The following is a 922,746-nucleotide window of genomic DNA, read 5'->3' as shown; positions in this document are numbered from 1 at the left end:
GTCGCGGACATCTTCGACGGCCTGGGCGAGCTCACCCCGCTCGCCGCGCTCACCCGGCACGACGAGCAGCACGGGACCGATCTCGTGGCCACGGCCCGCGCCTTCCTTACCCACGGCGGCGACGTCGCCGATGCGGCGGCCGCGCTGCACGTGCACCCCAACACCCTGAGGAACCGGCTGCGACGCTGCGTCGATTCGTGCGACGTGGACCTCTACGACGCGGACACCCGGCTCATCGTGATGTTGCATCTGAAGCTGACGGGACTGCGGGACATGTGACCCCTGGCCGATTGCACAGGGGGCACTGTCGGGGACTGGCCGAACGGCTACTCCCCCGGCGCCGTCGCCGACCCATGATGGAGTCATGAGCACAGTGCAGCGCCCTGACCACGTCGCGATCGTCGGAGCAGGCGTCGTCGGATTGTCCACGGCGTGGTTCCTCCAGGAGCGCGGCGTGCGCGTCACGGTCGTCGACCGTGAGAGTGTCGCGTCGGACGCGTCCTGGGGCAACGCGGGTTGGCTCGCACCGGCATTGACGCTGCCGCTGCCCGAGCCCGCCGTGTTGAAGTACGGGCTGCGCGCAATGCTGAATCCGTCGTCGCCGGTCTACGTTCCCTTCACGACCGATCTGCGCCTGGTGCGTTTCCTCGTCGGCTTCGCCCGGCACTGCACGCCCTCCCGGTGGGAGGACGCGATGAAGGTGTACGCCGAGGTCAACCGAATCTCCCTGGGCGCCTACGACGAACTCGCGGACGGCGGCGTGCGGGAGCACACGCATCTCGCCGACCCGTTCCTCACCGCGTTCAAGTCGGACGAGGACCGCGAAGCGCTCGTCGACGAGTTCCGTCACGTCGAGGCCGCAGGCGGCGAGGTCGAGTACGACCGCGTCGACAGGGACGAGATCCACTCTCTCGAGCCGAGTCTCGGCGACGGCGTGCACTCCGGTCTGAGGCTGCGCAACCAGCGCTTCATCGACCCGCCGCGCTTCGTGCACTCACTCGCCGACGCCCTCCGGGCCCGGGGCGGCGACATCAGGTCCGGTTTCGACGTGGCCGCTGTGCAGGATCGGGGACAGTCGGGGGTCAGCCTGGTCTCGGCCACCGGCGACGCGGTCGCCGCCGATGCCGTAGTCATCGCCAGCGGCGCACGCCTCAATGCTCTCGCCCGCCCGTTCGGTGTCCGCGCCCTGGTGCAGGCCGGCCGCGGCTACAGCTTCAGCGTCCAGCCCGAGCAGATGCCGAAGAACCCGATCTACTTCCCCACCCAGCGAGTGGCGTGCACGCCGCTGCACGACCGTTTCCGTGTCGCCGGAATGATGGAATTCCGCAGTCCCGACGCACCTCTCGACCCGCGTCGGGTCCGGGCGATCATCGAGGCCGCGACGCCCATGTTCACCGGCATCAACTGGGAGTCGCGTCAGGAGGAGTGGGTCGGATCCCGGCCCTGCACCACCGACGGACTTCCGCTCGTCGGCGCCACCCGCTCCCCCCACGTGCACGTGGCGGGCGGTCACGGAATGTGGGGCATCGCCCTGGGCCCGCTCACCGGGCGCATGATGGCCGACTCCATGACCGGCGGCGAGGTTCCCGGCGTCATGCGGCATTTCGACCCGCTGCGCTGAGCGCGGCTCAGGAACGAGCTGCCCAGAATCTGCGCAACTCGACGACCAGTTCGCGCGAACGTTCGTCGGGGAAGAACAACTTGCCACCCCGGATCTCCACGACTTCCCGTGCTCCCGGGATGAGGTCGCGCAGCCAGTAGGCCCACTTCGTCCGGAAGAACCTGTCTCCGGTGCCCCACACGACGAGTGTGGGGACCTCGAGTGCCGCGAGGTCCGGCTCGACCGCGAGTAGGTCGCGTGGATGGAGGGACGCGATCCAGCGCTGGAAGAGCAACGCTCGGCCCTGGGTGCCGAGCAGCGGCTCGACGTACGAGGCCACGACTTCCTCCGGCAGTGATCGCACGTTCTGATACCCACTGCCGTACAACAGTTTACGAGCCCTCGACACGTTCCTCGCCAGTGGTGGCGCAATCCGGGCGAGCAGTCCCGCCCGCGCGAGCAGCACGGCGGGAAGGAACGCCTTCGGCGGCACGTTGTCATGGGTTTCGCAGTTCGTCAACGTCAGCGACGACAACCTGTCGGGGTGCCGGGCCGCGAAGATCTGCGCGACCGCTCCGCCGGTATCGTTGGCAACCACGTCGACCTCGAGCAGCCCCAGGGCGTCGCACGTGGCCGCGACGACGTCGGCGAGTGCGCCCAGCGTGAAGTCCTGATCGGGCGCGGCGGGGGTGTGACCGTGCAGCGGAAGGTCGAGGGCGACGCACCGTCTTTCTCCCTCGAGCTGACTGATCACGTTGCGCCAGAGGTAGCCGGAGGTCCCGACGCCGTGGATGAAGAACGCCACACGGCCGGTGCCGGAATCGAAGTAGCTGACCGGACCACGGTCCGTGCCGACGGTCTTCCTGCGTGTGTCGAACTCCGCGAGAGTCATGAGGACCATCTCCTGCATTCCACGGTAGTTCGCAAGACTCGCGACATCAACGGAGCCGTCGAGCGCCCCGGTCAGTCCAGCTTTCCCACCACCGACTCCGCGCTCGCGACCAGCGCGCCGGACGAGGCGAGGGTGACTGCGGCCTCGATCTCCGGCGCGAGGTGACGGTCGGTCCCCGGTCCGGCGACGTGCTCACGGATCGTGTCCCGCACCGCACCCGTCGCCGGTGACGGTGCGAGCGGGGCACGCAGATCCAGCGCGCGAGCCGCTGTCAACGCCTCGATGGCGAGCACCCGGGTCAGTCCGTCGATGGCCCGGCGCAGCTTCCGGGCCGCCGACCACCCCATCGACACGTGGTCCTCCTGCATCGCCGACGACGGAATCGAGTCCACACTCGCCGGCGCCGCCAGCCGCTTCAGCTCCGAGACGACCGCCGCCTGGGTGTACTGCGCGATCATGTGGCCGCTGTCCACCCCGGGGTCGTCGGCCAGGAACGGGGGCAGCCCGTGATTGCGGGCCACGTCGAGGAAGCGGTCGGTGCGGCGCTCGCTCATGCTCGCCACATCCGCGACGACGATCGCCAGGAAGTCCAGCACGTACCCGACCGGCGCCCCGTGGAAATTGCCGTTCGACTCCACCCGCCCGTCCAGCGTCACCACCGGGTTGTCGATCGCGCTCGCCAGTTCCCACGACGCCACCCGCTCGGCGTGCGCGAGCGTGTCCCGCGCCGCCCCGGCGACCTGCGGGGCGCACCGCAACGAGTAGGCGTCCTGCACCACGGTGCAGGACGGATTGGCGTGACTCTCGACGATCTCCGAGCCGGCGAGCAACCGGACCATGTTCGCGGCGGCGTGGGCCTGTCCGGGGTGCGGCCGGAGCGCCTGCAGGTCCGGGGCGAACACCCGGTCGGTGCCCAGCAGCGCCTCCACGCTCATCGCCGCCGTGACGTCGGCCAGTCGGAGGAGCCCGTGCAGGTCCTCGCACGCCAGCAGCAGCATGCCGAGCATGCCGTCGGTGCCGTTGATAAGGGCGAGACCCTCCTTCTCCTCGAGCACGACGGGTTCGATGCCGGCAGCGGACAGTGCCGTCGCCGCGGGCACGAGTGCTCCGTCCGCATCCCGCACCGTGCCCTCACCGATCACCGCGAGCGCGACATGGGCCAGCGGCGCCAGATCGCCCGAGCATCCGAGGCTCCCGTATTCGTGGACCACGGGTGTGATGCCGGCCGACAGGAGCGACGCGTACACCTGCGCGACTTCCGGCCGCGCGCCGGTCCTGCCGGTGGCCAGGGTCGACAGCCGCAGCAGCATCAGCGCCCGCACCACCTCGCGTTCCACCTCGGGGCCGTTTCCGGCGGCATGCGAGCGGACCAGGCTGCGCTGCAGCTGCGTCCGGAGCGCAAAAGGTATGTGCCGGGTGGCGAGGGCCCCGAAACCCGTCGAGATCCCGTACACGGGCTTCGGGTCCTCGGCCTGCGCCTCGATGCGCTTCCGGGTTTCCGCCATGGCCGACATCGCGTCCCGTGAGATCCGCACCGGGGCGCCTCGACGCGCCACTCGGATCACTTCTTCGGCGGAGACCGCTCCGGTCCCGACCACGACAGACTCTTCGGCTCCCACAACCCCAGTCTCCCCCGGGGCCGGAAGGAGCGTGACGAGATTGCGGGAGCGACGACGGCGTCTACAACCGGCCGCGGAGAGCTTCCTCGATTTCGCGTGGCGTCATCAGACGTTCGAGTTTTTCACTCGGCCACGAGGACGGACGTCCTTGCAATCGGGCTGATTCGAGTAGAGGGAGAGGGCTGCGGTCCCACCGCAGGATCGAATGAACATTCACTACCGATCACTTCCGAACACCGACTCGACAACTTTCCATTTGCGCCATTGCACCGGCGACATTTCGTCGCGCTCTTGACTCATCGCCCATCGTGCCCCTTTGGTTACACGGTTTCGATGAGGCGCGCGGAAGTGCTGGAAAAACTGCGGTCGGAGGAGAATTCAGTGACCTACCGCACACGGCCCGGGCCCGAGCGCCTAGTATGGCGCCAAAGTAATTGTTACCTCACGTACCACCTTCCCTGACTGGAGACAGCCGATGGCAAACACCCTCGAAGCAAGCATCGACATCGACGCGACCCCGCAAGACGTGTGGGCCGTCGTGTCGGATCTGAAGCGGATGGGCGAATGGAGCCCCCAGTGCCGCACGATGCGCGTCCTCGGTGGCGTCGTCGAAGAGGGCACCAAAACCGTCAACATCAACCGCAAAGGCTTCCTCGTGTGGCCGACCACGTCGAAGGTCGTGAAGTTCCAGCCGAACAAGGCCATCGCGTTCCGGATCCTCGAGAACCGCACCATCTGGTCGTACGAACTCGAGCCGACAGCGGGCGGAACCAAGGTCACCGAGCGCCGCGAAGCCCCGACCGGGACGTCGAAGGTGTCGCAGTTCCTGGTCAAGACCGTCCTCGGCGGCAACGAGGACTTCGAGGTCGACCTCGTGAACGGCATGAACACCACCCTCGCCCGCATCAAGTCGGCAGCCGAGCGCACGTAGTCCGGTTGACTCTCGACCTGGTCGAGGCCCCAGCGTGGTCCGCATGGACACACCGGACGCCGTCATGGCGAGGATCGCACAGGGGCAGGAACTGGCAGTAGCGGGTGACCGGGAGGGCGCCCGGCGCATCTTCGAGGAGGTGTGGGACGTCCTCGCCGGTCCCGGCGCCGACACACCGGACCCGTTGCACGTCGTCACGCTGGCCCACTACATGGCGGACGTCCAGACCGACCCCGTCGAGGAGCTGCGCTGGGATCTGCGAGCCCTCCACGCCGCCGACTCGCTGACCGACGACCGAGCTCGGCAGCACCACTCCTCGCTGCGGGTCGCGGGGTTCTACCCGTCGCTGCACCTCAACGTCGCGGCCGCTCATCACGCGCTCGGCCAGACGTCCGAGGCACGCCAGCATCTCGATCGGGCCACACAGAGCTGCGAACACCTCACCGACAACGGATACGGCCGGATGATCCGCGGGGCCGTCGAGCGACTCCGCGCAGAACTCGACGCGGAGGCTGTCGGACCGCAGGGGCAGAGTGAGCACCGTGCTCAGCATCGGTGAACTCGCCCGGGCGTCCGGTCTGTCGGTCAGCGCGCTGCGGTTCTACGACAAGGCGGGCGTGCTCACCCCGCACGCGGTCGACCCGCGGACGGGCTACCGCTGGTACGCCGACCGGCACGTGGACGCCGCGGTCCTCGTCGCCGCCATGCGCCGGGTGGGTGTGCCGGTGAAGGACATGGCGGCCGTGCTGAGCGGGACGGACGCCCACGGACTCCTCGACCGGCATCTCGGCCGGCTCGAGAAGGGGCTCGACGACGCCCGGCGCGAACTGACGAAAATTCACCGCCTGCTCGAGGTGCGAGCGACCCGGGAGTGCACGGTCGTCCTCCGCACCACCGACCTCCTCACCGCGTTCGGCTCGGTGCGGTTCGCCGCCGACCCGGACTCGGCGTTCCCTGTGTTGCGCGGCTGCCTCCTCGAAACGGACCACGACGTGCTGCGGCTCGTCACCACCGACCGCTACCGGCTGGCGGAGGGAACGGCGACCCTCCTCGAACCGCTGGACGAACCGATCTCCGCCGTCGTCCCGTGCACGTTCCTGGACGACGCGGCCGGGCTGCTGCGTCGCCACGACACGGCGACCGTCGTCGTCGGCGCCGACAGCATCACCCTCCGCTGCGGCGCCGAACAGCTCGGCACCCGTCTCGTCGACGGTGCGTTTCCCGACCATCGCAGTCTGTCGCCCCTCGGCCGCGGAATCGAGTACACCTTCTCCTCGGCGGACCTGCGCGCACTCCTCGCCGACGCCGGCCACCGGGTGGATCTCGGCGTTCTCGAGTCGGGCGAGATCGTCGTCGGCAGGCAGGGAACGGAGCAGCCCGTACTCTTCCAGGTGCAGGTGAATGCCGGTTTTCTCCTCGAAGCCGTCGACGCGCTGCCGGGTGAGCAGTTGACGTTCCAGGTGGGTGGACCCATCACGCCCCTCGCCATCCGGCCACGATCGATTCACACATCGGACCGCGCGAGTGCGTACTCTCTCCTGATGCCGTTGCAGCCGGTAGCGCTCACGTAATCTGTGGGTGCGGCGCGATGGCGCGCAGGCAGCACGTCCGTCCGACACAGTTAGAGGAGCCCGTGGCACGCAAGCCCACACCCCCCGGAACCCAGCAACCCACGAGCGTCGGGCACATCGTCGACCTCGTCCGCGGAGCAGTTCCGCCCCTGCATCCGGCCGGGCTGCCCTTCGTCCTCGCACCCCTCGGTGTGGCCGTCCTCGGCCGCAAGCGCAAGTGGGTCCGGCGCGGAGCGCTGACCTCCGCCGCAGCGTGCGCCGCGTTCTTCCGGCATCCGCACCGCGTTCCGCCGAACCGCGTCGGCGTCGTAGTCGCACCCGCCGACGGCGAGGTCGCGCTCGTCGACTCCGCGGTCCCGCCGTCCGAACTCGACATGGGCACCGAGCCGCTCCCCCGGGTCAGCATCTTCCTGTCCGTGCTCGACGTGCACGTCCAGCGCAGTCCTGTCGGCGGTGAGGTCACGAAGGTCGTCCACCGGCCGGGCCAGTTCCTCTCCGCCGATCTCGCCGACGCCAGCGAGGTCAACGAACGCAACAGCATGCTGCTGCACACCCCGGAGGGCCACGACGTCGCCGTCGTGCAGATCGCCGGTCTGCTCGCCCGCCGGATCGTCTGCGACGCCAAGGTCGGCGACACCCTCCCGATCGGTGACACATACGGCCTGATCCGGTTCGGTTCCCGCGTCGACACGTACTTCCCGGCGGGCACCACGTTGCTCGCCGAGCGAGGGCAACGGACGATCGGTGCCGAGACCGTCATCGCTCAACTGCCGTGATCGCCAACGCGAAGCAACAGCGGAGAGGTCGACCCCAGCAGGCGGTCCGGCTCCTGCCGAGCGTGGTCACGATCCTCGCACTGTGCGCGGGGCTGTCCGCCGTCAAGTTCGCGCTCGACGGCGACCTGGGAACAGCGTTGGCCATGATCGGTGCGGCCGCGGTCCTCGACTCGCTCGACGGCCGGATCGCGCGCATGCTCGACGCCACCAGCAAGATGGGTGCCGAACTGGATTCGCTCGCCGATTCCATCTCGTTCGGCGTCGCCCCGGCCCTGGTCCTCTACGTCACGCTGCTGGACGGCCAGAGTTTCGGCTGGATCATCGCCCTGATCTACGCGGTGAGCATCGTGCTGCGGCTGGCCCGGTTCAACACGCTCCTCGACGAGGACGACATGCCCGGCTACGCCAACGAGTACTTCACGGGTGTCCCGGCGCCCGCGGGTGCGCTGGTCGCGCTGACCCCGCTGGCTGCCGCGGCGCAGTGGGGTGACGGCTGGTGGTCGTCGTATCCCGTCGTCGTGGCGTGGACCGTGATCTCCGCGGCGCTGATCGTCAGCCGGATCCCCACGCTCGCGCTGAAGACGGTGTCGGTGCCCCCGCACATGGCGGCCGGTCTGCTCGTCCTCGTGGCGCTCGCGGCGGCGGCTCTGGTCACCTACCCGTACATCCTGCTGATCGCGCTCGTCGCGGTGTACCTCGGGCACATTCCGTTCGCGGTCCACTCCAAGCGGTGGGTGGCCGCGCGACCCGAGACGTGGGACATCAAGCCGTCAGAGCGGCGGGCCATCCGGCGTCAGCCCGACGCCCGCGGCAGGCGATCCGCCGCACGGCTCGGACTGCGCCGTCCCCGGGCCCGATAGTTCGCTCCCGCACGTAGGCTCGACGGCGTGACCTCACCGGAACTCGCGCTCACAGTCCGACTGAACACCTCGGCCGCCGACACCCGGCGCGGCGTGGTCCGGCTGCATCCGGAAGCCCTGGCCGCGCTCGGCCTCCGCGAGTGGGACGCGATCGCCCTCGTCGGCGCGCGCCGCACCGCCGCGGTGGCGGGTCGCGCGCCCGCCGGAACCCCCACCGGGACTGCACTCCTCGACGACGTGACGCTGTCCAACGCTGGGCTGACGGAGAACAGCACGGTCGTCGTGACACCGGTGACGGTGTACGGCGGGAAGACGGTGACGGTCAGCGGGTCGAATCTGGCCGTCAACTCCGTCTCCGACGTCACCCTGCGTCACGCCCTGCTCGGCAAGGTCCTCACGGTCGGCGACACGGTGTCGCTGCTCCCCCGCGATCTGGGCCCCGGCACCAGCACCGCCCCCGCGACGCAGGCACTGTCCCGGACGTTCGGTGTCGCGTGGACATCGGAGTTGCTCACCGTCACCGGGGTCGACCCGGCCGGCGGTCCGGTGAGCGTGCAGCCCAACACCGCGGTCGGGTGGGGCGAGGGTGTGCGCGCAACGGTGTCCGCGGCCCCGACCCGGTTGCCCGCGCCGCCCGTCCGGCCCGCCGAGGAGGTGCCCCCGGTTCCGGTCGAGGACCTGGTGGGTGCCCACACGCAGGCAGCCAAACTCACCGAGTGGCTCGGACTGGCACTCGACGAACCCGAACTGCTCCGCAAGCTCGGGGCCTCACCCCATCTGGGTGTCCTGGTGACCGGGCCCGCCGGTGTCGGGAAGGCGACGCTCGCCCGAGCGGTACTCGCATCCCGGCGACTGGTCGAACTCGACGGGCCCAGTGCCGGCGCGTTGGAAGCCGACTCACGGTTGCAGCGGGTCACCGCGGCGGTCGACGCGATCCGCAGCGGCGGCGTCCTGCTGATCACCGACATCGATGCCCTGCTGCCTGCCACCCCGGAGCCGGTGTCCGCGCTGATCGTCGAACAACTCCGCCGCGCAGTCGACACCGTCGGGGTCGCGTTCGTGGCGACGTCGGCGCACCCGGAGTCGGTCGACGCCAGGTTGCGCGGGCAGGACCTGTGCGACCGTGAACTCACCCTGACCCTGCCCGACGGCTCCACCCGCCGGGCGCTGCTGGAACTGCTTCTGCGGAAGGTCCCCACCGACGGCATCGCCCTCGAGGCGATCGCGGCCCGCACACCGGGATTCGTCGTCGCTGACCTCGCCGCGCTGTGCCGGGAAGCGGCCCTGCGCGCCGCTTCACGCGCGGCCAGGAAACCCGTCGACCCGGCACTCACACAGGACGACCTGCTCGGCGCACTCGACGTCATCCGCCCGCTGTCGCGGTCGGGCAGCGAGGAACTCGCGATCGGCACCCTCACCCTCGACGACGTCGGGGACATGGTGGAGACCAAGCAGGCGCTGACCGAGGCGGTCCTGTGGCCGTTGCAGCATCCGGATTCGTTCGCCCGCCTCGGCGTCGATCCCCCGCGCGGAGTGCTGCTGTACGGTCCGCCCGGTTGCGGCAAGACCTATCTCGTTCGGGCGCTGGCAAGTTCGGGACATCTGAGTGTGCACGCCGTCAAGGGCGCCGAGCTGATGGACAAGTGGGTGGGCGCGTCCGAGAAGGCGGTCCGCGAACTGTTCCAGCGGGCACGGGATTCGGCCCCGTCGCTGATCTTCCTCGACGAGGTGGACGCCCTCGCGCCGCGGCGCGGCCAGAGCTCCGACTCCGGGGTGTCCGACCGGGTGGTGGCCGCCCTGCTCACCGAACTCGACGGCGTCGAACCGCTGCGCGACGTGGTGGTCGTCGGTGCCACCAACCGTCCCGACCTCATCGATCCCGCGTTGCTGCGCCCCGGCCGCCTGGAGCGGCTGGTGTTCGTGCCGCCGCCGGACGGCGAGGCCCGCCGCGCGATCCTGCGCACATCCGGGAAGTCGGTGCCCCTCGCCGACGACGTCGACCTCGACGCCCTCGCCGACGACCTCGACGGCTACTCGGCCGCCGACTGCTCGGCGCTGCTGCGGGAAGCCGCGCTGGCCGCCATGCGCCGGAACATCGACGCGGCCGACGTCACCGCGGCCGACGTGGCCGAGGCACGCGAAAAGGTGCGCCCCTCACTCGATCCCGAGCAAGTGGCGCACCTCGAGTCCTATGCGCTGTCGCGCCCGTGAGTACTTGTTAACCGCGGGCGGTTAATAAGTACTCACGGGTCAGGACCAGCGGCCGAGCAGCGTGGCCGCGTGTGCGGCGAGGGCGGCCTGGAAGAACGGCCCGAAGCTCACCCGCGCGACGCCGAGCGGCCCGAAGCTCGCCGGATCGTCCTGATCGGGCAGACCGATGGCATTGACGGGCAGCGGCAGCTCCGACGTGAGCCGCTTCTGGGTGGCGTCGTCGTGACGGCCCACGGGGTACAGCACGTCGGCCCCGGCCTCGGCGGCGAGCTTCAGCCGAGCGATCGCGCGGTCGACACGGTCGGACTCGTCGCCCACCTGCTTCACGAACAGGTCGGTGCGCGCATTCACGACCACGTGGACCCCGGCGGCGTCGGCCGCCTGCCGCAGCCCTCCGACGAAGTCGGCGTGCTCCTGCGGTTCGCGGAGACGCCCGCCCTCGCTGTGGACCGTGTCCTCGATGTTCAGGCCCACGGCTCCCGCGCCGATCAGACCTTCGATCAGCCGGGCGGGCTCGAGCCCGTATCCCGATTCGATGTCGACCGACAGCGGCAACTCCACCGCTGCGGTGATCTGCGAGATGCGGTGCAGCAGCTCGTCGAACGTGATCCCCTCGTTGTCGGGCTTGCCGATCGAGTCGGATACCGGGTGGCTTCCGACTGTCAGCGCCTGAAACCCAGCGGACACAGCCAGATTCGCGGACCAGGCATCCCACACGGTGGGCAGGATGACGGGGTTGCCGGGCTGGTGCAGCCCCAGCAGGGTGGTGGCCTTCTCGTTGATCGACGTCATAGGTGGGCTCCTCGCCTCGGTTGTATTCGATCGGAGTCGTTCTCGGGCACGCCTTCGGTGCCAACGCCGGGTTCGCCATTTCCATTCCTACCCGCTCGAGTACCGTGAGCGAATGGACTTCCGGGAACCTCTGTCGGCCGCAGCTGCTCTCGCGTCCGGTGCACTGGCCGGTTTCGTCCTCACCAATCCCCGCAACCGGGCCTGGACGATCAACGCGTCCGACCGGGAGATCGAGCGGTGGCTCAGCAGCCAGCCGACGGGTGTGGTGGTGGCTCTCGTTCTCGCCGTCGTCGCGGTGGCCGGTCTGCAACGGTCCGGCTCCCGGCGGGTGTCGTGGATCCTGGCGGCGGCGTGCGCGCTCGCCCTGATCGGCGCGCGCTGGGCGGTGCCGAATGCCGGCGGGGTCGACACGCTGATCGCCCTGCACTTCGCGAAGACCGCGACCGCCGGGTTCCTGCTCGGCGCGGCGGTCGCCGCGGTGTGGGGTCGCTGGGTGTCGCAGCTGGCGCTGACTCTCGGTGTCACGAGCGCGTTCCTTCTCGCGAGTGTGCAGCGACTGCCGCGCAGTGACACCGCGTATGTCGAGCCCGCGAGTATGAGCACCTCCGCGATCGGCGAACCCCCGCAGTGGCTGCTGCTCGGAGTTCTCGTGCTCGCGCTCGCATCGGCCGTGGTGGCGCGGTCGCAGTTCCGGGTGCAGCGTCCGGACCGGAAGACTCTGCTGACCGCGTTGGTCGGGGCCCTGGCTCTCGCCCTGCTCAACCGGTTGTTCGGGGCGTGGATCGACGATCAGGAATTCGGCGAACCCCTGACGGTCTGGCTGATCGTCGCGTTCTCGCTCGCCGTGATTCTGACGGCCACGGTGCTGATCGCACGCCGGTTCCCGGGGATCGACGGACGCTTCCTTCTCGCCGCGACCGGTGTCACCGCCGCGGCCGTGCTCGTCCTCGACGACCTGCGGACTCCGCGGGTGACGACGCCCGCGCCGGCGTTGCTGGCGGTCGGCGTCGTCGCTCTCGCCGCGGGTATCGCGGTGGCGGTCCGGGTCCCGCCGAAGTGGCGGCGCCCGCAGTGGGGACTCTGCCTTGCCGCCGTCGTTCCGCTGCTCGCCGCCGTGTGGCCCGACTTCGGCGACGACGGAGTCGCTCTGCTGATCCGGCTGGCCGTGCTGGGTTGCGGTGCGGGTTTCGCGCTCGCCGCCGCGCTGCCGGGGTCGGCACCGGTCGCGGTACTCGGTTTCGCGTTGCCGTTCGCGTCGCTGGTGTTCGTGGCGGCGACCACTGTTCCCCGCAGCCGGGTGGTTTACTCGGGTGCGAGCAGCGAACACCGTCTGCCATCGTCGCCTGCCTCGACCGCCGCGTCCGACCATCTCGTCGGCTTCGTGATGCTGCTCGTCGTCGCGTTCTGCGTCTACTCGGTGCACGAGCGGCGCAGTACGCCGGACGGCAGCTAGTCGAGGAGGCCGAGCGCCTGCAGCCGACGGAACACGAGCATCGAGCCGGGCGCGACGTCGGGCATGGCCGCGTATTCGTCGACGGTGAAGTACCGGAGTTCGGCGATCTCGCTCGTCGGCCGCGGCTCGGCGCTCAGTTCGGCGAGGAAGCAGGTCATGTGCAGGTCGGTGCCCTCGGGATGTCCGTACGCGGGCGCCTCGAAGACCCCCAGATGTTCGAGCGTCCCGTCGACGATTCCGGCGTCGAGTTCCTCCCGGATCTCGCGGTGCAGAGCCTGTTCGGCATTCTCGCCCGGATCGATCTTTCCGCCTGCCATGTAGAACGCGGTCTTCCCCACCGATCGGGTCTGGAGGAGTTTCCGGTCGCGGATGTGGGCGAGCGCGGCGGTTCGGATCTCGGCAGGCACCGTCACAAGATAGAACAATCCGGCAGGCCGCCCATAACACAATGCGCCCCATTAGTCCGATTTGCCGCGATTGTGAGTCCGAATAATCGACCCAGTAGGATGTACCCCGTAGCCCAATTCGCTAGCTAAGCGAACGGTCTACACGACTCGGTTCGTTTCGTTCCGACACCCCGCCGCCCGCTGACCCCCGACGGAGTGCCTTTTGCTTGCTGTTCTGCTCGCCCATGCCGTTGCCGCCGTTCTGGCTCCGCTTGTGGTGCGCAAGTTCGGCCGCAACGGTTTCTACCCTCTCTCCCTCGTCCCGCTGGCGTCACTCGGATGGGTGATCGCGAACTGGGGCACGGAGCAGACCGTGTCCATCGTGTGGGCTCCGGGCCTGTCGATGGACCTCGACTTCTGGTTCGATCCGCTGGCCGCGATCATGTCGGTGCTGGTGCTGGGCATCGGCACGCTGATCCTGGTCTACTGCGCGCGCTACTTCACCGACGACGAACCCCGGCTCGGCATCTTCGCCGCCGAGATGGTGGCCTTCGCCGGCGCCATGTTCGGCCTAGTCGCAAGCGACAACATGTTGCTGCTGTACACGTTCTGGGAACTGACGACGGTCCTGTCGTTCCTGCTGGTCGGGCATTACGCCGAACGCGCGTCGAGTCGCCGGGCGGCGACGCAGGCGCTGCTCGTCACCACCGCGGGTGGTCTGGCCATGCTGGTCGGCATCATCATCCTCGGCCAGGTGAGTGGCACGTACAACCTGTCCGAACTGATCGAGGTCGCACCTCGCGGCTGGCTCGCCGGTGTCGGCGTCGTGCTGGTCCTCATCGGCGCCCTGTCGAAGTCCGCGATCGTGCCGCTGCACTTCTGGCTGCCCGGAGCGATGGCCGCCCCCACCCCGGTCAGCGGCTACCTGCACGCCGCGGCCATGGTGAAGGCCGGCATCTATCTGGTGGCCAGACTGTCGCCCGGTTTCGCCGACTCGGCGCCCTGGCGATTCACGATCATCACGCTCGGCCTGCTGACGATGGTCCTCGCCGGGTGGCGGGCGATGCGCGCCTTCGACCTCAAACTGGTGCTCGCGTTCGGCACCGTCAGCCAGCTCGGTTTCATGATGGTGCTCGTCGGCCTCGGCACCCGCGACGCCGCGCTCGCCGGCATGACGATGGTGGTCGCCCACGCGATGTTCAAGGCCGCGTTGTTCATGGTGGTCGGCATCATCGACCACACGACAGGCACCCGCGACCTCCGCAAACTCGCGCACCTCGGTGACCGTGCGCCCGCGCTCGCGGTCGTCGCCGCACTGGCCGCGGCGAGCATGGCCGGGCTTCCCCCGTTCCTCGGGTTCGTCGGCAAGGAAGCCGCATTCGACTCCCTGCTGAGCACGACCGTCCTCGCCGACCCGGCGCGGATCGTCACCGTCGGCGTCGTGGTGTTCGGTTCGATCCTGACGCTCGCCTACAGCGTGCGGTTCATGTGGGGCGCCTTCGGTCGCAAGCGGCTCGCGCGGCCGAGCCCGGCCGTGCTGGGCATGCACGCACCCGGACCGTTGTTCCTCGCAGCGCCCGCCGTTCTCTCGGTGCTGAGCCTGGCGGCGGGACTCGCGGCGCCGCAGCTCGAGAAGCTGCTGACGCCGTACTCGCAGACCCTGCCCGCCGAGGGCGTCTCCGACTACCACCTCGCCCTGTGGCACGGCATGAACACCGCGCTGGCGCTCACCCTGCTGGTGTTCGCCGTCGGCACCGCGCTCTTCGTGGCGCAGCGCTGGGTCAACCGGTTGCGGTTCGAGCATCCGCCGCTCGGCAACGCCGACCGCATCTACGACGCGACGCTACGCGGGATGGACGCGCTGTCGATGCGGCTGACCGGCGCCACCCAGCGCGGTTCGCTGCCGCTGACCCAGGCGACCATCCTCGGCACCCTCGTGGTGGTGCCGCTGGTACTGCTCGTCGTCGGCACGAATACCGGCGCCGACGTCCGGTTGTGGGATTCGCCGGTGCAGTTCGTGATCGGGCTGATGATGGTCGCGGCCGCGCTCGCCGCCACGGTGATGCGCAACCGTCTGGCCAGCGTGATCCTCGTCGGTCTCAGCGGCTACGGCTGCGGTGTGCTGTTCGCCCTCCACGGCGCCCCCGACCTCGCACTCACCCAGTTCCTGGTGGAGACGCTGACCCTCGTCATCTTCGTGCTCGTGTTCCGGAAACTGCCCGCCGAGGTCGACGAGCGACGGGCCATCGGATTCAAGATTCCGCGGGCGCTGCTCGCGGTCGCGGTCGGTGCCACCATCACCACGATCGGCGCGTACGCCATCAACGCGCGGAACTCGGTGCCGATCTACGAGCGACTCCCCGACGCCGCGTACTACCTCGGCAACGGCAAGAACGTCGTCAACGTCCTGCTCGTCGACATCCGTGCCTGGGACACGCTCGGCGAGATCTCGGTGCTGCTGGTGGCGGCCACGGGTGTCGCGAGCCTGGTGTTCCGCAACCGCCGCTTCGGCAGCGCCCCCCGAGTGTCCGACGCCCCCGCGGTCACCGCCGATTCGTCGGCGTCGCATTCCGAAACCACGTGGCTGCTCGGCGGCGATCTCATCGATCCGAAACACCGGTCGCTGGTCCTCGAGGTGACGACCCGGCTGATCTTCCCGACCATCATGGTGTTGTCGGTCTACTTCTTCTTCGCCGGCCACAACGCACCCGGCGGCGGGTTCGCCGGCGGCCTCACGGCCGGTCTCGCGCTGGTCCTGCGATACCTCGCGGGCGGACGGTACGAACTCGGCGAAACCGTCCCGATCGACGCGGGCAAGATCCTGGGCCTCGGGCTCACCCTTGCCGCGGGCACCGCGCTGGCGTCGCTGTTCCTCGGCGCCCCGGCACTCTCCTCCGCGGTGTTCGAGGTGACGCTGCCACTGGTCGGCCACGTCAAGATGGTCACCGCCCTGTTCTTCGACCTGGGTGTGTATCTCATCGTGGTCGGGCTCGTACTCGACGTGCTCCGCAGTCTCGGCGCACGTCTCGACGCACAGATCGAGGTGAACCAGCGATGAGCGCGAACATCGGATTTCTCGTCATCATCGGCGTCCTGGTGTCGGCCGGCGTCTACCTGCTCATCGAACGCAGCATCACCCGCATGCTGCTGGGACTGCTGCTGTTCGGCAACGGCATCAATCTCCTGATCCTCACGTCCGGGGGTACGGACGGCAATCCGCCCATCGTCGGCCGCGAGTCCATTCACGAGTCGATGGCCGACCCGCTGGCTCAGGCGATGATCCTGACGGCGATCGTCATCACGATGGGCATCGCCGGCTTCGTGCTCGCGCTCGCGTACCGGTCGTTCAAGATCACCACGCAGGACGCCGTCGAGAACGACCCCGAGGACACCAAGGTCCTGCGGCGCCGGTCGCCCGCCGAGGCTCCCGACCGCGACCGCTCCGACGACCCGGTCACCGGCGAGCCGAGTTTCAGCGGCGACGCGTTCGACAAGGACGGAAACCCCATTCCCCTGGAAGAGCTGAAGAACCTCGAAGACCTCGAATGCTACGAAGACCTGCACGAGGGTGACTTCGACGACGAAGAGGACTCCGACAAGGCCGGGATCGGGGAGAAGTCGTGACTATTTCCCCGCACATCATCACGGCCCTCGCGCCGCTGCCCGTTCTCGTCCCGATGCTCGCCGCGGCGGCCACGCTGGTGCTCGGCCGGCGTCCGCGGGCCCAGCGGATCATCACGCTCGTCGCGTTGATCGGTGTCCTCGTCGTGTCCGGACTGCTGCTGTTCCTCGCCGACCGCGACGGGACGACGGCAATCCAGGTGGGTGGCTGGGATTCGCCGATCGGCATCACGCTGGTGGTCGACCGGCTGTCCGCGATGATGCTGGTGGTCTCGTCGATCGTGCTGCTCGCCGTCATGGCGTACGCCGTGGGTCAGGGCATCCGCGACGGCGGTGAGGACCAGCCCGTCTCGATCTTCCTGCCGACGTATCTGGCGCTGACGGCGGGCATCTCCAACGCGTTCCTGGCGGGCGACCTGTTCAATCTGTACGTCGGCTTCGAGGTGCTCCTCGCCGCCAGCTTCGTGCTGCTGACGCTCGGTGCGAGCGCCGACCGCGTCCGTGCGGGTGTGTCGTACGTGATGGTGTCGATGGTGTCGTCGCTGATCTTCCTGGCTGGTATCGCGTTCGCCTACGCGGCCACCGGAACCCTCAACCTCGCCGACATGGCCACCCGCCTCGACGGCATCCCGTCCGGCACGCGCACCGCCATCTTCGGTGTGCTGCTCGTGGCATTCGGCATCAAGGCGGCGGTGTTCCCGCTGTCGACATGGCTGCCCGACTCCTACCCCACCGCGCCCGCCCCCGTCACCGCCGTGTTCGCCGGCCTGCTCACCAAGGTGGGTGTGTACGCGATCATCCGCGCGCACACGCTGCTCTTCCCGGAGGGCGAACTCGACAACGTGCTGATGGTGTGCGGCCTCCTGACGATGCTCGTCGGCATCCTCGGTGCGATCGCGCAGAGCGACATCAAACGACTACTGTCCTTCACCCTGGTCAGCCACATCGGGTACATGGTGTTCGGTATCGCGCTGTCCACCCAGTCGGGGCTGTCGGGGGCCATCTACTACGTGGCACACCACATTCTGGTGCAGACCACACTGTTCCTGGTGGTCGGTCTGATCGAACGCCAGGCCGGGTCGTCGTCGTTGCGACGTCTCGGCGGGCTCGCCGCGGCGAGCCCCGTCCTGGCCATCGTGTTCCTGGTTCCGGCCCTCAACCTCGGTGGCATTCCCCCGTTCTCCGGGTTCATCGGCAAGGTCGCGCTGCTGCAGGCCGGCTCGGCGGATGCGAGCGTGCTGGCGTGGATCCTCGTCGGGGGCGGCACCCTCACCAGCCTTCTCACGCTGTACGTCGTCGCCCGTGTGTGGACCAAGGCGTTCTGGCGGGCCCGCGCCGACGCCCCCGAGGGTGACCTCGCGGACGTCAGCCCGTCGGCGCTGCTCGACGAGTCCGAGGCCGACATCTCGTTCGACGACCGCGCCGACGTGGGCCGTATCCCCGCGATGATGCTCATCCCCACCGTCGCCCTCGTCGCCGTAGGGCTGGCGATGACGGTGTTCGCCGGCCAGATCATCCAGATCAGTGATCGCGCGGCGAGCGATCTGCAGAACCGGTCCATCTACATCGACGCCGTCCTCGGCGGGCACCCCGGCGGCGAAGCGCAGGAGGCACCGCGATGAAACGCGAGAGACTTCTCCAGTTCGGCGCGCTGCTGTGGCTGATGGCAGTGTGGATCCTGTTGTGGGGCAACGTCAGCTGGGGCAATATCCTCGGCGGGCTCGCCGTCGGCGCGCTCATCATGGTGCTCATGCCGCTGCCGCGGGTGCCCGTGGAAGGCCGGGTGCACGTCCTGCCGCTGCTCCGGCTGGCGGTGATATTCGTGTACTACTCGCTCCAGTCGAGCCTCCAGATCGCGTGGCTCGCACTCCGGCCCGGGCCGCCGCCCGTCACCGGGGTCCTGCGCTACCAGCTGGGAATCAAGTCGGACCTCGTCCTGACGCTGTGCATCGACGTACTGAACCTGATTCCGGGCACCATGGTCCTCGAGATCGACCAGGTGCGGCGGATCGTCTACGTGCACGTCCTGGACATGGGATCGCAGAAGGCGGTCAGCCAGTTCTACCGCACGGTCGCGCAATTGGAGCGGTTGTTCATCGAGGCGTTCGAACGCGACTCCGACTGGAAACCGAGCCCCTGGCACAACCGCGACTTGCAATACGACGACCCCACTCAGGAGGGCAGCTCATGACAGTCGTCTCGGTCATATCCGGAATCGTCCTGGTCGTCGCCGGGGTCCTGACGACATTCCGGCTGCTCGACGGGCCCAACTCACTGGACCGCCTCGTCGCCCTCGACACCCTGATCGCGCTCGCCATGTGCGGGCTCGCCGTGTGGGCCGCGTACACCGGAGACACGACGATCGTGCCCGCCATCGTCGCGTTGTCGTTGGTGGGGTTCATCGGTTCGGTGTCGGTGGCCCGGTTCCGGGTGAGTGACAAGTCGTGACCACCGTGCTGAACGTCATCGGGGCCACGCTCATGCTGTGCGGCTCCCTGCTCGCACTGACGGCCGCCATCGCCATCGTCCGATTCCCGGACACTCTGCGCCGCATGCACGCCGCCACCAAACCGCAGGTGGTCGGTCTCATCATGGTTCTCGCGGGCGCCGTCCTCGAACTGCGTGGCAACGTCGACATCTGGATGCTGATCCTCGTCGGCATCTTCACCCTCTTCACCGCGCCGGTCATCGCGCACAGCGTCGGCCGGGTCGCGTACCGGGAGCAGCGAGATCAGGACGGGCTGTTGATGATCAACGAGTTGGAGCCGCCAGAACATCAGTGACCGCTGCCTTCGCGCCGCTGCCCCACCGCGCGAGTGCGGTGTCGGGCCGGGCGAAGAACGTCGCGTAGAACCCGAGGCTCATTGCGGCGAGGGCACCGAGGACGAGCGGTCCGGACACCTCGGGGAATCGGCCCATCGGCACCGCGAGGTAGCGGTAGCTGAGGAGCAGTCCGGCCAGCACCAGCGCGCCGCCCCCGACGAGACGGACCCGGAACCAGCCCCACCCCCGTTCGGGGTCGCGCAACGCGGATTCGATGGTCAGGCACAGGACGGCGCCGGCGACCAGGTCGACGCCGTAGTGGTAGCCGAAGCCGAGGGTCGCCGTCAGCGTGCACACCAGCCAGAACGTGCCGCCGAGGCGCAGCCACCAGGCGCCCTGCCGGGAGTGGATGAACAGGGCGAGGGCCCACGCCGTGTGCAGGCTCGGCATGCAGTTGCGGGGGGTCACCGAATCGAACGACATCGGTTCGGGCGCGAAGTCGGGTGTCGGGACGATGTTGGGCCAGTAGTCGCTGACCTGGAACCCCTGACCTTCGGTGCCGAACGCGAAGATCGGTCCGACCACCGGGAACAACACGTAGAACACGGGCCCGATGAGACCGATCAGCAGGAACGTGCGCACCAGGTAGTGCGACGGCCAGCCGTTCCGCAGTTGGTAGACGGCCACCGCGATGGCCGCGACCGGCAGTTCGATGTAGACCCAGTGGAGGATGCCGTAGCCGACGGGTCCGAGGGCGTCGACGAACTGCCCCAGGTGCCACGACGGGCTGCCCAGCGCGTGATCGGCCAGCTGGGCGTATTCGTCCAGGACCATCGGCCCGGCCATGATCGTGACCTGTAGCCAGGCGTCGCCGAATTTGGTCGCGAGAATCAGCAGCGCACCGAGGCCGACACCCTTGAGGGCGCTGCGCCGGTGGTCGCCGGTCCAGCGGACTGCCGCGTACACGCCCACCGCGGTGAGTACCCAGGTCGCGCCGTTTCCGACGGTCAGCGGTCCACCGGACAGGTAGCGCACCGCGGCGACCACGACGTCGATGCCGGCTGCGGCGGAGAGTGTGACGACGCGCTGGCGATTGGTGAGCCCGACCATCGCGAGCGCGAGGCCGGCCCACGGGACCGACGCCGACTTGGGGGTCAGGACGTAGTCGTGGAACAGGCTTTCGAGGGGACCCTGGAAACCCTGTATGGACGCCAGCGATTGGACCACCACCAGCAGGATCGCCACACCGAGCGCCCCGCCCGCCACGAACATGCGGGAACGATCGACGGGCCCACCCGGCCGTACAACGGCAACATCGTCGATCGACACCCGCCAAGTGTAAACAACACGTGAACGGGAAGTGGACGAGTGTCCTGCCCGAGACCGTCTTTCAGGTCCCGAGTTCCTTCACCAACGCATCGACCACGGCCACCAGGTCACCGCCGGTCGCCTCCGCGACCTGACGTTGCCGCTGGTAGGACGCTCCGCGACGGGGAATCTCGGCGACGGCGGCCAATTCGTCCGCGCAGCCGAGACGCACGGCGGTCGGGGCCAGCTTCTCGAGCAGGTCGTTCAGGTCGTCGGTGACGAGCCGCTCGTTGCTGTCCTCGTCGAGAATGATCTCGGCGTCGAGCCCGTACCGCGCGGCCCGCCACTTGTTCTCCTTCACGTGCCACGGCTGCAGGTTGGGCAGGTTCTCACCCGCCTCGAAACGCCGGTCCAGGTCGACGATCAGGCAGTGCACGAGCGCGACGAGGGAACTGAGTTCGGCGCGGGTGGAGATGCCGTCGAAGACGCGGACCTCGATGGTGCCCCACCGCGGCGCCGGCCGGATGTCCCAGTGCATCCCGCCGATCTTGGTGATCACCCCGGTCTTCATCTGGTCGCTGATGAAATCCTCGTACTGCCCCCAGTTCGCGAACTGGTACGGCAGTCCCGCGGTGGGGAGTTGCTGGAACATCAGCGCACGGTTACTCGCGTACCCCGTGTTGACGCCGGCCCACATCGGTGAGGACGCCGACAGCGCGAGCAGATGCGGGTACCGCTGCAGCAGCGCGTTGAGGATCGGGAACACCTTCTGCGGCGAGGACACACCGACGTGGACGTGCACACCCCAGATGAGCATCTGACGGCCCCACCACTGGGTACGTTCGATCAGCTCGTCGTAATCTGGTGTGCGCGTGACCAATTGGGTCGACCACTGAGCAAACGGGTGCGTTCCCGCGCAGATCAGATCCACGCCGAGCGGGTTCGCCGCCCGCCGCAACAGGTCGAGCGACTCGTCGAGGTCATCCATCGCCTCACCGACGGTGGAGTGGATACCGGTGACGAGTTCGACGGTGTTGCGCAGCAACTCCTTGGTGATCCGCGGATCCTCGGGACCGGCGAGATTCGCCACCGCGTCGAATACCTCCGCGGCCGTGTTGGAGAGATCCCGCGTGACCCTGTCGACCAGCGCGATCTCCCACTCGACGCCCAGTGTCGGCCGCGGCGAACCGGGAAAAGGAACTACCACGGTTTCGATCCAACCACAGGCCGCAGTGCGCGGCAGCGCACCGACATCCCGGCCGAAGCCGGGATGTCACGCGACTCAGCTGGCGCCGATGACACCGCAGGCCACCCGGGAGCCTGCGTCCCCGGTGTTCAGGGTTTCCTGATCGGGGGCGGGTGCGTAACGGGTGGGTATGTTGGCGAAATTGTCGGGACCAGAGTGGATCATGACCGCGGTGCCGCTGTCGCCGTTCTTCAGGTCCTCGACCGTGAAGGCGTCAGTGGTGGTGACCAATTCGGCCGTGCCGTCGGCCAGCACCTGCAGAGACGTGAGGTCGCCGCTCGCGGGGTGCCCCGAGTGGCCCTCGGCCTGGAAGTGCCCGCCAGCCGACAGGAAGTTTCCGGGCGCACCCCCGGTCGGTGCCACCGAGTTCGTCTCACACTTGCCGACGGAGTGCACGTGGAAACCGTGGAATCCGGGCGTCTGATCCTTGACGGAAACGGTGACCTCGACGTGGCTACCTGCCTGCTTGAACGTGGCGGTGCCGACGTCTTCACCCTCGGCGTTCTTCAGCGTCGCGCTGACCGCGCCGCTCTCCGCGGATTCACCGGAACCGCTCTCGGCGTCGCCGGGAACGCCTGCGGCGCTGGGATCGGCGGCGCCGGTCCAGACGGGAGGAGTGGTTCCGGGAACGTCGGTCGGCTCCTCGTTGTTACTGCAGGCGGTCAGTCCGAGTGCCGCAATGGCCACCACCGGGGTGACAATGCGCCAGGACATCCGACGGGTAGAACTCGAGGCCATCAAACCGCTCCTTTGAGGTGGCGAAGAAGTGCATCTGATCATAACCGCGGCGACGGTGCACCGACCGTCCGGTCTACTGCGCGGAGGTGACGATGACGATCACACCGGCAGACGAATTCGCGATACCCGGGAACCGCGGCTGGGCCGACACCCCGAGCTGCGCGGCGATCTCCGTGGCCGCTTCCTTCTCGGCGGCGGAAGTCCCGTAGTACACCGTGGTTTCGGAGATGGTGCCGTCGCTGTAGTTGCCGGTTTCCGACACCGTCCACCCCGAGGACATCAGTTCGGTGGCCGTCTGGCTTGCGAGACCGGTGACATTGCTGTTGTTGAGCACCCGTACCGGGACCGACGCCGCGTCGGCGGACTTCGAGGTGCTCGAGGCGCCGGACGTGGTGCTCGCCGCGGACGCCGAGGTGGCACCCGCCGCTCCGGCGGCCGTCGTCGAGCGCACGGCGGGAGTGGTCGTGGCGGCCGCCGTGGTCGTGACGGTGGCGGCGGTCTCCTCCGAGTCCGAGCCTCCGAGGGAGGCGAACCCGAGACCCGCGAACAGAATCGCGAGGGCGATCAGCACCATCGCGAGGGCGCGTAACGGCGGGCCGGACGATTCGGGTTTCGGAGTACTCACGATGTCGACCTTAGCGACCGGGTGCTACGTGACGTCGAACCCGAGGCGACGGGCGGCGCGGGCCCTCTGCCTGCTCGCGCGCAGCCGTCGCAGCCGCTTCACGAGCATCGGGTCGGCTGCGAGTGCCTCCGGCCGGTCCACCAGCGCGTTGAGAACCTGGTAGTACCGGGTGGCGGACATGTCGAACAGCTCTTTGATCGCTTCTTCCTTCGCACCGGCGTACTTCCACCATTGGCGCTCGAAGGACAGGATGTCGTGCTCGCGACGCGAGAGGCCGTCGTCGCCGACGTCCTTGACCCCCGCCGAGTTGTCGCCGTCGATGCGCTCGGACTGGTTCCGACTACGCGCTGTTGCGCCGTCCATCTCACTCCTCGACTACTAGCTCTCGCTCGACCTCAGCGAAACCACGTTCCCCCGGCTCCTCGATCGCGTGGCCGACCGAGCAACGAATTACACCGCTGTTCTTCAGCGACTATTCAACCATGACGAACGCCGCGGGCAGTGCGAACGGCTCGGGCGCGCCGCACTATCCTTGACGACCATGGCCATCCTCCCCATCCGGATCGTGGGCGACCCGGTACTGCACGAACCGACCGAGGCAGTGTCCCAGTCACCTGCGGAACTCGCTGAGATCATCGCCGACATGTACGACACGATGGACGCCGCCAACGGCGTCGGGCTCGCCGCCAACCAGGTCGGCCTGCCGCTGCGTTTGTTCGTCTACGACTGCCCGGACGTCGACGGAGACGGCAAGGCGCTGCGCCGCCGCGGTTGCGTCGTCAACCCGGTCCTCGAAACGTCGGAACGACCCGAGACCATGCCGGATCCGGACGACGACGTCGAGGGCTGCCTGTCGGTGCCGGGCGAGCAGTTCCCCACCGGGCGGGCCGAGTGGGCGAAGGTCACCGGCACCGACGCCGACGGCAACGCCGTCGAGATCGAGGGCCACGGCTTCTTCGCACGCATGCTGCAGCACGAGGTCGGTCACCTCGACGGCTTCCTCTACGTCGACATGCTGGTCGGCCGCAACGCGCGCGCCGCCAAGAAAACCATCAAGCGCGCCGGCTGGGGCGTTCCCGGTCTCAGCTGGGTGCCGGGAACGGTCGAAGACCCGTTCGGGCATGACGACTGACATTCCGCTCGGAAGCCGGGTGGTGCTGCGATATCAGCTGCCACCCGGCCACAGCCATCCGATGACCGACGTCATCGGGGTCCTGGAGAGCGTCGAACCGGTGGTGGTCGTCCGCGCCGCGGACGGCTCGGTCGTCGAGGTGGATCCGGAGCGGGTGGTCGCGCTGAAGGCCGTCCCCGCACGACCGGTGCGCGCGAGCGAGATCCGGTCCCTCGAACTGGCCTCCGCCGACGGCTGGCCGGGTGTCGAGCACGCGTGGATCGACGGGTGGCTCGCCCGCTACGGTCACGGCTTCACCGGACGCGCCAACTCGGCGGCCCCGCTCGGCGACCGCGGGTCGGTCGGCAGCCTGGACGACGACTCCCCCGGTGGCACGCTCGACCGTCTCCGCGATTGGTACGCCGAGCGCGACCGCCCGCTGCGGTTGCTGATCCCCGACCGTCTGGGCGAGGTACCGCTCGGCTGGAACGTCAGCGACGAAGTGGTCGTGATGGCGGCCGACATCGACAACCTGGCACTGCCCGAGGGCCCCCGAACCACCACCGTCACCGATCACCCCGATCCGGACTGGCTCGCCCTCTATCGCTACCGCGGGTCCGCGCTCCCCGACTTCGCGGTCGACGTGCTGGATTCGGTCCGCGGCGGCACCCTCGGGTTCGGCCGGATCGGCGCCGCCGACTCGACGCTCCTCGCCGTCGCCCGCGGATCCGTCACGTCCGCGCCCGACGACCGCCGGTGGGTCGGGCTCACCGCGGTCGAGGTCGCGGAGGCTCACCGCCGCCACGGAATCGGCAGCCTCATCTGCGGCGACATGGTCAACTGGGGACGCGAACACGGCGCGACCCACGCGTGTCTGCAGGTCGCCGTCGAGAACGAGGGCGCGCAGGCGATGTACCGCAACCTCGGCTTCGTGGCGCACCACCGGTACCGCTACGCCACCGAACCTGTCGGCTGACGACCTGTCGGAGAGTGCCGCTAGGGTGGCTGCCGTGCGCATCGCAACCTGGAACGTGAACTCTGTTCGTGCCCGTACCGACCGGATCCTGGACTGGCTCCAGCGGTCCGACGTCGACGTGCTCGCGATGCAGGAAACCAAGTGCAAGGACGAGCAGTTCCCGTACGAGCGTTTCCGCGAACTGGGCTACGAGGTCGCACACGTGGGCCTCAGCCAGTGGAACGGCGTCGCGATCGCGTCCCGCGTCGGTCTCGAGGACGTGCAGATCGGGTTCGAGGATCAGCCCGGTTTCCACAAGGACCCGGAGGTCGCGCCCGCACAGGAAGCCCGCGCCATCGGCGCCACGTGCAACGGCGTCCGCATCTGGAGCCTGTACGTCCCCAACGGCCGTGAGCTGGCCGATCCGCACTACACGTACAAGCTCGACTGGCTGGCGAAGTTGCACACCGACGCGGTCGGGTGGCTGGGGCAGAACCCGGACGCGCAGATCGCGCTGGTCGGCGACTGGAACGTGGCCCCCACCGACGAGGACGTCTGGGATCCGGCGCTGTTCGAGGGCAAGACGCACACGTCCGCCCCCGAGCGTGAGGCGTTCCAGGCGTTCGTCGAATCCGGATTCGCCGACGTCGTCCGGCCGCACACCCCGGGTCCCGGTGTCTACACCTACTGGGATTACACCCAGTTGCGGTTCCCGAAGAAGCAGGGAATGCGCATCGACTTCGTGCTGGGATCGCCTGCCCTCGCCGGCCGCGTCGACAAGGCCGAGATCGACCGCAACGAACGCAAGGGCAAGGGCGCCAGCGATCATGCGCCGGTCATCGTCGACCTCGGCGACTGAGAACGCAGCACACCGAGCGCTACGACCGCGCACCCGAACCCGATCAGCACTCCGTGCCCGATGCGCAGTGGGGCGTCGACGTAGAACTGCGGGATGAACAGAGCGAATCCCACTGCCATCGGGATCCCCGCCCAGCCGGCGATCAGCCGGGATCGGGCGATCGCGACGGCGGCCGCGGCTGCGCCGACTGCGATGAGTAGCAGTCCTGCGGCGAACAGCGTCGCCTGCGCCGCGCCCATCCGCACGCTCTCGGCGAGGGTCGTGACGGTCCCCTCGTCCAGGCCGCTGCCGCCCAGGGCGTGCAGCGCGAATGTTTCGGCCCCGTAGTACGGCAGCGTCAGCCCTGTCCCGATCCACGACGCCGCCACTGCGACCACCGCCGCCCGTTCGCCACCCGTCCGTTTCAGCACGCCGCTGAGCGCGACGAGCGCAAGCCCGAACGCGATGAACCCGCCGACGGCGGCGAGGTGTGCGACGAGCCACCACGCTGAGGCGAACTCGGCCCGTCCGTCCGGCGACCCGCCCGCCGCGTAGGGACGCACCACGGGGTAGACGACGAACAGGCCACCGGCGAGGGTGAACAGCGCCGCGGCGCAGATCCGTGCGATCCCGGTACGACTCTCGATCCGATCCGACACGGTCATGACGACTCCTTCACTGTGAGCACCGCTCTCTATACAGAGCAGTATTCACAGCGGAGTCGCAGATGGCAAGAGCAGTGCTCTCGCAAGTAGGGCTACTCGGCCACCAGAACGTCGAGATGCTCTGGATTCAGCGCCAGGTAGCGCTGGACATACGTGCAGATGGGACGCACTTTCCAGCCACGCCGACGCGCCGAGCCGAGCGCCTCGCCCACGAGGACCGCAGCCAGCCCGCGTCCACCGAACTCTTCCTTGACGACCGTGTGCATGAACGCGACCACCTCGCCCGGCTTCGCGGTGAATCCGGGAATGTCGTCCTCGTCCCGGTAGCCGAGGATGCCGATCAACTCGTCCCCCAGCCACAGATCGAATCGTTCATGGGCAGGGTTGTCGAGCACGCGAGCATCAGCGGCCGTGATGTTCCCCGACGACTCGGAACTGTTCGAAATGTGATCCATGCCACTCATCGAATCAGTAAGGCGGCATCCTCGCGAGCGGAATCGCCGCTCCCGGAACCGTTTCGTTGCCGACGGGTGCTCGATTCGTGCCCCGACCGTCGTCAGCCCTCCACCGGGACGACGAGGTCGCGGTACTCGGGGTGCGCCGAAACGAAGCGCTGCACGTACGTGCACACGGGCCGGACCTTCCAGCCGTACCCGCGGGCGAGGTCGAGGGAGCGACCCACCATGAGGGCGGCGAGTCCGCGGTGGCCGAAGTCCTCCACGATCACGGTGTGCATGAACGAGACCACCGGCGCCTGCCGCCCCCGACTCTTCGGGCCCGGCGGTCGGGCCGCCACCACGCCCACGCCGGCACCGGCGCCGGGCGGGGCGTCCGCGAGGTCGAAATACCCGAGGATGCCAACCAGGTCACCACTCAGGCGTAGCTCGAATCGGTTCTGATCGGCGTTGTCGATCACGTCCACAACCTGCGCGTCCGTCAGCATGGCTATCTCCTGGGGGTGTGTCGTAATCGAAATGTGATGTTCATCACCCTTTATACCGATGCCGGGAACCGCTGTCCAAGTTTCACCCGAATGATTGCTCACAGAGATCTCGGTTACAGTTTGTGTGACAACTACACATCCACGGGGGCTCGCACCAGCGGGCTGAGAGGACGGCTAGGGCCGTCGACCGTCGAACCTGTCCGGGTAATGCCGGCGTAGGGAGCATCATCGATGAGCACAAACGTATCTACAGCCACGTCCGTCACCACGGGACCGATCGAGGGCAGCACCAAGCAGTACCTGCTGTCGGCCGACGACGTCCGGGTGCCGGTCCGGCGCGTCCACCTCACCAACGGTGAGCACCTCGACGTGTACGACACGTCGGGTCCGTACACCGACGCGGACGCCACGATCGACCTGGAAGCGGGACTGCCGCATCTGCGCGCACCGTGGATCGCCGACCGGGAGGGCACCCAGCTCGACGCCGCCCGCGCCGGCGTCGTCACCCCCGAGATGCAGTATTGCGCTGCACGCGAGGGTGTTTCACCCGAGACGGTGCGCACCGAGGTCGCGGCGGGGCGCGCCGTGATCCCGGCCAACCGCTGCCATCCCGAACTCGAGCCGATGATCATCGGCAAGGCGTTCGCGGTGAAGATCAACGCGAACATCGGCAACAGCGCGGTCACGTCGTCGATCGCGGAAGAGGTCGAGAAGATGGTGTGGGCGACGCGGTGGGGCGCAGACACCATCATGGACCTGTCCACCGGAAAGAACATCCACGAGACCCGGGAATGGATCCTGCGCAATTCGCCCGTGCCCGTGGGAACCGTGCCGATCTACCAGGCGCTCGAGAAGGTCGGCGGCGACCCGACCGCGCTCACCTGGGAGATCTACCGCGACACCGTGATCGAACAGTGCGAGCAGGGCGTCGACTACATGACGGTCCACGCCGGTGTACTGCTTCGTTACATCCCGCTGACCGCACGCCGGGTCACCGGCATCGTCTCCCGCGGTGGGTCGATCATGGCCGCCTGGTGTCTGGCCCATCACCGGGAATCGTTCCTGTACAACCACTTCGACGAACTGTGTGAGATCCTCCACCGCTACGACGTCACGTTCTCGCTCGGTGACGGCCTGCGCCCCGGCTCCATCGCGGACGCCAACGACGAAGCCCAGTTCGCGGAACTGCGCACCCTCGGCGAGCTCACGCGGATCGCGAAATCCCATGGGGTGCAGGTGATGATCGAAGGTCCCGGGCACGTCCCGATGCACAAGATCGTGGAGAACGTGCGCCTCGAGGAGGAGTTGTGCGAGGAGGCGCCGTTTTACACGCTCGGGCCGCTCGCCACCGACATCGCGCCGGCGTACGACCACATCACGTCCGCGATCGGCGCGGCGATGATCGCGCAGGCCGGCACCGCGATGCTCTGCTACGTGACCCCCAAGGAACACCTGGGACTGCCGAATCGGGACGACGTCAAGACCGGGGTCATCACGTACAAGATCGCGGCGCACGCCGCGGACCTCGCGAAGCAGCATCCGCGGGCGCAGGAGCGGGACGACGCGCTGTCGAAGGCGCGGTTCGAATTCCGCTGGCACGACCAGTTCGCGCTGTCCCTCGACCCGGATACCGCGCGGGAGTTCCACGACGAGACGCTGCCCGCCGAGCCGGCGAAGACGGCCCACTTCTGCTCGATGTGCGGCCCGAAGTTCTGTTCGATGCGGATCTCCGCCGACGTGCGCGAGTACGCACAACAACATGGACTCGATTCGGTAGAAGCCATCGAGGCGGGCATGGCCGAGAAGTCGAGCGAGTTCGTCGACGCAGGTGGTCGCGTGTATCTGCCCGTCGAATCCGTCACCTCAGAGAATCGGTAAGGTCCCCTTCGTGAAGCTGCTGCCCCTGACCCCCGACGGCCAGACCCCCGTCCGAGTCCTCACCATCGCCGGCACCGATTCCGGCGGTGGCGCCGGGATCCAGGCCGACTCGCGGACGATGGCGCTGTGCGGCGTCCACGCATGTGTCGCGGTCGCCGCGGTGACGGTGCAGAACTCGGTGGGCGTCAGTGGTTTCCACGAGATTCCGCCGGAGACGGTGGCCGCGCAGGTGCGGTGCGTCGTCGACGACATCGGGGTCGGGGCAGCGAAGACGGGCATGCTGGCGTCGACGGCCATCATCGAGGCCGTCGCCGCCGTGTGCACGGAGGTCGGGATCGGCCGCGACCAACCGGTCCCGCTGGTCGTGGACCCGGTGTGCGCGTCGATGCACGGAGATCCACTCCTGCATGCCGAGGCACTGGACGCCGTGCGGAACACGCTGATCCCGATCGCCACAGTGGTCACCCCGAACCTCGACGAGATCCGGTTGATCACCGGCATCGAGGTGGTGGACGACGTGACCGCGCGCCGGGCAGCCGAAGCGCTGCACGCGCTCGGAGCGCAGTGGTCGATTGTGAAGGGCGGGCATCTCCGGACGTCGGCGTCGAGCACCGATCTGCTGTTCGACGGTGACAGGTTCCTCGAGTTCAGCAGTCCCCGCATCGACACCGGCAACGACCACGGCGGCGGCGACACCCTCGCTGCCGCCATCGCGAGCGCTCTCGCCCACGGGTGGTCCGTGCCCGACGCGGTGGCGTTCGGCAAGGAATGGGTCACCAAGTGCCTGGAGGCGTCGTACGACCTGGGCGCCGGTCACGGCCCCGTCTCTCCCCTGTGGCGACTTCGTCACTCGTGAGTACTTCTTGACGTCCGGCGGTTGAGAAGTACTCACGGGCGGCGGAGCCGCAACCGCCAGATACCGAGGTCGGAGGGCACCCCGCTGGGCGCGGGGGCGAAGAAGGCGCGTCGCCACGGCTTGACGCCGACACCCAGTTCGTCGAGGGTGCCCGGCTGCAGACTCGACAGCGTGGCTGACGACGCCATCACGTTGCCGTCGCCGCCCAGTCCCATCATGCGTGCCGCGATCGTCACGTCCACGCCGAGCCAGTCGCTGCCGATCTGCCGAGGCACACCGGTGTGGATGCCGACGCGCATGCGGGGGCGGTAGCCGTCCACCTCCACCTCCGCGAGCGCTTCCTGTGCGGCGAAGACGGCGTCGATCGCGCGGTCCGGGCTGGGGAAGACGGCCATCACGCCGTCCCCCAGGCGTTTCACCACGTGTCCTCCGCGGTCGACGATGGGGATCTCGACGGCTCGGGCGACGTCGCGCAGCAAGGCGAGGGTGGCGCTGTCACCGGCGGGCAGCGACCAACTGGAGAAGCCGACCAGGTCGGTGAACACGATGGTCACTTCCTGCGTTCCCCGACCGCGTCCGGTGCGCTCGAGCAGCGCTTGCCACACTTGCAGCGCGCCGAGGCTCATCTCGCGGGACGCGCCGGGCTGGTGGTCGAGGAAGCGATCCGCCACGCGGGCGATGGCCCGTGCGCTCCCGGGTCCCGCCGTGGACAGCGGGTCGCCGAACGCGGGATCACCGGGCAGCGCGCGACGAAACCTGCGCAGCCCCTCGATCAGCTGCGGCTGCCGGTTGATCGATCCCACCCAGCCCAGAACCTTGTCGCCTCGTTTCGGTGTCTGCGCAGCGTCGAGTTCGGCACTGTTCTCTTCGGCCGGGTCGTCGCTCACGGGAGTAAGGGTAACCCAGCGTCACATGCACAAACTCGTGACGAATCGGACATCACTCCGCGGCCCGCGCCTTCTCCCGGTCCGCGCCGATGGGGACACCGTTCGGTCCGGCGAGGGACTCCGCGTACACCCCGACGGCATACGCGACCGCGGCGGCATTCTTGGCGAGCGCGGCCCGGTTCACGTTCTCGAGGGTGTCGGTCGCGCTGTGGTAGTTCTCGTCGTACACCACATCCGGGGTGCCGCCCCACTTCTGTGCCTGCTCGGGGGTCTTCGTCTCGTCGGCGCCGCTGAACACGCCGCCCGAGGGGATGCCGTGCTCGATGAACGGACCGTAGTCGGATCGGCCGTCGAAGTCCGTGCCGTCCGCGGCGACCCCGTTACCCTGAAGGAATTCGGTGAACGTGCGCTCGATGCCCGCGGAACCCTCCGGTCCGGGCCCCTCACCGACGTTGTCGGAGTTGTCGCCGTCGTACGCCAGATAGCCGGCGTTCTCGGAACCGAGCATGTCGAAGTTCAGGTACAGCGCGATGTCGTTCCGCTGGTCCTCGCTGAGGCTGTTCACGTAGGCCTCCGAACCGAGCAGACCCAATTCCTCGGCCCCCCAGAACGCGAAGCGCACCGCGTTGTCGACGTCGGGCGAACCGCCGAGCTGCACCGCCGTTTCGAGGGTCGCGGCGACGCCGGTGCCGTTGTCGTTGATGCCGGGACCGTCCGGGACGCTGTCCAGGTGGGCGCCGACCATCACGACGTTCTCCACCGAGCCGGTCTTCGTCTGGGCGATGACGTTGCGAGCGGTACTCGACTCGGTGGTGGTGTCGAGGGTGAGGGTGACGTCACCCCCGGCCTGCTCGAGTGCCGCGCCGTCCGCCTTGCTCACTCCGCCGGTGGGCACCTTGCCCATATCCGGGTCGCCGAGGGTTCCGCCGCTCATCGGTCCGTCCTCGTTGTTGACGACGATCACGCCCGCGGCGCCGCGCTCGGACGCGAACTGCTGCTTGGCCGCGAACGGGCACACCCCTCGGTTGACGAGGACGATCGCCCCGGTCACGTCGAGGCCGTCGTAATCGGTGACCTCGCATCCCGGACTCTCGTCCTTGGGGGCGGGTACCAGGCGGGCGGTGATCCCCTCCGGACCGGTGGACGGCGAATACGCCAGCGCACGCACCTCGACGTCGCGGTCGCCGGACCTGAGCGCCTCCGTCCGGACGTCGAAGTTGTGGAACTCGAATTCGGGGGTCTCGACGTCGAAGCCCTTGTCTTCCAGCACCTGTGCGACGTAATCGACGCTGGCGGCGTAGCCGGAGGTTCCGGCCGCGCGGTTGCCGTTGTTGTTCTCGGCGATCGTCTGCAGTTGCTCCAGGTGCGCCACCACACCGCCCTCGGTGACCGAGGCCGCGAGAGCGCTCGCGTCGACCGGCGGCGAATCGGGTTCGCTCGTCGACGAGCATCCGGCCACGATCATCGCACCGGCCACTCCGACTGTGAAGGCTCCCCGTAGTCGCATGTCGGGAGCCTAACGCAGAAGCACCGGTGGGCCGGCGCGAATGGATTTCGCACCGGCCCACAGGCTCCCGCCCCACCGTCACCCTCAGCCAGGTCTCCCGACGATCACCTGGCGGAGGAGCGGGGCGAAAGTACTGTATCGGGTGTCAGGCGTCGCGCTTGTTGACGACCACCAGGCCGGCCCCGAAGATCACGAAGACGAACACCGCGAAGTACACCAGGCTGCCCCACGGGCCCCAGTGGAATTCGACCCCCTGCGGCGCCCCCAGGAAGTTGTTGGCGTTGAGGAACGGCAGGAAGGGCATGATCTTCTCGCCGAACGAGCCGAACAGGTTGAACAGGCTCTCGATCAGCAGCGGCCACAGCAGGAGCAGGGCGATCGCACCGGCCGACTGACGCAGCAGCGTGCCGACACCGACGGCGAGAACCACACACAGGAACGCGTAGATCGGGACGCCGTAGATCGACCGCCACGCGTCGTCACCCGACAAGGTGAGCGCCGCTCCGGCCTCGTCACCCGCGGTCGCCTTCGCGATGGCATACGCGCCGAACGTGAGCACGAACGTCAGCACGGCGCCGAACGCGCCGATCAGACCTGCCTTCGCAATGAGGACGGACGCCCGGTTCGGGATGGCCTGGAACGTGGTGCGGATGACGCCGAACCGGTATTCGCTGGTCACGGCGAGCGCCGCGAGGATCATCAGAACCAGCACGCCGAATCCGGAGACCCCGCCGACCGCGTCCGACATCTGCGGCAGGAACGGATCGAAATCCGGTTGCTTACCGTCGGCGATCTGGTTGTTGAAGGAGTTGATGCTCGCCTTCGCGCTCAGCCCGATGACCGCGGCGAGGCCGAGGCCCAGCACGATGATGACGACCGTGCACCACCACGGCGACCTCGTCGACGTGATCTTGATCCGTTCGGCATTGAGAACAGCCATTACAGTGCACCCCTCATCACATCTTCGACGCCCTCTGCGTGGTACTGCACGTCGTCTCCGGTCAACTTCATGAAGGCGTCCTCCAGCGATCCGCGCTGAGATGCCAACTCGTGCAGGACGATGCCCTGCGAACCGGCGATCCCGCCGACGACGTCCGTCGACGAATCCACCACGACGAGCGCCTGCTGCCCGTCGGATCCGTCCTCACGCACGGTGAGCCCGTTGGACGTGAGCGCGCTACGCAGCGCGTCCAGCTGTGGGCTCCGCACGCGCACCGTCGATTCCGACGACTTGCTGACGAACTCGGACACCGTGGTGTCGGCAATCAGCCGCCCCCGGCCGATGACCACCAGATGTTCGGCGGTGAGCGCCATCTCGGACAGCAGGTGACTCGACACCAGCACGGTGCGTCCCTCCGCCGCGAGGCGCTGCATGAACTTCCGGATCCAGACGATGCCCTCCGGGTCGAGCCCGTTCACCGGCTCGTCGAACAGCAGCACCTTCGGGTCGCCGAGGAGCGTGGCGGCCAGGCCCAGTCGCTGGGACATGCCCAGCGAGAACCCGCCAGCCTTCTTCCCGGCCACCTCGGTGAGCCCGACGAGGTGCAGCACCTCGTCGACCCGGCTCTTCGGCAACGAGTTGGACGCCGCCATCCACTGCAGGTGGGCGCGGGCCGAGCGGTTGGGGTGCACCCATTTCGCGTCGAGCAGCGCCCCCACCGTCCGCAGCGGCTGCACCAGGTCGCTGTACGGTTTGCCGTCGATCAACGCGCTGCCCGCCGTGGGGCGGTCCAGCCCGAGGATCATGCGCATGGTCGTCGATTTGCCTGCACCGTTCGGGCCGAGGAAGCCGGTGACCATACCCGGCTTCACGTTGAACGTCAGGTTGTCCACCGCCTTCGTCGCACCGAAGGTCTTCGAAAGTCCCCTCACTTCAATCATGGTGAGAAGGATGCCCGAACCTGCGGCCGTCGCGCATCGGCCGCAGGTCTACACCCGACTCGTCCCCTGGTACCGGTCGGACCCTGAGCGAGACCCCGACGCGACCCCGAGAACTACGACGACGCCTGAGCCCAGAACCGCTTGGGAATGCGGCCTGCGTGACGTGCCTCGTAGCCCGCCACCACGGCCCCGCGCATCGCCGACGCCATGAGTGCCGGGTCCTTCGCCCTGGTCACAGCAGTGGCCAGCAGTACGGCGTCGCAGCCGAGTTCCATCGCGAGGGTCGCGTCGCTGGCGGTCCCGATGCCGGCGTCGAGGATGACGGGGACCCCTGCACCGTCCACGATCATCTCGATGTTGTGCGGGTTCGCGATACCGAGCCCGGTGCCGATCGGCGAACCCAGCGGCATCACGGCCACGCAGCCGACGTCCTCGAGCCTGCGGGCCAGCACCGGGTCGTCGGTGGTGTACGGCAGGACGACGAAACCGTCGTCGACCAGTTGCTCTGCAGCGCTGACCAACTCGATGGCGTCGGGCATCAGGGTGCGTTCGTCGGCGATGACTTCGAGCTTCACCCAGTCGGTCTCGAGCGCCTCACGGGCGAGTTGCGCCGTCAGCACCGCCTCGGCCGCACCGCGACACCCGGCGGTGTTGGGCAGCGGCGCGATGTCGAGCCGGCGCAGCAGGTCCAGCACACCGGTGCCGCCTGCGGCGTCGACGCGGCGCATCGCGACCGTGGTCAGCTCGGTGCCGGACGCGACGAGCGCCTCTTCGAGCACCGTGAGGTTGGCTGCGCCGCCGGTGCCCATGATCAACCGTGAACCGAACGTGCGGCCCGCGATCATGAGGCCCTTCTGCACGCCGGGCGTCGCGTCAGCCACCCTGCACCGCCGTGAGGATCTCGATCTCCCAGCCCCGGACCACGAGCTCGTCCCACCGGGCGCGCGGGAACACGGCGCCGTTGACTGCCACCGCGATGCCCTTGGTGGGCAGGTTCAGCACCTCCAGCAGCCCGGTGACGGTCAACGGTTCCGTGAACTCGTGGTCCTCGCCGTTGACGCTGATGCCGATCGGCACCACTACTTGCTGCTCACTCATCTCTACCTCGCTACTTTCTCGAAACGTTCGGGGTCGGCGGCTTTCGCCTCGACCAGTGCCGAGCCCTCCAACAATGCCACCGTCGCGTCGGCGGTCACCGGGGTGAGCAGGATGCCGTTACGGCCGTGTCCCGTCGCCACCACGACCCGATCGGACACCCGGCCGATCAGCGGCAGGTTGTCCGGAGTCATCGGACGCAGACCCGCCGAGGTCTCGCGCAGTTCGTACTCGCCGATGGCGGGCATCAGCGCTTCGGCATCGGCGATCAGGTCTCGCACGCCGGCCACCGTGACCTGCGTGTCGTTGCCCGACTCGTACTGGGTGGCACCGACGACGATGCCGTCGGCCCGCGGCACCAGGTAGGCGGGCCTGCCGTGCACACTGCCGCGGATGGTGCGGCCCGGCGCGGGGGTCACCCCGGGACGCGAGCGCAACCGCAGGATCTCGCCCTTCACCGGGCGAACCGGAAGCCCGGGCCACAGGGCCGGCGACGCGATGCCCGCGGTGACGACGATCTGGTCGGTGCCCAGCCGGTCGAGGCTGTGCACGGCCTCCCCGATCAGCTCCACTCCGGCGTCGACCGCGCACCGTTGCAACGCCTGCAACAACAGCCTGTTGTCCACGGCCAGTTCGTCGACGGCCAAGAGTCCCAACCTGACTCCGCGCCCCAGCATCGGCTCGAGCGCGCGGACTTCCGCACGGCTCAGGATCTGCAGTTCCCGCCCCTGGGCACCCACCCATTCGGCGATGGTCCGCAGGTCCTCCGCGTCGGCGCCGTCCAGCGCGACGGTGAGCGAACTCTGCGACGTGAACAGCTCGACGCCGGCCCCGGCCTCGAGTTCCTTCCCGAATTCGGGCCACCGGTCGAGCGACGCGCTTCCCAGTTCGAGGACGCTCTCCTCGCCGGGCCAGCCCTCGGACAACGGGGCGAGCATGCCGCCCGCCACCCAGGACGCTCCCGAACCGATCGACGGGTCGTACAGCCGTACCGACCAGCCGTTGCGGGCTGCTCGCCACGCAATGGACAGGCCGATCACTCCGCCTCCGACGACGGATACCGATCTCGCCATTGAACTCCACCTCACTTCCTGCGCCGGCATGATCCGGGTCAGGTATGACGGTCGGGCTCGGCGTGAGCCCCTCTCAGCCCCACGTTCCCCGGGACTCCCGTGTTGCACTTTCACCGTAGAGGCTACCGTCATGCCGTGACCACCTCGCATCACAGCAACCTCACGGACCGTCGGCGCCGCCTCGGAACAGCACGTTTGTACCTGTGCACCGATGCTCGGCGCGAGAAGGGCGACCTGGCGCAGTTCGCCGAGGCCGCGCTGTCCGGCGGCGTCGACATCATCCAGCTCCGCGACAAGGGCTCGGCCGGAGAGAAGAAGTTCGGCACGATGGACGCCCGGGACGAACTGGCGGCATTGTCGGTGCTCGCGGCCGCGGCCAGGCGGCACGGAGCGCTGCTCGCGGTCAACGACCGCGCCGACATGGCGCTGGCGGCCGGGGCCGACGTGCTGCACCTCGGCCAGGGCGACCTGCCCGTCCCGTACGCACGGACCGTGGTGGGTTCCGACGTCCTGATCGGCCGCTCCACCCACAGTCGCGCGCAGGCCAGTCTCGCGGCGATCGAGGACGGCGTCGACTACTTCTGCACCGGACCGGTGTGGGCCACCCCCACCAAGCCGGGGCGGACCGCGTCGGGCATCGATCTGGTGCGATCGACCGCCGACTCGGAGCCGAACCGCCCGTGGTTCGCGATCGGCGGCATCGACGAGTCCCGCGTTCCGGAGATCCTCGCCGCGGGGGCCTCCCGCATCGTCGTCGTGCGGGCCATCACCGAGGCCCGCGACCCGCAGGCCGCCGCGCGCTCGCTGTCCGCCCTGTTGCAGCAGAACGCGTAGTTACGGCTGGTCCAGCCAGTCCAGCACCGTGGCGGGCGGCAGGACGACGACGGTGGCCGGCAACTGTTCGATCAGGTCGGGGTCGGTGGTGACGACGGCCGTCACCGTTCCCAGGGTGGTGCCGTGGCCGGCCGGTTCGGCGCTGCGGCCGACCGCGTCCAGGGCTTCGAGCACCTCGACGCGCGGCAACCACCCGTAGGTGCCGTCGGGCAGGTGCACCGTGCGGGGCAGGGCCTTCGACAACTGCGCCAGCGCGCCGCGTTCGCCCAGTACGTCGTGCCGGTCGAGCAGCAAACGCACCTCCGTGGTGCGCAGCTGCGGCCACCCCGCTTCGAATCCCGGGTGCAGCGGCAGCCCGTCCACGTCGGTTTCCCGCACCCAGCGCAGTTCGGTGCTCTCGCCGTTCGCGACGGTGGGCAGCGGGCGCTCGGCGTCGGCGATCACCGTGGTGTAACTCCAGCCGCTCGCGGCCTTCATCGTGACGACCTCGGTGCGGACGCGGATGGCCGCGCTCTCGATGCCGGCTTCCTCGTGCGCTTCGCGTACCGCGGCGTGGGTGGTGGTCTCGTGGCTGTCCCGGGCACCGCCGGGCAACGCCCACGTGCCGCCCTGGTGACTCCAGGCCGCACGGTGCTGTAGCAGCACGGCCGGCGTCTCGTCCGGGAGCGGCGCACGCAGCAACAACCCGGCCGCACCGTGCTTGCCCCAATGACGACTGCCGTCCGGCCCGGTTGTCCAGCCGTCACCGTCACCACGCATCGACTACCCCTGTCCGACCTGATGGGTCTCCCTGCAGTTCCCTCACACTAACGGTTTCTTCCGGAACTGCCCGTCGGCAGTCGTGAACCGACCGCTGCTTATATGCTCCCCACAAGGTGCGGCCATGACACGGGAGGGGTGCGAGGTGGTTCTGCGTGAGGCACCGTCGATCGAACCCCACGGCAGCCGCGCATTGTCTGCCGCCGCGGACGACGACGTCGACCCCGCGGTGGCGCGCCGCAAGGAACTGCGCGCGTTCCTGGCATCGACTCCCGCCAAGCTCACCGCCCTCGGCGCCCTCCTGATTCTGCTCACACTCACGGCCGGGTTGGTGGCCGCCTCGACGGCGAACAGCAGGGAAGCCACCCTCGACAGTGTCCTCGCGGAGACCGAACCGCTGTCGTTCTCGGCGCAGAACCTCTACAGCGCCCTGTCCGTGGCGGACGCCGCGGCCACGACGGCGTTCATCTCCGGCGGTCTCGAACCTCCCGAACTCCGCGACACCTACGCGCAGGCGATCGGCACCGCCTCCGCCGACCTCGTGTACGCGTCGGGCGGTCTCGCGGCGAGCGACGTGGACAGCCGCCGACTGCTCGCCTCCATCTCCAGCGACCTCAGCGTCTACGCCGGTCTCGTCGAGACCGCACGGGCCAACAATCGCACCGGCCATCCCGTCGGCGCGGCCTACCTCAGCGAGGCGTCCACGCTGATGCAGACGAGCATGCTGCCGATGGCGCAGCAGTTGCACGCCCAGCAGGAAGCCGCCGTCGCGGACACGCAACGGGACTACTCTCGCCCACCCTGGCTGGCGCTGATCCTGATCCTCGTCGCACTCGTCGCGCTGCTCGTCGCCCAGATAGTCATCGCGAGACTCAGTCGGCGCACGTTCAATCTCGGGCTGATCGTGGCGTCGTCGTGCACGGCGATCCTCCTGGTGTGGATGCTGGTCGCCGGTCTGGTCTCCTCCGTCGACACCAAGCGGGCACTGACCGAGGGCGCCCGCCCGATGCACGAGTTGACCGCCGCCCGCATCCTCGCCCAGCAGGCCCGCACCGAGGAGACCCTCAAACTGGTCCGCCGCGACTCGAACGGCGACTACGACGCCGTCTTCGAGGACAAGTCCGGTCAGCTCGACACCCTGCTGTCGAGCTACCCCCACGACGGCGACCGCGCGGTCGGCCACGACGAGGTGGCGCGGGCGCAGGAGGCGTGGACGCTCTGGTCCTCGGCGCACGACCGCATGAACGAAATCCTCGCCGAGGGCGACTTCGCCTCGGCGGCAACGGTCGCCATCGGACCGGGACCGTCGGATTCCGCGGCGCAGTTCACCGCCGTCGACGACGCGCTCACCGACGGAATCGGCACCGCCCGCGACCGTCTGCGGTCGCATGTCGAATCCGCGGCCCGCGTGCTGACCGCGCTCGGTTCCGGTGCCCTCGTCCTGACGCTCATCGCGTTCGGCGGAATTATCATCGGGTTGTGGCCTCGGTTGCGGGAATACCAGTGAGGGGGCGCCGGATCGCGCTGGTGCTGGTGGCGGCCACGTTGCTGATCGGCGGGTGCGCCGAGTCGAGTCCGGCGCACGTCGGATCGCCGAGCGTGTCGTACACCGAGCCCCCGCTACCCGCGGCCGCGACGCCGGCGCCCGAGACGAGCACTGCGCCGCCGACCCCGGAGAAGGACTGCGGCGATCCCACCGCGAGCCTGCGCCCGTTCCCCGACACCGACGCCGCACCGCCGATGCCGACGGTCGACGCCATCCGCGCGCGTGGGCGTCTGGTCGTCGGCCTCGACACGGGCAGCAATCTGATGAGTTTCCGCGATCCGGCGACCGGGGCCGTCCAGGGCTTCGACGTCGACATCGCCCGGGAGATCGCACGGGACCTGTTCGGCGATCCCGACCGGCTGGAGTACCGCATCCTCACGTCGGCGAATCGCGAGAAGGCACTTCAGGAGTCGATGGTCGACATCGTGGCCAAGACGATGACCATCACCTGCGACCGGAAGGAACGGGTGGCGTTCTCCTCCGAGTACTTCGAGGCACAGCAGCGGGTTCTCGTCGTGAAGGGCTCCCCGATCCGCAGCGCCGCCGACCTGGACGGGAAGCGGGTCTGCGTCGTCCGCGGCACGACGTCGCTGACACGGCTGCAGCAGGTGGCGCCCACCGCGGACATCCTGACGGTCCCCATGTGGTCGGATTGCCTGGTGGTCCTGCAACAACGGCAGGTCGATGCGGTGAGCACCGACGACACCATCCTCGCCGGCCTGGCATCCCAGGACCCGTATCTCGAGATCGTCGGAGACAGCATGGGCGCCGAGCCGTACGGCGTCGGCATCACCAAGGCGAACGAGGACCTGGTGCGGTTCGTCAACGGCACGCTCGAACGGATCCGCCGCGACGGTACCTGGACCAGGATGTACGACCACTGGCTGTCGATGCTGGGGCCGTCCCCCGCCCCGCCGTCCGCCGTGTACCAGGACTGAGGGGACGCATGCCGCAACATTCGAAGAACCCGGAGTCCACCGACCCGGACATCGCCACCCAGGCCGCCGTCCGGGAGCCGGAGGAGGAGGCCACGCAGGCCGCGGTCCGGGAAGAACGGGACGAGGGTCCGGCCACCCAGGCGACGCCGACGTCCCGGCCGTCCGGCGCGTCCGGCACCGGCCGCTCGACGCGCTCACCGCGCACCCGGTCCGGGCAGCGCCTGCGTCTCGGCGGCGGTCTCGTCGAGGTTCCCGTCGTGAAGACGCTCGACCCGGCGTCCGCCGTGATGACCGACCCGAAAGTCCCCGAGAGCAAGCGCTTCTGCTGGAAATGCAACAAACCGGTCGGCCGCACCAGTGCCACGTCCGAGGGCTCCGAGTTCGGTCTGTGCCCCTCGTGCGGAGCCACGTACGACTTCCGGCCGCTTCTCGGCCCGAACGAGTTGATCGGCGGCCAGTACGAGGTGCAGGGCTGCATCGCGCACGGCGGCCTCGGCTGGATCTACCTGGCCATCGATCGCAACGTCAGCGACCGGTGGGTGGTTCTCAAGGGCCTGTTGCACTTCGGCGACGCCGAGGCTCAGGCCGTGGCGGTCGCCGAACGCCAGTTCCTCGCCGAGGTGGCTCACCCGAGCATCGTGAAGATCTTCAACTTCGTGGAGCATCCCCGATCGGACGGGACCCCGATGGGGTACATCGTCATGGAGTACGTGGGCGGTCACTCGCTGCGGGACGTGCTGTCGACGCACGAGAAGCCCGAGCGCATGCCGGTCGAGCAGGCCATCGCCTACGTGCTCGAAATCCTTCCCGCACTGGCGTATCTGCACTCCACCGGCCTGGTGTACAACGACCTCAAACCGGACAACGTGATGGTCACTGAGGACGCCCTCAAATTGATCGACCTCGGGGCCGTCGCGGGCATCGAGGACTACGGCTACCTGTACGGCACGCCCGGGTTTCAGGCGCCGGAGATCGTCAAGACGGGCCCGACCGTGGCGTCCGACATCTATACGGTGGGGCGCACACTCGCCGTCCTGACGCTCGACATGCCGTCCGACAAGGGCCGGTACCTCGACGGGATCCCGTCCCCCGAGCAGGCGCCGCTCCTCGCGGAATACGAGTTCTTCCACCGACTCCTGTTGCGCGCAACCGACCCCGATCCGAGCCGGCGTTTCGCGTCCGCCGAGGAGATGGCGGGTCAGCTCACGGCGGTACTGCGGGAAGTGCTCGCGCAGCAGACCGGTGAGGAGCATCCCGGACTGTCGACCGTGTTCAGCAAGCAGAGAACGACGTTCGGCACGAACGAGGCCGTCGAGCAGACCGACGTGTACGTCGACGGCGTCGAACGGGACGAGAATCTCGATCCGCACTCCGTGGCGCAGGCGTTGGCGGTGCCCCTGATCGACCCGACCGATCCCAACGCCCCACTCCTGGCCGCCGCGGTGCACAGCGAACCGCAGCAGACACTGGAGTCCATTCGGCACGCGCGCGAGAACGGTATCGAACGAGTTGTCGGCGACCTGGACGTGTCGTTCTCCCGGGAACTCACACTCGCCGAGATCAAGGCGCACCTCGATCTCGGTGATGCCGCCACCGCCACCGAACTCCTCCGCGCCGTGGAGGGCGATATGGGCGGGAACTGGCGCGTCGACTGGTACGCCGGACTCGCGACGCTCATCGACGGCGAATACGAGACGGCGTTCTCCCGCTTCGAATCCGTGCTGAAGGCGATGCCCGGGGAGACGGCTCCCAAGCTTGCTCTGGCCGCCACCGCCGAACTGATTCTGCAGCACTGGGAGAGTTCCGATCCCCATCAGTGGCGGACGTTCGCCGAGAAATACTACCGGACGGTGTGGCGGACCGACCACAGCATGGTGAGTGCGGCATTCGGGCTGGCGCGGCAACTCACCCAACGCGGCGACCTACCCGGCGCCATCGCCGCCCTCGATCAGGTTCCCGCGACCTCCCGGCACTTCACCATGGCCCGGATGACGAGTGTGCTGATGCTGTTGTCCGGCAAGCCGATCGAGGAGATCGACGAAGCGGCCCTCCGGGAGGCCGCACTCCGTGTCGCCGCGCTCGCACCCGAGGAGAGCCGGGCACTGCAGATGCGCACGCTCGTCTTGGGCACCGCACTGGACTGGATGCTTGCCGGTCACACGTCGGCGACGGAACGCGAACAGATCCTCGGTGTGCCGTTCACCGAACGGGGCCTCCGCAAGGGCGCCGAGGCAGGCCTGCGGGCGCTGGCCCGCAACGCCCCCGAGCGCACTCACCGGTACACGCTGGTGGATCTCGCCAACGCCATCCGGCCCAAGAGCCTGCTGTAACGCTCAGGCCCCGATCAGGTCCGCCGCAGCACGGGCGATCGCGAACTCCTCGTTGGTGGGCACGACCAGCACCTCCACGTCGGACTCGTCCGCCGAGATACGTCGTGCGTCCCGGGAATCCGCGCGGTTGCGGTCGTCGTCGACGACGATGCCGAGGCGCCCCAGCCCGGCCAGGCTGTCGCGGCGGACGTCGACATTGTTCTCGCCGACTCCCCCGGTGAACGTGATGACGTCGACGCCGCCCAGTTCCACCAGGTAGGCGCCGATGTACTTGCGAAGTCGGTGCACGTACACGTCGTACGCCAACGCCGCGGCCTCGTCGCCCTCGCCGACGAGCGTCAGGAGCGCCCGGAAGTCGTTGACCCCCGACAGGCCTTTGAGTCCGGAGTGCCGGTTCAGGAGGTCGTCGATCTGATCGACACCCATCCCGCTGCGGTGCAGGTGCAGGATGACACCGGGATCGACGTCCCCGGACCGCGTGCCCATGACGAGCCCCTCGAGCGGGGTCAGGCCCATGCTCGTGTCGACGGCTCGTCCCCCGCGGATCGCGGACGCCGAGGCACCGTTCCCCAGGTGCAACACGATCTGGTTCAGCTCGGACAGGTCCCTGTCGAGGAACTCGGCCGCCCGCCCCGACACGTACTGGTGCGACGTGCCGTGGAAGCCGTACCGCCGGATGGAGTGCTCCTTCGCGACCTGCCGGTCGATCGCATACGTCGACGCCTCCGCGGGCAGGGTGTGGAAGAACGCGGTGTCGAACACCGCGACGTGCGGGATGTCCGGCAGCTCCTCCCGCGCCACCTCGATCCCGATCACATTCGCCGGATTGTGCAGTGGGGCAAGGTTCGAGAGTTCCGAAATGGACTGCACCACCGCGTCGTCGATGATCGTGGGTTCGAAGAACACGTCGCCGCCGTGGACGATGCGATGACCGACCGCGACGATCCCCGCCTCCCTCAGCGGTCGGCCCACCTCGGCGACGATGTCCGACACCATCTTCAGCCCGGCCCGGTGGTCGGCGATGTGAACGTGACGCTCCGCCAATCCGGTGCGGTGGTGATAGACGATGCGCCCCTCGGGCTCCCCGATCCTCTCGACGAGACCGGACGCCGAGGCCTTACCGGTGTCCGGGTGGATCAGCTGGAACTTGATCGACGACGAACCGGAATTGACTACCAGTACGGACCCCTCGGTCACTGCTCTGCTCCCTGCGCCTGGATCGCGGTGATGGCCACGGTGTTCACGATGTCCTCGACCAGCGCCCCTCGCGACAGGTCGTTGACGGGCTTGTTGAGGCCCTGCAACACCGGACCGACGGCGATGGCGCCGGCACTGCGCTGCACGGCCTTGTACGTGTTGTTCCCGGTGTTGAGGTCGGGAAAAATGAAGACCGTCGCCTTCCCGGCCACCGCCGAATCGGGCATCTTCTTGTCGGCCACACTCTGCTCGATGGCGGCGTCGTACTGGATGGGGCCCTCCACCAACAGGTCCGGGCGACGCTCGCGGACGAGTTTCGTCGCGGAGCGCACCTTGTCGACGTCCGCGCCGCTCCCGGAGTCGCCGGTCGAGTACGACAGCATCGCGATCCGCGGATCGATGCCGAACTGAGCCGCCGTCTGCGCCGACGAGATCGCGATGTCGGCCAACTGTTCGGCGGTGGGGTCGGGCACCACCGCGCAGTCCCCGTACGCGAGTACCCGATCGGACAGGCACATCAGGAACACGCTCGACACCGTGGACACCCCCGGTTGCGTCTTGATGATCTCGAACGACGGCCGGATGGTGTGCGCCGTGGTGTGCGCGGCACCGGAGACCATGCCGTCCGCGATTCCCAAGTGCACCATCATGGTTCCGAAGTACGAGATGTCGGCCATCACCTCGCGGGCCCGCTCCACGGTCATGCCCTTGTGGGCGCGGAGCCGTGCGTACTCCTCGGCGAACGGCCCGGCGTGGTCGGACGTCCGGGGGTCGAGAACCTGTGCGTCACCGAGGTCGACGCCGAGTTCCGCCGCGCGGCGCCGCACCTGCACCTCGTCGCCGAGAATGGTCAGCGCCGCCACCTGCCGCTGCAACAGTCTCCCCGCCGCGCGGAGGATGCGGTCGTCGTCGCCTTCCGGCAGCACGATGTGCTTGCGGTCGCGGCGGGCACGGTCGATCAGCTGGTATTCGAACATCTGCGGAGTCACCACCGAGGGGATCGGCAACTTCAAGCGCTCCAGCAGTGTGGGTGCGTCCACCCGCAGTTCCATGACGCTCAGGGCGGTGTCGATCTTGCGCTGCGAACCGACTGCCACCCGGCCACGGGTCTGCGCGGCCGCACTGGCCGTGTCGAACGTGCCCAGTCCGGTGGTGAGGATCGGCAACCGCGGCTTCAGGCCGGCCATCAGCTTCGCGATCGCCGGGTGCGGCATCAGGCCGCCGTTCATGATGATGCCCGCCAGCGACGGGAAACCTTCGGCTTCATGCGCATTCACCATCGCCAGCAGCACGTCGGAACGGTCGGCAGGGGCGATCACCACCGTGCCCTCGGTCAACCGTTCGAGAATGTGCTCCGCCGTCATTCCGCCCACCATCACCCGCAGCGCCTCGCGGTGGAGAAGCTCGGGGTCGCCGCTGAACAGGCTGCCGTCGATCGCCTCGAGGAGTTCGGCCATGGTCGGCGCGACCAGCAGCGGGATCTCGGGCAGGCTCCACGCGGGCACACCGGTGGACGCCAACGCGGCGGTGACCGCATCGAGCTCATCCGGGTCGCAGCGGTTCGCGACCACAGCGAGCGGATGGGCGTGGTGAGAAGTCAGTTCACCGATCGCGAGCTGGGCGAGTTGCGCGACCTCCTCGGGGGTGCGCCGCGCTCCCTTCACTGCGAGCAGCACCGGTGCGCCCAGGTTGGCGGCGATCCTCGCGTTGTAACCGAGTTCGCTCGGGCTCGCCACGTCGGTGTAATCGCTGCCGATCACCACGACGGCGTCGCACTGCGCCGCCACCTGGTGATACCGGGCGACGATCTCGCTGAGCGCCCCGTCGGGATCGGCGTGGACATGCTCGTACGTGACCCCGAGGGCCTCCTCGTAGCCGACGTCGGCCGTCGTGTGTTCGAGGAGCAACTCGAGGATGTAGTCGGTTTCCTGCGTCGATCGGGCGATGGGACGGAAGACGCCCACCCTCGCCGCCGACGCACAGAGCATCTGCAGGACACCCAGCGCGATGGTGGACTTGCCGGTGTCCCCCTCCGGTGAGGCGATGTAGACGCTCGACGGCTGGGAACGGGCGGGCGGATTCACGGGTGAGGGTGTCGCTGGCGCAGCCATGGCCATAGCGTATCCGGCCACCGCCGCCCGTCGATTGACACCGCACCCGCCGGGCGGTCAGATGACCTATGGCCGAATCACACTTCCCGACGTCCGGTGGGGCAGCGCGAACAGCGTCCTCCGCGAGCGGGGTTGTGTACGGGGCGGGCGGACCATCCGTCGCCTTCCTTCGCATAGTTGCAGGCCTCGCAGAGCCCGGACCCGTTGTCCGCCGTCGTGGCACCGGATTCTCGGTGTGAGCGGATGTGGTCGTGATGCCGGATCGGCGCATCAGCTGTCGCAGGCTCTTCGGGAACGTGCGGGATTGTGATTCCGTCGCCGTCAACGCCCCCGACTGAGGGCACGCGTACACCCGCCGCAATGCTGTCTCGGTGTCACTGTCGACGGCGTCGGCCACCAGCTGCCGCGCGATCCCGGCCGGCACCGGCCCGAACCCCTGCAACTGCGCGGCCTCGTGCCCGCCCGCCAGCAGAGTCTCGTCCGAGAGCACCAGATTCACCGCCACCGGAACCCCCGACGCCACCGCCCGCCCGGTGCCGCAGTCGAACAACAAGTCCACCATCAGCTGATTGCGGGTACGGCCACCGCTGTTCCCGGTCGCAATGAGACTGTCTGCATCCCGACCCAGCGTGGCCTGCAAACACACCGCCTGCTCCACCGGCATCAGCACGCTCAGGTAGGCCATCGAGTCCGGCGCCGGCCCTGTCGTCACCCGACGCTCCGACACCGTCGAGAGTGGCCGGGTCCGAGCACAACCGGCGGTCCACGATCGCCCGATCCGTCGCCGACCGACATGCAGCCTCCCGCACCAGCAGGGTGGCTCGCCATTCGTTCAACCGGCCCGACCGCAACATCGCCAGGGTGTGCGGCATCTCGTGCACCAGCGCCTACGCGAACCCCACATGCCGGCCCCCGCGGTACGGGGATTCTCTGCGCGCCAACGCAATCTGCGAGGCGATGCCGCGGTCCCACTCCACCCGTGGCACCCCAGCAGCCCTGCGATCTGCACGGATAGACGTGACGACGCCGTCGGTGATCACCGCCTGCGCCGCGCACCCGACCGATTTCAACGCCTCGATCGCGTCGAGCCACTCGATCCCCAACCCCGCGTCACCGTCGACGGAAACCCTCCGCAGCCGCGCCGTGAATACACGCAACTCCTCCAGATCCGGCGCCACCAACCTCCCCCAAGGCCATTCGAAACTTTGTTCGACTCTAGCAACAGCTCGTGAACAATGGAGGTAGCCGCACGCCGCAAAAGTGCGTGCAGCCCAGCGCCGTACGGCGCTATACAAGAGATCGCGCGCCCCGCGCTGAGGAATGGAGAAGTAGTTGCCCACGAATGCCGCACCGGATCCGATGACCCTGCACCCAGTTTCGGGTCAGCCTCGGGTGGTCCTGCTCAAACCGCTGATCGAGAACCCGCTGATCGAGGTCGGGAAGTACAGCTACTACGACGACCCCGAGTTCGCGGAGGAGTTCGAAACACGCAATGTCCTGCACCATTACGGGCCGGAGCGGCTGATCATCGGCAAGTTCTGCGCATTCGCGACCGGGACGACGTTCATCATGAACGGCGCGAATCATCGCATGAGCGTGGTCTCGACCTTCCCGTTTCCGATCATGGGAGGGTCGTGGGCCCAGCATTCCGATCTGCTCGCCGATCTACCGTCGCGCGGCGACACCGTCGTCGGTAGCGACGTGTGGATCGGAGGCAATGCGACGATCATGCCCGGGGTGCGTATCGGGCACGGCGCGATTGTGTCGACCGGTTCGGTGGTGACGCGGGACGTGCCGGACTATGCGGTCGTGGGCGGGAATCCGGCCGTCCACATCAAAGACCGCTACTCGGAATCCGAGATCGCCGCGCTGGTCCGGATCGCGTGGTGGGACTGGCCGATTTCCGTCGTCACCGATCATGTGCGAACCATCGCCGCAGGCACCGTCGAGCAACTTCAGGATGTCAGCGACGGACTCGGCTGAATCAGCCGCGCGCCGCCTGCGGTGCGTCGGCGTCGGGGTCGAGTTCGCCGTCGTCGGCGAACACGAGGCGTCCGTCGTCGAGAGCGACGGCCCAGCGGTGCACGGGCGCCCAATCACGTCCGAGGAGTCCCTCCGACTGGGACAGGTCCGCGAAATCTTCGATCACGACACCGGGCGAGGGAGCGTCGGAGTCGCGGCGGACCCAAACGCGAGCGCCGACGACGACGTCGGGGCTGTAGGGCTGGGCGGCACTCTTCTGATCAGACATGGGTTCATTCCGCTTTCTGCAGGGTGATGCCAGGGCAAGGGATCATCCGGGCCCGCTGCCGAGAACTCACTACAGACGATCGGCAAATTTTGAGCAAGCCTTGTGTCGGAGTTGTGGGGATCATCACCGAGATCTTGACGTCCGAAGAACTACCGTGATTTGTCTACCCTTTGTACACCAGAGGCATTGACGTAAAGAACTTTCTTCGACATGATTAGGTGTAACTGCTAGACACACTGACATGGAGGATTTCATGGCACGCTCGACGCTCGCTATCCGCAATCCGAAGATCACGGATCGCCAGGACACCGGCGACCGGCTCCTCCAGTCCTCCGCCCGCAGGTCGTACGACCCGACGGTCGAGGTCGACTGGGACGCGCCCGTCCCCGACGACCTGTACGGCCTCACGCCCGAGTGGTCCTCGCTGTACGGCACGCCGATGTGGGACGAGATGACGTTCGAGCAGCAGATCACGCTGACGAAGCACGAGGTGTCCTCGATCATGGGCACCGGAATCTGGTTCGAGATGATCCTCCAGCAGATGGTCATCCGGGACATGTACGCCAAGGACGCGTCGCAGGCCCATTTCCAGTTCGCACTGACCGAGGTAGCCGACGAGTGCAGGCACTCGGTGATGTTCGCTCGCACCGCCGAGAAGTTCGGTTGCCCCTCCTACGTTCCCCGCAAGTCGGTAGTGACGCTGGGTCGCGGGTTCAAGGCGCTCGCCTCGGGGGAGGTCGCATACGCCGGCATTCTCGTCGCCGAGGAGATCCTCGACGTCATGCAGCGCGACTGGATGAAGGACACACGCGTCCAGCCGATCGTCCGCGTCACCAGCAAGATTCACGTGGTCGAAGAAGCCCGGCACATGCGCTTCGCCCGGGAGGAGACACTGCGACGAGCCCAGGGTATGAGCAAGGCGCACCGTGCGGCGAGTCGCGCCTGCATCGCGATCGCGTCGAATCTGATCGTCTCCAGCATGATCAATCCCGCCGTCTACGCGGCGGCCGGACTGGACACCGAACGCGCGCTGCGTGAGGCGAAGAACAACCGGTTCCGGGCGGACAAGATCCGTGAGAGTTCGCAGCCGCTCATGCGGTTCCTGGACGACGCTGATCTGCTGGGCGGTCCTTCCCGGCACCTCTACAAGCGCGTGAACATGCTCTGAGGCCCTTCGGGCCCGTGCGTGGTTGAAGAGTCCCTGCACTCGTCAACCACGCACGGGCGGCGAAGCCGCCTACCCCCGCAGCCGCGGCGCGAGGTCCCGCTCGAAGAGTTCCAGGAACCGCTTCTGATCGTGGCCGGGAGCATGGAACACGAGGTGGTTCAACCCGGCATCGAGATACGGGCGGATCTGCGCCACCGCCTCATCCGGATCCGACGCCACGATCCACCGCTTCGCCACCTGCTCGATCGGCAACGCATCCGCCGCCCTCTCCATCTCGATCGGATCGTCGATCGAGTGCTTCTGCTCCGGCGTCAACGACAACGGCGCCCAGAACCGCGTGTTCTCCAGCGCCAACTCCGGATCCGTGTCGTACGAAATCTTGATCTCGATCATCTTGTCGATCTCCGCCACATCACGGCCGGCCTTCGCCGCCCCCTCCGCGACCGCAGGCACCAACTTCTCCGTGTACAACTCCATGCCCTTACCGGACGTGCAGATGAACCCGTCACCGCTCCGACCGGCGTACCGGGCCACCACCGGACCACCGGCCGCGATGTACACCGGAATCCCACCGTCGGGCACATCGTAGATCGACGCCCCCCTCGTGGTGAAGTACTCACCCTCGAAATCGACCCGATCACCGAGCCACAGCTCACGCATCAACCGGACCGCCTCCCGCAGCCGCGCGAACCGCTCCTTGAACTCCGGCCACTCCCCCGCAAAACCCGTCGCGATCTCGTTGAGCGCCTCACCGGTACCCACCCCGAGCATGATCCGCCCCGGATACAGACACCCCATCGTCGCGAACGCCTGCGCCACCACCGCCGGGTTGTACCGGAACGTCGGCGTCATCACCGACGTCCCCAGCTGAAGCCGCTCCGTGCGCTCCCCGACCGCCGTCATCCACGCCAACGAGAACGGCGCATGACCGCCCTCGTGCCGCCACGGCTGGAAATGATCCGACACCGTCGCCGAATCCATACCGTGCGCCTCCGCCAGAACACCCAGCTCCACCAACTCCCGCGGACCGAACTGCTCCGCGGACGCCTTGTAACCGAGCTTGAGTTCGTGGGCCACCGTGTACTCCTTCGTCTTCACGTCCGGTTCGCGAGATGCAAACCTCTTCTGCAGGTTAGAGCGCGGCCACCAGGCTGGCGAGCGCCGCTCCCAGTGCCACCACCGTCAGTGTCACCGCGAACAGCCACAACTCGTGGGGCGGCGGCATCGGTGCGCCGTCACGCAGGGCCTTCTCGACCTGCGACCACCGCCGCATGCCGACGAGGGCGGCTGCCGCGGCGAGACCGATCAGGATCAGGCCGAGGGTCGTCCGCACCCACCCGGTGCTGAATTCGGGGACCAGGTGGATCATCGCGATGCCACCGGCCAGGAGCGCGAGCGAACTCCGCATCCAGGCGAGGAACGTCCGCTCGCTTGCGAGGGTGAAACGCTCGTCGGGCCGGTCGTTGTCGGTCACCGAATCATCTTTACACCGGTTCACGGGAACCGCACCAAGCAGGTGCCCCGCAGTCCTAGATTGGAAGGGCAGGCCACAGCCAGGGGGCGTCCATGCGACCGTTCGAAGCTCTGCGATCCGCGTTCTCTCTGCGTGTACTGGCGGTGATGCTGCTGGTCGTTTCCGGGTGGGCGGCGCTCGGCCCGCCGTCGGTTTCGGCGGAGCCCCGCATCACCAGGGTGGACGTGTATTCGGAGTCGATGGGCCGGTGGGTGGCCAACGACGTCATCTCTCCCGCATCTGACGGTCCGGCGCCGACCTTCTACCTACTCACCGGCATCGGCGGCGGGTCGGACGGGATCTCCTGGTTCAACAACACCGGTGTGCGGGACTTCTTCGCCGACAAGCATGTCACCGTGGTAATGCCGATCGGCGGCCAGTACAGCATGTACACCGATTGGGATGCCGACGATCCGGTCCTCGGCCGGAACAAGTGGCAGACGTACCTGACGAGCGAACTCCCCGCGGCCGTCGACAGCCGGTTCGCGACCACCGGGTCGAACGCCATCGGCGGGGTGTCGATGGCGGGCGGCGCGGTACTCGACCTCGCCGTCCAGGTTCCGGGGTTCTACCGGGCCGTCGGCTCGTACAGCGGGTGTGCCGCGACGAGCGGACTGCTGGGCCAGGCGATGGTGCGGTCGATGGTGGAATTGCGGGGCGGCGGCAATGCGGCCAACATGTGGGGCTCCGTCGTGGACCCGCGGTGGCGGGTGCACGACCCGATGCTGAACGCCGAACGTCTGCGGGGCACAGAGTTGTTCGTCTCGAGCGGCAACGGACTTCCCGGCAGCATCGACAACCACGACCCGGTGCTGGTGGTGCCTCAGACGATCGGCGGCAGCGTCGTCGAGATGGTGACCAACGTGTGTGCGGCCGCGTTCCAGTCGCGGCTGAATTCGCTGGGGATTCCCGCCACGTTCGCCTACGTCTCGCAGGGCACGCATTCGTGGGGGCTGTTCGAGACCGAGTTACGGGAGTCCTGGCCCGTCATCGGCGGTGCGATCGGGGCGTGACACCAGGGAGCGCTCCAGGATCGGCCCGATGACCGCGAGCGCTTCCGGCGTGGTCATCCGCAGGTGGTCGCATTCCACCTTGTGCTCGACGATCACGCCGGTGATCGCGGGCTGCCACACGCTCGGCGACGGCCGTTCGCCTTCTTCCCCGTCGGCGGAATGCGCGGCGCTGAAGAACACCAGGTCGCCGTCGAACACCCGCGGCCGGTATCCGGTGGAGATCTCCTTCGAATTCTCCAGGCCGGTGCTGATGCGACCGAGGAGGGTCGACGCGAACGCGGGGTCGCGGCCGAAGGATCGTCCGAGCATCTCGACCAACTGCTCGCGGTACGACGTGCCGGTGTCGCCGCCCTCGCCCTCGAACTCGACACCCAGCCCGTGCAGCCACTCCTCGGCGTTCACCTCGAGGTCACCGAAGTTGTCGCCCTCCGCGACGTAGCTGTCCATCATCGCGAGTGTGCCGACCTCGGCGCCGGACTCACGGAGTTCGACGGCGACGGCCTGGGCGATGACGCCGCCGAGGGACCAGCCCAGTAGGTGGTAGGGGCCGTGGGGCTGCACCGCGCGCATCTCGACAACGTACCGGTGGGCGAGCTGCGCCATCGACTCGAACGTCGTTCCGCCGCTGAGGATCGGCAACTGCAGCCCGTACACCGGACGGTCGGGCGAGACGTACTTCATCAGTCCGGCGTATCCCAGCGCAAGCCCGCCTGCCGGGTGCACGCAGAACAGCGCGGGTTGCGCACCGGACGCCCGGAACGGAACGACGACGTTCAGCACGTCGTCCGCGGGCACGCTTCCCAGGGCTGACGGGTCGACGATGCGGCGAGCCAGGCCCTCCGGGGTGGGGTTGCGGAAGATCCACTGCAGGACGACGTCGGTGCCGAGCCGGTCGCGGAGCGCGGACGCCACCCGGGTCGCGACGAGCGAGTTCCCGCCCAATTCGAAGAAGTCGTCGTCGGCCCCGACGCGGTCGATGCCGAGGACGTCGGCGAAGACCTCCGCCACCGCCTCCTCGACCGGGGTGGCGGGTGCCCGGAACTCTCGGGGCGCGAGCACCGGTGCGGGTAGCGCTCGCCGGTCGAGCTTGCCGGTGCGGCCGACGGGCAGCCGGTCGAGCACCACCAGCTGGGCCGGCACCATGTACGGCGCGAGGTGGGATCCGGCGTACCGGAGTACCTCGGCGGTGTCGATACTTGCACCGGCTTCGGCCGTCACGTATCCCACCAGCCGGTCGCCGGTGCCGCTGTGCACGGTGACCGCCGCGCGGCCGACACCGTCGCAGCGGGCCAGCACCGATTCGATCTCGCCGAGTTCCACCCGCTGGCCACGGATCTTCACCTGGAAGTCGTTGCGTCCCACATACTCCAGCCTACCGATCTCGCACCACCGCACGAGGTCGCCGGTCCGGTACATGCGGGAGCCGGGTTCGCCGAACGGGTTCGCCACGAAGGATCCGGCCGTCAGCGCCGACCGCCGGTGGTAGCCGCGCGCGAGCCCCGGCCCCGCGACGTACAGTTCCCCGATCACGCCCACCGGAACGGGCTGCAACCAGGTGTTCACCACGATCACGTCGACGCCCCGCCCGGGACCTCCGACGTTCACCGGTTCGTCGGGGGACAGCACCTCGCTGACCGTGGTCTGCACCGTCGCCTCGGTGGGTCCGTATCCGTTGAAGACGAATCGTCCCTGGGTCCAGCGGTCGGCCAGTTCGGGTGGGAACCGCTCGCCCGCGACGGCGAGAATCCGCAGGGACGGGAGGTCCTCCGGACGGAGGGTGTCCAGGATCGTGGGGGTGAAGAATGCGTGCGAGACGTGTTCGCTCGCGAGGAGTTCGGCCAGTTCCCGTCCCCCGAGGACGGTCGGTGGCACGACGACCAGTGTCGCGCCGACGGCGAACGCCATCAGCAGTTCGAACAATGACGCGTCGAAGCTCGGCGACGCGAGATGCGACACCCGCGCACCGTGCATGGACGCGAACCGTTCCCGTTCCTCGACTGCGAGATTCGCGAGTCCGCCGTGCGTGAGCACGACCCCCTTCGGTGTTCCCGTCGACCCCGACGTGTAGAGCAGGAAAGCCGCGTGTTCGACCCTCAGCGGGCGGAGACGATCGGCGTCGATCACCGGGTCGCCGGAGTATCCGTTCGCCACCTCGGGATCGTCGAGCAGCAGCCACGGCACCACCCCGGGCAACCGGTCATGGTACGCCGTCACCGTCAGCCCGAGCACCGCACCCGAATCCTCGAGCATGCCGCCGGTGCGCGCGGGCGGCAGGGTGGGATCGACCGGCACGTACGCCGCCCCCGATTTCGCGACCGCCCACACCGACAGCACCCATTCGATCGATCGCGGCACGCCGATCGCGACGAACGCGTCCGGACCGGCACCTCGGCGGATCAGGGCCCTGGCCAGCCGGTTCGACCGCTCGTCGAGTTCCCGGTACGTCACGATGACGCCGTCGCACGACACTGCGGTGGCCCCCGGGGCGGGCGCGGCGCCGGCGGTGAGGACGTCCGGGAGGGTGCGTTCCGCGACCGCGGGGAAGCCGCGCACGGGCACGAGTTCGTCCCGTTCGAGGGCATCGAGGATCTCGAGGTCGCCGACCCGGATCGACGGGTCGGTGACGGCCGCATCGAGCATCCGGACGAACCGGTCGGCCAGGCCGGCGACGGTTTCGGCGTCGAAAAGGTCGGTGGCGTAGGTGAAACCGGCGGTGATGCCTGCCGGAGTTCCGTCGTCCGTGTACTCCTCGGACAACGTCAGTTGCAGGTCGAACCTGGCGATCGTGGCACCGAGGTCGATGCCCTCGACCTCGACGCCGGGCAGCGAAAGGTCGGGGCGTTCGACGTTCTGGAACTCGAGCAGCACCTGGAACAGCGGTGAATGTGCCGTCGAGCGGGGCGGATCGAGCGCTTCGACGACCTTCTCGAACGGCACCTCGGCGTGGGCGTACGCACCGAGATCGACGTCACGCACCTGCTCGAGCAGTTCGGAGAACCGGCTCGCGTCGGAGACAAGGGTCCGCAGCACCACGGTGTTGACGAACATTCCAACGACGTCGTCGAGTGCGGCCTCGCCGCGCCCGGCCACCGGGGTGCCGACGGCGATGTCCTCGGTGCCGGACATCCTCGCGAGGAAGGTGGCCAGCGCGGCGTGCGCGACCATGAACACGGTCGACTGGTGCGTGGACGCCGTCGCCAGCAGCCGGCGGTGCAGACCGGCGTCGATCTCGAATCCGACCCTGCTCCCGTCGGGCGTGCGTTGCATCGACCGCGGGCGGTCGGAGGGCAGGTCCAGGGCGGCGGGGAGACCGGCCAGCGTGGTGCGCCAGTAGTCCAGTTGCTGCGACACCACCGACTGCGGATCGTCTTCCGCCCCGAGGAGTTGGCGCTGCCAGAGCGTGAAGTCGGCGTACTGGACCGTCGGCGGATGCCACTCCGGGGCGTGCCCGGCCGCCCGCGCGGTGTACGCCACCATCATGTCGCGTGCGAGCGGGACCATCGACACGCCGTCCGCGACGATGTGGTGGACCACGACCAGCAGCACCCTGTCGGTGTCGGAGGTCTCGAACACGGCTGCCCGCAAGGGGATCTGCCCGGTGACGTCGAACCCTTCCGAGACGGCCGCCGACAGCCGTTCCTGCAACTCCGCGTCGCTCGACACGGTCGCGACGGGCAGGTCCGGCACCGAATCCGCAGCCGCGAGGATCACCTGCACCGGTTCGTCGCCGGCCATCGGAAACCGGGTGCGGAGCGATTCGTGACGCTCCACCACATCGGTCATCGCGGACCGCAGTGCGTCGAGGTCGAGTGCGCCGGTGAGCCGGAACGCCATGGCGATGTTGTAGGCGGGCGAAGAGGTGTCGAACTGGTTGAGGAACCACATGCGGGTCTGGGCCAGGGACAGGGGAATACGCTCGGGGCGCGGCGCCGCCCGCAACTCCGGCCGGTGCGTCAGCACTCCTGCTTTCGCCGCGCGCTCCGCGAACCCTGTCACGGTGGGCGCCTCGAACAGAGCGTGCACGCCGACGTCGACGCCGAGAGCGGCATCGACCCGTGCAACGACCCGGGTGGCCGACAGCGAATCTCCGCCCAACCGGAAGAAGTTGTCGTCGGCACCGACGCGGTCGACACCGAGGACGTCGCCGTACACCTCGGCGACGACGGCCTCGAACGGGGTTGCCGGAGCCCGGAATCCCCGCACCGGAGCGTCCGGTGCGGGGAGTGCGGCACGATCCAACTTCCCACTCGCCGTCACCGGCAACTCCCCCAACACCACCACCACCGACGGCACCACACCCCCCGGCAACACCGACCCCGCAAACTCCACCACCACACCCGGATCCACCCGCACCCCCACCTCCGGCACCACATACCCCACCAACCGACCACCCTCACCCACCACCACCACCGCAGCCGCCACCCCCGGACACCGCCCCAACACCGACTCCACCTCCCCCAACTCCACCCGCTGCCCCCGCACCTTCACCTGAAAATCAGCCCGCCCCACAAACACCAACGACCCCAACCCATCCCACCGCACCAAATCCCCCGTCCGATACAACCGCGAACCCACACCCCCGAACGGATCCGCCACAAACGACGCCGCCGTCAACCCCGCCCGCCCCAAATACCCCCGCGCCAACCCCACACCCCCCACATACAACTCCCCCACCACACCCACCGGCACCGGCCGCAACCACCCATCCAGCACCACCACCTCCACCCCCACCGCCGGACCACCCACCGTCACCACACCCCCCGCCACCAACGCATCACTCACCGTCGCCTGCACCGTCACCTCAGTCGGCCCATACGCATCGAACAACTCCCGCCCCGGCGCCCACCGCGCCACCAACTCCGACCCCAACACCTCCCCCGCCACCACCAACACCCGCACCGACCCCAACGCCCCCTCCTCCACCGTCGCCAACACCGACGGCGTCACAAAACAATGCGTCACCCCATTGACCCCCAACCACTCCCCCAACGCCGCACCACCGAACACCCCCGGCGGCGCCACCACCAACCGCGCCCCCACCGAAAACGCCATCAACCACTCGTACACCGACGCATCAAAACTCGGCGACGCCACATGCGACACCCGACACCCCGACCACAAACCAAACCGAACCCGCACCTCCTCAACCAAATTCGCCAACCCCCCATGCGTCACCACCACCCCCTTCGGACGCCCCGTCGACCCCGACGTATACATCACATACGCCGCACACCCACCCACCAACCGCCTCGTCCGCTCCCCATCCGACACCACACCCCCCGACACCCCCTCCACCACCGACACATCATCAACCCGCAACCACTCCACCACTGACGGCAACACCACCCCCGACACCGACAACCCCACCACCGCACCCGAATCCACCAACAACTCCCGCACCCGCACCTCCGGCAACACCGGATCCACCGGCACGAACGCCGCCCCCGACTTCACCACCGCCCACACCGCCACCACCAACTCCACCGACCGCGGCACCGCCACCCCCACCACCAACTCCGGACCCACACCCCGCCCGATCAACACCCGCGCCCACCGATTCGACCACTCATCCAACTCCCCATACGACAACTCCACACCCCCACACGACACCGCCACCCCACCCCCACCCAACCCCACACCCCCCGCCAAAATCTCCGGCAACAACCGCACCCCCACACCCACCCCACCCCGCACCGGCACCAACACCCCCCGCTCACCCGAACCCAACACATCCACACGAGCCACCGTGACATCCGGATCGGAGGCCATCGCCTCGAGCACCCGGGTGACCCGGCCTGCCATCGCGTCGACGGTGGCCCTGTCGACCAGGTCGGGTCGGTAGTGAAACGTCATGCGCAGCTGCGTGTCCACCGAGAAGGCGACGCTCAGCGGATAATGTGTGGCGTCGACGCCGCGCACGTCGACCACCCGGATGCCGGCGAGGTCGGTGTTCTCGGTCAGGCCTCCCCGGTCGATCGGGTACGACTCGAAGACGGTTGCCGTGTCGAACCCGATGTCGGGGCCGGCTGCTCGCTGGATGTCGGCGAGACCGAGGTGGTGGTGGTCGAGGAGGGTCGCCTGTTCCGCTTGTGTCCGGTCGAGCAGTCGGCCCAGCGTTTCCCGGGGGTTCAGCGTGATGCGTGTGGGCACGGTGTTGACGAACAATCCGATCATCGATTCGACGCCGGTCAGGTGCGGCGACCGCCCGGACACGGTGCTTCCGAACGTCACGTCGTGGCGGGACGTCGCAGCGCCGAGCACGATGCCCCACGCCACCTGTGTCACCGTGTTCAGTGTCGTGTTGCGGGTACGCGCCAGGGTGGTGAGGTCGGCGGTCAGATCCTCGGGCAGGGTGAACAGGGCGCTCTCGGGAGGGGCCGACAGCGGCCGTCCCCGTGCGTCCGCCAGCAGCAGTGTCGGACCGTCGACGCCGGCGAGGGCGGTCGCCCACGCCGCTCGTGCTTCCGCGGGGTCCCGGCGATGCAGCCACGACAGGAAGTCTCGGTAGGGCCGGGGTCGCGGCAACGCCGACCCATCGTCTCCGGCCACGTAGAGCGCGAGCAGTTCGCGGATCGCCAACGGCATCGACCATCCGTCGAGGAGGGTGTGGTGATTGGTCCACACGAGCCGCGATTCGTGGCTGCCGGTCGTCACGAGCAGGAACCGCACCAGTGGGGCCCGGGTGGTGTCGAACGGCGCGGCCCGGTCGGCGGTGAGGACCCGGTCCAGTTCGGCGGTGCGCGCGGCCTCGGGCAGGTCCGTGAGGTCGATCTCGCGGAACGGCAGGTCGACGGCCGCGGGAACCACCTGGACGAAGGTTCCGTCTCGGGCGGGGACGAACGCCACCCGCAGATTCGCGTGCCGATCCAGCAATGCCTGTGCGGCGCGGCGCATCCGGTCCGGGTCGACGTCCCCCTTCAGGTGCAGTTCCACCTGCACCGTGTACGCGTCGATCGACGGTTTCGCGAGCAGGGCGTGGAACAGCAACCCGGCCTGCAGGGGTGCGGGCGGCCACACATCGGTGAGCGCGCCGAAGCGCTCCTCCCAGGTGTCGAGGTCGCTCTGGGTCACGTCGACGAGGGGAACGTCCGACGGTGTGAGTCCGCCTGCGTCCCCGCCGCGAGCGTGGGACACCAATGCGGACAACGCTTCCCGCCACCGTTCTGCCAGCCTGTCCACCTCGGCATGTGCGAGCAGGGTGTCCGGGAAACCGAACCCGACCCGGAGTCGTCCGCCGATCACGATCGCGTTGACCTCGATGGCGGCAGACGCCGGCATGTCGGGGTCCGGGACGTACCGCAGGTCGCCGAACCCGTCGGCGGGGCTCCAGCCGACCGCGGTGTCGTGATCCGCCGAATCCGGAACCTGTCCGAGGTAGTTGAAGCTGATCTGCCCGGGTTCGGTTCTCGGCAGGCTGCCGGCCGTGTCCGGATTCAGGTAGCGGAGCAGTCCGTAGCCGATCCCCATGTCGGGCACTGCCCGGAGGTGTTCCTTCACGCGTTTCACGGCGCTGCCCATGTCGTGGCCGCCGGTCAGCGCGTCGTCGAGGTCGATACCCTGGAGATCGACGCGGACCGGAAAGACCGTGGTGAACCAGCCGACGGTGCGGGACAGGTCGGCGCCCGGCACCACCTGCTGCTCCCGGCCGTGCCCTTCCAGCCGGATCAGCATCGACGTTCCCGGGATCCCCCGCTCGGCTCGCCACCTCGACGACGCCACCACCAGCGCCGTCAGCAGGACGTCGAGGACACCCCCGTGATACAGCCCCGGCAGGCGTGTGAGCAGAACAGACGTATCGTCGGGGGCGGTCTCGACACTCACGTCCCGCACCGCAGTCGCGAGGTCCCGGCCCGGGTCGAGGGGGCGTTCGGTGATCGGCGGGTCGGGTCCGTCGACGACGTTCTGCCACCACACCAGTTCGGCGGCTCTCTCGCTTCGGACAGCTTCGTCGGCCAGCGCGTGCGCCCATCGGCGCATCGACGTCGCCGGTTCCGGGAGGGACGGCACGCTCCCTGTGCTGACCTGGTACCAGGCGGCGGCGAAGTCGGGCAGCAGAATCCGCCACGACACCCCGTCGACCGCGAGGTGGTGCGCGACCACGATCACTCGTCCCGTCCGGGCCGGGGGCGCGGCGGCGGGCTCCGGGTCGAGCCACACGAACTGGACGACCACCCCGTCGGACGGGCGCAATCTCTCCACGGCCGCCTGGTGTTCGGTCGCGACCAGGTCTGCCAGCGTGCCGGGATCGGTCGCCGGGTCGAAGGCGATGCGTCGGACCAGTGTGTCGGCGTCGATCTCGGTTGCGGCACGAGTCTCCATCTGCCACTGCCCGTTCGCGTCCTGGTAGAGCCGCGACCGCAGCATGTCGTGTCGTGCGAGCACCGCCGTGATCGTCGCGAGGAGCCGGTCGGGGTCGATGCCGTCCGGGAGGTCGAGCAGCACGCTCTGGCTGAACCGCTCGAAGTGCCCGCCGCGCTCGATCAGGTACCGGACCACCGGCGTCGGCGGGAACGTGCCGATTCCGCCGCCCGCAAGTTCGGCGAGGGCGATTGTGGTCTCACCGTCCTCGATCTCCGATTCCGCCGCGAGCGCGGCCACGGTCCGGTGCTCGAACACCTTCTGCGGCGTGAACACCAATCCTCGTGCCTTGGCTCGGGATACGAGCCGGATCGACAGGATGCTGTCGCCGCCCAGCGCGAAGAACGACTCGTCCAACCCGACCTGGTCGAGCCCGAGTACCTCGGCGAACACCGACGCCAGCGTGTGCTCCGCCGCTGTCTGTGGCGCGCGGTGTGGTCCGCGGGCAACGACGGGTGCGGGGAGTGCGGCACGATCCAACTTCCCACTCGCCGTCACCGGCAACTCCCCCAACACCACCACCACCGACGGCACCACACCCCCCGGCAACACCGACCCCGCAAACTCCACCACCACACCCGGATCCACCCGCACCCCCACCTCCGGCACCACATACCCCACCAACCGACCACCCTCACCCACCACCACCACCGCAGCCGCCACCCCCGGACACCGCCCCAACACCGACTCCACCTCCCCCAACTCCACCCGCTGCCCCCGCACCTTCACCTGAAAATCAGCCCGCCCCACAAACACCAACGACCCCAACCCATCCCACCGCACCAAATCCCCCGTCCGATACAACCGCGAACCCACACCCCCGAACGGATCCGCCACAAACGACGCCGCCGTCAACCCCGCCCGCCCCAAATACCCCCGCGCCAACCCCACACCCCCCACATACAACTCCCCCACCACACCCACCGGCACCGGCCGCAACCACCCATCCAGCACCACCACCTCCACCCCCACCGCCGGACCACCCACCGTCACCACACCCCCCGCCACCAACGCATCACTCACCGTCGCCTGCACCGTCACCTCAGTCGGCCCATACGCATCGAACAACTCCCGCCCCGGCGCCCACCGCGCCACCAACTCCGACCCCAACACCTCCCCCGCCACCACCAACACCCGCACCGACCCCAACGCCCCCTCCTCCACCGTCGCCAACACCGACGGCGTCACAAAACAATGCGTCACCCCATTGACCCCCAACCACTCCCCCAACGCCGCACCACCGAACACCCCCGGCGGCGCCACCACCAACCGCGCCCCCACCGAAAACGCCATCAACCACTCGTACACCGACGCATCAAAACTCGGCGACGCCACATGCGACACCCGACACCCCGACCACAAACCAAACCGAACCCGCACCTCCTCAACCAAATTCGCCAACCCCCCATGCGTCACCACCACCCCCTTCGGACGCCCCGTCGACCCCGACGTATACATCACATACGCCGCACACCCACCCACCAACCGCCTCGTCCGCTCCCCATCCGACACCACACCCCCCGACACCCCCTCCACCACCGACACATCATCAACCCGCAACCACTCCACCACTGACGGCAACACCACCCCCGACACCGACAACCCCACCACCGCACCCGAATCCACCAACAACTCCCGCACCCGCACCTCCGGCAACACCGGATCCACCGGCACGAACGCCGCCCCCGACTTCACCACCGCCCACACCGCCACCACCAACTCCACCGACCGCGGCACCGCCACCCCCACCACCAACTCCGGACCCACACCCCGCCCGATCAACACCCGCGCCCACCGATTCGACCACTCATCCAACTCCCCATACGACAACTCCACACCCCCACACGACACCGCCACCCCACCCCCACCCAACCCCACACCCCCCGCCAAAATCTCCGGCAACAACCGCACCCCCACACCCACCCCACCCCGCACCGGCACCAACACCCCCCGCTCACCCGAACCCAACACATCCAGCCCGGCGAGCGGTGTATCCGGTGCCCCGACCGCGGCGGCGAGGATGTGGGAGAGGCGCTGCGCGTCGCCGGGTCCGTGCACGTCGACGGTCCAGGACCCGTCGCGGTCGTCGACGTCCACGACCATCCCGTCGCCGCCGGAGTCCCACCGCTTCACGACGGCGACGGCACCCGCACCGATGCGCTCGACGCCGAGCGATTCGCGCATGCCGCCCGCCACCGGCCAGGAGTCCGCCGCGCCATCTTCGGAAGCGAGGTACCGGTGTCGTCGGGATCGCCGGAGTTGCAGACCCACGTGCCGTGTCAGCGTGTCGAATGTGAGTTGCGGTGCGAGGGAAAGTCTCACGGGTGTGGTGGACCCGTGCGATCGGTGCCCGACCAGCACGTCGTCGACGGCGGTGCGGCTGTGCAAGTACACGGCCAGCGCGGCGAGCAGGACAGCGTCGGGACCACCGCCGCTGCGGCGTGCGAGCCGCACGAGCGCGCCGTCGGCGGGAACGGTGAACGGGCCGAGGTTCTCCCCTCCGGCGATCGGTTCGGGCGGGGTCTCGTGTCGCGACGCTCCGGCGAGCAGGTGCTCCCAGTAGCGGCGGTCGTCCGCCCACGCGGCGCTCTCGCGGTATCGCGCATCGGCGGTCAGCGGAACGGAGGGCGACACGAACGGCCGGGACTCGGGCGGCGAGGTGGGAGCGGCGGCCCCCGTCTCGTAGGCCTCGGCGGTGCGGCGGACGATCACCGTCATGCCCGATTCGTCGTTCACCAGCCGGTGGTAACGCTGGAACCACCCGTATCTGCCGTGGGGCAGCCGGAACAGGACGTGCACGTACAGCGGTCCGGTGCCGGGTTCCATGGGGCGGTTCAGCTCGTGGTCGATCCACGTCGTCACGAGTCGGCCGGGATCGTCGGACGCGGCGGCGTCGAGGACGTCCGCGCCGGTCACCGCGGCGCCGGTGACCTGGCCGGGTTCCGGGCCGTCGAGCACGAAAGTACTGTGCAGGCCGGTGCATTCGGCCAACGTCTTCTGCAGTGCCCGGCAGAATCGGTCTTCGTCGAGCGGCCCGTCGAGTTCGAGATACTGACCGAAGGAGGCGTCGCGCGCCCCGGCACGGAGCACCGCGAGCTGGTCGTAGGTGAGGGGCAGCACCTCACCGGTACTCATGGAATCCTCGCCCGGTCTTACGCCCGAGATGACCGGCCTCGACCAGGGCGACGAGCGACTCGGGCGGGCGGTAGTGGTCGTCACCGGTCAATTCGCGCAGCGCGCTCATCGTATCGTGGACGTTGTCCAGGCCGATCAGGTCCGCGGTCCGCAGTGGTCCCATCGGGTGGCCGAGGCAGCCTTCGAACAACGCATCGGTGGTCTCCGCATCGGCGATTCCGTCGCCGAGCGCGGCTGCCGCCTCGGCGATGCACAGCATGAGGACACGGTTGAGCAGGAATCCGGGTCCGTCGCCGACGACGATGCCGGTCTTGTTCAAGGAGGCGAGGAGCGCCAGCGCACGGTCCAGCGACTGCGGCGACGTCCGCGGCCCCCGCACCACCTCGACGGTGTCCTTGAGCGGGGCGGGGTTCATGAAGTGCAGTCCGACAACCCGTTCCGGCCTCGTGGTGTTGTCCGCGAGACGGTCGACGGGGATGCCGGAGGTGCACGACGCGAGTAGCGCGTCGGGTGCGCACACACGGTCCAGTCCGGCGAAGACCTTCTCCTTGAGGTCGATTCGCTCGGGGACGCATTCGATGACGACGGCGGCGTCCCGCAGATCGGTCATTTCCCCGGTCCAGTGCACCCGCGCGGTGACCTCGGCGGGTTTCGGGCCACCGGCCCTGCCGAGCAGTATCGCCAGCCGCAGCGAGTCGCGCATCCGCGACCGGGCCTGGTCGACAGCCTGCGGGTCGGGGTCGACGACGATCACGTCGTGGCCGGCCCGCGCGAGACATTCGGCCACCCCGGCGCCCATGGTTCCCGCCCCGACCACACCGACGCTCATCACGCTGCCACTCGTCATCGCACTGCCTCCGTGGTGAAGCCGGTGTCGTCCTGGTGCACGTACTCCATTGCCACCTCCTGGGTGGGCAGGTCGGGGTGAGCCTCGAGTCCGGGCAGCAGCCGCCGGAGGTCGGTGAGCATCGCGGTGGCCGTGCTCCGGTCGAAGAGGTCGGTGGCGTAGTCGAGTTCGAGGGTGAATGCCGTGGTGCCGCGGGTCCACGACAGCCCGAGTTCGACGGGTGACAGGTCGGCCGGCTCGGCATTGTCGTCGCGCTCTCCGTCGTAGCGCACCGGGAAGTGCTGCGTCGCCGTGCCGGCCGCGCGATTGTCCGAGGACAGCTCCCGGCGTACGGTCTCCACCAGTTCCGGGTAGGTGGGGTCGCCGGACAGGTCCACGGCCACGAGCCGCGGCGAGGCTTCCGGCCCTGTGGCCGTGCCCACCGCCACCTCGTCCTGCGCCGTGTACCAGGCGAGGAGGGTGAGCCAGGCGGCGAGCAGTTCCGGATGCCCCGGCTCTCCGTCGAGCGCCGCAGTCACCCGTGCGGTCGAATAGCGCGGCGGTTCCGCACCGGTCGAGGGCTGCCGCGGCCGATCCGCCGGGACCAGGGGCGGCGACACCAGTCGCGACGCCGGCGCCGGAGCCGCGTCGGTCAGGAACACGGAAATGGGGTGTGTACGCGGAGAATCCGCGACACCGTCGAGGATGCGAACGTACTCGGCGCACAACGCGGCGGCAGTTTGCTCGGTGAACAGTTCCGTGCTGAACTCGAGCCCGGCCGCCATGCCGTCCTCGCCGGCCCGCTCCGTGGTGACGAGGGTGAGATCGAACTTGGCCGTGCCGGATGGCACCCCGCCGAACGCGATGGCCGCGGGATCCTCCTGGTCGAACAGCGTCTCGGTGAGTCCTTGCTGCGACTGCAGCGCCGGCAGTTCCTGGTGGACGTGGCAGACGTCGAACAGGGGTGTCCGGCTCAGGTCCCGGTCGCCGGTGAGTGCGGTGACGACGCGGTCGAACGGGATCTCCTGGTGTTCGAGGGCGCCGAGCACCACATCACGCACGCGTGCGCACAATTCCGCGACGGTCGGGTCCCCGGACAGGTCGGCGCGCAGCGCCACCGTGCTGTTGAAGTACCCGATCATGCCGGACAGTTCCGGTCGGTTACGTCCGGTCGTCGGTGTGCCGACCACGAGGTCGCGCTGGCGGCTGCGGCTCGCCATGAGGAGGTAGAACGCGGAGAGCAGCACCACGAACAGCGAGACGGACTCCCTGCGTGCCACGGCCCGCAGGCTCCGTGTCAGGTCCTCGGAGACGGTGAACGTGTGGAACGCGCCGGTGAAGTTCTTTCGCTCCGGGCGTGGGAAGTCGGTGGGCAGCCGGAGCAGCGGAACGTCCCCCAGGACGGTTCTCCAGTATTCGAGTTCCGGGTCGAGCGCGGCGCTCGCGATCAGTTCCCGCTGCCACAGGGCGTAGTCCCAGTACTCGATGGGGAGCGGGGCGAGGTCGGCGCGGCGACCGGCTCGGCGTGCCGCGTACAGGGCGGGCAGTTCCTGCTCGAAGATCCTCGGCGAACCCCCGTCGTTGACGGAATGGTGGGTGGTGACCTGCAGGACGTGCTCGTCGGGGCCGATCCTGATGAGCAGTGCCCGCACGAGCGGGTCGGTGGCGAGGTCGAACGGTGCCACCGCGGCCTCGTGTACGAGTGCCCGGGCCGCGGCCACCGGATCCGGTTCGCCCGACACGTCGGCGGTGCGGAAGAAGTCGCCGAGGGATTCGCGGATCCGCAGTTCCGGCTCCCCGTCCACCTCGACGTAGTTGGACAACAGCACCCGATGCCGTGCGGCGAGATCGTCCCACATACCCCGGACGGCGCATTCATCGATCGGCCCGTGCAATTCGCTGACCATCGGCAGGTTGTAGATGGTCGTGGCGGCGTCGAGTTGGTGATGGAACCACATGCGTACCTGACCGAACGACATCACGTGCCGCCCCCGCGGCATGATCGGGGGCAGCCCACCGGACGCGGACGTGCCGTCCGCGAGGAGTGCGGCGAAGTCTGCGACCTTCGGCCGCTCGTACAGGTCGATGAGTTTGGGCCGGACCCCGTATCGGTCCGACACCCGGTCGACGAGTTGCATGCCGATGAGCGAGTTTCCACCGAGGTCGAAATAGTCGTCGTCGGCGCCGACGTCCCTTTCGCTGTGAAGCAGCTCGCGCAGTGTCGTCTGCAACCAGTCGAGGCTGTCTTCCGGCGCGGCCGTCGCCGATTGCGGGCTCGGTTCCGCCGGCGGATTGCCCGGGGCGTCGGCCCAGTCGGGTTGGCCCGGGAGGTCGAACCAGCACCGCGAACCGCGCAATGGGTGTCCGGGTAGGCGCACTCGCCAGGCAGAGTCGTCACCGCGGTCGACGGCTGCCCAGTCGAGGTCGATTCCGCGCTCGTACAGCCCGGCGAGGAGGTGTGTGACCGCGTCGGACGTGTCCGTCGCGCGGAGTATTTCGGCGTCCGGCGTGTCGCGGAGGGCGTCGGCGAGCAGTGCCCCGAGGCGTCCCTCCGGGCTCGGCTCCACGAAGACGACGGGTCCGTCCGCGAGCATGCCCTTCGCGACGGCGACGAGCCGGTCCGTGTCGATCGAGGGATGCGCGGCCGCGGCGGCGATGTCGGCGGCCTCCACCGCCGACAGCGCGTCCCGCACATACCGGGCCGCGTACCGGGACACGCCACCGCTGAGGACGGCGTCGACGGTGACGCCGGCGGCGCGGAGGTCCCGGTGGACGGCGATCTGGCCTGCGAGGAGGTCCGCCTCGTCGCCGGTGGCGGGAAGCTCCGACGGCAGGCTGCGGCCACGCAATGCGGGCGGCATCCGGTCGGGTGACAGCAGCAACGCCACGGCGGGGCGTTGCCGGGTGGGCGGTGCGGAGTCCTCGCCGCGGGCGACGAGTTCGGCGGCGCGCGCAGCGAGCGACTGCGAGAGTTCGGCAATGCTGCGTGCGTGCACCGCCACCCGGTGGTCGTGGTGCGGGCGGCCGCGGTTGAGGGTGAACGCCACATCGTCGAGGTCCTGCCCGCGCACGGCCGTCGCCAGTTCGGCACACAGTGCGGCCAGGGCGCCCACGCTCTTCGCCGACACCCCGACCAGCCGAGTCGTCGTGCCGGCGCGGGATCCGGCGGCACGCTCCGGCGGCTGTTCCACCACGCAGTGTGCGTTGATGCCGCCGAGGCTGAACGAACTCACCCCGGCCCGCCGGGGTCCGGTCTCGTCGCTCCACATCCGGGCCTCGGCGACCACCTCGATTCCGTTGCCCGCGAGGTCGACTCCGCCGGTGGGTCGTTCGAAGTGCAGCGACGGGTACAACTCGCCGTGCTCGACACTCAGGATCGCCTTCACGAGACCGGACACCCCGGCGGCGTGGTCGAGGTGACCGATGTTGGTCTTCACCGAACCGATCGGCAGGACGCCGGGACGGTCCCGGAACGCGGACGTGATCCCTTCGAGTTCGACCGCGTCGCCCAGTGGAGTTCCCGATCCGTGGGCCTCGAGGTACCCGGCATCGTCCGGGGTGAGACCCGCCTTCTGCCAGGCCCGGGAGATGACGGCCACCTGCGCCCGCGCGCTCGGGGAGCTGATGGTTGCGGACGAATGTCCGCTGGATATCGTTGCGGTGCCGCGGATCACGGCGTGGATCGGGACGCGATCCGCGCGGGCGCGGGCCATGGTGGTGAGGAGAAGAGCCGCCCCACCCTCCCCGACCGCGGTGCCGTCCGCGTTCGCGTCGAACGCGCGGCAGCGCCCGCCGGGAGACATCAGTTCCGCGGATCCCTCCGCCATGTCCGCGCGGAGGCCGTTCACCCGAAGACTGACTCCGCCCGCGAGGGCGAAATCGGCGTCACCCGAACGCAGCTCCCGGCAGGCGTGCTGTACCGCGATGAGCGACCCGTTGCACCCCGAATCAACGGCGTAGCACGGTCCGGTGAGGCCGAGCTGGTACGCGATCCGGGCCGGCACCGCGAACGGAACGTTGCCCAGGGTGCTCAGCACACCCGGTTCCGCCCACATCGCCGGATACGTCGAGGTGGCGGCGCTGAACACCACCGCCGTCGCGCTGTCGCGGAACTCGGCCACCGAATAACCGGCGTCCTCGACCGCCTGATACGCGAGGACCAGTGCGAGACGCTGCTGCGGGTCGATCAGCGACGCTTCCCGTTTCGACAGGGTGAAGAACGCGTAGTCGAACGTGGAGATGTCCTCGACGAAACCCATCGCGTGGTAGTGGGAGGGAGGCCCCAGCCCGGTCGCCTTCGCCCGTGACCGGGACAGCGGACGCACCGAGTCCCGGCCCGCCGCGAGATTGGCGCGGAACTCCGCCAGGTTCGCTGCCTCGGGGTAGCGCGCGGCGATGCCGACCACGGCGATGTCGTCGTCACTTGGTGTGGGATGTCGCACGCTCACGGTTGTCTCCTCCCGGCTCGTCAGAACTCGTAGGTGGCGGGCGCGGGCGCCTCGCTCGTGTCGGTGGACTGCGCAATCGCTTCGGCCTGCGCCGCCACGGTGACGAGGTCGAACAGCTGGCCCACGCGCAGAGCCCCGGGCCACTGTTCGTCGAGACGACGCTGCAGTTCCACGACGCGATGCGAGTTGCCGCCGACGTCGAAGAACCCGTCTTCGGAACCGAAGTCGTCGTGCCCCAGCACCGCCGCCCAGTGCTCGGCGACCGACCGTTGCAGCGCGCTCCAGCGTTGCCGCGACTCGCCGCGCGCAGGCTCCGTGTCGGAGACGAGTGCGCGCAGCGCGTTCTCGTCCACCTCGCCGTCCGGCGTTCGCGGGACCGCGCCGAGTGCGACGAACCGCGTGGGGACCGATCGGGCGTCGAGCCGTCCGGCGCTGAACTCCCGCAGGTCTTCTGCCATCGGGAGCACGGCCGCCGCGGCCGCCGGGACCCAGAAGGCGGTGACACCGGTGGCGGTTCTGAGGACCACCGCTTCGCGGACCGCCGGGTGACTCTCCACGACGTCGGTAACCGACCGTGCCGGGGATCCGGTGGCGCCGACGCTCAGCAGTCGTCCGGACCGATGCCATCGCGCGAGTGCGCCCGTCCGGACCATCCGCGTGCCCGGGGCGCCGAACGGATTTGCCACGAACGTCGTGGCCGCCGCCCGCGCCGAGGTGTGGTGCTCCCGCGTGTCGGCCAGGTACACCGCACCGGTCACGCCTTCGGGGGTGAGCTGCAATCGGGGATCGAGCACCACGGTCTCGGCCGCCGCACTCCATTCGCGAATCCGGGTGAGCTCGTCCGGGGCCAGCACGTCGACGTCTCCGACGGCGACACTCGGATCTGCAACGACTGCGGCGAGAATCCTGGTGAACCGGTCGGCCACGGCCTGCACGGTCGCCGCATCGAAGAGGTCTGTGGCGTAGGTGAATCCCGCGGTCATCCCTTCCGGTGTTCCGCACTCGTCGTACTTCTCCCGCACCGTCAGTTGCAGGTCGAACAGCGACACCTCGACGTCGGGTTCGAGGACTTCGGCCTCCAGGTGCGGGAGGGCGAGATCGGGGTGTTCGGTGTTCCGGAACTCGAGCAACACCTGGAACAGGGGTGAATGCGACTGGGACCGAGGCGGGTTCAGCGCTTCCACCACCCTCTCGAACGGCACGTCCGCGTGGGCGTAGGCCGCGAGGTCGGTCTCACGGACCCGGGTGAGCAGTTCGTCGAAGGTCCCCGACACGTCGGTCCGCAGCACGAGGGTGTTGACGAACATTCCCACCACGTCGTCGAGGACGGCCTCGCCGCGGCCGGCGACCGGCGACCCGATCACCACGTCGCCGGTACCGCCCGAGCGGGCCAGCAACACGGCGAGCGCCGCGTGCACGACCATGAACACGGTGCACCGCCGGGTCCGCGCCAACGCCACCGTGTCCCGGTGCAGGTCGGCGCCGATCCCGAACGTCACCCGGTCGCCGGAGGCAGAGCGCCGCGGCGGGCGGTCACGGTCCGTGGGCAGATCGGTGACGGCCGGCGCGTCGGCGAGGTCGGATCGCCAGTAGTCCAGTTGCCGCGAAAGCAGGGAGTCCGCGTCGTCCTCCGAGCCGAGGAGTTCCCGCTGCCACACGGCGTAGTCGGGGTACTGCACCGGCAGCGGCTCCCATCCCGGCGTGCAGCCCTCGGACCGTGCGGTGTAGGCCGTCATCACGTCGCGGGCGAGCGGAACCATCGAGAACCCGTCGGCCGCGATGTGATGCACCACGACGACGAGAACGTGCTCGCGGTCGCCGAGTTCGAACAGCCTGGCCCGCATCGGGACTTCGGTGGCGACGTCGAAACCCGCGGACACGAGTTCCGAGATCTGTTCGCGTACCGGATCGTCGGACGCCGACAAGGTGAGTTGCGCGACGTGGCCCGCACCGACGATCACCTGGGTGGGTCCCGAATCGGCGTACGGGTACCGGGTGCGCAAAGATTCGTGCCTGTCCACCACGTCGGCGAGGGCGGCGGTCAGTGCGTCGACGTCGAGGTCACCCGACAGCCGGACGATCATTGCGACGTTGTACGCGGGTGAGGACGGGTCGAACTGATTGAGGAGCCACATCCGGTGCTGCGCCCACGAGAGCGGCACCGGGTCGGGGCGCCGGGGCACCGTCACCGCGGGCCGGGCTTCGCCGCCCGCGCTCTCGCGCGCGATCCGTGCCGCGAGCGCCCGCACGGTCGGGGTCTCGAACACGTCCCGCACACCGACGTCGGTGCCGAGCGCGGAGTTGATCCGCGCGACCACCTGCGTCGCGGTCAGGGAGTTGCCACCGGACGCGAAGAAGTCGTCGTCTGCTCCGACGACGCCGGTCCCGAGAACCTCGGCGAACACGTCGGCCACCGCGGACTCGAACGGTGTGCCGGGTGCGCGGAATATGCGGGGCGCGAATTCGGGGTCCGGCAGCGCGTGCCGGTCGACCTTGCCGTTGGCCCCGAGCGGCAGCCGGTCGAGGACCGTCACCGAGGCCGGCACCATGAAGGGTGCGAGCACGGATCCGGCGAACTGCAGCACCTCGGTCGTGTCGAGGTCCGCGCCGTCCTCGGCCGTGACGTATCCGGCGAGGACCGCCTCGGCCGCGGGCGTGCGGCGCACCACGACCACCGCCTGCGCGACACCGGGGCAGCGGGTGAGCGCCGCCTCCACCTCCCCCGGTTCGACCCGCTGGCCGCGCAACTTGACCTGAAAATCGTTGCGGCCCAGATATTCCAGCCTGCCTTCCTTCGTCCACCGCATCAGATCGCCGGTGCGATACATGCGTGAGCCCGGGCGGTCGAACGGGTTCGCCACGAACGAGGCCGCGGTGGTTCCTGCCCGCCGGTGGTAGCCGCGCGCCAGACCCTCCCCCAGCACGTACAGCTCACCCACCACACCGACCGGCACCGGACGCAGCCACTCGTCGAGGACGAGTTCGCGGACACCGCGCATCGGGTGACCGATCCGCACGGGGTCGCCGGGTGTCATCGGGTCGCCGATGTTCGACATCACCGTCGTCTCGGTGGGGCCGTAGCCGACGAGCAGGGTGCGCCCGGACGCCCAGCGGGCCAGCAACTCCGGCGGGCAACGTTCGCCGCCGACGACGAGCGCGCGAAGCAGGCGCAGACCCCGCGGGTCGATGGTGGCCAGGACCGCGGGGGTGGCGAACGCGTGCGTGATCCGCTCGGCCGCGAGCAGTTCCGTCAGTGCGGCGCCGCCGTACACGTGGGGGGCCGCGATCACCAGTCGCGCACCGGCACCGAACGCCATGAGGTATTCGAGCATCGTTGCGTCGAATCCGGGTGACGCGAGATTCAGGACGCGCGAGGCATTCGTCGTCGCGTACCGGGCGCGCTGATCGATCGTGAAGTTCTGCAGCCCCGCATGGGGAATGACGACGCCCTTAGGTGCCCCCGTCGACCCGGACGTGTACATCAGATACGCCGGATGGCCCGGTCGCAGCGGCACGACCCGGTCGTCGTCGGTGATCGGACGGGACTCCCATCGCCGCGTCGGACCCGGATAGTCGAGGAGCAGCCACTCCACGCCGTCGGGCATCCGGTCGCGCTGTTCGGCGACCGTGAGTCCCGCCACCGCCCCGCAGTCGGCGAGGATGTCGGCGATTCTCCCCGGCGGCAGATTGGGATCCACCGGGACGAACGACGCACCCGATTTCGCCACCGCCCACACCGACACCACCAGTTCCACCGACCGGACGAGCCCGATCGTCACGTGGTCCTCCGGTCCGATTCCGCGGCGGATCAACACCCAGGCCAGCCGGTTCGACCAGTCGTCGAGTTCGCGATACGACATCACCGCGTTGCCGTAGGACAGCGCGACGGCGTGTGGGTCCCGGGCGGCCGCGGCGGAGAGGATCTCCGGCAGCAGCCGGGTCGTGCCGGTGGGCCGCCCGCGCACCGGGACGAGGGCCTCGCGTTCGCCGGGAGACAGCAGATCGAAGCGGGCCAGTGGAACGTCGGGGTCGGCGACCACCGCGTCGAGGAGCCGCACGTATCGTTCGGCGAATTTGCGGACGGTCGCGGTGTCGAAGATGTCGGTGGCATAGGTGAATCCGGCTCTGATCCCGGCGGGTTCCCCGTCCTCTCCGAATCGTTCGGCCAGGGTCAGCTGCAGGTCGAACGTGGAGACGGAGACACCGAGGTCGATCTCCTCCACGTCCAGTTCCGGCAGGCTCGGAGTGGGCCGCACGACGTCCTGGAATTCGAACAGCACCTGGAACAACGGCGCGTGGGCCGTGGTGCGCGGCAGAGCGAGCGCCTCGACCACCCGCTCGAACGGCACCTCCGCGTGCGCGAACGCCTCCAGATCGCAGTCCCGCACAGCGGCGAGCAGCGCGGTGAACGAGTCGGCGCCGTGCACGGGGGTGCGCAGCGCCAGGGTGTTGACGAACATCCCCACCACGTCGTCGAGGACGGCCTCGCCGCGGCCCGCCACCGCGGATCCGATCACCACGTCGGTGGTGCTTCCCAAGCGGGACACCAGGACCGCGAACGCTGCGTGCGCCACCATGAACACGGTCGCATCGTGTTCGCGGGCAAGGGCAACCACCTTCCGGTGCAGGCGGTCCCCGATCTCGAACGACTCCCGCGCGCCGGCGAGCGACCGGTGTTCGGGACGTGCGCGATCCATCGGCAGGTCCGTCACCACCGGCGCGTCGGCGAGCGCGGAACGCCAGTACCCGAGCTGGCGGGACATCAGGGAGCCGGGATCGTCCTCCGATCCGAGCAGCGCCCGCTGCCAGATGCTGTAGTCGGCGTACTGCACCGGAAGCGGCACCCAGTCCGGCGCGTCTCCCCGAGCCCGGGCCGTGTACGCGGAGGTGATGTCGCGGGCCAGCGGGCCCAGCGACAGCGCGTCCGCAGCGATGTGATGCACCACCAGGGCCAGGGCGTGATCACGCGACCCGACCTCGAACAGGTGCGCCCGCAACGGAACCTGCGCGGTCACCTCGAAGCCCGCGGACAGCGCCGCCGCGAGCCGGTCCCGCAGGTCGCTCTCCCCCGACACCGTGACAGCGCGGAGCGCGGGCACCGCGGCCGACGCCGGGATCACCGACTGCACCGGCGTGTCGCCCCGCATCGGGAAGACCGTTCGCAACGCCTCGTGCCGATCCACGACGTCCGTCAGCGCCGCGTGCAGCGCCGCGACGTCGAGAGGGCCGCGCAACCGGAAGGCCGCCGCGATGTTGTAGGCGGGCGACATCGTGTCGAACTGGTCGAGGAACCACATCCGCGTCTGCGCGAGCGACACCGGCGCCGCCGCGGACCGGTCCGTCGCCACCAGCGGCGGCCGGTCCGCCGAGGCCGCCCGGCTCACCCGAGCCGACAGCGACCGCACCGTCCGCGCCTCGAAGACGTCGCGCACTCCCACACCCGCACCGAGCACACCCTGAATCCGCGCCACGACCTTCGCCGCGATCAGCGAGTTCCCGCCGAGCGCGAAGAAGTCGTCGTCGATCCCGACCGCGGGCACGCCGAGCAGCGCGGCGAAGATGACCGCGAGCGACTCCTCGACGGGAGTGCCCGGTGCCACGAATTCGGCGCGGGAAGCCGTGACGGGCGCCGGAAGCGCCGCCCGATCCAATTTCCCGTTGCCGGTGAGCGGCAGCCGCTCGAGGATCGTCACCGAGGCCGGGACCATGTACGACGGCAACGCGCCTCCGGCGAATTCCAGCACGGCCTCCGAGTCGACGATGGCCCCCGCCTCGGGCACCACGTACGCCGCCGGGGCCGGGCCGGTCACCGCATCCTCGTGCAGGGTCACCACCGCCTGCGCGACCCCGTCGCACCGGCCCAGCACCCATTCCACTTCGCCGAGTTCCACCCGGAATCCGCGGATCTCGACCTGCAGGTCGTCCCGTCCGAGGTAGTCGAGACTCCCGTCGCGTCGCCACCGCACGACGTCCCCGGTCCGGTACATCCGGGCGCCCGACCCATCCGCGACGAAGCGGGACGCCGTGAGCCCGGCGCGGCCCAGGTAGCCGCGAGCGACCTGCGGTCCCGCCACATACAGTTCGCCGGCCACACCGATCGGCACCGGACGCAACCGCGCGTCCAGCACCGACACTCGGAATCCGGGAATCGGCCGCCCGACCTTGCTCGTCCACGCGGCGGCGGCGAGCCCGCGACCGAGCGGGAGGTGCGTGACGTGCACCGTCGTCTCGGTGATGCCGTACATGTTCACCAGCACGGGTGCGTCCTCGCCGTGGCGGGAGTACCAGCGTTCGAGTTGCCCGAAGTCGAGCGCCTCGCCGCCGAGCACGACGTAGCGCAGCGGCGGTGGGCCCGCGCTGTCCTCCGCATCGGTGGCCTCGATCAGCTGCGAGAACGCCGTCGGGGTCTGGCTCACCACCGTCACCCGCTCGCGGCGCAGCAGCGCGAGGAACGCGGCGGGCGAACGGGTGGTGTCGAAGTCGACGACGACGAGCGTCCCGCCGTGCAGCAGCGCGCCCCACACCTCCCAGACCGAGAAGTCGAATGCCGGGGAATGGAACATCGTCCACACGTCGGTGTCCCCGAACCGGAACAGGTCCCGGGTGCTCGTGAAGAGCGAGACCACGTTGCGGTGCGACACCGCGACGCCCTTCGGTCGTCCCGTCGATCCCGACGTGTAGACGACGTAGGCCAACGAGTTCGGATCGACCGGTGGCCGTTCCGCGTCGGTCAGCGGGTCCGCGGAGATGCCGCCGAGATCCGTGTCCGTCGAATCGAGGAGCAGGACGGGGACGTCCGACGCCGGCAGCGCGTGTGCGGTGTCGCGGGTGGCCAGAATGCACACCGGGTGGGCGCCGTCGAGGACGAGCGCCGAGCGCTCACCGGGATGGTCCGCATCGATCGGGACGTAGGCGGCCCCGGCCTTGACGACCGCCACGAGCGCGACGACGAGCGCCGCCGAGCGCGGCATCGCGACCGCGACCGAAAACTCCGGACCCACACCCCGCGAGAGCAGGTTCCGTGCAAGCCGGTTCGACCGGGCGTCGAGGTCGCCGTAACTCAGGCGCTCGCCACCCGACACGACGGCGGTGGCATCGGGGGTCAGCGCTGCCCGGGCGGCGAACAGCTCACCGAGTGTCGTCTGGTCGGCGACATCGGCCGGACGGGCCGACCAGTCCGCCAGCACAGCGCGTTCGGCCGGTTCGACCAGGTCGATGTCGCCGATCACGACGGACGGATCCGCGGCGGCGGCCTCGGCGGTCCGCACGAACCGCCGAGCGAGACCCTCCACGGTGACGGCGTCGAACAGGTCTGTCGCGTAGGTGAATCGGGCCGTCGTGTCCGACACCGTCACCCGCAGATCGAGGTCGCCGAGTTCCCCTCCGGGATCCGAGAATTCGAGCAGCACCTGGAAGAGCGGTGCGTGCGCCCCGGACCGCAGCGGGTCGAGCGCGTCCACGATTCGCCGGACGGGCACTCCGCGGTGGGCGAACGCCTCCGCGTCGGCGTCCCGGACGGTGCCGACGTACTGGTCGACGCGATCCGAGCCGCGCACGTGGGTCCGCAGCACCACCGGGTCGGTGTCCGTCCGCCTGCCGATGACGACGTCGTCGGTACGGGCCGACCGTGCCAGCACCAGCGCCAGCACCGCATGGGTCACGGTGGCGGCGTCCGTGCGGTGTGCGGCGGCCAACGCGTCCAGCCCGCGCCGCAGATCCGGGTCGAGTGCGACGTCGACGGCGGCGCTGCGGTGGGACGGTCGTGCGGGCCGCGGACGGTCGGTGGGCAGGTCCAGCACCGGGGGCGCGTCCGCCAGTGTGCGCGTCCAGAAATCGAGCCGGGCCGTCTCCTCGTGGACGGTGGTGAGCGCGGCGTCCGCGTCGGCCGTGACGAAGTCGTCGAGCAGTTCCAGGAATTGCCGGTGATGCGCGCCGACCTCGTCGGCGTCGTACCGGTTGGGGTTGGCCAGGAAGTGGACGAAGGTCCGGACCGGTGTGCCGCTCCGGTACACGTTGACGAGCAGGTCTTCGACCGGCCCGGACGTGACGATGTGGTATTCGCCGACGAGCGGCCCCAGAACCAGTTCCTGGTGGAAGAGCATGACGTTGACCATCGGACCCGACAGCGACTGCGCCGCAGCGGCGCCCGCGTCGCGCCGGATGTCGCCGAGCCCGAAACGCTGGTGTCGCAGCACGCCCATCAGGTCGAGTTGCACCCGTTCCACCAACTGCCCCACCGTGTCCCCGGGGCGGATCTGCACGGGAAGCGGCACGACGCCCGCCACCATTCCGCCGGACCGTCGCAGGGTCGCGGTGGTGCGCGCCGACACCGGGATCTTCACGAGCACGTCCCGGTGTCCGGTCGTTCTCGACAGGTAGCAGGCGAATGCGGCGACGATCTTCGCGGTCCCGTGGGCGCCGGCGTCGCCGAGCGCCCGCTCCGCCGCGTCCGGCAGGGGCGCGGTGACGTCGGTGCTCGTGGCGACCGCGGGCCCGGTCCGTCGGGCCAGGCTCGATCCGGGTCCGAGGCCGCCGACCCGTTCGGCCCAGAACTGCCGGTCCGCGGCGAAGCGGGACGACGACCGGTACTGCTGATCGGCGTCGTACAGATGCCGGGGGTCCACGGCCTCGTTGGGCGGCAATTCCCGGTCGAGCACCTCCGCGGTGTACCGGGCCGCGATGCGGTTGAGCATCGTCATCGCACCGTAGCCGTCCAGAGCGACGTGGTGAATCTTGCTGTACCACAGGTAATGCGCGTCGCCCACGCGAAGAATCGACGATTCGACGAGGCGATCGCGCGTCGGATCCAGTGGGGTCTCGCAGTCGGCGCGCATCCATCGGCGGGCGGCCTCCACCGGTTCGGCGTCCCCGCGGAAGTCCCTCAGGCCGATCGACCGGTCCGCCGACGGATCGACCAACTGGAACGGCTGACCGTCCCTGTCGATCAACCGGAGAAACGGCGACCCGAATTCGTCGGCGGTCGCGACGGTGGCCACGCGCAGGAGGTCGACGTCCAGGTCGCCGTGCACCTCGACGTACTGGGCGATGCACAGCGGCACGCCGGGGGCCAGTTGCTGGGCCAGCCACGCCTCGTATTGGGCCGACGACAGCGGGAACGGTACTTCGGCGCTGCCGGCGGCCTCGGTATGGTGCTCACGCAACGCCACCACCTCCGCTGGGCAGCAACCGGCGTAACGCCGCCTCGTCCACCTTGCTGCTCGGTGCGAGCGGAAGGGCACCGAGCGCGAGGAACCGGTCGGGCACCGCCTGCGCGACGAGTCGCTCGGCGCAGTGCGCGATCAGGTCGCGTGGTGTAGGCAGTACGGTGGCCGCGGGCGCGGGCACCCAGAACGCGGTCAACACTGTCTCCCCGTGTTCGTCGGCGGTCGCGAGAACCACCGCCTGGTGGATCGCGGGGTGACTCTCCAGCACGGCCTCCACCGCGTGTCTCTCGACCCGGGCGCCGCGCACTTTCACCTGTCCGTCGAACCGGCCGCAGAATTCGATGTCGCCGTGCGGATCGACCCGTGCGAGGTCGCCTGTGTGATACATACGCGCACCGGGCCGCGCCGCGAAGGGGTCGGCGACGAAGCGGGCCGCGGTGGCGGCCGGGCGGGACGCGTAGCCCTCGGAGATCTGCGGACCGCCGACGTACAGGTCCCCGACCGCTCCGTCCGGCACCTCGACCAGTTTCGCGTCGAGGACGTAGGCGGTGCTCGCGCCCAGTGGTCTGCCGATCGGCGCGATCGAGGCGGGCACGTCGCGCACCGGATGAGCCAGGCAGCTGACGGTCGTCTCGGTCGGACCGTACTCGTTGCTCAGTGGGACCCCGGGCAGCACCGCACGATGTTGTTCGACGAGCGTGCCCGGAAGGGCCTCTCCCGCAAGCGTCACCAACCGCAGACGGTCGCGCAGCGGGGTGAGATGCGGCAGCAGCAGCCGGTAGAACGAGGGGGTCGCGACCAGGTGGGTGGTCTGCCATGTCCGGGCGAGCGCGGCGACGGCCTCGGCGTCCATCAATTCGCGAGAGTCCGGGAGCACGCTGGTGCCGCCGGTGCACAACGCCCACAGGGTCTTCAGCAGGGAACCGTCCCACGTGAGGCGGAACGCGGAGAACGTGACGAGATCGCCGTCGTCGAAGTCGTAGTTGCGACCGTCGACCATGCTCGCGAGGTTGGCGCGGCTCGCGACGACGGCCTTGGGGATGCCGGTCGACCCGGACGTGGTGATCACGTAGGCGGCGGTGCCCGCAGGCACGTCCTCGGGTAGATCGGCGAGTTCGGCGACGGGCCGGTGCTCGGCGTCCCGGTCGTGCAGTGCGGGAACACGTCCGACCGCGCTGCGGGCCAGGTCGTGGATCCACGCCGGCGACGTCTTCGGATCCGCGGACCCGAAGACGATGGCACCGCAGTCGACGTCACCGAGGAGTGCGCGGAGCTGACCCACCGGATGTCCCGGCTCGATCACGCACCACGCCGCGCCCAGTCGCAGCGCGGCGATCATCCCCACCACCGTCTCGACGCTCTGCCGCTGGTGGATCAGCACCACCTGCCCCGGCCGCACGCCCACGGCGCCGAGTTGCCGCGCCAGTGCCTCGCTCGCCGAATCGAGTTCGCGATACGTCAGCGCCCGGTCGCCCACCACGATCGCGATCCGGCCGGGAACCCGCGCGCACTGGCGGAGGATTCCGGTCATCACCCCACCGTTCGCGACCACGTCCGTCATGGCGCCACGTCTTCCGAGAGGACCGCGACGTGATCGGCGTTCGGTGCCGCAGCACTGCGAACGTCATTGCACAGCAGCAGCATCCGATCGGGGTTCGGGTCGACGACGTCGAAGCCCGCGAATCGCAGGGTCACCAGCATCACCCGGTTGACGTCCGTCGGCACGAACTCGGCGAGCGCCCGCCTGCCGTGGGCGCGTGCCCGCTCGACGACGTGCCGGATCAGCGCCGTCCCGACCCCACGGGACATCACCCGGCACGACATCAGCAGCAGTTGCAGGACGGAATCGTCGCCGCGGATCTCCGAGACCGCGAGACCGATCGTGCCGTACCCGCCGAATCGGTCGCCGAGCGACGCGACGAGCACCTCGTGGTCGTCCGAGGCGCACAGCCGGCGCAGTTCGTCGATGCCGAAAGTTCTTCCCGTCGTGTTGAGTTGATGAGACCGGACCGTCAGTTCGTGGGCGCGTTCGAGGTCGTCCTCGGCCGCCCGGCGGACCGTCATGACCAGTTCGAGCGAGGCCAGGAACTCGGAGTTGGACCCGTGGAACTCCTGTTCGCTCACCTGACGGATCCGTTCGGCGCGATACAGCGACCTCCGCTGCCTCGCCTCCTCGGTGACGGCGGGCGGCGTCAACTCGGGAAGGTCGGGGAACGACGCGATCTGCTCGGCGCGATAGCAGCGCACCGGCGGAAGCGCCTCGGACACCTCGGCCCGCTCGACGGGATCGTTGTCGACGAACGCGATGGTGTCGAGACCCAGATTCAGTGTCTCCGCGATGCGGCGCACTGCCTCCGACTTCGGGCCCCAGCCGACGTCGACGGCGCAGAACAGTTCCTCGATGCCGTGCATGCGCAGGTGCGCGGCGGCGGGTTCGTATTCGCCGCGGCTCGCCACGGCGTGCAGGATGCCGCGACGGTCGAGCACATCCAGGGCGCGGAGGGCGTCCGCTTTCGGCACCGGGGCGTCCTGTTCGAGGACGACGCCGTCCCAGATGGTGTCGTCGAGATCCCAGACCACGCACTTGACCGTCTGCTCCATCGTGATCACTTCCCGTGCCCGGGTCGATCGGGCAGGCGTCGGAGCAGTGCGCTGCTCCAGGCCGCGACCGGGCTGCTGTTCATGATCACGCAGTAGTCGCCGGGCGCCTGTGCGGACGCCGCGCGCTCGAGGTTCGCCGCGACGTCGACGGATCCGAGGTGGCCGAAGCGGGCCAGGTTGTCGCGGCAGACGGGATCGATGGTGACGTCGAGTGCCTCCTGCCAGAACGTGAACGCGCCCAGCGACAGGTTCTGCATGAGGAACACGCCGATCGCGTCCTGCTGCAGCCCGTTCCGGGCCAGCAGGTCCGCGTTGATCTCCGTGAACCGCTTCCGGCTCTCGACCGCGAGGCGGAACGAGTACGTGGGTTCGTCGGCGCATTCCTCGACCCAGTCGGCTTCGCGCACGTCGCGGTAGTCGATGTGGAACAGGTCGGCGTATTTTCCGTCGCTGCGGATCATCTGGTCGACGAGTTCGTACCGCCCGGTCCCCGACGTCGTCAGCAGGACCGCGGCGGCGCCGTCGCCCAGGAGCGTCATCGGCGACCGGTACCGCGACCGGGTCGGGGTCTTCGCCGCTGCGACGACGAGGACGTTCTGGCACCGGGGGTCGCCGCAGAGCAACGCCGACGCGAGCGCGAACGCCGCCGAGACGGACACGCACCCAAGGTCACCCACACCGGTGGTGAACGCCTGGGTCGCGCCGAGCCGGTGCTGCAGGCGCGTGGCCTCGGACGCGAGCAGATACTGGGGAACCCGGCCCTGAACGAGCAGCAGCGCATCGAGCTGGGTGGCGTCGAGGCCCGCCTTCCGGAGTACCTCGTCCGCCGCGGCGTGCGCCAGATCCACCTCGGAGAGCCCGATTCCGATCCGCACCGTGTCGATGCCCAGTGCCAATGCGTGCTCGCGCTGCGCGATCGGCAGTTCGTCGAGCTCGGGCAGTCCCGCTACGGTGACCTCATCGTCCGGGAACCAGAGCGCGACCGAGTCGATCGTGACCGGTCGGTCGGCCGTCATGGCGCACCTCCCCCGAGCACGTAGTCACCGATCTGGAGTTCGGCGACCTCCGTCGCGCCCTCGATGATCTGCATGACCTTGGCGTCGCGGAAGAAGCGCCCCACCCTGCTGCCGGGGGCGCATCCCACGGCCCCGAGTACCTGGACCGCCTGCTGGCTCACCGACGCGGCGACGCGGGCCGCGGCGTACTTCGCGGCGATCGTCGTGAACAGCGCGCTCGGCTCGTGGGCGTCGCGTTGTTCGGCGGCCCGTTCGCACAGTGCGCGAGCGCCGGCGGCATCGACCCAGCTGCGACCGAGGATCGCGCGGACCGAGTCGTGCTCGGACAGCACGGCGCTGCCCTGCACCCGGGTGGACGCGTGCGCGACGGCGTCGGCGAGGCACCCGCGTGACATTCCGGCGCACCCCCAGGCGATGGTGTACCGGCCGTGGTCCAGGGCGGTGCCGACGACGTGGGACAGTCCGAATCCCGGCGGTGCGATCAGGTGGTCGGCGGGGACGACGACGCCGTCCAGCGCGATGTGTGCGATCCGGGCGCCGCGCATGCCCAGCTGCCCGTGGATCGGTTCGACGGTCACTCCGGGTGCGTCCGTTTCGACCAGCGCGGTCGTCAGCCCGGCCTGCGACCGGCCGAGGACGAGCAGTACGTCCGCGACCTCGCCGAACGTGACCCACAGTTTCCGTCCGGAGATCCGGTGATCCGAGCCGTGCGCTTCGAAACGGGTAGTCACAGAGGAGAGGTCGCTGCCGGCTCCGGATTCGGTGGCCGCGAATCCGGCGAGGAGTTCGCCGGTCGCCAGGGCCGGCACCCACTGTGCCCGCTGTTCGGCGGTGCCCCACCGGTCGAGGGCGGCGTTCACCATCCCCTGCACGGTCAGCAGCGAACGCAACGACGTGCAGACCGCCCCGAGTCTTTCTGCGACCGAGCCGAGTTCGGCCGCGTTCAGGCCGAGTCCCCGGCAGTCCGTCGTCCGGTCCAGCCCGAGGACCCCCGCCCGCGCGGCGGCCTCGATGACGTCGACCGGCAGCCCGGTCTCGTCCCAGGTGCCGGCGTCGGTCTCGGCGGAGGCGACCAGTGTGTCGATACCGATCACGGCGACGCCCCGTCCGTCGCACGAAGCTGCTCGCCCCGCTTTCTCCGAATGAAGCCCGCTACCCGCGCTGCGGTACGGAAGTTGTCGAGATCGAGATCCTCCACCTCGACCACGACGTCGTGGGAGCCCTCGATGTACGTGACGATCTCCAGGGCCCGCAACGAACTCACCAATCCCAGGGTGAAGTAGTCGTCGTCGGGACCGAGTTCCGTCGACGTGATCGAGCTCAGGTACTGCCGTAGCTGCTCGACCAGCTCGTCACGGGACTCGGGCACAGGGGCATTTGCTGTGTCCATGGGCGTGGGATTCCCATTTGGACCAGCGTTCAATCATCGTGCCCTCAGGCGGCCAGCAGGCCCGGCAGTCCCCACTCCGCTGCGAGCAGCTCGTAGGAGCGCAACCGGTCGCCGTGATCGTGGGTGACGCTGGTGATCACCAGTTCGTCGGCGTCGGTGAGCCTTCGCAGACTGTCGAGTCGGTCCGCGACGGTGGCCGGCGCCCCCACGAACTGGGTGATCAGCCGGTCCTCGACCGCCGCGCGTTCCGCCTCGCCGAGCGGTGCCGTGTGCGCCGGGTCCGGATACGGGATTGCTCCGTGGCCGCTGCGGATGCTGTGCGTCCAGTGCGCGAACGTCGACGCCAGTTCCTTCGCCGTCGCGTCGTCCTCCGCCACGACCGCGTCGGCGGAGACGACGACGTACGGCTTCTGCAGGTTCGGCGACGGGCGGAACGCGGCGCGGTACGCCTCGACCGCCTCGATGGTCGTCGACGGGCTCACGTGGTAGTTCGCCCCGAAAGGCAGCCCCAGCCGCCCGGCCAGTTCGGCGCTGGGCCCTGCGCTGCTGCCGAACACCCATACCTCGACGTCGGCGCCCTCGCCCGGGCTGGCGTGAAGTTCGATCCCGTCCGGGGTGCTGTACGTGCCGCCGAGCAGTGCCAGGATGTCGTCGACCTGCTGGTCGAACGCCGGCGACAGCGCGCCCGGCTGCTGCAGTACCGACTGCGCCGCCGTGAGCCGCGGAGACAGCAGGAGCCCGGACGGATCGAACGGTGCCGGGATCACGACGCCGTCGCGGATCTCCGTTTCCCGGCGGGGCGGGGCCGGCAGGTTGTTGCGTTCCGCAACCGCTTTCAACGCCTCGGCCCGGCGCTGACCCGACCGTCCGAGCCCGAGGTCCAGACGACCCGGGTACAGCGCGTCGACGGTGCCGAACGCCTCGACCACGGCCGCTGCGGTGGTGTGGCCCAACTGCACCGCGGCGGCGCCGACCCGGAGGGTGCTGGTCGCCGCGGCCAGGATCCCGACGAGCACGGCCGGCGAGGAACTGGCGACGCCCACGAAGTGGTGTTCGGCAACCCAGTACCGCTTGTATCCCCACGCTTCGGCGTGCCGGGCGAGGTCGACGGTGTTCCGCAGCGCGGTGCGGGCGGTGGTGCCCTCGCTGACGGGCGACAGGTCGAGGACGGACAACGGAGTGGTCATGAGGGCACCTTCTGGAGAGAGCGGGGATTGACAGCGCGATGGCTGCGCGGGGCACCGAGTCCGAGGTGCTGCCGCAGCGTGGCGGTGGTGTATTCGATGCGCAGGACGCCGCGGTCCTGCAGCAACGACACGACCGTGTCGACGAACAGGGCGAGTTCGTCCGGGGTGAGAGAGGAGGGCAGGACGAACCCGTCCGCTGCGTCCTCGCGGACCCACCGGACGATCCGGTCCGCGACGGACGTGGCGGTACCCGCGAACGGCGTGGCGGACAGAACCTTCACCGCACCGGCGGGCCTGCCTGCCTCGACCGTGCGGCGTGCGAGGTCGTCGTAGAACTCGCGACCGGCCTCGAACGTGCCGAGCGGCGCGATGATCACGTCACCGTGCCGGGCGGCGAGATCCCGGGCCTGCGGGCCGTCACCCGACACGATCACCACCGGTTGCGCTTGCGGGCTCCGGGGGACGGTGAAGCGTCCACCGATGTCGAAGTGCCTGCCCCGGTGGTAGAACGCGCCTGCGGTGGGATCCGAGACGAATCGCCCCGCGCCGCGGTCGATGGTCACGACCCCCTCGGCCCAGGAATCCCACAGCGTGCGTGCGGTGTCGACGAACTCCGCGGCCCGCTCGTCGCCGAAGGCCCCGGTGTTCCACGCCGCCCGCCCGCCGGACAGGTGATCGAGTGAGGCCAGCCGGCGGGCGACGTCGTACGGTTCGGCAGAGGTCGTGTCCAGCGTCGCCGCGAGCCCCACCGTGTCGGTGAACCCGGCCAGCGCGTTCGCCGCGGTGACGCCGTCGGCGAGGAAGAAGTCGAATCTCCCCCGCTCCGCGGTGCGGGCGGCATCCGCGAGGACGGCGAAGTCCGTCCGGCCGGCGGGTGCCGCCGCCCCGAGCACGACCTGCTTCTCGGCCATGCCTACCGCGGGTTCTTCTCGCCGGCCTCGACCGCGAGCGTCAGCCGGTTCTCGGCGGGCGCGACCGGGCAGGTGGCGTAGTCGGTGAACGCGCACGGCAGGTTTGCCGCCCGGTTGAAATCGAGAATCACCCGGCCGTCGGAGGCGGGAGCGTCCACGGCCAGTGACCGCGCCGCAGGGTACGTGCTGACCCCGCTGGTCGCGTCGGTGAACAGAACGTGCAGCCCACCGTTCTTGCCTGCGAACGCGACGAGTTCGTGTGCGGCGCCGTCGTACTCGAATTCCAGCGTCCCCAGCGCCGTGTGGTGGTGCTCGAGCCCCTCGACGACCGCACCCGTCGTGACGACGCGCGATTGCGGGAACGGGCTGAACGTCGCCGGCACGGCCCACTGCCGCGCGGGCAGGAACGTCGGGATGCCGGTGAACGCGGCGAGGGTGCCTGCCTCGGGGTCGTGGATCCGGAGGGCGACGTCACCGGTTCTCCGGATCACCTCGATGTTGCGGCTCCCGTGCCGCACGAGCAGACCGGGTGCACCCTCCAGGGGTGCGAGGGTCGCCGTGCCGTCGACGGGTTCGCCGTCGACCTCGAGCCCGGCGTCGGCGGTCGCCGTGATCACCACACCGTCCGCGTCGGCCCGCCACTTCCCGGGCAGGTCGGGGAACGTGGTGTCGGTCTCGACGAGCCAGTGCAGGGCGGTGAGACTCAGCCATCCCAGCGGATCGCGGAAAGACTCCTCCCGCCCCGAATGCCAGTCCTGCCAGTCCTGCTCGAATGTCGCGCCTGCCGTGACTGCGGTCATGATGCCCGAACTCCTTCTGTCTGGTGATGCGGATGGCGCAGTCCGAGATGACTGCGCAGGGTCGTCCCCGAGTACTCGGAGCGGAAACTGCCGCGGTTCTGCAACTCCGGGACCACCTTCTCGACGAACTCGTCGAGCCCGGCCGGAGTGAGGTGCGGTACCAGGATGAAGCCGTCGCACGCGTCCGCCTGCACGTAGCGGTCGATCTCCTCGGCCACCTGGGCGGCGGTGCCGACGAACTGCTGGCGGGTGGTGACCGCGATGATCAGTTCCCGGATGCTGAGCTTCTCGGCTTCCGCTTTCGCCCGCCACGCGGCAGCGATCTCGCGTGGGTCCTTCGCGTGCCGCACCCGGCCGCGGGTGATGTTCGTGTCGTCGGCCGGTTCGACGTCCGGCAGCGGACCGTCCGGGTCGTACGCGGAAAGGTCTCGGCCCCAGACCTGTTCGAGAAACGCGATCGCCGTCTGTGGGCCCACCTGCTGGTGCCGGATGTGAACGGCGCGCTCGGCCGCGTCCGCCGCGGAGTCGCCCAGCACGAACGTCGCCGCCGGCAGCACCTTGAGATCGCCGTGGCTGCGCCCGTACTTCGCCAGCCTGCTCTTGACGTCCGTGTAGAACTTCTGGCCGTCCTCGAGCGACCCGTGGATCGTGAAGATCGCGTCCGCCTGCGCGGCGCCGAATTCGCGGCCCTGATCGGAGTCGCCCGCCTGCAGCAGCACCGGGTGCCCCTGCGGGCTCCGGGGAATCGTGAACCGTCCCCGGATGTCGAACTGGGAGCCGGAGTGCGTGACGTCGCGGATCGAGTTGTCCGCGGCGAACACTCCCCGGGCGCGGTCGATCTGCAGCGCATCCTGATCCCAGCTGTCCCAGAACTTGCGGGCGCCCTCGATCAGTTCGCCTGCGCGGACGTACCGGTCGGCCTTGTCGAGGTATCCCCCGCGCCGGAAGTTCTCCCCCGTGAACGCGTCCGAGGACGTCACCATGTTCCACGCGGCCCGGCCGTCGGACAGATGGTCGAGCGAGGCGAATTGCCGTGCCAGCTCGTACGGTTCGTTGAATGTGGTGTTGATCGTCCCCGCCAGGCCCAGATGCGTGGTGACTCCGGCGAGTGCGCCGAGCACCGTCAACGTGTCGGGGCGGCCCACCACGTCGAGGTCGTGGATCTGTCCTCGGTGCTCACGCAGGCGCAGGCCCTCGGCAAGGAAGAAGAAGTCGAACAATCCGCGTTCGGCGGTCTCCGCGAGGTGCACGAACGAGTCGAAGTCGATCTGGCTCTTCGATTCGGGGTCGCTCCACACGGTGGTGTTGTTGACGCCGGGAAAGTGCGCGGCGAGATGAATCTGCTTGCGCTGGTTGCTCATGATGTCAGTCCTGTCCGGCGAAGTGATTGACGGGACGGGCGAAGCCGAGCCGCTCCCGGAGCACTCCGCTGTCGGGCGCTCGGTCGCCCGGCCGCAGCAGCGGCAGGACGCGCTCGGTGATCTCGTTCAGGCCGGACGCCAGCGCCAGCGGCCGGAGGGTCACGCCGTCGACGCCCCCGGCGCCCACCACGTCGGTGATCAGGCGGGAGAGGCCCGGCGCGTCGCCGCGGTGGAGAATCGACGCCGGCTCGTACCGGCTGCCGGACCAGTTCTCGAGCTGGGCGAGGTCGCGTTCCGCGGCGTCGGCGGTGTCGGCGATCACCACCTCGACGTCGAGCAGGATCCGCAGCGAGGCGGGGTCCCGGCCGGCCTCGGCGGCGGCACGTCGCACGCGGTCCGCGACGTCACGGGCTGCGTCCACGGTGGGTGCGCCGATGCGGATCACGTCGGCACGCGCCGCGGCGACCCGGGTGGAGTGCTCGTCCCGCGCGCCGATCACGATCAGCGACTGCCCCTGCGGCGACCGCGGCGTGATCGAGGGACCCTTCACGGAGAAGTGCGTGCCCTCGAAGTCGATGTAGTGCAGCTTGTCCCGGTCGATGAAGCGGCCGGTGGCGACGTCGCGGATCTCGGCGTCGTCCTCCCAGCTGTCCCACAGCAGGCTCACGACCTCGATCGCGTCGGCCGCCTCCGCCCACAGACTCTCGGCATCCTGTGCCTCCTTGCGTCCGAACAGATTCGCCTGCGCCTGACCGGCCGACACGTCCACCTGCCATCCGGCGCGGCCGAGCGACGCGTGGTCGAGGCTCGCGATGGCCTTGGACACGTGGAACGGTTCGGTGTGGGTGACGGTCACCGTGGGAACCAGCCCGATCCGCTCGGTGGACGCGACGGCCCGTGCCGCGATCGCCACGGCGTCCAGTTGCCCACGCTGCTCGGCATGTCCCGTCGTGGCGATCGCGAAGGTATCGCCGACGAACGCGAGGTCCACTCCGGCCGAGTCGGCCAGCCCGAGCAGGCCGGTCCAGTAGCCGGCGGTGAAGAGGTCCTCGGCGCGCGAGTCCGGACGACGCCAGGACTGTGGGTGAATCCCCGTGCCGTACAGATCGACGGCGACGAGCGGGTCGTGTGGCTCAGGCATGAATCGATTCCTCCAGCTGTGCGGAACGTGGACGCACGACGGATCGTCCCGGGATGGCGTCGAGCAACTGCCGGGTGTAGTCGTGGCGAGGATTGTCAAATATTTCTGCCGCGGTGCCCGATTCGACGATGCGACCGGACCGCATCACCGCAACCGTGTCGCTGATCTGCCGGACCACGGCGAGGTCGTGCGAGATGAAAAGGTAGCTGAGCCCGAGTTCCCGCTGCAGGCCCTCGAGCAGCCCGAGGATCTGCGACTGCACCGAGACATCCAGTGCGGACACCGGTTCGTCGAGCACGACGAGTTCCGGGTGCAGCGCGAGCGCGCGGGCGATGGCGACCCGCTGCCGTTGCCCACCGGACAGCTCCGCCGGTCTGCGTTCGAGGTAGATCCGCGGCAACGCGACCTGTTCGAGCAGTTCTGCGACTCGTGCCGCCCGTTCCGCCCGGGTGCCGACACCGAACGCGCCGAGCGGTTCCGCCACGATGTCCGCGATCGCCAGTTTCGGATCGAGGGACGCGTAGGGGTTCTGGTACACGATCTGCACTCGGCGGCGCAGGGCTCGCAGCGCGCCGCCGCGCAGGGTGGTGATGTCCCGGCCGTCGAACTCGACGCGGCCTGCGGTGGGAGATTCCAACCGGATCGCGATCCGCGCCACCGTGGACTTGCCGGACCCGGACTCCCCCACCAGCGACAGCGTGCGCCCGCGGGGAACCTCGAACGACACGTCCTGGACGGCGTCGATGGCAGTGCGCCGGTCGATCCGGAACGTCTTGGACACCCCGGACACCCGCAGCAGGACAGCAGGGTCGGCTCCCGTCTCCGCGGCGCGGCTGGGCCCCCGTCCCACCGCGAGACTCGGCGCCGCGGCCAGCAGGGTGCGGGTGTACTCGTGCCGGGGGTTCTCGAGGACCTCGCGGGTGGGGCCCGCTTCCACCACCTCGCCCTCGCTCATCACCACGATCCGGTCGGCACGGTCGGCGGCGACACCCAGATCGTGCGTGATCAGCAGGACCGCGGTGCCGGCCTCGGCGATCCGCGCGTCGAGGTGATCGAGAATCCGGCGCTGCACGGTGACATCGAGTGCGCTGGTCGGCTCGTCCGCGATCACGAGTTCGGGGCTGCACGCCAGCGCGATCCCGATCAGTACGCGCTGCCGTTGCCCGCCCGACAGGTCCTGCGGGTACTGCCTCGCCCGCACCTCGGGCTTGTCGATCCCGGCCTCGGCGAGAATGCGCACCGCCTCGATGCCTGCCGTCCGGCGGTCGGCGAGACCGTGGATCCGGAGCACCTCCGCCACCTGGGTGCCGACCCGCAGGACGGGGTTGAGCGACGTCGTCGGGTCCTGGGGAACCAGGCCGATCCGGGCGCCGCGGACCCGCTCGAGTGCGCGCTCCGACTTGGTGTCGAGACGCTCACCGTCGAACGTCACGGTGCCGGCCACGGCCCGCCCGGATCCGCTGAGTAGTCCGAGGATCGCGTGCGCCGTGGTGGACTTTCCGGAGCCGGACTCGCCGACCACGGCCACCACTTCTCCGCGCGAGACCGTGAGGTCGACGCCCTTCACGGCCACGACGGGATCGCTCACGCTCCCGTACGCCACCCGCAGTCCGGAGACCTGGAGGAGCGGCGCCGTGGCGCCTGCCTCAGCACTAGTAGTCGAACTCATCGCACTTCCCTCTGTTCGAGTGCATGTCCGAGTCGGTGCGCCGACAGCACGACGGCCACGATCACTAGTCCGGGCAGGGTGGTCATCCACCACGCGGTGGCGAGGTAGTTCCGGCCCTCGGAGATCAGCGAGCCCCATTCCGGGGTGGGCGGCACCGCGCCGAACCCGAGGAAGCTCAGCGACGACACCGCGAGGACCGCCATCCCGAACTCGACGGCGGCGAGTGCCACGACGGGCGCGTACGAGTTCCGCAGAACGTGGCGGCGCAGCACCGTGTGCCAGCGGACACCCGACGCGAACGCCGCCTCGACGTACAGCGACCGGCGCACTCGCAGCACCTCCGAACGCATCACGCGGGCGAAGTTCGCGATCAGCGACACGCCCACCGCGATGGCCACGTTGACCGTGCCGAACCCCAGCGCGGTCACCGAGCGAGCGAGAGCAGCAGGGCGGGGATCGACAGGAGGACGTCGACGACGCGCATCAGGGCGGCGTCCAGCGCACCGCCGACGGCACCGGACAGCAGGCCGATCAGCGAACCGACGACCAGTGCAATGCCCACGGCCAACAGCGTTGCGGTCAGCGACAATCCGGCGCCGTGGACCACGCGGGTATACACGTCACGGCCGATGTTGTCGGTGCCGAACCAGTGCGCGGCACTCGGCGCCTGCAGTTTCTGGGCGGGCACCCCGACCAGCGGGTCGCCGCTCGCGAACACCGACGGCGCCACCGCGAATCCGACCGCGACGAGGAGCACGGCGGCCGAGGCCACCAGCACGAGATTGCGACGCAACCACGTCACCACGCGGCGTCCGCGACTGTCCGACTCGGACGCGATCACGGGAGGCGGTTCGACCGGCGGAGTGCCGAACCCCTCGGCCTCGTCGATCAGTTCCCTGGTGAGGATGTCAGACATGAACCTTCTCCTCCACATCCGCGGAGTCTGTGCTCCAGCCGGAACTGCGTCTGCCCTCGACGATCCTGGGATCGATCAGCGGATAGAGCAGATCGACGGCGAGATTGACGAGTACGTAGACGACCGAGCTCAGCACCACGATTCCCTGGACCACCGGAATGTCCTGCGCCATCACGGACGTCTGGGTGAGCCGCCCCACGCCGGCGCGCGAGAACACCGTCTCGACGACGACCGATCCGGCCAGCAGATTCCCCACGAGCACACCGGCGATGGTGAACGCCGGAATGCTCGACAGGCGCAGCGCGTGCCGGGTCTGAATCTGCCAGCGGGACGCACCCTTCGCCCGCGCGGCTTCGATGAACGGCTGCCGCCACGTGGTCTGCAGACTCGCCGCGAGCACCTGCGCGATCACGGCGCCGGTCGGCAGCGCGAGCGTCACCGCGGGGAGCACCAGCGTCGCGACCCCCTGGTCACCGAACGCCGGGAACGCCTTCAGCCGGAACGAGAACAGCTGCAGCAGAATCAGTCCCACCCAGAACGTCGGCACCGCGACACCGAGCGGAGGCAATGAGAACAGCAGATTCCGCACCCAGTGGACCCTGGTGTAGGTGGCGAGGAACGCGACCGCTGCCCCGAACACGACCGCGAGAACCAGCGCCGCCGACGCCAGCGCGAGCGTGCTGGGGACCGCGTTCCCGATCGCCTCGGTCACCGATTGCCCGGTGGCGATCGAGTACCCGAAGTCACCGCGGACGGCGTGGCTCAGCGAGTTCCAGTACTGCACCCACACGGGCTGGTCGAGTCCGTACCGCGCCTGCAGCTCCGCGACAGCGGCCGCGTCGACCGTCGTTCCGGTGGACGCCGAGTCGACGGCGATACTCACCGGGTCGGACGGCAGCAGGAACAGCACGGCGAACGACACGGTGAACGTCGCCCACAGGACGGCGATCGCCTGCAGCACGCGGAGTCCGAGGTAGCGAATCATGGCTCAGCGTCCGCTGATCCAGGTGTCGAAGAACTGGAGCCGGGCCGAGGCCTCGAACTTCAGGTCCTGCACGTTGGGGCCGGCACCGATCGCCTGCGACAACTCCACCGTGGGGATCCACAGGCCGTTGTCGAGCACCTGCTGCTGGGCGTCGGCGACGAGCGCGCTCCGCTCGGTGGTGTCGGTGGCGGCGAGTTGCTTCGCGAGCACGTCGTCGAGCGCGGGAATGGGTCCGCGGTTGTTCAGGTTGCGGCCGTCGAGGCCGAACTGGGTGCGGAGGATGTCACCGTCGGCGCGGGTGCTGTTGTAGTAGGTGGCGTCGAAGTCCTTGGAATTCTGGCGGGCGGTGGCCTCCGGAGTGGACACGAGATTCAGCTGCAGATCCACTCCCACCTCTTTGAGCTGCTGCTGCACCAGTTCGAGGATGGCCTGGTTGCCGGCGAACACGGAGCTGAACAGAACGGGGAAGCTCAGCTTCTGACCGCCCTTCTCGCGGATGCCGTCGGCACCGGGAACCCAGCCCGCCTGATCCAGGATCGACTTCGCCTTCTCCGGGTCGTACGTCACGTCCGGCAGCGCCACGTAGCCCGGGGTGCGGCTGGCCAGCGTGCTGGTGGCGGGTGTGAAGTTGGGCCCGAGTACGGTGTCGACCAGTTCCTGCCGGTTGATCGCCGGGACCAGCGCGCTGCGCACGACAGGGTCGACGAGCGGTCCGCGAGTCACGTTGGGCTGGAAGCCGAACGGGGTCCCGGGGTTCGACGTGGTGAGCACCTGCCCGCCCGCGCCTTCGATCTGCGGGGCGTCCTGCGGCAACGCGTCACTGATCGCGTCCAGCTGTCCCGAGGACAGGCTGCCCGTGCGGACACCGGATTCGGGCACGACACTGAACTCGATGGTGTCGAGGTACGCCTCGCCGTCGTGGCCGAACACGTCCGAACCCCAGTTGTATCCGGCGCGCTTGGCGAGGGTCACCGACTTGTCCTGCTGGTAGTCGGCGTACGTGAACGGCCCGGTGCCCGAGATGTTGCCGGTGCACCGCTCTTCGGCGGACTTCGCGACGGACGCATCGGACAGGATGCCCAGCTGCGGGGTGGACGACGCCTGCAGGAACTGCGCGTTGGGTGCGGCGAAGTCGACCCGCGCGGTCAACGGGTCGATCACGGTGGTACCGGTGTAACCGGCGAGGTAGCTAACACCGAGCGGGGCCTTGGCGCCGGAGAGGGTCTTCACGATGGCGTCGAGATTCTTCTTCACCGACTCCGCGGTGAAAGGTGTTCCGTCACTGAACGTGACCCCCTCCTTCAGGTGGAATGTGAAGGAGGACGCGTCGGCGTCGGTTTCCCAGCTCTCGGCGAGCCACGGTTTCAGTTCGCCCGTCTCCGGGTCCTGGTCGGTGAGCGAGTCCACCACCTGACGAGCCACGTAGATCGTCTGATTCGTGCCCGACTGCGCGGGGTCGGCGCACGTCGGTGCCTGGGAGAGTCCGTAGCGGAGTGTTCCGCCCGGCTGTGCGGGGCCCGCATCCGCGGAGGAACTGCTGGAACCGCCACCGCAGGCGGTGAGCGCCGTGGCCAGCACGGCGGCGGCGCCGATACCTGCTGCGATGCGGGCACCGCGGTGGGGCGAGGACAAAAGCACTGATGGCACCGAGAACTCCGTGATCTCGAAGAAGTGCCGTGCGCGCTGCCCGTCGTATCGGCAGCGCTCACGCGCACAGGAAGGTGAAGGACACCGGATCCGACGCGGATGCGGTGTGAAGAGCCGGAACCCCGAGGGATCGGGGTGTCAGGTCAGCTGTGACAGATCGAGGTGGACAGCCGGCAGAGATCGACGTGCAGGCGCCCCCAGGCGCTCACGAAACCTTCGGTCAACATCGTTCCTCCATCGATCCCGGCGGTAGCACCCGCACCCGCAGGGCGGGGGGTTGCTGCGACGTCAACGAGCCAGGTCTCTCGGTCGCTCTGGATGGTCGTTACCGAGTGTAAGAGATCGCCGGTCGTGGCGCCACACGGACCCCCGCTACCCGACCGCCTGCCGGGACTCGACCTCCCGCCGCGACAGGGCGGGCCGGAGCCCGAGGTGCTCACGCAGGGTGGAGCCTTCGTATTCCGTTCGGTACGAACCTCGCTCCTGCAATTCGGGCACCAGCAGGTCGACGATCTCGTCGAGTCCGGTGGGCACCAGATACGGCGAAATGTTGAACCCGTCCGTGGCGCCACTGCGAACCCACCGGGTGAGTTCGTCGGCGACCTGCCCGGGAGTACCGGCGAAACCGGAGCGCTGGGTGGTCGCGATCGCAACCTGACGCAGCGACAGGTTCTGCGCCTCTGCCAGGGCCCGCCATTCCCGGGCGATGGCGAGCGGATCCTTTCCGTCACGCGCCGCCCCACGGGTGACGGAGATCGGCGCGGGCACCGGATCGAATTCGGGCAGTGGGCCGTCCGGGTCGCGATCGGACAGATCGCGGCCCCACACCTGACCCACCAGCGACAACGCCGTCTGCCCGGTGTACTGGCCCTCGAGAACCCAGCGCACCTTCTCCTCCACCTCGGACGCGTTCTCCGCGAGCACGATCTGCGTGCCCGGCAGAATCTTGACGTCGTCCTCGGGACGCCCGGCACGACGCAATCTCGCCCTGATGTCCTCGGCGAAAGCGAGCGCCTCGTCGAAATGCGTTCCGTGCCGGGAGAAGATCACGTCGGTGTGCGCGGCCGCGAAGTCCCGGCCCGCCGGTGAGTCGCCGGCCTGGAAGATGACGGGATGCCCCTGGGCGCTGCGCGGCAGCGTCGGAGTGATCGTGACGTCGAACTGCGACGTGCGCCGGGACACCTCCCGCACCCCGTCCGGGGTCGACCACGACGGTGCGTCGGTGCTCGTCGCGACCGCGCCGTCGGCCCACGCATCCCAGATCGCCCGGGCGGTGTCGAGGAACTGCCCGGCCCGCTCGTACCTGTCCGCGTGATCGAGGAAGCCGCCGCGCCGGAAGTTCTCACCGGTCCACGCGTTGTCCGTGGTGACGGCGTTCCAGCCGGCACGGCCACCGGACAGCAGGTCCAGCCCGGACAGCCGCCGGGCGAGGTCGGCCGGCTCGTTGTAGGTGGTGTTCTGGGTCGCCACCAACCCGATGTGCCGGGTGATGCCGGCCAGCGCCGAGAGCTGGGTGATCGCGTCGGGCCTGCCCACGATGTCGAGATCGAGAATCTTCCCTTCCTGTTCCCGCAGGCGCAGGCCCTCACCGAGGAAGAAGGCGTCGAACAGGCCACGCTCGGCGGTCAGTGCCACCCGCCGGAACGTTTCGAAGTCGATCTGCGATCCGCTCGACGGATCGGACCAGATCGTCGTGTGGTTGACGCCCTGGAAGAAGACACCGAAGTGCACCTGGGCGCCGGGTCTGGCGTACGAGTTGTCGGTCATGTTCTCCACAACCTTTCAGCGAGAGGAGTCTTCGAGGCGCTCGGCCTGGAATCGGGTGACGGGACGATCGAGGCCCAGCGTGCTGCGCAGGGTCGAACCGGGGACGGGACGGTGGGCGATGCCGGCACGGCGAAGTGCCGGGACCACGTACCGCGCGAGCACCGGAAGATCCTCGTCCACGACGGCGGGATGCAGGCGCACACCGTCGACGTGCGCATCCAGGGCGCGGAGCAGTTCCACCAGCCCGCTGGCATCGCCGGCGAACGACAACCGTCCGCTCGGAAGGGCAGGCGTCGACGAGCCGAGCGCGACATCCAGTTCGGCGACCACCAGCGCCGCGCCGCCGGCCTTCGCGCGCCCGGCGGCCTCGACGGTGTCCTCGAGTGTCGGTCCGGACAGCAGCACCACGTCGACCAGCGACGGATCGGTGTCCCCCTCGACGCCGAACACCACCAGTTGCCCCTGCGGTGGCCGGGGCACGATGGCCGGACCCTTCACCGAGTAGGTCTCGCCCCGGAAGTCGATGTAGTGCAGTCGGTCGCGGTCGACGAAACGTCCGGTGGCGTAGTCGCGGATCACCGCGTCGTCCTCCCACGAATCCCACAGGTCCCGGACCACGGTGATCGCGTCCCGTTCCTCCCGCGCGAGGTCGGCGGGTGTGGTGACCTCGGCCCGGCCCAGTGCGCTCGCGACCCGCGGGTCGGTGTCGCGTGCCGGGATCCAGCCGCCGCGACCACGCGACGCGTAGTCGAGCGTCGCGAGTTGGGAGGACGTGTGGAACGGCTCGGCGTACGTCGTGCCGACGACCGGTACGAGTCCGATCGTGCTGGTGGTCGCGGCAACGAACGCCGCGCGGTTCACCGCGTCGATCCGGCCGACGGGTCCCCCGTGGGCGCCGGGCGGCAGCAGGGAATCGTCGAAGGAGGCGAACGTGAAGCCGGCGTTCTCGGCTGCCGCGACGCGGTCCGCCACCGTTCGCCCGGTCAGCAACCGGTCGGGTGTGTGCGCGGCGCGCCGCCAGGCTTCGGGATGCGCACCCTCGCCATCGAGTTCGATGCCCAGAAACAGGCTCATGCGTCTTCCTCCTCGGTGCCGGCCGCGAGGGGGCGGCTCGGAATGGTCTCGCGCAGCGTGGGTGCCACCTCGGCCTGGAACAGCTCCAGGCTTTCGCGGTGCTGCTTGTCGCTGCCGACGCGGTCGGCGCTCAGGTGGATCACCTCGTGGCCGAACTGCTCGTGGTAACGCTGCACCTTGTCGATCACCTGCTGCGGGCTGCCGATCAGTGCGGAGCTGCGTTCGACGAAGTCCTCCACGGTCTCGAACACCACCGGAAGTCCTGCCCTGCGGGCGAAGTCGAGGCGAGCCGCGTGAATCGGCCGCCACACGTCCAGCGCATCCTGCGAGTTCGCCGTCACGTAGAACCCGGCCGTTCCGGCGCCGACGAGGGCGTCGGCGGGATCGTGACCGTAGTGCGCCCACCGTTCGCGGTAGTGCCGGACGAGTTCGGCGTACGAGTCGATGGGATACGTGACGTTCGCCGAGAAGATCGGATCACCGTAGCGGGCGGCGAGATCCACCGACTCCTTGCTCGTCGCGCTGCCGTGCCAGATCCGGATCCGCCGCTGCAGCGGGCGCGGAAGGGCGACAGCGTGCTCGAGAGACGGCCGGAACGTGCCTTCCCACGTGACGTCCTCGCTCTCCCACAACTGCCGGAACAGTTCGTAGCCCTCGCGGTTGCGGTCCCACTGGTCGTCCGGGGTGACGTGGAACAGCTCCGCCTGCGCGGTGCCGTTGCCCTTGCCGATGATGAGCTGCAACCGGCCGCCCGACAGGTTGTCCAGGGTCGAGTAGTCCTCGAACGCGCGGACCGGGTCGAGCAGGCTCAGCGTGGTCACCGCCGTCCACAACTGCAGCGTGCTGGTGCGCGCCGCGATGGCGCTGAGCACCACGGGCGGGGACGACGACAGGAAAGGATGCTCGTGGCGCTCGCCCACCGCGAACCCGTCGTACCCCAGTTGCTCGGCGAGGACGGCGGAGTCCACAACCTCCTGCAGCCTGGCCGCGGTGCCGATCTTCTCCCCGGTCACCGGGTCCGGGTGGTGGGTGATCAGGCTCATCAGCAGAAACTTCATACAGACTCGTACTCCTTTGCGGCCCAGGCGGAAGGCAGAGCGGTAGGGGTGTGCAGGATCTTCTCGAATCCGTGGATTCCGACGTCCTGCGGTGGGAGGGAGCGGTCGAACAGCGCCGTGTACCCCGCGGCCAGGTACAGGGCCACCGCCTCGGGCTGCCGCGGCCCCGTGGTGAGGAAGATGCGGGAATACCCTGCTCGGGTGATCGCGGCCTCGAGCTCCCGCAGCACGATTCGTCCGAGGCCGCGACGGCGGTGCGCCGACGAGGTCCAGATCCGTTTGAGTTCGGCCGTCGTGTCGTCGTAGCGGCGGAACGCCCCGCCCGCCACGGATGTCCCGTCCTCGACCAGAACGAGCAACGCGCCACCCGGTGCGGCGAACTCCTCCGCCGGATACGTGCTGAGATCGTCGTAGATCTCGTCGCGGGTGCGCCCGTACCGGGTGCTGTACTCGATCGCCAGTTCTTCGAGCAGCGGCGCGGCCAGCGGATCGGCCTGATCGACGAACACGGTCTGCACGGATTCGGTCCTCTCGGTCACCAGTCCTCCTGTCAGCTGGTCTTCGGGAGTCCGGGCGGGTTGACGACCGACGTGTCGACGGCCTCGCTCGCGATGTTCCAACGGTCGAGAACCTGTGCGTACGTACCGTTCTCGATGATGTGGTTGATGGCCTCGTTGACGGCGGTCACCAGTCCGTTGTCCTTCTTGGTGAGCACGGCGATCTCACCCTGGAGGGCGTCGCCCGCCCCCGAGAACGTTCCGGCGATCTCGCTCTCCCCGGCCTGCGCCACGTGGAACGACGAGGACGGGTTGGGCCCGAAGTAGGCGTCGATCCGGCCCGACGCGAGGGGCAGGTAGTAGTCGGTGACGTTCTGGTAGTACGTGATGTCGGTCGGTTCGAGCCCCGCCGCGACGTTCTGCTCACTCCACTTCACCAGCAGCGCTTCCTGATTGGTTCCGGAGGAGACCGCGATCTTCAGACCCGCGACGTCCTTGGGCTCCTTGATCTGGATGCCGCTGCCCTTCTTCGTCTCGAACGCGACCGTGTCGAGGCGGTACGTCGAGAAGTCGTACTTCTCCTTCCGCTCCTCGGTGACGGTGACGTTGGAGATGAACGCGTCGGCCTCCCCCGAATCGATGCGAACGAAGTTCTGCGCCCAGTCCGCGGCCTGGAGATCGACCTTCAACCCGAGAACGTCGCCGATCAGGTACGCGAAGTCGGTCTCCGAGCCGATGAGCGTCTTGTCGTCGTCGGCGTAGAAACGCAGGGGCGGGGCGGAACCGGCGCTGCCCGTCACGATGAGGGTGCCGCGGTCGCGGATCTGCTGGGGGACCTTCGCGGCGATCGACTCGACCTCGTCGGTGGTGATGCGATTCTGGTCGGCGGTGAGGTTGTATCCGGCAGCCGAGGTCGGCCCCGATCCCTCGTCCTCGACGTCGCCGCCCCCGCACGCGGCGGCGAGCAGCGCGACGGTGGTGAGGGCCGAGGCCAGAATTTTCGTACGGAACCGTGCGGTGGACATGTGTGCCTTTCGGGGATCCACACCGAGGTGTGGAGAATCAGAGAACTCGGGAGAGGAATGCTGTGGTGCGGTCGTGCTGCGGGTTGTCGATGATCTGCGAGGGCGGGCCCTGTTCCACCACGACGCCGGCATCCATGAAGACCGCCGTGTCGGCGACCTCCCGCGCGAAGCCCACCTCGTGGGTGACGATCACGAGGGTCGCGCCGTCCCGTGCCAATTGCTTGATCACGGCGAGGACCTCGCCCACCAGTTCGGGGTCGAGGGCCGACGTGGGCTCGTCGAACAGGATCACCGCCGGGCGCAGTGCGAGGGCCCTGGCGATCGCGACCCGCTGTTGCTGGCCGCCGGACAGTTGTCGCGGGTACTCGTGAGCCTTGTCACCCACGCCCACCCGTTCGAGCAGCGCAATCGCCTCGGCCTCGACCTCGGCCCGGTCGCGGCCCTGCGCCGACACCGGCGCCTCGATCACGTTCTCCAGCACCGTGAGGTGGGGGAACAGATTGAAGTTCTGGAAGACGAATCCGATCCGGGAACGCTGCTTCAGGATGTCCCGTTCACGCAGTTCGTGCAGTTTGCTGCCCTTGCGCCGGTAACCGATGAGGTCGCCGTCGATGCGAATGGTGCCGCGGTCGACCTTCTCCAGGTGGTTGAGCGTGCGCAGCAGCGTGGACTTGCCGGAACCCGACGGCCCCAGGATCACCGTCACCTCGCCCTTGCGGACCAGCAGGTCCACACCCCGCAGGACTTCGAGTGCGCCGAAGGACTTGTGGACTCCGCGAACTTCCACCGCGTACTCCGCCGGATGGGCTTCGGTTGTCATTTCGTGGCACCTCTCGGTACGGAGACGCCGGCGTCACGGATCTCGGCAAACTTTCGGGTGAGCTTCTGCCACGGAGTCGGCGGCAGCGCCCGTGCCGATCCACGTGCGTAGTGCCGCTCGACGTAGTACTGGCCGATCGACAACAGCGTGGTCAGGATGATGTACCAGATCGTCGCGACCATCAGCAGTGGCACGACGCGGCCGTTGCGGCCGAAGATCACCTGAACCTGGTAGAACAATTCGGCAATTGCCATCGTCGACACGATCGAGGTGCCCTTGAACAGGCTGATCACCTCGTTCGCGGCGTTCGGCAGGATGCCGCGCATCGCCTGGGGCAGAACGATCTTGAAGAACTGACGTCGGCGCGGGATGCCCAGCGACTGCGCCGCTTCGATCTGCCCGTGGTCCACCGAGATGATGCCGGAGCGGATGATCTCGGCGGAGTACGCGGCCTGGTGCAGGGCCAGACCGATGACGGCGGCGGTGAAGCCGCTGATGACACCGTTGACCTCGAACGTGAAGAAGCCCGGACCGAACGGAATGCCCAGCGACAGAGTCTGATACAGGTACGTGATGTTGAACCAGAACAGAAGCTGCACGATCAGCGGAATCGACCGGAACGCCCAGATGTACACCCAGGCGATCACCTGCAGCACCGGGTTGTGCGACAAGCGGCTGACCGCCAGCACCACACCGAGTGCGAATCCGAGGATCGTCCCCCACAGTGTCAGCTTCACCGTCATCCACAGGGCCTGCAGCACGGAGCCGGCGGTGAAGTACTTGGCGAACGTCGCCCAGTCCCATCCCGGGTTGGTCGCGAGGCCGTGGACGAACTGGGCGAGCAGTACCAGCACGGCTGCGCTGACGACCCACCGCCACGGATGCCACCTCCGCGCCACTTCCAGCGCGGCGTCCCCGTCGCCGGAGGGCACTGAATCGAGGGGCGCGGCCGAACGCGCCCGGACGGGGGCGCTCACGCTCCCTCACCACTTACGACAGACATCACTGAGGCGGCCTTTCACCTGGAAACGGGACTGCAGGAGGGCGCGTCTTCCGCGGGATGCGGGCGCGCGTCAGGCACTCACCGGGCGAAATGCCCGGTGAGCGTGCTGTGAGACCTCGTCAACAGTGGCAGGAGGTGGTCCGGCACAGGTCGATGTGCCGTCTGCGCCACGCAGGGCGCGCGAGGTAGTTCATGTGCTGCCTTCCATCGATCCCGGCGGTAGCACCCGCACCCGAAAAATTCGGAAGGGTTGCTGCGACGTCAACGAGCCAGGTCTCTCGGTCGCTCTGGATGGTTGAAGCGAACACTAGCCGCATTCCCGAACCCCGTCAACACGGGGTATTTCCCTGCAACACAGGGGAAATGGTGCCGATCGCCCGCAAGAATCACCGTGCGCAGAAGTACTGACAGACGGAGATCCATGCGGTTGGATGATGCGTGCAGCCCTGTATCTCCGTGGTCGTGCGACCCGGCTGCCGGGCCTTCCGAGGCCCTTGTAACGTCGCCTCGGTGACACCACTCGAAGTCATCGCGATCCTGGTAGCCGGTGTAGGCGCGGGCGCGATCAACGCCATCGTCGGCAGCGGCACGCTCATCACCTTCCCCACCCTGGTGGCGTTCGGGTTCCCTCCGGTGACCGCCACGATGTCGAACGCGATCGGCCTGGTCGCCGGTGGCGTGTCCGGCACGTGGGGGTACCGGCGGGAACTGGCCGGGCAGGGGCCGCGGCTGCGGTGGCAGATCCCGGCGTCACTGTGCGGTGCGGTTCTCGGCTCGTGGCTACTGCTCCACCTACCCGAAACTGTGTTCGAACTCGTCGTCCCGGTGCTGCTGATCCTCGCCCTGATCCTGGTGGTGTTGCAGCCGAAGATTCAGGCCTGGGCGAAGCAGCGCGGCAGCCACGAGGCGGGGCTGAGCCCGGCGCGCCTCACCCTGCTGACCGTCGGGACGTTCGCCGTGGGAGTGTACGGCGGATACTTCACCGCCGCGCAGGGCATCCTGCTGATGGGTGTGATGGGCGCGATCCTGCCGGAGAGCCTGCAACGGATGAACGGCGCGAAGAACCTGCTCTCGCTCATCGTCAACGTCGTCGCCGCGACCGCGTACACGCTCGTGGCCTTCGACCGGATCAGCTGGGCGGCCGCCGGCCTGATCGCGGTGGGCTCGCTGCTCGGAGGCGTCCTCGGCGCCCGTTACGGCCGCAGGCTGTCGCCGACCGCATTGCGGGGAACCATCGTCGTCGTCGGCCTCATCGGTCTGTTCCGGCTGCTCGCATAGTCGCGCATGCACCCTCCCGCTCCCTCATACTGAGTCGGTGAGCAAAGACGTAGAGCACCCGGGCTGGACCTATCTGATGGACATGGACGGCGTTCTCGTCCACGAAGAGCACCTGGTCCCCGGGGCAGACCTGTTCCTGGCCGAACTCCGGGAGTCGGGTACCCCGTTCATCGTCCTCACCAACAATTCGATCAGGACTCCGCGCGATCTCCGCGCCCGTCTGCTCCGCACCGGCCTGGACATTCCCGAGGAATCGATCTGGACGTCCGCCCTGGCCACCGCGACGTTCCTGGCGAGCCAGCGACCCGGCGGCAGCGCCTACGTCGTCGGCGAATCCGGGCTCACCACCGCACTGCACGACATCGGGTACGTCCTCACCGACAACGATCCCGACTACGTGGTCCTCGGCGAGACCCGCACCTACTCCTTCGAGGCGATCACCACCGCAATTCGGTTGGTGGAGAGGGGCGCTCGCTTCATCGCCACCAACCCCGACCCCACCGGCCCGTCCCGGGAGGGTTCCCTTCCGGCCACCGGATCCGTTGCCGCACTGATCAGCAGGGCCACCGGTCGCGACCCGTACTACGTGGGCAAGCCGAACGCTCTGATGATGCGCTCGGCGCTGCGGGCCATCGGCGCGCACTCCGCGAACACGCTGATGATCGGCGACCGCATGGACACCGACATCGTCTGCGGGCTCGAGGCCGGGCTGCAGACCATCCTCGTCCTCACCGGAATTTCGACGCGGGATTCGGTGGAACTGTTCCCCTACCGTCCCACCGCGGTGCTCAAATCGGTCGGCGATCTGGTCGGCCGCACGTCGGATCCGTTCGGCGATGCGGCTCCGCCGCCCGTGAGTACTTCTTAACCGCGGGACGTTAACAAGTACTCACGGGTGGCGGCAGCCGGTGATGCCCCTGATCGTCGCTGCCCTGTACGTCCCGAACGTGATCCGGTTCCCGTCCCCACCGGCGAACGTCACGTCGTGATGTCCGGGTCGGTCGGCCTGCACGTCGAGCCGGTCCATTCCGGCGTCGGCGGTGATCGCACGGGCCGCGGCCAGCACGGCGGGCCAGTCGGCGTCGCGGATCGGGGTGTCGGACAGCAATACCGGCGTGGTGACGGATTGCCCCTCCGTGTACGCATACGGTCCCGGGCATCCGCCGCCCTGGCTGCGTTCGCGATGCCACTGCCACCGGACATCCGGTGCAATCGCCGCGACGACCTCGCTGATCCGCGCCAGCGCATCGGTGACCTGCCGCTCGGTGACCGCGAGTGTCGGCTGGTCGCTCAGGCTCGCTGCCGCCGCCGCAACCTCCTCGTCGCTGAAGTTGTACGGGTTGTCCGTCACGCCATCACATCCGCTCGTCAGGATCGCCGCGCCGATCACGGCGACCGCCTTCCTTGCCCATTCGCCGCGGGCCGTCACCGGACAGCCAGTTCCGGCATGCCGGCGACGATCACCGCCATGTTGTAGCCGGACGTCCGTAGCTCCCCATTGCCACTCGGCCGCGGATACTCGCTGTGCCCGCTGGCATCCTCCCGCCGCACGCCGTCCGGGGTCGCCGCCTCGCGCACCGACAGTTGCTCGAGGTCCGTCTGCACCGGATCGGGGCCGAGCCTGCCGAACCCGTCTGCCACGGTGATGGGGTCGTCGTGCGCGCGCATCACGAACCCGTGCCGGGGCGCCAACCCGAGATCCGATTCGTCGTTCGCGTCGAACCCGGGCGAACCGTAGAACACGGCGTCGTCGACCGGTTGTCGCGGTCCCGCATCCTGCAGGGCCAGGCCCTGGGTGTACGAACCGTACGAATGGCCGAGCGCGGTGATGTGCGGATCGGGCGTCTGCGAGGCGACGTCGAGACCCTCGTAGAACGAGGCGAGCTTCGGGGCACCGGCGGTCGCGCGGTCGGACTGCCAGGAATCGAGGAGCCACCCGCGCCCGAGATTCTGGTCGATGAACGGCACGTCGTAATTGCCCGGACCGGTGGTTGTCGGCGGCTGATACCCCAGCCACGCAATTGTCGACACCGTGTCGCTCGTGCGGCCTGCCAGGTCCAATTGCCGTTCGGTCTCGGCCCTCAGCGCCGCCGCCTCCTCGGTCATCCCGCGCAGCGAGGCAACGGTCGTGTCGATGCCCGGCGTGGTGACGGCGATGTGGTCGGCGGTGTCCGGGTCGCCGAGCGCGAACGCGGCCATCGTCCGGTCACCCGACTGCAGGTCCAGCAGCATCAGCCTGCCGTCAGGGTGATCGCGCACGAGTTTCTCGAGGTCGTCGAGGTCCCGCAACTTCTGCTCGGCGTACCACAACTCGGCGTCGTCGTCGGTGAACGCTCCACCGAACATGCTGCGGTCCAGCCTTTCCCGGAGCCGGTCCCGTTCCCTCTCCCACCGCGACCGCTCGTCGTCGAACCGGCTCACGTTCGCCTCGTGCCGCACCGCGGACGGGATGCCGTCGCGATCACCCACCCATTCGGGATGCTGCTCGATCACCTTGCGGCGCTGGGCTGCCGGCAGGGCGTCCCAGTACTCGCGGTTGTCCAGAGGTGAGCCGTCCCGCGGGGGCGCCGGGGCGGACAGTCCGGTGCCCGGGCGATCCGCCTCACCGGGTTCTGCCACGCCGTCCGCGGCCCGCGTCAGGACCGCGGCCGCGTCGGCGACGAGGTCTTCCGCCCGCAGAATCAGCGCCCGGGCCGCGGCCCGGAGTTCGTCGCGCCGCGCTGTCCCCGAGGTGTCGCCGGGCGGTCCCGGCGTCTCGGCGATGTCCCCGCTGTCCGGCAGAGCCATACCGTGGGCGGCGGCCGCTTCGCGGAGGCCGTCGAGTTCGGATTTCAGGTGCGTGACCGCGTCGACCAGGTCGCCGGCCAGCTTCTCGACGACGGCGATCGCCGCAGCCTCACCGCTCAGATCCTCCGCGACGATCCGGAACCGCCGACGTGCGGCGTTCGCGGCGTCGTCGTGCCACGCCGGCAACCGGCCGATGTCGGCGAGACCGTCCTGCACGAAACGGATCGTCGCCGCCCGCACCGACAGCGACCGTTGCAAGGCTTGCAGCGCGCGGGTGTCCCACTGGGCAATGTCCCTCAGATTCACGATCCCCCCCAGGATGCATAATGCCCGTACCCTAACGGATCGATCGCGTCCGCGGGAGTCCGATCTCGTCTCGACCGACACGAAGGATCGAAAATGAGCGGTTCCATCCACGTCGACTCGGCGGCCCTACGAGCGGCGGCCGGTCAGCTCGACGTCCTGTTCGACGATGCGTCCTCACAGCTGAACACCACCGACGCGGCCCTCGCCGACTCGGATGCCGCGTGGCCGGGGGCGGCCGGCGCCGCGTTCGGCCGGTTCACGTCCTACCTGGACGATCGGCTGGAGTTGTTGCAGCGGACTGTGGCCGAGATGTCGACGAACCTCGCCGAGTGCGCACGCCGGTACGACACCCAGGACGGAGCCACCGCCGAACGCCTCGACGCGGTCGCGCCGGCGACGAGCCTAGACCTGTAGGGCCCTATCCCAGCGCTTGCTCCAGATCCGTCAGCAGGTCGGCGGTGTCTTCGAGTCCCACGGACAGCCGGACGACGCCGTCGGTGATGCCCACGGCTGCACGACCTTCCGGGCCCATCGCCCGGTGGGTGGTGGTGGCCGGGTGGGTGATGAGCGACTTGGAGTCGCCGAGGTTGTTGGAGATGTTGACCAGCCGCAGGGCGTCGAGGAGTTCGAATGCCCGCTTCTTCGCTTCGCTCTCGGATGCGTTCAGCGCGAAGGTGACGACGGTGCCGCCGCCGCTCATCTGCCGCTTGGCGAGTTCGTGCTGGGGGTGTGATTCGAGGTACGGGTACTTGACCCAGTCGACCGCGGAGTGGCCCTCGAGGAACTGGGCGATCTCCAGTGCGGAGCCGACGGAGTGCCGCACCCGGATCGGCATCGTCTCGAGTCCCTTGAGGAGCGTCCACGCGTTGAAGGGGCTGAGCGCCGGCCCGGTGTGGCGCATGAGGTTCTGGACGGGACCTTCGATGTAGTCCTGCGGTCCGAGGATCGCCCCGCCGAGCACACGGCCCTGGCCGTCGATGTGCTTGGTGCCGGAGTAGACGACGATGTCGGCACCGAGTTCCAGGCTGTGCTGCAGCAGAGGCGTCGCGAACACGTTGTCCAGCACGACCTTTGCGCCGGCGGCGTGCGCGAGCTCCGCCACCCGGGGCACGTCGACGAGCGTCTGCATCGGGTTCGACGGCGTCTCGAAGAACACCGCGGTGGTCGGCTCGGACAGAGCCTTCTCCCACTGGTCGAGGTCTTCACCGTCGACGAACACTGTCTCCACGCCCCAGCGGGGCAGGATCTCGTTGCACACCACGAAGCAGGAGCCGAACAGGCTGCGCGCCGCGACCAGCCGGTCGCCGGCCTTCAGGAGCGCGCCCAGTGCGGTGAACACCGCGGACATGCCGCTGGCGGTGCCGAAACACGCTTCTGCGCCCTCGATGAGGCGTAGCCGCTCCTCGAACATCTTCACGGTCGGGTTGCCGTACCGGGAGTAGACGAAGTGGTCGATCTCGCCGGTGAACGACGCCTCGGCCGCTCCCGCGCTCTCGAACACGAAGCCGGAGTTCAGGAAGATCGCTTCGGACGTCTCTTCGAAACCGGAACGGAGGGTTCCTCCGCGCACGCTGATCGTGCCCTGGCCGATGTCGTCCGGCAGCGCCTTGTCGAACGCACCGCCTCGGGGAATTGCACTCACCACTGCCTCCACGGCAGGCCCAGCGCCCGCCAGCCGACCGCCCCACGATGACCTTCGGCGTCCAGGCCGCCTTCGAAACCGTCGAGCACGTTGTACGACGGGCCGATGCCCGCCGCTGTCGCGGCTTCCGCCGCACCGATGGACCGCTGGCCGGAGCGACACAGGAAGATCACCGGGGCGTTCTCGCCGCCCGCGATCCCGGCCTCCTTCAGCTGGTCCACGAAGTTGTCGTTACGAGTGCCCGTCGGGTAGCTGACCCATTCGATCAGCACGGTCTTCCGCCCGAGCGAGGTGGTGTCGGGGACTCCGACGTACTTCCACTCGGCGTCCGTCCGCACATCCACGAGCACAGCGTCGGGATTCTCGCGGAGCAGCTCCCAGGCATGCTCCGGCGTTATGTCGCCTGCGTAACTCACCATGTCAGCTTTTCACAACCCTGTTCGGTATGCCCTTCCGGGCAACGGTCAGTTGCAGACGACCCATGTCTCGCCGTCCCGTGTCAATTGCCAGGTATCCGTCGTCTCGCCCTTGCCGTCGTCGGCGCTGACCCGGACCTCCGCCCGGGCACGATCCCCGTTGACCTCGGACGATTCGACGCCCTTCAGTGTGATCTCGCCTTCCCGGTCGCGGAGCACCGACCGGTCGTCGGACCACGACGAGCAGACCAGCGTCTTCTGCAGATCGGCGTCGTCGTGGTTGTGGGCCTGGATGAAGTCGGCGACCGAGCGGTTGATGCGGTCCGCTTCCGTGACGTTCTCGTCGGCGGGCGAGAGCCTGCTGGACACGACGATGGCAACCAGGATGACGACGATGACGGTGACGGCGGCGATGAACGGCACCGCCGTGGTGCGGCGGGGATCCACCGGATCTTCGGTGCCTCCCGCGTCGCGCTGGGGCGATTCGCTCGAACCGGACATGACTTCCCTTCGATCTCGGCGTGGCCACGAGTGTATAGAGCAGCCCCTACAAATCGTGTTTGTGACCCCCCAACGCGAAGACGACTACCCTCTACAGGGGTGCGTCCCGAGAATGGGCTCTGCCCTGTCTGCCGCACCTCGGCCACCCGATTAGGCTGGGCTTAATTTAAGCTGAGGTTTCGTTGTCCGCCCATCAGAAGGTAGTTCCCTCCAGATGACTGATCAGACACGTCCGTTGCGCGTTGCGATCGTGGGTGCCGGCCCCGCCGGTATCTACGCAGCCGACGCTCTCATGAAATCCGATGCCGCGTCTGACGGCGGGATCAGCATCGACCTCTTCGAGCGGATGCCTGCCCCCTTCGGTCTGATCCGGTACGGCGTCGCCCCCGACCACCCGCGCATCAAGGGCATCATCACCGCCCTGCACAAGGTGCTCGACAAGCCGTCGGTGCGCCTGCTGGGCAACATCGACTACGGCAGCGACATCACCCTCGAAGACCTGCACAATTTCTACGACGCGGTGATCTTCTCCACCGGCGCCAACGCGGACCGTGCCCTGAACATCCCGGGCATCGAACTCGACGGCAGCTACGGCGCCGCCGACTTCGTCTCCTGGTACGACGGCCACCCCGACGTCCCGCGCACCTGGCCCCTCGAGGCCGAGAAGGTCGCCGTCCTCGGTGTCGGCAACGTCGCCCTCGACATCGCCCGCGTCCTCGCCAAGACCGGCGACGAACTGCTGCCCACGGAGATCCCCGCCAACGTCTACGAGGGACTCAAGGCCAACAAGGCCGTCGAGGTCCACGTGTTCGGCCGCCGCGGACCGGCGCAGGCCAAGTTCACCCCCCTCGAGCTGCGTGAACTCGACCACTCCCCGACGATCGAGGTCATCGTCGATCCCGAGGACATCGACTACGACGAGGGCTCCGAGCAGGCGCGCCGCAACTCCAAGCAGGTCGACATGGTCGCCAACACCCTGCAGGACTGGGCCATCCGCGACGTGGGCAACCGTCCGCACAAGCTGTTCCTGCACTTCTTCGAATCGCCCACCGAGGTGCTCGGCGAAGACGGCAAGGTCGTCGGCCTGCGCACCGAGCGCACCCAGCTCGACGGCACCGGCAACGTCAAGGGCACCGGCAAGTTCAACGACTGGGACGTGCAGGCCGTGTACCGCGCGGTGGGCTACCTGTCGCAGAACATCGCCAAGCTCCCGTTCGACGAGCAGGCAGGCACCGTCCCGAACGAGGCCGGACGCGTCATCGCCGACGACACCGCCGAGGGCAACGACCGGTTCATGCCCGCCACCTACGTCACCGGCTGGATCAAGCGCGGCCCGGTCGGCCTGATCGGCCACACCAAGGGCGACGCGAACGAGACCGTCGCGAACCTGCTCGAGGACCGGTCCGGCTTCGCCGAGCCCGCCAACCCGTCCGAGGACGCGATCATCGAGTTCCTCGAGGGCAAGCAGGTCCCGTACACCACGTGGCAGGGCTGGTACCGCCTCGATGCGCACGAGCGCAGCCTCGGCGAGCCCGAGGGCCGTGAGCGGATCAAGGTCGTCGAGCGCGAGGACATGCTCAAGGCCAGCGAGCCCGACAAGGCCTGATCTTCCGAATCGGTGTGAAGGGAACCTCCTGCGGGGGTTCCCTTCCGTCGTCTCAGGCCAGGTGTGACGACAGCGCCCGCAACGCCGTGAGCAGTTCCCCGGCGGACATCGCGTGGTCGGGGTCGACCAGCCACTGCTCCGCAACGCCGAGCAGCAGCGCCTGGTAGAGAGCGCCCAGTGTGTGTGCCCGGCCGGGCTCGATGCCCGCGTCACCGAAGAGTTCGACCAGCCCTTCGCGGGCGTCGGCGGTCGACGCCACCAGGTTCTTTCTCAATTCCGGCAGGGAGTCCAGGTGCCCGAGCAGTTCGAACTGCAGCATCCACAACCGACGATGGGCGGTGAACGACTCGATGACACCGGTCCAGATGGCTTCGAATCGTTCGGTCGGACTCATGCCGGGTTCGACCTTCTTCGCGGCGGCCGTCGCGAGGTCGTCACCCCAGCGCTCCATCTCCCGGTACAGGGCGGCGTGGAGCAGCGCCTCCTTGGTGCCGAAGTGATAGCCGATCGCCGCGAGGCTCACCCCGGAGGCCGACGCGATGTCCCGGGCAGTCGTCCGCGAGTAGCCCTTGTCGTACAGGCTGCGCGCGGCACCGTCGATCAGGTCTTCGCGATTTCCCATGACCTCACCCTAAAGAGTCTGAGACGTATGTGTAGGACGCTTGTACCAGCACTCGCGCACCGCTCCGCCACGCAGCGTGTCCCCCGCACAAGGCAGGATATAAGTCGTGTTTGACGCCCATGTTCACATCATCGACCCCCGGTTCCCGGTGGTCGAGAACCACGGCTACTTGCCGGAGCCGTTCACCATCGCCGACTACCGGGCGCGCACGGAAGGCTTCGGTGTGGACGGCGGCGCCGTCGTCACGGCCTCGTATCAGGGCACCGATCAGAACTATCTGAAGGCGGCGCTCGAGGAACTCGGCCCCAGCTGGGTGGGCGTCACCCAGATGGAGCCCGACGCCACCGACGAGAGCATCCTCGAACTCGACAGCGCCGGGGTGCGGGCCCTCCGATTCAACCTCCGGCGCAGCGCGACCGACGTGAAGCTCCTCACCAAACAGGCCCTGCGCGCATACGAGCTGGCCGGCTGGCACGCTGAGTTCTACGTGGACGCCACGCTGCTGCTGTCGCTCGAGCCGGTGTTCGCGAAGCTCCCCGCCGTGTGCATCGACCACCTGGGGATGTCGACACGGGGTCTGCCGTACCTGCTCGACCTGGTCGACCGCGGAGTTCGGGTGAAGGCCACCGGGTTCGGGCGGACCACCATCGAGAACGTCGGCGACGTGCTGCGCAAGATCCATGCCGTCAACCCCGAGGCGCTGATGTTCGGCACCGACCTTCCGGGTAGTCGTTCCCGAAGAGTGTTCCAGGACAGCGACATCGACATCGTCGCGGATGCGGTGGGCGACGACTTCGACGCCGTCATGGGCGGCAACGCACGCGCCTGGTACCGCTGCGACGCTCCCGGAGGAACCTGCTAGCACGCAGGACCCGCGTCAACAGCCTTCCATCTGCACGCCGTTCATCGACACCATGTCGGCCACCGGCGGCGTCTGTGGCTGCGCCACCAGCCACGTGTTGTAGTTCTGCATCTCGTCGCAGTCCAGCTGTTCGCGGCGTTCCTGCCGCCGCTCACGCTGCCGATCGTCCATCTGGTCGTCGTTCCGGTCGACCGCGATGGCACCGGTGCTCGATCCGTTGGCCTGCCGTTCGAGCCCCCGGACGCCGTCGGCGGTCATGATCCAGCCGAGGGTGTAATCGGCGCCGTCGTGATTGGTGGTTGCGCGGAACATGCCTTCCTCCGCAGCGGCCGGGTGGGCCACGAACGCCTTGTCGGGCATGCCCGGCGCGCTGACCTGCCCCGTCACGGTGCCGTCACTCATCGACGCGGTGAGTGTGGCTCCGTCCGGCGAAGACAACGTCGCCTTGTCGCCGTCCATGGTGCCGGTCATCCACCTCCACATCTGATCACCGTCGCACACGAAGGCGATCATGTCGTCCCCGGACCGGGCCAGCGCGACGTACGCGTCGGATCCGTCGACCGCACCGACGTAGGTCGGCTCCATCTGCGGGGTCATCACGAAAGGTGACGGAACCTTCTCCATCATGTTCGACGCGGGCGCCGCTTCGCCGCTGCTCGTTGCGGCCGCGCTGGTCGTGCTCGGCGCCGCCGAGTCGGACGAGTCGTCGCCGCAGCCGCTCAGGGAGAGGGCCACGGCAGCGAGGGGCACCAGGATCCAGGTCGTCTTCTTGTTCACGGCGTATTCCTCCGCTGGCCGGGAAGATCAACATCCGCATTTCATCATCGCAGGTGGAGGGCGCTTCTGGATACCCCTCCGCGACGATTTCGAACGACCTACGTCGCGACCACCGCTGCCAGCCACACACCCGAGGCGATCAGGGCGCCGAGCAGTTCGATCAGCATCGACAGTCCGACGGCCTTGCAGGCGTGCCACGTCGACGCCCACGCCCGGTTGTGCGCACGCAACCGGTAGAGCTCGGCCACATACGTTCCCGCGATGAAACCGAGGAACAACCCCACCAAGGGAACGACGAAGAACCCCACGATCCCGGCCAGTCCGCCGACGATCAACGACCTGCCGGTAACCCCGGCGGTGCGCATCCGTTTACCGGGCCAGGTGTATTTGACGACGCCGCTGATCACGAGGAACACCGTTGCGACCGCGAACACCGTCCACGCCGTCGCACCACCGGTCATGATGGCCCACACCAGGATTGCCGCGAAGATGAGGATCGTGCCGGGCAGGATCGGGATGACGATTCCGACGAGCCCGATGACGACGGCCAGGCCGACGAGGAGTTCGGCGCCCGGACTCACGCGACGGGCTCGACGCGGGACGCCGCCTCCCGCGCACGGCTGCGCGCGGTCTCGACGTCCGGTCCCGTGGACACGGCGACACCCATCCGCCTGCGCACGAAGCTCTCGGGCTTGCCGAACAGGCGGAGGTCCGTCTCGGGGACCGCCATCGCGTCGGCGACGCCGTCGAAGCCGATACCGGTGGCGTCGACGCCGCCGTAGATCACCGCGGACGCACCGGGTGTCGTGAGGGTGGTGTCGACGGGCAGGCCGAGAATGGCGCGGGCATGCAGTTCGAATTCCGAGAGTCGTTGTGTCCGAAGGGTGACCAACCCAGTGTCGTGCGGTCGCGGACTGACCTCCGAGAAGTAGACGTCGTCGCCCTTCACGAACAGTTCCACACCGAAGATCCCGCGCCCACCCAGCGCTGCGGTCACCTTCTCGGCCACCTCCCGCGACCGGGCGAGTGCCGCGTCGCTCATCGGTTGCGGCTGCCACGACTCCACGTAATCGCCCGAGTCCTGCAGATGCCCGATGGGCTCACAGAAGAAGGTGCCCACCTCGCCGTCGGCGCCGATTGCCCGGACGGTGAGCTGGGTGATCTCGTAGTCGAAGTCGACGAACCCCTCCACGATGACGCGGCCGTAATTGATTCGGCCGCCCGCGAGCGCGTACTCCCAGGCCGTCTCGACGCCGCCGGTGTCGCGCACCGTGGACTGCCCCTTTCCGGACGACGACATCACCGGCTTGATCACGCAGGGAAAGCCGATCCGCTCGGTGGCCGCCCGGACCTCCTCGAGCGATTCGGCGAACTCGTAGGGCGACGTCGGCAGCCCCAACTCCTCCGCCGCGAGGCGCCGGATCCCCTCACGGTTCATGGTCAGCTGCGTCGCCCGTGCGGTGGGGATGACCACCGCGGTGCCGCGCTCCTCGACCGTGGCCAGCGCATCGGTGGCGATCGCCTCGATCTCGGGGACCACGAAGTGGGGTCGCTCCTCCTCGACGAGACGCAACAGCGCCTCCGGGTCGCTCATGTCGATCGTGTGCGCGCGGTGCGCCACCTGGTGGCCCGGCGCGTTGTCGTAGCGGTCGACGGCGATCACCTCGACCCCCAGCCGTTGGAGGGCGATGATCACTTCCTTGCCCAGCTCACCCGACCCGAGCAGCATCACGCGCGTCGCGCCTGCCGTCAGAGGTGTACCGAACCGTACGGGTGCCTGTTCACGCATGGTCACAACTATATGCGGGCACCGTTTCGCACCGACGCCTACTTCAGCAGTCGCGACATCCGGCGGTCGGCGAGCACCTTGCCTCCGGTCTGACACGTCGCGCAGTACTGAAAAGACTTCTCCGCGAACGACACTTCCCGGATGGTGTCGCCGCAGACGGGACAGGGGAGGCCGGTCCGGGCGTGCACCCGCATCCCGGATCGCTTCTCCCCCTTCAGCCGCGCCGCGTCCTGGCCGAGCGACCTCTGGACGGCGTCGCTCAACACGGACCGCATCGCGTCGTACAGCACGTGCACCTGGTCTTCCGGCAGGGTGCGCGACGTGGCGAACGGGGAAATCTTTGCGGTGTGCAGGATTTCATCGGAGTACGCGTTACCGACGCCGGCGAGCAGCGACTGGTCGACGAGCGCATTCTTGATACGCGCCGACGTGGTGGACAGCAGTGCGGCGAACTCGGGTTCGGTGACGGCGAGGGCGTCGGGTCCGAGCCGGGCAATCCCCTCCACCTCCTGCGGGTCGTGCACCACCCACACCGCGAGCCGTTTCTTGGTGCCCGCCTCGGTGAGGTCGAACGCCGGCGTCGCGCCCTCCGGGGTGAAGAAGTGCACGCGCAGCGCCAGCGGACCCTTCCCCGGTTTCGGCGGCGCCGCCGACGGGTTGTCGGTCCAGCGCAACCAGCCCCCACGCGAGAGGTGGGTGACGAGCCACAACCCGGAACAGTCGAGCGCGAGGTGCTTGCCGAACCGGGCCGCACCCGTCACGTCGCGGCCCTGCAGGCCGGTGATCGGGGGGTCGAACGTCTTGAGCACGCTCAGGGCCGCCACGTCCACTCGGCCGACGACCGCTCCCACGGCATGTTCACGCAGGAACTCGGCTAACGCCTCCACCTCGGGCAGCTCGGGCATGGTCCCAGGCTAACGGTAGCGGAGCGCCGAAGTGTGGTCCTCCACGCTTTCTCACTCACCTGCGGAGGAGATAGGTGTCCATGATCCAGCCCTTGCGTTCGCGCAATTCGGCGCGAACCCGCTGGATCTCGTCCTCGACGTCGCGCAGTCGACCGGAGATCAGCACCTCGTCGGGTGTGCCGAGGTAGGCGCCCCACCAGATCAGGACGTCGTCGCCGGCGACCTGGGTGAACGTGCAATGGGCGTCGAGCATGACCACCGCGTTGTCGACGCCGTCGGGCAGACCCTCGGCCAGTCGCCTGCCGGTCGTGATGTGCACCGGTTCGCCGATCCGGTTGAGCACGATGCGGTGCTGCGCGGCCAGCGACTGCACGCTGGTGACGCCCGGAATCACCGAGTAGTCGAACGACACGTTGCCCCGGGCGAGCACCCGCTCGACGATCCGGAGCGTGCTGTCGTAGAGAGAGGGATCACCCCACACCAGGATCGCCCCGACCCCCGGCTCGGACGCGAACTCCGCCTCGAACAGCGCCGCCCGGCGCTCGTGCCAGTCGTCCACCACGCCCTCGTAGTCGGACGGCGTGCGGTCGCGGGGCGGATCGACGACGTCCACGACGCGGTACGGGCCGGCGACGTGCTCCTCGAGGATCGTGGTGCGGAGATCGACGAGGTCCTGCTTCTCGTCGCCCTTGCCGATGACGAAGAACACATCGGCCTTGTTCATCGCCTTGATCGCCTGGACCGTCACGTGGTCGGGGTCGCCGGCGCCGATGCCGATCACGAAGAGTTCACGCATGGGCGAAGGCTAGCGCTCGTGAGTGCGCAAGGAGTCCAGGGACCCGCAAACCACTCACGGGCGGCGGAGCCGCCTAAACTGGACGCCGTGACTGTGCCGACCCCGTACGAAGACCTGCTCCGACTCGTCATGGACACGGGTACCCCGAAGGCAGACCGCACCGGGACCGGCACGAAGAGCGTCTTCGGTCATCAGATGCGCTGGAACCTCGCGGACGGGTTTCCGCTGATCACCACGAAGAAGGTGCACCTCAAGTCGATCGTCTACGAACTGTTGTGGTTCCTGCGCGGCGATTCCAACGTGAAGTGGCTCCAGGACAACGGTGTCACGATCTGGGACGAGTGGGCGGACGCGGACGGCGAACTGGGCCCGGTGTACGGCGTGCAGTGGCGCAGCTGGCCGACCCCGTCGGGCGAGCACATCGATCAGATCACCCAGACCATCGAGACGCTGAAGTCGAACCCGGACTCGCGTCGCATCATCGTGTCGGCGTGGAACGTCGGCGACATCCCGCAGATGGCGCTGGCGCCGTGCCATGCGTTCTTCCAGTTCTACGTCGCGGACGGCAAGCTGTCGTGCCAGCTGTACCAGCGCAGCGCCGACCTGTTCCTGGGTGTGCCGTTCAACATCGCGAGCTACGCGCTCCTCACCCACATGGTGGCGCAGCAGGCCGGGCTCGAACCGGGCGACTTCATCTGGACGGGCGGCGACTGCCACATCTACGACAATCACGTCGACCAGGTCACCGAGCAGTTGAGCCGGGAGCCGTTGCCGTACCCCACGCTGAAGTTGAACAAGCGGGAGTCGATCTTCGACTACACCTTCGAGGACGTGGAGATCGTCGACTACCGGCACCACCCCGCCATCAAGGCGCCGGTGGCCGTCTAGTGGCGGCGCGGCAGGTCAAGCTGGTCTGGGCCCAGGGCGTCGGCGGCGTCATCGGCCTCGACAACACGATCCCGTGGCACGTCCCCGAGGACATGGCGTATTTCAAGCAGGTGACGCAGGGTCACCCGGTGATCATGGGCCGCAGGACGTGGGACTCGCTGCCGCCGAGGTTCCGGCCCCTGCCCGGGCGGCGCAACATCGTGATCAGCCGTCAGCCCGACTGGACTGCGGAGGGCGCCGAGTCCGCCGACGGGCTCGGCTCCGCGCTCGCGCTCACCGACGAGGACGTCTGCGTCATCGGCGGCGCCCAGATCTACACGGCGGCAATGCCGTTCGCCACCCAACTGCTGGTCTCCGAGATCGACGTCACGATCGACGGCGACGCCTGGGCACCCCCGATCGACGACTCCTGGCACGCGCAGGACACCGGTGAGTGGCTCACGTCGGCGAAGAACGGCACCCGGTACCGGTGGATCACCTACACGCGAGCATTACCTGCGAGGTAATTGAGAGCATTCGGCTTCGGCGCGAGTCTGAGTGACGTACCCGTTCACTCGTCTCACGTGAGGACCGCCGACATGATCGCCGCACTCGAAACCCGCACCGCTCTCTCCCCACTGCGCCTCGCCCTCCGCGTCGACGCCGTCGTGACCGGCGCCAACGGCGTCGCCTACCTCGCCGCCGCCACCGTGCTCGACGACGTCCTCGGCCCGACCGCCGGCTTCCTGCGTGCCATCGGCGTCTTCCTGCTCGTCTTCACCGCCGGGGTGTGGGCGGTGAGCGTGCCGGACCGTCCCTCGCCGGCCGCGGTGGAGGCGTCGTCCTCGCGAACGTCGTCTGGGTGGGCGCGAGCGTGGCCCTGGTCCTCACGGAGTGGCAGCACCTCACCACCGTCGGCGTCGTCTGGGTGCTGCTGCAGGCCGTGGTGGTCGGCGCGTTCGCGGCAGCCCAGGGCTGGGCCCTCACCCGGCGCTGACCGGCCCCCTTTGCCGCCGCACCGTTACCCCATTCGACGGGTGACGGTGCGCGCAGTGGTTCATACTCACCTCATGGACAAGAAGTCACTGACCGCCCTTGCCCGTCAGCAACTGAAGTTGGCAGGCGGGACGTCCAGCGGCCGTAGTTCGCAGACCGTGTACGGCGGGCATCGCCGCAGCCTCCGACAGACCGTCATCGCCTTGGCCGCGGGTCAGAAGATGGCCGAACACGAGAGCCCGGGCGAGGCCACGCTGTTCATTCTCAGCGGCAAACTGAACCTCGTGTCCGGCGAGGACTCGTGGAAGGGTTCCACCGGCGACCTGCTGGTCCTTCCGACCGATCGGCACAGCGTCGAGGCGATCGAGGACGTCGCGTTCCTGCTCACCGTCGCCATGTGACGGTCGTGCTCGATCGTGTCGAGGAGTCCGTTCGAAGCCTGAACCCGGGTTACTTCGCGATCGTGATGGCCAGCGGCATCATCTCGGTGGGCATGAAGCTGGGCGGGTTCGACCTGATATCTGGGTGATCGGGCGTCACGTCGCGAACAAGGTTCCGGTGCGCTACGACGCCACCGTGTGGAGCATCGTCTTCCCACTCGGCATGTACGCGGTCGCGGGCATCTATCTGGGGCGTGCGGACCATCTTCCACTCGTCGGTATCGTCGGTAGTGCCGAACTGTGGTGTGCATTCACCGTGTGGTGCGTGGCGTTCGTCGTCATGGTGGTGCATCTCCGGCGGTCGGTGGTGCATGTCGGACCGGCAACAGCGAAGACGCAGGAGAACGCGTGACCGAATCCCAGCCCGTGATCGAGGTGTCCGTCGCTGCGGCGCCGTCGGTGGTGTGGCCTGCCCTGCGCGACCCGGAGTTGATCCGGCGCTGGCACGGCTGGGACTACGCCGGCCTGGCCGACGAGATCAGGGAAATTTACTTCGACGACGTGAAAGAGGACGCCGCCGCCTTCACTCTGGCCCTCAACGGCGCCGACAGGTTCAGCCTCCACGAGCACGAGGGCACCACGCTGGTGCGGATCACACGCCCGCCCCGAAGCGGCGACCCCGCCGCCGACGACTGGTACGACGACGTCACCGAGGGCTGGACCACGTTCCTGCAGTTCCTCAAGTTCGGCATCGAGCGGCACGGACTCGCCGAGCGTCGCACGCTGTTCCTCGAAGGCCCGGTCGCGGAGGGTGATTCGGCGCGGCACCTGCTCGGCCTCGACAAACTCGAGGGCATGGCGGTCGGCGATCATTTCACCGTGGTCGCCGAGACGGGCGATCTGCTGCACGGGGTCGTGTGTTTCGTGGGCGAACACCAGACAGCGGTGAGTGTCGACGACCTCGGCCCGGGACTGTTGCAGTTCGGCGAGCAGCCCGTCAACGCGGCACGCCCCAACGGCGGTGCGCAGATCCTGCTGGCGGCCTACGACCTGGACGACGTGGAGTGGGCAGAACTCGAAGAGCGCTGGAGAGAGTGGTGGCAGGCCCGGCCGGGAGCCGGACCTGCCACCTGAGTTCTCGAAACGGTCAGGCGAGCACGGTGCCCAGGGTGGGCCACCAGATCGTGCTCTTGACGACGTTCGGTCCCACCTGATGGTTCAGCGAGCCGTACACCGCCGCCACGACCAGACCGCTGCCGAGCCCGGCGACCGGCGGCGAGGAGACGACCGTGGGAACCGCGACGTTGTTCTGGTCCAGCTTCACGATGCCGCTGGCACCGGTGGCGAAGCTGTAGTAGACGACGTCGAGTTCGGCGCCGGTCTGGTCGTTCGCGATGACGCCCGGTCCGCCGAAGAATCCGAAGCGGAACTGGTTGCTCATGTTGGTCGCCACGCCCGCGCCGTACAGCTGTCCGAGGACCGGACCGCCCTGCCCGGTGTCGGAGTACGCGGGGATCTGGAAGATCTGGCCCGGGAGGGCGATGTTCGTTGCCGCGGTGTCGGTCGGCGACGCGGCGAGTCGCTCGAGGGCGGCTTCGGCCTCGGGGTTACCGGCGGCGACGGTGCGCAGCTTCGCGATCGCGGTGGCCGGATCGACGACGGGGGCGGAATCTGCGGGCTGCGCCGACACGACACCGGTGAACATCATCGTCGCTGCCACTGCAGCGGTCAGACCTGCCGCGACCCGTCGTCCGAAGTGCCGTCGATTCATTCTTCTTCTCCCTCGTCACGTCAATGGGTAAGCATTAGTTCGAATGAGTAAACACTCGAGCCCTTATCGACGCCGCGGTTCGCGGCGTTACGCCGTCCCCCGACCTATGCTGCAGACATGGGATCGGACGGTGGGCACCAGGCGAGGATCAGTGAGTTTCGGGAGGGGCTCGCCGACGTGATCCCCACCCGCCGAAGTCTGCAGCGACTGTTCGAGGCGGTCCTCGTGGTCGGGTCGGGACTCGAACTGGATTCCACCCTTCAACGCATCGTCACTTCCGCCACGTCCCTCCTCGACGCCCGGTACGGCGCGCTCGGCGTCCACGCCCCCGACGGGGGGCTTTCGGAGTTCGTCTACGAGGGCATCACGCCGGAAGAGCGCGCGCACATGGGCCATCTGCCCGAAGGCCTCGGTCTGCTGGGACTGCTGATCCACGACCCCCGCCCGGTGCGCCTGGCCAACCTGGCCGATCACCCGGGGTCGATCGGCTTCCCGCCCGATCATCCACCGATGAAGAGCTTTCTGGGCATGCCGATCATGATGCGGGGCAAGGTTTTCGGAAGTATCTATCTCACCGAGAAACTCAGCGGACCCGAGTTCACCGACGAGGACGAGGTGATCCTTCGTGCGCTCGCGACCTCGGCAGGCGTGGCGGTGGAGAATTCGCGGCTGTTCGAGGAATCGCGGACGCGGGAGCGGTGGTTGACGGCCGTCGCGGCGATCACGTCCCGGCTGATGGTCGGCGGATCACTCGACGAAACACTCCACACACTCGCCGCCGAGGTACGCGAACTGTCCAGCGGCGACGAGGTCTTCATCGTCGTCACGCTCGGCGAGGGCGCGGTGGTCGGCGCGGACAGCACGGTGCGGCCGCTTCGCAACAGCTTCCGAATCGCCACCCAGGCCGAGCCGTTCGCCGAGGTGCTGCGCTCCCGCACTCCCGCACTGCTGACGGGTCTCGACGGTCTCGAGCCGTTCTCCGCCGAGGCGGGCCGGGCCGCGGTGCTGCCGTTGTCGACGGCGTCGGGGGTCGGCGGGGTCCTGGTGGTCACGGCGCGCGGCAACACCGCGTGGGATCCGGACGAGGTCGCCCGACTCGAATCGGTGGCCGACCTGGCTGCTGTCGCGGTGGAATTCTCTGATCAGCAGAGCAAGCAACGCCTGCTGTCGGTGCTCGCCGATCGCGACCGTATCGCGCGCGACTTGCACGACAACGTCATTCAGCGATTGTTCGCCACCGGCATGAGCCTGCAGAGCACGCACGCGGTCGGGGGCGTTCCGGACGGCGTGCGCTCCATCGTGGCCACCGCGGTCGAGCAACTCGATCGGACGGTGCGCGAGATCCGCACCACCATCTTCGATCTGCAGGCCACCGGCATCGCGTCCGCCACCAGTCTGCGCCGTCGCCTCCTCGACGTGGTCGGCGACCTCACCTCCCAGTCACCGATCGCGCCGAACGTCCAGTTCTCCGGCGCCATCGACACTCTCGTGCCCAGCCGCATTCACCAGCACGCGGAGGCGGTGCTGCGGGAAGCCCTGAGCAATGCGCTGCGGCACGCGCGGGCCACCACCATCGACATCTCGGTGGTCGCTGGGGACGACCTCACCGTCACGGTCGCGGACGACGGCATCGGGATCGCCGACGGCGCCCGGCGCAGCGGACTGGACAACCTCGATCGGCGCGCCGAGCACTGCGGCGGCGTCTGCACCGTCGACGCCGAGGGTGGCGGAACCGTCGTCACCTGGCGGGTTCCGTTGACGTGAGAAAGAATTCAGCGCTGGTTGCGTAATTCGGTGGCCAGCACGGCGGCCTGCGTGCGTCGTTGCATCCCGAGTTTGGACAACAGCCGCGACACATAGTTCTTGATCGTCTTCTCGGCGAGGAAGAGCCGCTCGGCGATCTCCCGGTTGGTGAGCCCCTCGCCGATCAACTCGAACACGGCGCGTTCCTGCTCGGACAGTTCCGCCAGGGGGTCTTCCCGGCGCGCGGACCTGATCCGGTTCATCAGCGCCGACGTCGCCCTGCTGTCGAGCAGCGAACCGCCCTCCCCCACCGTCCGCACGGCGGCAACCAGGTCGGTGCCGAGGATCTGTTTGAGGACGAATCCGGACGCGCCTGCCATGATGGCGTCGAACAGCGCCTCGTCGTCGGAGTACGACGTGAGCATCAGGCACCGCAGTTCGGGCAGGGCCGTGCGGAGGTCCCGGCACAGTTCGACGCCGTTTCCGTCGGGCAACCGGACGTCGAGCACGGCGACGTCGGCGCCGCTGCCCGGGATCCGTGCCATCGCCTCGCCGACCGACGCAGCCTCGCCGACCACCTCGAGGTCGGGCACGCTGCCGAGTAGATCGACCAGGCCTCGTCGCACGATCTCGTGGTCGTCGACCAGGAACACCCGCGTGGTCATATTTGCACCTCCACCGTCTTCTCCTCGAACCGTACCGCGCCGGCGACCGGTGCCCACCCCTCCGGGACCTCTCCCTCACGCATTCGGGACCTTCGACCCAAGCGCAGGCGCCGCGGCGCGCGGAAGGCTGAGGTTGCGGGGGAACACCCGGACACCACAAGTGGAGGTCGCGATGAACAGCTGGTCGCTCAGTGACATCGAGGTGGTCTCCCGCGCCATCGTCTCGGCCCCGTCGGTCCACGACACGCAGCCATGGGATCTGCGGCTCGACGGCAGGTGCGCGGAGGTCACGGAGCGTCGTGGATTCACGGACACACCACGCGCCGACCGCCTGATCTCGTGCGGTGCGGGTGTCGCGAACGTGGAACTCGCGTTGCGGGCGCTCGGCAAGAAAATCGAGACCGACCTGCTGCCCGATCCACACAGGCCCGACCTCGTTGCGTCCGTTCGGGCCGTGGGCACAGCTTCCCCGTCGAGCACCGATCTGAGGCTGTTCTCCGCGATGGCCCGCCGCCGGAGTCATCGAGAAGCGTTCGCCGACATACCGGTTCCCGCGGCAACCATCGCCGACATCGTCGCCGCGGCGGAGACGGAGGGCGTCCGCGCTCGGCTACTCGCCGCGGACGAGGCGCCCGCGCTCGCCGACGTCCTTCTCTATTCCGCCGACCGGGTTCGGCAGGATCCCTGCCACCAGCGCGACCTCTTTCCGTGGACGTCGCACTGGCTGCCGCAGGGCGGTCACGAGTCGGTCGACGCGATCCACACCGTCGTCACCCGCGGCGTCCCCGACTCCGCACGGCTCGCCGCAGCCATCGAGAGCGAGACCGTCCTCGTGTTCGTATCGGACACACAGGAGTCTATCGACCTGGTCCGCACCGGCATCGCGGTCGAACGGGCGTGGCTGACCGCCGTCGACGCCCGGCTGGGCGCCTCCATTCTCTCCCACCCGCTTCGCGTCGACGATTCGGCGCGCCGGCTGGCACGTCGACTCGACGTGCCTGGCCATCCACAACTGATCTTGCGAATCGGATACTGACAGAACAGAAACGGAGTGCCCTGGTGAGCCGCGTACTCACGGACCGCGAACTGCTGCACGAACTCGAGGACGTCGCCGAAGACAACGTCAACCGGCACCTCGTCATGGCCAAGGACTGGCATCCCCACGACTACGTCCCGTGGGACGACGGCCGCAACTTCGCGGCGCTGGGCGGCGACGACTGGGATCCGGAGCAGTCCCAGCTCAGCGACACCGCGCGGGCGGCGATGATCACCAATCTGCTGACCGAGGACAATCTGCCGTCCTACCACCGCGAGATCGCCCAGCACTTCTCACTCGACGGCGCCTGGGGCACGTGGGTGGGCAGGTGGACCGCCGAGGAGAACAAGCATTCGATCGTGATGCGGGACTATCTGGTCGTGACGCGAGGGGTCGACCCGGTAGCGCTCGAGCAGGCCCGAATGGACCACATGACCCAGGGCTTCGATCCCGGCGGCGGGTCCATGCTGGATTCGGTGTCGTACGTGACGTTCCAGGAATTGGCCACCCGGGTGTCGCACCGGAACACGGGTAAGGCGTGCGGTGATCCGATCGCGGACCGGATGCTCGCCCGGGTGGCGGCCGACGAGAACCTGCACATGATGTTCTACCGCAACATCGTCGGTGCCGCCCTGGACGTCGCACCCGATCAGGCGATTGCCGCGATCCACAAGGTGGTGACCAACTTCCAGATGCCCGGCGCGGGCATGCACAACTTCCGCCGCAACGCGGTCCTGATCGCGAAGGGCGGCATCTACGACCTCCGCCAGCACCTCGACGACGTCGTCCTGCCCGTGCTCCGCAAGTGGAACATGTTCGAGCGTAACGATTTCGGACCGGACGGTGAACGCTGCCGCGAGGAACTCGCGGCGTTCCTGCAGAACCTGGAAGGCAAGGCCGCCCGGTTCGAGGAGTCCCGGGATCGCGTGGTCGCCCGCGAGGCACGCCGCGGCGAACGCGTCGCGGCTCGTTAACGCACCTCGAAGACCAGCGGGTACCGCGACGCGGCGTCGTCGAGTTCGGGCGCCGGAGCCCCCTTCAAGAAGCGGTCGAACATCCCTGCCACGAGGTCGTCGGTCGTGTCGACCACCTCCTGGCGGGGAGGCGTGCCGAGGCTGAAGCCGGCGGGCACGTCCATTCCGGGGGGATCGGGGATCGCCTGCGGGGCGTAGTGCTCTGCCCCCAGAACCTGTCACGGCCTTCGGGGCTCTCGGCGTGACGCGAATTGAGCACGCTGAGCAGTGGGGTGCCGGGATCCTGGGAGACGATCGGGCTCGCCGTGTTCGCGTACAGGAGCGCTCCGTCGACGTTGGCGACGGGAAGGGAGCGGGTTCGCCCGCGGCGAATCCGGCAGGATAGGTGACCGTCACCCGGATGGATCGCGCACGGCCGGGCGTTCATGGATGGTCGCGATCGCGATCCACCAGTTCGAGTGTGCTGACACCGACGTTCGAATCGCGCGCAGGCAGGCGCAGAAAAGTTCCCGTGTCGGCACTCGAACCTCCTCTGCGAAGTCGCGCGAAGGCTACCGCACAGTCGTCGTGATCGGGGGCGCTAGCTTTCCGGCCGGACGATCATCACCGGGCAATCCGCGGTGTGGAGCAACGCATTGCTGGTGGAGCCCAGCAGCATTCCCTTGAATCCACCCCGGCCGCGGCTGCCCACGACGATCAGCTGCGCCTTCTCGGCGAACTCGCTGAGCACCCGCACCGGACGATCCCGCGCCACGACGCGTTCGACCGTCACGTCGGGATACCGCTCCTGGTATCCGGCGAGACGCTCCGACAGCACCACCTCTTCACCCGTTTGGATGCTGCTCCACAGCGGGTCCTCCGGGCTGGCGCCGAGCGACGGCTGCACACTGACATCGCTCCACACATTGACCGCGACCAGGCTCGCACCGCGGGCGGCGGCCTGCTCGAACGCCACTTCCACCGCCGCCTTGCTGCTTTCCGAGCCGTCGACGCCGACCACGATCGGCCCCTCCGTGGGCGGCTGCCCGTCCATGGTCCGCCCCCGCACGACCACCAGCGGGCAATGGCCGTGCGCGGCGACCGCGGAGGTGGTGGATCCGACCAGCAGACCGGTGAACTCACCGTGCCCGCGCGAACCGAGCACCACCATGTGCGCGTGCGCGGAGAGCTCGATGAGTGTCTGACTCACCTTGCCCTCGTGCTGTTCGGTGGTGATGTCGAGCGGCTCGTCCACCGTCTGCTTGGCGTGCACCCGCGCACTGCCCAACCGGGCCTTCGCCGTGTCCTCGAGTTCTTCCTTGAAACTCTCGGCCAGGTACGGCTCGGTGTAATAGAAGGCAGGAATGTGCACCACTGTCACGATGTGCAGCGGGAGCGACAGGGCGGCGGCGGCGCGCGCGGCCCACGCCACTGCGGCCGAGGCCGCCTCGGATCCGTCCACACCCACGACGATCGGCTTGATTCCGGTCATGGTCACCTTTCCTGATTCTTCCGGCTGGGCACTGCTGGGTTTAGGGGGCTACCCGCAGATCTTGCGGAGCTTCTCGACCAACGCGACGCGTCCCGCACGATCCGCGGCGAGCGGGGTGACGGTGAGCGTGGTGACCCCGGACTCGGCGAAGGCGGCCACCCGCTCCGCGACGTAGCTCTCCGGACCGATCAGCGACACGGCCCGCACCAGATCGTCCGGCACCGCGGCGGCGGCCTCGTCCTTCTTGCCCGACAGGTAGAGGTCCTGGATGGTCTCGGCTTCCTTCTCGTAGCCGTACCGGACCGCGAGGTCGTTGTAGAAATTCTTGCCCTTCGCGCCCATGCCGCCGATGTACAGCGCCAGGCCCGGGCGGACCCAGTCGAGCATGTGCTCGACGTCGTCGCCGATGGCGAGGGCGGGCGACGCGAAGACCTGCAGCTCACCGAGGCTCGGGTCGCGCTTCGCCTTGCCCTTGGCCAGGGGCTCGCCCCACACGCTCGCCGCCTTCTCCGGGTGGTAGAAGATGGGTTCCCAGCCCTCGGCGATCTCGGCGGTGAGCTCCACGTTCTTCGGTCCGAGCGAGGCGATGACGATCGGGATGCGATCACGCACAGGGTGGTTGATGATCTTCAGCGGCTTGCCCAGCCCGGTGCCCTTCTCCGCGGGCAGCGGAATCTGGTAGTACTTGCCCTGGAACTCGACCTTCTCGCGGCGCCACACCTTGCGGCAGATCTCGACGACCTCGCGGGTGCGCCCGAGCGGGGCGTCGTACTTGACCCCGTGAAAGCCCTCGATCACCTGCGGGCCGGAAGCGCCGAGGCCCATCACGAAGCGTCCGTCCGACACGAAGTCGAGGCCGGCGGCCGTCATGGCGGTCAGGCTGGGTGTACGGGTGTAGATCTGGAAGATGCCCGACGCGAGTTCGAGTGTCGTGGTCTTGGCGGCGAGGTAGCCGATCTGGCTCACCGCGTCGAACGAGTAGGCCTCGGGCACGAACGCGATGTCGAGCCCGGCTTTCTCCAGGTCGGCGACCTCGTCGACCGTCTCGGCGAAACCGCCGCTGTAATTCAAGCCCATACCAATGCGCACGTCGTTCCCCAATCCTGGCGTTATCTGCAACCTGTTCCTGCTTCAACCCAGACACTACTGCGAACAACCGCATCAGGGACGTGCAGGCCTCACGACGACTACCGGGCAATGCGCACCACCGACCAGGCTGTTACTGGTCGATCCGAGCAGCATCCCCTTGAATCCTCCGCGCCCCCGGCTGCCGACCACCAGCAGTTGCGCCTTCTTCGACCACTCGAGCAATCGCGCCCGCGGATTGTCGATGTACACCTCCCGGGTGACCTGCACGTCGGGGTACTTCTCCTGCCAGCCGGCAAGGCTCTCGGCGAGAACGGCATGTTCGTCCTCCTCGAGTCCCTCCGGCACGAGCGCCGCGGCCCGCGGGTCCTCGAACGCTTTCGGTCCGAGATCGCTCCAGACGTGGACCGCCACCAACGGCGCATTCCGCAGCGACGCCTCCTGGAAGGCCACCGAGATCGCCCGCTCACTGGTGGGGCTGCCGTCGACGCCGACCACGACGGGCCCGCCGGCGTGGGCGTCGCCGCGGACCACGACGACCGGGCAGTGCGCGTGGCTGGTGACGTTGATCGCCGTGTTCCCGAGCAGTGCGGTGGCGGCCGCTCCGGACCCGGACGCGCCGACCACCACGATCCGGGCGTTCTCGGACAGGTCGACGAGCCACTGGGCGCTGCTGCCGATCGACAGTTCGGTGTGGACGTCGATGATGGGATTGACCGCGAACGCCTGCTCCTGCGCTTCGGCGAGAACCGCCTTGCCGCTCGCTTCCACCCACTCGTACACGCCGCCCGAATCCATGTAGGGACCGCCGAACCCGTACGGAGCGAAATCGAGTGCGTGGATGATCTTCAGGTTCAGTCCACGTTCGGTGGCCAGTTCGGCGGCCACCCGAACAGCGGACTTCGAGGTGTCCGATCCGTCGACACCGACGACGACGCTGTTGCGGTCCCGTGTGCTCATGACTTCACACTATCCCCGGCTTCCGCTTCGCGTCTGCCGCCCTTCGCCTTTCGACGAGGGACTTAAGTCCCTACCATCTCGGGCTCTCCGCCCGTAGCCGCGGCGCCCGACTTCGGCGATGATGAGAAGGTGGGGTCGTATGCCCAACACGAATAATACTGGGCCGCTGCATTTTTCGATCAAGTTCCATCGGAGCGACGTCGGTCACAAATGTGGTATCCAGGATGAGAATTAAACTACGTTCGGGTCATGCAACTCACACAGTTCACCGACCTCGGACTGCGGGTCGTCATGCGACTGGCCGTCGCCGGGGACGGCGAACGACCGGGGAGCCGGGCGATCGCCGAGGAACTGTCGGTGTCGTACGCCCACGCCGCCAAGGTCATTACCCGGCTGAGTGAACTCGGCATCGTCGACGCACGCCGGGGACGCGCGGGCGGCCTGGCCATCACCGAACTCGGGCGCACCGCGTCCGTCGGCTGGCTCGCCCGCCGACTCGAAGGCGATGCGGAGGTCGTCGACTGCGACGGCGCCCAACCGTGCCCGCTGCGATCGGGGTGTCTGCTGCGGTCGGCGCTGCGACGCGCGCAGAACGCGTTCTTCGAGTCGCTGGACACGCTCACCATCGAAGACCTCACCCGGTCCCCCACCGGAACCGTGCTGCTCGCCCTCCCGCGCGTAACCGCCGCCACAACTTCCCAGATTTCCCGAACGATCGGAGAATGACATGCTCTCGCCCACCTCGACGGACGTCATCCGCGCCACCCTGCCCGTGGTCGGCGCCGCGATCTCGGACATCACGACGCTGTTCTACCGCAAGATGTTCGACGCGCACCCCGAACTCGAACGTGACCTGTTCAACCGCGGAAATCAGAAACAGGGCGAGCAGCAGAAAGCGCTGGCCGGAGCGATCGCCGCGTTCGCGGCACTCCAACTCGAGCCCGATCAGGCGCGCGTCGACCTCATCCTGTCGAGAATCGCGAACAAGCACGCCTCACTGGGGATCGAGCCCTCGCAGTACGCGATCGTGCACACGCACCTGTTCGCGGCCATCGTCGAGGTCCTCGGGGACGCCGTCACTCCCGAGGTCGCTGCGGCCTGGGACGAGGTGTACTGGCTGATGGCGGAGACCCTGATCGCGATGGAGGCCGGCCTCTACGCCTCGGCGGGAGTGGCGGTCGGTGACGTGTGGCGGGACGTGCGGGTCCGCGAGCGCCGCCACGAGTCCGCCGACACGGTGTCGTTCGTGCTCACGTCCCTCGACGGCTCGCCGCTCCCGTCGTTCGCTCCGGGGCAGTACCTGTCCGTGGCGGTGCACCTGCCGGACGGCGCGCGTCAGATCCGCCAGTACAGCCTGTCGTCGGCCCCGTCACGCGGCGACTGGAGGATCTCGGTGAAACGAGCGGGCGAAGTGTCGAACTTCTTGTACCAGAACGTCTTCGAAGACGACATCGTGACGGTGTCGACGCCGTTCGGCGATCTCGTCCTGCAGGACGACGACGCGCCGCTGCTGCTCGTGTCCGCGGGAATCGGGTGCACGCCGATGATCGGAATGCTCAGCCACCTCGCCGACACCGAGGACAGCCGACCGATCTCGGTGCTCCACGCCGACCGGTCCGCGAGCAGTCACGCGCACCGCGCGGAGCTGACCGAACTGGTGGAACGTCTGCCGTTCGCGGTGATGCACCGCTGGTACGAAGACCTGGGCGCCCGGCGTCCCGAGGGCAGCCTGCGGGAGGGACGCGCGGACCTCGGCGAGGTCGCGATCGCGCCCGGCACGCGTGCCTACCTGTGCGGTCCGTTGCCGTTCATGCTCGGAATGCGGGAGGAGCTCCTCGCGAAGGACGTGCCCGCCGAGAACATCCACTACGAGGTGTTCGGCCCCGACAGCTGGTCGGCCACCGTGTGAGAGCCACGGCGGCGCCCTTCACACCGGCCAGGTGTGGACGGGGCTGCCCTCACGCATGTTCTCCACGTACTGACGCAACATGGCGGCCAGGGCTTCCGGGCGGCTCAGACCGGCGTTCTCGTGCCGGACCACCTGCGCACGCTGCCATGACGCCCCCGTCTGCCGAGTGACGCACCGGCCCTCGATGACGCTGAGGTAGCGGTCGCGGGCCTTCGCGGACAGCCCGAACGCGGCGAGCCCCTCGTCGGCGATCGGCAGCAGCCGCCGCAGGACGAGCTCGTCGGCGCCCGCGAAGCCGACACCGGGCCAGTACAACTCGGCGTCCATGCCGTACTTCGCGCCCGCGTGCAGGTTCTCCTCGGCCGCATTGAACGACATCTGCGACCAGACGGGCCGATCCGATTCGACGAGTCCGCGCAGCGCGCCGTAGTAGAACGCGGCGTTCGCCATCGTGTCGAGCACGGTCGGGCCCGCGGGCAGCACCCGGTTCTCGATCCGCAGGTGCGGCTTGCCGTCGTCGCTGTCGTACACCGGGCGGTTCCACCGGTAGATGGTGCCGTTGTGCATCTGCAGTTCGCTGAGGTCCGGCACCCGGCCCGCGTCGAGCTCGGCCGCCGGGTCGACGTCGGAGACCTCCGGCAACAGCGCCGGGAAGTATCGGGAGTTCTCCTCGAACAGGTCGAAGACCGACGTGATCCATCGCTCCCCGAACCACACGCGGGGCCGCACACCCTGGTTCTTCAGCTCCAGCGGACGGGTGTCGGTGGCCTGCTCGAAGATCGGGATTCGGGATTCGTGCCACAACGCCTTGCCGGCCATGAACGGCGCATTCGCGGCGAGGGCCACCTGGGCACCGGCCAGGCACTGCGCGGCGTTCCAGTGTGCGGCGAATTCGTCGGGCGCGACGCGCAGGTGCAGCTGCAGCGACGTGCACGCGGCTTCCGGGAGCACCGAATTGGCGTCCACCTTCAGCTGTTCGGCGAGCCGGCCCTCGAGCGGCACACCCTCGAGGTCGAGTTCGATGTCCTCCCCGCGCGCGGCGAAGATCTGATCGTTGAGCTGCTCGTAGCGGGGATTCGCGGTGATCCACTCCCGGCCGAGGTGCTCGAGTTGCAGCGTCGGCAGCATGCCCACCATCACCAGCTGGGCGTCGTGCCCGTGGATCCGCGCGTCGGCGACGTGCAGCGACGCCCGCAGGGTGCGTTCGAGTTCGAACGTCCCCTCACCGATCAGAGGACCCGGCCGAACGTTCATCTCGACGTTGAACTGACCGAGTTCGGTCTGGAACACGGCGTCGTCGTCGATCGACTCGAGGACCGCGAGATTGGACATCGCGGGTGTCATGTCGGCGTGAACGAGATTGAACTCGATCTCCATGCCCAGCATGGGTCGCGGCGGGTCGACGCCGTCGGCGAACGCTCCCTCCCGCAGCATCCTCTCGAGCGCGTCGACGCACATGAGCACCTTCTGCCGGAACAGGCGCCGGTCTGCTCGGGTGAATGTCCGAGACGTCACTTCGCGACCCATACCACTCCCCAACTGCGCGTCGAACTGCGCTCACGGGGGAGCATATCCGTTCATCCCGCGCGAATGCGGGATGGCGGGCTAACCTCGAACCAGACGCTGGTGAGCGGAAGGACTTGAGATGACGCCTGACACCGACTCCAAGAAGAAGCCGGAGTTCTCCGTGGGCACCCGCGTGAAAACGCGGCATTCGGCCGATCACGAACTGGCCGAGAAGAAGTGGCCCCTGGAGGCCGGCGTCATCGTCGACGACTTCGCCGGCGTCCAGGACATCAGCAACGATTCGTACGGCCGGGACTGGGCCGTCTCACGACGCTGGGCGATCGCCCTCGACAGCGGACCACTCGTGTTCCGCAACGACGACGACCTCGAGCCGGAATAGGCCCTTACGCGTTGGCGCCTGCGTCGCCCCAGGTGACGGCCACGCCGCGGTCCTGCAGCCAGCGCCCCGGATCGACCTTGTTTCCGTTCGCGTCGTGTACCTCGAAGTGCAGGTGCGGTCCGGTGGACTGGCCGCGGTTGCCGACGTGGGCGATTTCCTGCCCGGCGGTGACGCGCTGCCCCACACTCACGGTGTAGTCGTTGACGTGTCCGTAGACGGTGACGGTGCCGTCGTCGTGCAGCAGACGCACCCACAGTCCGAAACCGGATGCCGCGCCGGCGTCGATGACCTGACCGTCGGCCGCCGCGAGCACCGAGGTGCCGATGGGCGCCGCGATGTCGATGCCGCCGTGGTGCGCTCCCCAGCGGGAACCGAAGTTGGAGGTCAGCTTGCCCGACACCGGCTGAACCGCGTGCGGCTTGACCGGGTTGACGTTGGACAGCCACTGCTGCGCCTGAGCGCCGAGGTCCGGGCCGCCGAGGTTCTGGGCGGCAGCACCGAGGTCGGCGGGCAGTTCGAAGCCGGCGGGAAGGACACCGGCCGGGATCTCGAACGGCAGACCCGGCAGGGTCTGCGCGCCGCTCGTCTCGTGGGAGTCGACGGGGGCGGCAGCAGCGTTCCCGGCGCCCAGCTGGGCTGCGCCGACCACGATGGCTCCGGTGGCGGCCGCAACAGTCGCGGCCTTGATGCCCACACCCGCTCCGGTCGGCTGGTTGCGATGGCGTCCGCGCGCCGCGTCCGGATCGATCTCGAAGCGAATGGAAGACCCGTTCGCCCGGTGGTGGGAACCCACAGTAAATACCTCGTCAGTCGTCGGATTGCAGCTCTCCCCGTCCGGGGTTGGCTCCTCTGTCTGGCGACGAATGTAACAAAACGATATAGGTCCGCGCCACCGTTACCGAACGTTTATGTTCGGCGGTCCTCGAGTTCGGCCTTGAATGCGGCGTAGCGGGCGCGGTGCGGGGCGCGCCTGCGGATCACCGCCCACGCGATCCCGAGCACGACGAACCATACCGGGGTGACGAGGAGAGCCTCGAGAGTGTCGGCCTCCTGGGTCAGCGCCCAGATGAGGAACACGAAGAACGCCAGGACAACCCAGCACATCACCACACCGCCGGGCATCTTGAACTTCGACGCCTCGTGCAGTTCGGGCCGCCGCTTCCGGTACACGATGTAGCTGGCCAGGATCATCGTCCACACGAACATGAACAGCACCGATGAGATCGTCGTCACAGTCGTGAACGCCTCGATGACCGAGTCGCCGGAGAACAGCAGCGCGATCGCCGACAGCAGGAAGGCGCACGAAAACATCAGCGCATTGGCCGGGACCTTGCGGGAGGAGAGCCTGCCGAGCCGGCCCGGCGCGTCACCCTCCTGTGCGAGGCCGTAGACCATCCGGGACGTCGAATAGATTCCCGAGTTCGCCGAGGACGCCGCGGACGTCAGCACCACGAACTGGATGACTCCGGCTGCGATCCCCAGACCGGCGAGAGTGAACATCGCGGTGAACGGGCTCTCGCCGGGCACGACCTCACGCCACGGCGTGACCGAGATGATCACGATCAGCGAGACCACATAGAACAGCAGGATGCGGATCGGGATGGAGTTGATGGCCTTCGGCAGGTTCTTCTCCGGGTCCTTCGCCTCGGCCGCGGTGGTGCCGACGAGCTCGATACCGACGAACGCGAAGACCGCGATCTGGAATCCAGCCACGAAGCCCATCGCCCCGGTCGGGAACATGCCGCCGTCGTTCCACAGGTTGGCGAAGCCGGCCTCGGACCCGTTGGGCGACGTGAAGTGCGTGAACACCATCACGAGTCCGACGACGATGAGGCTGACGATGGCGATGATCTTGATCAGCGCGAACCAGAACTCGGTCTCACCGAACGCCCGCACGGTCGGCAGGTTCAGCAGCAGCAGCGCCGCGATGGCGACCAGCGCCGGGATCCACAGCTGGAGGTCGGGCCACCAGTACTGCACGTAACCGGAGATCGCGATGATGTCGGCGATGCCGGTGACGATCCAGCAGAACCAGTACGTCCACCCGGTGAAGAACCCGGCCCAGGGGCCGAGCAGGTCGGCGGTGAAGTCGGAGAACGACTTGTAATGCAGGTTGGAGAGCAGGAGCTCACCCATCGCCCGCATCACGAAGAACAGCATGAAGCCGATGATCATGTAGACGAAGATCACCGACGGTCCGGCCAGCGAGATCGTCTTCCCGGATCCCATGAAGAGACCCGTGCCGATTGCTCCGCCGATCGCGATCAGCTGGATGTGCCGGTTGGCGAGCTGCCTGGAGAGATGCGGCTCACCGGCCGGTCCCGTCCCTGAGCCATCACCCGGTTCCGATCCGATCGAGCCCGTCGAGGAAGTGCGGTCAGCCATGGAACACCTGCAACCCTTCTCAGTCCTTGCTGTCACCGTCCGAAAGCGTGGGTCACGTTACGCCGGGACCGCTCGCGAACCACGATCGAGGACGGCATTCCGCATCGAGGGACTTGACAGAAGTCGAGTAGCCAAGGCTAACCTCAGTTCGTTACTTCGAGGCGAGGAGCCTGCACATGATCGAGGACCTGATCGAGATCGCGTACGCCCAGGGCGCAGTCACCTGCGTGGCTCAGGCCGCCGACGGCGTCGACGAGTACGAACTCGCCCGGGTCGATTCGGTCGCGTCCAGCGTCACGGTCGCGGTGCGGGCCGACGGCAAATTCGCGAAGGCCACGAGCGTCGAGGGCTACCTCAGTCTCGGGCAGGTCGTCCGGGCATGCGGACTCGACTACCGGCACGCCTCGTCGAGCGCCCGCCAGTACATCCACTGATCAACCCAGGTGCTCCCCGAAGAAGCCGTCGATCCTCTTCCACGCGTCGGCGGCGGCTTCCGGGTCGGGCACCATCCCCGCGACCTTCACCAGGGGGCGCAGCACCTTCGGTCCGGCCACCTCGTCGTTCAAGAACGCGTGGCCGGCAGTGGGGTACTCCTTCACATCGTGAGCCACGCCGGCCTTCGTCAGCGCCGACTCCAACTTGGCCGCCGCATTCCGCAGAGCGAAGTCCTTGCCGCCGTAACTGGCGACCACCGGGCACGCACCCGCCACGGCCGCGAAGAGGTCGCGCGGCAGGACCCCGTAGTTCGGTGCCGCCGCATCGAACCCCGTGCGCAGGGTCATCAGGGCGAACCCGCCGCCCATGCAGAATCCGATGACACCGATCTTCCCCGTGCAGTCCGACGAGCCGGACAACCACTGACGGGCAGCCTCGATGTCGCCATACGCCCGGCCCTTCCCCGAGAGCATCGCCCGCATCGTCGACACCAGACAGCGTCGCGCACCGCCCGCACTGAACAGATCCGGTGCCAAAGTCAGAAACCCCGCAGCCGCCAGCCTGTCCGCCTGCCGGCGCATCACCTCGTCCAAGCCGAACGCCTCGTGCACCATCACCACCCCCGGCCACGGACCCTCACCGGACGGCCTCGCCAGATAACCGTGCAAGTTCAGCGAACCGTCGTGCCGCGCAGCGAGGTCGGTCAAGTCGATCTCGGACATGTGCGTCTCCCGTTCCGTCGTCACTTCCAGAACATCTGCGACAACCATGCCCTCCCCATCGCGAGCGCACCACCATTCCCGCTACACTCACCTCGGTGTGCGCCCCGCGCGTGCACCGCGCCTTCGTAGCTCAGGGGATAGAGCAACCCTCTCCTAAAGGGTAGGTCGCAGGTTCGAATCCTGCCGAGGGCACTCTCCTGCCTGCGGCAGTCCGCACTGCACACTGTTGTCGCGCCGCCGCTGCGGTAACGCAGATCACGCCGCGGCCGATACGCCGGGTAGGTCGGGACGACCCGAGGAGAGTCCCATGAACTGGGTGGACATCGACATTTTCCCACCGCCGATCGCCAACCTGCTGCACCCGTTGGCCGCGCTGACGAACAACGGGACGGGATCATGATCGGCATGCTGCCTGACCTGCCGTACATGGGATTGGATTGGGAGTTCTTCTTCCCGACCAATCTGTACATCGCCTTCATAAATTGGTGGAATCCTTTCTAGCGCACGGTAGCTCGGTCAGCGGGATCCGCGCCGACCGACATTCCGGGAAGCCGGTTATTGCGGACCGTGGCTGACCGCGATAGTTCGTATCGTCGCCGCATGACCACGACAGAGAACCGCCCGGCCGCCCTGCACTCCTATTTCGCCTACCGTGACGCCCCGGCCGCTCTGCGCTGGCTCGAGCGCGCGTTCGGTTTCGAGACCACCCTCGAATTCCCGGACGACAACGGCTGGATCATGCATTCCGAATTGCGACGAGGCGACGCGGCCATCATGGTCTTCAGCGACGACGGCGATTACGACCGGCCGGCGCTCCCGGCGAGACCGTCGGGCACGGTACGTATCTCAGCGTCGGCAGCGACAGCGAAGTCGACGAGGTCTATGCCACTGCGATCGAGGCCGCGCCACCTCGGTAATGACGGTGACACGGAAACGGATCGACGCGGCACTCCCGGTCGTCAGTCGATCGCGAAGAGCCGCGCCGCGTTGTCGTGGCACACCGCTCGCAGCCACGGCTCGCCGAGGTCGAATCGGGTGAGCCCCTCGAGTGCGTCGAGGTAGGGATACGGGATGTTGGGGAAGTCGCTGCCGAACACGATGCGTTCCTGCAGATCCGCCAACCGGTACACCTGGTCGCGCGGAAACGGTGTGGCCGCTTCGGTGTAGTCCGTGAACGTCATCGTCGTGTCGAGATACACGTTGCCGTACCGGTCGGCCAAGTCCAGGAATTCCCGGTACTCCGGCAGACCCATGTGGGCGATGATCAGGTGCAGCCTCGGGTACCGCGACAGCAACTCGGCGATCGGGCCGGGGCCCGTGTAGGTGCCGGGCGCCGGCCCCGACCCGCAATGAATGACCACCGGGACACCCGACTCCTGCAGTACACCCCACACGGGGTCGAGGAGCGGATCGTTCGGCGAGTAGTCGCCCACCTGGATGTGTGACTTGAAGACGCGCGTCCCCGACTCGACCGCCTCGGCGACATACGTGGCCGCGGACTCCTCCGGGTAGAACGTCGACGTCCGCAGACAGTCGGGGGTCTGTTCGGCGAACTCGACCGACCACTGGTTCAGCCACGCGGCCATCTCCGGCTTGTGCGGGTAGATCATCGACGTGAACCGCCTGACCCCGAACCCACGGAGGTGTTCGACGCGGACATCCTCTTCGTGCCGGTAGTGGATGGGCCACTCACGTCCGGTGAGGGGACCGACTGCGTCGAAGTAGCTCCACACCTTCTCCATCACGTTCGCGGGCATGAAGTGGGTGTGGACGTCGATGATGCCGGGCAGCCCCAGCGCACGCCAGAACTCCTGCACCCGCAGATCCTCGGACAACAGTCTTCTCCTCGACACGGTGCCGGACGCAGAACCCCGGCAGATCAGAACAGGGGCCGCCTCAGAACAGCGTGAACGCGTCCTCGGCTTCGGGGGTGGACGGCGCGACGGCTGCCGGTGCAGGCGCGGGGACAGGGACAGAGACCGGCGCCGGCGCCGGCGCGAGCGCACCGGAGGCGACGGCGCGGGCCGCCTCGCCGGCGAGGACGTCGGCCATCTCGTTGTAGTGGTTGCCGACGTGCCCGCGAACCCAGCGGAAACGCACGGGCCCGGGCCGTTCGCTGATGGCCCGGTCGATGGACTGCACCAGTGTGAGGTTCTTGACGGGAGCACCACCCGCCGTCTTCCAGCCTTTGCGCTTCCAACCGGGCAGCCACTCCGACGCGCACTTGATGGCGTACTGGGAATCGGACTCGATCAGCAACGGATCTTCCCCGGGATGCGCGGTGATCGCTTCGAGCAAGGCCCGCAGCTCGGCGATCTGATTGGTCCCGGAGGGTTCGCCACCCGATTGGCTGGGACCCTCGTGATTGACCCATGCCCAGCCGATCGCCCCACCGGGGTTGCGGAGACAGGATCCGTCGGTACTCACGATGATCATGGCTGGGACTTTACGTGCGCGCTCCGACATCCGCCGGTAGCGGTCGCCTTCGGAGTGGATACGCTGCATTCGATGACGGTTTCGCTGGAGGTGGTCGAGACCACCGTGACCGCGCGACGTCCCCTGGACGTCGCCATGTCGTTGCAGCCACTGCAACGCGGCAAGGGCGACCCCTGCCACCGCCGGACGGCCGACGGCTCGATCTGGCGGACGTCGGTGCAGAAGTCGGGCCCGGTCACGTATCGCCTCACCCAGGTCGACCGCCACTCGGTGCGCTGTCAGGCGTGGGGTGCGGGCGCCCACGAGTTGTCCGCCGGACTGGGCCGCCTCGTCGGCGATCACGACGACTGCGCGGACTTCGCCCCCGACCATCCGATCCTCGCCGAGGCCCACCGCCGATTCCCGCACCTGCGCCTCGGCCGCACCGACCGGGTGATGGAGGCCCTCGTTCCCGCGATCCTCGAGCAGCGTGTGCACGGCCTGGCCGCGTTCGCGTCGTGGCGGCGGCTCGTGTGGAAGTTCGGCGAACCCGCGCCCGGTCCCGCCCCGGACGGGATGCGACTGCCCCCGACCGCGGATGTGTGGCGGCGGGTTCCGTCGTGGGAGTTCCACCGGGCCAACGTCGACCCCAACCGGTCCCGGACGATCGTCCGCTGCGCGCAGGTCGCCGACCGGCTCGAGAAAATCGTCGACCTCCCCCGCGAGGAAGCGAATCGCCGGCTGATGTCCGTCCCCGGCGTCGGGATCTGGACGGCCGCCGAGGTGTCGCAGCGTGCGCTCGGCGACCCCGACGCCCTGTCGGTCGGCGACTATCACCTCGCCGCGATGGTGGGGTGGTCGCTGCTCGGCAAGCCCCTCGACGACGCCGAGATGGTGGAGTACCTGGCTCCGCTGCAGCCGCACCGCCATCGCGCGGTACGCCTGCTGGTGGTGAGCGGACAGGCCGTCAAACCCAAGTTCGGGCCCCGCACGGCACTCGTCGACCACACCTGGCACTGACCCGGGATCCGCGGAGACCCCCGAGCGCGTCTACCGGTACCCATGAACACCTGTTCAAGTGTTCATACGAGAAACTAGACTTCGAAGGATCAGCTGCCAGCCGGAGGAGACGCCGTGGAACCCGTGGCAATGCACATGAGCGACGGCCTGATCAATGCGCCGACCTCCCTGCTGTTCGTCGTGGTGGCGGTGGCGGGACTGTCGATCGCCGCGTGGCGTGCGCGCTCGGAACTCGACGAACGCACCGCCCCGATGGCCGGTCTCGTGGCGGCCTTCATCTTCGCGGTCCAGATGGTCAACTTCCCGATCCTTCCCGGTGTGAGCGGGCACCTCCTCGGCGGCGCGCTCGCCGCCATCCTCGTCGGCCCCTACACCGGCATGCTCTGCGTCTCGATCGTGCTGATCGTGCAGGCCCTGCTGTTCGCCGACGGTGGGCTGACGGCGCTCGGAGCGAACATCACCAACATGGCGATCATCGGGGTGGTCGTCGGCTACGGCGTCGCGGTCGCCCTGCGCCCGCTCGTGATGCGACAGCAGCGACTGCACTTCCGGATCCTCGGTGGGCTCGCGTTCGCCGCGGCACTGTGCGGAACGGTGGCGGCGTCGATGGGCTTCGTCCTCGAATACGCGATCGGCGGTCATGCGACGTCCGGAGATTCGACGTCGCTGGGCGCGGTGGCGGCCTACATCCTCGGGGCGCACGTGCTGATCGGCATCGGCGAAGGCCTCATCACCGCCGTCACGGTGACGGCGGTCGCGAAGGCGCGCCCCGACCTCGTGTACCTGCTGCGGACGGCGCCCCGCCGAGTCGAGGTGCGGGCATGAGCACGTCGTCGCCGGTCTCGCTGCGCCGATTCCTCCTCGGGTTCGCGCTGGTGGCGTTGCTCGTCGCCGGCGCGGTCTCGTACCTCGCCAGCTCGAGTCCGGACGGTCTGGATGCCGCGACCACGCGCGGGTGCGAGACCGTGGAAACCGATACCGGGGAGACACTCGTGGGTGACTGCATCGCCCAGAACGCATCCGCCCATCCGTTGTCGGACTCGCCGCTCGCCGACTACACGGTGGGCGGCCGGTCGCATCTCACCGGGGTCGCGGGCGTGATCGGCGCGACCGCCACGTTCGTCGTCGCGGGTGGCCTGTTCTGGCTGCTCGCCCGCGTGCGCCGGAACCGAACGAGCCCCTGACCGTGGGAGCCGGCCACGCCCATCCGCTCTACCTCGACGGCACGTCCCCCGTGCACCGGCTGCCGGCCGAGGTCGGGATCGTCTGCGCCGTCGTCTTCGTCTTCGCGGTGGTCGCGACACCTCGCGAGGCGTTCTGGGCGTTCGCCGGGTATCTCGCGGTCCTGATCGTGATCTGGCGGATCGCCGGCATTGCGCTCACGTGGATCGGGCCGCGGATGCTGATCGAGTTGCCGTTCGTGACGCTCGCGCTGCTCCTGCCGTTCGCCGAGGGCGGTGGGCGCGTCACCGTCCTCGGACTGTCGCTGTCGGTCGCGGGCCTCTACGCCGCCTGGGGCATTCTCGCGAAGGGCACGCTCGGCGTCCTGATCTCCCTGACACTCGCCGCGACGACGCCGGCCCGGGACCTGCCGTTGGGTCTGGCGCGGCTGCGCGTGCCCGCGATGCTCACCACGATCCTGGTGCTGATGCTGCGCTACCTCGACCTACTGACCGCCGAGGCCGAGCGGATGCGCACCGCCCGGCTCGCCCGCGGCGACGACCCCCGGACGTTCCGGCAGATCGGTGCCACCGCCCGGGGCGTCGGGGGCTTGTTCGTGCGGTCCTACGAGCGCGGCGAGCGCGTCCACCTGGCCATGCTGTCGCGGGGATTCACGGGTTCCGTTCCCACGATCGGCGCGCCCCCGGCGACCGCTGCGATGTGGCGGGCGGGGCTGGTGCCCGCCGTGTGCGCGGTGGGGATCTGTGTCACGGCGTGGGTGCTCCGATGACCGCGGCCGTGCATCTCGAGGGCGTCTCGTTCGCGTACCCGGACGGCAGGGCCGCGCTGCACCGGATCGACCTCACGGTGGAGGCCGGCGAGCGGGTGGCCGTCCTCGGTCCGAACGGGGCGGGGAAGACCACACTGATGTTGCACCTCAACGGCATTCTGACGGCCACCGAGGGCAGTGTCACCGTGGGCGGGCTGGAGCTGTCGCGGGGGGCGTCCCGGGACACGGTGCGGGAGGTCCGGCGCCGCGTCGGCATCGTCTTCCAGGACCCCGACGACCAGTTGTTCATGCCGACCGTCGCGCAGGACGTCGCGTTCGGTCCGGTCAATTTCGGGGTCACCGGGACCGCGCTCGACGAGCGGGTGCACGACGCGCTGGCGGCCGTGGACATGACGGCACATTCGGATCGCAATCCCGCGCACCTGTCGGTGGGTCAGCGTCGCCGCGTCGCGCTGGCGACGGTCCTCGCGTGCGCCCCGGACGTCCTCGTACTGGACGAGCCGTCGAGCAATCTCGACCCCGTCGCCCGACGCGAACTTGCCGACGTCCTCCTGGGTATCGACACCACGCACCTGCTCGTCACGCACGACCTGCCGTATGCCGCCCAGTTGTGCACGCGCGCGGTGATCCTCGACGAGGGACACCTGGTGGCGGACGGTCCGGTCCTGCAACTGCTGGGCGACCCCGCGCTGCTCGCCGAGCATCGTCTCGAGTTGCCCTGGGGTTTCCGGCTTCCCGCGACCGACCCTCATTCGCCCGGCGAACGATCCGTGACACCGCCGATCGGGTAGCCCACGATGGGGAGACGAAGCTTCGCCCGCACTCCCCACCGGAGGTCAGCGATGTCCATACCCGAAGCCGACGCCGGGGCCGTGTCCCAGCGCATTTTCGACGCATCGCTCGGGGCGATCGACCTCCTCGCCGTCCATCTGGGCGACCGTCTCGGCTGGTACCGCAGTCTCGCGTCGGACGGTCCGGCGACCGCGGACCAACTGGCGGAACGCACCTCCACCCATCCGCGGTACGCGCGGGAATGGCTCGAACAGCAGGCCGTGTCGGGACTTCTCACCCTCGACGATTCGGAGCCACCGACGTTCACGCTTCCGGCCGGCGCCGCCGAAGTGCTCACCGACGAGCAGAGTCTCAACTATCTTGCACCGCTGGCGCGGATCTTCGTCGCCGCGACCACGCAGATGCCCGCGTTGCTGGAGGCGTACCGCACGGGCGGCGGTGTGGGTTGGGCACAGTACGGCGCGGATGCCCGTGAGTCGCAGGCCGACATGAATCGGCCGTGGTACGAGCAGGTTCTTCCCGGTGCGCTGGCATCGGTTCCCGAGGTGGACGCACTGCTCCGGACGCCCGGTGCCACCATCGCCGACGTCGGATGCGGCGGCGCCTGGTCCACGATCGCACTCGCGCGTGCCTACCCGGACGCCCGGCTCCACGGCTACGACATCGACACCGCGACCGTCGAACTCGCGAGGTCCAATGTGCGCGAGCGGCCGGATGTCGCCGATCGGATCACGATCACCGAATCGGATGCGGCCGGGATCCCCGAGAGCAGCTACACCGCGGCGTTCGCGTTCGAGTGCATCCACGACATGCCCGCGCCCGTCGACGTGCTGTCCGCGGTCCGCAAGGCACTGGTTCCCGGCGGCGCGATGATCGTGATGGACGAGGCGGTGGACGACGAGTTCTCCGCGCCGGGCAGCGACGTCGAGCGGCTGATGTACGGATTCAGCCTCACCGTGTGCCTTCCGGACGGCATGAACCACACACCCAGCGCGGGCACCGGAACGGTCATGCGCCCGAGCACATTGCGCGGCTACGCCGAGGCGGCCGGTTTCGGCACCATGGACGTCCTCCCGATCGAGGATTTCGCGTTCTTCCGGTTCTACCGGCTCACGGTGTAACCCCTGCACCGGCACCCCGGTACGCACGTATTTTGCGGAAAGGCCGAAAACTGGGGCATCCGAAGGGGGAAGATGTCTGCAGTAGGCAGGTTACGGACGCTTTCGCCGGTCGGGGCAACTGTGAAGCGCCAGGTCGAACCAGATTTGTCGTTTGTCATCCGCTACTACGCATGGGAAACACCATGAAACTGCATAGAGTGACAGCACCGGCAGCGCTGCTGATCGCCACCCTGTGTGTCGGAATGGGTACCGCGTATGCCGCCCCCACTCCCGCCGACCAGGCCGTCATCTCGCACACCAGCCTGAGCGCCGACGGCCGATCGGTCGGCACGGCACTCGACGCCGGGCACTTCACCCTGTCGCGGACGGCCGCCGCCGTCGACATCGTCAACGATTCGGGCACCCCGGTGGGCACGATCCCCCTGCGCTATTCGATCGCCGGTGTGCAGTTCGCGATCGATCCGCTCATCACCGACGCCGGCCGGTTCCTGAACCTGACACCCACGACGACCCCTGTCGCGGGAACACTGGCCCTCACCCCGGTCGACAAGGATTCGGCGTACAACAACATGGTCGAGCAGCTGCAGATCGGCTGGGACAACGGCGGCGGGACCGCGACCGCGATCGGCGCAGGTATCGGATTCGTCGTCGGGTGCATCTTCCTCATCCTCGGCGGGTGCCTCCCCGGTGCCGCGGTGGGCGCAGCGATCGGCGCCGTCACGGGTATCAGCAACGCGAACCCCGCTGCGCCACCAGCGGTTTACGAATTCCTCGGAACCCCGTAGCGGGGCTTTCCGTCCGACTCCGAAGACGATTTCGGGAGGGCTATGGGTTAGTTCGCACACGGGGAGCATCACCGCGCACCCACATATGCATGTAGCCGTTCCGGTTTTCCAGCGAATATGGTCCACGCACAACGATGTTCGGTGCACTCAGGTGGGGGCCGTGTTCGTCCTACGACATGGTGGGAATTTCCATGAAACTCTTGAAAACTCTGGCATTGTCCATATTCGTCGTCTCCGCGATGGCCGTCGGGGCGGGCACTGCGTATGCCGATCCCGCACCTCAGGGAATCGACTGGTCGCAGCCGTTGATGACCCCGGCAGCCGACGGCGGCAGCAGCCAGGTGGCCGAACAGTTCTTCCCGGAGAACGAAGTGAAGCAGGACGCCTTCGACAAGATGACCAACGAGATCAATACCGGCTGGAACAACGCGGGCCTGCAGGGCATGGCGATCGGTTCCAACGTGGGCATGGCCATCGGGTGCGTGTCGATCTTCCCGAACTTCATTGCCGGCTGCATCGTCGGCGCAGTGGTCGGCACCATCGCCGGCGCCGTCATCGGCATCGGTGTGGGTAATCCCAACGCACAGCCGGCCGTAGAGCAGTTCTTCGCCACACCCTGAGCGAAGAGCGAGCTGCAGCCCCGGCCTCACTCGGGCCGGGGCTGCGGCGCGTCGTCAGCCGACGACGCCCTGGTCGCGCATCGTCGCGATATCGTCGGCCGACCAGCCCAGTTCACCGAGGATCCGATCGGTGTGCGCGCCGAGCGCGGGCACGTCGCCCATCCGCATCTCCACGTCGGAGAACGTCATCGGGGGCAGCATCGCCCTGATCGGTCCGCCCTCGGTGCCGATGTCACGCCAGCGGTCGCGCTGATCCAGCTGCGGATGCTCGATCAGCCCGCCCATGTCGTTGAGCTCCGCCGCCGGGATCCCGGAATCCGCGAGCGCCTGGTCGAGAGCCGCGCTCGTGAAGCGTTGAGTCTCCTCGGCGACGAGGGCGTCCACCTCGGCGCGGTGCTGCACGCGCAGCATGTTGGTCGCGAACCGGGGATGGTCGGCGAGTTCGGGGCGTTTGAACACGTCGGTCACCAGTTGCCGCCACCCGCGGTCGTTCTGGACACCGATGAGGATCTGCCCGTCGAGGGTGGGGTACGAGTCGTACGGGACGATCGCCGCATGACCGAGCCCGACGCGCGGGATCTGCTTGTCGCCGTACATCTTCATGTACATCGGGTGGCCCAGCCACTCGGCGGTCGCATCGAACATCGACACGTCGATCCGCGCCCCCACCCCGGTTCGTGACCGTCGGAACAGGGCTCCGAGGACTGACGTCATCGCGTACATTCCCGCCGCGATGTCGGAGACCGGAACACCCGTCTTGGTTGCGGTGTCGGGGGTGCCGGTCACCGAGATCATCCCCGTTTCGGCCTGGACCAGCATGTCGTACGCCTTGCGTTCGCGCCGCGGCCCCGCCGATCCGTAGCCCGACATGTTCACGACGATCAGTTCTTCGTGGTCGGCGCGCAACTCGTCGGCGCCGAACCCCAGACGGTCGGCGGCGTCGGGGGCGAGATTCTGGATGAAGACGTCGGCCTTCGCGATCAGCTTCGCGACGGTGTCCCGACCCACCTCGGACTTCAGGTCGACGCCGAGCGACTCCTTCGACCGATTCAGCCACACGAAATGCGAGGCCTGCCCGAACACCGCGTCGTCGTAGTTGCGGGCGAAGTCTCCCTCACCGACGCGCTCGATCTTGATGACCCGCGCACCCATGTCCGCGAGATGGCGGGTGGCGAGCGGAGCGGCCACGGCCTGCTCGAGTGCCACGACGGTGATGCCGTCGAGCGGCAGCAGTCCGGGGTCGTTCTCCATGTCGGGATTCACCTTTCCTCTTCGGCACCCGTGTGATTGTGATAGTGCGTGGCCCCGATCGTGTGCAGCAGTTCGTGCACGGTGTCGTCGGTGAGCCGGTACCGCATCGAGCGACCGTCCCGCGTCGCCGACACCCACCCCTGGTTGCGGAGCAGTCGAAGCGCGTGCGAGACGGCGGTGCCGGTCATGTCGAGTGCTGCCGCCAGGTCGCCGACGCAGATGTCGGGGGCGTGGTGCAGGCACAGCAGCAGTCGGAGGCGGTTGCCGTCGGACAGCAGTTCGAACCGATTGGCCCACCCGTCGATGTCGGGAGTGTGCAGTGCCGCCGCAGCACGCTGAACGTCCTCGGGGTTCAGGGCGGGGGTGGCGGCCATCACGCCAGTCTACAAACGCCGAGAGGCCGCTCAGCCCGGCATCCATAGGCGATTCCTCACTGTCCGTTCGGCTCTGTGACTTTGTTTCCGGCCTCACACGGGTGGTCGACTGGCAGCACGCGTCACCCGGTTCCCGGCGGCGTCGACGAGTCATCGAGGAGCGTGATGTGAGCGGTCTGCATCTTCCCCAGCGCGTGCGGCACCATGCCGCAGAACGGCCCGGAGCACCGGCGGTGACGTGTGGTGACACCACGCTGACGTACGCGGAGCTCGACTGGCGGACCAATCGGATCGCAACCGCGCTGTCGGCGTTGACATCCGGCGGCGGCCGGGTCGGGGCACTGCTGCGGATGCGCACCGAGGGGGTCGAGACGTTCGTGGCCGCCGCCAAGTCGGGGCTGGTGTTCGTCCCGCTCAACTGGCGACTCCCGGCCGCCGAGGCCGCCGCGATCGCGGTCGATGCCCAGCTCCAGGTGCTCATCGTCGAATCCGAATTCGCTGCCGCCGCGGACGCCGTTCGCGACGCGCTCCCGAGTGTGGTCGTGGTGATCGTCGACGCCGCCGACAGCGACGTTCTTCGGCCCGGCACCTGGACGTGGGACCGGCTGGTCATGTCGGGCACCGCCACCGATCCGGGTCTCGGGGACGACCCCGACGCCGAGGTGCTGCAGCTCTACACATCGGGCACGACGGGCTTCCCGAAGGGCGTGGTCGCGACGCATCGCAACCTGCACAACGAGCCGGAGGGCCTGCTGATCTATCGCTGGAAGCCCGGCTCGGTGGCACTCGACGCCATGCCTCTGCTCCACATCGCGGGTGCCGGCTGGTTGAGCACATGTCTGTCGGCCGGCGTCCACGTGGTGATGCTCGGCGCGTTCGACGCCCGGCAGGTCGCCGAACTCGTCGAACGGCACCGGATCACCCACGCCTTCCTGGTTCCGTCGACCATTCAGATGCTCCTCGACGTGCCCGACCTCGACCGCTTCGACGTGTCGAGCCTCGAACTGGTGGCCTACGGGTCGGCGCCGATCACCACCACTCTGCTCCGGCGAGCGATCGATCGCCTCGGCTGTGGATTCGTGCAGCGCTACGGAATGACGGAGACGACGGGCTCGGTCACCGCCCTCGCCGTCGAGGACCACGACCCGTCCGGGCAACGCGCGCACCTGCTGCGCTCCGCCGGCAAACCCATGCCCGGTGTCGAGATCGAGATCCGGGACGTGGTCACCGGCGCCCGGCTCCCGGTGGGCGAATCCGGGGAGATCGTGTGCCGCTCACGCAACAACGTCGCGGGCTACTGGCGGCGGCCCGACGAGACCGCGCAACTGCTCACCCACGACGGTTTCCTGCGCACCGGCGACGCCGGGCACATCGACGAGGAGGGCTACCTGTTCGTCACCGACCGGGTGAAGGACATGATCATCACGGGAGGCGAGAACGTGTACCCCATCGAGGTCGAATCGGTGCTCGCCGAGCATCCGGCGGTCGCCGAGGTGGCAGTGGTCGGCGAGCCGCCCCGGACGTGGGGTGAGTCCGTGACGGCGGTCGTCCGGCTCGTCGATCCGGCGGACCAACCGGACGAGCAGGACCTGATCGCGTTCACCGCCGCCCGGCTCGCGTCGTACAAGAAGCCGCGGGAGATCGTCTACGTCGCCGAACTTCCGCGCGGAGCGAGCGGCAAGATCCTCAAACGCACCCTGCGCGAAGGACTCCGCGCCACGGAGGTGCCGTCGTGATCGTCACCGAAGACGTCGGTACCGTCCAGCGCGAGGCCTGGGCCCGCGGCGTCCTGCCACCGGTCGAACAGGTACGACCGGGATTGTGGTCGATCCCGGTTCCGATGCCGCGAAACCCGTTGCGCTACGTCCTGATCTACGCGCTCGCGCTGCCCGACGGTCTCGCCCTGATCGACGTCGGCTGGGATTCCGAGGAATCCTGGCGGGCCCTCGTCGACGGTATCGCCGAGACCGGGCACCACGTGACCGACGTCCGGTACGCCGCCGTCACCCATCTCCATCCCGACCACTTCGGTCTCGCGCCGCGGCTGCGGGAGGTCAGCGGGGCCGCGCTCGCGATGCACGGCGCGGATGCCGCACTGCTCGGCCACCATTCGCCGGAGGACGCCGCCTGCGACGAACAACTGTGGAACACCCAGCTCGCCCAACTCGGGGCCCCCACCGACATCCTCGCGGCCGCCCGCGTCGACCTCGTTCGCCTGGGAGCGGGCGAGTCCATGGACGTCGTGCTCGGTGACGGCACTCCGCTCGACCTGCCGGGCTGGGATCTGCGGGCGGTCTGGACCCCGGGGCACACTCCCGGTCACCTGACCTTCGTCGACGACACCCACGGGCTGATGTTCAGCGGCGACCACATGCTGCCCCGCATCAGTCCCAACATCTCCACGGTCCCCGGCGAACTGGAGAACCCGCTGCACCGCTACCTGCTGTCGCTGCACGCCACCACCGCCATGCCCGACGGCGAGGTGCTGCCGGCCCACGAGTACCGCTTCCGGGGCATCGCCGACCGCGCCCGGCAACTGATGGGTCATCACGAGGAACGCTTCGCCGAAATCGTCGACGCCCTGGGCGTGCACCCCGAATCGACGGCGTGGGAGATCTCGCAACACATCTCGTGGTCGCGGCCGTTCGAATCCATGTCCGACCGCCTGCTCCGCCTCGCGGTCCGCGAAACCCATGCCCACCTGCTCGTTCTGGCCGACCGCGGGAGCATCCGCTCACTCGGCGGGCACCCCGAACGCTGGACCCCGACACCGTAAGGAAGACACCCCATGAGCGTGGTTCTCACCGAATTCTCCGACGGCGTCGCCGTCATCACCCTGAACCGGCCGGAGGCGAAGAACGCCGTCGACCTCGAGGTCGCCAAGGCACTCGCCGCCGCGATCGACGAGTTCGAGGCGCGGCCCGACCTGACGATCGCGATCCTCACCGGCGCCGGGGGAACGTTCTGTGCGGGGATGGATCTGAAGGCGTTCACCCGCGGGGAGCGGCCGTCGCTGCCCGGCCGCGGCTTCGGCGGGATCACGGAGGCCCCGCCGACGAAGCCGCTCATCGCCGCGGTGGAGGGCTGGGCCCTGGCCGGCGGCTGCGAATTGGCGCTGTCGGCCGATCTGATCGTCGCCGCCCGCGACGCCAAGTTCGGCATCCCCGAGGTCAAGCGGGGGCTCGCCGCCGCCGCAGGTGGCCTGCTGCGACTGCCGAAGGTGCTGCCGTACCCGATCGCGATGGAGATGGCGATCACCGGCGACCCCCTCACCGCCGAGGTGGCGCACGCGCACGGACTCGTCAACCGGCTCACCGAACCCGGGCAGGCCCTCGACACCGCCCGTGCACTGGCGGCACGGGTCGCCGCCAACGGTCCCCTCGCGGTGCGCGCCACCAAGCAGGTCGTCGCGATGTCCGCCAACTACACCGACCCCGACGCGTTCACCGGGCAACGCCGCTTCCTCGATCCGGTGTTCGCTTCGGAGGACGCCCAGGAGGGTGCGCGCGCCTTCGCGGAGAAGCGCCCGCCGGTATGGCGTGGCCGCTAGTCGCATGATCGGCACAGCCCGCATCACGGCTTCCGTACGATGACCGCGTGGACCTGCATCTCGTCACCTACTTCGTCGCGGTAGTCGATCACGGCGGGATCACCAGGGCCGCGCAGTCCCTCTACATCTCGCAACCGTCGCTTTCGCAGGCGATCCGCACACTCGAACGCCGCCTCGGTGTCACCCTGTTCGACCGCACCGGGCGGCGTCTCGAGCTGACCGAGGACGGCCGCACCCTCGACGTCGCCGCCCGCCGAATCCTCGCCGACGTCGAGCGGGCCAAGGCCAAGGTCGCCGCCGTGCGCGAACTCGTGTCCGGCCGTGTCGACGTCGTCACGTACGCGGCGTTCTCGATCGATCCGATCGTCGACCTGGTGCGCCGGTTCCGGGAGCAGTACCCCCGCGTGACGGTCCGCATCATCGACGCCGACGGCCCCACCGGCGTCCTCGGCGCCCTGCGCCGCGGCGAGGCCGAACTCGGGGTGATCGACCTGTCCGTCGACCACAGCGCGCTGCGCTCGGTCCCCATCGGCGACCAGGAGCTGGTACTCGCCCTGCCCGATGCACTCGCCGAGACCCTCCCCGATCCGGTGCCCCGCTCGGCCGTCCGCGACATTCCGCTCGTTCAGGATCTCGGGGACAAGAGCGACGCGGCGCTGATCACCGACCTCGTCGGCGAGCCCGCGAACGTCGTCATCGACTGCACGCACCCGGGCGCCACGTGGGAGCTGGTGATGCGCGGCGCGGGGGCCACCGTCCTCCCCCGCCTCGTCGCCGAGGAACAGTTGCGCGGGGTCTCGATCCGGTCGATGACGCCGAAGCTGACCCGCCCCGTCGGTCTCGTCCAGCGGTCCGGGCCGGGATCACCGGCGGCCTCGGCGTTCGTCGCGATCGCACAGGCCACCCGAACACCGGCACCCGAGTGAGGAACTGAGCACATGGAGTTGCGTCAGGTCGAGTACTTTCTCGCCGTCGTGGAACACGAAGGCATCAACGGGGCCGCCGCGTCGCTCGGCGTCGCACAGCCCACCATCTCGCAGGCGTTGCGCGGGCTCGAGCGGGAACTGGGTGTGCAGCTGTTCCACCGCATCGGCCGGGGCATGGTGCTCAGCGCCGCAGGGCGCAGCATGGTCGGGCCGAGCAGGCAGATCCTGCGCGACGTCACCGCCGTCGAGGACCTCCTCGCGACCTCCGACGGGGCACTCGCCGGCCGACTGGACATCATGGCGTTTCCGGCGTTGGCGATCGGGCCCCTCGTCGGCCTGGTCACCGAATTCCGGCGGACCCACCCGAATGTGATGGTCCGGTTGGGTGAATTGAAAGACGAGGCGCAGGCCGGATCGCTGATAGAGGACGGCCACTGCGAATTCGTGGTGGCGCACCTGCCGCTCGACGACGCCCGCCTGGACGTCGTCGAACTCGGCGAACAGGAGTACTGGCTCGTGTACCCCCCGGGCACCGACCTGCCGGAAGGTCCCGTTCCGCTCGCCGCGCTCCCCGACATCCCGATGGTCTTCGTCCCCCGCGGCCACTCCGTCGCCAACGAGATCGAGGAATCGATCCGTCACGCCGGGGCACGCCCCACTCTCGCGGCGCTGTCCGATCACCGCGAGGCGCGACTTCCCCTGGTACTCGCGGGAATAGGCGGAACCCTGCTGGAACGGTCGATCGCGGAGGCGGCCCAGGACCGTGCGGTGGTCCGCCGCGCGGAGCCGACGATTGCCCGCACCTTCGGGATCGCATTCGATCCGGACATGCTCTCCCCCGTCGGGCACGCGTTCGTCGAACTCGTGCAGGCGCACACCTCGCAGACCTGAACACAGCTCATAGGTTTCGCCTCATCCTGCGTGTCCCAGAACGACTTTGTGGCGGGACGTCTCCGGTGATCGACTGGCGGAGCGGCACGGCGCCGGCCACCCGGGCGCCGCCGAGAGCCGCGCCGACATCGGGAGCCGCGTATGAGCATCGAGACCGTCAACTCGACCACAGACACCGAATCCGCTGAACACGACGTTCTGATCAGCCGGGACGGCGCGGTCGCGACGATCACCCTGAACCGGCCCACGCGACGCAATGCCATGACCCTCGACTCGTGGATCGCCTTGCGCGAGGCGCTCGGCGAACTCGCCCTCGACGACGCCACCCGGGTCGTGGTTCTCACCGGAGCGGGCGACGACTTCTGTACCGGCGCTGATCTCGACAAGCGCACACCCATGCACCCGCTGAACCGCATGCGCCAGATCAACGCGACGGCGCTGGCAGTCGACGAGTTCCCCAAGCCGCTGATCGCGAAGGTTCGCGGCTACGCCGTGGGAGCCGGCTGGAACCTGGCGTTGCTGTGCGACCTGCTCATCGCCTCGCGCAACGCGCAGTTCAGTCAGATCTTCGCCAAGCGTGGCCTGTCGGTGGATTTCGGCGGCTCGTGGCTCCTGCCGCGCATGGTGGGACTGCACCGCGCGAAACGTCTGGTCATGCTCGCCGAGATGATCGACGCCGAGCAGGCGGATGTGCTGGGACTGGTCAGCGAGCTCGTCGAGCCGGACGAATTGGACGCCACGGTCGCCCGGTTCGCCACCCGTCTCGCGGCCGCGCCGAGGGTGGCCGTCATGCAGTCGACGCGACTGATCGAGGACAGCACGACGTCGTCGTTGCGGGAGGCACTCGAGAACGAGGCGCGTTCGCAAGCGGTCAACTTTGCCACCGACGCTCCGGCCGCGCTCCGCGCATTCATCGAGAAGCGTCCCCCTGCGTTCAGCGGGGAGTGGCAGGTGCCGCAACCGCGATAATCGCGCCGTCGGTCGCACAGAAGCTGTGGCACAGCCGAGTGACGATCCGCGGCCCGCGTTCGGGATCGAACCACCGATCTATGTGCGCCCAGTGATACGGGTGTGTCATATACGGCCCGAGCAGCCCGTCCAGGTTCGCGTACTCCTGCTCCCACACGTGGGTCCACCGCGCGGAACCGGACGATTCGCGCACCCGGCTCAGCTGTGAGGTCCCGATCGTGCGGATATGGTTCGGCATCGCCCGCGTCTCGGATTCGAAGCGCTCCACCACCGCCGGGTCGACCGAATCGTCCACGGCGACAAACAGCGTCCGGTAGACGGTCGGTTCGAAATGCCTTGGGCCGGGAGTGGGCACGCCCGCGTAGCCGACGCTGTCGATGTGCCTGATCTCGGGGATGCGCAGCTGTGCGGTGATACCTGGTTCGACAGCGCGCCAGTGGGATTCGTCGTCGAAGTGGAGGTGCACGATCACGTCGCCCCCGTCGATTCCGCCGGGCAGGGTCGGTGTCACGAGAACGCGCCGGGCCGTGGGCGCAGCGACCTCGCGCAGCCTGCCGGCCAACGCCGTACCGGTGGAGGCATCCGCGTCGGGGACGAGGTGAACGAGCGTGGTCACCTTAAACATCGGTCATCGCCTCCACGTCCGCGGGCGAGCAGGAGACGGTGCGTCGCCGGGTGGTGAGAAACTCGTCGGCGTCGGCCCACCAGCGAAGCACCTCCGCATCGTGGCGTGCGAGGAGGCTTTGCTGCCACCATGCGCGAGCGCCCCGCAGAGTCCAGCTGACGGTCAGGGTGTTCGACTGGTCCTCCAGCCACACCGGCGGCGAGACGAGCACGCGATCGAGCGTCAGGCCACGCGCAATCGCGCCGGGCACGTAGCGCTCCAGGTAGTCGGCGAGAAACGCGCGAGCCCGCCCGGGCTCGACCACCATCTCGTCGACGATGTACACGATCGACTCGGCCGATACCATCTGCGCTCCCTTCTTCCCCCCACCAGGACGGTAGGGGGAAGAAGGGAGCGCCTCACAGAGTTGCTTCCACCCAGCGGGAGGACGATGTCAGGTCGTCGCGGCGGCGAGTTGCTCGCGCAGCTTCGTCTTGAGGATCTTCCCGGCCGCCGACGTCGGCAGCTGCTCGACCACCACGACGTCGCGTACCTTCTTGTACGGCAGCACCCGCTCGGCGACGAACGCGGACACCGCATCCGGATCGATCGTCACGTCCGGCATCGGCACCACGAACGCCACCGGTTCCTGACCGACGCTGCCGGCCTCCCTGCCGACGACGGCAGCCGAGGACACGTCCGGATGCGAGACCAGAATCTCCTCGAGCTCACGCGGATACACGTTGTAGCCCTTGTAGATCAGCATGTCCTTGGTGCGGTCGCAGATGAACAGGTACCCGTCCTCGTCCAGGTAGGCGATGTCGCCGGTGTCGAGCCAGCCGTCGACGTACTGCTGCGCCGTGATCTCCGGATGGTTCAGGTAGCCGTCCGTGACCTGCGGGCCGCGGACCCACAACTTGCCGCGGGTGCCGGCCTCCAGCACGGCGCCGGAGTCGTCCTGGGCACGAATCTGCACCTCGGTGTCGAACACCGGCAACCCCACGCTGCCGAGCTTGTACGCGACGGAGCCGGTCAACGGCGCGGAGGCGACGAGGCAGGTGCCCTCGGTCAGCCCGTACCCCTCGACCACGCTCGCCGACGGGAACGCCCGGCCCAGCGCCTCGAGCGTCACGTGATCGATCGGCGCCGCACCCGACGACACGACCCGCACCGAGTCGGTGTCTCGAACGACGGCGTCGGGGTGGGTGGCGACGGCATGCCACATCGCCGGACTGCCGGTGATGTACGTGGCGCGGTGCGTCTCGATCAACTCCAGCATGCGGCCCGGCTCGAATCGTCCGGCGAACACCTGCGTCGCCCCGGACAGAAGGAGGAACGACATGTTGATCAGCGCGTGGGCGTGGAACAGCGGCGACACGACGACGGTTGCGCCTGCGCCGGGCACCACACCGCGGTCCCCGAGACTTTCGACGGGTCGCAGTTCGATTCCGCCGTCGGCGGTGGCGCGCACCTCGTGACCCGCACGCCAGGCGATCATCTGGGTCACGTTGGCGAGGACGTTGCGGTGCAGCACCCGTACACCTTTGGACAATCCGGTGGTGCCGCCCGTGTAGGCGAGGTGGGCGACGTCGTCCCCGGACACCCTCGGGGTGAACGGTGCGGTGGCGTACCCGCGGACGAACTCCTCGAACCCGAATTGACCGCGACCTACGCCCGCGGGGAGGCCTGCCACCACGATGGTGCGTACGGTGGTGCCGCTCGCCGCCTCGGTGAGGGTGTCCAGTTGCGCGGGCGGGGTGACGGCGGCGACCGCCGCCGTGTCGACGATCTGCGAGCGCAGGCCGGGGCCGGGTTGCAGCGGATTGACCAGGGTGACGGTCGCGCCGGCCCGCAGTGCGCCGTAGTAGGCCACGACGAATTCGATGCAGTTGCCGAGGTGCAGGAGCACCACGTCGCGTTCGGTCACCCCCGAGTCCCGCAGGGCGGCGGCGAACGCGCCCGACCGCTGGTCGAGCTCGCGGTAGGTGCACACCGTGTCGCCGTCGACCACTGCGGCCTTGTCTCCGTACAGGTCCGCCATGGCGGACGGAAACGCCGCCAACGTCAGGTCGGGGTAATGCAGTACCGGTGCAGCAGAATTCACGTTCGGTCCCTTACTCGTCAGCGAGGTGCCATGCGGATGGCACCGTCCAGGCGGATGGTCTCACCGTTGAGGTAGCCGTTCTCCAGGATCTGGCAGGCGAGCTGCCCGAACTCGCTGGGCTTGCCCAGACGCGACGGGCCCGGCACGGACTTCTCCAGCGACGCACGCACGTCGTCGCGCAGCCGGGCGAGGAGCGGGGTGTCCATGATTCCCGGGGCGATGGTGCACACCCGGATGTTGCGGCTGGCGAGGTCACGGGCCGCGGTGACCGTCATGCCCACGATGCCGGCCTTCGATGCGGTGTAGTTGATCTGCCCGATCTGGCCTTCGAAGGCGGCGACGGACGCCGTCAGCACGACCGCGCCGCGCTCGCCGTCGATCTCCTCCTGTCGCGCGATCCGTTCCGCCCCGAGGCGCAGGGCGTTGAACGAGCCGACGAGGTTGAGCCGGATCACGAACTCGAAGTCCTCGACGGAGCCTGCCTTGCCGTCGGAGTCGAGGATGCGCATCCGCCGGCCGGCCCCGGCGCAGTGCACGATGCCGCGCAGGCCACCGCGGTCGTCGGCGACGTCGAGTGCGGCCGCGAACTGCTCGGAATCGGTGACGTCGGCGGGGGCGAACTGCGCTGCGCTGCCCAATTCCTTCGCTGCCGCCTCACCGTTGGAGTTCGGGAGGTCGATGAGCGTGACCTGAGCGCCTGCGTCGACGAGGCGGCGTGCCGTCGCGAGTCCGAGACCGGACGCACCGCCGGTGACCGCGGTCGAGATTCCCTCGAGTTCCATCGTGCGGGTGTTCCCTTCGAAAAGTGTTGTCGGATCAGAGAAGTTCGAGAATGGTGGCGTTGGCGAGGCCGCCCGCCTCACACATGGTCTGCAGTCCGTACCGGATGCCGTTGTCCCGCATGTGGTGGACGAGTCGGGTCATGAGGATCGCGCCGGAACCGCCGAGCGGGTGACCGACGGCGATGGCGCCGCCGAGCGGGTTCAGCCGGTCCGTTGCGGCGCCGGTCTCCGCCTGCCACGCCAGCGGGACGGGGGCGAAGGCCTCGTTCACCTCGAATGCGCCGATGTCGTCGATCTTCAGTCCGGACCGGGTCAGTGCCTTCTCCGTCGCGGCGATGGGTCCGGTCAGCATGATCACCGGGTCGTCGCCGGCGACGGCGCAGGTGTGGATGCGGGCCATCGGGGTCAGACCGAGTTGCGCGGCCTTCTCGCTCGTCGTGACGAGCAGTGCGCCGGCGCCGTCGGAGATCTGCGAGGAGTTGCCCGCGTGGATCACGCCGTCCTCCTTGAACACGGTCTTCAGCCTGCCGAGAGAGTCGAGTGTGCCGCCGCGGCGGATCCCCTCGTCCCCGGCGAGGACGTCGGAGAGCGGTGCGAGTTGCCCATCGAATGCTCCCCGGTCCGCGGCGTGCGCCGCGAGTTCGTGGGATCGCAGCGCGTACTCGTCGAGCACCTGACGGGAGAGCCCCCACTTCGCGGCCATCATCTCGGCGCCGGTGCCCTGGCTGAACCCGTCGACGCCGTACCGGTCGAGGACGGCCGCCGGGAAGTGCTCGCCATTCTTGCTGGCGCTGCCCATGGGAACCCGGCTCATGGACTCCACACCACCGGCGACGACGACGTCCTCGTGGCCGGCGATCACGGCGGCGGCGGCGAAGCTCACGGCCTGCTGGCTCGATCCGCACGCCCGGGTGAGTGTGGTGCCAGGAACCGTCTCCGGCCAGCCGGCGGCGAGGACGGCGGTGCGGGCGACGTTGCCTGCCTGCTCCCCCACCTGGCTGACGCAGCCCCACACGACGTCGCCGATCTCCTCCGGGGAGAGACTGGTACGCGCCGCGAGGGCCTCGAGGACGTGCGCCGACAGATTGGCGGGGTGGATTCCGGACAGGGAACCGCCACGCCGCCCGATGGGCGTGCGGACGGCGTCGACGATCACTGCATCGCGCATGGTGTGTTCCTTCGATCTGAGGGGGTCACTCGAATCAATCACGGGCGATGTCGTCGGCACAACGACTTTCGGCCGAACGCAGGGTTAGTTCGTGCCTATGTCCGCAGCGTCGCCCCGGACCAGCTTCTTGTCGCGCTCGGGGTTCGCGAAGACCAGCGCGCCGACGGCGCACACGGCGGCGACGAGTCCGAGCGCCTGGAACGCGGTGGCATAGCCCGCGGCGGGCGAGGCCGCCGCGTCGACGATCAGACCTGTCGCGTAGGGGGCGACGAGGCCACCGATCGCCATGACGGCGAGAAAGACGCCCAGGGTGCCCGCGGTCTGACGGGGCGGGCAGATCTCCGAGATCGCCGCGTTGAGCAGCGGGAACACCGATGCGGCGAAGCCGTAGCCGACGGAGACGACGAGGACGGCGACGGCGGGTGCGGTGATGGACGGCAGCGCCAGCAGAATCGCGCCGCAGATCAGCACCCCGACGGCGGGGACGATGACGCGGACGACGCGGGACGTCGAGCCACGTGCGAGCAGACGGTCGCCGATCACGGACGAGAGCAGCATCAGGATCAGCCCGGCGATGCTCGGGAACGCGAACATGGAGCCGGCCTGGAGGCGGCTGTATCCGAGGCCCACCTCGAAGTACGAGGGCAGCCATGTCAGAACCACGGCAACCAGTGCATACACGCTCATGACGAGAAACGCGCCGCTGATGAACGTCCGGGTCCGGAAGATGCGACCCCACGGCACCGCCGGTTCGCCCGCGTCACCGGGGGCCGCGGAATCGGCGCCCTTGCCGCTGCGAATGTACGGGCCCTCGCTCCAGACGGTCAGCCACACGACGCACCACAGGACGCCGATGACCGCCAGCGCGACCAGCGCGTAGCGCCATCCGAACGTGACGGTCACGAATGCGAGAGCAGGCGCGACGGCGATCTTGGCGATGGACGCGGCACCGGCGAGCAGAGCGCTCGGCAGTCCGCGCTTGGCGGGTGCGTGCCACGAGTACGCCGCCGTGTGGAGCAGCGCGGAACTCGGCCCCTCGGCGAGCCCGAGCAGCAGGCGGCTGACCAGCAACACCGCGAAAGACGCGACGACCACGAGCGGGAGTATCGCGACGGACCAGGCGATCGCGAGCAGCAGCAGCGCCCACCGCAGCGACATCCAGCGGTTCAGCGCGCCGGCGAAGAACCCGCCGACTGTGAAGGTCAGGAAGAAGAGGCTTCCCACCAGCCCGATTTGCGAGGCGCTCAGTCCCAGCTCGTGGGCGAGGGGTTGGGCGATGATGCCGAGGACGGCCTTGTCTGCGTAGTTGACGACGTAGAGCAGCACGAGGAGCCCGGTCAGGCCCCAAGCGCGGCTGCGGGACTCGGAACCGATGGCGACGGTCCGGTCGAGGATGGCAGTGGAGCGGGTCACGTGGTGATCCCTTCGGGGGCGTGGTGGCGTGGGTCACAGTGTCACGGTTCATTCAACGTACCGGGGTGCCCGCGATCAATACGCACTCGGCGAAGGCACCGGCTACGTCTGCCTATGGGTCGGCAGATTCGAGGAGCCTCCGTGCATTGGACTGCGCTATCCGACCGATAGCCGAACGGCCCTAGCCGTGCCCCCGCGGATCGGGCATTCTCATCCCATGAGCCGCCTCGCCCGGACTCTCGATCCGACGAACACTCCGAGGTTCGGAAGATAATCATCGGCAAGGTCGTACTACGCAGTTACGCACTGCAATTCGAAGGAGAAAGCCCGTGCAGCGTACGGTGTTCAACGAAGATCACGACGCGTTCCGGAAGACGATCCGCGACTTCATCGCCAAGGAAGTCGCCCCCGTCCACCACGAGTGGGAGGGGGAAGGGCATCCCCCGCGCGACTTCTACCGTCGTCTCGGGGAGCTCGGCGTACTCGGGATCCAGGTGCCGGAGGAGTTCGGCGGCGGCGGTGAGAAGAGTTTCAAGTTCGCGGCGGTGGTCGGCGAGGAGACGGCGGCCGCCGGAGTCACGTTCGGCAGCTACTCCGTGCACACCAACCTGATCCTGCCGTACTTGCTCGCATACGCGAACGACGAGCAGAAGCAGCGGTGGCTCCCCGGATTCGCGTCGGGTGACATCATGTTCGCCATCGCGATGACCGAGCCGGGCACCGGTTCGGACCTCGCCAACATCGCGACGTCGGCCAGGCTGTCCGACGACGGGTCGCACTACGTCCTGAACGGCGCGAAGACGTTCATCACCGGTGGCGCGCTCGCCGACCGGATCCTCGTGGTGTGCCGCACCGCGCCCAGCACCCCCGAGGACCGCCGGGCCGGTCTGACCATCCTGGTCGTCGACACCACGTCCGAGGGTTTCGCGGTGGGTCGCAAGATCGAGAAGATCGGCCTGAAGGCCTCGGACACCGCCGAACTGTCCTTCACCGACGTCAAGGTGCCCGTGGCGGACCGCCTCGGCGACGAGGGTGCCGGTTTCAGCTACCTCACCCACAACCTCGCCCAGGAACGCCTCTCCATCGCGCTCGGCGGGTCGGCGACCGCGGCCGCGGCGCTGCAGCACGCGATCGCGTACGTGAAGGAGCGCAAGGTGTTCGGCAAGCCCGTCGCGGCATTCCAGAACACCAAGTTCGTGCTCGCCGAGTGCGCCACCGAGGTCGAGGCGATCCAGCTGATGGCCGACCGCGCCCTCGAACTGCACGACGCCGGCGAACTCACGGTCCCGGATGCCGCGAAGGCGAAGCTGTTCTGCACCGAGGCCGCGGGCCGGGTCATCGACAAGTGCCTGCAATTGCACGGCGGATACGGCTACATCCTCGAGTACCCCATCGCGCGGCTGTACGCGGACACCCGTGTCTCCCGCATCTACGGCGGCACGAGCGAGGTCATGAAGACGATCATCGCGAAGGATCTCGGCCTCTGACCCCGCACGCCAACAGTATGGGCGTACTGTTTCAGGCGAGGAGGACTACATGTGGGATCCGAACAAGTACCTCGCCTTCGCGGACCATCGCGGGCGCCCGTTCTACGAGTTGCTGTCGCGAGTCGACGCGCGGTCACCGCGCCGCGTCGTCGACCTCGGTTGCGGCCCGGGAAACCTGACCGTCAGCCTGGCCGAACGATGGCCGGACGCCGTCCTCGAGGCCTCCGACAGCTCACCCGAGATGGTCGAGGCCGCGCGTGAACGCGGCCTCGACGCCGGCAGGCAGGACGTGCGCGACTGGACGCCGAAGCCCGACACGGACGTCGTCGTCTCCAACGCCGCTCTGCAGTGGGTGCCTGAGCACCGGGAGTTGTTGCGTCGCTGGCCGACCCAACTGCCGGCGGGGGCGTGGATCGCGGTGCAGGTTCCCGGCAACTTCGACGCGCCGTCGCACACGATCGTCCGTGAGCTCGCCTCGAGCGAACGGTGGTCGCGATCGCTGCCGGACGTGCCGTTCCGCGCGAGCACGGTCGTCGACGATCCCGCCGACTACGCCGGGCTCCTCGCCGACGCCGGATGCGCCGTCGATGCCTGGGAGACCACGTACGTGCAGCGGCTGACCGGGGAGAACCCGGTTCTGGAGTGGATCACCGGCACCGCGCTCCGCCCGGTCAAGGACGCCCTCTCGGCGCCGGAGTGGGACCTGTTCCGCGAAGAACTCGTCCCGCTCCTCGACGAGGCGTACCCCCGGCGACCGGACGGCAGCACGTTCTTCCCGTTCCGGCGCATCTTCGTCGTCGCCCAGGTGCAGTGATCGACCGGCTGGAGTGATCGACCGGCTGGAGTGATCGACCGGCTCAGCCGTGGTGTCTCCGGTACGCCGCGGCCGCGCCGGGGTGCAGCGGCACCCCTGCGGTGACGATCAGCGACTGCCGGTCCAGGAACTGGCTGCCGGTCGCCTGATCCGGCACCAGTTCCGCCGCGTGGTCGATGAGCACCTCGACGAGGGCGCCGGCGGCGCTGTCCGAGACGGCGGGGTCGGCGAGCAGCAGGTTCGCGAGACCGATCGTCGCGACCGACGTCTGCTGTCCGTACGTGCCGGGCGGAATCAGCACCGGCTCGTAGCGGGGGCCGAACCGCTCCCGCAGCAATTCCAGTTCGGCGGACAGGTCGAGTAGACGCAGCGGGATCCCGAGATCCGCGAACGACGGGGTGGGCACTCCGCCTGCCCACAGAACCGCGTCGACGGTGCCGTCACGCAGCGCCTGCCCCGCATCGGTCATCGACAGGTGCAGACGCGTCACGGCTCCCGGACCCGCCAGACCGAGCACCTCGAGGATCCGTTCGCCCGTCAGTTCCGCACCGGAGCCTGTGGCACCCAGGCTGATTCGGGTGCCTCTCAGTTGCGAGGTGTCCGCGATCGCGGAATCGGCGCGCACCGCGAGTTGCATGTAGTTCTCGTACACCTTGCCGATGGCGGTGAACCCGGCGCCGGCCCCCAGAGCCGATACGGCGGCGTCGGCGAGACTCAGTGCCAGTTCCGCGTCTCCGGACGCCAGCGCCGCCAGATTGTCCATCGACCCCGCGGTGCGGACCGGGACGATGCTCACCGGCAGTGCGGCACGCTCCGCCGCCTGGGCCGTCAATTGGGCGAACTCCCAGAAGAATCCGCCCTCCTCACCGGCCGCGAGCCGCAGCGGATCGCGGCCGCTGTCCGAGCACGCGGCGAGCACCGAACCCGTGGCCGCGGTCGCCCCGGCGGCGACGACGCCGCGCAGAAGTGCACGTCGGGTGATCACGGCGCCACCGCCGGAAGTGTCAGCGTCACCCGCAGCCCGTGTGGCTGCTCCGCAGCGATCGTCAGCGCCCCACCGCCGCCCTCGACGAGCGCGGTCGCGATGGACAACCCGAGCCCGGTGCCCTGCTGCGCCGCCCCGGACCCGCGGAAGAAACGCGACGACAGTTTGCCGATCTCGTCCTCACCCGCCCCGGCCCCGTCGTCGCTCACCCGGATCTCGATTCCCGCGGCCGACCGTCCCGAGTCGATCCGGACCGTCGAACCTCGACCGGCGTACGCGTGCGCGTTGCTGAGCAGGACGTCCAGGACCTGCGCCAGGTGACTGGACCGGAAGTCGGCGACCAGCGGTTCGGCCGGTTCCCGGAGCACGAGGTCCATCCCCGATTCCGCGAGAGCCTCCGTCCAGGCGTCGGCACGGTCCGCGAGGACGGCACCGACGTCGCATCCGCCGTGCGCGGTCTCGTCGTCGGCGGAGTCCGCGGGCGATTCGGCGACGGCCAGCGCCAGCAGTCCGTCGAGGATCCCGCCGAGCCGATCGACCTCCATCCCCGTGCGGCGGTAGGTTTCGGCCCCGGTTTCGGAGACGTGTGGGCCGAGGGAGTCCAACCGGATGTGCAGGGCCGCGAGAGGGTTTCGGAGCTGATGGGCAGTGTCGGCGATCAGCTGCCGCTGCGCCTGACCGGACGCCTGGACTGCGCCCGACATGGTGTCGAACGCTTTCGCGAGTTCCTGGACCTCGGGTGGCCCGCTGTAGCTGCCGGACGGCCGACCGGTGCTGCGACGCACCCGCGGACGCGGCGACGGGACGGCGTCGGTGAGTGCGCCGACCCTGGCGGTGAGCGCCCCGAGCGGACGAACGGTCCACCGGGACAGCGCGATCGCGACCGCAGTGACCGCTGCCAGCGCAACGAGCGCCCCCGCGACGATCACCAGCCACGACGTCCGGATGGATTCCCGTGCGGCGCGGGTGGACACGTCCAGGACCACGGCACCGTCCACCTGCGCTCCGGTGCCGACGGGTACGGCCGACAGGACACGGTCCGCCGACCACGGTGTCAGCGAACCGCTGATCCCCTGCTTCTGGTTGCGCAGTCCCGCCGTGATCGCCGCGGCCACGTCGGCGTCGTCCGGCGACAGACCGGCGCCCGCGCGGAGGTTGCCTCGCGCGTCGACGATGAGGACGCCCTCGCCGTACAACTCGTGGTAGCGGGCCACCTCCTCGCGCAGCAGCGTGGTACTTCCCGGGGCCTGGGTCTGTCCGGCGAGGCTGGCGAAATGCGTCGCATCCGCCTCCCGGCTCAGCCGCAGAGCCTGTGTTCTCCCGGCGCTGGTGGCCAGCGCCAGCGGGACGGCGAAGGCCACCACCGCGACGGCCGCGAACACCAGCAGAACGGCGAGCACACGGCGGCGCACGTCAAGTGCCCCAGCGGTAGCCGTACCCGCGGATGGTCGAGATGAGCCCCGGCCGGCCCAGTTTCGCGCGCAACCCGGTCATGTGCACGTCGAGGGTGCGTGAGATCGCCACGTACGCGTCGCCCCACACCGCATCCATCAGTTGCTGGCGACTCACGGCGGCGCCGGGACGGGTGACGAGCACCTCGAGAAGCTCGAACTCCTTGGCTGTCAACGCCACCGGAGCTCCGCCGACCTCCACTTCGCGTGCCGCCAGATCGACCACCACATCACCTTCGGTGACCGTCTGCGCGGCCGAGGCCGCGGTCGCGCGGCGACGCTGGGTCACGACGTCGAGCCGCGCCAGCAATTCCGCGAGCCGCGCCGGCTTGACGAGGTAGTCGTCCGCCCCGCCCCGCAGTCCCCGCACCACCGACCGTTCGTCGTCGCGGGCGGTGAGGATCACCACCGGAACGTCGCTGACGGCCCGCAGCTGCCGGAGCACCTGCAGTCCGTCCGCGTCGGGGAGACCGAGGTCGAGGATCACCGCGTCCATACCGCGATGGCCGAGAAGGAGATCGGAACCGCGCCGCATGCGCACCGCCTCGTGGCCGTGGGTGGCCAGTGCTTCCACGAGTGCGTCGCCGACTCCGTCGTCGTCCTCGACCACCGCGATCTGCACTTCTCTTCCCTTCGATCAGCTCCGTGAGTCGACCAGTTCGACGTCGTCGTCCGGGGTGTCCTCCCGGCTGGTCGTCCGGTCGAGCGGCGAACCGTCCGACGTCTCACGCATGAAGAAGTAGACGACGAGCGAGATGGCGATACACCCGGTCACGTAGTAGAAGAATAGCGATTCGTGGCCGGCCCGCTTCAGGGCGAGGGCGACGGTCTCGACCGTTCCGCCGAAGATCGCCAGCGTGAGGGCGTACGGCAGCCCGACGCCGAGTGCGCGAACCTTCGTCGGGAACAGCTCGGTCTTCACGATCGCGTTCACCGACGTGTACCCGGTGACGACGATCAGTCCCAGCATCATCAGCGCGAAGGCCACCAGGGGGTTCGTCGTGGTCCCGAGCACCGTCATCAGGGGCACGGTGAGGACGGTTCCGCCGATCCCGAAGAAGATGAGCAGCTTCCGGCGACCGATGCGGTCGGACAGTGCGCCGCCGATCGGCTGCAACACGATGAACACCAGCAGGGCCGCGAAGTTGATCCACGCCACCGTGTCCTTGGAGATGCCGGACGTATTGATCATGTACTTCTGCATGTACGTGGTGTACGTGTAGAACGCCACGCAACCACCGAGCGTCAGGGCGCACACCAGCAGGCACTCGCGGGGGTACTGCAGCAGCATCCGGAGCGAACCTTCCTTCGGCCCACCGTCCGAAGTGTCTGCGTCACGCTTCGCCTCCACCTCGTCGGTGAACGCCTCAGACTCGTCCATCGTGCGACGGAGCCACATCACCGCGACGGCACCGGCCGCGCCGATCAGGAACGGAATCCGCCAGCCCCACGACTGCATGGCCTCCGCAGGCAGCGTCAGCTGCAGGATGATCTGCACACCCAGTGCAATCAGCTGTCCGGCGACGAGCGTGACGTACTGGAAGCTCGAGTAGAACCCGCGCCTGCCCGGCGACGCGACCTCGGCCAGGTACGTGGCGCTGGTGGCGTACTCGCCGCCGACCGACAGTCCCTGCAGCATCCGGGCGATCACCAGCAGGACCGGTGCCACGAGCCCGATGCTCGCGTAGGACGGCGTGACCGCGATGACGAGCGAACCCGCCGCCATCACGGTCACCGACAGGGTGAGCGCCGATCGGCGACCGCGGCGGTCGGCGTACCGTCCCATGATCCAGCCGCCGATCGGCCGCATGAGGAATCCGACCGCGAAAACGGCTGCCGTGGAAAGCAGCTGGGCGGTGGTGTCGCCTTCCGGGAAGAACTCCTTCGCGAAGTACACACTGAACGCCGCGTAGACGTACCAGTCGTACCATTCGATCAGGTTGCCGACCGAACCTTTCAAAACATTGCCGATGACTCGGCGCTCACCCGTCGATGTCGTGCTCACGCGGGACTCCTCTCGATGCCCTGGATCTCTGCGTTCACACCACAGTGGGTCACGTCACATCGATACGGAAGGGCCGCGGAGCCTTCCTAACACTCCCTTAGGGAAGAGCCCCGTGAGTACTTGTCAACCGCGGGCGGTTAACAAGTACTCACGGCTGGGGTGTCCTCGCCGAGCCGCGGCGGCGCGCTGCGGTAGCTCGCCGGGGTGGCGCTGAGCCGGATCGGATTCGCCACCTGACGCACGGGCCGGTCCCTGCGGGGATCGTCGATCTCGACCACCGGATTCAGCCCGAGGCGCTCGGCGAGCGCCACCGCGTCGGCGATGTCGTTGAGCGGACCGCACGGGACACCCTGTGCGGTCAGCTTCTCGAACCACTCGTCCGCCGAGCCCGCGGACAGCGCCGCGGTGATGTCCCGGACCAGTTGCTCGCGGTGCGCCACCCGTTGCGTGTTGGTCGCGTACCGCTCGTCGTCGGCGAGTTCGGGCACACCGAGAACCTCGACGAGAGAGGCGAACTGACGGTTGTTGCCCACCGCCAGCACCAGCGGCCGGTCGCCGGTCCGGAAGACCTCGTACGGCGCGATGCTGGGGTGCCGGTTGCCCATCGCCTGCGGGACGACACCGGCGCCCACGTACCCCGACGTCTGGTTCGCGAGGGCGGACAGCAGCGACGACAGCAGGTTCACCTCGACCCGCTGCCCCTCCCCGGTGCGATCGCGGTGGCGCAGCGCCGCCAGGATCCCGACCGCGGCGTGCAGTCCGGTGATGATGTCGACGACGGCCACCCCGACCTTCGTCGGAACGCCGGGTTCGGGACCGGTGATGCTCATCAACCCGCCGACGGCCTGGATGAGCAGGTCGTACCCGGGCAGGTTGTTCTCGCCGCCGAACCCGGTCACGGAGCAGTAGACGACGTCGGGATTGATCTCCCGCACGGCGTCGTAGCCGAGCCCGAGCCGGTCCATCGTGCCGGGAAGGAAGTTCTCCACCACCACGTCCGCCCGGGCGGCCAGTTCCCGCGCCTGCTGCAGGTCGGCGGGGTCGCGCAGATCCCAGGCGAAGGACCGCTTGTTGCGGTTGACGGACTGGAAGTAGGTGGATTCGTCGCCCACCCACGGCGGCCCCCACTGCCGGGTGTCGTCGCCGACGCCGGCGCGCTCGATCTTGACGACGTCGGCACCGAGGTCGGCGAGCAGCATCGTGGCGTACGGCCCGGCGAGCACCCGTCCGAAGTCGGCGATCAGCAGGCCGTCCAGGGATGCACTCCCGGCCGACTCGAGTGACCTGCTCACCGGAACGCTGCCTCGCCCGTCAGCGCCTTGCCGATCACGAGCTGGTGGACCTCGGACGTTCCCTCGTAGGTGAGCACGGACTCGAGGTTGTTGGCGTGACGGATCACGGGGTATTCCAGCGTGATTCCGTTGGCACCGAGGATGGTGCGGCACTCGCGGGCGATGGCGATGGCCTCGCGGACGTTGTTCAGCTTGCCCGTGCTGACCTGCTCGGGACGTGCCACGCCGCGATCCTTGAGACGTCCGAGGTGGTACGCCAGCAGGTGGCCCTTGCCGACCTCGAGGGCCATGTCGGCGATCTTGACCTGCGTGATCTGGTAGGCGGCGAGCGACTTGTCGAAGACCTGACGGTCCTGCGCGTAGGAGATGGCGGATTCCAAGCAGTCGCGGGCGGCGCCCATCGCACCGAAGATGATGCCGAACCGGGCCTCGTTGAGGCAGCCGAGCGGACCGGACAGTCCCTTGGCCTCCGGCAGCATCGCGGATTCGGGCAGCCTCACGTCCTCGAGCACGAGCTCCGAGGTGACGGACGCCCGCAGCGACATCTTGTGCTTGATCTCGGGCGCCGAGAAGCCGGGGGTGTCGGTGGGCACGACGAATCCGCGGATGCCGTCATCGGTGCGGGCCCACACGACCGCGACGTCGGCGACGGATCCGTTGGTGATCCACATCTTGGTGCCGTTGAGGATCCAGTCGTCACCGTCCCGCTTGGCGCCCGTGCGCATGCCTGCGGGGTTGGAGCCGAAGTCGGGCTCCGTCAGTCCGAAGCAGCCGATCGCCTTGCCGGCGGCCATGCGGGGCAGCCATTCCTGCTTCTGGTCTTCGCTGCCGTAGTGGTGGATCGCGTACATGGCCAGCGAACCCTGGACGGACACGAGGCTGCGGATTCCGGAGTCGACGGCCTCGAGTTCGAGGCAGGCCAGGCCGTAGGCGGTGGCGCTCGTGCCGGCACAGCCGTATCCCTCGAGGTGCATGCCGAGCACGCCGAGTTCGCCCAGTCCTTCCGCCAGCTCACGCACCGGCAGTGCCGCTGCTTCGAACCATTCGCCGATGTGGGGACGAATCTTCTCGTCCGAGAATCGGCGCACGGTGTCGCGGATCGCGATCTCCTCGGTGTCGAGCAGCGAGTCGAGGGCGAACAGCTGAGTCAGGGACTGCGGGTCGGACATTGTTCCTCCACGAGGCCGGTGGGGCTGGTGTGCAAACGTTCGCGAGAACGATTGCACGAACGATTTCGTCACGTAGACTAGGGCGCATTCCGGCGGCCGTCAACCACGACACCACCGGCCCCCGTCCCCGAGCGCGAGGATTGCCCGTGAACCAGCCGGACCGCCCGACACGCACCTCCGGGCGTCCGCCTACCCTCCGCGAGATCGCCGAACGCGCCGGCGTCCACGTGTCGACGGCATCCCGGGTGCTCCGCCAGCCCGAACCCGCCGACGGCTGGTCCGAGGCCGCGCTGCGAGTGCGCGAGGTGGCGGTGGAACTCGGCTACCAGCCCAACCTGTGGGCCGCGAGCCTGCGGACACGCAAGACCACCACCCTCGGCGTCGTCATGCCGCGACTCACCGACGGCGTGGTCGCCACGATGTTCCAGGGCATCGAGGAGACGGCCACGCAGGCCGGCTACTCGGTGCTGCTGTCGAGCCCACCCGACGACCTCGACGCCCAGCGCCGCGCCATCGAGTTCCTCGTCAGCAGGCAGGTGGACGGCCTGCTGCTCAGCAGCCTGCACAGTCCCGGCCGCGAATTCGTCGACTCACTGTCGGTGGGGGCTTTGCCGATGCTGCAGCTCAACCGGCACGCCGACGTCGGTCTGCCGTTCGTGTCGGGCGACGACCACCGGGGCGGCTACCTCGCCGGACGCCATCTCCTCGACCGCGGGTTCACCGAGCTCGCCGTCATCACAGGGCCCGACCATGCGAGCACCTCCCGCGACCGCCTCGCCGGATTCCGCGCCGCACTGGCCGAGAACGGCATCGAACTCCGCCCGGATCGCGTCGTCCGCTCCGACTTCGACGTGTCCGGCGGTGTCGCCGCGGCGACCGTTCTCCTCGAGTCGGATTCGCCTCCCGAGGCGATCTTCACCGTCAGCGACACCATCGCGATCGGCGTCCTCGGCGTCGCCCGGGACCTCGGACTGCGGATCCCCGACGACCTCGCACTCGTCGGGTACAACGACATTCCGGTGGTCGCCCAGCTTCCCGTGCCGCTGACGACCGTCCGGTCACCCGCGCGCCTGATCGGCGCGACGGGTGTGCGTCATCTCCTGTCGATCATCGCGGGCAACGACGTGGAATCGGTGAAGCTCCCGGTCGAGCTGATCGAGCGGGCGTCGACCGGAAAGTAGTCAGAGCGTCGCCCGCAGTTCCCGTTTGAGCAGTTTCCCGCTCTGGTTGCGGGGCAGTTCGTCCACGAACACCACCTGCTTGGGCACCTTGAACGGCGCGATGCGCTCCTTGACGTGGGCGATCAACCCGTCCGGTGTCACGCCGGCCGCGTCCTCCCGCAGCACCACCACGGCGGTGATCGCCTCGATCCACTTGTCGTCCGGCGTCCCGATGACCGCGACCTCGGCCACGTCCGGATGCGTGTAGACCGCGTCCTCGACCTCCCGCGACGCCACCAGGATGCCGCCGGTGTTGATGACGTCCTTGATGCGGTCGACGACGGTGATGTACCCCTCCGGGTCCCGCGTCACCAGATCACCCGAGTGGAACCACCCGTCGCGGAACGCCTCCGCGGTGGCGTCGGGATTGTCCCAGTACCCCAGGCACAGCTGGGGTGAGCGGTAGAGCACCTCACCGGGCGTGCCGTCCGGAACGTCGTTGCCGTCCGGGTCCACCACCCGCGTCTCGACGAAGAACACGGCCTTGCCACACGACGACGGCCGGTCCTCGTGTTCCTCCGGCTGCAGCACCGTGGCGAGCGGACCGATCTCGGACTGTCCGAAGCAGTTGTAGAAGCCGAGGTCGGGGTAGCGTTCGCGCAGCCTGTTCAGCACCGTCACGGGCATGATCGACGCGCCGTACTGCGCCTTCTTCAGCGACGACAGGTCGCGGGTCTCGAGATCCGGATGTCCGGCGAGCGGCACCCACACCGTCGGCGCCAGGAACAGCGAGCCGATGCGATCCGCCTCGATGCGCCGCAGGATCTCCGGGATGTCCGGGGTCTGCATCAGATTCACCGAGGCGCCCACCGACAGGTACGGCATCATGAAGACGTGCATGCCCGCTGAGTGGTACAGGGGCATGCAGATCAGCGGATTGTCGCCGTCGCTCAGTGCGAGGGCGATCACGGAAGACACGTACTCGTGCACGAGCCCGCCGTGAGTCATCATGGCGCCCTTCGGCTTCGACGTCGTCCCGGACGTGTACAGCAACTGTGCCAGGCCGGTGGCCGCGACCGGCTCCGCGAGCACGGGGACGTCGCCGGAGCCGCTGTGGGCGAGCAGCGAATCCTCGGCGTCGCGAAGGGGAACCACGTGGCGCAGATCGAGGGCGCCGCGGACCGAGTCGAGCGTGCCCGTCAGCGCCGGATCGACCAGCACGGCGGCGCTCCCGGACTGCGACACCAGATAGGTCAGCTCGTCGCCCTCGAGCGCATAGTTGACGGGCACGTGCACGAGACCCGCACGCGCGCAGGCCAGGAACCCGATCGTGTACGCGTCCGAGTTGGTGCCGTACGCGGCGACGCGCTCACCGGCCGACAGTCCGAGCGACCGCAGATAGGCGGCCGCCCGGCTCACCGCGTCGTCGAGTTCACGGTACGTCCACGCGCGGTCCTCGAAGGTCAGCGCCCTGCGGTCGGGGAACTTGGCGGCCGAGCGCCGCAGCACTCCGTCGACGGTGTCGGTACGCGCATCCAGACTCATGCAGGAAGGTTATAGGACGTCCAAGTACCTTGCCAGAGGTTTCGTGCTACCGCCCTGCAGGCACCAGCATCGGCGAATGCAAGTCGTAGTACGCCACGTCCCCCATCAACCGCCCCTCTTCCTCGAACAACGACCTCAGGTCGTCCGGGATCTCGACCTTCTCGTGCTCGCGGGCCTCCGATTCCGAGGTGAAGTACACCGCCTCGACATACCCGCCGTCGCCGTACGTGCACAACGTTCCACCGAGGATCTCCGGGCGCAGCTGATGAACCTGGGGTTCGGCCTGTTCCAGCAGCTCCCGCATCCGACTCGCGTCGGCGGTGTGCCCCTCCATGACCTGAACGAATGTCGCGTCGTCCGAGCCGCCACCCATCCACTCCATCACGTCCGGGCAGTCCATGAACGACACGGCTCCCTCGAAGCACCTCTCGGTTTCCGCCCACCACGCGCCCTGCTCCGGACGCTCGCTGTTACGCCGGGCGGCTTCGGCCGATTCGAACCGCGCGAGTGCGATGAACGTTCCGTCGTCGCACAATCCCTGGGTGCAGCCCAGGAAGCCGGTCGCTCCCGGGCGCACGTCCTCCGTCCAGCGGTCCATGCACCGGCGTAGGCCGGCCTCGTCGGACACCTTTCCTTGAATAACCTGGATGAACATCGATAGTCACCTCCCGCGGGACGGTCGCCCCGCAGTGAGAACGATCTCGGTGACCGACCCGTCGCGGTCCACCGTCAGCGGGCACCGACGGCCCGCGGCCGCAGCCACTGCACACTTGATCCTTCGCCGGTTCGCTGGACCGCGCAATGCAGACAGCGTGCGCTATTTTCCCTGCCATTGCGGAGTGCGCTTCTCGACGAACGCCTGCATGCCCTCCTGGGCGTCGCACGTGATCGCGTTGGTGGCCATCGTCTCCGCCATCGCCGCGTAGGCCTCGTCCTGAGGGAGCTCGATCTGCCGGTAGAACGCCTGCTTGCCGATCTTCACCGTGAGCGGGCTGGCCTTCGTGATCTTCGCGGCGAGAGCCCGGGTCTGCGCATCGAGCTCCTCGGGTGCGACGACCAGGTTCACCAGCCCCCAGTCCGCGGCCGTCTCCGCCCCGATCGTCTCCCCGGTGAGCAGCATCTGCAGGGCGCGCTTACGCCCGATCGCGCGGCTGAGGGCCACCATCGGGGTGGAGCAGAACAGTCCGATCTTCACCCCCGGCGTCCCGAACACGGCGTTCGACGACGCGACGACGAGGTCGCAGGACGCCGCGAGCTGACAGCCCGCCGCGACGGCCGCACCCTGGACGGACGCGATGACCGGTTGGGGAATGTCCTGCACGGTCTGCATCATCTCCACACAGGTGTCGAAGATGGCCTGCTCGTCCTCGAGTGTGCGGCCGATCATCTCCTTCAGGTCGTGGCCCGCGGAGAACACCGGTCCTGCAGCCCTGATGACGACGACGCGGGTGGTGTCGTCGTCGCCCAGCTTCCGCAGCGCCGCGGTGACGTCCCGCATGGCCTCGGACGACAGCGGATTGCGATGCTCGGGGCGGTTCAGGGTGAGGAACGCGACGCCGGTGTCCGGCTCGGCAGTGGTCTCGACGAAGTTCTCAGTCATGACTATTGCCTACCACCCGGGCCCGCACCTCACCGAAGCCGATGCGGGTGCCGTTCGGGCCCGGTGCGGTGGCGGAGATGGCGATCTCGTCGCCGTCCTCGAGGAACGTGCGCTTCTCGTCCCCCACGACAACGGGTTCCTGTCCACCCCAGGTCAACTCGATGAACGCACCGCGCTGATCCTTCTCCGGTCCGGAAATGGTGCCCGACGCGAACAGGTCGCCCGTGCTGGCGGCGGCGCCGTTGACCGTGGTGTGCGCGAGCATCTGCGCCGGCGACCAGTACATCTGCGCGTACGGCGGACGCGACACGACGTGTCCGTTCCACTCGACGGCCAGGTCGATGTCGAGGCCCCACTTCTCCTCGCCGCGCAGGTACGGCAACGGCTGCGGATCCTGCGCCGGGGTGTCGATGCGGGCCGCCTCGAGCGCGTCGAGGGGAACCACCCACGGCGAGATGGACGTCGCGAAGCTCTTCCCGAGGAACGGACCGAGCGGCACGTACTCCCAGGCCTGGATGTCGCGGGCGGACCAGTCGTTCACGACGACCGCACCGAACACGTGCTCCGCGAACTGATCCGGGGTGATGGTCTCCCCCAGCTTCGTCGGGACGCCGACGAGGAAGCCCATCTCGGCCTCGATGTCGAGGCGGCGGGACGGCCCGAAGTCGGGGGCGTCCTGGTCCGGGGTCTTGCGCTGCCCGCAGGGCCGGATCACGTCGGTGCCCGACACGATGACGGTGCTCGACCGACCGTGGTATCCGACCGGCAGGTGCTTCCAGTTGGGCATCAGCGGCTCGGAGTCGGGGCGGAACAGTCGTCCGAGGTTGGTGGCGTGATTCTCGGAGGCGTAGAAGTCGACGTAGTCGGCGACGGCCACCGGCAAATGCATCGTGACGTCGTCGACCGCGAACACCGCGGTGTCGGCGACATCGCCCTGCACGAGTTCGGTGATCTGCCTGCGGACCTCGGTCCAGCGGGCCCGGCCCTGCGCCATGAAGGCGTTGAGGGTGGGCTGCGCGAAAACGTCGTCACCCAGTGCGGCGGCGAGATCCACGACGGAATCTCCCACCCGCACTCCGACCCGTGGGGCCGAGTCGGCCGTCGAGAACACGCCGTACGGCAGGTTCTCGATTCCGAAGAGGGAATCTGCGGGGATGTCGAGGACGGTCATGTGTGGGCTCCTTGATCTGCGGAGGCGAGGGCGGAAGACGGCACGAGGTGCAGTGCGACGAGATCTTCCAGGGGTTCGAGGATGCTGCACGTGCCGAAGGATCGGAAGGCGGTGCGAGCGCCGTCGACGACGTCGACCGGGAGGTCGCGCAGTTCGCCGGCGAGCAGTGCGCCGTCACGTTCGGCGAGGGTAGCGGCGACCTGGTCGACGTCGGCGCCGCCGAGTGCGTGACGGGTAGCGAGCAGCACGTTGAGGAATCCGTGCTGTTCGAATCCCGTGTGCGGATCGGTGTTGCGGACGGCGTGGTGCAGCCCGGCCGTGGCCTTGAACGGGACTCCCGACGCGATGACGGCGTGCAGCGCAGCGGCGAGTTCGTCCTCGTCCGGGTAGGCCTCGGCGACAACGCCACCCGTGCGGAACTTCGCCGCGAACGGGCCACCGGTCAGTGCGGCGAGGAAGTCGGGTCGGCGCTCGCCGCGCGGAATCTCCACGAACACGTCCAGGCCGGCGGTCAGCGCCTCGACGGCGTCCATCGCGGCGAAGAACTCCGCGGCCGTCTGGTCTGCGGGCACCGCGATCTCGAGTGCCACCGCGGTGGCACCGTCGATCTGCGCGAGGCGGTCGAGTGCGGGTTCGAGCGTGGCCGGGCCGCCGGGCAGCGTCAGGCTCAGTTCGAGCGCACCGGGAGTCAATTCGCCCAGTCGGGCGACCGGAAAGACGAAGGGACCGACCAGATCCGCGTACGGCGCCGACCGGTGTCTGGCGTGCGCGGGCAGGGCGTCGGGCAGGGGCGCGTTTCCGGGTGGGAAGAGGGCGGCGTCGTCGCAGAGGCCGGCGAAGAGGGCGGAGATCACTGCGTCGGCCCCCGCCCTGCCCACGTCCACGCGTAGCCCGAGTCCTCGCACGCCACGGCGCCCTCGCCGAGTTCGAGCGGGCGGAACGTGTCGACCATGACGGCGAGCTCGTCGAAGAACTCCGCCCCGATGCTGCGTTCGTACGCACCCGGCTGCGGACCGTGCGCATGGCCGCCGGGGTGAATCGAGATCGAACCCTGGCCGATGCCGGACCCCTTGCGCGCCTCGTAGTCTCCGCCGACGTAGAACATGATCTCGTCGGAGTCGACGTTCGAGTGGTAGTACGGCACCGGAATCGACAGCGGGTGGTAGTCGACCTTGCGGGGCACGAAGTTGCAGATGACGAAGTTGTTGCCCTCGAACGCTTGATGGGCCGGCGGCGGCTGGTGCACTCGCCCGGTGATGGGTTCGTAGTCGGAGATGTTGAACGTGTAGGGGTAGAGGCACCCGTCCCAGCCCACGACGTCGAAGGGGTGGTGCGGGTACACCATTCGCGTGCCGACGATTCCGTGCGACGTCCGGTGCTTGACGAGCACCTCCACGTCGGTGCCCTCGACCTGCAGCGTGTCGGACGGCCCGTGCAGGTCGCGCTCGCAGTAGGGTGCGTTCTCGAGCAGCTGACCGAACCGGGACAGGTAGCGCTTCGGCGGGACGATGTGACTGTTGGCCTCCATCGCATAGGCGCGCAACGGTTCCGGTCCCTGCGGGATCCAACGGTGGGTGGTCGACATCGGAATGAGGACGTAGTCGCCCTGTTTCGCCTCGAGCGCGCCGAACACGGTTTCGACGGTGGCGGCACCGGATTCGACGTAGACCATCTCGTCGCCGATCGCGTTGCGGTACAGCGGCGACTCCTTGGCGGCGACCACGTAGGAGATGCGGACGTCCGCGTTGCCGAGAATCAGCCGGCGTCCGGTGACCACGTCGGTGTCGGCCCAGACCGTGTCCGGGAACAGGTCGTGCAACTTCAGGTGGCGCGGCTTGAGCGGATGATTGGGAGTCGTGCTCTGGTCGGGCAGCTCCCACACGGTGGCATCGACGATCGCCGACGGGATGTGGCGGTGGTAGAGCAGTGAGGAGTCGGAGGAGAAGCCCTCTTCTCCCATCAATTCCTCGAAGTAGAGCTGACCGTTGTCGTCACGGTGCTGGGTGTGCCGCTTGGGCGGGATGTTGCCCACGTGCCGATAGAACGCCATGACCGGCCTCCCTAGAAGTGCGTGTCCTTAGTAGTAAACACATTAACTAAATTACGGGCGTGATGGCAAGCACAGATTTCGAGGGAGGCACAGCAGGGTCAGTTACGCCCGCGGACGTCGAACTGGCTGCGGTTGGTGATCAGCTTGTCCAGCAGCATGACGAGAATGCGCTGCTCCGGCTCGGTGAGAACACTCGCCCAGGCATGTTCCCGCTCGTTCTGCTCACGGTAGATCTCACCGATCTCGCTCCGGCCCTTCTCGGTGAGCGACAACTGGACGGACCGGCCGTCCCGCTCGTCCGGGGTCCGCTCCATCAGACCACTACCGACCAGCGTCTTCGTCAGATTCGAGACGGCCGCCCTGCTCATGCCGGTGAGCTTGGCCGCCGTCTTCGACTCGACGGGTCCGGCCAGCCACGTCACGAACATCAGCCGGAACGCCGACCACGACAGGCCGCGCGGGCGGTGGATCGACGACTCCAGGTCGTACGTCACCACGTTCGACGCGCGGTTCAACGTCAGGAGGACTTGGGTGGCGAGTTCGTGCGTCGAGCCGTATTCCGTGCTCAGGCGCCGGTTCGCCAGTTCGATGAACGACCAGAAGTCGAGGCTGTCCGGTACCTCGACGGGCACCGGCGCTGCGTCATCGGTCATGGGGGAACCCTATCGCGAGCCGGTGGCGGGCCCAGCGCCCACCACTTCCGCTTTTAGTATATCTGTGAACTATATGCCTTCGGCCCGTGAGTACTTGTTAACGCCCGGCGGTTAATAAGTACTCACGGGCGCGTCAGCGCTCGTAGCCCTTCCGCATGTCGTCGACGATACGCGGGCGGTCGAGGGTGGAGGGCTCGAGTTCGCGGCGGGGACGGTCGCGCGAGAAGATCGCGGACGCGGCGAGGGTCGGCTCGTCGAGGAAGCGCAATTCGGGGACGTCGCGGGGCAGGCGCAGGGCCGGCGGTTCGGGTCCGCGCCGGGCGAGGACGTATCCCCAGTCCCCGAAGCTCGGCACCAGCACGTGGTACGGCGTGACGGCCAGACCCGCGGACGCGACCGTCGACGTGGTGCGCCAGTACGCGTCCGGCGTCGAATAGGGGCTTCCCGACTGCACCACCATCAGTCCGCCGGGGTTCAGGGCGGCGGCAGCGAGACCGTAGAACTCGGTGGAGTAGAGGCGCCCGAGCGCCGGGGTGTCGGGGTCGGGGAGGTCCACGATGACGGCGTCGAAACCCGAATCAGGTGCATCGCGTAGCCACCGGAATGCGTCGTCGAGAACGACGTGCACGCGCGGGTCCTGCAACGCCCCCTGATTCAGCCCGGACAGCCGGGTGTTCGCGAGTTCGATGACCGCCGGATCGAGTTCCACCTGCACGATCTCCTCGACCCCCGGCAGTCGCAGGACCTCTCGGGCGGCGAGGCCGTCGCCCCCGCCGAGGATCAGCACCCGTTTCGGGTCGTCCGCCATCGCGGGGTACACCAGCGATTCGGTGTACCGATGTTCGTCGATGCTGGAGAACTGGAGGTCGCCGTCGAGGAAGAGCCGCACGTCTCCCCCGCGCTCGGTGACGACGATCTCCTGGTATTGCGACCTTTCCGCGGCGACCACCGGATCGGTGTAGAGACGTTGCCGCGACGTGGTCTCGATGCCGTCGGCGCGCACCAGCAGAACCGCGATGCACGCGGCGGCGACCAGCAGCGCCACGACGGCGAACAGGCGGGTGCGCAGACTCAGCTGCCACCGCAGCAGGATCAGCGCCACCACCGCGGCGGCAACGAGATTGATGATGCCGGTGATGGCGGCGCCGCGGATCATTCCGGCGATCGGCAACAGGACGAACGGCCAGAGCAGGCCACCGACCAGGGCGCCTGCGTAGTCGGCGGCGTTGAGGTTTGCCAGCACCTTTCCGGTGCTCTCGGCGTCGGTGTCGTTGCGGCCCGACTGCAGCAGCGTCATCAGCAGGGGCACCTCGGCGCCCACCAGCACACCGATCAGTGCGGTGGCGAGCACCAGAACGATTGCGCTGGAACCGAAGAACGTGAACGTCACGTACAGCGTCACCGCGCTGAACCCGCCGACGAGTCCGAGGACGATCTCGACGACCACGAACGACGCGGCCGCGGTGGAGAGCAGCGGCTTGGCGGCGAGGGCACCCACTCCGAGTGCGGCCACGAAACCCGCGACGATCAGCGACGTCTGGGTGATCCCGCCGCCGGTCAGACTGACCGACAGTGTCAGCAGGGCCAGTTCGTAGATCAGCCCGCACGCCGCACAGGCGGCCACCGCGGCGAGCAGGAACGCCCTGGCCCGCCCGCCGAGCGCGCGGGTGGTGGAGGTATTCGGCTCTGCCGCGGTGGTCGTCATGGGATCAGGTGAGTGCGGCGGCGTTCACGAGGCCGATGGCGAAGAGGCTCGCACCGACCGCCCATGCGGCACCGCACATCTTCGGGTTCCCGACCAGGCCGACGAGTTGCCCCGGCAGCAGCAGGTTCATCAGGCGCAGCGCGATGACCTGCAGCAGCACACCGAAGAGGCCGTAGACTGCGGAGTCGGCGAGTCCCTGCGCGAATCCGTCGGAGCTGGTGAGGATCGCTGTGACCACGACGACGGCGAGGGCGAGATGGTTCGACGCCAGCAGGATTGCCGCGTTGGGGTTCTTGTCGATGTACACCTGGTGCCGGAGATTGCCGGGGGTGGCGAGGTCGAGTACCGCGAAGCCGACTCCGAGGACGGCGATGCCGATGACGAAGTACGCCAGGGTGCCGAGCATGCCGACGGCGAGCAGTCCGACGTCGACGCTGCCGATTTCCGTTGCTGCCGCCGTGTAGGTGGTATTCACGCGCTTCTCCCCAGTCGAGTGTTCTCTGTCATTTCGCGCTCCCGGATCCGCCGCTGCCGCTGGCGCCGCCTGCCGGCGAGCCGGGGTTGAAACCGGGCCCCAGATAGGCGAATCCACCGCTTCGGTAGCGTCCGTCGATGTCTTCGACGCGGACGAGGCTGCCGCCCCCCGGCCCGGCGCTGACCGTCACGATGTCGTCGTCGTAGCGCAGGTATTCGCTGCCGCCGTCGGCCTTCCGCGCCGCCGGTTCTTCTTCGGCGACGATGTTCGAGACGGTCGTCCCCACGGGGTCGTTCGACGTGTACGTCTTCGCGTCGCCTGCGGTGTTCTGCAGGGCGTAGGTGTCGGCGATGTAGTCGCGGACGCCGCCGCACGCGGTCGCGGCCAACACCAGGAGCAGTATCGGGGCGAGCCGCACGCGCGCACTGAACCGGCTCACGGCTGCCACCTGCTTCGAGTCTTCACGATCACCCCGCCCTTGTCTCCTGGGTACAGATGCCAGGTCTGCCAGACCCATCCGCCCGAATCTTTCGCCGCCGTGAGCGCGGTCAGCGCGGTGTGGTCGCCGGGGAACGCCCCGCAGATCCACCCGTCCACCTCGGTGGCCTGGCGCCGCAGCCAGTCCGCGGTCTGCTCGAGGTGGGTGCGGTCGACGGTGTCGGTGGTCGAGTGGAACCGGTACCCGCTGGCGCTGTCGGACACCGGCAGCGGCCTGCCGCCTGCCAGGACCGCGTCGCACGACACCTGTTCGGTGATCCGGCTGCCCGCCGCGGACGCCGTCACCGCGTGCGACGCCCCGAGAACCGCGAGTGTCACTCGGTCGTCACCGTGCGTGATGGTGAGTTCGGCGAGCGGGCACGGTGTTTCGGCGTTGACGACGAGACCGAGCGCCTCGGCCGTCACATCGCGCGACTCGATGTCGAGGACGTGCAGTGTCACTGCGGCGGACCGGAATGGATCACGGTGAGTTCACCGCGCGTGACGGCGCGGCCCGTGGAAACCTCCCACGACTGCGTCCGCGCCCAGCGCTCGAACGACAGCAGGCCGGTCTTGTCTGCCGTCGCATAGTCGGCGTAGTCGACGATGCCCTGGGGCGCCGTCCCGGTGGTGCCTTCCGCGGTGAACGACGCGGTGCCGCGCTCGATCTGCCGGTGCACCCTGTCGTCGAGGATCACGTCACCACCCGGTTCGAGGCCCGTGCCCTCGCGGCGCATCCACAGCGTCATGTCGAGGTTTCCCTCGTCGTTCTCGACGGTCAGCCATCGCTGACCGGTAGACCCGTCGAGGAGGTGTTCGTGCCAGATGTATCCCTCTTCGTCGAGGGTGATGGTGCCGCGCACGACGTGATCGATTCCGGCGTACGTGATGATGTCGCCGACTCCGATCTTGTACGGGTCGTAGACCTCCGGGTAGTCGGCGAGTGGATCGACCCGGGCAGCAGGAGTGAACTTCTTCCCGGCCCGATTCCGCAGGATCAGCACGATGCCCACGATCACGACGACGATCAGCAGCAGTAACAGCAGCGTGGTCAACAGTCTCTCCTGGTCAGCGGCTCCGGCACGGGAGACCGGCGCCCGGCCCCCACCGCTCAGTCACCTTACTGTGCGCCGCGCACCCACACACCTAGCGATTGCAGAGCCTGGTAGCAAAGGCTAGCCTAACCGAACGCGCGAGCGGTGGAGCGGAGCGCTGTCGTTCACCGAGATTCGCGCGGCATTCGCCCAGACGTCGACAAGACCGACAGTGAGGAACCATATGGCCATCCCGCCCATTTCGACCTACACGATCCCGGAGATCCACGAGGTCCCCGAATCGAAGGTGTCCTGGCGCCTCGACCCCCGGCGTTCCGCACTGCTGGTCCACGACATGCAGAACTACTTCATCGACGCGTACGACGTGCGTGCGGAGCCGATGTCGACTGCGATGGCGAACATGGTCCGGATCCGCGAACTGTGCTCGGAAGCAGGAATTCCCGTGATCTACACGATGCAGCCGGGCGACCAGCACCCGTCGCGTCGCGGCATCCTCGCCGACTTCTGGGGCCCTGGACTGACGTCGGGTCGCGACACCGAGGTGGTCGAGCCGCTCGCTCCCCGCGAGGGCGACATCCAGGTGACCAAATGGCGGTATTCGGCGTTCCAGCGCACCGACCTCCGGCAGTTGCTCGGCCACCACGGCCGCGACCAGCTGATCGTCACGGGCGTCTACGCGCACATGGGCTGCATGCTGAGTGCCGCCGAGGCGTTCATGTCGGATGTGCAGCCGTTCCTGGTCTCCGACGCGACTGCGGATTTCAGCCGTGACGAACACCTCATGGCCCTCACCTACGCGGCGAAGCGCTGCGGTTCGGTGACCACCACGGACGCGCTGGTCTCGGCGCTGTCTCCACTCGAAGTCGGTTGAATCGACCCGAAGACCCCACTCCGGCGCAGCGCTTCGTCCCGAGGCGTGCGTCGGTGTGCGTCGGCAGTCGGATCCCCACAGCTCATGTGGTTAGGCTAACCTGACACGCTGAGTAGCTGAAAGCCCGAAAGCCCGAGCCCGAAAGCCGAAAGCATCAGGAGTGCCTGTTAGATGTCCCTTTCGATTTCGTCGCCGTCCACCCTGCAGACCGGGGAGGACACGGCCGATGCCTGTTTGACCGCCGCCCAGCGCGAGCTGTGGGCCGGGCACCAGCTCGACCCGACCCGGTCGGCCTTCACCACGGCCGAATACGTGGAGGTCGCCGCCCCCGTCGACATCGACGCTCTCGCGGCGGCGGCACGCACGGTGATCGAGGAGGCCGAGATTCTCTCGGTCCGCTTCGAGGCCGAACCCGGCGCCGATTCGGCCGACGTCGTCCAGGTGCACGATCGTCGCCACGCCCCCGAACTCGAACGTCTCCAACTCGACCGGGCCGCCGCCCTGGAGTGGATGCGTGAGGACGTGCGCCGACCGCTCGACTTCGACTCCGCTCCCCTCGTCCGCACGGCACTGATCACGACCGAATCCGGTGTGCTCTGGTACCTCCGCGCCCCGCACGCGTTGCTCGACGCCTACGGGTATTCGCTGCTCACCCGCCGCGTCGCGGCGCTGTATGCGGCCCGGCGCGCGGGCACCGAACCCCGGCCGGCCAAGTTCCCGCCGTTGCGGACGCACGTCCAGGCCGCACGGGAATTCGATGCCGCGGCCCCGGACAGCGCGCCGCAGTCGGCTTCGCATCCGGTCGGATTCAGCGACACGGTGCGCCGGCCCGTCCCCGACCCCCGTCGGTACACGATCCCGATCGACCCCGACGTCGCGAGGAGCCTGCGCGAGGCGGCCACCGCGCAGGCGACCACGTGGGCGGAAGCGGTGTACGCGGCCGCTGCCACATACCTGGGCGCCCACACGGGAGCCGAGGAGGTGACGCTCCGGGTTCCGGTGCTCGCCCGCAACGGGATCGAGCTGGCGTCGCCCGTGACGGCCACGAACATTGTGCCGCTCCGCATTCCGCTCGACGCACGGTCGACGTTCGCCGACGTGATCGGCAGGGTGGCCGCCGCATTGTCCGAGACGCGTCCGTTCCAGCGCGTCCGGGAGGCAGGCAGACGCGCCACCGGCGGAGCGGTGGTGAACGTCAAACCGTTCGCCGCCAGAATCGCTTTCGGTCCCACCTTCGGCGCGGTGCATCAGCTCGCGACCGGTCCGGTGGAGGACGTGGTCATCTCCGTCTCGGGCGCCGGCGACGAGCTCACGCTCGAATGGGCCGGAAATCCCGACGTCTACACGGACGACGAGATCCGGCACCACGCACACCGATTCGCGCACTACCTCCGAACCATCTCCGTGGCAGCAGAACCCGTCTCCGTGGTCGACGTCTGCGCTCCGGACGAACTGCACCTGTGGCGGTCCGCGGCCGGCCTCGACCGGACCACCGGCACGGCAGCGACCCTTCCGGACAACATCGTCTCCGCCTTCCTCGCCCAGGCGCGCACCCACCCGGACCGCGTCGCCGTGAACGATCTGTCCTACCGTGAACTCTCGACTCGCAGCGCCGCCCTGGCCCGGCAGCTGAGGTCGGCCGGCGCCGGCCGCGGCACGGTCGTGGCCGTCAGCCTCCCCCGCGGCACCGACCTGATCGTCGCCGTCCTCGCGATTCTCCGCAGCGGCGCCACGTACCTGCCGATCGATCCGTCGTCCCCGGCCGAACGCGCGCGGTTCATCCTGCGGGATGCGCAGCCGTCGCTGGGAATCGGATCCGCCGACCTGCTCGGCGACCTCCCGCGAGTCGAGGAGGACTCGGCACAGTCCGCGTCCGGCGAACTCGACAACGCCGTGCAGGCGGACGACATCGCGTACGTCATCTACACGTCCGGATCCACCGGTGTCCCCAAGGGCGTTCCGATTCCGCACCGTAACGTGATGCGGTTGTTCGACGTGTCCCGCGAATGGTTCACGTTCACCGAGGACGACTGCTGGCCCCTGCTGCACTCGTACGCGTTCGACTTCTCCGTCTGGGAGATCTGGGGTGCGCTGCTGCACGGCGGCCGCCTCGTCACGGTCGACGAGGCCACCCTGACGTCACCGGCCGACCTCGCCGCGCTCCTCGTCGACGAGGGTGTCACGGTGCTGAACCAGACGCCTTCCGCGTTCGGGCATCTCGTCGACGCTCTCGTCCGCGCGGACTCGTTCGACCGGCTGCGACTGCGGTACGTCGTGTTCGGCGGTGAGGCTCTCGATCCCGCCGTCCTGCGCGCCTGGTTCGCCGCGACCGGTCCGGATGAGGGAACCGAACTGGTCAACATGTACGGGATCACCGAGACCACCGTGCACACCACCGCCACGAAAGTCACCGCAGCCGACGTGGTGGACATCGGGGTTCCGCTCGGCGACCTCCGCACGTACGTCCTCGGGCCGGGGCTGCGTCCGGTGCCGCCCGGCGTGACCGGCGAGATCTACGTGTCCGGCCCCGGACTGTCCCCGGGCTACCTCGGGCGTCCCGACCTGACGTCGGGACGGTTCGTCGCCGACCCGTTCGCCCCCGGCGGCACGCGGATGTACCGCACCGGCGACCTCGCACGGTACGACGCGACCGGCACGCTCCACTACCACGGCCGGATCGACGACCAGATCCAATTGCGCGGTTACCGTGTCGAACTCGGCGAGATCGGTGCCGCGATGACCGCGGTGCCCGACGTGCAGGCGGCGGTGGCCACGGCGCACGAGCAGGCCGGCGGCGACCAGCGGATCGTCGGATACGTCGTTCCCCGTCCGGGCGGCGAGCACAACGCCGTCGAGGAGCAGGTGCGGGCGCACCTGGTCCGCTCCCTTCCCGGGTACATGACGCCGTCCGCACTGGTGATGCTCGACCGATTGCCGTTGACCCACAACGGCAAGGTCGACAAGGACGCGCTGCCCGCCCCCCGTTGGCTCGGACAGGCCGGCGACACACCGCGGACCGACACCGAAGCCCGGATCCTCCCGCTGTTCACCTCGGTGCTCGGCGCCGAGCAGGTCGGTGTCCACGACGACTTCTTCGCACTCGGCGGGAACTCCCTCCTCGCCGCCGCTCTCGTGTCCGCGATCACCGCGGAACTGGCCGTGCCACTGCGGGTTGCCACGGTCTTCGAGAATCCCACCGTGGCCGCCGTGGCCGCGCAACTGGAGGACGCCGGCGAGCGGGTAGCGGCGAGCAGGCCGTCCCCGCGGGACCTCCCCGAGGGCACGCCGGTGCCGCTGTCACCCGCGCAGGAACGCCTGTGGTTCCTCGACAGCGCCGCCGGCGGCGGAACGTACCTGCTGGCACTGGCCGTCGACTTCGGGGAAGGCCTCGAACCCGACGTCCTGTCCGCGGCGCTCGGGGACGTCGTGACCCGGCATCAGTCGTTGCGGACGGTGTTCCCCCTCGTCGACTCGGTACCCCACCAGGTCGTGCTTCCCGCGGCAAACGCGAAGGTCCGGCTCGAACGTGTCGACAACGTCGGCAACATCGAGGGGCACATCGCGGCGATGACGACGGTGGGGCTCGGGCTCACCGACCAGCCGCCGCTGCGCGCGGTGCTGTACGAACCGCAGCACACGCTGGTCCTGTTGCTGCACCACATCATCGGCGACGAGTGGTCGCAGTCGAAACTGCTGGACGATCTCGCCTTCGCGTACAACGCCCGCCGCGCCGGACGGGCACCGGAGTTCACGCCGCTGCCGTTGCAGTACCCGGACGTCGCCGTGTGGCAACGCGAACGCATCGGCGCCGGCGACGACGACGACGCGACCCCGTTGCTGACCGGCCAACTCGACTACTGGCGTGAGCAACTCGCCGGTCTGCCGCTCGAACTGGGCTGGCGCACCGACCGACCCCGACCGGCCCTGCCCACCAACCGTGGCGCAAGCGTTCACCGCACGCTGTCGCCGTCCTTGCACGCGGCCGTCGAATCGCTCGCCGCCGAGCGGCGTGCGAGCTTCTTCATGATCGTGCACGCCGCCGTGGCCGTGCTGCTCGAAAGGCTGGGCGCCGGCGAGGACATCGCCCTCGGCGTGCCCGTCGCCGGTCGCAGTCACCCCGACCTCGACGCCATGGTGGGCTGCTTCATCAACACGGTGGTCCTGCGGACCGACGTCTCGGGTGACCCGACGTTCGACGACCTGCTGGATCGGGTCAGGGCCGTCGACCTCGACGCCGTCGACCACGCCGACGTGCCGTTCAACCGTATCGTCGAACTCGTCAATCCCCCACGGTCGTCGGCCCGCCACCCGCTGTTCCAGGTGATGTTGTCGCACTGGAAGCAGGACGGTGCGGCGGCGCGATTCGACGGGACGACCGCCGCGGTGCGGATGCTCGACGCGACGTCCGCGAAATTCGATCTGGCGCTGCGCTTCCAGGAACGCCCGGACAGCGGCGGGGTCGACGTGACGTTCGAATACTCCACCGAACTCTTCGATGCCGCGACCGTCGAATCCTTCGCGGACCGCCTCGCCGTGGTGATCGAGCGGCTCGTCGCGAACCACGAGCAGCGGATCGCCCGGCTCGACATCCTGACCCTGCAGGAGCGGGGCCGAGTGCTCGGCGAATGGTCCCATGCGGAGCACTCCGTTCCGGCCCGCACCTTCGACGAGTACTTCTCGGCGCAGGTGGCGGAGACACCCGGCGCCGAGGCTCTCGCCGTCGGCGCGAGCGTGCGGCCCGCGGTCTCCCTCACGTACCGGCAGCTCGACGAGCGGGCGAACCGGATTGCCCACCTACTGATCTCGCGTGGCGCGGGTCCCGGTGACGTGGTCGCGGTCGCACTCGACCGGTCCGCCGAGCTGATCATCAGCGTTCTCGCCGTGTTGAAGAGCGGTGCCGCGTACCTTCCCGTCGATCCCACGTACCCGGCCGACCGGATCGCGCACATGCTCGCCGACGGCGCACCGGTCGCGATCCTCACGTCTTCCGTCGGTGTGCCCGACCGCACCCCGCTGGGCACCGACGTGCCCATTCTCGACCTGGACGATCCGGGCCTGCAGGCCCTGCTCGACACCCAGCCGGTCACGGCCCCCACCGACGCGGACCGGAGCAGGCCGCTGAAACTCGACGACGCCGCGTATCTCATCTACACGTCCGGATCGACGGGGGTGCCGAAGGGCGTCGTCGTCCCCCACCGGGGCATCGCGGACCTGCTGTCGCTGCAGTCGGACGTGATCGGCATGGACCACACCACTCGGGCGCTCCACTTCTCGTCCATCAGCTTCGACCTCGCGTTCTGGCAGATCATGTGGGGTGTGCTCTCGGGCGGAACACTGGTGGTCGCGACGGACGCCGACCGCATCCCGGGTGAGCCGCTCGCCCGGGTCATCAACGAACACGACGTGAACTTCGTCGGCGTGCCACCGTCTTTCGCCGCCGCGTTCCCGCCGGAGCATCCCATTCCGGACGGCGTCGACCTGATGCTCGGCGCCGAGAAGCTCACACCCCAGCTGATCGAGCGGTACGCCCCCGGCCGCCGGCTGTTCAACGCGTACGGTCCCACCGAGTGCACGGTCAACGCCACGCTTGCCCTCGTGGAACCGGGGCACGAAGGTCCGGTCCCCATCGGCGTCGTCGATCCGGGCAAGCATGCCTACGTCCTGGACCACGCGCTGCGGCCGGTGCCTCCGGGTGTGTCCGGCGAGCTGTATCTCGCGGGCGACAGCGTCACCCGGGGATACCGCAACCAGAGTCCCAAGACGGCGGAACGTTTCATCGCCGACCCGTTCGCGGTGCCGGGCAGTCGCATGTACCGGACGTCGGATGTGGTGTGGTGGGGCCGGGACGGTCAGATCTATTTCACCGGCCGCGCCGACTCGCAGGTCAAGCTGCGCGGATTCCGCATCGAACTCAACGAGATCGAGGCGGTGCTGTCCGGTGACCCGGACGTCGAGCACATCGTCGTCGTGGTCCGCGAGGACCGCCCGGGCGATCAGCGACTGGTCGCGTACGCGACGTCGGTGCCGGGCGGCCGGATCGACCCCGACCAGTTGCACCGTCGTGCCGCCAGCAGGCTGCCGGACTACATGATTCCGGCCGCGTTCATCGCCGTCGACGAGTTCCCCACCCTCCCCAACGGCAAGCTCGACCAGTCGTCGCTTCCCGTTCCGCACCTGTCACTGCAGGTGTCCGAGCGGGGGCCGCGCACCGCGCGCGAAGAGGTGCTGTGCCAGTTGTTCGCCGAGGCTCTCGGTATCGAGCGGGTCGGCATCGACGACAGCTTCTTCGACCTCGGTGGCCACTCGCTGATGGCCGCCGGATTGATGAGCGCGATCTCGAAGCGGCTGTCCGTGACCGCGACCGTGGCCTCGCTCTTCGCGGCGCCGACCGTGGCCCAGCTGGCAGGCCGTCTCGACGACGATCACGATGCCGACGCGCTGGCCGTCCTGCTGCCGTTCCGCACCGAGGGGTCCAAACCACCGGTGTTCTGCTTCCACCCCGCAGGCGGAATCAGCTGGGGTTACTCGGGGCTGCTGCGGCACATCGACGACGACTACCCGCTGTACGGCGTGCAGGCCTCCAACCTGTCGACGTCCGAGCGGCCGCCGGAAACGCTCGAGGACATGGCGGCCGAGTACATCGAGCACATGCGGACCGTGCAGCCCGAGGGCCCCTACCACCTCCTCGGATGGTCGCTGGGCGGCGTCGTCGCGCACGCCATCGCCGGTGCGCTGCAGAACCAGGGTGAGGAACTCGGCATGCTCGTCATGCTCGACTCCTTCCCGTCGGACGCGTGGGCCTCGATGCCGACGGAACAGGACGCGCTCGCCGCGCTGCTCTACATGGTCGGTTACGACCCCGAGCCGCTGCTCGCCTCCGACACCGAGCCGCACCGCGGCGGCGGCCTGGACCGGCAGCAGGTGATCGACATCCTGCGCGGCGAAGGCAGTGCGCTCGCCGGGATCAACGAGCACACCCCGGCCGCGATGATCGACAACTTCGCGAATGCAGTGCGCCTCGAATCCGAACCCTCACAGATCGTCGTGGACTCCGACATGCTCTTCTTCACTGCGGCCAGGAATCCCGCGACCGCGGCGACGTACGACCTGTGGCGGCCCTACCTGACCGGCACCATCGTCAACCACGACCTCGACTGCGAGCACAAGGACATGACCCAGCCCCGTTGGATCGGCGAAGTCGGCTCCGTCGTGAACGAGGCCCTCGCCTCGTTCGGCTCGCGCATGAACCCCATCAACACAGAACAGGGAGATCGATGAAAACGTCCGGAAGATACTGGCGTAGAGCCGGAATCGTGATGATGGCGGCAACCGCGCTGTTCGCGGGTGCCTGCAGCGAGTCGAATTCCGACTCGACCGACGCGGCGGGATCCGCCACCGGACAGGCCGACGCGTCGGCCTTCCCCGTGTCGATTCCGTCGGCGCTCGGTACCGCCGAGATCACGGAGGCACCGGAACGCGTCGTCACGATCGGCTGGGGCAGCGAGGACGCGGCACTGTCGCTCGGCGTCGTGCCCGTCGCCGTGCAGAACATGAAGTCGGACACGGGAACCGACGACGGCCTGCTGCCGTGGTCGCGGGCGAAGCTCGAAGAGCTCGACCCGAACGCGGAACCCACGTTGCTGACGGCGTCGAGCAAGGAGATGCCGTACGAGCAGATCGCGGCACTCGACCCCGACGTCATCCTGGCTGTCCACTCGGGCGTGAACCAGGAGCAGTACGACAAGCTCTCGGCCATCGCCCCCACCGTGGCGTACCCGGAGCGTCGCTGGGCCACCAGCTGGGAAGACCAGATCACCACCGTCGGCAAGGCCCTCGGCCGGTCCGCACAGGCCGAGACACTGGTGACCCAGACGCAGGACACCCTCGCGCAGGCGAAGTCGCAGCACCCCGAGTTCGCCGGGAAGACGGTGGCATTCGGTAGCGGCACCGAGCCGGGATCGTACAACTTCTACTTCGACACCGATCCTCGCCTGAAGATGCTGGCCAGCCTCGGTTTCACGGTCGACCCGCTCGCCCAGCAGTTGCGCGAGAGCAGTGACCAGACCAAGTTCGCGGCTCCCGTCAGCCTGGAACTGCTGCCGACGTACAACCCGGACGTGCTGCTCGCGTGGTACCTGTCGCCCGAGCTGCGGAACGAGGTCCAGTCGAACCCGCTGTTCGCCGGGATGAAGGCCGTGCGCGACAACGCCTACGTGGGTCTGACCGATCCGCCGCTGGTGTTCGCGTCGAGCTCGCCGAACGTGCTCAGCGTGCCGTGGCTGCTGGACAAGCTGCTCCCGCAGCTGTCGCAGGCCGCGAACAACGCTCAGGCCAGCTAGTTCCCACCTGGGCGCGTCACTGTGCCGCTGCCGAGAGGTCGTCCTCCTCGGCAGCGGCACTGCTGTAGGTGCGCAACCCCTTCAAGGTCAGCGCGAGAACCGCAAGCACCACGATGCCCCCCGCCCCGTAGAGGAGGAACGCCTCACGCGGACCCACCGCGGCTCCGACGGCGCCGGCGACGAGCGCTCCGGCAGCCGAGCCCGTGGAGATCTGGGCGCCCCACACACCGGCGACGCGTCCGCGGTATTCCTCGGGCGTCTCGGTCTGGATGACGGCGTACCGGAGGATGTCACCGAGGACGCGGCCGAATCCGTGTGCGGCGAGCCCGAGGAACGTGACCGCGATCATCGGGACGGCGCCGACGCCGATCAGCCCGGCCGACGCGATCATGGCCGCGAGGAACACGATCAGGCCACCGCGACGAGCAGTTCCCGTCCAGCCGCTCGTGAGTGATCCGGTGAGGGCGCCGACGGCGGGGGCGCTGTAGAGCAGTCCGGTCGCCGCCGGTCCGGCATGGAGGACCTGGCTCGCGTAGGCGGGCAGCAGCACGTTCCAGCCGGTCAGCATCATGGCGCAGAACCCGACCAGCAGCGTCCCGCCGACGACGGAGTCCTTGGCGGCATAGGTGAAGCCGCTGGCGATCGACCGCAACGGACTCTCGGTGTTCTTGACCGGCGGCGGCAGCGAGGGCAGCCGGGCGATGCAGTACGCGGTGATTCCCGAGGACACCGCGGCCAGAACGTAGTTGGTGCCCACGGATGTCGCCGCGATGATCACACCGCCGATGGCAGGCGACGCGACCGTGCCGAGGTCGGCCATCACGGTCATCAGGGCACCGGCGGCGGCCATCTTGTCCTTGGGGAGCAGCGACGGGATCACCGCCATCAGCGCGGTCGCGGAGATGCCGCCGGCGAGGCCCTCGATCACGCCGCAGAGGTAGATGATCCACAACTGGGGTGTGGGCAGGAACGCGTTGACCGCGAGGATCGCAAACGCCAGACCCGCTGCGGCACGGGCGAGGGAGATGACCGGCCTGCGGTCGTACCGGTCGGCGATCACGCCGCCGAACAGGGTGCCGATGAACACCGAGGAGCCCACGACGATGCTCGCCGCGCCCACTGCCAGTGTGGAATTCGTCATGTCGTACACCTGCAGCGGCACTGCCACCAGCAGCAGACCCAGACCGAAGATGGAGATCGTGCGGGCAATGAAGATGTATCGGAACTCGCGACTCGTCCGTAGAGGCGTCAAGTCGATTGCGTATCGCGATAATCCGGCCATTGTCATCCATTCACATTCGGTTGCAACAGCTCTCCGTTTCGCCGTTCGCGTGGAGAGCAACTATGCTTAGGCTTCACTAACCCAGCAACCTACCCCATGTCGTCGAATCGGCTCAACGGGCCGTGGTTCGACCGCCGCACCGGAGGATGACAGTGAGTTCCGCTTCCAGCACCGTTCCGACCCGCGACCGAATCCGCGCCGACGTAGCCGACGTGCTCGACGTCCCGGTCGCCGAGATCGACGATTCCGCGAACCTGCTCGACGAGGGAATGGACTCCGTGCGCGTAATGGCGCTGGTCGAACGATGGCGGGCGGACGGTGTGCAGGTGGATCTCGTGGACCTCGTCGGCGAGCCGACACTCGACGCCTGGTTCGAGGTGACGGCAGCACGCTGAGCGGTCCCACCGCCTACTCTTGATCCCGCTGGTCGATCCCAGGGTCGGCCCGGACACGGGAGGATGCGAGGGGACATGGCTGACGAAACCAGCGGTACAGGCAGGATGAGCGTGCTCCGGACACCACGGTTCTGGATCGCTCCCCTGCTCCTCGTCTCCGTCGTCATGTCCCTGCTGGCCGCGCTGTACATGGGTGGAATGCTCAACCCCACCAAGCACCTCAACCACTTCCCCATCGCGCTCGTCAATCAGGACGAGGGCAACACCACACCCAATTCCAACCCGCCTCAGCAGCAGAATTTCGGCGACCAGATCGCCGCCGGGCTCGTCGAGGGTGTCGATCCGGACAAGATCGAACTTCGGCAGATCGGGATCGCGCAGGCTCAGTCCGCGCTGGACAACGGGGAAATCTACGGCGCGATCGTCATACCGAGCGACTTCACGAAGCGCACGTTCATCCTCGCCCAGGCCGGCGTGATTCCCGGCGACGTCGAGCGTCCGGTGATCACGATCTACACGAACCCCCGCGCAGGCACGATCAGTGCGAACCTCGTCCAGAACATCGGTGAGATGGCGTTGGACAAGGCCAATCAGACGATGGGCCAGCAGCTCACCACCCAGGTGACGCAGCAACTCCAGGCGACAGCCCCCGACCTCCAGCTGTCGGGGGCCAGCCGGCTCGTGCTCGACGACCCCATCGACGTGCGGGTCGTGGCCCACAACCCGCTGCCCGACGGCACCGGTTTCGGCTTGGCGGCGTTCTACTACGCGCTCCTGATCGTCCTGGCCGGTTTCACCGGTGCGACCATCGCGAGCACCCTCATCGACGGCATGCTCGGATTCACTCCGACCGAGGTCGGGCCGCTGTACCTCCACAACGAGGCGGTCCCGATCTCACGGTTCAACACCCTGTTGATCAAATGGGCGGTGATGGTTGTGCTGGCGATGATCGTGTCAGGTCTGTACCTCTGGATCAGCTCCGCCCTCGGCCTGCCGATCACCGACCCGCTCGCCCTGTGGGAGTACGGCGCCTTCGCGATCGCCGCGGTCGGGATCACGGCGATGTCCGTGATGGCCGCGTTCGGCAACCTGGGCCTGCTCATCAACCTGCTGGTGTTCGTCGTCCTGGCGCTGCCCTCGTCGGGCGGCACGATCCCGCTCGAGGCGGCGCCGCGCCTATACACCTGGCTCGGTGAGTTCGAACCGATGCACCAGATCTACATCGGGGTGCGCGCGATCATGTTCTTCGGCGCAGCGGGCGACGCAGGGCTCATCCACGCGGTGTGGATGACCCTCGCCGGCCTTCTCATCGGCCTCGTCTTCGGCGCCGTCATCACCCGGTTCTACGACCGCAAGGGTTTGCATCGCCGCCACAAGGCGCAGACCGAACCCGAACCGGTGGACGCGGCCGGGGCGTGAGTCACGCGGGCGTCGACGACCAGGCCGTGCCGAACTGTTCGTACCAGGGATGCGGGGCGGGCACCGCCGCCAGGATCCGTTCGACGAACCGATCGGGGTCGCCGAGTTCCGCGAGTCCGACTCCGCGGCGCTCGTAGTCGGCGAACCTGTCGTGCAGTCCGGCGATCACCTTGTCGGTCACCGTCTGCTCGAACTCTTCGATGGTTGCCATCGGATGCCCCTCCTTCCGGCGAGAAGCGTCTGCGTTCAGTGTAGTGCCGACCTGCGGGTTCACCCCCGCCCGACGGCGGATTAACAGCTGTCGGTGACGCGGAGCAGACTGGGCCCGTGAGAATGGTCCTGGTTCCCGACGCCGACGGTGGCGCGACGACCGTTCGCACCGATCCCGCGGGCGTTCCGGTCGAGTCGCCACGCCGTCACTCCGACGTCGTGGCCGCGGTCCGCGACATCGAGGCCACCGAGCACCCCCGCTGGGTCTGGACGAGTACCGCGGCCGTCTATCCGGCGCTGCTGCGAACCGGGGTGCGCGTGCGGCGCTGCCAGGACCTCGCGCTCACCCACGCCATCCTCAGCATGCGCGACGGTGTTCCCGCGCCGCCCCCAGGCGAACCCGTCGACGAACGCCCCGGACTGTTCGAGACCGCACCCACCACGGATCCGGCGCAGGTGGTGGCGGACTTCGCGGAACAGCGGAAGACGATCGGTGACGATGCACGGCTCGACCTGCTGGTGGCAGCCGAGTCCGCGGGTGCGCTGGCCGCGGCGGAGATGAGCGTCGACGGCCTGCCGTTCTCCACCCGCACCCATCGCGCCTTCCTCGAGGCGGCGCTCGGGCCGCGGCCGGCCGGGTACGACCTGCCGCAGCGCATCCAGGACGTGACCGTGGAGATCGGGTCGGCGTTCGGCCGTCGCATCAACCCGGCGTCCCACGTCGAGGTCGTCGACGCGTTTCGCCGTGAGGGCATCGAACTCGCGTCGACCCGCAAACACCTGCTGCGCGAGGTCGATCATCCCGCCGTGCCGCTGCTGCTGCGCCACCGCGATCTGTCCAAGCTGTTCAGCACGAACGGCTGGCAGTGGCTGGACAGTTGGGTCCGCGACGACCGGTTCCGGCCCGTCTACGTCCCCGGCGGCGTGGTGTCCGGCCGCTGGGCGAGCCGCGGCGGCGGCGCACTGCAGATTCCGAAACCGCTGCGGTCGAGCGTGATCGCCGACCCGGGTCACACGTTCGTCATCGCCGACGCCGGCCAACTCGAACCCCGCATCCTGGCCGCCATGTCGGGTGACGCCCGCATGGTCGCCGCGGCGGGCGCCGACGACCTGTATGCACCGGTGGCGGCGGAGACGTTCGACGGCGATCGTGGCAAGGCCAAGGTCGCGATCCTCGGTGTTCTGTACGGCGCCACCGCGGGCGAGGCCCGTTCGCTGCTCACCCTGCTGCGCACCCGCTTTCCTGTCGCCGTCGAATATGTGGAAAGGGCGGCCCGTGCCGGTGAACGTGGCGAGGTCGTGCACTCGTGGCTCGGCCGGGCGTGCCCACCGCCGTCACCCGATTTCTGGTCGCACGGCGACGCCCGGACGCGCGGCCGGTTCACCCGAAACTTCGTGGTACAGGCCACGGCAGCCGAGTGGGCACTGTGCGTGCTCGCGGACCTGCGGCGCCGGCTGGCCGACGACCCGGACAGTGAACTCGTCTTCTTCCAGCACGACGAGGTGATGGTGCATACCCGGGACCCCGACTCGGCGACGCGGCACGTTCTGGGCGCGGTCGAGGTAGCCACCCGGTTGCTGTTCGGCGAGACGCGGGTGCGGTTCCCGATGGATGTGGCGGTGCGGGACTGCTACGCCGAAACCTCCGACGAGGCCTGACGCGCGCGGATTTCCGGTGTCGCGGGTGCGCTCGACATGGTGTACTGGGACGCACTGCTGGCGGGGGCGGCGAAGGAGAACCCATGACGAAGTTGGATTCGACGGACTCGAGCACCAGCGGCGAGACGCCGCGCAGATTCCGCTGGCCTGCGTTCACCATCGTGGCCATCGCGATCATCGCGTTCTTCGCGGGCGGATTCGGGGGGTCCTTCCAGGGAAAGCTCACCGAGGTCCAGAAGAACGACAACGCCGCCTACCTGTCGAGTTCCGCCGAATCGACGATCGTCACCAACGAATCGTCCAAGTTCCTCACCGTCGAAACCATCCCCGGTTTCGTGCTGTTCCACAGCGACTCCCCGCTCACCGAGCAGGACAAGGCCGCCATCGCCCAGGCACGTGACGCCATCGCGGCAGTCGACGGGGTCGACGCCGAAGGCATGGCCCAGACACAGTTCTCCCAGGACGGCACCACGGCATCGATCTTCGTTCCCCTCGTCGCGAAGGAGGACGGCACGGCGGTCGCCGGCGATGTGCTCGCCGCCACCGAGGAGAACGTCCTCACCGCCGCGAAGAACGCGGCCGCCGGGCTCGAGGTGCTTCCTGCCGGTCCCGGTGGCCTCCTGGTGGCGTTCATCGACGCGTTCGCCGGGCTCGACGGCGCACTGCTGGGCGCCGCGCTGCTCGTGGTCGTCCTGATCCTGCTGGTGGTCTACCGCTCCCCGGTGCTGTGGTTCTTCCCGCTCTTCTCGGCGCTACTCGCGCTCGGCCTGGCGTCGATGGTCATCTACTTCCTCGCCAAGGCGGAGGTGCTCACACTCACCGGACAGAGCCAGGGCATCCTGTTCGTCCTCGTGATCGGTGCGGGCACCGACTATGCGCTCCTCCTGATCTCCCGATATCGGGAAGAACTGCACTTCTATCCCAGCCGGTTCGACGCCATGATCAAGGCGTGGAAGGAATCCGCCCCCGCCATCACGGCGTCGGCGGTCACCGTCATCCTCGGTCTGCTGTGCCTGACGTTCTCCGAACTGAACTCCAACAAGAGTCTCGGGCCGGTCGCCGCGATCGGCATCGCGTGCACGTACCTCGTGATGATGACGTTCCTGCCCGTGGCGCTGTCCGCGGCGGGGCGGTGGGTGTTCTGGCCGCGGAAACCGAAGGTGGACGAGGCCGCAGACCTCACCACGCACGGTCTGTGGGGCAGGATCGCCGCCCAGGTCGGGAGCAAGGACCGCCCCCTCTGGATCGGTACGACGGTGCTGCTGGCCGTGCTGTTCCTGGTCGGCATCGGCAGTCTGAAGACGGACGGGTTGTCGTCGTCGGAGAACTTCACCAACCGGCCCGACGCCGTCGTCGGTCAGGAGTTGTACGACTCCAAGTTCGATCCTGGTGCCGGCGCGCCTGCCGTCATCGTCACCAATGCCGATCAGACGGACGCGGTCATCGCGGCCGTGAGCGGTGTGGACGGGGTGTCGACGGATCCCGGCGCGGTGTGCCCGCAGGTCGATGTCGAGAAGCTGTCTGCACTCGTCAAGTCCAATCCGGCCGCGGTGGCGTCGGCGGCGGGGCAGGGGTGCGCACCCGACTTCCTCACGGCCGCACCGATCGACGGCCGCATGGTCGTCAACGTGACGCTCGCGGACTCGTACGATTCCCCGGAAGCCCTCGAGACGGTGAAGCGACTGCGCGACGCAGCGCACGCCGTGCCCGGTGCCGATGCGCTCGTCGGTGGCAGCACGGCAACCACTCTCGACGTGCAGACGGCGTCGGTGCACGACCGGAACCTGATCATCCCGATCGTTCTCGTCGTCATCTTCGTCGTGCTGGCCCTCCTGCTCCGGGCCCTGCTCACGCCCATCATCCTCATCGCCACCGTGGTCCTGTCGTTCGCAGCCACCCTCGGGGTGTGCGGACTCTTCTTCACCCACGTCTTCCATTTCGCGAATGCAGATCCGGCGTTCCCCCTGTTCGCGTTCGTGTTCCTCGTGGCGCTCGGCATCGACTACAACATCTTCCTGATGACCCGGGTCCGCGAGGAAACCGAGGAACACGGCACCAAATCCGGTGTGCTGCGTGGGCTGGCAGTGACCGGTGGCGTCATCACGTCGGCCGGTGTCGTGCTCGCCGCGACGTTCGCGGTGCTGGGTGTGCTGCCCCTGGTGTTCCTCGCCGAGGTCGGTTTCGCGGTCGCGTTCGGTGTGCTGCTCGACACGATCATCGTGCGCAGCATCCTCGTCCCGGCGCTCTCCCACGACATCGGCAAGAAGATCTGGTGGCCGTCGGCGCTGGCGAAAGCAAAGGATTAATACGCTTCGTCCGTCCACAGGTGGAACAGCGCGTAGGCCCGCCACGGCCGCCACGGCTCGGCCAGTTCCGCTGCCTGCCTGCCGGTCCTGACCCCCAGCGCGCGCTTGAGGACGAGGTCGTCGGGTGTGAACGCATCCGGGTCGGCCAGCACCCGCACCGTCAGATAGTCCGCCGTCCACGGACCGATGCCGGGCAGTGCGAGCAGACCGGCCCGGAATTCGGCCGGGTCGGTGTCCGCGCCGAGACTCAGACCGTCGGACGCCGCCTCGGCCAGCGCGAGCACCGTCCTGGCCCGGGCGCCGGTGAGGCCGAGAGTAGAGCGCAACTGTTCGGGTGAGAGCGCTGCCAGCGTCTCCGGTTCGGGGAACGCGAAGAATCCGTCGTGGACCGGCCGGCCGTATGCGTGCACGAGCCGGCTGCCGAACGTCCGGGCTGTTGCCAGCGAAACCTGTTGTCCGAGAACAGTCAGAACCGCCGTCTCGAATCCGTCCACGCTCCCCAGGCGCCGCAGACCCGGACGCAGCGCCACCAGCGGAGCCAGTTGCGGATGATGGCTCAACGCGGCGTCGATCGGCAGCGGATCCGCGTCGAGGTCGAGCCAGCGCCGGACCGCGGCTGTCACAGCCTCGACGTCTCCGGGATCCGCCGGTGTCAGGTGCGCCTCGACGTACCCGTCGGCGGGACGGACGACGACGGACACCAGAGCGGGCCCGTGCGGACCGTTCACCACCCGGGTGTGTGTTCCGTCGGGGTCGTGTCGCTCGAGTCCGGACACGGTGTGGGCGCGGAGCGCGCCCCACAGCGGCGCATGGGTGAACGGACCCCGGTAGGGCAGTTGCACTCTCATGCGTCCTCGAGTCCCGTCACCCGCAGTGTGATGTTCAGTCGGCCCGTTGTCAGCCCACAGGCCGGATCACTCGTGCCTGGAAACACTTTCGGCACTCCGTGATACGCGAACCGGGACTCGCCACCGAACACGAAGAGGTCGCCCGACAGCAACTCGACGTCGGTGTACGGCTTGGTGCGGGTGGTGGTGTTGCCGAAGCGGAATGTGCACGTGTCGCCGATGCTCAACGACACGACGGCCGCATCGGACCGCTCCTCCTTGTCCTGGTGCATGCCCATCTTCGCGGTGTCGTCGTAGAAGTTGATCAGCGCGGCGTCGGGTGTGTACCCGTCGGCTGGCTGCCCGTAGGCCTCGCTCACCGCCCGCCGGCCGAGTTCGACCAGCCAGCCGGGCACCGGCGCGACGCGGCCACCGCCCGCGTCCTCGGCGGTGCGCGAGTAGGAATACGGTTTCCAGTGCCAGCCTAGGCACACGGTCTGCACCGACATGCGATGCCCCGTCGGCAGTTGCGCGGCCCGCATCGGGACCGGTGCGGTGGCCCAGCGCCGGCATTCGGCCACCAGGTGGCGTTGCGCGGCCGGCGTGAGCCAGTCGGGTACGTGGACGGCGCCGGGCGCCACCTCGGTTCGGGGGCGGGGTATCAAGGCGGACATCACGGTCACTCGGCGTCGTGCAGGACCAGGCCGAGGGTTCGGCGGGTGCCGCGCCGAACGGTGCTGACACCGTGCCGTACCGGTCCCGTCGACCAACCGCGGGTCGAGCGCACGGGTCTGTCCCTGGTGGTGAAGATCAGCGCGTGCCCCTGCTGCAGCGTCGTCACCGTGCCCCGGGACTGGGCGCGGGGCCGCTGCTCGACGAGCATGAACTCGCCGCCCTCGTGGTCCACTCCCGGACGGTCGAGGCCGATCACCACCTGCAACGGGAACACGAGGTCACCGTAGAGGTCGCGGTGCAGCGCGTTCCAGTCGTTCGCGCGGTAGCTGAGCAGGATGGGTGTCGCTCGTTTCTGGCCGGCGTCGTGGCACATGTCCAGCCATTCGCCGAGGGTGTCCGGCCACGGCGAGGGATGCCTCAGCTTGGCGGCCCAGTCCCGTGCCACGGGAAGCAGTTTCGGGTAGAAGGCGGCGCGGAGTTCGGCCACGACCTCCGGTAGCGGGTAGTCGAAGTACCGGTACTGTCCCGAGCCGAAACGGTGCCGGGCCATGTCGACGGTGGACCGGAAACGCTCGACCTCCTCGTACATGTCCGCGATCTGCCCGCATTCCGCGGCGGTCAGGATCTGCTCCGATTGCGCGCATCCGGCGGCATCGGTCTCGGCGTGGAGACCCTGCCAATCCAGGTCGTTCACGCGTTGCGTCAAAATGGTCATGCCGCTGCCTCCAATGTCAGCAGGATCGACTTGGCCTCCGGCCCACCCGCGTACTGCCCCATACTGCCGTCACTGCGGACCACCCGGTGGCAGGGAACCACGACGGGGAGCGGGTTGAGCGCGCAGGCGGTTCCGACCGCGCGCACAGCTTTCGGACTGCCTGCGGCCGCCGCGACCGCGGCGTAACTCGCGGTGTGGCCGTAGTCGATCTCGGGAAGATGGTGGAGAACCTCGAGCCGAAATCCCTTGGACAGCCTGAAGTCCAGCGGGATGTCGAAACTCGTGCGCTCGCCGAGGAAGTATTCGTCGATCTCGTGGGCCACCCTGTCGAGTCGGGCGGGTGCGCGCAGGATCCGGGGGCTGATCTGCTCGGCGAGGGTCTGCAGTACGGCGTCGTGATCCTGGCTGGGGAAGGCGACCCGCACCAGCCCGCGATCGGTGGCGGCGAGCAGGAGCGAACCGACGGGGGTGTCGAGTGTCCGGTACGCGACGTCGAGGAGACCTGCCTCGGCGGCGAGGGCGGCGAGCCGCTCACGCAGTTTCTGCTCGACCGCGGAGTCCGACGTGGACAGGGCGTAGACGATGTCGGGGATGTTCATGTGATGTCTCCACTCACAGAGATCGAGAGGGTCTTGCGTAGCGCCGCAATGCCGTCGGCGGCCGCCCGCCGCGACGCGTCCGGGGAGTTGCCGAGGATCACCGCGATCTCGGTGTACGGCAGCCCGGCCAGGTAGTGATACGCCACCGCAGCCCGCTGCTTCATCGGCAGGGCGCCGACCGAGTTCCACAACTCGGCGTCGTGACCGCCGGGAAGTCCGCGGTCGGTGGTCTGCTCGGGAAGCTCGTCGGTGGGGACGGGCCGCCGGTCACGCGCACGTATGTGGTCGAGCGCTTTCCGGTGCGCGATCGTCACCAGCCATGCTTCGACGTTGCTCCCGGGACGCAGGTCGGGGTACGCCCGCATCGCGGCGATGAACGTCTCCGACCAGGCGTCCTCGGCGTCCACCGGACCGACCACGGCCCGGCAGACCCGCAGCACCGTCGGGCCGTGCTCGGCCACGACGTCTTCGAACGGTTTCAGGGTCATCGGCTCAGCCGGAGTCCCGCCCGTTCCGCTTCGCGTTCGAGCAGGAACCGTTTGCGGTCGAGCCCGCCCGCGTACCCCGTCAGGCTGCCGTTGCTCCCGATGACGCGGTGGCACGGAACGATGATGCTGATCGGATTTCTGCCGTTCGCCGCCGCCACCGCACGAACCGCGGTCGGGGTGCCGAGGGAGTCGGCCAGCTGACCGTACGTCCACGTTTCGCCGTACGGGATGGTGCGCAGGGCGTCCCACACTCGTTGCTGGAACAGGGTGCCACGCGCGGCGAGCGGGACGGTGAACTCGGTTCGCCTGCCGTCGAAGTATTCGGTGAGCTGGGTGATGGCCTCGTCGAAACCTGCGGTGTCGCGTTCCCCGAACGTAGCGGGATTGGGCTGATGCCGGTGTTCGACCATGTAGATGCCGCTCAGCACCCCGTCGACGCTCACCAGCGTCAGGGGGCCGATCGGTGAATCGATGACTGTGTGTGTTGCTCGGTCGGCATTCACGGTGCCAATCCTTCCAGGTGTACGGGCCTCTGAAAGGTAGACGTCTGCCACGACCGAAACGTGAGGTGCGAAAAGCATCAGGCAGGATGGGCCGATGGCTCTCGTACAACTCGGCACCCGCGACCTGGTGCGTACCGTCACCGGGATCGTCCGGTGGTCGGCGGACACCGCTGAACTCGTCGTCTCCCTTCCCGGCCGGATCGGCACCCTTCTGGACCAGGTCGAAGTGCTGATTGCCCGCATCGAGGCGATCAGCGACGGCGCCGAGATCGCCGTGTCGAGGGCGAACGCGGTGGCGGAATCGGCGGCGACCGTCGTCTCCACCGCCGACCACGCGTCCGCGTCGGCGCAGACCCTCATCGGCCTGTACGAGCCGCTGGCGACGAAGGCCGCCCCACTGGCACAGCGGTTCGTCGACGACCTCACCGAGGAGGAGATTCACGCCGCGATCGGGTTGGTGAACCACCTGCCCGAGCTGACCCTCCGCATGGAGGGGCTGCTGCCGATCCTGGCCACCCTCGACACCGTGTCGCCGGAGATCCACCAACTCCTCGAGGAGGTCCAGGGCGTGCGCCAGGCGATCCAGGGCGTCCCCGGGTTCAAGTTCTTCCGCAAGCGCGGCGAGGCCCAGGAGGACGAGGACTACGCGCGGTAGCCGTCCGTTCCGGCGCGTCCGACGACGATCTTCGGGACCACCGCGCGCGACGACAGCCGCAGCAGGGCGTCGACGAGTTCGACGATGTCGTCGACCTCGATCATCGCCTCGGGCGGGATCGTGTCGTGGATCCACGCGGACATGTCGGTGTCGACGTACGCCGGGGCGAGCGCGGTCGCGGAGACGCCGTTGCCCGACTCCTCCACGTTCAGCGTCTCGGTGAGGGAGATCAGCGCGGCCTTGGTCGCCCCGTAGACGGCGAGCCCCGCCTCGGCGTACACGCCGGTGATCGATGCCAGGGCCACGACCTTGGACCCGCGCCCCGGGTTCTCCGCCGCACCGGTCCGGAGCAGCGGCAGCGACTGCTGCAGCAGGCTGAACGGCGCCCGCAGGTTGACTCCGAGGCTCTTGTCGAATCGGCTCAGTGGGAACTCGCCGATGGGGCCCGCGGTTCCGACCCCGGCATTGAGTACCAGCGCGTTCAGCGAACCGTAGGCGTTGGCGTGCGCCTCGACGACGCGTCCCGCGGATTCCTCGTCAGCGAGGTCACCGGCGACCACGACGACGTCCTTCGCGCCTGCGGTCCGCAGGTCGGCGGCCACGGACTCGAGCCGATCACGATCGCGGGCGGTGATCGTCAGCCCGTACCCCTGTTCGGCGAGACGGGTGGCGATGCCGAGTCCGATACCACGTGAGGCACCGGTGATCAGTGCGGTGCGACTCATACGGTCTGTCCTTTCAGGGCGCGCAGGCCGGCCGCGATGAATTCGGGCACCGCGTCGCCCGCCTTGTCGAACCCCTCACCGACGGTGGCGCCGACACGGTAGCGGTGGTTGATGCCCTCGGCGATGACGGCGAGTTTGAAGTTCGCGAGCGCCAGGTAGAAGTTCCAGTGGACCAGTTCGCGCCCCGACGCCACGGTGTAACGCTGCGCGAGGTCGTCGGCCGACGGCAGTCGCGGGCTCGTCCAGGCCGCCGGTTCGCCGAGCACCAGGTCGAGAGCCGGATGCCGGTAGACGCACATCAGGGCGACGTCGGTGAGGGGGTCGCCGAGGGTCGACAGTTCCCAGTCCACGACCGCCGCGACGGTGCTCACGTCGCCGGACGCGAGGATGGTGTTGTCGATGCGGTAGTCGCCGTGCACGATCGACGACTCCGACTGCTGCGGAATCGATTCGACCAGCGCGGCATGCAGGCGGTCGACGTCCGCGGAGTCCGTCGTCTTCACCCGCCCCCACTGACTCGCCCACAATTTGACCTGCCGGGCCACGTACCCGTCCGGGCGGCCGAGCTCGCCCAGGCCGACGGCGTCGTAGTCGACGTTGTGCAACGCACCGAGCACACGGACCAGTTCGTCGGTGCACGAGTCGATGTCGTCGCCGGACAGCGCCTCGAGATCCGACTTGGTCCGGATCACCTGACCCGTCACATGTTCCACCACCGTGAACGGCGCGCCCATCACACTGTCGTCCTCGCACAGTGCGACGGTGGCGGCCACCGGGACGTCGGTGCCCTGCAGCGCCGACGTGATGCGGAACTCGCGGGCAACGTCGTGCGCCGACGGTGTGAGCCCCGCGGTGGGCGGCCTTCGCAGCACCCACCGCGAGGAGTCGTCGAAGATGGCGTACGTGAGGTTGGACTTGCCGCCGGCGATCAGGTCGGCCCGCAAGTCACCGTCGAGAGGAACGCCCGACTCGGACAGGAACTTGTGCAGCGCAACGAGATCGAGCCCCCGATGTTCGCTCATGCGCCCGCCTCCCGCGCGGCCTTCTTCGCGGCACCCACGACACGCTTGGCGATGGCCCAGCGGTGCACCTCGGACGGTCCGTCGTAGACGCGGAACGGTCGCACCTCGCGGGACAGCCGGGCGAGGGGCAGGTCGCCGGACACGCCGAGACCGCCGCACATCTGGATGGAGCGGTCGACGATCCGGAAGATGGCCTCCGAGGCGTAGGTCTTGGCGATGGACGTGGAGTTGCTCGCGTGGCCGCCCTGATCGAGTTCCCAGCATGCCCGCGTCAACAGCGCCCGGCTGGCGGCGATGTCGATCTCGTTGTCCGCGACCATCTTCTGGACCATGCCCAGATCGCCCAGCTTGCCGCCGAAACCGTCACGTTGCGCGACGTGTGCCACGGCGACGTCGTGGCCGCGGCGCGCCGCACCGAGCCAGCGCATGACGTGTGTCATCCGGGCGGGCCCGAGCCGGACCTGGGCGTAGGCGAATCCCTGGTCCACCTCGCCGAGAACCCCGCTGTCGGGGACGAACAGATCCTCGAAGAACACCTCGCAGTGCCCACCGATCATCGCCCGGTCGAGGGTGTCGATGTGGCGTCCCACCCTCAGCCCCTCGGCCTCGGCCGGTGTGAGGAACATCGTGGCGCCGCCGCGGTCGCCGGGCACGCCGGAGGTGCGGGCGAAGATGATGAAGAATCCCGCGCCATCGGCGCCGGTGATGAAGTACTTGTGGCCGTTGATCTTCCACCCGCCCGGCACCTTCTCGGCGCGCGTGGTCAGCGCCGAGGGGTCGGAGCCGGCTCCGGGCGACGGCTCGGTCATGGCGAACGCCGACCGCATGTCGCCGTGCGCCAACGGGGCGAGGAACCGCTCCTTCTGCTCCGGGCTGGCGATGTGCGCGAGCATGTGGACGTTGCCTTCGTCAGGTGCCCCGATGTTCAGGGCCGTCGGACCGAACAGCGAATAGCCCGCAGCCTCGAAGACGGGCGCGCGATCGGTCATGTTCAGGCCGTGCCCGCCGTACTCGACGGGTGCGTGCGGGGCGAAGACTCCGGCGTCCTTGGCTGCCTTCTGCAGCTCCACGCGCAGGGTGTCGCCACCGGCAGCTGTGATGTCGCCGCCGTGCTCGTCCTCGATGGGCAGCACGACTTCGCGGATGAACGCCTCGGTCTTCTCGACGAGCGCGGTCACCTCGGGTGCGTAGGACAGATCGATCGCCACAACTACCTCCAGTCAGTACGGCGACTCCGGTACCGACCGATCACTCGCTCGGTCGAAGTCGTCCCCGACAATTCCACACCTTCGAAGGCCGGTCAAGACTCAGCCGGACGCGCCGACCGTGCTCCTCGCGATCGCCAGGTACCGCTCGACCAGTTCGTCGGGCGACAGCGGCCCGTCCTCCCGGTACCAGGTGGACACCGCGACACACATCGTGACGACGGCGCGGCTCGCGTCCTCCGGGAACGGCGTCCGGAACAGCCCGGCCGCCACCCCCTCGCGGACGATGTCGTCCAGCATCTCCTGCTGCTCGTCGCGCAGCGCGATGTACGCCTTCCGGCTCTCCGGTTCCATGCTCCGCGTCTCCCGGGACGCGACGAACGCCTGCTCGCGCCGGTACATGTGGAACCGCAGCAACGACTCGACGACCGCGTCGAACCGCTCGCCCGGTGTCGGGCCCGCCTCGGCCACCGCCGCGTGGCTGCGATCGAGGAGTTCGCGCATCACCGCGTTCGTCAACCCCACCAGCAGCGCCTGCTTGGAGGGGTAGTGATGATAGAGACCGGGGACCGACAGACCGGCGCGGGACGCGATCTCACGGATCGACGCGCCGTCGTACCCCTTCTCGACGAACGCCGCCAGCGCCGCGGCCAGAACCTTGGACAAGCCCTGGTCGGTGTACTCACGCCAGGAACTGCCGCGCTGGGTGCCCTCTACCGTCATGGGTCCTACGGTAGAACAGGCACCCGCCGCTCCCCTGCTGCGGTCGCGGGAGTTGACTAGAGTCGAACGAGGTCGCCCAGATCGACAGCCTTCTCCGACAGAGAGCCAGGGACCACCTGATGATCCACGTCCGCCACTCCGCGATCGCAGCCGTGCCCATCCATGTGGCGTTCGCGTACATCGACGATTACCGGACGGTCCCCGACTGGATGTTCGGAGTCTCGGAGTTCCGTCCGATCGGGGAATTCGACCAGGGGATGGAGTCGACATTCGACGCCGCGATCCACATCGGCCCCAGCACGCTGCGGTCCCGGTTAGAGGTCACCGAGTGGGAACAGGACCGGGTCATCACCCTGGCGTCGCTCGACGGCGCCGCCAACTCCTCTACCTGGGAGTTCACCGCTCACGGTGAGGACAAGACCGAGATCAGCGTGGACTTCGCGTACAAACTCCCCGGCGGTCTCGCCGGCAAGGCCCTCGGCCTCATCGTCGAACCGTTCGTCGAAACGGCCGTGAAGAACACCGAGGCGACCTTGCGGCACAACCTCGAGGAGCTGTACGCGAAGCGCAACCGCTAGCGTCCGGGCAGGAAAGCCAGCCGTCCGACCGTTGTCCCCTCGCCGAGTCTCGCGATGCCGTCCGCGACGTCGGTGAGTCCGAGCCGCTCGCTGATCATCGGCTTGATCTCGCCTGCCGCGGCCATCCTCGTCAGCTCGTCGTGGCACTCCCGGATCGCAGCGGGGTTGTAGGCGTTGTACAGCCCCCAGTGCAGCCCGATGATCGAGTAGTTCTTGATCAGTGCATGGTTCAGCCCGGGCGACGGGATGGTGCCACTCGCGAACCCGATCACAATGATGCGACCCTCGAACGCGATGCACTTGGTCGACTTCGTGTAGGAGTCGCCGCCCACCGGATCGAACACGACGTCGGCACCGCGGCCGTCCGTGAAGTCCTTCACGGCCTGGACGAAGTCCTCGCTGTGCCGGTCGATCACGAGGTCGGCTCCGAGTTCCCGCGTATACGCCGCCTTCTCGGACCCGCCGACGACGCCGATCACCTTGGCGCCTGCCGCCTTACCCAGCTGCACGGCCGCGCTGCCCACACCACCTGCCGCAGCATGCACGAGCAGCGTTTCGCCGGGCTGGATCTGCGTCCTGCGGTGCAGCGCAAACCATCCCGTCTGGTAGCCGATCGACAGCGCCGACGCCTCGGCGTCGTCGAGGGCCTCCGGAGCGGGGAACGCGGTGGCCGAGGACATGACGGCCAGCTCGGCGAACCCGCCGTTCGGCAGGCTCGGCATGCCGATCACCCGGTCGCCGACGGCGAACTCGGTGACACCCTCACCCAGGCCCACCACCTCGCCGCACAGCTCCACACCGGGAGTGAACGGAAGCGGCGGCTTAATCTGGTACTCACCGCGGCACAACAGCACATCCGGGAAGTTGGCGGTCGCCGAGAGCACCTTGACCAGCAACTCGCCGGGCTTCGGTTCGAGGTCGGGGACGTCCTCGAACGTCAGAACGTCCCGCGGCTGGCCCAATTCGTGTACACGCCAAGCCTTCATCGATCAGTCCTTCGGTCCACCGGCGACGTAGACGACCTGACCCGACACGAATCCGGCGCCCTCGCTCACGAAGAACGATGCGGTGTGCGCGATGTCCTCGGGCTGCCCGACGCGGTTCACGGGGATCTGCGACGCCGCGGCCTTCTTGAAGTCCTCGAATCCGACACCCACCCGCTCGGCGGTCGCGGCGGTCATCTCGGTCTCGATGAAGCCGGGCGCGATCGCGTTCGCGGTGACACCGAACTTGCCGAGCTCGAATGCCAGCGTCTTGGTGAAGCCCTGCATGCCCGCCTTGGCGGCGGAGTAGTTGACCTGCCCGCGGTTGCCGAGCGCCGAGGTGCTCGAAAGGTTCACGATGCGCCCGAACTTGGCGTCCACCATGTACTTCTGCACGGCCCGCGACATCAGGAACGCACCACGCAGGTGCACGTTCATCACGGCGTCCCAGTCGTCGACGGTCATCTTGAACAGCAGGTTGTCGCGGGTGATCCCGGCGTTGTTGATCAGGATCGTCGGGGCGCCCAGTTCGGTCGCCACCCGCTCGACTGCCGCAGCGACCGACTCCTCGTCGGCGACATTCGCGCCCACGGCCAGCGCTTTTCCGCCGGCGGACGTGATCGCGTCGACGGTGCCGGCACATGCGGACTCGTCGAGGTCGAGGACGGCGACCGCGTAGCCGTCCTCGGCCAGCCGCTTCGCGACGGCGGCGCCGATTCCCCGGGCCGATCCGGTGACGATGGCAGTTCTACGTTCCTGGCTCACTTGTTTCCTCCATGCTGGTTGTTCTCGGTCTTCGTGCGGTATTTACGCAGTTCTCTTCTCGCGATGGACATCTTGTGGACCTCGTCCGGTCCGTCCGCGAGACGCAATGCCCTCAGATGGGCGTACATCATGGCGAGGGGGAAGTCGTCGGTCACGCCGGCCCCACCGTGCACCTGAATCGCCCGATCCACAATCTTGAGCGCAATATTCGGAGCCGCCACCTTGATCGCCGCGATCTCCGTCCGCGCCTCCTTGTTCCCCACCGTATCCATCAGATACGCCGCCTTCAGCGTCAACAACCGAATCATCTCGATCTCGATCCGCGCCTCCGCAATCCAATCCTGAACATTCGCATTCTCACTGACCGGCTTACCGAACGTCACCCGCGACGACGCCCGACGACACATCAACTCCAACGCCCGCTCCGCCATCCCGATCGCCCGCATGCAATGGTGAATCCGACCCGGACCCAGGCGCGCCTGCGAAATCGCGAAACCCTCCCCCTCCCCCTTCAACACATCCTCGACCGGAACCCGCACATCCGCGAAATCGATCTCCGCATGCCCCTCACGATCCTGATACCCGAAGACCGGCAACCCCCGCATCACCGTCACCCCCGGCGCATCGATCGGCACCACCATCATCGACTGCTGCCGATGCGCCGCCGCCGACGGATCCGTCTTCCCCATCACGATCAACACCCGGCAATTACGATGCAACGCATTCGACGCAAACCACTTCCGCCCGTTCAGCACATACTCGTCACCGTCCCGGACCATCGACAACTCCACATTCGTCGCATCCGAACTCGCCACCGCCGGCTCCGTCATCGCGAACGCCGACGCCATCGTCCCCTCCAGCAACGGCGTCAGATACTTCTCCTTGTGCTCGGCCGTACCGAACAACTCCAGCACCTCCATATTGCCCGTATCCGGCGCATTACAATTGCACGCCTCCGACGCAATATGACTGCGCCCCATGATCTCCGCCAACGGCGCATACTCGAGATTCGTCAACCCCGCACCCGTCCCCGGATGCGGATGAAACAGATTCCACAACCCCCGCCGCCGCGCCTCCGCCTTCAACTCCTCCAACACCGGCGGCTGGAAATGCGGATCCCCCGACTCCCGCATCTGCTCCTCGTACACCGCCTCCGCCGGATACACATGCGAATCCATGAACTCCAGCAGATCGGTCTGGTATTGCCGGGCGCGATCGGATAGGTCGAACAGCGACATGCGGGCTCCTCGTGCGGTCGGGTCAGGACGGCTGGGCGAGGAGCGAGGCCTGGTAGCGGCGCATTCCCCGGATCCATCGGTCGTAGTCGGCGCCCTTGTGCCGGTACATCTCCAGCACTTCGGGGTGCGGAAGGATCAGGAACTGTTCGGCTTCCATTGCGGCGAGCACACATTCGGCCACCTCGGACGCTTCGAGAACCGTACCCGCGGTGGTGACGGCGCGTGCGGCAGTGGCCGACAGGGCGGCGTCGTCGGTGAGCAGCTTGGTGTTGACGCCCATCGGGCACAGGCAGCTGACACGGACGCCCTTGTCGCCGTACGTGACGGACAGCCATTCGGCGAATCCGACGGCCGCATGTTTGGTCACCGAGTAGGGGGCGGAACCGATCTGGGTGAGTAGCCCGGCGGCCGAGGCCGTGCTGACGAAGTACCCCTCGCCGCGCTCGATCCAGCCGGGGACCAGCCGGCGTGCCGCCCGGATGTGCGCTCGGACGTTCACGTCGAGGGCGAGGTCCCACACCGCGTCGTCGGGTTCGAGATCCTCCCCCGCCGCGACGCCCGCATTGGCGAAGTAGAGGTCGACGGCGCCGAAAGCCTTCTCCGCAGCGTCGATGACCGAGCCGATCTGTGCGTCGTCGGACGCGTCGGCACCGCGGGCGATCGAGGCCCCTGGACGCGTCGCGTTGATCCGGTCCGACACTGCCTGGGCCGATGCGGCATCGAGATCGGTGACGACGACCCTGGCCCCCTCGGCGGCGAGCCGCTCCGCGAGTGCGCCGCCGATTCCACCTCCGCCACCGGTGACGATGGCGACCTTCTGCGCAACCTGCACGAGATTCCTCCTCGAGGGGACACGGACGTGATCCCAGTCTTCCACAGAAATCACCTGAATCCGGTGTCGGATTCAGTTTCGTTGACCTGGGTGCCCCACGCCCTCACGCCGTCGGGTGGCGCTCAGCTCCGCTCGGGGAACCTCAGCCCGTTTGCCCAGATGCGCGTCGTGGTGAACACGACGTCGTCGAAGTCGACGGGAGTGCCGTCGGTCCCGTTCACGCTGGCCACGAACACGTTGTAGGCCAACCGGCTGACCATCCCCGACAACGCACGCGACGCCAGCATCGGGTCGAGTTCCTTGTCGGCGATGCCCCGCGCCTGCAGTTCCGCGATGCCCCGCGCGTTCCGCGCGATGAACGCGTCGGCCCGCTGACGCCGCAGGTCCGCGAACGCCGGGTCGATGTGCGCGACCTGCTCGAGCAGCCCCATCAGCTTGGCGTTACGCCGGTAGGCCTCCAGGTAGGCGCGGTTACTCGCCTCCAGGACGGCGTACGGGTCGTCGGTGTCCTGCACCCGCTTCATGCCCGGGTGCATCATGTCTTCCTGCGCCACCTCGAGCACAGCGGCGAACACCTGCTCCTTATTGTCGAAGTAGGTGTAGAACGACCCCGTCGAGCAGTTGGCTTCCTTCGTGATGTCGGTGAGCCGGGCATCGAGGTACCCGGACCGCTCGAACACCGTCCGCGCGGCCGCCACCAACGCCGCGCGCGTGCGTGCACCACGCGGTGTCGCCGGAGGCTCCCGCAACAGATCGGTGGCCGCCATCGACGGGGCGGGCTGGTCGTCCCACTCTTCATGGACGGTGCGCGTGGTCATTTCCTACTTATACGCCAGCACCGCAGCCCCGCCCAACCCGACGCTCAGGTGATGGTGATGCCGCCGTCCACCGCGATCGTCTGACCGGTGACGTACGCGGCAGCGTCCGAAGCGAGCCAGACGACGGTCGCGGCGAGCTCCTCCGGGTCACCGAGGCGACCGAGAACGAGCCGCGATTTCATCGATTCGAGGTACCCGTCCTGGTACTGGTCCGTCATCTCCGTCTCGAAGAATCCGGGAGCGATCGCATTCACCCGGATGCCCTTGCGGGCACCCCACTGCTGCGCCAGGTCGCGGGTGAGACCGATGACCCCGGCCTTGCTCGCGGCGTACGCGGCCTGCGGAAGTCCCGCGGTGGTGAGACCGAGCACGCTCGCGATGTTCACGATCGCGCTGCCCGGCTTCATGACCTTCCCCGCCGCCTGCGCGGCCCAGTAGGAACCGTTCAGGTTGATGTCGACGACCTGCCGGAACTGCTCCGGCGTCTCCCGCGTCGCGGGGACTGCCGTACCGACGCCGGCATTGTTGACGAGCACGTCCACCCGGCCGAACTTCTCCATGGCCGCGTCGATCATGTTCTGCGCCTGAGCCGGGTCTGCGATATCCGTCGCAACGCACAGCGCCTGACGTCCGGCGGCCCGCACCAGTTCGGCGGTCTTCTCGAGACGGTCGGTGCGGCGCGCCGCCAGCACCACATCGGCGCCGGCCTCCGCCGCGGCCTGCGCGAACGCCACCCCGAGACCCGACGACGCACCGGTCACGACGACCACCCGATCGGTCAAGCTGAACTTGTCGAGAACGGACATACGAAGCGACTCCTTTGTCGTCGGGCTACGGGGTACGGGTTCAGAGGCCGAGGTCGCGACCGATCAGTTCCTTCATGATCTCGTTGGAACCGGCCCAGATCTTGGTGACACGGGCGTCCATCCATGCACGGGCGGCACGGTACTCGGTCATGAATCCGTAGCCACCGTGCAGCTGCACGCAGTGGTCGAGGACCTCGTTCTGCACCTGAGCAGTCCACCACTTCGCCTTGGCGGCGTCCACTGCGGTGAGCTCACCGTCGGCGTGTGCGGCGACGCAGTTGTCGACGTAGGCCTGGGTGACCTCGACACGGGTGACGAGGTCCGCGAGGAGGAACTTGTTCCACTGGAGCGAGCCGATGGGCTGGCCGAATGCCTTGCGGTCCTTGGCGTACTGGATCGTCTCCTCGAGGATCGGCGCGGCGTGCGCGATGTTCGAGACGGCGGCGCCGACACGCTCCTGCGGCAGCATCTCCATCATGTGGATGAATCCGCGGTCGATCTCACCGATGATGTTCGTCGACGGCACACGCACGTTCTCGAAGAACAGCTCGGCGGTGTCCGACTCGTGCTGGCCGACCTTGTCGAGCTTGCGGCCGCGCTCGAAGCCCTCCATGCCCGTCTCGACGGCGAACAGGGTGATGCCCTTGGACTTCTTCTCGGGACTGGTGCGCGCCGCGACGATCACCAGGTCGGCGTTGTAGCCGTTGGTGATGAACGTCTTGGAACCGTTGATGATCCAGTCGTCGCCGTCCTTGACCGCAGTGGTCTTGAGCGAGGCGAGGTCGGAACCACCGGAAGGCTCGGTCATGCCGATCGCGGTGAGCAGTTCACCGGTGCAGAACTTGGGTAGCCAACGCTGCTTCTGCTCCTCGGTCGTGAGCTGCACGAGGTACGGCGCAACGACGTCGGCGTGAATGCCGAAGCTCGACGACACGGCGGCACTTGCCCGCGAAAGCTCCTCGGCGAGAACCGCATTGAACCGGTAGTCGCCGGCCTCGCTTCCGCCGTATGCCTCGGGGACCTCGAGGCCGAGGAATCCGTTGCGGCCCGCTTCGAGCCAGATCTCGCGGTCGATGAAGCGTTGCTCGATGAGCTTGTCGGCCACCGGCAGGAGGTTGCGGTTCACGAACTCCCGGGCCGATTCGCGGAATGCCTCGTGATCGGGGCCGTACAGGGTGCGTCGCATCACCGCTCCTTTGTCGAAATCCAGCTGACTGTGTCCACGCTTTCCAGCATGTAAGCGTGTGCTTATTTTCTAAGCGCTTGCTTATACTGAGGGTGCGGCGCGGTATTGTCAACAGCCGCGCAGCCGAGGATGGAGAAAGACATGAGCGAATCACCGAACCAGGTGATCAGCCCTTCCAAGGCTGCCGCCCGCATCCGCGCCGCAGCCGTCGACGCGTTCGCGACCAGCGGTTACGGGGGCACCACCACCCGCGAGATCGCCGCCCGCCTCGAGATGAGCCCCGCCGCGATGTACCCGCACTACCGATCCAAGGAAGAGCTGCTCTTCGCGATCAGTTACGAAGGCCACACCGCAGCGCTCGACGTTGTCGTGAGTGCAGACCTCCCCGACGAGGCGCCCTCCATCAGGCTGCAGGCGCTGATCGGCGCATTCGCGAGCTGGCAGGCCACGCACCACGCACAGGCTCGCGTCGTGCAGTACGAACTCAACGCCCTCACGCCCGAGCACTACCGCGACGTGGTCAAACTGCGCCGCGACATCACCCACATCGTCCGCGCCGTCGTCGACGCAGGGGCCGCATCCGGCGAATTCACGGTCCCCGACGGCGAAGGCGTCACCCTCGCCCTCATGTCTCTGTGCGTCGACATCTGCCGCTGGTTCCCGGCCGGCGCCTACACCGAGCCCGAGGCCGTCGCAGACCTCTACGCCGACCTCGCCATGCGCATGGTGGGTGCCGGCTAGGTATTGCCAAGGTCCCGTGGGGTCGGCTAGACTAGAACATATGTTCGATTCGGGGGAATCGACGGCAACCGGGGGGCGGGGTGGATGCAGCAGCGGTAACCGCATTTCTGGCCGAGTTACCGAAACTCGACCGGGATATCGACGATGCGACGCGCATCGACGTACTTCGCACACTCGAAGAGGTGAAAGCCGCCTGTGCGGGCGTGCAAGCCCGGGTGACCGCAGACCTCGACGCCTCCATCCGCACCGCACGAGCAGACCGCCAAGTGCCGGTCGCACATCGAGGGCGCGGTATCGCCAACCAGGTGGCGTTGGCGCGACGGGACTCACCGTTTCGAGGTGGCCGTCATCTCGGCATGGCCACCGCTCTTGTCCACGAGATGCCCCGCACCTTGGCACTGCTCGAACGAGGGGTGCTCAGCGAGTGGCGGGCAACGATCCTCGTCCGGGAAACCGCGTGCCTCACCCGCGAAGACCGCACCGCACTCGATTACCTGCTGTGCGCCGACCCGGCGACATTGGACGGGCTCAGCGACCAGGCGGTGTGCGCGAAAGTTCGCGCGGCCGCCGCCGAAGTCGACGCCGAGGCCATGGTGCGACGGGCCCGCAAGGCGGTATCGGACAGGAGGGTCACCTCCCGTCCCGCACCGGACACCATGGCGTACGTCAGCGCCCTACTGCCGGTGGCACAAGGGGTCGCGGTGCACGCGACTCTCGCCCGTGACGCCGATTCCATCCTCGCCGCCGGTGACGAGCGCACGCGGTCGCAGATCATGGCCGACCTCCTCGTCTCCCGAGTGACCGGCGCGCCCCACACCGCGACGGCACCTCCGATCACCGTCAACCTCGTGATCTCCGACCGCGCGCTCCTCGACCGAGGGTCCGAACCCGCCTACGTGCAGGGGTACGGTCCCGTCCCCGCGGCACTGGCAGGGCACTGGATACATGAGGCAGTCCAGGCCACGATCGATCCGGAAACCGGGAACGAGGCACGGGTGACTCTGCGCCGCCTGTACGCGAACCCGCACTCCGGAGCCCTGACCGCAACCGAGTCCCAGGCCCGCCGCTTCCCCGCCGGGTTGGCGAGGATGATCGATCTGCGCGATCGAACGTGCCGGACACCATGGTGCGATGCGCCGATCCGGCATCACGACCACATCCAACCCCGCGAATACGAGGGCCCGACCACCGCACACAACGGCGCCGGCCTGTGCGCGGCCTGCAACTACGCCAAACAAGGCGCAGGATGGAACGCCAAGCCCCACCAACTGCCCGGCGGACTGCACAAAATCGAGATCTGCACCCCCACCGGACATCGGTACCGATCAACCGAACCACCACTACCGAAACCGTTGCCGCTCCGTGAGGTTCAGATCAGCTCACCAGTGGAACGCATCCTCATCGAATACCTCCACGCGGCCTGAACATCGGGGCGCTGCGCACTAGTGTCTTGAGTCATAAATAAGCGATCGGTTGTTAAGATTGGTCATGGCAACTCGTGGTCCGCGACCGACGGAGATTGTGCTGACCGAGGCCGAACGCGTAGAACTCGAGGGGTGGTCGCGGCGACGCAAGACCGCTGCAGGTTTGGCAGTAAGGTCGCGAATCATTCTCGCTGCCGCCGATGGTGGATCGAATACCGAAGTGGCGCAGAGGTTGGGGTTGAACCGAGGCACGGTGCGGCGGTGGCGCGACAGGTTCGTCGAGGACCGATGCGACGGGTTGCTCGACGAACCACGCCCGGGCCGTCCGCGGACGATCGACGACGACAAGATCAAGGATCTGATTACCTCGACCCTCGAAACGACACCGAAGAATGCCACACACTGGTCCACACGATCAATGGCAGAGCATCTCGATATTTCGCAATCGACGGTCTCGAGAGTGTGGCGCGCGTTCGGTTTGGCCCCGCACAAACAAGACTCGTGGAAACTGTCGAAGGATCCACTGTTCACCGAGAAGGTCCGTGACGTCGTCGGCCTGTACATGAACCCGCCCGAGCGGGCTCTGGTGCTCTGCGTCGACGAAAAAACTCAGATCCAAGCACTGGACCGGACCCAACCGATATTCCCGATGCTTCCCACCACCCCGCAACGCGCCAGTCACGACTACGTCCGCAATGGCACCTCGAGCCTGTACGCCGCTCTAGACATCGCCTCAGGGAAGGTGATCGGATCACTCCATTCACGCCACCGCGCACAAGAATTCATCGCATTTCTTCGCAAGATCGACGCTCAGGTGCCCGACGATCTCGATGTCCACCTCGTGATGGACAATGCATCGACCCACAAGACTCCCGCGGTCAAACGATGGCTCCTCGCGCACCCGCGCTTCGTCATCCACTTCACACCGACCAGCTCATCGTGGATGAACCTCGTCGAACGCTGGTTCGCCGAACTGACCACCAAGAAGCTCCAACGCTCCACCCATACCTCGGTCCAACAGCTCAACAAAGACATCCGAGCATGGATCGAGACCTGGAACGACAACCCCAGACCTTACGTCTGGGTCAAGACCGCCGACCAGATCCTCGACTCCATCGCACACTACTGCGCCAGAATTAAAGACTCAGGACACTAGACCGAGTGACACACCTGTGCGGTAGCATCTCCGCACGCGGCCGTGGGGGTCCTGTCGAGTACTGGGGGGATGGGGATGAGCAAAACACTGCGTCTGGAAGATGACGCCATCGAGAAATGCGTCGGCGTGTGCGACGCGATGCTCGAGCAGCTTGACGATGCCATCAAAAAGGCAAGGGCCTTGAAGAATGTCTCAGGTTTCGGTGGCTTCGGCTCCGCACAAGAATTGCAAACCGGGTATGAAGCAAAGTTCAATGGCGGCGGAGGATCGGGTTCTATGATCGAGCGCCTTAACCAGTTTCGGTACGCAATCGAAGCGATGCGGGAGACGTTCGCAGCTGGTGGAGAAGCCTTCGCGGAAACTGATAGTGCAGTCGGACAGGCTCTGGCCACCGTTCAGGCGGGGATCGACAAATGAACTTGAAAGTGGCGCACGTCGGCTTTGTCGCGATAGCTCTGCTCATCGCAGGCTGCAGCACTCAATCGATGAGTGAGCCAGAACCTGGCACATCTGCGGCCGAGGTGCCACCGGCGCGCGCCCCCAGACATGTCGACAAGTCCGACCGACCGCACGTTACGTTCGACCCGTGTCTAGATCTTCCCGATGCAACGCTGATTGAAGCTGGATACGATCCAGGAAGCGAAGAGAATACAGACTTCACACCTGACGAATACACGTTCCTCGGATGCAGCTATGACACTCCCCGTCGTCTATATGGATTGAATATTCTCTCAGGCAACATCAGCTTCGCTGAAGAACAAGAGAAGACCAAGGCGTATGCCAAGCAGATCGATGTCAACGGTCGGCGGGCGCTGCTAAAGCTCGAAACTGACCAACCCGATGCGTGTGCTATCTCGATCGAGACGACCTACGGGGTGCTCATCGTCGATCGCAGCGTGTTCAAAGGTACCGGAGCACCCGCTCCCGAATCTGAATGGTGCGCTGGCCTCGAAGACACCGCTCGCATCTTCGAGCGCTACATTCCGAAGGAGGGCTGAGCCATGCCGCCCAACGATCCCGTGTCCGCGATCCTCAGCGCACTGAGTCCGAATGGCGCAGGCGAGCAACGACGCACAGGCCTCCAGAGCTCGGCGGACAGGCTCGCTGCGGGCGCAGGAACAGATGACCCGTACATCCGCACCATGGAGAGTTTCCACGGTATGGGGCACGAAGAAATGTACGCAAAAGTTCAGACCATGGTTCCCGACGCCATCGGTCAACTCGCCCAGGCCTGCCACAGCATCTCGAACTCGCTCCCACTCGCCTTCGGATTCGCGATCCTCCGCAATACGATTTCTGAACGTTGGGAGGGTGCCGCGGCGGATGCCGCGGCACAAGCGACCGAGAAACTCGCTGCAACCAGCGGTCAGCTGACATCGAGTATCGCGGCAATCGCGGTGAAGCTCGATATCCTGAGCAGCGCGGCTGCGGACGTGAAAGCGTCTGTGCCTCAGCCAGCTAGTTCCGAAGGCGTCCTGTCCCAACTCCCGCTGAGTCCGCTTGCGGCGGAAACGTCCGAGACTTCGAGGGAAGCCGCACGCCTCGAGGCGGTTCGGAGGTTGGAAGCGATCTACGTGCCGAACTACCGCGATGTCGGCACGAACGTTCCGCAACTCCCGGAGCCTTACGCCCCTTCTGGAGACGGTGCCGGGCCCGACGGTGTCCTGAATGCTCATGGAACGTTACCTCCCGGTTCGAACCACTGGGGCACAGCCGACAGCAATACTTCTTCCGCGTCGGGCGAGGGCGATTCGTCGGTGGACGGGGCGAACCCCGCGGACGGGGATTCCGCAGTGGATGATGCCGCGGCCACGTCGGCGGCGAATGCCGAAGCCGCCGCCAATCAGGGCGCCGGGGCTGGATCCGTCTCGGCCGCACAGACTGCGGCCGCGAATGCGCAGAATGCGGCCGGCGCGGGTTCGCAGTCGGGTACGGGCGCGGGCGCCGCGGGTTATGGCGGCGGACTCGTCGGAGGTTCACGGTCCGGTGCCGGCGGATCGGGTGTCGGGGGTTCGGCGTCGAGCGCGCGCCGGAAGAATGACAAGCGCGATTTCGAGTCCACCTCGAGCGGTGTGGTTCCGGGTGGCCCGATCCTGTCCGGTGGTGCCGCGACCGGCGCAGGTGCGGCTGCCGCTGCTGCCGCGGCGACTCCGGTGAAACCGAGCATGAGTCGACCCGGAATGGGTATGGCACCCGGGATGATGGGTGCACCCGGCCGAGCAGGCGGCAACGGCGATGGTGACACGGAGCATCAGACGCCGAGCTACCTGATCACCGTCGACAACGGCAACGAACTGATCGGCACACTCGACCCCGTCGCGCCCCCGGTGATCGGCGCATGAACTGGCGGCTGACGTCAGCCCAATTCATGTGTCTTTGGGAGGCAACCGATCTCGACCGGATGCCGTACCCGCTGCAGTACCGGTCCGCGGCCACGACGGAAGACCAGTATGCCGTCCAGCAACGCGAGCTGGAGCAGTGGCGGACTGCGCTCGACGAACCGAAAATGATTGCCGCGATCCAGGCGCTCCGGGACCCGCACCTGTCCGTCACGGTGTTCGCCCCCTCCCCCGAACTCGACTCGGGGCTTCGCCGGAGGGGCAGCATCCGTGGCCGGGTCGCCGTCGTCGCCGAACAGTTGCGCGGGGCACCGGGACGCGGCGACATCCGGATCGACGCCGGTACCGAGGGCGTCGACTGGCTGACCGCCCAACTCCTGAAAGACCTGCCCGGCTGCGCGCCCGGACGGACCCCGTCCCTGACCGCGCACCCCGACGACCTCGAGAACCGAAGCAGCGGTACTTCCGTCCTGCAGAACGCCCGAGCCTCCGACGGCACTCTCCTGCGAAGGATCGTGGGCCGACCGCGGACCGGAATCGGATACATCTGCATCCGGGGTGCTCGCAGCGGGCTCGACGAGCCCGTTCTGGGTGAACTGACGTGGATCGACGTCGAAGCGGACGGCCGGTACCTCTATCACCAGGACGACCGTGTTCACCTGCGGTCCGCGACAGTCCGGTTGGTTCGCGACGAGCTGTCGAAACGCGTGTCGGCGGCCCTCACCAACCCTTCGCCGACCCGCGACTGAGCGTTACCCTTGTCCCATGACCGATCGGGACAGGGACGGGACGGGGAAACCCCTCAACGCACGCCCCCGCGATGAACTCGGCCGACCCCTGCCGCACGACGCCGAGGGTGTACCGCGTATCCCCGACGACCTGCGGTTACCGCCCGACGAGGCGATCACCGAGGCTCAGCGGCTCCTCGACCACGGCATGCCGTTCCATGCACACGAGATCCTCGAGGGTACGTGGAAGATCGCCCCCGAGGACGAGCGGGAACTGTGGCAGGGGCTCGCCCAGCTCGCGGTGGGTCTCACCCATCTGATGCGGGGCAACAAGACGGGCGCGCGGTCACTGCTGCGCCAAGGCCACGACCGGATCCGGCATTACGAGGTGGAGGCGCCGCACGGCCTCGACATCGCCGGCCTCCTGACGTGGTCGGAACACCTCACGGACGAGATCGATCGCGTCGACCCGCTGCCGGCGACGCCCGTACCCCGATTGAGAATCCCCTGATGACTCTGCTTCCCATGTTCCCGCTGGGCTCGACGATGCTGCCCGGTCAGCAGCTCCCCCTCCACGTCTTCGAACCCCGCTACCAGGAGCTGGTCCGCGACTGCCTGGACGCACCGGACGGTCCCCGCTTCGGTGTCGTTCTCATTGCCCGCGGCAACGAGGTGGGCGGCGGCGACATCCGCCACGATGTCGGCACTATCGCGCGGATCGAGTCGCACGCGTCGATCGGCGAGGGGCGGTACGAGCTGTTCTGCCGCACGGAGGAACGGATCAAGGTGTCGAAGTGGTTGCCCGACAACCCGTATCCGATCGCCGAGGTCGATGTGTGGCCGGACGAGAACACCGGCACCCAGACAGCGGACTACGAATTCCCCTCCCTCATCGAGAGACTCGAATTCCTGTACGGCCTCCTCCGCCGTCTCGCGACGGAAACCGGCAACGTTCCGCCCGACGTTCCCGTCATCGGCGGTTTCCGCGGGTCGCTCGGCACGAGGCTCTACGAGATCGCCACCTACATTCCGATGGGGGACGCCGACCGCCTGCAGATCCTCGCGGCTGCGGGCGCGGACGAACGCCTGCGGGAGGTGTCCGAGGCGATCGAGAACGCCATCGAAATGGTCCAGTTCCGGCTGATGTGACCTAGCCCTCCCCGGGGTTGGTCAAGAGCACTCCGGGAAGGGTGTAGTGTTGTCAATGCAACGCGGGGTGGAGCAGCTCGGTAGCTCGCTGGGCTCATAACCCAGAGGTCGCAGGTTCAAATCCTGTCCCCGCTACCAGTGGAAACGGCTCCGGAGATTCAATTCTCCGGAGCCGTTTTTCGTTGTTCCACATCCTCCAGGACTAGAACGTATTCTCGTACGTGAGGCCTCAGGAGGGACAGTGCAGCTCGCCGACGTCGATCTCTACAACCCGGACACCTTCGCGAAGAGCGTGCCCCACGAGATGTTCGCGGTGTTGCGGCGGGAGGCCCCGGTCTACCGGCACCTCGACGAGCGCGGCGACCCGTTCTGGTGCGTTACCCGGCACGCCGACATCGTGACGGTGAACCGGGACGCCGAGACGTATTCGTCGTGGCGGGGCGCCACCTACATCGACGACCTGAGCCCGGACGACCTGGCGGGCCAGCAGTTGATGATGCTGAACATGGACCCACCGGACCACACGGCGCTGCGGAAGATCGTGAGCAAAGGTTTCACGCCCCGCCGCATCGGCCAACTGCACGAGATTCTCGCGCGGCGGGCCACGACCATCGTCGACGCGGTGATCGAGCGCGGCGAGTGCGACTTCGTCGTCGATGTCGCGTCCGAACTCCCGCTTCAGGCGATCGCCGATTTCCTGGGCGTGCCTCAGGAGGATCGCAAGCTGATCTTCGACCTGACGAATCAGATGATCGGCTCGTCCGATCCGGAATTCCATCTCGAGGACGGTCAGGAACGCGCGGCGGCGGCCCAGATGTTCGCGTACAGCCTGGAGATGTTCGAGGACCGCAAGAAGCACCCCCGCGACGACATCGCGACAGCTCTCATCCAGGCCGATGTGCACGGCGAGAAGCTGGGCGAACTGGATTTCAACATGTTCTTCATGCTCCTCGCGGTCGCGGGTAACGAGACTACCCGCAACGCCATCTCACACACCCAGTTGGCGCTGATGGAGCATCCCGAGGAGCGCAGGAAGGTGCTCGAAGATCCGTCCAAGCTCGACGCTCTGATCGAGGAGGGGTTGCGCTGGGCCACACCGGTCATGCAGTTCCGCCGGACAGCAACCACGGACACCGTGCTGCACGACGTCGAGATCTCCGAGGGCGACCGGGTGGTCATCTGGCACATGTCGGGGAACCGCGACGAGGCGGTGTTCGACGACCCCTACACGTTCGACATCGACCGGCCCACCGGCCACTACTCCCAGCACATTGCGTTCGGCGGCGGCGGTCACCATTTCTGCCTCGGCGCCAACCTTGCTCGCGCGGAGATGAAGGTGATGCTGAGCGAGATTCTGCGTCGCATGCCCGATATGGAACAGACCGCACCGGCGCAGCGCCTGCGCTCCAACTTCATCAACGGGCTCAAGCACATGCCGGTGACGTTCACGCCCTCGTCCCTCTGAGCGGAGCGCCGCCTTTCCTGACAGCCTGGTCGGGTGAACAACGTCGACGCAGTGGTCATCGGATCCGGTCCCAACGGACTCGTCGCGGCCGCGACCCTGGCAGATGCGGGCTGGGATGTGGCGGTCAGTGGAGGCGCAGCCGACGCCCGGCGGTGCGGTGAGGTCGGCGGAACTCGTCCCCGGATTCACGTCGGACCTGTTCAGCGTGTTCCATCCCCTGTCCACCGTGTCGCCGGCGCTCCGCGGTCTCGATCTCGAGTCGCACGGACTGCGCTGGAGTCACGCGCCCCGCGCGCTCGGGCAAGCCCGCTCGGCCGCCGGCGAGGACGCGCCGGTGATCCATCCCGACCCCGCGGACACGGCCGCCGACCTCGAACGCCGTCAACCTGGTGACGGTGCCGCGTGGTCGGCGCGCCGAGGACGCGGGCGCGCACTTCCACTCGGCGACGCCGTGACCGGGATCGACGTTCGATCGGGTCGCGCCGTGGGGGTGCGGACGGCGTCGGGTGTCCGCTACACGGCACGTCGGGCGGTGATCGCCGACGTCTCTGCGCCCGCACTGTACGGGTCGCTGCTTCCGGACCACGCCGTCCCCGCCTGCGTGCGGGCCGACCTCGAGCACTTCGAGTGGGACACGCCCGTCCTGAAGGTCAATTACGCCTTGTCGCAGAAGATTCCGTGGCGTTCGCCCAGCCTGAGCGGTGCGGGCACCGTCTACCTGGGTGCCGACGACAACGGACTCGTCCGCTGGATGGCCGACCTGACCACCGGCACCGTCCAGGCCAGCCCGTTCCTGCTGTTCGGACAGATGACGACCGCGGATCCCCCAGGTCGGCGGAGGGCACCGAAAGCGCCTGGGCGTATACGCATCTACCGCGCGACATCACCGACGACGCGTCCGCCGACCTGCTGGCCGCACGAGTCGACGAGGTCCTCGAGGCGCATGCACCGGGTTTCTCGGAGCGGGTCGTCGGACGGGTCGTCCAGCGCCCGTCGGATCTCGAGGCGGCCGACGCGAATCTCGTGGGTGGCGCCGTCAACGGCGGGACGGCGCAACTCCATCAGCAGCTGGTCTTCCGCCCGGGGCCGGGCACGTCCCGTTCGGAGACCGCGCCGCGCTCGGCGAGGACGGACCGCGCGGGTGGCTGCGGTGGCGCACGTCGCGCGCCGTGATCGACCTGTTGTCGACGGGACCGATACCCTAATTTGTCGCGTGTCGGGGTACCTCACCGTGCAATGATCTGAGTCGTCGAATTCGGACCACGAAGGGGCATCATGCAGCATCGAGAATCATCCTTCGCCGGCGTCGGCGGAATTCCCATCGTCTACGACGTGTGGCTCCCCGAGCGGCGCCCGCGCGGCGTGCTGGTTCTGTGCCACGGCTTCGGCGAGCATGCCCGGCGGTACGACCATGTGATCGAACGGCTCGGGGAACTCGACCTTGCGATCTACGCGCCCGACCACCGTGGGCACGGGCGGTCGGGCGGCAAACGGGTCCATCTGAAGGACTGGACCGAGTTCACCGACGACCTGCACCAGTTGTTCGGCATCGCGTCGACGGACTGGCCCGGCACCGACCGGTTTCTCCTCGGGCACAGCATGGGCGGTTCCATCGCGCTGACCTACGCACTCGACCACCAGCAGGACTTGAAGGCACTCATGCTGTCCGGGCCTGCGGTCGACGTGACGAGCGGCACGCCGCGCATCGTGGTGGAGATCGGCAAGCTGGTGGGTCGCTTCCTTCCCGGAGTGCCCGTCGAGTCGCTCGACGCGAAGTTGGTCTCCCGCGATCCTGCGGTCGTGTCGGCCTACGAGGAGGATCCCCTCGTCCACCACGGGAAGGTGCCTGCCGGGATTGCGCGCGGGATGATCCTCGCCGCCGAACGGTTGCCGGAACGTCTGCCGTCGCTGACGATTCCCCTGCTTCTCCAGCACGGCCAGGACGACGGACTCGCGAGTGTGCACGGCACGGAACTGATCGCGGAGTACGTCGGTTCGGAGGATCTCACGGTGGAGATCTACGAAAACCTGTTCCACGAGGTGTTCAACGAACCGGAGAACGAGGAGGTACTCGACGACCTCGTCGAGTGGTTGCGGCCGCGCGTGCAGGCCTGACTTCGTCGGGGGTGTTCTGCACCCGTGGACGATGGATGCCAGGATGGGCTGATGAAACGTCACGTCAGCGCCACTCTCGATATCGAGGTCACCGACGCCACCAGTCTCGAATTCAAGATCGCGGTGGCTCGGACCCCCGGTTCGGAGTTGTCGGAATCGTTGACGTTCACCCTCGACGGTAGCCGTGTCGAGGCACGAGAGATGGTGGCGGAGCACGGCACTCGTGTCCACCTCCTGGACAGTGCTCCCGGCTCGCTGCGCGTCGAGTACTCGGCTTCGGTTGTGGGTAAGGCCGATTCGCCTCCGGTCACCGACTACGACCTGTCGAAGTATCTGCGCCCGAGCCGATATGCGGAGGCGGACAAGTTCTTCGGTTTCACCGGCGGCGAATTCAATCTGTCCAAGCCGCAGCCGGAACTACTGCAGGACATCACCTCGTGGGTGGGATCGCGACTGCTGTACCAGGCGGGTTCGAGCAGATCCACCGACAGCGCCGTCGACACGATGCTGTCCGGGGCGGGCGTGTGCCGTGACTTCGCCCACCTCACGGTGGCGCTTCTGCGGGCCGTCACCATTCCGGCGAGGCTGGTGGCCGTGTATGCGCCGGGGTGCGATCCGATGGACTTCCATGCTGTCGTCGAGGCGTTCGTCGATGACGAATGGCGTGTGGTCGACGCGACCCGATTGGCTCCGCGTTCGGCACTCCTGCGGATCGCGACAGGTCGCGACGCCGCGGACACCGCGTTCCTGGACAATCACGGAGGGGCGATCACGCTCGAGAACACCGTGGTGACCGCTGTCGTCGACGGCGAATTCCCGTATGACGACTATGCGACACCCACCTCGCTGACCTGACGGGTCAGGTTGCGTCCGAAAGCCTTTCGGTGAGCACGCCCACCTGAATCTTCTTGGCGTCGGCGTGCACCTCACGGCCGGCGTCGGTGACGTCGACGAACACGCCTCGCCGGTCCGCCTCGCACAGCGCCCTCGCGACCAGGCCCGCCTTTTCCAGCCGGGCCACGCTCCGGGACAGGGCGCTGGGGCTGAGGTACATCTCGGCCGCGAGATCCTGCATCCTGGGTCGCTCGCAGGTGGCGTCCATGAGTCGATCGAGCGTCTCGAAATCGCTCATGCTCAGGCCGTGGGCGTGTTGCATCTCACGATCCAACTCGCAGGCGATGGAGTTGTATCTGCTCGCGAGCAGCCGCCACGTGCCGCGCAGGTCTGCTTCAGAGCTCATGTCCCGCACCCTAGCGCGCGTACGCAAAAGGTGCAAGCGAATTAAATGCAAACGAAATTAGTGCTTGCGCATTGATTGCACGTGCATCTATATTCTCCCTGTGACTATCAGCGACGCCACCCCGGACCTCGCCATCTCGTCGGGCGCCACCGCGACCCCGTCGACCGACCAGGCCTGGACACCCCGACTCTGGGGCGTCCTGGCCGTGCTGTGCCTCGTCATGTTCCTCGACGGTCTCGACGTCTCGATGGTGGGTGTTGCGTTGCCCTCCATCGGAACCGAGCTGGGGCTGTCCACCACCTCGCTCCAATGGATCATCAACGGATACGTACTCGGATTCGGTGGTCTGCTGCTGCTGGGCGGACGCACTGCCGACCTCCTCGGCCGCCGCCGGGTCTTCCTCATCGCACTCACCGTGTTCGCGATCGCGTCCCTGGTCGGCGGACTCGTCGACAACGGCACGCTGCTGATCGCGAGCCGCTTCGTGAAGGGACTCGCCGCGGCGTTCACCGCACCGACCGCGATGTCCATCCTCACCACCACCTTCAAGGAGGGGCCCGCCCGCAACCGGGCGCTGTCGATCTTCTCCGTCTTCGGAGCCAGCGGCTACTCGTCCGGCCTGATCCTGGGCGGACTGCTGACCAGCGCCGGGTGGCGCTGGACCTTCCTGATGCCGGTGCCTTTCGCGGTCCTCGCCCTGGTCGCGGGCGCCGTCCTGATCCCCCGCGACCGCGCCGCCGACAACGGCGGACACGACATCGTGGGCGCCGCCACGCTGGTGTCGGGAATGCTGCTCGCCGTCTACACCGTGGTGTCGGCACCGGCCCGCGGCTGGGCCGATCCGCTCACGCTGGGCTCGTTCGCACTGGCCGCGGCCCTGCTGGCGTCGTTCTTCGTCGTGGAGAACCGGGTGGCGCACCCGTTGGTGCGTCTGAGCATCCTCCGGGTCGGCTCGATCGTGCGGGCGAACCTCAGCATCGTCGCACTGTTCGGCTCCTACCTGAGCTTCCAGTTCATGATGACCATCTTCCTGCAGTCGGTGCTCGGATGGTCGCCACTGGAGATGGCGCTGGGCCTCCTGCCCGCCGGCATCATCGTGGCCTTCGGATCGCCGTTCGTCGGGCGCCTGATCGACGCGTTCGGCACGGCACGCATGATCATCGCGGCACTGACCTCGTTGAGCCTGGGCTACCTGTGGTTCCTCTTCGCAGGGAGCGACCAGCCCCACTACGCGGTCGCGATCCTGCCGAGCGTGCTGCTGCTGGGCGTCGGTTTCGCACTGGGCTTCACGTCGATCATGGCCCAGGCCACGTCGGGCGTCGACGACTCCGAGCAGGGGTTGGCGTCGGGCCTCGTGCAGACGTCCGCGCAGGTCGGTGCCGCACTCGTGCTGGCACTCACCACCGCACTCGTCACCGCCGGCTCGCACTCGGCCACGGGTATCAGTGGCACCGGGTTCCACCAGTTCCACTCCGGCCTCGTACTCGTCACGGGAGTCGCGTTGCTGGGACTGCTGATCACACTGTCACCGCTGCTGCGCAGGGTGCTCAACCCCGCGTGAGGCCCGAACGGCAGAACGGGTGGGCACAGGCCCACCCGTTCTGCCGTTCACGTCGTTCAGGCCGAGTGCCGCTTCGAGTCCGTGAGCGCGCGGGACGCGAAGTCGACGGTGAGTCCGATAATCGTGCGACTCTCCCGCAGCACCTTGCCGATCACCGGGAACGCGTGGATCTGCCCACTCCAGATGTGGGTCTCGATCTGCCGCCCCTCCCGATCGAACCTGTCCGTGATGATCTCGACGTCGGGCCGCATGATCTCGTATTCGGCGGCGGTGAGGAAGACCGGCGGGAACAGCGCCGGATCCGCGTTCACCGGAGACTGGGCGCCCGGAATCTGATCGGGCCCGGCCAGCCAGCGATCCTTCAGCTTGGCCACCTGCGACATCGGCAGGTACGCGTCGCGTTTCATGAAATCGGGGTCGTGATCCTCGAGGTCGAGGTTGAGCAGCGGGGAGTACCCGATGACGGCCGCCGGGCGGGTGAGGCCCCGCAACGCTGCAACTTCCGCGACCTTCATCGCGAGATATCCGCCCGCCGAGTCCCCCGCGACGATCACCCTGCTGGGGTCGTCGCAGACCTTCAGCACCTCGGTGTACGCGGTCATGGCGTCCACCAGCGACGCACCGATCGCACCCTTGGGAAGTTGCCGGTACTCGACCGAGACGACGGGCGCACCCGAACGTGCGGCGAGCAGTCCGCATAGTGCCCGGTGGGTGGCGAGCCCGCAGAACACGAATCCGCCGCCGTGGAAGTAGAGGATGGTGGCGCCGTCCATCGACATGATCGTGGGGCGCGGATGGGTGATCTTCTCGCACGGCACCCCGCCGAGCGAGATCGCCTCGATGTCGAGGCCCTTCGGCTTGGGAAGCCGGTCGATGAGTTCGTCGAGGGTCGCCAGCAGTTCGATGCCGCGGTCCGTAGTCGGCCATATCGTGAACAGCGGTTTGACGAAAGCCCTGGCAAACCAGAACGTCATGCGCGCCCGGCGACTGACATCCCAGTGCCACACGATCGATTCACGCGTTCGCATACTGCCCTCCGTTGTATCGGACGCTTGTCCAGCCAAGTGGACACCCTAGGGCGATCCGGAGAGAAACGCACCCGAAACTCCTCACGTCCGCTCCCCGAGACCCCCGCCACGGTAAGTCGAAGTCGCCCGTTGCCGAGCGACTTCGACCGATTTCGTCCGATTGCCCGAGGTTCACCGACCCAGTCGCTGCTCCAGCCGAGCGATGATCTCGGTCGCCACCTGGGTGGGCGATCCGCCCACGTCCACCACGATCGCATCCTCGTCCGGTTCGATCGGTTCGAGCGTCGAGATCTGTGTGTCCAGCAACGACGGGGGCATGAAGTGGTCGAGCCGGGCGGTCAGCCGTTCCCCGATCTGCGCCCGCGACCCGGCGAGATGCACGAAGACGACGTTGTCGCCCCGCAACACGTCGCGGTAGCTGCGCTTCAGCGCCGAGCAGGTGATGACCCCGGGAAGACCGTTCTCGGTGTGTTCCCGAATCCACCCCGCGACGACATCGAGCCACGGCCAGCGGTCCTCGTCGGTCAACGGCTGCCCCGACGCCATCTTCGCGACATTCGCGGGTGGGTGCAGGGCGTCTCCCTCCTGCAGGTCCCAGCCCATGGCGCCGGCGATGATTCCCGCGACCGTCGACTTCCCGGACCCCGACACCCCCATGAGCACCAGGACCGGGTCTACGGTCTGCGGCGTGCGTCCTGCAGGTTCGCGCGTACTCACGTGCATCTCACCAACCTCACTCGACATTTCTCAGCCCCCTTTAGATGAATACGCTCAGTGCGAGGACCCCGGCGAGACCGGTGACGGAGATGATGCATTCCATCACCGTCCACGTCTTCAGGTTCTGTACCACCGTGACGCCGAGGTATTCCTTCACCAGCCAGAATCCCGCGTCGTTGACGTGCGACAGGAACAGCGAGCCGGAGCCTATCGCCAGCACCATCAGCGACACGTGCGTCGAGGTCAGTTCGGCGGCGACGGGCGCGAGGATGCCGGACGCGGTGACCGTCGCGACGGTGGCCGATCCGGTGGCGACGCGGATGAGCACGGCCACGAGCCAGGCGAGGAACAGAACGGGCAGGGCGCTGTCCTTGATCGCGTCGGCGATCACATCGGCGATGCCGGTGTCGATCAGGACCTGCTTGAATCCGCCGCCGGCGCCGACGATGAGGAGGATTCCGGCGATCGGGGGCAGCGAACTCTCCAGCGAGACGGCGATGGCCTTGCGGTCCATGCCGCCACCGCGGCCGAGAAGCGCCATCCCGGCGAGCACCGCGAGCCCGAGGGCCACGACCGGTGTACCGAGGAAGTCGAGCAGCGCCTTCGCGGGCGACTCCGAGTCGGCGGCGATGACGTCGGCGATCGCCTTGCCCAGCATCAGGACGACAGGCAGCAGGATCGCGGACAGGGTGGCCGCGAAGCTGGGCCGGCGACGCTCGGCGGCAGCCTCGGCGCCTTCCCGGTCTTCGACGGTCACGTAGAGCTCGGGGACGGGGACGTCCACCCAGCGTGCCGCCAGCTTGCTGAACAGCGGCCCGGCGATGACGACGGTGGGGATCGCGACGAGGACGCCGAGCGCGAGGGTGAGTCCGAGGTTGGCGTTCAGGGCCGCCACCGCGACGAGGGGCCCGGGGTGCGGCGGAACGAGACCGTGCATGGCCGACAGACCTGCCAGCGTGGGAATCGCGATCCGCATCAGCGACAGTCCCGAACGCCGCGCGACCAGGATGATGACGGGCATCAGCAGCACGAGGCCGATCTCGAAGAACATCGGCAGGCCGATCACTGCGCCGACCAGCGCCATCATCCACGGCAGCGTCCGCGGACCTGCCCGTCCGACGAGGGTGTCGACGACGCGGTCGGCGCCACCGGAATCGGCGAGCAGCTTGCCGAACATGGCACCGAATCCGATGAGGATTCCGACGCTGCCCATCGTGGCCCCGAAGCCCTCGACGAACGACTTCACCGAGTCTTGCCCGCCCAGACCTGCGGCGATACCGACGCCGACGGCGCCGATCGACAGCGCGAGGAACGGGTGGAGTTTGAGCCAGGTGATCAGCGCGATGATGACGGCGACGCCGACGACGGCAGCCGTGATCAGCCGCGCGTCGTGGCCGGCACTGTCGGCCGCTGCGAGTAGTGACGCGGTACTCATTCTGTTGCTCCAGGGAGATCGGTGATGGAATGACCCTTGTTCGTGACTCAAATCACTCTGCCTCATAAACCATATGATTTCAAGGCTGTACTCGATTAAGTACTACTTAGAGTCAGTATCGCGCGCCAACGTGTGTTCAATGGGGGCAACCGTGGGAACATCGGCGGATGACCAACGCAGACGGCGGCGAGTACCGGCAATTGCACGAAACGGTGCTCGATCGGCTGGGGAGCGACATCGTGGCCGGTGTCGTCGCACCCGGCACCCGGATCTCCGCCGACGACGTGGTCACCCAGTACTCCGTCTCCCGCACCGTCGTCCGCGAAGTGGTCCGCGTCCTCGAATCCCTCGGACTGCTGGCCGTCCGACGGCGCGTCGGGATCACCGTCCTGGGCGAGGAGCACTGGAATTCACTGGATCCGAGCGTGATTCGGTGGAAACTGGCCGGCCCGCAGCGGTTCGAACAGCTGTCGAGCCTGAGCGAGCTGCGATCGGGTATCGAACCGCTCGCCGCGCGTCTCGCGGCGACACGGGCGACGCCGGAACAGTGCGGGGCGCTGACGGCCGCCGTCATCGGAATGTCGTCGACGTCCCGCGCCGCGGACACGGACGCCTACCTGGCCCACGACTCCGACTTTCACCGCACACTGCTGACTGCGTCGGGGAATCCGCTGTTGCGTGCGATGTCGCAGATCGTCGTGGAAGTGCTCGAGGGCCGCACCCGGCACTCACTGATGCCGCACGTCGCCGAGACGGAAGCAATCCGCCTGCACGGCGTCGTGGCGTCGTCCATTCAGATGGGCGACGCCGACGCGGCGGAGACGGCCATGCGCGCCATCGTCAGCGAATCCGCGACGGCGGTCGAGCAGATGAAGGACGAAGAAGACACCCGCGAGTGAGGTACTCGCGGGTGTCTCCTGCGCTGCGCGGTAGGTCTTACGCGACCGAATCCGAATGCATGGCTTCGAGTTCCACGCCCTTCGTCTCCTTGACCCAGCGCAACACGAAGACGAGGGACAGCACCGCGCACACCGCGTAGAAGCCGTACGAAATTCCCAGCGAGAAGTCCTTCATGGACGGGAACGTCACGGTGATCAGCCAGTTCGCTGCCCACTGGGCGCCCGCGGCGAGCGACAGGGCGGCGGCCCGGATGCGGTTGGGGAACGCCTCGCCGAGCAGGACCCACACCACGGGGCCCCACGACATTCCGAAGGCCACCACGAAGAGGTTGGCGGCGACGAGGGCGATCGGACCCTGCAGTCCGGTCAGCTGCGGCGTCGTGACGCCGTCCACCACGGTGGTGGACGCGGTGCCGAAGATGAACGCCATGGTCGCGAGTGTCACAGCCATACCGGCGGAGCCGATGATCAGCAGCGGTCTCCGGCCCACCCGGTCGATGTAGGCGATGGCGATGAGGGTGGTGGCGATGTTGACCACCGACGTGATGACCGTGATCTGCAGTGAGCTGCCCTCGTCGAAGCCGACGGCCTGCCACAGGACGCTGGAGTAGTAGAAGATCACGTTGATACCGACGAACTGCTGAAAGACGGAGAGTCCGATACCGATCCACACGATCGGCATAAGGCCGAACGCGGAGCCCTTCAGATCACGGATCGACGGTTGCGTCTCCCGGGCCAGCGTCGAGCGAATGCTCTCGATCTTGAGGTCCAGACCCTTCTCGCCGAGCAGGACCGCGAGGATGCCGCGGGCCTCACCGAGGCGGCCCTGGGCGATCAGGTAGCGGGGAGATTCGGGAATCGTCAGCGACAGCAGTCCGTAGGCCAGTGCGGGTACGCACATCGCGAGGAACATCCAGCGCCAGGCCTCGAGCCCGAACCAGAGTTCTTCCTGCGACCCGCCGGCGATGGCCGCGAGAGCGTAGTCGACCAGGAGCGAGACGAAGATGCCCGTGACGATCGCGAGTTGCTGCAGCGACCCGAGACGTCCACGCACCCGGGCGGGCGAGATCTCGGCGATGTAGGCGGGTGCGATGACCGAGGCCAGACCCACACCGATGCCGCCGACGATTCGGAACGTCACCAGCATCTCGACGTTGGCCGCGAATCCGGTGCCGATGGCGCTCAGCAGGAACATCACCGCAGCGGCCCGCATGGTGACGAGGCGTCCGTACCGGTCGGCGATCCGCCCGGCCAGCATCGCTCCCGCCGCGGCGCCCAGCAGTGCCGAGGCGATCGCGAATCCGAGGAGAGCGGAATCGACCTGGAACTTGCCCTCGATCGCCGACACCGCGCCGTTGATGACTGCGCTGTCGTAGCCGAACAGCAACCCGCCGAGTGCGGCGACCACCGCGATACGGACGGGAACCGAAGTGCCCTCTGCTGTGTCGCCGGGCGATTCCGCGCCGGGCAACAGGACGTTTTCAGTCATGGGACTCCTCGTGAGCAAGGGGGTGATCGGGTCTCGGATCGAGCCGAGGCCTGCGTGAGAGCGCATTCGTTGTGGTGCGGAACACAGTAGGCAACGAAACGGGGAACCGTCAAGATGTGAACACAAACAGACGAATGTCACGGCATAAATGTTCACGAATGAACTCGCTTGCCGTGACGAGCGCAGAGTTCACCCCACAAACTGGTGGGAGACTTCAGCGGCGAACGGTCAGGCCGGAAGCGCGGATCGCAGACCCAGCGCGACGGCGCCGAGCACCTGCGCCCGGGGGCCGAGTTCGGCGACGCGGATGTCCAGGGAGCGAACTGCGCTGGGCACCGCGTAGCGGCCGACGACCTCGCGCATCGGCCCGAGCAGCAGTTCACCGGCCAGCGCGAGTTCGCCGCCGATGACGAGCCGTTCGGGATTGACGAGGTTGCACAGACTCGCCGCCGCGACCCCGACGTGCCGCCCCGTGTCGGCGAGCACCCGGATGCAGGCGGCGTCTCCGCCCTCGGCCATCGCGACGATGTCGGCGATGGTGAGATCGGGGCCGCGACTCGGTGCGAGCAGCCCGATCACGACGTGCGAGGCGACGAGGGTCTCGAGGCAGCCGCGGTTGCCGCAGCGGCAGACCTGACCGAACTCGTCGAGTGTCAGGTGGCCGATTTCGCCTGCGGTGCCGCCTCTTCCGCGGTACAGCCGGCCGTCGAGGACGAGCCCGGCTCCCACACCGTCGGACAGTTTGATGTAGGCGAGATCGGTTGTCCCCCGGCCCGCTCCCCACATGTGTTCGGCGAGCACGCCGAGGTTCGCGTCGTTGTCGACGTGCACCGCGGTGCCGAGATACTCCGACGCGATGGCCGCCGCGTCGACACCGACCCACCCCGGGAGGATCGACGGGCCGCCGACCTCGCCGGTGTCGGTCTCGAGCGGCGCGGGCAGACCCATGCCGACCGCGAGGACGGACGAACGGTCGCAGCCGAGTCGATCGAGGGCCGCGTCGAGAAGAGCGCCCGCCAGCACCACGCCGTCCTCGGCGCGGTGCCCCGCACCGAGTTCGACGCGCTCCTCGGCGAGCACCTGGTGTGCCATGTCGGCGACGGCCACGGTGAGGTGCCGGTGCCCGAAGTCGATCCCGACCGCGAGCCCCATCTTGCGGGTCAGTCTCACCGCGCGGCCCCGCTGGCCGGGGTGGTCGCCGCCCGGCACGGCAACCATCCCGGCCGCGGTCAATTCCTTGACCATGTTGGACACGGTGGCGGGAGCCAACCCGGTGCGACGCGCGATCTCCGCCTGGGTGAGCTCACCCGACGTCTGGAGTGCGCGGACCACTCGGTGCTGGTTGGCGGACTTCAGCGAGGACTGAGAACCCGGCCTCTGAGAGTCACCGTTGTCACTGTCGCGCACGAATTCACCGTACCGCGCCGCTTCTCCTGCTATCGGGCGAGTGCCGCCGCCTCACGCGCGAGGCCGCTGATCCGGTCCCAGTCCTTCTGCTTCACGGCATCGGCGGGCGTGAGCCAGGATCCGCCGACGCAACCGACGTTGGGCAGCGACAGGTAGTCGCCGACGTTCGACGTCGAGATGCCGCCGGTGGGGCAGAATCGTGCCGCCGGAACGGGTGAGTGGATCGAGCCGAGGAACTTCGCGCCACCCGACGCCTCGGCGGGGAAGAACTTGAGTTCGCGGTAGCCGTGCTCGAGCAGGAAGAGGACCTCGGAGACGGTGGCCGCGCCCGGGAGGTGCGGCAGTCCGGTGTCCGTCATGGCCTTCAGCAGAGTTTCGGTGCTACCCGGCGAGACCAGGAACTGTGCTCCCGCGTCGGAGGCCTGCGCAGCCTGCACCGGTTCCACGATGGTGCCCGCGCCGACGCAGATCTCCGGCACCTCGCTCGCGATCGCCTTGATGGCGTCGAGGGCACACGGCGTGCGCAGGGTCAGTTCGATCATCGGGATGCCGCCGGCCACCAGCGCGCGAGCCACCGGCACCGCGTCGCCGAGGTCGTCCACGACGACGACGGGGATGACCGGGACGCGGTCGAGGAGGGAGGGGCTGTTCGTCACTGAAATTTCTCCTTAGACGGGTTGGGGGTGGAAAACGCTGGCGCCCTGGGTCGCCGGTCCGACAGCGGCGCGCAGACCCGCGAAGAGTTCGCGCCCCGTGCCGACCCATTCGTCGGCACCCAGTGCACGACCGGTCGCCGGGCGGGCGGCCAGTTCCTCGTCGTCGAGGTGCACGTTCACGGATCCGGTGACGGCGTCGACGGTGAGGACGTCGCCGTCCCGCACACGCGCGAGCAGTCCGTCGGCGGCCGCCTCGGGGGTGAGGTGGATGGCCGCGGGGACCTTTCCGGAGGCGCCGGACATCCGGCCGTCGGTGACCAGCGCGACCTTCCGGCCCTGGTCCTGCAGAACGCCGAGCACCGGAGTGAGCTTGTGCAATTCGGGCATGCCGTTGGCGCGTGGGCCCTGGTACCGGAGTACGGCCACGAAATCGCCGGTCAACGTGCCCGCCTCGAACGCGGCGAGGAAGTCGAGCTGATCGTCGAAGACCTTGGCCGGAGCGGTCACCACGCGGTGATCCGGGTGGACGGCGGACGTCTTCATCACGCACGAACCCAGGTTTCCGGTGAGCATCTTGAGCCCGCCGTTGACGTCGAACGGATCTTCCGGTCCGCGCAACACGTTGGTGTCGAGGCTGATTCGTGTGCCCGGCTGCCATTCGACGCCTTCGCCCGACAGCTTCGGTTCCTCGGTGTAGCGGCGGAGCCCGGGGCCGACGACGGTCTTCACGTCCTCGTGCAGCAGTCCCGCGTCCAGCATCGAGGACACGACGTAGCCGAGTCCGCCGGCCGCGTGGAAGTGGTTCACGTCGGCCGAGCCGTTGGGGTAGATCCGGGCGAGCAGCGGCACCACCGCGGACAACTCGGACAGGTCGTCCCACGTGAGCGTGATTCCTGCGGCGCGGGCGATCGCCACGAGGTGCATCGTGTGGTTGGTCGAACCGCCGGTGGCGAGCAGCGCCACGCAACCGTTGACCACGGCCTTCTCGTCGACGACCTCGCCGACCGGCGTGTATTCCTCGCCGAGTGCGGTGAGACCGGTGACGCGCCTTCCTGCCTCCGACGTCAGTGCGTCACGCAGCGGGGTGCCGGGGTTCACGAAGCTCGATCCGGGCAGGTGCAGGCCCATGACCTCCATGAGGAGCTGATTGGAGTTGGCCGTGCCGAAGAACGTGCACGTGCCTGCGCCGTGGTAACTCGCCGCCTCCGCGTCGAGCAGCTCCTCGCGTTCGGCCTTGCCCTCCGCGTACAACTGCCGCACACGCGACTTCTCGTTGTTGGGCAGACCGGACGTCATCGGCCCGGCCGGGACGAAGATCGTCGGTAGGTGACCGAAACCCAGTGCGCCGATGAGCATCCCCGGCACGATCTTGTCGCACACACCGAGCATGAGGGCGCCGTCGAACATGTCGTGGGACAGTCCGATCGCCGTCGCCATCGCGATGACGTCGCGGCTGAACAGCGACAGCTGCATGCCGTCGCGGCCCTGGGTGATGCCGTCGCACATCGCGGGGACACCGCCGGCGAACTGGGCGATGCCACCGGCCTCCATGACCGCGGCCTTCAGCTGCCGCGGGAAGTGTTCGAACGGCTGGTGCGCCGACAGCATGTCGTTGTACGACGAGACGATCGCGATGTTGGGCTTGACGAAGCTGCGCAGCGCCTTCTTGTCGGCCGGGCCGGATGCGGCGAAGCCGTGCGCGAGGTTTGCGCAGGCCAGCTTGCCGCGCGCCGGGCCGCGGTCGCCCGCCGCCCGGATGCGGTTCAGGTAGACCGTGCGCTCGGGTTTGCTGCGTTCGATGATGCGTTCGGTGACGGCGGCGAGGACGGGGTGCACGTCGGCCGTCGGTGTGGGTGCGTCGGTCATGCGGTGACTCCTTCGTGCCAGGCGCGGCCGTCGCGCTCGATCAGGGTGGTCGCGTCGGTGGGTCCGTTGGTGCCGGCCGGGTAGCGGCGCGGGGCGCGCTCGGACTTCTCCCAGCCGACGAGGATCTGCTCGACCCACTCCCAGGCGGCCTCGACCTCGTCGCGGCGCATGAACAGGGTCGGGTTACCCCGGACCACGTCCATCAGCAGCCGCTCGTAGGCGTCGGGCGACGGACGCTTGAACGTTTCGATGTAGTTGAGGTCCAACGACACGGGCTTGAGCCGGATACCGCCGGGGCCGGGTTCCTTCGCCGTCATGTGCAACCGCATGCCCTCGTGAGGCTGCAACTGGATCACCAGGCGGTTGGGTTCGCTGTGGCCCTCGCTGCCGGGGAACATGGGGTGCGGAACGGGCTTGAACTGCACCACGATCTCCGAGCAGCGCCGGTCCATGCGCTTGCCGGTGCGCAGGTAGAACGGCACGCCGGCCCAACGCCAGTTCTGGATCTCGGCCTTGACGGCGATGAACGTCTCGGTGGTGCTCTCCGGGTTCTCGACGTCCTCCTGGTATCCGGGGACGGCGATCCCGTCGGCCAGGCCGGGGCCGTACTGGCCTGCGACGGTGCAGCGTTCGACGTCCTGCGGGCTCATCGACTTGAGGGCCTGGAGGACCTTGAGCTTCTCGTCTCGCACGGTCTCGCGGTCGACGTAGGTGGGGGGTTCCATCGCGACGAGGCAGAGCATCTGCAGGAGGTGGTTCTGCAGCATGTCGCGCAGGGCACCCGCCGACTCGTAGTAGCCGCCGCGACTGCCGACTCCGAGCGACTCGGCGACGTTGATCTGCACGTGGTCGATCGACGAGGAGTTCCACAGCGGTTCGAGGAACGTGTTGGCGAATCGCGTGACCAGAAGGTTCTGGACGCTCTCCTTGCCGAGGTAGTGGTCGATGCGGAAGATCTGCGATTCCTCGAACACGGCGCCGACTGCGTCGTTGACGGCGCGGGCCGAGGCGAGGTCGTGTCCGATCGGCTTCTCCAGCACGACGCGGGACTGTGCGTCGGCGAGACCGTTCAGGGCGAGGTTGTCACAGATCGGTCCGAACAGTCCGGGAGCGCAGGCCAGATAGAAGACCCGGATCGCCCCTTCCCGCGCGGCGAGGCACTCGCTGAGGCCCGCCCAGTTCTCGGGGTCCCCGGCGTCGACGGAGACGTATTCGAGGCGATTGAGAAATCGCTCACAGGTGTCCGAATCCAGCTGATCGCCGGAGACGAACCGCGCGAGTTCTCCTCGCACCTTGTCGCGGTAGCCGTCGGTGTCGAGACCGGCCCGCGAGGCACCGATCACGCGGGTTTCTGCGGGCAGCTGGCCGTCCCTGTCGCGCAGGTAGAGCGCAGGAAGCAGCTTACGAACCGCCAGGTCGCCGGTCCCGCCGAACACGACGAAATCGCACGGTTCCACGGTTGTCGCTGGTGACATGTCATCTCCCTCTGAAAGCCGGATGTGTGGGCCGTCACAGACGACAGTAGGCGACCTTTGGCTTTCGATCAATACAGACTTACGTATTTCTGCGAACAAAGATCACGGCCTTACGTTGTCAGACGCGTGTCCGGTTGGTTGAATGGCCTGCATGCGGACGCCTCGCTCGACGACCTCCCCGGCGACGGGTGGCGACGTCTTCGCCCTCATTCGCGCAGGGCAAGCAACGACGCGCACCGAGATCGGCACCCTCACCGGCCTCTCCCGCACCGCGGTCGCGGCGCGGGTTTCCTCGCTGCAGGCGTCGGGGCTCGTCGTCGAACGCGAGGAGGGCGTCTCGACCGGGGGTCGCCCGCCGGTGAAGCTCTCGTTTCACGTTCAGGCCGGTGTCGTACTGTCGGCGGCCATCGGCCGGAGCCGCACCCAGCTGGCCATCTGCGACCTCGCGGGCGACGTCATCGTCGCCGAGGACGTGGAGCAGGAGATCGGCACCAGCCCGGCCGAGCTGATGCCCGTCATCGCGCAACGCCTCATCGCGCTGCGCGAGAGTCTGGGCGAAACCGCGGGACGGACGGTCGGGATCGGGATCAGCCTCCCCGGCACCGTCGACACCGAACGCGGGTGCAGCCTGAACTCCCCCATGATGTCGGGCTGGGACGGCGTCCCCCTCCAGCCGTTCCTCGCCGACGTCACCGACGCACCCGTCTTCGTCGACAACGACGCCAACGTCATGGTCCTGGCGGAACGGCGCGGAGAACGCCGCGACTTCGCCGACATGCTGCTCATCAAGGCGTCGACCGGCCTGGGCGCGGGACTCGTGTCCGGCGGCGTTCTCCAGCGGGGCGCCCTCGGCGCGGCGGGCGAGATCGGGCACACGAAAACCGCAGCGGCACAAGGAGTGGTGTGCCGCTGCGGTGATGTGGGGTGTATCGAGGCCGTGGCCGGCGGGTGGGCGCTGGTCCGCAATCTGCAGGAGCAGGGACGCGAAGTCACCCACATCCGCGACGTCATCACCCTCGCCCTGGCCGGGGACGCCGAGGCCCGGCGGATGATCCGTGAGAGCGGACGGCAGATCGGCGAAGTGCTGTCGGGCGCGATCAACCTCCTCAACCCGGAGGTCGTGATCGTCGGCGGCGACATGGCGCAGGCCTACGACACGTTCGTCGCGGGGCTACGCGAAACCCTCTACGGCAACGCGATCGCCGTTGCCACCCAACAGCTTCAGATCCTCCCCTGGACGCACGGGGAACTGTCGGGAGTGGTCGGAAGCGCAACCATGGCGCTCGACCACGTCCTCAGCGTGCGCGCCGTCGACCGGCTACTCGCAGGCGCTCCGCGCCCGTGAGCGGTTGACGAGTCCAGAGACTCGCTGACCACGCACGGGCCCGGAGGGCCTACTTGACGTCGGAACCGTGCCGGGTGAGCGGCATGATCTCGATCGTCATGTACGGGAACAGTGGAAGGTTCCACAGGATCTCGTGCAGTTCGTCGGCCGACTCGACGTCGAAGATGCTGATGTTGCTGTACTGGCCGACGATCCGCCAGATCTCGGGCCACTTGCCGGAGCGTTGGAGCTCCTGCGAGTACGCCTTCTCCTTGGCGATGGTCTCGTCCCGGACCTTCGGGTCGAGGTCACGGGGAATGGCGACGTCCATGCGGACGTGAAAGAGTGCCATCGGGTGGTGTGCTCCTTAGTTCCTGGTCCAGGTCTTGACTGCGTCCATGTTCAGCTCGATTCCGAGGCCGGGTCCTTCGGGCAGGAACACCTGGCCTTCGGCGTAGCGGATCGGTTCCTGCAGCAACTCCTCGCTGAACAGCAGCGGTCCGAACAGTTCGGTGCCGAAGTCGATGCCGGGTTCCGCGCACGCGAAGTGGATGGACGCCGCGGTTCCGATCGGGCCTTCGATGGACGTGGCTCCGTGGCAGGCGATTCCCGCTGCCTTGGCGATCGCGACCACCTCGCGGCTCTTCTTCAGTCCGCCGCATTTGGTGGTCTTGAGGGCGATGACGTCCGCGGCGCCGCGGCGTGCGACCTCGAGGGCGTCGTGCGGAGTCTGCACGCTCTCGTCCGCCATCACCGGGACGGGGACGAGGCGGTTGAGCTCGGCGAGGACCTCGAGCTGCTCACCTGGCGTGGGCTGCTCGATCAGTTCGACGCCGCCTTCGACGAGGCGGGGCACGTACTTCAGCGCGGTGAGCCTGTCCCAGCGGGCGTTGACGTCGATGCGGACGCCGGCCTTGCCCTGCAGAGCCTGCGCGATCTGGACCACCCGCGCAGTGTCGACGGCGGGATCGAGCGCACCCATCTTCAGCTTGAAACTGAAGTGCCGCTTCGACTCGACGAGACCGAGGGCCTCCTCGATGATCTCCTCGGCGGGTGCGGCGCCGAGGGCCCATGTGACGTCGACGCCCTTGCGGAAGGCGCCGCCGAGCAGCGTGTGCACGGGCACACCCAGGCTGCGGGCCCAGGCGTCGTGCAACGCGACGTCGACGGCGGCCTTCGCGAAACGTGCATTGGCGACGACTCGTTCGATGTCCGACATGATGCCGGTGATCTCGTCGACGCCCCGCCCCAGCAGCACCGGGACGATGTACTTCTCGACGATCGCCTGCATCGTCTCCACCGATTCGCCGCCCCACCACGGGCCGCCGGGGACGACGCCCTCGCCGTAGCCGGTCACGCCGCCCGCGGTCGTGACGGCGACGAGCAACAGCGGCTGCGCCGTCATCGACGTGGTGGCGAACTTGTGGGGACGCACCAACGGCACATCGAGGATCGTCGTTTCGATGGAAACGATCGACAGGTCGGTCATCGGATCACTTTCTCTACGGGTGGAACGGGTCACGCGGGGTCGAGCACGAAGTTGTAGGTGACGTGGTTCTTGCCGTCGTCACCGGTCTTCGGGTCGAGGATCAGTTCCGGCTTGGTCGCCGACGCGACGTCGCTGTCGATCCACTCGCCGCCCTTGAAGTACAGCTGCGTGGTCACCGATTCCTTGCCCGGTGCCGACACGATGAGGTGCAGGTGCGCGGGACGCCACGGGTGACCGTTCTGCGCCTCGATGAACTGACCGGTCGGGCCGTCGGTCGGGATCTGGTAAGGCGCCGGCTGGATCGTGGTGATCTCGTAGCGGCCCTCTTCGTCGGCGATGATGGTGCCGCGCAGGTTCCATTCGGGCAGGTGCGGGGCGAACTGCGAGTAGTAGCCGTCGTTGTCGGCGTGCCACAGTTCGACCTTGGCGCCCGCGAGGCCGTTGCCGTCCAGATCGGTGACCTGGCCGGAGAAGACGAGCGGGGTGATCTTCTCGTCCTCGGGACGCATGGGCAGGGTGCACTTCGACGGCAGTTCGGGGGAGTTCTCGATGTAGTACGGGCCCTCGATGCTGCCCTTGGTGCCCTTGCGGCTGCGGGCGAGAACCTCTTCGACGGAGTGCTCGATGAACACGTCGAGGAACAGCGGCCACTCGCCACCCTCGCCGACGTCGATCAGCCACTGCTTGAACACGCGGTACTCGGGGTAGGTGACGCCGTGCTTCAGGATCACGTCGTTGAGTGCGCCGAGCGCATCCTTGGCGATGGCCGCGAGCCGCTCCGGCGAGGTGTCGGCGGTGACGCGCTCGGCCTTGAACTTGTCGGTGGCGGCGGAGCCGGATCCGGCGGCGGTGGGGCTCTCGGTGGTGGTCATTTGTTTCTCCTTGGGCTGGGAGGGGATCGGATTGGGCTGATATCGAGTTTTGGGCGACGCGGTGGGTGTTCACGCGCCGGAGGCCTTGCATGTGTACGCTATGCGTACTAACATCACGCTGTGCGTACACCACTACTGTGCGCGCAGTCACATTGAAATGTCAACCCCGAGTCCGAATTTGCACACGAAGCGCTGGTGGAGGCCGCAATGACCGAGAGCGATCGCGATTACATCCAGAGCATCGAGCGCGGCTTCGCAGTGCTTCTCGCGTTCGACGCGCAGCGTCCGAACCCGACGCTCGCCGAACTCGCCACCGAAGCGGGACTGTCGCGCCCCGCGGTTCGCCGGATCCTGCTCACCCTGCAGAAGCTGGGGTACGTCGCCGGCTCGGGAGGCCGGTGGTCGCTCACTCCTCGCGTGCTCAGCATCGGACAGCACTACTCGGAGTCGCACGCACTGATCGAGGCCGCGATGCCCCGCCTGCTCGAGGTGGCCGAGAAGACCCAGGAGTCCGCGTCGCTCGGCGTGCTCGACGGCGCCGACGTGGTCTACGCGGCGCGCGTTCCCGTCCGCCGGATCATGAGCATCAACGTCTCCGTCGGCACCCGCGTCCCCGCCTACGCCACGTCCATGGGCCGTGCGCTCCTGGCCTGGGCCCCCGCGGATGTCGTCGAGCGGGTGGTCGCCGAGTCCACGTTCCAGAAACTCGGACCCGAGACCATCGGCACGGCAGCCGAACTCGAGCGGGAACTCGCCAAGGTCCGCGAGCAGGGGTTCGCCCTGACGTCCGAGGAGTTGGAGAAGGGTTTGATTTCGCTGGCCGCCCCCGTCCACGACGCGGGCGGCACAGTGGTCGGCGTGGTCGCGTGCTCCACGTCGTCCGCGCGGAACACTCCGGCGCAGTTCCGGGAACAGGCCGTTCCCTGCGTCCTCGCCGCCGCGGCCGCCCTGAGCGCGGACATGGGTTTCGCCGGCTGACGGCGTCACGTCGGTCAGATCGGGTCGAGCACGAAGTCGCAGGAGACCTGTCCGCCGGCACCGAGGTCGACGGGCGACTCGACGGCGGACGCGACCACTTCTCGCGACGCGCCCGGGGTCGGCACCAGGCGTGTCTCGAGCGGCCGGAAGCCGCGCGCGTGCACGACGACGTTGACGTGTCCGATATCGGCTTCGCCTCGGGCGCTGGAGAATTCACATGGCGCGGGCTGCACGGTCGAGATGTCGAAGCGGCCCCCGGCGCACGTGACGACGATGCCGCGCAGGTTGTTGCGCAGAATTTCGACGGAGTACCCGGAGTAGCAGCCGTCGGCGTCCGCGTGCCAGATCTCGAGCTCCGCCCCCGACAGCGGTTCGCCGTCGCGTGAGCGCACGATTCCCGCGATGCGGAGCGGAGTTCCCGGTTCGCCGGGAAGTGCCGCGAGGTTCGCCTTCCACGGCAGCACTCGCTGCGCGGGGAGGTAGAACTCCCGGTCGACGTGGTCGAGGCCTGCCTGGTCCACGTGAGGTGCGGTCGTCGTCGATGTCGAGGTCATCACCTGATCCGATCCTCTCGTACGCTGTGCGTACATTTAGAACGCTGTGCGGTCGATGTCGAGTGTGCGCGTGGTCACACGCATTCGTCAACCTCGGTCCGTTCACATCGCGGACGGGTCGCCCCGGTGCATCTGTGGGATAATTTCCCCGCCACCGGCGGACAACGACGTTTCGCCGTCCCCGGTTCGCGCCCTCGTGCCGGCCACGTCGAATTCCCGAGGATCACATCGATGACCACGCCTCCCCGCAGCATCACCCTCCGCTTCCTGGCCGCACCCACCGAGGTGGCGACGCTCGGAGGGGCCGTCCAAGGGGGCCGGATCCTCGAATGGATCGACAAGGCCGCCTACGCCTGCGCGGTCGGTTGGAGCGGGAGCTATTGCGTCACCGCCTACGTGGGAAACATCAAGTTCACCCGGTCCATCGAGTCGGGACACCTCGTCGAGGTCGAAGCCCGGCTCGTCCACACCGGGCGCTCCAGCATGCACATCCAGTGCACCGTGTCGTCGGCCGACCCGCGCACCGGACAGTTCACCGAGGCCAGCAACTGCCTGATCATCTTCGTCGCCGTCGACGATTCCGGTAAGCCGACGAGTGTGCCGCCGTGGCAGCCCGTCACCGCCACCGACCGCGCCGAGTCCGAGGAGGCGGTCATGCGAATCGGCCTGCGGGCCGACATCGAAGAGGCGATGAGCAAGCAGAACTACACCGACGCGGGCACCGCACCGGAATCGCTCACCCGTTTCCTCGCCGCGCCCACCGACGTCAACTGGGGCGGCAAGACGCACGGTGGAACCGTGATGCGCTGGATCGACGAGGCCGCCTACCTGTGCGGCACGTCGTGGAACGGCACGCCGTGCGTGTCCGTCTACGCCGGCGGGGTGCGCTTCTACCGCCCGATCCAGATCGGTCACGTCGTCGAGGTCGACGCCCGCCTGCTGCACACCGGTGCGCAGACCATGCACATCTCGGTGCACGTGCGGTCCGGCGACCCGCGCACCCGCGAAATGAACCTCACCACGCATTGCCTCACCGTCGTCGCCGCCGTCGACGAGGACGGCGCCGCGACGGCAGTGCAGCAGTGGGTGCCCCAGTCCGACGAGGACCGCAAGCTGGAGGCGCACGCCCGCGAACTCATCGCCCTCCGCGACCGGGCGCGAATCGGCGCCCTGGCGTAATCCGCCCGAGTAGCGTCACGGGAAACGGTCTACCCGCGGAAGGAGCGGGGGATGCCCGGGAACCGTCCACTCGACCCGCAGTTGTCCCGGCGGCGTGTGCTGCAGTGGGGAGCGGGAGCCGCACTCCTCGGGCTCACCGGGGCCTGCGCCCGCAGCGACGACACCGAGGCTGCGATCGGACCCGACTCCCCGGAGGTGCGCGCGTACGCCGAGTCCGAGGAACGCCGGTTTCCCGGCGGCAGACCGATCGCCTATGAACTCTCCGCGACGCAGTCCGACGTCGACATCGCAGGTACCCGCACCGCCGCATGGTTATACAACACGCAACTGCCGGGCCCGATCCTGCGGGCCGACGTCGGGGACAGGGTCCAGGTGCGGTTTCGCAATCAGCTCCCGGATCCCACCACCGTGCACTGGCACGGGCTGGCCATCCGCAACGACATGGACGGGGTCCCGGACGTTACCCAGGCTCCGATACCGGCGGGCACAGAGTTCGTGTACGACTTCATCCCGCCCGACTCGGGCACGTACTGGTACCACACGCACGGCGACCTCCAGCGCGGCCGGGGGCTGTACGGGGCCCTGATCGTCGACGATCCCGCGGCACCCGCGAACTACGACGCCGAATTCGTGGTCGTGCTCTCCGACTGGTTGACCGACCGCACGCCGTCGCAGGTCTTCGACGAACTCCGCGGCGGGCGGATGACGTCCATGGCCGAGATGACGTCGCCCGTGCTCAGCGGCGACTCCGGCGACGTCCGGTACCCGGTGTACCTCCTGAACGGGAAACCACCCGGCGATCCGGCCGTCTTCACGGCACGGCCGGGGCAACGCGCCCGTATCCGGCTGATCAACGCGGGTGACGACACCGCGTTCCGGGTCGCGCTGGGTGGCCACCGGTTGACCGTCACGGATACGGACGGTTTCCCCGTCGAACCGGTCGACACCGACTCGGTGCTGATCGGCATGGGCGAGCGGTACGACGCCGTCGTCACCCTGCAGGACGGGGCGTTCCCGCTGGTTGCGGTCGCCGAGGGGAAGGGCGCGCAGGGATTCGCGGTGGTGCGCACCGGCGGTGGCGCGGCCCCCGACCCTGCCGTGGTGCCCCGCGAACTGGGCCCTCCCCCGCTCACCGTGGCCGACCTGCGGGCCACCGACGCCGTCCGGCTCCCCGTCGTCGACCCGGGTGTCACCCTGGAGGCGTCGCTCGGCGGCGACATGAAGCAGTACGTGTGGACGGTGAACGGCCGGGCTTATCCCGACCACACGCCGCTGACCGTCCACCGGGACCAGCGAGTGCGGCTGGTCTACACGAACCCCACGATGATGTTCCACCCCATGCATCTGCACGGGCACACGTTCGCCGTGGCCCGGCCGGACAGCTCCGGACCGCGGAAGGACACCGTGATCGTGCTTCCCGGGCAGACCGTCGCCGCCGACATCGACACGACCAACCCTGGTCAGTGGATCACGCACTGCCACAACGACTATCACCTTGCCGCCGGGATGGCGACGATCTTCTCCTACGTGAGCTGACGCCGCACCGTCAGCCCCGGAGCGCTTCCGAGGGCGCCACGCCGTACTTCCGGCGGTACGCCGCCGCGAACCGGCCCGTGTGGGTGAAACCCCAGCGCATCGCGACCTCGGCCACCGTCGACGAACCGTCCGCGCGCAGCAGGTCGTCGTGGACGCGTTCGAGCCGCACGTTCAGCAGGTAGTCGCGGGGGCTCACCCCGACGTACTCCTGGAATCCCTCCTGCAGGCGGCGGACCCCGACACCCGCGATCCCGGCCATCTCGGCCGCCGTCCACGCCCGCGCGGGGTCGGCGTGGATCTCGTCGATGACGCGCTTGACGATGCGCGGCCGGGTACCGGCACCGGCCGTCTCGTCGTCCGGGATCGCCGCCAGGACCAGTGCCGTGGTGACCGCCCCTGACAGTTGCTCGGCGACGAGCGGGTTCGTGTAGATGCCGCCCGACCGCAGCATCTGGTCGAGCAGTGACCGCACCAGGGCCAGCCAGCTGGCACCGTTCTCGCTGGTCAGGTCCAGCTGCGGGGGAAGTCGCAGCCCTGGCCGCGCCAGGATCCGCGCCATCTCGCGGTGCAGGTAGTCGCGGTCGACGCGCACGCCGATGATCGAGCAGTCCTTGCTCCAGTCGGTGATGAGCGTCGTCGTGTCGGGTGGGCATATCGTTCCCTCCCCGGGCACGGACGACACCTCGTGCTTGCCGGTCACCGATTCCAGATGTCCCGACAGCGGCACGTTGATCGCATACGCGCCAGGGTGGTCGGTTTGGATCGACACGTCGGCGCCCCAACCGATATGGGTGATCTTCACGGGCCCGAGTTCCACCGCCTCCGCGACGGTGTTGCCCGCGTTCGACCTGTTCAGCGGGGTCAGCCGGTGCGGGAAGTACACGTCCGACACCACGTGCGACGCTTCGTCCCAATCTTCGGGGCGAATCAGCTTGGACGCGGGCAGCATGGCACCAGTGTGACTACGGACACCTTCGATTGCAATTTTCGGCGTGATCCAAGTCACCGCGCAAAGCGGATCACCTCCGCGCTCAGCGGATCGACGCACCGTTCCCACGGTCGTACTTTCGTCCGTATCTCATCAGCGCCCCGGACAGGAAGGGAGGCTCCGACCATGGAGCAACGCGAACTCCGGAACATTTTCGGGCAGTTTGCCAGCGGAGTCACGGTCATCACGTGCGCCAACTCCGAGGGCCTGCCGCACGGAGCGACGGTCACCGCCTTCACCGCCGTCTCGATCGAGCCGAGACTGTGCCAGATCACCCTGACCCGAAAGTCCAAGGCCTGCAACTACTTGAGCAAGGCGCCGTTCGCTGTCAACATTCTCGCCGCCGACCAGGTGGACACCGCGATGCATTTCGCCGGGCGACCGCAGAACCCCGAACCCGTGTGGGCCGACGGACCGACCGCCCCCATCATCTGCGGTGCCGCCGCCACGTTGTCGTGCCGGCCGTGGGCCGAGTACGACGGCGGCGACCACATCATCTTCATCGGTGAGATCGTCGCGGCCGAATCCAGCGGCAAGGACCCGCTGCTTTTCTACCGGAGCACCTTCCACGACCTCGGCTCACCGTCCGCGTCGGCCGCGTGGAACGGATCGATGGACGATCCGAACAACGGCTGGTTCGACTCCACCACCTCCTTCACCCCATTCCATCTTCAGCCCGCCAACTGACCGCCCGATCCGAAAGGACATTCCATGACCACCACCGAAAATGCTCCCGAGACCGCGCTCGACCCGACGAAGGTCAACCCGGCCGCAGACTGCGAAGCCAACCGCACCGCCAACTTCGCGTCGCGCCCGATGACCGGCGACGAGTACATCGAGTCGTTGCGCGACGACCGCGAAATCTGGTTGCACGGCGAGCGTGTCGAGGACGTCACCACGCATCCGGCGTTCCGCAACCCCATCCGGATGACCGCACGCCTCTACGACTCGATGCACACCGGCGAACACGTCGACAAGGTCACCACCCCCACCGACACCGGCAACGGCGGCGTCACGATGCCGTTCTTCAAGGCACCGAAGTCCTCGGACGACCTGCTGAAGGAACGCGACGCCATCGCCACCTGGGCGCGCATGACGTACGGCTGGATGGGCCGGTCCCCCGATTACAAGGCCTCCTTCCTCGGCACCCTGCATGCCAACAAGGAGCTGTACTCCCCGTTCCAGGACAACGCAGAACGCTGGTACAAGGAATCGCAGGAAAAGGTTCTCTACTGGAACCACGCGATCATCAACCCGCCCGTCGACCGCCAGCTCCCGCCCGACGAGGTCGGCGACGTGTTCATGAAGGTGGAGAAGGAGACCGATGCCGGCCTCATCGTCAGTGGCGCCAAGGTCGTGGCCACCGGCTCGGCCATCACCAACTACAACTTCATCGCCCACTACGGCCTGCCGATCAAGAAGAAGGAATTCGCCCTCATCTGCACCGTCCCGATGGACGCACCGGGCGTGAAGCTGATCTGCCGGTCCTCGTTCACCCAGAACGCGGCCGTGATGGGCACCCCGTTCGACTACCCGCTGTCGAGCCGCATGGACGAGAACGACACCATCTTCATCTTCGACAAGGTGCTCGTACCGTGGGAGAACGTCTTCATGTACGGCGACGTCGACAAGATCAACGGCTTCTTCCCGCAGTCCGGATTCCTGCCCCGCTTCACGTTCCAGGGCTGCACCCGTCTCGCCGTGAAGCTCGACTTCATCGCCGGCATGCTGATGAAGGCCCTCGACGCCACCGGCGCGGGCGGTTTCCGCGGCGTGCAGACCCGCGTCGGCGAGGTCATCGGCTGGCGAAACCTGTTCTGGTCACTCACCGAATCGATGGCACGCAACCCCGAGCCGTGGATCGGCGACACCGTCATCCCCAAGCTCGAATACGGCCTCACGTACCGCATGTTCATGATTCAGGGCTACCCGCGGATCAAGGAGATCATCGAACAGGACGTCGCGTCCGGTCTGATCTACCTGCCCTCGAGCGCCCGCGACTTCAAGAGCCCCGACGTCCGCCCGTACCTCGACAAGTACGTCCGCGGCTCCGACGGCATGACCGCCGTCGAACGTGTCAAGATCATGAAGGCACTGTGGGATTCGATCGGCAGTGAGTTCGGCGGCCGGCACGAACTCTACGAGCGCAACTACTCCGGCAACCACGAAAACGTCAAGGCGGAACTGCTGTTCGCCGCCGAGAACCGTGGCGACGTCGCCTCCATGAAGGGCTTCGCCGAGCAGTGCTTGTCCGAATACGACCTCGACGGCTGGACGGTCCCCGACCTCATCGGCAACGACGACGTCTCGTACTTCGGCAACAAGTAACCGCACAGCCGCGCAATCCCCGTCAGAAGCGAATCAGCTCTGACGGGGATTTGCCGTATCGCCGGCGGTACGCGGCAGAGAACCGGCCCGCATGGGTGAACCCCCACCGGGCAGCGACTTCGGAGACCGTGACACCGGGTTCCAGTGCCCTCAGGTCGGCGTCGGCGCGACTCAGGCGGATGTCGAGGAGGCATTCCGACGGACTGCGCCCGACGTACTCGCGAAACCCTTCCTGCAACCGGCGGACGCTTGTACCCGCCAGCTCGGCCATGTCGGCTGCCGTCCAGGCGCGGGCCGGGTCGTCGTTGAGTCCGTCGAGCACTCGTTTGACGATTCGCGGACGGGGTGCGCCCCCGCGCACCTCCTCGTCGGGCGTGACGGCAAGGACGAACGCCGAGGTGATCGCGCCGGCGAGCTGTGGGCCGACCACCGGGTTGGCCAGGAGGTCGGCCGGCTCCCGCAGTTGCGCGGTCAATGAGCGCACCAGACGAAACCAGCTGTGCCCCGGGGCCTCGGTGAGATCGATCTGCGACGGTAGGTGCAGCCCGGGCCGCAGGTCGGAGCCGAGGATCCGGTCAGCCTCCTGCTCGAGGTAGGCGCTGTCGAATTTGACGCCGAGCACCGAGCAGTCGCCGCTCCACCGGGTGATCAGGGTCGGCTCGTCCGCCCGGAAGACCGTGGCCTGACCGGGCCGAGACAGCACCGTGTCGCCCTGCGAACAGGACTCCAGCGAACCGGACAGCGGAATGTTGATCTCGTACGCATCCGGATAGTCGCACTCGATCGACACGTCGGCACCCCAGCCCAGCCTCCCGAGAGTGACGGGGCCGAGGTCAACGGTCCGCATCGACAGCTTCATCGCTCCGTTCGGCGACAAGTCGGTCAACGTGTGGGGAAAGTACGCACCGGCCACCGCCCTCGACGCCGCATCCCAGTCCTGGGTTTCGGTGATCGTCGATGCCATCGTCATGCACCTGCCTCACTGAAGAATCGTTCCGACCTCATTGAAACCGTGTCGTCACGCCTAGTCGAGGATAACTGAGACCGCAATCACAAGTAGTCGCGCAGATGGTCCAGAGACCGCGCAGAGTGGCTAGACCACCCTCCTGCGACGGCCTACCTTCTTCCTCACCCCGCTCACACAACGAAAGTTGTTTCCGAGCAGTTGCTTTGAATGAGGAGATTCAGATGACCGCCACCCTGTCTTGGATCGACGAGATCACGATGACGGAACTCGAGCGCAACCCGTACCCCGTCTACGAGCGGCTGCGCGCCGAGGCGCCGCTGGCCTACGTGCCGGTCCTCGGCTCGTTCGTCGCGACCACCGCCGACCTGTGCCGCACCATCGCCAACAGCCCCGACTTCGAGGGGATCATCACCAAGGCCGGCGGCCGCACGTTCGGTCACCCTGCGGTGATCGGCGTCAACGGCGAGATCCACCGCGATCTCCGCTCGATGGTCGACCCCGCACTGCAACCGTCGGAGGTGGACCGCTGGGTCGACGGACTCGTCCGCCCCATCGCGCGGCGCTACGTGGAGCAGTTCGAGAACGACGGCAAGGCCGATCTGGTCTCGCAGTACTGCGAACCCGTCAGCGTGCGCGCGCTCGGTGACCTCCTGGGGCTGAACGAGGTCAGCTCGGACACGTTGCGCGACTGGTTCCACCGGCTGTCGAACTCCTTCACCAATGCCGGAGTGGACGCGGACGGCGAGTTCACGAACCCGGAGGGATTCGTGCAGGGCGACGAGGCCAAGGCAGAGATCCGGGCCGTCGTCGATCCGCTCATCGACAAGTGGACCGTCGACCCCGACGACAGCGCCATCTCGCACTGGCTGCACGACGGCATGCCCGAAGGACAGGTCCGCGACCGCGAGTACATCTACCCCACGCTCTTCGTCTACCTGCTGGGCGCGATGCAGGAACCCGGGCACGGAATGGCATCGACACTCGTGGGCCTGTTTACCCGCCCCGAGCAGCTCGAGGCCGTCATCGACGAGCCTGCCCTGATTCCGCGGGCGATATCCGAGGGAATGCGCTGGACCTCCCCGATCTGGTCGGCCACGGCCCGCATCAGCACCAAGGACGTCACGCTCGGGGACGTGTTCCTTCCCGAAGGATCCGTGGTCCTGTTGTCCTACGGTTCGGCCAACCACGACACCGCCGTCTACGACGCCCCCTCCGACTACGACATGACGCGCCCCCCGCTCCCCCACCTGGCGTTCGGTTCCGGCAACCACGCGTGCGCGGGTATCTACTTCGCGAACCACGTCTGCCGCATCGGCCTGGAGGAGTTGTTCGAGGCGATCCCGAACCTCGAACGTGACTCCGGCGCGGACGTGGAGTTCTGGGGCTGGGGTTTCCGTGGCCCGACCGCCCTCCGGGCCACGTGGGAGGTGTAGCCGTGACCTTCACCGTTTCGGTCGCCGCGGACAGGGTGGAATGCCGCCCCGACCAGCCGATACTCGACGCTTTCCTCCGGGGCAGCGTGTGGATGCCGAACTCGTGCAACCAGGGCACGTGCGGAACGTGCAAGCTGCGGGTCGTGTCGGGATCGGTCGATCACGGGCGTTCGCCCGAGGACACGCTCACCCAGGCCGACCGCGAGCAGGGTTTCGCCCTGGCCTGCCAGGCCACACCGTGCAGTGACACCGTGGTGGAACGCCTGGACACGGCGCCGGCGGGCACCGTCCACGCCCTGCGGGACCTCATCGGCACCGTGAGTGCGATCGAGGACGTCGCCCGTGACACGCGGCGGGTTCTCGTCACGCTCGACAGCCCGCTCGAATTCTCCGCGGGGCAGTACGTCGAACTGCGAGTACCCGGCACCGACCACGGCCGCCAGTACTCGATGGCGAACACGCCGGGCGAGTCGAAACAGCTCGAGTTCCACATCCGCAGGCAACCGGGTGGAGTCGCGACGGACGGTTGGGTCTTCGGCACGCTGTCCGTCGGCGAGCGAGTCGAGATGACGGGGCCGCTCGGCGACTTCCGTCTCGATCCGGAGGACGAGGGTCCGATGATCCTGCTCGGCGGCGGAACCGGGCTCGCCCCGCTGAAATCGATGGTCCGCCAGGCACTCACGGTCACACCGGAACGCGCGATCCACCTCTATCACGGCGTGCGGGAAGCAGCCGACCTGTACGACGTCGACCTGTTTCGGGAGTGGGAACGCGCGCACCCGGGGTTCCGATACGTTCCGTGTCTGAGCGATTCGACGTGGTCCGGCCGGACGGGCTTCGTCACCGACGCGTTCGTGGAGGACTTCGACACCTGTCGCGGCTACGCCGGGTACCTGTGCGGGCCGCCGGCGATGGTCGACGCCGGAGTCAAGGCGTTCAAGCGCCGGCGCATGGCTCCTCGACGCATCTTCCGGGAGAAGTTCACGCCCGCCGCGTGACGACCGCACCCCGATGCGTACGCCGAGGCCCTCCGAGCCTCGGCGTACGCATGCCGGACACGTCCTAGTCAGTACTCGGTAAATGCCTAGTGTGATGCAGCGCACAGGCTGCAAGAGTGGAATTCATTGCCGGACCCGGGCGCCCTCGCAGGGCGCAAGCCCCCGGAGATCTTGGAGGATCCCATGACTGACACCCTGTACACAGCGCCGTCCGACGACGTGCGCGCCAAGCTGGCCGACGCGCTCATCGAGGACGCGGAAACCGGCCGCTACCAGGTGCGACGCAGCGTATTCACGGACGAGGACCTGTTCGAACTCGAGATGAAGCACATCTTCGAGGGCAACTGGATCTACCTGGCCCACGAAAGCCAGATCCCGAATGTCGGCGACTACTTCACCACGTACATGGGCCGCCAGCCGATCGTGATCTCCCGCAACAAGGAGGGCGAACTCAACGCCCTGGTGAACGCGTGCAGCCACCGCGGCGCCATGCTCTGCAGGCGCAAGACGGACAACCGGACCACGTTCACCTGCCCGTTCCACGGCTGGACGTTCAACAACTCCGGCAAGCTCCTCAAGGTCAAGGACCCGCGTGAGGCCGGCTACCCGGAACAGTTCAACAAGGACGGCTCCCACGACCTCACCAAGGTCGCGCGGTTCGAGAACTACCGCGGTTTCCTGTTCGGCAGCCTCAATGCCGACGTCCCGCCGCTCGAGGAGCACCTCGGTGACACCACGAAGATCATCGACATGATCGTCGACCAGTCGCCCGACGGCCTCGAGGTCCTGCGCGGTGCGTCCACCTACACCTACGACGGCAACTGGAAGCTGCAGACCGAGAACGGTGCCGACGGCTACCACGTGTCCGCCACCCACTGGAACTACGCCGCGACCACGTCGCGCCGGGAGTCGGGCGAGTCCACCAACGCCACGAAGGCGATGGACGCCGGCAAGTGGTCGAAGCAGCAGGGCGGATACTACTCGTTCGACAACGGTCACCTGCTGCTGTGGACCAAGTGGGCCGACCCCGCCAACCGTCCCCTCAACGAGCGTCGCGACGAACTCGTCGCCGAGTACGGCGAGGACCGCGCCGACTGGATGATCGGTGTGTCGCGCAACCTGTGCCTGTACCCGAACGTGTACCTGATGGACCAGTTCGGTTCGCAGATCCGGCATTTCCGTCCGATCTCCGTCGACAAGACCGAGGTCACCATCTACTGCATCGCCCCCAAGGGTGAGAGCCGCACGGCACGCGCCGCCCGCATCCGCCAGTACGAGGACTTCTTCAACGCCACCGGCATGGCCACCCCGGACGATCTCGAGGAGTTCCGCTCCTGCCAGAAGACGTACCAGGCCGGCGCCGCCCCGTTCAACGACCTGAGCCGCGGTGTCACCCACCAACTCCAGGGCCCCGACGAGGACGCGAAGAAGATCGGCATCAACCCCATCTCCAGCGGTGTGAAGACCGAGGACGAGGGCCTGTACCCGATCCAGCACGGCTACTGGGTGCAAGCGCTCACCAAGGCGCTCGACGCCGACGTTGCCGCGAACAACCGCTGAGGGAGACGAGAACCATGACCGCAGTAGCCGAAAGCACTGTCACCCAGCACGACATCGAACAGTTCCTCTACCGTGAGGCCCGCTACCTCGACGACCGCGAGTTCGAGAAGTGGATCGAGTGCTACCACCCCGCCTCCGAGTTCTGGATGCCGGCGTGGGCCGACGACGGTGAACTGACCACCGACCCGATGACCGAGATCTCCCTGATCTACTACGCCAACCGTGGTGGCATCGAGGACCGGGTGTTCCGCATCAAGACCGACCGGTCGAGCGCGACGAGCCTGCCGGAACCCCGCACCGGTCACAACATCTCGAACGTCGAGGTCATCGAGCGTCGCGGCGACGTCGTGGACGTCCGGTTCAACTGGTTCACGCTCTACTTCCGGTACAACACGGTCGACACGTACTTCGGGAATTCGTTCTACACCATCGATTTCTCCGGTGAGCAGCCTCTGATCCTGAAGAAGAAGGTCGTGCTCAAGAACGACTACATCCACCACGTGGTGGACATCTACCACATCTGATTTCTTCCCCATTCTTCGCGAATCGAGCTGTTTTCCATGACTTTCCAAGTTGCACTGAGTTTCGAGGACGGGATCACCCGCTTCATCAAGTGTGACGGCGACGAGACGGTCGCCGACGCGTCCTACCGCGCGCGCATCAACATTCCCCTCGACTGCCGAGACGGGGCGTGCGGCACCTGCAAGTCGCTCTGCGAATCCGGCACGTACGACGGCGGCGACTACATCGAGGAAGCGCTCACCGACGAAGAGGCGGAGCACGGTTACTGCCTTCCGTGCCAGATGATGCCGGAAAGCGATCTGGTACTGCAGATCCCGACCACGTCCGACGTCGCCAAGACCGCCGCGGGCACGTTCACGTCGACGGTAACGGAGATCCGCAAGTTCTCCGACACCACCATCGGGTTCACGATCGAGATCGCGAACCGGGACGACCTCGTCTTCCTCCCCGGCCAGTACGTGAACATCACCGTTCCCGGAACCGAAGCGACGCGCTCGTACTCGTTCAGCACCGGACCCACGTCGAAGGAACTGTCGTTCCTGGTCAAGATAACCGACGGCGGCCTGATGTCGGAGTACCTGCGCAGCCGCGCACAGGTCGGCGACACCCTCGAGTTCACCGGCCCGATGGGAAGCTTCTTCCTCCGCGAGCAGAAGCGTCGCGCCCTGCTGCTGGCCGGCGGCACCGGGCTGGCCCCGCTGCTGTCGATCCTCGACAAGATGCGCACCGACGCCGCCGACCACCCCGTGCACCTGGTCTACGGTGTCTCGTCCGACGCGGACCTGGTGGAACTGGACAAGCTCGAGGAATACACGAAGTCCCTGCCCCAGTTCACGTTCGACTACTGTGTGTCCGACCCGGCGAGCAGTGCGCCGAACAAGGGTTACGTCACCGGACTGTTCGAGCCCGCACACCTGAACGACGGCGATGTGGACGTGTACCTGTGCGGTCCGCCTCCCATGGTCGAGGCGGTGCGCGACCACCTGAAGTCGGAGGGCGTCACGCCGGCGAACTTCTACTTCGAGAAGTTCAACAACGCGGCGACGCCCAGTGGGTCCGAGGCGTCCGCACCGCCGGCGGCCGAGACGGTCGAGGCCGCCCCCGAGTACGAGATCGGCGAGGAACACCAGCCCCTGTCCGAGTCGGACGCACAGTTCGACGCCCGCATGGCGCTCGAACTCGGTGCGATGGAACTGACCATCGGCCGGATGACGCAGGAACAGCTGTCCGAGTACCGGATCCTCGCCGAGACCTCGTGCGAATCGATCGAGAACGACCACTTCACGGACGCCGGCGCGTTCACCGACACCAACGCCGCCTTCCACGAATTCCTGTTCCGGTGCACCGCCAACGACGTGCTCCTCGAGGCGTACAACCGCCTGGAGGTCACGCAGCTCATGACGAAGGTGCTCCGCACCGCGGACTGGGTGGACGAGCATATCCAGCACGACCACCTCGACATCGTCGCCGCCTTCGAGAAGGGTGACCGGGCCGCCGCCCACGACCTGATCGTCAGCCACAGCGCGCACGCGAAGGCCACCATGTGCCGCGCCATCGAAAGGAGTGCCGTCGCATGAGCGGACTCGTCACTCCGCACCGCTTCGACGGCAAGGTCGTCGCGGTCACCGGCGCAGCGCAGGGCATCGGCCTGACGGTCGCGACCCGACTCGCGGCCGAGGGTGCGTCGCTGATCCTGATCGACCGGGCCGAAATCGTCCACGAGGTCGCGAAGGGGTTGCGCGAGAACGGCACCGACGCGCACAGCATCACCGCCGACCTGGAACAGTTCGCCGACGCCGAGGCGGCGATCGACGAGGCGCGGCAGCAGCACGGCCGGCTGGACGTACTGATCAACAACGTCGGCGGCACCATCTGGGCCAAGCCGTACGAGCACTACACGGCGGAGCAGATCCAGGCGGAGGTGCAGCGGTCGCTGTTCCCGACCCTGTGGACGTGCCGCGCCGTCCTCCCCCACCTGATCGCGCAGCAGTCGGGCACCATCGTCAACGTGTCCTCGGTGGCCACGCGGGGCGTCAACCGCGTGCCCTACGCGGCGTCGAAGGGCGGGGTCAACGCCCTCACCGCCTCCCTGGCTCTCGAAGCCGCGCAGTACGGAATCCGTGTGGTCGCCACCGCTCCCGGCGGCACCGAGGCGCCCGCTCGCCGTGTTCCCCGCGGTCCCGGCGCTGAGACCGACCAGGAAAAGGCCTGGTACCAGCAGATCGTCGACCAGACCGTCGACTCGTCCCTGCTGAAGCGGTACGGAACGCTGGACGAGCAGGCCGCGGCCATCGTCTTCCTGGCCTCCGACGAGGCCACCTATATCACCGGGACGGTGCTGCCCGTCGCCGGTGGCGACCTCGGCTAGCAGCCCACAGATCTCGACCGCCTCATCGGCGGGGCGCATTGCATCGTCTCGCCGTTGGGGCATTTCTTTAGCCGAATTCGATTGTGACACAGCGCACTTACGAGTACTACCCGGTTCCCCGTCACACCCACCGAGCGGAGATTACCATGAACCCATCCACCACCCCCGAAACCTGGGCAAGTCCGAGACACCGTAGTGCCGTCACGTGGGTCGTCGCGATCGCCACGATCGCGATCATCTTCGACGGCTACGACCTGGTCGTGTACGGCACCATCCTCCCGACGTTGATGAACGATCCCGGCGAACTCGGGGAGATCTCCGCGCAGCAGGCCGGGGCGCTGGGCTCGTACGCGCTGATCGGGGTCATGGTGGGCGCACTGACCGCCGGCGCCGTCGGCGACTACCTCGGCCGGCGGCGCATGATGCTCGTCAACATCGTCTGGTTCTCCATCGGAATGGGACTCGCCGCGCTGGCCACCAATGTGACCATGTTCGGCCTGCTGCGATTCTTCACCGGCATCGGAGTCGGTGGCCTCGTCGCCACTGCCGGGGCGATGGTGGCGGAGTTCGCACCGCCCGGGAAGCGAAACCTGTACAACGCCATCGTCTACAGCGGCGTCCCCGCCGGCGGGGTGCTCGCCTCCCTCCTCGCGATCGTCCTGCGCGACACGATCGGCTGGCGCGGCCTCTTCTGGATCGGCGCACTGCCCATCGTGATCCTGCTTCCGCTGGCTCTCGTGAAGCTGCCCGAGTCGCCGAAGTGGCTCGTCGCCCGCGGCCACGAGGACAAGGCACGCCGCATCTCCGAACGCACCGGCATCCCGATGCCCGACGCCGACGAGATCGCCGCGGAACGGGCGTCGGTCGAGAAGGTCGGCTTCGCCGCACTCGCGACGCGCCGTTACGCCTGGGGCACTGCTCTTCTCGGAATGATGAGCTTCTCCGGTCTGCTGCTCACGTACGGACTCAACACGTGGCTTCCGAAGATCATGGAAGACGCCGGTTTCAACGCGAAGGGTTCGCTGTCGTTCCTGCTCGTCCTCAACGGCGGCGCGATCCTCGGCGGCCTGATTGCCTCCAAGGTCGCCGACGGCATCGGACCGCAACGCGTCGTCGCCACGACGTTCGGTCTCGCCGCGCTGGCCCTGATCCTGCTGACGCTCGGATTCCCGCTCCCGGTGCTCCTCGCGTCCGTCGCCGTCGCCGGAGTCGGCACCATCGGCACCCAGGTCCTGATCTACGGCTTCGTCTCCAACTATTACTCGACGTCCGCGCGCGGCGCCGGGGTGGCCTGGTGCGCCGGATTCGGCCGGCTGGGCGGCATCTTCGGCCCCCTGATCGGCGGAGCACTGATCAGCGCCGGAATCAGCAGCCAGGTGGCGTTCTACGTCTTCGCGGGCATCGCCGTCCTGGGCGGGATCGTGACATTCTTCGTTCCGCGCGCACGGGTCACCCGCGCTGCGCCGGCAGCCGCCTACTCCACCGTCCAGGTGTCGTGACCGGTCAGCAGTCGCTGCAGCGAGCCGTCGTCGACGGGGTCCTTCTCCTGCGCGATCTCGTTCTGCAGGCGCACCATGTCGTCGTACGTGTCCCGCGTGACGCTGCGGAACACACCGGTCACGGTGTGGGTGAGGTCCTGGTCGGAGAGCCTCGACAGTGCGTACGCGTAGTCGGGGTCGTCGGTGTGGGCGTCGTGCACGACGATGTCGTCCCGGTCGACGTCGGCGGTCGCAACCACCTTCAGACCGAAACCCGATCGGACGACGCAGTATTCGCCTGCTCCGCCGAAGACGATCGGCTCGCCGTGGGTCAGCGGGATGAGGCGCTGCTCGGAACCGTCCTTGCGTAGGACGTCGAACGAGCCGTCGTTGAAGATCGGGCAGTCCTGGTAGATCTCCACGAACGACGTGCCGCGGTGGGCCGCAGCCTGCCGCAGCACCTCCGTCAGCCCCTTGCGGTCCGAGTCCATGGCGCGGGCCGCGAAGGTGGCCTCGGCTCCCAGCGCGAGGGACAGTGTGTTGAACGGGTGGTCCACCGACCCCAGCGGAGTCGACTTGGTGACCTTGCCGACCTCCGACGTCGGCGAGTACTGCCCCTTGGTCAGCCCGTAGATCCTGTTGTTGAACAACAGGATCGTCATGTTGACGTTCCTCCGCAGGGCGTGGATGAGATGGTTGCCCCCGATCGACAGTGCGTCGCCGTCGCCGGTCACCACCCACACCGACAGGTCGGGGCGCGTCACCGCGAGACCCGTCGCGATGGCGGGCGCACGACCGTGGATCGAGTGCAGGCCGTACGTGTCCAGGTAGTACGGGAACCGGCTCGAGCATCCGATGCCGGAGACGAACATCAGATTCTCGCGTCGGAGTCCCAACTCCGGCAGGAAACTTCGGATCGTGGCGAGGATGACGTAATCGCCGCACCCCGGACACCAACGGACCTCCTGGTCCGTCGTGAAGTCCTTGGCCTTCTGCGGTTCGTCAGTCCTGGGCACGTGCGCGGTGGCGCTCAGGCCCAGATCCGCACCGACACGACTGATCATCCGTGTCACACCGATTCCTCCTGCCGGGGTCCGGTCGATCGGTAGGTAGCCGACGCGAGCGCGTCGGCGGTCTTCGCGAGCTCGTGCTCACGCAACGTTCCGGCCAGCGCGGAATCGATCACCTCGTGCAGTTCATCGCCGAGGAAGGCGAGCCCCTGCACCTTGGTCACCGAGTGCACGTCGACGAGGAACCTCGAGCGGAGAATCATCGCGAGCTGGCCCAGATTCATCTCCGGTGCGACGACGGTCCCGTAGCTGCGCAGCACCGCACCGAGATTGGCGGGCAGCGGGTTGATGTTGCGCACGTGCACGTGGGCCACCTTCTTGCTCTCACGGCGAGCACGCCGGCAGGCCTCGCCGATGGGTCCGTACGAGCTGCCCCACCCGACGAGCAGCAGGTCGGCCTCACCCGACGGGTCGTCGACGACCGCGTCGGGAACGTCGATTCCGTCGATCTTGGCCTGGCGCAACCGCACCATGAGGTCGTGGTTGGCGGGATCGTAGGAGATGTCGCCGCTGCCGTCGGCCTTCTCGAGTCCGCCGATGCGGTGTTCGAGCCCGGGCGTTCCCGGTATCGCCATGGCACGGGCGAGCGTCTCCCGATCGCGTGCGTACGGTGCGAACTCGCCGTCCACCGGTGGTGCCGTGTCGCAGCCGGGGTCGATCCGGTCCAGTTCGGACACGTCCGGGATGGCCCACGGTTCGCTGCCGTTGGCGATGGCGCCGTCCGACAGCAGTAGCACCGGTGTGCGGTACGTGAACGCGATCCGGGCGGCCTCGACCGCGGCATCGAAACAGTCCGCGGGTGAGCGCGGCGCGATCACGGCGACCGGAGACTCGCCGTTGCGCCCGTACATCGCCTGCAACAGGTCCGACTGTTCGGTCTTCGTCGGGAGCCCAGTGGACGGGCCACCGCGCTGGACATCGATGACGAGCAGCGGGACCTCCGTCATCACCGCCAGCCCGATGGCTTCGCTCTTCAACGCCAGTCCGGGTCCGGACGTGCTCGTCACGCCGAGCGCACCCCCGATCGACGCGCCCAGCGCCGCGCCGATTCCGGCGATCTCGTCCTCCGCCTGGAACGTGGTGACGCCGAGATTCCGGTGCTTGCTCAGCTCGTGCAAGATGTCCGATGCCGGGGTGATCGGATAGGTGCCGAGGAAGACGTCCCGCGACGCCAGCCGTCCCGCGGTCACCACCCCGTAGGCCAGGGCCGTGTTCCCGGTGACCTGGCGGTACGTGGCCGGTGGGAGCGTCGCCGCGGACACCTCGTAGGTGGTCGCGAAACTCTCCGTCGTCTCCCCGTAGTTCCACCCGGCCTTGAACGCGAGCAGGTTGCCCTCCGCGATCTGCCGCTTCGCTGCGAACTTGGTCTGCAGGAACCGCTCGATGCTGTGGGTGGGACGGTTGTACATCCACGACAGCAGTCCGAGCGCGAACATGTTCTTCGCCCGCTCGCCGTCCTTCCGGCTCAATCCGGCGGGTTCCACCGCGCCGACCGTCAACGTCGACATCGCTACCGGATGCACCACGTAGTCCTCGAGGGAGTCGTCGTCGAGGGGGCTCGTGGCGTATCCGACCTTCGCGAGATTCCGTTTGGTGAACTCGTCCGTGTTCACGATGATCATGCCGCCCCGCGGCAGATCGTCCAGGTTCGCCTTCAACGCCGCCGGATTCATGGCGACCAGGACGTCCGGTCGGTCGCCGGCGGTGAGGATGTCGTAGTCCGCGATCTGGATCTGGAACGACGACACCCCGGGGAGGGTGCCCTGAGGCGCCCGGATCTCGGCGGGGAAGTTGGGCTGGGTGGCGAGGTCGTTGCCGAACGCCGCCGCCTCAGACGTGAACCGGTCGCCGGTCAACTGCATGCCGTCGCCGGAGTCTCCGGCAAAGCGGATCGCCACCCGTTCCAGCTTCGTGGAGTTAACCTCCGTCGTCATGAATGCACCGAATCCTTCGACTCGTAGTCGTTCTGACCAGCAGCTTCTAACCTCACGGTACAAGCGTTCCCAGTTTTCGCCAGGAACACGCCGAAATCAGGCGTCGCGATACGGTGAGTGGTGTGAGTGACCCGGGGAACATCGAGCTCGTCGGGCGTTCCCGCGAACTCGCCGAACTAGAGTCGATCCTGCGTGAGGCGGGCGAGAACGCGCCCGTCGTCGTGGTCGTCGAAGGCGTGCCGGGCATCGGCAAGACCACTCTGGTGGAGCACTTCCTCGCGGCGCATCCCGACCTGCCGGCGTTCTCCGCGGTCTGCGCCCCGTGGGCGTCGGGCCATCCCTTCGGCGTCGCCGAACAGCTCCTCGGTGCGGCAGTCACGTCGAAGGACCCCCTGGACGTCGCCCGCGAACTCGTCGCGGCGGTGGATCCGCCTGCTGGTGACGCGCCGTTCGTCTTCGTGCTCGACGATGCGCACTGGGCAGACCTCGCCTCACTGCAGGCGCTGACCTCCGCCGTGCACCTGCTCGACCGACCGGCGATGATCGTCCTCGTCACGAATTCGGAACCTCCCGACGGTGTTCCTGCGGACGTCCTCGACCTCCTCGACCGGCATCGCAGGCATCGGCTCCACGTCCGTCCGCTCGACGCGTCCGACACCCGCAGACTTGCGAATACCCTTGCGCATATCGACCTTCCGGCCCCGGTGGCGCACCAGCTCGTTCAGCACACGGGCGGGAATCCGCGGCACCTCACGCAACTTCTGCAGGAAGTCGATCCCAGCGCGTGGAGCCAGTGGCAGCCGGTGCTCCCCGTACCCCGCACGTTCGCCGCGAAAGTGCAGTCACAACTGTCCGCGTGCTCGGCGCCTGCCCGGGCCCTCGTCGAATCGGCGGCGGTACTCGCCGGGGATCCCCGATTCGCCGACGCTGCCGCGCTCGCCGCCATCGAGAACCCGGTGGAAGCGCTCGACGAAATCCATCGGATCGGCCTCCTCACCGTCGGCGAGCATCGCGGCGTGACCGTGCTGACCTTCCCGTCGCCGCTGACCCGGGCCGCCGTCTACCGCAGCCTCGGGCCCATCCGGCTGCGTGACCTGCACGATCATGCCGCACGGATCGTCGAGGACGAGGGCAGGCGACTGGACCATCGCGCCGCAGCCGCCCCGTTCGCCGATCCGGCGCTCGCGGACGAACTGGACACCTACTCTGCGCAGAGGGCGACCGTCGGGGCGTGGTCGACCGTCGCGGACGCATTGATCAAGTCGAGCCGCCTCACCGCGGACCGCGGCGAACGCGAACAACGCCTCATCCGGGCCGTCGACGCTCTCGTCGGCGCCAGCAACCTTCCCCAGGCACTGGCCTTCGCGCCGGAGATCGAGAGCTTCCCCGAAAGTCCGTTACGCGACGCCGTACTCGGCTACCTCGCCATCCTCCGAGGACGACCCGCGGAAGCCGATCTGCTGCTCACCCAGTCGTGGACCGCATGCGACCCCGATACCGATCCGGCCACCGCCGCGCTGATCTGCCAGCGCCGCGTCCTGGACTCCCTCGTCCGCTGGCACGGACCGGACCTCGTCGAATGGGCCAGCCGGGCCGTAGCTCTCGTCGATCCGGGCGATCCGTCGGCCGTCGAATCCGCGGCGATCATGGGACTCGGACTCGCCGCCACGGGTCGGATCGTGGAGGCACGGGCCGCCTACGACACGCTGTCCACGAAGATCGCCCTCGGTGCCCAATCCCAGCGCTTCGACATGGCCAGGGGCTGGCTCGACCTGGCGCTGGACGATCCCGAATCGGCGCGTCAGGAACTCGAGAGCGCCGTCCCCACGGCCTTCCGGATGGGCTCGACCCGCATCTCGTTGTGGGCGCAGGCCTGGCTGGCGCGAACGCAATTCGCCCTCGGTGACTGGAGCGGCGCGATCGCCACGGTCGACCGTGCGGCACACCAGCTCGAGGACGCCGCGCTCGACCTCGTCCGGCCCCTCGTGCACTGGACCGGCGCACAGACACACGCGCTGCGCGGAAACTGGCCCGCCGCGCAGGAGCACCTCCGCCTCGCGGCGGCGAGTTCGCACGACTACCCGATGATGTTCATACCGTCCTCCCTGGCCCGCGCCCAGTGCGCCGAAGTGCAGGCCGACTACGCCGCCGTGATCAGGGCGCTCGAGCCTCTCACCCGCCTGCACCCGCGGGAGGGCATCGACGAGCCCGGCTTCTGGCAGTGGCCCGACGTCTACGCGAACGCGCTCGTGATGGCCGGTCGCGTCGACGACGCAGATGCCTTCCTCACCCCGCACGAGGAACGCGCCGCGGAGCGCGGGCACCGGTCGGCGATGGCTCGTCTCGGTTATGCCCGCGGTCGCGTCGCCGGTGCGCGTGGCGACATCGATGCCGCCCGGGACGTGTTCGAGACGGCGTTGACGCACCTCGACACCCTTCCCCTCCCCTACGATCGGGCACGCGTGAACTTCGCGTACGGCCAGACTTTGCGCCGGGCAGGCAAGCGGCGTGAAGCGGACGCCGTCATGCAGGCTGCCCGGGAGGGATATTTCGCGCTCGGAGCCACGTCCTACGTGCAGCGGTGCGACCGCGAACTCAAGGCGGGCGGCCTCAACCTCAAACGCAGCCGGTTCACACTCGAGGAACTGACTCCGCAGGAACGGGCCGTGACCGAACTCGTCGCCGGCGGAGCCAGCAACAAGGAGGCGGCGGGCGAACTGTTCCTGTCCGTCAAGACCGTGCAGTACCACCTCACCCGGGTCTACGCGAAGCTCGGCATCCGCTCGCGCAGCGAACTCGCGGCGCAGTTCCGCGAGCAGGACTGACAGCCGAGGTGACGGGAACCTAACCCGAGGGTGCCTGTTCCGGGCACCGCCGTCCGGCCAGGCTGGATCTCGACCGATGCAGCCGACCCGCCGGAGTACCGAAATGGATGACACGATCGACGCAGTCCAAGCCGACCGCGACCTGAAGAACAAACACCGCGCCATGTGGGCTCTCGGCGACTACCCCGCCCTGGCCACCGAGATCATCGCCGGCCTCGGGCCCGCCCTGGTCCGCGCAAGCCGGGTCAGGCCCGGTGACCGTGTTCTCGACGTCGCGGCAGGCTCAGGCAACGCCGCCATCCCCGCGGCGCTGTCCGGCGCGAGCGTCGTGGCCAGTGACCTCACCCCCGAACTGTTCGACGCCGGACGCCGCCGGGCCGCCGAACTCGGAGCCGGGGTGGAGTGGCGCGAGGCCGACGCCGAGGCCATGCCGTTCGCCGACAACGAGTTCGACACCGTGCTGTCGTGCGTCGGCGTCATGTTCGCCCCGCACCATCAGGCGAGCGCCGACGAACTCGTCCGCGTCTGCCGGCCGGGAGGAACGATCGGTCTACTCAGCTGGACACCCGAAGGCTTCATCGGCCAGATGTTCGCAACGATGAAACCGTATGCACCCCCGCCCCCTCCGGGCGCGCAGCCCCCGCCACTGTGGGGTCGCGAGGAACACGTCCGGGCATTGTTCGGCCATCGCGTCACCGACGTCGTGGCAACCCGGCACACCGTGCGCATCGATCAATTCCGGTCGCCGGAGGACTTCCGTGACTACTTCAAATCCCACTACGGTCCGACCATCGCCGTGTACCGGAACATCGCCGACGACCCCGCCCGGGTCGCCGCGCTGGATCACGAACTCGCCGACCTCGCACGCCGTTTCGACCACGGCACCGGCGGCACCGTGATGAACTGGGAGTACCTCCTCCTCACCGCGCGGAAGTGGTAGCGAGGTCGACCACGATCGTGCTCTCGTTGCCCGGGTCGGCAGCGTCGTACCAGATCGTCGTCGTCTGACCGTCGACGACCGGTGCGTCGCTGCTGATCAGCATTTGCCGCCGGACCCAGCGCTGCACATTGTTCGCGTCGACGAACGTGAACGTCACGACTGTCAGGATCGTGCTCGGACCGAACGGGCGCGGCGTGAAGTCGCGATACCCCTTGCCCGTCACGGTCCCCACCGTCGGCGTTCCCGATCGCACCGTGCGTGCCGCTTCCCGTCGGCGTCGCCCGCGGCGGACGGAGGTCGCGGCAGCCAACGCCGTCAACACCGCACCGAACCCGAGAACAGCGGTCGTCGGACCGTACAGCAGACCTCCGCGACCGTACTTGACGCACATGCTGATCCAGCTGATCAGCCCGAGCAAGGTGAGCGGACAACCGACGAGGAACGCCCCCAACCTCTGCCAATGCAACCCGCCTGCAGCAAGAAAGGACAGTGCGTAACCGATCGCCGCGCCGGCGACGAACAACATCACCAGCACGGCCGCCGCCTTCTTCGCGGACGGACGCCGGCCGAGCTTGGTGGCACCCCGTCGGTCGGCCGGGTCGATGATGCTCACGGCTCGACGCCAGGTGTGGTGGCGATGAACTCGAGTGATGGCGCACCGGGCGGCCGCGTGACCGTCACGTCCATCCAGATGCTCTTGCGCCACTTCGACTCGACCCGCTGGGTCATCGCCCTCCCCCTCCACCCCGACCACGCACACGTTACCCAGTCGGCAACTTGGGTATTGCCCGGTCCGGACCGGGTTGCTAGAGTCGAACATGCATTCGAACGACCTTGGGGGAGGTTGGTTGTGGGGGCATTACTTCTCGAGGAATTGCGCGCATTCACGGCGCGGTTGCAATGTGCCGAGGCGGCAAGTGGCGACTCGGGATTGGGCATCGATCTGCTCGACGCGATCGAGACGTTGAAATCGGTCGGGTGCGCGGCGCAGGCGGTGATCACCGACGACGTCGCCACGAGTATCCGCGCGGACCGCAAGGCTGCCGGGTTGCCGCGGGCGGAGTGGGACCGCGGCATCGCCTCGCAGATTGCGTTGGCGCGCAGGGAATCCCCGAACCGCGGCGGCCGGCATCTGGGTTTTGCGCAGGCTCTGGTGCACGAGATGCCGCACACCCTGGCGATGTTGCAGACCGGCCGGCTGAACGAATGGCGAGCCACCCTGCTAGTGCGCGAAACAGCCTGCCTGTCCGCGGCCGATCGGGCGATCGTGGACCGCCGGTTGTGCTCGGACCCGGCCACACTCGACGGCGCCGGCGACCGCGGTCTGATCGCACGGGCGAAAGCATTGGCGGTGGAACTCGATGCCGCGGCGGTCGTGGCCCGGCATCGCAAAGCGGTGTCGGAGCGTCGGGTCACGACACGGCCGGCGCCGGACTCGATGGCCTACCTGAGCGTGCTGATGCCGGTCGAACAGGCGATCTGCCTGCAGGCCACGCTGGGACGGGACGCGGACAGTCTCATCGCGACCGGGAACAGCCGTGGCCGCACCCGCAATCAGCTGATGGTGGATCTGTTGTTCGACCGCGGCACCGGCCGGGCCGCTGCTAGTGGTGTTCCAGTGGCGGTGAATCTGGTGCTCTCGGACGAGACCCTGCTGGCGGGCGGGCACGAGGCGGCGCAGTTGCAGGGGTTCGGGCCGGTGCCGGCGGCAATCGCGCGGCAGTTGGTGGCCGATTCTGTCGATGCCGACGCGGAGACGTCGTTGCGGCGGGTGTATTCGTGCCCGCAGTCAGGTGCGTTGACGGCGATGGAGTCGCAGTCGCGCACGTTCCCGAAGGGCCTGCGAAAGCTGATCGACCTGAGGGATCGGACGTGCCGCACCCCTTGGTGTGACGCGCCGATCCGGCACCACGACCACATCCGGTCACGCCGAAAGCACGGGGCGACCAGCGTGCACAACGGGTCCGGGCTGTGTGAGGCGTGCAATTATGCGAAGGAGGCACCGGGGTGGACGGCCCGCCCGATACACCGCCCTGGCCGCACCCATCTCCTCGACCTGGGCACCCCGACCGGGCACCACTACCGGTCGGCGGCCCCGCCGCTCCCGGCCGCAGCGCGGCAGTCGGAGGTCGAGGCGATGCTCATCGCACACGTGCGTGCGTCGTGACAGCGCGATCATGCCTGGACGACGCCGACCACCGGGGCGTAATCACATGGCGGCAATGCCCGGCTGGTGTTGTCGAGGATGCTCCCGAAGACGACGAACACGATTGTGCCCCTGCCTGTCTCGAGGGTATTGGACAGCGTGACGATGTAATCGGCCGGCCGCTCCTGATACAGCGGCGCTCGCCCCGACTGCATGGTGGTGAGGTTCAGCCAGGCGACCTCGACGAGGTCGCCCTGCAGTGGCGACGACATTGCCGTGTTCAACCCGCTGAAGAAGACATTGACCTTCCCCGGCGGAATGACTGGGACAGGAAGGTTCTCGTCGACGGCGGGGCCTGCTATCGCGCGAGCGATACCGACCGAATCGTTCTGCTCACCGAAGCCTGCAGGGAGGCAGTCGGCAGCGGTGGTGTCGTACAGGAACGGTTGGGCTGCGCCCTCGACGAGATGAACCGATCGGGGGAAGTAGTTGTAGCGCGGTGTACCGGCGGCGACGCGCTCAATGGTGGTCGTGATCGACTGCGCGGTGCGAGTGCTGGTCGGCATGGCGGCCGACTGGAGGGCGGCTCGCACTGCCGCCACGTCGCCGAGCGGCGGGGGCGCGGCGTGCGCTTCACCTGCTGCCATGGAGACGAGCACACCGACACACGCCGCAAGTCCTGCAATTCGTCCACGCATGAATGGATGCTAGCGGCCACCGGGACTTGCCGAATCAGCTTCGTGAACGCCCGGCAAGTGCCAGGCTTGAGGTCATGGACAGCATCAACTCGATGGGTGACCGGTAATGGCCCGCCCGGTACGCGTCGTCGTGCTCGGCGCCGGCTCGTGGGGGACAACGGTGGCAGGTCTCGCCGCCCACAACACACCGACCCTGCTGTGGGCGCGGAACTCGGATACGGCCGACGAGATCAACAACGAGCACCGCAACTCCCGCTACCTCGGCGACCGCCCGCTCCCCGACTCCATGCGCTCCACAGCCGACCTGGTCGAAGCGGCCCACGAAGCCGACGTTCTCGTGGTCGGGGTGCCGTCGCACGCGGTCCGCAGCACCCTCGCCCAGATCGCCAACGAGGTGCGGGCGTGGGTGCCGGTGCTGTCTCTGGCGAAGGGGCTGGAGCCGGGAACGCGGCTGCGACCCACCGAGGTGATCGCCGAGTGCCTGCCCGGGCATCCGGTCGGGCTTCTCGCGGGCCCGAATATTGCGCGGGAGATCGTGGACGGACTGGCGGCCGCGTCGGTCGTTGCCACCCAGGACGTCCGGGTGGCCACCGCCTTGCAGCCGTTGTTCGCGTCCGCCGTGTTCCGGGTGTACCGGAACACCGATGTGCTGGGCTGCGAACTCGGCGGCGTGCTGAAGAACATCGTGGCCATCGCCTCGGGGATGGCCGACGGACTGGACGTCGGCGACAACACGCGCGCGATGGTCCTGGCGCGAGGGTTGGCCGAGATGACCCGGCTGGGTGAGGCGATGGGCGCGAACCCGCGGACGTTCGCGGGACTCACCGGGGTCGGAGACCTGATCGCCACCTGTATGAGCCCGAGTTCGCGTAACCGGCGGGTGGGCGAGTACATCGCCCGCGGCATGACGGTCGACGAGGCGGTCGCCAAGTTGGGGCAGGTGGCCGAGGGCGTGAAGACGGCCCCCACCGTGATGGAACTGGCCCGCGACTACAACGTGGAGATGCCCATTGCCGCCGAGGTCGAGGCGGTGGTCGCGGGTCGGCAGACGCCGGAAGGCGCCTATCGTGGCCTGCGGAAAGTCGCTGCCGGCGGAGAGCACGAGGTGGCGTGACCGCACAACTGCAACCGGAAGTAGCACTATCTAGACGTTTCTAAGCAATCTCCTAGAAAACTGGGGCAGACTCCTGAATGGAGGCACCCCAGCAAGCAGCGTCGTGCGGGGACGTATGCGTGAGAGAAGTCAGCGATGAGTTCACCGACCTCGGTTGGTCCCGGAGACTCGTCGGCGCGCGCGTTCCCCCTGTCACCCGCGCAAACGGGGATGTGGCTCGCACAGCACGTCGACCCCACGGTTCCGGTGTCGGTCGCACAGTACGTCGACATCCACGGCGACCTGGACCGGGGCGTCCTGACAGACGCGTGTGTCCGAGCGGCCGCCGAGTTCGAGTCGTTTTTCCTGAAGGTCTCCGACATCGACGGGCAACCGCTGCAATGGGTGGACCCGAGCCTGGACGCCTCCGTCGGCTACCTCGACTTCCGGGACAAACCGGACCCGGAGGCGTCGGCGCACGCGTGGATGCGCACCGAGACCGCCGATCCGATCGACATCCAGCGTGATCGTCTGACCGTCTCGTTCCTTCTCCACGTCGGACACGACCATTACTTCTGGTATTCGCGCGCCCATCACATCGCGATGGACGGTTTCGGTTCCGTCACGATGCTCTATCGGATCGCCGCGCTCTACACCGCCGCGGTGCACGGACTGCCACCACCCGCGAGCAGTCCGGTCGGTCTGCGGCGCATCCACGAACTCGAGACCGACTACCGCACCTCCGCCCGCCGGGAATCCGACAGGGACTACTGGACCGAGACGATGCGTGGTGTCACCCACGCGAGCACCCTCGCGCGCGGCTCCGCGCCGGCGACCGCCGGTTCCCGGAACGTCGGCGGAACGTTGACCACCGAGGCCGTCGATCAACTCGAGAAGTGCGCGGCAGCGCACGGGGTCAACCCTGCGACGCTCACCGTCTGCGCGGTCGCGGGCTATCTGGCGCGAATGACCGGCGCCGACGACATCACGCTCAGCCTGCCGGTGTCGGCCCGCACGACCGCGGCGCTGCGCCGGTCCGGTGGCATGGTGTCCAACGTGGTGCCGCTGCGCATCACGTCCGCGGGAACGGGGACTGTCGGCGATCTGGTGTCCCGCACGCGCCTCGTGATGTCGGGTGCCCTACGACATCAGCGGTACCGGCACGAGGACATTCGCGCAGACCTGGGAAGCGCGGTGTCCGGTTCGCGACTGTTCGGCCCCGCCGTCAATATCATGCTGTTCCCCGAGGAGTTGGATCTCGGTTCGCTGCGCAGCCAATTGCATGTGCTGTCTTCGGGTCCGATCGAAGACCTCCTGGTGAATCTGTACCGGTACGGTCCCCGCGGACGTGTGCACCTCGATTTCAAGGCGAACCCGCGACTATATTCGCAGGACGAGCTCGAGGGGCATCACACGAGATTCCTGCGGTACTTCCGGCACTTCCTCGACGCCGATGCCGCCCATCCGATCGGTGAACTCCCGGTCCTCACGGAGAACGAAACCGCGGCACTGGTCCCCTTCCCTGGGCCGCCCGACAATGTGCCCGTCACGCTCGCCGACGTGTTCCGCGCCGCCGCCACACAGCATCCGGACGCGACCGCCGTCGTCACCGCCGGCAGCGAGATCACCTACCGCGAACTCGACGGACGATCGGATCGGATCGCTGCGACGCTGGCACGGCTGGGCGTCGGGTCCGGCGACGTCGTCGCGGTGGCTTTACCTCGGTCCTCCGGTCACGTCTGCGCGGTCTGGGCCGTCGCGAAGACGGGGGCGGCATTCCTTCCGGTGGATCCGACCTACCCGGTTTCCCGTGTTCGGCACATGCTCGACGACTCCCACGCGGCAGTCGGGTTGACGTCCGCCGAATACACGAACACGCTGCCGGACAGCACCGAGTGGTTACTGCTCGACGAGTCGGGCGGCTCGAACGTCCACGATTTTCCCACGCCGACAATACGACTCGACGACGCCGCCTACCTCGTCTACACGTCCGGATCCACCGGAGTTCCCAAGGGAGTCGTGATCACCCACCGCGGGATCGCCAATCTGGTCTCCGCGCAGCGCACCCGACTCGACCTCGACAGTGCGGCGAGAGTCCTGCATGTCGCATCGCCGAGCTTCGACGCCTCCGTCTTCGAGATGCTGATGGCCTTCGGCTCCGGCGCTGCGCTCGTCATCGCCCCACCCGCAGTGTTCGGTGGATCTCCTCTGGCGCGGCTGATGACCACCGAACGCGTCACACACGCGGTGATCACCCCGTCGGTCCTGGCGTCGATGGACCCCGGGGAGGTCGGAGGCCTGCGCACACTCGTAGTCGCCGGTGAGAAGTGTCCACCGGAACTGGTGTCTCGGTGGGCATCCCGATGCCGGATGATCGACGCGTACGGTCCGGCGGAGACCACCGTCATGGCGACCGTCAGCGAGCCCCTCGCCGAGCCGGGACCCGTCACCGTCGGCCGGCCGATCCGAGGAGCGAGGGCGGTGGTCCTCGACCACCGGCTCCGTCCGGTCCCCGTCGGAGTGGTCGGCGAGCTGTACGTCGCGGGGACCGCCCTGGCCCGCGGGTACCACCGCAACGCCCGGCAGACGTCGGAACGGTTCGTCGCCGACCCGTACGGACCACCGGGCACCCGCATGTACCGCACCGGCGACACGGTCCGCTGGACCTACGACCACGAACTCGAGTACCTCGGACGCAGCGACGAACAGGTGAACCTGCGGGGTCTGCGCGTCGAGCCCGGCGAGATCGACGTGACACTCCTCCGGTATCCGGCGGTTCGGTTCGCTGTCACCGTAATTCGCTCGCGGGGGGCCGGCGATCAACTCGTGTCGTACGTGGTGGGCGCCGACACCGTGACCGAGCAGGACTTGCTGTCGTTCCTCAGCACCGAGCTGCCACCGCATCTGGTGCCGGCCGCCGTCGTCGTGCTCCCCGACATTCCGTTGACCCCGTCGGGCAAATTGGACCGCACTGCCCTCCCCGAGCACAGCCGCCGGTCACGCTCCCGGACCGCCCCCAGAAATGAGCGCGAACGTACACTCCACGCCCTGTACGCCGACATTCTCGGGACGTCCGCTTTCGGTGTGGACGAGTCGTTCTTCGCGCTCGGCGGCGACAGCATCATGGCCATCCAATTGGCTTCTCGCGCACGAAGTGCGGGAATCTCGTTCACTCCGCGCGACGTATTCGAGAATCGCACGATCTCCCGTCTCGGCCAAGTCGCGGGGAGCGCCTGCGACAGACCGGTCCTCGCGGAACTGCCCGGCGGCGGGGTCGGCGACCTGCCGCTCACCCCGGCGGCCCGATTCCTCCTCGACCGGGCGGGCGTCATCGACCGGTACGCACAGGCGGTGGTGGTGGAACTGCCACGCGCTATAGATCCCGACACGCTGGACAGTGTGATCGGCGCCGTCGTCGAACGGCACGACGCACTGCGCGCGCGCCTCGTGTGCGGCGCGGACGGCACGGCGTTCCTCACTGTGCGTCCGGCAGGCGCACCGCTGCCGGTGGGCACGATCCTGCGGGTCCCGCTGCCCGCCCATGCCGACCCGGCGCAGCGTACGCGGGACGAACACGAGGCCGCAGTCTGCCGGTTGAATCCTGCTGCGGGCGTAATGGTGCAGTGCGTCTGGCTCGATCCCGGGCCGGATGACACCACCCGCCGCGGGCGCCTCCTCCTCGTCGCCCATCACCTGGTGATCGACGGGGTCTCGTGGCGAATCCTGATCGGCGATCTCGCCGCAGCGTGGACGCAGGTGAAGGCGGGGGTACCGCCTACTCTGGCATCGATCGGCACATCCCTGCGCCGGTGGTCGCACGGCCTGGTCGAGGAGGCGCAGCGGCCGGGCCGCAGGTCCGAGCTGTCGTTCTGGCGTGAGATGACCGCGTACGAGGATTCGCCTCTCGGCTCCCGCCCACTCGACGCGGGGCGTGACGTGAATTCCACCGTGGATCGGGTCCACACGGAAGTCTCTGCGGACGTCACACACTCGTTGCTCACCGATCTCCCGGCCGCCTTCCGCTGTGAGGTCAACGACGCACTGCTCACCGCGCTCACCCTCGCCCTCGCGCAATGGCAGCGCCGCCGGGGACGACCGGCCACCGCGCCGGTGATCCGGCTCGAAGGGCACGGCCGCGAGGAAGCGGTGCTCCCCGGCGCCGACCTTTCCCGCACCCTCGGGTGGTTCACCAGTATCTTCCCGATCCGCCTCGACCTCGGGGACGTCGACCTGGACGACGCGTTCGCGGGCGGCCATGCCGCGAGCACCGCGATCAAGTTGGTCAAAGAACAGTTGCGTGCGGTGCCCGACAAGGGCATCGGCTACGGGCTGTTGCGGTATCCGGGGGACGACCCCGGCCAGGTCGCCTTCAACTACCTCGGCCGGCTCGATACCGCGGAGACCGAACACGATTGGCGCCCCGTACGGGACGACGCCGCCGTGTTTTCGTCGGCGGAGCCGTCGATGCCGGTCACCGCGCTGATCGATATCACCGCGTTCACCGCCCGCGGCGTCCTCGACACCACCTTCGCATACCCGACGGGTGCGATCGCGTCCGAGGACGTGCGGGCCCTGACCGATCTCTGGGAGCAGGCGCTGACAGCGCTCGCCGCGGTGCCGCGGTCTCCGCACGCCGGTGGGCTCACCCCGTCCGATCTGCCGCTCGTCGCCGTGGACCGCAACGACATCGACGAGTGGGAGCGTGACCGTCCGGGTCTGCTCGACGTGTGGCCGCTGACGCCGTTGCAGTCGGGCCTGCTGTTCCACGCGGCGCTCACGGGCACGGATGCCGATCCGTATGCGATGCAGGTGATCCTGAGCCTGTCCGGACACCTCGATCAGGATCGACTCCGGCGCGCATGCAGCGCCGTGCTCGCGGGGCACGCGAACCTGCGCACCGCGTTCGTGCGCGACAGTCGCGGCGTCCCGGTGCAACTCGTGCTCGACGACGTGCCGCTGCGGTGGCGGCAGATCGACCTCACGGACGTCACGGAGGATCCCGAGGACATCCTGCGCAACGACCGCACCACCCGATTCGACATGTCTGCCCCACCGCTGATTCGGTTCACCCTGCTGTCGCGGGGGCCGACCCGTGCCGACCTGGCGATCACCGCCCACCACATCGTGCTGGACGGCTGGTCCATGCCGTTGCTGGTGCGCGAACTCTTCACCGCCTACCCACGCGACGACGTCCGCACCGAGTCACCGGATTCGAGCCCGTACCGCGACTACCTGGAATGGCTGACGGCGAAGGACACCGAGGCCTCGGCGCGGGCGTGGGTTGCGGCTCTCGACGGCATCACCGAGCCCGCCGTCGCGGCAGAGCCGACCCCCACCACGTCCGAGGCGGTGCTGGAGCTGAGCGAGGAGGGCACACGGAAGCTGACCGCGCGAGCGACCGAGGTGGGAGTCACGCTGAGCACGATCGTGCAGGCAGCCTGGGGAATCGTTCTCGGGCAGGCGACCGCCCGGGACGACGTCGTGATCGGCGCGACCGTCTCCGGCAGGCCCGCGGACATCGCCGGGGTGGAGAGTGCGGTGGGATTGTTCGTCAACACCGTGCCCGTGCGGATCCCGCTGGACCCCGATATCGACACTGCCACGCTGGTCACCCGCCTGCAGGCCGACCACGTGCGCCTCCTGGAACATCACCATCTGGGCCTGGCGGATATCCAGCAGGCAGTCGGCGTGGCGCCGCTGTTCGACACGCTGGTCGCGTTCGAGTCGTACCCCGTGGACCGCACCGCGCTGCCGGAACCCGTCGACGGACTCACACTGGACGGGGTCCGCGCACACGATGCGTCGCACTACGCCGTGACGCTGGCGGTGACGGTGTCCCGGACCGTCCGGCTGACGGCGAAGTGCCGGTCACACCGGTACGACGAGAAAGCCCTGCTCGCCCGGGTCGGCCGCGTCCTCGAGTGCATCGGCAGGGATCCGCACGTCGTCCTCGGCGGGCTCGATCTCCTCGGCGATCAGGAGCGCGAGCGGGTGCTGCGCACCTGGAACGCGACGGACGCACCGGTACCCTCGCAGACCCTGGTGGACCTGTTCGACGCGCAGGTCGAGCGTTCTCCGGAGGCCGTTGCGGTGATCTTCGGCCCGGATCGACTGACGTACGCGGAGTTCGACGCACGGGTGAATCGGCTCGCCCGGTATCTCGTCGCGAAGGGAATCGCACCGGAAACCGTCGTCGGTGTCGCGGTTTCCCGCTCGATTCAGCTTCTCGTCGCGCTGCACGCGGTACTGAAGGCCGGCGGCGCCTACCTGCCGATGGACCCCGAGCACCCACTCGGACGAACGGCGCTCGTCATCGACTCGGCCGCACCCGCGCTGGTCCTCACATCCGGTTCCCACAATCGCGCGGTCCCACACGGAGTCGCCGTCGTGGATCTCGATCTGCTCGACCTCACCGGGTACGACGCCCGATCTATCACGGATTCCGAGAGACGCGCACCGCTGCATCCGGCGAACGCCGCGTACGTCATCTACACGTCCGGTTCCACGGGCCGGCCCAAGGGCGTGACGGTGACGCACGAGATGATGGTGAACCAGTTCCGCTGGGCGCAGACGCTCACGCCGCTCGACGGTTCCGATGCGGTACTCCACAAGACGCCTCTCACGTTCGACATTTCCGCGTGGGAACTTCTGTGGCCCTTGCACACCGGTGCGCGGGTGGTGATCGCCGCACCCGACGGCCACCGCGATCCCCGCTACCTCGCGCGGATCGTCGCGCAGGAGTCGATCACGACCCTCCATGTCGTGCCGTCGATGCTCGACGCCTTTCTGGAGCAGTGCGGGCCGCGGGAGCTCGCCCCGCTGCGCCGCGTGTACTCGGCGGGCGAGCCCCTGTCCGCGGCGACGGCATCGCGATTCGAGGAGCGCAGTGCCGCCGCGCTGTACAACTGGTACGGCCCGTGCGAGGCGGCGGCGGCGACCTCGGAGTCGTTGGACGGCAACGAGTTCGGCACCTCGGTCGCCATCGGCCGCCCCATTCACAACATACGTACGTATGTACTCGACAGCCGGCTCCGACCGGTGCCGGTCGGAACGAGGGGCGAGTTGTACCTCGCCGGTGCATACTTGGCGCGCGGGTATGCCGGACGTCCCGACCTGACCGCCGAACGCTTCGTCGCCGATCCCTTCGGCGAAACCGGTGGACGGATGTACCGCACCGGCGACGTGGTGCGGTGGAACGAGTCGGGCCGGCTCGAGTATCTCGGGCGCACCGACTTCCAGATCAAACTCCGCGGCCAACGCGTCGAACCCGGCGAGATCGAGTCCGCGCTCACGTCCGACCCGGCGGTGACCCACGCGGCGGTCACGGTGCACCGTGACGCGGAAGCGGGAGATCGGCTGATCGCCTATGTCGTGGCCGCGGACGGTGTGCCGCCGGACGAGCGCCGGATCGTCGACCGTCTCGCCGGTCTGCTCCCCGCCTACATGATTCCCTCCGCCGTCGTCCCGCTCCCGGCACTGCCACTCACCACCAGTGGAAAGCTGGATCGCGCCGCTCTACCGGAACCGGCGCCCGTCGCGTCCGCTTTCGACCCGCCCGCCACCCCCACCGAGGACGTGGTCGCGTTCGTGTTCGCGGAGGTCACCGGCACCGGCCGGGTGAGCAGGCACGACAACTTCTTTGCGGCGGGCGGAAACTCGCTGACCGCGGCGCAGGCCGTCGCCCGCGTCGGAGCGGCGCTGGGAACCTCCGTCGACATCCGCGCACTGTTCGACCACCCGACGGTCGCGGAACTGTCGGAGTATCTCGCGAACGGATCGCACCGGACCGGGCGGGCGCCCCTGGTCCCCCGCGCCCCGACCGCCCACGTGCCGCTGTCCCTGGCACAGCAGCGACTGTGGTTCCTGAACCGGCTCGACGGGCGCTCGGCCACCGACAGCATTCCCGTCGCGCTCCGCCTCACCGGCACGCTCGACGAATCGGCACTGTGCGCGGCGGTGGGTGACGTGATCGAACGGCACGAACCCCTCCGCACCGTCTATCCCGAGCACGACGGGATCCCCTGCCAGCAGGTTCTTCCCGCCTCCGCAGTGCCGCCGTGCACGGTGCGGACGACGACGGACCCGGTCGGCCGGGTCCGCGACCTGCTGTCGACCGGATTCGACCTCGCCACCGAACCCCCGTTTCGCACCGAACTTCTCGCGGTGAGCGCCGACGAGTGGGTGCTGGCCCTCGTCGTCCACCACATCAGTGCGGACGGGTTCTCGCTGGGACCGCTCGCCCGGGATGTGATGGCCGCATATCGCGCGCGGGCGCAGGGCAACGCGCCTGTCTGGACGCCCCTCCCCGTCCGCTACGCCGACTACGCCCTCTGGCAGCGTGAACTGCAGGACGGGCAACGCGGACTGGCGTATTGGACGCAGACCCTGTCCGGGCTGCCCGAGCTGCTCCCCCTGCCGTTCGTCCGTGCGCGCCCGTCCGTCGCGACGCACCGCGGCGCGAACGTGGAGTTCATTCTCGACGCCGAGATTCATCGGCGGATTCGTGCTCTCGCGCGTGCACACGACGCCACTCCGTTCATGGTGGTGCACACGGCGCTGGCCGTCCTCGCAGCCAGACTCGGCGACACGTCGGACATCGTCGTCGGCACGCCGATCGCGGGACGCGGGCCCCGCGCACTCGACGATCTCGTCGGGATGTTCGTCAACACACTGGTGCTACGGACAGACGTCCCGCTGCACACCACGTTCGCCGACACGCTCGGCCGCGTGCGGGACGTCGATCTGGCCGCGTACGCCCATGCGGACGTCTCGTTCGAGGAGGTTGTGGAGGCGGTCGCACCCGCTCGGTCCCGCGGTCGTAATCCGCTGTTCCAGCTGGCGCTCGCCTATCACAACACGGCGCCGGTCGTGATCGACCTGCCGGAGGTCTCCGCCACAATCGTCGAGATCGAGACGCACACCGCGAAATTCGACCTCCAGCTCACGGCCACCGAATCAGTGGACGACGCAGACGCCCCGGCACCACTGTCGTGTGTCTTCACCTACGCCACCGACTTGTTCGACGACGCCACGGTCTCGGGATTCGCGGACCGGTTCCAGCGGATTCTGCGGGCCGCGCTCGCACAGCCGTCCGTCGTGATCGGCGACATCGACGTGCGGGACCTCGCGGAGCAGCAGGCGCGGCATCACGGACCGCCCTCGGTGCCGCAGTGCACCCTGCCCGACCTGATGTCCGCCGCCGCCCGGCTAAATCCGGGGGGACCGGCGCTGACGGCGGACGGCTGGTCGATGACGTATCGCGAACTCGACGCCGAATCGAATCGGCTCGCCCGCGCCCTGATGCGGCGCGGGGTGGGACCCGAGGCGCTCGTGGCCCTCGGGGTGCCGCGCTCGGTCCTGTCCGTCGTCTCCGTGTGGGCGGTCGCGAAGACGGGTGCCGCGTTCGTGCCCGTCGACCCGCACTACCCCGCCGTGCGTGTTCGGTATCTGATGGACGACTCCGGCGCCGTCCTCGGGTTGACCACCGCCGCGGACCGCGAGGCCCTGCCCGACGGTACCGACTGGCTGTTGCTCGACGACCCGGACTTCCGAACCGAATGTCGCGGTTACTCGTCGGCCCCGGTCACCGATGCCGACCGTGTGCGGCCGCTGGATGCGCGCCACCCCGCGTACGTGATCTACACGTCCGGTTCGACGGGAAACCCCAAGGGAGTGGTGGTGACCCACACCGGTCTCGCCGACTTCACAGCGGAACAGCGGGAGCGGTATTCGGTGACGGCGTCGTCGCGCACGCTGCACGCTTCGTCTCCCAGCTTCGACGGCTCGGTGCTGGAGATACTGCTCGCGCTCGGTGCGGGCGCCTGCATGGTGCTCGCACCACCGACAGTCCAGACCGACGACCAACTCACGGACCTGCTGGCCCGCGAGCGGGTCAGCCACGTGTTCACCACGCCGACGGTTCTGGCGACGGTCGACCCGCGCGGCCTGCACGACCTCCGGGTCGTCGTGGTCGGCGGCGAACCCTGCCCACCAGAACTCGTCGCGGTGTGGGCGGCGCAGGAGCAGATGTACAACGGATACGGTCCGACCGAGACGACGGTCATGACGAGTATCAGTGATCCCATGGCGGCCGGCGGTCCGGTCACCATCGGCCGTCCGATCCACGGCGCCGCCGTACTCCTGCTGGATTCGCGTCTGCACCCGGTTCCGACGAGAGTCGCCGGCGAACTCTACATCAGTGGTCCGGGCGTCGCCCGCGGCTACCATCGCAGGCCCGCGCTGACCGCCGCACGCTTCGTCGCCTCCCCGTTCGGCGCCTCCGGGGAGCGGATGTATCGGACGGGCGACGTGGGTCGATGGCGTCGCGACGGGTCGATCGAGTATCTGCACCGCAACGACTCGCAGATCGAACTGCGCGGCGTCCGAATCGAACTCGGCGAGATCGACGCCACCCTCCTCGCCCATCCGACCGTGCGATTCGCGGCGACGGATGTGCGTGAGCTGCGGGACGGCGTCGACGCACTCGTGTCGTACGTGGTCCCGGCACGGAACGAGACGGTCGATCCGGATCAGCTGATCCGCTTCGCGGCGACGCGTCTGCCGATGCCGCTGGTGCCCGCGATCGTGGTCGTGGTGGACGCCGTCCCGCTCACCGTGAACGGGAAACTGGACCGCTCGGCGCTGCCCGACCCCGTTCCCGCGGCGACCGAATTCGAGGCCCCGCACACGCCCGCCGAACGGGTGGTGGCCACAGTGTTCGCCGAGGTGCTCGGGCTCGATCTCGTGGGTCGTGAGGCCAACTTCTTCGCGTTGGGCGGCAGTTCCCTGTCCGCCACGCGCGCCGCGTCCCGGATCGGTGCCGCACTGGAGACGACGGTGCCGGTGCGCGCGGTTTTCGACACGCCGACCGTCTCGGCGCTCGCGGCGTTTGTCACCGAGCAGACCGACGGCGCGACGCACGTCGCACTCACCGTGCGTCCGCGCCCGGCCCGTGTGCCGCTGTCGCCTGCGCAGCAACGACTGTGGTTCCTCGCCCGCCTCGCACCCGGCTCCCCCGAATACAACATCCCTATGGCGTTGCGGCTGACCGGGGCACTCGACGTCGCCGCGCTCACCGCGGCCGTCGCGGACGTGATCAGCCGTCACGAACCGCTGCGCACCGTGTATCCCGACAGTGACGGCGTGGCGTACCAGCAGTTGATCCCGGTGTCGCGGGCCGCTCCCATACTCCGACCGATACCCGTGTCCCGCGGCGACGTCGCCGCGCGGGTTGCGACGTTCGCATCGAAGGGTTTCGCCCTGGGCGCCGAACCGCCGTTCCGTGCCCGGCTGTTCGCCCCGGCCCCCGACGAATGGGTGCTCGCCGTCATGGTCCATCACATCAGCACGGACGGATTCTCGGTGCCGGTGCTCGTCCGCGACGTGATGACCGCCTACGAGGCGCTGGTCTCGGGAGAGGCACCGCGGTGGGCCGACTTACCGGTCCAGTACACGGATTACACCCTGTGGCAGCACGAGCTGCTGGGCGACCGCGACGACCCGCAGTCCGTTGCCGCGCAGCAACTGTCGTACTGGAAGGACGCGTTGTCGGGTGCGCCGGAACAGCTGTCCCTCCCTGCAGACCGACCGCATCCCGCCATTGCGTCGCACCGTGGCGGCACAGTCGAATTCGCGATTGACGACGCTCTCTATCGCGCGGTCGAGCACACCGCTACAGCCCTTGCCGTCACCCCGTTCATGATCGTGCACGCGGCATTCGCGGTGCTGCTCGCGAGACTCAGCGGATCCACCGACATCGTGATCGGCACTCCCGTCGCGGGACGCGGGGATCAGGCCCTCGACGACCTGGTGGGGATGTTCGTCAACAACCTGGTTCTGCGCACCGAGGTGATTCCCGCGGAAAGCTTCGCGGAACTGCTCGGCCGGGTGCGAGAGGTCGACCTGGACGCGTTCGCGCACTCCACCGTTCCGTTCGAAACCGTGGTCGAGGTGCTCGATCCCGCCCGGTCACGTGCACGCAATCCACTGTTCCAGGTGGCCCTGGCGTTCCAGAATCTCGACCACACCCCGCTCACCCTGCCCGGACTGCGGGTGTCGGCGATGACGCCCCCTACCCGGTCGGCCCGATTCGACCTGCAACTCACCGTGACCGCCGATCCGGACCCGTCGACGGAACGTACCCGGCATGCGGCGGTGTTCACGTACGCCACCGATCTATTCGACCACCACACCGTCGCGGACATCGGTGAACGGTTCATCCGGATGTTGAGCGAGGCCGTCGCACAACCGGATACGGCCGTCGGCGACCTCGCCCTCCTCGATCCGGACCCGGATGTCCCCACCGCGACGCCGTCCTCCGGCGAGACCCTCGTCGATCTGTTCGAGCGGCAGGTCGCCGCCGCACCCGACGCGATCGCCGTCGTCTCCGGAGACCGAACACTCACCTACCGTGAACTCGACGAGCAGGTCAATCGCCTGGCCCGGCACCTGATCGGCGCCGGCGTCGGCCCGGAGTCCATGGTGGGACTGGCGATTCGCCGCTCCGTCGACCTCCTCGTCGGAATGTATGCCGTCGCGAAGGCGGGTGGGGCGTACGTGCCGATCGACCCCGATCAGCCCGGGCAGCGCAATGCCCAGGTCATCCGGTCGTCCGCCACGCGTGTCGTCCTCACCACCGAGCGCGATCGGTTCGACCTCTCCGACGTCCTGCCCGCCGAGACACGGCTCGTCGTCATCGACCGGGTGGACCTGTCCGGCGTCGATCCGTCGCCGATCTCCGACCTCGACCGGATCGCTCCCCTACTCGCTCAACACCCCGCGTACGTGATCCACACGTCGGGATCGACGGGCACCCCCAAGGGGGTCGTCGTGACCCATGCTGCCGTCGTGAGCTTCCTCAGCTGGCGCCAGGACACCGACCCGCTCGGCGCGGACGACACGGTGATGCTCAAGTTGCAGTACACGTTCGACGCCTCGGTCCGCGAGTTCTGGTGGCCGCTGATCGCCGGTGCGCGGCTGGTGATCGCTCGACCGGACGGCCACCGCGACCCGCGGCATCTCGCCGAGCTGATCGGACGGCACCGGGTGACCGCGGGATACTTCCTACCCCTGATGCTGGCCGAGATCCTCGCGATCCCCGACGCGGACCTCACGTCTCTGCGGCAGGTGTCCTGCGGCGGGGAGGTCCTGCCGCCCGGCACGGCACACAGTGTCCACGCGCGGTGCCCGGATGCCGTGCTGTACAACGAGTACGGCCCGACCGAGACGGCGGTCGCCGTGACCCGCACGGTCGTCGGCACGGAGGCCGCGACCGTCCCGATCGGTGTGCCGCAGAACGGCGTCGGCGTGCTCGTGCTGGATTCGCGACTGCATCCGGTGCCCATCGGCGTTCCGGGTGAGCTCTACCTGGCCGGTGCCCAGTTGGCGCGCGGCTATCTCGGGCAGCCGGGGGTGACAGCCGCCCGATTCCCCGCGAATCCGTGGGGACCGCCCGGTCAGCGGATGTACCGGACCGGCGACGTGGTGAGTCGCCGCAGAGACGGGGCGATCGACTATCTCGGCCGGCGCGATCTCCAGGTGAAGATCCGCGGTCAGCGCGTCGAACTGGAGGAGATCGAGACGGCGCTGCGACGCCATGCCGCCGTCGCGCAGTCCGCGGCGGCCGTGTACGAATCAGCCGGCACGGGGGCCCGGCTGGTCGGCTACGTGGTGCCGCATCCGGACATGGTGGTGGACACCCGTGCCGTGTCGGCGGAGCTGGCCCAGCGGCTGCCCCGGTACATGGTGCCCAACCAGATCGTGGTGCTGGGGGCGCTACCGTCCACACCCCACGGCAAGCTGGATCGGCGAGCACTTCCCGACCCGGGGGTGCCACGGGCGCAGCGGTTCCGTCCCCCGACGACCCGCACCGAGAAACTGGTCACCGCGGTATTCGCGGACGTTCTCGGTACGGGTCTGGTGGGACTGGACGACAATTTCTTCGAACTGGGCGGCAACTCCCTGTCCGCGACCAGGGCGGCGTCGCGGCTGCACACATCGACTCGGGTCGAGGTCCGGCTCGAATGGTTCTTCGCCGACGCGACCGCGGAGAGCATCGCCGCGCGAATCTCGTCGAGTTTCGCGGCGGCCTCCGCCGCCTCCGCCGGGCTCGGGGTGCTGCTGCCGCTGCATCCGGACGGCGGACGGGAGCCGCTGTTCTGCATCCATCCGGCCATCGGGTTGGCCTGGTGCTATGCGGGATTGGGTGCGCATCTCGGCCCGGACCGCCCGGTCTGGGGTGTGCAGTCGCCCGCCGTGACCGTGCCCGGCGAACGGTTCGCGTCGATCACGCAGCGGGCCCATCGATACGTGGAGGAGATTCGCCGTGTGCAGCCGAGGGGGCCGTATCACCTGCTCGGGTACTCGGTGGGCGGCGTGATCGCGCACGCGATGGCCGTCGAGTTGTGCTCGCGCGGCGAGGAGGTCGGCGTGCTCGCGATGATCGACAGCTACGCGGCGGCGGAGCGGGACACCCCGGCACCGACACTGCCGGAACTGCTCACGGAATTCGGCGGCGGAGCGTCGGAGCACCTCGGGCCGGAGCAGCTGACCCGGTTGTACGAGGACTACGTCGACGTCGTCGACGCGGCCGCCGACTTCGTACCGGGACACTTCGACGGCGACCTGGTGTTCTTCGGCGCTGCCGGGAACGGATCCCAGCCCGCTCCGGCGAGCGAGACGTGGCGGCCGTGGATCGATGGGGGCGTCATCGCGCACACCGTCGACCGCCCACACACGCGGATGACCGACCCGGGGGCACTGGCCGTCATCGGACCGATCCTCGCCGAATACCTCGCGGGCGCCTCAGCCACCGACGGGACGGAGAATCCACCACCCACCCAGCGCGAGACAGCTCAGCGTCACGAGTAGGGACAGACCCACCCAGACGATGCCGGGAACGCGGGTGAGTCGCGCCAGTTGATCCGCATCCGACTCCGGTGCTGCGCCGCGGGCGCGTTGCCGCTGCAGTTCGAGGACCGGGCGCGGCGCGGCGACGAGCATGAACAGGGTGATCAGATACGCCGCGGCCACCTGCTGGTCCTGCGTCCCGAACCACACGAGTCCGAACAGCAGCGCCCCGACCACGGTGAGGGAGAACAACCCGTACAGGTTCCGGACGAGGATCAGCATCGCGGCGAGAGCCACGACACCGATCCACAGCACCGCAACCGCGTGCTGGGTGCCCAGCACCCAGGCCGCGCCGAGCCCCAGAACGGCGGGGCCCACGTAGCCCGCGAATGTCATGAGGACCACACCGAGCCCGGTCGGTTTGCCGGACGAGATGGCCACACCCGACGTGTCCGAGTGCAGCCGCACCCCCTTCAGGGTTCGGCCGAACAGCAGGGCGACCACCAGATGCGCGCCCTCGTGCACGATGGTGACCACGTTGCGGGTGAGTCGCCAGGCGTGCGGTTCGAGGACGAGTATCACCGCCACCACCGCCGTGACCTGAACGATCCAGGGAGCCGGCGCAGGGCTGACGGCGCTCATGCGCTCCCACAACGAGTGAATTCCATTCATCGGCGCCGAGTGTACGGCGACCGGCTGATCACTCCCTGCGTGCCAGCTGTGGAATCAATCCGCCCGCGAGCACGTCGTCGACCTGACGTGGGGACAGCCGATGACGCACCGGGATCTCCACGTCACGGGTCGAGTCGAACAGGGTCAGACGGGGGCCGGAACGAATGGCCTCCCGAACTCCGTCGAGGATCAGCACGTCGTCCTGCCGGATCGTGTCGTAGTCGTCCGGGTTCTCGAATTCGAGCGCGAGCACACCGAAGTTGGCGAGGTTCTGCCAGTGGATACGGGCGAACGAGGTGGCGATCACCGCGTGCAACCCGAGGTACCGAGGGGTGATCGCGGCATGCTCACGTGAGGACCCCTGCCCGTAGTTGTCGCCGCCGACGATGAAATGCCCGGTGGTCTTCGCCGTCTCCTCCGCGCGCGCCGGATAGGTCTCGTCGACCTGGGTGAACGTGAACCGGGCCAGCTTGGGAATGTTGGAGCGGAACGGCAGGGCCCGCGCCCCGGCCGGAGAGATCTCGTCGGTGGAGATGTTGTCACCGACCTTCAGAAGGACCGGTGCCTCGATGCGGTCGGGCAGGGGCGGAAACTCGGGCAGGGACGAGATGTTGGGTCCCTTCACGACTTCGACGTGCCGAGCCTCCTCTTCCGGCAGCGGAGCCACCAGCATGGCCGTGTTGACGGTGGCCTCGTCCGGAAGCGTGAGTTCCGGGTACGGCATCCCCACTTTCTCCGCCCAGTCCCGCGGGTCGGTGATCACCCCGGTGAGAGCCGACGCGGCCGCCGTCTCGGGTGAACACAGCCACACGGAGTCCTCGCGGGTGCCCGAACGCCCCGGGAAATTGCGGGGCATCGTCCGGAGTGAATTCCGGCCGGTCGCCGGCGCCTGGCCCATGCCGATACAGCCCATACACCCGGATTGATGAATTCGCGCGCCCGCCACGACGAGTTCGAGCGTGGCGCCCATCTTGGTCAGGTCGGAGAGGATCTCCCGCGAACTCGGATTGACGTCGAAGCTCACACTCGGGTCGGTCTGCCTCCCCGACACCATGGCCGCAGCGATCGCGAAGTCGCGCAGTCCGGGATTGGCGGACGACCCGATCACCACCTGGCTGACGTCCTCACCGGCAACCTCCCGGACGGGCACCACGTTTCCCGGCGACGACGGCTTCGCGATCAGCGGCTCGATCGTCGACAGGTCGAGGTGTTCGTGCACGTCGTACGCCGCGCCTGCGTCGGCGAGCAGTTCCACGAAGTCGTCTTCCCGGCCCTCGGCGCGCAGGAAATCACGGACGGCGGCGTCTGCGGGAAAGATGGATGTCGTGGCGCCCAGTTCGGCTCCCATGTTCGCGATGACGTGGCGATCCATCGCCGTCAACGTCGCGAGCCCCTCACCGTGGTATTCGATGATTCTGTTGAGCCCGCCCTTGACCCCGTGGCGGCGGAGCATCTCGAGGATGACGTCCTTCGCCGAACTCCAGTCGGGGAGCCTGCCGGTCAACTCCACACCCCAGATCTGCGGCATCCGCAGATGCAGGGGCTGACCCGCGATCGCCATGGCGACCTCGAGCCCCCCGACGCCGATCGCGAGCATGCCCAGCGATCCCGCCGCTGGTGTGTGCGAGTCGGACCCGACCATGGTCTTGCCGGGAACACCGAAGCGCTGCATGTGGGTGGGATGAGAGACCCCGTTGCCCGGCTTCGAGAACCACAGCCCGTACCGCAGGGCAGCCGTCCGGAGGAACTCGTGGTCCTCAGCGTTCTTCTCGTCGGCCTGCAGCAGATTGTGGTCGACGTACTGCGCGCTCAACTCGGTTTTGATGCGATCGAGGTGGAGCGCCTCGAGTTCCTGCATCACCAGGGTTCCGGTGGCGTCCTGGGTGAGGGTCTGGTCTATCCGGATCGAGATCTCCTCCCCCGGTTCCATCCGGCCGTCGAGGAGGTGCGCACCGATGACCTTGCGGGCGACAGTGTCCGACATTGCTGATCCCTTCGTCGTACCTCCAGGATGCGCCGGAGCCACGGCAACGGCCAGCGCCCGGAACACGTCCGGCACTCGACAGGACAATCTTTGGCTATCTAGGCAAATTCGTAGAGAAAGCTAGATTCCGCTAGTCGTTCTGCGCGCGCAGATACTTGCCGAAGTGCGGCACGGTGAATCCGATCGACCCGCGCTCGGCCGAATAGATCAGGCCCTTCTTGATCAGCCCGTCCCGCGCCGGTGACAGCGACGCGGGCTTGCGGCCGAGCTCGGACGCGATCGCCGACGTGGCGACCGGTCCGTCGTCCCCGGACAGGTCGGCCATCGCCCGCATGTACTCCCGCTCGGCAGGCGTCGCGCGCTCGTATCGCGATCCGAAGAACCCGACCGCGAGTTCCTCCTCCGCGGTCGGCGCGGCGACCCGCACGTCCTCCTCGGTGATCGGGCTGGCCGCGGCCACGTCCCACGTCGCCTTGCCGTAGGCCTGGACGAAATAGGGGTAGCCGTCCGCGGCGGCATACAACGCGTCGAGCGCCTCGTCCGTGAACTTCACGTCCTCCCGCTCGGCGGGCGCGATCAATGCCCGGTCCGCCGACACCCGGTCCAGCCGGTCGATGCGGTGGTAGCTGAACAGCCGCTCCGAGTAACTCTTGGACGCCGACAACACGGCGGGCAAGTGCGGCAGTCCGGCCCCGACCACGATCAGCGGCGCCGCGTCCTGGCTGAGTTCGTGGCACGCCCCGCACACCGCCGAGACGTCCGCGGCGCCGAGGTCCTGCATCTCGTCGATGAACAGTGCGATCCCGACCCCGACGTCGCGGGCCAGGGACGACGCGTCGAGCAGCAGTTCCACCAGGTCGATCTCGATGTCCCCGGAATCGGCGCGCCCCTTCACCGCGGGGGCGTCGATGCCCGGCTGCCACCGCTCCCGCATGCCCTTGTCGGCCGTCGCGCGCAGGGCGAACGACTTCAGGACGCCGAGGAACTCCTCCACCCGGTCGGGGTCGCGATGCGAACCCGCGATCTCCCGCACCGCCATGTGCAACGCCGACGACAGCGGCCTCCGCAGATCCTGATCCGGTCGGGCCTCGATCTTCCCCGTGCCCCACCGCCGCGAGATGGCGGCCGACCGCAGGTGGTTCAGCAGGACCGTCTTCCCGACGCCGCGCAGACCCGTCAGCATCACACTGCGTTCCGGGCGACCGCGCGCGATCCGTTCGAGCACCACGTCGAACGCGTCGAGCTGCCTGGTTCGGCCCGCGAGCTCCGGCGGGCGTTGCCCCGCGCCGGGCGCATAGGGGTTACGGACAGGGTCCATGGCCACGAAGGTAACAACCTCTGTTGGCGAATCTGCGCTCATCTAGCGCGTGTCCTAGATCCCGCTATGAAGTCGTAGCGGGGGTGGCGACTTCCGCACCCTTCGGTGCCTATCGACGATCGCGTGTTCCCCCGAGGCTGGATGCAGCCGCAGGAACAGGGAGAACACCATGATCGAATTGGACGCCAGAGCCGAGTTGGAACGACTCGCGCCGTACGCCGCGACGGGCGACGAAGACGCCGTCGAAGAGGTTCTCCGCATCGCGCACCCCCTCGTGCACCGCTACTGCACGAGCAGGCTCGAGTCGGTGGATCACCCGCACGCCACCGCCGACGACGTCACCCAGGATGTGTGCCTCGCGTTGATGAGCTCCCTACGGACATACGAGAACCAGGGGAAGTCGTTGCTGTCGTTCATCTTCGGCATCGCCGCGCACAAGGTGTCCGACGCGCGGCGCCGCGCCACCCGGTTGTCCGCACCGACCACCGCACGCGGCGCTGCCGCACATCACGTGGTGGACGTCGAGGACGGCCCCGAGCATCACGTCCTGCGCCGCGAACTGCGCGGCGAGATGGGCCAGCTCGTCGAGACCCTTCCGGTCCGGCACCAGCAGATCCTGTTCATGCGCGTCATCGTGGGAATGTCGGCCGAGCAGACCGCACGGGTCCTGGACACCACGCCGGGCGCCGTCCGCGTCGCCCAGCACCGGGCGCTGAGCCACCTGCGGGCGAGGATCGGGCACGGGCCTGCCCGCTGAGAGTTCCCGCCCCGTCGTTGCCAACTGCGAGGGCCGAGTGGTCCGATGGATTCATGAGCGCACCCGACACGGTCCTGGTCGCGATCGGAACGAAGAAGGGCCTGTGGCTGGCCACCAGCCGCGACCGCACCACCTGGGCGTTGTCGGGCCCGCACTTTTTGATGAACGAGATTCCGAGTATCGGGATCGACACGCGGGCCGGCCGCACCCGCATTCTGGTCGGGGTCCGGTCCGAGCACTGGGGTCCCACCGTCGCGCACTCCGACGACCTGGGTGCCACCTGGACCGAACCGGACCACGGGGCCATCCGCTTCGGCGACGGTGACGGCGCCGCGCTCGAGCGGGTGTGGCAGCTCCGGCCCGACACGGACGACCGTCCGGGCGTCGTGTGGGCGGGATGCGAACCCATCTCGGTGTGGCGGTCGGTCGACGGCGGCGAGCATTTCGAGCTCGAACGCGGGCTGTGGGACCATCCGCACCGGCCGGAGTGGGGAGCCGGATACGGCGGCGCCGCAGCGCATTCCGTCGTCCCTCATCCGCAGGACGAGAACACGGTGCATGTCGCGATGAGCACCGGAGGTGTCTACCGCACCACGGACGGGGGCGCGTCCTGGGAGCCGCGCAACACCGGGATCACGGCCTACTTCCTGCCGGACCCGAACCCGGAGTTCGGCCAGTGCGTCCACAAGATCGCCCGCGACGCCTACGTTCCCGACCGGCTGTACGCCCAGAACCATCACGGCGTCTACCGTTCCGACGACAGCGGCGACACGTGGAAATCGATCGCGGACGGACTGCCGACGGACTTCGGCTTCGTGATGCTCACCCATCCCCGCCGCGAGGGAACCATCTGGGTCGTTCCGATCGAGGCGGACGGCAAACGGATCCCACCCGACGGCCGGCTGGCCGTATACCGGAGCGAGGACGCCGGGAACAGCTGGACCCGCCTCGACAGCGGGCTGCCGGAACGCGACTACAACGTGGTGCTCCGCGACGCCGCCGCAGTGGACACCGCCGACCCGGTCGGCGTGTATTTCGGCACGCGCGGCGGCGAGGTCTACGGGAGCGCCGACGAGGGTGCCTCGTTCGGCACGGTCGCGGCGCATCTGCCCGACGTCCTGTGCGTGCGGGCCGCGGTGGTCGCATCATGAGCGAGGGAGTCACCGTGCGGGTTCCGCGGGCGCTGGCGTCGATCGTCGGCGGTGAACGCTCCGTGCACGTTCCCCTCGACGCCGCCTCGACGGTGTCCCACGTGCTCGACGTCCTCGCGGGCGAGTTCCCGATTCTCGGCCGCCGGATTCGCGACGAGACCGGTGCCCTGCGGCGGTACGTCAACGTCTACGTGGACGGCGAGGACGTCCGGCTCCTCGGCGGTGTCGGCACCGAGGTGACGCCCGGGCAGGAACTGCAGATTCTGCAGTCCGTGGCCGGCGGCTGAGCGCGACTACTCCGCCAGCTCCATCGCCACTGCCCGAGTGGGTGCTCCGTCGCCGGCCGCCAGGGCGATCGGCAGGAGGCTGAGGAGCGGGTCGGGGAAGTCGATCCGGTCGAGCCGGCACAAATTCTCGCCGATCACTCCGCCGGCGTCGGCGATCAGATGGTGAACCGGGTATCCGGCGTCGGCGTGGTCCTCGTCCGGCGTCTCGTCGATGCTCGGGGCGTCCAGGCAGAACGTCCGCACTCCCCGGTCGAGCAGCAGTGTGCACGCCTCGGGGTCGAGGAACGGATGCGTGTAGTAGGCATCCGTTCCGTAGTGGCGAGACCACCCGGTATGGAACACGGCGATGTCGCCCGTCCCGACGTCGTCCGCCCGGGGCATGATCAGTTCGCGGGTAATCCGCTGCCGCGCAACGAGCTCGCGCAGGTCGAACACGACGCCGCGGCCGACGAACAGGTCCGGTGCCAGCCGTTCGACGGTCGCGGCCCCCGCCTTCAGATGCGCCGGTGCGTCGACATGAGTCCCGGACTGCGAACCGATCCTGACGTCCAGCACGTTGTAGCCGTCGCGCTCGAGGGTGCAGTGCCGGATCAGCGTCGGCACCGGGTCGCCGGGATACACCTGCATGCCCGGCCCGATGGTGTGTGACAGATCCACGATTTTCCGCACGTGTGGCATCGCTCGATTGTCCGGCCTCGGGGTCACGCGTACCGCGATATGCTCGATGACGAGCGAAGAGGTGGTGGAATGACCGATTTTGACCCGCTCGCCACCCAGCGTGAGTCTGTGTCGAAAACCCTCATATCCGAGCTGTCCGCAGTCGGTCTCGAGGACGCCAGGGAGATCGGGCACGGTGGGTTCGGGGTGGTCTATCGGTGTGCGCAACCGGAACTCGATCGAACCGTGGCGGTCAAGGTCCTCACCGCGGCGCTCGACGCCGAGAACCTCGAGCGGTTCCTGCGGGAGCAGCGCGCCATGGGCCGGCTGAGCGGCCACCCGCACATCGTCAACATCATGCAGGTCGGGACGACCGACACCGGCCGTCCGTACATCGTGATGCAGTACCATCCCCACGATTCGCTGGACGCGCAGATCCGCAGGCGCGGGCCCATCCCCTGGAGCGACGCCCTGCGTGTCGGGGTGAAACTTGCCGGTGCGCTCGAAACCGCGCACCGGGTGGGCATCCTCCACCGGGACGTCAAACCTGGAAACATCCTCCTGACGGAGTACGGCGAACCGCAGCTCACCGATTTCGGGATCGCGCGGATGTCGGGGGCGTTCGAGACGACGGCGGGCACGGTCACCGGCTCCCCCGCGTTCACCGCTCCCGAGGTGCTGTCCGGGCGGACCCCGACCGCCGCCTCCGACGTGTACAGCCTCGGTGCGACCCTGTTCAGCGCGATCACCGGGCACGCCGCCTTCGAACGGCACAACGGCGAGGAGGTGATCGCGCAGTTCCTGCGCATCACCACCCAACCCGTCCCGGACCTGCGGACCGAGGGTTTCCCCGAGGACCTCAGCGCCGTGATCCAGCGGGCGATGTCCGGTAAACCGGAGGATCGTCCCGCGTCCGCCGCCGCGTTCGGGGACGAACTGCGGGAGGTCGAACGCCACCACGGATTGGCCGTGGACGAGATGGCGATGCCCGTCGACGCCGGGGTCCACCACGTCGAGGATTCCGCACACGGGGCCGTCTCGACCATCTCCGGTCCGTTCCGCACGTCCACGACGGGACGGGCGCGATACCCGTCGACGCCGCCGCCCGCGCCGGCCACCCGGTTCCGGCCGCCGGCCGCGACCCGTCAGCTCGTCGACCGGAACCGGCTGATCGATTTGCTGCGGGCCGGACGCCGGCGCCTGCTGACCGTGATCCACGGCCCCACCGGATTCGGCAAGAGCACCCTGGCCGCCCAGTGGCGGAACGTCCTCGCCGACGAGGGAGTGGCCGTCGCGTGGCTCACCGTCGACAACGACGACGACAACGTGGTCTGGTTCGTCGCGCACCTCATCGAGGCGATCCGCCGCGTGCGTCCCAACCTGGCCGAGGAACTCGGCCAGGTCCTCGAGGAGCACGACGACGAGGCCGAACGCTACGTGCTCACCTCACTGGTCAACCAGATCCACGAGAGCGGCGAACGGATCGCCCTGATCATCGACGACTGGCAGCGCGTGTCCGAACCCGCGACGATCGCCGCCCTGGAGTTCCTCCTCGACAACGGGTGCCACCACCTGCAGGTCGTGGTGACGAGCCGAACCAGGGCCGGGTTGCCGATGAGCCGCATGCGCGTCAAGGACGAACTCGTCGAAATCGACTACTCGGAACTGCGTTTCGACGATTCCGAAGCCCGCTCGTTCCTCGTCGACCTCGGTGGCCTGCCCCTCGACAGCGAGGACGTCACCGAGCTCCGCGACTCCACCGACGGGTGGGTCGCGGCTCTCCAACTGGCGTCACTGTCGCTGCGCGGGCGAGCGGATCCCTCCGAGCTGATCGCCGGACTGTCCGGCCGTCACCACGCGATCGGCGAATTTCTCGCCGAGAACGTCCTCGACACCCTCGAACCCGAGATGCTCGACTTCCTGCTGGCCACCTCGATCACCGAGCGCACGTGCGGCAGCCTCGCCGGCGCCCTCGCGCACACCGCGCGTGGGCAGGCGATGCTCGAGGCCGCCGAGGACCGGGACCTGTTCCTGCGCCACATCGACGACGAGCGGACGTGGTTCCGCTACCACACCCTGTTCGCGGAGTTCCTGCGCCGCCGGCTCGAACGCGACCAACCCGACCGCGTCCGGGAACTGCACCGCATCGCGTCCCGCTGGTTCTGCGACCACAGCCTGCTCCGCGAGGCCGTCGACCACGCCATCGCCGGCGGCGAAGAGCAACGCGCCGTGGAACTCGTCGAGGCCGACGGACTGATACTGCTCGAGCAGTCCCAGGCGGCGACGTTGTCGGCGGTGGTCGACAAGCTGCCACCGGCTCTCGTCGCCGCGAGTGCCCGGCTGCAGGTCACGACGGCGTGGGCGCATGCGATGGCGAACCGGACCATGGCCGCCGAACGCGCGCTCGAGCGAGCCGAATGGGCACTCGAACACAGCGGCGCGAGCGCGAGCGACACGGCGGATCTGCGGGCGGAGGCGGGCGTCGTCCGTGCGGTCGCCGAACTGCGCAACGACCGCAGCGACCGGATCGACGCACTCGCCGCCGACTGCCTGGCGCGGCCGGAGGCCATGACCCCGTGGGTGGTGTGCGCCGCTTTCAACGTCACGACGTTCGCCGCCGTGTACCGGTTCGACTTCGCGGAGGTGCGCAGGATCCAGGAGGTGGCCCGGCCCTATTACGAGCGGAACACGGGACCGCACAACGTCGTTCACGGTCAGAGCTATCTGGGTGTCGCATCCTACGAGCAGCTCGACATCGACGACGCCGTCGACCGTTTCCGGCGGGCCCGCCGAGCCGGGCGGAAACTGGGCGGGCCGCGAGCGCCGTCCGCCCGGCTCGCGGGGTCGCTGCTCGGTGAGGTGCTCTACGAACGCGGGGACGTCGAAGAAGCCGAACGTCTCCTCGACGACGGTTACACGCTCCCCGTCGAGACCGGTGGGGTGGACTTCAAGGTCGCCCGCTTCGTCACCGGCGCTCACGTCAAGGCGCTGCGGGGTGACCGTGAGGAGGCGACGACACGCCTGCACGCCGGACTCGAGGTAGCCGAGACCTACTCCCTCGCCCGCCTGCGGGCCCGCATCGAGAACGAACGCCGGCGGCTCGGCATCACCCCGCATCCCTCGCTGGGGGCTCCGGACCCGATCCGGCACGAAGACCGGCGGCGCCCGGTGTCGGGCATCGACGAGATCGTCGCGCAGGTCGAGGAGACCACCGCGATTCGGATGCTGCTCGCCACCGGGGCGCGCGAAAACATCGAGCTGGCGTGCACCTGGGCGCAGGAGTGGACCGATCGGCTCGCCGGCACCGGCCGCAACCGCGCCCACCTGCTGGCCGAACGCCTCCGGGTGGCGTGCCTCGCCGCCGCGGGCCGCGACGACGAGGCGAAGCAGGCCCTCGCCTCCATCGCCTCCATCTGCGCGGCACGTGGACTCCACCGCGTGCTTCCCGACGGTGGACCCTTCGTCGTCGCGCTGGTCGCGGATCTGCGGGCCGATCAGCTGGCCGGAGAGTGGCGGCCGGACTGGGCGACGGTGCCCTCCGACTTTCTCGAGGAGCTACAGAACGCGACGGCTCCGTACACGATGTGACCCGCGGTCAGGACGGCGTGGGCGCCCCCTCCAGGATCAGTCCCGCGGTGCGCAGGTCATCCCAGAATTCGGCCGGGATCGGGTGTTCGAGCCAGGCCGCGTTCTGCCGCAGCTGCTCGCAGTTCCGTGCGCCCAGCAAAAGTTCCCGCACCGCGGGATGCGCGGCCGCGAACTGAATCGAAGCGGCCGCCAGCGGAACCCGATGACGCTCGCAGAACGTCTCGATGTCGCGCACCCGGCTCAGCACCTCTTCGGGTGCGGGCTGGTAGTTGAACTTGGCGCCGGGCACCGCACCGGTGGCGAGGATGCCCGAATTGAACACACCGCCGAGGACGATAGCGACGTCGCGCTCCACCGCGAGCGGCAGCAGGTCCTTCACCGGATCCTGCTCGAGTAGTGTGTATCTCCCCGCGAGGAGGATGCAGTCGAGATCGACGCGTTCGAGGGTGTCGACGCAGACGTCGGCCTCGTTGACCCCGACACCGATCGCCCGGACCACGCCCTCCTCCCGCAACCGGATCAGCGCGGGGAACGCACCCTCGAGCGCTTCCGCGAACCGCGCGGGCTGGGCGTCGCCGTGCGTGTACCTGTCGACGTCGTGCACGTAGAGGATGTCGAATCTGTCCTGGCACATGCGCTGCAGGCTGTCCTCCACCTGCCGCAGGACCGCGTCGTACGAGTAGTCGAAGTCGGCCCGGAACGGCGGGGTGTCGACCCAGATTCCGGTGTCGAACGACCCACGGCGCGCGGGCGTCAGCGTGCGCCCCACCTTCGTGGACAGCACGTAGTCGTCGCGGTCCCTCGTCAGCAGTGCATGGCCCACCCGGTGCTCGGACAGCCCGTGCCCGTACATGGGCGCGGTGTCGAACGAACGCACGCCCATGTCCCAGGCCTCGGCGATCTGCCCCTGGGCCTCCTCCTCGGGGATCGGCCGGAAGATGTTGCCGATGGGCGCACCGCCGTAGCCGAGCAGGGTCACGTCGAAGCCGGCGCGCCCGAACGTCCGAGTGTCGTTCACCTTCACGAGTTCTCACCTCCGGTGCCGAGGAACAGGGTGCTCGGGTCGCGCATCACGGCGTCCATCTCGCGGTGGCACACGACCGTGATCGCCGCGACGACGAGCTCCGAATAGAACTGGTCGTGGAACCACTTGTCGCCGCTGTACGCCACGACCAGCCCGCCCTCGCCCACCGCGCTACCACCCCACTTGGTCCAACCCTGCTGGTAGAGGTAGGGATGCAGCTGCTGAACGGCATGCGCCGGCAGACCGGTGGTCCAGCTGATCCGCGCTTTCGACTCGGCAATCGCGTCGTACGGCCCGGCCCAGTCCTTCTTCTCACCCCAGCTGCAGCGGAAGACGACGGGCAACTCCGCGTCGGGAGACGGGGCGATGCCTGGCCGGAGCACGACGAGATGCCCCGGAGATCCGTGGGAGAGGTTCTCGATCGACGGCCGAGCCAGCTCGACAGCCTCCCGAGCCACGTCCTCGGTCAGTCCGGAAAAATTGGTCATCCGGTCATCCTTCCCCACGGATCAGATCGATCGCCTTCTCGGCGATCATCACCGTGGGTGCCTGGGTGTTGGAACTGACGATGCGCGGCATGACGGACGAGTCGACCACCCGCAGACCCTCGATGCCCATCACCTTCAGTTCCGGTGAGACCACGGCGTCGTCGCCGACACCCATCGCGCACGTGCCGACCGGGTGGTACGAGGTACGGCCGTACGCGCGAACGAACTTCACGTAGTCGTCCTTCGTGTTCACCGACAGACCACCGGCCAGATGTTCCGCCTTGATGTGCCGGGCCATCGACGACTGCGCCATGATCTCGCGGCTCTGCCGAAGCCCCTCGATGCTCGACTCCAGGTCGAAGTCGGTGGCGAGGAAGTTCGGGTCGATCAGCGGCGGGGCGGTGGGGTCGTTCGACCTGATCTTCACCGAGCCCCGGCTCTCGGGCCGCAGCGAGTACGAGTTCAGGGTGCAGCCGTAGCCCGGGCGGACCGCGGCGACACCGGCCTCGACGCCCGCTGCGGGCAGGAAGTGGAATTGCAGATCCGGGATCGACTCCCCCGCGTGCCCGAAACTGAACCCACCGGCCTCGACGACCGTCGACGCCAACGGGCCCCGCCGGAAGGCCGCGTACTCGAGTCCGGCCTTGGCCGTGGCCGGACGCACGAGGTTCAGGCGGTCGAGGCTCTGGTACTCGCGGAGTTCGTAGATGACGTCGAGGTCGCAGTGATCGTGCAGGTTCCGGCCTACACCGGGAAGGGCATGGGCCACCTCGACGTTCGCGTCGCGAAGGTCGTCGGGATGCCCGATCCCCGACAGCTGGAGGATCTTGGGCGATCCGAACGCACCCGCCGCGACCAGCACCTCGCGGGACGCGCGGAACGTCTCCACACCGTGCGGGGTGAGCACCTCGATCCCGGTGGCGCGTCCGCCGTCGAGCAGAACCCGCGACACGGCGACGTTCTCCCGCACCGTCAGGTTGGGTCGCTTCCTGGCGGGTGCGAGGTACGCGACGGCGGCGCTGCACCGGCGGGCGTTCTTGGTGGTCGTCTGATAGAGGCCGACACCGTACTGGTGCTCGCCGTTGAAGTCGCCGTTGAACGGCAGCCCGAATTCCTGACCCGCCTGGACGAACGACTTCGACAGCGGATGAGGATTGATGGGATCGGAGACGCCGAGCGGCCCGTCGGTGCCGTGGTACGGCGCCGACAGCCGTTCGTTGTCCTCGGACCGGAGGAAGTACTTCTGGATCTCCTCGAACGACCATCCCGCGCAGCCGTATTTCAGTGCCCACTCGTCGTAGTCCTCGTGCGCGCCGCGGGTGAACACCTGGGCGTTGATCGAACCGCCACCGCCGATGACCTTGCCCTGGGCGAGGGGAATGACCCGGTCGTTGCAGTGTTTCTGGGGGACGCTCGAGAAGCCCCAGTCGTACTTGCTCGCAGTGAGTTTCGCGAACCCTGCGGGCACGTGGATGAACGGATGCCGGTCGTTGCCGCCGGCCTCGAGCAGGAGAACCCGGACCGTCGGATCCTCGGTCAGCCGTCCGGCCAGCACGCAGCCCGCGGTGCCGCCGCCCGCGATGACGTAATCGTAGGTGGCACTCATCGGTTGCCTCCGGTCCAGTTCGGGAACACGCGCTTGCGCGGTCCGGTGCGGATCTGAATGGTCTTGACGTCGGTGAATTCGTCGAAGCCGGCCTGCCCCATCTCGCGGCCGAACCCGCTCTGCTTCATGCCGCCTGCGGGCAGCTGCGGTGCGCCGTCGATGGTGGTGTTCACCCACACGCGGCCGCTGCGCATCTCCTTCGCCACCCGCAGTGCCTTGTCGATGTTCTTGGTCCAGATCGACCCGGCGAGTCCGTATTCGGTGGCGTTGGCGAGCCGGATGGCGTGGTCGACGTCGCTGAACCGGGTGACCGTGAGCACGGGACCGAAGATCTCCTCCTGGAAGGCGGCGGACTCCTCGGCCACGCCGTCGAGGATCGTGGGAGCGACGAAATGCCCGCTCCCCCAGCTCTCTCCGCCCAGCCGATCACCGCCGGTCAGGACGGTCGCGCCGTCCCGCCGCGCCGCGTCGATGTGCCCGAGCACCTTCTCCAGGTGGCCGGCGTCGATCATCGGTCCCAGTTCGCTCGCGTCGTCGAGCGGTCCGCCCACCGTGATGCGGCCGGCGGCCTCGACGAGGCGGGCGAGGAAGGCGTCCGCGATCGAGTCCTGGACCAGGAGCCGGGCACCCGACACGCAGCACTCACCCTGATTGAAGAACACACCGAACAGGACGCCGTCGAGTGCGTCGTCGAGGTCGGCGTCGTCGAACACGACGCTGGCGGCCTTGCCACCCAGTTCCATCGACAGTCGCTTGACGCTGCCCGCCGAGGCCTCGACGATGCGCTTGCCGGTGGCGGTGCTCCCGGTGAACGACAGGATGTCGACCAGGCTGCTCTCCGCGAGCGGAGCCCCGACCTCGGCACCCGCGCCCGTCACCACGTTCACCACGCCGTCGGGAACCCCGGACTCGCTGAGCAACCGGGCCAGCTCGACGGCGGTGCCGGACGTGAACTCGGACGGCTTCACCACGGCCGTGCAGCCCGCGCCGAGCGCGAACGGCAACTTCTGCGCGAGCAGGAGCAGTGGGAAGTTCCACGGGATGATCATGCCGACCACGCCGGCGGGCTCCCGGACCACCAGGGCGGTGCAGTCGTCGCCGAGCGCCGTGTGCGCCTCACCGTGCATCGTCATGGCCAGCGCCGCCGCGTATACGAACAACTCGATGCTCGCCCCGACGTCGCCGCGGGCCAGGGTGATCGGTTTGCCCGACTCCTCGGCGTCGATCCGGGCGAGTCGCTCCTCGTGTTCGCGCATCAGCCCCGCGCAGCGCAGCAGCGCCCGGCCGCGTTCCATCGCGGTCCAGTGCGGCCACTCGCCGTCGTCGAAGGCCTCCCGCGCGACCGCAACGGCCAGGGCCGCGTCGGCGCGGGTGCCCGCGGTGAACGTGGCGACGACGCGGCCGTCGGCCGGGCTGACCCGTTCGATGATGTTCTCCGACGGGGGCACGCTGCGCCCGCCGATGAAGTGTCCGTAGCTACGGATCTGTGTTGCTTCGACTGTCGACATCTTTGGCAGTTCCTCGTCAGTGTTCGTGGATCAGGACACCACGCAGGTTGAGCCCCGCGTGCATGTCCACGTATGCGTCGTTCACCTGGTCCAGGCTGTAGCGCCGGGTGATCAGTTCGTCCAGCTTCAGTCGTCCCGACTTGTAGTAGTCCAGCAGGGCCGGGATGTCCCGGGTGGGGTTGCAGTTGCCGAACAGGACCCCGCGCAGATGCTTGGCGTAGACCACCAGTTCGAGCGGGCTGATCGGGATCCCGGGTTCGTTCTGGCCGATCGACACGACGGCGACGGTTCCCTCCTTGCGGACGGCGCCGAACGCGTCGGCGATCAGCTGTCCGTCCACCACACCGACGGTGACGACAGCGCTGTCGGCTCCCTGCCCGTTGGTGACCGAGCGGACGAACGGCATGGCCTCGTCGATCGACGCGTACGCGTGGGTGGCACCGAGTTCGAGTGCCCGGTCGCGTTTGAACGCGACCGGATCGACCGCGACCACGTGCGCGGCACCGGCGTGGTGGGCACCCTGCACCGTGTTGATCCCCACACCGCCGACCCCGACGACCAGCGTCGTGTCCCGGGGGCGGACACCTGCACCGTTCACGGCGGAGCCCCACCCGGTGGCGACCCCGCACGAGACGAGGCAGGCCACGTCGAACGGGACGTCGTCGTCGATCTTGACGGCCTGGGCCTGCGAGGTGACGAGGTAGTTCGCGAACGTGCCGAGGCGCTGCATGGCGCCGATCGGCCGCCCGGACTGCGTGGCGAACCGCGCCGTTCCGTCGAGCATGAAACCAGCCTCCATACCGGCCCCCGTGTCGCAGATATATTGCATCCCCTGCGCGCACCAGGCGCAAGTTCCGCAGGCCGGGAGGTAGGCGGTGGCGACGTGATCGCCGACGGCGAGCCGGGTGACACCGGGCCCGACCGCGTCGATCACACCGGCACCCTCGTGTCCGCCGACCAGCGGCAGCGTATTGGGGATGTCACCGGTGACGAGGTGATCGTCGGAGTGACACAGTCCGGACGCCATCACCTTGATCCGCACCTCGCCGGGACCGGGCTCCGCGAGGACGAGATCGTCGACCTCCCACTTGCCGCCCACTTCGGAAATCACCGCACCGCGTGCCGTCGTACTCATCGTTCTCCTTCGAATCTCACACTGACACAGAGTCTTACTTGATGATCGAGAGCCGGCTGCGGTCGAGGGTCACGGCGACCGCGACGATGACGACCGCGCCGTACACGATCTGCTGGAAACTGGGGTCGATGCCGGCCACCGATCCGCCGACCCGGAGAACGGTGACCACCAGGGCGCCGACGAGCACCCGCCACGCTCCGCCGATTCCTCCGGTGATGGCGCAGCCGCCGACCAGCACGGCCGCGATGGCAGGCAGGAGCAGCGAATCCGCGAGTTGCGGTGCGGCGCTCTGCTGCTGGGCCGACAGTACGATACCCGCTGCGCCCGCGAAGAATCCGGACAGGGCGAATGCTCCGATCCGGACGATCCGGGTTCGGACGCCGCTCATCATTGCGGCCTTCTCACCCAGTCCGACGAGGTGAAAGACGTTGCCCCGCGGCGAGAACCGCATCGCGCAGAATACGGCGGCCACCGCCGCCACACCTGCCCACACCGCCATGGGGAGACCGAGCACCGTCCACGAACTGAGCCAGAAGATCGCGTCGTAGCCTTCGCTGATGTAGATGGTGGTCGACCCGGACGCCACGAGCGCGACCGCACCCCAGAACCCCAGCGCCCCGAGCGAGACGACGAACGACGGGACCTGCCCGAACACGATCAGCAGACCGGTCAGCGCACCGATCAGAGTGAGCGCCACGAGGGTGACGACGACGGCGAGCGGACCGAGGGAGCCGATCGCCGTTGCCAGGATCACCGTGGCGAGCGACGCGAGCGCCGCCACCGACAGGTCGATGCCGCCGGTGAGGATGACGAACATCTGGCCCAGCCCGAGCAGCAGAATCGGGACCGCCTGCGCCGAGACCACCGCGAGGGCGTTCATCGACAGGAAGTTCGGTTCGGCGAGAGCGACGAGCAGGACGAGCGCGACCAGCACGACCGACGGGCCGGCCAGCCGCAGCCGGTCCCGCGTCGTCCGGGACACCGCCGGCGCCGCACCCTCGGGTGCGCGCATCTCGGTGGACGTCCTCTCGGTGGAAGTTCTTGTTGCCACGGCGATCACATCATCTTCTCGAGGAGTTGGAGTTTGCTGGGCGGGTTTCCGGGGAGCGAGTCGAACGCGCCGGTGATCTCGCCGTCCCGCATCACGATCACGCGATGGCCGAGGCCGATCGCCTCGTCCAGGGTGTCGGCGAGCACCAGAATCGCCACCCCCCTGTCGGAGAGGTCGCGGAACAGGGCGTAGAGGTCTTCCTTCGCACCGATGTCGAGGCCGCGGGTGGGGTGGTCGAGGACCAGTACCTTCAGGCCGTCGCCCAGGATCCACTTGGCCACCACGGCCTTCTGCTGGTTGCCGCCCGACAGTCGCGCGATGTCGGCGTCGGGGTCGGCGGGCCGGATGCCGAGTTTCTCGATCCAGCCGCGCGCGGTCTCCTCCACCCGGGCGCCCGAGGAGATCCGGCCACCGCCTGCCTTCACCGGATGCACCGTCGCGATGTTCTGCGCGACGGTCGCTCCCGCGATCATGCCTTCGACGCGACGCTCGGCGGGAACGTAGGCGACACCGGACCGCACGGCGTCCGCCGGTGATCCGGGGGCCGACCGCTGTCCGTCGATCTCGACGGTTCCGGAGTCGACGGGGACGGCGCCGAAGACGGCGCGGGCCACCTCCTCGCGCCCGGAGTCGACCACGCCGACCACCGAGACGATCTCGCCGGCGTGGACGTCCAGCGACACGTCCTTCGCCTTGCCGCCGCAGGTGAGGTTGCGGACCGACAGAGTCGGCGTGCCCGTCCGGGAGACGGCCTGCTTGCGCTCCGACGAGTAGATCTCCTCGGCCGCACCCTTGCCGATCATCAGCTGATACAACTCGGATTCTGTTGCCGCCGAGGCGATCCGCTCACCGACCACCTTGCCGTCGCGCAGCACGTACACGCGATCGGAGAAGCGGAGAACCTCGTCGAGACGGTGGGAGACGAAGATGACGGAACCGCGTTCCTTGAGGGCGGTGACCCGGCGATGGAGCACCTCGACGTCCTCGGGTTCGAGCACCGACGTCGGTTCGTCGAGGATGAGCAACGGCGGGTGTTCCACCTGCCTGCCGCCGACGGCGCGCGCCACCTCCACCATCTGGCGCTGGGCGAAGCCGAGCGTCTCGGTGAGCGCGCCCGGATCGACCGTCGACTCCACCACCGACAACATCTCCTGGGCGCGGGCCCTGATCCTGCGTCGGCGGAGGAACCCGGCTCGGGCGGTGTCGCCCTCGTGTCCGAGGATCAGGTTCTGACCGACGGTGAGGTTCGGAAGCAGCGACTGCTCCTGGTGCACCACCCCGATCCCGTGGTCGGCGGCGTCGGCCGGGCTTCCGAAGCTCACGTCGCGCCCGCCGAGCACCATCCGGCCGCCGTCCTGGCGGTGGACTCCCGCGAGGATCTTGAGCAGCGTCGACTTGCCGGCGCCGTTCTCGCCGATCAGCCCCACGACCTCGTTCGGTGCGATGGACAGGCTCACGTCGTCGAGGACGGTGTTGGGTCCGAATTTCTTCGTGACATTGCGGAGTTCCAGGAGAGATGTCATTTCACGACCCTCAATCGACTGCGGGCGGGCCACCCGGTGGCGATCACCGCGACCACGATGATGAGACCCTGCGCGCCCTGCTGGATGTACGGGCTGGCGCCCGACAGGAGAAGTCCGTTGCCGAGGACCACGAGGAGCAGCACACCCACGAGGGAATGCAGGGGTCCGCCGCGACCGCCGCTCAGCAGGGTGCCTCCGACGACCACCGCGGACAGGGTGAGGAAGAGGCTTCCCGATCCGACGCTCACGTCGCCGACGCCGAGCCGGATGGTGGCCAGCACTCCGCCGAGCCCGGACAGCAGTCCGGCCACGGCGAACAGGATGATCTTGGTGCGCCCGACCGGGACGCCCGCCAGGCGGCTGGTCGCCTCGTCGCCGCCGATCGCGTAGGTGTGCATGCCGAGCCGGGTTCCCTTGCACAGCAGCACTGTCATCGCCACGGCGGCGAGCGCGAACACCACGACGACGGGAAGCCCCAACCAGTGGCCGCCGGCCCAGGCCGCGAGCGACGGGTCGGCGAGCTGAGGGGTGGCGGTGCCGAAGAGCACGGTGGCGACACCGAGACCGACGAACCACGTACCCAGTGTGACGAGGAAGGACGGCACCCGGACGAGGACGTGCAGCACGCCGTTGACCACTCCGAAGAGCAGACCGACCCCCAGCGCCAGCAGGACCGCGAGGAGTCCCAGGTCGTTGCCGTTGACGCTGTTCGCCGCGAGCAGGACGAACGTCAGCCCGCTGGCCGCCATCACGCCCTCGATCGACAGGTCCACGCCGCCCACCAGGACCACCAGCGTGGCTCCCATCGCGAGGACCACGGGAATCGCGGCCTGCTCCACGATCGCCATCGCGTTGCTCGCCGTCGCGAAGCCGGGAGCCAGCGCGGCGAAGACGACGCACAGTCCCAGCAGGGCGGCGAACGGGCCGGCGGTCGAGAGCAGCCGGCGAACGCGTGGTCGTGTGCTGCGCACGGGCGCAACAGGTTCTGCGGGGGTCGTCACCTCCCCGGTCACTTCAGTCGTCGACATCGTCACTCCTTCGGAAGATTGTGTGGTTCGTGAATCGAGGGCAGGGGCTACCGGGCTACCGGGCCGGTGATGCGGGAGAACGGATCCTGCACGGACCGCACGATCTCCTCGTCACTCGGCACGGCGAGGAACTGGTCGACGTTGGCCGCGGTGATCAGCGACTGGTCGACGAAGAACTCGCGGTTTTCCCGGGGCAGCGACTCGACGTCGAGTGCGCCGGTCATGGCCTGGTAGCAGATGGCGAGTCCCATCGCGCCGTTGAAGTAGGGGTCGGTCGTGTAGGTGGAGAGCAATTCCCCGTTCACGATGGCGCCCAGGCCTTCCGGGGTGGCATCCGCGGCGCTGGCGATCTTGATCTCCCCCGCGCGGCCCGCCTCACGCACCGCCTGCAGAGCGCCCAGTGCCATGGAATCCGTTGCGGCCCAGATACCGTTCACCTGGTCGCCGTACTTGTTGAGCAGGGTCTGTGTGGTGGTGTAGGCCTTGTTGCGGTCGAAGTCGGCGGGCTGGTCGTCGAGCAGGGTGACGCCGGACTGTCCGTCCATCGCCTGCTGGAAGCCCTGGAACCGGGTCTGGCTGATCTCGTTGGCGAGCAAACCCTGCAGCGCGATCACGCCGCCAGTGCCGCCGAGCGAATCGACGAGGGCCTTGCCCGTGTCGGCTCCCTGCTGGACGCCGTCGTAGGCGACGTAGGACGCCCATCCGCTACCGATGTCCCAGGGGTGGAGGTCGGCCGGCTTGCTCCACTGGGTGACCGCGCACCCGCCGCTGTTCTGCACGGCGCGCACGATCGCGGGGGTGTCGGCGCTCGTGTTCGGGTTGATGTTGAGCAGCACGGTCTTGCCTGCGGCGAGCACCGACTGCAACTGCGACAGCGCGTTCTGCGAGTCGCCGCCGTAGACGATCACCTTCAATTCGATCCCCAGCGATTCGGCGTACGCACGGCTGCCCTGCACCCACGCGGCCTCGTACGGGTTGGTCAGCGACCGGACCTCGGAGACCATCACCATGTCGCCCCGGTCGACGGCTGCCCCGTCCCGCTCGATCTGTTCCGATCCCGTCGAGCAGGCGATGGCGGAGCTCGCCATGACGGAGACTGCCGCGGCAACGCCGACGGCCCGGGCTGCCGCCCTGATTGATCGTTGCGTCCGTGTCATCGTTCGTCCACTTTCTGAGAAAGAATGTAAACGCTTTCTTACCGTGATCGGAGTCACAAGTCAAGCGCTGCATGGTGTGGTCAATAGTCATCCGGATCGACCGGACGGGTGAGAAATCGGTTACAAACTGCTGGTGATCCGGGCGGCGGCGGCCGCGCCTGCCACGCGGCACCACATCGTCGGTGCGGCGAGTGCCGCTTCGGAGCTCCCCGCCAGGTCGGACAGTGAGATCACGATGCCGGGTGGCGACGCCGCGAGGCGGCCCGCAACGACCACCGATCGGGTCGCGGTGTCCGCGCACCGCTCCAGCACCGAACCGACGAGCTTGCCGGACAGCGACGTCGCGTCGAATTGGCCTTCACCGGTGACCACGACGTCGGCGCGATCGAACTCGGCGCTCAGCCCGGTGAGTTCCGCGATGCGGGCGGCCCCCGGCACCAGCCGGCCACCCCAGGCCGACAGTCCGAAACCCGTACCTCCCGCCGCTCCCGCGCCGGGTTCGTCGGGACTGCACGGCAGTCGGTTGCCGAGGCAGGCGGCGAACGTCGCGAGCGCGCGATCCAGGCGGCCGCGCTCCGCGGGGTCGGCGCCCTTCTGCGGCCCGAAGACGTGCGCCGCCCCCTGTGGGCCGCACAGGACGGCCGTCGTGTCGGTCAGCAGTTCGACGCCACCGGGTGGAGGCTCGATCAGCGAGCCCACGTCGATCGAGGCGAGAGCGGCCAGGCCGGCGCCCCCGTCTGGGATCTCCCGGCCGTCGCGGTCCAGGAGCTTCGCGCCGAGCGCCCGCAAGGCGCCCGCACCGCCGTCGGTGGACGCCGAACCGCCGAGCCCGATCAGCAGTGCCTTCGCACCGTCCGCGAGCGCTGCGGCGATCACCTGTCCCAAACCGGTCGTCGACGCTCCCCCCGGATCCGGCGAATCCATCAGGGGCAGCCCACTCATCTGGGCGAGCTCGATCACCGCCGTGCCGTCCCGAAGCAGCAGCCAGCGTCCCGTCGTCGGACGTCCGTCGGGGCCTCGAACCCCCTGCAGCTCACGCCACACGCCGCTGTCGTGGCAGGACGCGACCGCGTCCACCGTGCCTTCGCCGCCGTCCGCCTGCGGGAGCAGGACCAGCTCGTCGGCCGGTCGGACCGTTGACCAGCCGGCCGCCAGGGCGACCGCCACCTCCGTAGCGGTCAGTGAGCCCTTGAACGAATCCGGGGCGACCGCCACCCGCATCGGGCCGGCGTCAGGCGACGTCATCGGGGTGGGGTCCCGTGCGCTGATCCCTATTCAGAGCCGAGATCGCGTCCATCTCCGCGGCGGACAGCCGGAAGCCGAACACGTTCGCGTTCTGCCGCATCCTGTGAGCCGCAGAAGACTTGGGCAGTGGAATCGTCCCGATCTGCAAATGCCAGCGGAGCACGATCTGCGCGACCGACACACGGTGCCGGGCGGCGAGCGCGGCCAGGAGTGGGTGGTCGTTCAGGTGCCCTCTCGCCAGCGGCGCCCACGCCTGGGTGCGGATGCTCATCGACCGGTGCAGATCCGTCAGTGCGGACTGTGTCAGCAGCGGGTGCAGTTCGATCTGATTGACCGCCGGGGTGATCGTCGCGATCTCGACGAGCCGCTCGAGCTGTTCGGGCTGGAAGTTCGACACGCCGATCGCCCGCACCCGTCCGTCGTAGTACAGCTTTTCGAGTGCGCGCCACGTCTCCAGGTACTGTCCGCGACTCGGTGCCGGCCAGTGGATGAGGCACAGGTCGATGCGGCCGAGTTTCGCCGCACTCGCCTCGAAGGCGTCCAGTGTCTGCTGGTAGCCCTGGTCCTCGTTGGAGATCTTGGTAGTCACGAAGATCTCGTCCCGATCGACGTCCGCCCGGGCCAGCGCCGCACCGAGAGACGCCTCGTTGCCATACATCGGGGCCGTGTCGAACGCGCGATAGCCCGCGGACAGCGCGTGGGACACCGTGGAACCCATGTCCTCGTCGGGGATCGTGAACAGGCCGAATCCGAGCGCGGGCATCGTGACGTCGTTGTTCAACGTGACCGAGGGAACGGTCGCCAGGCTCGTCATGTGATCGAGTACCCGCCGTCGACGGGCAGGACCACCCCGGTGACGTACCGCGCGGCATCGGAGACCAGGAACAGCACGACGTCGGCGACGTCGTCGCCGTCGGCGAACCGTTGCAACGGGATCCGGCTCAGCTTCTGGGCGCGGAAGTCTTCCTGTCCCAGCACGTCCGCTGTCATCGGGGTTTCGATGTAGCCCGGCGAGACGGTGTTGACGCGCACGCCGTGGGGGCCGAGTTCCACGGCCAGACCCTTGCCGAGCTGAGTCAGTGCGGCCTTCGTCGCACCGTAGGGAACGATGCCGGGGACAGCGCGATCCGCGGACAGCGACGCAATGTTCACGATGCTGCCGCGGGCGTCGACGAGCGACTTGGCCGCCTGCCGCGTCAGCCGGTAGGCCGCCGACAGGTTGACGTCGAGGAGGCGTTCCCACCCGTCCTCGTCCACGTCGATCGCCGTGGTCCGCAACTGGATCCCGGCCGCGTTGATCAGGATGTCGAGGCGACCGGACAGTTGCTGGGCGAGGTCGACGGCGCGTGCGCCGAACTCGGGGTCGGTGAGGTCGCCGCAGAGGCCGTGTCCGCCGAACTCCGCCGCGACGTCGGTGACCTTCGGGTCGGCGTCCGCCGCGACGACCAGCGCTCCGCTACGGGCGAGGGCGCGGGCGATCGCCGAACCGATCCCGCCGGCGGCACCGGTCACGATGGCGGTCTTCCCGGACAGATCGACCGAGTTGGTGGGGTGTGCAACGCCGCTCATGCTGCGGCTCCCTTCAGTACTGCCCGGCTGATGATGAGCCGCTGCATTTCGCTGGTGCCTTCGTAGATCTTCGTGATGCGGGCGTCGCGGTAGAGGCGCTCGACCTCGTATCCGCGGATGAAGCCGTTGCCGCCGAACACCTGCACTGCGGCGTCGGCGTGGCGCACGCATCCCTCGGACGCGTAGAGCTTCGCCATCGAGCACAGCGTCTCGGCGTCCGCCGCGCCCGTGTCGAGCGCCCGTGCCGCCTCGACCGACAGCGCTGTGCCTGCCCGCAGTTCGGTGGCGACGGTGGCGAGGGAGAAGGAGATGCCCTGGTTGGCGGAGATCGGCTTGCCGAACTGGCTGCGGTCGAGGGATTGCCGGGTGGCGGCGTCCAGGGCGGCGCGGCTGATGCCGAGGCTCAGGCCCGAGATGCCGAGACGGCCCTTGGCCAGCACCTTCATCATGTACCCGAACGCCTTGCCTTCCTCGCCGAGGAGGGCGTCGGCGGACAGCTGGACGGAGTCGAACACCAGCCCGCCGACCTGCGAGGCCCGCTGACCCATCTTGTGTTCGTGGTAGGCCCGGCTGACGCCGGGCTGGTCGACGTCCACCAGGAAGACGGAGATGCCGCCGCGCTTCCCCAGTTCGGGGTCGGTGACGGCGAGGACGACCGCGAAGTCCGCGACGGGGGCGTTGTGGATGTAGATCTTCTCGCCGGTGAGCACCCAGCCGTCACCGTTCCGCACCGCCCGTGTGGTGATCGACCCGAGGTCGGAGCCGGATCCCGGCTCGGTGAGCGCGTAGGCGCAGCGCTTCTCGGCGGAGAGCATCGGGCGCAGGTACTGCTCCTGCTGCTCGGGTGTGCCGTAGTTGCCGAGCAGGCTGCCGAGGATCTCGACGAGGCCGCACTGGTCGGCCACCGACGCGTACCCGTAGGACAGCGACTCCATGACGAACAGGTAGTCGAGGGCGGTGCCGCCGAATCCACCGAACTTCTCGGGCACGGTGATGCCGAAGAGCCCGATCTTGCCCATCTCCCGGTAGATCTCTTCGGGGAATCGTTCGGTCTCATCCAGTTCGGTGGCGACGGGACGGATCCGTTCGTCGACGAATTCGGCGACGAGCGTGCGTTCGTCGGCGCCGAGCACCGACGAGGGAATGACGCTGTGAGCGGTGGACATGTGGTTCTCCTCAGATGTGTACGGCGATGGGGGCGAACAACCCCGCGTCCATCAGGCGTGGGTTCTTGATGATCGGACGGAATCCCATGTGCGGCAGAATGTCCCGGTCGATGTCGATGCCGGGTGCGATCTCGGCGAGTTCGAGGCCGTCCCGGGTGAGGACGAAGACGGCACGTTCGGTGACGTACACGGCCTCGCGTCCCTCACGGACGGCGAGAGCGCCGGAGTAGGTGACCTGATCGACGCGGTCGACGAACTTCGGCACCGAACCTTCGCGCCGGATCACCAGTTCTCCCCCGACGATCTCGACGTCCAGGCCGCGGGCGGTGAACGTTCCGCAGAACACGGCGCGCGGCGAGTTCTGGGAAATGTCGATGAACCCGCCCGGTCCGACGATTCCGCCGCCGATCTTGCTGACGTTGACGGCGCCGGTGGAGTCGACCTCGGCCATGCCGAGGCAGCTGACGTCGAGCATTCCGCCCGAGAACAGGTCGAACTGGGTGGTCGACGAGTGCACGACCTTCGGTCCTCGCGCGGCCCCGAACAGATCGCCGGAGACGGGGATGCCGTCGATCAGCCCCTGCTCGATGGCCAGGGTGATGTCGTCCAGCCGATCCTGTTCGGCGAGCGCGTCCACGACCAGCGCGGACACCCCGAAACCGACGTTCAGGACGTCACCGTCCCGGACCTCGGCGGCGGCCCGCCTGGCGATCAGCATGCGGATCGGGTCGTGGTTCGTGGCACCGAAACCGGAGTTCGCCGCGTCGCCGGAGAGTTCCGGGTCGAATTCGCCCGCGTACGTCTGCCATTGGGCGGGCGCGTGGACGACGTCGTCCACCAGGACCGCCGGGATGTGCACGAGCCGCGGATCGATCGGCCGGTCCAGCAGGTTCTTCACCTGCACGATGACTCGGCCGCCGCTCGCCTTCGCCGCCTGGGCGACGGCCAGCGCGTCGAGCTGGGCCGCCTCGCCCGAGCACGTGACGTTCCCGGACGGGTCGATGGAATCGCCGCGGACGATGGCCACGTCGACGGGAAACGGCTTGTAGCGCAGGTACTCGCGGCCGTCGAGTGTCAGGAGTTCGACGAGGTCCTCGGTGGCGGACGCCGTGAACTTGCCCCCGCCGTGCCGCGGATCGACGAACGTGTCGAGACCGGTCGCGGTGATGAGGCCCGGCCGGCGCGCGCCGATCTCCCGCAGCAGCTGACTGATCGCGCCGCCGGGCCACGCGTACGCCTCGATCTCGTCGTTGCGGACGAGGTCGATCATCGTCGGCGACCACGTCCAGTGTCCGCCGATGACCCGTGTGACCATGCCCTTGTGCGCGAGGTGATTGGTTCCGCGGCTCACCCGGTCGCCGATGCCGAGGGCGTGCACGATCGTGAGTTCCCTCGGCGATCCGGTCGCGAGGAAGCACTCCTCCAGCGCCTTCAGGACGGTGTCCGGCTCGAGGATCCCGCCGCCCGAACCGGTGAGGGCGATCGTCGATCCTGGCGCGATGTCGCTCACGGCTCGGGTCGCGGTGGTCAGTGTCCAGCGCCTCGAGGCGGCACCCGTTCCGGGCTGTGTCATATCCGCTCCTGTAAATGCTTACATTCTGCCAATCGGCCCATGAACGCTATGGACCTCGATGATTGACACTGTATATTGTGAGCTGCACAACATCAAGAAAACGATTACAGGAGATTTCATGGTCTCGATCCTGCTGCCCGATCGCCACGGTGCGCCCACGACTCTCGCGTTGAACGCACCGGCACGGCTCGGCACCCGGTCCACCCCGCCGACCAGCAGGGCGGTGTACGCGGCGTCGCATGTGGTCGCCGATCCGCTGCGGGCGTCCGCGGAGAATGCCGCGGATCAGATCGACTGGGACGCCACCCTGCAACTGCGCCGCGACCTGTGGTCGCTGGGACTCGGGGTGGCCGAGTCGATGGACACCGCCCAGCGCGGCATGGGACTGGACTGGGCCGCGGCGAAGGAACTCGCCGTCCGCACCCTCACCGACGCGAAGGCGGTCGGCGGGAAGGTGGTCGTGGGGGTGGCCACCGACCAACTGAAGACCGACACCCCCTCGCTCGACGAGATCCGCGACGCCTACCTCGAGCAGGTCGAGGCGATCGAATCCGCGGGCGGTGAGGTGGTGCTGATGGCGAGTCGGCACCTCGCCCGCGCCGCCACCGGCCCCGACGACTACCTCGCCGTGTACGACGAGGTGCTGTCGGCGGCCACCCGCCCGGTGGTCCTGCACTGGCTCGGTTCGGTGTTCGATCCCGCCCTCGACGGCTACTGGGGATTCCCGGATCCGGGCGCGGCCATGGACACCGTCCTGCAGATCATCACCACGCACCACGAGCGTGTGCGCGGCATCAAGGTCTCCCTGCTCGACCCCGCCCGCGAGATCGCCCTGCGCAACCGGATGCCCGCCGGGGTGCGGGTGTTCACCGGCGACGACTACAACTACGTCGATCTGATCGCCGGCGACGGCACCCACACCAGCGACGCCCTCCTCGGTGCATTCGCCGCGCTCGGCCCGTTCGCCTCCGCCGCGTTCGCGCGGTTGGACGACGGCGACGAGCAGGGCTTCCGGAACATCCTGGGCCCCACCGAAACCCTGAGCCGGCTCCTGTTCGCCGCCCCGACGCAGTACTACAAGGTCGGTGTCGCCTGGTTGGCGTACCTGAACGGCAAGCAGCAGCACTTCCGGATGATCGGCGGCTTCGAGACCGGCCGCAGCCTCACCCACCTGGCCGACCTGGTCCGCGCCGCCGACGCGATCGGCCTGTTCACCGATCCCGATTTCACCGCCGCACGGGCGTCGGCGTACTTCGCCGTGCACGGAATCCGCTGACATGGACCTCGCGCACTGCAGTCTCAACTCCGTCACCGTCAAGGGTGCCGGCCTCACCGAGGTCGCCGACCTCGCCGAACAGTGGGGATTCGGCGGCGTCGGCCTGTGGCGGGACGTCCTCGACGGCGTGGACCTGACCGGCGCGTCGCCCCGGCTCCGGCGGTCGGGTCTGCGCGTCACCAGCGTCTGCCGGGGCGGGATGTTCCCGCAACCGACCGCCCGGCTGCGGCGAGAAGCCTTGGACGACAATAGAGTGGCGGTCGATCAGGCCCACGCCCTCGGCGCCGACTGCCTCGTGCTGGTCTGCGGCGCCGCCCACGGCGACCTCGCCGGCGCGCGGCGGCAGGTCCACGACGGCATCGCCGAACTCGAGCCGCACGCCCGGGCGGCGGGGGTGCGGCTCGCGGTCGAGCCGATGCACCCGATGATGGCGTCCAGCCGGTCGGTGATCACCTCACTGAGCGAGGCCAACGACCTGGTCGAGGCGATCGGATCCGACCTCGTCGGGATCGCGCTCGACTCGTATCACGTGTGGTGGGATGCGGCACTGCCGCAGCAGATCGCCCGGGCAGGCGAACGCCTGTTCTCGGTGCAACTCGCCGACTGGGTCACCCCGATCCACGGCGAACTCAGCAGCCGCGGCATGCCCGGCGAAGGGTGCATCGACATGACCGGATTCGTCGCCGACTGCAGGAACGCCGGCGGCTACTCGGGGCTCGTGGAGGTCGAGATCCTCAGCGACCGCTGGTGGGCCGCAGACCCGAAGGAGGCGATCCACGCCGCGGCGAACGGCCTCGCCGCCGTCTGAAACCCGGCTCAGCTCGAGGCGGGCCCCGTCGACTCGCGAATGACGACGTCGGCGGGGATCAGCGGCGGAGACGTGGTGGTCTCGTTGTTCAGGGCCGCGCGCATCAGCGACCACGCCTGGTCGCCCAGGTCGATCTTCGGGCTCACCACCGTGGTCAGGCGCGGCGCCAGGTGACGCGCCATGTCGATGTCGTCGAAGCCGGTGACCGAAATGTCCTCGGGGACGCGGAGTCCGCGCTCACGCAGTTTCGAGATGACGCCCAGCGCGGTCAGGTCGTTGAAGCAGACGAGGGCGGTCGGCTCGTGCGTGAGCGCTTCTTCCACCACGTCGTAGCCACCCTCGATGGTGCCGTCCGACGGCACCGCCGTCGCCTCGATCCCGAGCACCTTCGCCATCTCGATGGCCCGCCACCGTTCCCGGTTCTGCCAGGCCAGATCCGAGCCCTTCACGTAGACGATCCGGCGATGGCCGAGCTTCGCGAGGTGCCCGCACAGCTGCATCATGGGGGTGAAGTTGTCGACGGCGACCATGGGGAGATCGACTTCCAGCTCCACCCGGTTGACGAGCAGGACGGGAGTCGACTGCTTGGCGAGTTCCTTCAGGCCGCTCGTCGGAATCCTCGACGAGAGCAGCACGAGGCCGTCGACCTGCCCGAGCAGGTCGAGTGCGGTGGCGAGTTCGTCGGCCGCGTCACCGGAGTAGTCGGCGACGAGCATGCGGTATCCGTCGGCGGTGGCGCCGTGGTGCATCTGCTTGACGACGTCGAAGAAGTACGCGTTGGCCAGGTCGGGCAGGATCACGCCCATGTTCCGCAGCGACCCGAGGACGAGTCCGCGGGCGGCGGTGCTGGGCCGGTAGGACAGCTCGTCGGCGACCTTGTGGACCCGGGCCGCGAGATCCGGGGTCACCGACGAGCTGCCGCTCATGACACGGGAGACGGTGGCGATCGAGACCCCGGCCGCCTTCGCTACGGTATTGATCGTGACGCGACGGCTCGCGGGCACTCGGGTCTGATCAGCCATAGCTGCCTCTACATCTCTCGTCACCATTGCTACCGTCGACCACCTCGGTGGGTGGAAACGCTTACAGCGTATCGCGAAGACGGCCCCGAATCACGCGGACGCTCACTCCTTGCGCAACAACGCGCGTGTCCCGAGCAGTTTCCGCGACGTCAGCAGCACCTTGACGTGCTTGCTGCCGTTCGATTCGAGTTCCTCGACCGCGCGACCGAACTCGTCCAGGGGGAACGTCGCGGTGTGCAGCGGTGACGCGTCCACCATCCCCGATTCGAGTAGTTCGGCCGCCTCGACGAAGTCCTGCCGGACGTAGTTCCGGCACGCCACGACAGACAGTTCGCGGGCGTAGAGCGCGCTGTAGTCGAGAGTCAGTTCGTGCTCCGGTTTCGCGGACGCGATCGCGACGTACCGGCCACCCGGAGCGAGGACCCGCAGCGCCAGCCGGGACGAGTCCTCGGTGCACACCGTGTCGTAGACGAGGTCGACCGACTCCGTCCGGTCCCGGAGCCAGCCCTCGAGGGCGTCCCCCGAGTCGGTCGTGAAGTCGCTCATCCCGCACGCCAGGGCAGGCTGCTCCCGTTCGGTGTAGCGATCGACACCGAACACCCGAACGCCTCGACTTCGGGCCACCAGCGTGGTCGCGAGACCGATCGCACCGGTCCCGATGACCAGCGCGGTGTCCCCCTCCGACGCGCCGCCGCGCCGGACCACATGAACTCCGACGGCGAGCGGTTCGACGAGCGCCCCGAAACGGTCCAGCACCGAGTCGCTTACGGGCACGCACTGCGTCTCGGGAACGACGAACTCCTCACTGAAACATCCGCGCGGGTCGGACAGGCCGAACACGCGGATGCTCGGGCAGTTGTTGATCCTGCCGTCGCGGCAGGCGCGGCATCGGCCGCAGCCCGTGGTCGGGTAGACCATCACCGGCTGCCCGACCGTGAGACTCGTGCCCGGACCCACCCGCGACACACGTCCCGCGCACTCGTGGCCCAGCACCGTCGGATATGCGGCGACGGCGTTCCGGCCACGCAGATGCGACAGGTCGCCGCCGCAGATCCCGGCCGAGTCGAGAGCGACGAGCACCTCCCCCTCGCCGGGCGCCGCGACGTCACCGTGATCGAGGCGATAGTCGTTCGGGCCGTCGACCCGAATACTCAAGACTGACATGCGCTTTCCCTTTCGTCTGAGACAGTGTCATGCGTCTCCTCGGAGACGGTGACCGGCGTTGCGCCGGCTGCGGCGGACCGGTAGGCGGCGTCGATCACCGCGTGCACGGGCAGCCCGGACCGGGCCTCGGACAGCGGCGCCGCGCCGGACGCCCAACTGGTGAAGACGTCCTCGTACAGCGACCGGAACCACGCCGTCATGGACAGCGGGTCCGGGCCGGACGCGTCGACGGACCCGTCGACGACCGGACGGACGCTGTCGCCGATCTGGACGAGCGAATCCCCCACCAGCCGTAGCTGTCCTGCGTCGCCGTAGAGGTGGATCGTCTCGGCTCCGCCCGGCCACGCGGCCGTGCTCGCCGTCACCGACGCCGCGTGCGTGCCGTGATCGATCAGGAGGTGAATCGTGTCCTCGGCCTCGAGCCGGCCTCGGCTGGTGGATGCCCTGGCCACGACACTGCGCGCGGGGCCGGCCAGCGACAGGTAGAGGTCGAGGGTGTGGATGGCCTGGGTGATCAGCACGCCGCCGCCGTCGCGGTCCCAGGTGCCCCGCCCGGCCTCGGCGTAGTAGGAGTCGGGGCGCCACAGCGGGACGGTGACGATGGCCGAGCGGAGGGTGCCGATCGCGCCGGCCGACAGCAGTTGCCGGGCCCGACGTGCCGCCTCCTTGTAGCGGTGTTGCAGCGTGACCGCCGCCCGCACCCCGGACCGCTCGGCGACGTCGACGATCGCCTGCGCTTCGTGCACCGAGGCCGCCAGCGGTTTGTCGATCACCAGGTCCAGGCCGCGCTCGGCCAGTGCCGACGCGACGGCCAGGTGACTCGACGGCGGCGTGACCACCACCGCCGTGTCGGCGTCCAGGGCTGCTGCCGCGTCGAGGCTCGGGAATATCCGTGCCTGCGGTGCCAGCCGGCGTGCCGCCGCCGCCCTCGTCTCGTCGCGCGTCACCACACCGACCACGTCGGCGTCGACAGCCCGGAGGGCCGTGAGATGCGCGGCGCTCGCGAGTCCGGCGCCGATCACCACGACGCGACGGGTCACGATGCGGACTCGACGGACGTGCGCGACCCCACGCTCCGGCCGAGGGTCTCGGGAAGCAGGGCGATGCCGATAAGCCCGACCACGCTCAAGCCCATGAGGTAGCTCGCGACGAGCCAGGGCGTCCCGCCGGCGACGGCGACGAGGGCGGTGGCGACCAGCGGGATCGTGCCGCCGACCACGGCGGCCGGGATCTCCCGGGAGATCGCGATGCCGCTCCACCGGATCTTGGTGGGGAACAATTCGGAGAGCAGCGCACCGCCCGGACCGGACGTCGTGCCCTGGACGAGGCAGATGCCGAGGATCAGCGCCAGTCCGACCATCCACGGCGACCGCGTGTCGAGCATCATGAACATCGGGAACGGGAAGACGATGCCGAAGATGGCGCCGGACAACAGGACCGGCTTGCGGCCGATCTTGTCGGCCAGGCGGCCGAACCCGATGATGACGGGGATGGCGCAGAACTCGGCGACAATCAATCCGATCAGGGCCTGAGTGGAATCGACGCCGAGGGTCTTGGTCACGAACGAGAGCGCGAAGACCTGCATGACGTAGGCCCACGGAATCACGAAGCTGAACAGGGCGAGTCCGCACAGGATCTGCCGCCAGTGGTTGCGGACCGCGTCGACCAGCGGCGCGCGGTCAACCTCACCGTGCCGTGCGGCCTCCTTGAACACCGCCGTCTCGTTCACCTTCAGCCGCAGATAGCCGGCCACGAGAACGATGACGGCGCTGGCCAGGAACGGAATTCGCCAGCCCCAGGACAGGAAGAGGTCGTCGGGCATCAGCGTGAGCAACGCGAAGATCATGGTGGCGCCGCCGGTTCCGACGTAGATCGCGGCCCCCGGATATGCACTGGAGAGAGCGCGGCGGGAACTGTCCGTGGATTCGGTGACCATCGTGATCGCCCCGGCGAACTCGGCGCCCGCGCCCGCACCCTGGAACAGGCGAAGCACGATGAGGAGGATCGGCGCCCAGATGCCGATCGCGTCCGCGGTGGGCAGCGCCCCGATCAGCGTCGTCGAGGCGCCCATCACGAGCAGGGTCATGAGGAGCATCGGCTTGCGGCCCAGCCGGTCACCGAAGTGCGCGAAGACCAGTCCACCGATCGGGCGGGCGCCGAGCCCGACGGCGAACGTCCCGAACGCGGCCATCGTGCCGGCGAGGGATCCCGCCCCGGGGAAGTAGAGCGGCCCGAAGACAAGGGCGGCCGCGAGACCGTAGAGCGTGAAGTCGTACCACTCGATCACGGTTCCCGCCGCGCTCGCCTTGATCACCCGGCGGCGCTGCTGCCCTGCCGACCCGTGCGGCACCGCGGTCGACCGCTCGGTGCCGAGTTCGGTCATGCCCATCGAGAACTCCTGACTGTGAAGGGAAACTGCCGGAACCCGACTACTATGACCCACGTCACCGAATTTGTAAACGCTTTCTCGACTGGAGGCAAGTATTCCTGTTTCCGCAGTTCACAGCAATATACTCGACGAAATCGGCTCGATCCGGTCAGATACCGCTTTCATCATTCGAAGCGGACGCGACCGGCCCCGCGGTCAGGCGGCGCCCATGTCTGCCGATCGCCAGTGCTCGGGGCGGAGGTAGATCGCGACCTGTTCGCCGAGTTCGGCCCGGGCGAAGCCGAGGTAGGCGTCGACCTTCTCCGGCGCGAGGTAGCGCTCGGTGATCTCCCGCAACTGGGCGTCGGTTCCCGGGACAGTGCGCGCCACGGCGCCCTCGACGGAGACGTACCGGACGGTGGGGTCGACTCGCTCGACCATCATGGTGAATCGCCCGGCCGCCTCGATGAGGCGCGCCTTCTCCGAACCGGCGCCGGTCAGTACCCACAGATCACCGCCCGCGGCGTACTGATACCAGATCGGGACCGTCAGAGGTCCGCGGCTCTCACCGGCGGAAACCGACAGCGCCGCGATGTGCGGCTCGGAAAGGAACTGTTCGCGCTCGGACACAGACAATGGCATGACCTCGACGATAGGAGCCACCACCGACAGATTCCGGGGCCCCGCACCGGCGCGGCGAACCGATTGAATGGAACCTGGCGGTTCGAAACGGTTAGATGGGACGTGAGGTTCCGGACAGTGCAGCGTCGTACGTCGAGGTGAACGGAGACACAGATGCCAGGCCCAGTCGCGAGATTGGCACCACAAGCAGTCCTCACTCCGCCCAGCGCCGCCTCCCTGTTCCTGGTGCTCGTCGCCGGGGACTCCGACGACGACCGCGCGACGGTGTGCGACGTGATCTCCGGGATCGACGGACCGCTCAAGGCGGTGGGATTCCGCGAACTCGCCGGTTCCCTGTCCTGCGTGGTCGGTGTCGGTGCGCAGTTCTGGGACCGCGTGAGCGCGTCGTCGAAGCCGGCGCACCTGCATCCGTTCGTCCCGCTGTCCGGGCCGGTCCACAGCGCGCCCTCCACGCCGGGTGACCTGCTGTTCCACATCAAGGCCGCCCGCAAGGACCTGTGCTTCGAACTGGGCCGCCAGATCGTCGTCGCGCTGGGCTCCGCCGCCACCGTGGTCGACGAGGTGCACGGCTTCCGCTATTTCGACTCCCGCGACCTCCTCGGATTCGTCGACGGCACCGAGAATCCCACCGACGACGACGCCGCGGACTCCGCCCTGATCGGCGACGAGGACCCCGACTTCCGGGGCGGCAGTTACGTGATCGTGCAGAAGTACCTGCACGACATGAGCGAGTGGAACACGCTGAGCACCGAGGAACAGGAACGGGTCATCGGGCGCACCAAGCTCGAGAACGTCGAACTCGACGACGACGCCCAGCCCAGCAATTCGCACGTCACCCTCAACACCATCGTCGACGACGACGGCGTCGAACACGACATCCTCCGCGACAACATGGCATTCGGCAGCCTCGGCGAGGCGGAATACGGCACCTACTTCATCGGGTACGCCAAGGACCCCGCCGTCACCGAGCTGATGTTGCGACGCATGTTTCTCGGCGAGCCGCCCGGCAACTACGACCGCGTCCTCGACTTCTCCACGGCGGCCACCGGCACGTTGTTCTTCGTGCCGAGCCGGGACGTGCTCGAATCGCTCGGCGACGAGCCGGCCGACGCGGAGTCGGCACCCGAAGACCCGGTCGAGCCCGCCGCGGCCGGCCCGTACGACCTGTCCCTGAAAATCGGTGGTCTCAAAGGAGTATCGCAATGAGTGATTCGAGCAATCTGCACCGCAACCTGGCACCCGTCACCGAGGTTGCCTGGCAGCAGATCGGCGAAGAGGCCGCCCGCACGTTCAAGCGCCACGTCGCCGGTCGACGCGTCGTCGACGTCGCGGGACCGTTCGGATACTCCTACTCGGCCCACAACCTCGGCCGGGTCACCCCGATCAAGACGTCGGACAGCAGGATCCGGGCGCAGCAGCGGCAGGTGAACCCGCTCGTCGAACTCCGATTCCCGTTCACCCTCAGCCGGGCCGAGGTCGACGACGTCGCCCGAGGTTCCCTCGACTCCGACTGGCAACCCGTCAAGGACGCCGCGAAGGCCGTCGCGTTCGCGGAAGACCAGTCGATCTTCCAGGGATTCGACGAGGCGGGCATCCGCGGTCTCGGGCCGTCCAGCGACAACCCGGTTCTCAGTCTGCCGGAGGATCCGCTGCTCATCCCCGACGCCGTCGCGTTCGCGTTGTCGGCGCTGCGACTCGCCGGTGTCGAGGGACCGTATTCGGTGGTACTCGACGCCGACGCGTACACCGCGGTCAGCGAGACCCGCGACGAGGGACATCCCGTGTTCCACCACCTGCGCGACCTGGTCACCGGCGACATCATCTGGGCGCCCGCCATCAGCGGCGGGTACGTGCTGTCCACTCGCGGCGGCGACAACCAGCTGACCCTCGGCACGGACCTGTCGATCGGCTACGACAGCCACACCGCCACCGACGTCACGCTCTACCTCGAAGAGACGTTCACGTTCGCCTCGCTCACCGCGGAGGCGGCGGTCGTCCTCGCACGCTGACGCACGCCGGGGTCGTCAGCCGCCGAACAGCAGGTACAGCCCACCGAAGGTGTACGTCACCATCGTGAACAGCAGTGCCAGCTGCCCGGTCAGCTGATGACCCCGGGGCAGGACCCGTACGGATTTGTCGTGTGCCGCAATCACTCCGAGGACGTGACCGGCAAGGACGCACAGCACCTTGATCGACGCCGTCGCGGCCGGATGCTCGGACAGCACGTACCAGACCTCCGCGTCGCCGAGTCCCAGGGGGTTCCATCCCCGACCCATCGGATCGGCCAGCAGGATCACCGTCGCCTGCCCCTTCTCCACCAGATACGTCAGGTAGTGGGCGAAGACGTAGCCGATGATGATCGGGATCAGCGAATGCGACAGCAGCCCCGGGAGGGCGGCGCGCTGCTCCGGCCGTAATCCGCCCGCGGCCCGCGAAGCCACCCAGAACGACACCCCGACGAAGCCGACGAACACCAGCAGCCCGGCCGTGCGCGCGAGAGTCGCGCCGATCGGGGAACCGATTCCGTCCACCAGCCGCGCCCACCACGGGAACGCCGAGAAACTGTCGAAGGCCGTGGATCCCAGCAGCGTTGCCATCAGCGCGACGGAGCCGGCACGAACGGGCATCGATCCCAGGTGGTCCAGCGGATTGCGCAGCACGATCCGGCCGTCGTGTCGATCCCGGCTCAGTGGAGACAACCGCGACGCCAGCGTGCTGTACACCTCGAACGGATCGCCCCGCTCACACCAGCGCTCACCGCAGGTGAAGGCCCCGGCCGTTGTGACCACGACGTACACCAGCAGCCAGGTACGCACGGCGGCAACGGAACCCGGGTCGCCGGAGGCGAGCTCGAGCCAGACGAAGGCGAACAGTCCCGCGACCGCGGGCCAGTACCCCCACGAGTTGCGGTACCGCGCAGTGCCTTCGGCCGGGGAGCGCCCGATCACCGCGCACACCGATCGGTGAAGCGTGCGGACCGGGGAGAACACTCGCCACACCGGTCCGAACGCCAGCGACACCGCAACCAGCCCCACCCAGAGCAGCACGTAGAACACGCCCGGCAGGGCATTCGCCGAGGACTCCGAGGGTCCGAAGAACGCCGCGAGCGCCATCCACACCGCGAACACCACACCGAACGCCGCCAGCACGTTCCGCGTGATCGGCGCGTCGACGAACCGCGTCACCCAGCCGGGCAATCGGCGCCCGGGACTGTCCGGGTCCAGTTTCGGTGTGCGCCAGGCGAACGCCAGGACCACGAAGGACACGGTGAGCGCCCAGCTCGCCCCGATCAGCGCATACGTGAACGGGATCGGAAGGTCGGTGGATCCGCCGAGGCCGTGCGCGAGAACAACGGTCATGGACGCACGAGCAGGGTGGCCACCGTCTTACCCGTGTCGTGCAGTTCCACCGCCACCTGGCCCGGAACGTCCACGGAGAACTGGGTTTCCTGGGTTCCGGGGTGAATCTCGAACGAATGATCCGGCACGGCGTGCACGTGCAGTTCGTCGTCGGCGTCGCTCTCGATCCGCACGGTGACGGTCTCCCCCACCGCGGCCTCGATGCGCTCGTTGCTCGGTGTGACCGAGCCTGCGTCGATCACGACGTCGATCACGACACCGTCGTCCGTTGCCGGCGTGTCGTTGTCGCCTCCACAGCCCGCCACCAGGGCGACGACGACAGCAGGTACCACGACAACTCCGGCCAACCGCCTGATCACCTAATTCTCCTCGTCTTTCTCACTCGGGCCGTGTTTCGCGCTCTCGGCATTCTCGGCCGCTTCCGCCTTGCGGTCCCGGACCGCCAGGTAGATGACCAGGCCTGCCACCAGGAACGCAGGGACGAACGCGGGAATCGCCAGCAGCACCGAGTGATCGGCGAGGTAGACGACGTCCGGGTCGGTCACCGGATTCATGTCACCGTCACGTCCTCGCGGGTGCCGGTGGCCGCCTGCCCCTGCGTGTACTTGCTGATCCGGCCCGCTCCCCAGGCCAGCGCGGTGATCAGCGCAAGAGTGCACAGGAGTACGACCAGCGACGCGGCACCGAACAGCCAGGACGGGTGATCGAAGTTCCGTTCCCGCTGCAGGATGGTGATCTCCGGGACGAAGTCGCGGGTCGAGGATGCGACGGCGGGGAGTTCCTCGGCGCCGATGCCCGGATCGCTGGGCAGGTAGATCGGGACGGCCGTCATCGTGCGCCCGTCCTGCACGCGCAGCAACGTCTTCCACGTTCCGTGGACCGGCACCGGTTCGTGTGTCCGGTAGGTGCCGGGCCCGATGCGTTCGAGTCGGTCGACCGTGAATCCGTTGCCCAGTCCGGTGCCGCCCTGCCAGGACAGAATGGACACCCAGGCGGGATTGTCACTGGCGAGATCGGGTGGGTCGATGCGCACCTCCGCGTCGACCATCCGGCCGCCGTCCGGCGCGGCCTCCGTGAGAGCGATTGTCGCCGTGGCGTTCTCCGGGACGGTCGCGACGAGCCCGTTGGCCGTGGCACCGGCGATCACCACGACCGTGGCGACGACGATGGTGCGGCTGATCGCGGGACGCGGAAGTCCCTCGGATCGGAGCACCCGCCCGAGCAGGGCGCCGCAGGCCCCGGTCGCGATGCCCACGGGCACGGCCATGGCCAGCGCCTCCGGCCACATGCTGGTGGGCCAGGGGTAGATGTACACGGCGTCGATCCACAGCGACTCGAGCCACAGCCCGACCGTTGCGACGAGGAGTCCGCCGACGGCACCGAAGGCCACCCGATTCTTGATCAGCGGTGTCAGGGCGAGGAGTTCGATCAGCACCGCGGCGCCGAGGCACAGTTCGAACACGTTCGTGGGGGCGCCGAGAACCGGCCCCACCATCAGTGCCGTGATCGCACGCACGACGCCGGCCACCGCCACGGCCACGATCGCCGCGAAGGGTCCGAGAACGATGCGCGCCGCCACCAGGGTGAACGCGGCGGCGCCGGCGATCATCATCGGCTGCAGGACGAGGCGGAATTGTTCGACGCCGAAGTCGTATTCGATCTGGAAGACGGACAGGCCGATGAGCAGGCCACCGAATGTGCCGCACCGCAGGAACCAGATCAGCCTGCTGTCCTGCTTCGTGTCACCGGGGGTCGCCATCCGGCCCTCGTAGTCCAGGAGCAGGACGCCGATCAGCGACAGTCCCGCACCGCCGATCAGCATCAGGTGCGTCGGCCCCCACAGCGTGACGTCCTGACCGAAGATGCGGTGCCAGACGTCGTCGAGGGGGAACCCGATGAGGGCGTACAGCCCCGCCCCGGCCACCAGGACGCCGCCGACCGGGACGTACCAGGTGCGCGTGATCTTGATCGCCGCCGGACCGGGTTTCTCGTCGCGCGGCAGGATCATCGCCAGCATTCCGGTGATGAACAGCAGGAAGAGTCCGACGAGGATGAAGTAGTGCGCGGGGTTCGCGAGCGGCCCGTCGTCGCGGCCTCGCCCGATGTGCAGGCTGACGTCCCAGATGAAACCGAAGAACGCCGTCAGGATGGTCCCGACGAACGTCACCAGGGGCAGGGCCACCCACGGGGGCCGGTCGAGCGCGCGTGCCGCCGTGTCGGCGGCCGTCTGCAGCCACGTGATCTTGCGTGTGCGGTGCAGGTACGCGATCCACAGCAGACCCACGGTGATGATCGCTGTCGCCACCGAGATTCCGATGATCTGATCGAACGCCGCACCGCCACCCTCTCCGCCCGTTTGAGCAAGAATGGGTGAACTCGGAGTAACAGTTACTTGGCTCACGTGGTGATTATGTGCGCCTCGCGCCGAAAACGCCAGACCCTCGACCCGGCACACGGCGGTTCGTAGGCAAATCTATTCAGATCTGCGATCAGACGTAGATATGGCTAGATTCCCCTATCGATGCCTCGAGCAGCGATAACTGCCACCGCCCGCACGAGCAACCGAGGTACGTGACAACTCCTGTGCTCGTCCGATGTCGAGATAATTCCTGCCAGTCGTGTTCGTGATGTTCGCTCATGCACCCAGCGTGATGTAATGGCATTGTGCATCTCAACCCTTACGGAGAGTACGCGGTCACACTCGCCGCCGACCTCACGAATCACCCGCCCGGCTCGACCGGCGAACTCGTGGACCGATGCGTCGACGCCGGCATCGTCGTCGACTTCCCCGTCACCGACGACGACCTCGCCGACGTGCTCGCGATGCTCCACCGGTGGGCGTCGATCGCGGACACCACCAGCGACGAAGCCCGCGCCGAACAGGTCAACCTCATGCTCACGAAGGCATCCGCCTACCCGCGACTGACCAACCACGCCGGCGACGGCTGGCACCTCCACTATCGCGACGACCAGCAGTCGCTGGCAGGCGTGCTCGAGGCGCTCTTCTCCGTCGGCACCGCATTGCACCTCGTGGGCCGCGGCATGCACCGGCTAGGCCGCTGCGCACTCGAGGAGTGCACCGCCATCTACGCCGACACATCCCGCAACGGCCGTCAGCGGTACTGCTCACCGAAGTGCGCGAACCGTGACGCCGTTCGACGCCACCGGGCGCGCTGACCCGTATCGCTCAGTGCGGGAAGTCCTCTCCGGTGAACTCCCGCTTCTCCACGAGCACCAGCCAGTTGCCGGAGTTGTCCCGCATCACCGCCTCTACGCCGTAGGGGCGTTCGGCAGGCGGCTGGGTGAACTCGACGCCCTTGGCCACCAGATCCTTGTACGTCTCGTGACAGTCCGTGGTGGTCAGCCCGAATCCGCTCATCGTCCCCGCGGCCAGCGACCGACGGATCGCCTCGGCCATGTCGGCGTCGAGCGGCGGCCCGGGCTTCATGAGCGTGACCTCGAGTTCCGGGTGATCGGGGTGCAGGATCGTCACCCACCGGAACCCGTCACCCATCGTGACGTCGGTGCCCTCGGCGAAACCGAGCGTGTCGATGTAGAACTTCTTGGCATCGTCCTGGTCGGTGACCCACAGGGTGACGAGAGAAACGTTGGTGATCATGCGACCAACCTATGTCCGGCGCGACCGACCGCGCTTCTCGGAAATTGCGGCATTTCGATCGCTCAGCCCGTGCATGAACACATAGCAGCCGGGAATGCGCGGCGCCCGTGCTCGGCGAACTTCGCCTGGTACACCGACGGTGACGTGCCGACCAGCTGACGGAACTTGGCGCTGAACGACCCGACGCTGGTGTACCCGACCAGGTGGCAGATCTCGGTGACCGTCAGGTTCGTCGCCCGCAGCAGGTCCTGGGCGCGCTCGACGCGGCGCTCCGCGAGATAGACACCCGGCGTCCTGCCGTAGACCGCCGCGAAGCACCGGAGGAAGTGGTATTTCGACACCCCTGCCGTCGCCGCGAGTTCTCCGAGGTCGAGCGTTCGGGCGTAGTCACGGTCGGCGAGGTCGCGGGCACGGCGCAGGTGCGGGAGCAGTTCCCCCGGCACTCGCGCAGTCTCTGCCATGCCCCCAGTCTGGCAGTGGCTACCGACTCGAAGACAGGAACGCCGTCGACCCGAACAGGTCGCCAGGACGGTGACTGCGCGACTGCACCAGCCCCCGGCGTTCGAGGATCGGCCGGACCCCTTCGCCGAAGTTGAAGGCCTCTTCGAGGTGCGGGTAGCCGGAGAGGACGAAGTGGTCGAGTCCGAGCGCCGCGTATTCGGCGATGCGGTCGGCGACCTCCTCGTGGGAGCCGACCAGCGCGGTGCCGGCGCCGCCGCGGACCAGCCCCACACCGGACCACAGGTTGGGGGCCACCTCGAGCGCGCGCGCTCCGGCGTCCTTCGAGTAGGCGCTTCCCCCGCCGTGCAGTTCGCGCATGCGGCGCTGACCTTCGGAACCCGACCGGGCGAGGCTCTGCTGCGCCTGCTCGACAGTCGCCGGGTCGAGGGCGGAGAGCAGGCGATCGGCCTCGGCCCACGCCTCCTCGGACGTGTCACGGCTGATCACGTGCAGCCGGATGCCGTAATCGAGCGTGCGGCCCTGAACGTCTGCGAGGTCGCGAATCCAGGCGATCTTCCCGGCGACGGCGCTCGGCGGCTCACCCCAGGTCAGGTAAGTGTCGGCGAACTGGGACGCGACGGTGCCCGCGGCCGGCGACGACCCGCCGAAGAAGATCGGCGGCACCGGGTCGGGGATGCGCTGCAACTGGGCGTTCTCCACCCGGATGTAGTCGCCCGCGTAGTCGACCGGTCCGGTTCCCGCCCACAGCTGACGGATGACGTCGAGGAACTCGCCGCAGCGGGCGTAACGCTGGCTCTTGTCGAGGTAGTCGCCGTACGTGCGCTGCTCGTGGTCCTCACCGCCGGTGACGACGTTGAGCAACAGCCGCCCCTGCGACTGCCACTGGAACGTGGCCGCCATCTGTGCGGCCAGCGTGGGGCTGAGCAGGCCCGGCCGCAGCGCGACCAGGAACTTCAACGTCTCGGTGGTCTCCAGCATCATGGCCGTGGTGAGCCAGGCGTCCTCGCACCACGCACCGGTGGGCGTCAGCACCGATTCGAAGCCGTTCGACTCCGCCGCCGCACCGATCTGATTGAGGTACCGCAGCGTGGCGGGACGGTCTCCTGCCATGGAACTCCCGTGACCACCCGCCATCAGGTTGCGGGAATCACCGTAGGTGGGAAGGAACCAGTGGAAATGCAGAGACACGCGCGATCCTCTTGTCGACGACAGATGGGCACCACAGGACAGTTCATCAACGACGAACCCGGGGCGCGAGGGTTTCGATCACCATGATTCGGAATCGTGCCCGACCGCAGCGGGCAGGGTTACGGTCGCCGCGCTATGACTACGCTGTCCGACGCCCCGTACACACCTTCGACCGAATCAGACCTCGAGCGGCGCAAGCGACTCCGCACCGTCGTCGCCGCCAGCCTCCTGGGGACGACAGTCGAGTGGTACGACTTCTTCCTCTACGCGACGGCCGCCAGCCTGGTGTTCAACCAGCTGTTCTTCCCCGATCAGAGTTCGTTCGTCGGCACCATGCTTGCCTTCGCCACGTTCGCGGTCGGTTTCGTGGTCCGGCCGATCGGCGGAGTCGTCTTCGGCCACATCGGCGACCGCATCGGACGCAAGAAGACACTCGCGCTCACCATGTTCATCATGGGCACCGCCACCGCCCTGATGGGTGTGCTGCCCACGGCCGCGCAGGTCGGGGTGATCGCGCCGATCCTTCTGCTCCTGCTGCGCATCCTGCAGGGGTTCGCACTGGGCGGTGAATGGGCGGGCGCAGTGCTCCTCGCCGTCGAACACAGTCCCGCGAAGAAGCGCGGCATCTTCGGCAGCATCCCCCAGATCGGCCTGGCACTGGGCCTGGCCCTGGGCACCGGCGTCTTCGCCGCGTTGCAGGTGATCTTCGACGACGCCCAGTTCCTCTCCTACGGGTGGCGGATCGCCTTCCTGCTGAGCCTGATTCTCGTATTCGTCGGATTCGTGGTCCGGCTGAAGGTCGAGGAGACCCCGGCGTTCCAGGAAGTGCACGACCTCGCGAAACGCTCCTCCGCTCCGCTGAAGGACGTGTTCCGCGGCCGGGTCCGCCGCGGCACCCTCCTCGGCCTGCTCTCGCGCTGGGGTGAGGGTGCCGCGTTCAACACCTGGGGCGTCTTCGCGATCACGTACGCCACCAAGAATCTGGAGTTCGCGAAGATCCCCGTCCTCCTGGTCGTCACCGTCGCCGCAACGGTCATGGCCGTGCTCCTGCCGTTCTCCGGCCTGCTGGTCGACCGCTACGGCGCCAAGAGGATCTACCTCGTCGGGATCGGGGCCTACGGGCTCGCGGTCTTCCCGGCGTTCGCCTTGTTCGGCACGGAGAATCTCATCCTGTTCGGTGTCGCGATGGTGCTCGTGTTCGGCGTCGTCCATGCCCTCTTCTACGGAGCGCAGGGCACGCTGTACGCGAGCCTGTACCCAACCGAGATCCGCTACACCGGCCTGTCCGTCGTGTACCAGTTCTCCGGAATCTACGCGTCGGGCATCACGCCGATGATCCTCACCGCCCTGATCGCCGTCGCCGGCGGAACTCCCTGGCTGGCCTGCGGATACCTCGTCGCCACCTCGGCCATCAGCGTCGTGGCCACAGCTCTGATCCGAAAGCAGGACCTCTACCTCTGAGGGCGCCGAACTCTCCGAACGGGCTCTGACAGCCGAGATCGATACACTGGTGTATCCGATACGCTAGTGTATCGACGGCTGCTTTCGACCCGATCGGAGGAGTGCCCATGTCGACGTCGCCGGCGCGCTCCCCCGAGCCTGCCACCGACACACCCCGCCGGGTGACGAAACGGCGCGGCCAGACACGCAGGCGTCTGCTCGACGCCGCGGTCGAGGTGTTCGCCGAAAACGGCTTCGGACGGTCGACGGTCGAGCAGATCTGCGAACGCGGTGGTTACACCCGCGGCGCCTTCTACTCCAACTTCGCATCGCTGGACGAGATGTTCTTCGCCATGTGGGAACAGCGCTCCAGCGCGATGCTCGCACAGATCCGGCTCGCCGCCGACTCGTCCAGCATCGACCTCTCGGGGCTCACGCCTGCCGAAAAACTACGCGCCGGCACCGAACTGGTGCTCGGAGTCGTCCCCGTCGACGACCAGTGGTACCGGATCAACGCGGAATTCACCGCCCACGCCCTGCGTAACCAGGCGCTGAAGAAGGCCCTCGCAGCACGTGAGGACACGATTCTGGCGACCATCGTGCCGATCCTCGAGAAGGCGCTGCACCGGCTCGGGCGGCGCGTAGTCGGCGATCCGCGGGTGCTCGGCCGCGCGCTCGTGGCCCTGCACGACGGCACGAGCGTCCAGTGCCTCATCGAGGACGACGACGCGTCCGCCCGGGAACTACGTCTCGAATTGTTCACCCACGTCGTGGCCGCGTACACCGAACCCGAGACCACCCATACCCACACACACCGGAAAGAGGGGTCCTCGTGACCGAACAGGCAGATGTGATCGTCGTCGGCGCCGGACTGGCCGGACTCGTCGCCACCTACGAGATGGTCAAGGCGGGCCGGAAGGTCCTCGTCGTCGACCAGGAGAGTTCCGCGAATCTCGGCGGGCAGGCCTTCTGGTCGCTCGGCGGCCTGTTCCTCGTCGACAGCCCCGAACAGCGGCGCCTCGGCATCAAGGACTCGTACGAACTGGCGATCCAGGACTGGATGGGCACCGCGGCCTTCGATCGAGCCCGCGAAGACCAGTGGCCGCGGCTGTGGGCCCAGGCGTACGTCGAGTTCGCGGCAGGCGAGAAGCGGCAATACCTGCACGACCTCGGGCTGCGGTTGATGCCGAACGTCGGGTGGGCCGAACGCGGACGCGGATCCGCTCTCGGACAGGGCAATTCCGTTCCGCGCTTCCACATCACCTGGGGCACCGGACCGGGGGTCGTCGAAGTCTTCCTCACCCGCGTGATGGCCGCGTCGAAGCGGGGCCTCGTCACGTTCAAGCATCGTCACCAGGTCGACGAGATCGTCGTCACCGACGGCGCCGCCACCGGCGTGCGCGGCACCGTCCTCGAACCGTCCACCGAAGCACGCGGTGTGAAGAGTTCGCGGACCCCGGTCGGAGAATTCGAATTCGCCGCGCAGGCCGTGGTCGTCACGTCCGGCGGCATCGGCGGCAATCCCGAACTGGTCAAGAAGAATTGGCCCGCGCGCCTCGGCAAGGCTCCCGAGAACATGCTCGCCGGCGTCCCCGCGCACGTCGACGGCCGCATGCTCGAGATCACCGAGAACGCCGGCGGCAACATCGTGAACCGCGACCGGATGTGGCACTACACCGAGGGGATCCAGAACTGGGACCCGATCTGGCCGAACCACGGCATCCGCATCATCCCCGGACCGTCGTCGATGTGGTTCGACGGCAACGGCAAACGCCTGCCCAGCCCCAACTTCCCCGGTTTCGACACCATGGGAACCCTCGACCACATCATGAACAGCGGCCACCACCACACGTGGTTCGTCCTCGACCAGAAGATCATCGAGAAGGAGTTCGCGCTGTCGGGCTCCGAGCAGAACCCCGACATCACCGGGCGCGATTTCAAACTGCTCGCCGAACGCCTGAAGAAGGGCGCGCCCGGTCCCGTCGAGGCGTTCAAACAGCACGGTGCGGACTTCGTCGTCCGCGACAATCTCCGTGACCTCGTCGACGGCATGAATGCCCTCACCCCCGAGGCACCGCTGAAGTACGAGGACCTCGAACGTGAAATCGTGGCCCGCGACCGGGAGGTGAAGAACAACTACACCAAGGATTTCCAGATCATGGCGATCCGCAATGCACGGAACCTGCTGGCCGACAAGATCACCCGCGTCGTGAGCCCCCACGAACTGCTCGACCCCAAGAACGGCCCCCTCATCGCGGTCCGGCTGCACCTGCTGACCCGCAAGACCCTCGGCGGCCTCGAAACCAACCTGGACTCGCAGGTGATCAGGCCCGACGGCACACCGTTCGAGGGTCTCTACGCCGCCGGCGAGGTCGCCGGATTCGGCGGCGGCGGCGTCCACGGTTACAGCGCACTCGAGGGCACCTTCCTCGGCGGCTGCATCTTCTCGGGCCGGGCCGCGGGTCGCGCGCTGGCCCGGCACCTGTAGGCGGCTCCGCCGCCCGTGCGCGGTTAACGAGTCCCTGGGCTCGTTAACCACTCACGGGCGCGAGCCTCTCGGAAGCCTCGAGTTCACGGACCAGCGGCAGGACGTTGGCGCCGAAGTATTCGATCTCCTCCTGGAAGTGCAGGAATCCGCCCAGGATGAGGTCGACTCCGCGGCGGCGGTATTCGACGATGCGCTCGGCGATCTGCTCCGGCGTCCCGATCAGCTGGGAGCGGAATCCGTCGTTGTACTGGACGAGATCCTCGAACGTGGAATCGGCCCACATTCCCGACTTGTCGGCGGTGGACGCGCCGGCCTGCTGAACGGCGGACCTGAATCCCTCGACCGCGGGTTTGTTCGCCTTCTCGATGATTTCGCGGAGGGTGTCGCGCGCTTCCTTTTCGGTGTCGCGGGCGATGATGAATCCGTTGAGCCCGAACTTCACTTCCCGGTTGTGCTCGCGCGCCACCTTCCGCACGTCGACGAGCTGTTCGGTGACGCCGTCGTAGTCCTTGCCGTTGCTGAAGTACCAGTCGGAGTACCGGCCCGCGTTCCGCCGTGCGGCGGCCGAGTTGCCGCCCTGGAACAGTTCGGGGTTCGGACGGTCGGGCGTGTTCAGCGGCTTCGGCTTGAGGGTGAAGTCGTGGATGCGGTAGAAGTCGCCGCGGAAGTCGACGTCGTCCTCGGTCCAGATCTTTCGGAGCACCTGCAGGAACTCGGCGCTGCGCCGGTACCGCTCGTCGTGCTCGAGCCACGGCTCCCCGAGGTGGGTGAATTCGTCCTTGAACCAGCCGCTCACGACGTTGACGGCGAACCGGCCGTTCGACAGATGGTCGGCCGTGGCACCCAGCTTCGCCAGCACCGCGGGCTGCCACAGACCCGGGTGGACGGCAGCGATCACCTTCAACCGTTCGGTGGCCAGCAGCAGTGCGAGGCTGAAGCTGGTCGACTCGTGCTGGTACTCGGCCCCGTAGCTGGCCTCGTACCGGACCTGGCTGAGCGCGTACTCGAAACCGTTGTTCTCGGCGGTCTGGGCGAGCTTCTTGTTGTACTCGTAATCCCAGCTGGTCCGCTGTTCGATGTCGGACGTGACGAGCCCGCCACTGACGTTGGGCACCCAGTAGGCGAACTTGATCTGCTCAGCGATGTGTTCGGTTGACATACCCAGCATGCAACCCGCCCATACAGCGCACGCCCACCCTTCCAATCAGTGCGCGTACAACCCTTCACCCGGCTCGCGGGTCCGTGTGAGGTTCGACGGCATGACAGCAGTACAGGGAGGTCAGGCATGACCGCCGTCCAGAGCGCCCACCGCATCAGTGACGAGGCCGAAGCGCTCGCCGTTGCTGCCGATCTCGCCGCACAGTTCGCCGAGGAGGCGGCAGGCCGCGATGCCGGCCGGCAACTCCCCTACGAACAGGTAGGCGCTCTCGCCGCGTCCGGACTGCTCGCGCTCGGCGTTCCCCGCGAGCACGGTGGCATCGACGCGCGGACCGAAACCCTCGCCGAAGTCTTCCGCATTCTCGCCGAGGGCGATCCGAGCATCGCGCAGATCCCGCACAGCCACTACACGTTCCTCGAGGTGCTGCGTCACCAGGGCACGCCCGCGCAGCAGGAATTCTTCTACTCCGAGGTGCTCGCGGGGCGCCGGTTCGCCAACGCCCAGAGCGAGCGCGGAACCAAGACGATCGATATCGACGCCACGACGCTCACCGAGCAGGGCGGCGACTTCGTCGTCGACGGTCGCAAGTTCTACAGCACGGGCGCACTGTTCGCCGACTGGATCGCGGTACGGGCCACCCTTCCGGGGACGACGACGCCGACCGGGAAACCCGCCAAGGCCGTCGCCTACCTGCCGAGCACCGCCGCCGGGCTGTCGATCGTCGACGACTGGGACGGCATGGGGCAGAAGACCACGGCGAGCGGAACCGTCACTCTGGACGCCGTCCGGGTGCCCGCATTCCACGTCGTGCCGTTCTCCCCCATCTTCGACGCACCCACCACGTACGGGTCGCAGGCCCAGATCCTGCACGCCGCCATCGACGCCGGGATCGCCGCAGCGGCCCTGAACGAGGGCGTGCGCTCCGCGCGTCAGGCACGGCCCTATTTCGAGGCGGGCGTCACCGACGCCGTCGACGATCCCCTGCTGATCCAGTTGGCCGGTGAGGCGGCGGTCACCGTCCGGTCCGCGACGGCACTCCTCCGGGAGGGTGCGCGCAGCATCGACGCAGCGCGGCGCGACCTCACCGAGCAGAGTGCCGCGGTCGCCTCGATCGACGCCGCCGCAGCCAAGGTCGCTGCCGCCCGCGCGTCACTCGAGGCGTCGACCGTGCTGTTCGAACTGGGCGGCACCCGCAGTGCGTCGGAAACGTCCAACCTGTCGCGGTACTGGCGCGACGCCCGCACCCACACCCTGCACGACCCCACGCGGTGGAAGATCCAGCACATCGGCCGGTGGACACTGTCGGGCACCGTCCCACCCCGTCACGGCCTGCTGTAGGCGGCTCCGCCGCCCGTGAGCGGTTAGCGAGTCCCTGGACTCGTCAACCGCGCACGGGTGTTACGCGCCTATGTCCGCCTTCATGAGGAAGACGTTGTAGTCGGACCACGTCGACATGGTGAAGTACAGATCGTCGCCGCTCGACCACGGGTGGATGAACCCGCCGTACAGTTCCGGGTACTCGACGGCGCTGACCATCGGTGCCCCGTCGGACCAGGCTCCCTGCGGCGAGTCGGACTCACGGAGAACGATGGCCGCCTTGGACGTGTCGAGGTACGCCATCTGCCATTTGCCGGTGGCCTCCTCGTAGCGCACGGACAATTCGGCGGCGGGGGCGTCCACGATCGGCGTCGCCTCCGTGTAACCACCGACGGGCGTCCAGTTGCCGTTCTGCCAGTACTGGTACGCGGACGTGTTCAGCACATCGGCGGCCGGGACGCGGGCCAGACCGATGGCGCCGAGCCTCGTGTTGGGGGTGCCGAACATGTACACGAAGTCGCCGGCCGGGACCATCGACGCGACCTGGAACTTGGTGACCCCGAAGATGTTGTCCCACTTCGCGTATGGGTCCTTGGTCCACGTCGAGCCGCCGTCGTCCGAGTAGGCGATGCCGCCGTAGTTCGTCCACCACGTGGCGGGGATGCTGTTCCAGGTGCGGATCGACATGTAGCTCATGTACTGCCGGCTCCCGACGGCGAAACCCGAGGTCGGGATCGTGGTGATCTCGATGTTGTCGAGCTTGCGGCTGTCGAGCAGTTCCGCCGCGTGGCACCGGCTGTCCTGGACCATGCTGTCGAGGCTCATGCCGTCGGACAGGTTGCGGTCGGAGCTGAAACCGAGGACGTTGCTGCGCCAGTCGTCGCCCTGACCACCGGGTGGCTGGAATCCCTTGCCGACCGTGTCGCCGAACGCGACAGCGATCTGGTCGGGGGCGCTCTCCCACATGATGCCGAGGTCGGTGCCGTTGACCTGGTAACGCTTGTCGGTGCGGCTGACGGAGCCGGATCCGGTCACCTTGGCCACGCGGGTCACGTCGCCGATCTTCGGGGTGGCCGGGGCCGCGCTGCGCGGCGCCTCCTCGGTCGCGGGGTGCACGAGGGGCGGCGGCGGAGGCAACTGGATGTCGGCGCCCGGGACGGGAATACCGAAGTGGAAGGGTGTGAACTTGACGCTGACGTCCGGGATGTTCAGCACGCTCGACAGGTTTCCCGGGGCCTGGTCGGTCTCGTCGGTGAGGTCGGGGCACGGATCGGTGCACGTGTCGGCGGGCAACGCCTGCGACACGCGGACGGGCTCGGTGACGGGCGCGGGGTACGGCACCGTCGTGATTTTCGGGTACGGGATCGGAATCTCGAGCTTTTCCGGTATCAGCGAATGGGTTTCGTTCGACACTTCGCTCGCGCAGGGACCGCTGCCGGGTAGGCCGTTGGACACCGGCTCTGGTTCCGCGACAGCAGCGTTCTGGTTCGAGTAGGCGATCATGCCCGAGCCGATCGCCACTGCCGCGACCGACGCGACCCACCTCTTCGACATCCCCGACCCCTCCGTCAACTCCGGCCACTCCCGGCGAGGGGAACATAGCATCGCCCTCTTACGCTCGCCGGTTACCACACGCCATACCTGGCGGTAACATTTCCGACTCGATCCGGAACCGGGGCTGTGACTCCTGCCCGCGACAGTGGAAGTTACTCGTACGCAGAGTCACCGATACCGCAGGTCAACGACTTTCGACCGGTGTGTTCGCGTACCGAACACCGTCAAGGGATCGGTGAACACCCGATTGCATCTGTTGACGCTCCGGGATCGCCCGGTATTCACTGATCGTGCGCATCCACCGGATTCCCGGCCCGCGACGAGACCCCGAGCTCCTCGCCCTCTGCGCTGCGGGCCCGCCCGCGTTCTTCCGCTCCAGCGCGAACCACCGTTCTGCACGGGTCCCGCATTCCACCGATCACCGCCGTCGTCGCTCGGCGGCATCGACCCGTGCGAATTCCGCTGTCAACGAAAGGAATCGACATGACCGCCGTCCTGGAACCGACCCTGTCCTATTCGTCGTCCATCCCCCGCGCGCACGTGCACCGCGCGGCGATCTGCGAGGTCTTCCTCACCGACATCATCTGCGAGAGCTACCCACAGTTTCGTCTCGGTGTGCAGCTCCCCAGAGTCCACAGCTACTACAGCGATCACAATATCGTTGTACGACAGTATGATCCGCTGCTGCTGCTCGAAACGTTCCGGCAGGCGTCCATCCTCATCTCGCATCGGCACGTCGACGCTCCGCTCGACGCCAAGTTCGTGTTCAACGCCGGAGCGCTCGAGGTCGTCGACCTCGACTCCGTGAGAGTGGGCCCCGCACCCGCCGCGGGGGTTTTGGACGCCACGATCACCGCGGAGAAGCGGCGGGGCGCCGACATCGTCGGAATCACGCTCGCAATGACACTGGCGCTGGACGGATCTGCCGCGGCCACCATGAGCATGACCATCCAGTGGATGCCCGGCGACGCGTGGGACCGCCTCCGGCAGAAGGGTCGGGCACCGCTGCAACTCGATCCGGCCCGTCCGCATCCGTTGCACGAGCGGGTCGAGCCTCGGGAGGTGGCTCGACATTCGTTCGACAACGTGGTGCTCAGCCGGATCGGTGTCGCCGGCGACACCGTGCGCAGCCAGGTCCTGGTCGATCAGGCCCACCCGGGCCTGTTCGATCACCCGCTCGACCACGTGCCGGGCGCACTGATCTTCGAGGCCATGCGCCAGACCGCCCTTGTTGCCGCGCACGAATTGTTCGGCCTGTCCCCGCGAATGCTCGTGCTCGTGGGGTGCGACGCCGTCTTCGAGAGCTTCGGTGAGCTGGAGTTGCCGACCGATTGCGCAGCCGTCGCCGAGGCGGAAATCTGCTCCCGCCAGGTCGTCCTGTCCGTCACTCTGGCGCAGGAGGGCCGGCAGATCGCCCACGGCCGGGTCACCCTGCAACGAGTGAGCGTCTCGACTGCCGCTCTCGATCGGATCGTCCGATGACGACACGGGACGACACCATGGTCTGGTTCGACTTCGGTGGTGTGCTCTCACCCCCGCTCGCCGAACTCTTTCGCGGCGTACGAGACGAAGACGGGCATCGCACCCGCAGCCCTGCAGGCGGCGATGAGCGCCGTCGGCGACGACCTCGGGACACATCCTCTGGCCCCGATCGAATTGGCCCAGATCACCGAGCGCGAGTGGGGTGCGAGGCTGAGGGAGCACCTCGCCGCCGCCGACCCCGGCCTGGACCTCACCCGGGCGCGGCTGGAGACGTTCGGCGAGCAGTGGTTCGACGGGATCACCGTCAACACGGCGATGGCCGCGGCGCTGCGCGGCCTGAAGGCTCACGGCCTGCGCGTCGGCGTCCTGTCGAACAATGTGGTCGAGTGGGAGCGATTCTGGAGACCGATCATCGAACCCGCCGGCCCGCTCGATGCTCTCGTCGACTCGTGCCTGGTCGGCGCGCGCAAGCCGGACCCCCAGATCTTCGCGATCGCGGAGAAGACGGCCGGCGTCGACGCCGATCAGTGCATCCTGATCGACGACCTGGAGCAGAACGTGCTGGCGGCACGCGAGAGCGGTTGGCGTGCCGTCCATTTCCGAACCAACGCCCAGGCATCGAGTGAACTGTCCCGGCTGACCGGCGTCGCCGCCGTCTTGTGAATCCCACCAACAGAAGGAGTACGACGTGACGACCCAGATTTCGACACTCACTCCACCCCGCCGCGGACACGATGTCGCGGTGTCCATCGACGACATTCCCCACCTCGACCCACCGGTCGCGTACACCGCGGTGACCGCGGAGGGGCCCACCGGACTGCCGGAGATCACCCTGCCGAGCGGTCACACCGCCCTGCACGTCACACGGTACGACGACGTCCTGAAGGTACTCACGGATCCGTCCTTCGGCCGGAAGGAGACCAACGTCGAAGGCGGGCCGAGTTTTCAGCCCACGACGATGCCCCCGGACCTTCTGCTGAATCTGGACACCCCGGATCACGCACGGATGAAAAGTTTCGTCAACGCCGACTACAGCCCCGCCGGCGTCGAGAAGCTGAAGGGGTCGGTCCGCCGCATCCTCGACCGACGGATCGCGTTGCTGCGCAACGAGGAGAACCCAGACCTGTTCGCGACGGTGCTCGACCGCCTGCCCGTCGAGGTGAATGCGGGATTCCTCGGGATCCCGGAGTCGGACATCGATTACTTCCGCCCGTCGTCACGGGTGGTGCAGTTGTCGCACGACACCGACATTCCCGGCCTGCTGGAGAACTTCTGGCTCGTCTACCACTACGTGACCGATCTCGTGCAGGGGACGCGGCCCGTCGAACCGGGCGGATTGATCGACCGCTTCCTCGCGGCGCGGGACGAGACGGAACCGCCGCTGACCGACGACGAACTCGTCGCGATCCTGCTCGGCTCCGTCCTCGGAGCCGACCAGAACGTGCTGTCCGTGCTTGCGAAGGCCGTGTACGTGCTGTTGCAGGCACCGTCGCTGTGGACGCTGCTGGTGGAGGAACCGGCCGCTGCGCCGCAGTTGGTCGAGGAACTGTTGCGGGTGCTTCCGCTGGGAAACATTTCGACGTTTCCCCGGATCGCCACACGTGAAGTTCGGCTGAAGGACTCCGTGATCCCCGTGGGCGCCCTCGTCTACGCCGACGCGTTCGCCGCGAACCGGGACCCCGACACGTTCCCGCACCCGGAACTCATCGACCCGTTCCGGGACGGGAAACGCCATCTGCAGTTCGGGTACGGCATGCATCACTGCATGGGCGCGTCGCTGGCCCGGATGGAGATCACCACGACACTGGTCCGGCTGGCGGAAGAGCTCCCGACTCTCGGTCTCGCCACCGAACCGACTGCGGTGCCGTGGGATTCGGGAGTGCTCCTCCGGCGTCCGACGTCGCTTCCCGTCCGCTGGTAGGCGCTTCGCGCCCGTGCGCGGTTAACGAGTCCCTGCACTCGTCAACCGCGCACGGGCGGCGGAGCCGCCGAACGTCTCCGCGAGCCGGGCGACGAGTTCGCTGCCGTCTCCCAACTCCCCCGACCAGGCCACTTCGCCGTCCGGTCGCACGAGCACCGTGGTGGGCCCGAGGTTCCGCGCCTGAATCAGCCGCACCCGTTCACCCCACGGGGGTTCGACGACTGCGCGGACGGATTCGGATGCGTCCCCGCACAGCAGGAGCCCCCGGTCCCCCGCCGCGACGTGCAACCGGATCAGGTCGGTGATCCCAGTGTCCGTCTCGATCACGGTGTTCGCTGCGAAGTCGCCGCGCGCCGCGTCCTGGAGAGCGCTGGGCGCCGGCTGACTCTGCGCACTGATCGCGGAACCCAGCGCCCGATTGCGGTCGCGGTCCTCCAGCAGGACGCCGAGTTCGTGTCGCAGGCGGTCACCGTCCACTCCGACTCGCATACGCTCACGCTGATCCGCGACGTTTGCGATCACCCCGGCCGCGCACGCGTGCCGTTCCCGCGAGTACACGTCCAGCACCGTCGGGTCGGCCTGTCCCCGCGCGACGAGGGCGAGGCGCCAGCCGAGGCCGATCGCGTCGCCGATACCGAGGTTCAGGCCCTGCCCGCCGAGCGGAAAGTGCACGTGCGCCGCGTCGCCGACGAGGAGGACCCGGCCGAGCCGGTAGTCGTCGACCAGCCGCGAATAGTCGCTGAACCGGGACAGCGACCGCGCGTCGCGGAACGGAACGGGACGGCCCGCGAATCTGTCGACCGTCTCCTGCAATTCCTCCGCGGTGAGCGGCCGGCGATGATCCTCGTGCGGACCACCGAGGTTGAACGTGATGATGCGACTGAAGCCGGCGTGATTGACGTTGAGGACGGTCCAGCCCCGTTCGGTGCGCACCCACCCCTTGGGGGCGTTCGCGGGGTCGTCGAGGACGGCGAGACCCAGGAGCGCGGCGGCGGTCGGCGCCGTTTCGGTCGCCGTGAAGCCCGCGCTTCGCCGCACGATGCTGCGGGCGCCGTCCGCGCCGACCACCCAGTCGGCCGTGACCACCCGGGTGCGTCCTTCATGGGTGAAGGTCACCGTCGCCCCGCCGTCGACCTGGTCGACGTCCGTGACCACCGCCGCCTTCACCACCGGGGTGCCGAGACCGATCAGCCGTGCGGTGAAGAGTCTTTCGAGATCGCTCTGCCCGATACCGGCGATGGCCGGTCCCTCGCCGGGCGGGACCGTGATCTCCAGACCCCAGACCCCGGCGTAGTGAAAAGTGGTCGACACGGCTCCTGCGTCCACGTCCGGCGCCGCGAAATGCCCTCGACGAGTGAGCAGCTGAATACTCCGCGCGTGAATCGTCCCCGCCTTCGGAACGTCCGTGGTGTGCGGGGCCGCCTCGAGGACGAGGACGTCGATTCCGCTGCGCGCCAGCTCGAGTGCCGTCAGCGATCCCACCGGGCCGCCGCCGACCACCACGACCTGATAGTGCTGTCGCAGGTCGTCCGCCTCCGTCACCGCGCGCCCGCCCCGCGTCGGAGCAGCACCGCGATGACACCCGACAATCCGGCGACGACGACCGCCAGAACGACCAGCGTCGTGTGGAACGCGCTGTTGTAGGCGTCGATCACGAGCGGCGCCACCTGTTCCCGGACGTCCGGTCCGGCCGCCGCCAGGGCCTGCTCGAGATCGCCGCTGGCGGCCTTGCCGACGACGTCCGCTGTATTGCCCACGCCGTCGACGCCGGCCAGCGCTTCCTCGCCCCTGCGGGTGACGAGACCGGTGAGCAGCGCCGCGTACACCGCGACCGCGATGGCCTCGCTGCCCAGTCGCATCGTATTCACCACTCCCGCAGCCATACCCGCCTTCTCCTCGGGGACGAGGGCGAGCGCCTGACCGTCGACGAGACCGGCGGACAGTCCCATTCCGCAGCCCGCGAGGAGCAGCGGCACCGCGATGACCGCGACCACCGTGTCGGGTCCCGCCAACAGAAGTCCCAGGTCACCGGCGATCAAGGCTCCCAGGCTGATCCAGATCACCACGAGCGGGTTCACCCCGGCGCCCACTGCACGGCCTGCGGCGAGCGGTCCCACCACGACCGGAATGGTGAGGAGCACGATCACCAGACCCGCCTTCGCCGAAGACTGACCGGCCACGAATTGGAGGAAGGTCGGGAAGTAGGTGAGCAACGTGACGAAGCCGAACGAGGCCGCCACCGGGACCAGGCACAGGGCCATGAACCGGGCGTGGGTGAGCAGTTCGAGGTCCAGCAGCGGGGCCGGACGTCGCGATTCGACGCGGGCGAACGCGACCAGCAGCGCGACCGCGAGGACGAACGACGCCACGACCGCCGGGCTGCCCCAGCCCCATGGTTCGCCCTGGACGATGCCGACCATCGCGGCGAGCAGACCCAGCACCAGGAGGACGGTGCCGAGGAGGTCGAACTTCGCGGCCACCTCGCCGGCCGGTCGTGCCAGTCCGATCACCGGGGTCGCCGCCGGCACCACGAGCAGCACCGCGGCCTGGACCGCGAAGATGGGCCGCCAGCCTGCCGTGTCGACGAGAAGCCCGGACAGCGTCGGTCCGAGCGCCACACCGATGCCCGCGGTCGTCCCGAACAGGGCGAACGCACGCAAACGGGCGGGCCCGTCGAAGGCGGAGGACAGGATGGCCGCGCCGCACGAGAAGATGGCGGCGCCACCGAGACCGGCGACGCCGCGGGCGACGTCGAGGACCACGATGTTCGGGGCCAGCGCGCTGGCGACGCTCCCGACCGCGAACGTGGCGGCACCGGCGGCGAACAGGCGGCCGCGGCCGAAACGGTCCGACAGCGACCCCCAGACCAGGGTGAAGCACGCAAACGACAGGTTGAACGCGTTCACCACCCACTGCTGGCCCGATGCGCCGCCACCGATGTCGGAGGAGATGGCGGGCAGCGCCACCGCGGTTCCGGAGATCGACATCGGGACGACGAGAACGGCCAGCAGTACGGCGGCGAGGGTGAGGTTCCCGCGTCGCGGGTCGGACGGTGGTGTTTCGGGTGGTGACGTCGGTGTCGTGGCATCCGACGTGGTCAGCTCCGAGGTCATGTCGATCCTTCCTGAAGTGTGCGGCCCCCGTGCACCAGAGGTTCGATACAATACGAACCATGCACCAGAGTTAGGTTCGATGCAAGACGAACCTACACTCTGGTGGTCGACAACCCGAACCTGGAGGTGCGCCGTGCCCGACGCCGAGGGACATCCCGCGCGCGACGAGATCCAATTGGTCTCCGTCCTGGCCGCTCTCGCCGACCCCCTGCGACTGGAGGTCGTGCAGAAGCTCATGGTGGAGGCGGACGGGGCGGAACGTCACTGCACGTCGTTCGGGCTGCCGGTGTCCAAATCGACCCGCAGCCACCACTTCAAGGTTCTGCGTGAAGCCGGGCTGATCAAGCAGGTCGACCGCGGCAATTCGCGGATGGCTCAGCTGCGCAGATCCGACATCGAATCCCGCTTCCCCGGGCTCCTGGACGCCGTCGCGACCACACCGGACTGAACGCCGTCGCAGCGACCGTCTCGCCGAGCATCCGGATCGCCGCCGTGCGATGATCGTGCGCCATGAGGGGGGCGGTACGAGTGGAACAACGGGGAAGCGGAGACGGCTGGATACTGGTCGAAATCCTGGGAGACGCACCGACGGTGATCGCTGAGGGCATCAAACAGCGGCAGTGCCGGCCGCTCGGCAACGTCTACCGCGGCAGGATGCTGACGCTGGTGACGGGAGCCATCGACACGGTCAGGTCGTCGGGACAGCCGGTGCAGGTGACCCTCGGTGAGACGGTGGGCGACATCGATCTCGTCGTGGGGAAACCGGTACTCGGTCCGGGCGGAGACGTCCTCGCGGTGCAGATCTTCACCGGTCGTGCGGACAGTCCGGTGCCCCAACCGCACCGGGCGGCAGGGTGGGAATGGAACCTGTCCGTGTCGGCGGGTCCGCGACGCACTCGATGGACGCGTGAGTTCCGGAATCTGTACGGAGTCGCGGACACCCGGCCGGAGCACCACTACTTCGGTCTCGCCGACCTGTACCGGAGGGTGCCGCGGCTCTCCGACATCGCGGTGCTGATGGAACGCGTCGACAACGCGCGGGACGGCGAGTTCCTGTCCGGCGAACTCATCGCCCGCCACGACGACGGAACGCTGCGCCTCGTCCGGTTCGTGCGCCGAGCCGTCGCGACACCCGAGGGAGTGGTGCTGCGGGGCGTCGATCACGACGTCACGCACAAGACCGACGTCGGCGAACTGGCGATCCGGGTGATGGACTCCGATATCGCGTCGACCGTCCACGCGGTCGCGGGGGTTCATGCGGCACTGGTCGATTCACAGCACGGGTACGCCATCAAATGGATCACCGCACCGCTGGCGGGTTTGTCTGCCGCGGCGGAGGGCGGGCAGATCGGACTGCTGCACGGCGAAGACCTCGCGGCGGTGCGGCAACGGATCACGGCCCGTGTTCCCGGAGTCGCCCGCGTCGCCCTGTCCGACGGGTCCTGGTCCCGGCACACGGTGCGCACATTTCCCGTCCCCGGCTACGGTTCCACACCCGTGGTGATGATGACGTTCTCAGGCGCCTGTCCCGAACAGCATGCCCAGCAGGTAAGTGGCGGCGGCTGCGCCGTACCCGATTGCCAGCTGGCGTAACGCGCGCTTGACCGGGGGTCCACCCGACAGCAACCCCACAACCAGACCGGTCCCGAGCAACGCGACGCCGACCAGCGCAGCAGCGACCACGAGCGCGGCGGTGCCTTCCATGCCGAAGAGGTACGGCAACACGGGGATCACCGCACCGGACGCGAAGAAGCAGAAACTCGCGGCAGCCGCACCGAGCCCGGTGCCGATGGCCTCGTGCTCGTCGGTGGTTTCCGTACCCGAAACGGGCTCGGGCTGAACGGCTCTCCGCAGCACGTCGGCCGCGCGTTTCTCGGCGTCCTGCGCGGGCATGCCCCGCGCGCGGTACACGAGTGCAAGTTCGTTCGCGTCGACGTCGAGGAGCGGCACTGCCTCACGGGCGCCCTGCCCCGGCGCCGACGCCTCGAGCAGTTCACGCTGCGACCGCACGGAGACATACTCGCCCGCACCCATCGACAACGCGCCCGCGAGCAGACCGGCGAGGCCGGTCAGCAAAACGATGTGATTGTCGACGCCGCTACCACTGATGCCGAGCACGAGGGCGAGGTTGCTGACCAGGCCGTCGTTGGCACCGAACACGGCGGCACGAAACGTGCCGGACAGCCGATTTCGCCCGCGCGCCGCCAGCGCCCGCACCACCTCTTCGTGGATCCGCTCGTCCGCGCCCATGGCGTCGGTGGCGTCGACGTCGGTCGGGTACGGCGACCGGGTCTCCGCGCGCTGCGCGAGGGCGAGCACGAACACCGATCCGAACCGCCGGGCCAGCACACCGAGGATGCGAGTGCGGAGATCACCGCGCACGGGCTTGCCGACGTGTTCGCCGAGCAGCCCGCGCCAGTGCGCCTCGTGCCGTCCCTCGGCGTCGGCGAGCGCCAGCAGAATCTCGCGTTCCTCACCGCTCCGGCGTTTCGCGAGGTCGCGGTAGACGGCCGCCTCGGCGCGTTCGTCGGCGAGGTAGCGACGCCATTTCCGGATTTCACGCGGACCGGGATCCGGTCGTGCACCAACCATCGTCCGCCTCCCGATCGTCGACGGGAGAAGCCTACCGACGCGCCCTCCCCACCGCGGCGCTTCGAGGTCAGTCCTCGGCGGCGAGCGCCTTCCCGAGTGAGTCCTCCGGTTCGGAGACCACCACAGGATCGCGCCCGGACAGCAGGTCGAGGACGGCCTTCGGCCGGGCCAGCGATTCGCGCACGGTGTTCCTGGCCATCGTGATCGGGCGGCATTCGCATCCGGCGTTGACACCGGCGACGTCGATCCCGGCACCGCGGCACAGCGCGACCGCCCGGGGAACGTGGAAACCCTGCGTGACGATCAGCGCCTTGGTCACACCGTACGTCTGGACGGCGCGAGCGCACGTGTCGTAGGTGTCGAGCCCGTATCGATCGCCGACGATCTTGCTGGGGTCGATGCCCTTCTCGACCAGGTAGTCCGTCATCGCCGCGATCTCGTCGCCGGATCTGCCTGCTCCGTCGCCCGAGACGAGGACCGCCCGCGCGCGGCCGTCCTGCACGAGACGGACGGCGACGTCGAGGCGTCCGGCCAGATACTCGCGGGGTTTGCCGTCGCGCACCTGCGCGCCGAGGACGATGACCACCGGTGCCTCGGGTGCGTCGTCGACGTCGTAGACATGGCCGGAGGCCTCCCGCGATATCCACACCGTCGAGGCCGCGACGACGAGGACGGCGAGCGCGCCGAGGCCCGCTCCGATGCCGACCAGTCGGCGGACGATCCGTCGTTCCCCCATGCCGCCATCAAACCACAGCGTCAGGCGACGGCCGGTTCTTCCCCGGCGCGCCGCTCACGCAGTCCGGATGCCAGGCACAGGCCGAGCCCGAACAGAACCCAGCAGGTCAGCACGAGTACCGCCGCACCGGCTCCGTGTCCGTCGAAGAACGCCGTCGATCGCACCACGGTTCCCGCCGCTCCCGGTGGCAGCAGCTGACCGAGTGCGCCCCACCCCGACGGCAGCCACGCCGCGGAGGTCGCCAGTCCGGACAGCGGGTTGGCGAGGAAGATCATCGTCACCGCTCCGAGCGCGAACCCCGCTGTGCCCAGCACCGATTCGAGCCCGAGAACGGTCAGCGAGATGGCGGCGATGCCGAGCACGACGGCACCGGTGGTCGTCCAGTAGTTGCCGTCGACGCTTCCGAGGCCGAACTGCAGAATTGCCGTCAGCACCGCCCCGGCGCTCACCGCGAACAGCACCGCCCCGGCCACTCGTCGACCGACACTGCGCGGAAACAGCCGCACTAGCGCGAGCGCGGGGATCATGCCGCCGAAGACCAGGGGAAGCGCCAAGGCGCCGAGACCGACGCCGGCGGGGTCGTCGACCGTCAGCGGAACGACGTCCTCGACCGGAACGGGTTGTCCCGCAGTCTTGCTCATTCCCGCCGCGAGGCCGTTCATCGTCTGCGCGACGGGCGCCCCGCCTGCGCCGGCGGACAGGACCGCCATGCCGTCCGGTGTCGCGACGATTCCGCCGACCACCTCCCGGTGTTCGATCGCCGTCCGGACCGCATCGGCGTCGGGGAAGCGCTCGGTGACGAACGCGCCCGGGTGTCCCGCGGCGAGCGCGGTGTCGATCCGGGTGACGGCCGCGTCGGGTCCGGCGATGCCCAGCCGGAGGTCGTGCGGGCCGCTGTTGACGGCCGGCAACGTGAACGCCAGCAGCATGAGCGCGATCACCGCGGTGAGTCCCAGCACGACAGCGGTCAGTTTTACGGGATCGGACAGGCCGTGCGCCGACCGCCCGGTGGGCGCCGTGCGCGGCGCGACTGTCCCGGTATCCGAGGTGGTCATCGGACTCCCCTTCACTAAGTGGAGGAAATCCCTCCGTTCCTTGTGGAGAATATTCCTCCGGTTATGCTGGGTTGTCAACGGAAGAGGTGGAATCGTGCGGGCAGACGCGCTGGAACGACGCAACACCCTGATCAAGGCCGCCCGCGTGGTGTTCGCCGACCGCGGGCACGACGCGCCCCTCGACGCCATCGCCGCGCGAGCCGGCGTCGGGATCGCCACCCTCTACCGGAACTTTCCGAGCCGGGACGAGCTCGCCCACGCCGTGGCCCGGACGACGCTCGCCGAAGTCCGGGAACTCGCCGTCCGGGGACTGGACGACTGCGGCGACGACCCCGAGGGAGCGTGGCGGCGGTTCGTCGACGCAGTGGTCGAACTGCGGATGGGAGCGTTGGTTCCCGCGCTGGTCAACAGTCTCGACGAGCTACCACCCGACGTCCGCGAGTCGAGGGAGCTCACGAAGGCGACGGTCACCGACTTCATTCACCGGCTCCAGGACGTCGGGCTGGTCCGCGAGGACGTCGTGCCGCTCGAGATCATCATGGGGATCGCCATGCTCACCCGGCCCCACGTGCTGATGTTCGAGGACGCGACGGCCAATCTCGTTCCGCGGCTGATCACGGTGTTCCTCGCCGGGTTGCGCCCCGACGGGGCTGCGCTGCCGCCGCCGATCCTCCCGGAGTCCGATGTACTGTGACGGGAATGCAGCCTGGGGGGCCTCTGCCACAGCCATGGAATCACCCGTATACGGGTGACGATCAGCCGCGGCTGAACGGCTGGGACGTGGCGGTGTCGGCGGCCGCACTCGTCGTCGCGGTCGCCGTCGCCAGCATCTCCGCAGTCGCGGGGCTGTTCTGGCTGCTGTTCCTGGACTACTGCCCGCCCGACACGTGCAGCGCCGAGAACGCGTGGATCGCGGTGTGCGTGGCGCTCGCGGTCGCCGCACTCGTGACCGTGATCGGCGGAATGGTCACGATCGCGCGCATCGCGCGGCGCACGATCGCGTGGCCGGTGGCATGCGGAACCCTGATCCTCTGCGCAGGCGCGTGCGCGATCGGATTCGCCGGTTACGTCTCCGCGACGGGGATCTGAGCGGCCTCAGCCCACGTGATGGTGGTCGGTCCGGCTGATCGCGACAGCGGAGACGATCACCCCGACCACCACACCGACGAGCGTGTCGACGATGCGGCTCACCGCGATGTCCGGTGCGACCGCCGACCCGAGACCGGTGAGCAGCAGAGCCATGGGTGTGATGGCGACGGACGCGAACGCGTAGTTCTTGATGACCACCAGTTCGGTCACGGTTTGCAGCACCACGATGACCACGACGGTCTGCCAGTACCCCATCGCGGCGGCGATCAGCCCGGCGGCGAGGACGGCGCCCGCCACGTTACCGACGAGGCGTTGAATTCCCCGCTGCACGGTCTGGCTGAAGTTGAAACCCTGCATCGCGGCCATCGCGCCCATCGACGCCCACAGCGGATGCTCCAATCCCATTGCCACACAGATCCATCCGGCCAGCGCGGCGGCAGCGGCGATACGGGCCGCGTTGACGATCCCCTCTCGCGACCGCAGCGCACGGAGGCCGTCTGCGAAGAAGCCACCCGGCTGCGGCAGCACCGGGGTCTCCGCACCGAAGGCCGAAAGATCACTGCGTCGCTTCACCTTACGCAGTTCGGACTCGTGATCGACGAGCGCACGCAGAGTGTCGTGGTCACGCTCGTGCGCCCACCGATCGACGACCGTGTCCGCTTCGGCGAGAAGCGCGAACAATTGGTGGGAGTGCCCGTCCCGGCCCCGCCCGCTGTGGGCGATCACGTCACGCGCGTTGTCGATGGCCTTGCGTGCGGACGCGATCGCGGAGGCGTCGTGTGTATGCTGCAGTTCCGCGGCCGCGGCGAGTGCCCGCGCCACCGCCAGCCGGGCGGGACCGAGGGGAACGAACAGGCAGGGCGTCATGGCGGCCAGCCAGCCCACGACGACACCGATCGCCACGGCCACGACGGCCGGTCCGAGATCGGACAGATGGGTCGCGTGCCCGACCGCCGCGGTGGCCGCGAAGACCAGGATGACCGGCCCGGGACCGGCGATGCGGAACGCCGCCAGCAGGCACGCGGCGACGCCCGACGCGACGGACATGACCGCTATCTGCAGCCAGAGTGACAGTCCCGCCGCACCGAGGAGCACTCCCCCGGCGACGAAGGCGATGAGCGCGACACCGACGAGTCCCGCCTTGCGGGCGAGCCGCGGGTACGGCTCGTATCGACCGAACGCGGCGGTCAGCGCACCGAGTGCCGCGAAGCCCGCGAGGTTGCCGTGCCCGAGAAGACCACCGATGACCAGCACCAGAGCCGTCGCCGCACCCACCCGCAGCGCGGGAGCGATGGTGGCATCGGCGTTCCGGACCTCGAACGCACGGCGCCACGTCGACGGCGCCATCGAATAGGCCAAAGCCCCACGGGAGTGATGGAGCCGGCTGAGGTCGGGTGCGTATCGAGGGGAAGCCTGCATGGCCTCAGCGTACCGTATACTTCACTAGTAAAATAGTTCTGAATTAGTGTGAAGTTGGTCGCTACGATGGTTTTCATGAGCACTGCCCCACGTCCGGATGAGGACTTCACCGATCGCGTTCGACGCGAATGGGCCGAGACCCATCCCAAAGTGGACACGTCACCGATCGAAGTGATGGGCCGCATCACCCGGATCGGATCCCAGGCCCTGCAGCAACTCGACCGTGCCCTGGACGCGAGCGGGGTCTCGCGCGCCGAGTTCGACGTCCTGTGTGTACTCGCCCGCAGCGATCGACCACTGCGGGCCAGCGAGGTCACCGCCGTGACGATGCTCAGCGGCGCATCCACCACCAAACACGTCGACCGCCTCGCCCGGCTGGGACTCGTGGAACGGCTACCCTTCGAACGCGACGGGCGCGTCGTGTTGCTCCACCTGACCGAGTCCGGGCGGCAACTCGTCGACACCGAGTTCCCGCAGCGCGTCGAACGCGATCGGCAATTTCTCGCCGGGCTCGACGAGGACGAATGCGCCGTCCTGGCCGGGCTGCTCCGGCGGATCGCCGCCAACGTCGAATCCGGGCTTCGCCGGTAGTCCCTTGTCTTTCAGGGAATGACCTTCCGGGCCCGAAGGTCGCGGAAGATGTCGAGGAACATCTGCTCGGTCTCGACGTGACGGTGGAAACCCAGCCGGCGCGCCTTGGAACCGTCGGCGATGACGTCGTAGTCCCAGCCGAAGACGAAGTCGCCGAACGCCCACGACGAGACGTCCGAGTACGGCGTCGGCGCCAGCCCGTGCTTCGCGACGAGGTCGTTCCACACCGGCTCCTTGTCGGCCATGACGACGTCCATCGACATCGGCAGCGGCGGTGCGACGTCCAGGTCGAAGAAATCCGCGATCTTCGGCAGCATCTCGTCCCAGCGGAACAGATCGCCGTTGTTGATGTTGAACGCCTGATTCGCGCACTCGGGGGTGGTCGCGGCCCAGACGGTCGCCTCCGCCAGCAGTCCGGCGTCGGTCATCTCGATCAGACTCGTGTACGCGCCGGGCTTACCCGGAAACCGCAGTGGCACGCCGAGTTCCTTCGACATCGTGGCGTAGACGGCAATCACCAGCGCGAGATTCATCGGATTGCCGAGAGCGAATCCGCACACCACCGAGGGGCGGATCGCGGACCACGTCCACCTCTTGCCGCGCTGACGGCCTTCGAGGAACTGCTGCTGATCCACGTTGAACTCGGGCGGCATGTGCGGCGGGTCGCTCTCGCGCGCCGGCGTCTTGAACGGTCCGAGGTGGGCGCCGTAGACCTTGTACCCCTGCATCAGGCTGATGTGCTCGAGCCCGGCAGCCACGGGTTCGAGCGCGTTCACCGTGTTGACCAGCATCGCGACGTTGGGCGCGACGAGCTCAGCCCACGACGGGCGGTCCTGGTAGGCGGCGTAGAAGATGTGGGTCACGTCGCGCAGTTCACCCAGCCTCTCGGCGGCGTCGCGCTGGTCGAGCAGATCGACCGCGATGTGCCGCACCCGGTCGGTGTCGGATCCGCCGCGTCGCGACAGTCCGATGATCTCCCACTCCCCGGTTGCCTCGAGGTGGTCGATCAGATTTCCGCCGATCACCCCGCGCGCACCGACGACCACTGCCACTCTGCGCTTCGCCATCATTCGACTCCTATCGGTATATCGCGAATTTGCGATATACCGAGTGAAGCACACATATCGGAAAATCGCGATATGGCGGTACGATGGGTCTGTGAGTGAACTTCCGGACGCGACCGACCTGGCCCTCGCCTTCAAGGCGCTGTCGAACCCGACCCGCGTACGCATCCTGCAGTGGCTGAAGGACCCCGACAGCTTTCCCCCGCAACTCGAACCCACGGAAGAGGTGGGCGTGTGCCTGAAGCACATTCAGGCGAGGGCCGAGGTCTCCCAATCGACGGCCTCGCAGTACATGGCCGCCCTACAGAGCGCCGGACTGGTCACCAGCCATCGGATCGGCCAGTGGACCCACTACCGCCGCAACGAGGACCGGATCGCCCGGCTGGCCGATCACATCCGCACCGAACTCTGAACGAATCAGGGCATCTCGACGGTTTCGGCGCGCGCGATCTCGTCGAGCGCCCGACGGACGTAACCGTCGGCGGGAACCTCCGCCGCACTCAGCAGATCGGCGATCACCAGGATCGCGGCCTCCACCGCACGCTCCGGTCTGCGCGGGTTCTCCTCGACATCGGCCACGCCGAGGCCACCGGTCAGCACCGTGACCAGCGAGTCGACGTCGACGGCCGGAAACCAGAGTGCCGCCGCTCGCGCGCAGCGGGTCAGGACGTCCTGCACGTCCTCCCCCGTCAGACCGTCCGGGTGCAACGTCTCGAGCAGTTCCCGGACCACCCCCGCCAGCACCGCACCGACCTGCTCCGCAGGCAGGGCCGCCAGTTCCTCCGTCGCCTCGGTCAGCGCCGCCGCGTCCGACGCACGCGCTGCGACGATGGCGGCGTCCAATGCTTCGGCGATGTCACGCGCGACAGCAGGCCAATGAGTGGGCCACATCCGGTAGATCCTCTTCTCGTCTTCGTCGAACCGAAGCTCACTGTGCCACGAGGCTCCGACACTCAGCGCAGCCGCTCGATCAACCGCAGCGCGTCGAACGGCGCGTACCCCTTCATGTCGTTGTCGAAGTACGCGAAACAGTCGAGGCCCTGCCCGAGCCATCGCTCGAACTTGCGGGCCCACTCGTCCAGCGCCTCGTCCGTGTAGCCGCTGGCATACAACTCCTTGTCCCCGTGCAACCGGGCGTAGACGAAATCGCTCGTCGCCGCCTCCACGTACGGGAACCGGCCTGCCGTGTCCGCGACGACGAACGCGACGTCGTGCGCGCGGAGCAACTCCCTCGCCTCCTCCGTGTCGAAACTGGGGTGCCGGACCTCGAGGGCGTGGCGGACGGGGCGATCGGCGTCCGTCTCCGTCCATGCCCTGTCGTCGGTGAGCTTGTCGTCGTGTCGAGACGCGAGCGTCGCGGCATCGGTGGTCGTCCGCGGCAGCTGGTCGAAGAACGCTGCGAGACTCGTCGAATCGAACGCGAGCGTCGGGGGCAGTTGCCACAGCAGCGGTCCGAGCTTGGGGCCCAACGCGAGCACCCCGGATGCGAAGAAGTTCGCCAGCGCCGTCTCGGCGCCGACCAGCCTCTTCATGTGCGTGATGTAGCGACCGCCCTTGACGGCGAAGACGAAATCCTCCGGTGTCTCGTCACGCCACTTCGCGTAACTCGTCGGTCGCTGCAACGAATAGAAGGACCCGTTGATCTCGATGGATGTCAATCGCCCCGCGGCGTAGGCCAACTCCTTGCGATGGGCCAGACCGTCCGGGTAGAAGTCACCGCGCCAACCGGGATACGTCCAGCCGGAGATACCTACGCGGGCCTCAGCCATCTCACGACCCTAGCGCCGGAACCTATTGCATGTGGCCCGTCCCGGGAGAACCATGAGAGGACCCCACAATCGAGGAGGCACTGATGCCGAGATATCTCTGGCAGGTCACGTACTCACCCGAAGGCGCGAAGGGTTTACTCGCCGAAGGCGGCACCGCACGACGCGAGGCGATCACGCAGATGGTCGAAAGCGTCGGGGGCACAGTCGAATCCTGTTACTTCGCACTGGGTGGCCGGGATCTGTTCGTCATCGGTGACGTGCCGGACGACGTCGCGGCCGCCGCGCTCGGGATCCGCACCACCGCTTCCGGTGCGGCGAGATCCGAATCGGTGGTGCTGCTGACGCCGGAGCAGGTGGACGACGCGGTGCGCCGGGACGCCGAGTACCGGGCGCCCGGCAGCTGATCGACCACCCTGCGGTAGCGAATATCGTTCTGCAGGATGATGTGCGGCGGCGGAGTCGGTCGATAGCGTCGAGCCATGTCAACTGACCAGGCCGACTCGACGTCGGTGAACCCGTTCACCACCGAGTTATGGTGGCCTGGTTTTTCGCGATTCTCGGGCTGATCGCCGCGCTCCTGTTCCGCTCCTGGCCGCATCAGGCCTGAGAGCCTCAATCCGAAACACCGGAATGAATGTCCACGAGGGAAGGTTGCACGTCACATGACGGAGACCACAGCAGAAACCCCGCAGCTCGGACAGTTCGGCGTCTGGCGTCACGCCGGCGGACTGGCCCCTGAGGTGGGTGCGGCGATCGAATCGGCAGGCTACGGCGCGATCTGGATCGGCGGCTCCCCGCCTGCCGACCTCGACATCGCCGAGCGCCTGCTCGACGCGACATCCACCATCACGGTCGCGACCGGAATCGTGAACATCTGGACCGCCCCCGCCGACGAGGTCGCGACCTCGTTTCACCGGCTCGAAGCGCGTCATCCAGGGCGCTTCCTCCTCGGCATCGGCGTCGGCCATCCCGAACAGCCCGGCCTGAACTACAGCAAGCCGTACGCCGCGCTCGTGGAGTATCTCGACGCCCTCGATGGTGCCGGCGTCCCGGCGGGACGACGCGTCCTGGCCGCGCTCGGTCCGAAGGTTCTCGAACTGTCCGCCGCCCGCGCCGCCGGTGCCCATCCGTACCTGACCACGCCGCAGCACACCCGTGAAGCGAGGGAGCTGCTGGGCCCGGGCCCGGTGATCGCGCCGGAGCAGAAGGTCGTGCTGGACACCGATCCGGAACGCGCTCGCCCCATCGGACGTTCGGCCGTCGAGGATCCGTACCTGCACCTGCGCAACTACGTCAACAATCTGAAACGGCTCGGGTACACCGACGAGCAGATCGAGAACGGCGGCAGCGACGACCTCATCGACGCGCTCGTCGCCCACGGCGACACGCAGTACGTCGCCGGTCGCCTCCGGGAACACCTCGACGCGGGCGCCGATCACGTGGCCATCCAGGTACTCCCCGCAGGTGACGATCCGGTGCCTGCCCTGCGGGAACTCGCAGGCGCGCTGGGACTCTGAGTTCTGCTAACGAAATGATGTGATGGCGGGTACCGCATACCGAAAGGGGTTCGCCGAAACGGTCGGGGTATGGTCCCCTTCCGAACGGCAGGCGGGACTGAACGCAAGGTAGGAACTGTGCAAGAGCCAACGGCACGTCCGGTCGGCCCGTACGCTTCGGGGCCGCCACCTGCAGCCCTGACCGTGCACTCCGCGAGCCTCGACCATTTCCGTGCCGCGGAGTTGTGGCGGGCGCTCGTCATCGGCGTGGTCGTCGTCGCCTACACCCTGTTCGCGCTGGTCACCTGGCCTGTCCGACGTCGCGGCCGCACCCTTGCGGACGCGGCGTCGGAGGGCCTGGTCAACGGTTTCGAGGTGCTGGGGCCGACATTCGTCAAGGTCGGTCAGCTGATGGCGTCGTCCTCCGGGGTATTCCCCGCCCCGCTGGCCAACGCGTGTCTGCGATGTCTCGACGACGTGCCGCCGGTGCCCGCCGAGGAGGCCCGCCGGGTCATCGAAGCCGACCTGGGGCATCCCGTCGACGCGCTGTTCGCGTCGTTCGGCGACGTCCCCCTCGCCGCCGCCTCCGTCGCGCAGGTCCACGGCTGTGTACTCCCCGACGGCAGGGAAGCCGTCATCAAGGTGCAACGCCCCGACATCTTCCGGCGCATGGTGGTGGACCTGCGCACCGCGTACTGGGGTGCGCGGATCCTCGAGAAGCTGTTCGAGTTCTTCCGCATCGCCAACGCCACCGCCATCATCCGCGACCTCCACGCGGCCACGATGACCGAACTCAACAGTGCGGTCGAGGCCGACCGGCAGGCCCGGTTCCGGACCAACATCGGGGCGTTCGGCGACAACAAGGGCGTCACCACCCCCGAGGTGTACTGGGACTACTGCGGCCCGCACGTCATCTGCATGGAACGCATGTACGGCCTGCCGCTCGACCGGTTCCCCGACCTCGTCCACATGGACACCCGCATGCTGATCCGCCGCGGCGTCAAGGTGTGGATCGAGTCCGTCATCCTCCACGGCCCGTTCCACGGCGACGTGCACGCGGGGAACCTGTGGGTCCTCGACGACGGACGCATCGCGATGCTCGACTTCGGCATCGTCGGTGAGCTCCCCGATTCGTGGCGGCAGATCCTGCGCGACATGTTCTACGCGACTCTGATCGACGGCGACTTCTCCCGGATGGCACGCGGAATCCGGAGCCTCGGCTACGCGACGGACAACGACGCCACCGACGACGAGATCGGACTCCAGGTGGCCGCCGCCCTCGCACCGCTACTGGGCCGGGACCTCGGTGAGCTGCGGCTCAGCGAACTCATCATGGCGCTGATCGGCATCGGCAAGAAATGGGGCGTCGCCAGCCCCGAGGAACTCGTCCTGTTCGGGAAGCAACTCGGCTACTTCGAGCGCTACGCCACCGAACTCGCCCCCGGCTGGGTGATCGGGCAGGACCTGTTCCTGTTCCGCAACGTCTTCCCGGACGCCGTCGCCGCGAAGGCCCTCGAACTCGGGGTCGAACTGCCCGACGAGTGACGCGAGTTCGCGGCGAGGGATCTACTGCCCGGTCAGTGAATCCAGCACCGAGGCTCGGTGGAGGGGGTGGTCCGGGAGCCGGTCGGGTGTCAGGATCCAGTCGTTGCCGGTCCACGGGTCGGAGACGGTGAGGACCCCCGACGTCGGAACCTGCTGCGCGATGCGTTCGAGTACCGCGACACCCGGATCCGAATCCGCGGAGGCACTGTCGCCGACGATGATCAGCGACGTCCCGACCGCGGGACCGTGATCGGCGAGGTGCACGATGCGGGCGGCGTCCTCGGCGCCGTACCCGTGCGGGAAGTCGCCCAGGATCACCAGCCGCGGCTCCGGCAGGGTGTCGCGGATTCCGCTGCGGGCCGCCATTTCTGCGAGGTCGACGCTCTCGGACAGCGCGGTGAGGCGGGCGGTGATGTCGGACGCCGAGGACACGACGGGCGAAGCCAGAAGTGCGCCGAGGGGTTCGGTGAACGTGCGCAGCGAGCCGCTGAGGTCGACCACCTCCAACCGCTGTGCCGCAGGTGACGCGACCAGCATGCGCGCCGCCAGCGCCGCGACCACCGGTGCGGCCTCGGCCGGATCGCCGACGATCCAGAGCGGACGCCCCAACGGGTAATGGACGCAGAACGGCACCCGCAGCTCACCGAGATCGGGTGCGGACAGCTCGCCGAGCCTCAGCCCGTCCGTTACCGCGCTGCCGGTGACGGGGCTCGTCCAGGCGGCGGATTCGAAGGTGGCCAGTGACCGCGGCAGCAGCGGGTCGACGGCGCGGAGTTCGTCGGCCAGTTGCGAAGTCTCGCCGTCGAATTTGCGCTGCGCCTCGGCGACGAGGGCATCGCACCGCTCCTGCGCCCTGGCCTGCGATTGCACGACCGCGGGACTGTTGCGTGTGGACGGGTCGGCCACCGACTCGGAGAGTTCGTCGTCCAGCCGCGCCTGCGCGTAGTCGCGGGAGGATCGGAAGGAGGCCGCGGACCGGGCGGCGTCCTCGAAGATCATCCACGCTCTCTCGAACGAGTGGGCCGGGTCGAGCGGTATGCCCGCAGGACCGGGTGTCGCCGGAACCTCCTCGGCGACAGGGTGTGCGGGTTCGTCCACCTCGACGCCGTGCCGGGTGACGAGTTCAGCGAGGCCGCCGTCGTATCCCTGCCCGACGGCCCGCACCTTCCATTCGGTGCCGCGCCGGTAGATCTCGAGGCAGATCGCGGCCGCCTCGGAACCGACCAGCGGAACGTCGAAAACGACCAGCGGAGGGCCATTTTCGTCGGTGAGCGTGGCCGACAGCCCCTCCCGGGGCAGCGTCGACGGACCGTTCGGGGACGCCGGATCGACACTGACCACGCAGAGCACACCGGCCGCAGCGGTGTCCACCTCGTCCAGCTGCAGCCGGACCGTTCCGTCCGCCTCGAGTTCCACCCCGGCGGCGCGCCGCTGGTTGTAGAACACGAAGTGGTCCGAGGACAGCGTGCGGAGATCGCCGTCCACGATCAGCGCGGAAACGTCGATCGGCGTCGCATCGACCGCGCGGAAACGCAGGACGCGCGACGGCAGCGGGGCGTTCTGCCCCGGAACGAGGTGGACCGTCACCGCCGCCCCTACACTCCGAGGAAGCGGCCGAGTTGAGGCGCAGCCTCACCGGCGTGCTTGGCCTGAATACCCTCACCGATGGCCTGCAGCTTCCACTCGCCGCCCACCCGGTACACCTTGGCCATCACCATTCCGGTGAACGGCATCCCGCCCTGCAGCGTGAACCGGGCGAGTTCGGCCGACGACGTGGTGTCCACGAGGCGGCAGAAGGCGTTCTTCACCTGCTCGAACGTGTGCCCGCGGTACGACGTCACGATGAACACGATGGTCGAGATGTGCGGCGGAATGCGGGTGAGATCCACGAGGATCACCTCGTCGTCGCCGGCGCCCTCACCGGTGAGGTTGTCGCCCTGATGCCGGATCGATCCGTCCTTCGACGCCAGCTGGCCGTAGTAGGCGACGTCGACCATGTTGTTGTCCGCGAACAGGACCGCCGACGCGTCGAGGTCGACGTTGGCGGAACGGTTCCCGAACATGCCGCGCTTCTCGATCGGATCCCAGCCGAGTCCCATCTGGATGTACGTCAGTGCGACGCCACCGTCCTTGCGGAGCGTGACCTTCTGCCCCTTGGAGAGGCTGACCGGTCGCGCCTTGGTGAGACTGACCTCGGCCGGAGCAGACGGAGCGGCTGGCGCGGGGGGTGCAGCGGGAGCCGGGGGCGCGACCGGTGCGGCCGGCGGCGGGTAGGCGGCCTGCGGTGCCGGTGCGGGAGCCGGCGGCTGCTGGACGGGAGCGGCGGCGGGTGCGGGAGCGTCGTCGACGGACACGCCGTGATCGGTGACGAGTGCGGCGAACCCGCCGGCGTAGCCCTGCCCTACGGCCCGCACCTTCCAGGCGCCCTGGCGTCGGTACAGCTCGAGCGCGATGACGATCGACTCGGAGTTCAGCCCCTCGATCTTGTACTCGTACAGCGAGTTTCCGGCGCCGTCGGCGACCCGGGCGGTCGGCGGAGCGGAGCGGCCGAAGCTACTGGTGGCGTCGTCGAGGGTGATGACCGCGCGCACCTGCGCGATGTCGGCAGGCACCGCGCCGAGCGACACCTTCAGCGAGGCCGCCTGTCCGGTGGCTCCGGGGACGAGTTGCACCCCGGGACCGGTCGGCTGGTTGAAGAAAACGAAGTCGGCGTCCGAGCGGACCTTCCCCGAGTCCGTGACGAGCAGCGCGGACAGGTCGGCGGCGGCCGTCAGTTCGAGGGAGACGATGACGTCGTCGACGCTCAGCGGGCCGTTCTGACCCTTAGCTAGCGGAGTGGACACTGCGTGGTTCCTTCACTGTGGGAGCGTCGGGTTTGTCCCGTTTGGTCTGTTTGCCTACAACCTACAAAAGAGAGCCGACGGCCGTCGTCCCCGCACCCCGCCCGACCCGATCCGCGAACCAGCGCAGGATCTCCTCACCAGCGGCGATACCGCTGCTGCCGGTGACCGACAGGGTCGGGTGCTGCCAGTCGAGGGTTTCGAGTTCGCCGTGCCGGGGGCGGATGGCGGCGTCGGCGGCACTGAGCATGTTGGCGTCGAGGGCCCCGTCCCCGGCCGCCAGCAGGGGCGCTTCCGGCTCGAGCACTCCGTCGTCGACGAGCCTCGTACGGACCTCCGCGACCGCGCGGCTCTTGCACACCGCGTCGGGCATCGTGTAAATCTTGCGACCCTGCCGGGACGCTCCCCATCCCCGGTCGACGCACCAGTCGTTCCACTCCTCGACGAAGCCGGACGGCATCGCGTCGAGGTCCACGACCAGGTAGGAGAACAACTCGTCCGCCACCCGGGACGAACGCACCCAGCTGTCGTCGATGCGGCGGCTCAGCTCGGCGCCGACCTCCACCAGCGAGGCTCCACCTTCGGCCATCGCGATGTCGACACCCGACCGCCAACCCGCATCGGGCACCCCGTCGACGAGGATGTTGCCGCCGTTGGTCGTGATCGCGTACCGCCACGGCGCCCCCGGCAGGTCGATGCGCTGGAACTGGGCAACGGTGCGCGTCGTGGTGGGCACGACCACGGCGGACGCGGTGAGCCGGCGCAGCATGGCCTCGGCGGCCGACGTGACGTAGGACAGCGGCTTGCCGTCGTACACCTCGACGCAGAGGAGGTCCTCGTCGCCGGGCCGCTCGGCCACGTCGCTCTCGGTGACGGCGAGTTCCATGGCCCCGCGCGAGTAGATCATGGTGCGGTCGAGGTCGGTCGCGATCAGCGCGGTCATGTCACATCCTTGATCAGGCCCATACACGAATATGCCAGGCCGGGAACCTCTTCGACGGGGACCGCACGCGCGGCGGCGAGTAGCCGGATGTGTGCGTGCTCCGGGGCGTCGAGGTCGCGGACGAGCACCCGCCACGGCACCCGGCGCAGCAGCACCCGGGTGGTCTCGCCGACGCCCGGCTTCACGAAGTTCACACTCGAGATTCCGTACTGCTCCCGGACCGCCTCGACGGACTTCCAACCGTCCCAGGTGGGGGTGCGGTCCGACCGCAGCAGGTCCTCGACGTCGCCGGGAACGTGCTCGCGCACGTCCCCGAAAGACGCGCTGACGGAATCGAGGAGGTGGTTGGACACGTCCTCGCCCGCGAGGTGCGCGTAGAACTTGGCGCCGTGGAAGTCGCCGGGTCCGATCAGCATGTCGTTGAGGACGGTCCGCGACACCAGGCCCGACACGGTGGAGTTCAGGCACGCGGAGGCGATCAGGAAGTCGTCGCGGGTGCCGAACGTGCGGGCGCAGTGCCCGGGATCGGCGAGGACGGCGAGGTCGTCGTCGAAGTCGGCGCCACCGGCTTCGCGGTACTCGGCGAGTGCCTGCGACAGCTCGCGGGCGATGGCGCCCTTGCCCGTCCAGCCGTCGACGAACACCACGTTCACCGGGTCGTGATGACGCGCAAGGTAGTCGAGCGCGACGGCGTCGATCCCCCGGTCGCGGACGATGGAGACGGCGTAGTGCGGCAGCGTCAACCCGTGGACGTCCCGCGCCCAGCGGCGCATGAGCACCCCCACCGGGGTTCCCGCACGCGCCAGTGACACGAGGGTGACGTCGCGGCCCCGCTCGGCCAGCACGAGGTCGGTGACCGTCCCTACGGCGCGCGCCAGCCGGATGGAGCTGTCCTGCAGCACCTTCTCGAACAGCTCGCGGTACTCCGCGTCGGGCTGGTACTCGATGGGCAGCGTCTCCGCGTAGTGGGACTCACCCGACTGGATGCGGCGCTCCCGCTCGGCGACATCGGCTTCGAGGTCGACGTGCGACAGATCCTTGAGCAGCCAGCCCACCTCGTCGGTGGAGTACGAACCGAACGCCGGGCCGGTCAGCGGCGCCGTCACGTCGACGCTCCCGCACGTGCGGCGCGCAGCGACCGCGGGTCGGCGCCGGACACGACGGCCAGGAGCACATCCGTTCCCGACGCGGTGAGCACGTCGAGGAGTCCGCCGGCCGCAGTGAGCCGGTCGGTGTCGGCCGCGGTGTCGATCACCGCGACCACGACGGCGTCCTCGCCCGGCCACTGGGCGTTGTAGACGAAACGCGGCTGCTCTTCACCGTTCTCGGGCGCCGTGAAGCGGAATCCTCGGCGCAGCGGGTAGCCCGGCTGGTCGAGCACGTAGGCGGGTGACCGCGTCGTCGTCTGGAATCGAGCCCGGAAACCGGACGTGGCGAGCGCGTCCGCGATTCGCAGGGGCAGGTACATCAGCTCTTCGTGTCCGACGACGATCACCGGCCGCTGCGGGTCGAGCCGGTCCCGGAGCACCGCGGCCGCCGACGCGACGGCCGCATCGAACTCCTCGGTGTCTTCCCGCAGGAATCCGTGCCGGCCACCTTCCGGAACCGCTGCGGGCCACGGTATGTCGGCACGATCGACGGTCCCGGTCCGCTCACCGATGGGGTTGAGCACCGGTTCCGGAAGGGCACCGACCGAGTCGATCAGGCCGTCGGGAAGCTCGGTGCGCCCCACCGCCAGACTCACGCTGTCGATCTGCACTCCCAATTCGGCGGCTGCGGCGTCGACGGCGTCCCGGTGGCCCTGCTCGCGCATGTCGACGAGCGACGCCACGACGTAACGGCTACGGGGATTCTGCCGGTGCAGCGCGCGGATCGCGTCCACAGCGGTGGCGCCGGTGGAGATCTCGTCGTCCACGAGGACGAGAGGGCGATCGCCCGTGAACAACTCGACGGACGTCGGCTGCAACTGGTGGCTGGTTGCATGCGAGTGCCCCTCCTCGAACCCGGCGGACGTCCCGATCTCGGGTACGTCCCGGCGCGTGGAGTGCAGGTAGCACCGGGCGCGCAGCCGGGCCGCGACACAATGCCCGAGACCTGTTGCGGTTTCGGCGAATCCGAGCACCACGGGATCTGCATCCGGTCCGAGAACCTCGGCGACCAGATCGCCGAGGCGGTCGCCTGCGCCGATCACGGCACCCGGGTCGGTGGGCACGTGCTTGCCGAGGACCGTCGAGACGAGCAGGTGGGCACGTCGCGGGTTGCGCCGCAGGCCGGGCTCGACGAGTTCGGGGATGGTCAGCCCCGTGCCCGAACCCACGTGGGCGAGCGTCAACCCCAGGTGTTCCGTGGCCCAGGGCACTGCGCGCACGGCAGTGGGTGAGCTCATCGGACGGCCAGTGCGGTCAGTAGATCCACGAACGTGATTCCCTCGTTTGTCACGCCGAACACCTTCGCCCGGACGAGTGTCTTCTCGGCCCAGCTGCGGTGCGGGCGCATTTCGTTCATCTTGTTGCGATACCCCGACGCCTGGACGCCGCCGACGCTCTCGGCGCCGAGAATGTCGAGCGCATCGTGGTACTCCTCGTGTGTCACCGCGGACAGGGCGTGCACGGCCGCGACGTGCGTGGGGTGGATGACCGTCTTGCCCTGGATGCCGTTGGCGCGGTCGAGGGCGATCTCCCGCAGCAGACCGTCCAGATCCCGGCTGACCAGCTGCTGACGGAACCGCACCTCGTTGTGCTCCTCGAACGGCGTGGCGCGCAGGGTCGGCCGGAACATCCGCTCGTGGTCGGCGAAGTACTCCCACACAGGACCGGTGATGACGTGTCCCGTGTCGTCGGCGCGGCCCAGGAAGTTGACGATGCCGGCAATCGCGTCCGCGACCACTCGCACGTCGTAGATCGTCAGGTCGCGGTCGCGGCGGATGCCGAACGTGGCACACATGTCGGTGGCGCCGATGCGCACGGCGAGGATCCGCTCGCGGTGTTCGACGAGCAGTTCGCCGATCTTCGCGAGTTCGTCGTCGCGGGTCTCCCGGTGCACCAGTGCCGGCGATTCGAGCACCGGCATCGCGTACAGGTGCTTGCCGAGCCGCTCCGACGCCGCGGCCAGCTCGTCGAGGAACGCAGGTCCCGTCGCACCACCGAACTTGGGGATCACGAATCCGGACAACACCTCGACGCCGGTGGTCAGCAGGTCGGCGATCCGCCGAAGGTCCTCGGCGGCCCGCACCCGGACGAACAACTGCATCCGCGCACCACCATGGGTCGCGAGCCGATCGAGCGCGTCGACGGCGTTGAGCAGCGCCGCTTCCACCTGGTCGTCGGCCACCGCGTCCTCGAGGTCCAGGACCATCGAGCAGACACCGTCACCGGACCGGCGAAGGATCGTGTCCGCGAGGTCGGACCTCGTCGCAGGCACGTACAGCGTCGCGCCCAGCGCGACGGCCAGCACCGTCCGATCCTCGTCCGGCCCGAGCGCCTGCGGAGCGTGCAGGAACAGCCGGCCGTGCGTCTCGGGATCGAGGTGGTGGAAGTGCCGAACATGCTGCACCGCCGCCGTCGTGACCTCTTCGCTAATGCTCATCGTCCCCCCGTGTCATCGCTGTCCTGTGTGTCCTCTCATCTTCTGAACCACCTCGGCGATGAACGCCGACACGGCATCGAGCTGGGCGACGTACGCCCAGTAGTCGGGATGCCTCCCGGTCAGTGTCCCTGCAATTCGGTCTATCCGCTCGAGCTGAGCGTCGAGGACCGACCCCCATTCCCGCACGAGACCACGATTGACAGCCAGCATCTGGGCGTCGCGGAGGCGAAATCTGATCTCGTTCTCCTTGGCCCGCGGGTTCTCGCGGACCTCCCGCAGCAACAGCAGGCGATCGGTGACGCCGTCGACGTTCGCCTCGGCGTCGACCAGATGGGTCCGCGCGGCGGCGGTCAGATCGAGCGCCCCCTCCGGATTCCCGGCGGTCAGAGCCCTCTGCGCCTGCTGCAGATCGGTTTGCGCCTGCTCGATGTGCCTGCGGCTCTCGCGGTCGTTGTGGACGAGATCCGCCGAACTGGCCGCGTTGAACTCGCGCAGCAGGGCGGAGTAGGCGGGCGCGAGCCGTTCCGCCCGCGTCTGCACCGCGGCGATCCTCGTCGTCACCGACGACACGGCGTGAGCGGCGTCCAGTTCCTTGGACGGAGCCGCGGCCAGTGCCTTCTCGAGCGCCGCCGACTCTTCCCGCACACGCGCTGCCGCTTCGCGGACCGGGTTGGCTCCACGGGCACCCTGCAGCGCCACGACTGCGGCGTCGAGTGCCGCACCGCGATCGCGCACCGACGGGTAGCCGGCGTACGCGCCGCCCTCGGTCTGCACCCGCTGCTGCGCCGCGGAGGCGACCTGAAACGCCTGCTGGGCGAGTTGGGGTACGGCCGCCAGCATCGCGGTCGACTCCTCGAGATGGCCCCGATGTGTGCGATAGAACTCGTCGAGAGACTGCGTCGCCGCCACCAACTGCCGCGTCACCTGCTCGTACGCGGCGGCCGCAGCGGGTGTCTGCACGTTCTCGAATTGGTCTTCCGCCGCCAGATACGCCGTCGCGGCCTGGTAGCACCCGTCGCGAACCGGTTCCCAGGCTCGCCGGATTCCGCGTTCCGGAGTCAGCTGGTCCGAGGCGTCCACGGCCGCGGCGGCGATGCTCTGCCGGTTGTCCATATCGAGAAACGCTGCGACCATCGTGTCGTGGGCGCGACGAGCCGAGTCGTCGCCCCGGGCTCTTCCTCGGAAGCGCCCCGCCCATCCGCTCGTCACGTCCTGAATCGTACTGGTCGGGCCGACAACACCGAGTGGTCCGGAATTGCCTGTGCACAAACCTGTGGACAGTTCGCGGGATGGGACAAGTCGGACAAATTCATTATCGTGGTGTTGCACGACGAACCCGGAACTTCGACAGTTGTCGAGGGTCCACCCACCTCCTCTCGAAAGGACCCCTGAATGGGCGTCAGCTTGACCAAGGGCGGCAATGTTTCTCTCACGAAGGAGGCGCCGAACCTGACCGCGGTGGCTGTCGGACTCGGATGGGATGCCCGCTCGACCACCGGCACCGACTTCGACCTCGACGCCAGCGCCATCGGTGCGGGTGCCGACAAGAAGGTCGTGTCGGACCAGCACTTCGTGTTCTTCAACAACCTGCGTTCCCCCGACGGCTCGATCGAGCACATCGGTGACAACACCACCGGTGCGGGCGAGGGTGACGACGAGGTGATCAACGTCAACCTGGCGGCGGTCCCCGCGAACATCGAGAGCATCCTGTTCCCCGTCTCGATCTACGATGCGGAGACCCGTTCGCAGTCGTTCGGTCAGGTCCGCAACGCCTACATTCGCGTCGTCGACCAGGCCAACGGCAACGAGCTCGCCCGCTACGACCTGTCCGAGGACGCGTCGACCGAGACCGCTATGGTTTTCGGCGAGCTGTACCGCAACGGCGCGGAGTGGAAGTTCCGTGCCATCGGCCAGGGCTACGCGTCCGGGCTGGCCGGTATCGCGCGCGACTACGGCGTCAACGTCTGACAGTCGTTTCGTTCTCCAGCCGGGGGAGGGTTTCACGGCCCTGCCGTGAAACCCTCCCCCGGTGTTCGTCCTCCTGCAGTAGCCACCCTGCATGCCCACTAGAGAAAGGCCACGCTTCGTGGTTCTGCGAATATTCGGTCTCTCCTTCGCCGTGACGGTGATCTCCCTGATCATCGCGGCGATCTACGGAGGCCCCCAGGCCGTCCTCCTCGTGGTGATCCTGTCGATCCTCGAGATCTCGCTGTCCTTCGACAACGCCGTCATCAACGCCACCGTGCTGCGCCGGATGAGCGAGTTCTGGCAGAAGATCTTCCTCACCGTCGGCATCGTCATCGCGGTGTTCGGCATGCGCCTGGTCTTCCCCCTCGTCATCGTGTGGCTCGCGTCCGGCCTCGGCCCCGTCGCCGCCCTCGACCTGGCACTCAACCCGCCCGCCGACGGTGCCGCGTACTTCCCCGACGGCAGCGCCAGCTACGAAACCCTGCTCACCGACGCCCACCCGCAGATCGCGGCGTTCGGCGGCATGTTCCTGCTGATGCTGTTCCTCGGTTTCATCCTGGAAGAGCGGGAGATCACCTGGCTGTCCTGGCTGGAGAAGCCCCTCGCCCGCGCGGGCAAGCTCGACCAGCTCGCCGTCATCATCGCCGGCGCCCTGCTGCTGATCACCGCCGCGTACATCGCCCCCGAGGACACCGTCTCCACGGTGATGATCGCCGGCGTCCTCGGCATGGTCACCTACATCGCCGTCAACGGTCTCGGTGAGCTGTTCAACACTCCCGAGGGAGACGAAGACGGCGAACTGGTCGAAGGGTCCAAGGGCGGACCGACCGAGCTGGCCAAGGCCACCGGTAAAGCCGGGTTCTTCCTGTTCCTCTACCTCGAGGTCCTCGACGCGTCGTTCTCCTTCGACGGTGTGATCGGCGCGTTCGCGATCACGTCCGACCCGATCATCATCGCCCTCGGCCTCGGCTTCGTCGGCGCGATGTTCGTCCGTTCCATCACGGTGTTCCTGGTCCGCAAGGGAACCCTGTCGGACTACGTGTACCTCGAGCACGGCGCCCACTGGGCCATCGGCGCACTGGCCGTGATCCTGCTGGTGTCCATCGGCTACCACGTCAACGAGAACGTCACCGGACTCGTCGGTGTCGCCCTCATCGGTGCCGCCTTCATCTCCAGCATCGTCCGCAACCGCAAGGCCGTCGCGACGGCGGGTCGAGCGGAAGACGACGTGGACGAGCAGGACCCGGTGTCCGTCGGCTAGGTTCTGCCTGTACTCACATCCAGCGGCAGTGCTCGTGACTCGGTCACGGGCACTGCCGCTCGACACTGGAAAGGGCACCCATGGGGCGGCTGCTCGACAAGTCGAAGAAGGTGGTGGAGGCGCAGCTCGCCGGAACCACCATCCGGGCGATACAGGGTTCGATGATCGCCTACGAGGGCAATGTCAGTTTCAAGTCGGCAGGTTTCGGTGGCGGTGACGGTGTGCTCGCCGGAATGAAGAGGCGCGCCACGGGCGAGGCGCTGTCGCTGATGGAATGCTCCGGCCACGGTGTCGTGTACCTCGCGGTGGGCGGTCAGTACGTTTCCGTCGTCGACCTGGCGAACGAGACCCTGCAGGTGGAATCACAGCAGCTGCTCGCCTTGAGCGGCAACCTGAACACCAACGTCACGTTCACCGGACTGCGGGGCGGGGTCGGCGGTCAGGGCCTGTTCACCACGACGGTCTCCGGCCAGGGCCAGGTGGCACTGCTGTCGGCGGGCGGGCCACTCATCCACCTCGAGGTGTCGCCGCAGTACCCGCTGGTGGTCGATCCCGACGCGTTCGTCTCGGCGCGCGGGCAGGTGACGCAGTCGTTCGTGACCGACGTGTCGTGGCGTAACGCCGTCGGCCAGGGCAACGGTGAGGCCTTCTCCCTCAAGTGGGACGGTCACGGCGTCGTCTCCATTCAACCGGCAGAGCGGTGAGCCCCATGGTCTTCTCGAAAGTGAACTCGAAGGTCGTCAAGGTCGACGTCGCCGCCGCCGGCGGTGTGGTGGCGCGCACGGGTGCGATGCTCTTCTACACGGGTCGGGTGCAGTTCTCGCCGCATCAGGTGCCGGGTTCCCAGTCGATGGCGGGCATGGGTGGATTCACCCGGATGGCCGGACGCATGATGCAGGGTGAGCACGAACGCACGATGCTCGCGCAGGGGCAGGGCGAGGTGCACTACGGTCACGCCGGGCTCGAGGTGCACGTCGTCGACATGTCGCAGGGCGGCGCGCTGTGCGTCGAGGCCTCCCGGCTGCTCGCTCACAATGCGGGACTGCAGAGTTCGGTGATCTCCGTGACGAGTCAGGGCGGTGGTGGCGGCGGACGCGGCATGCTCGGCGCCCTGCGCGGCGCGGCGGCAGGCGCCCTCTCCGGTACCGGAATGTTCACCACGCAGTTGTCCGGATACGGGTCGGCGGTCCTCCTCGCACACGGCGGCTTCATCGAACTCCCTGTCGGCGGCCCGAATCCGGTGTTCGTCGACCCCGACGCCTTCGTCGGCACGTACGGGAGCGTCCAGGTGGAACTGAAATCCGCCGTCGGCTGGCGTGAGGCCATGGGCCGCGGGGTCGGGGAAGCAATGCAATTGCAGTGCACGGGTCAGGGCATCGTCTACGTTCAGGCTTCGGAGGAGAAACTGTGACCGCCATCCACAATCCGTCGACTCTCGGCGCCAGCGACAACATTCCCGACAACATCTACGCATTCTGCATCGACCTCACCGCGCCCTGGTTCATCCGCAAGGGTGCGATGATCGCCTACTACGGGCAGATGCAGTTCCAGGCACTGACCCACGGATTGCACGGCGCCGCACTGCACATGGTCGCCAACCAGTTCTCCGCGCCGCTGTACATGGGCGATTACGCGGTGGCCGAAGGATTCGGGAAGTTGATCATCGGCGACCGCGGTTACGACATCAACTCGTACGACCTCGACGACGGCAACCTCACCATCCGGGCGTCGAATCTCCTTGCGTTCGAACCGGGTCTGGCCCTGAACCAGTCCATCGTGCCGGGGTTCCTGACGCTCATCGGGACCGGCAAGTTCCTGGCGTCGTCCAACGGCCCGGTGATGTTCGCCGAGCCGCCGCTGCGGATCGACCCCGAGGCGCTCGTCGGGTGGGCCGACTGCCCTTCCCCGAGCCACCATTACGACCAGGGGTGGATCAGCAACTTCCTCGCGGCGGGCGCCCATATGATGGGAATCAACTCCGGGGAGGAACGGCAGTTCGACTTCACCGGCGCCGGAACGGTTCTGATCCAGTCGAGCGAGAAGGTCCTCAGCGACACGCATGTCGTGCGCAGCATCGAGGGTCAGATCCACGGCATCACCCCGAGTGGTCTGCAACGGCTCAACGGCGTGATCGCCGCCAAACTTGCGGAGCAGCCTCGCTGACACCCAGAAGATTGACAGGCTGAGCGAAGAGTTGTGGCAGGGACGGGGAGCAATCTGATCTGTGTCAGGAAGTTCTGACACCGCATCCGATACGTTCCAGGAGGAACCGCATGAAGTCCGTCGTTACCAAGGCCGTCGCAACCGGTGGTATCGCCCTCGCAGCCCTCGGCATCGGAGCCGGCGTTGCCAGCGCCGACCCGGTGGGCCACAACCCCGCCCCCGCCCAGCAGCAGCAGGCACCGCAGCCTCAGGCGCAGCAGCAGCAGCAGCACGCTCCGCAGCAGCAGGCCCCCGCGCCGAGCCCGCACGGATTCTGGTTCTTCGGCACCTGGGTTCCCCTGCCCTGATCTGCGTTCCCCTCGCAGAGCGAAGGTGCCCTTCGACGCTCCCACGGCGCCGAAGGGCACCTTCGTATGTCTACCCGCGACGACTAGCGGGCGGGTCGCATACTCGGATTCGGGCCGAGCGTGATCGTCCGGGTTCTCGGCAGAAGTCCTATTTCCTTCCACCCCGCGGTCAGCGTGATCGTCCCCGACTCCGGGTAGTCGCTGATCCAGTAGTGCGGCGCGGAGTGATATTCGGACGCGTCCGCGGCGTCGGACTTCGACGTCGAATGCGGGTGGCGTGGATCGGCGACACCCTCCATGTCGTCGACCTGCACGTTCACCGCGAGATACGACCACCGTGCCGAGGGGTCGTCGGGATCGTCCAGCGGACGCGTCTCGTGCCGCGCGAGATCAGCGGATCTGCCTCTCGCCGTCAGCTCGACGCGCAGCAGCATGCCCGTCGGGTGCGCGACGACCTCCGCCAGTCGCAGGCTCAAGTCGCGGCTCGTCACGAGCTCCACCGGCCCGTGCACCACGATTCCCTCCGTGGCAGGCGGCGGTGCCGCCGGCCACCGTCTCCTGCGCATGACTCAATCGTCCCACCGGCTCCGACCGGCTGCCACAGCTACGTTTCGCACACTCAGGGCAACTGGGCCATGCCGTACACCTTCGACGCGCGGACCCGGAGTACCTGCCGGTGCTCGGAGACCATCGCACGGCGGAACTCTTCCCAGTCGTCGTGCTCTTTTCCGGACGCGAGCCGGAACACGTCGACGAGCTCGTCCGCCGCCGGATCGTGCGGATCGGCCGCGACCGCGCTCAGTTCCGCGTCTCCCTCCACGACCGCGTAGCTCCAGAAGTCGGTCGCGCTGACGTGCAGCGAGACCCGCGGGTCGCGGGCGGCGTTCCGGGTCTTGGCCCGATCCGCCGTCACCGACACCCTCGCGGTCTGCGTTGCGGGGTCCCAGGCATAGATCACGTTGGACAATTGCGGACGCCCGTCGCGTTTGATCGTCGCGAGGACCGCACGGTTGTGTGCGGCAACGAGGTCGAGAAGTGGGCGCCGGTCGTCATTCGCATCGAGGGTCATATCTCACCCAACCACGGTCACCGAGGCGGTGTTCCCGGCGACCCTCGGCGGACTCGTCCTGGCGATACAGGGCGCTCCTACCGACGAGTAGAGCGGACATGTCGCAAAATCATTGGCCGATAACGTGTTCCGGCTACTCACCGGTAGACGTTCTCGTGTGGGATCTGCGGTTCTTCTCGGGTACGCTCTCGTGATCCCGAGCCGGAAGGACCACACGTGAACGACTCATATCTCGTCATCGGCGAAACCACCGTGGCCCGACGGGTCTGTGCATCCCTCCGCGAAAGGGACTTCGACGTACGCCATCTCGTCGCCCCCGACGACGACGAACTCCGCCTGGCGATGGCGGACGAACCCTGCGGTATGGCCGTACTGGTGCGCGACGACGTCGTCGCGCTGCGCTACGCGCTGGCGGCCGCGCACATCTCGGCGTCGATCCCGTTGGTGGTGACGATCTTCGACCGCACGGTCGCGGACCAGCTGTCCCAGCTGCTTCCGCAGTGCGAGGTGACGTCACCCGCAGATCTCGCCGCACCGACGCTCGCCGGTCCGTGCCTGGAACCCGAACTCGTCGCGGCCAGGCACGCGGGCGAGCACATGCTGACGGTCCGCATGATCGACGGCCACCCCGAGGGCGCGCACGTCGACCTGCCCCGGCGGAACTGGTGGCGCACCGCGGCGACCGGCGCGACCGGACTGTTGCGGTCGCACGACATCGGCACGCGCATCCTGCTCGGTGGGCTCGCGGGACTCCTCGCGGTCCTGTTCGCCGACTGGCTGTGGCTGATGCTCGGCCAGCACGTGGCACCGCTCGACGCGTTCAACGAGGCGGTGCGAGTGGTGACCACCGTGGGACCGGGAACCGACACCCACGGCAGCCCCGCCTACGCGGTGTTCGCCTCGGTGGCGATGCTGTTCACCGTCGTCTTCACGGCCATGTTCACCGCCGGAATCATCGAGCGCCTGCTCGGCCCCCGCCTGGTCGGCCTGGTGGGCAGCCGCGTCCTGCCCCGCTCCGGCCACGTCATCGTGGTGGGCCTCGGCCAGGTCGGGCTCCGGCTGTGCCGGGAGCTACAGGCTCTCGGTGTCGCGGTGGTGGGCGTCGAACGCGACCCCCAGGCGAAGAACCTGCGGCTCGTGCGGTCGATGAACATCCCGACCGTCGTGGGGCACGGCGGCGACCGTGAACTCCTCGAGCGACTGGGCGTGGGCCGCGCCCTGGCGTTGGCAGCCGTCGGCTCCGACGACCTGGACAACATTGCGGTGTCCGTGGCCGCGCAGGCCTTGTCGCCCGGGCTGCGGCTGGTCCTGCGGGCCGGGGAGCAGGAGGCGATCGCCGAGACGCGGTCGTTGCTGCGGCTCGGCATCATCCGCGACGTCACCAGCCTGAGCGCCACGTACGTGGTGGCCAAGCTGATCGGCCTGCAACCGCAGGGGGTCGTGGCGGACGGCAGCCACCTCTACCTGGAGGTGCCGACGACGGAATCGTCCGAGCCCGTGTTCACCGAGCTGCCCGTGTCGCCGCGGATGAGCTGCCGGCACCTCGTCACCGCCTGACGACTAGCCGGTCACTGCCAGCGCGTCGATCTCGACGAGCATGACCTCGTGCGGGAGGTCGACGAACACCGTGGTTCGGCACGGCAGCTGTCCGCTCGGCACGTTCGCCGCGATGAACTCTCCGTACACGTCGTTCATCGCGGCGAAGTCGTCCCGGGTGGTGAGGTAGACGCGGAACATCAGCACGTCTTCCACGCTCGCGCCGCCGGCTTCGAGGATCGCCTTGACGTTCTCGAGGGTGCGACGGGTCTGCTCGCGCACGTCGCCCTCCGCGATGTACTTGTTGGTGACGGGGTCCATCGGACCCTGCCCCGACACCTGGAGCATGTTGCCCTTCTTGATGCCCTGGCTGAACGTGTGCGCGGGGGCGGGGGCGCCTTCGGTGCGGATGACGGTGGTGTCGGACATATCGATTCTCCTGTGTGTCGTTATTTTCCGGGTGGACGGGGGACGGTCAGGGCTGGGCGCGGTATCCGCAGTCGCGGGAGATCCGCGCCCCCACGGCCTGAAGGGGTTCGAGCAGGTCGAGGACGCGTTCGTAACTGAGCACGACGTCGGGCACCGAGACGGAGACGGCGGCGACGACGCGGCCGGACGCGCCACGGATGGGCACCCCGATGCAGTTGACGGACGGCTCGTTCTCCTCCTGATCGTGCGCCCAGCCCTGCTCCCGGACCGTGCGGATCTCGTCGAGGTAGCGTTCGGGCGTCGTGATCGTGTTGGCGGTGCGGGCGGAGAAGTCCATCGAGTCGACGATGGGCCGCAGTTCCGAGTCCGGCAGATCGGCGAGGATCACCTTCGCGACCGCGGTGGAATTGAGGTTGGCGCGCAGTCCGATTCGCGAGTACATCCTGATCTGGTCGTGCGATTCGAGTTTGTCGATGTACACCACGTCACCGCCCTCCATCGCCGCGAGGTGCGTGGTGCGCCCGTATTCGCGGTTGAACGCGACGAGGTGCGGCGACGCGATGCGCCGGACTTCCCGCTGATCGGTGGCCTGCGCGGCGAGTTCGAAGATGCGGGAACCGAGGTGGTACTGGTTGCTGTTGTCGCGGAACGTGAACCGCTCGTCGGACAGCGTTCGCAGCAGCCGGAGCACGGTGGTCTTGTGGACCCCGGTGGATTCGGCCAGCTGGTCGAGGTTGGCGGGACCGTTGCCGAGTTGCACCAGCAGGTGCAGGGCGCGGGAGACACTCTGACTCATCCGTTCACTCCATTTTCTCGGGGGAGAAACCGTCGGCGGTGACGCTCGTTGCCGCCCAGTCCGATTCGGAGCACTCGAGCAGCTCGTCCAGCAGTTCGGCGGGCGGCGGGGGCGCCGAGTCCGCTGCCACCGTCAGGGTGGCGGCGGCACCGATGTGCCCGCGTCGCAGGCACCGCGCCTGATCCTCGCCGCGCACCACCCCGCTGAGATATCCGGCGGCGAAGGCATCGCCCGCGCCGACGGGTTCGACGACGTCGACGCGGAGCGCGGGAACAGCCACACTGCGGCCGCTCCTGTCGACGGCCAGCGCCCGGTGCGCTCCGTCCTTGACGACGACCGTGGCCGGGGCGGGCAGGATGAGCCGCAACTCGTGCGGATCCGCGGTGCCGAGAACGCGCAGGGCCTCGTCGGCGCCGACGAGAACCAGATCGGCGAGATTCGCCAGTTCCACGACCATCCGCGGGTCGCCGTCCGGCCACAGTTGCTCACGCCAGTTGACGTCGAAGCTGACCACACCGGAGATTCCCGGCCGGTCGCGGAGCAGTCGCCGCATCAGCGCGAGGCACGAATCGGACAGGGCCGGTGTGATTCCGCTGCAGTGGACCACGGCGGCGCGGCCGAACAGGTCCGCAACCGCCGACGTGTCGAGGAATCCGGGATCCATGGCAGACGCCGCCGAACCCGCCCGGGAATACAGGCTGTCGGTTCGCGGCTCGCCATGCTCGTCGAGGGCGGTGGATTTCGAGTAGTGCCCGGTGGGCCTGGCGGGATCGACCTCGATCGCGCGGACGTCGACACCCCGCGCCTGCAGTTCGGTGCGGATGAGGGTGCCGAACTCGTCGTCGCCGAGCCGTCCGACCCAGGCGGCGGGAACGCCCAGCGCGGCGAGTCCGGCGGCGACGTTCGCCTCGGCGCCGGCCAGGTGGAGTGTCGAGTCCGGGGCCACCAGGACCATCGCCTCACCGAGGCACGCGACACCGGACTCGGGGGTGGGGATCGATTCCTGCACTTGTTACCTCTACGACTGCTCGGACCGGCACTGGAGTTGCGTTTCGAGAGCCCTCGCCCCGGCGATGCATGCCACACCGGACCGTTGACGATGACCCAGGCCAATGCTAGACATAGGAGACTCAAAAACGCAATCAACGTTGCATATAGCGCAACGTAGCACTTCACGGCCCTTCCCCCGATGAAGGCCTGCCCCACAGAACCCGAACGACAGGATCGACGATGACGATCAGCGGACCGGACACACTCGATGCCGGCGCCTTGGCGGAGCTCGACGCGCTGCGCTTGTCCGACGTGGACAAAGCCCTCCCCTCCACGGCGAACGGCCTCACCAAGACCGAGTTCCTCGGAACGCAGCCGAGGCTGTCCGCCTTCAGCACGCCCGTCATGGTCCTCGACGAGACGGCCATCGCCGGCAATCTCGACACGATGGCGGCCTGGTGCGAGGCGCACGGGGTCGACCTCGCTCCGCACGGGAAGACGACGATGTCTCCGGTGCTGTGGGACCGGCAGATCCGCAGCGGCGCGTGGGGCATCACGCTGGCGAACTTCGGTCAGCTCCGGGTGGCGGTGCGATTCGGCGCGCGCCGGGTGCAGATCGCGAACTCGCTCGTCGACCCGACCGCGCTGCGGTGGCTGGCCGAGCAGATGGACGCGAATCCGGAACTCGAAGTATTGATGTGGGCCGACTCCCCGCAGACGGTCGATGCGATGACCGCGGCGCTCGCGGACGTCACGGTGGTCCGTCCGCTGCCCGTGCTCGTCGAACTCGGCGGGGAGGGAGGACGCACCGGCGCACGCTCCGTGGCCGAGGCCGTGAAGGTGGCCGAACGTATCGGGGAGAGCCCCGCACTCCGGTTGGCCGGCGTCTCCGGTTACGAGGGAGCCCTCGCACACGATGCCTCCGAGGAGTCCCTCGCCCGGGTCCGCACATACCTCCGGTCGATGGCCGAACTGCATCGCCGGCTCGAGGTCGAGGGCCGCTATCCCGAGGGTCGCGACGTGTACGTGACCGCGGGCGGCAGCGCCTACTTCGACGTGGTCGCCGAGGTGCTCGCCGAACTTGCCGGTGGCAGAACCAAAGTGGTGGTCCGCGCCGGCGCATACATCATCCACGACGACGGCTTCTACACCGGGATCTCACCGTTCGGCCGCGGCGAAGACAGGAAGGCGCGTCGGCTCACGTCGGCGATGCACACGTGGGCCCGGGTGGTGTCCCGCCCCGAGCCGGGCCTCGCCCTGCTCGACGCCGGCAAGCGCGACGTCCCGTTCGACGAAGGACTCCCTACCGCGCAGGCCGTCGCCGGCCAACTCGGGGCGACGCCACGGCCCCTCGACGGCGCCGAAGTGACCGCCGTCAACGACCAGCACGCGTTCCTGCGGCTCGATCCCGCACGACCCGAACACGATCTGCGTGTCGGGGACGTCGTCCGGCTCGGTCTCTCCCACCCGTGCACCGCGTTCGACAAGTGGCGCTGGATTCCCGTCGTCGGTGACGACTCCGACGATCCCGTCGTCGTCGACCTGATCCGCACGTTCTTCTGATCCCCGGCCGAGGACTCACACCATGACCACTCTGATCCGTTCCGCCGCCGTCGTCGACGGTTCGGAGGCGCCGCGGTACCGCGCTGACGTGCTCGTCGACGGTGACCGGATCGCCGAGATCCGGCCCGAGGCAGATCACTCCGAGACCGGACACCCCCGCGCGGATCGTGTGATCGACGCCGACGGCCTGGTGCTCGCGCCCGGTTTCATCGACATGCACGCCCACTCGGATCTGCAGATCCTGCTGAACCCCGAGCACCCGTCGCGGATCACCCAGGGCGTCACCACCGAGGTGCTCGGGCAGGACGGGCTGTCCTACGCACCCGTCACCGACGACGTGCTCGCGGTGGTCCGGCGCAAGATCGCGGGGTGGAACACCGATCCCGAGGATTTCGACTTCTCCTGGCGGAGTGTGGGCGAATACCTCGACCGACTCGATCGCGGTATCGCCACCAACGTCGCGTATCTCGTCCCGCACGGGGTCGTGCGGGCGCTGGTGGTCGGCTGGGACGACCAGCCGGCGACACCGTCGGAGATCGAGGAAATGCAGCGGATCGTGGCGCAGTCCATGGCGGAGGGTGCCGTCGGGTTGTCCGCGGGGCTGACCTACACGCCGGGGATGTACGCGGACAACGAGGAGTTGCTGGCACTGTGCCGGACCGTCGCCGAGTACGGCGGCTACTTCTCCCCGCACCACCGGTCCTACGGCGCCGGCGCCATGGAGGCCTACGCCGAGATGGTCGACCTGACGTCGCGGGCCGGGTGCGCTCTGCATCTCGCCCACGCCACGCTGAACTTCGGACCCAACAAGGGCCGCGCCCCGGAACTGCTCGCCCTGCTCGACACGGCCGAATCCGCAGGCGCGGACATCAGCCTCGACACCTACCCCTACCTTCCCGGCGCCACCACGCTGTCGGCGATCCTGCCCAGCTGGGCGTCGGCGGGCAGCATGGAACAGACGCTCGATCGACTCCGGGATCCGGTTGCGCTCGAACGCATCCGGGAGCATCTCGAGGTCACCGGCTCCGACGGCTGCCACGGGGTGATCGCCGAGTGGCACACGCTCGAGATCAGCGGCGTGCAGAACACGGAACTCGACGACTACGTCGGGAAGACCGTCGCGGACATCGCCGCCGCCGAGAACCGCGACCCCTTCGACGTCTGCATCGACATCCTGATCCGCGACCAGCTCGGCAGCGGCATCCTGCAACACGTCGGCCACGAGGAGAACGTGCGCGCAATCATGCAGCACCCCCGGCACACCGGCGGCAGCGACGGACTGCTGGTCGGCGCGAAACCGCACCCGCGCGGGTGGGGAACGTTCGCACGCTACCTCGGGCACTACAGCCGCGACCTCGGCCTGATGTCCCTCGAGGAGTGCGTCGGTCACCTCAGCGGCCGAGCCGCGACCCGGTTGCGGCTCGTCGACCGCGGCTTCGTCCGCCGCGGCTACGCCGCCGACCTCGTGCTCTTCGATCCGGACACGGTCAGCGACACCGCGACCTACGCGCAGCCGCGCCAGGCGGCAGCCGGTATTTCCCACGTATTCGTCCGCGGCCGCCTCGCCCTCGAGGACGGCCGCCTCACCGGCGCGACCGCCGGAAGATCGTTGCGCCGCGAAGAAGGAGGAGCAGTTCGATGACCGAGATCGACATTCTGCGTGCCGACCGGGTACTGACGGTGGTGCGAGCGGAGACCATCCCCGACGCCGCGGACCTGTGCCACGCACTCGCCGAGGGTGGAATCCGGACGGTCGAGCTGACGTTCACCACGCCCGATGTGCTCCATCATCTCGGCCGCGCCGCCGACGCCGCAGCCGCGGCAGGCAGCATCCTCGGCGTCGGAACCGTGATGACCGGCGATCAGGCCGCCGCCGCGATCGACGCCGGCGCCCGGTTCCTCGTCACCCCCGGCATCCGTCCGGACGTCGCGAAAGTCGCGACGGGACGGTCGGTTCCCGTCTTCCTCGGCGCGTTCACCCCCACCGAGGTGGCCATGGCCGTCGACCTCGGCTCGGCCGCGGTCAAGATCTTCCCCGCCAAGCGGCTCGGCCCCGACTACCTGTCGGACCTGCACGGCCCGTATCCCGGCGTGGAACTCCTGCCGTCGGGTGGGATCAACGATTCCAACGCCCGCCAGTTCCTCGACGCCGGCGCGCTGGCCGTGTGCGCGGGCACCAGCGTCGTCCCACCGTCCAGCGTCGCGGCAGGCAACTGGACCGACATCACCGACCGCGCACGATCGTTCGTCGCCGCGCTCTCGAACTAGACCCACTCTCGCCCGACCCCACCCACCTCCCCTGGAGACGCAATGACGTCGTTCGTCGACTGGCTGCAGCACGACACAGCCGGACTACTCACTCTCGCAGCGGTATCCATCGCCGTGCTGTTGATCCTCATCATCAAGCTGAAGCTCGAACCGTTCATCGCGCTGATCGTCGTCGGTGTCGGCGTCGCGCTCATCGCGGGAGTGTCGGTGGTAGAACTGGTCGGCACACCGACGTCGGCGGCCGACTCGATCCTGGAGAAGGGGTTCGGCGGCATCCTGGGGCATATCACCCCGATCATCGGCCTGGGCACCGTCCTCGGCGCGATGATGGAACGCTCCGGGGGCGCCGACGTCCTGACCGAACGACTACTGAAGTTGTTCGGGCCCAAGGGCGCTCCGCTCGCGATGGGTGTCACCGGCCTCGTCCTCGGCATCCCGGTGTTCTTCGACATCGGTATCTTCATCCTCGCCCCGCTCGTGTACGTGGCGGCGAAGCGCGGCGGCAAGTCGCTGGTGATGTACGCGATGCCGATGCTCGCCGGTCTGTCCATGACGCACGCGTTCCTGCCGCCGCACCCGGGCCCCGTCGCCGCGGCCGGGCTGCTGCACGTCGACATGGGCTGGATCATCATCATGGGCCTCGCCTGCGGTATCCCCGCCTGGTTCGTCAGTGGCGTCGTCTGGGGTAGCTGGATCGGCAAGCGGGTGATCATCGAGGTCCCCGACGAATTCATCCCGGAGGAGAAGGAAGCCGACAAGAACCCGCCGCCGCTCTGGCTGATCTCGTTCATCATCCTCGTGCCGATGGTGCTGATCCTCGGTGCGACGGTCGGCAACGTGGTCCTCGAAGAGGGCTCGACGCTGCTGTCGGTCCTCATCTTCCTCGGCACGCCCACGATCGCGCTGACCATCGCCGTCCTGCTGGCGCTGTACCTGCTGGGGACCCGGCGCGGAATCACGGCGCAGGAGATCGGTGCGATGTCCGCGGCGGCGTTGAAGCCCGTCGGCATGATCCTGCTGGTCGTCGGTGCCGGTGCGTTCTTCGGCGCGGTGCTGCGGGCCACCGGAGTCGGGCAGGCCCTGGCAGACTCGATGGACGCACTCGGTCTCCCGGTCATCCTGTCCGCGTACCTGATCAGCTGCGCACTCCGCATCGCCCAGGGTTCGGCGACCGTCGCCATCGTCACCACCGCAGGCGTCATCGAGCCGTCGATCGCAGCCGGAAACTATTCGTCCCCGCAGATCGCCCTGATCGTGATCGCCGTGTCGGCCGGATCCATCATCGCCAGCCACGTCAACGACGGTGGATTCTGGATCGTGTCACGGTATTTCAACATGTCGGTGAAAGACACCCTGAAGACGTGGACGGTACTCGAAACCATCCTGTCGGTGGTGGGCTTCGCGATGGCCTCGCTGATCTGGGTGCTCGTCTAGCTCCCGGAGTCCGCATCGCGCAGCACCCGCGCCGCACCGGCGAACGTCCGCACCTGCCGGTCGTCCCAGACATGGGCAGGCACACCACCGCCCAGCAGCGTGCGGACGAGTGCGGGGTCGTCGCCGATCGGCACGTCGCTGCCCGCGATCACGATGTTGCCGTAGCGGCGGCCCTTGAGCATGGCGGGATCGGCGATGATCGTGGTGTGCGGGAACACGCTGCCGATGGTCGCCGCCTCCCGGCGCGCCAGGACGAGGTCGCGGGTGTCGCCGCAATTGACCGCATAGATCCCGCCGGGCGCCAGCACCCGTCGCACATGTCCGGTGAACTCCGTCGTCGTCAGCGGCGCCGGAGTCGTGTTCCCGGCGAACACGTCGCGCACGATCAGGTCGCGGCTGGACTCCGTCAGCGTCTCCGTGACCGCCCGCGCCTCACCCACCCGCAGTCGCAGCAACGGTGCCCGCGGGAGGTCGAACCATTCGCGGACCAACTCGGCGAGCTTGCCGTCGAGTTCGACCACCACCTGCCGGGCGTCCGGATACCGGGCGGCGAGATGCCGGGCAAGGGAGCAGGCGCCGCCACCGAGGTGCAGGGCCCGCACGCGCTGATCCGTCCCCCAGTGCGAAGCGACCAGTTCGGCGATCCACCGCATGTACTCGAAATCGAGGTGCGTCGGGTCCGACAGGTCGATGTGGGAACTCTCGACCCCGTTCACCTTCAGCACCCAGCCGTGCGGATTGAGGTGGTCTTCGGTGAGCTCGCACGTGCCCGTGTCGATCGGGTACACGCCGGCGACGGGACCCCCGTCGGTTGTCCGGGCAGCCTGACCGCCGCGCTGCCTGCCCATCGTCCGTCTTCCCTACTGCTCGCGCCGTCCGCTCGCGTCTGCTGCGAGAATCGTCATCCCACGATACCGGGACGAGACACGGGTGACCTACCGTGGTGACGCGCACGAGAAGGGAAGACGATGGAACCTCAGGAAGTCGACTTCGCGCACACCGAAGGCGCTGCGAAGCGACGTCGCGAGAAGGCGATGGGACTCGCGCGGTACGTGTGGGATCGCGGAATCAGCGGTCAGGAGCTCCTCGACCTCACCGACGGCACGCTGCGGAAACTCGCCCGCGCGGCCGGGTCGAACCCGCCGAGCACCATGGAGACGTGGCTGACCGTGGTCGAGTTGCTCGACCAGAAGTCGGCGTGGGCGGAGCGCCACCCCGACCATCCCGCCGCCACCCCGGCGCACCGCGACGAGAAGATCATGTGGGTGAAGCCGCCGATCGTCCCCTGGACCGACTGACCTGTGAGTACTTGTTAACCACGGGCGGTTAACAAGTACTCACGGGCGGAGCATGAGGATGCGGTCGTCGCCCTCCCCCGGATCGCCGCGCCCGTCACGGTTGCTGGTGCTGAACCACACGGCACCGTCCGGTGTCGCGACGACGGTGCGCAGTCGCCCGTACTCGCCTTCGAGCAGCGACTGCGGTTCGCCGAGCGAGCCGTCACCGGCCACGGGGATCCGCCACAGGCGTTCGCCGCGCAGCGCCGCGACCCACAGCGCGCCGTCCTGGAACGCGAGCCCGGACGGGGACGCCTCGCCGGTGGACCATTGGACCACCGGATCGACGAAGCCCGCGTCGCCCGACCGCCCCTCGACCTCCGGCCATCCGTAGTTGCCGCCGGGTTCGATGAGGTTCACCTCGTCCCAGGTGTTCGCCCCGAATTCGGTGGCCCACAGCCGGCCGGCGTCGTCCCACGCGAGGCCCTGCACGTTGCGGTGCCCGAGCGACCACACGGGTGATCCGGGGGTGGGGTTGTCGGGGGGGATCGACCCGTCGGGGTTGATCCGCAGGATCTTGCCGCCGAGTGAGGACGGGTCCTGGGCGCGTGGCCGGTCGCCGGCTTCACCGGTGGCGACGTACAGCTTGCCGTCCGGACCGAACGCGATCCGCCCGCCGTCGTGGATGGATCCGGCGGGGATGCCCGTCAGGATCGGGGCCGGCTCGCCGAGGCTGCGACCGTCGAAGCGCAGGGCGACCACCCGGTTGTCGTCGCCGGTGGTCAGGTACGCGTAGATCGTCTGGTCCGTTGCGTAGGCCGGTGAGACGGCCAGGCCCAGCAGTCCCGATTCGCCCCGCGCCGCCACACCGGGCACCTCGCCGATCACGGTCGTGTCGCCGTTCGCCTGCAGGTGCCGGATCGCGCCGCTGTCCCGTTCCGCGATCAGCGCCGTCCCGTCCGGCAGGAGCGCGATCCCCCACGGCACGTCGAGGTCGGCGGCGATCACCGTGGGCTCGGTGCCTGCCGGCACGGCGACGGAGGTGGTCGTCGACGGCTGCGCGGAACTCCCCTCGGACTGGCAAGCCGCACACGTGACGACCACCAGCAACGCCGTAGCCGAGAAAAGTCGCCGCCCCATGGGTGTCCTCCCGTCACGTGACCGCACCCTGTCCATCCTCCCCCAGGCGAGTGGCAAAGTATCCTCGACCACGCATCGCCACTCACGTGAGGAGGTGACGGCGGGTGATCCTTCCGCAGAAGATCGCGCAGGGGGTCCGGGGCCGCCTCCGTCGCCGACAACCCCGGCCGCCGCGCACCCGATCTCGCCGCAAGCCTCGGCCGCGAGACGGAGCCGTTCAAGCGGGACGTCCGGAAGCTGAAGAACCTGGGGCTGACGCACAGCCTCGACGTCGGGTACCGGATCTCGCCGCGCGGCGCCGCCTACCTCGCGGCAACACCCGACGGCCCCTGATCGGTCATTCGCCGCACTTACACTGTGCTCCATGGCCACTGCGGGCGATCTGAATCTGGAGCGGTACTTCGACCGGATCGGGTACGACGGCGACCGATCCGCGTCGACGGCGACGCTGAACGAGCTTGCCGCACATCACGCCCGCTCGATCCCGTTCGAGAACCTCGACCCGTTCCTCGGCACACCGAACCGGCTCGATCTACCGTCACTGCAACAGAAATTGGTCGAATCACGAAGAGGCGGTTACTGCTTCGAGCAGAATCTCCTGCTGCGGGTTGTCCTGCTCGAACTCGGATTCGACGTCACGCCGCTCGCCGCGCGGGTTCTGTGGGGATCTCCGATCGATGCGATCACTCCGCGCTCGCACATGCTGTTGCTCGTCGACGTCGCCGGCGAGCGGCGGCTCATCGACGTCGGGTTCGGCGGCATGACCCTCAACACCACGCTGCGCCTCGAACTGGACACCGTGCAGGACACTCCGCTGGAACCGTTCCGCCTGGTTGACATCGATGGCGACTACGCGATGCAGGCACTCGTCGGTGACGAGTGGCGGACCATCTACCGGTTCGACCTCACCAGGCAGTTCCCCGTCGACTACGAGGCCCCCAACTGGTACCTGTCGACCTGGCCCGGATCGCATTTCGTGACCGGACTGATGGCGGCGCGAGTCACGGAAGACCGCCGCTACGCCCTGGCCGGTACGCGCCTGACGGTGCACCACCTCGGCGGGACGTCCGAGCGGCGCGAACTGGCGACCGTCGACGAACTGCGAGGCAGTCTCGAAACGGATTTTCTCATCGACACGAGCGGACTACCCTCACTGGACGCGGCGTTCAGCCGACTCCGGCACGCCTAGCCGCCCGGTAACATGACGGCGTGTGCGAAACAGGTGGCTGCTGAGGTGGCCGAGCAGCCGGCGTCGGGGGAACGGTATTTCCTCGAGTCCCTGGACCGTGGCCTGAGCGTTCTCGAATGCTTCGACGAGCAGCACCGGGAACGCACGCTGAGTGAGGTGGCGCAGGCTGTCGGGATCACCCGGTCCACGGCGCGCCGTATTCTGCTCACCCTGGTGGACAAGGGTTTCCTGCGTCTCGACGGACGCAGCTTCTCGCTCACACCGCGGGTGCTGCGGTTCGGCTTCTCGTACCTCGCCGCGCTGCGACTGCCGCAGGTCGCCGAACCGCACATCGAGGCTCTCGCGAAGGAACTGGGCGAGACCATCTCCGTCACCATCCTCGACGGTCCCGACGTGGTGTACGTGGCACGGGTCCGCTCGCCGAGGATCATTCGTATTTCGATCACGGTGGGCATGCGGTTCCCCGCGTATGCGACGTCGACGGGGCGGGTTCTGCTGGCGGGACTTTCGGCCGACGCGCTCGACGACTACCTGAAGACCACCGAATTCCAGGCCTTCACACCGCACACGATCTCCGACGTCGACCAATTGCATGCCGAGGTCCGGAAGGTCGCCGAGGACGGCTGGTCGATGTCGGAGAACGAGCTCGAGATCGGCATTCGCGGCGCGGCCGTTCCCATCCGGGATCGGACGGGCGCCGTGGTCGCCGCCCTCAACTCCTCGCTGCAGGGCACCCAGTACACGCGGGACGACGTCGCGGTGTCGGTGGTGCCGAAACTCGTCGCGACCGCGGAGCGGATCGGTTCCGACCTGTCCCTCGGCTGATCGCTTACGCGGCGCGCCTGCTCTGCCGTTCGACGAGTTCCAGCACGTGCGCGTACATGCGCTCGAAATCCGGTGCGACACCGGTGAACAGCTGGAACGAGTCGGCCGCCTGGAAGACGTTCATGCCGGCTCCGCCGAGGGTGGGGGCACGCCGCCATGTTCAGTGCGCGTTCTCGAGCTTCGCGGGTGTGGCGGCGTCCGTCGTGTCGGCACTGGCATCGGGCTGCAGTCGCCACGCGATCAGGGCGCTGACGATGCAGCCGCCGGCGAGGTACACGGCCACGAGGTGCCAGGACCCGCCGCTGGCGGTGACGAGGGCGGCCGCGATGAACGGGGTGAAGCCGCCGCCGATCGCGCTGGCCACCTGGTACCCGACGCCCGCGCCGCTGTAGCGGTATTCGGCCCCGAACATTTCGGTGAACAGCGGCTGCTGCACGCTGACGACCATGTCGTGCGAGATGTTGACGAGGAGCACGGCGAGGATGACGGTGCCGATCATCGACCCGTTCTCGAGGAAGATGAAGAACGGGAACGCGCACACCGCGCCGATCAGGGCGCCGAGGATGTAGACCCGCCGCCGGCCGTGCCTGTCGGACAGCCACGCGAACAGCGGGATGGTGCCGATACCCACCGCACCGACGAGCAGGCCGACGTTGAGCATGAAGTTGCGTTCCATCCCCAGTTCGTGGGTGGAGTAGCTCAACGCGAACGTGGTCACGATGTACATGGAGAACAGTTCGGCGAAACGCAGACCGATGATCTGGAGGAATGCCTTCGGGTGGTTGCGCAGTGCCTCGACGAGCGGAATCCGCTTCTTGTCCTGCGCGGTCTGCTCCTCCTCGACCTTCTCGACCTTTCCGACGAACTCGGGGCTCTCCTGCACGCCGGCGCGGATCCACAGACCGATACCGACCAGGACGACGCTGGCGACGAACGGAACCCGCCACCCCCACTGGCTGAACGCGTCCTCGGTGGTCAGGTTGCTCATGAGCATGACGAATCCGGTGGCGAGGATGAGCCCCACCGAGTAACCGACCTGCACTCCGCTGCTGTAGAACGCCTTCTTCTTCGGCGGCGCGCTCTCGACGGCCATCAGCGCGGCTCCACCCCACTCGCCGCCGACGGCGAAGCCCTGGACGGCGCGGAGGGTGACGAGCAGGACCGGTGCCCACCAGCCGATCGACCCGAACGACGGCAGCAGCCCGATCAGGGCGGTGCTCGTGCCCATGATCAGCACGGTCAGGATCAGCATCCGCTTGCGTCCGATGCGGTCGCCGTAGTGGCCGAACACGACGCCGCCGAGCGGCCGGAACAGGAACCCGACGCCGAACGTCGCGAACGCGGCGAGCGTGCCGATCGCCGGGCTGACGTTCGGGAAGAACTCCGAGTTGAAGACCAGTGCCGCGACCAGCCCGTAGAGCAGGAAGTCGTACCAGTCGATGACCGCGCCGACGAAACTGCTCAGCGCTGCTCTTCGCGCCTGCTTCTCGGCTGCCGGGGTGAAGGCGTGATCGCTCATTCCGTTGTCCCGTCTACGTTGGTGCCAGACAACTCCGTTCGCATACCGAACGCATGTCCGCTGGCTGAATAATGTGACGGTAGCCATAGCGTTTCCGCGTTGTCAAGAAGACTCAGGTGCGTGGTACTGCCGTTTCGTCTATCTCGCCGGCCCGAAATTCACCGAATCGGCGGTTCCGGAGCCCCCGCCACTCGTACACACTTTTCCGAATCAGCGACGCACATCACACCCGGAGTAGCGCCGAAGGGATTTCTCCATGTCAGGAACCACCGATCCGCAGCTTCAGCACACGCTGAAGAAGCGGCACCTCTCGATGATCGCTATCGCGGGGGTGATCGGCGCAGGCCTCTTCGTGGGCTCCGGGGTCGCGATCCGCGAGACGGGCCCCGGCGTACTCGTGGCCTACGCGCTCGCAGGCATCGTCGTCATCCTCGTGATGCGCATGCTCGGCGAGATGTCGACCGCCAACCCCGAGACGGGATCGTTCTCGGCGTACGCCGACCGCGCGATCGGCCGCTGGGCCGGCTTCAGCATCGGCTGGCTCTACGCCTGGTTCTGGATCATCGTCCTCGGCATCGAGGCGACGGCCGGTGCCGTCATCATGAACCGCTGGATCCCCGACGTCCCGCAGTGGAGTTGGGCACTGATTCTGATGGTGTTGCTGACGCTGACGAACATCGCGTCCGTGAAGTCGTTCGGCGAGTTCGAGTTCTGGTTCGCGTCGATCAAGGTCGCGGCCATCGTCATCTTCCTGGTGCTCGGCGTCCTCGCGATCTGCGGAGCCCTGCCGGGAGTCGAAGCGCCCGGGCTCACCAACCTCACCGGCCACGGCGGGTTCTTCCCCAACGGGGCGGGTGCCGTGTTCGCGGCGGTCCTCGTGGTCGTGTTCTCGTTCTTCGGCGCCGAGATCGCCACCATCGCCGCCGGTGAATCCGCCAACCCCGTGGCGGCAGTGCGCAACGCCGTGCGTTCCGTCGTGTGGCGCATCCTCATCTTCTACATCGGCTCCATCGCCGTCGTCGTGACGCTGCTCCCCTGGGACGACGCCTCCGTCGCGCTGAGCCCGTACGTCGCCGTGATGGACTCGTTCGGCATCCCGGCGGCGGGCAACATCATGGACGTCGTCGTGCTCACGTCCGTGCTGTCCTGCCTGAACTCCGGCCTGTACACGGCGAGCCGCATGATCTTCTCGCTCTCCCGCCGCGGCGACGCCCCGGCCTCGTTGTCGAAGATCGGATCGTCGGGTGTTCCTCGCCAGGCCGTCCTCGTCTCGACGGTCGTGGGGTTCCTGACCGTGGGTCTGAACTACCTGTACCCGGACACCGTGTTCCTGTTCCTCGTCAACTCCTCGGGTGCGATTGCCCTGTTCGTGTGGCTGGCGATCTCGGTGTCGCAGCTGCGCATGCGGCGCAGCCTCGAGGCGGAGGGCAAGGATCTGTCGCTGAAGATGTGGCTGTTCCCGTACCTGACGTGGTGCACCATCGCCGCCATCATCGCGCTCTGCGTCGGCATGCTGGTGCTGCCGGAGACCAGGAGCCAGATGTACGTCTCGATGGGACTCGCCGTGGTCGTGGTCGGAATCGGGATCTACCGTCAGCACACTCGCGGGACCATCGACGAGACCCCGGATCCCTCGCCGTCCGGCGAAGAGGTCGACGCCCTCCGCCCCTGAGCTCGGATCCGCCGAACTGTTCGCATATCGAACAGTAGTGCGCTCTCGGAACTCGGCGTACAGTCCCGCCGAGGAACGGCCGGACCCACCGGCCCGAGAAAGGACCGAAGCTCATGAGGTGGGCGATTCTCGGCGCGAGCAACATCGCTGCCACCCGCGTGCTCCCCGCGTTGCGGGAGTGCGGGCAGAGCGCGGCCGTCGTGCTCAGCGGCGACGCGGCGCGCGCCGAGGACTACCGGCGTACCCACGACATCGAGTCCGCCACCGGTGACCTGCGCGACGCGGTGGGCGGGGACGTCCAGGCGGCCTACATCTCCTCGACCAACGACAAGCACTTCGACCACGCCATGGCCGCGATCGACGCGGGTCTGCACGTGCTGTGCGAGAAGCCGCTCTCCTTCGACGTCACTCAGGCGCAGAAGATGGTCGACGCGGCCGCGGCAGCGGGGGTGGTCTTCGCGACGAACCATCATCTCCGCACCCATCCCGTTCATCGTGCGGCGCGAAAGTTGCTGGCGGAGGGTGCGATCGGCGACCTCCTGTCGGTGCGCGTCAGCAACGCCATTCTGCTGCGCCAGGCCCTGCGTGGGTGGCGTCTCGACGGCGTCGGCGGCGGGGTCGTCCTCGACCTCGCGGTGCACGACATCGACACGCTCCGCTTCGTCACCGGGATGGAACCGACCACGGTGACGGCGGTGGGCGTGTGCCAGGGACTCAGCGAGGGTCCGGCGGACGCCGTGATGACCAGCGGCGTCCTCGGCACGTCCACCCTGTTCTCGCTCCACGACGCGTACACGGTCCCGGGCGCCGTGACCGGATTCGAAATCCACGGAACATCGGGAACTCTCGTCGCCACCGACTGCATGCGCCCCGATCCCACCGGAACGCTGCGGGTCGTCGCGGACGGTCAGGACACGACCGTCCCGCTCGAGATCGTCGACAACCTGTACGCACCGGGGATCCGGGCGTTCGTCGACGCTGTCCGCGGGGACGGTACGCCCGTGGCGACCGGACACGACGGACTGCGCTCGGTGACCGCGGCACTGGCCGTCCTGCAGTCGATCGACGAGGGCCGGGCGGTGCGCCTCTGAGGAGAGGCCGCTACATGATCAGCCCGCTGGGGCGACGCCGCAGCGGCGACTGTTCCTGCACGGGCATCGAATTCGGCGGGACGGGGTAGGGCGCACCGGCGTTGAGCGTCCCCGCGGCCACGTTCGGCCCGCACTGCGCGATCGCCGCCTGCAGGCGTGGCCCGGGGTCCGTCATCGCGGGAACGCCGGCGTTCGGTGCCGACGAGAAGTCGAACGCCGACGTCATGTCGCCGACGGCGCCGCGGCGCCACTCGGTGAGATTGGGGACGGGCACGCCGAACCGCTTCTCCAGCAACCGGAGCTGCGACGTGTGGTCGAACGTGTCGGACGCGACGAGGCCGCCGCGACTGTACGGCGAGATGATCAGCGACGGCACCCGGAATCCGAGGCCGATCGGTCCCGGATTGTTCTCGCTCTCCGACACGGTGTTCAACGGAACCGTCAGATATTCACCCGGGGTGCCCGGCGGCGGCGTGGGTGGAGTGACGTGGTCGAAGAAGCCGCCGTTCTCGTCGTAACTGATGATCAGCGCCGTCTTCTCCCAGATCGCCGGGTTCGACGTGAGGATGTCGAGCACCTCGACGATCCCGACCGCGCCCGCGGCCGGGGGCAGCGCCGGATGCTCGCACGTGAAGATGTTGGGCACGATCCAGGACACCGCGGGCAGGGTGCCGTTCGCGACGTCGGCCCGGAAGTCGTTCGGGTACGTCGGATCGAGACCGCGGCGAGCGAGTTCCGAATTCGGGTCGCTGTACTGCGTGAAGCAGCCGAGCATCCCGTCGAGCGCGACACTCGACACGGGGCCGAGGTCCTTGTTGGCGTACACCTTCCAGCTGACGCCCGCCTCCTGCAGGTTCTCCGGATAGGTGCGCCAGGAGTAGACGAACTTGGGGATCACCGTCGGCGTCTCGACCAGCGGCCCGCCGGCCAGCCCGTCCGGGTCGATCGTGCCCGTCATCCAGTACAGCCGGTTCGGGTCCGTCGGCCCGAGCACCGAGCAGAAGTAGTGGTCGCAGATCGTGAAGGCGTCGGCGAGGTCGTAGTGCACCGGGATGTCGGCGCGCGTGTAGTAGCCCATCGTCGCGGGACCGTTCAGCGGCCCCTCGTGCGCGATGTGCACCGGCATCCACCGGTCCATCGCGCCGCCGTTCCACGCGTCGTGCTGCGGACCCCACGAATGGGTGGGGTCGTTGATGCACTCGCCGTCGAGGTGCGTGCCCTGCGTGGTGTCGAGCCGGAACGGGTTGAGAAACCCGGTCGGGGTGGGCCCGGCACCCGGCGTCCAGCCGTACTGCTGCCACGCCGGTGACGGGTCGTCGAAGCCGCGCACCCCCGACAGCGTGCCGTAGTAGTGGTCGAACGAGCGGTTCTCCTGCATGAGGTAGACGAAGTGCTCGATGTCGTTCAGCGACCCGCTACCGCCCGGGTCCTGCGCGTAGGCGCGGTCGATCACCGGGCCCGCCCACGAGCTGAGGAAGGCGGCGCCACCGGCCGCCGCGGCGGAGGCGAGGAACTTGCGTCGTGAGATGTCCGATGCCGGGGTCACGGATCGTGACGGTAGTCGCTGCGGACGCCGCCCGCCCGGCGAATGCGCAGGTTGCTCTACTGCGGGCCGACGGGCACGTCACCTTCCAGCGTGATGCGGTGCATGACGCGGTGCTGGGTTCCGTAGTCGCGGTTGGCGTAGTGCGCGGTGCTGCGGTTGTCCCACAACACGAGGTCGCCGAGGCGCCAGCGGTGCCGCACGATGTGCTCGGGTTTGGTCAGGTGCGCGTAGAGGAAGTCGAGGATTCCCCGGCTCTCCGCCTCGGACACTCCGGCGATGTGGGAAGTGAAGCCCGGGTTCACGAAGATTCCCTTGCGTCCCGTCTCCGGGTGAACCCGCACGACGGGATGCTCGACGGGCACGAGCGCGGTGACTTCCTCACCGTCCCAGACGTTTCCCTTGCCGCCACGCTTCTGCGCGAGGTAGTACCCGAACTCGCGGTTGCCGTCGTGCACCGCGGTCAGCTGATCGATCATCTGCCGGACCGGCAGCGACAGCGACTCGTACGCGAGTTGGCTGTCGGCCCAGTTGGTGTCGCCGCCGTGCGGCGGGAGGACGACGGGACGGAGGATCGACCCCAGCGGCGGCCGCTTCATGAACGTCACGTCCGTGTGCCACACGTCGGCGAAACCGTTGTCCTGGCTGTCGAGCGCGTACACCTCCTGCGCGACGTCGCCGCTGTCGTGGACGGGATGCCCCGCGGTCAGCCGGCCGAGACGGCGACCGAACTCGATGTGGCTCGCGTCGCCCAGTGACTGACCGCGCAGAACCAGCACCTTGTGTTCGGTCAACGCCGAACGGATCGCGGCCACCTCGTCGTCGGTGGCGGACGCGACGTCCAGGCCGATGATCTCGGCGCCGAAGTGGGGGCCGAACTTGTCGAGGGTCAGCGACGGTGTTCTGGTTTCGAATGCAGTGCTCATGATGTCTTTCCGCGAAGGTGATGGTGCCTGGAGACGGGCGTACCGGCCCGGACCTGCGAACGCGGAGAATGCGTGAGGAATGACCGGATGCCGGAGGCTACCGAGGAGTGGACAGCACGCGGTACGCGCGCCGGACCATCAGCAACAACAGATGTTGGCGCACGTACGGCACAGGTCGACGGTGAGGCGTCGCACCAGGTGAGTCGTATGCACGAAGCAATTCCTACCGGATGGGAGGGAAATGAGCAAGCTCGGGGCAATCGGCGGCGATCAGCTCCAGCGCGCCTGGCCGCCGTCGAGCGGGATGGTGGCACCGGACAGGTACCCGGCGTCGGGGCCCACGAGGAAGACGACGGCACGTCCGATGTCCTGCTCGCAATCACCGATCCGGCCGAGTGGGATCGACTTCACGAACTCGGCGGCCTCCTCGGGATTGTTTTCGGTCCACCATTTCAGGCCCGGGGACAGTGCGTGCGGTGCAATCGCGTTGACGCGGATTCCGTCGGGTCCCCATTCGCTGGCCGCGGTCCGGGTGAGCGAGCGCATCGCCTCCTTGGTGGCCGCGTAGAGCCCGTAGCCGCTGGTGTCCCACCGCACGGCCGAGGAGCTGACGAGGTTGATGATCGAACCGCCGCCACGCGCTTTGAGGTGCGGGTAGCACAGCTGCATGAGGAACAGGGTGGCTACCGGGCCGACGGCCATGGCGCGGTCGAGAAGTTTCGGAGTGATGTCGAGGAGCGGTCCGAGTGCGCTCGCGTTGGCGTTGTTGACGAGGATGTCGATGCCACCGAATTCATCGACGACGCGGTCGACCATCGGGCCCAGCTGATCGCGTTTGCTGACGTCGCAGACGATCGGCTCGGCGACGCCGCCGAAGTCGGCGATGCCAGCGCATGTGTCGACGAGTTTCGCCTCCGTTCGCCCGACCACCGCGATCCGGACGCCCTCCTTGGCCAGTGCGAACGCCATCCCGGCGCCGACGCCCTGACCGGCGCCGGTGATCAGTGCGACCTTGCCGTCCAGTGTCCCCATCACGAGTCTCCTTTGCCGGTTTCCGTATCGGCTGCCCACCGGTTGGACGTCAGCCGGAAGCTGGGAATGTCGGACAGCGACATCACCGCCTCGTAGGTGCGCTCGTATCCGGTGTGGGCGATCCGCCATCGGCCGTCCGGTCCGCGGACGTAGCGGTCGGAGTAGAACGCCGCCCCGCGCAGCACCATGTCGTGTTCCGGGATGAGCACGGTGTCGGAGAGGTACCAGCGTCCGGTCGCCGTGTCGCCGTCGACGTCGATCTCCGGGTGACCGCAGTGGTGTTCGGTGATGGTCTGCGGCCCCAGATTCGACTTCATGAATTCGACCAGCGCGTCCCGCGACTCGAACGCGAGATGCTCACCGTAGTTCGCCGTTGCGTCGGGAAGGAGCGTGTCGGCGAACTCGTCCCAGCGTTTCGTGTCCAGGGCCCGCAGATACGCGTACTTGAGCCTGCTGATCGCGGCGACGGCCTCGAGATCCACGGAATTCACCCTTCGTCCGCCCCAAAACTGACACCTGTTCTACCACGGATCGCCAGGTGTGGGGGCGGACTCGGGGATTACCGGCCGACGCTGCCCGAGGCGGTCATCGGCTGACGCTGCCGGCGTCGACCGGCAGGGCGACGGAAGTGATGTATCGCGCCTCGTCCGAGGCCAGGAACAGCGCGGCGTTGGCCACGTCGACCGGCTCGATCCACGGAATCGGCAGCATGTTCATCGTCACGGCGGCCGCCGCGAACTCTTCACGGGTGGGGTGCTCGAGGTCGGGCCGGAACGCCCTCCGCACCATGTCGTTCTGGATCATGTCCGTGTCCACGTTCGTGGGATGCACACTGTTGACCCGCACCCGGTGCGGCGCGAGCTCCTTGGCCAGCGACCGCATCAGCCCCACCACCCCGTGCTTGGCCGCGGTGTAGTGGGCGACGCCGACGAGCCCGCGCAGACCCGCGATGGAACTCGTGAGGATCATCGCCCCGCCGCCCCGCTCGATCAGGTGTGGAGCCGCCGCCGTGCACGTGCGCCACACCCCCGTCAGATTGACGTCGAGCATCGTCTGCCACGTCTCGGAGTCGAGCTCCAGCGCGGCACCCGAGGACGTGATGCCCGCCGTGGCGCACACGAAGTCCAGCCCGCCCAGCTCGCCGGCTGCCGCGGTGACCGCCTCGGCGAGCGCCGTTCCGTCGCGCACGTCCACCTGCGCGGTCACGATCCGGCGACCGGTGTCCCGGACCAGTTTCGCGGTCTCCTCGAGATCCTCCGGACTCGCCGGTGGCGTCACCACCGTGCCGACCGGGCCGCACAGGTCGACGGCGACGACGTCCGCGCCCTCCTGTGCGAACCGCAACGCCTGCGCCCGGCCGATCCCGCGTGCGGCACCGGTGACCAGGACGACTCTTCCGTTCACTCGACCTGTCATCTCTACACCTTCTGGGTCAGTCCGGCGTCGACCACGAGTTGTGTGCCGGTGATGTATCGCGATTCGTCCGAGGCCAGGAACAGCAGCGCATTGCTGACGTCCCGCGAGTCCAGCCACGGAACGGGCAGCATGTGGTTCGCCGCGAGGACGGTGACGACGTCGTCCCGGGTCGGATTCGCGAGGTCCGGCCGCAGCCGTGCCATCGTCTCCGGGTTCAAGGTCATGCGGGTGCCGACGGCGCCGGGGTGCAGCACGTTGACCCGGATGAACTGCGGGCCGAGTTCGTTGGCGAGGGTCCGGGCCAACCCGACCACCGCGGTCTTGGACGCCGAATAGTGGGCGGCCCCGGCCACCGCCTTGATTCCGGCGGTCGAACTGACGATCACGACGGAACCGCCGCCGTCCCGCATCGCCGGGACCGCGGCCTTCGCCGTGTTCCACACACCGGTGAGGTTGACGTCGAGCGATCGGTGCCACACCGCGTCGTCGATCGTCCACGCCGGGCCGGGGTTGTCGCAGACACCCGCGTTCGCGACGACGACGTCGAGAGGGCCCAGTTCCGCGACTCCGGCGTCGACGGCCGCGCACAACGCCGCCGGGTCACGCACATCGGCGTGCGCGAGCACCGCCCGCCGGCCGAGTTCGCCGACCAGCCTTCCGGTTTCGGCGAGATCCGCCTCGGCCGACGGCAGATCGACGACGACGACGTCGGCGCCCTCCTCCGCGAGCCGGACCGCGTGACTGCGTCCCATGCCGTTCCCGGCACCGGTGATGAAGGCGACCTTGCCTGCCATCCGTGACATCGGTTTGTCCCTTCTAGTCCAGGCGGCCGGGAGTCGGGTAGCTGCGCAGGGAGAGCCCCACCCGCCCGTCCTCCACCGCGTCGTCGATCGAGCCGCGCAGCGCGCCGCAGGTGGGGACGAACATCGAGTGCTCCCCCTCCTGCGCACGCCGGGCGAACTCCGGGCAGGTCTGCTCGGCGTCGTCCAGCCACTGCACGCTCGTGTGCGCCTCGCTGTATTTCTCCACGAGCACCGTGTTACCGCAGCGCCGGCATTCGACCGGAAGCACTCAACTCACCGCCCCGGCTGCATGCCGAGCGCCGACCCAGCCGAACACCATCGCGGGACCGATCGTCGCGCCCGCCCCGGCGTAGTCGTTGCCCATCACGGACGCCGACGTGTTGCCGGTGGCGTAGAGGCCGGGGATCGGTTCGCCGCTGCTGCGGCACACCTGGCTGTGCTCGTTGCAGACGAGCCCGCCCTTGGTGCCGAGGTCGCCGGCTTCCATCCGCACCGCGTAGTACGGGGCCTTCTCCACCTCGTCCAGGGTCGGGTTGGGCAGTCGCGGGTCGCCGTAGTACCGGTCGTAGGCACTGTCGCCGCGGCCGAAGTCGGCGTCGACCCCCGCCCGCGCGAATCCGTTGAACCGGGCGATCTCCGCGGTCAGCGACTCCGCGGGAACGCCCATCTTCTGCGCGAGTTCGCCAAGGGTTGCGGCGCGCTGCATCAGCCCCGTCTCGAACCATTCCGCGGGGAACTTCTGCCCGGGCATCACACCACCGAACTGGTAGCGGCTCTTGGCCTTCGAGTCGAACACGAACCACACCGGGTCGTGGCCCCCGGCGATCTGGTCGTGAACGAACGACACGTACGGGGACGCCTCGTTGGTGAACCTCTTGCCGTTCTGGTCGACGATCAGCGACGGCGGAATCGACCGCTCCGATACCAGGACGTGCATGATGCCGTCCGGCCGCCGGAACGACGGCATCCACCAGGCGTCGTCCATCAGATCGACGGCCGCGCCGACCTGCTCGCCGGCGACGATTCCGTCTCCGGTGTTGTCGGGTGAGCCGGCGCTGTAGTTGTCCTTGCCGCCTTCCCGGAGGTACCGCTTGCGCATCTCCTCGCTCTGCTCGAATCCGCCGGTGGCCACCATGACGCCGCGGCGGGCACGGATGCGTAGTTCCCGTCCCCCGGACTCGACGACCGCGCCCGTGACAGCTCCGGATTCGTCCGTGACCAGACCCTTCAGCGGGGAGTTCAGCCACAGCGGAACCCCGGCCTCCTGGAGCGTGAGCCGCAGCCGGCCGACGAGGGCCTGCCCCAGAGTCTCCATCCGCCTGCGCCGCAGCATCGCGACGACCGAACGCCAGCCGACACCCAGCGCGGTCCTGCGTCCGGCCCAGGTGCGGAAGAACATGTTGAGGTGGCGGAATTCGGTGGACGTCATGTACAGCCCACCCGGCATCGCGAGGGAGTTCGGCCGCTGCAGGTCGCCGTCGGCGCCGAGCTGGTTCATGTCGAACGGCAACGGTTCGACCGTCCGCCCCTTCGGCCGTCCGCCCACGTTCTCGGGGTGGTAGTCGGAATAGTCCTCGCACCAGGAGAACCGGAGATGCGGGCAGTTCTGTTCGAAGAACCTCATCATGGCCGGGCCCTGCTCGATGTACGCGTCGAGGCGTTCGGCCGGCACGCTGTCGCCGATGATCGACTCCAGGTACTTCCGGACGTCGCCGGGGTCGTCGGCGCGGCCTTCACGGACGAGGATCGGCGAGTTGGGAATCCACAGGGCGCCACCCGACAGTGCCGTCGAACCGCCGTACACCCCTGACTTTTCGACGACGAGGGTGTCGAGCCCCCGCTCGGCCCCGGCGAGGGCGGCGGTCATTCCACCGGCACCGCTGCCGATCACCAGGAGATCTACCTCCCGGTCCCAGTTCTGCTCGTCTACGCTCATCGTGCACACCTTCCGAAGTGGTCTCGATCACACCCTGCCGGTGTCAATTGCTTTTTCCCACAGCCCTTCCCGCGGAGCGGGAGAAAGCGGCGCCGCCGCCGGGCGGGAGAAAGCGGCACCGCCGCCGGGCGGGAGAAAGAGCGGCTACGTGGCCGCGGTGAAGATGCCGAGTCCGCCGCGGTACACCAGGAGCGGCGGCGCATCCCTGAGCACGTCCAGGCCGGTGACGCGCGCGACGACGATGGTGTGGTCACCGGCGTCGTGCTCGAATTCGACGGTGGCCTGCACCCGGGCCAGCACGCCGTCGAGCGCCGGGGCACCGTTGCGGGCGTGCGACCACCCGACGTCGGCGAACTTGTCGGCACCGCTGGTCGCGAACGTCCCGCACACGTCGCGCTGGTCGTGGGCGAGGACGTTGACGCAGATGTGTTCGCTCGCGCGCAGTCGCGGCCAGCTGGTCGACGTCCGTGCGGGGCTGAACGACACGTACGGCGGGTCCAGCGACAGCGACACGAAGGACTGGCAGGTGAAGCCGTGGGGGCTCTCGCCGTCGTGCGCGGTGATCACCGTGACGCCGGTGCAGAAGTGCCCGAGCACGGACCTGAGCTCGGCGGGGTCGATGCGTCGTGCCGTCGGCGGCACGGGTTCTTCGGTTCGGGTCATCGTGTCTCCTCGGATCGACGGGTTGCGTTCAGCCTGGCCGCGGCGCCTGCCGGCGGGGAATGCCCCGTCCCGCCCAGCGGCAGGGTTTCGCGTGTCCGGCGGTCGGCGCACGGTTGATAGGCTCGGGAAATGCCATCGTCCGACCCCACACAGAGCTCCGGGTTCGCCGGCCTCCGATCGACGAGCTGGCCGGTACTCGGCATCCTGTCGTTCGGCGAGGAACTGTCCGGTTACGACCTGAAGAAGTGGGCGTCGTACAGTGTGCGTTTCTTCTACTGGAGCCCGTCCTTCAGCCAGGTGTATTCGGAGCTGAAGAAGCTGGAAGACCTGGGATACGTGACGTCCCGGACCGTCGTGGACGACGAGGCACGGGTGAAACCCAAGCGCCTGTACAAGATCACGGACGCGGGCATGGCCGTCATGCGCAGCTGGGCGCGGGAGGCGCCGATCGATCCGCCCGTCCTCAAGCACGGCGTGATGCTGCGCATGTGGCTCGGGCACCTCACCGAGCCGGAGCAGCTCAAAGATGCCCTGAAGGAGCACATCTCGTACGTGGAGGGGATGAGCAGGCAGGCCGCGCTCGACGCCCGCGATTCCGACGTCGAACCCACGTGGGCGTTCGCGCACATGGTCAACAAGTGGTCCGAGCGGTACTACGCCGCCGAGAGCGAGCTCGCGAGGCAGATGCTCGCCGACATCGACGAGGCAGTCGAGCGGATGCACGGTGAAGGGACGCCGGAACATCCCGGTGTGCCGAAACCGACCGCATCACCTTCGATCCGGCGCTCCCGCGAGGCGCAGAAGGAGTACCAGGCCGCGATGAAGGCGGCTCAGGACGCGGACGACGAGGCCGAGCGCGAAGACTAGTCGACCGGAGTCGACGCCGGTTCGGCCACCAGAGTCCGGAGCCGAGGCCACAGCTCCCGCCGCGCGGTCTGCGCCGCGGCCATCGCGTCGATCGTCAAGAATCCGTGGAACATTCCCTCGACCCGCCGGCACTGCACGGGAACACCGGCGTCGGCGAGCGCCCCGGCGTACTTCTCCCCCTCGTACCGGAGGGGATCGCGTTCGGCGGTGATCACGATCGCGGGTGGGAGCCCGCCGAGGTCCTCGGCCCGGACCGGGGCGGCATAGGCGGGTACGGTTTCGCGGTGGGTGGGCAGATACTGATCCCAATACCATTGCATCGCAGAGCGGGTGAGGAAATGATCCTCCGCGAACAGCTCGTAGGACTCGGTGTCGAAGACCGGTTCGATGACGGGGTAGATCAGTAGCTGTCCGGCGACGGCGGGGGCCTCCCGGTCCCGGGCCATCAGCGCCGCGACCGCCGCGAGGTTGCCCCCACTGCTGTCGCCGGCGACGAGAAGACGGTCCGGATCGCCGCCGAACTCACGGGCGTGCTGCGCGACCCAGCACGTCGCGGTGTAGGCGTCGTCCGCTGCGGCGGGCCACTGCGATTCCGGGGCGAGTCGATAGTCGACGGAGACGACGACGGCGCCGATCCCGTTGCACATCGCGCGGCAGAAGCCGTCGTGGCTGTCGAGGTCGCAGATCACGAACCCGCCGCCGTGAAAGAAGACGACGACGGGCAGGGATTCCGCGGGATGCCCTGCCGGCAAATAGATCCGCACGGCAATCGGTCCGGCGTCGCCGCGGATCTCCCGGTCGCACACACTACCGACCGGCTCGGGGTCGGCGACGGCCTTGCGTCCCGCCCTCGTCGCCGCCCGCGCCTGCGCGCCCGTCATGGTCTCCACCCGGGGGAAGTTCTCGTTCAGTCCCCGGAGGATGGTTTCGGCCTGCTCGTCGAGCGGCATTCGTGCTCCTTCGTCCCGCCTCAGGCGGAGTATCGGTCGGCCCGTCCGGCGGCCGGCGTCGCGGTCGACATGTAGTTGCGCCAGGTGCCCTTGGCGGACATGCGGATCGGCGCGGTCAGGCGGTGATCGAGCTTGATCTGGCTGCTCGGACCGCACACGGAGATGGCCGCGACCACGTTGTCCTCGGTGCCCACCGGCACGGCGACGCAGCTGACGCCCACGAGATCCTCTTCCCGGTCGTACGCCGCTCCGCGTTCCCGGGTCTTCTGCAACTCGGCACGGAATGCCGCGGGCGAGTCGATGCTGAATCGTGTGCTGCGGGGCAGACCCGCTTCGACGACGCGGTCGACCACGGACTCGGGCGAGTGGGCCAGCAGCACCTTGCCGACGCTCGTACAGTGCGCGGGTTGGCGGCCGCCGACGCGGGACGGCAACCCGACCCCGAACCGTCCGGCGATCTTCTCCAGGTACACGACATCGATCCCCTCGAGCACCGCGAGGTGCACGGCGTGCCCGGTGAGCCGGTGGAGTTCGTGCAGGAACGGCAGGGCGGCCCGGTGAAGACGGTCCTGGTGCACGGCCAGCGACCCGAGTTCGAACAGCCGCATGCCGAGTTCGTAGTCCCGGCCTTCCCGGCGGAGCCACCGCAGCTGGACGAGACGTTCGAGCATCCGGTGCGCGGAGGAGCGCGGAAGCCCCGTGCGGCGCACGATCTGCGCGAGCGTGAGCCTGCCCGGGCCGTCGAAGGCGTCGAGGAGAAGGGCGGCGCGATCGAGGCCGGCGGTGGGGGTGGGGCTGAGTGTCGTCGTCATGGGGACCTCCGTAGCGGCGCTGCTCGGTGCGGCGACGCGGTGTGTGACTGGCGACACTTACTATAAATAGGCATATGCCTATTTGCAATAGTGGTGCCTGAACGACCCCGAACAGCCCAAAGGCCCGGTACACGCATCGAGTGGATACGCACACCGGGCCCGGACACCCCTTACATGGCCGCCAGCGGCTCGCTTCCGGACCAGTCGTGGCCCCAGTAGCTGTCGGCGGTGATCTCCTCCGCGGAGTAGTACTTCTCGTCCACCTTCATGCCCTCGGTGCCGAACTCGATGTCCCATCCGCCGGGGGCACGCACGTAGAACGACACCATCTTGTCGTTCGTGTGGCGGCCGAGGGTCGAGGAGACGGAGAACCCGTCCTTGACGACGCGGTCGAGCGCCTGCCCGACGGCGTCGAGCGTGTCGACCTCCACCATGATGTGCACCAGACCCGGCGCCCCGCCGTGCGGTGCGGGGCACAGGGCCAGGCTGTGGTGCCGCTCGTTGACACCCAGGAAGCGCACCCGCATCGGACCGAACTCCGGCGGTGCCGGGATGCGGAAGGCGCCGCGGGGCAGGAGGCCGAGCACCTCGGTGTAGAAGTCGAACGCCCCGCTGAAATCCATCACCGGCAGCACCACGTGGCCGAGACCCTGCGCCCCCGTCACGAACTTCGCGCCGAACGGGGTCACCACCGGGCTGTGGTCGAGGACGGCGCCGTGGAAGATCTCGATCGTCGCACCGGTCGGATCCTGGAACGTGACGACCTCTTCGACGCGGCGGGCGTCGGCCTCTTCCACCGACAACGGTTTGACGGCGATTCCGGCACCCTCGACCGCCTCCTGGACGCGGACCAGGCCCGCATGATCGCGGACCTCCCACCCGATGGTGACGACCTCGTCCGTCTCGCCCGGCACGATCACGATGCGGGCCGCGCGCTCGTCCATGCGGAGGTACAGGGCGTCCTCGTCCGGGCCCGAACCCTCGGCGAATCCGAGCACGTCGAACGCGAACGTGCGCCACCGCTCCAGGTCGTTGGTCTGGATCTTGACGTAGCCAAGCCCCTTGATGTCTGTCATGTGTTGTCCTTCTGCTGTTTTCGAGGTCCGACGGCGGTCAGATCATCGACTTGAGGTTGTCGGCCGGGTCGAGGCCGAGGGAGCTGAGCGCCGAGGCGTGGTAGACGGTGCTCGGCACGTGGATGGCGTGCGCCAGGCCGGCGTGCGCGTCCCGCCAGTACCGCTGCAGCGGCTTGTCCATGCGCAGCGCGTTGCCGCCGGAGCGGGCGAAGATCTGGTCGACGGCGGTGACCGCACGCCACGCGGCACGCACCTGCGTCCGGCGCCCGGCCGCACGGTCCTCGAACGTGACTTCTCTGCCCGATTCGACGAGGTCCCAGATCCTGTCGACGTTGGCGAGCAGTTCCTGGCGTGCGGCGTTGATGTCGGCGGCGGCCTCGCCCACGGCGAACAGGACGTAGGGGTCGTCCTTGATCGCGGTACCCTGCGCGCCGACGCGGTCGCGCTGGTAGTCGAGGTGAGCGGCCAAGGCGCCCTCGGCGATTCCCACCACGGCGGAGGAGATCCCGAGCGGGAACATCGTCGACCACGGCATGTTGTACAGCGTCTCGGTGCGCCCGAACTTCTGCACCGCGGTGCCGTTCATGACCTCGTCGGCGTCCATCACCCGGTAGTCGGGGACGAACGCGTTCCGGACGATGATGTCCTTGGAACCGGTGCCCTTGAGCCCGACGACGTTCCACGAGTCCTCGACGATCTCGTAGTCGCTGCGCGGCAGGATCATGTGCAGCATCTTCGGCGGCAGGGCCATGGCGCCGTCCTTGTCGCCGAGCATCGCGCCGAGGAAGATCCAGTCGCAGTGATCGGTTCCCGACGAGAACTGCCAGCGTCCAGTGAAGAGGTAGCCGCCGTCGACCGGGGTCGCGATCCCGGTCGGCGCGTACGGCGAAGCCATCCAGGTGTCGTTGTCGGCCGCCCACACCTCGTCCTGCACCTTCGGGTCGGCGAACGCCAGCTGCCAGGGGTGCACGCCGACGATGCCGCACACCCAACCGGTCGCCGGGTCGAGGGACGCCGCGGCCATCACCGTCTCCGCGAACTCGCGCGGATGAGCCTCGTAGCCGCCGAACTTGCCGGGCTGGAGGAGCTTGATCGGCCCGGCCTCGCGGAGCTTCTTCGCCGTGTCGTCGGGCAGCCGGCCGATCCGCTCGGCCTCGGGCGCCTGATCGCGGAGCTGATCCGCGATCGCCATGATGTTGTCGAGAACCTCGTGGGTCATCTGTCGTGTCCTTCTTCTCGGAGCCGGCTCAGGCGTTGGTGTCGAGCGGCACGACGCCGTTGGCGAGGTTGTCGGCAACCTCCGCCTCCCAGCTCTGCACCGCCCTGGTGGTGTCGATCTCGAATTCGAAGCGCTTGGTCATGTCGTCGGTGATGTCCTCGACGTCCACGTAGAACTGCTGGTACCAGCGACGCAGCTGGTACACCGGCCCGTCCTCCTCCGACAGCAGCGGGTTGTCGATGCGCGACTTGTTGAGCCAGATGTCGACGTCCTGCTTGAATCCGAGTTCCACGCCCTCGGCGAACTGCGCCGCCATGCCGTTCGCCACCTCGTCGGACAGCCCCTCGGGCTTCTTCACCATGGCGCCCCACTGCAGGACGAACGAATTCGCGGTGACCGGGTAGTGGCAGTTGATCAGCACCGTCTCGATCATCATGCCGTTCGCTTCGCTCCACAGCTTGTCGATCATGTAGGACGGGCCGAAGTACGACGCGTCCGAGCGCAGCGTCGAATTGGGGTCGTCGTAACTGGTGCCCACCGAGATGTCGTGGCGGGGCGTCGACTGCATGTACTGGGTGGCCACGTGCCCTTCGAAGACGTTCTTGAAGTAGCGCGGGAACGAGAAGTGGACGTAGTAGAAGTGCGCCATGTCGACCACGTTGTCGACGATCTCGCGGCAGTGCGAGCCCTCGACGAGCAGCGAATTCCAGGTCCAGTCGGTCCATTCCGGGGAGCCGAATCCCTCGATCTCGGGGATCGTCACGTCGGCGGGCGGCGGGTTGCCCTGCGGGTCGTTCCAGACGTAGAGCTGCCCGTTGCGCTCGATGGTCGTCCAGGCCCGGGTCCGCGCCAGCGGCGGGACGCGTCGCGCATACGGGATTCCCGTGCACTTGCCGTTGCCGCCCCAGCGCCAGTCGTGGAACGGGCAGGCGATGGAGTCGCCCTTCACGGTGCCGTGCGCCAGGTTGCCACCCATGTGGCGGCAGTAGGCGTCGAGCACACTGAGGGTCCCGTCGGACGTCTCGAACACCACCAGCGACGTCCCGAACGCATCGATCTGATGCGGGGTGCCGTCCCTGAAGGTCTTCGCCAGACCCAGGCAATGCCACCCCCGCGCGAAACGCGTTGGTGCCGATCCCACTTCGATCATCCGGACTTCGTCGCCGTCAACGGCACTGTTGCGCGCCATGTCTACCTCCGCCTCGCTGTACGTCAAGAACACCCTCGGGGTGTGGTGTAGCTCATAGTCGGCGTACGCGGTCGGCTGCGGTACCCGGCTCTCCCACTCAGCGAGAGGCTTTCGTATCCACGCCTCGGAGCGGAAGTTCGGCGTCCCGATCACAGGGACCACACCCCCCGTTTACGGGCCGCGGCGACTACCGTCCGGATCACATACCCGGAAATTGGGAGGAACGATGGCCGCACTCATCTCTTCGCAGCCGTACACAGCGGAGGTTCGCCGGCTCTGCGCCGACGCCGTTCCGAGCGAGGTGGTCGTCGCACCCGAACCGGGGGCGGCCGTCGAGCACGACTTCCTCCTGCTGCGACCGCACCGGACCTCACACGACGCCCTGTCCCCGCAGGTCCGGAGGGTGGGCGACCACGACCTGCTCGTCCGCTTCCGCAACCGCGACGAGCAGCTGGTCTTCGAGTTCTGGACGAACAGCTTCACCGGAACTCCGACGTCCGACGACCAGTCGGTGGACCTGCTGGAGCGCTACTGCGCCGAGCAGTTCCCCGGGACTCTCCGCAGGTTCCGCACCCGCATCCGGCAGGCCGTGCCGTCCGGGGCGGACTTCTCCGCGTCGCTGCGGCAGACGTACGTCCAGGACGGCACACGCATGGCGGACGTCACCGTCACGTGCACACGGGGCGATGCCGTGCTCGCTCAGGCGTGGGCCACGTACGCGCTGCCCGACTGAGCTCGACCTCGTTCTCCCACGAATTGGTCAGCCGCGCAGGCAATTGCCTGCGCGGCTGACCATCGTCTGTGAAACTATCCCACCGGGTCGGCCAGCCTCGTCCGGGACCGGCTGAACTCGAAACCGCGGAACCCCTCCTCGGCGACGTCCGCGCAGATCCGCCCGTACGCGCCGAAGCCCCCGAGGTACGGCATGAACACGCGGGGCTTGCCCGGGATGTTCGCGCCCATGTACCAGGAGTTCGCCAACGGGAACAGGGTCTGCGCGGCAAGGTCGCGGCAGTGCTCCACCCACTGCTCGGTGGCGGGGACGGACGCCTCGATCGCGTCGTAGTCCTTCTCCCACAGGTGCCCGATGCAGTCCGCGATCCAGTCGACGTGCTGTTCGGCGCCGAGCACCATGTTCGCCAGCACCGACGGGCTTCCCGGCCCCGTCACGACGAACAGGTTCGGGAACCCCGGAACACCCAGACCGAGATAGGTTTTCGGCCCCTCACTCCAGTACTCGGAAAGCGGCACACCGCCGCGTCCGACGATCCGCATGCGGTCGAGGGCGCCGGTCATGGCATCGAATCCGGTGGCGAACACCAGCGTGTCGAGGGCGTAGTCGGCGTCGGCGGTGGTGATCCCCGACGGGGTGATCGATTCGATCGGCGCCGCCTTCAGATCCACCAGGGTGACGTTCGGCCGGTTGTACGTTTCGAAATAGTGGGTGTCGGTGACGATCCGCTTGGTCCCGATGGGGTGATCGTTCGGGATCAGCTTGTCCGCGACGGCGGGGTCGTCGACGAGCAGGCGAATCTTCTCCTCGGCGAACTCGCGTGCCGTCGCGTTCGCGGCCTCGGTCTTCGTCTGGTCCGGAAAGGTTTTCGCGAACAGCACCCCGCCGAGCTTCCACCGCGTTTCGTAGGCCTCGCGACGTTCCTCGTCGGAGACGTCCAGCGCCGACTTCGGGTGGGCGTTGTACGGCGAGCCGCCACCGCTTTCCCTGGACAGCCTCCGGCGCTCCTCGTAACCCGCCTTGATCGCGCGCCGCATCTCGTCGTCCCACGCCTGGTTGCCCGCCGGGACGCTGTAGTTGGCGCTGCGCTGGAACACGTACAGGTGTTCGGCCTGCTCGGCGATGAGGGGAATCGACTGAATTCCCGAGGAACCGGTGCCGATGATCCCGACCCGCCTGCCGGTGAAGTCGACACCCTCGTGCGGCCACTGACCGGTGTGATGGGTGTCCCCGGTGAACGATTCACGGCCGGCGATGTTCGGCATGTTCGCGGTGGACAGCGCACCGGTCGCGAAGATGCAGTACCGGGCGGACAGGACGTCGCCGCGGTCGGTGCGTACCTCCCACCGGAGCGACTCCTCGTCCAGTTCCGCGAAGGTCACCCGGGTGCCGAACAGGAAACGGTCGCGCAGGTCGAACCGGTCCGCGACATGATTGATGTACGCCAGGATCTCGGGCTGGGTGGCGTACTTCTCGCTCCAGTCCCACTCCTGCTCGAGCTCCCGCGAGAACGAGTACGAATAGTCGACGCTTTCCACGTCGCACCGGGCGCCGGGATAGCGGTTCCAGTACCACGTTCCGCCGACGCCTCCCGCCGCCTCCACACCCTGGACGGTCAGACCCAGGCTCCGCAACTTGTGGACGGCGTACAGTCCCGCGAATCCCGCGCCGACGACAACCGCGTCCACGTCGCCGATCCGATTCGCACGAGCATCAACTTCGGTGCGTGCACTCACGGGCGCGCTCCTCTCCCATTCGACAGACACATTCGGCAGCAAAGGCCTGTCTGGGACGGTAGGTCGCGGCACCGGGGCAGCCACAGGTTCGTTCCCGGTGAGCGGTCGGGCAGCGCCTAGCTCGACACGACGGGAGCGAGAGCGGGGTCGATCACGTCGGCCAGTGCGTCCCACGGCACGGTGACGGTGACGAGTCCGATCGCGTGCGGTCCCACCTGGTAGTCGTTGAAATGAATCTCCATGCCTGCCGGGGTGGCAAGCCAGTTCGCGAAGTTCGCCTCGGTCGGCTCGATGCCGCTGCGCTCGAAGTCCGCTCCGGCGACCGTCGTGGGGAGCAGGCGCGCGGATTCGTCCGACAGCGTCTGCAGTCCCGCCGGCAGGTCGGGGAAGAGATCGCCGAGCGTGATCGGCGCGGCAGTATCGGCATTCACCACCACCGTCGCGACGATCGGTGTCGGATGCGCACCGGGTGGGTCCGCGTTCCACGACGTCACCAGCAGCCCACTGATCACGTGCTCGCCGATGTGCGCGACGCTGTGCTCCTGGCTGCTCAGCGTGAAGGCGTCGGTGCCCCAGCCGTCGATCTGGTCCTGGAGTGCGGCGCGCATCGATTCGTTGAACTCGGCGGTGACGGCCGGATTTCCACCCTCGATCTGTGGGATGAGCACGTCGTAGCCGACGCGGCCGGTGGAACCCGTGACCTGCAACTCGGTCTCCGTGTAGGGCAGGCCCGCGGACGTGGTCGCCTCGGTGCCGGGCGTGTCCGCGGCGGTGACGGTCGTCGTTGTCGACGGCTCGCTCACCGCGGTGCCCGTCTGGTCGGAGCAGGCGGCCAAGGCGAGGACGACCGCAACGAGCGCCGCTGCCCGACTACATCTCCGGATGCCGCTCATGAGCTATCTCTACCACGTCGATTCCCCGGGGTCACCTACCGATCGGGTCGACGATGGTGTGCAGCGTGTCGACGAAACCCTGTGCGGTGGACGCGTCGTAGAGGTCGGCGGAATACACCAGTTCGGCATCGATTCCGGCGGGCCTCCCGTCGACGTCGTGACGTTCGGTGAAGTGGAAGTGCAGATCGCACTTGGCGATGTCGAGTGGACGGGGTGTGACCTCGAAGTCGAGCCCGGACACGTTCAGGGCCGCGGGAGCGAAGTTGTTCAGCGACAACGCAACCTGGAACAGCGGGTGCAGGGACGGCGACCTCGGCGGGTCGAGTACCTGGACGAGTCGCTCGAATTGCACGTCGGCATTCGCCAGAGCCCGAAGCTCCACGCCGCGTGATCGATCGACGATGTCGCACAGCGTCATCGTCGGGTCCACCCGGGTTCGCAGAACCAGCGTGTTGACGAACATTCCCACCACGTCGTCGAGCGCCGGGTCTCCCCGGCCGGCGATCGGAGTTCCGATCGCGATGTCGGGGTCGCCGCTGACACGGGCGAGCAGTACCGCCACTGCCGACCTGAGCGCCGTGAACAGGCTGGCGTGGTGCTCGTGCGCGGTGGCGAGCAGGCCTCGGTGCGCATGCTCGTCGAGGGAGAACGGAAGTCGTCCCGCTCGGTAGGTCCACCGGTGCGGCCTGGGGCGATCGGTGGGCAGCGCGAGCTCCCCCCGAAGTCCCGACAGCTCCTTCGTCCAGTGGGCGATCTGCCGGGACGCGACACTGCCCGGGTCGGCCTCGTCACCGAGCAATGCCCGGCGCCACACGGTGTAGTCGGCGTAGTGCACGATCGGCGGCTCCCACACGGGCTCACTGCCGTTCGCCCGGGCACGGTAGGAGTCGGCGAGATCTCGTGCCAATGGTGCAAGCGACCAGCCGTCGACGGCGATGTGGTGGATGACGCAGGCCAGAAGGTGGTCGCCGTCGCCGAGCCGGAACAGCCGGGCGCGCAGCGGAGGCTCGCGCCGCACGTCGAATCCTGCGGACAGCAGTTCCGACGTCTGCGCCGCCACGTCCGCGCCGCCGGACTCCACCGGAGTCAGGTCGGGCAACACATCGGCCACGTCGAGCACACGCTGGTACGGCCCCGACGGCGAGTCGGGAAACACCGTTCGCAACGAGCGGTGCCGGTGCAGGACGTCCGCCATCGCCGAGCGCAGGGCGTCGACGTCGAATGCGCCGCGTACTCGTACCGTGAACGGGATGTTGTGGAGAGCGCGTTCCCCTCTGGCGCGGTCGATGAAGTACTGCGACGGGGACAGCGGCACCCGGTCCGGCAGTGGTGCGGCGCCCAACTTCGGTCCGCCGGACCGCCCCGCGCTCTGCGGGCGTGCCCCGGCGTCCGCGATCGTCCGCGCGAGCGCCGCGACCGTCGGTGCATCGAAGAGTTCGCGCACGCCCAGCGTGGTTCCCAGCTCGGCGTTGATCGTCGCGACCACCCGGATGGCCGACAGCGAATCGCCGCTGAGATCGAAGAAGGAATCGTCGGCGCCGACCGTATCCACGCCGAGTACCGCGGCGAACACCCGCGCGACGCGGCGCTCGGCCGGGGTCTCGGGGTCACGATGAGGCACCGAAACCGAGCCGAACTCCGGCAGCGGGAGCGCCGCCCGGTCGAGCTTCCCCGTCGGTGTCAACGGGATCGAGTTCACGAGCATGATCGATTTCGGAACCATATAGTCCGGCAGCAATCGTGCTAGGTGCGCCTTCAACGTTTCGCGATCGATCGACGCGTCCCCCTCGGCCATGATGTAGGACACCAAGGTCGGATCTCCGGCCGAATTCCGTTGCACCACCGTCGCGGCGAAGGCGACGCCGGGATGCGTGTTCAGCGTGGCGTTGATCTCGCCCAGCTCGACACGGAAACCTCGGATCTTGATCTGGTCGTCCGCCCTGTCCAGAAACTCGAGCGTTCCTGCCGCCGTCCACCGCACCACGTCCCCGGTGCGGAACATCCGGGAGCCGCTGCGGCCGAACGGGTCGGCGACGAACCGGGACGCGGTCATCCCGGGGCGCCGATGGTAGCCCCGGGCGAGTGCCGGGGTGGCGAGGTAGAGCTCACCGACAGCGCCCGGCGGAAGCGGGCGTAGACGGTGATCCAGAACCACCGCGTCCACGCCGCGCATGAGCGAGCCGATCGTCATCCGCTCGTCCGGTGACAGCGGATCCGTGAGAGTGACACTGCACGTCGTCTCCGTCGGACCGTACGCGTTCCGCATGGTCCGGCCACCGGCCCACCGCCGCGCCAGCTCCTGCGGACACGCCTCCCCTCCGACCAGCACCAACTCCAATTCGTCCAGGACGCAGGCGTCGACGGCGGCCAGGGCGGACGGCGTCATCAGGAGGTGGGTGACGTGTTCGTCACGCAACAGCCGTGACAGTTCCTCGCCGCCGAACACCCCGGGTGGGGTCACGACGAGCGTCGCGCCGCCGACACAGGCCGCGAGCACTTCGACGAGCGCGGTGTCGAAGCTCGGCGAGGCGAAATGCAGGACACGCGAACGCGCGGACACCGCGTACTTGTCCCGAATCTCCTGGGCGAGGTTGGCAAGGCCGCGATGGGTGACGACGACGCCCTTCGGCGCCCCCGTCGACCCGGACGTGTAGATCAGATACGCGGGATGGTCCACGAGCAGCGGACGGGTCCGTTCCGCATCCGGGAGGGCTTCTTCACAGAGGTTTTCGAGGTCGTCGATATCCGTGGTCAACCATGCGACGGTGCCGGGCAGTCGGACGCGCTCTGTGCGGACGGTCAGCCCGACTGTCGCACCACAATCGTCCAGGGCGTACGCGATGCGAGCGCTCGGGTGCGCGGGATCGATCGGAACGTAGGCCGCGCCTGCCTTCGCGACGGCCCACAACGCCAGCACCGACTCGAGCGACCGCGGGATGGAGACCGCGACGATGCTCTCGGGTCCGATGCCCCGGCCGGTCAGGAGCCGGGCGAGCCGGCCGGCGAGCCGGTCCAGGTCACCGTAGGACAGTTCGCGGCCGCGGTCGCGGATCGCGATCGCCTCCGGATGGTCGGCGACGGTCCCCGCGAGGAGACGGTCGAGTGTGATCGGGTCGGCATCCGGAAGTCCCTGCGCGGGAGCGAATTCTCCGCGCTCGCCGGCGAGGAAGACGTCGAGGTCGGCGACCGGGCGTTCCGACTCGACCGATGCGGTGAACCTGTCGAGGTAGGCGAGGAAACGCACATGATGTCCGGTCAGTTCGGCGTGGTCGTACAGTGCCGGATTTCCCTCGAAGTCGATGCGGGCGGCACTGCCCTCGGCCCCGGGATAGATGTTGACGGCGAGGTCCGCGACGGGACCGGTGGTGAGTACCCGAACCGTCCCGTTCACGGAGCCGAGCGTGATCTCCTTCGTGAACACCATGACGTTGACCACCGGACCGAAATGCAGGAGTTCGACACCGCCCGTAGCGAGGTCCCGGCCGATGTCCTCGCGGCGGTAGCGTTGATGCCGCAGTGCCGCTGTCAACGCCGTCTCGGCGGTTCCGACCGCCTGACGGACGGTGGCAGAGCCGATTCCCTTCAGCCGCAACGGAATCACATTGGAGACCGAACCGCCCGAATACCTGAGGCGGGCCGTCGTTCTCGCCGACACCGGAAGCGACAGGACCACGTCGTCGACGCCGGTCATCCTGGCGAGGTACGAGGCGAAGGCGGCGACCGTCACCGCCGTCGAATTCCGTGAGCTCCCGCTCGGGCTCGTGTGCCCGGTCGCCGTCCGGGCGTCGATGTCCGGTCGCGCCGTGCGACCGCTGAGACTGAGGACCGACGCCAGGTCGCCGCCGGAGTCGCGCCAGTAGTCGCGGTCCCGGGCGAACCGGGTCGAGGCACGGTAGGTCGCGTCCTCCCGCACGAGACGTTCCGGCCCCACGATCCGGCTGTCCGGCGGCTCCCTGCCCTCGGTGGCGGCGACATACAGTTCGGCCGTGCGGCTCATCAGCATCATCGCGGCGTACCCGTCCGACACGATGTGGTGAGCGCGGGAGTACCAGTAGTAGTGATCGTCGCCCAGCTGCAGAATGCGCGAGACGAGGAGCGGTCCGTCGTACATGTCGGTGCGAGCGCTCCGGTCGTTCCGCATCCAGCGGTGAGCAGCGTCCACGGGATCGTCCTCGCCGCGAAGGTCCGTGGTGGGCACCCGGTCGTCGACGGTCGGGTCCACGACCTGATGCGGCTGCCCGTCGATGTCCACCAGGCGCACCGCTCCCCAGCCGAATTCGCGATTCGCGCGACGGGTGGCTTCAGACAGAACGGCAAGGTCGACCGGACCGCGCAGATCGACGTAGTGGGCGATGACGTACGGAATCTCCGGCGTGAGCTGTTGCGCGAACCAGATGGATCTCTGCGCCGCGGTCAGCGGGAAGGCGCCCACGGCCGCTCGCGCCGGGCGCCCGAGTGGGCGTTCCACGATGGCGACGGCGGGCCGGACAGGTGCGGGCCTTTCCGGGCAGGCGCACGCCGTGCCGCCGGATTGCTGCTGCGAATCGAAATCGAAATTCATCTTTCCCCCTCAGGCTGCGCTCTGCACTCCTTCACCCCACTGCGCAGAGTCGTCGCGGATGTCGGATCGGCGACTGCTATGGCACCAACCATCAGCCTCCTCGCCCCCCACCGCCTTCACCAGGCACCCCAGGGTGCGCACCCGCCTACCCTCGAATTTGGGGAGGTGCCCGCGCCGCCATCCGAGTAGCGTCGAACGGGTGACCATTCGACTCGGCTATCAGATGCCCAACTTCAGTTATTCGACGCCCGTCACAGAACTCTTCCCGACAGTCATCGCGCAGGCCCGTGAGGCCGAATCCGCGGGCTTCGACACCGCGTTCGTGATGGACCACTTCTATCAACTGCCGGGCATCGGTGCGCCCGACGAACCGATGCTCGAGGCGTATACCACCCTCGGCGCCCTCGCCACGGCCACCGACAACATCCAGCTGTCCGCACTGGTCACCGGCAACACCTACCGCAACCCGCCCATGCTCGCCAAGGCGGTGACCACCCTGGACGTCGCCAGCGGCGGGCGGGCCGTCCTCGGAATCGGCGCCGGCTGGTTCGAACTCGAGCACACGCAGTACGGATACGAGTTCGGCACGTTCACCGACCGATTCGAACGGCTCGACGAGGCACTGCAGATCATTGCGCCGATGCTGCACGGCGAACGTCCGACGTTCGACGGCAAGTGGTATCACGTCGAGAACGCGATCAACGAGCCGCGGATCCGCGACGACCTGCCGATCATGCTGGGAGGTGGCGGTGAGAAGAAGACGTTCGGGCTCGCCGCCCGGTTCGCGGACCATCTGAACATCATCTGCAACGCCCGCGAACTGCCGCGCAAGCTCGAGGCTCTCGATACCCGGTGCTCGGAGATCGGTCGCGACCGGTCCACGCTGGAGACCAGCTACCTGGCCTTCGTCATCATCGACGAGGACGGCGACCGCGCGCGGCAGCTCCAGCACGAGTTCCTGCTCACGCAGGGCGTCGACCTGTCGACGGCGTCGGACGAGGAACGCGCCGCCGCCACCGACCGGCAGTTCTGCGGTGCCCCCGACGAGGTGGCCGAACAGCTGAAGACCCGTGTCCTCGACGCGGGAATCGACGGCATCGTCCTCAACCTCGTCGCCAACGGGCACGAACCCGGCATCGTCGAACTCACCGGGCGCACGTTGCGTCCCCTGGTCGACGCCTGACCGTTCCGGCCGCCCGGAATACGCGCACTACCTCTGCGGTTACACCCAGAGGTAGTGCGTGAGGCTGACCTCTCGCGCCTGTTCTTGGTGACGAAAGGTAACGAATCTCGTGAGCGCTGTTCTGTCGATTCTCGATCTGGCCTACATCCGCGAGGGCGACACGGCGCGGGACAGTTTCGATGCGAGCGTGAAGCTCGCGCAACTCGCGGAGACCCGCGGGTACCGCCGCATCTGGTACGCGGAGCACCACAACATGCCGTCGATCGGCTCGTCCGCGACGAGCGTCCTCATCGCGCACGTCGCCGCGCACACCGAGAGCATCCGGCTCGGCGCAGGCGGCATCATGCTGCCGAACCACGCGCCGCTGACGATTGCGGAGCAGTTCGGCACCCTCGAGACACTGCACCCCGGTCGCATCGACCTCGGACTCGGACGCGCCCCGGGCAGTGATCAGAAGACGATGTATGCGCTGCGCCGCGACCCGGCGTCCGCGGACCGCTTCCCGCAGGACGTGCTGGAACTCCAGGCATACCTCCGCGGTGTGTCACGGGTTCCCGGCGTCGACGCGATCCCCGGCAAGGGTACGAACGTTCCCCTCTACATCCTCGGGTCCTCGACGTTCGGCGCACAGCTCGCCGCGAAGCTCGGACTCCCCTACGCCAACGCGTCCCACTTCTCCCCCGACTCGCTCGTCGACGCCGTCACGCTGTACCGGGAGAGATTCGAGCCCTCCGAGGATCTGTCCGAGCCGTACGTCATCGCCGGCGTCAACGCCATCGCCGCGGACACCACCGAGGACGCGCACCGGCAGTTCGAGGCGTCCCTGCGGCGGCGGGTGGTGCAGATGGTCGGTCGCGGGCAGAAATTCACCCCCGAGGAGGTCGACCTCATCATGACGTCCCCGGCAGGTCAGCAGGTCGCGCAGATGGTGCGCTACTCCGCCGTCGGAACGCCGACCGAGGTCAAGACGTACCTCGACGAGTTCGCCGAGCACGCGCAGGCCGACGAGCTGATCGTCGCCTCCCATGCCGAGAACACCGAGTCCTGGCTGAAGACGTACGACCTGCTCGCCGACGTGTGGCGCGGAGCTCCCGTGCGCCCTTCTGGTAGCTAGCACAACCAGAAAGGCGCACGGGCGGCGAAGCCGCCTACTGCTGGTGGACGATCACGCCACGCAGGTTCTTTCCGTCCCGCAGATCCTGGTAACCCTCGTTCACCTGCTCGAGCGTGTACTTGGTGGTGATCAGCTCGTCGAGCTTGAGCTGACCCGCGTCGTACAGGCGCAGCAGGCGGACGATGTCGTACTGCGGGTTGGCCGAACCGAACAGTGAACCCTTGATCGTCTTCTGGTTCAGGGTCAGGTCGGTTCCCGAGATGTGCACGGTGAGCTTGGCGGGGTCGGCGAGGCCGGTGATGACGACGGTGCCGCCCTTGCCGATGACGGCGGTCGCGTTCTGCACCACCTCTTCGTCGACGGTGCCCACCAGGATGAGGGCCTGATCGGCGCCCTGACCCCAGGTCAGTTCGTTGACCTTCTCCGCCGCGGTCGCGGCGTCCGCGAACGCGTGGGTGGCGCCGAACTTCAGCGCGGCCTCCCGCTTCATCGCCACCGGATCCACCACCACGACGTACTTGGCGCCGGAGCTGACCGCGCCCTGCACGGCGTTGATGCCGAGACCGCCGATGCCGTAGATGACGACCGTGTCACCGGCGCGAACTCCGCCGGCGTACACCGCGGTGCCCCAACCGGACGGCACACCGCAGCCGACGAGGACGGCGGTCTCCAGCGGGAGCCAGTCGTCCACCTTCACCACCGAGTGCTGCGAGATGGTGGCGCGCTCGGCGAACGTACCGAGCATGCACATGGCACCGAAATCCTGCTTGCCCGAGTGGAACCGGAACGAGCCGTCGGGCATCGACCCCTCGAGGATGGTGGCGCCCATGTCACACAGGTTCTGGCGGCCGGTGGCACAGTACCGACACGTGCCGCAGTTCGGGATGAAGCTGCAGACCACGTGGTCGCCGGGCTTCACCTTGGTGACACCGGGGCCGACTTCCTCGATGATGCCGGAACCCTCGTGCCCGCCGACGATCGGGAAACGCGGCGGCAGATCGCCGTCGGTGAGGTGCAGGTCCGAGTGGCACAGGCCTGCCGCGACATACTTGATGAGCACTTCGCCGGGGCCCGGACCGTCGAGCTCGAGTTCCACGATTTCGAACGGCTTGTGCGTTTCGAACAGAACCGCTGCTTTGGTCTTCATGTCTTCTCCTCGTTGAGTGACGGTCAGAGTGCGATGTTGACGGCTTTGGTCTGGGTGTAGAGATCGATGGCGGTCGCCCCGAGCTCACGTCCCCAACCGGACTGCTTGTATCCGCCGAACGGCATGGCGGTGTCGAACCCGTTGTACTGATTGATCCACACCGAACCGGCCTTGAGCTGACGGGCCGTGAGGTGCGCCTTGGACAGATCCTTGGTCCAGATTCCGGCGGCGAGGCCGTAGATGCTGCTGTTCGCCGCCTTCGCGACTCCCTCCTCTGCGTTGAACGGGAGCGCTGCGACGACGGGGCCGAAGATCTCCTCCTCCACGATGCTGAACTCGGGTTTCACGTCCACGAACACCGTCGGCTCGACATAGAAGCCGGTGTCGCCCCAGCGCTTTCCGCCGGTGAGGGCGCGGGCGCCGTCGGCGAGTCCGGCGGCCAGGTAGCCGGTGACCTTGTCGAACTGCTCCTGCGACACCAGCGGTCCGAGCTGGGTGGTGGGGTCGAGTCCGGGGCCGATCTTGACCTGGCTGGCGGCCTCGGCGACCGCTGCGGTGAAGTCGTCGAAGATGCTGTCCTCGACGAACATCCGGGTGCCTGCGACGCAGCACTGGCCGTGGTTGAACAGCCAGGCGTTGAGCGATCCGGTGACGGCGGCGTCGAAGTCGGCGTCCGCGAACACGACGTTGGCGCTCTTGCCGCCGAGTTCGAGCGACACCTTCTTGAGGTTGCCCCGGGCGGCGTCGACGATCTTCTTCCCGACCTCGGTGGAGCCGGTGAACGCAATCTTGTCGACGTCGTCGTGGGCGGACAATGCCGCGCCGGCGTCGCCGTAGCCGGTGACGATGTTGACGACGCCGGGCGGGAAGCCGGCCTCCTCGAACACCTCGCCGAGCAGGATCGCGGTGAGCGGGGTCTGCTCCGCGGGCTTGAGAATCACCGTGTTGCCTGCGGCGAGCGCGGGCGCCAGCTTGAATGCGGCCATGAGCAGCGGGAAGTTCCAGGGAACGATCAGACCGCAGACGCCGACGGGTTCGCGCAGCGTGTACGCATGGAACTGGCCGCCGGGGACGAACGGCATGCTCACGTTGACCGTGCTGCCCTCGATCTTGGTGGCCCAGCCCGCGAAGTAGCGGAAGATGTCGGCCGACCAGGCGACGTCGACAGCCGCGGCGATGCCCGCCGACTTGCCGTTGTCCAGCGCCTCGAGCTGACCGAATTCCTCGGCGCGCTCGGAGAGGATGTCGCCGACCCGCCAGATCAGCCGTTCCCGCTCGTTGGGCTTCATGGTGGCCCACGGGCCCTCGTCGAATGCCGCACGAGCGGCCCGGACCGCGCGGTCTACGTCTTCGGCGCCGCCGCGCGCGACGGTGGTCAGCACCTGCCCGGTGGCCGGGTCGATCGTCTCGAACGTCTCGCCGCTCGCCGATTCCACCCACTGCCCTCCGACGAGGAATCGCTTGGTGCCGGACAGAAAGTTCCGTACCGACGGCAAGAGTTCCGCTTGGCTGGGTTCGATCGTCGCTGTCATCAAAACCTCCGAAGTTGTGAATGTGACGTGGCTCATAGTGCACTGGTTGCCATATCACTAACTGTCCTGACTTCGGACACCTCCGGACGGTCGCGGATCGGTGGATGAAACTGCAGCTAGACGGTGATATCGAGGGCTCGGATCCGGACGTAGAGCGTGCTGCGGCTGATGCCCAGCGCGGCCGCGGCATGCACCTTGTTGCCGCCGCACTCCTGCAGTGCGTCGACGATGGCCTGGCGTTCGGCGCGCTCGCGGCCGGCCAGCCGGGACACCCGGGTCGGCGTCCGATACTGGTCGGGTAGATCCGCGACAGCGATGTTCGCGCTGCTGCGTCTGCCCGCGGCGGCCTGCAGCACGACGAACAGTTCGGCGATATTGCCCGGCCAGTCGCGGGCGATCAGAGCGTCGAGCGCGCTCGCGGTGAGCCGGAGACCGGGATCGACGGAATCGAGGATTCCCTGCGCGATGTCCGCGAATTCGCGGGTGCGTTGACGCAGCGGCGGGAGCACCACCTGTCCGGGGCAGCGGCCGACGAGACCCGCAACGCCCGGTGGCAGGTCGCCGAGGGGAGAACTCGTCATCACGATTCGTGGACCCGCGTCGGCGGCCAGCATCTTCACGACCAGCGGCAGCATCGACTCGGGTAGCAGTTGCACTTCCTCGATCGCCAGGACCGCGGCGGGTCCGGCCGCCAGCGTGAGAAGTCGGTCGATCCAGGCGTCGGCGCCGTCGAGGGCGATGGCGGCCGCGTCCATACATACGAGCGACTTGTCGCCGGCCAGATCGCGAACCGCCGTCGTCCTGCCGATGCCCGGTTCGCCGCTGATCACCACCGGATCCCGGGTCTCGCGCAGCCGCGACAACTCCGACCTGCTGCGTTCGACGACGGAACTCGACGGGGACTTGCCGCGCCGGATGGGGGTGCTGGTCCGGCGGTCCGGCCGGACGACGAACACGGCCCCGCCGTCCGTGCCTGCCACGTGGTCGGCCCGGACCAACGCCGGTTCGCCCGAGGACAGTTGGATCCGCACCGTCTTCGACTGATCCGGACGCAGGTCCGCGGCAAGCCCCCGCAGCGTCGCGTGATCGGACACCTGGAGCAGGTCGAGCGCCACCCGGTTGCTGAGCAGAATGTCCTCGCCGATCGCGGTGACCGCCATCAGATTCTGCGGCGACACCCGCTGAAACGCGTCCACGAGCCGCTGCTGCGACACCCGGGCCCCCTCGAGCAAACGTCGTTCGATGTCCGCGGCCGCTCGGGCCAGGAACGGGGCGAACAGCGGGTTGGCGCGCGACGCGACACCCGTCATGTCGAGGATGCCCTCGACGCGGCGCGTCACCGGATGGACGATCGGGTGTCCGTAACAGCTGAGTTCCTTGAACCGCTCGAGGTAGTGCTCCTCGCCGTGTATGACGACGCCACGCCGGACCTCCATCGGCGTCCCCAGCGCCGTGGTCCCCACGCAGTCCTCGTCGAACCGCGACCCCAGCACCGCCCCGGCGCCGTCGATCAGGCGCTCGAGTCGGGGGCCGTCGAAGAGCCGGGCGACGATGCGGCAGTCACGGTCGGCGAGCAGGACACAGAAGCCGGTGCCCTGGATCTGCTGTTCCATCTCATCGAGCACGGGACGGGCCGCCTGCAGCAGGCGACTGGACTTGTCCAGGTCGGAGCAGGGATCATCGGTCGGCGTCGAACTCGGTTCCAGACCGCTGAGCGCCGAACGCTTCCAGGACAACGCGATCTCCGGCCGCATCGCCGCGTGCCCGGTCATGCCGCCAAACTCCAACCTCGACTCCTTGCTGCGCGCGGGTCCGGTCGTGCACCGGTACACGACTCACACCCGAACGTACCCACACAGTGTGACCCACGCCATAGTGCCTGTGGGCGCGGCGAGCAACTGTCCGGATTCTGGACAGTGCCGCGTTCACTCAGTCGAACAGCCCACGCACGAACGGGATAGTGTCCGCCTGGGAATCGACGAGCGTGCCGCTGTGGTCGGTGGGATACGTCTTGAACGTGACCGGCTCACCGTTGGCGGTCAGTGCCGCGACCAGCGAGAACGCCGACGGTGCGGGCACGTCGATGTCGGTGAGCCCCTGCCCGATGAACAGGGGACGGTCGTACCCACTCGTCGGGAGACCCATGTAGTCCACGAGCAGCCCGTGAAAGTTCGGGATCTGGTTCAGCGGCTTGCTGAACAGGTCGCCGACCACCGCGCCTTCCGCGGCGTCGTGAAGGTCGTTGACGCACAGCTGCTCGGCGGCGTTCACGTACCGGGTGCCGAGCGGAGTGAGGTAGGAGTCGAGGTCGATCTCGGGATGCGCCGACCGCAGTCCAGCGAGGATGTAGAACAGGTACGACGTGAGGCCGGCGGGGATCGCCGTGGGCGGCACCCCCGGCCCCAGCGGCAGCAGTGTCAGCTCGATGTTCGCCGGCACACCCGTTCCCACGGCCCCGCGGTAGTCCAGCGTCTCGCCGCCGTACTCGGTGGCGTAGCGGGCGGTGGTGATCGCGGCGCCGCCGCCCTGCGACTGGCCGACCACCACCCACTTGTTCGACAGGGACTCGTCGACGGCGCGGGCGGCCTTCACCGAGTCGACGACGCTGTGCGCCTCGACCTTTCCGTCGAGGTACGGCATCACACCGGGCGTGCCGAGGCCGACGTAGTCGGTGGAGACGACGGCATATCCCTGTTCGAGCCAGTGTCCGAGGTACGGGTAGTCACGCTCGGGGAGCGCGGGCCCGACGAGCGAGGGAGCACAGTCGTCCGCGAGCCCGGACGTGCCGTGCGCCCACGCGATCACCGGCCATCCCCGGACGGGCGCGTCCCGGTGGCACGTACACGGCGCCGCTGCTGAGTGCGGGACTCCCGTCGGACCCGATCGACCAGTAGGTGATTCGCTGCGCATCGGAAGCGCCGGGGAGCCAGAGGTCGGCCGGTAGCGGCTCGACCTCCACGACGCTCCCCGGCGCGCGTTCGGCCTCGTCGGCGAACGCGGCCGGGGAGGCGAGGCAGGTGCCGCCCACCGTCAGGGATGCAATCGCGACACTTGCCGCGGCTCGCGCCATACGTACCGAGTGTGTCTTCACCGCTTCAAGATAGAGCCTCCCCGCACGTGAGTGGCAAAGCGTGCGGGAGCACACTTTGCCACTCACGTGCGCTACGTCTGGGACGCGAGATCCCGTCCCCGGGTCTCCGGGATCGTGAACAGTGCGGCGATCGAGACCGCAACCAGGGCGAGCGCGTACCACTCGAACAGGTCCGGCGTACCGCGGTCGGCGAAGAACGTCTGGACGCACGCGGCCGTCCCACCGAACGCGGCCACACCGACCGAGTACGGCACTCCGACACCGGCAGCACGTAATCCGGTCGGGAAAAGTTCGGCCATCATCGCGGGCATCACCGACAGGATCGCGCCCATCACGAACAGGGCGATCGCCATCGCGAAGAACAGCGTGACCGCACTGTGCCCGATTATGGCGTTGAGCGGGAACAGCAGGGCAGCGATACCGACGTTGCCGATGTACAGCACCGGTTTGCGACCGATCCGATCCGACAACGCACCCCAGAACGGCAGCGACGCAATCAGTACGAGGTTCGCGCCGACCCCCGCCCACAAAGCGCCGGACGGATCGATGCCCCGGACGGCGATCGCGTACGCCGGCGCCGACACGGCCCACACGTAGTAGACGACGGTGCCGCCGACCGTGAAGAACAGGATCTGGAACACCTGCCGCCGGTGCGCCACGAACAGCTGCCACATCGACTGCTTTGCGGTCTCGTCATCCGACTCCTCGTAGACTTCGGTCTCCTTCATCCGCGACCGCATCCACAGCACGAACAGTCCGAGCACGCCGCCCAGCAGGAACGGCACCCGCCAGCCCCAGTCGGCCATCTGCTCCGAACTCAGCGTCGTCGTGAGCAGTGCGCCGAGAAGCGTGCCGACGACGACTCCGGTGGTGTTGGAAATGTAGATGAGACTGGACCAGAGTCCACGCCGGGCCGTCGGCGCGAATTCGACGATATAGGTCTGCGCGGACGGCAATTCACCGCCGTGCGCGACACCCTGCGCGAGGCGCGCCACGACGAGGACCACCGCCGCCGCGACACCGATCGTCTGATGGGTCGGGGTCAGGCCGATGATCAGGCTGCCGACCGCGGCCAGTCCGACGGCGAGCGTCATCGACAGCTTGCGTCCCCGCCGATCCGACAGCCAGCCGAACAGCAGACCGCCGAACGGCCTGGCAACGAATCCGACAGCGAAGACGCCGAACGACGCGAGCAGGTCGGAGACCGCTGAGCCGGTGTGGAAGAACTGCGGGGCGAAGAACGCGGCGAACGTCGCGTAGACGGTCCAGTCGAAGTACTCGATCCCGTTTCCCGTGCCCACACCGACGATCGCGCGGGCCTTCTCCCAGCGCTCGGACCTCTGCTGGACGGTGTTCACGGTCCCACTCTCGGTGGCGATCTCGTTCATCGGGCGTCACTCCCCGCCGCCACAGCAGCATTGTCGGACCGGGCTTTGTCCAGCCGTCGAACGGCCAGTCCGGCGTAGATGGTGGCGGCATCGGCGAGTACCGCGTCGTCGAATTGCGCTCGGGGCGAATGGTTCATGGGAGCGGCAGCGGGATCCGCGCCGGGCATGCACGCGCCCAGTCCGATGAACGCGCCGGGCACTTCCTGCAGGACGTAGGAGAAGTCCTCGGACCCGGCCATCGGATGCTTGACCGTCTCGTACCGGTCCTCGCCCATGAGGTCGCTGACCACTTCGGCGCCGAACGCGACCTCGTCGACGTCGTTGATCGTCATCGGGAACTCCGGGGCCACGGTGACGTCGACCTCGACCCGCTGTGCGGACGCCACCCCCTCGAGCACTCGGCGCAGCGCCGCCGGCACCTTCTCGTACGTGGCGGGCGAATAGCACCGGACCGTCGCCTCGAACCGCGCATCGTCGGGAATGATGTTGTGCCGCGACCCGGCCTGCACGTTCGCGACCGTCACGACGACGGGATCGAAGACGTCGAACGTCCGGGTGATCATGGTCTGCAGCGACGTGATCATCTCGGCCATCGCGGTGATCGGATCCCGGGCGGTCGACGGGGACGACCCGTGTCCACCCGCCCCGCGCACCGTGACCGTCAGCTTGTACGACGCCGCGAGCAGCGTCCCCGCCTTGGAGAAGAACCGCCCCTGCGGCTTCTGGCAGGAGAAGACGTGCATGCCGTAGGCGGTATCGGCGCGGCGGCCGGCGGCGTCGAGGACGCCCTCGTCCACCATCACCTTCGCGCCGTCCCACCCCTCCTCACCGGGCTGGAACATCAGGACGACGTCGCCCGCCAAGTGGTCGCGATGACGGCTGAGCAGTTGGGCGGCGCCGACCAGCGCAGCGGTGTGCAGGTCGTGTCCGCACCCGTGCATGGCGCCGTTCTGCGCCGCGAAGTCGAGTCCGGTCTGTTCGGTGACCGGGAGTCCGTCCATGTCGGCGCGCAGCAGCACCGTCTGCGCGGCGTCGACCGAACGCCTGCCGCCGCGGAGCACCGCGGTCACCGACGTCGTGTTTGTTCCCGTCGAGATCTCGAGCGGCAGGCCGGCCAACGCATCGAGGACACGTTCCTGCGTGCGCGGCAGGCTCAGTCCGACCTCCGGTTCGCGGTGCAGCACGCGACGCAACTGCACGAGGTCGCCCTGGAGGGCGCGGGCGTCGTCCACGAGATTCATTGCTCTCCCTTATGTCGGTGGTCACTTTCTCGACCGAATGCGTCGGTGGTCATATGCTGTGATCCGCGAAACGACGGACCACCGAGAACGTCGAAAACGATCACCTGTGCCGACCCAGAAAGTGTTCTATGCGCGAAATGCTGACCGAATCCGAGCTTTCGCTCATTCACGCGTTGCAGATCCGTCCGCGGGCGACGTGGTCCGAGCTCGCCCCGATCCTGCGGACGACATCCGCGACGCTGGCGAGGCGGTGGGAGTCGATCACCGAACGCGGACTGGCCTGGATCACCGCGTACCCCGCGCCGATGACGGGCGCCGGTGCGTTCACCGCCATGATCGAGGTGACGTGCGATCTCAGCGGCACGAAGAAACTGGTCGAGGCGCTCACCCGCGACCCGCGGGTGGCGTCGATCGAACATGCGGCGCGCGGGCGGGACCTCATCCTGACGGTGCAGACGGGATCCCTGCACGAGTTGTCGGACCTGGTGCTCGAGGAATTGCCCGGCCACCCGAGCGTCAATTCGACCCGGACCCACACGTGCACCGCACTCCACGCGGAGGGCAGCCGCTGGCGCCTCGATTCCCTCGACACGGCACAGTCCGCCGCGATCGCCGCACTGGAGAACACTCCGCCGCAGTCCGGATCGGCCCGGCCGGAAAGCCTGACGGACGAGGTCGCTCGCGCGCTCGTCCGCGAGCTCACCCGGAACGGAAGGGCGTCCGCGCGCGAGATCGCCTCGGTCATCGACCGGCCCGCGTCGTCGGTTCGCAGGCAGCTCGCGGGGTTGCTGCGCTCCCGGGCCGTGGTGCTGCGCTGCGACGTGGCCCAGGATGCGACGCGGTGGCCCATCACCGTCACGTGGTGGTGCCGTCTGCCCGTGCGTGCACACCGGGAAGTCGTGGAGATCGTCAATACCCGGCCCGAACTGAGATTGTGCATGTCTCTCACCGGCCCCGCGAACTTCCTCGTCAGCATGTGGGTGTCTTCGCTGCCCGACCTGTTGCGGGTGCAGGAGTGGCTGGAGAGCCGGGCCCCCAGCCTCGAGATCATCGACTCGTCGGTGACGCTCCGGTCCCGGAAGCGGATGGGGTGGGAACTCGACACCCACGGCCGCGCGACCGGTTATGTCACCGCGCACGGCGGCTGACCGCTACCGTCGAATGCGCATCATCGGACCGGCTGGAGCAGGTGATCACCGTGACCTCTACCGCGAGAACGTCGACTACCGGCGAGCGTGCCGACTTGTTGGAGTCGCTGGCGAAACACCGCTACTTCCTCCGCTACACCGTCCGGGACCTCACCGACGAACAGGCGACCCAGCGCACGACGGCGAGCGAACTGTGCCTGGGCGGACTCCTCAAACACGTGTCGGACGTCGAACGGGTGTGGGCCGACTTCATCGTGCGCGGTACCGACGCCGTGCGTGGCGGTCCCGCGGACGGCACCGGCACCGGCACCGACAATCGCCAGAAGGAGTTCACCCTCCGCGACGACGAGACGCTGGCCGACGTCCTCGACCGCTACGCGAGGGTGGCACACCGGACCGACGAGATCGTGGCCTCGCTGCCCGACCTCGACATCTCGCATCCGCTGCCGAAGGCGCCGTGGTTCGAACCGGGATCACGCTGGTCCGCGCGCCGGGTCCTGCTCCACATCATCGGGGAGACCGCCCAGCACGCCGGGCACGCCGACATCATCAGGGAGGCCCTCGACGGGTCGAAGTCGATGGGCTGAGTCAGCCGCGTTTGCGGGCCTCGATGAGGAAGCGGGTCGAGTGGGTTGCGGCCCCAGGAAGTACTCGACGAGTTCGAAGACACTCGCATGCCCGACGTGCTGCGAGAAGTACGTGCCTCCGGGTCGCAGGACGCGGGCGATTTCGTCCCACCACACCGTGGCGGGGTGCCTGCTCGTCACCAGGTCGAAGGCGCCGTCGGCGAACGGCAGCGGCGATTCGTCCGCGTCGGCCACCACGACCGCACCGAGCGGATGCAGCAGCGCCGTCGCCTTCGCGACGTTCGGGGGCCACGATTCCGTCGCCACCATCACGGGAGGCATCGTCACGGGAGGCATCGTCATTGCACCGGCGAGGACCTCCCCTCCCCCGGTCTGGATGTCCAGAGCGGCGTTCGCGCGCGAGACGTTCACCCATCAGGCGCTGATACCCCCACGACGGCCGCTGTTCGGTGGCCCGGCCGTCCAGCCAGGAGAAATCCCAGCCGTCCACCGATACGGATTCCGCCTCGGCCACCAACTCCTCGAATGTGCGTGCCATGCCGGGAAGCCTGACAGAAAGTCCCGGATCGATCGAGCGGATTACCGGGGAAGCACCGGGCCCTCGTCGATGTTGATCCAGGCATGAACTTGCCGGAACACCGCACCCGAATCGCCGAGGAACGCGCCGACGCAGAACGCCGCATCGCCTCGCTGACCGGCCGTTTCACTGCAATTGTGGAGGGGTCGGAATTCACCACGGACGACGACGAACACGACCCCGAGGGCTCGACCATCGCCTTCGAACGGGCCCAGGTGTCGGCGCTGCTGGCCGACGCGAAGCGCGAGGTCGAGGACCTGACGGCGGCGCAGCAGCGACTCGACACTGGGACGTACGGCCTCTGCATTCGGTGCGGTCTGCCGATCGCCGATGTGCGACTCGACGCGCTACCTGCCGCGCAGACCTGTATCGACTGCGCCGGTTAGCCGGTGTCACCGGGCAGGAGGGCTCCCCATTCCCGGGTGGCCACGTCCCGTGCCCGTCGATGGTCGTCGGCGTCGGGGTGCATTCCGTCGGCGAGATCGGCGAGGGCTTCCGCGAGATCCCCGACATCGACCTGATGCCGCATAGAGGAATCGAGCAGTTCGTCGAAGGCCTGGTCCGCGCTGTACGAGCTTCCGCGCGCGGTAATCAGGATCTGGATGGCAGCGTCCAAAGCGGACAGGTGCCGTGTCGCGCGGGTGTAGCGGTGAGCTTCGATCGTCAATATTCCGCCTCTGAGGTGTCGCCACTGGGCGTTGCCGGTCTCTTGTCACCACATCACATCACGATCCGGACGTCCGTGTTGCCGAATCGAGACCGTGTCCGAAAGTTGTTTCTCGACAGCAGGATACGAATTCCGGCAAGATACTTGTAACTCTCGTTACTACTCCGGGGTTCTACCCGTCGGTAGGAGCTGGCGACGCCACATTTCTGAATGGCTCCAGAACAGCGGATCGAAACCGAACCGTCCGTCCATTCCGCAATACTGGTTTCCGGGTGGAGGTCTCCGCCCGACGCGATCGGACGGCCGTGCGCCGCGCAGTCCCTGTGGACCCGTGTGACCAGAACTGTTCAGAATCGGGATGATTGACGTGAAACTCGTCGTCGACCTCAATCGGTGCCAGGGTTACGCGCAATGCGTGTTCCTCGCACCCGACGTCTTCACCCTGCACGGAGAAGAGGCTCTTCTCTACGACGCGGGCCCCACCGACGACGAACGCGACCACGTGGCGCAAGCCGCCGCCGCCTGCCCGGTGCATGCCATCACCACCGACATCCCCGACCGCCACAATGGGCAGTGACGTGCGGATCGTCATCGTCGGTGCGTCGCTCGCGGGCCTGCGCGCCGCGGAGGCACTGCGGGGGCAAGGCTTCGACGGTTCCCTCACCCTGATCGGCGACGAACCCTACGAGCCGTACGACAGGCCCCCGCTGTCGAAGGCCGTGCTCCTCGGAATCATGCCGCCCGACCACGCGGCGCTGCCCTTCCGCCCGGACCTCGACGCGCAGTGGCGGCTCGGTGTGCGGGCCACCAGTCTCGATCTGGAGAACAACCGGGTGGTTCTCAGCGACGGCGACACCGTCGAGTTCGACAAGGTGCTGATCGCGACCGGCGTCCGCGCCAGGCCGTGGTCGAATTCGTCCGAGGCCGCACTCGACGGCGTCTTCACCATCCGAACCTGCGACGACTCCCGCCGGCTGAACGAGCGACTGTCTACCGGACCGAGTCATGTCCTGGTGATCGGGGCAGGGTTCACCGGCTCGGAGATCGCGTCGGTGTGCCGGGAGCGCGGGCTGTCCGTCACTGTCACCGAGCGCGGGCCGGCACCGCTGGTCGGTGCGCTCGGTGGAGTGGTGGCAGCGGTCGCGGCCGACATGCAACGCGAGCACGGCGTCGACCTGCGCACCGGGGTCACAGTGACCGGGCTCGACGGGGACGGCGACGGGCAACTGTGCCGTGCGCATCTGTCGGACGGGACCACACTCGACGTCGACGTGGCGATCGTCGCGCAGGGCAGTATCCGCAACACCGACTGGCTGTTCGGCTCCGGTCTCGCCGCCGGGCCCCGCGGAGTCACGTGCGACGCAGGTTGCCGGGCGTTCGACATCAACGGCATCGTCACCGACAACGTGTTCGTCGCCGGTGACGTTGCGCGGCAACCACATCCGCTCTACGACTACCAGCTGCTGGCATTGGAGCACTGGGGAAACGCGATCGGCCAGGCCGAGGTGGCGGCGCACAACATGATCCACGACGGTCTCCGCCGGCGGCCGCACCTCGAGATTCCGGCGTTCTGGTCCAGCCAGTTCGGCGTCAACATCAAATCCGTGGGCATCCCCACCTACTCCGATCAGGTGGTGATCACGCAGGGGTCCGTCGCCGACCGGCGTTTCGTGGCGGCATACGGCTTCCGCGGACGCGTCACGGCCGCTGTGGCGTTCAATCAGGGTAAGTGGCTCGACTTCTACCGGGGACTGATCGAGTCTGCCGCGGCGTTTCCCCCCGACTTCGACGTCATGGACCGGGCGGAACCGTTCGAGGTGCGTGCGTCGGAGTTGCCGGACCCGGCCGTTCTCAGCCACGGACCCACCGTCGCGGTGACCGGCCATCTACCCACCGAACGTCGCGTCGAGTTCGTCTCGCTACCGAAGTAACAGGGAGTGTCCATGTCGCGTGCGCAGCTGTTCCAGCGGATCACCGACCAGGCGAGCCGGCCGAATCCGTATCCTCTGTACGAGGAACTTCGTGAGACTCGGGTGGCGCCGCAGGACAACGGTTCTTTCCTCGTCGGACGGTACTACGACGTGAAGGCGCTCCTGCACGACCCGAGGATCAGCTCCGACCTGCACAACCGTGGGCCCGGCCTCCCCGGAGCGGATCGTGCCGGCGACGGGCCGGAGTCCTTCCTCAAACTCGATCCGCCCGAGCACGATCGACTGCGCAGACTGACGACGCGACAGTTCGGTCCGCCGCACAGCCCCGACCGAATCGACTCCATGCGTGGCGAACTCGCCGCACTCGTCACGAAGCTGGTCGACGGGCTGGACGGTAAGGAGCGCATCGACATCGTCGACGACTTCGCGTACCCCTTCCCCGTCACCGTGATCTGCCGACTGCTCGGGGTGCCCCATGAGGAGGAACCCCGGTTCCACGCCTGGGCCGATGCGTTGGTGGCAGCCATCGACCCTCGGCGTGCCGGCGCCGACAACGAGCAGGTGAAGGTGGCGCAGAAGGCGCAGATGGAGATGGCCATGTTCATGGCCGGTCTCATCGAGGACCGTCGCCGCGATCCCGGTGACGACATGTTGTCGGGGCTTGCCAACGATTCGGGGCCGGACGGTCAGTTGAACACCGTCGAGTTGGTCACCAACTCCATCCTGCTGTTCATCGCCGGGCACGAGACCACCGTCAACCTCATCACCAACGGCATGCTGACGCTGTTGCGTAATCCCGACGTTCTCGAACGTCTTCGCGCCGAACCGAAGTTGATGCCGCAGGCTGTGGAGGAATTGCTCCGCTTCGAACCGCCCGTGCATCTCCTGGGCCAGCGAACGCCGATCGTGGACATCGAAATCGGCGGTGTCACCGTCCCGAAGGGTTCACCCCTCGTCCTCGCGTTGGCGTCGGCGAATCGCGACCCCGAACGCTTCGTCGACGCCGACAAGTTCGTCCCCGACCGCGCGGACAACCAGCACGTGGGTCTGGGCAGCGGCATCCACAGTTGCTTCGGCGCACCCCTCGCCCGCCTCGAGGGGCAGATGGCGCTCGCCGAACTCATCCGCCGCCTCCCCAATCCGCGCCTCGTCGAGGACCCGCCGCCCTACCGGCCCAACCCGGTGCTGCGAGGCCCCCGGCACCTGCTGGTGGACTGTGGGTGAGCTGCCGCCGCGCATGCTCGATCAACTCACCGGGGTGGTGTCGGTGGTTGATGCGCGGTCTTCGGGTGGGGTCGATGTGTGGTGGCGGGATCCATTCGGTCCGGCCCGCGTATGCGGAATGGTGGGGCGCGGACCTCGTCGCCCACCCTGCCGGACCGTCGCTGACCTGAGCGTGGCAGGCGTCGCAGACCAGTGCCGAACCCTCGATGTCGGTGTGCCCACCCTTGCGCCAATCCGTGACATGGTGCACCGCACACAGACTCGCCGGCGCCGAACACCCCGGCCGGGTGCAACCCCCGTCCGAGGCGATCAGAGCGAGCCGCTGATCGGCGCTGGCCAGACGGCGCCGCCGCCCCAGGTGCAGTGGACGACCTGCATGGTCGAACAGTGCGAGCACCGGATGTGCGTCCTCGGCCAGTGCTAATGCGTCCTCGATCGGGAGCAGCCCACCGGTGGCCGTCGTGGCCAGACCACCGACAGCTTGCTCCAACTGCTCGAGAGTCATCGTCACGATCACTGTGGCCGGTAGACCCCGGTGCCGCCCGAGCACCCCCGACTCGAGCAGCGCCCGGAATACCGCGCTGAACGCGTCGTGATTGCGCTGCGCTGCGGTGCGGGTATCGCGTGCGGCCGCGGCCGCCAGCACGTCACGATCGATCGCCGGGTTCTCGCCGTCGCCTGCCGGTGAGTCGGGATCGTCCGGGTTGTTCATTCCGGGCCGCGCCCATTTTGCGAGGATCGGATCGAGCATCGCCCGCGCGACAGGGTCGAGTTCACCGGAGATTCTCGACATCAGTTCAGTGTCCTGACGGCCGATCGAAATGCCCCGCCGGCGTTTCCGGTCGCGGTCGTCGCCGAGGTTCCCGTCCGGATTGAGATATGCCAGCAGCCGATGCCCCGCCTGCTCCACATCCTCCGGGGTACCGCTTCGCGCCAACGTGGCCAGTACGGCCTCGGCGTCGGCCACCGCGTCGTTGTCGACGGCGTGGGGAATTTTGCGCATCACCTTCGCGATCGCCCGCACATGATCCGCGCCGATGTCGCCGTCGGCCTGTGCCGCAGCGGTTTCCGGCAAGACGGGTGGCATCGGTTCGCCGGCCAGGGTGTGCCACACCCCGAGCTCACGGGCTGCGGTGACCCGAGCGGACGCGTCCGCGCCCGAGATCCGCAGCACGTCGATCAGGAGTTTCTTCGGCGAGGTATACCCCAGACTCGCCGGGACCGAGCGTTCGACGCCTTCCACGACCAATCGGTGTGAGATCACCTCCGCACGACGAAGGGACTGTTCCATTCCGCGCATCACCTCGACGAGCTCAGTGTCCGACAACTCGGCCAGCCCGGAATCGAGCAGCCCGTCGACCGCGGCAGCGAACATCGACAGATGCTCCGCCACCCGGCTACCCACCGACCCCCCAGTCGAACTCATGTGCGAATACTATCGCGGGGGTCCGACAAGTTTCGGACGCGAACTCCGACCTCTCACCGAACCGATCAGAGCCCGCGATCGCGGAGTGACTCGGACGGCGTCACGCCGTACTTGCGGCGGTAGGCGGCGGCGAACCTGCCGGTGTGCATGATGCCCCAGCGTGTCGCGACTTCGGAAACAGTTGCGCAGGAACCGCTTCCGGTGAGTTCTGCGTGGACACGCTCGAGGCGCACGTCGACGAGGTATTCCATCGGCGTCATACCCACGTATTCACGGAACCCCTGCTGCATGCGCCGGACACTCACGCCGACGAGTTCGGCCATCTCCCCCGCACTCCACGGGCGGGCCGGGTCCTGCTGGATCGCGTCGATGACCCGCTTGACGATGCGCGGCCGGATTCCCGCGGCACCCGGGTCGTCGTCCGGCATCGCGGTGAGCACGAGCGCGGTGGTCAACGCTCCACACAGTTGTTGCGACACCTGATCGCTGTGCAGGAGAACGCTGTCGCGCAACGCCTGGTCTGCGACGGAGCGGACGAACCTCAGCCAGTCGGCGCCGGCGCCGGTGCGTAGGTCGAGTTGCCGCGGCAACTCCTGCCCGGGCCGTGCGAGCACGCGGTCCATTTCGCGCTGCAGGTAGTCCCGGTCCACCTTGAAACCGATGATCTCGCAGGAACTGCTCCAGTTGGTGATGACGGTCCGGGTGTCGGGCGGGCAGATGGTGGCCAGCCCCGGCGTCGAGGTCACTTCCGTCCCGCCGGTGACGGAGACGATGCGGCCGGCCAGGGGGATGTTGATGCCGTATGCACCGGGATGGTCGGACTCGATCGACACGGGCGCCCCGAAACCGATCCGGGCGAGCCTGGACGCCCCCATCTGGGAGGACTCCAGCGAAGACCGCGCCGCGGTGTCCCGCGACAGCGGACGCAGTTCGTGAGGGAAGTACGCGTCCGCGACCACCTCGTGAACCTCGTCCCAGTCGGTGAAACCGGGACCTTCCAGCTGTCCTCGCATGCGTACGTCCAGACCTCTCACCTCGCCCCACGACCGCGCATGGGCAACTCCCGACCCTAGCATCGCCTGTGACTCACGTCACTGCAACGGCGTCCGGCCCCTGTCCGGCAAACCCGTTTCGCGTTCCGGATGCCGCCTTCGCAATGCGGATCGACGGACTGTGACGGCCGTCATACGTTGTGCAGGTCCCCAATCGCAGGGGTTATCGCACGAATCGTGCAGAAAGGCGGTCAGGAGAAATGGACCAGCGCACTCTGCGTAACATTTTCGGCCAGTTCGCCAGTGGCGTCACCGTGATCACGTGCGCCAATGCCGCCGGCGAGCCGCACGGCGCGACCGTCACCGCCTTCACCGCCGTCTCGATCGAGCCGCGGCTGTGCCAGGTGACGTTGACCCGGAAGTCGAAGGCATGCAGCTACCTCGGTGATGCACCGTTCGCGGTGAACATTCTGGCCGCCGATCAGCTCGACACGGCCATGCATTTCGCCGGCAAACCGCAACGGACGGAACCGGTGTGGGACTCCTCAGGCATCGCTCCCGCACTGTCCGGCAACGCGGCGACGCTCAGGTGCTCGCCCTGGGCTTCCTACGACGGCGGTGACCACATCATCTTCATCGGCGAGATCGTCGATGCGTCCGTCGACGCAAGCAGGGACCCACTGTTGTTCTACCGCAGCACCTTCCACGATCTCGGTGCCACGTCGGGCACCACGGCGTGGAACGGCTGCCTCGACGACCCCCACAGCGGATGGTTCGACGCCGCCGCGTCGTTCACACCGCTCCACCTGCAGCTCGCCCAGGCTGCCTCGTAATCCTGACCGAAAGGGAACACCATGACCACCACCGAAGCTGCCCCCGATACCGACGTCGACCGCACCAAGGTCAATGTCGCCGCGGACTGTGAGGCGAACCGGACCGCGAACTTCGCCACCCGTCCGATGACCGGTGACGAATACATAGAGTCGCTGCGCGACGATCGCGAGATCTACCTGCACGGCGAGCGTGTCGAGGACGTCACGACGCATCCGGCGTTCCGTAACCCGATCCGGATGACCGCCCGCCTCTACGACGCGATGCACACCGGCGAGCACGTCGACACCCTCACCACCCCCACGGACACCGGCAGCGGGGGTGTGACGATGCCGTTCTTCCGGGCGCCGAAGAACACCGACGATCTGCTGAAGGATCGTGACGCGATCGCCACCTGGGCGCGGATGACGTACGGCTGGATGGGCCGGTCCCCCGATTACAAGGCCTCCTTCCTCGGCACCCTGCACGCGAACAAGGAACTGTATTCGCCCTTCCAGGACAACGCCGAACGCTGGTACAAGGAATCGCAGGAGAAGGTTCTGTACTGGAACCACGCGATCATCAACCCACCCGTCGACCGGCAGCTCCCGCCGGACGAGGTGGGGGACGTGTTCATGAAGGTGGAGAAGGAAACCGACGCCGGCCTGATCGTCTCCGGTGCGAAGGTCGTGGCCACCGGCTCGGCCATCACCAACTACAACTTCATCGCCCACTACGGGCTGCCGATCAAGAAGAAGCAATTCGCACTGATCTGCACCGTCCCGATGGACGCACCGGGCGTGAAGCTGATCTGCCGCACCTCCTACACCCAGCAGGCCGCAGTGATGGGCTCCCCGTTCGACTACCCGCTGTCCTCGCGGATGGACGAGAACGACACCATCTTCGTCTTCGAGAAGGTGCTGGTGCCGTGGGAGAACGTGTTCATGTACGGCGACGTGGACAAGATCAACGCATTCTTCCCCCAGTCCGGGTTCCTGCCCCGCTTCACCCTGCAAGGGTGCACCCGCCTGGCGGTGAAACTGGACTTCATCGCCGGGCTGCTGATGAAGGCCCTCGACGCCACCGGGGCGGGTGGGTTCCGCGGCGTGCAGACCCGCGTCGGTGAGGTCATCGGCTGGCGGAACCTGTTCTGGTCGTTGACCGAATCGATGGTCCGCGACCCGGAACCGTGGGTGGGTGACACCGTCGTCCCGAAGCTCGAATACGGGCTGACGTACCGGATGTTCATGCAGCAGGGCTACCCGCGGATCAAGGAGATCATCGAACAGGACGTCGCGTCCGGGCTGATCTACCTGCCGTCCTCGTCCGCCGACTTCAAGAGCCCCGACGTCCGCCCGTACCTGGACAAGTACGTCCGCGGCTCCGAGGGCATGACGGCAGTCGAGCGGGTGAAGATCATGAAGGCGCTGTGGGATTCGATCGGCAGCGAGTTCGGTGGCCGCCACGAACTGTACGAACGCAACTACGCCGGCAACCACGAGGGCGTGAAGGCGGAACTGCTGATGTTCGCCGAGAACCGGGGCACGGTCAGCTCGATGAAGGGCCTGGCCGAGCAGTGCCTGGCCGAGTACGACCTGGACGGGTGGACGGTGCCGGACCTGATCGGCAACGACGACGTGTCCTACTTCGGCCGCAGCTAACCCCCAGCATCAGGAGAACGTCATGACCACCATCGACAGTCCCACCGCGGTCGGCTCCGGCAACGCCGCCACCGACAAGTTCAAGGGTGCCCGATTCACCGCCGACACCTCCCCGGAACGGCTGTCGGCGATCGCCACCGAAGTGCTCGCCGGGCTCAGCGCCCTGATCCACAAGCACGCCGTCACCTACCCCGAGTACCGGGTCCTCAAGCAGTGGCTGATCGAGGTCGGGGAGGGCGGCGAGTGGCCGCTGCTGCTCGACGTGTTCGTCGAACACGACATCGAGGAGGTCAACTCCACCAGGTTCCGGGGCACCAAGGGCAGCATCGAGGGACCGTACTACGTGCCCGGCGCACCGGAACTCCCGGCACGGTGCACCCTGCCGATGCGCGAGGAGGACCGGGCGCACCCCGCGCTCGTCCTCCGGGGCGAAGTCACCGACCTCGACGGGTCCGGCCTCGGCGGGGCGATCATCGAGTTGTGGCACGCCGACGACGAGGGCTACTACTCGCAGTTCGCCCCGCACCTGCCGGAATGGAACCTGCGCGGGACCATCGTCACCGACCCCGAGGGCCGGTACGAGATCACCACCATCGAGCCTGCCCCGTACCAGATCCCGACCGACGGCCCTACCGGTCAGTTCATCAATGGCGCCGGCTGGCACCCGTGGCGGCCGGCGCACCTGCACCTGCGGGTGACGTTCCCGGGCAAGCAGCCGATCATCACCCAACTGTACTTCGCCGGCGGCGACTGGATCGACGACGACGTCGCCACCGCAACCAAACCCGAACTCCTTCTCGATCCGCAGCTCGACGACGCCGGGCGTAAGGTTGTCAGCTACGACTTCGCGCTCGATCCCGCCGCGGACTGAGACACCCACCCTCCCCCGGGCGACGCGAAAGTTCGTGTCGCCCGGGGGATCGACGTTTGTGGAGGAAACATCATGCCGAGCACATCACCGGCGCGGACGACGGAGTTCGTGCACACCGCGACGGCCGTGATCGAGGTGGTCGTCGAGGGCAGCGGTCCGTCGGTGATCCTGCTGCCTTCCCTCGGCCGCGAGTCGTACGACTACGACGACGTCGCGACGGGACTCGCGCAGAACGGTTTCCGGGTGTCCCGCCCCCAGCCGCGTGGCATCGGCCGGAGCACGGGACCGCTGGAGGACATCACGTTGCACGACCTGGCCGCCGACGTCGGAGCGGTGATCGAGGAACAGGACAACGGTGCGGCCGTCGTTCTCGGTCATGCCTTCGGGCACTACGTCGCCCGGATGCTCGCCGCCGACAGGCCCGACTTGGTGCGCGGCGTCGTCGTGGCTGCGGCGGGTGCCCGCAACTACCCGGCCGCGCTGACGGCGCTGGCGGTGAAATGCTCCGATTCCTCACTGCCCGAGGCGGAGCGGATCGGCTACCTGCAGACCGGATTCTTCGCCCCCGGCAACGATCCAGCCGAGTGGCTGACCGGCTGGTATCCGGAGGTGTCGAAGCGGCAGCTCGCCGCCTCGGTCGCCACACCCAAGGACGAGTGGTGGGAGGTCGCGCACCAGCCGATCCTGGACCTGCAGTCCGCTCTCGATCCGTTCCGTCCGCGTGAGACGGCGAACGAGTTGCGGGATCGGTTCGGGGAGTTGGTCACCGTGACCGTCATCCCGAACGCGAGCCATGCGCTCATGCCGGAAGCGCCCGCACAGGTTGTGCGGGCGCTCACCGACTGGATTCGGGCTCTCGACAGCTGAGTGGTCAGACCCTTTCGAAGATCGCGGTCAGTCCCTGGCCACCGCCGATGCACATCGTCTCGAGGCCGTAACGGGCTCCGCGACGGTCCATCTCGCGCAGCAGTGTGGTGAGGATCCGCACTCCCGTCGCGCCGACGGGGTGCCCGAGCGAGATTCCCGAGCCGTTGACATTGGTGCGGTCGAAATCCTGTGCACCGAAATTCCATTCGCGCGTGACTGCCAGCGCCTGCGCCGCAAAGGCCTCGTTCAGTTCGATGAGGTCGATGTCGGCGAGGGTCAGCCCGGCGCGTTTCAGGGCCCGTTCGGTGGACGGCACCGGTCCGATACCCATCTCGGACGGCTCCACCCCCGCGACCGCCCAGGTGACCAGGCGCGCGAGAGGCCGGAGCCCCAGACGCTCAGCCTGCGCCCGGGTGGTGACGAGGCATGCTGCCGCACCGTCGTTCTGTCCGCTGGCGTTGCCGGCGGTGACGGTCGCGTCGGGGTCGGTGCCGCGCATGACGGGTCGCAACCGAGCGAGCGACTCGATTGTCGTGCCGGCTCGGGGGTGCTCGTCCCGGTCGACGACCTGCGGATCGCCCTTGCGGACGGGAACTTCCACCGGAACGATCTCCTCGGCGAACTTTCCCGAGTCGATCGCGGCAACCGCCCGCTGGTGGGAACTCACCGCGAGCTCGTCCTGTTCCAGGCGGCTGATGTCGTACTTGCGGCGCAGGTTCTCCGCCGTCTCGAGCATGCCGCCCGGCACCGGATAATTGCGTCCGCCTGCGGTGACGCGGCCGCGGGCGAGCCGGTCGTGTAGCGCTGCCGGCGCACCTTTGGCTCCCCAGCGCATCGACTCGGTGTAATACTCGGCGCGGCTCATCGATTCCACGCCGCCGGCGATCACCAGTTCGGCGATCCCCGTCTGCACCCGCATCGCCGCGTCGAGCACCGCCTGCAGACCGGATCCGCAACGACGGTCGAGTTGCTGACCGGGAACCGTCACCGGCATTCCCGCGTCCAGGGCCACGACGCGGCCGATGGCAGGCGCCTCACCGTTCGGGTAGCACTGACCGAAGATCACGTCGTCGACGCGGCCCGGATCGACCTTCGTCCGTGCGAGCAGTTCGGACACCACCCGAGCGCCGAGGTCGGCGGCGGGCACGTCCTTGAACTGTCCGCCGTATCGGCCGACGGGGGTGCGCAGGGGCTCGCAGACGACGACATCGTCCGCCTGGGCATTCGTATTTTCAGGCACTGCGGAAATCCCTTTCGTGATCGGTCCAGCGCTGCGCCCATTCACGCAGTTCGACCGCTCGGATCTTGGCTCCGTTGCCGCCCACGGTGGTCGGCATTTCCTCGATCACGTGCACCGCTGCGGGAACCTTGAACGCCGCCAGCGACTCTGCGCACCAGGCCTTGAGCTCGGCTGCGGCTGCCGACGCACCGTCGGTGGGGACGACGAACGCCACCGCCTCTGTGTATCCGCCGGAGCCGGTGATGCCCACGACCTTCGTCAGGTGGACGGCATCGTGTTCGGCCAGCCGGTGCTCGATCTCGGCGGGGTCCACCAGGAATCCGCGTAACCGGAGCACGTCCCCCATCCGGCACACGTACGTATAGCCGCCGTCGCCGGTCGCGACGGCCAGGTCGCCGCTGCGGAACCACCCGTCCCTCGTGAACGCCCGACCCGCCGCATCCGGATTGCCGAGGTAGGCGTCGACGACGTTCGGTCCCCGCACCTGGAGCTCACCCTGCTCACCGTCCGGAAGGAGGGAGTCGTCGAGCGGGTCGACGATGCGAACCTCGATACCGGCTTCGACCGGACGCCCACCGCCGTTCCAGCGCAGGGATTCCGGGTCCGCGGCATCCCACAGCAGCATCAGGGCGAACACCTCGGACGACCCGAAGACGCCCGTGGTGACGGCGTCGAATTCGTCGCGCACCCACGCGGCCACCTCGTGCGACCGGCCGAGGAAGTCGGCGATCCCGAGGCGCTTCAACGACGACAGGTCGGCGCGGTTACCCGCGTGCCACGTGTCGTGGAGCCGGGTGAAGAGATCGTCACCGCCGACGACGTGGGTCACCTTCGCCGATTCCATGCGGGCCAGCGTGGCCGCGGCGTCGAAGACGGGTTCCATCAGCAACGTTCCGCCGCCCGCGAGAGTGGCCAGAGCAGTGGAGTATCCGAATACCCCGGACACCGGCAGGACGCACAGGGTGACGTCGCCCGGTTCGACGGCGAGGACGACGGCGTCGGCTCGCGCGTGCCGGACCACCGCCGATTCGCGATGGGCCGCGAGTTTGGGAACACCGGTGGATCCGGACGTCGTGAACGCGACTGCGAGCACGTCGTCCGGGTCGGCCCGCTCGCCGCTTGCCGTGACGGTTGCCATGTCGGGTGTCTCCGGCACCTGGACCGTTCCGATCTCCGCGCTGCCCGCTGCCCAGGCACCGCCGCCGAGGTCGAATCGCGCCGGGTCGGGAGCGGCACTCGCCGTTCGAGGTCCGCACACGACGGCGACTGCCGGTGCCGGGAGGTCGAGAGAGTGCTGTGCCTCTTCGAGTCGGCCGAACAGGTCGAGACCGTGGAAGTGGCCGGCCACGGCCACCACCGCCGGACGCGCCGAGGTGAGGATGTGTGCGATCTCGTGCGTGTTGTAGCGGGTGTTGACGCCGATGACGTGTGCACCCACAGCGGACGCGGCAAGTTGCCAGACGATCGCGTCCGACCAGTTCGGCAGCAGGACGGCCACACACTGCCCGCGCCGGACGCCTACCCGCAGAAGTTCCGACTTCAGCGCGTCGACGCGGGCACGAAGTTCGGCGCGGCTGGTGACGACCGGCTCGCCCTCGACGACGTCGAGGGTGGCGGCGGCACCCGGGTCGGCGGTCACGAGTTCGTCGAGCAGCGAGGCGAGTGTGTCACGACGCGTCGCCGTATCGTGCGCCGTCACGAGAGCACCACCGCCGCACGCAGTTCGGTCAACCACTCGTCCGCCACCGAGGCGAAGTCGTCGATCTCCTCCATGGGGTAGTGGCCGATGCCCTCGAGCAGGGTGAACGACGCAAGTCCGGGACGGGCGGCTTCGAGCGCCGACACGGACTGCTCGACGCGTCCGGCGTCGATCCACGGGTCCTGCGCTCCGGCGACGAGCCTGAGAGGACAGGTGATCTCGGCGATCCGGTCGCGCACGTCGTGCGTGCCCCAGCCGATCAGGTCGGACGACGAGATCTCCGGGTCCTCACGCTTGTGCATCGTGGCGATCAGGTGCGCTTTCGCCTCGGGCACGGCATGTCCGACGGAGGCGAGCGTGCCCAGGTAGGTGCGGTCGGCACGGCTCGGCCCGGCGACATCCTCGAGTTCGCGGCGCAACCCTCCTACGTTGACGCGACCGGGACCGGCCTCCGCTGCCATCGCAATCGCTCCGGCCAGCGGCCTCGACGACCGCGTGGCGAGCTCGAGTGTCAGTTTGCCACCGATGGAACACCCGACGACGAAGGGTCTTTCGACGGCGAGCGCATCGAGGACCTTCCCGAGCCAGTCTCCGAAGGCGACAATGCTGGTGACGGGACCGTCGACCGCGGGCTCGGAGCGTCCGTGCCCCGGAAGGTCGGGGACGATCACCCGGTAGCCCCGGTCTGCCAGTTCGGACGCGACGTGCCGCCACTGGACTCCGCTCTGGCCTGCGGTGTGCAGGCACAGAACGGTGGGCGCCTCGGTGGCCGGCTGATTGTCGGGGGTGATGATCTCGACGAAGCCGAGCGCTCCGTCGATCTCCAGGTATCGGGCCTCGATCATGGCCGGGCCTCCCTTCCGCGGGCATGGGCGATGATGATGTCGAGTGGTTTGGTGAGGCGTAGGTACTCGTACCCGTCACCGCTGGAGGAGAATTCACCACTGATGGCGCGGCGCATGAATTCGTTCCGTTCGGCGAACACGAGGTCGACCCAGGTGACGGCCGGGGCGATGAGCGTGAACGTTGCCCCACCCGGGACGCGGCGGGCGACGTCGATGATGCGTCCGCGGTAGATCCGCAGCTGCAGTTCGCGGGCCCGGCCCGAGGAGTCGGTGCAACGCAGACCCACGGTGCCGTCCCAAGTCGACAACGAGGACGCGAAGGCCGTATCGGTGGAGAGTGAGTCGCGGAGACGCTCTCCCCAGGCGGGCGTGCAGAAATCGACAGCGGGATCGAATCGAACGGCGGACGGTTCGGGCGAACGCCACGTCTCGATTCCCTCCTCGCGAATCGACCCGGCCTCGTCGACGAGCCGCACGTGACGATCGAACACGGCTCCGGTCTCGGACTGTTCGACGCGCGTCACGACGGACTCGACGTGGACGACGTCGGCACCCGTCACCGCGAACTGCGAATTCCATTGCAGCCCGGTGCGTGTGGCACCGGACGTCGTCGCCGGAGCAAGTACTCCCGCTACGACGATTCCCGTCAGCGACGCCTCCGGCAGCGACAGTCCGAGTTCGGAGACGCGCCGGGCGTCGCTCACAGTGCGATCGCCGACGGCGATACTTGTGGTGAGTGTGCTCATTCGCCCGCCCTCCCCAGCAGTTCGTCGGAGATGATCCGCATCTGGATCTCGCTGGTGCCCTCGAAGATCTTCGTCAGCCGCGCATCGCGCCAGTGCCGCTCGACCTGGAAGTCGGTGGTGTACCCGGCGCCGCCGTGAATCTGCACCGCCTCACTGGTCACCCGTTCGGCCATCTCCGTCGCCACCAGCTTGCACATCGACGCCTCCAGCGAACAGCGCCGGCCGGTGTCGATATCGGTGGCCACCGAATACATCAATTGCCGGGCGGCCTCGATGTCGGCGGCCATCTTCGCGATCTTGAACCGCAGATGCTGGAAATCGGCCAACTCGTGGCCGAACTGCCGGCGGGTGTGCAGGTACGCGATCGAATCCTCCAAGGCGCCCCGCGCCAGACCGATCGCCCGGGCCGCGGTATGCGCCCGCCCCACCTCGAGACCGGACACCGCCAGGTAGAAGCCCTTGCCCTCCTCACCGAGCATGGCCGTCGCGGGCACCCGGAAATTGTCGAACGAGAGCTCCCACGTACTCCACCCGAAATACCCGATCTTGCGGATCTTCGTCCCACTGATCCCCACCGGGAACCCGCCGCGCTGCTTCTCGATCAGGAACGCGCTGATCCCCCGGTGCGGTTTCGCCGGATCCTTCTTCGGGTCGGTCCGCGCGAACAGCACCAGGTAGTCGGCCTCGTCGGCGTACGTGCACCACATCTTGGTGCCGCTGATCACCCAGTCGTCGCCGTCGCGGGTGGCGCGGCAGGAAATGTTCGCCACATCGGATCCGGCCTCGGCCTCCGACAGGGCGTACGCACCCAGGTACTCACCGCGGGCGACCTTCGGCAGCAACGCCGCCTCCTGCTCCGGGGTGAACCCGCCGCCCATCCCGTTGCCGCGGGCCAGCAGCCCCGACACGCTCATCCACGCCCGGGACAACTCCTCGGCGACCAGGCAGTACTCGAACACTCCGAGACCGAGACCGCCGTGCTCCTCGGGGATCATGATCCCGAAGAACCCGACCTCGGCCATCGCCTTCTTCAACGTGTCAGGGATGGTGCCCTGCACCGGGTCGAGTTCGTTGGCGATCGGGAGCACCTGCTTCATCGCGAAATCGCGTGCCAGGTCGCGGATCGCCACCCGGTCCTCGGTCAGATACCGCGGCGAGTCGGTACGCGGCTGTGACGGCCGGTGAGTCATGGACACTCCTCATCCACTCGAACTACGGGGCGCGTGACTCGGGGGAACTCGCGGTTCCACACCCGGGATCACATTAACGCTTGTTCACCCAGTAGAGCACGGACGGGAACGCACCGTCAATGCCGAATCTCCCCGAGTCAGGCGGGACGGTATCCGACCAGGTTGAGCGCATAAACGCCATATGAGTCCGCGACCGCCTGCGCGGACAACGGTCCGTCCGGGCGGTACCAGAGCGCGATTCCCGCGCACATGGTGAGCACCGCGGTCACCGCCTGGTGAACATGGGGGACGTAGAAGTCACCGCCGGCCACACCCGCCTCCGCGATGGTGACGAACAGGTGCTCCTGCGCGTCGCGCGAGCCCACGACCCGTTTACGGTCCACCTCGTCGAGGTACCGCAGCTCGGTATTCGCCACCAGGCAGGCTTGCTGGTTACGGGCGGTGTACAGCGAATGCGCGACCACCGCGGCCGTCCACTGCTCCGCCGGCGCGGACCCCGCCTTCCGCAGAGCGGTCCGGGTGGCGGTGAACTGCTCGTCACTGGCGGACCGCAGAATCTCGACCAGGAGCTCGTCCTTGTTCTCGAAGTGGTTGTACACGTTGGCGGCACTGCAGCCCGCGCGTTTGGCGATGGTGCGCATGGTCGCCGCATGAAAGCCGGCGGTATAGAACTCCTCCAGCGCCGCGTCCAGGATCCGCTGCCGGACGGAGGGAATCACCGCACCGCTTGACCGAGTGTTCATCCCTCGGAGGGTAGGGGCCGCGCACAGCGCGGGCAATACACCCGGCAGAAAATGCAGCTCACCATGCTTCACGCACGTCGAACGGGGCGAACGGCGCACGGTGTTGACCGACGGTAGCGCGTCGGTTATGGTCCAGATCACGTGAACGGTTGTTAATTGCCGGTTCGCGCATTCCGCTCCTCACACCGTGGAGGTATGCCACCTTGAGCACCCTCGAAGAACGAATCCGCCGCCTCGAAGACCTGGAGGCCATCCGGTACCTCGACGCGCAGTACTGCCGCCATCTCGACGACGGCAACTGGGACGCCCTGATGGATCTGTTCACCGACGACGGCGAATTCGACGGGCTGTCCAACCCGAAGGGCAAGAGCGAGATGCGGGCGTTCTTCGCCGGCCTCGCCCCCGGCGGGCTCACCGCGTTCTGGCACTTCATCACCAACCTGGAAATCGACCTCGACGGCGATCGCGCCACCGTCCGCTCGTTCCTGTGGCAGCCCTGCGTGTCCGACGGCAACGCCTCCATCGCCGCCGGCCGCTACACGGACGAGGCCGTCAAAGTCGACGGCCGCTGGTTGTACCGCGTCAAGCAGGTGCGCTTCCACTACTTCGGTCCGCTCGCGGAGGGCTGGGACGAGAACCAGTTCGCGCTCGACTCGGCGCGACGTGCGGCGGTGAACGCGTGACCACCGAGTCCCCCGCCACCGCGGCGAGCGCAGCAGTCTGGTCACCGATTCTCGTGTTGCCGGAGTTCGTCGAACTGCGGCGTCGACGCCGGGCGGTCACTGCCGGACTCGGCCTGATCGCGATCGCACTGTTCTCAGGCTTTCTCGTCGGATTCGCGTTCTTCCCCGAATTCCTCGGCGACAACTCGGCGTTCGGCATTCCGCTGTCGCTGTGGGTGGTCTTCTCCCAGTTCGCCGGCACCTGGGTGCTCGTGTACGCGTACTTCCGGCTTTCCCGAACCTATATCCAACCCGCAGCCGATGCCGCAGTCCGGGCCATCGCGCAACGTGATCAGGAGGTTGCCTCATGACCGGCGACGCCGATTTCCTCGCCATCGGCATCTGCGCTGCCGTCATCTCACTCACGCTGTGGGTGACCTTCGCCGCATCGCGCCGAAGCCGGAGCGCCACCGGGTTCTTCGCTGCGGGACGCTCGATCACCGGCTGGCAGAACGGTTTCGCGATCGCCGGCGAATTCATTTCCGCCGGTAGCTTCCTGGGCACCACCGGCTTGATCTTCTACAAGGGCGTCGACGGCGCCGTCATTCTGTGCACGTCCGTGGTCTCCTTCCTCCCCGTCCTCTTCCTCCTCGCCGAGAAGATGCGGAACGTCGGAAAGTTCACGCTCGCGGATGTTCTGGTGTTCCGGACCGGCGCACGACGCGTCCGGGTGGTGGTTGCGCTCAGCACCATCGTCACCGGCACGTTCGTGCTGCTCGCCCAGCTCGTGGCGGCGGGTGTCCTGCTCGAGTCCGTCTCGGGGATCCCGTTCGGGCTCTCCGTCGTGGTGGCCGGATCACTCATGGGCATCTACGTCTTCGTCGGCGGAATGCTGGCGACCACGTGGGTTCAGGTGATCAAGTCGTCCATCCTGTCGATCCTGGCGATCGTGGTGTGCCTCGGGATCCTCGCGAAGTTCGGCTTCAGCGTGCCCGGCATGCTCGGGGCGGCAACCTCGAACGCGGCAGCCGGAGACGCGATCCTCTCGCCGGGTCTGATCTTCGGGCAGACCGGTGCGATCAACCTGATCTCGTACTCCCTGGCGTTCGCGCTCGGCACGGCCGGTATGGCACACATCCTGATTCGCTTCTTCACCGTCCCCGAGGCCGCGACGGCCCGGAAGTCGCTGGGCTGGACCGTCGCACTGTGCAGCATCTTCTATCTGATCGTCATCGTCATGGGCTTCGGCACCGCCGCGCTTCTCGGTCCCGACGGGGCGGATCGTGTCGGCGCCGGCGGCAATCTCGCGGCACCCACGCTGGTCACGGAACTGGGCGGAGGCGTCGGCACCATCGGTGGTTCGATAGCGCTGGCCATGGTGGCTGCCGTCGCGTTCGCGAGCATCGTCGCCGTCGTCGCGGGCGTCGTGATCTCGGCTGCGGGAACGTTCGCCCACGACGTGTGGCCCACCCTCACCCGCCGGAAGTCGGCCGACGCCGGCACGGAGACTGCGGATGCCCGCGAGGCGAAGATCGCCCGGTATGCGGCGGTCGCGTTCAGCGTCGTCGCGATCGGACTGACGATGGCGATCGGCGACACTACAAATATCACCTACTTCATGGGTATGGCCTTCATGGTCGCCGGCAGTGCGCACCTGCCCAGCCTGCTGCTCAGCCTCAACTGGCGGCGGTTCAACAGCACAGGCGCCGTGTGGGGCATCTCGGTCGGATTGGCATCCACCGTGGTCAGCCTGATGTTCACGGAGGCGCTCTGGCTCGGTAGTGGTCCGGCGCCGCTGACCATTCAGTTGCCGGTGATCATCACGATGCCGCTCGGGTTGGCCGCCGCTGTGATCGGCTCACTCGCCGGCGAACGCTTTCACGGACGTTCGGCGGATCGAGACGAGAAGTTCGCCGAGATGCTGGTTCGAGCCGAGACCGGTATCGGCGCGGAACTCGCCGAGACGCACTAGGTTTCACGCTCGGCCGCTGCCCTCGCCATCGCGGCGGGGGCAGCGGCCGTGACGTGGTTCCGGCGCGACCCTGGACAGCTCCTGTACCTATCGGTACAGTCTGTACTGAAAGGTACAAGACCTCCCGAAGGAGCGCTCACCATGTCCGTTCGACCACCCGTCCCACCGTTCACGCGCGACACCGCGATCGCGAAGGTTCGCGCCGCCGAGGACGGCTGGAATTCTCGTGATCCCGAGAAGGTCGCGCAGGCTTACACCGAGGACAGTTGGTGGCGCAATCGGTCCACCTTTCTGCAAGGGCGCCGCGAGATCGTAAACTTCCTCGCCGGGAAGTGGGACCGCGAACTGGAATACCGTCTGATCAAGGAACTGTGGGCGCACGACGGGAATCGGATCGCGGTCCGGTTCGCGTACGAGTTCCACAACACCGACGGGCAGTGGTTCCGCGCGTACGGCAACGAGAACTGGCAGTTCGACGACAACGGTCTGATGCGGTGGCGTCACGCCAGCATCAACGACGTGCCGATCGACGAATCCGACCGCAAGTTCTTCTGGGACATGTCCGGCGTGCGACCGTCGGATCATCCCGGGCTGAGCGATCTCGGCCTCTGACCGGCACACGTGGAGTAGTCATGCCCCGAGCAGTAGCCGAGCGCGGCGACGTCGTCCCCGTGCTGGCGGAGGTGTTCCGATCCCACGGGTTCGACGGCGCGAGCCTGGCCGTCATCACCGAGCACACCGGACTCGGCAAAGGCAGCCTGTACAACTTCTTCCCCCGCGGCAAGGACGAGATGGCCGAGGCCGTCCTCGACGAGGTCGACGCCTGGTTCCAGACCGCCGTATACCTGCCGCTGCGCGGGTCCGAGCCCGCCGCCGCCCGTCTGGAGCGGATGTTCGACGAGGTCGAGACGTACTTCCGGTCGGGTCGCCGAATCTGCCTGTTCGGCGCGTTCGCGCTCGGCCTCGAACGCGACCGCTTCGCCGACCGGGTCCGCGCCTACTTCACCGATTGGGTCGATTCGCTCGCCGGCGCCCTCGCCGACGCCGGCCACGGCAGGCCGTCGCGGCCGCTCGCCGAGGAGGTCGTCGCGGGAATCCAGGGCGCGCTCGTCCTGGCGCGTGCCCTGGACGACCCCGACAGCTTCACGCGCATCCTCACCCGGCTACGCCGCTCGGTCGGGGATCCGACGACATCGCGCGCGTAGGATTCGAATGCGTCAACTCGAGAAGTGAGGCAGCCGTGATCTTCATCGTCGTCAACTTCACCGTGAAACCGGACCACGCGGACGGCTGGCTCGACCTGGTGCAGCCGTTCACCGACGCGACCCGAAACGAACCGGGCAACCTGTGGTTCTACTGGTCGCGGGCGGTGGAGGATCCGAATCTGTACGTCCTCGTCGAAGCATTCCGTGACGACGACGCCGCCGTCGCCCACGTGCAGAGCGAGCATTTCCGGAACGCCATGCGCGAGTTGAAACCCGCCCTCGCGCAGACGCCGCGGATCATCAACACCACGATCGACGGCACCGAGGTGTCGCTGATGGGTGAACTCGAAGTCGACTGACCCCGCCCGGCTTCACCCTGAAGTCGCATGCACAGCGCGTTAGCCTGGACACGTGGCTTCCGATCTCACCGAATTCGACGCAGTGATCTTCGACTTCTCCGGCACACTGTTCCGGCTGGAGGAGGACGACAGTTGGATGGCCGATCTCACCGACCACGACGGTGAACCGTTCGACCTCCACCAGCAGGCCGAGTTGATGCGGCGCATGACGGCGCCCGTCGGTCAGACCGTCGAGATGGATGCCGCCGAGCACCACGCGTGGACCAACCGCGACCTCGACCCTCGGTTCCACCGGCAGGCGTACCTCGACGTCCTGCGCAAGTCCGGGGTCGCGCACGAGGACCAGGCGGTCGGGCTGTACGAGCGGGTCATCGACCCGGGATGCTGGAGCGCATACCCCGATACCGCAGAAGTGCTTGCGTCACTGAAGGACCGGGGAATCAAGGTCGCGGTGCTGAGCAACATCGCGTTCGACATCCGGCCCGCGTTCGCGGACCTGGGAGTCGAGCATCTCGTCGACGCGTTCGTGCTGTCGTTCGAGGTGGGCGCGATCAAACCGGACCCGAAGATCTTCGAGCACGCCCTCGCCGCACTCGGTTCCGAGCCCGAACGAACTCTCATGATCGGCGACAGCGAGGAAGCCGACGGCGCGGCCCGAAACGTGGGCTGCGCGTTCGCACTCGTCGAACCCCGTCCCCTCGCGGAGCGCCCGGACGGCCTCCGAACAGCCCTCGGTGCCTTCGGCCTGTGAGTACTTATTAACCACGGGCGGTTAATAAGTACTCACGGGCGCGAAGCGCGACCGGTGATGAGAGGAAGATCGCGTGCGGTCACCAGCCCGGGCTTCGCCTCGACCACGGCGTGCACCGAATTCACCAGCCGCATCGCGGTGACGATCATCCCCGACACGTTGTGGTCACCGTGCTCGCCGTGGTGAGTGAACTCGACGGTCATCACGGGCTCGCCCGTGATGTCGATGCGGTAGCACCCGTCGCCGCGGGTGGGTTTCGGCCAGTCCGGTTTCTGTTCGGGGTGGGTGCGGGTGACGTGCTCGAGGACCACGCGGGGCACCCCGTCGACCGTGCCGACGACTTCGAACCGCACCGCCGCCGCCGTTCCCTTCGCGATGTGGCACGAGAGAATGTCCAGGTCCTGCTCGGCGGGGATGCGTTCGAACTTCTCCACCAGCGGTTCGTCGAGCGTGAGGTCCAGTCCCGCAGCGATCTGGCGGACGACGCTCCCCCACGCCAGCGACAGCACGCCCGGCTGGAACAGCATCGGCGTCTCCTCGACGGGTTTACCGAAACCGAAGATCTCGGTCATCACCACCGGCTGGTAGTAGGTGGAGTAGTCGGCGATCTCGGAGCATCGCACCTCGTCGATCCGCTGCGACAGGCTCGTCATGGCCAGCGGCAGAACGTCGTTCGCGAATCCGGGGTCGATACCGTTCACGTGGAGGCTCGCGTCTCCCTGCTCGCCGGCGTCGTGGATGCGGTCGACGAGTTCGTCCGGGACCACACCGATCGGGTACTGCAACAGAACAGGTCCCGAGGACACGACGTTGATGCCCGCCTCGAGGAAGGAGATCAGGTCCTCGATGGCGTCGAAGATGCGGTCGTCCGTCATCGCGGTGTGCACGATGCAGTCCGGCTTCAGGGCGAGAAGTGCCGCCTTGTCGCCGGTCGCCTTCACCCCGAGTTCTCTTCCGAGACCGGCCAGCTCCCCGGCGTCCTTCCCGACCTTCTCCGGATTGGACACCCACACGCCGACCAGTTCGAGGTCGTCGCGGGCGTCGATCCCTGCGATGGCGTGACGCCCGACCGTACCGGTGGACCATTCGACGACGCGGTATCTCATGAGTTCTCTCCGAGTTCCAGAAGTAGCACCCCTCCCGCGAATGTAACAGGTTCTAGTTTACCCGGGTGGACGATTGCCGAAGAGCGCCGTCGCGGTTCGGCGTCAGGGAGAATCCATACGTATGACACCCACCGACGTCTACCGCGCACCGATGCGTTCCCGTCGCGACGACGTGGACCCAGAGCTCGCGGTGCAGCGCGCGCTCGCGATGGACGTGTGTGGAATCGGCGGGTTGCTGGCCCCACCTCCTGTCGATCTGAGCGAGGCGCTCGATGCGACCGAGCGCACCTACGGCGATCCGGCCGCACGCCGGCTCGAACGCTTCACGCAGGTGCTGGACGGATCGTTCGTCTGGTCGCGTGACGCCGACGGGCTCTACCTCCTCGGCCGGATCGACGGTCCGTGGCGCTACGACTCGAGTCCGGAGGCCGCGGCTGTGGATCTGGTGCACCTCCGAGACTGCGAGTGGCTCGACGCACCCGTCGCCGAGCTCGACGTACCGCCCGCGACCGTGCACACCTTCGCCCGCGGTGGACGCAACTTCCAGCAGACCCACCACCCTGACATCGCCGAGCAGACGCAGCGCGTGTGGGACCGCGGAAGGCGGTGACCCGACGATCCGCGAGGCACAATGCGGGTGTGCCGGATCTTGAACTGCCGACGAACCTCGTGCGAGAGATGGCCGAGTACGACGCACCCGACGCGCCGCGCCGAACGTGGCTGGTGATCGATCCCAAACCGTATGTCGGCGATCCGACGTACGACGTGCTGCAGCACATGCTCGACCATGTCGACCGCCTCGCCGCCGACCCCGTCGGATTCGCGAGCCGGATGGCGGGCCTGCTCGGCCTCGACCGCGAGCGGTTGCGCCTGTGGCTGTTCGCGCGCTGCGTGGAGGGGTCGATCGACCAGCCCCGGCTCTGGCACATTGCCGCGATGCTTCACCTGTGAGTACTTATTAACCGCCCGTGGTTAATAAGTACTCACAGGTGAAGCTACCAGCGGTACCCGAGCAGGCCGAGGACGAATTCGAGCCAGTCGGGAAGTCCGGGGTCGCGGAACATCGAGGGCCTCCTCAGCACGGTGCAACGGTGTCGATCTCTCTATCGGCAGCGAAGACCCCGGCGTTAGAGCACTGCACCACGCGGGATTTACAAATCTTCATATTTGTCTAGACCCTGGATCAAAGTCCGTGTACTGTCCAACTGAGAGTGAGCTGGTTCATACCGGTACGGCCACTGGACGAGGAGGTTCGGATCGTGACGACGTCGAATATCAGCAGGATGGCAGGAGAGGCACCACCGGAAGCGTGGCGTGACCGCAAGCGCTACCTGTGGTTGATGGGATTGATTCCCCCGACCTCACTGTTCCTCGCTGCGGGGCTCGTGTGGGCTTTCAACCAATTGGGATGGTCGGCGGCGGCTCCGGTGTGGTGGTGGATCGGCGCCCTGCTGCTGTTCGGACTGCTTCCACTCCTCGACAGGTTCTTCGGGCCCGACGGCCAGAACCCTCCCGAGGAAGTGATGGAACAGCTCGAGAACGACAGGTACTACCGGTACTGCACCTACGTGTTCATCCCGTTCCAGATGGCGAGCCTGGTGTTCGCGTGCTACCTCTGGTCGGCGGACAACCTCTCCTGGCTCGGCATCGACGGCGGCCTCGGGCTGGTGTCGAAGGTCGGCGTCGCGTTCACCGTCGCCGTCATGGGCGGCATCGGCATCAACACCGCACACGAGATGGGCCACAAGAAGACCGAGCTCGAACGGTGGCTGGCCAAGATCACTCTCGCGCAGACCTTCTACGGTCACTTCTACATCGAGCACAACCGTGGCCACCACGTTCGGGTTGCCACGCCGGAGGATCCGGCGAGTTCACGCTTCGGTGAGAGCTTCTGGACGTTCCTGCCCCGCAGCGTCTGGGGAAGCCTGAAGTCGTCCTGGGAGCTCGAGAAGACGCGGATGCAGCGACTCGGCAAGAGCACGTGGAGCATTCACAACGATGTGCTCAATGCCTGGCTCATGTCGGTCGCGCTGTTCGGTGTGCTCATCGCCATCTTCGGTCCGGTCGTCATCCCGTTCCTGATCATTCAGGCGGTCTACGGTTTCTCTCTCCTCGAGACGGTCAACTACCTCGAGCACTACGGCTTGATGCGTCAGAAGACCGCCAGCGGCCGCTACGAGCGCTGCGCTCCCTCACACAGCTGGAACTCCGACCACATCGTGACCAATATCTTCTTGTACCACTTGCAGCGTCACAGCGACCATCACGCGAACCCGACCAGGCGGTACCAGACGCTCCGGAGCATGGACGGCGCCCCCAACCTGCCCAGCGGCTACGCCAGCATGATCACGCTCGCGTACTTCCCGCCGCTCTGGCGCAAGGTGATGGATCACCGCGTGCTCGACCACTACGACGGCGACATCACGCGCGTGAACATCCAACCCGGCAAGCGCGAGAAGGTGCTGGCCAAGTACAGCGGCGGAGTTCGGTGATGGCCGCCTACCAGTGCCCGGTCTGCGACTACGTCTACGACGAGGCGTCCGGCGCACCGCGTGAGGGATTCCCCGCCGGCACCGCGTGGGCCGATGTGCCCGACGACTGGTGCTGCCCCGACTGCGGGGTCCGCGAAAAGATCGATTTCGACCCGAAGGTGGCGTGACATGAGTACCGATTTCAAGCTTTACCGCTGCGCCCAATGCGGATTCGAATACGACGAGGCCGAGGGATGGCCGGAGGACGGCATCGAGCCCGGCACCAGGTGGGACGATATTCCCGAGGACTGGTCGTGCCCCGACTGCGGGGCCGCCAAGGCGGACTTCGACATGGTCGAGGTCAGCCGGGCGTGAGCGCACTGTCGAACCTTGCCACGGAACTGTCGACGGTGGTCATCGTGGGGTCCGGTATCGCAGGGGCGAGCGCCGCGCAGACGCTCCGGTCGGAAGGCTTCAGCGGGCGCGTCGTCCTGATCGGAGACGAACCCGCACCGCCGTATCGGCGGCCGACGGTGTCGAAGGACTTCCTGTCGGGTGCCACGGCCGCGGAGAAGACCGCGCTGAAACCGGACTCTTTCTGGAAGGAAAGAGATATCGAATTGATCACCGGTGCAACGGCAGTCGAACTCGACACCCGGCGGAAGTTGCTGACGCTCTCGTCCGGAGTAACACTGTCGTACAGTGCCCTGCTGCTCGCGACCGGTGGCCGGGCCCGGAAACTCGAGGGTGTCTCCGGTGCGCACGTGTTCACTCTGCGGTCGATGGCCGATGCCGATTCCCTTCGCGAGTCGATTCGGCGCACCGGTTCCCTGCTCGTGATCGGCGGAGGTCTCATCGGATGTGAGGTCGCGGCCACGGCGCGGTCGCTCGGCGCGGAGGTCACCGTCCTCGAACGGGACCCGTCGCTCCTCAGTCGAATTGTGCCCCCGGAAATCTCGACGATGATCGCGTCGCTGCACTCCGAGAACGGCGTCGACGTCCGCACGGATGTCGCCCTGTCCTCGCTCGACGTGAGCGACGACGGCTCCGCCCGCGCCACCGCGGACGACGGTCGCAGCTGGACTGCAGGCACCGTCCTCGTGTCGGTCGGCACGGTCCCCGAGGTCACGCTCGCGGTCGCGGCGGGACTGCGCGTCCACAACGGCATCACCGTCGACGGGCAGTTTCGCACCTCGGCCGACGGCGTCTACGCGGCCGGAGACGCGGCCAACATCCCCGGTGCGCGTGACTCCGAGCGATACCGTTCCGAACATTGGAACGGCGCTCAGGCGCAGGGGATTGCCGCCGCGCACTCCATCCTCGGAAAGCCCATGCCGTTCACCGACGTTCCGTGGGGGTGGTCCACGCAGTACGGCCACAACGTGCAGTTCGCCGGCGCGACCCGTTTCGACGACGACTACGTGGTCCGCGGTTCGATCGACGATCGCGATTTCACAGCGGTCGCGGTCCGTGGGAGCACGCCGGTCGGGGTCATCGCCGTGGGCCGCCCGAAAGACCTCCGCACCGTGCGCACGATGATCGCCCGGGGCGGCACAGTCGACCGCGCCGCGCTGGCGGAGGAGTCGGTTGCTCTGACCGACGTGCTCGCCGGCGAGCGGGAAGGTCGGGTCGCGGCCGCCCGCTAGCATCGAGGTCATGTCCGCAGACGACCGCACCGAGCGACAGAGTCGATACCGGCTGGCCGCGACGTCGCTGATGCGGGAGACAACCCTCGATGCGCTTCGGGAACTGCTGCTCGAACGTCCGTGGCCGACAATCACCATGACCGACGTCGCGGTTGCCGCGGGGCTGAGCAGGCAGACGATCTACAAAGAGTTCCGATCGCGGCGCGGGTTGGCGGAGGGGTACGCACTTCGGCTGACCGACAGCCTCGTCACCGTCATCGAATCCGCTCTGTACGAGAACCCCGGCGACGCGACAACTGCTCTGCGGGAAGGGTATGCGACGTTCTTCGAACTCAGCGGAGCCGATCCCCTGGTGATGTCGCTGCACCAGGGGAAGGCACCCGAGGATCTGTTGCGCCTGATCACGACGGACAGCAACATCATCATCCGCCCCGCGGCCGAACGGCTGGCACAGACGTTGCAACGGTCGTGGGTGAACTCGTCCCCGGACGACGCGGACATCATCGCGCACGCCATCGTCCGGCTCGCCTTGAGTTTCATCGCCAACCCACCCGAGGACACCGCGGCGGCGTCGGCGAACACCGCCCGGCTGTTCGCCCCGTTCGTTGCGGCTCCGCCACCCGTGAGTACTTATTAACCGCCCGACGTTAATAAGTACTCACGGGGGCGTCAGCCCAAAGGCGTGCCGACGTAGTTCTCGGCGATGAGGGTGCGGCCGGCCACGGAGCGGGTGACCATGTCCAGTTCGGCGACCTGCCGCTTGTGGCCGAATCCGGTGTCGTCGGGGAGTCGGTGCAGCATCGAGGACATCCACCAGGAGAAGTGCTGGGTCCGCCACACGCGCGGGAGGACGCTGTCGGTGTAACCCTCGAGCCCGGCCCGGCTGCGGGTGGCGAAGTATTCGGCCATCGCCTTGGACAGGAAGTACACATCGGCGATCGCCAGGTTCATGCCCTTGGCGCCGGTGGGGGGCACGGTGTGGGCGGCGTCGCCGGCGAGGAAGAGGTTGCCGTGCTGCATGGGTTCGCACACGAAGCTGCGGAACTGCAGGATCGACTTCTGGAAGATCTTGCCGTCCTTAATCTCCGCGCCTTCGCCGTCGACGCGGGCGTGCAGTTCCGACCAGATGCGGTCGTCGGACCAATTGTCGACGGAGTCGTCCGGGTCGACCTGCAGGTAGTGCCGCTGGACCTCCGGGGTGCGGGTGCTGATGAGCGCGAAGCCGCGGGGGTGGTTGGCGTAGATCAGTTCCTCGGACGACGGCGGGGCCTCGGCGAGGATGCCGAACCAGGCGAACGGGTACTGGCGGAAGTGGTCGGTGCGCACGGTGGTCTCGGGGATGAGACCGCGGGTGGTGGTCCGCGAGCCGTCGCAGCCGGCGACGAGTGCGCAGGTGAGTGTCTGCTCGTTGCCGTCGGCGTCGAGGTAGGTGATCTTCGGGTTGTCGGACGTGTGGTCCAGAACCTGCACGTCGGAGACGCCGAAGCGGATGTCGCCGTCGTCGTCGAGACGCCGGGCGATGAGATCCTTGAGGACCTCGTGCTGCGGGTAGACGGTGACGGCGCGGCCACCGGTCAGTTCGTCGAAGTCGATGCGGTGGCCGCGACCGCCGAACCGCAGTTCGATGCCGTGGTGGGTGAGTCCTTCACGCTTGACGCGGTCGCCGAGTCCGGTGTCGACCATCAGGTCGACGGTGTTCTGTTCGAGCACACCGGCCCGGATCGTGCCCTCCACCTCCTCGCGGGTGCGGATTTCGAGCACGACGGAATCGATGCCCTTCAGGTGCAGGAGATGGGACAGCATCAGTCCTGCGGGACCCCCGCCGACGATCCCGACCTGTGTGTTCATGAGCAGACTCCTCGCGTAGTTCGTGACACCAGTCACTGTGCTGCCCGCCGTGTGATCGCAACACCCCCTCTTTCACTGAGTGAAAGACGAGCTACGCGACGCCGCGGGAAATGCCGCGCGCGGCCGCCCGCACCGCCGGGATCAGGGGCGCGGGATCCTTCTCCGCCGGAACCACGACGGACACCGCGGCCACCACCTCACCCGTCGACCGCGACACCGGCGCGGCCACGGCCAGCGTTCCGACGTTGAGGTGTTCGCGGCACGTGACCCACCCGGTCCGGCGAATGTCGTCGAGGGTGCTGCGCAGCCGATGTTCGGTGGTGATGGTCGACGGGGTGAAGCGTTCGAGGCCCGCCGCGAGAACCTCGTCGAGCAGGTCTTTGCCGCCGAACGCCAACAGCACCAGGCCGCCGCTCGACGCGTGCAGCGGCAACCGGCCACCGGCCCTCCCGACGACGGTCACGGCACCCCGCGCCGACAGCCGTTCGATGTAGAGCGCCTCGAGATCTTCCCGGACCACGAGCTGGACGTTCTCGCGCGTCGCCTCGTACAGGTCCTCGAGGTACGGCAACGCCACCTGCCGCAATCCGTGGGCGCGGGGCGCGAGCGCACCCAACTCCCACAGCCGCACCCCGATCTCGTAGTGCCCGTCGTCGACGCGTTCGAGGGCGCCGTTGTCGACCAGTTGACGGCACAGCCGGTGCACCGTCGGCAGCGGCAGTCCGGTGCGCCGGCTCAGCTCCGACTGCGACAGCCGAGGACGCTCCGAGGTGAACGAACCCAGCACCAGGAAGGCACGTCCCAGCATGCTGCGGTCGTCTTCGGCCATGCCGCCAGTATCCCGGTCACCACCAGCGGGTGGCGATGCCGATCTGCCGGTCGAGTTCGGGGACCAGGCTCCGGACGTACGTCGCCGAGAGGTGATGCGAATCGTGGTACACGAGAATGTTTCCCTGCACGACGCGGCAGATCGCCACGTCACACACGGCGTCCGTGAGGTCGAGCGGATACACCGACGGCAGGTCGCGGGCCGCCTCGAGTGTGGGGTTGTCCGGGGCCAGCACGTCGTCGCGGGGCATTCCGCAGCTGTCGGCGTCGCCGCCGTCGGCCAGGCAGTCGACGGCCGAGTACGGGACGCCGTCGTCGTGCAGCCACGGAGTGTCGCGGATGCCGAGGAACGGGAGCCGGAAATCCGCGAGCCGCGCCCACAGGCCCACGTAGTCGTCGGGGGTGACGTCGCCGGCGCCCTCCTCGTTGGGGCGCGAGGACGTCGAGAACACCCAGTCCGGCCGGTGGTCACGAAGACGGTCGAGGACGTCGCGGGACCAGTCGCCGCAGTCGGGATACGGCTCGCCGGCGAGCAGCGGGACGTCCGCGACCGTCAGCGGGCACCCCATCTTGAGGTACGTCTCGACCCGGATGCCGCGCTGCTGCCCGATCCGATCGAGCGCGGGCACCCAGTGCTCGGCGTGGGAACTGCCCACCACGGCGATCGCCCGGTCGGCGGTGAGATCGCCGTACACGCAAGTGACGACGTCGCGTGTGCTCAGATCGGAGATGCAGCCGTCGAGGGTCGGCTGCGGAAGATCTCCCGACGCCTCGAGCAGGGTGGGTCGCATGTTCGTGCGCGGCGCGAACGCGCCGTCGGTCAACGACGCCGCACCCGGGTACAGCCACGGGTCCAGCTCACCGACCCGGGCGGTCGTCTCGGGGTTGCGCACCAGATACACGTGCCAGCCGGATGCGGTCCCGACCACGGCGACGCCGAGGATCGCGACCAGCGCGGTCATCACCCGCCTCGGACGGGCGAACCCGGTCTGGAACCGCGCTTCGATCAGCCGCTGGGTGAGCCAGGCCAGCACCATCGACACGAGGATCACCGCGAGTCCGCCGAGCGCTCCGACCGCGGGCCGCTCCCGCCACGTGAGGTAGAAAATGAGGATCGGCCAGTGCCACAGGTACAGCGAGTACGCCAGGCCACCGAGTTCGACGAACGGCCGCGACGCCATCATCGTCACGACCCCCGGCTGCTCGGACCGGCCGGCGCCCGCGAGGATCAGCGCCACCGCCGCACCGACCGGGATCAGGGCCGCCGGTCCGGGGAACAGGGCGGCGCCGTCGACGAGGAACCCGCACCCGAGGACAACGGCGAACCCCGACACCGCGAGGACGGTCCGCCACCGCCGGGGCAGCGCGACGCGGTGCACGACGAGCGCGAGCAGTGCGCCCGCGAGCAGCTCCCACAGTCGCGCGAACGTGTCGAAGTACGCCCACGACTGCCGGTCCTGCGACAGCACGGCCGCGTAGGTGAAGGACGCCACGAACCCCGCACCGAGCACACCGCCGAGGATGGGACGCACGAGACCGATCCGGCGGCGGCAGATACAGGCCACACCTGCCACCACCGCGAGGGCGAGCACGTAGAACTGCCCCTGAACGGACATCGACCACAGGTGCTGCAGCGGACTGACCGACGCGTCGGCGGCGGCGTAGTCGGACGCCGTCCGGGCCAGCTGCCAGTTCTGCACGTACAGCAGTGACGCGAGGAGTTGATCCGCGATCCCCGACCACTGCGTGAACGGCCGCTGGATCACGGTCACGACCGCGGTAGCGGCCGACACCACCACGCGTGCGGGCAGCAGCCGGCGGGCGGTGCGCCGCAGGACGGCGGGAATCGACGGACCCGAATCCGCCCCGGCACGTCGCACGAGCATGCCGGTGAAGAAGAACCCGGAGAGGACCAGGAAGATGTCGACGCCGCCGGACACCCGCCCGAACCACACGTGATAGACCACGACCAGCGCGATCGCGATTCCGCGCAGACCGTCGAGGTCGTACCGGTAACCGCTTGCGGCCGACGGTGGTGCCGCGGCGTGGCTCGGACGGCTCGCCGCCACCTGGGGGTTGGGTCTCACAATCCGTCCTGGCTCATCGACTCGGTACCCGATCGATTATCCACACGGGGTTTACCAGTTCTTGACCAACCGGGGTGTGGAGTAGCCGATGTTTGACAGGCAACTATGGCGCGCCACACAATAAGTCCGCCTATAGAACTAGGGTTCGCATCGCGAACGACCCGCGCACATCACCGCCGAACGTCGAGGACACCATGACCACTTCCCAACGAAGCGCCGCCCGCGCCTCCACCGCCCTCTGGGTCGCGCCCCTCTGCTGGGTAGCCGTGCTGCTCGACGGCTTCGACCTGGTGGTCCTCGGCGCCGTCATCCCTTCCCTCCTCGACTACGAGGACTGGGGTCTGACCATGGGAACGATCACGTTCATCTCGACTTTCGGCCTGGTCGGCATGACCATCGGCGCGCTGGTCATCGGGACGCTCACCGACGTCATCGGACGCCGGCGGGCCCTCCTGTATGCCGTTGCGGCGTTCTCCGTTCTCACGCTCCTCTGCGCGGTGGCACCCAATCCGTTCTTCTTCGGACTGTTCCGTTTCCTCGCGGGAGTCGGACTCGGCGGCGCACTGCCGACGGCGCTGGCCCTGGTCAACGAGTTCTCGAAGAGGCAGGGTGGCGGCTCCGCGTCGACGCTGCTGATGACCGGATATCACGTGGGCGCCGTCGCGACCGCTGCGCTGGCGATCGTGCTGATCGAACCGTTCGGCTGGCGTTCGATGTTCGTCGTCGGCGCACTGCCCGCCGTGGTCCTGATTCCGCTGATGCTGCGGTACCTCCCCGAGTCCCCGGCGTACCTGCTGGCGCACGGCAAGCGCGCCGAGGCCGAGGCCGTCGCGAAGCAGTACGGCCTGGAACTGGAAGCGGCACCCGCCGCCGACGCTCCCGTCGCGGCCTCGGCGAACCCGGTGCGCGCCCTGTTCTCGCGTCCGTTCCTGCGCAACAGCATCGCCATCTGGGTCACGTCGTTCATGGGACTGCTGCTCGTCTACGGCCTCAACACGTGGCTGCCGACGATCATGCGCGAGGCGGGCTACAACCTCGGCGCGTCGCTGACGTTCCTGCTGATCCTCAACGCGGGCGCGGTGGTCGGACTGCTGATCGCGGGCGGCGTCGCCAACAAGATCGGCCCGCGCACCGCAGCCATCATCTGGTTCGCGGGCGCCGCGATGTTCCTCGCCCTGCTCAGCGTCAAGGTGTCGTTCGGCATCTACGCCCTGGTGTTCCTCGCCGGTTGCTTCGTGTTCAGCGCCCAGGTTCTCGTGTACGCGTTCACGAGCGCCAACCACCCGCCGCAGATCCGCGCCACCGCCCTCGGCTGGTCGGCCGGTGTGGGCCGGGTGGGCGCGATCTGCGGTCCGATCCTCGGCGGCGTCCTGCTGGGCGCCGGCTACGCGGTTCCGTGGGGCTTCTACGCATTCGCCCTGGTAGGACTGTTCGGAGCGATCGCCATCTCGTCGACGCGGACGGTGCGCTGAACTCCTGACAGCCGTCCGATGAGTTTCGGGGGTGGGCGCGGTCTATATCGGCGAGGATGAATCGACGAGGACCTGCGAGAGGAACTGCGCCATGAAACCCATCACCCCCTGCCTCTGGTTCGACACCGAAGGCGAAGAGGCCGCGAAGTTCTACACGTCCCTGTTTCCGAATTCGCGGATCACGGAGGTCACCCACTACGGTCCGAACACTCCCGGTCCGGAGGGGGCGGTGTTGACGGTGTCCTTCGAGATCAACGGGCAGCCGTTCATCGCGCTCAACGGGGGCCCGCAGTTCACGTTCGACGAGGCCATCTCCTTCGAGATCCTGTGTGCCGACCAGGAAGAAGTGGACCGGTACTGGGACGCCTTCACCGACGGCGGCGAGGAAAGCCAATGCGGTTGGGTCAAGGACCGTTTCGGGGTGTCCTGGCAGGTGGTCCCGGAGCGGCTGTACGAACTCATGCGCGACCCGGACGACGCGAAGGCGCAGCGCGCCATGCAGGCGATGCTGAAGATGCGCAAACTCGACGTCGCCGAACTCGAGAAGGCGGCCGAGCAGGCGTGACGCCTGCCTACGGGAGGTGGACGGCATGACCGAAGAGCGCAGGACCCACATCAACGGGGTACACACGGTCGCGGTTCCCGTGACCGATCAGGATCGGTCGCTCGAATTCTATGTGGGCGCACTCGGTTTCGAACGCCGTACGGATGCGGAGTTCAGCCCCGGACAGCGGTGGGTGGAGGTGGCGCCACCGGGATCGGCGACGTCGATCGCGCTCGTCCCGACCCGTGACGGCGTCCCGGTGGGCGTCGAGACGGGCATCCGCCTGACCACCTCGGACGCCGACGCCGACCATGCGACCCTGTCGGCGAACGGCGTCGACGTGGACGCGGAGGTGCTGCGGATGGGCGACTACGTGCCGCCCATGTTCTACTTCCGCGACCCGGACGGCAACAAACTGGTCATCGTCGAAGTGGGGTGAGTTGCACCCCCGACGACAGGGTCAGCACCTGGTCGGCGCGTTCCGCGTCGTGGGATTCGTGTGTGGCCACGACGACGGTCGCACCGCGCGCGGCCTCTTCGCCGACGATGTCGCCGATCACCGCGCGGGCTTCCGCGTCGAGACCGGTGGTCGGCTCGTCGAGGAGTAACAGGTCGCCGCGTTGCACGAGCGCCTGCGCGAGCAGGGCACGTTGACGCTGGCCGCCCGACAGTGTGCCGATCCGCCGCCGGCCGAGGTCTGCGAGACCGAGCCTGTTCAGCGCCTCGTCGACGGCCTCCCGGTCGCCGGGAGTGAGCCGTCGCCACAAGCCACGCCGGTGCCAGGCTCCCATGGCCGCCACCTCGCGCACGGTCAGCGGTAGCTGATCGCTCACCGCATTGCGTTGCGGCACATATGCCGTGCCCAACCCCTTCGTGCCGTCGATCCGTCCCGCCGTCGGTCGCGCGATGCCGGCCAGGCACTGCAGGAGCGTCGATTTTCCCGAGCCGTTGTGCCCCACGACGGCCGTGACGGTGCCCGGCGTGAGCCGCACGCTCACACCGTTCAACGCCGGGGTCGGGCCGTACCGAACCGCGATTTCGCTTACGACAATCATTATCGTTAGATTAGCAGAGTGCAGTGGCTACTCGACCCCCTGATGGTGTCCTTCGTCCGGCGTGCGCTCTTCGCGGGAATGCTGGTGTCCGTCCTCTGCGGGCTTGTGGGCACGTGGGTCGTGTTGCGCGGCATGGCGTTCATGAGCGAGGCCATCTCACACGGCATGCTGCCCGGAGTGGCCGTCGCCTATCTTGCCGGCGCGAATCTCCTCGTCGGCGCGGCCGTGAGTGCGGTCGTCATGATCCTCGGCGTCGCCTGGGTCTCGAAGAACTCGCGACTGTCCGAGGACACCGGGATCGGCCTGCTGTTCGTCGGCATGCTCGCGCTGGGGGTCGTGATCGTCTCGCGCGCACGGTCGTTCGCGGTCGATCTCACAGCCTTCCTGTTCGGCGATGTCCTGTCGGCGACACGAGGAGATCTGCTCTGGCTCGCGGCGGCGGCCGCGGTCGCCGGGATCGTCTCGGTGATCGCGTACCGCCCGTTCGTCGCCCTCGTCTTCGATGAACGCAAGGCCCACACCCTGGGCCTGCAGCCGCGATGGGCGCACCTCGCACTGCTCGCACTGGTGGTCCTCGCGGTGGTCGCCTCGTTCCGCATCGTCGGCACCCTGCTCGTGTTCGGCCTCCTCGTCGCCCCGTCCGCCACCGCAGCACTGTTCGGCAGGTCGATCGGCGCGACGATGGCAATTGCCGTGCTCCTCGGCTGGTCCGCCACGTTCGCCGGGCTGATCGTGTCGTGGAATGCCGACACCGCTGCGGGCGCGACGATCGCCGGAATCGCCGTGCTCCAGTTCTTCGTCGCGGCCCTCGCCAGGTCGGCGGCGCGACGACTTCGGCCTGCCCTTTTGCCGACCCCGATACCGTTCGATAGATGGAGACCCTGAATGCCGAACACGACCCTCGCCCACGCAGCAATCGCCGCGGTCGCCGCGCTGGCCCTCGGCGGCTGCGCATCTCCCCAGGAGGAGTCCGCGTCCCCCGACGGCCGGAGCCAACCGGGTAGCGACCTTGTCGCCGAGGCCGGATCCACCGAGGTCGAGGGGCCCGAACCCCGGCTCGTCGTGTCGGACGCCGATTCCGGCCGCGTGGACGTGCTCGACCTCGCGACGGCAGAGACTCTCCAGTCGTTCGAGTTCGACAACCCGACGCGGGTGACGACGGTGAAGGACCGCTACGCGTTCGCCGTGGACGGCGCGGGCGGCGCGGTGCATGTCGTGGACGCCGGTTCCTGGACCATCGACCACGGTGATCACACTCACTCGTACACCAAGCCACCGGTCGAACTCGGCGCCCTCGAGGGCGGCAAGCCGGCGCACGTGATCGCAGGCGACGACAAGGTGGCGACGTTCTTCGACGGCGACGGACTCGCCCGCGTGATCGAGTTCGCCGCCCTCCGCAAGGACAGCATCGACGTCGGGGCCGTCGTGGACGCCGACGCACCGCACCACGGCGTCGCCCTGCCGATCGCCGACCGATTCGTGGTGTCGCACTCGGCCGCGGACGGAACCGATTCCCGCCCCGGCACGTTCGAGGTCCACACCGCGGACGGGGAGGTCGAGCAGAGCTTCGACACCGCCTGCCCGAACATGCACGGCACGGCGGTGTCCGACACGAACGTACTCGCCGCGTGCGGCGACGGACTGTTCCTCGCGACCACCGCCGCCGGGGCGTGGACGTCGGAGAAGGTTCCCTACCCGGCAGGCATCGGCGCCGCCACCCGGCCCACGTCGATCCACGGACACGACGGCCTGCCGATCCACGTCGCCGCCGCCGGACCCGCCGCCACCAACGACGGGGTGCTGGTCTTCGATGCCCGCACCCGCGGGTGGACGCACGTCCGGACGCCGGATCGCGCGCTGAGCGTCGCACTGGCGGGCGACGGTCGCTCCGTGTTCGCGGTCCTCGCGGACGGCACCTTCCGCGTGTACGACACGACGACCGGCGCGGAGACCGCGTCCTCGCACGTCCTGGCCGCCCCCTACGACGGGAGCGACGAGTCCGCAACCCTGCCTGCCGTCGTCGTCGGCGGCAATCGCGCGTACGTCTCGGATCCCGCGTCGAAGACGGTGACCGAGATCGACTTCCGCGACGACGCGCGGGTGGCGCGAACTCTCGACGTCGGAGTCGCCGCGTCCACCCTCGGCGTGGTCGGGCTGTGAGCGCGATGCAGCGCCCGCTGCCGCTGACCCTGCTGGCCGCAGTCGTGACGCTGTTCGTGACGGCGTGTTCCCCGGGCGCCTCCGACGGACCGATCGTGGTCGTGACCACGAACATTCTGGGTGATGTGGTGAAGAACGTCGTCGGCGACCAGGCCGACGTGATGGTGCTGATGCCGAGAGGTGCCGATCCCCATTCGTTCGAGATCTCCGCCTCGGACGCCGCGCGGGTGGAGCGCGCCGACCTCCTCGTGTCGAACGGTCTCGGACTCGAGGAGGGAATCGGCAAGACCGTCGACACCGCACACTCCGAGGGAGTTCCGATTCTGCAGGTCGGTGAGGCCGTGCGGCCGATCGAGCACCGTTCCGGAAAGTCCACGGGCACCCTGGATCCGCACATCTGGACCGATCCGGACCGTATGCGAGAGGCCGTCGCACTGATCCGCGACGCGGTGATCGACCACGTGCCGGAGATCGACGCAGGGGCCGTCCGCACGAACTCGGACAGCTATGCTCGGCAGCTCGAGGAACTCACAGCCCGGATGTCGGACAGGTTCGCGACGGTCCCCGCAGACCGGCGAAAGCTCGTGACCAATCATCACGTCTTCGGTTATCTGGCCGAACGTTTCGGCTTCGACACCGTGGGGGCGGTGATTCCCAGCGGGACCACCCTGGCGTCGCCCAGCGCGTCCGACCTCTCGGACCTCGCCGCGACGATCACCGCGACGCGGGTTCCCGCGATCTTCGTCGACTCCTCCCAGCCCGATCGGCTCGCGCAAGTCTTGGCCTCGGAGGCCGGTGTTCCCGTCGACGTCGTCTCGCTGTTCACGGAATCACTGGGCGAAAACGGCTCGGGCGCGGGCACGTACATCGAGATGATGGATTCGAACTCCCTGGCGATCGCGGAGGGGTTGAAATAGCGATGCATTCACACATGCACACTTCCGACTTTGACAACCGTTTGCAATAAGAGTTAATTCTCCGGGGTGACCCTTATGCGTAGTCCTCTCCCCACCGCCGTTGCCGCCGTGGCACTCTCGGCGACACTGCTCACGTCCTGCTCCACCGACTCCGGCACGGCCGAAGCGACCACCACCGACTCGGCCACACCGCGGCTGGCACTGAGCTACGACGGCGGCGTGCTGGTTCTCGACGCGCAAAGCCTCGACGTGGTCGGTTCGGCCGAGGTGGACGGATTCACCCGGCTCAACCCCGCAGGCGACGACCGGCACGTGCTGGTCAGCACCGGAAACAGTTTCACCGCCCTCGACACCGCCGAACCCGCCCTCACCGACGTCGCGTTCGAGGCGAAGACGCCCGGACACGTGGTCCGGCACGACGGCAAGACCGTGTTGTTCGACGACGGCACCGGACTGGTGCGCGTGTTCGATCCGGCCGGACTCTCCGAAGGCACACCCGACACCACCGAGTTCACGACGCCGGAGGCGCATCACGGAGTGGCCGTGGAACTCTCCGACGGCAGCCTGCTCACCACCGTCGGCAACGAGGACGAGCGCACCGGCATCGTCGTACTCGACCGCGACCGCAAGGAGATCGCGCGCAACGAGGACTGCCCCGGTGTGCACGGTGAGGCCGTCGCCGCCGGCGAGACGGTGGTCGTGGGATGCCAGAACGGCCTGCTGATCTACCGGGGCGGCGTCATCACCAAGGTCACCAGCCCGGACCCCTACGGGCGCATCGGAAACCAGGCCGGCGACGAGAATTCACCGATGATCCTGGGCGACTACAAGACCGATCCCGACGCCGAACTCGAACGCCCCGAACGGGTCTCGCTCACCGACACCGCCACCGGACAACTCTCCCTCGTCGACCTGGGCACCAGCTACACGTTCCGCTCGCTCGGTCGAGCCCCGCACGGTGAGGCCCTCGTCCTCGGCACCGACGGCGCAGTGCACGTGATCGACCCGAACACCAAGGCGGTGAGCCGCACCGTCGACGTCCTCGATCCGTGGACCGAGCCGGACAAGTGGCAGTCGCCGCGGCCCGCGCTGTACGTGCAGGACCACACCGCCTACGTGACCGACCCCGCGAACAAGAAGATCCACGCGATCGACCTCGACACCTGGACCGTATCCGGGCAGGCCGACCTGCCGGAGACCCCGAACGAGATCACCGGCGTCACGGGCTGATTCGCGTAGCCCGGCGTCAGCCTTCGGCTTCCAGCGGTCCCAGTTCCGCGTCGAGCGCCTCCTGCACCACCGCCATCGCCGACAACCCGGCGGGGGCGCCGCAGTAGGCGCTCGCGTGGATCACCGCCTCGACGATCTCGGTGCGGGTCAGACCGTTTCGCAGTGCACCCCGCACGTGGCCCTTCAGTTCACCGTGCGCACGCAGCGCGATGAGCATGCCGAGGTTGAGGAGGCTGCGGCTGCGCCGGTCCAGCCCCGGCCGGTTCCACACGGCGTCCCAGACGTGCTCGGTGACGAACTCCTGGAGCTGCTCGCTGTCGGTCCCCGCCGTGCGAGTGAGTGCCCGCTCGACGAAGTCGGGGCCCATCACCTCACGCCGCACCGTCAGCCCCGCCTCGACGGCCGGACTCCGCTTCCCGGGTTCTTCACTGGTCATGGGTTCACTCCTCTTCACAGCGCCTACGTGTTCGGGAGTCACTCTACGATTCGACGACGGAGCGCCCGCCTGCCTCGGACCATCGCGTCTCCGCGCCCACCACGGTCCGGGCTGTCGGTGATCCGGGATATAAAGGTCCCGGACCACCGACCCGCTGCCCAGGAGCTGTGATGCCCACCGAACACGACGTGCGCGCGATGATGCTGGCGTTGCCGGAGGCGCACGAGGTGGTGATCGCCAACTGGGGCGACCAGCCGACGTTCCGCGTCCGCAAGAAGATGTTCGGTCTCGTCGGTTACGGCGCCCCCACCGTCTGCCTCAAAGCGACGAAGGAAATGCAGGCGGCTCTGCTGCAGGAGGATCCCGACGTCTTCCTGGTCGCACCGTTCTTCGGGCGGTGGGGCTGGATCGACGTCGTCCTCGACCGCGTCGACGCCGAAGAACTGGCCGAACTCGTCGAGGAGGCGTGGCGTCTCACCGCCCCGAAGCGGGTCGTGGCGGCGTACGACGCCGCGGCGGGCCTGCATTTCAGGACATGATGGCTGTCGTCACGTCGCCGACCACCGCCCTCGTGTGCCGCTGACACACCAGCCACGTCGTCATTGCCAGCGGCAGCTCGGTCAGCGGGTGCCAGGGCCACCCCGGCATCTGTTTCTCCGCCGTGTACCGGCTCACCAGCACAGCGTCCGCCTTCGCGGCAGCCGCACCGGCGAGCGCGTGCTCGACGAACTGCGCGAACTGCCAGTACGGCCGGATACCGGCCTCCACCGCCGCGCCGATCAACCCGTCCTGCTGCGTGGGGACCTGGTCGCGGGAATGGACGAGCACCCGGAGCCCATCGAGATCCCGCAGCGAGCAGGATTCTGCAGACGCCAGGGTGTGGCCGGGGCGAACGGCGAGCCCGAACGGCTCTTCGCGGAGTTTCCACGACGAGCAATCACTGGGCGGTGATTGGTGCACCATGCACAGGTCGAGTCGCCCTTCCCGGAGCATCCGCAGTTGGTTCGTGCTGTTCGCCTCGACGAGTTGTAGCGCGCATCCGGGCACCTCGTCGTCGAGGCGGCCGACCATGCTCACGAGCCATTCGCTGGACGTACCCGGTGGGACGCCGATCGTGACGACTTCCCGGATCTCGGTCGCGCCGGACACCACTTCCTGGGTTGCAGCCTCGAGCGCCAGCAGTTGTCGTGCGTGCTGGAGGAGTGCCTCGCCCGCGACGGTCGGAGTGGCGCCACGTGCCGTTCTGTCGAACAACGCCTGGCCGAGTTCCCTCTCCAGCGCCTGCACCTGCCGGCTGAGGGACGGTTGAGAAATCCGCAACCGCTCCGCAGCGCGGTTGAACGATCCTTCTTCGGCTATAGCCAAGAAGTAATGAAGATGGCGAAACTCCACGGTCGGTTTCCTCCACTGCAGGCGTTCGACCAGGATACGACACCGGCTATGCCTACTGCGTATAGCTGGTGTGCTCAACAGGGCTTGGACAATCCCTGTGAGGGCGGTCTCTAATGGAACGAAGTCGAGGGCGAGTCACCCTCAGATGCCGCTCACACTCAAGGAGACCGATGAAGCTCGGGGTCTACTCAGCTTGCCTACCTTCCCTGGTTCCGTCCGAAGCGATCGATGCGGCGGCAGCGGCGGGCTACGCAGGCATCGAATGGCGCGTCGCGAGTGACATCGGTTCCTCCGGCCACCCGCATTTCCTCACCAATAATCGCTGTACCGTCGCTCCCGACAGCCGGTCCGTCGCGGACATCTGCACGCGGACACGTGCTGCGGACTTGGAGGTCGCCGCGCTCAGCCCGTACATCGACTCCGGCGACGTGGCGGGGGTCGAGGAGATGATGCGGTTCGCGCGAGCGAATTCGGTGCCGAGCATCCGGTTGCGCGCCCCGTGGATGGATGACCGCGGGTTTCACCGACTGTTCGCGGAAGCGCGGGAGTTCTTCGACCACGTGTCTACCCTGGCCGGGCACTACGGGGTCCGGGCGCTCCTCGAGATCCACCAACGCTCGATCTGCCCCAGTGTCTCGCTCGCGCATCAACTCGTCGGCCACTTGCCGCCCGATCGAGTAGGAGTGATCTACGACGTCGGAAATCTCGTGGTGGAAGGGTACGAAGACCATCGCATGGCCCTGCAGATTCTCGGCGACCACCTCTCCCACGTCCACGTCAAGAACGCTCACTACGTCAGGCCGGCAGGCGGCGGGGTATGGACCCACCGGTGGTCGCCGATGGACGACGGCGTCGCCGACATCCCCCGGGTTCTCCGCCTCCTCACCGAAGCCGGCTACCGCGGGTGGGTGTCCGTCGAAGACTTCAGCGATTCCCGGCCCGTCCACGAACGACTGCGCTTCGACGCGCAGTTCCTGCGGCAACATGCCGACTTCGAAACTCCAGTCCCCCAGCCACTCTGATCCACACATCACATCTCGACAGGACGATCATGAACGAATACCACAACACCCCGGTTTCAGTTGTGACCGGAGGCGCAGGGGCCCTCGGCTCGGCGATCAGCCGCCGATTCGCGCAGGGCGGTGACACCGTGATCCTCCTCGACAACAACGCGGATGCCGTGCGGACCGTTGCCCGGACGCTGTCGGACGAGACCGGTGCACAGGTTCTCGGATGGGTCGTAGACATCGCCGACGAGGAATCGATCCGCCTCGCCGTCAAGCGAATCGACGAAGAGTTCGGGCGCTTGGACCGCCTCGTGAACAACGCGGCGATCAACCCGCGCGCACGGCTCGCGAACGTCGACGACGCCGAATGGGACACGGCGATGGCAGTGAACCTTCGCGGTCCGATGTCGCTGTGCCGGAGTGCCGTTCCGATCTGGTCTCGCACCGGGTCGGGACGGGTCGTCAACATCACCTCACGAACCTGGCTGAGCGGCGGACCCACCGCCTATGTCACCTCCAAGGCCGGAGTCGTCGGCCTCACCCGCTCCCTGGCGGTCGAGCTCGGTCCCCTCGGTGTCACCACCAACGCCGTCGCGCCCAGCATGGTTGTCACGCCCTTCACCCAGGGTGGGCGCACAGACGACGAATTCGCGCTGTTCGTCGACAGACACACCAGGATGTCGCCTCTCGGCCGTCTCGCGACGGCCGACGACATCGTCGACGCCGTCGAGTTCCTCACGTCCGACAGGGCCACGTTCATCACCGGCGAAGTGCTGCACGTGTGCGGCGGCGCCCAACTCGCGGCGGCGCCGTGACGGGCTCGCCTCAGTACCCACACCACCCCTGCCTCGCCTTCACCGGGTAACAAGCCAAAGGAACACACTCCACATGCCCTCACCCGAACGCCCCCACCCCGACGATTCGACTCCTCAGCCCAGCAAGAAGATGGCCCGCAGGGCAGCACTCGGAAGTTTCCTCGGCAGCGTCGTCGAGTACTACGACTTCTTCGTCTACGGCACGGCCGCGGCCCTGGTCTTCGGCAAGATCTTCTTTCCCAACAGTGATTCCGCTGCCGGCACACTGGCATCGCTCGCCACATTCGGGGCCGCCTACATCGCGCGACCGCTCGGGGCCCTGCTCTTCGGGCACGCCGGCGATCGGATCGGCCGCAAGAACGTCCTCCTCTTCACGTTGCTCCTCATGGGCGCGTCGACCTTCGCCATCGGGCTGCTGCCCACCCATGCGACCATCGGCGCCGCAGCGCCCGCCCTCCTCGTCGTATGCAGGCTCTTGCAGGGAATTTCTGCCGGCGGCGAGCAGGTCGGGGCCAGCCTGCTCACCATGGAGCACTCCCCCGAGAAGAGTCGCGGCTTCTACACGAGCTGGCTCCTCAACGGCGCCGCCACCGGTTCGATCCTGGCGACCTTGATCTTCATCCCCGTGGGAGCGTTGCCCGAGGAGCAGCTTCTCACCTGGGGATGGCGTGTCCCGTTCCTCCTCAGCTTCGTCATGGTGTTCATCACCCTCCTGGTGCGGCGCGGGGTGGACGAGTCCCCCGAGTTCGTCGAAGCCGAAAAGGAGGATGCTGTATCGGAATTCCCCGTGACCACCCTCCTCCGCACTCAGCTGCGCGCGACCGTGATCGTCTTCGTCGCGGCCTTCAATACGGTCATCTCGACGATCGTGATCGTCTTCGGCCTGTCGTACGCGACACAGGAACACGGTGTCGATCGGTCCACGATGCTCGCGGCGATCGCCGCCAGCCAAGTGGTCGCGCTGTTCTTCCATCCGCTGTTCGGATTCATCGCGGACCGGATCGGCCGGAAAGTGGTGTACGTCAGCGGCTGTCTGCTGTGTGCCGTGGGGGTCTTCGCGTTCCTCGGCGCGATCTCCACCGGCAGTACGGTACTCATCGTCATCGCGACGGTGGGACTCAAGGGCGTCGTGTACTCGGCTCCCAATGCCCTGTGGCCGTCGTTCTTCGCCGAGATGTTCACGCCGAACGTCCGTTACACCGGTGTCGCTGTGTCAACCCAGTTGAGCTTCCTGCTCACCGGCTTCGCTCCCACGATCTGCTACGCCCTGATCGGCGGCGACGACAACTGGGTCCTTGCCGCCTCGGCAGTTGCGGGTATCTGCGTTCTCGCCGCGGCGGCGGCCCGGATCTCCACCAAGGCCCGAGTGGAGAGCCGGCAGGTACTGGCGCACACCTGATCCACGCGCGGTTGCGCTGCGTCACCCCTCGTCGGTCTTGAACCGCCCGAGCTGGTGGCGCAGCGCCGTGTCGAGGTCGGGGCGCCGGAACCGGTGACCGCGGTCGAGGAGCTTGCCCGGGGTGACGCGCTGATCGGCGAGGGCGAGTTCGCGCGCACCCTGCTCCCCGAGCAGGAGCTTCGGCCCGAAATCGGGGACCGGGAGGAAGGCCGGACGGTGCAGTACCGACGCCAGGACTGCGGTGTACTCCTCGTTGCGAACCGGATTGGGCGCCACCGCGTTGACCGGACCGCTCAATCCCGAATCGACGACGGCGCGGTGGTAGACGTCGATCAGATCGTCGATGTCGATCCACGACAGCCACTGCGTTCCGGCACCGAGACGACCTCCGAGCCCGACCTCGAACAGCGGCCGCTGCAGTCGCAGCACGCCGCCGCTCGGCGATTGGACGATCCCGGTGCGGACGTGGACCACCCGAAGTCCGGCATCGGCGGCCGGCGTCGCCGCGTCCTCCCAGTCCGCCACGACGTCGGCGAGGAAGCCGTCGCCCCGCGGGTCCTGCTCGTGCAGCACCTCGTCGCCCCGGTCGGGGCCGTAGTACCCGATCGCGGACGCACTGACGAAAATCTTCGGCCCCTGCCCGGACGTGGCCGCCACTTCCGCCAGCCGACGGGTGGGCTCGATGCGACTGTCCCTGATCGCCCGGCGGTGACCGTCGGTGAACCGTCCCGCGATGGACGCGCCGGCGAGGTGGATCACGGCGTCGACTCCGTCGAGCAGATCCGCGGCAGGAGCGTCCGGGTTCCAGCGCCGCTCGTCGGGTGTGCCGGGCGCGCGGCGCACGAGCCGGATCACTCGGTGCCCGCCGGTGCTGAGGAACGCGGTGAGGGCGGAGCCGACCAGACCGGAGCTACCCGTCACGGCGATGGTGAGGGGGCCGGGCAGGAGTGTGGACGCCCAGTGGTGCCGGCCGATGTCGTCGGCGAGCTGGCGGTGCCGGTAGACGAACGTCGAACGGAGGAAGTGGCCGGGCACGATGGTGTCGACCCGGTCGGTGACCCGGGTCCGGCCCTCGGACACGACGTCGAACGTGTGCGTGTGCCGCCACGGCACCAGCAGGCGCAGCGGCAGCGCGGCCGAATAGTCGACGAACCGGTGCGGGGGGTCGTACTCCTTGGCGACGTGCTGCGCGATCCACGTCAGTCCGCCGGGTAGGCGCAATTCTGCACGACCCGATTTCAGAGACTCGGATTCCTTCGCGAGGCTGAGCGGCTGCCACGGCGGGGAGAGTCGGGTGAACGCCCCGGCCCTCGTGTGCCAGGCGAACAACTCGTCCCGCGAGGCCTCGACCACACTCGAATGCACGATGCCCATGACCCGACCTTAGCCGCGATGGCGGGCGAGGCGGTGACAACGACGAGTAGCGTGTGGGAATGGCGCAGTTACGTGTACTGGTCACCGGTGCCACCGGATACATCGGCGGACGCCTCGCTCCCCGGCTCTCGCAAGCCGGCTATCGGGTGCGGGTGCTGGTGCGTTCACCCGAGAAGCTGACCGACGTCCCGTGGGCGTCCGACGTCGAGATCGCCCGCGGCGACCTGAGCGATCCCGAATCCCTTTCTGCCGCTTTCACGGACGTGGACGTCGTCTACTACCTCGTGCATTCGATGGGTGGTGCGGACGAGTTCGAGGAGGCCGAACGCGTCAGCGCGGAGAACGTGGCCGAGGCGGCCCGCACGTCGGGTGTCGGCCGGATCGTCTACCTCGGCGGACTGCATCCCGACTCGGTGGACCTCTCTCCGCACCTACGCTCCCGCACACAGGTGGGGCAGATTCTCGTCGACTCCGGTGTTCCCACAATGGTTCTGCAGGCCGGGGTGGTCATCGGCTCCGGTTCGGCGTCGTTCGAGATGATCCGTCATCTCACCAACCGGCTCCCCGTGATGACCACCCCGCGGTGGGTGAACAACAAGATCCAGCCGATCGCGGTCCGCGACGTGCTGCACTACCTCGTTGCCGCGGCCGAGGCACCGTTGCCGCGCAGTCGCACGTTCGACATCGGCGGCCCCGACGTCATCCGCTACGGCGAGATGATGCAGACGTACGCCGAGGTCGCCGGTCTGCGTCAGCGTCGCATCCTCGTCCTTCCCGTGCTGACCCCGAAGCTCGCCGGTCTGTGGATCGGTCTGGTCACCCCTATCCCCCGCTCGCTCGGCCGGGCGCTGATCGAATCGCTGCAGAACGACGCCGTCGCCTCCGAGCACGACATCGACGACATCATTCCACCGCCGAAGGCCGGCCTGACGACATACCGGGACGCCGTGCGACTGGCGTTGCGGCGCATCGACAACGGTGAGGTGGAGACGACGTGGGCGAGTGCGTCCCCGGTCGGCGCCCCGTCCGATCCGTTGCCATCCGACCCCGATTGGGCCGGTGAGGTCGTCTACACCGACGAACGCACCAAGGACTGCGAAGCGGACGCCGGAACGCTGTGGAGCGTCGTGGAGAGCATCGGCGGTGAGAACGGCTGGTACTCTTTCCCCCTCGCGTGGTCGGTGCGCGGCTGGCTCGACCGCGTGGTCGGCGGTGTCGGTCTCACCCGCGGACGCCGGAACCCGAAGCAGCTCAACACCGGCGACCCCCTGGACTTCTGGCGGGTCGAACGCATCGACCGGGGAACCCTGCTACGACTGCGCGCCGAGATGCGGGCACCGGGCGGAGCGTGGCTCGAATGGCGCGTCCACAGTGTGGATTCCGACCGGTCCCGACTCGATCAGCGGGCCATCTTCTTCCCGAAAGGCCTCGCCGGACGGCTGTACTGGTACTCCATCATGCCGTTCCACGGAATCATCTTCAAAGGCATGATGGAGAACATCACCGGCTCCGCTGCCCGTCAGACCGTGCAGAGCGGCTGAATAGCCTCTCGGCCACCGGTGGTCGGGGACGTCAGCAGCAGGCACGAGTTGTAGCCACGCGATTCCACCACCTGCCGGATCTGCTTCCATCCCACGTCGTCGACCGCCGGGTTGCGGGAGAGGACGAAACTCGAAGCCCGTGCCGGGTCACCGACGAGCGCCCACGAGTAGTCGTCGGCGATGTAGGTGACCACATAGTTGGTGGGACCGTCCGGTGAACTCTGGAACGGCACGTCCGGGAAACTCACGTGGAGTTGCGCATTGGTGACCGGGTCGTTGACACGCGCATTGCCGTTGATTCCGTTCGTCCCTCCCGCCCAGGTGGTGCACGAGTTGGCGACGCTGACGTTCGACGAGTCCACGAGCCCGTACGTCGCCCTGGTGTCCCGCGCGCAGTCCAGGTTGAAGGGCTGTGGCACAGCGGCCAACTGATACCACGTGCCGAGGTACCGCGGCACGTCGAGGGACGGGACGGGTGCGAGCGCACCGGGCTGAGCCTGTGCCGGGCTCGCCGCCAGCACCACGGCCGCAGCGGCGGTCAGCAGTCCTGCGGCGAATCCACGTGCCTTCGAGAGTCTCATCTCGGGTCCTTTCACGATCATGCGTCGACGAAACGGGCAGCCTGAACAGAGGGCCTGTGCAGCACCCTCTCTCGGGGCATTCGACGCCACTTCCGGATCGGATGGGCCGATCCGGGAAAACGTTCCACCCATCCGTTCCGGAGACCGCTCCGAATGCCTGTCGATGGTGCTCATCCGCACCCTCACCGGAGAGAGGCAATAACCCATGAACATCACCACACGAGTTCTGGCAGTCGCAGCGAGCACGTCCCTCGTCCTGCTGGGCGCAGCTTGTTCGTCGGACGACAGCGACTCGTCGAGCAGCGGCTCCGCCTCGGAGGCGATGACGTCCGAGTCGATGTCGTCCGGTTCGACGACCTCGTCCGCGATGGCCGATCCCGCCGCCAACCTGGTCGGTCCGGGCTGCGCCGAGTACGCGAAGACGGTGCCCGACGGCGCCGGTTCGGTCAGCGGCATGGCGCAGGATCCGGTCGCGACCGCCGCGTCCAACAACCCGCTGCTCACCACCCTCACCGCCGCCGTATCCGGTCAGCTCAACCCGCAGGTCAACCTGGTGGACACGCTGAACAGCGGACAGTTCACGGTGTTCGCGCCGGTGGATGCCGCGTTCGCGAAGGTCGACCCGGCCACGATCGAAACTCTCAAAACCGACCCGGCGCTGCTCACCAAGGTCCTCACCTACCACGTGGTCCCCGGCCAGATCGCGCCGAGTGACATCGACGGCCAGCACACGACCGTCGAGGGTGGCACGGTCACCGTCACCGGTTCGGGCGACGACCTGAAGGTCAACGACGCCGGCGTCATCTGCGGTGGCGTCCAGACCGCCAACGCCACCGTGTACCTGGTCGACACCGTCCTGATGCCCCAGTAGGCACGCTCGTCTCACAGATCTCCGTGCCCGGCGGCATCGGTCCCACACCGATGCCGCCGGGTTCTTGCGTGCTCCCACGTGAGTGCCACGGTGTGCTCGGGCACGCTTCGCCACTCACGTGAGCGGGTGGGGGTGCGCCCATCCGACACAAACTCAGCTCCGAATAACGGTTATGGAGAAAGGCTCACCCACCGCCCCGGCGTACGTACTGGTACTGCCCGGCGGCAAACCACGCAGTCAGGCACCCTCGCGGTGCTGGCACCTGTCGAATCTGCGCATGACCTGGATGGCCTGGTCTCTGAGGGCGAGGCTCGGGCGGCACGGAATCGTCGTGGAGCGGTTGCAGTACCGGGTCCGTGGATGGAACGCCCCCGAGGCCAGTCCGGTGCACGACGCCCGGGTGGTCGTCGAACGGGCCCGGCTGCGGTTCGGGAACGTCCCCGTCGCCGTCGTCGGGCATTCGATGGGCGGCCGCGTCGCCGCCCACCTCGCCGCCCTCGACAACGTCCGGGCGATCGCCGCGCTCGCACCCTGGTGGCCCGCGTCCGACGGCGAACTGGTGCCCGCCGACCGCAGCCTGATGGTCGCGCACGGAACCGCCGACCGCTGGACGGATCCCACCTCGTCCCGGGTGCAGACCGAGCAGGCGCTGGCTCGCGGGGTGAACGCCTCGTGGACTCCCCTGACGGGAGCCGGACATTTCATGCTCACCCGGCCGCGCTGGTGGCATCGCATCACCGCCGATTTCCTTCTCGACGCCTTCGCCGCGGAAGGTGTCGTCGCCGCACCGACTGACCGGAAAGCAGGTCGCCATGCATGATTCGGAGAAGCTCGAACGCAGGAACGTCGCGGTGATCGGCAGCGGCGTCGCAGGGTTGACCGCCGCCTACGTTCTGTCCCGCCACGACCGCGTCACCCTCTACGAGGCGGACGCCCGTCTCGGCGGCCACGCCCACACCCACCATCTGACGCTCGACTCGGGCGCAGAAGTGGACGTCGACACGGGCTTCATCGTGCACAACGACCGCACCTACCCCACGCTGCTGCGCCTGTTCGCCGAACTCGACGTGGCCACCCAGGATTCGGACATGTCGATGTCGATCCGATCCGATGCGAGCGGGCTCGAATACGCTGGCGCGAAGGGGATCCGCGGGCTGTTCCCCACTGCCCGCACCCTGGCCAGGCCGCGGTATTGGCGGATGCTCGGCGAGGTCCTCCGGTTCCACCGCCGCGCCCGTGCCGTGCTCGACACCCCGGCCGACGAGGCGGGCGCGCAGGAACCGCTGGGCGAGTTCCTGCGCCGCAACGGTTTCAGCCGGTATTTCGTCGAGAATTTCATGACTCCGCTCGTCGCGGCGGTGTGGTCGTGCGATCCCACGACGGCCGCGCACTACCCGGCCCGCTACCTGTTCACGTTCCTCGAGCACCACGGAATGCTCACCGTCTTCGGATCGCCCACGTGGCGGACCGTGACGGGCGGCTCCGCCCGCTACGTCGAGAAGGTGGCGGCACACCTCGACGAGATACTTCTCGACGCCCCCGTGCAGCAGGTGGAACGCACTCCGGACGGCGGCGCGTGCGTCGTCGACGGCAGCGGCGACGTCCGGTACTTCGACGCCATGGTGGTGGCCGTTCACCCCTGTCAGGCGCTCGCCCTGCTCGGCGACGCCTCGGACCTCGAGACCGAGATCCTCGGCGACATGCCGTACTCGGTGAATCACGCTCAGCTGCACACCGACGAGTCGCTGCTCCCCCGCGCGGAAAACGCCCGGGCCTCGTGGAACTACCTGACTCCCGCCGACAGCACGGACGCGACGGGCGTCATCGTCACCTATGACATGACCCGGCTGATGCGCCTGGACACCGTGCACGACCGGCGGTTCCTCGTCACGCTCGGCGGCAAGCACCTCGTCGACCCGACGACGGTCGTCGCCGAGATGACGTACGAGCACCCCGTCTACACCCCCGAATCCGTGGCGGCGCAGTCGCGGCTGAGCGAACTCGGCTCCGGCACGTTCGCTTTCGCCGGCGCCTACCACGGCTGGGGGTTCCACGAGGACGGGGCGCTCTCGGGCCTGCGCGCCGCCGAACGGATCGGTGGATCGTGGGATACGCAGGCCGGACGACACCGCGAACGGGAGACGGTGTCGTGACCGCGCCTGCGATCTACTCGACGACGATCCGGCACGCTCGCACCGAACCCGTCCGCAACAGTTTCGAGTATTCGAGCTACTGCTGGTACGTCGACGTCGACGACCTTCCGCACCTGCCCGGGTGGCTCGGCCCGTTCGCCCGCTTCCGCGCCGAGGATCACTTCGAGCCGGTCCCCGGTGCCGGCGCGGACACGCTGCGCGCCAGGGTGGATGCGTTCCTCGCCACCCACGGAGTCGACCTCCGCGGCGGGACGGTGACGGCGCTCCTCAACGCGCGGGTGCTCGGATACGTGTTCAACCCGCTCAGCGTGTACTGGTGCCACGACGTCGACGGCACCCTCCGCTGTGTGATCGCCGAGGTACACAACACCTATGGTCAACGGCACAGCTACCTGATCCGGCCCGACAGCCGCGACCGCGCCGAGGTGGACAAGCAGTTCTACGTCTCCCCGTTCAACGACGTGAGCGGCCGCTACGAGATGCGGTTCCCCGAGCCCGGCGACACGCTCTCGCTGAACGTGGTACTCCACCGGGACGGACACGCCCCGTTCACCGCGACGGTGCGGGGAACGCGGCAGCCCGCCACCCACCGCACGGTCCTGAAGACCCAACTACGCACTCCCCTGGCACCTCTCGTGGTGTCGGCTCGCATTCGCATCCAGGGAATCACTCTGTGGGCCCGTGGACTCCCCGTCACGGCTCGGCCCGACGGCCGGCAGAAGGAGACAGTTCAGTGAGAAGGAACAAGGACACCGACATGGACGCATCGCCTGCCGTCAGTACCGCCGACCTCGCGTTCACCGTCGAGGATCCGCGGATCGACAACCGGATCTGGCCCGGGCTGGCCGACGTGCCGACCGGTCTGCGTGCCTCGGTGTCGGCGAAGGTCGCCGACCGCCTGTTCCGCCGCGCGGCCGCCGACCTCGACGTCCGCATCGAGTACCCCGACGGCACCCTGGTGGGGGCGCGCCGGGAACCGGAGATCCTGCCGCGCATGATCATCCGCAACCCGGACGCGTTCGCCCGGCGCGTCGGGACGAGCGGCCTCATCGGTTTCGGCGAGTCGTACATGGCCGGCGACTGGACGTCGCCGGATCTCGCCGCGGTGCTGAGCGTGTTCGCCTCCAGGATGGCCACCCTCGTTCCCCGGCCGCTGCAACGGTTGCGCGCACTCTATGTCGCCAAACACCCCGCCCAGGAACGCAACACCGAGCAGAACACCCGCTCCAACATCTCCCGGCACTACGACCTGTCCAACGAGATGTTCGAGACGTTCCTCGACGAGACCCTGACGTACTCGAGCGCACTGTTCGCGTCGACGCCGACCCGGGTGGGTCAGGTACGGGACGTGACGGTCCTGCGGGCACCCGTCCCACAGGTCACCCCGAAGTGGGGGGATTTCGCGGACGCGCAGCGCCGCAAGATCGATCGGCTGCTCGACGAGGCCGGCGTCGGTGCGGGCACCAGGCTGCTCGAGGTCGGGACAGGCTGGGGAGAACTGTGCATCCGGGCGGCGGAACGCGGCGCCGTGGTCCGCTCGGTGACATTGTCCAGCGAACAGCAGAGCCTGGCCCGCCTGCGGGTGGCCGAGGCCGGCCACTCGGACACCGTGCAGATCGACCTGCTCGACTACCGCAACGTCGACGGCGAGTACGACGCCATCGTGTCGGTGGAGATGATCGAGGCCGTCGGACATCAGTACTGGGCCACCTACTTCCGGGTGCTCGACAAGCTCCTCGCCCCGGGCGGAAGGGTGGCGCTGCAGGCGATCACCATGCCGCACGATCGGATGCTGCAGACCCGCAACACCTACACCTGGGTGCACAAGTACATCTTCCCGGGCGGTTTCCTCCCGTCGACCGAGGCGATCGAATCCGTCACCGCCGAACACACCGCGCTGCGGGTACGGGAACGCTTGAGCATGGGACAGCACTACGCGGAGACGCTGCGGCTGTGGAAGGAGCGGTTCGCCGCGCACAGCGCGCAGGCGGAAGAACTCGGATTCGACGAGACGTTCCGCCGCATGTGGCATTTCTACCTCTGCTACTCGGAGGCCGGGTTCCGCTCCGGCTACATCGACGTCCAGCAGCTCGTCCTCGACAAGACGGGAGCACGACCGTGACCGTTGCCGCCGAACTCGACAAGGCGTTGCGCCCGCTCGTCCGCGGTGAACTGCCCGTGCATCTGACCGCATGGGACGGCAGCACCGCCGGGCCGGCGACGGCACCGAGGGTGGTGCTGCGCAGCCCGGACGCCGTGCGCCGATTGCTGTGGAGCCCCGGGGAACTCGGGGCCGCACAGGCCTACGTGACCGGTGAGATCGACGTCGAGGGCGACCTGGGCGAGGCCCTGGCACACGTGTGGGCGGTGGCGCGCGAGCGAGGACTCAGCGGAGTCCGGCCGAGCCCGTGGACGGTCGCGAAGGTGCTGCGCGTCGCCGCGAAGCTGGGTGTCACGGGCGGGCCGCTTCCCACACCCGCCACACAGGCGAACATCCGCGGCCCGCTGCACAGCCTGATGCGCGACCGTGCCGCGATCAGTCACCACTACGATCTCTCCAACGACTTCTACGCGCTGATCCTGGACCCGCAGATGGCCTACTCGTGCGCCTATTTCACCCGGAATGCGCCGGGAACGCCGCAGGATTCGGACTACGGACTCGAGGATGCCCAGCGGGACAAGCTCGACCTGGTGTGCCGCAAGATCGGACTCGAACCCGACATGCGGCTGCTCGACGTCGGATGCGGCTGGGGATCGCTGAGCCTCCACGCCGCGGCCGAATACGGTGCACAGGTCGTCGGTGTCACCATCTCCCGTGAGCAGAAGGCATTCATCGACAAGCGGATCGCCGAGCGTGGGCTGCAGGACCGCGTCGAGATCCGTCTGCAGGATTACCGCGAGGTCCCCGACGGTCCGTTCGACGCCGTCGCGTCCCTCGAAATGGGTGAGCACGTAGGCGAGAAGAACTACGCCCGGTATGCGCAGGCCCTCTACGACAACGCGAAACCCGGTGCGCGGGTGCTGATCCAGCAGATGTCGCGCACCGGACGCCATCCCGGCGGCGGCCCGTTCATCGAGTCGTTCATCGCTCCCGACATGACCATGCGTCCCGTCGGTGAGAGCGTCGCGTACCTCGAACGAGCCGGGCTCGAGGTGCGCGACGTGCATGGTCTCCGTGAGCATTACGTCTGGACCGTCGATGCCTGGCTGGAGAAGTTCGAGTCCCGCTGGGACGACGTCGTCGAGATGGTCGGGCTCGAGATGGCCCGGGTGTGGCGGCTGTACCTCGTCGGCGGCGGGATGAGCTTCGAGCAGGGCCGCATGGGTGTCGATCAGATCCTGGCCGTGAAGCCGACCGCGGCGGGTCAGTCGATGATGCCTGCTGTGCGGGTCGACTCCGCGGGATCCGGCGTGCTCCGATGAACGGATTCGGCTGGTCGAACTTCGGCGCCGTCACCGCGGCGAGCCTTCTCGTGCTCGCCGTCCTCCAGGCCGCGACGTTCCTCGTCGGCCGGCGGATCGGACGCTACAACGTCGTCGATGTGTCCTGGGGCCTCGGTTTCGTCCTGGTAGCGCTCGTGGCCGCCGTCATCGGCGACGGCGACGCACTGCGCCGCTGGCTGGTGGTGGTGCTCGTCGCGGTGTGGGGTCTGCGACTGACCTGGCACATGTACGCCAAGTCGGCGGGCAAGGGCGAGGACCCCCGCTACGTGGAGATGCTCGACCGGGCGGGCGGCAACTCGCCCTGGGTCGTCGTCAGGAAGATCTTTCTCACCCAGGGACTCGCGCAGTGGTTCGTCTCGCTGCCGCTGCAGGTGTCGGCAGTACTCGGTCCGACATCCGGCCTCGGCGCGGTCGTCGGGGTGCTCGGAGTCCTCCTGTGGGTGGTCGGTGTCGTGTTCGAAGCGGTCGGCGACCACCAGTTGACGGCGTTCAAGGCGGACCCGTCCAACAAGGGCGTGATCATGGACGTCGGCCTGTGGGCATGGACGCGGCACCCGAACTACTTCGGCGACTCCTGCGTGTGGTGGGGACTGTGGCTCCTCGCGGCGAGCGTGTGGCCCGGCGCCGTCACCGTGCTGTCGCCCGTGGTCATGACGTACTTCCTGGTGTTCGCGACCGGCGCGCGACTGCTCGAGAAGTCGATGGCGCAGCGTCCCGGCTACCCCGAATACCAGCAGCGCACCAGCTATTTCCTTCCCTTGCCGCCGAAGCGGTGAGTGCTTTGCCGGCATCGCTCGCATCCCCTCGGATCCCATCGTGGTCACACCGGCCGCAACCTGCTATTAGGCTGTGGATCGATGAACGGAATGGGCCGATGACCGGTGTCGACAGGGACACGGAGAACGTGACGCTGACGGCGTTGCTGGCGCGTATCGCGCAGGGTGAGCGGGATGCCTTCAGCGACTTCTACGAACGCACCAGCGCGCGGGTGTACGGCATGGTGCTGCGGGTACTGCGCGATCCCGGATACAGCGAGGAAACCACCCAAGAGGTGTACCTGCAGGTCTGGAACAACGCGGAGAAATTCGATCCGAAGCAGGGGTCGCCGCTGTCGTGGCTGATCACCCTCGCACATCGCCGTGCCGTCGACCGGGTCCGGTCCGAGCAGTCCGGCACCGAACGGGAAGCCGCCTACGGCGCCTCGAGTTGGTACGGGCCGTTCGACGCGGTGTCGGAGGAAGTCACCCGACGCGGCGACACCAGCGACGTCGTCGACTGCCTCGGCACGCTCACCGAAGTCCAGCAGAGAACCGTGGTCCTCGCCTATTACGGAGGCCTGACGTACCGAGAGGTGTCGGAACGGCTGTCCGTGGCGCTTCCCACGGTGAAATCACGAATTCGAGACGGATTGATCAGGCTCAAGCAATGTCTGGGGGTGCAGTTCGATGGATGAGTCCCAGCACGAAATCCTCGACCTCGCCCAGGTGTACGCCCTCGACGCCGTCGACGATCAGCAGCGCCGCGAGATCGACACCGCGGTGCAGAGCGCACCGCCCGACGTTCGCCTCGAATTCGACACCGCCGTGCGCGATGTGCACGAGACGATGGCCGCCCAGTCCGCGTCCACCGCGGTCGAGCCGCCCGTTCACCTGCTCGGGCGCATCCTCGATGCATTGCCCGGCAGCGCCGCTGCACCCGCACCGATAGCACTGGACGAGGTTCGTGCGCGCAAGCGCAGGCGTCTCGTGGCGGCACTCAGTGCGGCGGCCGCGGTGATCGTCCTCGCCGTGGGTGGCATCACCGTCGCCCAGCAGTTGCAGAGCGAGGACGGCCAACCCGTGCCCGCGCAGATCCTCGCGGCCGACGACGTCCGCACGGCGGTGGCACCGATCGCCGGTGGCGGTTCGGCCACAGTCGTGTACTCCAAGGACGTCGACGCCGGAGTGCTGGTGATGAACGACGTCCCGCCGCCCGCACCGGGTTCGGTGTATCAGATGTGGCTGCTCGGACCGTCACACGAGCCGGTGTCCGCCGGAATCATGGAAGCCGATGACGTGTCACCGTCGACCACCGCGGTCGTGAACGACATCGACCAGTCCACGGAACTCGGATTCAGTGTGGAACCGCCCGGCGGTTCCACCCAGCCGACCGGCGACATCTTCGCGACGGTGAACCTCACCTGACACGTGAGTGGCGAAGCGTCCCGCGGGACGCTTCGCCACTCACGTGGGGAAACTACCGGTCAGGCGTTGGCTGCTTTGTATTCGCGGCGGCGGCGGTGCAGGATCGGTTCGGTGTAGCCGGAGGGTTGGGTGGTGCCGTCGAGGATGAGTTCCTTCGCGGCCTGGAAGGCGATGTTGGTGTCGAAGTCCGGGGCCAGGGGCCGGTAGGTGGGGTCGTTCTGGTTCTGCCGGTCCACGATCGGGGCCATCCGTTGCAGTGACTGCACGACCTGGTCGGCGGTGACCACGCCGTGCCGGATCCAGTTCGCCAGCAGCTGGGAGGAGATGCGGAGGGTGGCGCGGTCTTCCATCAGGGCGACGTCGTGGATGTCGGGGACCTTGGAGCAGCCGACGCCGGCGTCGATCCAGCGGACCACGTAGCCGAGGATGGACTGGCAGTTGTTGTCGAGTTCTTCCTGCTTCTCGGCGTCGGACCAGTCGGTGCTGGGGGCGAGGGGGATGGTGAGGATCTCGTCGAGGGTGGCCCGCCGGGTGCCCTTCAGCTGGTTTTGGACGGCGACGACGTCGACCTGGTGGTAGTGGGTGGCGTGCAGGGTGGCCCCGGTCGGGGACGGCACCCATGCGGTGTTCGCGCCGGCCTTGGGGTGGCCGATCTTCTGGTCGAGCATCTCGGCCATCAGCTCGGTCATCGCCCACATGCCCTTGCCGATCTGCGCCCGCCCCTGCAGCCCGCAGGCGAGTCCGGTGTCGACGTTCCAGTCCTCGTAGGCGGTGATCCAGGTCTGCTTCTTCATCTCGGCCTTGCGGATCATCGGCCCGGCCTCCATCGAGGTGTGGATCTCGTCGCCGGTGCGGTCGAGGAACCCGGTGTTGATGAACACCACCCGCTCCCGGGCTTCGTTGATGCAGGCGGCGAGGTTGACGGTGGTGCGGCGTTCCTCGTCCATGATGCCGACCTTGAGGGTGTTGGCGGGCAGCCCGAGGACCTGCTCGACGCGGCCGAACAGTTCGGTGGTGAACGCGACCTCGTCGGGGCCGTGCTGCTTGGGTTTGACGATGTAGATCGACCCGGTGCGGGAGTTGACCAACGGCCCCGTCGCCTCGGACGTGCTGAGTCCGTGGACGGCGCACAGGGAGGTGATCAGGGCGTCGAGGATGCCCTCGGGGATTTCGGTGCCGTCGCCGTGCAGGATCGCCGGGGTGGTCATCAGGTGCCCGACGTTGCGGACGAACAGCAGCGACCGCCCGTGCAGGGTGAGCTCGGACCCGTCCGGGGCGGTGTAGGTGCGGTCCGGGTCGAGGCGGCGGGTGAACGCGGTGCCGCCCTTGGTCATCTCCTCGGTCAGGTCGCCGCGGTTGAGGCCCAGCCAGTTGCGGTAGCCGATCACCTTGTCGTCGGCGTCGACGGCGGCGACGGAGTCCTCGAAGTCCATGATGGTGGTGACCGCGGACTCGAGCACCACGTCCTTGACCCCGGCCGCGTCGGTGGACCCGATCGGGGAGGTGGGGTCGATCTGGATTTCCGCGTGCAACCCGTGATTGCGCAGCAGCACACTGGTCGGGGCGGCCGGGTCGCCGAGGTAGCCGACGAACTTACCCGGCTCCGCCAGCCCGGTGACGGTGCCGTCGGCGAGCTGCACGGTCAGCGCGGTGCCGTCGACGGTGTAGCGGGCGGCGTCGGCATGCGACCCCTGCGCGAGGGGGGCGGCGGTGTCGAGGAAGGTGCGGGCCCAGGCGATGACCCGGTCGCCGCGGACCTTGTTGTAGGTGGCGCCCGCCTCCGCGCCGCCGTCGTCGGGGATGGCGTTGGTGCCGTACAGGGCGTCGTACAGCGACCCCCACCGGGCGTTGGAGGCGTTCAGCGCGAAGCGGGCGTTGAGGACCGGGACCACCAGCTGCGGGCCGGCGGTGGCGGCGATCTCGGTGTCCACGTTCGCCGTGGACACCTCGAAGGGGGCCGGTTCGGGCACCAGGTACCCGATCTCGGTCAGGAACGCCTTGTACTCGGCCGCGTCGATCGCCGTCCCGGTCCGGTCGCGGTGCCAGCCGTCGATCCGGGCCTGCAGGTCGTCGCGGGTGGACAGCAGGGCCTTGTTCTTCGGCGCCAGCTCGTCGATCACCGTGGCCGCACCCGACCAGAACCCGTCGGCGTCCACCCCGGTCCCGGGCAGCGCCTCCTCGTTCACGAAGTCGTAGAGCACCTTCGCGACCTGCAGACCGCCGACCTCAACACGCTCAGTCATGAAATGACTCACCTTCCGCACTTGGCAACTTCCACGATGCGAAAACACAGTTTCGTATCTTGACATCAAGAAAACCGTGTCCATCGAGTTCTGTCAATAGCGGACGGGCGTACGGTTACAGCGTCACATCCGATCAGTGGTCTTCCTCGCCGATCCTGTGAACGTGGATCAGGTTCGTCGAGCCGACGGTGCCCGGAGGCGATCCCGCGACGATGACGACGAGGTCACCCCGCTGGTACCGTCCCAGGCCGAGGAGCGCGTGGTCGACCTGATGGATCATCTGGTCGGTCGATTCGACGGGGTCGACGAGGAACGTCTCGGTCCCCCACGTCAGCGCGAGCTGAGCGCGCACCGCCGGGAGCGGGGTGAACGCCAGCAACGGCAGCGGAGTGTGCAGTCGCGCCAGCCGCCGCACCGTGTCCCCGGATTGGGTGAACGCGACGAGCGCCGCCGCGCCCAATCGTTCCCCGATGTCGCGCGCCGCGTAGGACAGCACTCCGCCCTTCGTGCGGGGTACGTGCGCCAGCGGCGGAACGTGCGTGGACTTCTCCTCGACTGCGCTGATGATGCGGCCCATGGTGCGGACCGTTTCCATCACGTGCTTCCCGACGGACGTTTCGCCCGACAGCATGACGGCGTCGGCGCCGTCGAGGACGGCGTTGGCCACGTCGGACGCCTCGGCGCGGGTGGGCCGCGAGTTCTCGATCATCGACTCGAGCATCTGCGTCGCGACGATGACCGGCTTCGCATTCTCGCGGGCTATTTGGATGGCCCGTTTCTGCGCGAGCGGCACCTGTTCGAGGGGTAGTTCGACACCCAGATCGCCGCGGGCGACCATCACGGCGTCGAACGCCAGCACGATGGCCTCGAGGTTGTCGATCGCCTCCGGTTTCTCGAGCTTCGCGATCACCGGGACCCTGCGGCCGACCCGGTCCATCACGGCATGGACGAGTTCGATGTCTGCGGCCGATCGCACGAACGACAGGGCGATGAGGTCGACGCCGAGACGCAGTGCGAACTCGAGGTCGGCGATGTCCTTGTCCGACAGGGCCGGGACCGACACGTTCATCCCCGGCAGGGACACACCCTTGTTGTTGCTGACCGGTCCGCCCTCGGTGACCCGGCACACCACGTCGTTGCCGTCGACGCCGGTGACGACCAATCCGATCTTGCCGTCGTCGACGAGCAACCGGTCACCGGGCTCGGCGTCCTCGGCCAGCTGCTTGTAGGTGGTGGAGACCCGGTCGTGGGTGCCCTCGCACTCGTCGACGGTGATTCGCACGAGGTCGCCGTCCGACCAGACTGTGCTGCCTTCGGCGAAACGCCCCAACCTGATCTTCGGGCCCTGAAGATCGGCGAGAATACCTACTGCCCGGCCGGCGAGTTCGGACGCGTCCCGCACCCGGAGGTAGTTCTCCTCGTGATCGGAATGTTCGCCGTGGCTGAAGTTGAGCCGTGCGATGTCCATTCCGCAGTCGACGAGTTCGCGTATGCGGTCGCCGGTTGCCGTTGCGGGCCCGAGGGTGCACACGATCTTCGCGCGCCTCGCCGACGCGGGCGCCTCCCGGCCGGGTGTGCCGAGGTATTCGGAAACTGTTGCTGTCATCGGATTTTCGATTCCGTTCTATGCACTGCCGGTGTCGGCGTAGGAGACGGCGGCGGCGCGGACGTCGTCGATGCGGTACCGGTTGGCGGCTTCGACGGCCTTGGAGCGGTCGAGGGTGCCTTCGCCGGCGAGGGCGGACAGGACGGCGACGACGATGGATTCGGCGTCGACGTTGAAGTACCGGCGGGCGGCGGGGCGGGTGTCGGAGAAGCCGAACCCGTCGGTGCCGAGGGTGGTGTACGAGCCGGGCACCCACTGACGGATCTGGTCGGCGACGGCGCGCATCCAGTCCGAGGCCGCCACGAACGGGCCGGCGGCGTCGGACAACGCCTGCGTGACGTAGGGCAGCGGGGCGTCGGTGCCGGGGTCGCGCAGCGCCTGGCGCTCCGATTCGATGCCGTCGCGGCGCAGCTCACCCCAGGAGGTGACCGACCACACGTCGGCGGCCACACCCCACTCGTCGGCGAGCAGTTCCTGCGCCCGCAGCCCCTCGGGCATGGTGACACCGGAGACCAGGATCTGCGCCCTGGGCGCGGAGCCTGCGGAGTGCCCGTGTTGAGGCGCGGAGCCTGCGGAGTGCCCGTGTTGAGGCGCGGAGCCTGCGGAGTGCCCGTGTTGAGGCGCGGAGCCTGCGGAGTGCCCGTGTTGAGGCGCGGAGCCTGCGGAGTGCCCATTATTAGACGCGGAATCGCCCGAAGCCTGCGACTTCTTGAACAGGTACATGCCCTTGAGCAGGCCCTCGACGTTGAGGTCGGCGGGCTCGGCGGGCTGGGAGTAGGGCTCGTTGTAGAGGGTGATGTAGTAGAAGATGTCCTCCCCACCGAACCCGTCCACGCCGTCGGTGCCGCCGTACATCCGGCGCAGCCCGTCCTTGACGATGTGCGCGATCTCGTAGGAGAACGCCGGGTCGTAGGCGACGGCGGCCGGGTTGGTCGAGGCCAGCAGCAGCGAGTGCCCGTCGGCGTGCTGCAGTCCTTCGCCGGTGAGGGTGGTGCGGCCGGCGGTGGCGCCGAGGACGAATCCGCGGGCCATCTGATCCGCCGCCGCCCACAGGCCGTCGCCGGTGCGTTGGAACCCGAACATCGAGTAGAAGATGTACAGCGGGATCATCGGCTCACCGTGGGTGGCATAGGAGGTGCCGACCGCGGTGAACGAGGCGGTCGAGCCGGCCTCGTTGATGCCCTCGTGCAGGATCTGCCCGATCTCCGATTCCTTGTAGGCGAGCATCAGGTCCGCATCCACCGCCGTGTACAGCTGGCCGTTGCGGTTGTAGATCTTCAAGGAGGGGAACCAGGAGTCCATCCCGAAGGTGCGGGCCTCGTCCGGGATGATCGGGACGATCCGCTTGCCGATCTCCTTGTCCCGCAACAGCTCCTTCATGATCCGCACCAACGCCATGGTGGTCGCGACCTGCTGCTTGCCGGAGCCCTTGCGGACCACGTCGTAGGTCGAGTCCGCCGGCTGCGGCAACGGTGCCGGGCTGGTGCGCCGCTGCGGCAGGAACCCACCGAGCGCGCGGCGGCGGTCGAGCATGTACTGGATCTCCGGGGCATCGGGGCCGGGGTGGTAGTACGGGGGCATCTTCGGGTCCTTCTCCAACTCGGCGTCGGAGATCGGGATGCGCTGCAGGTCCCGGAAATTCTTCAGATCGTCGAGGGTCAGCTTCTTCATCTGGTGGGTGGCGTTGCGGCCCTCGAAGTGCTTGCCCAGGGTGTAGCCCTTGATGGTGTGCGCCAGGATCACCGTCGGCTGCCCCTTGTGCGCCATCGCCGCCGCGTACGCGGCGTAGATCTTGCGGTAATCGTGCCCGCCGCGCTTGAGGTTCCAGATGTCCTGATCCGAGAGGTTCGCGACCAGTTCCTTCGTCCGCGGATCCCGGCCGAAGAAGTGCTCGCGCACGTACCCGCCGTCGTTGGCCTTGTACGTTTGGTAGTCACCGTCCGGGGTGACGTTCATCAGGTTGACCAGGGCGCCGTCCCGGTCCGCGTGCAGCAGCGCGTCCCACTCGCGGCCCCAGACCACCTTGATCACGTTCCAGCCGGCGCCGCGGAAGAACGACTCCAACTCCTGGATGATCTTGCCGTTGCCGCGGACCGGGCCGTCGAGGCGCTGCAGGTTGCAGTTCACCACGAACGTCAGGTTGTCGAGGCCCTCGGTGGCCGCCACGTGCGCCAGGCCGCGGGATTCGGGTTCGTCCATCTCCCCGTCACCCAGAAACGCCCACACGTGCTGATCGGCGGTGTCCTTGATGCCGCGGTCGTGCAGGTAGTGGTTGAACCTCGCCTGGTAGATCGCGTTCATCGGGCCCAACCCCATCGACACGGTCGGGAACTCCCAGAAATCCGGCAGCAGCCGCGGGTGCGGGTACGACGGCAACCCGCCGCCCTGATCGGCGTGCGAGTGTTCCTGCCGGAACCCGTCCATCCGCTCCGCCGGGATCCGCCCCTCCAAAAAGGCGCGGGCGTAGATGCCCGGCGAGGCGTGGCCCTGGATGAAGATCTGATCCCCACCCCCGGGATGGTCCTTGCCGCGGAAGAAGTGGTTGAACCCCACCTCGTACAGGGCCGCCGACGACGCATACGTCGAAATGTGGCCGCCGACCCCGACCCCGGGGCGCTGCGCGCGGGTCACCATCACCGCCGCGTTCCACCGGATGAACGCCCGATACCGGCGCTCGGTCTCCTCGTCCCCGGGGAACCACGGCTCGTTCTCCGTCGGGATGGTGTTCACATAATCGGTCGACGTCAACGCCGGCAACGCGACGTGCTTCTCCCCGGCCCGCTCGAGCATCCGCAACATCAGATACCGGGCACGAGTCGGTCCGGACCGGTCCAACAGTCCGTCGAACGATTCCAACCACTCCGTGGTCTCGTCCGGGTCGATATCCGGCAGATAAGACGCAACACCCTCACGGATGACGCGAACCGAACCGGCGCGGCCAGGGTCTACGGAGGTCGTGGTCTGTTCGAGCAAAGGGATACTCCATCGTTGCGGGCGCGGGATAGGCGCCGTGTCGGCCGTCCGGGGTGAGGACGAAGCTGTACAACTCACTGCATCAGGTGACTACTGCGGTTTCGCGAGCGGCCATCCCGTGATCTGCTTGGGACGCGGGGGCGCGTAGGTGCGCACCTTCGAGGTCGAGAGACCCAACCCTACAAGAGATTCCGCCAATTTCACAGCCGCACTGACTCCGTCGACCACCGGAACGCCGGTGCGCTCCCTGATTCGGTCGTCGAGGCCGGCCATTCCACCGCAGCCGAGGCAGATCACCTCGGCCTTGTCTTCGCGCACAGCAGCTTCGGCCTCGTCGACGATCGCCTCGATCGTACGCTCGGGGTCGGTTTCCAGGGCGAGGACGGGCAGACCGCTCGCACGTACACTCGCGCACTTGGTGTCGAGGCCCGCGAGCCGGAGCCGATCTTCGATGAGCGGGACGGTGCGGTCGAGGGTGGTGACGACGGAGTACTTGTGTCCCAGCATCATTGCGATACTTGCGGACGCCTCGGTGATGTCGACGACGGGGACGTCGAGCAGTTCCTGCAGGCCCTCCCGGCCGTGTTCGCCGTACCCGGCCTGGATCACCGCGTCGTACGGTTCCGGGTACGACCGCACCCGGTCCATCACCGCGATCGCGGCGAGGTAGCTCTCGAAGTTTCCTTCGACGGATTCCGCACCGATCTCCGGTGTGAGCCCGACGATCTCGGTGCCGGGTGCCGCGACGGCCTCGGCCTGTTTGGCGATGGCGTCCGTGATGGACGTGGTGGTGTTGACGTTGACGACGAGAATACGCATCGAAAGCTCCTGTCAGTGGTCGCCGTGGCCGCTGTCCACGGCGATGGACTCGCCGGACACGTCCACGTACCGCCGGGTGCGGTCGCCGACGACCGCGTAGATGGCCGCCGCCAGGCCGGCGCCGATGAACCACGAGAACGGGGCGACGAGATGGAAGGCGGGGACGATCGCGAACAGGGTGCTGACGAGCGCGGCGGGAACGAGGGCATAGATCGCCCGAAGGTTGAATCCCTTGCGGTAGTAGTAAGTTCCGGTCGGACTGTCCGAGTAGAGGGCGGGTACGTCGACCTTCGTGCGGCGGATGAACCAGTAGTCGACGAAGATGATGCCGAACAGCGGGCCGAGGACGGCACCGAGGCCACCGAGGAAGTAGTTGATCACCACCGGGCTGTCGTAGAGATTCCAGGGCAGCAGGACCACGCCGATGCAGGCGCTGATGATGCCGGCCTTGCGGAAGCTGATCTTCTCGGGGGCGAGGTTCGACAGCACGTACGACGGTGCCACGAAGTTCGCCATGACGTTGACGGCCATCGTCACGATCACGAGGGCGAGGCAGGCCAGCGACAGGAACAGGGTGTTCGGGATCGCCGCGACGATGTCGGTGGGGCTGTCGATGATGGTTCCATCGATCTGGAACTGGGCGCCGCACAGGATGAACGCGATGACGGCGAACGCGAGGACGTTGACGAACAGGCCCCAGAAGTTGCCGCGCACGACGGCGGTCTTCGACGGGGAGCGCCGCGAGAAGTCGCAGAAGTTGAGGATCAGGGTGCCGTAGATCGACATCCAGAGGGCCGCGCCTGCGAAGACCTGCCGCCACATCTCCCCACCCGAGGCGGGCTGATCGGACGTCCACGCGATGGAGAAGTCGGTGCGGAACAGCATCCACAGGGCGAGCGAGCCGACCGTGACCAGGATCAGCGGGCCGGCCAGGCTTTCGAATCGGCGCACGGCCTCCATCCCGTAGACGAGGACGACGATCTGGATCGCCCAGATCCCGATGAAGCAGATCCATCCGAGGCTGGAGAGTCCGAGGATCGAGTTCTGGTCGAAGCGGTCGAGCGACGGCGCCACGGCGACGAGGAAGATCCGGAAGACGATCGACGCGAGGTAGGTCTGGATTCCGAACCAGACGATCGCGATGACCGCGCGGACGATGGCGGGAATCTGGGCGCCGCGAATTCCGAAACTGATCCGGCTCATCACGGGGAAGGGCACACCCGTCTTCTGGCCCATGAACCCGGCGTAGGTCATCGCGACGCAGACGATGACCGCGCCGATCATGAGCGACAGGATCATGTGGCCGCCACCAAGCCCGAGCGCGAACAGGCCGATGGCGAACGAGTAGTTGGCGATGTTGTGGACGTCGTTGGTCCACAGCGTGAAGATGCTGTAGCTACCCCAGCGGCGACCCGAGGCCTTCGTGGGCGCCAGGTCCAGGTTGTAGAGTGTGGCACTCGTCGGGGTCGCTGGCGGCGCCGGCGTCGCGACGGTGGTGGTGGTGTGCCGCGAGACTGTGTCGTCTATGAGCATGTGCCTGTCCTTGCGTGGCGGCGAACGAACTTCCGTATCACGGAAAGCTTGTTCCATTGGTCCCTCCAAGTGTGAGCCAGGCAACAGTGGGCGGTCAATGATTTCGGCAGGATATATCTTGGTGCCGTACCGCCTGGAACACGACAAACCCGCTGTAGCACTAGATCTTTCGGACCCATCGCCATGCAAGGGTGCGGCGGCGTCAGGCCAGTCCGCGGCTGAGCAGTCGGCCCCGGGGCGCCTCGTCGAGGTCGATCCGCTTGCCGGCCAGCCAGGTACTGCGCACGACGCCGGCGAGGGCTGCGTGCACGATTACGCCGCGCCGAACCCGGCGATCTCTTTCAGCGCCAGTTCGCGCGTCGACGTCGGATTCCTGGCCGCGCCGTACCCCCAACGTCCCGGACTTTACGGGCCCTGCACGACGCGGGCGTGTTCGAGTCCAAATGAGCTATCAGCGGAATACCGCCCGTCCAAGCCCGTGAAGAAGCTGATCTGTGGTGCGGGGCCGCTTCGGGAGGGAGGTGGGTGTGGTTGGCGAGTCGAGTCGTTTCTGATGGTAAGGCTTGCGGCAATGATCGACAGCGCGCTCCACTCGCAGCGCGACGAAGTATGCGACGACCAGAAGTGGTTGCCCCACAATTATTTGCGTATGGGAACTCCCATCGCAGTGCACGTGACGGTGTCGCCGTCGAATTCGGTGAGGGTACCCCGGACTTGTCGGACCCCTCTGTCATTATCTGGTGACACCGCGTCGGCATCGGAGCGGTGAAGGCTCCTAGGCCATCAAAGGTGTTGAGTGCGAAGTGAAACGGATTGTCGTGGTCAAGCTCGTCCCCAGTCCTGATCAGTCTGCGGCGCTGGAATCGACGTTGGTGTTGTGCAATGAGGTTGCCAATGAGGTTGCCGGGTGGGCTCACTCGAGGGGATTGCGGTCGCGGCGGGCGTTGCAGGTCGCGCTGTATCCGATGGTGAAGACCCGGGGCCTCTCCGCGCAGCCGGCGTTGCATGTTCTGCGGAAAGTTGCCGACGCGTACACCACCCGGCAGGCGAACCTGAGCAACGGAAACTACGGTCGACCGGGGTCGACTCGGTATACGGCGGTGGCCGGTACCGCGGTCGAGTTCCGGCCGCATGCTGCGCAACCGTTCGACGACAGGTGCCTGTCGTGGCAAGTGGATTCCTCGACTGTGTCGATCTGGACCACGGCGGGCCGGATGCGGGGTGTGCGGTTCGTGTGCGCGCCGTGGCAACGCACACTCCTGGCCGCCCGTAAGGGGGAAACGGACCTCGTCTACCGCGACGGCCTGTTCTACCTGTATGCCACTGTCGACGAACCCGCACCGGAACCGGTCGAGCCGCCGGACACCGCCGCTGGCTGGTTGGGTGTGGATCTGGGGATCGTGAACCTCGCTGTCACCACTGACGACGATCCGACCGCCCTCGACGTGCGGTGGTCCGCCGGGGCAGTGACGGCGCGCCGAAAGAAGAACGCCGCGATGCGCGCAAGTTTGCAGCGAGTCGGCACGAAATCAGCGAAACGGAAATTGAAGACACGGCGACGAAAGGAACAGCGGTTCGCCACCGACATCAACCATCAACTGTCGAAAACTATTGTTGCCCGAGCACAACGCACCGGTCGTGGGATCGCGATAGAAGACCTGTCAGGTATCCGCGACCGGGTACGGCTAGCCCGACGGCAACGGACCCAACTCCACTCGTGGGGATACGCCCAGCTACGGGCACAGATCACCTACAAAGCCGAGAGGGCTGGGGTGCCCGTCGCTGTCGTCGACCCCCGGAACACATCGCGGACCTGCTCACAATGCGGGTACTGCGACAAAGCGAACCGGGTCTCGCAAGCAACATTCCGATGCCGATACTGCCAGTGGACCGGTCACGCCGACCACAATGCGGCCCGCAACATCGCCGCACTCGGACATTGCACCTACAGGGCCGCCCAATCAACCGCGCCCATAGCAGCCACCCCTCCCACAGCCAGTGGGAACGTGAGCAGCAAACCCGGCCCCTCACGGCCGAGTAGTTGATATGCTTCCTGTTGCACTCGACGAGTTGCCACCGTTAACCGACGTACGCCTGATCGGCGGCGACCCGGCGTTTGACGTCCAGTGCCGCGACGTCGACGGTCGGCGGGATGCTGTTGAGCGGCATGTCGACGATCGTGGTCACCCCGCCTGCGGCCGCGGCCCGGGTCGCGCTCGCGAACCCCTCCCACTCGGTGCGGCCCGGTTCGTTGACGTGCACGTGCGTGTCGACGAGACCGGGGATCAGCACCTCGTCGTCGCCCAGTTCGACCACGACCTCGGCGTCGAGTTGGGCGCCGAACGGTTCGATGACGACGATCCGGCCGTCCCGCACACCCACGCAGCGGGCGACCGCCGCGGTGATCACCCGCGGGGCGCGGAACAGCAGGTCGAGCCGGTCAGACATCGTGTTCACCACCTGCGTCGGCAACGCTGCGCACCGCCGCCGCCACGGCCGGGGCGACTGCGGCATCGAACACACTCGGCACGATGTACGTGGGGTTGAGTTCCGACGGAGACACCGAATCGGAGATCGCGCGGGCGGCCGCGATGAGCATGTCGTCGGTGATCTCGACGGCGTGCGCGTCGAGCAGGCCCCGGAACACGCCCGGGAACGCGAGCACGTTGTTGATCTGATTCGGGAAGTCCGACCGTCCGGTCGCGACGACGGCCGCGTGCCTGCCGGCGGCGACGGGATCGACCTCGGGCACCGGATTCGCGAGGGCGAACACGATCGAGTCGGGACCCATCGTCTCGATATCGTCGCCGGTCAGGATGTCCGGCGCCGAGACACCGATGAACACGTCCGCGCCGACCACTGCGTCCTGCAGCGATCCGGACCGCGCTTCCGGGTTGGTGTTGTTCGCGATCCAGGACCGGAAGGAGTCGGACGTGTCGTCGGGCGAGAGGATTCCGTTCCGCCCGCACGCCACGATGTTCGTCGCCCCCTGCGCGACCAGCAGGCGGATGATCGCATGTCCGGCGGCGCCGACACCCGACACCACGATCTTCACCGTGTCGAGGCTCTTCTCGACCACCCGCAGGGCGTTGGTCAGGGCGGCGAGAACCACGATTGCGGTGCCGTGCTGGTCGTCGTGGAAGACCGGGATGTCCAGCATGTCGCGGAGCCGTGCCTCGATCTCGAAGCAGCGTGGGGCGGAGATGTCCTCGAGGTTGATTCCGCCGTACACCGGTGCGAGGGCCCGGACGATCTCGACGATCGCGTCCGTGTCCTGGGTGTCCAGGCAGACCGGCCACGCGTCCACGTCCGCGAACTGCTTGAACAGGGCCGCCTTGCCCTCCATCACGGGAATCGACGCGGCGGCGCCGATGTTGCCCAGCCCCAGCACGGCCGAGCCGTCGGTGACGACCGCGACGGTGTTGCGCTTGATCGTCAGCCGCCGCACGTCCTCGGGGTTCTCCGCGATCGCGGTGCAGACCCGGGCGACGCCGGGGGTGTACGCGCGGGACAGGTCGTCGCGGTGCTTGAGCGGAACCTTCGGCACCACTTCGAGTTTCCCGCCGAGATGGAGCAGGAACGTGCGGTCACTGACCTTGCCGACCACGACGCCGGGCACGTCGGCGATCGCGGACGCGATCTGCTCGGCGTGCTCGACGTCGGAGGCGTCGCACGTCACGTCGATGACCATGTGGTCGGGGTGGCTCTCCACCACGTCCAACGCGGTCATGGCGCCCTTCACGGAGGCCACCGCCCCCGCGAGAGTCGAGGTGGTACCTGCGCCGACCGGGGCCGTGACGCGAACGGTGATGGAGTAACCGGGACTGGGATTGGGCATGCGTGTTTCCTCGGGTTCGTCAGGTAGGGGTGGAGAGCGCGCCGGTGCTCGGACTAGCGCGGTGCCTGGTCGGCGACGAGCGCTTGATGGCTCTGGGGAAGGGCTTCCCACCAGGTGCGTCGGGTCTCCGACAGCGCTGTCGCGTCGAGGTCGCCGAACAGCCGCAGCCGGGACAGGCCACCGTCGGGGTAGACGTCGAGTCGCAGGTGCGTGGCCGCGTCGGTGGCGTCCAGAACGAAGCGGTGCCTCGTGTCGGGCTGCACGGCTGTGCGGGACAGCAGTTCGGTCCACGCGCTCTCGTCGGCGATGTCGGCGGTCCGCGCGTCGGCGGTGCTCAGCCGCACCCAGCCGGGCGCGTTCCCCACGTAGTAGCTGGTGTCGATCTCGACGTGCCGGGGATTGCCTGCCGCGGCCAGCGAGAACACAGCGAAGTCGTTGCCGCCGCCACGACGCCGGGAGTTCTCCCAGCCCTCCCCCATGTTCCGGGCCCGGCCGGGAAGGATGATGTTCGCGGGCGACGCGTAGAACGCGTCGGAGCAGCCGACGAGGCGTCCGCCGTTCTCCGCGGCCAGCAGGTCCACCGTCCCGTCGAGGAACCGGGGGTCGGGCACGACCTCACCGTGTACCCGCAACCGTGCGACGCCGCCGTCGGGGTAGATGGACAGCCGCACGTGTGTCCACCGGTGCCGGTCGGCGACGGCGTAGGCGTTCGCGGCGTGCCCCTCGGCCGGGGACTTCTCGACGATGGTCTGCCAGTCCGCCTTCATGACCTCCTCGATGGACGGGTAGCCCTCGATCGACGCCGCCTCGATGGAGATGAAGGGCGGGTAGTTTCCCTTGAAGTGCGCGGTGTCCACGATGATTCCGTGGATGATGCCCGCGGCCCCGAGGCGGACGATCGCGTAGTCGTGGCCGTCGTCGCGGCGGCGGCGGGTCTCCCACCCGTCGTACACCTTGCCCTTGTGCCCGAAATCGGACGGGTCGAAGAACGGGGCCTCCGCCTTGATGAGGTTCTCCCGCTGGGCGAACAGTTCGTCGTTGGCCGCGGAGACGCTTCCGCCGAGGGCGCGTGAGGCGAGGTCGGGTAGTGCGGTGAAGTCGGTTGACGTCATGATTCTCCTCGTGTGCTGAGTGGTGCGAGTTCGGCAGTCGATGCCGCGATCGTGCAGCCGATCCGGCGCAGTAGTTCCGCCGCATCTCTGATCGATCGATGAAGGTCCGGTTCGAGGTCCGCGAGCGCGTACGCCGCGGAGATGCCGGCGCTGTGCAATTGGATGTCGCTGAGCAGGTTTCGGCCGCAGACGGCCAGGACGGGGATTCCGGCCCTGCGTGTTTCGGTGGCGACGCCGATCGGTGCCTTGCCGTGGAGACTCTGCTCGTCGAGCGACCCCTCACCGGTGATGACGAGGTCTGCCCCGGCGAGCCTCCCGGGAAAGTCGACGAGCCCGAGGACCGTGTCGATGCCGGGCCGGGTGTCCGCCCCCAGCACCGAGATCGCGCCGAACGCCGCGCCTCCCGCGGCGCCCGCTCCCGCGATCCGGCTGTCGTCGCGGCCGGTCGCGGCGCGCACGACCTGCGCCCACCGGGTCATGGCGTCCTCGAGCACGACCAGTTCTCCTGCGGCGGCGCCCTTCTGGCTTGCGTACACGGCGGTGGCGCCGGTCGGGCCGAGGAGCGGATTGTCGACGTCGCAGGCGAGCCGGAAGTGCGCCGCACGCGCCGCCGGGTGGAGACCGGTCAGGTCGACCCGGGCGGCCCGGAGCAGCGCCGCTCCCCCCTGCGCGACCTCGTTGCCGCCGGCGTCGAGGACATGCACGCCGAGGGCCTGTAACAAGCCGGCACCGCCGTCGGTTGACGCGCTGCCCCCGAGACCGACGATGATCTCGCGGGCTCCCCCCTCCAGCGCGTGCCTGACGACGGTGCCGAGTCCGAATGTACTGGCACCCAAGGGATCCGCCACACCGTTCGGGAGCAGTACCAAGCCCACGGCCGATGCCAGTTCGACCACCGCGGTCGAGCCGCGCACCGCGTAGGACGAGGTGACGGGTAGACCCGTCGGCCCCGTGGTGGCGACCGCGACCGGAGACCACCCTGCCGCGACGGCCGCCGCAACGGTACCGTCGCCGCCGTCCGCGACCGGGACACGATCGATCACCCAGGAGGGATCACCGGCGACGAGTCCGGCGGCGAGGGCGTCCGCCACTTCCGCGGCGGTGAGGGATCCCTTGAACTTGTCGGGTGCGACCAGTACACGTGTCACGGTGCCCCCTAGTCCAGCAGCATGAGGGCTGTGGGAGCGTGCTCCCAGCTCTCCGCCAGGTCCTCGAACTCGGCGACGTTGTCGAGCTCGGTTCCCATCGCGATGTTGGTGACCCGCTCGAGGAAGACCTCGACCACCACCGGCACCTTGTGCTCACCGGCGAGTTCACGCGCCTTCTCGAGTGCGCCTGCGATCTCGCCGGGCTCGGTGACCCGCAGCGCCTTGCAACCCAGACCCTCGGCGACCTTGACGTGATCGACGCCGTAGCCCTTCGGGACCGCGGGCAGCACATCGTGTTCGGTGGTTTCCTGGGTGTTGATGTTGTCGAAGCCCAGCTGCACGCAGAAGTCCATGTCGAATGCGCGCTGCGCCTGCCGGATCAGTCCCAGGTAGGAGTTGTTCACCACGACGTGGATGTACGGCAGGTTGAACTGGGCGCCCACCGCCAGTTCCTCGATCATGAACTGGAAGTCGTAGTCACCGGACAGCGCCACGACGGGGGTCTCCGGCTCCGCGGCAACCACTCCGAGAGCGGCGGGGATGGTCCAGCCCAGCGGCCCGGCCTGCCCGCAGTTGATCCAGTTGCGGGCCTTGTAGACGTGCAGGAACTGGCCGCCGGCGATCTGCGAGAGCCCGATCGTGCTGACATACCGGGTGTTGCGCCCGAAGACGCGGTTCATCTCCTCGTACACCCGCTGCGGCTTGACCGGGACGTCGTCGAAGTGGGTCTTGCGCTGCATGGTCCGCTTCCGGGTGGCACAGTCCTCGACCCAGGTGCTGCGGTCCGCCAGGGTTCCGGCGGCCTTGCGCTCCTTCGCAACGGCGACGAACAGTTCGAGCGCCGCCTTGGCGTCGGAGACGATCCCGTAGTCCGGTGCGAACACGCGGCCGATCTGGGTGGGTTCGATGTCGACGTGAACGAACTTGCGCCCCTTGCGGTAGGTGTCGAGACCGCCCGTGTGCCGGTTGGCCCAGCGGTTGCCGATGCCCAGGACGAAGTCCGAGGCCAGCATGGTCGCGTTGCCGTACCGGTGGGCGGTCTGCAGACCGGCCATGCCCGCGGCGAGGCGGTGGTCGTCCGGGATGGTGCCCCAGCCCATCAGCGTCGGCACCACCGGAACGTCCAGCAGTTCCGCCAGTTCCACGAGCAGATCCGCGGCGTCGGCGTTGATGATGCCGCCGCCGGCGACGATCAGCGGGCGGTCGGCGGCCCCCAGCATGTCGAGGGCCTTCTCCGCCTGCGCCCGGGTCGCCGCCGGCTTGTACACGGGCAGCGGCTGGTAGGTGTCCGGGTCGAACTCGATCTCCGCCAGTTGCACGTCGATCGGCAGGTCGATGAGAACCGGTCCGGGCCTGCCGGACCGCATCAGGTGAAATGCCTGCGCGAACGCACCCGGAACCTGGGCGGGCTCGAGCACCGTCATCGCCATCTTCGTGACCGGACCCGCGATCGAGGCGATGTCGACGGCCTGGAAGTCTTCCTTGTGCAGGCGCGCGACCGGGGCCTGCCCGGTGATCGCGAGGATCGGGATCGAGTCCGCCATCGCCGAGTACAGGCCGGTGATCATGTCGGTCCCGGCCGGCCCGGACGTCCCGATGCAGACACCGATGTTCCCGGCCTTGGCGCGGGTGAATCCCTCGGCCATGTGGGATGCGCCCTCGACGTGGCGGGCGAGGACGTGCTTGATCCCACCGTGGTCACGCATTGCTGCGTAGAACGGGTTGATCGCCGCACCGGGGAGGCCGAAGGCCTGGGTGGCACCTTCGAGTTCCAGAATCTTGACCGCTGCATCAGCGGCGCGCATACGAGGCATATCAGTTCTCCATCGAGGATTACGAGTTGAAGCGGGTCACTGGGAGGGGCGGCCGGACAGCCGCTCCACTCCGCGCAGCAGGCCCGAATGATCCAGGCCACCATCACCGTTCGCACGGGCCGAAGCCATCAGCTGGGCGACGACGGCGCCGAGGGGTGTCACGACGCCTGCCTCACGGGCAGCGCTGGTCACGATGCCGAGGTCCTTGTGGTGCAGGTCGATACGGAATCCGGGTTCGAACGACCGGTCCAGCATCTTCTGCGCCTTCTGGTTCAGGACGGCCGATCCGGCAAGCCCGCCGCCGAGTACCTCCACGGCGGCCGCGGTGTCGACACCGTAGGCCTCGAGGAAGATGATCGCCTCCGCGAGGAGCTGGATGTTGCCGGCGACGATCAGCTGGTTCGCTGCCTTCACCGTCTGTCCGGAGCCGTTCGGGCCCACGTGGACCACGGTCTTCCCGACGACGTCGAGGATCGGCCTGGCCGACTCGAAGTCTTCCGGGGCGCCGCCGACCATGATCGACAGTGCGGCGTTGACCGCCCCGGCCTCGCCACCCGACACCGGGGCGTCGATCAGCCGGAATCCACGCTCGGCCGCCTGCGCGGCGAGTGCGGTGGTGACGTCGGGCCGGATGCTGGAGAAGTCGATGATCAGCGCGCCTGCCGGGGCGTGCTCGAAGACTCCGCCCTCACCGGCGAGTACCGCCTGTACGTCGGGCGAGTCGGGGACCATCACGGCCACGACGTCGGCGCCGGCAACGGCCTTGGCGATGGAGTCCGCTGCGGTGCCGCCGGCCTCGACGAGTGCCGCGGTGCGCTCGGGCGAGCGGTTGTATCCGACCACCTGATAGCCGGCGTTGGCGAGATGAACGGCCATGGGGCTGCCCATGATTCCGAGTCCGATGAATGCGATAGTGCTCACGAGTGTCCTCGATTCCGTCGAAAGTGGTGGTGTGTCAGTGGCCGGCGCGGGACGCGCGCTGTTCGCGGGGCAACCAGTCGAAGGTGTCCGGTCGGGTGGACTTGTACTCGAGCCCCACATATCCGCGGTAGCCGTGTCCGGCGAGCCTCTTCAGGTAGCCGTCGATGTCGAGTGTTCCGGTGCCGGGTTCTCCGCGACCGGGAGCATCCGCGATCTGCACGTGCCCGATGCGGTCCGCGTACGTGTCGATCGCGGCGCCGACGTCGTCGCCGTTGACCTCGAGGTGGTAGAGGTCCGCGAGGAGCCGGAGCGAATCGACACCGTGTTCCGCCTTCACCCGGTCGATCACGGCGATCGCGTCGGCCGCGCTCTTCAGCGGGTACGCCGGCGTGCCGCTGACCGGTTCGACGAGTACGACGGCACCGATGCGATCTGCCGCCTTGCCGGCCTGGGCGAGGTTCTCGGTGGCCGTGCCGTCTTGAATCTTCGGATCCGTCCCGTCGATACGATTACCATACAGGGCGTTGAAAGCTTTGGTGCCCAGCCGTTCTCCGATTCCGACGGTGATGTCGATGTTGTCGCGGAACGCCGAGACCTGCGCCGGGTCGGACAGCAGTCCGCGGTCCCCCGCCGGCATGTTGCCCGCCGCGAAGTTCAACCCGGTGAGCTGCACTCCGGCGTTCTCGATCGCGGCCACGAACGCGTCGACGTCGCTGTCCCGCGGCACGGCGGTGTCGAAGGGCCACCAGAATTCGACGGCGTCGAATCCGGCATCCCGGGCAGCCTGTGGGCGCTGCAGGAGTGGGACGTCGGTGAGCAGGATCGAGCAGTTCAGGGTGTAGGCCAAGGTATCCATCGGTTGTTCTTTCGCTCTCGGGGTGTTCAGGAGACTGTGGTGTTGTCGGGCTCGGGCAGGCCTCGGTAGCGTCGCCAGCCGCCGTGATCGGTGATCTCGGTGAGCTCGCCGGCCCGGCTCTCGAGGAGGCCCGGTCGCAGGCCTACCGCCAGAACCGAACGGCCGTCGGACAGTTCGATCACGGTGAGCTCGAGTTCCTCGGGCTCCTCGGGGAGGAAGTCGGTGCGAATGTCGCCGATCGGCACGTCGTAGAGTTCGCCCTCGATCGAGGCTCCCCCGGTCTCCGCCAGCAGCAGTGCGGGGAATTCGTCACGTACGGAGAAGAATCGGTACTTCGGTGCGGTCCGGACCGTGCCGAGGAACGTGTGTGCAGACACGTTGTGATGCAGGTTTCCGCCACGCATCGCTCCACCGTTGCAGAACAATTCGGCCATCTTGTCAGCTCCTTCTTCCGTAAGCAGGTGTCGCCGCTTCGGGCTTGCCTGCGAGTTCGATCGCTACCTGAAGCAGGGCTTCGCGTAGTCGTTTGGTGTTGGCGTCGAGCCCCTCGCGCACCAGGTCCTGGGTGACCGGCCACGGGGTGTCGCTGATGACGTCATGATCGGTGACCAGGGCGATGCAGGTGTAGGACATGCCCAGTTCGCGGGCCAGCGCCGCCTCGGGATACGGGGTCATGCTGATCAGGTCCCATCCCTGGGCCGCGTACCAACGTGATTCGGCGCGGGTAGAGAAGCGCGGGCCGCGGATCGCCACCATCACACCGCCGTCGTTGACCACCCAGCCGTTCCTGCGGAGCGTCGACACCACCGCTCGGCGCCCGTGGGCGCAGAACGGGTCCGCGAAGGAGATGTGGACGTCGTCGTCGTGGAAGGTGTCGTCGGTGCGGCCCGTGCGGTCGACCAGCTGGTCGGGCACGACAACCGAGCCGACGCCGATCGCCGGGCGCAGCGAGCCGGACGGGGTGGGCGCGAGGATCGTGCGCACGCCGAGGCTGTGCAGGGCCCAGATGTTGGCGCGGGCATTGATGCGGTGGGGCGGGATGTTGCGGTGTCGCCCGGTGCGGGTCAGGTACGCGAGCCGGCGGCCCCCTGACGACCCGAGGACGATGCTGTCCGACGTCGGCCCGTACGGGGTGTCGATGTCGACCTGTTCGGCGTCGTCGAGGAGTCCGTGGTATCCCCAGGTGCCGAGCACTCCGACGGTGGGCTGGGTGTCAGGCATGGTGGTTCACCGTTCCTTCCGAGGCCCCGTTCGCGGTCAGCGCTTCGGGCCTCTCGATCGCCGGCCGTGCCGAGGCGTCCTGGAGGTGTTCGTGCCCGGGGTGCGGGTGGACGGTGACGTCGTCCGGGTCGTCGGGCGTGACCTTCCCGTCGAGAACCGCTCGCATCTTGTCCTTGTCGAGCATGCCCTCCCAGTTCGCGACCACGAACGTCGCGAGGCAGTTACCGAGCAGGTTCGTGAATACGCGCATGGAGTCCATGAGCCGGTCGGCGCCGAGCAGCAACGCGACGGCGGCCACGGGGAACGCGCCGATCGCGGCAGCGGTCGCGGACAGGGCGACGAAGGCCGACCCCGGCACACCCGCCATTCCCTTGGAGCTGAGAATGAGGATGCCCATGATCGCGAGCTGCTCGCCGAAGCCGAGGTCCACCCCGACCGCCTGCGCCAGGAACATCATCGCCAGCGACAGGTAGATCGCGGCGCCGTCGAGGTTGAACGAGTAGCCGGTAGGGATCACCAGACCGACGACCGCGCGGTCGCATCCCGCGTTGTCCAACTTCTTGATGATGCGGGGCATGACCGCCTCGGACGATCCGGTGCCCAGGGCGAGCATGAATTCTTCGCGGCAGTACTTGATGAACTTCCACGCGTTCACTCCGGTGATCAGCTTGACCACGATCGACAGCACGACGATGAAGACCAGTGCCGCTCCGTAGCACGCGAGGATGAGCATTCCGAAGGATTTGAGGGAGCCGGCTCCGTAGTTGCCGACGGTGAATGCCATCGCACCGAACGCACCGAGAGGTGCCAGGTACATGATGTAGCCGACGATGCGGAAGATGACGTGCAGCGTCTGGTCGATCACATCCATCAGGATCGGCGGAGCCGATTCACTGAAGGACGCCAGCGCGACACCGAACAGGATCGCGAACAGCAGCACCTGCAGCAGGTTGTTCTGCGCGAACGCATCGAACACGCTGGTCGGGATGATGTGCATGACGAACTCGACGCCACCCGGCAGGTGGCCGCCCTGCGTCTTCTCGTCCAGGGCGCTGGTGTCCAGCGTGGCTGGGTCGATGTTGAGCCCGCTACCCGGCTTGACGAGGTTTCCGACGAGCAGGCCGAGCCCGAGCGCGAAGGTCGTCGCGGCCGTGAACCAGAGCAGCGCCTTGCCGCCGATCTTGCCGAGCGCCTTCATGCTGCCGACCTTGGCGATGCCGGTGACGATCACCAGGAAGATCAGCGGGGACACGACCATCTTGATCAGCTTGATGAAGCCCTCACCCAGTGGCGCCAGGTGATGGGAAAACTCCGGAAACAGGATTCCGGTGGCGATGCCCAGGGCGATTCCGATCAGGACCTGGACGAAAAGTGATCTGTACCAACGCTGCTTTGTGGGTTTCGCAGCGATTTCGACGTCAGACACGGGGCCCTCCCTCGGGGCTTGGCGTTTCCATAATATGGAAGTTGTATTTCGTATCTCGATATAGTGAACGCCGTCACACCGCGTTTTGTCAACCGATGTAGCGAAGGAATCGTCGCGATCCGCCACTCCCGCGCTATCGTCATACGGAGCGCCCTTTCCGCCTGACGGAAAGAATGTGGGGGCTTTCGGGCAGTCAGAGGATGGAGACAGACATGACGAACGGTCAGAGTCCGGCCGGCGGAGTGCAGTCGGTCGAGCGCGCATTCGACATACTCGAGATCATGGCGAGCGCCGGCGGGTCCATCGGGGTCAGCGAACTCGCCGACCTGGCCGGACTCCCCCTCCCGACCATCCACCGGCTCATCCGCACCCTGATGAACCGCGGATACGTGCGGCAGCTACCCACCCGGCGGTACGCGCTCGGGCCCAAGCTCATCCGCCTCGGCGAGAGCGCCACCCAGCTGATCGGCGCCTGGTCGCGACCGCACCTGTCCGAACTGGTGCGAGGCACCGGCGAGACCGCGAACATGGCCGTCCTCGACGGCACCATGGCCGTCTACGTCGCGCAGGTGCCGTCCGAGCACGCGATGCGCATGTTCACCGAGGTCGGCCGACGCGTCTACCCGCACTGCACCGGCGTCGGCAAGGCCATCCTCATGCAACTCTCGAATGACGCCGTGCGCTCACTGGTCCGCCGGACCGGAATGACGACGTACACCGAGAACTCCCTGACCGACCCCGACATGTTGATCGCCGATCTCGAATTGAGCAGAAATCGCGGGTTCGCGATCGACGAGGGCGAGCAGGAGATCGGCGTCCGGTGCTTCTCGGTGCCGGTGCCGAACGCTCCGACCCCCACCGCCATTTCCGTCTCGGGGCCTGCGGCCCGCGTCACCCTCGAGTCGGCGGACCACATCGTGCCGCTGCTCAAGCGCGTGGCGAAGGAACTCGGCACCGAGTTCGACAAGAACGCCGCGCTCTGATCGGAACCCCACCTCAGCGGTACGCGGATTCGACCATCGGTTCGGTCGCGATGACCTGCCCGTCGCCACCGACGATGGTCAGCGCCGTCGGCGTCACACGATATTGGGTGCCGTTGCCCGCGTTGGTGGCGACGAACCCGGACCCGTTCGGAACGGGGTCGTCGACGGAAATGGCGGCACCGTCGCTGATGCGTACGCCCTGGTAGTAGTACCGTCCGACCCCCGTCTGGCAGACGACGACGAGTGATTTCGTGGTGCGCCCGATGAACGCCGCCGGGTTGGTGTGGTTGCAGCGCGCGTCCGCGGGCGACATGAAGCCCTGCCCGTCCGCGCCGGACACCTCCCCGACCAGCGGCGGCGCCGCCACCGTCGTTCGCGTGGTCGTCGTCCTCGTGGTCGCGGACGGAATTGTCGGAGGCGGAGCGGGTGCCGCGGACTCGGTCGACGTCCGCACGACGGGTGGTTGCGCAATGGTGGTGACCGCGGCTGTCGACGGGTCGTCCGATCGGTTTCGGTCCAGGACCAGCCAGCCGACCACCCCTCCCAGCGCAAGGACCGCCACCACCAGCAGCGTCACCATCACGGGCACGGCGGTGGATCGCCTCTTCTGCGGAGGCGGACCAGCCGCGTAGCTCGAACGCGGCGGCGGGCGGTGCGGGGGCGGAGCGAGCGGGCCTTGCGGAACGCTGGTCGACGGGTACTCCGGTGGCCGTCCGACACTGTCGATCCGGGTCGGTGCATGCAGGCCCGCGACCTCGGTCCGGGCAGGCGGCCGCCCCGACAGCGCGGCGCGCGCGGCGGCGGCCAGTGCGCCCGCGGTGCGATAGCGCGCATCGCGACTCTTGGCGAGACCCGTCGCGACGACGCCGTCGAACGCGGCAGGGATGTCGGGCCGGACGGCGCTCGGTCGCGGGGCGGGAGCCGCCAGGTGCGCCCGGATCGCGCTGCTGATGCTGTTCGACGGGAACGGGATCGCCCCGGTCAGGCACTCGTGCAGCACACACGCCAGCGAGTAGACATCGGCCCGACCGTCCACCGGGGCGTTGTCGAATCGCTCCGGCGCCATGTACGCGTAGGAGCCGACAGCGCTGCCGAGCGTGGTGAGCCGGAGGTCCGAACTCGAGTGGGCGATTCCGAAGTCCACGAGGTAGGCGAAATCGTTGGCAGTGACCAGGATGTTCTCGGGCTTCACGTCCCGGTGGACCAAGCCGTCCGCGTGTGCAGCGTCGAGGGCGGACGCGATTTGCTCCACGATGACGACTGCTCGCGACGCGTCCATCGGGCCCTGCGAACGCAGCAACGACCGCAGATCCTGGCCCGGAACGAGGCGCATGTCGATGTAGAGGACGCCGTCGATCTCGCCCCAGTCGTGGATTGGGATTACGTGCGGCTCCTGCAACCTCGCCGCGACGTGTGATTCGCGGCGGAAACGCTGCTGAAAGGTCGCGTCGTTCGCCAGTTCCAGGTCGAGGAGTTTCACGGCCACGGTGCGCCCCTTGACCGTGTCGAACGCTTCGTAGACCTCGCCCATCCCGCCGCGTCCCAGCAGCGCGCGCAGTTGGTACTGCCCGAACTGCGTGCCGACCCGCGACCCTGCCGCCATTCTTCCGTTCCCCTCGACGACCGCGTGTGCGGCACGGACCTCCCGACCGGAGCTGATTCTTCCCCATCGCGGCGGGATGCGACACCGTCGGCGGGGCGGCGGGCGCCAGGGCCGGTATCAACAAAGGTTGACGGATTCGCGTCATCAACTTAAGTTGATACCGTGAGTGACGATCCGAACCCGGCAACCGCTTTCGCTGCCGTCGTCGCGCTGCGGCGTCAGGCCGATCAGCTCGAGCGTGACGCCGTCGCACACGCACTGTCCGCCGGCTGGACCTGGGCGGACATCGGCCACGCTCTCGGCGTCTCGGGTCAGGCGGCGCACAAACGCCTCGGTCCCGGACGATCCTCCGACAAGAAGACGAGGGGCACACGATGAAATTCACCCGGGCATGGCGCGACATGCGGACGATGAAGACGCTGTTCTCCGAAACGGAAGCAGAGGCCGACCGGCTGGGCGACCGGGAACCGGGTCTCGAGCACCTGCTGCTCGCATCGTTCGCGCTGCAGGACGGTACGGCAACCCGAGTATTCGAGCGTCTCGGATCGAACCGGGACGCACTGCGCGAGGCGGTCATTCGCGTGCACGGGGAAGCCCTCGCGGCGGCAGGCATGACGGACGCGGGCGTCGCCACCAGCGCACTGAGCCGCCCCCGCACCGGACCGCTGCGGCTGACCGAACCGGCCCAGGCCGCGTTCCGCAATGCGGTGGCTCTCGCGAAGTCGGAACGGAGACCGATCGTCGGAGCCGACCTCGTCGCAGCCGTCGCCACCATCACGCACGGCACCACGGCGCGGGCACTGGAATTGCTGGAACTCGTCCGGTCCGACGTCGTCGACGCCGCCCGCGCCGAGCCGGCACCGTGAGCGGACGGCCCAGGCCCGGCAGTCGCCGCCTGCGCGGATAGGCTCGACACGTGGTTCTTCCCAGCTCGACTTCTGTGTCCCCTGCAGATGTTCTCGGTTCCATGCGGGACGTCATCGACGGTCCGCTGCCCGACATCGCCGTCCGCTTCTCCAAGTTCCTCGCCGACATCTGGCCGCACACCGCGCTCGTGATCTTCACCCGGGAATGCACGGGACGTCCCCGCAAGGTCAGCGGAGATCCGTCGGTGGTCGAGCGCGTCACCATCGCCGAACTGGACGCGTTGCGCACCCGCATGACGGAAGGCACTCCTTTCGACGACCAGACCGTGATTGCCGGCGCGAAGCGGAAGGTGTGGGCGCTGCTGGACGCGACGGGGACCCTCCTCCTCGTTCTCCCGAAGCCGCGGCAGCGCATTCGTGAGGTCCCGCTGGTAGCCGGCGCGTTCGGCGTCGTCGCCGTGTCGATCCGGCACCAGGTGGCGCAGGCGAGCCCGGCGTACCTGGCGGAGTCGCGGGCGGCGTCGAGCGAACGGGCCAGGACCATCGTGGAGCTGACGGACCTGCACGCGGCGACGCTCGAATCGATCCTGTCGACTCTCCGGTCCAAGGACCTCGACGACCGTCGGTCGCGGATCACGGCGAGCGAGACGGCGTCCTCGGCGCTGGTGACCCTGCGCTCCGCGGGCGAATCCGACCGCAACCTCGCGGAGGAAGCGGTCACCACCGCGTTCGCCCGGCTGCAGGGCGAATTGCGGCCGCTGCTCCAGCACCGTCCCGTGCGCGTCGACTACGTCGATCCGCCGGTGGACGGCCGGGCGTTGCCCGGCGAAGTGGCCAGTGCGGCGCGGGCCGTCGTCCGGAGCGCCGTCCTGGCATTCGCGGCGCAGGCCGCCCTCGAGCGAATCCGCATCGCCTGGGACTGTGACGGCGCGAACCTCCTGGTCGAGGTCCGCGACGACGGCGACGGCGGTCTCGACACCGACGCGCTGGTGCGGCAATTGTCCGGCCGGGTGCACACGCTCGGTGGCCGGATCGACGTCGAGTCGGTCGACGGGTGGGGGTCCCGGGTGGCCGTCGCGATCCCCCTCGACGTACCGGTGGCGCGACCGGACGAACAGCAACTCGGCGACCTCAACCCCCGCGAACTCGAGGTCCTGGGTCACCTCGCGACCGGCAAGCGGAACAAGGCGATCGCCGACAGCCTCGGCATCAGCGAGAGCACGGTCAAATTCCATGTCGCGGGTGTGCTGAAGAAGCTCGGGGTGGCGTCCCGAGGTGAGGCGGGCGCGATCGCCCTCGAGGCGGGCATCCGCGCCGACACCACCGGCAGGCACGCATGAGCGTCGCGACGCCGCCGATCGGGCGCTGACCCCCGCACGTGAGTGGCAAAGTATGCGGGCGCACGCTTTGCCACTCACGTCAGGTGATGCGGTCCGGGTGGGTGTAGATGTTCATGGTGGTGCCGCGGAGGAACCCGATGAGGGTGAGCCCGGTGTCGTGGGCGAGGTCGATCGCCAGCGACGAGGGTGCGGACACGGCGGCGAGGATCGGGATGCCGGCCATCACCGCTTTCTGCGCCAGTTCGAACGACGCCCGGCCGGACACGAGCAGGATGCTCCCCCGCAGCGGAACCCGGTTCTGTTCGGTGGCCCAGCCGATCAGCTTGTCGACGGCATTGTGCCGTCCCACGTCCTCCTTGATCGCGAGCAGTTCCCCGGTGCGGGTGAACAATCCGGCCGCGTGCAGGCCTCCGGTGGTCTCGAACACCCGCTGCGCGGCCCGCAGCCGGTCGGGCAACTCCGCGATCGTCGCGGCCGGCACCCGCACCGTGTCGGTGGCCGGTGAGTGCTTCGTCCGCTGCCGGATCGCGTCCAGCGACGCCTTCCCGCACACCCCGCACGACGAGGTGGTGTAGAAGTTGCGTTCGATACCGGTGTCGGGCAGGAACACCCCGGCCGCGAGGTCCACGTCGAGGACGTTGTAGGTGTTGACACCGTTGTCGTCGACGCTGTTGCAGTAGCGGATCGACGCGATGTCCGCGCGGTCGGCGATGATGCCCTCGGTCAGCAGAAACCCCTGCGCCAGTTCGACATCGGAACCGGGGGTGCGCATGGTGACCGCCAGCGGTGTCCCGTTCACCCGGATCTCGAGCGGCTCCTCCACCACCACGGTGTCCGGTCGGGTGGACTGCCGGGTGTCGGTGATCCGGGTGACCGGGGTCCGGGTGGTCACACGCCCCATCAGAGACGCCGTTCGAGACGGATCGTGATCGCCTTCGACACCGGGGTGTTCGACGTGCGGGCCACGTGATCGAGCGGGATCAGCGCATTCGTCTCCGGGTAGTAGGCGGCGACATTACCCCGCGGCGTCGGGTACTGCACCAGCCGGAAGTCGTCGGCGCGGCGCTCCTGCACCGTCCCGTCGGGGGTGGTCCATTCGGAGACCAGGTCCACCCGGTCCCCGTCCGCGTACCCGAACGCGGCGATGTCCTCGGGCGCGATGAACAGCACCCGCCGACCGCCCTTCACGCCGCGGTAGCGGTCGTCGAGACCGTAGATGGTGGTGTTGTACTGATCATGCGACCGCATCGTCTGCAGGATGAGCTTCCCCTGCGGGACCGGCAGCCAGCACAGCTCGTTGACCGTGAAATTGGCCTTCCCCGTGTCCGTCACGAACCGGCGCTCGTCGCGGGGTGGATGCGGCAACCCGAACCCATCCGGTTGACGGACCTTGCGGTTGAAGTCCTCGAACCCGGGAACGACCCGGGCGATGGAATCCCGGATGCGGTCGTAGTCGGCGGTGAATTCCGACCACGGCACCGAATGGTCGGGACCGAACAGGGCCTGCGCGATCCCACACACGATGGCGACCTCACTGCGCAACTGGTCACTCGCGGGTGTGAGGCTGCCGCGGGACAGGTGCACCATCGACATCGAATCCTCCACCGTGACCTGCTGTTTCTTACCGGACCGCACGTCCTTGTCGGTGCGGCCCAGCGAGGGCAGGATCAGCGCGGTCCGCCCCGTCACCAGGTGCGAGCGGTTCAGTTTCGTCGACACCTGCACGGTCAGCGCGCACCCCCGCAACGCGGCCTCGGTGGTCTCGGTGTCCGGGGTGGCGGAGACGAAGTTGCCGCCCATCCCGAGGAACACCGACGCCTTCCCGTCCCGCATCGCCCGGATCGAGTCGACCGCGTCCAGACCGTGCTCGCGCGGCGAGCGGATGCCGAATTCGGCGTCGAGGGCGGCCAGGAACGACTCGGGCATCTTCTCCCAGATCCCCATCGTCCGGTCGCCCTGGACGTTGGAGTGGCCGCGCACCGGGCACACCCCGGCCCCGGGCTTGCCGATCATCCCCTGCAACAGCAGCAGGTTCACCGCGTCCTGGATGGTCGCGACCCCGTGCGTCTGCTGCGTCAACCCCATCGCCCAGCAGATGATGGTCTTCTTCGAGGAAATCAGCGCGTCCGCCGTCTGCTGGATCTGCGCGAGCGTCAGCCCGGTCGCCGCCGCCACCGTGCCCAGATCGACCTTCCGCAGATGCGCCGCACACTCCTCGAACCCGGCAGTGTGCCGGTCGATGAACTCCCGGTCCAGCACCGTCCCGGGATTGCGGTCCTCCGCCTCGAGCAGCAAACGGCCCAAACCCTGAAACAGGGCCTGGTCGCCGCCGATCCGGATCTGCAGGAACTCGTCTGCGATCTGCACACCGTCACCGACGACCCCGTGCACCTTCTGCGGGTCCTTGAACCGCATCAACCCCGCCTCCGGCAACGGGTTGATCGCGATCACCTTCGCCCCGTTGGCTTTCGCCTTCTCCAGGGTCGAGAGCATCCGCGGGTGATTGGTGCCCGGGTTCTGCCCGGCGATCAGGATCAGGTCCGCGTTCTCGAGGTCGGGAACCGACACCGACCCCTTCCCGATCCCGATCGTCTCCACCAGCGCACTGCCCGACGACTCGTGGCACATGTTCGAGCAGTCCGGCAGGTTGTTGGTTCCGAACGCCCGGATCATCAACTGGTACACGAACGCCGCCTCATTGCTGGTGCGCCCGGACGTGTAGAACACCGCCTCGTGCGGCGACGCCAACGCCCGCAACTCCCCGGCGATCATCGCGAACGCCGCGTCCCAGCCGATCGGCTCGTAGTGCGACGACCCCGGCAGCAGCACCATCGGATGCGTCAACCGGCCCTGCTGCCCCAACCAGAACTCGGTCCGACCCAGCAGATCCGACACCGCATGCGCCGCGAAGAACTCCGGGCCGACCTTGCGGGTGGTCGCCTCCTCCGCGACCGCCTTCGCACCGTTCTCACAGAACTCCGCATGCTTGCGGTGCCCCGGAGTCTCCGGCCACGCACACCCCGGACAGTCGAACCCGTCCCGCTGATTCAACTTCATCAACGTCCGGGCCGTGCGCACCGGTCCCATCTGCTCGAGCCCACGACGCAACGACACCAACACCGCAGGAACACCTGCCGCATAGGATTTCTCGTGCGTGACGACGACATCGTCCTCGTCGAAGGTGTACCTGTCGGTGGTGTCGGTCATGGAGTCAATTTCCTCGTGCAATCCATTCGGCGAGGTGTGGGGCCTCGGTGCCGATCGTGGTTCCGTCACCGTGTCCGGTGTGGACGAGCGTTTCTTCGGGAAGAGCGAACAGCCGGTCGCGGATCGACCCGATGATGGTCGGGAAATCCGAGTACGACCGGCCCGTGGCGCCGGGACCGCCCGAGAACAGGGTGTCGCCGGAGAACAGTGCCCCGGCCTCGGGCAGGTACAGGCACACCGACCCCGGTGAGTGACCGGGCGAGTGGATCACCTGGATCTCGGTGCCCGCGATGGCGATCCGCTGTTCGTCCTCGAGATGCCAGTACTTGGCGTCGGGGTGGCTCATCTTCCACAGCACGTCGTCGCCGGGGTGCAGCAGCACAGGGGCGTGCAGACGCTCGGCCAGTTCGGGGGCGACGGTGACGTGGTCGTTGTGACCGTGCGTGCAGATCACGGCATTCACGTGCCTGCCTCCGACCGCGTCGATGATCGGCTGCGCGGTGTGGGCGGCGTCGACGATCACGACGTCGGTGTCGTCACCGATCAGCCAGATGTTGTTGTCGACGTTCCACTCTCCGCCGTCGAGGGCGAACGTTCCCTCGGTGACGACCCGCTCGATCCGCAATTGCCCGCTCACAGAACGACCACCGAACGCAGCACCTCACCGGCGTGCATGCTGTGGAACGCCGCTTCCACCTCGTCGATCTTGATGCGCTCGGTGACGAACTTGTCCAGCGGCAGCCGGCCCTGCTGGTACAGGTCGACGAGCACCGGGAAGTCGCGCTCGGGCAGGCAGTCGCCGTACCACGAGGACTTCAGGGATCCGCCGCGGGAGAAGAAGTCGATCAGCGGCATCTCGAGGGTCATGTCGGGGGTCGGGACACCGACCAGCACGACGGTGCCGGCGAGGTCGCGGGCATAGAACGCCTGCTTCCACGTCTCCGGGCGGCCGACCGCATCGATCACGACGTCGGCGCCGAAACCGCCGGTGAGTTCCTGCACGGCCGAGACGGCGTCCACCTGGCCGCCGTTGATCGTGTGCGTCGCGCCCAGGTCCTTCGCCCATTCGAGCTTCTTGTCGTCCCGGTCGATCGCGATGATCTTCACGGCGCCTGCCAGGCGGGCGCCCATGATCGCGGCGTCGCCGACACCACCGCAGCCGATGACGGCGACGGTGTCACCGCGGGAGACGTTGCCGGTGTTCACGGCGGCACCGAGGCCGGCCATTACGCCGCAGCCGAGCAGTCCGACGACTGCTGGGTCGGCGGACGGATCCACCTTGGTGCACTGTCCGGCGTGGACGAGCGTCTTGTCGGCGAACGCGCCGATCCCCAGGGCGGGAGTCAGTTCGGTGCCGTCCTCGAGCGTCATCTTCTGCGCGGCGTTGTGCGTGTCGAAGCAGTACTGCGGGCGGCCGCGCTTACAGGCGCGGCACTGACCGCAGACGGCGCGCCAGTTCAGGACGACGAAGTCGCCGACCGCCACGGACGTGACGCCTTCGCCGACACTCTCGACGATGCCGGAAGCCTCGTGGCCCAGCAGGAATGGGAACTCGTCGTTGATCCCGCCGTCGCGGTAGGTGAGGTCCGTGTGGCACACACCGCATGCCGCGATGTCGACTACCACCTCTCCGGGACCGGGGTCCGGAATGTTGACGGTCGCGATCTCGACGGGGGCACCCTTGGAGCGGGCGATGACGCCTCGTACCTGCTGCGGCATTGGACTCATTCCTTCGGTCGATCAGTCATAGCGGGATCGATGCATGGCCATAAATGCACCTCTCCCGAGACCTTACGTCCCGGAAGTTCACGGAGGGACTGATCGAAGTGAGAGGTTGACCTAGCCGGAATGCCAGCCGCTCACTGAGGTCTTGCGGCAGAGGTCATGGCAGGAAACTGACGGTTGACACGCCGCGGTATATACAGGACTATACATCTCGAAGAGTGAGGCACACCACATCGATCACGGAGTTCTGATGACCCGGAGAGATTCCAGCTCGACCGAGGAACCGCCCCCGCCCCATCCGGTGGTGCTCGACGGCGCCCAGCTCACCGTCGACCAGCTCACGGCGCTCGCCCGGGAACCCGTCGTGATCGAGCCCGACCCCGCAGCGCTCGACCACGCACGCCGTTCGTGGGAGACAGCCGTGCGCATCGCCGAACGGCAGCCCATCTACGGACGCACCACGGGTGTCGGGGGCAACCGGGACACCTCCGTCTCCGACGGCGTCGACCAGGACCTTCGACTTCTCCGCAGCCACGCCACGGGTTCGGGCCCCGCGCTGCCGGATCACGTCGTCCGCGCCGCCATGATCATTCGCGTCAACCAGATCCTCAACGGCGGATCCGGTCTGCACCCCGACATCGTCACCGCGCTGATCGATGCCGTCGCGGCGGACGAACAGCCCACCGTGCACGCTCGCGGGGCGATAGGCACCGGCGACCTCAGCGCGTTCTCCGAGATCGCGCTCGGGTTGATGGGCGAGGCACCGCTGCGGGACGGTCGACTCGTCACCCGGTGGACCGCACACCAGGGTGACGCACTCCCACTGATCTCGACCAACGCGATGACGGTCGCGCTCGCGGCGTCGGCCACCGACAGCGTGGCGAACTGGCTGGAGCACTCGCTGATCGTCGGTGTGCTGTCGCTACTGGCGACGCGCAGTTCCGTCGAACCGTTCGCGGCACGGGTGCAGGCTGCCCGCAGGCACCTCGGCCAGGAGGAGGTGGCCGGCCGGGTCCGGGAACTCCTCGCGGGCCACCGCGTACAGGCCGCCCGCGTGCAGGATTCCTACGGGTTCCGCGCCCTGCCGCAGATCCTCGGGGCGACCTGGCAGGCGCTGCAGCGGTTGCGGGGCACGCTCGCGATCGAGATGAACTCGTCCTCCGAGAACCCTCTCATCTCCGTCGAGGACGACGCCGTGTTCCACAACGGGAACTTCCACGGAATGCCGATCGCCCTCGCCGTGGACGAGGCGAAACTCGCGCTGTCGAGCGCGGCGCTGTTGTCGCAGTGCAGACTTGCCAATCTCTCCGATCCGGTGGTCACCGGTCTCCGGCCGTTCCTGGCCGACGGTCCGGCGGGCAGCAGCGGCACCATGCTGCTGGAGTACACGACGTCCGCGGCCATCGCCGAGATCCGGATGGCCGCGGCGCCGGGCTCTCTCGGACACACCGTGATCTCCCGCGGAACCGAGGACCACGCGAGCTTCGCGTCGCAGGCCGCCACCCAGCTCACCGACATCCTCGCCCAGTCTCGCATCGTGCTCGCGTGCGAACTGATCTCGGCGGTGCGCGCCCTCGGCCAGCAGGACCACGACCTCGACACGACCACCGAACTCGGCGCGTACCTGGACCGGGCACGCGCGTGCCTGGACCCGCGGACGACCGACCGTCCTCTGAGCGACGACCTGAAAGCAGCGGTGAAGTTTCTGGAACAGATGCCCAATCCGGAGAAAGACACAACTCGGTAAAGCAGTCCCACGACACCGAACTTCCGAGTGTGTCTCCACTCGGATTACACGAAAGTAGCACGCGGATGATCACATTCGACAAAGTCACCAAGGCATATCCGGACGGCACGACAGCGGTGAACGAACTGGACCTCGAGTGCCCGAGCGGGAAGATCACAGCACTCGTCGGGCCGTCGGGATGCGGCAAGACGACGTCGCTTCGCATGATCAACAGATTGATCGAACCGACGTCCGGAACCATCTCCCTCGACGGCGAATCCACGGCGGACATGGATCCCGCGCTGTTGCGCAGGCGGATCGGGTACGTCATCCAGCACGCCGGACTGTTCCCGCACCGCACCATCGTGGACAACGTCGCGACCATGCCCAGATTGCTGGGAAAGACGAAGAAGGAGGCCCGAACCCGGGCGATGGAGCTGCTCGAGACGGTCGGTCTCGCGGCGAACTTCGCGGATCGGTATCCGTGGCAGCTCTCGGGTGGCCAGCAGCAGCGAGTGGGGGTCGCGCGCGCCCTCGCCGCGGACCCGGCCTTCATGCTGATGGACGAACCGTTCAGCGCTGTCGACCCGGTGGTCCGGAGCCAGCTCCAGGACGAATTCCTGAGACTGCAGAAGGACATCGGCAAGACGATCATCATCGTCACGCACGACATCGACGAGGCACTCCAGCTCGGCGACCAGGTGGTCGTGTTGCGGACCGGCGGGATCCTGGCGCAGGCGGCGACGCCGCTGGAGTTGCTGACCGAACCCGCCGACGAGTTCGTCGCCGACTTCGTCGGACGCGACCGCGGCTACCGTTCGCTGGGTTTCTCGAACCTCGGCGGCCGCGTGGAGACGATTGCCGAACCCGTTGCCCGTCTCGGTGATTCGGCATCCGACGCCCTCACCCGGACCACGGACGACTGGCTGCTCGTCGTCGACCCGGCGAACAAGCCGATCGGCTGGGTGCAACCGGCGAAGGTCGTCGACCGCATTCGCCCGGACGACGTGAATCTCAGCGGGACGGTCGCCGATGCGCACGGAACGATGCGGGCCCTACTCGACGCCGCCCTGTCCGCACCCAGCAAACGCGGTGTCGTCGTCGACGGCGACGGTGTGCTCGTGGGAACCGTGACGGCACACGCGGCGGTCGCGGCGATCGAGTCGGCGGATCTCGTGGCCACGGAGGCGATGGCCCGATGAACATCGAATGGCTCGGCCGCCAGTCCGATCGCATCGCCGAACTGGTCGGCTGGCACATCCTTCTCTCGCTCGTGCCGCTCGTCATCGGTGTGATCGTCGCGTTGCCGATCGGCTGGCTGGCGCATCGCAGTCGCCGGATCAACCCCTATGTGGTGGGGACGGCCGGCCTGCTCTACACGATCCCGTCGCTGGCGCTGTTCGTCCTGCTCCCGCCGATCCTCGGAACGAAGATCCTCGATCCGATGAACATCGTCGTCGCACTGACGATCTACACCGTCGCCCTCCTCGTGCGCGTCATCGCCGACGCCCTGGATTCGGTGCCGCAGGAGACGGTGCTCGCCGCCACCGCGATGGGCTACCGGCCGTACCAGACTTTGCTGAAAGTCCAGCTGCCGGTGGGTGTTCCCGTCATCTGCGCCGGACTGCGCGTCGCGGTCGTGTCGAATGTCAGCCTGGTCTCACTCGCCGCGCTGCTCGGAATCCCGCAGATCGGTTCACTGTTCACCCAGGGCTTCCAGCTGCGTTTCTACACTCCGATCATCACCGGTATCGCGCTGTGCCTGCTGCTGGCGCTGGTTCTCGATCTACTCATCGTGCTCGCCAATCGGTTACTCACACCGTGGACCCCGAAGGTGGTCTCATCATGATCGACTTTCTGCTCGACGGTGCTCATTGGACCGGACCCGAAGGCATTCCCGCTCTCCTCCTCCAGCACCTGATGTACACGTTCCTCGCCCTGTTCGCGGCGGCACTGATCGCGGTTCCGCTCGGACTGTACATCGGGCACACCGGTCGCGGAGCGGTCGTCGTCGCGGGCTTGGCCAACTCGCTGCGCGCCCTTCCCACCATCGGTTTGCTGATCCTGCTGGTGCTCGTCATCGCACCGTCGTTCTCGACCAAGCTGGCCTATCTGATTCCGAGCCTGATCGTGCTGGTGCTGCTGGCCATCCCCCCGATTCTCACCAACACCTACGCGGGCATCCGCTCGGTCGACCCGGCCGCCGTGGACGCTGCGCGGGGCATGGGGTTCCGGTCGATGCGCATCCTCACCGAGGTGGAGATGCCCTGCGCGCTGCCGCTGATGCTGTCGGGTGTGCGCAGCGCCGTGCTGCAGATCGTCTCGACCGCGACCGTCGCCGCCTACATCTCGCTGGGCGGACTGGGACGTCTCCTCATCGACGGCAAAGCGCAGAGCGACTACGCCCAGATGGCCGCCGGAGCGGTCCTCGTGTCCCTCCTCGCGCTTGCATTCGACCTGGCGATCGGATTCCTCACGGTTCGGGTCGTCTCACCCGGTCTGACGCGACGCGAGCGGAGCGGCGCGAACAAGCGATCCGATTCCGAAGACGCCGCCGTCGCAGCCCGACCCGCGTCCGCTCCCGAGCCCTCGCTGATCTGAAGGACATCATCATGAAGAAGGCATTGATCGTCGCGCTGACCGGCGCCACCCTGATGTCGTTGACGGCATGCGGGATCGGCAAGGACCCGTTGGCATCCGACGACGGCGGAAGCAGCGACGGTGCCATCGTCGTCGGCTCCGCGGACTTCCCCGAAAGCCAGCTGATCGCGACCATCTACGCGGAGGCGCTGCGCGCGAACGGCATCGACGTCACAGAGAAGCTGAACATCGGAAGCCGGGAGGTGTACGTCCCGGCCATCCGGGACGGCTCCATCGACCTGCTGCCCGAGTACTCGGGTGCGTTGCTCCAATACCTCGACAGCGCCACCACCGCGACCGCGTCGGACGAGGTGAGCGAGGAGATCAAGGCCAAGCTGCCCGCCGGGCTCATCGCACTGGAACCGTCCCCCGCCGAGGACAAGGACGTGCTCGCGGTGCGACCGGAAACCGCGGACGAGTACTCGCTCGAGACGATCGAGGACCTCGTGCCCCACGCCGACGAGCTGACCCTCGGCGGCCCGCCCGAATGGAAGACCCGGGAGAACGGCGTCGCCGGCCTGCGGGACAAATACGGCCTGACGTTCAAGGAGTTCCTGGCACTCGACGCCGGCGGTCCCCTGACGCTCAACGCCTTGCTGAGCGGTCAGATCGAAGTGGCGGACGTGTTCAGCACCGACCCGGCGATGCGTTCGGAGAACCTCGTGGCACTCGAGGACACCAAACACCTGTTCCTGGCGGAGAACATCACACCGATCATCAACGAGAACAAGGCAGGCGACGATGTCCGCGGCGTCCTGGCCGACGTGTCGGCGGCACTGACGACCGAGGATCTCATCGAGATGAACCAGCGGGTGGCCGACCTCGAGGACATGGGCGACATCGCCTGGGAATGGCTGCAGGACAAGGGGCTGGCGTCCTGATCATGCCCCGGGCGGGCGCGTCAGCTCAGCGCATCGAACGTCGCCGTCGCATATTGGGCGGTCCGGTCGGAGCCGAGAAGTCCCGGCCCCATCTTGTTCATCACGTACGTCATGGTCATCCGGCGCTCGGTGTCGACGACGACCTGCGAGCCGCCCCAGCCACCCCAGAAGCAGATGCGTCCTTCGGGGACGAACGGCACGGACGCGGGCGTCGGCAGACCGTACCCGATGCCGAATCGAATCGGTTGCCCCAGAGCCAGATCCACGCCGTTCGACTGCTCCTCGAAGATCAGGGAGATGGTGTCCGGCGACAGCAGGCGGACGCCCTCGAGTTCTCCCCCGCAGGCCACGACGGACTGTATCCGGGCGAGCGACCGGGCGTTGCCCTGGCCACCGGCCGCGCCGTTCTCCGCCTTGCGCCATTCGTCGGACCAGGACGCGGACGCGTCCGGTCCGGGGCCGGTGAACGTCCTGACGATGACACTGGCGGGGTCGAGGGAGGCCAGATCGATCGGCAACGGCGGCGGCGGGACCACGTTCGACACCCGGCCGAACTCCGACGGGTCCAATCCGATGTGGAAGTCGGCCCCCAGTGGCCCGGCGATCTCCTCCGCGACGAAACGGCCGAGCGTGCGCCCGTCGATTCGGCGGACGACCTCACCGATCAGATGGCCGTAGTTCAGCGCGTGATATCCGGACGCCGTGCCCGGCTCCCACCACGGCGCCTGGGCGGCGAGCCGTTTCGTCGACTCGGCGAGGTCGAACGTGTCCTCGACCGTGATCGGCTGATCCCACCCCGACACACCCGACGTGTGCGAGAGGAGATGGCGAACCTCGACGCGGTCCTTGCCTGCCGCGGCGAATTCCGGCCAGTACTTCGCGACGGGCGCGTAGACGTCCAGCAGTCCGCGGTCCACGAGCATCAGTGCGGCGAGCGCGGTGACCGTCTTGGTGCACGACCACACGTTGGTGATGGTGTCGCGCTCCCATTCGGTGGTGTGATCGGTGTCGGACCATCCGCCCCACATGTCGACCACCGGCTCTCCGTCGAGGGTCACGACGATCGACGCGCCGAGTTCCTCACCGGAGTCGAGATTGTCCTTCAGTGCCTCCTGCAACGCCGTGAAGCGCTTGTCGCACACTCCTCCGAGCTTGGTCACCTGTGGTTCCTCTCCACCAGCCGACGCAATTGATCTTGACATCGGATTCAATTTGAGGGTTCCAGTGTGATCCCGACCCTCATGTGATGTCAATCACTCGTTTCGTGGCGACTCATCCGGACGAGCCCCGACCTCAGCCGGTCACGGGCAGCACCAGCGCCTGCCCCGGGTCACCGGACGCGATGGTGACCTGGTGCGGCACCAGGCTTCCGCGGAAGCTCGGATCTCCCCCGGACACCACGAGGCGAACGCGGTGCCCCTCGTCGAAGCGGTGGACGATGGCCGGCATCGTGACCTCGAGGGGCTCACCGGGTGCCACGATGCGCACCGGAGCGACCTGTCCGTTGATCAGCGTTTCGGTGCCGTCGGGAGCCACGTCGTACAGCTTCGCGAAGACCACGACCGAGTCCTCGACCCCGGTGACCGCGGGTGCAGCGGTGACACGGACGTCGAGCGTTGGGGCGCCCACCACGTCCAGCGGGGCGTCGAGGATGCCGGACGACCATTCGGCCTGGGTGCCGGGGATCATGCCCTGCGGGACCTGGTTCCCCGGCCGGGTGTCCGGTGCCTCCCGGTCGGTGGGGAGGCCGCCGGGCAGCGTGTTCAGCGTCTGCGCGCCGGGAACGATGCCGTCGAATCGGTCGGTCAGTGCGCCGTCGCCGGAGAGGGAGAGCGAATAGTCCTGGCCTACCTCAATATCCGAGGATTCGGCGTACGCGGGTGCGGCGTTGCCGGTGTAGTCGACCCAGTTGCGGAAGTAGCTGAATACCGGCCCGGTGTCGACCGCGCTGTCCTTCAGATAGTGGTCGAACCAGTCGACCATCCGGCCCGTCTCGTACTGGGTGTCGGGGTTCGGATCCTTCATGCTGATCTCGCCCTCGGCGGGAGTGAGATCGGAATGCCCCCAGCTGTGCCAGATCATCTTCACGTCGTTGCCCTGCGCCTGCAGGGACTCGAACGTGGCCGTCGCTTCGTTGAGGTCGAACAGGGTGTCCTTCTGGCCCTGCATGATCAACGCCGGAATCTTCACCCGGTCCGCGTACGACACCACGGACGACCGGCGCAAGAAGTCGACGGACCCCGGGTCCGGAAAGCCCTGCACCGCGGCCTGCGTCAGCGCGGGGCACGCGGGGTCGGCGAAATTGGGGCAACCCAACGCCCGCACAGGGTCCTGCGCGTAGCCCTCGGCCCGGGGGTTGGTCACGCCGATGGCCCCGAACATGAGCGACCACACCACCTTCGACGCACCGGGAACCGACGTGCTGACCCCGGTGATCTGGTCGGTGCCGTTGGGCGCGAGCGAGTAACTGAGGTCGTTCCACGTGATCATCGGGATGATCGTGTCGATCCGGGGATCCACCGAGGCCGCGGCGAACTGCACGGCCCCGCCGTAGGAACCGCCGACCATGCCGACCCGCGGATCGTGCGCCTCGGCGACGCCGTGGTGAGCGGTCGGGTCTTGCACCACGTAGTCGAGACCGGGGACGGGGACGGTGTGCGCGGGATCGACGAACGCCATGCCGTCGCGTCCACCGAGGAAGCTCACCAGTTCACTCGCCGCGCGCCCGTCGTAGTCGGGGTTGTCCATGTGAATCTTGCAGCCGGAACCGCCGAAGCCCAGCCCGGAGTACGCGAGCACCGCGTAACCGCGGGACGCGAGGAACGAGGCGATGCCGGCCTGATCGTTCTTGGAACCGCCGAAGCCGTTGGTGGTGAGGACGGCGGGCACCCGATACGACGCCGACGCCGAGTCGGGTTTGTACACGTCGCCGATCACGTCGCACGGCTCGTCCCGGTTCGGTCCGACGAGAACCTGGAAATGGAGCGTGGTCTTCGTGAACCCGACCGGATCCGCTGCCACCGGGGCCGACGCCGCGATCGGTGTCAGTACCGCGGCCGCTGCCGTCACCACCGCCAGAGTTGATCTACGCGCCCTGTGTTTCACAGCCCACCCGCCGTCCGTCACTCCGCCCCGAGCACCTCCGACGAGCGTAAACGCTCTGGACGCACGACCAACTCAGGCTGCCGGTGTGTCGCGGCACCGGTGTGCGGCGCGGCTCGCGGACTCGCTCAGGTCGTCTGCCGCACGGTTGCGCCCCTCGTGCGGTCTATATTTGAACCCCGTGCTGGTCGATTCCATCCGTACCCTGTGGCAGCACTGCCGTGCCTACAAGATCGTCGGCGCGCAGGGCACCCTCGACACGCCGGGAGACGACTCGTTGTGGAGGTACCAGGAACGTCTCGTCGAGGCCGCCCGCAAGGGCGACGCCGACGCTGCGGCCGCCGTCAACAATGAGTCGTTGATCAACGCGACGTCGCGGATCAGGGTGCAACTCGCCGCCCAAGAGGATGCTGGCTAGCCCGTAGCGGCAACGGTTTTCGCGGACCCGCCGGGTTCCTCCCGTCGACCTGCGCGGTGAGCGTCAGGGCACCTTCGGCGGGTTGTCGGGGAAGAGGAGGGCACCGATCTCCTTGCCGATCGGCACAGTGTTATTGGCGTTGGCATTGGCCGTCGGTCCGAGCGTGGCGTAGACGACGATCGTGGTCTTCGACTCCGTTTCGTAGAGGGCGATGCCGTTGTAACCCCCGAATGCCGGGTTCATGAGCAGCCAACTGCCCAGGTGAACGGTTCCGAATGCGAAGTACTTGTCCGCAGTCAGCGGGCCCAGCCCGGCGGTCTTGTCCGCCATCATCTCCGTGAACGCCGTGTCGGACAGGAGTTCGCCGGTGCCGAGCGCCCGAACCCACCGCGCGACTTCGGCCACCGTCGAGTTCATGTTGCCGCTGTTGAGGAACGCCGTGGGATTCCAGAACGTGGAGTCCTCGAAGACGCCACGTTCGTTGGTATAGCCGTGCAGGATCGGTTCACTGATCTGGGGTGTCAGCACCACGCTGCTCGCGTCCATCCCCAGCGGCGTGAAGATCCGCTCCTTCAGGAGGTCGCCCAACGGCTTTCCCGCCGCCTTCTCGAGTACCACACCGAGTAGGCACAGGTCGCTGTGCGCGTAGGCAAAGCTGGTCCCCGGTTCGAACAGCGGCGGGCGGGCGTTCGCCAGGTCGAAGATCTCCTGAGACGTAAAGCCTTTGATCGGATTTGCGTAGAAGATCTTCAGGAAATCGGGGTTGGTCACGTAGTCCGAAATGCCGGTGGTGCTGTTGGCGAGCATCCGCGGGGTGATCTTGTCGGCCCGCGGAAAGTCGGGCACCCACTTGGCGATCGGCTCGTCCAGGCTCAGCGTTCCGGCCTCGCCCAGCTGCAGCAGAACGGTCGACAGCATCGGTTCCATCGGCTGGCCGACTCGCAATTGCATGTCACGCGTCGCGGGAACGCCGAGCGGAGACTCCCCCACCGCCCCGGCGACGATCTCCTCGTCGCCGCGCCACACACCGAACACGGCGCCGCTGAGATCGAGCTCCGTCAGCTTGTCGCGAACGATATCGACGATCTTGTCGGCGTCGGGATCATCGGTGTGCGCGACGTCGGGACCGTGCTCCGCTGCTTGCTGTTCGCCGCTGCGATCGTCCGATCCGCAAGAAACTGTGGCGAGGACCAGAACGATGCTGAGCGCGGTGGCCGTTCGACGCAGCCGGCTACAAGTCGACAAGCTCATGGGGTCGATCCCTTCGTACGCAGAGGTCGAGTGGGAGTCGCTGCTCACTGGGATTCTAGGCGCAGACTGTCGTTGCCCAGGGAGGTTCCGCCCGTTATCCGATCGGCTGGTCGAGCGGCAACAACCAGCAATTTTCATCCGAGAGGAGCCCGGTGGTGCCATGTGGCACCACCATTGAGCCATTAAACCCTTGCGATGGTGCCATCGCTGTGCCACGATGGCACCATGGATTTGACACCGTATGTGAGCAACCTCGGACGTGAATTCGCCACCCTCGCCGAAGCCGGCGGTGACGAATCCCGTGCGTTGGTCGAGCGCCTGACCGGGTCGCTCGAATCGGCGATCCGGATGACGCTGCTGGACGCACTGTCCGCCGCCGCCGACGAGATCACCCAGGATCTGGCCCCGGGATCGGTGGAGTTGCGCCTGCGCGGACGCGACCCGAACTTCGTCGTGACCGCGCGGCCCGCCGAGCCGATCGAGGAACCGGTCGAGGACGATGCGGCACCGGCGGACGGTGGCACCCCGATCGCCGAGGACGGCCCGACCGCGCGGATCAACGTGCGCCTACCCGAACAGCTCAAGGCCGCGGTCGAGGAGGCCGCAGCCAAGGAGGGGCGCTCGGTCAACGCCTGGCTGGTCCGCGCGGCCTCGTCCGCGCTGCAGCAACCGGACCGCGTCCAGCACGCCCAGCAGCGCGGCAAACCGACCAAGCAGAGCCTCACCGGCTGGGTGCGCTAGCCGCACCGCCTTACCCACACCACGTCCCCGACCTGCGGGGATGTTTCACCAACTCATCCTGAGGGGACAGCTATGCCCAATTTCGATACACCCGAACCGATTTCCGTCACGATCGAGCTCGGCGTCGGCAATGTGCGGATCACCGCGAGCGACCGCACCGACACCACCGTCGACGTGCGCCCGAGCGACGCATCCGATGAGTCCGACGTGCAGGCCGCCCAGCGGGTCCGCGTCGACTACGCGAACGGCGTGCTCCAGGTCATGGGGCCGAAAGCGCGCGTTCTCGACTTCTCCCGCAAGTCCAGGTCGGTGGAGGTGTCCATCGACCTGCCCAGCGGTTCGCAGGTTTCCGGCGAGGTGCAGGTGGGAGACCTCAGCGGCACGGGCCGGCTCGGGCAGTGCCGGTTCAAGACCTCCACCGGGAACGTCCGGCTCGAGCAGACCGGTCCGTTGCGTGTGGACACCGCGGCCGGTCACGTCACCGCGGACGGTGTCGCGGGCAACGCCGAGATCCGCACCGGCTCCGGGAAGGTCCGCATCGGCGAGATCGAGGGCTCCGCAATCGTCAAGAACTCCAACGGTGACACCGCGATCGCCGCGGTCACCGGCGACGTCCACGTGCGCTCGGCGAACGGCGACATCTCCGTCGACCGGGCCGGCGCGAGTGTCGAGTCGAAGACGTCCAACGGCAGCATTCGCCTCGGCGAGGTGGCCCGCGGTTCGGTCGAGCTCGGGACCGCGATGGGCGACCTGGAGATCGGCATCGCCGAGGGCACCGCCGCCTGGCTCGAGGTGAACACCAAGTTCGGGCAGGTACGCAACCTGCTGGACAACACCGCCCGGCCCGAGGCGTCCGACGAGACCGTCGAGGTCCGCGCGCACACCTCGTTCGGCGGCATCACGATCCGCCGTTCCTGATCCACTTCTGGACCTCGAGAAAGGGAAACCATGACCACCAGGCAATCTCAGCCGGCCATCGCGGTGACCGGGTTGCGCAAGTCGTTCGGCGACCACGTGGTGCTCGACGGCATCGATCTGACCGTCCCGCAGGGAACGGTCTTCTCCCTGCTCGGCGCGAACGGCGCCGGGAAGACCACCACGGTCAACATCCTGTCCACCCTGATCAGCGCCGAGGCCGGTGACGCCCGAGTCGCCGGCCACGACCTCACCCGCGAATCCGACGCGGTGCGCGCCGCAATCGGTGTCACCGGCCAGTTCTCGGCGGTGGACAACCTGCTCACCGGCAAGGAGAACCTGCTGCTGATGGCGGATCTGCACCACCTCGCCCGCAGCGACGGCCGGCGGCGCGCCGCCCAGCTGCTCGAACAGTTCGACCTGGTCGACGCGGCCTCGAAGCCGGTCTCGACCTACTCCGGAGGCATGCGGCGGCGGCTCGACCTCGCGATGACCCTGGTCGGCAGCCCGCGCGTGATCTTCCTCGACGAGCCGACCACCGGCCTGGACCCACGCAGCCGCCGAGCCATGTGGCAGATCGTCCGGGACCTGGTGGCCACCGGCGTCACCATCTTCCTGACCACCCAGTACCTGGAGGAAGCCGACGAACTGTCCGACCGGATCGCGGTCCTCGACCACGGCCGCCTGGTCGCCGAGGGAACCGCGGACGAGCTCAAGCGCCGCATCCCCGGGAGCCACGTCCGCCTGCAGTTCGCCGACCCACGCGGCCTCGAAGCGGCCGAGCGCGTCCTCGACCAGGTCTCCCGCGACCCCGACGCGCTCGCCCTCCGTGTACCCAGCGACGGCAGCCTCCGCTCGCTCAAGACCCTGATCGACCGGCTCGACGACGAGGCCATCGAGGTCGACGAGCTGTCCGTGCACACCCCCGATCTCGACGACGTCTTCCTCGCCCTCACCGGCAACCCCCACAACGAGAAGGTGACCTCATGATCGGCGCCCCCGCCCACACCCTCGCCGAGCCGGCCCCCGCGGACCTCCGGTTCCACCCGCTGCGCGACTCGGCAACGATGCTGCGCCGCAACCTCAATCACATGCTGCGGTACCCGTCGATGACCGTGACTCTCGTCGGAATGCCGGTCGTCTTCCTGCTGCTGTTCGTCTACGTGTTCGGCGGCACGTTGGGCGCAGGGCTCGGCGGGGTATCCGGCGGGCGCGCCGAGTACGTCAACTACGTTGTGCCCGCGATCATCCTGATGACCGTGACGGCCGCGGTCCAAGGCACAGCGATCTCGGTCGCGATGGACATGACCGAGGGCATCATCGCCCGGTTCCGCACCATGCACATCGCACGCGTCTCGGTGCTGACCGGACACGTGCTGGGCAGCGTGATCCAGGCGATGCTCAGCGTCGCGATCGTGATCGGAGTGGCACTGCTGGTCGGCTTCCAGCCGACCGCGGGGGTGGGCGCGTGGCTGGCGACTGCCGGCTTCCTGGTGGTGGTGACGTTCGCGCTCGTCTGGCTCTCCGTCGCGCTCGGCCAGGTGAGCAAGACCGTCGAGGCCGCGAGCAATGTGGGTATGCCGCTGGTTCTGCTGCCCTTCCTCGGCAGCGGGTTCGTCCCCACCGACTCCATGCCTGCCGGGTTGCGCTGGTTCGCGGAGTACCAGCCGTTCACCCCGATCATCGAAACCCTGCGCGGCCTGCTCATGGGTACCCCGATCGGGAACAACGCATGGATCGCGCTCGGCTGGTGCGCCGTCATCGCCCTCGGCGGATACCTCTGGTCGAAAAGGCTTTTCAACCGCGAGTACTCGCGGTAGCGGCACGGCCCGCAACTGACACTGCCACGAAAGGACATCCGATGAGTAACACGGTCGCCGTCCCGTACGGCCTCCCCATGGAACGCGATGCGGGCCCCTTCGACCCGCCCCGGCAGATCACCCGGCTGCGCGAGACTCGTCCCGTCAGTCCCATGGTCTTCCCCGACGGTCACGAGGGCTGGCTCGTCACCGGCTACGACGCGGTCCGCCGGCTCATGGCCGACACCCGGTTCAGCTCCCGCCAGGACATCGGCATTCTCCACGTGCCGTACGAGACCCCCGGCATGCCCGCCGCCACCGAGCCGTCCCCGCAGATGCCGGGCGTGTTCATCGCCATGGACCCGCCGGACCACACCCGGATGCGGCGCAAACTCACCGGCGCCTTCACCGTCAAACGCATGAAGCAGCTCGAAGACCACATCATCGACGTCGCCGAGCGGCAACTGGACGCGATGGCGCGCCTGACCCCGCCGGTCGACCTGGTCAAGGAGTTCGCGCTGCCGGTGCCCTCGCTGGTGATCTGCGAACTGCTCGGTGTCCCCTACGCGGACCGGGACATCTTCCAGGTCAACTCCGCCAAGTTCCTGATCAAGGACCAGCCGCTCGACGACAAGATGGCCGCGTACGGCGCACTGAGCACGTACCTGGCCGATCTGGTCACGCACAAGCGCGCCGCCCCCGGCGACGACATACTGTCCGATCTGGCCCGCGATGACGACCTCACCATCGAGGAGCTGACCGGTGCCGCCTTCCTGCTGCTGCTCGCCGGCCACGAAACCACCGCCAACATGCTGGCGCTGGGCACCTTCGCGCTGCTGGAGAACCCCGAGCAGCTGACGGAACTTCGCACCGACCCGGACCTGCTCCCCGATGCCGTCGAGGAACTTCTGCGCTACCTGTCCGTTGCCGACATCTTCTATCGCTACGCCACCGAGGACATCGAACTCGGCGGCGAAACAATCCGCGAGGGATCGACGGTCGTCGTCTCGTTGCTGGCCGCGAACCGCGACCCCCAGCGCTTCGACAACCCCGACACCCTCGACATCCGCCGCAAGGCCCGCGGTCACCTGTCCTTGGGCCACGGCGTCCATCTGTGCCTGGGCCAGCAACTGGCCCGTCTCGAGATGCGCGCCGGATTCGAGGGACTGCTGCGCCGTTTCCCGACCCTGGGGCTCGCCATCCCCGCCGGCGACGTGAAACTCAGGACCGACATGAACATCTACGGCGTCCACGAACTGCCGGTCACCTGGACGGAAACGTCCCGGTAGAACCATCGGCCGAGCGCGTCAGCCGATCCAACCAGTCGCCGAACAGGGCGGCGAGTAGTTCAGGCCGCTCGTGCATGAGTGCATGACCGACGCCATCGACGACGGCCAGGGTGGCGTGCCGGTAGCGCTCGAGCAATTCGGCCGCGTCGGTGTACCCGACGACCGAATCGCGGCGGCCCGCCACGATCAACGTCGGTCCCGAGAACGCACTCGACCCGACGTCGACCGTCCACCCGGCGAAGATGCGCCCGAGGGCATCCTCGTCGACGAGCGTCGTACCCGGCAGAACATGGTCCCGGTAGCGGCGAGCGGTGGCCAGCGTGCGCACGACGAAGTACTCGTCGAACCCCGCCCTCTGCGCATGTTCGAGTTCGTCGTAGGCATCGGCGTCCTGGCGAACCACGGCGTGATCGGGCACGTGTCGTGACCGCTCGGTGACCGGACACAACAACGCCAGGCCGCGCACCGTGTCCGGTCGCTGTGCGGCCACCCCGCGTGCCAGGTACGCGCCGTAGGAATGTCCGACCAGCAACACCGGGCCCGCACCCAGACTGTGGATGAAGTCACCGAGCAGCGTCACCACATCGTCGTTGCAGGTCAGGCCGCCGGTTGTCGAGAGGCCCATCCCCGGCAGGTCCGGGTAGATCCGTCGGTATCCCGTGCCGGGAACGACGACCTCGATCGCCGCCTCGATCTCACGATGATCGACGCCGGCTCCGTGCAGAGCCACGAGCGGCACGCCGATGCCGTGCTCGACGTAATGGACCAGGGCTTCGTCGATCCGGCGTTCCATGTCGACACCTTAACGATCCACGCGACCACACGAGCCGCGCTCGACCAATTGCCCGATCCCACGTCGACAACTGAAATATGCTGTGTGAGGTGGACATTGTCGATGCTCATCATCATTTCATCAACCTGCCCGACCTCGCGTACCCGTGGATCGACAGTCGCCCACCCCCGCTCACCGCCTTGCTGCCGAACTACTACGACGCTGCGCACCGGTACCTGCCGCACGACTATCGGGCACAGGTCGAGGGAACGCCCGTCACGGCCTCGGTCGCGTGCGAGTTCGGTGCTGCAGACGGAGTCGCGGAGGCCGTCTGGGTTCAGCATTGCGCCGACCGTGCCGGTGTGCCGAACGCCTTCATCGCGGCCGTGCAGCTCGATTCAGGCGATCTGACAGGCGTTCTCGCGCGATACCGGGATCTCCCGGTGGTCCGGGCTGTGCGTCAGCCGCTGTACTGGGCGGCCGACCCGATCAAGCGTCTGGGTGCGCGCGGCGACTACCTGTCAGACCCGGGCTGGCTGCGTGGATTCGAGCAGGTCGCCGATGCGGGGCTGGTGTGGGATCTGCTCGTCTACGACGAGCAGCTACCCGCCACGCACGAACTCATCGCCGCGTATCCCGACACCACGTTTGTATTGGAAGCGGCCGGTTGGCCGGTCGACCTCACTACGGAGGGCTTCACCCGTTGGGAAGAACGCCTCACCGCAGTGAGTCAGTTTCCGAACGTCGTCCTCAAGTTGCAGGGAATCGCCCTCATTTTCGGAACATCCCTGGAGGCGATCGGTCGGTGGGTCCGGACGGCCCTCAGCATCTTCGGCGCCGGGCGATGCATGTTCGCCTCTCACTACCCGATCGACCATCTGCTGTGGGATACCGAAACCATGGTGTCCACCGTCCAGGCAGCACTCGGCGGCTTGCCGTCGACAGAACAAGCACTCTTCTTCGGCGAAACCGCACGACGGGTGTACCGCCTGCCCGCCGCTGATGTCTAATGGGGATTGATCGGAGTACCTGCAGTTTCGACGCCGCCAATCCACTTTCGGCGTCCGGCCAACACTGTGAGGAGTCGACGTGACGCGAGAGGGCAGTATCCGGGTCGGCGACCGGACCATCACGTATCTCGAAGCCGGTGACCCGGCCGGACCACTGGTCCTGCACAACCACGGCGGACCCTCGAGCCGACTGGAGGCCGAGCTGTTCGATTCGCATGCGAAGGCCAATGGACTGAGATTCGTGTGCGCGGACAGGCCTGGCATCGGCGGGTCCGATCCTCAACCGGGCCGCACCTTCGAAGGCTGGACCGATGACCTCCTGCTGCTGGCCGACTCCTTCGGCGCACAGCGATTCGCGGTGACCGGCTGGTCCGAGGGTGGACCGTGGGCCCTGGCGGCCGCCGCGTATCTGGACCCCGCACGCCTGGTGAATGTCGTGTGCATCGCCGGTGGCAATTACGGAACGTTCGGATCGAACTGGGCCGCCAAGTATCTCAGCAGCGTCGACGCGCTGGGCGGCCGCCTGGCACTTCACTTCCACCCTGGTTTCACACTGATGTACGACGTGCTCGGCATCAGTGCCACCCACTTCGCGGACCGCTACGCGAAGGCGATCACGCAGTCGGCGTGCACCGCGGACCGGGAGGTGCTGGCTGACGAGAAGGTCCTCGACGCGTTCCTGAGGGCAGGGCGCGAGTGCTTTCGGCATGGCGCGGACGGACTCGTCGTCGACGCCACGATGCTCTACGAGGCCTGGCCGTTCGACATGACGAAAGTGACGCGCCCCGTGCACTTCTGGCAGGGCAGCGCTGACACCCTGGTGCCTGAGACCATCAACAAGACGGTAGCGGACAAGACTCCCGGCGCTGTCTGGCACCCGATCAGCGGTGGTGGTCATTTCATTGCCGTCAGTCACGCGAACGACATTCTCGCACTGGTGGCGAACGATCTTGCGCCAGTGCAAAACTAATCCTCACCGTCAGGCCGGGACTTCTCGAGCGTCGAGCCGAGTCTGGTAGAACAGCACCGTCACGGCGACGACCGCTTCGAGTGCGGCCGTCGCGAGTGCCGCCGCCATCGGAGTCGACATCGAATGACCCATCGGGGCCGACGCCGCCGCGTGCATCGCGTGCCCGTGGTGGCCGCCACCGGATCCGGGACTCATCACGGTGACGTGCAACGCGATCATGCCGACGTTCATCAGCGCGACGAGACCCCAATCCCGGTGCGATCCACGCATCCACAGGTGCCGCGCGCAGTACAGGCATCCGAAGATCATCGCGACGGTCACCAGGCCGACCATCGGCGACGACGTCGCATGTTCACCGAGCGACGCGGCGTGGAGCCCTGCCGCGGCCACCGCGAGGACCGCGGCCGCCCGCCGCAACCAATGACTGGTGCGGCGGGCGATCGGAGAAAAGACGGCGGACACGATTTCTAGCCTTCGCAGCAGTGCTTCGCGGTGCTCGCCGGCACGTCCAGCGCGGGGTTGCGGTCGAAGAATCCGACCGGCTTCAGCGTGAACCCGGCATAGTCGACCGGCATGACCGGCCAGTCCTCGGGCCGGGGGAAGTGCGTCAACCCGAACGTGTGCCACAGCACCAGGTCTTCGCCCTCGATGTCCCGGTTGCCCGCCACGAACGTCGGCAGGCCCGCCTGTCCCGGGTGCTGGTTGACGAAATCGCCTGCGGGATAACGATCGGACTCGTCGTATTGCGTGACCCACAGGTGCTTGGTCGCGAACGCGGCGCGGGAGGCGATCGAACTGGACGGGTCCGCCAGGAGCACCGGCTGACCTTCGGGGTGCAGCGCGTACCCGACGTCCTGCCCCAGCCGGTTCTGCTTGGTGGGATTGGTGATGTGCCAGACCCGGGCCTTGAGGTTGTCGGCGGTGCGTTGCCCCTCTGATTCGGTGGTCAGCTTGGTCTTCTGGCAGCGGAAGGCATTGCCCCACGGGTTCTCCGGACCCATCGGGACGGGCACGGCATCCACCTCCTCGACGGTGTTCACGTTGCCGTCGACGGCCATGTCGAGCCGGGCGGAGAAGAGGTGCTGGTGGAACGGGGCGCCGAGCCCGGGTGCCATTTGGGTGGAGAATCCCTCGGCGCCGCGGTAGGCGGAGGTGAAGACGATTCCGGTGGCCTTCGCCTCGAGTTCGATGGTGCCGTCGAGGTAGAGGTACCAGTAGAACCCGTAGTCGTAGTTGCCGATGGTGAGGAAGAACGAGATGACGAGGCGGCGCGAGCGGCGGGTCTCGGTCATGCCGTTGAACATGTCCGTGTGCTTCCACAGGACACCGTAATCCTCCTCGTGGAGGCAGATCGCGTTCTTCATGACGCGCGGGTCACCGGACTCGTCGGCGATCGTGACGTCGAAGTACTGGATCTCGCCGAGGCAGTCGCAGCCGAGTTCGAGCGAGTTGGTGTACCGGCCGAACAGGTACTCGCCCTGGTCGAAGTAGTTCTGCCAGTACCGGACCGGGGACGGATCGGCGTAGGGAACCACCATCTCGGCGATCGAGGCACGATAGATCACGGGACGTTCCACTCCCCCGTCGTCGAACGAGAGCTGGTGCAGCGTCAGGCCCTCGCGCACATCGAAACCGAAGCGGAACTTCCAGTCGGCCCACGTGATCTCGTTGCCGTCGACGGAGAAGCTGGCGCCCTCGGGTTGAGTGATCTCGATCGGCTTGAGGTCGGTGCGGGTGGTTGTGGCGTGCGGTTCGGCGTTCCATTCGCCGCGCTCGGCGGGCACGGGAAGCTCGATCTCGTCGACCACCTTCACGACGCGACGCTCGGTGAGGTCGACGTAGGCCACGACCCCGTCGATGGGGTGCGCCCACGGCAGGTCCGCCTTGTCCTCCTGGTGGAAGGCGAGGACGCGGACGATGCGGTGCCCGACCTCGTCCTCGTGACCGAACACGCCCGCCGACAGGGGAACCGCCCGGACCTTCGACGGTTCGATGCCGCGCTTGGCCATCGCCGCGAGCCAGTCGGAGCTGCCGAGCAGGAACGCCTCGATGTCCTCGAACTCCTCGTCGAGGATCGGCACGTGGCCGTCGGTGGCGGAATCGACGGTAGTCGAGCTGATCACGCGGTTCTCCGTCACCGACACGACGAGGTCGGTACCGATGCCGGTGGAGCGGTCGAGCAGCAGGATCCGGGCGCGTCGCTCGATCGGGTCGCCCGCGGTGAACGCGAGGACCGTCGACTTGTGCGGCTCGGCGAGCGCGACGAAGACGAAGCGCACGTTCTCGCCGATCAGCCCTTCGTCGGTGAGGAGTGCCTTCGCCGAACGGATCTCGTCCGCAGACAACGGAGTGAGCGGATGATCCGGGGCGGCGGAACCGACGGTGGCCGGGGTCTCGGTGGTGGCGGTACTCATCGTGCGATCTCCTTGTCGATGATGGTGTCGTTCGTGTCGTGCTGCGGTAGAGCGGTGTCGTGGCGTGCGGCGTGGGGTCGGAGTACGGCGACGGCTGCCCCGCCGGCGAAGGTTCCGACGAGCAGGACCCCGATGACGGCGGCGAGAGTGCTCGACCCGCCGACGAGAAGGGGAAGGTTGGCGACGGTCATGATCAGGAGCCCGGCCAGGCCGACGAGGCCGAGCAGGGGTGCGATGACGGTGTTCCACACCCGCCGGTCCACCCGCGTCCTGCCGAAGTAGACGAGGACGGCCACGGAGGTCAGGGTCATCAGTGCGACGATGCCGACCGAGGACACGCCGGCGAACCAGGCGAACACCTCGGTCACCGGGTCGAGTCCGGCGACGGCGGACGCGACGATCAGGACGAGGGCGGACGCCGTCTGCACGACCGACGCGATGTACGGCGACGCGTGCTTGGCGTGCGAGCGGCCGCATCCCGCGGGCAGGGCCGCACTGTTCCCGAGGGAGAAGATGTACCGGGAAAGCACGTTGTGGAAGGACAGCAGGGCCGCGAACAGGCTCGTGATCAGGAAGATCTGAACCAGGTCGCCGGCGATCGCGCCCACATAGCGGGTGGCGGTCTCGGTGATCATCCCTTCCGGATTCTCGGTCGCGATGGCCACGGCACCCTCGTCGCCCCACGCACTGACCATCGCCCAGCTCGACAGTGCGTAGAAACCGCCGATGACCAGCAACGCCAGGTAGGTGGCCCGGGGGATGGTGCGGCCCGGGTCGCGGGCCTCGTCACGGAAGACGGCGGTGGCCTCGAATCCGATGTACCCGGCGATGGCGAAGATCAGTGCGATGCCGGGTGCTCCGGAGAAGAACTCGGCGGGGTGGAACGCCGCCGTCGAGAATCCTTCGTCGCCGCCGCCCCGGACGATGACGGCGGCGTCGATGACGAGGACGATCCCGACCTCGCAGACGAGCAGTACGCCGAGCACCTTGCCGGACAGGTCGATGTGCCGGTATCCGAGGATCGCGACCACGGCCGTGACGGCCAGGGCCCACACGTACCAGGGAAGTTCGGGGCCGCCGTGCGCGGTGACGAAATCGTTGACGGCGGCTCCGATGTATCCGTACACCGCACCCTGGACGGCCGTGTAGGACAGCAACGCGAGGAACGCCGAGCCGAGACCGGCATGCCGGCCCAGGCCCTGCGTGATGTAGGTGTAGAACGCGCCGGCGCCGGGAAGGTGCTTGGCCATCGCCGTGAACCCGACGGCGAAGAACAGCAGCACCACCGTGCAGACGATGTACGACGCGGGGTAGGCGGCGCCGTTGCCCGCTGCGATGCCCAGCGGGACGGTTCCGGCGATCACGGTCAACGGGGCCGCCGCTGCGACGACCATGAACACGATGGCACCCGGACCGAGGGTGCCTGCCAGTCTGCGAGGGGCGCCGTCGCTGACCGCACTCGAGTGCGTGGGGGCGTTGGTTGTCATGGCTTCCTTCGACTTTCACGAGGAGAGGGTCTGCGTGGAGGCTCCGCGGTGAGCTCTGGAACGAGCATGCGACTGCGGGTTGTCGGCGCAGTTGCCGCTGCGTCACAGTCCGTCGACAGCAAATGAGAACGCACGCAGGACGATTCTCATTTCGAATCCGGTCGAGGAATCTAGAGTGCGATGTTGACGGACTTGCTCTGGGTGTATTCGGCGATGGCGCCTTCACCGAGTTCGCGTCCCCACCCGGACTGCTTGTAGCCGCCGAACGGAAGCGCCGTGTCGAACGCATTGTGGCAGTTCACCCACACCGTGCCCGCCTTGATCTCGGCGGCCACCTCGTGGGCGCGGGACACGTCCCGGGTCCACACGCTGGCGGCGAGGCCGTAGGGGGTGTCGTTGGCGGCCGCGCGGACGCCTTCCTCCCGGTTGAACGGCACCGCCACCGCGACCGGGCCGAAGATCTCCTCCTGGTACACGCTGAAGTCGCGGTTCACGTCGACCAGCAGGGTGGGCTCGACGTAGAAGCCGGTGTCGCCGTGCCGGTGCCCACCGGAGAGCGCGCGGGCACCGTCGGCGAGTCCGGCGTCGATGTATCCGGTGACCTTGCCCAACTGCTCCTGGGAGATCAGCGGGCCGACGTCGTTGGTGGGGTCGAGCCCAGGCCCGATCTTCTGCGACTTCGCGAAATCGGCTACACCGGACGTGAATTCGTCGAAGATCCGGTCTTCGACGAGCAGGCGCGTTCCGGCCGTGCAGGCCTGGCCGTGGTTGAACAGGAACCCGCCGGCCACGCCGGGGATCGCAGCCTCGAGGTCGGCGTCGGAGAAGATCACCTGCGGGCTCTTGCCACCGAGTTCGAGGGACACCTTCTTCAGGTTCCCCGACGCGGCAGTGACGATCTTCTTTCCGACCTCGGTCGAACCGGTGAACGCGACCTTGTCGACGTCGTCGTGACTCGACAGCGCCGCGCCGATGTCGCCGAAACCGGTGAGCACGTTGAACACGCCGTCGGGGACGCCGGCCTCGGCGATCACCTCGGCGAGGAGCAGCGCGGTGAGTGGGGTCTGCTCCGCAGGCTTGAGGATCATGGTGTTCGAGCAGGTCAGCGCGGGCGCCACCTTGAACGCGGCCATCACCAGCGGGAAGTTCCACGGGATGATCTGTGCGCACACACCGACCGGTTCACGAGTGGTGAAGGCGTGGAAACGTGCTCCGGGCGCCCACGGCACCGACACGGGGATGGTGCGGCCCTCGATCTTGGTGGCCCAGCCGGCGTAGTAGAAGAAGATCTCCGCTGCCCACGTCACGTCGACGGCCTTCGCCACCGCCACGGACTTGCCGTTGTCGATCGACTCGAGCTGCGCGAACTGATCGGCCCGGGCCAGGATCCCCTCGCCGATCTTCCAGAGGATCCGCTGACGTTCCGCGGGGGTGAGCGAGCGCCACGGCCCGGATTCGAAGGCCCGCCGGGCCGCCGCTACCGCCCGGTCCACGTCTTCGATTCCGGCGTGCGGCACTGTCGTGATCACCTGTCCGGTGGCGGGATCGACCGTCTCGAACGTCCTGCCCGACGCCGAGTCCACCCATCGGCCGTCGACGAACATGCGCTTCGGCGACGAAACGAAGTCGACGACCCGGGGGTCGAGTCCGGCTGGGGTGTGAACGACTGCAGTCATCATGTCCTCTTCGGTGGAGTGAATGAATCTGTGAATGAATCCGGCTTCTGCAGAACACTTTTGGCGGATGAGTTCGCCTCGTCGTGCTGCGGCCTGAACCCACGATAAACCCCGGATGTGTCGCCGGTCACTACTAAATCCGGATGGGAATCAGCGGCTGCGGCATTCTCATTCGACTTTTCCGGCCGCCGCGCCGCCGATTCTCATTCCGGCTTTTCGGGTCGGTGCAGTTGATCCGCCGTGTGCGGCGTCGCAGGCCCCGGAATCGGGAACGAATTCCCCGGCCATTCTCATTCGAGGTGATCGAAAATTAATTCCGATCGGCGCATCGCGCTCGTCTCCTGCGCTAGCGTGCAACTCATGCAGCCCCGGGTTGATCACTCGCGCGGGGCCGGCCGGAAAGTGTAGAGAGCAGGTGCGTGGTGTCCGGTACACCGAGAATCAGAACTAGATCACCGGTCGCCGGTCTCGAGCGGGCGCGTCTGAGTTTCGTCCAGGTGCTCGGACAGTCCGTGTCCGCAGTCGCACCGTCGGCCGTGATGGTCACTTTGCCTGCTCTCGTCATACCCGACGCGGGCCGGGCCACCATCGCGGTGTTCGTCGCGGCGGCGATTCTGATGACGGCGGTCGGCTACTGCATCGGACAGTTCGCCACCCGCATGGTGGCGGTCAGCGGTCTCTACAGCTACATCGTGAAGGGACTCGGGCCGGTGCCCGGTTTCGGCGGGGGCTGGTCGCTGCTCGTCGGCTACGCGGCCGCGGCCATGGCGAGCACGCTCGGTGCCGCGAGTTACCTCGCCGCGCTGCTCGGGCGAGTCGGGCTTCCGGCGGGGACGCCTCTCATCGCGGTCCTCGCCGCGATCGTCGGGCTTCTCGCCCTTCTCCTGATGGTCCGGGGCGTGACACTGTCGGCGCGGATCATGCTGGCCATCGAGGTGTTCGCGATCGTGGCCGCCTCCGCCGCGCTGGTGGTCGCGTTCGTGCAATCGGTTCGCGAAGGCGCGACCCCGACCGCGGGCGGCGCGAAATCGGGTTCCGCGGTCGGGTTCGCCGTGCTGCTCGCGATCACGTCGTTCGTCGGTTTCGAGAGTGCGGGCACGGTGGCGCGGGAAGCCCGCAACCCGTTCGTCGCCGTCCCGCGCGCCATCCGGTGGACCCCCATCGCCCTGGGCGTTCTCTACGTGTTCGCGGCCGCCCTGCAGTTGCCGGAGCCGGTGCGGCAGGGAGTCGATTCGCTGCCGATCGTCCTCACGTTGCCCGACACGTCGGGCGCCGGTTCGTCGGCGCTGTCGATCGTCATGGAACTCGGCATCACCGCCTCCTGGTTCGCATGCGTCCTCGGTTCGACGACGGCGCTGTCGCGGACCCTGTTCGCGATGGGCCGCGAAGGGGTGGTCCCGAGCGTGTTCGGCCGGACGCACCACAGGTTCCACACCCCGCACGTGGCATTGACGGCGGCGATGCCGGTCGTCGTCGCGGTGCCCGTCCTCTACCTGTTCGTCAGCGGTTCGAGCCGCGAAGTCCTGATCGGACTCCTCGCCGTGTCCGCCCACGGTTACGTCCTCGCGTACGTGCTGCTGTGCGTCGCGACGCCGGCGTTCCTCCGGCGGATCGGCGAACTCACTCGGCTTCCCCTGATCATCGGTGTGCTGACGGCGACGGCGATGGTCGCCCTGGTCGGGTGGGCGGCGTTCTCGCGCACGTATGTCGCGGGCGCGGCGACCGCCGTCTACGTGCTTCTGATGCTTGTCGGCGCCGCGGTCTTCGCGATCCGCGCCAGGAGATCCCCCGGAATCGGAGAACGGATGGGTGTGTACGACGAGGCCGTGGCCGACGACCTGCTGGGCCGGTACCGCCCGTGGGAGGTCCGCCGGTGAGCGCCGACGACAGAGCCCTGTCGGGGCGGCAGCCGAAGGCCGTCACCAGCGCGCTGCGGGTGCTCGAGGAGGTGGCCCGGGCCGGCTCGGGTGTGACCGCGAAAGACATCGCGGCCCGCCTGTCGATGCCGTCGGCGACCACGTATCGACTGCTCAACATTCTCGTGGGCGAAGGCTATGTGGTGCGGCTCCCCGACCTGTCCGGGTTCGCGCTGGGCCAGAAGATCGGGATCCTCGTCGACGCCGCCGTCGTGCCCACCGTGTGTGCGGCGGCGCGTGAGGTTCTCGCCGAACTACGACTGTCGGTGCGCTTCGGAGTCCACCTGTTCTACTACACCAACGTGGCCGTCCGCACAGCCGACGCCGACCCCGAATACCCGCCGCCGGAGGACGAGTCGTTTCTCAACCAGCACCTCTACGCGTGCGCGGTCGGCAAACTCCTTCTCGCGGAGAAGTCGGAACTCGAATCCGTGATTCCGCGGTGGGAGCCACGGGCGCTGACGGCCCGCACGATCGTCGCGCGGAGCGAGCTGCTCGCGAATCTGGACCTGATCCGAAGCCAGGGCTTCGCCACCCAACTCGCGGAGCTCCGGGACGCGTCGGCCTGCGTCGCGGTCCCCCTCCGGTCCGGCACGGGCGCACTCGTCGGCAGTCTCGCCCTGTCGGGACACGTCGATCACGAACACCTCATGCTGCGCCACGTCCCGTCGCTGCGCGAGCACGCGGAACGACTGGCCCCGCTGATGGCGTAGCGCTACGGCGTCTGCGACTGGCGGGCGAGCCGGCGGTCGTAGTCGGCCCGCCCGACGGGGTCGACGGCAGTGAGCGCCCGCCGGTCGTCGATCAGACGGCGGCCGAGATCGAGGAGACGCTCCGGGACCACGGCGTCGATCAGATCCCACCCGGCGAGGTAACGGGGCACAGCGGTTTCGGCGCGACGATGGTCGAGCGTTCGGACGATGGCCTCCGCCACATCCTCCGGGTCGACGGTCGGCATCCCGCCGCCCAGCGGCACACCGGAAGACAGTCCGGTGCGCACCGCGCTGGGAAGGATGGTGCTCACACTGACTCCGGCGGGAGCGAACTCGGCCCGGACGGCGGCGGAGAGTCCCACCGCCCCGAACTTGCTGGCGTTGTAGACGGCCATCCCGGGCACGGGCAGCTTGCCGGCCATGGATGCGACGTTGACGATGTGACCACGCCCGCGCTCGACCATGCCGGGCAACACCATTCGCATCCCGTGCAGCGGACCCCACACGTTGACGTTCATGGTCATCCGGCTGGTTGCGTCGGATTCCTCGAGGAAGCCACCGAGCGGCATGACGCCGGCGTTGTTGACCAGCACGTCGATGCGGTCGCAGTCCGCCAGCACCGCATCGACGAACCGCCGCCACGACTCCGCGGACGTGACATCGACTGTGTACGCGCGGGCACCGATCTCCGCCGCGGTCTCGTCGGCGACCGCGTGATCGAGGTCACCGATGCACACGGTTGCGCCCCTGGCCGCGAACAGTTCGGCGGTGGCGCGACCGATGCCCCGCCCTCCCCCGGTCACGACGACGACAGCGCCGTCCAGGTCGATCCGGGGATAGTTCCGACCGCCGAAGATGCTCATATTTCGGAGACTAGCAGTATCTGAGTTACGTCGGTAGCCCGAATCCCTCCTGGAGATCTCGCTCGACCTGCCGACGTCAGGCGCCGACGGCCACTCCGCGCGGTGCGGGAGTGAGACTCGCGCCGCCCAGACCGAGGTGGTCGCGCAAGGTGCTTCCGGTGTAGTCGGTGCGGAAGAGTCCACGCCGCTGCAACTCGGGAACGACGAGGTCGACGAAGTCGACGAACGTTCCCGGCGCCTGGGCCGCCGACAGGATGTACCCGTCCGCCTCCCCGCCGAGGAATCCTTCCTCGATCTGATCGGCGATCTGCGACGCCGTCCCGACGAACTGCGGCAGCAGCACACCCTGGGCATACAGCTTGCCGATGTCGCGCAACGTGAGGTTGTCCTTGACGCTGAGCCGGCGCGCGACGTCGAACAACCCCTGGGTGCCCGGCACGACGACATCCTCGATCGGGGCGTCGAGGTCGTACTGCGAGAAGTCGTGATCGGTGTGCACCGACATCGTGATCAGGCCGGAGATGGGGTCGGCGAGTTCGTTGTGGAACGCCTGCTTCTCCCGCGCGATCGACTCGGTCTCCCCGACGAACGGCACGAACGACGGGAAGATCTTGATGTCCTCGGGGTTGCGCCCGAAGTTCGATGCACGCGACTTCACGTCGTCGTAGTAGGCCTTGCGGCCCTCACTCGTCGGGTCGATCTCGAAGATCGCCTCCGCCCAGCGGGCAGCGAAGTCCTTACCGACCGAGGAGGACCCGGCCTGGATGATCACGGGACGGCTCTGCGGTGATTGCGGCACCGTCAACGGTCCGCGCGTCTTGAACCACTCGCCCTCGTGGTCGACGGTGCGCACCTTGTCGGGATCGGCGAACACACCCGACGCCTTGTCCTGCACCAGGGCGTCACGATCCCAGCTCCCCCAGAGCTTGAATGCGACCTCGAGGAATTCCTGGGCGCGGTCGTACCGCTCGTCGTGACCGAGGTGGTTCTCGATGCCGAAGTTCTGGGCCTCCGCCTGATTGAGCGAGGTGACGACGTTCCAGCCCGCCCGGCCCCGGGACAGGTGGTCGAGGGTGGCGAAGATCCGCGCCACCTCGTACGGGTGGAAGTAGGTGGTGGACTTGGTGATCGCCAGACCGATCTTCTCGGTCACGTTGGCCAGGCCAGCCGCCACCAGCGAGGGATCGATGGTCGCCGACGCCTGCGTTCCACTGCTCAGCGGGACACGGATGTCGTTGCCGTATCGAACGGGCGTGGCGAGGAGATCGGCGAAGAACAGGAAGTCGAACTTTCCGCGTTCGAGTGTCTGCGCCACGCGCCGGTAGTAATCGGGTCCGAGGTAGTCGGTCTCCGACGCCGGGTGCCGCCAGGCGGCGTGGGAGTGGGTGACGTGCGAGGCGATGAGGAAGCCGGCGAGGTGTAGTTCACGAGACATGGTGTGGCTCCTTGATCGGTCGGAAGTCTTAGTTCAGCCTTCAACAACGCGGCGACGGATGTCACCGATTGGACTCAGCGTGACGCGAAGTCCGCGACTTTCGCAGACTCGCATGGAGCCGAGTCCGTCGAAGTCAGGTCGATATCCGGTGCACCGCAATATGATGAGTAATGACGAAAAACCCGCCGGTCCCCCACCATCCGGTCGTCCTCGAAGCGTTCCCGTGAGGTCGGCGCTGTCGGCGGTCCTCGCCGGGTGCGTGGTGGCGCTCGCACTCCCGTGGTCGCATGTCGCCATTGCCGACGCCGCGCCGGACTCCGCCATCCGGTACGTCGCGTTGGGTGATTCGCGGGCCACCGGGTCGCCTCACGACCCGCTGTCGATTCGAGACGGGTGCTTCCGCACATCGGACGCGTACCCGCAGATCGTCGCCGACACTCTGCGCGCGGCATCCTACGTCAGCCGGGCGTGCGCCGGGGCGAAGACCGAAAACATCACGAATACACCACAATTCACCATCACCGGAGCGCAGCCACCGCAGATCGGGGCACTCCAGCCGGACACGACGCTCGTCACCGTCAGCATCGGGGGAAACGACATCGCCTGGTCGTCCTTGGTGGAACCCTGCTACACATTCGTCCCGGGACTCGACGCGAACTGTCGCTCCGACGCCACCACTGCCCGGCGCATGAACGACGCCCTCACTGTGCTCGGCCCGAAGGTGTCCGCCACCCTGGCTGCGATCACCGGGAAGTCCCCCGCCGCAACGGTGCTCGTGGTGGGGCACGGGGGCATCTTCGGCGACCGCGGTTGCTGGCCCTACATCCCCACGAGCGACGCCGACGCCGCCTTCGTCGTGCAGTTCTTCGTGAAAATGAACGACGTTCTCGCCGACGCGGCGCGGCGCAATGGCGCGTACTTCGTCGACGTGGCCGCCGCCGCGGTGGGACACGATGCGTGCGCCGGATCCGACCGACGGTGGTTCGAAGGCCTCGTACCCCGATCGTTCACCATGCCCCTGCACCCCACCCACGAAGGACTGAGGGCGATGGCGTCGCTCGTCGTCGCGGCCCGTCCATGACCTGCATCGCGGAAACCGGCTTCCACCGGCTCCCGCACCCCGCACTGCTGGACATCCGACCCGGTGGCGCAGGCGAGTGGTCGTCCGGTATACCTTTGAAACAGGCCGTCCGGTTTGTTACTGGAAACGCCCGTAACCGATACCGACGCTCACACGAAGAACATCGATATCTGTTTCCCGACACGTGGCCCTGTTCCACGAGCCGGGAACGGAAGGAACGCAGTTGCTGTTGGCAGAAACGTCACGAACACCGGCCCCCGAGGCCGCACCCGATGCCGAGGACTGGCGCGAGCTGGCCTCATGCCGCGGAGTCGCATCGTCGGTGTTCTTCTCCCCCGACGGCGAGCGCGGTCATGCCCGCGCCCGTCGCGAAGCGAACGCCCAGCAGATCTGCCAGGACTGCCCTGTGCTCACCCAGTGCCGCGACCATGCCCTGGCAGCCGACGAACCGTACGGAATCTGGGGCGGGATGACCGAAGCCGACCGTAGGCGGCACGCCCGACGACTCCGTTCCGGCGGGCGCCGTTGACCGCTTGCTCCTCTCCGCGGATCAGCGTGCCTCCAGCTTGTCGATGTCGGCGAGCACTTTCTTGTGCCAGTCGATCTCGGTCTGGATGCGCATCTTGGCATGGGCGACGATGAGATCGTCCGCCGCACTCTGGTCGGGCCATCGGCGATCGAGCTGGTGATCGAACTGCAGCTCGCGTGCCGCGAGGACCGCGATGCGGTCCTCGACGTAGCCGCGAAGCACCTCTCGGTCGAGGTCTGCGCTCACAGCCAGTGCGAGGTCGACGGGGTCCGGTTTGAGTTCGTACTCGGTGAACGCCTCGTCGCGAAGCGCTCGTAGTTCCCTGGCGCCTTCCGCCGTGATCTCGTACACGGTTCTCGCGGGCAGCGCACCGTCCTGCTCTGTCCGCAACGGCCGGATCAGACCCTCGTCCGCGAGCCGATGCAACGCACCGTAGAGCGACCCGGGCTTCACCTGTGACCACAGTTCGGCTCGATCCAGACGCGCGTCTCGACGCAGTTGGTGACCGTGCATGGGTCCCCGCTTGGCGAGAGCGCCGAGGACGAACAGCCGCGTGGGATTCATGCCATCAGTTCTACCGGAGTACTCATATTTGAGTACCCTCTTTCGCATGGCTATTCGACCGATCCTCATTGCCGGAGACACCAGACTGACCACACCAGCGGTGAGGGTCACCGCGTTCGACAGCGAACTCGCCGCCTTCGTCGACGACCTGCACGAGACCAACACCGCCGCTCACGGGGCCGGACTGGCCGCCAACCAAGTCGGAGACCCGAGAGCAATCTTCGTGTACGACCTGATCGACGACGCCCGACGGCATCGAGGGCACGTCATCAATCCGGTACTCGAGACTTCACCTCTGCCCGAGACCATGCCCGACCCGGACGACCTCGAGGGATGCCTTTCCGTTCCGGGCGAGCGTTACCCGACGGGCCGAGCCGACTGGGCGCGAGTGGTCGGCGTGGACGTCGACAACAAACCGATCTCCGTCGAGTGCACCGGCTATCTGGCCCGCTGCCTGCAGCACGAAACCGATCATCTCGCGGGGCATCTCTACCTCGACCGGCTCATCGGACGCAATCACCGGGCAGCCCGCAAGATGATCAAACAGCGTCAGTGGACCGACACCGGCAATACGTGGGTGCCCGGCGCGGACCGTGATCCCTTCGGCTGGTGACCGGCGGTCCACACCCAACCAGTACGCTCCGAAGTCGTTAGCGCAGAGTCTGTTCAACGGCGATGCCGCGAATGCCCTGGTCGAGTTCCTCGTGATTGTCGCCGTAGACCCTGTGCGGTGTTCCGGGATACACCTCCGCTAGAACCCACCGTGACCGAAGCGACCGAAGTGACCGAAGCCCCCGAATTCGCCGAACCCTCCGTGGAAAGGCCCCACATCCCCCCGTCCGGGTCCGAAAGGACCTGTCGCCCCCGGCCAGCCCCACGGGAAACCCGGATTCGGAAGGTCCGTCACGGGACCTGCATCCGGCACGACGCGAGCAGCAGGTGTAACCACTCCATTGGGTACTGTTGCGGCGGAGGCGGTTCCGGCACCGAGGGCGATCAGCGGCGCGATTGCGGCCACGGCGACCGACGCGCGAATTGCGAACTTGTTCATTGTTCTCACCTTCATTTTCTTTCTGTGCTGCACCGACTTGCGGGGAGCAGGTGATGGGTTGATGATCGAACGACCATTGATGTAAATCGTCGCGGAAACGGTGCCCGTCGTCGCCACTGCCAGCAGGAGCTTGCGGGTGCAACCAGCTGCAATCTCGGTCTTCCAGGTAGCTGCAATTCCATGACTGTTCGGTGTGTGCAAGACGGCGTCATGCGTGTCGGGCCGGGGGCCGATGAAGTATTCTCGAAGTCGGTCGCTCCGACGGTGATCGGGCGTTTTTCTCACAAACGGGGAAACTCGGGGTCGACGATGGCCGAATTCCAGGCGGAAGTCCGGAGAGCGGTCCGGTGACGACACGGCTGCGCGTGATCCTGGCCGAAGACGACGTCCTGCTCCGCGAGGGTGTGGCGAGCCTGCTCACCCGCTCCGGCTTCGACGTCCTGGAACAGGCAGGCGACGCAACCACACTCCTCGACCTGGTCCGGGAGCGAGCGCCCGACCCACACCACCGAAGGCCTCGACGCAGCCCGGGCGATCCGCGACGAATTCCCCGAAGTCGGCATCCTGGTCCTGTCGGCGCACGCCGCCGTACACGCGATGGAGCTACCGGCCAGCGGCCGGGGAATCGGCTACCTGCTCGAGAGCCGCATCACCGACGTGGACGATTTCATCGATACTCTCCAGCGCATCGCCGCGGGGGCCTCCGTCGTCGACCCTGCGCTGGTTCAGGAGTTGGTTTCCGCCCGCAGGCGCAACGACCCGCTCGCCGCACTCAGTGCGCGGGAGCGGGAGGTACTGGCCCTCATGGCGGAAGGACGTTCCAATGCCGGCATCGCTCGCCGGGTGTGGGTCACCGAAGGCACCGTCGAGAAACACGTACGCAGCATCCTCACCAAACTGAACCTCCCGGAGACCGGCGACGATCACCGACGAGTACTCGCGGTCGTCACCTTCCCCGAGGCCCGCTGACCGGGGCCACCCGCTCCCCTTCGGTTCCGTCACCGGCGCGGAGCACGTCCCGGATCGCATCGGACGACAGATCGGACTTCGACACGAAGCCCACCGCGGGGCTCCCGGCGATCAAGTCCGCCAGGTCCTGCTCGGCGTGGGTGGAAATCAGGATCACCGCGCCCGGGTACGGCTCGTCGTCGAGCCGCTCCGCGAGGTCGAATCCGCTCTCCGGTCCGAGTTCGACGTCGACGAGGATGACATCGGGCTGCAACTCCGCGGCCGACCGGACCGCGTCGGCGGTGTTCGACGCCGTACCGACCACCGTGATGCCCTGCTGCTCGAGCAGTCGCCGGGCAGTATCCGAGAAACGTGGGCTGTCGTCGACGATCAGGCACCGTGGACGACCGAGTTGCAACACCATGAGTTCCATGGTCGACCCGGTACTCACCGGTACGCATTCCCGCTAACAGGAAGATCTCCTCGGTCACTCGCCGACGACCGGGATGGTGATGTCCAGCGTGGTCCCGTGACCGGGTGGACTCGTGATCCGCATGTGGCCGCCGAGTGCCTCGACACGGTCGTGCAGTCCGATGAGCCCGGAGCCCGCACCGGACGAGGCGCCGCCGACGCCGTCGTCCCCGATCACCAGGTGCAGAGTGCCGTCCTCCGCCCGCAGGGACACGGCCACCTCGGAGGCGCGGGCGTGCTTGGCGGCATTGGTGAGCGCCTCGGCGACCACATAGTAGGCGGCCACCTCGACCGATTCGGTGAACCGGCCCTCGAGCGCGACATCGAGAGCAACGGGGACCGCCGAACGACGGGCCAGCGTCCGCACCGCCGATCCCAGCCCGCCCTTCGACAGGATCGCCGGATGGATTCCGTGCGAGAGCTCTCGCAGATCCTCCGACACGCCCGTGAGCCCCGACGCGATGGCCGACAACTGCTCCCTCACGTCCACCCACTCGGCCGGCACCGACGCCTCCGCCATACGCACCTCCAGTCCCAACGACACCAGCCGCTGCTGGGCCCCGTCGTGCAGATCGCGTTCCAGGCGGCGCCGCGCGTCGTCGGCCGCCGCGACGATCCTGGCCCGCGAGGCGATCAGTTCGGCACGGGTTGCCGCATTGGCGATCGCGGTCGCGACGAGATCGGCGAAATCACCGAGTCGGGTCTCGGTGTCCGCGGGCAGCGGCTCGGTGCGCCGCGATCCGACGATCGCCGCGCCCCACACCCGTCCGTCCACGACGATCGGGACTCCCACGATCGATCCGAAGCCCTCGGCACGAATGCGCGTCGCGACTGCCCCACCGACGTGTGCGTGGTTGTCGATCCTGGCCCCGTGGCCGGTGCGCAATACGATCGCCCCGACGTCGTCGCCCTCCGTCGAGATCGTGTCGCCGGTGACAGGCATCCGACTTTCCCCCGGCTCGTATCGAACGGCGACCAACGTCCCGGTTCCGTCTCCCTCGTAGCGAAGCAACATAGCGTCGACCACATGCAGCCACAGCGCGAGTTCTTCGGCCACCGCTGTGAACACCTCTGTCGGGCTCACACCACGCGCTGCCAATGTTGCCACTCTGCGTAGTGCGGCCTGGTGTTCGGCGAGGATCGCGAGTTCGTCCCGGCTCGCCTCTGCCTCTCGGCGCCGCAATACCGCTTCCGCTGTGCGCAATCTGGCCTGCCCCGCCATGAGGTTGGCTACGAGCGCGACGGGCAGGAAGACCACGACGGCCACCCAGTCGCTCGCTTTGGCCGGAAGGAGGGTGCCCTCCACCTGGAGGTGGAAGTAGACGTAGACGAGTGCGCTCACCAGCGTCGTCATCACCGACAGCGCGAATCCCCACCGGGCCGAGACCACCAGAACTCCGAGCAGGAACACCGCACCGAATGCATTCTGCGGCGCGACCTGGTCGAGTTGATGCACCACAACCGTTTCCACGGTGATCACGGTGGCGGCGACCACGATCCCCAGCCACAACGGCGGGGTGGTCGGGCGCACCAGGAGCGATATCAGACGTGCAGGCATCTGGTGCGCGTCCGCATCGAAAACCGCCCGTGGGGACGCTGCGCCGCGCCGCGGCAGCGCTCCGATTGACCGCCGTGACCACTGTCGCGTCATCGTGCATGCTCGGATCAGTCGTGGAGTTCTCGGACAGACCTCGATGAGCATCATATCGAGCTGCCGGTCCGGTCTCATCCGATCGAGTTCCCGTCACTCGGCTGACACCCGCCGATGTCGCTACGCTGGGCCTAGGCCGATGCAGTAGACCTTGGGAGGAAGCGGTGGTAGCCGTACAGATACAGGTGGGCGATCTGGTGCAGGCGTCCGGTCACGCCGGTCCCTGGCTGGTGGTCGAGGTCAGCAAGGGCATGGCGTCGCTGCAGCATCCCGACGGACATCGGCTCTCGGTTCGGACGACCACCCTGTCCGTGGTGCACAAGGCGACGAGCCCGGCAGGCGAGGTCGAACCGGCCGACCGGGAACAGCCGGGTGAGGCCCCCACCCTCTTCGACTAGTCGACGATCGTGGTGACGATCGACGTGGCAGCCGGGGTCCGCGGCGTCGAGCCGAACCCGAAGCGGACGGGCGGATCCACGGGCCGCAACGGGCCGAGGTCCCGGCCGCGCCAGGATCCGGACATTCCCACCAGCCGCCGCTGATCGACGGCGCCGTAGTACTCGCGACGCCCGTTGCCTGCGGTGCCACGGGTGCGCACACCGCGGAGAGCGACGCGGGCGATCGGGTCGCTGACCACACAGAACCACGGTGCACTCGCGACGGCGCGCGGAATCACGTTCAGCAGGCGCCCGAGCATGGTGCGGGCGCCGACTTGGACGCTCACGCGCAGGTCCCCGGCCTCGACGGTCCGACTGCCGCCGGACCGCGAGCGCCGCACAGGCGTGATCACGGTCTCTTCGAAGACGTAGGTCGCGGTGACGAAGTCACGCACCGCGTCGGACGGGGCGAGGAGCACGCGGTGACCGTCGGCGAGTTCGACCATGACGTCCGTGAACTCACCGAACGGCGATCGCGACCAGTGTCCGACGACGATGCGCACGCCCGAGCCGGTGCCCAGGCCCGTGATCTCCCCGTCGAACTGCCATCGGGTCATCCGGCCAGCGTATGCGCGGTCACTCCGTCAGGTGTCGGTACGTGTCGGCGCTCCGGTCCGACAGCACGGTGCGGAGAATGAATCGTGTTTGCGCCGTGATGTATTGGTCCACCGTGTAGCGGGCCGCGAAGTGCCAGTGCTTGAGCGCCCACCCGTGCGCGAGCATCATCATGTCGAACGTCGTCAGGTCGACGTCGAGATCGCTCGCGATACCCGCGGCGATCGCGGCGTCGAGGGCGTCGTGGAGCGGCTTGGACGTCGCCACCTCGAGTTCCTTGATCCGCTCACGCCCGTCCTGGTCGAGTGTCCGACTCTCGCGGTACGTCAGCACGACGGCATCCAGATTCTCGTCGACGATCTCCACATAGCGCCGGAACCCGGCCACGAGCCGCTCGACGGGGTCGGTTCCCGCTGCGTCCATCGCGGGTTCGAGCTGATCGCGGAAGGCGTCGAGGATCTCGACGATCGTGGCGAGGAGGATGTCCTCCTTGCCGCCGAAGTACTTGTAGATCAGCCCGACACTCACCTGGGCCTCGTCGGCCAGCGCCTGCATGGACATCTGGTGGAAGCCGGTCCGCTGCATCACGGTGACCGCGGCGTCGAGCACCTGGCGTCGCCTCGAGCTGACGCGGACGGCGCGGACGGCTTCGTCGAGTGGAAGGGCGGGCGTGTCCTTCGCCATGACAGATGACCTCTCCTTGCTGGCAGAACCTGCGGTGAACGAGTATTCACAGTATCCCGCACGGGTCCGGATCCGCAGTCGGGCCCGGGTCAGATACCGAGATCCTTCGCCACGATGGTCTTCATGATCTCGGTGGTACCGCCGTAGATCGTCTGGATCCGGGAGTCCACGAACGCGCGCGCCACCGCGTACTCGCGCATGTACCCGTAGCCGCCGTGCAGCTGCAGGCAGCGGTCGGCGACGCGAACCTGCAGTTCGGTGGTCCACCACTTGAGCCGCGCCGCACGGGCCGGCGTCAGCTCTCCGCGTACGTGCTGCCGGATGCAGTCGTCGAGATAGGTGCGGGCCAGATCGAGTTCCGTGGCCAGTTCCGCGAGAACGAACTGGGTGTTCTGGAAACCGGCGATCGGCTTTCCGAAGGCGCTGCGTTCCTTCACGTATTCCAGGGTCTGCTCGAGTACGCCCTCGGCGGCCGAGACCGCGCCGACGGACAAGGACAGTCGCTCCTGCGGCAGATTGTGGACGAGCTGATAGAAACCTTGCCCCTCCTCGCCGAGGAGGTTGGCGACCGGCACGCGCATGTCGGTGAACGTCAGCTCGCTCGTGTCCTGGGCGTGCAGCCCGATTTTCTCGAGGTTGCGGCCCCGGGAGAACCCCGGTGTGTCGGATTCGACGACGAGCAGCGAGAGCCCCTTGTGTTTGTCCGCCGACGTGCGCACGGCGACGACGAAGAGTGTGCCGTTCTGACCGTTGGAGATGAACGTCTTGCTGCCGTTCACCACGTAATGGTCGCCGTCGCGCACTGCCGTGGTGCGGATTCCGGTGAGGTCGCTGCCGGTGCCCGGCTCGGTCATCGCGATACCGAGAATTGTCTCACCGGTGACGGTTCCGGGAAGCCAGCGAGCCTTCTGCTCCTCGGTCGTCATGTCCGTCAGGTACGGCAGCACGACGTCGTTCTGCAGAGAGAACGCGATGCCCGCGGCGGCGGCGCCCACCCTGTTGACCTCGTCGACGACGATCGCGTTGTAGCGGAAGTCCTCGACGCCGGGGCCGCCGTAGGCTTCGGGAACCGGGAAACCCAGCAGCCCCTGCTTACCCGCGTCGGTGAACAGTGCCGGGTCGAGGCAGCTTTCACTTTCCCACTGCTCGTGCCGCGGGACGATCCGCTCGCGCACGAAGCTGCGGACACTATCGCGGAACTGGTGGTGCTCGGACTCGAATTCGATGGTCATGACGGTGTCCTTTACGAGCTCAGGGTGTGGGATCCGCGGGCACTCGGGACGACAAATTCCCCGCTCTCGAATTCCCGGCGCGCGGTGTCGGTGGCCTTGTAGTGCAACTTCTTTCCCGTCGCTGACACGGGGAGTGACTCCACGAAGCGGTAGGCGCGGGGGCGCTTGAACTGCGACAGCATCGGGTGCCTGCGGCAGAAGTCGTCCAGATCGTCCGCGGAGGGGGCCGGTGCGGCGGTGACGACGTATGCGACGACGACCTGCCCCCACTTGTCGTCGGGAACCCCGACCACCAGCGAATCCGTGACCGCCGGATGTTCGCCCAGCGCTTCCTCGATCTGCACGGGGTGCACGTTCTCGCCGCCGGACAGGAGCATGTCGTCCTTGCGGCCGACGATCGTCACGAACTCCTTGCCGTCCCACGTGGCCAGATCGCCGATGTGGAGCCAGCCGTTCCGGAACTTCCGTCTCTCCTGTTCCGGGGCATCGAAGTAGGCGTTGGCGCCCTTCGGTGAGCGGACGATGACCTCACCGATCTCGGTGCCGTCCTTGGCTACCGTCTCGTGAGCGTCGGCGAGGCGGTCGTCGAACAGCCGGACCACGGCGACGTCGTCGTCGATGCAGGCCCGCCCGGCGGTCCCGGCCATTTCCGGCAGATCGGTGGGCCGGAGGAAGGTGTTCCAGAATCCTTCGGTGCTGCCGTACCCGTTGAAGATGCGGGGATTCAGCACCTTCTGATAGTGCAGTGCCGCTTCCCGTTCGAGGGGCGCGCCCATCGTCACGATGCCGTTGAGGCTCGACAGGTCGCGGGGCTTCTTCTCCTGTGCGCGAGCGAGCATCGCCAGGTTGGTCGGGGCACCGATCAGGAACGTCAGCCCGTACTCCTCGACGTAGTCGAGGGTGACCTCGGCGTCGAAGCTGCGCTGCGCCACCAGCGAGGCGCCGAGATAGAACGTGGGATTCGGCCCGGCGCAGTACAGTCCGCCGCGGTGGAACCACGGCGTCATGTTCAGGGTCTTGTCTTCCGCGGTCATCGGGAAGTGCATGATCACGTCGTGGGCGCTGAAGATCTCGATCATGCTGTTCAGCGGAACCCCCTTGGGCATCCCTGTGGTTCCGGACGTGAACAACCGGGTGGTTTCGTCCCACACCGTGCGACTCACGTTCGGCGGTGAGGCCGACTCCGCCACCAGTTCTTCGAAGCGAATCACCTCGAAACCGTTTCCCGGCAGTGGTTCTCCGGATCCGACGGCGACGACGAGCGCAGGCTTGTGTGTGGCGCGCGACAAAGCATCCCGCACCATCTCGCCGATCTCGGTGTCGTAGACGAACACCGTAGGGCGGTTCGCGTCGAGGATGCACGCCGTCTCCCCGGATGCGAGCCGGAAGTTCATCGGGGCTCCGACCGCACCGCAGGCCTGCCCCGCCAGGTAGAGCTGGGCGAATTCGGGACCGTTGAACAACTGGTAGGCCACGACGTCGCCCGGTGCGACGCCGGCGTGGGCAAGCCCGGTGGCGAGCCGGTCGACGCGATCACCGAGTTCGGCGTACGTCCAGCTCTCGCCGGCCGACGGGGACTGCATCGCGAGTCGATCGGCATACCGGTGGGTGTTACGCCGGAAACCGTTCAGATAGGTGAAATCGTGCTCGAAGTACTGACGATAGGCGTGAGCATCGTACGTGTACGTCATGATGAGTCCTCCGTCCCGGTGCCGGTCAGCCGGCCATGGTGAGGCCACCGCTGACGCTGATCACCTGGCCCGTGATGAACGATGCGGATTCGGACGCGAAGAACAGGACCGGCGCCGCCACTTCCTCGGGGCGCGCGAGCCGCCGGAACGGAATAGCCTTCACCAGAGCCTCTTTGAGTTTCTCGGCCTGCGCCTGGAACAGCGGGGTGTCGGTCGGACCGGGGCACACGCAGTTCACGTTGATCCGGTACCGGGCCATCTCCCGGGCGAGCGACTTCGACAGCGCGATCACACCGCCCTTCGCACCGGCGTAGATGCTCTCCCCCGCACTCCCGACACGGCCGGCATCGCTCGCGAGGTTGACGACGCGCCCGCCGTTCCCCGCCTCCACCATGCCGGGGAGGAATGCACTGCACATGTGCACGGGCCCGAGGTAATTGATGGCGACGACCTTCTCCGCGAATTCGGTTGTGGCGTTGAGGAACTGGTCGGTGCGATCCCATCCCGCCGCGTTGACGAGAACGTTCGCGACACCGACCTCGGCCGTCACCCGGTCCCGCAGGGCATCGACCTGTACCCGGTCGGCGACGTCGACGGTCATCGGAAAGAGCCGGTCGGGCCGGTCGGCTGCCGTCTTCTCCGCGGCCTGCAGGTCGAGGTCGGCGACGACCACTGTGTCGCCCTGCTCGGCGAGCGCGAGCGCGATGGCGCGGCCGATGCCGGATCCCGCGCCGGTGACCACTGCGATGGTGTTGCTCATGGTTGTTCCCACTTCCCGTGCTGTCGGACTCAGGCGTTCACGTATTTGTTGAAATCGGGCTTGCGCTTCTCCGCGAACGCCGCCGCCCCCTCGAGACCCTCGGGTGAGTGCGTGAACAGGTCCAGCGCAGACATCGCGAGGTTGCTCAGTCCGGCCTGGTGGTCGGTGTCGGCGTTGAACGACTGCTTCAGGAAACGCAGGGTTGTGGGGCTCTTCTCGGCGATCTCCGCGGCGACGGCCTTGGCCTCGTCGAGCAGTCGGTCGGCGGGGACCACCCAGTTGACCAGGCCCCATCGTTCGGCGGTGACGGCGTCGTACTGGCGGCAGAGGTACCAGATCTCCCGGGCGCGCTTCTCGCCGACGACGCGCGCCAGGAACGCGGACCCGAAGCCTGCATCGAACGAACCGACTCGGGGACCCGCCTGGCCGAACTTCGCGGTCTCGGACGCGATGGTGAGGTCGCAGAGCACGTGGAGCACATGCCCCCCGCCGACGGCGATGCCGTTCACCGCCGCAATGACGGGCTTGGGGACGTCGCGGATCAGTTTGTGCAGGTTGCCGATTTCGAACATTCCGCTCTCGGTCGGGCCGTAGTCGCCGGTCTCCGCGCGCTGCTTGACGTCGCCGCCGGTGCAGAACGCCTTCTCCCCCGTACCGGTGAGGATGATCGCCTGCACCGCGTCGTCGGCCCACGCCGAGCGGAAAGCCTTGATCAGCTCCTCGACGGTCTTGCCACGAAAGGCGTTGTAGCGCGCGGGGCGGTTGATCGTCACGACCGCAGCCGGGCCGTCGACCTCGTAGGTGATGTCTTCGTAGTCGGTCACGGTGATTCCTCTCTGTGAATTGTGCAATGAGGTTGCGTTCATGAATTGTGAACAGCTATTCGATACGATTGAACGTACATTCACGCCGAAGTATGTGTCAAGGGTCACTCGGCGCTCGGTGCGCTACAGGAAAGCGCTGACCCCGGTCTCCGCACGGCCGATCAGCAGCTTCTGGATCTGACTGGTGCCCTCGTAGAGCGTCATCACCCGCGCGTCACGCAGGTACTTGGCGACGGGATACTCGTCGACGTACCCGTACCCCCCGAAGATCTGAATTGCGTTGTTGGCGGCGCGAACCGCGGCCTCGCTGCAGAAGTACTTCGCCTTGGACGCAGCCGTCCCGAACGGTTCACCGCGCTCGATCAGGTCGGCCGCCCGCCAGGTGAGCAGCCTCCCCGCGTCGGCGTCGACGGACATGTCGGCGATCAGGTCCTGCACGAGCTGGAACGAGGCGAGCGGACGGTTGAACTGCGTGCGCTCGCGGGAGTAGTCGACCGCAGCCTCGAGGCAGCCCTGGATGATTCCGACGCAACCCGCACCCACCGAGACACGGCCCTTGTCCAGCGAGTGCATGGCAATGGAGAAACCCTGCCCCTCGGATCCGAGCAGGCAACTCGCCGGCACGCGCACGTCCGTGAAGGACAACTCGGCCGTCGCCTGCCCGCGCAGTCCGAGCTTTCCGTGGATCTCGTGCGATGCGAATCCCGGGGTGTCCGTCGGAACCAGAAAAGCCGAAACCCCCTTGGGCCCCGGACCTCCGGTGCGCGCGAACACCAGGCACAGCTTCGCCCACGTGCCGTTGGTGATGAAGATCTTGGAACCGTTGATGACGTAGTCGTCGCCGCTGCGTACCGCCCGGGTCTTCAGGTTGCCGGGGTCGGAACCGTTGTCCGGCTCGGTGAGCCCGAAACAGGCGAGCGCCTCACCGGACGCGATGCGGGGCAGCCATTCGCGCTTCTGATCCTCGGTGCCGTGCGACAGGATCACCTTGCCCACGAGCCCCATCGACACCGACACGATGCCCCGGACCGCGGAGTCCGCCCGCCCGAGTTCCTCCATGCCGAGGCAGTACGTGATGTAGTCGCCGCCGAGGCCGCCGTACTCCTCCGGAATTGTCATGCCGAAGAAGCCGATGTCGGCCAGTTTCTCGACGATCGCGGTGTCGACCGATTCGGCGCGGTCCCACGCGGCGCGGTGCGGGACGACCTCTTTGTTCAAGAAGTCGCGGGCCAGCTGCCGGAACTCCTCCTGCTCCGCGGTCAGTGTCAGGTCCATGGATACTCCTCGATGCCGTGTTGAATACACGATCACTATTTGTGAGCAAATACTCACTTCGAGTGAAGCTATATTCACCCCGGGGTGTCGTCAACCCCCGACCACTGGCCCGGTGCCGCATCGGCTGAGTAGGCTCGACTCATGCCGATCACCTGGTCGGACGAGGTCGATGACGTCATTGGCGGCGATCTGACCTGCGGGTTCGCGTATATCACGCCCGCAGGCGGGGCCGTGGTGACTGCGGTGGCGCCCCTCGGGCTGCGCGACCGCGAGCGGGGAACGGTCGGCTTCACCACCTCACTGGGGTTCGGCCGCAAGCTCGAACGCATCACCGGTGAGCCCCGGGTGGCGCTCGCCTACCACGCCCGCGAGCACGGGATCGGCGACTCCACCAATCAGCGCTACGTGCTCGTGCAGGGAGACGCGACGTTCGACCCCACCCCCGACCCGGAACTACTCGAAGACATCGGCCGGCGCTCGACCCCCTACACGGGCGAGCCACGCCGCGGCGTGTTCTGGGACCGGTGGCTCAGCGCGTACTACGCCGACCGGGTACCGGTGACCGTGACGGTGACACGAGTAGTCGCCTGGCCCGACCTGCACCTGACCGGTCCGCCCGAGGTGTTCGGCGCACCGCTGCCCGCGGTCGACGCGGAAACCCAGACCCCGCCGAAGAAGGGCACCGGCCCCCGCGTGGATGCGACCAAGACCGGGGAGCGCGCGGCGAAGCTGTCGCACCGGCTGCTCGCCTACCGTCAGGCGGACGGCTATCCGGCCGTCGTACCGGTCGACGTGACCTCTGCGAGCAGCGAGGGCGTGCGTCTGACAGTGCCCGCAGGAGTGCCGCAGGGCGGCCGCCGCGCAGGGCTGCTCGCCCACGCCTATCGCGCCGAGCTCGTCGGCCTCGAGTCGCGTCAGAACACCGGCTGGATCGAGGTCACGGGCACCGAGGCGCTGTATGCACCCCACACCCAGGCCGGGTTCGCGGCGCCGCCGAACAAGACCCTCCTGCTCCTCGCCAACGGCTTTCTGGCCCGGCGGGGGCTGGCGAAGGCCCGCAAGGAGGGCCGGACCCAGACCATGGGCCGCTGATTCGGACGCCGCAGGTGGTTCACCGCCGAGGCGCCCGTCGCGGTATTCTCACTTCAACCGAACCTTCGGTCGGCTACCGTGGATGACGGCGCACCGATGCGGCGGAGTTCTGCACCTGGAAGGATTGTGCGCATGACTACGGCACGCCCCGCACGGAAGACCGGATCGCCCGGACGTCCCGGCTACGACCTCGACTCGCTGCTCGCTGTCGCTGTCAAGGTCTTCAACGACAAGGGTTACGACGGCACCAGCATGGAGGTGCTGGCCCAGCGCCTGGGAATCACGAAGTCGTCGATCTATCACCACGTGTCCGGGAAGTCGGAGCTGCTCGAACTGGCACTGTCGCGGGCGCTCAACGCCCTCTTCGCGGTCACCACCGAGGAGAAGGCGACGAGCGGCCGGTACATCGACCGTCTCGAATACCTCGTCCGCCGCAGCGTCGAGGTCCTCGCCGCCGAACTTCCCTACGTGACGCTCCTCCTGCGCGTTAGGGGCAACACCGCGGTGGAGCGTCGCGCGCTTGCCCGCCGCCGCGAGTTCGACGCGTTCGTCAGCGATCTCGTCGTCGCGGCGGCGGAAGAGGGAGACCTGCGGCCGGGCATCGATCCCGCGCTCACCAGCCGGCTCGTGTTCGGCACGGTCAACTCGCTGATCGAGTGGTACCGCCCGCGCACCGGCGGGACGGTCGCCGACCTCGCGGACGCCGTCGTCGAGCTGACGTTCGATGGGCTACGCCGCACCTGAGCTGTCAGGCCTCCCAGTCGGGCGTGCGCCCGAGGTACCGCAGCAAGTCGGCGACCTCGTCGCCGTCCGATCCGTCGACCACCGGGGCGTACGCACCGTACTGCCGTAGCGGCTCGACGATCTCGCGCGCCACGAACAGGAGCTCAGTGGCCACCAAGGGAGACAGGGGCGACGGCTGCCCGGTCGCGACGGCGATGTCCCAGGCGTGCACGGCGGCGTCGAGGGCGCACGCTCCCGCACCGATCCGCGGGGCGAGTGCGCCTTGCGGCAGCGGGGTCGCGACCAACTCGGCGGTTGCGTCGATGCCCGCCCACGCGTCTGCCGCGGCCAGGAGCGAGGTGTCGAGGAATTCCAGGGGGTCCGCGTCGAGGGTTCCCGACGGAGCGAACGGATTCTCGGCAGGACCTGGGCCTCCCGTAATCGCGGCGGCGAAGGCGAGTTGATCGCCCGCCGCATGCTGCAGCACCTGGGTCACCGTCCACTGTTCGCACGGCGTCGGGCGGGTCCAGCCGTCGGCGTCCACTCCACGCACCACCGTCCGCAGCATCGCGTGCGCGGCATTCAGCACGTCCCACGTCGTCGAGTTCTTCGTGGCCTGATCGAGCCCGTCGTTGGTCATGATCTACAGCGTAGGGATCAAAGAGGTCGGGAACGGCCCGCGTGACACCATTCCGTCACACGCCCTCCGCGCGACCGGCGTCAGCCGCCATCGCTCGGGAACGAACCGGAATCCGAGCCGCACTGCCGCGCCGAATCGCCGGAGCCTGCGCTCGTCGTCCGCAGACCACTCCCAGCCGAGCTTGTCGCGGGCGGCCGGAGGCAGCGTTCCGCGGGCGATCCACACGAGCAGCCGTCCGAGCACGGGACCGACGAGACGCCACAGAACCGCGGGGATGCGATCGTCGGGACGGGGTGTCGGCTGCCCGTTGAGCACGCGCGATCTGCGCACCGTCTCGGTCTTGTCGAGAACCGTGCAGACCATCTCGTCCCAGTAGTCCACGAAATCGGCGTATGCCTCGGGCAGGTTGGTAGCCGACACCCCGTAGAGCGCGTACCACTGCTTCGACTCCTGATACAGCTGTTCCTTCTCGGAGTCGCCGAGCGGTTCACCGAAGTATTCGGCGACCACGTACTGGGTGCCCAGGAACGTGGCGTGAGCCCAGAAGTAGGGACCGGGATTCAGCGCGTGATACCGCCGCCCCTCGTCCGTCGTGCCCCTGATGTCCTTGTGCATGTCGCGGATCATCTGGGCCTCCGCGCCCGTCGGATCGTAGAGCGCGCGGATGATCGGCCCCGCGGAACGGGCCAACCGGGCGAACTCGTTGCCGAATACTGCCGAGTGCTGCACGAGAGCGGTGTCGATGACGGGATGCATCACCTGCAGCGTGCCCGACCACGAGATCAGCAGCGCGGTTCGCCAGTCGCCGAACCGGTGCCACGTCAGCGAGTCGGGCCCGAGCGACGGCAGCGCCGAACGGCGTTGGGACGGAAGCTCCGTGGTGGTCATGGCGATCTCCAGATGCCGCTCGATATGGAACGTGGTGCAATTCAGAATGACTGTTGACATCGCATGATGTCAACAGTGGAGCGCGGGGGTTCCCCGATCGTTACCGGGATCGATGAGACGATGACGGAATGACCGACAGCGACAACCCTCGCGGAGCGCCGCGCAAATGGCGCGGCCAGGAGCCGGACGACCGGCGCGCGGCGAGGCGTGCGGCACTGATCGAGGCCGGCCTGCAGCTCATGGGAACCGAGGGAACGGCCGCGACGACGATGCGAGCGACCTGCCGCCAGGCGGGCCTCACCGAGCGCTACTTCTACGAGAGTTTCGACAATCGGGAGGCGCTACTCGTCGCCCTCCTCGACCACGTCGTCCTGGGCGCGAGGGACACCCTGATCGGGGCTCTCGAGACGGGCCCTGCCGATCCGGGCGAGCTCGTCCGCCACGTCGTGAAAGCGTTCACCGGCTACATCGCCCAGGACCGGCGGCGGGGACGCATCATGTTCGTCGAAGCGCAGTCGGTGCCGGAGTTGGCCCAGCGGGGCGAACAACTCGTCACCGAGTTCACGACTCCCATGGCTGCGGCACTGACAATCCTGGGTGTCGACGGCGCACCTCGCGACGCCGTCAACACCCAGCTGAACGCGATTGCCCTGTTCGGGGCGATCGCCTTTCTGTACCAGCGCTGGCTCACCGGGAGCCCGAAGATCTCGCAGAAGCGGATCGTCGAGCACATCGCACTCACCATCGAGGCTCATGCGCCGGTGAACAGCACCCCCTAGACGTGCTCGCCGCGAACCAGGGGTCGCCGCATCGCTTCCAGGCCCGCGACGACTGCCACGGCGATCACCACGTGCATGGCCGAGAGCGCGGTGGTGCTGGCGGTGTCGAAGTCGGCCTGAATGGTCAGGGCGATCGTCGCGAGCGGCAGCAGGGCGCCGATCACTTCGGCCGGCCGGATGACGGCCACCCATTTCAGCGAGATCAGCGCGGCCAGTGTCATTCCGATCAGTATCGGAACGACCGTCAGGATGACGACTCCGCCGGGCGCCACGCTGCTGGTCTTGCCGGCATCCGTCATCTCGAACGAACCGCCGGCAGCCAATCCCAGCAGCCAGATCACCAGGTTGGGGACGAGCGCGCCGATCGTAGTCGCGGCGATCGCCCACGGGCGGCTCAGTTCGAGCGTCATCGGGTTGATCCGTGAGGTCGTGGTTGCAGAAATCGTGGTTCCGGTGCTGGACATGTTCGTTTCTCCCTGTCGAGTGGCTCGAAGTGCTACTGACCGATCCTGCAACCTCAACCATTGTTTGGGTCAAGGCCTGAAATCGAGGACTCTCGGTGAGACCCGAACAGGTAGACCCGGGCGGAACGCAAAACTCATCGCGGTCGGCCCCGGTCGGTCATCTGAGGGATGATGGCGACTATGAACTCTGCCCCCAAGCCACCCTCCCGACCGCGGGGGCTCCGCAACCCCCTCCGCAAACTCGCGCGCTGGCTCGGCACCCGCGAATGGGTGATGCGGATGGCGCCGATCATCATCTGGCTGGAGTCGCACCTGCGCGCGTGGACCGGGAACCGGGTGAGCCTGATCGGCATCGCCGGACTGCAGTCCGTGCAGGTGACGGTCCCCGGGCGCAAAAGCGGAACCCCGCGCACGACGGCCCTTCTGTGCATTCCGTACGGGGACGGGTACATCGTCACCGGCTCGAATTGGGGACGTCCCGAGCATCCGACGTGGTCGGTCAATCTGCGTGCGGCCGACGAAGCCCAGGTGAAGGCCGGGTCGCACGAATCCCGGATGAGCGTCCGGATGATCACCGGAGACGAACGCGAGAATCTCTGGAAACTGGTGGTCGACTACTGGCCCGGCTACCTCATGGAGAATCGACGGTCCGGTGGACGTGAGTTCCGGCTGTTCGTGCTCGAGCCCACCCGCTCGGCTACCGAGAGTCGCGAATCCTGAAGACCGGCTCCACGAAGCGTTCGACGGCGCGACGCTCGGCGGCCGCATCGCCCAACGGCCAGGTCAACAGCGACAGGACGACGCCCACGATCCGTTGCGAACTCGGAATCCACGACATCACCCGCGAACAGGATCCCGGCATTGTTGAACACCGCATCGACGCGGCCGAACTTGTCCCCGACATCCGAAGCGTGCTCCAACACCGCATCTCTGTCCGACACATCCACCGCGGCAGCGAAAACGGAACCCGACACCGTACCAAACAGATCCAACGTGTCCTTCACCGCCGACGCCTCCAGATCCGCGAGAGCCAACCGCGCTCCCGCCCGTGCGAGCTGCACGGCAAGCTCACGACCGATCCCGGCGCCGGCACCCGTCACCGCGACGACACGGCCCCCGAAGTAGCCCAACCAACTTCCCCTCCCGCTCATGAACCCAGGTAACAATCCCCACGATCGACATCAGAAGATAAGTATGGGGAAAGCTGTGCACGCCCGTCCTCTCGCACCGTTGTTCGACCCCGAAACGCACTGCGAACTTAGACGATTCGCAAATTGAGGCCTCACCATGCTCGCGGGCCGATCTCACCTCGCCACTAGCCAGTGTGCCGGCAAGTGCTGGTGGACGCGGACGATCGTCGAGTCGATCAAGAGCACATGTTCGCGCTGTGCGTCGCGTTCGGGGCTGCCGCGAGCACCGCGGCGAACATCCGACCGTAGAGTTCCCTCGTCCAACCAACGGCCGTGACGCTCCCACATTCTTCCGGCACATCGCGCCACGGTGACCCGGTATCGCCAGTCGATCCCTCCCCCGGTCAACCGACGGTCCTTCCACGGACATTCCCTGCGCCCGGTGGGGCAGGTAACACGGGCTCCTCACGGCGCCACAGGTCTTTGGATATTCTCTACTGCGCACGACACTCTCACACGATCCCGCACTCGGGCCCGGTCATTTGGCACAAATGCTCTACGGGACCGGGAAGGTGCCCAACCCCGGGTGGACCAGAATCTGGTACCCGTCGACAGGAGGGTGTGCGCCGACGTCGGCGACCGCGGCGATCGTGCCGCTGCCAGTGATAACCGTCGCGGGGGCGTATCGGCACCGATCCTCCGGTGCGGTGGGCGGACTGTAGTCGGGCCCCACGAGCCCAAGAGCGGTGGTGCCGGCGACGCCGGTGGTCAGGTTCCGCCAGTTCACCGACACGGCGACGCAGTAGGTCGAGGTCGTCGTGGAGCGCTCCGCCGCAAAGGTCACCATCCCGGATGTTCCCGTCGTCGCTGACGGTGTCACGGTCGACAGCGGCGGCGGGTAGTCGCAGGCCAGCACGGTCAGCAGCAGGCATCCTGCGACGAACCGCACCGGTACCTGGAACGCCGTGGTCGTCGCTGCCGGGACCGGCGGCGTGTCCGCGATCGCGGTGGCGGACGAGCAGAGCGGGATCGCGAGGACCGCCATCAATGCCGCGGCCCAGGCTACGAACGAACGACGAATCGCTGCACGACACACGGCGTCAGCCTCTCGTGGGGATCTTCCCGACCCTGGTGCAGTGTCACGCTACTCGCTTGGCGGCAGCGCGGACCTGGCAATGGCGGGCGGAACAGGCCCCAGGATACCTTCTACGCGGCGCTCGTCATCCATCATCGGGTCCGCACTAGGCAGCCACGCTCTAGTCCCACGGGAATGGACTCCGCTCACCGACCTGCCCGCAGCGCGTTATGCCGCGCACGCGTCAAGGACAGTTCGGTCAGGACCGTGCCCATCGTCGTGCATGCGGTTCGCGCCTGCGGCACCGGGCAGGTTCGTGTCGATGGCTGTGCGAGTGCGTCACAATGCGGGCAGTTCGTCGATCAGGCTGTCCAGCAGGTCCCTGTCGTGGCGATTCGAGCGCGACGGAGGCAGCATGGCAGTGTCGAGCTCGAGAGGGAACCTGTCGATGACGCGGCCCGGGTCGAGTCGATCCAGCGCTGCATACCATTCGGCCAGCGGTGCGGCGAGGCGGCCATGCAGGTCGAAATGACGGCGCCGCCGAGAGGGGTCCCCTATGCGTTGCCGCAGCGGCTGCTGTGGATCGGGGATCGACAACAGCACCACATCCGCGAATCCGAGACGACGCTGAGTGAACATCGGCCGGACTGCCGTGAGTTCGTGCTCGAATCGCGTGATCGGTGCCGCGCCCACCGCGGCCAGGCACCACGTGGTCTTACCGGCGGCACTGGGCCCCTCGACGGCGACGATCACCGGCATACCCTACCCATCCACGGACCCTCCGATCCGAATCTCGCGTTGTCGTCCGATGCCGGTAGTGGATCCCCTGGTGGTGTCTCATGAAACCATCGCCCAGTATCGGAAAACCTCACCCGCATCGGCTTCGGATTCGGAAAGGCGCAACCCCAGCCCTGCCGAACCGTGTTGGCGGCGATCATCTTGCGGACTATGGGCGGCCACCACGTGACGAGGTTCCACAACCCCGCTAGCCCTGCACTGACGCTTTCGGTCAAGTCGCCGCCAGGACCCGCTCGAGGGTGGCGAAACCCGCTGGTTCCCAGGCCGGTTTGCCCCCGGGCAGACCACGCCTCCCGTTCCGCCCGATCCCGATCAGACCCAGGGCACGAGGACAGCCCACCCACGGGCCCGGGTGACGGTCGCGGGATCGCCCGCGCCCATCTTGCCGAAGTCGATCACCCCCGTAAGCATTCCGTCCCGGATCACCACGTTCGCCGGATGCAAGTCACCATGCAGCCACACCGGCGCCCCCCTGCCACCCCGGCGCCGCGACGGCCTCCTGCCACACCTCCCGCGCGCCCTCCGCGCTCGCGTGGTCGGCAATGACCTCGAACCCGACCTCGGCCTCTTCCTGCAATCCGGCCAAGGGGATACCGCGCGTCGGGATGGCCGGCGCATCGGCGGGCGCCGGCACGTGCAGCGCACCAAGGAACCCGGCGAGGACCTCGGCCACATCGACACGTGTGACCGGCACATGATCGGCCGGCTCCCCCTCGACCCAGCGCGCGATCGTCCACGTGTGCTCGAACAGGCCCGAAGGTTTGCCGACACGCACCGGGGCAGGCGTGGGCAGCGGCAACCGCACCGCCAACTCCGGCAACCACCTCTGCTCAACGCTCAACAGAGCAGGCGCACGCTCGGCACGCGGCAACCGCACCGCCAACTCCTCCCCCAGACGCCATTGCTGGTTATCCCAACCCCCGTCGACGTCTCGGAGCACGAGGTCTGCCAGATCCGGATGCTGATCCCGCAGCAACGCCCGCACCAAGTCTTGCCCGAACCTGAACTCGCCCATCAACACGCCTCCGATCGCTGACGACATGCGACTCACTGCCGGCGGTCCGATGTGGGCAGCTACACCATCAAGCTACCGATGCGCCCCCACCAGGTCACGCTCGGTGTGCTCAGCATCCGAATGCATCACGACAAACAGCTCATGCATGAACGGCACCATAAACCTGACTTACGGGAGGACACCGGGACGTGGCATCTTTGCAGGTCAGAGCGCTTTCCGGGGCCGCGATTCTTGCCGTCCATCCACGCGATCACATCGAACACCCGCAGTGCCGAGATCTCTTCGGGGAGGCCGGCCTCCTCGCGGAGCGACTCGAGCCGGTTATGTAATGCCCCGTCGTCGGCGCGAAGTGCCTCACGGACCGGGTTCAGATGTGCTCGCTCGGTGCCCAGGACCTGACTGACGACGGAGTCCCAGATCGGCTACAGCCGCGGGCGTTTGCGGGCGATCAGCTTCGTCGCCTTCGTCTGGCCGATCCCCGGCAGCGCCCACAGGGCCGTTTCCAGGTCCCAGGCGGGCCATCCCGAGGCGAGCGGGTCCGGTTCGTCGAACCAGGTCCCGATCCGGGCCTATCGCCGTCAGAAGGGGCGTTCAGCGCCTCCGCCTCGGTGTACAGGATCGCCCGCGCCGCCGTCGGGGCGACCTGCACGGACAGGAACACCCTCCGCGACCAGGTCGTCCGCGGTCAACCGGTCCGCCTCCCCGGCCCGACTACCGGTGCTGGACCAGGCGTCGAGGTGCGCGCCGACGTAGGCGTCGTCGCCCAGGTACGGGTGGCCGTAGTACCTCTTCAGTGCCGCGATCGCCGCGGCGTCCGAGTCGGTCGCGAGGGTGGTCGGCAGCCGGAATGTCATACCCCGCACCCTTTCACCCTTCAGGTGCCGGCGGCCGGGAACCGAGCAGGGTGGTCGCTACGCGCCGGGCCCGGAATCAGTAATCCGTGTCGGCCGCGGCGCGGCCGTCGGCTGCCTCGGGCAGAAGCGTGCGCGCCTTCTCTGCCAGGTCCGGCAGGCCGAGGGCACCCCGCCGATAACCGTAGGCTCGGGCCGGGGCAGGCAGGGCGAGTTCCTCGTTCACCAGCGGGCTGGTGGGGTATGCGACTCGGGCCACGAGCCGGGCGGTCTCGTCGGCGGTCAGGATCTTCCCGAGTGGCGGCGTGGTTGCTGCATCGGTCACGGAGTCCCCCCATCGTCTGAGCTTCCTGGCCGTTGTGTGGACAGTATCGCGTTGTGGGCGTGGTTCTTCGGCTGTCACGGGGACATACCATCTGCCTAGTTCAGAGGATCGACGCCTGGCGGTGTGAAGGTCGGCATATGACCTGACCCACCGTCCGAGCGGATCAGGGGGGTGCAACCCGCATCTCTCCGCGGTTTGCATAGATAATCGATCCGTTCAAAGATGAAATTAATTAGATTGTCGAATGAATCGAGTTGGTCGTGCTTCATGTTCAGCGGTTACGCCTTCTTTGCGAACTGCACCGACGCGGAACCCTCGCTGCAGTGGCAGATGTGCTGTCCTACAGCCCTTCTGCGGTATCGCAGCAGTTGCGTCAGTTGGAGAAAGAGATAGGTGTGCCGCTCATCGAGCCTGCCGGGCGCGGGGTGCGGCTTACCGAGCAAGCCCTGATACTGGTGCAGCACGGCGAGAGAATCCTGAGCCTGCTCGAGGAAGCGGAATCGGACGTCACCGCGTCTCTCGGTGAGGTACGCGGGACCGTTCGCGTCGCCGCATTTCAAACCGCCGCACTCACCCTCGTCCCGTTCGCGATGGAAGATCTGCGACAGCGTTACCCACTGGTGAAGATCGAGTTCACCCAGGGCGAACCACCCACAACGATGCCTGGTCTCGTCTCGTCCGAGTTCGATCTGGTGATCGTCGAGAGCTATCCCGGTTATCCCGAACGCATCCCGGAGGGGGCGGACGTGGACAAGCTGATGACCGATCCGTTGTGGTTGGTGATGTCGGAGAAACTCGCGTCTCCTTTGGACGCCAACAGTGATCTGATCGCCCAGTTGTCGCAAGCGAATTGGGCGATGGAGTTGGCGGATTCTGTTCCCGGGATGTGGGTGATCGATCGTTGTCGCAGGGCTGGTTTCGAACCATCGATCATCTGCCGGTCCGAGGATCTGCTGGTGCACAGGCATTTGGTCGAAGCGGGACTCGCGGTCGCCGTGCTGCCGGGGTTGGCGCTCGCCGAGCTGGGCTCGGGCGTTGCCCGTTTCCCCACCGGAGCGGGATTGGCCTATCGGGAGGTCCTCGTGGCCAGCCGTTCGTCGACGAGGAACAGCCCGACGATTGCCGCCGTCCGCGCTTCACTGAAGCGGGGCGCGGACGTTTTGGCCCAGTCGGGTGTCGAATCGTGAGTGTGCACTACAGACGAGTCTGGCCCTGTGGCGGCGAGTGCTGCCACAGGGCCGAACCGGTGAGGGTGCTGGAGCGTTATAGGCCGGGTGTGCGGTCTTCTGTCGCTATGAAGACTTCCTGGGTCGTAACGCGTCCGCGCACTGATCGCCAACCGAGGAAGAGGACCAGTGCGATCGGGGGGATTGCGCACAGGGCGACCCGCGCAGCCAGGTCGGGCGCCAATCCGAGGGAGACGACGACCATCAACAGGAAGGCAATGGCGATGTAGTTGGAGTACGGGGCGAAGGGCATCCTGAAGGCTTCGCGTTGTTCGCCGTTGTTGCGCCGCTGGCGCAGCATGCCCAGGTGCGAGGCCAGGATGGTCGTCCAGGTACAGAGTGCGCCCAGGCCGGCGAGGGCGAGGATGATGTCGAACGCCTCGTGCGGAACGACGTAGCTCAAGGCCACACCGGGCAGGGCCGCGACGGCGGTGAAGATGATTCCGCCGGCAGGAATACCGCGTCGGCTCATGTACGAGAGGATTCGCGGAGCTTGCTGGCGTTCGGCCATGCTGCGCAGGATTCGTCCCGTCGAGTACAGGCCGGAGTTCGTCGAGGACAACGCGGCGGTGATCACGACGATGTTCATGATGTGGCCGGCGGCCGGGACGCCCAGTTCGGAAAAGACGAGGACGAAGGGAGATTCGGTGGCACCATACGCAGTCCACGGCATGATCATGACGAGGAGCAGCACGGACCCGCAGTAGAACAGAATGATGCGCAGTGCGACGGAATTGACCGCCCGGGGAATGACCTTGCGTGGTTGCGCGGTCTCACCGGCCGCGATGCCGACCATTTCGATGCCGTTGTAGGCCATGATCACCGACTGCAGACTCAGAAGAGCGATTGCGAAGCCGGCGGGAAAGAAGCTGGTCCAGACACTGTCACCGTGGAAGAGGTTACCCAGTCCGGCGGTGCCACCACCGATCTGCGCGCCGGTGGCGACCAACCAGATACCGACACCCAGGAAGCAGACGATCGCCGCAACCTTGACGATCGCGAACCAGAACTCGAACTCGCCGAATGCTTTCACCGAGAGAAGGTTGACCGCGAGCAGAATGGCGAGGGCAATCAGCGCCGTCACCCACTGTGCCAAGTCGGGAAGCCATTTATGGACATAGATACCGATGGCTGTCAGTTCGGCGACTCCGCCGACCCCCCAGTTGAACCAGAACATCCACCCGGAGACGAATCCCGCTCCCGGACCGATGAATTCGCGGGCGTAGCTGGCGAAACTTCCCGACGAGGGCCGGTACATGACCAGCTCGCCGAGCGCTCGCATCACGAAGAATGCGACGGTACCGCACACCAGATAGGCCAGGATCAGCGACGGGCCCATGGCCTGGAGCCGCGACCCCGCTCCGAGGAACAGCCCGACCCCGATCGCCCCTCCCATGGCGATCATCTGGATCTGGCGATTGCTGAGAGCCTTGCGGTAGCCGTCGTCTGCCGTATGCACCGCTGGCGGAGCGGCTTGTATCGGGGGTGGATTGTCCATGGGGAGGGTTCCTTTACTGAAAGGTGCAGGATATGGGCCGTCAGGCCGGCCCCGGGCACGCGACTGGTAGGGACGAACAGGACGAGGATCGGGTCAACGGTGTCGTGTGGAACCGGACAACTGCAGAAGCGGCGTCGAGTCTCCTGTCAGAATGGCGAGCACCACCGCGAGTTCGATATCACTCAACTGGCCCGCGGTATCCGGTGGTGGCGCGAACGCTTCAGCTATGTTCTGCATGAGCCACTCCTTGTCGTGCACTAGGGCTGCCCGAGGCGCTGAGTGCGGCCGCATCACCCTGTCGAGGGTCGGGTCTTCCGCATCCGTGGACCTGAACGACGGCCCGAGTCTTGCCTTTTCGCATGAAGTCCGTTTCCGCCCTGGTGGACCGGGCCGGAGCCCTCCTCGTCACCGTCGATCGAACTGCCACTATGTTCCACGACACATTCCATCGAGAAAAGCGCCGATTTCTGATGACTATTCTTAAGCAAGTACGTGCTAAGTGGGTCACACTAAATCCGAGAATGGTAAGTAATAGCGTTCAATACTGCGCATTTATGGTCACTGGACCTTCACTGATGGATGGGTAACCATGGGTGGCATGACTTCCCTTGAAGCGACCCGGTGGTACTCCCACAGCGCTGCTCGCGACTGGCGCACCCAGGCGCCCGGGTCCGCAGTTCAATTCCACCGGACCCTCGACGGCTACGCACCTACACCCCTGACCGAGCTCCCCTCTCTTGCTGCCGAGCTGTCGGTCGGCCGGGTGTTCGTGAAGGATGAGTCGAACCGGCTCGGGTTGCCGGCGTTCAAGATTCTCGGAGCATCGTGGGCGACCTGCCGTGCCCTCAGCGACTGGTTGGGAATGGATCCGGTGACCATGACGGTCCCGCGGTTGTCGGCACGCCTGCGCGAAGTAGTCACGAATCCGAAGGACCTGACGCTCGTCACCGCGACGGACGGCAACCATGGACGGGCAGTCTCGCGAATGGCGGCGTTGCTCGGAGTCTCCGCACGGGTGTACATCCCGGCGGGATTGAGTCGGGCGGCCGTCGATGCGATCGGCGGCGAGGGCGCGCAGGTGATTGCCTTCGACGGCAGCTATGACGAGGTCGTCGCGGCAGCGAACGCCTCCACCGCGGACAGGCCGTTGGATTTCCTCATCCAGGACACGTCCTGGGACGGCTATGTCGACGTTCCGCAGTGGATCGTCGAGGGGTACATCACCTTGTTCGCCGAGGTCGACGAATCGTTGCGCACCGAAGGGCTCGAACCCAATCTGGTCGCGTGCCCGGTAGGTGTGGGCTCCCTGGCCCACGCGATGGTCGACCACTATCGCAGCGGCGGGGCACGCCCGAGTCTGCTCAGCGTGGAGCCGATCACCGCGGCCTGCGTTGCCGAATCCCTCGGCGCCGGGACACCGACCAGCGTCGACACGACGACTCCGACGATCATGGCAGGGCTGAACTGCGGCACCCCGTCGGTGATCGGGTGGCCATCCCTGCAGCAGGGGCTCGATGCGGCGATCAGCATCAGCGACGATGAATCACGCACCGCTGTCGCCGATCTGACCGACCTCGGCCAGGATGTCGGCCCCTGCGGGGCCGCGTCCCTCGCCGGCGTGCGGGCGGCACTCTCAGATGCCGACCGGCGACGCGCCCTGGGTCTGGGCTCCGAATCCGTGGTCGTCCTGATCAGCACCGAGGGCCTGGCCGCCAACCCACTCGACGGCCGCTGAACCTGGCCGCCCTTCCTTCTCTTCCCTACTCTTCCGAGGACGACATGAACACCACACTCGACCCGACTGAGCTCCTCCGGGAACTCATCTCCATCGATTCGGTCAATCCCGACCTCGTTCCCGGTGCGGCCGGAGAACCCGCGATCGCCGACTTCGTCAGCACCTGGTTCACCCACCACGGATTCACGGTCGACCGACTCGAATCGACTCCCGGACGCCCCTCGATCGTGGCCATCGCGGCCGGCAGCGGCGGCGGGAGAAGCCTGATGTTCAACGGCCACCTCGACACGGTGACACTGGCCGGCTACGACGGCGACCCCCTCGCACCGATACTCGAGGACGGCAAGATGTTCGGCCGGGGCACCTTCGACATGAAGGCCGGCGTCGCGGCGATGATGATCGCCGCCGCCGACGTGGCCGCACGACCACACCCCGGTGACATCCTCGTCGCCCTGGTCGCCGACGAGGAGTACGCCAGTGCCGGAACCGAGGAGGTTCTGCGGCACTACACCGCAGACGCGGCCATCGTCTCCGAACCGACCCACGAGGAAATCGTCCTCGCCCACCGCGGCTTCGCCTGGTTCGACGTCACCATCCACGGTGTCGCCGCACACGGCTCCCGCCCCGACCTCGGGATCGACGCCATCGCCAAGGCCGGGCGCTTCCTGACCGGACTCGACGAACTCGCCCACAAGCTCGCCCGCACCCCCGGCCACCCCACCCTCGGCAGCGGCAACATCCACGCCTCCGTCATCACCGGTGGCGAAGAAATCTCGAGCTACCCCGCCCAGTGCACCATCTCCGTCGAACGCCGCACCGTGCCGGGCGGATCGTCGAAAACGGTCGAAGCCGAGCTACGCGAGATCCTCGACTCGATCAAAGCCGTGGATCCGCAGTTCGAATACAGCATCACCCCGGGGCTCGAGCGGAACCCGTTCAGCGTGCCGAGCGAAAACCCCTCGTCCAAACGATCCTGCCGATCGTCGAACGAGTCACCGGCAAGCCACCGGTAATCCGCGGCGAGCCGTACTGGACCGATGCCGCCCTCCTCCTCGACGCGGGGATCCCCGGACTGCTGTTCGGCGTCGACGGCGGCGGTGCTCACGCGGCCACCGAATGGATCGAGATCGACTCCCTTGCCCGTGTCACGCAGATCCTCACCGACACCGCAGCCAGCTTCTGCAAATAGCACCCACATTCGAAAGTTGACGATGACCCCGACACAGACAGCCCAGCACACCATCATCCGCCAACGCCTGACGGAACTGGGACTCGAACTCCCCGCCCCATCCAGCGCGGTTGCCAGCTACGTGCCCGCGGTCCGTACCGGCAACTACCTCTACACCTCCGGGCAGCTTCCCCTCGTCGACGGAGCCCTGCCGCACACCGGAAAGGTCGCCGCGGACGTGTCCGCCGAGGACGCCGCCGAACTCGCCCGCATCTGCACCCTCAACGCCTTCGCCGCAATATCCGCCCTGGTCGACCTCGATTCCATCATCCGGGTCGTCAAGGTCGTCGGATTCGTCGCCTCTGCACCCGGTTTCAACGGCCAACCCGCCGTCGTCAACGGCGCCAGCGACCTGCTGTTAGCCGTCTTCGGTGACAAGGGCCAGCATGCCCGCTCCGCCGTCGGGGTGGCCGAACTCCCACTGAACGCCCCCGTCGAGGTCGAACTGATCGTCGAACTCGACGAGCAAGAGACATAGCTGCCACCCGATCACGAACCCTTAATCGGCCACCTCAGTTAGGAACCTTCGCCATGGCGTCAACCGATCACATCAGCGAGCTGGCAGCGCTCACAGCTTCTGAGCTGATCGACGGCTACCGACAGAAGGACTTCACCCCGTCAGAAGTCTTCGCGGCAATCCAGGATCGCATCGATCAACACAACCCCGAGATCAACGCGTTCTACGTCCGCGAGCACGCCGCCGCAGAAAGAGCCGCCGATCAGAGCACTGCGAGATGGACCGCTGGACGGGCAAACACGGCACTCGACGGTGTGCCCATCACGCTCAAGGAAAACCTCGCCACCGTGGGCACACCGTCACCTGCGGGCACCGCCGCACGCGCCGATGCCGCACCTGCGACCGAAGACGGCCCGGTAGCGGAACTGCTGTCGGCAGCGGGCGCTGTCCGTCTCGGCAAGACCGTCATGCCTGAGTTCGGGATGCTGACGTCCGGCGTCTCCAGCCTCCACGGTGTGACGAGAAACCCGTGGAACCTCGACTGGACGGTGGGCGGCTCGAGTGCCGGGTCATCGGCCGCAGCCGCAGCACGATTCGGTCCGATCCATATCGGCACCGACATCGGCGGATCGGTTCGCCTGCCGGCGAACTGGACTGGCTTAGCCGCCCTGAAACCGACATACGCCATCGTGCCGGTCGATGTTCCGTACATCGGCCGGCACGTCGGACCCCTCGCCAGGACAATCGACGACGTCGCACGGGCGATGCAGGTCATCGCGCAGCCAGACGAGCGGTACCGCGACTACACCTACCAGGAACGTCCCGCCGACTGGGGTGCGGTCGCGTCTTCCCCGTACGACGAATCCGATATCGCGAAACTACGAGTGGCAATCCACACCGACGCGGGTTGCGGACTGCCGACCGATCCCGAAATCCGTGCCGTGATCCACTCGGTCGGAAAAGCATTCGAAGAAGCGGGGGCGTGCGTGGAGGAGATCGATCCGATCATGACGCCTCACCAATTCGAGATGCTGTGCCTGTTCTTCCGCGCGCGTGCGTGGCGCGAGGTCAAAAATCTGAGTCGGTCCAGTCGCGAAGCGGCACTGCCCTACTTCGTGCAGTGGGCGCTCGGGGCTGCCGACCTGTCTGCGACGGAACTGCTCAACGCATACGACACTGTGCAGGCAATGCGCGGCGCCGTTATTCAAGCAACACGCAGCTACGACGTCATACTCTCGCCGGTGGCACCCGTTGCCGCGTTCCCGGCGGACTGGTGCGGACCCACGAATGATCCCGCGACCGCTCTTCACGACATCGTGTACACGGTGCCCTACAACTTCTCCGAACAACCGGCCGCGACGGTCAACGCAGGTTTCACCGCAGACGGCCGCCCCGTCGGCGCCCAGTTTGCCGGCCGGCGATTCGATGACGTCAGGCTCCTTCAAATCGCCCGGTGGTTCGAGCAGGCGCGGCCGGCGACGGCCGTCCCGGTGTGGCCTCGCTAGAGCGCACACCACTGAGAAGATCGCAGTGGGCTGGGAGTTCGCCGAACACATCGTTGTCTCCGGGTCATCCTCGGGAACAGCTCCTGCCCCACCGCGAGCCACAACAGCGAACCCTCCCCACCCGGCAGCATTCGCTGTTCCCCATCGCCTCGCCCCTAACCATCCCTGCCACAGGCGATCCTAAACCGGGTTGCGTCCATGACGATGGTGTACGAGCCGGATCAGGACGTCACCGGCGTGTCGTAGCCGGAAAGTAGGCGGTCATCGCGTGATTCTTCGAGAGAGCTACCAACTCGACTCGACGAAAGAGCACGCGATGACCACTGCCCACGATATCGACCTGCACCAGTTCCTGACCGATCGCCTCACCGACGCCAGCCCCGACCTGCTGCGCAGCCTGCTGTCCACGTTCATCGACGCGCTGATGGGCGCCGAGGCCGACAGCCTGTGCGGCGCCGGTTTTGGTGAACGCTCCGAGGACCGCACCAACAGCCGGAACGGTTACCGCCACCGGGACTTCGCTCCCCCAAGCACTGCGTGCAGGGCGGTACCCCCACCCGCGCCGGAACCCTTGACATCGCGATCCCCAAGCTGCGTCAGGGCTCGTACTTTCCTGATTGGTTACTGCAGCGCCGCAAGCGTGCCGAGCGGGCCCTGACCTCGGTGGTGGCCACCTGCTACCTGCTCGGGGTCTCGACCCGCCGGATGGAGAAACTCGTCGACTCGCTCGGCATCACCAGCCTGTCGAAATCCTAGGTGTCCGTGATGGCCAAGGACCTCGACGCCCAGGTCGAGGCGTTCCGCAGCCGCCCGCTCGACGCCGGCCCGTACACGTTCGTCGCCGCCGACGCCCTCGTCCTGAAGGTCCGCGAGAACGGCCGGGTGGTGAACGTGCACGCGCTCGTCGCGGTCGGAGTGAACGCCGAGGGCTACCGCGAGATCCTGGGAATCGAGGTGACCTCCGCCGAGGACGGGGCCGGTTGGCTGGCGTTCTTCCGGTCGCTGGTCGCCCGCGGGCTGTCCGGCGTGCGGTTGGTGACCTCTTCACGCGCACGCCGGCCTCGTGTCGGCGATCGGCGCGACCCTGCCCGGGGCCGCTTGGCAACGCTGCCGAACGCATTATTCGACCAATCTCATGTCCCAGACACCGAAGAACTCGTGGCCCTGGGTGCGTGCGCTCCTGCACTCCGTCTACGACCAGCCGGACGCCGATTCCGTTCATGCTCAATATGATCGAGTGATCGACGCCTTGTCGGAGAAGCTTCCGAAGGTCGCCGACCATCTCGACGCGGCTCGCCCGGATCTGCTCGCGTTCACCGGCTTCCCGAAGCAGATCTGGCGTCAGATCTGGTCGAACAATCCCCGATCGGTTAACCGGCTCTCGGGCGACACGATTCTATGCGCGGCGTGAGGTCCGGGGCCGATGGCCGGATGGGGCGCATGCTGACGGTGTCGGCTCGATCGGAGAGGAGCAGGCGATGGCCGTTCGGGTGCACGCGGTGGACGACGGTTATGTGGTGGTCGGCGAGTGGGAGGGTTGCGCGGCAGCGAACGCGTTCCTCAAACATCTGGCCGGGCGTGCGTTCAGCGTGGCGACGGTGCGGGCGTATGCCTTCGATGTGCTGAACCTGGCGCGGTTCCTGATCGCCCGCGATCTCGGATTGGCGTCGGTGACGCCGGTGACCGTGTTCGAGTGGATCGACTGGCAGGGCGTGCGCCGTGATCCCCGACCCGGCGCAACGACGAGGAACGGCAGGCAGCGCACGGCGGCGGCGTCGACGATCAACCGGCGGGTCGCGGCGGTGCGGGCGTTGTTCGAGTACCTGGTGATGACCGGGGTGCGCGCCGACAATCCGGTGCCCTCACCCCGGCGGGGTCAAGGGTTACGTCCGTCGGGGCGGGGTTTGCTCGGGCATCTCGGGCCCGGCCGGCCCCGGGCCGGAGGCCGTCTGGTGCGCCAGCCGCGGTTGCTGCCCGAATCCCTCGACGCCGACGCGGTGGACGTGTTCGTCTCGTCGCTGCGCACCCATCGGGATCGGGCGATGGTGTGGGCGATGCTGCTCGGGGGTCTGCGCAGCGCCGAGGTGCGATCGCTTCGGTTGGCGGAGGTGGATTTCGGTCGACGCCGGCTGCGGGTGCTCGGCAAGGGTTCGAAGGAGCGTGTGGTGCCGGTCGATGCGGTGTTCTTCACCGAACTATCGGCCTATCTGCGCCTCGAGCGGCCACCCGGGTTGGTCACACCGGAGTGCTTCGTGGTGCTGCGGGGCCCCACCGTGGGGGCGCCGGTGACCGAGGCCGGGTTGCGATCGTTGTTCCGGCGGCACCGGGACCTGTCCGGCGCGGGTCGGGTGCGTCCGCACCGGCTGCGACACACCTACGGCACCGAACTCGCCTCCGCGGGAATCGATCTGATGGTGCTGCGGGAGTTGATGGGGCACGCCTCCCCGGAGACCACCGCCGAGTACGTGCACCTGTCGATCGAGCAGCTCGCCGCCGAATACGGCGCCGCCCGGGCCAGTCTCGCCGGGGCACGGCGATGACCACGGCATGGCCGACCGTGGTGGACCCGGATACGGTGCTGGCCGGCTATCTCGACCACGTCGCCACCCTCGGGCTGGGCGGAAGAGCCGTCCGCGGCCGCACCCGCATCGCAACCGCATTCCTGGCCGTGCACCCGGATCTGCGGGAATGGATGGCCCGGCCTGCCTCGGACCGGCTTACCGAACTCCGCAGCACCGGGGCGTGGCCGCTGTTGTGTCACGTCATCGGTCGAGACGAGCTGCGACTGGACCTCGAGTTCGCCGCGGTCAAGAACCTCACCGGACTCGGGAGTGCGGTCGAGGCCCGCGACCCGGACGGGTTCGCCGCGGCCCGGACTGCCGGACTGGCCTTGGGCTGGGCACCGTCGTGGGTCGAGACCGTCCTCGGCGAGTGCCTGGCGGTGCTGCTCGCCTGGCATGGCGGACTCGTCAGCGACATCACCAACGACACCGTCGACGATTTCGACGCCGCATTGGCTGCAACACAATCTATTCCGCCGTCGTCTCGGCGGGCATACCGCAACCGGATCGCGGGTCTGCGGCAGGTGCTGTTCGAGGCCCGCATCGTCGACATTCCACCACGGCGCCGGTCCTGGGCCCGCAGCCACGCCCAACGGTTCGCCGACGTTCCGATGGCAGACGCGATCCGCGAGACGTTGTTGCGCTACGTCACCGTCCGAGCCGCCGTGCTTCGCCCGAAATCCGTCGAATCACTGATCAACGACCTCCTGCCGTTCGCCGACTACCTCACCACACACCACCCCGAGGTCACGTCCCTCGACGGCCTCGACCGCAGTCACATCGAGGGCTTCCTCGCCTGGAACCGCACCCGCACCTGGCGTGGGCAACGCGCCGCCGCCGGCGCCGGACGCACCATCTCGAGGGCCGTGATCCAATCGGCGGTGCTGAGCCTGCGCAACCTACTTGACGATCTCACCGAATGGGGCTGGGAGCAGGCACCACCGCGTCGGCTGGTCTTCGCTGCCGACGTCCCCAAGCTCGACCAACCCTTGCCCCGCGCACTGGCACCCGACGTCGACGGCGTGGTGATGAACGCTGTTGCCGGATTGGAGGATCCGTTCGCCCGCATCGGGTTGACGGCGCTCCGCGGGGCGGGGTTGCGGGTCGGGGAACTGCTCGATCTCGAGCTCAGCAGCGTCGTCGACTACGGCCCGGCCGGGACCTGGCTGAAGGTGCCGCTGGGCAAACTCGCGACCGAGCGCATGGTGCCGCTCTCGGCCGCCACCGTCGCGGTGTTGGACGAGTGGACCACCCAACGCGGCGTCTGCCGACCACTGCCGCATCCGCGCACCGGAGCTTTGACCGATTTTCTGTTCGTCGCGCACGGCCGCCGCCTCGGCCAGACCCGGCTGCGCAACGGGCTGCTCGCCGCCGTTGAACGGTCTGGGTTGCGCGGCACTGGCGGCGGGCCCCTGATTGTCACCCCGCACCAGCTGCGGCATACCTGGGCCACCGAGCTCGCCAATGCCGGGATGAGCCTGCAGGCGTTGATGGCGCTGCTCGGGCACGTCACTCCTCAGATGACTCTCCGCTACGCCACCCTCGCATCGCCGACGTTGCGCGACGCCTACGACCAGGCCATGGGCAAGATGCGCCGCCGGTTCACCCTTACCCCGGTCGGCAAGCCGATCGTTCCCGACACCGTCAGCTGGCTCGGCAGCGAGATGCTCAAAACCCGTGTTGCCCATGGCTACTGTTCTCGGCACGAAGCGGCCGGAGCCTGTCCCTATGCCAACATCTGCGAGACCTGCGACAACTTCGTCACCGGACCCGAGTTCCGCGGCGCGCTCGAGGCGCAACGCACCGACGTCCAGGCACTCGAAGCCGATGCCTGCGACCGCGGCTGGCCCGACGAAGCTGCTCGCCACCACCGCGTTGCAGACGCCCTGACCGATCACCTCCACCGGCTCGACCGCTGACTCCAGATCGCCAGTCTGCGATTGACCCACACGCGAAGGCCGGTTAAAGGAGAGATTGAACAAGGAGATCCGGCGCAGAACCGACGTGGTCGGGATCTTCCCCGATCGCACCGCCCTGATTCGGCTCGTCGGCGCGGTACTCGCCGAGCAGCATGACGAGTGGATCGAAGGCCGCCGCTACCTCGGCCTCGACGTGCTCGCCCGGTCTCGCGGCACCCACGCAACACCCGAACCTACCGAGGAGGTGACGCCGGCGGCTCTGACCGCATAACCCCACGAGGAGTCACGCGTCGACCGTCGTACACCACGCCCTGGGACTTGACCGTGACATTTGCGATACGCAGTACGTGGGCAGCCGAGCCGAGCGAACGAAACAGCCTCTGACCTGTGTGTTCACCTCGCGCCATTGCAGGATATGCATTTCGAATGCAGAATTTGCAGCGACTGAGGGACTGGATGGGTGCCCGGGCGTTGCGGGAGAGATCGACCAGCTGCAGGTGCCGGACTTCGTTGCGGCGCAGGCCCCTCCGTAGAGGGTTTTGAACGCCACCGCATCACGCCACACCGCCAAGGCACCCTTGCGGCCGGACCGCAAGATTCGCTCCGGTTCGAGGTCAGCTACCCCCGCGATCAAACACCCCAAACGATGAGCGACTCCCCGCCATGAGATCGACAGAACTTGATAAGTCCCTTATCCAGTCAACTCGCGTCTCTGCATCAGATTCCTCATTCCCCAGTGCCCTTGTCGTTTCCTCAGTTCATGGAGGGGTGAAGGAGGTTCGGCAGATCGATTCCACCACCACCCAACATTGCCGGGCAGAGCAGGGAATCCGGCGCCACGACATGTCGAAGGTCAAGGAGTTCATCGAAGGGGGTGAGGATGATCTCGCGCCGGGCCGCGCGGGGCCCGAGGAGGTGGGTTCGATCATTCGTCCTCGGTCCACGCGTGACGGGTGACGGCCCTCGGCCGAAGGGGTCAGCGGTCGAGGGTCTCGCCGCCTGCGGACTGCCGTCGAGCCGCGGTTCCCGGGGAACGGTTTCCCGGGAAGTCCGCTGTATTTCGCCGGGCATTGAATTATGGTGACCTCACGTTGGACTCCCGTGACACAACCCATCCTATGAACTTTTCAGAACAATTGGCTCGTGAAACCGCCGTCGACGGTCAAGGCACTCCCGGTGATCATCGAAGCTTGGTCCGAAGTGAGGAAAAGAGCCGCATCTGCGATATCCTCTGGGGATATCAACCGCCCCTGCTTCTGGTCGATTACCTGAGCGAAACCGCCAGGGGCGAGGTCCATGGTGGACTCCCAAACTGGGACTTCAGAGTCAATGAGCGGAGTATCAACGTAGCCGGGCACCAGGGCGTTGACTCGGACGTTCTGTGCTCTGAGTTCACCTGCAGCTGTTGCGGTGAGGTTACGAACTGCAGCTTTCGACGCCCCGTAAGCCGCCGCGAGAGGTGTGCCCCCGGTCCCCGAAATGGACGAGAGGGTGAGGATCGATCCACCACCGGAATTCGCGATAGCCGCCGCGCTGTACTTGATGGTCAGGAAGACACCGTCAAGGTTCACTGACATGGTGGATCGCCAAACATCGAGCGGCGTCTCCGCGATCGGATGCGATGCGCTGATTATCCCAGCGTTGGCGACCACGTGATGCAAAGCCCCATGCTCTTCGACAGTCCGTTCTATCAGTGCAGAAACGTCCTGCTCGCGGGTCACATCAGCCGGGATTGCGCTCGCGCCGGGGATGCGGGAAACAACTGCCTCGGCGGCTCCGCGGTGTCGATCGGAGACGACAACCCGAGCGCCTTCCTTCGCGAACCGGGCGGCGATCACAGCGCCGATTCCCCCGCCCGATCCAGTGACGATCACGACCTTACCTTCGAGTGATGCAGGCATGGCCACCTTCCTTTCCATTAGACGATGTAGCTGGTTCCAGTCAGTCCGGTGCACTCGACCTGAATGTATGCACGATGGGTCGGTTTGGCGCAGTTCACGAGTAGCGTCAGCACGGCCAAGTCCGGGTCAAGTCCGCCGGCTTCGTGAGACGATTCGTGTGACTTCAGCGCCAGGACGGACGCGCGTATTGTTCCTACTGACTATAAGTACTCAAATATCCTGAGTCCTTGGATAGAAGTGACAGCTCGTTGCAAACCCGTGCCATACCCGAGTTGCACCAATGTGCCAATCCTGCCGGAGATTCGGGGTTTCGAAGGAATGAGGGAGGCTCGCGGCATCAGCCGTGAGTGGATCGAGGGCGGTGTGCGCACAATCTTGCGGATCGACATCTGAGTCTCGGCCTGCAGATTGCGCGAGATCGCTAACGCAGCGAACAGATAATCAAGTGCGCCTCGCTCGAATCTCGGGTGTGACTGAAAATCGGCCCGCCCGCAGTCGGTTTTCGACTTCCGAAATGGCTGCTCGACCTCCCACAGAAAGTGATACTTCTCTAAATTCATGTGGATTCATCAGCACAAACAGGAAGGTTAATCACGTAGCCGTTCAATCCCATGAGGGAACGAGCCCTGGCTATGCCTTCGGTATCGAGGGTGTGGCGATCGCTCACCGACCCGCCGCTGCGAACGCCTTCCTCGCGACGCGATCATCGACCGACATACCGAGGCTCGCGCTTCTCGAGGAATGAGCGGACACCCTCACGGTGATCTACGGTGGTGAACAACGACGTCTGAGTGGCGGTCACCCAGCGTCCGAATTCATTCCAGTCAGGATCCAGTGCAAGGCGGAGGCCGCGCTTGGTCGCGGCGACAGCCAACGGCGGGTTTGCTGCGATCTTCTCCGCCAGCTCGAGTGCGACCGGCATCACCTGCCCGTCGTCGACGACTCGGCTGACAAGCCCAATCTGCCGGGCCCTCTCCGCGTCGATCATCTCGCCAGTGAAAAGCAACTCTGCTGCCAGCTCGCGTCCGACGATCTGCGTAAGGCGGCCGAGCCCCGCTACGTCACTGCACAACCCCCGTTTGACGAACAGCTCGCCGAAACGCGCACTCCGTGCCGCGATGCGGATATCGGCCAGCAGCGCAAGCTCCATCCCCCATCCCACGGCGGTGCCATTCACAGCCGCGATGACCGGAATATCTGTGGCCAACAGGGCCCCCGCGGCCGGAGTGATTTCTTCGTCAAACACCGGGCCCGGACCTGCGCCACCGCCCACCGCTCGGACATCGTCGCCCGAGCAAAAGGATCGTCCGGCACCGGTGATGACCAATACGCGAGCCGTCGCGTTGTGCACGAGCTCGGTCAGCTCGGCGTAGGTCTCGAGCCGTAACGCGTTGTGCACCTCGGGCCGCATCAGCGTGATCACCCCGACGTGGCCTATTTCTTCGTAAGAGATATCTTGCATTTCGCCGTACAGCCTTCCCAGCCGAATATCCAGACAGTCTGTTGAGAGCAACCGCCGGAGTCGACCAAACCGCTATGTCAGATGAGCCGTGAAATGGTCGCAGGCTGCCCGCGCGGCCTGGTCGAAGATCACGCCCATATAGGGATCGAAGTGCCCACCGTCCGTGACGACAAGCCGCTTCGGTTCGAGCGCTCGTTCGTAGGCTTGAAAGGCGAGCTCGGCGGGCGCGCTGTCGAACGGTCTTCACGAAGTCGGGGCGAACGAGCCTGGTGAGATTGCCGGAGCCGCTGATGAACGGAACCTGGGCGACCGCAGCGCGGATGCGGCGGTCCACGGCCGCCACACTGAGCGCGTGTCCGCCGGCAAGGCTGGACCCCCCAAACTCCGATGGCATCCGGGTTCACATCTCGCCGTCCGGAGACGTACCGCGGAATCCTCAGTCACGAGGCAGCGACGTCGTACGGAATGGGTCGGTTCTCCTTGGCCCAGAGCTTCTCCATGTCCGACTCCGGCGGCGGCGGCACAAGACCCTGCGTGCGCCAGAGGTCCATGGGGGTCTCGTCGATGTGGATCTCCCAGTCGTAGCCGCGCTCCTTGATGAAGGGCGCGAGCTTCTCCTCGGCCACTGTCATCATCAGTGCGCGAACCTCTGCGGTCTCCATCTGCCGGGCGATGTGATCGAGTCGGATCCGGATGAAGTTGTTGTTCGCCTTTCCCCCGACATACATCGTCTCCTTCGGCATGTCCTTGAACAGGACGACCACGTAGAACCGTGGCAGGTTGACGTAGTCCACGTAGATCGACGTGATCGCCTCGGACAGCTGCTCCTTGTCCGCGGGGGTGAAGGCGTTCTCGGGCGTGAAGATCTCCCAGTACGGCATGGCGTTTTCTCCTCATTGGATTGGTGCGGCGGGACTTGTGCCGCGATAGCGATTGCTTCTGTCGGGCGGTCCGAACGGGCTCATCTAACTGAGGTCTGATGTTGCCCGCACGAAGGTTCTTGATGGACCCGTAGTCGCGGGACGGGTCCTACGCCAGGGCGCGCACGAAGTGCTCGCCCGCAGCCTTTGACGACGCTTCGAACGCGGCACCGGTATACACGTCGAAGTGGCCACACGGCAGTACGAGCAACTGCTTGGGCTGCAGGGCCCGTTCGTAGGCCTCGAAGGCGAGTTCTGCGTATGCACTGATGTCTTGGTCGGCCACGATCATCAGTAGTGGGGTCGGTGAGATCCGGTGGATTCCGTCGCCGGGCTCGAACTCGACGATCCGCTCGAGGGACCCGAGGGTCACCTCGTTGCGCCAGGACGGAGCCCTGTCCTGCGCGGTTTTGGTAAAGAACTCCCAGGATTCGGTGCTGGACATCAGCGCGGGAGCCAGCGGATCGGCGTCGACGGCCGGCATGAGCGTGGGCTCCCCGCCGTGGTAGAGGTTGCGTCGTTCGCCGTCCAGCTGGGCGCGCACCGTCGGCAGGAAGTCCGGACGAACGAGCCGCGTCATCTGGCCGGACCCGCTGATGAAGGGGACCTGGGCGACAACGGCTCGCACCCGACGATCGACCGCAGCCACGCTCAGCACGAGGCCGCCGCCATGGCTCGATCCCCAGATGCCGACACGGCCGGGGTCGACGTCCTCGCGGCCAGTCGCATACGTGATGGCGTGGCGAAGGTCGCGGGCCTGGGTGATCGAATCGATGTGCTGGCGCGGAGCGCCGTCACTGGCGCCGAAGTTTCGGTGGTCGTACACCAGAACGTTCAGTCCCGCTTGGGAAAAGGACTCGGCGTAGTCGTCGAGATACATTTCCTTGACGGCGGACAGTCCATGGACCATCACCACCACTGGGCCCTTGGACTGGGCCCCTTCCGCGGGATAGAACCACCCGCGCAAGGTGACATCGTCCGCTGAGAATTCAATATCCTCACGTGGCATTGGAGATCCTTCCGAAATTTGTACGCTTGTTGAAGAAGGTAGTGACGTGGGACACACCGTTGAAGGGATGCTTGCGCCCAATCCGAGTACACGTCCGCCACGTGCGGTTTGCCGTTACCCCGGCCGCGAAATCCCATCGGAATCCGTTTCGGGAGGGGGCCGGCCGTCGAGACGCACCCGGTTCGGCCCGGCCTGTTTCACGGCGCGACGTACGACTCGACCGTGGTGCCGTTGCGCGGTGAGCGCGTTGCACAATGTCTCGCGGCCACCGCGCGGTATCGAGTGGCGGTGCTCGAGCCGAACGCCTAGAACTGCACCCCTCGCGGCGATGGGCCGGGGCAGGAGGGACCCGCGTCGAGGCGTGGGGCTCGCTGTTCTGCGAGTCCCGAGCTGCGGGCGTCATTCGCTGCGCGCGGGGTCCAGCCTGGGAAGTTACGGCCGGATGTCCGCCACGGTCGAACCTGCGTCTCGAAGCTGGATCGCGTTCATGGCCGAGAACTGCAAGGTCCAGAGGTTTCCGTGCCCCGGGTACTTCGCCGACATGATGCGGACCAGATCCTCCGCATCGTCCGCAACGTCGTAGGCAGCGGCGAAGTCCTGGATGTAGGACCGTGTTTCGGCGATCATGGAATCGACGGCGTGGTCGTCGCCGTCGGGCCTGCGGTGGCCGGCGACGATCACCTTGGGTGCCAGCTTCTCCACCAGGTCCACGGTCTCGAGCCAGTCTTGCCATTCCTCGGGCGTCGACAGACCGAGCATCGGGTGGATCTCGTTGTAGATGGAGTCACCGGCCACGACGACATCGATCTCCGGGATGTGCACGATCGTCGTGGGATGGATGTCGGCCTGCTTCACCTCGACGATGTTGAGAGGCGAGCCGTCGACGTAGAGCGTGTTGTCGTCGATCGGGTCGGGGAGCGCATCACTGACGACGCAGGCGTCGCCGAACAGCATCGCCCACTGCTGTCGTTGTAGTTCCATGGATTCCTTCATGGCCTCGACCACGTGGGGCAGCGCAACGCACTTCGCGTCCGGGAACCGCTCCATGAGGGGACCGATGCCAAGGTAGTGATCGGCATGGGCGTGCGTCACGTAGATCGTGGTGAGGGTCTTCCCGGTGCGTTCGATCAGGTCCCCCAGGTCCCGGACGTCATCCTCGAGGTACTGGGCGTCGATGAGCACAGCTTCGGTCGGACCGCTGATGAGGGTCGCGGTGGTGGGCGAGAACGTCCCGCTGGGAACATCAGGCCAGTCTCCCGCGGGGATCTCGGGCCAGCGACCGACGTACACGGTCGCTCGGATCGGCGGGGCGGCTGCGGCGGGCGGGCGAGTGTCGGTATCCATGAAGCGCCTCCAGAATGGGAGTGATTGGTCAGTGGCATCGGGTGGGCCTCCGGCCCACCGCGGTTAGTTCAACGGTATGAGCGCACCGTTTCCGGGACATAGGTCGACCGTGCCGGACACGGGTACACAGCCGCCACGATTCGCTGGGCGTGACTCAACCGACAGGCCCAACGCCAGCGGGTCGTGGTTCTCACGCGCCCTGCACCGGTGAGGTCGCAGCACGAGTGGCTGCGTAGCGGGCGAAGGTTTCCAGCAGGGACGGGTCGTCGATCGATCGTGCTTCGGCGACCGCGGAGACGTCGTTCCCTTGCAGGATGCGCTTGACCGGGACTTCGAGCTTCTTGCCCGTTCGGGTGTGCGGGATCGCCCTGACGACGATCACGTCGTCCGGTACGACGCGGGGCGAGACCGCCTCGCGGATCCGCCCGACAATGCGCTCGCGGAGCGCGTCATCGAGATCGGCGTAATCGGACAATGCGACGAACAGCGGCATCCAGTACTCGCCGTTCTGCTGCTCCGCCCCGATGACGAGGGCTTCCGCTACCTCCGGGAGTTCTTCGACGACGCGATAGATGTCGGCGGTACCGAACCGGATCCCGTTACGGTTCAGCGTGGAATCAGAGCGTCCGTGGACGATCACGGTGTTTCGTTCGGTGATGGTCACCCAGTCACCATGCCGCCAAACTCCCGGGTAGCTCTCGAAATAGGTCTCTCGGTAGCGGGCCCCGTCGCCGTCGTTCCAGAATCGGGTCGGCATGGACGGCATCGGCTGGGTGACCACCAGCTCGCCCACGGCATCGCGCAGGCTTCGGCCGTCGGCGTCCCACGAGTCAAGGGCCACGCCCAGGTATGGGGCTGTGATCTCCCCGGCCCGCACCGGCAGGATCGGCACGAAGCCCGCGAATCCGCTGGCGACATCGGTGCCCCCTGTCACCGAGGCGAGCGGCACATCGCGGCCGATGTGATCGGCAACCCAGGAGTGCAGCTCGGGAGCGACCACGGAGCCGGTGGCCCCGAGGGTCCTCAGTCGACGCAGGTCGTGGTCGGTGCCGGGTGACCGGCCCGCTCGGGCGCAGGCCTGGAGGTATGCCGGGCTCGTGCCCAGCACGGTGACCTCGTGCCGGGCTGCGAGCGCCCATAGCGCGTCGTCGGTCGGGTACGACGGACTTCCGTCGTAGCAGACGATCGTCGCGCCGACGAGGAGGCCGCTCACGAGGGAGTTCCAGACCATCCAGCTCGGCGAGGTGTACCACAGGTACGTGTCGGAAGGCCCCAGGTCGAGATGGAGAGCCAGGGCTTTGAGGTGCTCGAGCACGACTCCACCGTGGCCGTGAACAAACCCCTTCGGCTTCCCGGTCGTACCCGAGGAGAACAGCACCCAGAGGGGGTGGTCGAACCGCACGTGCGCGGGGGTCATGGCCGGCCCTACCCCTGTGACTGCCTCCACCCACGGCGTGGTGTCTGCGGGAACACTCGTACCAGAGTGAAGTCGGCCGACGACGAGTACCTCACGCAGCGTCGGCATCCCGGCCTGCAGGGCTGGCAGGGCCGCGAGCCGGTCGACCTCGCGCCCGCCGAAGCGGTAGCCGTCGGCCGTGACGAGGACCACCGGTTGGAGCTGTCCGAGGCGGTCGACAACCGCTTCGGGTTGATAGTCCTGTCCGCAGCACGACCAGGTCGCTCCGACGCTCGCGGTGGCGAGGAAGGCGATGACCGCCTCGGCAACGTTGGGGAGGTATCCGACCACACAGTCGCCCTCTCCGACGCCCCGGGCGCGCAGCCAGTTCGCCAGCGCGGTCACCTGGCGGGCGAGTTCGGTCCAGGAAACCGTCCGCGGCCCGGCCCCGCCAGGTTCGGAGTCGTCGATGATCGCCGGGCGGGACGACTGGGCGTGGCTCAGCACCGTGTCCACATAGTTCAGCCGCCTGCCGGGAAACCATTCGGTAAAGGGCATCTCCCGGGTTGCCAGCACCGGGCCAACGCCGGTCATGCGCACCCCGAAGTAGTCCTTCATCGACGCCCAGAATTCCTCCGGGCTGGTCACCGACCAGTCCCACAAGGACTGGTAGGAGGTGGCCTCGAATCGGCCGGTCGCCTGCAGCCAGTCGATGAAGTCACTGATCCGGGCGTCGGCGATCCGTTCTGCCGAGGGCGACCAGGCGACGTCCCCGGGTCCGATCGAACTCACCTCCACGGTCGCGTCCATTCCGAAATCCATATCTGCACCCTTCTTCACGCGTTGCTAGTCAGAACGGGCATCAGCAGCCGTGGCTTTCCCGGTACTCGCTCGGCGAGACCCCGAAGCAGCGGTGGAACTCCCGGCGAAGGTGGCTGGGGTCGTAGTAGCACCATCGGTGAGCGATCGTCGCGATGGTCATGTTGGAGTTCACAAGCTCCTCGCGGACCGCGGCCATACGCCGTGCACGCACGACCGCGGTCATGGTGTCCCCGGTCAGGGAGAAGGCCCGGTGGATGGTTCGTGTCGAGACGTTGTGGGCGGCCGCAAGATCCTCGATATGGATCGGACCGCTACGAAGATTGCGCGTGATCCAGTTGTCAATCTGCGCGCGCAAAGCAGCCAAGGCCGATCGACCTGTGACAGAGCCGGTCTCTGCGCGGATGATGCCGGCAGTCAGTACCACCAGCGCCCGGCGGGTCGCCTCGATCTCCGAGGGATGCATGGCTGGTAGCCGGCTCCAGACCTGGTCAAGGGTCGTAAACAGGACGCCAACCAGCGGCCGGTCCTGCTCGAGCACGAGGCAGCCAGGAATGTTCGCGTCGCAACCAGCTGCCAGCAGCGCGGCCCGCGGCAGGGTCAGCGTGCGTTTCCTGACCCGCTCCGGCACCGCGAAGCCGTCACCGTCGTAACCGCCGGTGGCCACGACCACTGTCCCGTTCACCAGCGCGGCATCCGTGCCCGCGAAGGAAAGTCGCTCGTCGCCCCAGTCACCTGCCACGACCACGACGACATCGCGCTCAGCGTCACGATCTTTACCCAGCGACAGCACGCTGTGCAGGGGCGGGCAGTCCCAGTCCGCGAGCTGGAGGTCGCCGACGTCTCGCGAACGCAAGCGAGTGGCATTGCCCCACCTCTTGCGGTGTTGCACCGTCATGGGCCCCGAGACATCGCGGACCGCAGTCTCCCAGCGGGCCCCAGGCCCGGCCGCCTCGACGTCGAGGATTTCGATTTCGGTGGCTGCGGTCGCGGTCATCGGGGCCTCTCAAAGCAGTGGACTAGGTTTGATGTGCCTGTACAGCGTGCCTGTGGACCACCACGGGGGGCATTGTGTGAATCACGTATTCCATTACCTATTCGCGCTGCGGCCCGGCCGCTCCCGGTCGGACGTGAGCGTTAGTCTGGTCGGACCATGGCTTCACTGTCGGCGAACCAGCCGGACAACCTGCCCGCCGATCTGACGAGTTTCGTAGGCCGTCGATCCGAGACCCAGAGTGTCCGAAAGCTTCTCTCCGCCGACCGGCTCGTCACGTTGACCGGGGTAGGCGGGGTCGGCAAAACCCGCCTCGCACTGCGGGTTGCCCGTGATGTCCGCCGCGCCTTCCCGGATGGGGTTTGCCTGGTCGAACTGGCGTCCCTGAAGGACCCAGACCTGCTGCCGCACACGCTGATAGATGCACTCGGGATTCGCGAGCAGTCAGCCCCTGCCCCGTTGGTCCTCACCGACTACTTGCGCCCCCGGCACACCTTGTTGGTCCTCGACAACTGCGAGCACATGCTCGAGGCAGCCGCGGACCTGGTGGACCGGCTGCTCCGGGCGGCGCCGAAACTGCGGATCCTCGCCACGAGCCGACAAGCGCTGATGATCGCCGGTGAGCATGTGTACCCGGTTCCGACGCTCCCGGTGCCCGACGTCGATGTCCGTCTCGCTCCCGGCTCGGCGACGCATTTCGCGGCTGTCGACCTGTTCGCGGCGCGGGCGGCTGCGGTCGTTCCCGGGTTCGAGATCACCCCCGACAATGAACAGGCGGTCATCCGGCTCTGTCAGCGGCTGGAGGGGATCCCGTTGGCGATCGAACTGGCAGCGGTACGGTTGCGCGTGCTCACGGTGGAGGAGCTCGCGCATCGGCTGGATAGCCGGTTCGAGCTGCTTCGCGAGGGCAGTCGTAACTTGCCGGAGCGGCATCAGACTCTTCAGGCACTGATCGACTGGAGCTACGAGCTGTGTACTCCGGCGGAGCAGACGCTGTGGGCGCGCGCATCAGTGTTCGCTGGCGGGTTCGGTCTTGACGCGCTCGAGGCTGTCTGCGCGGACGAGTTGCTTGCCGAGGAGGTCATTCTCGACACGGTGGCCGGGCTGACCGACAAGTCGATCTTGATCCGAGGCGAGCACGGCGGGCGTGTCAGGTTCCGCATGTTGGAGACTCTCCGGGAGTACGGCCAGGCCCGACTACGAGAGTCCGGCTCCGAAGCGAAGGTGCAGCGCAGGCACAGAGATTGGTACTGGCGGCTGATCGAGAAGGCTGCCGCGCAGTGGTTCGGTCCGGGACAGGAGGCCTGGGCGGCCCTGCTCCGTGTGGAACATCCGAACGTGCGCTCGGCGCTCGAATTCTGCCTCGCGCGGCCAGACGAGGTGCGCGTCGGACTGCGAATGGCGGGCCTGCCGTGGTTCCTCTGGACTGCGCTCGGCTTCATGACCGAAGGCCGCCTGTGGCTGGACCGGGCGTTGGCAATGGATCACGAACCGAGTCTCGAGCGGGTTTGGGCGCTGGGCACCGCCGCTGACATCGCTGTCTTCCAGGGCGATGAGGCTGCTGCTACTGCACTGATCGACGCCGTCCACGATCTGGCGGGCCGACTGGGCGACCCACAGGGCCTGGCTTACGCAACCCATATGCTCGGCCTACGCGAACTGGGCACCGACCCGAGCGCTGCGATTCCACTGTTGGTTGAAGCGCTCGAGCGATATGGGTGCGCCGACGTACCCGCCGACTACCCCAACAGTGTGCGGCCTGCACTGACCATTGCCTACTTGCTGTCGGGCGAGCTGGACAGAGCCGCCGACGTGGTCGAGGAGGCATGCGAACAGTGCAAGCAGGCCGGCGAGCGTTGGCTGTTGTCCTACGCCATGTGGGCGAAGGGGTTCTTGAGGCTCCTCCAGGGCGAACTCGAGCAGGCCGAAGCCGATCTGTGCGAGGCGCTCCAGCTCAAGCGGTTCACCCAGGACAGTCTGGGCCTGGCGTTCATCCTGGACGTTCTCGCCTGGACCGCCGCGGCGAGCGGCGACTGCGAGCGGGCCGCCGTGCTCCTCGGCGCATCGGACCAGGCCTGGCAGACCATTGGCGTCCCACTGCTCGGAGCGAAACACCTGCTCGCGCGGCGCGAACAGTTCGAGAACATGGCTCGGCAGGCGATGGGCAACCCTGGCTTCGACACCGCGTTTGCGCGTGGAGGCCAGCTCACCGTTGAGGAGATGCTGACCTTCGCGCTCCGAGAGCACCGGGTCTCCCCCGTCGAGCCCCGACAGGCCGACAGCTTGTTGACACCTCGAGAGCGCGAGGTCGCGGAGCTGGTGGCGCAGGGAATGTCGAGCAAGGACGTGGCGGCCAAGCTGGTCATCTCCCGACGCACCGTCGACGTACACGTGGAGCACATCTTCGGGAAACTTGGGTTCAACTCCCGCACTCAAATCGCGACCTGGGTGGCACAACGGCGCGCGCCGGAATCGCCAAATCGGTGATAGCTGGGCGGCGACTGTCGCCGACACGGTGACCTCGCGATCTCGGAGCCGCGAGATCTAGGCGGACGCCGCGGCGGGGCTGCACCGGCGCAGGTCTCGCCAACTTCGGTGACAGCTGTTCTCGAATCCTGCAGTCCAGCAACACGTATCAAGAAGACTTGTCGAGGGGTTGCCGGTCGGCGCACCCGACCATGCGAAGGGCGAGTTCGACGTAGCGAGCTGCGATAGTGCGTGGGTCGGAGTAGGCGTGGGAGGGGAACCACCTGCTGACATCGACGCCGAGGGACGTGATTGCCAGCGCGGCGGCCTCGGTGTCGAGGGGATGAAAGTCGCCTGCCGTTGCGCCGGCTTCGATGATTCGCTTGAACACCTTCGTGGTGGACCTGCGGATGTCCGCGATGACTGCGAAGTGCTCGGGCGAGAGCGAGCGTAGTTCGTACTGCGCGACTCGGGCGCTGGCGCGGTTGTCGGCGTGCCAGATCACGTAGGCCGTCACGGTTGACGTCAGCCGGTCGGGCGCCGCGACGTCGGGGCGATCAGCGGCGGTGATGGCCGCCAGTACCGAATGGTGGCCCTCGAGGCTGATGGCGTAGAGAAGGGATTCCTTGGTCTTGTAGTGCGGGTAGACGGCTCCTGGGCTCATGTCGAGGCTGGCGGCGATCTCCCGGGTAGTGGTGGCGCCGTACCCCTTGGCGGCGAACACCTCGATGGCCGCGGCGCGTATCCGCGCAGCGGCTTTCGAGGTACCCAGCTCGCCGACCGCTGCAGTTAGTGGTGCATCCATCGCACTGTTGCCTCTCGATTGGCGGGGGTTGACAGGTCTCCGCCGACACCATCAGTATATGCAAGCGCATAGAAAATATGCGGTTGCATATTTTTTGCTACCTAGCTTTCCCATCACCGTCGCCAAGCGACCCGCACCCAGGAGTTCCTCATGCCCGAGGCTGTCATCGTTTCCATCGCCCGTTCCCCGATCGGTCGCGCCATGAAGGGATCGCTCAAGGGCATGCGCCCCGACGACCTCGCCGCGCAGATGGTCCAGGCGGCACTCGACAAGGTGCCCGCCCTCGACCCCACCGACATCAACGACCTCATCCTGGGCTGCGGCCTGCCCGGCGGCGAGCAGGGGTTCAACATGGGCCGCAACGTCGCCGTCCAGCTCGGCTACGACTTCATCCCCGGCACCACCATCACCCGGTACTGTTCGTCGTCGCTGCAGACCACCCGCATGGCACTGCACGCCATCAAGGCCGGTGAGGGCGACGTCTTCATCTCCGCCGGCGTCGAGACCGTCTCCCGGTTCACCGCGGGCAGCTCCGACTCGCTGCCCGACACCCAGAACCCGCTGTACGCCGACGCGCAGACCCGCACCGAAAAGCTCGCCCAGGGCGGCCAGCAGTGGGTCGACCCCCGCGAGGAGGGGCTGGTCCCCGACACCTACATCGCGATGGGCCAGACCGCGGAGAACGTCGCGCAGATCACCGGTATCACCCGCGAGGAGCAGGACCGGTGGGCGGTGCGCTCGCAGAACCGCGCCGAGGAGGCCATAGGCGCCGGTTTCTTCGAGCGGGAGATCACTCCGGTGACCCTGCCCGACGGCACCGTCGTGACGAAGGACGACGGCCCCCGCGCGGGCACCACCTACGAGGCCGTCAGCCAGCTGAAGCCGGTGTTCCGCCCGGACGGCACCGTCACCGCCGGTAACGCGTGCCCGCTCAACGACGGCGCCGCCGCCCTGGTGATCATGTCCGACACCAAGGCCAAGGAACTGGGGCTGACCCCGCTGGCCCGGATCGTGTCCACCGGGGTGTCCGGTCTGTCGCCGGAGATCATGGGACTCGGGCCGATCGAGGCGTCCAAGCGTGCCCTCGCGATCGCGGGACTGGGCATCTCCGACATCGACCTCGTCGAGATCAACGAGGCGTTCGCGGTCCAGGTGATCGGGTCGGCGCGGGAGCTGAACATCGACGAGGACAAGCTCAACGTGTCCGGTGGCGCCATCGCCCTCGGTCACCCGTTCGGCATGACCGGTGCCCGCATCACCGCGACCCTGCTCAACAACCTGACCACCCACGACAAGCAGTTCGGCCTCGAAACCATGTGCGTCGGAGGCGGTATGGGCATGGCCATGGTCCTCGAACGCCTCCGCTGACAAGAACGACAGGAAACCTCAATGGGCAACATCACGTACGACTTCACCGGCAAATCGGTCATCGTCACCGGCGCCGCCCGCGGCATCGGCCAGGCCCTGGCCCGCCACTTCGTCGAGGCCAAGGCGACAGTGTTCATGGTGGACTTCGACAAGGACGAACTCGACAAGGCCGCCCGCGAGGTCGGCGCCATCGGCATCCCCGCCGACGTCAGCGACACCGGTGACGTCGAGAACGTTGTCTCTACCGTGATCGCCGAGACCGGGCGGGTGGACATTCTGATCAACAATGCCGGGATCCTGCGCGACAAAGTGCTGTGGAAGCTGACCGACGAGGATTGGGACCAGGTCCTGAATGTCCACGCGGGCGGCACGTTTCGATTCACCCGGGCCTGTGTTCCGCACTTCCGGAAGCAGGAATTCGGGCGGGTCGTCAACATCACCTCCTACACCGGACTGCACGGCAACCGCGGGCAGGCCAACTACGCCACCGCCAAAGCCGGGATCATCGGGTTCACCAAGACCGCCGCGAAAGAGCTCGCTGCTTTCGGGGTCACCGTGAATGCAATCTCCCCGAACGCCGCGACCCGGATGACCGCCTCCATCCCGAAGGAGAAGATCGCCGAAGTCACCGGTCCGATCTCGCGGTTCGCCGACCCCGCCGAGATGGCCGACGCCATCGCCTTCCTCGCGTCCGAGGAAGCCGGCTACATCACCGGCGTCGTCCTCCCGGTCGACGGCGGCATCTCCATCTGAGCGAGCCCACCTTTGAACGGAACTGATTCTCATGACTGATGTACTTTCTCGCCGCGATCTCGATTTCCTGCTCTACGAGTGGCTCGACGTGGTCGCACTGACCTCCCGCAAACGCTTCGCCGAACACTCGAAGGACACCTTCGACGCCGTCCTCGACCTCAGTGCGGACCTCGCGCACAAGCATTTCGCCACCCACAACAAGAAGGCCGACGCGCACGAGCCGACCATGCGCCCGGACGGCACCGTCGAGATGATCCCGGAGGTCAAAACGGCGCTCGACGCCTACGCGGCGGCCGGTTTGATCGCCGGATCATTCGACGAGAGCGTCGGCGGGATGCAGCTGCCCACCACGGTGGCGCGAGCGGCGATGGCCTGGTTCCAGGCCGCCAACGCCAGCACCTCGTCCTATCCGTTCCTGACGACCGCCAACGCAAACTTGCTCGCCGAGTACGGCACCGAGCAGCAGATCGACGACTACGTCCGTCCGATGCTCGAGGGCCGCTGGTTCGGCACGATGTGTCTGTCCGAGCCGCAGGCCGGATCATCGTTGGCGGACATCACCACCCGCGCGGTCCGCCAGGATGACGGCAGCTACCGGGTCACCGGAACCAAGATGTGGATCTCCGGTGGCGATCATGAACTCACCGAGAACATCGTGCACCTGGTCCTGGCCAAGTCCCCGGGCGGCGGCCCGGGAGTTAAGCGCATCTCACTGTTCATCGTGCCCAAATATCTCCCCGGCTCCGACGGCGGGCTCGGCGACCGTAACGATGTGACCCTGGCGGGTCTCAACCACAAGATGGGCAACCGCGGCACCACCAACACCCTGCTCGTCTTCGGTGACGGTACCCACACCCCCGCAGGCGATGCCGGGGCAGTCGGCTTCCTGGTCGGCGAGGAACACCGCGGCCTGTCCTACATGTTCCACATGATGAACGAGGCCCGGATCAGTGTCGGACTCCTCGCGATCGCCCTCGGCTACGTGGGATACCGCAAGTCGCTCGACTACGCGAAGGTGCGAACCCAGGGCCGCCCCCTCGGCGCCAAGGACCCCGCCGCCCCACCGGTTCCGATCATCGAACACGCCGATGTACGCCGCATGCTGCTGGCCCAGAAGTCCTACGTCGAAGGGGCCCTCGCCCTGGGTTTGTACTGTTCTCGCTTAGTGGACGAACAGGACACTGTGCTCGACGCGGCGGTGGCGGCCGAGGCCACCTTGCTTCTCGATGTGCTGACCCCCATCGCGAAGAGCTGGCCCTCGCAATGGTGCCTCGAGGCGAACAGCCTCGCGATCCAGGTCCACGGCGGATACGGCTACACCCGCGACTACGACGTCGAACAGTACTACCGCGACAACCGGCTGAATCCGATCCACGAAGGCACGCACGGGATCCAAGGTCTGGATCTGCTGGGCCGCAAGGTCACCATGCAAGACGGTGCCGGGCTGAGGTTACTCGGATCGAAGATCGCCGCGACCATCGCGCGGGCTCGGTCCCTCGGTGGCGACGCCACCGGTCACGCCGACGCCCTCGACACCGTCTGGAACCGGATCGTCGACATCACCGCCGCCTTGTGGGCGGCCGGTGACGCGACGACCGCGTTGGCGAACTCATCGGTCTATTTGGAAGCCTTCGGACACACAGTCATCGCGTGGATGTGGCTCGAACAGCTCATCGCCACCGAGGGTAAGAATGGTGACTTCTACGACGGAAAGCGCATGGCCGCCCGCTACTTTTACACCCACGAGCTACCCAAGGTCGGCCCGCAACTCGATCTCTTGGCCAGCGGAGACCGGACCACTCTCGACATGAACCCCAGCTGGTTCTGACCCAGGAGGCATCCCACATGAGTGTGCTCGACAAATTCCGCCTCGACGGCCGCGTCGCCATCGTCACCGGCGCCTCGTCCGGTCTCGGTGTGGCCTTCGCTCAGGCCCTCGCCGAGGCCGGCGCGGACATCGTCCTCGCGGCGCGGCGCGTCGACAAACTAGACGACACCGCAGCACTTGTCCGTGCCACCGGCCGACGGGCCCTGCCCGTGGCCACCGACATCGCTGATCCGGATCAGTGCGCCGCCCTGGTCGACGCGGCAATGACCGAGTTCGGCCGCGTCGACGTTCTCGCCAACAACGCCGGCGTCGCCAGCGCCCACCCCGCCACCCGCGAAACCCCCGACCAGTTCCGCTCGGTGATCGACATCAACCTGGGCGGCTCCTACTGGACCGCCCAGGCGTGCGGGAAGGTCATGCAACCCGGCAGTTCCATCGTCAACATTTCCAGCGTCCTCGGGCTCACCACCGCCGGCCTGCCCCAGGCCGCCTACAGCGCCAGCAAAGCCGCAATCATCGGTCTGACCCGAGACCTCGCCCAACAATGGGGCACCCGCAAGGGAATTCGCGTCAACGCGCTCGCCCCGGGCTTCTTCGCCTCCGAGATGACCGACCAATATCACGACGGCTACCTCGACAGCCTCGCGTCACGGATGGTGCTCGGGCGCACCGGCGATGCCGCCGAACTCGCCGCCACCCTTGTCTGGCTCGCCTCCGACGCCGCCGGCTACGTCACCGGACAAACCCTCGCCGTCGATGGCGGCATCACCATCACCTGACCGCACCACACCCCGCAAGCCCATCGCGCCGAAAGTAGCCACCATGCCCACCACCACCACCGTCGACGGGTTGACAACCCTCATCGGCACCACACTGAACCCCAGTGACTGGTTCGAGATCACCCAAGACCGAATCACCACCTTCGCCGACGCCACCAACGATCACCAATGGATCCACGTCGACCCGGAACGGGCCAGCACGGAAAGCCCGTTCCGCCGTACCATCGCCCACGGTTACCTCACCCTGTCACTACTCAGCGTCATGTTCGCGCAGGTTCTCGAAGTTCAGGGCACGTCCCTGGCGGTGAACTACGGCCTGAACAAGGTCCGGTTCCCCGCCCCGGTCCCCGCGGGATCGAAGGTCCGGCTCAACGCCGAGATAATCTCGGCCCAGGACATCAGCGGCGGCGTCCAGATCGTGGTCGCAGCGACCGTCGAATGCAGCGCCACCGACAAACCCGTCTGCGTCGCCGAACCACTCTACCGATACCACCGTTAAACCCTGTGCTCGAGACCGTGGGGCCAGTCCCTGACAATCGACCGGTAGGCGACGTCTCACGAGCCTGTCGAGACAGCGGTTCGACCGCCCGGCAGATTCCTCGCTGACCAGCGTCGGCGCCAGAACCTTATGGCTCATGAGACTTACGGATTCTGGAGAACACCAGGTTGCAAAACCTACACGGCATCAGACGCACTGTCGGGACACCTCCGCTCTATGTCACTCACGGTTTGTGAGCACTCGGGCACGATAATTTCAGATATCGCACCGTCGGGCCCGTTACCCAGTTACTGACCGAGGTCCGAGTGTGTGCGGGCCGCGTGCACCCCGTGGTCGTAGTCCTCGACGTACATGCCGGTTCCGGGACGGTAGGTCGAGTCGACCGCGTGCGGGTTGTAGGCCATGAACACCACGTCCGGTCGTCCGTCGTTGAATTGCCGGAAGGTGGTGTTGTCCCAGCCGTCGGGTGCGTAGTCGTCGTTCCAGCACCGTGCCCGCCCCGTCCGCCCTCCCGGCGGAGAAGGCCTTCAAGTACGTCAAGGCCAGTGACTCGATCACCAGCACCCCGCTCACGGTAAAGGCCCGCAAGGACCGCTACGCCAAAGCGATCTCCGAAGTGGCCACCCGATCGGTACACGAAATCTTCGAAGCCGACCGAGACGGCATCCAGACCATCTCGATGGAACTGGGCACCCGGGTGATCGACCCCGGCACCGGGCACGACACCACCATCACTCTGGTGCAATTGGCCACCGACCGCGACACCTTCACCCACCTCGACCTGACCAGGGTCGAGGCCCGCGCCACCCTGGACCACCTGCGTGCCGGCGTCTCCAAGAATCCGCACGACCTGGTCCCCGTCGTCAACACCCGCGGCGTCCGCGGCTAACGGGTCAAAGGGATTACTCGATGACCAGTCCGGATCCCAGCGTCACCATCAAGGCGCTCCGAGAGATGCTCGTGGTCAAAGAACGCGAGGCGAATACCCTGCTCGACCGGAACGCCGGCCTCGAGCGCGACCTCGCGCAGGCGACCGAGCACGCCCACCGTGCCGGCGCGCAGTCCGCCCACGACCGCGCGCCCACGGGCGGCGGCACCGATCCGGGCATCGTGGAGACCTACGATCGCCTCGTGCTGCAGGAAGTCGGCATCTACACCTACCACCACCCCCTCGAAAACGCCGCCCAGTACCGCGACCAACTCACCGACATACAGACCGCGATCAAGGAAGCGGTCACCAGCGGTGAGGCGATCGTCGCCTCGAACATGTTCAGCTTCAACAACTCCCTCGCCAAGGGCCGCAAGATGACCGCGGACCTGTCGAAACTGATGCTGCGTGCCTACAACGCCGAAGCCGACATCTGCGTCCGCACCATCCGCGCCGGCAACCTCGCCACCGCGATCAAACGCCTCGACAAAGCCGCCTCAACGATCGCCAAGCTCGGCGACATGATGGAAATGCGCGTCGCCGACGCCTATCACGCCCTGCGGATCCGTGAGCTCGAACTGACCGCGGACTACATGATGAAGGTGCAGGAAGAGAAGGAAGCCGCCCGCGCCGAACGCGAACGCCTCCGGGAAGAACGCAAGGTCGAACAAGCTCGCCGCCCAACGCGAGAAACTCGACAAGGAACGCGCCCACTACCAGAATGTGCTCACCTCCCTCGACGCCGCCGACCCGCAGGAGAAGCAGCGGATCCTCGACAAGCTCGCCGACCTGGACCGGGCGATCGAAGACAACGACTACCGCCAAGCCAACATCCGCGCCGGCTACGTCTACGTCATCAGCAACCAAGGCGCCTTCGGACCCAACGTCGTCACGATCGGCATGACCCGGCGCCTCGACCCCACCGACCGGGTCCGCGAACTCGGCAGCGCCTCAGTGCCCTTCCCCTTCGACACCCACGCCCTCTACTTCTCCGACGACGCCATCACACTCGAAAACGCAATGCACAACGCGTTCACCGGGCAACGACTCAACCACGCCAACCTACGCCGCGAATTCTTCTTCGCCACACCAGCCCAAGTCCGCGACGTCCTCGCCGCCCACGTCGGCAACCTCCTCGAATACACCGACCAACCCGACGCCACCCAATACTTCCAAAGCAGCAACAACTGGCCGACGGGCGCCGAAACAGGACCGAGCACCTAACGGTCCGGGTCCACACCCACCGAGTGGCAACAGCGGTCGCCACCGGAGTGGTCGTTGGCGCCGCTCAGCGGCGGAGCGCGGCCGCTGAAATAGGTAGCCCCGCCGCCGCGAGGCGGTCGCACACGTCGGCCGGGGTCCCGGGTGGATGACGCCAGGCCGCTGCCGTCGCGCTGATCGCTTGATGGACCCGGACCCCGTCGAGGTGGAACAGATCCATCACGAACTCGTCCGGATGTTTGGCCTCGATGCCGAATTGCGCCAGCTCCGCGTCGGAGAAGTCCCGCAGATTCGCGGTGACGACGATCTGGGCGCCGGCGCGGATCGCCGCGGCCAGCACATGCCGGTCGTCCTCATCCGGCAGCGTGAGTGCGGGGATGAGTGTCTCGTAGCCGGTGACCAGGGGAGTCCGGTACCGCCCTGTTCACCAGCTCCCGGAGCTTCGTCAACGTCCCAGTCGGGATGTCCGGGCGGTCTTCGGCCAAGTTCTCGAACGTCTCGTCCAGGATCCTATCCGTCCACCGCGCGTGCACCAGGCCGGTCTGCGCGAGCCGGATCAGCACATCTCGTAACACATTCGGGTACAGCACATTCGCGTCGTAGAGCACGGTGAAGGTCAGTCAGTACAGCCCGAGGTCTTCCGTCAGGGCCGCCAGCTCGTCCGCGGCGGCACGCGAGGCCCCCAGCTGCGTCCGCTGGTAGGCGAGCAAAGACGATGCGAGGATCCGGCGATGCCGGCCGACCATCCGGTACTCGATATACCCCTCTTCGAGGAGCTTGATCACATGCGGGCGCGAGACATTGAGCATCTGCGCAGCCTGCTGGGTCGTCAGCTCCGCGTACGCCGGGACCACGGTGACCCCCTGCCCCGCGGCCATATTCGCCAACACCTCCCGGATCAGATCGAGCGCCGCCCGAGGAAGATGCACCGACTCCGCGGTGCCGGCCACGGTCACATCGAGGGTCTCCCCCGCCGGCTCGACGTCACGAAGCAACTGCAGGGCCTGCCGGGCCTGCTCCTGCTCGACCACGGTCGGCTGATCATGTGCTGCGGACATCCCACACCTCCTAAACGAAATATACGCAACAATCGAAACAAATGCAACGACATACTCGGTCCGTGGAGCGCCCTTCTTCGTCGTCTGTCGGCCACTCAGCGGATACCGAACGTCCTGTTTGCCTGATGTCATGCCGGAATGAAGAAGACAACCCTGGGGATGGCAGCGCTGGCCATCTCCGCCCTCATCAGCGGCTGCGGTGGCGGCGCGCAGTCCAGCAGCACGTCGACCACCACCACGGCCTCGGTGGCCCGGCTGGTCGACGCATCGACCGCACGGCCCACGACCACCACCAGCGCGGCGCCCGCCACGACCACCGCCGCCCTGCCGATGACCACATCGGCGGCCGTCGCCCCGCCGATCGCCCCGCTCGCGCCCACGACAACCGTGGCCGTTGCTCCCCCGCCCGCCCCCGCCGTGATCCCGGCCGCCCCGCAATCATCGGTCAGCTACGCGTCCTGCGCCGACGCAAAAGCAGCCGGCGCTGCGCCGATCTACCAAGGCGAGCCCGGCTACTCGACGAAACTCGACCGGGACAAGGACGGTATCGCCTGCGACAAGTGAGGCGGCGTCACCCTCGCCCGACGCCGTGCCGTGGTCGACGGTGCGGGTCACAGGGGGCACAGGGTTTGCCGGGTCCGGTTCCAGAACGGAAACAACTCGGGGCTGCCGGCGTCCGGGTGCTGCCGTTGCGCCTGTTCGACGAATTCGAGGACCGTCTTTCCGGTGGTGTGCGACAGTGCGCAGGCCTCCAGACTCAGCTTCGCCGACGCCACGAACCCGATCCTCTCGGCGTACGGGCCCAGGACCCCGGAATCGACGAACGGGTCGAGGCCGGGCCCCCACCGGTTGAAGGCGGACTGCAACCCGAAATCACAGGGCTGCCCGAAGAGTTCACTGCACGTCGTCGGCCGGCCGTGGACCATGACCGCGGTATCGGGCAGTGGGCGCGGTGGCTCGGGCGGGTGTGGTCGCGACGCGACCGTCCACACCGCCAGCACTGCGGCGCCGACGACCAGGCACACCAGCACCGCCTTCAGGACCTGCTTCATCGCTCACTCACCTCGTCGCACACCTTCATTGCACCACTCCCGCCCTCCGTCCGGCCCGAATCCCGGTTGGGCGGCAACGAGAAGACCAGAACGGGGGCGCCGTCGTAGGTCACCGGCGGGGGGTTGGCGCACCGCGGGCCGCTCCTCGCATAACGCGCAATGCACGGTGTGCTCGGTAGCCGTGGGCGCGTGCACCCCGACCCCTACCGGTGAAACCCAACCCGTTCCTGTCTGCTGATGCATGGGCCGCCGGTGCCACTCGAACCAACCCACCGAGGTGCGTGATGTGATTCGGTCCACGGTGCCGGCGGTAGACGGGCCCGCCGGCACGGAATGGAGGACCGAGATGACCGAAGTCGACTACATCGACGTGGTCGGGGCGCAGTCCGTGCTCGAGGTGGCCGAAGTGGTCGCCGCGGTGCTCGGGGCCCGGATAGAGATTGGCGGCGAACCCGGCCGCATCGGGGTCACCGGAGCGCCCGATCCCGATCTTCGGGTAGTCATCGGGCTGGCGATCAACGACCGCGGGCTGCCCGAAAGGTGGACGCGGCGAATCACCATCACCCACGATCGCAATGGCGACGAACGCCGCCGCTGGGCGCAGCACCTCCACCGCGCCGTCACCGAACGCCGCGACTGGACACTCACCCTCACCTCCGACGGCCCGCCCAACCCACACGCCCCTCATCGAACGCCCAGGGAATATGACCCGCTCCGCGGGAAGTCACGCGCCAGAACCCCTCGTCCACCGCGGCGGCAAGGGGCGGTGGACGACTACGCCGCACAGCATCCATACCGCACCCCAGGGCACCGATGCCGCGAAAAGGGGCGTTGGTGACCGCGGACGCCGCTGTCCGTGCGTGGCGGCGTTCTATCTGCACCACACACAGGCCACCTCCGGCCATGAACTCGGCGCCGACACCGGTCGGTCGGCCGTACGCTGACCCCACAGCGAAGGACCGTGCGCGGAAGTGGGGCGAGTCGACATGGACGAACTCGACAGCAAGAACCTGGGTAGGCTGCGCCCGATCGCGGACGCCAGGTCGGTGTGGACCTCCGAGTCCGGGGACTTCACCCCCTGGCTCGCCGAGAACATCGACGTTCTCGCGGACGCCCTGGGCATGTCCTTGATCGTCGTCGACACCGAAGTCCGGATCGGTGACTTCCGCCTCGACATCCACGCCAAGGACGGCAACGACCGCTCCGTCGTCATCGAGAACCAACTCGAACGCACCGACCACGGACACCTCGGGCAATGCCTCGTCTACGCCTCCGGTCTGGACGCCTCCACCGTCATCTGGGTCGCCCCCAATTTCCGGGAAGAATTCCGCAGCGCCCTCGACTGGCTCAACGAACGCACCGACAGCGAACTCGGTTTCTTCGGGGTCGAGGTCGGCATCGTGCAGATCGGCCACGGGCCCCCGGCGCCGGTCTTCGACATCGTCTCGCGCCCCAACGACTGGCAGAAAACGGTCAAGACCGCCGGCAGCGCCGCCGAAGCCCGCGTGAGCACTCCGGTCAATGCCGCCCGGCAAGCCCTGTTCACCGACATCCTCACCGACGCGAACACCCGCCAGCCCGCCATCTCTGTTCCGACACCGGGGAAAGGCAACTGGATCTCCTTCGCCTCCGGACCATTCGGGAACTGGGACCTGACCGTCAGCGACGGCCGCCTGCGCGTCGATGCCTACATCGACACCTACAACCGCGATGTCAACAACGCCCTGTTCGACGAATTCGCTGCCGACGCCGCCTCCTGGCAGACCAAGCTCGGACTGGAGCTGTCATGGGAGCGGCTCGACGACAAACGTGCATCACGCATCGCTACCTATAGGCCGGTCGATCTCGACGACCGGGACTATCAGATATTCGGTGGATCTGACTCTGGCACATCGATTTAGTTCTCACTCGGGGTGAGCCGGCCCTCGAACGTGATCGCGAATGCGTTCAGTGCCGGCTTCCACCTCATTGCCCATCGTGCTCTGCCCTTCCCGGTCGGGTCCAGCGCCCGGGTCGCGAGATACAGACACTTGAGAGCCGATTGGTCCGTTGGGAAGTGCCCGCGTGCCCGGATCGCCCGCCGGTACCGAGCATTGAGGCTCTCGATGGCATTCGTCGAGCAGATGACACGCCTGATCTCGACGTCATGGAGCCTGTTGCAGAATGCGTGTCGTCGGGACTGATCGTGACGCTCGTCTGGGAAAATTGGGTATGGCCAAGGGATATCGTCCGGTGTTGCGCGATCAGGTGTTCCTTTTGCCTCCGGATATGCGGGAATGGCTTCCTGCGGATCATCTTGTCTGGTTTCTGTTGGAGACGATCGACGTGCTCGATACCCACGAGTTCGACCGGCGTCGTCGCCGTGGTGGGGTGGGCGCGGCCGGTTACGACCCGCGGATGCTGCTGGGACTTCTGATTTATGCCTACTGCAGAGGGATTCGATCCTCGCGGCAGATTGAAAGGTTGTGCTCGACCGATGTCGCGTTCCGGGTGCTGTGCGCGCAAGACGTCCCCGACCATTGCACGATCGCCCGGTTCCGCGCCGAATGCCAGGACGCGTTCACCGGGTTGTTCACGCAGGTACTGATGATCGCCGGCCACGCCGGTCTAGTGTCTTGAGTCATAAATAAGCGATCGGTTGTTAAGATTGGTCATGGCAACTCGTGGTCCGCGACCGACGGAGATTGTGCTGACCGAGGCCGAACGCGTAGAACTCGAGGGGTGGTCGCGGCGACGCAAGACCGCTGCAGGTTTGGCAGTAAGGTCGCGAATCATTCTCGCTGCCGCCGATGGTGGATCGAATACCGAAGTGGCGCAGAGGTTGGGGTTGAACCGAGGCACGGTGCGGCGGTGGCGCGACAGGTTCGTCGAGGACCGATGCGACGGGTTGCTCGACGAACCACGCCCGGGCCGTCCGCGGACGATCGACGACGACAAGATCAAGGATCTGATTACCTCGACCCTCGAAACGACACCGAAGAATGCCACACACTGGTCCACACGATCAATGGCAGAGCATCTCGATATTTCGCAATCGACGGTCTCGAGAGTGTGGCGCGCGTTCGGTTTGGCCCCGCACAAACAAGACTCGTGGAAACTGTCGAAGGATCCACTGTTCACCGAGAAGGTCCGTGACGTCGTCGGCCTGTACATGAACCCGCCCGAGCGGGCTCTGGTGCTCTGCGTCGACGAAAAAACTCAGATCCAAGCACTGGACCGGACCCAACCGATATTCCCGATGCTTCCCACCACCCCGCAACGCGCCAGTCACGACTACGTCCGCAATGGCACCTCGAGCCTGTACGCCGCTCTAGACATCGCCTCAGGGAAGGTGATCGGATCACTCCATTCACGCCACCGCGCACAAGAATTCATCGCATTTCTTCGCAAGATCGACGCTCAGGTGCCCGACGATCTCGATGTCCACCTCGTGATGGACAATGCATCGACCCACAAGACTCCCGCGGTCAAACGATGGCTCCTCGCGCACCCGCGCTTCGTCATCCACTTCACACCGACCAGCTCATCGTGGATGAACCTCGTCGAACGCTGGTTCGCCGAACTGACCACCAAGAAGCTCCAACGCTCCACCCATACCTCGGTCCAACAGCTCAACAAAGACATCCGAGCATGGATCGAGACCTGGAACGACAACCCCAGACCTTACGTCTGGGTCAAGACCGCCGACCAGATCCTCGACTCCATCGCACACTACTGCGCCAGAATTAAAGACTCAGGACACTAGGGCACTTCGGAACGGTCGCAATCGATGGCACCAAGATCGCCGCGAACGCATCGATCGACGCCAACCGCGGGCATGAGTGGCTGAGCGAGCAGGTCACTCGCATGGTTGCCGAAGCCGAACAGACCGACGCCACCGAGAACATCCGCGCTGCACAGCGTGCACATGATGACGATGATCGGGTTCCTGCCCGGCTGATGGACCAGAGCAGTCGTGCACGGCGAATCCGTCAAGCGGCCGACGAGGTGGCCGCACAATTGAAACGCCAGCGCAACAACGAAGATGAGCGCGATGCAGCGGCACGGGCACGGTTGGCGAAATCTCGAGCGGGTGAACCTGTGGTCGGTCGTATCCCTGACGGACCGCACCGGCTCGCGGAAGCACGCGCCCACCTGGCACGTGAAGTCGCTACTCACCAGTCGAAACTCGAACGGCGTGCCGCACTGATCGCCGCGGGGAAGAAACCGATGGGCACCCCACCTGTTCCATCGGAACAGCACTCACGAATCATCCGCGCCCGACGAGTCGTCGAAGCCGCACTGGCAGCCGAACACACAGCTTCCGCCACGAAGCCGGCCAAACGTGTATTGCCGAAGACGGTGGCCAACACCACCGATCCACAATCACGGTTAATGCCGACCAGGCGCGGATACCTCCAGGGCTACAACGCTCAACTCGCCGTCACCAGCGATCAAATCATCGCGGCCGTACAGATTGGTCAGAGTCCCAATGACATTGCATCCCTTGTACCGATGATGGAGGCAAGTGGGCGCGCCGCCGCGATGCTTCACACCGATACCGGCAGATCCGAACACATCATCGGTGTCGTCCTCGCTGACGCCGGGTACTGCAGTGACAGCAACCTTTCTGCGCCCGGACCAGAGCGGTTAATCGCGCTGAACAAGACACGCGACCACGCGAAAGCGGTCATAGAACAGCCCGTGACAGGACCACCTCCGGAAGGCGCGAGCCCGAGACAGGCGATGTCGCACCGGCTACGGACACCAGAAGGATCCCGTCTCTACAAACGCCGCGGGGCCACCGTCGAACCCGGCATCGGCAACCTGAAGAAGGTCCTCGACCGATTCTCCGGCCGTGGTCTAAACAGCGCCCTCGGCGAGCTCAACCTCGCGGCCAGCGCATTCAACCTGATGAAGATCCACCGAGCAACAGCCAGCTGAACGCGCCAGCCGGAACGAGTCGGCCACCTCAGAATCGGCAGCAAACGAGAAAATCGACTCGACTGCTCCACCCGTTCTCTCAACGCGCATTCTGCGACGGGCTCCATAGTCGAGGAAGGGAATGAATTCCGTCCAGGCGTTCTGCCAGAGCCGGATGATCGCCGGATACCGCGAGCCCCATTTGCCGGTGAACTCGTCGAACTGCTCCCGTGCGGCAGCCTCGTTGGCAGCGGTATAAATCGGTCGCAGATCCCGTGACATCTCGTCCCAGTATCTGCGGGACGCGTACCGAAACGTGTTGCGGAGCAGATGAATCACACATGTCTGGACAATCGTTCGATCCCACACCGCGGTGATCGTGTCCGGCAGGCCCTTCAGTCCGTCACACACCACAATGCACACATCGGCGACACCTCGATGCTTGAGCTCGGTGAGGACGGCGAGCCAGAACTTCGCGCCCTCTCCACCGTCACCGGCCCATAGCCCCAGGATGTCGCGTTCCCCGTTCACGGTGACGCCGATCGCGACATAGATCGGCCGGTTCGTGACCTGACCGTCCCGGACCTTGACATGGATGGCGTCGATGAAGATCACCGGGTACACCGGGTCTAGGGGCCGGACGGACCATTCGGCCATTTCCGCGAGGACTTTGTCGGTGATCTTGCTGATCGTCTCCCTCGACACCGAGGCGCCGTAGACGTCATCGAAATGGGCGACGATCTCACCTGTGGTGAGGCCTTTCGATGAGAGCGACAAGATGATCTCGTCGACACCGGTGAGCCGTCTCTGTCGTTTCTTGACGATCTGGGGATCGAACGAGGCATCGGTATCACGGGGTACTTGGATTTCGACCGGTCCGATCTCCGTCAGCACCGTTTTCGCTCGTCTGCCGTTGCGGGAGTTCCCTCCATTTCTTCCTTCGATCTGGTGTTTCTCGTAGCCGAGGTGCTCCTCCATCTCTGCTTCGAGAGCGGTTTCGAGCACGTTCGCTGTGAGTTGGTTGAGTAGTCCGTTCGGTCCGACCAGTTCCACGCCGTCAGCCTTGGCCTGCGCCAGCAGTTGCTGCGCCAACTTCTGGTGATCGATCTTCGTCTGATCCATAGGATCGAGTGTCTCGGTCATGATTCCGCCTTCCCGCCAAGCAAAGCTCGGCGTGTCGGCCAGACTCAGATCAACCGATTACCGGACAGTCCCTCCGTGCCCGGCTGTGGTTCGGAAGGGGCCTGGCTGGGCGTGGATGTTCCAGATCCGATCGGCTAGGGCATCGGGGGCGTAGAGCGGGTCCCCGCCGCCGATTGCGCCGGGGATAATGAGCTGCCCGACGTGAATACGCTTCGGCGCGAGAACTTCGTGGAGCATTGCGCCATAGGCCGATTCACCGGCGAAGGCGATCGAGGTGCCCGCCACGTTAACGTTCGGTGTCGCGGCGCTGGAACCGTTGACGAAAAGGATTGTCCCGCGTCCCAACTGTCGCATCCCGGGAAGCACTTGTTGGACGGCGATAACGGGGCCGAGGATGGAGAACTCGGCGGCAGCGACGAGGTCGGCGGCCGTCGTCTCCAGTACCGGGCGCAGGAAGTCCTTGCGAGGGACCGGGCTGTACTGCGGCACCTCGATCGGGCCGAGTTCGGAGGCTGCCCGCTCGAGCGCGCCGGCCAGCGTCGGCCGGTCCTGCACGTCTGCGGCGTATCCACGCGTTTGCACCCCGTGCTCGGCGAGCTCGGCCGCGAGACGGTCGACGTTGTCCTGGGTCCGCGATATCAGTGCGACCGTGAATCCCTCACGCCCGAAACGTCTGGCCGTCGCCGCGCCCAAGCCGCGGCCGGCCCCGATGATTGCAATCGTCGTCATAGTCGTCCTTCCGACACGGGTGGAGTCGCCGAAGAGCTATTCGCCGGTACTGTGTGTCGGCTGCTCGGCTGCGGCCGTGGTTGCGAGTGTGGTGGCGGCCCAGTTGCCGAGCAGGGTCATGGCGTCGGCGGACGGGCTGCCTGGGTCGACGCTGTAGAGGGTCAGGACCAGGCCGGGGTCGGCGGGTAACGGCATTGTTTCGTAATCGATGGTGAGGTCACCGACGACGGGGTGGTGGAAGGTTTTGGTGCCGGTGTAGTGCAGGCGCACATTGTGCTTGGCCCAGCGGACCCGGAATTCGTCGCTGCGGGTGGACAGTTCACCGACGAGGTCGGAGATGCCGCGGTCGTACGGGTCGCGGCCGGCGTCGGTGCGCAGCAGGTTGACTGCGCCGTCGGCCATCTGGTCCCAGTCGGGGTAGAACTCGTGGGCGCGGGGGTCGAGGAAGCAGAACCGGACGAAATTGACCGCCTTGCTGGGGTCGGGGTGCAGTTGGTCCGGGTAGAGGGGCGAATAGAACGCGTAGGCTAGCCGGTTCGCGGCGACGAGGTCGTGGCGGGCGTTGCGCACGAATGCGGGCCCGGTGTAGCCGTCGAGGAGTCGCTGCACCATCGGCCGCACCGCCTTGGTGGTGCGGCGTGAGCGAACGCGTTGCGGGCGGGTGAGGGCGCTGCGGTGCAGATCGAACAGGTGGGACCGTTCCGCCTCGTCGAGTTCGAGGGCACGCGCGATGGCGTCGAGCACCGACTCGGAGACGCCGGTGACCTTGCCGCGTTCGATCTGGGTGTAATAGTCGACCGAGAGCCCTGCCAGGGTGGCGACCTCTTGGCGGCGCAGACCGGGGACGCGGCGTTTGGCGGCGTCGTAAACCGGCAGCCCGACGTGCTCGGGGGTGATCTTGGCCCGCCGCGACGCCAGGAATTGGCCGATCTCAGCGACTCGGTTGGTGGACTCCACACACCCGAGGCTACGACCCGCGGGAAGCCGGTTGCCAGGTGCTGTGAGGGGGGTGCTGCCAGCACCCCCCTGATCTTCTCCTCCCACACGGGCGGCTGACCGCGTTGCATGGATGCTGCGAGCACGAGGTGCTCTGCGACCGAACCCTTCGACATCGACGAGGTGCCATGACCACGCGAACGCCTGTCCAACCGAGCACCAGCACTGGCCTGCCTGTGCTGGTGTATGTGCTGGCGGCCGGGATCTTCCTGATGGGCACGACCGAGTTCATGGTTGCCGGACTGTTGTCCGATGTCGCCACCGACCTCGGTGTGGACCTCGCCCGGGCCGGGTTGCTGGTCACCGCGTTCGCGGTCGGCATGATCATCGGCCCACCGGTCATGGCGCTGGCCACGCTGCGGTTGCCCGCCCGGGCCACACTGGTCGGGGCGCTGGCAGTGTTCTCCGCCGGGCACGTGGTAGCGGCGGTGAGTGACTCGTTCACCGTCGTCACCGCCTCCCGCGTCCTCACCGCGCTGGCGACCGGCACGTTCTGGGCGACCGGCGCGGTGGTGGCGGCCGCGGTCGCCGGCCCCGGGGCGAGCGCGCGGGCATTGGCAGTGCTCTCGGGCGGGTTGAGCCTGGCCGTGGTCGCCGGTGTCCCGTTGGGCACCTTCGCCGGCCAGTACACCGGGTGGCGGGGCCCGTTCTGGATGCTGGCCATGCTGGCCATCCCCGCGATCGTCGCCGTTCTTCGGTTCGCTCCGGGCACCGCGACCGGGGACACGCTGAGTGTGTCGGCGCGCTCGGAGATCTCGACCGTGCGGCCGTGGCGGGTATGGGCGGTGCTGGGTGCGATCACGCTGGCGCAGGCCGGGTTCCTCGGCGCCTACAGCTTCATCAGCCCTCTGCTGACCGACCGCGCCGGCATCTCCGCCGCGCTGGTGCCGCTGGTCCTCGCCGGCTTCGGCGTCGGTGCCCTGGTGGGGACCGCGCTGGGTGGTCGGATCGGCGACCGGTGGCCGCTGGCGACCATCGCCGCGGCGGTAGCACTGACCTCGGTTCTGCTGCTCATCCTGGCGGCGACCGCGAGCCACTCGGCGATCGTGGTGGGTGTGATCGTCGTCCTGGGTGCCTCCGGGCTCGGGGCGAACCCGGTGCTGATCGCCCAGACCCTGCGATTCGCCGGACATGGCTCCCGGCTGGCGTCGTCGCTGGCGACCGCGGCCTTCAACCTCGGCACCGCCGCCGGATCTGCGTTGGCCGCGACCACCCTGTCGACGTCACTGGGTGTGCTCGGGCCGGCGGTCCTCGGCGCCGCGATCACGGCCACCGGGCTGATACCGATCGCTCTGCTGTCCACCACCTGGGCGCGTCCCGCGGCCGGGAATCCGCCGCCCCGTCCCTCCGAGGAGACGCTGCGGGTGCCCACGTCCGTGAGCTGAAGCGCGGCTGAACACCGGTATCGACAGGAGAAAAACAATGCGTCCCATGATCACCGGGCTGGTGGTCCTCACGACAGCCGTCACAGTCGTCGCCGGGCTCACCGCCTGCGCGAGCACATCGGACTCGGCCGCAAGCAGTTCGCCGCCGGCGTCACCGACCGCGCAACCCGCGACGCCGCAACCTGGCCAGGAAGGACCAGTCATGCAGATTCGGTTGAGGATCGGCGCGGCGGAGGCGAGCGCACGACTCTACGACAACGCCACGGCCCGAGACTTCGCCTCCCTGCTACCCGTCACGATCACCCTGCACGACCTCGGCGGCCGCGAGAAGGCCGGACCGCTGCCTCGCACACTCGCCGACGGTCAGGGCCAGAGCAGTTACCGGGCAGGACAACTCGGCTATTGGGCACCCAGCAGTGACCTGGCCATCTACTACCGCGAAGACGGGTTCACGATTCCCGATCACGGGATCGTGATGATCGGCGAGATCGACACCGGACTCGACGCCATCACCGACGCCGACGGCACCGACACCCTCACCATCACCGCAACCTGACCACCCCAAACGACATCTGATGGGCGGCCCCGCACCGGTCCGCCGCTTCCTGCCGGAGCTGATCGACCTGATCTGGCGCCGCGAGATCGACCGGCAAGGTCTTCGACCTCACCCTCCGGCTGGACCAGGCGGCCGAGGGCTACCAGGTGATGCACGAGCGCCGCGCCATCAAAACCCTGCTCACCCTCTGACACGACACCCACCACCAGGAGCACGACAACGATGAACACCCTCCGCACACGGCGAGGCACTCGCCGCTCGATGAAGCTGGCCGGCGCCGGTATCGCCACGCTCGCCGTCCTGGCCGCCTCGGCCTGCTCCTCCTCGGCCGCCCCTGTGTCGCCGGTGGCGAACCTGGCCTCCGGCGATCTGTCCCACGGCGCCGACAACTTCTACACCAGCGACCAGGTCACCATGGAGAAGGTGACGTTCAAGAACCAGTACCAGATAGAGGTCGCCGGCAACCTGTTCGTTCCCAGGAACCTCGACCGCAACACCAAGAACGCAGCCATGGTGGTCGGGCACCCGATGGGTGCGGTCAAGGAACAGAGCGCCAACCTCTACGCCACCAAGATGGCCGAGCAGGGTTTCGTGACGCTCTCGCTGGACCTGTCGTTCTGGGGCGAGAGCGCCGGCGAGCCCCGCAATGCCGTCGCCCCCGACATCTACACCGAGGACTTCAGTGCCGGCGTGGACTTCCTGCGCACCCAGTCCTTCGTCGACACCGAACGCATCGGCGCGCTCGGAATCTGCGGCAGCGGCAGCTTCGTCATCAGCGCCGCCAAGATCGACCTCCGCATCAAGGCCGTCGCCACGGTCAGCATGTACGACATGGGCGGTGCCACCCGCAACGGGCTGGGCCACTCGGTCACCCCCGATCAGCGCAAAGCCGCCCTGGCCCGAGCCGCAGCCCAGCGTGACGTCGAATTCACCGGCGGTCCCACCGAATACACCGGCGGCACACCCGAGCAGCTGACCGATCAATCCAGCCCGATCGAACGCGAGTTCTACGACTTCTACCGCACCGCGCGCGGGAACAGCCCCGACACCACCACTCAGCCGACACTGTCGAGCAACGTCAAATTCGTGAACTTTTACCCGTTCAACGACATCGAGACCATCTCACCCCGCCCGATGCTGTTCATCGCCGGCGAAAACGCGCACTCGCGCGAGTTCACCGAAGAGGCTTACCGCCTCGCCGGGGACCGCAAGGAACTGGTGATCGTGCCCGGTGCCGGTCACGTCGACCTCTACGACCGGGCCGAGATGATCCCGTTCGACAAGCTGACCGAGTTCTACACCCAGAACCTCACCTAACGGGTGGGCGAGCACTGACCGGACCCGGTCAAGCACACGTACCCCAACCCCGAGATGCCGGCGTACACCAACGACGCACGCCGGCATTACCCCATCACCATCAACCTCGGGCGTCTGGTGCCAGGGACACCGAGACGCTTCCACAGGTGCACGGACAAACCCGTTCTCACCATGACACGCGCGCACCGCACCGCGGTTGCCGAACCGGAGTGACGAAGTACGGACGGAAGGGGCACCGATGGCCGCGAACAGTGCCGACAACAATGAACGAGCGGGAACGATCGCGATCGGACTGACCATCGCGATCACCGCCCTCCTGACTTACCTGGAGGCACTGGCCCGTTGATTGCCTTCTCGAGACAAGAGCGGTAGCGGACTCTCGCACTCGCAAGGCACAGTAGTCCGCTGCACGGGGTACAGCTATCACCGCGCCGCACTCGCCTACGAGGCGCCTGGACGTAGGCCGTGCCGGCCCGCGACCCAGCACAGGGATGAATTTCGTCATCAAGCGGTTTGCCGCCCAGGACTGATCCGGTGCCCGTCCGAGAGCAAACAACGCTCGACCGATGCTCGACCCGAATCTCGTCGAACCTCCCGTGAACCACCGCGGTGACATGCCGACGACCAACCCCAACCCCATTGCCACACAGCGGAAGCGACGTTCGATGGCACGGCCCAAGAGACCGCCGGCACCCGCGGGCCAGTGGTGGCGCCGAACGCTGATGTCAACCCACTCCCCTCGAGGGGCGCGGCCGCCGTCGCCCTCCGTGTGGGCGGCGCAATGGGTGCGCTCGAAAGGGTCAGCTGGTGGCGAGAAGGGTGACCGCGGACGCGGCGACGAGTAACCCGGCTGCCTGTCTCGGGATGAGGCGTTCTCCAAGGACGGTGACGCCGAGCAGTACGGGGACGATCGGGTAGAGGTAGGACACCACCACCGCGACCACGGCGAGTTGCTCCCTCGCGGCGAGCAGATACGCGATCAGCGCCAGTGCCGCTGCCGCCCGTGAACCCGGCGGCCAACGCCGGGACCAGGGACCACCGGATGTGTGCGCCTCCCGAACTCGGCAGCAGCGGCGCGATGGTGAGGATCGCCGCAACCCGCCCAGCGGCCACGGGCCACAATCCTGACCCCGCGCCGGCCTGCGCCAACGCCACATACTGCACCGCAATCCCGAGTCCCGCGATGAGGCCGTCGAGGGCGGCGGCCGACAGCACGGGTCCGGCCTGCGTGCCGGTGTGTGCGACCAGCCACAGTGCCGGAACCGCGATCACGATACCGAGCCAGCCGATCTGCACTCCGCCCTGGACCGACTCGGACTCAGCACGGCGGTGTCCTGCTTCGACACCGTCGCCGACGCATTCCACGCAGCACTCGCCCACCCTGCTGTCACCGCAGAACACGCACCGACGTTTCCGATGCTCGACCGACCCCATTCGGTGCACTGCTCCCTCGCCGCCGTCCCTGCCACGACAGGACTCGACCGGAAAGGCATCGCCCCATGACGAACCCGCCTCCTCGCCTGACGAATCCGTCTCCCCACCCATCCCCGCCGTCCGGGTGGTCGGCCGCGTGGATCAAGCATTACCTCGATTGCAAGGCGCGCGGCGACCGCGGCGGCGAGGTCGGGACCATGGATGCGGGCGCCGCACGGCCGTCGCAGACACGGCGATGACCGTGGAAGCCGCTCGGGTGAATCGGGTGGTCGCGTTCGAAGTGCGGTGGTGCGCCCCTCGGCGGTGGGCCCGCCGAGACGATCATGGCCGACTTCGGCATGGACGCCGCCGCGTTCTTCCGGCACCTGGCCGAGTATCTGGAACTGTCCCCGCCCACTCCCCTGCGCCCCGACCTGCTCGAGCGCATGAAGGCCGTCGCGCGGCGACGCCTGTGGCTGGCCACCTGACACGCCCCAAAAAGGCCTGGTCTGTCAGCGTCGGCATGACCGCTCCGCAATGGTCGGAGCCGTCAATCATTGCCGCGGGCAACGAGTTGGTGCAACGACTCCGTTGCCCGTCCAGTTTGCGGACCTGAATCCGCCCGTCCCCGGGCTTCGCACACCTGCGGCGGGCACCCTCCGCAATACCAGTCCCCGAACGAAACCGATCACGTCGCGGACTCGTTATCGGGTCGGCTGCACGCGCCGTGGTCCATGCGATCCCACATAGCCCGCACGGCGCCTCCCCACGCCTGCAGGCGCACCGAGATCACGGGGCGCATCCTTGCAGGCTCAGCGCCACACCACACGGGGATACTGGAAGGCGACGGCTCCACCCATCCGCAGGGCTCGCGCCGAGAGGGTGATCAACGGTGTTCGACAAATTCAGCGATCAAGCACGCCACGTCGTCGTGCTCGCTTCCGACGCGGCCCGAACCCACCACCACAACCACCTCGGCACCGAACACCTCCTCACCGGCATCCACGCCGCCGGCGGCCCCACCGCTGCCACCCTCACCGACTGGGGGATCACCGGCCCCCACATCGACAGCGCCCTCGACGAGATCCCCGCCTACCCCAACACCGACACCGAATGCGCCGGACCCCCCTTCACCCCGACCCTGACAAAGACCCTCGCCCAAAGCCTGCGAGAAGCCTCCCTACTCGGACACCACACCATCCGCACCGAACACCTCCTCCTCGCCCTCCTCGCCGACACCACCTGCACCGGCACCCGAATCCTCACCCACCTCACTGCCCTCAGCCCGCACCAGATGCGCGACCACCTCCGACACCAACTCACCGAACACCCCCAACCCCACGAGTAGACCCGCACACCCCACCGAAATCCATCCACCCCGCCCGACTCCACGGGCGACCGCTACGCCGGAGAACCAGAGCTCAGGTCAGAAATTCGGTAGGAGTGGGGCAGCGTTGTCCCTGATCGTCGACGCCGCGCTCACCCACGCGGTCGCCGAACTCGAGCAACCCGGACGGTGATCAACAGGCCAAGGGTGCGCTCATGCTCGCCTACGGCCTCTCCCCCGAACGAGTCTTCGGCATCCTCGCCTTGCACTCACAGCAGACCCACGCCACACTTCACACCCTTGCCGAGCCTTTCGTCGACGCTTTCACCGCCGAGGCGACCCTCCCCCGCGGCGTTCCGTTGCCCGGTTCGACCACCTGCTCCTGACCGCACACGAGCACCCCTACGACCAGACCATCCGGGCTCACCGGCGGCCCACCCCTAGGGGAAGGGAAGACCAGAGTGAGGTGTGCCGCGGCGGGCGGTGACCGTCTCAGGTGCACCCATGCCGTCGTGTGACGAACCCGACCACGATTTCGTACTCGCCCTCCGACTCCCCCGGAAGGTCGGTGGTCAGCACGCGATCGGTCAACGCCTCGAGCACCCTCCACCTCGGATCGGGGTGCCGCGGAAGGCATCGGTGCGAGGTGACGGTACTCGTCATGAGAAAGACAGAGTCGGAGACGACGAACGAACAGCAGTGGGGACCCGATCGACGCCGCATCGATCAACATCGCGCCCACCTCATCGATCGCGTGGATGACCTCCGCTATCTCTTCGAGCGCGAATGCGCGTCGGCGGGTTAACGTCCGCGCCGCCGCAGGACTATCGGCAACTGATCCAGGGCTGCGCTCACCCGCAGCTGGGTGGTCGGTGGTCCGGCGCTCACAATGTCCAGCACAGGTTCCCGCAATTCATTCCACTCATTCCACCTATCTGACAAGCCGGCGCCGCATCCATCAGCTCACCCCATCCCCGCACCAACCACCGGTCTCACTTCCCGGTGCTCAACGAACTCTTCGAACGCGCCAATCGTTCTAGCCCTGTGACCGAGAACGCCAGACTCCTTGCTCCTTGCTCCTCGCTCCTCAGAGTGCGAGCAGCCGCTGGAAGAATTCGCGGTACCGCTTGAGCGCGAGACGAAGATCCTCCGTCGAGCCCTCTTCGCCCCGAGCCCACTGCTCCTCGAGCCGCGAACGCGCCTCCGAGAATCCGGTGGTGATCCGATCGACGACATCGGACACGAGACCATCGGCCTTCTGAACACACTCTCTGGGATCGTCGACGAAGCCCGCCTGAACCTCGTCCCACCGCAAGCGCAGGACCGACAACTCGTCCTCAGCGAACAGTGTCTGATTAGCCGATGATTCGGTCTCCTCCGCGGACGGATGGGCGTTCGCCGTCGAGCGGACCGGCTCATCAGTCGCCCGCTGGTCCGCAATCGGCGAACTGGAGGCGTCCGTGGACCGCTGGGTGCTCTCGGCCGCAGGGCCGGGAGCCTCGGTCGACGATTCGGTTGTCCCGGTCGAGGGCTCGGTCCTGATCGAGCCGGTGGTCTCGGTCGAATCCGTGGTCTCGGTCCCCCTGGTCGGGCTGGTGCTCTCGGGTTGCTGATCTGGGGTGGTCATGCGCGCGTCTCCTTCGGCTTGTCTTTGTTCTCATCCGTCTCGAGCAACTTCTCGAACAGCGCCCGATAGTGCACGAACGCCTCACGCTGATCCTCGGTACCGACGTCGCCCCGCTCCTGCGCCAGATAAATGCTGTGCGCCCGTCGGTAGTTTTCGACCACCTTCGGGTGATCGACCGAAATGTCGGCCGCCCGCTGATCGAAGTCGTCGATCGGGTAACCGCGCTCGCGCATGACCTGGATCACGAGCCGGTCCGCGGCCCCGACCGCACTGGACGGATTGTCGACGAACTCGATCTGCACCGTCCGCCACGAGTCGGCGTACTTCGCTTGCGCCTCGGGCGGCAACGGGACGATATCGAGCTTCTCCCGCTTTCGTTCGCGGGCGGTGAGCTCGTCCTCCGCGGCGTCGAGGTTGCCGACCTCTCCCACGGTCCGCTCGTACTCGGGACCAAACCGTCCCCTCAGCCGTTCCGTCCGCTGACGGCTGCTGACCGAACGCGCAACGATGACCGCCACCACGGCAATCACGACGATAACCGCGATCAAGATCCATCCCCAAACAGGCATTTCCTCAGACCTCCTCGTCCTTCGAACGGGTACCCGAGCGGCCTATTCGGAAACGGCCATTGCGCTGCACAGCCCGCCGGTCGGGCGACCACCCTGGCGCCCCTGAGACAAACGGTTGCTCCGAAGGGTCCAGCGCTGCCGGCCATCCTGGTGCGCGCGAAATAGTCGCTCCGCCCACCGGACGGTCGACCCCATCGAAAACACCGACCGGGCCGAGCGAGCTGCGGCCTCAGCGCAGTCAAGCAGTCACACGCGGTCGGTGGGATGCTGCTGCCCTCGCCGACGGAGGAACCGTTCACGCTGCTCGTCGAGCAGGATCACGCCACGGTGCCGAATTCGGTGCTGCTCTCGCGCGATGAGCAGCCGCACCGCCGCTGTATGTCGCCGAAGGTCAGCGGCGCGCTCCCGGGCGGCGTCATCGCTGAGCCAGTGCGCGGCGGCTGCGTCGCAGCCGGTGAGAAACCGCTCGTAGACGAGCCGACTCGGTGCCTGCTCGTCGAGCTGCGAGACCGCGAGATCCTCGACGAGCTGCAACGGGATCCGAGCCAGCCGGTACTGCAGCCGCAGCAGGGCCATCGGCAATGTGCCCACTGTTGTCACGATGGGCGATGCTACTTTCCATGGACCGAACACGGGGATGAATCGTGCAACCATCAACCCACCAGCGGTGCGTGCCCCGGCAAACGCAGCAGCTGACGCACAGACGCCGCCCCCACAATCGCTGCGATGCGCTCTATCGCCGTGTTGTAGCACGCACCGCTGACCGCAACGTAGCGGTCGGGGCCGCGTCGGTGCTCACGGGTCCGAGCCCCGGACTGCCGGAGACCTCGAGGGTCGGTGTCAGGGTTTTCGCGACTGCTGTTCCGGATCTGCCCCGGCTGTGTCTCACGTGACTTCGAGTCCGGGTCGACTCGTCCGCGCGCTTCCACTCCTTGTCCAGCGCGAAGCTGCGCGCGCCGCAGCCGCCAGCCCGGGCCCGCACCGGTGTCACCGAGGGAATTCCGAAGCAGGACCGAGGAATTCGTCGAGTACGCGGAAGAACAGTTCCGGTTCGTCGAGTTGAGGGAAGTGACCTGCGCGGGGAAAGATCTCGACGCGACTATCCGGTACGACTCGGCGCAGGTTCTCGGCATGTGAGGCGGGGATCATTTTGTCTCGGCCACCCCATACCAGCAGCGAGGGAAGCGACTCGAACTTCGAGAAGTGTTGCTTGGCGCTGACCGTCTGTCCGCGCAGTCCCACGACGGCACGGGTGGAGGCGAGAAACGCGGCTCGCGAAGACTTGTCGGACACGGTCTCGAGGGATCGCCAGGTTTCGGTGGCGCTGCGACTGGGCTGCACGGGCAGCCCGAGCCGGCCCAGGTGTTTGAGGATGTTCTCGGTGGTGCGCCGAAGTCGGTCGGAGGCCAAGAGGGGCAGGACCAGTTCGCTGCCAGGCAAAGTGGCCGCCTTGAGGAACACGCTCACCTCGCGGCCGAGGCCGCCGCTGCTCACCAGACACAGACGGTCGACTCGCTCGGGAAACAGGTAGGTCAGCTGCATGACGATGCCGCCGCCGAGGGAATGGCCCACGAACGCGGCGGAGGAGATCCCGAGATGATCCATCAGGTCGCGGAGGGTGGCCGCGTGGGCACTGAGGGAGTAGTCACCGGAGGGTTTGTCGGATTGGCCGTGCCCGAACAGGTCGGGTGCCACCACGCGATGCTTCTTGGCGAGCCTACTGATTTGCGGTGCCCAGGATTCATGGGAGCCGAGCAGGCCGTGCACGAGCACCACCGGCGGTCCCGCTCCGACGTCGACGAACCTAAGGACATCGTGGTGCAGGATCACGGACTCGAGCTTGCGCGGCGACACCGTGCCCTCCCGTCTCGTTGTTCAAACGTAGAACGCCAGAGCGTCCCCTACCCCCGAGGGCCATTCGAGGCCGGAGTCAGGTACCTCGGGAATGGGGACGGCATCACTAGCTCGACTGCAGCTTCGCGGGATGACGGCGTGGTGGGAGCACACCGGTGGTGGTGGAGAACGGTGTCGGGCACCGCGTCTGTCCGTGTACGACCTGCCTGATCTTCTCACGTGTGTGCGGAGCCGGCGCGGCGGCGCCGGGCGAAGTCCTCGCCACACTAGTGCTGGGTCGGGGGTGCGGGCAGGAAGGTTCGTATCGTGGGAGGGCGACCGCGAACCGGTCGACAAGCTCGAACGTCGACTCGTACATCTGATTATGGTGGCAGCTGCGAACCCCGCAGGAGAGCCGTTCCGAAAACGGATCGTTGCCCGGTCATCGATCCCTAAGCGGCTCCGGGTTCGCCCCGCAGGGCGGCCCAGTATTCGAACTCGTACCAGGGCCCGCCGCTGTGGGCAGGAAACGAGGAGCCGCCCGTCGTCATCGGATACGCGGTCCGGCGAGTAGATCCACCCGGTTATCGAAGGGACGGAGTTGTAGTTGTCGGCGTCGACGAAATTCACGAAGCTGCCGATACGGGCGCAATACTGCCGATCTCGATCCCGCCCGATTTCGATATCGCGCCGGCGCCGTCCGGCTTCGCGAGAACATCCGGTGTGCGGCCTGCTCCGGCTCCGGACGACGCGACGACGGCTGGACCATGGTCGTGCTCCACCCCGGAGGACTCTCAGCGAGCGGGTTCGAAGCCTGCCAGCATTTGCTCGAGTGCGGCCTGGTCGGGCCCGATGAAGGGGTCTGACTTCGGTGCCTCGGCGAGCATGTCCAGAAACTCGGCGGTGCGTCCGTCCGCCGGGGGGAGGTGGGTGCTGAGGATCCATCGCGGGTCGAGCGCGCGCAGCGCGGCGACGGTGGGCAGGAACTTCGTCTCGTCCACCAGGTGTACCCAGGGACTGTCGACGGTGGCCCACAGGTGCTGCGCGGAACGGACGGCGTTGGGTGTGGCGTACCCGACGTCGTTGGCGGTGGCGAGTTCGGCGCTCTCCATCGGCGCCCCGAAGCAATCCGACGAGAAGTAGGCGCCGCTGCGGTCGTCGTAGAAGCCCACGGTGCTGGGATTGTCGAACAGCGGGGGCCGCAGCGCCGTCAGCGTCCGATCGCCGACGTCGAGGGATTGACCCGGATTGAGCAGGTATACCCGGTCCATCGGCACGGGTCGTGCGCAGGACATGATGCCTACGCCCGCGAAGGTCGTGATCAGGCGGGCGTGCGGCGCCGCGTCGAGCAGGTCGAACAGCGCGCCGGTGTGATCGCGGTCCGGATGTGTCAGCCAGATCCACTCGACGTCCGCGGGGTCGAGCACCGATCCCAGGGTGTCCATGAAGCCGCGTCCGGGCAGGCTGAGTCCGGTGTCGACGACGACGGGTTCGGCGGCGTGCAGAACGTACGCGTTCACCGGTAGGTGCCCGATCCCCGGTACTTCCAGTTCATCGCTGAGAGCGGTGATATCACGTCGGATTTTGTTGATACGCATGGGAACTCTCCTCAGTCGTCGTAGTCGACGCGGATCAGTGACCGGGCGATCGTGGCCAGTTCGGCTTCGGTCGGCTCGTATCCCCGCGGGACCTTCAGGCCCAGTTCGAACGGGGTGGCCCCGTCGTCGAGCGCGGCACGGAATGCGGCGCCTGCCTCGGCGGGGGTGGCCTCGAGTAGCAGGGCCCGGCCCCGGCGGACACGGCCCCGGTGGGTGACCGTCACGGGTGCGCCGCCGGCGAAGTTGCGCCGCCACGGACGCTCGGTGAACACGAGCGTCTGACCGTCGACGTCGTGCAGGCACACCGGCACCCGCAGGGTGCGCCCGGTACGACGGCCGGTGAACTCGATCAGCCCTTGGCGCCGGATGCGCCGCCCCAGTGACCGGGTCGTGAGGACCCGCCGGACCAACGGGTTGACCAGCCGCATCAATTGGGGTGGCGGGGGGCTCAGCCGCACATTCGTGTTATCGGTTTTGGACATGTCACCGACGCTAGGGTCGGCGCGGTGGGGGCACCATTCCACAATTCTGGTATTTCCGGCGCCGATCCGCGCTCGTACGATTGACTCGTGAGCGTGGATTCCGTGCAGTGCGCGGCAGACAAGGTCGCACGATTGTGCGCCGCACCACGCGGCCTGGTGTCGCTGTGGCGGGACGCGTCGGACGTCGTCGCCGGTGTCGTCCCGTACTACTGGACGCCGTGCTGGTTCACCCTCGACCCCGTGTCCATGCTGATGACCAGTCACTATCACTTCGGCATGGACGAATTTCCCGGGGAATGGCTGGCCGCGGAGTACTACGAGGACGACGTTCAGTCCGTCCCCGACGTAATGCGTTCGGCCGAAGGGATTTCCACGTTGCACGAAGCCGCGCACGGTGATCCGTCGGGAAGTCCGCGCTGGCGCCGGAACCGGACACTCGGCGGCGACCAGGAGCTGATTGCACGGTTACGCACGCGCACGGGAGAAACGTGGGGAGCGCTGAGCCTCTATCGCGACGAGGGGATGCCGATGTTCTCGGAAACCGAGAAGTCGTTCGTGCAGGAGATCGCGCCGGTCCTCGCGGGCGGGGCCCGCCGCGCACTGCTGTACGGGCAGGCCGAGGAACCGGAGTATGCCGATTCGCCGGGTTTGCTCGTCCTCGACGAGAACTGGAACGTCGAATCCGCGACGCCCGGGGTCGACCGGTGGATGGTGGATCTGCCGGGCGGGGACTGGGATCGGGGGGAGTTGCCGGCCGCGGTGATCACTCTCGCCGGTCGTGTATTGCGGTGTGTGGAAGACCGCGACCGGCTGGGCGACGTGGCCATCTCGCGGGTGCTGTCGAGGTCGGGGGCGTGGTTGGTGCTGCACGGGGCATGCCTGACATCGACGGGCAGGCGGCGGATCGCGGTGATCGTGGAGCCGGCCCATCCGAGCCGCCTGTATCCGCTGCTGATGTCGGCGTACGGGCTGACCCAGCGCGAGAAGGAGGTCACCGCGATGGTGTTGCAAGGGGCGTCGACCTCGCAGATCTCCGCCGAACTACACGTGTCGGCACAGACCGTGCAGCAACATCTGAAGAGCATCTTCGACAAGACCGGCGTGCACAGCCGCCGCGACCTGGTCGGCAAGGTGTTCTTCCACCACTACGAACCACGGTTCCGTGACAACGAGAAACGCACGCTCGCCGACCGACCGCTCCGGGGTGGCCCCTGGCCCACGGATCGTCGGCGCCGCACAGGCCAGTAGCCGACCCACCAGCGGGGCACTCCGACCGACAGCGCGCCGGCGGACAGGTGGTTCCGTAAGCGGATCCTCAATCGGCCCTTCCCAATTCCACCCCCGCCTCTATCTGTCGCCGGACTCGTCCGGTGAACAGGTCGATCCCACGCCTGAACCAAGAAAGGGCTTTCACTCAGGAGTAGTACGGGGGTTCGGTCTCGGGATCGTCGACGACGACGTCGACACGCGAGTCGGCCACGAGCCGATCGATCGCGTCCGGGCTTGCGCCGATCGACGCGAAGTGAGGATCGACGTCGCAGGTCACGCACCACGCGTGATCGGATGGCCACACGAACGCGGGGGGAGGTGCGTCACCTGGTCCCCCACGTCATCCAGCAGTGACTTGATCTGGGCGTTCCAGTCGGCGACGTCGGCAAGGGTGCCGTGGAACAAGAAGTAGTCGCGGTTCGGGATCGAGATCTTCGGCGTCGGATCGTCGGCGGTGAAACTCGGCCACCCGTCCCAGATGCAGAAGTAGCAGTCATCAGGCCTGCCGGTGTGACGGGCAAGCTCGGCCAGGACGACCCCGAATTGTTTGTTGTCGGACAGACCCTCTGAGTCGCGTTGGGCATCGCCTTCCGGTTGTGCCGGATAGGCCGGGTCTGGGATGAACCGTAGGCGTGCGTACTTGTCGAAGGCGACCGGCCCCCGAGCCGCCAGCCGTCGCCAGTCCTCGTCCCGCTGTTCGAGCCAGCGCGCGGCCGACAGATCGACACACCGTGTGATGCTCATTCGACCAGTGTGACCGTTCTGACGTCCGTGGTGTCACCAGCAACACCACCGAAGCGTCGAGAACGTGCCAGACATCGAGTCTCTCCGAGAGGCCGATTGGGGATCATCTATCGAGACGAGCGCCAACCCTTGCGGGTGCGCGCTGGGCGCCGATCTCGTCCCGGTGCAGGTTCGAGCTTGCGGGATCACCATGGACGTTGTCGATGACCCACACGCCGACCCGCGGAATCGACATCTTCGATCGCGGCCACCGCCGACGACCCGGCGCACCTGCACCATCGCACAGTCGTGCTGACGACGCTCGGCCGCCGCATCCGCGCGCTGACCCCGACCGTGCACTCGCTCGTCGACACGCTGTGGAACGATGGGCTCCGCGACGGGCAGATCGATTGGGCGTCCGCGATGGCGGACCGACTGCCGCTGGCGATGGTCGCGCATCTCATCGGCCTGCCCGAGTCGGACGTACCCCAGCTCCTGACGTGGGCCTACGACAGCACGGAAATGCTCGGCGGGGTCGTCACCGCGGATCGCCTCGGCCCCCTCGTCACCTCCGCTGCCGAACTGGCCGGCTATCCGCGGGCCGACCTCGTGCGTGCGAGGACAAATCCGCGCGAGGATCTGCTGGGTGTCCTCGCGCACGCATGCAATGCAAGTGAACTCTCCGAGGACGTGGCGACACTCGTCCTGGTCCAGTTGGTCGGCGCGGGCGGCGAATCGACCGCGGGGCTGATCGGGGGCGCCGCCCGCCTCCTCGCCACCCGCCCCGGACTTCAGGCCCGGCTCCGGCAACAACCCGCACTCGTCGACGCGTTCATCGACGAGGCGCTTCGTCTCGAGTCCCCGTTCCGCGGGCATCACCGGCACGTGCTTGCCGACACCACGCTCGGCGGCACCGAACTGCCCGCCGGTAGCCACCTGCTCCTGCTGTGGGGTGCGGCCAACCGGGATCCGGCCGTGTTCGAGAGTCCGGACGAGATAGTGCTCGACCGGCCGCACATCCGTTCGCATCTGGCATTCGGCAAGGGCGTCCACTTCTGTGTCGGATCGGCGCTCGCCCGATCGGAAGCGCTCGCCGCGACCACCGCACTGCTCGCGCGCACCGGCCGCTTCGCCCTCGCCGCCGACTCCGAGCCGCGTTGGGTCCCCATCTTGTTCGTGCGGCGCCACAGCGCGCTCCCGCTCCGACTCGAGCAGGTGACACCCGAAGATTGACATTGACGTCAATATCAACACATACTGTGACCGTGACCACAAGTGCGGCTCAGGAGCGGGCACGATCGGCGCGGAAAGACAACGACGGTCCCCGCCGCCGCGAACTCCTCCGCGCCGCGAGCGCCTGCTTCGCCGAACTCGGTTACGACCGGACGACCGTCGAGGTGATCACCACTCAGGCCGAAGTGTCGCGGGCAACGTTCTACGCCTACTTCTCGTCGAAGGAGGAGGTGTTCCACGCCGTCGCCGCCGACGTGTGCGAGGAGTTCCTCGAGTCGCAGCACGTGGAAGGACCGGCGAGCGAGGACCTGCGAGAGGTGCTGCGCACCACCACGAAAGCGTTTGTGGAAGCCGTGTACACCAACGGACGCGTCCTCGAACTGATCAGGCACCGCGCCCGGCTCGACCCCGAGGTCGGCCGAAGCTGGACCACCGTGCAGACCCGGCTCATCCGCCGCTATACCCGGTTCATCGAGCGCATCAACGCCACCTGCGACGTCACGCCGTGCGCGCCGCCCGCCCGCATCGCGCAGACCCTCGCCGACGCCCAGCTCGCGGGCGCCGCCCGGCTGGTCGACGCGACGGCCCGTGAACAGCGCCGGTACACCGCCGACCTGACCGCCATCTCCGAAAGACTCATCGGCTTCGCCTAGCAACGACAATCCGCACAGAATCGGGAGTTCGGTATGCCCACTTCGCCTTCGAGTGACCTCACGGCCCTGGAATCGGCCCTCGCCGAGATACGCGAACTCCAGGACGCCGCGTGGCCACCGCAGGTACCGCGGACAGTCGAGTACCCGATCGAGGGCCGCACCGTGATCGACTACCTGCGACACTGGGCGACGGAACGACCGCAGACCGTCGCGATCGACTTCTACGGTCGTGCCATCACCTACGCCGAACTCGACGAACTGTCCGACCGCTTCGCCGGCTGGCTCCTGCAGCGGGGCGCGGCCGCCGGCGACCGCGTCGGCGTCCACCTCACCAACTGTCCGCAGTTCCATGTGGCGATGCTCGGGATCCTGAAGATCGGCGCCGTCCACGTCCCGATCAATCCACTGTTCCGGGAGCACGAACTGGCGTACGAACTCGACGACGCCGGCGTGGAGATCCTGCTGACGCAGGATTCGTTCGCGGCCATGGTCGACTGCGTGCGCGACCAGACGGCGTTGCGGCACGTCGCGATCACCGCCCTGTCGGACCTGCTGCCCGCCGAACCCAGCGTCGCACCGCCGTTCCCCCTCACCTCCGCACCCACCGACTGGGCGCAGATCATGAACTCCGCACGCGCCGAGCCGATTCCGATGGATTCCGACGCGTTGGCGGCACTGAACTACACCGGCGGCACCACCGGGATGCCGAAGGGCTGCGAACACACGCAGGCGCACATGGTCTACACCGCCGCCACCGCGACACTGGCCGGCGGCAGGCAGGTGGGCGAGGCTCGCCCGGTGGTCCTCGGGTTCCTGCCCATCTTCTGGATCGCCGGCGAGGACTTCGGCATCCTGTACCCGCTGATCAACGGCGGCACCGTCGTGCTCCTCAACCGCTGGGACCCGGACGCCGCGGCGACCCTCGTCGACAGTCGTGGGGTGACGTCGATGGTCGGGACGGTCGACAACTATGTCGAACTGATGGATCTGCCCGGCTTCGCCGAACGAGACTTCTCCACGCTGGACAACGCGATGGCCGTGTCGTTCGTGCTGAAGCTCGACCCCGCGATTCGCGGCCGCTGGCGCGACGCCACCGGCCACGTGCTACGGGAAGCCAGTTACGGGATGACGGAGACGCACACCGCCGACACCATCACGCTCGGCTTCCAGACCGACGACGAAGACCTGCTCAGCGAACCCGTGTTCTGCGGACTTCCGGTTCCGGGCACCGACGTGCTGATCGTCGACGATGCCGGGGCGCCCGTGCCGGTGGGGCAAGCCGGACAGATCGTCGTGCGCAGTCCGTCGCTGCTCACCGGTTACTACGGCAAACCCGACGCCACCGCTGCCGCGCTCCGCGACGGATGGCTCCAGACCGGCGACGTCGGCAAGCTGAACGGCAAAGGCGCACTGCACTATCTGGCGCGCAACAAGGAAATGATCAAGACCAACGGAATGAGCGTGTTCCCCTCCGAGGTCGAGGCACTGCTCATGCTGCACCCCGACATCCAGTCGGCCGCGGTGGTGCCGAAGCCCGATCCGGGCAAAGGCCAGGTGCCGTTCGCGTTCGTTCAGCTCCTGCCCGACCGTCAGGTCTCGGGAGAGGAACTGCAGGAGTGGGCCGCCCTGAACATGGCCACCTACAAGGTGCCCACCGTAGAGGTGCTCGACGCCCTACCCATGACGGCGACCGGGAAGGTCCGCAAGGCCGACCTGTTCGCCCTGGCCGAGGAGTACAAGTGACCCTGCTGGTCGCCAATCGTGGCGAGATCGCGCTCCGCATCATCCGCACCGCCGAGGAGATGTCGGTCGACACCGTCGCCGTCTACGCGGAGGACGATGCGGACAGTCCCCACGTGCGCGCGGCAACCGAAGCGGTCGCGCTCCGCGGTTCCGGCCCGTCCGCGTATCTGGACCCCCGGGCCATTCTCGGCGCGGCCGCCGAGTTCGGTGCCACGGCAGTGCACCCCGGCTACGGATTCCTCAGCGAGAACGCCGCTTTCGCACGCGCCTGCGCCGAGGCCGGACTGACCTTCGTGGGCCCGAGCCCCGACGTGCTCGACATCTTCGGCAACAAGTCGTCGGCACGTGAGGCCGCGGTGGCCGCGAAGGTGCCGGTGCTCACCGCGACCACCGGTCCCACCGACTTGGACGGCGTCCGCGCGTTCTTCGCGGAACACCCGGGCGGCATCATGATCAAGGCGCTCGCGGGCGGCGGTGGTCGCGGCATCCGTGCCGTCCGCAGCGCGGACCGGGTCGAGGAGGAGTACCGGCTGTGCGCGTCCGAGGCGCAACTCGGATTCGGCAACCCCGCACTGTTCGCCGAGGCACTCCTCGACGGCGCCCGGCACATCGAGGTGCAGGTCGTAGCGGCACCGCAGGCGGGTGTGACGCGGGCCCTGGCCGTCGGTGACCGCGACTGCAGCGTGCAGCGCCGCCACCAGAAACTCGTCGAGATCGCCCCCGCGCAGGGGCTCGACCCGGGACTGCGCAGCGAACTGCACGAGGCCGCGGCTCGGCTGTGCGCCAGTGTCGGGTACCGGGGACTCGCCACCGTCGAATTCCTGGTGTTCCGGGACGGCTTCGTGTTCCTGGAGGTCAATCCCCGAATCCAGGTGGAGCACACGGTCACCGAGGAGGTGACGGGGGTCGACCTCGTCGCCGTGCAAATCGACGTCGCCCGGGGTGCGGACTACGGGGACCTGTCGCTGCCCGACGGCGTCAGCGCCGTGGGGCTCGACACGTCGGGCACCCCCGCCGCCGCGCGTGGAATCGCCGTCCAGGCCCGCGTCAACATGGAAACGATGCGCCCCGACGGTCAGGCCGTTCCCGCCGCGGGCACCCTGTCCGTCTTCTCGCCGCCGACGGGACCGGGTGTGCGCGTCGACACCTACGGCCGGCCCGGACTGTCGCCGAGCCCGCGGTACGACTCGCTGCTCGCGAAGGTGATCGTGCATTCGCGGGGCCCGTCGTTCTCGGCCGCAGTGCGCAAGGCGGATGCGGCGCTCGCCGAGTTCGTCGTCGAGGGCGTCCCCACCAATATCGGCTTCCTCCGGGCGATTCTGGCGGATCCCGGCTTCGCCGACGGCGTCGTCGGCACCGACCATCTCGCCGAGCGGATGAGCGCGCTCGTCGACGCCGCGCACGTGCACCAGCCGGCGGAGGTGGCGTCGGAAACACTCGAGTTGCGGGCGGGTGAGGACGTGCTGCGCGCCCACATGGCCGGGACCGTCGTGGAGGCTGCCGGAGAAGGTGCGACCGTGGAGTCGGGTGCTCAGCTCGTGGTGCTCGAAGCCATGAAGATGCAGCACATGATCGCCGCGCCCGCCGGTGCGGTGGTCCAGCGGAATCTGGTGTCGCCCGGGCAGAACGTCAACGCCGGCGACCCGTTGGTCGTGATCCGCCGCACGGGATCGGAGGCCGGTGACGTCGCCGACAGCGCAACCGATCTGGATCGTGAGCGCGCAGACCTGGCGGAGATCCGGCAGCGACACGAGGTGACCCTCGACGCCGCCCGGCCCGCCGCGATCGCGAAGCGCACGAAGCTCGGGCGGCGCAGCGCACGGGCCAACATCGACGATCTGGTCGATCCCGGCAGCTTCGTCGAATACGGACCTCTCGTCCTGGCCGCGCAGCGCAGCCGCCGCTCCGAGCAGGACCTGATCGAGAACACCCCCGCCGACGGGCTCGTCGCCGGGCTCGCCACCGTCAACGGCGACGTATTCGGTTCGCGCGACGCGCAGGCGGTGCTGCTGTCGTACGACTACACGGTGCTCGCCGGAACCCAGGGCATGCGCAACCACGCGAAGACCGACCGGGTGATCGAACTCGCCGGCCGCAAGCAGGTCCCGGTGGTCCTGTTCGCCGAGGGCGGCGGCGGACGGCCGGGTGACACCGACGCCGGCCCGGCAGCAGGACTGGACCTGAACACCTTCCGGTCGCTGGCGGCGCTGAACGGGAAGGTCCCGCTGGTGTCGGTCGTCTCCGGGCGCTGCTTCGCGGGCAACGCCGCCCTCGCCGGAGTCTGCGACGTCCTCATCGCCACCCCCGACGCGAACATCGGCATGGGCGGCCCGGCGATGGTGGAGGGCGGCGGACTCGGGGTGTACCGGCCGGAGGACATCGGACCCGTCGACGTGCAGCGGCGCAACGGCGTCATCGATCTGCTCGCCAGGGACGAGGCGCACGCCGTCGAACTGGCGAAGAAGTACCTGTCGTACTTCCAGGGCGCGCTGCCCGAGTGGGAGGCCCCCGACGAGCGGCTCGCACGCCACGTCGTCCCGGAGAACCGGTTGCGCGCCTACGACGTTCGCAGTGCCGTGGAAGCCATCGCCGACGTCGGCTCGGTCCTCGAACTACGCCGCGACCACGGCGTCGGCATCGTCACCGCGCTGATCCGGGTGGAGGGGGCGCCGTACGGGCTGGTCGCGAACAGCAGCCACCACCTCGGCGGCGCGATCGACGCGGTCGCGGCGGACAAGATGGCCCGCTTCCTGGAGCTGTGCGAATCGTTCGGCCTGCCCGTCGTCTCGCTGTGCGACACACCGGGATTCATGGTCGGCCCCGACTCGGAGAAGGAGGCCACGGTTCGCCGGTTCGGCAGGCTGTTCGTCGCGGGCGCGCGGATGACCGTGCCGTACGGGACGATCATCCTGCGCAAGGGGTACGGCCTCGGCGCGATGGCCATGGCGGGCGGTTCCTTCCACGCGTCCGAGTTCACAGTCGCGTGGCCGACCGGAGAGATCGGGGCCATGGGACTGGAAGGCGCGGTGCGGCTCGGATTCCGGAAGGAACTCGAGGCCATCGACGACCCCGCCGAGCGCGACACCGCGTTCGCACAACTCGTCGACGCCGCCTACCAGCACGGGAAGGCCCTGAACGCGGCGACGATCTTCGAACTCGACGACGTCATCGACCCGGCCGACTCCCGTGCCTGGATCGTGCGCCTCCGGCGCCCGTGAGTACTTGTTAACCGCGGGACGTTAATAAGTACTCACGGGGGCGACGCCCACCACGGCCCGGCCCGAGTAGGTGCCTGCCCGCACCTGGTCGATCACCGAGACGACGTCCGCGATCGGAACATCGTGGGTAATCGATTCGAGCCGGGACGGTGCGAGGTCGGACGCGAGACGGCCCCACAGCCGGCGCCGCTGGTCGATCGGGTACTGCACCGAGTCGATGCCGAGCAGGCTGACACCCCGCAGGATGAACGGCAGGACCGTGGTCTCCAACTTCGGTCCGCCGGTCAGCCCACTCGCCGCGACCGCGCCCCCGTATTCGATGGTGCTGAGCACGTGCGCCAGGGTGGCGCCGCCGACGCAGTCGACGGCGGCGGCCCACTGGGCCTTGCCGAGCGGACGCGGTTTCGTATCGGGCTCCGGAAGTCGTCCGATCACCCTGCTTGCGCCCAGTTCGGTGAGCAGTTCCGCCTTCTCCGGCTTTCCGCTCGACGCGACCACCTCGAAGCCCGCCGCCGACAGCAGGTCGACGGCGACGGTGCCGACGCCGCCACTCGCACCGGTCACGAGCACCGGACCGTTTCCCGGCTCGACACCACGGGACAGCAGCACCTCCACGCTCATCGCGGCCGTGAAACCGGCGGTCCCGATCGCGGCGGCGGTGCGGGTGGACATGCCGTCGAGTTTCACCACCCAGTCCGCCGGGACACGGGCGAACTGCGCATACCCGCCGTGGCGGGCGGTGCCGATGTCGTAGCCGTGGGCGACGACCGTGTCACCGACGGAGAACTCCGGGGACTGCGACTCGACGACGGTGCCTGCCACATCGATGCCAGGCACGATGGGGTACTCGCGGACCACTCCACCCTTCGGCGTGAGAGCCAGCGCGTCCTTGAAGTTCACGCTGGAGTACTCGACCTGGATCGTGACCTCGCCCTGCGGCAGGAACGACTCGTCGACCGTCTCCTGGGAGAGGCCGATGGCGCCCTCGTTCTCGCGAGCGATCCAGGCGGTGAATTCCTTCATCAGCTTGCTCTCCTGACCTCGGGGGTGCGTCGAGACCATCATGCGACAACCGTGTCCCGCAGACGAGGCCGGGGCGAAGTTCCCCGGATCAGAAGCGCAGGAGCACCTTGCTCGACGAGGACGCATCCCGGGCCGATGCGAAGGCGGTGAGCGCATCGGCGACGTCGTACTCGGCGGTGACGATCGGATCCACCACCAGGGAGCCGTCGGCGAGGGCGGCCACCACCTCGTCGATCTCGTCGTTGAACCGGAAGGAGCCGACCAGGTCCAGTTCCCGGGTGATCGCGATCGACACGGGTACCGGCTGATCGCCGGAGGGAAGTAGACCGACCATGACGACCCGGCCGCCGCGGGCCGTGCCGTGTATCGCCGATGCGAGACCGCGATGGTTGCCGGAGCATTCGATGGTGACGTCCGCTTCGACCGCCGCGACGGCGTCGGCGTCGGTGGCGGTGAGGGTCTCGTCCGCGCCCACGGCGCGCGCGATCCTCAGCGGGTACTCGTGCATGTCCACCGCCGTGATCTTCCCGGCGCCCGCACGCTTCAGTACCGCCACCACGAGCGCGCCGATGGGTCCGGCCCCGATGACGAGGACCGACCGGTCCTTCACCTCCCCTGCCCGCGCGACCGCGTGCCACGCCACGCTCGCCGGCTCGGCCAGTGAGGCCAGACGCAGATCGAGTCCGTCGGGAAGGACCCGGAGCATGCGGGTCGGCACGGCGACGTGGCTGACGAACAACCCGTCCGCGTGCGGAAAATGCGCCGCACTGCCCAGGTATGTGCATCCGGGCGAGATATTGGGGCGATCGGCCGGATACTTCGCGCTGTCGCCGCCGGGGGTCGCAGGATGGATGGTGACGGGGGTGCCGGCGCCGGGACCGCTTCCGTCCGTCGCACCGATCAGGACGGTGCCCGACGCCTCGTGTCCGAGCCGCATGGGTGCGCGAAGGATCGATTCGCCGGCGGCGCCGTGCTGCCAGTAGTGGAGATCGGATCCGCAGATCCCGCCGTAGGCGATGCGGATCACCGCTTCGTCCGGTTTCGGTGCGGCGATAGGCACCTCCTCCACGCGCAGGTCCTGCGCACCGTGGGCGACGACCGCCTGCGCGTGCGTCGGAACCTCGATGGCGTGTGAAGCGGTGGTCGGGCTGGTGTTCATCGGTGAAGTCCAGTTCTGTCGGAGGTCGGAGCCTGTCATCTGGTGACGGGTTCCGCGGTGGTGAGGAGCCCGAGTTCGTCCCGGCGCGGCATGCCCTCCCAGTCGCCGGACACGGTGCACGCGAACGCCCCGACCGTCACAGCGGTTCGCAGCCGGTCGGCGGGTGCCACGCCGGCCAGACGTTCCGCGAGGTAGCCGGCGACGAAACCGTCTCCGGCCCCGACGGAGTCGACCACGTTCACCGGCACCGCGGGCAGGGAGTACGTCTCTCCGTCGATCATCGCCAGGCATCCCTGGTCGCCCAGTTTCAGGATGCTCTCGCGTGGTCCGAGGTCGCGGACACGGGCGACGAGTTCGGCGGGGGTGCCGTCGCCCACCGCGATCGCGGCCTCGCCCTCACCTGCGAAGACGATGTCCGACAACGCGATCAGCTCCCGGAAGACGGGGGCCGCGTCGTCCGGCGACCACAGCGCGCGGCGATAGTTGAGATCGAACGACACCGGAATGCCCAGTGCGCGTGCCCGTTCGACGCAGTGCAGGGTGGTCTTCCTGGCGGTGTCGGACAGGGCAGGGGTGATGCCGGTGACGTGCAGCAGGGACGCCGACTCGAGGCGGTCGTCCGCGATGTCCGACATCGCGAGCCGCGACCCCGCGCTGCCGGTCCGGTAATACCAGACGCGGGTGGCGGTGGCGGTTCGCCGCTCCTTCACCATCAGTCCGGTCGGAGCATCCGGATCGCGGATGACTTCGGCGGTGATTCCCTCGGCCCGGAGTTCCCGTTCGATCAGGTCGCCCAGACTGTCCTGGCCGACGCGCCCGATCCAGGTGACGTCGACGCCGAGTCGCCGCAGCGCGATCGCGAAGTTCGATTCGGCGCCGCCGATTCCCAGGTGGAGCGTGGAGGTGTGGGCGAGCGGTCCGGTGTCCACCGCCCTGGTGAGGGCCATCGTCTCGCCGAATGTCAGCACCGTCATCACGCGACCTCCAGTTCTGCGACGACGTCGGCGAGGCGCCGGCATCGTTCGGCCAGCTGCCCGAGGTCGCCGCCGCGGAGTGCGTCCCCGATCAGCGGGCCGCCGAGGCTGACCGCCGCCGCGCCGGCGGCGACCCACGCGGGGACGTCCTCGATGCCCACCCCACCCGAAGGGACGACCTGGATGTCGGGGAAGGGTCCGCGCAGGTGCCCGATGTACTCCGGTCCGACTACCGATGCCGGGAATAGTTTCACGGCAGTCGCACCGGCGTTCCATCCGTTCCACAGTTCGGTCGGGGTGAATCCGCCCGGGTAGATGGGGATTCCGGCACGGACGGCCGTGGCGATGACGTCGAGGTTGGTCGTCGGGGTCACGAGGTAGTCGGCACCCACGTCGAGGGCGGCGCGGGCCTGGTCGACGGTGGTGACCGTCCCGACCCCGATCTCGACGCCGTCGGGTGCGGCGCGCCGGATGCTGTTCAGGGACTCGAGGGTGCCGGGCGTGCTCATCGTCAGCTCGACGGCGCGCACCCCGTTCTCGGCGAGGACGGTCACCACGGGGGCGTATCGGTCGGCGTGCGCGGCGCGCAGCACCGCGATGACGGAGGAGGTCATGCCGCCGTCACCTCGCGGTCGGTGGAGTTGGCGGCCAGCGTGAGGTCGCGGTCGCGGGTTTCCGGTGCCATCGTCGAGGCGATCAGAACGGTCACGGCCATCACGATCATGTAGACGGCCACGGGGATCCACGAGCCGGAGAAGGCCGTGACGAGGGCCGCGCAGATCAGTGGTGCGACACCGCCCCCGAAGATCGAGGCGAATTCACGGCCGAGTGTGACGCCGGCGTAGCGGTAACGGGAGCCGAAGATTTCCGGGAAGTAGCTCATGGTGACGCCGACGGCGCCCTGGCAGGCCAGGATGAAGCCGACGATCATCGCCATCGTGATCAGCAGGTGTGAGCCGGTGTTCAGGGCCAGGAAGGTCGGCACCGGCAGGATGATCAGAGCGATCACGATCGAGATGTACACCGGCTTGCGGCCCACCCGGTCGGACAGACGACCGAACCCGTATGCCGCGATGCCGCCGCAGATGGCCCCGACCAGCAGCACCTTGGGAATGAACGTGGGGTCCACGTGCACGTCGTTCTTGAGGTACGACGCCATGAACACCTGGTACGTGTACGACTGCGCGCTGATGCCGATGGTCATGAACATGACGATGAACAGCGGCTTCTTGCCGTTCGCGAAGATCTCCTTCACCGGCGTCTTCGGAACCTGGTGCTGCTCCTTCAGTTCCTGGAACACCGGGCTCTCGTTGAGCTTGCGGCGAATGACGAACGCGGCGACCGTGACGAACAGACTGCTGATGAAGACGAGACGCCAACCCCAGGACATGAGCTGCTCTTCCGGCAGGAGCTGCGCTGCGATCCACGCGACTGCGCCGAGCGCCGTGCCCAGTGCGGCTCCCGTCATCACCAGGGCGGCGAGCCGACCTCGCCTGCCTATCTGCGCCGTCTCCGTCAGAAGGGTTGCACCACCAGACTGTTCGGCTCCCGCTCCGAACCCCTGGAAGAATCGGCATACGACGAGGAGAGCCGGTGCGAGCAGCCCGACCTGACTGTAGGTGGGCAGCAGGCCGATACCCAGTGTCGCGCCGCCCATCAGCATCAGCGTCGCGACGAGCACCCACTTGCGGCCGAGACGTTCTCCGTACCGCGAGAAGAACAGGCCACCGAGCGGCCGGGCGAGAAACCCGACGGCGTAGGCGCTGAAGCTCGCGAGGATGCCCGCCGCGGGCGAGATGTTCGGGAAGAACAGGGTGTTGAAGATCAGCGCCGAAGCGGTGCCGTAGATGACGAAGTCGTACTGCTCGAGCGTGGTGCCGATGAGCCCCGCCCACGCCGCCCGGCGGACCGCGGACGGGTCTGCCTGGGATGTACCGCCTGCGCGGCCGGGAGTTTTCGGGTTCACCGTGGGGTCGAGTGTAGTGTCCATGGATTCCTCCATTGGTGGTTCCCGGAATTGTCCGGGCAAGGGGTGAGGGAGTCAGATGGTCGCGCTGGACCGCAGCGACGTGATCGTCCCGAGGTCCGGGACCGGATCGGATGCTTCGCCTGCGGCGACTGCCGGCCCGTGACGGACGATGATGTCGACGAAGTCGGCGATTCGCGAGACGAACTCGGTGTGCGAAGCGAGGGTGCTGGGAAACAGACCTCCGTCGACGAAGACGGAGCGAACGAATTCGGTAGTGGACGCGGCGTTGTCGGCCATTCCTGCCAGGCGCGGTCGAGCGGGGTCGGTCATGGATCGTGCGTGGGGGCCGGGGTCGAACCCGGGCGGCGGGGCGATGCAGCAGAGGTATGCCGCGACTGTGAGAGAAAGGTACTGCGGGACAGTACCGCGGCGGAGGTGTTCGAGTGCCGGGATCGGGATGCGCTGCGCCAGTTTGACCGATCCGTCGGATCCGACCTGCGAGGTGCGGTGTCCCAGAGCGGTATTGGACCAACGCGAGAAGAGTTGCCGGATGTAGTCGTCCGTGTCCACCGATTCGGGAACGGTGACCGTCGGCAGGTACTCGTCGCACAGGATGCGCCGCGCTGCGGCCTCGACGAACGGTTGCGCGACGGATTCGGGGATGGTGGCCCGCCCGTCGAGTGCGCCGAGGTAGGCGATGAGCGAATGCGTCCCGTTGAGCAGCCGGACCTTCATCAGCTCGTAGGGCTCGACGTCGTCGGTGAACAGCGCGCCACCGTGCTCCCAGGCGGGACGGCCGGCGGCGAACCGCTCCTCCATGACCCACATCGTGAACGGCTCCGCGGGGACGGCGATCGTGTCGCGCACGCCGAGGTGTGCCAGTGCCGACTCGTTGTAGCGGTCCGAACCGGAGGGCACGATGCGGTCCACCATGGAGTTGGGGAACGTCACGGACGAGTCCATCCAGGACAGCAGGTCGTGGCGGAGAGTCGGCGCGAACGTGCCGACGAACTCGCGGACGAGTCTTTCGGTCTGACGCCCGTTGGACAGCAGATTGTCGCAGCTGAGGATCGTGACCGGGGCGGCGTGTGTGCTCGCCCGCAGGGCCAGTCCGCGGGCGATCTGCCCGATCGTGGTGCGGGGCGTCCGCACCTCGCGGAGGTCGCGGCGAACGGCGTCGGAGTCGAGGTCGAGGGAACCGGTCTCGGGCGACACCGTGTACCCGTGTTCGGTCACCGTGATCGTCACGATCTTCGTCGCCGGGTCCGCGATCGCGCGGACGACGGACTCCGGGTCCCGTTCGGCCACCAGGGTTCCGGTGTGCGAACCCGGGACGCTCACACGAGAACCCTCCGGCGAGATCTCGACGACGCCGTACAGGAGGTCCTGCGCGTTCATCGCATCGGCGACGGTGCTCGAGCGGCTCGCCACACCGAGGATGCCCCACGGTCCCGGTTCGCGTTCCATCGCGAGCGCGGTGTACACCGCCTGGTGCGCGCGGTGGAAGTTGCCGAGGCCCAGGTGCACGATCCCGGTGCCTTCCGGCACCCGCCGGTGGATCAGTGCCGCGGCGGGAACGTTTCGGCGCGAGAGTGTCGGTTCGGACATGCTCGTCACCAATCCGTCATGGAGCCGTCGCGGCGCCGGGCGACCGGTAGATAGGCCTGCTCGTACGGATATTGCTCCGCGAGTTCCTCGTTCATGCTCACTCCGATGCCCGGAACGTCGCCGGGGGTGAGGTGCCCGCCCGAGAACGACCACGCGTGGGGGAAGACCTCGCTGACGAGCGGGTCGTAACCCATGTACTCCTGGATTCCGAAGTTCGGCGTCGCGAGCCCGAGGTGCAGACTCGCACCCAGGGAGATCGGCGAGACGTCCGACGGGCCGTGCGGGCCGCCACGAATCTGATACACCTCGGCGAGCGCGAAGATCTTGCGGACGTGGCTGATTCCGCCCGCGTGGACGATGGCCACGCGGATGAAGTCGATCAACTGTTCGGTAATCAGGTGCTGGCAGTCCCAGATCGTATTGAAGACCTCCCCGATCGCCAGGGGTGTGGTGGTGTGGTTGCGCACCAGACGCAGCGCGTCCTGGTTCTCGGCCGGCGTGACGTCCTCGAGCCAGAACAGGTCCACGTGTTCGACCGACTTCCCCAGCCGCGCGGCCTGCTGCGGGGTGAGCCGATGGTGGGCGTCGTGGAGCAATTTGAGGTCGGGGCCGACGTGTTCACGTACGGCTTCGAGGATCCGGGGTGCATGGTTGAGGTACGCGTCGGTGTCCCACACCTCCTCGACCGGGAGGGCGCCGCGGCTCGCGGGCTCGTATCCGGTGGCGCCCTGGTGCACGCCGTACACCGAATCCAGGCCGGGAACCCCGGACTGCACTCGAATCGCCTGAAAGCCCTTCGCGCGCTTGGCATCGACGGAGTCGAGCAACGCGGGCGCGTCCCACCCGGTCGCGTGGGTGTAGGACAGCACCCGGTCGCGGACGGCACCGCCGAGCAACTGGTAGACGGGCTGGCCGAGGGTCTTGCCCTTGATGTCCCAGAGGGCGACGTCGACGGCGCCGATCGCGGCCATCGTGACGGGCCCGCGCCGCCAGTACACGCCGCGATAGAGGTACTGCCAGGTGTCCTCGATCCGCGCCGGGTCGCGCCCGATCAGCAAGGGCGCGACATGGTCCCGGAGGTACGACGCGACGGACAGTTCGCGGCCGTTGAGCGTGGCGTCACCGTAGCCGACGACACCGTCGGCCGTGGTGATCTTCAGGGTGACGAAGTTGCGGGTGGGGCTGCAGACCAGCACGTCCGCGGAGATGATCTTGTCGGTCATGCTCGTGATCCTTTCGAGCCGGCGGCGGGTGCGACGACGTTGCGCAGTTGATCACCGCGCGCGAGTCGAGTGATGTTGTCGGCGATGTCGTCGACCCGGCCGACGAACGTCTGTTGTGAGACCCCCGAAGAATGCGGTGTCATCAGGATGTTGGGGAGTTCGGAGAACGGCAGAGCGCTGGGCGTCCCGCGACCGTCGGGACCGGGATAGTCGTACCAGACGTCGATGGCCGCAGCCGCGATGGTCGACGAGGACAGTGCGTCGAACAGTGCCTGCTCCTGGACGAGAGGTCCGCGGCCCACATTGACCAGCACACCGTCGCGGCCGAGCGCGCGCAATTCGTCGGCGCCGATCATGCCCCGCGTCCGGTCGTCGAGCGGTGCGGACACCACGACGACATCGGATTCGTCGAGGAGACGCCCGAGATGGGACACGTCGGCAGCCCAGTCCAGTCCCGCACCCGGCGCGTCGACGTTGCCACGACCGGTCACGGCCGCTCCTGTCGCGCCGAATGCCCGGAACAGAGTCCACGTGGCGTGGCCGATGTGGCCGAACCCCACGAAGCCCACTCGCGCGCCCTGCAGCGAATTCGACTGCGTGAGACGGTCGTCGTAGACCGAGGTCGCCCAGACGCCCTGCCGGAGCGCCGTGTCCTGCGCGACGAAGCCGCGCCGGAGCATCACCGTGGCCGCCACGACGTATTCGGCGATCGACTTCTCGTGATGGAAGGTGTTCGCCACCAGCACGTCCGGCGCCAGGGCATCGAAGGCGATGTTGTCCGTGCCGGCACCGGCGACGTGGACCAGACGCAGCCGCTCGGCAGCCGATGCCATGGACGGTGTGAACTTTCCCCCGACGTAGACGTCGGCGTCGCGCAGATCCTCGATCAGGGCGGCCTCCTCGAAGCTGTCGTGCCACGACAACCGTGTATCCGACGGAACTGCGGCCTCGAGCCGGGGTCGGTGCGGCATCAGGTTGCTGTCGGCAACAACGATTTTCATCTAGCGGCTCTCTTTTCCGGGGCGAAACACGCGATCGTGCGCCGGTCCGGCCGAAGCCCGGACGACCAGTTGCGTGGGGAGATGGATTTCTCGGATATCGGAGTCCGGCTCGTTCGCGCGCTGGAACACCAGGTCCAGGCTCAGTACACCGGCTCGTGCCATCGGCACGTTGATGCTCGTGAGTGCGGGGCTGGCGAGTTCGGCCAGCGGCGAGTCATCGATGCCGACGACGCTCAGGTCCGCCGGCACCGAGAAGCCCATTGCGCGGACGCCGTTCATCACTCCGATGGCCATCGGATCGTTGTGCGTGATCACGGCGCTCGCACCCGTCGCGATCACGCTCGCGGCCGCGGCGTGACCGCCCGCGAGGGTTTCCTGCTGCCAGCCGAGCAGACTCAGCTGCACGTCGCGGGCCTTGCAGAATTCCTCGACCGCGGCGACGCGGCGCTGGTTCGACCAGGATTGCGGCGAGCCCTGGACGTACGCGAGGTGCTCGTGTCCGAGGGCAACGAGGTAGTCGATGGCCTGGCGAATTCCGTCTTCGGAATCCGCCACGATGCAATCGCATTCGGGTGACGAGCGGTTGACGAGCACCAAGGGTGTGTCGCCGGCGAGCTGCACGATGTCCGATGCGGGCAGCCGTGGAGCGCAGACCACGAGTGCGTCGACGCGCCCCTGCAACTCGCCGAGAACCTCACGCTCACGGTCGGCGCTGCCGTCGGTGTCGGTGAGGAGCACGGTCTGGCGCCGGTGCCACCCCTGCGCCTGCGCCGCCTTCACGAAGCTCGCGAACACGGTGTGCCCGATGTCGGGTACCACGACCGCGACGGTGGTGGCGGTGGGGCGCACGACGTCGGTGCGGGTCGGTGACGCCGCCCGGTAGCCGATCTCGTCGGCGACCGCGATGATCCGCGCGAGCGTGTCCGGTCCGATCCGGTCCGGGGCACTGAATGCCCGTGACGCGGTGGACAGGGATACCCCTGCGCGTTGTGCGACCTCGGTCAAGGTGGGTGCCACGCTGCTACCGCCTCGCTGTTCGTTGTGACTGCCGACACACACTATCCACCGCCTTGCGCAAGATTGTCAACAGTTGCGCAAGGTTTGCGGCAGGCGTGTGCGTCGTGCGTGTTCACACGTCCAGGAGCGACAACTGCCGATCGGATTCGAACAGCGCGGCCCGGTCGAACGTCGACGTCGAGGCCAGTAGTTCGTCCGCACCGGTACGCGCGGCCAGGGCCCCGAGCGCGACTCTCACCTGCTCGGCGGTGCCGTGAATGGAGTTCGCGATCGACGCGTCGACCTGTTCGCGCAGCCGCGGAGTCCACGCCTGACCCCGGATGTCCGCGACCGATTCGAGCGGCGGGAACTCGCCGGTCCGGCTCGACTGTGCCAGCGCCCACGCCTCCGGAAGCAGCAGCTCACGCGCGCGGTCTTCGTCCTCGGCGATCATGACCTCGAGCGAGACGATCACGTACGGGGACCGGTTACCCGCGGACGGGACGAAGCTGTCGCGGTACCGGTCCAGTTCCGGAACGCGGGCGCCCGACCCGCCGAGGATCGGCCCACCGACCACCACCGGCAGACCCGCCTGCGCGGCGAAGTCGAGCCCGCGCCGGGTAGCGAGAACGAACATCGGCGGTGGACTCGTCACGTGGGGCCGGGCGGTCACGGCCCCCTTGCCCTCGAGGTAGCTCCGCACCTCGTCGAGATCGGCGGCGAACGTGTCGGGGGCGTTGCGGTCGCGGCGCAGCGCCTCGCGGACCGGCTTCGTAAATCCCAGCGACCGCCCGACGCCCAGATCGATCCGGCCCGGGTACATCGCCTCGAGCACCAGGAACTGCTCGGCCACCACGAGAGGCTGATGATTCGGCAGCATCACACCACCCGAGCCCAGCCGGATCCGGTCGGTGCGGGCACCGAGGGCGGCGAGCAGCACCGGCGGCGACCCACTCGCGATTCCCGGCACGGCGTGGTGTTCGGCGACCCAGAACCGATGGAATTCCCACTGTTCGGCATGCACCGCACGCTCGATCGTTCCGGTCAGCGCGGCAGCGTCGGGCGCACCCCGGCGCGTGCGGGACCGGTCCAGAATCGAGAGCTTCACCCCCGGGGCAACGGTCCGCCAGCCGACGGTATTTCCTCACCCCGTCCGCACTCGGTGGACGAGTGTGCCCGCTTCGCTGACATACTGACCGCCGCAGGATCCACGATCGCCGGGAGGTCAAGGGTGAGCAGCACAGGGACTATGTCGTACTCGCTGGACGTCACGTCGCGGTCCGCAGCGCAGATGCGGGAGTGCGCAGAATTCTTCAGCGAGCCCGAGCTGGCCCACCTGCCCACCTCCCGCCTCGCGGACGCACTGGAGTCGCTGGCCGAGACGGGCCGCTACGAGCACACCGTGGAGGAACTGGAGGTCGGCTCGCAGCTGGCGTGGCGCAATCACGCCCGCTGCGTCGGTCGCAAGCACTGGCGCACGCTGAAGCTGATCGATGCCCGGCACGTCACCACCGCGGACGAGATCGCGGAGGCGTGCTGGGAGCACCTGCGGGTCGCGACGAACGGCGGCGCCCTGCGCTCGGTCATCACGGTCGGTCCGCTACCGCTGGCGGACGGACGCGAGTACAAGATCGTCAGCCCGCAACTGATCCGGTACGCGGGCTATCGCCACGCGGACGGGACGGTGACCGGGGACCCCGCGCAGGTGGGCATCACCGAGACGGTGACGAAGATGGGGTGGCGCGGCGCAGGCACGCCGTTCGACGTGCTGCCGCTGTTGATCAGCACCCCGGACGAGACGCTGCGCTGGTACGACGTTCCCCCCGACCTGGTGCTCGAGGTCGAGATCGAGCACCCCGACTACGCCTGGTTCGCCGATCTCGGTCTCAAATGGCATGCGGTGCCCGCCGTGTCGAACATGAGTTTCTCGGTCGGCGGGCTGACCTACCCCCTCGCCCCGTTCAGCGGGTGGTACGTGAGCACGGAGGTCGGGGCTCGCAACCTCAGCGACCAGGATCGGTACGACATGCTGCCCGCCATCGCCGAACGGCTGTGCCTGGACACGACGTCGGAGCGAACGCTGTGGCGCGACCGCGCACTGGTCGAACTGAACCGCGCCGTGATCCACAGCTACCGGCAGGCCGGTGTGCACATGGTCGATCATCACACCGTCGCCAAGCAGTTCATCAGCCACGTCGAACGCGAAGAGTCACTCGGCCGGAAGTGCCCCACCGACTGGTCGTGGATCAACCCGCCGATGTCGGCGGCACTCACTCCGACGTTTCACCGGCTCTACGACGCACCCGACATGGACATCCGCCCGAACTTTCTCCCGGCCGCCACTGCATCAGGATGTCCAATCGGCGGCGGGAGCCTGTAGGACGTCGGCTATCAACTCCCGCAACCAATCGACGCCCGGCGACGGGAGAGCCCGCCGCACGGTAAAGAGCGACACCTCGACGTTCGGTATCTCGACAGGTAGTGCGAACGTGCGGACGGGCGAGGACCGGGTGAACAGTTCCGCGACCCGGCTCGGCACCACGGCGAGGTGCCGGGTCTGCGCCACCAGTTCCGGCAGCACCGCGAAGTGCGGTACCCGCACGGCGATGTCACGGCGACGCCCCATCCTCGCGAGGGCTTGATCAGCGTCCACGTGCCCGGCGGCGGCGTCGACGACGATGTGCCGTTCGGCAAGGAAATCGTCCAGTCCGGGTTCGACTCCGATCCGCGGATGCCCGAGTGCGCACAGTCCGACATAGCCTTCCCGAAACAGGGGGTCGCGGCGCAGATCCGGCGCGTCGATGCGCGGTGTGCAGATGACGGCGTCAGCACGACCCTGACGCAATTCCTCTGCAGCACTGGCAAAATCGAGCGGCGTTACTTGCACGGCGCAGCCGGGAGCGCGGGTTTCCAGCGCCGCGAGCACTCCGGGGAGCAGTGAAATCTCCCCGAGATCGGTGGCGCAGATCCGAAAGGTTCGGTCCGACGTCTCGGCGTCGAATTGACCGACACCGGAGACGGTCTCGTCGATAACCTCCAGCGCCTGATGCAACTGCGGGTACATACTCGCCGCCAGAACCGTGGGCGCCAAGCCGTCCGGCGACCGGATGAAGAGGTCGTCGTTGAACTGCCGCCGCAGTCGGCGGAGCGAATGGCTCACCGACGGCTGCGTGATGAACAGCAGCTCCGCCGTGCGGGTGACGCTCCGCGTTTCATACAGCAGCACGAAGGTCCTGATGAGGTTGAGGTCCACGTCGGCCATACCGATAATATAGATCCTGTCTATGTGCTGATCGATAGTATTCATTGGACCTATAGGACGCGGCTCCCTACCGTGGTTCACGTCACACCGCGAGAACCATGCGAAGAAATGGAGAACACCTGATGGCCGACGTCAGCGAAGCGACCTATGACCTACTGCGGGCGCATGGCCTGACCACGATCTTCGGCAACCCTGGATCGAACGAGCTCCCCTTCCTCGCCGGGATGCCCGACGACTTCCGCTACATCCTGGGTCTGCACGAAGGCGCCGTCCTGGCCATGGCCGACGGGTACGCCCAGGCCCGTGGCGGCGCGGCCTTCGTCAATCTGCACGCCGCCGCGGGCACCGGCAACGCGATGGGCGCGCTCACGAACTCGGTCTACTCCCACAGCCCGTTGATCATCACCGCCGGGCAACAAGTCCGCTCGACCATCGGCCAGGAGGTGATGCTCGCCAACGTGGACGCGCAGTCGCTGCCGAAACCCCTGGTCAAGTGGTCCTGCGAGCCGGCGTGCGCGCAGGACGTGCCGCGGTCGATCAGCCAGGCCATCCACATCGCGAACCTGCCCGCGAAGGGTCCGGTCTATGTGTCGGTGCCGTACGACGACTGGGCGCAGGAAGCACCCGCCGAGACGAAGCACCTCCTCACCCGCGCCACAACCACTGCCGGTTCCCTCAGTGCGGATCAACTCGCCACCCTCGTCGACGCCCTCGACCGCGCCGAGAACCCGGTCCTCGTACTCGGACCGGAAGTCGATGCCGAGTACGCCAATGACGACGCGGTCCGTCTCGCGGACGCACTCGGCGCCCCCGTCTGGATCGCGCCGTCCCCGTCACGATGCCCGTTCCCCACCCGCCACCGCAGCTTCCGCGGGGTCCTGCCAGCCGCCGTCCAGGGCATCACCGACGCACTGGTCGGGCACGACCTGATCCTCGTCGCGGGAGCACCCGTGTTCCGGTACCACCAGTTCGTCCCCGGCGAGTACCTGCCCGACGGCGCCCGGCTCATCCACCTCACCAGCGATCCCGGCGAGGCCGCCCGCGCCCCGATGGGTGACGCACTGGTCGGCGGTGTGCGGGATGCGTTGTCCCGCCTCGCCGACAGCGTGACGCCGGGCCGCCGCCCGGTCCTGCCGCCGCTACCCGACATCCCACAGGCCAGGACGTCGTCCGAGCGCGTGCATCCGGAGGAGCTGTTCGAACTGTTGCGCGGCACTGCGCCGGACGACGCCGTGTACGTCAAGGAGTCGACGTCCACCACCGGCGCGTTCTGGTCGCAGGTCGACGTCTCCCGCCAAGGCAGCTACTTCTTCCCCGCATCGGGCGGGCTTGGATTCGGACTGCCCGCCGCAGTCGGTGCCCAGCTGGCGAATCCGGACCGTCAGGTGATCGGCCTGATCGGAGACGGCTCGGCCAACTACGGCATCACCGCCCTGTGGACGGCCGCGCAGTACGACATTCCGGTGATCATCGTCATCCTCAAGAACGGGACCTACGGCGCACTGCGCTGGTTCTCAACGGTGCTGGGATCCGGCGAGACCCCCGGCATGGACGTTCCCGGGATCGACTTCACCGCCATCGCTGCGGGTTACGGCGTGACGGCCACCGCGGTACGGACCGGCGACGACTTCGTCCGCGCCTTCAAGACCGCCCTCGGCAGCGGAAAGCCTGCCGTGATCGAGGTCGAGACCGACCTCACCGAGCCGTGATCGCCCCACTCGTTCCCACGGCAGCAACGCTGCCCCGCATCGGGAGTATGCCCTTGTCCCAGAACCCGCTGTCCCAGAACACAGTTACCTCGATCGTCTCCAACGCCCGACTGCGGCCGTTCCATTATGGTGTCGTAGCCTTGTGCTCACTGCTGATGATCATCGACGGATACGACATGGTCTCGTACGGCACCGTGATCGTCCATCTGATGGACGAGTGGAACATGGACCCGGTCACCGCCGGTACCCTCGGATCCACGGCGCTCGTCGGCATGCTGATCGGCGGACTGTTCGTCGCCCCGCTCGCCGATCGGTACGGCCGTCGTCCGCTCATGCTCATCTGCGTGACGGTGGCGAGCGTGGCGTCGTTCAGCTGCGCATTCGCCGGCGCCCCGGCGCAACTCGGCATTCTCCGCCTCGTCGTCGGTGTATCGCTCGGCGCGCTCGTACCCAACTTCACGGCACTGATTGCCGAGCTCGCCCCACGAACGTCGAAGGCACTGCTCGTCACGTTCGTGTCGTCGTTCTACTCCGTCGGTGGCATCGCCGCCGCGGTCTTCGCAATCAACGTGGAGCCGCTCTGGACGTGGCGCGGTGTGTTCTACGTCGCCGGTCTGCCGCTCCTGTTGTTACCCGTTCTGCTGAAGTACCTGCCGGAGTCGCCGGAGTTCCTCGCCATCAACGGTCGTCAGGACAAGCTAGAGGCTGTGCTGTCCAAGGTCGACCCGGGTCGCGACCTGAGCGACGTCGTGGCCACGCCACGTCCGGAAGTTCGGAAGGCACCTGTCGCGCAGCTCTTTACCAACGGAAACGCCCTGAACAGCTTCCTGATTTGGATCTTCTTCGCGATGTGCATGTTGTTGAGTTACGGGCTCAACACGTGGCTACCGAAACTGATGCAGACCGCCGGCTACGCTTTGAGTTCCGCGCTGTGGACCTTGGTGGTGCTGAATCTCGGGGGCATCGCCGGCGCGATCTTCGGCGGCTGGCTGGCCGACCGCTGGTCCTACCGCAACACCCTGATCACGTATTTCTCGCTGGCATCCCTGTCGCTGGTGGGACTGTCCTTCAACCCGGCAGCCGCACTGCTCAATGTGCTGCTGTTCGTCGCCGGTGCGGCTACCATCGGCGCGCTCGCCATCATCCACGCGTTCGCCGTCGAGTTCTACCCGACCGAGGTACGGTCGACCGGCGTCGGGTGGGCTGCGGGCATGGGACGGATCGGTGCGATCGGTGGCCCCACCCTCGGCGGCGCGCTCCTCGCTCTTCATCTACCGTTCCAGCAGAACTTTCTCGCCGTCGCCGTACCGGGAGTCGTCGGCGCGGTCGCGGTGGCAATCGTCGCCAAGCGGAAGTTCCGCTCGCCCCGCACCGAATCCGCGGCACCGTCACCCGTACTCGCGTCCTGACCGACCTCACCGAAAGAAGGATCGACCATGAGCCTGCTCGACATCGACTGGGAGAAGAAGGTCTTCACCGGCAGCTGGACCGCCACCGAAGGCGCGTTCTCCGAGGTCGTGGAGCCCGCGACGGGTAGCACCCTCGGTCACGTCGGCACCACGACCGCCGCCGACGTCGCCGCGGCTTGCATCAAGGCCGCCGAGGTCCAGCGCCGCTGGGAGAAAATGCCTTTCGAGGATCGGGCCGCGATCCTGCGCCGCGCAGGCCAGCTCTTCGAGGAGCACGCAGCCGAGATCGAGACGTGGATCGTCCGGGAGGCCGGATCGATTCGCGCGAAAGCGAGCCTCGAGACGCACGTCGCAGCGCAGGAATGCTACGAGGCGTCGGCGTTGCCTTCGCATCCCAAGGGTGAGGTGCTCCCGTCCGCCGACGGACGTCTGAGTTTCAGCCGTCGGATCGCGGCGGGTGTCGTCGGCGTGATCGCTCCGTTCAACTTCCCCCTGATCCTCTCGATCCGCGCAGTGGCACCCGCACTGGCACTGGGCAACTCAGTGATTCTGAAACCCGACACCCGGACCGCAGTGTGCGGCGGTGTGGTGCTGGCGGCCGTGTTCGCGGCCGCCGGGGTGCCGGACGGCGTCTTCCAGATGCTGCCCGGCGGCGCCGATGCCGGTGCCGCCCTCGTCACCGACCGGCACACCCGCGTCATCGCGTTCACCGGCTCCACGTCGGCGGGACGGAAGGTCGGCCAGGCCGCGGCCGCGCACCTCACGCGGGCACACCTCGAACTCGGCGGCAACAACGCCCTCATCGTCCTTCCCGACGCCGACGTCACCAAGGCTGCGTCGGCCGGAGCCTGGGGCGCATACCTCCACCAGGGCCAGATCTGCATGGCCGCAGGCAGGCACCTGGTCCACGAATCGGTTGCCGACGAATACGTGGCGGTGCTCGCCGAGAAGGCGCGAGCGCTCCCCGTCGGCGACCCGTACACCAGCGAGGTGGCACTCGGCCCCATCATCGACGCGGTGCAACGCGACAATATCCACCGACTGGTGACCGAGAGCGTCTCGGCCGGAGTGACCCTCGTCGAGGGCGGCACCCACGACGGGCTGTTCTACCGCCCGACCGTCCTCGACCACGTGCAGCGCGACACACCGGCGTTCTGCCAGGAAGTGTTCGGCCCCGTCGCTCCCGTGCTGCGCTACTCGACGATCGACGAGGCCGTCGAGATCGCGCGCGACACCGAGTACGGATTGTCGCTGAGCGTCCTCGGCTCGGATGCGATGGCGGCATGGGAAGTCGCGCAGCAGATTCCGACCGGGCTCGTGCACATCAACGACCAGACCGTCGGCGACCACGCCCACATCCCGTTCGGCGGAATGGGATCCTCCGGAAACGGCGGACGAGTCGGCGGCGCCGCAGCGAACCGCGAGGCGTTCACCGAACTCCAGTGGGCGACCATCCAGGGGCCGATTCAGCAGTACCCGTTCTGATCGGCCAGCTGACACCCTGCCCTACTCAGCCGCGATAGGGCGGGGCCACGCCCCACCCCCAGTGCGGTACGGGTGCGTGCTCGACCACCTCGGCGCCAGGGCTCGAGTTCTGTAACGCGAGCCTGGTGCCCCACTCGACGTATGCCATGAAGGCCGAGCGGAATTCGGGGTCGGACGGCAGCCCGGCGTCGTCGGCGGCAAGACTCATCGTCGCGGCGAAGCGGTGCCGCTGCTCCCGGCTGATGTCCAGACCGATGTGGTGTCGCAACATCCGTTCGTAGCCACCGAGTCGGTCGGTGTAGCCGGGTGGACCGCCGAACACCTCGCACCACCACAGCGTTACGTTGCGGCGATGCTCCTCGTGCACTCCGCCGGGGAACATCGGGGACAGCAGGTCGTCGCGCTCCACCCGGTCGTAGAAGGCATCGATCAGCCGCCGGAACGACTGCTCACCGCCCGCCCATTCGTACAGGGACGGTGTTTCCTGATCACCCATGGGAGCTCCTCATCTCCGTCTTCTCCATTACAATACACACCAGCATTGGATTGAAACGAGGATCAAGCATGACTGTGACCGGGCGCAGCCGCGACACCGACATCGACACTCGCGTGCTGAATGTGGCGGGCAGGCAATTGTCCCGGGCCGGATACGACGCGATGTCGATCGCCGCGATCGCCGCGGAGGCCGGCACCACCCGGCAGGCGCTGTACCGGCGGTGGGCGTCGAAGTCGGAGCTCGCCGCCGCCGTCGTGGCGCAGTTGGCCGACGAACGGTCGGGGCGGGCCTCGGCCGACCCCTTCGGGGATCTGGTGCGCGAGCTGACCGACTTCCAGCGCGGGGTGTCGCGGAGCGGCCGGTTGTCGCTGGTCGGCACGATGCTGCAGGACACGACGGACACCGACGTCCGCGCGCAGTACCGCGCCCGGGTGGTGGCGCCGCGCCGGCGCCGAATCCGCGCCATCCTGGACCGCGCCGCCGGACTGAAGCTGATCGACGCCGACGCCGATCTCGACGTCGCCGTCACGATGACCACCGGCAGTTGGTACGGCCGGGCGTTGGCCGGTGATCGCCCACCCGCCGATTGGCCGGCCCGGACCGCGACATTGATCTGGCGGGCCGTCGGCGGGACGCCGCCGGCCTGACGCGGTTGCTACGCCGTCTACGCGTTCGTCGACCGCCGGTCCCCCATGTTCCGTGACATCAGGACACCGACGAGGAGGAGGACACCCGCGACGGCGATGAACCAGCCCGTGCGGTGCAGTCCGTCGTCGCCGATCACATGACCGGCGGTGGTCTGCAGCACGACGGCCGACAGATTCGCCCCGATGTACTGCACGGTGCGGTACATCCCGATCGCCGTGCCCACTTCCTCGACGGACGTGACCGAGCTGATCAGGTTCTGATTGCCGATATTGTTGAATCCATTGGGAATTCCCAGCACTGCGGCCACGAGGAGCAGCACGACGATCGGGGCCGTACTGCTCTCCACCGACGCCAGAAGCAGGCCACCCACCAGGAGCGCACACGTTCCGACGGTGAGCGTTCGGCGCACCCCGTACCGCCGATATGTCCGTGACGCGAACAACGTGGAGCCGATACCGACGACGGCGACGGGCAGCATCGTCAGACCCGCCTCGGTGGCGCTCATTCCGCGGGAGTACTGCAACCACTGCGGGATGCCGAAGAAGACGCAGTAGAACGCCGTGTAGGTGAGGAGGGTGCGGGCGAGTGTGGCGCTGAGCGCACGGTTCCGGGCCAGGGCCCGAACGTCGATGAACGGTTCGTCCGCGCGTCGTTCCCATTGGACGAACAGGGCGAACACCAGCGCCCACACGGGGATCAGCCACCAGACGGGATCGGTGGTGAGCGACAGCAGGAACAGCATCGTCGACGAGACGAGCCCGAGGAACAGGACGACCCCGGCCACGTCGAGCGCGTGCAGCAGTTGCCGGCCGCTGACCGAGATGCCGCCGACGAAGCCGACCTTCGCGAATTTCGTGACCGCGACCGCGCTGAACGCGACGATCGGGAGGTTGATCCACATGATCGACTGCCACCCGAACGCCCCGACGAGCAGTCCGCCGAGCGTCGGGCCCAGTGCCACGACCGCCTGGCTGCAGATCGCGAGGGTCGTGATCGCGGTGCGCGGTTGCGCGCCATGTCGCTCCGCGTACCCGCGAATCATCGTCATCGCATTGGGATACTGTGTCGCGGTTCCGATTCCGACGAGGATGCGGGAAAAGATGAGCCAGCCGACGCTGGGTGCGAGCAGACCGGCGATCGAGCCAAGCGCTACCAGGGCGAGGCCCCCGAGGTAGACCTTCCGGGCTCCGAGCAGCGCGCCGAGCTTGCCTGCCATCGGGGCGGTGACGGCCGTGGCGATGTAGAGCCCCGAGATCACCCACGTGATCCCGGACGAGGAGCCGAACTGGGCGGCGATGCCGACGATCGCCACCGCGATCATCGACGAGTTCAGCGGCTGGAGGATGCTTCCCGTGGCGACGGAACCGCTCACCCGGAACGGGACGGACGGGGACTTCTGGGCGAGGCCGGTATCGGCGACGGTCGCGCTCACGAGTTCATCAGTGACGCCTGCGGCGCCGGTTCGGGAGTTCCGGCGAGCCGGCGGAGTAGCCGTCCGGCGATGAAGAGGAGGTCACGTTCGGCGTCGGTGCATTCGGCGGCCAGCGCGGCCGTCAGCCACTCGCTACGCCGCGACCGGTCGTCGACGAGCGTCTGCAACCCCAGCGCGGTGATCGCGACGATGCTCGCTCGCGCGTCCTGGGGATCCACGGTCCGCGTAACCATGCCGGATTCCTCGAGCATCGAGACGGTCCGCGCGATGGACTGCGGCGCCACCTGCTCGAGATCGGCGAGAGCGCGTGCGCTCATCGGACCTTCCCGGTCGAGATGCGCGAGGGCCTGGAGCTGAGAGGGGGTGAGCAGGTGCCCCGCTCGCTGGGTCCGGATACGTCGGTTGAACAGAACGACGTCCTCGCGGAGCTGATCGACCTTGCGGTCCATGGGGCCTCCCTCTCACAGTCAGATTCATTAGCCAGTCTAGCTGTTTTATTTCCGGTCTTCAATGGCCGTAATCGTCCCGATATCAGCGAAACGGACGCTAATTTTCATCAGTACTGCTGTCTAATGCACCGAGGGGAGGCGCCACGCGCTCGAATTCCTGCAGGTAGGGCGAGCGGGGCGGGTGTCTCACAGGAACCTCCGAGGCGATCGCTGGCAGTATGAGGACGGCGAGCGCTGATCCAGATCCGAAAGAAGGTGGTCGTGACTCTTCGCACACGGACAGCCGGCATTGTCGCGGTGGTGGCCATGACGTTCCTGGCAACGGCATGCACCATCGGAGACACCGGCACCTCGGAACCCCCGACCACCTCCCAGTCCGCGCCCGCCTCGATTGCCGTCCCCGCCGCCGACGGGGCGCCGATCAACCCGACCACCCCGATCGTGGTCACCGCGACGGGCGGCCGGCTGACGGCCGTGACCGTCACGAATCCCGCGGAGCAGAACACACCGGTCGCCGGAAACCTCACGCCCGACGGCACGAACTGGACGAGCAGCCAACCGCTGGCCTACGGCTCCACGTACACAGTCGTCGCGGACGCGGTCAACCCCGACGGCGCCCCGGTCGAGCAGACCTTCACCGTCACGACGTTGACGCCCGGCACCACCGCGTACGCGAACGTCGTCCCGGCACCCGAGGTCGTCGCGGACACCGGGATCGGCGTCGGCCAGCCGATGGTCTTCCAATTCACCGCACCGGTCGTGAACAAGGCCGAGGTGCAGCAGCGACTGCAGGTGACGACGACACCGCCGCAGCCCGGCGCCTGGTATTGGACCGACGACCAGAACGCGCACTACCGAGCGGCGGGATACTGGGCGCCCGGCACCAAGATCCACATCGAGGCCGACGTGTACGGCGTCGATCTGGGCGACGGGATCTTCGGCGCCGAGAACAACTCCGCCGACTACACCGTGCACGACTCGTGGGTGGCCAAGGCGGACGGGGCGAGCAAAATGCTCACCGTGTTCCACAACGGCGTCCAGGAGAACGCGATGCCGATGAGTCTCGGCACCCCCGATCACCCCTCGCACGAGGGTCCGCACGTGATCTCCGACAAGCAGCAGAGCATCATCATGGACTCCTGCACGTACGGGGTCTGCGCCGGCGACCCCGACTACTACCGCGAAAAGGTCGATCTCAACCTGCGGATCTCCAACGACGGCGAGTTCGTCCACTCGGCGCCGTGGTCGGTGGGCGACCAGGGCAGCAGCAACGTCTCCCACGGCTGCGTGAACCTGGCACCCGCCAACGCGCAGTGGATGTTCGACCATTTCGGTATCGGCGACGTCGTCGAAATCACCAACTCGGGCGGACCGCTCCTGCCCGTGTGGGACACGTACGGGGACTGGGAGGTCCCGTGGGATCAGTGGCAGGCAGGTAACGCAACCGGATAGGAGGCGCTCGTGAGTTCACCATCCGCGGAATGTGTCGCGCAGTTGAAGGCGGTTCTCCCGCACCGGGTTCATCTGCCGGACACCGACGACTACCGCACCGCACTGGGCAGAGTGTTCTTTCCCGATGCCGCGAGACGCCGGCCGTCCTGCGTCGTCCAACCGGTGTCCGTGGAGGAGGTCTCCACCGTCATGAGGGTCGCGCATCGGACGGGCGGCACCGTCACCGTCCGCGGCGGTGGGCTGAGTTCCAACTGCGTCGCCGACGATGCCGTCATGCTCGACCTGTCGGCGCACCTGAACACGGCCCGACCCGACGACGACCGGGTGGTCGTCGCCGGCGGTGCCACCGTGGGAACCATGCTGGACGCGCTCGCACCCACCGGCCGGGTGGTACCGGTGGGGATCGTGGGCCACGCCGGGTTCGGACTCGTCACCCGCGGCGGCGTCGGATACCTCACTCGCAGTCTGGGATTGACGCTCGATCAGCTCGTCGAGGTCGAACTCGTGCTTCCGTCGGGCGAGGTCGTCCACCTGTCCGATGCCAGCACCGGCGACGAGGCGGATCTGTGGTGGGCGGTCCGGGGTTGCGCGCCGTGCTTCGGCGTCGTGACGTCGGCGGTGCTGCGGACACACCCGGTGGGTCCGGTGTGGGTCGACCGCATGGTGCTCGGACTCGAGGCGCTCGCCACCTACTTCCGTGTCGCCCCGACGCTTCCGCGGGACACGACGATGGGCGCGGTACTCGGCTACAGCGCACTGTCTCCCGACGAACCCGTCCTCTTCGTGTACACCGCATGTGCGAGCGGGGACGAATCCGACATCGACCGCGCCCGGGCGGCTGCCACCGCGGTCGCCGACGTGTCGGGCAGCGTCCTGTACCGGTCGGAGTTGTCCGGCACCTACCTCACCGGGTTACCCGAATTCGCGCCACCCGGACCGGGCGGCGCAGAACCGGAACCGATCCGGCTGCCCGGACCGGGCGAGCGCCGGGGGTCGTTCTTCGGCAAGGCGGTCTTCACCGGACCGACCCTCGACTCCCCACTCGCGGAGGCGTTGGCCACCCAGATCCGCGGGGCGCCGACGCGCGAATGTCGTATCGACTTCCAGCACACCGGCGGAGCCCTCGCCGACGTCGGTGACGGTGACACCGCGTTCTGGGGGCGGAGCGGCGAGTGGAACATTCCGCTCAACGCCATCTGGTCCGACCCCTACGACGGTGCCGCCTGCCTGTCGTGGGCGGCCGGCACCCTCGACGCGCTCGCACCCCACACGATCGGCGTCTACAGCGTCGAAGTCCGGCCGGGCTTTCCCGAGACCGGCGCCGAGATCGACGCGGCCTACGGCGGGAACCTTCGCCGACTGCGAGAACTGCGGCAGCGTCACGATCCGATGGGAGTGCTGACGCACTATCCGCTCTGAGATTCCGGGTGTCACACGCAATCGTCAACGGGAGCCACACCGGCGAAACGGGCCGCGAGGAAAATCGACCGCATCCAGTGCACCGGAGATCAAGTGGCGGTGCGATTTCCGTCGGGGGGACGAACCACCTGCACCGCATCCCCCGCAGCACATGCCTGACGGACGAACTCGTCTGGACCGGGACGGGGACCAACTCGTCCCCTCCGCATGATAGCTGTAGAGAGGTGTTCTCGTCCCGACCGCTGCGAGGCGACAGCACGATCAGGTAGAGGTTGTGGCATCACCCCGCCAGCCTCGCGGAACCACCGCCATCCGACCGTCTTCGACACGCAGACTGCTAGCGGACATGCCAACCTCCCTGTAGGCGGACACGTTCGTCCCTGCTGACGGACAGCTGATCGCCCTGTCGATGGGCATGGGGCCGGCGGTGTGTCGGTCCTGACACCGACGCCCCTCCGGGGTTTTGCTCGAGGCCTTCGACCACCTTGAGCGACTCCCACCGGAGGGACGCATGAAGAAGTCTGACAGGGACATCATGGAAACTCTCGAGGCCTACGACGTAGCCCTCGTCGGCACCGTTGCGGACCACGACACCACCCTTGACCCGGATAACCGCTCTTTTCGGTGTTCCGTCCGGGCGCAACACTCCGGCGCGTTTCATGATTTCCTGGGCCTTCACGAGTTTGAGTTTCTTGCTGGCGTCGGCACGCAACTCGTTCGTTTCCCCGGACCGGTACCGGGAGACGGCTGCTCTTGGAACTCGCGTTTTGGCGGTGGGAGCTTCTACTCGCCGCGCAACGAGCGTCAGCATCGCGGCCCCGCTGCCGGGACGCCATGTGCCGCGATCCCAACCGATTCGCCCTCGCGTGTGTCGCAGCGTCAGGTGATGGTGTAGCCGAGCTGATAGGCCGCGCCGTCGATCGGCCCGGACAACCCGGGATGCGACAACGGCACTGACAAGGCCGGCAGCACGGGGAACGCGTCGGCGGCGCGTTCGGTGATCGCGATGCAGACACTGCCGGCGAACCGGCCGCGGTAGACGATCCCGTCGAGATCGTCATGGGCGCAGTGAATGGTGCGGGCCCAGTGCTGGGTTCGGCCGTGCGCGGCGGAGTCGAGGGCGTGGTTGCCGCCGACCCGTGTCGCCCACGTCCCCTCGCCGATGCCGGACACATCGAGCAGTCTCAGCGGCCGGGTGAATCGCAGCCCGGTCAGATACGGATCGCCGCGGTGGCGGTCGATCACCCGGGCGCTCTGAAACGCCTCGACCAGCCCGCCGCGGGGACTGGAGGCGCCGTACCAGATGCCGTAATCGGGATGCTCGGCGCGCGGGGGCGGGTGGTGGTCGAACCGCAGGATCGGCCCGAACGTGCGCAGTCCGTTCCAGGGCAGCACATGGGTGCCGGTGGTGCGATGCACCCGCCACACCACCTCGGCCGGTTGCCAGTCGATCACTTCCTCGCCGCGCACGCCGGCATCACGAAGGTCGGCGAGGGTCGGTGGTGCGGGCAGCATCGACCCCATCTATGCCGATTCCCATTCGGCGGCGATGATCACGTCGTGGACCTGTTCGATGTCGGCGGCGGTTCCGGCGCTGCCGGTCAACCAGGCCACGATCGACACTGGCCGGCCCTCCACGGTCAGGGACGGTTGCGGGAGGGTCAGCAACGCCTGCACGGTCAGCGGGTGCAGGTCCTTCGCCAACAACGGCATCACCTGGTCGAGGTGCGGCACCGCACCGGTATCGGTGAACTGAGCGGGCGGGAGCAACCGGTTCCGGCCCGACGCGAACGCCCACAGGGTGCCCTCGCCGAGGCGTTGCCGGATCCGGGCCGCGGTCACCCCGAGACGGTCCGCGGCCTCCGCGATCGACAGGGAGTGGCGGACCAGTTCCTGCATCCGAATGTCGCGGTCCACCCGTGCGGTCGTCGCCGCGGCCGGGTCGTCGACGAACCCGGCCTGATCGAGCAGGGCTGCGTCGTGGCCGGACAGCGGCGGTGCCGCCGGGTTCCGGTCGGAGAGGCTGTGCAGGATCTGGGCAAAGAACTTCCGGCCGACGTCGGTGCCGGTCACCTCTCGTAGCGCCTCCTCGAAGCCGAGATCGCCGCGTAGGTAGCGGGCTTCGGTGCTGGCATCGGTGGCCTCGTTCATCACGCCCAACCCCTTACTTTCATCTATTATCACACACAAATTCATGATAGCGCGAAACGGGAGGGGCCGCTACCGCACCCGTGACGGCTGGTGCCGGCGACTCACCTGATGACCTCCTGCCGGGGGTATGCCACCTGCCGCCGAAGAACCGGTCAGCTCGGCCCGTCCGCCCGCGGCGCACATGCGGGGCTTCGTGCGGTGTCGGGACCATGTGCCAGGCTGTCGTGCGCTGCCCGCACCCACATAGTTCAGGTGGTAGACCTCGTCGAGGACCTCGCCCACCTCGTCGAAGGTGTCCGGGTCGGTCAGCACGTCGTGGGATTCGGCGATGGTGAGTGCGGTCGAGTCGAGGGTTCCGCGGTCCAGCAGCATCAGGGCGAGTTCGGCGGGATTGCAGCGGCAGTGATAGTTCACCCGTCGGCGCCGGGGTTGACGTCGAGGATCTGATGGCAGGTGGTGCGGGACCAGGGGTAGGCACCGCGGTCACAGCCCACCAAGGTCCCCGACAGGTTCAGCGATCGGAGGTCGCCGTCCAGCAGGGACGCCGCAATGACGTACCGATCCACACCCTCCGGGTGTGTGCCTTGTCGGCGAGCCATTTCCGGCGCATGGTCCCCGATCGCGGGATGTGCATATCGCGCAGGATGCCGGTGACGGCTCCCGCAAGGGACAATGCGACGTACAGGTAGCCGCCGTGGGAGTTCGTCGATCAGATCAAACCACCCGGGCAGTGGGTGACCGGGCGCTCGGATGCCACTGGCTTTGAACGAGTTCGGCGGGTGCCCGGACCCGGTACTCGAGATCCGGTGCAGCGCGGTGCCCGCGAGAATAAGCCTGGTCTGCGGGCCGGCCGTTGCAGCACTGTGCCCCGGGATCACTCCATCCCCCCTCTGCTCGGCCGCCACCATCAGCTCCACCTCTGCCTCGGTCAGCGCGTGCGCGCTGAGTCGGTCCACTGGCCGCTGGTCCCCGATCAGCTGATTCTCGGTGGACCACCTGTCCAGGGCCCCCACGGGTCCAGGTCGCACTCCATCAGCAGGTTCACGTGCTCGGCGGCGGGGCGGATCTGTTTTGCGCTCGTGGTCGAACCGGACCAGCGCCGAGTCACCCGGAATTCACGACGACGGTCACGTCGATGCTCAACCCCGCCGGCATCGACTTCCTGCACCGCACCGCGACCGAATGCAATGGCACCGCCGTGCTCCATGCCTTCAGTCCACCAGCTCGCTGTCGGTCAGCGGTCACCCGATCGTGGACGAACTCGAGGCCGATCCCGCGATCAAGGCTGTCCTCGACAGCTTCGACCTGGGCCGAAGCGCTCCTGCCGCACCCGTACTCGTCGCCCAGAACGTCAGCGACGACGTCACCCCTGCCGCGGACACCTACGAAATGACGAACGCCTGGCGTGCAGCGGGTGCCGACGTGACCGTCGCAAAACTCGACACGCCCCCACTGCTCCCGCAAGCCGGGGTTGCAGGGCATTCGGCCGGGCTGCTCCTCGACAATCCGACCGCTGTCGGATGACTCATCGACAGGTTCAACCATTGACCACTTGCCGATCATCAACAGAAGCCGGCTCGGTATGACGGAGTGGGCGGATGAGGCCAACCGAAGTCGGTGACGAATTCCGGGCGTGTGTCGGCGTGTGTCGGCGTGGTCCGGAGATCGTCTCGGACATTCGACACAGGAAGCCCCGCTATCTCGGAGCCGCTCTCACTGTGATCACAGCGGGCTGGGCTCCCAATTCAGCGCAGACACCGATCGCGTAGCCCGATTCGGTGCGGCGTAGGCGTCCTCCGTCGCGGCGAGCGTTCCTTCGTTCGCCTCGCGCTCAGCGATCTCCCGCCAGCCACGTCTGGCTCGAGTTCGGGGGCAGATCGATCATCTCGCGGAGGAGGCGGTGTGCCTTGGTCCTCGAGGTGGCCTGAGCGAGGCCTTCATTCGACCCCGGACGGTTCAGCTACCCGTACTCGTGATCCTCCCCGACTGCTGACCGATCCAGCAGCGCGGCAATGACAGCGGGCTTCTCGAGGGAAAGAAAATGCCCGGCATCCGGTATCTGTACGAACTCGGCACCGGGCAGCGCACGGTTGTTCGCGTCGCGGTCGGACGCCCTGGACCAATCGTGTTCCCCGTAGACCAGATTCACGGGAACCGTCACCCGTGGATACACGGACCTGGCAGCGACCAGACTCGGCAGAGCGCCGTACACGGCACGGGCCACCGAGGCATAACCGGGCCGCTTCCCCACCGCGAGGAGCTCGTCCAAGTATTCGTTCGTCAGAGCGGAGTCGTCGACGAGACCACCTCGCAGAATTGCACGCATGACGAGTTTCGGTTCGACCGTCGCGAGCCGAGGGCCGATGACCGGCGCGAGAACGCCGGAGATGATGCCGCGCGCAAGTACACCGGATCGCGGTTACGACCGCTGCCAGGAAGAACGACCATCGCCTCGTCCGCGCCATGGACAGTATTCTGCCACTCAATTCGGTCTAAGTATAGAAAGTATCCGACCAAAGCAGTCAAGGCCGCCCCGCGCGCACTCAGCACCGCTCAACCCCTCCGAAGCGGGATCAAAACACCTCATCCGGGTGACGCACCCATCTCGACCATCCATGAGACTCGAGTCACAGAGCATGAGTACGTAGGGGGTGACCCTCATGCGTCCGGCTCTCTTCAGCCCACCCCAGAGAGAAGGTTGATCATGACGACAGTCGAATCCGCCGGCACCACAACAGTTCCCGACGAAATAGGCAGGCAGATCGTCCTCCCCGAGGGACACAGCGACGACGCAAAACTCTACGAGGCGTACCGGTGGCTCCGCGAGAACCAGCCCCTCGGGCAGGCACGGGTAGAGGGGTACGACCCCCTCTGGCTGGTCAGCAAGCACGCCGACCTGATGGAGATCGAGCGACAGCCAGAGATTTTCAGTGCGGGTGGTGGCGAGAACAAGGGCTCGCACAACCCGATTCTCACCAATCAGGCCGGTGACGAGTTCACGAAGACACTCACCGGTGGCAGTCTCCGCATCCTCGACGCGCTGCCCTACCTCGACCCGCCGGAACACACCACGATCAAGGACGTTGCGTTCGACTGGTTCCGCCCGGCGAACCTCAAGAAGTGGGAAGACCGCATTCGCGAGACCGCGCGGGAATCCGTCGCGCGCCTCGTGTCCGGAAAGCAAGACCTGGATGCCGTGCACGAGTTCGCGGAGTTCTTCCCGCTGCACGTCATCATGTCACTCTTCGGTGTTCCCGTGGAAGACGAACCACGCATGATGGCGCTGACGCAGGACCTCTTCGGAGTCGCCGACCCGGACGCGAAGCGCGACGACATCGAAACCCTTTCTCCCGACGCCGCGGCACAGCAGTGGGCGGCGGCGATCGCGGACTTCTACGCGTATTTCGATGTTCTCGTCGAGAGCAGGCGCGCCAAACCGCGCGACGATCTGGCCACCCTCATCGCCGTCGCGAAGGACGCGAGCGGGGAGTACTTCCCCAAGACCTTCGCCTACGGATGGTTCGTGGCCATCGCCACCGCCGGCCACGACACCACGGCCAGCACCCTCGCGGGATGCCTGCAACAGCTGGCTGCACGTCCCGACATCCTCGAGCGTGTCCAGGGCGACCTCAGCCTGGTTCCACACCTCGTGAACGAGGCACTGCGGATCGTGTCGCCGGTGAAGCAGTTCACCCGCGTCGCTCTCAGCGACTACGAACTCCGCGGACGCACCATCAAGGCCGGCGACCGCCTGATGCTGCTGTTCCAGTCGGGCAACCGGGATGCCGAAGTCTTCGACAATCCGGACACCTTCGACATCGATCGACGCCCGAACAAGCAGATCGCCTTCGGCTACGGCCCGCACATGTGCATCGGACAGCATCTCGCCAAGCTCGAGATGAAGGTCATGCTCGAGGAGCTGCTGCCCACACTCCGGCGCATCGAGGTGACCGGTGACCCCAAGATGATCCAGACGAACTTCGTCGGCGGACTCCGGCGCCTGCCCGTCCACCTGACGTTCGCCTGACCCGGTGGTGCGCCGAGGCGAGAACCGCTTCGGCGCAACGCCTTCCCGCGAGAAAGCGCCACCACATCATGACGAAAGTTACCTACCATCTGCCCGACGGGACGACTGAGCAGGTCGACGTCCAACCCGGCGAGACGCTCATGAATGCGTCGCTCCGAAACAATCTCCCCGGCATCGTTGCCGAATGCGCCGGCAGTTGCGCGTGCGCGACCTGCCACGTTCATCTCCCGAAGGAGTACACCCACTTCTTCGCCGAACCAACCGACGAGGAGACGGACCTGATCGCATATCTGGATGCGGCGGACGACGATTCCCGCTTGTCCTGCCAGCTCGTCGTCGGTGACTGCGATGCCGAGATCCACGTCCGAGTCGCAGACAGCAGGTGACATGGTGACGACGCAACTACACCGCAGCACGGCGATGAACGTCCGGCATGCCTGCTACCTCGTCGCCGGGATCGCGGCGCTACTCCTGACGTGGCCGTTCGCGTTCGACTGGATCGGCGACGGCGGCAACATCTTGAACCCGGTCGAGTTCTTCGGTGACGGCATCGAACCGGGCGGCACGGCGGCCTTCCTGAGCATCGACATGTTGATCGCGTGGGCGGTCTTCATCGTGTGGGTTCTCACCGACACCGTGCGGATCGGGATGGGCCGCAAATGGGGCGTGGTCTTCGTTCTGCTGTCCTACATCGGCGTGTCGATGGCCTTTCCGTTCTATCTCATTGTTCGTGAGCGGTTCCTGGCGAGCCGCGCTCCCGGACAACCGGTGCCGCCGTCGGACGGCCGCGAATCCAGCGCCGCGCAAAGCATGTAGCCGGCCGGCAGGTACACAACACGCGAAGTGCGCCAGGACCGAGGTCCTGGCGCACTTCGCGTTCCGAGGTGCCGTTCACACCACCCGACGAGCCTTCATCGCCTCGAAGACCGGTGCGACGCGAACCACGTCGCCGGTCGTCGGGGCGTGGACCATCTGCCCGTTCCCGACGTAGATCGCGACATGCCCGGGGCCCGCCGGGCCCCAGTTCCCAAACAGCAGATCTCCCGGCATCGCATCCGCGAGCGGAACCTCCACACCGACATTCCACTGCGTCTCGGAGGTGCGGGGAAGGGAAAACCCGGACGTGGCCGCGTGGACGGCATAGGACGTCAGACCGGAGCAGTCGAACCCGCCTGCCGAAGGGCCATTCACGTTACCGCCGCCCCACACGTACGGGAGACCGAGATACCGGACGGCGGCTTCGACGATCTTGCCGCCGATGCCGTCCGCCCCGCCTCCGAAGATCCCGAGAAGCGAGGCATATCGCGACTCGGAAGCGCGGATCTTCGCAACGTAGGGCTTCGTCTGATTCTCGTAATCTGCTTCACCCGAGGGCATACCGCGATGCAGTCGAACGGCGCCGACGCCCGCGTTGTACCCCGCGATCGTGAGGTCGAGCGTGTCGCCGACCACCTCTCCCTGCGATTTCCACTGCTCGATCTGCTCGTACATGTCGCAGAGAAGGTGGCCCGAGGCCATCACCGAGTCTGCGACGTCGAGGATGTCGGCCTTCCCGTCGCCGTCGGCGTCCTTGCCGTACCTTGCCCAGGTGGCCGGCATGAACTGGCCCGGACCGCGAGCGCCGGACGGCGACACCGGAGCAGTGACACCATAGCGAAAGCCGTTCTCCGCGGAGTACAGCGCGGCAAGAACGGGCGCCTTCACGCCGTCGCAGATGGCGCCCGCCTTCTGGAACCACGGAACGAACACGGCGATCGAACCGATAGCCGACGACGTCGCTGCGGAGGGATCGAGCACCGACGGCACCCATTGCGACAGCACACCATCACTCTCTCCCTGCGCAAGTGCATCGTTCGCCGTCGGTGACGGCCACCATGACGGGGAATACGGCTCCGTAGCGACCGGCCCGGAGGACTGTGGACTCACGTTGCCCTCAGGTCGGGGATCTCTGGGAGGCAACGGATCCTGCGGGGGTGCCGGCACCGGCGCGGGAGGTAGATATGGTGCTACCGCGTCCGCAACGGCAGCGGCCGCGGCGTCGACAGCTCGACGAGCCGGGTCCTGAACTTCTGGGGGCAGATTCGCAATGGCCTGGTCGATCTGCGCGTCGAACCCCGGTGCGGCCTCTACGATCGACTGAACCTGTTGTGTCGCAATGCCTTGCGCGGGCTCTGGCAGATCCGTTCCATGCACGATGCCCCCGATTGCCGCGGCTACCCCGACGATGATCGCCGAAGGATCAACAGACATTCGTTTCCTCCTGAAGTGTGAGCCAAGCCAAAAAACCCCTGAGATGTGACTCGAGTCTCTCGCGCCCGCCTTCGTCACCGCGTCGCACCAGAGGGTGGTTCGGGTACTTCATCGGAGCGACGGTCGGCCATCCCGCGATGTGGCCCCGATTTCCCACCTCCCCCCACCGGGGGGGTGAAGGGGGAGATTGGAGCGAACTTGCCCTTCACCCCTGTTTTTCACCCTTGTGACCTACCTAACATCACCCGTACGGAAGTGATTCCCGCCTACGGGTGAACGCCGAAACAACCTGAATCTAGGAGCAATCGTGCAGATCAGCGCCGCCGTAATCAACGAAGTCTCGGGAGACTTCGCCATCGAGACCGTGTCTATGAGCGAACCCACGGAACACGAAGTCCTCGTCGAGATCGCCGGCGTCGGTCTCTGCCACACCGACCTGGCCGTCAAAGAGGGGCATCTCCCGTTCCCCCTCCCGGGCGTCGTCGGCCACGAAGGCAGCGGCACGGTCGTGGGAGTCGGATCGGGGGTCACCAAGGTTGCTGAGGGCGACAGGGTCGCCATCAGCTTCAACACTTGTGGCCAGTGCGCCCACTGTGGCAAGGGCGAGCCTGCCTACTGCCACAATTTCATGGCATTCAACTTCGGGGGCGGGCGCCCGGACGGCAGTTCGGCACTCACCTCGGGAGACACCACGCTCGGCGGCAACTTCTTCGGCCAGTCCTCCCTCGCGACACATGCCATCGCTCACGAGCGCAATGTCGTGAAGGTCGCGGACGACGCCCCTCTCGAACTCGTCGGTCCGCTCGGCTGTGGAATCCAGACCGGCGCGGGCGCGGTGTTGAACTCGCTCGACGTCGCTCCGGGGTCGTCACTGGTCGTCGTCGGAGCCGGTTCGGTCGGCCTGGCGGCAGTGCTCGCTGCCGTGGTCCGCGAGGTCGGCACGATCATTGTCGTCGAGCCTCACGAGTCGCGGCGCGAGCTCGCGCTCTCCCTCGGCGCTACCCACGTGGTCGATCCGGCCAACGGTGCACTCTCCGAGCAGATCCGGGCAATCGTTCCCGACGGCGCCGACTATGCCATCGATACGACCGCCCTACTTCCCGTGCTGGACCAGATCTTGCAGGCACTGGGTGTCCGGGGCTCCCTCGGCCTCATCGGGGTCCCCGCCGACCCGACCGCCACACTCCCGATCGGCATGATGCCGACGCAGCTGTTCGGTCACACGATTCGCGGGATCGTCGAGGGAGATGCCGACCCCGACACGTTCATTCCTCACCTTCTCGATCTCCACCGTCAGGGCAAGTTCCCGTTCGACAAGTTGATCACGACGATGCCTTTCTCCCAGATCAACGAGGCTGTGGCCGTGCAACATCGAGGTGAGGCGGTGAAGGTCGTCCTCGTCCACGAGTGATGACCAACCCTGTTTGCCCGTCGGATGCTCCGGAAACAGTGAGAAAGGCTGTTCGATGTCTGTAGATCTGAAAGCACGCCCGCCGAAGGCGAGTGCTGTCCGGAAGGCCGTCCAGGTCGCGCCGACGGCGGTCGGCGCGTTCTACGCGACGTCGATGGAGACGTTCCGATGCATGTTCAAGCGCCCCTTCCACGCTCGCGAGTTCGTTCAGCAGGCGTGGTTCATCGCCGGTGTGTCGATCATGCCGGCGCTGCTGATGGCGATTCCCTTCTGCATGATGTTCGTCTATCAGATCAACATCCTGCTGGCCGAGATCGGTGCGGTCGACCTCAGTGGCGCCGGCGCCGGCGTCGCGATCATTCGGGAAATCGGCCCGGTTGTCACGGTTCTCGTCGTGGCAGGTGCCGGCTCGACCGCGATCTGCGCCGACCTGGGTTCACGGACGATTCGTGAAGAGATCGACGCGATGAAGGTGCTGGGGATCGATCCGATTCAACGCCTGGTTGTGCCGAGGGTGCTGGCGTCGACTTTGATCGGGATGTTCCTGAACGGCCTCGTTTCGGCGGTCGGCCTGGTGGGCGGATATATCGCGACCGTCTACATGCAGGGTGCGTCGCCGGGCCAGTACGTCACGGCGATCTCGATCCTGACCAAACTGCCCGACTTCCTCGTCAGCGAGGTGAAGGCGGCGGTGTTCGGCCTGCTAGCAGGCCTCGTCGCGTGCCATTTGGGACTCAACGCGAAGGGCGGACCCAAGGGCGTCGGAGACGCAGTGAACCAGACCGTCGTGTTCAGCTTTCTGCTGCTTTTCCTCGCCAACTCGGTTATCACGACTCTCGCGCTGCACTGACAGCGCTCCACCTCAAGCCGCGAAGACGGCTGTCAACGGGAGAATTCTGTGTCGAAAGCTACTCGGGCCACCGGCGCGAGACCCAGGGTTGCCAAGGTCGCGCTCAGCGTGGTCGATGCACCGATCGGCCACATGGAGGAGATGGGGCGACAGCTCCACTTCTACAGCCATGCCGTCACCGCGATTCCACGCACTTTCCGGCGGTACCGGAAGGAAACGCTCCGGCTACTCGCCGAAGTCAGCATGGGCACCGGCGCCCTCGCGGTCATCGGAGGAACTCTCGTCGTCATCTCCCTGCTCACCACCGCCGTCGGATACGAAGTGGGCCAGCAGGGTGCTACCTCGATGGGGCGCATCGGGATCGGCGCGCTGTCCGGATTCATCTCGGCGTTCTTCAATACCCGGGAGGCCATTCCGGTCATCGCAGGTATTGCGCTGACGGCGACGGTCGGTGCGGGTTTCACCGCACAACTCGGCGCGATGCGCGTGAGCGAGGAGATCGATGCCATGGAGACCATGTCCATTCCGTCGCTCCCCTACCTGGTGACGACCCGGGTGATGGCCGGGATCATCGCGGTGATTCCGCTGTATGCGGTGGCGTTGTTCGTCGGATACGTCGCCACCCAGCTCGTCACCGAATACCTCGGCGAGGCGAGCGGAACGTACCAGCACTACTTCAACGTATTCCTCGTGCCCAGCGACGTCGCGTGGTCGATGGTGAAGGTCCTCGCGATGTCGGTGGTGGTGATGTGTGTGCACTGCTACCACGGTTACAACGCGAAGGGCGGGCCGGCGGGAGTCGGCGTCGCGGTCGGGCGGGCCGTGCGCACCTCCTTGATCGCGATCATGGTCATCGACCTGCTCATCGGAATCGCCGTCTACGGTGGCTCCGCCGGCGCCGTGAAAGTGGCGGGCTGACATGGGTGGCCATATCGAAGAGCGAAGCCGCCTGGTGTATGTGCTCCTGGGTGTGTGTCTGGTGACGCTGTTCGCGATCGCGACGGCGGTATCCGTCGGCGTCTATCGCGGATCGTTCGCCTCGACCGTCCCGGTGACGTTGTATTCGGCTCGGTCGGGTCTCATGCTCGAACCCGGATCCGATATCAAGATGAGCGACGTCGTCGTCGGCCGGGTCTCGAAGGTGCAGCTGGTGGACGACCAGGCCCAGATCACCATGGACATCGACGAGAGCCGGACGTCGGCGATACCGGAGAACATCACTGCCGTGATCGATCCGACCACGTTGTTCGGCCGCAAGTTCGTCACACTCGTGCAGCCGGAACATCCCTCGGCGACCACTGTGTCGGCGGGCTCGGTAGTCCGGGGCACCGGCGTGGCCACCGAGGTGAACGACCTCCTCGACTCGCTGGTGACGGTGCTGCGCACCGTGGAACCGCAGAAGGTCAACGCGACGTTGAGTGCGTTGTCCACGTCGCTGCAGGGCCGCGGCGACCAACTCGGTGACATGATGGTCGAGCTCGACACGTACCTGTCCGAGTTCAACGGCAGTCTTCCCACGTTGCAGCGCGATCTGGTCAAGGGTGCCGAGGTCTCCGACGTCCTCGCCGACGCCGCTCCGGACCTCCTTCGGACCGTCGACCATGTCAGCACCACCGGTGACACGGTGACCGAGAAGGAGGACCAGTTCAGCGCGTTCCTGCTCAGTTTCAGCAGCTTCGGCAACAGCGGACGAAGTTTCTTCGAGGCCTCCGGTGACCCGTTGGAGAAGTCGCTGGATGCGCTGGAACCGACTACGGCACTGCTCGCGCAGAATGCGCCGATGTATCCGTGCTTCCTGGCGAGCATGGACCAGACCAACAAATATCTCGAACGCACCGTCGGTGGTAGTGATCAGGCCGGGCTGAACATCCTCGGCACTCTGTTGATGGGCGATCCGCCGTACACGTACCCGGAGAACGCGCCGAAGAACGGTGCGGACGGCGCACCGCGGTGCTACGACCCCGCGCAGGCACCCGGACACACCGATTTCGACGACGGCAGCAAGGCATACCAGCCCGCGCGCGGTGTCGAAGACCTGATCGGTAACCCGTTCGCACAGTTCATGTTCGGAGGTGGGCGCTGATGACGAAGGCACCCGGAATCAAGTTGCTGATCTTCGTCCTGGTCACCTCGTTGACCGGATTCGGTGTGGCGACGGTGGTGGGCAACATGCGCTTCGGCAGCACCAACACGTATCAGGCCGTCTTCGCCAACGCGTCCGGACTGGGCAACGGCGAGGACGTCAAGGTCGGCGGTGTGCCGATGGGCAAGGTGAAAGGGGTGGAGTTGGCAGCGGACGGCACCGCGGTGGTGTCGTTCTCCCTGTCCACCGAGCGCCCTCTGACGGAGGGGACCACGGCACGGATCAAGTACAAGAACCTGATCGGTGACCGTTACGTGGAGTTGTCGAACGGACCGGGTGCCATCGGTGCGCTCGACGGCCCGATTCCACTCCAGCAGACCACCCCGGCACTCGACCTCGACCAGGTGGTCAACGGGTTCCGGCCTCTCCTGCAGGGGCTCGACCCGGATCAGACCAATCAACTGTCCGCCTCCCTGATCGAGGTACTCAACGGCCAGGAGGCGAGCATCGGGCGTTTGGTGAGTCAGATCGGGTCCTTGAGCAACACGCTGGCGGACCGGGATCAGGCGATCGGTCAGGTAGTGAGCAACTTCAACACCGTCGTCGGGACCGTGAACGATCGCGGTGACCAGTTTTCGACGCTCATCGATCAGCTTCAGCGGCTGGTCGCGGGCCTCGACGGTGACCGTGATCTGATCACCAACTCCCTGGTGAACATCGACCGCGTCACCGACAGTCTCTCGAGTGTGCTCGACCAGAACCGGCCGGCGATCGCGCAGGACGTCGTCGCATTGGGTGATCTCGCGGGCAACCTCAACGCCAACACCGACACCCTGAACATGGTGCTCTCCACATTGCCCGAGAACTACCGCCTCATCAGCCGCGTCGCGGGCTACGGCAGTTTCGTGAACTTCTTCGTCTGTGGTCTCGCGATCAAGTACGCGTCCGGGCCCGGTCCCGGCGGAGTCACACCGATGTTCAAGGCTCCCGCAGAAAGGTGCCAGTAATGGCTCAGAAATCCTTCCTCGAGCGGGATGCGTTCCGCATGGGCCTGATCGGAACAGCGGTCCTGATCGGGGTCCTGTTCCTTGCGCTCAACTTCAAGTCCATCCCCGGTATCAGCGGGGCCACCACCTACCATGCCGAGTTCGCTGATGCCAGCGGCCTCGCCGTCGGTGACACGACACAAATTGCCGGGGTGAAAGTCGGTGAGGTGAAAAAGCTTTCGATCAGCGACGGAAAGGTCGACGTCGAGTTCGACGTCGACAGTGGCGCCGTCGGGCTCGGTGACGACACCACGGCAGCGATCAAGGTTGAAACTGCTCTCGGTCGGCGGTACGTGGAGATCACTCCGGGGCGTCACGGCGAACTCGCCGACAACGCGACCATCCCTCTCGCACAGACCAGCTCGGGATACGACATCACGCGGGCGCTCGAGGAAGTCACCGACAAGGTGTCCGAGACCGACACCGTCAACCTGTCCGGCGCACTCGAGCAGGTCTCTTCGGTTGAAGACGAGCTTCCGCCGGACCTGCGGTCCTCCCTCGACGGCCTGTCCCGCCTGTCCGAGACAGTATCGAGCCGGGACGAGGAGCTGCGTCGGTTGCTCGCGGGTGCGGCCGACGTGTCCAAGATCCTCGCGGATCGGGACGGCCAGGTCTCCGCGCTGTTCGGCCAAGGCCAGTCGCTCTTCGCCGCGCTGAACAACCGGGCGGACACCATCCATCGCGTCCTCGTGCAGTCCCGTCAGGTAGCCGACACGCTCACCGGGCTGTCCCGCGACAACGCGGCAACACTCGGACCCACTCTCGATCAGATGAAGACTCTGGTGGCCACATTGAACAGCAATTACGACAACATCAACGCATCGCTCACCGGCCTCGAACGGTTCGCGCGGCAGGTCGGTGATGCGGTGGGCAGCGGACCGTTCTTCGGGGTGCTGCTGCACAACATCGTCCCGGCCAATCTGTCCGGGCAGCTTCCGGGAAGTTTCGGGGGGCCGCGCTGATGGCATCGGTACGCGAAATGGCACGACAACTGCCGGCAAGGCTTTTCGCCGTGATGATCGCCGTGGCCCTCGTCGGGTTGCTGACGGCCGCCTGGATCGAAAACCACTCCGTCAACCACGTCACGGCCTACTTCCGGAACACCACCGGCATGTACGTCGGAGACCGGGTGATGGTTCTCGGCGTCGAGGTCGGCCGCATCACGACGATCGAACCGGACGGCGAACGCGTCCGGGTGGAGTTCGAGTACGACAACGAGTACGACGTCCCCGCCACCGCGAAGGCGGCGGTCGTCGCCCCGACCCTGGTGACCGGCCGCTACATTCAGCTCGCGCCGGCGTACTCGGGTGGACCGACCCTGTCGGACGGTGACGAGATCCCCCTCGACCGGACCGCCGTACCGGTCGAGTTCGACGAGATCAAGAAGCAGGTGGTCAAACTCAGCGAGGATGCGGGCCGCACCCCGGAGCACCCGGACGGTTCCCTCAATCGCTTCGTGAGCAGCACCGCCCACACCCTGGACGGAACGGGTACCGCACTGCACGATTCCCTCACCCACCTTTCCGACGCCGCCACCACACTGAACGCGAGCGGCGAGGATCTGTTCGGCACCGTCGAGAACCTGCAGAAGTTCACCACCGCCCTCGCTGCCAGCGACCAGCAGATCCGGGCGTTCAGCGGTGAATTGGCCAACGTGTCGGGGCTGCTCAACGCCAACCGGACCGAACTCGACGCACTGCTCAGCAGCATGCTGACCACGTTCCAGGAAGTCACGAAGTTCGTCGAAGACAACCGTGGGGCACTGGTCGAGAATACCGGGCAGCTCGAAACCATCTCCCGGTTGCTCGTCGACCGGCAGGACACCCTGATGTCGATCCTGCACGCCGGACCAACGGCGCTGTCGGACTTCTACAACATCTACGATCCCGACGCCAACTCACTCACGGGCGCCCTCGCCGTGCCCGAGATGCCGGACCCGCGCTCGCTCATCTGCGCGCTCTTGACCACGGTCGACGCACCCGCGAATGAATGCGCGACTGCTGCAGGCGCTTTCGCCGCACCTCTGGCCAATGCTGCCGTGCAACAGGCAACGTCAGCACCCGTCGCCAATCGGACTCCACCGGCAGGCGCGCCGCGATCCCCCGGCCCGAGTGACCCCGTCGCCTCCATCACCCAGAGTCTCCAGAATCTCATTCTTCCGGAGGGACCACGATGACGAACTCAATTCGGAGGTCGGCGCTCACCGCGACCATGCTCGTCGGCGTCGTGGCCGCGGCGGCCGGGTGCCGATTCGACGGAATCAATTCGATCGGACTGCCCGGCAACGTAGTCGGAGGTGACGCACACGAGGTGACGGTCGAACTGGCGGACATCCAGAATCTGGTGGGCAACTCGCCGGTGAAGGCCAACAACGTCATCGTCGGGAACATCAGCCACATCACGGGTGACAACTGGGGCGCCAAACTGACACTCGAAATCGATCCCGAGGCGGAGATCCCGGCGAACGTCAGCGCCAAGCTCGCGCAAACCAGCGTGCTCGGCTCCCAGTACCTCGAGCTGACGGTGCCGCCCGGTGTCGAGGCGGTCGGCGCGCTCGCCGACGGCGACGTGATCCCCCTCGACCGCACCAGTCAGTACCCGTCCACGGAGGAGGTGCTCTCTGCGCTGGCCCTCGTACTCAACGGAAGTGGTTTGCAACAGATCCGCACCGTGACCTCCGAACTCAATCGTGTTCTGGGTGGCCGCGAGGAATCGTTGCGCAGCCTCTTCGGCAACCTCGAAGAATTCGTTGGCGGTGTCGACCAACAGCGCGACGACATCGTCCGCGCGATCGACGGGCTCGACCGCCTGGGCGCGGAACTCGCCAGCCAGAATCAGACGATCGACCGAGGCATCACCTCGATCCAGCCGGCGATGCAGATCCTGGACGAGCAGCAGAAGCAACTCACGACGATGCTGAACGACGTGGGGCGGTTCGGCGAGATCGCCACCGAGATACTCGAGAGCAGCCGCGAGGATCTCGACGCGAATCTGCGGTCGCTGCAGCCGGTGCTCTCGCAGCTCGCCGCGGCCGGCGATCACCTTCCGGAAGCACTGAAGATCGCGGCGACGGTCCCGTTCCCGGTGACCACCACTCAGCGCGCCATCAAGGGTGACTACATGAATCTCTTCCTCACGCTCGACGTCAGCGCCGAGACGGTAGGCGGCAAGGTTCTCGGCAGCATTCCCCTCGACGAGTTGGCGGGACTGAACCCGGCTCGCCAAGCGGTGAATCCGCTGTTGGCACCCACCGGTGCAACGACATCCGGCGGACCCGCAACGTCCGCACCGAAGAATGGAGCACCGCGCTGATGAGATCGAAACTCGTTCGCTTCCAGCTCATCGTCTTCAGCGTGGTGGCAGTTCTCGCGGTCGGCAACGCTGCGGTCAACTATCTCGGGCTGAAGAGGGTCACCGGGATCGGCATGTACACGATCACGGCGGAGTTCGACCGCGCCGGAGGACTCTATGTGAACTCCCTGGTGACGTATCGCGGCGTCGACGTCGGCGTCGTGAAGTCGATCGACGTCCGCCCTGATCGGGCGTCCGCGGAACTGCAGCTCGATTCGGACTTCGCTGTTCCGGCGAACAGCCAGGCATTCGTCCGCAGCGTCTCGGCCATCGGCGAGCAGTATCTGGACATCGTTCCTGCGTCCTCGGAGGGCCCCTTCCTCGAGGACGGCGACGTGATCACCGAGCAGAACACCGAGATCCCGGTGCCCGCCTCCGAGGTCGTCGACAAGGTGAACGTGCTCCTGTCGGAGCTGCCCAAGGATGATCTCCGGGTCACGGTCGACGAGGCCTACACCGCCTTCAACGGGGCGGGACCGGCCCTGTCGCGGCTCATCGACTCCTCGCGCCCGCTGATCGAACTCGCGCAGGCCAAGATCGGTTCCACCAGAACACTGCTCGATGACGCCGAACCCGTCCTCGAGGCCGGTGCCGACTCCCGCGCCGACATCGCGAGCTTCTCCCGTGATCTGTCCTCGTTCTCCGAGCAGTTGGTGATGAGCGACGCGCAGGTTCGCGGTGTCCTCGACAACGGTTCCCAGTTCTTCGACACGGTCAGCGGCACCCTCGACGACGTCCGCCCCACCGTTCCGCTGCTGCTGGCGAATCTCCAGACCGTGGGTGAGGTGGCACGGGTCAACATCCCCGGGATACAGCAGATCCTGGTGATCTATCCGGCGGTGTCCGCGTCGATCAACTACATGCACCGCGGAGTCCAAACTGACGACCGGGTGTACGGTCAGGGCGCCCTGGACGTCAAACTCGGCAACTCCGCGAACCCGCTCCCCTGCACCGAGGGTTACCAGGAAACCCAGCGCCGCGACCCCAGCGACGTCAGCTCGGCTCCGGCGCCGGAAAATTCCTACTGCAAGCTCCCGCAGGCAGATCCGCGGGTCGCACGTGGCGCACGGAATATCCCGTGCGCCACGAATCCCGCGGTGCGCACCGCCGAGATCGCGAACTGCCCCGGCGGCCTGCCGTCCACCTGGCCGGAAATGCTGGCACGGCCCGGACAACCGTATTCTCCCCCGTCGACCGACACCGGAGCACCGGACACGGGACCGATCGCGAACCGGCCGGCTCCCGAAGTTCCCGAACCCCTGACCGTCGCACCGGCTTCGTGGACGCCCCCGCAGGCGATTGTTCCCGACGGCACCACCAGCGTCCCGTATGACCCGATCACCGGGAACTTCCGGGCACCGAACGGCGACCTGTATTCGATCGCCAGCGTTTCTGCACCAAAGCTAGAGGAGGAATTGACATGGCAGGCACTACTGCTCCGGTAGAGGTCGAACCGGACCTCGATCACACCGGAAAAGATGCCACGGCCGCGACAGCCGACTCCGAGGTGCGTCAAAGTACCCGAAGGTTCATCGCGACGATGGCGGCAATCGCACTCGTCGCCCTCGCCGCCCTTGTCGTCGGCGGCGTCTCGTGGACGAACCTGCGAGCGGAGCAAGCAGCACAGTCACGAGACGAGCAGATACTGGAGACGGCCCGCCAAGTGGTCGTCAATCTGGTCACGCTGAGGCATCAGAGTGTGGACGAGGACATTCAGCGCGTCGCCGACGGCACCACCGGGCCGTTCCGGGAGCAGTTCACCAGTGCGTCCGGCAGCTTCGGTGAGGTGCTGAACCAGGGCCAGGTGGAGTCGACCGGCGAAGTCAAGGAAGCCGGCCTGGTCACGTCCGACGACGAGCATGCCGTCGTCCTCGCCGCCGTGACGTCCACAGTGAAGAACACCGAGGCGCCCAACGGCGAGATCCGCGTCTATCGCATGAAGGTCTCTCTCGATTCGGTGGACGGCAACTGGCTCGTCTCAGATGTGGAGTTCGTAGCATGAGAAACACACTCGCCCGGATACCCGAAGCAGTCGCATCCTGGTCCTTCGCGCGGCGGCGGGCCACCCGATACCTCGCCGTGCTCCTCGCCGGTGGGCTCGTCGCGGCGACCGTCGCCATCGCTCTCCAGGTACACGATCGCCGCCAGATCGACACCGCGGAGGGGCAGGCGCGCGACCGCGCCACCCAACTGGTCGCCGACGTACTCTCCTACGACTTCAACACCATCGACGCCCACTTCGCCGACATCCTTCCCAGTCTCGGCGGAGACCTGCGCGGCCAGTTCGACAGCGTCGGCAAGGAGGTCATCATCCCGTCGGCGAAACAACGCCAGGTCGTGACCTCGGCGACCGTCGTCGAATCCTCCGTCGTCTCCGCGTCGGAACACGCAGTGACGCTGCTGTTCTTCGTCAACCAGTCGACCACCAGCACCGACAGTGCCGCCCCGAAATTGGACGGAAGCCGCGTCCGCGTCGGCATGACCGAACAGGAGGGTACGTGGGTCATGACGGAAATGATCCCCGTCTGACCAGTTCCCCGAAACATGGGGATCAGTCGATGTTTTCGCAATAGTAGGAGGAAGTCGTGGGTGTCGAGGTATCGGTCGAAGGTCTGACCAAGTCGTTCGGCTCGCAAAAGATCTGGCAGGACGTCACGCTGACCCTTCCGGCCGGTGAGGTCAGTGCGTTGCTCGGGCCGTCCGGTACGGGTAAGTCGGTGTTCCTGAAATCTCTGATCGGTCTGCTCCGCCCGGAGCAGGGTTCGATCGTGATCGACGGCACCAACATTCTGGAGTGCTCGTCGAAGGAGTTGTACGAGATCCGGAAGTTGTTCGGGGTGCTGTTCCAGGACGGTGCGTTGTTCGGGTCGATGAACCTGTTCGACAACGTGGCGTTCCCGTTGCGGGAGCACACGAAGAAGTCCGAATCCGACGTGCGCAAGATCGTGATGGAGAAGATGGAACTCGTCGGTCTGCTCGGGGCGGAGGACAAACTGCCCGGGGAGATCTCGGGTGGTATGCGCAAACGGGCCGGCCTCGCCCGCGCCCTGGTCCTCGACCCGCAGATCATCCTCGTCGACGAGCCCGACTCCGGTCTCGATCCTGTCCGCACCACCTACATCTCCCAGACACTGATCGACATCAATGCCGAGATCGACGCGACGATCCTGATCGTCTCGCACAACATCAATCTCGCCCGCACGGTTCCCGACAACATCGGGATGCTCTTCCGCCGGAAACTGGTGATGTTCGGCCCGCGAGAGGTTCTGCTCACCTCGGACGAACCGGTGGTCAAGCAGTTCCTCAACGGCACCATGATCGGCCCGATCGGCATGTCGGAGGAGAAGGACGAGGCCACCATGGCGGCTGAACAGGCCATGGTCGACGCCGGCCACCACGCCGGCGGGGTCGACGACGTCGAGGGCATCGTCCCGCAGATGAAGGCCACCCCGGGAATGCCGTTCCGGCAGGCGGTCGCCCGCCGCCAGGAACGCGTCCGCGAGATCATGCACACCCTGCCCGACAGCGCCCAGATCGCCATCCAGGAAAGCTTCGAGGAGGGCTTCGGGACGTACGACACCGAGGAATTCCCGCTGTACGACGAACCCCTCGAATCCGTGTAATCCATCGTCAGCGAACGACTCGGCAAGAAGAGCAACACAACTCAGATCAACGAGAGGAACCCGTCATGACGACGAACAACAACGCCTTCTTCATAGGAGGCGAGTGGCACGCGCCCACTTCCAGTGACGTGATCACGGTCGTGTCACCCAACGACGAGCAGGTCGTCGGTCACGCCCCCGACGGCGCCGAGGCCGATATGGACGCCGCTGTCGATGCGGCGCGCCAGGCCTTCGACGATCCCACCGGCTGGTCGCAGTGGGAGCCGTCGCGGCGAGCGGCGGCACTGAAGCGCCTCGCTGATGCGCTCGACAAGCGCGCACCCCAGATGGTCCAGGCTGTGAGCTCGCAGAACGGCATGCCCGTCGCCGTCGCGGAGAAGCTGGAAGCGGTCTTCCCTCAGATCCTGCTCCGCTATTACGCGGGCCTGATCGAGAACGACGGATTCGAGGAAACGCGTCCGGGCCTGCTGGGCGGGTCGACCCTCGTGACCAAGGCCCCGATCGGTGTGGTCGGCGCTATCGTTCCGTGGAACTTCCCGCAGGCGCTCGCCGCATTCAAGTATGCGCCGGCCCTCGCTGCCGGGTGCACGATCGTCATCAAGCCGTCCCCCGAAACAGTGCTCGACAGCTACGTCCTCGCCGAGGCGATCGAAGAGGCGGACCTTCCGGCCGGCGTGATCAACATCGTTCCCGGCGGCCGCGAACTGGGCGCGTACCTGGTCTCGCACCCCGGCATCGACAAGGTGGCGTTCACCGGGTCGTCTGCTGCCGGCCGCAACATCGCCGAGGCCTGCGGTCGCCTGCTCCGGCCGGTCACACTGGAACTGGGTGGCAAGTCGGCGGCCATCATCCTCGACGACGCGAACCTGGATCTCGCCACCGTCGGGGAGCAGTTGTTCGGCGCGACCATGTTGAACAACGGGCAGGTCTGCTACCTCGGCACCCGCGTGCTCGCACCGCAGTCGCGTTACCAGGAAGTGGTCGACACGTTCAGCGCTCTGGCCGGGTCGCTGACCGTGGGAAGTTCCCTCGACCCCGCCACGATGATCGGCCCCATGGCGAGCGCCCGGCAACGCGACCGCGTGGAGTCCTACATCGCGAAGGGCAAGGGCGACGGCGCCCGCATCACAGTCGGCGGCGGACGCCCCGAGGGCCTCGAAAAGGGATGGTTCGTCGAGCCGACCATCTTCGCTGACGTGGACAACAACTACACCATCGCCCAGGAGGAGATCTTCGGCCCGGTGCTCTCGATCATCTCGTACCGCGACGACGAGGAGGCGGTCCGCATCGCGAACGACAGCGACTTCGGGCTCGGTGGCACCGTCTTCACGGCCGATCACGACCACGGGGTCGCCGTCGCCCGGCGCGTCCAGACGGGAACGATCGGGATCAACGGCTACCTTCCCGATCCCACGGCACCCTTCGGTGGTGTCAAAGCCAGCGGCCTCGGCCGTGAACTGGGCCCGGAAGCACTCTCCGCCTACCTCGTGCAGAAGTCGATCTACCTGTGACACCCGGGTGCGGGTGCGGCACACGCGCCGTACCCGCACCCTCCACGGAGCACTCATCCCGACGGGGTATTTCCCTCATCCCGGAGGAGGAGAAGACGTCCGTTTCATACCTTTTTCCCACCCCGGTCGACTTATGGTTAGACCAATCACTCCGGCCTGCCTCCTGTCGAGGAGAGGCACCTGAAAGCAAGGATCCGCGCATGGATGTCATGGAACACGCGGGAGCCATTCTCCCCGAGGACCGCTACAGTGCGAGCACCCTCGAGGCGTTCCGATCGAACGGCTATTGGCGCGACGAGAGCCTGGCCGAGCACGTGGATCGCTGGGCGACTATCGATCCGGACTTCGTGGCTGTCACCGACGGCTACGGGTCACTCACCCGAGGCGAGCTGCGGGCGCAGGCGTACCGCCTCGCGGCGGCACTGAAGAAGCTCGGCGTCGACAGCGGCGACCGCGTCCAGGTCCAGTTGCCGAACTGGAACGAATTCGTCGTCATCTACGTGGCGCTCGCCAGGATCGGCGCGGTACTCGTTCCGACGATGCCGGTGTACCGGCACGACGAGGTCCGGTACGTACTCGAGCACTCCGGCGCCAAGATCTCCTTCGTCACAGAGGAATTCCGCAAATTCCGGTACACCGACATGCTGGCCGAGGTCCGCCCGGAAGTGCCCGGACTCGAGCATGTCGTCGTCGTGCGCGGAACAGCGCGGGCAGGCGAGATCGCGTTCGAGTCACTCACCGTCGGCGACCGCGTCCCCGGTGACGACGAACTCGGGCCGCCGCCGTCCGCCGATGCGGCCCACGCCATCATCTACACCTCGGGAACCGAGTCGCGGCCGAAGGGCTGCCAGCACACGTTCAACACGCTCTCGTTCACCGTCCACGGATTGGGTGGAGACGTGATGGGCCTGAACCCCGCTGACGTGATGTTCATGCCCTCCCCTGTCACGCATGCGACCGGACTTGCCGTGGGTGTTGCGGCACCCCTGATCCTCGGAAGCGGCATTCATCTTCTCGACGTGTGGGAACCGGGCGAGGGCCTACGCCGCATCGCGCAGTTCAAGACGACGATCAGCATGGCGGCGACACCGTTCCTTCAAATGGCGCTCGGGGCCATCGAGTCGGGCGCCGACCACGATGTCAGCTCGATGCGGATGTGGGTCAGTGCAGGCGCACCGATCCCAGAAGCACTCCTGAGGGCGTGGAAGAAGGCACTCCCCGCATGTCTCCTCCTCCCCGTGTACGGCAGCAGTGAGGGACTTCTGGTGACCGCTGTACGCGCGGACGACCCCATCGAGAAGGTGCTTTCCTCCGACGGACGGGCCTTCGACGGGGTCGATCTCGAGATCCGCGACGAGGAGGGTGCCGTCGTACCCGCCGGCGAGGAAGGCCAGATGTTCTATGGGGGTCCGGGGATCTTCCTCGGCTACTGGCGCGACTCCGAACGGACGGCGGCATCGGTCGACAGTCGAGGCTTCCTCGCCTCAGGTGATCTGGGGCGCGTCGACGCAGAGGGCTATCTGCGGGTCACGGGACGGATCAAGGACCTGATCATCCGCGGCGGTATGAATATCTCCGCGCGTGAGGTGGAAGAACACCTGCTGGCACATCCGCGCATCACGGGCGCGGCCGCGGTGTCCATGCCGGATCCCCGCCTCGGAGAAAAGGTGTGCGCCTTCATCGAGGTGAACGGTCCGGCGCCGACCTTGGACGAGCTGGCCGATTTCCTCCGAAACGAGCGGAAGGCCATGATGCAGAAGATTCCAGAGAAGGTGGTCGTCATCGATCAGCTTCCCACCACCGCCACCGGAAAGATTCAGAAGTTCTTGCTTCGCAAGCAGGCGGCCGAACTGACCGGCAACGCGTAACACTTTCCGGCACTGCCGGATACCACGAGCAGGGGCTGTCGCAACGAGGTTGCGCCAGCCCCGTTTCGTTACCCCGATTCCCGACGAAGTAATCTCACCCCAAGGGCGTAGGAAGATCTCTCGTCGAGGTGACGTGTCACCGGGCGGCGCAGGAGAGACTTGGATCACACGAGAGACCTCGAAAGGAATCGAAATGAGCAAGATCACCTACGTGCTGCCCGACGGAAGTGAGTCGACGATCGACGTCCCGACCGGCCACAGCATCATGGACGGCTCGGTCCGCAACAACCTTCCGGGGATCATCGCCGAATGCGGGGGAAGTTGCTCGTGCGCAACGTGTCACGTCATTCTCGATGAAGACTCCACGGGCCTGTTCGACGAGGCCACCGACGAGGAGCGCGATCTGCTCGAATACCTCGAAGGGGTGCAGTCACATTCACGCCTGTCGTGCCAGTTGATCGTCAACGGGCAGTGTGACGGTGTCCGAGTCGTCGTACCGGACACCAACGGCTGACTCAGGTGGTGCGGCGGGACGAGGCGTCGGAGTCGGTCATCTCGAGGTACCGGTAGATCGCCTCCGACCGGTTCATCGCCCCCAGCTTCCGCAGGATCTTCTTGACATGCGATTTCACCGTGAACACGCTGATCACGAGTTCATCCGCAATTTCCGTGTTGGATTTTCCCGCCGCCAAGAGCTGGAAGACTTCGCGCTCGCGCCTGGTGAGTTCCTCGAGGCCCGGTGCGCGGCAATCGGAAGGCAGTGGCACCGGCGACAACGCCGCCGCACCGGCGCCACTCGGCTTTCCGAAAGCGACTTCGGCGTTCGACAGTCCCTCCGCCTCACGACTTTCCTCTTGCAGGCGTTCGAGGATCAACCGTTTCTGCTCGCTGAGCCGTTCGGAGACGAGGGCCCGTTCGAAGAGCGTCCCGAAGCTACCCGCGAAAGCATCGAGAAGGTCTCGCTCGGCGACGCTCGGCTTTCGCTCGTCGGCGCGACACGCGTGAATCAGGCCGATTACCCCCGTGGAGACCGCAATCGGGGCCACGACATACCCGCCGGCACCAAATAACGGGACACCTGGGACGGCCGTGGAGTTCCCCGTCGAAAGCTGCGGATTCGGCAGTACGAGGACTGCAGCGCGTTTCTGGGCTGCCTCTTCCTCCGGCGACCCCGGCGCTATCGCTGTCGACGCCAGTGCAGTCACGTCCGGCGCAGAGCCCTTCTCGAACTGCGTCTCCACGATGGTCCACGCGTTATCGTGAACCTCGGACAGCAGCACCCGGCCGAGGCCGGTCATCGCGGCGGCCTCGGAGCACACACTCTTGGACAACCCGGCCACCGTTTCGGCACCGCGAAGACGTCGAACGGCGCCTGCGAAGTCGGCGGCACCGACAACACCAGACGAGGACGGCGTTGCGTGCAGACGGAGGCGGACCTCTCGAATCTCGACGAGGAGCCGCCCGAAGGACACCTTCTTGTCCGCTGGGATCGACGACAGTCCACGGAGTCCTGCTTCGGTCGCCTCGTCCAGCATGGCGAGCACGAGGCCCGGTGACGCCTTCCGCGTCTCAGTCGGGGACTCTGGCCCGAAACCGAATTCCTTACGCAAGCGGCCGAGAAGCGATGTGGCCGTCTTCAGACCTTCGGCCTCGGCTCGCGACCGTGCCGAGTTCTGTGCCGGTGATTGGCCATTGTTCACGATGGCGTGCCCGTCATCGTCGGTTCTGGTGGGAATAGAGCACCGCCGCCGCGGCCCGCGTAGGCACCCGCAGCTTCTTGAGGATGTGCTTGACGTGTGACTTCACGGTTCCCTCGGAAATCACGAGTGTCTGCGCAATCTGATTGTTGGTGGCTCCGGTCGCGATATGGGACAGGATCTCGCGCTCGCGGAACGTCAAGACCGCGTTCACCTCCACCGCACTGGTCTCGTCCACGATGCGTCGAGGGACGGAGGACCGCACGTCCGGCGGGGGACGCAGGCCCAGTTCCGCCTTCTGCATGCGTTCGAGCATCGAATCGGTGGCGTCGAAGGAGGCCGCGAGTCGCGTCCGCTGCGCGCAGATTCGTTCCCGCAGTACCGCTTGCTCGTACACGAGAGCGAAGAACGTTGCGAACGCGTCCAATCGGTCGCGGTCGTCCGGGTCGAGCGAGTCCCGCACGCCAGGACGATCAGCATGTACGAGGCCTATCACTCTGCCCTTGGAAACTATGGGCGCGGCAACATAGCTGGAGCAGCGTGACACAGCCACGATCTCTTTGAACGTCCGGTGGTCGTCTGCCGGCGCTGGAACGAGGGCGGGCACTCGCCTGCGGACGAGTTCCGTCTCCAGCCGCGCCTCCGACAACGAAAATTCCGCGGAATCAACGAAGTACGAGAAATCCATCGGCGAGCCGTCGAATTCGGGCTGCACGTGGAGTCTCTGCGGTCGCCACAGCGATCCACTGATCGCCGAGATCATGGCGCGCGCGAACGGGAGCGCAGAACAGATCGCCAATGGTGCCGCCTGAACGATGTCATCGGATGCGAGATCCCGTAGCCCGGCCGCGGCGTCGTGGACGGCACGCAACTCGGCGGCACGGCTCATGGCCGCGCTCTCGGCGCACCGCTCCTGGTGTTCTTCGATCCGTACCAGGAGGAAGCACGCCTCCTCGATGTCAGCCTCGGGCAGGCGTCCTTCGGTCAGCGCGTCCCCGAGTTGGTGTCGGGCAGCGGCGAGTGCGACATAGGCATCATTGAAGCTGCAAGCACGGAAACCCGGCCCGAGGATCTTCGCTGCCAGTTCTACATACTCGTGCGCGTGCTGAACGAGGCCCTCGTCCCGCACTGCGACCGACTGCGCTGTCCGACTCATCACGCTCCGTAGTCCAGTTGCCTCACGACGCGGATTGCGTCGCAAGGCAGACGTTCCTCATCCGACAACCCAGTATATGTGACTGCCATCACTAAACACGATTCGCGCACTGAGGGCAAGACGCGCCGCACATAGCATGGAGTGACCAATAGCGTTGGGAGGGTGCGCGTTCCAGAGCTGGCACCAGACACCGTGCGCCTGCCCGGCCGAGCAGCGCTCTTTGCTGCAACAATGTTACCATTAAAAAGGTACGACCGAAAGGAATTCTGTGGACGCCGTGGTTTTACGAGAGTTCGGGGAGCCGGACGTCTTGAGGTTGGAATCGATTCCCGATCCGGTTGCGAGCCCGGGCTGGGTCACTGTCCGACTGAAGGCCGCCGCGCTCAATTGGCACGACGTTCTCGTTCGCCGGGGCAAGTACTCGTCCCCACTGCCCCATGTCCTCGGCGCCGACGGCGCGGGTATCCGCACGGACACGGGCGAGGAGATCCTCGTCCTCCCGTCGCTGTGGTGGGGCGACCGCGAGGCGGCCCCCGGTGCGCAGTGGGAGATCCTCGGCGACCACCAGCGCGGCACTTACGCCGAGCTGGTCCGCGTCCCGGAAAACTGCGTCGCCCCGAAGCCTCGTGGCCTCAATTGGGAACAGTCGGCTGCCCTGCCCCTGGTCGGACTCACGACCTACCGCGCCCTCTTCACCCGCGGACGCCTCCGCGCCGGTGAGAATCTCCTCGTCCTGGGCGCCGGCGGTGGCGTCGCGACGATGGCAGTAATGCTCGCTTCCGCGATCGGCGCCAACGTCACCGTCACGTCCTCTTCTGCCTCCAAGATCACGCAGGCCCAGGAGCTCGGCGCCGCCAACGGCGTCCTTTACACCGACCCCGAGTGGCCGGACGCCGCGCGAGCGCTGTCCCCGGAGGGGCAGGGGTTCGATCTCGTCCTCGACTCCGTCGGGACGTGGGAGCAGTCCATCGCAGCGCTGCGACCGGGTGGCCGGCTGGTCGTGCTGGGGGCGTCGCGCAGCGATCTCGCCAGCCTCGACGTCCGGCCGTTCTACTTCGGCCAGTACGAACTGATCGGAACCACGATGGGCAGCCCACAGGATTTCGCCGGACTTCTGACGCTGCTCGACGCGAAGGACGTTCCTCCGGTCCCCATCAGTGCCGTGTTCCCGCTCGCGGAGGCGGCGGCCGCGCACAAGCATCTCGAGCAGGGAAGCGGATTCGGCAAGGTCGTTCTGTCCCACGGCTGAGAGCGGTGTCTATCATCGACCGCAACGTGGTTCGGTGACGAGGAGAGGACGCTCAGTGGCGAGTGAACCGCCGGCGCCCGCCGACGACGATCGCGGTGATGTGGTCGACTGGATGCGCACCGAATGGGCGGAGTCGCGGGATTCGGCCGAGCTGGAGTTCGCCACGACGATGGCGTTGCTGCGCACCCATCAATGGGTCGTCCGCGCCATGGACCGGGAGCTTCGCTCACTTCGCTTGTCGCGCAACGCATACCTCATTCTCACTTCGCTACAACTGTCCGACGAACACACTCGGACGCTCGGCAAGTTGAGCAAATACCTCATGGTCCACCCCACCACGGTCTCGATGGCGGTCGATCAACTCGTGAAGGCCGGCCTCGTCGAACGCCGCGCGCACACCACGGACCGCCGAACCGTTCTCGCCACGCTGACCCCGGCAGGCATGACCGTGGTCGAGGAAGCGAATGATCTTCTCGCCGGGGTTCGTTTCGGCCTGGCGTCGGTCGATACCGAGACGCTGGAAGCGGTGATCGGACAGCTTCAACAGGTCCGTCGCGCCGTCGGCGACGTCGAAACCGGGAACTGAGCCCAGCCCCTCTTCTCTGCTGACCGGTCGAGTCCGACCACCGTTCCGCGACGAAGTCGCAACTACCTGGTGGACACCCCTTGCCCCAGATGCTTTGTCGACCTACTATTCAAACCTAGAATACTTCTTCAGGGCACGGAACGGACCGTCCGGCTACTCACTGCGCGCCGCGCTTCGTCTTCCCCGTCCCGAGCCAAGCAACGCACAGGAGCGCCTCCGATGGTTTCATTTGCATTCACCGACGAACAGGAAGAGTTCCGGAAGACGCTGGCAGCGTTCAGTGATCGTGTCCTCCTCCCGGGTTACCGCGACCGCGCGGCGTCGACCGAATTCCCCTTCGACATCATGAAGAAAATCGGCGACCTCGGTCTGCTGGGCATCGGCCTGCCCGAGCAGTACGGCGGAACCGGCACCGAGGATCCCGTTCTGCTCGGACTCGCCACCGAAACCCTGGCCTACGGCGACGTAAACATGGCGTCGGCCCCCGTCCAGATCGGCCTCGTCGCCTCCCAACTGGCGCTGTGCCGGGACGAGATTCAGGAGCGTTATCTTCCTCCCCTCATCCGCGGTGAGCAGACCATCGCCATCGCCCTGACCGAACCCGGGTCGGGGTCCGACGCAGGTGCACTGACCACCACCGCAACGGCGGTCGACGGCGGGTGGCGCCTGAGCGGTGAGAAGACAGCGATCTCCTGGGCGATGAATGCCACCGCGGCCCTCGTCTATGCGCGCGAGCCCGGATCGAGTCGCGCTCGGGGCGTCAGTTGCTTCGTCGTGCCACTCGACGCGGAAGGCGTCACCGTCAGCCACATGCCCGGCATGGGCTGTCTGCCGCTGGGCTGGGGAAGCATTCATCTGTCGGATGTCTTGATTCCCGAATCCCACCTTGTCGGTGAACTCGGCAGGGGCTTCCACTCGGTCATGGACCACTTCGACTTCAGCCGTGCCGCCCTCGGTCTGATGTGCCTCGGGGCGGCAAAGCAAAGCCTGGAGGAAGCCGCCGCATACGCCAAGCAGCGGGAGACGTTCGGGCAGCCACTCTCCGAACATCAGGGTCTGGCATTCCAATTCTCCGAACACGCAACATATCTGGAGGGTGCGCGCTGGATCTGCTACCGTGCGCTGTGGCTCCGGGAAACGGCCCAGCCGCACACTGCGCTGGCGTCGATGAGCAAGTGGTGGCCGCCCGTCGTGGCCAAGAACGCGATCGAGTTCGCGATGCGAGTCCACGGCAACCTCGGCTACTCCACGGAATCTCCCCTGCAGCAACGCTACCGCGACGTCACCGCCTACCTCGTCGCGGACGGCACTGCAGAGATCCAGAAGCGGATCATCGCGAAGGACCTTTTCGCGCGCGGCACAGTATCCCTCTGACAACATCACCCCCGAACGGAGTACAGGAATGGGTACGCACGAAATCTCGCCCCCGAAGGAACTGAAGGACAGCAGTGGACTGATCGTGGGCGGCACGGCCGGCATCGGCCTCGCGACGGCTGTGGGACTGGCGCAGGCCGGGGCACCGCGCATCCTGATCGTCGGACGTGGAGCGGAACGCGGAGAGGCTGCTCGGGAGTACATCTCATCCGTCAACTCGGCATGCGACGTGATCTTCCTGTCCGCTGACGCGTCAACCGTCGACGGCGCCGCTCACATCGCGTCCGAGGCCGAGCGGATCCTCGACGGCGTGGACATTCTCGTCTCCACGACTGCCGCCGACGTCCGGCCGGAACTCTTCGCGAACATTCCCACCGACGACATCGCAAGGACATTCAACCAACTTGCGTTGCCGTGCATGTATCTTGCGAGCGAAATCGTTCCCCACATGACAGCGCGGAAGGGTGGCGTGATCATCAACGTCGCCTCGGATGCGGGCAAGACCGCGACGCCGGGCGAATCGGTGATCGGGGCGGCGAAGGCGGCAATTATCATGTTCACTCGCACCCTCGCCATCGAAGCCAAGCGAAGCGGTATCCGCGCCAACGTCCTGACGCCCTCACTCGTCAACGGGACCGCGTCGACCGAACGGATCACCTCCGACGGATTCAGCGCAAAGCTGTTCGCCAAGGCCGCTCAGCAGGCGCATCTCGGCGTTCCCGAATCCGACGACATTGCCGCACTGGCCGTCTTCCTCGCATCGCCGGCGGCGCGCCGCCTGACCGGACAGGCGATCAGCGTGAACGGGGGAATTTCGGCGGCGTGACCCTCCACTCCCTGCACGGAACATGACAGTGGCCGGTGGTTCTCGAACCACCGGCCACGACCGTCGCACCCGGCTATGCGTAGACCGCAAATGCCTTGTTGGAGTTGAAGACGTCGGTCACCACGAGGTCCGACCATTCCCGGCGTAGACGGAGTTCCTCGACCGCACCGAGCATGCAGAACCAGTTCAGGATCTCGTGCTGGCCGGCGTCGACGACTTCTGCGCTGGTGTAGTTGCGCATCAGCGCGAAATCGTCTTCGAGCAGAGCCTTGTAGATGCGCATGTCGGCCTCGGTGTCAGGACGCATGTGCCACAGTTTGTCCGCGAGGAAGGCGTGGGACCAACTGGAGGAGGCGACGAACGCCACCCTGAGGTCGCGGTCGCGGAAGTGCTGCGCGACCGCGCGACCCACTTGGAAACACCGCGCCGGTGTCGGGCCCGCCGGGTCGAGCACCTCCGACTCGATATCGGCGAATCTGGCCAATCCGCCCTTTCGCGCGATGGCGTGCTGCCCATAGCAATTGACGGTAATCGGGATGAAGGGGTACGCCATCTCCGCACCGGCGTTCTCGTAGTCGAGGAATAACTGCGTGTTGAGGATGGCGTGCGGAAAATGCGCGCCGGCGCGTTTCTTGTACGAATAGGCCATGTCGAATCCGCGCTCGATCAGGCCGTCCGTGAGTTGCCTGGCTCCGGACACGTCGCCGTGCATCACGATCTCGAAGTCGTCAGGCTTACCCCAGTAGTTCGGACTGCCCCTCTCGTTCATCACCTCGAACGCGGGCACCTCGAGGTCGCCGTAGGCGAGCACGCAGAACGGGGGCACCACCTCCTCGCGGAAGTTCTCGTACTGGTCATCGCCCCAGACCACGACGACGTCGGGGGCGAACTCGTCGATAGCTTCACGCACCCGAGTCAGATTCGACACCAGTTCCGCGCGATGTGCGGTTGCGGCGGCCGTTCCGCCGTCGTCCGACCATTCGCGGCGCATCCGGTCCGGCCAATGTGCCGGGTCCTTCTCATCCGCCGGGATATCCGGATCGGTGAGGGTCCATCGAAGCAGACCTGCCATGTGCTCGTCGGTTCCCGCCAACAGCGGGTAGTGCGTCATGCCGAGAGCGAGGAAGTCTCCCATTGGCCGTCCTTTCTGAGGTGGCGCCTCGGCACCGTCACACGCGCCGGGCGTATCGCTCCCCATCGTGTGACGTGCGCGTGCTCCACGCACAGCAAGTTCCAGTGCCCGGAACGCGGTGATCAATCGTCGAACGGAAACAGATCTCCCCTACCCTGGGCGAGCATCTGGGTGGTGTCACTACAAATGCGGTGCGCAGTCAGCTTCACGGCGTTGATCACCGACTCCGAAACCTGCTTCGACGAGTCGAATTGAACGGCGACAGCACCCATCGGCCGGCCTTTGATCAGGACGGGCGCAGCGATGTTGCCCAGGCCGAGAACCACACCATCCTTCTGGACGGCAACTCCCGATACCCGCACCTGCTTCAATTCTTCGCGAATCCGGGCCGGGTCCGTGATGGACTTCGGCGTGATTCCGACGAGGGGGCCGGACAGCAGTTCGGTGAGCTCGTCTTCACGCAGGTACGCCATCATCGCCCGGCCCATCGCGGACAGGTGCGCGGGGATCCGGGTGCCCACCTCCCCGATGGGCCGCGCGTGATCCACGGCGAAGAGCGCCTGCAGCACGACGACCTCGTTGCCCCGGAGCACCCCGAAGTGCACGGATTCCTTCGACCACGCCTGCAACTGCGCAAGATGCGGCAACGCCACCTCACGCATTCCGTCCACCGGCATAGAAGAAACCAACTGCAGCAGCCGAATGCCGAGCCTGTACCCCGCACCGTGTTCCTCGATCACATCCAGCTCACCCAAACGCTGCAGCAATCGGTGGACCGTCGACTTGGGCAGACCCGTCTTCCTGCTGATCTGAGTCAGTGTCAGCACCCGATCACGCTCGTTGAACGCTCCGATGACCAAGAACGCTTTCGCCAGGATGGAGGGAGGCGTACTCTCCGCGCCACCGACGTCTTGCTTGTCTTCTGCCATGTGCACCATCCGGGCCTCCGCACTCTCCGCTCCGCCGACCCACGGGGAAACCCACTGTAACGGCGGTCACAACGTGCCGGCATTCAGGGTACGGGTTTCACCGCCCGGTTCCAGCCCCCGGAACAGCGGCCGCCGCCGTCTCGGGTTACCACCTAACGTTCCCTCGAACAACAGGTTGCGCACGAAAGGAGACCTCGTGGTTCCACCCGGCACCATCGATGTGCATGCGCACTACTTCCCCCCGGGCGCTCCTCCTGCCGAGGTCATCGCAGGTTTTTCGCGAGCACCTCGATTGGTGGTCGACTCTCCGGCAGAGGGAAGGCTGGTTCGCGGGTCCGACAACTTCCGCGTCGTCCGGCGCCCACTCTGGGACGTACGGGCGCGTCTGGAGGACATGGATCGTGCCGGTATCGGGGTGCAGGCGATCTCTCCCGTTCCGGTCACACTGGCGTACGGTGCCCCGGCCGCACCGTTCGCCGCGTACTGCCGGTGGATCAACGAGTCCATCGCCGGCGCGGTGGCAGAAAGTAACGGCAGACTCATCGGCATCGGAACCGTCCCCCTCGGGTCACCTCCCGGCTGCCTGGCCGAACTACGTTACCTTTCCGAGGTTTTGGGTCTTCGCGGCGTCGAGATCGGCACGCGAATCAATGGAATGGAGTTGGACGACCCGGCGCTGGCGTACTTCTTCGACGCCGCCGACAGCCTCAGGCTCGCGGTGCTCGTCCATCCCGTCGACGGCGGCGGCGGCGCGGTGCGCCGTTCCGGATTCACCTACGACTTCGGACTGGGGATGCCGTCGGACACCGCGTTGGCGGCCACCGCGCTCGTCTTCGGCGGGGTTCTGGACCGCCATCGAGGACTGCGCATCGCGATGGTCCACGGGTGCGGCACCTTCCCCTGGGCGTACCCGCGACTGCGCCTCGGCGCGCAGATTGCCGCCACCCACCTCCCCGAGGAGCTGGACCACCTCGTATCGCGGCTGTATGCAGACACCTTGGTGTTCGATGCGGCCCACCTGCCGGCATTGGTGCACCGCTTCGGCTCGAACAGGGTGCTGCTCGGTAGCGATCACCCGTTCATCCCGGGTCAACCCGAAGGTGGACTGGCGGACTTGGACTCTGCGGCACAGTACCTGCCGCCCGGAACGGTACCGAGAATCCTGCGCGACAACGCACTCGAATTCCTCGGACTGTCCTCGGGCGCGCTCGTCACCGATCACTTCTCACCGATAAAGGAAGATCACTATGGCACTCACTGATGAAAATCTCGTCGACGTTCCCGGGCTCGCCAGCCGGTGGGTCCGACTGGCGAACGGCGCTCGCGCGCATTACATGACTGCCGGCACGTCCGGCCCCGCCGTGATCCTGCTCCACGGCGGCCTACCCGGGTCGTCGGGTCTCGCGGGATGGCGCTTCATGGCTCCTTACCTCGGCGAGAACGGTTTTCGCGTCTACTGCCCCGACATGCCGGGCTTCGGCCTGTCGGACACGCGGGAGGAGTACTGGCCGGACGGCATGGAGTCCTTCGTCGACTTCATCGACCAGTTCGCCACCGCGCTGTGCCTCGACGAGTTCCACCTCGCGGGCAATTCCATGGGTTGCATGAACACGGTCAACTACACCGTCGCACACCCGGACAAGGTCAAGAGCTTCATCCTGATCGCGGGAGACGTCGGCGACGTGGTCCCGGAACATTTGACACCGCCGGCGGGCGAGTTCCGTCTCACCGCCTACGACGGCACACGCGAGGGAATGCGCACGATGATGGAGGCGATCATCCACCGCGGCGAGGCGATCAGTGAGGATCTGATCGACATGCGTTACCTCTCGGCGAGGGACCGGATGGACGCGCACGCGAAGTTCTGGCCCACTCTCCTGCAGTACCGCCGGATCACCGACTGGACAGACGAGAATCGCGCCGCCCGTCTGGCCACCAAGGGGCGTCTGGACCGGTTGAGCACTCCGGGGCTTTACCTGTACGGCCGCCAGGACATCCTGACTCCGGTCGAGTGGGGATACGTCCAGGAAGACCACCTGCCCAATGTCCAGTTCTTCTACCCCGACGAATGCGGCCACCAGGGCCAGACCGACCGGCCCGACTTGTTCAACCCGGTCTTCCTGGAGTTCTTCCGGGACGGCACGGTCTCGGGCGACCTCGCCGATGCCGCCGGCGTCTCCGATCGCCGCCCCGAACTGCCGTTGATCGATCGCTCCCTGGTCCCTGCCTGACTTCTCCACCGACGGCCGGCTCCGAATCTCAGGATTCGGTGTCGGCCTTTCGGCCGTTTCACCCCCTCGCGAAACCTAGGACGTGTTCGATGTCTGTGCCGCACACTGCTTCGACCGGAAAGTCACCAACCCCCACGACGGAGGCGCGGGAACCCGGTCGTCGTGACCGGACCTGGCTTTCAGTCTGCGCGGCAATGTTCGTGGTGGCGTGGGGAGGTAATCAGTTCACGCCGTTGCTGACCATGTACCGGGCGGAGCGCGGGTACAGCGAACTCGCCGTAAACACGCTGCTGTTCGCGTATGTGATCGGCTTGATACCTTCGCTTCTGCTCGCCCATCGACTCGCCGAGCGGTGGGGCCCCCGGGCTCCCCTGGTCCTCGCCGTGCCCGCGAGCGCACTGGGTTCGATCCTGGTCGCGGCTGGGTCGCACAACCCCGTTCTGATGTTCGCCGGGCGAATGTCGACCGGCGTGGCACTGGGCATCGGGATGGTGCTCGGCGGGCTGGCGCTCGACTCGCTGACGAACACACCCGGCCGCGCTCCACGAGCGTCGGCGATGAGTCTGACCAGCGGATTCGCCGTGGGCGCCGGCGCCGCGGGCGCCCTCGCCCAGTGGGCACCCGCGCCGACCACTGCGCCTTATGCCCTGCACGTGATCCTCTGCGCTGCCGGTGCGGTGCTGGTCGTGCGATTCACACCGAAGACAGCACGCACACCGGCGGTACCGCCGGGCAGGGCGCCGGCGCGAACACCACTCCCCGGCGCATTTCATCTCCTGGTGATCCCCGCGGCTCCGTGGATCTTCGGCGCGCTGGGTATCGCCTACGCGGTCCTCCCGTCCATCGTCGCGCCCCAACTGAACGGCTTCGCCACTGCTTTCTCCGGACTGCTATGTCTCCTCAGTCTGGGTTTGGGCTTCCTCGCGCAGCGGCTGGTCGGGACCGCCGAACGGCGAACGGGTCCGGCGCGGCCGACAGGAGTGGCACTCGTTGTAACCGGCACGCTCGCGGCCGCCGGCGCCGCCGCAACCGAGGCGCTCTGGCTGGCCGTGGTCGCCGCATCAGTGCTGGGGATCGGCTACGGGTTGACGTTGGTCGGTTGCCTGCGCGACTGTGAGCGATTGGCTCCGCCCGGCAGGTTGGGGACCATGACCGGGCGGGTCTACTGCCTCGGCTACCTGGGGTTCGGATTACCGACCGCGATCGCTTGGCTGCACAGTTCGTTCGCGATCGGCACGGCGGCGACATTGTTGTGTATGGCCGCGGCGGCTGTCGTAACCAACGCTGGAGGAGCGGCCGTACTGCGCATCGTGCGACGAGTGCATCCGGGCTGATCTGCACTCTGAGGTGTTCCAGCGGCCGGAACTACGCACCACGCGGGCGCGCGACGTCGCTACGTTTCGACTATGTCCTTCCTGATCGTCGGCGCCTCGGTTGCAGGCACCAGAACAGCAATCGCTCTGCGGCAGCGCGGTTTCGCCGGGCGCATCGTGCTCCTCGAGAGCGAGGAGCACTGGCCGTACGACAAGCCCCCGCTGTCCAAGGATCTTCTGGCCGAGGGAGATGTTCCGGACGTGCCGCGCCTCCTCACCCCCGACCTCGCAGCAGAGTTCGACCTCGACGTCCGGTTGGGCGTGCGCGCCACCCGCCTGGACCCGGCACGGCGGGTGGTGCTCACCCACACCGGCGAGCAGTTCTCCTACGTGCAATTGGTGATCGCGACCGGCGCCCATGCGCGGTCCCTCCCCATTCCTGCCGTACCGGGGGTTCACACGCTGCGCACGCTCGACGACGCGACGGCTCTACGGGACGCTCTCGCCGGAAGGCCCCGCGTGGCCGTGGTCGGGGCCGGATTCATCGGCGCCGAATTCGCCTCCGCGGCGAGAGGCCGGGGACTCGACGTCACCCTGATCGAGGCACTCGACGTCCCGATGAGTCACATCTTCGGCGACGAGGTCGGTCATGAGATCTCCTCGATCCACACACTGGGCGGGGCAAAGCTCGTCACCGGAGCGCGGGTCGAGCGTTTCCTAGGCAGCGAGCGGGTCGAAGGGGTCGCCCTCGCCGACGGAACTGAAGTACCCGCCGACCTCGTCGTCGTCGGCGTCGGCGCAGTACCGAATACGCAGTGGCTCGGGGGAAGTGGGCTTCCCATCGACGGCGGGGTGCAGTGCACCGACCGCTTCGAGGTCGAAGGCTTCCCGTCGATCTTCGCCATAGGCGACCTCGCTCTGCGTCGGCATCCGCTGTTGGGTGTGACTGCTCGGATCGAGCACTGGACCAGTGCCGGCGAGCAGGCCGACGCCGTCGCCGCGATCGTCACCGGCGGCGAGCCTCCTGCACCGCAGCTTCCGTACGTGTGGTCCGACCAGTACGGCTCCCGGATCCAGATCGTCGGGATGCCGTCGCTCGGCGAACTCGCCCACCGTGAGGGGTCGATGTCGGAGGGCCGGTTCCGTGCCGTCTACACCGACGCCGACGACAGGCCGATCGCCCAGGTCAGCGTCAACGACGCCCGAGTCGTCGCGGCGTTTCGCAAGAACCACCGTCGCGGCGGGAGTCTCGGGGACCTCGTCGGCCAACAGACCCCCGCCCGATAAGGAAGGTAATCATGCGTCAGATCCAGCATTTCAAAGGCGGCCCGGACAAGATCCTGCACATCGAGACCGAGGGCTGCAAGGTCAACCTGATCATCGGGACCCACGACCTGAGCAACGAGGTCTTCACGACCGTCGAAATTCTGCCCGCCGAACCGGACGACGACGGAAGAAACTGGATGGCAATCGGCCCCACCGCCGTGCTGGTCGTTCCGGCCACGGGCTCCGATCCCGACAGTTGGCTCTTCCGGGACCTCGCCGCAGCCAATCCCGCCGTCACCGACCAGCACTGACTCCCGCCGCCGCAGCCCGCACTCATCAGAACGGATCATCCTCATGACCGCAGAGCAATTCATCATCGACGACCGCGAGAACAACCTCTTCCGGGTCAACCGTGAAGCCTTCACCTCTGAAGACGTGTTGCAGCGCGAGCGAAAAGAGATCTTCGGCAAGACGTGGCTCTACGTCGGACACGAGTCCGAAATTCCAGGCAAGAACGACTTCCAGACCCGGGACGTCGGCGGCCGGCCGGTGATCTTCAACCGCGACCGCCACGGTGACGTCCGGGTGCTGCTCAACACCTGCCTGCACCGCGGGTCCTCCGTCTGCCGGCACAGCTCCGGCAACGCCAAGATCTTCACCTGCTTCTACCACGGCTGGGCGTACCGGAATTCGGGCGAGTTGGTCAACGTGCCCGGCAACGAGGACTACAAGAGCGAGCCGGCGGCCGTGTACAAGGGCCTGCAGTCCCCCGCACAGGTGGACTCCTACCGCGGGCTCTACTTCGTGAACTTCGATCCCGACGCACCGGATCTGCTGACGTTCCTCGGTGAAGCCCGCCACTTCATCGATCTGGCAGCCGATCAGTCCCCCGAAGGCGTCGCCATCCTGGAGGGAACGCACAAGTATTCGCTGAAGGCCAATTGGAAGCTCCTCGTGGAGAACAGCATCGACGGATATCACGCCAAGTCCGTCCACCACACCTACTTCGAGATGATGATGGAACTGGGTGCCACACCCCCGATGCTCGGCAAGGACACCGTCAACGGTGTCGCGCCGGCCGGTATGGGCACCGAGTTCCCGAACGGGCATGCCACACTGATGTATCCGGCCAACGCACTGCCGCTGGCAACCGACAGTGTGAAACAGACCCTCGCCGGCCTTCGATCACAGGCTGAGCAGGCGTTCGGTGAGAACTACGCCAACGCGATGTTCGGTCTCGCACGAAACTCGGTGTTCTTTCCCAGCCTCATCCTGATCGACCTCAGCTTCGGACTGACGCTGCGCACGTTCTACCCGGTCAGCGCAGCCGAAACCCTCGTCACCGGCTGGCAGATCATCCCCAAGGGCGTCGACGAGGAGTTCGTCAAATATCGCATCAACAACGCGCTCACGTTCTGGGGACCGGCGGGGCTCGCAACCCCGGACGATGTCGAGGCGCTCGAGCAGGCCCAGAAGGGGTTCGGCGCACGCGGCGAGGTCGGCTGGTCCGACGTGTCGAAGGGAATGGGCAAGCCCGTCCCGGCGGCCAACGACGAACTGCAGATGCGGTCGTGGTGGCGAGAATGGAACAGGCGCATCACCGGAGAACAGCTCCCCACCGAGGGAACGTCCTTCGTCCCCTTCGACAAACAGGGTGTCGATGCCTGACCTCGCTGGATCACACCGAATCATCCACAACGCAGCTCGTCATCTCAGAAGGACATCCCTATGACTTCCGTATCGGAGACACCGTCCATCACCACTCGTAGCGCAGTCGAGGAGTTCCTCTTCCACGAAGCCGGCCTGATCGATCGATGGCGGCTCGAGGAGTGGCTCGATCTGTTCACTCTCGATTGCACGTACGAGGTGCCCGCCACGGACCGTCCGGACGCAGACCCCGGTCTCACCTGGTCGCTCATCCACGACGGTCGCACCATGCTCGAACAGCGCGTGATCCGCCTAAAGAAGCCCGAAGCGCACGCCGAGTTTCCGCATTCTCAGACGAGCCGGATCGTCGGCAACGTGCAGATTCTCGACGAAACCGACGAATCGATCTCCGTCACCGCAAATTTCATCATCAACCGGGCAAAGGCCGGCAAGTTCGACACGTACGTCGGCCGATACGAGTACGAGCTCGTCCCCCGGAACTCGTCGTTCCTGATCCGTCGAAAGCGTGCCGTTCTGGCTCACGACATGCTCGATCCCCAGGGCAAGATCAGCTTCATCATCTGAACGCATCCGCGCTTTACGAGAGGGCCGACCATGGCACCAGAAGTGTCCACCGAAGCACTGATCTTCGCGTGCAACGAGGACGATCTGACCGACGGTGAAAACCTCCGGTTGAACGCGGATGGCGGGATCGCCGTCTTTCGCGTCGACGGCGAGTTCTTCGCCACGTCCGACTCCTGCAGTCACGAGAAGTGGTCGCTGGGCGAGGAGGGCGAGCTCGAGGGGTACGAGGTGCTCTGCACGCTCCACATGGCCCGGTTCGACGTCCGCACCGGGGCGCCCCTGTGCTTTCCCGCGGTTCTCGCACTGAAGAAGTACCGAACTGTCGTGACCGACGGCCGGGTGTACATAGCACCGAACGAAGACTGAACGCTCTCGCGTGCAGCGCATTCCAGCGGAAGGTAATACCACAACATGAACAGGTTCAAAGGCCGGACCGTGGTTGTCACCGGGGCCGGCAGCGGCATCGGCCGCGCCATCGCCGTGCGGCTGGCGGATGAGGGTGCCGATCTCGTTCTCGGAGACCTCAGTGCGGACGCCGTGGAGGCGGTCGCCGAACACCTTCGCTCCGGCAACGCGGCGTCGGTGACCACGGTCGTCGGAGACCTCTCGCAACGAGAGGATGCCGCCGACCTCATCCGGAGGACGGTCACCGAACGCGGTGCGATAGACGTGCTGGTGAACTGCGCGGGCGGCGGCGTCATCCTTCCGACGTTCGACCACACCGAGGAAACATTGCGGGCCACCATCGACCGCAATCTCTGGACCACCCTGTACACCACGCTCGAAGCACTACCCCACATGGTGGACGCCGGATACGGCCGGATCGTCCACATCGGAGCCGAATCTGTACGCAATGGTTTGTACCGGCACGCGATCTACAACGCCGCGAAGGGTGGAGTTCATGCATTCGGAACCGGGCTCGCGCGGGAGTTCGCGGATTCCGGAATCACCGTGAACACGGTCGCTCCGGCATGGATCGAGACGCCGGAGGCCGCCGCCAAGTTGGCCTCCGCACCGCCCGAAGTGAAAGACGACATGGCGATATTCGGCGCCCAGATGCGCACCCTCATCCCGATGGATCGCCCTGGAACGGTCGAAGAAGTAGCGGCCACAGTTGCCTTCGTCGCGTCCGAAGAAGCGTCCTACGTCACCGGTCAAGTGATCAGCGTGAACGGTGGCAGCTCGATGCTGTGACCGCGGCGTTGCACACCCCGGCCTTGCCATCCGCTGGTTGAAAAGTTTATGGTCAGTCCATTCGCATGAGAGGAGATCAGCGTGTCGATCAGAGTGGGATTGTCGGTCACCGACGCACTCCTTGTGCCGAAACCCGCAGATCGGCGGCTTCTCCTCGATTCCGCGGCAGAGGCGGGGATCGACCACATCACCGTCGGTGACCACATCAGCTTCCACGGCGGTACCGGGTTCGACGGCATGGTGTCGGCGACGTCCGTGCTGTCGGCCCACGACACGCTGTCGGTGATCATCGGTGTCTACCTGCTCGGTCTGCGGCATCCGATGCTCGCTGCGCGCCAGATAGCGACGCTGTCGCAGATCGCTCCCGGCCGGTTGGTCCTCGGCGCCGGTGTGGGCGGCGAGGACCGCTCCGAGATCTCGAACAGCGGGGTCGACCCCAGCACCCGCGGCCGTCGCCTCGACGAGACCCTCGACGTATTGCGCGCCGTCCTCACCGGCGAGGAGGTAACGCATCACGGCGAGTTCTTCACCCTCGACCGCGCGCGCATCCTGCCGATGCCTCAACCGCAGGTGCCGATCCTGATCGGTGGCCGCGGCGAATCCGCCATCCGCCGCACCGCCCGGTACGGCGACGGCTGGCTCGGTATCTTCTGCACTCCGCGGCGCTTCGCCGAGACGCGAACCGCGATCCTCGACGCCGCAGCGAAGGAGAACCGCGCTCCGGATTCGTTCGGTGTCAACGTGTGGTGTGGCCTCGACACCGATGCCGCGGTCGCAGATCGTCTGGTCGGCGAGAAAATGCAGGCGCTGTACCAGTTACCGCGCGAGAAGTTCCGACATCTCGCACCCGCCGGCACCCCCGAGCAGGTGGCCGAGTGGCTGAACTCGTTCGTCGAGGCAGGCGCCGACAACATCACCCTGGTCCCGGCAACCACGTCGATGGAATCGGCCATCGAGCACACGGCCTCGGTCCGCGCGCTGCTCCTCGACCATCACCGCTGACGTCGATGCCCACCTCCGACGAGCACAGCGGCCGTAAGCATCTGCCGCTCAGCATGTTCGACGAACTTCTCGACGACGCCGCCGTCGCGGTCGACTGCCTGTCCGCTATCGTCCGGGTCTGCTCCGAGGCCACCGGAAAGGCGGTGACCCTGTTCGATCGCAAGGGCCACATCGTTGCGTCCACCCGACCCGAGGCGGCCAGGCAGACCGCGTTCCCACCACTCGGCGACATCGTGGGCGGGCAGCCGACCCCGACCGGCGCGGACCCCGTCCTCATCGCTGCCGAACTGGGCACCGGGTTGTCGCGGCGCAAGATCCTCAGCGCGATCGTCGAACGCGGTGAACACCTCGGATGGCTCGTCGTCGACGAACAACCCACGCCGTTCGTTCCCACGGACGAGTACGTGACCCTCCGCTGCGCCCGTCGCATCGGGGCGCAGTTCCTCACTCAGCGTCGAATCACGCGGGTCGCCTGGAACGCCCGGTCGAATCTCGCCCGCCAACTCGTTCGCGGCTCCGGCGCCTGGGCCGATCTCGCGGCCGGTGCCGAATACCTCGGTGTGAACGTCCACGCCCACCGCGCCCTGGTGTATGTCCGCGAACCCGAGGGAGCGCCCGACGATCTGGACCGCACCCTCGCCGAGTACACCGAGCGGGCGCTCGGCCTGGAGGTGCTGTCGACGCGCGGGTCGGAGGGAATCCTCCTGCTCATCGAGGCGCCCGCGCATGCCGCATCGCCGACCGTCGTCAGGCGCATCACCGCGACCCTCGAGGCCGCGGTCACCGAACTGAGCCCGACGGGCGGGTTGATTGCCGGGGTGTCGTCCGTGTACGAACCCGATTCGTTCGTCCGCGCATATCGGGAGGCCCGGGAGGTCGTGCGCTGCATCGACCGTTTCACCGACGGAACCGGACACCGCGTTCTCGCCGTCGACGATCTGGGACCCGCCCGGCTGTTCCTGGCGAACGGCGAGGTGTCGGCGATTCGGCACTTCATCGACGACATGCTCGGCCCCCTCCTCGACGACGATGTCGCGTCGGCCGAACTGATTCGCACACTGGCCGTCTGGTTCGAGGAGAATCGCGGCATGCGCCGCACCGCCACCAGGCTGGGCGTGCACGAGAACACGGTCCGTCTCCGGTTGTCGCGGGTGCACACCCTTACCGGTCTCGACGTCACCGGCGACGCGACCCATCAACTGAGCATCCACACCGCACTACTCGTCCTTCGGCTACGCGACTATCCGGCACTCCACGCCGAAAGTCGTTGCGCCGATGCGAAGGACGACACCGCGTCGCTCACCGACGAACGGAGAACCGCATGACCGACCCGCGCCGCCGCAAGGCCCTGGTGACCGGTGCCGCACACGAGGGCGGGATCGGCAAGGCCATCGTCGCCCGCCTCGAGGCCGACGGGATGGAGGTCGTCACTCTCGACTGTTCACCTGGCTGCACGTATCAGGCCGACATGTCCGCCGACGAACTGCCGGCACTCGACGACATCGACGTCTACGTCGCGAACGCGGGGCTGACGACGATGTTCGGTGCCGCGCACAGCTTGTCGATCGACAAGTGGCGGAAGGATCTCGACGTCAATCTCACCGGGACCTTTCGAGTGCTCCAGCAGTGCCTGTCGGGAATGCGGGAACGGCGGTACGGGCGCGTCGTCGTCATCTCCAGTACCGCAGGCACGCAGGGCATGCCGGCCCAGGTCTCCTACAGCACCACGAAGGCCGGCCTGCTCGGTCTGGTCAAGACCGTTGCGGCCGAGAATGTCGCCCTGGGCATCACCGCCAACGCGGTCCTACCCGGAATGACCGCCAGTTCCGGCATCCTGTCCATGCCGCAGGACATCCAGGACGCGTGGCTCGCATCGATGCCCAACGGCTTCGTCGACCCGGCCGACATCGCGGACGCCGTCGCGTTCTTCGCCTCCCCTACGGCTCGCAGTGTCACCGGCCAGTTCCTCACCGTCGACGCCGGCGACGGACTGAACACCCGCACGGTCACGTCCTCGGTGGCACAGCGCTGACGGCGCCCGCGCGCACTCAGTTCACCAGCACGCCCCCGTCGACGGGGAGACTTACCCCGGTCAGGTACGCGGACGCGTCGCCCGCCAGGAACACCACGACCGCGGCGATGTCTTCGGGATCGCCGATGCGTCCGAGGGGAATCTTGGCATCGATGATCTTACGTTTGTAGTTCTCGCTGTAGTGCGCGGTCGCCTCCGACGGAAAGACCCCCGGCAGAATGGCATTGACGCGTATTCCACTCGGCCCGAGTTGCGCGGCGAGGTCGCGGGTCAGGCCGAGGACGGCCGCCTTGCTCGCGCTGTATGCGGCGGCGGGCATCTTCGCGGTCGTGAGAGCCATGACGCTGGAGACGTTCACGATCGAACTGCCCGCCCCCATCACCCGCGCGCACGCCTGGATCATCCAGTAGGAGCCGTGCAGGTTGACATCGACGACGGACCGGAAGTGGTCGGGCGAATCCTGCGTCACGTGGTGGTACTCGCCGCCGGTGCCCGCATTGTTGACGAGGACGTCCACCTTCCCGAATGCGTCGATGGCGGCATCGACGAGCCGATTGCACTGATCCACCTGCGTCACATCGGTCTCCACCGCCACCGCGCGGGGGTTGTATTGCCGCACCAACTCCGCGGTCGCGGCCAGTTTGTCGCCGCGCCGGGCGCCGAGGACGACGTCCGCGCCCGCCTGCGCCAGCGCGAATACGTAGGCCACGCCGAGTCCGGAGGATGCTCCCGTCACGATCGCCACCTTCCCGCGCAAGGAGAATCGCTCCAGCATGTTTCGGTCATCGGCGGTATTCGACATAGGCAACCTCTATCACGCAGTCGGGCGGCAGCCGAAGCATCGAATGGAACGCCACTGTGGGTTTCTTCAGCGGCAATCGCTTCCGTGTTTGCGGTGTCGGCATACCGGCCCGATCGTGGACTCGTGACGGAACTCGACGTGAACACTCTGACCACACGGGCCACCGAGGCGGCCGGTCGCCGGTGGCCGGGAGCCGTGGTGTCCGCACCCTCGGCGCTACCGGGTGGGGTGTCGAGCCTGACGTACCGGGCCACGCTGACGCGACCGGGCCTGCCCGACAGCGAGATAGTCCTCAAGATGGCTCCGCCCGGGCTGGAACCGGTCCGCAACCGCGATGTGCTCCGCCAGGCGCGCATCATCCGTCTCCTCGGCGCCGCGTCCGGCGTCCGCGTTCCGTCGATTCTCTTCGAAGAGGACGGGACGGCCGAACGACCGCCGCTCTTCGCCATGACTCTCGTCGACGGACAGTCCTACGAGCCGCTGCTCGATGTCGCCGACTCCCCGCCCTCGCCCGGCGCAGTCACCGCCCGCGCCCATGCGGCCGCCCGCATGCTCGGCCGCATGCAGAACCTCGATCCCGTCGCGCTCGGAGTCGGCGACGAACCCGTCGTCACGGTGCAGGAGGAACTCGGGCGGTGGCAGCGACTCCTCGACACCGTCGACGACGACATCGCACCCCGGCACGCCGAACTCCATGCCGGTCTCGCCGAACGGGTCCCGGCACCGGTCGCACCCACCCTGCTGCACGGCGACTACCGACTCGCGAACATGCTGTTCTCCGGCAAAGACCTCGCGGCGATCATCGACTGGGAGATCTGGTCCGTCGGCGATCCCCGCACCGACCTGGCGTGGTTGCTGATGCACACCGACCCGGTCCACCGGTTCCGGCGGTCCCGTCCCACGACCGATGTCGAGGCCGGCACCGGAATGCCCTCCCGCGACGAACTGTTGGGCGCCTACCGCGCCGAGCGTGACGTCCCGGTTCCCGACCTGGACTGGTTCCTGGCCTACTGCCACTACAAGACGGCGTCCACCATCTCGGTCTTCGTCAAGCGCAACCGGAAACGCCCCGATCCGGACCCGGCCCTGGTCGTCGCCGCCGACAGCCTCGCCGCGGTGATCGAGCGCGGCCTCACCGTCCTCGGCGCACCGGTGGCGCCCTGAGGACCGACGGCATCAGGCCGACGACACCACCTCCGTGACATTGCGAGGTACCACCTCCGTGACATTGCGAGGTACCACCTCCGTGACATTGCGAGGTACCACCTCGACGACAACCTTCCCCGTCGCGGCGCGGTCGTCAAGCGCGCGCAGGGCGGTCGCCGCCTGCTCGAGCGGGAACGTCGCCCCGACGAACGGCCGGATCGCGCCCTCGGCGGCGAGTCCCTCGACGGCGTCCCGGACCATTCGCAGCGTCCCCGGATACTCGGTTTCCATGTTGTCCATGGTGATTCCCGTGACGGTGAGGTTGCGGTGGAGGAGCCGGTTGACCTTCACGGTCGGGATCGAACCTCCCGTGAATCCGACGACGACGAGCCGCCCGCCCTGCCGCAACGAGCGGAGCGAGTCGGTGAACCGGTCACCGCCCACCGGGTCGATCACGACGTGGACGCCGCGCCCGTCCGTCAGATCGCGGACGTCGTCGAGCCAGGGTCCGTCCGACCGGACCACCGCGTGTGCACCGCATCGCCGGGCCACCGCGGCCTTCTCGGCATTCGAGACCACAGCGATCGCCTTCGCGCCGAAGGTCTCGGCGAGGTCGAGTGCGGCGGTGCCCACCCCGCCCGCTGCGCCGTGGACGAGGACGTACTCCCCTGGCTGAATCTGCGCTCGATGAAATGCGTACCAGGCCGTCGAGTAATTCATGTACAGGGCAGCGCCTTCGACGAATGACATCGCCGCCGGGAGCTTCACCGTGTAGTCGGGCAGAGCCAGCGCGCGGTCGGCGAGCGCACCGTGCCAGACGATTCCCCCGACCCTGTCGCCCGGCCGGAAATCGGTCCCGGCCGGTGCCTCGACCACGACACCGGCGAATTCGCTGCCACATACGTATGGTGTCGGCACGCCGTTCTGGTACTTGCCCCAGGTCTGCAACGGGTCGATGAACGACAGACCGGCGGCGTGCACGTCGACGAGCAGCCGCTGTCCGTCCGCGCGTGGGTGGGCGCCGACAGGTTCCGGCACTTCTGCCAAGGTGGCGGCCTCGGGGCCGGTTAAGTCCTCGACGACGACTGCGCGCATGGACGTCACTCTCCTCGTGTTCAGTGGAAGTAGGCCACGACCGCGTCCGCGACGCAGGCGGGCTTGTCGGAGCCCTCGATTTGGAAGGTCTGACGGATCGTGAACCTGTATCCGCCGTCGATCGGCCGCGCATCCTGCAGTCGCGCCGTCATGCGGATCCGGGAGCCGACCCGGACAGGATTCAGGAACCGCACCGAATCGAAGCCGTAGTTGAGGCCAAGCGAGTGCCCGTTCATCTCGAAGATCTCGTAGAGGAACTTCGGCCCGAGCGACAGGGTGAACATCCCGTGGGCGATCGTGCCGCCGAATCCGGCCTCCCGGCCCCGCTCGGGATCGAGGTGGATTCGCTCGAAGTCCTCGGTGTCGTGCGCGAACGCCGTGATGCGGTCCTGGGTCACGTCGTGCCAGTCCGTCGTGCCGAGGTCGGTGCCGACCCTCGCTGTCAACTCGTCGATACCGTTCAGCTTCAGCATTCCCGCATGCAACCACGGAATTCCCCACGATCAATGGAGTCGTCCTCACCCGCACTGGAGAAATCAACAGTGCGGCGCGACGACCTCCTGGCCGCGGATCCCGTCGCTCCCTAGCGTCCGAGACATCGGATCCCGAATCGGAGGACGCCCCATGGACTGGACCATTCCCGACGACGTGCAGCAGTTCGTCACCGACCTCGACGCGTTCATCGACCGTGAGATCGTGCCGCTCGAGGCCAAGCACCCGCAGTTCTTCGATCACCGCCGCGAGTACGCGCGCACGGACTGGGAGCGGGACGGGTTTCCGAAGCAGGAATGGCGCGAGTTGCTGCTCGAGGCACGGCGTCGATCCGATGCCGCCGGCTTCTTCCGGTTTCCACTGCCGCGGGCGCTCGGCGGGAACGACGGCAGCAACCTCGCGATGGCCGTCGTCCGCGAACACCTTCTCACCCGGGGTTCGGGCCTGCACTTCCCCCATTCCGACGAGGCGTCGGTGGTCGCGAACCTGCCGCTCGCCCTCGTACTCCACGAATACGGCACCGCGGAACAGCGGGAGCAGTACCTCGAACCGCTGATCCGCGGCGACATCGAGATCGCGTTCGGACTCACCGAGCCGGGGCACGGCAGCGACGCGACGTATCTGGAGACGACGGCCCGGCGCGACGGCGAAGACTGGGTGATCACCGGGGCGAAGCGCTTCAACAGCCTGGTCGACTGTTCCGAGGTCGACCTCGTGTTCGCACGCACGTCGGGGCAGGCGGGCAAGGCGGACGGGATCACCGCGTTCCTCGTGCCGACGGACGCCCCCGGCTTCTCGGTGCCGTTCAACCACTGGACGTTCAACATGCCCAGCGACCATTCGGAGGTCCATCTCGACGACGTGCGGGTGCCCGCGGGAGCCGTGGTCGGCGAGGTCGGCCGCGGACTCGACTGCGCCCAACTGTTCGTTCACGAGAACCGCATCCGGCAGGCGGCGTCTTCGCTCGGCGCCGCGCAGTACTGCATAGACGAGAGCGTGCGGTACGCGCAGGAACGGGTCGTCTTCGGCAAGCCCCTGCACGAGCACCAGGGCATCCAATGGCAGCTGGTGGAATTACAGACCGACGCGGAACTGATCCGCAACACGATCTACAAGACCGCCGCGATGATGGACGAGCTCGGGAAGACGGCCGTCACCGACAAGGTCGCGATGGTGAATCTGCGCAGCAACCAGCTCGCGTGTCGGGCCGCCGACCGCGCGATCCAGATCCACGGCGGTGTCGGATACACCCGCCACAAGCAGTTCGAGCACATCTACCGCCACCACCGCCGCTACCGCATCACGGAAGGTACGGACGAGCTCCAACTTCGTCGCATCGCGAGCAGGATGTTCGACTTCGGGTCTCGGCGGGGAGCGACTGTGGGAACCGCTTGAGGCCGTTTGGTCTGTCCTTTGCATTTGGCCTGTCCATATGCTCTCATGCTGTGACGAGCGCCACTCAGGTGGCTCGCCCGCACCCCGAGTACACGGTCCGACCCTCGACATCGATCGACAGGAGCTCCCATGAGCACAGCGTCCACGCGGCATCTGAACCGCTGGTGGTACGTCGTCACAGGCTTTGTGACACTGCTGTTCGGCACGACCGCCGTCAACGTGTTGTTCAACATTCTGGGTAAGCCCATGACCGCAGAATTCGGCTGGGAACGAAGCGTCATCAGCAACGGCCTGTCCATCGAAACGGTGCTGGTGGGCATCAGCATCGTCATTCTGGGTTTCCTCATCGACCGGTACGGGCCCAAGATCCCGTCGGTTCCGATGTCACTGGCGTTCGGCATCGGCCTGATGCTGATGTCCGCGCTGCCGAACAATCAACTCGTCTTCTACCTGCTCTGTGTCGTGATCGGCGCCGGAGCGGGCGCCGTGAACCCGGTGGCGCACTCGACCGTGGTGAGTGCGTGGTTCCAGGACCGTCGCGGCATGGCGCTGGGCATCCTCATGGCCGGCCTCGGCTCGTGCGGAGTACTCATGCCGTATCTGGCCAACTGGATGCTCGGCATCGGCGGATGGCGGATGGCGTTCCTGGTCATCGGAGCCCTGTGCACGGTCATCCCGGCCGCGGTCTACGCCTTCGTCACCCGCATGCCCGCCGAACACGAGGCCGAGCGCGTGGCCGCGCGTCTACAGGGCCGGATGGCCGGGGAATCGCTGCTCACCATCGCGAGGAAGTACCGGCAGTTCTGGCTGCTGTCCGTCGCCATCTTCTTCGTGTCGTCGGCGACGTTCGGCCTGATGTCCCAGGTCGTGCCCATGACCACGGACAAGGGCATCAGCCAGGGCACCGCCGTCTCCATTCTGTCGGTGCTGAGCCTGGCGTCGATCGGAGCACGACTGCTGGTCGGCTACCTGCTGGACCGGTTCTATGCCCCCGTCATCGGCTCGATCATCTTCGCCCTGTGTGGGGTCGGGGTCTTCCTCATGATCACGTCGTCGCAGACGGGCGTACTGTTCGCCGGCGCCGCCCTGATCGGTCTGGGTCTGGGTTCCGAAGGCGACCTCGCCGCCTACATGGTGAGCCGGTACTTCCCCAAGCACTCGTACGGCCGGGTGCTGGGATTCATCTACTTCCTGTACGCGCAGGGGTCGGCGTTCGGCATCTTCCTGCTCGGACAGGTCTACGGCGCCACCGGCTCCTACAGTGCCGGCGCGCTTCCGATCATCGTCCTGGTCGGCGTCGCCATCGCGTGCCTGCTGATGATGGGTTCCTACCGCTTCACGCTGGACCATCGCGAAATCGGCGCCGACAATGTGACCGTAGAACAGAAGGAGCACGTATGACCGACGGATTTCACGACGCCCTGGTGACGCACACCGCCGAGGACATGCCGGAGAAGTTCTTCGACCGGTACATGTTCAATCTCCACCCGGACGGAGCCGCTGCACCGTCGGTGATCCTCGGCGCCGGCGTCTATCCGCCGCGGAACGTCGTGGACGGCTTCGTCGTCCTGACCACGGAGTCCGAACAGCGCAGTCTCCGCTTCTCCACCGAACACTCCGACACCGACGGCGCCTCCGTCGGACCGTTGACGTGGGAAACCGTGGAGGACAACAAAACCTGGCGAATTCAGCTGGGTGAGAACAAGACCGGGCTCGAACTGGATCTGCTCTGGCGCGCACGGGCGCCGTACTGGCTCGGATCGGTGGACGTGAAGAACACGGACGGCAACGTCACCGCGTTCGATCACCTCTTCCAGCCCGGTCGCTACGAAGGCACTCTCACCCTCGACGGAACCACTACGGACGTCGGGGGGTGGTACGGCCTGCGGGACCGCTCCCGCGGCGTGCGCACGATGTCCGGGGGCCAGGGCCTGCACATCTGGTACCAGGCCCAGTTCCCGGACCGCACGTTCGGATTCCTGCTCGTCGAGGACCGCGTGGGCGGACGGATCCTGTTGGAGGGCGCCGTCATGCACGACGACGGCCGACTCGACGACATCGCCGACGTCCGGCACGACCTGGTGTTCACCTCGGGCAACGACCTCGCTTCCGGCACGGTGGAGATCGTGACAGCCTCCGGAGCCACCTACCGCGTCGACGCGGACGCCTCGGCCGGCGGGGGCTTCATGGCAGGCGGCGGCTACGGCGGGCACCACGGCAAGGTCCGCGGCCGCGACCACGAGGAGTTCGACGTCTACCCGTTGGACGGGACGGTGGGGCCGAAGACTCTCGACTCGGCCCTGACCGACCGGTGCTGCACGTTCGACTGGGACGGGCAGACCGGGTACGGGATCTTCGAGTTCGCGCTGTCGCGGTCGTCGTCCTACACGTACCGCCCCAGCCTCGCACCATAGTCCGAGCCGTCACTGCCCCTGCACCTATCGGTAGGTGCAGGGGCAGCACTATCGACGGAAGGCGTCCAGGCCCTCGCTCGCCATCCGCACCATGTGGTCGGCCAGCCCGGCCGTGCGAGTCACCTTGGCCGGCCAGTATGCGATGGAGAAGATCATGCCCAGGCAGGACTGGGTGGCCACGGACACTTCCGCCGGTGACGCGGCGGGGATCGACCGCGCCACCGCAGCCTCCCAGCTCTGGACGTACTGCTTGCGCCGGCGATTGATCACCTTCCGCCACGGATCGACCAGCGACCGGTCTTCACGCTGGCTGACATTCACGAGATGCCGGTGCCGGGCTGCGAACAGGGCGTGGTGCCGGATCATCCGCTGGAGATCGAGATCCGCGTCGTCGTGGACGGGTTCGGTGGCGCCGATCAACTCGTCCATCGCCTCGTCGAACAGGGTGGCCAGGATCTCGTCCTTGCCGGAGAAATGGCGGTAGATGGCGGGACCGCTCAGTCCGGCACGGGACCCCAGTTCGTCGACACTCGTACCGTGAAAGCCTTTTTCGTAGAACAGCTCTGCGGCAGTGTCGAGGATCTTCCGGTTCCGGTCCACCGCGCCATTCTAGCACCGGTTGTGAACGATCGTTATAGTGGATCGATGACGATACCAGGCGGAATCCCCTCCTACCTCCAGGTGGTCGCACTGCCCCGCGAGTGCGGGCCGGTGCTCGTTCCGTCCGCCTACGAGGACGAGAACGGCCACATGAACATCCGCCACTACTTCGACCTCGAGGCGCAGGCGATCGCGGAGGTGTTCGACCGGATGGGCATCACCGACGACTACCGCGCCACCCGCGGCCAGGGGTTCTTCACCGCGGAGCACCACATCCGCTACTACGCGGAGGTCCACGTCGGCGACCGGGTGTCGGTACACGCGCGGATCGTCGCACGCTCCGACAAGGTGGTGCACGCGATGGCCTTCCTCGTGGACGACACCACCGAGCGCCTCGCCAGCACCCTCGAGGTCACCGCCACCCACGTCGACCTCACCAGCCGCCGGGTCTTGCCCTTCGCCGACGACGTCGCCGAAGCGGTCGATCGGGAACTCGCCCGCACCGACGTCGACTGGCCCTCACCCGTCTGCGGTGCGATGGGCATCCGCGCCCAGGCCTGAGCGGATTCCTCCACGCGTCCTGGACAGACGCTCACCTTCTCGGTTCCCGCACGCGTTCTAGGGTCCGAGAACGGGTGCGGGAGCCGAAAAGACGAGCGCGACGAGTCTAGGGTGTGAATACCGCTTGAAGGCTGCGGACCGAGCTCGGCTCGGGATCGAACCCGAGCGGCAACAGCCATGCCCGGTCGACATCGGCTCGATGCAGACTCGCCGCGACGACGGCCCGTTCGATCCGGCGCCGCGTCGCGGCGTCGAGCTCATCGGTCTCCCGAAGCGCCCGGCTGATGGCCGAGGACAGTTCTTCAGTCGCCCGGCGCTGCTGCTCCCCCGTCGCGCCGGCGTCCTCCGACACCCGTGCGGCGGTGCCGAGTGCGCGCTCGAACGACGACCACGACGGCAGCGAACCGATATCGGTCCGGATTTCGTTTCCCAGTGCGACCTGCTCGCGGAGCTGACCACGCTGCCGATCCCCGATCCAGTGCGCACGGCCCTCGACGAAACGGACGAAGTCGGTGACCAGCCGAACCTGTTCGATCGCCTGGGCGTCGCCGCTGGCGTCGACGACCGGGGTGACCACTTCGGTCAGCGCCTTGACCGCAGCGATGGCGGTATTGGTCGTGTAATCCATGTCAGACCACCTTCTCGAGGAGTTGTCCGAGTTCACGCACGAGGACGGGGACCACGCCCTCGAGCCGGGCGAGTAGCACATCCTGGTGCGAGCGGCCGAGCCGTGCCACGCGGTACGAGGTCGCCAGGGTTTTCACGATCGCGTAATAGCTGCAGAAGACCGAGTACCACTCGATGCGGGCGGGGTCGACGGTCAGACCGGACGCCTTCTCGTACTGCTCGAAGAGATCCTCTCTCGGCAACATCCCACTGGCCAGGAACGTCTTTCCATCCTCGGCGTAGTGGCCGTAGAGGGGTTGGGTGCAGTAAGCGAGATCCGCGTGCCGGTCTCCCAGATGCCCGAGTTCCCAATCGAGCCATGCCGTGACAGTCGCCGACTTCTCGTCGAAAAGGAAATTGCCACTGCGGAAGTCGCCGTGGACGAGGCTGACACGCTCGGTCACCGGAAGGTTCCGTTCGAGCCACCCGGCGGCAACGTCCATCAACGGAACGTCCTCGCCGCGATCCTGTTCCCAGATCTGCCGCTCGAAGTTCAGCCTCCACAGCGCACTCTGGTTGGTCCCGGAATCGGGACGGACCAGAGCGTCAGACGTGACATCGGATACGTCCCGAGAGTGCAGAGCGGCGAGGTGTTGCACGAACTGCGGTGCGAGTTTCGCGCGCAGTTCGGGACCGAAATTCGTCCCGAGGCCGGACACCTGGCCAGTCTTTGTGGTCTGCGGCTTCGTGACACCGTCGACGAAGTCGCACACCAGCGCCGGCTCGGGGAACTCGTCACCATACGCGTCGGTCCAGCGGACCGCCGGCACCGGCAGCACTCCACGTGCCGCCGAGATGAGTTCCGCTTCCGTCTGTTTGAACGTCGCGTTCAGCGTCTCGGGCGGATCCATCCGGAGCAACATGCGGTCGGCGACCGGGCCCCTGCCAGGCTCGGACCAGTTCAACGTGAACGCCATCTGGATCTTCGATGCCCCGCCGGTGAGCCACCGGGTGTCGGTGACCGCGAAGTCGCCCTCCACCCGCTTCTCCAGGAACTTGGTCAGCGCGGTGCTCAACTCCTCCGGAGTCGACCGCATCCAGATCGGCCCCCCGCGTCGACGGAATTTCAGGTCGAGTGCGATCTGACTGGCCGAATCCGTGGGGAATCGGCGCCTCCCGGCCTCGATCATTCCTTCCGTGGGATGGTCGCTTCCCACTACCGAACCCGTGGTCTCGACTGCTGTTTGCATCGTGCTCACCTGCCCGTCGTTCCTGCGGCCAGACGTCGCGCTGCCCGGCCGTGCCGCGAGGTGCGGTCGGCCAAGAACTCGATCCCCCAGGTGTCGGCCATCAGTCCGTAACCGAGGCGGCCGTCGAGTTCGTAGCGCATCAGGGCCTGGAAGGTCACGTAGGACGGACTGAAGGTGTACCACGGCGCACTGGCCACTGCCGAGCCGTACACCTCGTATGTACGACCCCGTTCGTCGGTGACGCGGATACGATTGGACGTCGGAAGCAGGTCCACCTGACTTCCTTCCATCTCCGCACTGGTGATCCCGTACACCTTGCCGTCCTCGTAGACGTATCCGAATCGCAGCGGGCCGTAGCTCACCTCGTCGTCGTGATCCAGCGCCATCACGAGGTGGATTCCGAAGTTCTCGTCGAACGGAATGTGCACGTATGAGATCGCGGCCTGGCCGAGTTCGGTTCGCTCTCCCCAGCTACGGTCCATGCCACCCATCGAATCGATCGTGTACTTCTTCCCGCGCAGTTCGAGGGTTCCGGTGACACGACCGAGGAAGTCGAGGTGTCCGCCCGCCCAAGCATCGCCGAGCCCGAGATCGGTGTGCTCGGGATCCACCGACAGCAACGGATTCTCGGCTGGATCGTTGGGGTCCCAGGCCGGCATGCACCCGTCGAGCCTCATGTCCATCGAGCACACACCGGCCAGGCTCTCGTATGTGAAGTGGTACCCGGTTGGCGGTGCGTCGACCTCGACGGAGAGACCGTTCTCCAAGGAAAATTTCATCATCGAGTCCGGACACGGGACGTGCATGTGCGGATCGGTGAAGTCGACACTGAAGGGGTCGGAATTGTGCCCTTGAACCACGTTGATCGACGAGATCGTCGCGCCCACGTTCGGCCGCGCCAGGACATAGACGTTCCCGTAGATCCTCTCCTCCGGGATCGCGAACCAGAATCCGATCGTCTCGGCCCACCTCTTCAGCGTCGGGTGGTTGGGATGGAAGTCGGCGTCTTCGGGCTTGATCATGTTTCCTGCCTCGTGGTTGAAGGTATTCGGTGTCAGGACATTCGGTTATCGGGGTACTCACACACCCCGGTAAATCGACTTGACGTTCTGGAAGCTGCGGAGGCCCTCGGGACCGAGTTCGCGGCCGAGGCCACTCGCCTTGACCCCACCGAACGGAGACCAGGGATCGTTCGAGTAGGCGTTGATCCCGACCGTCCCCGTGCGGACCCGGCGCGCGATCTCCTCACCGCGAGCCGGATCGGACGTCCACACGGAACCGCCGAGGCCGTACACGGAGTCGTTCGCGATTGCGACGGCGTCGCCTTCGTCGCGGTACGGGATCACGGTCAGGACCGGACCGAAGATCTCCTCCTGAGCGATCGTCGCCGAGTTGTCGACGCCGACGAACACGGTCGGTTCGACGAACCAGCCACCGTCAAGATCACTCGGGCGGCCACCACCGGTGGTCACCTCGAAGCCGTCGGCTCGCCCCTTGGCGATGTACCCCTCGACCCTGTCCCGTTGTCGTGCTGACACCAGTGGACCGATGTGAGTGCCCGAATCGAGTGGGTCCCCGATCTTCAACGACGCGACCATGTCGGTCACGCTGTCGACGACGGCGGCATACTTCGACTCGGGTGCCAGGATGCGGGTGTTGAGCCAGCAGATCTGGCCGTTGTTCAGAAGGGTCGCCGAGAAGAAGGCCTCGGCGTGCGCAGACAGGTCTGCGTCGTCCAGCACGATTGCGGCGGACTTGCCCCCGAGTTCGAGGGTGACCGGACGCAGGAGCCGCCCGCAGGTTTCGGCGATCGATCGTCCTGCCGCGGTGGAACCGGTGAACGACACCTTGTCGACGCCCGGATGCGCGACGAGGTGGGCACCGACTTCACGTCCGGCCGGCACGATGTTGAGCACACCCGCCGGGAGACCTGCGGCGATCGCGGCCTCGGCCACCGAGTACGCATCGAACACCGTCTCCTCCGCCGGCTTGAGGACAACCGTGCACCCGGCTGCGAGAGCGGGCGCGAGCTTGAGGAACGTGATCCCCTGCGGGACGTTCCACGGCACGATGGCCGCGACGACGCCGATGGGATCGTGGACGACGCGGGTGCTGCCTCCAGCCATGCCTGGGCGTAGTTCCTCGGCGACGCCGGACCTCATCAGATCCGCGTAGTAGCGCAGCAGAATCGCCGGGAAGACGGCCTCGATCCCGCGGGCCACGGTGGTCGGCATGCCGTTCTGGATCGTCACCCGGCGGGCTGTCTCGTCGCCGCGCTTCTCGAGTTCGGCCGCGAAGGCGTCCACGATCTCGCCGCGCCGCTCCGCCGACCAGGTACTCCACCCGTCGGGGGCGTCGAAGGCCCGCCGAGCTGCGGCGACGGCGGCGTCGATGTCCGCTTCCGTACCTCGCGGCACCGACCCGATCTGCTGCTCGGACAGCGGTGACCGTACTGCGATCAGGTCGTCACCCTGTGGCGCCGCCCAGGCACCGTCCATGTAGAAGCTGTCGTATCGAATGTCATTCACTGGCTTGTCTTTTCCCTTCACTGATGGGCGGCTACACGACGTTCTGCAGGTCTGCATCCGGGACGAGAACCGCTTTCACGACGTCACCACGGTGCTGTGCGGCGACGGCCTCGTTGATGGCCGACAGCGGAAAGGTGGTGATCATCTTGTCGAAGGGGAACCGACCTGCCCGGTAGTGCCCGATAAGTTCCGGAATGAACTCGGACGGATCGCTGTCCCCCTCGACGATTCCCTTCACGGTCAACCCCGTCTGCATCGTGCTCACGATGTTCAGCGGAAGGTCGACGGAAAAATCCGAGGGAACGCCGACCAGACCGAGAACGGCGTTACAGCCGACTGCCGCAATCGCGCTGCGTATAACGTCGACGCGGCCGGTCGTATCGAAGACGTAGTCCACGCCCCCGGGGACGATCCGGCGGACCCCCTCGGCCAGGTCACCGTCGGCTGTGGGGTCGATCGTGTGCGTTGCCCCCATGTCGGTGGCCATCGTCCGCCGCGCCTCGTGCGGTTCCACGACGAGGATCGGCGAACAGCCCTGGATCCGCGCCGCCATGACCGCCGCGAGGCCCACGGGCCCGGCACCGAGAATTATGAGACTGGACCCAGCGTGGCACCGCATCGATCGCATGACCGCACCCGCACCGGTTTGGAGCCCGCACCCCAGCGGACCGAGTTGCGCCAGCTTCAGGTCCGCATCTACCGCGACGACGTTCCGCTGATTGACCACAGCATGAGTCGCGAAAGAGGACTGGCCGAAGAAATGGCTGTACACCGGGCCCGCCTCCGATTCGAGTGCCCGGGACCCGTCGGGTCGCGTCCCGATGTAGTTCTCGACCGCGAAGTCGCGACAGTAGGCAGGGTTGCCGGACGTGCACGAGGTGCACCGTCCGCAACTGTTGAAGGACACCACCACGTGGTCACCGGGCGCCACGGTCGTCACCCCGGCGCCTACCGTGGTCACGACCCCGCTGCCCTCGTGCCCGAGCACAATGGGATACGGAAGTCCGTAGATGCCGTCGCGCGCCGCAATGTCTGTGTGACATATGCCGACACCGCGGATCTCGACGAGAATCTCGTCCGGCCGCAGCTCGGCGAGGGATACCTGCTGGAATTGAAAATTCGAATGCGGCTCGCGTGCGAGCGCTGCGACGATGGTCATCTCGCTCCTGATTTCGGGTCTCTATCGCCCTGTAATACCGACCATACTATAGAACTATCGGACCAAAAAGTGATGACCGGAAATTCGGCGAATCGGCAGATCCGTTGTTCCGAAGCATGTTTCGGGTAGCGCCACGTCGCGGACGCGGCCGCGCCCCGACTCACATGGTGCCGGACGGCCTCAGTTCACGAATACGGGACTCGATTCCTACTGCTGCTCTGCGCATCTGGGCGACGAGTCCGGATTCGAGGCTCGACTGAAGGCGGGTCGTCGGCAACGCGACGACGAGGGCGCCGAGAGCAACACCTTCACCGTTGCGAAGACAGAGCGCGACGGAGGACAACCCCACCTCAACTGTGTCTACCGCTGTCGCGTAACCCTTCTCGGCCACAGCCCGCAATTCCCTGCACAACTGGGCGAACTCTGCCGGTGCCAGCCGGTCGGCCGACAGTGCGTGGTCCGACTGATACAGGTCGGTGAGCGCACTGTCGCCGAGTTGCGCGAGCAGCACTCGGCCGCCGGCCGACGTGCGGGCAGGTGGAACATGCCCCTGGCGGTTTCCGACCCTGAGCAGCTTCTCCGACTCCACGGCTCCGATCACCCGAGACTCGGCGCCCGTGCGTACGACGAGATTCACCGTCTCCCCTGTCAGAGAGGCAAGTTCGCGCATCGGGCCGAGGCTGGCATCGCGGAATGTCTTGGTCCAGGACGAATGAGTGGGACCGACCCCGATCGACGGCCCCGGGAGGTACCGCCGCGACTCGTCCTGCACGACGAAGCCGTGGTAGATCAGCATGGCCAGCAACCGGTGGGCGGTCGACTCGGCCACGCCGATCTCCTCGGCGGCATCCTTCAACCGGAGGCTGCCGTGGTCGCGGACTGCATTCAGCAGTAGCAGCGCATTGTGCACGGACTCGATCATGTAAGTCGGCTTACTGATCGGCCTCGTCTTCATACCGGGATGATAGTCCGACTTCGCGGGGTCCGAAATGGGTACCGCCACGGCGCACCCGCGATTGCGGCCCGGCTTCTCAGACGGAGACGAGCCCGCGGGTGTCGGCCTGGAACCGACCGAAGTTCCTGTTCAATTCGGACAGGTGCCGAGTACTCATGACCACCCCGTACCCGTCGCGCCCCGCACATGTCCACCGCATCAGAGCGTTGTGCACCATCGCGGTCGGCGCCGCGATCCAGGGCGCCCCGACGTTCGGCGTGGCCTGCAGGCGGAACTTCTTCCCACGCACGTCGGTGACCGTCATGTCGATTCCGGTGCACACCATCCCGAGGTGCGTGCTGGTCATCTCCAGCACGTCGGTGAGCCCGTAGACCTCGCCGTCGTCCATCACGTATCCGTGCGAGAGCTGGAAGGCGCCGGGATTCGCCACCGCGGGGTTCCAGGGGCAGATCATGTGGAAGGCGAGGTCCTCGCCGAAGGTCGCCGAGACGATGTGGTTCGGCTTCCCGGCCTTCATGGGGTCACGCGGTCCCCAGCTCCGATCCATCCGCTCGATGGAGTCGACGACGTACTCGCGGCCGCGAACGATCATCGTTCCGGTCGCACGCCCGGTGGCATCCCCGTGCCCGATGGCCTTGCGGCTACCCGACTCGAGGTCGGCGTGGATATCGGCAGCCGTGCCCGCCTGTGGACTGTGCTGCGGATCGTGAATGTCGAATGGATCCATGAGGTTTACCCAGTCGACGTGGATCTCGGTGCCGTCGTCGGCGACGTAGTCGATGCGGAACTTGCGCGGCGCGTCGACCGCATCGATCGACAGTCCGATCGGCGAGTCGATCCGGGTGAAGGATGCCGGCGCGGGGAGATGCGGATTCTCGTTGTAGTGCAACAGTTCCGCTCGCGTGTCGGTGAGCGAGCCGCACACCATGACCTGGTTCCACATCACCCCGAGACTCGGGCGCACGTTCGTGTAGATCAGCGTGTAGAGGTTCGCCTCCGGAATCACGATCGGAAACAGGATCGTTTCGACCCACAGATGGTCGGCCTCAGGGGGATTCTGGTACTCGAAATGCTCGGCGCCGAATGCCATTTCTCTCATTCCTCACTTCTGTTGGATTGGTCTAGTGGGTTCTGGATCGTGCGGCCGTGCGCGCGGCGAAGATGCCCGCGATCACGGTGAGTGCGACGACGGCCATCGCGTAGAAGGCCGGGACGGTCGCTCCGCCCAGTCCGGCGAGCGCCGCCAGGATGATCGGGGTGGGGCCGGCGAGAAGGGTCGTCGACATCTGCCATCCGAGAGACAATCCGGTGTACCGGGTGTCGGTCTCGAACATCTCGGACAGCAGTGGTGTCACGGCCGCGATGTTGGCGGCGACGACGGGTGTGACGACCACCATCGCGGCGATCGCGAGTGGCAGCACGCCGCTCGACAGCATCATGAGCGACGGATAGATCAGTACGATCAGCGTGGCCGACGAAACGAGCAGTTGCGGGATCCGTCCCACCCGGTCGGACAGACGCGCAAAGGGAAGCACGGCAGTGCAATACGCGACCAGGCCGACGAACGTGATCAACTGCGCGTCTCCGGCGGAGAAGTCCGTGAACTCCTTCAGCGCGGACGGCATGTAGATGAAGTACAACGCCATCATGCACGAGTTGGTCGCCGCGATACCGATCCCGATGAGCACCGATCGATAGTCCCGTCGCAGCGTCGTCAGCAGCGGCGATTTCTGCACCCGCCCCTCCCGGGACAGGGCCGTGAACGCCGGCGTCTCCTCGAGCCGGAAGCGGATGTACAGGCCGATCAATCCCAGCGGCAGCGACAGCAGCAGCGGCAATCGCCATCCCCACGACGACATCGCCTCCGGCGACAGGGTCCGGGTCAGCGCCATCGCCGTTCCCGATCCGAACAGCATCGCCCCGCCGACGGTCAGCGAGATGAATCCGACGAAGAAGCCCCGCCGGGCAGGCGGCGCGAACTCCGCGATGAGCGACGTCGCTCCGCCGTACTCACCGCCCGCGGAGAGTCCCTGCACGAGACGCAGTGCCGTCAGGAGAACCGGTGCCGCGACACCGATCTGGTAGTACGTGGGCAGCACACCGATGCCCGCCGTGGCGAGGGTCATCAGGGTGATGACGACCGAGAGGACGACCCTCCTGCCGTATCGGTCGCCCAACGGCGCGAAGATCACCGCGCCGAGGGGGCGTGCCACGAAGCTGGCGGCAAAGGCACCGAAGGTCAGCAATAGGCTGACGAACGAGTTCCCAGTGGGAAAGAAGGCTTGCGCGATGTACGTCGCGACGTAGCCGTAGATGACGAAATCGTAGTACTCGACGAACGTTCCGAAACTGGCGGCGGAGATCGCGCGCCGACGCATGTCGGTCGAGACCGTGGCGTCGGGTGCGGTGGTGATCACCTCGGATGACATATCTTCTCCTGATGCATGAGGCAGCGGTGCGTTGGCTAGTGGGCGCGGGGCGGAGCGGCAGGGGTGCCGAGGAGGGAGCGGAGGGGCGGGACGGCAGCCGGGTCCGGATCGACGCCCTGGGGCAGGAACCACGACCGCTGCATCTCGACGAGTGGTCGTGAGTGGTCGAGCACGAGGCGGCTGATCTCTGCGCCCGTGTCCGGGTCCGTGGATCGCGCCGATCGGACCATTCCGCCGATCGCTCGCGTCAATTCGTCCGTCGCCCGGTCGAGTTGTCCGTATTCCGGAACGGCGAGCCGGTCGGTGGCACGCGCCTGCTCGAGTGCGTCGACGAGCAGTGACCGGGCATCGCGATCCATATCCGGGTAGTCGCTGAGTCGTTCTGCCAGAGCGAGATACGTCCGGAACTCGTACAGCTTCCGCGGATACTCGTGCTGTGCGCGGTCGCGGTAGAAGTCGAGTACGCCGGCGATGACCCGCACCTGCTCGGCGGCGAGCGAATTCGACTCCCCCAGCGCCGGTGTCACCGTCGTACGTAGTGAGCGGGCAGCTGCGTCGAACGTGTTCGCGGATTTGTTCACCATCAGAGAACCTCCTCGAGATCCTTGCCGAGTTGATGCGCCATCAGATATCCGGTCGCCTCGAGTCCCGTCAGCAGGACGTCCTGGTGGGTCTTCCCGAGCTTCGAGACGCGGTAGGCCGAGCCCAGCGCGGTGACGACGGACTGGTATTCGTTCAGGATCCGGTAGAACGTCAGCTTGTCCGGATCGACGGTCAGGCCGGATGCCCGCTCGTACTGCTCGAAGAACTCCGCGGTCGGCAGCAGACCCGTCGCGAGGAACTCCGAACCGTCTTCGGACGGATGGCCGAACGGGTACAGCGTCGCCCACGCGAGGTCGCGGTGGCGGTCGCCGAGGAAGCTGCGCTCCCAGTCGAGGATGGCCGTGACGGATCCGCTGTCCTCGTCGAACAGGAAGTTTCCCCCGCGATAGTCGCCGTGGACGAGACTGACACGGTCGAGGACGGGGAGATTGTCCTCGAGCCAGCCTTCCGCCACGTCGAGCAGCGGAAGGTCTTCTCCTCGGTCCTCCTCCCACACCCGTCTCGCCCGGTTCAGCTGCCACAGGGCGCTCTCGGTGCCGCCCACCGCGGGCTTCTCGTAATGGTCCAGTGGGGCCGCCGCGACGTCGAACGTGTGAATGCGCGCCAGGAGGTCGACGAACTGCGGGGCGAGGACTTCGCGGAGTTCGGGACCGAAGTTGATTCCGATGCCGGCGATCCGACTCTGGGCGCGGCTGGGCTTCGCGGATCCGTGCACCCAGGTGTAGACGAGCGCCGGCTCCGGGAACCACCGTCCGTCCTCGTCGACCCACCGGACCGTCGGCACCGGCACTGTTCCAGCGAGGGCGTTGATCACCTCGAATTCCCGCATCCGGCTGGTGGCATTGAGGGACTCCGGCGGCTCCATCCGGAGGACCAGGTCCTCGGTCACGTCCCTTCCTGCCGGGTCGGAGTACCTGAGGGTGAAACCCATCTGGATCTTCGACGCTCCGCCCGTCAACCACCGCACGCTCCGGACCTCGAATGCAGTCGGCAGTACGTCCCGCAGCATGTTCTCGAGCGCCGCGGTGAGCAGGCCGAGATCGAAACTGCGGTAGCCCGACCCGGCCCGCCTCTCCATCTTGCGGGTCAGCATCCTGTCGTATTCGCCTTCGGTGGGGAATCGGGCGCGAATCGCCTCGATGATCTCGGGCGTGGGATCTTCTCGATCGGCGTCTGCGATCGGTCCGGGTATCTGCAGATCCCGGTGGATGGTTGCACTCATGGTTTCCTCATCACGCTCATGGCGGTACACGCCGTGACCGGAGCGCTACAGCACGGCTCTCCGGGAGATTGGGCCTTGCGGGTCGGGCGTCGTCACCTCGACGTCCGGAACATTAATGTGACCGGGCACACACGTACAGAAGGTTCTGCTGTGCAGAGGATGGAAGTGCGACGATCGGGTCACGACGTCATATTGCAGAGAATTCCCATCGCATCAACGCAGGTCACAGCCTTTTTGACCGTCGCTCTTGAAAACGCTCGTTATCAGCGCTACCTTCGTCATAAGGTAAGACCAAAAGAACTTCGCGGGGCTTACGTTCCGCGGGCAACCTGAAAGGACCAACAGGTCGATGAGTGACTTCACGAGTGACTTCACGGATGTGACGTACGAGGTCGAGAACGGACTCGCCTGGATCACGATCAACCGGCCCGAGCGGTACAACGCGTTCCGCGCGAAGACGGTCGACGAGTTGGTGAAGTCGTTCAAGAAGGCGTGGGGCAGCTCCGAGGTCGGGGCGATCGCGCTCACCGGTGCCGGCGAGAAGGCGTTCTGCTCGGGTGGCGACCAGAAGCAGCGCATGGAGACGGGTGACTACGGCCCGTCCGACAGCGGCCTGTTCGAGGTCGAGGCCCTGCACCGCGTGCTCCGGGATGTGCCCAAGCCCGTGATTGCCGCAGTCAACGGTGTCGCCGTCGGTGGCGGCCACGTGCTGCACCTGCTGTGCGACCTGTCGATCGCCGCCGATCACGCCATCTTCGGGCAGAACGGTCCGCGCGTGGGATCGTTCGACGCCGGCCTGGGCACCGGCTACCTCGCCCGCGCGATCGGCGAGAAGCGCGCCCGTGAGATCTGGTTCCTGTGCCGCCGCTACAGCGCGGAGCAGGCCCTCGACTGGGGCCTGGTCAACAAGGTGGTGCCCGGTGACCAGTTGCGCGCCGAGGTCCGGGCGTGGGCCGACGAGATCCTGCAGCTGTCGCCGACGGCGCTGAAGGTGCTCAAGCAGTCGCTCAACGCCGACACCGAGCACTTCATCGCGCAGGGCAACATGGCCTACTCCACGCTGAAGCTGTTCGGTGAGTCCGCCGAGGCCATCGAGGGCATCAGCGCGTTCAACGAGAAGCGTAAACCCGACTTCTCCAAGTTCCGCGGCGCCTGACCGATGACTTCCGGACGGCGGGGCTGTCTTTCGCCTCGCCGTCCGGCAACTCACTTCCCAGGACCCGTCACAGAGAGCAGTAGGCCACATGCGTTTCACCCGAGAGCAACGAGAGTTCGCGGTCGCCGTCCGCGAGTTCTGCGACGCCGAATGCAAGACCCTCCAGCAACGTGACCTGCTGACCGAGGGCGGCACCCTGGCGAACAGCCAAGTTATCCTCGACAAGTTCGCCGGCCTCGGCTGGCTCGCCGTCTCGCTGCCGGAGGAATACGGTGGGGGCGGCGCCGGAATGGTCGAGGAATGCATCTTCCTCGAGGAATCCGCCCGCGGCCTCGCACCCATCATCGCCTACTCCACCGGACTCACCGCCGCGCAGACGTATCTGCGCTACGGCACCGAAGAACAGAAGCGCACCATCGTCGGCAACATGGCCGCAGGCAAACTCGAGGCGATCGCCCTCAGCGAGCCCGGCGCGGGTTCCGACCTCGGTGGCGTCCGGATCAAGGCGGAACTGGTCGACGACCACTACGTCATCAACGGCCAGAAGACGTGGATCTCCGCGGCTCACATCGCCGAGCACATCCTGCTCCTCGCCCGGACCGACACGTTCGGCAACAAGCATCAGGGCCTGACCCTGTTCATGGTGCCGACCGACGCGCCCGGCCTCCAGATTCACGAGATCAAGACCATGGAAGCCCGGACCTGCAACGACCTGTACTTCACCGACGTCGCGGTCCCGGTGAGCGCTGTCGTCGGCACACCGAACCAGGCGTGGCGCCATCTGATGCGCGGACTGAGCGTCGAACGGCTCATCATCGCGACGATGGCGCTCGGCGGCGCCCAGCGTTCGCTCGACGACCTGATCGCCTTCGTCACCGAGCGCGAGCAGTTCGGCCACAAGATCAGCAGCTTCCAGGCCATCCGGCATCGGATCGCGGACCTCGCCACGGAGATCGCCTTCGCGAAGTCCTTCGTATACGAGGTGGCCGAGCGGATCGACGCCGGCGAGGAAGACAACCTCAACCGCGAGGGCTCGATGGCCAAGCTGAAATGCACCGAGATCGCGAAGAAGACCGCGCTCGAGGCGATGCAGATGATGGGCGGCTACGGCTACACCCGCGAATACGGCATGGAGGAACAGGTCCGCCGCTCCCTGGCGCCGCCGATCTATGGCGGTACCAACGAGATTCAGCGCGAGATCATCAGCAAGAGCCTGGGCCTGTAGCCCTCGTTCCCGACCTTTAGGACCAGCGCATGACCACTTCCCCCTTCGCGTCCGACGCCCTCGCGGGCAAGCGCGTGCTCATCACCGGCGGCGGCACCGGGCTCGGTCGCGGCGTCGCCCGCCACCTCGTCGACCACGGCGCCGAAGTACACCTGTGGGGCCGCCGGCCCGCCGTCCTCGAAGAGGCCGCCGCGGAGGCGTCCGTCTCCAGGCCGGGCTCGGTGCACTGGCAGACCGTCGACGTCCGCAACGCCGACCTCGTGTCGTCCGCGATGGACGAGATCTGGGCGCTGCACGGCCCCCTGACCGGCGTGATCAACAACGCCGCCGCGAACTTCATCGCCCCCACCGAATCACTCAGCCCGCGTGCCTTCGAGGCCGTCACCTCTACGGTGATGAACGGGTCGTTCAACACCACCCACGCCGCGGGCCGCCGCTGGATCGAGGGCGGAACCAAGGGCGTCGTCCTGTCCACCCTCACCACCTGGGTGTGGAGCGGTTCTGCGTTCGTCGTCCCGTCCGCGATGGCGAAGGCCGCCGTGCACTCGATGACGATGTCGCTCGCCGTCGAATGGGCCCGCTACGGCATCCGCCTCAACGCACTCGCCCCCGGACCGATCCCGACGGACTACGCGTGGGAGATGCTCAACCCGACCGAGAAGAGTGCCGTCGGCGCCACCCAGGCCGACCAGGTGCCGATGGGCCGGATGGGCACCATGGAGGAACTCGCCAACCTCACCATCTTCCTGCTGTCGGACGCCTGCGACTACCTCACCGGCCAAACCATCGCGATGGACGGCGGCCAGATGCTCGCCGGCCCCGGCACTTTCGCCGGACTGACGTCGATGAGCAGCGAAGACTGGGCCGCCGCCCGGGAAAAGAGCAAGGCCGCCAGCGAAGCCGCGAAGGCCCAGCGCGGGGTCTGACCCACACCCGTACGAGGAAGGCCTGCCGACGAGACTCGCGTCCGTCGGCGGGCCTTCTCCTGTCTGTCCAGGAGGGACATGACCATCGAGGACGTCACCGCACTCCCGTTCGTCGCGACCGGTGTCGAAGCACTGTTCCGAGTAACACCCGTGACCGGCGACGCCACCCACGGCAAGTCCACGATGACGACCGGACCGTGGATGGCCGATGAGCGCGGACTGCCGTGCCGCGGCGCACTCGGTGTGCTGATGGACGACGTGACGGGATATCCGATCACCGCCCGCGCCCCGGCCCGGCACTGGTCCGTCACGACGGAACTTCACCTCGACTTCTCCCGCAACCCTGCACTCGACGGTTCGGTCCTGCGGGCAGAGAGCCAAGTCGTCACCGAAGATCCCGACGGGGGGCTGGCAACCAGCCGGGTCGTCGACGAGTCCGGACGGGTCGTTGCGCTCGCAAGCGCCCGCCTCCGATTCGTCGCCGCCGACATGCCAACGGGTTCGGTGCCCGACCACGTCGCTCCAGCCCGAATGAACGCGACCTCGATCATCGAACTGCTCGGTGCGCACCACCGAAGGGACAACGCCGCTGCCGGCCTCGAACTCGAACCGTCGGAGTCGCTCCGCAATCCGCTGGGCAACGTCCACGGCGGGGTCCTGCTGTGCGCCTCCGAGCTCGCCGGCCACTCCGCGGTGACACCACATGCCGAATTCCAGACGACGTCCATCGCCATGGCGTTCGTACGGCCCTGCCCGGGCACCGAGCCGATCACCTTCGCCCCCAGAATGATCTACCGCGGCCGTACCTTCGCCGTCGTCCAGGTCGCCGGGCGCAATCGATCCGGAAAAACCTGCACCACAGCGACTATCACGTGCCATCGCATGTGACCGTCCGCTGCGCCGGCGGTCAGGCGCCGGTGCCGCTCATGGCACGCAGCTCGTGCTCGAGGACCTTCCCGGTCGTGTTCCGCGGGAGAAGGTCGACGATGCGCAATTCGAGCGGGAGGTTGTACCGGGCCAGTGCGGCACCGGCGGACTCGCGCAGCTTCTCCAACTCCAGTCGCGCGCCCGGCACCGGGACGACGACCGCCACCACCCGTTCCCACCAGCGATCATCGGGGGCGCCGATCACCGCGACCTCGGCAATGGCTGGATGGCCGTACAGCACGCTCTCGACCTCCGCGGGGTAGACGTTCTCACCACCGCTGATGATCATGTCCTCGAGCCAGTCCGCGATGTAGTAGTAGCCGTCCTCGTCCTGGCAGGCGACGTCCCCGGTGCGCAACCAGCCATCCGGGCCGAGTGCGGCGGCAGTTTCCTCGGCCATGTTCCAGTATCCCGGGGTCACGGTGTCGCCGCGCACGCAGAGTTCTCCGCGCACACCGGGCGTCGTCACCACGTCGCCGTCGGCGTCGATCAGACGGACCTCGTTCAGCATGCCGGCGGTGCCGCAGGGACCCCAGCTTGTCGAGCGCGCGATCGGTGCCAAGGAACGTGGCCCCGTCGCCGCCTCGGTCAGACCCCAGCACTACCTGACGGGAATGCCCCGTGCCCCATTCAGCCGCAACATCGGTTCCGGGACAGGCGCTGCACCCGCGACGATGATACGGACGCTGGACAAGTCGGCGGTGTCGAAACGCTCGCGTTTTGCTCGTGAACATCATGGCCGGCACCATGAACAGCGACGTCACCCGATATCGCTCGATGTCGTCGAGCAGTGTCCCCGCGTACAGTGGCGCCGACGTGAGCGCGGCATGTTCGGCGTTGGAGTTCACCGCCAGCATCCAGTTGACGTTGCTGGCCCACAGGTTTCGGTGTGTCAGTATCGCGCCCTTCGGCCTTCCCGTGGTTCCGGAGGTGTACAGGATCGGGGCGGGCGAATCTGCGTCGAGGCGACTTCGCCCACATGGCAGGGCCGCTGCGCCGGCAGGTCGTCGATTCCTTCCCAGCCGTCCCTGCCTGAGACAGCCTTGACGCAGAGGTCAGACCACGGACTGTGTCAGCCCCGCCGCGCGGTGGGCGGCGTCGAGGAAGGCACGCACGAGTGCCCCGTCGCGGTAGTACTGATCGCCGACTCCGGCGACGGCGCGGCGGCGCCCGTACTCGTACAGCACCGCCAGCTTCCACAGGGCCAGTGCGGTGTACCAGTTCAGGTTCGACAGGTCGGCGCCGGTGGCGGCCGCGTATCGCTGGGCGAGTTCGTCGCGGGTCGGGTACCCCTCCTCGAGCACGGCCGTACCGAGGTCCTCGGTCGGTGTTCTCTCTTCGCCCGCGACGGGATACGAGGCGAGGAAGTAGCCGAGATCGAACAGCGGGTCGCCGATCGTCGCGAGCTCCCAGTCCAGCACTGCGGCAATGCGTCCCGGCGAGTCGGGCGCGAGGATGACGTTGCCGATGCGGTAGTCGTTGTGGATGATCGCCGCACCCGATTCGGCGGGCACGTTGGCGCCGAGCCACGCGTCGATGTCCGCGAACTCCGGCGGCGGCGTCCCGTCCTCGGCCGCCACCAACCCGCCCATGCGGCGCAGGTGACGCTCGTTGAATCCCTCGGGCCGACCGAGATCACCCAGTCCGGCGGCCTGCCAGTCCACAGCGTGCAGTGCGGCGAGAGTGTCGATCAGCGCCTCCCCGATGCGGCGCCGATCCGCGGGTGCGCTCAACGCGGACGGGGTCTCGACGGTGACCACCGGACCGGCGACGTAATCCATGACGTAGAACGGGACATCGAGTACGTCACCGGTCTGCCCGACGGCGAGGACGTCCGCCACCGGCACACCACTGCCCGCAAGGCCCCCGACGAGGCGCGCCTCCCGCAGCATGTCGTGGGCGCCCGGCGGAACCGGCGGAGGCGGGGGACGGCGGACGATCACCTGACGTACCCCGTCGGAGACGAGGAACGTCAGGTTGGAATGCCCGTCGCCGATCCGGGACGTCGTGAGCGTGCCATCGGTGATGCCCCGATCGCGCAGGAACGACTCCAGCGCACCGAGCGTGTCGGGCGTCCAGTCCCAGGTCATGCGCTCGCCTCCATCCGTGTTCTCATTCGTTGATACCTATTGGCCTGTGAAGCGCGGTTCCCGCTTCTCTTTGAACGCGGCAAGCGCCTCCGGCATGTCTGCGCAGCGGGTGAGCAGCGCCTGCCCCCGGTTCTCCAATTCGAGGGCCGCGGAGTAGGACGTGACTTCCTGGTTCCGCTGCAGAGCCCGCTTCGACATCCGGACGCCGCCCGGGGAGTTCGAGGCAATGGCCTCGGCCACCGCGACGGCCTCGTCGAACAGCTCCTCGCTCGGCACAACTCGGTTCGCCAACCCGATTCGGGCAGCTTCCTCGGCGCCGACGAAACGCGCCGTGTACGCGATCTCCGCAGCCCTTCCCGGTCCGACGAGGCGGGTGAGCTTCCATGACGTGCCCAGCTCGCCGACGGACAGGCCGACTTTGACGAACGCCGCGTTGAACTTCGCGGTGGGTGCCACGAGGCGGATGTCGGCGGCGAGTGCGAGCGCCATCCCGCCTCCCGCCGCGGCACCGTGAATCGCCGCGATCACGGGGAACGGCAGGTGGTACAGCGCCGCCAATCCGCCGGTCGCGGTCTCCTGGAACCGCAGGAACTCGCGCACACCCATGTCGGTGATGACGTGGATCTCGTCGAGATCGAATCCCGCACAGAACACCCGGTCGCCCGCGCCTCGGATGATCAGCGCCCGGGCGTCCGTGTCACGCAATGCGTACGCGGCGGTGTTGAACTCCTCGAACATCTTTACGGTCATCGAGTTCATCCGGTCCGGCCGGTCGATCGTGAGGACGGCGATCTTGCCCTCGATCACCTCGAGGGTGAGGGTCTCCAGCTGGGGCGGCGTGTAGTTGCTCAGCACCGCTGTATTCTCCCGCGTTTCCGTCTGCGTCATGCCGGTCACCGCCCCGTGAACTTCGGGTTGCGCTTTTCCTTGAAGGCGGCCAGGGCTTCGGGCATGTCCTCGCCGCGGGTGAGCAGCGCCTGACCGCGGTTCTCCAGTTCGAGCGCCGCCGCGTACGACGACACCTCCATGTTCGCGTGGAGCGCGCGCTTCGACAGCTGCACTCCGGCAGGGGAATTCGCACAGATCAGGCGGGCCATCGCGAGGGCCTCGTCGAGCAGCGACTCGGCCGGAACGACCGCGTTCAGCAGTCCGAGGGACTCGGCCTCGACGGCCTCGATGAAGCGGCCGGTGTAGGCGAACTCCGCTGCCCGCGCGGGACCGATGAGCCGGGGCAGGTGCCAGGACGCACCCAGGTCGCCGGCCGACAGGCCGATCCGCACGAACGCCGCGTTGAAGCGCGCCGCCGGCGAACCGATCCGGATGTCGGCGGCGAGGGACAGGGACAGCCCACCGCCGGCGGCCGCACCGTTGACCGCCGCGATCACCGGGACGCGGATACTGCGGATCGCCGCGAGTGCCCGCGCCGCCAGTTCTTGCTGGTCGAGCATGCCCATCGGCGTCAGTGACGACAGCCCCTCGGCGTCGTCGAGGTCGAATCCCCCGCAGAACGCCTTACCGGCGCCGGTGAGGATCACGACCCGCAGGTCGTGCTCGTGATCCAGCTGCAGCGCAACCTTCTCCAGTTCGACGAACATGGTGTTCGTCATCGAGTTCATCCGTTCGGGGCGATTCAGCGTCACGACGGCGATGCCGGGTTCCGGCCGCTCGAGCGTGAACGTCTCCCATGTGGTGGGCTCGGTCACGAGTTCACTCCTTCTCAAGTTCGGCGATCCCAGGTGATCGCCGTCAGTGTGTGGTCCGGGCGTCTCGCGCCCGGCAGGTCAGGTCGCTGCGGCGGCCTCGCGCACCGCACCCGAGCGCAGCCAGTCGGCGACGCGGCCCGAGGCGATCCCCCAGTCGGTCAGGATTTCGGTGGTGTGTTCGCCCGGCGCCGGCGGACGGCGGTCCACCGCGGCAGCCGTGCGACTGAATCGCGGCGCGGGCGCGGGCTGAACGAGCCCGTCGACCTCGACGAACGTGCCGCGCGCGACGTTGTGCGGGTGCGCCGGCGCCTCGTCGACGTCGAGGACGGGCGCGATGCAGGGCGTGAGTCCCTCGGCGGCGTTTAGCCAGTCGGCGAGAGTGCGACCTCGCACGGCGTCGGCGAAGATCTTCTTCATCTGCGGCCACTGCGATCGGTCGTTCTGGTCCGGGAGGTCGTCGGGCAGGTCCAGCAGCGCGACGAGGTCGGCGTAGAAGTGCGGTTCCAGGGCACCGACGGCCAGCCATTTGCCGTCCGCGGTCTCGTAGGCGTCGTAATAGGGCGCGCCGCTGTCGACGAGGTTGGTGCCGCGCTCACCGTTCCACACCCCGGTCTGCGCGAACCCGAAGAACGGCGTCGCGAGGAGTGCGGCACCCTCGACCATCGAGGCGTCAATCACCTGTCCGAGCCCCGAGCGTTGTTTCTCGAAGAGAGCGGACACGATGCCGAGAGCGAGAACCATTCCCCCGCCACCGAAGTCACCGATCAGACTGAGCGGCGGGGTCGGCGGCTGGCCTTGGCGTCCGATCATGGACAGGGAGCCACTGAGCGCTACGTAGTTGATGTCGTGTCCGACATGCTGGGCGAGCGGTCCGTCCTGCCCGAAACCGGTCATACGGCCGTAGATCAGCCCGGGGTTCCGTGCGGCGCAGTCGTCCGGTCCGATGCCCAGTCGCTCGGCAACTCCGGGACGGAAGCCCTCGATCAGGACGTCGGCGTCCTCGACGAGCGACAACACCACCTCTGCACCCTCCGGGTGTTTGAGGTCGACGGCGAGTGAGCGACGGCCCCGGTGCAGCAGTTCGGCGCGGAAGTCGGCGTTCGGGCCGACCAACCCGGCACCGACGGCGCGGTCCACGCGAATCACGTCGGCGCCGAGATCTGCAAGGAGCATGGCGCAGAACGGCCCGGGGCCGATCGAACCGATCTCCACCACCTTCAGTCCCGACAGCGGTCCGGTGAACGAGCGTTTCACGCTGCCCTGCGCCATCTACCCGCCTCCCGTCGCTCTTTGGTCCGATAATAATACCTTGGAACCGTTCATGGTGGAATCCCCCGACGGTCGCTTTCGAGCGTGTGCACTGACGACCAGCACGACCGACAGCAGAACCACCGCTCCCCCGACCACCAGCGCGGGAGTGACGGGCTCGGACAGCACGACCGATCCGAGCGCCACAGCCACCAGCGGATTCACATACGTATGGGTGGCAACCAGCGGCAGTGGCGCGTGGTGCAGTAGCCACGCGTATGCGGTGAACCCGACGATCGAGCCGAACACCACGAGGTAGCCGAACGCACCCCATGCCCGGGGTCCGATGGCACCGTCCAGGCGTTCTCCCGTCGCGACCGAGGCGAACGCCATCGCCGCGCCCGCCGCCAGAAGCTGATACATCGCACTGACATACACGTCGTGGGGCAGCCAGATCCGCGGCTTGATCCACGACCCGAACGACCACGAGAGACTGGACAGCACGATGACGGCCAAACCCACGAGCGGGAGTCCGGACCGGTCACCACCGTGCGGCAGCACCAGGATTGCCAGACCGATCAGCCCCACACCGACGCCGGCCAGCTCCAGAACCTGCGGTCGGTCGCCGGACAGGGCGCGATAGATGCAGATCCACAGCGGCACCATCGCGACGAGGAGTGCCGTCACCCCGGAGGGCACTCCGTGCAGCTGGCCCACCGAGGTCAGGCCGTTGCCGCAGGCGAGCAACAGCACACCCAGGAACGCGGCACCCGCCGTTTCCCGCCCGGTGAGGCGCAGCCGCCGCCAGCCGCCGCGACAGGCCAGGAAGGCGGCCATCATCGCGGCGGCGAGCAAGAACCGTGCGCCCATCGAGCCGAGCGGCGGAACCTCTTCGATCACCAGGCGGATCGCGAGGTAGATCGACCCCCAGATCACGTAGACGAGGACGAGGGCGAGCGCGATCGCACCCCTTCCGGCACGCCCGGACGACACGACGCTCAGGAGAAGCGCGGAGCGCGCTTCTCGAGGAAGGCGGTGATGCCCTCCTTCGCCTCTCCGTTCTCGAACAGATCCTGCTCCTGGGCGACCTCGAACGCGAAGCCCTCCTCGAGCGGTGTATCGAACGACGCGTCGACCGTGCGGATGACGGCGCGCTGCGCGGGCAACGACATCGTGCACAACTCGGCCGCGAGGGCCAGCGCGGCGTCCGTGGCGGTGCCCGCGTCGACGAGCCGGTCGATCAGACCGATCGCGTGCGCCTCGGGGGCGAGGACCTGACGGGCAGTCAGCATGATGTCCAGGGCGCGGCCGCGCCCCACGAGACGCGGAAGTCGCTGCGTTCCACCGGCTCCGGGAATCAGACCCAGTTTCACCTCGGGCAGCCCGAACTTCGCGTCCGCGCCGCCGACCCGCAGGGTGCAGGCCATGGCGAGTTCGAGGCCACCGCCCAGCGCGAGGCCGTCCACCGCGGCGATCGAGATGCGGTCGGCCGAGGCGAGCCGGTCGAGTGCCCCACGGAGTCGATCACCGTACGCGGTGAAGGACTCGGCGTCCACGGACGACATGTGCTTGATGTCGGCGCCGGCCGCGAAGAAGCCCGGAATGTCCGAGCGGACGACGATCACCTTCACCGAGCCGTCGGCATCGGCTGCGTCGAGTGCGGCGTTCAGGCCGTCGATGATCGGCAGCCCGAGGGCGTTCGCCGGCCGTCGCTGCAACGTGATCGTCATGACGCCGGCGTCGACGTCGCTCCACGCGACTGCGGGCGTTGCGGTTTCCGACATGCACACCATCCTTCTCGGTCCAGTCCCAGGTGAGTGGCAATGTGCGCCCGGGGACGCATTGCCACTCACGTGGGGTATTGACCCAACCATACTAATTGTCGGACCGAAATGGAAGATCAGGGTCGGCGCGGAAACTTCTCGAACTCGGGGCGCCGCTTCGTCTTGTACGCCTCCCGGCCCTCCTTCGCCTCGTCCGTCGAGTAGAAGAGCAGATTCGCATCGTGGGCGAGCTGCTGGATCCCGGCCATCCCGTCCTCTGCAGCGTTGAAACTGGCCTTCATCAGCCGCAGCGCGAACGGCGAGAGCTGCAGCATCTCGCGACACCACTGCACGGTTTCCCGTTCCAGGTCGGCGAGCGGAACGACGGTATTGACCAACCCCATCTCGCGCGCCTGCTCGGCGTCGTACTGGCGGCACAGGAACCAGATCTCCTTGGCCTTCTTCACCCCGACCAGTTCGGCGAGCAGACCCGCGCCGTAGCCGCCGTCGAACGATCCGACCTTCGGGCCGACCTGACCGAACCGGGCATTGTCCGCGGCGATGGACAGGTCGCAGACCAGGTGCAGAATATGTCCGCCGCCGATCGCGTAGCCGGCGACCATCGCCACGACCGGCTTCGGCAGGCGACGGATCTGGATCTGCAGGTCGGTGACGTGGAACCGGCCGACACTTCCCGCCTTCCCCGGCTCGGTGAGGTAGCCGCTATCGCCGCGCACCCGCTGATCGCCGCCCGAACAGAACGCGTCGGGCCCCTCCCCCGTCAGCACGATGACGCCGACCGAGGAGTCCTCGCGGGCGTCGACCAGCGCCTCGGAGATTTCCATCAACGTCTGCGGACGGAACGCGTTGCGCACCTCGGGCCGGCAGATCGTGATCTTCGCGATCCCGTCGCCGCTGTGCTCGTATCGGATGTCCTCGAACTCACCCACCGGGGCCCAGGACACGAAATCCGTTGTATCACCGTTGTTCGTCATGCCCCGATCATAGGCACATCTGTAAACGATCGTTACCGTCCGACCCCTGCGAATGCCGAACGCGCGGCCGGATGACTCCAGCCGCGCGTTCGGGAAAGCCTGGAGTCAGGACATCGTCAGACCGCCGCTGACCGAGAGGGTCTGGCCGGTGACGAATTCGGCTGCGTCGGAGGCGAAGTACGCGACCGCGGCGCCGATGTCCTCGGCCTGCCCGAGGCGCTTCATCGGCACGGCGCGGGTCATGCCGCCGATCACCTTGTCGGCGTCCTGGCCGGAGCTGTCGGCGAACTTGCGCAGCGCCGGGGTGTCGGTCGGGCCGGGGCACACCGTGTTCGCGGTGACGCCCTTGGTCGCGACCTCACGGGCGAGGGTCTTGGTGAAGGCGATGATGCCACCCTTGGCACCCGAGTAGACGGCCTCGAGCGAGGAGCCGACGCGGCCGGCGTCCGAACCGATGTTGATGACCCGGCCGAAGCCGCGCTCGACCATGCCCGGGACGGTCGCCTGGATGACCCGCAGCTGGCCCTTGAAGTTGATGTCGAGGATCCGGTCCCAGAACGCCTCGTCGGTCTTCAGGAACGGCATGAAGTCGTCCCAGCCGGCGTTGTTCACGACGATCTCGACCGGACCGAACTGCTCGGCCACCTGCTTCACCGCGGCCTGCACGGACGCGGTGTCGGTGACGTCGACGGGCACGGCGATCGCCTGGCCGCCGGCGTCGCGGATGCCGGCGGCGGTCTCCTCTGCGACCTCCAGGTTGAGGTCGGCGACCGCGACGCGGAAGCCCGCGGCCCCGAGGGCGTCGGAGATGCCCTTGCCGATGCCCTGCGCACCGCCGGTCACGAATGCAACTCGATTACTCATGTTCTTCTCCGTCTGTGTCTTTCGTGGATTGATGGTAAGCCGACTTCAGCGCAGGCTCGATGCCCATTCGATGGGACCCGCGACGATCGAGTGACTGGTGAGCTTGCGGCCCAGCACCGTCTGGGCTTCGCGCGCCGCCTCGATGACCCGGGGAAGGTCGAGACCCGTCTCGACGCCCATCTCGTGGAACATGCTCACCAGGTCCTCGGTGGCGATGTTGCCCGTCGAGCCCGCCGGAACCGGGCAGCCGCCCAGCTCACCGAAGCTCGATTCGAAACTCGCGCAGCCCGCTTCGAGCGCCGCGTAGGCGTTGGCGAGGCCCTGGCCGCGGGTGTTGTGGAAGTGGGCGGTCACCTCGACACCCGGCAGCCGGTCGAGTGCCGCGGCGAAGAACTCCGACGCATACGCGGGGTTGCACATGCCCGTGGTGTCGCCGAAACCGATCTCGGTGGCACCGGCCTCGGCGAAGCGCTCCGCCAGATCCAGCACGCGGGTCAGGTCGACCTTGCCCTCGAACGGGCATCCGAACGACGTCGCGATCACCGCGGCGCAGTCGAGCCCCTCGGCGACGATCCGCTTGGCCATGACGTCGTTGTCGGCCATCGTCTCGTCGACGGTGCGATTGACGTTCTTCTTGTTGTGGGTCTCCGACGCGCTGACGAAGATCGCGACCTCGTGGAACTTGTCGCGCACCTTCAGTGCGTTGTCGAGCCCCTTGCTGTTGGGGACGAGCACCATCAGCTTCGTCTCGTCCGGAACGTCGATGCGCGACAGCACCTCGACCCCGTCCGCGAGCTGCGGGATCACGTCGGGCCGCACGAAACTGGCCACCTCGATCCGGGTGAACCCCGCCCGCCCCAGGGCATTGATCAACCGCACCTTGTCGTCGGTCGGAATGTGCTCCGGCTCGTTCTGGAAGCCGTCACGGGGACCGACCTCCCGGATCTGGACCCGCTGGGGACGCGTCATGGCGTCGACTCCTTTCCCCTCACTCCGCTGCGGATGCAAGGTCGTATTCCTCGAGATCGAATTCCAGGGTGGCGCGGTGCTCGGGTGCCGCGACCGCGATCATGCGGCGGGCGCGTTCACCGAGAGAACATCCGCGCAGTGCCGCGACACCGTGCTCGGTGACCACGAAGTCGACGTCGGCGCGGGCGGTGGTGACCGCGCCGTACTGCAGGGCGGTCTTGATCGTCGACTCCCCGCGAGAATCCGCGCGCATCGCGATGATCGAGCGGCCGCCGGTCATCGCCGCGGCCCGCGAGAAGTCCACCTGCCCCCCCACGGCACCCGCGTAGGTGGTCTTGCGCATTTCCGCACCGACCTGACCGGTCAAATCGACCTCGATGGCCGAGTTGATCGACACGAACGAGCGAAGCTGCGAGAGCACTCGCGGCGCATGGGTGTAGCTCGCCGGGCGGAACGCCACCGGAAGGCCGGGCAGCCGGTCGTACAGCGCCGCGGTCCCGAGCGCGGCGCCCGTGATGTGCAGGCCCGGATCGATCTCCTTCCGCGCCCCGGTCAGCACGCCACGGTCGATCAGCCGGAGCGCCGCGTCGGAGATCATGCCGGAATGCAGCCCGAGGTCCTTGTGCCCCTCGAGAGCGGTGAGAACGGCCGACGGCAGTGTCCCGACGCCGACCTGGATCGTGTCGCCGTCCGCCACGAGATCGGCGACATTCCGCGCGATAGCCGACTCCGCCGCCGCGGGTGCGCGGTCCGGCGCCTCGAGCAACGGCCGGTCCGTCTCGACCGCCGCCGCGAACCGCGACAGCGGAATTCGCGGTGCGCCGAGCGTGACTGGCATCCGCCGGTTGATCTCGGCGATGAGGACCGGTGTGTGGTCGAGGGCGTCGGCGATGTAGTCGACACCGACGCCGAGCGAGCAGTTCCCGGCGGAGTCCGGCGGCGACACCTGCACGAAACCGACGTCGCACGGCAGCCGTCGTTCGGCGAAGAGCCGCGGCAGCGCCCCGTAATGGCAGGGCACGACCTCGAGCCGCGCGAGGCGCCGAAGCTCGCCGAGGCCGCCGTAGGAGACGACGGAGAGCTCGTCGGGCAGTTCGCTCGTCAACCGCCGATCCCAGGTGAGTCCCACGAACGCGCGGACCGGGCCGATCGACGAGACCTGGTCGAGCAGCGCGTGGACGAGCGGGGTGGGTTCCGCGCTCGTCTGGCTCCACCAGATCCCGTCGCAGGGCCGGATGTGCGGTGTCAGGTCGATCATCAGTCGATCCGCTGGATCAGGGTCGCCGTTCCCAGGCCGCCGCCGCAGCACATGGTCACCAGGCCGATTTCGGCGTCGCGCCGCTCTAGCTCGGCGACGATCGTCGCGATGAGCCGGGCCCCGGTCGCGCCGACCGGGTGACCGAGCGCGATCGCACCGCCGTTGACGTTGACCCGGTCCATGTCGGGCTTCAGTTCCCGCTCCCAGGCCAGGACGACCGAGCTGAACGCCTCGTTGACCTCGAAGAGATCGATGTCGTTCATGCTCATCCCGTTGCGGTCGAGCAACTTCCGGGTGGCCGGGATCGGCCCGGTCAGCATGATGATCGGGTCCACTCCGACCGTGGTCTGGTCGAGGATCCGGGCCCGGGCCCGCAGTCCGTGGGTATTGGCCGCCTCGCGGGTGGCGAGCAGTACACCGGCCGCCCCGTCCGAGATCGGCGACGAACTGCCCGCCGTGATGCGGCCGTTCTCCCGGAACACCGTCTTCAGCCCGGCCAGGCTGTCGAGGCTCGTGCCGGGGCGGACGGTCTGGTCGCTGGAGCGGGTCTCGCCGGCGAGATCGAGGGGGATCATCTCCGCGTCGAAACGACCCGCCTCGATGGCTTCGCTCGCCAGACGGTGAGAGCGGACGGCGAACTCGTCCATCTCCTGCCGGGAGATCTCCCACCGGTCGGCGATGAGTTCGGCGCTCTCGCCCTGGTTCACGAAGTCGTACCGGTCGCGCAGTGCTTCCGGCCACGGGTCCCCGTACAGTTCGGAGATCTTGGCCGGTGAGTTCATCGGCACGTGGCCCATGTGTTCGACACCGCCGGCGAGGACGATGTCGTGGGTGCCGGAACCGACCAGCGCCGCGCCCATCTCGACCGCGGTCTGTGCGGATCCGCAGCGCCGGTCCAGGACGACGGCCGGGACCTCCGGCGGGTAGCCCGCCTGCAGCCAGGCGTTGCGGCCGATGTTGCGGGACTGTTCGCCGAACGGTGCGGTGCAGCCGATCACGAGGTCTTCGACGACGGCCGGGTCGAGGCCGCTGCGGCGGATCAGGTCGGTGTACACCGCGCCGAGCATGTCGTTGGGGTGGGTGTCGCGGAACCAGCCGCGGTCGGGGTGCGACTTGCCCATCGGGGTGCGGGCGGCTTCGGCGATGACGACCTCGCGCGCGGAACGCTGGAAGGGGTTGCGCTTGTCGGCCATCAGATCACCGTTCCTCCGTCGACGGGCAGTACCTGGCCCGTGATGTACGCGGCGCCGTCGGAGGCGAAGAACACGAAGCTCGCGGAAATCTCGTCTGGTTCTGCCCAGCGGCCCAACGGGATCCGCGCGAGTGTCTTGGCGGCGAGCTTCTCGTTGCTGCGGATGTTCTCCGTCATCTTGGTCGCGGCGAGCGGGGCGAGCGCGTTGACCGTCACCTGCTTCTTGGCGAGCTCACGCGCCAGCGACTTCGTGAGACCGATGATGCCCGCCTTCGCGGCACCGTAGTTGGCCTGCCCGATGGTGCCCACCAGGCCGGCCGCGGACGTCACGTTGATGATGCGCCCACTGCCGTCGGTGGGCAGGTACGGGAGAACGGCCTTGCTGCACACGAAGCTGCCGACGAGGTGGATGTCGACGATGCGGCGGAAGTCGTCTTCTTCGAGGTTCGGGAACATCGCGGGCGCGATGGCGCCGGCGTTGTTGACCAGGATGTTGAGCGTGCCGCCGTTCAGCGCGGCGGCCTGCTCCGCCGCAGCGGCGGCCGCCTCGCCGTCGCGGACGTCGAGGGCCGCGGACTTCGCCGAGCCACCGGCGGCGGTGATCTCCGCGGCCACCGCGGCTGCGGCATCGCCGTCGACGTCGGTGACGAGCACGGCCGCACCCGCGCGGGCGTAGGCGTGCGCGACCGACGCGCCGATGCCGCTGCCGGCACCGGTGACGAGGGCGGACTTTCCGGTGAGTTCGAACATCAGTAGCTCCTGGGGAGGCCGAGGACGTGCTCGCCGAGGTAGTTGAGGACCATCTCCTGGCTGAGCGGGGCGATCTTGGTCAGGCGGGCTTCGCGGAAGTACCGGGCCACGTGGTACTCCTCCGAGTAGCCCATCCCGCCGTGGGTCTGCAGGGCGCGGTCGGCGGCCTGGAAACCGGCGTCGGCGCAGAGGTACTTGGCCATGTTGGCTTCACGGGCGCAGGGCTTTCCGTTGTCGTAGAGCCACGTCGCCTTGCGCAGGACGAGTTCCGCGGCGTCGAGTCGGGCGAGCGAATCCGCGAGCGGGAACTGCAGGCCCTGATTCATGCCGATGGGCCTGCCGAACACCTCACGCTCGTTGGCGTACTGGACGCCCCGGCGCAACGCGGCCCGGCCGATGCCGAGGGCCTCCGACGCGACGAGCATGCGCTCCGGGTTGAGGCCGTCGAGAATGTACTTGAAGCCCTTGCCTTCCTCACCCACCCGGTCCTCGACCGGAATCTCGAGGCCGTCGATGAACAACTCGTTCGACGTGACCGCGTTGCGCCCCATCTTCTTGATCGGGCGGATGTCGACCTTCGAGCGGTCCAGGTCGGTGAGGAACAGCGTCAGACCGTCCGTCTTCTTCTTCGCATCCTCGAACTTCGTTGTGCGGGTGAGGAGAAGGATCTTCTCCGACTCCATCGCCTTCGAGATCCAGACCTTGCGGCCGTTGACGATGTACTTGTCGCCCTCGCGCCGCGCGAAGGTGGTGATCTTGGTGGTGTCCAAACCGGCGCCGGGCTCGGTGACCCCGAAGCAGACGTGCAGGTCGCCGTCGACGATTCGCGGAAGGGTGCGCTGCTTGAGCTCCTCCGAACCGTGCACGATCACCGGATGCATCCCGAAGATCGACAGGTGCATCGAGCTCGCACCGTTCATGCCCGCGCCGGAGGCGGCAACTTCCTCGAGCAGGATCGAGGCCTCGGTGATGCCCATCCCGTGCCCGCCGTACGCCTCCGGCGTGGTGATGCCGAGCCAGCCGCCCTTGGCGAACGCGTCGTAGAACTCGGTGGGGAACTCGTGCGCGCCGTCCTTCTCCACCCAATACTGCTCGTCGAACTTGCCGGCGAGCTCTCGCACCGCATCTCGGATCGTCGCCTGATCCTCGGTCAGATCAAAGTCCACAGCACGTCCCGTCGTCGTTGGTTCCGTTTGGACTTAAATTACTAAAGGACAGACCAAAAAGTCAACGACCAATCAACCGGCAGCCGGCAGCAGGGGCAAATCCCGTGCGACGCGCTCGTTCCACACGCCCGGGCCACCGAACAACTTCTCGTCGAGCTTGGCCCGCTTGTAGTAGAGGTGCAGGTCGTGTTCCCACGTGTAGCCGATCGCGCCGTGCATCACGAGAGCACTGTCGGCCGCCTGCACCGCATTGCGGGGCACCTGAGCCTTGGCGACGGCGGCATGAATCGCGCGGTCGTCCAGACCGAGATCGACCGACGCCGCGGCGTAGTAGGCAATGGACCGTCCCGCCTCGACGGAGACGAGAATGCCTGCCGCAGCGTGCTTCACGGCCTGGAACGACCCGATCGCGACACCGAACTGCTGCCGCTGCTTGCTGTAGTCCACGGCGAGATGCAGCATGCGGTCCATCGCCCCGAGCGAGTCCGCGGCCACGAGCACGGCCGCCCGCAGTCCGGCGTCCTCGAGAGCGGTCTCGGCCTCGACGTCGAGACGCCGCCCGGTGACGCCCTCGAACCGGACATCCGCGGCCGCGCGGGACGGGTCGAGGAAGCGGTGCTGTTCGACCGTGACACCCGGGTCGTCGACGCGCGCAAGGTACAGGGCTGCGGTGCCGTCCGGGCCGGTCGCCGGGACAACCAGCAGTTTCGCCCGTTCGGCGCCGAGCACCGTGGCGACGCGGCCGGTCAGTGCGCCGCCCTCGTCGGCGCGGACCGAATCGGCGAGGCCGAACGGACGCGTCGCGTCGACGGCCACGGCCGCGAAACCACCCCCTGCCAGCACGTCGGCGGCGACGTCGGCGGGCAGCAGGGGCGCCGCGAGGACGGACGCGGTCCAGGCGCTCGACGGCGCGGCGTACCGGGCCAGCGCCTCGGCGGTCAACGCCAATTCGAGTAGACCACCGCCCTGACCACCGATGTCCTCGGCGAGGCCGGCGGAGAACCAGCCCTCCTCGGCGAATTTCTGCTCGAACTCGGCAGGATCACCCGATTCACCCCACTTGCGGACATTCGCCGGAGCGGCGAACCGCCCGAGCCAGCCGTCGAGGGCTTCGGTGAACATTTCCTGCTCTTCTGACAGTTCCCAGCGCATACAACTGGCCCTCTCGATGAGACGAAGAATAGGCTGCAAGACGAACGCAGCGAGAACCCAATGGTATATTAGGTCTGACCGTTAGACCAGAGAGGGCGGGGAGCCATGCCATCAGCCGTGCCGAACACCACCCGGAACGGACGTTCCTCCATCCAGTTGACACCGATGGCGGTACCGAAGGCGTCGGACGTCCTCGCGAACGAGCTGCGCGAGCGCATTCTCAGCGGGGACTACGTCGAAGGCACACCGCTGCCGCCGGAGCGCGAACTCGTCGTTCAGACGAAGATGAGCCGCACCACCGTCCGCGAGGCCCTCCGCATCCTCGAGGTGCAGGGACTCGTGCGCATCAAGGCGGGCCGAGCCGGGGGTGCCTTCGTTCAGCGGCCGGGCGAACAGTCCATGGCGGACACGGTGGCCCTGCTCATCCGCGGTCGTCAGATCCGTCTCGCCGCGCTGCTCGAGACCCGCGAGGCGATCGAGCCCTTCTGCGCCCAACTCGCCGCCCGTCACCGCACCGATGAGGATCTCGCGCGACTCGACGCCGCCAACGACGACATCGCGGGCGCGGGCGACAGCCTCGACGCTTTTCTGCAGGCGAACATCGACTGGCACGTCGCCGTTGCGAGCGCCAGTCACAACGAACTGTTGTCGGGCCTGATGATTTCGCTCTCGCGCGCCATCTATGCCGCAACGGAAAACGAAGGCTTCATCGACGACAAGGTTCGCGACATCACCGTCCGCGCACACCGCTCGGTCACCAAGGCCATTCGCGACAAGGACGCCGATGCCGCCGTGCGGCGCATGAGCCGGCACGTCCACTCGTACGCCGAGTCGATCAAGGACTTCGAGGAGCGCACCGACATTCCCCTCGACGACTGAATGTTGCGGCAGCAGTCGCGACGAGGGCCCCACACCGCACGGTGTGGGGCCCTCGTCGCACTCACGTCGCCGAGTTGGTGACAACCACGGCGCGGATCTCGTCCACGGCCTCCGGATTCTCGGCACCCGACAGGTCACCCGGATCGGTGCCCAGGGCCGCAGCCCGCACCGCACGCCGCAGGATCTTCGCCGACCGGGTCTTCGGCAACCGTGACACCCGGTGTACCACGCTGGGCGCGAACGGTTTTCCGAGTTCCGCTGCCACACTGGCGATCAACTCGGCCGAGATGTCCGTGTCACCGTCGGCGTCCGCGCGGGGAACCCAGAACGCCCACACCGCCTCGCCCTTCTTCGGGTCCGGGACACCGACCGCGGCCGCCTCGGACACCGCCGGATGTGCGGTCAGCACCGCCTCGACCTCCGCCGGCGCGAGACGCTTGCCGGCCACGTTCATCACGTCGTCCGAGCGACCCCGGATGTACCACTGGCCGTCGTCGTCGACGAGGGCGTAGTCGCCGTGCCGCCACATGCCGGGGAAGGTCGACCAGTACGCCTCCAGGTAGCGTTCCTCGTCCTTCCACACCCCGCGCGTCATCGACGGCCACGGCTGCCTGCAGACGAGTTCGCCCTGTTCGCCGCGCAACGACCGTCCCGCGTCGTCGACGACGTCGACGTCCATCCCGAGCGACGGACCGCCCAGCGAGCAGCTGTGGATCGGCTCCACTGGGTACGGCGCCAGGAACGAGCCGCCCACCTCGGTGCCGCCGGAGAAATTGATGACCGGAACGCGGCCCCCGAACACATCTTGTGCCAGCCAGTCGTACGAGTCCGGATCCCACGGCTCGCCGGTCGACCCGATCGTGTGCACGGACGACAGGTCGTACCGCGCCGCGACGTCCGAATCCCGTCCGCGCAGGGTACGGATCAATGTCGGCGAGACGCCGAGCATCGTCACCCCGTGCCGCTGCGCGAGGTCCCACAACCGGTCGGTGTCCGGCACGTCCGGCGAACCCTCGTACAGCACGAGGGTGCCGCCGTTGGCGTGGGTGCCGACGATCGACAGCGGCCCCATGATCCAGCCCATGTCGGTGATCCAGCAGAACACCCCGCCGGGCGTGAGGTCGAACGAGTACGCCACCTCGCTGGCTGTCTTCACGAGGAACCCGGCGTGCGTGTGCACGGCTCCCTTCGGCTTGCCGGTCGTGCCGGACGTGTACGCCAGCGCGAACGGCTCACTCGCGTTCATCGCCTCGACCGGGCCCGGATCGCCGCCGTTGCCGAGCAGCTTCGCCCAGGAGATGTCGCGGCCGGTGGATTCTACGTCGGCGCCGATGTTTTCGACCACGACGACCGACTGCACGGTCGGGCACGAGACGAGAGCCTCGTCGAGGGCCGGCTTCATCGTGACGGACTTGCGGCGCCGCACCGTTCCGTCCGCGACAATCACCACCTTCGCGTCCGCGTCCTGGATGCGGGACGCGATCGCGCTGGGAGCGAAGCCGGAGAACAGCGGAACCAGCACCGCGCCGAGCCGCGCGACCGCGTACACCGACACGACCGCCTCGGGGATCATCGGCAGGAACAGGGCTACGGCGTCCCCCCTGCCGACGCCGAGCTCCCGAAGTCCCGCGGCCGCCCGCTCGACCTCCGCCGCGAGCTCGCGATACGACAGGCTCCGGACGGTGCCGTCCTCCGCCTCGTGCGCGACCGCGGTCCGATCGGCGGCCGCCGGGTCGGTGAGCCACCGCCCCAGACACGCGTCGACGACGTTCGTCTTGCCCCCGACGAACCAGTCCGGGTGCTCGATTCCGCGGGAGGTGTCGAGCACCTCGCGGTACGGGGTCTGGAACGGCAGGCCGAGATCGCGAACCACCGCGTCCCAGTACCACCGCACGTCGGCGACGGAACGGGCACGGAGTTCGTCCAGGCCCGAGAGCCCGTGGGCGCGGGCGAGCCGGGTGACGTTGGCGTTCTCGACGTACTCGTCGGTGGGATGCCAGGTGTAGTCGGACACGGTCAGCTCCTCGGCATGTCGAGCATGCGCTCGGCGACGATGTTGCGCTGGATGAAGGTGGATCCGCCGGCGATGGCGGTGCCGCGGGCCTGATACGCGAGCCGTTGCCACCGCGCTGTCTTCTGCTGGTCGTCGTCGAGGGCGAACTGCCCGCCGACCGGTTCGAGGGACAACCGGAAATCGGCGAGTTCCTCGACGAGCGGGCAGAAGAACAGCTTGCCGATCGACGTGACCGGCCCCGGCGGGCCGTCGTTGGCCGCGAGCGTGATGACGCGCTGGCCGATGAGGTAGTGCACGAGGGCGCGGCCGTACAGGTCGGCGACCTTCTGCCGGATCACCGGGTCCTCACCGAGCGGGCGGCCCGCGTCGTCGGTCATCCCCGCGATGTCCGACACAATGTCGCCCACGGCGCGCTTGGTGTTGACGCGGCCCGTCGCGATCGCCACCCGCTCGTAGGCGAGCGTGCCCATCGCGACCTTCCAGCCGCCGTCGACCTCTCCGACGACGAGGTCGTCGGGAATGAACACGTCGTCGAGGAACACCTCGTTGAATTCCGCTTCGCCGAGCATGTGGGCGAGCGGGCGCACCGTGATGCCCTCACTGTCCATGGGCACCAGGAAGTAGGTGATGCCCTTGTGCCGCGGGCCGCCGCCGGTGCGGGCGAGCAGGATCGCGTGGGCCGCGATGTGTGCGCGACTGGTCCAGATCTTCTGCCCGTTGACCTTCCAGCCCCCGTCCACCTTCGTGGCCTTGGTGCGCAGCGAGGCGAGGTCCGATCCTGCCTCCGGCTCGGAGAACAGCTGGCACCAGATTTCCTCGCCGGTCAGAATGGGCCGGAGGAACCGTTCCTTCTGCGCGGGTGTCCCGAAATCGATGATGGTCGGGCCCGCGAAGTCCTCGCCGATGGTGTTGAGCCGCTCCGGCGCACCCACGCGGTCCATTTCCTCGGTGAAGATGGCCTTGCGGATCGGGTCGGCGGCCTGACCGCCGTACTCCTGCGGCCACGACATCCCGCCGTAGCCGGAGTCGAAGAGCAGTCGCTGCCATTGCTGCCAGAACGGCACCTTGTCGACCAGATCGACCGGTTCCGGCCACGGCAGCGTCGGGACCGCTTTCTCGGCCCACTTCCGGACCTCTGCACGGAATGTGGCCTCGTCTGGGGAATCAGCGAGCTCCATTGCACCCTCCTCACGAATTTAGGCTCAATGATACTATAGGTCAGTCCAAAAAGGAGGCCCGGATGTCAGACCCACTCCCCGCCGGCGTCGTCGACCGCGTCGAATACGACGTCGAACGCGGCAAGATCCGCGAATTCACGCGCGCGACGTTCACGACCGACCCCGTGCACACCGATCCGGCCGCCGCGCGCGACGCCGGATTCGGCGATGTACCCGCGACTCTCACGCACACCGTCGTCGCCGGACACCAACGCGACCAGCGCGCGTTCGTCGACTCGCTGGGCCTGGCCCTCGCGCGGGTGGTGGTCGGTTCGGTCACGTGGACGTACCTGCGACCGCTCACCGCCGGCGACCACGTGGTCGGCACCCGCCGCGTCGTCGACGACGTACAGCGAGAAGGCAAGCGGGGCGGGACGATGCGCGTCGTGACCCTGGAGACCGAGTACGTCGACGCCGATGGTGAACCCGTGGTGCGGCTCGAGGAAGTCCTGATCGAACGAGGAGAGCAGTGATGAGAACTCCGGCCAAGGTCCGCGTCGGCGATGCCCCCGACACCCGGGTGGTCGGCCCTATCAGCCAGACCGACATCGTCCGGTTCGCCGGCGCCGGAGGCGATTTCAATCCGCTGCACCACGATCCCGGCTTCGTCGCCACCTCGGGTTTCCCGGGGGTGATCGCGATGGGGCAGATGCAGGCCGGGATTCTGGCCGGGTGGCTGTCCGACACGTTCGGCGTCGAGCATGTGCGCTCCTTCGGTGTCCGGTTCGTCGCCCCGGTCTTCCTCGGCGACACCCTGACCGTGGGCGGCACGGTCGCGACGATCACCGAGGCGAATGGTGAGTCGCTGGCGACCCTCGATCTCGTCGCCTCCGGCACCAAGGGCCCGGTCGTCATCGGATCGGCGACGGTCGTGGTGGCCGCGACCTGATCACTCACCTCGAACTACGAGAAAGGGGGCGAAGCCGATCGGCTTCGCCCCCTTTGCCTTCCGATCAGCTGACGGATTGTGCCCGCTGCTGCCGGTCTGCCTCGATCTTCGCCGCGATCTGCGCACGGAGCACGTTCTTCTGGATCTTGCCCGTGGCCGTCGTCGGCAGCGCCTCGACGATCTCCAACCGCTCCGGAACCTTCTGAATCGCCACCCCCTGCTCGAGCAGGTAGGTCTTGATCTTTTCGAGCGTGATGTCGCCGTAGCCGGGCGCGGCGACGAGGTAGAGACACACCGCCTCCCCGAGTCGCTCGTCGGGCATCGCGACCGCGGCGACACCGCGCACGGCGGGATGCGCCGCCAAGAGATCCTCGACTTGACGGACACTGATGTTCATGCCGCCGCGGATCACGATGTCCTTGGTGCGGCCGGTGACGCGCACGTAGCCGTCCTCGTCCATCCGGCCGAGATCCCCGGAGAGGGAATACCCGTCCGGCGTGAACAGCTTGGCCGTCTCCTCGGGATTGTGGAGGTACCCGAGCATGTGCATGGCGCCCTTGTAGGCGATGTCACCTTCCTCACCGCGCGGAACCTCGTTGCCGAGTTCGTCGACGACCTTCACCGACTGCATCGGCAGCGGACGCCCGTCCGAGGTGAGTGACCGCTCGGGCTCGTCATGCACCGTGCACATGGTGGTCGTGACGTTTTCCGAGCGGCCATACAGGCTCAGTACCTGCAGGCTCGGGAACAATTCGGCCGCCTTGGTGACGAAGCTGGCGGGAATCGGGGCGCCGGCCGCCACCCACAGCCGCATGCTGCTGATGTCGTGCACAGCGGGGTCGTAGGCGTCCATGACCATCTGCAGGAACGTCGTGGCACTCACCGCGACCGTGCACCCGCGTTCCTTGATCTGCGCCATCCCGCGGACCGGCTCCCACACCTCGATGAGATGCGACGCCGCTCCGTGCATGAGCGGAAGGACGATGCTGGTAACCAGGCCGGTGGTATGCGTGATCGGCGAGGGGCCGAACTGCACGTCGTCGGGCGTGTAGGCGAACCCCTTGGCGAGCAGACGGGATCCACAGGCAAAGGTGTTGAACGTGTGGATGCAGCCCTTGGGACGGGACGTGGTGCCGCTGCTGTAAACGATGACGAACGGCTCGTCCGGCCCGACACCGGGCCCGAGTTCGGCGATCGCCTCCTCGGCTGCGATCTCCACGAACAGCGACTCGAACGAGACCGCGCGGTTCGGCAGTTCGCCACTCCCGCGGACGACGACCACGTCCTCGAGCGAGTCGACGGCACCCAGGATCTCGGTGTACATGCCCGCGTAGTCGAACTTCTTGAAACTCTGCGGCGTAATCGACAGCCGCACACCGGCATTACCCAGGATGTATTCGACGTCGTCGCGGCGGTAGATCGGCATGATCGGCACCAGGACCGCGCCCAGGCGCGACAACGCCACGGCGATGATCGCGAATTCGATCCAGTTCGGAACCTGCACCGACACGCGGTCGCCGACAGTGATCCCGTGGCGCCGCAGTCCCACGGCCAGGCTCAGCGCCCTGTCCCGCAACTGCCGGAAGGTGATGCCGCCGCTGGTGTCGTCGGTCAGGAAGACACGGTCGCCCCGCTCGGCAACCTGGACCTCGAGCATGTCGAAGAAGGTGTCGCGGTGCCACTGCCCGGTGGCATAGAACTCTCGGATCTGTTCGTCCGAATAGCGATCGGTGACCGATGCGAACGCCATGGGATGCCTTCCTCTGAGCGCAGATATGACGAGGGAATAAAAGACTCTGTGTTGGCCCTCACAATATAATGGTTAGACCGAAAGTGCAACGAGTTCGGTCCCGGTGTTCAGCGCATGCTCCATACAGGAGAACGCTTTTCGCGGAACGCAGTGACCCCCTCGACGATGTCCTCGGTCGTGAACGCGAGAGCGAGCTGCGACTGCAGCGCCGTGAGAGCGTCCGGCAGAGACATGTCGCGCGTGTTGTTGATCGCCTCCTTCCCGAGGCGCATCAACAGTGGCGATTTGCGCGCGAGCCGGCGGGCCCACGCCCGGACCTCCGCCTCGAAGTCGTCGTCCGGGATCACCCGGTTCACCAAACCCAGCTCGAGCGCGTCCGCGGCCGTGATGAGCTCGCCGTACATCATCAGCTCGTTCGCCTTGAGCCGCCCGACGTTCCGATAGATGAGCGCGGAGATCATGAAGGGAAAGACACCGACGTTGATCTCCGGACACCCGAACCGGACCGACTCCTTGGCGAGCACGAAATCGCACGCCAGCGCGAGCCCGAACGCGCCGGCCAGCACGTCACCGCCCGCGGCGCAGATCACCGGTTTCCCGAGACCACCGATCAGTTGATACAGCCGCGGGAAGCGATCCAGCCCGGCATATTTGACGATCGTGGGCGTCTCGCTCGCGAACGCCTTGAGGTCGCCACCCGCCGAGAAGATCTTCTCGTGCGACGACGCCAGCACGACGACCCGCACGTCGCCGTCGTCCCGGGCGCGTTCGAGCGCGGCGAGAAGCTCGTCGAGCAGGTCGTCGGACAGCGCGTTGCGGGTTTCGGGGCGAGCGAGAGTGAGGACGGCGACATGCTCGTCGACGTCGTATCGCACGGGGTGCGCCATTAAGCCGCTCCTTCCATTTTGGTCGTACCATTCGACCCTAGTATGGCGGCCGCATCCGAGACAAGAACCTTCTCGGACCACTTTCGCGGAATGCGTGACGTATTTGGACTGACCATATACATTGGAGTCAGGCCGCGGGCGGTGCAGCAACGTCCCAGGTGACACCTTCTCTATACTGTGCGTTGTGTCACAGGAACGGACGACGGTGTCGTCGTCATCCGTGCGGCGGCCACGGCGCGAGGAGTGGTGAGTGGTCATTTCGACGAGTTCGTCCGAGCTTGCCGACCAGGCGGTTGCAGAGTTGCAGGACCTTCTCGGCAACGAGCCGAATCTGATCCGCCTGGCGGACAGCGAACCCGACCTCACGGTGATTCGTGCGTTCGCGGCCCGGAAGTTGCGTGAGGGCGTCGACTCCCCCGAGCGCACCCTGCGCCTCGCAGAACTCGTGACAGAACTCGACGCCGCGAGTCGCGACGACATCGCCCGCCGACTGAGCGTGCACACCGCCCAGTTCGAGGCACTGCAGCGGGTCGTCCGTGCGCTCGATGCCGGTGCGGATCGCCTCGCCGACGTCGTGACCCAGGAACTGTGCACGAGCCTCGGATACGGCAAGGCGATGTTCTCCGTGGTCCGCGGTTCCACCTGGTCTCCCATCGCGTTAGCCGTCAACCCGGAACTGACAGGGGACTTCCACGAACTCGCCACGGCAATCGACGGACGCGAGATCGCGCTGCGCGAGGCACCGCGCGAGGCCGAACTGGTCCGCCGGCGCCGACCGTATGCCGTGGACGCCGTCGACACCTACCGGCACACGTACCGCCCGCTGATCGATCTGTCGCGGCCCGCCGGATACCTCGCCGTGCCGGTCGTCGTCGACGCCCGCGCGGTGGCGATCATCCACGTCGACCGCCAGAGCGACAGCCTGTCCGACACCGACGTCCACCTCGTCGCGGTACTGGCCGGCGCCTGCGCCTCATCGAAGGAACGCGCCGACCTGCGGCGGCAGATCTCCACCCGCAACGAGCACGTCGACGCCGAGATACAGCGGCTCACCCAGGCACTGCGGCACCTCGAGCAGCCCCTGACGATGCCGGAGGTCGCCACCTGCGACCTTCCCCGGACCGACGCATCCACCGAATCTCCGCAGACTCCGGTCATCCCGCGCGCGCATGCGCTGACCGCGCGCGAACGCGAGGTGCTCACGTTGATGGCCACGGGGGCGACCAACGCCACCATTTCCCGTCGGCTGTGCATTTCCGACGGCACCGTCAAGTCCCACGTCCAGCGGATCTTCAAGAAACTCGGCGTCTCCACGAGGGCCGAAGTGGCGGCGCTGTGCGCCAACGCCAAGACGGTGTGCGGTGGCTGACGCTCCCCACCCCGAACCGCACACGGACGAGAACACCACGGACACCGATCGCGCCATCGCGGACATCCTCTCCGAAATGCGGACGGCCGCTCCGGCCCGTTCGACCGAACTCGGCAGGCTCCTCGTCGACCTCCTCGACCGCAGAAACGCCGCCGACGCGACCCGGTCCGCCGACATCGGCGCGGTCGCGACGGGCATCGATCGCGCGGTCCGGGCGTTGGACGACGCCGCCTCGAGCGCGGAACTCATGCAGCGCGCGTGCGAGCGCGTCGCGGAACTCTGCTCCGTGGACAAGGTTGTCCTCTCGCGGCTCGACGGCGATCGCATCATTCCCGTCGCCGCGTTGAGCACCGCCCCGGGCACGATGCCGTCTCTGCCCTCCGAGTTCGGCCTCGCGGACGGCTCGCCCGAGGCGGATGCGATCGAGACGAACACGGTCACGGTGGGTTCCCACATTCCCGCCGAGCTGCGAGAGTTGCTGGGCGCGAACGGTTTCACCACCGTCCCCGTCGTCGTCGACGGGACCGCTGCCGCGCTCCTTCACGTCGGCGCAGTGCTGCACGGGTCCAGGCGCCACGCCCTGGGAGTGTTCGCCGAAGTGCTCGGCGGGCACTTCGAGCGAGTCGGTCTGGAGTCGCGTCGCGAGCGTCAGACTGCGCTCTTGCGCGAAAGCGCCCGGCGGTGGATCGGCGACGACGCGCCACCTTCCCACGGCGCCCTCGATCTCGCTCCGTCGCAGGCCGACCGCGACGCCGCCGAGCAGCGCCTGCTCGAACCACTGACCGAACGCGAAGCTGACGTCGTCCGATTGATTCTCACCGGGGCGTCGAATTCCGCGATCGCCGCCGAACTGGTCATCACCGTCGATACGGTCAAGTCCCACGTGAAACGCATCCTCCGCAAACTCGGCGCGACCAACCGCGCCGAACTGATCGCGAAGTATCAGTCCCCGGCCCGGTGAACCCGCCGGACCGGTCAGGCGTCCGAGGACGGCACGGTCACCGTGACGGTGTCCACGTCCGGTGTCAGGACGAGCTGGCAGGCGAGACGCGAACACGGCTGGACACCGTCGAGGAACTCGAGGAGGTCCTGTTCCTCCAACGTCGGCTCGCCGAACGCCGCACTCGCATCGTCGTCCAGGTACACGTGGCAGGTGGCGCACGAGCAGCTACCGCCGCATTCGGCGACGATGCCGGGCAGGTTGTTGCGTACCGACCCGTCCATCACGCTCTGGCCGGCGGGGACGTCGACGGACGACGTCGAGCCGTCTGGGAGTTGGTATACGACGGTGGGCATGGCGATCTCCTTCGGGTTGACCGGGTGAACGTCAAAATTGTGTCGCCGGTCACTGTCCGGGTGCATCACCACTTCGACTGATTACCCCCCTCCAGTGGGGTGATTCTCGGCGTCTACACAGGCGGCGACGACGGGGTGACGCGGCACACATCCCCCGTTAGGTGGACAACTATCGATCGATGGTGTGATGCCCCTCACTCTCGCAGCTGACAGGCTGAAGTCACTCCAGTCGGCGAGGGCGCCGCGACGTTCGGCGCCGCATCTCACTGCACCACGAAGGGGAATTGATGAGCACTACAGAGCAGGTCACGGAACTGATTCCGGACGCTGTCGCCCGCCAGGTCGTCCTGCCCGAGGGACACCGGGACAACGACGCGCTGTTCGAGGCCTACCGCTGGCTGCGGGAGAACAACCCGCTCGGGCGCGCCGAAGTGGAGGGGTACGACCCCATCTGGCTGGTGAGCAAGCACGCCGACATCATGGAGATCGAGCGCCAGCCCGACATCTTCACCAGTGCGGGCGGCGAGGACAAGGGCTCCGTCAACCCGATCCTGGCGAACCAGGCTGGCGACGCGTTCACCAAGAGCATCAACAACGGCAGCCTCCGCATCCTCGAGACCCTCACCTACCTCGACCCGCCGGAGCACACGGCGATCAAGGACATCGCGCTGGACTGGTTCCGGCCCACCAACCTCGCCCAGTGGGAGACCGTCATCCGCGATCTCGCCAAGGCTGCCGTCGCCCGGCTGCTGAAGACGGACGGGCGGATCGACTTCGTCAAGGATTTCGCCCTCCACTACCCCCTGCACGTCATCATGAGCCTGTTCGGGGTACCGGAGTCGGACGAGCCCCGGATGATGGCCCTCACGCAGGAATTCTTCGGCACCGCCGATCCCGACGCTGCGCGTGAAGACGTCGAGCCGCTCACCCCGGACGCCGCCGCGAAGCAGTGGGTGGCCACGATTCAGGACTTCTACGCCTATTTCGAGCGGCTGCTGCAGGACCGGCGGGCCAACCCGAAGGACGACCTCGCGACGATCATCTCGGTGGCACGCGACGAGAGCGGCGAGTACTACCCGAACGAGGTGGCCTACGGCTACTTCATCGCCATCGCGACCGCGGGTCACGACACCACCTCGAGCACCCTCGCAGGCGGCATTCTCGAACTCGGCCGCAACCCCGAACTCCTCGCGAAGGCGAAGGCGGACCCGGCGCTCGCGCCGCACATCGTCAACGAATCGCTGCGCTGGGCGTCCCCGGTGAAGCACTTCATGCGCCAGGCGACGCAGGACTACACGCTGCGCGGTCGCGAGATCAAGAAGGGCGACCGCTTCATGCTGCTGTACCAGTCGGGCAACCGCGACGCGGACGTCATCCCGGACCCCGACACGTTCGACATCACCCGCAGGCCCAACAAGCACATCGCGTTCGGCTACGGCCCGCACATGTGCATCGGTCAGCACCTGGCGAAGCTGGAACTGCGGATCATGTTCGAGGAACTGCTTCCCCACATCGAGTCGGTCGAGTTGGTGGACGACACCAAGATGATCCAGACCAACTTCGTCGGCGGGCTCAAGAACATGCCCGTCAAGATCGAGTTCACCGGTTAGCACGATGCGCACGCCACACCCCACACCCACCGTGGTGATCGTCGGGGCCGGACATGCCGGCGGCACACTCGCCGGCATGCTGCGGCAGCAGAAGTTCGACGGCCGGATCGTCCTCTGTGGCGAAGAGTCGCATCCGCCGTATCACCGCCCTCCGCTGTCGAAGAAGTACGCCGACGACGAGTTCGTCCAGTGGCTCAAACCGGAAACGTTCTACGCCGACAATCAGATCGAAACCCGGCTGGGCGATCCGGTCGTCCGGATCGACCGCGACGCCCGAACCGCGACGACGGCGTCCGGCACAGTCCTCGAGTACACGACGCTCGTTCTCGCGACGGGCGCCGCGCCGCGAACCCTGACGCTGCCGGGGAGCGATCTCGAGGGTGTCCTCAGCCTGCGCACCCTCGCCGACGCCACCCTGCTCCGCGACGCCGTGCACACCGGATCGGCACTCGCCATCATCGGCGGTGGGTACGTGGGTCTCGAGGTCGCAGCGTCGGCCCGCGCCCGCGGATGCGAGGTCACGGTGATCGAACGGGAGGACCGGGTGCTGGCGCGGGTGGCCAGTCCGGAACTGTCGACGGTCCTCACCGAGTTCCACCGGGACCGCGGGACCCACATCCGCACGGGCGCGGAGGTTCGGGAGATCACCGGGACGGCGGGTCGAGTCGACGGTGTCGTGCTCGGCGACGGAACCGAAATCCCCTGCGACCTGGTGCTGGTGGGTGTCGGCGCAATCCCGAACGACGCTCTGGCACGACAATCGGGCATCGACTGTCTCGCGGGTATCGTCGTCGACGGTTCGGCACACACCTGCGATCCGAACGTCCTCGCGATCGGTGACGTCACCTACCGCCTGCACGACACGCTCGGCAAGATGGTGCGGCTCGAAAGCATCCCCAGCGCAGTCGAACAGGCGAAGCAGGCGACGGCGGTCATCATGAACGCACCCCTGCCGCCGCACGAAGTGCCGTGGTTCTGGTCCGATCAGTTCGACCTGAAGATGAAGATGGCGGGGATGGTCGGTCCTGACACCCGGGCCGTCCTGCGAGGCAGCCCGTCCGACTCCTCCTTCGCCCTGTTCCACCTCGACAGCGACGGGATACCCGTTGCCGTCGAGACCGTCAACGCCGCAGCAGAATTCATGGCGGGCAAGAAGTTCATCGGCAATCGCACCAAGGTCGACGCCACTGCTCTCGCCGATCCCGTCGTCTCGTTGCGGGAAACCGTTCTCTGAGCATTTCGATTCCGGCCGGCCGTCTCCGGCCGGCCCACAAGACATGGAGTATTGACGATGGAAGCTTTCGCAGCAGTCGCGAGAGAACCGCACACCGAGTTCACCCTCGAACCGATCACCATCGAGGGTCCTCGGGCCGGTGAAGTGCTCGTGGAGATCGAGGCGGTCGGCATCTGCCACACCGACCTCGCCGCCCGCGACGGCGCCCTCCCCACCGCACTGCCCGCCGTCCTCGGCCACGAAGGGTGCGGTGTCGTCCGGGCCGTCGGCGACGGCGTCACCAAGGTCGCCCCCGGCGACCGGGTCGCCATCACCTTCAACAGCTGCGGCACCTGTCCGTCGTGCACCGCCGGGGCACCCTCGTACTGCCACCAGTTCATGCACCTCGCCTACGACGGCGTCCGCGACGACGGCACCGGTCCGATCACCACCACCGACGGCGAGTCGCTGACCGGTCTGTTCTTCGGACAATCGTCCTTCGCCACCCACAGCCTCGCGTTCGAACGCAACGTCGTGAAGGTCCCCGACGACGTCCCCGCCGAACTCCTCGCACCCCTGGGTTGCGGCATCCAGACCGGCGCAGGCGCAGTCATGCGCTCGCTGAACTGCCGACCCGGATCGGCGATCCTCATAGCCGGCGCCGGATCCGTCGGGCTGGCCGCCGTCATGGGCGCCGTCGTCCGGGGCTGCAGCACCATCATCGCCGTCGAACCGCACCAGTCGAGGCGCGACCTCGCTCTCGAACTCGGCGCCACCCACGTGATCGACCCCGCCGCAGGCCCCCTCGCCGAGCAGGTCCGGGCCATCATCCCCGCCGGGGTGGACTACGCCATCGACACCTCCGGCGTTGCCGCCGTCATCGAATCGCTCGTCGGCGCAATGACGTTCCACGGCAAGATCGGTCTCATCGGCGTGCCCGCCGACCCCGAATCCTCGGTTCCGTTGAACATCATCAACTCCCTCGCCATGGGCCTGACCGTCACCGGAATCATCGAGGGCGACAGCGTTCCCGACGAGTTCATCCCCCAACTGGTCGAGCTGTACAAGTCGGGGAAGTTCCCGCTCGACAAGCTCGTCACCACGTTCCCCTTCACGAAGATCAACGACGCCGTCGACGCCCAGCACCGCGGCGAGGTCCTCAAACCCGTCCTCGTCCACGACTGACCACCCGCACCCGAACCACTCACGAAGGACACCCGATGACGATCGACTACCCCGATCTCTACATCCGCGGCGGATGGGCACGACCGTCCGGCGACGCGACCATCCCGGTCATCTCCCCGACCACCGAGCAGCGGATCGGCTCGGTCCCCGAGGGCATCGAGACCGACGTCGACGACGCGGTCGACGCCGCCCGCGCCGCGCTCACCAAGTGGGCATCGTGGACAGCCGCCCAGCGCGCCGAGGTGCTCAGCCGATTCGCCGACGAACTCGAATCCCGTGCCGAAGACACCGCCACCCGGGTGAGCAGCCAGAACGGCATGCCCATCACCCTCGCCCGGCAGTTCGAAGGCGGCTTCCCGCCGGTCCTGCTGCGCTATTACGGCGAGATGGCGGCCAAGCAGGAAGACGAGATCCGGCCCGGCATGCTCGGCGGTTCCACCCTCGTGACCCGCTCCCCGATCGGCGTCGTCGGCGCCATCGTGCCGTGGAACGTGCCGCAGGCCATCACGTTCCTCAAACTCGCCCCCGCCCTCGCCGCCGGGTGCACCGTCGTCCTCAAACCCTCCCCCGAGACGGTCCTCGACGCATTCCTGATGGCCGAGGCGGCCATCGCGGCCGGGCTTCCTGCGGGCGTGCTCAACATCGTCCCGGGCGGACGCGACCTCGGCGCCTACCTCGTCGCCCACCCCGGCATCGACAAGGTGTCCTTCACCGGCTCCACCACCGCCGGCCGCGCCATCGGCCGCACCTGCGGCGAACTGCTCCGCCCCGTCACCCTCGAGCTCGGCGGCAAATCCGCCGCCGTCATCCTCGACGACGCCGACCTGGCAGCGAACCTCGAATCCTTCTACGCCGCCACCCTGCTCAACAACGGGCAGATCTGCTGGCTCGGCACCCGCGTCCTCGCACCCCGCTCGCGGTACACCGAGATCGTCGACACCATCACCGACCTCGCCAGGGGCCTGTCGGTCGGCGACCCGCTGTCCGACACCACCCAGATGGGTCCCCTCGTCTCCGCCCGGCAACGGCACCGCGTCGAAAGCTACATCGACAAGGGACGCTCCGACGGCGGCCGCGTCACCACCGGCGGCCGCCGACCCGACAACATCGACCACGGCTGGTTCGTCGAACCCACCGTCTTCGCCGACGTGCAAACCGGCCACACCATCGCCCAGGAGGAGATCTTCGGCCCCGTCCTCTCGGTCATCCCCTACACCGACGAGGCCGAAGCCATCGCGATCGCCAACCACTCCGACTACGGACTCGGCGGCTCCATCTGGACCGCCGACCCCGACCGCGGCGCCGCGTTCGCCCGCAACGTCGCCAGCGGAACCGTCGGCATCAACGGCTACTCCAACGACCCCACCGCACCCTTCGGCGGCATCAAGGACAGCGGCCTCGGACGCGAACTCGGACCCGAGGGACTCGCGAGCTACCAGCAGCTCAAGAGCATCTACCTCGACGTGAGATGACTCGGTCGGGTGCGGCCGCGCGAGGAATCGCACGGCCGCACCCGCCTACCCGACAGCAGAGAAACAGGAGACACCCGTGACCAGGGAAGAACTCGACATGCTCGACTTCGCGGTCAAATGGGCACCCTTCGGCGGCGGTGACGAACACATCCTCCCCGAATTCGGCGTGTTCCCGACCGTGTTCTACCGCCGGTTGCAACGTCTCCTCACCCACCACCCCACCATCAACGACAGCGTCAAGCGCCGACTCGACGAACTCTGCACGACCAAACTCGCACCCGCACGACCGGGCAGGAAAAGGTCGTACTCGCGCGTTCGCACCGCGGGGTGACTGGACCACCGCGACCTATTTCGGCGCGGATTCCTCGACGACCCTGAGCCAATGCGCATGGGCCTGCGCTGCCCACTGTTCGCGGCGTCGCTGAAACAGCACGGCGCCGTCACGACCGATCCATTCCGGCAAGAGTTCCTTGGGAAGTTGTGGGTCGAGCCTCATGAACCTCTGCTGCAGACTCACGAGTTCGATGTAGGCAAGTAGCAGTTCGTCGTCGTCGCCCGGCTCGGATGCACCGTCCTGCGTAAGCAGTGTTCGGTAGCTTTCGGCAAGGTCGGTCAGATCCCAGGCTCGATCGACGACTTCGTGGTTGCCCAGTCCTCCCGGGTGAAGATTCCCGGTGAGGACGAGTGCCGATTCGGTCAGACCGAGCGTCGAGATCAATTCGCTCAGCTCTCGCGCTCTGTCGACGTGCGGTGTAACCCAGACTCCTGGTGTGGGATTGCCCATCCCCAACCACGTCAGTCCTCCGTTGAGACGGTTGCGAACCGAGTTCTTGCGTTGGGGCACGGTGATCGTCAGCACGAGCCATTCGTCATCCCACGGAGACGGTCCGTCGAGGAACGCATGCGACCGCTTGATGCCGTCGGCCGCCAACGCGCGACCGTGGTCGGCGAGATGCCAGCGCACCCCACGACCGACGCGTTCCCGCTTGATCCACGTGGCCGATGCGGCGCGCGAGAGCAATTGCCGTGCAGCGTGATCCTCTATCCCCATCCCACCGAGGACCTTCATCAGGGCAGCCGTCCACGCCCCCTCCTCGGCGTCGTACAAAAACTCACCGATGACCGTCAACAGCATCGACCGCGCACTCGGCGGCGGCAGTGGCTGCCGCGCAAGACGGTTGGACGCAATCAACGAGTCCTCCTACTGTGTCGCAACGAATGTACCCACTTCGACCCGCACCGAGAACTCGTAAGCCCCCAACTTCTCCTCCAACGACTCGATGTCGACGCTCGATGCCGATGCGGGTGTCAGCGTCACGGTCACTTCCCGACGAAGACCGGTGTCGTCGAGTGCGATATCACAGACTACGGGTGCCCGGCTCGAGCTCGAAACGACGTGACGAACCTCGTCCTTCAACGCCAGTGCTCGTAGTGCGGGCTTCGATATCTTACCGACGGGCGTCAGCGGCAGCCGATCCAGCACCGTGACATGGACCGGGGTAGCCGCTTTCTCCTGCACATGTTCTCGGCAGAACTGCAATAGTTCGGCGGGCTCGGCAACAGACCCGGCCTTGAGCTGAACATAGGCGACCGGCATCTCCCCCTTCGCCTGGTCCGGTCGACCTACCGCAGCCACCACTTCGACCGCCGGATGCGAGCCCAGCGCCTCCTCGATATCTCGTGGATCGATGTTGTGACCACCACGGATGATCAAATCCTTGCTGCGTCCCGAAACCCAGACGAATCCGTCTTCGTCCACCGTGCCTAGATCGCCCGTCCGTCCCCACACTCCCCCGCCGGGCACACCGGTCACGAAGAAGCCGGCATCGAGATGCGCGTCATGGTATCCGGGGCTGACAGTCGGTCCGCCGATCAGCAACTCTCCCTGCTCCCCTGGATTGCAGTCACGCATCCACCGGCCGTCGATATCGAGAACGACAGCGCGCACCCGGGAGTGCGGCAGGGACCGGCCGGCCGAGCCCACGCGCGGTTCGACGCCGTCGTTCGGATGTCCGGTGATCGTTCCGTGAAACTCTGTGCCTCCCCAACATTCGCGCAGCCATATTCCGAACCGATCGTGGAACGTCCGGATCAGAGCAGTGGAAACCGTGCTTCCACCGACGTGGAAATCGGTCAGCGTCGTCGAGCCCTTCGGTGCGTCCGCCGCGTTCAAGATCGCGAATGCTGTCGTCGGGGTGGTCATCGTCGATGTCATGCCGTATCGCTCGACGATCGCCCAGAAATTCTCGACAACGTCCCGAGACCGGAAGCCACCGGACGTCAAAGTCAGCAACGTCTGTCCGTAGACGACCGATCGAAGGGCAAGCGCGATGCTTCCGCCGCAGTGAAAGTTCGGCATACCGTGGCCAACCACGGCATCTTCCTCGCACCCCATCAGTGCTCCGACGTTCCACGCCACGACGAGTTGGCCGCTCTGCGACATGCGCACCAACTTCGGCGCACCCGTCGTACCACCGGTGGGCATGACCATTGCATCCCGGTGGGGGTCGTCGTCGACGTCGACGGTGCGGCCGCGATGTTCGGTCAATGCTTCCGTGAACGTGCTGTTGTCACCGCCGACGAGAAGGACATCCCGAAGCGTCGGGACACTCGTCAGAACCGCATTGGCTTCCACACCGCGTTCCCGAAGGATCTCGTCAGTCGTGACCAGGACGGTCGCCGAGGTGAGCTTCAGGATGTTGACGAGCGAGGCGAGTTCGAGAAAGGGGTTCAGCGGCACGGCCGTACCCACCCGCTGAGCTCCCCAGGTGGCGAACAATCCCTCGGGCACCATCGGAACCATCACGGCGACGACACTCGGTGCGTCCGCCGCACGCTCGAGGAACACCGATGCCGATGCCTCCACCCCTTCGAGTAGCTCGCGATAGGTGACCTCTCGGGTCGGCGTCGTGAAGTCCGGCGCGTCGAGATGCAGAATCGCGCTCTTGTCCGGGTGCCGACGAGCCGATTCGGTCAGGCATGCGTGAATGGTCGATCCGGGTAGCAGGTGCTGGTGTCGCTGCTGTTCCACGTCGAGGATGTCCTCTCTCGACCGGACACGACGGCGCACCAAGGGCGCACGTGTGCTCATCTCAGGCAACGGAGATACCACCGTTCACACTGATCACCTGTCCTGTGATTCTGCGCGAGAGCGGAGATGCGAGGAACAGAATTGCGTCGGCCAGATCCTCGGGCTCGGTGAGACCCAGCTGAGCCTGTGAGACGATCTTGTCGAAGATCTTCTTGCTGAACTCGGCATTCATGGCCCGATCGTACGATCCGGTGTTGACGATGAGTGACGGTGTCAGAACATTGACACGAACGCCGTATCGCTTGGCTTCGACGGCGAGGGTTTGCGAGAACGTCACGATCGCAGCCATCGCGGCACCGATTCCGGTCTCTCCCGGGGTGGGGACCTTCGCTGCGTCCGACGCGATGGTGACGATCGCGCCGTGTCCGCGCTCGCGCATCACGGGCACGACGGCCCTGCTCATCAAGATCGGTCCGATTGCCTGCTGGACCAAGATGTCGATCAGCTTGCCGGGTTCGATGTCGTGCAGCAACGTGGGCTGATATTGCGCGACCGTAGAGTTGACGAGAACATCGACTGCGCCCAGATGTTCGTGTGCCTGCCGGACGACTTCGTCCGCTGCCCCGGCTTCGTTGACATCTGCCGCGACGAACAGGACATCGCATCCGGGATTGGTCTCTGCGAGTCGAGCAAGTGCGTCCTTGCCGCGACGGTCGCTACGGCCGACCAGTACCTGCTTCGTCGCCCCTGCGTCGGCGAAGTATCTCGCGGTGGCGAGACCCACCCCCGACGTCCCACCCGCAATGAGAATGCCTGAGCCGGAAAAGTCGTACCCTCGCTGCGCGGACAGTGGCGATGTGTGCGGAGGGATCATTGTACGTTGCTCGCTTTCATTGAAGATGACGGAGAAGTCTGCGCGACGGCCGAGGCCTGCTGCGGAGCGTGAAGCTTGACGATGTAGGCGGCGCTGAATGCACCCAGAGCGCAGAGTGCGAGGCACAGTGCGCTGACGGTCCACACACCGCCCGCGGTGGGCTCGAGCGCGGTCGCGACCAGTGGTGCGAAGCCGGCAACCAGCGCCGCCAGCTGCATTCCGAACGATCCCGCGGTGTATCGCACAGCGGCAGGCAGGCTCTCCACGACGAAGGCCGGGAAGATACCGTTGACCACCGCGTGCCCCAGCCCTGCAACGAGGATGAGTGAGATGAACACCAGCGCCAGGTTGCCGACGCCGAGCATTGCGAAGTAGAAGAATAGAAGCACGGCCTCGCTGAGCAAACCGAAGACGATGAGTCGACTCCGACTGACCCTGTCGGAGAGTGCCCCCCACACCGGGTTCATGAGGACTACGACCAGCGTTGCCGCAGAGACCACCCACAACATGCTCGTTCGAGGAATACCCGACTGGTTGACGGCATAACTGAGGCTGTACACGGTGATGACGTACCAGATGGACATCATTCCGGCCATGATGAACGTGATACCGAGGATCGTCATCGGATGCTTGGACAGCGCGTCACGGATCGGATTGTGCTTGACCGCTGCCGCGTCAGAGGACGAAGCTGCACGGTCGGTCTGACTCTGCTTGAAGTCCGGTGTCTCGTCCAGACCGCGACGGATCAACATTCCGACGAGAACGATGACGGCACTGAGCAGGAACGGAATCCGCCAACCCCACGAATTGAACCGATCGTCCGGCATCAGCGTGACGACGGCGAAGACGATCGTCGCGAGGAGGGTTCCGCCCTGGGCGCCCGCGGTGGAGAAGCTGCCGTAGAAGCCACGCTTGTTCTTCGGGGCATGTTCGACCGAGATGAGGACAGCTCCGCCCAGTTCACCGCCGACCGCGAGTCCCTGCAGGACTCGTAGAACGACCAGAAGGATCGGGGCAAGCGAACCGATCGAGTCGTAGGTGGGCAGCAAACCGATACACACGGTCGCGGCGCCCATCACGGAGATCGTGAGTAGCACTGCAGTCCGGCGACCGTGCTTGTCGCCGATGTAGCCGAACAGCAACCCGCCGAGTGGACGAGCTACATATCCCGCGGCGAAGGTGGCGAAGGACAGCAGCAGTGCGACATGAGTGCTGACGTCACGGAAGAAGAGGTCGCCGAAGACGAGGGCTGCGGCAGTTCCATAGGCAACGAGGTCGTAGTACTCGATTGCCGATCCCGAGAAGGCCGCAAGAGATGCACGGCGGGAGGTTGCTTTCGATGGTGGCGTGACTATGTCGAGAGGCAGGGACGAAGTCATATCTGCTCCTGGAGCACTGGAAGAGGAAGGATCGCGACGAAGGGTCGACCGCGACGTCGATTGCCGAGCGGTCCGCGAATGGAATGACCATAAAATGTGACGTGCATCTCGTCAAGTGGACCGTCTGGACGGATTCGGGTGAGGCCGGTTGCATGCAAACGTATTTCGTCATTTCGCGCGAGCCGGCAGCAAGCCGCCACACATCGCTCCCATGATCCGGTTCGCACGTTCGTAGCCTCCACATCCGCCTCGCACTCATCAGAGTAGCCCATCTAGCTGCAACGTTGTACAAATTTTTAAACATCTAGTTGCAACTTGTGAAAAATGGGCGCATGATCGCTCCTGTCGGGTACGTCACAGCCGAAGACGCGTGCCTGGGTCCAGCACCATGATTTACACGAGAAAAGGACGGGCGAGAACCATGCCGTCGACATTCACACGGGCAATGCGCGCCATGAGCGCCGTCGCCGATAGTCCGAACGACTATGTCGCACAGTGGAAAAAACGAACCGGTAGACAGGCACTCGGAGTTTTTCCGATGAACTTCCCCGCCGAACTCGCGCACGCCGCAGGTGTACTTCCCGTGATCATCCAAGAAGACCGGCAACCGATCACAGTCGGGCGTAATCTGCTGGGCGAGTTCAACTGTGGATACACCCGAAACGTCGCCGATCAAGCAGCACTCGGCCGATTGGACGTCTACGACGGCTTCTTCCATGCCGACCATTGCATCCAGTTACTGGGTGCCATCGACGTCGTGCGCGAGGATGAATCGGACAAGCCGGTCTACTTCGGCCAATTGATGTCCTCTATGAGCGACGATTGGGCATTTCCGCAGGTACTGGGAAAAATGGAAGATTTTCGCAGCGAGCTCGAGAAATTCGCTGATCGCAGGATCTCCGACGCGGATCTCTCGCGAAGCATCGACGTCTTCGACGCCAACCGGCGCCTGATGCGGACGATCTTCGAGAACAGGCGGTCCGGCGACGCCGCACTGACATCCGCCCAGCTCCAGGTCCTCGTCAAGTCCAGCATGATCATGGACAAGGAGGAACACACAGAACTGCTTCGCGACGTGATGGGCGACTCGAGCCATGTGCCGCGCGACGACCGCATCCGCATCCACCTCTCCGGCCACTTCTGCCACGCCCCCAAACCGGAACTCCTGGACATCATCGAGGACTGCGGAGCCATCGTGGTCGACGACGACCTCTTCCACGGAACACGATATGTGTCAACAGATATCGGATCTGGAGGCGATCCTCTCGAAGCCCTCGCGTCGGTGTACCTCCGGCGCAACACCGCCGTACCCTGCCCCACCCGGGTTCAGCACGAAGTGGACTGGGACCGGTTCCTCGTCGACTCGGTCGACGCCAGCGGCGCGCAGGGCGTCATCGTCCTGATGGCGAAGTTTTGCGAACCGCACATGCTCTTCTACCCGGAGCTGCGGAAAGCATTGGAAGCCAAATCGATTCCTCTGCTGCTCATCGAAACCGAACACGAGGGTCTACCGATGGAATCCATCCGCACCCGGGTGGAAGCGCTGGTGGAGCGAATCAGACGCAAGCAACTGTCCACCGTTTAGCACCCACACCCACCTTCGGAGGAATCTACTGTGTCAGCCCCCACGCTCGGCAATTCCAACAAGATCGTCATCCCGACCGCCACCAACATGGTGGGCGACTACTGGGAGAACCTGTTCACGGCGAAGGAACGCGGCAAGCAAGTGGTCTGGTACAACGGTTCAGCCGTGAACCCGATCTTCCAGGCCGCCGGACTCGAGTGGTGCCACGGCGAGGCGTTCTCGGCACGCCTGGCCGCACAACAGCTCGAGAAGCCGGCCCAGCTCGCCGGCGAGGAATACGGGTACATCGGCGAGTTGTGTTCATACGCAAGAACACATCTCGGTTGCGCCGTACTCACCAAGCAGGCCAAGTCCGAGGATGAGAACGGCATCGTCGGACTCGTCGACCAACAGCAACTCGCCTCCCGCCTGCCTGCACCGGACTTCTTCGTCAACGCGTACGCCGGCTGCAGCACCGGCCAGCAATGGGACGAAATTTCGTACCGCGTCTTCGGAAAACAGGTGCCGATCTTCAACGTCTCCCTCCCCTTCCTGCCCAGCAACAAACCCGACGCAGGCTACCTTCGCGGTGAGGAGTGGGAGCAGGCCTCACGTTATGTGGCCGATCAACTGCACAAGCTGATCGCCTTCCTGGAGACGATGACAGGCCGGCCATTCGACTGGGATGCGCTACGGCAGAACATGTCCTACATCAAACGCGCCTCGGAACTACGACGCGAGGCGATGGCGCTGTGCCGTGCCGCCCCGACACCGGCCACCTACTGGGACTGGATCGCCAGCATCGCGCACATCAACTTCATGCCCGCCGGACCGGAATTGGTCCAGTACTTCGCCGACGTCAAAACCGAAGTCCAGTACCGTCTCGACCACGCCATCCCCGGCGTCCGCAACGAGCGCTACCGTCTCTACTTCGACGGCATCATGAACTGGAACAAGCTCGGCTGGCTCTCGCGCAAATTCGCCGACGCCGACGTCGCCGTGGTCTGCGGAAGATACACCCACAATGCGTTCTGGCAGGAACCGCACCTGATCGACACGGAAGATCCCATTCTCGGTATGGCGCAGCACTATCTGCTGTGCCCGACGAACCACGGCGTAAAGACGCTCAAGCACCTCACCAACCGCGATTGCATCGACTACGGAATCGACGGAATCGTCTTCCACGCCTCCCGTACCTGCCGAGCATTCACCAACCCCCAGCACCTGCTCGCGAAGTCGGCGCAGAAAGAACTCGGAATCCCCTCGATGTTCTTCGAAGGTGACGTCGCCGACGCATCCTTCTACAAGGACGAGATCCTCGAAAGCCGTCTGGCAGCCATGCTCGAGGGCATCGACGTCCGCCGAAGCCGGGTCTGATCGACGTGACGGAATACTTCATGGGAGTCGACCTCGGATCGACGTCCGCCAAAGCCGTCATCCTCGACGGGTCCGCAGCATTTCTGGGCGCGAGCGCCATTCAGATGGGCGCCGTGAGCCGAGCTGGAATGCGGCAGGCAATCGACGACGCCCTCGGCCGGGCCTCGGTGGCGCCGTCGCAGATCACGGCTACCATCAGCACCGGCTACGGTCGCAGACTCGTCCCCGGCATCGGGCGGACGTTCACCGAGATCACCTGTCATGCGCGCGGCGTCGCAGCATTGTGCCCCGGCGTCCGATTGATCGTCGACATCGGTGGGCAGGACAGCAAGGTCATCGCTGTGGACGGCGAGGGACTCGTCGAGGACTTCGCAATGAACGACCGATGTGCAAGCGGCACGGGGCGATTCTTCGAGGTACTCGCGAGGGCCATCGAGTGCGAGGTCGACGAGCTGGCCGACCTCGCCCTGTCGGGTGAGAAGAACCTGGAGGTCAGCAGCATGTGCGCAACCTTCGCCGAAACCGAGATCGTGTCGCTGCTCGCAAGCGGGTGCGAGCGGACCGACATAGCCGCCTCCGTTCACCGGGCGGTTTCCGCCCGGACGCTCGGTTTGATTGCCCAGGTGGGCAAGAAGACGCCGGTAGTGATGACCGGTGGGGTGGCGAAGAATGCCGCGGCCGTCCACTTCTTGAGCTCGGCACTGGGGGTGCATGTGGATGTCCCGCCGGACCCGCAGATCACCGGCGCCTACGGTGCAGCCCTCCTCGCGCTCGAGACTTGCGGCACCGTGGCTTCGCCCCCGGACGTCGAACTCTCGCCCACCGGCCCGCCGGCCCACTCGTGCGGAGACTGCACCGGCTCGATCGAACTGCACATGCCGACCGTACCGGCGTCATAACGCGGTCGCCCAGCCTGCTGAACAGCCGTAGCTGCACCAGGAGATCAATGAAGCACACGCGAAACTCTTTCACCTCACCCACGACGAACTCCTTGCCCACCATCATGCGGTGATCTACGCGGTAGGTGCGCCGCCGACAAGCGACTGGGCATTCCCGGAGAAGACCTGGAGGGCAGCGTGTCGGCGGCCGACCTGGTCGGGTGGTACAACGGCCATCCCGATCACGCAGACCATGACTTCGACCGGTCCGCCGAGCGAGCGGTGATACTGGGCAACGGGAATGTGGCGCTGGATGTCGCACGAATCCTCACACGCGACGTCAAGGAGTTGGCACGCACGGATATCGCCGGACATGCCCTATCGGCGCTGGCCGGCAGCAGTATCCGTGAGGTCGTTGTAGTAGGACGCCGCAACCCGGCGCACGCCGCTTACACGACACCCGAGTTGCTGGGCCTCGCCGGATTGACATCCGAGGTCGAGCTAACCCTCGACTGTCCCGCGATGGAAGTCCACCCCACACAGAACGACATCGACCATCCAGCCTATTCGCCGGCAACCCTGAAGGCGCAGGTTGCAGATGAGCTCGCCTTACGACCCGCAAGCGGCGCCCCTCGACGAATAGTGCTGCGCTATCTGGCATCACCGGTGGAGATCCTCGGCGACGATCGCGTTCGAGGAATTCGCCTGCGACGCAATGAGATGGTCGCTGGCGGTAATAGCCGTTCCGGCATCCGGCCGACCGAGATCACAGATGTACTCGAGTGCGGACTCGTCGTACGGTCAGTCGGCTACCGGGGCCGCCCGGTGCCCGGCCTTCCCTTCGACATCGACCGCGGAATCATTCCGAACCACAACGGTCAGGTTGTGGATCCGAGTACAGGAGAAACTCGGACGGGTGTGTACATGACCGGGTGGATCAAACGTGGCCCTTCCTGTGTCATCGGTACGAACAGGCAGTTTTCGATCGAGACGGTCGAACGTATTCTCGACGACCACACGTACGGACGACTCACACCTCCATCGGGCGATCGTCGATCGTTGGTGGATCTCGTGCAAGAACGCAGACGGAATCGATCGACTACGAAGGCTCTCATCTGTTGCCAATGTATCTAATACTCTCTGTCAGTTTCTGGCCCTGTCTGTCACCGCGGATTGGCGTCTGCGGAGTTCGTGGGCTGCCGGTCGTCGGGTGCGCAAGGGCGCCGACGGAGGGCCGGTTGCCGTCTCCGCGCGCGGGTTCGGGTCCTCAACTCTGTGGTCGCGCGGACCCGGGGCGCCTCTCTAGGGAGGCTGTATCAGGTTGCGCGGGAGCGACTCCCGTGAGGGAGGAGGTATTCATAGGGGTGCCGGGTGCCGGGTTCGGTAGGACGGGACGAATCGCCAGCCGATCAGCACAATGTTGCGGGAGAATGCTATTGGTGCGGGATCTCGGATCTGCAAGGATCCCGGTTCGTGTCTCGAGAGAGCAGCGAGCGGGGCGCGGGCGGATGCTCGACCCTGCGGCTCGGGCCGACACCCGGTGGTGGGGTGTGGCGGGATCGACTGGCTTAGCTCATAGGTGGCGCGGATCGAGCGGTTCTTGTCGGAGGTCGGCGTTACAGTCGAGGCCCTGCGAGAGGTGGCGTCGCAGAGGGCGGGAAAGGGGGGTGGTCGATGAGCTTGTCGGGGATGGCGGCTCTTCTCGGAAGAGAAGATCGGCCTGGGCTTGTTCGGGTTGTTCCTGGCGCCGGGTCGGCCGGCATGACCGGGCCGGGATCGGCTGCGCCGCGGCAGTTCGCGTTCACCACCCGCGCCCACGTGGCGGTCGACGACATAACCGGTGAGCCGATCGGACTCGACGACGTCGACACCCGGGTGCGGTGGTTGCTCGACCTGATCGCCGCGGCCGGCACCGAGTTGACGGCGCGGCTGTGGCAGCCGGACACCTTCGATGTCCTCGCCGCCGGCGTGGACCACCGGGACCGGAGGCTGCCCGCACAGGGTCATGTCGCCGCGTCCCGCCTCGGCTGGAACCCGCACTACCCGGACGGGGTCTACGTGCCCTCACGGGTGACCCGGGTGGTGACCGCGCAGGTGATGGCCACCCTGCGGGCCCTCGCTTACCGGGACACCGCGATCACATCGCTCTCTCAGCGGTTCGACCCGGCCACCGGCACTGTGGCACCGCCGACCGAACCGGGCGACTGGGTGCCATTGGGTTTCGCCCGGGGCGTGCGGCGCCAGCTCATCGCCCGCGCCCGCCGCGAGGGCGACGCGGTACTGGCCGGCCGGTTGCGGATCACCGACATCCAGGAACCACCGCAGACGAGCGCGATGGCCCGGCTGTCCGCCGCCGATCGGCAACTCGCACAACTCACAGTGGCAGAGCGTGAGTTGGTGTTGACGGTGAAACTGCCCACCACGGCAGCCCCGACAGGACGCGCGCACTGGCGACGGGTCCGGCTGACCGCCACCATCCCCGCGCACCTGCACGGCCGAGCGATCACCGACTGGCATCTCCCGACCCTGGTCCTCGACCAAAGGGGTCTGCTGTTGCGGTGCGCCGCCACCGAGACGGTCCCCGTCGCCGATGTGACATCGGGAACTACCGCGGTGGGGGTCGATTGGTCCCCGTCCACGCTCGGTGCCGCCGCCATCACCACCGAGAACCTGGACGGGTTGTCCTCGGACTTTCGGGGTTGGACGTACGATGACCGCGGCCTCGGGACCAAACTGGCGCGCCTGCAAGCGGAGGGGCAGATGCTGCACCGCAAGGCGGCCCGGTTGACCCAACTCGCCACCAACGCCGAACCCGAGGCCCGCGCCCGGCTGGAGGCGAAGATCGCCGTCCTCGACGCCCACCGCGAGGCGGTGGGTATCAAGCGGGGGAAGATCAACCGAGAACTGGGATTCCACTTCGCCCGCCAGGTCACCGACTACGCCGAGGCGGCGGGCGCACGGGTGACCGCGGTCGAGGACCTCACCACCCTCGAGACCCGCGGGCACGGACGGGTCAACAACAATCGGGCCGCGCAGTCCGCCCGCCGCCACGCCGTTACCGCCCTCGCCCACACCGCCGCAGAGGTCGGCATCGCGGTGGTCTCGGTGCCGGCCCGCGGATCCTCCGCACGGTGTCCGGGGTGCGACGAACCCCTTTCGCGCCCCGGCGGATACCACAGTGCGTGGTGTTCGGGCTGCCGGGTCGGCGGCAACCGCGACCACATCGCCGGGGTCAACCTGGCCAAACGCGCCCTCCTCGGCAAAACCACGGTCACCCGGCGGCGGGGGCAGATGCCCGCGATCCGGGTCGCCGAGCACGCGCCGGTCCGCAAGTCCCGGGACAAGACCAGCCCGACCCCGAGCAGGCCGCGGCACCGCCGGGTCCGCCGCAGCCTCCCCACCGCAACACCGCGGGCGGGGGTGACTCCGAACAGATATGTTCCTGCACCACAAGCGTCGGTGTGGGACACGGTCAAACCCGCACCACCTCACGGTGATGCGGGTAGCCCTGACACACGTCCATCTCTACCGCCCGCCACGCAAGTGGCAGACAGTATGAGATCTATGTAGACGCTGGCAGGCCATCGATCAGTTCGAACGAACTACCGGGAAGCAGGCGGGACGCCCGCGGGTCAAGATCGTCGACATCGATGGCATGCTTGCTCGGGCCCAATTGTCCTGACGTTGCGCCCTCACCGCCCCACCGCCCCTGGCGGCGATTGCTCCCCGCGGCAGGAGGGCGAGGGTGGGTTCATGGTGCGTCAGAAGGCAGAGATCCCGCCGTTGACGCTGATCGTCTGACCGGTCAGGCGGGCTGCATCGGGCCCGCCGAGAAACACGATGAGGGACGCGAGATCCTCGGGCACAGCCACCCCGAGATGAGCTTGAGCTGACGCCTTCTCGAAAAGCGACTTGCTGAAACCATCGCTGAGCACATTGGCCGCTGTGGGTGTGCCATCGATCAGTGACGGAGTCACCGCGTTCACTCGCACACCGTTGCGCTTGGCTTCGATCGCGGTAACCCGCGTGAACATCACGATCGCGGCCATCGCGGCCCCGAGGGCACTCTCACCGGGCGTCGGCACCTTGGCTGCGTCCGACGCGATGTTGACAATGCTTCCCCCTCCCTGTTGTTGCATCAGCGGCAACACTGTCCGGGTCATCAGCATCGGGGGTAGAGCCTGCCCCATCAGGATGCCCGCGATGTCGGCGACCGGAGTACGGTGCAGCAGCTCAGGCCGGTAGGACGTGGTGGTGGAGTTGACAAGAACATCGACCGATCCCAACACCCGGTGAGCAGCGGCGACGGAAGATTCCACCTGGCCGATGTCGGATGCATCAGTCGCGATGAAGGTTACGTCGGCATCCGAACACCGATCCTGGACCGTTCGCTCTGCGGCCTTCCCTCGCTCTTCGTTCCGACCGAGCAACACGATTCGGCGTACGCCCGCGTCAACAAAGCCGAGAGCCGTCGCGAGGCCGACACCTGAGGTGCCACCGGCGATCAGCACTCCCGAGTCTTCGTAGTTCCGGACCAGCGTGGATGAGGACATGCACTACCTCCAGGGGCGATGCTATTACAGCATAGTTGACAGATATTGATGTGTCATGGACATTTATGTAGAGTATAGACACAACGCAAGGCATCTCCGAAAGGACGTCAGGACCCCGGAGGGCCTAGTTGTTTTTGATTGATGATGAGGTAATCGCTTTATCCTCGCCGGTACCGGAGGCATCCACGACGCCGCCCGGCTCGACGTTCCAGTCATATGACAATGCTGGACGAATTTTGATTTCAATGTATTACTTCAGTGTGTGATAGAGGCAACAAGGTTTCGAGATGTCTCGTGTACCGAGGATCGAAACGACACTTCAACTCGAACGCTGAAGACAGGATTACGCCCCATGCACCCAGAACTATCACTGTGGCCGTCGACTTCCAGCACAGGAGTTCGCGACATTACCCTCGGTGGGTTGCTTCGCGAGGCTGCAAGCACAGTGCCCGACCGCATCGCCCTCGTCGACGCCGCTCCGGACCCCAGCGAGCGGACCTCGTGGACCTACAGCGAACTGCTGACCGAGGTCGAGTCGGTTGCCAAGGCACTGCTGACCAAGTGCGAACCTGGAGATCGGATCGGTATCTGGGCCCCGAACAGTGCCGATTGGGTCATCCTGCAGCAGGCCGTCGCGATGGCAGGAATGGTCGTCGTCGCTGCGAATCCCGCCTACCGCGCCCACGAACTCGAATACGTGCTGAAGCAGGCCGGTGCCGTGGCACTGTTCTATCGCGACTCCTACAGAGGAGTCGACCTCCGATCGATCATCGACGAGATCCGGCCCAATCTCCCCGGGCTGCACACGATCGTCAGCACCAGCACGTGGCGGTCGTTCGTCGACGCCGCCGACAGCACGAAGGACTTGCCCGACGTAGATCCCATGGATCCCGTGCAGATCCAGTACACGTCGGGAACAACGGGCTTCCCGAAGGGTGCTCTACTGCACCACAAGGGCATCATCAACGAGGCCAACTTCGTGTTCGACCGCGCCGACATGGAAGAGGCCGGCGTGTGCATCAATGCGATGCCGATGTACCACATCGGCGGCGGCGCGGTCACCGAGTTGGGGACTTTCTCGAAGCGGGGCACCTACGTCGTACTCCCTGCATTCGATGCCGCGCAGACTCTGGAAATGATCGAAACCTACAACGGCACGCACTCGTTGATGGTCCCCACGATGCTCATTGCACTGCTCGAACACCCGGATCTGGCGACGAGGGACATTTCCAGCCTGCGCACGGTGTTGTCCGGAGCCGCAACCGTGCCCGAGAGCCTGATCCACCGAGTCATCGACCGCCTGGACTGCCGGTTCACGATCCTGTTCGGACAGACCGAGATGCACGGTGTGATCAGCCAGACTCGCGTCACGGACGATCCGGTCGATCAAGCAACCACCGTCGGTCAGCCGTTACCCGAACTCGAGGTAAAGATCGCGGACCCGCTGACGGGTGAAGCACTGCCAATCGGTGAGCAGGGCGAAATCTGTTGCCGCGGTTACCAGAACATGCTCGGTTACTACGAGATGCCCGATGCCACCGCCGCAACCATCGACGCCGAGGGATGGCTACACATGGGAGACCTCGGCACCATTGATACCCGGGGCTTCATCAAGGTCACCGGACGCCTTACCGAGGTGATAATCCGCGGTGGCGTGAACCTGTATCCTCGCGAGATCGAGGAGCTACTGTTCCAGCACCCGTCGATCGCCGACGTCATCGTCGTGGGCGTGCCGGACGAGCGGTGGGGTGAGCAGGTGGGGGCAGTCATCCGACTCCACGACGGCCACGATCGTCCCGACCCCTCTGCGCTCAAATCCTGGTGTCGCGAACGCATTTCGGCCCACAAGGCGCCTTCGCTCTGGTATTTCACCGACCAGTTCCCGATGACGCCGAGCGGCAAGATTCAGAAGTTCCGCCTGCGCGACCGAATTATCGCCGGCGAGCTGGCGTCGGCACCCGAACGCGCGGACGTGAGTTGACGCATCGAGGCGCTGACGCACCTACTTTGTAGCACTACGTACACCCCATTTCCCCGGCAGGAGCCCTGCATGCATCCCATCACCAACCGGTATACGCGCCTGATCGGAATCGACCACCCGATCGTCCAGGAAGGACTCGGCCCGTTCCGGACTCCCAAACTCGCGGCCGCTGTCTCCAACGCAGGCGGGTTGGGGACGGTCTCGATGCCCGGCATGCCTACCGACCTCGAGGCAGGCGCACGCACGTTCCGCGAACACATCGAGGAGTGCGCGTCCCTGACCGGCAATCCGTTTGCGGTGAACATTCCGGTCGGTGTCGACGGCAACGGCGTCGTACTGCCGTTTACCGACGTCTACATCCGCACGGTGCTCGAGGCTCGGCGATCAGATTCGGTACTGACCGACCAGTTGACCGTACTCACCACCTCGGCGGGATTCCCCGGCGACTACATCGGGCTGATCAAAGACGCCGGTCTGATCCACCAGCACAAGGTGGGGTCCACGAGGCAGGCCGTCAAGGCCGCAGACGCCGGCGTCGACGTCGTCATTGCTGCGGGTTTCGAGATGGGCGGCCACGCACCGAGCAAAGCCGTTCACTCGTATGTCTTGATTCCCAGTGTCACCGAAGCGGTCGACATTCCGGTTCTGCTCACCGGCGGCGCCCGCGATGCCCGGGGCCTCGCGTCGGCGCTGGCGATGGGCGCAGACGGTGTGGCGATGGGAACCCGGTTCATCGCCAGCACCGCGAACTCCGACTGGCATCCGGCGTATATCCAGGCGATTCTCGGGGCCGGGGAGGGTGACGATGTCGCATTCGACGGTGTCTACGGGCCATGTCGAGGCCTGCGCAATGCTGCATCGAAGATGCTCACGGATCACCAGGAGTCGGCGGGTGAGATCCTCGACACCGTCGAGCTCACACGATGGAAGATCGAATCGATGCAGCGCGCTCAGACCGACGGGGACGTCACCGACGGCCTGGTCCTGACCGGCCAGGTGGCGTCCGCGATCAACGACATCATCGAAATCGCCGAGTTCGTCCCTCGCATGGCGTCCGAGGCGGCCGACATCCTTCGCCGACTGGCATCTGCGTTGCCGACACCGGTGCCGGCGCCGGTCTGAGCAGATTCCCTGGCAGCGGTGGTTCGAGTGGTCGCAGATAGCATGTCGTCCGTGACCGAATCAATGTCGAAGCCGGGTACGGGGGGGTCGACCTCGGTTGGCAGCGCGCGTTCCGCACTCATCTCGATTCTCGGCGAGTTCGTCGCTCCGTACCGTCGACCGGTACGGACGGCGGCGCTGCTCTACGCCCTCACCGGCCTGGGCTTCGGGGAGGCTGCCAGTAGGCAGGCAATCGCTCGCGCGGGTGCATCCGGTCTGATCACCGCCAAACGGGACGGTCGCGAAACGAAGTGGAGCCTCACCGAGCGGGGCCATCAGCTGTTCATCGAAGGTACGACGCGTGTGTTCCCGGACGCATCCCAAGCCGCGCGATGGGACGGCCGGTGGCTCGTCGTCATCGCTCCTGTTCCCGAGTCGCACCGCGCGGTACGGAAGAAGCTGTATGCCGCGTTCCGATGGGCCGGTTTCGGCAATCCCAGCCCCGGTGTGTGGGTCACCCCGCACGTTGATCGCCTGGCCGAAGCCACGAAGGTCATCGATTCCCTCGGACTGTCGCCGAACACCGTCTCCTTCATCGGGTCGCCCGCAGCCGCAGGCATCTCGGAGGACGAGTTGGTGCAGCGTTCGTGGGATCTCGAGAAGATCGCCCACGATTACGACGACCTACTGACCAGGTTCGCAGACAAGAAAGGCCTGGCGGGCGAGGCTGCACTGTTCGCCCACCTGGAGTTGGTGGACGCACTCCGGCAGACGCCCTACATGGATCCACACCTGCCGGACGTCCTCCTCCCCGGCTGGGCCGGCCTCGGGGTCGTGAAACGACTCCAGGATTTCCGCACCGAGTGGGCACCTGCAGCGCACGCGCACTGGCTGTCGATAGCGCGCCTCGACTGAACACCGCTCGAACCGTTCGGGCATACGTCTAACCAGATTTAGTTTTACATTTCTCGACAGCGCCTGTCCTAAAATGTATAGTTCGAGGCAGCGCCGTTGCGGTGCGTTTCACTTCAGGAAGTTGAAGGAGAACAGTGAGCGAACTCCACGCACCCTCGCTGGCCACGCTGCGAATTGCCGCCGACGATCCGGTTTCGTACGCACAGAACTGGAAGGACACACATCGACGACCTGTCATCGGCTCGTTCCCCATGAACTTTCCGTCCGAGATCGTGCATGCTGCAGGCGCCTTGCCGGTGATCGTTCAGGAGAGCAAGACACCGATCACCGAGGGTCGCAGTATGCTCGCCGAGTTCTATTGCGGATACACCAGAAGCGTCGCCGACCAGGCGGCCATCGGCGAACTCGACGTGTTCGACGGATTCGTCGCTGCCGACCACTGCGTTCAACTTCTGGGCGCCGTCGATGCCATCCGCTATGCACGACCCGAAAAGCCGGTGCACTTCGCGCAATTCACCAGCGCGATGGATGACGCCTGGACCAAATCGCGAGTCGACGGCCGAATCGGCGAACTGAAGACCGAGATCGAAACCGTCGTCGGCACTGTCGTGACCGCCGAGGACCTCACACGCAGTATCGGACTGTTCAATGCGAACCGTCGCCTGCTCCGCCGGTTCTACGACTTGCGCCGATCAGGCCTGACACGCATCACTGCCGGCGAGATGCAACTTCTCGTCAAATCGAGCATGGTCATGGATATCGAGGAGCACACAGCCGTCCTCGAGACACTGCTCGATCGACTCGTGCTGCGCGATCAGGCACCGGATGACCTGGTGCGGCTGCATCTTTCGGGTCATTTCTGCCACGCGCCCAAACCTGAGATCCTCGACGTCATCGAGGAATCCGGCGGACTCGTCGTGGATGACGACCTTTACACCGGCTACCGCTACATTTCTACCGATGTCCCCGAAAGCGACGATCCACTGAAGGCGCTGTCGACGTGGTACATGCAGCGAAACATCAACGCACCGTGCCCTACTCGCGTCACCAGCAAGGTTGACTGGGATACGTACCTGCTGGATTCGCTTGCGAAGAGTCGTTCTGTCGGAGTCGTCGTTCTGATGGCCAAATTCTGCGAGCCGCACATGCTGTACTACCCGGAGTTGCGCAAGGCGCTCGAAGAGCACGATGTGCCATCGCTGTTGATCGAGACCGAACACGAGGGCATTCCGGTGGAAACGTTGCGGACCAAGATGGAGACATTCATCGAGCGCATCCGTCGTCATGCCGCACCCGTCCCTGCCTGATTCGTAACCCACGTTCGAAGGAGTTCGTAGTGCCGATCGCAACGCCCCAAGGCAAGACCAACCGACTGTCGAGCACCCGAGTCGGCGGAAAGATGACCGCCGATTACTGGGAGAACATCTTCACCGCCAAGGAGCGTGGAAAGCACGTTGTCTGGTACAACGGTTCCGCCCTCAACCCCATCTTTCAGGCAGCAGGCCTCGAATGGTGCCACGGTGAGGCATTCGCTGCCCGCCTCGCCGCACAGCACCTCGAGGAGCCGGCCCAGGCTGCTGGTTCCGAGTACGGTTATATCGGTGAGCTGTGCTCGTATGCCCGCACTCATCTCGGGTGCGCCGTATTGACGCAAAAGAACGTCAACGAACGCGAGAGCGGCGTCGTAGGCATGCTCGACCAGCAGGAACTGGCGGCCAAACTTCCTGCGCCGGACTTCTTCGTCAACGGGTATGCAGGTTGCAGCACCGGTCAGCAATGGGACGCGATGACGTACCGTGTCTTCGACCGAAAGCTCCCCATCTTCAACGTGTCGATTCCGATGCTGTGGGGCAACAAGCCGGACGCCGGATACATGCGTGGTGAAGAGTGGAACGAGGTCAGCACCTACGTAGAAGGCCAGCTGCGGGAACTGGTCGAATTTCTCGAGCATCAGACCGGGCGACCGTTCGACTGGGATGCGTTGAGCGAGAGCATGTCCTACATCAAGAAGGCATCGCAACTGCGCCTCGAAGCGATGGAACTGTGCACACTCGCCCCGACTCCGGCGACGTATTGGGACTGGGTCGCCAGCATCGCACCCATCAACTTCCTCCCCGGTAATCAGGCACTCGTCGACTACTTCGCGGGTGTGAAAGCCGAGATCCAGCAGCGCATCGTCGACGGAGTCTCCGCCGTCGCAAATGAGCGGTACCGCGTGTACTTCGACGGCATAATGAACTGGAACAAACTCGGATTCCTCACCCGCAAGTTCGCCGAGTACGACGTCGCTGTCGTCGCTGGTCGCTACACGCATGAATCCTTCTGGCAGGAACCGCAACTCATCGACATAGACAATCCACTCAAGGGAATGGGCCAGCATTACCTGCTGTGCCCGTTGAACCACGGGCTCAAGAATCTTCAGGAATTGCTGCTCAAGCGCCTCGACCAGTACTCCATCGACGGCATCGCCTTCCACTCGACTCGCACGTGCCGCGCAATGACGAATCCACAGTCGATGCTGGCCAAAGCAGCTGAGCGGGAACGTGGGGTCAAGTCGTTCGTCTTCGAAGGCGACGTCGCGGACGCGTCGTTCTACAACGATGAGCTGTTCGACAGTCGACTCGAGGCGATGTTGGAGGCCATCGACGTGCAGCGGATGAAGACGCTGGTCTGATGAACTGGTACGTGATGGGCGTCGACCTCGGCTCGACGACGGCCAAGGCCACCGTCGTCGACCAGGACGGTGGCTTGGTCGGCTCGAGCGTTGTCCAGATGGGTGCCGTCAGTAGAGATGCGGTGACACGCGCAATGAACCAGGCGCTGACGGCAGCAGATGTCACTCAGGACGACATCAGACGAACCATCAGCACAGGATACGGGCGCAAGCTCGTCCCAGGCGCCGACCGGTCGTTCACCGAGATCACCTGCCATGCGCGCGGAGCAGCCGCCCTGTACCCGGGGGTCCGATTGGTCATCGATATCGGCGGTCAGGACAGCAAAGTCATTGCGGTCGACTCCGACGGTTTGGTGGATCGCTTCGCCATGAACGATCGGTGTGCGAGCGGGACCGGGCGCTTCTTCGACGTGCTCGCCCGCGCACTGGAAGTCGATGTCGAGGAGGTGGGCAGCCTCGCGCTGGCGGGCGCCGACGGCCTGGAAGTCAGTAGCATGTGCGCCACCTTCGCCGAGACAGAGGTGATCTCCCTCCTTGCTCAGGGGCAAGCCAAGTCTGATATCGCCGCCTCGGTCCACAAAGCCGTTGCCGCGAGAACCCTCGGCTTGATCGCCCAGGTCGGCAAGGCGACGCCAACCGTCATGACCGGCGGTGTCGCCCAGAATGCGGCAGCCAGGCATTACATCGAATTGGCATTACGCCACCCCCTCGAACTGCTCGAGCAGCCACAGATCGCAGGAGCGTACGGCGCCGGCCTTCTGGCACGGGACGAGTACGCAGGATCAGTCGCTCCGACCGAATCGCGTGACGGTGCAGCCAAGCAACAACTGGCCGCGCGGGCAGCCGGAATAATCCCCCAATGCGCCGGTTGCGACGGAACCGCCGGCGACCACAGCCACGTCTCAATTCCGCTGACGGTGCGGACCACGACATGAGCCCCGTGCATGACTCCACGATCTTCATCGTGGGTGGTGACCAAGGATTCGGTTTGCTGATTGCGCATCGACTCGTCGAGCTCGGTGCACAGCGAATCGGCCTGATCGGCCGCGATGTCGAACAAGGTGAAATTGCGGCAAAAATGCTGTTCGAATCAGCGTCGGGTATTTGGGCGCTGTCCGGAGCCGGGGATCTATCCTCGAACGAGGACGCCTGTCGGGTAGTGGCGGAACTCGCAGCGTCACTCGGTGATGCCGACATCCTCGTCAACTGTCTGCCCGGCGACACTGCCGTCACGGATGTTGTCCTGCAATCCATGCGTGTGCTCGGCCACGGAACCGTAGTGAACGTCGGCGGGACCGCTGAGTCCGATTCGGACGGTGTCCGTGTGCGGTCGGTCGCCCTCGGCGAGGATCTCGTCGTTGCAAACGATGTGCTCCACCGACTGCGACCCAACTAAATTCTCCGTAGTCGACGCCACACGGATCCGCGAGAATTCGTCTCGCTGAAACACATCCCCCAAACATGCCCGAAGGTGTTATTCGCGAAGATTTCGGGCGTGCCCTTCTCAGCCCATCATGACGACCGCCCGACCACCCTGAAGATCTCCTCGAAACGAGTGCCTATGGGCGTTCGTCCATCCTGCAACCCGCGGCAGTCGACGACGGCGCCCCCGGTGAGGTTGATCTCGGTCGCAGTCAACGTCGGGTCCCAATCAGACGCGGCGAAGCGACATCGGCGTAGCTCGGGCGCGATCCGCAGCCCCACCCTAGGTCACCATCGACGGCGCCGGCACTGTGTGGGTCACCGCCACCCCGAAGGGCCTGCATGCCATCCCCGATGCGGGCATGACCGAAGGTGTGCATCCAGGTGTACGGCATACCCTACGATCGGACACAGCGCGATGCGTCGTTCGCAGTACTCGCTCTTGTTGTTCTCGTCGGTGCGATCCGCACCTGACCCAGGTAGAGACCTGATCAGTTGTCACGCCCGCATCGGAATCTCATCGAATCCTGGTGCTGGTCGACCGCGAATGTCGACGACCAGCACCGGATTTCGGTTCAACTCTCGATCCGATTTCTGCGACCCGGATAGATCGGAGTTGATGCTTGACGCACATCCTCCCCAAGCCGCCGAAATGCCGTCCAGATTGTCATTATGTCGAGGCTTTCCCGGTCGGATCCGATCATGTCGATCCAACTGGCATAGACGCCATTCTGCACCGCTGGTCGGGGCCAAATGCAGCTGCGGTGGTCGAAGACCGGCCAGGAATTCGCGGGTGGTGGCGCGTGCGTTGCAGTGCACATTCGAACTTTCCGCCGTCCGCCGCGTTTCTCCCCAGCAGTGTTCGGCGCTGCGGTCCCGGACGACTATGGCACCGAAGTTAGTTTCCACCTCGCTTGTTGGCAGGCTGTGCCTGCGTCTGCAGGGTTCTCACCAGGTTCTTGTTCGCGAACTCGTCGAGCCCGTGCCGACCGAGCTCGCGACCGATTCCGGAGTTCCTCACTCCGCCGAACGGCAGGTCGGACTCGCTTTGATGGTCGTGTTGATGCCCACCATCCCGACGTCGAGCTGGTCCGCGACGTGAGCGGCCAGGCCCACGTCGCTGCTGAACACAGCCCCGCCCAAGCCGTATGGTCAAGCGTTGGCGATCCGGACGGCATCCGCTGGAGAAGTCGTGCGATAGACGACCGCCACGGGGCCGAATAGCTCCTCGTGATACGCCCGCATTGTGGGGGCGTTGCGGCCAGGACTTGGCCCAGCCAATCAGCGTCTTGTAGCCGGTGAGGGTGGCGTCGATGCGGATCGAGCCGAGGTCGGTGTTGGTGGCCGGGTCGACCGCGGTTGCGGTGTGGGTGGACTTGTGGGGATCGATACCGATGACGATCATGGAAGACGGTTCCCTTCTCTGTCAGGATGGGATCCGCGGAGGACAATCCGACTTCAAGTACCTCTCACAGCAGCTTGGGGTCACGCCTCTCTTCAGTCACTCCGTGAACGCAGACCGGGAGGGTTGGACACACCCCTACCAGGGTCAACCCAACGGTCGGGTGACAGGAATTACGCGAGTCGCCCTTCCGGTCTGCTACGGAACGCTACGGGTAGCTGACCCGACCACGGACCGCTGACACTCATACAAGTCGGAATTACGTGACGGCCGGGTGGGGAATTACGTGACGGACGAACCCCTCAACCAGAGGAATTACATGGCCGCTGACAGGCCGGGATGGCGGACCATGTCGTCTGCGTCAACGCGATGCCGATGTACCACATCGGAGGCGGCGCCGTCACCGAACTCGGGACGTTCGCCGCGCACGGAACCTATGTCGTCCTGCCCGGCTTCGATGCCGCACTGATGCTCGAAATGCTCGAAACCTGTCGCGGAACACACTCACTGATGGTCCCGACGATGCTGATCTCGCTTCTCGAGCATCCGGATCGCCGAAGTCGTGACCTGTCGAGCCTCCACACCGTACTGTCGGGAGCCCCCGCTGTTCCCCAGTCGCTGGTCGAACGGGTCATCGACGAACTCGACTGCCAGTTCACGATTCTGTTCGGGCAGAGCGAGATGCACGTAGTCATCAGCCAGACCCGGATCACCGACGACCCTGCCGATCAAGCGACCACCGTGGGCCAGCCACTGCCCGAGCTGGAAGTGAAGATCATCGATCCCGTGTCCGGTGAGGTTGTGCCGATCGGCGAGCAGGGTGAAATATGCTGTCGCGGCTACCAGACGATGCTCGGATATTCCGACATGTCGGAGGAAACGGCAGCGACGATCGACGCCGACGGATGGTTGTGCATGGGCGATCTCGCCACGATGGACGAACGAGGATTTCTGCGGATCACCGGGCGCCTCAAGGACATGATCATCCGGAGCGGACTCAACATCTACCCGCGCGAGATCGAAGAACTGCTGTTCCAGCACCAGGACGTGGCCGAGGTGGCGATCGTCGGGATTCCGGATGAAAAGTGGGGCGAGCAGATCGGCGCCGTCGTGCGGCCCACGGACCCGGCCAATCCGCCGGACGCGGCCGAATTGAAGGCCTGGTGCCGCGACCGAATCCCCGCACACAAGACGCCCTCGCTGTGGTATTTCACCGACGGACTCCCCATGACGCCCACCGGCAAGATCCAGAAATTCCGTGTGCAGCAGGAGATAGCGTCCGGGGCACTGACCGCCACGCACCTCGACGAGAAGATGGCGCCGGAACGGCTGTCCAACAGCTGATTCCACGAACGGCACAACAGGGTGGGCGCGGACCCGATCTCGGATCAGCCCGCGCCCACGCACGCTCTAGTCGCCGATCCGCTCCCCCGTCTCCGGGTGGAACAGGTGCACCGCTCCGTCCCGCTTGCGCAAGGACACCGTGTCGGCCAGCCGCGCGGGGGTGCGGGTCAGTGATCGAGCGGTGAGTTGCGTACCGTCACCGGCGATGTGGGTGTGGACGTAGGATTCACTCCCGAGTTCTTCGACCAGGTCTACGATCACCTCGATGCCGCCCTCTCCGGTCGACAACTCCAGCTGCTCGGGACGCACCCCGACCGTGACGGTCTCCAGCCCGGCGGCGTGCAGCGCCGACAGTTGGTCGCGCTCGAGTGCGAGCGTCGAGTTGCCGAGGCGCACGCCGTCGCTGACGATGGGCACGGTCATCAGGTTCATCGCGGGCGACCCGATGAAGCCGGCGACGAAGGCGTTGGTGGGCCGGTCGTACAGCTCGGTCGGCGCCGAGAACTGCTGCAGCTTGCCGTTCTTGAGGACGGCCACCCGGTCACCCATGGTCATCGCCTCGACCTGGTCGTGGGTGACGTACACGGTGGTGGTGCCGAGCCGGCGCTGCAACGCCGCGATCTGCGTGCGGGTCTGGACGCGCAGCTTGGCGTCGAGGTTCGACAGCGGTTCGTCCATGCAGAACACCTGCGGCTCACGCACGATCGCTCGTCCCATCGCGACGCGCTGGCGCTGACCACCGGACAGCTTGCCGGGTTTACGGTCGAGGTAGTCGGTGAGGTCGAGCAGCTTGGCGGCATCGGCCACCTTCTTCTTACGTTCCTCCACACCGACTCCGCGCATCTTCAGCGCGAAGCCCATGTTCTCGCCCACCGTCTTGTTGGGGTAGAGGGCGTAGTTCTGGAATACCATCGCGATGTCACGGTCCTTCGACGGCACACCCACCATGTCCTTGCCACCGATCTCGATGGTGCCTTCGTCGATGTCCTCGAGGCCGGCGAGCATCCGCAGTGCCGTACTCTTGCCGGAGCCGGACGGGCCGACGAGGACGATGAACTCGCCGTCTTCGATGTCGAGGTCGAGCGTGTCGACCGCCAGCGTGTCGGCGTTCTCGTAGATGCAGGATGCGCCCTTGTACGCGATGTCAGCCATGATTGCTCCTCTTGTGGGTACCGAAGTCGGGGGAAGTGGTTGCGGGGGTGATCATTTGATCGCACCGAAGGACAGGCCGCGGACCAGTTTGTTCTGTGCGACCCAGCCGGCCAGGATGACCGGGAGCGCCGCCAGCGTCGCCGCTGCCGACAGCCGGGCCCAGTACAGGCCCTCACCGGTGATGAATCCGACGAGGAACACCGGAATGGTCTGCGCCTGAACGGCGGTGAGGTTGACTGCGAAGAAGAATTCGTTCCACGAGAAGATCACGCAGATCAGCGCGGTGGCCGCGATGCCGGGCGACACGAGCGGAAGGATCACCTCGCGCACCGACGTCCACAGGCTCGCGCCGTCCATGCTCGCGGCCTCGAGCAGCTCACCGGGGACCTCGAGGAAGAACGAACGCATCATCCACACCGCGATGGGCAGGTTCATCGCCGTGTACAGGATCACCAGCGCCCAGATGTTGTCGAGCAAACCGATGTCGTTGACGATCACGTACAGCGGGATGATCGCGGCGACGATCGGGAGCATCTTCGTGCTGATGAAGAAGAACAGGGCGTCCTTCGTCTTGCGGACCGGTCGCAGCGACAGCGCGAACGCCGCCGGCACACCGAGCACGAGCACGAGGATCGTCGACATAGCGGTCGCGAACGCCGAATTCAGCAGTGCCGTGCCGATTCCGCTGTCGAGCACTGCCTTGAACTGGTCCAGGGTGGGCGTGAAGAACAGTTTCGGCGGAGTCGTGTAGGCGTCGCCCTCCTGCTTGAACGCGGTGAGCACCATCCACGCCACAGGGAAGAAGAAGCCGAGCGCCACGATCCACGCCACCACGCTCCACGGGCTGAACTTGCGGTGCTTGCGCGCCCGCTTCGTCTCCGGCGCGGTGGGGGTGGACTCCACCGGCGCCGCCGCAGTGTCGGTACTCATTACGCTGCCTCCTCGTTACCGGTAAAGCTCTTGAAGATCAGGCGCAGCGCCAGGGTCGCGACGACGATGGTCGCGATCACGACGATGACGCCCATCGCTGCGGCCTGCCCGATGTCGAAACCGAGGAATGCGCGCTGATAGATGTAGAAGGGCAGGTTGGCACTGGCGGTGCCCGGCCCGCCCTGGGTCATCATGTAGATGGCGTCGAACGTGTTGATCAGGTAGATCGCGCCCAGCACCGCGCCGAGTTCGATGAACCGGCGCAGATGTGGGAGCGTCAGTTCGCGGAACATCGCGATCGGCTTGGCGCCGTCCACCCGTGCCGCCTCGAGGATGTCGCGCGGCATGGACTGCAGACCCGCCAGGATCAGCAGCATCATGAACGGGGTCCACTGCCAGATCAGGTTCACCATGACCGCGGCGAGCGGGAACTTGCTGACCCAGTCGACCTGTCCCACCCCGAACGGGGAGAGGACGAAGTTGACGATGCCGAACACCGGGTCGAACATCGTGGTCTTCCACAGCAGCGCACCGGCGACGGGTGTCACCAGGAACGGGGTGATGAGGAGCGTGCGCACGATGCCGCGGCCCAGGAAGGCACGGTCGAGCAGCAGGGCGAGCAGCAACCCGAGCACCACCGAGATCAGCACGGTGCCGACGATCAGGATCACGGTGTTGACCGCGACCTCACGGAACTGGCTGTCCTGGAACACGTCCACGTAGTTCTGCAGTCCGACGAACGCCTGGGAGCCCGGACGCACCAGGTTCCAGGACTGCGTCGAGTAGTACAGCGTGAACAGGAACGGGATCTGGGTCACCACGATCATGAAGATCAGAGCGGGCAGCAACGGCCCCCGGCGACGCCATCCCTCGGCGCGGGAGACGCTGTCGTCCTTGGCCTCCCGCAGTTCCCGCACCCGGTCGGCGGTGCCGTTCGCGGTGGGTTTCTCGGCAATGGTTGTCATCGGTCCTCCCGATATGTCGCGCCGACCACCTCGGCGTACTGCTGTGCCTGGGCGAGCGCCTCGGGCACGGTCTGCTGGCCTGCGATCGCCGCACTGATCTGCTGGCTGACGCGGGTTCCGAGATCCTGGAATTCCGGGATCGCCAGGAACTGCACGCCGGTGTACGGAACCGGTTGCACGGTGGGCGCATTCGGTGTCGCGTCCTCGATCGCCTCGAGCGTCAGCGGACCGTAGGCCGCCGAGGCTTCCTTGTACTCGGGAATCTCGTAGGTCGACAGCCGGCTGCCCGGAGGCACCCGCTCCCAGCCCAGATCCTCACCGACCGTGCGTATGTATTGCTTGTCGGTCATCCACGAGATGAACTTCCACGCCGCGTCGGGATTCTCGCTGCTCTCGGGAATTCCCAACGACCAGCTGTACAGCCAGCCGGAGTTGTCCTTCACCTCGATCGGCGCGGGGGCGTACCCGATCTTGCCGACGACGGCGCTCGACGCCGGATCCTCCAGCGTGGACACCGCGGACGTCGAGTCGTACCACATCGCCACCTGGCCCTGGGCCAGCTGTGTGGCGCACTCACCGAAACCGCTCGTCGCGGCGCCGGGCTCCCCGTACTCGCGCACCAGGTCGACGTAGAACTGCACCGCGCGTTCCACCTCCGGGCTCGTCAGCTGAGCGTTCCAGTCCTCGTCGAACCAACGGCCACCAAACGTGTTGATGACCGTGTCGAGGGGTGCGAGCAATTCGCCCCAGCCCGGCTTGCCACGAAGGCAGATGCCGGCCATGTCCTCGGAGTCGAGTTGCTTTGCCGCCGTCGCGACCTCGGTCCACGTCGGCTTCTCCGACAGGGTGATTCCGGCCTGCTCGAACAGGTCCTTGCGGTACATCAGGAACGAGGACTCGCCGTAGAACGGCACCGAGTACATGTTCCCCTCGTAGGACAGCGACTCGCGCAGGGTGGGGATGAAGTCGGCCTCGTCGTAACCCTCCGTCGCCTCGGCGTATTCCGACAGGTTCTTCAGCCAGCCGTACTTGGCCCATTGCGGGGTCTCGTAGTTGCTGATCATCACGACGTCGAACTCGCCGCCACCGGTCGCCGTGGACGCCGTGATCTTCGCGCGCGCCTGGTTCTCCGACAGCGTGACGAACTTCAGGTCGATGTCGGGATTCTCTTCCTCGAACTGCGAGGCGAGCTTCTGAGCATCCTGCATCTGCGAGTTGGAGACCATCGCGATGGTGATGGTCTGGTCCGACGCGCCCAGCGATCCGGCGCCCGCACATCCGCTCAGCGTGAGGCAGAGCGCTCCCGCTCCGGCTACCAGCATCGTCGCTGGTTTCCTGTGTTTCTTCACCGATCTTCACCTCTCTTGCGTGGTGCTACTGATCGAGCAGCCAACGCGCGCATTCGATGTCGCAGACCAGCATCTTGGCCAGTCCGCCATGGAGGGCACCCAGTGCCGCTTGGTGTTTGGCGACGCCACCCGTGACGAGGATCGACCCCTCGCACGCGCGGATGTCGTCGAGAGGAACGGACATGGCCCGTTCGTCCAGAGGGCCGGCAACCTCGGTTCCGTCGAATCGGTAGAAGCGTCCACCGACTTCGCCGACCGCGCCGAGGCCGGTGAGCACGGACAGCATGTCCGTGTCGATGAAGCTGCCCTCGAACAGGGTGGTCGACGTGGAGACGGCACCCGTTCCGAACATCATCATTTCCGCGGTCCGCCCGGCCTCGAGCGCCTTGGAGATGACGGAGTCGCCCCGCATGGATACCACGGTCGACGCGTCCGCGTACAGCGGAACGGGAAGCCGAACAGTGTTGGCCTGCAGCTGCTCTGCGCATCTACCCAGGACGTACTCCGTTCCGGTCTGGTAATTGATGGCACTCACCGAACCGTCGAGCTGGACGACGGACGCGCACGTGGCCGCCCCGGACGGCAATCCCTGCGCGACTGCGACCGTCTCCGGCCCCCACGTGAATCCGAGGGTGTCGCCTTCGCGAATCCGGCGAACCAGCAGGGACGCCGCGGCCCGCCCGACACCGGCGAAGCTGTTGTGGTCGTCGATCGCACCGGCGGCGTCGACGGAATCGGCGACCACCACCGCCTCGACGAGTCCGTACTTCTCCTCGAGCGCGCGCTCCTCGTCCGAGCGCAGCGCATCCCGCAGATGCGCGGGTGCGTGCACCTCGATGCGCACCAGGCCCTGGGCGCGGGCTCGCGCCACCAGCCTGCCCGCGGTGGGGCGGGAGACACCGAGTCGTGTGGCGACCTCGGCCTGGGTCATTCCGTCGAGGTAGTACAGCGTTGCAGCGCGCAACGCGAGGCGCAGATCCTCCGTCGTGGACGGCGGTGGTGCCGTGATGGGAGACGGCGTCGGGGCCGTCGAATTGGGGGACGTCACTGGTTCTCCTCGCCATGATCCCGGGTCCGTCGTGTGTGTCTTCGGAACCTCGAGAAACCGTGAGCAAATGATCACTATGCGTTCATCTGCTCAATACGCTAGCATCGAAGTGTGACCCACACAACACTCCCTTCGGATATCCCCAGGACGATGCGTGCCAGCGTGCTCGTCGAGCCGGGCGTGATCGAGATCCGGGAACGCCCCGTGCCCACTCCCGCTCCCGGCGACGTCCTGGTCCGCGTGGCCTCGGTGGGCGTCTGCGGGTCGGATGCCCACTACTACCGCGAGGGCCGCATCGGCGAGTTCGTGGTCGAACAGCCGATCGTGCTGGGCCACGAGGCGTCGGGCACGGTCGTGGGTGTCGGCGACGGGGTCCCGGCAACGCGTATCGGGCAGCGTGTCTCCATCGAACCGCAGCGCCCCGACCCGGACACCGACGAATCCCGGCGCGGTCTCTACAACCTGTGCCCGCACATGCAGTTCTATGCCACCCCGCCGATCGACGGGGCGCTGGCCGAATACGTGACCATCGGCTCGGCGTTCGCACACGCGATTCCGGACGAGATGTCCGAGGACGCGGCCGCGCTGTGCGAGCCGCTGTCCGTGGCCATCGCCACCACCCGCAAAGCCGGCGTGACCGCCGGATCCCGTGTTCTGATCGCGGGCGCGGGACCGATCGGAATCGCCATGGTGCAGACCGCCCTCGCGTTCGGTGCCACCGAAGTGGTCGTCTCGGACCTCGATCCCCGGCGACGCGAGGTCGCAACCAAATTCGGCGCCACCGCGGTGCTCGACCCACGCGAGCAGGACGTAGCGGGACTCCACGTGGACGCGTTCGTCGACGCGTCCGGCGCCCCGAGTGCGGTGCTGGCCGGGATCCAGGCCGTCCGGCCCGCGGGATCCGTGGTTCTGGTGGGCATGGGCGCCCCCGAGATGACGCTGCCGGTCCAGACCATCCAGAACCGGGAGTTGGTGCTGACCGGGGTATTCCGCTACGCCAACACCTGGCCGACGGCGATCGCCCTCGCGCGGTCGGGACGGGTCGACCTCGATTCGATGGTCACCGGAAGATTTCCGCTCGCCGAGGCGGAGCAAGCACTGAACGCAGACCGGACGCCGGGCAGCCTCAAGGCCGTCGTGCGCGTCCAGGAATGAGGAGAGACCGATGCAATTGTGCGCGCAGGCACTGCAACAGTTCGACGACACCGTGCAGGTGCCGAATTACGATCGAAGCGACATCACCGTAGGGATAGTGCATTTCGGTGTCGGCGGATTCCACCGCGCGCATCAGGCGATGTACGTCGACCGGTTGCTGCGGCGCGGGGAGGCCCGCGAGTGGGGCATCTGCGGGGTCGGGGTCCTGCCCGGTGACCGGCGCATGAAGGACGTCCTCGACGCGCAGGACGGCCTGTACACGCTGGCGCTGCGGCACCCGGACGGCACCTGGGACGTCAGCGTCATCGGGTCCATCGTCGACTACCTCTTCGCCCCCGACGACCCCGAGGCCGTGGTCGAGAAGATCGCCGCGGAGTCCACGAAGATCGTCTCGCTGACGATCACGGAGGGCGGCTACAACTTCACCCACGACACGGACGAGTTCGATGCCGAGAACCCGGATGTCGTACACGATCTCACCGACGGCGTCGCACCGCGGACCACGTTCGGACTCGTCATCGAGGCGCTGGCCCGGCGCCGAGCGCGCGGGCTGGCGTCGCCGACCATCATGTCCTGCGACAACATTCAGGGCAACGGCGACGTGGCGCGCAAGATGTTCCTGGCGTACGCCGAATTGAAGGATCCCGAACTGGCGGCGTGGATGCGCGAGGAGACGTCGTTCCCCAACTCGATGGTCGACCGCATCACGCCCGTCACCACCCCCGAGGTGACGGAGGCGCTGTCGTCGCGGTTCGGCATCGACGACCAGTGGCCCGTCGCCGCCGAACCGTTCACGTCATGGGTGCTCGAGGACGCCTTCCCGCTCGGCCGCCCCGCATTCGAGGACGTCGGCGTCCAGGTGGTCGACGACGTCGAACCGTACGAACTGATGAAGCTGCGTCTGCTCAACGCCAGCCACCAGGGCCTCTGCTACTTCGGCTACCTGTCGGGATACCGGCTCGTGCACGACGTCGCGCAGGACCCACTCTTCGCCGACTTCCTGCTCGCGTACATGGACGAGGAGGCCACGCCCACCCTGGCGCCGGTGCCCGGCGTCGATCTCGACGAGTACAAGCGCACGCTCATCGAACGCTTCTCCAACCCCGAGATCCGCGACACCGTCGCCCGCCTGTGCGCCGAATCGTCCGACCGCATCCCGAAGTGGCTGCTGCCGGTGATCCGTGAAAACCTGCTGGCCGACCGGCACATCCGGCTGTCGGCCGCGATCGTCGCGAGCTGGGCCCGGTATGCCGAGGGAGTCGACGAGGACGGCGAGCCCATCGACGTCGTCGACCAGTTGAAGGACTCCCTCGTGCCGATCGCGCGCAGCCAGCACGAGAACCGCACGGCGTTCATCGAGAATCAGTCGGTCTTCGGCGACCTGGCCGACAATCCGCGCTTCGTCACCGCGTACCTCTGGGCGCTGGACTCACTGCACAGCGTCGGTGCACGGAAGACACTCGAGGCTCTGCGTGAGAAGGTGCAGTCATGAGTCTGGTCATCGGTGAAGCCCTCATCGACATCGTGACGGCGAGCAGCGGCGCCACCACCGAGTATGTCGGCGGCAGCCCGCTCAACGTCGCGGTCGGTCTCGGCCGGCTCGGTCGTCCGGTCGAATTCGTCACCCGGATCGGCGACGACACGAGAGGCGGCGCGATCGTCCGGCACCTCGAGCAGTCGGGAGTGAGCCTCGCGCCCGGCAGCGTCACCGCGCAGCGAACGGCGACGGCCCACGCCACCCTCGATTCCGCCGGATCCGCCACCTACGAGTTCGACATCGAGTGGGACCTCCCCTCCCCCAGCGGGTCGTCTATCCCGGCGCTCGTCCACACCGGTTCCATTGCTGCCGTGATGGAACCCGGCTGCGACGTCGTCGCCGACATGCTCGACCGCCGCCGCTCGTCGGCGACCATCAGCTACGACCCCAACGTGCGACCGGTGCTGATCACCGACAAGGCACGCGCCCGGCAGCGGATCGAGCACCTCGTGTCGATCTCGGACATCGTCAAGGTCAGCGACGAGGACCTCCGCTGGTACGACCCCGAACGGGATCCCGACGACATCGCCCGCGAATGGCTGTCCCGCGGACCGGCGCTGGTCGCGGTGACGAAGGGCGCCGAGGGCGCATTCGCGGTCTGCGCGGCCGGACTCGTCGAGGTCGCGGCCCGCAACGTCGAGGTGGTCGACACGGTCGGCGCGGGTGACGCCTTCATGGCCGGGCTCCTCGACGGGTTCTGGGCGCACGGATTCCTCGGCGCGGAGAGCCGCGACGCCCTCCACGCGATCGCCCCGGAAGAGGTGCGGAACGTGCTGGACAACGCGGTACTTATGTCGGGTCTCACCGTCGCGCGCGCAGGGGCGGACCTCCCCAGCCGCGAAACACTGGATCGCGCGGCAGGTGTCCGGCAATGACCCTCGTCGCGGGCATCGATTCATCCACCCAGTCGTGCAAGGTGATCGTCTGCGACGCCGACACCGGTGAGTTCGTCCGCGAGGGCAGGGCCTCGCATCCGGACGGCACCGAGGTCGACCCGCAGGCGTGGGCGTCGGCCCTCGACAACGCCATCGCCGCCGCCGGCGGACTCGACGACGTCGCCGCGGTGTCGGTCGGCGCGCAACAGCACGGCATGGTGTGCCTCGACGACACCGGGACGGTCGTGCGTCCGGCGTTGTTGTGGAACGACACTCGCTCCGCCGACGCCGCCACCCAGCTGGTGGACGACCTCGGTGGTCCGGACGCGTGGGCGGACGCCGTCGGTGTGGTGCCGCTCGCCGCGATCACCGTCAGCAAGCTGCGCTGGCTCGCCGATTCCGAACCGGCCAACGCCGGCCGGACGTCCGCGGTGTGCCTGCCCCACGACTGGCTCGGCTGGCAGCTCACCGGCAGGTCCGATCTCGGCACCCTGGCCACCGACCGCGGCGACGCCAGCGGCACCGGATACTTCTCCGCGGCCACGGATTCCTACCGACCCGACCTGCTGTCGCTGGCACTGCGCGGACGCACCGCCGCCGTGCCGCGGGTGGCCCGCCCGGCCGAGAAGATCGGGGAAACCCGATGGGGCGCCGCGGTCGGTCCCGGCACCGGCGACAATGCTGCCGCCGCACTCGCTCTCGACGCCCAGGAAGGTGACGTCGTCGTCTCCGTGGGAACGTCGGGCGTCGTGTCCGCGGTATCGGTGACCCCGGCGAACGATCCGGGCGGATTCGTCGCCGGCTTCGCCGACGCCACCGGACGTCAACTTCCCCTCGTGTGCACGCTGAACGCTGCCCGGGTACTCGACGCGACCGCCTCGCTGCTGGGTGTCGATCACGACGAGCTGGCGCGGCTGGCGCTGTCGGCGCCATCCGGCAGTGGCGGGCTCGTGATGGTGCCGTATTTCGAGGGTGAGCGCACCCCCAACCGTCCCAATGCCACCGGCTCCGTTCACGGACTCCGGCTGGCCAATTCGACCCCCGCCCACCTCGCCCGCGCGGCAGTCGAGGGGCTGCTGTGCGGCCTGGCGGAAGGCATCGACCACCTGACCGCCCAGGGCGTCACGGTGCGTCGCATCCTCCTCGTCGGCGGCGGCGCCCGCTCCCAGGCATTGTGCGAACTCGCGCCCGCCATCTTCGGGGCCCCGGTCCTGGTGCCGCAGCCGGCGGAGTACGTCGCGATCGGCGCATGCAGGCAGGCGGCTTGGACGCTGGCCGGGACCCCTGAACCACCCAAGTGGGATCAGACGTCCACCCAGCGCTACGAGGCCGACCCGGCACCCCAAGTGCGCGAACGGTATTCCTCCGTGAGGCGCTGACGCGCCCGTGCGCGGTTAACGAGTCTCTGGACTCTTTAACCGCGCACGGGTGGCTACGCCACCTTCACCAGCATCTTCCCGACATTTCCGCCGTGCATGAGCTGCAGGAAGGCGTCGACCGAGTTCTCGATGCCGTCGACGACGGTCTCGTCGTGGACCACGTCGCCGGATGCGAGCCACGGTCCCATCTTGGCGGCGAACTCGGGGAAGACGTGCGTGTAGTTGCCGAGGGTGAAGCCCTCGAGGGTGAGCCCCCGGCTGATGATGTTCACCATGTTGTCGGGGCCCGGTGTGCGCTCGGTGGCGTTGTACGCGGAGATGGCGCCGCACAGCGCGGCCCGGCCACCGTTCCGCATGACGTCGAGTGCGGCCTCGAGGTGGTCGCCGCCGACGTTGTCGAAGTAGACGTCGATGCCGTCGCCTGCGAGTCCGCGGAGTTGCTCACGCACCGGCGCCTGCTTGTAGTCGAAGGCGGCGTCGTATCCGTAACGATCGGTCAGCAGCGCGACCTTCTCCGCGGACCCAGCGGATCCGATGACGCGGGACGCCCCCTCGAGTCGTGCGATCTGCCCGGCGGCCGTCCCCACCGCACCCGCGGCGCCGGAGATGAACACAGAGTCGCCGGCCTTCAGGTGTGCGATGTGGACGAGTCCGACGTACGCCGTGAGCCCGGTCAGTCCGAGAATCCCCAGATAGGCCGAGATCGACACTCCCGGAATCTCGTCGACGACGCGGAATGCCGAGGCGTCACCCTGCGCGAGGTCCCGCCACCCGAGATCGTGGACCACTACCGAGCCGACCGGATGCGTGGCGGCGGTCGATTCGACGACGCGACCGACAGCTCCGCCGGTCATCGTCTCGCCCAGCGCGAACGGCGGGATGTACGACTTCACGTCGTTCATCCGGCCGCGCATGTACGGGTCGACGGAGACGAATTCGTTGGCCACGCGCACCTGGTCGGGCCCGAGGTCGGGCAGCTCGACGGTGGCGGTGCGGAAGTCGTCCTGGGTGGGCCAGCCCACCGGCCGGTTGATCAGCTGAATCTGGGTGCTGGGCGTCATGGTGTTCCTTTCGATACTTCTGAGGTCACAGCGCCAGTCCGAGCACGAGGAGGAGTACCGCGAGCAGCGGAAGTGTTCCCTGCGTGATCGCCGCGCGAGCCTTGTCGGGCGACGACAGCAGGAGCACGAGGGCTGCGAGCAGCATCGATCCCGCGCTGGCGAATACGAGGGCCGCACCGACGGCGGTCGCGCCGATGATCACGGCGACGATGCCGACTGCCGTCACGATCGCCAGGAAGAGGTTGTAGAAGCCCTGGTTGAAGGCAAGCTCCTTGGTGGCGCCGGCTTCTTCGGCACTGGTCCCGAACGTCGCGCGGGTGCGCGGTGAGGTCCAGAGGACGGACTCGAGCACGAAGATGTAGACGTGCAGCGCACTGGCGAGTGCGGCAAGAACAAGACCCGCGGCGACCATACGAAATCCCTCCTCGTTCTGAACTGACCATTTCAATATATACTGAAACGGTCGTTTCACAACCAGGAGTGAGGATCGTCATGCCGCGCACGCAGGATTTCGACACGGTCGAAGTGGTCGGCCGCGCCCGCGACCTGTTCTGGGACAAGGGCTTCGAAGCCACCTCGATACCCGACCTCGAGCGCGTCACCGGATTGAATCGGTCGAGCCTGTACAACGCGTTCACCAGCAAACGCGGGCTCTTCGACGCCGCCGTGCACGACTACCTGGACCGGGTGGTTCGCCCCCGGCTCCGCATCCTGACCGGTGAACCGACCCGCCCCGACGCCGCCGTGCGCTACTACCGCAGCCTTGCAGGCGCCCTCGCGGCCCTCCCCGACGAAACCCCCGGACGCGGCTGCCTACTGCTCAACAGTGCCGCCGGATTCGCCGCGCACGACGACACGCAACGGTCCGTCGTCGACGCATACCAGCGCGAACTGTCCGGGGCACTCAGCCACGCACTCCGGGCCCACGACCCGGACGCGTCGACCGCCACCCTGGCCCACCGCACCCGGCTCCTGACGTCACTGTCCGTCAGCGCGCTCCTACTGTCGCGGGTCAACCGGGATGAGGCCGTCGCGGTCGCGAACACCGCCGTCGAGCAACTGGAGGAATGGCGACCCACCTCCTGACGTGAGTGGCAAAGAGTGCCCCGACACGCTTTGCCACTCACATGCGCTGGTGCCCGCTGACCCAGTCCGCCATCACGTCTGCCAGTGCCTCGGCGCCGCGGTTGCAGTCGTCGGCCTCGGCGAACTCGTCGGGCGAGTGGGACACCCCGGTGGGGTTGCGGACGAACATCATCGCCGTGGGCACCTTCGCGGACAGGATCCCGGCGTCGTGCCCGGCAGCGGTCGGGAGGACGGGAATGTCACCGAGATGGGCGAGTGAGCGGCGCAGCCGTTCCCGGGTGGAGTGCGGGAACTCGACGATCGGCGTGACCGATTCGGCGTCCACCTCGAGACCGATACCGTCGGCGGCGGCGTAGGCCTGTGCCTCGGCGGTGATCTGCTGCACCAGCTTGGTCAACGTCTCCTCGTCGGCTGCCCGCGCGTCCAGCCACGCCCGCACCTCCGACGGAATGGCGTTGGCACCGTTGGGAAGTACTCGCACCTTGCCGAACGTCGCGACCGCCTCGTGCAGCCTCGCGGCGGTTCGGGCCGTGTGGACCGAGGAGGCGAAGGCGAGCATGGGGTCGCGACGGTCGACGAGTCGGGTGGCGCCGGCGTGGTTGGCCTCCCCGGAGAACACGAACTGCCACCGGCCGTGCGGCCAGATCGACGACGCCACGGCGATGGGGCTGTCGATCAGGTCGAGGGCGCGCCCCTGCTCGACGTGCAACTCGACGTACACGCCGACGCGGTCGACGAGGTCGGGGTCCTCACCGAGAAGGTGCGGGTCGCGGCCGGCGCCGACCAGGGCCTCACCGAGGCTGATGCCGTCGTTGTCCCGCAGCGCAAGGGCGCGCGCGGGTGCCAGTGCCCCGGTGGACAGTTGCGAGCCGACGCACGCGACACCGAACCGCGCGCCCTCCTCGTCGGAGAACGCCGTGACCGCCACCGGACGGGTTGGAGCGATCCCCCGTTTCCGCACGAGGTCGATCGCGGCGAACGCGGACACCACGCCCAGCGGTCCGTCGTAGGCGCCGCCGTCGGGTACCGAATCGAGGTGCGATCCGGTGACGAAACTGTCGCGGGGGTCGCCGTCCCAGCCGTCGGGCATCCACCACGCCCACAGATTGCCGTTGCGGTCCTCCTCGACGCTCATGCCGCGTGCCTGCGCACAGTCCGAGAACCATTCGCGCAGCGTCATGTCGGCGTCGTTCCACGCGAATCTTCGGTAGCCCCGGGTCGACTTGTGCTGTCCCACATCGAGGATGGTCGCCCACAGCGAATCGAAGGAAGTCATGTTCTCGGTCCTCTACTCATAGTGTCAAGCCGGCAGGCGCTTCGCGCCCGTGTGTGGTTAGCGAGTCCCTGGACTCCTTAACCGCGCACGGGTGGCGGAGCCGCCCTACAGGGTGCCGGGGATCCAGGTGGTTCCGGCGAGGGGCACGCGGGCCATCGCCGACGCCTCGACGGTGAGGGCGACGAGGTCCTCGGGTTCGAGGTTGCGCAGGTGCGACTTGCCGCAGGCGCGGGCGAGGGTCTGCGCCTCCATGGTGAGCACCCGCAAGTAGTTCGCGAGCCGCCGTCCGCCCTCGACGGGGTCGAGGTTCTTCGACAGTTCCGGGTCCTGGGTGGTGATGCCGGCGGGATCCTTGCCGGCCTGGAAGTCGTCGTAGAACCCGGCGGCCGAGCCGAGCTCCTCGTACTGCTTCGCGTAGCGGGGGCTGTTGTCGCCCAGCGCGATCAGGGCTGCGGTGCCGATGGCGACGGCGTCCGCCCCGAGGGCCATCGCCTTCGCGACGTCGGCGCCGCTGCGGATGCCACCGGACACGATGAGCTGCACCTTCCTGTGCACACCCAGTTCCTGCAGCGCCTGGACCGCCTGCGGGATCGCGGCCAGGGTGGGGATGCCGACGTGCTCGATGAACACGTCCTGGGTGGCGGCAGTGCCACCCTGCATGCCGTCGACCACGACGACGTCGGCGCCGGCCTTCACGGCGAGTTTCACGTCGTAGTAGGTGCGGGTGGCGCCGACCTTGATGTAGATCGGCTTCTCCCAGTTGGTGATCTCGCGCAGTTCGATGATCTTGATGGCGAGGTCGTCGGGGCCGGTCCAGTCGGGGTGCCTGCACGCTGACCGCTGATCCACACCCATCGGGAGGGTGCGCATCCCGGCGACACGTTCGGTGATCTTCTGCCCCAGCAGCATTCCGCCGCCGCCGGGCTTGGCGCCCTGCCCGAGGACGATCTCGATGGCGTCGGCCTTGCGCAGATCGTCCGGGTTCATCCCGTACCGCGACGGCAGGTACTGGTAGACGAGGTTCTTCGACTGCCCCCGTTCCTCGGGCGTCATGCCGCCGTCACCGGTGGTGGTGGACGTGCCGACCTCGCTGGCGCCGCGGCCGAGCGCTTCCTTCGCCTGCCCGGACAGCGCACCGAAGCTCATGCCGGCGATGGTGATCGGGATGTCGAGGTGCAGCGGGAACTTGGCGTTGCGGTCGCCGAGCACGACGTCGGTGTCGCACTTCTCGCGGTAGCCCTCGAGCGGGTACCGCGACATCGACGCACCGAGGAACAGCAGATCGTCGAAGTGCGGCAGCTTGCGCTTGGCACCCCAGCCGCGGATGTCATAGATGCCGGTCTCGGCGGCCCGCTGGATCTCGGAGATGACGCCGCGGTCGAACGTCGCCGATTCGCGCAGGGCCGGGTTCGGGGTAGTCATGACGGTTCTCCTAGTACGCGCTGGCGTTGTCGACGTGGAAGTTGTAGAGCTTGCGGGCGGAGCCGTAGCGGGTGAACTCGGACGGATCGGCGTCGAAACCGGCCTGATCCAGCAGCTCCCGCAGTTCCGTCAGGTGCTCCTCGCGCATCTCCTTCTTGATGCAGTCGGCGCCGAGGGAGGCGACGGTGCCACGCACATAGATGCGGGCCTCGTACAGCGAGTCGCCGAGGGCCTCACCGGCGTCGCCCAGGACGACGAGCCGCCCCGCCTGACCCATGAACGCGGACATGTGGCCGATGTTGCCGCCGACGACGATGTCGACGCCCTTCATCGAGATTCCGCAGCGGGCGGCGGCATTGCCGTCGATCACGAGCAGGCCGCCGTGGGCGGTGGCGCCCGCGGACTGCGACGCGTCACCCTTGACGTGCACCGTCCCCGACATCATGTTCTCGGCGACCCCGACCCCGGCGTTGCCGGTGACGGTCACCGTCGCGTGCTGGTTCATGCCGGCGCAGTAGTAGCCGACGTGTCCGTCGATGGTGACGTCGATGTCGGAGTCGAGGCCGCAGGCCAGTGCGTGCGCGCCCTGCGGGCCGGTGACGGTGACCTTCTTCGGGGCCTCCGGCGAGGTGAGCCGCTCGTTGACGGCACGGGTACTGGACGTCTCGAGGTTCAGGACAGTCGCTTCGGTGGTGGCTACCGGTGCCATACGTACACCTCTTCCGGTTCGGGCTCGAAGATTCGGGCGTTGTCGACGCCGGGCAGGTTCGCCAGGGCGCGGTATTCGGACGCCATCGCGACCCACTGGTCGGTCTCGGCGATGACGGCGGGTTTGCAGGAGATGGCGTCCCGGACCACGGCGAACGAGTCGGCCGTCGAGACGAGCAGGGTGTAGAAACCGTCGAACGTCTCGTTCAGCATCAGCAGCGCCTTCTCCAGGTCGACGCCCTCGGCGAGCTGCCTGGCGACGAACCGCGCCCCGACCTCGGTGTCGTTGGCGCTGTCGAACACGACGCCGTCACGTTCGAGCTGATGCTTGATGCTCATGTGGTTGGAGAACGAGCCGTTGTGGACGAGGCACTGGTCGGGGCCGACGGAGAACGGGTGCGACCCCTCGGCGGTCACCGCGGATTCGGTGGCCATGCGGGTGTGCGCGACACCCTGCCAGCCGCTCGCCGACGGCAGCCCGAACCGGTTCGCCAGGTCGATGGGGTTTCCGACGCCCTTGAGGACGGTCAGGTCGTCGCCGAAGCCGATGACCCGCGCCGACGGCACCACGCTGCGCACGGCCGCCGCGAGATCTGCCGCGCCGACGACGCCGTGCAGGATCGTCGTCGGGTCGAGGTCGATTCCGGTGACGGTGGTGTCGAGTGACGCCGACAGCGTTGCGGCGAGTTCCGTTGCGGGGACGGGGCAGTCGAGTAGCGAGACCGTGGACTCACCGACCGGCGACCAGGTCCGGTCGCCGTAAATCGCCATGCCTGCGGAATCGGGTCCGCGGTCGCACATCTGACCGAGCATGTCGGTGAGCAGGGCGCCGAGTTGTGGGTAGAGGGACGGCTCACGCAGGTGAAGTCCGACGATTCCACACATGGATGTCTCCTTTCGGGAGGTCGTTCAGAACGCTGTCAGGTAGTGGTCGAGTTCCCAGGGGGAGACGGTGTTGTGCCAGGCGAAGAACTCCTCGCGCTTGAGTTTCGCGAAGTACTCGGCGACCCCGGGGCCTGCGACGTCCAGGGCGCCCGTCACGACCGGATCCGATTCCAGGGCGTCCATCGCGTGCAGCAGCGTCATCGGCAGCATGTCGCTGGGACTGTCGCCGGAGCCGGGGGTGCCGGGGTCGAGATCCCGTTCGATGCCGTCGAGGCCGGCGGCGATGGCGGCGGCCGCGGCGAGGTAGGGGTTGGCCGAGCCGTCGCCGCCGCGCAGTTCCACCCGGTTCCTGTCCGGAACCCGGAGGTAGTGGGTGCGGTCGTTGCCGCCGTAGGTGGCGTAGCGCGGCGACCAGGTGGCCCCACTGCTCGTGGACGTGGCCCCGGTGCGTTTGTACGAGTTGACGGTCGGCGCGATCACTCCCTGCAGCGCGCACGCGTGCTCGAGGATTCCCGCGATGAACGCGTACGCCGTCCTCGACAGTCCCAGCCCCTTGGGGTCGTCCCCGTCGGGGAACACCGAACCGGCGTCGTTCCACAGCGACAGGTGCAGGTGCATGCCGGAACCGGTGCGGTCGGAGAAGGGTTTGGGCATGAACGTGGCCTTCATGCCGCGCTTCTCGGCGATCACCGACAGCAGGTACCGGGCGGTGATCACCCGGTCGGCGGTGGTCATGGCGTCGGCGTAGTCGAAGTTCTGCTCGAACTGCCCGTTACCGTCCTCGTGATCGTTGGCATAGTTGCCCCACCCGAGCGCGTTCATGGCCGCGGACACCTCGGTCAGATGGTCGTACATCCGGGTGACGTCGCGGGCGTCGTAACACGGCTGACGACTGACGTCGGCCGTGTCCGCGGTGGTGAGGGCGCCGCCCCCGGTGCGGTGGACGAGGAAGTACTCGATCTCCGCGCCGACGTTGACGGACAGGCCGAGATCGGACGCCTTCCTCAGCGTCTCCTTCAGGATCACCCGCGGCGCATACGGCCAGGGCTTTCCCTCCACGTGCGGGTCGCAATGCACGATCGCCAGTCCGGGCTTCACGAACGGGATCGGCGTGAACGACGAGACATCCGGTACGGCAACGAGATCGGAGTCCTTGGGCTCCTGCCCCATGTGCCCGGCCGCGTACCCGGCGAAGCCCACGCCGTCGTCCTGAAGCTGCTCGACGGCCTCGATCGGGACCAGTTTGGCGCACGGCTTGCCGGACAGCGTCACGAACAGGGCGAGAATGAAGGTGGTTCCGGTGGCCCGGGCCACCTCGGACAAGGTCTGCGGTGGGGTTGTCACGATGTTCTGCGCGGTGAACGCGTCGGCAGTGTCGACAGCCATGGGTAGCTCCTGAACTGGTGGTCTACGGGTGAGGGGGTCTGTGGGTCAGCGCATCTCGCCGGCGCCCTCGTACGGGTGCAGGCTGAACAGGAGGTCGCCCTCCTCGAAGCGTGAGTAGCGGAAGTCGGACGGCTCGACGTTCGGGAGGCCGGTCTTGCCGTCGTCGAGCAGCATGTCGGCGACCAGGCGGCCGACCGCCGGCGAGATCTTGAAACCGTGACCGGAGAACCCGGTGGCCAGGAACAGTCCGTCGACCGGTGCGGGCCCGATAATGGGGTTGTAGTCGGGCGTCACGTCGTACGCGCCGACGTAGCTCGAGGTGATCCGCGGGTCGGGCATGTCGGGCAGACGGTTCCCGAGCTTGCCGATGTTCTTCTCGATGGTGCTGTCGTCCGCGCGGTTGCTGTACTTGTCGGGGTCGATGTACTCGGGCGCGGCGTGGTCGCTGTTGCCGACCAGCAGTTCGCCGTTCGGCTCGCGGCAGATGTACTGCAGGCCGGCCAGGTCCGACAGCACCGGCACCTCCGGCGTCGGAACACCCTGATCGATCAGGACGAGTTGTGCCCGTTGGGCTTTGACCGGGATGTCGACACCGACGCCGGCGCCGAGTTCGGGGGCCCACGGACCGGTCGCGAGGATCACCTGCTCCGCGTGCACTTCGTCGCCGTTGGCGAGCGTCACCCCGTAGACGCGGCCGTCCGCGTTCTGCAGCAGCGATGCCACCGGCGTGCTCTGACGGATTCTGACGCCCAGCTTGCGGGCCGATGCACCGAACGCCATGCCCGCCATGTACGCCTCACCGCGGCCACCGAGGGGCTCGTACGCGAAGGCGGCGAAGTCGTCGAGGTGCAGCCCCGGCCACAGTTCGGCCATCGTGTCGTGGCCGATGTAGTCGATGTCGATACCGAGGCCCTGCATCATCGCGACGTTCGCCTTCAGCGGGTCGATGTTGTTCTCGCCGACGCCGACGACATACCCGCACTGCCGGAACGCCATGTCGTCGCCGAAGATCTCGGTGGCCCTGGTGAAGATGTCGACGCCGTACCACGACATCGCCGCCAGCGACGGCGTCCCGTAGTGGCACCGGACCACGCCACTGGACTTTCCGGTCATGCCCGAGCACAGGGTGTCACGCTCGAGGACCAGCACATCGGTCTCGCCGCGGTCCGCGAGCGACCAGGCGATGGCGAGACCTTCGAGTCCCCCACCGACGATCACGAACTTTACTGTCTGTGTCACGTTGCTTCCTTCATTCGGCCGGATGTTCGGGCGCTGCGGCTTGGGTAGCGGTTCGTTTCACCTCATGAATCGCTGTTGTTCATTATGAAACAGTTCTACTATGTCGATCGTGTTACAGCAACGTTGTTGGTGCATCACCAAATCCCGCCACTCATATGCGCTTTGAACATCGATCACTGTGCTGATCTGCATGTTTTCAGCACCGCCGCATTGATTTACGTCATCGAAATATGCCTTGTGGTTTCCTGTTGCTACTCCTTGTTTCATACCGAGGAGGTTGCGAACCCAGTCCCCACGCCTTCAGGGAGATCCCATGACCACGACCGACAAGCCCACCGCCGTCCCGTTCCGCGTCACCGCCGGATTCCACGAGAACCTGCCTCAGATGCCGGTCTCGGAGTACCCGGGCACCAAGGGATACATCGACGACGTCTTCGCCAACCCGGACGGATCGGAGATGTCGGCCGGCTACTTCGAACTCCAGCGCACCGACGCCCCGCTCGACTACTACTACGCCTACGACGAGATGAAGGTCGTCCTCGAAGGGGAGTTCACCCTCGAGAACCTCGACACCGGCCAGGTCGAGGTGGCGAAGGCGAAGGACGCGATCTTCTTCCCCAAGGGTTCGCGTATCCGCTTCACCACCCCCGACCGCGCGCTGGCCTACTTCGTCGGCCACCGTTCCTTCGCTCCCTGATCCGCGATGGCGGTATCGATGAGGTCGACCAGCGTCCCCCGGTGGCGATCCGACTACTCGGCCGTCGACGACCTCGCAGCGGGCGCTCTCGTCACCCGCTACGTACTGGTCGCGGAGCGTTCGGTCAGCGCGCAGGTCCTCCGCGCGCTGTCCGAGCGCGTGGCGCCCGTTCCCACTCGCACGGTGATCGTCGACGACGCGGCCGGATCCGGGTTCGGCGGTCTCGGCGAACTGCTGTCCGAGGCGCGCATCGGGTGGCGGTTCGTCGTGGCGGGCCCCGAGCACATGGTGGGGGCGGTGCGTTCTCGGCTGATCTCCGCGGGCGCGTTGCCCGCCGAGATCGCCGCGATCATCGACCCCGACGCCCCGGTGCGCGACGTGTTCTGCGCGCACTGCCACACCACGTCGTCCTCGGTGCCGGTAGCCATCGGCGGCCGCGCGCCGTGCGGCGGTTGTTCCGCCGAACTCACCGTCTACTACCACTACTCCCGGCGCCACAGCGCCTACCTGGGATATCGAGCCGACTCGGAGGAACTTCCATGACCACGGCACTCGAAACAGTTGCGGGCGAGAGCATCACCGGAGGGCTCACTCTGACAGTGCGCGAGGCACGGCTGCTGTGCCCGGGCATCCGGCACATCGTGCTCGCGGACCCGGCGGGCCGCACCCTGCCGTCGTTCACCCCGGGCAGCCACATCGCCGTCACCTGGGCCGAGGGTCGGCACAATTCCTACTCGCTCACCGGCCCCTCGATCGAGCCGGACCACTACGCGATCTCGGTCCGGCTCGACGAGAACGGCCACGGCGGTTCGCGCTGGCTCCACGACCTCCAGCCGGATCAGCGCATCCGCGTGAGCCTTCCGCGCAGCGCATTCGCTCCCGCGCTCACTGCGCGGCACCACCTCCTGATCGCGGGTGGAATCGGCGTCACGCCGATCCTGTCGCACGTCCGGGCGGCCCTCGAGTGGGGTCGTTCGTTCGAAGTGATCTACTCCTTTCGCGATCAACTGGGAGCGCACGCCGACGAGTTGGCGGCGCTGTGCGGCGACCGGTTGGTCACCGTCTCGGCGCCCGAAGAACTCGCGGACCGCCTCATTCCCACACTGGCGGACCAGCCACTCGGCACCCACATCTACACGTGCGGGCCCGCGCCGATGATCGCGGCGGTGGCCGAGTGGGCCCGCGACTGCGGCTGGCCGCCGGGGCGCGTGCACTCGGAGGCGTTCGGTGCGGGCCCGCTGCCCGAGGGTGCGCCCTTCGCCGCCACGCTCGGGCGCACCGGAATGATCGTTCCCGTGCCGTCGGGGACCACCCTCCTCGAGGCGTTGCTGGACAAGGGAATCAACGTCCCGAACCTCTGCCGGCAGGGGGTGTGCGGCGAATGCCGGCTGTCGGTCCGCGGCGGCGAGATCGAACACCGCGACCTGTTCCTCACCGACGAGGAGAAGGCCTGCGGAGATTCGATCATGCCGTGCGTATCACGTTCCGCAGGAGACCGATTGGAGCTGGATCTGTGACAACCACCGAATCGCGTGCCGACCACATCACGCGCTTTCCCTTCCCCTTTCCCCGCGACCAGTACCGCTACAGCACCAACGTCGAGCCGGCCGGACACTCGACCGACACCGTGGCCGGCAGCTGGGGTGACACCCGCATCGCCATCGACGCCCACTACCACCGGGAACTCGCCGAACGCGAGCGCATCCTGGCGGAGGATCCGTCGCGGCACCAATGCCTGCCCCACATGGTCCCCGCCACCTGGGACGCGATGCTCACGCTGATGCGCACCCTCGCCGACGAATACCCCGACACCATGACCCTGGAGCGGCGCGAAGACGGGTGGTTGTGGAAGAACGACCTTCTCGGCATCGAGCACACCTTCGTGTTCGGCGACCTCGACACGTTGCCGGCGCCGCCACTGGTGTACATCTGCGGCCAGATCCAGGAAGACGTCGTGCTCCTCGACCAGCGCGAGGGCGCGTTGTGGGGCGACGCCGGACTGGTGACCTTCGCGGCCGACTGGTCATTCGGATTCGACGTGGGCATGAGCTTCCTCGAGATCCACGGCCCCGTCCCGCGTATTCACAGCGAGAAGATCATCACCCGCGCACACAACTTCCTGATGCGGCTCGAGCCCGGCCAGAGCTACCGGCGCACCAACTGGACATTGACCGTCGACGGCAAACTCGACACATCGACCGAGACCTACCCCGAGTGGGGGAAGGACCGGCGCAGCCTCGCCGACGGCCCGCTCGACGAGGTCGGGGACCGCCTGTTCCTGAGAACCGAAGTGCAGCATCTCATCCGGCTCGCTCACTCCGGCGCCGTCATGTTCCTGATCCGGACGTATCTGCTTCCGTTCCGGGACGTCGCGACCGTTCCGGAATGGGGCGAACGACTGTACCGGGTGCTCGAGGACCTTCCGGTGGACATGGCGGAATACAAGGGCATCAGTCGTACCCGGGAACCCGGCATGAGATGGCTGCTGAAACACGGGAATGTCGAACTGTGACGCTCACCGACGGGCGGCGGCGCGCAGCGCCCCACAGCGATCAGGTGGCTCTCGATCTCGTTCTCGCGACGGTCTCCGTGATCGCCCGCGACGGCCTGCGTGGGCTGACGACGCAGGCCGTCGCCCGGGAGGCCGGCGTCTCGGACGAGGCCGTGCTGCGCAGCGCCGGGTCGACGGACGCCCTCCTCGACGCCGCGCTCCGCTACGCGCTGGACAAGAGTGCGAGCGTCTTCGCCGACATCGCCGCCGGATCGTCGCTCGACCACTTCGTCGAGCACCTCACCGACCTCGTCGCCCGCGACCCCGACCTCCAGGTGTTCCAGTACGAGCTGATGCTCGAGTCCCGGCGGACTCCACGCCTCGACCCGCACGTGAAACTGCTGTACGCCACGTACATCGAGGCGACGTCGCAGGCATTGACCCGGCTGGGCATCACCGCCGACGAAGACCTGACCCTGCTGGTGTACTCGGCGATCGAGGGATTCATCATGCACCAGCTCGTCGCGAAGGATCGTCCCGCGACCGAGCGCGCGATCGAGCGGCTACGCCGAATCCTGTCGACCGCGAGGTAGTCCCCGCACGTGAGTGGCAAAGTGTGCCCCGGCGCGCTTTGCCACTCACGTGCGGGCGAGGATCTTCGCCACCACGACCGACGCTTGCCCGGACAGCCGCACCGATCCCCGCTCGACGAGGAGGCAGTCGCCCGGATCGACGGGACCGAGGTCCGTCGTGAGCCGCCCACCGAGGACCAGGACGAGGACGGCCAGCCGCCCGTCGGCTGTCACGTCCTGCGCCGCTCCGATGTCGACGATGTCCACCGACGCCGCGGTGGTGGACCTGTGGACCATGACGTTGAACGCCTCGGTCGGACCTTCCGCCACGCAGTCAGGGCTGCGCTCACCGGCGAAGGCCGTCGGACTCAGGCGCGGAATCAGGGTGTGGACGCCGCCGAAGTCGAGTGACACGGGATGGTCGCCGATCACCGTGAATATCCGATCGATGTCGGGAAACGGCGAGAACGTCGAGCTCGCCTCGAGCGTCGCGACGCTGAAACGCCACCGCGACGCGGCACCGGCGGCGATCTCCGCAGTGGTGCCCGCGCCGTTGGCCCACGGGATGGTCCGGCGATTCGAGCGCCGGACGATGCGGGCCTCGCGACCTGTGGTCACTCTTTCTCCTTACCTAGTCAGTCCACTGTCACGACACTGTTTTTCGCAAACCGAAACGCAGGCGCACACCGAATTCCGTTACGTAGTTGTCACGCGGCGAACTATTTCCGCAATCTCCGCTTTGGTTCACTGTCACTAGACATTGATTCCCAAAGGCGGACACTACAGGTGTCACGCCATCTTCGATCAAGGTGGACGACTATGAACGAAGCAGTCGCTGCGGCCGATACCGCCTGGATTCTGGCGGCCTTCACGGCAGTGAGCCTCATGGTGCCCGGTCTGGCCATGTTCTACGGCGGAATGGTCAGCGTGCGCAACACCCTCAACATGGCCATGATGACGTTCGGCGCGTTCGCCGTCGTCGGCGTCCTGTGGATCGTGTTCGGCTACTCGGCCGTGCTGGGTAACTCCCTCGGCGGTCTCGGCGTCCTGGGCGACCCCCTCGAGTACTTCGGCTCCAGCTCGCTGCTGGAGGCCCCCGCCGAACCCGGACTGCCGCCCGCGCTGGTCTCCGGATTCCAGCTGTTGTTCGCCGGCATCACCGTCGCGCTCATCTCCGGAGCGCTGGCCGACCGGATGAAGTTCGCTGCCTGGATGGTGTTCGCCGGACTGTGGGCCACGTTCGTCTACTTCCCCGTCGCCCACTGGGTGTTCGCGTTCGACTCCGAGGACGGGTCGGTGATCGGTGGATGGATCGCAAACACGCTCGGCGCCGTCGACTTCGCCGGCGGCACGGCCGTGCATATCAATGCCGGCGTGGCCGCTCTCGCGGTCGTCCTGGTCCTCGGGGCCCGCAAGACGTTCCCCGTCTCGCCGCGCCCGCACAGCCTTCCCCTGACCATGCTCGGCGCGGGAATCCTGTTCTTCGGTTGGTTCGGGTTCAACGGTGGCTCGGCTCTCTCCGCCGGAAACAGTGCATCCGTCGTCATCCTCAACACGGTCGCCGCGTCGTGCGCCGGTATCTGCGCCTGGCTCGTCGTCGAGAAACTGCGCGAAGGCCACGCCACGTCGCTGGGCGCCGCGTCGGGTCTGATTGCGGCGCTGGTCGCCATCACGCCGGCCTGTGGCGCCGTCTCACCCCTCGGCGCGCTCGTCGTGGGAGGCGCGGCCGGCGCGGTCTGCTGCTTCGCGGTCTCCTGGAAGTACCGGCTCGGCTACGACGACGCACTCGACGTCGTCGGCGTGCACCTGGTCGGCGGCATCCTCGGTACCGTTCTGATCGGTTTCCTCGCAGATCCGGCTGCTCCCAGCGGCGCCGCGGGACTCTTCTACGGCGGTGGCGCCGACGTCCTGTGGCGCCAATGTGTCGCCGTGGCAGCCGTTCTCGCGTACTCCTTCGTCGTCACGCTCGTGATCGTCCTCGCACTGAAGAAATTCATGGGCATTCGCGCCGACCAGGAAAGCGAATACGACGGCCTCGACGTGTCCGTCCACGGCGAGACGGCCTACGTACTCGATGCGGTCGGCCTCACCGGCGCCTCCAAGCACGGCGCCGACGCGGTTCTCGGCGCAGAAGCGATCACGACCAGGGCTGCGGACCCTGCCAAGGCCTGATTCCGCGCACGACACAGACAATGGCCCTGCCCCGCAGCACTCCGCGGGGCAGGGCCACTGGTGTGCCCAGCTAGGTCAGGCTCTGAGCCAGACTCCGAAGCCTCGCGCTGTAATTGTTCGGCTGAGCGGACAGGAACTGACTCAGCACGATCGTGTCGAACTCCTCCATGGCGGCCGAATCTGCGGTAATCGCGGCATGATTCGCCACTTCGTGCTCCAGAAGTTCGACCGACTCACGCCACCCGCGGATCGCGGGTCTTCCGAGTTCCATCTGCGGCTCGAATCTCAGCGGTTCACCGAGTGTGCTCCCGAGAATTTCCTGCAAGTGCTCCTCGAGACTTCGGCGCGCAAGCCGGATGATCAGCTGAGATTGCCCTTCGTGCCACTGCATGGTGGCGGAGCGTCCCGGCTGCAGAATCGACGCGACCGACATGGTCGAATCGAACTCCTCTGCGCCAGAAGTAATTCGGGCCGTACCCGACAGCGGGATCTGAACGACGTAGAAGTCGCCGAGATCATCCGAGTTCATCCGCGCATCGGTTCCGTAGTCGAAATAGTAGACACCGATCGTGCCCGCGGTGGCCAGGTGAACCGGCTCGAGGCGGTCGAAGGGCAGCGCGGACTGGACGTCGGACGCTATCTGCACTGTCGCTATCACCGTAACCACGACCTTTCGAACCAACCGCCACTCTACGCCCGGTGTGGAGGCGGAGGAAGGTCGAAATCCCGATACCGCCGTCAGTCCTCGTGGTGATCGGGGTAGGCAGTGACGGCGAGAAAGCGGATGGGCAACCGCACGAGATCGTTGGGACCGTGCAGACCTTCACCGTCGAGAAGCAGCGAATCTCCTGGTCGCAGCGTGTACTCGGCCTCGCCGTGCCCGTAGACCATGACGCCTTCGAGCATGTAGAGCAGTTCGGTGCCGGCATGCTGGAACAGCGGAAACGTCTCGCTGGAGTCGGTGAGCGTGACCAGCACCGGCTCGAGTCGTTTGTGCTGCCCACGCAGTGCGCCGAGCAGTTCGTAGTGGTGGCCCACCCGGGTGCCTCGCCCGACGATGACCGCACCGTGGCCCGCCTCGACGTACACGGCGTCGCGGGCGGTGTCGGCGCCCCGGAACAGAGAGGTGACGGGCACGTCGAGTCCGGCCGCCAGACGCGCCAGCGTCGACAGACTGCAGGAGGTCTGCGAGTTCTCGATCTTGGACAGCATGGCCTTCGAGATTCCGACCTTGGCCGCCATGTCTCCGACGGAGAGTCCACTGGCTTTGCGGAGCGACCGCACCTGCCTGGCGATCACCTTTTCGAGATCGGGCCCGGTGGGCGTATCGGACGGCACCTCACGCTCGACGGGGGCGGGGTCTCCCGTGTCGCGGTGGACCTCGGTCTCCGGTCGAGTGGTCACGTCCGCATCGTAGCAGCGCCGTTTACTGTCAGGAAACCGCGACTCACTACGCCGGACGGCGAATCGGTGCGCATACGAGCAACAACCATGCGCTTGCGTGCAAGACGGCGCCGCGCCCGCGCCCGCATGCTTGTGACAGCCATCACAACACCACCGGGAGAGTTGACGCTATGACCGCAGTACACGAGAACGTCAGTGCCACAGGGCTTCCTGATGGAGTCGCAACGCAGCTGTTCATCGGCGGACAGTGGCGACCGGCGTCGGACGGCGGAACCTTCACGGATCTGAACCCGGCCACCGGAAAGCCGCTCGTCGACGTGTCCGCCGGAACCGCGCAGGACATCGACGACGCGGTCCGCGCCGCCCGCACCCAACTGAACGGTGAATGGGGATCGCTGCCCGGTGCCGCCCGCGGACGGATCCTGAACAAGGTCGCCGATCTCATCGAACGCGACGGCGAGATCCTGGCCCGGCTCGAGGCCCTCGACGTCGGCAAGCCCGTCGGCCAGCCCACCATGCTCGACATCCCGATGGCCGCGGGCACGTTCCGGCACTTCGCCGGCTGGGCCGACAAGATCACCGGCCAGTCCATCCCCACCGCCGGCTACTTCGGCCAGCCCACCCACTCGTACACCGTCCGTGAACCGGTCGGCGTGATCGGCGCGATCGTCCCGTGGAACACCCCACTGATGATCTCGGCATGGAAGATCGCCCCCGCCCTGGCCGCCGGAAACACCCTGGTGGTCAAGCCGCCGGAGGACGCACCGCTGTCGATCCTGCACCTCGCGACGCTGCTGGAAGAGGCCGGACTGCCCGCCGGCACCGTCAACATCGTGCCCGGCCTCGGCGAGGTCGCCGGCGACGCGCTCGCCGGCCACCCCGGCGTCGACAAGATCAGCTTCACCGGCAGCCCCCGCGTCGGCCGGATCATCGCCAAGCGCGCCGCCGACACGTTCAAGCGCACCACCCTCGAACTCGGCGGCAAGTCCCCGCAGATCATCCTCCCCGACGCCGACCTCGAGGCCGCCATCAACGGCACGGCGATGGGACTGTTCTTCAACCAGGGCGAGGTCTGCGCCGCGGGCACCCGCATCCTGGTGCACCGGTCGCTGTACTCGCAGGTGGTCGACGGTCTCGCCGCCGCCGCGTCCGCACAGGTCCTCGGCGACCCCTTCGACCCGGCCACCACGATGGGCGCCCTGGTCAACGCGAAGCAGCGCGACACCGTCCTCGGCTACATCGAGGCCGGACGCAGCGAGGGCGCCCGGGTCGTCGCCGGCGGTGGCCGCCCGGACGGCGACGGATTCTTCGTCCAGCCGACCATCTTCGCGGACGCGAACAACGACATGAAGATCGCCCGGGAAGAGATCTTCGGACCCGTCGGCACCGTCATCGCGTTCGACACAACCGACGAGGCGATCGCGATCGCCAACGCCACCGACTACGGGCTCGCCGCCTCCATCTGGACCCGCGACGTCTCCCACGCCCACACCCTCGCCGGCAAGGTCCGCGCCGGGGCGGTCGCGGTGAACGGCTGGGCACCCATCGACCCGGCCCTGCCCTGGGGCGGCATGAAGACCAGCGGCACCGGCCGCGAACTCGGCTGGGCCGGAATCGAAGCCAACACCGAGGAGAAGGTCGTCACGATCATCCTCTGATCGCCCACAGCATCGACGTCGTCGGACAGGAGCAGGACTTATGAAGACCCAGGCCGCAGTGTTGTGGGAGCCCGGTCAGCCGTGGCAGATCGAAGAACTGGAACTCGACCCGCCGAAGCACGGTGAAGTGCTTCTGCAGTTGGCGGCGTCGGGAATGTGCCACTCGGACGAACATGTCCGTGACGGCAGCCTGCCGCTCGAGTACTACCCGTTCATCGGTGGCCACGAGGGCGCCGGCGTCGTGCTCGAGGTCGGGCCCGGTGTCACCAGCGTAGAGAAGGGCGATCACGTCGCCCTCGGATTCATCCCCGCGTGCGGCCGATGCAGGCAGTGCGCGACCGGCCAGTCCAGCATCTGCGACCTGGGAGCCCACCTGCTCGAGGGCTGGCAGATCTCGGACGGCACGGCCCGGCACCACGTTCGCGGCAAGGACGCCGCCATCCAGTGCCTGATCGGGACGTTCTCGCCGTACACCGTGGTCAACGAGGCTTCGTGCGTCAAGATCACGAAGGACATCCCCCTCGACAAGGCGGCGCTGGTCGGCTGCGGCGTCACCACCGGCTGGGGGTCGTCGGTGTACGCGGCCGGCGTCCAGGCCGGTGAGACCGTCGTCGTGATCGGCATGGGCGGCGTCGGCTGCGGGGCGGTCCAGGGCGCCGCGCTCGCCGGGGCCCGGCACGTCGTGGTCGTCGACCCGTCGGAATTCAAGCGGGAGCAGGCCAAGATCTTCGGCGCGACCCACACCGCGGCGAGCATCGACGAGGCGCTCCCCCTCCTCCAGGATCTGACGTGGGGCCAGCTCGCCGACAAGGTGCTCATCACCGTCGCGAATGCGAGTGGCCGCATCATCGCCCCGGCGATGAGCCTGGTGGCCAAGGGCGGCACCTGCGTCCACGTGTCGGTCGGCGACGTCACACAGAACGACGTCGATCTCAACCTGTTCGATCTGACGGCGATGCGCAAGACCCTCAAGGGAGCGTGGTTCGGCAACGCGAACATCCGGTTCGACATCCCTCATCTGCTGCGCCTGTACATGGAGGGTCAGCTGAAGCTCGACGAGATGATCACGAGGACATACACACTCGATCAGATAAACGACGGCTACGAGGCGATGCGGAAGGCCGAGAACGTCCGCGGCGTCATCATGTATTCGTAGATCGGCACAGTCGGGAGCGGTGGGGCGCTGCACGCCTCTCCGCTCCCGGCATGGTTCCCTGTCCCCATGCCGTACGTGTTCCTGATTGCCGCGATCGCCGCCGAGGTCTTCGGAACGAGCCTGCTGAAGTCCACCGAGGGCTTCACGAAGCTCTGGCCGACGGTCGGGTGCCTCGCCGGCTACATTCTCGCGTTCGTGTTCCTGTCGCAGGCGGTCAAGACGGTGCCGGTCGGCATCGCCTACGCCATGTGGTCGGGGCTCGGGACGGCGGCGATCGTCGCGATCGGGGCCGCCTTCCTCGGCGAGCCGCTGACCGCGACGAAGGTATTCGGCCTGGGGCTCGTCGTCTCGGGAGTGGTCGTTCTCAATCTCGGCGGAGCTCATTGATACCGTGGTCGCATGATCGCTGGTGGGGCAGGTACGCGTCGTGCCTAAGGTCGTGGATCACGACGAGCGGCGGCGCAGCATCACCGCCGCCGCCTGGCGGCTGATCGCCGCCCGCGGTATCGATGCTGCCAACATGCGCGACATCGCCACCGAGGCCGGGTACACCAACGGCGCCCTGAGTCATTACTTCGCCGGCAAGGACGAGATCCTCCGTACCTCGTACGAGCACATCTCCGAGGCCACCGACCGCCGGATCACCGAGGCGCTCGGCGACGCGACCGGACTCGACGCACTGCGCACCCTCTGCCGCGAAGTGATGCCGATCAACGAAGAGCAACTCCTCGAAGCCCGGATCGCCGCCTCGCTGTGGCCGCGGGCCATGTACGACGAGCAGATGGCCGCGACCAACCGCCGCACCATGGACCACTGGCGTGAGCAGATGGCGATCTTCCTCGAGCAGGCGCGCGAGGAGGGCTCCGTCGGCGACATCGACGTCAGCATCGTGGTCGAGCAACTGCTCAACATGATGATGGGCATGCAGATTCTGGGTGTCCTCACGCCGGGCGAAACGTCGTCGGAGCGTCAGCTGGAGATGCTCGAGCAGTTCGTCGCCGCACTCTGAGCCTTCCGTCGCTCAGCCAAAACCGTTGCTGCGGAATCCGATAGGGAACCATTTTTGACCGAACGGTCAGTTTGTTCGGGCGCGAAACTCACTGTTTACACGAGGACACCTCGGCTGTAACGTACGTCACTAAGGTTTTTATTCAACACCCGTAGAACCAAAGGATCGCGACATGCCCACCCTTTCCCCTGCGCGTATCGACCACCCGCTGTCGCTGCCGACCGTCGAAGAAATCGCCTCCCTCCGCGAGATCCTCGAGGTCGCCGACGCGCTGACCGAGCAGACGAGATTCGTCTATGTCGGCCTCGAGGAACCGGACAAGTCGACGCTGTACACGGCGGAGGCCCCCGAGACCGATCGCCGATTCCGCGTTCTGCTGCACGACATCTCGTCGCCGAACGCGGTGGACGTCGTGGTGTCCGTGACTCAGCGGTCGGTGATCAGCTCGGTGACCCTCGACGCCGCCCGCGACGGTCAGATGCCCGTCCTGGACGAGGAGTTCGAGCTCGTCGAACAGGTGCTGGCCGCCGACGAACGCTGGCTCGCCGCGCTCGCCGCCCGCGGACTCGACGTCGCCGACGTCCGGGTCGCTCCCCTCTCGGCCGGCGTCTTCGACTACCCCGGCGAGACGGGCACGCGGATCCTCCGGGGGCTCGCGTTCCGCCAGGACCACCCGAAGGACCACGCCTGGGCCCACCCGATCGACGGGCTCGTCGGATTCGTCGACGTGATGAACCGGACCGTCACCGACGTTCTCGACCTCGGCGCCGTCCCGATCCCCGAGGAGTCGGGCAACTTCGACGACGTCGCCGTCACCGGCCCCCTGCGCACCACCCAGAAGCCCATCGAGATCACCCAGCCCGAGGGACCGAGCTTCGTCGTCGACGGCAACCACGTCGACTGGGAGAAGTGGTCGTTCCGCGTCGGCTTCGACGCCCGCGAAGGTCTCGTCCTCCACCAGCTCGGATTCGCCGACGGCGACCGGGTCCGCCCCATCATCCACCGCGCGTCCATCGCCGAGATGGTAGTGCCCTACGGCGACCCTTCGCCGGTCCGGTCGTGGCAGAACTACTTCGACACCGGCGAGTACATGGTGGGCCGCTACGCGAACGCCCTCGAACTCGGCTGCGACTGCGTCGGCGACATCACCTACTTCGACGCCGTCATCGCCGACGAGTTCGGCACCCCCAAGACGCTGAAGAACGCCGTGTGCATGCACGAGGAGGACTTCGGCGTGCTGTGGAAGCACACCGACCTGTGGGCCGGCTCCGCCGAGACCCGCCGTCAGCGCCGTCTCGTCATCTCCTTCTTCACCACGATCGGCAACTACGACTACGGGTTCTTCTGGTACCTCTACCTCGACGGCACCATCGAGTTCGAGGTCAAGGCCACCGGGATCGTCTTCACGTCGGGTCACCCGGGCGGCGACTACCCGTACGCCTCGGAGATCGCTCCCGGCCTCGGCGCCCCGTACCACCAGCACCTGTTCAGCGCCCGCCTCGACATGATGATCGACGGCGACCGCAACTCCGTCGAGGAGGTGCAGACCAAGCGGGTGAAGATGGGCCCCGGAAACCTGCACGGAAACGCGTTCACCCTCGAGCGCACGCCGCTGACGAAGGAATCCGAGGCGCAGCGCCTCGCGGACAACAGCGTCGGGCGCGTGTGGCACATCAGCAACCCGAACAAGCTGAACCGCCTGGGCAAGCCGGTGGCGTACGCGCTCCACCCGGAGGGCCAGCCGATCCTGCTGGCCGACGACGACTCCTCGATCGCGGCGCGGGCGACGTTCGCCACCAAGCACCTGTGGGTCACCCGGTTCGACGAGAAGGAGCGTTACGCGGCAGGGGATTTCGTGAACCAGCACGCGGGTGGCGCCGGACTGCCGAGTTTCGTGGCCGGCGACCGTGATCTGGAGAACGAGGACGTCGTCGTCTGGCACACGTTCGGCCTCACCCACTTCCCGCGGCCGGAGGACTGGCCGATCATGCCCGTCGACTACACCGGATTCACGTTGAAGCCCAACGGCTTCTTCGACCGCAACCCCGCACTCGACGTTCCCCGCACCGTGTCGAAGCACTGCTCGACCGGTGGCGGCAGCTGCCACGCGGACGGGGGATCGGATGTCTGACACCACCACGGGTTCGGGAGCCGGCAAGTTACGCGGATCCATCGGCGTCGTCGGGATCGTCTTCCTCGTCATCGCCGCGGCGGCGCCGCTGACCGCGATCGGCGGCGCTCTGCCCGTCATGATCGCGATCGGCAACGGCGCGGGCGCCCCGACCGCCTACCTCATCGCCGCACTGGTCCTGCTCGTCTTCAGCGTCGGATACGCGGCGATGAGCAGCCACATGGTCGACACCGGCGCGTTCTACGCCTACGTCGCCAAGGGGCTGGGCGAATCCTGTGGGCTCGGCGCGGCCGGCCTCGCTCTGCTGACCTACACCGCCATCCAGGCCGCCGTATACGGTCTGGCCGCCGCGACGATTCAGGGCCTGGTGGTCCAGTACGGCGGACCCGACCTGCCGTGGTGGATGTGGGCGCTGGTACTCATCGCTCTCGTGGCCGTGCTCGGATACCGCAGCATCGACCTCGGCGCCAAGGTCCTGGGGGTGCTCCTCGTGCTCGAGATCGGCATCATCCTCGCGCTGTCCTTCGGCGTGCTGGTGCGGGGCGGGGCCGCGGGTATCGACTTTGCGTCGTTCACCCCGACGTCGTTCTTCAGCGGATCTCCCGGTGTCGCATTGATGTTCGCGATCGCGTCGTTCATCGGCTTCGAGGCGACCGCGATCTACGGCGAGGAGGCCCGCAACCCCCGGCGCACGATTCCGATCGCGACGTACGCCGCCGTGATCGTCATCGGACTGGTGTATGCGCTGGCGAGCTGGGCGGTGGTGCTCGCGTTCGGCAGCGACAACGTCTCGGCGGCGGCCGCCGCCGACCCTGCCGGGCTGACGTTCGCCGCCGCCGCGCAGTTCCTGGGCGGACCCGCGGCCGACGTCATGGCGATCATGCTCGTGACCAGCCTGTTCGCCGCGCTCCTGGCCTTCCACAACGCCATCTCCCGGTACGTGTTCGCCCTCGCCCGCAAGGGCGCGGCGCCGCGCGCACTGTCCCGCACCCACGCCAAGCACGGTTCCCCGCATATCGGCTCGGTCGCCCAGACGATCTCCGCGACGGTGGTCGTGGGGGTGTTCGCTCTCGTCGGCGCGGACCCGGTGCTGGAACTGTTCACCTGGATGGCGGGTCTGGCCACCGTGAGCATCCTGGTGCTGATGGTGCTCACCAGCGTCGCGATCATCGCGTTCTTCGCCCGCACCCGGCTGGATACCCGGCTCTGGCACACTCGCATCGCTCCGGTGCTCGGATGCGTGGGCCTGGTGGCCGTCACCGGGTTGGTGCTCGACAACTTCACCACGCTGATCGGCGGGTCGGAACTGCTCGCAGACATCCTGCTGGCCGTGATCGCGCTGTTCTTCGTCGCCGGACTGGTCGTCGCCCGGGTCACCCGGCAGAGCCGGGCGGATGTCGGGCAGCGTCGCGAACTCACCCCCACGATCTGAGTCCGGCGATGTTCGAGATCCCTGCCGTGCACGCGGCGATGCTCGTCGGAGCGGTCGGGGCGATCGTGCCGATGTGGCGGGCACACGGCACGGACTGCCGGGTGCGGATCGCGCACGGCGCGATGGCGGTGTCCATGGTGGCGATGATGATCCCCGGCGTGCCGGCGGGGATTCACCTGCTCGAAGGTGCCGTCCTCATCGCCCTCGCCGTATTCGTCACCGGTGAGACCATGCACCGCCGGACCGCCGTGCCCTGCGCGGTGGACCTCACCGCCATGGGTGTGCTGCTGCTCCTGGCCCCGACGTCCGCCCCCGCCCCCGCGGCGACGGCACCGGCGGCGTCGGGCCACCACCACGGTGGCGCTGGAATCTCGACGGGCTGGCTTCCACTCCTCGTGCTCGTGTGCTGGGCACTGTTGACACTGCATCTCTTTCGCTCCACCCCGCGCCGCGAGCGCCGGTCCGGCGTCAGGACCGCGGCGGCGGGATCCGCACTGATGATCCTGGGCATGGCCCCCATGGCCGTCTGACCGCTCTCGCAAAAAAGCAACCTGGAGGAACCGATGAGTTACGCCGATGCCGTCTACATCCACGGCAAGGTCTTCACCGTCGACGCGAATTTCACGATCACCACCGCCCTCGCGGTGCGTGACGGACTCGTCCACGCGGTGGGCAGCGATGCGGAGATCGAAACCCTGATCGGACCGGACACCGTGGTCACGGACCTCGGGGGGAAGACGATCCTCCCGGGTATCAACGACTCGCACCTGCACGCCATCGCCTACGGGCTCGACACCCCGCCGCTGTCGCTGGACGTGTCGTTCCCTGCTGTCCGGTCGATCGCGGACGTCCGTGAACTCGTGCGGAAAGCCGCCGCTGCGGCCGAGGACGGCGAGTGGATCATCGGAACCGGCTGGGACGACGGGTATCTCGACGAGTGCCTCGCCGAGGCCGGTCGGACGCCGAACCGTTGGGATCTCGACGAGGTGTCCCCGAACAATCCCGTGTTCCTGCAGGACTTCTCGCGGCACACGTCGTGGGTGAACAGCGCGGCGCTGGCGCTCGCCGGGGTGGACGAGACCACGCCGCTCCCGCCGGGCAGCCTCATGCCCGTCGGCGAGGACGGCCTGCTGACCGGCATCGTCATGGAGGGTGCGCAGGCCCTCGTGCAGCGTGTTCTCCCGGCCCTCACCCGGGAGCGCCGGGAGGAGGCACTCCGCTCGGCGATCTCGATCCTGCAGAGCGAGGGCATCACCAGCTTCACCGATCCCGCGATCGGCCCCGGCGGCGAGGCCCTCGCCGGTGGGGCGATGGGCGCCGAGGGTCTCGCGGTGTACGCCGATCTCGCCATCCGCGGAGAACTGGGCGCCCGCGTCAACCTTCTCCTCCTGCCCACCGGAATGTCCGGATCTGCAGAGGATTTCGGACAGAACCTCGCGAACATCGACGTTCCGGAATCGGTGGACCCGAAAATGTTCCGGGTTCTCGGGGTGAAGGTGTTCGCCGACGGCATCCCGCCGAGCAAGACCGCGTGGATGCACGAGGAGTACATCGGCGGCGGCTGCGGCTCCCTCTGCGTCGGCGGCGACACCGACGAGCGTCAGGTGTACGAGGTGACCGAGATGGTCCGCATCGGCCACGAGGCCGGCTACCAGATCGGTGTGCACGTCACCGGTGACCGTGCCATCGACACCGTCGCCGACGCGATCATCGCCGCGCAGAACGCGCACCCCCGCGAGGATGCCCGGCACTACCTGATCCACGGCGACTTCATCAGCGAAGCTACCCTGAAGCGACTGGCCGAGAACGGCATCGGCGTCAACATGAACCCTACGATCAAGTGGACGATCGCCGACCTGGAGGTCGGGGTGGTCGGGACCGAACGAGCCGCCTACGAATGGCCGTATCGCAGCGCCGTCGAATCCGGGGTGCACCTGATGAGCAGTTCCGATGCACCGGTCACACCGCCCGATTGGCGTCAGGGCATCTCGACGATGATCCTGCGCGAGAGCAAGGCCAGCGGCGCGGTGAGCGGGCCCGACCAGTGCATCGGCCTCGCCGACGCCGTCCGCACCTACACGATCAACGCGGCCTGGCAGGACTTCGCCGAGGACTGGAAGGGATCCCTCGAGGCCGGCAAGGTGGCCGACCTGTGCATCCTCGACGGCGACCTCGAGACCATCGACCCGCACGACATCCCGGCAATGCAGGTCGTCGCCACCGTGCTGGGTGGGGAGGTCGTGTTCCAGCGCGTCGCCGAAAGCGTCGCGTAAAGCCTCTATCGATACGTCAGAACTGCCGGTTCGCCGCTCGGTCGGCGAACCGGCAGTTCTGCGTCCTACCCCATCTGCCGGTTCACTGAGCCCATGCTGCCTCCGCGATCCAGTACTCGCTTCCGTCGGCGCTGATTCCGCGTTGCCAGTCGGTGGTCCGTCTCAGGTTCGGTTCGACGCGCGCGGTGGCCGCGTCGGCGCCGTCCGGTCCGTCCTCGCGGGTCTGCCAGTGGACCCAGTTCACTTCGTTGCCGTCCTCGTCGTGCACGAAGAGGTCGACGTGGTGCCAGCCGTAGCGGTGGGTGTCGGCGTAACAGGTCAGGAATGTCCGGTGATGATGCGAATAGTCCACGAGGTACCTCCGGGGCCGCGGTGGTGTTTCCCACCACGCTAGAACCGGATCGCGCCCAACGGAATCCAAGAAACCTTTAGCTGCGTGGGGTCGGTCGCTCAACGGTTCGGATCGGCGGGCAACGTAAACGTGAAGACCGCCCCGTGCGGATCGTTCTCGCGCGCGGTGAGTGTCCCGCCCTGGCGGGAGATGATGCGGTGGCTCAGCGCGAGCCCGATTCCGTGACCCGTGGACTTCGAGGTGAACGCGCCGTCGAAGATTCGGCCGTCCGGGATGTGCGAGAGACCCTTACCGTGGTCCTCGACGCTCACGACGCCCTCCGTCTCGGTGATGTCGGTGCGTACCGTCACGATGCGGTTGGCTGCCGGCCATTCCGCCATCTCGTCGATGGCGTTGAAACACAGGTTCAGAATGACCTGCCCGGTGAGCACACGTTCGCACACGACGGCAACAGTGTCGTGCGCCCGGAGGTACTCGACGTGAACTCCCTTCTGCCGCCCCCGGATGTCGATGAAATACGCGCATTCGTCGACGATGTCATTGAGATCGACGATCTGCTGGGACTCCTCGAGTTGTGTCACGTATTCACGCAGACTCCGGACGATCTGATTGGCCCGGTCGATCTGCTTGCGCGCCTCCCCGAGGCCCCAGCTCACCTCGTGGTGACCGCTCCGGCCGTCGTCGAGGCGGCTCTGCGTACCGGCGATGAAATTGGTGGCGGCCGCAAGCGGCTGGGCCAACTCGTGGGCGATGGCCATGGCCATGTCGCCCATCGCGTTGTAGCGGGCCAGGTAATTGAGGTACTGCGAGTCCCGTTCGTGCTCCTGCTCGGTGCGGACGTGTTCGGTGACGTCGTGGAAGAGCAGGAGGTGGCCGCTCAGATCGTTCTCGATACCGATGTGCTGGCAGCTCCCCGCATGCCACCGGCGCTCCTCGGGTGTCAGTTCCACCTCGTAGCGCAGGCTCTGGGAACCCCCGTCGGCGGTCGTCAGTTCCAGGGCGCGTCGCACGCTCTCCCGTGACTGACCCGCCCGGCAGAATTCCGTGAAGCGTTCGCCGACAAGCGATGCCACCGGAACCTTCAGGAGCTCCGACGCCGCCTCGCTCGCATACGTGACCCGGCTGTCGTCGTCCAGGACGAGGATTCCTTCGGCCATGTTCCGCAGGAACGCGGCCAACCGGGCCTCGGTGCGGGTGAGATCGGCCTCGGTGCGGGTGAGGTCGCGGCGCATCGACGTTTCCTGCTCGATGTCGCGGAACTGCACCATCACCACGGTCCGGGCATTCAACTCGACCCGGATCGCGATCGCCTCCGTCAGGACTTCTCGCCCGCTCTTCGCGCGATACGCCCATTCGATGACCGCCGCCCCGTTGTCGACGGCCTCCTGCAGCCACCGCCGTCCCACCGACCTGCGGTACCGCTTCGCCGGGGAACTCATATCGGGCGCCTTGAGCGGTTTGAGCTCTTCGACCGTGAACTCGAGCAGTTCGGACGCCGCCCGGTTCGCCCAGAGGATGTCCTTGGTGGCCGCATCGTGGACCAGGACGCAGTAGCGAAGGGACTCGACGAGTCGTTCGTAGTCGGACGGCGCGAGATCGGACAATGCAGCCTCCTTCGGCTCATCTCGAGTCTACTGAGCGGTCGGACCGGGAGCGCGATAGGGAAATCCTTTACTCCGAGGCGACATCTCTGCACGTCCGCGGGAGGAAGCACCGATTGAGTGATGCCCGCCACCGCAATAGCGTCAATTCGACACGAAAAACGCCACACCCCTTCTACTTCGCGTCGATCGGAGTATTTGATGACCAACGCACCGACCCTCGACACGACAGATGCCGCCGCGAACGGGACGCTGTCATTCGAGGACGTCCTCGAGCACGTCGCATTGCGGCGGGAAGAGTTCGCTCGCCAGAAGTTCGTGCCTCGCGACATGATCGACGAGTTCAAGCAGATCGGCATCTACCGCGCGGCGACACCCCGCCAATTCGGCGGCGACGCGCTCCCCCCGAGCGAGTTTCTGCGGATGATCGAACGCATCTCCGCGGTGGACGCGTCGGCGGGCTGGGTTGCCAGCTTCGGCTCCGCGCTCGTCTACCTGGCGGCACTGCCGCTCGCGACGCAGGCGGAGTTGTACAAGGACAGCCCCGACCTCGTCTTCGCGGGCGGGCTGTTCCCGGTGCAACCCGCCGAACAGGTGCCCGGAGGTCTGAAGATTCACGGGCAGTGGAAATTCGCCAGCGGATGCAAGGGCGCCGACATTCTCGGCGTCGGGATTCGCGGCGGCAACTCCACGGCGGGGAAGCCTCGCACCGCCCTGCTGTGGCCGAAGGACGTCGAGATCGTCGAGAACTGGGACGTGGTCGGTCTGTCGGGTACCGGAAGCCACGAACTGAAGGTCCACGGCGTCGTCGTACCCGAGGACTGGACGTTCATCCGGGGCGGGACCCCCACCGTCGACGAACCCCTCTACCGCTACCCCTCCATCGCGTACGCCGCCCAGGTCCTGGCCGTCGTCAATCTCGGAGTGGGCCGTGCTGCGCTCGACTACGCGATCAAGGTCGGAGCGGGACGCACGGGAATCACCGGAGCGCCCAAGCTCGCCGATCGCGCCTACTATCGCATCGACCTGGCCAAGGCGGAAGCGACACTGAGGTCCGCCCGTGCCTTCTTCTACGAGGTCACCGACGAGGCGTACGCCACGGTGGTCGCCGGCGACCCCGTCCCGGACAAGCTTGCGGCACTTCTTCGCCTGTCCTCGACGCACGTGGCCAAGGCGGGCGCGTCCGCCGTGCACACCGCATTCCAGTTGTCGGGCACCGGCGCGATCTACGACGGCAACGCGATGCAGCGATACATGCGCGAGGCCCTGGTCCCGCCGCAGCACGCCTTCCTCGGCGACGGCATCTACGACAGCGCCGGTGCGGTGCTCATGGACATCCCGCCGTTCCCCGGCTTCATCTGACCACCCCGTTCGAATCGAGGAGACCATCGTGAGTGACACCAAGACCGCACCGCTGCGAGTCCTGTTCTGCATCGGCATCAACCAGAACTTCTTCGACCTCCCGACCGGCCAGGGCGGGCTGGTGTGGAAGGCGTTCTCCGGGATGATGGACGCGGTGGCCGACACACCGGGCGTCCGGGTGATCGGGGACATCGACGACGACAGCCACATGGTCGGACCGTCGGACGGCTGGCCGTGGACCTGTTACATCCTCGCCGACGTCGACACCCAGGAGACCGTCAAGGCCGTCTGCAACCTCTTCCGCACCACCCCGGTCGGCGAGTACACGCTGTGGCGATACGCGAAGATCGAAGCCCGCATCGGCCGTGCACTCACCGTCCGCGAAGACGTCGACCTCGGCGCGTGAGCAGTATGCACTCTACGACCGCGGCCGAGCTCGTCGAGAGCCGTGCGGCCGTGCACCGCGTGATGTGCCGCTACATGGAACTGTGCGATGTTCCCTCCGTGGCGTTTTCGGTCGAGGAACTCGCCTCGCTGTTCACACCCGACGCGGTGTGGGAAGGCATCGGTACCGAGTACGCGCACAAGTTCGGCACGCGTCGGGGCCTGCCGGAGATCGTCGGAATGCTCACCGCGTACCTTCCACCGAACTCCCATTTCCGCGCAAATGTGCACCTGCTCGGCAATGAGCAGATCGAGGTGGACGGCCCCGAGGCCCAGGGGCGGTGGATCATGCAGCAGCTGTCGCGATACGAGGACGGATCAGCCGAACTGCTCGTCGCCCGCATCACCGCCGAGTGTGAGGTCCGGGGCGGTACCGCCCGAATCAAGCACTTCACGACCGAGAAGCTGTTCGTCACTCGCCTCGACGAGGCGACACGACTGCTCGAATCGAATGGAAAGAGAACGTGATGACCACTTCGCTGGATCCCACCAACTTCGCGGACCTCGCCACGGACGACCGCGTGGACGGATCGCTGTACACCGACCCCGATATGTTCGAGGTGGAACTCGAGCGGATCTTCTACCGCACCTGGGTATGGGTTGCCCACGAGAGCGAGATCCCCGAGGCCGGAAGCTACAAGATGGCGACCATCGGCCGGCAACCGGTGATCGTCAACCGCGACCGCAAGGGAAACTTCAACGTCCTGCTGAACCGGTGCCGCCACCGCGGGGCCAGCGTCTGCGAGGTCCCCAAGGGCAAAGCGAACGGGTTCACCTGCCCGTATCACAGCTGGTCGTATGCCCTCGACGGTCGTCTGCGCGGAATTCCGTACCCCGACGGTTACGACGAGAACCTCGACAAGAAGGACCTCCCCCTCCAGAGTCTGCGGGTGGAGTCGTACGCCGGCATGATCTTCGCCAGCTTCAACCCCGACGTCGAACCCCTCGACGACTTCCTCGGCGACGCGAAGGTGTGGATGGACCTGTTCATGAAGCAGGGCGCCGGATACCCCATCAAGACGCAGGGCGAACATTGCTTCCGCTTCCGCGGGAACTGGAAGATCCAGTTGGAGAACACCACCGACGGATACCACTTCCCGATCGTGCACCGGTCCTGGATGTCCTCCGTCGACGCCGAGACCGCCGACATGCTCTCCTTCATGACCGACGACAACGCCGTCACCCACGCTCTCGGAAACGGCCACAGCGTCGCGATCATGGTCCCGGAGCACGTCGACCTGGACCACGACGACGGCACCGAGAAGATTCAGGCGCGTTTCGACCACATCGTCGAAGAACTGTCGAAGACGATGCCCGCCGACAAGGTCCGCCGCATCGTCCGCTCCATGCACGGCGCCGGGTTCAACCTGAACATCTTCCCCAACGTCGCGATGTCGATGTCGTTCTTCCGGGTGCTGCGACCGATCTCCGTCGACGAGACCGAGATCCGGCACATCGCCCTCGGCATGGACGGCGGACCGGAGATCGTCAACCGCGAACGCCTCCGCATCCACGAACATTTCCAGGGCCCGTTCGGGTTCGGCAGCCCCGACGATTCCGAGGCCTGGGACCGGGTACAACGCGGATCGCGCGGCGCACCCGGAATGCCGATCATGGTGAACCGCGGTCTGGGTCGTGAAGCGCTCGACAGCGACGGACATCGCACCTCGCACGTCACCGACGAAACCGGAATGCGCGAGGCCTACGCAATGTGGAAGAGGATGATGACCGATGAGCACTGACCTCGTGACCGCCCAGCTCGCCGACACCCGCGTACTGCAGGCGATCGAACTCATCTGGCACGAAGCAGCACTCCTCGACGCCAAGGACTACCAGACCTGGGACGCCCTCTGGACCGACGAAGGCCGGTACGTCATCCCCATCGACCCGGACACCGACGACTTCGACGGATCGCTGAACATGGTCAACGACGACACTCGCATGCGGCGCATGCGTATCGAACGCCTGACCTCCGGCTACTCGATGTCCGCGCTCGCCGCCGCCCGGACGGTCCGCACCGTCTCGCGGTTCACGGTCGAGGAACGGACCGAGGACTCGATCACGGTGAGGTCTGCGCAGATCCTCGTGGGCTTCAAGCGCGACGACCAGCAGACCCTCGCCGCCGACGTCACGCACCGCGTTCGCTACACCGAGAGCGGGCCGCGGTTGGACCTCAAGGTCATCCGGCTCGTCAACTCCCAGGCAGCGGTCAACGCCTCCGGCTACCTGCTCTGACCAGCACTTTCCGAACCTTATCGATCGAACAGGAGCTCGATGTGGATTCTGTCGCAGTAGTCACCGGCGGCGGACGCGGCCTCGGTGCCGCGATCGCACAGCAATTGCACGACCGCGGATACCGCGTCGCGGTCGCGGACATCGACAGCGGTGCCGCGAAAGAGACTGCGGCGGAGCTGGATCCGGACGGCGACACGGCCATCGGCGTGGAACTGGACGTCCGGAAGCGGAAGAGTTTCGAAGCCGTCCGTGACCGGGTGATCCAGGAGTGGGGCGGCATCGACGTCCTCGTCAACAACGCCGGCCGGTCGCAGACGGGCTCGCTGATGGACATCGCGCCGGAGGAATTCTCCGACATCGTCGAGATCAACCTCAACGGGGCCTTTCTCGGCTGCCAGGTGTTCGGAAGCTACTTCGCCGCGAAGCGATACGGCAGAATCGTCAACATCGCGTCGCTGGCGGGACAGAACGGTGGCACGGCGACCGGCGCGCACTACGCCGCGGCCAAGGGCGGCGTCGGCACACTGACCAAGGTCTTCGCACGCGAACTCGCCCCGTCGGGGGTCACGGTGAACGCGGTCTCCCCCGGGCCGCTGGACCTGCCGGTCGTGCGCGAGACGGTGCCCGCGGACAAGCTGGCCGCCATCCTCACCACGATTCCGGTGGGCACCCTGGGCTCGCCCGCTTTCATTGCCGAGACCGTTGCCCTGCTCGCATCGCCGACGGCCGCGTCGGTCACGGGTGCCTGCTGGGACGTCAACGGCGGCCTGTACATGCGCTGACCCCCGCCCGCGGGCGACGGGTCGCAGCACCGGAGGAAGAATCACCATGAGCATGTTCACTGTCACTGTCGCGGACATTGTCGAGGAAACGCCGGACATCAAGTCGTTCCGGATTGTTCGGACGGACGGGTCACCGTTCGACCCGTACCCGGCCGGCGCCCACATCGACATTCTCGGTCCCACCGAGGTCCTCACCCAATACTCGCTGTGCAGCCCGCCGCACGAGTCCGAATCGTACGTTGTCGCCGTCAAACGCGAGACCGGCCCGCGCGGTGGCTCGGCCGCGCTGCACGATCGTGTGAGGATCGGCAGCGAGTTGCAGATCAGCCGGCCCCGCACACTGCTCACGCTCGCCGAAGACGCGGACCGGCACATCCTCGTCGCGGCGGGGATCGGGCTGACCCCGATGCTCAGTCTGGCGTTCGCGTTGCACCGGCGGGGACAGCAGTTCGACCTGCACTACTTCGCGCGGACGAGGGCGCAGGCCGCGTTCGTCGACCTGCTGGAGAGCGCGGACTTCCGCCGGGACGTGCACCTGCACTTCGGCCTGACGAGGGACGATCAGCTCTGCGCCCTCGAGAAGATCGTGGCGGACGCGTCGGCCGCCACCCACGTCTACACCTGTGGCCCCGAAGGTTTCATGGATCGGGTCCGCGGGCTGGCCGAACCCGCGGTCGGTGAGGACGCGGTCCATGTCGAGCACTTCGAGGCGGCGACGGCTGTCGCGACCGGGTCGGACACGGCGTTCGAGGTGGAACTCGACACGGGCGAGGTGTTCGAAGTGCCTGCCGGAAAATCCATCGCCGACGTACTCGAAGAGAACGACATCGAGATCGACACGTCCTGCAGGGAGGGTATCTGCGGCACATGCGTCCTGGACGTGCTGGAGGGCGAACCCGACCACCGCGACAATTGCCTCACCAAGAGTGAGAGAAAGGCGGGAGACAGAATTGCAGCGTGTGTGTCGCGCGCGAAATCCGACCGCCTCGTCGTCGAACTTCCCTGAAAGTGCCGAATAATTTCAGGTCACGGCAATTCCGGCCTGCAGAATATCGCGGACGAGAACGGCGATGCTTTCTGCTCCGGTCTTTTCCTTGATACGGGTGCGATGCACGTCGACCGTCTTCACGCTGATACCCAGCTCCTTGGCGATGTTCTTGCTGGGCAATCCGTCGAGGACGAGTGCGAGAATTTCCCTTTCGCGCGCCGTCAGCGTGTCGATCCGGCCCTGCAACTCTGTTCTGTTGCGTCGCTCGCCGAATCGTTGACGCGCGACCCGGAGCGCATCCTGAATCACGTCGAGCATGTGCTGCGGATCGTAGGGCTTTTCGATGAACGTCACCGCACCCCGCTGCAGCGCCCGCACCGACATCTTGATGTCACCGTGTGCCGACACGAAGATGATCGGGATCGGGGATTCGTCGGCGAGCAGTGCCTCCTGGAGCTGGAATCCGCCGACTTCCGGCATCCGGACATCCAGAACGAGGCAGGCCGGGATGTCGCGACGGTACTCGTCCAGGAAGGACTGCACCGAGAAGTAGTACTCCGACGTGATGTTGACCGAATCGAGCAGCCACGCAAGCGATGCGCACAACTCCTGATCGTCGTCGACGATGTAAACCCGTGTTTCCTGCTGATCCATCGAATCCTGCCTCGCACAGATGACTTGCTTCCTCGTCCAGTGAACACCGACCGTAACGGAAGCGGGAGGCAACTGAAGGAATCCCCTACCCGGGTAGGCGACTTACTGCGAGAAAGTAGCGTCGCCGCCAATGTTCCCACCCAGGTGATTCGTCCTATTCTTCTCGGGGAACGCGGGCGCACCACGAAAGACACGACTTCCTGTTCCAACTCACGGAGGCTGAAAATGCCCGAACTCACTACCATGCAATTGAGCTTTCGCACCGCCATGGCGAACCTGCCCGCCGCGGTCAACATCGTGACGACCGACGGCCCTGCCGGGCGCTGCGGAATGACGGTGACCGCCGTCTGCTCGGTCACCGACTCCCCTCCCACCGCCCTGGTGTGCGTGAATCAGAACAGTGCGATGCACAACGTGTTCCGGCACAACGGCCGAGTCGGAATCAATGTTCTCTCCGGCGACGACGAAGAGCTGGCCATGCATTTCGCGGGCGCAACGAAAGTCGCGATGGCAGACCGCTTCCACTGGGACATCTGGGAGGAAGACACCGACGACGGTGTTCCGATCCTGCGCGCCGCCCACGTGGTGCTCGCCGGCCGGATCGCGGACAGCAAGACCGTGGGTTCGCATTCGGTGCTGTTCGTCGAACTGGACCGCGTGCAGACGCGCGAACACGGCGACAGCCTCGTCTACTTCCAACGCAAGTTCCACCGTTTGTCGGTTCCGGTCGAGTCCCCCGACTGGCTGTTCTACGACGAATGGTCCGACCCGATAACCGTGACGCCCACCCTCGTTCCCGCCGCAGCCGGAGGTAAATAGCCATGGTCACCTCGTCACCGCCCGAACAAGTCCCACAGAATTCCGACCTGCAGGTGCTCGCAGACACGCGCGCCGCCTTGACCTTTCGTCTCAGCGCCCTGGTCCTCGCACTGTTCCTGCCCCTGCCGATCCTCGGTGGGTTCACCTCGCTGCTGGACGGCGTCGTCTTCAGCGGTGTCACCGTGGCGTGGCTCTACGCGGTCGCGCAGTTCGTCGTCGCCATCGTCGTGGCCCGGTATTACATGGCACGGGCAGCCGAACTCGACTCCCGGACCGCCTCGCGGGCGAAAGGATAACAGCCATGAACCTCGTCTCCGCATCGCTCTTCGCCGCCCTCGTCGCCGTCACTCTGATGATCACCGCGTGGGCTTCCAAGAGGAACAAGTCCGCCGCCGATCACTACGTCGCGGGCGGCAGCCTCACCGGCAGGCAGAACGGTGTCGCCATCGCCGGCGACTTCATCTCTGCCGCCTCGTTTCTCGGAGTCACCGGTGCGATCGCCCTGACCGGTTTCAACGGGTTCTATCTCGCGGTCTTCGTGCCCGTGGCGTTCGTCCTCGCGATGCTCCTGATCGCGGAACCCCTGCGCAACCTCGGCCGCTTCACGCTGGCGGACGTCCTCGCCACCCGGTTCCCCGGCAAGGACGTGCGGTCGATGATGGCCATCAGCACGGTGGTGATCAGCGTGGTCTATCTCGTGTCGCAGCTGGTCGGGGCCGCGCTTCTGGTGTCGCTGCTGTTCGACCTCGACTACGCCGTGGCCGTGTTGATCATCGGAACACTCACCACCGCATACACACTGGTGGGTGGAATGCTCGCCACCAGCTGGATCCAGATCATCAAGACCGGTCTTCTCATGGTCTGCGCCGTGGTGCTGTTCGTTCTCGTGCTGGTGCGGTTCGATTTCAACCCCTTCGGCCCGTTCAGCACCGCGCTCGCCGAGTTCGGGCAATCGTTCGTCGCGCCGCAGCGCACGTCCGGTGCCGCGTCGTTCGATCAGTTGTCGCAGACCGTCGGGCTCGTCCTCGGCGTGCTCGGCCTGCCGCACGTCATGATCCGATTCCTCACCGTTCCGGACGCGAAGCAGGCGAGAACGTCCGCCTACACGGCGATCTGGATCTTCTTCGCCTTCTACCTGCTGGTACCCGTGCTCGGCTACGGCGCCGCCAAGCTGGTCGGTGTCGAGGTGATCAAGTCCGAGAACAGGGGCGGCAACCTCGCGGTCGCCCAGCTCGCCGAGACGGTCGGCGGCGGCGTCCTGCTGGCGTTCGTCGCGGCCGTGGCGTTCGTGACCATTCTGGCCGCACTGTCCGGCCTGGTGATCGCAACCTCGGGTGCGATCGCACACGACCTGTACGGGCAGGTGATCAGGAACGGGTCGGTGTCGGCGAAGGCTCAGCACCGCGCAGCCCGGGTCGCGACGGTGGCCACCTGCGTCATCGGTGTCGCCATCGCGTTCGCGGCGCAGAAGCAGAACGTCGCGTTCCTCGCGTCACTGGGCATGTCCATCGCCGCGTGCGCGAACCTGCCGGCGCTGCTGCTGACCATGTACTGGAAGCGCATGACGGCGCGTGCCGTCATCTCCGGCATCGTGGTCGGGCTCGTCCTGTCGGTCACCGTCATCCTGCTCAGCCCGGTCGTGCAGGGACCGGACTCCATTCTCGGATTCTCGAACCCGGCACTCGCCGTGGCACCCCTCTCGCTGGCGGTGTCCATCATCGTCGCGCTGGTGTCGGCGCCGTCCGGGGAGACGAAAGCGCGAGCAGATCGACTCTTCTCGGTGATGCGCACCCGAGCGCTCACCGGGCAGACCGAGACGACGGACGACGACACGATGGTGGCGATGCAATGAAGACGGAACTACGGTCACCGAGCCCACTCCGGGACCTGGCGGAGCAGCTGGCGACGGGCGCGACGACGCCCATCGACGTGGCGGAGGCGGCACTCGCACGGATCGCGGACCTCGATCCGGAAATCCACGCCTGGGCCCACCTCGACGCCGACGCGGTGCGGTCCGCGGCCGCCCGGATCCAGGACAGCGGCCCGGACGGCGCACTCTGGGGCGTCCCTGTCGGCGTCAAGGATCTCATCGACGTCGCCGGGATGCCGACGCGCTGCGGTAGTGAGCTGCGGAGCACGGATCCGGTGACGACGGACGCCGACTGTGTGGCACGGTCGCGCGCACTCGGCGCGCTCCCGTTCGGCAAGACCGTCACCACCGAGTTCGGGTACTTCACGCCCGGCCCGACCCGCAATCCCCGCGCCCTGGACCACACGCCCGGCGGGTCGTCGAGCGGCTCGGCGGCAGCGGTGGCCGCCGGCATGGTGCCGCTGGCGTTCGGCACGCAGACCGCGGGGTCGCTGACGAGGCCGGCGTCGTTCTGCGGAGTCGCAGGTTTCGTCACCGCCCACGGCGAACTCCCCACCGCGGGCATCACCGGGTTGAGTCCCAGTCTCGACACGGTGGGACTACTGGCACGGACCGTGCCCGATCTCCACTTCGCGTGGACAGCACTGCGCGACGGCACGCGGGCGCCCGTCCTCCTGCCTTCCGCGCCGCGCCGGCTTCGCCTGTGGAGTGGGTTCGAGCTCGGCGAGCTGTCCCGAGAGATGACGGCGGCGCTCAGGGCGACCGCCGATTCCGCAGAGTCGGCGGGGATCGAGTGCCGTGAGTTGGACGCCGCCGCAACGATCGTGGCGCTGACGGAACATCACCACACGGTGATGGCGTACGAGGCGGCCAGGGAACGTGCCGCCGAGGCCGCGCAGACCGACAAGATCAGCACACCCCTCGCCGAATTGTTCGCCGCGGGGGCGGCGGCCACCGAGGCGGACTACCGTGCCGCCCTCGCCGGCATCCGCGAGACCCGACAGCTGCTGCTCGCGGCGTTGGACGAGGACGAAGCCATCCTCGGGCCCGCGGCTCTCGGCGCCGCTCCACCCGGGCACGGCGCAACCGGGACGCCCATCCTGAGCCGACCGTGGCAGGCCCTGGGACTGCCGGTGGTCACGATCCCCGGGAAGCGTGACAGCGCGGGCCTGCCGCTCGGATTGCAGCTGATCGGACGACCCGGCGCCGAGCAACGCCTGTTCGAGACGGCCGCGTGGCTGGAATCCGTGCTCTGAAACGACAGAAGATCGTCAGTCGACGAAGATCGACGGTTGGCGATCCTTCCACGGCGCAGCCTGCTCCAACTGCGCAGCCACCTGCAGCAGCAGATCCTCTCTGCCGGTGGCCGCGACGAGCTGGACGCCGATGGGGAGGCCCTCCGGGCTCAGCGCGAGCGGCAGGCTGATCGCGGGATTCCCGGACACGTTGAACGGTGCCGTGAACGGTCCGAACTCGAAGATGCGACGTAACCACGAGCGCACGCTGTGCCCGGGGTCGTCGTAGTCGAGGGTGCCGTGCGGCACCGGCAGCCAGGCGACGGTCGGGGTCACCAGCAGATCGAATCGGGTGAAGAACAGCCCGATGGACCGGGTCACCCGGTGTTGCGCATCGAGTGCTGCCGCGACGTCGAGCGCGGTGAACGCCTGGGTCTCCTGCAGCACGGTCCGCGAGACCGCCTCGAGCAGAGCGGGATCGGGCCGGCGTGGAGCGCGCAGGATCGCCGCACCCGTGGCGATCGCGGTGAGTGTCGACGCCTCGACGACGTCCTCCGCGTCGAATTGCGGGCGCGTCTCGGTGACGGTGTGGCCGATCCATTCGAGGATCGTGCCGGCGGCGACCGTGGCCTCCGATACCGTACTTTTCACCGACCGCCGGGGCGGCAACGGCGTCCAGCAGATGGGCCGTGTCGCGGACGATTCGGGTGAGGGCGAACTCGTAGATGTGCCCGAACCCGACCTCGCCGACCAGTGGGCCGCACGGGATTCGGCCGCGGCTCGGTTTCAGGCCGATGAGCCCGCAGCACGAGGCAGGCACCCGTAGCGAACCGGCGCCGTCGTTGCCGTGCGCCAGCGGAACCGCCCCCGCGGCGACGAGCGCGGCGGATCCTCCGCTCGACCCGCCGGTTCCCCGATCGAGTGCCCACGGATTGCGCGTCGGCCCGTACCGCGGATGCTGCGGCTACCGAGTGTGAACGGCACGCCCTTCGCGAACGGGCCGCTGTCCTTGATGACGAACGGCACCCCCGCCAGTGGACCGTCGGTCCGGTGGTCGAGGGCCGGATCGAACATGGGCAGGGTCAGTGCCCCGAGGTCGGCATCGGCCTGCGCGATCGCTTCGCGCGCAACGGATTCGACCTCCGTCGCCGTCACCTCACCGGCCCGGATCAGCTCACTCAGGCCGACGGCGTCGAACCTGGTGTACTCGTGCAGTTCCAGCGGTCCCACTCCTCAGGTCGCGACGACCGTTTCAGTCTGACCTGGAGGGGCGGTGCGGCGCGACCGAATTTCTGCCGCCGTCACGCGGTGGTCGACAGCAGTTCCTGTTCGCGGAAGGCTCGCGGCGAGACCCCGTACGTCTCCTTGAACAGCCGCGAGAAGTGCGACGAGTTGACGAGACCGTACCGGGCACAGATGGTTCCGATGCTGTCGCCGCGGAATCGGATGTCCTTGAGATCGCGGCGGCACTTCTCGAGCCTGCGGTGGCGGATCCATCCGGCCACCGTGTGTCCGTCCGCCTCGAACATCTTCTGCAGATGCCGCGTCGACACGTGGTGGTGGGCCGCCACTGCGGCCGTGTCGAGTGTGGGGTCGTGCAGGTGCGCGTCGATGAACGACTTCACAGCGAGCAGCAACGACGCGCCGGGAGCGGTGGCGTCGGCGGGCGCCTCCGATTGCACCGCGGCACCGAGCAGGTCGAGCACCGCGTCCTCGACGAGGGGGGTTGTCGGCATGGTGCCGGTCACGACGGAGTGGTGGAGGTTCGTCAGGAAAGGCGAGACGAGCGCGCCCATCCCGGTGCTGCCGCGGATGCGGCGCGCCGAGACGGTGCCCAGTTCCCGCGAGGCGATGCGGAGCAGTTCGCGGGGAAACATCAGCACGAACATGCTGAAGTCGCCCGCGAAGTGCAGGTCGTACGGCTTGCTGGTGTCGTAGACGGCGAAGTCGCCGGGCCCGAGCACGGCCTCGCGGTCGTCCTGGACGATGACGCCGCTGCCCGACAGTTGCAGGCCCACCTTCACCAGGCCTGGATCGGACCGCTTGATCGACGTGCGGGTCCGGCGGACGTCGACCGCGTGTCCCCCGACCTCGCTGAGCTGCAACCCGCCGAGCGCGGTGGTGCGCAGGGTCCCGGTGAAGCGCCCCGGTCCGTCCTCCGCCGTGGACACCACGGCGAGCGGGACGAACGCCGTGGAGACGGCCTGACGCCAGTGCTCGAACTGCCCGTCGTCACGCGCGGGCCCACCACCGAGACGCACCTTCGATCACCTCACAGAGCGGAGCGGTTGTCGATCAGTCGACGTGCCTTACCGAGTGAGCGTTCGAGGTCGCCGGGAGCGACGACGTCGACCTTCACGCTCACGCCGATCCTATTCTTCACCAGCTTCTGCAGTTCACCCGCGGCCCGCGCGTGGTCGTCGGTCACGGCGTCCGGACGCGATTCCACCCGCACGGTCAGCTCGTCCATGCGGCCCGGGCGGTCGAGGATGCACTGGAACTGGGGGGCCAGCGCCGGCACCGCCAGGATCAGCTCCTCGATCTGGGTGGGGAAGAGGTTCACCCCGCGCAGGATGATCATGTCGTCGGTGCGCCCGGTGACCTTCTGCATCCGCCGCACCGACCGCGCCGTCCCCGGCAGCAGCCGGGTGAGGTCGCGGGTGCGGTACCGGATGATCGGCATCGCCTCCTTGGTCAGCGACGTGAAGACGAGTTCGCCCTCCTCACCGTCGGGCAGCACCTCCCCGGTGACCGGGTCGATGATCTCCGGGTAGAAGTGGTCTTCCCAGATGTGCAGGCCGTCCTTGGTGTCGACGCATTCCATCGCGACGCCCGGGCCCATCACCTCGGACAGTCCGTAGATGTCGACGGCGTCCATGTTCAGCTGCTTCTCGAGTTCGGTGCGCATCTCCTCGGTCCACGGCTCCGCCCCGAACACACCGGTCCGCAGCGACGTCTTCGACGGGTCGATGCCCTTCTTGATCATCGCGTCGACGATCGTGAGCATGTACGACGGCGTCACCATGATCGCGTCGGGTTCGAAGTCCTCGATCAGCTGGATCTGGCGGTCCGTCATGCCACCGGACATCGGGATCACCGTGCAGCCCAGCCGCTCGGCACCGTAGTGCGCCCCGAGGCCACCGGTGAACAGCCCGTACCCGTACGCGACGTGCACCTTGTCCGTCGGCTTCACCCCACCCGCCCGCAGGCTCCGGGCGATCAGATCGGCCCAGTTGTTCAGGTCGCCCGTGGTGTACCCGACGACCGTCGGGCGCCCGGTGGTCCCGGACGACGCGTGGATGCGCGAAACCTTCTCCTGCGGCACCGCGAACATCTTGAACGGGTAGTTCGCCCGCAGGTCCGCCTTCGCCGTGAACGGGAACTTCGCCAGATCGGACAGGTCCTTCAGGTCACTCGGGTGCACACCGGCGTCGTCGAACGCCTTCCGGTAATGCGGAACGTTGTTGTACGCGTGGAGAAGTGACCACTGCAGACGTTCGAGTTGCAGCGACGAGATCCGGTCGCGCGTGGCGAACTCGATGTCCTGCGAGGGGGTGGCGATACTGGTCATTCTAGTCTCCGGGGTGTGCGGGCTGGGTATGTTCAGGCGTCGAAATCGACGGTCACGTTGTCGCTGACCGGGAAGGTCTGGCACGTCAGCACGAAGCCGGAGTCGACCTCGTAGTCCTCGAGCGCGTAGTTGCGGCGCATGTCCACGTCACCGCACGTGATCTTGGCGCGGCACGTTCCGCAGACGCCGCCCTTGCAGGCAAACGGAAGGTCCGAGCGGTACTTCTCGGCGGCATCGAGGATCGACTCGTCCCGCGGCAGCGTCGCGGTGGTCGAGCGACCGTCCAGGACGAGCGTCACCTCACTGCTCGGCCCGGTGACGCCGGGTTCGCGGTGGGTTTCCATGGGCGGGGGCACGTCGTCGACGAAGAACAGTTCGTGATGCACGCGGCTCTTGTCGATCTGCAGGTCGCCGAGAACGGTCTCGGCGTCGGTGACCATGCCGTACGGGCCGCAGAGCCAGAAGTGGTCGATATCGGCCACGGGGACCACGGCGTCGAAGATGGCGCGGAGCCGGTCGGCGTCGAGACGGCCGGTGAACAGTTCGACCTCGCGGGGCTCGCGGGACAGGACATGGATGATGTCGAAGCGCGACCCGTACGTGTCCTTGAGGTCGGCGATCTCCTCGGCGAACATCACCGAGCGGGTGCGCCGGTTGCCGTATAGGAGAACGACTTCGGCCTCCGGGTTGGCGAGCATCGACGCGGCGATCGACAGCATCGGCGTGATGCCCGATCCGGCGGCGATCAGTACGTGGCGACCGCCGGCCGCCGGGTCGGCGACGAACGTTCCGCTCGGACCCTGCACCTCGATCCGATCGCCGGGGCGGACGTCGCGCACGAGCCACGTCGAGAACAGACCGTCGGACACCTCGCGCACACCGACCCGCGGCGCGGAACCGGAAGGCGCGCAGATGGAGTACGAGCGGCGGTGTTCGACGCCGTCGATCGTCCGCCGCAGCGTGAGCGACTGTCCGGGACCGAACGCGAACTCGTCGGCGAGCTCGGCTGGAACGTCGAACGTGACCGCGACCGCGTCGTCGCACAGGGATTCGACGTCGGCGACGGTGAGGGTGTGAAACGCCCTGTTGCGCAACACCGCACCGGGTTTCGGGGAGACCGCTGTGGTCATGGTCAGATTTCCTTCACGTGATCGAAGGGCTCGAGGCAGTCGAGGCACCGGTAGAGCGCCTTGCACAGCGTCGCCCCGAATTCCGAGTCGAGCCGGGTGTTCGCCGAGTGGCACTTGGGGCATGCCACGGGTCGCGGCTTGACGGTGAGCGTCAACGGCACCGGACCCGATGTGCGTCGCGGTGCGGGACCGGGTGTCGAGTAGCCGTTCTCGCGGAGCTTGCGCAGCCCGTTCTCGCTGATCCAGTCCGTGCTCCACGGCGGCGAGAGGACGGTCCTGACCTCGACGCTGCCGAACCCGGCGTCCTGCAGGGTGTGCTCGATGTCGTCCCGCATGGTGGCCATCGCGGGGCAACCGGAATAGGTGGGGGTGATGGTCACGACCACCGACCCGTCGGCGTATTCCTCGACGTCGCGAAGCACACCGAGATCGGCGAGCGTGAGCATCGGCATCTCGGGGTCGAGCACGGATTCGGCGAGGCGACGGGCGTCGCTGCGCACGGCGGTTGTCATGTCACCACACTCCTTCGGGGTGCGCCCGGGCCACGCTCTGCATCTCGGCGAGCAGCAGTCCGAGCGACTCGGTGTGCAATCCCTGCCGGCCTGCCCGGCCGCCGACGGTGCCGACGGTCCGGCCGGTCGGTGCGGTGAGCTCGGCGGCGCGCAGCACCTGCTCGAGCACGGAGTCGAATTCCTCACGCACGTCCCGCGGGTCGACGCCCACCCCCACCGCCGCGAGCGCGAGTTCCTCGGTGGTCGGGACGAACAATTCCTCGACATACGGCCACACGTGGGTGAACGCCGCTTCCATCCTGGTCTTCGACTCCTCCGTGCCGCAGCCGAGCGTCACAGCCCAGCGGGCCGCGTAGTCGCGGTGGTAGGTGAGTTCCTTGACGCCCTTCACCGCGACCGCCGCGAGGACCGGGTCCCGGGACGTGCGGAGACGATCGAACAGCGCGAGACGCCACGTCGAGAACACCAGCAGTCGCGTGATCGACTGAGCGAAGTCGCCGTTGTCGAGTTCGGCCAGCCGGGTGTTGCGGAACCGATTCTCGTCCCGGAAGAACGCGAGCGCGTCCTCGGCGGGAATGGGGCTCGTCTCCGAGATGTACGGCACGACCGACGGGTCCGCCGCGGCCGCCCGGGCGAGCAGCAGTCGCGCCTGACCGAGCAGGTCGAGTCCGACGTTCGCCAGCGCCACCTCCTCCTCGAGTTCCGGTGCGCGCGTGCTCCACTCGGCGAGACGCTGCGAGCTGATCAGTGCATCGTCACCGAGCATCAGGCAGTAGCCGGCCAGCGCGGAGAGGTCGACGTCCTCCGGAACCGTGGTGTCGACACCCGCGAGGGGGTCGTCGAAGCTGGTGCCGAACGCCCACTGGCCGTGGCTGTCTTCGTCGACGAGGCCTTCGTAAGCATTGTCGTGGTCGGTCATCGTCAGCCTCACATGTGGGGAACGTTGTCGGGGATCTCGTAGAACGTGGGGTGCCGGTACACCTTGTCGCCGCTGGGCGCGAAGTAGGGATCCTTCTCCGACGGGCTGGAGGCCACGATCGAACTGGACCGCACCACCCAGATGCTCACGCCCTCGTTGCGGCGGGTGTAGACGTCCCGGGCGTGCCGGACGGCCATCTCGTCGTCGGCGGCGTGCAGAGATCCGACGTGAACGTGGTTGAGTCCGCGCTTGCCGCGCAAGAACACCTCGTACAGGGGCCAGTCCGCGCGCACTGCGTTGTCGTCCGTGCTCATCGTGCGTTCTCCTTGCTGCTCTCGCGGCGGGCGAAGGCCGTCGCGGCCTCCCGCACCCACGCCCCGTTCTCGTGTGCTGCCCGCCGGTTGGCGACGCGCTCGACGCTCGATGCGCCGTTGCCCTTGATCACCTGCATGAACTCGCTCCAGTCGGGCTCACCGAAGTCGTGAGCGCCGCGCTCGGCGTTCCACTTCAGGTCCGGATCCGGGAACGTCACGCCGAGCACCTCGGCCTGCGGGATGGACATGTCGACGAACCGCTGACGGAGTTCGTCGTTGGTGTGCCGCTTGATGCGCCACTTCATGGACTGCTCGGAGTTGGGCGACTGATCGTCCGGCGGTCCGAACATCATCAGCGCCGGCCACCACCAGCGGTTCACCGACTCCTGCACCATCTCGCGCTGGGCGTCGGTGCCGCGCATCATCGTCATCAGCAGTTCGAAGCCCTGACGCTGGTGGAACGACTCCTCCTTGCACACCCGGATCATCGCCCGCGCGTACGGTCCGAAGGAGCTGCGGCACAACGGGACCTGGTTGCAGATCGCGGCGCCGTCGACGAGCCAGCCGATCACGCCGACGTCGGCGTAGGTCAGCGTCGGGTAGTTGAAGATCGAGGAGTACTTCTGCTTGCCTTCGATCAGCTTCTCGGTGAGGTCGGCGCGATCGGCTCCGAGCGTCTCGGCGGCCGAGTACAGGTACAGGCCGTGCCCGGCCTCGTCCTGAACCTTCGCCATGAGGATCGCCTTGCGGCGCAGCGACGGCGCGCGGGTGAGCCAGTTGCCCTCCGGTTGCATGCCGATGATCTCCGAGTGCGCGTGCTGCGCGATCTGCCGGATCAGCGTCTTGCGGTAGCCGTCGGGCATCCAGTCCCTCGGCTCGACCCTCTGGTCGGCCGCGATGGTGTCATCGAAGAGCTCTTGCAGCTCATCGGAAGCGTGTGACGTGGTCATATGTCCTACCTCTATTACCGAATGATCGGTTGGTATCAAGTATGCATGTCAGCCCCCGCCCACACAAGGGCGGGAGCCGAATTACGTCAGTGGCCTTCGAAGGCGGGCGTGCGCTTCGCGAGGAACGCGTCGACCGCGCTGCGGTGATCCTTCGACCGGCCGAGTTGCTCCGCGGCCTCACGCTCCCGCTCGAGCGCCTCCGACAGCCCGGTCGACGCCGCCGAGACCAGCGCCTTGACCTGCGCATACGCCGCCGTGGGACCGTCGGCCAGCTTCCGCGCCAGCGCGGCGGCCGCGTCCCCGAGTTCGGCATCGGGCACCACCCGGTGCACCAGCCCCCAGTCCAGCGCCTGCGCCGCCGTGAACCGGTCGCCGAGCATCATCAGCCCGGTCGCCCGGCTCGGTCCGAGCGCCTGCACCAGGGTGTGACTCAGCCCGGAGTCACCGGCCAGCGCGATCCCCGTGAACGCCGTGGCGAACTTGGCTCCCTCCCCCGCGATCCGGATGTCGGCGGCCAGGGCGATGCCCAGCCCCGCCCCGACACAGGCGCCGCCGACCGCGACGACGACCGGGACGCGGACCGCGGCCAGCGCCCGGAGCAGCGGATTGTAGTGCTCGGCGACGGTGTCCATCGCGTGCGCTGGGTCCGCCTCCAGCCCGGCGACGTGCTCGGCCAGGTCCTGGCCGACACAGAAGTTCTTCCCCTCCGCCTGCAGCAGCAGGGCGCGCACGCTGTCGTCGGCGGCGACCTTTTCCACCGCCGTCAGCAACTGTTCCTTCACCGCGCGGTCCAGGGCGTTGGACGCGCCCGCACGGCGCAGGGTGATGGTGGCCAGTCCCGCGTCCACGGAAAGTCCGACCACGTCGTCAGTGCTCATGAGAATGTGCCTCCTGCTGGTTGTGGTGTGGGTGGCCCGTCAGGACCAGGTGAAGAACCCCTGGCCGGTCTTGCGGCCGAGTTCGCCCTTGGTGACCTTCTCGCGCAGCAGCGCGGGCGGCGCGAACCGGTCGCCGAGCGTCTTCGCCAGGTGCTCGGCGATCGCGAGCCGGACGTCCAGTCCGACCAGATCGGTGGACCGCAGCGGTCCCATCGGGTGGCGATAGCCGAGTTCCATGGCCCGGTCGATGGACTCGGCGTCGGCGACGCCTTCCTCGAGCATCCGGATCGCCTCGAGCCCGAGGCACACGCCGAGACGGCTGGTCGCGAAGCCGGGAGAATCGTTGACCAGCACCTCGGTCTTGCCGAGCTGGGCGACCCACTCCCGGACCTTCTCGACGACGCCGGCATCGGTGGCCGGAGCGCGGACGATCTCGACGAGCGTCGACGCCGGAACCGGATTGAAGAAGTGCATGCCGATCAGCCGGGCCGGGTCGCCGAGGGCACTGCCGAGTTCGGCGATCGAGATCGAACTGGTGTTGCTGGCGATTACCGTCGTGGGCGACACCGTCTTCTCGACGAGCGAGAGCACGGATAGCTTGAGGTCGACCAGTTCGGGCACCGCCTCGACCACCAGATCCAGGGCCGGCGGGAGCGCATCGGGGGCGGCCACCGTGGAGACCCGTCCGAGGATCGTCGCGGGATCGACGTCGCCGAGCTTGCCGCGTTCGTGCGCGCGGTCGAGTCCGTCGGACACCCGCTTCACGGCCGCCTCCCGGTCGCCGCTCTCGGCGATGATGACGGTGGAGCCGAGGGTGGCGAAGACCTGTGCGATACCCGCGCCCATCCGGCCGCCGCCGACCACTCCGACGTTCTTCGGTGCTGTGCTCGTCATTTCTTCTTCTCCAGAAAGGCAGTCATGCGGTCGTGTTTGTCGCGGCTCTCGAACAGCACCGCCTGCGCGATGTCGTCGGCGAACGGGTGCGAGCCCGGTGCGTCGACGATCATCTTCGTGAGCTTGAGCGCCAGCGGCGCCGATCGGGTGATGCGGTCGATGACCTTGTGCGCTGCATCGATGTGCTCGCCGGGTGCGACGACACTCATCACGAGTCCGCTGCGCAGCGCGTCCTGCGCGTCGAGGTTCCGGCCGCCGAGCAGAACCTGTTTGGCGACGGACGTGCCGACCAATTCGGGCAACCGGTAACTGGCCCCGGCCGCGGCCATGATGCCCAGCCCCGGCTCCGGGTTCCCGAAGACCGCGGTCTCGGTGGCGATGCGGATGTCACAGGCGTAGGACAGTTCGGCGCCGCCGCCGAGCGCGTACCCGCTCACCGCGGCGACGGTGGGCATCGGCAGCTTCGCGATGCGGTCGAACAAGTTGCGGTTGATGCCGGCGAACGCCTCGTCGCGGCCGCGCTCACGCAGTTCGGCGATGTCTGCGCCGCCGGCGAAGTGATCGCCCTCGCCGGTCAGCAACATCGGCTTCGGCGTCGCCTCCAGCGACGCGCACACCTGGTGCAGTTCGCCGATCATCTCCGCGTTGATCGCGTTGCGCTGTGCGGGACGATGCAGCGTGACCACCATGCGGTCGTCGCGGTCCTCGATCTTCAGTGTGTTCACGGCGCCTCGATCAACATCGCGACGCCCTGGCCGACGCCCACGCACAGCGTGGCCAGTCCGCGGCGGGCGCCTTCGCGTTCCATCCGGCCGAGCAGCGTCAGCAGGATCCGCGCACCCGAGCAGCCCAGCGGGTGGCCGAGCGCGATGGCGCCGCCGTCCGCGTTGACGATCGACTCGTCGAGCTTCAACTGCCGGATCACCCCGAGCGACTGCGCCGCGAAGGCCTCGTTGAGTTCGGCGGCGCCGAGGTCGGAGATCGACCAGTTGGCGCGGGCAAGGGCCTTGCGGGTGGCCGGGACCGGCCCCAGACCCATGACGTTGGGGGCGATACCCGCGCTGGCGCTGGTGACGATGCGGCCGCGGACGGTCAGGCCGTACTTCTCCACCGCCGCCTCGCTCGCGACGACCAGGGCCGCGGCGCCGTCCGAGAGGGAGGAGGACGAGCCGGCGGTCACGATGCCGCCGGTGCGGAACACCGGTTTCAGCGAACCCAGCTTCTCCAGAGTGGTTCCCCGCCTGGGGGTTTCGTCGGCGGTCAATTCACCGTCGCGCACCGGCACGGGCACGATCTCGCGCTCGAACCGGCCGGCGTCCACCGCCGCGATCGCCCGCTCCTGGCTGCGCAGCGCGAAGGCGTCGCTCTCGGCGCGGGTGATGCCCTCGAGCGCGGCGACCTCCTCGGCCGTCTCGCCCATCGACAGCGTCACCTTGCGGACGTCCGGTCCGGCCCCGGCCGGAACGTCACGGTCTGTCGCGGTGAACCGCGGGTTCGTGAAGCGCCAGCCGAGCGAGGTGTCGGCCACCTCCCCCGGACGTGCCCACGGGGTGCCGGGCTTGGCCATCACCCAGGGTGCGCGGGTCATCGATTCGACGCCGCCGGCGATCACGATGTCGGCCTCGCCGCTGCGGATGGTGTGCGCGGCGGACGCGACGGCGGTCAGACCGCTCGCGCACAGGCGGTTCACCGTGTAGCCGGGAACGCTGTCGGGCAGGCCCGCGAGCAGCACGGCCATGCGGGCGACGTCCCGGTTGTCCTCGCCGGCCTGGTTGGCGGCCCCGAGGATCACCTCGTCGACGGCGTCGCCCGGAATTCCGGCCCGGCGGGCGGCCTCGGCCACGACGAGACCGGCAAGGTCGTCGGGGCGCACTCCTGCGAGCGCTCCGCCGTATCGACCCTGCGGGGTACGGGCTCCGTCCACCAGAAACACTTCGGCCACAGTCTTCTCCTTCACGGGGGTGCCGTCTATTAATAACCGAATCTTCGGTCGGTACGCAAGGGGAGGTGATGGACGAAAAGTTGCGATGCTCCCTTGACAACCAGCGGCGGAAGCGACGATTCTGTTAACCGACCGAACGTACGGTGAAATGGAGTTGTCGTGAGCAAGTTACTGGAAAGCTACGCCGCCGGACGCTGGTACACCGCGCCGGACGAAGGAACGCCGCTGCTGAGCGCGGTCGACGGCTCCGAGGTGGCGCGCATCTCCGCGACCGGACTCGACCTCGGCGAGATGGTGACCTACGCCCGCGAGGTGGGCGGAGCGGCGCTCGCGAAGCTGACCTTCCACGAGCGTGCCGCTGTCCTCAAGGCGCTCGCCCTCACCCTCATGGCGGGCAAGGAGGAGTTCTACGCCCTCTCCACCTCGACCGGCGCCACCAAGCGCGACTCCGGCGTCGACATCGACGGCGGCTTCGGCACCCTCCTCAGCTATGCCGGCAAGGCCAGGCGGGAACTGCCCAACGACACCGTCTACCTCGACGGCGCGTTCGAGCAGCTGGGCAAGAAGGGCACGTTCCTCGGCCAGCACGTCTACACCTCGCGCCGCGGCGTGGCCGTCCAGATCAACGCGTTCAACTTCCCGGTGTGGGGCTTCCTCGAGAAGCTCGCCCCCGCGTTCATCGCCGGCGTCCCGTCCATCGTCAAGCCTGCGAGCCAGTCGGCCTATCTCACCGAACTCGTGTTCCGTCGCATCATCGAGTCCGGGCTGCTGCCCGAGGGTTCGGTCCAGCTGCTGTCGGGCAGCGCCCGCGGGCTGCTCGACCACCTCGGTGGGCAGGACTCCGTGGCGTTCACCGGATCCGCCGACACCGCGGCCACCCTGCGAGCGCACCCGAACGTCGTCGGTGAGGGCGTCCACTTCAACGCCGAGGCCGATTCGCTCAACGCGTCGATCCTCGGCTCCGACGTCGAACCGGGCAGCGAGGAATTCGACCTCTACGTCAAGCAGCTCGTCACCGAGATGACGGTGAAGGCCGGCCAGAAGTGCACCGCCATCCGGCGCGCCTTCGTGCCGTCGGCGTTGATGGACGACGTCATCGCCGCTGCCGAGGCCCGGCTGTCGCGCGTCGTGGTCGGCGCCCCCGACGCCGAAGGCGTCACGATGGGTGCGCTCGCCAGCCTCGAACAGCGCGACGAGGTCCTGAAATCGCTCCGCGGCCTGACCAAGTCGGCGCAGATCGTGGTCGGCGACCCGGAGAACTTCGACGTCGTCGGCGCCGACAAGGCGACGGGCGCGTTCCTGCCGCCGATCCTGCTGCGCTCCGACGACAAGGACGCCACCGAACCCCACGACATCGAGGCCTTCGGTCCCGTCAGCACCGTCATCGGATACGACAGCACCGACGAGGTCATCGAACTCGCCGCCCGCGGCAAGGGCAGCCTCGTCGCCTCCCTCGTCACCCGTGATTCCGCACTCGCCCGCGACATCGTGCTGGGCCTCGCCCCGTTCCACGGCCGCGTCCTCGTCCTCAACCGCGACGACGCCAAGGAATCCACCGGCCACGGCTCACCCCTGCCCGTCCTCGTGCACGGCGGCCCCGGACGCGCGGGCGGCGGCGAGGAACTCGGCGGTATCCGCGGCATCCTGCACCACATGCAGCGCACCGCGGTCCAGGCCACCCCCGACATCCTGACCGCGGTCGGAAACAAGTGGGTCACCGGTTCGCAGCGCAACGACGACGGCGTCCACCCGTTCCGGAAGAACCTTGCGCAGTTGCGGATCGGCGACACCATCGTCGGCGGCCCCCGCCAGGTCACCCTCGCCGACATCGACCACTTCGCCGAGTTCACCGGCGACACGTTCTACGCCCACACCGACCCCGAGGCCGCGGCCGCGAACCCGCTGTTCGGCGGCATCGTCGCCCACGGATACCTCGTCGTCTCCCTCGCCGCCGGTCTGTTCGTCGAACCGAATCCCGGCCCCGTCCTCGCCAACTTCGGCGTCGACAACCTCCGGTTCCTCACCCCCGTCAAGGCCGACGACAGCCTCACCGTCACGCTCACCGCGAAGCTCATCACGCCGCGCAGCAGCGCCGACTACGGTGAAGTCCGTTGGGATGCAATCGTCGTCAACCAGGACGGCGATCCCGTCGCAACGTACGACGTACTCACCCTCGTCGCCAAAGGAGAAAACGCATGAGCTTCAAGGTCGCCGTCTGTTACGGCCAGCCCGATGACCCCGAGGCGTTCGACGCCTACTACCGCGACACCCACATGCCGCTGGCCCGCAAGATCCCCGGCCTGACCGACTTCACGTGGGGCAAGTGCAGTGCCCTCGACGGCGGGACGCCGCCGTACTACGCGGTCGCGAGCCTCGTCTTCCCCGACGCCGACACCATGAAGTCCGGGTTGCAGTCCGAGGAGATGAAGCAGGCAGGCAAGGACGTCCCCAACTTCGCCACCGGCGGCGTCACCATGTACGTCCAAGAAGAAGAATCCGTCTACAACCAGTAGGAGAACCATGACTGTCGACGCGTCCGCGGAATGCCGCATCGCGCGGAAGATGTTCGAAGCCGACAACGCGTCCCAGGCGCTCGGCATCGAGATCCTCGAGCTCAGCCCCGGCCACGCAGTCGCGTCGATGGTCGTGGGTGAGACCATGGTCAACGGCCACGGCATCACTCACGGCGGGTTCGTGTTCACCCTCGCCGACACCGCATTCGCGATGGCGTGCAACGGATACGACACGCCCGCCGTCGCCGCCCGTGCCGACATCCGGTTCCTCACCTCCACCCGCCTCGGCGACACGCTCGTCGCCGAGGCCGTGGAACGGGCCCGCTACGGGCGCAACGGCATCTACGACGTCACCGTCCGGTGCGGCGACGACGTCATCGCCGAGTTCCGCGGCGACAGTCGTGCGCAGCCGCGCCCGTGAGTACTTGTTAACCGCGGGACGTTAATAAGTACTCACGGGTGCGAAGCGCTTACGGGGGCCGCGTGCTTTCCGCGCTCGGACGCGGCGGCGTCGCGCGCGGCCCGCTCGGCGGCGGCCGCCTCGATGGCGATCGCGTGATCCACCGCGTGCGGCGCGATGCCCAGGTTGTCCAGCGTCTCCCACAGACTCGACAGGGCCGCCTTCGGGTCGAGGTAGTACTCCGACTCGCGGACGCGCCAGAATGTCCAGCCGCACCGTTTGAGTTCCTGCTCGCGTTCGAGGTCCGCGATCCGCTGTTCCGGGGTGGTCGAGAACGCGTCGCCGTCGCATTCGACGGCGAGTCTCATGGTGCCACCGGTGACGACGAGATCGATGCGCCGATTGTTCACCTCGACTTGCGAATTGACGTGGTAGCCGCGTTCGGCGATGTCGTTGAACACGCGCTGCTCGAGCAGATTGTCGAACGGCGGGATCCGGACGTCGCGGTCGACGTCCTGCGGCATGGGGTCGGCCGGCGCCGGCGACGTCGACATCATGTAGCTGAGCAGGGAGTTCCGCAGGTCGGCCCGCTTCAGTTCGTCGACGGTCACGGAGTGGAACAGCCACAGCTGGTCCTGCGCGCGTGACGCCGCGACGTTGAACCGTCGCTTGTACTGGTTCGCTGTCAGCGGTGCGAAGTTCTGCTCGGGTCCCACGACCATCGACAGGAAGACGACGCTTCGTTCGTCGCCCTGGAAGTCGGGCGGCGTCCCGACCCGCAGTCGCCGCTGCTCCCACTGTTCGATGCCGATGCGTTTGACGAGTTCGGTCCGGATGGCATCGACCTGGGACTGCCCCTGCAGCACGACGATTCCGAACGTCTTGCCGTCGTAGCGGGGGTCGACGAGGCATTCGATGAGCTGGTCGACGAGGGCGGCGGCCTCGACGTGGTTGGTGAGCGTCGCATCCTTGCCCGACACGGTGGCGTCGGATACGTACGTATGTTTCAGCGGCGGAAGCCGGTCCGCGCCGAACTGCCGCACCGGGACCAGCGGCAGTTCGCCGTAGAACTGGGTGCTCGACCAGTTGATGATCTCGGGCATCGAGCGGAAGTGCTCGCGGAGCCGGACCACCTGCCCGAAGCTGGTGCGCAGGATCGAGAACAGGCTCGACCGCGGCGTGAGTGTGGCCTGGACGTACTCCGGAAGATCCGGCAGGTAGGCGTCGAGCCGGGTGAACACGTCGTCGAGGGTGCCGGTGGTGGGGATGTCGGCGGGTGCGCACTGCTTGTCGTCGCCGACGACGATCACCCGCGGCGCCAGCCACAGCAGGAACAGGTTGGTGATGTCGGCCTGGCTCGCCTCGTCTACGATGACCACGTCGAAGCTGCCCGGCACGGGCGGGATCGACGCGAGGACCTGTTGCAGCGGCATCACCCACGCGGGCACCGCGCCCTGCGCCTCACCCATCGCGGATCGTGCTGCGCTGCGGTACTTCTCGGCGTACTTACCAGCACCGGCGCCGATGCTGGAGATGTGCTCGCGGTACGTCTGCAGCGCCCGCACCTGATCTGCCGTCAGGTGTTCGAGGCAGTCGCGCCAGGCGGTGGCCGCCGCGAGCCGCGCGGTCAGGTGCGCGAGATCCGCGTCGGCGGCGTTGAGTTCGGCTTCCAGTTCCTGTTCACGACCGGCACGGTGCTGCTCGGTGACCCATTGGCGGGCACGGCGCCACGCCCAGGCCTCCGACATCTGCCAGCTCATCTCGTCCCACTCGGTGAGCGCCGCCGTCCTGCGCACCAGTTCGTACAGCGCCGGGGCGACGGGTGAGAGTTTGTCGGACAGTTCGTCGAACAGCCGCTGATCCTGCTGCTCGACGCGGGCGATCGCGTAGCGGCTGAGGGCATCCGACAGGGCCTCGTCGTCGGCCTGATCGAGTGCCGCCACCAGGGCGGTGCCTTCCGGCGACGGTCCCGCGTCGACCGCCGTGGAGACGGCCGAGACGATGGCGTCGAGTTCCGCACGGGCACTGTCCACGTCGGCTCGGGTGGTGATCGCCTCTGCGGCCCCGGCCACAGCGACGGCGTCCGCGAGAGTGCGGATCCGCGGCGCGTTCGGGGACAGCGCGAACAGTTCGCGTGCCAGCGCGTCGCGCGCGACGAGGAGGGCGCGCACGCGGGCCACCCGGCCGACGATCATGTTGAGGCTGTCGACCTGGACGGCACGGGAGCCGTTCATGTCCACCGGAATCCGAAGGTCCGCCAGCAGGGTGGCGGCGGTCTGCGCGGCGTCGTGGGCGCGCAGGTGCTCGGTCACGAGCCGCACGGTGGCGGCGGTCGTGGCGGGTACACCGTCGACGGTGGCGTCGAGGCCGAGTTCTTCGACGGCCTTCTGCTCGTCGCTGCGACGGAAGCGCGTCTTCCACTCGACGGCGCCGGATTCCATCGCGACGGCGAGTGCACCGATCGCCTGCAGGGCGGGTCGGGTCATGACGGCGCACTGGACGTCGTGCGCGCCGATGTAGCGGTCGGCGGCCGCAGCCGCCTCGACGATCGCGGGCAGGGCGTCCAGACGACCCCACAGGTGCGTCGCCCGGCCGGAGAGGACGGTGTCGGCGAGGCTCTGGAACTGGCCGTCGAGGTCGAGGACGTCGTATGCCCGCGCCTGCAGTTCCTTGCAGTGCCGGCGAACCGTGTACGCGGTCCCGGGGTCGACGCCCCCGAGGACCTCGAGCAGATGCGCCGTCTGCGGGGTGTCGATGGGGACACTGGTCGAGGCCCGCGAGCAGAGCCGTTCGAGTTCGGCCCGGTTGGGCAGCAGCGAGTCGAGCGCGGGAAGCGTCTGACGGGACCGCTGCGCCCGTTCGGGGGACGCCGTCACCGACAGCCGGCGCAGTGTCTCGACCTCGGTGCCGCTGAGGGGCGGCTGCTCGCTCAGCAGCGGACCGGGAAGCCACTCGAAGGCGTCCTGCAGGCCCATGACCTTGCGGACGATGGTGGCGGCGGTGCCCTCGTAGCCGTCCGCGACAGCGTCGTGGAGGTAGGTCTCGGACTCGCGCAGCGCCTTCACCTGCTCGAGCACGACGGCCCGCTTCTGCACGGCCTCGTCCCGCTGGGCACGGAGATCGGCGATCTTCTGGCCCTCGCTGTGCGGGTTGAACGACGACTTCCGTTCGGCGATCGTCGCGACACTGCGGGTGAGCTCGTCGGAGCCGCCGCGGGACAGGTCGGTGATGGAGACGCACAGTTCCTGCATCTCGGGCGGAAGCTTGTCCCTCAGCACCCGGAGCGCCTGCGCCTTCTCGCTCGTGACGAGCACCCGCTGGCCGCGCGCGAGCAGCGCCGACACCAGGTTGGCGATCGTGTGAGTCTTGCCCGTGCCGGGCGGGCCTTCGACCACCACTCCGCTGTCCCCGCCGAGCCGCTCGATGATCTGCGACTGCTCGGCGTTGGCCGGGAGCGGGAAAAGCGGGTCTTCGGCGAGCGTCGACGAGGTGGCGGCGCCGGTGCGCTCGAGCCACGACAGCCGGTCTGCCGGTTCGATCGCCTCGACCAGCTGCGCGAGCCCGAGCGGAACGGTCGCGCCGTCGCGTTCGAGGTGGGAGATCATCTGCTCGTAGTATTCGACCAGCGCGAAGGCACTGCGTTTGCGCAGGACCAGGGCGGGCGACAGCGTGAGGGTGCCGTCGGCGTCGGCGTCGGCGTCGGGCGGCCGGACGGTCTCGCGCGTCGTGACCGTCGTCATCAGCGACTTCGGCGCCCACTCCGCGAGCAGTGCGCGAACGCCGTCGCCCAGGGGCGACGCGGCGGTGTCCTGCAGTTGCTTCTGCAGCGGCATCGCGTGCGCGCTGTCGTAGACGTCGAGTCCGGTGAACAGCTGGGAGTCTTCGAGCCGGGGCTGGGAGCCCGCGATCAGCCGTACCAGCAGGTCGCCGGTCCGGGGATCGCGGTGGATGCTCGCCGACTGGGTGACCAGGTGGGTCTTGACGCCGTCCGGGCCTGCGCCCGTCAGGGTCAGCAGACCGGACGCGACGACGAGTTCGATCGACTCGGGTCGGGCGTTCAGCTCCTGCAGCATCCGCTGCAGCGACTGGTACAGATCGGCGTGCGGACGACGCTCACGGTCTGCCTTCGCCCACGTCTGCCAGCGCGGCACGTACGCGTCGAACGCCTGCCGGACGTCGTACGCGCGGCGCACGTCGTATTCCTCGTCGGAGTCCTCGGCGTAGGCGTCGGACGCGTTCAGTTCGAGGTCGGAACGCGAGCTGTCGGAGCGGGCCGCCGTGTCCACCCAGCCGGCCAGGACCGTGGGCAGTTCCGGCGGATCCTCGACGCCGATGAGGGGCACGCGCAGAACGATGTCGCCCTGCGCGGCGTCGGAATCGAGTTGGATCGTCCGACCCTCCTGATGCAGCCATTCGACCTGTTCGTGCTGGTCGACGCGGAGAACCGGCTTCGTGCGAGCCCTGACGATCTCGCGCAGGAACTGCAGCAGGCGCTGGACGCGGCCTGCGAGCTCGGCGTCGTTTTCGGGACTCGACAATGTAAACCTCTGCGAATTCTCGGTGATGACGTGCGCTTGCCCCCGCCGTGCACACTATCGGGTCGAGGGGGTGAAGTTCGAGGCGTCATCCCCTGGCAGAGGGACTGGACGGTCGCTCGAGGTGCCGGGACGGACCCCCGTTGGTACCGACCGGTCTCTACTATTCATCCAGGACGGGTTCCGCGGATCACGACCCTCGCCGCGGTGATCGCGACCGTCGCACTGACTGCGGGGTTCACCGGCGGCGGCCAGTGCGGAACCCGGGGCGACGAGTACCAATTCGTTTCGGCGTCACCGCATGTCGACGTCGCGCAGTATCACGACTACGGCGCCGACGGCGTTCCGCTGCCCGGCGATCAGTGGAACGGCCTCGCCCGGCGCCTCGAACAGGCTGCGGCACTGGGCGAACCGCTCCTGTGGGCGTTCGCGCCCGGCCCCCGGCCCGCCGACTGCACCTATGGCCTCCGCCCGCCGACAAGGGGCGTGGTGGGCCAGTTCGGGAGCTGGGGATCCGGCACCGCCCCCGACGACACGTAGACGTGGATCGTCAGGCCCAGGAGACGGATTCTTCCGGGTCGAGCCTGGGCAGCCGGTCGAACCAGGGGTTCTCGCCCGGGTGGCCGATGTTGACCACGAGGGTCGAATGCCACTGGCCGTCGGGGAAGAATTCCTTGTCGATACCGTCGGCGTCGAATCCGGCCATCGGGCCGGCCGCCAGACCCAGCGAGCGCACGGCGAGGATGAAGTAGCCGGCCTGGAGGGCGGCGTTGAAGTCCCCGGTGTGCTTGCGCATCGGTTCGTTCGCCTCGAACACGTCGCGGAGTTCGGGACGGAACGGCAGCAGCGCCGGGATGTGGTCGTGGAAACGTGGGTCGACCGCGAGGACGGCGACGGCGGGCGCCGAGGCGGTCTTCGCCCTGTTGCCCTCGTTCATGTGCTCGACCAGACGAGCGCGGCCCTCGTCGGTGCGCACGAACAGGACCCGGAGCGGCTGCGTGTTGGCCGCCGTGGGCGCCCAGCGCGCGAGTTCCCAGATCTGCGCGAGTTCCTCGTCGCTCACCGGCGTCGGAGCGAAGCTGTTGGCGGTGCGCGCCTCCGTGTAGAGCAGCGCCCGTGCCGCCTCGTCGAGTCCTCTACCTGTAGAGATTGCGTGGCTCATCGACTCCCTTTCTGCTTGTTACTTCTAAAATACTAGCTGCAGGGCCGATGCTAGCACCATTGATAGGGTGGAGGTGTGGCTGACGACGGCGAAGTGACGCACGAACCCCGTGCCTGCGACGCGGCACTCGCTCGCGCCTTCACGTTCCTCGGCAAGCGCTGGAACGGTGTGATCCTCGGCGTGCTGATGGAGGGACCGTCCACGTTCTCCGAGTTACGCCGCGGAGTGGGCGGTATCAGCGATTCGGTGCTGTCCGACCGGCTCGCCGAATTGGCCGCGGCCGGACTCGTCCTGCGCTCCGTGGAGGAGGGCCCACCGGTCTCGGTCGCGTACGAACTCACGCCGGCCGGCCGGGCGCTCCTGCCGTCCCTGAACGCCCTGACAGCCTGGGCGCGCGAGAATCTGCCGGCATAGCCGGATTCAGACGAGGACGCGGACGGTCAGCGTCCGCCGCGTCGCAGGGTCACGCGATACGTGTAGTGCTCGGGCAGGAAGTAACTGACAGCCAACTCGACGGTCCGCCCCTCCGAATCGGAGTAGAGGCGGTCCACCCGCAGCATCGAATGGCCCTCGGGGCAGCCGAGTTCGCGGGCCACGTCCGCGGGGGCGGGCGCGACCGTGATCGATTGCGCCGCCTCGACGATGGGGCTGCGCAGGTGCGGCTCCAGCAGACCGATGATCGTGTACGCGCTGACGGCGCCCTCGGACATCTCGGGCGCGTCGACGACGAGCCGGGCGATCTCGTCGGGAAGGTACACGGTGGTCAGTACGAACGGGGTGTCGTCGTGGCGTCGCCGGAACACGACCGTGTGGACGAGGTCCGTGTCGAGGCGGAGCCTGCTCGCGGCCTCGATGTCGACCCGGCGGCGCAGCGGGGAGACCACCTCCATGGTCGTGTCCGTGGACAGATTCATCAGATCCTCGATCGACCCCAGCTGACGCAGGTATCGGCCGTCGGATTCCGCGGCGAACGTCCCGCGCCCCGGGACCCGGTAGACGATGCCCTCGGCTACCAGGTCCTGGAAGGCGCGTCGCACGGTCTGCCGGCTCACGCCGTGCTGTTCCGCGAGCTCGAATTCGGTAGGGAGCTTGAGGCCGCCGCGGTACTTGCCCGCGGCTATGTGCTCACGGAGCTGCTTCGACACCAGCTGGTACGCCGGCTCCGTCTCTCGTTCTCGTTCCCTACCGTTCATCGCGCACCGATCCTACGTGCAGGTTGCCGGACTACAGACCGCCCCGCGATACGAGTTGCGAGACGATGACGTTGCGTTGGATCTCGTTGGTGCCCTCGCCGACGATCATCAACGGGGCGTCCCGGAAGTACCGCTCGACGTCGTACTCGGTGGAATAACCGTAGCCGCCGTGGATGCGCACCGCGTTCAGGGCGATGTCCATCGCCACCTCGGACGCGTACAGCTTCGCCATCCCGGCCTCCATGTCGCACCGGTCACCGCTGTCGTACTGCTCGGCCGCGTGCCAGGTCAGCTGCCGGGCCGCGGTCAGCTTGGTCGCCATGTCCGCCAGGTAGTTGCCGATCGACTGGTGCTTCCAGATCGGCTTGCCGAAGCTCTCCCGCTGCTGCGCATACGCCAAAGAGTCCTCGAGCGCCGCCGTCGCCACACCCAGGGCCCGGCAGGCCACCTGGATGCGGCCGGTCTCGAGGCCCTTCATCATCTGCGCGAACCCCTTGCCCGGGGTGCCGCCGAGGACCGCGTCCGACGAGATCCGGTAGTTGTCGAACGACAGCTCACACGTTTCGACGCCCTTGTAGCCGAGCTTGGGCAGATCCCGCGACACCGTCAGGCCGGGACCGTGCTCGACCAGGACGATCGAGATGCCCTTGTGCTTGGGGGTCGCGGCCGGATCGGTCTTGCACAGCAGCGCGATCAGCCCGGACCGGCGGGCGTTGGAGATCCACGTCTTCGAACCGGTGATCACCAGGTCGTCGCCGTCGGTCTTGGCGTTGGTGGACATCGCCTGCAGATCCGACCCGCCGCCGGGCTCGGTCAGCGCCATCGTGGCCCGGATCTCGCCGGTCGCCATCTGCGGCAGGTACCGGCGCTTCTGCTCCTCGGTGCCGTACAGCGACAGCAGCTTCGCCACGACGGTGTGCCCGCCCATCGCCCCGGCCAGGCTCATCCACCCGCGGGCCAGTTCCTGGGTCACCTGCGCGTAACAGGGCATCGACACCGGTGATCCGCCGTACTCCTCCGGGACCGCCAGACCGTAGATCCCGATCTGCTTCATCTGCTCGATCCACTTCTCGGGGTACTCGTTGGCGTGCTCCACCGCCTGCACCGTCGGCTTCACGTCGCGGTCGACGAAGGCGCGCACCGTCTCGACCAGGTACGCCTCTTCCTCGTTCAGCTTGCCCATCACTCCACCTCGCACTCGCACAACATTTGTACGGCCATAATCCGACAATGTCTGTTTAATGTCAACGATCGGTCTTGACATGACGGCTACGCCGCTGCCAGCATCAGCAGCGCAGCCCTACCGGGCTGGCCGTACATATCCAGCCCGAACCGGGCTCCCGGACCCTAGGAATGAAGCATCGTGCAGAACCTCACCCGCAGGCGCGCCGTTCTGGTGGCCCCCGGATCCGACGAACGCAAGGCCGTCAAGGCGCTCGCGTCGACCGCCGACGAGGTGGTCCTCGACCTCGAAGACGCCGTCGCCCCGGCAAGGAAGGCCGACGCCCGCGACCTCGTCCGCCGTCTCGTGCGCGAGTCCGCCGGTTCCCGCGCCGTCTCGGTCCGCATCAACGCGCTGACCACACCGTGGGCCGAGGACGACCTCGCCCTGTGCGCTTCCCTCGGCGCCGTCCTCACGAGCATCGTGGTTCCCAAGGCGGAGACGGCGCAGGATCTGGCCCACGCCGATCAGGCTCTCGCCGGTACCGACATCGGGTTGCAGGCTCTCGTCGAAACTCCGGTCGGGGTGCAGAACATCGGCGACATCACCCGGTCCGTGGCCCGGCTCGAATCCGTCATCATCGGCTACGCCGATCTCGGGGCGGCCCTCGGCCGTTCCCGCTCCGCCCTCCCCGAACACTGGCTCGCGATCCAGGACGGCGTCCTCGTCGCCGCCCGCGCAGCCGGCATCCAGGCGATCGACGGACCGTTCCTCGGTATCGCCGACGACGACGCCTTCCGCCACTCGGCCGCATGGACCAGCGCGCTCGGGTTCGACGGGAAATGGGTCATCCACCCCGCCCAGGTCGAATCGGCCGCGTCGGCCTTCACCCCCACCGACACCGCAGTCGAGGACGCGCGCCGCGTGATCGACGCACTCGCCGCCGCCGAGGCCGCGGGCAGCGGGGCCGCGCAACTCGACGGGCAGATGCTCGACGAGGCCGTCGCGGTGGCCGCACGACGGGTCCTCGCCCAGGTAGGTGCGCAGTGACGATCACGCAGACATACGTCGGTGGACCGTACTTCGACGAACTCGAAGTGGGGCAGGTGTTCGACACCGCCCCCGCCGTCACCCTGACCAGCGGCCTCGCCGCCGCCCACCAAGCCATCCTCGGCGACCGCCTGCGGCTGCCCCTCGACGCGCACCTGTCCCGGGCCGTCACCGGATCCGCCGACGCCGTGGCGAATCCCGGCCTCGTCTGCGACGTCGCCATCGGACAGTCCACGCTCGCCACGCACCACGTGAAGGCCAACCTGTTCTACCGCGGCCTCCGCTTCCACCACTTCCCGCACCTCGGCGACACCCTGTACACCCGCACCGAAGTGGTGGGCCTGCGCGAGAATTCGGCGAAGCCCGGACGCAAACCCACCGGGCTGGCGGCACTCCGGATGACGTCCACCGACCAGGACGGCCGCACCGTCCTCGACTTCTACCGCTGCGCCATGCTCCCGCTGAGCGAGAACCCCGACGAGGACCGCGTCCGCAAGTCCGACGACCTGTCCGCGATCGGTCCGCAGACGGAGCAGTCCTTCGCCGCACCCGAGGGCTGGGACCTCGACCGCTACCGCGACAAGGTTCCCGGACAGCACTTCTCGACCGACCTCGCCGGCACCGTCTTGCGGAGCAGCGGCGACGTGGTCTCGAGCGCCCCCGAACTGGCGCGCCTCACCCTCAACATCGCGGCCACCCATCACGACGAACGGGTCGGTGCGGACGGGCGGCTCGTCTACGGCGGGCACACCATCGGCATCGCGCTCGGGCAGGCCACGCGCGCCCTGTCCAACCTCGTCACGGTCCTGGGCTGGAAGTCCTGCGACCACACCGGTCCCGTCCACGAGGGCGACACCCTCACCAGCGAACTCGAGGTCGAGAGCGCCGAGGCGTTGCCCGGCGGTGGCGGAGTTCTGCATCTGCGTTCACTCGTGTTCGCGCACAACGCCTCAGCGTCCGACGTTCCCGTCCTCGACTGGCGTTTCACCGCCCTCATGGCCTGACCTCCACCATCAAGGAGCTTCTCTCGTGACTGCCCACACTCCCCTTGCCGGACTTCGGATCGTCGAGGTCTCCAGCTTCATCGCGTCGCCCCTGTGCGGGCTGACGCTGTCTCAACTGGGGGCCGAGGTGATCCGGGTCGACCCCATCGGCGGCTCCGCCTGCTACAAGCGCTGGCCAGTCACGAGTGACGGTGAGAGCATCTACTGGACCGGTCTCAACCGCGGCAAGCGGTCCGTGGCCGTCGACATGCGCAGCCCCGAGGGGCAGCAGCTCGTCCAGCAACTGGTCGCGGCCCCCGGTGCGGGTGGCGGAATTCTCGTCACCAACTCCGGTGGTCGTGACTGGCTCGCCCACGACGCGCTCAGGGCCCTGCGCTCCGACGTCATCACCCTCGAAGTCCTCGGTGGCTCCGACGGTTCGCCTGCCGTCGACTACACCGTCAATGCGGGGCTCGGTTTCCCGTCCATCACCGGTCCCACCGATCATGCCGGCGTCGTCAACCACGTCCTGCCCGCGTGGGACGTGGTGTGTGGGCTGTATGCCGCGCTGGCCGTCGCGGCCGCCGTCCGGCACCGCGACGCCACCGGCGAGGGCACCCACATCCGCCTGCCGCTCGAGGACGTCGCGCTCGCCACCGCCGGCACGCTCGGTTACCTCACCGAAGTCCAGATCAACGGCACCGGCAGGCCGGCGACCGGAAACTCCGTCTACGGCACGTACGGAACGGATTTCACCACCAGCGACGGCGAACGGTTCATGATCGTCGCCCTCACCCCCCGCCACTTCCGTGACCTGGTCGCGGTCACCGGAACCACCGCCGCCGTGGAGGCACTCGCCACCGCACTCGACGTCGACTTCGCGCGCGACACCGATCGCTTCACCTACCGCGACGTCCTCACCGCCCTGTTCGCCCGCTGGTTCCGCGAACACACCGCAACCGAAGTGGCCGAGGCACTCTCGAAGACGTCCGTGCTCGCCAAGCGCTATCGCACCTTCGAGGAAGTCGTGAAGTCCGGTGAACTCGAGAAGAACCCGATGTTCGCCCCCCTCGACCAGCCGCGCATCGGCACCTACCTCGCCTCCGGGCACCCCGCGTCGTTCGACGGCCACCACGCCACCGTCGCACCCGCCTCCGCAGTCGGCGACGACACCGGCAGCGTGCTCCGGGACCTCCTCGGGAGCTCCGACTCCGACATCGCCAAACTCCTCGACAGCGGCATCGTCGGGGGGAAGTGACTCAGGGACGTTTGTCGTACCGGATACTCGCAGGCGGTCGCGCGTCCCGCGGTGTCTCGCGTTCGTTCGGATGTACCGGTCGGGGCTTGCCATCGGCCCGCGTCCGTACGGCCTAGCTCCGACCTCTACGAGCGTCCTTCACTTCTCGTGGCACCGGCCGCGGTCGGCGCCGGGCCCGGCGCGATCGTGGCGCGGTGCGATCCGGACGAGCGCCGCGGGATCAGGGTGGGCATCGCGCGCCGGATCGGATCGTCGACGGGGGTGGTGGCGAGCATCAGATCGAGTGCGGTGGCTGCGATCTGGTCGAACGGGGTGCGCACCGAGGTGAGCGGGACCGGAAGACGTTGCGACAGTGGGATGTCGTTGTAGCCGACCAGGGCGACGTCGTCGCCGACGGTCAACGAGCATCGGTGCGCGGCGGCCATGACTCCGAGCGCGAGGTTGTCGTTGGCGGCGAAGACGGCGGTCGGACGGGACGCGGAGCGGAAGAGCCGGTTCCCGGCCTCCTCGCCGTCCTCGATGCCGAACGTCGTTTCGACGATCCACTCGGGCACTTCCGCGATTCCCGCTTCCCGCAGCGCCTTTCGTGCCCCGGCCAGACGACCGACGGCGGTGGACGCGAACAACGGGCCCGACAGGACGGCGATGTCGGTGTGCCCGAGGTCGATCAGATGGCGGGTGGCGAGATAGCCGCCCGCCTCGTCGTCGCCGACCGAGGACGGACTGATCCCGTCGGTCCTGAGCACCAGCGCGTGCGGCACGCCGCGCTCCCGGAGCTCGCGCGGCAGGGGGTCGTCGCGCCGGCTCGAGGCGACGATCAGGCCGTCCACGTTCCGGGCGAGCAGCGTCCTCGCCGCGTCGGACTCGTCGGCGGGGTTGTCCCCCGTCGTCGCGACGACCGTGAAGTAGCCGAGGCGGGTCGCGGCCCGGCTGATCGCCTCGTACATCAAGGCCATGACGGTGTCGCTCAATCGTGGGACGAGGACGCCGATCGTCGCGGTCTGCCCGCGGCGCAGGCTGGAGGCGAAGGTGTTGCGCCGGTAGCCCAGCTGATCGGCCACCGCCCGCACTCGTTCGGCGGTCGCGGAGCGGGACGGCGGCACGCGATCGTCGAGCACTCGGCTGACGGTCGAGGTACTCACACCCGCTGCGTCCGCCACTTCACGCAGCGTCACGACGTGCTTACCGTCCCGCGCCCGCTGGGGCGCGCTCCCATTGGCTTCCATGGTCTTCCTCTCTACCGCCTCGGCCCGGCCCTCCGCGCGTGAGGTAAGGCCTGATCACATCCGATTCGGAACGTGACCCTTGACACAGACACGATCGTATCGCACGATGAAATCGTTCACGGGAACGTTCCCGGGAACGTTTGCAAAAGTCTCCTTCGATGGAAAAGAGCGATCATGAGCACACTCGACCTCCGCGGCCTCACCCCGGCGCCGGTGACGCCCTTCACCCGTGACGGCGACGTCGACTACGACGCCATCCAGCGCCTCGGCTCGTGGCTCGGCAGTGTCGACGGCGTCAAGGGCCTGGTCGTGCTCGGCCACGCCGGCGAGGGCACATTCCTCACCCAGGACGAGCAGGTTCGCGTCATCGCCGCTTTCAAGGACTCCGTCGACGGCCGGTTGCCGATCATCGCCGGCATCACCGGCGAAGGCACCGCGGTCTCCGTGGAGGAGGCCCGCCGCGCGGTCGACGCGGGCGCCTCGGCCGGCCTCGTGTACCCCTCCCACGGATGGCTGCGGTTCGGTTACCAGGACGGCGCCCCGCAGGATCGGTACAAGGCGATTCACGAAGGGTCCGGGCTGCCGCTGATCCTGTTCCAGTACCCCGACGCCACCAAGGCCACGTACAACCTGGACACCCAGCTCGAGATCGCCGCCCAGCCCGGTGTGTTCGCCACCAAGAACGGTGTGCGGAACATGCGCCGCTGGGACCGTGAGATCCCGGTCCTGCGCCGCGAGAACCCCGACCTGCAGATCCTGAGCTGCCACGACGAGTACCTGCTGCACACCATCTTCGACGTCGACGGCCTGCTGGTCGGCTACGGCGGACTCGCGCCCGAGCCGCTGGTCGAACTCATCGCGGCAGGCAAGGCGAAGGACTACCCCGCGGCCCGGGCCATCCACGACCGCCTCCTGCCGGTGACGGCGAACGTCTATCACCGCGGCTCGCACATGGAAGGCACCGTCGCCCTCAAGGAAGGCCTCGTCGCCCGTGGAATCCTCGAACACGCCACCGTGCGCTCACCGCTGCTGCCACTGGCCGAGGGCGCAGGTGCCGAAATCGCCGCTGCGCTGCAGTCGGCCGAGCTGACCTCGGTCGTCGCCCACGCCTGACCCCGCTCGACCCGTCACCTCGGATTCACCGAATCCGCCGCACGCGGTGCCACCGCGTCGCGTGCCGGTTCTGCCGCCCGGCCCGGACACCCCGGGCCGGCCGGCACTGCCCGCAGCAGACCCGGCCCACTCCCGGCCGCAGGTTCCGTTCGCCCCTTCCGAGCCGGCAGCGTCGGATGACCATCGTCAGTTGCGCCACACTCCTCATCTGCGGTTCGAACACCAGAAAGTAGGCTCATCGATGAGTACATCAGCCGATCCCGTCGGAGGCGGTTCAGTGGTCGCAGACACCCCTCCGCCGCCCGGAGGTCGCGTCCGGCCCCAGCGCCGGTACTGGGTTCGGACCCTGGCCATGGCCGGTCCTGCGTTCATCGCCGGAGCGTGGCAGTTCGGGCCCGGCAACCTCGCCAGTGCCGTCCAGGCCGGCAGCGAGTACAGCTACTCGCTGATCTGGGTGATCGCCGTCTCGACCATCTTCATGCTCGTCTACGCCGACATGAGCGTCCGCCTCGGCATCCGCACCCCCGCGTCCATGATCAGCTCGGTCAAGGACATTTTGGGCCGACGCGTGGGCGTCTCCGCCGGCGTCGGAGTCTTCATCATCACCCTGTGCTTCTCCGTGGGCAACGCCGTCGGATCCGGCCTGGGACTGTCGATGGTCTTCGGCGGGTCCCCGATAGTGTGGTCCGCTGTCTGCACAGTCTTCGTCGGACTGATCCTGTTGTTCCGCAACGTCTATCGAACCGTCGAACGCGTCCTGCTGGTGATCGTCGCCCTCCTCGCGGCCACCTTCGTCTTCAGCGCCGTCATCGCCCAGCCCGACTGGTTCCAGGCCGTGCACGGACTCGTCCCGAGCATCCCGCCGGGTGGACAACTGCTCGTCGTCGCCCTCGTAGGCACCAACTTCTCCCTCAACGCAGCTTTCTTCACTTCCTACGGCACCCACGAACGTAAGCGCACCGCAGCCGAATACCGGCAGACCACCATCGCCGACACCATCCCGGGCATCGTCGCACCCGGCATCATGACCTCGCTCGTGATCATCGTCGCCGCCGCCGTCCTCGGCCGCCAGAACACCGAAGCAACCACCCTCGCAGGCCTGGCGAAGATCTTCGAACCCATCGCCGGCCCGATCGGATCGACGATCTTCGCGCTCGGGCTGTCCGGGGCCGCGTTCTCCGCGATGGTCGCCAACGCCACCGCCGGAGGCACCATGCTCTCCGACGCGCTCGGCAAAGGACCGTCCCCCAGCACACCGACAGCCAAACGCACCAGCGCCGTGATCCTCGGCTTCGGACTCCTGATCACGATCCTGTTCACGAAATCCCCTGTCCAGCTGATCATCTTCGCCCAGGCACTGACCGTGCTGATCGCACCGTTCCTCGGACTCCTGCTCTTCGTGATGAGCAACAACCGTCAGCTGATGGGCAACCTCCGCAACACCTGGTGGAAGAACATCATCGGCGCCCTGGGATTCCTCTCGATCCTGTCCCTGTCCGGCCTGCTGATCTACGAACTGCTCGGCTGACACCGACACTGGGCGGCACACTGCACATCGCAGTGTGCCGCTCGACTGCTGCATCCACCCCCTGACGCAACCCACGAGGAATCAGAACCCATGCCGCTCTTCGTCGTCGACTACACCTACTCAGCCGAGACCGCCGCAGGCCGTGACACGTACCGATCGGCACACCGAGCATGGCTCTCCGAACTGGTCGACCGCCAGACAGTCATCGCCTGCGGACCGTACGCCGATGACGGAGGTGCCTTCATCCTCATCGAGTCCGATACGACCGACACGGTCGCAGCTTTTCACGCACGATCCCTTCGTCATCCACGGACTCGTACCCGAACATCGAATTCTCGAATGGACGCCGGTGATGGGTCGGCTCCCCATCCTCCCCATATCGCATGGCAACGATGCAAGTGACCAGCAACAATGCGGGAATCGCGATCACCGTGCCGAGCCAGGAAAGCGTGGAAGAGTGCGCACCGAGAGCATCGACTCCTGACAGAACCGGCAGGGCGATGGTTCACTCGCCCCTCCGGCCCGTCGTCTCAGTCTCTTGCGTATACCTCCACGCCCCCGACAAACGTTGATTGGACACCGATTTTCGAGATCTGGTCGTGCGGTACTTCCAGCAGATCCTCGTCCAGGACCACGAAATCTGCGAGCTGGCCTGCGGCGAGTGTGCCCTTGCGGTCTTCCTCGCCGGTGGCAACCGCTGATCCTGTTGTGTAGATCGCGAGGGCTTCGGTCGGCGAGACACGTTGCGATGCCCCGACGAGGGCACCGTCCCACCCGGTTCGAGTGACCATGCTCTGCATTGCCAGGAGGGGTTCCACTGCTCCACAGGGAAAGTCGGAGGACCCCGCCACGGCTACTCCGGCATCGAGGAACGCCCGGTGGGCAAACATCCGCTCTACCCGGTCCTCGCCGTACCAGTCGATCAGATGGCTGCCATGTTGATGGACGTAGTTGCCGAAGGGGACCGCGATCGCGGATAGCTCGTTCATGCGTCGCAAGATGCCCTCATCCACCACACTGCAGTGTTCGATGCGGTGTCGCAGTCCTGGTCGAGGCATTTTCTTCTGCGCGGTTTCGAATTCGTCGAGGACGAGCCGGATGGCGCGGTCACCGTTGGCGTGGACGCAGACTCGGTTGCCGTCACCGTGCACCTTCTGGACCACCTCCGCGAGTTCCTCACGGGTGAGCACCTGGATGCCGTGATGACCGGTGTCGTGGTCCGGCTCTTCCAGCAGGAGGGTTCGTCCCCCGACTGCGCCGTCGACGAGCGCCTTCACTCCGACGAAGCGCAGGTGGTCGTCGCCGAAACCCGAGCGTAGGCCGAGCCGGTGTACTGAGTCGTAGTGCTCGGCGGCGAGAAGGAATCCGACACGCATCGTGAGCAGGCCCTGCTCGCGCGCTGCCTCGAACAGGCGAACGTCCGCGGGCCCGGCAAATGCGTCGCAGACCGATGTCAACCCTGCTGCGTGCCAACGGCGAATCACATTCCCCAGCGCTGCTATCCGCTCGTCGAGTCCCAACTCCGGTACGACCGTCCTCCCGTCCACATCGCCCTGGGCGTAGGCGAAATCGGTGAGTGCGCGCTCATAGAGAATGCCGTTGAGCCGACCAGTTCCGTCCCGTCCGAAGTCACCTCCGCTGGGCGGCTCCGAATTGTCGGTGATGCCTCCCGCGGCGAGCGCTGCGGAGTTGACCACTCCCCAATGACAGGCGACATGGAGGACGATCGTGGGAACGTTTCCGGTGACGGTGTCCAGGTCCCAGCGGGTCAGAACGCGACCTTCGGGCATCTTTGCGTCGTCGTAGCCCACCGCACGGACCCAGCCCTGTGCCGGGTCGCCCTTGGCCGCAGCACCGACCTTGTCGAGTAGCTGCGTGAGCGTGGATGCCTGCGAGGGTGACACGTCGAGCTTCAGTTCGTTCTCGGCGGCCATAGCGAGGTGCAGGTGTGCGTCGTGAAATCCGGGTGAGATCACCGCGTCTCCCCTGTCGTCGACCCATGCGGTGGGGAATTGTCGGAGTAGATCGTCGGAGTCGCCGAGCGCAACGATACGGTCACCGATCATCGCGATCGCGTTGGCGGATTCCGCAGCGGAGGTGAGGATTCGACGTCCGCGAACGATGCGCGGTCGTGCGGGTGTGTTCATGAGATGGTCCTTAGATCGTGATGGTGATGGTGATGGTGGTGTTCAGTCGACTTCGGCAACGACGTGACGCTCGGTCGCGACGTTGAGGCTGACATCTGTGCGCTCCGGGTGAGGGGCGGGCCGAGTTCGCGTTCGCCGGGCGAGCAGGACCACACACGCCAAGGTGAGCAAGGTGAGGGCCACGTGGTACACCGCCACCATGGCGATGCCGCTGCCGGCGAGGAGCCACTGAGCGATGAACGGCACCATTCCGCCGATCAACGTTGCCGACAACTGGTAAGCCAGAGAGATACCGGTATAGCGGATCCGGGCGTCGAACGCTTGCGCGAGGAAGCCGGCCAACACGGCAAAGTACGCCGGACTCGTCAGAGCACCGAGGGCGAGGCCGACGTAGATCAGACCGATGTCCCCTGTGCTGACCAGCGCATAAACAAGCGGCGTCAAAATCACCGTGGCGACCAGCGCCGTCACCATGATTCGCGTCCCCCCGAAGCGATCCGCCAGTAGTGCGCCGATGGGTTGGACGAAGAACTGCACGACCGTTGCCAGCAGCAAAGCCGACAAGATCGTCGATCGGCTGACACCCAGGTCAGTGGTCGTCCACGCAACCATGAACGTGCCCATGAAATAGGCCCCGCCGACACCGATCGCCGCGGCTCCGATTCCGAGAAGGAGCGGGACGGGAGCGGTTCGGATGGTTTCGAGTGCCGGCGCCTCGGAAATTTCCCCATGCTCCTTCGCTGCAAGGAATTCCGGTGATTCCTCTACGCCGATTCGAATGATCAACCCGACCAGAAGCAGTACCGCCGAGAAGAGGAATGGGATCCGCCAGCCCCAGGAGGCGAAATCGTCGGCCGGGAGTGTGCTGACGCCCAGAAAGGCGAGGGTCGCCAAGATGTTGCCGACGGGCGATCCCTGCTGCGCGAAAGCACCGAACAGCATCCGTCGGCCGGGCGGCGCGTGCTCGGCGGCGATCAACACCGCACCACCCCACTCGCCGCCCAACGCGAGTCCTTGCACCATCCGGAGCAGGATGAGCAGAACTGGAGCGGCGATGCCGATCGACGCGTAGCCGGGCAAAAGTCCGATGGCGGTGCTGGACAGACCCATCAGGACAAGGGTGGTGATCAGCGTCTTCTTCCGGCCGATCCGATCGCCGAGATGACCGAACACCACACCCCCGAGTGGACGGGCCAGGAAACCTGACCAGAACGTCGCGAACGAGGCGAGCAGTCCCACGGTCGGCGATGCCGACGGGAAGAACACGGGCCCGAATGCGAGTGCGGCCGCGGTACCGAAGATGAAGAAGTCGTACCACTCCACCGTGGTGCCGATCAGCGCGCCGAAGCCTGCTCTCCGAGCCCCGCGAAGGTTCGGGACGGCCTCGGAACCCGGGCCGGATATAGCGTTCATGCCTTCTCCTCGAAAGAAACGGAGCCATGAGCCGGCTCACAGTCACGTGCGTGGAGATAAGTGTGAAGAGTGCTGCTATAACCGTCCAATATCCATTTTGCAGCAGGCCGATGCCTAGGAGGCATGGTGGAGATCCGTGTACTTCGGTACTTCCTCGCGGTCGTCGACCACGGGTCGGTTACGGCGGCCGCCCGCGCGGTGAGAGTGGCGCAACCTTCGCTCTCCCGGCAACTTCACAATTTGCAGCAGAAGTTGGGTGTCGAATTGTTTCGCCGCGGACCGGGCGCCCTACGTCTGAGTGTCGCCGGCGAACGTTTCCTGCCGCTCGCCCGCGACCTCGTGGCGCGGGCCGACCAAGCGAGTTCAGTACTCAGGCACCTCGCCCGAGGCGACGACATCCCACTGACGATTGCGGCGCCGGCGACCACCATCGCCGACGTCCTCGGACCGTATCTCGCTGGTCGATACCTGAGGTCAGGACTGAACGACATCATCGAGCGGGATACCCGCACCGTGTACGACGCGGTCCAGCGCGGAGATGCCGACATCGGCATCTCGACGTTCCCTCCACCCGGGTCGATGGAGACCCGAGTCATCGGCCGCGCCCCGGTGTGCGCGCTGGCATCACCGGAACATCCCCTGGCCGGACAGACCCAAGTCTCCTTAGCCGACCTCGTTCAAGAATCGCTCATCCTGATGCACCGCAACAACGCTGCCCGACTCGCATTCGATACCGCCACCGCCGGCCAAGGCCTCGCCTACGTCGACCCCCGAGTTGTGTCAGTGACATCTGTGGCCAGAGCACTCGCCGCATCGGGCCAGGGGGTTGCCGTACTGACCGACCAACCCCTGTTCAACCTCATCCGCGTGCCGATCCAGATCCCCGAAGGCATCCTCGCCGTCACCCTCTATGCGGGCTGGGATCCCGAACACTTCGCCGCGCCCGCAGTGTCGGCACTCGTCGATTCGATCTCCGACTACCACCGAAACGTCCTGACGCCGACGGCGGAGATCACGATCTCCGACCTACTGCACACGCCCGACCGACCGTGACACCGGCGCTCACTGCGCGAGGAAGTCGGCGAGAGCCTGCGCCACGAGGTCGGGCTCGTCCTCGGTGAGGAAGTGCCCGGCGCCGGGAACGAGCGTCGCTCGCGCCCCGGGGATGCGGCGCGCGAGATCGTCGGCGAACGACCGGTCCAGCCATTCGTCGTCCGCACCCCACACGATCTGCACCGGCACCTTCACGGTGCCGAGTTTCTCGACGACGTCGGCGGTGTCGCGTTCGTCGAAGTATTGGACCTGGTCGAGGTAACGCTGCTGCCCGCTCGCGCCCGCGAAAGGACCGAGGTAGGCCTCCGCGACGGACGACGGCAGCCGACGACGGGTCGCGGTGTCGAGGTGTGCCTCGGTGATCCGCTGGAAGATGTGCGTCGGCATCGTGCGGTACACGTCGAGGTGGCGTTGCATGTGCTGCGCTACCGGCGTCACCCACGGCGAGAGCACCGCCGCGTCGAGGAGTGCGATGCGCCGGACCGGGACTCCCTCGACGAGGTGTGCGCGGAGCACCGTCGCCGCACCGATGTCGTGGCCGACCAGCACAGGCCGGTCGAGCCCCCAGTGTTCGACCAGCCGGGCCAGCACGCGTGCGTGCGTGCGGATCGCCACCGGCTCGCCGGGAACCGATGGGGAGTCACCGTAGCCGGGGAGATCCCAGACGTACACCGTGTTCTGCTCGGCGAGCCGGGGAATCACCGCGCGCCACAGATACGACGACGAGGGCGTGCCGTGCACGAGAACGACGGGTGGTCCGTCGCCGAAGACTCCGGCCGCGATGGTGGCGCCGTCCACCGTCAGGCGGTCGGGCAGGTGCCACCGGTCGGTGTCGGCCGAGCTGGAGATCTGCTGTCGAGTCATGATCATCCTCCCGAGACGTAATGGTTAAACTGACTTGGTAACCGTTACGCTAGGCGGAGGCTGTAAGTGATGCAACTGACTTTCACCGATTACACCTTCGGGGCATCGGTGGCGACGGCGCTCGTCCTCACCGCCCCTGAGGTGCTCGTCGCGACCGGTGACGCCCTCACCGACGGCGAGTCGCTGCACGCTTTCCTCACCGAGCACGGCATCGCCCGCGGAGACCGGCCCGCAACCGGCACCGATCTGGACGAGGTCCGTGCGCTGCGGACACGGGTGCGCGACGTCGTGGCCGCGCCGAACGAGGAGGCGATCGTCGACGGGGCCAACCAACTCCTACGCGTCGCCCACACCGTCCCCTTCCTCGGGCGCCACGACGGCACATGGATGTGGCACCTCGAGACCGCACCCGAGTCGACGCTCGCCGACGACCTGGCCGTCGTCATCGGAACGGGCCTGCTCGGAACAGTGGCTTCGCTGGGACCGAACCGGTTCCGGTCGTGCGAATCACCCTCGTGCAAAGGCATTTTCGTCGACACCAGCCGAGCGGGGCGGCGCCGGTTCTGCATGCCCCAGGTGTGCGGAAACCGTGTCAACGTGGCGAACTTTCGCGCCCGACGCCGTCGCGAACAGCAGGATCGCCCCGGTTCGGGCCCCACAGACGCCGGGTGAGGAGTCGATGACGATCCGGCGAAGGGTCCATTGGCTGACCTGGTCGTTCGGCCGACCGGTGGTGGCGGTCAGCAGCTGACTGCCACCACCGGCGCCGGATCATCGTGCGGGACAGCGAGGAGTTGCCTAGGCTCGGGCCGCCGCCGGCGACGCGGTGAATCCGGCGCTCGGCGCGAACCGTGCCAGCACGTCCTCGGCCGGTTCCCCGGCCGCGGCGGCGATGAACGCGAGAACGTCCTCCCGGGTGTCGAGACCGATCAGCGTGTCGGGTTCGGAGAGGAACCCGAACAGGGCCGCGGCAACGGGTTCGCTCACGGTCGCCGCCGGGAACAGCAATTCGGCGTGGACCGCGTACTTCGGATCGCCGAGGAACAACCGGGTGACCTCGGCAGCAGCGTGACCCCGTGTGTGCCAGTGCTTCTCGAACTGCTCGGACAACCAGTCGGCGGTGAACTCGCCGTCGTGCGCACGTGCCGCGTCGACGAGCGCGGCCACCTGCACGGCGGTGTTCTGGGCCCCCTGTCCGGCGAGGGGATCGAACGCGATCGCGGTGTCACCGATCGCCGCGACCACGTGGCCGCTACTGGTCGTCCCGACCGCGCGGCGCACCGTCGGGGTGACCGCCCCTTTCAGCCACGAGTGCGGGTCGGACTCGATCACCTGCAACCGCTCGATCTCGGGGGCGTCGTGCGGAAAGTAGTCGCGGTAGAAGTCGACGACGGTCTGCCGCGCGGAGTGCACGTCGGTGACCGCTTCGAACCGGTCCTCCCAGGGGCTGCCCGGCTTCGCGAAGCCGAGGAAACTCCATGTGGCGCCGGCGTCCTTGTGCAGGTACGGGCCGAGCCAGGCCTCACCGAAGTCGGTGTGCAGGTTGAAGAGATTGTGCGCGCCGCCCGCCGCGGACCGGTAGCCGAAGGTGTCCGCGCCGTGTCCGAGGCCCTGCAACGTCACCAGCAGCAGTCGGCGCTGCGGTTCGCTGTATACGGTCCGTTCGGTGTCCACCGGGAACAGCGTGGACAGCCCGCCCTTTCCGGTCGCCACGAGCGTCAGGTCGTGATCGGCGGCGATCGCGTCGAGGTCGTCGGGATTCACCGCCCGGACCTCGAAGCGGCCGCCGCGGTCCAGGAACCGGCCGAGCCGGTCGTCGGCCCGCAACCGCACGTCGACGCCCTGCGCGACGTACCGGAAGTCGGGGTCGAACTCGAGGACGTCGGCGCGGGTGTCGCCCTCCCCCGTGTGCAGGCGGGTGCTCATCCCGGTCGAGTGCGGACCGTCGGCGTAGAGGTCCTCGATGATGCGGGCGTCGGCCTCACGGGACTTACCGAAGTAGACGGCGGTGCCGGTGGCCGGGACGTCGTTGCGCAAGGCGACGCGGTCGCGGTCACTGTAGAGGGTGACGGTGAAACCGGCGTCGACGAGACCGAGCGCGGCGGTGGTGCCGGCCAGTCCGGCTCCGACGACGGCGGCGGTGCGGGGTGTACTCATGGGTCCTCCCGGTGGTTGTGGTGGTCGTTCAGGTGTTCGTGTACGCGCGGTAGCGGTCGGTCCGCGTCGAGAGGTCGCCGCCGAGGCGGTACCGCGCGCCCCGGTGGTCGGCGGGAAGCCGGTCGCCCTTGTCGAACAGCTTGTGGCGCAGGGTCCCGTCGGTGTAGCCCGTCGGGTAGGCACCCCGAGCCTGCAGCGCCGGCACGACGTGGGTGACGACGTCCTCGAACGAACCCGGCGTGATCGCGTACGCCAGGTTGAACCCGTCGACGTCGGTGTCGGCCACCCACTCCTGCAACTGCGTCGCGACGGTCTCGCCGGAACCGACGAACCGCGGCCCGAGACCGCCGATGCTCGCCCACTCCGCGATATCGCGCACCGTCCACTCGCGACCGTCGTCGGAAGCCTCCTGGAATGCGGCGACGGCCGACTGGATCGCGTTGCTCTCGACGTTTCCGATCGGGTCGTCGAGGTCGTACCGCGACAGGTCGATCCCCATCCAGCCGGACGTGAAGACCAGTGCGCCCTCGAGGTCCGCGTATCGCCGGTACTCCTCCTGCTTCGCGGCCGCGGCCTCGTCGGTGCTGCCCGTGATGACGGTGGACAGCGCGTAGATCCGCGCCGAATAGGGGTCGCGGCCGGCGTCGACGAGGGCCTGGCGGATCCGTGCGACGGTGTCCTTCAACACCCGCTTCGACGGCGGCCCCACGAAGATCGCCTCGGCGTTCTCGGCGGCGAACCGGACACCGCGCGGCGACGCCCCCGCCTGGTAGATCACCGGCGACCGCTGCGGCGACGGTTCCGACAGGTGGATGCCCGGGACCGTGAAATGCGTTCCGCGGTGCCCGATGTGGTGCACCTTCTCCGGATCGACGTACATGCCGCGCTCGGTGTCGCGCACGACGGCGTCGTCCTCCCACGAGCCTTCCCACAGCTTGTAGAGCACCTCGAGGTACTCGTCGGCGTGGTCGTACCGGGTGTCGTGGTCGAGTTGATCGGCGTCACCGAAGTTCCGGGCCGCGGACGGCAGGTAACCCGTCACGACGTTCCACCCGATCCGACCCCCGGTGAGGTGGTCGAGGGTGGAGAGTCGGCGCGCGAACGGATACGGGTGCTCGAATCCCGTCCCCGTGGTGATGCCGAAACCGAGGTGTTCGGTGACCGCTGCCATGGCCGAGACGAGCAGCAACGGGTCCGCGACCGGGATCTGGGCGCCCTGCCGTAGCGCGGCCTCGTCCGTTCCGCCGTAGACGTCGTAGGTGCCGAGCACGTCGGCGATGAACAGGCCGTCGAACAGCCCGCGTTCGAGGAGCCGGGCGAGGTCGGTCCAGTAGCCGAGGTCGGTGTAGCGGTGCGACTGGTCGTCCGGGTGCCGCCACAGCCCCGGCGACTGGTGGGCGACGCAGTTCATGTCGAAGGCGTTGAAGCGGATCTGCCGGGTCATGCCGGCGCGTCCGCGTCGCGCACGCTCTGCCGCTGCCCGGCGCTCCAGGCGTACGGCAGCGGGTCACCGTTCAGGACGTACGCCCCCACCGACTGCTGCTTGTAGATCAGAGGGTTGTGGGCCGAAATCGTGCGTGCGTTGCGCCAGTGCCGGTCGAGACCGAGTTCCGAGGAGGTGATCGACGCGCCCCCCACCTCGAACAACTGCGCGGTCGCGTCGAGGACGAGGCCGATCACCACGGACTGTGCGCGGGCCGCGGCGGCCTCGGCACGGTCCAGGAGTTCAGGGTCCTCACCACCGGCGTCGAGCAGGCGGTCGAGTTCGTCGGCGACGGCGAGCACGGTCGCGCGGGCGCCGTACGCGGCGGCGGACAGCTTGCCGATCACCTGCTGCACGAGCGGGTCGTGCCGGGGCAGGTCGGCGGCGGCGTGGGTGAACGTGCGGGTACGGGCACGAACCCATTCCGCCGTGTCCGTTTCCGCACGGCGGGCGATCCCGGCGAGGACGGCCAATTGCACGAGTTGCAGGTAGGACGTCGCGTAGGTGCGGCCGGGCGCGCCGTATCCGGGCCCGAGGATCCGGTCCTCGGGCACCACGACACCCGAGAACGTGGTCGTGCCGCTTGCAGTGAGCCGCTGTCCGAAACCGTCCCAGTCGTCGGTCTGGGTCACGCCCGGAGCGTCGGCGTCCACCAGCACCGACACCCGCTCGCCGTCGCGGTCTGCCGCGACGAGGATGTGATCGGCGTAGAGACTGCCCGTGCTGTAGTACTTCACGCCGTCCAGAACCCAGGTGCCGTCGTCGCCGCGGCGCAGCGTCGTCTGGTACCGGTCGGCGGCTCCCACCCCGGGTTCGGTGATGGCGTTGCCGACCAGTGTCCCCTCCGCCGCCGCGCGCAGCCACCGCTCGCGGTGGACCGTCGGGGCGGCGAGGCGCTGGTCCTCGACGAAGCTCCAGTGCACCCGAAGCGCCTGGGGCAGACTGGATTCCGCGGCAGCCAGGTCGATCAGCAGACCGAACAGCTGTCGGACCGACGCCCCGAACCCGCCGAACTCGACGGGGACGCGCAGGGCACCGAACCGCGCGTCGCGAAGCAGACCCACCTCGTCGAACGGCAACCGGCGATCCCGTTCCCGGCCCAGCGCGCCCTCGGCGATCCGGTCGAAGATCGGATGGAACCGGTCTTCGAGTTCGCGGTCGGTCACTGCCTCGGCCTCGATCGTTGAACTGCTCACGTGCCTGCTCCTCGGTGCGTCGACTATGTCGACACCACGATGGGCGAACGGGCCACGTGGGGGCACTACTTACGATCGCGCAGAGTCGAACGCTCGGCTCGCGCGGTCTGAGGTGCCGCTCTACCCGCCGTGCACGTCGAGCCGACCGATCATCGACGGAGGAACCGACAATCCCGGTGAAATCGGTTGGACAGCGGCGATATCCGCAGCTTCGCTAGCTTCCCGACCCGACGTCGATCGGCACACGAGGCGCCGAACGGTGATCGCTGGCGATGGTGATGTTCCGTTCGGCCTCTCGGCATCGGTCTGGACCGAGAACGCCCGCCGCAGCCACGAAGTTGCCGCGCGGATCGACGCCGGAACGGTGTGGGTCAACTCCCACCTCGTGCTGGCCAACGAAGTTCCGTGGGGTGGGTTCAAGGGATCCGGCTACGGACGCGACCTGTCGATCTATGCCCTCGACGACTACTCGGGTACCAAGCACGTCATGCACAACCACGGTCGATAGTTCATCCCGAGGTTCGTCCTGCCGGCGTCGACCGTCGTGCGAAACGTGGCGCCCGCCCTGTTCTCTGCGTGGGGCGGGCGCCGCAGTCCTATGTCCGGCGTCGTCCACCGGGAGGGGCGGGACCCACCGTCGATATTGCTGCCGCTCAAACCATCTGGACAAGATCGGAGTAGTCATGAAGTCCACCGCTCTGACCACACATCTCTACGCGCCCTCGACCGATCTGTGGCAGATGAACGCCACGTGCCGGAGCATGGGAACCGATCCTGCTCAAGGTGAGACGCGGCGATACCGCGAAGACTTCGCCACCCGGATCTGCCAGACCTGCCCGGTCCTCGAGCAATGCCGTACTCACGCGCAGACGGTGCGCGAGCCGTTCGGGATCTGAGGTGGTACCACGGAGTCCGAGCGCCGGTACGGTGACGACGTCAGGCCCGGGAAGGCGGACGGCGCCGCGGGTGGGCGCACAATCCGTCCGGCCGCAGGACGCCTGACAGTCTCCGGCCGGCACCCCGGGCCGGGAAGACGTCACCGGCCGACGTCGTCACCGTCGACGGTTCGATGACCATTCCGCGCGGACAGCCGTGTTCGTCGATTCCTCCGGTGCCACGATCTCGATGGTGTACTCGGTGAGCGCCGTCACGCAGATCCGGCTCCGCTCGGGAATGGGACGGGAGCAATCCGGAAACTCCGCTTCAAAATGTGGCTGTCCCCGACGAGTCGGTCGTGCTCACTGTCATTGTGGCTGCTCCTGGACGGACTAGTTGATGCGTGGCCCCCGGACGCGTTCGGCCTTGCGCGGCGGGAAAGGTTCGCCGTTGTTGTATGTGCGTTCGAGAACGGCGAGGTAGTGGGCGAGCGCTTCGTCGACGAGGGTGGACCAACTGTTGGGGGCGCCGGCGATGTGGCCGATGGCGGCGACGGCATTCTTGCCGTTTTCGGCCTTGGCACGGTTGATGTAGACGGATTCCTGCTTCTTGTCTGCGGGGACCCGTCTGGTGGTCTTCTCCTCGCCGAGGGCCACCGGTTCGGCGATGGTGGCTGCTTCTTGTGCGACGTCCACGCCCTGTTCGACGAGGTTCGGCAGTCGTCTCTTGCGGCGTTCGAAGGGGTTGTTGGCGAGCCCTGCGACGTCCACGCCCTGTTCGACGAGGTTCGGCAGTCGTGGCTTGCGGCGTTCGAGGGGGTTGTTCGCGAGTCCGGGCTTACGTGTCACGCTCGTCAGGAGGTCCGTGCGACGAGTGCTCGAGTGCGTCCCGTCCTGGTGCGCGCCAGTGCGGGGCTGGGGGCGGCGTTCGAGCGGGTTGTTGGCGAGTCCGGGCTTACGTGTCACGCTCATCGGATGTCCCTTTCGACGAGTTCTTGGGCGGCGTCGCGGTAGGCGCGCGCTGCGGCGGAGGACGGTGCCCACCTGACGACGGGTTCTTCGGCGCTGTAGCTTTCGCTGACGCGGACGGACTTCGGGATGATGGTGCGCATCGTCTGGTCGGGGTAGGTCTCGCGGAGCGCGGCGAGGACCTGCTGGTCGATGACCTGGCCGAGTTCGACGCGGCCGCACAGAATGTGATTGAGCCGCGCACTGGGATTGAGCAACTCGACCTGCTCGGTGATGTAGTTCTCGATCCGCATGAGCGCTTCGAGTTCCATGGCTCCCGTCATGACAGCGGCGAGCACTTCGGTGCAGGCGACGAGTGCGCTGATGGTCAGGTGGTCGAAGTCTCCAGGGCAGTCGAGGAGGTTGAAATCGACGTCGGGGGCGCCCGCGAGGGCTTTGCGCAGGACGCCGTGCGCACCGGGCTTCTTGAGGAAATAGGGCCCGACGGAATCGAGTTCCTTGGTGGCAGGAACGAGGTGGATCCCGGACGCGGTGATGGTGGTGGCATCTTCGATGCTCGCCACCATCATGAGCACCGACAGGACATCGTTGTCGACGGCTTCGGGCGTGGCGCCGAGCCAGGTGGTGGCGTTGCATTGCGGATCGAGGTCGACGACGCGGACGGTGTAGCCGGCTTCGACGAGGGCTTGGGCGAGGTTGACCGCGCTCGTGGTTTTGGTGGAGCCACCTTTATGGTTGACCACTGCGATGGTGCGGGTCATATGGGCCTGTCCCTTCGTGTACATATAGTGACGTAGCTCAAGATACTTAACTTGGCCGAGGCACGCGGATGACCCGCCGATCTGAGCGCTGAACCCTCAACTTCTGTGACGGCGACTACACGCAGGGGAACTACAGCCGCGTTGGGCGGGAGTGCGGCCTGACGATTCGGCCCGCACCGCCGGCCCGCTCCCCTATAGTCCGAGTACCAACGCGGCCAGTGTGTGAATATGCAGGGCTACCGATGACCCGCATTTCATCGGATGCAGATGTCGGGAACTGCCGCACACAAGTCGAGTGGCGTGTTAGAACGAACGAGTGGCACTCGGCGAACAGATCGAGATCGACGTTCGGACACGCATGATTGTGGGTCAAGAGCTCGATATGGCCGCTCACCAGCCAGACGTGGGCAACGTGATCGTTCACCGAGCCGGCGATCTCCTGGTGCTCGTCGACAGCGGGGTAACAACCGTGATCCGCGACGCGATCCGATCCGCTGCCGACGACCTCGCACCATGGTCGAAGATCCTGCTGCTCACCACCCACGGTCACCCCGACCATGTCGGGAACAACGACATCATCACAGACCTCGGCGACGGGCTCGACCCCTCGAACGTGCACCATTTCGTCAGCGCGCACGACGCGAGCCAGTACCACGATCACGGGCTCCCCTACTGGACAACGAGCCTTGAACGCGTGTCCGGCCTGGTACCGGGTTTCGAGGATCCGGCTGCGGCAGCTCGCCGGCTCCTCGCCATGTACCAGCCCTACGTTCCCGTCACCGACATCACCCGAACCTACGAGGAACTCCCGCTCGAGCACCTCGTCATCGGCTCTCAACACATGTCGGGTTGGTCGTTCGGCGACGGTGCCGTTCAGGTCATCCGCACCCACGGCCACTGCGCCGGCCAGGTCGTCGTCCACCTTCCCGAAGCGCGGTTGCTGCACCTGTCCGACGAACCGAACGGCCCGTGCGGCGCGATGCACGACGCCAACCAGATGAATATCTTCGCCGCGCTCGCCCAGGCACTGACGCTGGTCGAGACCGATGCTGTCGACATCGTCACCGAAGGCCATGCGTTCGAGGTGTTCGATCGCCCGACCGCAGCCGAGCGTCTGTCGACGCTGCTCGATCAGGCCTCGGCGCTCGACGGCGCCGCACAGGCACTGCTCAGCGGTGGCATCGACGACCTTCCGGCGTTCGTCGCCGCCTTCATTGCACGCTCCCAGGCGCTCGGCGTCTCGGGTGCGAACCCGAACCCCATGTTCAACACCATGATGACGATCGCCAAGCTGCGCGAGCTGAGCCTCGTCGCGAAAGGCGAAGGTCCGCAACAGACATGGAGCCGCCCCGTGCTCGACGACCCGATGGGCGCACCATCATCGGTTGAATGACCCTCGACCGGTGTAGTTGCCGTACCCCTTCCCATCCCACTTCCCTTATCGAACGTCGTCACCGGAGTGTCGGCACTGCGCCCAGTCGGCTTGTCAGGATGTCGCTTGATCTCGTCGGAGGTCGGAGGTCGGAGGTAGGGACGAAGCCGTTGCACACCCTCCGGTGATCGAACCAAGATGGGACTGTGATCATCGAACGCAGTTCCGTCGTCGGCGCACCGATTGGACAGGTGTGGGCGAGGGTCGTCGACCCGGAGGGGATCAACGACGAAATGCGTCCGTGGATGACGATGAGCATCCCGCGGGGCCGGGAGTCGATCACCATCGACTCGGTCCCGGTCGGCGAACCGCTCGGGCGGGCGTGGCTGCGGCTGTTCGGGCTCGTCCCGTTCGACTACGACGATCTGACCATCGCCGAGCTCGAACCGTACCGGCGGTTCCACGAGAAGTCGACGATGCTCAGCATGCGCCGGTGGGAGCACGAACGGACGCTGCGGCCCTTCGACGACGGGAGCACCGGCGTCCACGACCGGATCACGTTCGAGCCGAGGCTGCCGCTGGTGCCGCTGACGCCGGTGCTCGCCCGCGTCCTGGGCGCGTTCTTCGCCCACCGGCATCGCCGTCTCGTGCGGCATTTCGACTGACGGGCCCGCCCAATGTCACACCGGTGCAGTCGGACTGAACCAGTGCGACATTGGGCGCGGCAAACGAGTCAGTGCGCCGTGTACCCACCGTCGACGACGAGTTCGGTGCCGGTGGTGAAACCGGACTCGTCCGAGGCGAGGTAGAGCACCCCGTACGCGATCTCGTCGGGCTCCCCCTGCCGCGGGAGGGGGTTGCCCGAGACGAGTTGACGGTAGTACTCCTCCGATCCGATCGCGCTGCCCTCGGCCGACCGCCGGCTCATCGCCGTTCGCATCGACCCGGGGTGGATCGAGTTGACGCGAATGCCGTGCGGCCCGTATGTGACGGCGTCGGCCTTGCTGAGCAGCCGCACGGCACCTTTCGACGCGTGGTACAGCGGGACGTTGGAGCCTCCGGTCAGCCCGTGGATCGACGAGAAGTTCACGATGCTGCCCTTCTTCCGGCCAATCATGTGGGGCACCACGTGCTTGGTGGTCAACCAGATACCTTTGACGTTGACGTCGAAGATCTGGTCGAACTCGGCGACCGACGCCTCGTGCGACGGCGCGGGCCGCCCGATGATGCCGGCGCAGTTGACCAGGATGTCGGGAACACCCACCGTCTCCACCACCGCTGCGACGGTCTCGGCGACGCCGGCCTCGTCGGTAACGTCGACCGCGAATGACGTGATCGCCGTCGAATCCCACGGCGCATCCGGCACTTTCAGGTCGAGGGCTGCGACCAGCGCGCCCTCTCGTGCGAGCATCCGCGCGGTCGCGCCGCCCAGGTCACCGTTCGCCCCCGTGACGACGGCAACCTTCCCTGCCACTCGACCCGTCATGACCTACCTCCCGCTGCTGCGACGGCCCACGGGCCGATCATCGGAATCCATTCGGTGATGTCGTACGACGCTACGAACCCGTGCGTCCGGAACGGGTCGCCCTCGACGACGTCGACGACGTCCTGCTTGCCTGCGGCCTCGTAGATCATCGCCGCGCCGGGTTCTTCTCCGGCCGCGAACGGTCCGGACCCGAGGATCAGCCCGCGGTCGGCGGCGGCCTGCAGGTGGCTTTTGTGTTCGGGACGGTGCTCGTCCCGGCCGGCCGTGTCGCCGGTGTAGGTGTAGCGGACGAGGAAGAACGGCATGTCAGACCTCTTCCAGAACGGTCGGCGCGACGGATTCGCTCCGCAGCGACGCGAGAATCTCGGCGTCCCGGCCGATGGTGTATCCGAAGACGAGGGCGGGCCCGATGTTGGCGCCGTAGCCCGGGTAGCCGCCGCCGAAGATGCTGACGGCCGCGGAACCGGCGGCGAAGAGTCCGGGGATCGGTTGGTTGTCGTCGTCGAGGACCTGGCTGTGCCGGTCGACGGCCAGACCGGAATAGGCGCCGAGGTCGCCCATCTCGATCTTCGCGGCGTAGTACGGCCCCTTGTCGAGCGGCTCGAGGTTCGGGTTGGGCTGGTGCTCCATGTCGCCCTTGAAGTGGTGGAACCAGTTGGATCCGCGATTGAACTTCGGGTCCTCCCCCTTGGCGGCTCCCGCGTTGAACTCGGCGAGGGTCTTCTTCAACCCGGCGACGTCGACACCGATCTCGAGGGCGAGTTCCTCGACGGTGCCGGCCTTGTGGAGGAATCCGGTCTTTTTGAAATAGCCCTGTGGGATCGGCCACGGCTTGGCGTAGCCGATCCCGTACTTGTTCATGGCTTTCGAGTCGGCGATGATGTAGCCGAATGTCTCGTTCTGGCCGGCATTGTCCTGAATCATCGCCATGCCGAAGTCGTGGTAGGAACTCGACTCGTTGGCGAAACGTTCGCCCTTGCGGTTCACGGCGATCAGACCGGGGAGCCCGAATGCCCGCAGGTGCGGGAAGATCCGCTGCTGTCCGCGCAGACCGGTGAACACCGTCACCGGGGCCCACGCGGCCGGCTCGTGGACGTCGGTGTCGACGTGCCCGCCGAGCGGCGCGGCCAGGCGCACATTGTCGCCGTCGTGCCCGACCGTGGGAGTGAAGTGGTTGTCCCCGTGCGGATCATGACCCCAGTACTCGGCTCGCAGCGCCGGATCCGACGAGTAGCCGCCGGCTGCGATGACAACGCCGAGCCGCGCCTCGACCGTTCCCGCGTGCACTCCCCCGAGCACCGCCCCGGTGACGACCCCGTTCTCCGACTGCAGAATCTTCGTCACCGGCGTCTCGGTCCACATCCGGATGCCGAGCTTCGCGGCGGACGACACCATCCGCACCATCAGCGAATTGCCGTTGGTCCGGTCGAACGATCGGCGGCAGAGCACCGTCTCGGCCCACGTCTTGAGGAGCTTCTTCGACACGTAGGCAAACGATTTCCACGACTGGTTGGCGTGGAGGAACTGGGCGATGTCGGGTCCGACCTCCGGCATGTAACCGAACACGGTGTAGGTGTCGAGGTAGGGGCGCAACCGCAGCCGGTTCTCGCCGAGCGTGCGCGCGTCGACCACCTTGCCCGAGATCGCGCGTCCCGACGGTTTCGCGCCCGGCGCGTCCATCTGGTAGTCCGGAGCCATTTCCGGATAGACGAATTCGACGTCGGTGTCGCGTTCGAGCCAGTTGATGGCCTCGGGCACCTCGTCGAGGAACGTGTCGACCATCTCGGCCTTGTAGCAGTCCTTGGCGAGGGCGCGGATGTAGGTTTCGATCTCCTGACGGGTGTCACCCTGCGCGACGCCCTGCTTGTTGCCGGGCACCCACGCCCAGCCGCCCGAGATCGCGGTGGTGCCGCCGAGCCACTGCGACTTCTCGGCGACGATGACGCTGTGCCCTTCGCTCGCCGCCTTGAGTGCGGCGGCCATGCCTGCGGCCCCGGATCCGATGACCAACAGGTCGCATTTGACGGTTTTCGAGCTCATACGTGGACCTTCCCTGGAGAGTCGGCACTCGATCAGGCGTCGGCGAAAGGTCTGGTGTGCAGCGCCTTTCGGCGCGCGATGCGTGATCGGTGACGGTGTGTTCGCGACAACCACTCTGACCGACCCGAGACCCGAGTCACAGCGCGACTCCAATGGATGGAAAGAGTTTCTGTCAGTGCCGCGATCCGCGCGTCATCGCCCGGGTAATGCCGCGCGACGCCGTCGTCAGCGCCGCGACCACCGACTGCGGGTTGGCCTGATCGTGCGGAATGACGACGGACAGGGCGGCGATCACCCGGCCGCCGTCGGTGTCCCGCACGGGCACGGCGACTCCCGTGGCACCCGGGGTGATGAGACCGGCGGCCACCGCGAAATGCTGGTGCCGCACCTCGGCGAGGAGACGTCGCATCTGGTCGGGATCGGTGACGGTGGCGTCGGTGTAGCGCTCGAGCGGCTGCGACAGCAGTTCGTCCTGCACGTCGCGGGACGCGTTGGCCATCAGAACCAGACCGGACGAGCAGGCGTGCACCGGAAGACGTCCGGCGATCTTGGTGACGTTGACGACGGACCCGCGGGTGGAGAGCCGTTCGACGAACAGCACCTCGTTGCCGTCGAGGATGCCCAGCTGGGTGTGCTGCTTGATCGCGGCGTTCACGTCCTCCATGAGCGGCATCGCGGCTTCACGCAGGCTCAGGGTGTGCGAGCCGCGGGAGCCCAGTTCCCACATCCGCACGCCGATGCTGATGCGGGTGTCGTTGCGTTCGAGGAGGCGGTACTTCACGAGTTCCCCGACGATGCGGTGCGCCGTCGCGACGGGGAGGTCGGATCGACGCGCGATGTCGGACACCGACAGGGACGGTGTGTCCGCGTCGAAGGAGGACAGAACCCTCACGACGCGGGCAGTGACCGATTCTCCTGTCGGTGTCCGTGACATCGCCCTATTGTCCTCCGGCTACTCCCGCGGGGGCGACGGACGCCCGAGGTCGGCCAGCGGCACCCGGTACGTCTCGCGGGCGGTGAAGGCGGCGACGGACGAGACCAGCATGCAGAGGGCAGTGAACACCGCGACGGGGACCCACGCGTTCACCCCGGTACCGAGCAGCGCCCAGCCGATCGCCGGGGCGAATCCGGCGATGAGGAAGCCGATCTGCGTACCGACCGCGAAACCGGAGTAGCGCACCGGCGCCGCGAACATCTCGGTGAAGAAGCTGGGCCACAGGCCGTTCACCATCGAGTAGAACAGGGTCATCGTGAGCAGCGCGGCGAGGAAGATCAGTGGAATGGAGCCGACGGAGATGGCCCAGAAGTACCCGAAGATCGTCACGGCGCACCCGAGGGCACCGGTGATCCAGACGGGGCGACGTCCGACGCGGTCCGACAGCCTGGCGAGCAGCGGGATCGCGACGATTGACCCTGCGATCGACACCGACGACGCCCACAGCATCGTGGTGCGGTCGATGCCGACGTCGGGTCCGGTGGCGTAGGTGAGCCCGAAGACCGTGAACACCGTCTGCCCGACCGCGAACAGCGAGCACAGCGCGATCCGCAGGACGTCCCGCCACTGGGTGGTCACGACGGTGACGACGGGCAGCTTCTGCACTTCCGCGTGCTCGCGTGACTCCTCGAACACCGGGGTCTCGTCGAGCTTGGTGCGCACGAAGTAGGCCACCACGAGCATCACCGCGCTGCACCAGAACGGAATTCGCCAACCCCAGCTGTCGAGTTGATCCTTCGGCAGCGCGGCCACGGGGATGAAGACGAGGGTCGCGAGGACCATCCCGGCGGCATATCCGGTCATCGTGAAACTGGTGAAGAACGCCCGTCGCCCCTCGGGTGAGTGCTCGAGCGTGAGGGTGCTGGCGCCGGCGGCCTCACCGCCCGCGGAGAATCCCTGTGCGAGGCGGCACAGCACGAGGAGTATCGGGGCGGCGATGCCGATCTGCTCGTACGTGGGCAGGAACCCGATCGCGAGACTGGACAGACCCATGATGAGCAGCGTCAGCAGCAGAATCTTCTTGCGGCCCAGCTTGTCTCCGAAATGTCCCAGCACGATTCCGCCGACGGGCCGGGCCACGTAGCCCACCCCGAACGTCGCGAGCGCGGCGACCGTCCCGATCGCGTCGTTGCCCGCCGGGAAGAACGTGTGCCCGAAGACCAGGGCGGCGGCGGATCCGTAGATGAAGAAGTCGTAGTACTCGAGTGCACTGCCGAGGAACGACGCGAGTGCCGCCTTCTTCGGCGTCTTCGCGACCTCGGTGGGTGTCGCGGTCGTCGGGCTGTCGTGCGTGACGGCGGATACGTTCATCGACTCTCCTGCGATCGGGCCTGGCGTGGTGTGACACAACGTGCCAACAGGCCCACGCGTGCGCAACGTCACTTCCATCCATTGGAAAGCCGGCCTCACGCCCCGGACGAACGGGACGAACGAGCGTCCCGTTCGTTCGACAACTGCTACTGGTGCGCCGGGGACAACTCCCAGCCGGTGCTCATGTCGCGGGCCAGGTCGGGCACCCGCCGCAGCACCCGCTGGCTCTCGACGAAGTCGCGGAACGGGATGGCCAGCAGGGCCCGCAACTCTCCCGGACGACCCTCGGCGAGCCGCTGGTAGGACGACGCGATGTCACTGACGATGTACTGCCAGCGCGGTTCGCGATCGGCCCAGTTGAAACCCGGCAGGGGCGTGCGGAGGGGATAAGCCGAGCCGTTCACGTCGCCGTCGACCGACATCGGCGCAACCTGTCCCGGCGCGCGCGAGCCGGGAACCGACGGTTGCGCCGCGAGGGTCGTGGCGTAGGTGAGCGCGCGGCCGACGCCGTCGCGGGCTGCTGCGGTGACGTCCCACTGATCGGCGATGATCTGATTCTGCTCGCGCGACGCCATCCGGAACAACGCGTCCGCGTAACCCACCGGAGTGCCGGAGAAGATTCCGTTCCACGCGATCTCGGCGTTCTCGTCGAGCAGTCCGGCGTCGGCCATCTCCTCCACAGCGGCCCGGCCCTCGTTCAGGTACGCCTCGTGCATGGGCACCATGTCGAAGTAGATGTGCTTCTGCATCATCAGCAGGCGCTTCTGGTACCAGTCCATGTCCTCGGCGGTCATCGCCGGGCCGACGCCGGCGAGGGTTCTCGGGTCCGCGGGCAGGAGCGTCATCGCCTCGCTGGGTAACCCACGGACCGTCGACGCGACGGCGTTGCCGAGGGTGTGGACGGCGTCGACTCCGAGCACGGTGCGGCCGAGGTCGAGGTCCCAGAATCCGGCGGCGAACGATCCTCCCGCCAGCCCGGCCATGCCGGACCAGTAGAGCTCGGTGCGCCGGAGTTGGTACCGGCCGTAGTTCTCGTAGACCCGGTCGACCACCGCCGCGTTGGCGATCAGCCCGGCGTTCGGATCCCACGCGGCCAGGTCGATGCCGGACGCCTCGGATCCACGAGCGAGCCAATACTGTTGCAGAAGAGCGGAATACCGCGTGGGAGCGATGCCGTCGGAGCGGGCGGCCGACAGCGCGGCGCCGAGAACGGCGGAATCGGTGGGCAGCCGGGGGTCGAGTCCGCCGATCGACTCCGCCGCCGCGTTCGCCGGCATGATGTCGAGCAGCCGCTCGTAACCGGTGGAGTGCGCGACGATCGGCGGCGGCGCCGCGAGCGCGACCACCCCGAGCAGCGCGACGAGCACCGCGCAGATCGTCGTGGTGCGGACCCACGGCGTTTGGCAGTGCACAGCACCGGGCATGTCAGGTATTTAACAACATATATGTAATGCCGTCAGAGGTTTGCCCGAATTGCCGTCGGGTCCGCCATGTGAGTGGCGAAGCGTTGCCCCCGGACGTTCTGCCACTCACATGGGCTGGGGGCCGAGCTGCCCCAAGACGGCCGAGAGGATGGTGTGCGCGCTGCCGATGACGGTTTCGATCGGCTGCGGGTTCTCCGACAGCACCCACTGCTGGGCGATCATCAGCACGGCTCCCACCAGCCCGGTCGCGAGGGTGCGCAGGTGGAAGTCGGGGAATGCGGTCCGGTCGACTGCCGGACCGATGACGACGAGAACGGCATCCACGAACGACCGGGTGACGCGGCGGTAGGCGTTGTCGACCTCCGGCCCGACACCGAGGACTTCCTGGAATGCGATCCGCGGGATCCGCGGGTCGTCGGCGACCGATCGGAAGAACCCGGTCAGCGCACCGCGCACCCGCCTGTCGAGATCGGCGCCGCCGTCCCTCGCGCCGCGCAGGACGCTGTCGCGCAGGCGGTCGGTCACGCTCGCGTAGGCGGCCAGGAGCAACGCCTCGCTGTCGTCGAAGGACTCGTAGAAGTAGCGCTTGGTGAGCCCGGCCGTCGAGCAGATCTTTTCCACCGTCGCGGAGCGGTATCCGCTGGTCCCGAACACTTCGACAGCCGCGTCGACGAGGCGCACGCGACGCTCTTCCTGACGCTGACGGGGACCCGCACCGCGGTACGTGCGGCCCGTTTCGTCGAGGTTGGGCGAACTCACGCCCCCATATTGACACCGCGCAGTTCCAGTTACAAACTGACACCGAACGGTGCCAGATCACACGCCAGGAGATCCCATGCCCACGCTGAGGAACAAAGTCGCACTCGTCACCGGGGCCGCGCGTGGTATCGGCGCGGAGACGTCCCGCGCCCTCGCCCGCAAGGGCGTCAAACTGGTTCTGATCGATCTGGACGCCGAACCGCTGAACGCGCTCGCCGCCGAACTCGGCGACGACGTCGCGATCGCCGCGGCCGCCGACGTCTGCGATCTGGCCGCCATGGAGAAGGCCGTCGACGCCGGTGTCGCGAACTTCGGCGGCATCGACCTCGTCCTCGCGAACGCCGGCATCGCCAGCTACGGCTCGGTCCTGCACGTCGATCCGGCCACGTTCAAGCGCGTCATCGACATCAACATCCTCGGCGTCTTCCACACCGTCCGAGCCGCACTGCCCTCCGTGATCGAGCGCAAGGGGTACATCCTGGTGGTGTCGTCGCTCGCCGCGTTCGCGCCCGCACCCGGGCTGGCCGCATACAACGCCAGCAAGGCCGGCGTCGAGCATTTCGCCAACGCGCTGCGTCTCGAAGTCGCGCACAACGGCGTCACCGTGGGCTCGGCCCACATGTCGTGGATCGACACCCCGCTCGTTCAGGACGCGAAAGCCGACCTCACCGCATTCAACCAGCTTCTCGCCGTCCTGCCGGGACCGCTCGGTAGGACGACGTCGGTGGACGCGTGCGTCGACGCGTTCGTCGACGCCCTGGCCGGGCGGAAGCGCCGCGTCTACGTGCCGCGGTGGGTCGAGCTCGTCGGCTGGCTGAAGGCGGTGGTGACATCGCCGATCGGGGATCGCAGCCTGCTGCCCCACGTCCCCCGCATTCTTCCGTTGATGGACGAAGAGGTCGCGAAACTCGGCCGGTCGACCAGCGCACGTAATGTCGCTCTCGACGACGTCGCCGTAGACCCGAAGTAGCCTTCCCAGCCAGCGAGAGAGCGTTCATGTCACACACCGAGACCGCCGCCGAGACCACCGGGGCGAAGACGCCCGTCGAACACGTCGACGTGCTGATCATCGGAGCCGGACTGTCCGGGATCGGTGCCGCATACCACCTGCAGGACAACTTTCCCCGACGGACCTACGCGATCCTGGAGAGCCGCGAGTCGATCGGCGGCACGTGGGACCTGTTCCGCTACCCCGGCATTCGCTCCGACTCCGACATGTACACCCTGGGCTACCGGTTCAAGCCGTGGTCGGGTGAAAAGTCCATCGCCGACGGGCCGTCGATCCTCGAGTACGTCAAGGAAACGGCGGCCGAGCACGGTATCGACCGGAACATCCGGTTCCGGCACAAGGTCGTTCGTGCCGAGTGGTCTACCGCGGATTCGCACTGGACGGTCGACGCCGAGCGCACCGATACCCGCGAGACGGTCCGGCTCACAGCCGATTTCCTGATGTCCTGCAGCGGCTACTACAGCTACGACGAGGGCTACACCCCCGAGTTCCCCGGGCTCGACCGGTTCGGTGGTCGCGTCGTCCACCCGCAGCAGTGGCCCGAGGACCTCGACTATGCGGGCAAGCGGGTCGTCATCATCGGCAGCGGCGCCACCGCGGTGACGCTGGCGCCGTCCATGGCTGCCGACGCCGCCCACGTGACCATGCTGCAGCGGTCGCCCACGTACATCATCTCCATGCCGGCGAAGGACAAGCTGGCCAACAAGCTGCGACGCCACCTGCCCGCCAAGCTCGCCTACGGCCTCACCCGCCTGAAGAACGCATCGGTCGCCACCGCGATCTACCAACTGTGTCAGCGGTACCCGGAATTCATGAAGGGCCGCATCCGGCAACTCCAGGAGAAGTGGCTGCCGAAGGGGTACGACATCGACACCCACTTCACGCCCCGATACAACCCGTGGGATCAGCGACTGTGCCTGGTCCCCAACGGGGATCTGTTCCGAGCCATTCGGAACGACGAGGTGTCGATCGTGACCGATCACATCGACACCTTCACCGAAACCGGGATCACGCTGAAGTCCGGTGAAGAGTTGCACGCCGATGTGGTCGTCACCGCAACCGGATTGAACCTGCTCGCGTTCGGCGGGATGACGCTCGCCGTCGACGGCCACGACATCGACCTCACCGAAACCATGGCATACAAGGGAATGATGCTCAGCGGGGTCCCCAACTTCGCGTTCGTCATCGGGTACACCAACGCGTCCTGGACGCTCAAGGCCGACCTGGTGTGCGAGTACGTCTGCCGTCTGCTCGCGCACATGGACGAGAACGGCTTCACGCAATGTGCCCCGGAGCGCGACAGTTCGGTCGAGGAGGAGCCGTTCCTCGACTTCGCCGCCGGATACGTGCTGCGGTCGGTGGAATCGTTCCCGAAGCAGGGTTCGAAAGCGCCGTGGCGGCTGCGGATGAACTACTTCCGCGACCTGGTTGCATTGCGGCACGGCAAGATCCTGGACGACGCCATGACCTTCAGCCGCCTGTGAGTACTTATTAACCGCGGGCGGTTAACAAGCACTCACGGGCCCGCGGCCTCGCTCTCGCGCAGCGCCTTGCCCTCCTGCACGTACTGCTCGTACTTCTCGGCGTTCTTGTCGGAGACGCGCGTATCGCGGGGCGGCAATTGCAGTTCGTCCTCGGCCGGAATGCCGGCCTGCAATTCCCGTCCGCGTTCGAGTTCGGCATCCAGTTCGGCGCCGAAGAGCAACGCCAGGTTGGTGATCCAGAGCCAGAGCAGGAACACGATCACGCCGGCCAGGGAGCCGTACGTCTTGTTGTAGCTGCCGAAGTTGGCGACGTACAGACCGAACAGGACCGACGCCACGATCCACGTCACGATGGCGAGGAAGGCGCCGGCGCTGATCCAGCGGAAGTTCGGTTGCTTCACGTTGGGCGTGACGTAGTAGAGGATGGCCACGGCTACCACGACGATGCCGAGGACGAACGGCCAGCGTGCGATGTTCCACACGGTCAGGGCGGTGTCGCCGAATCCGATCGTGTCACCCACCGAGCGTGCGACGGGGCCGCTCAGGGCGAGCGTCGCCGCAGCGGCCGCGACCAGAACCAGGCCGACGATGGTGACGGCCAGCATCTGGGGGCGGAGCTTCCACACGGGACGCCCCTCCTCGACCTCGTACATGCGGTTCATCGCGCGTCCGAACGCCCCGATATAGCCGGACGCCGACCACACCGCACCCAGCAGGCCGAGGACGAGGGCCATTCCCGCGGTCGGTGCTGCGACCAGTTGCGCGATGGGGTCGCGCAACGTGTCCACGGCGGAGGACGGCCCGAGGTCGTCGACCATCTGCAGGACCGCGTCGGTGGTGCGCTGCCCCTGACCGAACACTCCCAGCAACGAGACCAGCGCCAGCAGCGCAGGAAACAGCGAGAGGACCGCGTAGTACGTCAGCGCGGCGGCCAGGTCGGTGCACTGGTCGCGTGTGAACTCGTGCGCCGTCTTCCTGATGACGTACCACCAGGACGGTTTCGTCAGGTCCGCGGGCGAATCCGGCTTACGCGGATCGTCGGGTTCCGGTTCGGCGTGTTGATCGTCGTTCATCGGTCACGCCTACCCGGAACGCAGGTCGGGGAAACTGGGGCCTTATTCGCGGTCGGTGCCTGCGGTGAAGTTCGCGACGACCTCTGCCGCGATCTCCCGAAGTTTGACGTTGCGGTTCTGCGAATAGGAGGCGAGTTTGTCGAAGGCGGTGTCGGCGTCGCACTGGAAGGCGGCCATGGTCAGCCCGACAGCTTGGCTGAGGGTTGTTCGCGTATCCAGCGCTTTGCGCAGTTGTTCCGTCTCGAGCTCGGTGTCCGTGATCAGAGTTTCACGAAGCCACGACATTTCGAGATGAACACGCACCCGCGCGACGAGTTCGCTCGGCTGAAACGGTTTGACGATGTAGTCGTCGGCGCCGTGGTTCAGTCCGTCGATGGTCGACTCCGTTCCCGCTCGGGCGGTAAGCAGAACGACCTGCAGACGGGCCGTCGACTGCTCCGATCGCAGCTCGCGGAGGAAGTCGATGCCGTCGCGACCGGGAAGCATGATGTCGCTGAGCACGAGATGCGGCGTGCGGACGGCGACGCGCTTCAGTGCGGACTCCGCGTCGGCGACGGCGTCGACGTCCCAGCCCTGCTCGTGCAGCAATCGTGTGAGGTACGCCCGCAGGTCCGGATGGTCTTCGACGAGCAGGATGCGGCGGCGGTCCGCCCCGGGTTCGGTCGACGGCGCGACCTCGGCGGACGGTTCGCCCTGGTCGATGTCGCCGAAGGACGTCACCGCGCCGACGGGTCGGTCGTCTGCGCGCGGGGTGACGCCGTCCGGCGCCGGGACCCGCGGTACGCGGACGGTGAAGGTGCTGCCCCGGCCCGGTGCGCTGTCGAGTTCGACGGAACCGCCGAGCGCAGCGGCGAAATCGGCCACCAGGGAAAGCCCGATGCCGACGCCGCCCGACCCGCCGGCCTCGACGCGATAGAACCTGTCGAATACGCGTTCCCGTTCTTCGGCGGGAATGCCCACCCCCGTGTCGGTCACGCTCAACACCAGCCGGCCGGCGTCCTGGCGGAGCGCCACGGACACGGATCCGGACCGCGTGTACTTGACCGCGTTCGACACGAGGTTCAGCACGATCTTCACCCACATCTCTCGGTCCAATTCGACCGGACCGGCGCCTTCGTCGATATCGGCCCGGAGCGCGAGTCCGGCCTGCACGGCGGCGGAATCGAACATGCTCACGCATTCGGCCGTCAACCGGCCGACATCGGTCGGCTCCGGGCGTGGCAGCAGCTGGCCGGCTTCCGCCTTGGACAGATCGAGGAGGTCGTCGACGAGCTGCTGCAGCCGGACCGCTGCCCGGTAGGCAGCCGCGATCGCGTCACGCTGATCTGCGGGCGACTCGTCCCCGGTCCGCTCACACAGAGTCTCGAGGGGGCCCAGCAGCAAGGTCAACGGGGTACGGAACTCGTGACTGACGTTCTGGAAGAACCGCGTCTTCGCCGCGTCGAGTTCCGCCAGCGCGGCGGCGCGGTCCCGTTCGAACTCGTAGGCCAGAGCGTCCGAGATCAGCGTCGACACCTTCGCGGTGACCAACTCGGCGAAGCCCCGATACGCGTCGTCGAACGCGCGATACGGACTGATCCCGAGCACGAGCACACCCACCGGCTCGGCGCGACCCGTCACGATCAACGGGCACAGCCGCACCTCCGTCACCGCCTTCGACCCGGCGGGCTCGAACGATTCGCCGGGCGCCTGGACGCGGCGGCTGGTGACGTCGGTCGCCGGAATTCGGGCGGGCCTGAACTCGCCCGCGTCGTCCACCCCGGCGGCACCGACGAGCACAAGGTCGTCGGCGGCGTCGTCGGCGCCCGAGCCACCGGCGACCTCCCGACGGAGGTAGATCGCGGCCAGCGGAACGTCTTGTCCGCTGGCGCCGAGCACTCGCACGACCGCACGGCAGGCATCGACGAGCGGGTCGTCACCGCCCGCGGTGGATACCGTGCCCAGTTGCCGCAGCGTCTCCAATCGCCGCTCCCCGAGCACGGTCGCGGTCACGTCGGTCGTCGCGACGAAGACACCGGCGACGTTCCCGTCCTCGTCCTGTACCGGACTGTAGGAGAACGTCCAGTACGTCTCCTCGAGATACCCGTGCCGCAGCAGGTACAGCGGCTGATTCTCCGTGTAGGTCGCCGCGCCGCCCGACATCACCTGCTCGGCGAGCGGTCCCACCTCGTCCCAGATCTCCGCCCAGCACTGGGCCCCGGGTTCGCCGATCGCGGCGGGGTACTTGGCGCCGAGGACCCGGGTGTACGCGTCGTTGAAGATCTGCACGAGCTCAGGACCCCACCAGAGCAACATCGGGACCTCGGAGGGCAGCACGGTGCGTATTGCCGCCCGCAACTCGACAGACCAGGTCTCGACCGGCCCCAGCGGTGTGGCCGCCCAATCGATGCGGCGTAGCCGCTCCCGTGTCTCGCCCGGCCCGGCGAACAACCGATCCGCCGACCAGGAATTACCGAAACCCGAGCCAGTCACATCCATGGACCTTTCCGCCCACTGCCGGTCGCCCGGACCCGTCCGTTGTCAACAGGGAAATCATGGCCCAGTACCGCGTGCAACCGCCACTTCTCGTCTTCCGACATTCGGAAGCGAAGTTGGATTCGAGTGACCCGTCCGCCACGGTAGGTGAGTCGTGAGCCACATCACAGCCCACCTCCGAGGAAGAGCAGGTCCCGCGCATGCAATTCGACCTACGCGAACGCATCGACAGCAGTCCGATGACGCCCTACCAATGGGGCGCCATCGCCATCTGCGGTCTACTCAACGTGCTCGACGGCTTCGACGTCCTCGTCATGGCGTTCACCGCCCAGTCGGTGTCGCAGGAGTGGGATCTGTCCGGCTCGGTCGTCGGTCTCCTGCTCAGCGCCGGACTGTTCGGGATGGCCGCGGGTACGCTGTTCCTGGCGCCGTGGGCCGACACCATCGGCCGCCGCGCGATGATCCTGCTGTGCCTGGCACTCGCGTCGACGGGCATGCTGCTGTCGGCGGTCAGCCAGAGCGCGTTGCAACTCGGCCTGCTCCGCGCCCTCACCGGCGTCGGCATCGGCGGAATCCTCGCCAGCAGCAACGTCATCGCCAGTGAGTACGCGTCGAACCGCTGGCGCGGGCTCGCGGTGAGTCTCAACTCCACCGGTTACGCCGTCGGCGCCACCCTCGGCGGAATCATCGCCGTCGTGCTGCAGAACTCGCTCGGCTGGCGCTCGGTGTTCCTGTTCGGCGGGCTGTGCACGGCGGCCATCATCCCCGTCGTCTACGCCCGGCTCCCCGAATCCATCGACTTCCTGCTCGTCCGGCGACCGGCCAACGCCCTCGACCGGATCAATGCCTTCGCCCAGCGGGTCGGCCAGCCGCGACTCGACGGACTGCCCGCACCGCGCGCCGCCGCCACCGCCGACGCCGGATTCGCGATGCGCGTCCTGCTGTCTCCGCAGCGCCGCCGCAGCACACTCCTGGTGTGGTTCGCGTTCTTCATGGCGATGTTCGGCTTCTACTTCGTCACCAGCTGGACGCCGAAACTGCTGGTCGAGGCGGGCATGTCCGCGAACCAGGGCGTCACCGGCGGAGTGCTCCTCAACCTCGGCGGCATCTTCGGCGCCACCCTGCTCGGGGCGCTGTCCGCACGCTTCGCCCTCAAGCGCGTGCTCATCGCCTACATGGCGATCGCGGGCGTGCTGCTCGTCGCCTTCGTCCCCGCCACCGCGTCCATCGTCATCGCGTTCGGGCTCGGCGCCCTGATCGGCGTCTTCGCCAACGGCTGCATCGCCGGGCTGTACGCAATCACGCCGTCGGTCTACTCGCCCGCCGTCCGGGCCACCGGCGTCGGCTGGGGCATCGGCATCGGCCGCGTCGGCGCCATCGCGTCCCCGATCGTCGCGGGCGCCCTCCTCGACCGCGACTGGTCGCCCACCCAGCTGTACATCCTCGTGGCCGCGTCCTTCGTGCTCGCCGGACTCGCCGTGTCGCGACTGCGGTTCGAGAAGACCGGCGTGGACGCCGGGGACGCCACCGCGGACGCGCCGCTGACCACTCACTGAGGCGGCTCCGCCACCCGTGCGTGGTTGACGAGTGTAGAGACTCGTTAACCACTCACGGGCCCGGAGGGCCTAGATCCCGACCTTCGACAGGATCGCCGTCATCGCCGCCTGGACGCCGGTGGACAGGGTGGGCTCTGCGACGGGGGCGAAGAACGGTGAGTGGTTCACCGGCACAGGCTTTCCACTCTCGAGGGTTTCCGCGGTGTGGCCGCCGAACATCCAGAACACCGACGGAACGCCGATCACCTCGGCGAGCAGGCCGAAGTCCTCCGAGCCCATCATCGGAGTCGACGGCGTGACGTTGTTCTCGCCCAGCACCTTCTGCAGCTCGGCGACGAGTTCGGCGGTGGCGTCGGGATCGTTGTAGTTGCGCGGGAACGTGTACAGCTCCTCGATCAGCGGCTTCGGCGCCCCGGACGCGGCGGCCTCGGCGTAGATGATGCGGCGCAGCGCGGCATTGACCTGCTCACGCACCTCGGGGTCGAGGGTGCGCACGTTGATCGTGAACTCGGCCCGGTCCGCGATGATGTTCTCCTTCAGCCCCGCATGGAACGTGGCGACCGTGACGACCGCCGGCTTCATCGGGTGAACTTCGCGGGACACAATGGTCTGGATGCGGTTGATCATGTTGACGCCCTGGATGATCGGGTCGATCGAATCCTGCGGCTGGGAGCCGTGTGAGCCCTGGCCGTAGACGGTGACCTTCAGCGAATCGGCCATGGCCATCGCATCGCCACTCGTGACGTGCACGGTGCCGGCCAACATCGGCCCGACGTGCTGCCCGAAGACGATCTCCGGCTTGGGTGCCCGGTCCCACAGGCCGTCCTCGACCATCGCCTTCGCCCCGGCCGCCGTTTCCTCGCCGGGCTGGAAGAGGAACACGATCGTTCCGGCCCACGCCTCCCGCGCGCCTGCGAGCAGTTCGGCGACGGTGAGCAGGGTGGCGACGTGTGTGTCGTGGCCGCAGCCGTGCATCACTGGCACCTCGGTGCCGTCGTCGAGGTGTCCGGTGGCGGCGCTGGCGTAGTCGACGCCGGTGTCTTCCGCGATCGGCAGCCCATCGGAATCGGCGCGGAAGGCCACCGTGGGGCCCTCGCCGTTGGTCAGGACACCGACCACTCCGGTGCCGCCGCAGACGAACGTGTCGATCCCGAGGGCGACGAGGGAAGTCTGGATCAGCTCGGCGGTCTTGTGTTCCTGCATGGACAGTTCCGGGTGCGCGTGCAGGTGGTAGTAGAGGTCGTGCATCTTCGTCCGCAGCTCGTCGGTGAGCGCGATCGGCAGGTCGGTCATGGAGCCTTCTTTCGAATCAGGTGAATGTGGGATATCTCCGCGTATCGGTTCTTACTCGATGGTCGCGAGCTCGGCCGGGCTCTGGTCGTTCTTGTTCCGCAGGAACCAGGCGAGGACCGCCGTCACGATCACCGCGATGGCGGTGGACGACAGCGCGAGGCTCGGCATCGCCGGAACCACGACGAACGTGATGACCGCGGCCACCAGCAGCGCGACCACTGTGGCCCGGGGCTGCTTCATCGACACGATCGCCTGTACGAGGACCGCCCCCAGGACCGAGGGAAGGATGTAGGAACGGGTGACGGTCACGATGTCGGCGGGAATCACGCTGATCAGCCAAGTGCCGAGCAGCCCCACGAACACGGCCAGGGACACGAGGTGCACCATCGCGGCGCCGCAGATCGCCAGGACCGCAGCCAGTTCGGCCCGCTTGGTTCCCGGTTTGGCTCCGATGTTCGTCTGCGCGATCAGCGCGGCCGGCAACAGCTTGTTCGCGATGTTGCCGATCATGAACGCCTGGTACATCGCGGCCGGGCCGAGGATGGGGAAATAGGTCAGGGGTTCGACCAGCCAGATGATGAAGAATGTCCCGGCCACCGCGGCGAACGCGGTCCACAACTGGCCTGCGGTGACGTCCACCTCACCCGAGAACACCAGGTACAGGGGCGCACCGATCGACAGGAGCAGCCCCACGATCATCGTGATCCGACCCCAGCGGGACGTCGTCTTGTCGAACTCGGCGAGTGCACGCGCGCCGGTGGACACCGTTACGGCTTCGTCGGTAGTCATCGAAAAGTCCTTTCCGTGCGTGTCGTGAATCAGGAGGTGACCAGGTAGGTGACGGTGAGGGCGACGAGGATCGAAATACCCAGCCCCCATTCACGGAGCCAGCCCTTGCCGAACGTCCGGGCCACGAACAGGCAGATCCCCATTGCGGCCGCGGAGGCGGCGAACGCAACGATGTGATAGCTGGACTTCGTGAGTTCCTGGAAGCCCAGCGACGCGAACGCGCCGATCAGGGCCGCGGACGGAACGACCGCCATCAACGCCGGATTCACCGTGCGGATCTTCGCGTCACCCCGCTTCAGCAGCGGAGTGAGGACGAGCGCGGACAGCATCCACATCACGCCGCCGATGCTCATCGCGAAGAATGCGACGACGAAGACGTTCTGGGTGTACGTGTCGGCGCCGAGTTTCGCGCCCATGGAGTCGGCGGCGATGCTGGCCGCGGACACGTCGTACGCGGCGGAACCGATCAAGCCGATGCGGGCCAGGACGGCGGGCGTGCCAAAGAGAGCGAGCAGGGCGATCGCCACGAGGCAGACCGCCAGAGACGGTCCGATCGCCGAGACGGCGCCAGAGCGGAACGAGACTTTCATGTCTTCCGGCGACATGTCCGCGACGGGTGCCACCTTGCGGACCGCGGTCATGTAGATCGCCGACTGCACGACGATGACGACGAAGATGCCGGCAACGGCCACCCAGAGAACAGGCGAGTTGGCGACAGCCATGATGTCTGTGGATGTCCCACTAGCAGTCACATTCATGGATCTCCCAGGGAGAGTGAGTAACCGGCGAACCGATCGCTCGAGCGATGTGAGGGTGATCCGGTGGATCACCTCGGCTGACACCCGCTCTGTTCCGTAACCTGAGAGTTTGGAGACACACTCGTGCGAGTGGTCATCGTGCCCCGTCGGTGAACGTGCCGTTACAGGCGACACGCTGCTCTCCAGAGTTCCCGACCCTGACTGTCCTGGTGCCTGAGAGTTTGTGGGTACTTGCTCCTTCGGCGTCCGGGACTCGGTCCCGGAACTCTCCAGCCAGGTTCATAGGGAGAAACCACCGTGATGGTTCCGAATCGAACTGACTCGGGACGTACTGTTCCGCAGACGTATTACGAAAGCATGACTTCACCGTTCCGGCGTGTTAACTCACCCTCCCGGGCGGAAATCGCCAGTGCGCGTTCGCATGCCGAACACCCCATGTGAGTGGCAAAGCATGCGCCAGCACACTTTGCCACTCACATGGGGGTCAGCCGTGGACGTGGAGAGGCTTGCCGGCCACTGCCATCAGTGCCTCACCGAGCGCCTCGCCCTGGGTGGGGTGGGCGTGCACGAACTTCGCCGCCTGCGCGGCATCGACCTCTAAGTTGTAGAGCAGCTGCGCCTCACCGATCAGCTCACCGACGCGGTCGCCGACCATGTGCACGCCGACGACGACCCCGGTCGGCGCCACCACGAGTTTGACCGCCCCCGACGTCTTCAGGATCTGGCTCTTGCCGTTGCCGGCGAGATCGTAGATTACGGTCTCGACGTTCTCGCCGAACTTCTCCCGGGCGGCGGTCTCGGTCAACCCGACGGACGCGACCTCGGGGTGGGAGTAGGTGACCCGCGGGATCCCGGTCTCGTCGACGACGTCCGGACGGAGCCCGGCGATCTCCTCGGCCACGAAGATGCCCTGCTGGAAACCGCGGTGGGCCAGCTGGAGCCCGGGGACGATGTCGCCGACCGCGAAGACGTTCGGGACCGTGGTGCGCAGTCGATCACTGGTCACCACGAAGCCCTTGTCGAGCATCACTCCGGTCTCCTCGTACCCCATCGACGCGGTGTTGGGTCCGCGCCCCACTGCGACCAGCACGACGTCGGCGTCGAGCACGTCGCCGGAGTCGAGGGTGACGGACACCGCATCCTCGTCCTGCGTCACCTCCGTCACCCGCACACCTGTCTTCGCGGCGATCTTGCGACGACGGAATGCCCGCTCGAGGTACTTGGAGGTCGTTTCGTCCTCGTTCGGCACCAGCCGCGGCATCGCCTCGACGATCGTCACCGACGCACCGAACGACGCCCAGACACTGGCGAATTCGACGCCGATGACGCCGCCGCCCAGGATGATCGCCTTCTTCGGGACGGACGGCAGCACGAGCGCCTGTTCGCTGGTGACGATCCGGCCGCCGATGCTGATGCCGGGCAGCGTCTTCGGCGACGACCCCGTCGCCAGGACGACGGCGGCGCCCGTGATCAGCTCGTCGTCGACCTCCACTCCGTTGGGTCCGACCAACCGTCCGCGGCCGTTGACGACGGTGATGCCGTGCGAGTCGACGAGGCCCTGCAGTCCTTTGTGCAGTCGGGTGACGATGGTGTTCTGGTAGCTCAGGACCTTCTCGAGGTCGACACCGTCGAACGTGACGTCGACACCGAACTGCGAGGCGGTGCGGGCACTGTCGGCGACCTCGGCGGAGTGCAGCAGCGCCTTCGTCGGAATGCACCCCTGATGCAGGCACGTGCCGCCGAGTTCGTTCTCTTCGACGAGGATGACCGAACGGCCCAGTTCGGCCGAGCGGATGGCGGCCGCGTAGCCGCCGGAACCGCCGCCGAGGATGACGACATCTGCAGATCGGTGGGACATGGGAACTCCTTACTGGAACGGAAGAGGACGGGGTTCAGTGGACTGCGGTCGCGGCGACGGCCTCCGCGTGGAGGCGGCCGGCCCGATAGGAGGAGCGCACGAGCGGACCGGACAGGACGCCGAGGAAGCCGATCTCGCGGGCGATCCCGTCGAGCATGACGAACTCGTCCGGCTTCGCCCACCTCGCCACCGGATGGTGCCGGGCCGACGGCCGCAGATACTGCGTGATCGTGATCAACTGGCAACCGGCGGTATGCAGGTCCCGGAGGGCCCGAATCACCTCGTCCGTGGTCTCCCCCATCCCGAGGATGAGGTTCGACTTGGTGATCAGGCCGTCCTCCCGGGCCCGGGTGATCACCTCGAGGGAACGCTCGTACGTGAAGGCAGGGCGGATACGACGGAATATCCGGGGAACGGTCTCCACGTTGTGCGCCAGCACTTCCGGACGGGTGTCGAACACCTCGCGTAGTTGCGCGGCGTCGGCGTTGAAATCGGGGATCAGCAGTTCGACGCCGGTGCCCGGGCACAGTTCGTGAATCTGCCGCACCGTCTCCGCGTACAGCCAGGCGCCGCCGTCCGGCAGATCGTCGCGGGCAACCCCGGTGACGGTGGCGTACCGAAGGCCCATGGTCTGCACCGACTCCGCGACCCGTCTGGGCTCTCCCCGGTCGAGTGCGGCGGGCCGGCCGGTGTCGATCTGGCAGAAGTCGCACCGCCGGGTGCACTGACTTCCGCCGATGAGGAACGTCGCCTCACGGTCCTCCCAGCATTCGAAGATGTTGGGACATCCCGCTTCCTGGCACACGGTGTGCAGGTTCTCGCGTTCGACGAGAGCGGCCAGGTCCCGGTATTCGGGGCCTGTCCGCATCTGCACCTTCATCCACGACGGTTTGCGTTCGACCGGAGTCTTGGCGTTGCGGACTTCGAGGCGGAGCAGTCGGCGGCCGCCAGGCTGTGCAGTCATGTGGGGAACTCCTAGGACCGGTCGAAACCGGTCGGTATGCGGCGTCGGGCCCGCGCGGTGGACAGCGCGGCACCAGGGAAGGGTGATCGGGGCGAGCGAGCACACATCGACAACCGTTGAGGCTGCGGGCATCTGGGATCTGATCGCCCGGCGTGTGCGGTCACGTCCGAGCGAAGATGCATCGAGGATGCCAAACGACGAGGACTTTTGGCAACACCGTCGGTCCGAGGAGACAAACCCGCGGCGTCTGTGTACTGTTTGGCCAATCACAACTGAAGACGCCGTTGACGCGCAGCGGGAGAACCTCCGTTTCGGAGGCGCCGTAGGAGCAACTTCCTCCCCGGGAATCTCTCAGGCCCCAGTACCGCAGCGCAGAGGCAACTCTGGAGAAAGTACCGGCCGTACGGCCGGAACTTACCGAAGGTGAAGAGCACGCCGCAGTTGCGGTGCGCCCAAACTCTCAGGTTTCAGGACAGAGCGGGGAGGTGCCCCTTGTCGATGTCCGGTGCGGTCCGGACTCAACGAAACCGGAGTCACCTCGTGCCAGCAGAACCCCGCACCGCCATCCCCGGCGTGCCCCTCACCAGCAACTTTCCGTCCCGCCACATCGGTCCTGACGCCGCCGCGTCACGGCGGATGCTCGACGCCCTCGGTTACGACAGCCTCGCGAACCTGATCGACAGCGCGGTGCCGGACCAGATCCGCAGCTCACAGCCCTTGAATCTGCCCGCGGCGAGGTCCGAGCAGCAGGTTCTCGCCGATCTGCGGGCACTGTCGGAGCGCAACGAGACCCGCGTCCAGATGATCGGCCTCGGGTACTCCGACACCATCACTCCCGCGGTGTTGCGGCGGAACATGCTCGAGTCCCCCGCCTGGTACACGGCCTACACCCCGTACCAGCCGGAGATCTCCCAGGGCAGGCTGGAGGCGCTGCTGACGTTCCAGACCGTCATCGAGGATCTGACCGCCCTTCCCCTGGCCGGCGCGTCGCTGCTCGACGAGGCGACCGCCGTGATGGAGGCGGTACTGCTGATGCGGCGTGCGAACAAGTCGAAGTCCGCCACCAACCGCGTCGTCCTCGACGCGGACTGCCTGCCGCAGACACTGGCCGTCGTCCGGGGACGGGCGAAAGCAGTGGGCATCGAGGTGGTGGTCGCGGAACTGTCCGGGGAACTGCCCAGCGGTGACATGTTCGGGGTGGTCTTCCAGGCGCCCGGTGCGAGCGGCGCGGTGCGCAACCTGGCTCCGATGATCGCCGCGGCGAAGGCGCGCGGCGCCCTGACCACCGTCGCGGCGGACCTGCTGTCGCTGACGATTCTGACACCGCCCGGCGAGCAGGGCGCCGACATCGCCGTCGGGTCGGCGCAGCGATTCGGTGTGCCCCTGTTCTTCGGCGGACCGCACGCCGGCTACATGGCCGTGCGCAGCGGGCTCGAGCGCATGCTGCCCGGCCGTCTCGTCGGAGTGTCCGTCGACGTCGACGGGAAGACCGCCTACCGGCTGGCTCTGCAGACCCGCGAACAGCACATCCGGCGTGACAAGGCGACCAGCAACATCTGCACGGCGCAGGCGCTGCTCGCGAACGTCGCCGCGATGTACGCCGCCTACCACGGTCCGGAGGGGTTGCGCGCCATCGCGAATCGGGTGCACACCCACGCGACGACCATCGCAGGAAGCCTGCGCGCCGCCGGTCACACGATCGTGCACGACAGCTTCTTCGACACGGTTCTCGTGCGGGTCCCGGCGGGTGCCGGGGCGATCGTGGAGTCGGCCGATCGGGACGGCATCAACCTCCGTCTCGTCGACGCCGATCACGTCGCGATCGCCTGCGACGAGTGCACCACCGACGCCATCGTCCGGCGGGTGGTCGCCGTGTTCGGTGCGCAGCCGACGACCGTCGCGGTGCCCGAACTGCCGTCGGCACTCGCCAGGACGTCGAAATACTTGCAGCACCCCGTGTTCCACGATCACCGCTCCGAAACCGCGATGCTCCGCTTCCTGCGCACGCTGTCGGACAAGGACCTCGCGCTCGACCGCACCATGATCCCGCTCGGATCGTGCACGATGAAATTGAACTCCGCTGTCGAGATGGAACCGATCAGCTGGCCCGGATTCGCGTCCATCCACCCGTACGCCCCGGTCGCGCAGACGGCGGGCTACCTCGAACTCGTCGCCGACCTGGAACGCTGGCTCGGCGAGATCACCGGCTACGATCGGGTGTCGTTGCAGCCCAATGCCGGATCCCAGGGCGAGCTGGCCGGCTTGCTCGCGATCCACGGCTATCACGAATCCCGCGGCGACTTCGGACGCAACGTCTGCCTCATCCCCCAGTCCGCGCACGGCACCAACGCCGCATCCGCGGTTCTCGCGGGCATGAAGGTCGTCGTCGTCGCGACCGCGGAGAACGGCAACATCGACGTGGGTGACCTGCGCGCGAAGATCGCGGCGCACGAGGGCGCGATCGCCGCGATCATGTTGACCTACCCGTCCACTCACGGCGTGTACGAGAACGACGTGCGGACGGTCTGCGATCTGGTGCACGAGGCCGGCGGGCAGGTGTACGTCGACGGCGCGAACCTCAATGCGCTGGTCGGCCTCGCACAGCCAGGCAAGTTCGGCGGCGACGTCTCACACCTGAACCTGCACAAGACGTTCTGCATCCCACACGGCGGCGGCGGTCCCGGTGTCGGGCCTGTCGCGGTGCGCGAGCATCTGGCGCCGTTCCTGCCCGGTAATCCGCTGGGCGACGACGACCTCGGCACCCCGGTGTCGGCGGCCAACTACGGATCGGCCGGAATCCTGCCCATCACGTGGGCGTACATCGCGCTGATGGGTCCGGACGGGCTGACGAGCGCCACCGAAACCGCGGTGCTCGCAGCCAATTACGTCGCCCAGTCACTGGATCGGCATTTCCCGGTCCTCTACACCGGCCCGTCCGGTCTGGTGGCACACGAGTGCATCCTCGACCTCCGGCCCGTCACCAAGGCGACCGGCGTCACCGCCGAGGATGTCGCGAAGCGGTTGATCGACTACGGCTTCCACGCGCCCACCCTGTCGTTCCCCGTCAACGGCACCCTGATGGTCGAACCGACCGAGTCCGAGGACCTGGCCGAACTCGACCGCTTCATCGAGGCGATGGTGTCCATCCGCCGCGAGATCGACCTGGTCGGCGACGGCGTGTGGCCGCTCGAGCGCAGCCCGCTGCGTCAGGCCCCGCACACCGCCGAACAGGTGACCGCGGACGAATGGGATCTGCCCTACCCGCGCCACCTCGCCGCCTACCCCGTCGCGTCGCTTCGCGCCGCCAAATACTGGCCCCCGGTGCGTCGCATCGACGGCGTCCACGGCGACCGCAACCTCGTCTGCTCGTGCCCGGCACCCGAGGCCTTCGAGAACACCACCGACATCGACACTTCGGCCATCGCCGAGACCCCCGAGGAGGCCTTCGCATGACCCTCACCACGACGCCCGCGTCCCCGCTGCTCGGCGAGCACGGCGCACTGGGGGCCCATTTCACCGACTTCGCGGGCTGGCAGATGCCGCTGAAGTACGACAGCGAACTCGCCGAGCACCACGCCGTCCGCAAGACCGCCGGACTGTTCGACCTCTCACACATGGGCGAGATCGCGGTCACCGGCCCCGAATCCGGAGCGGTCCTGGATTACGCTCTGGCCGGCGAACTCTCGAAGATCGGCGTCGGCAGGGCCAAGTACTCCCTCCTGTGCAATGCGGGCGGCGGAGTCATCGACGATCTGGTCGTCTACCGTCTCGCCAACGAGCATTTCCTCGTCGTGGCCAACGCGGCCAACGCGCCGACGGTGCACCGCGAACTGGCGGCACGCGTCGAGGGCTTCTCCGCCAGGGTCGACGACCAATCCTCGGAGACCGCGCTGATCGCGGTGCAGGGACCGGCCGCGCAGGACGTCGTGCAGTCCCTCGTTCCCGCCGAGCAGGTCGAGACGGTGGCGGAGTTGAAGTACTACGCGGTCACGCGCGCGGTGGTCGCCGGCATCGACGTCCTCCTCGCCCGCACCGGGTACACCGGGGAGGACGGGTTCGAGCTGTACGTGCCGAACGAACTGTCCGTGCAGTTGTGGCGCGCACTGCTCGACGCCACCACCGCCCGCGGCGGCGTCCCCGCCGGCCTCGCGTGCCGCGACACCCTCCGCCTCGAGGCCGGAATGGCCCTTTACGGCCACGAACTGACCCTCGACACGAATCCGTACGAAGCCGGGCTCGGCAAGGTGGTCCGGCTGAACAAGGACTTCGTCGGCCGCGATGCGCTGCAGACGTTGTCGGATCAGGCCCCGCAGCGGGTGCTCGTCGGCCTCGCCGGAGGCGGGCGCCGGGCCGCCCGCGCCGAGTACACCGTGTTGGACGCGGCCGGTGAGTCGGCGGCCGGCACCATCACGTCCGGGGCGTTGTCTCCCACACTCGGGCATCCGATCGCGCTCGCATTCGTGGACGTCGCGATCCGCGAACCCGGCACCGAACTGACGGTCGACATCCGCGGCAAGAAGGAACCGTTCGTGGTCACCCCGTCGCCGTTCTACCGCCGCTCCTGAACCGTTCCCGCCCACTTCAGCCCCGAAAGGGTCACACCATGTCTTCGCACGCCTTCCCCGACGACCGCAGCTACACCGACGACCACGAGTGGGTCCTGATCGAGCCGGGCGCCGCCCTCCCCGACGAACCGGTCCGCGTCGGCATCACCTCCGTCGCCGTCAACTCGCTCGGCGAGCTGGTCTTCGTCGACCTGCCGGAGGTCGGCGCGACCATCGTCGCCGGCGAATCGTGCGGCGAGGTCGAGTCGACCAAGACCGTGTCCGAGCTGTACCCGCCGGTGAGCGGCCGGGTCACCCTGATCAACACCGCCGCCGTCGACGACCCCGGACTGGTCACCTCCGACCCCTACGGGGAGGGCTGGCTGTTCGCCGTCCAGCCGTCCGCCGCCGGCGAGCTCCTCACCGCGGCCGAGTACGCCGAGAAGAACGGGGTGCAGGCATGAGTGTCCTGAACCGCGACCTCGCGGATTTCGACCCGGACGTCGCCGCACTGATCGGCAAGGAGCTGGAGCGCCAGCGCACCGGCCTCGAGATGATCGCGTCGGAGAACCACGCCCCGCTTTCGGTGATGCAGGCGCAGGGTTCCGTGCTGACCAACAAGTACGCCGAGGGCTACCCCGGGCGGCGCTACTACGGCGGCTGCGAGCACGTCGACACGATCGAGCAGCTCGCCATCGATCGCGTCAAGGCGCTGTTCGCCGCCGAATACGCCAACGTGCAACCGCATTCCGGCGCCACCGCGAACGCGTCGGTGATGCACGCGCTGATCGAGCCGGGCGACACGATCCTCGGACTGTCCCTCGCCGACGGCGGCCACCTCACGCACGGCATGCGCCTCAACTTCTCCGGCAAGCTCTACAACGTCGCCGCCTACGGGGTGTCCGAACAGGACTACCTCATCGACATGGACGAGGTGGCGAAGGCGGCACGCGAGCACCGGCCGCAGCTGATCATCGCCGGCTGGTCGGCCTACCCCCGGCACCTGGACTTCGCCCGCTTCCGGGAAATCGCCGACGAGGTCGGCGCCTACCTGATGGTCGACATGGCCCACTTCGCGGGTCTGGTCGCCACCGGATTCCACCCGTCTCCCGTCCCGCACGCACACGTCGTCACGTCGACGACGCACAAGACCCTCGGCGGACCCCGCGGCGGCATCATCCTGACGGGCGACGCCGCCATCGCGAAGAAGATCAACTCCGCGGTGTTCCCCGGCCAGCAGGGCGGCCCACTGGAACACGTGATCGCGGGCAAGGCAACGGCATTCAAGATGGCGGCCGAACCCGAATTCGCGGAGCGTCAGGAACGCTGCCTGGACGGCGCGAAGGTGCTCGCCGAACGGCTCAGCCGACCCGACGTCAAGGAAGCCGGAATCAGCGTCCTCACCGGCGGCACCGACGTGCACCTCGTCCTCGTCGACCTGCGGGATGCCGCCATCGACGGGCAGCAGGCCGAGGACCGCCTCGATGCGATCGGAATCACCGTCAACCGCAACGCCGTTCCGTTCGATCCACGGCCGCCGATGGTGACGTCCGGTCTGCGTATCGGCACCCCGGCACTCGCCGCCCGCGGCTTCGGCCGGGACGACTTCGCGACCGTCGCCGACCTGATCGCCCAGGCCCTCGTCGCGCCCGCCGACGCGGACACGTCCGGGTTGGCCGCCCAGGTCCGGGCGCTCGCGGACAAGTACCCACTCTATCCGGGGCTGTAAGTCGGTGACAATGTTTCCCGCATCGATCCTTCCATCCGCTCCTCACTCCGTTCCTCGCTGCGCTGCGGTACTCGTTGCGATGCTCCGGAAGGACCTCGCGTGACGATCAGTGTGTTCGACCTGTTCTCGGTCGGTATCGGACCCTCGAGTTCGCATACCGTCGGGCCGATGCGGGCGGCGGGCACGTTCGTCGACGACCTCGACACACTCGGCCTCCTCGGGGACGTCGCCGGTGTCCGTGTCGATCTGTACGGATCGCTCGCGGCCACCGGCGCCGGCCACGGCACCATGTCGGCGATCCTCCTCGGCCTCGAGGGGTATCGGCCCGACACCATCGCCACGGAGGAGATGGAGACGCGACTCGACGCGGTGCGGGCGAGTCGGCGGATCCGCCTCGGCGGGACGGTCGACGTTCCGCTCGCCGAGGACGAGATGGTACTGCACCCGTTGACGGTCCTGGATTTTCACCCCAACGGCATGACCCTCACCGCCACCGGCGTCACCGGTCGCCAACTGCACGCGCAGACGTACTTCTCGATCGGCGGCGGATTCGTCGTCACCGGCGCCGAACCGGAACTGCCCGTCGACGCAGGCGCGAATTCGCTGTCGTTCGGGTCGGCGCGCGAGTTGCTCGACCTCAGCGAGCACTACGGGCTCACGATCAGCGAGATCATGCTCGAACACGAACGCGCCCTCCGGCCCGAGCCGGAGGTCCGGGCGCGGCTCCTGCACATCCGGGACGTGATGGTCGAGTGTCAGCGACGCGGAATCAGCCGGGACGGGTACCTGCCCGGCAGTCTGCGGGTACGCCGCCGCGCCCGCGGCTGGTACGAGCGGCTGAATCTGGAGGATCCGGGTCGTGATCCCGCCTTCGCCGAGGACTGGGTGAACCTGGTGGCGCTCGCCGTCAACGAGGAGAACGCGTCCGGCGGACGGATCGTCACCGCCCCCACCAACGGGGCGGCCGGCATCATCCCGGCGGTCCTGCACTACGCGCTGCACTACACCCCCGCCGGAAAGGCGGACCCGGACGGCACGGCGGTGCGATTCCTGTTGACGGCAGGCGCAATCGGATCCCTGTACAAGGAACGGGCCTCGATCTCCGGGGCCGAGGTGGGCTGCCAGGGCGAGGTGGGTTCCGCGGCGTCCATGGCCGCCGCCGGCCTCGCCGAGATCCTCGGCGGCAGCCCGGAGCAGGTGGAGAACTCGGCGGAGATCGCGATGGAACACAGTCTCGGTCTGACGTGTGATCCCATCGGTGGCCTGGTGCAGATCCCGTGCATCGAACGCAACGCCATCTCGGCGGGCAAGGCGATCAACGCCGCCCGGATGGCTCTGCGCGGCGACGGCACCCACCGGGTCAGTTTGGATCAGGTGATCGAGACGATGCGGGCCACCGGCGCCGACATGAGCTCGAAGTACAAGGAGACCTCCACCGGTGGTCTCGCCGTGAACGTGTCGGTGAACCTCGTCGAATGCTGACATAAGTCAGGCGCGGACCACCGCATGGACGCGGTGCCGGGGATCCGATCGGGATTCCCGGCACCGCGGTCATGCGTGTGCGGGCTGCAACAGACCGATCCGGTCGAATCGCTCCGCACGGTCGGAGAGTCGCTGGGTGGTATTTGCCGAATCGAGGAGCGACAGTTCGCGGTGGAGTACCGCACCCACCCGGGTGCAGAACGCCGTGGATTCGTCTGCCGCGTCCGGGAATTCGGGGATCACCTCGTCCACGATGCCGCCCGCGAGGAGATCGGACGACCGGATTCCCTGCCGGGCGGCCATGTCCGGAGCGTGCGCGATGTCGTGGTGCAGGATCGCGCTCGCACCTTCGGGCGGCAGGGGTGAGAGCCAGCCGTGCTGGGCCGCGAGCACCCGGTCGGCCGGGATCAACGCGAGCGCGCCGCCGCCGGTGCCCTGCCCGAGCAGCAGGGAGATGGTGGGGACGTCGAGCGAGACCATGTCGGCGATGCAGCGGGCGATCTCACCGGCGAGACCGCCTTCCTCCGCCTCCTTCGACAACGCCGCTCCGGCGGTGTCGATCACCGTCACCAACGGCAGGTTCAGTTCCGCCGCCAGCCGCATTCCGCGGCGCGCCTCCCGCAGGGCGCCCGGGCCGAGTGGCGACCGCGTGGTCTGCCCTCGACGGTCCTGGCCGAGCAGGACGCACGGCATGTCACCGAACCGGACGAGGGCGAGGATCAAGCCCGGATCGACCTCTCCCTGACCGGTTCCGTTGAGCGGAAGAACATCCGACGCCGAGTGGAACATCACCTCCCGCACCCCGGGCCGGTCCTCGCGGCGCGAGGCGACCACCGAATCCCACGCGGGGACGTCCGGGAGACTCTCGGGCACCGAGGCGTCGGCGAGCGACGGCCGGCAGGCACGACTGGAGGTGATGATGCGCAGCGCACGGTCGACGATCTCGGCGAGCTGATCCGGCGGCCGCACGGCGTCGATGAGTCCGTGCGCGTGCAGGTTCTCGGCGGTCTGGACGCCCGCCGGGAACGGCGACTCGTACAGCGCCTCGAACACGCGCGGTCCGAGGAAGCCGACGAGCGCTCCCGGTTCCGCGATGGTGACGTGCCCCAACGATCCCCAGGACGCGAACACCCCGCCGGTCGTGGGGCTCCGGAGGTAGACGAGATACGGCAGGTGCGCCTCCTTGTGCTTGATCACCGCCGCCGTGATCTTGACCATCTGCAGGAACGCGGTCGTTCCCTCCTGCATTCGCGTGCCGCCCGACGTGGGCAGGGCGAGCAGCGGAAGGCGCTCGCGCGTGGCGCGCCGGATCGCGGCGACCAGACGCTCGCCTGCGGCCACTCCGATGGAGCCGCCGAGAAAGCCGAATTCGCAGACGAGGATTGCCGTTCGGCGGCCACGGATGGTGGCCACTCCGGTCAGCACCGCCTCGTCGAGGCCGGTCTTCTCCTGTGCGCGAAGAAGTTCGTCGGCGTACTCGGGGTCCGCCGCGACCTGGATCGGGGGCGTGTCCCACGACTCCCACGTGCCGGAGTCGACCACGAGCTCGAGCAAATCGGGAGCGGTCAGGCGAGCCATCAGCTGCACTCTTTCAGCCACGACAGCACGGTGTCGTTGTCCGCGCCGAGGACCGGTGGTGCGGTGTGCCGGGTCTCGGTGACCTCGGTGCCGTCCGGTTCGAAGAACCGCAGGGGCGGGCCGGGCAGGGTGATGTTGCCGAGTGTGCGGTGGTCGACGTCGACGAGCAGTCCCTGCGACTTGGTCTGCTCCCATTCGTAGACTTCGGAGATCGTCCGGACGCGTCCCGCAGGCACTCCGATGCGGTCGAGTTCGACGAGAAGTTCGTCGCTGGTGTACGCGCCGAACGCGTCCTCGACCAGTTCCAGGACCTGCTTGTGGTTCTCGACGCGCTCGGGATTCGTGGCCATTCCGGGGGTTTCCGGATCGAGGTGGAAGCCCGCGCAGAACCTCTTCCACAGTCCTTCGCTGCCGACTGAGATCTGGACGGCGCCGTCGGCGGTGCGGAACAGCCCGTAGGGCGAGATCGACGGATGGTGGTTGCCCTGCGCCTCGCCGACCTCGCCGGCGACGGTCCACTTCGTTCCCTGGAAGGCGTGCACGCCGACGACGCTGGCCAGCAACGACGTTCGCACGACGCGGCCCCGTCCGGTGCGCTCTCGTTCCTGCAGGGCGGCGACGACGCCGAACGCCCCGTACATGCCGGCGAGCAGGTCCGCGATGGGGACGCCGACGCGCTGGACGTCGTCGGGATTGGGTCCGGTCAGCGACATCAGTCCGGCCTCGCCCTGCGCGATCTGGTCGTACCCCGCGCGTCCGCCTTCGGGTCCGTCGTGACCGAAACCGCTGATGGATAGGACGACCAGGCGCGGGTTCAGCTCCGCGAGGCGTTCGGTGGTGAATCCCAGGCGGTCGAGGACGCCGGTGCGGAAGTTCTCCATGAGGACGTCGGCGCGCCGGACGAGCGATTCGAGGGTGGCGTGTCCGTCTTCGGCCTTGAGGTCGAGGGTGATCGACTTCTTGTTCCGATTCGCGGACAGGAAGTACGTCGATTCCCGCTCGGCGTCGGCCGGCTCCACGAAGGGCGGCCCCCATCCGCGGGTGTCGTCGCCGCCGTGCGGGGTCTCGATCTTGATGACGTCGGCGCCGAGGTCGCCGAGCATCATCGCCGCGTGGGGGCCCGCGAGTGCGCGGGTCAGATCGACGACGACCACTCCTTGCAGCGGACCTGTGCGCTCCATCGTGTTCGTGGACATGTGAAACCACCCGTTACTTCCTGGCAAGAGCCGCGAGAGCTGGACTATTGGTGCAGTGACCTAGTGGACTAGCCAATTAAATGAAACATCTGATCCGACCGATGTCAAGAGGTGAAAATCGATGCAACGACGCGGGGAGGCACGGCCGGTCGCCTACCCGCCGACCGTCAGAGCCAGCCGGGCACCACGAAAATCGCCCAGGCCACGAGTGGCCCGACGGCCACGACGAGGGCGCTGTACTTCAGGATCTGCTTGTAGAAACGGTCTCGACCGACGTTCTGCGCGTTCGCGAGGACCAGCGCTCCGTTGGTCGAGAACGGGCTGACGTCCACGATGGTCGAGGAGATGGCGAGGGCGACGATCACGCCCACCGCGCCCACCTCGCCGGCGAGGAGGAAGGGGACGGCGAGCGGAATGGTCGCCCCCAGAATCGCCGTGGACGACGCGAATGCGGAGACGATGGCGCCGATGTAGCAGAGCAGAAGGGCGACGAGGAGAGGCATCCCCAGGCTGGCCACCGCGTTTCCGACGTACTCGACGGTGCCCGCCTCCTGCAGGACCCCCACGAAGGTGAGCACACCGCCGATGAGCAGAACCGTCGACCAGCTGATCTGAGCGATCGCACCCTTCTGCGCCTTCGGCGAAGCGAGCGCCAGGATGACGGCCACCGTCATCGAGATGAATCCCACGTCCAGGTCGAGGATCAGCGAGAACACGGCCAGCGCGGCGAGGCCGAGCAGGGTGAGAGCCTGATCGAACGTGACACCGGAGCGTGCGGGTGTGTCCGCGAGGGTCGACGTCGGACGCACCTTGGTCGCGGTGGCCCCTCCCGACCCCGAGTCACCCCCGGTCGCGGGCGCTCCTCCGCCCGAGCCACCGGCACCAGTTCCTTCGGTGTCCTCGGCGTCGTCGTCGTGCACGCTGCGCCCGATCAGGTCCCGACCGCCCAGGAAGACGAACAGGAGCACCCCGATAGCGGCGTTGAACAGGAGGCTTCCGAGGAACAGGGTGAGCGGGCTGTTGGTCAATCCCGCCTTGGACGCGATGTCGTTGACCGTGACGCCGTAGATGCTGATCGGCGAGAATCCGCCCGCCTGCGCTCCGTGGACGACCATCATGCCCATCAGGAGAGCGTTGATCTTGTAGCGGGCGGCGAAGCCGAGAGCGATCGGCGCGACGATCGCGACGGCGGCGGGGCCGAGCGCGCCGATAGAGGTGAGTACCGCCGTGATCCCGAACATCACCCAGGGGATCAGCGCGACACGGCCGCGGACCAGCCGGACCGCCCCGCGGACCATGAGGTCGACGGTCCCGTTGTTCTGGGCGATCGCGAAGAGGTAGGTGATGCCGACCAGCGTCAGGAACAGGCTGCTGGGGAATCCGGCGATGATGTCGTCGCTGCTCATGTGCAGCGACGACATCCGACGAAGAAGGCGGCAACGAAGCCGAGTGCGCCCATGTTGACGGGCAGCACGGTCGCCGCCAGGAACATGACGGCGAGCGCAAGTATGGGGATCAACTCGGTCGACATGAAAAGTCTCCGGTTCTGTGGCAGTGGCAACTGGTCTCGACCGCCGCCGGCGAGCAAATTGACTCAGTGGCAGATTGGCCTAGCCACTTCATGGAAGCAGTGTCGTGGATCACTGTCAACAGGAAGTGTGCGTGCGGTTACATGCCTGTGCGAGATACCGTGGAGTAGTTTCAGTGGAATGGAGAGTGGGTGGCCCAGTGGCTGAGCAACTGCGTCCGGTAGCACGACCGCGGCTGTACGAGGTGATCGTCGAACAGCTCTGCGCCCATATCGCCGACCACGAGATGACGCCGGGCGACCGCCTCCCCGCCGAGCGTGAACTCGCCGCTCAGCTGGGTGTGAGTCGCGCTTCGCTGAGTCAGGCGCTCGTCGCCCTAGAGGTGCAGGGTGTGGTGTCGGTCCGGCACGGAGACGGTGCCGTGCTCGTCCGCCGCCCCATCGAGGAACGAGCGGTCAAGGCGCTGCGGGAGCACGCCGACCGCCTCCCCGAGGTGATCGAGGCCCGCGAGGCACTCGAGGTCAAACTTGCCGGGCTCGCCGCCGAACGCCGGACGGACGAGGAGATGGCGGCGATCGATGCCGCCCTCGCGACGATGGAAGCCGAGATCGCCGCGGGCGATCGCGGCGTCGTCGGCGACGAGCAGTTCCACGAGGCCATCACCGTCGCGGCGCACTCGTCACTACTGGCCAAGTTGATGCACGAGATTTCCGGGCTGATCCGGGAGACCCGGATCGAATCCCTGTCCCAAGCAGAACGCCCGCGGGCCTCGCTCGAAGGGCACCGCCGCATTGCGACGGCGATTCGAGACCAGGACTCCGCGGGCGCTTCCCGTGCGATGGCCGATCACATCCGGATGGTGTCCGACGTCGCGCTGCTGCGCGAGGGCGGATAACCGGGTCTACCCGCCGACCACCGACTGCGGCCGGTGGGCACCGAGGATCTCGTCGGTGTCGGCGCCGAGTACCGGCGGCGCGGACGTCAGATGCGGGCGCTCGCCTGCGAAACTGACCGGGAATGCGATCTGCTGCAGGCTGCCCAGCGTCGGGTGGTCGACCGTGCCGATCATCCCCAGCGCGGCAGTGTGCGGGTCCGCGTAGATCTCGTCGAGGTGCCGGATCGGTGACACGGGCACGGCGTGCGCGGCGAGTGTGTCGCACCATTGCTCCACGGTGCCCGACGCGAAGGCCGACGACAGTTCCCGCTCGAGATCGCCACGATTCGCCACGCGGTCACGGTTGCGCTCGAATCGCGGGTCGGTCGTCAGGTCCTCGCGTGCGATCGCGGAGCACAGGCTCCCCCACTGATTGTCGTTGCCCACCGCGACGACGAAGTATCCGTCGCTCGCGGGAAATGCTTGATACGGAGCGAGATTGGGATGACCGGAGCCCAGCGCGCCGGGACGCACGCCGGTCGCGAAGTAGTTGGTCGCCCAGTTCACGTGCAGGGCGAGCTGGCATTCGAACAGCGACGTCGTCACGTACTGCCCTCGGCCGGTCCGCGACCGCTCCACCAGGGCAGCGAGCACGCCGATCAGACCGAAGAGCGCCGCCCCCAGATCACCCATCGCGAATCCTGCCTTCATCGGCGCCCCGCCCGGCTCACCGGTGAGCGACATCAGCCCGCCTGCGGCCTGCGCGATCATGTCGTAACCCGGTTCGTCGCGCAGCGGACCGGCCTCCCCGAACGCGGAGATGTGCAGCACGACCAGATGCGGGTACCGCTCGGACAGCGTCCGGTAGTCGAAGATCCGCTGCAATCCGCTGCCGGGCTTGAAGTTCTCGACTACGACGTCGGTCTCCTCCAGGATGCGATGGATGACGTCCTGTCCCTCTTCCGATTTGAGGTCGACGGTCACCGACTTCTTGCCCCGGTTGATCGCGAGGTAGTACGTGGCGTCGGGGCCGACGAACGGCGGACCCCACGACCGTGTCGGGTCGCCGCCGTCGGGGTGTTCGACCTTCGTGACGTCGGCGCCGAGGTCCGCGAGCGACATGGTGGCGTACGGTCCGGCGAGGATCTTGGAGAGGTCCAGCACCCGCACACCCGCAAGGGGCGCCGGACCGGTGTGGGTGGTGTTCACAGGAGAACTCCTGTCGCAGAGTCGGATCGGGGTGCGGTGGCCTGCGCGGCATCCGCCGCGACATCGGTGCCGTCGACGACGGCCGCGAGGTGGTCGAGGGCAGCCCTCGGGAGGTTCCCGGTGTCGCCGGACAGGTAGGCGTTCGCGACGAGCAGCGACCGGTAGCCGCTGCCCGAGGTGATCGCGAAGTCGGCGAGGTCGTAGAGCAGGGTGGCCATCGCCGCGCGGGCCAACTCGTTCGCGTAGCGCGCGCATCCGGCCTGCGCGGTGTCGTCGTCTCCGGCGACGAGCAGATCGCCTTCCTCGACCAGGTCGTCCCAGCGCCGGCGGAGAACATCGGCGCCGGTGCCACAGTCGGGTCCGAGTCCGGCGAGGATGCCGTGCATCGTGTCCGCCAGCCGGCGATGCGCACCGAGCTTGCGCATGCACCGCAGCACGTCCAGGGCGATGACGTTGCTCGAGCCTTCCCAGATCGACCCCAGATGGGCGTCGCGGACCAGGCGGGCGTGGGCCCATTCCTCGATGTAGCCGTTGCCGCCCCGCACCTCCATGGCCTCGCCGGTGACGATGCGCGCCCGCTTGCAGATGTAGTGCTTCGCGAGCGGGGTGAGGACCCGGATCAGGGCATGTGCGGAGTCGTCGCCGGCATCCGCCGCCTGCAGGCACTGCGCGCTGTAGGCCACCAGGGCGAGCGCCGCCTCGGCGTCGAGGGCGAGCGGCAGCAGGGTTGCCCGCATCAGGGGCTGGTCGAACAGGGCCTTGCCGAACACGACCCGCTCCCGAGTGTGGTCGACGGCGTCCCGCACGGCTCGTCGCATCAGCGCGCTCGACCGCATCGCGTTCGACAGCCGCGACGTGTTCACCATCTCGGCCATCTGCCGGAACCCGCGGTCGAGTTCGCCGACCTGTTGGGCGTACGCACCGGTCAGCGACACCTCGCCGCTGGGCATCGAGCGGGTGCCGAGCTTGTCCTTCAGCCTGTCGATCGTGTAGCTGTTGCGCTCGCCGTTCGCCAGAACCTTGGGCACCATGAACATTCCGACACCGCGGGTGGACTGGTCGTCGCCACCGGGGAACCGGGCGAGGGTCACGATGACGTCGGCGTCGGGATTGGACGCGAACCACTTCTTCCCGGTCAGCCGCCACGCGTCGCCGTCACGCACGGCCCGGGTCTCCGTGCGGGCGATGTCGGTGCCGGCCTGCGGTTCGGTCATGAACATCGCACCGGTCATCGCGCCGTCGGGGGCCGTCGACGTCAGTGCGTCGATCCACGGTCCGAACACGTCCGGGTCGCCGAACATGCGCAGCGTCCGGGCGGCGGCATCGGTCATCGACACCGGGCACGCCAGCCCGAATTCGGCCTGCACGAACACGTACGACGCGAGGTACTTCACCAGGTGCGGTGGGACGTCGTCCCAGCCGTGCAGGCCGCCGCGATGCGACAGTGCCGACAGTCCGTATTCGCTGTAGGCGGCTCGGCACAGTTCCTGGTAAGAGGGGTGGTACGCGATCCGGTCGATGCGTTCGCCGTCCCGGTCGAACTGCTGCAGCACCGGTGGATTCTTGTCGGCGGTGGCGGCGAGGGCGTCGAGCCGGTCGCCTGCGTCGGCGCCCAGCCGGTCGAGCAGGGTGTTCAGCTTGTCGCGCTCCGATGGTGCGGTCCACCGGTCGACGACGGCGCGCAGGGCGGGATCGGTGTGAGCGAAATTCATGAGCGGGCAGCATCTTTCCGGGTCGAGGTGTGTTCGGGACGGGGCTCGGCGTCGGTCCGGTCCGAGCGGGCTTTGCCGCGGCGGAGCAGCAGTGTCATGCAGGCGAGCGAGAGCACGACGTAGCCGAGCCCGAGGGCGACCACCGGCCAGATCGAGTCGGTGTGGGTGAGCAGGAACTGGCAGAGCATCGGGGCGGTTCCGGCGAAGATCGCCGTCGACAGTTGATACGACAGCGAAATTCCGGTGTAGCGGACGTTGGTCGGGAAGACCTGGGCGAGGATGCCGGCGAGGGCGGCGTAGTACATCGCGTGCGGCGCGGTGGCCAGCACCATGCCGAGCATGGCCAGGGGCACCGACCCGGTCTGGACGAGGAGGAACATCAACGGCAGCAACACGAGTTCGGGCAGCAGCATCCACCGGACCGCCCGCGACGGATCGATTTTCGTGGCCAGCACGGCGCCGAACGGCTGCACGAGTACCTGCGCGACGAGCGCGATCGTGATCACGAGCAGGAAGTCCCCGCGGTCGAATCCGAGGTCGGCGGTGGCCCACGCGAGTGCGAACGTGGTCTTCACGTAGGTGATGGCGACACCCGCGACCACGGCCCCCACGCCGAGAACGAGTTCGACCGGGTGCGAGCGCAGCACCTCGACGAGCGGCATCCGGGTGCGCTCCTGGGCGACGACGGCCTTCTTCATCTCCGGCGTCTCCGAGATCCGCAGCCGGATGTACAGCGCGACGACGACGAGGGCGGCGGACGCGAGGAACGGAAGACGCCAGCCCCAGGACTCGAACACGCTGTCCGACAACAGCGTCAGCGCCAGGAACGCGAGGGTCGCGAGCAGATTGCCGACGGGCGAACCCTGCTGCGCGAATGCGCCGTACAGCACCTTCTTGTTCGGTGGCGCGAATTCGGTGGCGATGAGCACGGCACCACCCCACTCACCGCCCATCGCGATGCCCTGGACCACGCGGAGCGCGACGAGGAGTACGGGTGCCCAGATCCCGATCTGCGAGTAGGTGGGGAGGCAGCCGACGCCGACCGTTCCGATCCCCATCAGGATCAGCGTGATGATAACGGCGTTCTTGCGTCCGAACTTGTCGCCGAAGTGGCCGAACACGATCCCGCCGAGTGGGCGGGCCACGAAACCGATCGCGAACGTCGCGAATGCAGCGAGGGTGCCCACCGCGGGCGAGGCGTCGGGGAAGAACAACCGGCCCAGCACGAGTGCGGATGCGGTGCCGTAGATGTAGAAGTCGAACCACTCGATGGTGGTGCCGACGAACGCGGTGACACCGGCCTTGCGGGCCTGCCGCGTGCTGTATTCGGGTGGTGCCGCGTCGCGGCCGGGATTCGGATTCACGGTTCTCCCTGACTTTCGTGGGGCGTCACGCCGACGCAGAGGTGGTGTGCATCACTATGATCGGGATTCCGTGTAGAGTCCAAGACTTAATTCAGCTTATTTAGGTGATTCAGACACATAGTCCCGGGGAGGGGTCGTGGAACTCCGTCACCTGCACGCGTTTCTCGCGGTCGCGGAAGAACTGCATTTCGGGCGGGCCGCCGAGCGTCTCCACGTGGCGCAGTCCCCGCTCAGCCAGACCGTGCGGGCCCTCGAACGGGAACTGGGAACCGATCTGTTCGTCCGCACCACCCGCTCCGTGCGGCTCACGGCCGCGGGCGAAGCGCTGGTGGGTCCGGCCCGGACCATCGAGGCGCAGGTCGGGATCGTGAAGGGCATCGCGCAGGCGGCTGCCGCCGGGGAGACCGGCCGCGTCACCGTCGGCTTCGGCGGCGCGGGCGGCTACACGGTGCTGTCCGTTCTCGCCCGCTCCCTCGCCGACGCCTACCCCGGCATCGAACTGGACCTACGCCCGCAGATGTACTCCGGTGAGGTGCTCGACGCCCTCACCCGCGGAACCCTGGACATGGGCATCGTGGGGTTGCCGGTCCCGCGGGGCTTCGCCACCCACACCGTGCGCGTAGAGGCACTGATGGTGGCGGTCCCGGCCGGGCACCGCCTCGTCGACGCGGGTGCCGTCGTGCCGCAGGAACTGGCGAGCGAACGGTTCGTGATCTACCCCGCCGAACACGGTTCCGTGGTCCGCGACGCCACGCTCACCCTTTGTGCGGCAGCAGGATTCGCCCCGGTCGTCGCACACGAGGCGCCCGACCCGTACAGCCTGCTCGCAATGGTCGGCGCCGGGGTCGGAGTCGCCGTCGTAGTGGATTCGACGGCACACCTCGCGATGGACGGTGTCGAATACCTGCCCATCGCCGGCGACGCCCCCACCCTCCCCATAGCCATGGCCTGGCAGGACGCCAATCCCTCACCTGCGGTGCAGACGGTCACCCGGGTACTGCGCGAGGTGATCGGGGAGGTCGGGTAACCGCTGCACGGCGGGAAGCTCAGGCCGACACCGAGAAGACGTCGGCCAGGTGGGTGATTCGCAGGGCACTGGCGAGCTTCGGGCGATCGCTGCCGTCGGCGATGTTCTCACCCTGCGCGCCGAGGTGTGCGATGACCTCGGCAGCCCAGGCCACATCGCTCTGCAGCGGGGACAGTTCGCGGTTGACGATCGCGGTGTGACCGACATGCATGCAGAGCTTGCCGGTCATGCCCATCGACCTGGTGACGGCCAAGGCCTCGGACAGATCGGGCTCGCCTGTCAGGCACGGGCCGTCGATGGGACCGGGGAGGTCGGCCGCCCGACTGGCGACGACGAGCCGTCCCCGCGCGTAGGCCAGGGCGTCGGGGTCGGCGCCCGCATTGGTGTCGCGGCGGAAGTCGCCGGTGCCGAATGCAATTCGGGTCGTGGCGTCGGCCGAGGCGATGTCGAAGGCGAATTCGACGCCACGCGCCGATTCGACCAGGGCGAGGATGGGGATGTGGGGCAGCTCGGCAGCCGTGCGATCGATGTGGTCCGCGGATTCGGCCTTGGCGAGCATCACGCCGCTCAGTCCCGGGAGCCCCCGGATCGCGTCCAGATCAGCGGTCCAGTCCGCGGTGGTGACGTCGTTGATGCGCACCCACCCGGTGCCCCCACCGGCGAGGAAACGCGCAACGGCCTCGCGGGCTTGTGTTTTCGAGGACGGAACGACACCGTCCTCGAGGTCGAAGATCACCGCGTCTGCCGCCGAGTTCGTGGCTGCGGCGAACTCGTCCGGACGTGAGCCCGCGACCAGGAGCCAGGAGCGCGCATGTGTCGCGGGGACTATGGCGGCGTGTGCCGACGATGTGAGGGTCATCCGATTCTCGTTTCCTCTCGATGTGAACTTCTACTCGGGCAAGGACTGCGCTGTCCTGTATTCGAGGTGCTGGGTGTGAAGCGTCGATCAGTGCGCGGCGACACCGGTGAGATGGTCGAGTGCGGAGAATTCGCTGTCCACGGTGGGCGCGGTGAGCAGACCGGCGAGTCGCCGGGGGGACAGGATGTCATCGACCTGCGCGCGAGTGAGCAGACCGTCGTCGACGGCGAGGTCGCCGACGTAAGCGCCGGTCGCCAGGGCCCTCTTGGCGATATCCGCGCTGGCCGCATAGCCGATGAACGGCGAGAGCGCGGTGACGATGCCGATCGAGCGCCGAACACCCCGCTCGAGATGGTCGCGGTTGGCGGTGATCCCGTCGACGCACTTCACCGCCAGGGTGTCCGATGCCGCGGCCAGGTGCGTCGTCGAGCGCAGCAGGCTGTAGACGATCACGGGTTCGAACGCGTTGAGCTGGAGTTGCCCACCCTCGGCGGCCATCGTGACCGTCAGATCGTTGCCGATCACCTCGAACGCGACCTGGTTCACCATTTCGGGGATGACCGGGTTGACCTTGCCGGGCATGATCGACGAACCGGCCTGGGCCGGAGGCAGATTGATCTCACCGAGCCCGGCGGTCGGCCCGGAGGAGGTGAGCCGCAGATCGTTGCATGTCTTGGACAGTTTCACGGCGACACGTTTGAGGATTCCGGAGACCTGCACGAATGCTCCGCAGTCCTGGGTTGCCTCGATCAGATTGCCGGCCGGGACGACCGGTTCACCGGTCAGCTCGCGCAGGTAGTTGCAGGCGAGCGCGGAGTACTCGGGATGTCCGTTGATCCCCGTGCCGATGGCGGTGCCGCCGAGGTTCGATTCCAGCAGCAGAAGCGCTCCCTCGGAGAGCCGGGCGCAGTCCTCGTTCAGCATGATCGAGTAGGCGGCGAACTCCTGCCCGAGGGTCATCGGTACCGCGTCCTGCAGCTGGGTGCGACCCATTTTGACGATGTCGTCGAATTCGATCGACTTGCGCTCGAACGACTCCGCGAGCCGACCGAGCGACGCGATCAACATTCGGAGGTGCTCGACCAGCGCGAGCTTGATCGCGGTCGGGTACACATCGTTGGTGGACTGCCCCAGGTTCACGTGAGCGAGGGGGTCGAGTTCGGTGTAGGCGCCGCGCCCGAACCCGAGGATCTCGAGTGCGCGGTTCGCGATGACCTCGTTGACGTTCATGTTCGACGAGGTGCCCGCTCCGCCCTGGATCGGGTCGATCGGAAACTGGTCGAGCAGTGCCCCGGCGCGAATTTCCGTGCACGCGGCCACGATCGCTTCGGCCCGCCGGTCGTCGAGGAGACCCAGGTCCCGGTTTGCCAGGCAGGCAGCTTGTTTCACGGTCGCCAACGCCGCGACCAGTGCCGGGTACTGACCGATGGCAGACCCGGTGATCGCGAAATTGTCCATCGCCCTGGCGGTGTGGACGCCGTAGTACGCCCCCGCCGGTACCGCCAGATCTCCGATCGAATCGTGCTCGATCCGCATATCGCTGTCGCTCAACTTATCCACCAACACCCAATTCGCCGTTCTACTTGACAGGGACTATGACGTCGATCACTGTTGTCGAACAGTACACCACATCCAATATATTGGAGCCGTTGAATGACGACAACCCGAGCCATCCCCGCTGACTCCGCAACAGCACCCGAGGACGCCGACGCGTCTCGCACACCACGCAGGTGGTGGAAGTTCTGGAAGCTGCCGATCGGCGTGCAGTCACTGATCGCCGTCGGCGTCGGCGCACTCATCGGCACGTTCGCCCCCGCCGTCGGCGAGCAACTCAAACTGGCCGGCGACGTGTTCCTCAACCTGGTTCAGATGATCGTCGTCCCCTTGGTCTTCCCGCTCATCGTGCTCGGCATCGCGCGCATGGATTCGGCGAAGAAGGTCGGGCGCATGGCCGCCAAGGCGATCCTGTATTTCGAGGTCGTCACCACGATCATCCTGCTGATGGCCGTCGCGCTTGCGAAGCTGCTCGACATCGGTTCCGGCGCCCCAGTCGCCGGCGCCGACGGTGCGTCCGTCGAGACCCTCGAGCAGGGCATCGACTTCCACGAACTACTCCTGCACGCTGTTCCCAAGAACGTCTTCGCCGCCTTCGCGGAGGGGAACCTGCTGGCAGTGATCGTGTTCGCCGGGTTCGTCGGCGTCGCACTCGCCGCGATCGGTGAGCAGTCGAAGCCGATGACGTCCGTGCTCGACTCACTCGCCGGCGCGATGTTCAAGGTGGTCGGTTACGTCATTCGCCTCGCGCCCCTCGGGGTCCTGGGCTTCATCAGCTATGACGTCGCGCACTACGGGTTCGGGAACCTATCGAGCCTGCTCGGCTTCCTCGCCGTCGTCTACGTCGGTATGGCGATCATCCTCGGCGTCATCTTTCCGATCATCGCCGCGATCTTCCGCGTCGAGTACGTCACCATGCTCAAGGCCATCGGAAATCTGGTCGGACTCGCGTTCGTCACCCGCAGCTCCGAGGCAGTGCTCGCGCCGCTACTGCTCAAGCTCGAGGGGCTCGGCGTCAGCCGCTCTACGACCTCGTTCGTCGTGCCGCTCGGCTACTCGTTCAACACCGACGGCTCCGTCCTCTACCAGGCTGTCGCCCTGGTCTTTCTCGCCAACGCCTACGGCATCGACACCTCGATCCCCACCCTGCTGCTGATGGTCGGGGTCCTGGTCATCTTGTCCAAGGGCATGGCCGGCGTTGCCTCCGCCTCGATCGTGGTGCTCATCGCGGCGGGTAACACCATCGGCCTGCCGGCCGAAGCCGTCGCGCTCCTGCTGGGGGTGGACTTCATCGCCGACATGGCCCGCACCGCGGTCAACGTCGTCGGAAACTCCCTCGCCGCGTCGGTGATCGACAAGTCCGAGGAGAAAGCCGAGGCGAAGGCCGGTCGGTCCGCCGAAACGCCTGGCGACGACCTCGGCGACAAGGTCCTCGCCGGGCGACACAACGCGGATGGGTAGCGGGGGGCCCGGACGATGGACAGTCGACGAAGGCATTCTCGGTATCCTCGCGACAAGGCACCAGGCACTCACCCACGCGGCCCCTGGGAACGTGCGGCGTGCAGAGTACAGTATCCAGTATGTTGCGTGATAATCCGGTGGAGCGCCCCCGCATGAGCGACGTCGCGTTCGAGCGGATCTGCGACGCGATCGTCACCGGTGAGCTCGCGCCCGGATCCAAGGTCAAGGACAGCGAGCTGGCCGAACATCTGGGGCTGAGCCGCACCCCGGTGCGCGAGGCTCTGACACGGCTGATCGACACCGGACTCGTCGAGGCGAAACCCGCCGCCTTCACCCGGATCACACCGCTGAACCGGGCCGATGTCGAGGCAACGCTGGCGGTGATGGAGGTCCTGGATCAACTGGCCGTCAAAACGGGGGTGCCCAACCTCACCGACGACATGATCGACGTGATGCGCACCGCGAACGACGACCTCGCGCAGGCGATCAAGACCGACAACATCGGTGCCGCACTCGCCGCGGACGACACCTTCCACGGCGTCATCGTCGACGCCGCAGGCAACCCACTGCTCAAACGGCTCATGCACCAGGTGCACCCGCAGATCCACCGGATCTACTACCGCAAGTTCTCCAGTCTCCGCGGCTGGCAGGACGCCATCGAACACCACGACAACCTGATCACCCTGTGCGCGGCCCGGGACGAAGCAGCGGCCGCCGAAATATCGTCGCAACACCGACGGTTCCTCGGCGGCCTGATCGGCGAACTCTTCGACATCGACGAGTCCTCCTCGTAACCAGCCGCTACGAACGGCCGCCGCGGGCATGATCGGTCATCACCCGCGGCGGCCGTTCGGCGCGCCGGACCAAGGCATCCAACTGCTCGGTGCCGATCGGGCTGCCGGGGAATGCCGCGACGCGGTTCAGCGGCATCGACGCGGCCATCCGCAGCAGTGACGGGTCGTCGAACACGCCCGACCCGGCGGTCTGCGCCAGCGCCGCCCCGAGAATCTCACTCCCCACCGGATGCGCCAGCCATTCACCGATCGTGGACTCCGCCGTGAGCACCGGAAGGGGTGCGTCACCCCCGACCGTCACGACCACCTCCCCGCGCAGGTCCCGCGACGAGGCGCCGACCCACACCCGATAGTCGCCGCCTTCGACGACCCACCGCGACAGCGCCGCATCGAAGTACGCCAGGTCCTCGAACGGAATCGGGATCCGGACGGATTCGCTCGCACCGGCCGCGATGTCGACGTTCGCGAAACCTTTCAGCTCGCGAACCGGCCTGGCCACTGCCGAACCGGGGACACCGACGTACACCTGGACCACCTCACGTCCGTCCCGGGGCCCGGTGTTCGTGACCGTCAGCGCAACCTCGACTCCGGCGGCGGTCCGTGTCGCGGTGGGGGCGGAATAGTCGAAGCTCGTGTACGAAAGGCCATGCCCGAAAGGGAAACTCACCGCCACGTCTCGACTGTCGTAATACCGGTAGCCGACGAACAGGCCTTCCCCGTACCGCACGTGGCCCGCCTCGCCCGGGAAGTCGAGGTACGCCGGGGTGTCCTCGAGTCGAACGGGAATCGTCTCGGCCAGCCGGCCCGACGGGTTGACCACCCCGAAGAGCACGTCGGCGACGGCTCCCCCACCGGCCTGACCGAGGAGCCAGCCCTCCACGATCGCGGGGACTCGCCCGGCCCGACCCGACAGTCGCACGACGCTGCCGTTGGACAACACGACGACGACGCGCGGGTTGGCCGCGAGCACCGCGTCGAGCAGTTCGGTCTGCGCCGCGGGCAGTTCGATGTGTTCCCGGTCGATTCCCTCCGACTCGTCCTCAGCGGGGAGCCCGAGGAACACGACGGCGACATCGGCGGAGGCGGCCAGCGACACCGCCTCGTCGACCAGTAGACCTGTCGCGCTGCCGGATTCATCGAGTGAGTATCCGGGCGCGAACGTGATCTCGGGGCCGACGGCGATCGTCCGAATCTCGTCGAGAGCGTTGTCGAGGCGGGTCGGGACGACCTGCGAACTGCCCGCACCCTGATAGCGCGGAGTGCGTGCGAACTCGCCGATCACCGCGATCCTCGTGTTCGCTGCGGGATCGAGCGGAAGGATTCCGTCGTTCTTCAGCAGCACGACACTGCGGCGGGCGACGTCACGGGCGAGGGCGTGGTGGGCGTCGCGGTCGTAGTCGGCGGAGGTATCGAAGTTCGACCGCACCTTCTCGACCAGCGCGAGCACCCTTTCCACCGCAGTGTCGAGTGCGGACTGCGCGAGGGCACCGGACTCGACCGCGGCGACGATCTGGGCGTCGGTGACCCCGTTCGTCGACGGCATCTCGAGATCGAGCCCGGCGGAGAGCGCGGCAACCCGATTCGACACGGCACCCCAGTCGGAGACGACGAGCCCGTCGAAACCCCATTCGCCGCGGAGGACGTCGGTGAGTAGCCACCGGTTCTCCGACGCGTAGACGCCGTTGATGCGGTTGTACGAGCACATTACCGTCCACGGAGCCGCGTGCTCGACCACGTGCCGGAACCCGCGAAGGTAGATCTCGTGCAGGGGCCGCGCGTCGATGTCGGCGCTCACCCGGAGCCGGTCGGTCTCCTGGTTGTTGGCGGCGAAATGCTTCAGCGACGCGCCGATCCCCCGTCCCTGCAGTCCGTCGACGAGGGCGGCACCGAGCCGGCCGCTCAGAATCGGGTCTTCGGACAGGTACTCGAAGTTGCGGCCGCAGAGCGGTGAACGCTTGATGTTGATACCCGGCCCCAGCAGGACCCCGACGCCCTCGGCTTTCGCCTCGTCGCCGAGGGCCCGACCGACCGTCTCGAGCAGGTCCGGGTCCCAGGTCGAACCCAGCGCGACCGCCGGCGGGAAGCACGTCGCGGGTACGCTGTCGCCGATGCCGAGGTGGTCGCCGCCGCCGGTCTGCTTCCGCACCCCGTGTGGGCCGTCGGTGAGGTAGATCGAGGGGACACCCACCCGGTCGAGCGCCTTTGTCTCCCAGAAGTTCTCACCGCTGGTGAGCGAGGCCTTCTCCTCGGTGGTGAGCGCGGTGGATGCGGACGAACGAGTGTCCATGGTCCCTCTCTCCGTGGCGGCCGGGTCGGGAGCATCGTATCGGTGGGACCGTCGGATTCGTGCGACTTTCCGCCGTGCCAATACATACGTACGTATGGTTTTCGCGCCTAGGGCAGCCGCACCTTGACCGGCACGGATTCCCACGACCGCAGCGTGTTGTTGAGGTGCCGGTGAACCGGCCCGGCAATCTCCAGTGAGTGCACCCGCGAGGCCAGTGCCGTCAGGAGCGCCTCCGATTCGAGCCGGGCGACGTGCTGGCCGACGCACTGGTGAATTCCCATCCCGTACCCCACGTGCCCCGACGGGTTGCGGCCGAGATCGAATACTTCCGGGTTCTCCCACCGGCGGGGATCCCGGTTCGCGGCGCCGAGGAACATCAGGATCTTCTTGCCGTCCGGGATGGTCGCGCCGCCGATCTCGGTGTCGCGGGTGGCGGTGCGGAAGAACGTCTGGACCGGCGACTCCCACCGGACCGCCTCGTCGAACGCCGTCCGGGCCAGCGTGCCGTTCTCGCGCAGCCTCGCCCACTGGTCCGGATGCGTCGCGAACGCGTAGAGCACGGCCGCGAGTCCGTTGACCGTGGTGTCCACCCCCGCCGTCAGCAACGAGCGCACGACGAGCGGCGCCTGCTCGTACGTGATGTCGCCGCGGTCCGCCGCCGCCCAGATCTGCGCACCGAAACCGTCGCCGGTGAGCGCGTCGCGGGCGCACTGCGCCTTGACCCAGCCGGACAGTTCGGCCACCCGCGGCGCCCCTTTCTCCACCAGACCGTTGGCGGGACCGAACGCATTGAATGCGTGGTCCCCGTACGGCAGCAGGTTCTCCCGTCCGGCGTCGGGAATGCCGACGGCATCCGGAAAGACCCGCAGCGGGAACGCGGCGGCGAGGTCGGTGACCGCGTCGAATTCGGTTGTGTTCGCGAGCAACTGGTCGACGAGGGCCTCCGCATCCTGAATCCACGCTGCCCTGAGTTTCTGCAGCGCGCGGGGGCCCAGAATCTTGCTCAGCACCGCCCGCGGAGCGTCGTGATGCGGCGGGTCGGCCTCGAGCAGGATGCTCGGCGGACGCCACGGGGTCTCGTACCGGAAGTTGCTCAGGCCGACCCCGGCAGCGGATTGGAACGACTGCCAGTCGGTCAGCGCGGCATGGACCTGCTCGTAGCGGCCCAGCGCGAAGACGTCGTACCGCCGCAGGTACACGACGGGGCCGGCGTCCCGCAGATTTGCCTGGAACGGCAACGGGTCCTGCAAGACATCGAGGGCGAACGGGTCGGCGTCGCTGACGGGCAACGCGGGAGCGGGGGCGAACATCGTCACGGTGAGTCCCTTCGGGTGGGTGTGTCAGAGGTCGAGCACGAGGCGGTCGGAGCAGGACCGGGAGACGCAGATGAGCATGCAGTCGCCGGCGGACCGCTCCTCGTCGTCGAGGACCGAATCGCGGTGGTCGGGGGCGCCGGCGAGGACGGTGGTTTCGCAGGTCCCGCACGTGCCCTCGCGGCACGAGGACAGAACGTCGACCCCGGCCGCCTGCACGGCGTCGAGGACGCTGGCGCCGGGCGTCACCGTCAGCGCGAGGCCGGAGCGCGCGAGTTCGACCTCGAACGGTTCGTCGCGCAGGGGCGCGCCGTTGTCCTTCGGCACGAAGCGTTCGGTCCTCAGCGTGCCGACGGGCCAATCCGTGCAACAGTTTTCGACGGCGGCGAGGAGTGGTCCGGGCCCGCAAACGTAGACCTTCGCGTCGGCGGCGTCCGCGGCGAGATGCGCCGACAAGTCGAGGTGGCCCTGCTCGTCGCGAGGCACGACGGACACCCGGTCGCCATAGGCGGCAAGTTCGTCCCGGAACGCCATGGACGTGCGGGTGCGGCCGCCGTACAGGAGTTGCCAGTCGATTCCCATCAGCTCCGCCTGACGGACCATCGGCAGCAGCGGGGTGATCCCGATACCGCCGGCGATGAACAGGTACCTCGGTGCGGGGACGAGCGGGAAGTTGTTGCGCGGACCGCCGACCCCGACGAGATCACCCTCCGCGAGTACGTCGTGGACGTACGCCGACCCGCCCCGGCCCGCCGATTCCCGCAGCACCCCGACCCGGTAGCTGTACGCGTCCCACCGGTCGCCGCACAGCGAGTACTGCCGCGTCAGCCCGTTCGGAAGCAGCAGGTCGATGTGGGCCCCCGGCGCCCAGTCCGGCAGGCGCCGCCCGTCGGGGTGACGCAAGGTCAGCGCGACAATACCCTCCGCGACAACCTCTTTGACGACAACCTGTAGCGCCGCGTTCGCTGGCGCACCGGAAGAAACCGGGTTCTGTGGCATCTCGACTCCTCGATCTCGCGTTTGTTCGAGGATCTTCCGAGCCGGGGGTGAGCCGCCAGATCATTTTCAATAGTTGAAAGTCGAGATGTAACCAGGGTCACTCAACTGGGCAGAGACGGTCCGCCTGCCCGCTCGAGTCCGTCGAGAATCAGGTCGAGTCCGTATTCGTACTCGTCACCGAAGTCGTATCCGGGTGCCATGGCGTGCTGCGTCACGAACTCGGTGAGGTGGGGGTACTCGTCGGCCGGGACGCTGCCGAGGATCGATTCCGCCACGTCGGTGAGCTCGTCGGAGGAGCCGAACGGCAGGCTCGTCTCCTGCATCGCGAAGCCGTAGATGTAGCTGTCCAGGGCCGAGAATGCATGCGCGGCAAGCTCGATGGAGAATCCCGCTGCCCGCAGAATGCCCAGCACCGCGTCATGGTGCCGGAGCGTCGCGGGGCCGGGGGTTGTCCGCGATTCCATCAGGACGGTGGCCCAGCGGTGCCGTGCGAGCACGTCCCGTACGGAGATAGCGCGCCGGCGCATCGCGGACTTCCAGTCGCGACCGTTCGGCGGCAGGTCGATCTCGCCGAAGACGACGTCCACCATGCCGTCGAGGAGGTCGTCCTTGTTCTTCACGTGCCGGTACAACGACATCGCCTCCACCCCGAGCGTCTGCGCGATCCGGCGCATCGTGAGTGCCTCGACGCCGCTGTCGTCGGCGAGGGCGACGGCGGCGTTCAGGACGCGCTCCCTGGTCAGGGGGACGCGGGGTTCTGCCTTCGGGTCGGTCTCGGCCGTCATCGCACATTCTCCATCGGCATAGTTTACGTTGTAAGCACTAGTTTACGTTGTAAGCGTACGCTCTAAGCAGACGGTCGATCCGCCATCCGAATGGAGTCCGACATGGAGTCACCGACCCACGCCGACAGCCGCATGAAGGCCGTCGCCCAGGACGTCTACGGCCCGCCCGAGGTCCTCGAACTGCGGGACGTCGACATACCGGTTCCTGCCGACGACGAGGTGCTGGTCCGAGTGCACGCGGCGGGTGTCGATCGCGGTGTGGCACACCTCGTGACCGGTCTCCCATATCCGTTGCGCCTCGCGGGCTACGGCCTCCGCCGGCCCAAGGCCGCTGTTCCCGGGATGGATCTGGCCGGACGCGTCGAAGCGATCGGTCGCGACGTCACAGGATTCCGCCCCGGCGACGACGTGTTCGGCATCGGCGCCGGAACCTTCGCGGAGTACGCGTGCGCACCGGCGGCAAAGCTCGCGCACAAGCCCGCCGATCTGACGTTCGTGCAAGCCGCGGCGATCGCGATCTCCGGGCTGACGGCGCTGCAGGGTGTGCGCGACCACGGCAGGGTCACGGCGGGGCAGGCGGTGCTGATCATCGGCGCGTCCGGCGGCGTCGGCACGTTCGCCGTGCAGGTGGCCAAGGCGTACGGGGCGGAGGTCACGGGCGTGTGCAGCACCGCGAAAGTCGACCTGGTCCGGTCGATCGGAGCCGACCACGTCGTCGACTACACACGCGAAGACTTCACCCGACTCGGGCGGCGCTACGACGTCGTCCTCGACATCGGCGGCAACTCGTCCCTTTCCCGCCTGCGTCGTGTCCTCACCCCGCGCGGCCGACTCGTCATCGTCGGCGGCGAAACCGACGGACGGTGGCTGGGCGGCACCGATCGCCAGCTGCGCGCACTCGCGCTGTCCCCCTTCGTGAGTCAGACACTGTGCGTGTTCGTCTCGAAGGAGGACGGTAACGACCTGCTCGTGCTCCGCGACCTCGTCGAGTCCGGCGACGTCACACCCGTCATCGACCGGACGTACTCGTTGAGCGAGGCCGCCACCGCACTCCGGCGGCTCGTCGACGGTCAGGTTCGCGGGAAGCTCGTGGTCGCCGTGTCCGCCGGCTGAGTTAGGCGGTGTGCGCCCTTCGGCTGATGTCCTTGTCGACGGCGGTGGCGATGTCGTGGACGAGCCGCGAGTGCCAGAGTTTATGTGCCTCGAGGTCCGCGGTGAGCGCGTGGCAGTCCGGGCATTCCCGGGGGCTGGGTTGCGAGGTGCTTTCCATGATGCTGCGCTTTCTGGGAGAAGTGGTTCCGTTTCCACCGTGGCACGGGCGGGGCGGATAGTCCACCGCGCACAGTGTCACAGACATTGGTCAGCCGCCCGCGCAATTGCGTCGGATTCCGGCAAATCCGTGGGAATCTGCCACCTGGGCTTGCCTCACGTCGACGCCGCCGCCATCACGCGGGTGATGCCCTTCGCGGCCGCCTGCAGCGCGGGGATCTGCGCGTACGCCTTCTCGTCGTTCGGCACGATGACCGACAGCGCGGCGACCACCTTGCCGTGGCCGTCCCGCACCGGGACCGCGACGCCCGTGGTGTCCGGGTAGAGGTGTCCGGCGCAGAGGATGTAGCCGTGCCGGCGGACGTCGGCGAGCACTCCCCGCAGCTGTCGTGCGGTGCGAATCGTGTTGTCGGTGTACACCTTCAACGGCTCGCTCAGGATGCGCTCCTGCAGCTCCGACGGTCCGTGCGCGAGCAGCACCAGCCCGGACGAGGACACGTGGAGCGGCATCCGGCCCGCGATGCGCGTGTAGTTGACCACGGCACCCGCTGCCGTGAGCCGCTCGATGAACAACACCTCGTCGCCCTCGAGGACACCGAGCTGAGTGTGCTGCCCGACGACTGCGTGCAGGTCCTCCATGAACGGCATCGCCGCTTCCCTCAGGCCGAGGGTCGGGGACGCCCGCGACGCGACCTCCCACAGGCGGACCCCGATCCGCACCTTCCGGTCCTCACGCTCGAACCAGCCGCACCCCACCAGTTCGTCGATCAACCGCGACGTGGTGGAGATGTGCAGACCGGACCGTCGCGCGATCTCGGACACCGTGAGCAGCGAATCGTCCGAACGGAACGATTCGACTATCCGCACCGTCCGGGCCAGGACGGACTCGCCGGTGTGCACACGTGCCATGCCTTCAGTGTGCACACCGGCCGGCGCTCAGCGCAGGTCGCGCCGCCGGAACGCCGCGACACCCACCCCGATCAGCACCACTGTGATCAGAAGCAGCCACACGATCGGCGTCGCCTCGATCTGCCCACCCGGCAGCTTCGGCGCGTGGCTGAACGGCTCCAGATTCAGCACCGTCTGCGGGAACTGCGCGATCGACCCGACCATGAAGATCAGGAGGAACGCGACGAGCACACCCCAGGCCACCGGCGTGAACCGCGGGACCACACCGAACAGGAGGACCGTCACTCCGGCGAGCATCCAGATCGCGGGAAGTTGCACGAGCGCCGCCCCGATCACGGCGGGCAGGGCTCCCCCCACGTCGCCGATGGATGCACCGTACGTGAGTCCGGCGGCCACTCCGGCCACGATCATCGCGACCGCAGGTCCGAGCATGGCGAACAGGATGTGGCTCGATGCCCACCGGATGCGGCCGACAGAACCGGCCGTCACGGGTTCGAGACGCTGGGCGTTCTCCTCGGAGTACAGCCGCAACGACGCGGAGATCGCGTAGGCCGCGGCGGCGACCGCGAGCATGGTGAACGCGTAACCGATGAACGATTCTTCCAGCGACTGCGAGCCACCCATCCGGGTGATGATGTCCCGGATCGTCTGGCTGTCGCCGACCTGGCCACCGATCCCCTTCGCGGCGCTGCCGATGAGCAGGCCGTACAGACCGAGCCCGGCCGTCCAGGCCGCGAGTGTGCCGCGGTGCATCCGCCACGCCAGTCCCAGAGTGCCGGCGAGCGCCGGCGACGCGTCCGTGGGGCCGGGGCGTTCGGCGATCAGACCGGCGCCGACATCGCGTCGGCGCAGGAGAGCGTATGCCGCCCAGGTGAGTACGAGTGCCGTGACGAGGCTGGGGACGACCACCCACCAGCGTTCGTCGGCATACGGACGGATCTGCAGGTCCCAGCCGAGCGGTGAGAACCACGACAGGGTGCCGGACCCGGCATCACCGACCGCGCGCAACGCGAACGCGATGCCGAGCACCGTAAACGCGACGCCGCGCGCGACACGGGCGCCGGTACTCACCTGCGCCGCAACGGCGGCGACCGCCGTGAACACCAGACCGGAGCAGGCCAGCGACGTCCCGAACGCGACCGAACCGCCCACCGGAAGGTCCCGGGCGAGCAACGCTGCCGCACACAGGATCCCGGTGACGACGGACGCGCCGCCGGCGAGGAGCAGCGCCGCGGTCAGGCCCGAGTACCGTCCGACGGAGGTCGAGTCGAGAAGCTCCGCCCGGCCGGTCTCCTCCTCCGCGCGGGTGTGCCGGATGACCGTCAGAATCACCACCAGCCCGATCAGCGTGTAGTAGATACCGGCCTTCCAGACACCCACCGAGCCGAGGCTGGAGTTGAAGATCGGCCCGTACATGGCGATCTGCGCGGGGCTGGCCGCCGTGGTGGCCGCGAACTCCGCCAGCTGAGCGTCGGAGGTGTAGATGTCGGCGATGCTCGCGACGTACAGCGCGGGCGCGAACGCGAAGATCAGGATCCACAGCGGCAGCGCGATCCGATCCCGGCGCAGGAACAACCGCAGAAAGTGCAGTGTCCCCGTAAAATCCGAGGAAGACACCGGCGCCGGCTCCACGGGCCGGTACCGGGACACCGTTGCGGTACTCATGCCCGCACCTTCTCCACCGCGTCGGACGACGTGGTCGTGCCGTCGTCGATCTCATAGTGCCGCAGGAAGAGTTCTTCGAGGGTCGGCGGCTGACTGACGAGGCTGCGTACCCCGGTGTCGCCGAGCACCCGGATGAGTTCGCCGAGATGTTCGCTGTCGACCTGGCAGTGCAGCGTAGCCCCGTCGAACTCGATATCCGCCACGCCGTCGATGCGGCTCAGATCGCCGGGGTCACCGAGAAGTTCGGCGGTGATCGACGTACGGCTGAGATGCCGCATCGACGCCAGGGTTCCGGATTCGACCGTCCGTCCGGCCCGGATGATGGTGACCCGTTCGCACAGCGCCTCCACCTCCGACAGGATGTGACTGGACAGCAGCACCGTCACACCGCGGTCGCGGGCCTCGGCGACGCACTCACGGAAAACCTGTTCCATCAACGGATCCAGGCCCGACGTCGGTTCGTCGAGCAGCAGCAGGCGAGCGTCGGACGAGAACGCCGACACCAATGCCACCTTCTGACGATTGCCCTTCGAATACGCCCGACCCTTCTTCCGCGGGTCGAGGTCGAAACGCTCGATCAGATCCTGCTTGCGGGTCTCGTCCAGACCGCCGCGCATCCGGGCGAGGAGGTCGATGGTCTCGCCGCCGGACAACGACGGCCACAGGGTCACGTCGCCGGGGACGTACGCCATGTCGAGGTGCAGGGCGACGGCGTCGCGCCACGGGTCGCGGCCGAACACGGTGGCCTCACCGCTGTCGGAGTGCAGGCTGCCGAGGAGGACGCGGATGGTGGTGGATTTGCCGGCGCCGTTCGGCCCGAGGAACCCGTGCACCTCCCCTTCGCCGACCTCGAGGTCGAGTCCGTCCAACGCCCGGGTTCGTCCGAACGTCTTCACCAGGTTGCGCACTTCGATGATCGCACTCATAGCTGCTCCTAGTTCGGGGAGTCGGTATGTTCTGCGGGTGCAGCGCCCGCCTGCGCGGCACCGTCTTCGGTGGCCAGATACGCCTCGAGGGTCGACGAATCCGGCAACAGGCCCTCGGTGTACATCTCGAGGGCGGGCAGCGTGACGTCGGTGGCGAGGTCGCGGATGGCCGTGGCGTAATCGAGCGGAGTTTCCTTGTCGGCACGCATCTGCAGGTAGAGCAGCATGGCACCCACGTTGTAGAGGGTGAGGTAGCGCGCCCGCGCCTTCGGGTTGCGGCTGGGCCGGACAGTTCCGGCCGCCACGCCCATCGCGAGATACTGCTCGGTGTCTTCGACCATGTGCTCGAAGAGGGATTCGCCGAGTCCTCCACCTGCCTGGAAACTGCGCACGATGTACGCGACGAGCGGGGCGTACTGTTCGATCTCGGCGAGGGCGTGCATGGCGCCCGCCGGTCCGGGCGTCGAAATCGCCTCCGCCTTCTGTTCCCGGATGATCCGCAGGACATGCTCGTCGCATTCGGCGCGCAGGCCGTCCTTCGAGCCGAAATGGTGGATCACCAGACCGGGTGACACCCCGGCGGCGGTGGCGATCGCCCGCACTCCGGTACTGAAACCGTGATTGCCGAACACCGTGATGGCCGCGTCGCGCACTCGGGCACGCGTGGTCAGATCGGGTTGCGGGACCTCGGAACCGGCACTGGTTGAACGCATGTTTAATACGCTAAACGCGCGTTCAACCGGGCGCAAGGGGTGAGGGCGTCAGGATTTCGTCAAGGCGGGGAGTCCCGGCTCTGCCGCGTGCCCGGTGAACACGACGCTCGGGCGGGGATACCGATTGCGGGCGCACGCCTCGTCCAGGGCCTCGTCGACGACCTCCCGCAGATCGACACCGTCTGCGCCCTGGAGGACCAGTTCCGTCAGGATCACCCCGTAGTCGCGCCGGACCTGTTCCATCAGCCCGATCGCCTCGTCGACCGCCCCGGGACCGACTGTGCAGCGGAAACCGACCAGCCGCAGTTGTGGCTGTTCCATCACCTCACGCAGCGCGTCCTCGATGCCCGGGCCGAGCGCCGAGAGGTCGAGCACGATGTTCTGCCGTGGCTGCTCGTGCACGAACGGGTGGGGAAGATGAAGCGTCATCGGAACCTCCTCGGGGATTCAGTTCCAGATCTACCCCCGCCACGCGAGGACGCGGCCGTTCTTGACGGCACTATGACTCCGATGGCCGCAATCCTGACGCGGTATTGGCGCCGCGAGGGTCGTGTCGCGCGTTCTTCCCTATGCCGTTGCCTTCTCGACCGCGTCGCGTGTGAGACCGGCCAGTTTCTCGACGTTCTCGGTGGTCGCCGGATAGCCGGCCGAGGTCACCCCGATCACGTACTCGCCGGCGAGCGCGCCGTATCCGATATGCGTGTCCGCTCCCTGGGTCACGGAGCCGGCGAATGCCTTGTCGCCGACGTCGGCCGGCGCCGGTAGCGCCACGAACCCCGGGACGACTTCGCTGTTGTCGATCGCTTGCTCGAATGCGGTCGCGGCTGCGTCGACGCTGGGATATCGATCGACGGAGACGGTTACCCTTCTACCGTCGCCCCCTTCGTAGATCACCATTCGCGTCGCGTCGGGAGTACCGGAAGCAGTGGAGTTCTCACTCGTCGCCGTCTGTTGTTCTATCTCCGGGAAGTAGGTCTGGACGACGTCCAACCCCACCAGAATCTCCTGAGGCAACAGGATCGCCTCGGATGTCGTCGCGTCCTGCTGCGATTCGGCATCGGACTGCGTGTCCTGCTGCCCACACCCACCCGCGAACAGGACGCCGGCCAGGATGATCGCGAGGATGGCGAGAGGCGCGCTACTGCCGATCCTTCGCACTCGGTACCGCTCCGCTCGTTGCACCATGCTCGATACCCCCTGTTGCTCGGGACAATGCCTCGTCGGGTGGCCAACTGGTAGCTGACCGACCGGAACTCGCACGGCATTAATTCTCGCCGATCCGGGCGCCGTGGACACTCACTTCGCTACGTTCGGCCGTTCCGCACGCTCACCGGGGTCGATGCCAGAACGGGTTGTAGATCCAGACACCGCGGTAATCCCACTCGGTCGACCCCGTCGGAATCTTCATCTTGTACAGATCGTGTTCATTCCCGACGTGATCGAACTGGCGACACCAACTCTGCCCGTGAAAGGACGCACACTCGATCGTCCGACTCGTGCCGTACGGACTCAGGATGATCGATTTGCCTGCGTTCGCTCCGAACACCCCGGGATCCAGAGGTATGACGAAGTCGGATGTCCGGTCCTTGTAACCGAACGGGTCGGGATCGACGGGGTCGGCGAATGCCGCCGGCACACAGATGCCCAACTCGCTACTGCGATAAACCTTTTCACTTGCACTCCGTTCACGTTGGGACGCGATCGCCGCATTGACTGAACCACTGCCTGCTCGAGTGTCTCCGCGCGCGCGTCACGGGACGGCGAACGTCCCACCGGCCGGATGGAGAACGGGCCATGGAGAGTTCAGCGTTGCCACCGCTACAACCTGACCGGCTCCCGTTCGTACCTGCCGACCTCCTGACACCCCGCGCGCTGCATCGGGCAACTGCCCTGTACATCGAGAGCCACCGTAGGCCGTTACTGCCGGCGCGTTGGCGGGCAGTTCCGCCCCTTGAAACGGGTTCGGACGACGGTGATCGTCAGGTCGGTCACGCGTTCGGGGGCGCCTGCGGGATGTGTCGGGGTCCGATGACGGAGAGAAGCTGTAGTTTTTCGTGGCTTTCGCTGCCGGGGATGTCGGTGTAGACGAGAAGGAGGTGCGACTGGTCGGGGTCGAGAAGTGTCTGGCAGGTCAGTTCCAGGGCACCGACCTCGGGGTGCATGTAGCGTTTGACGCCGTTGTAATGGATGCCGATTTCGTGTTCGTTCCAGACGGTGCGGAATTCTTCGTTGTGGGCGAGCAGCAGTTCCATGAGGTGAGCGGCCCGTGATCCGGGTCCGCGGAGCGTGACCATCGCGCGTAGTCCGGAGGCGAAGACGCGGGAGTGCAGCGCGTGGTCGTCGGGGTGGTAGAGCGCGCGGGTGGCCGGGTCGGTGAACCACCGGTAACCGATGCTGCGGGCAGGGCCGGTGTACCGGGTGGTGTCGCCGGTGAGAGCGACGCCGAGCGGGGTCTGCCGAAGTGTCTCGCCGAGCTCGGTGACGACCTCGGCGTGGGTGTCGGTGAGCCGGTCGAAGATGCGGAGCAGGCCGGGACTGATGTGTTCGCTGGTCGCGCCTCTCGCGGGTGGGTTGTGCCCGGCGAGGCGGAACAGGTGGTCGCGTTCGTCGAGGGACAGATGCAGCCCCTGCGCGGTCGAGGCGATCATCTGCTCGGACGGGTGCGGGCCGCGCTCCCGCTCGAGCCGGCTGTAGTAGTCGGCGGAGATGTGGCAGAGCGTGGCGACTTCTTCGCGGCGCAGACCAGCGGTTCTGCGCCGTTGCCCACGCGGGAGTCCGACGTCTTCAGGTTGAAGTGACTCTCGGCGGCGGCGCAGGAACTCGGCGAGCCCCGCTCGATCGATCACGACTGCTTCCTCCTTGCTTCCAGTTCTGGTTTCAGTCTGCCCTCGGTACCGGAGGGCTGCCTGGGATCGACAGGCCGTGGATGTCTCGGTGGATCGGGCGCAGCCTGAGACCACGTCCACATTGCAGAGAAAACAGGAGCAGGACATGACACGCACACGACCGGACATCACCGTCCCCGACCTCTCCGGGAAACTCGCCGTGGTCACCGGCGCAAGCGACGGCGTCGGACTGGGCCTGGCGGCGCGCCTCGCCGCCGCCGGCGCCGAGGTCGTCATGCCAGTCCGCAACCCTCGCAAGGGCGACGCGGCGGTCGCAAAGATCAAGCAGCAGCACCCGGAAGCGGCCGTGTCCCTGCGGGACCTCGACCTGTCGTCGCTGGGCTCGGTCGCCGCGCTGGGCGCCACGCTGCGCGACGAGAACCGTCCGATCCACATCCTCGTCAACAACGCCGGCGTGATGACACCCCCGGACCGGCAGACCACCACCGACGGGTTCGAGCTGCAATTCGGCAGCAATTACCTGGGGCACTTCGCGCTCGTCGCCGACCTACTACCCCTGCTGCGCGCGGGACACGCGCATGTGACCTCGCAGATCAGTGTCGCCGCGAACCAGCACGCCATCAACTGGGACGACCTGAACTGGGAACGGTCCTACCACGGCCAGCGCGCGTACAGCCAGTCCAAGATCGCGCTCGGCCTGTTCGGACTCGAGCTGGACCGGCGCAGCCAGGCAGGAGGCTGGTGGATCACCAGCAACCTTTCCCACCCCGGCATAGCGCCCACCAATCTCCTGGCCGCACGCCCCGAGGTCGGCCGCGCGCGAGACACCGCCGGCAGGCGCCTCATCCACGCACTCTCCCGCCGCGGCATCCTCGTCGGAACGGTAGAGACCGCACTGCTTCCGGCCCTGCTGGCCGCCACCTCACCGGACGCACGCGGCGCCCGCCTGTACGGTCCCAGCGGTCTCGGTCACCTGTCCGGCCCGCCCGCCGAACAGTCCGTCTACTCCCGGCTTCGCAGCGACGACGACGCCACACGCATCTGGCAGATCTCCGAGCACCTCACCCACACCTCCTTCCCGACCGGCGACAGCGTCCGTCCCCGCCTCGGATCGACAGGCCCTGACAACCGTCGACCGCGGTGAGCACCTCGCGGTCGCCCTCGGGGAGCCGCGCCGCCACAGTCATTCGTGGTGTTCCACGACACGCCGAGGCCCTGGGCGCCCCGAGCGAACGTGTATCCGGCTGCCAGATAGGCATTCTCGTTGCGTCGGTAGCCGCCGTCGATGTATCGGTTGTCGCCGATACCGCAGGGAGGGTCTGAGGGACTCAGCGGCTGGTTGCCGCGAATACAGCTGCGTGAGTGGCGGTCCAGTTTGCACGATTTGTAACAGATCCTGTCCCGCTGCCGAAATGGAATGGGGGGCGACGGACGTCTCAATTCTCGTGGTCACGAAGGAATGGAGCGCTGATGAACAAGCAGCTGGGACGACGGGTCTGTGCTGCGGCACTCACTGCTGTCGGACTGGGAACCGCGGTGGCGACCGGAGGAGGCGCTGTTGCGAGTGCTCAGCCCGCGCCACCGACATCGACGACGATGACGTGCTCGAGTGCGAATCCCCTCGTCTGGGCACCGCCGTTCACGTGGACCATCAACGCCGCGTCCGGGGAGTCGCTGCGACCGGGTGGGTCTGCACTGGAGCCGGCAATTCTGCTGAGCGGCGGCAACGAACTGCCGACGCCGCCCGGCGGTCTCATTCCGAGCATCGGCGTCAACTGGTACGGCACGCGGGCGTCGGTCGACTGGCACAACACGACAACCGGCGCGACCGGACACAGCGTCAGCGATGAGGCGGCCTGGCAGCAGAAACCCGGCATCCCGATCAACCGAACGTGGACGGGAACCGGGACGGTGGCGTTCACCGTGACCGTCCAGACCGGCGCGGGATGGTGGTTCGTCAATTCGCAGAACGCCGTTTGCCAGGGAACGATTTCCGTCGTGCCCGGTCGGTGACCTCGGACGCCCCTCGGCTACAGGTCAGGCGAGGGGCCGTTCGCCGTTCGCCTCGGCGAGTTCGGCAAGCCTGTCGACTGAGGCCAGAAGCATGTCCGACGTGGTGGCCCGGGCGCGCTCGAGGCGTTTCTCGTCGGTCAATCGCGACCAGTCGTAGGTATGCGTGACGCGGACGCTCGCCTCATCGACTCGGTCGAGTTCCCAACGCCACAGATGACCCGGCGGCTGATCGCCTTGCACCGAGGGCAGCCAGGCGATCAGGCGCCCCTCCTCGAATTCCACCACGTGGTTGTCGCGGATGCCGCCGTTGGTGAGCGTCATGGTGAACACGTCACCGACGGCGCGCACCCGCTGCCCGGCCGCGGCCTCGGCCAGATTGTCGTTGCCGTCCCACCGCGGCTGTTGCGCTGGGTCGGCAATCAGTTCGAAGACCGTCCGCGCCGGGGCCTCGATGATGCGGCTGGCAGTCACGACGGTGGGAATCCCATTCTCCTCGGTCATAACTCGATCAAACCATGACGAGTCGCCAGATCTCGAGCACCATGCCTCGTTGCGCATGCGGCAAGTCGATGTCGATCAGCGGACTCGTGCCGGCCGGCCTCGACGAGACGACACGGCAGTGCGGTTTCGTTCGGCTGCACGCTTCGTGCGGGTGGGCGACTGTAGCGTACGGATCCGGGCAATCCGGACAACCGAGGAAAGGGCACAACCATGCGCAATTTTCGACGTACGGCAGTGGCGGGAGCCATGATCGCGGGGCTGGCGGCCGCGGGGGCTGCAACGGCCTCCGCTGCTCCGTTCGGCTCTCTCGGCGACGGACCCGACCTCGTGATCACGCAGGCGAACGCCGAGGGTGTCAACGCATGCGCCGTGCGTGTCACGAACGAGGGCGACGGGACCGCCACCGGAGTCACGGTCCACACTCCGCTCGTTTACGAGAGCAGGAACCTCGGCACGCTCGCCCCCGGCGAATCGAAGATCGCCGAATACTTCGATTGCGGATTCTCGGAGCGCATCTTCTACTTCGCGACGACGAGCGGCGAAACGAATTGGGCCGACAACTTCCTGTACATCGAACTCTGAGCGCCGGGGTCGCCGGGAGCGCGGGCCCACGGCCTGGTCAGCTCCCGGAAACCGCGGATGTCTCCCTTGAATCCGGCTCTCCCCGTACAAGATAGAGGTCAGAGACCGTATCGGCTGCGCAAACGCATGACCCATGGTCGCCTGCGACGCGCCAGAGGACGTTCCCGACCAGTCACCCTCGTCGAACCTGGCACCACCCTGTTCGAGCCCGGCGGCACAACCCTCTACGGTCCCGCCCTCGCAACCGTCAGCTCCCAGCAGGTCGCCACCATCCACCAGGTCAACTACCCTTTCGAGCCCGACGACGGAGTGATCTCCCACCCACTCGATCCCGAAGTGCCCTGGATGTGGCCTACCACCGAGGCCGACGCACTCGTCCTGAGCCTCTACACCGGGCACCGCCTCGCTTGTCCAGACAATACGGCAAACGCCTTTTTCGATCGGTGGAGTAAGACCGGTTCAGGGCGAG

The 922,746-nt window shown here is 67.4% G+C and carries 841 protein-coding genes, 2 tRNA genes, 26 pseudogenes and 7 riboswitches (1 of these 876 cut by a window edge); of the genes and pseudogenes, 401 read left to right on the top strand and 468 right to left on the bottom strand.

Translation table 11 applies throughout. The annotated features are described in order from the left end of the window. Window positions 1-279: the 3' end of a helix-turn-helix domain-containing protein gene (locus JVH1_RS26525; RefSeq protein ID WP_009474822.1), read on the top strand. Its footprint begins 885 nt before the window's first position; 279 of the gene's 1,164 nt are visible here — the last part of the coding sequence; its start codon lies off the left edge, out of view; it ends in the stop codon at window positions 277-279. A gap of 85 nt (window positions 280-364) precedes the next feature. Then, window positions 365-1,621 carry an FAD-binding oxidoreductase gene (locus tag JVH1_RS26520; protein WP_043778830.1) on the top strand — a complete coding sequence of 419 codons (1,257 nt, stop codon included), beginning with the start codon at window positions 365-367 and terminating at the stop codon, window positions 1,619-1,621. Window positions 1,622-1,628: 7 nt separating this feature from the next. Here the strand turns inward: JVH1_RS26520 and JVH1_RS26515 are convergent, their stop codons facing one another. Together JVH1_RS26515 and hutH are read right to left on the bottom strand one after the other, a co-directional pair. Next, window positions 1,629-2,492 (bottom strand): alpha/beta fold hydrolase, encoded by an 864-nt coding sequence (locus JVH1_RS26515; RefSeq protein ID WP_009474824.1) that lies wholly within the window; start codon window positions 2,490-2,492, stop codon window positions 1,629-1,631. A 71-nt stretch (window positions 2,493-2,563) separates the two neighbouring features. Beyond that, window positions 2,564-4,111, bottom strand: coding sequence for a histidine ammonia-lyase (hutH, locus tag JVH1_RS26510; RefSeq protein ID WP_009474825.1), 1,548 nt, complete (start codon window positions 4,109-4,111; stop codon window positions 2,564-2,566). Between the two features lie 475 nt (window positions 4,112-4,586). Between hutH and JVH1_RS26505 the strand changes: the two genes are divergently transcribed. The 6 genes from JVH1_RS26505 to JVH1_RS26480 all read left to right on the top strand — a co-directional run bounded on the left by JVH1_RS26505 (window position 4,587) and on the right by JVH1_RS26480 (window position 10,460). Next, entirely contained in the window at window positions 4,587-5,042 is a 456-nt protein-coding gene (locus tag JVH1_RS26505) for an SRPBCC family protein (protein ID WP_009474827.1), read from the top strand. A 34-nt stretch (window positions 5,043-5,076) separates the two neighbouring features. Then, entirely contained in the window at window positions 5,077-5,601 is a 525-nt protein-coding gene (locus JVH1_RS26500) for a tetratricopeptide repeat protein (RefSeq protein ID WP_009474828.1), read from the top strand. Then, window positions 5,576-6,613 (top strand): MerR family DNA-binding transcriptional regulator, encoded by a 1,038-nt coding sequence (locus JVH1_RS26495; protein WP_043778833.1) that lies wholly within the window; start codon window positions 5,576-5,578, stop codon window positions 6,611-6,613. Before JVH1_RS26500 ends, JVH1_RS26495 begins: the two co-directional genes overlap by 26 nt. Before the next feature lie 62 nt (window positions 6,614-6,675). Continuing rightward, window positions 6,676-7,389, top strand: a complete 714-nt coding sequence (locus JVH1_RS26490; RefSeq protein WP_009474830.1) for a phosphatidylserine decarboxylase — start codon at window positions 6,676-6,678, stop codon at window positions 7,387-7,389. Continuing rightward, window positions 7,386-8,249, top strand: a complete 864-nt coding sequence (gene pssA / locus JVH1_RS26485) for a CDP-diacylglycerol--serine O-phosphatidyltransferase (protein ID WP_005251763.1) — start codon at window positions 7,386-7,388, stop codon at window positions 8,247-8,249. Before JVH1_RS26490 ends, pssA begins: the two co-directional genes overlap by 4 nt. A gap of 27 nt (window positions 8,250-8,276) precedes the next feature. Then, the gene (locus tag JVH1_RS26480) at window positions 8,277-10,460 is read left to right on the top strand and encodes an AAA family ATPase (protein ID WP_009474831.1); all 2,184 of its coding nucleotides are present in this window, start codon (window positions 8,277-8,279) and stop codon (window positions 10,458-10,460) included. 39 nt (window positions 10,461-10,499) lie between these two features. Here JVH1_RS26480 and JVH1_RS26475 read toward each other — a convergent pair whose 3' ends face one another. Beyond that, window positions 10,500-11,252, bottom strand: coding sequence for an isocitrate lyase/phosphoenolpyruvate mutase family protein (locus JVH1_RS26475; protein ID WP_009474832.1), 753 nt, complete (start codon window positions 11,250-11,252; stop codon window positions 10,500-10,502). 112 nt (window positions 11,253-11,364) lie between these two features. On the opposite strand from JVH1_RS26475, the gene JVH1_RS26470 reads away from it, so the two are divergent. After that, window positions 11,365-12,705 carry a hypothetical protein gene (locus JVH1_RS26470; RefSeq protein WP_009474833.1) on the top strand — a complete coding sequence of 447 codons (1,341 nt, stop codon included), beginning with the start codon at window positions 11,365-11,367 and terminating at the stop codon, window positions 12,703-12,705. On the opposite strand, the gene JVH1_RS26465 is transcribed toward JVH1_RS26470, so the two are convergent. Next, window positions 12,702-13,118, bottom strand: coding sequence for an NUDIX domain-containing protein (locus JVH1_RS26465; protein WP_009474834.1), 417 nt, complete (start codon window positions 13,116-13,118; stop codon window positions 12,702-12,704). The two genes, JVH1_RS26470 and JVH1_RS26465, sit on opposite strands and share 4 nt — an antisense overlap. A 196-nt stretch (window positions 13,119-13,314) precedes the next feature. Here JVH1_RS26465 and JVH1_RS26460 point away from each other — a divergent pair, with 196 nt between their 5' ends. Genes JVH1_RS26460 through mnhG form a run of 6 tightly spaced genes read left to right on the top strand, consistent with a single transcriptional unit; the run spans window position 13,315 to window position 19,495 of the window. Beyond that, window positions 13,315-16,149 carry a Na+/H+ antiporter subunit A gene (locus JVH1_RS26460; protein WP_009474835.1) on the top strand — a complete coding sequence of 945 codons (2,835 nt, stop codon included), beginning with the start codon at window positions 13,315-13,317 and terminating at the stop codon, window positions 16,147-16,149. Further along, complete coding sequence (locus JVH1_RS26455) at window positions 16,146-16,715, top strand: Na(+)/H(+) antiporter subunit C (RefSeq protein ID WP_007301319.1); 570 nt, start codon at window positions 16,146-16,148, stop codon at window positions 16,713-16,715. The genes JVH1_RS26460 and JVH1_RS26455 overlap by 4 nt, the downstream gene beginning before the upstream one ends. Then, window positions 16,712-18,334 (top strand): Na+/H+ antiporter subunit D, encoded by a 1,623-nt coding sequence (locus JVH1_RS26450; protein WP_009474836.1) that lies wholly within the window; start codon window positions 16,712-16,714, stop codon window positions 18,332-18,334. Before JVH1_RS26455 ends, JVH1_RS26450 begins: the two co-directional genes overlap by 4 nt. Beyond that, the gene (locus JVH1_RS26445; protein ID WP_009474837.1) at window positions 18,331-18,903 is read left to right on the top strand and encodes a Na+/H+ antiporter subunit E; all 573 of its coding nucleotides are present in this window, start codon (window positions 18,331-18,333) and stop codon (window positions 18,901-18,903) included. The genes JVH1_RS26450 and JVH1_RS26445 overlap by 4 nt, the downstream gene beginning before the upstream one ends. Further along, window positions 18,900-19,160, top strand: coding sequence for a monovalent cation/H+ antiporter complex subunit F (locus JVH1_RS26440; protein ID WP_005264390.1), 261 nt, complete (start codon window positions 18,900-18,902; stop codon window positions 19,158-19,160). The genes JVH1_RS26445 and JVH1_RS26440 overlap by 4 nt, the downstream gene beginning before the upstream one ends. Beyond that, window positions 19,157-19,495, top strand: a complete 339-nt coding sequence (gene mnhG / locus JVH1_RS26435) for a monovalent cation/H(+) antiporter subunit G (RefSeq protein WP_005251747.1) — start codon at window positions 19,157-19,159, stop codon at window positions 19,493-19,495. The genes JVH1_RS26440 and mnhG overlap by 4 nt, the downstream gene beginning before the upstream one ends. Here the strand turns inward: mnhG and JVH1_RS26430 are convergent. The 5 genes from JVH1_RS26430 to JVH1_RS26410 form a co-directional block, all read right to left on the bottom strand. Next, the gene (locus JVH1_RS26430) at window positions 19,464-20,747 is read right to left on the bottom strand and encodes a phosphatase PAP2 family protein (RefSeq protein ID WP_043778837.1); all 1,284 of its coding nucleotides are present in this window, start codon (window positions 20,745-20,747) and stop codon (window positions 19,464-19,466) included. The genes mnhG and JVH1_RS26430 overlap by 32 nt on opposite strands. A 118-nt stretch (window positions 20,748-20,865) precedes the next feature. Continuing rightward, window positions 20,866-21,990, bottom strand: coding sequence for a glutamate--cysteine ligase (locus tag JVH1_RS26425; RefSeq protein ID WP_007301315.1), 1,125 nt, complete (start codon window positions 21,988-21,990; stop codon window positions 20,866-20,868). A 75-nt stretch (window positions 21,991-22,065) separates the two neighbouring features. Then, window positions 22,066-22,767, bottom strand: a complete 702-nt coding sequence (locus tag JVH1_RS26420; RefSeq protein WP_009474839.1) for a superoxide dismutase family protein — start codon at window positions 22,765-22,767, stop codon at window positions 22,066-22,068. Between the two features lie 73 nt (window positions 22,768-22,840). Then, window positions 22,841-23,392: a LytR C-terminal domain-containing protein gene (locus tag JVH1_RS26415; RefSeq protein ID WP_009474840.1), complete on the bottom strand. Its 552-nt coding sequence runs from the start codon at window positions 23,390-23,392 to the stop codon at window positions 22,841-22,843. A gap of 24 nt (window positions 23,393-23,416) precedes the next feature. Continuing rightward, entirely contained in the window at window positions 23,417-23,755 is a 339-nt protein-coding gene (locus JVH1_RS26410; protein ID WP_009474841.1) for a DUF3263 domain-containing protein, read from the bottom strand. Between the two features lie 178 nt (window positions 23,756-23,933). On the opposite strand from JVH1_RS26410, the gene JVH1_RS26405 reads away from it, so the two are divergent. From JVH1_RS26405 to JVH1_RS26395, 3 genes are read left to right on the top strand one after another with little or no spacing between them, the layout of a single operon-like run. Continuing rightward, window positions 23,934-24,524, top strand: a complete 591-nt coding sequence (locus tag JVH1_RS26405; protein WP_011594978.1) for a peptide deformylase — start codon at window positions 23,934-23,936, stop codon at window positions 24,522-24,524. Further along, window positions 24,514-25,479, top strand: a complete 966-nt coding sequence (locus JVH1_RS26400; RefSeq protein ID WP_043778842.1) for an N-acetyltransferase — start codon at window positions 24,514-24,516, stop codon at window positions 25,477-25,479. Before JVH1_RS26405 ends, JVH1_RS26400 begins: the two co-directional genes overlap by 11 nt. Window positions 25,480-25,513: 34 nt before the next feature. Beyond that, entirely contained in the window at window positions 25,514-26,317 is an 804-nt protein-coding gene (locus tag JVH1_RS26395; RefSeq protein WP_009474844.1) for an exodeoxyribonuclease III, read from the top strand. On the opposite strand, the gene JVH1_RS26390 is transcribed toward JVH1_RS26395, so the two are convergent. The 3 genes from JVH1_RS26390 to JVH1_RS26380 all read right to left on the bottom strand — a co-directional run bounded on the left by JVH1_RS26390 (window position 26,284) and on the right by JVH1_RS26380 (window position 27,904). After that, window positions 26,284-26,961: a hypothetical protein gene (locus JVH1_RS26390; RefSeq protein WP_009474845.1), complete on the bottom strand. Its 678-nt coding sequence runs from the start codon at window positions 26,959-26,961 to the stop codon at window positions 26,284-26,286. The genes JVH1_RS26395 and JVH1_RS26390 overlap by 34 nt on opposite strands. A gap of 92 nt (window positions 26,962-27,053) precedes the next feature. Continuing rightward, window positions 27,054-27,416, bottom strand: coding sequence for a GNAT family N-acetyltransferase (locus JVH1_RS26385; RefSeq protein ID WP_009474846.1), 363 nt, complete (start codon window positions 27,414-27,416; stop codon window positions 27,054-27,056). Window positions 27,417-27,517: 101 nt separating this feature from the next. Then, window positions 27,518-27,904: a GNAT family N-acetyltransferase gene (locus JVH1_RS26380; protein WP_009474847.1), complete on the bottom strand. Its 387-nt coding sequence runs from the start codon at window positions 27,902-27,904 to the stop codon at window positions 27,518-27,520. Between the two features lie 131 nt (window positions 27,905-28,035). After that, a riboswitch (TPP riboswitch) is annotated at window positions 28,036-28,143 on the top strand. Between JVH1_RS26380 and thiC the strand changes: the two genes are divergently transcribed. Together thiC and thiD are read left to right on the top strand one after the other, a co-directional pair. Next, window positions 28,136-29,782, top strand: coding sequence for a phosphomethylpyrimidine synthase ThiC (gene thiC, locus JVH1_RS26375; protein WP_009474848.1), 1,647 nt, complete (start codon window positions 28,136-28,138; stop codon window positions 29,780-29,782). It overlaps the preceding riboswitch by 8 nt. A 10-nt stretch (window positions 29,783-29,792) precedes the next feature. Beyond that, window positions 29,793-30,638: a bifunctional hydroxymethylpyrimidine kinase/phosphomethylpyrimidine kinase gene (gene thiD / locus JVH1_RS26370; protein ID WP_009474849.1), complete on the top strand. Its 846-nt coding sequence runs from the start codon at window positions 29,793-29,795 to the stop codon at window positions 30,636-30,638. 32 nt (window positions 30,639-30,670) lie between these two features. Here thiD and JVH1_RS26365 read toward each other — a convergent pair whose 3' ends face one another. The 7 genes from JVH1_RS26365 to thiO form a co-directional block, all read right to left on the bottom strand. Beyond that, window positions 30,671-31,525 carry an adenylate/guanylate cyclase domain-containing protein gene (locus JVH1_RS26365; RefSeq protein ID WP_009474850.1) on the bottom strand — a complete coding sequence of 285 codons (855 nt, stop codon included), beginning with the start codon at window positions 31,523-31,525 and terminating at the stop codon, window positions 30,671-30,673. A gap of 52 nt (window positions 31,526-31,577) precedes the next feature. Beyond that, the gene (locus tag JVH1_RS26360; RefSeq protein ID WP_043778845.1) at window positions 31,578-33,032 is read right to left on the bottom strand and encodes a M20/M25/M40 family metallo-hydrolase; all 1,455 of its coding nucleotides are present in this window, start codon (window positions 33,030-33,032) and stop codon (window positions 31,578-31,580) included. Between the two features lie 145 nt (window positions 33,033-33,177). Beyond that, complete coding sequence (locus JVH1_RS26355; RefSeq protein WP_009474852.1) at window positions 33,178-33,972, bottom strand: ABC transporter permease; 795 nt, start codon at window positions 33,970-33,972, stop codon at window positions 33,178-33,180. Then, window positions 33,972-34,913: an ABC transporter ATP-binding protein gene (locus tag JVH1_RS26350; RefSeq protein ID WP_011594987.1), complete on the bottom strand. Its 942-nt coding sequence runs from the start codon at window positions 34,911-34,913 to the stop codon at window positions 33,972-33,974. Before JVH1_RS26350 ends, JVH1_RS26355 begins: the two co-directional genes overlap by 1 nt. A 113-nt stretch (window positions 34,914-35,026) precedes the next feature. Then, window positions 35,027-35,758 (bottom strand): thiazole synthase, encoded by a 732-nt coding sequence (locus tag JVH1_RS26345; RefSeq protein WP_051033671.1) that lies wholly within the window; start codon window positions 35,756-35,758, stop codon window positions 35,027-35,029. A gap of 28 nt (window positions 35,759-35,786) precedes the next feature. Beyond that, entirely contained in the window at window positions 35,787-36,011 is a 225-nt protein-coding gene (gene thiS / locus JVH1_RS26340) for a sulfur carrier protein ThiS (RefSeq protein ID WP_005251712.1), read from the bottom strand. Window positions 36,012-36,013: 2 nt separating this feature from the next. Continuing rightward, complete coding sequence (gene thiO, locus JVH1_RS26335) at window positions 36,014-37,081, bottom strand: glycine oxidase ThiO (RefSeq protein ID WP_009474855.1); 1,068 nt, start codon at window positions 37,079-37,081, stop codon at window positions 36,014-36,016. Next, a riboswitch (TPP riboswitch) is annotated at window positions 37,078-37,192 on the bottom strand. (Overlaps the previous gene by 4 nt.) Before the next feature lie 24 nt (window positions 37,193-37,216). On the opposite strand from thiO, the gene thiE reads away from it, so the two are divergent. After that, window positions 37,217-37,915 (top strand): thiamine phosphate synthase, encoded by a 699-nt coding sequence (gene thiE, locus JVH1_RS26330; RefSeq protein ID WP_005264846.1) that lies wholly within the window; start codon window positions 37,217-37,219, stop codon window positions 37,913-37,915. Here thiE and JVH1_RS26325 read toward each other — a convergent pair whose 3' ends face one another. Further along, entirely contained in the window at window positions 37,916-38,674 is a 759-nt protein-coding gene (locus JVH1_RS26325) for an NUDIX hydrolase (RefSeq protein ID WP_009474857.1), read from the bottom strand. It lies immediately after the preceding gene. Window positions 38,675-38,798: 124 nt separating this feature from the next. Here JVH1_RS26325 and JVH1_RS26320 point away from each other — a divergent pair, with 124 nt between their 5' ends. The 3 genes from JVH1_RS26320 to JVH1_RS26310 are packed head-to-tail and all read left to right on the top strand — an operon-like array spanning window position 38,799 to window position 43,488. Further along, the gene (locus JVH1_RS26320) at window positions 38,799-40,181 is read left to right on the top strand and encodes a hypothetical protein (RefSeq protein ID WP_043778848.1); all 1,383 of its coding nucleotides are present in this window, start codon (window positions 38,799-38,801) and stop codon (window positions 40,179-40,181) included. Beyond that, window positions 40,178-41,158 (top strand): glutamate ABC transporter substrate-binding protein, encoded by a 981-nt coding sequence (locus JVH1_RS26315; RefSeq protein WP_009474860.1) that lies wholly within the window; start codon window positions 40,178-40,180, stop codon window positions 41,156-41,158. The genes JVH1_RS26320 and JVH1_RS26315 overlap by 4 nt, the downstream gene beginning before the upstream one ends. A gap of 8 nt (window positions 41,159-41,166) precedes the next feature. Then, window positions 41,167-43,488, top strand: a complete 2,322-nt coding sequence (locus JVH1_RS26310) for a serine/threonine-protein kinase (protein ID WP_009474861.1) — start codon at window positions 41,167-41,169, stop codon at window positions 43,486-43,488. 3 nt (window positions 43,489-43,491) lie between these two features. Here the strand turns inward: JVH1_RS26310 and JVH1_RS26305 are convergent, their stop codons facing one another. The 3 genes and pseudogenes from JVH1_RS26305 to JVH1_RS26295 all read right to left on the bottom strand — a co-directional run bounded on the left by JVH1_RS26305 (window position 43,492) and on the right by JVH1_RS26295 (window position 47,953). Continuing rightward, the gene (locus JVH1_RS26305) at window positions 43,492-44,685 is read right to left on the bottom strand and encodes an acetate kinase (RefSeq protein ID WP_009474862.1); all 1,194 of its coding nucleotides are present in this window, start codon (window positions 44,683-44,685) and stop codon (window positions 43,492-43,494) included. Continuing rightward, a complete protein-coding gene (gene pta / locus JVH1_RS26300) occupies window positions 44,682-46,802 on the bottom strand; it encodes a phosphate acetyltransferase (RefSeq protein ID WP_009474863.1) in 2,121 nt (706 codons plus the stop codon). Before pta ends, JVH1_RS26305 begins: the two co-directional genes overlap by 4 nt. A 71-nt stretch (window positions 46,803-46,873) precedes the next feature. Then, window positions 46,874-47,953: pseudogene (locus tag JVH1_RS26295) on the bottom strand (HNH endonuclease). Window positions 47,954-48,155: 202 nt separating this feature from the next. Between JVH1_RS26295 and JVH1_RS26290 the strand changes: the two are divergent. Beyond that, a complete protein-coding gene (locus JVH1_RS26290) occupies window positions 48,156-48,779 on the top strand; it encodes a CatB-related O-acetyltransferase (protein WP_063720687.1) in 624 nt (207 codons plus the stop codon). A 1-nt stretch (window position 48,780) separates the two neighbouring features. Here JVH1_RS26290 and JVH1_RS26285 read toward each other — a convergent pair whose 3' ends face one another. After that, window positions 48,781-49,047, bottom strand: coding sequence for a hypothetical protein (locus JVH1_RS26285; protein WP_009474867.1), 267 nt, complete (start codon window positions 49,045-49,047; stop codon window positions 48,781-48,783). Between the two features lie 253 nt (window positions 49,048-49,300). Here JVH1_RS26285 and JVH1_RS26280 point away from each other — a divergent pair, with 253 nt between their 5' ends. Then, on the top strand, window positions 49,301-50,215 hold the full coding sequence (locus tag JVH1_RS26280; protein WP_009474868.1) for a diiron oxygenase: 915 nt from the start codon (window positions 49,301-49,303) through the stop codon (window positions 50,213-50,215). 69 nt (window positions 50,216-50,284) lie between these two features. Here JVH1_RS26280 and fgd read toward each other — a convergent pair whose 3' ends face one another. Continuing rightward, window positions 50,285-51,292 (bottom strand): glucose-6-phosphate dehydrogenase (coenzyme-F420), encoded by a 1,008-nt coding sequence (gene fgd, locus JVH1_RS26275; protein ID WP_009474869.1) that lies wholly within the window; start codon window positions 51,290-51,292, stop codon window positions 50,285-50,287. A gap of 55 nt (window positions 51,293-51,347) precedes the next feature. Then, on the bottom strand, window positions 51,348-51,689 hold the full coding sequence (locus JVH1_RS26270) for a YidH family protein (RefSeq protein ID WP_005264833.1): 342 nt from the start codon (window positions 51,687-51,689) through the stop codon (window positions 51,348-51,350). A gap of 92 nt (window positions 51,690-51,781) precedes the next feature. Between JVH1_RS26270 and JVH1_RS26265 the strand changes: the two genes are divergently transcribed. Beyond that, complete coding sequence (locus JVH1_RS26265; RefSeq protein WP_009474870.1) at window positions 51,782-52,741, top strand: alpha/beta hydrolase family protein; 960 nt, start codon at window positions 51,782-51,784, stop codon at window positions 52,739-52,741. On the opposite strand, the gene JVH1_RS26260 is transcribed toward JVH1_RS26265, so the two are convergent. From JVH1_RS26260 to JVH1_RS26130, 27 genes and pseudogenes are all read right to left on the bottom strand, one after another. Further along, entirely contained in the window at window positions 52,697-64,234 is an 11,538-nt protein-coding gene (locus JVH1_RS26260; protein WP_371113045.1) for an amino acid adenylation domain-containing protein, read from the bottom strand. The genes JVH1_RS26265 and JVH1_RS26260 overlap by 45 nt on opposite strands. Beyond that, on the bottom strand, window positions 64,221-65,081 hold the full coding sequence (locus tag JVH1_RS26255; RefSeq protein WP_009474874.1) for a 3-hydroxyacyl-CoA dehydrogenase family protein: 861 nt from the start codon (window positions 65,079-65,081) through the stop codon (window positions 64,221-64,223). Before JVH1_RS26255 ends, JVH1_RS26260 begins: the two co-directional genes overlap by 14 nt. Beyond that, window positions 65,078-69,508, bottom strand: coding sequence for a condensation domain-containing protein (locus JVH1_RS26250; RefSeq protein ID WP_009474875.1), 4,431 nt, complete (start codon window positions 69,506-69,508; stop codon window positions 65,078-65,080). The genes JVH1_RS26255 and JVH1_RS26250 overlap by 4 nt, the downstream gene beginning before the upstream one ends. Window positions 69,509-69,528: 20 nt before the next feature. After that, window positions 69,529-78,675 (bottom strand): non-ribosomal peptide synthetase, encoded by a 9,147-nt coding sequence (locus JVH1_RS26245; protein ID WP_043778962.1) that lies wholly within the window; start codon window positions 78,673-78,675, stop codon window positions 69,529-69,531. Then, the gene (locus tag JVH1_RS26240) at window positions 78,662-80,233 is read right to left on the bottom strand and encodes an amino acid adenylation domain-containing protein (RefSeq protein WP_009474877.1); all 1,572 of its coding nucleotides are present in this window, start codon (window positions 80,231-80,233) and stop codon (window positions 78,662-78,664) included. The genes JVH1_RS26245 and JVH1_RS26240 overlap by 14 nt, the downstream gene beginning before the upstream one ends. Continuing rightward, window positions 80,230-81,282, bottom strand: coding sequence for an HAD-IIIC family phosphatase (locus JVH1_RS26235; protein WP_043778942.1), 1,053 nt, complete (start codon window positions 81,280-81,282; stop codon window positions 80,230-80,232). The genes JVH1_RS26240 and JVH1_RS26235 overlap by 4 nt, the downstream gene beginning before the upstream one ends. After that, the gene (locus tag JVH1_RS26230; protein WP_009474879.1) at window positions 81,279-82,289 is read right to left on the bottom strand and encodes a 3-oxoacyl-ACP synthase; all 1,011 of its coding nucleotides are present in this window, start codon (window positions 82,287-82,289) and stop codon (window positions 81,279-81,281) included. Before JVH1_RS26230 ends, JVH1_RS26235 begins: the two co-directional genes overlap by 4 nt. Continuing rightward, window positions 82,286-83,383: an acyl-CoA dehydrogenase family protein gene (locus tag JVH1_RS26225; RefSeq protein WP_009474880.1), complete on the bottom strand. Its 1,098-nt coding sequence runs from the start codon at window positions 83,381-83,383 to the stop codon at window positions 82,286-82,288. The genes JVH1_RS26230 and JVH1_RS26225 overlap by 4 nt, the downstream gene beginning before the upstream one ends. Next, window positions 83,380-83,679, bottom strand: a complete 300-nt coding sequence (locus tag JVH1_RS26220) for an acyl carrier protein (protein ID WP_009474881.1) — start codon at window positions 83,677-83,679, stop codon at window positions 83,380-83,382. Before JVH1_RS26220 ends, JVH1_RS26225 begins: the two co-directional genes overlap by 4 nt. A 44-nt stretch (window positions 83,680-83,723) precedes the next feature. Further along, entirely contained in the window at window positions 83,724-84,866 is a 1,143-nt protein-coding gene (locus tag JVH1_RS26215) for an LLM class flavin-dependent oxidoreductase (RefSeq protein WP_009474882.1), read from the bottom strand. Then, window positions 84,863-85,777 (bottom strand): LLM class flavin-dependent oxidoreductase, encoded by a 915-nt coding sequence (locus tag JVH1_RS26210; protein ID WP_009474883.1) that lies wholly within the window; start codon window positions 85,775-85,777, stop codon window positions 84,863-84,865. Before JVH1_RS26210 ends, JVH1_RS26215 begins: the two co-directional genes overlap by 4 nt. Before the next feature lie 2 nt (window positions 85,778-85,779). Continuing rightward, window positions 85,780-86,577, bottom strand: a complete 798-nt coding sequence (locus JVH1_RS26205; protein ID WP_009474884.1) for a DUF1684 domain-containing protein — start codon at window positions 86,575-86,577, stop codon at window positions 85,780-85,782. After that, entirely contained in the window at window positions 86,574-87,938 is a 1,365-nt protein-coding gene (locus JVH1_RS26200) for an NtaA/DmoA family FMN-dependent monooxygenase (RefSeq protein ID WP_009474885.1), read from the bottom strand. The genes JVH1_RS26205 and JVH1_RS26200 overlap by 4 nt, the downstream gene beginning before the upstream one ends. Window positions 87,939-87,942: 4 nt before the next feature. After that, window positions 87,943-89,079 (bottom strand): LLM class flavin-dependent oxidoreductase, encoded by a 1,137-nt coding sequence (locus JVH1_RS26195; protein ID WP_009474886.1) that lies wholly within the window; start codon window positions 89,077-89,079, stop codon window positions 87,943-87,945. After that, window positions 89,072-90,748, bottom strand: coding sequence for an ABC transporter ATP-binding protein (locus JVH1_RS26190; protein ID WP_009474887.1), 1,677 nt, complete (start codon window positions 90,746-90,748; stop codon window positions 89,072-89,074). Before JVH1_RS26190 ends, JVH1_RS26195 begins: the two co-directional genes overlap by 8 nt. Next, a pseudogene (locus JVH1_RS26185) lies at window positions 90,745-91,664 on the bottom strand (ABC transporter permease). Before JVH1_RS26185 ends, JVH1_RS26190 begins: the two are co-directional and overlap by 4 nt. After that, on the bottom strand, window positions 91,657-92,649 hold the full coding sequence (locus JVH1_RS26180) for an ABC transporter permease (protein ID WP_009474890.1): 993 nt from the start codon (window positions 92,647-92,649) through the stop codon (window positions 91,657-91,659). Before JVH1_RS26180 ends, JVH1_RS26185 begins: the two are co-directional and overlap by 8 nt. Window positions 92,650-92,652: 3 nt before the next feature. Then, complete coding sequence (locus tag JVH1_RS26175; RefSeq protein ID WP_043778944.1) at window positions 92,653-94,287, bottom strand: ABC transporter substrate-binding protein; 1,635 nt, start codon at window positions 94,285-94,287, stop codon at window positions 92,653-92,655. 152 nt (window positions 94,288-94,439) lie between these two features. After that, a complete protein-coding gene (locus JVH1_RS26170) occupies window positions 94,440-94,523 on the bottom strand; it encodes a putative leader peptide (protein WP_310794466.1) in 84 nt (27 codons plus the stop codon). 4 nt (window positions 94,524-94,527) lie between these two features. Beyond that, window positions 94,528-94,621: riboswitch (SAM riboswitch) on the bottom strand. Between the two features lie 47 nt (window positions 94,622-94,668). After that, on the bottom strand, window positions 94,669-96,063 hold the full coding sequence (locus JVH1_RS26165; protein WP_009474892.1) for an NtaA/DmoA family FMN-dependent monooxygenase: 1,395 nt from the start codon (window positions 96,061-96,063) through the stop codon (window positions 94,669-94,671). Window positions 96,064-96,078: 15 nt separating this feature from the next. Further along, window positions 96,079-97,137 (bottom strand): LLM class flavin-dependent oxidoreductase, encoded by a 1,059-nt coding sequence (locus tag JVH1_RS26160; protein WP_009474893.1) that lies wholly within the window; start codon window positions 97,135-97,137, stop codon window positions 96,079-96,081. Continuing rightward, window positions 97,134-98,195, bottom strand: a complete 1,062-nt coding sequence (locus JVH1_RS26155) for an LLM class flavin-dependent oxidoreductase (protein ID WP_009474894.1) — start codon at window positions 98,193-98,195, stop codon at window positions 97,134-97,136. Before JVH1_RS26155 ends, JVH1_RS26160 begins: the two co-directional genes overlap by 4 nt. Continuing rightward, the gene (locus JVH1_RS26150) at window positions 98,192-98,734 is read right to left on the bottom strand and encodes a GNAT family N-acetyltransferase (RefSeq protein WP_009474895.1); all 543 of its coding nucleotides are present in this window, start codon (window positions 98,732-98,734) and stop codon (window positions 98,192-98,194) included. Before JVH1_RS26150 ends, JVH1_RS26155 begins: the two co-directional genes overlap by 4 nt. Before the next feature lie 11 nt (window positions 98,735-98,745). Next, entirely contained in the window at window positions 98,746-99,717 is a 972-nt protein-coding gene (locus JVH1_RS26145) for an ABC transporter substrate-binding protein (RefSeq protein WP_009474896.1), read from the bottom strand. A 37-nt stretch (window positions 99,718-99,754) separates the two neighbouring features. Further along, on the bottom strand, window positions 99,755-100,537 hold the full coding sequence (locus tag JVH1_RS26140; protein WP_009474897.1) for an amino acid ABC transporter ATP-binding protein: 783 nt from the start codon (window positions 100,535-100,537) through the stop codon (window positions 99,755-99,757). Next, window positions 100,534-101,514 (bottom strand): ABC transporter permease subunit, encoded by a 981-nt coding sequence (locus tag JVH1_RS26135; RefSeq protein WP_029539262.1) that lies wholly within the window; start codon window positions 101,512-101,514, stop codon window positions 100,534-100,536. Before JVH1_RS26135 ends, JVH1_RS26140 begins: the two co-directional genes overlap by 4 nt. A 145-nt stretch (window positions 101,515-101,659) precedes the next feature. Then, entirely contained in the window at window positions 101,660-101,734 is a 75-nt protein-coding gene (locus tag JVH1_RS26130; RefSeq protein ID WP_368681154.1) for a putative leader peptide, read from the bottom strand. Between the two features lie 7 nt (window positions 101,735-101,741). Then, window positions 101,742-101,838: riboswitch (SAM riboswitch) on the bottom strand. 212 nt (window positions 101,839-102,050) lie between these two features. Here JVH1_RS26130 and JVH1_RS26125 point away from each other — a divergent pair. Both JVH1_RS26125 and JVH1_RS26120 read left to right on the top strand, forming a co-directional pair. Further along, window positions 102,051-102,818, top strand: coding sequence for a sulfite exporter TauE/SafE family protein (locus tag JVH1_RS26125; protein WP_009474899.1), 768 nt, complete (start codon window positions 102,051-102,053; stop codon window positions 102,816-102,818). Between the two features lie 76 nt (window positions 102,819-102,894). After that, window positions 102,895-103,686 carry an HAD-IIA family hydrolase gene (locus JVH1_RS26120; RefSeq protein WP_051004170.1) on the top strand — a complete coding sequence of 264 codons (792 nt, stop codon included), beginning with the start codon at window positions 102,895-102,897 and terminating at the stop codon, window positions 103,684-103,686. Window positions 103,687-103,707: 21 nt separating this feature from the next. Here the strand turns inward: JVH1_RS26120 and JVH1_RS26115 are convergent, their stop codons facing one another. Beyond that, complete coding sequence (locus JVH1_RS26115; protein ID WP_043778946.1) at window positions 103,708-104,247, bottom strand: LppA family lipoprotein; 540 nt, start codon at window positions 104,245-104,247, stop codon at window positions 103,708-103,710. Beyond that, window positions 104,244-105,911, bottom strand: a complete 1,668-nt coding sequence (locus JVH1_RS26110) for an alpha/beta hydrolase (RefSeq protein WP_009474902.1) — start codon at window positions 105,909-105,911, stop codon at window positions 104,244-104,246. The genes JVH1_RS26115 and JVH1_RS26110 overlap by 4 nt, the downstream gene beginning before the upstream one ends. Before the next feature lie 93 nt (window positions 105,912-106,004). Here JVH1_RS26110 and JVH1_RS26105 point away from each other — a divergent pair, with 93 nt between their 5' ends. Beyond that, window positions 106,005-106,325 (top strand): type VII secretion target, encoded by a 321-nt coding sequence (locus JVH1_RS26105; RefSeq protein ID WP_009474903.1) that lies wholly within the window; start codon window positions 106,005-106,007, stop codon window positions 106,323-106,325. Window positions 106,326-106,329: 4 nt separating this feature from the next. Here JVH1_RS26105 and JVH1_RS26100 read toward each other — a convergent pair whose 3' ends face one another. Genes JVH1_RS26100 through JVH1_RS26090 form a run of 3 tightly spaced genes read right to left on the bottom strand, consistent with a single transcriptional unit; the run spans window position 106,330 to window position 108,470 of the window. Further along, complete coding sequence (locus JVH1_RS26100) at window positions 106,330-107,553, bottom strand: O-succinylhomoserine sulfhydrylase (RefSeq protein ID WP_009474904.1); 1,224 nt, start codon at window positions 107,551-107,553, stop codon at window positions 106,330-106,332. Further along, window positions 107,550-107,969 (bottom strand): rhodanese-like domain-containing protein, encoded by a 420-nt coding sequence (locus tag JVH1_RS26095; RefSeq protein WP_005562410.1) that lies wholly within the window; start codon window positions 107,967-107,969, stop codon window positions 107,550-107,552. Before JVH1_RS26095 ends, JVH1_RS26100 begins: the two co-directional genes overlap by 4 nt. A 48-nt stretch (window positions 107,970-108,017) precedes the next feature. Then, window positions 108,018-108,470 (bottom strand): hypothetical protein, encoded by a 453-nt coding sequence (locus JVH1_RS26090; protein WP_009474906.1) that lies wholly within the window; start codon window positions 108,468-108,470, stop codon window positions 108,018-108,020. A gap of 214 nt (window positions 108,471-108,684) precedes the next feature. On the opposite strand from JVH1_RS26090, the gene JVH1_RS26085 reads away from it, so the two are divergent. Continuing rightward, window positions 108,685-110,076, top strand: coding sequence for an FAD-dependent oxidoreductase (locus JVH1_RS26085; protein WP_009474907.1), 1,392 nt, complete (start codon window positions 108,685-108,687; stop codon window positions 110,074-110,076). A 52-nt stretch (window positions 110,077-110,128) separates the two neighbouring features. Here JVH1_RS26085 and JVH1_RS26080 read toward each other — a convergent pair whose 3' ends face one another. Next, complete coding sequence (locus JVH1_RS26080) at window positions 110,129-110,698, bottom strand: TetR/AcrR family transcriptional regulator (protein ID WP_009474908.1); 570 nt, start codon at window positions 110,696-110,698, stop codon at window positions 110,129-110,131. A gap of 106 nt (window positions 110,699-110,804) precedes the next feature. On the opposite strand from JVH1_RS26080, the gene JVH1_RS26075 reads away from it, so the two are divergent. Next, on the top strand, window positions 110,805-111,560 hold the full coding sequence (locus JVH1_RS26075; protein ID WP_009474909.1) for an amidohydrolase: 756 nt from the start codon (window positions 110,805-110,807) through the stop codon (window positions 111,558-111,560). A 15-nt stretch (window positions 111,561-111,575) separates the two neighbouring features. Here JVH1_RS26075 and JVH1_RS26070 read toward each other — a convergent pair whose 3' ends face one another. The 5 genes from JVH1_RS26070 to cobF all read right to left on the bottom strand — a co-directional run bounded on the left by JVH1_RS26070 (window position 111,576) and on the right by cobF (window position 115,827). Further along, entirely contained in the window at window positions 111,576-112,337 is a 762-nt protein-coding gene (locus JVH1_RS26070) for a hypothetical protein (RefSeq protein ID WP_009474910.1), read from the bottom strand. A gap of 98 nt (window positions 112,338-112,435) precedes the next feature. After that, window positions 112,436-112,918 carry a DUF456 domain-containing protein gene (locus JVH1_RS26065; RefSeq protein ID WP_009474911.1) on the bottom strand — a complete coding sequence of 161 codons (483 nt, stop codon included), beginning with the start codon at window positions 112,916-112,918 and terminating at the stop codon, window positions 112,436-112,438. After that, window positions 112,915-114,126 (bottom strand): formate-dependent phosphoribosylglycinamide formyltransferase, encoded by a 1,212-nt coding sequence (gene purT / locus JVH1_RS26060; RefSeq protein ID WP_011595036.1) that lies wholly within the window; start codon window positions 114,124-114,126, stop codon window positions 112,915-112,917. Before purT ends, JVH1_RS26065 begins: the two co-directional genes overlap by 4 nt. Before the next feature lie 38 nt (window positions 114,127-114,164). Further along, window positions 114,165-115,031 carry an Fpg/Nei family DNA glycosylase gene (locus JVH1_RS26055; protein WP_009474913.1) on the bottom strand — a complete coding sequence of 289 codons (867 nt, stop codon included), beginning with the start codon at window positions 115,029-115,031 and terminating at the stop codon, window positions 114,165-114,167. Between the two features lie 55 nt (window positions 115,032-115,086). Continuing rightward, window positions 115,087-115,827 (bottom strand): precorrin-6A synthase (deacetylating), encoded by a 741-nt coding sequence (cobF, locus tag JVH1_RS26050; protein ID WP_009474914.1) that lies wholly within the window; start codon window positions 115,825-115,827, stop codon window positions 115,087-115,089. Window positions 115,828-115,914: 87 nt separating this feature from the next. Here cobF and JVH1_RS26045 point away from each other — a divergent pair, with 87 nt between their 5' ends. From JVH1_RS26045 to JVH1_RS26015, 7 genes are all read left to right on the top strand, one after another. After that, window positions 115,915-116,715: a thymidylate synthase gene (locus tag JVH1_RS26045; RefSeq protein WP_011595038.1), complete on the top strand. Its 801-nt coding sequence runs from the start codon at window positions 115,915-115,917 to the stop codon at window positions 116,713-116,715. Continuing rightward, a complete protein-coding gene (locus JVH1_RS26040; protein WP_009474916.1) occupies window positions 116,715-117,221 on the top strand; it encodes a dihydrofolate reductase in 507 nt (168 codons plus the stop codon). The genes JVH1_RS26045 and JVH1_RS26040 overlap by 1 nt, the downstream gene beginning before the upstream one ends. A 263-nt stretch (window positions 117,222-117,484) precedes the next feature. Continuing rightward, entirely contained in the window at window positions 117,485-117,691 is a 207-nt protein-coding gene (locus tag JVH1_RS26035) for a hypothetical protein (RefSeq protein ID WP_371113042.1), read from the top strand. 73 nt (window positions 117,692-117,764) lie between these two features. Further along, window positions 117,765-118,091, top strand: coding sequence for a cupin domain-containing protein (locus tag JVH1_RS26030; RefSeq protein WP_005254209.1), 327 nt, complete (start codon window positions 117,765-117,767; stop codon window positions 118,089-118,091). Beyond that, window positions 118,088-118,219 carry a hypothetical protein gene (locus JVH1_RS26025; RefSeq protein ID WP_272942755.1) on the top strand — a complete coding sequence of 44 codons (132 nt, stop codon included), beginning with the start codon at window positions 118,088-118,090 and terminating at the stop codon, window positions 118,217-118,219. The genes JVH1_RS26030 and JVH1_RS26025 overlap by 4 nt, the downstream gene beginning before the upstream one ends. Beyond that, window positions 118,216-118,482, top strand: coding sequence for a C4-dicarboxylate ABC transporter (locus tag JVH1_RS26020; RefSeq protein ID WP_009474919.1), 267 nt, complete (start codon window positions 118,216-118,218; stop codon window positions 118,480-118,482). Before JVH1_RS26025 ends, JVH1_RS26020 begins: the two co-directional genes overlap by 4 nt. Then, window positions 118,479-119,204, top strand: coding sequence for an SRPBCC domain-containing protein (locus JVH1_RS26015; protein WP_009474920.1), 726 nt, complete (start codon window positions 118,479-118,481; stop codon window positions 119,202-119,204). The genes JVH1_RS26020 and JVH1_RS26015 overlap by 4 nt, the downstream gene beginning before the upstream one ends. Before the next feature lie 13 nt (window positions 119,205-119,217). On the opposite strand, the gene JVH1_RS26010 is transcribed toward JVH1_RS26015, so the two are convergent. Beyond that, a complete protein-coding gene (locus JVH1_RS26010) occupies window positions 119,218-119,841 on the bottom strand; it encodes a hypothetical protein (protein ID WP_009474921.1) in 624 nt (207 codons plus the stop codon). A gap of 117 nt (window positions 119,842-119,958) precedes the next feature. On the opposite strand from JVH1_RS26010, the gene JVH1_RS26005 reads away from it, so the two are divergent. Then, entirely contained in the window at window positions 119,959-121,605 is a 1,647-nt protein-coding gene (locus JVH1_RS26005) for a GAF domain-containing sensor histidine kinase (RefSeq protein WP_009474922.1), read from the top strand. Between the two features lie 8 nt (window positions 121,606-121,613). On the opposite strand, the gene JVH1_RS26000 is transcribed toward JVH1_RS26005, so the two are convergent. Further along, the gene (locus tag JVH1_RS26000) at window positions 121,614-122,249 is read right to left on the bottom strand and encodes a response regulator transcription factor (protein WP_009474923.1); all 636 of its coding nucleotides are present in this window, start codon (window positions 122,247-122,249) and stop codon (window positions 121,614-121,616) included. Between the two features lie 172 nt (window positions 122,250-122,421). Here JVH1_RS26000 and JVH1_RS25995 point away from each other — a divergent pair, with 172 nt between their 5' ends. Together JVH1_RS25995 and JVH1_RS25990 are read left to right on the top strand one after the other, a co-directional pair. After that, a complete protein-coding gene (locus JVH1_RS25995) occupies window positions 122,422-123,285 on the top strand; it encodes a nitroreductase family protein (RefSeq protein ID WP_009474925.1) in 864 nt (287 codons plus the stop codon). Window positions 123,286-123,308: 23 nt separating this feature from the next. Further along, window positions 123,309-124,259, top strand: coding sequence for an acyl-ACP desaturase (locus JVH1_RS25990; RefSeq protein WP_009474926.1), 951 nt, complete (start codon window positions 123,309-123,311; stop codon window positions 124,257-124,259). On the opposite strand, the gene JVH1_RS25985 is transcribed toward JVH1_RS25990, so the two are convergent. From JVH1_RS25985 to JVH1_RS25970, 4 genes are all read right to left on the bottom strand, one after another. Further along, entirely contained in the window at window positions 124,256-124,423 is a 168-nt protein-coding gene (locus tag JVH1_RS25985; protein WP_009474927.1) for a hypothetical protein, read from the bottom strand. The two genes, JVH1_RS25990 and JVH1_RS25985, sit on opposite strands and share 4 nt — an antisense overlap. Window positions 124,424-124,839: 416 nt before the next feature. Then, complete coding sequence (locus JVH1_RS25980; RefSeq protein ID WP_009474929.1) at window positions 124,840-125,730, bottom strand: universal stress protein; 891 nt, start codon at window positions 125,728-125,730, stop codon at window positions 124,840-124,842. Window positions 125,731-125,778: 48 nt separating this feature from the next. Next, the gene (locus JVH1_RS25975) at window positions 125,779-126,819 is read right to left on the bottom strand and encodes an LLM class F420-dependent oxidoreductase (protein ID WP_011595049.1); all 1,041 of its coding nucleotides are present in this window, start codon (window positions 126,817-126,819) and stop codon (window positions 125,779-125,781) included. A 72-nt stretch (window positions 126,820-126,891) separates the two neighbouring features. After that, window positions 126,892-127,776, bottom strand: a complete 885-nt coding sequence (locus tag JVH1_RS25970) for a universal stress protein (protein ID WP_009474931.1) — start codon at window positions 127,774-127,776, stop codon at window positions 126,892-126,894. Window positions 127,777-128,025: 249 nt separating this feature from the next. Between JVH1_RS25970 and JVH1_RS25965 the strand changes: the two genes are divergently transcribed. Then, on the top strand, window positions 128,026-128,502 hold the full coding sequence (locus tag JVH1_RS25965) for an Rrf2 family transcriptional regulator (protein ID WP_009474932.1): 477 nt from the start codon (window positions 128,026-128,028) through the stop codon (window positions 128,500-128,502). Between the two features lies 1 nt (window position 128,503). Then, a complete protein-coding gene (locus JVH1_RS25960) occupies window positions 128,504-129,685 on the top strand; it encodes a globin domain-containing protein (RefSeq protein WP_009474933.1) in 1,182 nt (393 codons plus the stop codon). Window positions 129,686-129,703: 18 nt separating this feature from the next. Here the strand turns inward: JVH1_RS25960 and JVH1_RS25955 are convergent, their stop codons facing one another. After that, window positions 129,704-131,212 (bottom strand): glutamate-cysteine ligase family protein, encoded by a 1,509-nt coding sequence (locus JVH1_RS25955; RefSeq protein ID WP_009474934.1) that lies wholly within the window; start codon window positions 131,210-131,212, stop codon window positions 129,704-129,706. A gap of 118 nt (window positions 131,213-131,330) precedes the next feature. On the opposite strand from JVH1_RS25955, the gene JVH1_RS25950 reads away from it, so the two are divergent. Continuing rightward, window positions 131,331-131,591, top strand: a complete 261-nt coding sequence (locus JVH1_RS25950) for a hypothetical protein (RefSeq protein WP_005251602.1) — start codon at window positions 131,331-131,333, stop codon at window positions 131,589-131,591. 4 nt (window positions 131,592-131,595) lie between these two features. Here JVH1_RS25950 and JVH1_RS25945 read toward each other — a convergent pair whose 3' ends face one another. Both JVH1_RS25945 and cycA read right to left on the bottom strand, forming a co-directional pair. Beyond that, complete coding sequence (locus JVH1_RS25945) at window positions 131,596-132,384, bottom strand: M23 family metallopeptidase (protein WP_009474935.1); 789 nt, start codon at window positions 132,382-132,384, stop codon at window positions 131,596-131,598. 113 nt (window positions 132,385-132,497) lie between these two features. After that, a complete protein-coding gene (gene cycA, locus JVH1_RS25940; RefSeq protein WP_009474936.1) occupies window positions 132,498-133,976 on the bottom strand; it encodes a D-serine/D-alanine/glycine transporter in 1,479 nt (492 codons plus the stop codon). A 176-nt stretch (window positions 133,977-134,152) separates the two neighbouring features. Here cycA and JVH1_RS25935 point away from each other — a divergent pair, with 176 nt between their 5' ends. Further along, window positions 134,153-134,410, top strand: a complete 258-nt coding sequence (locus tag JVH1_RS25935; protein ID WP_009474937.1) for a hypothetical protein — start codon at window positions 134,153-134,155, stop codon at window positions 134,408-134,410. On the opposite strand, the gene JVH1_RS25930 is transcribed toward JVH1_RS25935, so the two are convergent. Further along, the gene (locus JVH1_RS25930) at window positions 134,411-135,181 is read right to left on the bottom strand and encodes a dienelactone hydrolase family protein (RefSeq protein WP_009474938.1); all 771 of its coding nucleotides are present in this window, start codon (window positions 135,179-135,181) and stop codon (window positions 134,411-134,413) included. 71 nt (window positions 135,182-135,252) lie between these two features. Here JVH1_RS25930 and JVH1_RS25925 point away from each other — a divergent pair. Beyond that, window positions 135,253-135,325, top strand: a tRNA-Arg gene (locus tag JVH1_RS25925). Between the two features lie 767 nt (window positions 135,326-136,092). Here JVH1_RS25925 and JVH1_RS25920 read toward each other — a convergent pair. Both JVH1_RS25920 and JVH1_RS25915 read right to left on the bottom strand, forming a co-directional pair. Continuing rightward, the gene (locus JVH1_RS25920; protein ID WP_009474941.1) at window positions 136,093-136,968 is read right to left on the bottom strand and encodes an amidohydrolase family protein; all 876 of its coding nucleotides are present in this window, start codon (window positions 136,966-136,968) and stop codon (window positions 136,093-136,095) included. Between the two features lie 61 nt (window positions 136,969-137,029). Beyond that, complete coding sequence (locus JVH1_RS25915) at window positions 137,030-137,569, bottom strand: ribonuclease H (RefSeq protein WP_043778951.1); 540 nt, start codon at window positions 137,567-137,569, stop codon at window positions 137,030-137,032. A gap of 72 nt (window positions 137,570-137,641) precedes the next feature. Between JVH1_RS25915 and JVH1_RS25910 the strand changes: the two genes are divergently transcribed. The 8 genes from JVH1_RS25910 to JVH1_RS25875 all read left to right on the top strand — a co-directional run bounded on the left by JVH1_RS25910 (window position 137,642) and on the right by JVH1_RS25875 (window position 143,837). Then, entirely contained in the window at window positions 137,642-138,568 is a 927-nt protein-coding gene (locus tag JVH1_RS25910) for a DNA-3-methyladenine glycosylase (protein WP_009474943.1), read from the top strand. A gap of 129 nt (window positions 138,569-138,697) precedes the next feature. Further along, window positions 138,698-139,393, top strand: a complete 696-nt coding sequence (locus JVH1_RS25905; protein ID WP_037197029.1) for an energy-coupling factor ABC transporter permease — start codon at window positions 138,698-138,700, stop codon at window positions 139,391-139,393. Next, window positions 139,390-139,752: a PDGLE domain-containing protein gene (locus JVH1_RS25900; RefSeq protein ID WP_009474945.1), complete on the top strand. Its 363-nt coding sequence runs from the start codon at window positions 139,390-139,392 to the stop codon at window positions 139,750-139,752. Before JVH1_RS25905 ends, JVH1_RS25900 begins: the two co-directional genes overlap by 4 nt. Window positions 139,753-139,754: 2 nt before the next feature. Then, entirely contained in the window at window positions 139,755-140,519 is a 765-nt protein-coding gene (gene cbiQ / locus JVH1_RS25895) for a cobalt ECF transporter T component CbiQ (protein WP_009474946.1), read from the top strand. Then, window positions 140,516-141,310 carry an energy-coupling factor ABC transporter ATP-binding protein gene (locus JVH1_RS25890; protein WP_029539254.1) on the top strand — a complete coding sequence of 265 codons (795 nt, stop codon included), beginning with the start codon at window positions 140,516-140,518 and terminating at the stop codon, window positions 141,308-141,310. The genes cbiQ and JVH1_RS25890 overlap by 4 nt, the downstream gene beginning before the upstream one ends. Before the next feature lie 51 nt (window positions 141,311-141,361). Continuing rightward, window positions 141,362-142,432: a methyltransferase domain-containing protein gene (locus tag JVH1_RS25885; RefSeq protein ID WP_009474948.1), complete on the top strand. Its 1,071-nt coding sequence runs from the start codon at window positions 141,362-141,364 to the stop codon at window positions 142,430-142,432. Between the two features lie 182 nt (window positions 142,433-142,614). Next, window positions 142,615-143,217, top strand: coding sequence for a hypothetical protein (locus JVH1_RS25880; protein ID WP_009474949.1), 603 nt, complete (start codon window positions 142,615-142,617; stop codon window positions 143,215-143,217). A gap of 191 nt (window positions 143,218-143,408) precedes the next feature. Next, on the top strand, window positions 143,409-143,837 hold the full coding sequence (locus JVH1_RS25875; protein ID WP_005251571.1) for a hypothetical protein: 429 nt from the start codon (window positions 143,409-143,411) through the stop codon (window positions 143,835-143,837). A 54-nt stretch (window positions 143,838-143,891) separates the two neighbouring features. On the opposite strand, the gene JVH1_RS25870 is transcribed toward JVH1_RS25875, so the two are convergent. Next, the gene (locus JVH1_RS25870; protein ID WP_043778965.1) at window positions 143,892-145,088 is read right to left on the bottom strand and encodes a CaiB/BaiF CoA-transferase family protein; all 1,197 of its coding nucleotides are present in this window, start codon (window positions 145,086-145,088) and stop codon (window positions 143,892-143,894) included. A gap of 8 nt (window positions 145,089-145,096) precedes the next feature. After that, window positions 145,097-145,462, bottom strand: a complete 366-nt coding sequence (locus tag JVH1_RS25865; protein ID WP_005251569.1) for a helix-turn-helix transcriptional regulator — start codon at window positions 145,460-145,462, stop codon at window positions 145,097-145,099. A gap of 167 nt (window positions 145,463-145,629) precedes the next feature. Between JVH1_RS25865 and JVH1_RS25860 the strand changes: the two genes are divergently transcribed. The 6 genes from JVH1_RS25860 (at window position 145,630) to JVH1_RS25835 (ending at window position 151,798) form a co-directional block, all read left to right on the top strand. Beyond that, window positions 145,630-147,198 carry a long-chain-fatty-acid--CoA ligase gene (locus tag JVH1_RS25860; RefSeq protein WP_009474952.1) on the top strand — a complete coding sequence of 523 codons (1,569 nt, stop codon included), beginning with the start codon at window positions 145,630-145,632 and terminating at the stop codon, window positions 147,196-147,198. Beyond that, window positions 147,195-148,238: an MBL fold metallo-hydrolase gene (locus JVH1_RS25855; RefSeq protein ID WP_009474953.1), complete on the top strand. Its 1,044-nt coding sequence runs from the start codon at window positions 147,195-147,197 to the stop codon at window positions 148,236-148,238. Before JVH1_RS25860 ends, JVH1_RS25855 begins: the two co-directional genes overlap by 4 nt. A gap of 12 nt (window positions 148,239-148,250) precedes the next feature. Then, window positions 148,251-149,012 (top strand): crotonase/enoyl-CoA hydratase family protein, encoded by a 762-nt coding sequence (locus tag JVH1_RS25850; protein WP_009474954.1) that lies wholly within the window; start codon window positions 148,251-148,253, stop codon window positions 149,010-149,012. A 47-nt stretch (window positions 149,013-149,059) separates the two neighbouring features. Further along, the gene (locus JVH1_RS25845) at window positions 149,060-149,938 is read left to right on the top strand and encodes a LysR family transcriptional regulator (RefSeq protein ID WP_009474955.1); all 879 of its coding nucleotides are present in this window, start codon (window positions 149,060-149,062) and stop codon (window positions 149,936-149,938) included. A gap of 12 nt (window positions 149,939-149,950) precedes the next feature. Beyond that, window positions 149,951-150,829 (top strand): LysR family transcriptional regulator, encoded by an 879-nt coding sequence (locus JVH1_RS25840; RefSeq protein WP_009474956.1) that lies wholly within the window; start codon window positions 149,951-149,953, stop codon window positions 150,827-150,829. Between the two features lie 141 nt (window positions 150,830-150,970). Further along, window positions 150,971-151,798, top strand: coding sequence for an enoyl-CoA hydratase/isomerase family protein (locus JVH1_RS25835; RefSeq protein ID WP_009474957.1), 828 nt, complete (start codon window positions 150,971-150,973; stop codon window positions 151,796-151,798). Here the strand turns inward: JVH1_RS25835 and JVH1_RS25830 are convergent. From JVH1_RS25830 to JVH1_RS25805, 6 genes are all read right to left on the bottom strand, one after another. Further along, on the bottom strand, window positions 151,764-152,423 hold the full coding sequence (locus JVH1_RS25830; protein WP_043778955.1) for a Dabb family protein: 660 nt from the start codon (window positions 152,421-152,423) through the stop codon (window positions 151,764-151,766). The two genes, JVH1_RS25835 and JVH1_RS25830, sit on opposite strands and share 35 nt — an antisense overlap. Beyond that, window positions 152,416-152,769 carry a hypothetical protein gene (locus JVH1_RS25825; protein ID WP_009474959.1) on the bottom strand — a complete coding sequence of 118 codons (354 nt, stop codon included), beginning with the start codon at window positions 152,767-152,769 and terminating at the stop codon, window positions 152,416-152,418. The genes JVH1_RS25830 and JVH1_RS25825 overlap by 8 nt, the downstream gene beginning before the upstream one ends. Before the next feature lie 87 nt (window positions 152,770-152,856). Beyond that, on the bottom strand, window positions 152,857-154,506 hold the full coding sequence (locus JVH1_RS25820; protein WP_009474960.1) for a class I adenylate-forming enzyme family protein: 1,650 nt from the start codon (window positions 154,504-154,506) through the stop codon (window positions 152,857-152,859). Between the two features lie 17 nt (window positions 154,507-154,523). After that, complete coding sequence (locus tag JVH1_RS25815; RefSeq protein ID WP_009474961.1) at window positions 154,524-155,288, bottom strand: SDR family NAD(P)-dependent oxidoreductase; 765 nt, start codon at window positions 155,286-155,288, stop codon at window positions 154,524-154,526. A 34-nt stretch (window positions 155,289-155,322) separates the two neighbouring features. Further along, the gene (locus tag JVH1_RS25810; protein ID WP_009474962.1) at window positions 155,323-156,456 is read right to left on the bottom strand and encodes a thiolase family protein; all 1,134 of its coding nucleotides are present in this window, start codon (window positions 156,454-156,456) and stop codon (window positions 155,323-155,325) included. Window positions 156,457-156,540: 84 nt separating this feature from the next. Further along, window positions 156,541-157,869 carry an MFS transporter gene (locus JVH1_RS25805; RefSeq protein WP_009474963.1) on the bottom strand — a complete coding sequence of 443 codons (1,329 nt, stop codon included), beginning with the start codon at window positions 157,867-157,869 and terminating at the stop codon, window positions 156,541-156,543. 329 nt (window positions 157,870-158,198) lie between these two features. On the opposite strand from JVH1_RS25805, the gene JVH1_RS25800 reads away from it, so the two are divergent. Continuing rightward, window positions 158,199-159,356, top strand: a complete 1,158-nt coding sequence (locus tag JVH1_RS25800; protein WP_009474965.1) for an acyl-CoA dehydrogenase family protein — start codon at window positions 158,199-158,201, stop codon at window positions 159,354-159,356. A gap of 49 nt (window positions 159,357-159,405) precedes the next feature. Further along, the gene (locus JVH1_RS25795; protein ID WP_009474966.1) at window positions 159,406-160,170 is read left to right on the top strand and encodes a trans-aconitate 2-methyltransferase; all 765 of its coding nucleotides are present in this window, start codon (window positions 159,406-159,408) and stop codon (window positions 160,168-160,170) included. Between the two features lie 43 nt (window positions 160,171-160,213). On the opposite strand, the gene JVH1_RS25790 is transcribed toward JVH1_RS25795, so the two are convergent. From JVH1_RS25790 to JVH1_RS25765, 6 genes are all read right to left on the bottom strand, one after another. Continuing rightward, window positions 160,214-161,155: a TAXI family TRAP transporter solute-binding subunit gene (locus tag JVH1_RS25790; protein WP_009474967.1), complete on the bottom strand. Its 942-nt coding sequence runs from the start codon at window positions 161,153-161,155 to the stop codon at window positions 160,214-160,216. Further along, complete coding sequence (locus JVH1_RS25785; RefSeq protein ID WP_043778957.1) at window positions 161,152-162,567, bottom strand: HAMP domain-containing sensor histidine kinase; 1,416 nt, start codon at window positions 162,565-162,567, stop codon at window positions 161,152-161,154. Before JVH1_RS25785 ends, JVH1_RS25790 begins: the two co-directional genes overlap by 4 nt. A 1-nt stretch (window position 162,568) precedes the next feature. After that, a complete protein-coding gene (locus JVH1_RS25780; protein ID WP_009474969.1) occupies window positions 162,569-163,228 on the bottom strand; it encodes a response regulator transcription factor in 660 nt (219 codons plus the stop codon). A gap of 15 nt (window positions 163,229-163,243) precedes the next feature. After that, entirely contained in the window at window positions 163,244-164,611 is a 1,368-nt protein-coding gene (locus JVH1_RS25775) for an MFS transporter (protein WP_009474970.1), read from the bottom strand. Between the two features lie 137 nt (window positions 164,612-164,748). Next, complete coding sequence (locus tag JVH1_RS25770) at window positions 164,749-165,903, bottom strand: CaiB/BaiF CoA-transferase family protein (RefSeq protein ID WP_009474971.1); 1,155 nt, start codon at window positions 165,901-165,903, stop codon at window positions 164,749-164,751. Then, complete coding sequence (locus JVH1_RS25765) at window positions 165,900-167,072, bottom strand: acyl-CoA dehydrogenase family protein (protein WP_009474972.1); 1,173 nt, start codon at window positions 167,070-167,072, stop codon at window positions 165,900-165,902. Before JVH1_RS25765 ends, JVH1_RS25770 begins: the two co-directional genes overlap by 4 nt. Before the next feature lie 146 nt (window positions 167,073-167,218). Here JVH1_RS25765 and JVH1_RS25760 point away from each other — a divergent pair, with 146 nt between their 5' ends. Further along, window positions 167,219-168,253 (top strand): LacI family DNA-binding transcriptional regulator, encoded by a 1,035-nt coding sequence (locus JVH1_RS25760; protein WP_009474973.1) that lies wholly within the window; start codon window positions 167,219-167,221, stop codon window positions 168,251-168,253. Here JVH1_RS25760 and JVH1_RS25755 read toward each other — a convergent pair whose 3' ends face one another. From JVH1_RS25755 to JVH1_RS25700, 12 genes are all read right to left on the bottom strand, one after another. Further along, on the bottom strand, window positions 168,254-169,777 hold the full coding sequence (locus JVH1_RS25755) for an acyl-CoA synthetase (RefSeq protein WP_009474974.1): 1,524 nt from the start codon (window positions 169,775-169,777) through the stop codon (window positions 168,254-168,256). A gap of 46 nt (window positions 169,778-169,823) precedes the next feature. Continuing rightward, on the bottom strand, window positions 169,824-170,432 hold the full coding sequence (locus JVH1_RS25750) for a hypothetical protein (protein WP_009474975.1): 609 nt from the start codon (window positions 170,430-170,432) through the stop codon (window positions 169,824-169,826). Between the two features lie 162 nt (window positions 170,433-170,594). Beyond that, complete coding sequence (locus tag JVH1_RS25745; protein WP_009474976.1) at window positions 170,595-171,377, bottom strand: enoyl-CoA hydratase; 783 nt, start codon at window positions 171,375-171,377, stop codon at window positions 170,595-170,597. Further along, complete coding sequence (gene fahA / locus JVH1_RS25740) at window positions 171,370-172,548, bottom strand: fumarylacetoacetase (RefSeq protein WP_009474977.1); 1,179 nt, start codon at window positions 172,546-172,548, stop codon at window positions 171,370-171,372. The genes JVH1_RS25745 and fahA overlap by 8 nt, the downstream gene beginning before the upstream one ends. Continuing rightward, window positions 172,545-173,402 carry a hypothetical protein gene (locus tag JVH1_RS25735; RefSeq protein ID WP_043778968.1) on the bottom strand — a complete coding sequence of 286 codons (858 nt, stop codon included), beginning with the start codon at window positions 173,400-173,402 and terminating at the stop codon, window positions 172,545-172,547. Before JVH1_RS25735 ends, fahA begins: the two co-directional genes overlap by 4 nt. Beyond that, window positions 173,399-174,598 (bottom strand): homogentisate 1,2-dioxygenase, encoded by a 1,200-nt coding sequence (locus tag JVH1_RS25730; RefSeq protein ID WP_009474979.1) that lies wholly within the window; start codon window positions 174,596-174,598, stop codon window positions 173,399-173,401. The genes JVH1_RS25735 and JVH1_RS25730 overlap by 4 nt, the downstream gene beginning before the upstream one ends. A 98-nt stretch (window positions 174,599-174,696) precedes the next feature. After that, window positions 174,697-175,251, bottom strand: a complete 555-nt coding sequence (locus JVH1_RS25725) for a MarR family winged helix-turn-helix transcriptional regulator (RefSeq protein WP_009474980.1) — start codon at window positions 175,249-175,251, stop codon at window positions 174,697-174,699. A 133-nt stretch (window positions 175,252-175,384) separates the two neighbouring features. After that, window positions 175,385-176,956, bottom strand: a complete 1,572-nt coding sequence (locus tag JVH1_RS25720; RefSeq protein ID WP_009474981.1) for a polyamine aminopropyltransferase — start codon at window positions 176,954-176,956, stop codon at window positions 175,385-175,387. Between the two features lie 4 nt (window positions 176,957-176,960). Continuing rightward, complete coding sequence (locus JVH1_RS25715; RefSeq protein ID WP_009474982.1) at window positions 176,961-177,431, bottom strand: DUF350 domain-containing protein; 471 nt, start codon at window positions 177,429-177,431, stop codon at window positions 176,961-176,963. Between the two features lie 28 nt (window positions 177,432-177,459). Next, window positions 177,460-177,879 (bottom strand): DUF4247 domain-containing protein, encoded by a 420-nt coding sequence (locus JVH1_RS25710; protein WP_043778959.1) that lies wholly within the window; start codon window positions 177,877-177,879, stop codon window positions 177,460-177,462. Continuing rightward, window positions 177,867-178,370 carry a DUF2617 family protein gene (locus tag JVH1_RS25705; RefSeq protein ID WP_009474984.1) on the bottom strand — a complete coding sequence of 168 codons (504 nt, stop codon included), beginning with the start codon at window positions 178,368-178,370 and terminating at the stop codon, window positions 177,867-177,869. Before JVH1_RS25705 ends, JVH1_RS25710 begins: the two co-directional genes overlap by 13 nt. Next, a complete protein-coding gene (locus JVH1_RS25700) occupies window positions 178,367-178,963 on the bottom strand; it encodes a DUF4178 domain-containing protein (RefSeq protein ID WP_009474985.1) in 597 nt (198 codons plus the stop codon). Before JVH1_RS25700 ends, JVH1_RS25705 begins: the two co-directional genes overlap by 4 nt. 223 nt (window positions 178,964-179,186) lie before the next feature. Between JVH1_RS25700 and JVH1_RS25695 the strand changes: the two genes are divergently transcribed. The 3 genes from JVH1_RS25695 to JVH1_RS25685 all read left to right on the top strand — a co-directional run bounded on the left by JVH1_RS25695 (window position 179,187) and on the right by JVH1_RS25685 (window position 188,173). After that, window positions 179,187-179,834, top strand: a complete 648-nt coding sequence (locus JVH1_RS25695; protein WP_009474986.1) for an isochorismatase family protein — start codon at window positions 179,187-179,189, stop codon at window positions 179,832-179,834. Window positions 179,835-180,005: 171 nt separating this feature from the next. Beyond that, window positions 180,006-187,112, top strand: a complete 7,107-nt coding sequence (locus JVH1_RS25690; RefSeq protein WP_009474987.1) for a non-ribosomal peptide synthetase — start codon at window positions 180,006-180,008, stop codon at window positions 187,110-187,112. Further along, complete coding sequence (locus JVH1_RS25685) at window positions 187,109-188,173, top strand: iron-siderophore ABC transporter substrate-binding protein (RefSeq protein WP_009474988.1); 1,065 nt, start codon at window positions 187,109-187,111, stop codon at window positions 188,171-188,173. Before JVH1_RS25690 ends, JVH1_RS25685 begins: the two co-directional genes overlap by 4 nt. Window positions 188,174-188,189: 16 nt before the next feature. On the opposite strand, the gene entS is transcribed toward JVH1_RS25685, so the two are convergent. Beyond that, a complete protein-coding gene (gene entS, locus JVH1_RS25680) occupies window positions 188,190-189,455 on the bottom strand; it encodes an enterobactin transporter EntS (RefSeq protein ID WP_009474989.1) in 1,266 nt (421 codons plus the stop codon). A gap of 146 nt (window positions 189,456-189,601) precedes the next feature. Here entS and JVH1_RS25675 point away from each other — a divergent pair, with 146 nt between their 5' ends. Together JVH1_RS25675 and JVH1_RS25670 are read left to right on the top strand one after the other, a co-directional pair. Next, window positions 189,602-189,850: a phosphopantetheine-binding protein gene (locus JVH1_RS25675; RefSeq protein ID WP_020476804.1), complete on the top strand. Its 249-nt coding sequence runs from the start codon at window positions 189,602-189,604 to the stop codon at window positions 189,848-189,850. 75 nt (window positions 189,851-189,925) lie between these two features. Next, window positions 189,926-191,269, top strand: coding sequence for a YhgE/Pip domain-containing protein (locus JVH1_RS25670; protein WP_009474991.1), 1,344 nt, complete (start codon window positions 189,926-189,928; stop codon window positions 191,267-191,269). Window position 191,270: 1 nt separating this feature from the next. Here the strand turns inward: JVH1_RS25670 and JVH1_RS25665 are convergent, their stop codons facing one another. Then, complete coding sequence (locus JVH1_RS25665) at window positions 191,271-191,480, bottom strand: hypothetical protein (RefSeq protein ID WP_009474992.1); 210 nt, start codon at window positions 191,478-191,480, stop codon at window positions 191,271-191,273. A gap of 122 nt (window positions 191,481-191,602) precedes the next feature. Between JVH1_RS25665 and JVH1_RS25660 the strand changes: the two genes are divergently transcribed. Further along, window positions 191,603-193,138, top strand: coding sequence for a bifunctional 3'-5' exonuclease/DNA polymerase (locus tag JVH1_RS25660; RefSeq protein ID WP_085998401.1), 1,536 nt, complete (start codon window positions 191,603-191,605; stop codon window positions 193,136-193,138). A gap of 83 nt (window positions 193,139-193,221) precedes the next feature. Next, window positions 193,222-195,444: an MMPL family transporter gene (locus tag JVH1_RS25655; protein WP_009474994.1), complete on the top strand. Its 2,223-nt coding sequence runs from the start codon at window positions 193,222-193,224 to the stop codon at window positions 195,442-195,444. Here JVH1_RS25655 and JVH1_RS25650 read toward each other — a convergent pair. The 6 genes from JVH1_RS25650 to JVH1_RS25625 are packed head-to-tail and all read right to left on the bottom strand — an operon-like array spanning window position 195,441 to window position 199,251. Continuing rightward, window positions 195,441-196,292, bottom strand: a complete 852-nt coding sequence (locus JVH1_RS25650) for a DNA-3-methyladenine glycosylase (protein WP_043778960.1) — start codon at window positions 196,290-196,292, stop codon at window positions 195,441-195,443. The genes JVH1_RS25655 and JVH1_RS25650 overlap by 4 nt on opposite strands. Continuing rightward, window positions 196,289-196,945, bottom strand: a complete 657-nt coding sequence (locus tag JVH1_RS25645) for an alpha-ketoglutarate-dependent dioxygenase AlkB (RefSeq protein WP_011595099.1) — start codon at window positions 196,943-196,945, stop codon at window positions 196,289-196,291. Before JVH1_RS25645 ends, JVH1_RS25650 begins: the two co-directional genes overlap by 4 nt. Before the next feature lie 5 nt (window positions 196,946-196,950). Further along, window positions 196,951-197,661 carry a 2OG-Fe(II) oxygenase gene (locus JVH1_RS25640; protein WP_009474997.1) on the bottom strand — a complete coding sequence of 237 codons (711 nt, stop codon included), beginning with the start codon at window positions 197,659-197,661 and terminating at the stop codon, window positions 196,951-196,953. Next, window positions 197,658-198,260 carry a methylated-DNA--[protein]-cysteine S-methyltransferase gene (locus JVH1_RS25635; protein WP_009474998.1) on the bottom strand — a complete coding sequence of 201 codons (603 nt, stop codon included), beginning with the start codon at window positions 198,258-198,260 and terminating at the stop codon, window positions 197,658-197,660. The genes JVH1_RS25640 and JVH1_RS25635 overlap by 4 nt, the downstream gene beginning before the upstream one ends. Beyond that, the gene (locus JVH1_RS25630) at window positions 198,257-198,748 is read right to left on the bottom strand and encodes an RNA polymerase sigma factor (protein ID WP_009474999.1); all 492 of its coding nucleotides are present in this window, start codon (window positions 198,746-198,748) and stop codon (window positions 198,257-198,259) included. The genes JVH1_RS25635 and JVH1_RS25630 overlap by 4 nt, the downstream gene beginning before the upstream one ends. Next, window positions 198,745-199,251, bottom strand: a complete 507-nt coding sequence (locus JVH1_RS25625; RefSeq protein ID WP_009475000.1) for a methylated-DNA--[protein]-cysteine S-methyltransferase — start codon at window positions 199,249-199,251, stop codon at window positions 198,745-198,747. Before JVH1_RS25625 ends, JVH1_RS25630 begins: the two co-directional genes overlap by 4 nt. 94 nt (window positions 199,252-199,345) lie before the next feature. Between JVH1_RS25625 and JVH1_RS25620 the strand changes: the two genes are divergently transcribed. Beyond that, a complete protein-coding gene (locus JVH1_RS25620) occupies window positions 199,346-199,906 on the top strand; it encodes a hypothetical protein (RefSeq protein WP_009475001.1) in 561 nt (186 codons plus the stop codon). On the opposite strand, the gene JVH1_RS25615 is transcribed toward JVH1_RS25620, so the two are convergent. The 4 genes from JVH1_RS25615 to JVH1_RS25600 form a co-directional block, all read right to left on the bottom strand. After that, window positions 199,894-200,631, bottom strand: coding sequence for an SDR family oxidoreductase (locus JVH1_RS25615; protein WP_009475002.1), 738 nt, complete (start codon window positions 200,629-200,631; stop codon window positions 199,894-199,896). The genes JVH1_RS25620 and JVH1_RS25615 overlap by 13 nt on opposite strands. Next, entirely contained in the window at window positions 200,628-201,653 is a 1,026-nt protein-coding gene (locus JVH1_RS25610) for a phosphotransferase family protein (protein ID WP_009475003.1), read from the bottom strand. Before JVH1_RS25610 ends, JVH1_RS25615 begins: the two co-directional genes overlap by 4 nt. After that, on the bottom strand, window positions 201,650-202,861 hold the full coding sequence (locus tag JVH1_RS25605; RefSeq protein ID WP_009475004.1) for an acyl-CoA dehydrogenase family protein: 1,212 nt from the start codon (window positions 202,859-202,861) through the stop codon (window positions 201,650-201,652). Before JVH1_RS25605 ends, JVH1_RS25610 begins: the two co-directional genes overlap by 4 nt. A 99-nt stretch (window positions 202,862-202,960) precedes the next feature. Further along, window positions 202,961-203,581, bottom strand: a complete 621-nt coding sequence (locus JVH1_RS25600) for a TetR/AcrR family transcriptional regulator (protein ID WP_009475005.1) — start codon at window positions 203,579-203,581, stop codon at window positions 202,961-202,963. A 119-nt stretch (window positions 203,582-203,700) separates the two neighbouring features. Here JVH1_RS25600 and JVH1_RS25595 point away from each other — a divergent pair, with 119 nt between their 5' ends. Beyond that, window positions 203,701-204,159 (top strand): SRPBCC family protein, encoded by a 459-nt coding sequence (locus JVH1_RS25595; RefSeq protein ID WP_009475006.1) that lies wholly within the window; start codon window positions 203,701-203,703, stop codon window positions 204,157-204,159. On the opposite strand, the gene JVH1_RS25590 is transcribed toward JVH1_RS25595, so the two are convergent. The 7 genes from JVH1_RS25590 to JVH1_RS25560 all read right to left on the bottom strand — a co-directional run bounded on the left by JVH1_RS25590 (window position 204,156) and on the right by JVH1_RS25560 (window position 210,787). Further along, window positions 204,156-205,145, bottom strand: coding sequence for an NADPH:quinone oxidoreductase family protein (locus tag JVH1_RS25590; protein ID WP_009475007.1), 990 nt, complete (start codon window positions 205,143-205,145; stop codon window positions 204,156-204,158). The genes JVH1_RS25595 and JVH1_RS25590 overlap by 4 nt on opposite strands. Window positions 205,146-205,148: 3 nt before the next feature. Beyond that, a complete protein-coding gene (fabG, locus tag JVH1_RS25585; RefSeq protein WP_009475008.1) occupies window positions 205,149-205,907 on the bottom strand; it encodes a 3-oxoacyl-ACP reductase FabG in 759 nt (252 codons plus the stop codon). Further along, the gene (locus JVH1_RS25580) at window positions 205,904-207,145 is read right to left on the bottom strand and encodes an acyl-CoA dehydrogenase family protein (RefSeq protein ID WP_371113040.1); all 1,242 of its coding nucleotides are present in this window, start codon (window positions 207,143-207,145) and stop codon (window positions 205,904-205,906) included. The genes fabG and JVH1_RS25580 overlap by 4 nt, the downstream gene beginning before the upstream one ends. A gap of 22 nt (window positions 207,146-207,167) precedes the next feature. Further along, window positions 207,168-207,977, bottom strand: a complete 810-nt coding sequence (locus JVH1_RS25575; RefSeq protein ID WP_009475010.1) for an SDR family oxidoreductase — start codon at window positions 207,975-207,977, stop codon at window positions 207,168-207,170. Between the two features lie 122 nt (window positions 207,978-208,099). After that, on the bottom strand, window positions 208,100-208,795 hold the full coding sequence (locus JVH1_RS25570) for a TetR/AcrR family transcriptional regulator (RefSeq protein ID WP_005569496.1): 696 nt from the start codon (window positions 208,793-208,795) through the stop codon (window positions 208,100-208,102). 44 nt (window positions 208,796-208,839) lie between these two features. Then, window positions 208,840-209,601: an SDR family NAD(P)-dependent oxidoreductase gene (locus tag JVH1_RS25565; RefSeq protein ID WP_005251443.1), complete on the bottom strand. Its 762-nt coding sequence runs from the start codon at window positions 209,599-209,601 to the stop codon at window positions 208,840-208,842. 40 nt (window positions 209,602-209,641) lie between these two features. Further along, the gene (locus tag JVH1_RS25560) at window positions 209,642-210,787 is read right to left on the bottom strand and encodes an acyl-CoA dehydrogenase family protein (protein WP_005251441.1); all 1,146 of its coding nucleotides are present in this window, start codon (window positions 210,785-210,787) and stop codon (window positions 209,642-209,644) included. A 141-nt stretch (window positions 210,788-210,928) separates the two neighbouring features. Here JVH1_RS25560 and JVH1_RS25555 point away from each other — a divergent pair, with 141 nt between their 5' ends. The 14 genes and pseudogenes from JVH1_RS25555 (at window position 210,929) to JVH1_RS25490 (ending at window position 222,759) form a co-directional block, all read left to right on the top strand. Beyond that, on the top strand, window positions 210,929-211,528 hold the full coding sequence (locus tag JVH1_RS25555; protein ID WP_009475011.1) for a TetR/AcrR family transcriptional regulator: 600 nt from the start codon (window positions 210,929-210,931) through the stop codon (window positions 211,526-211,528). Between the two features lie 80 nt (window positions 211,529-211,608). Continuing rightward, window positions 211,609-212,952 carry an HNH endonuclease signature motif containing protein gene (locus JVH1_RS25550; RefSeq protein ID WP_009475012.1) on the top strand — a complete coding sequence of 448 codons (1,344 nt, stop codon included), beginning with the start codon at window positions 211,609-211,611 and terminating at the stop codon, window positions 212,950-212,952. A 64-nt stretch (window positions 212,953-213,016) separates the two neighbouring features. Beyond that, complete coding sequence (locus tag JVH1_RS25545) at window positions 213,017-214,108, top strand: IS630 family transposase (RefSeq protein WP_043783116.1); 1,092 nt, start codon at window positions 213,017-213,019, stop codon at window positions 214,106-214,108. Between the two features lie 75 nt (window positions 214,109-214,183). Further along, a complete protein-coding gene (locus JVH1_RS25540; protein ID WP_337460409.1) occupies window positions 214,184-214,525 on the top strand; it encodes a hypothetical protein in 342 nt (113 codons plus the stop codon). Next, entirely contained in the window at window positions 214,522-215,106 is a 585-nt protein-coding gene (locus tag JVH1_RS25535; protein ID WP_051033672.1) for a DUF3558 domain-containing protein, read from the top strand. The genes JVH1_RS25540 and JVH1_RS25535 overlap by 4 nt, the downstream gene beginning before the upstream one ends. Window positions 215,107-215,901: 795 nt before the next feature. Further along, window positions 215,902-216,450 carry a hypothetical protein gene (locus JVH1_RS25530; protein ID WP_237735128.1) on the top strand — a complete coding sequence of 183 codons (549 nt, stop codon included), beginning with the start codon at window positions 215,902-215,904 and terminating at the stop codon, window positions 216,448-216,450. Beyond that, window positions 216,447-217,196 carry an ESX secretion-associated protein EspG gene (locus tag JVH1_RS25525; protein WP_009475016.1) on the top strand — a complete coding sequence of 250 codons (750 nt, stop codon included), beginning with the start codon at window positions 216,447-216,449 and terminating at the stop codon, window positions 217,194-217,196. The genes JVH1_RS25530 and JVH1_RS25525 overlap by 4 nt, the downstream gene beginning before the upstream one ends. A gap of 16 nt (window positions 217,197-217,212) precedes the next feature. Next, window positions 217,213-217,686: a DUF309 domain-containing protein gene (locus JVH1_RS25520; protein WP_007297214.1), complete on the top strand. Its 474-nt coding sequence runs from the start codon at window positions 217,213-217,215 to the stop codon at window positions 217,684-217,686. Then, window positions 217,686-218,324, top strand: a complete 639-nt coding sequence (locus JVH1_RS25515; RefSeq protein WP_009475017.1) for an LON peptidase substrate-binding domain-containing protein — start codon at window positions 217,686-217,688, stop codon at window positions 218,322-218,324. The genes JVH1_RS25520 and JVH1_RS25515 overlap by 1 nt, the downstream gene beginning before the upstream one ends. 61 nt (window positions 218,325-218,385) lie before the next feature. Then, a tRNA-Met gene (locus JVH1_RS25510) sits at window positions 218,386-218,462 on the top strand. A gap of 103 nt (window positions 218,463-218,565) precedes the next feature. Further along, window positions 218,566-219,789, top strand: a complete 1,224-nt coding sequence (locus tag JVH1_RS25505) for a cytochrome P450 (protein ID WP_009475018.1) — start codon at window positions 218,566-218,568, stop codon at window positions 219,787-219,789. A gap of 33 nt (window positions 219,790-219,822) precedes the next feature. After that, a pseudogene (locus JVH1_RS25500) lies at window positions 219,823-220,902 on the top strand (phytoene desaturase family protein); the annotation flags it as partial. A 162-nt stretch (window positions 220,903-221,064) separates the two neighbouring features. Next, on the top strand, window positions 221,065-221,904 hold the full coding sequence (locus JVH1_RS25495; protein ID WP_009475020.1) for an alpha/beta hydrolase: 840 nt from the start codon (window positions 221,065-221,067) through the stop codon (window positions 221,902-221,904). A 51-nt stretch (window positions 221,905-221,955) separates the two neighbouring features. After that, window positions 221,956-222,759 carry a transglutaminase family protein gene (locus JVH1_RS25490; protein WP_009475021.1) on the top strand — a complete coding sequence of 268 codons (804 nt, stop codon included), beginning with the start codon at window positions 221,956-221,958 and terminating at the stop codon, window positions 222,757-222,759. Between the two features lie 4 nt (window positions 222,760-222,763). Here JVH1_RS25490 and JVH1_RS25485 read toward each other — a convergent pair whose 3' ends face one another. Continuing rightward, window positions 222,764-223,144 (bottom strand): MarR family winged helix-turn-helix transcriptional regulator, encoded by a 381-nt coding sequence (locus JVH1_RS25485; RefSeq protein ID WP_009475022.1) that lies wholly within the window; start codon window positions 223,142-223,144, stop codon window positions 222,764-222,766. Between the two features lie 64 nt (window positions 223,145-223,208). Here JVH1_RS25485 and JVH1_RS25480 point away from each other — a divergent pair, with 64 nt between their 5' ends. Beyond that, window positions 223,209-224,705: an MFS transporter gene (locus JVH1_RS25480; RefSeq protein ID WP_043778995.1), complete on the top strand. Its 1,497-nt coding sequence runs from the start codon at window positions 223,209-223,211 to the stop codon at window positions 224,703-224,705. Window positions 224,706-224,761: 56 nt separating this feature from the next. On the opposite strand, the gene JVH1_RS25475 is transcribed toward JVH1_RS25480, so the two are convergent. The 3 genes from JVH1_RS25475 to JVH1_RS25465 form a co-directional block, all read right to left on the bottom strand. Next, window positions 224,762-225,733 (bottom strand): alpha/beta hydrolase, encoded by a 972-nt coding sequence (locus JVH1_RS25475; protein WP_009475024.1) that lies wholly within the window; start codon window positions 225,731-225,733, stop codon window positions 224,762-224,764. A 171-nt stretch (window positions 225,734-225,904) separates the two neighbouring features. After that, a complete protein-coding gene (locus JVH1_RS25470) occupies window positions 225,905-226,456 on the bottom strand; it encodes a gluconokinase (RefSeq protein ID WP_009475025.1) in 552 nt (183 codons plus the stop codon). A gap of 34 nt (window positions 226,457-226,490) precedes the next feature. After that, window positions 226,491-227,885, bottom strand: coding sequence for a GntP family permease (locus tag JVH1_RS25465; protein WP_009475026.1), 1,395 nt, complete (start codon window positions 227,883-227,885; stop codon window positions 226,491-226,493). A gap of 167 nt (window positions 227,886-228,052) precedes the next feature. On the opposite strand from JVH1_RS25465, the gene JVH1_RS25460 reads away from it, so the two are divergent. Then, complete coding sequence (locus JVH1_RS25460; protein ID WP_009475027.1) at window positions 228,053-228,784, top strand: FadR/GntR family transcriptional regulator; 732 nt, start codon at window positions 228,053-228,055, stop codon at window positions 228,782-228,784. A gap of 37 nt (window positions 228,785-228,821) precedes the next feature. Here JVH1_RS25460 and JVH1_RS25455 read toward each other — a convergent pair whose 3' ends face one another. The 5 genes from JVH1_RS25455 to zwf all read right to left on the bottom strand — a co-directional run bounded on the left by JVH1_RS25455 (window position 228,822) and on the right by zwf (window position 235,677). Beyond that, entirely contained in the window at window positions 228,822-230,273 is a 1,452-nt protein-coding gene (locus JVH1_RS25455; protein WP_009475028.1) for a sugar porter family MFS transporter, read from the bottom strand. Window positions 230,274-230,501: 228 nt separating this feature from the next. Beyond that, on the bottom strand, window positions 230,502-231,680 hold the full coding sequence (locus JVH1_RS25450) for an ROK family transcriptional regulator (RefSeq protein ID WP_009475029.1): 1,179 nt from the start codon (window positions 231,678-231,680) through the stop codon (window positions 230,502-230,504). Window positions 231,681-231,709: 29 nt separating this feature from the next. After that, window positions 231,710-232,336, bottom strand: a complete 627-nt coding sequence (gene eda, locus JVH1_RS25445; RefSeq protein WP_009475030.1) for a bifunctional 4-hydroxy-2-oxoglutarate aldolase/2-dehydro-3-deoxy-phosphogluconate aldolase — start codon at window positions 232,334-232,336, stop codon at window positions 231,710-231,712. A 12-nt stretch (window positions 232,337-232,348) separates the two neighbouring features. Next, on the bottom strand, window positions 232,349-234,202 hold the full coding sequence (gene edd, locus JVH1_RS25440; protein ID WP_009475031.1) for a phosphogluconate dehydratase: 1,854 nt from the start codon (window positions 234,200-234,202) through the stop codon (window positions 232,349-232,351). Continuing rightward, window positions 234,199-235,677 (bottom strand): glucose-6-phosphate dehydrogenase, encoded by a 1,479-nt coding sequence (gene zwf / locus JVH1_RS25435; RefSeq protein WP_009475032.1) that lies wholly within the window; start codon window positions 235,675-235,677, stop codon window positions 234,199-234,201. The genes edd and zwf overlap by 4 nt, the downstream gene beginning before the upstream one ends. Before the next feature lie 151 nt (window positions 235,678-235,828). Here zwf and JVH1_RS25430 point away from each other — a divergent pair, with 151 nt between their 5' ends. Continuing rightward, a complete protein-coding gene (locus JVH1_RS25430; protein ID WP_009475033.1) occupies window positions 235,829-237,022 on the top strand; it encodes an ROK family transcriptional regulator in 1,194 nt (397 codons plus the stop codon). A gap of 49 nt (window positions 237,023-237,071) precedes the next feature. Here JVH1_RS25430 and catC read toward each other — a convergent pair whose 3' ends face one another. Genes catC through catA (JVH1_RS25415) form a run of 3 tightly spaced genes read right to left on the bottom strand, consistent with a single transcriptional unit; the run spans window position 237,072 to window position 239,362 of the window. Continuing rightward, window positions 237,072-237,353, bottom strand: a complete 282-nt coding sequence (catC, locus tag JVH1_RS25425; RefSeq protein ID WP_009475034.1) for a muconolactone Delta-isomerase — start codon at window positions 237,351-237,353, stop codon at window positions 237,072-237,074. Between the two features lie 15 nt (window positions 237,354-237,368). Further along, window positions 237,369-238,490 (bottom strand): muconate/chloromuconate family cycloisomerase, encoded by a 1,122-nt coding sequence (locus JVH1_RS25420; RefSeq protein WP_009475035.1) that lies wholly within the window; start codon window positions 238,488-238,490, stop codon window positions 237,369-237,371. Between the two features lie 29 nt (window positions 238,491-238,519). Then, on the bottom strand, window positions 238,520-239,362 hold the full coding sequence (catA, locus tag JVH1_RS25415) for a catechol 1,2-dioxygenase (protein ID WP_009475036.1): 843 nt from the start codon (window positions 239,360-239,362) through the stop codon (window positions 238,520-238,522). A 207-nt stretch (window positions 239,363-239,569) separates the two neighbouring features. On the opposite strand from catA (JVH1_RS25415), the gene JVH1_RS25410 reads away from it, so the two are divergent. Next, complete coding sequence (locus JVH1_RS25410) at window positions 239,570-240,340, top strand: IclR family transcriptional regulator C-terminal domain-containing protein (RefSeq protein ID WP_009475037.1); 771 nt, start codon at window positions 239,570-239,572, stop codon at window positions 240,338-240,340. Window positions 240,341-240,354: 14 nt separating this feature from the next. Here the strand turns inward: JVH1_RS25410 and JVH1_RS25405 are convergent, their stop codons facing one another. Further along, window positions 240,355-240,894 carry an intradiol ring-cleavage dioxygenase gene (locus JVH1_RS25405; RefSeq protein WP_011595121.1) on the bottom strand — a complete coding sequence of 180 codons (540 nt, stop codon included), beginning with the start codon at window positions 240,892-240,894 and terminating at the stop codon, window positions 240,355-240,357. Window positions 240,895-241,125: 231 nt separating this feature from the next. Between JVH1_RS25405 and JVH1_RS25400 the strand changes: the two genes are divergently transcribed. Both JVH1_RS25400 and JVH1_RS25395 read left to right on the top strand, forming a co-directional pair. Further along, complete coding sequence (locus JVH1_RS25400) at window positions 241,126-242,073, top strand: acyl-CoA thioesterase (protein WP_005573872.1); 948 nt, start codon at window positions 241,126-241,128, stop codon at window positions 242,071-242,073. Window positions 242,074-242,124: 51 nt separating this feature from the next. Next, complete coding sequence (locus tag JVH1_RS25395) at window positions 242,125-243,609, top strand: multicopper oxidase family protein (RefSeq protein ID WP_009475040.1); 1,485 nt, start codon at window positions 242,125-242,127, stop codon at window positions 243,607-243,609. A 10-nt stretch (window positions 243,610-243,619) separates the two neighbouring features. On the opposite strand, the gene JVH1_RS25390 is transcribed toward JVH1_RS25395, so the two are convergent. Beyond that, complete coding sequence (locus tag JVH1_RS25390; RefSeq protein ID WP_011595123.1) at window positions 243,620-244,558, bottom strand: AraC family transcriptional regulator; 939 nt, start codon at window positions 244,556-244,558, stop codon at window positions 243,620-243,622. Between the two features lie 165 nt (window positions 244,559-244,723). Here JVH1_RS25390 and JVH1_RS25385 point away from each other — a divergent pair, with 165 nt between their 5' ends. Together JVH1_RS25385 and JVH1_RS25380 are read left to right on the top strand one after the other, a co-directional pair. Continuing rightward, window positions 244,724-245,284 (top strand): flavin reductase family protein, encoded by a 561-nt coding sequence (locus JVH1_RS25385; protein WP_009475042.1) that lies wholly within the window; start codon window positions 244,724-244,726, stop codon window positions 245,282-245,284. A 24-nt stretch (window positions 245,285-245,308) separates the two neighbouring features. Next, entirely contained in the window at window positions 245,309-246,925 is a 1,617-nt protein-coding gene (locus tag JVH1_RS25380; protein WP_009475043.1) for a 4-hydroxyphenylacetate 3-hydroxylase family protein, read from the top strand. A 22-nt stretch (window positions 246,926-246,947) separates the two neighbouring features. On the opposite strand, the gene JVH1_RS25375 is transcribed toward JVH1_RS25380, so the two are convergent. Next, window positions 246,948-247,895: an AraC family transcriptional regulator gene (locus tag JVH1_RS25375; RefSeq protein WP_005562308.1), complete on the bottom strand. Its 948-nt coding sequence runs from the start codon at window positions 247,893-247,895 to the stop codon at window positions 246,948-246,950. A 218-nt stretch (window positions 247,896-248,113) separates the two neighbouring features. On the opposite strand from JVH1_RS25375, the gene JVH1_RS25370 reads away from it, so the two are divergent. From JVH1_RS25370 to JVH1_RS25340, 7 genes are all read left to right on the top strand, one after another. Beyond that, a complete protein-coding gene (locus JVH1_RS25370; protein WP_009475045.1) occupies window positions 248,114-249,325 on the top strand; it encodes a cytochrome P450 in 1,212 nt (403 codons plus the stop codon). 2 nt (window positions 249,326-249,327) lie between these two features. After that, a complete protein-coding gene (locus JVH1_RS25365) occupies window positions 249,328-250,323 on the top strand; it encodes a 2Fe-2S iron-sulfur cluster-binding protein (protein ID WP_009475046.1) in 996 nt (331 codons plus the stop codon). Between the two features lie 183 nt (window positions 250,324-250,506). After that, window positions 250,507-251,883 (top strand): benzoate 1,2-dioxygenase large subunit, encoded by a 1,377-nt coding sequence (gene benA / locus JVH1_RS25360; protein ID WP_009475047.1) that lies wholly within the window; start codon window positions 250,507-250,509, stop codon window positions 251,881-251,883. Window positions 251,884-251,897: 14 nt separating this feature from the next. Further along, window positions 251,898-252,407 carry a benzoate 1,2-dioxygenase small subunit gene (gene benB / locus JVH1_RS25355; protein WP_009475048.1) on the top strand — a complete coding sequence of 170 codons (510 nt, stop codon included), beginning with the start codon at window positions 251,898-251,900 and terminating at the stop codon, window positions 252,405-252,407. Window positions 252,408-252,443: 36 nt separating this feature from the next. Continuing rightward, window positions 252,444-253,982, top strand: coding sequence for a benzoate 1,2-dioxygenase electron transfer component BenC (benC, locus tag JVH1_RS25350; protein ID WP_009475049.1), 1,539 nt, complete (start codon window positions 252,444-252,446; stop codon window positions 253,980-253,982). Further along, entirely contained in the window at window positions 253,979-254,773 is a 795-nt protein-coding gene (locus JVH1_RS25345; protein ID WP_009475050.1) for a 1,6-dihydroxycyclohexa-2,4-diene-1-carboxylate dehydrogenase, read from the top strand. The genes benC and JVH1_RS25345 overlap by 4 nt, the downstream gene beginning before the upstream one ends. A 146-nt stretch (window positions 254,774-254,919) precedes the next feature. Next, the gene (locus JVH1_RS25340) at window positions 254,920-256,272 is read left to right on the top strand and encodes an aromatic acid/H+ symport family MFS transporter (RefSeq protein ID WP_009475052.1); all 1,353 of its coding nucleotides are present in this window, start codon (window positions 254,920-254,922) and stop codon (window positions 256,270-256,272) included. Here the strand turns inward: JVH1_RS25340 and JVH1_RS25335 are convergent. Both JVH1_RS25335 and JVH1_RS25330 read right to left on the bottom strand, forming a co-directional pair. Beyond that, entirely contained in the window at window positions 256,248-257,315 is a 1,068-nt protein-coding gene (locus tag JVH1_RS25335) for a 2-oxoacid:ferredoxin oxidoreductase subunit beta (RefSeq protein WP_011595129.1), read from the bottom strand. The two genes, JVH1_RS25340 and JVH1_RS25335, sit on opposite strands and share 25 nt — an antisense overlap. A 5-nt stretch (window positions 257,316-257,320) precedes the next feature. Continuing rightward, window positions 257,321-259,255 carry a 2-oxoacid:acceptor oxidoreductase subunit alpha gene (locus JVH1_RS25330; protein ID WP_009475054.1) on the bottom strand — a complete coding sequence of 645 codons (1,935 nt, stop codon included), beginning with the start codon at window positions 259,253-259,255 and terminating at the stop codon, window positions 257,321-257,323. A 122-nt stretch (window positions 259,256-259,377) separates the two neighbouring features. On the opposite strand from JVH1_RS25330, the gene JVH1_RS25325 reads away from it, so the two are divergent. Next, entirely contained in the window at window positions 259,378-262,080 is a 2,703-nt protein-coding gene (locus tag JVH1_RS25325) for a LuxR family transcriptional regulator (protein WP_009475055.1), read from the top strand. Between the two features lie 103 nt (window positions 262,081-262,183). Continuing rightward, complete coding sequence (locus tag JVH1_RS25320; protein WP_016882620.1) at window positions 262,184-263,020, top strand: class I SAM-dependent methyltransferase; 837 nt, start codon at window positions 262,184-262,186, stop codon at window positions 263,018-263,020. Here JVH1_RS25320 and JVH1_RS25315 read toward each other — a convergent pair. Continuing rightward, window positions 263,001-263,633: a DUF3592 domain-containing protein gene (locus JVH1_RS25315; protein WP_009475057.1), complete on the bottom strand. Its 633-nt coding sequence runs from the start codon at window positions 263,631-263,633 to the stop codon at window positions 263,001-263,003. The two genes, JVH1_RS25320 and JVH1_RS25315, sit on opposite strands and share 20 nt — an antisense overlap. A gap of 237 nt (window positions 263,634-263,870) precedes the next feature. Here JVH1_RS25315 and JVH1_RS25310 point away from each other — a divergent pair, with 237 nt between their 5' ends. Next, window positions 263,871-265,187: an HNH endonuclease signature motif containing protein gene (locus tag JVH1_RS25310; RefSeq protein ID WP_009475059.1), complete on the top strand. Its 1,317-nt coding sequence runs from the start codon at window positions 263,871-263,873 to the stop codon at window positions 265,185-265,187. Window positions 265,188-265,195: 8 nt separating this feature from the next. Here the strand turns inward: JVH1_RS25310 and JVH1_RS25305 are convergent, their stop codons facing one another. Next, window positions 265,196-265,864 (bottom strand): hypothetical protein, encoded by a 669-nt coding sequence (locus tag JVH1_RS25305; protein ID WP_009475060.1) that lies wholly within the window; start codon window positions 265,862-265,864, stop codon window positions 265,196-265,198. A gap of 106 nt (window positions 265,865-265,970) precedes the next feature. On the opposite strand from JVH1_RS25305, the gene JVH1_RS25300 reads away from it, so the two are divergent. Further along, entirely contained in the window at window positions 265,971-266,978 is a 1,008-nt protein-coding gene (locus tag JVH1_RS25300) for an NAD(P)H-dependent glycerol-3-phosphate dehydrogenase (protein WP_009475061.1), read from the top strand. Window positions 266,979-267,113: 135 nt separating this feature from the next. Further along, window positions 267,114-281,825 carry a non-ribosomal peptide synthetase gene (locus tag JVH1_RS25295; RefSeq protein ID WP_043779009.1) on the top strand — a complete coding sequence of 4,904 codons (14,712 nt, stop codon included), beginning with the start codon at window positions 267,114-267,116 and terminating at the stop codon, window positions 281,823-281,825. On the opposite strand, the gene JVH1_RS25290 is transcribed toward JVH1_RS25295, so the two are convergent. The 3 genes from JVH1_RS25290 to JVH1_RS25280 form a co-directional block, all read right to left on the bottom strand. Next, window positions 281,760-282,476, bottom strand: a complete 717-nt coding sequence (locus JVH1_RS25290) for a M50 family metallopeptidase (RefSeq protein WP_029539213.1) — start codon at window positions 282,474-282,476, stop codon at window positions 281,760-281,762. The genes JVH1_RS25295 and JVH1_RS25290 overlap by 66 nt on opposite strands. 28 nt (window positions 282,477-282,504) lie before the next feature. Further along, on the bottom strand, window positions 282,505-284,460 hold the full coding sequence (locus JVH1_RS25285) for an aconitate hydratase (RefSeq protein WP_009475063.1): 1,956 nt from the start codon (window positions 284,458-284,460) through the stop codon (window positions 282,505-282,507). A 130-nt stretch (window positions 284,461-284,590) separates the two neighbouring features. Then, on the bottom strand, window positions 284,591-285,778 hold the full coding sequence (locus JVH1_RS25280) for an AAA family ATPase (RefSeq protein ID WP_029539211.1): 1,188 nt from the start codon (window positions 285,776-285,778) through the stop codon (window positions 284,591-284,593). A 169-nt stretch (window positions 285,779-285,947) separates the two neighbouring features. Between JVH1_RS25280 and shbA the strand changes: the two genes are divergently transcribed. Genes shbA through JVH1_RS25265 form a run of 3 tightly spaced genes read left to right on the top strand, consistent with a single transcriptional unit; the run spans window position 285,948 to window position 287,973 of the window. Then, window positions 285,948-286,535 (top strand): RNA polymerase sigma factor ShbA, encoded by a 588-nt coding sequence (shbA, locus tag JVH1_RS25275; RefSeq protein WP_009475065.1) that lies wholly within the window; start codon window positions 285,948-285,950, stop codon window positions 286,533-286,535. A 53-nt stretch (window positions 286,536-286,588) separates the two neighbouring features. Then, window positions 286,589-287,686: a glycosyl hydrolase gene (locus JVH1_RS25270; protein ID WP_009475066.1), complete on the top strand. Its 1,098-nt coding sequence runs from the start codon at window positions 286,589-286,591 to the stop codon at window positions 287,684-287,686. Continuing rightward, the gene (locus tag JVH1_RS25265) at window positions 287,683-287,973 is read left to right on the top strand and encodes a MoaD/ThiS family protein (protein WP_009475067.1); all 291 of its coding nucleotides are present in this window, start codon (window positions 287,683-287,685) and stop codon (window positions 287,971-287,973) included. The genes JVH1_RS25270 and JVH1_RS25265 overlap by 4 nt, the downstream gene beginning before the upstream one ends. Window positions 287,974-287,979: 6 nt before the next feature. Here JVH1_RS25265 and JVH1_RS25260 read toward each other — a convergent pair whose 3' ends face one another. Next, entirely contained in the window at window positions 287,980-288,651 is a 672-nt protein-coding gene (locus tag JVH1_RS25260; RefSeq protein ID WP_043779014.1) for a cyclase family protein, read from the bottom strand. 69 nt (window positions 288,652-288,720) lie between these two features. On the opposite strand from JVH1_RS25260, the gene JVH1_RS25255 reads away from it, so the two are divergent. Further along, the gene (locus tag JVH1_RS25255) at window positions 288,721-292,218 is read left to right on the top strand and encodes a serine/threonine-protein kinase (RefSeq protein ID WP_009475069.1); all 3,498 of its coding nucleotides are present in this window, start codon (window positions 288,721-288,723) and stop codon (window positions 292,216-292,218) included. Window positions 292,219-292,225: 7 nt separating this feature from the next. Here JVH1_RS25255 and JVH1_RS25250 read toward each other — a convergent pair whose 3' ends face one another. The 14 genes from JVH1_RS25250 to JVH1_RS25185 form a co-directional block, all read right to left on the bottom strand. Continuing rightward, on the bottom strand, window positions 292,226-293,242 hold the full coding sequence (locus JVH1_RS25250; protein ID WP_009475070.1) for an aldo/keto reductase: 1,017 nt from the start codon (window positions 293,240-293,242) through the stop codon (window positions 292,226-292,228). Then, on the bottom strand, window positions 293,239-293,730 hold the full coding sequence (locus tag JVH1_RS25245) for a hypothetical protein (protein ID WP_009475071.1): 492 nt from the start codon (window positions 293,728-293,730) through the stop codon (window positions 293,239-293,241). The genes JVH1_RS25250 and JVH1_RS25245 overlap by 4 nt, the downstream gene beginning before the upstream one ends. Before the next feature lie 4 nt (window positions 293,731-293,734). Next, complete coding sequence (locus tag JVH1_RS25240) at window positions 293,735-295,336, bottom strand: GMC family oxidoreductase (RefSeq protein WP_009475072.1); 1,602 nt, start codon at window positions 295,334-295,336, stop codon at window positions 293,735-293,737. Then, a complete protein-coding gene (locus JVH1_RS25235) occupies window positions 295,333-296,844 on the bottom strand; it encodes an aldehyde dehydrogenase family protein (protein WP_009475073.1) in 1,512 nt (503 codons plus the stop codon). The genes JVH1_RS25240 and JVH1_RS25235 overlap by 4 nt, the downstream gene beginning before the upstream one ends. A gap of 16 nt (window positions 296,845-296,860) precedes the next feature. Continuing rightward, window positions 296,861-297,979, bottom strand: a complete 1,119-nt coding sequence (locus tag JVH1_RS25230) for a Zn-dependent alcohol dehydrogenase (RefSeq protein WP_009475074.1) — start codon at window positions 297,977-297,979, stop codon at window positions 296,861-296,863. Between the two features lie 34 nt (window positions 297,980-298,013). Continuing rightward, the gene (locus JVH1_RS25225; RefSeq protein ID WP_043779017.1) at window positions 298,014-298,991 is read right to left on the bottom strand and encodes an ABC transporter permease; all 978 of its coding nucleotides are present in this window, start codon (window positions 298,989-298,991) and stop codon (window positions 298,014-298,016) included. 44 nt (window positions 298,992-299,035) lie between these two features. Beyond that, the gene (locus JVH1_RS25220; RefSeq protein WP_009475076.1) at window positions 299,036-300,553 is read right to left on the bottom strand and encodes a sugar ABC transporter ATP-binding protein; all 1,518 of its coding nucleotides are present in this window, start codon (window positions 300,551-300,553) and stop codon (window positions 299,036-299,038) included. Further along, window positions 300,550-301,581 carry an ABC transporter permease gene (locus JVH1_RS25215; protein WP_009475077.1) on the bottom strand — a complete coding sequence of 344 codons (1,032 nt, stop codon included), beginning with the start codon at window positions 301,579-301,581 and terminating at the stop codon, window positions 300,550-300,552. The genes JVH1_RS25220 and JVH1_RS25215 overlap by 4 nt, the downstream gene beginning before the upstream one ends. Window positions 301,582-301,628: 47 nt before the next feature. Further along, window positions 301,629-302,738, bottom strand: a complete 1,110-nt coding sequence (locus JVH1_RS25210; RefSeq protein ID WP_237735130.1) for a sugar ABC transporter substrate-binding protein — start codon at window positions 302,736-302,738, stop codon at window positions 301,629-301,631. Window positions 302,739-302,858: 120 nt separating this feature from the next. Then, on the bottom strand, window positions 302,859-303,983 hold the full coding sequence (locus JVH1_RS25205; RefSeq protein WP_043779020.1) for a glycerate kinase: 1,125 nt from the start codon (window positions 303,981-303,983) through the stop codon (window positions 302,859-302,861). Then, window positions 303,970-304,797, bottom strand: coding sequence for an aldo/keto reductase (locus JVH1_RS25200; protein ID WP_009475080.1), 828 nt, complete (start codon window positions 304,795-304,797; stop codon window positions 303,970-303,972). Before JVH1_RS25200 ends, JVH1_RS25205 begins: the two co-directional genes overlap by 14 nt. After that, window positions 304,794-305,552, bottom strand: coding sequence for an SDR family NAD(P)-dependent oxidoreductase (locus JVH1_RS25195; protein ID WP_009475081.1), 759 nt, complete (start codon window positions 305,550-305,552; stop codon window positions 304,794-304,796). Before JVH1_RS25195 ends, JVH1_RS25200 begins: the two co-directional genes overlap by 4 nt. Then, window positions 305,549-306,718 carry an acyl-CoA dehydrogenase family protein gene (locus JVH1_RS25190; protein WP_009475082.1) on the bottom strand — a complete coding sequence of 390 codons (1,170 nt, stop codon included), beginning with the start codon at window positions 306,716-306,718 and terminating at the stop codon, window positions 305,549-305,551. Before JVH1_RS25190 ends, JVH1_RS25195 begins: the two co-directional genes overlap by 4 nt. Before the next feature lie 10 nt (window positions 306,719-306,728). Further along, window positions 306,729-308,291, bottom strand: a complete 1,563-nt coding sequence (locus JVH1_RS25185; RefSeq protein ID WP_009475083.1) for an acyl CoA:acetate/3-ketoacid CoA transferase — start codon at window positions 308,289-308,291, stop codon at window positions 306,729-306,731. 118 nt (window positions 308,292-308,409) lie between these two features. Between JVH1_RS25185 and JVH1_RS25180 the strand changes: the two genes are divergently transcribed. Together JVH1_RS25180 and JVH1_RS25175 are read left to right on the top strand one after the other, a co-directional pair. Continuing rightward, window positions 308,410-309,567 (top strand): dihydrodipicolinate synthase family protein, encoded by a 1,158-nt coding sequence (locus tag JVH1_RS25180; RefSeq protein WP_043779023.1) that lies wholly within the window; start codon window positions 308,410-308,412, stop codon window positions 309,565-309,567. A 1-nt stretch (window position 309,568) separates the two neighbouring features. After that, window positions 309,569-310,375, top strand: a complete 807-nt coding sequence (locus JVH1_RS25175; RefSeq protein WP_009475085.1) for a sugar phosphate isomerase/epimerase — start codon at window positions 309,569-309,571, stop codon at window positions 310,373-310,375. 8 nt (window positions 310,376-310,383) lie between these two features. Here the strand turns inward: JVH1_RS25175 and JVH1_RS25170 are convergent, their stop codons facing one another. From JVH1_RS25170 to JVH1_RS25150, 5 genes are all read right to left on the bottom strand, one after another. Beyond that, window positions 310,384-311,397, bottom strand: coding sequence for a LacI family DNA-binding transcriptional regulator (locus tag JVH1_RS25170; protein ID WP_005251307.1), 1,014 nt, complete (start codon window positions 311,395-311,397; stop codon window positions 310,384-310,386). A 102-nt stretch (window positions 311,398-311,499) separates the two neighbouring features. Further along, on the bottom strand, window positions 311,500-312,552 hold the full coding sequence (locus tag JVH1_RS25165; RefSeq protein WP_043779091.1) for an alcohol dehydrogenase catalytic domain-containing protein: 1,053 nt from the start codon (window positions 312,550-312,552) through the stop codon (window positions 311,500-311,502). Next, complete coding sequence (locus JVH1_RS25160; protein WP_009475087.1) at window positions 312,549-313,601, bottom strand: Gfo/Idh/MocA family protein; 1,053 nt, start codon at window positions 313,599-313,601, stop codon at window positions 312,549-312,551. Before JVH1_RS25160 ends, JVH1_RS25165 begins: the two co-directional genes overlap by 4 nt. Further along, window positions 313,598-314,950 (bottom strand): MFS transporter, encoded by a 1,353-nt coding sequence (locus tag JVH1_RS25155; protein ID WP_009475088.1) that lies wholly within the window; start codon window positions 314,948-314,950, stop codon window positions 313,598-313,600. The genes JVH1_RS25160 and JVH1_RS25155 overlap by 4 nt, the downstream gene beginning before the upstream one ends. 195 nt (window positions 314,951-315,145) lie before the next feature. Beyond that, the gene (locus JVH1_RS25150; RefSeq protein ID WP_043779094.1) at window positions 315,146-315,571 is read right to left on the bottom strand and encodes a pyridoxamine 5'-phosphate oxidase family protein; all 426 of its coding nucleotides are present in this window, start codon (window positions 315,569-315,571) and stop codon (window positions 315,146-315,148) included. Window positions 315,572-315,724: 153 nt separating this feature from the next. Here JVH1_RS25150 and JVH1_RS25145 point away from each other — a divergent pair, with 153 nt between their 5' ends. Both JVH1_RS25145 and JVH1_RS25140 read left to right on the top strand, forming a co-directional pair. Next, entirely contained in the window at window positions 315,725-316,777 is a 1,053-nt protein-coding gene (locus JVH1_RS25145) for a Dyp-type peroxidase (RefSeq protein ID WP_009475090.1), read from the top strand. Next, the gene (locus tag JVH1_RS25140; RefSeq protein ID WP_009475091.1) at window positions 316,774-317,580 is read left to right on the top strand and encodes a family 1 encapsulin nanocompartment shell protein; all 807 of its coding nucleotides are present in this window, start codon (window positions 316,774-316,776) and stop codon (window positions 317,578-317,580) included. The genes JVH1_RS25145 and JVH1_RS25140 overlap by 4 nt, the downstream gene beginning before the upstream one ends. A 15-nt stretch (window positions 317,581-317,595) precedes the next feature. Here the strand turns inward: JVH1_RS25140 and JVH1_RS25135 are convergent, their stop codons facing one another. Genes JVH1_RS25135 through JVH1_RS25120 form a run of 4 tightly spaced genes read right to left on the bottom strand, consistent with a single transcriptional unit; the run spans window position 317,596 to window position 321,331 of the window. Further along, window positions 317,596-318,930, bottom strand: coding sequence for a hypothetical protein (locus tag JVH1_RS25135; RefSeq protein WP_009475092.1), 1,335 nt, complete (start codon window positions 318,928-318,930; stop codon window positions 317,596-317,598). After that, complete coding sequence (locus tag JVH1_RS25130; protein WP_009475093.1) at window positions 318,927-319,289, bottom strand: hypothetical protein; 363 nt, start codon at window positions 319,287-319,289, stop codon at window positions 318,927-318,929. Before JVH1_RS25130 ends, JVH1_RS25135 begins: the two co-directional genes overlap by 4 nt. After that, window positions 319,290-319,484 (bottom strand): hypothetical protein, encoded by a 195-nt coding sequence (locus JVH1_RS25125; protein WP_009475094.1) that lies wholly within the window; start codon window positions 319,482-319,484, stop codon window positions 319,290-319,292. Then, a complete protein-coding gene (locus JVH1_RS25120) occupies window positions 319,481-321,331 on the bottom strand; it encodes a hypothetical protein (RefSeq protein WP_043779097.1) in 1,851 nt (616 codons plus the stop codon). Before JVH1_RS25120 ends, JVH1_RS25125 begins: the two co-directional genes overlap by 4 nt. 263 nt (window positions 321,332-321,594) lie before the next feature. On the opposite strand from JVH1_RS25120, the gene JVH1_RS25115 reads away from it, so the two are divergent. Beyond that, window positions 321,595-322,107, top strand: a complete 513-nt coding sequence (locus tag JVH1_RS25115) for a CGNR zinc finger domain-containing protein (protein WP_009475097.1) — start codon at window positions 321,595-321,597, stop codon at window positions 322,105-322,107. Window positions 322,108-322,117: 10 nt separating this feature from the next. Here JVH1_RS25115 and JVH1_RS25110 read toward each other — a convergent pair whose 3' ends face one another. From JVH1_RS25110 to JVH1_RS25100, 3 genes and pseudogenes are all read right to left on the bottom strand, one after another. Beyond that, window positions 322,118-322,549: a VOC family protein gene (locus JVH1_RS25110; RefSeq protein WP_009475098.1), complete on the bottom strand. Its 432-nt coding sequence runs from the start codon at window positions 322,547-322,549 to the stop codon at window positions 322,118-322,120. Between the two features lie 9 nt (window positions 322,550-322,558). Further along, window positions 322,559-323,010 (bottom strand): annotated as a pseudogene (locus tag JVH1_RS25105) (helix-turn-helix transcriptional regulator). A 19-nt stretch (window positions 323,011-323,029) separates the two neighbouring features. Then, entirely contained in the window at window positions 323,030-324,199 is a 1,170-nt protein-coding gene (locus JVH1_RS25100) for an LLM class flavin-dependent oxidoreductase (RefSeq protein ID WP_009475100.1), read from the bottom strand. Between the two features lie 135 nt (window positions 324,200-324,334). On the opposite strand from JVH1_RS25100, the gene JVH1_RS25095 reads away from it, so the two are divergent. The 3 genes from JVH1_RS25095 (at window position 324,335) to JVH1_RS25085 (ending at window position 328,127) form a co-directional block, all read left to right on the top strand. Then, window positions 324,335-325,660, top strand: a complete 1,326-nt coding sequence (locus JVH1_RS25095) for an MFS transporter (RefSeq protein ID WP_043779025.1) — start codon at window positions 324,335-324,337, stop codon at window positions 325,658-325,660. A 107-nt stretch (window positions 325,661-325,767) separates the two neighbouring features. After that, window positions 325,768-326,475 (top strand): TetR/AcrR family transcriptional regulator, encoded by a 708-nt coding sequence (locus JVH1_RS25090; RefSeq protein ID WP_009475102.1) that lies wholly within the window; start codon window positions 325,768-325,770, stop codon window positions 326,473-326,475. Further along, entirely contained in the window at window positions 326,472-328,127 is a 1,656-nt protein-coding gene (locus JVH1_RS25085; protein ID WP_009475103.1) for an FAD-binding dehydrogenase, read from the top strand. The genes JVH1_RS25090 and JVH1_RS25085 overlap by 4 nt, the downstream gene beginning before the upstream one ends. Before the next feature lie 43 nt (window positions 328,128-328,170). On the opposite strand, the gene sfnG is transcribed toward JVH1_RS25085, so the two are convergent. Then, window positions 328,171-329,286 carry a dimethylsulfone monooxygenase SfnG gene (gene sfnG, locus JVH1_RS25080; protein WP_011595156.1) on the bottom strand — a complete coding sequence of 372 codons (1,116 nt, stop codon included), beginning with the start codon at window positions 329,284-329,286 and terminating at the stop codon, window positions 328,171-328,173. A 126-nt stretch (window positions 329,287-329,412) separates the two neighbouring features. On the opposite strand from sfnG, the gene JVH1_RS25075 reads away from it, so the two are divergent. Next, on the top strand, window positions 329,413-330,624 hold the full coding sequence (locus tag JVH1_RS25075) for an SfnB family sulfur acquisition oxidoreductase (protein WP_009475105.1): 1,212 nt from the start codon (window positions 329,413-329,415) through the stop codon (window positions 330,622-330,624). A 60-nt stretch (window positions 330,625-330,684) separates the two neighbouring features. Here JVH1_RS25075 and JVH1_RS25070 read toward each other — a convergent pair whose 3' ends face one another. After that, the gene (locus tag JVH1_RS25070; RefSeq protein ID WP_009475106.1) at window positions 330,685-332,157 is read right to left on the bottom strand and encodes a DUF4185 domain-containing protein; all 1,473 of its coding nucleotides are present in this window, start codon (window positions 332,155-332,157) and stop codon (window positions 330,685-330,687) included. 483 nt (window positions 332,158-332,640) lie between these two features. Between JVH1_RS25070 and JVH1_RS25065 the strand changes: the two genes are divergently transcribed. The 3 genes from JVH1_RS25065 to JVH1_RS25055 are packed head-to-tail and all read left to right on the top strand — an operon-like array spanning window position 332,641 to window position 335,560. Beyond that, complete coding sequence (locus tag JVH1_RS25065; protein ID WP_009475109.1) at window positions 332,641-333,639, top strand: ScbA/BarX family gamma-butyrolactone biosynthesis protein; 999 nt, start codon at window positions 332,641-332,643, stop codon at window positions 333,637-333,639. Window positions 333,640-333,678: 39 nt separating this feature from the next. Further along, window positions 333,679-334,302, top strand: coding sequence for an HAD family hydrolase (locus JVH1_RS25060; protein WP_371113039.1), 624 nt, complete (start codon window positions 333,679-333,681; stop codon window positions 334,300-334,302). A gap of 25 nt (window positions 334,303-334,327) precedes the next feature. Then, window positions 334,328-335,560, top strand: a complete 1,233-nt coding sequence (locus JVH1_RS25055; protein ID WP_009475111.1) for a cytochrome P450 — start codon at window positions 334,328-334,330, stop codon at window positions 335,558-335,560. Window positions 335,561-335,581: 21 nt separating this feature from the next. Here the strand turns inward: JVH1_RS25055 and JVH1_RS25050 are convergent, their stop codons facing one another. Together JVH1_RS25050 and JVH1_RS25045 are read right to left on the bottom strand one after the other, a co-directional pair. After that, window positions 335,582-337,102: an FAD-dependent oxidoreductase gene (locus tag JVH1_RS25050; protein WP_009475112.1), complete on the bottom strand. Its 1,521-nt coding sequence runs from the start codon at window positions 337,100-337,102 to the stop codon at window positions 335,582-335,584. Continuing rightward, window positions 337,099-338,673, bottom strand: coding sequence for an MFS transporter (locus JVH1_RS25045; protein ID WP_009475113.1), 1,575 nt, complete (start codon window positions 338,671-338,673; stop codon window positions 337,099-337,101). Before JVH1_RS25045 ends, JVH1_RS25050 begins: the two co-directional genes overlap by 4 nt. Before the next feature lie 133 nt (window positions 338,674-338,806). Here JVH1_RS25045 and JVH1_RS25040 point away from each other — a divergent pair, with 133 nt between their 5' ends. Together JVH1_RS25040 and JVH1_RS25035 are read left to right on the top strand one after the other, a co-directional pair. Then, window positions 338,807-339,121, top strand: a complete 315-nt coding sequence (locus JVH1_RS25040; protein WP_009475114.1) for a helix-turn-helix transcriptional regulator — start codon at window positions 338,807-338,809, stop codon at window positions 339,119-339,121. Window positions 339,122-339,201: 80 nt separating this feature from the next. After that, the gene (locus JVH1_RS25035) at window positions 339,202-340,266 is read left to right on the top strand and encodes a GAF domain-containing protein (RefSeq protein ID WP_043779027.1); all 1,065 of its coding nucleotides are present in this window, start codon (window positions 339,202-339,204) and stop codon (window positions 340,264-340,266) included. Here JVH1_RS25035 and JVH1_RS25030 read toward each other — a convergent pair. From JVH1_RS25030 to JVH1_RS25020, 3 genes are all read right to left on the bottom strand, one after another. After that, complete coding sequence (locus JVH1_RS25030; protein WP_009475115.1) at window positions 340,189-341,265, bottom strand: VIT1/CCC1 family protein; 1,077 nt, start codon at window positions 341,263-341,265, stop codon at window positions 340,189-340,191. The two genes, JVH1_RS25035 and JVH1_RS25030, sit on opposite strands and share 78 nt — an antisense overlap. Before the next feature lie 67 nt (window positions 341,266-341,332). After that, window positions 341,333-342,001: a vancomycin high temperature exclusion protein gene (locus tag JVH1_RS25025; protein WP_009475116.1), complete on the bottom strand. Its 669-nt coding sequence runs from the start codon at window positions 341,999-342,001 to the stop codon at window positions 341,333-341,335. A 20-nt stretch (window positions 342,002-342,021) separates the two neighbouring features. After that, the gene (locus tag JVH1_RS25020; protein WP_009475117.1) at window positions 342,022-343,056 is read right to left on the bottom strand and encodes a hypothetical protein; all 1,035 of its coding nucleotides are present in this window, start codon (window positions 343,054-343,056) and stop codon (window positions 342,022-342,024) included. 94 nt (window positions 343,057-343,150) lie between these two features. Between JVH1_RS25020 and JVH1_RS25015 the strand changes: the two genes are divergently transcribed. Further along, window positions 343,151-343,750: a TetR/AcrR family transcriptional regulator gene (locus JVH1_RS25015; RefSeq protein ID WP_009475118.1), complete on the top strand. Its 600-nt coding sequence runs from the start codon at window positions 343,151-343,153 to the stop codon at window positions 343,748-343,750. A 5-nt stretch (window positions 343,751-343,755) separates the two neighbouring features. Continuing rightward, on the top strand, window positions 343,756-344,145 hold the full coding sequence (locus tag JVH1_RS25010) for a hypothetical protein (protein WP_371113038.1): 390 nt from the start codon (window positions 343,756-343,758) through the stop codon (window positions 344,143-344,145). A 6-nt stretch (window positions 344,146-344,151) separates the two neighbouring features. Here the strand turns inward: JVH1_RS25010 and JVH1_RS25005 are convergent, their stop codons facing one another. Further along, complete coding sequence (locus tag JVH1_RS25005; protein WP_043779030.1) at window positions 344,152-345,564, bottom strand: FUSC family protein; 1,413 nt, start codon at window positions 345,562-345,564, stop codon at window positions 344,152-344,154. Window positions 345,565-345,630: 66 nt separating this feature from the next. On the opposite strand from JVH1_RS25005, the gene JVH1_RS25000 reads away from it, so the two are divergent. Continuing rightward, window positions 345,631-346,155, top strand: a complete 525-nt coding sequence (locus JVH1_RS25000) for a MarR family winged helix-turn-helix transcriptional regulator (RefSeq protein ID WP_043779033.1) — start codon at window positions 345,631-345,633, stop codon at window positions 346,153-346,155. An 11-nt stretch (window positions 346,156-346,166) separates the two neighbouring features. On the opposite strand, the gene JVH1_RS24995 is transcribed toward JVH1_RS25000, so the two are convergent. Then, window positions 346,167-347,225 carry an SDR family oxidoreductase gene (locus tag JVH1_RS24995; RefSeq protein WP_009475122.1) on the bottom strand — a complete coding sequence of 353 codons (1,059 nt, stop codon included), beginning with the start codon at window positions 347,223-347,225 and terminating at the stop codon, window positions 346,167-346,169. 88 nt (window positions 347,226-347,313) lie between these two features. Here JVH1_RS24995 and JVH1_RS24990 point away from each other — a divergent pair, with 88 nt between their 5' ends. Then, on the top strand, window positions 347,314-347,631 hold the full coding sequence (locus JVH1_RS24990) for a helix-turn-helix transcriptional regulator (protein WP_009475123.1): 318 nt from the start codon (window positions 347,314-347,316) through the stop codon (window positions 347,629-347,631). A 5-nt stretch (window positions 347,632-347,636) separates the two neighbouring features. On the opposite strand, the gene JVH1_RS24985 is transcribed toward JVH1_RS24990, so the two are convergent. Beyond that, on the bottom strand, window positions 347,637-348,110 hold the full coding sequence (locus JVH1_RS24985; protein ID WP_009475124.1) for a hypothetical protein: 474 nt from the start codon (window positions 348,108-348,110) through the stop codon (window positions 347,637-347,639). A gap of 62 nt (window positions 348,111-348,172) precedes the next feature. After that, entirely contained in the window at window positions 348,173-348,988 is an 816-nt protein-coding gene (locus JVH1_RS24980) for a DUF72 domain-containing protein (protein ID WP_009475125.1), read from the bottom strand. Window positions 348,989-349,071: 83 nt separating this feature from the next. Between JVH1_RS24980 and JVH1_RS24975 the strand changes: the two genes are divergently transcribed. The 3 genes from JVH1_RS24975 (at window position 349,072) to JVH1_RS24965 (ending at window position 352,029) form a co-directional block, all read left to right on the top strand. Further along, window positions 349,072-349,392, top strand: coding sequence for a GYD domain-containing protein (locus tag JVH1_RS24975; RefSeq protein ID WP_009475126.1), 321 nt, complete (start codon window positions 349,072-349,074; stop codon window positions 349,390-349,392). A gap of 258 nt (window positions 349,393-349,650) precedes the next feature. Further along, window positions 349,651-350,505, top strand: a complete 855-nt coding sequence (locus JVH1_RS24970) for an LLM class F420-dependent oxidoreductase (RefSeq protein ID WP_009475127.1) — start codon at window positions 349,651-349,653, stop codon at window positions 350,503-350,505. Between the two features lie 117 nt (window positions 350,506-350,622). Continuing rightward, window positions 350,623-352,029, top strand: a complete 1,407-nt coding sequence (locus JVH1_RS24965; RefSeq protein ID WP_009475128.1) for an AarF/ABC1/UbiB kinase family protein — start codon at window positions 350,623-350,625, stop codon at window positions 352,027-352,029. A gap of 21 nt (window positions 352,030-352,050) precedes the next feature. Here the strand turns inward: JVH1_RS24965 and JVH1_RS24960 are convergent, their stop codons facing one another. From JVH1_RS24960 to JVH1_RS24930, 7 genes are all read right to left on the bottom strand, one after another. After that, window positions 352,051-353,616: a TerD family protein gene (locus JVH1_RS24960; RefSeq protein WP_009475129.1), complete on the bottom strand. Its 1,566-nt coding sequence runs from the start codon at window positions 353,614-353,616 to the stop codon at window positions 352,051-352,053. A gap of 8 nt (window positions 353,617-353,624) precedes the next feature. Then, a complete protein-coding gene (locus JVH1_RS24955) occupies window positions 353,625-354,872 on the bottom strand; it encodes a TerD family protein (RefSeq protein ID WP_009475130.1) in 1,248 nt (415 codons plus the stop codon). A 61-nt stretch (window positions 354,873-354,933) separates the two neighbouring features. Further along, window positions 354,934-355,812 carry a hypothetical protein gene (locus JVH1_RS24950; RefSeq protein WP_009475131.1) on the bottom strand — a complete coding sequence of 293 codons (879 nt, stop codon included), beginning with the start codon at window positions 355,810-355,812 and terminating at the stop codon, window positions 354,934-354,936. Then, window positions 355,809-356,918: a cysteine protease StiP family protein gene (locus JVH1_RS24945; RefSeq protein ID WP_009475132.1), complete on the bottom strand. Its 1,110-nt coding sequence runs from the start codon at window positions 356,916-356,918 to the stop codon at window positions 355,809-355,811. Before JVH1_RS24945 ends, JVH1_RS24950 begins: the two co-directional genes overlap by 4 nt. Further along, window positions 356,915-358,198 (bottom strand): phosphoribosyltransferase family protein, encoded by a 1,284-nt coding sequence (locus JVH1_RS24940; protein WP_043779036.1) that lies wholly within the window; start codon window positions 358,196-358,198, stop codon window positions 356,915-356,917. Before JVH1_RS24940 ends, JVH1_RS24945 begins: the two co-directional genes overlap by 4 nt. Next, window positions 358,195-359,397 carry an HpcH/HpaI aldolase/citrate lyase family protein gene (locus JVH1_RS24935; protein ID WP_009475134.1) on the bottom strand — a complete coding sequence of 401 codons (1,203 nt, stop codon included), beginning with the start codon at window positions 359,395-359,397 and terminating at the stop codon, window positions 358,195-358,197. Before JVH1_RS24935 ends, JVH1_RS24940 begins: the two co-directional genes overlap by 4 nt. A 12-nt stretch (window positions 359,398-359,409) precedes the next feature. Continuing rightward, window positions 359,410-360,531 (bottom strand): hypothetical protein, encoded by a 1,122-nt coding sequence (locus tag JVH1_RS24930; protein WP_009475135.1) that lies wholly within the window; start codon window positions 360,529-360,531, stop codon window positions 359,410-359,412. Window positions 360,532-360,789: 258 nt separating this feature from the next. Here JVH1_RS24930 and JVH1_RS24925 point away from each other — a divergent pair, with 258 nt between their 5' ends. From JVH1_RS24925 to JVH1_RS24900, 6 genes are all read left to right on the top strand, one after another. After that, window positions 360,790-361,365 carry a TerD family protein gene (locus JVH1_RS24925; protein WP_009475137.1) on the top strand — a complete coding sequence of 192 codons (576 nt, stop codon included), beginning with the start codon at window positions 360,790-360,792 and terminating at the stop codon, window positions 361,363-361,365. A 118-nt stretch (window positions 361,366-361,483) separates the two neighbouring features. Next, window positions 361,484-362,626: a DUF475 domain-containing protein gene (locus JVH1_RS24920; RefSeq protein ID WP_009475138.1), complete on the top strand. Its 1,143-nt coding sequence runs from the start codon at window positions 361,484-361,486 to the stop codon at window positions 362,624-362,626. 80 nt (window positions 362,627-362,706) lie between these two features. Further along, the gene (locus JVH1_RS24915) at window positions 362,707-363,330 is read left to right on the top strand and encodes an AIM24 family protein (protein WP_009475139.1); all 624 of its coding nucleotides are present in this window, start codon (window positions 362,707-362,709) and stop codon (window positions 363,328-363,330) included. 5 nt (window positions 363,331-363,335) lie between these two features. Further along, window positions 363,336-364,037: an AIM24 family protein gene (locus JVH1_RS24910; protein WP_009475140.1), complete on the top strand. Its 702-nt coding sequence runs from the start codon at window positions 363,336-363,338 to the stop codon at window positions 364,035-364,037. Further along, entirely contained in the window at window positions 364,034-364,789 is a 756-nt protein-coding gene (locus tag JVH1_RS24905) for an AIM24 family protein (protein ID WP_009475141.1), read from the top strand. The genes JVH1_RS24910 and JVH1_RS24905 overlap by 4 nt, the downstream gene beginning before the upstream one ends. Window positions 364,790-364,899: 110 nt before the next feature. Then, the gene (locus JVH1_RS24900) at window positions 364,900-365,136 is read left to right on the top strand and encodes a hypothetical protein (RefSeq protein WP_009475142.1); all 237 of its coding nucleotides are present in this window, start codon (window positions 364,900-364,902) and stop codon (window positions 365,134-365,136) included. An 83-nt stretch (window positions 365,137-365,219) separates the two neighbouring features. On the opposite strand, the gene JVH1_RS24895 is transcribed toward JVH1_RS24900, so the two are convergent. Beyond that, a complete protein-coding gene (locus tag JVH1_RS24895; protein ID WP_016882582.1) occupies window positions 365,220-365,702 on the bottom strand; it encodes a hypothetical protein in 483 nt (160 codons plus the stop codon). 53 nt (window positions 365,703-365,755) lie between these two features. Continuing rightward, on the bottom strand, window positions 365,756-366,205 hold the full coding sequence (locus JVH1_RS24890; RefSeq protein WP_009475144.1) for a PPOX class F420-dependent oxidoreductase: 450 nt from the start codon (window positions 366,203-366,205) through the stop codon (window positions 365,756-365,758). Between the two features lie 216 nt (window positions 366,206-366,421). Here JVH1_RS24890 and JVH1_RS24885 point away from each other — a divergent pair, with 216 nt between their 5' ends. Beyond that, window positions 366,422-367,762, top strand: coding sequence for a TrkA family potassium uptake protein (locus tag JVH1_RS24885; RefSeq protein ID WP_009475146.1), 1,341 nt, complete (start codon window positions 366,422-366,424; stop codon window positions 367,760-367,762). Window positions 367,763-367,765: 3 nt separating this feature from the next. On the opposite strand, the gene JVH1_RS24880 is transcribed toward JVH1_RS24885, so the two are convergent. From JVH1_RS24880 to JVH1_RS24870, 3 genes are read right to left on the bottom strand one after another with little or no spacing between them, the layout of a single operon-like run. Continuing rightward, complete coding sequence (locus JVH1_RS24880) at window positions 367,766-368,170, bottom strand: RidA family protein (protein WP_009475147.1); 405 nt, start codon at window positions 368,168-368,170, stop codon at window positions 367,766-367,768. 46 nt (window positions 368,171-368,216) lie between these two features. Then, window positions 368,217-368,966 carry an IclR family transcriptional regulator gene (locus JVH1_RS24875; protein ID WP_009475148.1) on the bottom strand — a complete coding sequence of 250 codons (750 nt, stop codon included), beginning with the start codon at window positions 368,964-368,966 and terminating at the stop codon, window positions 368,217-368,219. A gap of 4 nt (window positions 368,967-368,970) precedes the next feature. Continuing rightward, a complete protein-coding gene (locus tag JVH1_RS24870) occupies window positions 368,971-369,975 on the bottom strand; it encodes a sugar kinase (protein WP_009475149.1) in 1,005 nt (334 codons plus the stop codon). Window positions 369,976-370,196: 221 nt separating this feature from the next. Here JVH1_RS24870 and JVH1_RS24865 point away from each other — a divergent pair, with 221 nt between their 5' ends. Genes JVH1_RS24865 through JVH1_RS24850 form a run of 4 tightly spaced genes read left to right on the top strand, consistent with a single transcriptional unit; the run spans window position 370,197 to window position 375,221 of the window. After that, window positions 370,197-371,519: an amino acid deaminase gene (locus JVH1_RS24865; protein ID WP_009475150.1), complete on the top strand. Its 1,323-nt coding sequence runs from the start codon at window positions 370,197-370,199 to the stop codon at window positions 371,517-371,519. Between the two features lie 22 nt (window positions 371,520-371,541). After that, entirely contained in the window at window positions 371,542-373,161 is a 1,620-nt protein-coding gene (locus JVH1_RS24860) for an amidohydrolase family protein (RefSeq protein WP_009475151.1), read from the top strand. After that, entirely contained in the window at window positions 373,158-373,787 is a 630-nt protein-coding gene (locus JVH1_RS24855) for a bifunctional 4-hydroxy-2-oxoglutarate aldolase/2-dehydro-3-deoxy-phosphogluconate aldolase (protein ID WP_009475152.1), read from the top strand. The genes JVH1_RS24860 and JVH1_RS24855 overlap by 4 nt, the downstream gene beginning before the upstream one ends. 42 nt (window positions 373,788-373,829) lie before the next feature. Then, on the top strand, window positions 373,830-375,221 hold the full coding sequence (locus JVH1_RS24850) for a GntP family permease (RefSeq protein WP_009475153.1): 1,392 nt from the start codon (window positions 373,830-373,832) through the stop codon (window positions 375,219-375,221). Here JVH1_RS24850 and JVH1_RS24845 read toward each other — a convergent pair. After that, window positions 375,218-376,069 carry a spermidine synthase gene (locus tag JVH1_RS24845; protein WP_009475154.1) on the bottom strand — a complete coding sequence of 284 codons (852 nt, stop codon included), beginning with the start codon at window positions 376,067-376,069 and terminating at the stop codon, window positions 375,218-375,220. The two genes, JVH1_RS24850 and JVH1_RS24845, sit on opposite strands and share 4 nt — an antisense overlap. Window positions 376,070-376,189: 120 nt before the next feature. Between JVH1_RS24845 and JVH1_RS24840 the strand changes: the two genes are divergently transcribed. Next, complete coding sequence (locus JVH1_RS24840) at window positions 376,190-376,519, top strand: hypothetical protein (protein WP_005251221.1); 330 nt, start codon at window positions 376,190-376,192, stop codon at window positions 376,517-376,519. A gap of 39 nt (window positions 376,520-376,558) precedes the next feature. Here the strand turns inward: JVH1_RS24840 and JVH1_RS24835 are convergent, their stop codons facing one another. Continuing rightward, the gene (locus JVH1_RS24835; RefSeq protein ID WP_009475155.1) at window positions 376,559-377,638 is read right to left on the bottom strand and encodes a sorbosone dehydrogenase family protein; all 1,080 of its coding nucleotides are present in this window, start codon (window positions 377,636-377,638) and stop codon (window positions 376,559-376,561) included. 364 nt (window positions 377,639-378,002) lie between these two features. Here JVH1_RS24835 and JVH1_RS24830 point away from each other — a divergent pair, with 364 nt between their 5' ends. Beyond that, entirely contained in the window at window positions 378,003-378,827 is an 825-nt protein-coding gene (locus tag JVH1_RS24830; RefSeq protein WP_009475156.1) for an arylamine N-acetyltransferase, read from the top strand. A 45-nt stretch (window positions 378,828-378,872) separates the two neighbouring features. Continuing rightward, a complete protein-coding gene (locus JVH1_RS24825) occupies window positions 378,873-379,652 on the top strand; it encodes an IclR family transcriptional regulator C-terminal domain-containing protein (RefSeq protein ID WP_009475157.1) in 780 nt (259 codons plus the stop codon). Between the two features lie 4 nt (window positions 379,653-379,656). Here JVH1_RS24825 and JVH1_RS24820 read toward each other — a convergent pair whose 3' ends face one another. Together JVH1_RS24820 and shiA are read right to left on the bottom strand one after the other, a co-directional pair. Further along, complete coding sequence (locus JVH1_RS24820; protein WP_009475158.1) at window positions 379,657-379,776, bottom strand: hypothetical protein; 120 nt, start codon at window positions 379,774-379,776, stop codon at window positions 379,657-379,659. Window positions 379,777-379,812: 36 nt separating this feature from the next. Beyond that, a complete protein-coding gene (gene shiA, locus JVH1_RS24815; RefSeq protein WP_009475159.1) occupies window positions 379,813-381,171 on the bottom strand; it encodes a shikimate transporter in 1,359 nt (452 codons plus the stop codon). A 256-nt stretch (window positions 381,172-381,427) separates the two neighbouring features. Here shiA and JVH1_RS24810 point away from each other — a divergent pair, with 256 nt between their 5' ends. Continuing rightward, complete coding sequence (locus JVH1_RS24810) at window positions 381,428-382,843, top strand: amino acid permease (protein WP_009475160.1); 1,416 nt, start codon at window positions 381,428-381,430, stop codon at window positions 382,841-382,843. A gap of 113 nt (window positions 382,844-382,956) precedes the next feature. Further along, window positions 382,957-383,934 (top strand): Gfo/Idh/MocA family protein, encoded by a 978-nt coding sequence (locus JVH1_RS24805; RefSeq protein WP_009475161.1) that lies wholly within the window; start codon window positions 382,957-382,959, stop codon window positions 383,932-383,934. Between the two features lie 10 nt (window positions 383,935-383,944). Here JVH1_RS24805 and JVH1_RS24800 read toward each other — a convergent pair whose 3' ends face one another. The 9 genes from JVH1_RS24800 to JVH1_RS24760 form a co-directional block, all read right to left on the bottom strand. Then, the gene (locus JVH1_RS24800; protein ID WP_009475162.1) at window positions 383,945-385,480 is read right to left on the bottom strand and encodes a phospholipase C; all 1,536 of its coding nucleotides are present in this window, start codon (window positions 385,478-385,480) and stop codon (window positions 383,945-383,947) included. A gap of 56 nt (window positions 385,481-385,536) precedes the next feature. Continuing rightward, window positions 385,537-386,403, bottom strand: coding sequence for a TauD/TfdA family dioxygenase (locus JVH1_RS24795; RefSeq protein WP_009475163.1), 867 nt, complete (start codon window positions 386,401-386,403; stop codon window positions 385,537-385,539). Window positions 386,404-386,673: 270 nt separating this feature from the next. Further along, entirely contained in the window at window positions 386,674-387,435 is a 762-nt protein-coding gene (locus tag JVH1_RS24790) for an SDR family NAD(P)-dependent oxidoreductase (RefSeq protein WP_009475164.1), read from the bottom strand. Next, on the bottom strand, window positions 387,435-387,917 hold the full coding sequence (locus JVH1_RS24785; RefSeq protein WP_009475165.1) for a nuclear transport factor 2 family protein: 483 nt from the start codon (window positions 387,915-387,917) through the stop codon (window positions 387,435-387,437). Before JVH1_RS24785 ends, JVH1_RS24790 begins: the two co-directional genes overlap by 1 nt. Before the next feature lie 103 nt (window positions 387,918-388,020). Then, on the bottom strand, window positions 388,021-388,851 hold the full coding sequence (locus JVH1_RS24780) for a mycofactocin-coupled SDR family oxidoreductase (protein WP_009475166.1): 831 nt from the start codon (window positions 388,849-388,851) through the stop codon (window positions 388,021-388,023). A gap of 2 nt (window positions 388,852-388,853) precedes the next feature. Continuing rightward, window positions 388,854-389,654, bottom strand: a complete 801-nt coding sequence (locus JVH1_RS24775; RefSeq protein ID WP_009475167.1) for a mycofactocin-coupled SDR family oxidoreductase — start codon at window positions 389,652-389,654, stop codon at window positions 388,854-388,856. A gap of 13 nt (window positions 389,655-389,667) precedes the next feature. After that, entirely contained in the window at window positions 389,668-389,922 is a 255-nt protein-coding gene (locus tag JVH1_RS24770) for a hypothetical protein (protein ID WP_043779041.1), read from the bottom strand. Next, the gene (locus JVH1_RS24765; RefSeq protein WP_009475169.1) at window positions 389,923-391,590 is read right to left on the bottom strand and encodes an FAD-binding protein; all 1,668 of its coding nucleotides are present in this window, start codon (window positions 391,588-391,590) and stop codon (window positions 389,923-389,925) included. It abuts the gene before it with no gap. A 144-nt stretch (window positions 391,591-391,734) separates the two neighbouring features. Next, window positions 391,735-392,253 (bottom strand): flavin reductase family protein, encoded by a 519-nt coding sequence (locus JVH1_RS24760; RefSeq protein ID WP_009475170.1) that lies wholly within the window; start codon window positions 392,251-392,253, stop codon window positions 391,735-391,737. 129 nt (window positions 392,254-392,382) lie between these two features. Here JVH1_RS24760 and JVH1_RS24755 point away from each other — a divergent pair, with 129 nt between their 5' ends. Further along, window positions 392,383-393,120 carry a PadR family transcriptional regulator gene (locus JVH1_RS24755; RefSeq protein ID WP_009475171.1) on the top strand — a complete coding sequence of 246 codons (738 nt, stop codon included), beginning with the start codon at window positions 392,383-392,385 and terminating at the stop codon, window positions 393,118-393,120. On the opposite strand, the gene JVH1_RS24750 is transcribed toward JVH1_RS24755, so the two are convergent. The 5 genes from JVH1_RS24750 to JVH1_RS24730 form a co-directional block, all read right to left on the bottom strand. Next, window positions 393,117-394,070: an alpha/beta hydrolase gene (locus tag JVH1_RS24750; protein ID WP_009475172.1), complete on the bottom strand. Its 954-nt coding sequence runs from the start codon at window positions 394,068-394,070 to the stop codon at window positions 393,117-393,119. The genes JVH1_RS24755 and JVH1_RS24750 overlap by 4 nt on opposite strands. Window positions 394,071-394,090: 20 nt before the next feature. Continuing rightward, complete coding sequence (locus JVH1_RS24745) at window positions 394,091-394,882, bottom strand: IclR family transcriptional regulator (protein WP_007297613.1); 792 nt, start codon at window positions 394,880-394,882, stop codon at window positions 394,091-394,093. A gap of 170 nt (window positions 394,883-395,052) precedes the next feature. Next, a complete protein-coding gene (bphC, locus tag JVH1_RS24740; protein ID WP_009475173.1) occupies window positions 395,053-395,958 on the bottom strand; it encodes a biphenyl-2,3-diol 1,2-dioxygenase in 906 nt (301 codons plus the stop codon). A 37-nt stretch (window positions 395,959-395,995) separates the two neighbouring features. Next, window positions 395,996-397,177 carry an acyl-CoA dehydrogenase family protein gene (locus tag JVH1_RS24735; RefSeq protein WP_009475174.1) on the bottom strand — a complete coding sequence of 394 codons (1,182 nt, stop codon included), beginning with the start codon at window positions 397,175-397,177 and terminating at the stop codon, window positions 395,996-395,998. A 28-nt stretch (window positions 397,178-397,205) separates the two neighbouring features. Then, window positions 397,206-398,366, bottom strand: a complete 1,161-nt coding sequence (locus JVH1_RS24730; protein ID WP_016882564.1) for a Rieske 2Fe-2S domain-containing protein — start codon at window positions 398,364-398,366, stop codon at window positions 397,206-397,208. 226 nt (window positions 398,367-398,592) lie between these two features. On the opposite strand from JVH1_RS24730, the gene JVH1_RS24725 reads away from it, so the two are divergent. Further along, window positions 398,593-399,099 carry a hypothetical protein gene (locus JVH1_RS24725; protein ID WP_009475176.1) on the top strand — a complete coding sequence of 169 codons (507 nt, stop codon included), beginning with the start codon at window positions 398,593-398,595 and terminating at the stop codon, window positions 399,097-399,099. Between the two features lie 74 nt (window positions 399,100-399,173). Here the strand turns inward: JVH1_RS24725 and JVH1_RS24720 are convergent, their stop codons facing one another. The 3 genes from JVH1_RS24720 to JVH1_RS24710 form a co-directional block, all read right to left on the bottom strand. After that, window positions 399,174-400,796 carry an NAD(P)/FAD-dependent oxidoreductase gene (locus JVH1_RS24720; protein WP_043779108.1) on the bottom strand — a complete coding sequence of 541 codons (1,623 nt, stop codon included), beginning with the start codon at window positions 400,794-400,796 and terminating at the stop codon, window positions 399,174-399,176. A gap of 155 nt (window positions 400,797-400,951) precedes the next feature. Next, window positions 400,952-401,728, bottom strand: a complete 777-nt coding sequence (locus JVH1_RS24715) for an RsiV family protein (protein WP_009475178.1) — start codon at window positions 401,726-401,728, stop codon at window positions 400,952-400,954. Window positions 401,729-401,759: 31 nt separating this feature from the next. Beyond that, complete coding sequence (locus JVH1_RS24710) at window positions 401,760-406,289, bottom strand: non-ribosomal peptide synthetase (RefSeq protein WP_009475179.1); 4,530 nt, start codon at window positions 406,287-406,289, stop codon at window positions 401,760-401,762. A 199-nt stretch (window positions 406,290-406,488) separates the two neighbouring features. Between JVH1_RS24710 and JVH1_RS24705 the strand changes: the two genes are divergently transcribed. Then, the gene (locus tag JVH1_RS24705) at window positions 406,489-407,472 is read left to right on the top strand and encodes an LLM class F420-dependent oxidoreductase (RefSeq protein ID WP_009475181.1); all 984 of its coding nucleotides are present in this window, start codon (window positions 406,489-406,491) and stop codon (window positions 407,470-407,472) included. Window positions 407,473-407,581: 109 nt separating this feature from the next. After that, the gene (locus JVH1_RS24700) at window positions 407,582-408,586 is read left to right on the top strand and encodes an LLM class flavin-dependent oxidoreductase (protein ID WP_009475182.1); all 1,005 of its coding nucleotides are present in this window, start codon (window positions 407,582-407,584) and stop codon (window positions 408,584-408,586) included. Between the two features lie 34 nt (window positions 408,587-408,620). Here JVH1_RS24700 and JVH1_RS24695 read toward each other — a convergent pair whose 3' ends face one another. From JVH1_RS24695 to JVH1_RS24670, 6 genes and pseudogenes are all read right to left on the bottom strand, one after another. After that, entirely contained in the window at window positions 408,621-409,733 is a 1,113-nt protein-coding gene (locus JVH1_RS24695) for an NDMA-dependent alcohol dehydrogenase (RefSeq protein WP_009475183.1), read from the bottom strand. 23 nt (window positions 409,734-409,756) lie between these two features. Continuing rightward, complete coding sequence (locus JVH1_RS24690) at window positions 409,757-411,265, bottom strand: aldehyde dehydrogenase family protein (protein WP_043779044.1); 1,509 nt, start codon at window positions 411,263-411,265, stop codon at window positions 409,757-409,759. Window positions 411,266-411,381: 116 nt separating this feature from the next. Further along, window positions 411,382-413,037: a sigma-54-dependent Fis family transcriptional regulator gene (locus JVH1_RS24685; protein WP_043779047.1), complete on the bottom strand. Its 1,656-nt coding sequence runs from the start codon at window positions 413,035-413,037 to the stop codon at window positions 411,382-411,384. A gap of 157 nt (window positions 413,038-413,194) precedes the next feature. Beyond that, window positions 413,195-414,335 (bottom strand): annotated as a pseudogene (locus tag JVH1_RS24680) (lipase family protein). A gap of 92 nt (window positions 414,336-414,427) precedes the next feature. Then, entirely contained in the window at window positions 414,428-415,744 is a 1,317-nt protein-coding gene (locus tag JVH1_RS24675) for an MFS transporter (protein ID WP_009475188.1), read from the bottom strand. Further along, a complete protein-coding gene (locus tag JVH1_RS24670; protein WP_009475189.1) occupies window positions 415,741-416,985 on the bottom strand; it encodes a M20 family metallopeptidase in 1,245 nt (414 codons plus the stop codon). The genes JVH1_RS24675 and JVH1_RS24670 overlap by 4 nt, the downstream gene beginning before the upstream one ends. A 128-nt stretch (window positions 416,986-417,113) precedes the next feature. Between JVH1_RS24670 and JVH1_RS24665 the strand changes: the two genes are divergently transcribed. Further along, the gene (locus JVH1_RS24665) at window positions 417,114-418,133 is read left to right on the top strand and encodes an Lrp/AsnC family transcriptional regulator (protein ID WP_009475191.1); all 1,020 of its coding nucleotides are present in this window, start codon (window positions 417,114-417,116) and stop codon (window positions 418,131-418,133) included. Between the two features lie 41 nt (window positions 418,134-418,174). Next, window positions 418,175-418,720, top strand: coding sequence for a DinB family protein (locus tag JVH1_RS24660; RefSeq protein WP_009475192.1), 546 nt, complete (start codon window positions 418,175-418,177; stop codon window positions 418,718-418,720). Window positions 418,721-418,765: 45 nt separating this feature from the next. Here the strand turns inward: JVH1_RS24660 and JVH1_RS24655 are convergent. Next, window positions 418,766-419,258 (bottom strand): annotated as a pseudogene (locus JVH1_RS24655) (class I SAM-dependent methyltransferase); the annotation flags it as partial. 83 nt (window positions 419,259-419,341) lie between these two features. Here JVH1_RS24655 and JVH1_RS24650 point away from each other — a divergent pair. Next, the gene (locus JVH1_RS24650; RefSeq protein ID WP_009475194.1) at window positions 419,342-419,683 is read left to right on the top strand and encodes a TraR/DksA C4-type zinc finger protein; all 342 of its coding nucleotides are present in this window, start codon (window positions 419,342-419,344) and stop codon (window positions 419,681-419,683) included. Here the strand turns inward: JVH1_RS24650 and JVH1_RS24645 are convergent. Beyond that, on the bottom strand, window positions 419,680-419,964 hold the full coding sequence (locus JVH1_RS24645) for an ANTAR domain-containing protein (protein ID WP_009475195.1): 285 nt from the start codon (window positions 419,962-419,964) through the stop codon (window positions 419,680-419,682). The genes JVH1_RS24650 and JVH1_RS24645 overlap by 4 nt on opposite strands. A 358-nt stretch (window positions 419,965-420,322) precedes the next feature. Here JVH1_RS24645 and JVH1_RS24640 point away from each other — a divergent pair, with 358 nt between their 5' ends. The 3 genes from JVH1_RS24640 to JVH1_RS24630 are packed head-to-tail and all read left to right on the top strand — an operon-like array spanning window position 420,323 to window position 423,119. After that, complete coding sequence (locus JVH1_RS24640) at window positions 420,323-420,541, top strand: ferredoxin (protein ID WP_043779053.1); 219 nt, start codon at window positions 420,323-420,325, stop codon at window positions 420,539-420,541. After that, window positions 420,531-421,895, top strand: coding sequence for an NAD(P)/FAD-dependent oxidoreductase (locus tag JVH1_RS24635; protein WP_009475197.1), 1,365 nt, complete (start codon window positions 420,531-420,533; stop codon window positions 421,893-421,895). The genes JVH1_RS24640 and JVH1_RS24635 overlap by 11 nt, the downstream gene beginning before the upstream one ends. Before the next feature lie 12 nt (window positions 421,896-421,907). Then, window positions 421,908-423,119 carry a cytochrome P450 gene (locus JVH1_RS24630; RefSeq protein WP_009475198.1) on the top strand — a complete coding sequence of 404 codons (1,212 nt, stop codon included), beginning with the start codon at window positions 421,908-421,910 and terminating at the stop codon, window positions 423,117-423,119. Here the strand turns inward: JVH1_RS24630 and JVH1_RS24625 are convergent. Further along, window positions 423,016-424,545 carry an HNH endonuclease signature motif containing protein gene (locus JVH1_RS24625; RefSeq protein WP_237735131.1) on the bottom strand — a complete coding sequence of 510 codons (1,530 nt, stop codon included), beginning with the start codon at window positions 424,543-424,545 and terminating at the stop codon, window positions 423,016-423,018. The genes JVH1_RS24630 and JVH1_RS24625 overlap by 104 nt on opposite strands. 65 nt (window positions 424,546-424,610) lie before the next feature. After that, window positions 424,611-425,558, bottom strand: coding sequence for an AraC family transcriptional regulator (locus tag JVH1_RS24620; protein ID WP_009475200.1), 948 nt, complete (start codon window positions 425,556-425,558; stop codon window positions 424,611-424,613). 239 nt (window positions 425,559-425,797) lie between these two features. On the opposite strand from JVH1_RS24620, the gene JVH1_RS24615 reads away from it, so the two are divergent. From JVH1_RS24615 to JVH1_RS24600, 4 genes are all read left to right on the top strand, one after another. Next, a complete protein-coding gene (locus JVH1_RS24615; RefSeq protein WP_009475201.1) occupies window positions 425,798-426,370 on the top strand; it encodes a flavin reductase family protein in 573 nt (190 codons plus the stop codon). A 21-nt stretch (window positions 426,371-426,391) separates the two neighbouring features. Then, on the top strand, window positions 426,392-428,008 hold the full coding sequence (locus JVH1_RS24610) for a 4-hydroxyphenylacetate 3-hydroxylase family protein (RefSeq protein WP_009475202.1): 1,617 nt from the start codon (window positions 426,392-426,394) through the stop codon (window positions 428,006-428,008). A gap of 22 nt (window positions 428,009-428,030) precedes the next feature. Further along, window positions 428,031-428,879 carry a catechol 1,2-dioxygenase gene (gene catA, locus JVH1_RS24605; protein ID WP_009475203.1) on the top strand — a complete coding sequence of 283 codons (849 nt, stop codon included), beginning with the start codon at window positions 428,031-428,033 and terminating at the stop codon, window positions 428,877-428,879. A gap of 72 nt (window positions 428,880-428,951) precedes the next feature. Then, a complete protein-coding gene (locus JVH1_RS24600) occupies window positions 428,952-429,746 on the top strand; it encodes an alpha/beta fold hydrolase (RefSeq protein ID WP_009475204.1) in 795 nt (264 codons plus the stop codon). A gap of 4 nt (window positions 429,747-429,750) precedes the next feature. Here the strand turns inward: JVH1_RS24600 and JVH1_RS24595 are convergent, their stop codons facing one another. The 6 genes from JVH1_RS24595 to JVH1_RS24570 form a co-directional block, all read right to left on the bottom strand. Then, window positions 429,751-430,986, bottom strand: coding sequence for an acetyl-CoA C-acetyltransferase (locus JVH1_RS24595; protein WP_009475205.1), 1,236 nt, complete (start codon window positions 430,984-430,986; stop codon window positions 429,751-429,753). Beyond that, on the bottom strand, window positions 430,979-432,685 hold the full coding sequence (locus JVH1_RS24590) for an AMP-binding protein (protein WP_009475206.1): 1,707 nt from the start codon (window positions 432,683-432,685) through the stop codon (window positions 430,979-430,981). The genes JVH1_RS24595 and JVH1_RS24590 overlap by 8 nt, the downstream gene beginning before the upstream one ends. Next, entirely contained in the window at window positions 432,682-433,530 is an 849-nt protein-coding gene (locus tag JVH1_RS24585; protein ID WP_009475207.1) for an alpha/beta fold hydrolase, read from the bottom strand. The genes JVH1_RS24590 and JVH1_RS24585 overlap by 4 nt, the downstream gene beginning before the upstream one ends. Continuing rightward, a complete protein-coding gene (locus tag JVH1_RS24580; protein WP_009475208.1) occupies window positions 433,527-434,276 on the bottom strand; it encodes a hypothetical protein in 750 nt (249 codons plus the stop codon). The genes JVH1_RS24585 and JVH1_RS24580 overlap by 4 nt, the downstream gene beginning before the upstream one ends. Continuing rightward, a complete protein-coding gene (locus JVH1_RS24575; RefSeq protein WP_009475209.1) occupies window positions 434,273-435,466 on the bottom strand; it encodes an acyl-CoA dehydrogenase family protein in 1,194 nt (397 codons plus the stop codon). Before JVH1_RS24575 ends, JVH1_RS24580 begins: the two co-directional genes overlap by 4 nt. A 137-nt stretch (window positions 435,467-435,603) precedes the next feature. After that, complete coding sequence (locus tag JVH1_RS24570; protein ID WP_011595245.1) at window positions 435,604-436,209, bottom strand: TetR/AcrR family transcriptional regulator; 606 nt, start codon at window positions 436,207-436,209, stop codon at window positions 435,604-435,606. A gap of 203 nt (window positions 436,210-436,412) precedes the next feature. Between JVH1_RS24570 and JVH1_RS24565 the strand changes: the two genes are divergently transcribed. The 7 genes from JVH1_RS24565 (at window position 436,413) to JVH1_RS24535 (ending at window position 441,158) form a co-directional block, all read left to right on the top strand. Further along, complete coding sequence (locus JVH1_RS24565; RefSeq protein ID WP_009475212.1) at window positions 436,413-436,892, top strand: nuclear transport factor 2 family protein; 480 nt, start codon at window positions 436,413-436,415, stop codon at window positions 436,890-436,892. Further along, entirely contained in the window at window positions 436,889-437,242 is a 354-nt protein-coding gene (locus JVH1_RS24560; RefSeq protein ID WP_009475213.1) for a DUF485 domain-containing protein, read from the top strand. Before JVH1_RS24565 ends, JVH1_RS24560 begins: the two co-directional genes overlap by 4 nt. Continuing rightward, on the top strand, window positions 437,239-438,843 hold the full coding sequence (locus tag JVH1_RS24555) for a cation acetate symporter (RefSeq protein ID WP_009475214.1): 1,605 nt from the start codon (window positions 437,239-437,241) through the stop codon (window positions 438,841-438,843). Before JVH1_RS24560 ends, JVH1_RS24555 begins: the two co-directional genes overlap by 4 nt. A gap of 141 nt (window positions 438,844-438,984) precedes the next feature. Further along, on the top strand, window positions 438,985-439,455 hold the full coding sequence (locus tag JVH1_RS24550; RefSeq protein ID WP_009475215.1) for a nuclear transport factor 2 family protein: 471 nt from the start codon (window positions 438,985-438,987) through the stop codon (window positions 439,453-439,455). Window positions 439,456-439,475: 20 nt separating this feature from the next. Next, window positions 439,476-440,048 (top strand): TetR/AcrR family transcriptional regulator, encoded by a 573-nt coding sequence (locus JVH1_RS24545; RefSeq protein WP_009475216.1) that lies wholly within the window; start codon window positions 439,476-439,478, stop codon window positions 440,046-440,048. A gap of 35 nt (window positions 440,049-440,083) precedes the next feature. Beyond that, window positions 440,084-440,407 (top strand): putative quinol monooxygenase, encoded by a 324-nt coding sequence (locus tag JVH1_RS24540; protein WP_009475217.1) that lies wholly within the window; start codon window positions 440,084-440,086, stop codon window positions 440,405-440,407. Window positions 440,408-440,459: 52 nt separating this feature from the next. After that, window positions 440,460-441,158 (top strand): HAD family hydrolase, encoded by a 699-nt coding sequence (locus tag JVH1_RS24535; protein ID WP_009475218.1) that lies wholly within the window; start codon window positions 440,460-440,462, stop codon window positions 441,156-441,158. A 32-nt stretch (window positions 441,159-441,190) separates the two neighbouring features. Here the strand turns inward: JVH1_RS24535 and JVH1_RS24530 are convergent, their stop codons facing one another. After that, a complete protein-coding gene (locus JVH1_RS24530) occupies window positions 441,191-442,264 on the bottom strand; it encodes a diacylglycerol kinase (protein ID WP_009475219.1) in 1,074 nt (357 codons plus the stop codon). 121 nt (window positions 442,265-442,385) lie between these two features. On the opposite strand from JVH1_RS24530, the gene JVH1_RS24525 reads away from it, so the two are divergent. From JVH1_RS24525 to JVH1_RS24495, 7 genes are all read left to right on the top strand, one after another. Then, complete coding sequence (locus tag JVH1_RS24525) at window positions 442,386-442,874, top strand: hypothetical protein (RefSeq protein ID WP_009475220.1); 489 nt, start codon at window positions 442,386-442,388, stop codon at window positions 442,872-442,874. A 29-nt stretch (window positions 442,875-442,903) separates the two neighbouring features. Beyond that, a complete protein-coding gene (locus tag JVH1_RS24520; RefSeq protein ID WP_237735132.1) occupies window positions 442,904-443,215 on the top strand; it encodes an aminoglycoside phosphotransferase family protein in 312 nt (103 codons plus the stop codon). A gap of 308 nt (window positions 443,216-443,523) precedes the next feature. Continuing rightward, entirely contained in the window at window positions 443,524-444,756 is a 1,233-nt protein-coding gene (locus JVH1_RS24515) for an alkane 1-monooxygenase (RefSeq protein ID WP_009475222.1), read from the top strand. Then, window positions 444,756-444,923: a rubredoxin gene (locus JVH1_RS24510; RefSeq protein ID WP_005251085.1), complete on the top strand. Its 168-nt coding sequence runs from the start codon at window positions 444,756-444,758 to the stop codon at window positions 444,921-444,923. Before JVH1_RS24515 ends, JVH1_RS24510 begins: the two co-directional genes overlap by 1 nt. A 1-nt stretch (window position 444,924) precedes the next feature. After that, window positions 444,925-445,110, top strand: a complete 186-nt coding sequence (locus tag JVH1_RS24505; protein WP_009475223.1) for a rubredoxin — start codon at window positions 444,925-444,927, stop codon at window positions 445,108-445,110. Next, window positions 445,107-446,381 carry an NAD(P)/FAD-dependent oxidoreductase gene (locus tag JVH1_RS24500; RefSeq protein WP_009475224.1) on the top strand — a complete coding sequence of 425 codons (1,275 nt, stop codon included), beginning with the start codon at window positions 445,107-445,109 and terminating at the stop codon, window positions 446,379-446,381. The genes JVH1_RS24505 and JVH1_RS24500 overlap by 4 nt, the downstream gene beginning before the upstream one ends. A gap of 10 nt (window positions 446,382-446,391) precedes the next feature. Continuing rightward, window positions 446,392-447,018: a TetR family transcriptional regulator gene (locus JVH1_RS24495; RefSeq protein WP_009475225.1), complete on the top strand. Its 627-nt coding sequence runs from the start codon at window positions 446,392-446,394 to the stop codon at window positions 447,016-447,018. A gap of 32 nt (window positions 447,019-447,050) precedes the next feature. On the opposite strand, the gene JVH1_RS24490 is transcribed toward JVH1_RS24495, so the two are convergent. The 3 genes from JVH1_RS24490 to JVH1_RS24480 form a co-directional block, all read right to left on the bottom strand. Next, window positions 447,051-448,229, bottom strand: a complete 1,179-nt coding sequence (locus tag JVH1_RS24490) for a 4-hydroxybenzoate 3-monooxygenase (protein WP_009475226.1) — start codon at window positions 448,227-448,229, stop codon at window positions 447,051-447,053. A 91-nt stretch (window positions 448,230-448,320) separates the two neighbouring features. After that, entirely contained in the window at window positions 448,321-449,058 is a 738-nt protein-coding gene (locus JVH1_RS24485) for an IclR family transcriptional regulator (protein WP_009475227.1), read from the bottom strand. Between the two features lie 16 nt (window positions 449,059-449,074). Beyond that, window positions 449,075-451,144: an acyltransferase family protein gene (locus JVH1_RS24480; protein ID WP_043779057.1), complete on the bottom strand. Its 2,070-nt coding sequence runs from the start codon at window positions 451,142-451,144 to the stop codon at window positions 449,075-449,077. 194 nt (window positions 451,145-451,338) lie between these two features. Here JVH1_RS24480 and JVH1_RS24475 point away from each other — a divergent pair, with 194 nt between their 5' ends. The 3 genes from JVH1_RS24475 (at window position 451,339) to JVH1_RS24465 (ending at window position 453,599) form a co-directional block, all read left to right on the top strand. Next, window positions 451,339-452,616, top strand: a complete 1,278-nt coding sequence (locus JVH1_RS24475; protein ID WP_043779059.1) for an aromatic acid/H+ symport family MFS transporter — start codon at window positions 451,339-451,341, stop codon at window positions 452,614-452,616. Window positions 452,617-452,707: 91 nt separating this feature from the next. Beyond that, entirely contained in the window at window positions 452,708-453,181 is a 474-nt protein-coding gene (locus JVH1_RS24470) for a VOC family protein (RefSeq protein WP_009475230.1), read from the top strand. 25 nt (window positions 453,182-453,206) lie between these two features. Continuing rightward, window positions 453,207-453,599, top strand: coding sequence for a VOC family protein (locus tag JVH1_RS24465; protein WP_009475231.1), 393 nt, complete (start codon window positions 453,207-453,209; stop codon window positions 453,597-453,599). Here JVH1_RS24465 and aztA read toward each other — a convergent pair. Next, window positions 453,580-454,215 carry a zinc ABC transporter ATP-binding protein AztA gene (gene aztA / locus JVH1_RS24460; RefSeq protein WP_009475232.1) on the bottom strand — a complete coding sequence of 212 codons (636 nt, stop codon included), beginning with the start codon at window positions 454,213-454,215 and terminating at the stop codon, window positions 453,580-453,582. The genes JVH1_RS24465 and aztA overlap by 20 nt on opposite strands. 18 nt (window positions 454,216-454,233) lie before the next feature. On the opposite strand from aztA, the gene aztB reads away from it, so the two are divergent. The 4 genes from aztB (at window position 454,234) to aztD (ending at window position 458,522) form a co-directional block, all read left to right on the top strand. Beyond that, window positions 454,234-455,100 (top strand): zinc ABC transporter permease AztB, encoded by an 867-nt coding sequence (aztB, locus tag JVH1_RS24455; protein WP_009475233.1) that lies wholly within the window; start codon window positions 454,234-454,236, stop codon window positions 455,098-455,100. Next, the gene (locus JVH1_RS24450; protein WP_009475234.1) at window positions 455,101-456,375 is read left to right on the top strand and encodes a hypothetical protein; all 1,275 of its coding nucleotides are present in this window, start codon (window positions 455,101-455,103) and stop codon (window positions 456,373-456,375) included. Window positions 456,376-456,380: 5 nt separating this feature from the next. Then, window positions 456,381-457,292, top strand: a complete 912-nt coding sequence (gene aztC / locus JVH1_RS24445) for a zinc ABC transporter substrate-binding protein AztC (RefSeq protein WP_043779112.1) — start codon at window positions 456,381-456,383, stop codon at window positions 457,290-457,292. A 75-nt stretch (window positions 457,293-457,367) separates the two neighbouring features. Further along, window positions 457,368-458,522, top strand: a complete 1,155-nt coding sequence (gene aztD / locus JVH1_RS24440; RefSeq protein WP_009475236.1) for a zinc metallochaperone AztD — start codon at window positions 457,368-457,370, stop codon at window positions 458,520-458,522. A gap of 16 nt (window positions 458,523-458,538) precedes the next feature. On the opposite strand, the gene JVH1_RS24435 is transcribed toward aztD, so the two are convergent. After that, window positions 458,539-458,958, bottom strand: coding sequence for a carboxymuconolactone decarboxylase family protein (locus tag JVH1_RS24435; RefSeq protein ID WP_009475237.1), 420 nt, complete (start codon window positions 458,956-458,958; stop codon window positions 458,539-458,541). A gap of 170 nt (window positions 458,959-459,128) precedes the next feature. On the opposite strand from JVH1_RS24435, the gene JVH1_RS24430 reads away from it, so the two are divergent. After that, window positions 459,129-459,497, top strand: a complete 369-nt coding sequence (locus JVH1_RS24430) for an MmcQ/YjbR family DNA-binding protein (protein ID WP_009475238.1) — start codon at window positions 459,129-459,131, stop codon at window positions 459,495-459,497. Here JVH1_RS24430 and JVH1_RS24425 read toward each other — a convergent pair. Continuing rightward, window positions 459,487-460,350 (bottom strand): LysR family transcriptional regulator, encoded by an 864-nt coding sequence (locus JVH1_RS24425; protein ID WP_009475239.1) that lies wholly within the window; start codon window positions 460,348-460,350, stop codon window positions 459,487-459,489. The genes JVH1_RS24430 and JVH1_RS24425 overlap by 11 nt on opposite strands. Before the next feature lie 170 nt (window positions 460,351-460,520). Between JVH1_RS24425 and JVH1_RS24420 the strand changes: the two genes are divergently transcribed. The 3 genes from JVH1_RS24420 to JVH1_RS24410 all read left to right on the top strand — a co-directional run bounded on the left by JVH1_RS24420 (window position 460,521) and on the right by JVH1_RS24410 (window position 463,571). After that, entirely contained in the window at window positions 460,521-461,372 is an 852-nt protein-coding gene (locus JVH1_RS24420; protein WP_009475240.1) for a sugar phosphate isomerase/epimerase, read from the top strand. Between the two features lie 29 nt (window positions 461,373-461,401). After that, complete coding sequence (locus JVH1_RS24415) at window positions 461,402-462,172, top strand: SDR family NAD(P)-dependent oxidoreductase (protein ID WP_009475241.1); 771 nt, start codon at window positions 461,402-461,404, stop codon at window positions 462,170-462,172. Window positions 462,173-462,245: 73 nt separating this feature from the next. Then, entirely contained in the window at window positions 462,246-463,571 is a 1,326-nt protein-coding gene (locus tag JVH1_RS24410; protein WP_009475242.1) for an MFS transporter, read from the top strand. A 21-nt stretch (window positions 463,572-463,592) separates the two neighbouring features. On the opposite strand, the gene JVH1_RS24405 is transcribed toward JVH1_RS24410, so the two are convergent. Beyond that, on the bottom strand, window positions 463,593-464,945 hold the full coding sequence (locus JVH1_RS24405) for a TIGR01777 family oxidoreductase (RefSeq protein ID WP_009475243.1): 1,353 nt from the start codon (window positions 464,943-464,945) through the stop codon (window positions 463,593-463,595). Between the two features lie 59 nt (window positions 464,946-465,004). Here JVH1_RS24405 and JVH1_RS24400 point away from each other — a divergent pair, with 59 nt between their 5' ends. Continuing rightward, window positions 465,005-466,486 (top strand): SDR family oxidoreductase, encoded by a 1,482-nt coding sequence (locus tag JVH1_RS24400; protein ID WP_043779062.1) that lies wholly within the window; start codon window positions 465,005-465,007, stop codon window positions 466,484-466,486. Here JVH1_RS24400 and JVH1_RS24395 read toward each other — a convergent pair. Then, window positions 466,465-467,067 (bottom strand): lipocalin family protein, encoded by a 603-nt coding sequence (locus JVH1_RS24395; RefSeq protein ID WP_043779117.1) that lies wholly within the window; start codon window positions 467,065-467,067, stop codon window positions 466,465-466,467. The two genes, JVH1_RS24400 and JVH1_RS24395, sit on opposite strands and share 22 nt — an antisense overlap. 205 nt (window positions 467,068-467,272) lie before the next feature. On the opposite strand from JVH1_RS24395, the gene JVH1_RS24390 reads away from it, so the two are divergent. The 9 genes from JVH1_RS24390 to JVH1_RS24350 all read left to right on the top strand — a co-directional run bounded on the left by JVH1_RS24390 (window position 467,273) and on the right by JVH1_RS24350 (window position 475,718). After that, on the top strand, window positions 467,273-467,938 hold the full coding sequence (locus JVH1_RS24390; RefSeq protein WP_043779063.1) for a fasciclin domain-containing protein: 666 nt from the start codon (window positions 467,273-467,275) through the stop codon (window positions 467,936-467,938). A 172-nt stretch (window positions 467,939-468,110) separates the two neighbouring features. Next, window positions 468,111-468,758 carry an alpha/beta fold hydrolase gene (locus tag JVH1_RS24385; RefSeq protein ID WP_043779065.1) on the top strand — a complete coding sequence of 216 codons (648 nt, stop codon included), beginning with the start codon at window positions 468,111-468,113 and terminating at the stop codon, window positions 468,756-468,758. Then, the gene (locus JVH1_RS24380) at window positions 468,751-470,091 is read left to right on the top strand and encodes an NAD(P)/FAD-dependent oxidoreductase (RefSeq protein WP_009475248.1); all 1,341 of its coding nucleotides are present in this window, start codon (window positions 468,751-468,753) and stop codon (window positions 470,089-470,091) included. Before JVH1_RS24385 ends, JVH1_RS24380 begins: the two co-directional genes overlap by 8 nt. Then, window positions 470,088-470,828 carry a DUF1365 domain-containing protein gene (locus tag JVH1_RS24375; protein ID WP_043779067.1) on the top strand — a complete coding sequence of 247 codons (741 nt, stop codon included), beginning with the start codon at window positions 470,088-470,090 and terminating at the stop codon, window positions 470,826-470,828. Before JVH1_RS24380 ends, JVH1_RS24375 begins: the two co-directional genes overlap by 4 nt. After that, entirely contained in the window at window positions 470,825-472,213 is a 1,389-nt protein-coding gene (locus JVH1_RS24370) for a class I SAM-dependent methyltransferase (protein WP_043779070.1), read from the top strand. Before JVH1_RS24375 ends, JVH1_RS24370 begins: the two co-directional genes overlap by 4 nt. Next, window positions 472,210-473,514 carry a cyclopropane-fatty-acyl-phospholipid synthase family protein gene (locus tag JVH1_RS24365; RefSeq protein ID WP_043779072.1) on the top strand — a complete coding sequence of 435 codons (1,305 nt, stop codon included), beginning with the start codon at window positions 472,210-472,212 and terminating at the stop codon, window positions 473,512-473,514. The genes JVH1_RS24370 and JVH1_RS24365 overlap by 4 nt, the downstream gene beginning before the upstream one ends. Next, complete coding sequence (locus JVH1_RS24360; protein ID WP_009475250.1) at window positions 473,511-474,311, top strand: DUF1295 domain-containing protein; 801 nt, start codon at window positions 473,511-473,513, stop codon at window positions 474,309-474,311. The genes JVH1_RS24365 and JVH1_RS24360 overlap by 4 nt, the downstream gene beginning before the upstream one ends. Window positions 474,312-474,409: 98 nt before the next feature. Next, window positions 474,410-474,988 carry a sigma-70 family RNA polymerase sigma factor gene (locus JVH1_RS24355; RefSeq protein WP_005259110.1) on the top strand — a complete coding sequence of 193 codons (579 nt, stop codon included), beginning with the start codon at window positions 474,410-474,412 and terminating at the stop codon, window positions 474,986-474,988. Next, a complete protein-coding gene (locus JVH1_RS24350; RefSeq protein ID WP_371113036.1) occupies window positions 474,981-475,718 on the top strand; it encodes an anti-sigma factor domain-containing protein in 738 nt (245 codons plus the stop codon). The genes JVH1_RS24355 and JVH1_RS24350 overlap by 8 nt, the downstream gene beginning before the upstream one ends. 59 nt (window positions 475,719-475,777) lie before the next feature. Here the strand turns inward: JVH1_RS24350 and JVH1_RS24345 are convergent, their stop codons facing one another. From JVH1_RS24345 to JVH1_RS24325, 5 genes are all read right to left on the bottom strand, one after another. After that, window positions 475,778-477,961, bottom strand: a complete 2,184-nt coding sequence (locus JVH1_RS24345) for a malate synthase G (RefSeq protein ID WP_371113035.1) — start codon at window positions 477,959-477,961, stop codon at window positions 475,778-475,780. Window positions 477,962-478,094: 133 nt separating this feature from the next. Next, entirely contained in the window at window positions 478,095-479,567 is a 1,473-nt protein-coding gene (pyk, locus tag JVH1_RS24340; protein WP_009475253.1) for a pyruvate kinase, read from the bottom strand. A gap of 18 nt (window positions 479,568-479,585) precedes the next feature. Beyond that, on the bottom strand, window positions 479,586-482,546 hold the full coding sequence (gene aceE, locus JVH1_RS24335) for a pyruvate dehydrogenase (acetyl-transferring), homodimeric type (protein ID WP_371113097.1): 2,961 nt from the start codon (window positions 482,544-482,546) through the stop codon (window positions 479,586-479,588). A gap of 84 nt (window positions 482,547-482,630) precedes the next feature. After that, the gene (locus JVH1_RS24330) at window positions 482,631-483,359 is read right to left on the bottom strand and encodes an aspartate/glutamate racemase family protein (RefSeq protein WP_009475258.1); all 729 of its coding nucleotides are present in this window, start codon (window positions 483,357-483,359) and stop codon (window positions 482,631-482,633) included. Between the two features lie 12 nt (window positions 483,360-483,371). Then, window positions 483,372-484,892, bottom strand: a complete 1,521-nt coding sequence (locus JVH1_RS24325) for an NCS1 family nucleobase:cation symporter-1 (protein WP_009475259.1) — start codon at window positions 484,890-484,892, stop codon at window positions 483,372-483,374. Window positions 484,893-485,695: 803 nt separating this feature from the next. On the opposite strand from JVH1_RS24325, the gene JVH1_RS24320 reads away from it, so the two are divergent. Further along, the gene (locus JVH1_RS24320) at window positions 485,696-486,937 is read left to right on the top strand and encodes an RNA-guided endonuclease TnpB family protein (protein WP_009475261.1); all 1,242 of its coding nucleotides are present in this window, start codon (window positions 485,696-485,698) and stop codon (window positions 486,935-486,937) included. 40 nt (window positions 486,938-486,977) lie between these two features. On the opposite strand, the pseudogene JVH1_RS24315 reads toward JVH1_RS24320, so the two are convergent. The 10 genes and pseudogenes from JVH1_RS24315 to dctA all read right to left on the bottom strand — a co-directional run. Further along, window positions 486,978-487,340, bottom strand: a pseudogene (locus JVH1_RS24315) (amidohydrolase family protein); the annotation flags it as partial. After that, window positions 487,333-488,730, bottom strand: a complete 1,398-nt coding sequence (locus JVH1_RS24310; RefSeq protein ID WP_009475263.1) for an NAD-dependent malic enzyme — start codon at window positions 488,728-488,730, stop codon at window positions 487,333-487,335. The gene JVH1_RS24310 and the pseudogene JVH1_RS24315, both read right to left, overlap by 8 nt. 53 nt (window positions 488,731-488,783) lie before the next feature. Continuing rightward, window positions 488,784-489,842, bottom strand: coding sequence for an allantoicase (gene alc, locus JVH1_RS24305; RefSeq protein ID WP_009475264.1), 1,059 nt, complete (start codon window positions 489,840-489,842; stop codon window positions 488,784-488,786). Further along, a complete protein-coding gene (locus tag JVH1_RS24300) occupies window positions 489,839-490,990 on the bottom strand; it encodes a glycerate kinase (RefSeq protein WP_009475265.1) in 1,152 nt (383 codons plus the stop codon). Before JVH1_RS24300 ends, alc begins: the two co-directional genes overlap by 4 nt. A gap of 8 nt (window positions 490,991-490,998) precedes the next feature. Beyond that, a complete protein-coding gene (gene gcl, locus JVH1_RS24295) occupies window positions 490,999-492,804 on the bottom strand; it encodes a glyoxylate carboligase (RefSeq protein WP_009475266.1) in 1,806 nt (601 codons plus the stop codon). Window positions 492,805-492,840: 36 nt separating this feature from the next. Next, window positions 492,841-493,725 (bottom strand): 2-hydroxy-3-oxopropionate reductase, encoded by an 885-nt coding sequence (locus JVH1_RS24290; RefSeq protein ID WP_009475267.1) that lies wholly within the window; start codon window positions 493,723-493,725, stop codon window positions 492,841-492,843. 34 nt (window positions 493,726-493,759) lie between these two features. Next, on the bottom strand, window positions 493,760-494,581 hold the full coding sequence (locus JVH1_RS24285; protein WP_009475268.1) for a hydroxypyruvate isomerase family protein: 822 nt from the start codon (window positions 494,579-494,581) through the stop codon (window positions 493,760-493,762). Window positions 494,582-494,607: 26 nt separating this feature from the next. Continuing rightward, the gene (locus JVH1_RS24280; RefSeq protein ID WP_009475269.1) at window positions 494,608-495,015 is read right to left on the bottom strand and encodes a gamma-glutamylcyclotransferase; all 408 of its coding nucleotides are present in this window, start codon (window positions 495,013-495,015) and stop codon (window positions 494,608-494,610) included. A gap of 4 nt (window positions 495,016-495,019) precedes the next feature. After that, on the bottom strand, window positions 495,020-495,802 hold the full coding sequence (locus JVH1_RS24275; RefSeq protein WP_009475270.1) for an MTAP family purine nucleoside phosphorylase: 783 nt from the start codon (window positions 495,800-495,802) through the stop codon (window positions 495,020-495,022). Then, window positions 495,795-497,228, bottom strand: a complete 1,434-nt coding sequence (gene dctA / locus JVH1_RS24270; protein ID WP_009475271.1) for a C4-dicarboxylate transporter DctA — start codon at window positions 497,226-497,228, stop codon at window positions 495,795-495,797. Before dctA ends, JVH1_RS24275 begins: the two co-directional genes overlap by 8 nt. Window positions 497,229-497,440: 212 nt before the next feature. Here dctA and JVH1_RS24265 point away from each other — a divergent pair, with 212 nt between their 5' ends. Further along, window positions 497,441-498,211 carry an IclR family transcriptional regulator gene (locus JVH1_RS24265; RefSeq protein WP_009475272.1) on the top strand — a complete coding sequence of 257 codons (771 nt, stop codon included), beginning with the start codon at window positions 497,441-497,443 and terminating at the stop codon, window positions 498,209-498,211. A 13-nt stretch (window positions 498,212-498,224) separates the two neighbouring features. Here JVH1_RS24265 and JVH1_RS24260 read toward each other — a convergent pair whose 3' ends face one another. Continuing rightward, on the bottom strand, window positions 498,225-499,814 hold the full coding sequence (locus JVH1_RS24260) for a serine/threonine-protein kinase (RefSeq protein ID WP_009475273.1): 1,590 nt from the start codon (window positions 499,812-499,814) through the stop codon (window positions 498,225-498,227). Between the two features lie 162 nt (window positions 499,815-499,976). Here JVH1_RS24260 and JVH1_RS24255 point away from each other — a divergent pair, with 162 nt between their 5' ends. The 3 genes from JVH1_RS24255 to JVH1_RS24245 all read left to right on the top strand — a co-directional run bounded on the left by JVH1_RS24255 (window position 499,977) and on the right by JVH1_RS24245 (window position 502,020). After that, on the top strand, window positions 499,977-500,192 hold the full coding sequence (locus tag JVH1_RS24255) for a hypothetical protein (protein ID WP_009475274.1): 216 nt from the start codon (window positions 499,977-499,979) through the stop codon (window positions 500,190-500,192). Next, a complete protein-coding gene (locus tag JVH1_RS24250; RefSeq protein WP_009475275.1) occupies window positions 500,189-500,680 on the top strand; it encodes a Clp protease N-terminal domain-containing protein in 492 nt (163 codons plus the stop codon). The genes JVH1_RS24255 and JVH1_RS24250 overlap by 4 nt, the downstream gene beginning before the upstream one ends. Before the next feature lie 101 nt (window positions 500,681-500,781). Then, a complete protein-coding gene (locus JVH1_RS24245; RefSeq protein ID WP_007301542.1) occupies window positions 500,782-502,020 on the top strand; it encodes a LuxR C-terminal-related transcriptional regulator in 1,239 nt (412 codons plus the stop codon). Window positions 502,021-502,099: 79 nt separating this feature from the next. Here the strand turns inward: JVH1_RS24245 and fdhD are convergent, their stop codons facing one another. Genes fdhD through JVH1_RS24225 form a run of 4 tightly spaced genes read right to left on the bottom strand, consistent with a single transcriptional unit; the run spans window position 502,100 to window position 506,946 of the window. Further along, window positions 502,100-502,921 (bottom strand): formate dehydrogenase accessory sulfurtransferase FdhD, encoded by an 822-nt coding sequence (gene fdhD, locus JVH1_RS24240; protein ID WP_011595295.1) that lies wholly within the window; start codon window positions 502,919-502,921, stop codon window positions 502,100-502,102. Next, window positions 502,921-505,227: an FdhF/YdeP family oxidoreductase gene (locus JVH1_RS24235; protein WP_009475278.1), complete on the bottom strand. Its 2,307-nt coding sequence runs from the start codon at window positions 505,225-505,227 to the stop codon at window positions 502,921-502,923. Before JVH1_RS24235 ends, fdhD begins: the two co-directional genes overlap by 1 nt. A 4-nt stretch (window positions 505,228-505,231) precedes the next feature. Beyond that, window positions 505,232-505,864: an MBL fold metallo-hydrolase gene (locus tag JVH1_RS24230; protein WP_009475279.1), complete on the bottom strand. Its 633-nt coding sequence runs from the start codon at window positions 505,862-505,864 to the stop codon at window positions 505,232-505,234. Continuing rightward, on the bottom strand, window positions 505,861-506,946 hold the full coding sequence (locus JVH1_RS24225; RefSeq protein ID WP_009475280.1) for an S-(hydroxymethyl)mycothiol dehydrogenase: 1,086 nt from the start codon (window positions 506,944-506,946) through the stop codon (window positions 505,861-505,863). The genes JVH1_RS24230 and JVH1_RS24225 overlap by 4 nt, the downstream gene beginning before the upstream one ends. A 256-nt stretch (window positions 506,947-507,202) precedes the next feature. Between JVH1_RS24225 and JVH1_RS24220 the strand changes: the two genes are divergently transcribed. From JVH1_RS24220 to JVH1_RS24200, 5 genes are all read left to right on the top strand, one after another. Beyond that, the gene (locus tag JVH1_RS24220; RefSeq protein WP_009475281.1) at window positions 507,203-508,699 is read left to right on the top strand and encodes an aromatic amino acid ammonia-lyase; all 1,497 of its coding nucleotides are present in this window, start codon (window positions 507,203-507,205) and stop codon (window positions 508,697-508,699) included. A gap of 65 nt (window positions 508,700-508,764) precedes the next feature. After that, on the top strand, window positions 508,765-509,880 hold the full coding sequence (locus tag JVH1_RS24215; RefSeq protein WP_009475282.1) for an ABC transporter ATP-binding protein: 1,116 nt from the start codon (window positions 508,765-508,767) through the stop codon (window positions 509,878-509,880). Next, window positions 509,877-510,527, top strand: coding sequence for an ABC transporter permease (locus tag JVH1_RS24210; RefSeq protein ID WP_043779172.1), 651 nt, complete (start codon window positions 509,877-509,879; stop codon window positions 510,525-510,527). Before JVH1_RS24215 ends, JVH1_RS24210 begins: the two co-directional genes overlap by 4 nt. Beyond that, window positions 510,524-511,279, top strand: coding sequence for an ABC transporter permease (locus tag JVH1_RS24205; protein WP_043779173.1), 756 nt, complete (start codon window positions 510,524-510,526; stop codon window positions 511,277-511,279). The genes JVH1_RS24210 and JVH1_RS24205 overlap by 4 nt, the downstream gene beginning before the upstream one ends. 11 nt (window positions 511,280-511,290) lie before the next feature. Next, entirely contained in the window at window positions 511,291-512,199 is a 909-nt protein-coding gene (locus JVH1_RS24200) for an ABC transporter substrate-binding protein (protein ID WP_009475283.1), read from the top strand. A gap of 20 nt (window positions 512,200-512,219) precedes the next feature. Here JVH1_RS24200 and JVH1_RS24195 read toward each other — a convergent pair whose 3' ends face one another. Together JVH1_RS24195 and JVH1_RS24190 are read right to left on the bottom strand one after the other, a co-directional pair. Next, the gene (locus tag JVH1_RS24195; RefSeq protein WP_009475284.1) at window positions 512,220-513,359 is read right to left on the bottom strand and encodes an EstA family serine hydrolase; all 1,140 of its coding nucleotides are present in this window, start codon (window positions 513,357-513,359) and stop codon (window positions 512,220-512,222) included. Between the two features lie 133 nt (window positions 513,360-513,492). Beyond that, a complete protein-coding gene (locus JVH1_RS24190; RefSeq protein WP_192817828.1) occupies window positions 513,493-515,271 on the bottom strand; it encodes a CocE/NonD family hydrolase in 1,779 nt (592 codons plus the stop codon). A gap of 205 nt (window positions 515,272-515,476) precedes the next feature. Between JVH1_RS24190 and JVH1_RS24185 the strand changes: the two are divergent. Then, window positions 515,477-515,719, top strand: a pseudogene (locus JVH1_RS24185) (GntR family transcriptional regulator); the annotation flags it as partial. Between the two features lie 63 nt (window positions 515,720-515,782). Here the strand turns inward: JVH1_RS24185 and JVH1_RS24180 are convergent. Continuing rightward, a complete protein-coding gene (locus JVH1_RS24180) occupies window positions 515,783-516,970 on the bottom strand; it encodes a serine hydrolase (protein WP_009475287.1) in 1,188 nt (395 codons plus the stop codon). Window positions 516,971-517,195: 225 nt separating this feature from the next. Here JVH1_RS24180 and JVH1_RS24175 point away from each other — a divergent pair, with 225 nt between their 5' ends. The 5 genes from JVH1_RS24175 to JVH1_RS24155 all read left to right on the top strand — a co-directional run bounded on the left by JVH1_RS24175 (window position 517,196) and on the right by JVH1_RS24155 (window position 521,714). Next, window positions 517,196-517,711: a YlcI/YnfO family protein gene (locus JVH1_RS24175; RefSeq protein WP_009475288.1), complete on the top strand. Its 516-nt coding sequence runs from the start codon at window positions 517,196-517,198 to the stop codon at window positions 517,709-517,711. Window positions 517,712-517,783: 72 nt separating this feature from the next. Then, entirely contained in the window at window positions 517,784-518,629 is an 846-nt protein-coding gene (locus JVH1_RS24170; protein ID WP_009475289.1) for a DUF4097 family beta strand repeat-containing protein, read from the top strand. 30 nt (window positions 518,630-518,659) lie between these two features. Further along, the gene (locus tag JVH1_RS24165) at window positions 518,660-519,616 is read left to right on the top strand and encodes a daunorubicin resistance protein DrrA family ABC transporter ATP-binding protein (protein WP_009475290.1); all 957 of its coding nucleotides are present in this window, start codon (window positions 518,660-518,662) and stop codon (window positions 519,614-519,616) included. After that, entirely contained in the window at window positions 519,613-520,446 is an 834-nt protein-coding gene (locus tag JVH1_RS24160) for an ABC transporter permease (protein WP_009475291.1), read from the top strand. The genes JVH1_RS24165 and JVH1_RS24160 overlap by 4 nt, the downstream gene beginning before the upstream one ends. A 41-nt stretch (window positions 520,447-520,487) precedes the next feature. Beyond that, window positions 520,488-521,714: a cytochrome P450 gene (locus JVH1_RS24155; protein ID WP_009475292.1), complete on the top strand. Its 1,227-nt coding sequence runs from the start codon at window positions 520,488-520,490 to the stop codon at window positions 521,712-521,714. Here JVH1_RS24155 and JVH1_RS24150 read toward each other — a convergent pair. Then, on the bottom strand, window positions 521,689-522,507 hold the full coding sequence (locus tag JVH1_RS24150; protein WP_009475293.1) for an alpha/beta fold hydrolase: 819 nt from the start codon (window positions 522,505-522,507) through the stop codon (window positions 521,689-521,691). The two genes, JVH1_RS24155 and JVH1_RS24150, sit on opposite strands and share 26 nt — an antisense overlap. Window positions 522,508-522,584: 77 nt before the next feature. Here JVH1_RS24150 and JVH1_RS24145 point away from each other — a divergent pair, with 77 nt between their 5' ends. Then, on the top strand, window positions 522,585-523,496 hold the full coding sequence (locus JVH1_RS24145; protein WP_009475294.1) for an amidohydrolase: 912 nt from the start codon (window positions 522,585-522,587) through the stop codon (window positions 523,494-523,496). Between the two features lie 79 nt (window positions 523,497-523,575). Continuing rightward, window positions 523,576-524,466, top strand: a complete 891-nt coding sequence (locus JVH1_RS24140) for an alpha/beta fold hydrolase (RefSeq protein WP_009475295.1) — start codon at window positions 523,576-523,578, stop codon at window positions 524,464-524,466. A 9-nt stretch (window positions 524,467-524,475) separates the two neighbouring features. On the opposite strand, the gene JVH1_RS24135 is transcribed toward JVH1_RS24140, so the two are convergent. The 4 genes from JVH1_RS24135 to JVH1_RS24120 all read right to left on the bottom strand — a co-directional run bounded on the left by JVH1_RS24135 (window position 524,476) and on the right by JVH1_RS24120 (window position 530,043). Further along, complete coding sequence (locus JVH1_RS24135; protein ID WP_009475296.1) at window positions 524,476-524,928, bottom strand: hypothetical protein; 453 nt, start codon at window positions 524,926-524,928, stop codon at window positions 524,476-524,478. A gap of 5 nt (window positions 524,929-524,933) precedes the next feature. After that, on the bottom strand, window positions 524,934-526,880 hold the full coding sequence (locus JVH1_RS24130; protein ID WP_009475297.1) for a primary-amine oxidase: 1,947 nt from the start codon (window positions 526,878-526,880) through the stop codon (window positions 524,934-524,936). Then, window positions 526,877-528,367 carry an APC family permease gene (locus tag JVH1_RS24125; protein ID WP_009475298.1) on the bottom strand — a complete coding sequence of 497 codons (1,491 nt, stop codon included), beginning with the start codon at window positions 528,365-528,367 and terminating at the stop codon, window positions 526,877-526,879. The genes JVH1_RS24130 and JVH1_RS24125 overlap by 4 nt, the downstream gene beginning before the upstream one ends. A 170-nt stretch (window positions 528,368-528,537) precedes the next feature. Continuing rightward, window positions 528,538-530,043: an aldehyde dehydrogenase family protein gene (locus tag JVH1_RS24120; RefSeq protein ID WP_009475300.1), complete on the bottom strand. Its 1,506-nt coding sequence runs from the start codon at window positions 530,041-530,043 to the stop codon at window positions 528,538-528,540. Window positions 530,044-530,465: 422 nt separating this feature from the next. On the opposite strand from JVH1_RS24120, the gene JVH1_RS24115 reads away from it, so the two are divergent. Beyond that, window positions 530,466-531,920: an APC family permease gene (locus JVH1_RS24115; protein ID WP_009475303.1), complete on the top strand. Its 1,455-nt coding sequence runs from the start codon at window positions 530,466-530,468 to the stop codon at window positions 531,918-531,920. Further along, the gene (locus JVH1_RS24110) at window positions 531,917-532,672 is read left to right on the top strand and encodes an IclR family transcriptional regulator (RefSeq protein ID WP_009475304.1); all 756 of its coding nucleotides are present in this window, start codon (window positions 531,917-531,919) and stop codon (window positions 532,670-532,672) included. Before JVH1_RS24115 ends, JVH1_RS24110 begins: the two co-directional genes overlap by 4 nt. Window positions 532,673-532,674: 2 nt before the next feature. Here the strand turns inward: JVH1_RS24110 and JVH1_RS24105 are convergent, their stop codons facing one another. Together JVH1_RS24105 and JVH1_RS24100 are read right to left on the bottom strand one after the other, a co-directional pair. Then, window positions 532,675-533,535, bottom strand: a complete 861-nt coding sequence (locus JVH1_RS24105) for an SDR family oxidoreductase (protein WP_009475305.1) — start codon at window positions 533,533-533,535, stop codon at window positions 532,675-532,677. A gap of 76 nt (window positions 533,536-533,611) precedes the next feature. Next, on the bottom strand, window positions 533,612-534,970 hold the full coding sequence (locus JVH1_RS24100; protein WP_009475306.1) for an LLM class flavin-dependent oxidoreductase: 1,359 nt from the start codon (window positions 534,968-534,970) through the stop codon (window positions 533,612-533,614). Window positions 534,971-535,193: 223 nt separating this feature from the next. On the opposite strand from JVH1_RS24100, the gene JVH1_RS24095 reads away from it, so the two are divergent. Together JVH1_RS24095 and JVH1_RS24090 are read left to right on the top strand one after the other, a co-directional pair. After that, complete coding sequence (locus JVH1_RS24095; RefSeq protein ID WP_009475307.1) at window positions 535,194-536,051, top strand: SGNH/GDSL hydrolase family protein; 858 nt, start codon at window positions 535,194-535,196, stop codon at window positions 536,049-536,051. A gap of 223 nt (window positions 536,052-536,274) precedes the next feature. Beyond that, window positions 536,275-536,580: a WhiB family transcriptional regulator gene (locus JVH1_RS24090; protein ID WP_011595325.1), complete on the top strand. Its 306-nt coding sequence runs from the start codon at window positions 536,275-536,277 to the stop codon at window positions 536,578-536,580. A 21-nt stretch (window positions 536,581-536,601) separates the two neighbouring features. Here JVH1_RS24090 and JVH1_RS24085 read toward each other — a convergent pair whose 3' ends face one another. Then, a complete protein-coding gene (locus tag JVH1_RS24085) occupies window positions 536,602-537,144 on the bottom strand; it encodes a PadR family transcriptional regulator (protein WP_009475309.1) in 543 nt (180 codons plus the stop codon). A 46-nt stretch (window positions 537,145-537,190) separates the two neighbouring features. Here JVH1_RS24085 and JVH1_RS24080 point away from each other — a divergent pair, with 46 nt between their 5' ends. Next, entirely contained in the window at window positions 537,191-537,757 is a 567-nt protein-coding gene (locus JVH1_RS24080; RefSeq protein ID WP_009475310.1) for a peptide deformylase, read from the top strand. Window positions 537,758-537,895: 138 nt separating this feature from the next. Here the strand turns inward: JVH1_RS24080 and JVH1_RS24075 are convergent, their stop codons facing one another. Then, window positions 537,896-538,552 carry a hypothetical protein gene (locus JVH1_RS24075; RefSeq protein WP_237735134.1) on the bottom strand — a complete coding sequence of 219 codons (657 nt, stop codon included), beginning with the start codon at window positions 538,550-538,552 and terminating at the stop codon, window positions 537,896-537,898. On the opposite strand from JVH1_RS24075, the pseudogene JVH1_RS24070 reads away from it, so the two are divergent. Beyond that, window positions 538,543-539,164: pseudogene (locus JVH1_RS24070) on the top strand (LuxR C-terminal-related transcriptional regulator). The gene JVH1_RS24075 and the pseudogene JVH1_RS24070 overlap by 10 nt on opposite strands. On the opposite strand, the gene JVH1_RS24065 reads toward JVH1_RS24070, so the two are convergent. Together JVH1_RS24065 and JVH1_RS24060 are read right to left on the bottom strand one after the other, a co-directional pair. Continuing rightward, complete coding sequence (locus tag JVH1_RS24065; protein WP_043779179.1) at window positions 539,142-539,576, bottom strand: LytTR family DNA-binding domain-containing protein; 435 nt, start codon at window positions 539,574-539,576, stop codon at window positions 539,142-539,144. The pseudogene JVH1_RS24070 and the gene JVH1_RS24065 overlap by 23 nt on opposite strands. A 54-nt stretch (window positions 539,577-539,630) precedes the next feature. Continuing rightward, entirely contained in the window at window positions 539,631-541,172 is a 1,542-nt protein-coding gene (locus JVH1_RS24060) for a DUF4118 domain-containing protein (RefSeq protein WP_009475314.1), read from the bottom strand. Window positions 541,173-541,429: 257 nt separating this feature from the next. Here JVH1_RS24060 and JVH1_RS24055 point away from each other — a divergent pair, with 257 nt between their 5' ends. Further along, window positions 541,430-541,663 (top strand): hypothetical protein, encoded by a 234-nt coding sequence (locus JVH1_RS24055; protein WP_009475315.1) that lies wholly within the window; start codon window positions 541,430-541,432, stop codon window positions 541,661-541,663. Here the strand turns inward: JVH1_RS24055 and JVH1_RS24050 are convergent. The 7 genes from JVH1_RS24050 to JVH1_RS24020 all read right to left on the bottom strand — a co-directional run bounded on the left by JVH1_RS24050 (window position 541,660) and on the right by JVH1_RS24020 (window position 548,723). After that, complete coding sequence (locus tag JVH1_RS24050) at window positions 541,660-542,259, bottom strand: hypothetical protein (RefSeq protein WP_009475316.1); 600 nt, start codon at window positions 542,257-542,259, stop codon at window positions 541,660-541,662. The genes JVH1_RS24055 and JVH1_RS24050 overlap by 4 nt on opposite strands. A 19-nt stretch (window positions 542,260-542,278) precedes the next feature. Continuing rightward, window positions 542,279-542,941: a TetR/AcrR family transcriptional regulator gene (locus JVH1_RS24045; RefSeq protein WP_009475317.1), complete on the bottom strand. Its 663-nt coding sequence runs from the start codon at window positions 542,939-542,941 to the stop codon at window positions 542,279-542,281. Window positions 542,942-543,030: 89 nt separating this feature from the next. Then, window positions 543,031-544,173: an acyl-CoA dehydrogenase family protein gene (locus JVH1_RS24040; protein WP_009475318.1), complete on the bottom strand. Its 1,143-nt coding sequence runs from the start codon at window positions 544,171-544,173 to the stop codon at window positions 543,031-543,033. A gap of 11 nt (window positions 544,174-544,184) precedes the next feature. Next, window positions 544,185-545,864 (bottom strand): class I adenylate-forming enzyme family protein, encoded by a 1,680-nt coding sequence (locus tag JVH1_RS24035; RefSeq protein WP_009475319.1) that lies wholly within the window; start codon window positions 545,862-545,864, stop codon window positions 544,185-544,187. 25 nt (window positions 545,865-545,889) lie between these two features. Beyond that, complete coding sequence (locus tag JVH1_RS24030) at window positions 545,890-546,624, bottom strand: SDR family NAD(P)-dependent oxidoreductase (RefSeq protein ID WP_009475320.1); 735 nt, start codon at window positions 546,622-546,624, stop codon at window positions 545,890-545,892. 29 nt (window positions 546,625-546,653) lie between these two features. Further along, window positions 546,654-547,448: an enoyl-CoA hydratase-related protein gene (locus tag JVH1_RS24025; protein ID WP_009475321.1), complete on the bottom strand. Its 795-nt coding sequence runs from the start codon at window positions 547,446-547,448 to the stop codon at window positions 546,654-546,656. Window positions 547,449-547,571: 123 nt separating this feature from the next. Next, on the bottom strand, window positions 547,572-548,723 hold the full coding sequence (locus JVH1_RS24020; protein WP_009475322.1) for an acyl-CoA dehydrogenase family protein: 1,152 nt from the start codon (window positions 548,721-548,723) through the stop codon (window positions 547,572-547,574). A 141-nt stretch (window positions 548,724-548,864) separates the two neighbouring features. Between JVH1_RS24020 and JVH1_RS24015 the strand changes: the two genes are divergently transcribed. Then, window positions 548,865-549,815, top strand: a complete 951-nt coding sequence (locus tag JVH1_RS24015) for a hypothetical protein (protein WP_009475323.1) — start codon at window positions 548,865-548,867, stop codon at window positions 549,813-549,815. Between the two features lie 132 nt (window positions 549,816-549,947). Further along, window positions 549,948-550,559 (top strand): TetR/AcrR family transcriptional regulator, encoded by a 612-nt coding sequence (locus JVH1_RS24010; RefSeq protein WP_005250938.1) that lies wholly within the window; start codon window positions 549,948-549,950, stop codon window positions 550,557-550,559. 4 nt (window positions 550,560-550,563) lie between these two features. Here the strand turns inward: JVH1_RS24010 and JVH1_RS24005 are convergent, their stop codons facing one another. Both JVH1_RS24005 and JVH1_RS24000 read right to left on the bottom strand, forming a co-directional pair. Continuing rightward, window positions 550,564-551,178: a TIGR03086 family metal-binding protein gene (locus JVH1_RS24005; RefSeq protein ID WP_009475324.1), complete on the bottom strand. Its 615-nt coding sequence runs from the start codon at window positions 551,176-551,178 to the stop codon at window positions 550,564-550,566. A 3-nt stretch (window positions 551,179-551,181) separates the two neighbouring features. Further along, entirely contained in the window at window positions 551,182-552,126 is a 945-nt protein-coding gene (locus tag JVH1_RS24000; RefSeq protein WP_009475325.1) for an oxygenase MpaB family protein, read from the bottom strand. Window positions 552,127-552,194: 68 nt separating this feature from the next. Between JVH1_RS24000 and JVH1_RS23995 the strand changes: the two genes are divergently transcribed. Further along, a complete protein-coding gene (locus JVH1_RS23995) occupies window positions 552,195-552,845 on the top strand; it encodes a TetR/AcrR family transcriptional regulator (RefSeq protein WP_009475326.1) in 651 nt (216 codons plus the stop codon). Here JVH1_RS23995 and JVH1_RS23990 read toward each other — a convergent pair. Continuing rightward, window positions 552,842-553,309 (bottom strand): DUF6069 family protein, encoded by a 468-nt coding sequence (locus tag JVH1_RS23990; protein ID WP_009475327.1) that lies wholly within the window; start codon window positions 553,307-553,309, stop codon window positions 552,842-552,844. The genes JVH1_RS23995 and JVH1_RS23990 overlap by 4 nt on opposite strands. Before the next feature lie 180 nt (window positions 553,310-553,489). Between JVH1_RS23990 and JVH1_RS23985 the strand changes: the two genes are divergently transcribed. Next, window positions 553,490-554,029: a nitroreductase family deazaflavin-dependent oxidoreductase gene (locus JVH1_RS23985; RefSeq protein WP_009475328.1), complete on the top strand. Its 540-nt coding sequence runs from the start codon at window positions 553,490-553,492 to the stop codon at window positions 554,027-554,029. Here JVH1_RS23985 and JVH1_RS23980 read toward each other — a convergent pair. The 8 genes and pseudogenes from JVH1_RS23980 to JVH1_RS23945 all read right to left on the bottom strand — a co-directional run bounded on the left by JVH1_RS23980 (window position 553,936) and on the right by JVH1_RS23945 (window position 558,503). Then, window positions 553,936-554,460, bottom strand: coding sequence for an SDR family NAD(P)-dependent oxidoreductase (locus tag JVH1_RS23980; RefSeq protein WP_083849735.1), 525 nt, complete (start codon window positions 554,458-554,460; stop codon window positions 553,936-553,938). The two genes, JVH1_RS23985 and JVH1_RS23980, sit on opposite strands and share 94 nt — an antisense overlap. 535 nt (window positions 554,461-554,995) lie before the next feature. Continuing rightward, window positions 554,996-555,535, bottom strand: a complete 540-nt coding sequence (locus JVH1_RS23975) for a hypothetical protein (RefSeq protein WP_009475331.1) — start codon at window positions 555,533-555,535, stop codon at window positions 554,996-554,998. Between the two features lie 318 nt (window positions 555,536-555,853). Continuing rightward, a complete protein-coding gene (locus JVH1_RS23970) occupies window positions 555,854-556,273 on the bottom strand; it encodes a hypothetical protein (protein WP_009475332.1) in 420 nt (139 codons plus the stop codon). A 351-nt stretch (window positions 556,274-556,624) separates the two neighbouring features. Beyond that, window positions 556,625-556,756 (bottom strand): phosphotransferase, encoded by a 132-nt coding sequence (locus tag JVH1_RS23965; protein WP_009475334.1) that lies wholly within the window; start codon window positions 556,754-556,756, stop codon window positions 556,625-556,627. Between the two features lies 1 nt (window position 556,757). Next, on the bottom strand, window positions 556,758-557,354 hold the full coding sequence (locus JVH1_RS23960) for a phosphotransferase (RefSeq protein WP_009475335.1): 597 nt from the start codon (window positions 557,352-557,354) through the stop codon (window positions 556,758-556,760). A gap of 98 nt (window positions 557,355-557,452) precedes the next feature. Then, window positions 557,453-557,812: pseudogene (locus tag JVH1_RS23955) on the bottom strand (DUF6308 family protein). 93 nt (window positions 557,813-557,905) lie between these two features. Next, window positions 557,906-558,181: a hypothetical protein gene (locus JVH1_RS23950; protein ID WP_009475336.1), complete on the bottom strand. Its 276-nt coding sequence runs from the start codon at window positions 558,179-558,181 to the stop codon at window positions 557,906-557,908. A gap of 76 nt (window positions 558,182-558,257) precedes the next feature. Further along, on the bottom strand, window positions 558,258-558,503 hold the full coding sequence (locus JVH1_RS23945; protein WP_009475337.1) for a hypothetical protein: 246 nt from the start codon (window positions 558,501-558,503) through the stop codon (window positions 558,258-558,260). Window positions 558,504-558,763: 260 nt separating this feature from the next. Between JVH1_RS23945 and JVH1_RS23940 the strand changes: the two genes are divergently transcribed. After that, a complete protein-coding gene (locus tag JVH1_RS23940) occupies window positions 558,764-559,690 on the top strand; it encodes a LysR family transcriptional regulator (protein ID WP_009475338.1) in 927 nt (308 codons plus the stop codon). Window positions 559,691-559,766: 76 nt separating this feature from the next. On the opposite strand, the gene JVH1_RS23935 is transcribed toward JVH1_RS23940, so the two are convergent. Both JVH1_RS23935 and JVH1_RS23930 read right to left on the bottom strand, forming a co-directional pair. After that, a complete protein-coding gene (locus tag JVH1_RS23935; protein ID WP_009475339.1) occupies window positions 559,767-561,227 on the bottom strand; it encodes an amino acid permease in 1,461 nt (486 codons plus the stop codon). Window positions 561,228-561,320: 93 nt separating this feature from the next. After that, entirely contained in the window at window positions 561,321-561,464 is a 144-nt protein-coding gene (locus JVH1_RS23930; RefSeq protein ID WP_009475340.1) for a hypothetical protein, read from the bottom strand. Between the two features lie 361 nt (window positions 561,465-561,825). Here JVH1_RS23930 and JVH1_RS23925 point away from each other — a divergent pair, with 361 nt between their 5' ends. From JVH1_RS23925 to JVH1_RS23885, 9 genes and pseudogenes are all read left to right on the top strand, one after another. Next, the gene (locus JVH1_RS23925) at window positions 561,826-562,962 is read left to right on the top strand and encodes a diaminopropionate ammonia-lyase (RefSeq protein WP_043779193.1); all 1,137 of its coding nucleotides are present in this window, start codon (window positions 561,826-561,828) and stop codon (window positions 562,960-562,962) included. Window positions 562,963-563,006: 44 nt separating this feature from the next. Then, on the top strand, window positions 563,007-563,975 hold the full coding sequence (locus tag JVH1_RS23920; protein WP_009475342.1) for a M20/M25/M40 family metallo-hydrolase: 969 nt from the start codon (window positions 563,007-563,009) through the stop codon (window positions 563,973-563,975). Continuing rightward, window positions 563,861-564,151, top strand: a pseudogene (locus JVH1_RS23915) (M20/M25/M40 family metallo-hydrolase); the annotation flags it as partial. The gene JVH1_RS23920 and the pseudogene JVH1_RS23915, both read left to right, overlap by 115 nt. Window positions 564,152-564,173: 22 nt before the next feature. Continuing rightward, window positions 564,174-564,668, top strand: a complete 495-nt coding sequence (locus JVH1_RS23910) for a RidA family protein (RefSeq protein ID WP_009475343.1) — start codon at window positions 564,174-564,176, stop codon at window positions 564,666-564,668. Window positions 564,669-564,721: 53 nt separating this feature from the next. Continuing rightward, window positions 564,722-566,152, top strand: a complete 1,431-nt coding sequence (locus tag JVH1_RS23905) for an amidase (protein WP_009475344.1) — start codon at window positions 564,722-564,724, stop codon at window positions 566,150-566,152. Window positions 566,153-566,468: 316 nt separating this feature from the next. Then, a pseudogene (locus JVH1_RS23900) lies at window positions 566,469-567,518 on the top strand (IS256 family transposase); the annotation flags it as partial. A 112-nt stretch (window positions 567,519-567,630) separates the two neighbouring features. Then, window positions 567,631-568,692 carry a tyrosine-type recombinase/integrase gene (locus JVH1_RS23895; protein WP_043783004.1) on the top strand — a complete coding sequence of 354 codons (1,062 nt, stop codon included), beginning with the start codon at window positions 567,631-567,633 and terminating at the stop codon, window positions 568,690-568,692. Continuing rightward, window positions 568,689-570,632 carry a tyrosine-type recombinase/integrase gene (locus JVH1_RS23890; protein WP_043783006.1) on the top strand — a complete coding sequence of 648 codons (1,944 nt, stop codon included), beginning with the start codon at window positions 568,689-568,691 and terminating at the stop codon, window positions 570,630-570,632. Before JVH1_RS23895 ends, JVH1_RS23890 begins: the two co-directional genes overlap by 4 nt. A 49-nt stretch (window positions 570,633-570,681) precedes the next feature. Then, window positions 570,682-570,903 (top strand): annotated as a pseudogene (locus tag JVH1_RS23885) (transposase); the annotation flags it as partial. Between the two features lie 856 nt (window positions 570,904-571,759). On the opposite strand, the gene JVH1_RS23880 reads toward JVH1_RS23885, so the two are convergent. The 8 genes from JVH1_RS23880 to JVH1_RS23845 all read right to left on the bottom strand — a co-directional run bounded on the left by JVH1_RS23880 (window position 571,760) and on the right by JVH1_RS23845 (window position 580,888). After that, the gene (locus tag JVH1_RS23880) at window positions 571,760-572,533 is read right to left on the bottom strand and encodes an SDR family oxidoreductase (RefSeq protein ID WP_009475387.1); all 774 of its coding nucleotides are present in this window, start codon (window positions 572,531-572,533) and stop codon (window positions 571,760-571,762) included. Window positions 572,534-573,236: 703 nt separating this feature from the next. After that, window positions 573,237-573,995 carry an enoyl-CoA hydratase/isomerase family protein gene (locus JVH1_RS23875; protein WP_009475389.1) on the bottom strand — a complete coding sequence of 253 codons (759 nt, stop codon included), beginning with the start codon at window positions 573,993-573,995 and terminating at the stop codon, window positions 573,237-573,239. Between the two features lie 440 nt (window positions 573,996-574,435). Beyond that, window positions 574,436-574,876, bottom strand: a complete 441-nt coding sequence (locus JVH1_RS23870) for a tautomerase family protein (protein ID WP_009475390.1) — start codon at window positions 574,874-574,876, stop codon at window positions 574,436-574,438. A gap of 148 nt (window positions 574,877-575,024) precedes the next feature. Beyond that, on the bottom strand, window positions 575,025-575,924 hold the full coding sequence (locus JVH1_RS23865; RefSeq protein ID WP_009475391.1) for an alpha/beta hydrolase: 900 nt from the start codon (window positions 575,922-575,924) through the stop codon (window positions 575,025-575,027). 432 nt (window positions 575,925-576,356) lie between these two features. Next, the gene (locus JVH1_RS23860; RefSeq protein WP_009475392.1) at window positions 576,357-577,268 is read right to left on the bottom strand and encodes an MBL fold metallo-hydrolase; all 912 of its coding nucleotides are present in this window, start codon (window positions 577,266-577,268) and stop codon (window positions 576,357-576,359) included. Between the two features lie 190 nt (window positions 577,269-577,458). Further along, entirely contained in the window at window positions 577,459-579,486 is a 2,028-nt protein-coding gene (locus JVH1_RS23855; protein ID WP_009475393.1) for an acetoacetate--CoA ligase, read from the bottom strand. Between the two features lie 40 nt (window positions 579,487-579,526). Next, entirely contained in the window at window positions 579,527-580,480 is a 954-nt protein-coding gene (locus tag JVH1_RS23850; RefSeq protein WP_009475394.1) for an AraC family transcriptional regulator, read from the bottom strand. Between the two features lie 162 nt (window positions 580,481-580,642). Beyond that, window positions 580,643-580,888 (bottom strand): hypothetical protein, encoded by a 246-nt coding sequence (locus JVH1_RS23845; protein WP_237735137.1) that lies wholly within the window; start codon window positions 580,886-580,888, stop codon window positions 580,643-580,645. Between the two features lie 48 nt (window positions 580,889-580,936). On the opposite strand from JVH1_RS23845, the gene JVH1_RS23840 reads away from it, so the two are divergent. Beyond that, window positions 580,937-582,964, top strand: coding sequence for a LuxR C-terminal-related transcriptional regulator (locus JVH1_RS23840; protein ID WP_237735138.1), 2,028 nt, complete (start codon window positions 580,937-580,939; stop codon window positions 582,962-582,964). A 148-nt stretch (window positions 582,965-583,112) separates the two neighbouring features. Here the strand turns inward: JVH1_RS23840 and JVH1_RS23835 are convergent, their stop codons facing one another. Further along, on the bottom strand, window positions 583,113-583,748 hold the full coding sequence (locus tag JVH1_RS23835; protein ID WP_009475396.1) for a TetR/AcrR family transcriptional regulator: 636 nt from the start codon (window positions 583,746-583,748) through the stop codon (window positions 583,113-583,115). 150 nt (window positions 583,749-583,898) lie between these two features. Between JVH1_RS23835 and JVH1_RS23830 the strand changes: the two genes are divergently transcribed. The 6 genes from JVH1_RS23830 (at window position 583,899) to JVH1_RS23805 (ending at window position 589,864) form a co-directional block, all read left to right on the top strand. Further along, a complete protein-coding gene (locus JVH1_RS23830; RefSeq protein WP_371113033.1) occupies window positions 583,899-585,116 on the top strand; it encodes an acetyl-CoA C-acetyltransferase in 1,218 nt (405 codons plus the stop codon). A 21-nt stretch (window positions 585,117-585,137) separates the two neighbouring features. Further along, on the top strand, window positions 585,138-585,869 hold the full coding sequence (locus JVH1_RS23825) for an SDR family NAD(P)-dependent oxidoreductase (RefSeq protein ID WP_009475398.1): 732 nt from the start codon (window positions 585,138-585,140) through the stop codon (window positions 585,867-585,869). Between the two features lie 31 nt (window positions 585,870-585,900). Continuing rightward, complete coding sequence (locus JVH1_RS23820) at window positions 585,901-587,697, top strand: acyl-CoA dehydrogenase (protein WP_009475399.1); 1,797 nt, start codon at window positions 585,901-585,903, stop codon at window positions 587,695-587,697. Between the two features lie 17 nt (window positions 587,698-587,714). Continuing rightward, window positions 587,715-588,476 carry an SDR family NAD(P)-dependent oxidoreductase gene (locus JVH1_RS23815; protein ID WP_009475400.1) on the top strand — a complete coding sequence of 254 codons (762 nt, stop codon included), beginning with the start codon at window positions 587,715-587,717 and terminating at the stop codon, window positions 588,474-588,476. A gap of 43 nt (window positions 588,477-588,519) precedes the next feature. Next, entirely contained in the window at window positions 588,520-588,975 is a 456-nt protein-coding gene (locus tag JVH1_RS23810) for a MaoC family dehydratase (RefSeq protein ID WP_009475401.1), read from the top strand. A 466-nt stretch (window positions 588,976-589,441) separates the two neighbouring features. After that, window positions 589,442-589,864 (top strand): hypothetical protein, encoded by a 423-nt coding sequence (locus JVH1_RS23805; protein ID WP_371113032.1) that lies wholly within the window; start codon window positions 589,442-589,444, stop codon window positions 589,862-589,864. On the opposite strand, the gene JVH1_RS23800 is transcribed toward JVH1_RS23805, so the two are convergent. Further along, window positions 589,861-590,175, bottom strand: a complete 315-nt coding sequence (locus JVH1_RS23800) for a hypothetical protein (protein WP_192817829.1) — start codon at window positions 590,173-590,175, stop codon at window positions 589,861-589,863. The genes JVH1_RS23805 and JVH1_RS23800 overlap by 4 nt on opposite strands. Window positions 590,176-590,241: 66 nt before the next feature. Here JVH1_RS23800 and JVH1_RS23795 point away from each other — a divergent pair. Then, window positions 590,242-590,406: pseudogene (locus tag JVH1_RS23795) on the top strand (DUF4041 domain-containing protein); the annotation flags it as partial. On the opposite strand, the gene JVH1_RS23790 reads toward JVH1_RS23795, so the two are convergent. Next, complete coding sequence (locus tag JVH1_RS23790; RefSeq protein ID WP_237735139.1) at window positions 590,401-590,574, bottom strand: hypothetical protein; 174 nt, start codon at window positions 590,572-590,574, stop codon at window positions 590,401-590,403. The pseudogene JVH1_RS23795 and the gene JVH1_RS23790 sit on opposite strands and share 6 nt — an antisense overlap. Window positions 590,575-590,626: 52 nt before the next feature. Between JVH1_RS23790 and JVH1_RS23785 the strand changes: the two genes are divergently transcribed. Beyond that, entirely contained in the window at window positions 590,627-591,127 is a 501-nt protein-coding gene (locus JVH1_RS23785) for a GIY-YIG nuclease family protein (RefSeq protein ID WP_009475404.1), read from the top strand. A 64-nt stretch (window positions 591,128-591,191) separates the two neighbouring features. Here the strand turns inward: JVH1_RS23785 and JVH1_RS23780 are convergent, their stop codons facing one another. Continuing rightward, window positions 591,192-591,464 (bottom strand): hypothetical protein, encoded by a 273-nt coding sequence (locus JVH1_RS23780; protein WP_009475405.1) that lies wholly within the window; start codon window positions 591,462-591,464, stop codon window positions 591,192-591,194. 280 nt (window positions 591,465-591,744) lie between these two features. Continuing rightward, window positions 591,745-592,182 (bottom strand): helix-turn-helix domain-containing protein, encoded by a 438-nt coding sequence (locus JVH1_RS23775; RefSeq protein ID WP_009475407.1) that lies wholly within the window; start codon window positions 592,180-592,182, stop codon window positions 591,745-591,747. Between the two features lie 138 nt (window positions 592,183-592,320). Here JVH1_RS23775 and JVH1_RS23770 point away from each other — a divergent pair, with 138 nt between their 5' ends. Further along, entirely contained in the window at window positions 592,321-592,746 is a 426-nt protein-coding gene (locus JVH1_RS23770; RefSeq protein WP_009475408.1) for an excalibur calcium-binding domain-containing protein, read from the top strand. A gap of 47 nt (window positions 592,747-592,793) precedes the next feature. On the opposite strand, the gene JVH1_RS23765 is transcribed toward JVH1_RS23770, so the two are convergent. Continuing rightward, complete coding sequence (locus JVH1_RS23765) at window positions 592,794-593,234, bottom strand: hypothetical protein (RefSeq protein WP_009475409.1); 441 nt, start codon at window positions 593,232-593,234, stop codon at window positions 592,794-592,796. A gap of 346 nt (window positions 593,235-593,580) precedes the next feature. Between JVH1_RS23765 and JVH1_RS23760 the strand changes: the two genes are divergently transcribed. Next, window positions 593,581-594,072, top strand: coding sequence for a hypothetical protein (locus JVH1_RS23760; RefSeq protein ID WP_009475411.1), 492 nt, complete (start codon window positions 593,581-593,583; stop codon window positions 594,070-594,072). Between the two features lie 133 nt (window positions 594,073-594,205). Further along, on the top strand, window positions 594,206-595,135 hold the full coding sequence (locus tag JVH1_RS23755) for a DUF4268 domain-containing protein (RefSeq protein ID WP_009475412.1): 930 nt from the start codon (window positions 594,206-594,208) through the stop codon (window positions 595,133-595,135). Here the strand turns inward: JVH1_RS23755 and JVH1_RS23750 are convergent. After that, window positions 595,132-595,449 (bottom strand): annotated as a pseudogene (locus JVH1_RS23750) (transposase); the annotation flags it as partial. The gene JVH1_RS23755 and the pseudogene JVH1_RS23750 sit on opposite strands and share 4 nt — an antisense overlap. Between JVH1_RS23750 and JVH1_RS23745 the strand changes: the two are divergent. The 3 genes from JVH1_RS23745 to JVH1_RS23735 all read left to right on the top strand — a co-directional run bounded on the left by JVH1_RS23745 (window position 595,398) and on the right by JVH1_RS23735 (window position 598,157). Continuing rightward, window positions 595,398-595,853 (top strand): transposase, encoded by a 456-nt coding sequence (locus tag JVH1_RS23745; protein WP_371113031.1) that lies wholly within the window; start codon window positions 595,398-595,400, stop codon window positions 595,851-595,853. The pseudogene JVH1_RS23750 and the gene JVH1_RS23745 overlap by 52 nt on opposite strands. A gap of 34 nt (window positions 595,854-595,887) precedes the next feature. Continuing rightward, on the top strand, window positions 595,888-596,979 hold the full coding sequence (locus tag JVH1_RS23740) for an IS630 family transposase (RefSeq protein ID WP_043783116.1): 1,092 nt from the start codon (window positions 595,888-595,890) through the stop codon (window positions 596,977-596,979). 101 nt (window positions 596,980-597,080) lie between these two features. Next, on the top strand, window positions 597,081-598,157 hold the full coding sequence (locus JVH1_RS23735; protein ID WP_371113030.1) for a transposase: 1,077 nt from the start codon (window positions 597,081-597,083) through the stop codon (window positions 598,155-598,157). A gap of 51 nt (window positions 598,158-598,208) precedes the next feature. Here JVH1_RS23735 and JVH1_RS23730 read toward each other — a convergent pair. From JVH1_RS23730 to JVH1_RS23720, 3 genes and pseudogenes are all read right to left on the bottom strand, one after another. Further along, window positions 598,209-599,279, bottom strand: a pseudogene (locus JVH1_RS23730) (IS256 family transposase); the annotation flags it as partial. A gap of 57 nt (window positions 599,280-599,336) precedes the next feature. Next, window positions 599,337-600,008: an SDR family NAD(P)-dependent oxidoreductase gene (locus JVH1_RS23725; RefSeq protein ID WP_371113029.1), complete on the bottom strand. Its 672-nt coding sequence runs from the start codon at window positions 600,006-600,008 to the stop codon at window positions 599,337-599,339. A gap of 36 nt (window positions 600,009-600,044) precedes the next feature. Continuing rightward, window positions 600,045-600,965: a helix-turn-helix transcriptional regulator gene (locus JVH1_RS23720; RefSeq protein WP_009475418.1), complete on the bottom strand. Its 921-nt coding sequence runs from the start codon at window positions 600,963-600,965 to the stop codon at window positions 600,045-600,047. Window positions 600,966-601,132: 167 nt separating this feature from the next. On the opposite strand from JVH1_RS23720, the gene JVH1_RS23715 reads away from it, so the two are divergent. From JVH1_RS23715 to JVH1_RS23700, 4 genes and pseudogenes are all read left to right on the top strand, one after another. Continuing rightward, the gene (locus JVH1_RS23715; protein ID WP_043779286.1) at window positions 601,133-602,389 is read left to right on the top strand and encodes an MFS transporter; all 1,257 of its coding nucleotides are present in this window, start codon (window positions 601,133-601,135) and stop codon (window positions 602,387-602,389) included. Window positions 602,390-602,435: 46 nt separating this feature from the next. Continuing rightward, window positions 602,436-602,945 carry a cyclophilin-like fold protein gene (locus tag JVH1_RS23710; RefSeq protein ID WP_157173967.1) on the top strand — a complete coding sequence of 170 codons (510 nt, stop codon included), beginning with the start codon at window positions 602,436-602,438 and terminating at the stop codon, window positions 602,943-602,945. A 13-nt stretch (window positions 602,946-602,958) separates the two neighbouring features. After that, window positions 602,959-603,136, top strand: a pseudogene (locus JVH1_RS23705) (IMP dehydrogenase); the annotation flags it as partial. Between the two features lie 31 nt (window positions 603,137-603,167). Beyond that, entirely contained in the window at window positions 603,168-604,262 is a 1,095-nt protein-coding gene (locus JVH1_RS23700; protein ID WP_009475421.1) for an alpha/beta hydrolase, read from the top strand. Window positions 604,263-605,062: 800 nt separating this feature from the next. Here the strand turns inward: JVH1_RS23700 and JVH1_RS23695 are convergent. Further along, the gene (locus JVH1_RS23695) at window positions 605,063-605,206 is read right to left on the bottom strand and encodes a putative membrane protein (protein ID WP_009475424.1); all 144 of its coding nucleotides are present in this window, start codon (window positions 605,204-605,206) and stop codon (window positions 605,063-605,065) included. An 813-nt stretch (window positions 605,207-606,019) separates the two neighbouring features. On the opposite strand from JVH1_RS23695, the gene JVH1_RS23690 reads away from it, so the two are divergent. The 4 genes from JVH1_RS23690 to JVH1_RS23675 all read left to right on the top strand — a co-directional run bounded on the left by JVH1_RS23690 (window position 606,020) and on the right by JVH1_RS23675 (window position 607,807). Beyond that, window positions 606,020-606,163 (top strand): hypothetical protein, encoded by a 144-nt coding sequence (locus JVH1_RS23690; RefSeq protein ID WP_009475426.1) that lies wholly within the window; start codon window positions 606,020-606,022, stop codon window positions 606,161-606,163. Window positions 606,164-606,567: 404 nt separating this feature from the next. After that, window positions 606,568-607,023, top strand: coding sequence for a Clp protease N-terminal domain-containing protein (locus JVH1_RS23685; RefSeq protein WP_009475427.1), 456 nt, complete (start codon window positions 606,568-606,570; stop codon window positions 607,021-607,023). A 194-nt stretch (window positions 607,024-607,217) separates the two neighbouring features. After that, on the top strand, window positions 607,218-607,388 hold the full coding sequence (locus JVH1_RS23680) for an ANTAR domain-containing protein (protein WP_009475428.1): 171 nt from the start codon (window positions 607,218-607,220) through the stop codon (window positions 607,386-607,388). Between the two features lie 275 nt (window positions 607,389-607,663). Further along, window positions 607,664-607,807, top strand: coding sequence for a hypothetical protein (locus JVH1_RS23675; protein ID WP_009475430.1), 144 nt, complete (start codon window positions 607,664-607,666; stop codon window positions 607,805-607,807). A gap of 282 nt (window positions 607,808-608,089) precedes the next feature. Here JVH1_RS23675 and JVH1_RS23670 read toward each other — a convergent pair whose 3' ends face one another. From JVH1_RS23670 to JVH1_RS23645, 6 genes are all read right to left on the bottom strand, one after another. Beyond that, entirely contained in the window at window positions 608,090-608,629 is a 540-nt protein-coding gene (locus JVH1_RS23670; RefSeq protein WP_043779288.1) for a hypothetical protein, read from the bottom strand. After that, window positions 608,626-609,198, bottom strand: a complete 573-nt coding sequence (locus tag JVH1_RS23665; RefSeq protein ID WP_009475433.1) for a hypothetical protein — start codon at window positions 609,196-609,198, stop codon at window positions 608,626-608,628. The genes JVH1_RS23670 and JVH1_RS23665 overlap by 4 nt, the downstream gene beginning before the upstream one ends. Window positions 609,199-609,444: 246 nt before the next feature. Beyond that, a complete protein-coding gene (locus tag JVH1_RS23660) occupies window positions 609,445-609,774 on the bottom strand; it encodes a hypothetical protein (protein ID WP_020476798.1) in 330 nt (109 codons plus the stop codon). Between the two features lie 411 nt (window positions 609,775-610,185). Continuing rightward, entirely contained in the window at window positions 610,186-611,052 is an 867-nt protein-coding gene (locus tag JVH1_RS23655; protein ID WP_009475435.1) for an alpha/beta fold hydrolase, read from the bottom strand. A 773-nt stretch (window positions 611,053-611,825) separates the two neighbouring features. Continuing rightward, on the bottom strand, window positions 611,826-612,629 hold the full coding sequence (locus tag JVH1_RS23650; protein ID WP_009475437.1) for an MBL fold metallo-hydrolase: 804 nt from the start codon (window positions 612,627-612,629) through the stop codon (window positions 611,826-611,828). An 11-nt stretch (window positions 612,630-612,640) separates the two neighbouring features. Continuing rightward, the gene (locus tag JVH1_RS23645) at window positions 612,641-613,111 is read right to left on the bottom strand and encodes a grhN (protein WP_237735142.1); all 471 of its coding nucleotides are present in this window, start codon (window positions 613,109-613,111) and stop codon (window positions 612,641-612,643) included. Window positions 613,112-613,213: 102 nt separating this feature from the next. Here JVH1_RS23645 and JVH1_RS23640 point away from each other — a divergent pair, with 102 nt between their 5' ends. Further along, window positions 613,214-614,359 carry a LuxR C-terminal-related transcriptional regulator gene (locus JVH1_RS23640; protein ID WP_009475439.1) on the top strand — a complete coding sequence of 382 codons (1,146 nt, stop codon included), beginning with the start codon at window positions 613,214-613,216 and terminating at the stop codon, window positions 614,357-614,359. A gap of 166 nt (window positions 614,360-614,525) precedes the next feature. On the opposite strand, the gene JVH1_RS23635 is transcribed toward JVH1_RS23640, so the two are convergent. Beyond that, entirely contained in the window at window positions 614,526-614,657 is a 132-nt protein-coding gene (locus tag JVH1_RS23635) for a hypothetical protein (RefSeq protein ID WP_009475440.1), read from the bottom strand. Next, window positions 614,654-615,124 (bottom strand): hypothetical protein, encoded by a 471-nt coding sequence (locus JVH1_RS23630; RefSeq protein WP_009475441.1) that lies wholly within the window; start codon window positions 615,122-615,124, stop codon window positions 614,654-614,656. Before JVH1_RS23630 ends, JVH1_RS23635 begins: the two co-directional genes overlap by 4 nt. Before the next feature lie 240 nt (window positions 615,125-615,364). On the opposite strand from JVH1_RS23630, the pseudogene JVH1_RS23625 reads away from it, so the two are divergent. The 4 genes and pseudogenes from JVH1_RS23625 to JVH1_RS23610 all read left to right on the top strand — a co-directional run. Then, window positions 615,365-616,336: pseudogene (locus JVH1_RS23625) on the top strand (cytochrome P450); the annotation flags it as partial. A 26-nt stretch (window positions 616,337-616,362) separates the two neighbouring features. Beyond that, the gene (locus tag JVH1_RS23620) at window positions 616,363-616,989 is read left to right on the top strand and encodes a TetR/AcrR family transcriptional regulator (protein ID WP_043779291.1); all 627 of its coding nucleotides are present in this window, start codon (window positions 616,363-616,365) and stop codon (window positions 616,987-616,989) included. Window positions 616,990-617,022: 33 nt separating this feature from the next. Then, complete coding sequence (locus JVH1_RS23615; protein WP_009475445.1) at window positions 617,023-618,732, top strand: AMP-binding protein; 1,710 nt, start codon at window positions 617,023-617,025, stop codon at window positions 618,730-618,732. Next, window positions 618,729-621,950 (top strand): carboxyl transferase domain-containing protein, encoded by a 3,222-nt coding sequence (locus JVH1_RS23610; protein WP_009475446.1) that lies wholly within the window; start codon window positions 618,729-618,731, stop codon window positions 621,948-621,950. The genes JVH1_RS23615 and JVH1_RS23610 overlap by 4 nt, the downstream gene beginning before the upstream one ends. A 21-nt stretch (window positions 621,951-621,971) precedes the next feature. Here the strand turns inward: JVH1_RS23610 and JVH1_RS23605 are convergent, their stop codons facing one another. The 10 genes from JVH1_RS23605 to JVH1_RS23560 form a co-directional block, all read right to left on the bottom strand. Continuing rightward, a complete protein-coding gene (locus tag JVH1_RS23605; RefSeq protein WP_009475447.1) occupies window positions 621,972-622,973 on the bottom strand; it encodes an MDR family oxidoreductase in 1,002 nt (333 codons plus the stop codon). Between the two features lie 88 nt (window positions 622,974-623,061). Further along, a complete protein-coding gene (locus JVH1_RS23600; RefSeq protein WP_009475448.1) occupies window positions 623,062-624,132 on the bottom strand; it encodes an L-idonate 5-dehydrogenase in 1,071 nt (356 codons plus the stop codon). A 35-nt stretch (window positions 624,133-624,167) separates the two neighbouring features. Further along, a complete protein-coding gene (locus JVH1_RS23595; protein WP_043779294.1) occupies window positions 624,168-625,106 on the bottom strand; it encodes a sugar kinase in 939 nt (312 codons plus the stop codon). Beyond that, the gene (locus JVH1_RS23590) at window positions 625,106-625,720 is read right to left on the bottom strand and encodes a bifunctional 4-hydroxy-2-oxoglutarate aldolase/2-dehydro-3-deoxy-phosphogluconate aldolase (RefSeq protein ID WP_009475450.1); all 615 of its coding nucleotides are present in this window, start codon (window positions 625,718-625,720) and stop codon (window positions 625,106-625,108) included. The genes JVH1_RS23595 and JVH1_RS23590 overlap by 1 nt, the downstream gene beginning before the upstream one ends. Next, complete coding sequence (locus JVH1_RS23585) at window positions 625,717-627,096, bottom strand: MFS transporter (protein WP_043779296.1); 1,380 nt, start codon at window positions 627,094-627,096, stop codon at window positions 625,717-625,719. Before JVH1_RS23585 ends, JVH1_RS23590 begins: the two co-directional genes overlap by 4 nt. 51 nt (window positions 627,097-627,147) lie before the next feature. Next, entirely contained in the window at window positions 627,148-628,683 is a 1,536-nt protein-coding gene (locus tag JVH1_RS23580; protein WP_009475452.1) for a mannitol dehydrogenase family protein, read from the bottom strand. Between the two features lie 5 nt (window positions 628,684-628,688). After that, window positions 628,689-629,906 (bottom strand): D-mannonate dehydratase ManD, encoded by a 1,218-nt coding sequence (manD, locus tag JVH1_RS23575; protein ID WP_009475453.1) that lies wholly within the window; start codon window positions 629,904-629,906, stop codon window positions 628,689-628,691. Beyond that, on the bottom strand, window positions 629,903-630,907 hold the full coding sequence (locus JVH1_RS23570; protein WP_009475454.1) for a 2-hydroxyacid dehydrogenase: 1,005 nt from the start codon (window positions 630,905-630,907) through the stop codon (window positions 629,903-629,905). The genes manD and JVH1_RS23570 overlap by 4 nt, the downstream gene beginning before the upstream one ends. Next, window positions 630,908-631,924: a LacI family DNA-binding transcriptional regulator gene (locus JVH1_RS23565; RefSeq protein WP_005250920.1), complete on the bottom strand. Its 1,017-nt coding sequence runs from the start codon at window positions 631,922-631,924 to the stop codon at window positions 630,908-630,910. A 112-nt stretch (window positions 631,925-632,036) separates the two neighbouring features. Next, the gene (locus JVH1_RS23560; RefSeq protein WP_009475455.1) at window positions 632,037-633,011 is read right to left on the bottom strand and encodes an LLM class flavin-dependent oxidoreductase; all 975 of its coding nucleotides are present in this window, start codon (window positions 633,009-633,011) and stop codon (window positions 632,037-632,039) included. 141 nt (window positions 633,012-633,152) lie between these two features. On the opposite strand from JVH1_RS23560, the gene JVH1_RS23555 reads away from it, so the two are divergent. Further along, entirely contained in the window at window positions 633,153-634,283 is a 1,131-nt protein-coding gene (locus JVH1_RS23555) for a nitric oxide synthase oxygenase (protein ID WP_009475456.1), read from the top strand. Here the strand turns inward: JVH1_RS23555 and JVH1_RS23550 are convergent. Continuing rightward, the gene (locus JVH1_RS23550; RefSeq protein ID WP_009475457.1) at window positions 634,251-635,165 is read right to left on the bottom strand and encodes a LysR family transcriptional regulator; all 915 of its coding nucleotides are present in this window, start codon (window positions 635,163-635,165) and stop codon (window positions 634,251-634,253) included. The genes JVH1_RS23555 and JVH1_RS23550 overlap by 33 nt on opposite strands. A gap of 122 nt (window positions 635,166-635,287) precedes the next feature. Here JVH1_RS23550 and mdlC point away from each other — a divergent pair, with 122 nt between their 5' ends. Genes mdlC through JVH1_RS23535 form a run of 3 tightly spaced genes read left to right on the top strand, consistent with a single transcriptional unit; the run spans window position 635,288 to window position 639,768 of the window. Further along, window positions 635,288-636,874: a benzoylformate decarboxylase gene (gene mdlC / locus JVH1_RS23545; RefSeq protein ID WP_005572989.1), complete on the top strand. Its 1,587-nt coding sequence runs from the start codon at window positions 635,288-635,290 to the stop codon at window positions 636,872-636,874. 47 nt (window positions 636,875-636,921) lie between these two features. Next, window positions 636,922-638,283, top strand: coding sequence for an aromatic acid/H+ symport family MFS transporter (locus JVH1_RS23540; RefSeq protein WP_083849747.1), 1,362 nt, complete (start codon window positions 636,922-636,924; stop codon window positions 638,281-638,283). A 27-nt stretch (window positions 638,284-638,310) separates the two neighbouring features. After that, entirely contained in the window at window positions 638,311-639,768 is a 1,458-nt protein-coding gene (locus tag JVH1_RS23535; protein ID WP_009475459.1) for an aldehyde dehydrogenase family protein, read from the top strand. A gap of 25 nt (window positions 639,769-639,793) precedes the next feature. Here JVH1_RS23535 and JVH1_RS23530 read toward each other — a convergent pair whose 3' ends face one another. Beyond that, complete coding sequence (locus JVH1_RS23530) at window positions 639,794-640,264, bottom strand: group II truncated hemoglobin (RefSeq protein ID WP_009475460.1); 471 nt, start codon at window positions 640,262-640,264, stop codon at window positions 639,794-639,796. Window positions 640,265-640,332: 68 nt separating this feature from the next. On the opposite strand from JVH1_RS23530, the gene JVH1_RS23525 reads away from it, so the two are divergent. Then, window positions 640,333-640,911 carry a TetR/AcrR family transcriptional regulator gene (locus tag JVH1_RS23525; RefSeq protein ID WP_009475461.1) on the top strand — a complete coding sequence of 193 codons (579 nt, stop codon included), beginning with the start codon at window positions 640,333-640,335 and terminating at the stop codon, window positions 640,909-640,911. A gap of 17 nt (window positions 640,912-640,928) precedes the next feature. Here JVH1_RS23525 and JVH1_RS23520 read toward each other — a convergent pair whose 3' ends face one another. Both JVH1_RS23520 and JVH1_RS23515 read right to left on the bottom strand, forming a co-directional pair. Next, the gene (locus tag JVH1_RS23520) at window positions 640,929-642,344 is read right to left on the bottom strand and encodes an MFS transporter (protein ID WP_009475462.1); all 1,416 of its coding nucleotides are present in this window, start codon (window positions 642,342-642,344) and stop codon (window positions 640,929-640,931) included. Further along, window positions 642,341-642,793 (bottom strand): MarR family winged helix-turn-helix transcriptional regulator, encoded by a 453-nt coding sequence (locus JVH1_RS23515; RefSeq protein WP_009475463.1) that lies wholly within the window; start codon window positions 642,791-642,793, stop codon window positions 642,341-642,343. Before JVH1_RS23515 ends, JVH1_RS23520 begins: the two co-directional genes overlap by 4 nt. A 255-nt stretch (window positions 642,794-643,048) precedes the next feature. Here JVH1_RS23515 and JVH1_RS23510 point away from each other — a divergent pair, with 255 nt between their 5' ends. Further along, complete coding sequence (locus JVH1_RS23510) at window positions 643,049-644,245, top strand: Ig-like domain-containing protein (protein WP_043779299.1); 1,197 nt, start codon at window positions 643,049-643,051, stop codon at window positions 644,243-644,245. Between the two features lie 9 nt (window positions 644,246-644,254). Continuing rightward, window positions 644,255-645,664 (top strand): FAD-binding oxidoreductase, encoded by a 1,410-nt coding sequence (locus tag JVH1_RS23505; RefSeq protein WP_009475465.1) that lies wholly within the window; start codon window positions 644,255-644,257, stop codon window positions 645,662-645,664. 559 nt (window positions 645,665-646,223) lie between these two features. Here JVH1_RS23505 and JVH1_RS23500 read toward each other — a convergent pair. The 5 genes and pseudogenes from JVH1_RS23500 to JVH1_RS23480 form a co-directional block, all read right to left on the bottom strand. Next, window positions 646,224-646,418, bottom strand: a pseudogene (locus JVH1_RS23500) (hypothetical protein); the annotation flags it as partial. Between the two features lie 125 nt (window positions 646,419-646,543). Beyond that, window positions 646,544-647,188, bottom strand: a complete 645-nt coding sequence (locus JVH1_RS23495) for an RES family NAD+ phosphorylase (RefSeq protein ID WP_009475467.1) — start codon at window positions 647,186-647,188, stop codon at window positions 646,544-646,546. Beyond that, on the bottom strand, window positions 647,189-647,815 hold the full coding sequence (locus tag JVH1_RS23490) for a hypothetical protein (protein WP_043779303.1): 627 nt from the start codon (window positions 647,813-647,815) through the stop codon (window positions 647,189-647,191). It lies immediately after the preceding gene. A 69-nt stretch (window positions 647,816-647,884) separates the two neighbouring features. Beyond that, complete coding sequence (locus tag JVH1_RS23485; protein WP_009475469.1) at window positions 647,885-648,229, bottom strand: hypothetical protein; 345 nt, start codon at window positions 648,227-648,229, stop codon at window positions 647,885-647,887. Beyond that, window positions 648,226-648,414, bottom strand: coding sequence for a hypothetical protein (locus tag JVH1_RS23480; RefSeq protein ID WP_237735143.1), 189 nt, complete (start codon window positions 648,412-648,414; stop codon window positions 648,226-648,228). The genes JVH1_RS23485 and JVH1_RS23480 overlap by 4 nt, the downstream gene beginning before the upstream one ends. A 652-nt stretch (window positions 648,415-649,066) precedes the next feature. Here JVH1_RS23480 and JVH1_RS23475 point away from each other — a divergent pair. Continuing rightward, window positions 649,067-649,339, top strand: a complete 273-nt coding sequence (locus tag JVH1_RS23475) for a lipase family protein (RefSeq protein ID WP_009475472.1) — start codon at window positions 649,067-649,069, stop codon at window positions 649,337-649,339. 436 nt (window positions 649,340-649,775) lie between these two features. Here the strand turns inward: JVH1_RS23475 and JVH1_RS23470 are convergent, their stop codons facing one another. Then, window positions 649,776-650,141, bottom strand: a complete 366-nt coding sequence (locus tag JVH1_RS23470; protein WP_009475474.1) for an alpha/beta fold hydrolase — start codon at window positions 650,139-650,141, stop codon at window positions 649,776-649,778. A 378-nt stretch (window positions 650,142-650,519) separates the two neighbouring features. Here JVH1_RS23470 and JVH1_RS23465 point away from each other — a divergent pair, with 378 nt between their 5' ends. The 3 genes from JVH1_RS23465 to JVH1_RS23455 all read left to right on the top strand — a co-directional run bounded on the left by JVH1_RS23465 (window position 650,520) and on the right by JVH1_RS23455 (window position 652,658). Beyond that, complete coding sequence (locus tag JVH1_RS23465) at window positions 650,520-651,842, top strand: cytochrome P450 (RefSeq protein WP_009475475.1); 1,323 nt, start codon at window positions 650,520-650,522, stop codon at window positions 651,840-651,842. A 68-nt stretch (window positions 651,843-651,910) separates the two neighbouring features. Continuing rightward, window positions 651,911-652,228, top strand: coding sequence for a 2Fe-2S iron-sulfur cluster-binding protein (locus tag JVH1_RS23460; RefSeq protein ID WP_043779305.1), 318 nt, complete (start codon window positions 651,911-651,913; stop codon window positions 652,226-652,228). Window position 652,229: 1 nt separating this feature from the next. Continuing rightward, complete coding sequence (locus JVH1_RS23455; protein WP_043779306.1) at window positions 652,230-652,658, top strand: DUF2834 domain-containing protein; 429 nt, start codon at window positions 652,230-652,232, stop codon at window positions 652,656-652,658. A 75-nt stretch (window positions 652,659-652,733) separates the two neighbouring features. Here the strand turns inward: JVH1_RS23455 and JVH1_RS23450 are convergent, their stop codons facing one another. Next, entirely contained in the window at window positions 652,734-654,092 is a 1,359-nt protein-coding gene (locus JVH1_RS23450) for a bifunctional lytic transglycosylase/C40 family peptidase (protein WP_009475477.1), read from the bottom strand. Between the two features lie 307 nt (window positions 654,093-654,399). On the opposite strand from JVH1_RS23450, the gene JVH1_RS23445 reads away from it, so the two are divergent. The 15 genes from JVH1_RS23445 to JVH1_RS23375 all read left to right on the top strand — a co-directional run bounded on the left by JVH1_RS23445 (window position 654,400) and on the right by JVH1_RS23375 (window position 670,349). After that, window positions 654,400-655,503, top strand: a complete 1,104-nt coding sequence (locus JVH1_RS23445) for an NAD(P)-dependent alcohol dehydrogenase (protein WP_009475478.1) — start codon at window positions 654,400-654,402, stop codon at window positions 655,501-655,503. A 55-nt stretch (window positions 655,504-655,558) separates the two neighbouring features. Then, a complete protein-coding gene (locus JVH1_RS23440) occupies window positions 655,559-656,353 on the top strand; it encodes an ABC transporter permease (RefSeq protein ID WP_009475479.1) in 795 nt (264 codons plus the stop codon). 132 nt (window positions 656,354-656,485) lie between these two features. Beyond that, window positions 656,486-657,271: an ABC transporter permease gene (locus tag JVH1_RS23435; RefSeq protein WP_237735154.1), complete on the top strand. Its 786-nt coding sequence runs from the start codon at window positions 656,486-656,488 to the stop codon at window positions 657,269-657,271. Window position 657,272: 1 nt separating this feature from the next. Further along, window positions 657,273-658,436, top strand: coding sequence for an MCE family protein (locus tag JVH1_RS23430; RefSeq protein WP_043779309.1), 1,164 nt, complete (start codon window positions 657,273-657,275; stop codon window positions 658,434-658,436). Continuing rightward, window positions 658,436-659,443, top strand: a complete 1,008-nt coding sequence (locus JVH1_RS23425; RefSeq protein ID WP_015888453.1) for an MCE family protein — start codon at window positions 658,436-658,438, stop codon at window positions 659,441-659,443. The genes JVH1_RS23430 and JVH1_RS23425 overlap by 1 nt, the downstream gene beginning before the upstream one ends. Further along, the gene (locus JVH1_RS23420; RefSeq protein ID WP_043779313.1) at window positions 659,443-660,444 is read left to right on the top strand and encodes an MCE family protein; all 1,002 of its coding nucleotides are present in this window, start codon (window positions 659,443-659,445) and stop codon (window positions 660,442-660,444) included. Before JVH1_RS23425 ends, JVH1_RS23420 begins: the two co-directional genes overlap by 1 nt. Before the next feature lie 17 nt (window positions 660,445-660,461). Then, window positions 660,462-661,658 carry an MCE family protein gene (locus JVH1_RS23415; protein ID WP_043779314.1) on the top strand — a complete coding sequence of 399 codons (1,197 nt, stop codon included), beginning with the start codon at window positions 660,462-660,464 and terminating at the stop codon, window positions 661,656-661,658. Then, window positions 661,655-662,794 carry an MCE family protein gene (locus tag JVH1_RS23410; protein ID WP_043779318.1) on the top strand — a complete coding sequence of 380 codons (1,140 nt, stop codon included), beginning with the start codon at window positions 661,655-661,657 and terminating at the stop codon, window positions 662,792-662,794. The genes JVH1_RS23415 and JVH1_RS23410 overlap by 4 nt, the downstream gene beginning before the upstream one ends. Further along, window positions 662,794-664,278: an MCE family protein gene (locus JVH1_RS23405; protein WP_043779320.1), complete on the top strand. Its 1,485-nt coding sequence runs from the start codon at window positions 662,794-662,796 to the stop codon at window positions 664,276-664,278. The genes JVH1_RS23410 and JVH1_RS23405 overlap by 1 nt, the downstream gene beginning before the upstream one ends. Then, window positions 664,254-664,835 carry a hypothetical protein gene (locus JVH1_RS23400; protein ID WP_009475481.1) on the top strand — a complete coding sequence of 194 codons (582 nt, stop codon included), beginning with the start codon at window positions 664,254-664,256 and terminating at the stop codon, window positions 664,833-664,835. The genes JVH1_RS23405 and JVH1_RS23400 overlap by 25 nt, the downstream gene beginning before the upstream one ends. Next, window positions 664,832-665,362 (top strand): hypothetical protein, encoded by a 531-nt coding sequence (locus JVH1_RS23395; protein WP_009475482.1) that lies wholly within the window; start codon window positions 664,832-664,834, stop codon window positions 665,360-665,362. Before JVH1_RS23400 ends, JVH1_RS23395 begins: the two co-directional genes overlap by 4 nt. Window positions 665,363-665,418: 56 nt before the next feature. Then, window positions 665,419-666,456: an ABC transporter ATP-binding protein gene (locus JVH1_RS23390; RefSeq protein WP_009475483.1), complete on the top strand. Its 1,038-nt coding sequence runs from the start codon at window positions 665,419-665,421 to the stop codon at window positions 666,454-666,456. Between the two features lie 65 nt (window positions 666,457-666,521). After that, window positions 666,522-667,967, top strand: coding sequence for an aldehyde dehydrogenase (locus JVH1_RS23385; protein ID WP_009475484.1), 1,446 nt, complete (start codon window positions 666,522-666,524; stop codon window positions 667,965-667,967). Between the two features lie 200 nt (window positions 667,968-668,167). Further along, a complete protein-coding gene (locus JVH1_RS23380) occupies window positions 668,168-669,835 on the top strand; it encodes an AMP-binding protein (RefSeq protein ID WP_009475485.1) in 1,668 nt (555 codons plus the stop codon). Between the two features lie 193 nt (window positions 669,836-670,028). Beyond that, window positions 670,029-670,349 carry a 2Fe-2S iron-sulfur cluster-binding protein gene (locus JVH1_RS23375; protein WP_009475486.1) on the top strand — a complete coding sequence of 107 codons (321 nt, stop codon included), beginning with the start codon at window positions 670,029-670,031 and terminating at the stop codon, window positions 670,347-670,349. A gap of 1 nt (window position 670,350) precedes the next feature. Here JVH1_RS23375 and JVH1_RS23370 read toward each other — a convergent pair whose 3' ends face one another. Further along, window positions 670,351-671,370 (bottom strand): LuxR C-terminal-related transcriptional regulator, encoded by a 1,020-nt coding sequence (locus JVH1_RS23370; RefSeq protein ID WP_272943929.1) that lies wholly within the window; start codon window positions 671,368-671,370, stop codon window positions 670,351-670,353. Between the two features lie 178 nt (window positions 671,371-671,548). After that, entirely contained in the window at window positions 671,549-672,688 is a 1,140-nt protein-coding gene (locus JVH1_RS23365; RefSeq protein WP_009475488.1) for a response regulator transcription factor, read from the bottom strand. A gap of 268 nt (window positions 672,689-672,956) precedes the next feature. Between JVH1_RS23365 and JVH1_RS23360 the strand changes: the two genes are divergently transcribed. From JVH1_RS23360 to JVH1_RS23345, 4 genes are all read left to right on the top strand, one after another. Next, window positions 672,957-673,937 (top strand): zinc-binding dehydrogenase, encoded by a 981-nt coding sequence (locus JVH1_RS23360; protein WP_009475489.1) that lies wholly within the window; start codon window positions 672,957-672,959, stop codon window positions 673,935-673,937. A gap of 55 nt (window positions 673,938-673,992) precedes the next feature. Then, window positions 673,993-674,523 (top strand): MarR family winged helix-turn-helix transcriptional regulator, encoded by a 531-nt coding sequence (locus JVH1_RS23355; RefSeq protein WP_009475490.1) that lies wholly within the window; start codon window positions 673,993-673,995, stop codon window positions 674,521-674,523. Between the two features lie 219 nt (window positions 674,524-674,742). Next, window positions 674,743-675,897, top strand: coding sequence for an acyl-CoA dehydrogenase family protein (locus JVH1_RS23350; RefSeq protein WP_009475491.1), 1,155 nt, complete (start codon window positions 674,743-674,745; stop codon window positions 675,895-675,897). Between the two features lie 28 nt (window positions 675,898-675,925). After that, window positions 675,926-676,723 (top strand): SDR family NAD(P)-dependent oxidoreductase, encoded by a 798-nt coding sequence (locus JVH1_RS23345; protein WP_009475492.1) that lies wholly within the window; start codon window positions 675,926-675,928, stop codon window positions 676,721-676,723. 73 nt (window positions 676,724-676,796) lie between these two features. Here the strand turns inward: JVH1_RS23345 and JVH1_RS23340 are convergent, their stop codons facing one another. Together JVH1_RS23340 and JVH1_RS23335 are read right to left on the bottom strand one after the other, a co-directional pair. After that, entirely contained in the window at window positions 676,797-677,858 is a 1,062-nt protein-coding gene (locus JVH1_RS23340) for a 2,3-dihydroxy-p-cumate dioxygenase (protein WP_009475493.1), read from the bottom strand. A 119-nt stretch (window positions 677,859-677,977) separates the two neighbouring features. Continuing rightward, the gene (locus JVH1_RS23335) at window positions 677,978-678,784 is read right to left on the bottom strand and encodes an IclR family transcriptional regulator (protein ID WP_235214660.1); all 807 of its coding nucleotides are present in this window, start codon (window positions 678,782-678,784) and stop codon (window positions 677,978-677,980) included. A gap of 196 nt (window positions 678,785-678,980) precedes the next feature. Here JVH1_RS23335 and JVH1_RS23330 point away from each other — a divergent pair, with 196 nt between their 5' ends. The 12 genes from JVH1_RS23330 to JVH1_RS23275 all read left to right on the top strand — a co-directional run bounded on the left by JVH1_RS23330 (window position 678,981) and on the right by JVH1_RS23275 (window position 690,054). Continuing rightward, entirely contained in the window at window positions 678,981-680,045 is a 1,065-nt protein-coding gene (locus tag JVH1_RS23330; protein ID WP_009475496.1) for an amidohydrolase family protein, read from the top strand. Further along, the gene (locus tag JVH1_RS23325; protein WP_009475497.1) at window positions 680,032-681,015 is read left to right on the top strand and encodes an alpha/beta fold hydrolase; all 984 of its coding nucleotides are present in this window, start codon (window positions 680,032-680,034) and stop codon (window positions 681,013-681,015) included. The genes JVH1_RS23330 and JVH1_RS23325 overlap by 14 nt, the downstream gene beginning before the upstream one ends. Before the next feature lie 89 nt (window positions 681,016-681,104). Beyond that, window positions 681,105-682,349 (top strand): MFS transporter, encoded by a 1,245-nt coding sequence (locus JVH1_RS23320; protein WP_371113028.1) that lies wholly within the window; start codon window positions 681,105-681,107, stop codon window positions 682,347-682,349. 72 nt (window positions 682,350-682,421) lie between these two features. Further along, the gene (locus JVH1_RS23315; protein WP_009475500.1) at window positions 682,422-683,615 is read left to right on the top strand and encodes an NAD(P)/FAD-dependent oxidoreductase; all 1,194 of its coding nucleotides are present in this window, start codon (window positions 682,422-682,424) and stop codon (window positions 683,613-683,615) included. Between the two features lie 11 nt (window positions 683,616-683,626). Continuing rightward, window positions 683,627-683,905 (top strand): hypothetical protein, encoded by a 279-nt coding sequence (locus JVH1_RS23310; protein WP_009475501.1) that lies wholly within the window; start codon window positions 683,627-683,629, stop codon window positions 683,903-683,905. A gap of 43 nt (window positions 683,906-683,948) precedes the next feature. Continuing rightward, a complete protein-coding gene (locus JVH1_RS23305; RefSeq protein WP_009475502.1) occupies window positions 683,949-685,262 on the top strand; it encodes a Rieske 2Fe-2S domain-containing protein in 1,314 nt (437 codons plus the stop codon). A 60-nt stretch (window positions 685,263-685,322) separates the two neighbouring features. After that, on the top strand, window positions 685,323-685,826 hold the full coding sequence (locus JVH1_RS23300; RefSeq protein ID WP_009475503.1) for an aromatic-ring-hydroxylating dioxygenase subunit beta: 504 nt from the start codon (window positions 685,323-685,325) through the stop codon (window positions 685,824-685,826). A gap of 42 nt (window positions 685,827-685,868) precedes the next feature. Next, a complete protein-coding gene (locus tag JVH1_RS23295; RefSeq protein WP_202803482.1) occupies window positions 685,869-686,192 on the top strand; it encodes a non-heme iron oxygenase ferredoxin subunit in 324 nt (107 codons plus the stop codon). 45 nt (window positions 686,193-686,237) lie between these two features. Further along, complete coding sequence (locus tag JVH1_RS23290; protein WP_009475505.1) at window positions 686,238-687,020, top strand: SDR family NAD(P)-dependent oxidoreductase; 783 nt, start codon at window positions 686,238-686,240, stop codon at window positions 687,018-687,020. A gap of 81 nt (window positions 687,021-687,101) precedes the next feature. Continuing rightward, on the top strand, window positions 687,102-688,022 hold the full coding sequence (locus tag JVH1_RS23285; protein WP_009475507.1) for an LLM class flavin-dependent oxidoreductase: 921 nt from the start codon (window positions 687,102-687,104) through the stop codon (window positions 688,020-688,022). Window positions 688,023-688,027: 5 nt separating this feature from the next. Next, window positions 688,028-689,347, top strand: a complete 1,320-nt coding sequence (locus tag JVH1_RS23280) for a CdaR family transcriptional regulator (protein ID WP_009475508.1) — start codon at window positions 688,028-688,030, stop codon at window positions 689,345-689,347. Beyond that, window positions 689,344-690,054, top strand: a complete 711-nt coding sequence (locus JVH1_RS23275) for an SDR family NAD(P)-dependent oxidoreductase (protein ID WP_009475509.1) — start codon at window positions 689,344-689,346, stop codon at window positions 690,052-690,054. Before JVH1_RS23280 ends, JVH1_RS23275 begins: the two co-directional genes overlap by 4 nt. Before the next feature lie 16 nt (window positions 690,055-690,070). Here the strand turns inward: JVH1_RS23275 and JVH1_RS23270 are convergent, their stop codons facing one another. Continuing rightward, a complete protein-coding gene (locus JVH1_RS23270; protein WP_009475510.1) occupies window positions 690,071-690,856 on the bottom strand; it encodes an SDR family NAD(P)-dependent oxidoreductase in 786 nt (261 codons plus the stop codon). Between the two features lie 123 nt (window positions 690,857-690,979). On the opposite strand from JVH1_RS23270, the gene JVH1_RS23265 reads away from it, so the two are divergent. Continuing rightward, window positions 690,980-692,020: a phosphotransferase family protein gene (locus JVH1_RS23265; RefSeq protein WP_009475512.1), complete on the top strand. Its 1,041-nt coding sequence runs from the start codon at window positions 690,980-690,982 to the stop codon at window positions 692,018-692,020. Window positions 692,021-692,032: 12 nt separating this feature from the next. On the opposite strand, the gene JVH1_RS23260 is transcribed toward JVH1_RS23265, so the two are convergent. Both JVH1_RS23260 and JVH1_RS23255 read right to left on the bottom strand, forming a co-directional pair. Next, a complete protein-coding gene (locus JVH1_RS23260) occupies window positions 692,033-693,097 on the bottom strand; it encodes an NADPH:quinone oxidoreductase family protein (RefSeq protein WP_009475513.1) in 1,065 nt (354 codons plus the stop codon). A 20-nt stretch (window positions 693,098-693,117) separates the two neighbouring features. After that, window positions 693,118-693,570 (bottom strand): MaoC family dehydratase, encoded by a 453-nt coding sequence (locus tag JVH1_RS23255; RefSeq protein WP_009475514.1) that lies wholly within the window; start codon window positions 693,568-693,570, stop codon window positions 693,118-693,120. A 151-nt stretch (window positions 693,571-693,721) separates the two neighbouring features. Between JVH1_RS23255 and JVH1_RS23250 the strand changes: the two genes are divergently transcribed. From JVH1_RS23250 to JVH1_RS23240, 3 genes are all read left to right on the top strand, one after another. Beyond that, on the top strand, window positions 693,722-694,984 hold the full coding sequence (locus JVH1_RS23250; protein WP_009475515.1) for an acyl-CoA dehydrogenase family protein: 1,263 nt from the start codon (window positions 693,722-693,724) through the stop codon (window positions 694,982-694,984). Between the two features lie 129 nt (window positions 694,985-695,113). Then, window positions 695,114-696,385, top strand: coding sequence for an MFS transporter (locus tag JVH1_RS23245; RefSeq protein ID WP_009475516.1), 1,272 nt, complete (start codon window positions 695,114-695,116; stop codon window positions 696,383-696,385). Beyond that, complete coding sequence (locus tag JVH1_RS23240; protein WP_009475517.1) at window positions 696,382-697,398, top strand: hypothetical protein; 1,017 nt, start codon at window positions 696,382-696,384, stop codon at window positions 697,396-697,398. The genes JVH1_RS23245 and JVH1_RS23240 overlap by 4 nt, the downstream gene beginning before the upstream one ends. A 48-nt stretch (window positions 697,399-697,446) precedes the next feature. Here the strand turns inward: JVH1_RS23240 and JVH1_RS23235 are convergent, their stop codons facing one another. Beyond that, window positions 697,447-697,998 carry a TetR/AcrR family transcriptional regulator gene (locus JVH1_RS23235; protein WP_009475518.1) on the bottom strand — a complete coding sequence of 184 codons (552 nt, stop codon included), beginning with the start codon at window positions 697,996-697,998 and terminating at the stop codon, window positions 697,447-697,449. Window positions 697,999-698,043: 45 nt separating this feature from the next. Between JVH1_RS23235 and JVH1_RS23230 the strand changes: the two genes are divergently transcribed. Next, a complete protein-coding gene (locus tag JVH1_RS23230) occupies window positions 698,044-698,559 on the top strand; it encodes a thioesterase family protein (protein ID WP_009475519.1) in 516 nt (171 codons plus the stop codon). 106 nt (window positions 698,560-698,665) lie between these two features. Here JVH1_RS23230 and JVH1_RS23225 read toward each other — a convergent pair whose 3' ends face one another. The 10 genes from JVH1_RS23225 to JVH1_RS23180 form a co-directional block, all read right to left on the bottom strand. Further along, complete coding sequence (locus tag JVH1_RS23225; RefSeq protein ID WP_009475520.1) at window positions 698,666-699,187, bottom strand: hypothetical protein; 522 nt, start codon at window positions 699,185-699,187, stop codon at window positions 698,666-698,668. A gap of 1 nt (window position 699,188) precedes the next feature. Next, on the bottom strand, window positions 699,189-700,415 hold the full coding sequence (locus JVH1_RS23220; RefSeq protein ID WP_043779387.1) for a phosphotransferase family protein: 1,227 nt from the start codon (window positions 700,413-700,415) through the stop codon (window positions 699,189-699,191). Between the two features lie 5 nt (window positions 700,416-700,420). Further along, window positions 700,421-701,437: a hypothetical protein gene (locus tag JVH1_RS23215; protein ID WP_009475522.1), complete on the bottom strand. Its 1,017-nt coding sequence runs from the start codon at window positions 701,435-701,437 to the stop codon at window positions 700,421-700,423. 57 nt (window positions 701,438-701,494) lie between these two features. Continuing rightward, entirely contained in the window at window positions 701,495-702,943 is a 1,449-nt protein-coding gene (locus JVH1_RS23210) for an aldehyde dehydrogenase (RefSeq protein WP_009475523.1), read from the bottom strand. A gap of 31 nt (window positions 702,944-702,974) precedes the next feature. Further along, entirely contained in the window at window positions 702,975-704,102 is a 1,128-nt protein-coding gene (locus JVH1_RS23205) for an NAD(P)-dependent alcohol dehydrogenase (protein WP_009475524.1), read from the bottom strand. Window positions 704,103-704,262: 160 nt separating this feature from the next. Continuing rightward, entirely contained in the window at window positions 704,263-705,057 is a 795-nt protein-coding gene (locus tag JVH1_RS23200) for an IclR family transcriptional regulator (protein ID WP_043779326.1), read from the bottom strand. A gap of 76 nt (window positions 705,058-705,133) precedes the next feature. Then, window positions 705,134-706,147, bottom strand: a complete 1,014-nt coding sequence (locus JVH1_RS23195) for a hypothetical protein (RefSeq protein WP_009475526.1) — start codon at window positions 706,145-706,147, stop codon at window positions 705,134-705,136. Between the two features lie 31 nt (window positions 706,148-706,178). Beyond that, the gene (locus JVH1_RS23190) at window positions 706,179-707,486 is read right to left on the bottom strand and encodes an MFS transporter (protein WP_009475527.1); all 1,308 of its coding nucleotides are present in this window, start codon (window positions 707,484-707,486) and stop codon (window positions 706,179-706,181) included. A 35-nt stretch (window positions 707,487-707,521) separates the two neighbouring features. Continuing rightward, entirely contained in the window at window positions 707,522-708,070 is a 549-nt protein-coding gene (locus JVH1_RS23185) for a hypothetical protein (RefSeq protein WP_009475528.1), read from the bottom strand. Next, a complete protein-coding gene (locus JVH1_RS23180; protein ID WP_009475529.1) occupies window positions 708,070-709,311 on the bottom strand; it encodes a phosphotransferase family protein in 1,242 nt (413 codons plus the stop codon). Before JVH1_RS23180 ends, JVH1_RS23185 begins: the two co-directional genes overlap by 1 nt. 349 nt (window positions 709,312-709,660) lie before the next feature. On the opposite strand from JVH1_RS23180, the gene JVH1_RS23175 reads away from it, so the two are divergent. The 4 genes from JVH1_RS23175 to JVH1_RS23160 all read left to right on the top strand — a co-directional run bounded on the left by JVH1_RS23175 (window position 709,661) and on the right by JVH1_RS23160 (window position 713,506). Next, the gene (locus JVH1_RS23175) at window positions 709,661-710,467 is read left to right on the top strand and encodes an enoyl-CoA hydratase-related protein (protein ID WP_009475531.1); all 807 of its coding nucleotides are present in this window, start codon (window positions 709,661-709,663) and stop codon (window positions 710,465-710,467) included. A gap of 88 nt (window positions 710,468-710,555) precedes the next feature. Next, window positions 710,556-711,692: an acyl-CoA dehydrogenase family protein gene (locus JVH1_RS23170; protein WP_009475532.1), complete on the top strand. Its 1,137-nt coding sequence runs from the start codon at window positions 710,556-710,558 to the stop codon at window positions 711,690-711,692. Window positions 711,693-711,721: 29 nt separating this feature from the next. Next, window positions 711,722-712,618 carry an SDR family oxidoreductase gene (locus JVH1_RS23165; protein ID WP_009475533.1) on the top strand — a complete coding sequence of 299 codons (897 nt, stop codon included), beginning with the start codon at window positions 711,722-711,724 and terminating at the stop codon, window positions 712,616-712,618. Between the two features lie 78 nt (window positions 712,619-712,696). Further along, entirely contained in the window at window positions 712,697-713,506 is an 810-nt protein-coding gene (locus tag JVH1_RS23160; protein WP_009475534.1) for a PaaI family thioesterase, read from the top strand. Between the two features lie 19 nt (window positions 713,507-713,525). Here JVH1_RS23160 and JVH1_RS23155 read toward each other — a convergent pair whose 3' ends face one another. The 16 genes and pseudogenes from JVH1_RS23155 to JVH1_RS23080 form a co-directional block, all read right to left on the bottom strand. After that, a complete protein-coding gene (locus JVH1_RS23155) occupies window positions 713,526-714,137 on the bottom strand; it encodes an AMP-binding protein (RefSeq protein WP_371113096.1) in 612 nt (203 codons plus the stop codon). A 268-nt stretch (window positions 714,138-714,405) separates the two neighbouring features. Beyond that, window positions 714,406-714,483, bottom strand: a pseudogene (locus JVH1_RS23150) (AMP-binding protein); the annotation flags it as partial. A gap of 117 nt (window positions 714,484-714,600) precedes the next feature. Then, complete coding sequence (locus tag JVH1_RS23145; RefSeq protein ID WP_009475536.1) at window positions 714,601-715,635, bottom strand: phosphotransferase family protein; 1,035 nt, start codon at window positions 715,633-715,635, stop codon at window positions 714,601-714,603. 36 nt (window positions 715,636-715,671) lie between these two features. Next, complete coding sequence (locus JVH1_RS23140; RefSeq protein ID WP_009475537.1) at window positions 715,672-716,523, bottom strand: enoyl-CoA hydratase/isomerase family protein; 852 nt, start codon at window positions 716,521-716,523, stop codon at window positions 715,672-715,674. Between the two features lie 5 nt (window positions 716,524-716,528). Then, window positions 716,529-717,338 (bottom strand): enoyl-CoA hydratase/isomerase family protein, encoded by an 810-nt coding sequence (locus JVH1_RS23135; protein WP_009475538.1) that lies wholly within the window; start codon window positions 717,336-717,338, stop codon window positions 716,529-716,531. Between the two features lie 78 nt (window positions 717,339-717,416). Then, window positions 717,417-718,607, bottom strand: coding sequence for a CaiB/BaiF CoA-transferase family protein (locus tag JVH1_RS23130; RefSeq protein WP_009475539.1), 1,191 nt, complete (start codon window positions 718,605-718,607; stop codon window positions 717,417-717,419). Then, complete coding sequence (locus JVH1_RS23125) at window positions 718,608-719,579, bottom strand: EamA family transporter (RefSeq protein WP_009475540.1); 972 nt, start codon at window positions 719,577-719,579, stop codon at window positions 718,608-718,610. A gap of 5 nt (window positions 719,580-719,584) precedes the next feature. Then, entirely contained in the window at window positions 719,585-720,370 is a 786-nt protein-coding gene (locus JVH1_RS23120) for an enoyl-CoA hydratase-related protein (protein ID WP_009475541.1), read from the bottom strand. Between the two features lie 116 nt (window positions 720,371-720,486). Next, window positions 720,487-721,344 (bottom strand): 1,4-dihydroxy-2-naphthoyl-CoA synthase, encoded by an 858-nt coding sequence (gene menB / locus JVH1_RS23115; RefSeq protein ID WP_009475542.1) that lies wholly within the window; start codon window positions 721,342-721,344, stop codon window positions 720,487-720,489. A 105-nt stretch (window positions 721,345-721,449) separates the two neighbouring features. Next, complete coding sequence (locus JVH1_RS23110; RefSeq protein ID WP_009475543.1) at window positions 721,450-722,208, bottom strand: SDR family NAD(P)-dependent oxidoreductase; 759 nt, start codon at window positions 722,206-722,208, stop codon at window positions 721,450-721,452. Window positions 722,209-722,253: 45 nt separating this feature from the next. Then, window positions 722,254-723,177 (bottom strand): hydroxymethylglutaryl-CoA lyase, encoded by a 924-nt coding sequence (locus JVH1_RS23105; protein WP_009475544.1) that lies wholly within the window; start codon window positions 723,175-723,177, stop codon window positions 722,254-722,256. A 19-nt stretch (window positions 723,178-723,196) separates the two neighbouring features. Next, window positions 723,197-724,435, bottom strand: a complete 1,239-nt coding sequence (locus tag JVH1_RS23100; protein ID WP_009475545.1) for an acetyl-CoA hydrolase/transferase family protein — start codon at window positions 724,433-724,435, stop codon at window positions 723,197-723,199. Beyond that, a complete protein-coding gene (locus JVH1_RS23095; protein WP_009475546.1) occupies window positions 724,435-725,628 on the bottom strand; it encodes a thiolase family protein in 1,194 nt (397 codons plus the stop codon). Before JVH1_RS23095 ends, JVH1_RS23100 begins: the two co-directional genes overlap by 1 nt. Then, window positions 725,628-726,377: an SDR family NAD(P)-dependent oxidoreductase gene (locus JVH1_RS23090; RefSeq protein ID WP_009475547.1), complete on the bottom strand. Its 750-nt coding sequence runs from the start codon at window positions 726,375-726,377 to the stop codon at window positions 725,628-725,630. Before JVH1_RS23090 ends, JVH1_RS23095 begins: the two co-directional genes overlap by 1 nt. Continuing rightward, window positions 726,377-727,543: an acyl-CoA dehydrogenase family protein gene (locus tag JVH1_RS23085; protein WP_009475548.1), complete on the bottom strand. Its 1,167-nt coding sequence runs from the start codon at window positions 727,541-727,543 to the stop codon at window positions 726,377-726,379. The genes JVH1_RS23090 and JVH1_RS23085 overlap by 1 nt, the downstream gene beginning before the upstream one ends. 72 nt (window positions 727,544-727,615) lie before the next feature. Further along, window positions 727,616-728,695 carry an acyl-CoA dehydrogenase family protein gene (locus tag JVH1_RS23080; protein WP_009475549.1) on the bottom strand — a complete coding sequence of 360 codons (1,080 nt, stop codon included), beginning with the start codon at window positions 728,693-728,695 and terminating at the stop codon, window positions 727,616-727,618. A gap of 117 nt (window positions 728,696-728,812) precedes the next feature. Between JVH1_RS23080 and JVH1_RS23075 the strand changes: the two genes are divergently transcribed. Beyond that, on the top strand, window positions 728,813-729,574 hold the full coding sequence (locus JVH1_RS23075; RefSeq protein WP_009475550.1) for a FadR/GntR family transcriptional regulator: 762 nt from the start codon (window positions 728,813-728,815) through the stop codon (window positions 729,572-729,574). 61 nt (window positions 729,575-729,635) lie between these two features. On the opposite strand, the gene JVH1_RS23070 is transcribed toward JVH1_RS23075, so the two are convergent. Together JVH1_RS23070 and JVH1_RS23065 are read right to left on the bottom strand one after the other, a co-directional pair. Beyond that, window positions 729,636-731,588: an AMP-binding protein gene (locus tag JVH1_RS23070; RefSeq protein WP_009475551.1), complete on the bottom strand. Its 1,953-nt coding sequence runs from the start codon at window positions 731,586-731,588 to the stop codon at window positions 729,636-729,638. Window positions 731,589-731,590: 2 nt separating this feature from the next. Further along, window positions 731,591-732,766: an acyl-CoA dehydrogenase family protein gene (locus JVH1_RS23065; protein ID WP_009475552.1), complete on the bottom strand. Its 1,176-nt coding sequence runs from the start codon at window positions 732,764-732,766 to the stop codon at window positions 731,591-731,593. A 62-nt stretch (window positions 732,767-732,828) separates the two neighbouring features. Here JVH1_RS23065 and JVH1_RS23060 point away from each other — a divergent pair, with 62 nt between their 5' ends. Continuing rightward, window positions 732,829-733,278, top strand: a complete 450-nt coding sequence (locus JVH1_RS23060; protein WP_043779331.1) for a MaoC family dehydratase N-terminal domain-containing protein — start codon at window positions 732,829-732,831, stop codon at window positions 733,276-733,278. Next, complete coding sequence (locus tag JVH1_RS23055) at window positions 733,278-733,694, top strand: MaoC/PaaZ C-terminal domain-containing protein (RefSeq protein ID WP_043779334.1); 417 nt, start codon at window positions 733,278-733,280, stop codon at window positions 733,692-733,694. Before JVH1_RS23060 ends, JVH1_RS23055 begins: the two co-directional genes overlap by 1 nt. 64 nt (window positions 733,695-733,758) lie before the next feature. Here the strand turns inward: JVH1_RS23055 and JVH1_RS23050 are convergent, their stop codons facing one another. Together JVH1_RS23050 and JVH1_RS23045 are read right to left on the bottom strand one after the other, a co-directional pair. Next, complete coding sequence (locus JVH1_RS23050) at window positions 733,759-735,444, bottom strand: AMP-binding protein (RefSeq protein WP_009475553.1); 1,686 nt, start codon at window positions 735,442-735,444, stop codon at window positions 733,759-733,761. Between the two features lie 107 nt (window positions 735,445-735,551). Then, on the bottom strand, window positions 735,552-736,331 hold the full coding sequence (locus JVH1_RS23045) for an enoyl-CoA hydratase/isomerase family protein (protein WP_009475554.1): 780 nt from the start codon (window positions 736,329-736,331) through the stop codon (window positions 735,552-735,554). 250 nt (window positions 736,332-736,581) lie between these two features. Here JVH1_RS23045 and JVH1_RS23040 point away from each other — a divergent pair, with 250 nt between their 5' ends. Both JVH1_RS23040 and JVH1_RS23035 read left to right on the top strand, forming a co-directional pair. Beyond that, on the top strand, window positions 736,582-737,700 hold the full coding sequence (locus JVH1_RS23040; protein WP_043779337.1) for a LuxR C-terminal-related transcriptional regulator: 1,119 nt from the start codon (window positions 736,582-736,584) through the stop codon (window positions 737,698-737,700). Further along, window positions 737,693-738,661: a helix-turn-helix transcriptional regulator gene (locus JVH1_RS23035; RefSeq protein WP_192817830.1), complete on the top strand. Its 969-nt coding sequence runs from the start codon at window positions 737,693-737,695 to the stop codon at window positions 738,659-738,661. The genes JVH1_RS23040 and JVH1_RS23035 overlap by 8 nt, the downstream gene beginning before the upstream one ends. A 14-nt stretch (window positions 738,662-738,675) precedes the next feature. Here the strand turns inward: JVH1_RS23035 and JVH1_RS23030 are convergent, their stop codons facing one another. After that, a complete protein-coding gene (locus tag JVH1_RS23030; protein WP_043779394.1) occupies window positions 738,676-738,996 on the bottom strand; it encodes a 2Fe-2S iron-sulfur cluster-binding protein in 321 nt (106 codons plus the stop codon). A gap of 287 nt (window positions 738,997-739,283) precedes the next feature. On the opposite strand from JVH1_RS23030, the gene JVH1_RS23025 reads away from it, so the two are divergent. The 5 genes from JVH1_RS23025 to JVH1_RS23005 all read left to right on the top strand — a co-directional run bounded on the left by JVH1_RS23025 (window position 739,284) and on the right by JVH1_RS23005 (window position 744,807). Beyond that, window positions 739,284-740,606, top strand: coding sequence for a cytochrome P450 (locus tag JVH1_RS23025; protein ID WP_009475556.1), 1,323 nt, complete (start codon window positions 739,284-739,286; stop codon window positions 740,604-740,606). Window positions 740,607-740,610: 4 nt separating this feature from the next. Next, on the top strand, window positions 740,611-741,840 hold the full coding sequence (locus JVH1_RS23020) for an NAD(P)/FAD-dependent oxidoreductase (protein ID WP_009475557.1): 1,230 nt from the start codon (window positions 740,611-740,613) through the stop codon (window positions 741,838-741,840). Between the two features lie 57 nt (window positions 741,841-741,897). Further along, window positions 741,898-743,004 carry an NAD(P)-dependent alcohol dehydrogenase gene (locus tag JVH1_RS23015; protein WP_009475558.1) on the top strand — a complete coding sequence of 369 codons (1,107 nt, stop codon included), beginning with the start codon at window positions 741,898-741,900 and terminating at the stop codon, window positions 743,002-743,004. Window positions 743,005-743,039: 35 nt separating this feature from the next. After that, the gene (locus JVH1_RS23010) at window positions 743,040-744,476 is read left to right on the top strand and encodes an aldehyde dehydrogenase (protein ID WP_009475559.1); all 1,437 of its coding nucleotides are present in this window, start codon (window positions 743,040-743,042) and stop codon (window positions 744,474-744,476) included. A 76-nt stretch (window positions 744,477-744,552) separates the two neighbouring features. Next, window positions 744,553-744,807 carry a hypothetical protein gene (locus JVH1_RS23005; RefSeq protein WP_009475560.1) on the top strand — a complete coding sequence of 85 codons (255 nt, stop codon included), beginning with the start codon at window positions 744,553-744,555 and terminating at the stop codon, window positions 744,805-744,807. A 15-nt stretch (window positions 744,808-744,822) separates the two neighbouring features. Here JVH1_RS23005 and JVH1_RS23000 read toward each other — a convergent pair whose 3' ends face one another. The 4 genes from JVH1_RS23000 to JVH1_RS22985 are packed head-to-tail and all read right to left on the bottom strand — an operon-like array spanning window position 744,823 to window position 749,760. Next, window positions 744,823-745,668, bottom strand: a complete 846-nt coding sequence (locus tag JVH1_RS23000) for a PaaX family transcriptional regulator C-terminal domain-containing protein (RefSeq protein WP_009475561.1) — start codon at window positions 745,666-745,668, stop codon at window positions 744,823-744,825. Between the two features lie 9 nt (window positions 745,669-745,677). Next, entirely contained in the window at window positions 745,678-747,567 is a 1,890-nt protein-coding gene (locus tag JVH1_RS22995) for an AMP-binding protein (RefSeq protein ID WP_063720688.1), read from the bottom strand. 1 nt (window position 747,568) lies between these two features. Beyond that, window positions 747,569-748,381, bottom strand: a complete 813-nt coding sequence (locus JVH1_RS22990) for an SDR family NAD(P)-dependent oxidoreductase (RefSeq protein WP_051033684.1) — start codon at window positions 748,379-748,381, stop codon at window positions 747,569-747,571. Further along, window positions 748,378-749,760, bottom strand: coding sequence for an MFS transporter (locus JVH1_RS22985; RefSeq protein WP_009475564.1), 1,383 nt, complete (start codon window positions 749,758-749,760; stop codon window positions 748,378-748,380). The genes JVH1_RS22990 and JVH1_RS22985 overlap by 4 nt, the downstream gene beginning before the upstream one ends. A gap of 421 nt (window positions 749,761-750,181) precedes the next feature. Between JVH1_RS22985 and JVH1_RS22980 the strand changes: the two genes are divergently transcribed. The 5 genes from JVH1_RS22980 (at window position 750,182) to JVH1_RS22960 (ending at window position 757,149) form a co-directional block, all read left to right on the top strand. After that, window positions 750,182-751,345 (top strand): 2-hydroxyacyl-CoA dehydratase subunit D, encoded by a 1,164-nt coding sequence (locus JVH1_RS22980; protein ID WP_009475565.1) that lies wholly within the window; start codon window positions 750,182-750,184, stop codon window positions 751,343-751,345. Window positions 751,346-751,375: 30 nt separating this feature from the next. After that, on the top strand, window positions 751,376-752,701 hold the full coding sequence (locus tag JVH1_RS22975) for a 2-hydroxyacyl-CoA dehydratase subunit D (RefSeq protein ID WP_009475566.1): 1,326 nt from the start codon (window positions 751,376-751,378) through the stop codon (window positions 752,699-752,701). A 20-nt stretch (window positions 752,702-752,721) separates the two neighbouring features. Continuing rightward, entirely contained in the window at window positions 752,722-753,600 is an 879-nt protein-coding gene (locus tag JVH1_RS22970) for an acyl-CoA dehydratase activase (protein ID WP_009475567.1), read from the top strand. Between the two features lie 177 nt (window positions 753,601-753,777). Beyond that, the gene (locus tag JVH1_RS22965; RefSeq protein ID WP_009475568.1) at window positions 753,778-754,713 is read left to right on the top strand and encodes a hypothetical protein; all 936 of its coding nucleotides are present in this window, start codon (window positions 753,778-753,780) and stop codon (window positions 754,711-754,713) included. Window positions 754,714-755,340: 627 nt separating this feature from the next. Next, complete coding sequence (locus JVH1_RS22960) at window positions 755,341-757,149, top strand: zinc ribbon domain-containing protein (protein WP_043779343.1); 1,809 nt, start codon at window positions 755,341-755,343, stop codon at window positions 757,147-757,149. Window positions 757,150-757,340: 191 nt separating this feature from the next. Here JVH1_RS22960 and JVH1_RS22955 read toward each other — a convergent pair whose 3' ends face one another. Continuing rightward, window positions 757,341-758,132, bottom strand: a complete 792-nt coding sequence (locus JVH1_RS22955) for an SDR family NAD(P)-dependent oxidoreductase (RefSeq protein WP_009475570.1) — start codon at window positions 758,130-758,132, stop codon at window positions 757,341-757,343. Between the two features lie 352 nt (window positions 758,133-758,484). On the opposite strand from JVH1_RS22955, the gene JVH1_RS22950 reads away from it, so the two are divergent. The 7 genes from JVH1_RS22950 (at window position 758,485) to JVH1_RS22920 (ending at window position 766,199) form a co-directional block, all read left to right on the top strand. After that, window positions 758,485-760,113 carry an AMP-binding protein gene (locus JVH1_RS22950; RefSeq protein ID WP_009475571.1) on the top strand — a complete coding sequence of 543 codons (1,629 nt, stop codon included), beginning with the start codon at window positions 758,485-758,487 and terminating at the stop codon, window positions 760,111-760,113. Between the two features lie 69 nt (window positions 760,114-760,182). Next, the gene (locus JVH1_RS22945) at window positions 760,183-761,235 is read left to right on the top strand and encodes a nitronate monooxygenase family protein (protein WP_009475572.1); all 1,053 of its coding nucleotides are present in this window, start codon (window positions 760,183-760,185) and stop codon (window positions 761,233-761,235) included. A gap of 42 nt (window positions 761,236-761,277) precedes the next feature. Next, on the top strand, window positions 761,278-762,129 hold the full coding sequence (locus tag JVH1_RS22940) for a PaaX family transcriptional regulator C-terminal domain-containing protein (protein WP_237735150.1): 852 nt from the start codon (window positions 761,278-761,280) through the stop codon (window positions 762,127-762,129). A 134-nt stretch (window positions 762,130-762,263) separates the two neighbouring features. Next, the gene (locus JVH1_RS22935) at window positions 762,264-763,436 is read left to right on the top strand and encodes a 2-hydroxyacyl-CoA dehydratase subunit D (RefSeq protein ID WP_009475574.1); all 1,173 of its coding nucleotides are present in this window, start codon (window positions 762,264-762,266) and stop codon (window positions 763,434-763,436) included. A 92-nt stretch (window positions 763,437-763,528) separates the two neighbouring features. Then, entirely contained in the window at window positions 763,529-764,803 is a 1,275-nt protein-coding gene (locus JVH1_RS22930) for a 2-hydroxyacyl-CoA dehydratase subunit D (RefSeq protein ID WP_371113095.1), read from the top strand. After that, entirely contained in the window at window positions 764,803-765,738 is a 936-nt protein-coding gene (locus JVH1_RS22925; RefSeq protein ID WP_009475576.1) for an acyl-CoA dehydratase activase, read from the top strand. Before JVH1_RS22930 ends, JVH1_RS22925 begins: the two co-directional genes overlap by 1 nt. Beyond that, the gene (locus JVH1_RS22920) at window positions 765,735-766,199 is read left to right on the top strand and encodes an SDR family NAD(P)-dependent oxidoreductase (protein ID WP_043779346.1); all 465 of its coding nucleotides are present in this window, start codon (window positions 765,735-765,737) and stop codon (window positions 766,197-766,199) included. Before JVH1_RS22925 ends, JVH1_RS22920 begins: the two co-directional genes overlap by 4 nt. Window positions 766,200-767,242: 1,043 nt before the next feature. On the opposite strand, the pseudogene JVH1_RS22915 reads toward JVH1_RS22920, so the two are convergent. Both JVH1_RS22915 and JVH1_RS22910 read right to left on the bottom strand, forming a co-directional pair. Then, window positions 767,243-767,470 (bottom strand): annotated as a pseudogene (locus tag JVH1_RS22915) (aldehyde dehydrogenase family protein). Window positions 767,471-767,477: 7 nt separating this feature from the next. Then, window positions 767,478-767,630 (bottom strand): annotated as a pseudogene (locus JVH1_RS22910) (IS110 family transposase); the annotation flags it as partial. Between the two features lie 336 nt (window positions 767,631-767,966). Between JVH1_RS22910 and JVH1_RS22905 the strand changes: the two are divergent. Beyond that, entirely contained in the window at window positions 767,967-768,971 is a 1,005-nt protein-coding gene (locus tag JVH1_RS22905) for a class I adenylate-forming enzyme family protein (RefSeq protein ID WP_009475581.1), read from the top strand. Window positions 768,972-769,037: 66 nt separating this feature from the next. Here JVH1_RS22905 and JVH1_RS22900 read toward each other — a convergent pair whose 3' ends face one another. Genes JVH1_RS22900 through JVH1_RS22880 form a run of 5 tightly spaced genes read right to left on the bottom strand, consistent with a single transcriptional unit; the run spans window position 769,038 to window position 774,415 of the window. Then, a complete protein-coding gene (locus tag JVH1_RS22900; RefSeq protein WP_009475582.1) occupies window positions 769,038-770,123 on the bottom strand; it encodes an ABC transporter ATP-binding protein in 1,086 nt (361 codons plus the stop codon). A gap of 51 nt (window positions 770,124-770,174) precedes the next feature. Further along, window positions 770,175-771,053, bottom strand: a complete 879-nt coding sequence (locus tag JVH1_RS22895; protein ID WP_011595503.1) for a carbohydrate ABC transporter permease — start codon at window positions 771,051-771,053, stop codon at window positions 770,175-770,177. Continuing rightward, the gene (locus tag JVH1_RS22890; RefSeq protein WP_043779351.1) at window positions 771,053-772,018 is read right to left on the bottom strand and encodes a carbohydrate ABC transporter permease; all 966 of its coding nucleotides are present in this window, start codon (window positions 772,016-772,018) and stop codon (window positions 771,053-771,055) included. Before JVH1_RS22890 ends, JVH1_RS22895 begins: the two co-directional genes overlap by 1 nt. Further along, the gene (locus tag JVH1_RS22885; protein WP_009475583.1) at window positions 772,015-773,340 is read right to left on the bottom strand and encodes a sugar ABC transporter substrate-binding protein; all 1,326 of its coding nucleotides are present in this window, start codon (window positions 773,338-773,340) and stop codon (window positions 772,015-772,017) included. The genes JVH1_RS22890 and JVH1_RS22885 overlap by 4 nt, the downstream gene beginning before the upstream one ends. 52 nt (window positions 773,341-773,392) lie before the next feature. Next, window positions 773,393-774,415 (bottom strand): sugar-binding transcriptional regulator, encoded by a 1,023-nt coding sequence (locus JVH1_RS22880; protein ID WP_009475584.1) that lies wholly within the window; start codon window positions 774,413-774,415, stop codon window positions 773,393-773,395. A 150-nt stretch (window positions 774,416-774,565) separates the two neighbouring features. On the opposite strand from JVH1_RS22880, the gene JVH1_RS22875 reads away from it, so the two are divergent. Genes JVH1_RS22875 through xylB form a run of 4 tightly spaced genes read left to right on the top strand, consistent with a single transcriptional unit; the run spans window position 774,566 to window position 779,361 of the window. Further along, a complete protein-coding gene (locus tag JVH1_RS22875) occupies window positions 774,566-775,570 on the top strand; it encodes an NAD(P)-dependent alcohol dehydrogenase (RefSeq protein ID WP_009475585.1) in 1,005 nt (334 codons plus the stop codon). A 10-nt stretch (window positions 775,571-775,580) separates the two neighbouring features. Then, on the top strand, window positions 775,581-777,062 hold the full coding sequence (locus JVH1_RS22870) for a mannitol dehydrogenase family protein (RefSeq protein WP_009475586.1): 1,482 nt from the start codon (window positions 775,581-775,583) through the stop codon (window positions 777,060-777,062). Further along, window positions 777,059-777,982, top strand: coding sequence for a carbohydrate kinase (locus JVH1_RS22865; RefSeq protein WP_009475587.1), 924 nt, complete (start codon window positions 777,059-777,061; stop codon window positions 777,980-777,982). Before JVH1_RS22870 ends, JVH1_RS22865 begins: the two co-directional genes overlap by 4 nt. Next, complete coding sequence (xylB, locus tag JVH1_RS22860) at window positions 777,979-779,361, top strand: xylulokinase (RefSeq protein ID WP_009475588.1); 1,383 nt, start codon at window positions 777,979-777,981, stop codon at window positions 779,359-779,361. The genes JVH1_RS22865 and xylB overlap by 4 nt, the downstream gene beginning before the upstream one ends. A gap of 53 nt (window positions 779,362-779,414) precedes the next feature. Here the strand turns inward: xylB and JVH1_RS22855 are convergent, their stop codons facing one another. Then, window positions 779,415-780,422 carry an NADP-dependent oxidoreductase gene (locus JVH1_RS22855; protein WP_009475589.1) on the bottom strand — a complete coding sequence of 336 codons (1,008 nt, stop codon included), beginning with the start codon at window positions 780,420-780,422 and terminating at the stop codon, window positions 779,415-779,417. Window positions 780,423-780,447: 25 nt separating this feature from the next. Further along, on the bottom strand, window positions 780,448-780,834 hold the full coding sequence (locus JVH1_RS22850) for a DUF1304 domain-containing protein (protein ID WP_009475590.1): 387 nt from the start codon (window positions 780,832-780,834) through the stop codon (window positions 780,448-780,450). A gap of 80 nt (window positions 780,835-780,914) precedes the next feature. On the opposite strand from JVH1_RS22850, the gene JVH1_RS22845 reads away from it, so the two are divergent. Continuing rightward, complete coding sequence (locus JVH1_RS22845; RefSeq protein WP_009475591.1) at window positions 780,915-781,508, top strand: TetR/AcrR family transcriptional regulator; 594 nt, start codon at window positions 780,915-780,917, stop codon at window positions 781,506-781,508. A gap of 37 nt (window positions 781,509-781,545) precedes the next feature. On the opposite strand, the gene JVH1_RS22840 is transcribed toward JVH1_RS22845, so the two are convergent. The 7 genes from JVH1_RS22840 to JVH1_RS22810 all read right to left on the bottom strand — a co-directional run bounded on the left by JVH1_RS22840 (window position 781,546) and on the right by JVH1_RS22810 (window position 788,691). After that, window positions 781,546-782,784, bottom strand: coding sequence for an allantoate amidohydrolase (locus JVH1_RS22840; protein ID WP_009475592.1), 1,239 nt, complete (start codon window positions 782,782-782,784; stop codon window positions 781,546-781,548). 105 nt (window positions 782,785-782,889) lie between these two features. Beyond that, window positions 782,890-784,206, bottom strand: coding sequence for an FMN-binding glutamate synthase family protein (locus tag JVH1_RS22835; RefSeq protein WP_009475593.1), 1,317 nt, complete (start codon window positions 784,204-784,206; stop codon window positions 782,890-782,892). A 10-nt stretch (window positions 784,207-784,216) separates the two neighbouring features. Then, window positions 784,217-784,915: a protein glxC gene (locus tag JVH1_RS22830; protein WP_009475594.1), complete on the bottom strand. Its 699-nt coding sequence runs from the start codon at window positions 784,913-784,915 to the stop codon at window positions 784,217-784,219. Beyond that, the gene (locus JVH1_RS22825; protein ID WP_009475595.1) at window positions 784,903-785,799 is read right to left on the bottom strand and encodes a glutamine amidotransferase family protein; all 897 of its coding nucleotides are present in this window, start codon (window positions 785,797-785,799) and stop codon (window positions 784,903-784,905) included. The genes JVH1_RS22830 and JVH1_RS22825 overlap by 13 nt, the downstream gene beginning before the upstream one ends. 24 nt (window positions 785,800-785,823) lie before the next feature. Next, window positions 785,824-787,185 (bottom strand): type III glutamate--ammonia ligase, encoded by a 1,362-nt coding sequence (gene glnT, locus JVH1_RS22820; protein WP_009475596.1) that lies wholly within the window; start codon window positions 787,183-787,185, stop codon window positions 785,824-785,826. Between the two features lie 45 nt (window positions 787,186-787,230). Continuing rightward, window positions 787,231-788,424, bottom strand: a complete 1,194-nt coding sequence (locus JVH1_RS22815; protein ID WP_009475597.1) for an FAD-binding oxidoreductase — start codon at window positions 788,422-788,424, stop codon at window positions 787,231-787,233. A 57-nt stretch (window positions 788,425-788,481) separates the two neighbouring features. Then, window positions 788,482-788,691 carry a hypothetical protein gene (locus JVH1_RS22810; protein WP_157173970.1) on the bottom strand — a complete coding sequence of 70 codons (210 nt, stop codon included), beginning with the start codon at window positions 788,689-788,691 and terminating at the stop codon, window positions 788,482-788,484. 46 nt (window positions 788,692-788,737) lie between these two features. On the opposite strand from JVH1_RS22810, the gene JVH1_RS22805 reads away from it, so the two are divergent. The 5 genes from JVH1_RS22805 to JVH1_RS22785 are packed head-to-tail and all read left to right on the top strand — an operon-like array spanning window position 788,738 to window position 792,205. Next, window positions 788,738-789,121, top strand: coding sequence for an ethanolamine utilization protein (locus JVH1_RS22805; RefSeq protein WP_009475598.1), 384 nt, complete (start codon window positions 788,738-788,740; stop codon window positions 789,119-789,121). A 6-nt stretch (window positions 789,122-789,127) separates the two neighbouring features. Continuing rightward, window positions 789,128-789,664, top strand: coding sequence for a dimethylamine monooxygenase subunit DmmA family protein (locus JVH1_RS22800; protein ID WP_009475599.1), 537 nt, complete (start codon window positions 789,128-789,130; stop codon window positions 789,662-789,664). Further along, on the top strand, window positions 789,661-790,638 hold the full coding sequence (locus JVH1_RS22795; RefSeq protein ID WP_009475600.1) for a PDR/VanB family oxidoreductase: 978 nt from the start codon (window positions 789,661-789,663) through the stop codon (window positions 790,636-790,638). Before JVH1_RS22800 ends, JVH1_RS22795 begins: the two co-directional genes overlap by 4 nt. After that, window positions 790,635-791,633, top strand: coding sequence for a DUF3445 domain-containing protein (locus tag JVH1_RS22790; protein ID WP_009475601.1), 999 nt, complete (start codon window positions 790,635-790,637; stop codon window positions 791,631-791,633). Before JVH1_RS22795 ends, JVH1_RS22790 begins: the two co-directional genes overlap by 4 nt. Next, on the top strand, window positions 791,630-792,205 hold the full coding sequence (locus JVH1_RS22785; RefSeq protein ID WP_009475602.1) for a TetR/AcrR family transcriptional regulator: 576 nt from the start codon (window positions 791,630-791,632) through the stop codon (window positions 792,203-792,205). Before JVH1_RS22790 ends, JVH1_RS22785 begins: the two co-directional genes overlap by 4 nt. A gap of 45 nt (window positions 792,206-792,250) precedes the next feature. Here JVH1_RS22785 and JVH1_RS22780 read toward each other — a convergent pair whose 3' ends face one another. Next, window positions 792,251-792,802, bottom strand: a complete 552-nt coding sequence (locus JVH1_RS22780; RefSeq protein WP_009475603.1) for a HutD family protein — start codon at window positions 792,800-792,802, stop codon at window positions 792,251-792,253. A 201-nt stretch (window positions 792,803-793,003) separates the two neighbouring features. Here JVH1_RS22780 and JVH1_RS22775 point away from each other — a divergent pair, with 201 nt between their 5' ends. After that, a complete protein-coding gene (locus tag JVH1_RS22775; RefSeq protein ID WP_009475604.1) occupies window positions 793,004-794,356 on the top strand; it encodes an ammonium transporter in 1,353 nt (450 codons plus the stop codon). Between the two features lie 70 nt (window positions 794,357-794,426). Here JVH1_RS22775 and JVH1_RS22770 read toward each other — a convergent pair whose 3' ends face one another. Both JVH1_RS22770 and JVH1_RS22765 read right to left on the bottom strand, forming a co-directional pair. Further along, entirely contained in the window at window positions 794,427-795,023 is a 597-nt protein-coding gene (locus JVH1_RS22770; RefSeq protein WP_337460471.1) for a transcriptional regulator, read from the bottom strand. A gap of 71 nt (window positions 795,024-795,094) precedes the next feature. Next, the gene (locus JVH1_RS22765; protein WP_005255983.1) at window positions 795,095-795,760 is read right to left on the bottom strand and encodes an XRE family transcriptional regulator; all 666 of its coding nucleotides are present in this window, start codon (window positions 795,758-795,760) and stop codon (window positions 795,095-795,097) included. A 170-nt stretch (window positions 795,761-795,930) separates the two neighbouring features. On the opposite strand from JVH1_RS22765, the gene styD reads away from it, so the two are divergent. The 8 genes from styD to JVH1_RS22725 all read left to right on the top strand — a co-directional run bounded on the left by styD (window position 795,931) and on the right by JVH1_RS22725 (window position 805,419). Further along, window positions 795,931-797,418, top strand: coding sequence for a phenylacetaldehyde dehydrogenase StyD (gene styD / locus JVH1_RS22760; RefSeq protein WP_009475607.1), 1,488 nt, complete (start codon window positions 795,931-795,933; stop codon window positions 797,416-797,418). A gap of 40 nt (window positions 797,419-797,458) precedes the next feature. After that, entirely contained in the window at window positions 797,459-798,574 is a 1,116-nt protein-coding gene (locus JVH1_RS22755) for an NDMA-dependent alcohol dehydrogenase (protein ID WP_009475608.1), read from the top strand. Between the two features lie 66 nt (window positions 798,575-798,640). Continuing rightward, window positions 798,641-798,961 (top strand): multidrug efflux SMR transporter, encoded by a 321-nt coding sequence (locus JVH1_RS22750; protein ID WP_009475609.1) that lies wholly within the window; start codon window positions 798,641-798,643, stop codon window positions 798,959-798,961. Between the two features lie 52 nt (window positions 798,962-799,013). Beyond that, on the top strand, window positions 799,014-799,583 hold the full coding sequence (locus JVH1_RS22745) for a TetR/AcrR family transcriptional regulator (RefSeq protein WP_009475610.1): 570 nt from the start codon (window positions 799,014-799,016) through the stop codon (window positions 799,581-799,583). A 172-nt stretch (window positions 799,584-799,755) separates the two neighbouring features. Further along, entirely contained in the window at window positions 799,756-801,714 is a 1,959-nt protein-coding gene (locus JVH1_RS22740; RefSeq protein ID WP_009475611.1) for a primary-amine oxidase, read from the top strand. Beyond that, a complete protein-coding gene (locus JVH1_RS22735) occupies window positions 801,707-803,146 on the top strand; it encodes an APC family permease (RefSeq protein ID WP_009475612.1) in 1,440 nt (479 codons plus the stop codon). The genes JVH1_RS22740 and JVH1_RS22735 overlap by 8 nt, the downstream gene beginning before the upstream one ends. A gap of 8 nt (window positions 803,147-803,154) precedes the next feature. After that, window positions 803,155-803,676: a DUF5134 domain-containing protein gene (locus tag JVH1_RS22730; RefSeq protein WP_009475613.1), complete on the top strand. Its 522-nt coding sequence runs from the start codon at window positions 803,155-803,157 to the stop codon at window positions 803,674-803,676. A gap of 33 nt (window positions 803,677-803,709) precedes the next feature. Further along, the gene (locus JVH1_RS22725) at window positions 803,710-805,419 is read left to right on the top strand and encodes an amidohydrolase (protein ID WP_009475614.1); all 1,710 of its coding nucleotides are present in this window, start codon (window positions 803,710-803,712) and stop codon (window positions 805,417-805,419) included. A gap of 82 nt (window positions 805,420-805,501) precedes the next feature. Here JVH1_RS22725 and JVH1_RS22720 read toward each other — a convergent pair whose 3' ends face one another. Both JVH1_RS22720 and JVH1_RS22715 read right to left on the bottom strand, forming a co-directional pair. Continuing rightward, entirely contained in the window at window positions 805,502-805,771 is a 270-nt protein-coding gene (locus JVH1_RS22720; RefSeq protein ID WP_005250812.1) for a hypothetical protein, read from the bottom strand. 98 nt (window positions 805,772-805,869) lie between these two features. Further along, window positions 805,870-807,375, bottom strand: a complete 1,506-nt coding sequence (locus tag JVH1_RS22715; RefSeq protein ID WP_009475615.1) for a PAS domain-containing sensor histidine kinase — start codon at window positions 807,373-807,375, stop codon at window positions 805,870-805,872. Between the two features lie 198 nt (window positions 807,376-807,573). Here JVH1_RS22715 and JVH1_RS22710 point away from each other — a divergent pair, with 198 nt between their 5' ends. From JVH1_RS22710 to JVH1_RS22680, 7 genes are read left to right on the top strand one after another with little or no spacing between them, the layout of a single operon-like run. Next, window positions 807,574-808,734: an acyl-CoA dehydrogenase family protein gene (locus tag JVH1_RS22710; protein WP_043779358.1), complete on the top strand. Its 1,161-nt coding sequence runs from the start codon at window positions 807,574-807,576 to the stop codon at window positions 808,732-808,734. Window positions 808,735-808,762: 28 nt separating this feature from the next. Continuing rightward, window positions 808,763-809,140 carry a hypothetical protein gene (locus JVH1_RS22705; RefSeq protein ID WP_009475617.1) on the top strand — a complete coding sequence of 126 codons (378 nt, stop codon included), beginning with the start codon at window positions 808,763-808,765 and terminating at the stop codon, window positions 809,138-809,140. 5 nt (window positions 809,141-809,145) lie between these two features. Then, the gene (locus JVH1_RS22700) at window positions 809,146-809,646 is read left to right on the top strand and encodes a nuclear transport factor 2 family protein (protein WP_009475618.1); all 501 of its coding nucleotides are present in this window, start codon (window positions 809,146-809,148) and stop codon (window positions 809,644-809,646) included. Next, entirely contained in the window at window positions 809,646-810,920 is a 1,275-nt protein-coding gene (locus JVH1_RS22695) for a Rieske 2Fe-2S domain-containing protein (protein ID WP_043779361.1), read from the top strand. Before JVH1_RS22700 ends, JVH1_RS22695 begins: the two co-directional genes overlap by 1 nt. Then, window positions 810,910-811,413, top strand: coding sequence for an aromatic-ring-hydroxylating dioxygenase subunit beta (locus tag JVH1_RS22690; RefSeq protein WP_009475620.1), 504 nt, complete (start codon window positions 810,910-810,912; stop codon window positions 811,411-811,413). The genes JVH1_RS22695 and JVH1_RS22690 overlap by 11 nt, the downstream gene beginning before the upstream one ends. 41 nt (window positions 811,414-811,454) lie before the next feature. Beyond that, complete coding sequence (locus tag JVH1_RS22685) at window positions 811,455-812,195, top strand: SDR family NAD(P)-dependent oxidoreductase (RefSeq protein ID WP_009475621.1); 741 nt, start codon at window positions 811,455-811,457, stop codon at window positions 812,193-812,195. 46 nt (window positions 812,196-812,241) lie between these two features. Beyond that, the gene (locus tag JVH1_RS22680) at window positions 812,242-813,201 is read left to right on the top strand and encodes a PDR/VanB family oxidoreductase (protein WP_009475622.1); all 960 of its coding nucleotides are present in this window, start codon (window positions 812,242-812,244) and stop codon (window positions 813,199-813,201) included. Between the two features lie 15 nt (window positions 813,202-813,216). On the opposite strand, the gene JVH1_RS22675 is transcribed toward JVH1_RS22680, so the two are convergent. Continuing rightward, window positions 813,217-813,837: a response regulator transcription factor gene (locus JVH1_RS22675; RefSeq protein ID WP_009475623.1), complete on the bottom strand. Its 621-nt coding sequence runs from the start codon at window positions 813,835-813,837 to the stop codon at window positions 813,217-813,219. A gap of 225 nt (window positions 813,838-814,062) precedes the next feature. Between JVH1_RS22675 and hpaC the strand changes: the two genes are divergently transcribed. From hpaC to JVH1_RS22655, 4 genes are read left to right on the top strand one after another with little or no spacing between them, the layout of a single operon-like run. Then, window positions 814,063-814,656, top strand: coding sequence for a 4-hydroxyphenylacetate 3-monooxygenase, reductase component (hpaC, locus tag JVH1_RS22670; RefSeq protein ID WP_009475624.1), 594 nt, complete (start codon window positions 814,063-814,065; stop codon window positions 814,654-814,656). A gap of 2 nt (window positions 814,657-814,658) precedes the next feature. Further along, window positions 814,659-814,952 (top strand): DUF485 domain-containing protein, encoded by a 294-nt coding sequence (locus tag JVH1_RS22665; protein WP_005255961.1) that lies wholly within the window; start codon window positions 814,659-814,661, stop codon window positions 814,950-814,952. Between the two features lie 5 nt (window positions 814,953-814,957). After that, complete coding sequence (locus JVH1_RS22660; RefSeq protein ID WP_009475625.1) at window positions 814,958-816,508, top strand: cation acetate symporter; 1,551 nt, start codon at window positions 814,958-814,960, stop codon at window positions 816,506-816,508. After that, window positions 816,505-817,782, top strand: a complete 1,278-nt coding sequence (locus JVH1_RS22655; RefSeq protein ID WP_009475626.1) for an amidase — start codon at window positions 816,505-816,507, stop codon at window positions 817,780-817,782. Before JVH1_RS22660 ends, JVH1_RS22655 begins: the two co-directional genes overlap by 4 nt. Window positions 817,783-817,797: 15 nt before the next feature. Here JVH1_RS22655 and JVH1_RS22650 read toward each other — a convergent pair whose 3' ends face one another. From JVH1_RS22650 to JVH1_RS22590, 13 genes and pseudogenes are all read right to left on the bottom strand, one after another. Beyond that, entirely contained in the window at window positions 817,798-818,412 is a 615-nt protein-coding gene (locus JVH1_RS22650) for an amidase family protein (RefSeq protein ID WP_009475627.1), read from the bottom strand. A gap of 70 nt (window positions 818,413-818,482) precedes the next feature. Next, window positions 818,483-818,662, bottom strand: a pseudogene (locus JVH1_RS22645) (amidase family protein); the annotation flags it as partial. A gap of 400 nt (window positions 818,663-819,062) precedes the next feature. Continuing rightward, window positions 819,063-820,022 carry a helix-turn-helix domain-containing protein gene (locus tag JVH1_RS22640; RefSeq protein WP_009475630.1) on the bottom strand — a complete coding sequence of 320 codons (960 nt, stop codon included), beginning with the start codon at window positions 820,020-820,022 and terminating at the stop codon, window positions 819,063-819,065. Between the two features lie 11 nt (window positions 820,023-820,033). Then, window positions 820,034-821,332, bottom strand: coding sequence for a phenylacetate--CoA ligase PaaK (gene paaK / locus JVH1_RS22635; RefSeq protein WP_009475631.1), 1,299 nt, complete (start codon window positions 821,330-821,332; stop codon window positions 820,034-820,036). Window positions 821,333-821,364: 32 nt separating this feature from the next. Further along, complete coding sequence (paaE, locus tag JVH1_RS22630) at window positions 821,365-822,462, bottom strand: 1,2-phenylacetyl-CoA epoxidase subunit PaaE (protein ID WP_009475632.1); 1,098 nt, start codon at window positions 822,460-822,462, stop codon at window positions 821,365-821,367. A gap of 2 nt (window positions 822,463-822,464) precedes the next feature. Next, window positions 822,465-822,974, bottom strand: a complete 510-nt coding sequence (gene paaD, locus JVH1_RS22625) for a 1,2-phenylacetyl-CoA epoxidase subunit PaaD (RefSeq protein WP_009475633.1) — start codon at window positions 822,972-822,974, stop codon at window positions 822,465-822,467. Between the two features lies 1 nt (window position 822,975). Further along, on the bottom strand, window positions 822,976-823,893 hold the full coding sequence (gene paaC / locus JVH1_RS22620) for a 1,2-phenylacetyl-CoA epoxidase subunit PaaC (RefSeq protein ID WP_009475634.1): 918 nt from the start codon (window positions 823,891-823,893) through the stop codon (window positions 822,976-822,978). Window positions 823,894-823,901: 8 nt separating this feature from the next. Further along, window positions 823,902-824,207 carry a 1,2-phenylacetyl-CoA epoxidase subunit PaaB gene (gene paaB / locus JVH1_RS22615; protein ID WP_009475635.1) on the bottom strand — a complete coding sequence of 102 codons (306 nt, stop codon included), beginning with the start codon at window positions 824,205-824,207 and terminating at the stop codon, window positions 823,902-823,904. Next, entirely contained in the window at window positions 824,204-825,157 is a 954-nt protein-coding gene (gene paaA, locus JVH1_RS22610; protein WP_005250773.1) for a 1,2-phenylacetyl-CoA epoxidase subunit PaaA, read from the bottom strand. The genes paaB and paaA overlap by 4 nt, the downstream gene beginning before the upstream one ends. 86 nt (window positions 825,158-825,243) lie before the next feature. Continuing rightward, the gene (locus JVH1_RS22605; RefSeq protein WP_009475636.1) at window positions 825,244-826,035 is read right to left on the bottom strand and encodes an enoyl-CoA hydratase-related protein; all 792 of its coding nucleotides are present in this window, start codon (window positions 826,033-826,035) and stop codon (window positions 825,244-825,246) included. A 39-nt stretch (window positions 826,036-826,074) separates the two neighbouring features. Beyond that, window positions 826,075-826,929: a 3-hydroxyacyl-CoA dehydrogenase family protein gene (locus JVH1_RS22600; protein WP_009475637.1), complete on the bottom strand. Its 855-nt coding sequence runs from the start codon at window positions 826,927-826,929 to the stop codon at window positions 826,075-826,077. Continuing rightward, complete coding sequence (locus tag JVH1_RS22595; RefSeq protein WP_009475638.1) at window positions 826,926-827,654, bottom strand: enoyl-CoA hydratase/isomerase family protein; 729 nt, start codon at window positions 827,652-827,654, stop codon at window positions 826,926-826,928. The genes JVH1_RS22600 and JVH1_RS22595 overlap by 4 nt, the downstream gene beginning before the upstream one ends. Then, complete coding sequence (locus tag JVH1_RS22590; protein WP_009475639.1) at window positions 827,651-828,871, bottom strand: thiolase family protein; 1,221 nt, start codon at window positions 828,869-828,871, stop codon at window positions 827,651-827,653. Before JVH1_RS22590 ends, JVH1_RS22595 begins: the two co-directional genes overlap by 4 nt. Before the next feature lie 159 nt (window positions 828,872-829,030). On the opposite strand from JVH1_RS22590, the gene paaZ reads away from it, so the two are divergent. The 3 genes from paaZ to paaI are packed head-to-tail and all read left to right on the top strand — an operon-like array spanning window position 829,031 to window position 831,805. Beyond that, complete coding sequence (gene paaZ / locus JVH1_RS22585) at window positions 829,031-831,070, top strand: phenylacetic acid degradation bifunctional protein PaaZ (RefSeq protein WP_009475640.1); 2,040 nt, start codon at window positions 829,031-829,033, stop codon at window positions 831,068-831,070. After that, a complete protein-coding gene (locus tag JVH1_RS22580; protein ID WP_009475641.1) occupies window positions 831,067-831,384 on the top strand; it encodes an EthD family reductase in 318 nt (105 codons plus the stop codon). Before paaZ ends, JVH1_RS22580 begins: the two co-directional genes overlap by 4 nt. 7 nt (window positions 831,385-831,391) lie before the next feature. Next, a complete protein-coding gene (gene paaI, locus JVH1_RS22575; RefSeq protein WP_009475642.1) occupies window positions 831,392-831,805 on the top strand; it encodes a hydroxyphenylacetyl-CoA thioesterase PaaI in 414 nt (137 codons plus the stop codon). A 32-nt stretch (window positions 831,806-831,837) separates the two neighbouring features. Here the strand turns inward: paaI and JVH1_RS22570 are convergent, their stop codons facing one another. Further along, window positions 831,838-836,322 carry an AAA domain-containing protein gene (locus JVH1_RS22570; protein WP_009475643.1) on the bottom strand — a complete coding sequence of 1,495 codons (4,485 nt, stop codon included), beginning with the start codon at window positions 836,320-836,322 and terminating at the stop codon, window positions 831,838-831,840. Between the two features lie 201 nt (window positions 836,323-836,523). On the opposite strand from JVH1_RS22570, the pseudogene JVH1_RS22565 reads away from it, so the two are divergent. Beyond that, window positions 836,524-836,859 (top strand): annotated as a pseudogene (locus tag JVH1_RS22565) (beta-mannosidase); the annotation flags it as partial. A 10-nt stretch (window positions 836,860-836,869) separates the two neighbouring features. Here the strand turns inward: JVH1_RS22565 and JVH1_RS22560 are convergent. Next, on the bottom strand, window positions 836,870-837,481 hold the full coding sequence (locus JVH1_RS22560) for a malonic semialdehyde reductase (RefSeq protein ID WP_009475645.1): 612 nt from the start codon (window positions 837,479-837,481) through the stop codon (window positions 836,870-836,872). Window positions 837,482-837,556: 75 nt separating this feature from the next. Between JVH1_RS22560 and JVH1_RS22555 the strand changes: the two genes are divergently transcribed. Then, a complete protein-coding gene (locus tag JVH1_RS22555; RefSeq protein ID WP_009475646.1) occupies window positions 837,557-837,895 on the top strand; it encodes a helix-turn-helix domain-containing protein in 339 nt (112 codons plus the stop codon). Window positions 837,896-837,921: 26 nt separating this feature from the next. Here the strand turns inward: JVH1_RS22555 and JVH1_RS22550 are convergent, their stop codons facing one another. Both JVH1_RS22550 and JVH1_RS22545 read right to left on the bottom strand, forming a co-directional pair. Continuing rightward, complete coding sequence (locus JVH1_RS22550; RefSeq protein ID WP_007301678.1) at window positions 837,922-838,674, bottom strand: GntR family transcriptional regulator; 753 nt, start codon at window positions 838,672-838,674, stop codon at window positions 837,922-837,924. Window positions 838,675-838,705: 31 nt separating this feature from the next. Beyond that, window positions 838,706-839,857, bottom strand: coding sequence for an acyl-CoA dehydrogenase family protein (locus JVH1_RS22545; RefSeq protein WP_371113014.1), 1,152 nt, complete (start codon window positions 839,855-839,857; stop codon window positions 838,706-838,708). A 180-nt stretch (window positions 839,858-840,037) separates the two neighbouring features. Here JVH1_RS22545 and JVH1_RS22540 point away from each other — a divergent pair, with 180 nt between their 5' ends. From JVH1_RS22540 to JVH1_RS22530, 3 genes are read left to right on the top strand one after another with little or no spacing between them, the layout of a single operon-like run. Further along, entirely contained in the window at window positions 840,038-840,886 is an 849-nt protein-coding gene (locus tag JVH1_RS22540; RefSeq protein WP_009475647.1) for a CoA ester lyase, read from the top strand. Beyond that, complete coding sequence (locus JVH1_RS22535) at window positions 840,883-841,890, top strand: MaoC family dehydratase (RefSeq protein WP_009475648.1); 1,008 nt, start codon at window positions 840,883-840,885, stop codon at window positions 841,888-841,890. Before JVH1_RS22540 ends, JVH1_RS22535 begins: the two co-directional genes overlap by 4 nt. A gap of 25 nt (window positions 841,891-841,915) precedes the next feature. Next, on the top strand, window positions 841,916-843,127 hold the full coding sequence (locus JVH1_RS22530) for a CoA transferase (RefSeq protein ID WP_009475649.1): 1,212 nt from the start codon (window positions 841,916-841,918) through the stop codon (window positions 843,125-843,127). A gap of 125 nt (window positions 843,128-843,252) precedes the next feature. Here JVH1_RS22530 and JVH1_RS22525 read toward each other — a convergent pair whose 3' ends face one another. Further along, entirely contained in the window at window positions 843,253-844,353 is a 1,101-nt protein-coding gene (locus JVH1_RS22525; RefSeq protein ID WP_009475650.1) for a LacI family DNA-binding transcriptional regulator, read from the bottom strand. Window positions 844,354-844,527: 174 nt separating this feature from the next. Here JVH1_RS22525 and JVH1_RS22520 point away from each other — a divergent pair, with 174 nt between their 5' ends. The 3 genes and pseudogenes from JVH1_RS22520 to JVH1_RS22510 form a co-directional block, all read left to right on the top strand. Beyond that, the gene (locus tag JVH1_RS22520; RefSeq protein ID WP_005250735.1) at window positions 844,528-845,466 is read left to right on the top strand and encodes a dihydrodipicolinate synthase family protein; all 939 of its coding nucleotides are present in this window, start codon (window positions 844,528-844,530) and stop codon (window positions 845,464-845,466) included. 352 nt (window positions 845,467-845,818) lie between these two features. After that, a complete protein-coding gene (locus JVH1_RS22515) occupies window positions 845,819-846,994 on the top strand; it encodes an Nramp family divalent metal transporter (protein WP_009475651.1) in 1,176 nt (391 codons plus the stop codon). 90 nt (window positions 846,995-847,084) lie between these two features. Further along, window positions 847,085-847,358 (top strand): annotated as a pseudogene (locus JVH1_RS22510) (YciI family protein); the annotation flags it as partial. Window positions 847,359-847,524: 166 nt separating this feature from the next. Here JVH1_RS22510 and JVH1_RS22505 read toward each other — a convergent pair. Together JVH1_RS22505 and JVH1_RS22500 are read right to left on the bottom strand one after the other, a co-directional pair. After that, window positions 847,525-849,141, bottom strand: coding sequence for an amidohydrolase (locus tag JVH1_RS22505; RefSeq protein ID WP_009475653.1), 1,617 nt, complete (start codon window positions 849,139-849,141; stop codon window positions 847,525-847,527). A 42-nt stretch (window positions 849,142-849,183) separates the two neighbouring features. Continuing rightward, complete coding sequence (locus JVH1_RS22500) at window positions 849,184-850,554, bottom strand: MFS transporter (RefSeq protein WP_009475654.1); 1,371 nt, start codon at window positions 850,552-850,554, stop codon at window positions 849,184-849,186. 123 nt (window positions 850,555-850,677) lie between these two features. Here JVH1_RS22500 and JVH1_RS22495 point away from each other — a divergent pair, with 123 nt between their 5' ends. Next, on the top strand, window positions 850,678-851,607 hold the full coding sequence (locus JVH1_RS22495) for a LysR family transcriptional regulator (protein ID WP_237735156.1): 930 nt from the start codon (window positions 850,678-850,680) through the stop codon (window positions 851,605-851,607). A 9-nt stretch (window positions 851,608-851,616) separates the two neighbouring features. On the opposite strand, the gene JVH1_RS22490 is transcribed toward JVH1_RS22495, so the two are convergent. Next, complete coding sequence (locus tag JVH1_RS22490; protein ID WP_009475656.1) at window positions 851,617-852,471, bottom strand: alpha/beta fold hydrolase; 855 nt, start codon at window positions 852,469-852,471, stop codon at window positions 851,617-851,619. Window positions 852,472-852,540: 69 nt separating this feature from the next. Between JVH1_RS22490 and JVH1_RS22485 the strand changes: the two genes are divergently transcribed. Continuing rightward, window positions 852,541-853,143, top strand: coding sequence for a CGNR zinc finger domain-containing protein (locus tag JVH1_RS22485; RefSeq protein ID WP_043779452.1), 603 nt, complete (start codon window positions 852,541-852,543; stop codon window positions 853,141-853,143). Between the two features lie 126 nt (window positions 853,144-853,269). Here JVH1_RS22485 and JVH1_RS22480 read toward each other — a convergent pair whose 3' ends face one another. From JVH1_RS22480 to JVH1_RS22470, 3 genes are read right to left on the bottom strand one after another with little or no spacing between them, the layout of a single operon-like run. Further along, the gene (locus JVH1_RS22480) at window positions 853,270-854,628 is read right to left on the bottom strand and encodes a styrene monooxygenase/indole monooxygenase family protein (protein ID WP_009475658.1); all 1,359 of its coding nucleotides are present in this window, start codon (window positions 854,626-854,628) and stop codon (window positions 853,270-853,272) included. Between the two features lie 28 nt (window positions 854,629-854,656). Beyond that, window positions 854,657-856,072, bottom strand: a complete 1,416-nt coding sequence (locus tag JVH1_RS22475; protein ID WP_009475659.1) for an LLM class flavin-dependent oxidoreductase — start codon at window positions 856,070-856,072, stop codon at window positions 854,657-854,659. Continuing rightward, complete coding sequence (locus JVH1_RS22470) at window positions 856,069-857,307, bottom strand: acyl-CoA dehydrogenase family protein (protein ID WP_009475660.1); 1,239 nt, start codon at window positions 857,305-857,307, stop codon at window positions 856,069-856,071. Before JVH1_RS22470 ends, JVH1_RS22475 begins: the two co-directional genes overlap by 4 nt. A 259-nt stretch (window positions 857,308-857,566) precedes the next feature. Between JVH1_RS22470 and JVH1_RS22465 the strand changes: the two genes are divergently transcribed. Both JVH1_RS22465 and JVH1_RS22460 read left to right on the top strand, forming a co-directional pair. Beyond that, window positions 857,567-857,815 (top strand): aldehyde dehydrogenase family protein, encoded by a 249-nt coding sequence (locus JVH1_RS22465; protein ID WP_009475661.1) that lies wholly within the window; start codon window positions 857,567-857,569, stop codon window positions 857,813-857,815. 175 nt (window positions 857,816-857,990) lie between these two features. Next, on the top strand, window positions 857,991-858,203 hold the full coding sequence (locus JVH1_RS22460) for a WhiB family transcriptional regulator (RefSeq protein WP_009475662.1): 213 nt from the start codon (window positions 857,991-857,993) through the stop codon (window positions 858,201-858,203). A gap of 372 nt (window positions 858,204-858,575) precedes the next feature. Here JVH1_RS22460 and JVH1_RS22455 read toward each other — a convergent pair whose 3' ends face one another. Next, window positions 858,576-859,154: a hypothetical protein gene (locus JVH1_RS22455; RefSeq protein ID WP_009475664.1), complete on the bottom strand. Its 579-nt coding sequence runs from the start codon at window positions 859,152-859,154 to the stop codon at window positions 858,576-858,578. Further along, window positions 859,151-859,912: a ParA family protein gene (locus tag JVH1_RS22450; protein ID WP_009475665.1), complete on the bottom strand. Its 762-nt coding sequence runs from the start codon at window positions 859,910-859,912 to the stop codon at window positions 859,151-859,153. The genes JVH1_RS22455 and JVH1_RS22450 overlap by 4 nt, the downstream gene beginning before the upstream one ends. Window positions 859,913-860,294: 382 nt before the next feature. Between JVH1_RS22450 and JVH1_RS22445 the strand changes: the two genes are divergently transcribed. Both JVH1_RS22445 and JVH1_RS22440 read left to right on the top strand, forming a co-directional pair. Then, window positions 860,295-861,305 carry an MBL fold metallo-hydrolase gene (locus JVH1_RS22445; RefSeq protein ID WP_237735157.1) on the top strand — a complete coding sequence of 337 codons (1,011 nt, stop codon included), beginning with the start codon at window positions 860,295-860,297 and terminating at the stop codon, window positions 861,303-861,305. 185 nt (window positions 861,306-861,490) lie between these two features. Next, the gene (locus tag JVH1_RS22440; protein ID WP_009475667.1) at window positions 861,491-861,949 is read left to right on the top strand and encodes a hypothetical protein; all 459 of its coding nucleotides are present in this window, start codon (window positions 861,491-861,493) and stop codon (window positions 861,947-861,949) included. 68 nt (window positions 861,950-862,017) lie between these two features. Here JVH1_RS22440 and JVH1_RS22435 read toward each other — a convergent pair whose 3' ends face one another. From JVH1_RS22435 to JVH1_RS22405, 7 genes are all read right to left on the bottom strand, one after another. Next, window positions 862,018-862,770 carry an SDR family NAD(P)-dependent oxidoreductase gene (locus JVH1_RS22435; RefSeq protein ID WP_009475668.1) on the bottom strand — a complete coding sequence of 251 codons (753 nt, stop codon included), beginning with the start codon at window positions 862,768-862,770 and terminating at the stop codon, window positions 862,018-862,020. Then, window positions 862,767-863,075, bottom strand: coding sequence for a YciI family protein (locus JVH1_RS22430; RefSeq protein WP_009475669.1), 309 nt, complete (start codon window positions 863,073-863,075; stop codon window positions 862,767-862,769). Before JVH1_RS22430 ends, JVH1_RS22435 begins: the two co-directional genes overlap by 4 nt. Window position 863,076: 1 nt before the next feature. After that, window positions 863,077-864,810: an FAD-dependent oxidoreductase gene (locus JVH1_RS22425; protein ID WP_009475670.1), complete on the bottom strand. Its 1,734-nt coding sequence runs from the start codon at window positions 864,808-864,810 to the stop codon at window positions 863,077-863,079. A 172-nt stretch (window positions 864,811-864,982) separates the two neighbouring features. Then, a complete protein-coding gene (locus tag JVH1_RS22420) occupies window positions 864,983-865,744 on the bottom strand; it encodes an IclR family transcriptional regulator (protein ID WP_009475671.1) in 762 nt (253 codons plus the stop codon). An 18-nt stretch (window positions 865,745-865,762) separates the two neighbouring features. Then, window positions 865,763-867,115 carry an MFS transporter gene (locus tag JVH1_RS22415; RefSeq protein WP_009475672.1) on the bottom strand — a complete coding sequence of 451 codons (1,353 nt, stop codon included), beginning with the start codon at window positions 867,113-867,115 and terminating at the stop codon, window positions 865,763-865,765. A gap of 146 nt (window positions 867,116-867,261) precedes the next feature. After that, the gene (locus JVH1_RS22410) at window positions 867,262-868,539 is read right to left on the bottom strand and encodes a hypothetical protein (RefSeq protein ID WP_043779457.1); all 1,278 of its coding nucleotides are present in this window, start codon (window positions 868,537-868,539) and stop codon (window positions 867,262-867,264) included. Between the two features lie 105 nt (window positions 868,540-868,644). Next, window positions 868,645-869,298: a TetR/AcrR family transcriptional regulator gene (locus JVH1_RS22405; protein ID WP_043779458.1), complete on the bottom strand. Its 654-nt coding sequence runs from the start codon at window positions 869,296-869,298 to the stop codon at window positions 868,645-868,647. Window positions 869,299-869,374: 76 nt separating this feature from the next. Here JVH1_RS22405 and JVH1_RS22400 point away from each other — a divergent pair, with 76 nt between their 5' ends. After that, a complete protein-coding gene (locus JVH1_RS22400) occupies window positions 869,375-870,268 on the top strand; it encodes an SDR family oxidoreductase (RefSeq protein WP_009475675.1) in 894 nt (297 codons plus the stop codon). A gap of 26 nt (window positions 870,269-870,294) precedes the next feature. Then, window positions 870,295-871,791 carry an NAD(P)/FAD-dependent oxidoreductase gene (locus JVH1_RS22395; RefSeq protein WP_009475676.1) on the top strand — a complete coding sequence of 499 codons (1,497 nt, stop codon included), beginning with the start codon at window positions 870,295-870,297 and terminating at the stop codon, window positions 871,789-871,791. Between the two features lie 32 nt (window positions 871,792-871,823). On the opposite strand, the gene JVH1_RS22390 is transcribed toward JVH1_RS22395, so the two are convergent. Both JVH1_RS22390 and JVH1_RS22385 read right to left on the bottom strand, forming a co-directional pair. Next, complete coding sequence (locus JVH1_RS22390; protein ID WP_009475677.1) at window positions 871,824-872,864, bottom strand: YihY/virulence factor BrkB family protein; 1,041 nt, start codon at window positions 872,862-872,864, stop codon at window positions 871,824-871,826. A gap of 42 nt (window positions 872,865-872,906) precedes the next feature. Next, a complete protein-coding gene (locus tag JVH1_RS22385) occupies window positions 872,907-875,342 on the bottom strand; it encodes a response regulator (RefSeq protein WP_009475678.1) in 2,436 nt (811 codons plus the stop codon). A 197-nt stretch (window positions 875,343-875,539) separates the two neighbouring features. Between JVH1_RS22385 and JVH1_RS22380 the strand changes: the two genes are divergently transcribed. Further along, window positions 875,540-876,895: an MFS transporter gene (locus tag JVH1_RS22380; RefSeq protein ID WP_009475679.1), complete on the top strand. Its 1,356-nt coding sequence runs from the start codon at window positions 875,540-875,542 to the stop codon at window positions 876,893-876,895. A 69-nt stretch (window positions 876,896-876,964) separates the two neighbouring features. Here the strand turns inward: JVH1_RS22380 and JVH1_RS22375 are convergent, their stop codons facing one another. The 5 genes from JVH1_RS22375 to lipA all read right to left on the bottom strand — a co-directional run bounded on the left by JVH1_RS22375 (window position 876,965) and on the right by lipA (window position 882,557). Continuing rightward, window positions 876,965-878,188 carry an amidohydrolase gene (locus JVH1_RS22375; RefSeq protein WP_009475680.1) on the bottom strand — a complete coding sequence of 408 codons (1,224 nt, stop codon included), beginning with the start codon at window positions 878,186-878,188 and terminating at the stop codon, window positions 876,965-876,967. 51 nt (window positions 878,189-878,239) lie between these two features. Then, window positions 878,240-878,977 (bottom strand): hypothetical protein, encoded by a 738-nt coding sequence (locus tag JVH1_RS22370; RefSeq protein WP_009475681.1) that lies wholly within the window; start codon window positions 878,975-878,977, stop codon window positions 878,240-878,242. A 29-nt stretch (window positions 878,978-879,006) separates the two neighbouring features. Continuing rightward, window positions 879,007-879,699 carry a DUF5058 family protein gene (locus tag JVH1_RS22365; protein WP_009475682.1) on the bottom strand — a complete coding sequence of 231 codons (693 nt, stop codon included), beginning with the start codon at window positions 879,697-879,699 and terminating at the stop codon, window positions 879,007-879,009. A 123-nt stretch (window positions 879,700-879,822) separates the two neighbouring features. After that, window positions 879,823-879,923, bottom strand: a riboswitch (glycine riboswitch). 3 nt (window positions 879,924-879,926) lie between these two features. Next, window positions 879,927-880,018: riboswitch (glycine riboswitch) on the bottom strand. Window positions 880,019-880,219: 201 nt separating this feature from the next. Further along, a complete protein-coding gene (gene lpdA / locus JVH1_RS22360; protein WP_009475684.1) occupies window positions 880,220-881,593 on the bottom strand; it encodes a dihydrolipoyl dehydrogenase in 1,374 nt (457 codons plus the stop codon). A 34-nt stretch (window positions 881,594-881,627) separates the two neighbouring features. Next, window positions 881,628-882,557 (bottom strand): lipoyl synthase, encoded by a 930-nt coding sequence (gene lipA / locus JVH1_RS22355; protein WP_009475685.1) that lies wholly within the window; start codon window positions 882,555-882,557, stop codon window positions 881,628-881,630. 285 nt (window positions 882,558-882,842) lie between these two features. Then, a riboswitch (glycine riboswitch) is annotated at window positions 882,843-882,934 on the top strand. Between the two features lie 121 nt (window positions 882,935-883,055). Between lipA and gcvP the strand changes: the two genes are divergently transcribed. From gcvP to JVH1_RS22330, 5 genes are all read left to right on the top strand, one after another. Beyond that, window positions 883,056-886,010, top strand: a complete 2,955-nt coding sequence (gene gcvP / locus JVH1_RS22350) for an aminomethyl-transferring glycine dehydrogenase (RefSeq protein WP_009475686.1) — start codon at window positions 883,056-883,058, stop codon at window positions 886,008-886,010. Next, a complete protein-coding gene (gene gcvT, locus JVH1_RS22345; RefSeq protein ID WP_009475687.1) occupies window positions 886,007-887,122 on the top strand; it encodes a glycine cleavage system aminomethyltransferase GcvT in 1,116 nt (371 codons plus the stop codon). Before gcvP ends, gcvT begins: the two co-directional genes overlap by 4 nt. Before the next feature lie 38 nt (window positions 887,123-887,160). Continuing rightward, window positions 887,161-887,565, top strand: a complete 405-nt coding sequence (gene gcvH / locus JVH1_RS22340) for a glycine cleavage system protein GcvH (protein WP_009475688.1) — start codon at window positions 887,161-887,163, stop codon at window positions 887,563-887,565. Then, on the top strand, window positions 887,562-888,830 hold the full coding sequence (glyA, locus tag JVH1_RS22335; protein WP_009475689.1) for a serine hydroxymethyltransferase: 1,269 nt from the start codon (window positions 887,562-887,564) through the stop codon (window positions 888,828-888,830). Before gcvH ends, glyA begins: the two co-directional genes overlap by 4 nt. 99 nt (window positions 888,831-888,929) lie before the next feature. Continuing rightward, window positions 888,930-890,312, top strand: a complete 1,383-nt coding sequence (locus JVH1_RS22330) for an L-serine ammonia-lyase (protein WP_009475690.1) — start codon at window positions 888,930-888,932, stop codon at window positions 890,310-890,312. 69 nt (window positions 890,313-890,381) lie between these two features. Here JVH1_RS22330 and JVH1_RS22325 read toward each other — a convergent pair whose 3' ends face one another. From JVH1_RS22325 to JVH1_RS22315, 3 genes and pseudogenes are all read right to left on the bottom strand, one after another. Continuing rightward, complete coding sequence (locus tag JVH1_RS22325; RefSeq protein ID WP_043779472.1) at window positions 890,382-891,890, bottom strand: carboxyl transferase domain-containing protein; 1,509 nt, start codon at window positions 891,888-891,890, stop codon at window positions 890,382-890,384. Further along, window positions 891,890-893,086 (bottom strand): CaiB/BaiF CoA-transferase family protein, encoded by a 1,197-nt coding sequence (locus JVH1_RS22320; RefSeq protein ID WP_009475692.1) that lies wholly within the window; start codon window positions 893,084-893,086, stop codon window positions 891,890-891,892. Before JVH1_RS22320 ends, JVH1_RS22325 begins: the two co-directional genes overlap by 1 nt. Window positions 893,087-893,253: 167 nt before the next feature. Further along, window positions 893,254-894,617: pseudogene (locus JVH1_RS22315) on the bottom strand (SLC13 family permease). A gap of 197 nt (window positions 894,618-894,814) precedes the next feature. Here JVH1_RS22315 and JVH1_RS22310 point away from each other — a divergent pair. Continuing rightward, window positions 894,815-895,510 (top strand): FadR/GntR family transcriptional regulator, encoded by a 696-nt coding sequence (locus tag JVH1_RS22310; protein WP_043779461.1) that lies wholly within the window; start codon window positions 894,815-894,817, stop codon window positions 895,508-895,510. A gap of 6 nt (window positions 895,511-895,516) precedes the next feature. Here the strand turns inward: JVH1_RS22310 and JVH1_RS22305 are convergent, their stop codons facing one another. Genes JVH1_RS22305 through JVH1_RS22295 form a run of 3 tightly spaced genes read right to left on the bottom strand, consistent with a single transcriptional unit; the run spans window position 895,517 to window position 899,774 of the window. Next, window positions 895,517-896,698 (bottom strand): CaiB/BaiF CoA-transferase family protein, encoded by a 1,182-nt coding sequence (locus JVH1_RS22305; RefSeq protein ID WP_009475697.1) that lies wholly within the window; start codon window positions 896,696-896,698, stop codon window positions 895,517-895,519. Next, on the bottom strand, window positions 896,695-898,410 hold the full coding sequence (locus tag JVH1_RS22300) for an acyl-CoA dehydrogenase family protein (protein ID WP_009475698.1): 1,716 nt from the start codon (window positions 898,408-898,410) through the stop codon (window positions 896,695-896,697). The genes JVH1_RS22305 and JVH1_RS22300 overlap by 4 nt, the downstream gene beginning before the upstream one ends. Then, window positions 898,407-899,774, bottom strand: a complete 1,368-nt coding sequence (locus JVH1_RS22295; protein ID WP_009475699.1) for an MFS transporter — start codon at window positions 899,772-899,774, stop codon at window positions 898,407-898,409. Before JVH1_RS22295 ends, JVH1_RS22300 begins: the two co-directional genes overlap by 4 nt. Window positions 899,775-899,910: 136 nt before the next feature. Between JVH1_RS22295 and JVH1_RS22290 the strand changes: the two genes are divergently transcribed. Continuing rightward, complete coding sequence (locus tag JVH1_RS22290) at window positions 899,911-900,801, top strand: LysR family transcriptional regulator (RefSeq protein WP_009475700.1); 891 nt, start codon at window positions 899,911-899,913, stop codon at window positions 900,799-900,801. 19 nt (window positions 900,802-900,820) lie between these two features. On the opposite strand, the gene JVH1_RS22285 is transcribed toward JVH1_RS22290, so the two are convergent. Both JVH1_RS22285 and JVH1_RS22280 read right to left on the bottom strand, forming a co-directional pair. Further along, on the bottom strand, window positions 900,821-901,660 hold the full coding sequence (locus JVH1_RS22285; protein WP_009475701.1) for a CoA ester lyase: 840 nt from the start codon (window positions 901,658-901,660) through the stop codon (window positions 900,821-900,823). Between the two features lie 87 nt (window positions 901,661-901,747). Then, a complete protein-coding gene (locus JVH1_RS22280; RefSeq protein WP_009475702.1) occupies window positions 901,748-903,196 on the bottom strand; it encodes an aspartate ammonia-lyase in 1,449 nt (482 codons plus the stop codon). A 117-nt stretch (window positions 903,197-903,313) separates the two neighbouring features. On the opposite strand from JVH1_RS22280, the gene JVH1_RS22275 reads away from it, so the two are divergent. Beyond that, window positions 903,314-904,675, top strand: a complete 1,362-nt coding sequence (locus JVH1_RS22275; protein WP_009475703.1) for a dicarboxylate/amino acid:cation symporter — start codon at window positions 903,314-903,316, stop codon at window positions 904,673-904,675. A 152-nt stretch (window positions 904,676-904,827) separates the two neighbouring features. Next, on the top strand, window positions 904,828-905,469 hold the full coding sequence (locus JVH1_RS22270) for a GntR family transcriptional regulator (RefSeq protein WP_009475704.1): 642 nt from the start codon (window positions 904,828-904,830) through the stop codon (window positions 905,467-905,469). A gap of 7 nt (window positions 905,470-905,476) precedes the next feature. Here the strand turns inward: JVH1_RS22270 and JVH1_RS22265 are convergent, their stop codons facing one another. The 4 genes from JVH1_RS22265 to JVH1_RS22250 all read right to left on the bottom strand — a co-directional run bounded on the left by JVH1_RS22265 (window position 905,477) and on the right by JVH1_RS22250 (window position 910,853). Next, window positions 905,477-907,756: a glycoside hydrolase family 3 C-terminal domain-containing protein gene (locus tag JVH1_RS22265; protein ID WP_009475705.1), complete on the bottom strand. Its 2,280-nt coding sequence runs from the start codon at window positions 907,754-907,756 to the stop codon at window positions 905,477-905,479. 107 nt (window positions 907,757-907,863) lie between these two features. After that, on the bottom strand, window positions 907,864-909,066 hold the full coding sequence (locus JVH1_RS22260; protein ID WP_043779475.1) for a cytochrome P450: 1,203 nt from the start codon (window positions 909,064-909,066) through the stop codon (window positions 907,864-907,866). Between the two features lie 30 nt (window positions 909,067-909,096). Then, the gene (locus JVH1_RS22255; RefSeq protein WP_009475707.1) at window positions 909,097-910,068 is read right to left on the bottom strand and encodes a PDR/VanB family oxidoreductase; all 972 of its coding nucleotides are present in this window, start codon (window positions 910,066-910,068) and stop codon (window positions 909,097-909,099) included. A 101-nt stretch (window positions 910,069-910,169) separates the two neighbouring features. After that, the gene (locus JVH1_RS22250) at window positions 910,170-910,853 is read right to left on the bottom strand and encodes a TetR/AcrR family transcriptional regulator C-terminal domain-containing protein (RefSeq protein WP_009475708.1); all 684 of its coding nucleotides are present in this window, start codon (window positions 910,851-910,853) and stop codon (window positions 910,170-910,172) included. 102 nt (window positions 910,854-910,955) lie between these two features. On the opposite strand from JVH1_RS22250, the gene JVH1_RS22245 reads away from it, so the two are divergent. Further along, on the top strand, window positions 910,956-911,966 hold the full coding sequence (locus JVH1_RS22245; RefSeq protein WP_009475709.1) for an NAD(P)-dependent alcohol dehydrogenase: 1,011 nt from the start codon (window positions 910,956-910,958) through the stop codon (window positions 911,964-911,966). Between the two features lies 1 nt (window position 911,967). On the opposite strand, the gene JVH1_RS22240 is transcribed toward JVH1_RS22245, so the two are convergent. The 8 genes from JVH1_RS22240 to JVH1_RS22205 form a co-directional block, all read right to left on the bottom strand. Beyond that, window positions 911,968-912,123 (bottom strand): hypothetical protein, encoded by a 156-nt coding sequence (locus JVH1_RS22240; protein WP_009475710.1) that lies wholly within the window; start codon window positions 912,121-912,123, stop codon window positions 911,968-911,970. Window positions 912,124-912,278: 155 nt separating this feature from the next. Further along, window positions 912,279-913,031 carry an IclR family transcriptional regulator gene (locus JVH1_RS22235; protein WP_009475711.1) on the bottom strand — a complete coding sequence of 251 codons (753 nt, stop codon included), beginning with the start codon at window positions 913,029-913,031 and terminating at the stop codon, window positions 912,279-912,281. Window positions 913,032-913,058: 27 nt separating this feature from the next. Next, the gene (locus JVH1_RS22230) at window positions 913,059-914,696 is read right to left on the bottom strand and encodes an ABC transporter permease (RefSeq protein ID WP_009475712.1); all 1,638 of its coding nucleotides are present in this window, start codon (window positions 914,694-914,696) and stop codon (window positions 913,059-913,061) included. Then, entirely contained in the window at window positions 914,693-915,622 is a 930-nt protein-coding gene (locus JVH1_RS22225; RefSeq protein WP_009475713.1) for an ABC transporter ATP-binding protein, read from the bottom strand. The genes JVH1_RS22230 and JVH1_RS22225 overlap by 4 nt, the downstream gene beginning before the upstream one ends. Window positions 915,623-915,630: 8 nt before the next feature. Continuing rightward, entirely contained in the window at window positions 915,631-916,335 is a 705-nt protein-coding gene (locus JVH1_RS22220) for a TetR/AcrR family transcriptional regulator (RefSeq protein WP_009475714.1), read from the bottom strand. A 48-nt stretch (window positions 916,336-916,383) separates the two neighbouring features. Next, window positions 916,384-916,764 (bottom strand): hypothetical protein, encoded by a 381-nt coding sequence (locus tag JVH1_RS22215; protein ID WP_009475715.1) that lies wholly within the window; start codon window positions 916,762-916,764, stop codon window positions 916,384-916,386. Between the two features lie 138 nt (window positions 916,765-916,902). Continuing rightward, on the bottom strand, window positions 916,903-917,520 hold the full coding sequence (locus JVH1_RS22210) for a hypothetical protein (protein WP_043779466.1): 618 nt from the start codon (window positions 917,518-917,520) through the stop codon (window positions 916,903-916,905). 803 nt (window positions 917,521-918,323) lie between these two features. Further along, window positions 918,324-919,181: a helix-turn-helix transcriptional regulator gene (locus JVH1_RS22205; RefSeq protein ID WP_009475718.1), complete on the bottom strand. Its 858-nt coding sequence runs from the start codon at window positions 919,179-919,181 to the stop codon at window positions 918,324-918,326. 145 nt (window positions 919,182-919,326) lie between these two features. Between JVH1_RS22205 and JVH1_RS22200 the strand changes: the two genes are divergently transcribed. Continuing rightward, a complete protein-coding gene (locus tag JVH1_RS22200; RefSeq protein WP_009475719.1) occupies window positions 919,327-920,325 on the top strand; it encodes an SDR family oxidoreductase in 999 nt (332 codons plus the stop codon). A gap of 326 nt (window positions 920,326-920,651) precedes the next feature. After that, entirely contained in the window at window positions 920,652-921,194 is a 543-nt protein-coding gene (locus JVH1_RS22195; protein WP_009475720.1) for a hypothetical protein, read from the top strand. A 24-nt stretch (window positions 921,195-921,218) separates the two neighbouring features. Here the strand turns inward: JVH1_RS22195 and JVH1_RS22190 are convergent, their stop codons facing one another. Continuing rightward, on the bottom strand, window positions 921,219-921,695 hold the full coding sequence (locus tag JVH1_RS22190; RefSeq protein ID WP_009475721.1) for an SRPBCC family protein: 477 nt from the start codon (window positions 921,693-921,695) through the stop codon (window positions 921,219-921,221). Between the two features lie 210 nt (window positions 921,696-921,905). Here JVH1_RS22190 and JVH1_RS22185 point away from each other — a divergent pair, with 210 nt between their 5' ends. Continuing rightward, entirely contained in the window at window positions 921,906-922,277 is a 372-nt protein-coding gene (locus JVH1_RS22185) for a hypothetical protein (RefSeq protein WP_009475723.1), read from the top strand. Window positions 922,278-922,746: the final 469 nt, after the last annotated feature.

It is taken from the genome of Rhodococcus sp. JVH1 (assembly GCF_000280725.2).
In the GTDB taxonomy this organism is placed as follows: domain Bacteria; phylum Actinomycetota; class Actinomycetes; order Mycobacteriales; family Mycobacteriaceae; genus Rhodococcus_F; species Rhodococcus_F jostii_A.
This window is presented reverse-complemented; position numbering and strand designations above follow the sequence as displayed.

Bases quoted from the DNA above. Each gene is read 5' to 3' on its own strand.
- JVH1_RS26520 (WP_043778830.1), top strand. From the start codon at position 365: ATGAGCACAGTGCAGCGCCCTGACCACGTCGCGATCGTCGGAGCAGGC.
- JVH1_RS26515 (WP_009474824.1), bottom strand. From the start codon at position 2,492: ATGACTCTCGCGGAGTTCGACACACGCAGGAAGACCGTCGGCACGGAC.
- JVH1_RS26505 (WP_009474827.1), top strand. From the start codon at position 4,587: ATGGCAAACACCCTCGAAGCAAGCATCGACATCGACGCGACCCCGCAA.
- JVH1_RS26475 (WP_009474832.1), bottom strand. From the start codon at position 11,252: ATGACGTCGATCAACGAGAAGGCCACCACCCTGCTGGGGCTGCACCAG.
- JVH1_RS26470 (WP_009474833.1), top strand. From the start codon at position 11,365: ATGGACTTCCGGGAACCTCTGTCGGCCGCAGCTGCTCTCGCGTCCGGT.
- JVH1_RS26455 (WP_007301319.1), top strand. From the start codon at position 16,146: ATGAGCGCGAACATCGGATTTCTCGTCATCATCGGCGTCCTGGTGTCG.
- JVH1_RS26445 (WP_009474837.1), top strand. From the start codon at position 18,331: ATGAAACGCGAGAGACTTCTCCAGTTCGGCGCGCTGCTGTGGCTGATG.
- JVH1_RS26440 (WP_005264390.1), top strand. From the start codon at position 18,900: ATGACAGTCGTCTCGGTCATATCCGGAATCGTCCTGGTCGTCGCCGGG.
- JVH1_RS26430 (WP_043778837.1), bottom strand. From the start codon at position 20,747: ATGTTCGTGGCGGGCGGGGCGCTCGGTGTGGCGATCCTGCTGGTGGTG.
- JVH1_RS26420 (WP_009474839.1), bottom strand. From the start codon at position 22,767: ATGGCCTCGAGTTCTACCCGTCGGATGTCCTGGCGCATTGTCACCCCG.
- JVH1_RS26410 (WP_009474841.1), bottom strand. From the start codon at position 23,755: ATGGACGGCGCAACAGCGCGTAGTCGGAACCAGTCCGAGCGCATCGAC.
- JVH1_RS26405 (WP_011594978.1), top strand. From the start codon at position 23,934: ATGGCCATCCTCCCCATCCGGATCGTGGGCGACCCGGTACTGCACGAA.
- JVH1_RS26400 (WP_043778842.1), top strand. From the start codon at position 24,514: ATGACGACTGACATTCCGCTCGGAAGCCGGGTGGTGCTGCGATATCAG.
- JVH1_RS26390 (WP_009474845.1), bottom strand. From the start codon at position 26,961: ATGACCGTGTCGGATCGGATCGAGAGTCGTACCGGGATCGCACGGATC.
- JVH1_RS26385 (WP_009474846.1), bottom strand. From the start codon at position 27,416: ATGGATCACATTTCGAACAGTTCCGAGTCGTCGGGGAACATCACGGCC.
- JVH1_RS26380 (WP_009474847.1), bottom strand. From the start codon at position 27,904: ATGCTGACGGACGCGCAGGTTGTGGACGTGATCGACAACGCCGATCAG.
- thiC (WP_009474848.1), top strand. From the start codon at position 28,136: ATGAGCACAAACGTATCTACAGCCACGTCCGTCACCACGGGACCGATC.
- JVH1_RS26360 (WP_043778845.1), bottom strand. From the start codon at position 33,032: ATGCGACTACGGGGAGCCTTCACAGTCGGAGTGGCCGGTGCGATGATC.
- JVH1_RS26355 (WP_009474852.1), bottom strand. From the start codon at position 33,972: ATGGCTGTTCTCAATGCCGAACGGATCAAGATCACGTCGACGAGGTCG.
- JVH1_RS26350 (WP_011594987.1), bottom strand. From the start codon at position 34,913: ATGATTGAAGTGAGGGGACTTTCGAAGACCTTCGGTGCGACGAAGGCG.
- JVH1_RS26345 (WP_051033671.1), bottom strand. From the start codon at position 35,758: ATGATCGCGGGCCGCACGTTCGGTTCACGGTTGATCATGGGCACCGGC.
- thiS (WP_005251712.1), bottom strand. From the start codon at position 36,011: ATGAGTGAGCAGCAAGTAGTGGTGCCGATCGGCATCAGCGTCAACGGC.
- thiO (WP_009474855.1), bottom strand. From the start codon at position 37,081: ATGGCGAGATCGGTATCCGTCGTCGGAGGCGGAGTGATCGGCCTGTCC.
- JVH1_RS26325 (WP_009474857.1), bottom strand. From the start codon at position 38,674: ATGCGTGGTGACGGTGACGGCTGGACAACCGGGCCGGACGGCAGTCGT.
- JVH1_RS26320 (WP_043778848.1), top strand. From the start codon at position 38,799: ATGACACGGGAGGGGTGCGAGGTGGTTCTGCGTGAGGCACCGTCGATC.
- JVH1_RS26310 (WP_009474861.1), top strand. From the start codon at position 41,167: ATGCCGCAACATTCGAAGAACCCGGAGTCCACCGACCCGGACATCGCC.
- pta (WP_009474863.1), bottom strand. From the start codon at position 46,802: ATGGCCATGGCTGCGCCAGCGACACCCTCACCCGTGAATCCGCCCGCC.
- JVH1_RS26290 (WP_063720687.1), top strand. From the start codon at position 48,156: ATGACCCTGCACCCAGTTTCGGGTCAGCCTCGGGTGGTCCTGCTCAAA.
- JVH1_RS26285 (WP_009474867.1), bottom strand. From the start codon at position 49,047: ATGTCTGATCAGAAGAGTGCCGCCCAGCCCTACAGCCCCGACGTCGTC.
- JVH1_RS26280 (WP_009474868.1), top strand. From the start codon at position 49,301: ATGGCACGCTCGACGCTCGCTATCCGCAATCCGAAGATCACGGATCGC.
- JVH1_RS26265 (WP_009474870.1), top strand. From the start codon at position 51,782: ATGCGACCGTTCGAAGCTCTGCGATCCGCGTTCTCTCTGCGTGTACTG.
- JVH1_RS26260 (WP_371113045.1), bottom strand. From the start codon at position 64,234: ATGAGTACCGGTGAGGTGCTGCCCCTCACCTACGACCAGCTCGCGGTG.
- JVH1_RS26255 (WP_009474874.1), bottom strand. From the start codon at position 65,081: ATGACGAGTGGCAGCGTGATGAGCGTCGGTGTGGTCGGGGCGGGAACC.
- JVH1_RS26240 (WP_009474877.1), bottom strand. From the start codon at position 80,233: ATGACGGACGTGGTCGCGAACGGTGGGGTGATGACCGGAATCCTCCGC.
- JVH1_RS26230 (WP_009474879.1), bottom strand. From the start codon at position 82,289: ATGACGGCCGACCGACCGGTCACGATCGACTCGGTCGCGCTCTGGTTC.
- JVH1_RS26220 (WP_009474881.1), bottom strand. From the start codon at position 83,679: ATGGACACAGCAAATGCCCCTGTGCCCGAGTCCCGTGACGAGCTGGTC.
- JVH1_RS26215 (WP_009474882.1), bottom strand. From the start codon at position 84,866: ATGACCACTCCGTTGTCCGTCCTCGACCTGTCGCCCGTCAGCGAGGGC.
- JVH1_RS26210 (WP_009474883.1), bottom strand. From the start codon at position 85,777: ATGGCCGAGAAGCAGGTCGTGCTCGGGGCGGCGGCACCCGCCGGCCGG.
- JVH1_RS26205 (WP_009474884.1), bottom strand. From the start codon at position 86,577: ATGACCGCAGTCACGGCAGGCGCGACATTCGAGCAGGACTGGCAGGAC.
- JVH1_RS26200 (WP_009474885.1), bottom strand. From the start codon at position 87,938: ATGAGCAACCAGCGCAAGCAGATTCATCTCGCCGCGCACTTTCCCGGC.
- JVH1_RS26195 (WP_009474886.1), bottom strand. From the start codon at position 89,079: ATGCCTGAGCCACACGACCCGCTCGTCGCCGTCGATCTGTACGGCACG.
- JVH1_RS26190 (WP_009474887.1), bottom strand. From the start codon at position 90,748: ATGAGTTCGACTACTAGTGCTGAGGCAGGCGCCACGGCGCCGCTCCTC.
- JVH1_RS26180 (WP_009474890.1), bottom strand. From the start codon at position 92,649: ATGATTCGCTACCTCGGACTCCGCGTGCTGCAGGCGATCGCCGTCCTG.
- JVH1_RS26170 (WP_310794466.1), bottom strand. From the start codon at position 94,523: ATGTTGACCGAAGGTTTCGTGAGCGCCTGGGGGCGCCTGCACGTCGAT.
- JVH1_RS26165 (WP_009474892.1), bottom strand. From the start codon at position 96,063: ATGACCGACAACTCGTACGCCAGACCCGGCGCCCAGGTGCACTTCGGT.
- JVH1_RS26160 (WP_009474893.1), bottom strand. From the start codon at position 97,137: ATGAGCCTGTTTCTGGGCATCGAACTCGATGGCGAGGGTGCGCATCCC.
- JVH1_RS26155 (WP_009474894.1), bottom strand. From the start codon at position 98,195: ATGAAGTTTCTGCTGATGAGCCTGATCACCCACCACCCGGACCCGGTG.
- JVH1_RS26145 (WP_009474896.1), bottom strand. From the start codon at position 99,717: ATGTCCACCGCACGGTTCCGTACGAAAATTCTGGCCTCGGCCCTCACC.
- JVH1_RS26140 (WP_009474897.1), bottom strand. From the start codon at position 100,537: ATGACAACCGAAGCCCATCCGGCGGAGTACGCGGTGGAAGTTCGCGGA.
- JVH1_RS26120 (WP_051004170.1), top strand. From the start codon at position 102,895: ATGGACATGGACGGCGTTCTCGTCCACGAAGAGCACCTGGTCCCCGGG.
- JVH1_RS26105 (WP_009474903.1), top strand. From the start codon at position 106,005: ATGAGCGGTTCCATCCACGTCGACTCGGCGGCCCTACGAGCGGCGGCC.
- JVH1_RS26090 (WP_009474906.1), bottom strand. From the start codon at position 108,470: ATGTCCGGTTCGAGCGAATCGCCCCAGCGCGACGCGGGAGGCACCGAA.
- JVH1_RS26085 (WP_009474907.1), top strand. From the start codon at position 108,685: ATGACTGATCAGACACGTCCGTTGCGCGTTGCGATCGTGGGTGCCGGC.
- JVH1_RS26080 (WP_009474908.1), bottom strand. From the start codon at position 110,698: ATGGGAAATCGCGAAGACCTGATCGACGGTGCCGCGCGCAGCCTGTAC.
- purT (WP_011595036.1), bottom strand. From the start codon at position 114,126: ATGCGTGAACAGGCACCCGTACGGTTCGGTACACCTCTGACGGCAGGC.
- JVH1_RS26055 (WP_009474913.1), bottom strand. From the start codon at position 115,031: ATGCCCGAGCTGCCCGAGGTGGAGGCGTTAGCCGAGTTCCTGCGTGAA.
- cobF (WP_009474914.1), bottom strand. From the start codon at position 115,827: ATGCGTGAACTCTTCGTGATCGGCATCGGCGCCGGCGACCCCGACCAC.
- JVH1_RS26030 (WP_005254209.1), top strand. From the start codon at position 117,765: ATGGACAAGAAGTCACTGACCGCCCTTGCCCGTCAGCAACTGAAGTTG.
- JVH1_RS26010 (WP_009474921.1), bottom strand. From the start codon at position 119,841: ATGAATCGACGGCACTTCGGACGACGGGTCGCGGCAGGTCTGACCGCT.
- JVH1_RS26005 (WP_009474922.1), top strand. From the start codon at position 119,959: ATGGGATCGGACGGTGGGCACCAGGCGAGGATCAGTGAGTTTCGGGAG.
- JVH1_RS26000 (WP_009474923.1), bottom strand. From the start codon at position 122,249: ATGACCACGCGGGTGTTCCTGGTCGACGACCACGAGATCGTGCGACGA.
- JVH1_RS25995 (WP_009474925.1), top strand. From the start codon at position 122,422: ATGAACAGCTGGTCGCTCAGTGACATCGAGGTGGTCTCCCGCGCCATC.
- JVH1_RS25985 (WP_009474927.1), bottom strand. From the start codon at position 124,423: ATGGACGTGCCCGCCGGCTTCAGCCTCGGCACGCCTCCCCGCCAGGAG.
- JVH1_RS25980 (WP_009474929.1), bottom strand. From the start codon at position 125,730: ATGACCGGAATCAAGCCGATCGTCGTGGGTGTGGACGGATCCGAGGCG.
- JVH1_RS25970 (WP_009474931.1), bottom strand. From the start codon at position 127,776: ATGAGCACACGGGACCGCAACAGCGTCGTCGTCGGTGTCGACGGATCG.
- JVH1_RS25965 (WP_009474932.1), top strand. From the start codon at position 128,026: ATGCAACTCACACAGTTCACCGACCTCGGACTGCGGGTCGTCATGCGA.
- JVH1_RS25960 (WP_009474933.1), top strand. From the start codon at position 128,504: ATGCTCTCGCCCACCTCGACGGACGTCATCCGCGCCACCCTGCCCGTG.
- JVH1_RS25955 (WP_009474934.1), bottom strand. From the start codon at position 131,212: ATGGGTCGCGAAGTGACGTCTCGGACATTCACCCGAGCAGACCGGCGC.
- JVH1_RS25950 (WP_005251602.1), top strand. From the start codon at position 131,331: ATGACGCCTGACACCGACTCCAAGAAGAAGCCGGAGTTCTCCGTGGGC.
- cycA (WP_009474936.1), bottom strand. From the start codon at position 133,976: ATGGCTGACCGCACTTCCTCGACGGGCTCGATCGGATCGGAACCGGGT.
- JVH1_RS25935 (WP_009474937.1), top strand. From the start codon at position 134,153: ATGATCGAGGACCTGATCGAGATCGCGTACGCCCAGGGCGCAGTCACC.
- JVH1_RS25930 (WP_009474938.1), bottom strand. From the start codon at position 135,181: ATGGTTGTCGCAGATGTTCTGGAAGTGACGACGGAACGGGAGACGCAC.
- JVH1_RS25915 (WP_043778951.1), bottom strand. From the start codon at position 137,569: ATGATCATCGTGAGTACCGACGGATCCTGTCTCCGCAACCCCGGTGGG.
- JVH1_RS25910 (WP_009474943.1), top strand. From the start codon at position 137,642: ATGACGGTTTCGCTGGAGGTGGTCGAGACCACCGTGACCGCGCGACGT.
- JVH1_RS25905 (WP_037197029.1), top strand. From the start codon at position 138,698: ATGCACATGAGCGACGGCCTGATCAATGCGCCGACCTCCCTGCTGTTC.
- JVH1_RS25900 (WP_009474945.1), top strand. From the start codon at position 139,390: ATGAGCACGTCGTCGCCGGTCTCGCTGCGCCGATTCCTCCTCGGGTTC.
- JVH1_RS25890 (WP_029539254.1), top strand. From the start codon at position 140,516: ATGACCGCGGCCGTGCATCTCGAGGGCGTCTCGTTCGCGTACCCGGAC.
- JVH1_RS25885 (WP_009474948.1), top strand. From the start codon at position 141,362: ATGTCCATACCCGAAGCCGACGCCGGGGCCGTGTCCCAGCGCATTTTC.
- JVH1_RS25880 (WP_009474949.1), top strand. From the start codon at position 142,615: ATGAAACTGCATAGAGTGACAGCACCGGCAGCGCTGCTGATCGCCACC.
- JVH1_RS25875 (WP_005251571.1), top strand. From the start codon at position 143,409: ATGAAACTCTTGAAAACTCTGGCATTGTCCATATTCGTCGTCTCCGCG.
- JVH1_RS25870 (WP_043778965.1), bottom strand. From the start codon at position 145,088: ATGGAGAACGACCCCGGACTGCTGCCGCTCGACGGCATCACCGTCGTG.
- JVH1_RS25865 (WP_005251569.1), bottom strand. From the start codon at position 145,462: ATGGCCGCCACCCCCGCCCTGAACCCCGAGGACGTTCAGCGTGCTGCG.
- JVH1_RS25850 (WP_009474954.1), top strand. From the start codon at position 148,251: ATGAGCGTGGTTCTCACCGAATTCTCCGACGGCGTCGCCGTCATCACC.
- JVH1_RS25840 (WP_009474956.1), top strand. From the start codon at position 149,951: ATGGAGTTGCGTCAGGTCGAGTACTTTCTCGCCGTCGTGGAACACGAA.
- JVH1_RS25835 (WP_009474957.1), top strand. From the start codon at position 150,971: ATGAGCATCGAGACCGTCAACTCGACCACAGACACCGAATCCGCTGAA.
- JVH1_RS25830 (WP_043778955.1), bottom strand. From the start codon at position 152,423: ATGTTTAAGGTGACCACGCTCGTTCACCTCGTCCCCGACGCGGATGCC.
- JVH1_RS25825 (WP_009474959.1), bottom strand. From the start codon at position 152,769: ATGGTATCGGCCGAGTCGATCGTGTACATCGTCGACGAGATGGTGGTC.
- JVH1_RS25815 (WP_009474961.1), bottom strand. From the start codon at position 155,288: ATGGAACTCGAGGGAATCTCGACCGCGGTCACCGGCGGTGCGTCCGGT.
- JVH1_RS25810 (WP_009474962.1), bottom strand. From the start codon at position 156,456: ATGCGCGATGCAGTGATCGTCGACGCCGTCCGCACGCCCATCGGGCGG.
- JVH1_RS25795 (WP_009474966.1), top strand. From the start codon at position 159,406: ATGTGGGATCCGAACAAGTACCTCGCCTTCGCGGACCATCGCGGGCGC.
- JVH1_RS25765 (WP_009474972.1), bottom strand. From the start codon at position 167,072: ATGTCCGACCCGCAGTCCCTGACTCAGCTGTTCGCCCTCGACTCGCTG.
- JVH1_RS25755 (WP_009474974.1), bottom strand. From the start codon at position 169,777: ATGAGTCTGGATGCGCGTACCGACACCGTCGACGGAGTGCTGCGGCGC.
- JVH1_RS25750 (WP_009474975.1), bottom strand. From the start codon at position 170,432: ATGTTCATCCAGGTTATTCAAGGAAAGGTGTCCGACGAGGCCGGCCTA.
- JVH1_RS25745 (WP_009474976.1), bottom strand. From the start codon at position 171,377: ATGACTGAGAACTTCGTCGAGACCACTGCCGAGCCGGACACCGGCGTC.
- fahA (WP_009474977.1), bottom strand. From the start codon at position 172,548: ATGACCGTCCTCGACATCCCCGCAGATTCCCTCTTCGGAATCGAGAAC.
- JVH1_RS25730 (WP_009474979.1), bottom strand. From the start codon at position 174,598: ATGGCGTTCTATCGGCACGTGGGCAACATCCCGCCCAAGCGGCACACC.
- JVH1_RS25725 (WP_009474980.1), bottom strand. From the start codon at position 175,251: ATGACCGATGACGCAGCGCCGGTGCCCGTCGAGGTACCGGACAGCCTC.
- JVH1_RS25720 (WP_009474981.1), bottom strand. From the start codon at position 176,956: ATGACGACCACCGCGGCAGAGCCGAATACCTCCACCACCCGCGCGCTC.
- JVH1_RS25695 (WP_009474986.1), top strand. From the start codon at position 179,187: ATGGCCATCCCGCCCATTTCGACCTACACGATCCCGGAGATCCACGAG.
- JVH1_RS25690 (WP_009474987.1), top strand. From the start codon at position 180,006: ATGTCCCTTTCGATTTCGTCGCCGTCCACCCTGCAGACCGGGGAGGAC.
- JVH1_RS25685 (WP_009474988.1), top strand. From the start codon at position 187,109: ATGAAAACGTCCGGAAGATACTGGCGTAGAGCCGGAATCGTGATGATG.
- entS (WP_009474989.1), bottom strand. From the start codon at position 189,455: ATGGCCGGATTATCGCGATACGCAATCGACTTGACGCCTCTACGGACG.
- JVH1_RS25675 (WP_020476804.1), top strand. From the start codon at position 189,602: ATGACAGTGAGTTCCGCTTCCAGCACCGTTCCGACCCGCGACCGAATC.
- JVH1_RS25670 (WP_009474991.1), top strand. From the start codon at position 189,926: ATGGCTGACGAAACCAGCGGTACAGGCAGGATGAGCGTGCTCCGGACA.
- JVH1_RS25665 (WP_009474992.1), bottom strand. From the start codon at position 191,480: ATGGCAACCATCGAAGAGTTCGAGCAGACGGTGACCGACAAGGTGATC.
- JVH1_RS25660 (WP_085998401.1), top strand. From the start codon at position 191,603: ATGGTCCTGGTTCCCGACGCCGACGGTGGCGCGACGACCGTTCGCACC.
- JVH1_RS25655 (WP_009474994.1), top strand. From the start codon at position 193,222: ATGACGAAGTTGGATTCGACGGACTCGAGCACCAGCGGCGAGACGCCG.
- JVH1_RS25650 (WP_043778960.1), bottom strand. From the start codon at position 196,292: ATGAGAGTGCAACTGCCCTACCGGGGTCCGTTCACCCATGCGCCGCTG.
- JVH1_RS25645 (WP_011595099.1), bottom strand. From the start codon at position 196,945: ATGTCCGCCTTGATACCCCGCCCCCGAACCGAGGTGGCGCCCGGCGCC.
- JVH1_RS25640 (WP_009474997.1), bottom strand. From the start codon at position 197,661: ATGACCATTTTGACGCAACGCGTGAACGACCTGGATTGGCAGGGTCTC.
- JVH1_RS25635 (WP_009474998.1), bottom strand. From the start codon at position 198,260: ATGAACATCCCCGACATCGTCTACGCCCTGTCCACGTCGGACTCCGCG.
- JVH1_RS25630 (WP_009474999.1), bottom strand. From the start codon at position 198,748: ATGACCCTGAAACCGTTCGAAGACGTCGTGGCCGAGCACGGCCCGACG.
- JVH1_RS25620 (WP_009475001.1), top strand. From the start codon at position 199,346: ATGGCTCTCGTACAACTCGGCACCCGCGACCTGGTGCGTACCGTCACC.
- JVH1_RS25615 (WP_009475002.1), bottom strand. From the start codon at position 200,631: ATGAGTCGCACCGCACTGATCACCGGTGCCTCACGTGGTATCGGACTC.
- JVH1_RS25610 (WP_009475003.1), bottom strand. From the start codon at position 201,653: ATGAGCGAACATCGGGGGCTCGATCTCGTTGCGCTGCACAAGTTCCTG.
- JVH1_RS25600 (WP_009475005.1), bottom strand. From the start codon at position 203,581: ATGACGGTAGAGGGCACCCAGCGCGGCAGTTCCTGGCGTGAGTACACC.
- JVH1_RS25595 (WP_009475006.1), top strand. From the start codon at position 203,701: ATGATCCACGTCCGCCACTCCGCGATCGCAGCCGTGCCCATCCATGTG.
- JVH1_RS25590 (WP_009475007.1), bottom strand. From the start codon at position 205,145: ATGAAGGCTTGGCGTGTACACGAATTGGGCCAGCCGCGGGACGTTCTG.
- JVH1_RS25580 (WP_371113040.1), bottom strand. From the start codon at position 207,145: ATGTCGCTGTTCGACCTATCCGATCGCGCCCGGCAATACCAGACCGAT.
- JVH1_RS25570 (WP_005569496.1), bottom strand. From the start codon at position 208,795: ATGACCACGCGCACCGTCCATGAAGAGTGGGACGACCAGCCCGCCCCG.
- JVH1_RS25565 (WP_005251443.1), bottom strand. From the start codon at position 209,601: ATGTCCGTTCTCGACAAGTTCAGCTTGACCGATCGGGTGGTCGTCGTG.
- JVH1_RS25560 (WP_005251441.1), bottom strand. From the start codon at position 210,787: ATGCGACGCACCCTGTACGGCCCCGATCACGAGGCATTCCGCGAATCG.
- JVH1_RS25555 (WP_009475011.1), top strand. From the start codon at position 210,929: ATGAGCGAATCACCGAACCAGGTGATCAGCCCTTCCAAGGCTGCCGCC.
- JVH1_RS25545 (WP_043783116.1), top strand. From the start codon at position 213,017: ATGGCAACTCGTGGTCCGCGACCGACGGAGATTGTGCTGACCGAGGCC.
- JVH1_RS25540 (WP_337460409.1), top strand. From the start codon at position 214,184: ATGAGCAAAACACTGCGTCTGGAAGATGACGCCATCGAGAAATGCGTC.
- JVH1_RS25535 (WP_051033672.1), top strand. From the start codon at position 214,522: ATGAACTTGAAAGTGGCGCACGTCGGCTTTGTCGCGATAGCTCTGCTC.
- JVH1_RS25525 (WP_009475016.1), top strand. From the start codon at position 216,447: ATGAACTGGCGGCTGACGTCAGCCCAATTCATGTGTCTTTGGGAGGCA.
- JVH1_RS25520 (WP_007297214.1), top strand. From the start codon at position 217,213: ATGACCGATCGGGACAGGGACGGGACGGGGAAACCCCTCAACGCACGC.
- JVH1_RS25515 (WP_009475017.1), top strand. From the start codon at position 217,686: ATGACTCTGCTTCCCATGTTCCCGCTGGGCTCGACGATGCTGCCCGGT.
- JVH1_RS25495 (WP_009475020.1), top strand. From the start codon at position 221,065: ATGCAGCATCGAGAATCATCCTTCGCCGGCGTCGGCGGAATTCCCATC.
- JVH1_RS25490 (WP_009475021.1), top strand. From the start codon at position 221,956: ATGAAACGTCACGTCAGCGCCACTCTCGATATCGAGGTCACCGACGCC.
- JVH1_RS25485 (WP_009475022.1), bottom strand. From the start codon at position 223,144: ATGAGCTCTGAAGCAGACCTGCGCGGCACGTGGCGGCTGCTCGCGAGC.
- JVH1_RS25475 (WP_009475024.1), bottom strand. From the start codon at position 225,733: ATGCGAACGCGTGAATCGATCGTGTGGCACTGGGATGTCAGTCGCCGG.
- JVH1_RS25470 (WP_009475025.1), bottom strand. From the start codon at position 226,456: ATGCACGTGAGTACGCGCGAACCTGCAGGACGCACGCCGCAGACCGTA.
- JVH1_RS25465 (WP_009475026.1), bottom strand. From the start codon at position 227,885: ATGAGTACCGCGTCACTACTCGCAGCGGCCGACAGTGCCGGCCACGAC.
- JVH1_RS25460 (WP_009475027.1), top strand. From the start codon at position 228,053: ATGACCAACGCAGACGGCGGCGAGTACCGGCAATTGCACGAAACGGTG.
- JVH1_RS25455 (WP_009475028.1), bottom strand. From the start codon at position 230,273: ATGACTGAAAACGTCCTGTTGCCCGGCGCGGAATCGCCCGGCGACACA.
- edd (WP_009475031.1), bottom strand. From the start codon at position 234,202: ATGACCGACGCACCCACACCGACGGCCGACGTGCACCCCGTCCTCGCC.
- zwf (WP_009475032.1), bottom strand. From the start codon at position 235,677: ATGTCACCAGCGACAACCGTGGAACCGTGCGATTTCGTCGTGTTCGGC.
- JVH1_RS25430 (WP_009475033.1), top strand. From the start codon at position 235,829: ATGCGGACGCCTCGCTCGACGACCTCCCCGGCGACGGGTGGCGACGTC.
- catC (WP_009475034.1), bottom strand. From the start codon at position 237,353: ATGGCACTCTTTCACGTCCGCATGGACGTCGCCATTCCCCGTGACCTC.
- JVH1_RS25420 (WP_009475035.1), bottom strand. From the start codon at position 238,490: ATGACCGACCTGTCGATCGTTTCCATCGAAACGACGATCCTCGATGTG.
- catA (WP_009475036.1), bottom strand. From the start codon at position 239,362: ATGACCACCACCGAGAGCCCCACCGCCGCCGGATCCGGCTCCGCCGCC.
- JVH1_RS25410 (WP_009475037.1), top strand. From the start codon at position 239,570: ATGACCGAGAGCGATCGCGATTACATCCAGAGCATCGAGCGCGGCTTC.
- JVH1_RS25405 (WP_011595121.1), bottom strand. From the start codon at position 240,894: ATGACCTCGACATCGACGACGACCGCACCTCACGTGGACCAGGCAGGC.
- JVH1_RS25400 (WP_005573872.1), top strand. From the start codon at position 241,126: ATGACCACGCCTCCCCGCAGCATCACCCTCCGCTTCCTGGCCGCACCC.
- JVH1_RS25395 (WP_009475040.1), top strand. From the start codon at position 242,125: ATGCCCGGGAACCGTCCACTCGACCCGCAGTTGTCCCGGCGGCGTGTG.
- JVH1_RS25390 (WP_011595123.1), bottom strand. From the start codon at position 244,558: ATGCTGCCCGCGTCCAAGCTGATTCGCCCCGAAGATTGGGACGAAGCG.
- JVH1_RS25385 (WP_009475042.1), top strand. From the start codon at position 244,724: ATGGAGCAACGCGAACTCCGGAACATTTTCGGGCAGTTTGCCAGCGGA.
- JVH1_RS25380 (WP_009475043.1), top strand. From the start codon at position 245,309: ATGACCACCACCGAAAATGCTCCCGAGACCGCGCTCGACCCGACGAAG.
- JVH1_RS25375 (WP_005562308.1), bottom strand. From the start codon at position 247,895: ATGACGATGGCATCGACGATCACCGAAACCCAGGACTGGGATGCGGCG.
- JVH1_RS25370 (WP_009475045.1), top strand. From the start codon at position 248,114: ATGACCGCCACCCTGTCTTGGATCGACGAGATCACGATGACGGAACTC.
- benA (WP_009475047.1), top strand. From the start codon at position 250,507: ATGACTGACACCCTGTACACAGCGCCGTCCGACGACGTGCGCGCCAAG.
- benB (WP_009475048.1), top strand. From the start codon at position 251,898: ATGACCGCAGTAGCCGAAAGCACTGTCACCCAGCACGACATCGAACAG.
- benC (WP_009475049.1), top strand. From the start codon at position 252,444: ATGACTTTCCAAGTTGCACTGAGTTTCGAGGACGGGATCACCCGCTTC.
- JVH1_RS25345 (WP_009475050.1), top strand. From the start codon at position 253,979: ATGAGCGGACTCGTCACTCCGCACCGCTTCGACGGCAAGGTCGTCGCG.
- JVH1_RS25340 (WP_009475052.1), top strand. From the start codon at position 254,920: ATGAACCCATCCACCACCCCCGAAACCTGGGCAAGTCCGAGACACCGT.
- JVH1_RS25335 (WP_011595129.1), bottom strand. From the start codon at position 257,315: ATGATCAGTCGTGTCGGTGCGGATCTGGGCCTGAGCGCCACCGCGCAC.
- JVH1_RS25330 (WP_009475054.1), bottom strand. From the start codon at position 259,255: ATGACGACGGAGGTTAACTCCACGAAGCTGGAACGGGTGGCGATCCGC.
- JVH1_RS25320 (WP_016882620.1), top strand. From the start codon at position 262,184: ATGGATGACACGATCGACGCAGTCCAAGCCGACCGCGACCTGAAGAAC.
- JVH1_RS25305 (WP_009475060.1), bottom strand. From the start codon at position 265,864: ATGCGTGGACGAATTGCAGGACTTGCGGCGTGTGTCGGTGTGCTCGTC.
- JVH1_RS25300 (WP_009475061.1), top strand. From the start codon at position 265,971: ATGGCCCGCCCGGTACGCGTCGTCGTGCTCGGCGCCGGCTCGTGGGGG.
- JVH1_RS25295 (WP_043779009.1), top strand. From the start codon at position 267,114: ATGAGTTCACCGACCTCGGTTGGTCCCGGAGACTCGTCGGCGCGCGCG.
- JVH1_RS25290 (WP_029539213.1), bottom strand. From the start codon at position 282,476: ATGAATGGAATTCACTCGTTGTGGGAGCGCATGAGCGCCGTCAGCCCT.
- JVH1_RS25285 (WP_009475063.1), bottom strand. From the start codon at position 284,460: ATGTCGGACACTGTCGCCCGCAAGGTCATCGGTGCGCACCTCCTCGAC.
- JVH1_RS25280 (WP_029539211.1), bottom strand. From the start codon at position 285,778: ATGGACCCTGTCCGTAACCCCTATGCGCCCGGCGCGGGGCAACGCCCG.
- shbA (WP_009475065.1), top strand. From the start codon at position 285,948: ATGATCGAATTGGACGCCAGAGCCGAGTTGGAACGACTCGCGCCGTAC.
- JVH1_RS25270 (WP_009475066.1), top strand. From the start codon at position 286,589: ATGAGCGCACCCGACACGGTCCTGGTCGCGATCGGAACGAAGAAGGGC.
- JVH1_RS25265 (WP_009475067.1), top strand. From the start codon at position 287,683: ATGAGCGAGGGAGTCACCGTGCGGGTTCCGCGGGCGCTGGCGTCGATC.
- JVH1_RS25260 (WP_043779014.1), bottom strand. From the start codon at position 288,651: ATGCCACACGTGCGGAAAATCGTGGATCTGTCACACACCATCGGGCCG.
- JVH1_RS25255 (WP_009475069.1), top strand. From the start codon at position 288,721: ATGACCGATTTTGACCCGCTCGCCACCCAGCGTGAGTCTGTGTCGAAA.
- JVH1_RS25245 (WP_009475071.1), bottom strand. From the start codon at position 293,730: ATGACCAATTTTTCCGGACTGACCGAGGACGTGGCTCGGGAGGCTGTC.
- JVH1_RS25240 (WP_009475072.1), bottom strand. From the start codon at position 295,336: ATGAGTGCCACCTACGATTACGTCATCGCGGGCGGCGGCACCGCGGGC.
- JVH1_RS25235 (WP_009475073.1), bottom strand. From the start codon at position 296,844: ATGTCGACAGTCGAAGCAACACAGATCCGTAGCTACGGACACTTCATC.
- JVH1_RS25230 (WP_009475074.1), bottom strand. From the start codon at position 297,979: ATGAGTACGACGGCACGCGGTGCGGTGATTTCCGAAGTGGGCGGCAAG.
- JVH1_RS25225 (WP_043779017.1), bottom strand. From the start codon at position 298,991: ATGCGCGCACCCGAGGGTGCGGCGCCGGCGGTGTCCCGGACGACGCGG.
- JVH1_RS25220 (WP_009475076.1), bottom strand. From the start codon at position 300,553: ATGACATCTCTCCTGGAACTCCGCAATGTCACGAAGAAATTCGGACCC.
- JVH1_RS25215 (WP_009475077.1), bottom strand. From the start codon at position 301,581: ATGTCGACGACTGAAGTGACCGGGGAGGTGACGACCCCCGCAGAACCT.
- JVH1_RS25210 (WP_237735130.1), bottom strand. From the start codon at position 302,738: ATGACACGGACGCAACGATCAATCAGGGCGGCAGCCCGGGCCGTCGGC.
- JVH1_RS25205 (WP_043779020.1), bottom strand. From the start codon at position 303,983: ATGACGTCGCCTGACGCCGGCCCGATGCGGGTGGCGGTCGCCCCGGAT.
- JVH1_RS25200 (WP_009475080.1), bottom strand. From the start codon at position 304,797: ATGACGAGCCTGGCGACCGTTCCCTCGGTCACGTTGAACAACGACGTC.
- JVH1_RS25195 (WP_009475081.1), bottom strand. From the start codon at position 305,552: ATGAGCGGCGTTGCACACCCCACCAACTCGGTCGATCTGTCCGGGAAG.
- JVH1_RS25190 (WP_009475082.1), bottom strand. From the start codon at position 306,718: ATGTCCACCGCTCACAGCGTCATTCCCTCGTCGGTGCTCGGCGCCGAC.
- JVH1_RS25185 (WP_009475083.1), bottom strand. From the start codon at position 308,291: ATGACACAGCCCGGAACGGGTGCCGCCTCGAGGCGCTGGACACTGACC.
- JVH1_RS25180 (WP_043779023.1), top strand. From the start codon at position 308,410: ATGGTCTCGATCCTGCTGCCCGATCGCCACGGTGCGCCCACGACTCTC.
- JVH1_RS25175 (WP_009475085.1), top strand. From the start codon at position 309,569: ATGGACCTCGCGCACTGCAGTCTCAACTCCGTCACCGTCAAGGGTGCC.
- JVH1_RS25170 (WP_005251307.1), bottom strand. From the start codon at position 311,397: ATGGCTGATCAGACCCGAGTGCCCGCGAGCCGTCGCGTCACGATCAAT.
- JVH1_RS25155 (WP_009475088.1), bottom strand. From the start codon at position 314,950: ATGGGCATGACCGAACTCGGCACCGAGCGGTCGACCGCGGTGCCGCAC.
- JVH1_RS25150 (WP_043779094.1), bottom strand. From the start codon at position 315,571: ATGCCATTGTCTGTGTCCGAGCGCGAACAGTTCCTTTCCGAGCCGCAC.
- JVH1_RS25145 (WP_009475090.1), top strand. From the start codon at position 315,725: ATGCCAGGCCCAGTCGCGAGATTGGCACCACAAGCAGTCCTCACTCCG.
- JVH1_RS25140 (WP_009475091.1), top strand. From the start codon at position 316,774: ATGAGTGATTCGAGCAATCTGCACCGCAACCTGGCACCCGTCACCGAG.
- JVH1_RS25135 (WP_009475092.1), bottom strand. From the start codon at position 318,930: ATGACCGTTGTTCTCGCGCACGGCCTCGGCGGATCCACCGACCTTCCG.
- JVH1_RS25125 (WP_009475094.1), bottom strand. From the start codon at position 319,484: ATGAATCCGGTGACCGACCCGGACGTCGTCTACCTCGCCGATCACTCG.
- JVH1_RS25110 (WP_009475098.1), bottom strand. From the start codon at position 322,549: ATGATCACCAACGTTTCTCTCGTCACCCTGTGGGTCACCGACCAGGAC.
- JVH1_RS25095 (WP_043779025.1), top strand. From the start codon at position 324,335: ATGACTACGCTGTCCGACGCCCCGTACACACCTTCGACCGAATCAGAC.
- JVH1_RS25090 (WP_009475102.1), top strand. From the start codon at position 325,768: ATGTCGACGTCGCCGGCGCGCTCCCCCGAGCCTGCCACCGACACACCC.
- sfnG (WP_011595156.1), bottom strand. From the start codon at position 329,286: ATGTCAACCGAACACATCGCTGAGCAGATCAAGTTCGCCTACTGGGTG.
- JVH1_RS25075 (WP_009475105.1), top strand. From the start codon at position 329,413: ATGACCGCCGTCCAGAGCGCCCACCGCATCAGTGACGAGGCCGAAGCG.
- JVH1_RS25070 (WP_009475106.1), bottom strand. From the start codon at position 332,157: ATGTCGAAGAGGTGGGTCGCGTCGGTCGCGGCAGTGGCGATCGGCTCG.
- JVH1_RS25065 (WP_009475109.1), top strand. From the start codon at position 332,641: ATGACCGCCGTCCTGGAACCGACCCTGTCCTATTCGTCGTCCATCCCC.
- JVH1_RS25045 (WP_009475113.1), bottom strand. From the start codon at position 338,673: ATGACCTCGGAGCTGACCACGTCGGATGCCACGACACCGACGTCACCA.
- JVH1_RS25030 (WP_009475115.1), bottom strand. From the start codon at position 341,265: ATGGTTGGTGCACGACCGGATCCCGGTCCGCGTGAAATCCGGAAATGG.
- JVH1_RS25025 (WP_009475116.1), bottom strand. From the start codon at position 342,001: ATGGGGGAACGACGGATCGTCCGCCGACTGGTCGGCATCGGAGCGGGC.
- JVH1_RS25020 (WP_009475117.1), bottom strand. From the start codon at position 343,056: ATGACCACCTCGGATACCGGGACAGTCGCGCCGCGCACGGCGCCCACC.
- JVH1_RS25010 (WP_371113038.1), top strand. From the start codon at position 343,756: ATGCAGCCTGGGGGGCCTCTGCCACAGCCATGGAATCACCCGTATACG.
- JVH1_RS25005 (WP_043779030.1), bottom strand. From the start codon at position 345,564: ATGCAGGCTTCCCCTCGATACGCACCCGACCTCAGCCGGCTCCATCAC.
- JVH1_RS25000 (WP_043779033.1), top strand. From the start codon at position 345,631: ATGGTTTTCATGAGCACTGCCCCACGTCCGGATGAGGACTTCACCGAT.
- JVH1_RS24995 (WP_009475122.1), bottom strand. From the start codon at position 347,225: ATGATGGCGAAGCGCAGAGTGGCAGTGGTCGTCGGTGCGCGCGGGGTG.
- JVH1_RS24985 (WP_009475124.1), bottom strand. From the start codon at position 348,110: ATGTGGCCCACTCATTGGCCTGCTGTCGCGCGTGACATCGCCGAAGCA.
- JVH1_RS24980 (WP_009475125.1), bottom strand. From the start codon at position 348,988: ATGGCTGAGGCCCGCGTAGGTATCTCCGGCTGGACGTATCCCGGTTGG.
- JVH1_RS24975 (WP_009475126.1), top strand. From the start codon at position 349,072: ATGCCGAGATATCTCTGGCAGGTCACGTACTCACCCGAAGGCGCGAAG.
- JVH1_RS24970 (WP_009475127.1), top strand. From the start codon at position 349,651: ATGACGGAGACCACAGCAGAAACCCCGCAGCTCGGACAGTTCGGCGTC.
- JVH1_RS24950 (WP_009475131.1), bottom strand. From the start codon at position 355,812: ATGACCGCGCTGATCGCGACCGACCTCGACCGCACCATGATCTACTCG.
- JVH1_RS24940 (WP_043779036.1), bottom strand. From the start codon at position 358,198: ATGAGCTCACCCACTGCCGTGCGCGCAGTGCCCTGGGCCACGGAACAC.
- JVH1_RS24935 (WP_009475134.1), bottom strand. From the start codon at position 359,397: ATGAGCATTAGCGAAGAGGTCACGACGGCGGCGGTGCAGCATGTTCGG.
- JVH1_RS24930 (WP_009475135.1), bottom strand. From the start codon at position 360,531: ATGGTCGCAGCGTTTCTCGATATGGACAACCGGCAGAGCATCGCCGCC.
- JVH1_RS24925 (WP_009475137.1), top strand. From the start codon at position 360,790: ATGGGCGTCAGCTTGACCAAGGGCGGCAATGTTTCTCTCACGAAGGAG.
- JVH1_RS24915 (WP_009475139.1), top strand. From the start codon at position 362,707: ATGGGGCGGCTGCTCGACAAGTCGAAGAAGGTGGTGGAGGCGCAGCTC.
- JVH1_RS24910 (WP_009475140.1), top strand. From the start codon at position 363,336: ATGGTCTTCTCGAAAGTGAACTCGAAGGTCGTCAAGGTCGACGTCGCC.
- JVH1_RS24900 (WP_009475142.1), top strand. From the start codon at position 364,900: ATGAAGTCCGTCGTTACCAAGGCCGTCGCAACCGGTGGTATCGCCCTC.
- JVH1_RS24895 (WP_016882582.1), bottom strand. From the start codon at position 365,702: ATGCGCAGGAGACGGTGGCCGGCGGCACCGCCGCCTGCCACGGAGGGA.
- JVH1_RS24890 (WP_009475144.1), bottom strand. From the start codon at position 366,205: ATGACCCTCGATGCGAATGACGACCGGCGCCCACTTCTCGACCTCGTT.
- JVH1_RS24880 (WP_009475147.1), bottom strand. From the start codon at position 368,170: ATGTCCGACACCACCGTCATCCGCACCGAAGGCGCCCCCGCCCCCGCG.
- JVH1_RS24875 (WP_009475148.1), bottom strand. From the start codon at position 368,966: ATGAGTCAGAGTGTCTCCCGCGCCCTGCACCTGCTGGTGCAACTCGGC.
- JVH1_RS24865 (WP_009475150.1), top strand. From the start codon at position 370,197: ATGACGATCAGCGGACCGGACACACTCGATGCCGGCGCCTTGGCGGAG.
- JVH1_RS24860 (WP_009475151.1), top strand. From the start codon at position 371,542: ATGACCACTCTGATCCGTTCCGCCGCCGTCGTCGACGGTTCGGAGGCG.
- JVH1_RS24855 (WP_009475152.1), top strand. From the start codon at position 373,158: ATGACCGAGATCGACATTCTGCGTGCCGACCGGGTACTGACGGTGGTG.
- JVH1_RS24850 (WP_009475153.1), top strand. From the start codon at position 373,830: ATGACGTCGTTCGTCGACTGGCTGCAGCACGACACAGCCGGACTACTC.
- JVH1_RS24845 (WP_009475154.1), bottom strand. From the start codon at position 376,069: ATGGGCAGGCAGCGCGGCGGTCAGGCTGCCCGGACAACCGACGGGGGT.
- JVH1_RS24840 (WP_005251221.1), top strand. From the start codon at position 376,190: ATGGAACCTCAGGAAGTCGACTTCGCGCACACCGAAGGCGCTGCGAAG.
- JVH1_RS24835 (WP_009475155.1), bottom strand. From the start codon at position 377,638: ATGGGGCGGCGACTTTTCTCGGCTACGGCGTTGCTGGTGGTCGTCACG.
- JVH1_RS24830 (WP_009475156.1), top strand. From the start codon at position 378,003: ATGGCCACTGCGGGCGATCTGAATCTGGAGCGGTACTTCGACCGGATC.
- JVH1_RS24820 (WP_009475158.1), bottom strand. From the start codon at position 379,776: ATGAACGTCTTCCAGGCGGCCGACTCGTTCCAGCTGTTCACCGGTGTC.
- shiA (WP_009475159.1), bottom strand. From the start codon at position 381,171: ATGAGCGATCACGCCTTCACCCCGGCAGCCGAGAAGCAGGCGCGAAGA.
- JVH1_RS24810 (WP_009475160.1), top strand. From the start codon at position 381,428: ATGTCAGGAACCACCGATCCGCAGCTTCAGCACACGCTGAAGAAGCGG.
- JVH1_RS24805 (WP_009475161.1), top strand. From the start codon at position 382,957: ATGAGGTGGGCGATTCTCGGCGCGAGCAACATCGCTGCCACCCGCGTG.
- JVH1_RS24795 (WP_009475163.1), bottom strand. From the start codon at position 386,403: ATGAGCACTGCATTCGAAACCAGAACACCGTCGCTGACCCTCGACAAG.
- JVH1_RS24790 (WP_009475164.1), bottom strand. From the start codon at position 387,435: ATGGGGACACTGGACGGCAAGGTCGCACTGATCACCGGCGCCGGTCAG.
- JVH1_RS24780 (WP_009475166.1), bottom strand. From the start codon at position 388,851: ATGACAGGTCGAGTGAACGGAAGAGTCGTCCTGGTCACCGGTGCCGCA.
- JVH1_RS24775 (WP_009475167.1), bottom strand. From the start codon at position 389,654: ATGTCACGGATGGCAGGCAAGGTCGCCTTCATCACCGGTGCCGGGAAC.
- JVH1_RS24765 (WP_009475169.1), bottom strand. From the start codon at position 391,590: ATGAGCGTAGACGAGCAGAACTGGGACCGGGAGGTAGATCTCCTGGTG.
- JVH1_RS24760 (WP_009475170.1), bottom strand. From the start codon at position 392,253: ATGACCCGAACCGAAGAACCCGTGCCGCCGACGGCACGACGCATCGAC.
- JVH1_RS24755 (WP_009475171.1), top strand. From the start codon at position 392,383: ATGCCATCGTCCGACCCCACACAGAGCTCCGGGTTCGCCGGCCTCCGA.
- JVH1_RS24750 (WP_009475172.1), bottom strand. From the start codon at position 394,070: ATGCCGCTCGACGAGCAGGCCGAAACCATCCTCCGGGGACTGAACGAG.
- JVH1_RS24745 (WP_007297613.1), bottom strand. From the start codon at position 394,882: ATGACGACGACACTCAGCCCCACCCCCACCGCCGGCCTCGATCGCGCC.
- bphC (WP_009475173.1), bottom strand. From the start codon at position 395,958: ATGACAGACATCAAGGGGCTTGGCTACGTCAAGATCCAGACCAACGAC.
- JVH1_RS24735 (WP_009475174.1), bottom strand. From the start codon at position 397,177: ATGACCCACGAGGTTCTCGACAACATCATGGCGATCGCGGATCAGCTC.
- JVH1_RS24730 (WP_016882564.1), bottom strand. From the start codon at position 398,366: ATGGCGCGCAACAGTGCCGTTGACGGCGACGAAGTCCGGATGATCGAA.
- JVH1_RS24725 (WP_009475176.1), top strand. From the start codon at position 398,593: ATGGCCGCACTCATCTCTTCGCAGCCGTACACAGCGGAGGTTCGCCGG.
- JVH1_RS24715 (WP_009475178.1), bottom strand. From the start codon at position 401,728: ATGAGCGGCATCCGGAGATGTAGTCGGGCAGCGGCGCTCGTTGCGGTC.
- JVH1_RS24710 (WP_009475179.1), bottom strand. From the start codon at position 406,289: ATGAATTTCGATTTCGATTCGCAGCAGCAATCCGGCGGCACGGCGTGC.
- JVH1_RS24695 (WP_009475183.1), bottom strand. From the start codon at position 409,733: ATGAAGACCAAAGCAGCGGTTCTGTTCGAAACGCACAAGCCGTTCGAA.
- JVH1_RS24690 (WP_043779044.1), bottom strand. From the start codon at position 411,265: ATGACAGCGACGATCGAACCCAGCCAAGCGGAACTCTTGCCGTCGGTA.
- JVH1_RS24685 (WP_043779047.1), bottom strand. From the start codon at position 413,037: ATGACCGGGCACGCGGCGATGCGGCCGGAGATCGCGTTGTCCTGGAAG.
- JVH1_RS24675 (WP_009475188.1), bottom strand. From the start codon at position 415,744: ATGAACGAGATCGCCACCGAGAGTGGGACCGTGAACACCGTCCAGCAG.
- JVH1_RS24670 (WP_009475189.1), bottom strand. From the start codon at position 416,985: ATGAATCTCGTGGACGACGCCCGCGCCCTCCAGGGCGACCTCGTGCAG.
- JVH1_RS24665 (WP_009475191.1), top strand. From the start codon at position 417,114: ATGCGCGAAATGCTGACCGAATCCGAGCTTTCGCTCATTCACGCGTTG.
- JVH1_RS24650 (WP_009475194.1), top strand. From the start codon at position 419,342: ATGAACTTGCCGGAACACCGCACCCGAATCGCCGAGGAACGCGCCGAC.
- JVH1_RS24640 (WP_043779053.1), top strand. From the start codon at position 420,323: ATGATTGACGTGAAACTCGTCGTCGACCTCAATCGGTGCCAGGGTTAC.
- JVH1_RS24635 (WP_009475197.1), top strand. From the start codon at position 420,531: ATGGGCAGTGACGTGCGGATCGTCATCGTCGGTGCGTCGCTCGCGGGC.
- JVH1_RS24630 (WP_009475198.1), top strand. From the start codon at position 421,908: ATGTCGCGTGCGCAGCTGTTCCAGCGGATCACCGACCAGGCGAGCCGG.
- JVH1_RS24625 (WP_237735131.1), bottom strand. From the start codon at position 424,545: ATGAGTTCGACTGGGGGGTCGGTGGGTAGCCGGGTGGCGGAGCATCTG.
- JVH1_RS24620 (WP_009475200.1), bottom strand. From the start codon at position 425,558: ATGCGAGGACAGCTGGAAGGTCCCGGTTTCACCGACTGGGACGAGGTT.
- JVH1_RS24615 (WP_009475201.1), top strand. From the start codon at position 425,798: ATGGACCAGCGCACTCTGCGTAACATTTTCGGCCAGTTCGCCAGTGGC.
- JVH1_RS24610 (WP_009475202.1), top strand. From the start codon at position 426,392: ATGACCACCACCGAAGCTGCCCCCGATACCGACGTCGACCGCACCAAG.
- catA (WP_009475203.1), top strand. From the start codon at position 428,031: ATGACCACCATCGACAGTCCCACCGCGGTCGGCTCCGGCAACGCCGCC.
- JVH1_RS24600 (WP_009475204.1), top strand. From the start codon at position 428,952: ATGCCGAGCACATCACCGGCGCGGACGACGGAGTTCGTGCACACCGCG.
- JVH1_RS24585 (WP_009475207.1), bottom strand. From the start codon at position 433,530: ATGATCGAGGCCCGATACCTGGAGATCGACGGAGCGCTCGGCTTCGTC.
- JVH1_RS24580 (WP_009475208.1), bottom strand. From the start codon at position 434,276: ATGAGCACACTCACCACAAGTATCGCCGTCGGCGATCGCACTGTGAGC.
- JVH1_RS24575 (WP_009475209.1), bottom strand. From the start codon at position 435,466: ATGACTCACCGGCCGTCACAGCCGCGTACCGACTCGCCGCGGTATCTG.
- JVH1_RS24570 (WP_011595245.1), bottom strand. From the start codon at position 436,209: ATGAACACTCGGTCAAGCGGTGCGGTGATTCCCTCCGTCCGGCAGCGG.
- JVH1_RS24555 (WP_009475214.1), top strand. From the start codon at position 437,239: ATGACCGGCGACGCCGATTTCCTCGCCATCGGCATCTGCGCTGCCGTC.
- JVH1_RS24550 (WP_009475215.1), top strand. From the start codon at position 438,985: ATGTCCGTTCGACCACCCGTCCCACCGTTCACGCGCGACACCGCGATC.
- JVH1_RS24545 (WP_009475216.1), top strand. From the start codon at position 439,476: ATGCCCCGAGCAGTAGCCGAGCGCGGCGACGTCGTCCCCGTGCTGGCG.
- JVH1_RS24530 (WP_009475219.1), bottom strand. From the start codon at position 442,264: ATGAGATACCGCGTCGTCGAATGGTCCACCGGTACGGTCGGGCGTCAC.
- JVH1_RS24525 (WP_009475220.1), top strand. From the start codon at position 442,386: ATGACACCCACCGACGTCTACCGCGCACCGATGCGTTCCCGTCGCGAC.
- JVH1_RS24510 (WP_005251085.1), top strand. From the start codon at position 444,756: ATGGCCGCCTACCAGTGCCCGGTCTGCGACTACGTCTACGACGAGGCG.
- JVH1_RS24505 (WP_009475223.1), top strand. From the start codon at position 444,925: ATGAGTACCGATTTCAAGCTTTACCGCTGCGCCCAATGCGGATTCGAA.
- JVH1_RS24495 (WP_009475225.1), top strand. From the start codon at position 446,392: ATGTCCGCAGACGACCGCACCGAGCGACAGAGTCGATACCGGCTGGCC.
- JVH1_RS24490 (WP_009475226.1), bottom strand. From the start codon at position 448,229: ATGAACACACAGGTCGGGATCGTCGGCGGGGGTCCCGCAGGACTGATG.
- JVH1_RS24485 (WP_009475227.1), bottom strand. From the start codon at position 449,058: ATGGCCGAAGACGACCGCAGCATGCTGGGACGTGCCTTCCTGGTGCTG.
- JVH1_RS24475 (WP_043779059.1), top strand. From the start codon at position 451,339: ATGACCACTTCCCAACGAAGCGCCGCCCGCGCCTCCACCGCCCTCTGG.
- JVH1_RS24470 (WP_009475230.1), top strand. From the start codon at position 452,708: ATGAAACCCATCACCCCCTGCCTCTGGTTCGACACCGAAGGCGAAGAG.
- JVH1_RS24465 (WP_009475231.1), top strand. From the start codon at position 453,207: ATGACCGAAGAGCGCAGGACCCACATCAACGGGGTACACACGGTCGCG.
- aztA (WP_009475232.1), bottom strand. From the start codon at position 454,215: ATGATTGTCGTAAGCGAAATCGCGGTTCGGTACGGCCCGACCCCGGCG.
- JVH1_RS24450 (WP_009475234.1), top strand. From the start codon at position 455,101: ATGCCGAACACGACCCTCGCCCACGCAGCAATCGCCGCGGTCGCCGCG.
- aztC (WP_043779112.1), top strand. From the start codon at position 456,381: ATGCAGCGCCCGCTGCCGCTGACCCTGCTGGCCGCAGTCGTGACGCTG.
- aztD (WP_009475236.1), top strand. From the start codon at position 457,368: ATGCGTAGTCCTCTCCCCACCGCCGTTGCCGCCGTGGCACTCTCGGCG.
- JVH1_RS24435 (WP_009475237.1), bottom strand. From the start codon at position 458,958: ATGACCAGTGAAGAACCCGGGAAGCGGAGTCCGGCCGTCGAGGCGGGG.
- JVH1_RS24430 (WP_009475238.1), top strand. From the start codon at position 459,129: ATGCCCACCGAACACGACGTGCGCGCGATGATGCTGGCGTTGCCGGAG.
- JVH1_RS24420 (WP_009475240.1), top strand. From the start codon at position 460,521: ATGAAGCTCGGGGTCTACTCAGCTTGCCTACCTTCCCTGGTTCCGTCC.
- JVH1_RS24415 (WP_009475241.1), top strand. From the start codon at position 461,402: ATGAACGAATACCACAACACCCCGGTTTCAGTTGTGACCGGAGGCGCA.
- JVH1_RS24410 (WP_009475242.1), top strand. From the start codon at position 462,246: ATGCCCTCACCCGAACGCCCCCACCCCGACGATTCGACTCCTCAGCCC.
- JVH1_RS24405 (WP_009475243.1), bottom strand. From the start codon at position 464,945: ATGGGCATCGTGCATTCGAGTGTGGTCGAGGCCTCGCGGGACGAGTTG.
- JVH1_RS24400 (WP_043779062.1), top strand. From the start codon at position 465,005: ATGGCGCAGTTACGTGTACTGGTCACCGGTGCCACCGGATACATCGGC.
- JVH1_RS24395 (WP_043779117.1), bottom strand. From the start codon at position 467,067: ATGAGACTCTCGAAGGCACGTGGATTCGCCGCAGGACTGCTGACCGCC.
- JVH1_RS24390 (WP_043779063.1), top strand. From the start codon at position 467,273: ATGAACATCACCACACGAGTTCTGGCAGTCGCAGCGAGCACGTCCCTC.
- JVH1_RS24385 (WP_043779065.1), top strand. From the start codon at position 468,111: ATGGAGAAAGGCTCACCCACCGCCCCGGCGTACGTACTGGTACTGCCC.
- JVH1_RS24380 (WP_009475248.1), top strand. From the start codon at position 468,751: ATGCATGATTCGGAGAAGCTCGAACGCAGGAACGTCGCGGTGATCGGC.
- JVH1_RS24360 (WP_009475250.1), top strand. From the start codon at position 473,511: ATGAACGGATTCGGCTGGTCGAACTTCGGCGCCGTCACCGCGGCGAGC.
- JVH1_RS24355 (WP_005259110.1), top strand. From the start codon at position 474,410: ATGACCGGTGTCGACAGGGACACGGAGAACGTGACGCTGACGGCGTTG.
- JVH1_RS24350 (WP_371113036.1), top strand. From the start codon at position 474,981: ATGGATGAGTCCCAGCACGAAATCCTCGACCTCGCCCAGGTGTACGCC.
- JVH1_RS24345 (WP_371113035.1), bottom strand. From the start codon at position 477,961: ATGACTGAGCGTGTTGAGGTCGGCGGTCTGCAGGTCGCGAAGGTGCTC.
- pyk (WP_009475253.1), bottom strand. From the start codon at position 479,567: ATGACAGCAACAGTTTCCGAATACCTCGGCACACCCGGCCGGGAGGCG.
- JVH1_RS24330 (WP_009475258.1), bottom strand. From the start codon at position 483,359: ATGCGTATTCTCGTCGTCAACGTCAACACCACCACGTCCATCACGGAC.
- JVH1_RS24325 (WP_009475259.1), bottom strand. From the start codon at position 484,892: ATGCTCATAGACGACACAGTCTCGCGGCACACCACCACCACCGTCGCG.
- JVH1_RS24310 (WP_009475263.1), bottom strand. From the start codon at position 488,730: ATGCCCAATCCCAGTCCCGGTTACTCCATCACCGTTCGCGTCACGGCC.
- alc (WP_009475264.1), bottom strand. From the start codon at position 489,842: ATGACGTCAACCGACTTCACCGCACTACCCGACCTCGCCTCACGCGCC.
- gcl (WP_009475266.1), bottom strand. From the start codon at position 492,804: ATGCCTCGTATGCGCGCCGCTGATGCAGCGGTCAAGATTCTGGAACTC.
- JVH1_RS24285 (WP_009475268.1), bottom strand. From the start codon at position 494,581: ATGGATACCTTGGCCTACACCCTGAACTGCTCGATCCTGCTCACCGAC.
- JVH1_RS24280 (WP_009475269.1), bottom strand. From the start codon at position 495,015: ATGGCCGAATTGTTCTGCAACGGTGGAGCGATGCGTGGCGGAAACCTG.
- JVH1_RS24275 (WP_009475270.1), bottom strand. From the start codon at position 495,802: ATGCCTGACACCCAGCCCACCGTCGGAGTGCTCGGCACCTGGGGATAC.
- JVH1_RS24265 (WP_009475272.1), top strand. From the start codon at position 497,441: ATGACGAACGGTCAGAGTCCGGCCGGCGGAGTGCAGTCGGTCGAGCGC.
- JVH1_RS24260 (WP_009475273.1), bottom strand. From the start codon at position 499,814: ATGGCGGCAGGGTCGCGGGTCGGCACGCAGTTCGGGCAGTACCAACTG.
- JVH1_RS24250 (WP_009475275.1), top strand. From the start codon at position 500,189: ATGAAATTCACCCGGGCATGGCGCGACATGCGGACGATGAAGACGCTG.
- JVH1_RS24245 (WP_007301542.1), top strand. From the start codon at position 500,782: ATGCGGGACGTCATCGACGGTCCGCTGCCCGACATCGCCGTCCGCTTC.
- fdhD (WP_011595295.1), bottom strand. From the start codon at position 502,921: ATGGGGCGTGTGACCACCCGGACCCCGGTCACCCGGATCACCGACACC.
- JVH1_RS24235 (WP_009475278.1), bottom strand. From the start codon at position 505,227: ATGACCGACACCACCGACAGGTACACCTTCGACGAGGACGATGTCGTC.
- JVH1_RS24225 (WP_009475280.1), bottom strand. From the start codon at position 506,946: ATGCCGCAGCAGGTACGAGGCGTCATCGCCCGCTCCAAGGGTGCCCCC.
- JVH1_RS24220 (WP_009475281.1), top strand. From the start codon at position 507,203: ATGACCCGGAGAGATTCCAGCTCGACCGAGGAACCGCCCCCGCCCCAT.
- JVH1_RS24215 (WP_009475282.1), top strand. From the start codon at position 508,765: ATGATCACATTCGACAAAGTCACCAAGGCATATCCGGACGGCACGACA.
- JVH1_RS24210 (WP_043779172.1), top strand. From the start codon at position 509,877: ATGAACATCGAATGGCTCGGCCGCCAGTCCGATCGCATCGCCGAACTG.
- JVH1_RS24205 (WP_043779173.1), top strand. From the start codon at position 510,524: ATGATCGACTTTCTGCTCGACGGTGCTCATTGGACCGGACCCGAAGGC.
- JVH1_RS24200 (WP_009475283.1), top strand. From the start codon at position 511,291: ATGAAGAAGGCATTGATCGTCGCGCTGACCGGCGCCACCCTGATGTCG.
- JVH1_RS24180 (WP_009475287.1), bottom strand. From the start codon at position 516,970: ATGAGCTTGTCGACTTGTAGCCGGCTGCGTCGAACGGCCACCGCGCTC.
- JVH1_RS24175 (WP_009475288.1), top strand. From the start codon at position 517,196: ATGGATTTGACACCGTATGTGAGCAACCTCGGACGTGAATTCGCCACC.
- JVH1_RS24170 (WP_009475289.1), top strand. From the start codon at position 517,784: ATGCCCAATTTCGATACACCCGAACCGATTTCCGTCACGATCGAGCTC.
- JVH1_RS24165 (WP_009475290.1), top strand. From the start codon at position 518,660: ATGACCACCAGGCAATCTCAGCCGGCCATCGCGGTGACCGGGTTGCGC.
- JVH1_RS24160 (WP_009475291.1), top strand. From the start codon at position 519,613: ATGATCGGCGCCCCCGCCCACACCCTCGCCGAGCCGGCCCCCGCGGAC.
- JVH1_RS24155 (WP_009475292.1), top strand. From the start codon at position 520,488: ATGAGTAACACGGTCGCCGTCCCGTACGGCCTCCCCATGGAACGCGAT.
- JVH1_RS24150 (WP_009475293.1), bottom strand. From the start codon at position 522,507: ATGGAACGCCGGATCGACGAAGCCCTGGTCCATTACGTCGAGCACGGC.
- JVH1_RS24145 (WP_009475294.1), top strand. From the start codon at position 522,585: ATGCTGTGTGAGGTGGACATTGTCGATGCTCATCATCATTTCATCAAC.
- JVH1_RS24130 (WP_009475297.1), bottom strand. From the start codon at position 526,880: ATGAGTACCGCCACCACCGAGACCCCGGCCACCGTCGGTTCCGCCGCC.
- JVH1_RS24125 (WP_009475298.1), bottom strand. From the start codon at position 528,367: ATGACAACCAACGCCCCCACGCACTCGAGTGCGGTCAGCGACGGCGCC.
- JVH1_RS24120 (WP_009475300.1), bottom strand. From the start codon at position 530,043: ATGACTGCAGTCGTTCACACCCCAGCCGGACTCGACCCCCGGGTCGTC.
- JVH1_RS24105 (WP_009475305.1), bottom strand. From the start codon at position 533,535: ATGAGCATCTTCGGCGGTCGGAACTATCCCCGGATCGACCTGGACGGC.
- JVH1_RS24100 (WP_009475306.1), bottom strand. From the start codon at position 534,970: ATGTCTCGTGAACTACACCTCGCCGGCTTCCTCATCGCCTCGCACGTC.
- JVH1_RS24085 (WP_009475309.1), bottom strand. From the start codon at position 537,144: ATGAATCCCACGCGGCTGTTCGTCCTCGGCGCTCTCGCCAAGCGGGGA.
- JVH1_RS24080 (WP_009475310.1), top strand. From the start codon at position 537,191: ATGGCTATTCGACCGATCCTCATTGCCGGAGACACCAGACTGACCACA.
- JVH1_RS24065 (WP_043779179.1), bottom strand. From the start codon at position 539,576: ATGGAACTCATGGTGTTGCAACTCGGTCGTCCACGGTGCCTGATCGTC.
- JVH1_RS24060 (WP_009475314.1), bottom strand. From the start codon at position 541,172: ATGCCTGCACGTCTGATATCGCTCCTGGTGCGCCCGACCACCCCGCCG.
- JVH1_RS24050 (WP_009475316.1), bottom strand. From the start codon at position 542,259: ATGACCCGATGGCAGTTCGACGGGGAGATCACGGGCCTGGGCACCGGC.
- JVH1_RS24045 (WP_009475317.1), bottom strand. From the start codon at position 542,941: ATGGCGAAGGACACGCCCGCCCTTCCACTCGACGAAGCCGTCCGCGCC.
- JVH1_RS24040 (WP_009475318.1), bottom strand. From the start codon at position 544,173: ATGACCATCGAATTCGAGTCCGAGCACCACCAGTTCCGCGATAGTGTC.
- JVH1_RS24035 (WP_009475319.1), bottom strand. From the start codon at position 545,864: ATGACGTACACGTACGATGCTCACGCCTATCGTCAGTACTTCGAGCAC.
- JVH1_RS24030 (WP_009475320.1), bottom strand. From the start codon at position 546,624: ATGAGCAACACCATCGCAGTGGTCACCGGCGCGGGATCCGGCATCGGC.
- JVH1_RS24020 (WP_009475322.1), bottom strand. From the start codon at position 548,723: ATGGACCTGACACTGACCGCGGAGCAGGAGGAGTTCCGGCAGCTGGCC.
- JVH1_RS24015 (WP_009475323.1), top strand. From the start codon at position 548,865: ATGCCGATCACCTGGTCGGACGAGGTCGATGACGTCATTGGCGGCGAT.
- JVH1_RS24010 (WP_005250938.1), top strand. From the start codon at position 549,948: ATGACTACGGCACGCCCCGCACGGAAGACCGGATCGCCCGGACGTCCC.
- JVH1_RS24005 (WP_009475324.1), bottom strand. From the start codon at position 551,178: ATGACCAACGACGGGCTCGATCAGGCCACGAAGAACTCGACGACGTGG.
- JVH1_RS24000 (WP_009475325.1), bottom strand. From the start codon at position 552,126: ATGTCAACAGTCATTCTGAATTGCACCACGTTCCATATCGAGCGGCAT.
- JVH1_RS23995 (WP_009475326.1), top strand. From the start codon at position 552,195: ATGACCGACAGCGACAACCCTCGCGGAGCGCCGCGCAAATGGCGCGGC.
- JVH1_RS23990 (WP_009475327.1), bottom strand. From the start codon at position 553,309: ATGTCCAGCACCGGAACCACGATTTCTGCAACCACGACCTCACGGATC.
- JVH1_RS23985 (WP_009475328.1), top strand. From the start codon at position 553,490: ATGAACTCTGCCCCCAAGCCACCCTCCCGACCGCGGGGGCTCCGCAAC.
- JVH1_RS23980 (WP_083849735.1), bottom strand. From the start codon at position 554,460: ATGAGCGGGAGGGGAAGTTGGTTGGGCTACTTCGGGGGCCGTGTCGTC.
- JVH1_RS23970 (WP_009475332.1), bottom strand. From the start codon at position 556,273: ATGCCGGTGATCGTCGCCGTCGAGGGGCCCAGTGCCGCCGGTAAGACC.
- JVH1_RS23960 (WP_009475335.1), bottom strand. From the start codon at position 557,354: ATGTCGTCAGCGATCGGAGGCGTGTTGATGGGCGAGTTCAGGTTCGGG.
- JVH1_RS23950 (WP_009475336.1), bottom strand. From the start codon at position 558,181: ATGACATTCCGGCTGCCGACCACCCTCGCGACCGACTCGGACGCCGCG.
- JVH1_RS23935 (WP_009475339.1), bottom strand. From the start codon at position 561,227: ATGGACAATCCACCCCCGATACAAGCCGCTCCGCCAGCGGTGCATACG.
- JVH1_RS23930 (WP_009475340.1), bottom strand. From the start codon at position 561,464: ATGCAGAACATAGCTGAAGCGTTCGCGCCACCACCGGATACCGCGGGC.
- JVH1_RS23925 (WP_043779193.1), top strand. From the start codon at position 561,826: ATGACTTCCCTTGAAGCGACCCGGTGGTACTCCCACAGCGCTGCTCGC.
- JVH1_RS23920 (WP_009475342.1), top strand. From the start codon at position 563,007: ATGAACACCACACTCGACCCGACTGAGCTCCTCCGGGAACTCATCTCC.
- JVH1_RS23910 (WP_009475343.1), top strand. From the start codon at position 564,174: ATGACCCCGACACAGACAGCCCAGCACACCATCATCCGCCAACGCCTG.
- JVH1_RS23905 (WP_009475344.1), top strand. From the start codon at position 564,722: ATGGCGTCAACCGATCACATCAGCGAGCTGGCAGCGCTCACAGCTTCT.
- JVH1_RS23895 (WP_043783004.1), top strand. From the start codon at position 567,631: ATGGCCGTTCGGGTGCACGCGGTGGACGACGGTTATGTGGTGGTCGGC.
- JVH1_RS23890 (WP_043783006.1), top strand. From the start codon at position 568,689: ATGACCACGGCATGGCCGACCGTGGTGGACCCGGATACGGTGCTGGCC.
- JVH1_RS23880 (WP_009475387.1), bottom strand. From the start codon at position 572,533: ATGCCTGCATCACTCGAAGGTAAGGTCGTGATCGTCACTGGATCGGGC.
- JVH1_RS23875 (WP_009475389.1), bottom strand. From the start codon at position 573,995: ATGCAAGATATCTCTTACGAAGAAATAGGCCACGTCGGGGTGATCACG.
- JVH1_RS23870 (WP_009475390.1), bottom strand. From the start codon at position 574,876: ATGCCGTACTGGGAGATCTTCACGCCCGAGAACGCCTTCACCCCCGCG.
- JVH1_RS23865 (WP_009475391.1), bottom strand. From the start codon at position 575,924: ATGCCACGTGAGGATATTGAATTCTCAGCGGACGATGTCACCTTGCGC.
- JVH1_RS23860 (WP_009475392.1), bottom strand. From the start codon at position 577,268: ATGGATACCGACACTCGCCCGCCCGCCGCAGCCGCCCCGCCGATCCGA.
- JVH1_RS23855 (WP_009475393.1), bottom strand. From the start codon at position 579,486: ATGGATTTCGGAATGGACGCGACCGTGGAGGTGAGTTCGATCGGACCC.
- JVH1_RS23850 (WP_009475394.1), bottom strand. From the start codon at position 580,480: ATGACCGCGACCGCAGCCACCGAAATCGAAATCCTCGACGTCGAGGCG.
- JVH1_RS23835 (WP_009475396.1), bottom strand. From the start codon at position 583,748: ATGGATGCACCACTAACTGCAGCGGTCGGCGAGCTGGGTACCTCGAAA.
- JVH1_RS23830 (WP_371113033.1), top strand. From the start codon at position 583,899: ATGCCCGAGGCTGTCATCGTTTCCATCGCCCGTTCCCCGATCGGTCGC.
- JVH1_RS23825 (WP_009475398.1), top strand. From the start codon at position 585,138: ATGGGCAACATCACGTACGACTTCACCGGCAAATCGGTCATCGTCACC.
- JVH1_RS23820 (WP_009475399.1), top strand. From the start codon at position 585,901: ATGACTGATGTACTTTCTCGCCGCGATCTCGATTTCCTGCTCTACGAG.
- JVH1_RS23815 (WP_009475400.1), top strand. From the start codon at position 587,715: ATGAGTGTGCTCGACAAATTCCGCCTCGACGGCCGCGTCGCCATCGTC.
- JVH1_RS23810 (WP_009475401.1), top strand. From the start codon at position 588,520: ATGCCCACCACCACCACCGTCGACGGGTTGACAACCCTCATCGGCACC.
- JVH1_RS23775 (WP_009475407.1), bottom strand. From the start codon at position 592,182: ATGTCCGCAGCACATGATCAGCCGACCGTGGTCGAGCAGGAGCAGGCC.
- JVH1_RS23770 (WP_009475408.1), top strand. From the start codon at position 592,321: ATGAAGAAGACAACCCTGGGGATGGCAGCGCTGGCCATCTCCGCCCTC.
- JVH1_RS23765 (WP_009475409.1), bottom strand. From the start codon at position 593,234: ATGAAGCAGGTCCTGAAGGCGGTGCTGGTGTGCCTGGTCGTCGGCGCC.
- JVH1_RS23760 (WP_009475411.1), top strand. From the start codon at position 593,581: ATGACCGAAGTCGACTACATCGACGTGGTCGGGGCGCAGTCCGTGCTC.
- JVH1_RS23745 (WP_371113031.1), top strand. From the start codon at position 595,398: ATGCGTGTCGTCGGGACTGATCGTGACGCTCGTCTGGGAAAATTGGGT.
- JVH1_RS23740 (WP_043783116.1), top strand. From the start codon at position 595,888: ATGGCAACTCGTGGTCCGCGACCGACGGAGATTGTGCTGACCGAGGCC.
- JVH1_RS23735 (WP_371113030.1), top strand. From the start codon at position 597,081: ATGGTTGCCGAAGCCGAACAGACCGACGCCACCGAGAACATCCGCGCT.
- JVH1_RS23725 (WP_371113029.1), bottom strand. From the start codon at position 600,008: ATGACGACGATTGCAATCATCGGGGCCGGCCGCGGCTTGGGCGCGGCG.
- JVH1_RS23715 (WP_043779286.1), top strand. From the start codon at position 601,133: ATGACCACGCGAACGCCTGTCCAACCGAGCACCAGCACTGGCCTGCCT.
- JVH1_RS23710 (WP_157173967.1), top strand. From the start codon at position 602,436: ATGATCACCGGGCTGGTGGTCCTCACGACAGCCGTCACAGTCGTCGCC.
- JVH1_RS23700 (WP_009475421.1), top strand. From the start codon at position 603,168: ATGAACACCCTCCGCACACGGCGAGGCACTCGCCGCTCGATGAAGCTG.
- JVH1_RS23690 (WP_009475426.1), top strand. From the start codon at position 606,020: ATGGCCGACTTCGGCATGGACGCCGCCGCGTTCTTCCGGCACCTGGCC.
- JVH1_RS23680 (WP_009475428.1), top strand. From the start codon at position 607,218: ATGCTCGCCTACGGCCTCTCCCCCGAACGAGTCTTCGGCATCCTCGCC.
- JVH1_RS23675 (WP_009475430.1), top strand. From the start codon at position 607,664: ATGAGAAAGACAGAGTCGGAGACGACGAACGAACAGCAGTGGGGACCC.
- JVH1_RS23670 (WP_043779288.1), bottom strand. From the start codon at position 608,629: ATGACCACCCCAGATCAGCAACCCGAGAGCACCAGCCCGACCAGGGGG.
- JVH1_RS23665 (WP_009475433.1), bottom strand. From the start codon at position 609,198: ATGCCTGTTTGGGGATGGATCTTGATCGCGGTTATCGTCGTGATTGCC.
- JVH1_RS23660 (WP_020476798.1), bottom strand. From the start codon at position 609,774: ATGGCCCTGCTGCGGCTGCAGTACCGGCTGGCTCGGATCCCGTTGCAG.
- JVH1_RS23650 (WP_009475437.1), bottom strand. From the start codon at position 612,629: ATGCGTATCAACAAAATCCGACGTGATATCACCGCTCTCAGCGATGAA.
- JVH1_RS23645 (WP_237735142.1), bottom strand. From the start codon at position 613,111: ATGTCCAAAACCGATAACACGAATGTGCGGCTGAGCCCCCCGCCACCC.
- JVH1_RS23630 (WP_009475441.1), bottom strand. From the start codon at position 615,124: ATGAGCATCACACGGTGTGTCGATCTGTCGGCCGCGCGCTGGCTCGAA.
- JVH1_RS23615 (WP_009475445.1), top strand. From the start codon at position 617,023: ATGCCCACTTCGCCTTCGAGTGACCTCACGGCCCTGGAATCGGCCCTC.
- JVH1_RS23605 (WP_009475447.1), bottom strand. From the start codon at position 622,973: ATGAAGGAATTCACCGCCTGGATCGCTCGCGAGAACGAGGGCGCCATC.
- JVH1_RS23600 (WP_009475448.1), bottom strand. From the start codon at position 624,132: ATGAACACCAGCCCGACCACCGCTTCACACGCCATCGAGGTTCCGACG.
- JVH1_RS23595 (WP_043779294.1), bottom strand. From the start codon at position 625,106: ATGACGGTGCTGACATTCGGCGAGACGATGGCCCTCACCAGGGCGGTG.
- JVH1_RS23590 (WP_009475450.1), bottom strand. From the start codon at position 625,720: ATGACCTCCTCCGTCATCGCGGTGCTGCGCGCCGCGCACGCCGACCGA.
- JVH1_RS23585 (WP_043779296.1), bottom strand. From the start codon at position 627,096: ATGGACACTACACTCGACCCCACGGTGAACCCGAAAACTCCCGGCCGC.
- JVH1_RS23580 (WP_009475452.1), bottom strand. From the start codon at position 628,683: ATGTCCGAACCGACACTCTCGCGCCGAAACGTTCCCGCCGCGGCACTG.
- manD (WP_009475453.1), bottom strand. From the start codon at position 629,906: ATGACCGACAAGATCATCTCCGCGGACGTGCTGGTCTGCAGCCCCACC.
- JVH1_RS23570 (WP_009475454.1), bottom strand. From the start codon at position 630,907: ATGAAAATCGTTGTTGCCGACAGCAACCTGATGCCGCACCGACCCCGG.
- JVH1_RS23555 (WP_009475456.1), top strand. From the start codon at position 633,153: ATGTCGTACTCGCTGGACGTCACGTCGCGGTCCGCAGCGCAGATGCGG.
- JVH1_RS23550 (WP_009475457.1), bottom strand. From the start codon at position 635,165: ATGGCCGACGTGGACCTCAACCTCATCAGGACCTTCGTGCTGCTGTAT.
- mdlC (WP_005572989.1), top strand. From the start codon at position 635,288: ATGGCCGACGTCAGCGAAGCGACCTATGACCTACTGCGGGCGCATGGC.
- JVH1_RS23540 (WP_083849747.1), top strand. From the start codon at position 636,922: ATGCCCTTGTCCCAGAACCCGCTGTCCCAGAACACAGTTACCTCGATC.
- JVH1_RS23535 (WP_009475459.1), top strand. From the start codon at position 638,311: ATGAGCCTGCTCGACATCGACTGGGAGAAGAAGGTCTTCACCGGCAGC.
- JVH1_RS23530 (WP_009475460.1), bottom strand. From the start codon at position 640,264: ATGGGTGATCAGGAAACACCGTCCCTGTACGAATGGGCGGGCGGTGAG.
- JVH1_RS23525 (WP_009475461.1), top strand. From the start codon at position 640,333: ATGACTGTGACCGGGCGCAGCCGCGACACCGACATCGACACTCGCGTG.
- JVH1_RS23515 (WP_009475463.1), bottom strand. From the start codon at position 642,793: ATGGACCGCAAGGTCGATCAGCTCCGCGAGGACGTCGTTCTGTTCAAC.
- JVH1_RS23495 (WP_009475467.1), bottom strand. From the start codon at position 647,188: ATGGGGTCGATGCTGCCCGCACCACCGACCCTCGCCGACCTTCGTGAT.
- JVH1_RS23490 (WP_043779303.1), bottom strand. From the start codon at position 647,815: ATGAACGAGGCCACCGATGCCAGCACCGAAGCCCGCTACCTACGCGGC.
- JVH1_RS23480 (WP_237735143.1), bottom strand. From the start codon at position 648,414: ATGGCTCGCCGACAAGGCACACACCCGGAGGGTGTGGATCGGTACGTC.
- JVH1_RS23470 (WP_009475474.1), bottom strand. From the start codon at position 650,141: ATGCGTGCAATTCTGCGAGGTGGTCTCGTCGACGACTCCGCTCTGACG.
- JVH1_RS23465 (WP_009475475.1), top strand. From the start codon at position 650,520: ATGACGACAGTCGAATCCGCCGGCACCACAACAGTTCCCGACGAAATA.
- JVH1_RS23460 (WP_043779305.1), top strand. From the start codon at position 651,911: ATGACGAAAGTTACCTACCATCTGCCCGACGGGACGACTGAGCAGGTC.
- JVH1_RS23455 (WP_043779306.1), top strand. From the start codon at position 652,230: ATGGTGACGACGCAACTACACCGCAGCACGGCGATGAACGTCCGGCAT.
- JVH1_RS23450 (WP_009475477.1), bottom strand. From the start codon at position 654,092: ATGTCTGTTGATCCTTCGGCGATCATCGTCGGGGTAGCCGCGGCAATC.
- JVH1_RS23440 (WP_009475479.1), top strand. From the start codon at position 655,559: ATGTCTGTAGATCTGAAAGCACGCCCGCCGAAGGCGAGTGCTGTCCGG.
- JVH1_RS23435 (WP_237735154.1), top strand. From the start codon at position 656,486: ATGGAGGAGATGGGGCGACAGCTCCACTTCTACAGCCATGCCGTCACC.
- JVH1_RS23430 (WP_043779309.1), top strand. From the start codon at position 657,273: ATGGGTGGCCATATCGAAGAGCGAAGCCGCCTGGTGTATGTGCTCCTG.
- JVH1_RS23425 (WP_015888453.1), top strand. From the start codon at position 658,436: ATGACGAAGGCACCCGGAATCAAGTTGCTGATCTTCGTCCTGGTCACC.
- JVH1_RS23420 (WP_043779313.1), top strand. From the start codon at position 659,443: ATGGCTCAGAAATCCTTCCTCGAGCGGGATGCGTTCCGCATGGGCCTG.
- JVH1_RS23415 (WP_043779314.1), top strand. From the start codon at position 660,462: ATGGCACGACAACTGCCGGCAAGGCTTTTCGCCGTGATGATCGCCGTG.
- JVH1_RS23410 (WP_043779318.1), top strand. From the start codon at position 661,655: ATGACGAACTCAATTCGGAGGTCGGCGCTCACCGCGACCATGCTCGTC.
- JVH1_RS23405 (WP_043779320.1), top strand. From the start codon at position 662,794: ATGAGATCGAAACTCGTTCGCTTCCAGCTCATCGTCTTCAGCGTGGTG.
- JVH1_RS23400 (WP_009475481.1), top strand. From the start codon at position 664,254: ATGGCAGGCACTACTGCTCCGGTAGAGGTCGAACCGGACCTCGATCAC.
- JVH1_RS23395 (WP_009475482.1), top strand. From the start codon at position 664,832: ATGAGAAACACACTCGCCCGGATACCCGAAGCAGTCGCATCCTGGTCC.
- JVH1_RS23385 (WP_009475484.1), top strand. From the start codon at position 666,522: ATGACGACGAACAACAACGCCTTCTTCATAGGAGGCGAGTGGCACGCG.
- JVH1_RS23380 (WP_009475485.1), top strand. From the start codon at position 668,168: ATGGATGTCATGGAACACGCGGGAGCCATTCTCCCCGAGGACCGCTAC.
- JVH1_RS23375 (WP_009475486.1), top strand. From the start codon at position 670,029: ATGAGCAAGATCACCTACGTGCTGCCCGACGGAAGTGAGTCGACGATC.
- JVH1_RS23370 (WP_272943929.1), bottom strand. From the start codon at position 671,370: ATGCTGGACGAGGCGACCGAAGCAGGACTCCGTGGACTGTCGTCGATC.
- JVH1_RS23365 (WP_009475488.1), bottom strand. From the start codon at position 672,688: ATGAGTCGGACAGCGCAGTCGGTCGCAGTGCGGGACGAGGGCCTCGTT.
- JVH1_RS23350 (WP_009475491.1), top strand. From the start codon at position 674,743: ATGGTTTCATTTGCATTCACCGACGAACAGGAAGAGTTCCGGAAGACG.
- JVH1_RS23345 (WP_009475492.1), top strand. From the start codon at position 675,926: ATGGGTACGCACGAAATCTCGCCCCCGAAGGAACTGAAGGACAGCAGT.
- JVH1_RS23340 (WP_009475493.1), bottom strand. From the start codon at position 677,858: ATGGGAGACTTCCTCGCTCTCGGCATGACGCACTACCCGCTGTTGGCG.
- JVH1_RS23335 (WP_235214660.1), bottom strand. From the start codon at position 678,784: ATGGCAGAAGACAAGCAAGACGTCGGTGGCGCGGAGAGTACGCCTCCC.
- JVH1_RS23325 (WP_009475497.1), top strand. From the start codon at position 680,032: ATGGCACTCACTGATGAAAATCTCGTCGACGTTCCCGGGCTCGCCAGC.
- JVH1_RS23320 (WP_371113028.1), top strand. From the start codon at position 681,105: ATGTCTGTGCCGCACACTGCTTCGACCGGAAAGTCACCAACCCCCACG.
- JVH1_RS23315 (WP_009475500.1), top strand. From the start codon at position 682,422: ATGTCCTTCCTGATCGTCGGCGCCTCGGTTGCAGGCACCAGAACAGCA.
- JVH1_RS23310 (WP_009475501.1), top strand. From the start codon at position 683,627: ATGCGTCAGATCCAGCATTTCAAAGGCGGCCCGGACAAGATCCTGCAC.
- JVH1_RS23305 (WP_009475502.1), top strand. From the start codon at position 683,949: ATGACCGCAGAGCAATTCATCATCGACGACCGCGAGAACAACCTCTTC.
- JVH1_RS23300 (WP_009475503.1), top strand. From the start codon at position 685,323: ATGACTTCCGTATCGGAGACACCGTCCATCACCACTCGTAGCGCAGTC.
- JVH1_RS23290 (WP_009475505.1), top strand. From the start codon at position 686,238: ATGAACAGGTTCAAAGGCCGGACCGTGGTTGTCACCGGGGCCGGCAGC.
- JVH1_RS23280 (WP_009475508.1), top strand. From the start codon at position 688,028: ATGCCCACCTCCGACGAGCACAGCGGCCGTAAGCATCTGCCGCTCAGC.
- JVH1_RS23275 (WP_009475509.1), top strand. From the start codon at position 689,344: ATGACCGACCCGCGCCGCCGCAAGGCCCTGGTGACCGGTGCCGCACAC.
- JVH1_RS23270 (WP_009475510.1), bottom strand. From the start codon at position 690,856: ATGTCGAATACCGCCGATGACCGAAACATGCTGGAGCGATTCTCCTTG.
- JVH1_RS23260 (WP_009475513.1), bottom strand. From the start codon at position 693,097: ATGCGCGCAGTCGTCGTCGAGGACTTAACCGGCCCCGAGGCCGCCACC.
- JVH1_RS23255 (WP_009475514.1), bottom strand. From the start codon at position 693,570: ATGCTGAAGCTGAACGGTATCGACGAGTTGACAGCGAGGGTCGGCACC.
- JVH1_RS23250 (WP_009475515.1), top strand. From the start codon at position 693,722: ATGGACTGGACCATTCCCGACGACGTGCAGCAGTTCGTCACCGACCTC.
- JVH1_RS23245 (WP_009475516.1), top strand. From the start codon at position 695,114: ATGAGCACAGCGTCCACGCGGCATCTGAACCGCTGGTGGTACGTCGTC.
- JVH1_RS23240 (WP_009475517.1), top strand. From the start codon at position 696,382: ATGACCGACGGATTTCACGACGCCCTGGTGACGCACACCGCCGAGGAC.
- JVH1_RS23230 (WP_009475519.1), top strand. From the start codon at position 698,044: ATGACGATACCAGGCGGAATCCCCTCCTACCTCCAGGTGGTCGCACTG.
- JVH1_RS23225 (WP_009475520.1), bottom strand. From the start codon at position 699,187: ATGGATTACACGACCAATACCGCCATCGCTGCGGTCAAGGCGCTGACC.
- JVH1_RS23220 (WP_043779387.1), bottom strand. From the start codon at position 700,415: ATGCAAACAGCAGTCGAGACCACGGGTTCGGTAGTGGGAAGCGACCAT.
- JVH1_RS23215 (WP_009475522.1), bottom strand. From the start codon at position 701,437: ATGATCAAGCCCGAAGACGCCGACTTCCATCCCAACCACCCGACGCTG.
- JVH1_RS23205 (WP_009475524.1), bottom strand. From the start codon at position 704,102: ATGACCATCGTCGCAGCGCTCGCACGCGAGCCGCATTCGAATTTTCAA.
- JVH1_RS23200 (WP_043779326.1), bottom strand. From the start codon at position 705,057: ATGAAGACGAGGCCGATCAGTAAGCCGACTTACATGATCGAGTCCGTG.
- JVH1_RS23195 (WP_009475526.1), bottom strand. From the start codon at position 706,147: ATGGCATTCGGCGCCGAGCATTTCGAGTACCAGAATCCCCCTGAGGCC.
- JVH1_RS23190 (WP_009475527.1), bottom strand. From the start codon at position 707,486: ATGTCATCCGAGGTGATCACCACCGCACCCGACGCCACGGTCTCGACC.
- JVH1_RS23185 (WP_009475528.1), bottom strand. From the start codon at position 708,070: ATGGTGAACAAATCCGCGAACACGTTCGACGCAGCTGCCCGCTCACTA.
- JVH1_RS23180 (WP_009475529.1), bottom strand. From the start codon at position 709,311: ATGAGTGCAACCATCCACCGGGATCTGCAGATACCCGGACCGATCGCA.
- JVH1_RS23175 (WP_009475531.1), top strand. From the start codon at position 709,661: ATGAGTGACTTCACGAGTGACTTCACGGATGTGACGTACGAGGTCGAG.
- JVH1_RS23170 (WP_009475532.1), top strand. From the start codon at position 710,556: ATGCGTTTCACCCGAGAGCAACGAGAGTTCGCGGTCGCCGTCCGCGAG.
- JVH1_RS23165 (WP_009475533.1), top strand. From the start codon at position 711,722: ATGACCACTTCCCCCTTCGCGTCCGACGCCCTCGCGGGCAAGCGCGTG.
- JVH1_RS23160 (WP_009475534.1), top strand. From the start codon at position 712,697: ATGACCATCGAGGACGTCACCGCACTCCCGTTCGTCGCGACCGGTGTC.
- JVH1_RS23145 (WP_009475536.1), bottom strand. From the start codon at position 715,635: ATGACCTGGGACTGGACGCCCGACACGCTCGGTGCGCTGGAGTCGTTC.
- JVH1_RS23140 (WP_009475537.1), bottom strand. From the start codon at position 716,523: ATGACGCAGACGGAAACGCGGGAGAATACAGCGGTGCTGAGCAACTAC.
- JVH1_RS23130 (WP_009475539.1), bottom strand. From the start codon at position 718,607: ATGGCGCAGGGCAGCGTGAAACGCTCGTTCACCGGACCGCTGTCGGGA.
- JVH1_RS23120 (WP_009475541.1), bottom strand. From the start codon at position 720,370: ATGTCGGAAACCGCAACGCCCGCAGTCGCGTGGAGCGACGTCGACGCC.
- menB (WP_009475542.1), bottom strand. From the start codon at position 721,344: ATGACGAACAACGGTGATACAACGGATTTCGTGTCCTGGGCCCCGGTG.
- JVH1_RS23110 (WP_009475543.1), bottom strand. From the start codon at position 722,208: ATGAGTAATCGAGTTGCATTCGTGACCGGCGGTGCGCAGGGCATCGGC.
- JVH1_RS23105 (WP_009475544.1), bottom strand. From the start codon at position 723,177: ATGACGCGTCCCCAGCGGGTCCAGATCCGGGAGGTCGGTCCCCGTGAC.
- JVH1_RS23100 (WP_009475545.1), bottom strand. From the start codon at position 724,435: ATGATCGACCTGACACCGCACATCCGGCCCTGCGACGGGATCTGGTGG.
- JVH1_RS23095 (WP_009475546.1), bottom strand. From the start codon at position 725,628: ATGGCCGACAAGCGCAACCCCTTCCAGCGTTCCGCGCGCGAGGTCGTC.
- JVH1_RS23090 (WP_009475547.1), bottom strand. From the start codon at position 726,377: ATGTTCGAACTCACCGGAAAGTCCGCCCTCGTCACCGGTGCCGGCAGC.
- JVH1_RS23080 (WP_009475549.1), bottom strand. From the start codon at position 728,695: ATGCGCTGGGAACTGTCAGAAGAGCAGGAAATGTTCACCGAAGCCCTC.
- JVH1_RS23065 (WP_009475552.1), bottom strand. From the start codon at position 732,766: ATGGAGCTCGCTGATTCCCCAGACGAGGCCACATTCCGTGCAGAGGTC.
- JVH1_RS23060 (WP_043779331.1), top strand. From the start codon at position 732,829: ATGTCAGACCCACTCCCCGCCGGCGTCGTCGACCGCGTCGAATACGAC.
- JVH1_RS23055 (WP_043779334.1), top strand. From the start codon at position 733,278: ATGAGAACTCCGGCCAAGGTCCGCGTCGGCGATGCCCCCGACACCCGG.
- JVH1_RS23050 (WP_009475553.1), bottom strand. From the start codon at position 735,444: ATGGCGTTCGCATCGGTCACCGATCGCTATTCGGACGAACAGATCCGA.
- JVH1_RS23045 (WP_009475554.1), bottom strand. From the start codon at position 736,331: ATGGCGCACCCCGTGCGATACGACGTCGACGAGCATGTCGCCGTCCTC.
- JVH1_RS23030 (WP_043779394.1), bottom strand. From the start codon at position 738,996: ATGCCCACCGTCGTATACCAACTCCCAGACGGCTCGACGTCGTCCGTC.
- JVH1_RS23025 (WP_009475556.1), top strand. From the start codon at position 739,284: ATGAGCACTACAGAGCAGGTCACGGAACTGATTCCGGACGCTGTCGCC.
- JVH1_RS23020 (WP_009475557.1), top strand. From the start codon at position 740,611: ATGCGCACGCCACACCCCACACCCACCGTGGTGATCGTCGGGGCCGGA.
- JVH1_RS23015 (WP_009475558.1), top strand. From the start codon at position 741,898: ATGGAAGCTTTCGCAGCAGTCGCGAGAGAACCGCACACCGAGTTCACC.
- JVH1_RS23010 (WP_009475559.1), top strand. From the start codon at position 743,040: ATGACGATCGACTACCCCGATCTCTACATCCGCGGCGGATGGGCACGA.
- JVH1_RS22995 (WP_063720688.1), bottom strand. From the start codon at position 747,567: ATGAGCACACGTGCGCCCTTGGTGCGCCGTCGTGTCCGGTCGAGAGAG.
- JVH1_RS22990 (WP_051033684.1), bottom strand. From the start codon at position 748,381: ATGATCCCTCCGCACACATCGCCACTGTCCGCGCAGCGAGGGTACGAC.
- JVH1_RS22985 (WP_009475564.1), bottom strand. From the start codon at position 749,760: ATGACTTCGTCCCTGCCTCTCGACATAGTCACGCCACCATCGAAAGCA.
- JVH1_RS22980 (WP_009475565.1), top strand. From the start codon at position 750,182: ATGCCGTCGACATTCACACGGGCAATGCGCGCCATGAGCGCCGTCGCC.
- JVH1_RS22970 (WP_009475567.1), top strand. From the start codon at position 752,722: ATGGGAGTCGACCTCGGATCGACGTCCGCCAAAGCCGTCATCCTCGAC.
- JVH1_RS22960 (WP_043779343.1), top strand. From the start codon at position 755,341: ATGACCGGGCCGGGATCGGCTGCGCCGCGGCAGTTCGCGTTCACCACC.
- JVH1_RS22955 (WP_009475570.1), bottom strand. From the start codon at position 758,132: ATGTCCTCATCCACGCTGGTCCGGAACTACGAAGACTCGGGAGTGCTG.
- JVH1_RS22950 (WP_009475571.1), top strand. From the start codon at position 758,485: ATGCACCCAGAACTATCACTGTGGCCGTCGACTTCCAGCACAGGAGTT.
- JVH1_RS22945 (WP_009475572.1), top strand. From the start codon at position 760,183: ATGCATCCCATCACCAACCGGTATACGCGCCTGATCGGAATCGACCAC.
- JVH1_RS22940 (WP_237735150.1), top strand. From the start codon at position 761,278: ATGTCGTCCGTGACCGAATCAATGTCGAAGCCGGGTACGGGGGGGTCG.
- JVH1_RS22930 (WP_371113095.1), top strand. From the start codon at position 763,529: ATGACCGCCGATTACTGGGAGAACATCTTCACCGCCAAGGAGCGTGGA.
- JVH1_RS22925 (WP_009475576.1), top strand. From the start codon at position 764,803: ATGAACTGGTACGTGATGGGCGTCGACCTCGGCTCGACGACGGCCAAG.
- JVH1_RS22920 (WP_043779346.1), top strand. From the start codon at position 765,735: ATGAGCCCCGTGCATGACTCCACGATCTTCATCGTGGGTGGTGACCAA.
- JVH1_RS22905 (WP_009475581.1), top strand. From the start codon at position 767,967: ATGGCGGACCATGTCGTCTGCGTCAACGCGATGCCGATGTACCACATC.
- JVH1_RS22900 (WP_009475582.1), bottom strand. From the start codon at position 770,123: ATGGCTGACATCGCGTACAAGGGCGCATCCTGCATCTACGAGAACGCC.
- JVH1_RS22895 (WP_011595503.1), bottom strand. From the start codon at position 771,053: ATGAGTACCGACACTGCGGCGGCGCCGGTGGAGTCCACCCCCACCGCG.
- JVH1_RS22890 (WP_043779351.1), bottom strand. From the start codon at position 772,018: ATGACAACCATTGCCGAGAAACCCACCGCGAACGGCACCGCCGACCGG.
- JVH1_RS22885 (WP_009475583.1), bottom strand. From the start codon at position 773,340: ATGCTGGTAGCCGGAGCGGGAGCGCTCTGCCTCACGCTGAGCGGATGT.
- JVH1_RS22875 (WP_009475585.1), top strand. From the start codon at position 774,566: ATGCGTGCCAGCGTGCTCGTCGAGCCGGGCGTGATCGAGATCCGGGAA.
- JVH1_RS22870 (WP_009475586.1), top strand. From the start codon at position 775,581: ATGCAATTGTGCGCGCAGGCACTGCAACAGTTCGACGACACCGTGCAG.
- JVH1_RS22865 (WP_009475587.1), top strand. From the start codon at position 777,059: ATGAGTCTGGTCATCGGTGAAGCCCTCATCGACATCGTGACGGCGAGC.
- xylB (WP_009475588.1), top strand. From the start codon at position 777,979: ATGACCCTCGTCGCGGGCATCGATTCATCCACCCAGTCGTGCAAGGTG.
- JVH1_RS22855 (WP_009475589.1), bottom strand. From the start codon at position 780,422: ATGACGCCCAGCACCCAGATTCAGCTGATCAACCGGCCGGTGGGCTGG.
- JVH1_RS22850 (WP_009475590.1), bottom strand. From the start codon at position 780,834: ATGGTCGCCGCGGGTCTTGTTCTTGCCGCACTCGCCAGTGCGCTGCAC.
- JVH1_RS22845 (WP_009475591.1), top strand. From the start codon at position 780,915: ATGCCGCGCACGCAGGATTTCGACACGGTCGAAGTGGTCGGCCGCGCC.
- JVH1_RS22840 (WP_009475592.1), bottom strand. From the start codon at position 782,784: ATGACTTCCTTCGATTCGCTGTGGGCGACCATCCTCGATGTGGGACAG.
- JVH1_RS22835 (WP_009475593.1), bottom strand. From the start codon at position 784,206: ATGACTACCCCGAACCCGGCCCTGCGCGAATCGGCGACGTTCGACCGC.
- JVH1_RS22830 (WP_009475594.1), bottom strand. From the start codon at position 784,915: ATGGCACCGGTAGCCACCACCGAAGCGACTGTCCTGAACCTCGAGACG.
- JVH1_RS22825 (WP_009475595.1), bottom strand. From the start codon at position 785,799: ATGTGTGGAATCGTCGGACTTCACCTGCGTGAGCCGTCCCTCTACCCA.
- glnT (WP_009475596.1), bottom strand. From the start codon at position 787,185: ATGGCTGTCGACACTGCCGACGCGTTCACCGCGCAGAACATCGTGACA.
- JVH1_RS22810 (WP_157173970.1), bottom strand. From the start codon at position 788,691: ATGAAACAAGGAGTAGCAACAGGAAACCACAAGGCATATTTCGATGAC.
- JVH1_RS22805 (WP_009475598.1), top strand. From the start codon at position 788,738: ATGACCACGACCGACAAGCCCACCGCCGTCCCGTTCCGCGTCACCGCC.
- JVH1_RS22800 (WP_009475599.1), top strand. From the start codon at position 789,128: ATGGCGGTATCGATGAGGTCGACCAGCGTCCCCCGGTGGCGATCCGAC.
- JVH1_RS22795 (WP_009475600.1), top strand. From the start codon at position 789,661: ATGACCACGGCACTCGAAACAGTTGCGGGCGAGAGCATCACCGGAGGG.
- JVH1_RS22775 (WP_009475604.1), top strand. From the start codon at position 793,004: ATGAACGAAGCAGTCGCTGCGGCCGATACCGCCTGGATTCTGGCGGCC.
- styD (WP_009475607.1), top strand. From the start codon at position 795,931: ATGACCGCAGTACACGAGAACGTCAGTGCCACAGGGCTTCCTGATGGA.
- JVH1_RS22755 (WP_009475608.1), top strand. From the start codon at position 797,459: ATGAAGACCCAGGCCGCAGTGTTGTGGGAGCCCGGTCAGCCGTGGCAG.
- JVH1_RS22750 (WP_009475609.1), top strand. From the start codon at position 798,641: ATGCCGTACGTGTTCCTGATTGCCGCGATCGCCGCCGAGGTCTTCGGA.
- JVH1_RS22740 (WP_009475611.1), top strand. From the start codon at position 799,756: ATGCCCACCCTTTCCCCTGCGCGTATCGACCACCCGCTGTCGCTGCCG.
- JVH1_RS22735 (WP_009475612.1), top strand. From the start codon at position 801,707: ATGTCTGACACCACCACGGGTTCGGGAGCCGGCAAGTTACGCGGATCC.
- JVH1_RS22730 (WP_009475613.1), top strand. From the start codon at position 803,155: ATGTTCGAGATCCCTGCCGTGCACGCGGCGATGCTCGTCGGAGCGGTC.
- JVH1_RS22725 (WP_009475614.1), top strand. From the start codon at position 803,710: ATGAGTTACGCCGATGCCGTCTACATCCACGGCAAGGTCTTCACCGTC.
- JVH1_RS22710 (WP_043779358.1), top strand. From the start codon at position 807,574: ATGACCAACGCACCGACCCTCGACACGACAGATGCCGCCGCGAACGGG.
- JVH1_RS22700 (WP_009475618.1), top strand. From the start codon at position 809,146: ATGCACTCTACGACCGCGGCCGAGCTCGTCGAGAGCCGTGCGGCCGTG.
- JVH1_RS22695 (WP_043779361.1), top strand. From the start codon at position 809,646: ATGACCACTTCGCTGGATCCCACCAACTTCGCGGACCTCGCCACGGAC.
- JVH1_RS22690 (WP_009475620.1), top strand. From the start codon at position 810,910: ATGAGCACTGACCTCGTGACCGCCCAGCTCGCCGACACCCGCGTACTG.
- JVH1_RS22680 (WP_009475622.1), top strand. From the start codon at position 812,242: ATGAGCATGTTCACTGTCACTGTCGCGGACATTGTCGAGGAAACGCCG.
- JVH1_RS22675 (WP_009475623.1), bottom strand. From the start codon at position 813,837: ATGGATCAGCAGGAAACACGGGTTTACATCGTCGACGACGATCAGGAG.
- hpaC (WP_009475624.1), top strand. From the start codon at position 814,063: ATGCCCGAACTCACTACCATGCAATTGAGCTTTCGCACCGCCATGGCG.
- JVH1_RS22665 (WP_005255961.1), top strand. From the start codon at position 814,659: ATGGTCACCTCGTCACCGCCCGAACAAGTCCCACAGAATTCCGACCTG.
- JVH1_RS22660 (WP_009475625.1), top strand. From the start codon at position 814,958: ATGAACCTCGTCTCCGCATCGCTCTTCGCCGCCCTCGTCGCCGTCACT.
- JVH1_RS22655 (WP_009475626.1), top strand. From the start codon at position 816,505: ATGAAGACGGAACTACGGTCACCGAGCCCACTCCGGGACCTGGCGGAG.
- paaK (WP_009475631.1), bottom strand. From the start codon at position 821,332: ATGACCAGTATCGCCACCCCCTCGCAGGACATCGAGTTCGCCACGCGC.
- paaE (WP_009475632.1), bottom strand. From the start codon at position 822,462: ATGACCACAGCGGTCTCCCCGAAACCCGGTGCGGTGTTGCGCAACAGG.
- paaD (WP_009475633.1), bottom strand. From the start codon at position 822,974: ATGACAACCGCCGTGCGCAGCGACGCCCGTCGCCTCGCCGAATCCGTG.
- paaC (WP_009475634.1), bottom strand. From the start codon at position 823,893: ATGACCGACCACGACAATGCTTACGAAGGCCTCGTCGACGAAGACAGC.
- paaB (WP_009475635.1), bottom strand. From the start codon at position 824,207: ATGAGCACGGACGACAACGCAGTGCGCGCGGACTGGCCCCTGTACGAG.
- paaA (WP_005250773.1), bottom strand. From the start codon at position 825,157: ATGACCACGTCACACGCTTCCGATGAGCTGCAAGAGCTCTTCGATGAC.
- JVH1_RS22605 (WP_009475636.1), bottom strand. From the start codon at position 826,035: ATGAGCACTGACGACGTGGTCGGACTTTCCGTGGACGCGGGACTGGCC.
- JVH1_RS22600 (WP_009475637.1), bottom strand. From the start codon at position 826,929: ATGACGAGCACAGCACCGAAGAACGTCGGAGTGGTCGGCGGCGGCCGG.
- JVH1_RS22580 (WP_009475641.1), top strand. From the start codon at position 831,067: ATGAGCTTCAAGGTCGCCGTCTGTTACGGCCAGCCCGATGACCCCGAG.
- paaI (WP_009475642.1), top strand. From the start codon at position 831,392: ATGACTGTCGACGCGTCCGCGGAATGCCGCATCGCGCGGAAGATGTTC.
- JVH1_RS22560 (WP_009475645.1), bottom strand. From the start codon at position 837,481: ATGAGCCACGCAATCTCTACAGGTAGAGGACTCGACGAGGCGGCACGG.
- JVH1_RS22550 (WP_007301678.1), bottom strand. From the start codon at position 838,674: ATGAACGGTAGGGAACGAGAACGAGAGACGGAGCCGGCGTACCAGCTG.
- JVH1_RS22545 (WP_371113014.1), bottom strand. From the start codon at position 839,857: ATGGGCAAGCTGAACGAGGAAGAGGCGTACCTGGTCGAGACGGTGCGC.
- JVH1_RS22525 (WP_009475650.1), bottom strand. From the start codon at position 844,353: ATGGAAGCCAATGGGAGCGCGCCCCAGCGGGCGCGGGACGGTAAGCAC.
- JVH1_RS22520 (WP_005250735.1), top strand. From the start codon at position 844,528: ATGAGCACACTCGACCTCCGCGGCCTCACCCCGGCGCCGGTGACGCCC.
- JVH1_RS22515 (WP_009475651.1), top strand. From the start codon at position 845,819: ATGGCCGGTCCTGCGTTCATCGCCGGAGCGTGGCAGTTCGGGCCCGGC.
- JVH1_RS22505 (WP_009475653.1), bottom strand. From the start codon at position 849,141: ATGAACACACCCGCACGACCGCGCATCGTTCGCGGACGTCGAATCCTC.
- JVH1_RS22500 (WP_009475654.1), bottom strand. From the start codon at position 850,554: ATGAACGCTATATCCGGCCCGGGTTCCGAGGCCGTCCCGAACCTTCGC.
- JVH1_RS22495 (WP_237735156.1), top strand. From the start codon at position 850,678: ATGGTGGAGATCCGTGTACTTCGGTACTTCCTCGCGGTCGTCGACCAC.
- JVH1_RS22490 (WP_009475656.1), bottom strand. From the start codon at position 852,471: ATGACTCGACAGCAGATCTCCAGCTCGGCCGACACCGACCGGTGGCAC.
- JVH1_RS22485 (WP_043779452.1), top strand. From the start codon at position 852,541: ATGCAACTGACTTTCACCGATTACACCTTCGGGGCATCGGTGGCGACG.
- JVH1_RS22480 (WP_009475658.1), bottom strand. From the start codon at position 854,628: ATGAGTACACCCCGCACCGCCGCCGTCGTCGGAGCCGGACTGGCCGGC.
- JVH1_RS22475 (WP_009475659.1), bottom strand. From the start codon at position 856,072: ATGACCCGGCAGATCCGCTTCAACGCCTTCGACATGAACTGCGTCGCC.
- JVH1_RS22460 (WP_009475662.1), top strand. From the start codon at position 857,991: ATGAAGTCCACCGCTCTGACCACACATCTCTACGCGCCCTCGACCGAT.
- JVH1_RS22455 (WP_009475664.1), bottom strand. From the start codon at position 859,154: ATGAGCGTGACACGTAAGCCCGGACTCGCCAACAACCCGCTCGAACGC.
- JVH1_RS22450 (WP_009475665.1), bottom strand. From the start codon at position 859,912: ATGACCCGCACCATCGCAGTGGTCAACCATAAAGGTGGCTCCACCAAA.
- JVH1_RS22445 (WP_237735157.1), top strand. From the start codon at position 860,295: ATGGCCGCTCACCAGCCAGACGTGGGCAACGTGATCGTTCACCGAGCC.
- JVH1_RS22435 (WP_009475668.1), bottom strand. From the start codon at position 862,770: ATGACGGGTCGAGTGGCAGGGAAGGTTGCCGTCGTCACGGGGGCGAAC.
- JVH1_RS22430 (WP_009475669.1), bottom strand. From the start codon at position 863,075: ATGCCGTTCTTCCTCGTCCGCTACACCTACACCGGCGACACGGCCGGC.
- JVH1_RS22425 (WP_009475670.1), bottom strand. From the start codon at position 864,810: ATGAGCTCGAAAACCGTCAAATGCGACCTGTTGGTCATCGGATCCGGG.
- JVH1_RS22420 (WP_009475671.1), bottom strand. From the start codon at position 865,744: ATGTCACGGACACCGACAGGAGAATCGGTCACTGCCCGCGTCGTGAGG.
- JVH1_RS22415 (WP_009475672.1), bottom strand. From the start codon at position 867,115: ATGAACGTATCCGCCGTCACGCACGACAGCCCGACGACCGCGACACCC.
- JVH1_RS22410 (WP_043779457.1), bottom strand. From the start codon at position 868,539: ATGCCCGGTGCTGTGCACTGCCAAACGCCGTGGGTCCGCACCACGACG.
- JVH1_RS22400 (WP_009475675.1), top strand. From the start codon at position 869,375: ATGCCCACGCTGAGGAACAAAGTCGCACTCGTCACCGGGGCCGCGCGT.
- JVH1_RS22395 (WP_009475676.1), top strand. From the start codon at position 870,295: ATGTCACACACCGAGACCGCCGCCGAGACCACCGGGGCGAAGACGCCC.
- JVH1_RS22390 (WP_009475677.1), bottom strand. From the start codon at position 872,864: ATGAACGACGATCAACACGCCGAACCGGAACCCGACGATCCGCGTAAG.
- JVH1_RS22385 (WP_009475678.1), bottom strand. From the start codon at position 875,342: ATGGATGTGACTGGCTCGGGTTTCGGTAATTCCTGGTCGGCGGATCGG.
- JVH1_RS22380 (WP_009475679.1), top strand. From the start codon at position 875,540: ATGCAATTCGACCTACGCGAACGCATCGACAGCAGTCCGATGACGCCC.
- JVH1_RS22375 (WP_009475680.1), bottom strand. From the start codon at position 878,188: ATGACCGACCTGCCGATCGCGCTCACCGACGAGCTGCGGACGAAGATG.
- JVH1_RS22370 (WP_009475681.1), bottom strand. From the start codon at position 878,977: ATGACTACCGACGAAGCCGTAACGGTGTCCACCGGCGCGCGTGCACTC.
- JVH1_RS22365 (WP_009475682.1), bottom strand. From the start codon at position 879,699: ATGGCTGTCGCCAACTCGCCTGTTCTCTGGGTGGCCGTTGCCGGCATC.
- lpdA (WP_009475684.1), bottom strand. From the start codon at position 881,593: ATGTCCCACCGATCTGCAGATGTCGTCATCCTCGGCGGCGGTTCCGGC.
- lipA (WP_009475685.1), bottom strand. From the start codon at position 882,557: ATGACTGCACAGCCTGGCGGCCGCCGACTGCTCCGCCTCGAAGTCCGC.
- gcvP (WP_009475686.1), top strand. From the start codon at position 883,056: ATGTCCGGTGCGGTCCGGACTCAACGAAACCGGAGTCACCTCGTGCCA.
- gcvT (WP_009475687.1), top strand. From the start codon at position 886,007: ATGACCCTCACCACGACGCCCGCGTCCCCGCTGCTCGGCGAGCACGGC.
- gcvH (WP_009475688.1), top strand. From the start codon at position 887,161: ATGTCTTCGCACGCCTTCCCCGACGACCGCAGCTACACCGACGACCAC.
- glyA (WP_009475689.1), top strand. From the start codon at position 887,562: ATGAGTGTCCTGAACCGCGACCTCGCGGATTTCGACCCGGACGTCGCC.
- JVH1_RS22325 (WP_043779472.1), bottom strand. From the start codon at position 891,890: ATGGCTCGCCTGACCGCTCCCGATTTGCTCGAGCTCGTGGTCGACTCC.
- JVH1_RS22320 (WP_009475692.1), bottom strand. From the start codon at position 893,086: ATGTCCACGAACACGATGGAGCGCACAGGTCCGCTGCAAGGAGTGGTC.
- JVH1_RS22300 (WP_009475698.1), bottom strand. From the start codon at position 898,410: ATGAATTTCGCTCACACCGATCCCGCCCTGCGCGCCGTCGTCGACCGG.
- JVH1_RS22285 (WP_009475701.1), bottom strand. From the start codon at position 901,660: ATGACCCTCACATCGTCGGCACACGCCGCCATAGTCCCCGCGACACAT.
- JVH1_RS22280 (WP_009475702.1), bottom strand. From the start codon at position 903,196: ATGCGGATCGAGCACGATTCGATCGGAGATCTGGCGGTACCGGCGGGG.
- JVH1_RS22275 (WP_009475703.1), top strand. From the start codon at position 903,314: ATGACGACAACCCGAGCCATCCCCGCTGACTCCGCAACAGCACCCGAG.
- JVH1_RS22270 (WP_009475704.1), top strand. From the start codon at position 904,828: ATGAGCGACGTCGCGTTCGAGCGGATCTGCGACGCGATCGTCACCGGT.
- JVH1_RS22265 (WP_009475705.1), bottom strand. From the start codon at position 907,756: ATGGACACTCGTTCGTCCGCATCCACCGCGCTCACCACCGAGGAGAAG.
- JVH1_RS22260 (WP_043779475.1), bottom strand. From the start codon at position 909,066: ATGTTCGCCCCCGCTCCCGCGTTGCCCGTCAGCGACGCCGACCCGTTC.
- JVH1_RS22255 (WP_009475707.1), bottom strand. From the start codon at position 910,068: ATGCCACAGAACCCGGTTTCTTCCGGTGCGCCAGCGAACGCGGCGCTA.
- JVH1_RS22250 (WP_009475708.1), bottom strand. From the start codon at position 910,853: ATGACGGCCGAGACCGACCCGAAGGCAGAACCCCGCGTCCCCCTGACC.
- JVH1_RS22245 (WP_009475709.1), top strand. From the start codon at position 910,956: ATGGAGTCACCGACCCACGCCGACAGCCGCATGAAGGCCGTCGCCCAG.
- JVH1_RS22240 (WP_009475710.1), bottom strand. From the start codon at position 912,123: ATGGAAAGCACCTCGCAACCCAGCCCCCGGGAATGCCCGGACTGCCAC.
- JVH1_RS22235 (WP_009475711.1), bottom strand. From the start codon at position 913,031: ATGGCACGTGTGCACACCGGCGAGTCCGTCCTGGCCCGGACGGTGCGG.
- JVH1_RS22230 (WP_009475712.1), bottom strand. From the start codon at position 914,696: ATGAGTACCGCAACGGTGTCCCGGTACCGGCCCGTGGAGCCGGCGCCG.
- JVH1_RS22225 (WP_009475713.1), bottom strand. From the start codon at position 915,622: ATGAGTGCGATCATCGAAGTGCGCAACCTGGTGAAGACGTTCGGACGA.
- JVH1_RS22220 (WP_009475714.1), bottom strand. From the start codon at position 916,335: ATGCGTTCAACCAGTGCCGGTTCCGAGGTCCCGCAACCCGATCTGACC.
- JVH1_RS22215 (WP_009475715.1), bottom strand. From the start codon at position 916,764: ATGACGCTTCATCTTCCCCACCCGTTCGTGCACGAGCAGCCACGGCAG.
- JVH1_RS22210 (WP_043779466.1), bottom strand. From the start codon at position 917,520: ATGGTGCAACGAGCGGAGCGGTACCGAGTGCGAAGGATCGGCAGTAGC.
- JVH1_RS22200 (WP_009475719.1), top strand. From the start codon at position 919,327: ATGACACGCACACGACCGGACATCACCGTCCCCGACCTCTCCGGGAAA.
- JVH1_RS22195 (WP_009475720.1), top strand. From the start codon at position 920,652: ATGAACAAGCAGCTGGGACGACGGGTCTGTGCTGCGGCACTCACTGCT.
- JVH1_RS22190 (WP_009475721.1), bottom strand. From the start codon at position 921,695: ATGACCGAGGAGAATGGGATTCCCACCGTCGTGACTGCCAGCCGCATC.
- JVH1_RS22185 (WP_009475723.1), top strand. From the start codon at position 921,906: ATGCGCAATTTTCGACGTACGGCAGTGGCGGGAGCCATGATCGCGGGG.